General features: G+C 47.6%; 928 protein-coding genes, 36 tRNA genes, 7 rRNA genes, 1 other RNA gene, 8 pseudogenes, 10 riboswitches and 1 other annotated feature (2 of these 991 cut by a window edge). Of the genes and pseudogenes, 269 read left to right on the top strand and 711 right to left on the bottom strand.

From position 1 onward, the window contains the following. Both gltB and SIC45_RS08130 read right to left on the bottom strand, forming a co-directional pair. Positions 1-4,289 carry the 5' portion of a glutamate synthase large subunit gene (gltB, locus tag SIC45_RS08125; RefSeq protein WP_413645562.1) on the bottom strand. The gene continues 319 nt to the left of window position 1, outside the view, so the window shows 4,289 of its 4,608 coding nt (coding positions 1-4,289); its start codon is at positions 4,287-4,289; its stop codon lies off the left edge, out of view. Positions 4,290-4,480: 191 nt separating this feature from the next. Next, positions 4,481-5,233, bottom strand: coding sequence for an NRDE family protein (locus SIC45_RS08130; RefSeq protein ID WP_319631773.1), 753 nt, complete (start codon positions 5,231-5,233; stop codon positions 4,481-4,483). 389 nt (positions 5,234-5,622) lie between these two features. Between SIC45_RS08130 and SIC45_RS08135 the strand changes: the two genes are divergently transcribed. Genes SIC45_RS08135 through SIC45_RS08145 form a run of 3 tightly spaced genes read left to right on the top strand, consistent with a single transcriptional unit; the run spans position 5,623 to position 8,604 of the window. After that, positions 5,623-6,678, top strand: coding sequence for a toxic anion resistance protein (locus SIC45_RS08135; protein ID WP_298785871.1), 1,056 nt, complete (start codon positions 5,623-5,625; stop codon positions 6,676-6,678). A gap of 30 nt (positions 6,679-6,708) precedes the next feature. After that, complete coding sequence (locus SIC45_RS08140) at positions 6,709-7,620, top strand: hypothetical protein (RefSeq protein ID WP_319631774.1); 912 nt, start codon at positions 6,709-6,711, stop codon at positions 7,618-7,620. A 21-nt stretch (positions 7,621-7,641) separates the two neighbouring features. Next, entirely contained in the window at positions 7,642-8,604 is a 963-nt protein-coding gene (locus SIC45_RS08145; protein WP_319631775.1) for a DUF2777 family protein, read from the top strand. Between the two features lie 36 nt (positions 8,605-8,640). Here SIC45_RS08145 and SIC45_RS08150 read toward each other — a convergent pair whose 3' ends face one another. Genes SIC45_RS08150 through SIC45_RS08165 form a run of 4 tightly spaced genes read right to left on the bottom strand, consistent with a single transcriptional unit; the run spans position 8,641 to position 11,994 of the window. After that, positions 8,641-10,110, bottom strand: coding sequence for a PH domain-containing protein (locus SIC45_RS08150; protein ID WP_319631776.1), 1,470 nt, complete (start codon positions 10,108-10,110; stop codon positions 8,641-8,643). Continuing rightward, positions 10,103-10,624 (bottom strand): PH domain-containing protein, encoded by a 522-nt coding sequence (locus tag SIC45_RS08155; protein WP_319631777.1) that lies wholly within the window; start codon positions 10,622-10,624, stop codon positions 10,103-10,105. Before SIC45_RS08155 ends, SIC45_RS08150 begins: the two co-directional genes overlap by 8 nt. Further along, positions 10,621-10,830: a hypothetical protein gene (locus SIC45_RS08160; RefSeq protein WP_022792221.1), complete on the bottom strand. Its 210-nt coding sequence runs from the start codon at positions 10,828-10,830 to the stop codon at positions 10,621-10,623. Before SIC45_RS08160 ends, SIC45_RS08155 begins: the two co-directional genes overlap by 4 nt. A 24-nt stretch (positions 10,831-10,854) precedes the next feature. After that, positions 10,855-11,994: a conserved virulence factor C family protein gene (locus SIC45_RS08165; protein ID WP_319631778.1), complete on the bottom strand. Its 1,140-nt coding sequence runs from the start codon at positions 11,992-11,994 to the stop codon at positions 10,855-10,857. Between the two features lie 165 nt (positions 11,995-12,159). Here SIC45_RS08165 and SIC45_RS08170 point away from each other — a divergent pair, with 165 nt between their 5' ends. Next, positions 12,160-12,885: a metallophosphoesterase family protein gene (locus SIC45_RS08170; protein ID WP_319631779.1), complete on the top strand. Its 726-nt coding sequence runs from the start codon at positions 12,160-12,162 to the stop codon at positions 12,883-12,885. A gap of 47 nt (positions 12,886-12,932) precedes the next feature. On the opposite strand, the gene SIC45_RS08175 is transcribed toward SIC45_RS08170, so the two are convergent. From SIC45_RS08175 to ilvA, 5 genes are all read right to left on the bottom strand, one after another. Continuing rightward, positions 12,933-13,358, bottom strand: a complete 426-nt coding sequence (locus SIC45_RS08175) for a TlpA family protein disulfide reductase (RefSeq protein WP_298785890.1) — start codon at positions 13,356-13,358, stop codon at positions 12,933-12,935. Beyond that, positions 13,312-13,698, bottom strand: coding sequence for a thioredoxin family protein (locus SIC45_RS08180; RefSeq protein ID WP_319631780.1), 387 nt, complete (start codon positions 13,696-13,698; stop codon positions 13,312-13,314). The genes SIC45_RS08175 and SIC45_RS08180 overlap by 47 nt, the downstream gene beginning before the upstream one ends. 74 nt (positions 13,699-13,772) lie before the next feature. Beyond that, positions 13,773-14,297 carry a type 1 glutamine amidotransferase domain-containing protein gene (locus SIC45_RS08185; protein WP_319631781.1) on the bottom strand — a complete coding sequence of 175 codons (525 nt, stop codon included), beginning with the start codon at positions 14,295-14,297 and terminating at the stop codon, positions 13,773-13,775. 31 nt (positions 14,298-14,328) lie between these two features. After that, a complete protein-coding gene (locus SIC45_RS08190) occupies positions 14,329-15,075 on the bottom strand; it encodes a DUF3891 family protein (protein ID WP_319631782.1) in 747 nt (248 codons plus the stop codon). Between the two features lie 38 nt (positions 15,076-15,113). Further along, on the bottom strand, positions 15,114-16,361 hold the full coding sequence (ilvA, locus tag SIC45_RS08195) for a threonine ammonia-lyase IlvA (protein WP_319631783.1): 1,248 nt from the start codon (positions 16,359-16,361) through the stop codon (positions 15,114-15,116). 286 nt (positions 16,362-16,647) lie between these two features. On the opposite strand from ilvA, the gene SIC45_RS08200 reads away from it, so the two are divergent. Together SIC45_RS08200 and SIC45_RS08205 are read left to right on the top strand one after the other, a co-directional pair. Then, positions 16,648-16,956: a phasin family protein gene (locus SIC45_RS08200; RefSeq protein WP_298785897.1), complete on the top strand. Its 309-nt coding sequence runs from the start codon at positions 16,648-16,650 to the stop codon at positions 16,954-16,956. A gap of 32 nt (positions 16,957-16,988) precedes the next feature. Then, positions 16,989-18,665 carry an ABC1 kinase family protein gene (locus SIC45_RS08205; protein WP_319631784.1) on the top strand — a complete coding sequence of 559 codons (1,677 nt, stop codon included), beginning with the start codon at positions 16,989-16,991 and terminating at the stop codon, positions 18,663-18,665. Positions 18,666-18,717: 52 nt separating this feature from the next. Here SIC45_RS08205 and SIC45_RS08210 read toward each other — a convergent pair whose 3' ends face one another. The 3 genes from SIC45_RS08210 to SIC45_RS08220 are packed head-to-tail and all read right to left on the bottom strand — an operon-like array spanning position 18,718 to position 20,257. Then, positions 18,718-19,560, bottom strand: a complete 843-nt coding sequence (locus SIC45_RS08210; protein ID WP_319631785.1) for a sulfurtransferase — start codon at positions 19,558-19,560, stop codon at positions 18,718-18,720. A gap of 15 nt (positions 19,561-19,575) precedes the next feature. Continuing rightward, the gene (locus tag SIC45_RS08215; protein WP_022792232.1) at positions 19,576-19,935 is read right to left on the bottom strand and encodes a DUF1798 family protein; all 360 of its coding nucleotides are present in this window, start codon (positions 19,933-19,935) and stop codon (positions 19,576-19,578) included. Between the two features lie 55 nt (positions 19,936-19,990). Further along, on the bottom strand, positions 19,991-20,257 hold the full coding sequence (locus tag SIC45_RS08220) for a DUF370 domain-containing protein (RefSeq protein ID WP_022792233.1): 267 nt from the start codon (positions 20,255-20,257) through the stop codon (positions 19,991-19,993). Positions 20,258-20,403: 146 nt separating this feature from the next. Here SIC45_RS08220 and recU point away from each other — a divergent pair, with 146 nt between their 5' ends. After that, on the top strand, positions 20,404-21,006 hold the full coding sequence (recU, locus tag SIC45_RS08225) for a Holliday junction resolvase RecU (RefSeq protein WP_319631786.1): 603 nt from the start codon (positions 20,404-20,406) through the stop codon (positions 21,004-21,006). 87 nt (positions 21,007-21,093) lie between these two features. Next, positions 21,094-23,634, top strand: coding sequence for a PBP1A family penicillin-binding protein (locus SIC45_RS08230; protein WP_319631787.1), 2,541 nt, complete (start codon positions 21,094-21,096; stop codon positions 23,632-23,634). A 37-nt stretch (positions 23,635-23,671) separates the two neighbouring features. Here SIC45_RS08230 and SIC45_RS08235 read toward each other — a convergent pair whose 3' ends face one another. From SIC45_RS08235 to SIC45_RS08315, 17 genes are all read right to left on the bottom strand, one after another. Continuing rightward, the gene (locus SIC45_RS08235; RefSeq protein WP_319631788.1) at positions 23,672-27,214 is read right to left on the bottom strand and encodes a dynamin family protein; all 3,543 of its coding nucleotides are present in this window, start codon (positions 27,212-27,214) and stop codon (positions 23,672-23,674) included. Positions 27,215-27,228: 14 nt separating this feature from the next. Then, the gene (locus SIC45_RS08240) at positions 27,229-27,753 is read right to left on the bottom strand and encodes a YpoC family protein (RefSeq protein WP_298785912.1); all 525 of its coding nucleotides are present in this window, start codon (positions 27,751-27,753) and stop codon (positions 27,229-27,231) included. After that, on the bottom strand, positions 27,747-28,409 hold the full coding sequence (gene nth / locus SIC45_RS08245) for an endonuclease III (protein ID WP_319631789.1): 663 nt from the start codon (positions 28,407-28,409) through the stop codon (positions 27,747-27,749). The genes SIC45_RS08240 and nth overlap by 7 nt, the downstream gene beginning before the upstream one ends. 11 nt (positions 28,410-28,420) lie before the next feature. After that, complete coding sequence (locus tag SIC45_RS08250) at positions 28,421-29,107, bottom strand: DnaD domain protein (RefSeq protein ID WP_319631790.1); 687 nt, start codon at positions 29,105-29,107, stop codon at positions 28,421-28,423. 78 nt (positions 29,108-29,185) lie between these two features. Further along, on the bottom strand, positions 29,186-30,475 hold the full coding sequence (gene asnS, locus SIC45_RS08255; RefSeq protein ID WP_319631791.1) for an asparagine--tRNA ligase: 1,290 nt from the start codon (positions 30,473-30,475) through the stop codon (positions 29,186-29,188). A gap of 38 nt (positions 30,476-30,513) precedes the next feature. Next, positions 30,514-31,683, bottom strand: a complete 1,170-nt coding sequence (locus SIC45_RS08260) for a pyridoxal phosphate-dependent aminotransferase (RefSeq protein WP_319631792.1) — start codon at positions 31,681-31,683, stop codon at positions 30,514-30,516. 90 nt (positions 31,684-31,773) lie between these two features. After that, positions 31,774-32,250 (bottom strand): PepSY domain-containing protein, encoded by a 477-nt coding sequence (locus SIC45_RS08265; protein WP_298785922.1) that lies wholly within the window; start codon positions 32,248-32,250, stop codon positions 31,774-31,776. An 11-nt stretch (positions 32,251-32,261) separates the two neighbouring features. After that, a complete protein-coding gene (locus SIC45_RS08270) occupies positions 32,262-32,435 on the bottom strand; it encodes a YpmA family protein (protein WP_022792243.1) in 174 nt (57 codons plus the stop codon). A gap of 21 nt (positions 32,436-32,456) precedes the next feature. After that, positions 32,457-33,764, bottom strand: coding sequence for an amidohydrolase (locus SIC45_RS08275; protein WP_319631793.1), 1,308 nt, complete (start codon positions 33,762-33,764; stop codon positions 32,457-32,459). 12 nt (positions 33,765-33,776) lie between these two features. Beyond that, positions 33,777-36,581: an ATP-dependent DNA helicase DinG gene (gene dinG, locus SIC45_RS08280; RefSeq protein ID WP_319631794.1), complete on the bottom strand. Its 2,805-nt coding sequence runs from the start codon at positions 36,579-36,581 to the stop codon at positions 33,777-33,779. A 21-nt stretch (positions 36,582-36,602) separates the two neighbouring features. Next, positions 36,603-37,586, bottom strand: coding sequence for a biotin--[acetyl-CoA-carboxylase] ligase (locus tag SIC45_RS08285; protein WP_319631795.1), 984 nt, complete (start codon positions 37,584-37,586; stop codon positions 36,603-36,605). Beyond that, on the bottom strand, positions 37,579-38,736 hold the full coding sequence (locus SIC45_RS08290) for a hypothetical protein (RefSeq protein ID WP_319631796.1): 1,158 nt from the start codon (positions 38,734-38,736) through the stop codon (positions 37,579-37,581). Before SIC45_RS08290 ends, SIC45_RS08285 begins: the two co-directional genes overlap by 8 nt. Beyond that, positions 38,736-39,863 (bottom strand): N-acetyl-alpha-D-glucosaminyl L-malate synthase BshA, encoded by a 1,128-nt coding sequence (gene bshA / locus SIC45_RS08295; RefSeq protein ID WP_298785933.1) that lies wholly within the window; start codon positions 39,861-39,863, stop codon positions 38,736-38,738. The genes SIC45_RS08290 and bshA overlap by 1 nt, the downstream gene beginning before the upstream one ends. 2 nt (positions 39,864-39,865) lie before the next feature. Beyond that, positions 39,866-40,576 carry a bacillithiol biosynthesis deacetylase BshB1 gene (bshB1, locus tag SIC45_RS08300; protein ID WP_319631797.1) on the bottom strand — a complete coding sequence of 237 codons (711 nt, stop codon included), beginning with the start codon at positions 40,574-40,576 and terminating at the stop codon, positions 39,866-39,868. Continuing rightward, positions 40,566-40,985: a methylglyoxal synthase gene (mgsA, locus tag SIC45_RS08305; RefSeq protein ID WP_319631798.1), complete on the bottom strand. Its 420-nt coding sequence runs from the start codon at positions 40,983-40,985 to the stop codon at positions 40,566-40,568. Before mgsA ends, bshB1 begins: the two co-directional genes overlap by 11 nt. A gap of 12 nt (positions 40,986-40,997) precedes the next feature. After that, positions 40,998-41,801, bottom strand: a complete 804-nt coding sequence (gene dapB / locus SIC45_RS08310) for a 4-hydroxy-tetrahydrodipicolinate reductase (protein WP_319631799.1) — start codon at positions 41,799-41,801, stop codon at positions 40,998-41,000. Then, positions 41,798-42,139, bottom strand: a complete 342-nt coding sequence (locus SIC45_RS08315) for a nucleotide pyrophosphohydrolase (protein ID WP_319631800.1) — start codon at positions 42,137-42,139, stop codon at positions 41,798-41,800. Before SIC45_RS08315 ends, dapB begins: the two co-directional genes overlap by 4 nt. 127 nt (positions 42,140-42,266) lie before the next feature. Here SIC45_RS08315 and SIC45_RS08320 point away from each other — a divergent pair, with 127 nt between their 5' ends. Beyond that, positions 42,267-43,136 carry a YitT family protein gene (locus tag SIC45_RS08320; RefSeq protein ID WP_319631801.1) on the top strand — a complete coding sequence of 290 codons (870 nt, stop codon included), beginning with the start codon at positions 42,267-42,269 and terminating at the stop codon, positions 43,134-43,136. A gap of 75 nt (positions 43,137-43,211) precedes the next feature. Here the strand turns inward: SIC45_RS08320 and SIC45_RS08325 are convergent, their stop codons facing one another. The 36 genes from SIC45_RS08325 to prsW form a co-directional block, all read right to left on the bottom strand. Further along, positions 43,212-43,889: a zinc metallopeptidase gene (locus SIC45_RS08325; protein WP_298785946.1), complete on the bottom strand. Its 678-nt coding sequence runs from the start codon at positions 43,887-43,889 to the stop codon at positions 43,212-43,214. A gap of 71 nt (positions 43,890-43,960) precedes the next feature. Continuing rightward, on the bottom strand, positions 43,961-44,563 hold the full coding sequence (locus tag SIC45_RS08330) for a DUF1405 domain-containing protein (RefSeq protein ID WP_319631802.1): 603 nt from the start codon (positions 44,561-44,563) through the stop codon (positions 43,961-43,963). Between the two features lie 51 nt (positions 44,564-44,614). Beyond that, on the bottom strand, positions 44,615-45,874 hold the full coding sequence (locus tag SIC45_RS08335; RefSeq protein WP_298785950.1) for a tetratricopeptide repeat protein: 1,260 nt from the start codon (positions 45,872-45,874) through the stop codon (positions 44,615-44,617). Between the two features lie 285 nt (positions 45,875-46,159). Further along, positions 46,160-47,260, bottom strand: coding sequence for a prephenate dehydrogenase (locus SIC45_RS08340; RefSeq protein WP_319631803.1), 1,101 nt, complete (start codon positions 47,258-47,260; stop codon positions 46,160-46,162). 81 nt (positions 47,261-47,341) lie between these two features. Beyond that, positions 47,342-48,442, bottom strand: a complete 1,101-nt coding sequence (gene hisC / locus SIC45_RS08345; protein ID WP_319631804.1) for a histidinol-phosphate transaminase — start codon at positions 48,440-48,442, stop codon at positions 47,342-47,344. 35 nt (positions 48,443-48,477) lie between these two features. Continuing rightward, positions 48,478-49,302 carry a tryptophan synthase subunit alpha gene (gene trpA, locus SIC45_RS08350; protein ID WP_319631805.1) on the bottom strand — a complete coding sequence of 275 codons (825 nt, stop codon included), beginning with the start codon at positions 49,300-49,302 and terminating at the stop codon, positions 48,478-48,480. Then, the gene (trpB, locus tag SIC45_RS08355) at positions 49,295-50,497 is read right to left on the bottom strand and encodes a tryptophan synthase subunit beta (RefSeq protein ID WP_298785957.1); all 1,203 of its coding nucleotides are present in this window, start codon (positions 50,495-50,497) and stop codon (positions 49,295-49,297) included. The genes trpA and trpB overlap by 8 nt, the downstream gene beginning before the upstream one ends. Beyond that, positions 50,475-51,140 carry a phosphoribosylanthranilate isomerase gene (locus SIC45_RS08360; protein WP_319631806.1) on the bottom strand — a complete coding sequence of 222 codons (666 nt, stop codon included), beginning with the start codon at positions 51,138-51,140 and terminating at the stop codon, positions 50,475-50,477. The genes trpB and SIC45_RS08360 overlap by 23 nt, the downstream gene beginning before the upstream one ends. Next, on the bottom strand, positions 51,115-51,897 hold the full coding sequence (trpC, locus tag SIC45_RS08365) for an indole-3-glycerol phosphate synthase TrpC (RefSeq protein WP_319631807.1): 783 nt from the start codon (positions 51,895-51,897) through the stop codon (positions 51,115-51,117). Before trpC ends, SIC45_RS08360 begins: the two co-directional genes overlap by 26 nt. Further along, positions 51,890-52,915, bottom strand: a complete 1,026-nt coding sequence (gene trpD, locus SIC45_RS08370; RefSeq protein ID WP_319631808.1) for an anthranilate phosphoribosyltransferase — start codon at positions 52,913-52,915, stop codon at positions 51,890-51,892. The genes trpC and trpD overlap by 8 nt, the downstream gene beginning before the upstream one ends. After that, on the bottom strand, positions 52,908-54,416 hold the full coding sequence (gene trpE, locus SIC45_RS08375; RefSeq protein WP_319631809.1) for an anthranilate synthase component I: 1,509 nt from the start codon (positions 54,414-54,416) through the stop codon (positions 52,908-52,910). The genes trpD and trpE overlap by 8 nt, the downstream gene beginning before the upstream one ends. 240 nt (positions 54,417-54,656) lie before the next feature. Next, positions 54,657-55,037 carry a chorismate mutase gene (gene aroH, locus SIC45_RS08380; RefSeq protein ID WP_298785966.1) on the bottom strand — a complete coding sequence of 127 codons (381 nt, stop codon included), beginning with the start codon at positions 55,035-55,037 and terminating at the stop codon, positions 54,657-54,659. Between the two features lie 13 nt (positions 55,038-55,050). Next, on the bottom strand, positions 55,051-56,130 hold the full coding sequence (gene aroB / locus SIC45_RS08385) for a 3-dehydroquinate synthase (RefSeq protein ID WP_319631810.1): 1,080 nt from the start codon (positions 56,128-56,130) through the stop codon (positions 55,051-55,053). Positions 56,131-56,133: 3 nt separating this feature from the next. Continuing rightward, positions 56,134-57,306, bottom strand: a complete 1,173-nt coding sequence (aroC, locus tag SIC45_RS08390) for a chorismate synthase (RefSeq protein WP_319631811.1) — start codon at positions 57,304-57,306, stop codon at positions 56,134-56,136. A 113-nt stretch (positions 57,307-57,419) separates the two neighbouring features. Then, complete coding sequence (locus SIC45_RS08395) at positions 57,420-58,235, bottom strand: protein-glutamate O-methyltransferase CheR (protein ID WP_319631812.1); 816 nt, start codon at positions 58,233-58,235, stop codon at positions 57,420-57,422. 183 nt (positions 58,236-58,418) lie between these two features. Continuing rightward, the gene (locus SIC45_RS08400; protein ID WP_022792269.1) at positions 58,419-58,592 is read right to left on the bottom strand and encodes a YqaE/Pmp3 family membrane protein; all 174 of its coding nucleotides are present in this window, start codon (positions 58,590-58,592) and stop codon (positions 58,419-58,421) included. A 69-nt stretch (positions 58,593-58,661) separates the two neighbouring features. Next, a complete protein-coding gene (gene ndk / locus SIC45_RS08405) occupies positions 58,662-59,111 on the bottom strand; it encodes a nucleoside-diphosphate kinase (RefSeq protein ID WP_319631813.1) in 450 nt (149 codons plus the stop codon). Between the two features lie 83 nt (positions 59,112-59,194). Further along, positions 59,195-60,166 carry a heptaprenyl diphosphate synthase component II gene (gene hepT / locus SIC45_RS08410; protein WP_319631814.1) on the bottom strand — a complete coding sequence of 324 codons (972 nt, stop codon included), beginning with the start codon at positions 60,164-60,166 and terminating at the stop codon, positions 59,195-59,197. Positions 60,167-60,177: 11 nt separating this feature from the next. Then, positions 60,178-61,038: a menaquinone biosynthesis protein gene (locus SIC45_RS08415; protein ID WP_319631815.1), complete on the bottom strand. Its 861-nt coding sequence runs from the start codon at positions 61,036-61,038 to the stop codon at positions 60,178-60,180. A 50-nt stretch (positions 61,039-61,088) separates the two neighbouring features. Then, the gene (locus tag SIC45_RS08420) at positions 61,089-61,949 is read right to left on the bottom strand and encodes a UbiA-like polyprenyltransferase (protein ID WP_319631816.1); all 861 of its coding nucleotides are present in this window, start codon (positions 61,947-61,949) and stop codon (positions 61,089-61,091) included. Positions 61,950-61,979: 30 nt separating this feature from the next. Beyond that, the gene (locus tag SIC45_RS08425) at positions 61,980-62,684 is read right to left on the bottom strand and encodes a demethylmenaquinone methyltransferase (protein WP_319631817.1); all 705 of its coding nucleotides are present in this window, start codon (positions 62,682-62,684) and stop codon (positions 61,980-61,982) included. Positions 62,685-62,698: 14 nt separating this feature from the next. Beyond that, a complete protein-coding gene (locus SIC45_RS08430; protein ID WP_319631818.1) occupies positions 62,699-63,457 on the bottom strand; it encodes a heptaprenyl diphosphate synthase component 1 in 759 nt (252 codons plus the stop codon). Positions 63,458-63,555: 98 nt separating this feature from the next. After that, entirely contained in the window at positions 63,556-63,783 is a 228-nt protein-coding gene (mtrB, locus tag SIC45_RS08435; RefSeq protein ID WP_298785985.1) for a trp RNA-binding attenuation protein MtrB, read from the bottom strand. An 82-nt stretch (positions 63,784-63,865) separates the two neighbouring features. Then, the gene (folE, locus tag SIC45_RS08440) at positions 63,866-64,432 is read right to left on the bottom strand and encodes a GTP cyclohydrolase I FolE (protein WP_298785987.1); all 567 of its coding nucleotides are present in this window, start codon (positions 64,430-64,432) and stop codon (positions 63,866-63,868) included. Positions 64,433-64,545: 113 nt separating this feature from the next. After that, entirely contained in the window at positions 64,546-65,583 is a 1,038-nt protein-coding gene (locus SIC45_RS08445; protein ID WP_319631819.1) for an NAD(P)H-dependent glycerol-3-phosphate dehydrogenase, read from the bottom strand. Between the two features lie 14 nt (positions 65,584-65,597). Beyond that, complete coding sequence (gene plsY, locus SIC45_RS08450) at positions 65,598-66,254, bottom strand: glycerol-3-phosphate 1-O-acyltransferase PlsY (protein ID WP_298785991.1); 657 nt, start codon at positions 66,252-66,254, stop codon at positions 65,598-65,600. Positions 66,255-66,287: 33 nt separating this feature from the next. Further along, positions 66,288-67,601, bottom strand: coding sequence for a ribosome biogenesis GTPase Der (gene der / locus SIC45_RS08455; protein WP_319631820.1), 1,314 nt, complete (start codon positions 67,599-67,601; stop codon positions 66,288-66,290). Between the two features lie 142 nt (positions 67,602-67,743). Beyond that, a complete protein-coding gene (gene fni, locus SIC45_RS08460) occupies positions 67,744-68,799 on the bottom strand; it encodes a type 2 isopentenyl-diphosphate Delta-isomerase (protein ID WP_319631821.1) in 1,056 nt (351 codons plus the stop codon). 12 nt (positions 68,800-68,811) lie between these two features. Next, positions 68,812-69,966 carry a 30S ribosomal protein S1 gene (rpsA, locus tag SIC45_RS08465; RefSeq protein WP_319631822.1) on the bottom strand — a complete coding sequence of 385 codons (1,155 nt, stop codon included), beginning with the start codon at positions 69,964-69,966 and terminating at the stop codon, positions 68,812-68,814. 62 nt (positions 69,967-70,028) lie between these two features. Further along, on the bottom strand, positions 70,029-70,634 hold the full coding sequence (locus SIC45_RS08470; RefSeq protein WP_319631823.1) for a lysophospholipid acyltransferase family protein: 606 nt from the start codon (positions 70,632-70,634) through the stop codon (positions 70,029-70,031). Continuing rightward, positions 70,624-71,310 carry a (d)CMP kinase gene (cmk, locus tag SIC45_RS08475; RefSeq protein ID WP_298785999.1) on the bottom strand — a complete coding sequence of 229 codons (687 nt, stop codon included), beginning with the start codon at positions 71,308-71,310 and terminating at the stop codon, positions 70,624-70,626. The genes SIC45_RS08470 and cmk overlap by 11 nt, the downstream gene beginning before the upstream one ends. Positions 71,311-71,469: 159 nt before the next feature. Beyond that, complete coding sequence (locus SIC45_RS08480) at positions 71,470-72,144, bottom strand: flagellar brake protein (RefSeq protein ID WP_319631824.1); 675 nt, start codon at positions 72,142-72,144, stop codon at positions 71,470-71,472. Between the two features lie 47 nt (positions 72,145-72,191). Beyond that, a complete protein-coding gene (locus tag SIC45_RS08485) occupies positions 72,192-74,033 on the bottom strand; it encodes a bifunctional homocysteine S-methyltransferase/methylenetetrahydrofolate reductase (protein ID WP_319631825.1) in 1,842 nt (613 codons plus the stop codon). Positions 74,034-74,059: 26 nt separating this feature from the next. Beyond that, a complete protein-coding gene (locus SIC45_RS08490) occupies positions 74,060-75,163 on the bottom strand; it encodes a methionine biosynthesis PLP-dependent protein (RefSeq protein ID WP_298786005.1) in 1,104 nt (367 codons plus the stop codon). Between the two features lie 92 nt (positions 75,164-75,255). Then, a riboswitch (SAM riboswitch) is annotated at positions 75,256-75,362 on the bottom strand. A 58-nt stretch (positions 75,363-75,420) separates the two neighbouring features. Continuing rightward, on the bottom strand, positions 75,421-75,585 hold the full coding sequence (locus SIC45_RS08495; protein WP_176967630.1) for a hypothetical protein: 165 nt from the start codon (positions 75,583-75,585) through the stop codon (positions 75,421-75,423). A gap of 23 nt (positions 75,586-75,608) precedes the next feature. Further along, complete coding sequence (gene prsW / locus SIC45_RS08500) at positions 75,609-76,256, bottom strand: glutamic-type intramembrane protease PrsW (protein ID WP_298786008.1); 648 nt, start codon at positions 76,254-76,256, stop codon at positions 75,609-75,611. Positions 76,257-76,359: 103 nt separating this feature from the next. Between prsW and SIC45_RS08505 the strand changes: the two genes are divergently transcribed. Beyond that, the gene (locus tag SIC45_RS08505) at positions 76,360-77,334 is read left to right on the top strand and encodes an asparaginase (protein WP_319631826.1); all 975 of its coding nucleotides are present in this window, start codon (positions 76,360-76,362) and stop codon (positions 77,332-77,334) included. Between the two features lie 33 nt (positions 77,335-77,367). On the opposite strand, the gene SIC45_RS08510 is transcribed toward SIC45_RS08505, so the two are convergent. Further along, the gene (locus SIC45_RS08510) at positions 77,368-78,354 is read right to left on the bottom strand and encodes a YpdA family putative bacillithiol disulfide reductase (protein ID WP_319631827.1); all 987 of its coding nucleotides are present in this window, start codon (positions 78,352-78,354) and stop codon (positions 77,368-77,370) included. Between the two features lie 12 nt (positions 78,355-78,366). Then, complete coding sequence (locus tag SIC45_RS08515; protein WP_319631828.1) at positions 78,367-79,131, bottom strand: metallophosphoesterase; 765 nt, start codon at positions 79,129-79,131, stop codon at positions 78,367-78,369. Between the two features lie 184 nt (positions 79,132-79,315). Here SIC45_RS08515 and SIC45_RS08520 point away from each other — a divergent pair, with 184 nt between their 5' ends. Continuing rightward, on the top strand, positions 79,316-79,468 hold the full coding sequence (locus SIC45_RS08520; protein WP_298786016.1) for a hypothetical protein: 153 nt from the start codon (positions 79,316-79,318) through the stop codon (positions 79,466-79,468). Here the strand turns inward: SIC45_RS08520 and SIC45_RS08525 are convergent. From SIC45_RS08525 to SIC45_RS08535, 3 genes are read right to left on the bottom strand one after another with little or no spacing between them, the layout of a single operon-like run. Beyond that, on the bottom strand, positions 79,449-79,739 hold the full coding sequence (locus tag SIC45_RS08525; RefSeq protein WP_298786017.1) for a hypothetical protein: 291 nt from the start codon (positions 79,737-79,739) through the stop codon (positions 79,449-79,451). The two genes, SIC45_RS08520 and SIC45_RS08525, sit on opposite strands and share 20 nt — an antisense overlap. Position 79,740: 1 nt before the next feature. Beyond that, on the bottom strand, positions 79,741-81,225 hold the full coding sequence (locus tag SIC45_RS08530) for a RecQ family ATP-dependent DNA helicase (RefSeq protein ID WP_319631829.1): 1,485 nt from the start codon (positions 81,223-81,225) through the stop codon (positions 79,741-79,743). Next, positions 81,197-82,252, bottom strand: a complete 1,056-nt coding sequence (locus SIC45_RS08535) for a helix-turn-helix domain-containing protein (RefSeq protein ID WP_319631830.1) — start codon at positions 82,250-82,252, stop codon at positions 81,197-81,199. Before SIC45_RS08535 ends, SIC45_RS08530 begins: the two co-directional genes overlap by 29 nt. Before the next feature lie 172 nt (positions 82,253-82,424). On the opposite strand from SIC45_RS08535, the gene SIC45_RS08540 reads away from it, so the two are divergent. The 3 genes from SIC45_RS08540 (at position 82,425) to serA (ending at position 85,158) form a co-directional block, all read left to right on the top strand. Further along, entirely contained in the window at positions 82,425-82,673 is a 249-nt protein-coding gene (locus SIC45_RS08540) for a ferredoxin (RefSeq protein WP_298786022.1), read from the top strand. Between the two features lie 123 nt (positions 82,674-82,796). Next, positions 82,797-83,288, top strand: a complete 492-nt coding sequence (locus SIC45_RS08545; RefSeq protein WP_022792297.1) for an inorganic diphosphatase — start codon at positions 82,797-82,799, stop codon at positions 83,286-83,288. A gap of 253 nt (positions 83,289-83,541) precedes the next feature. After that, on the top strand, positions 83,542-85,158 hold the full coding sequence (gene serA, locus SIC45_RS08550; protein WP_319631831.1) for a phosphoglycerate dehydrogenase: 1,617 nt from the start codon (positions 83,542-83,544) through the stop codon (positions 85,156-85,158). Between the two features lie 125 nt (positions 85,159-85,283). On the opposite strand, the gene SIC45_RS08555 is transcribed toward serA, so the two are convergent. The 9 genes from SIC45_RS08555 to SIC45_RS08595 all read right to left on the bottom strand — a co-directional run bounded on the left by SIC45_RS08555 (position 85,284) and on the right by SIC45_RS08595 (position 93,653). Continuing rightward, complete coding sequence (locus tag SIC45_RS08555; RefSeq protein WP_319631832.1) at positions 85,284-85,718, bottom strand: hypothetical protein; 435 nt, start codon at positions 85,716-85,718, stop codon at positions 85,284-85,286. Continuing rightward, on the bottom strand, positions 85,715-86,302 hold the full coding sequence (locus tag SIC45_RS08560) for a cob(I)yrinic acid a,c-diamide adenosyltransferase (protein ID WP_319631833.1): 588 nt from the start codon (positions 86,300-86,302) through the stop codon (positions 85,715-85,717). The genes SIC45_RS08555 and SIC45_RS08560 overlap by 4 nt, the downstream gene beginning before the upstream one ends. 14 nt (positions 86,303-86,316) lie before the next feature. Next, positions 86,317-87,636 carry an ABC transporter ATP-binding protein gene (locus SIC45_RS08565; RefSeq protein WP_319631834.1) on the bottom strand — a complete coding sequence of 440 codons (1,320 nt, stop codon included), beginning with the start codon at positions 87,634-87,636 and terminating at the stop codon, positions 86,317-86,319. Beyond that, on the bottom strand, positions 87,636-88,682 hold the full coding sequence (locus SIC45_RS08570) for an iron ABC transporter permease (protein WP_319632944.1): 1,047 nt from the start codon (positions 88,680-88,682) through the stop codon (positions 87,636-87,638). Before SIC45_RS08570 ends, SIC45_RS08565 begins: the two co-directional genes overlap by 1 nt. After that, a complete protein-coding gene (locus tag SIC45_RS08575; protein WP_319631835.1) occupies positions 88,663-89,610 on the bottom strand; it encodes an ABC transporter substrate-binding protein in 948 nt (315 codons plus the stop codon). The genes SIC45_RS08570 and SIC45_RS08575 overlap by 20 nt, the downstream gene beginning before the upstream one ends. Positions 89,611-89,629: 19 nt before the next feature. Beyond that, positions 89,630-90,364, bottom strand: a complete 735-nt coding sequence (locus SIC45_RS08580) for a class I SAM-dependent methyltransferase (protein ID WP_319631836.1) — start codon at positions 90,362-90,364, stop codon at positions 89,630-89,632. Between the two features lie 21 nt (positions 90,365-90,385). Further along, complete coding sequence (locus tag SIC45_RS08585) at positions 90,386-92,131, bottom strand: ATP-binding protein (protein ID WP_319631837.1); 1,746 nt, start codon at positions 92,129-92,131, stop codon at positions 90,386-90,388. After that, positions 92,128-92,847, bottom strand: a complete 720-nt coding sequence (locus SIC45_RS08590; RefSeq protein WP_022792306.1) for a response regulator transcription factor — start codon at positions 92,845-92,847, stop codon at positions 92,128-92,130. Before SIC45_RS08590 ends, SIC45_RS08585 begins: the two co-directional genes overlap by 4 nt. A 92-nt stretch (positions 92,848-92,939) precedes the next feature. Next, complete coding sequence (locus SIC45_RS08595; RefSeq protein WP_022792307.1) at positions 92,940-93,653, bottom strand: pseudouridine synthase; 714 nt, start codon at positions 93,651-93,653, stop codon at positions 92,940-92,942. An 83-nt stretch (positions 93,654-93,736) separates the two neighbouring features. Here SIC45_RS08595 and SIC45_RS08600 point away from each other — a divergent pair, with 83 nt between their 5' ends. Beyond that, positions 93,737-94,264: a hypothetical protein gene (locus SIC45_RS08600; protein ID WP_319631838.1), complete on the top strand. Its 528-nt coding sequence runs from the start codon at positions 93,737-93,739 to the stop codon at positions 94,262-94,264. Here the strand turns inward: SIC45_RS08600 and scpB are convergent. Together scpB and SIC45_RS08610 are read right to left on the bottom strand one after the other, a co-directional pair. Then, the gene (gene scpB, locus SIC45_RS08605) at positions 94,249-94,821 is read right to left on the bottom strand and encodes an SMC-Scp complex subunit ScpB (protein ID WP_319631839.1); all 573 of its coding nucleotides are present in this window, start codon (positions 94,819-94,821) and stop codon (positions 94,249-94,251) included. The genes SIC45_RS08600 and scpB overlap by 16 nt on opposite strands. Continuing rightward, positions 94,818-95,558, bottom strand: a complete 741-nt coding sequence (locus SIC45_RS08610) for a segregation/condensation protein A (RefSeq protein WP_319631840.1) — start codon at positions 95,556-95,558, stop codon at positions 94,818-94,820. Before SIC45_RS08610 ends, scpB begins: the two co-directional genes overlap by 4 nt. Positions 95,559-95,691: 133 nt before the next feature. On the opposite strand from SIC45_RS08610, the gene SIC45_RS08615 reads away from it, so the two are divergent. Beyond that, positions 95,692-96,222 (top strand): DUF309 domain-containing protein, encoded by a 531-nt coding sequence (locus tag SIC45_RS08615; RefSeq protein ID WP_319631841.1) that lies wholly within the window; start codon positions 95,692-95,694, stop codon positions 96,220-96,222. A 56-nt stretch (positions 96,223-96,278) separates the two neighbouring features. Here the strand turns inward: SIC45_RS08615 and SIC45_RS08620 are convergent, their stop codons facing one another. From SIC45_RS08620 to SIC45_RS08685, 14 genes are all read right to left on the bottom strand, one after another. Further along, positions 96,279-96,656 (bottom strand): GNAT family N-acetyltransferase, encoded by a 378-nt coding sequence (locus SIC45_RS08620; RefSeq protein WP_298786053.1) that lies wholly within the window; start codon positions 96,654-96,656, stop codon positions 96,279-96,281. A 219-nt stretch (positions 96,657-96,875) separates the two neighbouring features. Then, the gene (gene ribE, locus SIC45_RS08625) at positions 96,876-97,349 is read right to left on the bottom strand and encodes a 6,7-dimethyl-8-ribityllumazine synthase (protein WP_298786055.1); all 474 of its coding nucleotides are present in this window, start codon (positions 97,347-97,349) and stop codon (positions 96,876-96,878) included. A 12-nt stretch (positions 97,350-97,361) separates the two neighbouring features. Further along, the gene (locus SIC45_RS08630) at positions 97,362-98,570 is read right to left on the bottom strand and encodes a bifunctional 3,4-dihydroxy-2-butanone-4-phosphate synthase/GTP cyclohydrolase II (RefSeq protein ID WP_319631842.1); all 1,209 of its coding nucleotides are present in this window, start codon (positions 98,568-98,570) and stop codon (positions 97,362-97,364) included. A gap of 30 nt (positions 98,571-98,600) precedes the next feature. Next, positions 98,601-99,200 carry a riboflavin synthase gene (locus tag SIC45_RS08635; protein WP_319631843.1) on the bottom strand — a complete coding sequence of 200 codons (600 nt, stop codon included), beginning with the start codon at positions 99,198-99,200 and terminating at the stop codon, positions 98,601-98,603. A gap of 4 nt (positions 99,201-99,204) precedes the next feature. Beyond that, a complete protein-coding gene (gene ribD / locus SIC45_RS08640; protein ID WP_319631844.1) occupies positions 99,205-100,287 on the bottom strand; it encodes a bifunctional diaminohydroxyphosphoribosylaminopyrimidine deaminase/5-amino-6-(5-phosphoribosylamino)uracil reductase RibD in 1,083 nt (360 codons plus the stop codon). A 165-nt stretch (positions 100,288-100,452) separates the two neighbouring features. Next, positions 100,453-100,602, bottom strand: a riboswitch (FMN riboswitch). A 74-nt stretch (positions 100,603-100,676) separates the two neighbouring features. Continuing rightward, the gene (locus tag SIC45_RS08645; protein ID WP_319631845.1) at positions 100,677-101,114 is read right to left on the bottom strand and encodes a peptidylprolyl isomerase; all 438 of its coding nucleotides are present in this window, start codon (positions 101,112-101,114) and stop codon (positions 100,677-100,679) included. Positions 101,115-101,130: 16 nt separating this feature from the next. Then, positions 101,131-102,456, bottom strand: coding sequence for a diaminopimelate decarboxylase (gene lysA / locus SIC45_RS08650; protein WP_319631846.1), 1,326 nt, complete (start codon positions 102,454-102,456; stop codon positions 101,131-101,133). 93 nt (positions 102,457-102,549) lie between these two features. Beyond that, a complete protein-coding gene (locus tag SIC45_RS08655; protein ID WP_319631847.1) occupies positions 102,550-103,851 on the bottom strand; it encodes a pyrimidine-nucleoside phosphorylase in 1,302 nt (433 codons plus the stop codon). A 29-nt stretch (positions 103,852-103,880) separates the two neighbouring features. Continuing rightward, entirely contained in the window at positions 103,881-104,696 is an 816-nt protein-coding gene (locus tag SIC45_RS08660; RefSeq protein ID WP_319631848.1) for a purine-nucleoside phosphorylase, read from the bottom strand. After that, positions 104,697-105,524 (bottom strand): purine-nucleoside phosphorylase, encoded by an 828-nt coding sequence (locus SIC45_RS08665; protein WP_319632945.1) that lies wholly within the window; start codon positions 105,522-105,524, stop codon positions 104,697-104,699. Between the two features lie 7 nt (positions 105,525-105,531). After that, positions 105,532-106,725, bottom strand: coding sequence for a phosphopentomutase (deoB, locus tag SIC45_RS08670; RefSeq protein ID WP_319631849.1), 1,194 nt, complete (start codon positions 106,723-106,725; stop codon positions 105,532-105,534). A gap of 19 nt (positions 106,726-106,744) precedes the next feature. Further along, positions 106,745-107,632 (bottom strand): site-specific tyrosine recombinase XerD, encoded by an 888-nt coding sequence (gene xerD / locus SIC45_RS08675; protein ID WP_319631850.1) that lies wholly within the window; start codon positions 107,630-107,632, stop codon positions 106,745-106,747. Between the two features lie 154 nt (positions 107,633-107,786). Further along, the gene (locus SIC45_RS08680) at positions 107,787-108,275 is read right to left on the bottom strand and encodes a Fur family transcriptional regulator (RefSeq protein ID WP_022792325.1); all 489 of its coding nucleotides are present in this window, start codon (positions 108,273-108,275) and stop codon (positions 107,787-107,789) included. A 225-nt stretch (positions 108,276-108,500) separates the two neighbouring features. After that, positions 108,501-109,043, bottom strand: a complete 543-nt coding sequence (locus tag SIC45_RS08685; RefSeq protein ID WP_413645936.1) for an NUDIX hydrolase — start codon at positions 109,041-109,043, stop codon at positions 108,501-108,503. Between the two features lie 152 nt (positions 109,044-109,195). On the opposite strand from SIC45_RS08685, the gene uppP reads away from it, so the two are divergent. After that, complete coding sequence (gene uppP, locus SIC45_RS08690; protein ID WP_319631852.1) at positions 109,196-110,026, top strand: undecaprenyl-diphosphatase UppP; 831 nt, start codon at positions 109,196-109,198, stop codon at positions 110,024-110,026. 54 nt (positions 110,027-110,080) lie between these two features. On the opposite strand, the gene SIC45_RS08695 is transcribed toward uppP, so the two are convergent. After that, positions 110,081-110,581 carry a PTS glucose transporter subunit IIA gene (locus SIC45_RS08695; RefSeq protein WP_319631853.1) on the bottom strand — a complete coding sequence of 167 codons (501 nt, stop codon included), beginning with the start codon at positions 110,579-110,581 and terminating at the stop codon, positions 110,081-110,083. Positions 110,582-110,860: 279 nt separating this feature from the next. On the opposite strand from SIC45_RS08695, the gene SIC45_RS08700 reads away from it, so the two are divergent. From SIC45_RS08700 to SIC45_RS08710, 3 genes are read left to right on the top strand one after another with little or no spacing between them, the layout of a single operon-like run. Beyond that, positions 110,861-111,571 carry a lysophospholipid acyltransferase family protein gene (locus SIC45_RS08700; protein WP_319631854.1) on the top strand — a complete coding sequence of 237 codons (711 nt, stop codon included), beginning with the start codon at positions 110,861-110,863 and terminating at the stop codon, positions 111,569-111,571. A gap of 14 nt (positions 111,572-111,585) precedes the next feature. Next, entirely contained in the window at positions 111,586-112,692 is a 1,107-nt protein-coding gene (locus tag SIC45_RS08705) for a glycosyltransferase (RefSeq protein ID WP_319631855.1), read from the top strand. Continuing rightward, a complete protein-coding gene (locus tag SIC45_RS08710) occupies positions 112,689-114,176 on the top strand; it encodes a phytoene desaturase family protein (protein WP_319631856.1) in 1,488 nt (495 codons plus the stop codon). Before SIC45_RS08705 ends, SIC45_RS08710 begins: the two co-directional genes overlap by 4 nt. A 183-nt stretch (positions 114,177-114,359) precedes the next feature. Here SIC45_RS08710 and SIC45_RS08715 read toward each other — a convergent pair. From SIC45_RS08715 to SIC45_RS08785, 15 genes and pseudogenes are all read right to left on the bottom strand, one after another. Then, positions 114,360-114,539: pseudogene (locus SIC45_RS08715) on the bottom strand (AraC family transcriptional regulator); the annotation flags it as partial. A 176-nt stretch (positions 114,540-114,715) separates the two neighbouring features. Beyond that, a complete protein-coding gene (locus SIC45_RS08720; RefSeq protein ID WP_319631857.1) occupies positions 114,716-114,892 on the bottom strand; it encodes a CsbD family protein in 177 nt (58 codons plus the stop codon). A 97-nt stretch (positions 114,893-114,989) separates the two neighbouring features. Next, the gene (locus tag SIC45_RS08725; protein WP_319631858.1) at positions 114,990-115,754 is read right to left on the bottom strand and encodes an HpcH/HpaI aldolase family protein; all 765 of its coding nucleotides are present in this window, start codon (positions 115,752-115,754) and stop codon (positions 114,990-114,992) included. Positions 115,755-115,769: 15 nt separating this feature from the next. Then, the gene (locus SIC45_RS08730; RefSeq protein WP_319631859.1) at positions 115,770-116,465 is read right to left on the bottom strand and encodes an alpha/beta fold hydrolase; all 696 of its coding nucleotides are present in this window, start codon (positions 116,463-116,465) and stop codon (positions 115,770-115,772) included. 26 nt (positions 116,466-116,491) lie between these two features. Beyond that, complete coding sequence (hisD, locus tag SIC45_RS08735; protein ID WP_319631860.1) at positions 116,492-117,748, bottom strand: histidinol dehydrogenase; 1,257 nt, start codon at positions 117,746-117,748, stop codon at positions 116,492-116,494. A 23-nt stretch (positions 117,749-117,771) separates the two neighbouring features. Beyond that, positions 117,772-118,641, bottom strand: coding sequence for a carbohydrate ABC transporter permease (locus tag SIC45_RS08740; protein WP_319631861.1), 870 nt, complete (start codon positions 118,639-118,641; stop codon positions 117,772-117,774). Then, the gene (locus tag SIC45_RS08745; RefSeq protein WP_319631862.1) at positions 118,641-119,519 is read right to left on the bottom strand and encodes a sugar ABC transporter permease; all 879 of its coding nucleotides are present in this window, start codon (positions 119,517-119,519) and stop codon (positions 118,641-118,643) included. The genes SIC45_RS08740 and SIC45_RS08745 overlap by 1 nt, the downstream gene beginning before the upstream one ends. An 81-nt stretch (positions 119,520-119,600) precedes the next feature. Next, positions 119,601-120,932, bottom strand: coding sequence for a sugar ABC transporter substrate-binding protein (locus SIC45_RS08750; protein ID WP_319631863.1), 1,332 nt, complete (start codon positions 120,930-120,932; stop codon positions 119,601-119,603). Positions 120,933-121,004: 72 nt separating this feature from the next. Continuing rightward, positions 121,005-122,360 (bottom strand): amidase, encoded by a 1,356-nt coding sequence (locus SIC45_RS08755; RefSeq protein ID WP_319631864.1) that lies wholly within the window; start codon positions 122,358-122,360, stop codon positions 121,005-121,007. 21 nt (positions 122,361-122,381) lie between these two features. Beyond that, complete coding sequence (locus SIC45_RS08760) at positions 122,382-123,662, bottom strand: ester cyclase (RefSeq protein WP_319631865.1); 1,281 nt, start codon at positions 123,660-123,662, stop codon at positions 122,382-122,384. Between the two features lie 79 nt (positions 123,663-123,741). After that, positions 123,742-124,347 (bottom strand): cupin domain-containing protein, encoded by a 606-nt coding sequence (locus tag SIC45_RS08765; RefSeq protein WP_319631866.1) that lies wholly within the window; start codon positions 124,345-124,347, stop codon positions 123,742-123,744. 49 nt (positions 124,348-124,396) lie between these two features. Beyond that, positions 124,397-125,161 (bottom strand): glucose 1-dehydrogenase, encoded by a 765-nt coding sequence (locus SIC45_RS08770; RefSeq protein WP_319632946.1) that lies wholly within the window; start codon positions 125,159-125,161, stop codon positions 124,397-124,399. A 113-nt stretch (positions 125,162-125,274) separates the two neighbouring features. Next, positions 125,275-126,282: a LacI family DNA-binding transcriptional regulator gene (locus SIC45_RS08775; RefSeq protein ID WP_319631867.1), complete on the bottom strand. Its 1,008-nt coding sequence runs from the start codon at positions 126,280-126,282 to the stop codon at positions 125,275-125,277. Positions 126,283-126,383: 101 nt separating this feature from the next. Then, positions 126,384-127,664: a histidinol dehydrogenase gene (gene hisD / locus SIC45_RS08780; RefSeq protein WP_319631868.1), complete on the bottom strand. Its 1,281-nt coding sequence runs from the start codon at positions 127,662-127,664 to the stop codon at positions 126,384-126,386. Between the two features lie 143 nt (positions 127,665-127,807). Next, positions 127,808-129,730, bottom strand: a complete 1,923-nt coding sequence (locus SIC45_RS08785) for a right-handed parallel beta-helix repeat-containing protein (RefSeq protein ID WP_319631869.1) — start codon at positions 129,728-129,730, stop codon at positions 127,808-127,810. A gap of 117 nt (positions 129,731-129,847) precedes the next feature. Between SIC45_RS08785 and SIC45_RS08790 the strand changes: the two genes are divergently transcribed. Beyond that, positions 129,848-130,606: an AraC family transcriptional regulator gene (locus tag SIC45_RS08790; protein WP_319631870.1), complete on the top strand. Its 759-nt coding sequence runs from the start codon at positions 129,848-129,850 to the stop codon at positions 130,604-130,606. A 59-nt stretch (positions 130,607-130,665) separates the two neighbouring features. On the opposite strand, the gene SIC45_RS08795 is transcribed toward SIC45_RS08790, so the two are convergent. Further along, positions 130,666-131,424: a glucose 1-dehydrogenase gene (locus tag SIC45_RS08795; protein WP_319631871.1), complete on the bottom strand. Its 759-nt coding sequence runs from the start codon at positions 131,422-131,424 to the stop codon at positions 130,666-130,668. 136 nt (positions 131,425-131,560) lie between these two features. Between SIC45_RS08795 and SIC45_RS08800 the strand changes: the two genes are divergently transcribed. Next, complete coding sequence (locus SIC45_RS08800) at positions 131,561-132,136, top strand: DUF4256 domain-containing protein (RefSeq protein ID WP_319631872.1); 576 nt, start codon at positions 131,561-131,563, stop codon at positions 132,134-132,136. 4 nt (positions 132,137-132,140) lie between these two features. Here the strand turns inward: SIC45_RS08800 and SIC45_RS08805 are convergent, their stop codons facing one another. The 5 genes from SIC45_RS08805 to SIC45_RS08825 form a co-directional block, all read right to left on the bottom strand. After that, complete coding sequence (locus SIC45_RS08805) at positions 132,141-133,010, bottom strand: PhzF family phenazine biosynthesis isomerase (RefSeq protein WP_319631873.1); 870 nt, start codon at positions 133,008-133,010, stop codon at positions 132,141-132,143. Positions 133,011-133,079: 69 nt separating this feature from the next. Then, a complete protein-coding gene (locus SIC45_RS08810; protein ID WP_319631874.1) occupies positions 133,080-133,988 on the bottom strand; it encodes an NAD(P)/FAD-dependent oxidoreductase in 909 nt (302 codons plus the stop codon). Between the two features lie 67 nt (positions 133,989-134,055). Next, positions 134,056-134,442: an Rrf2 family transcriptional regulator gene (locus SIC45_RS08815; RefSeq protein ID WP_319631875.1), complete on the bottom strand. Its 387-nt coding sequence runs from the start codon at positions 134,440-134,442 to the stop codon at positions 134,056-134,058. A 156-nt stretch (positions 134,443-134,598) separates the two neighbouring features. Continuing rightward, the gene (locus SIC45_RS08820) at positions 134,599-135,015 is read right to left on the bottom strand and encodes an organic hydroperoxide resistance protein (protein ID WP_022792344.1); all 417 of its coding nucleotides are present in this window, start codon (positions 135,013-135,015) and stop codon (positions 134,599-134,601) included. A gap of 1 nt (position 135,016) precedes the next feature. Beyond that, on the bottom strand, positions 135,017-135,457 hold the full coding sequence (locus SIC45_RS08825) for a MarR family transcriptional regulator (RefSeq protein ID WP_319631876.1): 441 nt from the start codon (positions 135,455-135,457) through the stop codon (positions 135,017-135,019). Positions 135,458-135,648: 191 nt separating this feature from the next. Between SIC45_RS08825 and SIC45_RS08830 the strand changes: the two genes are divergently transcribed. Beyond that, positions 135,649-137,241 (top strand): NAD(P)/FAD-dependent oxidoreductase, encoded by a 1,593-nt coding sequence (locus tag SIC45_RS08830; RefSeq protein ID WP_319631877.1) that lies wholly within the window; start codon positions 135,649-135,651, stop codon positions 137,239-137,241. Between the two features lie 89 nt (positions 137,242-137,330). After that, entirely contained in the window at positions 137,331-138,326 is a 996-nt protein-coding gene (locus SIC45_RS08835; protein WP_319631878.1) for an NAD(P)-dependent alcohol dehydrogenase, read from the top strand. A gap of 269 nt (positions 138,327-138,595) precedes the next feature. Here SIC45_RS08835 and SIC45_RS08840 read toward each other — a convergent pair whose 3' ends face one another. Continuing rightward, on the bottom strand, positions 138,596-139,171 hold the full coding sequence (locus SIC45_RS08840; RefSeq protein WP_319631879.1) for a TetR-like C-terminal domain-containing protein: 576 nt from the start codon (positions 139,169-139,171) through the stop codon (positions 138,596-138,598). Positions 139,172-139,352: 181 nt separating this feature from the next. Between SIC45_RS08840 and SIC45_RS08845 the strand changes: the two genes are divergently transcribed. The 5 genes and pseudogenes from SIC45_RS08845 (at position 139,353) to SIC45_RS08865 (ending at position 143,556) form a co-directional block, all read left to right on the top strand. Beyond that, entirely contained in the window at positions 139,353-140,612 is a 1,260-nt protein-coding gene (locus SIC45_RS08845) for a cytochrome P450 (protein WP_319631880.1), read from the top strand. A gap of 51 nt (positions 140,613-140,663) precedes the next feature. Then, entirely contained in the window at positions 140,664-141,080 is a 417-nt protein-coding gene (gene spx / locus SIC45_RS08850) for a transcriptional regulator Spx (RefSeq protein WP_319631881.1), read from the top strand. After that, entirely contained in the window at positions 141,073-141,309 is a 237-nt protein-coding gene (locus SIC45_RS08855; protein ID WP_319631882.1) for a ferredoxin, read from the top strand. Before spx ends, SIC45_RS08855 begins: the two co-directional genes overlap by 8 nt. A gap of 140 nt (positions 141,310-141,449) precedes the next feature. Beyond that, the gene (locus SIC45_RS08860) at positions 141,450-142,679 is read left to right on the top strand and encodes a cytochrome P450 (RefSeq protein WP_319631883.1); all 1,230 of its coding nucleotides are present in this window, start codon (positions 141,450-141,452) and stop codon (positions 142,677-142,679) included. Positions 142,680-142,792: 113 nt separating this feature from the next. Next, positions 142,793-143,556: pseudogene (locus SIC45_RS08865) on the top strand (SDR family oxidoreductase). 331 nt (positions 143,557-143,887) lie between these two features. Here SIC45_RS08865 and SIC45_RS08870 read toward each other — a convergent pair. Next, entirely contained in the window at positions 143,888-144,433 is a 546-nt protein-coding gene (locus SIC45_RS08870) for a TetR/AcrR family transcriptional regulator (RefSeq protein WP_319631884.1), read from the bottom strand. Between the two features lie 179 nt (positions 144,434-144,612). Between SIC45_RS08870 and SIC45_RS08875 the strand changes: the two genes are divergently transcribed. Continuing rightward, positions 144,613-146,070, top strand: a complete 1,458-nt coding sequence (locus tag SIC45_RS08875; RefSeq protein ID WP_319631885.1) for a DHA2 family efflux MFS transporter permease subunit — start codon at positions 144,613-144,615, stop codon at positions 146,068-146,070. A 475-nt stretch (positions 146,071-146,545) separates the two neighbouring features. On the opposite strand, the gene SIC45_RS08880 is transcribed toward SIC45_RS08875, so the two are convergent. Further along, the gene (locus SIC45_RS08880; RefSeq protein ID WP_319631886.1) at positions 146,546-146,788 is read right to left on the bottom strand and encodes a GrpB family protein; all 243 of its coding nucleotides are present in this window, start codon (positions 146,786-146,788) and stop codon (positions 146,546-146,548) included. Between the two features lie 141 nt (positions 146,789-146,929). Further along, on the bottom strand, positions 146,930-148,573 hold the full coding sequence (argS, locus tag SIC45_RS08885) for an arginine--tRNA ligase (RefSeq protein ID WP_319632947.1): 1,644 nt from the start codon (positions 148,571-148,573) through the stop codon (positions 146,930-146,932). A 482-nt stretch (positions 148,574-149,055) separates the two neighbouring features. Between argS and SIC45_RS08890 the strand changes: the two genes are divergently transcribed. From SIC45_RS08890 to SIC45_RS08900, 3 genes are all read left to right on the top strand, one after another. Then, entirely contained in the window at positions 149,056-150,291 is a 1,236-nt protein-coding gene (locus SIC45_RS08890) for an MFS transporter (protein WP_319631887.1), read from the top strand. Between the two features lie 561 nt (positions 150,292-150,852). Further along, complete coding sequence (locus SIC45_RS08895) at positions 150,853-151,101, top strand: type II toxin-antitoxin system prevent-host-death family antitoxin (RefSeq protein WP_319631888.1); 249 nt, start codon at positions 150,853-150,855, stop codon at positions 151,099-151,101. Next, positions 151,094-151,360, top strand: a complete 267-nt coding sequence (locus SIC45_RS08900; RefSeq protein WP_319631889.1) for a Txe/YoeB family addiction module toxin — start codon at positions 151,094-151,096, stop codon at positions 151,358-151,360. The genes SIC45_RS08895 and SIC45_RS08900 overlap by 8 nt, the downstream gene beginning before the upstream one ends. 206 nt (positions 151,361-151,566) lie before the next feature. On the opposite strand, the gene SIC45_RS08905 is transcribed toward SIC45_RS08900, so the two are convergent. The 6 genes from SIC45_RS08905 to SIC45_RS08930 form a co-directional block, all read right to left on the bottom strand. Further along, positions 151,567-152,172: a dihydrofolate reductase family protein gene (locus tag SIC45_RS08905; RefSeq protein WP_319631890.1), complete on the bottom strand. Its 606-nt coding sequence runs from the start codon at positions 152,170-152,172 to the stop codon at positions 151,567-151,569. Positions 152,173-152,390: 218 nt separating this feature from the next. Further along, positions 152,391-152,525 (bottom strand): hypothetical protein, encoded by a 135-nt coding sequence (locus SIC45_RS08910; protein WP_319631891.1) that lies wholly within the window; start codon positions 152,523-152,525, stop codon positions 152,391-152,393. 532 nt (positions 152,526-153,057) lie between these two features. Further along, complete coding sequence (locus SIC45_RS08915) at positions 153,058-153,504, bottom strand: hypothetical protein (protein WP_319631892.1); 447 nt, start codon at positions 153,502-153,504, stop codon at positions 153,058-153,060. 236 nt (positions 153,505-153,740) lie between these two features. Next, positions 153,741-154,202, bottom strand: coding sequence for a GNAT family N-acetyltransferase (locus SIC45_RS08920; protein WP_413645596.1), 462 nt, complete (start codon positions 154,200-154,202; stop codon positions 153,741-153,743). Positions 154,203-154,315: 113 nt separating this feature from the next. Beyond that, positions 154,316-154,918, bottom strand: coding sequence for a phosphotransferase family protein (locus SIC45_RS08925; RefSeq protein ID WP_319631893.1), 603 nt, complete (start codon positions 154,916-154,918; stop codon positions 154,316-154,318). Between the two features lie 24 nt (positions 154,919-154,942). Continuing rightward, positions 154,943-155,164 carry a hypothetical protein gene (locus SIC45_RS08930; RefSeq protein ID WP_319631894.1) on the bottom strand — a complete coding sequence of 74 codons (222 nt, stop codon included), beginning with the start codon at positions 155,162-155,164 and terminating at the stop codon, positions 154,943-154,945. Between the two features lie 146 nt (positions 155,165-155,310). Here SIC45_RS08930 and SIC45_RS08935 point away from each other — a divergent pair, with 146 nt between their 5' ends. From SIC45_RS08935 to SIC45_RS08960, 6 genes are all read left to right on the top strand, one after another. Then, on the top strand, positions 155,311-156,348 hold the full coding sequence (locus SIC45_RS08935) for a serine hydrolase domain-containing protein (RefSeq protein ID WP_319631895.1): 1,038 nt from the start codon (positions 155,311-155,313) through the stop codon (positions 156,346-156,348). 543 nt (positions 156,349-156,891) lie between these two features. Further along, positions 156,892-158,115 (top strand): hypothetical protein, encoded by a 1,224-nt coding sequence (locus SIC45_RS08940; protein WP_319631896.1) that lies wholly within the window; start codon positions 156,892-156,894, stop codon positions 158,113-158,115. A 776-nt stretch (positions 158,116-158,891) separates the two neighbouring features. Continuing rightward, positions 158,892-159,350, top strand: coding sequence for a hypothetical protein (locus tag SIC45_RS08945; protein WP_319631897.1), 459 nt, complete (start codon positions 158,892-158,894; stop codon positions 159,348-159,350). Positions 159,351-159,369: 19 nt separating this feature from the next. Next, positions 159,370-159,654, top strand: a complete 285-nt coding sequence (locus tag SIC45_RS08950) for a hypothetical protein (protein ID WP_319631898.1) — start codon at positions 159,370-159,372, stop codon at positions 159,652-159,654. A gap of 27 nt (positions 159,655-159,681) precedes the next feature. Continuing rightward, complete coding sequence (locus SIC45_RS08955) at positions 159,682-160,524, top strand: glycosyltransferase family 8 protein (RefSeq protein WP_319631899.1); 843 nt, start codon at positions 159,682-159,684, stop codon at positions 160,522-160,524. Positions 160,525-160,543: 19 nt separating this feature from the next. After that, on the top strand, positions 160,544-160,855 hold the full coding sequence (locus SIC45_RS08960) for a hypothetical protein (RefSeq protein WP_319631900.1): 312 nt from the start codon (positions 160,544-160,546) through the stop codon (positions 160,853-160,855). 339 nt (positions 160,856-161,194) lie between these two features. Here the strand turns inward: SIC45_RS08960 and SIC45_RS08965 are convergent, their stop codons facing one another. Then, positions 161,195-162,967 (bottom strand): amidase, encoded by a 1,773-nt coding sequence (locus SIC45_RS08965; protein WP_319631901.1) that lies wholly within the window; start codon positions 162,965-162,967, stop codon positions 161,195-161,197. A 667-nt stretch (positions 162,968-163,634) separates the two neighbouring features. Between SIC45_RS08965 and SIC45_RS08970 the strand changes: the two genes are divergently transcribed. Continuing rightward, positions 163,635-164,669, top strand: a complete 1,035-nt coding sequence (locus SIC45_RS08970) for a zinc-binding alcohol dehydrogenase family protein (protein WP_319631902.1) — start codon at positions 163,635-163,637, stop codon at positions 164,667-164,669. 216 nt (positions 164,670-164,885) lie between these two features. Here the strand turns inward: SIC45_RS08970 and SIC45_RS08975 are convergent, their stop codons facing one another. The 7 genes and pseudogenes from SIC45_RS08975 to asnB form a co-directional block, all read right to left on the bottom strand. Next, positions 164,886-165,239, bottom strand: a complete 354-nt coding sequence (locus tag SIC45_RS08975) for an NAD(P)H-dependent oxidoreductase (protein ID WP_413645600.1) — start codon at positions 165,237-165,239, stop codon at positions 164,886-164,888. Between the two features lie 149 nt (positions 165,240-165,388). Beyond that, the gene (locus SIC45_RS08980; protein WP_319631904.1) at positions 165,389-165,907 is read right to left on the bottom strand and encodes a GrpB family protein; all 519 of its coding nucleotides are present in this window, start codon (positions 165,905-165,907) and stop codon (positions 165,389-165,391) included. Positions 165,908-165,920: 13 nt separating this feature from the next. Next, a complete protein-coding gene (locus SIC45_RS08985; RefSeq protein ID WP_413645602.1) occupies positions 165,921-166,364 on the bottom strand; it encodes an HIT family protein in 444 nt (147 codons plus the stop codon). Beyond that, on the bottom strand, positions 166,361-167,122 hold the full coding sequence (locus tag SIC45_RS08990) for a metallophosphoesterase family protein (protein ID WP_319631905.1): 762 nt from the start codon (positions 167,120-167,122) through the stop codon (positions 166,361-166,363). Before SIC45_RS08990 ends, SIC45_RS08985 begins: the two co-directional genes overlap by 4 nt. A 173-nt stretch (positions 167,123-167,295) precedes the next feature. Next, on the bottom strand, positions 167,296-168,306 hold the full coding sequence (locus SIC45_RS08995) for an LD-carboxypeptidase (RefSeq protein ID WP_319631906.1): 1,011 nt from the start codon (positions 168,304-168,306) through the stop codon (positions 167,296-167,298). Between the two features lie 145 nt (positions 168,307-168,451). Then, positions 168,452-169,069 (bottom strand): annotated as a pseudogene (locus SIC45_RS09000) (rhomboid family intramembrane serine protease). A gap of 584 nt (positions 169,070-169,653) precedes the next feature. Continuing rightward, positions 169,654-171,480: an asparagine synthase (glutamine-hydrolyzing) gene (asnB, locus tag SIC45_RS09005; protein ID WP_319632950.1), complete on the bottom strand. Its 1,827-nt coding sequence runs from the start codon at positions 171,478-171,480 to the stop codon at positions 169,654-169,656. A gap of 178 nt (positions 171,481-171,658) precedes the next feature. Here asnB and SIC45_RS09010 point away from each other — a divergent pair, with 178 nt between their 5' ends. Both SIC45_RS09010 and SIC45_RS09015 read left to right on the top strand, forming a co-directional pair. After that, a complete protein-coding gene (locus tag SIC45_RS09010; protein ID WP_319631907.1) occupies positions 171,659-172,093 on the top strand; it encodes a MarR family winged helix-turn-helix transcriptional regulator in 435 nt (144 codons plus the stop codon). Between the two features lie 293 nt (positions 172,094-172,386). Beyond that, the gene (locus SIC45_RS09015; protein WP_319631908.1) at positions 172,387-172,842 is read left to right on the top strand and encodes an SRPBCC family protein; all 456 of its coding nucleotides are present in this window, start codon (positions 172,387-172,389) and stop codon (positions 172,840-172,842) included. A gap of 219 nt (positions 172,843-173,061) precedes the next feature. Here SIC45_RS09015 and SIC45_RS09020 read toward each other — a convergent pair whose 3' ends face one another. Then, positions 173,062-173,358 (bottom strand): class II aldolase/adducin family protein, encoded by a 297-nt coding sequence (locus tag SIC45_RS09020; protein WP_319631909.1) that lies wholly within the window; start codon positions 173,356-173,358, stop codon positions 173,062-173,064. A 738-nt stretch (positions 173,359-174,096) separates the two neighbouring features. Between SIC45_RS09020 and SIC45_RS09025 the strand changes: the two genes are divergently transcribed. The 3 genes from SIC45_RS09025 (at position 174,097) to SIC45_RS09035 (ending at position 176,069) form a co-directional block, all read left to right on the top strand. Then, positions 174,097-174,492 carry a hypothetical protein gene (locus SIC45_RS09025; RefSeq protein ID WP_319631910.1) on the top strand — a complete coding sequence of 132 codons (396 nt, stop codon included), beginning with the start codon at positions 174,097-174,099 and terminating at the stop codon, positions 174,490-174,492. Between the two features lie 142 nt (positions 174,493-174,634). After that, positions 174,635-174,961 carry a hypothetical protein gene (locus SIC45_RS09030; RefSeq protein WP_319631911.1) on the top strand — a complete coding sequence of 109 codons (327 nt, stop codon included), beginning with the start codon at positions 174,635-174,637 and terminating at the stop codon, positions 174,959-174,961. A 133-nt stretch (positions 174,962-175,094) separates the two neighbouring features. Then, complete coding sequence (locus SIC45_RS09035; RefSeq protein WP_319631912.1) at positions 175,095-176,069, top strand: NAD(P)-dependent alcohol dehydrogenase; 975 nt, start codon at positions 175,095-175,097, stop codon at positions 176,067-176,069. 276 nt (positions 176,070-176,345) lie between these two features. On the opposite strand, the gene SIC45_RS09040 is transcribed toward SIC45_RS09035, so the two are convergent. Next, positions 176,346-177,503 carry a hypothetical protein gene (locus SIC45_RS09040; protein ID WP_319631913.1) on the bottom strand — a complete coding sequence of 386 codons (1,158 nt, stop codon included), beginning with the start codon at positions 177,501-177,503 and terminating at the stop codon, positions 176,346-176,348. A gap of 173 nt (positions 177,504-177,676) precedes the next feature. Beyond that, positions 177,677-177,979, bottom strand: a complete 303-nt coding sequence (locus SIC45_RS09045) for a hypothetical protein (RefSeq protein ID WP_319631914.1) — start codon at positions 177,977-177,979, stop codon at positions 177,677-177,679. A gap of 172 nt (positions 177,980-178,151) precedes the next feature. Between SIC45_RS09045 and SIC45_RS09050 the strand changes: the two genes are divergently transcribed. The 9 genes from SIC45_RS09050 to SIC45_RS09095 all read left to right on the top strand — a co-directional run bounded on the left by SIC45_RS09050 (position 178,152) and on the right by SIC45_RS09095 (position 184,173). After that, positions 178,152-178,412, top strand: a complete 261-nt coding sequence (locus SIC45_RS09050) for a metal-sensitive transcriptional regulator (protein WP_319632951.1) — start codon at positions 178,152-178,154, stop codon at positions 178,410-178,412. A 62-nt stretch (positions 178,413-178,474) separates the two neighbouring features. Continuing rightward, positions 178,475-178,954 (top strand): DsrE/DsrF/DrsH-like family protein, encoded by a 480-nt coding sequence (locus SIC45_RS09055; RefSeq protein WP_298788992.1) that lies wholly within the window; start codon positions 178,475-178,477, stop codon positions 178,952-178,954. A 91-nt stretch (positions 178,955-179,045) separates the two neighbouring features. Beyond that, positions 179,046-179,273 (top strand): sulfurtransferase TusA family protein, encoded by a 228-nt coding sequence (locus SIC45_RS09060; protein ID WP_319631915.1) that lies wholly within the window; start codon positions 179,046-179,048, stop codon positions 179,271-179,273. A gap of 51 nt (positions 179,274-179,324) precedes the next feature. Then, a complete protein-coding gene (locus tag SIC45_RS09065; protein WP_319632952.1) occupies positions 179,325-180,113 on the top strand; it encodes a sulfite exporter TauE/SafE family protein in 789 nt (262 codons plus the stop codon). A 64-nt stretch (positions 180,114-180,177) separates the two neighbouring features. Further along, complete coding sequence (locus tag SIC45_RS09070) at positions 180,178-180,561, top strand: DUF302 domain-containing protein (protein ID WP_319631916.1); 384 nt, start codon at positions 180,178-180,180, stop codon at positions 180,559-180,561. 109 nt (positions 180,562-180,670) lie between these two features. After that, entirely contained in the window at positions 180,671-180,988 is a 318-nt protein-coding gene (locus tag SIC45_RS09075) for a rhodanese-like domain-containing protein (protein WP_319631917.1), read from the top strand. Positions 180,989-181,067: 79 nt separating this feature from the next. Beyond that, positions 181,068-182,429 (top strand): MBL fold metallo-hydrolase, encoded by a 1,362-nt coding sequence (locus SIC45_RS09085; RefSeq protein WP_413645939.1) that lies wholly within the window; start codon positions 181,068-181,070, stop codon positions 182,427-182,429. Positions 182,430-182,509: 80 nt separating this feature from the next. Further along, the gene (locus SIC45_RS09090; protein WP_319631918.1) at positions 182,510-183,073 is read left to right on the top strand and encodes a class I SAM-dependent methyltransferase; all 564 of its coding nucleotides are present in this window, start codon (positions 182,510-182,512) and stop codon (positions 183,071-183,073) included. Between the two features lie 56 nt (positions 183,074-183,129). Beyond that, positions 183,130-184,173: an MFS transporter gene (locus tag SIC45_RS09095; RefSeq protein ID WP_319631919.1), complete on the top strand. Its 1,044-nt coding sequence runs from the start codon at positions 183,130-183,132 to the stop codon at positions 184,171-184,173. Positions 184,174-184,259: 86 nt separating this feature from the next. Here SIC45_RS09095 and msrA (SIC45_RS09100) read toward each other — a convergent pair whose 3' ends face one another. Beyond that, on the bottom strand, positions 184,260-185,387 hold the full coding sequence (gene msrA / locus SIC45_RS09100; RefSeq protein WP_319631920.1) for a peptide-methionine (S)-S-oxide reductase MsrA: 1,128 nt from the start codon (positions 185,385-185,387) through the stop codon (positions 184,260-184,262). A 203-nt stretch (positions 185,388-185,590) separates the two neighbouring features. Here msrA (SIC45_RS09100) and SIC45_RS09105 point away from each other — a divergent pair, with 203 nt between their 5' ends. Continuing rightward, positions 185,591-185,866, top strand: coding sequence for a hypothetical protein (locus SIC45_RS09105; RefSeq protein WP_319631921.1), 276 nt, complete (start codon positions 185,591-185,593; stop codon positions 185,864-185,866). Between the two features lie 731 nt (positions 185,867-186,597). Here SIC45_RS09105 and SIC45_RS09110 read toward each other — a convergent pair. Then, a complete protein-coding gene (locus tag SIC45_RS09110) occupies positions 186,598-187,584 on the bottom strand; it encodes a hypothetical protein (RefSeq protein WP_319631922.1) in 987 nt (328 codons plus the stop codon). A gap of 147 nt (positions 187,585-187,731) precedes the next feature. On the opposite strand from SIC45_RS09110, the gene SIC45_RS09115 reads away from it, so the two are divergent. Beyond that, entirely contained in the window at positions 187,732-188,088 is a 357-nt protein-coding gene (locus SIC45_RS09115; RefSeq protein ID WP_298788974.1) for a PadR family transcriptional regulator, read from the top strand. Continuing rightward, positions 188,067-188,618, top strand: coding sequence for a DUF2812 domain-containing protein (locus tag SIC45_RS09120; RefSeq protein ID WP_319631923.1), 552 nt, complete (start codon positions 188,067-188,069; stop codon positions 188,616-188,618). Before SIC45_RS09115 ends, SIC45_RS09120 begins: the two co-directional genes overlap by 22 nt. A 421-nt stretch (positions 188,619-189,039) precedes the next feature. Here SIC45_RS09120 and SIC45_RS09125 read toward each other — a convergent pair whose 3' ends face one another. The 4 genes from SIC45_RS09125 to SIC45_RS09140 form a co-directional block, all read right to left on the bottom strand. Beyond that, positions 189,040-189,255, bottom strand: a complete 216-nt coding sequence (locus SIC45_RS09125; RefSeq protein ID WP_319631924.1) for a DUF6366 family protein — start codon at positions 189,253-189,255, stop codon at positions 189,040-189,042. A gap of 570 nt (positions 189,256-189,825) precedes the next feature. Further along, complete coding sequence (locus SIC45_RS09130; RefSeq protein WP_319631925.1) at positions 189,826-190,284, bottom strand: pyridoxamine 5'-phosphate oxidase family protein; 459 nt, start codon at positions 190,282-190,284, stop codon at positions 189,826-189,828. A 61-nt stretch (positions 190,285-190,345) separates the two neighbouring features. Continuing rightward, complete coding sequence (locus tag SIC45_RS09135) at positions 190,346-190,918, bottom strand: GNAT family protein (RefSeq protein WP_319631926.1); 573 nt, start codon at positions 190,916-190,918, stop codon at positions 190,346-190,348. A 36-nt stretch (positions 190,919-190,954) separates the two neighbouring features. Next, on the bottom strand, positions 190,955-191,839 hold the full coding sequence (locus SIC45_RS09140; RefSeq protein ID WP_319632954.1) for a PhzF family phenazine biosynthesis protein: 885 nt from the start codon (positions 191,837-191,839) through the stop codon (positions 190,955-190,957). A 145-nt stretch (positions 191,840-191,984) separates the two neighbouring features. Between SIC45_RS09140 and SIC45_RS09145 the strand changes: the two genes are divergently transcribed. The 3 genes from SIC45_RS09145 to SIC45_RS09155 are packed head-to-tail and all read left to right on the top strand — an operon-like array spanning position 191,985 to position 193,449. Further along, complete coding sequence (locus SIC45_RS09145; protein ID WP_319631927.1) at positions 191,985-192,650, top strand: HAD family hydrolase; 666 nt, start codon at positions 191,985-191,987, stop codon at positions 192,648-192,650. 29 nt (positions 192,651-192,679) lie between these two features. Next, complete coding sequence (locus tag SIC45_RS09150) at positions 192,680-193,054, top strand: hypothetical protein (RefSeq protein WP_319631928.1); 375 nt, start codon at positions 192,680-192,682, stop codon at positions 193,052-193,054. After that, the gene (locus SIC45_RS09155; protein WP_319631929.1) at positions 193,051-193,449 is read left to right on the top strand and encodes a VOC family protein; all 399 of its coding nucleotides are present in this window, start codon (positions 193,051-193,053) and stop codon (positions 193,447-193,449) included. Before SIC45_RS09150 ends, SIC45_RS09155 begins: the two co-directional genes overlap by 4 nt. Positions 193,450-193,672: 223 nt before the next feature. On the opposite strand, the gene SIC45_RS09160 is transcribed toward SIC45_RS09155, so the two are convergent. From SIC45_RS09160 to SIC45_RS09170, 3 genes are all read right to left on the bottom strand, one after another. After that, positions 193,673-194,260, bottom strand: coding sequence for a type 1 glutamine amidotransferase family protein (locus tag SIC45_RS09160; protein ID WP_319631930.1), 588 nt, complete (start codon positions 194,258-194,260; stop codon positions 193,673-193,675). Positions 194,261-194,324: 64 nt separating this feature from the next. Continuing rightward, positions 194,325-194,747, bottom strand: coding sequence for a VOC family protein (locus SIC45_RS09165; protein ID WP_319631931.1), 423 nt, complete (start codon positions 194,745-194,747; stop codon positions 194,325-194,327). 48 nt (positions 194,748-194,795) lie between these two features. Further along, positions 194,796-195,353 carry a sugar O-acetyltransferase gene (locus SIC45_RS09170; protein WP_319631932.1) on the bottom strand — a complete coding sequence of 186 codons (558 nt, stop codon included), beginning with the start codon at positions 195,351-195,353 and terminating at the stop codon, positions 194,796-194,798. A 182-nt stretch (positions 195,354-195,535) separates the two neighbouring features. Between SIC45_RS09170 and SIC45_RS09175 the strand changes: the two genes are divergently transcribed. Further along, the gene (locus tag SIC45_RS09175) at positions 195,536-196,129 is read left to right on the top strand and encodes a TetR/AcrR family transcriptional regulator (RefSeq protein WP_319631933.1); all 594 of its coding nucleotides are present in this window, start codon (positions 195,536-195,538) and stop codon (positions 196,127-196,129) included. Further along, positions 196,126-196,683: a hypothetical protein gene (locus SIC45_RS09180; RefSeq protein ID WP_319631934.1), complete on the top strand. Its 558-nt coding sequence runs from the start codon at positions 196,126-196,128 to the stop codon at positions 196,681-196,683. Before SIC45_RS09175 ends, SIC45_RS09180 begins: the two co-directional genes overlap by 4 nt. Before the next feature lie 17 nt (positions 196,684-196,700). Here SIC45_RS09180 and SIC45_RS09185 read toward each other — a convergent pair whose 3' ends face one another. From SIC45_RS09185 to SIC45_RS09260, 16 genes and pseudogenes are all read right to left on the bottom strand, one after another. Then, a complete protein-coding gene (locus SIC45_RS09185; RefSeq protein WP_319631935.1) occupies positions 196,701-197,825 on the bottom strand; it encodes an MFS transporter in 1,125 nt (374 codons plus the stop codon). A 93-nt stretch (positions 197,826-197,918) separates the two neighbouring features. Beyond that, entirely contained in the window at positions 197,919-198,473 is a 555-nt protein-coding gene (locus tag SIC45_RS09190; protein WP_319631936.1) for a TetR/AcrR family transcriptional regulator, read from the bottom strand. A 71-nt stretch (positions 198,474-198,544) separates the two neighbouring features. Then, positions 198,545-198,796 (bottom strand): hypothetical protein, encoded by a 252-nt coding sequence (locus tag SIC45_RS09195; RefSeq protein ID WP_319631937.1) that lies wholly within the window; start codon positions 198,794-198,796, stop codon positions 198,545-198,547. A gap of 144 nt (positions 198,797-198,940) precedes the next feature. Next, positions 198,941-199,135 carry a hypothetical protein gene (locus SIC45_RS09200; RefSeq protein ID WP_319631938.1) on the bottom strand — a complete coding sequence of 65 codons (195 nt, stop codon included), beginning with the start codon at positions 199,133-199,135 and terminating at the stop codon, positions 198,941-198,943. Positions 199,136-199,389: 254 nt separating this feature from the next. Continuing rightward, positions 199,390-199,596, bottom strand: a complete 207-nt coding sequence (locus SIC45_RS09205) for a hypothetical protein (protein WP_319631939.1) — start codon at positions 199,594-199,596, stop codon at positions 199,390-199,392. Positions 199,597-199,931: 335 nt separating this feature from the next. Beyond that, a pseudogene (locus tag SIC45_RS09210) lies at positions 199,932-200,012 on the bottom strand (metallothiol transferase FosB); the annotation flags it as partial. A 54-nt stretch (positions 200,013-200,066) separates the two neighbouring features. Continuing rightward, on the bottom strand, positions 200,067-201,155 hold the full coding sequence (locus tag SIC45_RS09215; protein WP_319631940.1) for a pyridoxal-phosphate dependent enzyme: 1,089 nt from the start codon (positions 201,153-201,155) through the stop codon (positions 200,067-200,069). 75 nt (positions 201,156-201,230) lie between these two features. After that, positions 201,231-202,094, bottom strand: a complete 864-nt coding sequence (locus SIC45_RS09220) for an aminoglycoside phosphotransferase family protein (protein WP_319631941.1) — start codon at positions 202,092-202,094, stop codon at positions 201,231-201,233. Then, positions 202,091-202,615 carry an AAA family ATPase gene (locus SIC45_RS09225; protein WP_319631942.1) on the bottom strand — a complete coding sequence of 175 codons (525 nt, stop codon included), beginning with the start codon at positions 202,613-202,615 and terminating at the stop codon, positions 202,091-202,093. Before SIC45_RS09225 ends, SIC45_RS09220 begins: the two co-directional genes overlap by 4 nt. Beyond that, entirely contained in the window at positions 202,602-203,165 is a 564-nt protein-coding gene (locus SIC45_RS09230) for a histidine phosphatase family protein (protein ID WP_319631943.1), read from the bottom strand. Before SIC45_RS09230 ends, SIC45_RS09225 begins: the two co-directional genes overlap by 14 nt. Positions 203,166-203,308: 143 nt before the next feature. After that, entirely contained in the window at positions 203,309-203,527 is a 219-nt protein-coding gene (locus SIC45_RS09235) for a DUF6007 family protein (RefSeq protein ID WP_319631944.1), read from the bottom strand. A 111-nt stretch (positions 203,528-203,638) separates the two neighbouring features. Beyond that, on the bottom strand, positions 203,639-204,523 hold the full coding sequence (locus SIC45_RS09240; RefSeq protein ID WP_319631945.1) for a M23 family metallopeptidase: 885 nt from the start codon (positions 204,521-204,523) through the stop codon (positions 203,639-203,641). A gap of 52 nt (positions 204,524-204,575) precedes the next feature. Next, positions 204,576-204,749 (bottom strand): hypothetical protein, encoded by a 174-nt coding sequence (locus tag SIC45_RS09245; RefSeq protein ID WP_319631946.1) that lies wholly within the window; start codon positions 204,747-204,749, stop codon positions 204,576-204,578. Positions 204,750-204,926: 177 nt separating this feature from the next. After that, positions 204,927-205,781 carry a MurR/RpiR family transcriptional regulator gene (locus SIC45_RS09250; protein WP_298787674.1) on the bottom strand — a complete coding sequence of 285 codons (855 nt, stop codon included), beginning with the start codon at positions 205,779-205,781 and terminating at the stop codon, positions 204,927-204,929. Positions 205,782-206,131: 350 nt separating this feature from the next. Continuing rightward, positions 206,132-207,442 (bottom strand): PTS sugar transporter subunit IIC, encoded by a 1,311-nt coding sequence (locus tag SIC45_RS09255; RefSeq protein WP_298787678.1) that lies wholly within the window; start codon positions 207,440-207,442, stop codon positions 206,132-206,134. Between the two features lie 15 nt (positions 207,443-207,457). Further along, entirely contained in the window at positions 207,458-207,766 is a 309-nt protein-coding gene (locus SIC45_RS09260; RefSeq protein ID WP_298787680.1) for a PTS sugar transporter subunit IIB, read from the bottom strand. A gap of 120 nt (positions 207,767-207,886) precedes the next feature. On the opposite strand from SIC45_RS09260, the gene SIC45_RS09265 reads away from it, so the two are divergent. From SIC45_RS09265 to SIC45_RS09290, 6 genes are read left to right on the top strand one after another with little or no spacing between them, the layout of a single operon-like run. Then, positions 207,887-208,216: a PTS lactose/cellobiose transporter subunit IIA gene (locus SIC45_RS09265; RefSeq protein ID WP_319631947.1), complete on the top strand. Its 330-nt coding sequence runs from the start codon at positions 207,887-207,889 to the stop codon at positions 208,214-208,216. A gap of 46 nt (positions 208,217-208,262) precedes the next feature. Continuing rightward, entirely contained in the window at positions 208,263-209,342 is a 1,080-nt protein-coding gene (locus SIC45_RS09270) for a DUF871 domain-containing protein (protein ID WP_319632955.1), read from the top strand. After that, on the top strand, positions 209,335-210,252 hold the full coding sequence (locus SIC45_RS09275) for a BadF/BadG/BcrA/BcrD ATPase family protein (protein WP_319631948.1): 918 nt from the start codon (positions 209,335-209,337) through the stop codon (positions 210,250-210,252). The genes SIC45_RS09270 and SIC45_RS09275 overlap by 8 nt, the downstream gene beginning before the upstream one ends. Continuing rightward, positions 210,249-211,163: an N-acetylmuramic acid 6-phosphate etherase gene (gene murQ / locus SIC45_RS09280; protein ID WP_319631949.1), complete on the top strand. Its 915-nt coding sequence runs from the start codon at positions 210,249-210,251 to the stop codon at positions 211,161-211,163. Before SIC45_RS09275 ends, murQ begins: the two co-directional genes overlap by 4 nt. A 25-nt stretch (positions 211,164-211,188) precedes the next feature. Further along, entirely contained in the window at positions 211,189-212,736 is a 1,548-nt protein-coding gene (locus SIC45_RS09285) for a glycoside hydrolase family 10 protein (protein ID WP_319631950.1), read from the top strand. 14 nt (positions 212,737-212,750) lie between these two features. Next, positions 212,751-213,956: an anhydro-N-acetylmuramic acid kinase gene (locus tag SIC45_RS09290; RefSeq protein ID WP_319631951.1), complete on the top strand. Its 1,206-nt coding sequence runs from the start codon at positions 212,751-212,753 to the stop codon at positions 213,954-213,956. A gap of 245 nt (positions 213,957-214,201) precedes the next feature. Here the strand turns inward: SIC45_RS09290 and SIC45_RS09295 are convergent, their stop codons facing one another. Genes SIC45_RS09295 through SIC45_RS09315 form a run of 5 tightly spaced genes read right to left on the bottom strand, consistent with a single transcriptional unit; the run spans position 214,202 to position 219,600 of the window. Further along, complete coding sequence (locus SIC45_RS09295; protein ID WP_319631952.1) at positions 214,202-215,719, bottom strand: alpha-N-arabinofuranosidase; 1,518 nt, start codon at positions 215,717-215,719, stop codon at positions 214,202-214,204. Continuing rightward, positions 215,700-216,377, bottom strand: a complete 678-nt coding sequence (locus SIC45_RS09300; RefSeq protein ID WP_319631953.1) for a YesL family protein — start codon at positions 216,375-216,377, stop codon at positions 215,700-215,702. The genes SIC45_RS09295 and SIC45_RS09300 overlap by 20 nt, the downstream gene beginning before the upstream one ends. A gap of 23 nt (positions 216,378-216,400) precedes the next feature. Further along, positions 216,401-217,243, bottom strand: coding sequence for a carbohydrate ABC transporter permease (locus SIC45_RS09305; RefSeq protein ID WP_319632956.1), 843 nt, complete (start codon positions 217,241-217,243; stop codon positions 216,401-216,403). Between the two features lie 6 nt (positions 217,244-217,249). After that, positions 217,250-218,182, bottom strand: coding sequence for a sugar ABC transporter permease (locus SIC45_RS09310; protein ID WP_319631954.1), 933 nt, complete (start codon positions 218,180-218,182; stop codon positions 217,250-217,252). Between the two features lie 53 nt (positions 218,183-218,235). Next, on the bottom strand, positions 218,236-219,600 hold the full coding sequence (locus SIC45_RS09315) for an ABC transporter substrate-binding protein (protein ID WP_319631955.1): 1,365 nt from the start codon (positions 219,598-219,600) through the stop codon (positions 218,236-218,238). Positions 219,601-219,797: 197 nt separating this feature from the next. On the opposite strand from SIC45_RS09315, the gene SIC45_RS09320 reads away from it, so the two are divergent. Then, on the top strand, positions 219,798-220,904 hold the full coding sequence (locus SIC45_RS09320; RefSeq protein WP_319631956.1) for a GntR family transcriptional regulator: 1,107 nt from the start codon (positions 219,798-219,800) through the stop codon (positions 220,902-220,904). Positions 220,905-221,065: 161 nt separating this feature from the next. Here the strand turns inward: SIC45_RS09320 and SIC45_RS09325 are convergent, their stop codons facing one another. Continuing rightward, complete coding sequence (locus SIC45_RS09325) at positions 221,066-222,448, bottom strand: sugar porter family MFS transporter (protein WP_319631957.1); 1,383 nt, start codon at positions 222,446-222,448, stop codon at positions 221,066-221,068. Between the two features lie 336 nt (positions 222,449-222,784). Here SIC45_RS09325 and SIC45_RS09330 point away from each other — a divergent pair, with 336 nt between their 5' ends. Genes SIC45_RS09330 through araD form a run of 4 tightly spaced genes read left to right on the top strand, consistent with a single transcriptional unit; the run spans position 222,785 to position 227,653 of the window. Further along, positions 222,785-224,422: an FGGY-family carbohydrate kinase gene (locus SIC45_RS09330; protein WP_319631958.1), complete on the top strand. Its 1,638-nt coding sequence runs from the start codon at positions 222,785-222,787 to the stop codon at positions 224,420-224,422. Positions 224,423-224,449: 27 nt separating this feature from the next. Continuing rightward, positions 224,450-225,874, top strand: a complete 1,425-nt coding sequence (gene araA, locus SIC45_RS09335; RefSeq protein ID WP_319631959.1) for an L-arabinose isomerase — start codon at positions 224,450-224,452, stop codon at positions 225,872-225,874. A 45-nt stretch (positions 225,875-225,919) separates the two neighbouring features. Next, the gene (locus tag SIC45_RS09340; RefSeq protein WP_319631960.1) at positions 225,920-226,921 is read left to right on the top strand and encodes a family 43 glycosylhydrolase; all 1,002 of its coding nucleotides are present in this window, start codon (positions 225,920-225,922) and stop codon (positions 226,919-226,921) included. Positions 226,922-226,963: 42 nt separating this feature from the next. After that, positions 226,964-227,653, top strand: coding sequence for an L-ribulose-5-phosphate 4-epimerase AraD (gene araD / locus SIC45_RS09345; RefSeq protein ID WP_319631961.1), 690 nt, complete (start codon positions 226,964-226,966; stop codon positions 227,651-227,653). Between the two features lie 119 nt (positions 227,654-227,772). Here araD and SIC45_RS09350 read toward each other — a convergent pair whose 3' ends face one another. The 3 genes from SIC45_RS09350 to SIC45_RS09360 form a co-directional block, all read right to left on the bottom strand. After that, the gene (locus tag SIC45_RS09350; protein WP_319631962.1) at positions 227,773-228,516 is read right to left on the bottom strand and encodes an amidohydrolase family protein; all 744 of its coding nucleotides are present in this window, start codon (positions 228,514-228,516) and stop codon (positions 227,773-227,775) included. Positions 228,517-228,685: 169 nt separating this feature from the next. Further along, positions 228,686-229,717 carry a WxL protein peptidoglycan domain-containing protein gene (locus tag SIC45_RS09355; RefSeq protein ID WP_319631963.1) on the bottom strand — a complete coding sequence of 344 codons (1,032 nt, stop codon included), beginning with the start codon at positions 229,715-229,717 and terminating at the stop codon, positions 228,686-228,688. 92 nt (positions 229,718-229,809) lie between these two features. Next, entirely contained in the window at positions 229,810-230,382 is a 573-nt protein-coding gene (locus tag SIC45_RS09360) for a WxL domain-containing protein (protein ID WP_319631964.1), read from the bottom strand. Positions 230,383-230,921: 539 nt separating this feature from the next. Here SIC45_RS09360 and SIC45_RS09365 point away from each other — a divergent pair. The 4 genes from SIC45_RS09365 to SIC45_RS09380 all read left to right on the top strand — a co-directional run bounded on the left by SIC45_RS09365 (position 230,922) and on the right by SIC45_RS09380 (position 233,617). After that, a complete protein-coding gene (locus tag SIC45_RS09365) occupies positions 230,922-231,146 on the top strand; it encodes a helix-turn-helix transcriptional regulator (RefSeq protein ID WP_319631965.1) in 225 nt (74 codons plus the stop codon). 1 nt (position 231,147) lies between these two features. Continuing rightward, positions 231,148-231,438 carry a hypothetical protein gene (locus SIC45_RS09370; RefSeq protein WP_319631966.1) on the top strand — a complete coding sequence of 97 codons (291 nt, stop codon included), beginning with the start codon at positions 231,148-231,150 and terminating at the stop codon, positions 231,436-231,438. A 391-nt stretch (positions 231,439-231,829) separates the two neighbouring features. Then, entirely contained in the window at positions 231,830-232,375 is a 546-nt protein-coding gene (locus SIC45_RS09375) for a TetR/AcrR family transcriptional regulator (protein ID WP_022793522.1), read from the top strand. A 63-nt stretch (positions 232,376-232,438) separates the two neighbouring features. Next, positions 232,439-233,617, top strand: a complete 1,179-nt coding sequence (locus tag SIC45_RS09380) for an MFS transporter (RefSeq protein ID WP_319631967.1) — start codon at positions 232,439-232,441, stop codon at positions 233,615-233,617. 68 nt (positions 233,618-233,685) lie between these two features. Here SIC45_RS09380 and SIC45_RS09385 read toward each other — a convergent pair whose 3' ends face one another. Then, complete coding sequence (locus SIC45_RS09385) at positions 233,686-234,000, bottom strand: multidrug efflux SMR transporter (protein ID WP_319631968.1); 315 nt, start codon at positions 233,998-234,000, stop codon at positions 233,686-233,688. Continuing rightward, a complete protein-coding gene (locus tag SIC45_RS09390; protein WP_319631969.1) occupies positions 234,000-234,347 on the bottom strand; it encodes a DMT family transporter in 348 nt (115 codons plus the stop codon). Before SIC45_RS09390 ends, SIC45_RS09385 begins: the two co-directional genes overlap by 1 nt. A gap of 36 nt (positions 234,348-234,383) precedes the next feature. Between SIC45_RS09390 and SIC45_RS09395 the strand changes: the two genes are divergently transcribed. Continuing rightward, positions 234,384-235,217 (top strand): LysR family transcriptional regulator, encoded by an 834-nt coding sequence (locus SIC45_RS09395; protein ID WP_319631970.1) that lies wholly within the window; start codon positions 234,384-234,386, stop codon positions 235,215-235,217. A gap of 309 nt (positions 235,218-235,526) precedes the next feature. Here SIC45_RS09395 and SIC45_RS09400 read toward each other — a convergent pair whose 3' ends face one another. The 5 genes from SIC45_RS09400 to SIC45_RS09420 all read right to left on the bottom strand — a co-directional run bounded on the left by SIC45_RS09400 (position 235,527) and on the right by SIC45_RS09420 (position 238,510). Continuing rightward, entirely contained in the window at positions 235,527-235,748 is a 222-nt protein-coding gene (locus tag SIC45_RS09400) for a helix-turn-helix transcriptional regulator (RefSeq protein WP_319631971.1), read from the bottom strand. Between the two features lie 10 nt (positions 235,749-235,758). Then, a complete protein-coding gene (locus SIC45_RS09405) occupies positions 235,759-236,241 on the bottom strand; it encodes a DUF2975 domain-containing protein (RefSeq protein ID WP_319631972.1) in 483 nt (160 codons plus the stop codon). 218 nt (positions 236,242-236,459) lie between these two features. After that, positions 236,460-236,738: a hypothetical protein gene (locus SIC45_RS09410; protein ID WP_319631973.1), complete on the bottom strand. Its 279-nt coding sequence runs from the start codon at positions 236,736-236,738 to the stop codon at positions 236,460-236,462. Between the two features lie 168 nt (positions 236,739-236,906). Further along, the gene (locus SIC45_RS09415; RefSeq protein WP_319631974.1) at positions 236,907-237,512 is read right to left on the bottom strand and encodes a class I SAM-dependent methyltransferase; all 606 of its coding nucleotides are present in this window, start codon (positions 237,510-237,512) and stop codon (positions 236,907-236,909) included. Positions 237,513-237,637: 125 nt separating this feature from the next. Then, complete coding sequence (locus tag SIC45_RS09420; protein WP_319631975.1) at positions 237,638-238,510, bottom strand: DMT family transporter; 873 nt, start codon at positions 238,508-238,510, stop codon at positions 237,638-237,640. Between the two features lie 224 nt (positions 238,511-238,734). Here SIC45_RS09420 and SIC45_RS09425 point away from each other — a divergent pair, with 224 nt between their 5' ends. Continuing rightward, a complete protein-coding gene (locus tag SIC45_RS09425) occupies positions 238,735-239,061 on the top strand; it encodes a hypothetical protein (RefSeq protein WP_319631976.1) in 327 nt (108 codons plus the stop codon). A gap of 103 nt (positions 239,062-239,164) precedes the next feature. Here the strand turns inward: SIC45_RS09425 and SIC45_RS09430 are convergent, their stop codons facing one another. The 8 genes from SIC45_RS09430 to amaP all read right to left on the bottom strand — a co-directional run bounded on the left by SIC45_RS09430 (position 239,165) and on the right by amaP (position 246,626). Continuing rightward, the gene (locus SIC45_RS09430) at positions 239,165-240,667 is read right to left on the bottom strand and encodes a malate:quinone oxidoreductase (protein ID WP_319631977.1); all 1,503 of its coding nucleotides are present in this window, start codon (positions 240,665-240,667) and stop codon (positions 239,165-239,167) included. A gap of 282 nt (positions 240,668-240,949) precedes the next feature. Beyond that, positions 240,950-241,612, bottom strand: a complete 663-nt coding sequence (locus SIC45_RS09435) for a 3D domain-containing protein (RefSeq protein ID WP_319631978.1) — start codon at positions 241,610-241,612, stop codon at positions 240,950-240,952. A 523-nt stretch (positions 241,613-242,135) separates the two neighbouring features. Further along, positions 242,136-242,789 (bottom strand): hypothetical protein, encoded by a 654-nt coding sequence (locus SIC45_RS09440; RefSeq protein WP_319631979.1) that lies wholly within the window; start codon positions 242,787-242,789, stop codon positions 242,136-242,138. A gap of 51 nt (positions 242,790-242,840) precedes the next feature. After that, a complete protein-coding gene (locus SIC45_RS09445; RefSeq protein WP_319631980.1) occupies positions 242,841-243,623 on the bottom strand; it encodes a hypothetical protein in 783 nt (260 codons plus the stop codon). Positions 243,624-243,842: 219 nt separating this feature from the next. Then, a complete protein-coding gene (locus SIC45_RS09450; RefSeq protein ID WP_319631981.1) occupies positions 243,843-245,213 on the bottom strand; it encodes a DUF2254 domain-containing protein in 1,371 nt (456 codons plus the stop codon). A 153-nt stretch (positions 245,214-245,366) separates the two neighbouring features. After that, positions 245,367-245,798, bottom strand: a complete 432-nt coding sequence (locus SIC45_RS09455; protein WP_319631982.1) for an Asp23/Gls24 family envelope stress response protein — start codon at positions 245,796-245,798, stop codon at positions 245,367-245,369. 54 nt (positions 245,799-245,852) lie between these two features. After that, entirely contained in the window at positions 245,853-246,065 is a 213-nt protein-coding gene (locus SIC45_RS09460) for a DUF2273 domain-containing protein (RefSeq protein WP_319631983.1), read from the bottom strand. Positions 246,066-246,077: 12 nt separating this feature from the next. After that, positions 246,078-246,626, bottom strand: a complete 549-nt coding sequence (amaP, locus tag SIC45_RS09465) for an alkaline shock response membrane anchor protein AmaP (protein ID WP_319631984.1) — start codon at positions 246,624-246,626, stop codon at positions 246,078-246,080. 499 nt (positions 246,627-247,125) lie between these two features. On the opposite strand from amaP, the gene SIC45_RS09470 reads away from it, so the two are divergent. After that, positions 247,126-247,461: a hypothetical protein gene (locus SIC45_RS09470; protein ID WP_319631985.1), complete on the top strand. Its 336-nt coding sequence runs from the start codon at positions 247,126-247,128 to the stop codon at positions 247,459-247,461. 71 nt (positions 247,462-247,532) lie between these two features. On the opposite strand, the gene SIC45_RS09475 is transcribed toward SIC45_RS09470, so the two are convergent. The 6 genes from SIC45_RS09475 to SIC45_RS09500 all read right to left on the bottom strand — a co-directional run bounded on the left by SIC45_RS09475 (position 247,533) and on the right by SIC45_RS09500 (position 254,616). Then, positions 247,533-248,561 carry a LacI family DNA-binding transcriptional regulator gene (locus tag SIC45_RS09475; RefSeq protein WP_319631986.1) on the bottom strand — a complete coding sequence of 343 codons (1,029 nt, stop codon included), beginning with the start codon at positions 248,559-248,561 and terminating at the stop codon, positions 247,533-247,535. Between the two features lie 241 nt (positions 248,562-248,802). Beyond that, positions 248,803-250,242: a sugar porter family MFS transporter gene (locus SIC45_RS09480; protein ID WP_319631987.1), complete on the bottom strand. Its 1,440-nt coding sequence runs from the start codon at positions 250,240-250,242 to the stop codon at positions 248,803-248,805. 163 nt (positions 250,243-250,405) lie between these two features. Then, positions 250,406-251,233 (bottom strand): sugar phosphate isomerase/epimerase family protein, encoded by an 828-nt coding sequence (locus SIC45_RS09485; protein ID WP_319631988.1) that lies wholly within the window; start codon positions 251,231-251,233, stop codon positions 250,406-250,408. Between the two features lie 21 nt (positions 251,234-251,254). Further along, positions 251,255-252,295: an inositol 2-dehydrogenase gene (gene iolG, locus SIC45_RS09490; protein WP_319631989.1), complete on the bottom strand. Its 1,041-nt coding sequence runs from the start codon at positions 252,293-252,295 to the stop codon at positions 251,255-251,257. A 13-nt stretch (positions 252,296-252,308) separates the two neighbouring features. After that, on the bottom strand, positions 252,309-253,472 hold the full coding sequence (locus SIC45_RS09495; RefSeq protein WP_319632957.1) for a Gfo/Idh/MocA family oxidoreductase: 1,164 nt from the start codon (positions 253,470-253,472) through the stop codon (positions 252,309-252,311). 127 nt (positions 253,473-253,599) lie between these two features. Beyond that, positions 253,600-254,616: a Gfo/Idh/MocA family oxidoreductase gene (locus tag SIC45_RS09500; RefSeq protein ID WP_319631990.1), complete on the bottom strand. Its 1,017-nt coding sequence runs from the start codon at positions 254,614-254,616 to the stop codon at positions 253,600-253,602. A 291-nt stretch (positions 254,617-254,907) separates the two neighbouring features. Between SIC45_RS09500 and SIC45_RS09505 the strand changes: the two genes are divergently transcribed. Together SIC45_RS09505 and SIC45_RS09510 are read left to right on the top strand one after the other, a co-directional pair. Beyond that, entirely contained in the window at positions 254,908-256,551 is a 1,644-nt protein-coding gene (locus SIC45_RS09505) for a Na/Pi cotransporter family protein (RefSeq protein ID WP_413645624.1), read from the top strand. A 179-nt stretch (positions 256,552-256,730) separates the two neighbouring features. Beyond that, the gene (locus SIC45_RS09510; RefSeq protein WP_319631991.1) at positions 256,731-256,892 is read left to right on the top strand and encodes a hypothetical protein; all 162 of its coding nucleotides are present in this window, start codon (positions 256,731-256,733) and stop codon (positions 256,890-256,892) included. A gap of 446 nt (positions 256,893-257,338) precedes the next feature. Here the strand turns inward: SIC45_RS09510 and SIC45_RS09515 are convergent, their stop codons facing one another. Beyond that, the gene (locus tag SIC45_RS09515) at positions 257,339-257,875 is read right to left on the bottom strand and encodes a YceI family protein (RefSeq protein ID WP_319631992.1); all 537 of its coding nucleotides are present in this window, start codon (positions 257,873-257,875) and stop codon (positions 257,339-257,341) included. A 274-nt stretch (positions 257,876-258,149) separates the two neighbouring features. On the opposite strand from SIC45_RS09515, the gene SIC45_RS09520 reads away from it, so the two are divergent. Further along, entirely contained in the window at positions 258,150-258,518 is a 369-nt protein-coding gene (locus SIC45_RS09520) for a cupredoxin domain-containing protein (RefSeq protein ID WP_319631993.1), read from the top strand. An 84-nt stretch (positions 258,519-258,602) separates the two neighbouring features. Here SIC45_RS09520 and SIC45_RS09525 read toward each other — a convergent pair whose 3' ends face one another. Then, entirely contained in the window at positions 258,603-259,589 is a 987-nt protein-coding gene (locus SIC45_RS09525; protein WP_319631994.1) for an aldo/keto reductase, read from the bottom strand. Positions 259,590-259,857: 268 nt separating this feature from the next. On the opposite strand from SIC45_RS09525, the gene SIC45_RS09530 reads away from it, so the two are divergent. Further along, entirely contained in the window at positions 259,858-260,910 is a 1,053-nt protein-coding gene (locus SIC45_RS09530) for an EAL domain-containing protein (RefSeq protein ID WP_319631995.1), read from the top strand. 179 nt (positions 260,911-261,089) lie between these two features. Further along, on the top strand, positions 261,090-261,860 hold the full coding sequence (locus SIC45_RS09535; RefSeq protein ID WP_319631996.1) for an SDR family NAD(P)-dependent oxidoreductase: 771 nt from the start codon (positions 261,090-261,092) through the stop codon (positions 261,858-261,860). Positions 261,861-261,966: 106 nt separating this feature from the next. Here SIC45_RS09535 and SIC45_RS09540 read toward each other — a convergent pair whose 3' ends face one another. Together SIC45_RS09540 and SIC45_RS09545 are read right to left on the bottom strand one after the other, a co-directional pair. Then, entirely contained in the window at positions 261,967-262,185 is a 219-nt protein-coding gene (locus SIC45_RS09540) for a hypothetical protein (protein WP_319631997.1), read from the bottom strand. A 56-nt stretch (positions 262,186-262,241) separates the two neighbouring features. After that, entirely contained in the window at positions 262,242-262,616 is a 375-nt protein-coding gene (locus SIC45_RS09545; RefSeq protein ID WP_319631998.1) for a PilZ domain-containing protein, read from the bottom strand. A gap of 386 nt (positions 262,617-263,002) precedes the next feature. On the opposite strand from SIC45_RS09545, the gene SIC45_RS09550 reads away from it, so the two are divergent. The 3 genes from SIC45_RS09550 (at position 263,003) to SIC45_RS09560 (ending at position 265,511) form a co-directional block, all read left to right on the top strand. Then, positions 263,003-263,785 carry a TerC family protein gene (locus SIC45_RS09550; protein WP_319631999.1) on the top strand — a complete coding sequence of 261 codons (783 nt, stop codon included), beginning with the start codon at positions 263,003-263,005 and terminating at the stop codon, positions 263,783-263,785. Positions 263,786-263,963: 178 nt separating this feature from the next. Beyond that, entirely contained in the window at positions 263,964-264,737 is a 774-nt protein-coding gene (locus SIC45_RS09555; RefSeq protein ID WP_319632000.1) for an alpha/beta hydrolase, read from the top strand. Between the two features lie 177 nt (positions 264,738-264,914). After that, positions 264,915-265,511 (top strand): hypothetical protein, encoded by a 597-nt coding sequence (locus tag SIC45_RS09560; protein ID WP_319632001.1) that lies wholly within the window; start codon positions 264,915-264,917, stop codon positions 265,509-265,511. A 302-nt stretch (positions 265,512-265,813) separates the two neighbouring features. Here SIC45_RS09560 and SIC45_RS09565 read toward each other — a convergent pair whose 3' ends face one another. The 7 genes from SIC45_RS09565 to SIC45_RS09595 form a co-directional block, all read right to left on the bottom strand. Further along, complete coding sequence (locus tag SIC45_RS09565; protein WP_319632002.1) at positions 265,814-266,656, bottom strand: phytoene/squalene synthase family protein; 843 nt, start codon at positions 266,654-266,656, stop codon at positions 265,814-265,816. Between the two features lie 64 nt (positions 266,657-266,720). Beyond that, a complete protein-coding gene (locus SIC45_RS09570; protein WP_319632003.1) occupies positions 266,721-268,169 on the bottom strand; it encodes a phytoene desaturase family protein in 1,449 nt (482 codons plus the stop codon). Then, positions 268,166-269,662 (bottom strand): phytoene desaturase family protein, encoded by a 1,497-nt coding sequence (locus SIC45_RS09575; protein ID WP_319632004.1) that lies wholly within the window; start codon positions 269,660-269,662, stop codon positions 268,166-268,168. Before SIC45_RS09575 ends, SIC45_RS09570 begins: the two co-directional genes overlap by 4 nt. Positions 269,663-269,806: 144 nt before the next feature. Beyond that, positions 269,807-270,661 carry a fructosamine kinase family protein gene (locus SIC45_RS09580; RefSeq protein ID WP_319632005.1) on the bottom strand — a complete coding sequence of 285 codons (855 nt, stop codon included), beginning with the start codon at positions 270,659-270,661 and terminating at the stop codon, positions 269,807-269,809. Further along, complete coding sequence (locus tag SIC45_RS09585) at positions 270,661-271,128, bottom strand: low molecular weight protein-tyrosine-phosphatase (RefSeq protein ID WP_298787754.1); 468 nt, start codon at positions 271,126-271,128, stop codon at positions 270,661-270,663. The genes SIC45_RS09580 and SIC45_RS09585 overlap by 1 nt, the downstream gene beginning before the upstream one ends. Positions 271,129-271,140: 12 nt before the next feature. Further along, a complete protein-coding gene (locus SIC45_RS09590; RefSeq protein ID WP_319632006.1) occupies positions 271,141-271,578 on the bottom strand; it encodes a YaaR family protein in 438 nt (145 codons plus the stop codon). Between the two features lie 17 nt (positions 271,579-271,595). Further along, complete coding sequence (locus SIC45_RS09595) at positions 271,596-272,720, bottom strand: M20/M25/M40 family metallo-hydrolase (protein WP_319632007.1); 1,125 nt, start codon at positions 272,718-272,720, stop codon at positions 271,596-271,598. 101 nt (positions 272,721-272,821) lie between these two features. Between SIC45_RS09595 and prli42 the strand changes: the two genes are divergently transcribed. After that, positions 272,822-272,902, top strand: a complete 81-nt coding sequence (gene prli42 / locus SIC45_RS09600) for a stressosome-associated protein Prli42 (RefSeq protein WP_156847924.1) — start codon at positions 272,822-272,824, stop codon at positions 272,900-272,902. Positions 272,903-272,973: 71 nt separating this feature from the next. On the opposite strand, the gene SIC45_RS09605 is transcribed toward prli42, so the two are convergent. The 3 genes from SIC45_RS09605 to SIC45_RS09615 form a co-directional block, all read right to left on the bottom strand. After that, positions 272,974-273,990 (bottom strand): aromatic acid exporter family protein, encoded by a 1,017-nt coding sequence (locus tag SIC45_RS09605; protein ID WP_298787760.1) that lies wholly within the window; start codon positions 273,988-273,990, stop codon positions 272,974-272,976. 169 nt (positions 273,991-274,159) lie between these two features. After that, a tRNA-Arg gene (locus SIC45_RS09610) sits at positions 274,160-274,234 on the bottom strand. A 73-nt stretch (positions 274,235-274,307) separates the two neighbouring features. Then, entirely contained in the window at positions 274,308-274,670 is a 363-nt protein-coding gene (locus SIC45_RS09615) for a hypothetical protein (RefSeq protein WP_319632008.1), read from the bottom strand. A 169-nt stretch (positions 274,671-274,839) separates the two neighbouring features. Between SIC45_RS09615 and SIC45_RS09620 the strand changes: the two genes are divergently transcribed. Next, positions 274,840-275,076, top strand: coding sequence for a hypothetical protein (locus tag SIC45_RS09620; RefSeq protein ID WP_022793565.1), 237 nt, complete (start codon positions 274,840-274,842; stop codon positions 275,074-275,076). Between the two features lie 67 nt (positions 275,077-275,143). Here the strand turns inward: SIC45_RS09620 and SIC45_RS09625 are convergent, their stop codons facing one another. The 22 genes from SIC45_RS09625 to SIC45_RS09730 all read right to left on the bottom strand — a co-directional run bounded on the left by SIC45_RS09625 (position 275,144) and on the right by SIC45_RS09730 (position 296,822). Next, positions 275,144-275,572, bottom strand: a complete 429-nt coding sequence (locus SIC45_RS09625) for a BrxA/BrxB family bacilliredoxin (protein ID WP_298787765.1) — start codon at positions 275,570-275,572, stop codon at positions 275,144-275,146. 80 nt (positions 275,573-275,652) lie between these two features. After that, positions 275,653-276,678: a metal ABC transporter solute-binding protein, Zn/Mn family gene (locus SIC45_RS09630; RefSeq protein WP_319632009.1), complete on the bottom strand. Its 1,026-nt coding sequence runs from the start codon at positions 276,676-276,678 to the stop codon at positions 275,653-275,655. A 128-nt stretch (positions 276,679-276,806) separates the two neighbouring features. Further along, positions 276,807-278,054 (bottom strand): dihydrolipoamide acetyltransferase family protein, encoded by a 1,248-nt coding sequence (locus tag SIC45_RS09635; RefSeq protein WP_319632010.1) that lies wholly within the window; start codon positions 278,052-278,054, stop codon positions 276,807-276,809. Positions 278,055-278,067: 13 nt separating this feature from the next. Then, positions 278,068-279,051 (bottom strand): alpha-ketoacid dehydrogenase subunit beta, encoded by a 984-nt coding sequence (locus SIC45_RS09640; protein WP_319632011.1) that lies wholly within the window; start codon positions 279,049-279,051, stop codon positions 278,068-278,070. A gap of 1 nt (position 279,052) precedes the next feature. Beyond that, the gene (locus tag SIC45_RS09645) at positions 279,053-280,060 is read right to left on the bottom strand and encodes a thiamine pyrophosphate-dependent dehydrogenase E1 component subunit alpha (protein WP_298787774.1); all 1,008 of its coding nucleotides are present in this window, start codon (positions 280,058-280,060) and stop codon (positions 279,053-279,055) included. A 20-nt stretch (positions 280,061-280,080) separates the two neighbouring features. Next, positions 280,081-281,496, bottom strand: coding sequence for a dihydrolipoyl dehydrogenase (lpdA, locus tag SIC45_RS09650; protein ID WP_319632012.1), 1,416 nt, complete (start codon positions 281,494-281,496; stop codon positions 280,081-280,083). Between the two features lie 205 nt (positions 281,497-281,701). Next, positions 281,702-282,802 (bottom strand): Glu/Leu/Phe/Val dehydrogenase, encoded by a 1,101-nt coding sequence (locus tag SIC45_RS09655; protein ID WP_319632013.1) that lies wholly within the window; start codon positions 282,800-282,802, stop codon positions 281,702-281,704. A 24-nt stretch (positions 282,803-282,826) separates the two neighbouring features. Continuing rightward, positions 282,827-283,603: a sporulation transcription factor Spo0A gene (gene spo0A, locus SIC45_RS09660; RefSeq protein WP_319632014.1), complete on the bottom strand. Its 777-nt coding sequence runs from the start codon at positions 283,601-283,603 to the stop codon at positions 282,827-282,829. Between the two features lie 133 nt (positions 283,604-283,736). Continuing rightward, positions 283,737-285,461 (bottom strand): DNA repair protein RecN, encoded by a 1,725-nt coding sequence (gene recN, locus SIC45_RS09665; RefSeq protein ID WP_319632015.1) that lies wholly within the window; start codon positions 285,459-285,461, stop codon positions 283,737-283,739. 25 nt (positions 285,462-285,486) lie between these two features. Continuing rightward, positions 285,487-285,936, bottom strand: a complete 450-nt coding sequence (ahrC, locus tag SIC45_RS09670; RefSeq protein ID WP_091611696.1) for a transcriptional regulator AhrC/ArgR — start codon at positions 285,934-285,936, stop codon at positions 285,487-285,489. 144 nt (positions 285,937-286,080) lie between these two features. Continuing rightward, entirely contained in the window at positions 286,081-286,908 is an 828-nt protein-coding gene (locus SIC45_RS09675) for a TlyA family RNA methyltransferase (RefSeq protein WP_319632016.1), read from the bottom strand. Then, complete coding sequence (dxs, locus tag SIC45_RS09680; protein WP_319632017.1) at positions 286,905-288,803, bottom strand: 1-deoxy-D-xylulose-5-phosphate synthase; 1,899 nt, start codon at positions 288,801-288,803, stop codon at positions 286,905-286,907. Before dxs ends, SIC45_RS09675 begins: the two co-directional genes overlap by 4 nt. A 10-nt stretch (positions 288,804-288,813) precedes the next feature. Beyond that, entirely contained in the window at positions 288,814-289,425 is a 612-nt protein-coding gene (locus SIC45_RS09685; protein ID WP_319632018.1) for a hypothetical protein, read from the bottom strand. A gap of 858 nt (positions 289,426-290,283) precedes the next feature. Continuing rightward, entirely contained in the window at positions 290,284-291,171 is an 888-nt protein-coding gene (locus tag SIC45_RS09690) for a farnesyl diphosphate synthase (protein ID WP_319632019.1), read from the bottom strand. Continuing rightward, entirely contained in the window at positions 291,168-291,404 is a 237-nt protein-coding gene (gene xseB, locus SIC45_RS09695; RefSeq protein WP_298788182.1) for an exodeoxyribonuclease VII small subunit, read from the bottom strand. Before xseB ends, SIC45_RS09690 begins: the two co-directional genes overlap by 4 nt. Beyond that, positions 291,404-292,789, bottom strand: a complete 1,386-nt coding sequence (gene xseA / locus SIC45_RS09700) for an exodeoxyribonuclease VII large subunit (RefSeq protein WP_319632020.1) — start codon at positions 292,787-292,789, stop codon at positions 291,404-291,406. The genes xseB and xseA overlap by 1 nt, the downstream gene beginning before the upstream one ends. 4 nt (positions 292,790-292,793) lie before the next feature. Beyond that, positions 292,794-293,654 (bottom strand): bifunctional methylenetetrahydrofolate dehydrogenase/methenyltetrahydrofolate cyclohydrolase FolD, encoded by an 861-nt coding sequence (folD, locus tag SIC45_RS09705; protein ID WP_298787798.1) that lies wholly within the window; start codon positions 293,652-293,654, stop codon positions 292,794-292,796. Then, a complete protein-coding gene (gene nusB / locus SIC45_RS09710; RefSeq protein WP_022793584.1) occupies positions 293,651-294,064 on the bottom strand; it encodes a transcription antitermination factor NusB in 414 nt (137 codons plus the stop codon). The genes folD and nusB overlap by 4 nt, the downstream gene beginning before the upstream one ends. Before the next feature lie 97 nt (positions 294,065-294,161). After that, on the bottom strand, positions 294,162-294,566 hold the full coding sequence (locus tag SIC45_RS09715; protein WP_298787801.1) for an Asp23/Gls24 family envelope stress response protein: 405 nt from the start codon (positions 294,564-294,566) through the stop codon (positions 294,162-294,164). 30 nt (positions 294,567-294,596) lie between these two features. After that, a complete protein-coding gene (locus SIC45_RS09720) occupies positions 294,597-294,980 on the bottom strand; it encodes a hypothetical protein (protein WP_298787803.1) in 384 nt (127 codons plus the stop codon). A 139-nt stretch (positions 294,981-295,119) separates the two neighbouring features. Beyond that, positions 295,120-295,677: an elongation factor P gene (gene efp / locus SIC45_RS09725; RefSeq protein WP_319632021.1), complete on the bottom strand. Its 558-nt coding sequence runs from the start codon at positions 295,675-295,677 to the stop codon at positions 295,120-295,122. 74 nt (positions 295,678-295,751) lie between these two features. Continuing rightward, entirely contained in the window at positions 295,752-296,822 is a 1,071-nt protein-coding gene (locus tag SIC45_RS09730) for an aminopeptidase P family protein (RefSeq protein ID WP_319632022.1), read from the bottom strand. A 465-nt stretch (positions 296,823-297,287) separates the two neighbouring features. On the opposite strand from SIC45_RS09730, the gene SIC45_RS09735 reads away from it, so the two are divergent. Continuing rightward, complete coding sequence (locus SIC45_RS09735; RefSeq protein ID WP_298787809.1) at positions 297,288-297,659, top strand: hypothetical protein; 372 nt, start codon at positions 297,288-297,290, stop codon at positions 297,657-297,659. An 18-nt stretch (positions 297,660-297,677) separates the two neighbouring features. Here the strand turns inward: SIC45_RS09735 and mntR are convergent, their stop codons facing one another. Further along, positions 297,678-298,094 carry a transcriptional regulator MntR gene (gene mntR, locus SIC45_RS09740; RefSeq protein ID WP_298787811.1) on the bottom strand — a complete coding sequence of 139 codons (417 nt, stop codon included), beginning with the start codon at positions 298,092-298,094 and terminating at the stop codon, positions 297,678-297,680. Positions 298,095-298,329: 235 nt separating this feature from the next. Here mntR and dat point away from each other — a divergent pair, with 235 nt between their 5' ends. Beyond that, complete coding sequence (gene dat / locus SIC45_RS09745) at positions 298,330-299,205, top strand: D-amino-acid transaminase (protein ID WP_319632023.1); 876 nt, start codon at positions 298,330-298,332, stop codon at positions 299,203-299,205. A gap of 77 nt (positions 299,206-299,282) precedes the next feature. On the opposite strand, the gene SIC45_RS09750 is transcribed toward dat, so the two are convergent. Further along, the gene (locus tag SIC45_RS09750) at positions 299,283-300,119 is read right to left on the bottom strand and encodes a biotin/lipoate A/B protein ligase family protein (RefSeq protein ID WP_298787815.1); all 837 of its coding nucleotides are present in this window, start codon (positions 300,117-300,119) and stop codon (positions 299,283-299,285) included. A 164-nt stretch (positions 300,120-300,283) separates the two neighbouring features. Here SIC45_RS09750 and SIC45_RS09755 point away from each other — a divergent pair, with 164 nt between their 5' ends. Next, the gene (locus SIC45_RS09755; protein ID WP_022793593.1) at positions 300,284-300,676 is read left to right on the top strand and encodes a rhodanese-like domain-containing protein; all 393 of its coding nucleotides are present in this window, start codon (positions 300,284-300,286) and stop codon (positions 300,674-300,676) included. A 70-nt stretch (positions 300,677-300,746) separates the two neighbouring features. Here SIC45_RS09755 and gcvPB read toward each other — a convergent pair whose 3' ends face one another. The 3 genes from gcvPB to gcvT are packed head-to-tail and all read right to left on the bottom strand — an operon-like array spanning position 300,747 to position 304,718. Further along, entirely contained in the window at positions 300,747-302,228 is a 1,482-nt protein-coding gene (gene gcvPB / locus SIC45_RS09760; RefSeq protein WP_319632024.1) for an aminomethyl-transferring glycine dehydrogenase subunit GcvPB, read from the bottom strand. After that, positions 302,215-303,576: an aminomethyl-transferring glycine dehydrogenase subunit GcvPA gene (gene gcvPA / locus SIC45_RS09765; RefSeq protein WP_319632025.1), complete on the bottom strand. Its 1,362-nt coding sequence runs from the start codon at positions 303,574-303,576 to the stop codon at positions 302,215-302,217. Before gcvPA ends, gcvPB begins: the two co-directional genes overlap by 14 nt. 17 nt (positions 303,577-303,593) lie before the next feature. Further along, positions 303,594-304,718, bottom strand: a complete 1,125-nt coding sequence (gcvT, locus tag SIC45_RS09770) for a glycine cleavage system aminomethyltransferase GcvT (RefSeq protein ID WP_319632959.1) — start codon at positions 304,716-304,718, stop codon at positions 303,594-303,596. A 155-nt stretch (positions 304,719-304,873) separates the two neighbouring features. Continuing rightward, positions 304,874-304,962, bottom strand: a riboswitch (glycine riboswitch). Positions 304,963-305,155: 193 nt separating this feature from the next. Between gcvT and SIC45_RS09775 the strand changes: the two genes are divergently transcribed. Next, positions 305,156-305,797: an MBL fold metallo-hydrolase gene (locus tag SIC45_RS09775; RefSeq protein WP_298787824.1), complete on the top strand. Its 642-nt coding sequence runs from the start codon at positions 305,156-305,158 to the stop codon at positions 305,795-305,797. Positions 305,798-305,912: 115 nt separating this feature from the next. On the opposite strand, the gene SIC45_RS09780 is transcribed toward SIC45_RS09775, so the two are convergent. Together SIC45_RS09780 and SIC45_RS09785 are read right to left on the bottom strand one after the other, a co-directional pair. Beyond that, positions 305,913-307,046: a CapA family protein gene (locus tag SIC45_RS09780; protein ID WP_319632026.1), complete on the bottom strand. Its 1,134-nt coding sequence runs from the start codon at positions 307,044-307,046 to the stop codon at positions 305,913-305,915. 95 nt (positions 307,047-307,141) lie between these two features. Next, positions 307,142-307,615, bottom strand: coding sequence for a hypothetical protein (locus tag SIC45_RS09785; RefSeq protein ID WP_319632027.1), 474 nt, complete (start codon positions 307,613-307,615; stop codon positions 307,142-307,144). A gap of 151 nt (positions 307,616-307,766) precedes the next feature. Between SIC45_RS09785 and SIC45_RS09790 the strand changes: the two genes are divergently transcribed. From SIC45_RS09790 to SIC45_RS09805, 4 genes are all read left to right on the top strand, one after another. After that, positions 307,767-308,099 carry a hypothetical protein gene (locus SIC45_RS09790; RefSeq protein WP_298787830.1) on the top strand — a complete coding sequence of 111 codons (333 nt, stop codon included), beginning with the start codon at positions 307,767-307,769 and terminating at the stop codon, positions 308,097-308,099. A gap of 178 nt (positions 308,100-308,277) precedes the next feature. Beyond that, positions 308,278-309,408 carry a 5-methyltetrahydropteroyltriglutamate--homocysteine S-methyltransferase gene (locus tag SIC45_RS09795; protein WP_319632028.1) on the top strand — a complete coding sequence of 377 codons (1,131 nt, stop codon included), beginning with the start codon at positions 308,278-308,280 and terminating at the stop codon, positions 309,406-309,408. 157 nt (positions 309,409-309,565) lie between these two features. Beyond that, the gene (locus SIC45_RS09800) at positions 309,566-309,928 is read left to right on the top strand and encodes a DUF2513 domain-containing protein (protein WP_298787834.1); all 363 of its coding nucleotides are present in this window, start codon (positions 309,566-309,568) and stop codon (positions 309,926-309,928) included. 516 nt (positions 309,929-310,444) lie between these two features. Then, positions 310,445-311,143 (top strand): 3D domain-containing protein, encoded by a 699-nt coding sequence (locus tag SIC45_RS09805; RefSeq protein WP_319632029.1) that lies wholly within the window; start codon positions 310,445-310,447, stop codon positions 311,141-311,143. A 74-nt stretch (positions 311,144-311,217) separates the two neighbouring features. On the opposite strand, the gene cynS is transcribed toward SIC45_RS09805, so the two are convergent. After that, on the bottom strand, positions 311,218-311,664 hold the full coding sequence (gene cynS, locus SIC45_RS09810; RefSeq protein WP_319632030.1) for a cyanase: 447 nt from the start codon (positions 311,662-311,664) through the stop codon (positions 311,218-311,220). A gap of 385 nt (positions 311,665-312,049) precedes the next feature. On the opposite strand from cynS, the gene SIC45_RS09815 reads away from it, so the two are divergent. Further along, positions 312,050-312,901, top strand: coding sequence for a glycosyltransferase family 8 protein (locus tag SIC45_RS09815; RefSeq protein WP_319632031.1), 852 nt, complete (start codon positions 312,050-312,052; stop codon positions 312,899-312,901). A 35-nt stretch (positions 312,902-312,936) separates the two neighbouring features. On the opposite strand, the gene SIC45_RS09820 is transcribed toward SIC45_RS09815, so the two are convergent. From SIC45_RS09820 to SIC45_RS09840, 5 genes are all read right to left on the bottom strand, one after another. Beyond that, a complete protein-coding gene (locus SIC45_RS09820) occupies positions 312,937-313,632 on the bottom strand; it encodes a Na-translocating system protein MpsC family protein (protein WP_319632032.1) in 696 nt (231 codons plus the stop codon). Positions 313,633-313,983: 351 nt separating this feature from the next. Continuing rightward, a complete protein-coding gene (locus SIC45_RS09825; protein WP_319632033.1) occupies positions 313,984-315,291 on the bottom strand; it encodes a Na+/H+ antiporter family protein in 1,308 nt (435 codons plus the stop codon). A gap of 127 nt (positions 315,292-315,418) precedes the next feature. Next, positions 315,419-315,871, bottom strand: a complete 453-nt coding sequence (locus SIC45_RS09830) for a GNAT family N-acetyltransferase (RefSeq protein ID WP_319632034.1) — start codon at positions 315,869-315,871, stop codon at positions 315,419-315,421. A 172-nt stretch (positions 315,872-316,043) separates the two neighbouring features. Next, on the bottom strand, positions 316,044-317,762 hold the full coding sequence (gene cysI, locus SIC45_RS09835; RefSeq protein ID WP_298787848.1) for an assimilatory sulfite reductase (NADPH) hemoprotein subunit: 1,719 nt from the start codon (positions 317,760-317,762) through the stop codon (positions 316,044-316,046). Positions 317,763-317,789: 27 nt separating this feature from the next. Then, positions 317,790-319,640, bottom strand: a complete 1,851-nt coding sequence (locus tag SIC45_RS09840) for an assimilatory sulfite reductase (NADPH) flavoprotein subunit (protein WP_319632035.1) — start codon at positions 319,638-319,640, stop codon at positions 317,790-317,792. 307 nt (positions 319,641-319,947) lie between these two features. Here SIC45_RS09840 and comGA point away from each other — a divergent pair, with 307 nt between their 5' ends. From comGA to SIC45_RS09880, 8 genes are read left to right on the top strand one after another with little or no spacing between them, the layout of a single operon-like run. Further along, positions 319,948-320,952, top strand: a complete 1,005-nt coding sequence (gene comGA / locus SIC45_RS09845) for a competence type IV pilus ATPase ComGA (protein ID WP_319632036.1) — start codon at positions 319,948-319,950, stop codon at positions 320,950-320,952. Then, positions 320,949-321,989: a competence type IV pilus assembly protein ComGB gene (comGB, locus tag SIC45_RS09850; RefSeq protein WP_319632037.1), complete on the top strand. Its 1,041-nt coding sequence runs from the start codon at positions 320,949-320,951 to the stop codon at positions 321,987-321,989. Before comGA ends, comGB begins: the two co-directional genes overlap by 4 nt. A gap of 15 nt (positions 321,990-322,004) precedes the next feature. Beyond that, on the top strand, positions 322,005-322,157 hold the full coding sequence (locus SIC45_RS09855) for a hypothetical protein (RefSeq protein ID WP_298787857.1): 153 nt from the start codon (positions 322,005-322,007) through the stop codon (positions 322,155-322,157). After that, positions 322,150-322,449, top strand: a complete 300-nt coding sequence (gene comGC / locus SIC45_RS09860; protein ID WP_319632038.1) for a competence type IV pilus major pilin ComGC — start codon at positions 322,150-322,152, stop codon at positions 322,447-322,449. Before SIC45_RS09855 ends, comGC begins: the two co-directional genes overlap by 8 nt. After that, entirely contained in the window at positions 322,449-322,901 is a 453-nt protein-coding gene (gene comGD, locus SIC45_RS09865; protein WP_319632039.1) for a competence type IV pilus minor pilin ComGD, read from the top strand. The genes comGC and comGD overlap by 1 nt, the downstream gene beginning before the upstream one ends. Further along, entirely contained in the window at positions 322,882-323,211 is a 330-nt protein-coding gene (locus SIC45_RS09870; protein ID WP_319632040.1) for a hypothetical protein, read from the top strand. Before comGD ends, SIC45_RS09870 begins: the two co-directional genes overlap by 20 nt. Then, positions 323,114-323,626, top strand: coding sequence for a ComGF family competence protein (locus SIC45_RS09875; protein WP_319632041.1), 513 nt, complete (start codon positions 323,114-323,116; stop codon positions 323,624-323,626). The genes SIC45_RS09870 and SIC45_RS09875 overlap by 98 nt, the downstream gene beginning before the upstream one ends. Continuing rightward, the gene (locus SIC45_RS09880; protein ID WP_319632042.1) at positions 323,562-323,969 is read left to right on the top strand and encodes a hypothetical protein; all 408 of its coding nucleotides are present in this window, start codon (positions 323,562-323,564) and stop codon (positions 323,967-323,969) included. Before SIC45_RS09875 ends, SIC45_RS09880 begins: the two co-directional genes overlap by 65 nt. A 36-nt stretch (positions 323,970-324,005) precedes the next feature. Here the strand turns inward: SIC45_RS09880 and SIC45_RS09885 are convergent, their stop codons facing one another. The 20 genes from SIC45_RS09885 to SIC45_RS09980 form a co-directional block, all read right to left on the bottom strand. Next, the gene (locus SIC45_RS09885) at positions 324,006-325,028 is read right to left on the bottom strand and encodes an MTH1187 family thiamine-binding protein (RefSeq protein ID WP_319632043.1); all 1,023 of its coding nucleotides are present in this window, start codon (positions 325,026-325,028) and stop codon (positions 324,006-324,008) included. Between the two features lie 8 nt (positions 325,029-325,036). Further along, on the bottom strand, positions 325,037-326,455 hold the full coding sequence (gene aspA, locus SIC45_RS09890; protein WP_319632044.1) for an aspartate ammonia-lyase: 1,419 nt from the start codon (positions 326,453-326,455) through the stop codon (positions 325,037-325,039). Between the two features lie 36 nt (positions 326,456-326,491). Next, entirely contained in the window at positions 326,492-327,463 is a 972-nt protein-coding gene (locus SIC45_RS09895; RefSeq protein WP_319632045.1) for an ROK family glucokinase, read from the bottom strand. Positions 327,464-327,467: 4 nt separating this feature from the next. Further along, positions 327,468-327,668: a YqgQ family protein gene (locus SIC45_RS09900; protein WP_319632046.1), complete on the bottom strand. Its 201-nt coding sequence runs from the start codon at positions 327,666-327,668 to the stop codon at positions 327,468-327,470. A 60-nt stretch (positions 327,669-327,728) separates the two neighbouring features. Further along, positions 327,729-328,910 (bottom strand): rhomboid family intramembrane serine protease, encoded by a 1,182-nt coding sequence (locus SIC45_RS09905; protein WP_319632047.1) that lies wholly within the window; start codon positions 328,908-328,910, stop codon positions 327,729-327,731. Next, positions 328,903-329,658 carry an HAD family hydrolase gene (locus SIC45_RS09910; protein ID WP_319632048.1) on the bottom strand — a complete coding sequence of 252 codons (756 nt, stop codon included), beginning with the start codon at positions 329,656-329,658 and terminating at the stop codon, positions 328,903-328,905. Before SIC45_RS09910 ends, SIC45_RS09905 begins: the two co-directional genes overlap by 8 nt. A gap of 55 nt (positions 329,659-329,713) precedes the next feature. Continuing rightward, the gene (locus SIC45_RS09915; protein ID WP_319632049.1) at positions 329,714-330,484 is read right to left on the bottom strand and encodes a DUF92 domain-containing protein; all 771 of its coding nucleotides are present in this window, start codon (positions 330,482-330,484) and stop codon (positions 329,714-329,716) included. Beyond that, entirely contained in the window at positions 330,474-331,037 is a 564-nt protein-coding gene (locus SIC45_RS09920; RefSeq protein WP_319632050.1) for a 5-formyltetrahydrofolate cyclo-ligase, read from the bottom strand. Before SIC45_RS09920 ends, SIC45_RS09915 begins: the two co-directional genes overlap by 11 nt. An 85-nt stretch (positions 331,038-331,122) precedes the next feature. Beyond that, positions 331,123-331,272: a 50S ribosomal protein L33 gene (rpmG, locus tag SIC45_RS09925; protein ID WP_298787882.1), complete on the bottom strand. Its 150-nt coding sequence runs from the start codon at positions 331,270-331,272 to the stop codon at positions 331,123-331,125. 184 nt (positions 331,273-331,456) lie between these two features. Further along, positions 331,457-333,562 (bottom strand): penicillin-binding protein 2, encoded by a 2,106-nt coding sequence (locus tag SIC45_RS09930; RefSeq protein WP_319632051.1) that lies wholly within the window; start codon positions 333,560-333,562, stop codon positions 331,457-331,459. Positions 333,563-333,705: 143 nt separating this feature from the next. Next, entirely contained in the window at positions 333,706-334,317 is a 612-nt protein-coding gene (locus tag SIC45_RS09935) for a superoxide dismutase (protein ID WP_319632052.1), read from the bottom strand. Positions 334,318-334,682: 365 nt separating this feature from the next. Then, positions 334,683-334,775: transfer RNA gene (locus SIC45_RS09940), tRNA-Ser, on the bottom strand. 30 nt (positions 334,776-334,805) lie between these two features. Beyond that, positions 334,806-334,882: transfer RNA gene (locus tag SIC45_RS09945), tRNA-Ile, on the bottom strand. 24 nt (positions 334,883-334,906) lie between these two features. Next, a tRNA-His gene (locus SIC45_RS09950) sits at positions 334,907-334,982 on the bottom strand. Between the two features lie 21 nt (positions 334,983-335,003). Continuing rightward, positions 335,004-335,080: transfer RNA gene (locus SIC45_RS09955), tRNA-Met, on the bottom strand. A 1-nt stretch (position 335,081) separates the two neighbouring features. After that, positions 335,082-335,156: transfer RNA gene (locus tag SIC45_RS09960), tRNA-Asn, on the bottom strand. 78 nt (positions 335,157-335,234) lie between these two features. Further along, positions 335,235-335,717, bottom strand: coding sequence for a DUF456 domain-containing protein (locus SIC45_RS09965; protein WP_319632053.1), 483 nt, complete (start codon positions 335,715-335,717; stop codon positions 335,235-335,237). 92 nt (positions 335,718-335,809) lie between these two features. Then, the gene (locus SIC45_RS09970; protein WP_298787890.1) at positions 335,810-337,441 is read right to left on the bottom strand and encodes a Na/Pi cotransporter family protein; all 1,632 of its coding nucleotides are present in this window, start codon (positions 337,439-337,441) and stop codon (positions 335,810-335,812) included. A 195-nt stretch (positions 337,442-337,636) separates the two neighbouring features. Next, positions 337,637-338,284, bottom strand: a complete 648-nt coding sequence (locus SIC45_RS09975) for an NfeD family protein (RefSeq protein WP_298787892.1) — start codon at positions 338,282-338,284, stop codon at positions 337,637-337,639. A gap of 195 nt (positions 338,285-338,479) precedes the next feature. After that, complete coding sequence (locus SIC45_RS09980) at positions 338,480-339,379, bottom strand: DUF1002 domain-containing protein (protein WP_298787894.1); 900 nt, start codon at positions 339,377-339,379, stop codon at positions 338,480-338,482. Positions 339,380-339,694: 315 nt separating this feature from the next. Between SIC45_RS09980 and ispG the strand changes: the two genes are divergently transcribed. Further along, positions 339,695-340,822 (top strand): flavodoxin-dependent (E)-4-hydroxy-3-methylbut-2-enyl-diphosphate synthase, encoded by a 1,128-nt coding sequence (gene ispG, locus SIC45_RS09985; protein ID WP_298787896.1) that lies wholly within the window; start codon positions 339,695-339,697, stop codon positions 340,820-340,822. Between the two features lie 77 nt (positions 340,823-340,899). Here the strand turns inward: ispG and SIC45_RS09990 are convergent, their stop codons facing one another. The 4 genes from SIC45_RS09990 to SIC45_RS10005 are packed head-to-tail and all read right to left on the bottom strand — an operon-like array spanning position 340,900 to position 343,887. Beyond that, entirely contained in the window at positions 340,900-341,343 is a 444-nt protein-coding gene (locus SIC45_RS09990; RefSeq protein WP_319632054.1) for a Fur family transcriptional regulator, read from the bottom strand. Further along, entirely contained in the window at positions 341,321-342,181 is an 861-nt protein-coding gene (locus tag SIC45_RS09995) for a metal ABC transporter permease (protein ID WP_319632055.1), read from the bottom strand. The genes SIC45_RS09990 and SIC45_RS09995 overlap by 23 nt, the downstream gene beginning before the upstream one ends. Positions 342,182-342,229: 48 nt before the next feature. Beyond that, positions 342,230-343,108, bottom strand: coding sequence for a metal ABC transporter permease (locus tag SIC45_RS10000; RefSeq protein WP_319632056.1), 879 nt, complete (start codon positions 343,106-343,108; stop codon positions 342,230-342,232). Further along, on the bottom strand, positions 343,108-343,887 hold the full coding sequence (locus SIC45_RS10005; protein ID WP_413645943.1) for a metal ABC transporter ATP-binding protein: 780 nt from the start codon (positions 343,885-343,887) through the stop codon (positions 343,108-343,110). Before SIC45_RS10005 ends, SIC45_RS10000 begins: the two co-directional genes overlap by 1 nt. Positions 343,888-344,076: 189 nt before the next feature. On the opposite strand from SIC45_RS10005, the gene ppx reads away from it, so the two are divergent. Next, positions 344,077-345,654, top strand: a complete 1,578-nt coding sequence (ppx, locus tag SIC45_RS10010; RefSeq protein WP_319632058.1) for an exopolyphosphatase — start codon at positions 344,077-344,079, stop codon at positions 345,652-345,654. Positions 345,655-345,750: 96 nt separating this feature from the next. Next, on the top strand, positions 345,751-347,859 hold the full coding sequence (locus tag SIC45_RS10015; protein WP_319632059.1) for an RNA degradosome polyphosphate kinase: 2,109 nt from the start codon (positions 345,751-345,753) through the stop codon (positions 347,857-347,859). Positions 347,860-347,982: 123 nt separating this feature from the next. On the opposite strand, the gene SIC45_RS10020 is transcribed toward SIC45_RS10015, so the two are convergent. Together SIC45_RS10020 and SIC45_RS10025 are read right to left on the bottom strand one after the other, a co-directional pair. Next, a complete protein-coding gene (locus SIC45_RS10020) occupies positions 347,983-348,885 on the bottom strand; it encodes a deoxyribonuclease IV (RefSeq protein WP_298787911.1) in 903 nt (300 codons plus the stop codon). An 11-nt stretch (positions 348,886-348,896) separates the two neighbouring features. Further along, complete coding sequence (locus SIC45_RS10025; protein ID WP_319632060.1) at positions 348,897-350,189, bottom strand: DEAD/DEAH box helicase; 1,293 nt, start codon at positions 350,187-350,189, stop codon at positions 348,897-348,899. A gap of 257 nt (positions 350,190-350,446) precedes the next feature. On the opposite strand from SIC45_RS10025, the gene SIC45_RS10030 reads away from it, so the two are divergent. Further along, positions 350,447-351,391: a 4-hydroxy-3-methylbut-2-enyl diphosphate reductase gene (locus SIC45_RS10030; RefSeq protein ID WP_319632061.1), complete on the top strand. Its 945-nt coding sequence runs from the start codon at positions 350,447-350,449 to the stop codon at positions 351,389-351,391. A gap of 38 nt (positions 351,392-351,429) precedes the next feature. Here SIC45_RS10030 and SIC45_RS10035 read toward each other — a convergent pair whose 3' ends face one another. From SIC45_RS10035 to lepA, 30 genes are all read right to left on the bottom strand, one after another. Then, positions 351,430-352,539, bottom strand: a complete 1,110-nt coding sequence (locus tag SIC45_RS10035; RefSeq protein WP_319632062.1) for a Nif3-like dinuclear metal center hexameric protein — start codon at positions 352,537-352,539, stop codon at positions 351,430-351,432. Then, the gene (locus tag SIC45_RS10040) at positions 352,536-353,255 is read right to left on the bottom strand and encodes a tRNA (adenine(22)-N(1))-methyltransferase (RefSeq protein ID WP_319632063.1); all 720 of its coding nucleotides are present in this window, start codon (positions 353,253-353,255) and stop codon (positions 352,536-352,538) included. Before SIC45_RS10040 ends, SIC45_RS10035 begins: the two co-directional genes overlap by 4 nt. 85 nt (positions 353,256-353,340) lie before the next feature. Next, complete coding sequence (rpoD, locus tag SIC45_RS10045; protein WP_022794962.1) at positions 353,341-354,456, bottom strand: RNA polymerase sigma factor RpoD; 1,116 nt, start codon at positions 354,454-354,456, stop codon at positions 353,341-353,343. A 222-nt stretch (positions 354,457-354,678) separates the two neighbouring features. After that, complete coding sequence (dnaG, locus tag SIC45_RS10050; protein ID WP_319632064.1) at positions 354,679-356,505, bottom strand: DNA primase; 1,827 nt, start codon at positions 356,503-356,505, stop codon at positions 354,679-354,681. Between the two features lie 24 nt (positions 356,506-356,529). Continuing rightward, a complete protein-coding gene (locus tag SIC45_RS10055; protein ID WP_298787925.1) occupies positions 356,530-356,997 on the bottom strand; it encodes a DUF188 domain-containing protein in 468 nt (155 codons plus the stop codon). Between the two features lie 12 nt (positions 356,998-357,009). Then, positions 357,010-357,825 (bottom strand): pyruvate, water dikinase regulatory protein, encoded by an 816-nt coding sequence (locus SIC45_RS10060; protein ID WP_298787927.1) that lies wholly within the window; start codon positions 357,823-357,825, stop codon positions 357,010-357,012. Positions 357,826-357,840: 15 nt separating this feature from the next. Next, complete coding sequence (locus tag SIC45_RS10065) at positions 357,841-358,473, bottom strand: helix-turn-helix transcriptional regulator (protein ID WP_319632960.1); 633 nt, start codon at positions 358,471-358,473, stop codon at positions 357,841-357,843. Positions 358,474-358,516: 43 nt separating this feature from the next. Next, the gene (gene glyS / locus SIC45_RS10070; protein WP_319632065.1) at positions 358,517-360,601 is read right to left on the bottom strand and encodes a glycine--tRNA ligase subunit beta; all 2,085 of its coding nucleotides are present in this window, start codon (positions 360,599-360,601) and stop codon (positions 358,517-358,519) included. Beyond that, positions 360,591-361,481 carry a glycine--tRNA ligase subunit alpha gene (gene glyQ, locus SIC45_RS10075; RefSeq protein WP_298788186.1) on the bottom strand — a complete coding sequence of 297 codons (891 nt, stop codon included), beginning with the start codon at positions 361,479-361,481 and terminating at the stop codon, positions 360,591-360,593. The genes glyS and glyQ overlap by 11 nt, the downstream gene beginning before the upstream one ends. A gap of 298 nt (positions 361,482-361,779) precedes the next feature. After that, positions 361,780-362,529, bottom strand: coding sequence for a DNA repair protein RecO (gene recO / locus SIC45_RS10080; protein ID WP_298787931.1), 750 nt, complete (start codon positions 362,527-362,529; stop codon positions 361,780-361,782). A 27-nt stretch (positions 362,530-362,556) separates the two neighbouring features. Continuing rightward, positions 362,557-363,459, bottom strand: coding sequence for a GTPase Era (gene era / locus SIC45_RS10085; RefSeq protein ID WP_298787933.1), 903 nt, complete (start codon positions 363,457-363,459; stop codon positions 362,557-362,559). 29 nt (positions 363,460-363,488) lie between these two features. Further along, positions 363,489-363,878, bottom strand: a complete 390-nt coding sequence (locus SIC45_RS10090) for a cytidine deaminase (RefSeq protein ID WP_319632961.1) — start codon at positions 363,876-363,878, stop codon at positions 363,489-363,491. Between the two features lie 22 nt (positions 363,879-363,900). Beyond that, entirely contained in the window at positions 363,901-364,284 is a 384-nt protein-coding gene (locus tag SIC45_RS10095) for a diacylglycerol kinase family protein (protein ID WP_022794952.1), read from the bottom strand. Further along, positions 364,268-364,729: an rRNA maturation RNase YbeY gene (gene ybeY, locus SIC45_RS10100; RefSeq protein WP_298787936.1), complete on the bottom strand. Its 462-nt coding sequence runs from the start codon at positions 364,727-364,729 to the stop codon at positions 364,268-364,270. The genes SIC45_RS10095 and ybeY overlap by 17 nt, the downstream gene beginning before the upstream one ends. 16 nt (positions 364,730-364,745) lie before the next feature. Beyond that, on the bottom strand, positions 364,746-365,750 hold the full coding sequence (locus SIC45_RS10105) for a PhoH family protein (protein ID WP_298787938.1): 1,005 nt from the start codon (positions 365,748-365,750) through the stop codon (positions 364,746-364,748). A gap of 160 nt (positions 365,751-365,910) precedes the next feature. Beyond that, positions 365,911-366,537 carry a hypothetical protein gene (locus SIC45_RS10110; RefSeq protein WP_319632066.1) on the bottom strand — a complete coding sequence of 209 codons (627 nt, stop codon included), beginning with the start codon at positions 366,535-366,537 and terminating at the stop codon, positions 365,911-365,913. A gap of 34 nt (positions 366,538-366,571) precedes the next feature. Then, positions 366,572-367,582, bottom strand: coding sequence for a flotillin-like protein FloA (floA, locus tag SIC45_RS10115; protein ID WP_022794948.1), 1,011 nt, complete (start codon positions 367,580-367,582; stop codon positions 366,572-366,574). Position 367,583: 1 nt separating this feature from the next. Then, positions 367,584-368,936 (bottom strand): nodulation protein NfeD, encoded by a 1,353-nt coding sequence (locus SIC45_RS10120; protein WP_319632067.1) that lies wholly within the window; start codon positions 368,934-368,936, stop codon positions 367,584-367,586. A gap of 171 nt (positions 368,937-369,107) precedes the next feature. Then, the gene (locus SIC45_RS10125; RefSeq protein ID WP_022794946.1) at positions 369,108-369,554 is read right to left on the bottom strand and encodes a GatB/YqeY domain-containing protein; all 447 of its coding nucleotides are present in this window, start codon (positions 369,552-369,554) and stop codon (positions 369,108-369,110) included. 20 nt (positions 369,555-369,574) lie between these two features. Beyond that, positions 369,575-369,748, bottom strand: a complete 174-nt coding sequence (gene rpsU / locus SIC45_RS10130) for a 30S ribosomal protein S21 (protein ID WP_022794945.1) — start codon at positions 369,746-369,748, stop codon at positions 369,575-369,577. 130 nt (positions 369,749-369,878) lie between these two features. After that, positions 369,879-370,547, bottom strand: a complete 669-nt coding sequence (deoC, locus tag SIC45_RS10135) for a deoxyribose-phosphate aldolase (RefSeq protein ID WP_319632068.1) — start codon at positions 370,545-370,547, stop codon at positions 369,879-369,881. Positions 370,548-370,575: 28 nt separating this feature from the next. After that, entirely contained in the window at positions 370,576-371,910 is a 1,335-nt protein-coding gene (mtaB, locus tag SIC45_RS10140; RefSeq protein ID WP_319632069.1) for a tRNA (N(6)-L-threonylcarbamoyladenosine(37)-C(2))-methylthiotransferase MtaB, read from the bottom strand. Next, complete coding sequence (locus tag SIC45_RS10145; protein WP_319632070.1) at positions 371,907-372,665, bottom strand: RsmE family RNA methyltransferase; 759 nt, start codon at positions 372,663-372,665, stop codon at positions 371,907-371,909. The genes mtaB and SIC45_RS10145 overlap by 4 nt, the downstream gene beginning before the upstream one ends. 11 nt (positions 372,666-372,676) lie before the next feature. Continuing rightward, positions 372,677-373,621, bottom strand: coding sequence for a 50S ribosomal protein L11 methyltransferase (gene prmA / locus SIC45_RS10150; protein ID WP_319632071.1), 945 nt, complete (start codon positions 373,619-373,621; stop codon positions 372,677-372,679). An 18-nt stretch (positions 373,622-373,639) separates the two neighbouring features. Continuing rightward, the gene (gene dnaJ / locus SIC45_RS10155) at positions 373,640-374,764 is read right to left on the bottom strand and encodes a molecular chaperone DnaJ (protein ID WP_319632072.1); all 1,125 of its coding nucleotides are present in this window, start codon (positions 374,762-374,764) and stop codon (positions 373,640-373,642) included. A gap of 171 nt (positions 374,765-374,935) precedes the next feature. Next, positions 374,936-376,783: a molecular chaperone DnaK gene (gene dnaK, locus SIC45_RS10160; RefSeq protein WP_298787958.1), complete on the bottom strand. Its 1,848-nt coding sequence runs from the start codon at positions 376,781-376,783 to the stop codon at positions 374,936-374,938. Between the two features lie 37 nt (positions 376,784-376,820). Beyond that, positions 376,821-377,405, bottom strand: coding sequence for a nucleotide exchange factor GrpE (grpE, locus tag SIC45_RS10165; protein WP_319632073.1), 585 nt, complete (start codon positions 377,403-377,405; stop codon positions 376,821-376,823). A gap of 94 nt (positions 377,406-377,499) precedes the next feature. Continuing rightward, a complete protein-coding gene (gene hrcA / locus SIC45_RS10170) occupies positions 377,500-378,534 on the bottom strand; it encodes a heat-inducible transcriptional repressor HrcA (protein ID WP_298787961.1) in 1,035 nt (344 codons plus the stop codon). A 79-nt stretch (positions 378,535-378,613) separates the two neighbouring features. Beyond that, on the bottom strand, positions 378,614-379,756 hold the full coding sequence (hemW, locus tag SIC45_RS10175) for a radical SAM family heme chaperone HemW (protein ID WP_319632074.1): 1,143 nt from the start codon (positions 379,754-379,756) through the stop codon (positions 378,614-378,616). A 59-nt stretch (positions 379,757-379,815) separates the two neighbouring features. After that, positions 379,816-381,639: a translation elongation factor 4 gene (lepA, locus tag SIC45_RS10180; protein WP_298787966.1), complete on the bottom strand. Its 1,824-nt coding sequence runs from the start codon at positions 381,637-381,639 to the stop codon at positions 379,816-379,818. A gap of 233 nt (positions 381,640-381,872) precedes the next feature. On the opposite strand from lepA, the gene rpsT reads away from it, so the two are divergent. Then, the gene (gene rpsT, locus SIC45_RS10185; protein WP_091611924.1) at positions 381,873-382,139 is read left to right on the top strand and encodes a 30S ribosomal protein S20; all 267 of its coding nucleotides are present in this window, start codon (positions 381,873-381,875) and stop codon (positions 382,137-382,139) included. 31 nt (positions 382,140-382,170) lie between these two features. Here the strand turns inward: rpsT and holA are convergent, their stop codons facing one another. From holA to SIC45_RS10245, 12 genes are all read right to left on the bottom strand, one after another. Next, complete coding sequence (gene holA / locus SIC45_RS10190) at positions 382,171-383,190, bottom strand: DNA polymerase III subunit delta (RefSeq protein ID WP_319632075.1); 1,020 nt, start codon at positions 383,188-383,190, stop codon at positions 382,171-382,173. A gap of 90 nt (positions 383,191-383,280) precedes the next feature. Continuing rightward, positions 383,281-385,578 (bottom strand): DNA internalization-related competence protein ComEC/Rec2, encoded by a 2,298-nt coding sequence (locus SIC45_RS10195; RefSeq protein ID WP_319632076.1) that lies wholly within the window; start codon positions 385,576-385,578, stop codon positions 383,281-383,283. Between the two features lie 110 nt (positions 385,579-385,688). After that, positions 385,689-386,978: a homocysteine synthase gene (locus tag SIC45_RS10200; RefSeq protein ID WP_319632077.1), complete on the bottom strand. Its 1,290-nt coding sequence runs from the start codon at positions 386,976-386,978 to the stop codon at positions 385,689-385,691. Positions 386,979-387,050: 72 nt separating this feature from the next. Beyond that, the gene (locus SIC45_RS10205; RefSeq protein ID WP_319632078.1) at positions 387,051-387,674 is read right to left on the bottom strand and encodes a helix-hairpin-helix domain-containing protein; all 624 of its coding nucleotides are present in this window, start codon (positions 387,672-387,674) and stop codon (positions 387,051-387,053) included. Positions 387,675-387,803: 129 nt separating this feature from the next. Next, on the bottom strand, positions 387,804-388,553 hold the full coding sequence (locus SIC45_RS10210; RefSeq protein ID WP_319632079.1) for a class I SAM-dependent DNA methyltransferase: 750 nt from the start codon (positions 388,551-388,553) through the stop codon (positions 387,804-387,806). A 65-nt stretch (positions 388,554-388,618) separates the two neighbouring features. Then, positions 388,619-388,975: a ribosome silencing factor gene (gene rsfS, locus SIC45_RS10215; protein WP_319632080.1), complete on the bottom strand. Its 357-nt coding sequence runs from the start codon at positions 388,973-388,975 to the stop codon at positions 388,619-388,621. 13 nt (positions 388,976-388,988) lie between these two features. After that, on the bottom strand, positions 388,989-389,552 hold the full coding sequence (gene yqeK / locus SIC45_RS10220) for a bis(5'-nucleosyl)-tetraphosphatase (symmetrical) YqeK (RefSeq protein ID WP_319632081.1): 564 nt from the start codon (positions 389,550-389,552) through the stop codon (positions 388,989-388,991). Further along, positions 389,539-390,114, bottom strand: a complete 576-nt coding sequence (locus SIC45_RS10225; protein WP_319632082.1) for a nicotinate-nucleotide adenylyltransferase — start codon at positions 390,112-390,114, stop codon at positions 389,539-389,541. Before SIC45_RS10225 ends, yqeK begins: the two co-directional genes overlap by 14 nt. A 16-nt stretch (positions 390,115-390,130) precedes the next feature. Next, complete coding sequence (gene yhbY / locus SIC45_RS10230) at positions 390,131-390,424, bottom strand: ribosome assembly RNA-binding protein YhbY (RefSeq protein ID WP_298787985.1); 294 nt, start codon at positions 390,422-390,424, stop codon at positions 390,131-390,133. Continuing rightward, positions 390,417-391,268, bottom strand: coding sequence for a shikimate dehydrogenase (gene aroE / locus SIC45_RS10235; protein ID WP_319632083.1), 852 nt, complete (start codon positions 391,266-391,268; stop codon positions 390,417-390,419). Before aroE ends, yhbY begins: the two co-directional genes overlap by 8 nt. Continuing rightward, a complete protein-coding gene (yqeH, locus tag SIC45_RS10240; protein ID WP_319632084.1) occupies positions 391,269-392,372 on the bottom strand; it encodes a ribosome biogenesis GTPase YqeH in 1,104 nt (367 codons plus the stop codon). Then, on the bottom strand, positions 392,369-392,887 hold the full coding sequence (locus SIC45_RS10245; protein WP_298788193.1) for a YqeG family HAD IIIA-type phosphatase: 519 nt from the start codon (positions 392,885-392,887) through the stop codon (positions 392,369-392,371). Before SIC45_RS10245 ends, yqeH begins: the two co-directional genes overlap by 4 nt. A gap of 372 nt (positions 392,888-393,259) precedes the next feature. Between SIC45_RS10245 and SIC45_RS10250 the strand changes: the two genes are divergently transcribed. The 10 genes from SIC45_RS10250 to SIC45_RS10295 all read left to right on the top strand — a co-directional run bounded on the left by SIC45_RS10250 (position 393,260) and on the right by SIC45_RS10295 (position 402,431). Next, entirely contained in the window at positions 393,260-395,665 is a 2,406-nt protein-coding gene (locus tag SIC45_RS10250) for a Na+/H+ antiporter subunit A (RefSeq protein WP_319632085.1), read from the top strand. Beyond that, positions 395,662-396,084 (top strand): Na(+)/H(+) antiporter subunit B, encoded by a 423-nt coding sequence (locus SIC45_RS10255; protein WP_319632086.1) that lies wholly within the window; start codon positions 395,662-395,664, stop codon positions 396,082-396,084. Before SIC45_RS10250 ends, SIC45_RS10255 begins: the two co-directional genes overlap by 4 nt. After that, complete coding sequence (locus tag SIC45_RS10260) at positions 396,084-396,425, top strand: Na(+)/H(+) antiporter subunit C (RefSeq protein ID WP_022793834.1); 342 nt, start codon at positions 396,084-396,086, stop codon at positions 396,423-396,425. The genes SIC45_RS10255 and SIC45_RS10260 overlap by 1 nt, the downstream gene beginning before the upstream one ends. Then, positions 396,418-397,905, top strand: a complete 1,488-nt coding sequence (locus SIC45_RS10265; RefSeq protein WP_319632087.1) for a Na+/H+ antiporter subunit D — start codon at positions 396,418-396,420, stop codon at positions 397,903-397,905. Before SIC45_RS10260 ends, SIC45_RS10265 begins: the two co-directional genes overlap by 8 nt. After that, a complete protein-coding gene (locus SIC45_RS10270; protein WP_319632088.1) occupies positions 397,905-398,381 on the top strand; it encodes a Na+/H+ antiporter subunit E in 477 nt (158 codons plus the stop codon). Before SIC45_RS10265 ends, SIC45_RS10270 begins: the two co-directional genes overlap by 1 nt. Beyond that, positions 398,381-398,668 (top strand): Na(+)/H(+) antiporter subunit F1, encoded by a 288-nt coding sequence (locus tag SIC45_RS10275; RefSeq protein WP_022793831.1) that lies wholly within the window; start codon positions 398,381-398,383, stop codon positions 398,666-398,668. Before SIC45_RS10270 ends, SIC45_RS10275 begins: the two co-directional genes overlap by 1 nt. After that, positions 398,652-399,035, top strand: coding sequence for a monovalent cation/H(+) antiporter subunit G (gene mnhG / locus SIC45_RS10280; RefSeq protein WP_319632089.1), 384 nt, complete (start codon positions 398,652-398,654; stop codon positions 399,033-399,035). The genes SIC45_RS10275 and mnhG overlap by 17 nt, the downstream gene beginning before the upstream one ends. Positions 399,036-399,302: 267 nt before the next feature. Continuing rightward, complete coding sequence (locus SIC45_RS10285; RefSeq protein ID WP_022793829.1) at positions 399,303-399,575, top strand: HU family DNA-binding protein; 273 nt, start codon at positions 399,303-399,305, stop codon at positions 399,573-399,575. 124 nt (positions 399,576-399,699) lie between these two features. After that, on the top strand, positions 399,700-400,005 hold the full coding sequence (locus tag SIC45_RS10290) for a HesB/YadR/YfhF family protein (protein WP_319632090.1): 306 nt from the start codon (positions 399,700-399,702) through the stop codon (positions 400,003-400,005). Between the two features lie 443 nt (positions 400,006-400,448). Next, positions 400,449-402,431, top strand: coding sequence for a S9 family peptidase (locus tag SIC45_RS10295; protein ID WP_319632962.1), 1,983 nt, complete (start codon positions 400,449-400,451; stop codon positions 402,429-402,431). A 79-nt stretch (positions 402,432-402,510) separates the two neighbouring features. Here the strand turns inward: SIC45_RS10295 and SIC45_RS10300 are convergent, their stop codons facing one another. Beyond that, a complete protein-coding gene (locus SIC45_RS10300; RefSeq protein ID WP_319632091.1) occupies positions 402,511-402,708 on the bottom strand; it encodes a hypothetical protein in 198 nt (65 codons plus the stop codon). A 64-nt stretch (positions 402,709-402,772) separates the two neighbouring features. On the opposite strand from SIC45_RS10300, the gene SIC45_RS10305 reads away from it, so the two are divergent. Next, a complete protein-coding gene (locus tag SIC45_RS10305; protein ID WP_319632092.1) occupies positions 402,773-403,414 on the top strand; it encodes a CoA pyrophosphatase in 642 nt (213 codons plus the stop codon). 30 nt (positions 403,415-403,444) lie between these two features. Here SIC45_RS10305 and mtnN read toward each other — a convergent pair whose 3' ends face one another. Then, positions 403,445-404,134 (bottom strand): 5'-methylthioadenosine/S-adenosylhomocysteine nucleosidase, encoded by a 690-nt coding sequence (gene mtnN / locus SIC45_RS10310; protein WP_319632093.1) that lies wholly within the window; start codon positions 404,132-404,134, stop codon positions 403,445-403,447. A gap of 80 nt (positions 404,135-404,214) precedes the next feature. Between mtnN and SIC45_RS10315 the strand changes: the two genes are divergently transcribed. Next, complete coding sequence (locus SIC45_RS10315) at positions 404,215-404,430, top strand: DUF2536 family protein (RefSeq protein ID WP_298788012.1); 216 nt, start codon at positions 404,215-404,217, stop codon at positions 404,428-404,430. A 55-nt stretch (positions 404,431-404,485) separates the two neighbouring features. Here SIC45_RS10315 and SIC45_RS10320 read toward each other — a convergent pair whose 3' ends face one another. From SIC45_RS10320 to SIC45_RS10375, 12 genes are all read right to left on the bottom strand, one after another. Next, positions 404,486-405,301 (bottom strand): YrrS family protein, encoded by an 816-nt coding sequence (locus SIC45_RS10320; protein ID WP_319632094.1) that lies wholly within the window; start codon positions 405,299-405,301, stop codon positions 404,486-404,488. Positions 405,302-405,484: 183 nt separating this feature from the next. Beyond that, a complete protein-coding gene (gene greA / locus SIC45_RS10325) occupies positions 405,485-405,961 on the bottom strand; it encodes a transcription elongation factor GreA (RefSeq protein WP_298788016.1) in 477 nt (158 codons plus the stop codon). 60 nt (positions 405,962-406,021) lie between these two features. Then, positions 406,022-406,693 carry an O-methyltransferase gene (locus tag SIC45_RS10330; RefSeq protein ID WP_319632095.1) on the bottom strand — a complete coding sequence of 224 codons (672 nt, stop codon included), beginning with the start codon at positions 406,691-406,693 and terminating at the stop codon, positions 406,022-406,024. Between the two features lie 20 nt (positions 406,694-406,713). Beyond that, entirely contained in the window at positions 406,714-407,814 is a 1,101-nt protein-coding gene (gene mltG, locus SIC45_RS10335; RefSeq protein WP_319632096.1) for an endolytic transglycosylase MltG, read from the bottom strand. 110 nt (positions 407,815-407,924) lie between these two features. Further along, the gene (locus SIC45_RS10340; RefSeq protein WP_091611995.1) at positions 407,925-408,215 is read right to left on the bottom strand and encodes a DUF1292 domain-containing protein; all 291 of its coding nucleotides are present in this window, start codon (positions 408,213-408,215) and stop codon (positions 407,925-407,927) included. Positions 408,216-408,232: 17 nt separating this feature from the next. Continuing rightward, complete coding sequence (gene ruvX, locus SIC45_RS10345) at positions 408,233-408,658, bottom strand: Holliday junction resolvase RuvX (protein WP_319632097.1); 426 nt, start codon at positions 408,656-408,658, stop codon at positions 408,233-408,235. Continuing rightward, positions 408,655-408,924: an IreB family regulatory phosphoprotein gene (locus SIC45_RS10350; protein ID WP_298788196.1), complete on the bottom strand. Its 270-nt coding sequence runs from the start codon at positions 408,922-408,924 to the stop codon at positions 408,655-408,657. The genes ruvX and SIC45_RS10350 overlap by 4 nt, the downstream gene beginning before the upstream one ends. Before the next feature lie 138 nt (positions 408,925-409,062). Next, positions 409,063-411,705, bottom strand: a complete 2,643-nt coding sequence (alaS, locus tag SIC45_RS10355) for an alanine--tRNA ligase (RefSeq protein ID WP_319632098.1) — start codon at positions 411,703-411,705, stop codon at positions 409,063-409,065. Positions 411,706-412,010: 305 nt separating this feature from the next. Continuing rightward, on the bottom strand, positions 412,011-414,305 hold the full coding sequence (locus tag SIC45_RS10360; RefSeq protein ID WP_319632099.1) for an ATP-dependent RecD-like DNA helicase: 2,295 nt from the start codon (positions 414,303-414,305) through the stop codon (positions 412,011-412,013). Positions 414,306-414,314: 9 nt separating this feature from the next. Continuing rightward, positions 414,315-414,977, bottom strand: coding sequence for a tetratricopeptide repeat protein (locus SIC45_RS10365; protein WP_319632100.1), 663 nt, complete (start codon positions 414,975-414,977; stop codon positions 414,315-414,317). Positions 414,978-415,077: 100 nt separating this feature from the next. Then, entirely contained in the window at positions 415,078-416,175 is a 1,098-nt protein-coding gene (mnmA, locus tag SIC45_RS10370) for a tRNA 2-thiouridine(34) synthase MnmA (RefSeq protein WP_319632101.1), read from the bottom strand. Next, on the bottom strand, positions 416,172-417,326 hold the full coding sequence (locus SIC45_RS10375) for a cysteine desulfurase family protein (RefSeq protein WP_319632102.1): 1,155 nt from the start codon (positions 417,324-417,326) through the stop codon (positions 416,172-416,174). Before SIC45_RS10375 ends, mnmA begins: the two co-directional genes overlap by 4 nt. A gap of 161 nt (positions 417,327-417,487) precedes the next feature. Here SIC45_RS10375 and SIC45_RS10380 point away from each other — a divergent pair, with 161 nt between their 5' ends. After that, positions 417,488-418,087 carry a hypothetical protein gene (locus SIC45_RS10380; protein ID WP_298788038.1) on the top strand — a complete coding sequence of 200 codons (600 nt, stop codon included), beginning with the start codon at positions 417,488-417,490 and terminating at the stop codon, positions 418,085-418,087. Between the two features lie 129 nt (positions 418,088-418,216). Here the strand turns inward: SIC45_RS10380 and cymR are convergent, their stop codons facing one another. Then, the gene (gene cymR, locus SIC45_RS10385; protein WP_027847299.1) at positions 418,217-418,636 is read right to left on the bottom strand and encodes a cysteine metabolism transcriptional regulator CymR; all 420 of its coding nucleotides are present in this window, start codon (positions 418,634-418,636) and stop codon (positions 418,217-418,219) included. 220 nt (positions 418,637-418,856) lie between these two features. On the opposite strand from cymR, the gene SIC45_RS10390 reads away from it, so the two are divergent. Beyond that, on the top strand, positions 418,857-420,140 hold the full coding sequence (locus tag SIC45_RS10390) for a replication-associated recombination protein A (protein WP_319632103.1): 1,284 nt from the start codon (positions 418,857-418,859) through the stop codon (positions 420,138-420,140). 72 nt (positions 420,141-420,212) lie between these two features. Here SIC45_RS10390 and SIC45_RS10395 read toward each other — a convergent pair whose 3' ends face one another. Beyond that, positions 420,213-422,396 carry an ATP-binding protein gene (locus SIC45_RS10395; RefSeq protein WP_319632104.1) on the bottom strand — a complete coding sequence of 728 codons (2,184 nt, stop codon included), beginning with the start codon at positions 422,394-422,396 and terminating at the stop codon, positions 420,213-420,215. 122 nt (positions 422,397-422,518) lie between these two features. Next, positions 422,519-422,701: non-coding RNA, 6S RNA (ssrS, locus tag SIC45_RS10400), on the bottom strand. 97 nt (positions 422,702-422,798) lie between these two features. Between ssrS and SIC45_RS10405 the strand changes: the two genes are divergently transcribed. After that, positions 422,799-423,095: a hypothetical protein gene (locus tag SIC45_RS10405; protein WP_298788047.1), complete on the top strand. Its 297-nt coding sequence runs from the start codon at positions 422,799-422,801 to the stop codon at positions 423,093-423,095. 4 nt (positions 423,096-423,099) lie between these two features. Here the strand turns inward: SIC45_RS10405 and aspS are convergent, their stop codons facing one another. From aspS to SIC45_RS10485, 16 genes are all read right to left on the bottom strand, one after another. Beyond that, a complete protein-coding gene (gene aspS, locus SIC45_RS10410) occupies positions 423,100-424,887 on the bottom strand; it encodes an aspartate--tRNA ligase (RefSeq protein WP_319632105.1) in 1,788 nt (595 codons plus the stop codon). Beyond that, positions 424,884-426,167 carry a histidine--tRNA ligase gene (hisS, locus tag SIC45_RS10415; RefSeq protein WP_319632106.1) on the bottom strand — a complete coding sequence of 428 codons (1,284 nt, stop codon included), beginning with the start codon at positions 426,165-426,167 and terminating at the stop codon, positions 424,884-424,886. Before hisS ends, aspS begins: the two co-directional genes overlap by 4 nt. 60 nt (positions 426,168-426,227) lie before the next feature. Then, positions 426,228-426,453 (bottom strand) — a binding site (T-box leader). A gap of 43 nt (positions 426,454-426,496) precedes the next feature. Further along, positions 426,497-426,955, bottom strand: a complete 459-nt coding sequence (gene dtd / locus SIC45_RS10420; RefSeq protein ID WP_298788053.1) for a D-aminoacyl-tRNA deacylase — start codon at positions 426,953-426,955, stop codon at positions 426,497-426,499. Positions 426,956-426,985: 30 nt separating this feature from the next. Continuing rightward, positions 426,986-429,166, bottom strand: coding sequence for a bifunctional (p)ppGpp synthetase/guanosine-3',5'-bis(diphosphate) 3'-pyrophosphohydrolase (locus SIC45_RS10425; RefSeq protein WP_319632107.1), 2,181 nt, complete (start codon positions 429,164-429,166; stop codon positions 426,986-426,988). A 200-nt stretch (positions 429,167-429,366) separates the two neighbouring features. Continuing rightward, positions 429,367-429,888 (bottom strand): adenine phosphoribosyltransferase, encoded by a 522-nt coding sequence (locus tag SIC45_RS10430; RefSeq protein WP_319632108.1) that lies wholly within the window; start codon positions 429,886-429,888, stop codon positions 429,367-429,369. After that, a complete protein-coding gene (gene recJ / locus SIC45_RS10435) occupies positions 429,878-432,241 on the bottom strand; it encodes a single-stranded-DNA-specific exonuclease RecJ (protein ID WP_319632109.1) in 2,364 nt (787 codons plus the stop codon). Before recJ ends, SIC45_RS10430 begins: the two co-directional genes overlap by 11 nt. 162 nt (positions 432,242-432,403) lie before the next feature. After that, positions 432,404-432,724, bottom strand: coding sequence for a lipopolysaccharide assembly LapA domain-containing protein (locus tag SIC45_RS10440; RefSeq protein ID WP_319632110.1), 321 nt, complete (start codon positions 432,722-432,724; stop codon positions 432,404-432,406). A 99-nt stretch (positions 432,725-432,823) separates the two neighbouring features. Next, the gene (gene secF / locus SIC45_RS10445) at positions 432,824-433,774 is read right to left on the bottom strand and encodes a protein translocase subunit SecF (RefSeq protein ID WP_319632111.1); all 951 of its coding nucleotides are present in this window, start codon (positions 433,772-433,774) and stop codon (positions 432,824-432,826) included. Further along, positions 433,764-435,065 carry a protein translocase subunit SecD gene (gene secD / locus SIC45_RS10450; RefSeq protein ID WP_319632112.1) on the bottom strand — a complete coding sequence of 434 codons (1,302 nt, stop codon included), beginning with the start codon at positions 435,063-435,065 and terminating at the stop codon, positions 433,764-433,766. Before secD ends, secF begins: the two co-directional genes overlap by 11 nt. A 155-nt stretch (positions 435,066-435,220) precedes the next feature. Continuing rightward, positions 435,221-435,541 carry a post-transcriptional regulator gene (locus tag SIC45_RS10455; protein WP_298788068.1) on the bottom strand — a complete coding sequence of 107 codons (321 nt, stop codon included), beginning with the start codon at positions 435,539-435,541 and terminating at the stop codon, positions 435,221-435,223. Between the two features lie 110 nt (positions 435,542-435,651). Beyond that, entirely contained in the window at positions 435,652-435,903 is a 252-nt protein-coding gene (gene yajC, locus SIC45_RS10460; protein ID WP_298788070.1) for a preprotein translocase subunit YajC, read from the bottom strand. Between the two features lie 33 nt (positions 435,904-435,936). Next, entirely contained in the window at positions 435,937-437,076 is a 1,140-nt protein-coding gene (gene tgt / locus SIC45_RS10465) for a tRNA guanosine(34) transglycosylase Tgt (RefSeq protein WP_298788071.1), read from the bottom strand. Further along, positions 437,073-438,116 carry a tRNA preQ1(34) S-adenosylmethionine ribosyltransferase-isomerase QueA gene (gene queA / locus SIC45_RS10470; RefSeq protein WP_319632113.1) on the bottom strand — a complete coding sequence of 348 codons (1,044 nt, stop codon included), beginning with the start codon at positions 438,114-438,116 and terminating at the stop codon, positions 437,073-437,075. Before queA ends, tgt begins: the two co-directional genes overlap by 4 nt. Before the next feature lie 116 nt (positions 438,117-438,232). After that, the gene (gene ruvB, locus SIC45_RS10475) at positions 438,233-439,240 is read right to left on the bottom strand and encodes a Holliday junction branch migration DNA helicase RuvB (RefSeq protein ID WP_298788075.1); all 1,008 of its coding nucleotides are present in this window, start codon (positions 439,238-439,240) and stop codon (positions 438,233-438,235) included. A 24-nt stretch (positions 439,241-439,264) separates the two neighbouring features. Next, positions 439,265-439,873 carry a Holliday junction branch migration protein RuvA gene (gene ruvA / locus SIC45_RS10480; RefSeq protein WP_298788077.1) on the bottom strand — a complete coding sequence of 203 codons (609 nt, stop codon included), beginning with the start codon at positions 439,871-439,873 and terminating at the stop codon, positions 439,265-439,267. A gap of 141 nt (positions 439,874-440,014) precedes the next feature. After that, positions 440,015-440,773 carry a YebC/PmpR family DNA-binding transcriptional regulator gene (locus tag SIC45_RS10485; protein ID WP_319632114.1) on the bottom strand — a complete coding sequence of 253 codons (759 nt, stop codon included), beginning with the start codon at positions 440,771-440,773 and terminating at the stop codon, positions 440,015-440,017. Between the two features lie 122 nt (positions 440,774-440,895). Here SIC45_RS10485 and SIC45_RS10490 point away from each other — a divergent pair, with 122 nt between their 5' ends. Continuing rightward, positions 440,896-441,453 carry a transcription repressor NadR gene (locus tag SIC45_RS10490; protein ID WP_298788082.1) on the top strand — a complete coding sequence of 186 codons (558 nt, stop codon included), beginning with the start codon at positions 440,896-440,898 and terminating at the stop codon, positions 441,451-441,453. On the opposite strand, the gene pheA is transcribed toward SIC45_RS10490, so the two are convergent. Genes pheA through SIC45_RS10510 form a run of 4 tightly spaced genes read right to left on the bottom strand, consistent with a single transcriptional unit; the run spans position 441,450 to position 444,719 of the window. Beyond that, positions 441,450-442,340 (bottom strand): prephenate dehydratase, encoded by an 891-nt coding sequence (pheA, locus tag SIC45_RS10495; RefSeq protein ID WP_319632115.1) that lies wholly within the window; start codon positions 442,338-442,340, stop codon positions 441,450-441,452. The genes SIC45_RS10490 and pheA overlap by 4 nt on opposite strands. A 28-nt stretch (positions 442,341-442,368) precedes the next feature. Further along, the gene (locus tag SIC45_RS10500) at positions 442,369-442,809 is read right to left on the bottom strand and encodes an ACT domain-containing protein (protein WP_298788198.1); all 441 of its coding nucleotides are present in this window, start codon (positions 442,807-442,809) and stop codon (positions 442,369-442,371) included. 55 nt (positions 442,810-442,864) lie between these two features. Beyond that, positions 442,865-444,154: a GTPase ObgE gene (gene obgE / locus SIC45_RS10505; protein WP_319632117.1), complete on the bottom strand. Its 1,290-nt coding sequence runs from the start codon at positions 444,152-444,154 to the stop codon at positions 442,865-442,867. A 22-nt stretch (positions 444,155-444,176) separates the two neighbouring features. Next, the gene (locus tag SIC45_RS10510; RefSeq protein WP_298788086.1) at positions 444,177-444,719 is read right to left on the bottom strand and encodes a Spo0B C-terminal domain-containing protein; all 543 of its coding nucleotides are present in this window, start codon (positions 444,717-444,719) and stop codon (positions 444,177-444,179) included. A gap of 182 nt (positions 444,720-444,901) precedes the next feature. On the opposite strand from SIC45_RS10510, the gene SIC45_RS10515 reads away from it, so the two are divergent. Then, entirely contained in the window at positions 444,902-445,855 is a 954-nt protein-coding gene (locus SIC45_RS10515; RefSeq protein WP_298788088.1) for an agmatinase family protein, read from the top strand. Between the two features lie 49 nt (positions 445,856-445,904). On the opposite strand, the gene hemH is transcribed toward SIC45_RS10515, so the two are convergent. From hemH to liaF, 4 genes are all read right to left on the bottom strand, one after another. Next, positions 445,905-446,837: a ferrochelatase gene (hemH, locus tag SIC45_RS10520; RefSeq protein ID WP_319632118.1), complete on the bottom strand. Its 933-nt coding sequence runs from the start codon at positions 446,835-446,837 to the stop codon at positions 445,905-445,907. Then, positions 446,834-447,886, bottom strand: a complete 1,053-nt coding sequence (hemE, locus tag SIC45_RS10525; protein ID WP_319632119.1) for a uroporphyrinogen decarboxylase — start codon at positions 447,884-447,886, stop codon at positions 446,834-446,836. The genes hemH and hemE overlap by 4 nt, the downstream gene beginning before the upstream one ends. Before the next feature lie 176 nt (positions 447,887-448,062). After that, the gene (locus SIC45_RS10530) at positions 448,063-450,219 is read right to left on the bottom strand and encodes a PBP1A family penicillin-binding protein (RefSeq protein ID WP_319632120.1); all 2,157 of its coding nucleotides are present in this window, start codon (positions 450,217-450,219) and stop codon (positions 448,063-448,065) included. A gap of 68 nt (positions 450,220-450,287) precedes the next feature. After that, positions 450,288-451,079 (bottom strand): cell wall-active antibiotics response protein LiaF, encoded by a 792-nt coding sequence (gene liaF, locus SIC45_RS10535; protein WP_319632121.1) that lies wholly within the window; start codon positions 451,077-451,079, stop codon positions 450,288-450,290. Positions 451,080-451,290: 211 nt separating this feature from the next. Here liaF and SIC45_RS10540 point away from each other — a divergent pair, with 211 nt between their 5' ends. After that, entirely contained in the window at positions 451,291-452,469 is a 1,179-nt protein-coding gene (locus tag SIC45_RS10540) for a M20 family metallopeptidase (RefSeq protein WP_319632122.1), read from the top strand. A gap of 44 nt (positions 452,470-452,513) precedes the next feature. On the opposite strand, the gene SIC45_RS10545 is transcribed toward SIC45_RS10540, so the two are convergent. Further along, positions 452,514-453,725: an ABC transporter permease gene (locus SIC45_RS10545; RefSeq protein ID WP_319632123.1), complete on the bottom strand. Its 1,212-nt coding sequence runs from the start codon at positions 453,723-453,725 to the stop codon at positions 452,514-452,516. Continuing rightward, the gene (locus tag SIC45_RS10550; protein WP_319632124.1) at positions 453,722-454,468 is read right to left on the bottom strand and encodes an ABC transporter ATP-binding protein; all 747 of its coding nucleotides are present in this window, start codon (positions 454,466-454,468) and stop codon (positions 453,722-453,724) included. Before SIC45_RS10550 ends, SIC45_RS10545 begins: the two co-directional genes overlap by 4 nt. Positions 454,469-454,644: 176 nt before the next feature. Between SIC45_RS10550 and SIC45_RS10555 the strand changes: the two genes are divergently transcribed. The 5 genes from SIC45_RS10555 to SIC45_RS10575 all read left to right on the top strand — a co-directional run bounded on the left by SIC45_RS10555 (position 454,645) and on the right by SIC45_RS10575 (position 458,064). Continuing rightward, positions 454,645-455,073, top strand: a complete 429-nt coding sequence (locus SIC45_RS10555; protein WP_298788105.1) for an HIT family protein — start codon at positions 454,645-454,647, stop codon at positions 455,071-455,073. 35 nt (positions 455,074-455,108) lie between these two features. Then, entirely contained in the window at positions 455,109-456,194 is a 1,086-nt protein-coding gene (gene serC, locus SIC45_RS10560) for a 3-phosphoserine/phosphohydroxythreonine transaminase (RefSeq protein WP_298788107.1), read from the top strand. 176 nt (positions 456,195-456,370) lie between these two features. Further along, complete coding sequence (locus tag SIC45_RS10565) at positions 456,371-456,730, top strand: hypothetical protein (protein WP_319632125.1); 360 nt, start codon at positions 456,371-456,373, stop codon at positions 456,728-456,730. 39 nt (positions 456,731-456,769) lie between these two features. Further along, positions 456,770-457,333, top strand: coding sequence for an HTH-type transcriptional regulator Hpr (locus tag SIC45_RS10570; RefSeq protein WP_298788113.1), 564 nt, complete (start codon positions 456,770-456,772; stop codon positions 457,331-457,333). A gap of 182 nt (positions 457,334-457,515) precedes the next feature. Then, on the top strand, positions 457,516-458,064 hold the full coding sequence (locus SIC45_RS10575; RefSeq protein ID WP_298788115.1) for a DUF3267 domain-containing protein: 549 nt from the start codon (positions 457,516-457,518) through the stop codon (positions 458,062-458,064). A gap of 42 nt (positions 458,065-458,106) precedes the next feature. On the opposite strand, the gene SIC45_RS10580 is transcribed toward SIC45_RS10575, so the two are convergent. Next, a complete protein-coding gene (locus SIC45_RS10580; protein WP_298788117.1) occupies positions 458,107-458,676 on the bottom strand; it encodes a YpmS family protein in 570 nt (189 codons plus the stop codon). A 161-nt stretch (positions 458,677-458,837) separates the two neighbouring features. On the opposite strand from SIC45_RS10580, the gene SIC45_RS10585 reads away from it, so the two are divergent. Then, positions 458,838-459,023, top strand: coding sequence for a hypothetical protein (locus SIC45_RS10585; protein ID WP_022793771.1), 186 nt, complete (start codon positions 458,838-458,840; stop codon positions 459,021-459,023). Between the two features lie 121 nt (positions 459,024-459,144). Next, on the top strand, positions 459,145-460,068 hold the full coding sequence (locus SIC45_RS10590) for a peptidylprolyl isomerase (RefSeq protein ID WP_319632126.1): 924 nt from the start codon (positions 459,145-459,147) through the stop codon (positions 460,066-460,068). Between the two features lie 29 nt (positions 460,069-460,097). Here the strand turns inward: SIC45_RS10590 and SIC45_RS10595 are convergent, their stop codons facing one another. The 8 genes from SIC45_RS10595 to SIC45_RS10630 form a co-directional block, all read right to left on the bottom strand. Then, a complete protein-coding gene (locus SIC45_RS10595; RefSeq protein WP_298788121.1) occupies positions 460,098-461,477 on the bottom strand; it encodes a sensor histidine kinase in 1,380 nt (459 codons plus the stop codon). Continuing rightward, a complete protein-coding gene (locus tag SIC45_RS10600; RefSeq protein ID WP_298788123.1) occupies positions 461,474-462,163 on the bottom strand; it encodes a response regulator transcription factor in 690 nt (229 codons plus the stop codon). Before SIC45_RS10600 ends, SIC45_RS10595 begins: the two co-directional genes overlap by 4 nt. Positions 462,164-462,322: 159 nt before the next feature. Next, positions 462,323-463,087, bottom strand: a complete 765-nt coding sequence (gene yidC, locus SIC45_RS10605; protein WP_298788126.1) for a membrane protein insertase YidC — start codon at positions 463,085-463,087, stop codon at positions 462,323-462,325. 35 nt (positions 463,088-463,122) lie between these two features. Beyond that, positions 463,123-463,392 (bottom strand): hypothetical protein, encoded by a 270-nt coding sequence (locus SIC45_RS10610; RefSeq protein ID WP_319632127.1) that lies wholly within the window; start codon positions 463,390-463,392, stop codon positions 463,123-463,125. Position 463,393: 1 nt separating this feature from the next. After that, positions 463,394-464,050, bottom strand: a complete 657-nt coding sequence (locus SIC45_RS10615; RefSeq protein ID WP_319632128.1) for a lytic transglycosylase domain-containing protein — start codon at positions 464,048-464,050, stop codon at positions 463,394-463,396. A gap of 134 nt (positions 464,051-464,184) precedes the next feature. After that, positions 464,185-464,550, bottom strand: coding sequence for a YlbF family regulator (locus tag SIC45_RS10620; protein WP_022793764.1), 366 nt, complete (start codon positions 464,548-464,550; stop codon positions 464,185-464,187). Positions 464,551-464,643: 93 nt separating this feature from the next. Next, positions 464,644-465,783: a DUF445 domain-containing protein gene (locus SIC45_RS10625; RefSeq protein ID WP_319632129.1), complete on the bottom strand. Its 1,140-nt coding sequence runs from the start codon at positions 465,781-465,783 to the stop codon at positions 464,644-464,646. A 38-nt stretch (positions 465,784-465,821) separates the two neighbouring features. After that, positions 465,822-467,621 carry an AMP-binding protein gene (locus tag SIC45_RS10630; protein ID WP_319632130.1) on the bottom strand — a complete coding sequence of 600 codons (1,800 nt, stop codon included), beginning with the start codon at positions 467,619-467,621 and terminating at the stop codon, positions 465,822-465,824. Between the two features lie 104 nt (positions 467,622-467,725). Between SIC45_RS10630 and SIC45_RS10635 the strand changes: the two genes are divergently transcribed. The 6 genes from SIC45_RS10635 (at position 467,726) to SIC45_RS10660 (ending at position 471,988) form a co-directional block, all read left to right on the top strand. Continuing rightward, the gene (locus SIC45_RS10635; RefSeq protein ID WP_319632131.1) at positions 467,726-468,349 is read left to right on the top strand and encodes an NAD(P)-dependent oxidoreductase; all 624 of its coding nucleotides are present in this window, start codon (positions 467,726-467,728) and stop codon (positions 468,347-468,349) included. Positions 468,350-468,430: 81 nt separating this feature from the next. Next, entirely contained in the window at positions 468,431-469,000 is a 570-nt protein-coding gene (locus SIC45_RS10640) for a LemA family protein (RefSeq protein WP_319632132.1), read from the top strand. Between the two features lie 340 nt (positions 469,001-469,340). Further along, the gene (locus tag SIC45_RS10645; protein WP_319632133.1) at positions 469,341-470,573 is read left to right on the top strand and encodes an aminopeptidase; all 1,233 of its coding nucleotides are present in this window, start codon (positions 469,341-469,343) and stop codon (positions 470,571-470,573) included. 31 nt (positions 470,574-470,604) lie between these two features. Continuing rightward, entirely contained in the window at positions 470,605-471,423 is an 819-nt protein-coding gene (pdxK, locus tag SIC45_RS10650; protein WP_319632134.1) for a pyridoxine/pyridoxal/pyridoxamine kinase, read from the top strand. A gap of 43 nt (positions 471,424-471,466) precedes the next feature. Next, the gene (locus SIC45_RS10655) at positions 471,467-471,694 is read left to right on the top strand and encodes a hypothetical protein (RefSeq protein WP_319632135.1); all 228 of its coding nucleotides are present in this window, start codon (positions 471,467-471,469) and stop codon (positions 471,692-471,694) included. 21 nt (positions 471,695-471,715) lie between these two features. Next, complete coding sequence (locus SIC45_RS10660; protein WP_298788145.1) at positions 471,716-471,988, top strand: acylphosphatase; 273 nt, start codon at positions 471,716-471,718, stop codon at positions 471,986-471,988. Between the two features lie 50 nt (positions 471,989-472,038). Here the strand turns inward: SIC45_RS10660 and SIC45_RS10665 are convergent, their stop codons facing one another. The 5 genes from SIC45_RS10665 to SIC45_RS10685 all read right to left on the bottom strand — a co-directional run bounded on the left by SIC45_RS10665 (position 472,039) and on the right by SIC45_RS10685 (position 478,750). Then, positions 472,039-472,863, bottom strand: a complete 825-nt coding sequence (locus SIC45_RS10665; RefSeq protein WP_319632136.1) for an arylamine N-acetyltransferase — start codon at positions 472,861-472,863, stop codon at positions 472,039-472,041. 72 nt (positions 472,864-472,935) lie between these two features. Continuing rightward, the gene (locus tag SIC45_RS10670) at positions 472,936-474,675 is read right to left on the bottom strand and encodes a phospho-sugar mutase (protein WP_319632137.1); all 1,740 of its coding nucleotides are present in this window, start codon (positions 474,673-474,675) and stop codon (positions 472,936-472,938) included. A gap of 164 nt (positions 474,676-474,839) precedes the next feature. Continuing rightward, positions 474,840-476,528, bottom strand: coding sequence for a glycerol-3-phosphate dehydrogenase/oxidase (locus SIC45_RS10675; protein ID WP_298788152.1), 1,689 nt, complete (start codon positions 476,526-476,528; stop codon positions 474,840-474,842). Between the two features lie 153 nt (positions 476,529-476,681). Further along, a complete protein-coding gene (gene glpK, locus SIC45_RS10680) occupies positions 476,682-478,178 on the bottom strand; it encodes a glycerol kinase GlpK (RefSeq protein WP_319632138.1) in 1,497 nt (498 codons plus the stop codon). 26 nt (positions 478,179-478,204) lie between these two features. Further along, positions 478,205-478,750 carry a glycerol-3-phosphate responsive antiterminator gene (locus tag SIC45_RS10685; RefSeq protein ID WP_298788156.1) on the bottom strand — a complete coding sequence of 182 codons (546 nt, stop codon included), beginning with the start codon at positions 478,748-478,750 and terminating at the stop codon, positions 478,205-478,207. A 118-nt stretch (positions 478,751-478,868) separates the two neighbouring features. Between SIC45_RS10685 and msrA (SIC45_RS10690) the strand changes: the two genes are divergently transcribed. Next, positions 478,869-479,429, top strand: coding sequence for a peptide-methionine (S)-S-oxide reductase MsrA (gene msrA / locus SIC45_RS10690; protein ID WP_319632139.1), 561 nt, complete (start codon positions 478,869-478,871; stop codon positions 479,427-479,429). Positions 479,430-479,483: 54 nt separating this feature from the next. On the opposite strand, the gene lepB is transcribed toward msrA (SIC45_RS10690), so the two are convergent. Beyond that, the gene (lepB, locus tag SIC45_RS10695; RefSeq protein WP_319632140.1) at positions 479,484-480,038 is read right to left on the bottom strand and encodes a signal peptidase I; all 555 of its coding nucleotides are present in this window, start codon (positions 480,036-480,038) and stop codon (positions 479,484-479,486) included. 179 nt (positions 480,039-480,217) lie between these two features. Between lepB and SIC45_RS10700 the strand changes: the two genes are divergently transcribed. After that, a complete protein-coding gene (locus SIC45_RS10700; RefSeq protein WP_319632141.1) occupies positions 480,218-482,089 on the top strand; it encodes a transglycosylase domain-containing protein in 1,872 nt (623 codons plus the stop codon). Positions 482,090-482,101: 12 nt separating this feature from the next. Here the strand turns inward: SIC45_RS10700 and SIC45_RS10705 are convergent, their stop codons facing one another. Genes SIC45_RS10705 through queG form a run of 5 tightly spaced genes read right to left on the bottom strand, consistent with a single transcriptional unit; the run spans position 482,102 to position 485,193 of the window. Continuing rightward, the gene (locus SIC45_RS10705) at positions 482,102-482,659 is read right to left on the bottom strand and encodes a DUF5366 family protein (protein WP_319632142.1); all 558 of its coding nucleotides are present in this window, start codon (positions 482,657-482,659) and stop codon (positions 482,102-482,104) included. Positions 482,660-482,674: 15 nt separating this feature from the next. Next, complete coding sequence (locus SIC45_RS10710) at positions 482,675-482,980, bottom strand: antibiotic biosynthesis monooxygenase (protein WP_319632143.1); 306 nt, start codon at positions 482,978-482,980, stop codon at positions 482,675-482,677. Between the two features lie 16 nt (positions 482,981-482,996). Then, positions 482,997-483,470 carry a tRNA (uridine(34)/cytosine(34)/5-carboxymethylaminomethyluridine(34)-2'-O)-methyltransferase TrmL gene (trmL, locus tag SIC45_RS10715; protein ID WP_298788168.1) on the bottom strand — a complete coding sequence of 158 codons (474 nt, stop codon included), beginning with the start codon at positions 483,468-483,470 and terminating at the stop codon, positions 482,997-482,999. A gap of 20 nt (positions 483,471-483,490) precedes the next feature. Then, complete coding sequence (locus tag SIC45_RS10720) at positions 483,491-484,018, bottom strand: methylated-DNA--[protein]-cysteine S-methyltransferase (RefSeq protein WP_319632144.1); 528 nt, start codon at positions 484,016-484,018, stop codon at positions 483,491-483,493. 29 nt (positions 484,019-484,047) lie between these two features. Continuing rightward, the gene (gene queG, locus SIC45_RS10725; protein ID WP_319632145.1) at positions 484,048-485,193 is read right to left on the bottom strand and encodes a tRNA epoxyqueuosine(34) reductase QueG; all 1,146 of its coding nucleotides are present in this window, start codon (positions 485,191-485,193) and stop codon (positions 484,048-484,050) included. A gap of 85 nt (positions 485,194-485,278) precedes the next feature. On the opposite strand from queG, the gene SIC45_RS10730 reads away from it, so the two are divergent. Beyond that, positions 485,279-485,980 (top strand): hypothetical protein, encoded by a 702-nt coding sequence (locus SIC45_RS10730; RefSeq protein ID WP_319632146.1) that lies wholly within the window; start codon positions 485,279-485,281, stop codon positions 485,978-485,980. A gap of 183 nt (positions 485,981-486,163) precedes the next feature. Beyond that, the gene (locus SIC45_RS10735; protein ID WP_319630748.1) at positions 486,164-487,108 is read left to right on the top strand and encodes an IS30 family transposase; all 945 of its coding nucleotides are present in this window, start codon (positions 486,164-486,166) and stop codon (positions 487,106-487,108) included. A 55-nt stretch (positions 487,109-487,163) separates the two neighbouring features. Here the strand turns inward: SIC45_RS10735 and SIC45_RS10740 are convergent. The 22 genes from SIC45_RS10740 to bcp form a co-directional block, all read right to left on the bottom strand. Further along, positions 487,164-487,249, bottom strand: a tRNA-Leu gene (locus SIC45_RS10740). A gap of 14 nt (positions 487,250-487,263) precedes the next feature. Continuing rightward, positions 487,264-487,353, bottom strand: a tRNA-Leu gene (locus SIC45_RS10745). A gap of 23 nt (positions 487,354-487,376) precedes the next feature. Continuing rightward, a tRNA-Cys gene (locus tag SIC45_RS10750) sits at positions 487,377-487,451 on the bottom strand. Positions 487,452-487,485: 34 nt separating this feature from the next. After that, positions 487,486-487,560 (bottom strand) — tRNA-Gly (locus SIC45_RS10755). Positions 487,561-487,563: 3 nt separating this feature from the next. Further along, positions 487,564-487,638 (bottom strand) — tRNA-Gln (locus SIC45_RS10760). 10 nt (positions 487,639-487,648) lie between these two features. Then, positions 487,649-487,724, bottom strand: a tRNA-His gene (locus tag SIC45_RS10765). 24 nt (positions 487,725-487,748) lie between these two features. Next, a tRNA-Trp gene (locus tag SIC45_RS10770) sits at positions 487,749-487,822 on the bottom strand. 7 nt (positions 487,823-487,829) lie between these two features. Next, positions 487,830-487,914, bottom strand: a tRNA-Tyr gene (locus tag SIC45_RS10775). 5 nt (positions 487,915-487,919) lie between these two features. Next, positions 487,920-487,995: transfer RNA gene (locus tag SIC45_RS10780), tRNA-Thr, on the bottom strand. Positions 487,996-488,005: 10 nt separating this feature from the next. Then, positions 488,006-488,081, bottom strand: a tRNA-Phe gene (locus tag SIC45_RS10785). A gap of 91 nt (positions 488,082-488,172) precedes the next feature. Continuing rightward, positions 488,173-488,248 (bottom strand) — tRNA-Asp (locus tag SIC45_RS10790). A 3-nt stretch (positions 488,249-488,251) separates the two neighbouring features. Then, positions 488,252-488,328, bottom strand: a tRNA-Met gene (locus SIC45_RS10795). 12 nt (positions 488,329-488,340) lie between these two features. Continuing rightward, positions 488,341-488,416, bottom strand: a tRNA-Val gene (locus SIC45_RS10800). Positions 488,417-488,420: 4 nt separating this feature from the next. Next, a tRNA-Glu gene (locus SIC45_RS10805) sits at positions 488,421-488,495 on the bottom strand. Positions 488,496-488,512: 17 nt separating this feature from the next. Then, a tRNA-Ser gene (locus tag SIC45_RS10810) sits at positions 488,513-488,603 on the bottom strand. Between the two features lie 2 nt (positions 488,604-488,605). Next, positions 488,606-488,680, bottom strand: a tRNA-Asn gene (locus tag SIC45_RS10815). 13 nt (positions 488,681-488,693) lie between these two features. After that, a 5S ribosomal RNA gene (rrf, locus tag SIC45_RS10820) occupies positions 488,694-488,810 on the bottom strand. Between the two features lie 65 nt (positions 488,811-488,875). Next, a 23S ribosomal RNA gene (locus SIC45_RS10825) occupies positions 488,876-491,809 on the bottom strand. A 196-nt stretch (positions 491,810-492,005) separates the two neighbouring features. Continuing rightward, a 16S ribosomal RNA gene (locus SIC45_RS10830) occupies positions 492,006-493,578 on the bottom strand. The 16S, 23S and 5S rRNA genes sit together here with 16 tRNA genes alongside, the layout of an rRNA operon. A 340-nt stretch (positions 493,579-493,918) precedes the next feature. After that, a complete protein-coding gene (perR, locus tag SIC45_RS10835) occupies positions 493,919-494,356 on the bottom strand; it encodes a peroxide-responsive transcriptional repressor PerR (protein ID WP_298789138.1) in 438 nt (145 codons plus the stop codon). A gap of 95 nt (positions 494,357-494,451) precedes the next feature. Then, positions 494,452-494,763, bottom strand: coding sequence for a cyclic-di-AMP receptor (locus tag SIC45_RS10840; RefSeq protein WP_298789082.1), 312 nt, complete (start codon positions 494,761-494,763; stop codon positions 494,452-494,454). A 15-nt stretch (positions 494,764-494,778) separates the two neighbouring features. Next, a complete protein-coding gene (bcp, locus tag SIC45_RS10845; protein ID WP_319632147.1) occupies positions 494,779-495,315 on the bottom strand; it encodes a thioredoxin-dependent thiol peroxidase in 537 nt (178 codons plus the stop codon). Positions 495,316-495,397: 82 nt separating this feature from the next. On the opposite strand from bcp, the gene SIC45_RS10850 reads away from it, so the two are divergent. Beyond that, positions 495,398-496,699, top strand: coding sequence for a glutamate-1-semialdehyde 2,1-aminomutase (locus SIC45_RS10850; RefSeq protein WP_319632148.1), 1,302 nt, complete (start codon positions 495,398-495,400; stop codon positions 496,697-496,699). A 29-nt stretch (positions 496,700-496,728) separates the two neighbouring features. Continuing rightward, positions 496,729-497,805, top strand: a complete 1,077-nt coding sequence (locus SIC45_RS10855; protein ID WP_319632149.1) for an FUSC family protein — start codon at positions 496,729-496,731, stop codon at positions 497,803-497,805. Between the two features lie 38 nt (positions 497,806-497,843). Here the strand turns inward: SIC45_RS10855 and SIC45_RS10860 are convergent, their stop codons facing one another. Genes SIC45_RS10860 through SIC45_RS10870 form a run of 3 tightly spaced genes read right to left on the bottom strand, consistent with a single transcriptional unit; the run spans position 497,844 to position 501,602 of the window. Continuing rightward, on the bottom strand, positions 497,844-499,214 hold the full coding sequence (locus SIC45_RS10860) for a dipeptidase (RefSeq protein ID WP_319632150.1): 1,371 nt from the start codon (positions 499,212-499,214) through the stop codon (positions 497,844-497,846). A 21-nt stretch (positions 499,215-499,235) separates the two neighbouring features. After that, positions 499,236-500,978, bottom strand: a complete 1,743-nt coding sequence (locus tag SIC45_RS10865) for an ABC transporter ATP-binding protein (RefSeq protein WP_319632151.1) — start codon at positions 500,976-500,978, stop codon at positions 499,236-499,238. Positions 500,979-500,990: 12 nt separating this feature from the next. Next, positions 500,991-501,602 carry a DUF402 domain-containing protein gene (locus tag SIC45_RS10870; protein ID WP_319632152.1) on the bottom strand — a complete coding sequence of 204 codons (612 nt, stop codon included), beginning with the start codon at positions 501,600-501,602 and terminating at the stop codon, positions 500,991-500,993. Between the two features lie 89 nt (positions 501,603-501,691). On the opposite strand from SIC45_RS10870, the gene SIC45_RS10875 reads away from it, so the two are divergent. After that, positions 501,692-502,660, top strand: a complete 969-nt coding sequence (locus SIC45_RS10875) for an NADPH:quinone reductase (protein WP_319632153.1) — start codon at positions 501,692-501,694, stop codon at positions 502,658-502,660. A gap of 30 nt (positions 502,661-502,690) precedes the next feature. Here SIC45_RS10875 and SIC45_RS10880 read toward each other — a convergent pair whose 3' ends face one another. From SIC45_RS10880 to SIC45_RS10890, 3 genes are read right to left on the bottom strand one after another with little or no spacing between them, the layout of a single operon-like run. After that, a complete protein-coding gene (locus tag SIC45_RS10880) occupies positions 502,691-503,446 on the bottom strand; it encodes an SDR family oxidoreductase (protein WP_319632154.1) in 756 nt (251 codons plus the stop codon). Further along, a complete protein-coding gene (gene mutY / locus SIC45_RS10885) occupies positions 503,443-504,531 on the bottom strand; it encodes an A/G-specific adenine glycosylase (RefSeq protein ID WP_319632155.1) in 1,089 nt (362 codons plus the stop codon). The genes SIC45_RS10880 and mutY overlap by 4 nt, the downstream gene beginning before the upstream one ends. A gap of 24 nt (positions 504,532-504,555) precedes the next feature. Further along, positions 504,556-504,879: an MFS transporter gene (locus SIC45_RS10890; protein WP_298789100.1), complete on the bottom strand. Its 324-nt coding sequence runs from the start codon at positions 504,877-504,879 to the stop codon at positions 504,556-504,558. A 122-nt stretch (positions 504,880-505,001) separates the two neighbouring features. On the opposite strand from SIC45_RS10890, the gene SIC45_RS10895 reads away from it, so the two are divergent. Continuing rightward, positions 505,002-506,000, top strand: coding sequence for a metal-dependent hydrolase (locus SIC45_RS10895; RefSeq protein ID WP_298789101.1), 999 nt, complete (start codon positions 505,002-505,004; stop codon positions 505,998-506,000). A gap of 40 nt (positions 506,001-506,040) precedes the next feature. Here SIC45_RS10895 and SIC45_RS10900 read toward each other — a convergent pair whose 3' ends face one another. From SIC45_RS10900 to recX, 3 genes are read right to left on the bottom strand one after another with little or no spacing between them, the layout of a single operon-like run. Then, positions 506,041-506,286, bottom strand: coding sequence for a YfhJ family protein (locus SIC45_RS10900; protein WP_298789102.1), 246 nt, complete (start codon positions 506,284-506,286; stop codon positions 506,041-506,043). Between the two features lie 20 nt (positions 506,287-506,306). Beyond that, positions 506,307-506,615: a YfhH family protein gene (locus SIC45_RS10905; RefSeq protein WP_027847476.1), complete on the bottom strand. Its 309-nt coding sequence runs from the start codon at positions 506,613-506,615 to the stop codon at positions 506,307-506,309. Next, complete coding sequence (gene recX / locus SIC45_RS10910; protein WP_319632156.1) at positions 506,581-507,435, bottom strand: recombination regulator RecX; 855 nt, start codon at positions 507,433-507,435, stop codon at positions 506,581-506,583. The genes SIC45_RS10905 and recX overlap by 35 nt, the downstream gene beginning before the upstream one ends. Positions 507,436-507,555: 120 nt before the next feature. Here recX and SIC45_RS10915 point away from each other — a divergent pair, with 120 nt between their 5' ends. From SIC45_RS10915 to SIC45_RS10930, 4 genes are all read left to right on the top strand, one after another. Beyond that, entirely contained in the window at positions 507,556-508,452 is an 897-nt protein-coding gene (locus SIC45_RS10915) for a TIGR01777 family oxidoreductase (RefSeq protein ID WP_319632157.1), read from the top strand. Between the two features lie 299 nt (positions 508,453-508,751). After that, positions 508,752-509,270 carry a diaminobutyrate acetyltransferase gene (ectA, locus tag SIC45_RS10920; protein WP_022795048.1) on the top strand — a complete coding sequence of 173 codons (519 nt, stop codon included), beginning with the start codon at positions 508,752-508,754 and terminating at the stop codon, positions 509,268-509,270. A gap of 88 nt (positions 509,271-509,358) precedes the next feature. Further along, on the top strand, positions 509,359-510,642 hold the full coding sequence (gene ectB, locus SIC45_RS10925) for a diaminobutyrate--2-oxoglutarate transaminase (RefSeq protein WP_298789105.1): 1,284 nt from the start codon (positions 509,359-509,361) through the stop codon (positions 510,640-510,642). A 106-nt stretch (positions 510,643-510,748) separates the two neighbouring features. Further along, positions 510,749-511,138, top strand: coding sequence for an ectoine synthase (locus SIC45_RS10930; protein ID WP_022795050.1), 390 nt, complete (start codon positions 510,749-510,751; stop codon positions 511,136-511,138). A 45-nt stretch (positions 511,139-511,183) separates the two neighbouring features. Here SIC45_RS10930 and SIC45_RS10935 read toward each other — a convergent pair whose 3' ends face one another. From SIC45_RS10935 to SIC45_RS10960, 6 genes are all read right to left on the bottom strand, one after another. Next, positions 511,184-511,423 (bottom strand): hypothetical protein, encoded by a 240-nt coding sequence (locus SIC45_RS10935; protein WP_298789106.1) that lies wholly within the window; start codon positions 511,421-511,423, stop codon positions 511,184-511,186. A 24-nt stretch (positions 511,424-511,447) separates the two neighbouring features. After that, on the bottom strand, positions 511,448-512,401 hold the full coding sequence (gene corA, locus SIC45_RS10940) for a magnesium/cobalt transporter CorA (RefSeq protein ID WP_319632158.1): 954 nt from the start codon (positions 512,399-512,401) through the stop codon (positions 511,448-511,450). A gap of 95 nt (positions 512,402-512,496) precedes the next feature. Then, positions 512,497-513,618: an alanine dehydrogenase gene (gene ald, locus SIC45_RS10945; protein WP_319632159.1), complete on the bottom strand. Its 1,122-nt coding sequence runs from the start codon at positions 513,616-513,618 to the stop codon at positions 512,497-512,499. Between the two features lie 103 nt (positions 513,619-513,721). Further along, positions 513,722-514,963 (bottom strand): PucR family transcriptional regulator, encoded by a 1,242-nt coding sequence (locus SIC45_RS10950; protein ID WP_319632160.1) that lies wholly within the window; start codon positions 514,961-514,963, stop codon positions 513,722-513,724. Between the two features lie 130 nt (positions 514,964-515,093). After that, positions 515,094-516,503, bottom strand: a complete 1,410-nt coding sequence (rlmD, locus tag SIC45_RS10955; protein ID WP_319632161.1) for a 23S rRNA (uracil(1939)-C(5))-methyltransferase RlmD — start codon at positions 516,501-516,503, stop codon at positions 515,094-515,096. Further along, positions 516,490-517,389, bottom strand: a complete 900-nt coding sequence (locus SIC45_RS10960) for a DNA-3-methyladenine glycosylase (RefSeq protein WP_319632162.1) — start codon at positions 517,387-517,389, stop codon at positions 516,490-516,492. Before SIC45_RS10960 ends, rlmD (SIC45_RS10955) begins: the two co-directional genes overlap by 14 nt. 263 nt (positions 517,390-517,652) lie before the next feature. Here SIC45_RS10960 and SIC45_RS10965 point away from each other — a divergent pair, with 263 nt between their 5' ends. After that, a complete protein-coding gene (locus SIC45_RS10965; RefSeq protein WP_319632163.1) occupies positions 517,653-519,185 on the top strand; it encodes an AbgT family transporter in 1,533 nt (510 codons plus the stop codon). 41 nt (positions 519,186-519,226) lie between these two features. Here the strand turns inward: SIC45_RS10965 and SIC45_RS10970 are convergent, their stop codons facing one another. The 6 genes from SIC45_RS10970 to SIC45_RS10995 form a co-directional block, all read right to left on the bottom strand. After that, a complete protein-coding gene (locus SIC45_RS10970) occupies positions 519,227-519,832 on the bottom strand; it encodes a histidine phosphatase family protein (RefSeq protein WP_298789113.1) in 606 nt (201 codons plus the stop codon). After that, positions 519,832-520,023 (bottom strand): SE1561 family protein, encoded by a 192-nt coding sequence (locus SIC45_RS10975; protein WP_298789114.1) that lies wholly within the window; start codon positions 520,021-520,023, stop codon positions 519,832-519,834. The genes SIC45_RS10970 and SIC45_RS10975 overlap by 1 nt, the downstream gene beginning before the upstream one ends. Then, on the bottom strand, positions 520,023-521,393 hold the full coding sequence (locus SIC45_RS10980; protein ID WP_298789115.1) for an MATE family efflux transporter: 1,371 nt from the start codon (positions 521,391-521,393) through the stop codon (positions 520,023-520,025). The genes SIC45_RS10975 and SIC45_RS10980 overlap by 1 nt, the downstream gene beginning before the upstream one ends. A 39-nt stretch (positions 521,394-521,432) precedes the next feature. Next, complete coding sequence (locus SIC45_RS10985) at positions 521,433-521,807, bottom strand: OsmC family protein (RefSeq protein WP_319632164.1); 375 nt, start codon at positions 521,805-521,807, stop codon at positions 521,433-521,435. A gap of 191 nt (positions 521,808-521,998) precedes the next feature. After that, positions 521,999-522,799 (bottom strand): VLRF1 family aeRF1-type release factor, encoded by an 801-nt coding sequence (locus tag SIC45_RS10990; protein ID WP_319632165.1) that lies wholly within the window; start codon positions 522,797-522,799, stop codon positions 521,999-522,001. Positions 522,800-522,949: 150 nt separating this feature from the next. After that, positions 522,950-523,378, bottom strand: coding sequence for a hypothetical protein (locus SIC45_RS10995; RefSeq protein WP_319632166.1), 429 nt, complete (start codon positions 523,376-523,378; stop codon positions 522,950-522,952). A gap of 215 nt (positions 523,379-523,593) precedes the next feature. Here SIC45_RS10995 and SIC45_RS11000 point away from each other — a divergent pair, with 215 nt between their 5' ends. Beyond that, positions 523,594-523,755, top strand: a complete 162-nt coding sequence (locus SIC45_RS11000; RefSeq protein ID WP_298789119.1) for an FbpB family small basic protein — start codon at positions 523,594-523,596, stop codon at positions 523,753-523,755. On the opposite strand, the gene SIC45_RS11005 is transcribed toward SIC45_RS11000, so the two are convergent. From SIC45_RS11005 to SIC45_RS11110, 22 genes are all read right to left on the bottom strand, one after another. Further along, on the bottom strand, positions 523,752-524,978 hold the full coding sequence (locus tag SIC45_RS11005) for an amidohydrolase family protein (RefSeq protein ID WP_319632167.1): 1,227 nt from the start codon (positions 524,976-524,978) through the stop codon (positions 523,752-523,754). The genes SIC45_RS11000 and SIC45_RS11005 overlap by 4 nt on opposite strands. Beyond that, on the bottom strand, positions 524,971-526,251 hold the full coding sequence (locus SIC45_RS11010; RefSeq protein WP_319632168.1) for an amidohydrolase family protein: 1,281 nt from the start codon (positions 526,249-526,251) through the stop codon (positions 524,971-524,973). Before SIC45_RS11010 ends, SIC45_RS11005 begins: the two co-directional genes overlap by 8 nt. Continuing rightward, entirely contained in the window at positions 526,244-527,266 is a 1,023-nt protein-coding gene (locus SIC45_RS11015; RefSeq protein ID WP_319632169.1) for an ABC transporter substrate-binding protein, read from the bottom strand. Before SIC45_RS11015 ends, SIC45_RS11010 begins: the two co-directional genes overlap by 8 nt. Positions 527,267-527,284: 18 nt before the next feature. Continuing rightward, positions 527,285-528,142, bottom strand: coding sequence for an ABC transporter permease (locus tag SIC45_RS11020; protein WP_413645686.1), 858 nt, complete (start codon positions 528,140-528,142; stop codon positions 527,285-527,287). A 17-nt stretch (positions 528,143-528,159) separates the two neighbouring features. Then, a complete protein-coding gene (locus tag SIC45_RS11025) occupies positions 528,160-529,491 on the bottom strand; it encodes an FAD-binding oxidoreductase (RefSeq protein WP_319632170.1) in 1,332 nt (443 codons plus the stop codon). A gap of 21 nt (positions 529,492-529,512) precedes the next feature. Beyond that, a complete protein-coding gene (locus tag SIC45_RS11030) occupies positions 529,513-530,310 on the bottom strand; it encodes an ABC transporter ATP-binding protein (RefSeq protein ID WP_319632171.1) in 798 nt (265 codons plus the stop codon). Between the two features lie 15 nt (positions 530,311-530,325). Beyond that, complete coding sequence (locus SIC45_RS11035; RefSeq protein WP_319632172.1) at positions 530,326-531,135, bottom strand: creatininase family protein; 810 nt, start codon at positions 531,133-531,135, stop codon at positions 530,326-530,328. A 281-nt stretch (positions 531,136-531,416) separates the two neighbouring features. Then, complete coding sequence (locus SIC45_RS11040) at positions 531,417-531,866, bottom strand: ferritin-like domain-containing protein (RefSeq protein WP_298789120.1); 450 nt, start codon at positions 531,864-531,866, stop codon at positions 531,417-531,419. Between the two features lie 104 nt (positions 531,867-531,970). After that, the gene (msrB, locus tag SIC45_RS11045; protein WP_027847418.1) at positions 531,971-532,414 is read right to left on the bottom strand and encodes a peptide-methionine (R)-S-oxide reductase MsrB; all 444 of its coding nucleotides are present in this window, start codon (positions 532,412-532,414) and stop codon (positions 531,971-531,973) included. Beyond that, positions 532,401-532,952, bottom strand: coding sequence for a peptide-methionine (S)-S-oxide reductase MsrA (gene msrA, locus SIC45_RS11050; protein WP_319632173.1), 552 nt, complete (start codon positions 532,950-532,952; stop codon positions 532,401-532,403). Before msrA (SIC45_RS11050) ends, msrB begins: the two co-directional genes overlap by 14 nt. 142 nt (positions 532,953-533,094) lie before the next feature. Then, a complete protein-coding gene (locus SIC45_RS11055) occupies positions 533,095-533,607 on the bottom strand; it encodes a type 1 glutamine amidotransferase domain-containing protein (protein WP_319632174.1) in 513 nt (170 codons plus the stop codon). 64 nt (positions 533,608-533,671) lie between these two features. Further along, a complete protein-coding gene (locus SIC45_RS11060; RefSeq protein WP_319632175.1) occupies positions 533,672-534,688 on the bottom strand; it encodes an LLM class flavin-dependent oxidoreductase in 1,017 nt (338 codons plus the stop codon). A 16-nt stretch (positions 534,689-534,704) separates the two neighbouring features. After that, positions 534,705-535,295, bottom strand: a complete 591-nt coding sequence (locus SIC45_RS11065; protein ID WP_319632176.1) for a ribonuclease H family protein — start codon at positions 535,293-535,295, stop codon at positions 534,705-534,707. A gap of 58 nt (positions 535,296-535,353) precedes the next feature. Next, positions 535,354-536,664: a lysine N(6)-hydroxylase/L-ornithine N(5)-oxygenase family protein gene (locus tag SIC45_RS11070; RefSeq protein ID WP_319632177.1), complete on the bottom strand. Its 1,311-nt coding sequence runs from the start codon at positions 536,662-536,664 to the stop codon at positions 535,354-535,356. Positions 536,665-536,838: 174 nt separating this feature from the next. Further along, positions 536,839-537,588, bottom strand: coding sequence for a TspO/MBR family protein (locus SIC45_RS11075; protein ID WP_319632178.1), 750 nt, complete (start codon positions 537,586-537,588; stop codon positions 536,839-536,841). 116 nt (positions 537,589-537,704) lie between these two features. After that, positions 537,705-538,523, bottom strand: coding sequence for an aldo/keto reductase (locus SIC45_RS11080; RefSeq protein WP_319632179.1), 819 nt, complete (start codon positions 538,521-538,523; stop codon positions 537,705-537,707). A gap of 76 nt (positions 538,524-538,599) precedes the next feature. Then, the gene (locus SIC45_RS11085; protein WP_319632180.1) at positions 538,600-539,055 is read right to left on the bottom strand and encodes a bifunctional precorrin-2 dehydrogenase/sirohydrochlorin ferrochelatase; all 456 of its coding nucleotides are present in this window, start codon (positions 539,053-539,055) and stop codon (positions 538,600-538,602) included. Beyond that, positions 539,048-539,800, bottom strand: a complete 753-nt coding sequence (locus SIC45_RS11090) for a sirohydrochlorin chelatase (RefSeq protein ID WP_319632181.1) — start codon at positions 539,798-539,800, stop codon at positions 539,048-539,050. Before SIC45_RS11090 ends, SIC45_RS11085 begins: the two co-directional genes overlap by 8 nt. A 12-nt stretch (positions 539,801-539,812) precedes the next feature. Continuing rightward, complete coding sequence (cobA, locus tag SIC45_RS11095; protein ID WP_319632182.1) at positions 539,813-541,270, bottom strand: uroporphyrinogen-III C-methyltransferase; 1,458 nt, start codon at positions 541,268-541,270, stop codon at positions 539,813-539,815. A 76-nt stretch (positions 541,271-541,346) separates the two neighbouring features. Beyond that, positions 541,347-541,958: an adenylyl-sulfate kinase gene (cysC, locus tag SIC45_RS11100; RefSeq protein WP_298789130.1), complete on the bottom strand. Its 612-nt coding sequence runs from the start codon at positions 541,956-541,958 to the stop codon at positions 541,347-541,349. A 17-nt stretch (positions 541,959-541,975) separates the two neighbouring features. Further along, positions 541,976-543,124 carry a sulfate adenylyltransferase gene (gene sat, locus SIC45_RS11105; protein ID WP_319632183.1) on the bottom strand — a complete coding sequence of 383 codons (1,149 nt, stop codon included), beginning with the start codon at positions 543,122-543,124 and terminating at the stop codon, positions 541,976-541,978. A gap of 29 nt (positions 543,125-543,153) precedes the next feature. Further along, a complete protein-coding gene (locus SIC45_RS11110) occupies positions 543,154-543,861 on the bottom strand; it encodes a phosphoadenylyl-sulfate reductase (protein ID WP_298789132.1) in 708 nt (235 codons plus the stop codon). A 305-nt stretch (positions 543,862-544,166) separates the two neighbouring features. Here SIC45_RS11110 and SIC45_RS11115 point away from each other — a divergent pair, with 305 nt between their 5' ends. Then, a complete protein-coding gene (locus SIC45_RS11115; protein ID WP_319632184.1) occupies positions 544,167-545,162 on the top strand; it encodes a lipoate--protein ligase in 996 nt (331 codons plus the stop codon). Between the two features lie 131 nt (positions 545,163-545,293). Beyond that, the gene (gene mreBH / locus SIC45_RS11120) at positions 545,294-546,298 is read left to right on the top strand and encodes a rod-share determining protein MreBH (protein ID WP_298789134.1); all 1,005 of its coding nucleotides are present in this window, start codon (positions 545,294-545,296) and stop codon (positions 546,296-546,298) included. A 294-nt stretch (positions 546,299-546,592) separates the two neighbouring features. Here the strand turns inward: mreBH and SIC45_RS11125 are convergent, their stop codons facing one another. Continuing rightward, positions 546,593-547,441, bottom strand: a complete 849-nt coding sequence (locus SIC45_RS11125) for an NAD(P)-dependent oxidoreductase (RefSeq protein ID WP_319632185.1) — start codon at positions 547,439-547,441, stop codon at positions 546,593-546,595. A 709-nt stretch (positions 547,442-548,150) separates the two neighbouring features. Then, positions 548,151-549,077, bottom strand: coding sequence for an alpha/beta hydrolase family protein (locus SIC45_RS11130; protein WP_298789137.1), 927 nt, complete (start codon positions 549,075-549,077; stop codon positions 548,151-548,153). A 165-nt stretch (positions 549,078-549,242) separates the two neighbouring features. On the opposite strand from SIC45_RS11130, the gene treP reads away from it, so the two are divergent. The 4 genes from treP to SIC45_RS11150 all read left to right on the top strand — a co-directional run bounded on the left by treP (position 549,243) and on the right by SIC45_RS11150 (position 554,168). Then, a complete protein-coding gene (gene treP / locus SIC45_RS11135) occupies positions 549,243-550,694 on the top strand; it encodes a PTS system trehalose-specific EIIBC component (protein WP_298788204.1) in 1,452 nt (483 codons plus the stop codon). Between the two features lie 71 nt (positions 550,695-550,765). Next, positions 550,766-552,454, top strand: coding sequence for an alpha,alpha-phosphotrehalase (gene treC / locus SIC45_RS11140; RefSeq protein ID WP_413645694.1), 1,689 nt, complete (start codon positions 550,766-550,768; stop codon positions 552,452-552,454). 5 nt (positions 552,455-552,459) lie between these two features. Continuing rightward, positions 552,460-553,179: a trehalose operon repressor gene (gene treR / locus SIC45_RS11145; RefSeq protein ID WP_298788207.1), complete on the top strand. Its 720-nt coding sequence runs from the start codon at positions 552,460-552,462 to the stop codon at positions 553,177-553,179. A 104-nt stretch (positions 553,180-553,283) separates the two neighbouring features. Beyond that, complete coding sequence (locus tag SIC45_RS11150) at positions 553,284-554,168, top strand: PD-(D/E)XK nuclease family protein (RefSeq protein ID WP_413645946.1); 885 nt, start codon at positions 553,284-553,286, stop codon at positions 554,166-554,168. 68 nt (positions 554,169-554,236) lie between these two features. On the opposite strand, the gene SIC45_RS11155 is transcribed toward SIC45_RS11150, so the two are convergent. Next, entirely contained in the window at positions 554,237-555,004 is a 768-nt protein-coding gene (locus tag SIC45_RS11155) for a 3-hydroxyacyl-CoA dehydrogenase (RefSeq protein WP_298788209.1), read from the bottom strand. 208 nt (positions 555,005-555,212) lie between these two features. On the opposite strand from SIC45_RS11155, the gene ytvI reads away from it, so the two are divergent. The 3 genes from ytvI to SIC45_RS11170 all read left to right on the top strand — a co-directional run bounded on the left by ytvI (position 555,213) and on the right by SIC45_RS11170 (position 558,419). Then, a complete protein-coding gene (gene ytvI / locus SIC45_RS11160) occupies positions 555,213-556,325 on the top strand; it encodes a sporulation integral membrane protein YtvI (protein WP_319632187.1) in 1,113 nt (370 codons plus the stop codon). Between the two features lie 140 nt (positions 556,326-556,465). Further along, entirely contained in the window at positions 556,466-557,953 is a 1,488-nt protein-coding gene (locus SIC45_RS11165; RefSeq protein WP_319632188.1) for an aldehyde dehydrogenase family protein, read from the top strand. A 37-nt stretch (positions 557,954-557,990) separates the two neighbouring features. Further along, positions 557,991-558,419, top strand: a complete 429-nt coding sequence (locus SIC45_RS11170; protein WP_319632189.1) for a hypothetical protein — start codon at positions 557,991-557,993, stop codon at positions 558,417-558,419. 10 nt (positions 558,420-558,429) lie between these two features. On the opposite strand, the gene SIC45_RS11175 is transcribed toward SIC45_RS11170, so the two are convergent. Then, positions 558,430-558,849, bottom strand: a complete 420-nt coding sequence (locus SIC45_RS11175; protein ID WP_319632190.1) for a nucleoside deaminase — start codon at positions 558,847-558,849, stop codon at positions 558,430-558,432. Positions 558,850-558,860: 11 nt separating this feature from the next. Beyond that, positions 558,861-559,532: an MBL fold metallo-hydrolase gene (locus tag SIC45_RS11180; protein ID WP_319632191.1), complete on the bottom strand. Its 672-nt coding sequence runs from the start codon at positions 559,530-559,532 to the stop codon at positions 558,861-558,863. Between the two features lie 157 nt (positions 559,533-559,689). Here SIC45_RS11180 and SIC45_RS11185 point away from each other — a divergent pair, with 157 nt between their 5' ends. From SIC45_RS11185 to SIC45_RS11195, 3 genes are all read left to right on the top strand, one after another. Continuing rightward, the gene (locus SIC45_RS11185) at positions 559,690-560,049 is read left to right on the top strand and encodes a DUF1499 domain-containing protein (protein ID WP_298788469.1); all 360 of its coding nucleotides are present in this window, start codon (positions 559,690-559,692) and stop codon (positions 560,047-560,049) included. 101 nt (positions 560,050-560,150) lie between these two features. Further along, positions 560,151-561,173 (top strand): ABC transporter substrate-binding protein, encoded by a 1,023-nt coding sequence (locus SIC45_RS11190; protein WP_298788222.1) that lies wholly within the window; start codon positions 560,151-560,153, stop codon positions 561,171-561,173. Between the two features lie 2 nt (positions 561,174-561,175). Further along, on the top strand, positions 561,176-563,206 hold the full coding sequence (locus SIC45_RS11195; protein WP_319632192.1) for an iron ABC transporter permease: 2,031 nt from the start codon (positions 561,176-561,178) through the stop codon (positions 563,204-563,206). A 58-nt stretch (positions 563,207-563,264) separates the two neighbouring features. Here the strand turns inward: SIC45_RS11195 and SIC45_RS11200 are convergent, their stop codons facing one another. Next, on the bottom strand, positions 563,265-564,089 hold the full coding sequence (locus tag SIC45_RS11200) for an ABC transporter ATP-binding protein (RefSeq protein WP_319632193.1): 825 nt from the start codon (positions 564,087-564,089) through the stop codon (positions 563,265-563,267). A 145-nt stretch (positions 564,090-564,234) separates the two neighbouring features. Here SIC45_RS11200 and SIC45_RS11205 point away from each other — a divergent pair, with 145 nt between their 5' ends. Continuing rightward, a complete protein-coding gene (locus SIC45_RS11205; RefSeq protein ID WP_022794637.1) occupies positions 564,235-564,417 on the top strand; it encodes an SE1832 family protein in 183 nt (60 codons plus the stop codon). A gap of 37 nt (positions 564,418-564,454) precedes the next feature. Here the strand turns inward: SIC45_RS11205 and SIC45_RS11210 are convergent, their stop codons facing one another. From SIC45_RS11210 to SIC45_RS11225, 4 genes are all read right to left on the bottom strand, one after another. Further along, positions 564,455-565,459 carry an NlpC/P60 family protein gene (locus SIC45_RS11210; protein ID WP_319632194.1) on the bottom strand — a complete coding sequence of 335 codons (1,005 nt, stop codon included), beginning with the start codon at positions 565,457-565,459 and terminating at the stop codon, positions 564,455-564,457. Next, a complete protein-coding gene (locus tag SIC45_RS11215; RefSeq protein WP_319632195.1) occupies positions 565,456-566,541 on the bottom strand; it encodes a dipeptide epimerase in 1,086 nt (361 codons plus the stop codon). Before SIC45_RS11215 ends, SIC45_RS11210 begins: the two co-directional genes overlap by 4 nt. Positions 566,542-566,556: 15 nt before the next feature. Further along, entirely contained in the window at positions 566,557-567,717 is a 1,161-nt protein-coding gene (locus SIC45_RS11220) for a DUF819 domain-containing protein (RefSeq protein ID WP_319632196.1), read from the bottom strand. A 97-nt stretch (positions 567,718-567,814) separates the two neighbouring features. Further along, complete coding sequence (locus tag SIC45_RS11225) at positions 567,815-568,135, bottom strand: DUF3870 domain-containing protein (RefSeq protein ID WP_319632197.1); 321 nt, start codon at positions 568,133-568,135, stop codon at positions 567,815-567,817. A 208-nt stretch (positions 568,136-568,343) separates the two neighbouring features. Between SIC45_RS11225 and SIC45_RS11230 the strand changes: the two genes are divergently transcribed. Next, positions 568,344-569,462 (top strand): NADH:flavin oxidoreductase, encoded by a 1,119-nt coding sequence (locus tag SIC45_RS11230; protein ID WP_319632198.1) that lies wholly within the window; start codon positions 568,344-568,346, stop codon positions 569,460-569,462. A gap of 27 nt (positions 569,463-569,489) precedes the next feature. Here SIC45_RS11230 and SIC45_RS11235 read toward each other — a convergent pair whose 3' ends face one another. From SIC45_RS11235 to SIC45_RS11245, 3 genes are all read right to left on the bottom strand, one after another. After that, on the bottom strand, positions 569,490-570,389 hold the full coding sequence (locus SIC45_RS11235; protein WP_319632199.1) for a diacylglycerol/lipid kinase family protein: 900 nt from the start codon (positions 570,387-570,389) through the stop codon (positions 569,490-569,492). A gap of 101 nt (positions 570,390-570,490) precedes the next feature. Then, on the bottom strand, positions 570,491-570,943 hold the full coding sequence (locus SIC45_RS11240) for a hypothetical protein (RefSeq protein ID WP_319632200.1): 453 nt from the start codon (positions 570,941-570,943) through the stop codon (positions 570,491-570,493). 18 nt (positions 570,944-570,961) lie between these two features. After that, positions 570,962-571,282 carry a DUF2325 domain-containing protein gene (locus tag SIC45_RS11245; protein WP_319632201.1) on the bottom strand — a complete coding sequence of 107 codons (321 nt, stop codon included), beginning with the start codon at positions 571,280-571,282 and terminating at the stop codon, positions 570,962-570,964. Positions 571,283-571,447: 165 nt separating this feature from the next. On the opposite strand from SIC45_RS11245, the gene SIC45_RS11250 reads away from it, so the two are divergent. After that, positions 571,448-571,963: a cupin domain-containing protein gene (locus tag SIC45_RS11250; RefSeq protein WP_319632202.1), complete on the top strand. Its 516-nt coding sequence runs from the start codon at positions 571,448-571,450 to the stop codon at positions 571,961-571,963. A gap of 22 nt (positions 571,964-571,985) precedes the next feature. Then, the gene (locus SIC45_RS11255; protein WP_319632203.1) at positions 571,986-572,987 is read left to right on the top strand and encodes an NADP-dependent oxidoreductase; all 1,002 of its coding nucleotides are present in this window, start codon (positions 571,986-571,988) and stop codon (positions 572,985-572,987) included. 74 nt (positions 572,988-573,061) lie between these two features. On the opposite strand, the gene SIC45_RS11260 is transcribed toward SIC45_RS11255, so the two are convergent. The 5 genes from SIC45_RS11260 to SIC45_RS11280 all read right to left on the bottom strand — a co-directional run bounded on the left by SIC45_RS11260 (position 573,062) and on the right by SIC45_RS11280 (position 579,691). Beyond that, positions 573,062-574,942 (bottom strand): cation:proton antiporter, encoded by a 1,881-nt coding sequence (locus tag SIC45_RS11260; protein WP_298788243.1) that lies wholly within the window; start codon positions 574,940-574,942, stop codon positions 573,062-573,064. A 193-nt stretch (positions 574,943-575,135) separates the two neighbouring features. After that, a complete protein-coding gene (locus SIC45_RS11265) occupies positions 575,136-575,690 on the bottom strand; it encodes a 3-dehydroquinate synthase II (RefSeq protein ID WP_298788245.1) in 555 nt (184 codons plus the stop codon). Then, complete coding sequence (locus SIC45_RS11270; RefSeq protein WP_298788247.1) at positions 575,690-576,043, bottom strand: winged helix-turn-helix transcriptional regulator; 354 nt, start codon at positions 576,041-576,043, stop codon at positions 575,690-575,692. The genes SIC45_RS11265 and SIC45_RS11270 overlap by 1 nt, the downstream gene beginning before the upstream one ends. Before the next feature lie 164 nt (positions 576,044-576,207). Continuing rightward, positions 576,208-578,097 (bottom strand): ABC-F family ATP-binding cassette domain-containing protein, encoded by a 1,890-nt coding sequence (locus tag SIC45_RS11275; RefSeq protein ID WP_319632204.1) that lies wholly within the window; start codon positions 578,095-578,097, stop codon positions 576,208-576,210. A 142-nt stretch (positions 578,098-578,239) separates the two neighbouring features. Beyond that, positions 578,240-579,691: a DEAD/DEAH box helicase gene (locus SIC45_RS11280; RefSeq protein ID WP_298788251.1), complete on the bottom strand. Its 1,452-nt coding sequence runs from the start codon at positions 579,689-579,691 to the stop codon at positions 578,240-578,242. A 247-nt stretch (positions 579,692-579,938) separates the two neighbouring features. Between SIC45_RS11280 and SIC45_RS11285 the strand changes: the two genes are divergently transcribed. Next, positions 579,939-580,163: a hypothetical protein gene (locus SIC45_RS11285; RefSeq protein ID WP_298788253.1), complete on the top strand. Its 225-nt coding sequence runs from the start codon at positions 579,939-579,941 to the stop codon at positions 580,161-580,163. Between the two features lie 79 nt (positions 580,164-580,242). On the opposite strand, the gene SIC45_RS11290 is transcribed toward SIC45_RS11285, so the two are convergent. Continuing rightward, on the bottom strand, positions 580,243-580,662 hold the full coding sequence (locus SIC45_RS11290) for an organic hydroperoxide resistance protein (protein WP_298788255.1): 420 nt from the start codon (positions 580,660-580,662) through the stop codon (positions 580,243-580,245). 251 nt (positions 580,663-580,913) lie between these two features. On the opposite strand from SIC45_RS11290, the gene SIC45_RS11295 reads away from it, so the two are divergent. From SIC45_RS11295 to SIC45_RS11305, 3 genes are all read left to right on the top strand, one after another. Next, complete coding sequence (locus SIC45_RS11295; RefSeq protein ID WP_298788256.1) at positions 580,914-581,705, top strand: PAS domain-containing protein; 792 nt, start codon at positions 580,914-580,916, stop codon at positions 581,703-581,705. A 185-nt stretch (positions 581,706-581,890) separates the two neighbouring features. Next, complete coding sequence (locus tag SIC45_RS11300; RefSeq protein ID WP_027847408.1) at positions 581,891-582,091, top strand: cold-shock protein; 201 nt, start codon at positions 581,891-581,893, stop codon at positions 582,089-582,091. Positions 582,092-582,335: 244 nt separating this feature from the next. Next, on the top strand, positions 582,336-582,536 hold the full coding sequence (locus tag SIC45_RS11305; RefSeq protein ID WP_027847408.1) for a cold-shock protein: 201 nt from the start codon (positions 582,336-582,338) through the stop codon (positions 582,534-582,536). Between the two features lie 123 nt (positions 582,537-582,659). On the opposite strand, the gene SIC45_RS11310 is transcribed toward SIC45_RS11305, so the two are convergent. Beyond that, positions 582,660-582,794 (bottom strand): hypothetical protein, encoded by a 135-nt coding sequence (locus SIC45_RS11310; protein WP_298788261.1) that lies wholly within the window; start codon positions 582,792-582,794, stop codon positions 582,660-582,662. 130 nt (positions 582,795-582,924) lie between these two features. Beyond that, positions 582,925-583,563, bottom strand: a complete 639-nt coding sequence (locus tag SIC45_RS11315) for a hypothetical protein (protein WP_298788262.1) — start codon at positions 583,561-583,563, stop codon at positions 582,925-582,927. 113 nt (positions 583,564-583,676) lie between these two features. Here SIC45_RS11315 and SIC45_RS11320 point away from each other — a divergent pair. The 3 genes from SIC45_RS11320 to SIC45_RS11330 all read left to right on the top strand — a co-directional run bounded on the left by SIC45_RS11320 (position 583,677) and on the right by SIC45_RS11330 (position 585,404). Continuing rightward, positions 583,677-583,763, top strand: a tRNA-Leu gene (locus SIC45_RS11320). A gap of 180 nt (positions 583,764-583,943) precedes the next feature. Next, a complete protein-coding gene (locus SIC45_RS11325; protein ID WP_319632205.1) occupies positions 583,944-584,663 on the top strand; it encodes an NAD-dependent deacylase in 720 nt (239 codons plus the stop codon). A gap of 180 nt (positions 584,664-584,843) precedes the next feature. Next, complete coding sequence (locus tag SIC45_RS11330; RefSeq protein ID WP_319632206.1) at positions 584,844-585,404, top strand: nitroreductase; 561 nt, start codon at positions 584,844-584,846, stop codon at positions 585,402-585,404. Between the two features lie 54 nt (positions 585,405-585,458). Here the strand turns inward: SIC45_RS11330 and SIC45_RS11335 are convergent, their stop codons facing one another. Next, on the bottom strand, positions 585,459-586,709 hold the full coding sequence (locus SIC45_RS11335; protein ID WP_298788268.1) for a YeeE/YedE family protein: 1,251 nt from the start codon (positions 586,707-586,709) through the stop codon (positions 585,459-585,461). A 165-nt stretch (positions 586,710-586,874) separates the two neighbouring features. Here SIC45_RS11335 and SIC45_RS11340 point away from each other — a divergent pair, with 165 nt between their 5' ends. The 4 genes from SIC45_RS11340 (at position 586,875) to SIC45_RS11355 (ending at position 592,426) form a co-directional block, all read left to right on the top strand. After that, the gene (locus SIC45_RS11340) at positions 586,875-587,750 is read left to right on the top strand and encodes a TetR/AcrR family transcriptional regulator (protein WP_298788270.1); all 876 of its coding nucleotides are present in this window, start codon (positions 586,875-586,877) and stop codon (positions 587,748-587,750) included. Between the two features lie 247 nt (positions 587,751-587,997). Beyond that, on the top strand, positions 587,998-589,473 hold the full coding sequence (locus tag SIC45_RS11345) for an MDR family MFS transporter (RefSeq protein WP_319632207.1): 1,476 nt from the start codon (positions 587,998-588,000) through the stop codon (positions 589,471-589,473). A 191-nt stretch (positions 589,474-589,664) separates the two neighbouring features. Then, positions 589,665-591,941 (top strand): 5-methyltetrahydropteroyltriglutamate--homocysteine S-methyltransferase, encoded by a 2,277-nt coding sequence (gene metE, locus SIC45_RS11350; protein WP_319632208.1) that lies wholly within the window; start codon positions 589,665-589,667, stop codon positions 591,939-591,941. A gap of 65 nt (positions 591,942-592,006) precedes the next feature. Continuing rightward, positions 592,007-592,426 carry a GNAT family N-acetyltransferase gene (locus tag SIC45_RS11355; RefSeq protein ID WP_319632209.1) on the top strand — a complete coding sequence of 140 codons (420 nt, stop codon included), beginning with the start codon at positions 592,007-592,009 and terminating at the stop codon, positions 592,424-592,426. Between the two features lie 40 nt (positions 592,427-592,466). Here the strand turns inward: SIC45_RS11355 and SIC45_RS11360 are convergent, their stop codons facing one another. The 3 genes from SIC45_RS11360 to SIC45_RS11370 form a co-directional block, all read right to left on the bottom strand. Further along, entirely contained in the window at positions 592,467-595,130 is a 2,664-nt protein-coding gene (locus SIC45_RS11360; protein ID WP_319632210.1) for an MMPL family transporter, read from the bottom strand. Continuing rightward, the gene (locus SIC45_RS11365; protein ID WP_298788280.1) at positions 595,127-595,579 is read right to left on the bottom strand and encodes a MarR family winged helix-turn-helix transcriptional regulator; all 453 of its coding nucleotides are present in this window, start codon (positions 595,577-595,579) and stop codon (positions 595,127-595,129) included. Before SIC45_RS11365 ends, SIC45_RS11360 begins: the two co-directional genes overlap by 4 nt. 117 nt (positions 595,580-595,696) lie before the next feature. Continuing rightward, positions 595,697-596,422 (bottom strand): FadR/GntR family transcriptional regulator, encoded by a 726-nt coding sequence (locus SIC45_RS11370; RefSeq protein ID WP_319632211.1) that lies wholly within the window; start codon positions 596,420-596,422, stop codon positions 595,697-595,699. Positions 596,423-596,681: 259 nt separating this feature from the next. On the opposite strand from SIC45_RS11370, the gene SIC45_RS11375 reads away from it, so the two are divergent. Then, entirely contained in the window at positions 596,682-598,118 is a 1,437-nt protein-coding gene (locus SIC45_RS11375; RefSeq protein ID WP_319632212.1) for a carbon starvation protein A, read from the top strand. A gap of 123 nt (positions 598,119-598,241) precedes the next feature. Then, positions 598,242-599,315: an FUSC family protein gene (locus tag SIC45_RS11380; RefSeq protein ID WP_319632213.1), complete on the top strand. Its 1,074-nt coding sequence runs from the start codon at positions 598,242-598,244 to the stop codon at positions 599,313-599,315. Between the two features lie 32 nt (positions 599,316-599,347). Here SIC45_RS11380 and SIC45_RS11385 read toward each other — a convergent pair whose 3' ends face one another. The 17 genes from SIC45_RS11385 to SIC45_RS11465 all read right to left on the bottom strand — a co-directional run bounded on the left by SIC45_RS11385 (position 599,348) and on the right by SIC45_RS11465 (position 619,502). Beyond that, positions 599,348-600,988 carry a thiamine pyrophosphate-binding protein gene (locus SIC45_RS11385; RefSeq protein WP_319632214.1) on the bottom strand — a complete coding sequence of 547 codons (1,641 nt, stop codon included), beginning with the start codon at positions 600,986-600,988 and terminating at the stop codon, positions 599,348-599,350. Positions 600,989-601,016: 28 nt separating this feature from the next. Next, the gene (locus tag SIC45_RS11390; RefSeq protein ID WP_319632215.1) at positions 601,017-603,821 is read right to left on the bottom strand and encodes an EAL domain-containing protein; all 2,805 of its coding nucleotides are present in this window, start codon (positions 603,819-603,821) and stop codon (positions 601,017-601,019) included. Positions 603,822-603,991: 170 nt separating this feature from the next. After that, on the bottom strand, positions 603,992-604,927 hold the full coding sequence (locus SIC45_RS11395) for an NADP-dependent oxidoreductase (protein ID WP_319632216.1): 936 nt from the start codon (positions 604,925-604,927) through the stop codon (positions 603,992-603,994). Positions 604,928-605,042: 115 nt separating this feature from the next. Next, on the bottom strand, positions 605,043-605,537 hold the full coding sequence (locus tag SIC45_RS11400) for an excalibur calcium-binding domain-containing protein (RefSeq protein WP_319632217.1): 495 nt from the start codon (positions 605,535-605,537) through the stop codon (positions 605,043-605,045). 170 nt (positions 605,538-605,707) lie between these two features. Continuing rightward, positions 605,708-606,643 carry an alpha/beta hydrolase gene (locus SIC45_RS11405; protein ID WP_319632218.1) on the bottom strand — a complete coding sequence of 312 codons (936 nt, stop codon included), beginning with the start codon at positions 606,641-606,643 and terminating at the stop codon, positions 605,708-605,710. 14 nt (positions 606,644-606,657) lie between these two features. Then, positions 606,658-607,089 (bottom strand): UPF0158 family protein, encoded by a 432-nt coding sequence (locus SIC45_RS11410; protein WP_298788296.1) that lies wholly within the window; start codon positions 607,087-607,089, stop codon positions 606,658-606,660. A 1-nt stretch (position 607,090) separates the two neighbouring features. Continuing rightward, entirely contained in the window at positions 607,091-607,678 is a 588-nt protein-coding gene (locus tag SIC45_RS11415; RefSeq protein ID WP_319632219.1) for a GNAT family protein, read from the bottom strand. Positions 607,679-607,770: 92 nt separating this feature from the next. After that, positions 607,771-608,577, bottom strand: a complete 807-nt coding sequence (tagH, locus tag SIC45_RS11420) for a teichoic acids export ABC transporter ATP-binding subunit TagH (protein ID WP_298788301.1) — start codon at positions 608,575-608,577, stop codon at positions 607,771-607,773. Positions 608,578-608,636: 59 nt separating this feature from the next. Then, a complete protein-coding gene (locus SIC45_RS11425) occupies positions 608,637-609,446 on the bottom strand; it encodes an ABC transporter permease (protein WP_298788303.1) in 810 nt (269 codons plus the stop codon). Positions 609,447-609,479: 33 nt separating this feature from the next. Beyond that, positions 609,480-610,742 (bottom strand): CDP-glycerol glycerophosphotransferase family protein, encoded by a 1,263-nt coding sequence (locus tag SIC45_RS11430; RefSeq protein WP_319632220.1) that lies wholly within the window; start codon positions 610,740-610,742, stop codon positions 609,480-609,482. A gap of 228 nt (positions 610,743-610,970) precedes the next feature. After that, entirely contained in the window at positions 610,971-611,366 is a 396-nt protein-coding gene (gene tagD, locus SIC45_RS11435; protein ID WP_022793663.1) for a glycerol-3-phosphate cytidylyltransferase, read from the bottom strand. 293 nt (positions 611,367-611,659) lie between these two features. Beyond that, positions 611,660-614,614, bottom strand: coding sequence for a CDP-glycerol glycerophosphotransferase family protein (locus SIC45_RS11440; RefSeq protein WP_319632221.1), 2,955 nt, complete (start codon positions 614,612-614,614; stop codon positions 611,660-611,662). A 99-nt stretch (positions 614,615-614,713) separates the two neighbouring features. Continuing rightward, a complete protein-coding gene (locus SIC45_RS11445; protein ID WP_319632222.1) occupies positions 614,714-616,261 on the bottom strand; it encodes a carboxylesterase/lipase family protein in 1,548 nt (515 codons plus the stop codon). A gap of 237 nt (positions 616,262-616,498) precedes the next feature. Beyond that, a complete protein-coding gene (locus SIC45_RS11450; protein WP_298788312.1) occupies positions 616,499-617,320 on the bottom strand; it encodes an MIP/aquaporin family protein in 822 nt (273 codons plus the stop codon). 278 nt (positions 617,321-617,598) lie between these two features. Next, the gene (locus SIC45_RS11455; RefSeq protein WP_319632223.1) at positions 617,599-618,309 is read right to left on the bottom strand and encodes a TraR/DksA C4-type zinc finger protein; all 711 of its coding nucleotides are present in this window, start codon (positions 618,307-618,309) and stop codon (positions 617,599-617,601) included. A gap of 199 nt (positions 618,310-618,508) precedes the next feature. Then, positions 618,509-619,057 carry a GNAT family N-acetyltransferase gene (locus SIC45_RS11460; protein ID WP_319632224.1) on the bottom strand — a complete coding sequence of 183 codons (549 nt, stop codon included), beginning with the start codon at positions 619,055-619,057 and terminating at the stop codon, positions 618,509-618,511. 13 nt (positions 619,058-619,070) lie between these two features. Continuing rightward, entirely contained in the window at positions 619,071-619,502 is a 432-nt protein-coding gene (locus SIC45_RS11465; RefSeq protein WP_319632225.1) for a VOC family protein, read from the bottom strand. Positions 619,503-619,686: 184 nt separating this feature from the next. Between SIC45_RS11465 and SIC45_RS11470 the strand changes: the two genes are divergently transcribed. Continuing rightward, positions 619,687-620,472: an SDR family oxidoreductase gene (locus SIC45_RS11470; RefSeq protein WP_319632226.1), complete on the top strand. Its 786-nt coding sequence runs from the start codon at positions 619,687-619,689 to the stop codon at positions 620,470-620,472. Positions 620,473-620,496: 24 nt separating this feature from the next. On the opposite strand, the gene SIC45_RS11475 is transcribed toward SIC45_RS11470, so the two are convergent. The 3 genes from SIC45_RS11475 to SIC45_RS11485 form a co-directional block, all read right to left on the bottom strand. Continuing rightward, positions 620,497-621,549 (bottom strand): C45 family peptidase, encoded by a 1,053-nt coding sequence (locus SIC45_RS11475; RefSeq protein ID WP_319632227.1) that lies wholly within the window; start codon positions 621,547-621,549, stop codon positions 620,497-620,499. Positions 621,550-621,636: 87 nt separating this feature from the next. Then, complete coding sequence (locus tag SIC45_RS11480; RefSeq protein WP_319632228.1) at positions 621,637-622,188, bottom strand: GNAT family protein; 552 nt, start codon at positions 622,186-622,188, stop codon at positions 621,637-621,639. Further along, complete coding sequence (locus SIC45_RS11485; protein ID WP_319632229.1) at positions 622,188-622,364, bottom strand: hypothetical protein; 177 nt, start codon at positions 622,362-622,364, stop codon at positions 622,188-622,190. Before SIC45_RS11485 ends, SIC45_RS11480 begins: the two co-directional genes overlap by 1 nt. A gap of 78 nt (positions 622,365-622,442) precedes the next feature. On the opposite strand from SIC45_RS11485, the gene SIC45_RS11490 reads away from it, so the two are divergent. Further along, the gene (locus SIC45_RS11490) at positions 622,443-623,240 is read left to right on the top strand and encodes an alpha/beta hydrolase (protein WP_319632230.1); all 798 of its coding nucleotides are present in this window, start codon (positions 622,443-622,445) and stop codon (positions 623,238-623,240) included. A gap of 28 nt (positions 623,241-623,268) precedes the next feature. On the opposite strand, the gene SIC45_RS11495 is transcribed toward SIC45_RS11490, so the two are convergent. From SIC45_RS11495 to SIC45_RS11540, 10 genes are all read right to left on the bottom strand, one after another. After that, positions 623,269-623,586, bottom strand: coding sequence for a DUF2628 domain-containing protein (locus SIC45_RS11495; RefSeq protein ID WP_319632231.1), 318 nt, complete (start codon positions 623,584-623,586; stop codon positions 623,269-623,271). Positions 623,587-623,612: 26 nt separating this feature from the next. After that, on the bottom strand, positions 623,613-623,939 hold the full coding sequence (locus SIC45_RS11500; protein ID WP_319632232.1) for a hypothetical protein: 327 nt from the start codon (positions 623,937-623,939) through the stop codon (positions 623,613-623,615). Positions 623,940-623,955: 16 nt separating this feature from the next. Beyond that, positions 623,956-624,843, bottom strand: coding sequence for a hypothetical protein (locus tag SIC45_RS11505; RefSeq protein ID WP_319632233.1), 888 nt, complete (start codon positions 624,841-624,843; stop codon positions 623,956-623,958). Positions 624,844-624,906: 63 nt separating this feature from the next. Then, positions 624,907-625,371, bottom strand: coding sequence for an SRPBCC family protein (locus SIC45_RS11510; protein ID WP_319632234.1), 465 nt, complete (start codon positions 625,369-625,371; stop codon positions 624,907-624,909). A 55-nt stretch (positions 625,372-625,426) separates the two neighbouring features. Then, on the bottom strand, positions 625,427-626,281 hold the full coding sequence (locus SIC45_RS11515) for an STAS domain-containing protein (RefSeq protein WP_319632235.1): 855 nt from the start codon (positions 626,279-626,281) through the stop codon (positions 625,427-625,429). Positions 626,282-626,442: 161 nt separating this feature from the next. Continuing rightward, positions 626,443-628,242, bottom strand: a complete 1,800-nt coding sequence (locus tag SIC45_RS11520) for an IucA/IucC family siderophore biosynthesis protein (protein ID WP_319632236.1) — start codon at positions 628,240-628,242, stop codon at positions 626,443-626,445. Between the two features lie 39 nt (positions 628,243-628,281). Next, complete coding sequence (locus SIC45_RS11525) at positions 628,282-629,598, bottom strand: lysine N(6)-hydroxylase/L-ornithine N(5)-oxygenase family protein (protein ID WP_413645712.1); 1,317 nt, start codon at positions 629,596-629,598, stop codon at positions 628,282-628,284. Beyond that, positions 629,588-630,178: a GNAT family N-acetyltransferase gene (locus SIC45_RS11530; RefSeq protein WP_319632237.1), complete on the bottom strand. Its 591-nt coding sequence runs from the start codon at positions 630,176-630,178 to the stop codon at positions 629,588-629,590. Before SIC45_RS11530 ends, SIC45_RS11525 begins: the two co-directional genes overlap by 11 nt. Beyond that, complete coding sequence (locus SIC45_RS11535) at positions 630,159-631,916, bottom strand: IucA/IucC family protein (RefSeq protein WP_319632238.1); 1,758 nt, start codon at positions 631,914-631,916, stop codon at positions 630,159-630,161. The genes SIC45_RS11530 and SIC45_RS11535 overlap by 20 nt, the downstream gene beginning before the upstream one ends. Further along, positions 631,906-633,420, bottom strand: coding sequence for an aspartate aminotransferase family protein (locus SIC45_RS11540; RefSeq protein WP_319632239.1), 1,515 nt, complete (start codon positions 633,418-633,420; stop codon positions 631,906-631,908). Before SIC45_RS11540 ends, SIC45_RS11535 begins: the two co-directional genes overlap by 11 nt. Positions 633,421-633,732: 312 nt before the next feature. On the opposite strand from SIC45_RS11540, the gene SIC45_RS11545 reads away from it, so the two are divergent. Further along, the gene (locus SIC45_RS11545) at positions 633,733-634,545 is read left to right on the top strand and encodes a PRC-barrel domain-containing protein (protein ID WP_319632240.1); all 813 of its coding nucleotides are present in this window, start codon (positions 633,733-633,735) and stop codon (positions 634,543-634,545) included. A 122-nt stretch (positions 634,546-634,667) separates the two neighbouring features. Continuing rightward, positions 634,668-635,843, top strand: coding sequence for a DUF4317 domain-containing protein (locus tag SIC45_RS11550; RefSeq protein ID WP_319632241.1), 1,176 nt, complete (start codon positions 634,668-634,670; stop codon positions 635,841-635,843). An 86-nt stretch (positions 635,844-635,929) separates the two neighbouring features. Here SIC45_RS11550 and rlmD (SIC45_RS11555) read toward each other — a convergent pair whose 3' ends face one another. Continuing rightward, positions 635,930-637,318, bottom strand: a complete 1,389-nt coding sequence (rlmD, locus tag SIC45_RS11555) for a 23S rRNA (uracil(1939)-C(5))-methyltransferase RlmD (RefSeq protein ID WP_319632242.1) — start codon at positions 637,316-637,318, stop codon at positions 635,930-635,932. A 129-nt stretch (positions 637,319-637,447) separates the two neighbouring features. On the opposite strand from rlmD (SIC45_RS11555), the gene SIC45_RS11560 reads away from it, so the two are divergent. Continuing rightward, positions 637,448-637,945, top strand: a complete 498-nt coding sequence (locus tag SIC45_RS11560) for a GNAT family N-acetyltransferase (protein WP_319632243.1) — start codon at positions 637,448-637,450, stop codon at positions 637,943-637,945. Positions 637,946-637,959: 14 nt separating this feature from the next. Beyond that, positions 637,960-638,685, top strand: coding sequence for a potassium channel family protein (locus SIC45_RS11565; protein ID WP_319632244.1), 726 nt, complete (start codon positions 637,960-637,962; stop codon positions 638,683-638,685). On the opposite strand, the gene SIC45_RS11570 is transcribed toward SIC45_RS11565, so the two are convergent. After that, positions 638,673-639,197 (bottom strand): GNAT family N-acetyltransferase, encoded by a 525-nt coding sequence (locus tag SIC45_RS11570; RefSeq protein ID WP_319632245.1) that lies wholly within the window; start codon positions 639,195-639,197, stop codon positions 638,673-638,675. The two genes, SIC45_RS11565 and SIC45_RS11570, sit on opposite strands and share 13 nt — an antisense overlap. A gap of 171 nt (positions 639,198-639,368) precedes the next feature. Here SIC45_RS11570 and SIC45_RS11575 point away from each other — a divergent pair, with 171 nt between their 5' ends. From SIC45_RS11575 to SIC45_RS11590, 4 genes are all read left to right on the top strand, one after another. Further along, positions 639,369-640,349, top strand: coding sequence for an aldo/keto reductase family protein (locus tag SIC45_RS11575; RefSeq protein WP_319632246.1), 981 nt, complete (start codon positions 639,369-639,371; stop codon positions 640,347-640,349). Positions 640,350-640,481: 132 nt separating this feature from the next. Then, positions 640,482-642,005: an aldehyde dehydrogenase family protein gene (locus SIC45_RS11580; protein WP_319632247.1), complete on the top strand. Its 1,524-nt coding sequence runs from the start codon at positions 640,482-640,484 to the stop codon at positions 642,003-642,005. A gap of 39 nt (positions 642,006-642,044) precedes the next feature. Then, a complete protein-coding gene (locus SIC45_RS11585) occupies positions 642,045-642,416 on the top strand; it encodes a DUF779 domain-containing protein (protein ID WP_298788356.1) in 372 nt (123 codons plus the stop codon). A 144-nt stretch (positions 642,417-642,560) separates the two neighbouring features. Beyond that, a complete protein-coding gene (locus SIC45_RS11590; RefSeq protein ID WP_319632248.1) occupies positions 642,561-643,133 on the top strand; it encodes a GNAT family protein in 573 nt (190 codons plus the stop codon). Between the two features lie 25 nt (positions 643,134-643,158). On the opposite strand, the gene SIC45_RS11595 is transcribed toward SIC45_RS11590, so the two are convergent. The 3 genes from SIC45_RS11595 to SIC45_RS11605 all read right to left on the bottom strand — a co-directional run bounded on the left by SIC45_RS11595 (position 643,159) and on the right by SIC45_RS11605 (position 645,446). Then, the gene (locus tag SIC45_RS11595) at positions 643,159-644,046 is read right to left on the bottom strand and encodes a diacylglycerol kinase (RefSeq protein ID WP_319632249.1); all 888 of its coding nucleotides are present in this window, start codon (positions 644,044-644,046) and stop codon (positions 643,159-643,161) included. Positions 644,047-644,173: 127 nt separating this feature from the next. Next, entirely contained in the window at positions 644,174-645,109 is a 936-nt protein-coding gene (locus tag SIC45_RS11600; protein ID WP_319632250.1) for a helix-turn-helix transcriptional regulator, read from the bottom strand. Between the two features lie 70 nt (positions 645,110-645,179). Continuing rightward, the gene (locus SIC45_RS11605) at positions 645,180-645,446 is read right to left on the bottom strand and encodes a hypothetical protein (RefSeq protein ID WP_319632251.1); all 267 of its coding nucleotides are present in this window, start codon (positions 645,444-645,446) and stop codon (positions 645,180-645,182) included. A 101-nt stretch (positions 645,447-645,547) separates the two neighbouring features. On the opposite strand from SIC45_RS11605, the gene SIC45_RS11610 reads away from it, so the two are divergent. After that, the gene (locus SIC45_RS11610; RefSeq protein WP_319632252.1) at positions 645,548-645,859 is read left to right on the top strand and encodes a hypothetical protein; all 312 of its coding nucleotides are present in this window, start codon (positions 645,548-645,550) and stop codon (positions 645,857-645,859) included. 73 nt (positions 645,860-645,932) lie between these two features. Next, positions 645,933-646,520 carry a GNAT family protein gene (locus SIC45_RS11615; protein ID WP_319632253.1) on the top strand — a complete coding sequence of 196 codons (588 nt, stop codon included), beginning with the start codon at positions 645,933-645,935 and terminating at the stop codon, positions 646,518-646,520. A gap of 18 nt (positions 646,521-646,538) precedes the next feature. Here the strand turns inward: SIC45_RS11615 and gatB are convergent, their stop codons facing one another. The 27 genes from gatB to SIC45_RS11750 all read right to left on the bottom strand — a co-directional run bounded on the left by gatB (position 646,539) and on the right by SIC45_RS11750 (position 679,635). Next, entirely contained in the window at positions 646,539-647,975 is a 1,437-nt protein-coding gene (gatB, locus tag SIC45_RS11620; RefSeq protein WP_319632254.1) for an Asp-tRNA(Asn)/Glu-tRNA(Gln) amidotransferase subunit GatB, read from the bottom strand. 16 nt (positions 647,976-647,991) lie between these two features. Then, positions 647,992-649,449, bottom strand: coding sequence for an Asp-tRNA(Asn)/Glu-tRNA(Gln) amidotransferase subunit GatA (gene gatA, locus SIC45_RS11625; RefSeq protein ID WP_319632255.1), 1,458 nt, complete (start codon positions 649,447-649,449; stop codon positions 647,992-647,994). Between the two features lie 17 nt (positions 649,450-649,466). Beyond that, a complete protein-coding gene (gene gatC / locus SIC45_RS11630) occupies positions 649,467-649,757 on the bottom strand; it encodes an Asp-tRNA(Asn)/Glu-tRNA(Gln) amidotransferase subunit GatC (protein WP_319632256.1) in 291 nt (96 codons plus the stop codon). Between the two features lie 110 nt (positions 649,758-649,867). Beyond that, positions 649,868-651,070, bottom strand: a complete 1,203-nt coding sequence (locus SIC45_RS11635) for a CamS family sex pheromone protein (protein ID WP_319632257.1) — start codon at positions 651,068-651,070, stop codon at positions 649,868-649,870. Between the two features lie 134 nt (positions 651,071-651,204). Beyond that, positions 651,205-653,208: an NAD-dependent DNA ligase LigA gene (gene ligA / locus SIC45_RS11640; RefSeq protein ID WP_319632258.1), complete on the bottom strand. Its 2,004-nt coding sequence runs from the start codon at positions 653,206-653,208 to the stop codon at positions 651,205-651,207. A 14-nt stretch (positions 653,209-653,222) separates the two neighbouring features. Beyond that, positions 653,223-655,445 (bottom strand): DNA helicase PcrA, encoded by a 2,223-nt coding sequence (pcrA, locus tag SIC45_RS11645; protein ID WP_319632259.1) that lies wholly within the window; start codon positions 655,443-655,445, stop codon positions 653,223-653,225. 72 nt (positions 655,446-655,517) lie between these two features. After that, the gene (locus SIC45_RS11650) at positions 655,518-656,204 is read right to left on the bottom strand and encodes a heptaprenylglyceryl phosphate synthase (RefSeq protein ID WP_298788378.1); all 687 of its coding nucleotides are present in this window, start codon (positions 656,202-656,204) and stop codon (positions 655,518-655,520) included. Positions 656,205-656,421: 217 nt separating this feature from the next. After that, on the bottom strand, positions 656,422-656,736 hold the full coding sequence (locus tag SIC45_RS11655) for a YerC/YecD family TrpR-related protein (RefSeq protein WP_319632260.1): 315 nt from the start codon (positions 656,734-656,736) through the stop codon (positions 656,422-656,424). Positions 656,737-656,851: 115 nt separating this feature from the next. After that, positions 656,852-658,594: an adenine deaminase C-terminal domain-containing protein gene (locus tag SIC45_RS11660; RefSeq protein ID WP_319632261.1), complete on the bottom strand. Its 1,743-nt coding sequence runs from the start codon at positions 658,592-658,594 to the stop codon at positions 656,852-656,854. Positions 658,595-658,961: 367 nt separating this feature from the next. Next, entirely contained in the window at positions 658,962-660,209 is a 1,248-nt protein-coding gene (purD, locus tag SIC45_RS11665; protein ID WP_319632262.1) for a phosphoribosylamine--glycine ligase, read from the bottom strand. An 89-nt stretch (positions 660,210-660,298) separates the two neighbouring features. After that, entirely contained in the window at positions 660,299-661,831 is a 1,533-nt protein-coding gene (gene purH, locus SIC45_RS11670; RefSeq protein ID WP_298788388.1) for a bifunctional phosphoribosylaminoimidazolecarboxamide formyltransferase/IMP cyclohydrolase, read from the bottom strand. Continuing rightward, the gene (gene purN, locus SIC45_RS11675; protein ID WP_319632966.1) at positions 661,828-662,439 is read right to left on the bottom strand and encodes a phosphoribosylglycinamide formyltransferase; all 612 of its coding nucleotides are present in this window, start codon (positions 662,437-662,439) and stop codon (positions 661,828-661,830) included. Before purN ends, purH begins: the two co-directional genes overlap by 4 nt. Beyond that, the gene (gene purM / locus SIC45_RS11680) at positions 662,436-663,473 is read right to left on the bottom strand and encodes a phosphoribosylformylglycinamidine cyclo-ligase (RefSeq protein WP_319632263.1); all 1,038 of its coding nucleotides are present in this window, start codon (positions 663,471-663,473) and stop codon (positions 662,436-662,438) included. The genes purN and purM overlap by 4 nt, the downstream gene beginning before the upstream one ends. Positions 663,474-663,491: 18 nt before the next feature. Next, positions 663,492-664,913, bottom strand: coding sequence for an amidophosphoribosyltransferase (gene purF / locus SIC45_RS11685; protein ID WP_319632264.1), 1,422 nt, complete (start codon positions 664,911-664,913; stop codon positions 663,492-663,494). Beyond that, positions 664,889-667,117, bottom strand: a complete 2,229-nt coding sequence (purL, locus tag SIC45_RS11690; protein ID WP_319632265.1) for a phosphoribosylformylglycinamidine synthase subunit PurL — start codon at positions 667,115-667,117, stop codon at positions 664,889-664,891. The genes purF and purL overlap by 25 nt, the downstream gene beginning before the upstream one ends. Beyond that, a complete protein-coding gene (purQ, locus tag SIC45_RS11695) occupies positions 667,101-667,784 on the bottom strand; it encodes a phosphoribosylformylglycinamidine synthase subunit PurQ (RefSeq protein ID WP_319632266.1) in 684 nt (227 codons plus the stop codon). The genes purL and purQ overlap by 17 nt, the downstream gene beginning before the upstream one ends. Continuing rightward, positions 667,784-668,032, bottom strand: a complete 249-nt coding sequence (purS, locus tag SIC45_RS11700; protein ID WP_319632267.1) for a phosphoribosylformylglycinamidine synthase subunit PurS — start codon at positions 668,030-668,032, stop codon at positions 667,784-667,786. Before purS ends, purQ begins: the two co-directional genes overlap by 1 nt. Next, the gene (gene purC / locus SIC45_RS11705) at positions 668,025-668,744 is read right to left on the bottom strand and encodes a phosphoribosylaminoimidazolesuccinocarboxamide synthase (protein WP_319632268.1); all 720 of its coding nucleotides are present in this window, start codon (positions 668,742-668,744) and stop codon (positions 668,025-668,027) included. Before purC ends, purS begins: the two co-directional genes overlap by 8 nt. 29 nt (positions 668,745-668,773) lie before the next feature. Then, on the bottom strand, positions 668,774-670,069 hold the full coding sequence (purB, locus tag SIC45_RS11710; protein ID WP_319632269.1) for an adenylosuccinate lyase: 1,296 nt from the start codon (positions 670,067-670,069) through the stop codon (positions 668,774-668,776). 32 nt (positions 670,070-670,101) lie between these two features. Further along, positions 670,102-671,241, bottom strand: coding sequence for a 5-(carboxyamino)imidazole ribonucleotide synthase (gene purK / locus SIC45_RS11715; RefSeq protein WP_319632270.1), 1,140 nt, complete (start codon positions 671,239-671,241; stop codon positions 670,102-670,104). Further along, a complete protein-coding gene (gene purE / locus SIC45_RS11720) occupies positions 671,229-671,723 on the bottom strand; it encodes a 5-(carboxyamino)imidazole ribonucleotide mutase (RefSeq protein WP_298788479.1) in 495 nt (164 codons plus the stop codon). The genes purK and purE overlap by 13 nt, the downstream gene beginning before the upstream one ends. 175 nt (positions 671,724-671,898) lie before the next feature. Then, positions 671,899-672,000: riboswitch (purine riboswitch) on the bottom strand. A 91-nt stretch (positions 672,001-672,091) separates the two neighbouring features. Then, entirely contained in the window at positions 672,092-672,292 is a 201-nt protein-coding gene (locus SIC45_RS11725; protein ID WP_319632271.1) for an NETI motif-containing protein, read from the bottom strand. Positions 672,293-672,396: 104 nt separating this feature from the next. Next, positions 672,397-673,704: a Zn-dependent hydrolase gene (locus SIC45_RS11730; RefSeq protein WP_319632272.1), complete on the bottom strand. Its 1,308-nt coding sequence runs from the start codon at positions 673,702-673,704 to the stop codon at positions 672,397-672,399. Positions 673,705-673,753: 49 nt separating this feature from the next. Beyond that, positions 673,754-676,570: an ATP-binding protein gene (locus tag SIC45_RS11735; RefSeq protein WP_319632273.1), complete on the bottom strand. Its 2,817-nt coding sequence runs from the start codon at positions 676,568-676,570 to the stop codon at positions 673,754-673,756. Beyond that, positions 676,563-676,931, bottom strand: coding sequence for a response regulator (locus SIC45_RS11740; RefSeq protein ID WP_319632274.1), 369 nt, complete (start codon positions 676,929-676,931; stop codon positions 676,563-676,565). The genes SIC45_RS11735 and SIC45_RS11740 overlap by 8 nt, the downstream gene beginning before the upstream one ends. 20 nt (positions 676,932-676,951) lie before the next feature. Continuing rightward, positions 676,952-678,541, bottom strand: a complete 1,590-nt coding sequence (locus SIC45_RS11745; RefSeq protein ID WP_319632275.1) for a diguanylate cyclase — start codon at positions 678,539-678,541, stop codon at positions 676,952-676,954. Between the two features lie 206 nt (positions 678,542-678,747). Beyond that, positions 678,748-679,635 (bottom strand): nuclease-related domain-containing protein, encoded by an 888-nt coding sequence (locus SIC45_RS11750; protein ID WP_319632276.1) that lies wholly within the window; start codon positions 679,633-679,635, stop codon positions 678,748-678,750. Positions 679,636-679,797: 162 nt separating this feature from the next. Here SIC45_RS11750 and SIC45_RS11755 point away from each other — a divergent pair, with 162 nt between their 5' ends. Next, positions 679,798-680,394 carry a DNA-3-methyladenine glycosylase gene (locus SIC45_RS11755; RefSeq protein WP_298788411.1) on the top strand — a complete coding sequence of 199 codons (597 nt, stop codon included), beginning with the start codon at positions 679,798-679,800 and terminating at the stop codon, positions 680,392-680,394. Positions 680,395-680,400: 6 nt separating this feature from the next. Here SIC45_RS11755 and SIC45_RS11760 read toward each other — a convergent pair whose 3' ends face one another. The 7 genes from SIC45_RS11760 to SIC45_RS11790 form a co-directional block, all read right to left on the bottom strand. Further along, a complete protein-coding gene (locus SIC45_RS11760; protein ID WP_319632277.1) occupies positions 680,401-681,396 on the bottom strand; it encodes an acryloyl-CoA reductase in 996 nt (331 codons plus the stop codon). A gap of 110 nt (positions 681,397-681,506) precedes the next feature. Beyond that, complete coding sequence (locus SIC45_RS11765) at positions 681,507-682,820, bottom strand: NCS2 family permease (protein ID WP_298788414.1); 1,314 nt, start codon at positions 682,818-682,820, stop codon at positions 681,507-681,509. Between the two features lie 88 nt (positions 682,821-682,908). Further along, the gene (gene guaA, locus SIC45_RS11770; RefSeq protein WP_319632278.1) at positions 682,909-684,453 is read right to left on the bottom strand and encodes a glutamine-hydrolyzing GMP synthase; all 1,545 of its coding nucleotides are present in this window, start codon (positions 684,451-684,453) and stop codon (positions 682,909-682,911) included. Positions 684,454-684,665: 212 nt separating this feature from the next. Next, positions 684,666-684,766: riboswitch (purine riboswitch) on the bottom strand. 31 nt (positions 684,767-684,797) lie between these two features. Further along, positions 684,798-686,951 carry a DUF3488 and DUF4129 domain-containing transglutaminase family protein gene (locus SIC45_RS11775; RefSeq protein WP_319632279.1) on the bottom strand — a complete coding sequence of 718 codons (2,154 nt, stop codon included), beginning with the start codon at positions 686,949-686,951 and terminating at the stop codon, positions 684,798-684,800. A gap of 15 nt (positions 686,952-686,966) precedes the next feature. Further along, positions 686,967-688,151: a DUF58 domain-containing protein gene (locus tag SIC45_RS11780; RefSeq protein WP_319632280.1), complete on the bottom strand. Its 1,185-nt coding sequence runs from the start codon at positions 688,149-688,151 to the stop codon at positions 686,967-686,969. Next, positions 688,148-689,107 (bottom strand): AAA family ATPase, encoded by a 960-nt coding sequence (locus tag SIC45_RS11785; protein ID WP_298788481.1) that lies wholly within the window; start codon positions 689,105-689,107, stop codon positions 688,148-688,150. Before SIC45_RS11785 ends, SIC45_RS11780 begins: the two co-directional genes overlap by 4 nt. An 89-nt stretch (positions 689,108-689,196) precedes the next feature. Next, positions 689,197-689,646, bottom strand: coding sequence for an Lrp/AsnC family transcriptional regulator (locus SIC45_RS11790; RefSeq protein WP_319632281.1), 450 nt, complete (start codon positions 689,644-689,646; stop codon positions 689,197-689,199). Between the two features lie 153 nt (positions 689,647-689,799). On the opposite strand from SIC45_RS11790, the gene SIC45_RS11795 reads away from it, so the two are divergent. Next, a complete protein-coding gene (locus tag SIC45_RS11795) occupies positions 689,800-690,432 on the top strand; it encodes a YitT family protein (protein WP_319632282.1) in 633 nt (210 codons plus the stop codon). 37 nt (positions 690,433-690,469) lie between these two features. On the opposite strand, the gene SIC45_RS11800 is transcribed toward SIC45_RS11795, so the two are convergent. Both SIC45_RS11800 and SIC45_RS11805 read right to left on the bottom strand, forming a co-directional pair. After that, complete coding sequence (locus SIC45_RS11800; protein ID WP_319632283.1) at positions 690,470-691,042, bottom strand: Fic/DOC family protein; 573 nt, start codon at positions 691,040-691,042, stop codon at positions 690,470-690,472. Position 691,043: 1 nt separating this feature from the next. Then, on the bottom strand, positions 691,044-691,250 hold the full coding sequence (locus SIC45_RS11805) for a hypothetical protein (protein WP_319632284.1): 207 nt from the start codon (positions 691,248-691,250) through the stop codon (positions 691,044-691,046). 232 nt (positions 691,251-691,482) lie between these two features. Between SIC45_RS11805 and SIC45_RS11810 the strand changes: the two genes are divergently transcribed. Continuing rightward, positions 691,483-692,391 (top strand): VOC family protein, encoded by a 909-nt coding sequence (locus SIC45_RS11810; RefSeq protein ID WP_319632285.1) that lies wholly within the window; start codon positions 691,483-691,485, stop codon positions 692,389-692,391. Between the two features lie 59 nt (positions 692,392-692,450). Here SIC45_RS11810 and SIC45_RS11815 read toward each other — a convergent pair whose 3' ends face one another. The 5 genes from SIC45_RS11815 to SIC45_RS11835 all read right to left on the bottom strand — a co-directional run bounded on the left by SIC45_RS11815 (position 692,451) and on the right by SIC45_RS11835 (position 698,759). Then, positions 692,451-693,971, bottom strand: coding sequence for a glycoside hydrolase family 32 protein (locus tag SIC45_RS11815; protein ID WP_319632286.1), 1,521 nt, complete (start codon positions 693,969-693,971; stop codon positions 692,451-692,453). Then, positions 693,968-695,647: an alpha-glucosidase gene (locus tag SIC45_RS11820; protein WP_319632287.1), complete on the bottom strand. Its 1,680-nt coding sequence runs from the start codon at positions 695,645-695,647 to the stop codon at positions 693,968-693,970. Before SIC45_RS11820 ends, SIC45_RS11815 begins: the two co-directional genes overlap by 4 nt. Before the next feature lie 49 nt (positions 695,648-695,696). Further along, positions 695,697-696,521: a carbohydrate ABC transporter permease gene (locus SIC45_RS11825; RefSeq protein WP_319632288.1), complete on the bottom strand. Its 825-nt coding sequence runs from the start codon at positions 696,519-696,521 to the stop codon at positions 695,697-695,699. Beyond that, positions 696,521-697,381: a sugar ABC transporter permease gene (locus tag SIC45_RS11830; protein WP_319632289.1), complete on the bottom strand. Its 861-nt coding sequence runs from the start codon at positions 697,379-697,381 to the stop codon at positions 696,521-696,523. The genes SIC45_RS11825 and SIC45_RS11830 overlap by 1 nt, the downstream gene beginning before the upstream one ends. Before the next feature lie 94 nt (positions 697,382-697,475). After that, the gene (locus SIC45_RS11835) at positions 697,476-698,759 is read right to left on the bottom strand and encodes an ABC transporter substrate-binding protein (protein ID WP_319632290.1); all 1,284 of its coding nucleotides are present in this window, start codon (positions 698,757-698,759) and stop codon (positions 697,476-697,478) included. A gap of 253 nt (positions 698,760-699,012) precedes the next feature. Here SIC45_RS11835 and SIC45_RS11840 point away from each other — a divergent pair, with 253 nt between their 5' ends. The 4 genes from SIC45_RS11840 (at position 699,013) to SIC45_RS11855 (ending at position 703,096) form a co-directional block, all read left to right on the top strand. Continuing rightward, positions 699,013-700,005 carry a LacI family DNA-binding transcriptional regulator gene (locus SIC45_RS11840; RefSeq protein WP_319632291.1) on the top strand — a complete coding sequence of 331 codons (993 nt, stop codon included), beginning with the start codon at positions 699,013-699,015 and terminating at the stop codon, positions 700,003-700,005. Between the two features lie 176 nt (positions 700,006-700,181). Beyond that, positions 700,182-701,222, top strand: coding sequence for a FecCD family ABC transporter permease (locus SIC45_RS11845; protein ID WP_413645729.1), 1,041 nt, complete (start codon positions 700,182-700,184; stop codon positions 701,220-701,222). Further along, complete coding sequence (locus tag SIC45_RS11850; RefSeq protein WP_319632292.1) at positions 701,223-702,257, top strand: iron ABC transporter permease; 1,035 nt, start codon at positions 701,223-701,225, stop codon at positions 702,255-702,257. It begins immediately after the preceding gene. 29 nt (positions 702,258-702,286) lie between these two features. After that, positions 702,287-703,096, top strand: coding sequence for an ABC transporter ATP-binding protein (locus tag SIC45_RS11855; protein ID WP_022793739.1), 810 nt, complete (start codon positions 702,287-702,289; stop codon positions 703,094-703,096). Positions 703,097-703,137: 41 nt separating this feature from the next. Here the strand turns inward: SIC45_RS11855 and SIC45_RS11860 are convergent, their stop codons facing one another. The 4 genes from SIC45_RS11860 to SIC45_RS11875 all read right to left on the bottom strand — a co-directional run bounded on the left by SIC45_RS11860 (position 703,138) and on the right by SIC45_RS11875 (position 705,372). After that, positions 703,138-703,611: a GNAT family N-acetyltransferase gene (locus SIC45_RS11860; protein ID WP_319632293.1), complete on the bottom strand. Its 474-nt coding sequence runs from the start codon at positions 703,609-703,611 to the stop codon at positions 703,138-703,140. Then, positions 703,608-704,456, bottom strand: a complete 849-nt coding sequence (locus tag SIC45_RS11865; RefSeq protein ID WP_319632294.1) for an aminoglycoside phosphotransferase family protein — start codon at positions 704,454-704,456, stop codon at positions 703,608-703,610. Before SIC45_RS11865 ends, SIC45_RS11860 begins: the two co-directional genes overlap by 4 nt. Positions 704,457-704,574: 118 nt before the next feature. Beyond that, the gene (locus SIC45_RS11870; RefSeq protein ID WP_319632295.1) at positions 704,575-704,883 is read right to left on the bottom strand and encodes a hypothetical protein; all 309 of its coding nucleotides are present in this window, start codon (positions 704,881-704,883) and stop codon (positions 704,575-704,577) included. A 180-nt stretch (positions 704,884-705,063) separates the two neighbouring features. Next, the gene (locus SIC45_RS11875) at positions 705,064-705,372 is read right to left on the bottom strand and encodes a hypothetical protein (protein ID WP_319632296.1); all 309 of its coding nucleotides are present in this window, start codon (positions 705,370-705,372) and stop codon (positions 705,064-705,066) included. 217 nt (positions 705,373-705,589) lie between these two features. Between SIC45_RS11875 and SIC45_RS11880 the strand changes: the two genes are divergently transcribed. Further along, entirely contained in the window at positions 705,590-706,591 is a 1,002-nt protein-coding gene (locus SIC45_RS11880) for an acyltransferase family protein (protein ID WP_319632297.1), read from the top strand. Between the two features lie 103 nt (positions 706,592-706,694). Beyond that, positions 706,695-707,681, top strand: a complete 987-nt coding sequence (locus tag SIC45_RS11885) for an alpha/beta hydrolase (protein WP_319632298.1) — start codon at positions 706,695-706,697, stop codon at positions 707,679-707,681. Between the two features lie 72 nt (positions 707,682-707,753). Here SIC45_RS11885 and SIC45_RS11890 read toward each other — a convergent pair whose 3' ends face one another. Both SIC45_RS11890 and SIC45_RS11895 read right to left on the bottom strand, forming a co-directional pair. Beyond that, on the bottom strand, positions 707,754-708,455 hold the full coding sequence (locus SIC45_RS11890) for an SDR family NAD(P)-dependent oxidoreductase (protein WP_319632299.1): 702 nt from the start codon (positions 708,453-708,455) through the stop codon (positions 707,754-707,756). A 124-nt stretch (positions 708,456-708,579) separates the two neighbouring features. Continuing rightward, positions 708,580-708,858 (bottom strand): hypothetical protein, encoded by a 279-nt coding sequence (locus SIC45_RS11895; RefSeq protein WP_319632300.1) that lies wholly within the window; start codon positions 708,856-708,858, stop codon positions 708,580-708,582. Between the two features lie 471 nt (positions 708,859-709,329). Between SIC45_RS11895 and SIC45_RS11900 the strand changes: the two genes are divergently transcribed. Beyond that, positions 709,330-709,725, top strand: coding sequence for a hypothetical protein (locus SIC45_RS11900; RefSeq protein ID WP_319632301.1), 396 nt, complete (start codon positions 709,330-709,332; stop codon positions 709,723-709,725). 70 nt (positions 709,726-709,795) lie between these two features. Here the strand turns inward: SIC45_RS11900 and SIC45_RS11905 are convergent, their stop codons facing one another. Further along, the gene (locus tag SIC45_RS11905; protein ID WP_319632302.1) at positions 709,796-712,675 is read right to left on the bottom strand and encodes a DEAD/DEAH box helicase; all 2,880 of its coding nucleotides are present in this window, start codon (positions 712,673-712,675) and stop codon (positions 709,796-709,798) included. Positions 712,676-712,705: 30 nt separating this feature from the next. After that, positions 712,706-713,092 carry a (deoxy)nucleoside triphosphate pyrophosphohydrolase gene (locus tag SIC45_RS11910; RefSeq protein ID WP_319632303.1) on the bottom strand — a complete coding sequence of 129 codons (387 nt, stop codon included), beginning with the start codon at positions 713,090-713,092 and terminating at the stop codon, positions 712,706-712,708. 231 nt (positions 713,093-713,323) lie between these two features. Between SIC45_RS11910 and SIC45_RS11915 the strand changes: the two genes are divergently transcribed. Next, positions 713,324-714,268, top strand: a complete 945-nt coding sequence (locus SIC45_RS11915) for an IS30 family transposase (protein ID WP_319630748.1) — start codon at positions 713,324-713,326, stop codon at positions 714,266-714,268. A gap of 49 nt (positions 714,269-714,317) precedes the next feature. Here SIC45_RS11915 and SIC45_RS11920 read toward each other — a convergent pair whose 3' ends face one another. The 5 genes from SIC45_RS11920 to SIC45_RS11940 all read right to left on the bottom strand — a co-directional run bounded on the left by SIC45_RS11920 (position 714,318) and on the right by SIC45_RS11940 (position 718,179). Next, on the bottom strand, positions 714,318-715,304 hold the full coding sequence (locus tag SIC45_RS11920; protein ID WP_298788455.1) for a ring-cleaving dioxygenase: 987 nt from the start codon (positions 715,302-715,304) through the stop codon (positions 714,318-714,320). 71 nt (positions 715,305-715,375) lie between these two features. Continuing rightward, complete coding sequence (gene wrbA, locus SIC45_RS11925) at positions 715,376-715,993, bottom strand: NAD(P)H:quinone oxidoreductase (RefSeq protein ID WP_319632304.1); 618 nt, start codon at positions 715,991-715,993, stop codon at positions 715,376-715,378. A gap of 128 nt (positions 715,994-716,121) precedes the next feature. Continuing rightward, the gene (locus SIC45_RS11930) at positions 716,122-716,730 is read right to left on the bottom strand and encodes an alpha/beta hydrolase (protein ID WP_319632305.1); all 609 of its coding nucleotides are present in this window, start codon (positions 716,728-716,730) and stop codon (positions 716,122-716,124) included. A 12-nt stretch (positions 716,731-716,742) separates the two neighbouring features. Further along, complete coding sequence (locus SIC45_RS11935) at positions 716,743-717,666, bottom strand: ring-cleaving dioxygenase (protein WP_319632306.1); 924 nt, start codon at positions 717,664-717,666, stop codon at positions 716,743-716,745. Between the two features lie 69 nt (positions 717,667-717,735). After that, on the bottom strand, positions 717,736-718,179 hold the full coding sequence (locus SIC45_RS11940) for a MarR family transcriptional regulator (RefSeq protein WP_319632307.1): 444 nt from the start codon (positions 718,177-718,179) through the stop codon (positions 717,736-717,738). A gap of 562 nt (positions 718,180-718,741) precedes the next feature. On the opposite strand from SIC45_RS11940, the gene SIC45_RS11945 reads away from it, so the two are divergent. Next, positions 718,742-719,533, top strand: a complete 792-nt coding sequence (locus tag SIC45_RS11945) for a CHAD domain-containing protein (RefSeq protein ID WP_319632308.1) — start codon at positions 718,742-718,744, stop codon at positions 719,531-719,533. On the opposite strand, the gene SIC45_RS11950 is transcribed toward SIC45_RS11945, so the two are convergent. The 5 genes from SIC45_RS11950 to SIC45_RS11970 form a co-directional block, all read right to left on the bottom strand. Further along, positions 719,528-719,812, bottom strand: coding sequence for a hypothetical protein (locus tag SIC45_RS11950; protein ID WP_319632309.1), 285 nt, complete (start codon positions 719,810-719,812; stop codon positions 719,528-719,530). The genes SIC45_RS11945 and SIC45_RS11950 overlap by 6 nt on opposite strands. Before the next feature lie 97 nt (positions 719,813-719,909). After that, positions 719,910-720,161, bottom strand: coding sequence for a hypothetical protein (locus tag SIC45_RS11955; protein ID WP_319632310.1), 252 nt, complete (start codon positions 720,159-720,161; stop codon positions 719,910-719,912). Positions 720,162-720,228: 67 nt separating this feature from the next. Continuing rightward, a complete protein-coding gene (locus tag SIC45_RS11960) occupies positions 720,229-721,434 on the bottom strand; it encodes a LysM peptidoglycan-binding domain-containing protein (protein WP_319632311.1) in 1,206 nt (401 codons plus the stop codon). 229 nt (positions 721,435-721,663) lie between these two features. Further along, a complete protein-coding gene (gene galE, locus SIC45_RS11965; protein ID WP_319632312.1) occupies positions 721,664-722,677 on the bottom strand; it encodes a UDP-glucose 4-epimerase GalE in 1,014 nt (337 codons plus the stop codon). 113 nt (positions 722,678-722,790) lie between these two features. Next, positions 722,791-723,573, bottom strand: a complete 783-nt coding sequence (locus SIC45_RS11970) for an endo alpha-1,4 polygalactosaminidase (RefSeq protein ID WP_319632313.1) — start codon at positions 723,571-723,573, stop codon at positions 722,791-722,793. A 283-nt stretch (positions 723,574-723,856) separates the two neighbouring features. Here SIC45_RS11970 and SIC45_RS11975 point away from each other — a divergent pair, with 283 nt between their 5' ends. The 5 genes from SIC45_RS11975 to pelG are packed head-to-tail and all read left to right on the top strand — an operon-like array spanning position 723,857 to position 730,723. After that, entirely contained in the window at positions 723,857-725,092 is a 1,236-nt protein-coding gene (locus tag SIC45_RS11975) for a hypothetical protein (protein ID WP_319632314.1), read from the top strand. Next, the gene (locus tag SIC45_RS11980) at positions 725,082-726,017 is read left to right on the top strand and encodes a hypothetical protein (RefSeq protein WP_319632315.1); all 936 of its coding nucleotides are present in this window, start codon (positions 725,082-725,084) and stop codon (positions 726,015-726,017) included. The genes SIC45_RS11975 and SIC45_RS11980 overlap by 11 nt, the downstream gene beginning before the upstream one ends. Next, positions 726,014-727,852, top strand: coding sequence for a DUF2194 domain-containing protein (locus tag SIC45_RS11985; RefSeq protein WP_319632316.1), 1,839 nt, complete (start codon positions 726,014-726,016; stop codon positions 727,850-727,852). The genes SIC45_RS11980 and SIC45_RS11985 overlap by 4 nt, the downstream gene beginning before the upstream one ends. Next, positions 727,849-729,270 (top strand): GT4 family glycosyltransferase PelF, encoded by a 1,422-nt coding sequence (gene pelF, locus SIC45_RS11990; RefSeq protein ID WP_319632317.1) that lies wholly within the window; start codon positions 727,849-727,851, stop codon positions 729,268-729,270. Before SIC45_RS11985 ends, pelF begins: the two co-directional genes overlap by 4 nt. Further along, positions 729,251-730,723 carry an exopolysaccharide Pel transporter PelG gene (gene pelG / locus SIC45_RS11995; protein ID WP_319632318.1) on the top strand — a complete coding sequence of 491 codons (1,473 nt, stop codon included), beginning with the start codon at positions 729,251-729,253 and terminating at the stop codon, positions 730,721-730,723. Before pelF ends, pelG begins: the two co-directional genes overlap by 20 nt. A 48-nt stretch (positions 730,724-730,771) precedes the next feature. On the opposite strand, the gene SIC45_RS12000 is transcribed toward pelG, so the two are convergent. From SIC45_RS12000 to SIC45_RS12020, 5 genes and pseudogenes are all read right to left on the bottom strand, one after another. Further along, positions 730,772-732,187: a right-handed parallel beta-helix repeat-containing protein gene (locus SIC45_RS12000; protein ID WP_319632319.1), complete on the bottom strand. Its 1,416-nt coding sequence runs from the start codon at positions 732,185-732,187 to the stop codon at positions 730,772-730,774. Positions 732,188-732,277: 90 nt separating this feature from the next. Next, entirely contained in the window at positions 732,278-732,706 is a 429-nt protein-coding gene (locus SIC45_RS12005; RefSeq protein WP_319632320.1) for a hypothetical protein, read from the bottom strand. A gap of 13 nt (positions 732,707-732,719) precedes the next feature. Continuing rightward, positions 732,720-733,214, bottom strand: a complete 495-nt coding sequence (locus tag SIC45_RS12010; protein WP_319632321.1) for a DUF4188 domain-containing protein — start codon at positions 733,212-733,214, stop codon at positions 732,720-732,722. Between the two features lie 135 nt (positions 733,215-733,349). Beyond that, the gene (locus SIC45_RS12015; RefSeq protein ID WP_319632322.1) at positions 733,350-734,189 is read right to left on the bottom strand and encodes a GGDEF domain-containing protein; all 840 of its coding nucleotides are present in this window, start codon (positions 734,187-734,189) and stop codon (positions 733,350-733,352) included. Between the two features lie 451 nt (positions 734,190-734,640). Further along, positions 734,641-734,745 (bottom strand): annotated as a pseudogene (locus SIC45_RS12020) (citrate/2-methylcitrate synthase); the annotation flags it as partial. A 30-nt stretch (positions 734,746-734,775) separates the two neighbouring features. On the opposite strand from SIC45_RS12020, the gene SIC45_RS12025 reads away from it, so the two are divergent. After that, on the top strand, positions 734,776-734,985 hold the full coding sequence (locus SIC45_RS12025) for a LysR substrate-binding domain-containing protein (protein ID WP_319632323.1): 210 nt from the start codon (positions 734,776-734,778) through the stop codon (positions 734,983-734,985). A 41-nt stretch (positions 734,986-735,026) separates the two neighbouring features. Here SIC45_RS12025 and SIC45_RS12030 read toward each other — a convergent pair whose 3' ends face one another. Beyond that, a complete protein-coding gene (locus SIC45_RS12030) occupies positions 735,027-736,355 on the bottom strand; it encodes a DUF2252 domain-containing protein (RefSeq protein WP_319632324.1) in 1,329 nt (442 codons plus the stop codon). Between the two features lie 170 nt (positions 736,356-736,525). Between SIC45_RS12030 and SIC45_RS12035 the strand changes: the two genes are divergently transcribed. Then, a complete protein-coding gene (locus tag SIC45_RS12035) occupies positions 736,526-737,629 on the top strand; it encodes an AbrB family transcriptional regulator (protein WP_319632325.1) in 1,104 nt (367 codons plus the stop codon). Between the two features lie 46 nt (positions 737,630-737,675). Here the strand turns inward: SIC45_RS12035 and SIC45_RS12040 are convergent, their stop codons facing one another. Continuing rightward, complete coding sequence (locus SIC45_RS12040) at positions 737,676-739,622, bottom strand: DUF2075 domain-containing protein (RefSeq protein WP_319632326.1); 1,947 nt, start codon at positions 739,620-739,622, stop codon at positions 737,676-737,678. A 136-nt stretch (positions 739,623-739,758) separates the two neighbouring features. Here SIC45_RS12040 and SIC45_RS12045 point away from each other — a divergent pair, with 136 nt between their 5' ends. Beyond that, positions 739,759-741,486, top strand: coding sequence for a plasmid pRiA4b ORF-3 family protein (locus tag SIC45_RS12045; RefSeq protein WP_319632327.1), 1,728 nt, complete (start codon positions 739,759-739,761; stop codon positions 741,484-741,486). 25 nt (positions 741,487-741,511) lie between these two features. On the opposite strand, the gene SIC45_RS12050 is transcribed toward SIC45_RS12045, so the two are convergent. Continuing rightward, complete coding sequence (locus tag SIC45_RS12050; RefSeq protein WP_319632328.1) at positions 741,512-742,114, bottom strand: TetR/AcrR family transcriptional regulator; 603 nt, start codon at positions 742,112-742,114, stop codon at positions 741,512-741,514. 199 nt (positions 742,115-742,313) lie between these two features. Here SIC45_RS12050 and SIC45_RS12055 point away from each other — a divergent pair, with 199 nt between their 5' ends. Continuing rightward, positions 742,314-743,075 (top strand): SDR family oxidoreductase, encoded by a 762-nt coding sequence (locus SIC45_RS12055; protein WP_319632329.1) that lies wholly within the window; start codon positions 742,314-742,316, stop codon positions 743,073-743,075. 356 nt (positions 743,076-743,431) lie between these two features. On the opposite strand, the gene SIC45_RS12060 is transcribed toward SIC45_RS12055, so the two are convergent. Further along, positions 743,432-744,127 (bottom strand): DUF2294 domain-containing protein, encoded by a 696-nt coding sequence (locus SIC45_RS12060; RefSeq protein ID WP_319632330.1) that lies wholly within the window; start codon positions 744,125-744,127, stop codon positions 743,432-743,434. Between the two features lie 909 nt (positions 744,128-745,036). On the opposite strand from SIC45_RS12060, the gene SIC45_RS12065 reads away from it, so the two are divergent. Next, the gene (locus SIC45_RS12065; protein WP_319632331.1) at positions 745,037-745,735 is read left to right on the top strand and encodes a Na-translocating system protein MpsC family protein; all 699 of its coding nucleotides are present in this window, start codon (positions 745,037-745,039) and stop codon (positions 745,733-745,735) included. Between the two features lie 144 nt (positions 745,736-745,879). Here SIC45_RS12065 and SIC45_RS12070 read toward each other — a convergent pair whose 3' ends face one another. After that, positions 745,880-746,962: an alpha/beta hydrolase gene (locus tag SIC45_RS12070; protein ID WP_319632332.1), complete on the bottom strand. Its 1,083-nt coding sequence runs from the start codon at positions 746,960-746,962 to the stop codon at positions 745,880-745,882. 230 nt (positions 746,963-747,192) lie between these two features. Further along, the gene (locus SIC45_RS12075; RefSeq protein ID WP_319632333.1) at positions 747,193-747,711 is read right to left on the bottom strand and encodes a hypothetical protein; all 519 of its coding nucleotides are present in this window, start codon (positions 747,709-747,711) and stop codon (positions 747,193-747,195) included. A 530-nt stretch (positions 747,712-748,241) separates the two neighbouring features. Here SIC45_RS12075 and SIC45_RS12080 point away from each other — a divergent pair. The 3 genes from SIC45_RS12080 to SIC45_RS12090 all read left to right on the top strand — a co-directional run bounded on the left by SIC45_RS12080 (position 748,242) and on the right by SIC45_RS12090 (position 751,172). Beyond that, entirely contained in the window at positions 748,242-748,718 is a 477-nt protein-coding gene (locus SIC45_RS12080) for a universal stress protein (protein WP_319632334.1), read from the top strand. Positions 748,719-748,764: 46 nt separating this feature from the next. Further along, the gene (locus tag SIC45_RS12085; protein ID WP_319632335.1) at positions 748,765-750,222 is read left to right on the top strand and encodes a DUF2254 domain-containing protein; all 1,458 of its coding nucleotides are present in this window, start codon (positions 748,765-748,767) and stop codon (positions 750,220-750,222) included. Between the two features lie 233 nt (positions 750,223-750,455). Continuing rightward, positions 750,456-751,172, top strand: a complete 717-nt coding sequence (locus SIC45_RS12090) for a Na-translocating system protein MpsC family protein (protein ID WP_319632336.1) — start codon at positions 750,456-750,458, stop codon at positions 751,170-751,172. A gap of 214 nt (positions 751,173-751,386) precedes the next feature. Here the strand turns inward: SIC45_RS12090 and SIC45_RS12095 are convergent, their stop codons facing one another. From SIC45_RS12095 to SIC45_RS12125, 7 genes are all read right to left on the bottom strand, one after another. Further along, positions 751,387-752,508 (bottom strand): PQQ-dependent sugar dehydrogenase, encoded by a 1,122-nt coding sequence (locus SIC45_RS12095; protein ID WP_319632337.1) that lies wholly within the window; start codon positions 752,506-752,508, stop codon positions 751,387-751,389. Positions 752,509-752,645: 137 nt separating this feature from the next. Then, a complete protein-coding gene (trxB, locus tag SIC45_RS12100; protein ID WP_319632338.1) occupies positions 752,646-753,590 on the bottom strand; it encodes a thioredoxin-disulfide reductase in 945 nt (314 codons plus the stop codon). Continuing rightward, the gene (gene arsC / locus SIC45_RS12105) at positions 753,568-754,017 is read right to left on the bottom strand and encodes an arsenate reductase (thioredoxin) (RefSeq protein WP_319632339.1); all 450 of its coding nucleotides are present in this window, start codon (positions 754,015-754,017) and stop codon (positions 753,568-753,570) included. Before arsC ends, trxB begins: the two co-directional genes overlap by 23 nt. Positions 754,018-754,065: 48 nt before the next feature. Then, the gene (locus SIC45_RS12110) at positions 754,066-754,410 is read right to left on the bottom strand and encodes a metalloregulator ArsR/SmtB family transcription factor (RefSeq protein ID WP_319632340.1); all 345 of its coding nucleotides are present in this window, start codon (positions 754,408-754,410) and stop codon (positions 754,066-754,068) included. Positions 754,411-754,497: 87 nt separating this feature from the next. Continuing rightward, positions 754,498-755,472, bottom strand: coding sequence for a Gfo/Idh/MocA family oxidoreductase (locus SIC45_RS12115; protein ID WP_319632341.1), 975 nt, complete (start codon positions 755,470-755,472; stop codon positions 754,498-754,500). A gap of 125 nt (positions 755,473-755,597) precedes the next feature. Further along, positions 755,598-756,566, bottom strand: a complete 969-nt coding sequence (locus SIC45_RS12120) for an Ltp family lipoprotein (RefSeq protein ID WP_319632342.1) — start codon at positions 756,564-756,566, stop codon at positions 755,598-755,600. Positions 756,567-757,174: 608 nt separating this feature from the next. Next, positions 757,175-757,507, bottom strand: coding sequence for a hypothetical protein (locus SIC45_RS12125; RefSeq protein ID WP_319632984.1), 333 nt, complete (start codon positions 757,505-757,507; stop codon positions 757,175-757,177). Here SIC45_RS12125 and SIC45_RS12130 point away from each other — a divergent pair. After that, positions 757,482-757,640, top strand: a pseudogene (locus SIC45_RS12130) (site-specific integrase); the annotation flags it as partial. The gene SIC45_RS12125 and the pseudogene SIC45_RS12130 sit on opposite strands and share 26 nt — an antisense overlap. Positions 757,641-757,646: 6 nt before the next feature. Here the strand turns inward: SIC45_RS12130 and SIC45_RS12135 are convergent. The 3 genes from SIC45_RS12135 to SIC45_RS16525 all read right to left on the bottom strand — a co-directional run bounded on the left by SIC45_RS12135 (position 757,647) and on the right by SIC45_RS16525 (position 761,194). Next, complete coding sequence (locus SIC45_RS12135; RefSeq protein ID WP_319632343.1) at positions 757,647-759,128, bottom strand: ATP-dependent helicase; 1,482 nt, start codon at positions 759,126-759,128, stop codon at positions 757,647-757,649. Then, the gene (locus SIC45_RS12140) at positions 759,121-760,842 is read right to left on the bottom strand and encodes an ATP-dependent nuclease (RefSeq protein WP_319632967.1); all 1,722 of its coding nucleotides are present in this window, start codon (positions 760,840-760,842) and stop codon (positions 759,121-759,123) included. The genes SIC45_RS12135 and SIC45_RS12140 overlap by 8 nt, the downstream gene beginning before the upstream one ends. A 157-nt stretch (positions 760,843-760,999) precedes the next feature. After that, on the bottom strand, positions 761,000-761,194 hold the full coding sequence (locus SIC45_RS16525; RefSeq protein WP_413645744.1) for an XtrA/YqaO family protein: 195 nt from the start codon (positions 761,192-761,194) through the stop codon (positions 761,000-761,002). 483 nt (positions 761,195-761,677) lie between these two features. On the opposite strand from SIC45_RS16525, the gene SIC45_RS12145 reads away from it, so the two are divergent. Beyond that, positions 761,678-762,709: a beta family protein gene (locus SIC45_RS12145; protein ID WP_319632344.1), complete on the top strand. Its 1,032-nt coding sequence runs from the start codon at positions 761,678-761,680 to the stop codon at positions 762,707-762,709. On the opposite strand, the gene SIC45_RS12150 is transcribed toward SIC45_RS12145, so the two are convergent. The 4 genes from SIC45_RS12150 to groES form a co-directional block, all read right to left on the bottom strand. Continuing rightward, positions 762,676-763,551 (bottom strand): sce7726 family protein, encoded by an 876-nt coding sequence (locus SIC45_RS12150; RefSeq protein ID WP_319632345.1) that lies wholly within the window; start codon positions 763,549-763,551, stop codon positions 762,676-762,678. The genes SIC45_RS12145 and SIC45_RS12150 overlap by 34 nt on opposite strands. Before the next feature lie 310 nt (positions 763,552-763,861). Next, positions 763,862-764,020, bottom strand: a complete 159-nt coding sequence (locus SIC45_RS12155; RefSeq protein ID WP_319632346.1) for a hypothetical protein — start codon at positions 764,018-764,020, stop codon at positions 763,862-763,864. A gap of 515 nt (positions 764,021-764,535) precedes the next feature. Continuing rightward, entirely contained in the window at positions 764,536-766,182 is a 1,647-nt protein-coding gene (gene groL / locus SIC45_RS12160; protein WP_091616789.1) for a chaperonin GroEL, read from the bottom strand. A gap of 44 nt (positions 766,183-766,226) precedes the next feature. Beyond that, positions 766,227-766,511, bottom strand: a complete 285-nt coding sequence (gene groES, locus SIC45_RS12165) for a co-chaperone GroES (RefSeq protein ID WP_319632347.1) — start codon at positions 766,509-766,511, stop codon at positions 766,227-766,229. Positions 766,512-766,860: 349 nt separating this feature from the next. On the opposite strand from groES, the gene SIC45_RS12170 reads away from it, so the two are divergent. Together SIC45_RS12170 and SIC45_RS12175 are read left to right on the top strand one after the other, a co-directional pair. After that, entirely contained in the window at positions 766,861-767,586 is a 726-nt protein-coding gene (locus SIC45_RS12170; RefSeq protein WP_319632348.1) for a type II CAAX endopeptidase family protein, read from the top strand. Position 767,587: 1 nt separating this feature from the next. Then, positions 767,588-767,776 carry a DUF4305 domain-containing protein gene (locus SIC45_RS12175; protein WP_413645747.1) on the top strand — a complete coding sequence of 63 codons (189 nt, stop codon included), beginning with the start codon at positions 767,588-767,590 and terminating at the stop codon, positions 767,774-767,776. Positions 767,777-767,844: 68 nt separating this feature from the next. On the opposite strand, the gene SIC45_RS12180 is transcribed toward SIC45_RS12175, so the two are convergent. After that, a complete protein-coding gene (locus tag SIC45_RS12180; protein WP_298789260.1) occupies positions 767,845-768,492 on the bottom strand; it encodes a redox-sensing transcriptional repressor Rex in 648 nt (215 codons plus the stop codon). A gap of 170 nt (positions 768,493-768,662) precedes the next feature. On the opposite strand from SIC45_RS12180, the gene SIC45_RS12185 reads away from it, so the two are divergent. Then, positions 768,663-770,603 carry an ABC-F family ATP-binding cassette domain-containing protein gene (locus tag SIC45_RS12185; RefSeq protein ID WP_319632349.1) on the top strand — a complete coding sequence of 647 codons (1,941 nt, stop codon included), beginning with the start codon at positions 768,663-768,665 and terminating at the stop codon, positions 770,601-770,603. Between the two features lie 59 nt (positions 770,604-770,662). Here the strand turns inward: SIC45_RS12185 and tsaD are convergent, their stop codons facing one another. The 39 genes from tsaD to acpS all read right to left on the bottom strand — a co-directional run bounded on the left by tsaD (position 770,663) and on the right by acpS (position 795,252). Continuing rightward, positions 770,663-771,682, bottom strand: coding sequence for a tRNA (adenosine(37)-N6)-threonylcarbamoyltransferase complex transferase subunit TsaD (tsaD, locus tag SIC45_RS12190; RefSeq protein ID WP_319632350.1), 1,020 nt, complete (start codon positions 771,680-771,682; stop codon positions 770,663-770,665). Next, positions 771,669-772,130, bottom strand: a complete 462-nt coding sequence (gene rimI / locus SIC45_RS12195; RefSeq protein WP_298789263.1) for a ribosomal protein S18-alanine N-acetyltransferase — start codon at positions 772,128-772,130, stop codon at positions 771,669-771,671. Before rimI ends, tsaD begins: the two co-directional genes overlap by 14 nt. After that, the gene (gene tsaB, locus SIC45_RS12200; RefSeq protein ID WP_319632351.1) at positions 772,127-772,837 is read right to left on the bottom strand and encodes a tRNA (adenosine(37)-N6)-threonylcarbamoyltransferase complex dimerization subunit type 1 TsaB; all 711 of its coding nucleotides are present in this window, start codon (positions 772,835-772,837) and stop codon (positions 772,127-772,129) included. The genes rimI and tsaB overlap by 4 nt, the downstream gene beginning before the upstream one ends. Continuing rightward, the gene (gene tsaE, locus SIC45_RS12205) at positions 772,818-773,291 is read right to left on the bottom strand and encodes a tRNA (adenosine(37)-N6)-threonylcarbamoyltransferase complex ATPase subunit type 1 TsaE (RefSeq protein ID WP_319632352.1); all 474 of its coding nucleotides are present in this window, start codon (positions 773,289-773,291) and stop codon (positions 772,818-772,820) included. The genes tsaB and tsaE overlap by 20 nt, the downstream gene beginning before the upstream one ends. 22 nt (positions 773,292-773,313) lie before the next feature. After that, positions 773,314-774,306, bottom strand: a complete 993-nt coding sequence (gene thiL, locus SIC45_RS12210) for a thiamine-phosphate kinase (RefSeq protein WP_319632353.1) — start codon at positions 774,304-774,306, stop codon at positions 773,314-773,316. Between the two features lie 209 nt (positions 774,307-774,515). Beyond that, positions 774,516-774,592, bottom strand: a tRNA-Met gene (locus SIC45_RS12215). A 10-nt stretch (positions 774,593-774,602) separates the two neighbouring features. Next, positions 774,603-774,719 (bottom strand): 5S ribosomal RNA (rrf, locus tag SIC45_RS12220). A 78-nt stretch (positions 774,720-774,797) separates the two neighbouring features. Further along, a complete protein-coding gene (locus tag SIC45_RS12225) occupies positions 774,798-775,769 on the bottom strand; it encodes a biotin-dependent carboxyltransferase family protein (protein ID WP_319632354.1) in 972 nt (323 codons plus the stop codon). After that, positions 775,766-776,530 carry a 5-oxoprolinase subunit PxpA gene (locus SIC45_RS12230; protein ID WP_319632355.1) on the bottom strand — a complete coding sequence of 255 codons (765 nt, stop codon included), beginning with the start codon at positions 776,528-776,530 and terminating at the stop codon, positions 775,766-775,768. Before SIC45_RS12230 ends, SIC45_RS12225 begins: the two co-directional genes overlap by 4 nt. After that, complete coding sequence (gene pxpB / locus SIC45_RS12235) at positions 776,527-777,249, bottom strand: 5-oxoprolinase subunit PxpB (RefSeq protein WP_319632356.1); 723 nt, start codon at positions 777,247-777,249, stop codon at positions 776,527-776,529. The genes SIC45_RS12230 and pxpB overlap by 4 nt, the downstream gene beginning before the upstream one ends. 106 nt (positions 777,250-777,355) lie before the next feature. Beyond that, a 5S ribosomal RNA gene (gene rrf, locus SIC45_RS12240) occupies positions 777,356-777,472 on the bottom strand. A 65-nt stretch (positions 777,473-777,537) separates the two neighbouring features. Further along, positions 777,538-780,470: ribosomal RNA gene (locus SIC45_RS12245) — 23S ribosomal RNA — on the bottom strand. Between the two features lie 198 nt (positions 780,471-780,668). Beyond that, positions 780,669-782,241 (bottom strand): 16S ribosomal RNA (locus SIC45_RS12250). 201 nt (positions 782,242-782,442) lie between these two features. Then, positions 782,443-782,519, bottom strand: a tRNA-Ile gene (locus SIC45_RS12255). 46 nt (positions 782,520-782,565) lie between these two features. Further along, positions 782,566-782,639, bottom strand: a tRNA-Gly gene (locus SIC45_RS12260). 7 nt (positions 782,640-782,646) lie between these two features. Continuing rightward, a tRNA-Pro gene (locus SIC45_RS12265) sits at positions 782,647-782,723 on the bottom strand. A gap of 27 nt (positions 782,724-782,750) precedes the next feature. Beyond that, a tRNA-Arg gene (locus tag SIC45_RS12270) sits at positions 782,751-782,827 on the bottom strand. 6 nt (positions 782,828-782,833) lie between these two features. Beyond that, positions 782,834-782,921: transfer RNA gene (locus SIC45_RS12275), tRNA-Leu, on the bottom strand. Between the two features lie 18 nt (positions 782,922-782,939). Next, a tRNA-Leu gene (locus SIC45_RS12280) sits at positions 782,940-783,025 on the bottom strand. Between the two features lie 7 nt (positions 783,026-783,032). Continuing rightward, positions 783,033-783,107 (bottom strand) — tRNA-Gln (locus tag SIC45_RS12285). Between the two features lie 16 nt (positions 783,108-783,123). Next, positions 783,124-783,199: transfer RNA gene (locus SIC45_RS12290), tRNA-Asp, on the bottom strand. A gap of 18 nt (positions 783,200-783,217) precedes the next feature. Further along, a tRNA-Val gene (locus SIC45_RS12295) sits at positions 783,218-783,293 on the bottom strand. A gap of 4 nt (positions 783,294-783,297) precedes the next feature. Beyond that, a tRNA-Glu gene (locus tag SIC45_RS12300) sits at positions 783,298-783,372 on the bottom strand. An 8-nt stretch (positions 783,373-783,380) separates the two neighbouring features. After that, positions 783,381-783,471: transfer RNA gene (locus SIC45_RS12305), tRNA-Ser, on the bottom strand. Positions 783,472-783,473: 2 nt separating this feature from the next. Further along, a tRNA-Asn gene (locus tag SIC45_RS12310) sits at positions 783,474-783,548 on the bottom strand. A 168-nt stretch (positions 783,549-783,716) separates the two neighbouring features. After that, positions 783,717-784,166 (bottom strand): SprT family protein, encoded by a 450-nt coding sequence (locus tag SIC45_RS12315; RefSeq protein ID WP_319632357.1) that lies wholly within the window; start codon positions 784,164-784,166, stop codon positions 783,717-783,719. A 56-nt stretch (positions 784,167-784,222) separates the two neighbouring features. After that, complete coding sequence (locus tag SIC45_RS12320) at positions 784,223-786,382, bottom strand: Tex family protein (protein ID WP_319632358.1); 2,160 nt, start codon at positions 786,380-786,382, stop codon at positions 784,223-784,225. A 169-nt stretch (positions 786,383-786,551) separates the two neighbouring features. Further along, positions 786,552-787,154, bottom strand: coding sequence for a PP2C family serine/threonine-protein phosphatase (locus SIC45_RS12325; RefSeq protein ID WP_298787584.1), 603 nt, complete (start codon positions 787,152-787,154; stop codon positions 786,552-786,554). After that, on the bottom strand, positions 787,154-787,960 hold the full coding sequence (gene sigB / locus SIC45_RS12330; protein WP_022792609.1) for an RNA polymerase sigma factor SigB: 807 nt from the start codon (positions 787,958-787,960) through the stop codon (positions 787,154-787,156). The genes SIC45_RS12325 and sigB overlap by 1 nt, the downstream gene beginning before the upstream one ends. Then, positions 787,914-788,405: an anti-sigma B factor RsbW gene (rsbW, locus tag SIC45_RS12335; RefSeq protein ID WP_022792608.1), complete on the bottom strand. Its 492-nt coding sequence runs from the start codon at positions 788,403-788,405 to the stop codon at positions 787,914-787,916. The genes sigB and rsbW overlap by 47 nt, the downstream gene beginning before the upstream one ends. Further along, a complete protein-coding gene (locus SIC45_RS12340; RefSeq protein WP_091612336.1) occupies positions 788,405-788,740 on the bottom strand; it encodes an STAS domain-containing protein in 336 nt (111 codons plus the stop codon). Before SIC45_RS12340 ends, rsbW begins: the two co-directional genes overlap by 1 nt. An 89-nt stretch (positions 788,741-788,829) precedes the next feature. Next, positions 788,830-789,843 (bottom strand): PP2C family protein-serine/threonine phosphatase, encoded by a 1,014-nt coding sequence (locus SIC45_RS12345; RefSeq protein ID WP_319632359.1) that lies wholly within the window; start codon positions 789,841-789,843, stop codon positions 788,830-788,832. A gap of 12 nt (positions 789,844-789,855) precedes the next feature. Then, complete coding sequence (locus SIC45_RS12350) at positions 789,856-790,269, bottom strand: anti-sigma regulatory factor (RefSeq protein WP_022792605.1); 414 nt, start codon at positions 790,267-790,269, stop codon at positions 789,856-789,858. 2 nt (positions 790,270-790,271) lie between these two features. Beyond that, positions 790,272-790,628 carry an STAS domain-containing protein gene (locus SIC45_RS12355; protein WP_022792604.1) on the bottom strand — a complete coding sequence of 119 codons (357 nt, stop codon included), beginning with the start codon at positions 790,626-790,628 and terminating at the stop codon, positions 790,272-790,274. Between the two features lie 4 nt (positions 790,629-790,632). Beyond that, entirely contained in the window at positions 790,633-791,478 is an 846-nt protein-coding gene (locus SIC45_RS12360; RefSeq protein WP_298787058.1) for an STAS domain-containing protein, read from the bottom strand. Between the two features lie 308 nt (positions 791,479-791,786). Next, positions 791,787-792,074 (bottom strand): CopG family ribbon-helix-helix protein, encoded by a 288-nt coding sequence (locus SIC45_RS12365; protein WP_022792602.1) that lies wholly within the window; start codon positions 792,072-792,074, stop codon positions 791,787-791,789. Between the two features lie 105 nt (positions 792,075-792,179). Beyond that, positions 792,180-793,331: an alanine racemase gene (gene alr, locus SIC45_RS12370; protein ID WP_319632360.1), complete on the bottom strand. Its 1,152-nt coding sequence runs from the start codon at positions 793,329-793,331 to the stop codon at positions 792,180-792,182. Between the two features lie 15 nt (positions 793,332-793,346). Further along, complete coding sequence (locus SIC45_RS12375) at positions 793,347-794,888, bottom strand: NAD(P)H-hydrate dehydratase (protein WP_319632361.1); 1,542 nt, start codon at positions 794,886-794,888, stop codon at positions 793,347-793,349. A gap of 1 nt (position 794,889) precedes the next feature. Beyond that, on the bottom strand, positions 794,890-795,252 hold the full coding sequence (gene acpS / locus SIC45_RS12380; protein WP_319632362.1) for a holo-ACP synthase: 363 nt from the start codon (positions 795,250-795,252) through the stop codon (positions 794,890-794,892). A gap of 115 nt (positions 795,253-795,367) precedes the next feature. Here acpS and SIC45_RS12385 point away from each other — a divergent pair, with 115 nt between their 5' ends. The 3 genes and pseudogenes from SIC45_RS12385 to SIC45_RS12395 form a co-directional block, all read left to right on the top strand. Continuing rightward, a complete protein-coding gene (locus tag SIC45_RS12385; RefSeq protein ID WP_298787067.1) occupies positions 795,368-796,150 on the top strand; it encodes a rhomboid family intramembrane serine protease in 783 nt (260 codons plus the stop codon). Positions 796,151-796,368: 218 nt separating this feature from the next. Continuing rightward, positions 796,369-796,797 carry an HTH domain-containing protein gene (locus tag SIC45_RS12390; protein WP_319632363.1) on the top strand — a complete coding sequence of 143 codons (429 nt, stop codon included), beginning with the start codon at positions 796,369-796,371 and terminating at the stop codon, positions 796,795-796,797. Next, a pseudogene (locus SIC45_RS12395) lies at positions 796,797-797,690 on the top strand (IS3 family transposase); the annotation flags it as partial. The gene SIC45_RS12390 and the pseudogene SIC45_RS12395, both read left to right, overlap by 1 nt. 64 nt (positions 797,691-797,754) lie before the next feature. Here SIC45_RS12395 and SIC45_RS12400 read toward each other — a convergent pair. The 3 genes from SIC45_RS12400 to SIC45_RS12410 all read right to left on the bottom strand — a co-directional run bounded on the left by SIC45_RS12400 (position 797,755) and on the right by SIC45_RS12410 (position 799,896). Then, positions 797,755-798,015, bottom strand: coding sequence for a metal-sensitive transcriptional regulator (locus tag SIC45_RS12400; protein ID WP_022792597.1), 261 nt, complete (start codon positions 798,013-798,015; stop codon positions 797,755-797,757). 91 nt (positions 798,016-798,106) lie between these two features. Continuing rightward, the gene (locus SIC45_RS12405; RefSeq protein WP_319632364.1) at positions 798,107-799,360 is read right to left on the bottom strand and encodes a hypothetical protein; all 1,254 of its coding nucleotides are present in this window, start codon (positions 799,358-799,360) and stop codon (positions 798,107-798,109) included. Continuing rightward, complete coding sequence (locus SIC45_RS12410) at positions 799,357-799,896, bottom strand: RNA polymerase sigma factor SigX (RefSeq protein ID WP_298787075.1); 540 nt, start codon at positions 799,894-799,896, stop codon at positions 799,357-799,359. The genes SIC45_RS12405 and SIC45_RS12410 overlap by 4 nt, the downstream gene beginning before the upstream one ends. 361 nt (positions 799,897-800,257) lie before the next feature. Here SIC45_RS12410 and SIC45_RS12415 point away from each other — a divergent pair, with 361 nt between their 5' ends. Further along, positions 800,258-801,178 (top strand): GerMN domain-containing protein, encoded by a 921-nt coding sequence (locus tag SIC45_RS12415; protein WP_319632365.1) that lies wholly within the window; start codon positions 800,258-800,260, stop codon positions 801,176-801,178. 51 nt (positions 801,179-801,229) lie between these two features. On the opposite strand, the gene wrbA (SIC45_RS12420) is transcribed toward SIC45_RS12415, so the two are convergent. Further along, positions 801,230-801,847, bottom strand: coding sequence for an NAD(P)H:quinone oxidoreductase (gene wrbA / locus SIC45_RS12420; protein ID WP_298787077.1), 618 nt, complete (start codon positions 801,845-801,847; stop codon positions 801,230-801,232). A 158-nt stretch (positions 801,848-802,005) separates the two neighbouring features. Here wrbA (SIC45_RS12420) and SIC45_RS12425 point away from each other — a divergent pair, with 158 nt between their 5' ends. After that, positions 802,006-802,317 carry a helix-turn-helix domain-containing protein gene (locus tag SIC45_RS12425; RefSeq protein WP_319632366.1) on the top strand — a complete coding sequence of 104 codons (312 nt, stop codon included), beginning with the start codon at positions 802,006-802,008 and terminating at the stop codon, positions 802,315-802,317. A gap of 95 nt (positions 802,318-802,412) precedes the next feature. Here SIC45_RS12425 and SIC45_RS12430 read toward each other — a convergent pair whose 3' ends face one another. Continuing rightward, positions 802,413-803,081: a CAP domain-containing protein gene (locus SIC45_RS12430; protein WP_319632367.1), complete on the bottom strand. Its 669-nt coding sequence runs from the start codon at positions 803,079-803,081 to the stop codon at positions 802,413-802,415. Between the two features lie 272 nt (positions 803,082-803,353). Here SIC45_RS12430 and SIC45_RS12435 point away from each other — a divergent pair, with 272 nt between their 5' ends. After that, positions 803,354-804,952, top strand: a complete 1,599-nt coding sequence (locus SIC45_RS12435) for a peptide chain release factor 3 (protein WP_319632368.1) — start codon at positions 803,354-803,356, stop codon at positions 804,950-804,952. Positions 804,953-805,278: 326 nt separating this feature from the next. On the opposite strand, the gene SIC45_RS12440 is transcribed toward SIC45_RS12435, so the two are convergent. The 12 genes from SIC45_RS12440 to SIC45_RS12495 all read right to left on the bottom strand — a co-directional run bounded on the left by SIC45_RS12440 (position 805,279) and on the right by SIC45_RS12495 (position 816,028). After that, positions 805,279-806,376, bottom strand: a complete 1,098-nt coding sequence (locus SIC45_RS12440; RefSeq protein WP_319632369.1) for an NAD(P)/FAD-dependent oxidoreductase — start codon at positions 806,374-806,376, stop codon at positions 805,279-805,281. Between the two features lie 25 nt (positions 806,377-806,401). Continuing rightward, positions 806,402-807,835, bottom strand: coding sequence for an NAD(P)/FAD-dependent oxidoreductase (locus tag SIC45_RS12445; protein WP_319632370.1), 1,434 nt, complete (start codon positions 807,833-807,835; stop codon positions 806,402-806,404). Beyond that, positions 807,822-808,427 carry a CDP-alcohol phosphatidyltransferase family protein gene (locus SIC45_RS12450; protein WP_319632371.1) on the bottom strand — a complete coding sequence of 202 codons (606 nt, stop codon included), beginning with the start codon at positions 808,425-808,427 and terminating at the stop codon, positions 807,822-807,824. The genes SIC45_RS12445 and SIC45_RS12450 overlap by 14 nt, the downstream gene beginning before the upstream one ends. Next, positions 808,424-808,678 (bottom strand): hypothetical protein, encoded by a 255-nt coding sequence (locus SIC45_RS12455; RefSeq protein WP_319632372.1) that lies wholly within the window; start codon positions 808,676-808,678, stop codon positions 808,424-808,426. Before SIC45_RS12455 ends, SIC45_RS12450 begins: the two co-directional genes overlap by 4 nt. Beyond that, the gene (locus SIC45_RS12460; protein WP_319632373.1) at positions 808,668-809,090 is read right to left on the bottom strand and encodes a TVP38/TMEM64 family protein; all 423 of its coding nucleotides are present in this window, start codon (positions 809,088-809,090) and stop codon (positions 808,668-808,670) included. The genes SIC45_RS12455 and SIC45_RS12460 overlap by 11 nt, the downstream gene beginning before the upstream one ends. A gap of 14 nt (positions 809,091-809,104) precedes the next feature. Next, positions 809,105-810,025: an ABC transporter ATP-binding protein gene (locus SIC45_RS12465; RefSeq protein WP_319632374.1), complete on the bottom strand. Its 921-nt coding sequence runs from the start codon at positions 810,023-810,025 to the stop codon at positions 809,105-809,107. 12 nt (positions 810,026-810,037) lie between these two features. Then, entirely contained in the window at positions 810,038-810,820 is a 783-nt protein-coding gene (locus SIC45_RS12470; protein WP_298787094.1) for an ABC transporter permease, read from the bottom strand. Position 810,821: 1 nt separating this feature from the next. Continuing rightward, positions 810,822-811,676, bottom strand: coding sequence for an ABC transporter permease subunit (locus tag SIC45_RS12475; RefSeq protein WP_319632375.1), 855 nt, complete (start codon positions 811,674-811,676; stop codon positions 810,822-810,824). Continuing rightward, complete coding sequence (locus SIC45_RS12480) at positions 811,657-812,883, bottom strand: ABC transporter substrate-binding protein (RefSeq protein WP_298787098.1); 1,227 nt, start codon at positions 812,881-812,883, stop codon at positions 811,657-811,659. Before SIC45_RS12480 ends, SIC45_RS12475 begins: the two co-directional genes overlap by 20 nt. A gap of 354 nt (positions 812,884-813,237) precedes the next feature. After that, complete coding sequence (locus tag SIC45_RS12485; protein WP_319632376.1) at positions 813,238-814,008, bottom strand: anti-sigma factor domain-containing protein; 771 nt, start codon at positions 814,006-814,008, stop codon at positions 813,238-813,240. Further along, positions 813,998-814,561 carry an RNA polymerase sigma factor gene (locus SIC45_RS12490; RefSeq protein WP_319632377.1) on the bottom strand — a complete coding sequence of 188 codons (564 nt, stop codon included), beginning with the start codon at positions 814,559-814,561 and terminating at the stop codon, positions 813,998-814,000. Before SIC45_RS12490 ends, SIC45_RS12485 begins: the two co-directional genes overlap by 11 nt. 189 nt (positions 814,562-814,750) lie before the next feature. Then, entirely contained in the window at positions 814,751-816,028 is a 1,278-nt protein-coding gene (locus SIC45_RS12495; protein ID WP_319632378.1) for an NCS2 family permease, read from the bottom strand. 62 nt (positions 816,029-816,090) lie between these two features. Next, positions 816,091-816,188: riboswitch (purine riboswitch) on the bottom strand. Between the two features lie 129 nt (positions 816,189-816,317). On the opposite strand from SIC45_RS12495, the gene SIC45_RS12500 reads away from it, so the two are divergent. Further along, a complete protein-coding gene (locus SIC45_RS12500) occupies positions 816,318-817,208 on the top strand; it encodes an HAD family hydrolase (RefSeq protein WP_319632379.1) in 891 nt (296 codons plus the stop codon). 52 nt (positions 817,209-817,260) lie between these two features. Here the strand turns inward: SIC45_RS12500 and SIC45_RS12505 are convergent, their stop codons facing one another. Then, positions 817,261-817,680, bottom strand: coding sequence for a universal stress protein (locus SIC45_RS12505; protein ID WP_319632380.1), 420 nt, complete (start codon positions 817,678-817,680; stop codon positions 817,261-817,263). A 46-nt stretch (positions 817,681-817,726) separates the two neighbouring features. Then, positions 817,727-819,178 carry a SulP family inorganic anion transporter gene (locus tag SIC45_RS12510; RefSeq protein ID WP_319632381.1) on the bottom strand — a complete coding sequence of 484 codons (1,452 nt, stop codon included), beginning with the start codon at positions 819,176-819,178 and terminating at the stop codon, positions 817,727-817,729. 277 nt (positions 819,179-819,455) lie between these two features. Here SIC45_RS12510 and SIC45_RS12515 point away from each other — a divergent pair, with 277 nt between their 5' ends. Further along, positions 819,456-820,097: an HAD family hydrolase gene (locus SIC45_RS12515; protein ID WP_319632382.1), complete on the top strand. Its 642-nt coding sequence runs from the start codon at positions 819,456-819,458 to the stop codon at positions 820,095-820,097. Positions 820,098-820,136: 39 nt separating this feature from the next. Here the strand turns inward: SIC45_RS12515 and SIC45_RS12520 are convergent, their stop codons facing one another. Further along, the gene (locus tag SIC45_RS12520; protein WP_298787114.1) at positions 820,137-820,757 is read right to left on the bottom strand and encodes an HD domain-containing protein; all 621 of its coding nucleotides are present in this window, start codon (positions 820,755-820,757) and stop codon (positions 820,137-820,139) included. A 160-nt stretch (positions 820,758-820,917) separates the two neighbouring features. Between SIC45_RS12520 and SIC45_RS12525 the strand changes: the two genes are divergently transcribed. Further along, a complete protein-coding gene (locus SIC45_RS12525) occupies positions 820,918-824,151 on the top strand; it encodes a DEAD/DEAH box helicase (RefSeq protein WP_319632383.1) in 3,234 nt (1,077 codons plus the stop codon). Between the two features lie 90 nt (positions 824,152-824,241). Here the strand turns inward: SIC45_RS12525 and SIC45_RS12530 are convergent, their stop codons facing one another. From SIC45_RS12530 to SIC45_RS12560, 7 genes are all read right to left on the bottom strand, one after another. Next, positions 824,242-825,387: a mannitol-1-phosphate 5-dehydrogenase gene (locus tag SIC45_RS12530; protein WP_319632384.1), complete on the bottom strand. Its 1,146-nt coding sequence runs from the start codon at positions 825,385-825,387 to the stop codon at positions 824,242-824,244. Next, positions 825,384-825,824 carry a PTS sugar transporter subunit IIA gene (locus SIC45_RS12535; protein WP_319632385.1) on the bottom strand — a complete coding sequence of 147 codons (441 nt, stop codon included), beginning with the start codon at positions 825,822-825,824 and terminating at the stop codon, positions 825,384-825,386. Before SIC45_RS12535 ends, SIC45_RS12530 begins: the two co-directional genes overlap by 4 nt. A 19-nt stretch (positions 825,825-825,843) precedes the next feature. After that, on the bottom strand, positions 825,844-827,934 hold the full coding sequence (locus tag SIC45_RS12540) for a BglG family transcription antiterminator (RefSeq protein WP_319632386.1): 2,091 nt from the start codon (positions 827,932-827,934) through the stop codon (positions 825,844-825,846). 12 nt (positions 827,935-827,946) lie between these two features. Continuing rightward, the gene (locus SIC45_RS12545) at positions 827,947-829,725 is read right to left on the bottom strand and encodes a PTS mannitol-specific transporter subunit IIBC (RefSeq protein WP_319632387.1); all 1,779 of its coding nucleotides are present in this window, start codon (positions 829,723-829,725) and stop codon (positions 827,947-827,949) included. Positions 829,726-830,053: 328 nt separating this feature from the next. Beyond that, positions 830,054-831,040 (bottom strand): aldo/keto reductase, encoded by a 987-nt coding sequence (locus SIC45_RS12550; protein WP_298787147.1) that lies wholly within the window; start codon positions 831,038-831,040, stop codon positions 830,054-830,056. Between the two features lie 60 nt (positions 831,041-831,100). Further along, a complete protein-coding gene (locus SIC45_RS12555) occupies positions 831,101-831,451 on the bottom strand; it encodes a n-acetylglutamate synthase (RefSeq protein ID WP_319632388.1) in 351 nt (116 codons plus the stop codon). Positions 831,452-831,464: 13 nt separating this feature from the next. Then, positions 831,465-831,920: a hypothetical protein gene (locus tag SIC45_RS12560; protein ID WP_319632389.1), complete on the bottom strand. Its 456-nt coding sequence runs from the start codon at positions 831,918-831,920 to the stop codon at positions 831,465-831,467. 152 nt (positions 831,921-832,072) lie between these two features. Here SIC45_RS12560 and thiT point away from each other — a divergent pair, with 152 nt between their 5' ends. Both thiT and SIC45_RS12570 read left to right on the top strand, forming a co-directional pair. Further along, on the top strand, positions 832,073-832,606 hold the full coding sequence (gene thiT, locus SIC45_RS12565) for an energy-coupled thiamine transporter ThiT (RefSeq protein ID WP_298787586.1): 534 nt from the start codon (positions 832,073-832,075) through the stop codon (positions 832,604-832,606). A 121-nt stretch (positions 832,607-832,727) separates the two neighbouring features. Further along, on the top strand, positions 832,728-833,771 hold the full coding sequence (locus SIC45_RS12570; RefSeq protein ID WP_319632390.1) for an oxidoreductase: 1,044 nt from the start codon (positions 832,728-832,730) through the stop codon (positions 833,769-833,771). A 104-nt stretch (positions 833,772-833,875) separates the two neighbouring features. Here the strand turns inward: SIC45_RS12570 and SIC45_RS12575 are convergent, their stop codons facing one another. Beyond that, positions 833,876-834,481 carry a GntR family transcriptional regulator gene (locus SIC45_RS12575; RefSeq protein ID WP_319632391.1) on the bottom strand — a complete coding sequence of 202 codons (606 nt, stop codon included), beginning with the start codon at positions 834,479-834,481 and terminating at the stop codon, positions 833,876-833,878. 194 nt (positions 834,482-834,675) lie between these two features. Here SIC45_RS12575 and SIC45_RS12580 point away from each other — a divergent pair. Both SIC45_RS12580 and SIC45_RS12585 read left to right on the top strand, forming a co-directional pair. Next, positions 834,676-835,569 (top strand): annotated as a pseudogene (locus tag SIC45_RS12580) (NAD(P)-binding domain-containing protein); the annotation flags it as partial. Continuing rightward, a complete protein-coding gene (locus SIC45_RS12585; RefSeq protein ID WP_319632392.1) occupies positions 835,566-836,993 on the top strand; it encodes a four-carbon acid sugar kinase family protein in 1,428 nt (475 codons plus the stop codon). The pseudogene SIC45_RS12580 and the gene SIC45_RS12585, both read left to right, overlap by 4 nt. A 46-nt stretch (positions 836,994-837,039) precedes the next feature. Here the strand turns inward: SIC45_RS12585 and thiE are convergent, their stop codons facing one another. The 6 genes from thiE to coaW all read right to left on the bottom strand — a co-directional run bounded on the left by thiE (position 837,040) and on the right by coaW (position 844,416). Continuing rightward, on the bottom strand, positions 837,040-837,699 hold the full coding sequence (gene thiE / locus SIC45_RS12590) for a thiamine phosphate synthase (protein WP_319632393.1): 660 nt from the start codon (positions 837,697-837,699) through the stop codon (positions 837,040-837,042). 12 nt (positions 837,700-837,711) lie between these two features. After that, positions 837,712-838,515 carry a hydroxyethylthiazole kinase gene (gene thiM, locus SIC45_RS12595; RefSeq protein ID WP_319632394.1) on the bottom strand — a complete coding sequence of 268 codons (804 nt, stop codon included), beginning with the start codon at positions 838,513-838,515 and terminating at the stop codon, positions 837,712-837,714. A 17-nt stretch (positions 838,516-838,532) separates the two neighbouring features. Then, entirely contained in the window at positions 838,533-839,345 is an 813-nt protein-coding gene (gene thiD / locus SIC45_RS12600) for a bifunctional hydroxymethylpyrimidine kinase/phosphomethylpyrimidine kinase (RefSeq protein ID WP_319632395.1), read from the bottom strand. A 99-nt stretch (positions 839,346-839,444) separates the two neighbouring features. Continuing rightward, a riboswitch (TPP riboswitch) is annotated at positions 839,445-839,544 on the bottom strand. Positions 839,545-839,585: 41 nt separating this feature from the next. Beyond that, positions 839,586-842,960 (bottom strand): efflux RND transporter permease subunit, encoded by a 3,375-nt coding sequence (locus SIC45_RS12605; RefSeq protein ID WP_319632396.1) that lies wholly within the window; start codon positions 842,958-842,960, stop codon positions 839,586-839,588. A 131-nt stretch (positions 842,961-843,091) separates the two neighbouring features. Continuing rightward, positions 843,092-843,550, bottom strand: coding sequence for a MarR family winged helix-turn-helix transcriptional regulator (locus tag SIC45_RS12610; protein ID WP_319632397.1), 459 nt, complete (start codon positions 843,548-843,550; stop codon positions 843,092-843,094). Positions 843,551-843,555: 5 nt separating this feature from the next. Then, positions 843,556-844,416, bottom strand: a complete 861-nt coding sequence (gene coaW, locus SIC45_RS12615; protein WP_319632398.1) for a type II pantothenate kinase — start codon at positions 844,414-844,416, stop codon at positions 843,556-843,558. A 244-nt stretch (positions 844,417-844,660) separates the two neighbouring features. Here coaW and cls point away from each other — a divergent pair, with 244 nt between their 5' ends. Continuing rightward, on the top strand, positions 844,661-846,118 hold the full coding sequence (cls, locus tag SIC45_RS12620) for a cardiolipin synthase (RefSeq protein WP_298787172.1): 1,458 nt from the start codon (positions 844,661-844,663) through the stop codon (positions 846,116-846,118). A gap of 44 nt (positions 846,119-846,162) precedes the next feature. Here the strand turns inward: cls and SIC45_RS12625 are convergent, their stop codons facing one another. From SIC45_RS12625 to SIC45_RS12705, 17 genes are all read right to left on the bottom strand, one after another. Further along, complete coding sequence (locus tag SIC45_RS12625) at positions 846,163-847,296, bottom strand: glycerate kinase (protein ID WP_319632399.1); 1,134 nt, start codon at positions 847,294-847,296, stop codon at positions 846,163-846,165. A 21-nt stretch (positions 847,297-847,317) separates the two neighbouring features. Beyond that, positions 847,318-847,767: a hypothetical protein gene (locus SIC45_RS12630; protein WP_319632400.1), complete on the bottom strand. Its 450-nt coding sequence runs from the start codon at positions 847,765-847,767 to the stop codon at positions 847,318-847,320. A gap of 97 nt (positions 847,768-847,864) precedes the next feature. Continuing rightward, positions 847,865-848,347 carry a GtrA family protein gene (locus SIC45_RS12635; RefSeq protein WP_298787177.1) on the bottom strand — a complete coding sequence of 161 codons (483 nt, stop codon included), beginning with the start codon at positions 848,345-848,347 and terminating at the stop codon, positions 847,865-847,867. A 31-nt stretch (positions 848,348-848,378) separates the two neighbouring features. Beyond that, positions 848,379-849,539, bottom strand: a complete 1,161-nt coding sequence (locus tag SIC45_RS12640) for a glycosyltransferase family 1 protein (protein WP_319632401.1) — start codon at positions 849,537-849,539, stop codon at positions 848,379-848,381. 19 nt (positions 849,540-849,558) lie between these two features. Then, the gene (locus tag SIC45_RS12645) at positions 849,559-850,707 is read right to left on the bottom strand and encodes an NAD-dependent epimerase/dehydratase family protein (protein ID WP_298787181.1); all 1,149 of its coding nucleotides are present in this window, start codon (positions 850,705-850,707) and stop codon (positions 849,559-849,561) included. Positions 850,708-851,400: 693 nt separating this feature from the next. Then, positions 851,401-851,742, bottom strand: coding sequence for a general stress protein (locus SIC45_RS12650; RefSeq protein ID WP_298787183.1), 342 nt, complete (start codon positions 851,740-851,742; stop codon positions 851,401-851,403). A 60-nt stretch (positions 851,743-851,802) separates the two neighbouring features. Then, positions 851,803-852,822 (bottom strand): ThiF family adenylyltransferase, encoded by a 1,020-nt coding sequence (locus tag SIC45_RS12655; RefSeq protein WP_319632402.1) that lies wholly within the window; start codon positions 852,820-852,822, stop codon positions 851,803-851,805. Then, on the bottom strand, positions 852,819-853,583 hold the full coding sequence (locus tag SIC45_RS12660; RefSeq protein ID WP_319632403.1) for a thiazole synthase: 765 nt from the start codon (positions 853,581-853,583) through the stop codon (positions 852,819-852,821). The genes SIC45_RS12655 and SIC45_RS12660 overlap by 4 nt, the downstream gene beginning before the upstream one ends. 4 nt (positions 853,584-853,587) lie before the next feature. Further along, the gene (thiS, locus tag SIC45_RS12665; RefSeq protein ID WP_319632404.1) at positions 853,588-853,788 is read right to left on the bottom strand and encodes a sulfur carrier protein ThiS; all 201 of its coding nucleotides are present in this window, start codon (positions 853,786-853,788) and stop codon (positions 853,588-853,590) included. Then, positions 853,772-854,896 (bottom strand): glycine oxidase ThiO, encoded by a 1,125-nt coding sequence (thiO, locus tag SIC45_RS12670; RefSeq protein ID WP_319632405.1) that lies wholly within the window; start codon positions 854,894-854,896, stop codon positions 853,772-853,774. Before thiO ends, thiS begins: the two co-directional genes overlap by 17 nt. Beyond that, complete coding sequence (locus SIC45_RS12675; protein WP_319632406.1) at positions 854,886-855,497, bottom strand: thiamine phosphate synthase; 612 nt, start codon at positions 855,495-855,497, stop codon at positions 854,886-854,888. Before SIC45_RS12675 ends, thiO begins: the two co-directional genes overlap by 11 nt. A gap of 42 nt (positions 855,498-855,539) precedes the next feature. Then, positions 855,540-855,642: riboswitch (TPP riboswitch) on the bottom strand. 56 nt (positions 855,643-855,698) lie between these two features. Next, positions 855,699-855,798, bottom strand: a riboswitch (TPP riboswitch). 53 nt (positions 855,799-855,851) lie between these two features. Then, the gene (locus tag SIC45_RS12680) at positions 855,852-856,751 is read right to left on the bottom strand and encodes an AEC family transporter (protein WP_319632407.1); all 900 of its coding nucleotides are present in this window, start codon (positions 856,749-856,751) and stop codon (positions 855,852-855,854) included. Between the two features lie 57 nt (positions 856,752-856,808). Further along, the gene (locus SIC45_RS12685; RefSeq protein ID WP_319632408.1) at positions 856,809-858,281 is read right to left on the bottom strand and encodes a potassium/proton antiporter; all 1,473 of its coding nucleotides are present in this window, start codon (positions 858,279-858,281) and stop codon (positions 856,809-856,811) included. A 180-nt stretch (positions 858,282-858,461) separates the two neighbouring features. Beyond that, positions 858,462-858,800 (bottom strand): DUF1516 family protein, encoded by a 339-nt coding sequence (locus tag SIC45_RS12690; RefSeq protein WP_298787199.1) that lies wholly within the window; start codon positions 858,798-858,800, stop codon positions 858,462-858,464. 116 nt (positions 858,801-858,916) lie between these two features. Further along, a complete protein-coding gene (locus SIC45_RS12695; RefSeq protein ID WP_298787590.1) occupies positions 858,917-859,234 on the bottom strand; it encodes a DMT family transporter in 318 nt (105 codons plus the stop codon). Continuing rightward, the gene (locus SIC45_RS12700) at positions 859,234-859,575 is read right to left on the bottom strand and encodes a multidrug efflux SMR transporter (protein WP_319632409.1); all 342 of its coding nucleotides are present in this window, start codon (positions 859,573-859,575) and stop codon (positions 859,234-859,236) included. The genes SIC45_RS12695 and SIC45_RS12700 overlap by 1 nt, the downstream gene beginning before the upstream one ends. A 96-nt stretch (positions 859,576-859,671) precedes the next feature. Then, positions 859,672-859,770: riboswitch (guanidine-I (ykkC/yxkD leader) on the bottom strand. A 31-nt stretch (positions 859,771-859,801) separates the two neighbouring features. Then, complete coding sequence (locus SIC45_RS12705) at positions 859,802-861,958, bottom strand: DNA topoisomerase 3 (protein ID WP_319632410.1); 2,157 nt, start codon at positions 861,956-861,958, stop codon at positions 859,802-859,804. Positions 861,959-862,159: 201 nt separating this feature from the next. Between SIC45_RS12705 and SIC45_RS12710 the strand changes: the two genes are divergently transcribed. Then, the gene (locus SIC45_RS12710) at positions 862,160-862,966 is read left to right on the top strand and encodes a 2OG-Fe dioxygenase family protein (protein ID WP_319632411.1); all 807 of its coding nucleotides are present in this window, start codon (positions 862,160-862,162) and stop codon (positions 862,964-862,966) included. 47 nt (positions 862,967-863,013) lie between these two features. Here the strand turns inward: SIC45_RS12710 and SIC45_RS12715 are convergent, their stop codons facing one another. The 3 genes from SIC45_RS12715 to SIC45_RS12725 all read right to left on the bottom strand — a co-directional run bounded on the left by SIC45_RS12715 (position 863,014) and on the right by SIC45_RS12725 (position 865,245). Next, entirely contained in the window at positions 863,014-863,256 is a 243-nt protein-coding gene (locus SIC45_RS12715; RefSeq protein WP_022792532.1) for a DUF2584 family protein, read from the bottom strand. Positions 863,257-863,313: 57 nt separating this feature from the next. After that, the gene (locus tag SIC45_RS12720) at positions 863,314-864,234 is read right to left on the bottom strand and encodes a nucleoside hydrolase (RefSeq protein WP_319632412.1); all 921 of its coding nucleotides are present in this window, start codon (positions 864,232-864,234) and stop codon (positions 863,314-863,316) included. A gap of 90 nt (positions 864,235-864,324) precedes the next feature. Then, positions 864,325-865,245 carry a manganese catalase family protein gene (locus SIC45_RS12725; protein ID WP_366139534.1) on the bottom strand — a complete coding sequence of 307 codons (921 nt, stop codon included), beginning with the start codon at positions 865,243-865,245 and terminating at the stop codon, positions 864,325-864,327. Between the two features lie 234 nt (positions 865,246-865,479). Between SIC45_RS12725 and SIC45_RS12730 the strand changes: the two genes are divergently transcribed. Further along, complete coding sequence (locus tag SIC45_RS12730) at positions 865,480-865,908, top strand: pyridoxamine 5'-phosphate oxidase family protein (protein WP_319632413.1); 429 nt, start codon at positions 865,480-865,482, stop codon at positions 865,906-865,908. 44 nt (positions 865,909-865,952) lie between these two features. Here SIC45_RS12730 and SIC45_RS12735 read toward each other — a convergent pair whose 3' ends face one another. Beyond that, positions 865,953-866,591, bottom strand: coding sequence for an SDR family oxidoreductase (locus tag SIC45_RS12735; protein ID WP_319632414.1), 639 nt, complete (start codon positions 866,589-866,591; stop codon positions 865,953-865,955). A gap of 44 nt (positions 866,592-866,635) precedes the next feature. Continuing rightward, a complete protein-coding gene (locus SIC45_RS12740; protein WP_319632415.1) occupies positions 866,636-867,589 on the bottom strand; it encodes a DMT family transporter in 954 nt (317 codons plus the stop codon). A 199-nt stretch (positions 867,590-867,788) separates the two neighbouring features. Here SIC45_RS12740 and SIC45_RS12745 point away from each other — a divergent pair, with 199 nt between their 5' ends. Further along, a complete protein-coding gene (locus SIC45_RS12745; protein ID WP_319632416.1) occupies positions 867,789-869,240 on the top strand; it encodes an aldehyde dehydrogenase family protein in 1,452 nt (483 codons plus the stop codon). A gap of 105 nt (positions 869,241-869,345) precedes the next feature. Next, positions 869,346-869,546 (top strand): hypothetical protein, encoded by a 201-nt coding sequence (locus tag SIC45_RS12750; protein WP_298787219.1) that lies wholly within the window; start codon positions 869,346-869,348, stop codon positions 869,544-869,546. Between the two features lie 110 nt (positions 869,547-869,656). On the opposite strand, the gene SIC45_RS12755 is transcribed toward SIC45_RS12750, so the two are convergent. The 3 genes from SIC45_RS12755 to SIC45_RS12765 form a co-directional block, all read right to left on the bottom strand. Continuing rightward, positions 869,657-870,127, bottom strand: coding sequence for a GNAT family N-acetyltransferase (locus SIC45_RS12755; protein ID WP_319632417.1), 471 nt, complete (start codon positions 870,125-870,127; stop codon positions 869,657-869,659). A gap of 109 nt (positions 870,128-870,236) precedes the next feature. Beyond that, the gene (locus SIC45_RS12760) at positions 870,237-870,860 is read right to left on the bottom strand and encodes a cell wall hydrolase (RefSeq protein ID WP_319632418.1); all 624 of its coding nucleotides are present in this window, start codon (positions 870,858-870,860) and stop codon (positions 870,237-870,239) included. 162 nt (positions 870,861-871,022) lie between these two features. Next, the gene (locus tag SIC45_RS12765) at positions 871,023-872,555 is read right to left on the bottom strand and encodes a BCCT family transporter (RefSeq protein WP_319632419.1); all 1,533 of its coding nucleotides are present in this window, start codon (positions 872,553-872,555) and stop codon (positions 871,023-871,025) included. A 396-nt stretch (positions 872,556-872,951) separates the two neighbouring features. Here SIC45_RS12765 and SIC45_RS12770 point away from each other — a divergent pair, with 396 nt between their 5' ends. Both SIC45_RS12770 and SIC45_RS12775 read left to right on the top strand, forming a co-directional pair. Beyond that, positions 872,952-874,115, top strand: coding sequence for an acyl-CoA dehydrogenase family protein (locus tag SIC45_RS12770; RefSeq protein ID WP_319632420.1), 1,164 nt, complete (start codon positions 872,952-872,954; stop codon positions 874,113-874,115). A gap of 134 nt (positions 874,116-874,249) precedes the next feature. After that, positions 874,250-875,116 (top strand): SDR family oxidoreductase, encoded by an 867-nt coding sequence (locus tag SIC45_RS12775; protein WP_319632421.1) that lies wholly within the window; start codon positions 874,250-874,252, stop codon positions 875,114-875,116. Positions 875,117-875,161: 45 nt separating this feature from the next. Here SIC45_RS12775 and SIC45_RS12780 read toward each other — a convergent pair whose 3' ends face one another. Both SIC45_RS12780 and SIC45_RS12785 read right to left on the bottom strand, forming a co-directional pair. Next, positions 875,162-876,226, bottom strand: a complete 1,065-nt coding sequence (locus SIC45_RS12780) for a sulfite oxidase (RefSeq protein ID WP_319632422.1) — start codon at positions 876,224-876,226, stop codon at positions 875,162-875,164. 17 nt (positions 876,227-876,243) lie between these two features. Continuing rightward, positions 876,244-877,113 (bottom strand): SMP-30/gluconolactonase/LRE family protein, encoded by an 870-nt coding sequence (locus SIC45_RS12785; protein ID WP_319632423.1) that lies wholly within the window; start codon positions 877,111-877,113, stop codon positions 876,244-876,246. 135 nt (positions 877,114-877,248) lie between these two features. Between SIC45_RS12785 and SIC45_RS12790 the strand changes: the two genes are divergently transcribed. Genes SIC45_RS12790 through SIC45_RS12800 form a run of 3 tightly spaced genes read left to right on the top strand, consistent with a single transcriptional unit; the run spans position 877,249 to position 879,281 of the window. Continuing rightward, positions 877,249-877,689 (top strand): MarR family winged helix-turn-helix transcriptional regulator, encoded by a 441-nt coding sequence (locus tag SIC45_RS12790; protein WP_298787236.1) that lies wholly within the window; start codon positions 877,249-877,251, stop codon positions 877,687-877,689. Beyond that, entirely contained in the window at positions 877,680-878,645 is a 966-nt protein-coding gene (locus SIC45_RS12795) for a ring-cleaving dioxygenase (RefSeq protein WP_319632424.1), read from the top strand. The genes SIC45_RS12790 and SIC45_RS12795 overlap by 10 nt, the downstream gene beginning before the upstream one ends. A 27-nt stretch (positions 878,646-878,672) precedes the next feature. Further along, positions 878,673-879,281, top strand: a complete 609-nt coding sequence (locus tag SIC45_RS12800; protein WP_319632425.1) for an alpha/beta hydrolase — start codon at positions 878,673-878,675, stop codon at positions 879,279-879,281. A gap of 46 nt (positions 879,282-879,327) precedes the next feature. Here the strand turns inward: SIC45_RS12800 and SIC45_RS12805 are convergent, their stop codons facing one another. Then, complete coding sequence (locus tag SIC45_RS12805) at positions 879,328-879,603, bottom strand: GNAT family N-acetyltransferase (protein ID WP_022792514.1); 276 nt, start codon at positions 879,601-879,603, stop codon at positions 879,328-879,330. A 176-nt stretch (positions 879,604-879,779) separates the two neighbouring features. On the opposite strand from SIC45_RS12805, the gene rpsN reads away from it, so the two are divergent. Continuing rightward, positions 879,780-880,049, top strand: coding sequence for a 30S ribosomal protein S14 (gene rpsN, locus SIC45_RS12810; protein WP_022792513.1), 270 nt, complete (start codon positions 879,780-879,782; stop codon positions 880,047-880,049). A 57-nt stretch (positions 880,050-880,106) separates the two neighbouring features. On the opposite strand, the gene SIC45_RS12815 is transcribed toward rpsN, so the two are convergent. Beyond that, positions 880,107-880,718 (bottom strand): flavodoxin family protein, encoded by a 612-nt coding sequence (locus SIC45_RS12815; RefSeq protein WP_319632426.1) that lies wholly within the window; start codon positions 880,716-880,718, stop codon positions 880,107-880,109. A gap of 144 nt (positions 880,719-880,862) precedes the next feature. On the opposite strand from SIC45_RS12815, the gene SIC45_RS12820 reads away from it, so the two are divergent. Next, positions 880,863-881,663 (top strand): SDR family oxidoreductase, encoded by an 801-nt coding sequence (locus tag SIC45_RS12820; RefSeq protein WP_319632427.1) that lies wholly within the window; start codon positions 880,863-880,865, stop codon positions 881,661-881,663. A gap of 83 nt (positions 881,664-881,746) precedes the next feature. Here SIC45_RS12820 and qoxD read toward each other — a convergent pair whose 3' ends face one another. From qoxD to glp, 12 genes are all read right to left on the bottom strand, one after another. Next, entirely contained in the window at positions 881,747-882,118 is a 372-nt protein-coding gene (gene qoxD, locus SIC45_RS12825; RefSeq protein ID WP_319632428.1) for a cytochrome aa3 quinol oxidase subunit IV, read from the bottom strand. After that, the gene (gene qoxC, locus SIC45_RS12830) at positions 882,119-882,727 is read right to left on the bottom strand and encodes a cytochrome aa3 quinol oxidase subunit III (RefSeq protein WP_319632429.1); all 609 of its coding nucleotides are present in this window, start codon (positions 882,725-882,727) and stop codon (positions 882,119-882,121) included. After that, a complete protein-coding gene (qoxB, locus tag SIC45_RS12835) occupies positions 882,724-884,673 on the bottom strand; it encodes a cytochrome aa3 quinol oxidase subunit I (RefSeq protein WP_319632430.1) in 1,950 nt (649 codons plus the stop codon). Before qoxB ends, qoxC begins: the two co-directional genes overlap by 4 nt. Before the next feature lie 39 nt (positions 884,674-884,712). After that, positions 884,713-885,651, bottom strand: a complete 939-nt coding sequence (qoxA, locus tag SIC45_RS12840; RefSeq protein WP_413645775.1) for a cytochrome aa3 quinol oxidase subunit II — start codon at positions 885,649-885,651, stop codon at positions 884,713-884,715. Positions 885,652-886,027: 376 nt separating this feature from the next. Beyond that, positions 886,028-886,744, bottom strand: a complete 717-nt coding sequence (locus tag SIC45_RS12845; protein WP_319632432.1) for a class I SAM-dependent methyltransferase — start codon at positions 886,742-886,744, stop codon at positions 886,028-886,030. A gap of 31 nt (positions 886,745-886,775) precedes the next feature. Continuing rightward, on the bottom strand, positions 886,776-887,294 hold the full coding sequence (locus SIC45_RS12850; RefSeq protein WP_319632433.1) for a MogA/MoaB family molybdenum cofactor biosynthesis protein: 519 nt from the start codon (positions 887,292-887,294) through the stop codon (positions 886,776-886,778). Positions 887,295-887,362: 68 nt separating this feature from the next. Continuing rightward, complete coding sequence (moaA, locus tag SIC45_RS12855; RefSeq protein WP_319632434.1) at positions 887,363-888,373, bottom strand: GTP 3',8-cyclase MoaA; 1,011 nt, start codon at positions 888,371-888,373, stop codon at positions 887,363-887,365. Between the two features lie 16 nt (positions 888,374-888,389). After that, positions 888,390-888,977: a molybdenum cofactor guanylyltransferase gene (locus SIC45_RS12860; protein ID WP_319632435.1), complete on the bottom strand. Its 588-nt coding sequence runs from the start codon at positions 888,975-888,977 to the stop codon at positions 888,390-888,392. Between the two features lie 4 nt (positions 888,978-888,981). Continuing rightward, the gene (locus tag SIC45_RS12865; protein WP_319632436.1) at positions 888,982-889,215 is read right to left on the bottom strand and encodes a MoaD/ThiS family protein; all 234 of its coding nucleotides are present in this window, start codon (positions 889,213-889,215) and stop codon (positions 888,982-888,984) included. Next, positions 889,212-889,676, bottom strand: coding sequence for a molybdenum cofactor biosynthesis protein MoaE (locus SIC45_RS12870; protein WP_319632437.1), 465 nt, complete (start codon positions 889,674-889,676; stop codon positions 889,212-889,214). The genes SIC45_RS12865 and SIC45_RS12870 overlap by 4 nt, the downstream gene beginning before the upstream one ends. Next, entirely contained in the window at positions 889,673-890,158 is a 486-nt protein-coding gene (gene mobB, locus SIC45_RS12875) for a molybdopterin-guanine dinucleotide biosynthesis protein B (RefSeq protein WP_319632438.1), read from the bottom strand. The genes SIC45_RS12870 and mobB overlap by 4 nt, the downstream gene beginning before the upstream one ends. After that, complete coding sequence (glp, locus tag SIC45_RS12880) at positions 890,155-891,423, bottom strand: gephyrin-like molybdotransferase Glp (protein WP_319632439.1); 1,269 nt, start codon at positions 891,421-891,423, stop codon at positions 890,155-890,157. The genes mobB and glp overlap by 4 nt, the downstream gene beginning before the upstream one ends. Before the next feature lie 80 nt (positions 891,424-891,503). Between glp and moaC the strand changes: the two genes are divergently transcribed. After that, positions 891,504-891,992 (top strand): cyclic pyranopterin monophosphate synthase MoaC, encoded by a 489-nt coding sequence (gene moaC / locus SIC45_RS12885; protein ID WP_298787275.1) that lies wholly within the window; start codon positions 891,504-891,506, stop codon positions 891,990-891,992. A gap of 3 nt (positions 891,993-891,995) precedes the next feature. On the opposite strand, the gene modB is transcribed toward moaC, so the two are convergent. The 6 genes from modB to htpX all read right to left on the bottom strand — a co-directional run bounded on the left by modB (position 891,996) and on the right by htpX (position 897,202). Then, complete coding sequence (gene modB / locus SIC45_RS12890) at positions 891,996-892,649, bottom strand: molybdate ABC transporter permease subunit (RefSeq protein ID WP_298787277.1); 654 nt, start codon at positions 892,647-892,649, stop codon at positions 891,996-891,998. An 18-nt stretch (positions 892,650-892,667) separates the two neighbouring features. Further along, a complete protein-coding gene (modA, locus tag SIC45_RS12895) occupies positions 892,668-893,441 on the bottom strand; it encodes a molybdate ABC transporter substrate-binding protein (protein ID WP_319632440.1) in 774 nt (257 codons plus the stop codon). A 36-nt stretch (positions 893,442-893,477) separates the two neighbouring features. Then, positions 893,478-894,497: a ThiF family adenylyltransferase gene (locus tag SIC45_RS12900; RefSeq protein ID WP_319632441.1), complete on the bottom strand. Its 1,020-nt coding sequence runs from the start codon at positions 894,495-894,497 to the stop codon at positions 893,478-893,480. Positions 894,498-894,514: 17 nt separating this feature from the next. After that, positions 894,515-895,423: an EamA family transporter RarD gene (gene rarD, locus SIC45_RS12905; protein WP_319632442.1), complete on the bottom strand. Its 909-nt coding sequence runs from the start codon at positions 895,421-895,423 to the stop codon at positions 894,515-894,517. 124 nt (positions 895,424-895,547) lie between these two features. Further along, the gene (locus SIC45_RS12910; protein WP_298787284.1) at positions 895,548-896,117 is read right to left on the bottom strand and encodes a copper resistance protein CopC; all 570 of its coding nucleotides are present in this window, start codon (positions 896,115-896,117) and stop codon (positions 895,548-895,550) included. A 185-nt stretch (positions 896,118-896,302) separates the two neighbouring features. Next, entirely contained in the window at positions 896,303-897,202 is a 900-nt protein-coding gene (gene htpX, locus SIC45_RS12915; RefSeq protein WP_298787286.1) for a protease HtpX, read from the bottom strand. Positions 897,203-897,429: 227 nt separating this feature from the next. On the opposite strand from htpX, the gene SIC45_RS12920 reads away from it, so the two are divergent. From SIC45_RS12920 to egtD, 4 genes are all read left to right on the top strand, one after another. Next, positions 897,430-899,373: an aconitate hydratase gene (locus SIC45_RS12920; protein WP_298787288.1), complete on the top strand. Its 1,944-nt coding sequence runs from the start codon at positions 897,430-897,432 to the stop codon at positions 899,371-899,373. A 77-nt stretch (positions 899,374-899,450) separates the two neighbouring features. Next, positions 899,451-900,335, top strand: coding sequence for an SDR family NAD(P)-dependent oxidoreductase (locus SIC45_RS12925; protein ID WP_298787290.1), 885 nt, complete (start codon positions 899,451-899,453; stop codon positions 900,333-900,335). Positions 900,336-900,486: 151 nt separating this feature from the next. Further along, positions 900,487-901,752, top strand: coding sequence for an ergothioneine biosynthesis protein EgtB (gene egtB, locus SIC45_RS12930; RefSeq protein WP_319632968.1), 1,266 nt, complete (start codon positions 900,487-900,489; stop codon positions 901,750-901,752). A gap of 2 nt (positions 901,753-901,754) precedes the next feature. Continuing rightward, on the top strand, positions 901,755-902,711 hold the full coding sequence (egtD, locus tag SIC45_RS12935; protein WP_319632443.1) for an L-histidine N(alpha)-methyltransferase: 957 nt from the start codon (positions 901,755-901,757) through the stop codon (positions 902,709-902,711). Positions 902,712-902,740: 29 nt separating this feature from the next. Here egtD and tenA read toward each other — a convergent pair whose 3' ends face one another. Next, entirely contained in the window at positions 902,741-903,412 is a 672-nt protein-coding gene (tenA, locus tag SIC45_RS12940) for a thiaminase II (protein WP_319632444.1), read from the bottom strand. 163 nt (positions 903,413-903,575) lie between these two features. On the opposite strand from tenA, the gene SIC45_RS12945 reads away from it, so the two are divergent. After that, on the top strand, positions 903,576-905,186 hold the full coding sequence (locus tag SIC45_RS12945) for an FAD-dependent monooxygenase (protein ID WP_319632445.1): 1,611 nt from the start codon (positions 903,576-903,578) through the stop codon (positions 905,184-905,186). Between the two features lie 299 nt (positions 905,187-905,485). Here SIC45_RS12945 and SIC45_RS12950 read toward each other — a convergent pair whose 3' ends face one another. Further along, positions 905,486-906,004 carry a GrpB family protein gene (locus tag SIC45_RS12950; protein ID WP_319632446.1) on the bottom strand — a complete coding sequence of 173 codons (519 nt, stop codon included), beginning with the start codon at positions 906,002-906,004 and terminating at the stop codon, positions 905,486-905,488. 108 nt (positions 906,005-906,112) lie between these two features. Here SIC45_RS12950 and SIC45_RS12955 point away from each other — a divergent pair, with 108 nt between their 5' ends. Next, entirely contained in the window at positions 906,113-906,742 is a 630-nt protein-coding gene (locus SIC45_RS12955; protein ID WP_319632447.1) for a winged helix-turn-helix domain-containing protein, read from the top strand. A 63-nt stretch (positions 906,743-906,805) separates the two neighbouring features. Then, entirely contained in the window at positions 906,806-908,050 is a 1,245-nt protein-coding gene (locus tag SIC45_RS12960) for an MFS transporter (protein ID WP_319632448.1), read from the top strand. Between the two features lie 43 nt (positions 908,051-908,093). Here the strand turns inward: SIC45_RS12960 and SIC45_RS12965 are convergent, their stop codons facing one another. The 3 genes from SIC45_RS12965 to SIC45_RS12975 all read right to left on the bottom strand — a co-directional run bounded on the left by SIC45_RS12965 (position 908,094) and on the right by SIC45_RS12975 (position 912,970). Beyond that, complete coding sequence (locus tag SIC45_RS12965; protein WP_319632449.1) at positions 908,094-909,572, bottom strand: aldehyde dehydrogenase family protein; 1,479 nt, start codon at positions 909,570-909,572, stop codon at positions 908,094-908,096. A 94-nt stretch (positions 909,573-909,666) separates the two neighbouring features. Continuing rightward, a complete protein-coding gene (locus SIC45_RS12970) occupies positions 909,667-912,021 on the bottom strand; it encodes an ATP-dependent helicase (protein ID WP_319632450.1) in 2,355 nt (784 codons plus the stop codon). Next, positions 911,969-912,970 (bottom strand): zinc-dependent alcohol dehydrogenase family protein, encoded by a 1,002-nt coding sequence (locus SIC45_RS12975; RefSeq protein ID WP_319632451.1) that lies wholly within the window; start codon positions 912,968-912,970, stop codon positions 911,969-911,971. Before SIC45_RS12975 ends, SIC45_RS12970 begins: the two co-directional genes overlap by 53 nt. Before the next feature lie 147 nt (positions 912,971-913,117). Here SIC45_RS12975 and SIC45_RS12980 point away from each other — a divergent pair, with 147 nt between their 5' ends. The 5 genes from SIC45_RS12980 (at position 913,118) to SIC45_RS13000 (ending at position 918,606) form a co-directional block, all read left to right on the top strand. Continuing rightward, positions 913,118-914,692, top strand: a complete 1,575-nt coding sequence (locus SIC45_RS12980; protein WP_319632452.1) for a sensor histidine kinase — start codon at positions 913,118-913,120, stop codon at positions 914,690-914,692. Beyond that, positions 914,692-915,372, top strand: a complete 681-nt coding sequence (locus SIC45_RS12985; RefSeq protein ID WP_319632453.1) for a response regulator — start codon at positions 914,692-914,694, stop codon at positions 915,370-915,372. The genes SIC45_RS12980 and SIC45_RS12985 overlap by 1 nt, the downstream gene beginning before the upstream one ends. A 167-nt stretch (positions 915,373-915,539) precedes the next feature. Further along, positions 915,540-916,571 (top strand): tripartite tricarboxylate transporter substrate binding protein, encoded by a 1,032-nt coding sequence (locus SIC45_RS12990; RefSeq protein ID WP_319632454.1) that lies wholly within the window; start codon positions 915,540-915,542, stop codon positions 916,569-916,571. Positions 916,572-916,646: 75 nt separating this feature from the next. Beyond that, complete coding sequence (locus SIC45_RS12995) at positions 916,647-917,105, top strand: tripartite tricarboxylate transporter TctB family protein (RefSeq protein ID WP_298787315.1); 459 nt, start codon at positions 916,647-916,649, stop codon at positions 917,103-917,105. Between the two features lie 16 nt (positions 917,106-917,121). Next, positions 917,122-918,606, top strand: a complete 1,485-nt coding sequence (locus tag SIC45_RS13000) for a tripartite tricarboxylate transporter permease (RefSeq protein ID WP_319632455.1) — start codon at positions 917,122-917,124, stop codon at positions 918,604-918,606. 30 nt (positions 918,607-918,636) lie between these two features. Here SIC45_RS13000 and SIC45_RS13005 read toward each other — a convergent pair whose 3' ends face one another. Next, entirely contained in the window at positions 918,637-919,917 is a 1,281-nt protein-coding gene (locus tag SIC45_RS13005; protein WP_319632456.1) for a Zn-dependent hydrolase, read from the bottom strand. Positions 919,918-920,090: 173 nt separating this feature from the next. Between SIC45_RS13005 and SIC45_RS13010 the strand changes: the two genes are divergently transcribed. From SIC45_RS13010 to SIC45_RS13020, 3 genes are all read left to right on the top strand, one after another. Then, a complete protein-coding gene (locus tag SIC45_RS13010) occupies positions 920,091-921,467 on the top strand; it encodes an aminotransferase (protein WP_319632457.1) in 1,377 nt (458 codons plus the stop codon). Positions 921,468-921,671: 204 nt separating this feature from the next. Beyond that, positions 921,672-922,559, top strand: a complete 888-nt coding sequence (locus SIC45_RS13015; RefSeq protein ID WP_319632458.1) for a nitrilase-related carbon-nitrogen hydrolase — start codon at positions 921,672-921,674, stop codon at positions 922,557-922,559. Between the two features lie 20 nt (positions 922,560-922,579). Then, positions 922,580-922,746, top strand: partial view of an NAD(P)-dependent oxidoreductase gene (locus tag SIC45_RS13020; RefSeq protein ID WP_319632459.1) — the start only. Its footprint extends 1,207 nt past the window's final position; 167 of the gene's 1,374 nt are visible here — the first part of the coding sequence; its start codon is at positions 922,580-922,582; the stop codon falls past the right edge of the window.

The following is a 922,746-nucleotide window of genomic DNA, read 5'->3' on the forward strand; positions in this document are numbered from 1 at the left end:
TGGTCAGGGTCGTACACGTACGCTACGCCGCCCGACATACCCGCTGCAAAGTTTTTCCCGGTAACGCCAAGATTAACGACAACACCGCCAGTCATATATTCACAGCCATGGTCCCCGACGCCTTCTACGACGACTCTTGCACCACTGTTTCTGACACAGAACCGCTCACCGGCCACCCCGCGGATGTAAGCCTCCCCGGACGTAGCTCCGTAAAACGTCGTGTTTCCAATAATGATATTATCTTCCGCATCAAATGTAGAAGTATCCGGCGGCGTGACGATCAATTTTCCGCCTGACAGACCTTTGCCGATATAGTCATTGGCATCGCCAATCAGGCTCATTGTCATGCCTTTAGGAATAAACGCCCCGAAGCTCTGGCCGGCCGAACCGTAGAAAGTAAATCTGATAGTGTCCTCCGGCAGGCCTTCGGCACCGTACTTCTGCGTAATTTCGCTTCCAAGCATCGTCCCGGCCACACGATTGGTGTTTTGGATACCAAACTCCCCAAACACCGGTGTCTGTGATTCAAGAGCGTCCTTCGCCGCATGCTTTAGCGTCGTTTCATCAAGAGATATATTCAGCTCATGGTCCTGTTTAATGTGGGCCACGTGCTTGGATTGATTTTTCGCTTTCGGGCGGTGAAGCAGGTTCGACAGGTTCACGGTCTGTGCTTTTTTATTATTCACCGAGTCCACCTGCTTCAGCACTTCGGTGTGCCCCACCATATCATCAATGCTTTGGAAACCGAGTTCCGCCATGATTTCACGAAGCTCTTCAGCCACAAATGTCATGAAGTTTACGACATTGTCCGGCTTGCCCATGAACTTTTTACGCAGTTCAGGGTTTTGGGTTGCAACACCTACCGGGCATGTATCGAGATGACACACACGCATGATGACACAGCCGAGTACAACGAGCGGTGCTGTGGAAAATGCATATTCTTCCGCACCGAGAAGAGCGGCCACCGCGACATCGCGGCCCGTCATCAGCTTGCCGTCTGTTTCCACTGAAATCCGGTTCCGCAAATTGTTCATGACAAGCGTCTGATGCGTTTCTGCGAGACCGATTTCCCACGGAAGGCCGGCATGCTTAATGCTCGTGCGGGCAGCGGCGCCTGTGCCGCCGTCGTAGCCGCTGATAACTACATGGTCAGCTCGGCCCTTCGCGACGCCGGCAGCAATCGTACCAACGCCGGTTCCTGAAACAAGCTTCACACTGACCCGGGCGTTTGGATTGGCGTTTTTCAAGTCATGGATCAGTTCGGCTAAATCTTCAATCGAATAGATATCGTGGTGTGGAGGAGGCGAAATCAGGCCTACGCCTGCAGTCGTTCCGCGCACTTCCGCAATCCACGGATACACCTTTTTGCCGGGAAGCTGGCCGCCTTCGCCAGGCTTTGCCCCCTGGGCAATTTTGATTTGTATTTCGTCGGCATTAACCAGGTAGTGACTCGTAACCCCAAAGCGTCCCGAAGCCACCTGTTTGATCGCGCTCCGGCGAAGGTCGCCATTTTCATCCGGGGTAAACCGCTCTGGATTTTCCCCGCCTTCACCCGTATTCGATTTCCCGCCGATACGGTTCATAGCGATTGCAAGCGCCTCGTGAGCCTCCTCGGAGATGGAACCGAATGACATCGCTCCGGTTTTAAAGCGTTTGAAGATATTTTCTGCCGGCTCCACTTCATCGATACTGATCGGCTCGCGGACACCTTTATCAAACTCAAGCAGACCGCGGAGCGTTGTCTGCTCCTGTTCCTGTTTATCGATAGCGTCTGAATACTTTTTAAACAGCGTAAAATCATTGGTTTTTGCAGCGTGCTGCAGCATATGGATCGTATGCGGATTGTATTGATGAGGTTCACCGTACCGTCTCCACTGCAGGTCGTCCCCCGGATCAAGCGTTGTATCCAGCCCTTCACGGTCATTGTAGGCGCGGAAGTGGCGTTCGAGAACGTCTTCTGCAATGATCTCCGTGCTCACGCCGCCGATTCTCGAGGATGTCCATGTGAAATAGCGGTTGATTACTTCGTCATTAATGCCAACGGCTTCAAAAACCTGCGCCCCCCGGTAGCTTTGTACCGTGGAAATGCCTATTTTTGAGAGGACTTTCATGATGCCTTTTGTGGCACCTTTAATATACGTGCTTACCGCTTCAACGTACGAGCCTTCCATTAATCCTTCTTTGATCATGTCATCGACCGAATCAAAGACAAGGTATGGGTTGATTACCTCTGCCCCGTACCCGAGCAGTACCGCAAGATGGTGTACTTCCCTTGGCTCGGCACTTTCAAGCACAAGGCTTACGTCTGTACGGCGGCCTGTGCGGATGAGATGGTGGTGCAGTCCGCTGACCGCCAGCAGCGCCGGTATCGGAGCATAATTCCCATTCACATCACGATCGCTTAATATAAGCATAGTCGAGCCTTCATCAATGACCTGGTCCGCCTGCTCAAATATACGTTCGAGGGCACGTTCCATTTCATTGGCTCCTTTTGCTGCTTCAAAAACGATGGAAAGCGTGGAAGCTGCAAATCCTTCCAGTTCATTGGAGCGGAGCTTGGCTAAATCTTCGTTATTGACAATCGGTTTTTTTAAATACAACTGCTGGGCATGCGATGGCTTTGGATCGAGCAGATTGCCCTGCTTTCCGATAGTCGTGCCGACAGCAGTGACTATTTCCTCACGGATAGCGTCTATCGGCGGATTTGTCACCTGGGCAAACAGCTGTTTAAAGTAGTTGTACAAAAGCTGGGGCTTTTTCGAAAGCACAGCAAGCGGAGAGTCGTAGCCCATCGAGCTGACCGGGTCGCCCGATCCGGTGGCGAGTGGCTTCACCACTTTTTCCAATTCCTCATACGTATAGCCGAAGGCCAGCTGACGCTGCTCTAACTTTTCAAAATTGGTATTGTATACGTCCTGGCTTTCAAGCAAATCCTCTAAATCCGTCAGGTATTCATCTGTCCATTCCTGATACGGATGCTCTCCGGCAATTTTATCCTTGATCTCTCCGTCAGGAACGATACGTCCTTCTTCAAGATCGACAAGCAGCATATGACCGGGATGCAGACGTTCTTTATATAAAACGTCTTCCGGGGCGATATCAAGCACTCCCACCTCTGAAGACATAACAATCTGGTCGTCTTTAGTAACGTAATAACGGGCCGGACGCAGGCCATTTCTGTCGAGACAGGCGCCGATCTGGCTTCCGTCGGTGTATGCGATCGCTGTTGGACCGTCCCATGGCTCCATCAGGCAGCTGTGGTATTGATAAAACGCACGTCTTTTTTCATTCATGAGCGGGTTGTTCTGCCAAGGCTCAGGAATCATCATCATCGCAGCATGCGGCATTTTATGCCCGGACAATGTCAGAAATTCAAACGCATTATCAAACATTGACGAGTCACTGCCTTCAGCATCCACCACCGGATGAACCTTCTCCATGTCGCTGCCAAAGAGATCTGATTCAAATTTTGGCTCTCTCGCATGCATCCAGTTAACGTTTCCTTTAATCGTGTTGATTTCCCCGTTATGAATAAGGTAACGGTTCGGGTGCGCCCGCTCCCAGCTTGGAAACGTATTCGTGGAGAAACGGGAGTGCACAAGCGCCAGTGCTGTTTCAAACTGCCGGTCGTTTAAATCTTTGTAGAACTGGTTAAGCTGCTCTGTGGTAAGCATTCCCTTATACACAATGGTCCGCGAGGACAGGCTTGCAAAATAGAAGCTGTCCTGGTCATGAAGCTTAACCCCGTGTTCATGCTCGGAGCGTTTTCTGACAATATACAATTTTCGCTCAAAATCTTCCCGCGTTTTTACATTTTCCGGACGTTTAATAAACAGCTGGCGGATGGCGGGCATAGCTGAGAGTGCCGCGTTTCCAAGCATGGAGTCGTCAGAAGGCACTTCACGCCAGCCGAGCAGCGGCAGCCCCTCTTCTTCCACCATTTTTTCGATTGCCTGTTCGCACTGGGCACGCCGGGTGTGATCTACAGGCAGAAACAGCATCCCAACCCCGTAATTGCCTTCCTCCGGGATGGAAAAACCGAGCTCATTTTCTTTATTTTTAAAGAAACGATGCGGAATTTGCAGAAGCATTCCCGCGCCGTCCCCGGTATTCACTTCATCTCCCTGACCACCGCGGTGGTCCAGATTTCTTAAAATTTGCAATCCTTTTTCAACAATATCATGCGATTTTTTCCCTTTAATATCCGCAAGAAAACCAATCCCACAGTTATCCTTCTCAAACTGGGAGTCATACAAGCCTTCTTTATAATTTTTTCTAGGCAATAACATATACCCCTCTCCACCTCTCTCCATGGTGTCCAAATTTAAATTGGTTTGCATATTATATCATTTTTCTAAACATTCGACAAATTAAGATTTGAGTTCCACTAGTCATGTAAACGCTTATAGAAAGGTGTGTAAGCTTTTATTCTTTCAGCACTCTTTTATATTCATACGTTTAAAAGAATAAATATCCAACCCTATACATGCCATTCATAGTAGCCCGTTCCGGTCCGGGCGTCTGTCATCCGCTCGATCATTGTAATTTTTCCGTCTTTACGCACAATAAACATGGTCTGGCATCTCGTTTTGTATTCCGGGAGATCAATAAACATCGATGAGAGCTGTTTCTCAAGCTGTTTATCCACCCCAGTATCTGGAAGGTCCTGGTCGGCGGCCGGCTCTGCATTTTGCATTGCTTTAAAAAAGGCGTCAGGGTCCAGCGTGCTTTTTGAAGAAGCAAGCAGTGCTTCCACATGCTTTTTTGCTTTTTCGACCTTCGGCCAGGGCGTGTTCAAAGACGCATTGCTGAGCGCGTGAACTCCTGGTGCAAGACGCTCTGCATATGGCCCTTCCTTGTGATTATGTAAATAAAAAATTTCCTTCTCTGAGCCGGCAATCATGTTGAACCCTCTGTACTCGTTCCGGTCTTTTTCCACCGATTCAATGGCCTGCTTCGTTTCGCCCCGCAAAAACCGCAGCGGCAGATGCCCACGTGATTTTTCACCGGCTTCCATACCTGGCCTCCGAATGTTTGTCACAGCCGCAAACCGTCCGGAAAGACTGCCTCCCATCCATGTACCGCCCTGCTGTAAATCTTTCCCTGCAATGATGTCTTCCCCCTGCCATTTATGAAGGCGTTGTGTCGGCCGTTCTAAAAATTCATCCCGGTTAGAAACAACGACAAGCGGAAACCACGGATGCACCTGGTACGCAAAAGCAATTAAACACATGCCATTCGTTCCTTTCTTATTTCAGCGGTAGTTCTTTGCACGCTGAATCTGATTCGTCGTTATCCGCTATTGTTTTGTGAATAGAGCAAATACTTCTTCCATTGAACAGCACTTGCTGGAGCTGGCAATTCTCCCTGAAAAACCCCCTGGCTGCTGCCGACTGGTTTATATACTGCTTCTATAATATGTTACAAAAAATTTTCAAAATTGCAAAGTAAAATGATTTATTCTGTCCAGCAGGGCAAGGCTCTTCTAATGGACATTTTTTTACTATTGCCCGCTCTAATGCTAAACTATAAGTATTATACTTCCTGTTTATAAACTATTATTAATGATTATACGATATATAAGTAAAGGCCCCGCCGAATTCACTATGAGGAGGAATCCGTATGACTGATGAGCCCAACACAAATCAAGAAGATTTAACTCCCTCCACGAACGAAGGGAAAAGCAAGGAAGAAGCTGAAAAATTTATTGAACGCTTTAAAAGTGAAAAAGATACAGATCAGCTTGTAAGTACTCTCGGTGGTCTTGGGGAAGCGGAGCAGCGCAAAGCCGGTGACTCCCTTGAAGCATTGAAGCGGCCCGTCCGGGAAATGATGGATCAAAAAGACAATGAGCTTCCCGATAAGCTTCATGAATTAAAAACAGTGGTCGGCGAACTTGAACCGGAATATTTGAAAGAAGGCCGCCTGCAGAAAACGATGAATAAAATTTTACGCCGTGATCCGGTCGAACAATACGCGAAAAAATATGAAACCGTGGAATCCCAGGTGGACAATATTATTCACGGCCTACTCGCCGGCCGGGACAAGCTGCAGGAAGACAACGTCATGCTTGAAGAATTAAAAGAAACGGCCATTAAGCGCATTGAAGAACTCGAAATACAGATTGAAACCGGCAAGCAGCTGAATTCCATGCTTGAGGAAGAAATGCTCGAGGAACAATGGCGCGACAACCCGGCCGCTATTCAAAAGGGGCAGCAAAAAGTAATATCCCGGGTAAAAAACATGACCCAGGCAGTTATGGTCCTTCAGCAGTCAATTGCTTCAATCGATCTGATTGTCGATAACAATGGAAAGCTCGAGGAAGCGATTTTTAACGCCATTACCATGACGAAAAACATCGTTACCGTCACCGCTTCCATCCAGCTTGCTCTTGGCAACCAGCGGAAAGTGATCAATGCGGTGCAGAGTGTTAACGAATCTACTGAAAATATGCTCACCAACAATGCACGTATGCTGAAAGAAAACACGGCCGACACCCTGAAGACACTCGAAGAGCCGGCTATCGCCCTCGAAACGTTCCAGCAGGCTTACCAGGATGTGTACGAGGCCATCCAGATGACGGAGCAGTCCAATGAACGTATTGTCGCCTCAAGTAAACAGTTCATTTCCGAAATGGATGAATTAAACAAGCAGATGAAACACAAATTGTTAAACTAATAGATCCCAATGTATAGGACGGTGAATCCCTTGGCTAACAGATGGTTCGAACATCCCTGGGTTGAACGCTTCCTGCCGGACCATATGCGCCCGGTGGATGATCATATCTTCTCCGACAGCCACGGATTGTTTATCGTGGAGGAAATGGAAGCCGCAATCGACCGGGTGATTGCCCGCGCGGATGAACTCCGGCAGTCCAGGCGCCTGAAACGCGAAAACGAACTTTTTTTGTTCCGCATGAAGCTGACCGCCCGGCGAATCCGCATTACAAGCTTTGAAAAAGAGCGGTCCCAGGCGGCCATTCAAAAAACAGTGACGATTGACTACGTACGAAGTACTGACGGCCACACTCCGGCTTTTTTGCGGGAAGCGCTGGTGCATTATATGAAAAACGGAAAAATGCATGCCCGCAATATTGAAAAATCGTCCTACTTTCAGCATATTTTCCGCAAGCTTGAAGTGCTCGATTACACCCTTCAGGGCCGTGCGCCCCGGGACATTCAGCTGCAGACAGCCGAACCGGTACAGAAAGAGGAAGTACCGGAGGACGAGCCAGCAAAATGGCATAAAGCGCTCGACCGCTTTCATCAGCACTACGTGAAGCAAAAGAGCAGCCTCCCGGCAGATATTCACCAGGAGCTGCAGCAGATTGACAGCGAGCTTGAGGAGCTGCGCTCTTCGCCCTCCCTGCAGCTTGATGTAGAGGATGAGTATTTGGTCGAGCGGATGCTTGGCCGTGAAATACCGGACCTGATCGAAACGTACAGACTGCTTGAACCAAATCACAGAAATGAGCAGCATGGTGCTCTGCTGCAGGCGCTTGAAGCGATGCGCGGACGGATCAGCTCGCTGCGCATGGAACAAAATGACGTTCATGCCCGAAAAATGCGCCAGCTGTTGAAGGTAAACGAAAAAAGATATCGGCAGGAAAAGAAATTTTAAAGGTATAAAGCGAGGTCCATTATGAAACGACAAGAAGCATTCGAGCATCAAGGCCGCCCCGTGGTTGTCGATTACGGCAGATCCGGGGCCTATTACGGTATTTTAGAGCAGACATCCGCCGCCCCCCGGAAAATTTGGGAAGGGCGTGTCCGGATTCAACAGGCCCACCGCCTTCCGGACGTGGAAAGAAAAGAAGCGGTACATGAATTTAACCTCGAAACCATTACTGTCCCGGGAACAAAAATCTCCGCTGCTGACGACCGTTCCCCTGTTTCCTACGAGCATTCCGTCGTGCAGCTGCTTGAAAAAGAGATCTCTTCCCCACTCGTCTCCTACAGCGATAAAAAAGAATGGAGGCACCTGCTGCATTCTCTTTCCGCTACTTTTACACCGGAACCAAAAGAGCCTCAGGAAGAGTCGTATATTTATTATGAAATTCACCGCTCGCGGGGAAACGTATTCCTCCGGGAGGCGCCGGATGGCCAGGCCCTTGACATTGAAGACTGCCCGTTTGAACTCGAAATTTCCCCGGCCGGTCTTCCCTGGCGCCGCGCGGTCCATTACTACGATATGTATTTCCGAAACGATCACGGCCAGATATTTGAGCTGCAGGAGCATGATCATGTCCGTATTCACAGTGATCAATTCCGGCCATTCGCTATCTTTTTAAATGAACTCGAAGATCCTTCCCGCTACAGCCTGGTTAAAAATATTCATTCCAACGGATTCAGTAAAGACGATCTGGTTGAATGCCATAACCATTTGCTGTACCAATTGATGCAGGAGCCTGAAGAAACTTCTTTTACCGGAGTGAATTTTCTCTACTTCCGAAAACAGCAGTCTGTACTCATCGTGCAGCACCATTATGAACGGGCCCTGCACGCAGACGATGAGGACTATGTGTTTGACCGTTTTGAAATTACGACCGATAAGGGCGTCCGCAACCTGTTTATCTATACAAACTCGTTTGCCCGTGGGAAGTAATTCCCCACTATGCAACAAAGGCTTTTGAACCGGAGTTCAAAAGCCTTTTTTTTGTGTTCTCGCAGCACGATCCCAGGTTTTCTGGTACCAGGAAAAATAAACTGCTTCATCCTTTTCATCCACATCCCGTAAATAAACCGTCCGCCCGGTAACACTGCTGATAACCGAAGCCGAGACCGTATACAGTCTGCGTCTCCGCTGGAAAAAGGACTGGGTGTTTTCCAAATATTGAATACGTCGTTTAGGCACAAAATTATAAATGGCACTCCAGGCTCTTTGGCGGATAATCAGCTGCTTTTCGTCCACTTTCATGCCGGAGCCTTTATAGCATATCCAGCCCCACCAGGTGAAAAACAGCGGCACCACTGCGGCTGCCCATCCGTAAGGCACCCAGATCACCGTCGGAATAAATACCAGCCACCAAAAAACTGAAGCCCGGAACATATATCTTCTTGCCGCCCGTTTTGGCAGTTTGTTCACCTTTTCCGGAATCAATGCCGTGTCGTCAATCTGCTCCATAAAGGTATGTAGCTGCTTCTGGCGAATCAATGGCAGCAGCATTATCGAATTCTGGCCCCGTTCAGTACTCCCGCCGGCACTGTCTATATAAACCGCCCACATACCGAGCGCCTGTCTGGCTGGATTACTGATAAATCGAATACACGTTATCCGGTGCATTTGAAGCGTAATCTGCTTTCGTTCGAGGAGCCCCCAATTAATTTCAAGATCATTCCCGGTACGGTTCACTTCGAAATTTCCGTGCTGCACAAGCGTCCATGCCGACGAAACAAGCCAGCTTAGCAGCGCTGTCACTAACAGCCCCCCGATAATAAACCAGTAGCTGAGCTCGATTAAAATGCCAATTGACTGCTCGACCCACGCATCGGGAAGAAAATTTCCCACCTGGGAATACAGGCCTGCAAGCGCCGCAAAAATAATACCCGCCCGGCCGGAGGTAAGCCCGGCTGTGAAAATGGTACTCATTGGCACTTTCCAGGAAAACGATGGTTCTGAAGGCTCCGCAGATATGCCGTCCCCGGAAAAATCTTCCGTTGCTTCAGCAGCAGAAGATTTTTGAATCAGAGCCGCCTGAATAATATCCGCCTCTTCCCGGCGGATCGCCTGAATCGAAGCCTCCGCTTCTGCTCCTCCGCCTGCTGTTTCAATATTAAGACGAACAAGACCGAACATCCGCTGAATGATACCGGCAGTGATATCTACCGATTGAACGCGCTGACTGCGGAGAAATCGTTCTTTTTTCACAAAAATGCCGTAATGGATCTGAAGCTCCTTCTCGATCAGACGGTAACGAAAAAAGATCCATTTCATGATGCTGCTCATGATGATAAACAGCACTAAAAGCAAAAAGATCCAGTTGACTGGAAGCGGCCCGGAAGCGTTACCACCAGCAAAGAAAGTAATAATCAGCGGAAAAAGAAAATCCTTCAGCTGCCGGAAAAATACGGTGACAATGGCTGCCGGATGCATTCGTCTCCATTCATTCATCGTCATCATCCGTCCCCGCCAAAAAGGCGATCCGGTTGCGCAGCTCCGGCGCCGTCTCTTCTTTAAGCGCTGGAATCTCATGCATCCCGGCTGCGGTGGAAATCGTCACAGTGGAAAGCCCATACCGCTTGTATATCGGCCCCTGGGCTGTATCCACGTGCTGGACGCGCACCATGGGAATTAATACGTGTTTAGAAATAATCACACCGTACTGAAGCTCTACCTCTGTCTCATACACCTCGTAGCGCCAGCGCTGCCATTGCCATTTTGGGAGCACCCATGCATACCAGACAGAAAAAAAAACTAAAAATACCAGGATGGCGCCGAGGGCCCATCGGACCCATTCGGACCATCCAAACCAGAAGGCAAGCACAAGTAAAGCAAAAGGGATGAAAGAAACAATGGCCATTTCAATCATCCCCTTGAAACGCCAGACCGTCAGCGCATCTTCAGATATGCGCTGCGACGGTGCCGGCCTTGTTGCATTTTCTTCCTCATAGATGCCGTCATTCATTCCTCATCCTCCACGTAAATAATCGTGACTCCTTCGTCCTGCAGCACCTTCAGCACTGCATCGTTCAGTGTTTCATCACGAAGAAGACCGAGAGAAGCGGCCAGCTCAAGCTCTTTTAAATCGCCATTTTCAGCGTCCTCAATCAGCTCGAGCACTTCCTCCATATTTCGTTCTTCAAGCTGCTGTCGTACTTCTGCTTTCGTCATCGTTCAGGCTCCTTCCCTTCTCGTTTACGACCTGGGCTTTCGCTCCTGCTCCATTTTCTCACTCATCTGCTTCCAGATGGACCCTTTTGCTTCTTTCCCGCCTTCAATTCGTTTCAGTGCGAGCTTAATCTGCAGATCCACTTCAAATTCCGGATCCCCATCGGCTTCTTTTAAAGCCTCTACAGCAGAACTGTCACCTACTTCATATAAAAACATTGCCGCACGCCAGCGCACCAGCTTGTTTTTGTCCTTCAGTGCTTCAATCATGTCCGGGATGCCCGCAGGGTCCCCCAAATCAGAATACGTGTCTGCTGCAGTTCTTCGCACCGTGACCGATGGGTCCTGCATCGCTTTTTGAAGGTCCGGCAGCACCTGAGGATCTTCAAGCATCCCTAAATACACGACCGCCAGCCGGCGGATGGCCGGTTTTTCATCTGCAAGTCCTTTTTGTATAACCGGGAGGTCTTCCATGGATGGATCCATCTGATCAAAGGCCGCATAGCGCTGTTTCCAGTCCGGCTCCTCCATCATATCCATCGTTACTTTTTTAAACTTTGGCTCCGTGTTTTCTGCTTCGGGTGTATTTGCGATCCGGACCAGGCGTTTCAGCCGCTCTTCCGGATAGGCAGCAGCAATTTCCTCTGCCATCTCACTGCCGATCTGTTCGAGATCCTGACCGTAACGAACCCCGTAATCCTCCCATTTGCGCTGCATCACGATGTTATCGTCTTCAAGCTGGGCTTCAAACGCTGCGGTCTGAAAACGTTCCGGCAGACCCTGACGTTTTTCTTCCTCACCGGACAATAGCTTTATCTGCATCGGTATGTTTTTAAACATCTGTACCTGTGCCTGTACCTCCCCAAAAGCCTCCTGTGGCTCCTCCGGCTCTTCGGCCGGCTGTTCCACCTCTTCGCCGAACGCCTGGCGCACCTGGGGCAGCAGCTGCTCCCAGTCGGCTTTTGGATGACGCTCGAGGGCCATGAAGTCAGCGACGTGATAGACACCTTTAATGCCTTCGATCTCCAGCAGCTGCTGGATTGGCGCCGGTGCTTCTTCTTTATTTTCCGGTTTATAATTGCTGCTCGTTCCGGCGGGCAGCGATTCGTTAACATTCAGCTTCATCGTATGAGGACTCGGTGTTGGCTCAATGGATGTAATATGCATGATCAATCTCTCTCCTTTAAAATAACGTCCCAATTTGCACGTCTGATTATAGCACAGGAGAAGCCTCTCCTGCCAACCGGCTTGTGCATTTGCATTCCAAACCAGCCCGCTGTTCTGATACACTGTAATAAGATTGTTTCAAAAGCTCATGAGGAGGTTATTACGTTGCAAATTGCACTTCTTTCAGACGTACACGGTAATGCCCGTGCATTAAAAGCTGTTTTAAACGACCTGCACGCTTTATCGGTAGACCATATGTATATGCTCGGAGACCTTGCTTTCCGCGGTCCGGAACCAAAAAATTCGATTGAAACCGTTCAATCCCTGCCTGCAAAAGTATTGAAGGGCAACGCAGACGAATGGATTGTCCGCGGTGTCCGGGAAGGAGAAGTCCCCGAGAGCAAACGCTCGATCATGAATCAGGAGAGGGAGTGGGCCCTCGAACGGCTCTCCACAAATGATGTTAAATACTTAGAAGAGCTTCCCGAATCATTTCTCGATGAGTATGAAGGCTTTCGTTTGTTCGCCTTCCACGCAGTGCCAGGCAGCCTGTTTCCCCCGGTTCCGGTCGACAGTGAGGCTTCTGTCTTTGAAGAATCTTTTTTTCAGAAGCAGGAAGCAGACATTTATGTGTACGGGCACGTGCACACTCCTTCCATTCGAAAAATTGGGGCTAAATGGGTAATCAACACGGGCAGTATCGGTCTCCCGTTTGATGGGGACCCGACACCATCGTACGTCCTTCTGACCATTAAAGATGGGGAGGTCATTCCGGAAATTCGCCGGGTGCCCTACGATACGGATGAAGTTTTAGCCCAATTTAACGCCAACGATTATCCGAACAGCGACCAGGTAAAGCGTATTATTTCTTCTGGCCGTCCGCCAAAATAACGTTTATTCAATATATACAAAAAACCCGCCGTCCGCGGCGGGCCTTTTTATATGCTGTTCACCTTTTGCAGGCTTTGCATAATATCAATAAACGATGCTTTATCTCCGTACTGCGCCACAATCTCACCATGCTCATCAATAATAAACGTACTCGGCACGCCTTCACATTTATAGCGTCTGTACGTATCCACACCTTCGTCCTGAAGCACTGGAAAACGATAATTGTTGTTTTCCACGTACGTTTTAGGATCTTCTTCCCGCCGTTCGCGGCCGGTCACATTAATCGTCACAAACTGCAGCGGGCTGTCTTCATTCATTTGTTCATAAAACCGGTTCTTCTGCACCAGATCTGCAGAAGAGTCCGGACACCAGGATGCCCAGAACGTTAACAGCACTGGTTTTCCTTTCAGCTGCTCCAGCGACCATTCATCGCCGCTGGACATTTCTTTGAGTTGAAACTGAGGGGCCTGCATAGGAATCCTCCTTTTTATCGGTTAAATCTTTTTTCAGATACGAATGCAGCTGCTCAAGTAAATACGAGCCCGATTGCATTTTGTACAGCCGCTCTCTTTCCTCCCCGCTGTCAAATACGATTAAGCACGGCACACTCTGAATTTCGAGCTGCCGGGCCCGTACAGGGGCAGTATTGATATCCACTTCCAGAAATGAAGCGCCGGCGTACAATTTTTCTATTGGCGCAAGCATACGTTTTGCCAGCTGACACGTGCCGCACGTCGGGGAGGTAAACAAAACCACCTGTCGTCCGTCTCGCGCCTCTATCTGCTTAAGCTGCTTGTTTGCTATTCGTTCCAATCTGTTTCACCTGCTTTTTATCCAAGACCGAAACGGCTGTATCTTAAGGATGCAGCCGTTTCGGTCTTTTCTTTTTACTGCTTCCGAAAAGCTTCGACAAGCGCCTGATTGTACGCTGGAATATCCGGCGGACGCTGGCTTGAAACGATATGACCGTCTACAACAACCGGATCATCCGACCAAATGGCCCCGGCGTTGGTCATGTCGTCTTTAATACCGGGAGTACTCGTTACGTGAACACCCTGCAGAATACCTGCTGAGGAAAGAACCCAGCCGGCATGGCAGATTTCACCGATGATTTTTTTATGCTCATCCATGTGCCGGACGATGGCAAGCACTTCGCTGTAGCGGCGGAGTTTGTCCGGTGCCCATCCTCCAGGCACCAGCACACCATCATAGTCTGCCGGGTCCACCTCGGCAAGTGCTGCCTCTGATACGGCCGGCACTCCGTGTTTTCCTGTATACGATTTGCCGTTTTCTTTACCGGTAAGCAGTACTTCAGCCCCTTCTTCGCGCAAACGCATGACCGGAACCCACAGCTCCAAATCTTCAAAATCATCTTCGACAAATGCAATAATTCTTTTTCCCTGCAGTGTCATAAAGATTCCTCCTTTATCTTACTTTCAGCATTTATTCGGCAGGCTTTAATGTGACGCGGCGGCTGTCCGGTTTCACGTTCCACAGCTCCCCGGGCGACTCAAGCGGTTTCTGTACACAGCGCCGCTTCACCTCGACGGTAAAGGACTCTGTAAACGGGAACGGCTGCAGAGCTATCGTCTCTTCATCTTCCCAACGGGCATGGATTGTTTCGTGATTAAGAGAAGCGAATGTCTGTCGGAAGCCGTCCCGGAACCACGGAACTTCCTGCTCTTTGGACGCCCCCGGCGTATTCATGCATATATAAAGGGACAGATCGTCAAAAAACTGAAGCAGATGAAAATGTTCAGCAGCCATCAGGAAATTCCACTGGTAGCCGGTAATCAGCCGCTGCTGGCGGGCGATTTCCTCCTGCATAAATGCAATTTCCTCCGGTGCCTCGGATTCTTTGAAAAACGAGCCGTAGTGGCTGCTGATCAAATACGCCTGGTACGGGTCCTCTTCTTCGAGGGCGTTAATGGTGTTGCGGTAGGCGCCGAGCTTCGGCGGGACCGGGTAATTTACAAAGGATACCGGCCAGCCGTTTTCATCAAGTACCGGCACTTCATCAAGTGTTTTCCAGGCATCATCGTGGCGGGCCGTGGCCTGAAGCGCCGATGACCAGGACGCCTGTTCTTTAAACGTCGTATGGTGCCAGTACTTCATGCACTCTCCGGAAAGAGCCGCATGCTCCTGCTGCATCATTACTTCCACCCAGCCGTTCCGGTTCTCGCTGATCATTGTATCCGCTCCCTTTCTGCCCGTGTATACCGTCTTAATTAGATGAGGAAATTAAACAGCGTTTCCTCTTTATTGATTTCTGTATATTTGATGCCGCGGTCTTTCATTCTCGTCAGAAGCTTATCGTAGTCCGACGGATAGGTGACCTCGATGCCGACAAGCGCCGGCCCGTTGGATTTATTGTTTTTCTTGTTGTATTCAAAACGGGTAATATCGTCGTCCGGGCCGAGTACATCATGAAGGAATTCCCGTAGTGCGCCGGCACGCTGCGGAAAATTCACAATGAAGTAATGCTGCAGTCCTTCATAGATCAATGATTTCTCCCTCATTTCTTCCATGCGGCCGATATCATTGTTTCCTCCGCTAACGATACAAACGACCGTTTTTCCTTTAATTTCTTCTTTATGAAAATCAAGAGCCGCAATTGACAGGGCGCCCGCTGGTTCAGCCACAACGGCATTTTCATTGTACAGCTCCAGAATAGTTGTACATATCTTGCCCTCAGGTACGAGCGTGATGCTGTCAAGCAGATCCTTACAAACGTCATATGTGAGCTCCCCGACCCGCTTCACAGCAGCCCCGTCAACAAACTTGTCAATGTAGTCGAGAGAGACGACACCCTGATTTTCAATGGATGCTTTCATACCTGGAGCTCCGGCCGGCTCACAGCCGATAATCTTCGTTGAAGGGGAAATCGAGTTCACGTACGTGCCAACGCCGGATACGAGTCCGCCTCCACCGATGCAGGAAAATAAATAATCGATCGGCTCTTCAATATCATTCATAATTTCCATTCCGACAGTGCCCTGACCAGCGATCACTTTTTCGTTATTAAACGGATGCACAAATTCCATGTCGTGTGCTTCGCCGTAAGCATTGGCTTCGTAATAGGCATCGTCAAACGTGTCGCCCGTAAGTACTACTTCCACGTATTCCTTTCCAAATAACTTCACCTGCGAAATTTTCTGGCGCGGAGTCGTGTTTGGCATAAAAATATGACCCTTCACCTTCAGCGCCTGGCAGGAGTAAGCCACGCCCTGAGCGTGGTTTCCAGCGCTTGCACATACCACTCCGTTTTCAAGCTTCTCCTTGGGAATGCTGCTCATCATATAGTACGCCCCGCGGATTTTAAATGAGCGCACCACCTGGAGGTCCTCCCGTTTTAAATAAATATTGGCCCCGTAACGTTCAGAAAGCACCTGGTTTTTCTGCAATGGGGTATGCGTGACCACGTCTTTCAGCGTTTGATTTGCGATGATAATGTCTTCAATGTGTATATTCCCCATACAAGCAACGTTCCTTTCTACTTAGCGTGCGTCCACTTCAACTGTGAATGCCCGGTTAACATGATTAGTGTAAATGCTCGAAAGCGGCGGAGAATGTCTCCGCCGCCTTTTGATCCCGTTCAAACCCCTACTATTATAACATGAATATGCACACTGAAAAGCCGTCCGTTTTCCTGCTTTGCGCAAAGGGTACATAAATGTTAATACCGGCAGTTCTTTACCCGCCCCAATCTTTGGTATAATGTTTATAGTACGCTTTTTCACAAAACATAAAGGGGGATTTTTCATGAACGACATGCTGAAAAAAGGATTTTTTCTGGGACTTGGAGCCGCTTCATATGGACGGGAAAAGGTACAGACATATCTCGATGACCTCGTAACTAAGGGAAAGATCACACCCAGGGAAGCTGACGAGTGGAAAGAGGAAATGATTCAACGGGGTTCGGCTCAAAGCGACTCCTGGAACAGCCAGGCGAAAAACTCCTTCGAAAATCGGATGGAAAGCATGGGCATCGCCACCAAGCGTGATATTGACCGTCTCGAACAAAAGCTCGATGCCATTGAAAAGGCGATGCACAAACCAGAGGACGAATAACCGCCAATTTTAATTAAAGGAAGGAACGCTTCATGGCTATAACAAAAAGTATCCGGCACGCAAATCGATACAGAAAGATTGCTACTACGCTTGCGAAACACGGCTTCGGATATATTTTGCAGGAAGTGGGACTTTTTCATATTCTTTCTCTTCCCAAGCGCATCATGTCGGATCCCAATGACTGGAACACGCAGTCGATCGGGGTCCGTCTTCGGCTTGTTGTGGAGGAGCTTGGCCCTGCGTTCATCAAACTCGGCCAGCTTGTAAGCACCCGCAGGGATATTTTCCCTCCGTCCATTGTGGATGAACTTGCAAAGCTGCAGGATCACGTTCCCCCGTTTCCATACGAAACGGCCAAATCGGTGATCGAGCATGACCTTCATGAACCCCTTGGCAATATTTATTCCTATTTTGATGAAACTCCCATCGCCGCGGCTTCCATCGGCCAGGTACATAAAGCGGTTCTCCATGACGGCCGGGATGTTGTTGTAAAGATCAGCCGGCCGCATATTAAAGAAATTATCGAACAGGACATCGATATTCTGCGGGATCTGGCACGGCTTCTCACCCAGCGGTTTCAATGGGCCCGGTTCTACCAGCTCCAGGATGTTGTAGAGGAGTATGTATCTGCTATACGGGATGAATTTGATTACTTTACTGAAGCCCGAAATGTGGAAAAAATGTCCCGGACCCTTCAGCATTTTGATTCTGTCCAGGTGCCTGAAGTGTATGAAGCCTGGTCGTCACGCCGCGTTCTGACCATTGAATATATCGATGGCTATAAGCTTTCAGAGCTTAATTACTCCACTGCCGAGTTTGATAAAAAGAAGCTTGCTCACCATCTGGTGGATTCCTTTTTACACCAGGTGCTTCGCACCGGCTTCTTTCACAGCGACCCTCACCCCGGGAATCTGCTTTTTAAAGAAGGAAACGTGGTCGCCTACATTGACTTCGGCCAGGTCGGCCGCTTGAGCAAAAGCATGCGCAGGCAGTTCATTAACTATGTTATCGCCATGACAAGGCGAAACACCCGGGACGTAGCGGCAGCTATCTATGAAATGGCCGATTTTCCGGAAGATATGGATACAGAAATTTTTGAAGAAGATGTGGAATACCTTCTGTCCAAATATTACGACACGCCGTTTAAAGATATTGAAATCGGTGCAGCCATCAATGATGTATTTTCCACCTCCCACCGGTACGGAATCAGCATCCATAAAGAATTTACGATGCTTGCTAAAGCCATTATTACCATTGAATCCATTGCCACTGATCTCGACCCGGACTTAAGCATCGTCGAAATTGCCGAGCCCTACGGCAGGATGCTCGTTAAAGAACGACTGAACCCGCGCGACCGGATCGAGGACGTTTTCCGCGAAGGTAAAGAACAGTTTGGCTACCTGCGTGAGCTGCCGAAGGAGATTCGTTCCGCCCTGAAAAAAATCAATGATGATGAACTGGGCGTCGATATACGCATGCCCCGCATTAATATTTTAATGAACAAGCTTGACCGTATTGGCAACCGCCTAAGCTTCAGTGTCATACTTCTCGCCTTCAGCATCGTAATGGTCGGCTTGATTGTCGGATCCACATTCGGGGATACCAATTCGATTCTCGTCCGGCTCCCTGTCATTGAAATCAGCTTTATTGTGGCGTTCTTTCTCTTCGTCTGGCTGCTGTACGCCATTTTTCGCTCCGGGCGGTTTTGACCTCCGATACACAAAAGCTGCCGGCAGAAGCCGGCAGCTTTTGTGTATCCTTTTACAGCCTGTTTGGCTCTTTTTCGATCGGAAGGTCCGGATAGGAAATCCAATCGCTCCAGCTTCCGTTATAAAGTCGCACCTGCTCAATTCCGGCTTCTCTCATGCCGAGCACATTGACACAGGCCGTAATACCGGATCCGCAGTAAGAAATAACTTCATCAAAACCCTCGAGTTCCTGAAAATGATCACGCAGTTCACTCTGCGATTTCCATGTGCCGTCTTCGCGGAGCACATCCTTCCAGAAATAATGATAGGCACCAGGGATATGGCCGGAAACAGCGTCCACTTCCTCATTTTCCCCAGCGTAGCGCTCGTAGCTTCTCGCATCCACCAGCGCTGCATGTTCATTACGCAGCTGCTGCTTTACTTCTTCCAGGTGAACCAGCTGATTCGGCTCGCGGTCGATGATCATCTGCTTCATGAGCGGCGTCGGGATCTCCTCTGTTGTCGGAAATCCTTCCTCCACCCAATGGGAATAAGAACGGTCGAGGACGTATGTATTCGTATGACCCGCATACTGCATCAGCCACCAAAAGCGGGCAGCACCCATACCTCCCTGATCGTCATAAGCTACGACGGTCGTCTGCATGTCTATGCCCCGTTCCGAGAGAACCTGAGCGAAAAAGTCCATATCCGGCAGCGGATGACGTCCTCCGTGGGTCCCGGCCTGGGCGGATAAATGCTTTTCCACATCGATAAAGACAGCACCTGGAACATGATCCTTAACATACGCTTCATGCCCAGCTGCTGCATCTTTTAGTTCAAACCGGCAGTCCACCACCCGGACATGTTCATCGCGGCGGTGGTCATTCAGCCATTCAGAAGAAATTAGAAAGCTCAACTTACTCTCCCCTTTCTAGGATTCCTGTGTTAACTGTGTTTGAATGCTATTTAGAATAAACTCCACGGCCTGCAGCGTTTCCTTGAATTGTTTTTCTTTCGTTGTCCGCTGGTAAGCCTGAAGAGAGGCATTCATGATGTTATCATATGTGTCTTCCATCTGGGATTCGTGCAGGTACGGGTAGCTTGTTGTCTGCACCCAGGCAGAGGCTTCCTCTTTCCATACATCTGCTTCCCCTTTTACCTTGTCGACAAACGGTTTCACTTCCTCATAAAAATCCGGGCGGTCGTCCCGCTCCTGTACTTCATAAAAAATCTGCTCTGCTTCATCCATGCGCCGTTTCATCTGGTCACAGCTTTCGAAAAGCCCGGGCATCGAAAAACCCCCTCTGATACAAAGAACGCTTCCCTTTAAAGGAAAGCGAATATTTTTAGGATGTGCTTTCTTCCTGATCCTGCTGGTTGCTTACCCGCTGGGCTACTGTTTCCGGCTGAATGGCCGACAGAAGCACGTGATCGCTGTCCGACAGGATGATGCTTCTTGTTTTCCGTCCATTAGTCACGTCGATGAGCATCTTTCTTTCACGTGCCTCCTGGATCAAACGTTTTGTCGGGGCAGAATCAGAGCTCACAATTGAAATTACCCGTTCTGCCATCACCATATTGCCAAAACCAATATTAATCGGTGTATCGCTCATGCTATCCCCTTCCTTTCTCGTTCTTTTCTATCCTAACACGAATAACCGAGGCTTTGTCTATCATTCTAAGCACGGCGTACGTAATATCCGGCTGAAATTGTGGTAAAATAGCAGCAGGCAGTAAATTCTAGCAAAGGAAGATTCTCATGGCTTACCGCTACCCAAACGGAAAAGTATACCGTCCGAAAAAAAATGCTTCCTCCCGTCAGGGCCCGCCGGCGGAAAAAAGCTTTGCCAACCGCGGCATGACGCTTGAAGAAGACATTAATGAGTCCAATGAATATTATATTGCACGCGACATCGGCATCATACATAAAAAACCGACACCTGTTCAGATAGTCGATGTTCATTATCCGAAACGGAGCGCCGCGCGCATCACCGAAGCATATTTTAAACAGGCCTCCACCACAGACTATAACGGTGTATTTGCCGGCCGCTACATTGATTTTGAAGCAAAGGAAACGCGCAACAAAACAGCCTTTCCCCTTCAGAACTTTCATGACCACCAGGCAGATCATATGCACAAGGTCCAAAAGCAGGACGGCATCGCATTTGTGCTTCTTCGTTTTGCCGCACACGGGGAGACCTATTTATATGACGCTTCCCAGTTTCTTCACTGGTATTACGGACAGACAAAACGAAAATCCATTCCCTATCAGGAAATCCAGACGCACGGTCATTCAATTCCGCTCGGTCTTCACCCGAGACTGGACTACTTAAAAACCGTGAAGGACGTTTATTTTCATTGAATACGCATGTAACAAAACAAAAAATTGAACGTCTAATGCCTGGGCACACAGAACCAGATGCTATGCACAACGAAAGGACGAACCTCAATGAGTGACAATTACCGGTCCCGCCAGGAAAAGCGCACGGCCGACCAGAAAAACCCTAAAAAGAAACAGAAGAAAAACCGCAAACGACCGCTTTGGCAGACGTTCATTATATGGGCCCTTTCGCTCATGCTTGTCTTCATGACTGCCGGTGTCATCATTGTCGCCTATATGATCAATCAGGCCCCTGAATTAGATGCGGAAGCGATAGTATTATCAGAAGCGGCTACTGTATATGACCAGAATGACGAAGAGATTGCGCAGCTGCAAAACAGCAGTAACCGGGAACTAGCCGATATAGAAGAAATGCCTGACTATGCGAAGGAAGCATTTATAGCTGTGGAGGACGAACGTTTTTACAGCCACTTCGGCATCGACGTTCAGCGGATTTTTGGCGCGTTATGGGCAAACGTGACTGACGGCTTCGGATCCCAGGGGGCAAGCACAATTACCCAGCAGGTTGTGAAAAATGCGTTTCTTTCACCTGATAAAAACATATCGCGTAAAGTCCAGGAACAGTATTTGGCCATTAAGCTTGAACAGCAGTACAGTAAGGATGAAATTCTCGAAATGTACGTTAACCTGATCTATTTCAATCAGGGTGCCTATGGCATCACCCAGGCCGGACAAACCTATTTTGGAAAAGAGGATCCAGGCGAGCTCACGATCGCAGACGCTGCTCTGCTCGCGGCCATCCCACGCCGGCCTTCGTATTATGACCCGGTTCAAAATCCGGAAAACGCCGAGGATCGCAGAAATCAGATTATTTCCATGATGAATGAGCAAGGGTATATTACGGATGAAGAAGCCGAAGAGGCTTCCAGCACTCCGGTGGATGAGCAGCTTAACTACCAGCCTCCGGAAAACGAAGTTGCCTATGATTCATTCATGTCCTACGTGCAAAACGAGCTCGAAGACTTTGACGGCGTTGAGGCCTCAGACATATATACAGCCGGGCTGAAGGTCTACACGACTCTTGACACCGAAGCTCAGGACCAGGCGGAGGAACTCATTCAAAGTTCAGATGCGCTCGACAGCTTTCCAGACAATGAACAGTTTCAGATCGGTTTTACACTGCTTGATACCCAGACCGGAGCAGTGAAAGCCATTGTCGGCAACCGTCAGAGCCCTGATACGGCAATGAGCTATAATTTCGCTACCGATCCTAATCAGCCTGGGTCGACCATTAAGCCCGTCCTGGATTACGGGCCGGCCATTGAAAACATGCAGTGGTCCACGTACCATCAGATCGAAGATGAAGAATACCAGTACCCGGACACAGACACCGATGTGCGAAACTATACCCGGAACTACCGGGGCAGTGTCAGCATGCGTGAAGCGCTGACGGATTCCCTGAACGTCCCTGCAGTAAAAACGCTTGAGGAAGTCGGACTTGATAATGCCAGATCGTTTGCAAACGGTCTTGGCCTTGGCCTTGAGGACGTCTACTATGGTTCAGCTCTCGGCGGGCTTGAGCAGGGGGTTTCCTCTGAGCAGATGGCCGGGGCCTACGCCGCTTTCGGAAACGAAGGGGTTTATAACGATCCTCACTCCATCCGGCGGATTGAGTTTCCGGACGGACGAACGATTGACTTTGAACCAGAACAGGAGCAGGCAATGGAGGACTATACGGCCTATATGATCACGGATATGCTTAAGGATGTCGTCTCCGAGGGCACCGGCACCGGCGCCCAGATTGACGGGCTTCCGCTAGCCGGCAAAACCGGAACCACCAATTTCACGGAGGACGAAATGAGCACCCTGAATATTCCTGACGGCGGTGTCCCCGATGTGTGGTTTAACGGCTACACTACGAACTATACAGCTTCTGTCTGGGCTGGCTTTGAAACCCGTTCTGAAAACAATTATCTTGTCGACGGGCAGACTGATGCTGCCAAGGATGTTTTCCGCGAGGTCATGCAGCAGGTCAGCAGCGGCATCGACACTCCCGACTTTGAACAGCCCGACTCTGTAGTATCAGTGCGGCTCAATGAAGAGACTGGGGAGCGCGCTACGTCAAACACCTCCGACGCTGACACGATTACCGAGCTGTTTGTAGAAGGCGAGGTGGACGCCCAGGTCACTGAACCATCCTCTGATAACGGCTCGGATAACAGCGGGGATTCAGATAGCGGCGAGCCTGCCGGTGACAGCGGTTCTGAGGAAACAAACGACTCTCAGAATGAGCCTGAACCTGCAGAGGAGCCTGCGGAAGAAACTGGGGAGAATGAAGAAAATACAGAAGATACACCGGAAGAGACTACAGAGCCAGACCAGGAAGAAAATGGCGAAACTGAACAGTCTCCGGCAGATGAAGATTCAGGTGCCTCTGAAGAAGGACGTGAAGAAGAAACAGACACGAGCGGTGAGGAGCCTGCAGAATCCGAGCCGGACTCCGGCGGCGAAAGCGACACCGGTGAAAATACCGAAGACGAAAGCTCTGGGGACACAGAGCCGGAAACAGATACCTCTGGTGAAGAAGAGCCTGCTGACACCGAAGACAGCCCTTCTGAACCCGAACAGGAATCAGGAACTAACGAATAACAAAAACCGCACTGCCCAAAAGGCGTGCGGTTTTTTGCTATCCCTGAACATGGTCTTCTTTTCTCGTTAACGGAGCAAGCTTCTCCCATTCTGTCTGCAATACGGAATAATAGCTCTGGTCATACCACGTGGACAGTCGATCGAATTCCTTGTCGAGCGCCTGTCTGTGTTCGGCATAAATATAATCAGAAGCCGCTTTCACACCGGCCTCTATTTTTTCTTCAAGCTCCTGAGCCACTTCTTTCGTTACTTCCGCAGCAGCACTCTGGACATTTTTCCCGTACGCCTCTTTCAGGGTTTTTATTTCCTGATGCACAAAGAAGTCCTTTGCCGAACGGAAGTACGTTTCATATGCCTTCGCATCCACCTCTAAGTCAAGCGTCTTTTCAGGTTTTGGGATAAAGGAACGGCTGGCGTCAGGAACCTGAAACATCGGGAAGTCCGCCTGAACCTCCCTGTACTGTTCTTCGGTCTCCTGCTTCAACTGCCGTTTCATTAATTCCTCCAGACGGATGAACGCCGTTTCTCTCTCCTGCCCTGCCTGCACCAGTATCTCTTCCTTAATTTCCATCAGTCTTCCGGACAGCTGCCTGCGCTGTTCTTTTCGTGAGGAGCCGTCTATAGTGACTGGGTTCACCACTTTATTAAAGTAATCCTGATAGAATAAATACAGGCGCTTGCGCACGTGAATCAGCCGTTCTTCGGTGTCTGAAGCGAGTTCTTTTCGCAGCCGCTCCATATGAAAATGTTCCGGCACTTCTTTATACTGGCCGAGCTTTTGCTTCAGCCGTTCTGCTTCTGCAGCCACGCTTTTTGCATCGTGCTTCTGCACCTGCAGCGCCCGCCCGAGCTGTTCTTTTAAATTAAGCGCCTGTTCGATGACATACTGCTGCTGCACGACAAGAAGCTCCTGCCAGATTTGTCCGGATAAATAGTTTTCAAAGGCTGAAAACATTTCGTCTTCCCTGCCCTGCTGCTTTTCCTCCAGCCCACGCTGGCTTGAAACAGGAAGCAGAAAAGGCTCCTCAAACCCATTCTGCCGCAGCTGACCGCGCACATGGTTGACAACCTGACGGCGCTCGTTCTCGTCTTTTGCCAGATCTGCGGCATTGATCAGAAAGTACAGCTTATTTTGTTCAAATTCTTCATTTGCCCGGGAGAGCTGCTGGATGAATCTTTCATCGGCATCCGAGAACGCATGATTAAAGTACGTGACGTAAAAAATGGCGTCCGACTGACGCAGGTGATCAAATGCGACATTGGTGTGGCGTCCGTGGATCGAATTCACCCCCGGCGTATCGGTCAACACCAGGCCCCGATCCGTCCAGTAGCTCCCGTAATAAAGCGTCACCTGTTTGACAAGACACGCCTTCTGCTCATCCGCCACCCAGGACCCCCAGTCCTCCATCCCAATCGTGCGGGTCTCCCCGAGTGTGGAGCGGTGTTTTTTGATGCTTTCCTGCAGCGTGAACATGTACTGGCTGTAGGTTTCCATCCGTGCATCCCGGGTGCGGTTCGGCTTTCTCCATTTTTGGATGGAGGCAAGCGTGTACACTTCCCCGAGCTCCTTTGATACGGCCTGAATTTCTTCGTCAAGAAAAGCCTCATCCTTCAGCTGCAGAATAACCGTACCGTGTGTGTACTCCTTTTCCGGGGCCCGCACAATATTTACGGCCGCTGTGGTCGGATGCGGCGAAACAGGGAGTGCCGGAGCACCGAGAAGCGCATTGATAAAGCTAGACTTCCCGGCACTGAAAGCACCAAAGACTGAAACATGAAGCTCCTGGTTCTGCAGATTTTCACATAAACGCTGCAGATGCTTCTTTTCCTCTTCGATTAACGGAGATTCGGAAGAATCGGCGGCAAAGGACTCCACCATCTGGATTTCTTCGCTGTACGAAGGAAGCTCCTTTTGTCCGGGAGAAGCACTCTCCTGCTCTTCCACCGCTTCATCCTCCCGGGAAATGGAAATCTCCGGAACATCGGACGGGGCTTCTTCGTTCATCATCTGCCGGATTTCCTGTTCCCATTCCCGCCGGGCGGATACGCTTTCCATCTGGCGCTCCACCTGGGCGATTTCCTGCTCCAGCCGTTTTTTTTCCTCTTTCCATCCATGCTGAAGTTCATTTAATTTCGTCTGCTCTGCTTCTGTTAAAGCCAGGCCCGCGGCGGAGGTAAGCACACGCTCTTTTTCTTCAAGCAGCGGCTCCGCCTGGTCCTTGAACCGCCGGGTAATTACGCCGGCCAGCTGGTCGGTTACTTGAAACACATACTGCCTGCCGGTTTCACCTTCTGGAATAAAGGGCTCCAGGTCCGCGTGTTCAAGCTGTACATCAATATTTTGCACCTGGTCAGCATAATCGGCACTGTGGAAGGAAACGTCCTGCTTTTCCGGCTGCAGCAGTTCACGCACATGGAACGTCAAAGACGCTTTAATATTTTCATTTATATCTGAAAGCAGGGCCTCCGCCCGTTCCTTGCGGGCTTCTTCCGTTTTTCGTTTTTTATTAAACAGGGAGCCTGCTTTGAACCCCGGCTGCCAGCTTTCAAGCCAGTCCCTGGCTTTATCCACAGTGGAGGCTGGAAACAAATGAGCCTGATTCAGCGTTCGCTTCCATTCCCTGAACCAGCTGCTCCACCTTTCGTCACTGTCCGGCTGATCGTTATAATCCATCAGCTGTGCAGGTAAGCCTGCATGCTCCGCCCGCTCCTGCCAGTCTTCGAGGGCTGTCTGCTGTTCCTCCCGCAGCCTGTCACGGATTCGTGACAAAACGGTCTGGCGCATCCGTTCCTCACTTCTTTCCAACAGTTCGCTGCCGTGGTACAGAAGGCCGCGCACATGAGAGGAGAATGTTTTCAGTTCATTGTCCGGGTGCTGCTCATCGCGCATGGAAATATAATATGTGGCAAGCACATGCACCTGATTTCGTTCAAGCGTCGCAGCAATCTGGTTGCGGTAGGACCGCATCGTGATTTCTTCTTCCCGGTGCTTGTCCATCTGATTGATAACAAAAATAATCGGTTTGCCCTCCGCTGTCAGCTGCTGTAAAAACCGGATGTTTGTTTCCGACTGGGCATGATTGTAATCCGTCACATAAATAACAGCATCGGTCGACAGCAGTCTCTCCATTGTTACTGCCTGATGCAGCGGATCTGTCGAGTCCACCCCCGGCGTGTCCACCATCCGGCTGTAAGATCCTAAAAATGGCAGCGGGGCCTGCATACGGATCGATCTGATATCCGCTGCGTCCCTGCCCCACTTCTGCACTTGTCCCCACGGGATATCGGATTCCCAGGCTTTCGTCTGGCCTTCGCCCGTTTCAACCTCGAGCCCAAGCTCCCCGTTTTCAATCGATATAATATTGGCGCTTGTTGGAATCGGACTCGCGGGCAGCAGCTCGTTTTGAAGCAGGCCATTTAATACGGTCGACTTTCCGGCTGAAAAATGCCCGCAAAAAGCAACTTCAAAATAAGGATGCTCAATTTTTTTTTGCACGTCTTCAAGCATCGCGGTTTCTGCCGGATCCAAATGCATGTCTGTCTGCAGCCATTGTTGTTCCCAACCGCTCGTATATGCCATATTTTACTCCTTTATCATTCGTGATTTCGGGAGCGCTTTGCCAGCGCTTCTTTTTTCTTCACTTCTGTGTACAGCTCCTTCAGCTGAAGGTAGGAATGAAAATAATTCGGATACTCAAGCAGAAAGCCGAGACGCTCCTCTACGTTGATCGGCTTATGCGCAAGCTTCCTGCTTTCTGCGATCAATTCCTCCGGCTCTGCCGAAGGCACCGGCCGTTCGTTCATCCAAAACAGCGTGCACAGCCAGTGGGCGAGCCCGAGTCTCATGTATGGAGCTGCCTTTTCCTTGTCTCGTTCGTCCCAGCATTCATCCAAAAAAGGCAGATGCTCTTCCCACCACTGCATAAATCCTTTAATGTGCTGATTAATGTTTTCCTGCCACGGAGGTGTACCGGCGATGCCGTTGTCATAGGCAATCTCATACCAGAACGGGTGGCTCAGAGCCGCCGTCTGCCGGTCTGTTTTTTCATCTACTTCGATCTGCGTTACAGTATAAAAAATTTCGTGCTGAAATGACGCTGGAATTTGTATGTTTACCATGCTGCACCTTCTTTCCGCATCCGTTTTTGCCCTTCCCTGCAGTAGTCAAGCACTGGACAGGACGTACACTGGGGGGTCTGGGACTTGCAGTGGTAGCGGCCGAAAAAAATAAGCTGGTGATGCATCTGGGACCATTTTTCTTTTGGCAGCCGCTTCATCAGCGTCTGCTCCACCTGGGTGACGTTGTCTTTCCATCTGCATATGCCTAAACGCTTGGACACCCGCTCAACATGCGTATCCACCGCAATGGCCGGTACCCCGAATGCTACTGACGCTACCACATTCGCCGTTTTTCTGCCGACGCCCGCAAGCTCGACCAGCTCTTCCTGTGTTTCCGGCACGCGCCCGTCATGGCGTTCGAGCAGAGACGTCGAAAGCTTTTTTAAATTTTTCGCTTTATTGCGGTAAAGTCCAATCGAACGAATAGCCTGTTCAATATCCTCAAGCGGTGCCTCAGCGAAGTCCTCCGGGGAGCTGTACTGTTCAAACAATCCAGGGGTCACTTTATTCACCAGTGCATCGGTTGCCTGGGCGGAAAGCACGACTGCTACCAGCAGTTCAAAGGGATTGCGGTGATTCAGTTCACATTCCGCTTCCGGAAACATGTGCTCGATCCGTTCAATCACAACTTGTAAATCTTTATTCGTTAATGCCATTTTTTTCTCCTCTACTCTTCATCCAGCCAGTTAATATTGGGGTATTCCGGCAGTTTTTCCGACTGAGCCGCCTGCGTGCGCCGTCCGCCTTTTTGTTTAAACTGTTCGGTCTGGGCCTTAGCATCTTCTTTGGTCTGAATGCCTTTGCGCTTCCATTCGTGCAGCATCCGGTCCATGTAGCGAAGACTGAATTTCTGATTCATGACCGCTTCTTTCAGTGCAATCTGGATCATATCCGGCGAATAATGATCCTGGTCAAGCCAAACATTAATCGTTTCCCACTCCATGGGGGAAAGCGGGCGGGAAAACTCCTGCTCAATGTTTTGAAACAAATGCTGCTCTTCAATCTGCTCCCCCTCCCCGGACGGGGCCTCCGCTGTAAGAGCCTGGCGGAAAAAAGGATAGAGTGAGTATGATTCCTGCCGGATTTGATCGCGTTCAAATTCATCAATCTGCAGCAGGTTCCGTTTAATCATCGACCGCAGGCAGCCCGCGCATTCATTTTCATCCATACTCATTTTTTCAGCCAGCTCTTTCGGTGTTGGAAGCGGCACATTGTTCTGGCCGAAACGGTATATATGCAAAAGCATCATTGCTTCTGTTTCATTTAGTCCAACCTGCTCGTACTTGTCCAGAATAATTACTGGAATGGAAAGATGACCATGCATGAGTGCTTCTATTTCTTTATCTTTGTTCATTTGTTTATCCTCCTCTTCACCCAGCCGGCTGTCGGCAAAGTGCATAAAGGAAAACCCCCGGGACGGGGGCTTTTTCTCTTATGGATACAGCCTGTTTAACAAACGCGGAAACGGTATCGTTTCCCGGACGTGTTCGGTGCCGGCAATCCAGCCGACCGTCCGTTCCAGACCGAGACCGAATCCGGAGTGAGGCACGGTGCCGTATTTTCTTAAATCCAGATACCAGCCGTAGGCTTCTTCCGATAAATTGTGTTCTTCGTACCGCTGCTTCATAAGCTGCGGATCATCGATGCGCTGACTGCCGCCGATAATCTCCCCGTAGCCTTCCGGAGCAATAAGGTCGGCACAGAGCGCAGTTTCCGGATAGTCCGGATCAGGCTTCATGTAAAAAGCTTTGATTTCGAGCGGGTAATTAGTAATAAACACCGGCTTTTGAAACTGCTCCGCGATATATGTTTCGTGCGGAGCCCCAAAATCCTCGCCCCAGCTCACTTCGTAGCCAACCTCCTGCAACATTTCGACTGCTTTGTCATACGTGATGCGTGGAAACGGCGCCTGGATGGCTTCGAGTTTGGAGGTGTCACGCTCCAGCGTAGTAAGCTCCTGGCGGCAGTTGGCAAGCACCGCCTGCACGACATGGGAAACATACTGTTCCTGAATTTCAAGACTTTCATTGTGGTCACAAAAAGCCATCTCCGGCTCAATCATCCAAAATTCAATTAAATGCCGGCGGGTTTTTGATTTTTCCGCCCGAAATGTCGGTCCGAACGAAAACACACGCTGAAAAGCGAGAGCCGCTGCTTCCATATACAGCTGACCGGACTGGGACAGATACGCATCTTCATCAAAGTATTTTGTATGGAAAAGCGAGGTTGTTCCCTCCGCTGAGCTTCCGGTCAGAATCGGCGGATCCACCTTGATAAACTGATTCTCCCGGAAAAAAGCATAGGTCGCCTGAATAATTTCATCGCGTATACGCAAAAGTGCGTGCTGCTTACGCGAGCGCATCCACAGATGACGGTTGTCCATTAAAAATTCTGTGCCGTGCTCTTTCGGGGTGATCGGGTAAGGCTCCGCTTCCTGGATAATTTCAAATCCGGTCACCTGAAGCTCCACGCCGGTCGGGGAACGGTCGTCTTCTTTTACTGTTCCGTCCACATACAGCGAGCTTTCCTGGGGAAGATTCTTCGCCTGGGCGAACAGCTCTTCGCCGACATCATTTTTCACAATGACCCCCTGCACAAAGCCAGTGCCATCCCGCAGCTGTAAAAAGGCAATTTTGCCGCTCGAGCGCTTATTGGCCAGCCATGCGCCAAATCTTACTTCCTGGCCGATATATTGATTCAAACGTTCAATAGTTGCTTTCACGATAGTCCCTCCGGTTCGTCCTGTTTATACTTATTGAATTATTTTTCTACAAAACGGCGGATTCTCGCCACCGCTTCTTCAAGCTGCTCCAGGGAAGTTGCGTAGGAAAGGCGCACGTTTTGCGGAGAACCGAAGCCGCTGCCTGGAACCACTGCTACGTTTTCCTCCTCGAGCAGCGCCTTTACCCATTCGTCAACATCTTTATACGAAGCAGCTGCCTCCTCGACATTTGGGAACAGATAAAAAGCGCCTTCCGGCTTCACGCAGGTGATTCCCGGAATCGAAACAAGCTTGTCGTAAATGGTGTTCAGCCGTTCGCTGAATGCCTGGCGCATCGTCTCAACAGCACCGTCATCCTTCGTATAGGCAGCGATAGCTCCGTACTGGGCGTTCGTCGTCGGGTTGGATGTTGAATGGCTCGCAAGGCTAGTCATTGCCTTTACAATGGCACGGTTGCCGGCTGCGTAGCCGATTCTCCACCCGGTCATCGAATGGGATTTGGAAACGCCGTTGACGATGATGGTCTGTTCCTTTAGCTCCGGGGAAAGCTCTGCTATGGAAGTGTGCTGCTTGTCCCCGTAAATCAGTTTTTCATAAATCTCATCGGAAACAATCAGCAGCCCTTCCGCTCTTGCGGCTTCGCCTAGCGCCCGCAGCTCCTCCCGGCTGTACATGGTGCCGGTTGGGTTACTCGGAGAATTAATGATGACGGCCTTCGTTTTTTTCGTTACAGCCCCGCGCAGCTGCTCTGGAAGAATTTTAAACTGGTTTTCTTCCTTACCGTCCACAAATACCGGGCGCCCGCCAGCAAGCTTGACCTGTTCCGGATAGCTGACCCAGTAAGGCGTCGGGATAATCACTTCATCGCCTGGATCAAGAATGGTTTGAAACAGCGTAAACAAAATGTGCTTGGCACCGGTGCCGACGATGATTTCGTCGCGGGTATACTCAAGGCCCTGATCCTGCTTAAACTTTTGAATGACTGCATCCTTCAGTTCCGGGAGGCCGCCGGAAGGAGTATATTTCGTTTTCCCTTCCTGCATGGAACGTACGGCTGCATCAATGACGTACTGCGGAGTATTAAAATCCGGTTCGCCGGCGCCGAGGCCGATCACGTCCTGGCCGGCTGCCTTTAGTTCATTGGCTTTGGCAGTAATCGCCAGGGTTGTTGAAGGGGTAATTTCTTTCACTCGTTGGGACAATTCCATACTCTTTCCTCCTCAATAGTTTCCGTTCTCAATCTATCCATAGTTAGTGTAAAGAAAAGCGAAAAGGAGTTCAAGCGTGGTATCCGCCGCTTAACCGCGCTCCAGGCTGAAGCTTTTCACAAATTCTCCCGTTTCCATATCAATGTACACATAATGCTGCTGGTTTTCTGTCCGGTATTTTCCTTCATAAACCGGACGCCCGTCTTCGTAGCCTGGTGTCACTGTCCGCACGGCGTCAATTCCCTCTATTTCCACTATTCGCTCTTCAGCCTCCTGGATACTCAGTGTTTCAGCAGCCGCCAGGCGTTCGAGCATTTCCCCGTTGTGGAAAAACAGCCAGTCCCTGCTGCCGTCGTTGGTTTCGACGCGTGCTGTTTTCACCGGCTGTTTGCCGTTATATATAAACGTGTTCTGTACTTCGGCGACATTGTTTTCTTCAAGGGCCAGTGCCTCTGCCCGCTCCCTGTCGTCAGCAAGCGGCGCACGGGCCTGAAAATAGCCGGCCACAAGCACCAGAACGACTAGAAAGACAATTGAAAAAGCCGCGAGCGTTATCCAGTTTTTCACGACATATCCCCCTATGTGCGGTAAATGGTAAACACCATCTGTTCTTCGTTTTCCTTATCAAGAGAAAGGCCGAACATTAACTCCTCCTGCTTTAACGTCCGATTCAGTGTATCAACAATTTTGTACAGATCGGACGACGCTTCGATTTTGACCGACGCGACAACTTCAAGCTGTTCATTTCCCATCGTTTCACCTCACCCGGCGTATTATAAGTACGCTTCATTTAATTTGCGGTAATGGCGGTTGGCCTCGGCGGTAATTTTTTCTTCATCGAGTGTCAGAAGTTCGCCGTCTTTCATCAGCTGTCTGCCGTTCACAAAGCTGTCTGTTACATCCCGCCCGGAAGCAGCGTACACCAGATGCGATAAAATATTATCGTATGGCTGAAGCGCGAATGACTCGCTGTTAAGCAGAATAAAGTCCGCTGCGGCTCCTGCTTCCAGTTTGCCGCTGTCGCCAAAGCCCATCGAGGCTGCCCCGTTTTCTGTTGCCATTTTCCAGACCGCTTCCGTTTCAATCGAACTCGGGTCCTGGAAGGCGACCTTCTGCATCAGGGCTCCCAAACGGAGCTCCTCAAACATATCGAGATTGTTATTAGACACGGCGCTGTCGGTTCCGATCGTAATCCGGAGACCGCGCTTTTGCATTTCGGGAATGCGTGCAATACCCGAGCCGAGCTTGGCGTTGCTCATCGGATTATAGGAAATCGTCACTTCCGGTACATTCATGTCGTCCAGGTCTTCGTCTGTCGCATGCACGACATGTGTAAGCATTGCCGGGCGTGTATAAAACCCGATTTCTTTTAGCTTTTTGGCCGGCGTCATGCCGTAGTCACGCTGATAATCCGCTACCTCTCTGGCCGTTTCCTCAAGGTGAATGCCCAGCGGCAGGCTGTGTTTATGCCCGGCATCAACCACCTTTTCCAAAAACTCCGGCGTGCACGTATACGGAGCGTGCGGGAAAAGCATGCCCGTTATCCGGCCGCTTGTGTCCTGCTCCCATTCCTTTAAGTCACGGGCCGCCGCTGCAAGCTTTTCGCTCTGCTCCTCCGGTGTTCCAATACTCATCATTCCCTTGGAAATCATGGATTTGATGCCAGAGCTTTTCACGAGCTCATATGTGTTCTGCATCCCCATATGATACATATCAAGAAACCCGGTCGTTCCGGTCCGGATCATTTCCGCAAGAGCAAGACCTGTACCGGCCTTCGCCGTTTCGTTGGTAAACAGGCGCTCCCGTGGCCATACATGGTTGTTCAGCCATTCCTGGAGCACCACATCATCCGAGACGCCGCGCATCATTGTCATTGGGGTATGTCCATGGGTGTTATACAGGCCCGGGCTGAGCCACTTGCCCCGCCCGTCCAGAATACTGACGCCGTTCTCTCTTTCCGGATAGTCTCCCGGCTTTACTGTAACAATTTTACCGTCCTTGACTTCAATATAGCTTTTAACTGCCCGAACGCCCCGTGCTTTTGGGATCGGGTAAACGTGCTCGATTACAAAGTGTTCCATCTCCACACTCCTTTAACGTTTTTTTGCTTCTTCAAAAAAGTCAGCGATACGGTCCAAAACCGCATCCATCGGTTCATAATACGTATTTGTCCGGGGAATCGAATCAATAAACGACGAGCCGTAGGAAGCTTCCATAATCCGCTTATCTAGTACTGTTACCACGCCCCGGTCCTCGGAATGACGGATCAGCCGGCCAAAGCCCTGTTTGAATCGGAGAACAGCGTGCGGCAGGGCCTCTGCGTAAAACGACCTTTTCCCCTGACGCTGCATTTTGTCCGACACAGCTTCGTATACGGGGTCTGTGGGCGGAGAAAAAGGCAGACGCACAATGATCACGTGCTGCAGCTTTTCCCCGGGAATATCGACGCCCTCCCAGAAAGCATTGGTCCCAAGAAGAAGCGCATTGTCCTGCTGCTGAAACAGCTTGGTCAGCTTGGCGTGGGTACCGCTCGTAATTCCCTGCCCAATGACGCTCAGCGTCGATTCTTCAGTCCATTCTTTCAGCTGGTGATACACCTGCTTAAGCATGTTAAAGGACGTAAACAGAACCATCGTTTTTCCTTCCGTAATATTGACAGCATGAAAAATATATTCAGCTGCTTCCTGTGCAAAATCAGCGTGTTTATCATTCACGCCGGAAATATCTTTTGGAACGAGCAGCTGCGTCTGGGAAGCATAATGATAGGGGGAATCAATCAGACTTGTCTGCGGCAGAAAATCGTTCAGCCCCATTTTTGATTTCATGTATTCAAATGAGCCGTTTACTGCAAGGGACCCGGAGGTAAGGACGACGCTTGCTTTTTTCATAAACAGCTGCTCACTAAGCTCCGAGGCCACCTCCACCGGCCGGGCGTAAATGTACGCAGCATTTTTAGCCCCGCTCTGCTCTGCTTCCACCCAGTAAACATGCTCAGGCTCCCGTTCAAATAACAGATGGAACAGATTGTCCCCAAGCTCGTCCAGCTGTTCGAGATAGGCGTTCAATTCGGCAAGTTCATTTACAAAGCTTTTGGAGGACGGCTGCGTCTCCCATACTTTTCCGAACGCTTCCCATGCTTTAAATTCCTGTTCCAGAAGGGTGAGAAAACGCCGCCCGGCATCCTCCACCTGCTCCCACACCGGCCCGGATTCCCTGCCAGGCATAAAGCGCTGGCTGTACCGGCCCACTTCCGAGCGCCGACGGCCGGAAGCCGAGCGGCACCAGCGCGTGAGCAGACGAAAGAGCTCGTCGCATTCATACATCAGCACCGCATGGTTATCCTCGCGTTCCTGGTACCAGCCAGGCTCAAACACGATGCCGGCTTCTTCCCCAAACCAGATGAGCGGGCGCACGACGCTCTGTTTTGTATCCAGGCCGAACCTGCGGAGCAGCCGGTTTGCTTTTGTATAGTGAACGGACCTGCCTGCATATTTTCCTGCCGTTTCCGGCAGGTGATGGGCTTCATCAATGATCACGTACGGATAGGTGGAAAATAAATTTTTCCCCTGGTACATATCGCTTAAAAGCATCGCATGATTGGTGACGACGATATCAGCATATTCGGCTTTGCGGCGGGCGCGAGCATAAAAACAGTACTCCTCCCACCCTCTTTGAGCGTGCTCATCCTGGTAATGATTCTGGCGGAGGCTTTCCCAGAGAGCATTCCTGCGGCCGCCGGCCATATTAATTTCATCAAGATCTCCGTGCCGGGTTTCCGTCAGCCATATCAGCACCTGGCCGAGGCCGAGCGCTTCTTCGAGCGAAAACTGACGGTGCTGCAGCCATTTTTCAAATCGCTGCAACGAGATGTAGTTGCCGCGGCCCTTTAAAACAGCCACAGAAACCCGGTCATCAATCAGCCGCTCAAGCAGCGGGAGATCTTCATTCATCAGCTGCTCCTGCAGGGTGAGCGTCTGAGTGGAAATTAATATTTTCTGGTTGTATGTACGATGATATTTTACGGCTGGAAGCAGGTAGGCGAGCGTTTTCCCCAGACCGGTTCCCGCTTCTATAACGGCGTGGGAGCGTTCCTCAAACGAGGCATAGACCATTTCTGCCATCTCCAGCTGGCCCGGCCGCTCTTCGAAACGGTCCCAGCCTCGGCTTTTAGCATGACTTCCACTCAGGATCTCCTGCATCGATACATTTCTCTGCTCCGGCTTTTCCGCCGGAAGCTCTTTGCGGAACACAATGCCGTGGTTTTCCTCTAAATCATACGGAAGCTGCTGCGGCGCTTTTGCGATGCAGCGCTCAATGTACCGGTGAAGATCACTGTGCAGAGAGGCAGCCAGGCGGTCCAGACGGTGAAGCACGTCCTTTGGAAGCACAGCTAACTTTTTACGGATAGATATCCACAGCTCTGCAGTGACGAGGGCATCGCTGTCCGCCCGGTGCGGACGGTCATGGTCGAGGTCCAGCCACGACGTAATCTGTGACAGCCGAAACCCCGGCGCCTCTGGGTAAGCGAGTCTCGCACACTCTACTGTATCCACCACTGGTCCCTGAAACAGCGGGAATCCGGCTTCCTGCATGCCTGCATTGATAAAGGCCAGATCAAACTGCACGTTATGCCCGACAAAGGTAGCGTCCTCCAGCCAGGCGGTTAATGTGGGAGCCACCTCATAAAACTCCGGAGCATGCTCCACGTCCTGATCCCGGATGCCGGTAAACTGCTGGATAAAAGGAGGGATCGGCATATGCGGCTGAATAAAGGTGGAAAGAGTGTCAAGTACTTCTTCGTCCTCCATCAGCACTGCGCCGATTTCAATTATTTTTGCTCCTTTTCTCGGAGACGTGCCGGTTGTTTCTACATCTATGACTACATATTTTTGTCCCATCTGCCTGCCTCCTTTCTTCCGCTATTCCGGTGGGGGACTGTCCAGAATTTCACCGCTGTGTACCGTTTGAATACTGCCATCTGTCTTCTGGACCTGAAGAGCCCCCTCTTCGGTTATACGAAGAGCCGTTCCCTCCACTGTCTGCCGGGACGTTTCGACCTGGATAAAACATCCCAGTGTATCTGTTTTAGCGGACCAGGCAGCTTTGACTGCACCGAACCCATTCGTTAAGTATTCATTATACCAGGACTCATAGCTTTTTAAGATAGATGCAATAATCTGCGGACGACTCTGCCGGGCTCCTGCGTACTGCCGGATGGAAGCGGCTTTTTCCGCAAGCTCTCCGGTAAAGTCCCCGTCAGCCTGGTTTACGTTAATACCCATGCCGACAATGACCGTCTGTACTTCATCCATGTCTGCCTGCATTTCCGTTAGTATACCTGCGAGCTTCCTTTTATGAATACGGATATCGTTCGGCCATTTAATCGCCGTGGGCTCCGGAAGATAGCTGTCCAGCGCCTCGGCAAGAGCCACCGCTGACAGCAGCGTAAGCTGTGGAGCATAGCGGGGAGGCACCTGCGGACGGAGCAGCAGGCTCATCCATATGCCCTGCTCCGGACTGCTCTGCCATACACGCCCCAGTCTTCCCCGTCCCTCTACCTGTTCATTCGCTACAGCAACAAGACCCTCTTCCGCTCCTTTTTCAGCCTGTCCCCGTACAATTTCCTGGGTGGAGGGCACGGTATCGTTATAAACAATCGACCGGCCAAGACGAGCAGTTGTAAGATGAAGCATAATTTCTTCTGTGCCGACCCGGTCCGGAAACCGAACCAGCCGGTACCCTCGCCGGGATGCCGCTTCAATTTCATATCCATTTTTCCGAAGCTCTTCGATCTGCTTCCATACAGCGGTACGGGACACCTGCAGTTCGTCGCTGAGCTCCTGGCCGGATACCGGACGGTCCCGGTGGTTCATCAACAGCTGCAGCAATCGGTTTTTATTCATCGTTCATTTCCTCCAAATAGGCTAACAGCTTCTGTTCACTGTTTTCCACCTTTTCATTCACGACTGCCTGTTCCAAAAACGCGATCGCCTGCCCGACTTTTGCCGTGCCTTTGAAAGCCGGCATCGAGGCGATCGATTTTGGCGGAAGGGCCAGCTCCTTCCTGGAATGAATCGGAAGGGCCTCCCATTTCTTTTTCCATTCTGCATAGGACCGTGGCTGGTAAGTAAAATACTTCCACTGTTTGAGCTTCTCCAGATCTGCCACCTGCTTTGGCCCGAAATAATACAGCCACTGCAGCCACGTGTCAGAAGAAGCAGCAACATCGACTCGTTCGAGCAGCCAGCGGCACTGCTTTCGTACCTGATTGGAAAACCGCCATCCATTCAGCACGTCCAGGCTTTTTCGTCCATACAGGGCGTACAGCAGTGCTGCCCATGAAACCTTTATGCCTTCAGGGAACTGCACAAGCGTGGGATGATGAAAAGAGGGAGATGCCGGCCGGACCTTTTCGGGAAAACAGGAAAACAAACGCAGCTCTCTCATGTTTTCGAGGGCGCACAGACGTTTCTGTCCTTCAAGCAGCTTGGTTATTTCACCGTTTATTCGTTCCAAGGCGGTATGTGAAAGCCCTTCTGCAGCTGTTTTCGCTGCCCGTTCAGTTTCCGGATCCAGCGAAAAACCGAGAACTGCACTAAAGCGGAATCCCCGTATTACCCGGAGCGGATCGAGGGAAAAAGCGCGTTCAGGCGACTCCGGCGTACGCAGTACCTGGTCGCGGATATCTTTCTGTCCATTGAACGGATCGATCACTCTCCCCTGGGCATCTGCTGCCATCGCGTTGCATGTGAAATCGCGATGCTTTAGGTCCTCTTCAATTGTTTCCGCCCCATGTCGGAACGGGGTAACCTCCACGATGCTCTTTCCACTCTTTACGAGCAGGGTACCGTGCTTTTCCGATGGCTTCACAGCGTGCGGAAAAACAATCAAAAGCTCTCCGGTGGTCGCTGCTGCTGCAATATCCATATCGCTCGGATTCCGGTTCATCAGGCGGTCACGTACGGCTCCGCCTACAATATAGGCAGTAATTCCGTTGCTCTGTAATGTTTTAATAACAAGCAGCGCCTCTTCCCACGTCTGCCGGCCATTCATTACTCGTCCTCCACGGTCCGACGGTACACTTCTTCATATTGGGCTACGATGCGTGAGGAGGAGAAATATTCTTCCACCACGTCGAGCGAGCGCTGTTTGAAACTTTTCATCTTATCTGGATCCGTCAGCAGTCCGACTGCCTGCTGAGCAGCCAGCTCTACTGCCCCGAGCGGTACAACATAGCCGGTTTCATTATGAAAAACCACCTCAGGAATACCTCCGACATCTGTGCCGAGAACTGGCACGCCGCACGCCATCGCTTCAAGTGCAGCCAGGCCGAAGCTTTCTTTTTCAGAAAGCAGCAGCATCAGATCGGCAATGTGCAAATAGTCGGCTACCTGCCGCTGATTGCCTAAAAACAGTACGTCCTGGTCAACGCCGAGCCTTTTCGCCTCTGCCCATGCCTTTTCCCGGTCTGGACCGTCCCCAAGCATAACCAGCTTACAGGAAACCTCCGTCTGTACTGCAGCAAATGTACGAACGACGTCCACGACCCGCTTTACCGGACGGAAATTAGAGACATGCAGAAGCACTTTTTCGTCCTCGTCAATATTGTATGCTTTTTTTAAATCCTTCTTGTCCGTTTTCGGACCGTACACCCGCTCGTCCACGAAATTATAAATCGTATGAATATCACGGCCAACTTCAAGCATCTGTCTTGTCTGATCCACCAGAGCGTCCGATACCGCGGTCACTTCGTCCGAGCGCTGAATGGCGTAGCGGATAATATCACGAAGCGAGGAGTCATGGCCAAGCACGGTGATGTCTGTACCGTGAAGCGTTGTTACTACTTTTACGGGATGATCGGTCATATCTCTGGCTAAAATCGCACAGACAGCGTGAGGCACGGCGTAATGCACGTGCAGGACGTCGAGCTGCTCCCGGTTGACAACTTCCGCCATTTTGCTTGCAAGCGTTAAAGAGTAAGGCGGATACTGGAACACTTCGTATTGGTTTACTGAGACTTCATGATAATAAATATTCGGTGAGGTTTCGGTTAAACGATACGGAATCGCCGAGGTAATGAAATGAATTTCATGGCCTCGTTCAGCAAGCAGCTTGCCGAGCTCCGTCGCAATTACTCCTGAGCCTCCCACCGTCGGGTAGCACGTTATTCCAATTTTCACGCTTAGTCACTTCCTTGTCTGCCGGGCACCTGTTGAAAAAGCATCGGAGTTTCTGCGATAAACCCTTCCGCGTAAGTCACTCCCGTTTCTTTGCCGAATAGTCGGTCTCTTGCCTGAATCGTTTCGAGGTACCCGTCCGTAAGCGGCGTACTTACGGCATCTTCTCCCGGATTAAACTGGCTTTTATACGCTCTTAAGGCCGCTTCTTTGTCACCGGCCGCCTGGGTGATATCCACATAAAAGGCGGGCCGGTGGTAGCCGTTGATCATATAATAGTACATGTCCGGTACTTTGTGGGCGTTTTCGTCCACACCCGGATAAAGCTTGACTCCTGCATCAAACACAGCCCGCTTAACAATATTTCCAGCATCGCCGTGGTCCGGGTGCCGGTCAAGGTAGTACGGGGCAAATATCACGTCTGGCTGGATACGCCGGATCAGCTGCACAAGCTGGGTGTATTCTTCCTGGGTTACTGCTGTAAGCATCCGGTCCCTCCAGGTAAGCTGAAGCCTTCCGGCACCAAGGATCTCTGCTGCCCGCTCTGCTTCCTGCCGTCTTGTTTCCACGGTCCCATTGGATGAAAGATCCCCCTCTGTCAGGGAAAGCATATAGACGTTATCTTTTTTACTGTGCAGTGCTACCGTCCCGCCCATTCCGATTTCAATATCATCAGGATGGGCCCCTACGGTTAACAGCGTTCGTTTATGTGTCATATTGATCTGTAGACTCCTTTAAAATATCCCGAAAGGCAAACAATCCATGTTCAAGCCCTTTGATCAGCACCTCAGCTGCGGCCATGTTTGTCGCAAGCGGTACCCCGTGTACGTCGGCGAGCCTCATCAATGCGGTGATATCAGGCTCATGCGGCTGCGCGGTCAATGGGTCCCGGAAAAAAAGCACCAGGTCCACCTGCTGTTCTGCAATCTGTGCCCCGATCTGCTGATCGCCGCCGAGCGGCCCGGACTGGTACTGTTTGACGTTCAGGCCTACGTCCTCCTTCAGTCTCCCACCGGTCGTTCCGGTTGCTGAAAGGGTATGACGCTCGAGGATATGCCTGTATGCTTCGGCAAACCGGATAAGATCATCCTTTTTCTTATCATGGGCAATCAGTGCGATATTCATAAAAGCTCCCCTTTACTCCAGAATGTTTTCGAGGCCGTAGACGAGCTCGTTCATCGTGACTACCTGCTCAATCGCAAATTTGACACCCGGCATAAATGAGGCCCGATTGATCGAGTCGTGACGAATAGTAAGCGTCTGGCCTTCGCCGCCAAACATCACCTGCTGATGTGCCACCAGGCCCGGAAGACGTGTACTGTGAATTCTCATACCGTCAAGCTCCGCTCCGCGTGCTCCCGGCATCGTTTCTTTTTCCTCCGGGTGCCCCTGTGTTTTTTTAGTCCGATTTTCCTGAATCAGCTTTGCCGTTTTCACAGCGGTGCCGGACGGAGCATCAAGCTTTCGGTCATGATGCAGTTCGGTAATCTCAACGTCAGGGAAGTAGGCCGCAGCCATTTGCGACATTTTCATCATCAGTACAGCGCCGATAGCAAAATTTGGTACAATAAGCACTCCCCGCTGCTGCTCTTTTGCTTTCTGACGCAGGCGTTCGAGATCTTCATCGGAAAATCCGGTCGTACCAACGACGGACGCAAGACCGTAGTCGAGTGCTTTTTCTGTATGTATCTTTCCAATTTCCGGCGTGGTCAAGTCTACAAAAACTTCTGCTTCGACCTCGTTGAGACACTGGTCAACGTCTGTATAGACGTGTGCCCCGGAATTTGGCATTCCTTCGATTTCCGACAGCAGTGAGCCTTCGTATTTATGGTCCACCACAGCGGCAAGCTGCAGATTCTCTGCTGCTTCAATCATATGTACAGCTTCCTTACCCATGTTTCCTCTCGGCCCGGCCACGATAACGCGGATTGATTCAGTCATTTCTCATTCTCCTTTTTCGTCCATCTATCCTGATCTCTTGTCTCAAACTTTTCCATTACGATACGAAACGCTTCATCCAGATCAATATCAAGTGAATTCGCAAAGCAGATGAGCACAAACAGCATGTCGCCCATTTCCTTATCCAGTGATTTATGCTCTTCGCTTTCTTTTTTCGGCTTTTCACCGTAGTAGTGATTAATTTCTCTGGCAAGCTCTCCCGTTTCTTCTGTCATTCTTGCAAGCATGGCAAGCGGACTGAAATACCCTTCTTCAAACTGGCCAATGAAGGCATCCACTTTTTCCTGCATTTCTTTCATCGTTATCTGTTCCCGGGACATTCCGGCGTCCTCCCTTCAATCGTATAAAAATCCATTCGGTTTGACAAACATAGATTGCCTCCTGCTCTGGGCTTTACTATAATATAACGGTTGATACAAGCTTTCCGACCGGAGAGGAGGAACCATCATGAGCATTTGGATACATACCCGTAACATCTTTTTTGTTGTGCTTGGCTCTGCCATTATGAGTTTTGGACTCGTCTATTTTAACATGCAAAACCAGCTAGCGGACGGCGGCTTTACTGGTATTACCCTAATTCTTTATAATTTATTCAATATCAACCCGGCCTTCAGCAACCTCGTTCTGAACATTCCCGTCCTGATTTTGGGCTGGCGGCTGCTCGGACGGCACGTATTTGTCTATACGCTTATAAGTACAGCTGCTGTCAGCTTTTTTCTGTGGCTGTTTCAAAAAGTCGACCTTCTCCGCCTGCCGCTTCAGGATGATCTTGTTCTGGTCGCTCTGTTTGCCGGTGTTTTTGTCGGCTCGGGCCTCGGCATTGTTTTCCGGTACGGCGGTACGACCGGGGGAGCCGATATTATCGCCAAGCTTGCAAGCAACGTATTCGGCTGGACGATGGGACGGTCATTGTTTATGTTTGATGCCTTCGTAATCATTGCCTCTCTGCTGTATTTAGACTACCGGGAAGCAATGTACACGCTCGTGTTTGTATTCGTGGCTGCCCGCGTCATCGATTTTATTCAGCAGGGGGCGTACTCCGGCAAAGCCGCCATGATCATTTCCGATCAGGCTCCGGAGGTAGCTGACGCCATTTTACAGGAGATGAACCGGGGAGCAACTATACTAAACGGCAAGGGCAGCTTCACCCGCCAGGAAAAAGAGATTCTCTACTGTGTCGTTGGCAAAAACGAACTGATGCGCCTGAAACACCTTGTCGAACGGGTGGACCCCCATGCGTTTGTTACGGTTAACGATGTCCAGGATGTTATCGGCGAGGGCTTCACGCTCGATGAAAACAAAAACCCGCTGCAGTAAGGCGGATTCGACCCACATCTTCATCAGATTCAATACACAAAAACACCTGCGCGATGCCGGCGCAGGTGTTTTTTACTATTCTTGGCTTGTCATGAGGAACATGGCGATAAAACGCCCCAGTTCCAGCACGGCTACCAGAGCAGCTGCCACGTACGTTAATGCAGCGGCATCGAGCACTTTTTTCGTTTCCCGTTCTTCATTGTTGCTGATTATACCGGTCGCCACAATCTGATTCATGGCCCGGCTGCTCGCATTAAATTCCACCGGAAGAGTGACAACCTGGAACAGTACGGCGGCCGAAAAGAATACGATGCCCGCCAGAAACATGCCGGTCGACTGCAGCAAAATACCGGCAAGAATTAAAAAGAAGGAAAGGTTGGACCCGGTCGAAGCCACCGGGGCAAGCGAGGAACGGAATCGTAAAAACGCATAGTTTTCCGCATCCTGAATGGCGTGTCCCACTTCGTGGGAAGCGATAGCCTGAGCCGCTACTGTCGAATTGTAATAGTTCTCCTCCGACAAGCGGACAACTTTTTTCGAGGGATCATAGTGATCCGTTAGTTTTCCTTTAGTCGGCTCTACGCGTACATTATAGATGCCGTTTTCCTCCAGGATTTTTTTTGCCACGGAGGCCCCTGTCATTCCGGATGAATTGCTTACGTTCGAATATTTTTTATATGCTTTTTTCACTTTGGACTGTGCCCAAAGCGGAATGAGGATCAGCGCTGCTAAATATAACAGAAGCATTCCCATTTTTTCTCATCCCTCCATTTATATATACTTATATTGTATGCAGGCAGGGGTATAATGTCAAAGATTCTGCTCTATTCCTCCATGAGCCGAAGCTCCGGCCGGCCGGGGCTGATCCGCCACCAGAGCAGAAGCCCCGTAGAAATAATACTGAGCCAGAATGTGCCATAGCCGATCAGGGAAATGTACGGCTCAAGCGACCTCGAGACCCAGGGATACATCCCAAAAACGTAGTCAATTATATCATTATGCAGTGTCCATACCGCTACTGCCCCGATATGCCGAAGCTTCACCCGGTAGTACGGAAGATACAGGAACGCCTGCAGGGCCATACCCGCGTGAGAGGCGATAAGCATGTAATGCTGCCAGCTGAGAGCCTCTCCGGCCACGCCGGAAAACACATTCATTCCCACCGCCCAAAGCCCATACTTTACAAGCGTTATAAAAGCAAACGCTTCCGCCAGTCCGCTCCTTCTGCCGATAATATAGAGTCCGAGAACGATCGTAAAAACCAGGCTTGCGGTCGGACTGTCCGGGACGAAGGGCAGAAACACAGCCGGCGTCTGCTGCAGCTGCTGCCCGTACCAAATATAGCCGTAAATGGTACCGAGCGCGTTAATGATAAAAAGCGGGATTAACACGTAAGGTGTCCCAAACCATCCAAGTAGCTGTTTCACTGTATCATCCGCCTCATTTTATATGTAGGAAAAGACACCAGGTTCGTGTCTTCATTCGCTCATTCGAAGGTCTTCAAGCAAAAGCTGAAGCTCAGTGTTATCCGGCTGCATGGCCGAAGCCTGCTCCAGATGCTTCAACGCATTCTCCCGGTAGCCGAGCTCAAGCAGCAGACGGCCGTATTCTTCAAGAAATACTTCGTTTTCCTGATACACACTGTACACTTCTTCGTATTTTTCTTTTGCTTCGACGGGCTCGTCCTGAAGATTTTTAGCCCGGGCGTAGTACCACTGAAAACGCACATCCGGCTCGCCCATTTCGTATAAATGATCAATCAGGTCAATCATTGCCTCCGGTTCTTCCTGCTCCATCCACATGCTGAGAAGCGCATTCGCCGCTTCAAGATGAGCCGGATTTAAAGCAAGCGCCTCCTTGAGATGTTTTTCTCCCTCTTCTTCGTTGCCAAGCGCCATATACAGCTTCCCGGCCTCGGTATATAGATTTTCATTGTATTCATCTTCTTTAATGCCAGCCTTGGCTGCTTCCAGGGCTTTTTCATGGTCCTCGAGACCTTCGTAGCTTCGCACGAGATATGGATAGAGGGCTACAAAGTCTTTATCCATGTTCCGGAGCTCTTCGAATTTTTCCGCAGCCAGCTGATAATCGCTGACCTGCAGCGCCGTATAGCCGTACCCAAACAAAGCGTGGAGCTCCGTGTGTTCTTTCAGTCCGGCCTCGTAGTAGCTCAGCGCATCCTCAAACGAACCGGTCACGCTGTAAGCTTCAGCGAGACGAAGGCTCAGGCTCCCATCCGGAAATTTAAACCCGGCACCTTCCGCCTGCTTCAAATAAGGAATGCTCTTAGCGTAGTCTCCGCGGGATAAATAATAATCCCCAACGGCGGCAAGCAGCACCGGCTCTTCAGGACTCTGCTTTAGTGCATCCAAAAGCTTCTGCTCCGCTACTTCATCGAGCCCCTGCATCTGATACAAGTCAGCAAGCAGCAGCTGCGCCCGCAGATACTCTTCGTCCGACTCCTTTACCTCAAGCAGCCACTCAATCGCCTCATCCTCATCGTCGAGATCAATCGCATTCTCGGCTGCAGTAGTCAGCAGTGCCCCTTCATCGGGATAGCGTCCAAGCAGGTCTTCAATCAGCGGCTGTGCCTTATCCGAGCGGCCCAGCTCCTGATACATTTCCACTATATCGTATTTTTCCTGATCATTTGCAGAGTGGCTGTATTTCTCCATCTCTTCAAGCCCTTTTTCCGTATCGCCGTTTCTTATCGTTTCAAGGATCGTTTCTAAATTCACGCCGTCAACAACCTTTCTTCCAGGTAAATCTCGTTTAGCACTGTGTAATTATAGCAAACATTGCCCGCTGTGACGAACAGAAAACCTTCTACACGCAGAAAGTGACAACGTTTACAAAAACAAAAAAAAACACCTGATGTCTACTCATCAGGTGTGCCGCCACATCGGCTAGTTTTAAGATAAAGAGTATGGATAGGAGTGGAGAGAAACCATACGCTAATATTAGTATAACGTAATTGTAAGCGTTGTCAATGCTTCTCCCCTATTTTTTCATTCTTTTTTCGGTTAACCAATGTAGGATTCATAATCGTGCTTTTCGAGCTGCTGCATGCCGGCCCGCCGGTCGTCTTCAGTACGGAACGTCAGCTGCAGCACGCCCATAATGTCCTCTCTCGTTTCAAGGATCCGGATGTTGATAATACTGATGCCGGTGCGTCCAAGAATACCGGTTACGTCCGAGATAACTCCGGGATGGTCCGGCACGTCGACAAACAGGTCATAAATGGCCGGTATGGCCCCCTGCTTCTTGGCAGGCAGTCCATCACGATAAGACTTGGCGTGCTCAAAAAACTGGTAAATCTGCTCTTTATCCCCCGCGGCAAGCATCTGTTCAATGGCGCTCATCTGCTGCTTCCAGTCCTCCATCAGCTGCCGCATCACGTCATTGTTTTTCAGCAGAATATCCGTCCACATTTCCGGGCTGGCTGAAGCGATTCTCGTAATATCCCGGAACCCTCCGGCAGCGAGCTTTGTCACCCATGCCTGTTCGTCCTCCATCCCCTTCACCTGATGCACAAGGGCCGATGCCACAATATGCGGAAAATGACTGATGACGCCTGTCAGCAGGTCGTGCTGTCCGTAGGAGAGCTCAATAAATTTCGCCTGTGTGCCCTGAAGCCAATCTTTGATCTCACCAATCTTTTCAGCAGAGCCCGGCCCGTTTGGCACCAGCACGTAGTAGGCATTTTCAAACAGACGGACACGGGCAGCGTGGACACCGCTTTTGTGGGAACCGGCCATGGGATGGCCACCAATAAAATGAACGTTCTTTTCCGAAAGAACGTCTGCCTGCTCGCAGATCGATGTTTTTGTACTGCCGACGTCGGTAACGATAGCTCCGGGCTTTAAAGGCATGCCAGCCAGCTGCACGAGCAATTTCTCAGTGGTGGCAACCGGAGTGGCAAGCACAACCAGATCTGCTTCTTTTACAGCGTTCTCCAGGTCCGGGGCAGCCTCATCAATAACACTCAAGGATACCGCCAGCTTTGTCTGGGCTTCATCTACATCTGTTCCTGTAATATAAACACCGGGATGTTCCTGTTTGATGGCAAGGGCAATTGACCCTCCGATCAGTCCCAGCCCGATAACTGCTGCTTTTTTCTGCATCTGTTTCCCTCCAGGCCTCTCTTTGTTTCCATAAATAAAAACACCCGGCCCCGAGCGGAGCCGGATTCCGGGTGTTGTCCGCTAAAGCCTGGCCTGCTGACGTTCAAGCACTTCACTCAGCGTCTGGCGAAAAGCTTCATTCTGCTCTTCGGTCCCTATCGTTACACGGATCGATTCCGGATAGCCGAGAGCTTCTCCTGAGCGGATGATGATACCCTTTTTCAGCATTTCGTCAAAAACAACGCTTCCTGCAACTCCTGTATGAATCAGCAGAAAATTGGTCTGCGAAGGGACATAGTCCAGGCCCTGTTCTTCACAGAAGGCTGTCATTTTATCGAGTTCAGTTTTATTTTTCTTCCGGCACTTCTCAATAAAGCCGCGGTCCTTCAAGGCTGCCGTTGCCGCCCGCTGAGCTACAGCTGTAACGTTGAACGGAGGCCGGACCGGATCCAGGGACTGAATCAACTCTTCATGGCTTACGCCATAACCGACCCGGAGAGAGGCCAGACCATAAGCCTTTGAGAATGTACGCAAAAGAAGAAGGTTCGGGTACTCCTGCAGCAGCTTCAGCGTATCCGGATAATCCTTTGCGGTCACGTATTCAATGTAAGCCTCGTCCGAAACGACCAGTACGTTTTCCGGGACCCGATCGAGAAATGCCACAAATGCTTCATCATTAATATAGGCGCCGGACGGATTGTTCGGGTTACATACCCAGACAATACGTGTCTGTTCATCAATCGCTTCAAGCATTGCTTCGAGCTGATGTTCTCCGTCCACTGCCGGAATTTCACGGATTTCCGCTCCTTCAATGGCCGCATTATGCTTGTACTGCGAAAACGATGGCACCGCCATGACGGTATTTGTGTCCGGCCCAAGCATGGCCCGGCAGAGCATTAAAATCACCTCGTCGGAACCGGCCCCAAACAGCAGCTGCTTTTCTCCAACATTCAGCTCCTCGGCCACTGCCTGGCGGAGCTCAGCTGCATAACCATCCGGATAAATTTCCGGATCGGCGGCCGCTTCTTCGATTGCTTGTTTGGCCTCCGGCGGGGCACCGTATGGATTTTCGTTGGAAGCCATTTTATGGACGGTGGTCAGTCCAAGCTCCCGTTTCACTTCTTCAATTGGTTTTCCCGGCTGGTAAGGCGTCATGCCTTTGATTTGTTTTTTAATATACAACTTCGTCACCTCGTCTTTGTATGCTGATTACTATCTTACGACGAAATTAACTCGGAGACAAAGGTTTTAATTTCGTTCAGTGCCTGCTCGCGCTCTGTCTTTTCAGCCGAAACGAGTGCCTCCTGCTGCTGTTCGACGATTTTCATAATCGCACTGCCGACGACAATGCCATCGCTCACGCCGTCGAGCAGCTCCACCTGCCGGCGGTTGGAGATGCCAAATCCAACAGCGACCGGCACCGTGCTTGCTTCTTTCACTTTGCGGATAAACGCATACGCCTCATCCGGGAAAGCGTCTCTCGTACCTGTTACACCAAGACTTGAAACGCAGTACAGAAAGCCCTGGGCCTGGGAGGCAATTTTTTCAATACGGTGGGCTGACGTCGGCGCCACAAGTGAAATGACCGACAGCTCCTTCTCTCTTGCAAGCTCACTGATAAAACTGCTTTCTTCCATGGGAAGATCCGGAATCAGTACCCCGTTCGCTCCCGCGGACGCCGCTTCTTTGACAAACGTTTCTTCTCCCATACGGAGCACGGGATTGACGTAGGAAAACACGACGACCGGAATCGTCAGTCCGCGTTCTCTCATCGTCCGGATCATGCGCAGAGCCCCTTTCAGGCTCATGCCTCCTTTGAGTGCGCGCTGGGCTGAGCGCTGAAGCAGCGGCCCATCAGCCAGCGGATCAGAATACGGAATGCCAAGCTCTAAAATATGGGCGCCCGCTTCCTGAAGCGAAAGAGCAATCGAAATGGTCGCTTCCTCATCCGGGTCCCCTGCCATAATAAATGGCACAAACAGAGGGTAAGGCGCCTGCGCTGCTGCTTCTTCCACAGACAGCACATTTGTTGCTTTATTCATCACTGCTCTCTCCTTCCATGCGGCGGCGGATCGTTTCAACGTCTTTATCTCCACGCCCCGAGAGGCAGATAACGATTCGTTCATTTCTGTCCATCTGTTTGGCCTTTTCAAATGCCAGGTAGAGCGCGTGAGAGGATTCAATTGCCGGTAGAATACCTTCTTTCTTCGTTAACAGCGAAAGTGCTTCAAGCGATTGTTCGTCTGTCACGCCCGTGTATTCCACGCGGCCGCTTTCGGCCAGATGGGCGTGCTCCGGACCAATGCCCGGGTAGTCCAGTCCGGCAGAAATAGAATACGGCTCAATAATCTGTCCATTTTCGTCCTGGATTAAATACGTCAGTGACCCGTGAATGACCCCGCGGGTGCCCTTTGAAATCGTTGCTGCGTGCAATGCTGTATGAATTCCCATACCAGCTGCCTCTGCCCCGTAAAGCTTTACATCGTCTTCCAGAAACGGATAAAACATGCCGATCGCATTGCTCCCGCCTCCCACGCATGCTGCAATCGCATCCGGAAGAGCGCCGCAACGCGTCTGCATCTGCCGTTTCGTTTCATCGCCGATGATCCGCTGATAATTCCGCACAATCATTGGATATGGATGCGGACCAACGACTGAACCGATTAAATAAAACGTATCTTCGACGTTGGTCACCCAGTAACGGATCGCTTCATTGGTGGCGTCTTTTAAGGTTTTGTTTCCGGACGATGCAGGCAGTACTTCTGCTCCCAGCAGCTCCATGCGGAAAACATTCAGCGCCTGCCGCTCCATATCCTCTTCGCCCATAAACACCTTGCACTCCAGCCCAAACTTAGCACAGACGGTCGCCGTCGCTACGCCGTGCTGGCCGGCGCCTGTTTCGGCAACGATTTTTGATTTCCCCATGCGTCTTGCCAGAAGCACCTGGCCGATGGCATTGTTTAATTTATGGGCACCGGTATGCAGAAGATCCTCCCGTTTTAAATAAATCTGAGCTCCGCCCAGATGCTCCGTCAAATGCCCCGCAAACGTCAGCGGCGTTTCGCGGCCGGCATATTCACGCAGAATATCCTGGTACTCCTCGTGAAAGGATTCATCCTCCCAGGCAGCGTTAAATGCCTCTTCAAGCTCCTCCAGTGCATACATGAGCGTTTCGGGTACATATTTTCCGCCATAATCCCCGTACCGTCCATGTTCATCGGGATATATCTGCTGCATAGCTATTCAACCTCTTCTCTAATTGTTCTAATAAACCGGCATCTTTTATTCCGTCTTTTTCCAGTCCACTGGAAATATCAATACCCGCCGGATGATACGCAAGCAGGTCTTCAACATTTTCCGGCCGAACTCCTCCTGCGATAAATAGCGGAAGCCGGTGGGCCTTTCCAGCTTTAATATAGCCCGGCACGTGCTCCCAGGCGAAGGATGCGCCGGCCCCTCCAAACCGGCCATTGACTTTGGCGTCGATGATGAAGCCATCCACGTAGTCCGCATAGGCATCAATCTGTTGATGCGTATATTCTCCGTGCGGCAGGGCTTTCCAAACATTCTTGCCAGTACGGTGCCGGATGATCGCCGCTTCTTCCGGCGGCTCCTCGCCGTGCAGCTGAATCACGTCTGCCTGTATTTCTTCCACGGTCGCAATCACTCTTCGCACCGGCGCATTCACAAACAGGGCGGTAACCTTTTTATCGTGCAGCGGGTGGACCTGCAGCCACTCGCGAACGGCTCCCGGCTCCACTTCCCGTTTCCCCGGGGCAAATACAAACCCCGCAAAGTCAGCAGAGGAAGAAGCTGAAAGCCGCACATCATTTTCGGAGTGCAGGCCGCACATTTTAAACATCGGTGTCTGTGGAGGCATGCTCGTTCACTCCCCGCAGTTTTAGTAAAGCTTCACGTACGTCCGGCTGCCTCATCAGGGATTCACCGACAAGCGCCGCCTCTGCCCCGAGCAGCTGTATATAATCAAGGTCTTCGTTTGTACGGATGCCGCTTTCACTGACGAGTACGCTGCCTTCCGGTATAAACGAAGCTGCTTTTCCTGTCTGCCCGAGTTCTGTATGAAACGTATGAAGATCACGGTTGTTGATGCCGATAATTTCCGGCGTAAACTGATGGAGAAGGTCGTGCAGCTTTTCGGGGGAATGTGCTTCTACAAGCACCTCCATCCCGAGCCCGTAAGCCTGCCGGTACAATTCGTGCAGCTTTTCCGGCGCAAGGGCTTCTGCGATCAGTAAAATAGCGTCTGCCCCGATCGCTGCACTTTCCTCCACCTGTCTGGCATCAATAATAAAGTCCTTGCGCAGTACAGGCAGAGAAGATATTTTTTTGACCGCTGTCAGATAGCTGCTGCTTCCCTGAAAATACGTTTCATCCGTCAGCACCGACAGGGCAGCGGCACCTCCCTGTTCATAGCCAAGAGCGATGGCCTCCGGATCAAAATCGCTCCGTATCAGTCCTTTGGAGGGCGAAGCTTTTTTGACTTCCGCAATAATCTGTACGTTCTGCGGATCCTGCTGCAGTGCTTTTTTCAGAGAATAAAACGGTACATCCGGACGCTCACCAACCGTAATATGGGAGAGCTCCTCCTGTTTAGTTTGCAGTATTTTTTCAAGCATACGTTGATTTAACCTCATTTCCCCGCAGGCGCTGCAGCTGCTGTTCGGCTTTGCCCCCGCGGATGACTTCCTCCGCAAGCTGCACGCCGTCTGCGATTGTTTCTGCCCGGCCGGCAGCATAAAATGCAGCACCCATGTTTAATAGTAAAATATCTTTTGCGGCTCCCGTTTCTGAGCCGTTAAAAATGCTTTCAATCAGCGCTGCGCTTTCTTCGGCTGTCTCCACCTGCACCTCTTCGACGGGAGCTCTCGTCAGCCCTGCCTCTTCCGGCGTAATTTCATATTTCGTAATCTCCCCGTCGCGAAGCTCCGTAATATAGGTACTGTCCGAAATTGTCATTTCATCCAGTCCATCTCTGCCGGTCACAAATAACGCCCGGCTCGCACCCAAATTTTTCAGTACGTAGGCCATTTTCTCTCCGTATTCCCGGTCAAACACACCGACCACCTGAATATCAGCATTTGCCGGATTTGTTAACGGCCCGAGCACGTTAAAGATTGTACGAAAACCGAGTTCTTTTCTTGGAGTGCCTGCATGCTTCATCGCTACGTGGTAAAGCGGGGCAAACAAAAAGGCAAGCCCTTTTTCCTGCAGTGCTTTAACCGCTTCCTCAGGTCCTGACTGCACGGGCACCTGCAGTGTTTCCAATACGTCGGCGCTGCCGCTTTTGGATGATACCGAGCGGTTGCCGTGCTTGGCTACCCTGATCCCCGCTCCGCTTAACGCGATCGCAGAAGCAGTGGAAATATTGTACGTTGAACTTACGTCGCCGCCGGTTCCGCACGTATCGAGAAGAGAAGGCTCCTCATGCTCTAACGAAAGGGCGTGACGGCGCATACTGCGGACAAATCCGGTCAGCTCTTCCACCGTCTCGCCCCGGAAACGCATAATGGAAATAAGACCGGCAATCTGGCTCGGTGTAGCCTCTCCCTGCATAATAAAGTCCATTGCCTGTTCTGCTTCCTGTTCTTTTAGTGTATGCCCCTCAATACATTTATTCAACAGTGCTTTAAGCATGAATATTCTCTCCCTTCTCATCGGTGAACATTGCTTCGGCAGCGGCTACAGTACGGAGAAGAGCGGCTGCTTTATTCTGCGTCTCTTCGTATTCCGATGCCGGGTCTGAATCGGCAACGATACCAGCACCGGCCTGGACCTTTGCTGTCTGATTTTCCACAAGCATCGTCCGGATGGCAATGCAGGAGTCAATGTTGCCGTCAAAGCCCATATAGCACACAGCACCGGCGTACATTCCGCGTCTTGTCGGCTCGAGTTCCTTTAAAATTTCCATCGCACGGATTTTCGGTGCTCCGGAAACGGTTCCGGCCGGGAAAGCAGATTGGAGAGCTGCGACCGGGGAAACGAAAGGAGAAAGCCTTCCTGTCACCTTCGAAATAATATGCATCACGTGAGAAAAACGGACTGTTTCAAGCAGCACCGGCGTTTCCACCGTGCCGTAGGAGGCAATCCGCCCAACATCATTTCGAGCCAAATCAACGAGCATAAAGTGCTCCGCCCGCTCTTTTTCATCGGCAAGCAGTTCTTCTTCGAGTGCTTTATCTTCTGTGTCGGTCTGTCCCCGTTTGCGGGTTCCGGCAATCGGATGAATTTCCACGTGACCGTCCAGCACCTGCACGAGCCGTTCCGGAGAGCTTCCCACCACTTCAGTTTCGCCAAGCCGCAGGTAAAACAAGTACGGCGACGGATTAATCATGCGAAGCACCCGGTAAAGGTCGAAGCCACTCACCGTTGTCGGCAGCTCAAAGCGCTGGGACAGCACTGTCTGAAATACGTCTCCGGCTACAATATATTCCTTAATTTTCTCCACCGCATCCATGAAATCTTCCTTCGAATAATTGGACTGGACCCGGCTGAAGTCCACGGCTGTATTTTTTTCAAGCGGCGGATACATCGCGGAGCCGGAATTACCGTTCTGAAGACTTTTTTGAAGCTTCCCTACCGTTGCCTTCGCTTCCTCAAAGCGTTTTTCAGGTTCTTTCTCTGTATGTTCATCATAATAGATGATCGTCAGCTCTTTGTTCGTCTGATCGAGCGCCATAATCGTGCGGCAGTACACAAAGTGTATGCGTGATTCCGGGGCATTCTCCGGCGCAAGCTTTGGCTCAAACAATTCCACAGCATCGTACGAGAGGGCCCCGACAGCACCGCCTTTAAATGGGAGATCCACATCCGGCAGCGAAGGATCAATATAGTCTGTCGCCTGCTGCATGCAGGCTTCCAGATCGGAAGCTGTAAGTATGAGGGCGCCGTCCGTTTTCTCGAGACGGAATTCTCCTCCCTGCTCTACAATCCGGTAGGAGGGATGAAGCCCGACAAACGAGTAGCGCGACCATGGAGAGGCTTCGTCTTTACTTTCAAGCAGATATACTGCGTCCTCCTGAAAGTGACGAAATACATCAATGGGGGTGAGGGTATCGGAAAAGTAATGCTCCATATATGGAATTGTGCGGTGGGATAAAGACGCGTCAGTGAATGCCTGCTTCGTTGTTTTGGTCACGGTTTTTCCTCCTTTAATAGGAAAAGCATGCCAGAACACGAGAAAAACCTCTCTGGGGACAGAGAGGCATGATAGAAGAGAACCCTGCATATACTACGCAGGATTTATTGGTTAAATGTGTTGTCAGGTATCTTCTATTCTCCGCTATTCTGCCTCTGCTCTTCTAACTCTCTATGCTGCCTCCGGTGGCAGCGCTCATCTATACCTTAACTATCGTTACTCTAGCTTATACTTATCCTACTAGGAATCCTTCTGCTTTGTCAATCCAAGGTCCGGACGAAGCGCCACCGCTTCGTTTAAAAAGATATGCTGCACATCTTTTGCAGGTACATTTACATCCGCAGTCATCATCACACGGATGCAACGCTCCAGGCTGCCAGGCACCGGGATTTCCTGGGCACACATTACCGGAACAAACTCCCATCCAGGAATCTCCCTCGCTGCTTTTGCCGGAAAAGCAGCATCCAGATCAGAAGTGACCGTAAACCAAATATGCGATACCTGGTCTGCGGTAATATGATTTTCCGCTATCATTTCCTTAAGTACCCGTCCGGTTTCTTCCCAGATCTCTTCTGCGTGGTTTTCTTTTACCGTTGTTGCACCCCGTACACCTCGTATCACTGTTGTCACCTGCCTATTTATAATAGCGATCGAGCAGCTGCCTGATCGTGTTTTCTTCCACTTTTGCTGTCAGCGGTTTCCCCGGCTTTTCGAGCAGCACGTAATGAATATCCCCGTAGGAAGCTTTTTTATCTCTTTTCATCGCTTCCACTAGCGTGTCAGCTGAAAGCCCGCCTGGGGCGTCCACCGGGTAGCCCAGTGATTCGAGCCATGCTTTTTCTTTTTCCAGATCCCAGTGGCCTGCGCCTTCGTAATTACTTACCGCAAGAGCAAACCACAGGCCGGCCGCCACTCCTTCTCCGTGCGTGATACGTCCGTAGCCCATTTCTTTCTCCAGGGCATGCCCAAGTGTGTGCCCCAGATTCAAAAAGGCCCGCACACCCTGCTCGCGTTCATCCTCTTCGACAATACGCGCTTTGACTTCAATCGACCGTTTAATCCAGGAAGCTACTTCGGGCGACTTCATATCCTCCACGCTCTGCACGCGGGCTTTTAAATCCTGCAAAAAGACCTCTCCGTCAAGGTAGGCGTGCTTGATCATTTCGGCAAAGCCGGAGCGCCACTCGGCGTCGGGCAGGGTGTGCAGTGTCTGCGTGTCATATATGACAGCCAGAGGCGGATGGAAGGCACCGGCCAGGTTTTTGCCTGCACGCAGGTTAATGCCCGTTTTCCCTCCTACGCTGCTGTCCTGGGCAAGAAGAGTGGTCGGCAGCTGAATATAGTCTACTCCCCTCATGTATCCGGCAGCTGCGAACCCGGTCAAATCACCGGCCACACCCCCGCCGAGCGCCACAAATACCGACTTTCTGTCCATTTCGCTTTCCGCTGCGAACTCCCACAGCCGGGAAAGCTCCTCCGCCGATTTGGACTGCTCACCTGACGGCATCACATAGGTGCTCACAGGCAGAAGCCGGGCCAGCTGGCTTTCTGTTTCTTCCCGGTAGAGGGCCTCCACCACCTCGTCCACGACGAGCAGGAAACGGCTGCTGTCTGCTGTTATCTCCTTTAAAACGTCTGCAAGCTGATAGCGGAGCCCTCCCCCGATTATTACCGGGTAGCTTCTTTTCTCCGCCTGTATCTGTACAGTTTCCATCGGTTAAAAATCCTTCGCTTCCTGTATGTACTCTTCAAAGTTCCGGCGGATACGGTCAACATTATCTGTGCCGAACATATCCAGAAAGGAGACGGCTACCTCAAACGCCACGACGTTTTCCATTACAACCGAAGCAGCAGGCACCGCACAGCTGTCCGAACGCTCAATGCTCGCTTTAAACGGTTCTTTGGAATCAATATCTACGCTTTGCAGCGGCTTATAGAGGGTCGGGATCGGCTTCATCACGCCCTGGATGACCACCGGCATGCCATTGGTCATCCCGCCTTCAAATCCGCCAAGGTTGTTCGTGCTCCGGTAATAGCCGTTCTCTTCGTCCCAGACAATCTCATCATGCACCTGGCTTCCCGGCCGGTTAGCCGCTTCAAAGCCGATACCAACTTCAGCCCCTTTAAAGGCATTAATGCTTGCAACCGCGCCGACGATTTTGCCATCAAGCTTGTGATCATACTGCACGTGACTGCCCAGACCTACCGGCAGGCCTTCCACTACAGTCTGGACAACGCCGCCAATGGAATCGCCATCCGCCTTCGCCTTGTCGATCGCTTCCATCATTTGTTTCTCCGCTTCAGGGTCCAGGCAGCGGACTGGAGACGCTTCTGACTTTTCCTGAAGCTCCTGCATGGAGGAATAAGACGTCTGTGCTGAATGAATACCACCTATCGTAAGAACCTGGCCTCCAACTTCTATTCCGAAGGTTTTGAGAATTTTTTTCGCCAGTGCCCCTGCCATCACCCGGGCAGTTGTTTCTCTGGCCGAGGAACGCTCGAGCACGTTTCTCATGTCACGATGCCCGTATTTAATAGCCCCGTTCAAATCTGCGTGCCCGGGACGGGGACGGGTAATTTTGCGCTTCACTTTTTCCGCTTCCTCTTCAGAGAGCGGTTCGGTGCCCATAATCTTTTCCCAGTGCACAAAATCGTCATTTTCGACGACCATTGTAATTGGTGCGCCGGTTGTTTTCCCATGCCGGACTCCACTTAAAAACTTCACCTTATCTTTTTCGATCTGCATTCTGCGGCCGCGTCCGTATCCACCCTGCCGTCTTGCAAGTTCCTGGTTGATATCCTCTTCAAGAAGCTCCATCTGTGCCGGAACTCCCTCAACGATCGTTGTCTGCTGTGGTCCGTGTGATTCTCCTGCGGTTAAAAATCTCATATGTGCCATCTCTCCCCTTTGCTCCATACGTATCTCTTTAGTGCTTTTATGCAGTAAATGATAACATAATCCTCTATTTAGTGAAACTGCCTTCTTTCATCTTCCTGAAAAGCTTAGCTTTTGCGGTAAAAAAAGGTCCCGGCCGGCTCAAACTTATACTTTTCCGGGTGAAACATCTGCTCCGTGCTTCCGACAAACAAAACACCTCCCGGGCGCAGCGCACCGTAGAACTGCTGGTAGATATAATCCTTCGCTTCTTCTGTAAAATAAATCATTACATTTCTGCAAATGATAACATCCACCTCCCTCACCGGATTATCTGCAAGCAGATTCTGCTTTTTAAAGCGAATGTCCCGGGCTGCCGCTTTGGTATCAAACTGGTAGGCCGGCGGACTCGCTTCAAAATATTTCTGCCGATACGCCGGAGGCACATTTTCTACTGCACGGGCCGAGTAGAGACCCATCTGCGCCTGTTCAAGGATGCGGCTGTCTATATCCGTCGCCGTAATGGAAAAGGAAGAACCCGGAAATGCTTCTTTCATCATCATCCAGAGCGAGTAAGGTTCTTCACCAGTAGAACACGCTGCAGACCATATGTGCGGATCACTGCGTTTGTTAAGTATTCCCGGAAGAATCGATGTCTGAAGCACCTCCCAACGGGCAGGATTACGAAAAAATTCGGAAACATTGATAGTCATCCGGTCAAGTATTTCCTTCAAAAGCACTTCGTCTTTCTGAAGACCCCGGTCAAATAAATCTGTGAACGAATGAAAACCTTTTTTCTGTAAAAAGGAAAACAGCCGCCGCTTCATCTGCGCCTCTTTGTATAAATGCAGGTCCAGGCCGGTTAGGCCCTTCATTTTTTGCACGAACAAACCGTAATCATCATCCATTTGATTTTCCACTGCTGCATTTTGCCTGCTTGTCATCGTATCCCCACTTTGCTGAGTATCGTTATTATATCACGGCAGCCTTGATTCTTCAGATTCCGATCAAAGATCTTTTCCATTATATCGACCAGCAGAAAGAAAATATTCACCTGATAACCAGGTGAGTGGCTTTTACCAGTAAATAATAAAAAAAGCGGGCCCCCTGCAGGGACACGCTTTAGATTAATACCTTTTCGCCCGTTTTTCCGCTTTGGAATCAGCTACGACGAAGCAGGCGTGAATGGATGCCGGCACCCAGAAAATCAGGAGCAGCAGAAAATTGATAAATGCCTGAAACGGCCGGCCGACGATCAGCACCGCTACCGGCGGCAACAGTATTGCCAGTAAATACATCATTGATTATCACCCTTATCTTGAATTGTCTATAAGAGTGTATTCCCAAAAGTGTATCAGCTTAATCTTGTTTTACAGCCACGCATCGATGGAGCGTTCATATTCAAGTACTTCCTCCGGTTTGAAAAACAAACCGATCTCCCGGTCCGCGCTCTCCAGGGAATCTGAGCCGTGGATAACATTTTTCTCTTTCACGTGCCCGAAATCGCCGCGGATCGTTCCTGCCGGTGCTTCTTTTGGATCTGTTTTCCCGATCAGCAGCCGCGAAATATGTATAGCATCCTGGCCTTCGAGTACTACGGCAAATACGGGGCCCGACGTAATAAAACCGACCAGATCATTAAAAAAAGGTTTTTCTTTATGTTCTTCGTAATGCTTCTGGGCTAATTCAGGTGAAATCTGCATAAATTTACCGGCGGCGATTTTCAGCCCTTTTTCTTCAAAACGCTGAACAATGCTGCCGACCAGTCCGCGCTGAACCCCGTCCGGCTTAACCATTACAAACGTGCGTTCACTTGTCATATTTTTTCCCCCATCCATTACTAATTACCAAAATTAGTATAGCAAAAGTTGAAAGCGTTAGCAATTACGGACTGGAAGGGGATCTAATATTTTCTGCCGCCAATATACGCAGCTATATCCTTTAAGGAATCCTTTGCCTCTATGTCCGGCAAAGTGGCAATCGCTTCATACGCTTTCTCCAGATACCGCTCACTCATTGTTTTCGCATATTCGATGCCCCCGGAACTATTGACTTCCGACAATATACGTTGCACCTGGCCTTCGTCGACTGCCTCCTCCTGAATAGCTGCACTGATTTTTTCCTGCAGATGCGGATTATGATGCATCGCATACAGCGCAGGCAGCGTTACATTTCCCTGCCTAAGGTCCCCTCCGGCAGGTTTTCCAAGCTCTTTTTCACTCCCGGTAAAATCGAGAATATCATCGATAATCTGGTAGGACATGCCAAGGTGATAGCCGTACCGGTAAAGCTGGCGCTGCGTCTTTTTTGATGCTCCGGCGCTTGCAGCACCGAGCTCACAGCCGGCGGCAATCAAAACCGCTGTCTTTCTGCGGATTCTGCGCAGATACGTCCGCAGCGGCTGCTCCCAGTTGTACTGGTCCCGGATCTGTTCGATCTCGCCGACGCATATTTCGATCAGCGTCTTTGAGATAATCCGGTTGATGACAGGGTCCCGGTAATAGGCTGCGCGCTCAACCGCACTTCCAAAGATATAATCGCCGGTGTACATCGCTACTTTGTTGTCCCATGCCGCTTTGACTGTAGATTCGCCCCGGCGCAGCTCAGCATCATCTATCACATCATCATGAACAAGAGAAGCCATGTGTATCAGTTCAAGTGAAGCAGCAGCATGTTTGATATGCCCGATATCATAATTTCCAAATTTCGCACTTAGCAGCACTAAAACCGGCCGGATTCGTTTGCCTCCAGCTTTTAATAAATGATTCGACGCTTCAGTCAAGACGGCGTGCTTCGAGTCCACCGCTTCTTCAAGCGTTTTTTCGATCACTTTTATATCCGGTTTTAAATCTCTGTACAGATCCATCAGCTTCATCTTATTCACCTTCAAAATAAATAATGCACCTCGTCTCCCGGCTGCAAAATATCTAAACTTTCAACTGCTTCATTTAAATATCCATACTTATAAGCGAGATGGTAATAATAAAGCAGGCCTTCCTGCTCTCTGGTCCCAAGCGTGAAATGAAGCCCCCGGAAGTAGTTCTGCCAATACGTCCTGCTGCCTCCAAGCCTGTGACTGTAATCACTGGCCATTTCGGCAAAATTGTCCTGCTGTGCTGTGCGGCGGCTTTGTAAAAAATCCTGATGCAGAGCAGACCATGTGCTCTCAGCCTGATGGAACGATTCGTTTTGAACAGCAAATACAGCGTAAACCATCGGCAGGCCGGTATGAGCATACCAAAGTTCGCCGAGATCGTAACAGAACCAGTCGCTTTCCTCCCAGGAAGCCCTGATGGCGTCATCGCCAATTAACAGGTAAGCGTCGTTCTGCTCTTTCATTTTCACCGGATCCGGTGCCTGCGTCTGATACTGCGCTTCTGTCACCTGATAGAATTCCTGCAGTATAATTTTCAGCAGATGAACGCTTGTCGCACTTGTCGATGTTAACGCAATCCGCCTCCCCACAAGCTCATCAAGAGGGTAACGGGAATAGAACAAAATGGACCGTACTTTGCCGGCAGAAGCTACACAAAGAGAAGGCAGAAGCGAAAGAGCATGCGTACTGGACCCAAAAGCAAATGAAGATACAGCACTTCCGCTCAGCTTTTGTTCTTCGAGTTTTCGGTTCAGCGAAGCAGGTACGTCCTGTTCGAACTGCACCCCCTCCTGCTCAAGCTTTTGACGGTCGAGATAATAAAAAAACGGTTTTGCGTTCGTATAAGCGATTTCTCCCATTGTTATGGACATAACCATCTCTCCAAATCGTATACATCTTCACTGTACAGGTGTACATGTTTTTACATTAAAATATCTCCAAGGGTAAATACTAATATCACGATGCTGATAATCCCATTCATGGGAAAAAAGGCGACTCCAACCTTCGACAGGTCATAAGGCTTCACCAGAGAATGCTCGTAAATCATGATTGCCGCAGCTGCGGCAAGTCCAATAAGATAAAACCAGCTGAGTGGCGAAAGCAGATACAGTGCAAGCAGGGAAATCAGACTGACGAGGTGAAACCCCCGGGAAATGTAAAGAGCTTTCGCAATCCCGAAGCGGGCCGGGATGGAATTCAGCCCGACGCGCTTGTCATACTCCGCATCCTGTGTGGCATAAATTATATCAAATCCACCAATCCACATAGCTACCGCCGTAAACAGCAAAAATGCCTCCGGCTGAAGCGTGCCAGTTACTCCTACCCATCCGCCGAGCGGCGCGATACCAATTGTTATTCCTAAAAACACATGGCAAAGCCAGGTGAAGCGCTTTGTGTAGGAATACAGCGTCATAAAAAAGACAGGAATCGGCAGAAGGTAGACCGCCAGCATATTTAACTGAAACGCAGCGATAAATAAAACAAAAAAAGATCCAAGCACAAATAAAATGGCTTGACCTCTTGAAACGTCTCCTGCAGGAATGGCACGTGTTTCCGTTCGCGGATTGCGGGCGTCTATTTCTGCATCAATCAGGCGGTTCAGCGTCATTGCAGCGCTGCGGGCACCAAACATTGCCAGTGTGATCCATATCCAGTCAGCAATGGAGGGCCAGGAGCCGTTGATCATCAGGCCGCCGAGCGCCGCTCCCAAAAATGCAAAAGGGAGGGCGAATACGGTATGTTCGAATTTTATCATTTCTAAAATGGTTTTAATTTTATTCATTGGTTCAACTTCCTTATCACTGTCATTTTATCACTTTTTGCGTGCAATATGGGCACAGACGGTGCCGGCAGAAAAAGGAGACATCTGCACCCGGCTGAACCCTGCTTCCATGAACATAACCCCAAGCGTTTCTTTTGACGGAAAGGCCATGGTCGATTCCTGGAGCCAACGATATTCATCGTACCGGTTAATCAGTACTTTCCCTATGACCGGCATGACCGACTGAAAATAAAAGGAATAAAATTTTTCTACAAGGCTGTTTTCCGGCCAGGATGTTTCCAGGCACACAGCGGTACCGCCAGGCTTCAGCACCCGCTGCATTTCCTTAAGCACCCGCAGGTAATCGGATACGTTCCGGAGACCGAAGCCTATCGTTACATAATCAAACGAGTCATCCGGAAACGGAAGGCTGTTTACATTTCCATGTATTAAATCGATGTTTGTGAGTTGTTCCCGGTGCACCTTCTCCCGGCCGACCTCCAGCATTTTTTCACTGAAATCAATGCCGGTGGCGCTGCCGGCTTTTCCTACTGCTTTTCCAAGCTGAATCGTCCAGTCAGCCGTGCCACAGCATAAATCGAGCGTTTTCGCTCCACGGTGGACGTTCATCTGCTTCATTGTTTTTTTCCGCCAGCGTTTATGCAGCCGAAAGCTGATCACGCTGTTCATGTGGTCGTAGTTGCCTGAAATAGACTGGAAGACCTGATATACTTTATTTTCTTTTTGGGTAGCCATCATTGAAACCCCTTTTACTCAATACCTACAGCTATCCATTCATCCATTAGCGAGTGCAGCCCCTCAGAGAGCTGTTCGTCTTTTTCGACATGCTGATGAAAAAAGCTGTGTTCTTGATCGATTAATTGTTTTAATATTTGGCGGGCGCTCTGCGAGTGACCTTCCCAGTGCTGCACCTGGGCAGCGCTGGCTGAAAATTCTTCGGTACGGCCAAACCATTCCCATTCATGAAGCAGTCTTTTCAAGGCAAAAATAGAGGAGGAAGCCACTGCAAGATGCGGGCGCCCGTAAAAATGGATAACCGCTTCCACAATGCCCGCTTCACTCATTCTAAGTGTTTGAAGCATATCGGTATAGTCCTGGCACTCACCAAAATGCAGCTTCATTTTCGCTTCATTCATGCTCCGGATTGCTGATGTGAAAACTATAAGGATTTCCTGATGAAAAGCAGTACTGAGCAGACGATAGTAAAGACTGCTCATCAAATCCCCGTTCAAAATCGTCAGCTGCCTTATTTTCTTGTCATCGCCGTCGTTATGCAGCTGAATCTGTTCATGAGCCTTAAATGCTGACTGCACGAGCAGTACAGCTGCAATTTGTTCCACCATTCGTTCCCGGGGCACTTTGGCCCCACTTAACGCTTCCAGCAGAAGGTGAACCGTCTCTTCGTGCGCTTCCGGCAGCCCGATTTTCTGCTCAATGTACGAGTGCTGGGTCAGGCGCTGAAACTCTTTTTTTATTTCCTCTGCACATGGTGTCCAGTAGTTGTTCATGCCGCTTCCCCCAACCCCTTAAATGCTGGTGATTTCATTTCTTACGTCCTATGCTCTCCAATTATAGCACAGGCTCTTTGTTTCCAAGAAAGATTACATTAATCTTCCCCGCTTCCTGCCTTTATTTCGCCGTAGCTTGTTTGTATAACCGCGTTGCCGCGCACCTTGATCGCAGATGTATGCTCGGTAAACTGAGCAATAAGTACTTCTCCGCCGTCTAATTTTTCCAAGTGATGAAAACGAGTGTCCTTGCCGCGGGTCAAGCCCATAACGTTGACACCGTCTTCTTCTGCACGGATGACGATAAAATCATCTCCATTCTGCATTTTAAGACCCTCCCTGTTTTCGGTTTGTGCCCATGGTAAAGCGCCTGCTTTCTGCAGGCGCCTGATTTTTATCTGCTGGTGATCAGTGCTTAATCAGCGAAAGAACTTCGCTCCTTGCCGCCTGATCTTCTTCAAATGTTCCTCTCACTGCGGACGTTACCGTCATAGATCCCGGCTTTTTCACGCCGCGCATCGTCATACACATATGTTCAGCTTCAAGAACGACCATCACTCCGTGAGGTTCAAGTGTCGAAACAATTTCGTTTGCAATAGTATACGTGATACGCTCCTGAAGCTGCGGACGTTTGGCAATTGTTTCCACGGTCCGGGCCAGCTTACTCAGACCTGTCACCATTCCGCCTTTTGGAATGTAGGCTACGTGAGCCTTACCGAAAAAGGGGACCAGGTGATGCTCGCACATCGAAAAAAACGGAATATCTTTTACCAGTACCAGTTCCTCGTGGTCTTCCCCAAATACAGTTTTTAAATGCTCGTCTGCTGATTCATGCAGCCCGGCAAAAACCTCCTGGTATAAACGGGCTACCCTGTCCGGAGTGTCGAGCAGGCCTTCCCGGCCGGCATCTTCACCAACACCTTCAAGAATCAGCCTGACACCTTCTTTTATTTTTTCGTGATCAAAATTAGCCACCGTAAGTCCTCCAATCAACTTCTGCTGCCTTCAGCCACTGCTGTTTGTCTTGAGAAATTTTAGCACAAGCCCTTTTAGAAAGCAAAAGGGGCGCCTTTAACGTAACAGGCGCATTAATCATTATCATCGAGCAGCATGATGGAGTGCTCTTTTTCATTTTTCTTTCCACGCTCCATCAGGGACTTTGCCATTTTCTCCGGCGGCACGTGTTCAAACAGAACTTTATACAGCCCTTCTGTAATTGGCATTTCCACTCCAAGAGACCTGGACCAGTGGTAGACAGCTTCGGTAGTCCGCACTCCTTCAACGACCATCCCCATCTGCTCCAGTACGTCTTCGAGGCTTTTGCCTGAGCCGATTTGATTTCCAGCCCGCCAGTTCCGGCTGTGTTCACTTGTACATGTAACGATCAAATCCCCAAGACCCGAAAGGCCGGTAAAGGTAAGCGGGGATGCTCCCAGATGGGTGCCAAGACGTGTAATTTCCGCCAGCCCTCTTGTCATTAAAGCAGCCTTTGCGTTATCCCCGTATCCAAGTCCTGATGTAAGACCGATACCGAGGGCAATAATGTTTTTCAGCGCCCCGCCAATCTCGACACCGAGAAAATCATCATTTGTGTATACACGGAAAGCCTGGTTCATAAACAGCTCCTGCACCCGGGTCTGTACTTGTTCAGAGGTGCCTGACACCGCGACAGTGGTTGGCTGCTGCTCTGCCACTTCTTCCGCATGGCTTGGCCCCGAAAGCACGGCCATTCCTTTAAAAGAAATATCCGTCCACTCTTCTTCGAGAATTTGCGATACTCTTAAAAACGAGTCAGGCTCGATGCCTTTAGCTGCATGTACGACAATGGTTTCCGGCTGAAGATACGGCATTAACTCGCGGGCGATTTTTCTGACTGCCCCGCTCGGAACCGCAAGCACAATGTAGGAAGCCTCACCTGCTGCTTCCTTTATATCAGTGGTGGCCACTATATTTTCGGGCAGGACAATCCCTTTTAAATAGCCTTCATTTCTGTGTGTGGTGTTGATTTCTTCAGCCAGCGCTTCTCTGCGGCACCAAAGACGCACCGAATGCTGATTTTGTCCTAACACAGAAGCCAGGGCCGTTCCCCAGCTTCCTGCTCCAATAACAGCTGCCTGTTTCTTCATGTTTTTAACTCCTTTTATCCTTCACTGCTCTTTTTATACAATGAGCTTTCATTGCCACGCAGCAGGCGGACGATATTTGTACGGTGCTTCCATATCGACAGAAGGCCAAGAAAAACGGTTAAATACAGATAGGTCTCCGGATGTCCGTTGGTCGACTGGGTATAGAAAACCGCCACCGGGGTTAAAACAGCAAACAACAGAGAGCCAAGAGACACGTAACCGGTAACTGCAATCGCTGCAATCGCTATAATCCCGACATAAATTGCCGGAAAAAAGACGAGTACACTGATAACTCCGATGGCCGTTGCTACACCTTTGCCACCGCGGAAGCCAAAATAGACCGGCCAGTTATGTCCAAGTACGGCGGCAAGACCGCCAAGAGCGGGAGCCAGACCGTCCACCTGGCTTAACGACAAAAATCCGGGCAAAAGGGCCGAGGCTGTCCATTGGAAAAAGAAGCCGAGCCAGACCGCCACCATTCCTTTCAGCACGTCTAAAAGCAGCACCACCACCGCCCATTTTGTGCCCAGGACCCGCCGGGTATTTGTGGCTCCGGCATTGCCGCTCCCGACAGAACGGACGTCCACCTTTTTTATTCGCTGCACAAATAGATAACTAAAACTAACTGAGCCGATTAGATAGCCAATCACAACTGCAAGAATTACTCCCATTGCACTCTCCCCTTACCAAACCATTTCCGGCTGCTATTCGTTTTTCTTTCTGGCCACGATTCGAAGCGGTGTCCCTTCAAACGAGAAGGCTTCGCGGCATTTATTTTCCAAATATCTGCGATATGAAAAATGCAGAAGCTCCGGATCATTTACAAACAACACGATAACCGGAGGGCCTGAAGCCACCTGTGTTGCAAAATTGATACGCAGGCGTTTATTGCTGTGGGTCGGGGTTGGATTCATAATAACCGCATCCATAATAACTTCATTTAACACATTGGTAGGGACCCGTACGTGATGATTTTCAGCCACCTGACTTACTACCGGCAAAAGGTTCTGCATTCTCCGCTTCGTCTTGGCCGAAAGGAAAACGATCGGGGCATAGTCGAGGAACTGGAACTCCTCCCGAATTTCTTCGGTGAACCGGTGCATCGTTTTGTCGTCTTTTTCCACTACATCCCATTTGTTAACTACAATAACGATAGCCCGGCCGGAGTCGTGCGCATAGCCTGCTACTTTTTTGTCCTGTTCCCGGATGCCTGCTTCGCCGTCGAGAACGACAACAGCTACATCGGCCCGTTCCATGGCACGCATCGCCCGGAGTACACTGTATTTTTCTGCTTTTTCATACACTTTTCCCCGCCGGCGCATGCCCGCCGTATCAATGATGCTGTATTTCTGGCCGTCTTTTTCGAACTCCGTGTCCACCGCATCTCTCGTCGTGCCGGGAATATCGCTCACAATGACGCGTTCTTCCCCGAGTACTGCGTTCACGAGAGAGGATTTCCCCACATTCGGCTGACCGATGACTGCCATATGAATCGTGTCATCGTCCTTTTCCTCTTCGTCCTCCACAGGAAACCGTTCGAGCACTTCATCCAGCAGATCACCGAGGCCGAGGCCGTGGGAACCGGAAATCGGAAATACTTCTCCGAGGCCAAGGGAATAGAATTCATACATCTGCTCCCGCATTTCATAGTTGTCTATTTTATTCACGGCCGTGATGACCGGTTTTTTGGATCGAAGCAGAATGTCTGCGACTTCTTCATCTGAAGCCGTAATGCCGTCCCGCCCGTTCACGATAAAAATAATGACATCTGCCTCGTCGATAGCAAGCTTCGCCTGCTCCCGAATTTGAGTGAGCAAAGGTTCATCATTCAGTTCAATGCCTCCGGTGTCAATCACGTGAAAGAAGCGGTGCAGCCATTCACCTTCCCCGTAAAGCCTGTCTCTTGTAATACCCGGCTCGTCTTCGACGATAGCCATTCGTTCTCCGATAATACGGTTGAATATTGTTGATTTGCCGACATTTGGCCTGCCGACAATGGCGACTGTAGGTTTTACCATCATTTTGATTCCTTTCTGTCTCTAAATCTATCTTCATTATCATAACATGAAACAGATACGTTCCTCTCCCCCAAATTTGTATCCAGCGGGTAAAACAAGGAAAAACCAGGCAGCAAAATGCGCCTGGTTGGTTTTTCTCCCCTTATATCGAACGGCGGCTGTATACAGACGTATCAATGCCTCGCTCCTTCAGCCAGTGGGCTGTGTCCCCGCGCAGAACCACTGGTGCCCTTTGCAGTTCCTTAATGTTTTGAGCTCCAACTGCCGTCATTACTGTTTTCAGTTCCTCCTGTATCTGCCGGAGAAAAGAAGCAGCGCCTTCCGCTCCGCTGTTTTTCGCTTCTCTTAGGACGGCTCCTGCCATTCCACTGGCGCTCCCTCCAAGGGCAATAACCCTTGCAACATCCAGGCCGTGTCTTACGCCCCCTGAACCGATAACGCTGCCGGGATGCCAGGCATGCACAGTTTCAGCGATAGCGGCTGCTGTCGGGATGCCCCATTGATCGAAGAAAGCAAACGGACGCTCCCGTCTTTTGTTTTCAATCATGGAAAAATTCGTCCCCCCGCTGCCACCAGCGTCAATAACGGCTACCCCGGAGCTTCTCAGCTTAACTGCCGTTTCAAAGGAAATCCCAAACCCTACTTCTTTTACAATTACCGGAACAGAAAGCTCACTTGCAATCCGTCCGATCCGCTCCAGGGCTCCCTGAAAGTCCCTGTCACCTTCAGGCATAACAAGCTCCTGGATGACATTCAAATGAATCTGAAGAGCATCAGCTTCAATCATTTCGACCGCCTGCACCGCCTGGTCAACGCTTACCTCACTTCCTGTATTGGCAAAAATAATACCATCAGGATTTTTTTCCCGTACGATTCTGTATGTATAGGATTCCTGCTCGTTTTTGATGGCCGATGTTTGAGAACCGACTGCCATAGCAACGCCGGTTGCTGCTGCAGCTTCTGCCAGTGAAGCATTAACAGCGGCTGTTTCGCCGCCGCCTCCACCCGTCATTGCATTAATAAGAATCGGCGAACTTAACGAAAGTCCGCCGATTTCTACTGATGCATCTGTATAAAGAGAAGCTGAGTCAGGCAGACTTTGATGGACAAATTGAATGTCATCTAAACTGCTTTCGGCTGAAAAACCTGTGGATAAAGCATATTCAATGTGGTCCTGTTTCCGCCTAGCCCTTGACACAAGCAAATCTCCTTACTTTTTATATTTTTTCAACTGATCGCCGACCATATCTCCAAGGGAGAAGCCCGCATGATCTTCTTCCGGTGCTTCGTATTCGCTTTGAACCTTCGAATCACTGGTTTCAGGATTTTCAAGTTCTCTGATGCTTAACGAAATACGGTGTTCGGCAGGGTTAATATCAAGCACTTTAGCCGTTACTGCCTGACCCTCTTCAAGAACCTCTCCCGGCGTTCCGATATGACGGTTCGCAATTTGGGAAATGTGAACAAGGCCTTCCACTCCGGGAGCCACTTCAACGAATGCACCAAAGCTGACAAGCCGTTTTACCTGGCCGTCGATAACGTCCCCGGCTTCAATTTGTCCTTCAATGGTCGTCCATGGTCCAGGAAGGGTATCTTTAATCGACAGAGAAACTCTTTCGCTGTCCGGATCAACAGCTAAGATTTTCACTTCGACCTCATCGCCTTCGTTGACGATTTCTCCTGGTGATTCTACCCGGTGATGGGCCATTTGCGAAATGTGGACAAGACCGTCGACACCGCCGACATCCACAAATGCGCCAAAGTTAGTCAGGCGCTGCACTGTTCCTTTCACCGTATCTCCTACATTCAAGTTTTCAAGCACTTCTTTCTTCTTCACTTCGGCCTCCTCGTCCAGAACGGCACGCTGAGATAAAATCAGCTTGTTTTCTTCCGGATCTATTTCTGCAATTTTTAGTCTTAATGTTTTTCCCTGATAATCTGAAAAGTCTTCCACATAATATCTTTCCACGAGCGAAGCCGGGATAAAGCCGCGCACGCCCAGATCGACTACAAGCCCGCCTTTGACAATTTCAGCCACCTGGGCCTCAATAACATCGCCGGATTCATACTTTTCCTGAAGCTCGCCCCAGGATTTATCGGCAAGTGCTGCCCGGCGGGAGAGAACCAGCTCATCATCTTCCATTTTTGTTACTTTGAATTCGAGCTGATCTCCTTCCTTGAGCACATCGTCTACTTTCTCCACGTGCAGGCTGGAAAGTTCGCTGATCGGAATAACCGCATCCACTTTATAGCCGGCATCCGCGTACGCCTGTTTCTCTTCCACCTTTGTTACTGTGGCAGTAATGATATCTCCCACGTTAAACTCTTTCATACCTTCAAGTTCGTTGTTCATTTCATCTGCCATTGACCATTGCCTCCTTCAGTGTCCTTAAATCCTGCCTATGGGGTTTTGGGGATTTTGAGGAATTAACCGGACTGCAGCCGGCTGGTGCCTGTCTTCGCCTGCTGATGAACGGCTTTGATTTCTTCCATGATTACTTCGGTCGCTTCTTCAGCTTTCGCTTTATTCGTCCGAAGGTCCTGCATGGGCACCGGCTGGCCTATCACTACGTTCACACGCCGGAATAAACCGTAGCGGCCGCTGATAGCAACCGGAACTACTGCCGCGTCTGAACGGAGAGCAAAAAAGCCGGCACCGGTTAATCCTTTTCCTATTTCCCCGCTTTTACTCCTAGTACCCTCAGGAAAAAGACATAAAACCTGTCCCTCGTTTAAAAATTGAATTCCCTGTTTCAATGACTTTCGGTCCACTACGCCTCTGCGGACGGGAAAGGCTCCGACAAAATACATAATAAAACCGAGAATTTTTTTATTAAACAATTCGCTTTTAGCCATAAAGTGCACTTTTCTGCGAATATGAGTGGCAAGCAGAGGGGGATCAAAGTTGCTGATATGATTCGAGCAGATGAGAACCGGCCCTTCCTTCGGCACGTTTTCCCTTCCGGTCACCCGGACGCGCATAAAAATAACCGCAAGAAAGTAGGCAGAATACTTTACGATATTATACATCATGGGAGTAATTCACCTTCTCTTCTGCAAGCGCTGTGATCCTGCTGATAACTTCCGGAATGGTAAGAGCGGTGGTATCAATCTCCACAGCATCCTCTGCTTTTTTTAACGGTGAATGCTCTCTGGATTTATCGAATTCGTCCCGGTGAATGATCGCTTCGTAAATTTCATCGTAATCCGCCGGCGCGCCCCGCTCCTGCATCTCCTTGTACCTTCGCATTGCACGCTCCTCTGCAGAAGCAACCAGGAATATTTTCAATTCCGCATCCGGAAGGATAGTAGTGCCGATATCCCGGCCATCGAGCACCGCCCCTTTTTCTGCCGCAAGCCGGCGCTGCTTAAGGGCCATTTCCTCACGCACCCCAAGGTGGGCCGCGGTCAGAGATACTACGCTGTCCACTTCACTCGTGCGGATAGCTGCAGAAACATCTTCCCCGTCGAGGTAGACTTCACTCACTCTCGGATTGCCCACAAGGCGGATATTGGCGGCTTTTAACAGCTCCGTCATTTTCCCGCCGTCGTCCAAGGGCGTGCCTGTGCGCAGCGCCTTTAACGACAGCGCCCGGTACATTGCTCCTGTATCGATGTATGTATAATCAAGCTGAACGGCACATCCCTTCGATACAGTGCTCTTTCCAGCACCGGCCGGCCCGTCGATCGCAATATTGATTTTTCTCATCCTCCTGCACCCCGCCCATTAGATTGTTGAACATTTAGCATTTGCTCATCATTTTCAAAACTAACATATTTCGCCCCGTTTGCATATATTGTACCTGCCGAACTTTTTATTTACCGGTGCTTTACAAAAAGAAAAAGACCGCTCCGGCGGCCTAACGCACTAGCTTCCTATTCGTTTTTCCTGATTCGCTGCGGCCCGCTGTCGTTCAAAACAGTACCGGATTACTGCCTGACGCTCTTTTTCAGCAAGATCCAAAAACTCCATGCTTGCCCGCTTCGGCCGGCGTTCTTCTTTTTCCAGTACTCTTCTTACCGCAGCAGTACAATGCAGGTAATGCATCGCCCCATCTTCCATCGGGAAAGCGAGCGTAATCTGTACCTGTTCATCTTCAAGCAGCTTTGCTTTTGACGGCACGACGATCATGCATCCACCGCCGCTCACATTTACCGTAACCGTGGTGAACGGGCGGTAATGGCCGTGAACAGCTGCATTGACGCCTGCTTCCACACGCACGTAGTTTCTTCGCTGCACCCGCTGCCATTCCTTTTTCGCAGGACGTTCAATGATCAGGGCCGGTATACGCCCCTTTTGGCGGGAAAGTACTGTCGAGCGAAACGAATAAACAGCGCTGTCCTCCCCGACGAACCAGACGTGGACGGCTCTTCCTGCGTGAAAGGAAGTAATTTTACCGGTCTCTCTTTCCGAAGGCATGGCAATCGTGAACGTGTGTTCATCTGCATCAAGCAGCTGGGATTTATATTGGATATCATTGTCATGTGGTGCTTTCGTTTTTATATTTTCATGCAGATGCCAAACGCTTCCAATCTCGTACAATAGCTAAAACCCCTTTTACTAAATATATCGGATAGAAAGAAAAACTGTTAAATTTCAGTTACGCCGGCACTGGTCTCCTCCCGAACATATTTCGTCAGTTCGGCCGTAATTTCATAGCGCAGAAACGGCGTAATTAAATAAATGCCATTAAAATAGCGGAGCGTTTCATCAATTAGTTCTTTTGCGATAGCGATACCTTCCCGTTGGGCTGCTTCAGCGTCATCCCCGCAGGCCGCCATCCGTTTTCGCGTGTCTTCCGTCAATTGAATGCCTGGCACCTCGTTATGAAGAAACTCTGCATTTCCCGCGCTCACAAGAGGCATGATGCCGATAAAAACAGGCGCCTTCAGCTCCTTTACCGCTTCATGAATTGTTTTAATCCGGTTTATATCATACACCGGCTGAGTCATAAAATAATGCGCGCCTGCATTCACTTTCTTTTCCAGTCTTTTTACAGCTTTATCAATATGAAGCACATTGGGATTGAAGGCTCCCCCGATGGAGAAATTCGTTTTTTCCCCGAGGGATTTCCCGGAAAACAACCGTCCTTCGTTCATTTCCCGGATCAGGGAAATAAGTGATACGGAGTTGGCATCATACACAGACTTTGCCCCCGGAAAATCCCCAACCTTCGAAGGATCACCGGTGATTGCCAACAGATCCCGCACGCCAATGGTATGAAGCCCGAGCAGATGCGACTGTAGGCCAATCAGGTTCCGGTCCCGGCAGGCGATATGCAGCAACGGCCGGGCAGAGGTCTGCTGCTTAAGCATCGCTCCCATTGCGAGATTGTCGATACGGGGGGACGCAAGGGAATTATCGGCAAGCGTAACCGCATCCGCCCCTGCGTCATGAAGCGCCTGGGAGCCGCGTATGAATTTTCCAGTTTTCAGCTTTTTCGGCGGGTCAAGCTCCACGATAACTGTTTTTTCACTTTTTACTTTTTCATGGAGAGGCACGAACGGTTCCTTATCGGCTGTCGCCTCAGCCACCGCAGTCTCCACCTTCACCGGACGCTTCGTTTTTTCCGGAGCGTCGTGTTTGACCGCTTCCGCTATCATGCGGACATGCTCAGGCGTAGTGCCGCAGCAGCCGCCAATCAGACGGATGCCCTGCTCTTTAAAACGGAACGCCTGCTTGTAAAAGTACTCGGGGTTGGACTGGTACACGTAACGGCCGTCGTACCAGTTTGGCAGACTGGCGTTAGGGTAGGCGGAATAATACGCCCGGTCGGTCAGTTCCGCCTGCTCCAGTGATTTCAATATATGATACGGGCCCATCCGGCAGTTGAGCCCGACCACCGAAGCTCCGGCATCCTCAAGTCGGCTGAAGGCTTCACTGATCTGCACTCCCCCGTGCATGACCCCGACGTCTCCAAGCGCCACCTGGGCAATAATCGGGATTTCTGCATCTCTGCTCCGAATGTAGCGGACGATCTGCAGAAGCTCCGGCAGGTCATAGAACGTTTCAAGCAGCAGGCCATCCACCGGTTCCGCCAGCAAGATATCCACCTGCTCCTGCAGCGCTTCTCTTAAAAAGTCATCCGAATGTTCGCTCACCTGAACGCCTTTTATACCGCCGACCGTAGCAAATACATACGCTGAGCCGCCGGAGGCATTTCTCGCCAGCTGCACGCCGGCCCGGTTAATATCCTGCACTTTATCTTCAAGGCCGTAGCCTGCAAGCTTCACCCAGTTCGCTGCATAGGTGTTCGTCTGTAAAATATCCGCCCCGGCTTCTGCGTATTCCCGGTGAGCATGCTCCACAGCCTCAGGATCCGTTAAATTCATGGCTTCAAACGAGCCCTTATAGCCCTTCTGGTACAGATACGTGCCCATGGCCCCGTCACCGATCAAAATCGAGGAATCGAGTTTTTCGAGTACGTTCATAGCTTTGCCCCTCTCCTGCTTATGAGTTACAGCGCTCTGAGCGCCTGTTCGAGATCTTCAATTAAATCGTCCTTATCCTCTATGCCAATGCTGAAGCGGAGAAGACGGTTATCAACACCGTTATGGACCCGTACTGCTTCCGGCATGTCTGCATGCGTCTGCGTTGCCGGGTACGTAATAAAGCTTTCGACTCCGCCCAGACTTTCTGCGAACGTGATGATTTTAATGTTTCGCAAAAATGAATCCACCCACTCTTCGTTTTCAAGACGGAAGGAAAGCATGCCTCCCCGACCCGAATAAAGCACATCTGTTACCTTCTCGTGACGGCTGAGGTACTCTGCGATCGCTTTTCCGTTTTCTGTATGCTGCTTCATGCGGAGCTTTAAGGTTTTCATCCCGCGCATAAGAAGCCAGGAGTCAAACGGGCTTAAAATTGTTCCCATGCCGTTTTGAAGCGCGCCAATTTTTTCAGAAAGCTCGTCCACGTTTGATACAATCAGCCCGGCAATCAAATCATTGTGGCCGCCCAAATATTTTGAGGCCGAGTGCACCACAATATCAGCACCTTCTTCTATCGGACGCTGAAGCACCGGCGTATAAAACGTATTGTCTACAATGAGCCAGGCCCCGTGCTTTTTCGCGAGCAGCGAAAGCTCCTTCAGATCTGCTTCCTGCATCAGCGGGTTTGTCGGCGTCTCAATAAACAGGGCCTTCGTTTTATCTGTTATCAGCTGTTCAAAGGCTTCGAGATCCCTCGGGTCGCCGTATGTAACCGTCACGCCCCAGTGCCGCCATCCCTCCTCGAACAGACGGTATGTACCGCCGTAAATATCGCTTGTTGCAATCACTTCATCACCGGTTTCAAATATCGCAAACAGCGTCTGGATAGCAGCCATCCCCGAGCTTAGGGCAAACCCATGTTTACCTCCTTCAAGCGCAGCGATACCGTTTTCAAGCAGATCTCTCGTCGGGTTAGCCGTCCGGGAATAGTCGTATCCTGTGGACTCTCCGATGCCTGTATGCTTATACGCTGTGGAAAAATAAACAGGCGGGTTGATCGCCCCGGTCCGCGGGTCAGAATTATTCCCCAGTTGTGCCAGGATGGTTTCTATCTGCAGTTGCTTTGACATGTCACAGCCCTCATTTCTTTAAAATTAATGCATTAAATGTACGAAAAGGCCTTCTTCCTTAGACAGAAGAAGACCTTGGCATGCAATACTTCTTCTCATCTCGCAAGCACAGCTTGCAGGAGTTAGCACCTGACCGCATTGCCTGCGGCTGGTTGCTGAGACTTCCAAGGGCCGATCCCTCCATCTCTCTTGATAAGAAACGTTATATGATTACTTTCCAAAGTACAGGAAACGAATTGATATTGCAAGCAGCCTTTTTATTCCGGCGCAATATCCACGTGCAGCTGGTTTTCATTACCACAGACGCAGCGGCGAAAACCCGTTTCCATTTCCCCGGCCTTGTTCTTTCTGCCGCGGAGAATATACTTTTCCCCGCATTTCGGACAGCGGATAACAACGCGGTAACGGCGGTCTTCTGACATAGTAGCTTCGTCCTTTCGAGTTGTTATTTCGCATTGGCTTTATTTGCTTTCGACAACGCAAACCACCACAAAAATAGCATGAACGGGACAAGATAATACAGAATATTGCCTAGAGAAGCACTCAGTATATAGTCGTACAGCCCGTGGAAGATAAGCGGAATAGCGAGAGCAAGGAAAAAAGAGAAGAAGCGCCTGCCATGACGGGAGGCGCGCTTCGCTGATACCGCATAATACCCCATAATCACACCCAGGAGCGCATGCACCGTTACCGGCAGCAGAGCTCTTGTGACAGCCGTTTCAATGCCGTTTGCAATTAAGTACAGGATGTTTTCAAGTGAAGCAAAGCCAAGCGACAGGGAAAGCCCGTAAATAACGCCGTCGTATGTATTTTTAATCGGGGCAAATCGAAGCACAAACGTATACAGCAGGAAAAACTTGATGCCTTCCTCAAGTACGGCAGCCTGGGTATACTGCGCCGCAAAAAACGGTATGCTTACCCCTTCCGTTTCAAGCGCATGCTCGATCACAAGTACCGGGAACACAATCAGTACCCCTATGACAAACGCACGGATGACCGGCAGCCTCCGCTCTACGTCCGCCCGGCGTTTTAATGTGAAATATAACAGTAAAGCAACAGCCGGCGCCAGGGCCGCCATAATCAGTGCGATCACCTTTCGTTCTCACCCTCTCTTGTTAAACGTATCGTATCATGCTATGTTCAGATTCGTAAAAGAATAATGCCACTCACAGCCGAGCCGACGAGGAGGAATTGAAATGAAAAAAATACTGGTTATTCACACAGGCGGCACGATCGCCATGACCCAGACGGAGGAAAGCGGCGTGGAACCGGGGCTTCACAATCCGTTAAGCCACTGGAGCCGTATTGCCAATCAAATTGCTGAAATTGTGACGAGCGATTTCCTGCATCTGCCGTCCCCTCACATTACTCCGGAGCACATGCTTTCTTTGCACGAGCATATGCTTGAGAAGCTTTCCGAGGATACATATGACGGCGTCGTTATTACCCACGGCACCGACACCCTGGAAGAAACCGCCTACGCGCTCGATCTTTTTCACGACAAAGACCTGCCGGTGGTAGTGACGGGTGCTATGCGCTCAAGCAATGAGATCAGCGCTGACGGCCCTCAGAATTTCCTTGCAGCAGTCCGCACCGCCGCAAGTGATAAAGCCCGGAAAATCGGTGTTCTCGTCGTTTTAAACGAAGAGATTCATTCTGCAAAAAACGTGACAAAAACCCATTCATCCAACATCGCCACTTTTCAGAGTCCGCAATATGGACCACTCGGCTTTGTGACAAACAACGAAATATTTATTCATCACTATCCGGTGAGCCGGGAGCATTTTTCACCGGTCCATATGAACAAGAAGGTACTCCTCTTAAAAATGGCAGCCGGCATGGATGCTGCTTTACTTTCCCCGCTGCTTGACCAGCCTCTTGACGGTATTATTATCGAAGCATTCGGTCAGGGCAACATTCCTCCAACCATCGTGCCGCTGATTGAGAATTCGATTGCCAAACAGGTGCCTGTGGTTCTTGTCTCCCGCTGCCACAGCGGTGTGGTCCAGGCCACCTACAGCTACGAAGGAGGCGGCTACCAGCTGAAGCAAAAGGGCGTTATTTTTACGAACGGGCTGAACGGCCAGAAAGCGCGCCTGAAGCTGCTCGCTGCCCTGGATGAAAAGCGGCCGCTCGAAGACATACGCGACTGTTTTGAATATATTGAATAGCCTCCCCCTCCATATTAAAAAGCCACCAGTTTTTCAAAACGAAGTGGCTTTTTTTCGTGCTATATTTTCCGCTATTTTTTCTCCATGAAAGCGCCCGTTTTCGATAAATATCTCGTTTGCTTCATCACCGGCAGCGATGACTCCGGCAATATAAATGTTTTCCCGGTTTGTTTCCATCGTTTCTTCGTCAAAGGACGGACGGCCCGACTGTTCATCAACGTCGATACCGAGCTGGCGGAAAAAAGCTCTTGATGGATGATAGCCGGTCATGGCGAAAACAAAGTCAGCAGGTACGGAGCTGGAGACGCCCCCCTGCTCATAAACAACCTGGTCAGGCTCAATACGCACCACGTCTGCTTCAAACTCCATATGGGCTGCACCGCGCCGGACCATTGCCTGAAAATCCGGAAGGATCCACGGCTTGATGCTTTTGGAATACGCCTCTCCCCGGTAGAGCACCGTCACCTGTGCGTTCACCTGCTCAAGGGCAAGAGCAGCATCCACAGCTGAATTTCTGCCGCCGATAATTACGACCTGCTGGTTAAAGTGAGGATGGGCTTCTTCAAAGTAATGCTTTACATGCGGCAGGCTTTCTCCAGGCACGCCCATATGGTTTGGGTTATCGTAGTAGCCTGTGGCTATAATAACGTGAAGAGCTTCCCACTCCCGGGTCCCGCCCTGAAGCGTTTCGGTTTGAACCAGGTAGCCGTCGTCCGTTTCCTGGACCGTCTGTACTTCCTCATAGTTATAAATACGGAGTTTTTCCGCTTCCGCTACCTTGCGGTAATAAACCAGAGCCTCCTGGCGCCGGGGCTTTCGGTCTACCACCGGGAAGGGATGGCCGCCGATTTCGAGTTTATCCGCAGAGCTGAAAAACGTCTGATGGACGGGATACTCGTAAATACTGTGAACGATATTTTTCTTTTCTATGATAGCCGCATCAATTCCCCTGCGCTTTAAAGCGATAGCTGCCGACAGACCGCATGGCCCGCCCCCAATAATAATTACTTGTTCCTTCATATTCATACTCCTTTATTCGCTGCTGAAATGGCTGTTTGTCAGCACAAACAGGTGTGTTTCCGCCGGGGCGCCGTGGCGCATCGGTATGCTGGTCGTGCCGTAGCCGTTGCTGATAAACAAAGCCTGGGAGGTTTCATCGTACCAGCCTCCCTTTAATTTCGGCCCCCAGCCAAACAGCCGGATCTGTCCGCCATGGGTGTGGCCGGTAAGCATATAGGCCGCACGTCCGGAAAAAGGGCCGTACCGGTAATACGCTTCCGGGTTGTGGGCGATAAGCAGGTCTGCCTCCGGCAGACCTGCCGGGTTACGGTAGGATTCGTAAAAGCGTTCCTCCCCGAAGGCAGCAATGGTAAAAGCACTTTCGTTCAACGTATACGCTTTTTTTTCGAGAATTTCGATTCCTTCCTGATGCAGCAGCGGCCTCAGCCATCTGCGGCCCACCTGCAGGTCATGGTTCCCCCAGACAAACAGGACCGGTGCATAGTTGCGGAGCAGGCGTAGATTCTGTCTGATACGTTCAGCCGGCACCCCGAGCTCGGCCAGATCGCCTCCGATAATAATCAGGTCAGGCTCCCGTTCGAGCTGCCGGAATAATGCAGGTGACACCCGCCGGCGGTGAATATCGGTAATGAAAAAGATGGAGCAGCCCTCCACCTCCGGCGGCAGATTCTTGTAATCAAGCTCATGAGTTCTCACTTTGTTCTGCCATGTTTCCTGCAGGACCCTGCCGGCATACAGCACAGAAAAAAGAAGAGGAGCCAGCAGCCATTTTTTCATGATGGAACCCCTCTTTTCCTTTATAAAATTTGAACGTTTCCGGACAATTTAAAAACGAGTATACGTATACCGTTTATCTCCGCTATACTTGTGTAAGGGAAAAATTGACCGGAAAGAAGGTATTTAAACGATGGATCTTATTGTCTTTTTAGCAGGAGCCGCTTTATTTGGAGGAGGCTTTTTTTTGCTTTTATATTTTTTATTCAGAAAAAAACCGCTCACCTGGCCATTTGTATTAATGATCTTTGGCGTGATCGCCTGCTTTGTCGGTCTTCTTCTGTCTTCACCGCTGACTGAAACAACCGCCGCGTTCATTTCTACTGAAACATACTTATGATAAACGGGGATGCCAGGGCGGTAATGACAATAAATATAAATGCAGCCAACAGCGTATGGGGAAGAGTCAGCATGGGGCTCTCTTCTTCATCGGGTTCTTCATCTTTTCCAGAGTAACGTGAACGTCTTGAAGCCTCCTGATTTTCCTCTTCATTTAAAGTCTCCCCGCCCATACTGCCCCGGCGGCGGCCGAGGCGGCTCCGCTCTGCGTCCGGATGCTTTGCATTTTCCTCCGCACCGGCGTTTCGCCTTTCCATGCGTGTTTTATTCATGCTACGCTCTCTCCCTTCCGAAAAACAGCTCCTGCAGTCGTGTTTCCCACGGTGCTGTTTCTTGTTCTCTCTCTACTCCCTGAGGCTCACGAAAAGGAACACTGCCCCCGCACCTATCGCAGCAGGGCTCGGGACGTTTCCTTAAAGCTTCCCCAAAAACCTGCAGTAATAAACGTCTCCGGCAGGCTTCGTTATTTTCCAACCATTGTATCATAGCCTTGAGCTTTTTCTGCTTTTCAAACCATCGCTGCTGCACCTGCTTTTCCAATTCTTCATGAAGCTCTCCCCGGCGCTTTCCTGGATATTTATCAAGATAGTACGCAAGAAACCGGGCAGCAGTTTCTGTCCATCCCATTCTATTTATCAGATCATCTGTTATTTCTCCACGGCTGCTTCCGGCTGCCGTTTCCAGTGCAGGGCCGAGTTCATTAACAGGGGGAAGCTCCGATTCCATCAGCATCTGCGGAATAATAATGTCTTCCTCCAGGTAGAGCACCGCTGCCCATGCCTGCCTTCCGTCCCTTCCCGCCCTTCCGATTTCCTGAATATACGATTCTGCGTCTTTTGGAAAATGATAGTGAAGAACAAATTCGACGTCGGCTTTATTCAGCCCCATCCCGAAGGAATTTGTGCACACAACGACATCCAGATCGCCGTGTAAAAACTGCTGCTGAATCATTAATCTGGCCTCATTTTCGAGTCCGCCGTGGTACGCCTCCACCCGGTGGGATGTTTCTTTCTGGAGCAGCGCTTTAAGCTCTTCGCATCTTTTCCGGCTCGATACGTAAACCAGGCCGGGGCCCGGAGCCTTCTGGACGAGCCTGATCATTTCTTTTTTCTTTTCCCGTTCGTCTCTGCACTGCTGAACAAACAGAGCGATATTCTCACGATCCACCGAATGAATGTACTCCGCCGGCTCTTCCATCTGCAGCTGCTTTTTGATGTCAACCTGCACTTCCGGTGTCGCCGTTGCCGTAAAAGCTGCCATACATGGACGTCCCAGCGCTTGCCGTACCGACCCGATTTTCAAATAATCCGTCCGGAATTCATGCCCCCACTGAGAAATACAGTGAGCCTCATCCACTACCATCATTGACACTTTTACCGTCTTCAGCCGCTCTACGATAAACGGCAGTGAAAGAGCTTCCGGGGAAATATACAAAAGCTTTAACGACGAAAGCCGGCCCAGCACCCGGGATTTTTCCTCCGGGGTCATAAAGCTGTTGTAGGCGGCAGCTGTTTTAATATGTTTCGCCCGCAGCTCCTGAAGCTGATTATCCATTAATGAGAGCAGCGGGGAAACGATAATCGTCAGACCGTTCTTCATTAAAGCGGGCAGCTGAAAGCAGATGGATTTGCCGCTTCCAGTTGGCAGAACAGCCAGGGTGTCTGTATCTGCAAGCAGCGCATCCACAATTGGCTTCTGGTATTCATGCAGAGAAGGAAAGCCAAAGTATTTATTCAGCGCTTCTGTTTTTCCGCTCACCTTTCTCCCCTCCTTTTGCCAGTGCAAGCCGGATCGCAAAATATGTGACATCAACATCCAGCTGTTCTTTCAGCGCTTTCAGCTTAAACGTATCAAGAGATGCAGCTGTCCGGCGTATTGCTTCCTGCTTTTCTGGCGGCACCAGATGATCAATGGAAAATTCTTCGACCTCACCCGCAATTTCCACGAAATGGTCTTCAATAGTGCTCTCCTTTAGCCGCCGGGCACGGGCGATTCCATCGAGCGTCATTCCTTGATTTATGAAATTAAGCGTCTTTTCAGCTGTAACGGTAAGCTTAGGATTCCCTTCGGTATCCAGGCATTCATGAAGCACCGTCCCCGGTTGGTTTTCCGCTTTTTTTATTAAAGAGTGCACAGCCCCCTGAAACAAGTACTCAATTTCAGCCTTTTCCCTGCCCTGGAAGCGTGCTATCTGCTCGGTCGTTTTCCCGAGATTTTCCACTCCTGTCAGCCTGTACGCAAATATAAATGCCTGCACCTCTTTCAGTTCATGCAAACAATTCTTCACTTCTCCATATAACCTGTTCATAACAGTATATTTTTCCGGGCCCCAGGCCGCAAGCTTTCGTTTCACCCACTTCTGCGCTGCCACGTCCTGAATAATAGGAACAAACTGTTTTTTCTGCTGATACAGGTGGGAGAGCGTTTGAATCAACAGAGCAATCCTCCTCCAAAAATGCCGTCCCGTGTCACGGTATGTCCATCCGTCAAAGCCCGCCTCCTCTACTATCTTCTCCCACGGCTCGATGGCAGCGGAAGCCTCAGCACCCGGTACTCCTCCGGCCTTCAGCCAGCCGCGTTGGTAAAAAGAGGCGGTAAGGCGTTTAAATTGCGGCTTATCAAGTGCAGGAACCGCCCCGAACAGATCCTTTGATTGAAACCATTTGGCATCCGTGATCGTCTGGGAGGAGCGTTTCCCGGACAAAAGATGATAGGCAGAAGCGTCTGTACGCTCTCCGCGGAGCCTTTTTAATGCTATCAGGATCATCGCCTCTTGAAACAGCAATACGCCTCTTCCTTTCTATTCGTTCATCAAAATGCCACACGTTAGGCTGTGCGGGGCATTTCATATCTGTTGAAAAGTTTATCATGAAGAAATACAATATGGAATAGACCTTACGACGCTCTTCGCTCAAGCGCATAAATTTATAGATATTTAATCATATGGAGGGACACAGATGGCGAAATACACCATTGTTGATAAAGATACATGTATCGCCTGCGGTGCCTGCGGAGCAGCAGCTCCCGATATTTTCGATTACGATGAGGAGGGCCTGGCCGAAAATATTGTCGATGACAACCAGGGCACAGAAAGCATCCCGGACGACCTTGAAGAGGATATGATCGACGCTTTTGAAGGCTGCCCGACCGATTCCATCAAAGTCGCGGAAAAACCGTTCGCCGGGGATCCGTTTAAATTCGAATAAGCACCGTTCCTCCCGGCGTCCGGGAGGTTTTTTTACAGATTCTTTCCCCTGCCTTTCTTCCATGTTTCATTCCTGCTATAATGCAGAAGATGTTTACTATACATACTGAAGGAGGAGATTGCCTTGGCAGAGAACAAAGAAGTGGAAGTACTTATTGAAATTCCGACAGGCAGCCAGAACAAATACGAATTTGACAAAGATAAAGGGGTCTTTAAACTCGACCGCGTACTATTCTCCCCGATGTTTTATCCAGCAGAATATGGCTACATCGATGATACGCTTGCGCTCGACGGCGATCCGCTTGACGTACTCGTACTTGTTACCAACCCAACCTTCCCAGGCTGCGTCATTGACGCGCGGGTCATCGGCTATTTAAACATGATCGATGATGGGGACGAGGACCAGAAGCTGCTGGCTGTGCCAACGGAGGACCCGCGTTTTGAAGGAGTAACTACGCTTGATGACGTACCCCAGCACAAGCTTGATGAAATCTCCCACTTTTTCCAGACGTACAAAGAGCTTGAAAAGAAAACGACTAAAATCGGCGGCTGGGAAAACGAAGCAGAAGCAGCTAAGCTTGTGCAGGAATCCATCGACCGCTACAACAACCAGTAATTATCAAACGGGCCGGCAGCGGGTATTTTCTGCCGCCGGTTTTTTATACATGCGCGTAACCGAAGAGGCTGAATACCAGTCTCTTTTTCGTATTTCCGGCGGCGTCAGGTAAATTGACACCTGTACTGGAGTATGATAAAGTTCTTCCCAACTACGCATAGACATTTGTCCTCCAGAGAAATACATTTGGACATTTAAAGCACAAAACGTTATCAAACTTTTTGTGAATGAACGAACAAGGGAGTGGAGTAACATGCAGAAAACTATGAACGAAGAAGAAACAGCAACCAGCAATCAGACGTTTCGTGTGCTTGTATCCGATTCGATGAGCAGCGAGGGCCTCGCCCCGCTTCTTGAAAGCGATCAGGTACAGTGCGTTCAGCAGCACGTTGATGATGCAGAAGGACTCGATTCGTTTGATGCCCTGCTCGTCCGGAGCGGCACCACTGTCACAGCAGAAGTAATGGATTCCATGCCAAACCTCCGCATCGTAGCCCGCGCCGGTGTCGGAGTGGATAACATTGACATCGATGCCGCTACCAAACGAGGGGTTGTGGTGATAAATGCCCCGGACGGCAACACAATCTCCACGGCCGAGCATACATTTGCCATGATGGCTTCGCTCGCCCGGAAAATTCCGCAGGCGAACGCTTCACTGAAATCCGGTGAATGGAACCGTAAAGGCTTCCAGGGAACGGAGCTTCGTGGAAAGACGCTTGGCATTGTAGGCTTCGGCCGTATTGGTTCGGAGCTGTCCAAGCGGGCCCAGAGCTTTGAAATGAGCGTCATCGTGTATGATCCGTTTTTGACAAAGGAACGGGCAAACGAAATGGGCGTAGACCTCCGGGACTTCGAAGAGCTGCTCGGGGAGGCGGACGTAATCACCGTTCATACACCGCTCACCAAGGATACAAAAGGCATGCTTGGCCACGAGAACCTTGGCAAAACAAAGCCTGGAGTTATGCTTTTAAACTGCGCCCGCGGCGGCATTATTGACGAAGAAGCACTCGCCCATTATCTCGAAACCGGCCATGTGGCTGGCGCGGCCCTTGATGTTTACGAAGAAGAACCGGCGAATGAAAACCCTCTCGTCGCGTTTGACCAGGTCGTCAGCACGCCGCACATAGCCGCTTCAACAAAAGAAGCCCAGTTAAATGTGGCTTCCCAGGTTTCAGACGAAGTGCTTCAGTTTCTGCAGGGGCTCCCTGCCTTAAACTCTATCAATCTCCCGACAATGTCAAAAGAAAAGTTTGAAGCGATACGCCCGTACTATGAATTTGCCCGCCGCATGGGTAACATCATGTCCCAGAGCGTAAAAACGCCTGTTCAGGAGCTGAACGTACGCTACAGCGGAAACGTCACCGACCTTGAAACGTCCATTCTGACCCGCTCTCTGCTCGCCGGCTTTCTCCAGAGCCGCATCGACGCGCCGGTTAACGATGTGAATGCTTCCACCATCGCCAAGGAGCGGGGCATTGACTACGGGGAGCAGTTCGGATCCCAGTCGCTCGGCTATTCCAACCTGATTCAGGCGACCGTCGAAGGTGAAGGCCGTTCGTTTGCGCTGTACGGCACGTATGTGAAGGAATACGGCCCACGTATTGTCCGCATTAACGACTTTAATGTCGACTTCTATCCGACCGGTCATCTTATTTATATCCAGCATACGGATAAGCCGGGGGTTATCGGTAAAATGGGACAAATTCTGGGACGGCATCAGATTAACATTGCCACCATGCAGGTGGGACGCCGTGAGGAAGGCGGCGAAGCCATTATGATGCTCGCCGTTGACCGTGAAGCCAACCAGGATGTGGTAAAGGATTTAACGTCCATTGAAGAAATTTCTCTGGCCGACACGATTGAACTATAGCAATAATACAAAAAGGCGTGCCCGCGGGCACGCCTTTTTTTGTACAGTTTTCCTTCTATCTGTTTTTTTTAAAAATCTTTTAGTGATATCAAAAACGACGGGCCCAGGCCCGTCGTTTTCACTTTTTATGCTTTTGGCCACAAATAGCCAAGCAGTTCATTAAGCTGTTTTTCCCGGTTTTCATGCAAAAAAGCACTACCACTGCGGGTAATAAATGCATGCTTCCCGTCTTTTTGAATCCACTGCTTCTGCATGGCCATCTGTTCTAAAAAGCAGTAGATAAAAATATGCTTCGTTTTAATATGCTTCCCGTGCTTTTCCAGCTTCAGCGACTTCTCCATGACTTTCCAGAAGCGCCGGTGGATATGCCCATCCTCATCAAGCCGGATACGTCCATGCACCTTCAGACGGGTCAGAAAGAACAAACAAGTATCCAGCAGCCAGTTGTCCCGCACCACTGGCCCACTCTGCTCATTCAGCCAGCGTAGCAGCCCGACGTCAATGAAAACATCTTCACCGCTCAGCTGTGTTTGAATAGTCTGCTCCGGAAGCTGCTTCATTTTTTGTTTTTCCTATCCTGTTCCGTAGTAAATACTTCTGCGCTTCGTTCATATTCAACGTCTGCTTTGCCCGCCCGGCTGTTCGCAATTCTCGCGGCACTGAACAGGTAATCCGACAGGCGGTTTATATACATAAGCACCGGTGCGGGCACGTCTTCGGTTTCGCCTGCACGAACAAGCTCCCGTTCTGCCCGCCTGCAAACGGTGCGGGCAAGGTGAAGCTCCGCCGACAGCGGCGTGCCCCCCGGAAGAATAAATTTTTTCAGCGCCGGGGCTTCCTCCGTGTATTGGTCAATCCGGCGTTCGAGCCATTCCACGGTGGAATTATAAACTTTACGTACCGCCTCAGCCCTTATGTCAGCGACATCACTGCCACAGTCAAACAATTCATGCTGAATACGCTCAAGATCCTTTTGCAGATCTGTCCCGCTTTTTTCCTCCACCGCCATCAACTGCGCCTTGCCAATCAGTGCGTTGACTTCTTCAAAGCTTCCAAACACTTCAACTCTGGCATCGTCCTTTTTTCTTTTTCCGCCCACCACGGAGGTGTCTCCGCTGTCTCCCTGTTTGGTATACAGCTTCATGTATATCATCCTTTCTATCCGGAAGCCGAATTGTAGTCATCTAACACTGATTCTATCAATTCTCCGATGTGAAGGTAGTGCCAATGTAACTGTTCTTCCGAGAATGCTTCATTTTTTTTTACCGGCGCTGTCACCATAATTTCTTTTAGTGCCCGGGGAGAAAGTCCGTGACATTCACGGGCATGCATCCATTCGAATGCTTTTCTTTGCATGTACAGCTGTAAGGCTGAAATCTCCGAGGCCGGCCAGCCTTCGGCCATGTGGAGCCACAGAAAGCATGATCGTCCGGAACCAAAAACAGCCTCCCGGCTGCCTGTGCTTTTTCTCCATACTCGCATGTCCTCTGAAAAATGGATGGTGTGGGCCAGCTGTCCATCAGCAGAAATATGTACAGCACCGTTGATTGTATCCACTGAAAACACCGTTCCATAAACCAGCTTTTTTAAGGAAGGGGCATACACATTTAAAGCTGTACGTGAGACTGCTTCCATTTGATGCGGTGCTTCCGACCATGAAAGCCGGGCATCCGGGCTTTCACTTTCCGGCTGCGGCGGGCGCCAGTGCACGGCTGGTGTTTTTATTTCATGCTGCAGACTGACATGAATATCGGCCTGGTACACTTGGGCCAAACGGCTTTCGGTAAAAACAGCCGTCGGTTCATCAAACGCTTCCACCCTGCCCTCTGAGAGCATCAGCACCCGGTCACAGTACAGAGCAGCTGCCTGAATATCGTGCATTACAACTACCACAGCCCGTTTTTCTTCTAAAATCCAGCTGCGAATATAATTCAACAGTTCAATACGATAGTGAATATCGAGATGGTTCGTCGGCTCGTCGAGCAGCAGACACTCGGGCTCCTGTGCAAGCAGTCTTGCAAGCAGCACCCGTTGTTTTTCGCCGCCACTTAACGCGTGGAATGAATGGAATCTTTTAGCCCACACCTGCATCTGCTGCATAGCGTTTTGGATGACTTGTTCGTCTTCTTTATTATTCGCTGCCGGCCACAGGCTTTTTCGATAAGCATACCTTCCCATCTCTACGACCTGGCGGACCGAATAGGCTGCTGTTAATTCGTCAAACTGCGGCAGATAGGCGACAGTCTTTGCTCTTTCCGAAGAAGTGAACGAGCTCAAAGGGATGTTTTTATACCGGACGCTCCCGGCGGCCGCTTCATGCAGACCAGCCATCACACGAAGCAGTGTAGACTTTCCGCTGCCGTTCGGCCCGACAATACCGATCATCTCTCCGGCCTCGACGTTAAAGGAGACCCGGTCAACGACCGTACTCCTTTTTCCGTAGCCGGCAGTTACGTTTTCGACTTGGACTACCCCCATTACTGCCACCGCCTTCTTCGCTGATAAAATAAAAGCAGGGCAAATACTGGCGCTCCGGCCAGAGCCGTAATCACCCCGACCGGCACCTCTGCCGGAGCAGCTGCCGTGCGTGCGATCAGATCCGCAAGCGTTAAAAACACTGCCCCACCGCCAAAAGACAACGGCAGCAGATGTTTATGATCCGGCCCCCACAGAAGCCGGATCATATGCGGAATCACGAGCCCTACAAAACCAATAGTGCCCGAAACAGCAACCGCTCCTCCTGTCAGTACTGATGCGCCGACTAGAAGCAGCAGCCTTGTCCTCGCTACATTTACCCCTACCGAGGAAGCACTGTCTTCGCCAAACGCAAATGCATTGAGCGCGCGTGCCTGTGGAAGCAAAAGCAGCACTCCCCCCAGCAGACACGGAACAATCAGCTGAAAATAATCCCATCCTCTGCGGCTTACGCTGCCAAGCAGCCACTGAATAATCCGGCGGAGCTCTTCTCCGCTGAACGCAATCAACAGCGACATAAAGGCGCTGAGAAATGCAGTGATGATAATACCCGCAAGAATCATTGTTTCAGTGCGCACTGCCCGTTCCACGGAATAAACAAAAAGAAGCAGCACAGCAAGCGTTAAAAAACCGCAGATAATGCTGACTACCGGCAGGGTAAACCCGCCAAGCAGAGGAATCTGCCATCCGAAATACAATACCGCCACCGCCCCAAGCGAGGATCCCGAGGAGACGCCAAGCGTATAAGGATCGGCAAGCGGGTTTCGCAGCAGTCCCTGAAAGACAGCTCCTGCCAGTCCCAGTGCCCCTCCCACTGTGGACGCCAGGAGTACACGCGGCAGCCTCACCTCCTGAATAATCGCTGCAGCACCGGCCTCTGTTTCAAGTGAGATAGGAAGAAAGGGGAAAAACTGGTTTAATACCGCTCTAATGCTTACAGATAAAGGTACTGCCACACTACCGGCGGAAACGGCGAGAAGCAGCACCCCGGTAAACGCTGCAAGCATAAGAAGGTAGGCACCTGTGTAATTATTTTTCAACCATCGCATCCGGATGAATTCTTTCTGCCATTTCTTCAAGCCCTTCAGTAAGACGCGGACCCGGACGGCTCACTTTATCGCTGCTCAATGCGTACACTTCTTCATTTTCCACCGCAGGCAAAGCTTCCCAGCCTTCTCTTGAGGCAATCATTTCAAGCGGCTCCTCTTCTGTCGGATACGTTGTTAAAATGACATCCGGGGCAGCATCAATAATTTCTTCTTCGCTCACCATCGACCATCCTTCCAATTCGCCGGCAGCGTTGTCTGCATGAACAGCAGTGAGCATTTCATCAATAAACGTGCCGCTTCCTGCGGTATACAGATCAGGGGAGGCCCCTACCTCCACATACACCTGCGGGCTGGCATCAGCTTCTTCGGTCGCTTCCTTTACGTCTGATACATCTTCTTTCATTCCATCGACAACATCACCGGCTTCCTCTTCCTCCCCGATGGTGCTTCCTATCAATTCGATGCTGTCATATACAGCTTCAAACGACTGCGCGTCCGGCACGGTAACTACCGGAATTCCCGCTTCCTCCACCTGGGAAAGAGAGTCTTCAATGCCGGAGGAGGCGTGGGCAAGCACCACATCCGGCTCCATAGCAATTATCTCTTCAATATTTGGTTCCAGGCCTGAACCGACGCTTTCGACGTCAGTAACTTCCTCTGGATATGTATCCGCATCGGTTCTTGCTGCAATCCGGTCAAGCGCTCCCAGCTCATAAACTATTTCCGTATTGCTCGGCATCAAGCTGACAATCTCCTCAGGCTCCTTGTCGAGCGTCACTGTCTCTCCGGAAGCATCCGTCACTTCAATAGGTTCTGTGTTTTCATTATTGCTGCTGTCGTTCCCGCTTTGACCGCCGCTTTCTCCATCAGTGCTGCAGGCAGCAAGCGCACCTGCTGCCGGTATTATCATCAGTGCTTTAAATTTCATCCATCTTCTTCCTTCCTGCTTATTGTTCTGCAAGCTGGGCAATAAATATCTGCCTCGGGGAAGCTTCGAGTTGAAAAGGAGAAGCATCGTAATCGCCGTAAAAAGCATGAATTTGCAGTCCGTGCGCTTCCATCATGCTGCGCAGCTGGCTTTCCTGATACATTTTCACTTTTTCCATGTACCTTCTGGTGGAATCCCCCTCTACGATACTGATGCGTTTTACGACAAATTCATCCTGAATACTCCGCTCCTGATAAATTTTCAGTCCATCCTTTACCGTTTCATCCCGGGGGACAATATGCTGCTTAATATACTCTGGGTTTAAATAATCAAAAACAAACCACCCTCCCGGCTTCAGCGCGGAGGCCGCCTGCTGAAATATCAGCTCGTTTTCTTCATCATCCGGAAAGTAGCCAAAGCTTGTAAACAAATTAAAGGCCAGATCGTATTCCTTCCGGATCTGGACGTTGCGAATGTCGCCACGCTGGTATTGCACTGCCAGTCCGTTCGTCAATTCAATTGCTTTTTTCAGCAGTGCCGGCGAGAGATCGATGCCGGTAACGTCCACGCCCTTTCTCGCCAGCCAGCGTGCATGGCGCCCGTTTCCGCAGCAAAGGTCGATAGCCTTGGCGCCGGGCGTCAGCGGAATTTTTTCCATAATCGCATTCAATTCACTGGCCGCTTTCGTTTCGTCGCGGTGATCGTACACTCGTAAATAGTCTTCCTGAAAGTGTTCTTCGTACCAAGCTTTCATGCTGAACCGCTCCTCTGGGCTTTACTTATTCGGCAGGTCAATATAAAACGTTGTTCCTTCCCCAGGCTCACTTTCTGCTGCAATAGCCCCGTGATGGGCATCGACAATGTTTTTGACAATGGCAAGGCCGAGCCCGGTGCCTCCCTTGCCCCGCGTTCTTGCTTTGTCTGCTTTATAAAAACGTTCAAAAACATACGGCAGGTCCTCTTTCGAAATTCCGCTGCCTGTGTCACTCACTTCCATATGCAGGGACTCGGCGTTTACAGCCCTGATGGTAATCGACCCTCCTGCTTCGGTGTGACGGATCGCGTTATGGACCAGGTTTGTGAGAATCTGCTCTACCCGGTCGACATCGATAAAGGCGTATTCTTCCGGAGCGTGCAGATCCAGGTCGAGCTGCACCTCCGATTCATCGGCAAGACCCTGGAATTTCCGCTCCACCCGCTGAAAGAAGGAGGTGACCTCCTCCTCTTCTTTTTCAAGCTTCAGGTAGCCGGCCTCCATTCGGGCAAGATCCAGCAGTTCATTCACCAGGCGTCCCATCCGCAAGGATTCATCGTAAATGATGCGGCCGATTTCTTTCTTTTCTTCCTCCGTTGCTGCAATATCATCTACGATGGCTTCACTGTACCCCTGGAGCATGCTGATTGGTGTCCGCAGTTCATGAGAGACGTTGGCAATGAAGTCCTTACGCAGCTTATCGTGCCGGCGTTCTTCTGTCATATCCCTGACCACGGCTACCGCACCACGCACATCTTCGTTGCCGTAAAGCGGGGTAACAAGCACCGCAAAGCTCCGGCCCTGCACCTCAAATTCATCAAGCTGCTCCATTTCTGTCTCCACTGCTTTTTCAAACAGACTGATAACCTCCGCCGGGAGCGAGCTTGCTTCCTGTTTATCCTCGAGCCGGTTTAAACGGATAAAGTAGTCTGCCGGGGGATTGGTCAGAACCATCGTCCCCCCCCGGTCAAAGGTGATGACCCCATCAGCCATGCTGTGCAGGATGCGGCTCAGCTGCTCTTTTTCCTGATTTAAGGCTGTCAGGTTATGTGAAAGCTCCCGTCGCATCCGGTTAAACGCATTGCCAAGCTGGCCGATTTCATCGTTGCTTACTACAGGCACCTTGGAGTCGAAATCCCCTTTCAGCACATTGAGGGCAAGCTCGCGCATTTTCCGTAGAGGTGCTGTAATACGGGTACTCAGAAAAAAAGCAAAAACGGTGGTTAAAATAATCGCAATACCGGCCGAAAGCAGAATAATCTGCTTTGTTTCCCCAGTGGTCTCTTCAATGACCGAGAGTGACTGGTACACATATACTTCCCCCTCGCGGCCGTCGTTAGTTGTAAACGGCTCGCCGACAGCAAAAATCTCGTCCTCTCCGCCATCCATGGAAAAGGTATCATGAACCGTCACCTGCTCCCGTTCTCCGGCCACCCGCCCGAGCTCATTACTATTCTGAATATCAGAGGCGGCCAGGCCGTCCCCTCCCCCTGATCCATACCAAAGGTCTCCATCGATAAATACCATCACTTCCGAATTGTACGTGCCGGCAATCTGATCAATGACCGGCTGCGAACTCTCAGGGGAGTTTTCATCCTGAAGCGCTGTGGCGATGATTTCAGCATTGTTAGTCAGCTGGTTCTCTGCTTCGGAAATATTAAACTGCTCGAAAAACTGAAGCAGCAGAATAGTAAGAATTAACAGGACCACCGTTAGCAGTCCAAGTATAGTCAGCCAGAGCTTTCCGACGACACTGCGCCAGATCATTGCTTTTGCTCCACCTCGAATTTATAGCCGACGCCCCATACTGTGGAAATCATGTCTGCCGCGTCTTCAGAAACCTTATTCAGCTTTTCACGCAGTCGCTTGACGTGCGTATCCACCGTCCGGAGATCCCCGAAGAAATCATATTTCCAGACGTCTTTTAAAAGCTGCTCCCGGGAAAATACTTTATCCGGCGACTGGGCCAGATACAGCAGCAGCTCGTACTCCTTCGGTGTCAGGCCGATGATTTTATTGTCCACCGTCACCCGGTGGGCATCGTTATCAATTGTTAAATGGGGGAAAACCAGCACTTCATTGGCAGATGCTTCCGGCTTCATATATTTGGTGGACGATGAACGCCGAAGCAGTGCTTTCACACGCAGCGTTACCTCGCGCGGACTGAACGGCTTAACGATATAGTCATCCGCCCCTACTTCAAACCCCTGTACTCTGTTGGATTCCTCTCCTTTAGCTGTCAGCATAATGACCGGCGTCGCTTTCGTTTCACGCAGCTGTTCACATACTTCTTCGCCGTCCATGCCGGGAAGCATTAAATCAAGCAGGATAACGTCGTAATCCTTTTCCAGGGCCATCGCAAGCGCGTCCTCTCCGTTTTCCGCCTCTTCAATCAAAAAATCTTCGCGCTCCAGATACATCCGGATAAGCCGGCGGATCCGGGCCTCATCGTCTACGACTAATATGGTTGTCTGCTGGTCCATGAAATCCTCTCCTGTCTAAAAAGCTTATGCATTCATTTTACCCGCCCCCAGACCGAGATTCAAAGCGGCAGATCTGAAACATTAATGAACTTTTAGGCCAGATCCTTAAGCTGTTTAACTTCCTTTGGCTTCAGCGGCCGGGTTTCACCTGGGTTCATTCCGAGCAGATCAAGCATGGCGTACTGCTCGCGCTTCAGCTTTTCCACCGGGTGGCCGATCTTTTCGAACATGCGGCGGATCTGGTGATTTCTTCCTTCATGGATCACAATTTCAATAATCGAGCTGTTGCCTTTTTTATTGGCGGATTTAACATTCACCTTCGCAGGGGCCGTTTTTACCCCGTCAAGCTCAATGCCGTGACGGAGAAGCTGCAGCTTTTCTGCTGACGGTTTCCCCGTCACCTTTGCGATATACGTTTTTTTTACGTTGCTTTTTGGGTGCATCATTTTATTGGCGAACTCGCCGTCATTGGTTAAAAGCAGCAGTCCGGAGGTATCGTAATCCAGCCGGCCGACAGGAAAAATACGCGCCTTTACTTCGGGAAAGAAATCGGTGACCACTTTGCGGTTTTTATCATCTGCTACCGCAGAAATAACCTGCTTTGGCTTGTACAGCAAATAATAGACCGGCTCTTCCTTCGTGAGCGGAATGCCGTCCACTTCCACCTGATCGTGGAGCCCGACCTTACTGCCGAGCTCTTTGACTGTTTTGCCGTTCACCTTTACCCGGCCGTCCGTAATATAATCTTCTGCTTTTCTTCTTGAAGTGATGCCGGCCTGGGCAATCACTTTTTGTAATCTTTCCATAAATAGGCCTCCTCATACAGTTTTTTCTGCTTATTTTATTTTCGTCCTGCTTCCGCTACAATACGGAGAAAGGAGCGTGCCACATGACAATTCATTTTCTAATTCTTTATGCAGCTCTGCTGCTGCTAGCCGGGATAACCGTCTGGTCCGCTGTCCGCACACATCTTACAAACAGGCAGCTGCAGCACCTGGTCCAGCGTGCAGACCAGCTCGAAACCGAAGCAGAAACTACCCGGACACAGGCTTATACCGCTTCCGTCGAGCAGGACATCTACATCCGGTTCATGACGGTAAAGGATGCTTTGTTCCGGCAGTTCAATGCGCCTCACCCCCGGGCAGTACGGGAGTCTGAACACGCTCTGCATTTTTCGGAAGATCAGCTGCTCACTGTCTTTTCCTCCGGCGAAGCAGATGAACTGCAACAGTTTTTCCAGCGCTACCGACTGTACCTTGATTCATACTGGAAAACCGGTACGGGCGGCTGGAAAACCGTATTTGTGTCGAACGCACAAAACGGCGCTGACAGTTGGGAAACTGTCCACGCCGCCACTAAGTCACTGTACCAGGAAGCAGAGCGCTTATCAGCGCTTTTCATTTATTCTTCATCCTGATCCAGTTCCCGGAAAAACAGATCCGCCTGTTCCGGCTGTTCTTCATCCTCAAGCGGCGGCAATTCTTCCAGGGTTTCAAGTCCAAAATACTCTAAAAATCGGGTGGACGTTACAAAAGACATCGGTCTCCCCGGCTTCTGGGTACGTTCGAATTCTTTGACGAGCCCTTTGGACAGCAGGGTCTGAAGCGCCCGATCCGATTTCACTCCGCGCACCTGGTCGATGTCTGCCCTCAGCACCGGCTGATTGTAGGCAATAATGGCAAGCGTCTCCAGTGCTGCCTGGCTGAGTGTCTGCCGGTTCTGCTGCTCACTGAAGTGTTCAATCGCTTCCGCCGCCTCGGGCACTGTCGCGAAGAAAAATGTATTTTCCGCCTGGGTAATCTGCAGGCCGCCTTCCCGCTGGGCCCAGGCATCCTTTAAGGAGATTAAGTGTCTGCGGGCAGAGTCCGTCTCTATACCGAGTGCTCTGGCAGCCTGTTCTGCCTCCAGGCCTTCATCCCCACTAATATACAGCAGCGACTCCAGCGCCCCCTCAATCGTTTTTTCCCGTTTCATACCTTCACCTTTTCTGCCAGTTGAATCGTTATATCATCAAAATTATGTGACTGCTCACAGCGGATCTGCTTTTGTTTCATCAGTTCAAGCAGAGCAAGAAATGTTACCACCATCTGCGGTTTGGTTCTCGTCTCTTCAAATAACTGGTAAAACGAACAGGCATCGAGCTGTTCGAGTTCCACCATTACCTCTGCCATCCGGTCTTCCACCGAATATTCATCCGTCCGGACAGTGGCCTCGGGAGGATGGGCGTTTTTTGCCCGTTCTTTCATTTTCTGGAACGCTGCCACCATGTCATATACCGTCAGCCCTTTCGGAAGGCCTTCTTCCTTTTCTTCTCCGGTGCTCCATTCACTGAGCGGTTTTTTGTACACCTGCTGCTGCTCCTGTTCTTTTTGCTGCAGTTTCCCGGCTGCTTCCTTATAGCGCTTGTATTCTTCAAGCTGCTCAATCAGCTGTTCTTTAGGATCTTCTTCCTCGATCCATGCATCCTCGTCCACTTGCACAGGCAGTAATGTCTGGCTTTTGATCTGCAAAAGCGTGGCTGCCATCACAAGATATTCTCCCGCCACATCAAGCTCAAGCTCCTGCATGGTCCTTACGTATTGCAGATACTGATCCGTAATTGCAGCCAGCGGAATATCCTGGATATCCATCTCCGCCTGCTGGACAAAATGAAGCAGCACATCAAGCGGACCTTCAAATTGATCAATTTTTACTTTATACTGCTCGGACATAATTCCCATCCTTCATCACTTGTTGAGTGCTTTTGCAAGTATATCATATCCGCTGTAAGCAGGGCATGCGTTTTCCCTGGCTGTTTTTGATACAATCAATCCTATCAATAATTTTGAAAGGAGAAACCGCCGTATGTATCCAGACGCCTATATTCTATTTCTTGTCGAGTTTCACAGCACCCGTGACTACTTTGAATGCCACGAAATACTCGAAGACCATTGGAAGGAAGCACCTTCCGGAGAACGTGATCCTGTATGGCCCGGCCTGATTCAGATCGCTGTCGGTCTGTACCATGAGCGGAGGGGTAACCTTACCGGGGCTTCAAAATGTTTGAAAAACGCCGGGTTGATTCTTGGGCCGCTTCCCCGCCGTCTGCAGGCCCTGGGGCTCGACGCCGACAGGCTGCTGCAGGCTATCCAGGAGCAGCTCGATCACCTTGAAGAGCCATTTCGTGACATGAACCTGCCGATTACTGATCCCGAACTCGAAGCCCAGTGTATTCGTCTTTGTGAACAAAAAAAGATTTGCTGGCTCCAGGACTCCCCGCTTGAGGATACGGACCTTGTCCACAAACACGCGCTCCGTGACCGCACCGATATCGTTCATGAACGCGATAAGCAGCTCCGCATCCGGGATAAACAGCGACGAAGCCGTGGTATGTAATCCGGACGTTCTTCGTATTCCCATTAAAAAACCCGCCGTTCACCGGCGGGAAAGTATTAGTTCACTTCATTTTCCAGAATATCTTTTTGATGTTCATCGCACACCTGCAGAAACTGAACCGTTTCCTTGCTGGCGACCAGGTCGTGATCGAGACGGCCTCTGACCGCCTGCACCATTTTTTTGCCTATACCTTCATCCCGGTAGGAGGGGTTCACGCATACATGGTGAAGCTCTGCATCTCCATTTTCAGTGTAACGAAGACCGACGACTCCGACAATATCATCGTCTTCCTTCCACATAAACAGCTGCCAGTCATCTGTTTCTTCATACTGCTGGACCGTTTCCTGGAGCTTTTTTACATCTTTTTCTTCCGGCATGTACGAAAGAAGCCCCATCGCTATTTTTTTATAGGATTGTTTATACTTAATCAACATAACCAATTATCCCTCATTGTGATCAGAATTTCAGACAAATTTGTCTTCATTTCCATAATTTACGCAAAGCAGTATCCAAATTCACCATTGACCATACACGCTTTTGGACAGAAATGCAAGAGGAATATAGGTAATTATAACTGAAAGCCGCTCATCACCGCTCATGCACGTGTAATCCCTCAAAATAAAATCACACGGCTTAAAACCGTGTGATTTATTTTACTCCATGCGGATTTTTTTTGCAAGACTAGCCATCTCCACGGCCCCCATAGCAGCCTCGGATCCTTTATTTCCGGCTTTTGTCCCGGCTCGTTCGATTGCCTGTTCAATTGTCTCCACAGTAATGATACCGTTAATAACCGGCAGTTCTTCCTGCAGCGATACATTTGCGACTCCCTTGGCGGATTCGTTGGCCACATAGTCAAAATGGGGAGTGGCGCCACGAATGATGGTCCCGATTGCCACAATTGCATCGTATTTTTTCGTTTTGGCTGCCTGCTGAGCAGCAAAGGGAATTTCGAATGCCCCGGGCACCCAGATAACGTCTATATCTTCTTCTCTCACTCCGCTGCGGATCAGTGTGCTTTCCGCTCCCTCTAGCAGCTGTTTATTAATGAATTCATTAAACCGTGCTGCGACGATCGCTATTTTTTGTCCACTGCCGTTTACGTTGCCTTCAATAGTAGTTGTCATTTTATTTTCCTCCTAAAAATGAAGCATATGTCCTAATTTTTGATACTTCGTACGCATATATTTCTCGTTTTCCTCCTGCAGCGGCAGCTGTATTGCAATGCGCTGCGTCACTTCAAGGCCGTAGCCGGAGATGCCTGTTATTTTCCTGGGATTGTTAGTGAGCAGCTTCATTTTCCCTACGCCAATGTCGCGAAGCACCTGGGCGCCAATCCCGTATTCACGCAGATCATCCGGAAAGCCAAGCTTTTTGTTTGCTTCCACTGTATCGTATCCCGCTTCCTGCAGTTCATACGCTTTTAATTTATTGATCAGACCAATGCCGCGTCCTTCCTGACGCATATACAGCAGCACGCCCTTGCCTTCTTTTTCGATCTGCATCAGTGCCGCCTGCAGCTGCGGCCCGCAGTCACAGCGTTTGGAGCCGAAAACATCCCCTGTCAGGCATTCTGAATGGACCCGGACCAGCGTTTCCTCCTCCGGATCGATTTCCCCTTTCACAAGCGCCATCATTTCTTTCCCATCAATAGATGATGTGAAGCCGAGCGCACGAAAATCACCAAATTCGGTTGGAAGGCTCGTATCCGCCTCCCGTTTTACCAGTTTTTCGCGGTGGCGACGGTAGCTGATTAAGTCTTTGATCGTTACCATTTTCAATCCGAACCGGTCAGCGATTTCGCGCAGCTCCGGCACCCTGGCCATTTCCCCGTCTTCTCTTGTGATTTCACAAATCGTCCCGGACGACGTTTTTCCGGACAGGCGCGCAAGGTCAATCGCGGCTTCCGTGTGACCGGCCCGCTGCAGTACTCCGCCTTCTTTTGCAATTAGTGGAAACACATGGCCCGGACGCTGAAAGTCTCCCGGTTCGGCGGTCTTATTGGCAAGGTGCTGAATTGTCAGCGCCCGCTCGGAGGCACTGATACCGGTTTTGGACGACACATGGTCGACGCTCACCGTAAAAGCAGTGCCATGCGGATCAGTATTCTGATCAGCCATCGGCTGAAGCTGCAGGCGCTCGGCCTGCTCTTCTGTGATCGGCGTGCAGACGAGACCGCGGCCGTACGTAATCATAAAGTTAATTGTCTGGGCATCAATGTTTTCCGACAGAGCGACAAAATCTCCTTCGTTCTCCCGGTCTTCGTCATCACAAACGATCACAACCTGCCCGTTCCTCAGTTCATCTAATGCTTCTTCAATGGGGTCAAACCAGCGTCGTTCCTCCATGGTATCGTTCCTACTTTCTTTGCAAAGGTTTTATTTATTTACAGTTAACAGACGTTCTGTATATTTGGCAAGCATGTCACATTCAATATTGACCAGATCGCCGGCCTGTTTGTCTGCGAGGTTGGTTACCTGCCACGTATGCGGAATAATCGACAGGGTAAAGGTTTCTTTTTCGTCATCCACTCCAAAAATCGTCAGGCTGATGCCATCAACTGTGACGGAGCCTTTATTGGTCATGTAGCGGAGCTGCTCCTTCGGCGTCTTTACGTGCACGTAAATCATGTTTTCTTCCTCTTCAATAGAAGCAATGGTTCCTGTGGCATCCACATGTCCCTGCACAAAGTGCCCGCCAAAGCGTCCGCCGGCCTGCATCGCAAGCTCCAGGTTAACGTGTGTGCCTTCTTCCATATATTTCAGACTCGTATGCTTGAGCGTTTCAGCCATCACGTCTACGTAGACGCACCGGCCTTTTTTAGCCGTCGCCGTCAGGCAGATGCCATTTACCGCAATGCTGTCGCCAATTTGAATACTGTTCATATCCAGATCACTTTCAAGCTCCAGCTGAATTAAATTTTCCTGGTGTGTCATTTTTGACACTGTTCCTGTCGCTTCTACAATTCCCGTAAACATGCTTTCACTCCCCGGCCTGCATTGTATATTTCCGGTCCTGCCCGAATGTCTCTTCTTTTATCAGTGAAAATGCCCGGGCCTCCTGAAGTGTCGAAATACCGCTTCCCTGGTAGACTCCGGGTGCATTTTCCCCGCCAATCACCATCGGCGCTACATACATTAAATATTCCTGAATCATTGCAGCTTCCAGAAAGGACCCGAGAACGCCGGCCCCTCCTTCCACAAATAATGAGACAATTTTCTTTTCTCCGAGCACATCCAGTACCGCGGAGATATTTTTCACGCCGGAAGCGACTGGTATCACTTCAGCCCCCGCTTCTTCGAGGCGGTGCTGCTTTTCAGTGTCGGCCGGCTCATTCGTCAAGATGTAGACCGGAGTTGCTGCATCCTTCAGCATTCGGCTGTTCTCCGGCATGCGGAGCGTACTGTCGAGTACTACCCGCGCCGGCGTCACTCCCGTTTCCGGAACCCGGGCTGTGAGGGACGGATCGTCACTCAGTACAGTCCCGATACCGACTAAAATGCCGTCACACCGGCGCCTCTCCCGGTGCACATCCTCCCGGGCTTCTTTTCCGGTAATCCACTGGCTTTCCCCACTGGCTGTCGCAGTCTTTCCGTCAAGGGAAGAAGCAGTTTTAGCCGTCACATAAGGTTGTCCATTCTTAATAAAATGAAAAAATTTCCTGTTTAAATAAGCTGCTTCTTCCTGCCCCACTCCAGTCACAACTTCCAGACCCGCTTCCTCCATCATTTGTATGCCCTTGCCGGCTACAAGCGGATTCGGATCTGAAGCTGCCACCACCACTTTTACAATGCCTGCTTCAATAATCTTTTTGGCACACGGCGGGGTGCGGCCGTAATGGCTGCAGGGCTCGAGAGTGACATAAATCGAAGCTCCTTCAGCTTCGTCTCCTGCCATTGCAAGCGCATGGACTTCTGCGTGTGCTTCACCGGAGCGAAGGTGAGCTCCCATTCCAACGATTCTGCCATCTTTAACGACGACGGCACCGACCATTGGATTCGGGTAAGTCTGCCCTTCAGTTGAGCGCGCAAGTTCAAGTGCTGTATGCATCCATGTATGATCCATATGGCCGGACCTCCTTGTATTTTTGCTTTTTTTAATTACAGAAACAAAAAAAGCCCCCGGATGAACATCCGGGGGCTTTTATACATACGTATCCAAAATAATATTCCACTTCCATTCTGCGGAACATACACCTGCAGACAGAAAAACAGAATTTTTTCGAATACGGTTTTCCTTCTCCCATCCAGACTGTTACTGTCGGCTTCAGAATTGCACTGAATCCACCGTCCGCGCCTTTGGCGCTTACCGGGTCACGGACTGAAAAGCATTCGCTTTATCACCGTCGGTTGGGACTTTCACCCGACCCCGAAGGATGTTGATCGCAATCAACGTACCGTATGAAGTTAAAATACATTTTATTACTTTCTTATTTATCCGTCAAAACATTCAGCTTATGCTTCGTCCCAGACACGTACTTCCTTCATAACATCCTGTGCCTGGATGCGGTCCACCTGGTCCATATTGTCTGTCACACGGCCAAATACCGTATGTACACCGTTCAGGTGCGGCTGCTGGTCAAAGAGAATAAAGAACTGGCTGCCGCCGGTGTCTTTTCCAGCGTGAGCCATCGAGAGATAGCCTCTTTCGTGGGTGCGCGGGTTTCCTTCCGTTTCACACGGAATGGTATACCCCGGACCGCCGTCTCCGCGGTTATTCGGGCATCCGCCCTGGGCGACAAAGCCCGGGATAACGCGGTGGAACGTAAGGCCGTCATAAAAGCCGTCATTCGCCAGACCTTCAAAGTTTTCCACTGTTCCCGGTGCATCCTCCGGGAAAAATTCCAATGTTACTGTTTCTCCGTTTTCAAATGCGATTTTACCTTTTTTCATGTCTCTCTACCCCTTTTTATTTGGTTTTTGCCTTTGCCGGTGCATACGACAGATCGTACTGAAGAATATCTTCGTACGTTTCTCCGCGAACCACCAGATGTGACTCCCCGTCTTCGGCGAAAACGACCGGAGGACGCGGGAGGCGGTTGTAATTGTTGGCCATGGAATATCCGTAGGCTCCTGTGCAGAAAACCGCCAGCGTATCATTAGTTTTCACTTCCGGAAGCGGAAGGTTCCAGATCAGCATATCGCCGCTTTCACAGAGCTTGCCGGCAACCGAAAACGTGTCATCGGCTTTTTCATGGCCCCGGTTGGCTAAAATGCCCTCGTACTCTGCCTGATAAAGAGCCGGACGAATGTTGTCAGACATGCCTCCATCCACTGAAATGTAGCGGCGAACACCAGGAATGTCCTTTTTCGAACCTACGTCATACAGCGTTGTTCCGGCATCACCGCTAACGGACCTTCCAGGCTCGATCCAGATTTCCGGCACGTCCATGCCGGTACGGAGCGCTTCCTGTTTAACTGACTGGATCATATCCTGGACGTACTGTTCCGGCGCGAGCGGTTCGTCTCCTTCCACATAGCGGATCCCAAAGCCGCCGCCGCAGTTCAGCACATCCGGCGTGAACTGAAGGTGCTCCTGCCAGTGCACAAACTGATCAAACAGTTTTTTGATAGCCATGGTGAACCCGCTCGTTTCAAAGATCTGCGAACCAATATGACAATGCACGCCTTTAATGTTGATGGACGGACTCTGCTGCAGGCGGTAAATGGCCTGATCGGCCTGGCCGGATGTCAGGTCAAAGCCGAATTTTGAATCCTCCTGCCCGGTGGAGATGTATTCATGGGTGTGCGCCTCGATGCCTGGAGTCGTCCGGATCAATGCTTCCACCTGGGTCTGCTGCCTTGCCGCCTGCTGCTCAATCAATTGAATTTCATGAAAGTTATCAATTACAAAGCAGCCAATGCCGAGTTCAATGGCAAGGGCGATTTCCGCTTCGCTTTTATTATTGCCGTGAAAATGAACTTTTTCCATCGGAAAACCGGCTTTTGACGCCGTCATCAATTCTCCTCCGGAAACCACATCCAGGCTGAGTCCCATTTCCTTCGCAAGCTGCGCCATTGCGACGCAGCTGAATGCTTTGCTTGCATAGGCAACCTGATACGTCATTTTGTTATCTTCGAAAGCCTGCTGAAACCCACGGGCCCGCTCGCGCATTAAAGCGACGTCATAAACGTAAACCGGGCTTCCGTATTCCTGCTTTATATCAACCGTATCCACCCCGCCGATCTCCAGGTGGCCGTGTTCGTTTATATGGTGCGTTCCATGAAGCTGCATATTATTCTCTCCTTCGTTGCTCCTCCTCGTTCGTTTATTTTAGCACGCTTCTGAAAAAGACAAAAGCTTTATGCAAGTAAAGAAACCGCGCAATTACTGCACGGTTTCATAAATGAGGACTGGTTTTTCAACAGCAGCTTCTGCAATTGTAAAGGCTTCGGAAATTTTCCTGGCGCTCTCAGCGCTGTTTTGGTCATTCACATGCATAATAGCGATCGTATCGCCCTTTTGCACAGGGTCACCGATTTTTTTCATGAGCTCAATTCCCACACTGTAATCAAGCACGTCGTCTTTGGTAGCACGGCCGGCTCCGAGAAGCATCGCACTTACGCCGATTTCTTCGGCTTCAATGCCGTGCACATAGCCTGAGGCTTCCGCCTTTACTTCAACACGGTGCTCGGCAGCTGCAAGACCATCCGGGTTGTCTACAGCGGAGGCGTCCCCGTGCTGGTTTTGCACAAATGCCTTCATCTTTTCAAGCGCGTCCCCGTTTTCAATCACCTGAAGCACCATTTTTTCCGCCTGCTCCAGCTTGTCGGCTTTACCGCCCGCAACAAGCATATAGGAGGAAAGCGTGACGCTCAGCTCGTGCAGATCTTCCGGCCCGTTCCCCTGCAGTGTTTCAATGGCTTCTTTAACTTCGAGGGCGTTCCCGACGGTCCGGCCCAGCGGCTGATCCATATTGGAAATGACCGCCATCGTTTTACGATCCAGGGATTGACCGATTTCCACCATTGCTTCCGCCAGACGCTTCGCTTCCTTCACTTCCTTCATAAAGGCACCCGATCCTGCCTTTACATCAAGCACAATTGCATCTGCGCCGGCAGCAATTTTTTTACTCATCACCGAGCTTGCAATCAGCGGAATCGAGTTTACGGTTGCTGTCACGTCCCGGAGTGCGTACAGCTTTTTGTCTGCCGGGGTGAGATTTCCACTCTGACCTGCGACAGCAATTTTGTGTTCATTAACAAGATTGACGAACTCTTCCTTTGGAATCTCTGTTTCAAACCCACGGAAGCTTTCCAGCTTATCGATCGTGCCGCCGGTGTGCCCGAGCCCGCGTCCGGACATCTTCGCTACAGGAACGCCGCATGCCGCCACAATCGGTCCGATAATAAGCGTCGTTTTGTCGCCGACGCCTCCAGTGGAATGCTTGTCCACCTTGATGCCCTCGATGGCCGACAGGTCGAGTTGATCGCCTGACTCTGCCATCGCGTAGGTGAGCGCGGCAGATTCCTTCTGGGTCATGTCCTGAAAATAAATCGCCATTGCAAACGCCGATGCCTGGTAATCCGGCACCTCTCCATTGCTGTAAGACTCCACAAACCAGCGGATTTCTTCTTCACTCAGTTCTTTTCCATCTCGCTTTTTTGCAATAATATCCACCATTCTCATAGTACGGCCCCTTTACACATTGCTGTTAATTACGTATTTTTGACGATTTCTTTCATTAAAGAGATAAAAATCGGTTTGGTTTTAGCCGCCGTTTCCATCACTTCGTCGTGGGAAATGCTGACGATTTCTTCTCCAATGGCCATATCAGTTATACACGAAACACCGAGGACGCGCAGCCCCGCATGCTGGGCCACAATCACCTCCGGCACCGTGGACATGCCAACCACATCAGCGCCGACGTTGCGAAGCAGGATCAGTTCTGCCCGGCTCAGAAAGTTTGGACCACCTATGCCGCCATAGACGCCGCGTTTCAAGTCAATTTCCAGCGTTTCAGCGGCCTGGAACGCCTTCCCGCGGAGTACCGGATCATACGCCTGGCTCATATCGGGAAAACGCGGGCCGAGATCGCTGTTGTTCGGACCGATCAGTGGGTTGCTGCCGGTAAAGTTTATATGATCTTCAATCACCATTAAATCTCCCGGGCGAAACGATGACTGCATCCCGCCGCAGGCATTGGTGACAAATAAAAACTCGGCGCCGAGCGCTTTCATCACCCGCACCGGGAACGTTACCTCCTGCATCGAATAGCCTTCATAGTAATGAAAGCGGCCCTGCATCGCTACCACTGTTTTTCCTTCAAGCTCTCCAAGCACAAGACGTCCGGCATGACCTTCCACTGTGGAAACAGGAAAATGCGGGATGTCTTCATAAGGGATCACGGTGCCCGCTTCAATATCGTCAGCCAGGTCGCCGAGCCCGGAGCCAAGAATCATGCCGACCTCAGGCGCAGCACTGTATTTCGACTGTATATAATCCTTTGCTTCCTCTATTTTTACAGCATTCATTCAGGCATCCTCCTGTGCGATCCGGCGAAGGGTTTCTTTCATTAATTTCAAGAAATCTTCCTGTACCTTTGATGTCGTATCCATGACTTCATCATGGCTTAACGGCTGGTCGAGCATGCCGGCAGCCAGGTTTGAAATGCAGGAAATGCCGAGAACTTCCATGCCTCCGTGTACAGCAACGATCACTTCCGGCACCGTGGACATGCCAACGGCGTCTGCACCCAGCACCCGTGCCATGCGGACCTCTGCCGGAGTTTCATAGGCCGGTCCGGTATTTGCCATATACGTGCCCCGCTGAATGCGGATATTCAGTGACAGCGCCGCCTCGTCAGCTATTTTGGCCAGGCCTTTTGAATACGCCGAACTCATATCCGGAAAGCGGGGACCGAGCTCTGCATCATTTTCCCCGATAAGCGGGTTAGCGCCGAGCCAGTTGATGTGATCATCAATAATCATTAAATCGCCCGGTTCAAAGTCATGATTTACGCCGCCCGCAGCGTTGGTAACAAGAAGCCGCTTCACTCCGAGGGCGTTCATTACCCGGATGGGAAACGTCACTTCCTGGAGAGAATATCCTTCATAGTAATGAAAACGTCCCTGCATCGCTGCCACCTGCATGCCTTCAAGTTCACCGAAGACAAGCTGGCCCGCGTGGCCTTCCACTGTCGAAACGGGAAAGCCGGGGATGTCTTCATATTTTAGAACGACCGGGTTTTTAATTTCATCGGCCAGCACCCCCAGGCCGGAACCGAGCACGAGGCCGGCTGACGGCACGGCAGATATATTGGACTGAATGTATTGAACTGCTTCTTTGGTTTGCTGCTGGATACTCAAGTTATTCACCCTTCCTTTTTAATTGCTGTAAAAAGCTCGTGCCATACTTTGGCATGGATAGGCGGAAATTATCCGCTACCGTGGCACCGATATCGGCAAATGTTTTCCGGGTACCCAGCGGGGCAGAGCCGGTGCTTTTGCTGTAGGCAAGCAGCGGCACGATTTCACGGGTATGGTCAGTGCCGTGGTGGACAGGATCGTTTCCATGATCGGCGGTAATAAGCAGAAGATCATTTTCGTCCATTGCGTCGAGCAGCTCCGGAAGCCGGGCGTCAAATTCCTCGAGCGCCTCTCCGTAACCCTGCGGATCGCGGCGGTGGCCGAACTTGGCATCAAAATCCACCAGATTCAAAAAGCTGAGCCCGGTAAACGATTTCTGCGCCGTTTCCGTCACACGATCCATACCGTCCATATTGGAGGAGGTCCGGATCGACTCCGTCACTCCTTCGCCGTCATATATATCGCTGATTTTTCCAATAGCAATGCTGTTGAGGCCTGCGTCTTCAAGGTCGTTCATGACCGTGCGGCCAAACGGCTTGAGCGCGTAGTCGTGGCGGTTGGACGTCCGTTCATAATTTCCCGGAGAGCCTTTGAACGGACGCGCAATCACGCGGCCAATCATATAAGGTGCTTCGTATGTCATCGCCCGGGCTTTTTCGCAGATGTCATACAGTTCTTCAATAGGCACCTCATCTTCGTGGGCCGCGATTTGAAGCACTGAATCCGCCGAGGTATAGACAATCAGCTTACCGGTGTTTTGATGCTCTTCGCCGAGTTCTTCAATGATCTCTGTACCCGAAGCTACTTTGTTTCCAAGAATCCCACGGCCAGTTTCCTGTTCGAGCTGCTGCAAAAGCTCATCCGGAAAGCCATCCGGAAATGTGCGGAATGGCTCGTCAATATAGAGCCCCATGATTTCCCAATGCCCGGTCATCGTATCTTTGCTTCGCGACATTTCCTCCATGCAGCCGTACGAAGATGCCGGCGCCTCTGATGCCTGGACGCCCGGGATTTCCCGGATGTTTCCGAGACCGAGCCGTTCAAGATTAGGGATCTTAATTCCATTCATATGCTGGGCGATATGACCGAGTGTGTCAGCACCTTTGTCCCCGTATTCTTCAGCATCAGGAGCTTCGCCGATGCCGACAGAATCCATCACAACTAAAAAAACGCGTGGATACTTGTAGTTTTCCATTGCTCTCTCTCCTTTTCTGCTAGGCCCTTGGATGAGCCTGCAGGTATACATCTTTTAATTTATGGTTGGATACATGGGTATAAATCTGGGTAGTGGAAATATCGGCGTGCCCGAGCATTTCCTGAACCGCCCGCAGGTCAGCCCCGTTTTCGAGCAGATGTGTAGCGAAGGAATGTCTAAGCGTATGCGGTGTCAATGCCTTTTCTATGCCGGCTTTCCCTGCCGTTGCTTTTAATATTTTCCAAAAACCCTGCCTTGAAAGCGGATTGCCGTGATGATTTACAAACAGCAGGTCGTGGCGTTTGTTTTTCATCAGGGTACTGCGCCCGTGATGTATGTACGTATCAATAGCCTCGGAAGCCACTTTTCCAAGCGGCACAATCCGCTCTTTGTTTCCTTTGCCAATACAGCGGATAAATCCCATCTGCAGGTGCACATCAGAAATTTTCAATTCACACAGCTCCGTAACCCGCAGACCGGTAGCGTACATGCATTCAAGCATCGCCTGATTCCGTTTTGCAAAGGCCGTTGTTCCTTCGGCTGCTGTAAGCAGCCGCTCAACTTCCTGAGTGGACAGCACGGTCGGAAGCTTTTTTTCTCCCTTTGGAATTTCAATCAATTCCGCCGGATCCTTTTTTACTACCTGTTCACGCAGAAGAAACTGGTGGAACGCCCGGACCGACGACAAAAAGCGCGCCAGCGTAGCTGTAGAGCGCCCGGCTTCTTTTTGGGCATACAAAAAATCCACGATATCCGCACGTTCTGTGTCCGTCCATGACTCCTTCCCCCGAAGCTGCATAAATTTTCTATAGTGTTCCAGGTCTCTTTGATACGACTGAATCGTGTTCTTGGAGAGGCCCTTTTCAACTTGGCAATAATGTATAAAATCCAGTACCTCCGTGGTCATACGACCGCCTCCTGCTTCCCAATCTTCCCTTCTAAGAATAGCATAGTCGCTTATTACTAGGGAAGGGCGAATGCGGCAGTAAATATACCGCTTTCATTCTGCCGGACAATAAAAAAGCACCGCTCTTTGTTAAAAGACGATGCCCATACATGTGTTAATTCGTGTGCAGCGAAGCAGCCTCCGCACTTTCTTCGTTCTTTTTTGCCTTCGCCTGACAGCGGTGGCAGACCCCGTGGAACGTTAAACGGTGATCCTTCACCTTAAACTGATAGTCTTTTTCTACAATTTTTTCGACCTCTGCCAGCAGGTCCTCCTGGATCTCATCAACGGTTCCGCATTCAATACATACGAGGTGGTGATGGGAGTGGCTGGCTCCTTCTTTTCGCAGGTCATACCGTGAAACTCCGTCACCAAAGTTGATTTTGTCCACGACTTCAAGTTCATTAAGTAATTCAAGTGTTCTGTACACGGTGGCAAGACCAATTTCCGGCGCTTTTTCCTTCACCAGAAGGTACACATCTTCTGCACTTAAATGATCTTCTTCATTTTCCAAAAGCACCTGTACGGTCGCTTCCCTTTGCGGGGTCAGCTTGTAGCTCTGTTCATGCAGCTGTTTTTTAATACGTTCTACCCGATTTTCCAATTATCGCTACCTCCCTTATTCCTTCAAGGGTAATAAACTTATTATAATAATTTTAAATAAGCCTGTCAATATAAAACCGATAACCATTCTCAGTTTAAAATTATTATAAATAAATTGGCATGAAATTTGCATACAGACCTTATCTGTCCTGCAATCTCAGTCATTCGGTCGTTGATTATCAATGAAACTCCTATGTGACAGAAAAATGACGATATTCAATCTCAATTACCGCTGATCGAGAATGGTTTTCACATACTGCACCGCATACATAGTTTTAGCATCATGAATCTCTTCTCGCTGGATCAATTCGTCCGCTTCCTTCAGGCTTACTTCCTTCAGTTCAATAAATTCATCCTCTTCGGTTTCCGGTTCGCCGGCCTCAAGATCGAACGCTTCATACAGATGAACAATTTCGTCTGCAAATCCGGGAGAGGTATAAAATGAAGCAATTTTCTGCAGCCGCCCTGCAGTATACCCGGTTTCTTCTTTTAATTCCCGGGCAGCGGTTTCTTCCGGGCTGTCAGTGCCTTCGAGTTTTCCGGCCGGTATTTCCACCAGCGGTTTTTCGAGCGGCTTGCGGTACTGCTTCACCATCACTATTTTCTGCTCTGGCGTGACTGCCACCACGGCGACCGCGCCGCTGTGATTAATCACTTCCCGTTTGCTGCTCCTCCCGTCCGGAAGCGTCACATCGTGCACCGATAAATCGACGACTTTTCCTTCGAATATCGTTTCCTTCTGCGTTGTTTTTTCTGTAAAATCCATTATTAACGTCCTTTCTGCCTCGAATGTGATTCATTCGTTTTAGTTTACCAGTCTTTAACTGTCTGTGAGAATAGTCATTTGCTTATTTTCACTCTTCCTAATTATCACCAGATTTGCTACACTATCCAAGTAATCTGATGGAGGAGTTGGACCCCATGAATATTTTTGAAGCTATTTTTCTAGGAATCGTCCAGGGAATTGCAGAATTCCTGCCGATTTCAAGTACCGCCCATATCATCATCGCAGAATTTCTCCTCGGCCATTCGATTCCCGGCCTGTCATTTGAAATTTTTCTGCACCTGGGATCAATCGTAGCCGTGATTTTTTATTTCCGCAAAGACATCATTCATCTGATTCAGGTATTTTTCCGGTATATCGCCAAACGGCGCCGGGAGGATCGTCCCGAGTTTTTCCTTTGTTTGTACATAGTACTCGCAACCGTTATTACCGGCATTCTTGGTGTTTTTCTTGAAGATTCTCTTGGCAGCGCCCTGAAAACACCAGTGATGATTGCCGTATCACTCACCCTTACCGGCATTTTTCTCATCATCATCGAGAGGGCCTACACCATTGGCAGCCGTACCGTTAATGAAATAACAACGCTCGATGCGGTCATTGTCGGCCTGGCGCAGACGGTGGCTGTCATTCCCGGCATCTCAAGGTCCGGAAGTACACTGATTGCCGCCTTGTTTTCCGGCCTGGACAGAGAAACGTCGGTCCGGTTTTCATTCCTGCTTTCAATCCCTGTCATTTTAGGATCCACCGTTCTCGCTCTCGGTGATATTACCGACGGCAGTCTCGCTTCCATAGGTGCTGTATCGCTTATTGCTGCATTCATCGCCTCGCTGATCACTTCATGGCTTGGCATCGTCTGGCTGATTAACTTCCTGAATAAAGGAAAACTCACCTACTTTGCGATCTACTGCTTTCTGCTTGCGCTTATAACTATTTTATTTCTCGATCCGGGAAGTACAGTAGTCGAATAACGATTTATAACATAAAAATCCAGCCGGAGCCGGCTGGATTTTGTCATTCATTCATTATTTTTTCACAGTAACAGTCGCCACTACAGTTTCTCCCGCCTTCAGACGGTTCTCGCTGTTCATCTGAATATTTTCAACCTGATCGCCTTCGGTGAATACGACCGGCGTAATTTTGCTGGCAGCTTTTTCGCTGATCACATCCATATCAAACTCCATAAGCAGATCGCCTTCTTCCACGCTGTCCCCTTCCGATACTTTGCATGTAAAGCCCTCTCCGTCCAGAGATACTGTTTCAAGACCGATATGAATTAATATATCCAGCCCTTCCTCGGAACGGATGCCGACGGCATGCTTTGTCGGGAAGATCTGTTCGACCCTTCCTTTAACCGGGGAAAGAATAATTCCCTCCGATGGATCTACAGCGAATCCCTCTCCCATCATTTTTTCTGAAAATGTCGGATCAGGCACTTCTGTAATATCAACGAATGCTCCGCTGACCGGTGATTTTATGGAAACGTCTACAGGCTTTTGTTCTTTTCCAAATAATTTTTTTAACATATCATTCACTTCCTTTTTAAATAGTCACAGCTGCGTTCAAGCTGTGCGCATGCTTTAGTAAGTGTAACGAACTTCACTCCTGCGCACAAACTTCCCGGTTCGTCTTTTACCGGTACATTTCAGGAAAGGAAAAGCGGAACACTTCTACTCGCACGTTTATACCGCACGTTTTAAATGAGCGCGAATAAGGAATAGAACTCTATTCTAATTGTATATACCTTCTTTTTATAGCGATTTAAACCTTCATTCTATATATAGTCAAACACAGGGGGTGCGCAGATGATTACAGAAAATAAACAGCCGCTTTTTGAAAAGTTGTTTTATTTGTATGACCGGCGCTTGATCCAAAAGCATTTTTCTGCCGTACATATGCACAATAACAGTATCTACACAGACGATGCTGCGCTTTTTTACGTGAACCACAGCAACTGGTGGGACGGACTTTTAATCTATTTTTTAAATAAACACTGGTTCCGTCACCCCGGCTACGTCATGATGGACGAAGAAGGCCTGCGCGAATTTCCCTTTTTCCGCAGGCTCGGGGCCTACTCGGTAAACCGGGACAGCCGCCGCGATGTTATTAATGCCCTCCGCTACACAGAGGATAAACTAGTAAAAGGTCATCACGTCTGGCTTTTCCCGCAGGGGGCAGAAACCCACGCCGATCAGTTTCCGATCACTCTTCAGCCCGGCATTTCCTATCTTCTTCCCCGGGTGGACGTTCCGTTCGTTCCGGTTACGATGCACTACACCTTTTTGCACCATCAAAAGCCCGAAATCTTTATAAACATCGGCCCACCGCTCCCAAGGACGCCGGAAAACCTCGCTTCACGAGCGGCAGCCCAGGATGCACTGGAGCGCCATCTGCAGCATCAGTGGGATGAAATGCGCGAAGACATCGCTTACGAGCACCTGGAGAACTACACTACCGTTTTGAAAGGTTCGCAGACAATGAGCAGCTGGTGGACCTCTCTCCGGCAGAAAAAATAGAAAGGACTCCCGCCATGTTCCTATGGATTCTCATATGTATCCTCAGCGCCTGGACGGTATTTACGGTCATTAACGTGTGGACCCTGCCCTCTCTCGCCTCTTTTTCTGTACCGAAGCGCCCCGGTTTAATCAGCGTGCTTGTACCGCTCCGTAATGAAGAACGGAACATACCGGCGCTTGTGCGGAGCCTCCGCCAGGCGGACGATCTAAAAACAGAATTCATTTTTCTCGATGACCATTCAACGGACCGCACAAAAATGCTCTTGCAGGAGGCTGTCCTCTATTGGCCCAATGCCCGTTACATTGAAGGGGCCGCACTGCCGGAAGGCTGGAACGGCAAAGTTCATGCGTGCCATCAGCTGTCCAGAGAAGCTGCCGGACAGTACTTGTGCTTTGTTGATGCCGACGCAAGGCTGCACGCGGACGCCCTCCGCTGGGCAGAGGGGGCTCTTCGGAAGCAAGATGCCAGCCTGGTGACTGGATTTCCTCATTTCAAAACAGAAGGCTTCTGGGGCCGGCTGCTTGTGTATATGCAGCATTTTGTCGTGTATGCCCATCTGCCCGTCGCAGCTGCCAACCGCACTACCTGGAAACCCTTTACTGCAGCACACGGGGCTTTTTTGTTTTTCAGCCGGACAGCCTATGACAAGGCTGGCGGACATGCCGCTGTTAAACAGTCGCTCGTTGATGATATGGCGCTTGCCCAAAACATAAAATCACAAGACATGAAAACACTGCTCGTTTCTCCGGGCCCAGCTGTTACCTGCCATATGTATGCGTCGAGCCGGGAAGCGTGGCTTGGCTTCAGCAAAAACATTTTTCCCGGTATCGGCCGTTCGATGCCTATTGCTTCAGCCGTCATCACTGTGCATACTCTTTTTTTTATCGTGCCGGGCTTTCTTCTGCTGGCTGCCATTGCCACAGCCGAGTGGCAGCTTGCCATTCCATACGTTCTGGCTGCTGCCCTGCGTGCCGCGGTTACGATAAAGGCCTCACACCCGTGGTGGACAGTGCTTATTCAGCCTCTTTCATCCGGGGCAATGATCGCAGTGCTGATCTATTCAATTTACTTGGATAAAACGAAAAAAGGCTATTCCTGGAAGGGGCGTACCTATCAATGACTACTGCCGTTATCGGTGCCGGGCTCGGTGGCTTAAGCGCTGCCATTGTTCTAGCTAAAACCGGTGAAGAGGTTACTGTATTTGAAAAAAACGAACGGGCAGGAGGCAAGCTCCGCCCGTTTCAGCTGGGCACCCACGCATTTGATTACGGCCCTAATACCATCACGATGCCAGATATATTTCACCGCGTGCTTGCTTTTGCCGACAAAGACCCTGGACAGCTCCTCCCGTTCAAACAGCTGCCGGAGCATACCCGTAATTATTTCCCCGATGGGAGCACACTCGAGGTTTCTTCAGACGCTGGAGAAACAAAACAGGCCATTGCCCGTCTTTCCGAAGCCGATGCCAGCCGGTACGATGACTATCTCCGGGAGGTCAAACGGCTTTACACGCTAGCTACTGAAAATTTTTTGCAGCGCACCTTCGAGTCGCCCCTGGATTACCTTTCCCCACGACTCGCCCTAGCCCTTCGCAAAGTGCGTCCGGCCACTTCCATGCATGCTTTCCACCGGCGGTTTTTCAAGCATCCGGATGTGCAGCAGGCGTTTGACCGGTATGCGACCTATATCGGTTCTTCTCCGTATGACGCGCCGGCAACATTCGCTCTGATTGCCCATCTTGAGCTTGCTGACGGCGTGTACTACACCCCGGGCGGGAACGCGAAGATTGCCGAGGCGTTTTATGAAACGGCCCAAGAGCTTGGAGTCACCTTTTCATTTAATGATCCTGTCCAGCACGTTTCCACGCGTGACGGACGCGCTCAAACTGTATATGCGGCCTCAGGCTCTCTGGAGGTGGACAGCGTGGTATTGAATGGGGATCTGCTCAGCCAGTATCCGCTGCTTTTCCCGGCCTCTGCTCAACAAGACCGAACGATTCCAAAGGATCCTGAACCATCGATTTCCGCGTTTGTAATCATGGCCGGGCTGAACACCCGCCTGTCGCAGTTAAAGCATCACCAGGTGTATTTTTCTGCGGATTACCATGAAGAGTTCGAACAGTTCAAGCACGGAACGTTTCCAGACGATCCGACCGTTTATATCAGCAACTCCTCCTATAGTGATCACGGCCAGTCCCCGGACGGCGACAACCTGTTTATTCTTATTAACGCTCCGGCACTTCCTGGAGGCGCTATGACAGAGGAAGAAAAACAGTCCTATAAAAACCTGGTCTACGACAAGCTGGAGGAATTTGATCTTTTTCTTCGTCCGCATATTGTGGAGGAACAAGTACTCGGTCCGTCTTATCTGGAAGAAACGTTTGGCGCATACAAAGGCTCCATTTACGGTCTTGCCTCCAACCGGCGAAAGGATGCGTTTCTGCGGCCGTTCAACCGATCCCAGGATTTGAAGAATGTCTATTTTGCCGGCGGCTCCACCCACCCCGGCGGGGGCTCGCCAATGGTGACCACCAGCGGCGTTCTTGCTGCGTCCGCCCTGCTTAAGGATAACGGCATTCTGCTCGACTTCTGGGGAAATAAATGACTTGAATGGCTTTCTGCCTTCCAATATCACCGGCGCATACAAACAGCCCCGCTTTTCTCGTCAGCGGGGCTGTTTCAGTAGTAGGGTTATGATTAACCCCCTTCTTCTTCCTCTACCGGTATCCATATTTCACTTTTGAAATCAGGCTTGTCAAACTGATTTCCCTCCATCCATACTATTTCTCGTTAAACGCCTGCGCCGAATATATTCGGAGATGGGAATACCCGCTAAAGAAGAAAACATACGCTTAAAATGATACTCCGAACAGCAGGCGATACGGGCGACTTGTTGAAAATCGATTGCCTCCGTTAAGTGATTCTCAATATAATGCAGGGCATTATTCATCTCTTTTAAATTATCCATAACACCAATCCTTCTTATCTAAAGGATACCGATAACAAATTAATTACGCCTGCTTTTCGTGCCTGATAAAGTCGGATACTAACAACTTACTTTCTATCTAAAAAGAATATCGGATTATGTATAATCATAAAAAAGGAATAGAAGCCCCATGGGTGGGATACTTCTATTCCGGTTCATTATTTGTTTTTAAAGTCGCCTTTTTTGTCCTGGGCGACGCCTTTAATCTTATCTTTCTTTCCTTCGCGCTGCATTTTGGAATTATTTGTGGCGCTTCCCATCCGGTCTTTTGCTTCCCCTTTAACCTTGTTCACGTTTCCTTTTAGTTTGTCACCAAAACCATTTTTACTGCTCATCTGTGATCCCTCCATGATGTCTGTCTACAGCAGGGCTTCCCTTCAGCAGCCTTCGTCAAACAAAAGAGTTTTATCATTCCAAACAATTAATACACGCTTAACTGGTAGACTGCTGCGGAGCCAGACTGTTCACAAATGCCTTTTTCATAACATTGGTGACAACCAATGAAACAAAACAGGCTCCTTTCTGCTGGGCCTGAAGCACGTCTTCCCGGGAGCTTGCAATCGTACCGATTGGCGTTTTCATAACTGCACCTTCCCGATACAGCCCGCTCAGCACCTCCTGCACTTCCGGATGATCGGCTCCGTTTCTATACCCCATATTCACAGACAAATCCGTCGGCCCTAAAAACGCCATGTCGATGCCGGGAACGTCCATAATTTCCGTGAAATTTTCAGCCGCTTCCGGAGTCTCAATTTGAACGCTTATCAGGATCTGTTCATCGGACGCATTCATAAACGCTTCTCCCCCGTGAAAGCCGTAGCCCGCCGCCCTCATTGAAAAAGCGGTGCCCCGTTTTCCATACGGGGGATATTTAGCTGCCTGCACCACCCTTTCTGCCTGCTCCCGGGAGTTTACCATCGGAACCTGAATGCCCAGTGCCCCCCGGTCCAACGCCTTTTGAATACTCGAAGGATCATAGCTTACGCGTATGATAGGCACCATTCCGGTTAACCGCGCGGACCTGATCATTTCCTCCATTTCTGCCCCGCTGTAGGCGCCGTGCTCATCATCCATAATAATAAACTCATAGCCGGCGTATCCGAGCATCTCTACGACCGCTGGCGAATAGAGGCTCGTAATAGCCCCCTGGGTCAGCTCATTTTTTTTGATCTTTTCCTTAATTTCGTTTTTCAGCATTCTCATCTTCCTTTGTTAGTTTTCCTGAAGCCAATAGGATAAAACTGCTGTGACTGCTTCCGGCTGGTCCAGAGGACTTAAATGGCCGCACTGGTCAATTAAAACTAACGCTGCCCCCGGTATTTTCTTCGCGAGATCCTCCTGCATGGAAGGCCCGCACAGCGCATCCTGTCTGCCTGCCAAAACCAGGGACGGACAGTTTACAGCAGAAAGTGCATCCACCGCACCCGGGCGGGTTTTATTGGCTTCCAGCTGCCGGAAATAGCCTTCTTCTCCGACATCCCTACTCATTTGCCGAATCACTGCTTTAACGTCCTCACCAGCATGCTCCTGAAATACAGCGCTGGGCAGGAACTGCTCCGAAACCATTTGTTCGAACCCGCCTGCCCGCACCTGTTTCTGCTGATTATTCCAAAGCTCTATCTGTTCTTTCGTCGGGGGATAGGGATTGGTATCGAGCAGCGACAGCTTATTCACCCTTTCCGGAGCCTCTTTCATTACCTCCATGGCCACGATGCCGCCAAGCGACAGTCCGGCAAGCGAAAAGGAGCCGGAAACACTGTTCAGTATCCGCTCCGCCATCTCCTTCACGGAGGCGTCCCGGGTAATGTCCGGAATGATGACCTCCCTATCAGCAGAAAAAGCACGGTATTGATGCTCCCATAGCGCCGAGGTGCACAACGTTCCGGGAATTAATACAAGAGGTTCCATGCTGCTTTCCCCTCCTTTTGGAGTACTTATTTTTCCAGCCGTACTTCTGCCGACAAACGGTGCCCTTCCAATCCTTCAATTTCTGATTGCTGCGTAGCGTGGGCGGCCAGATGCTGCGTGCCTCTGCCTGTAATTTCCTGGTGGGTGGCAACTTTCACAAAATTACCGACCCAGAGGCCGCCGGTGTAGCGGGCCCCCCGTTGCGTCGGAAGAGTGTGATTCGTCCCTGAGACCTTGTCCGAAAATACAACAGAGCTTTCTTCCCCTAAAAATATGGATCCGTAGTTACTTAAGCTGTTCTTGATCTCTTCGTACGATTGCAGGTGCACGTGCAGATGCTCGATAGCGTAGTCATCACACACGTCGATTCCCTGTTCGGTACTGTCTACAACAACAACCTCTCCCGCTTTTTCCCACGCCGTGTGGGCCGGGGAGTCTTCAGACAACTGCTTTAAATATTTTTCCACCTCGATGATCGTCTGGGCGGCCTGTTCTTCCGAAGTAGACACGAGAATCGCCCTCGCGTTTGGATCGTGTTCTGCCTGAGCCAATAAGTCGGCTGCGCACCATCTGGGATTTGCGTGCTCATCGGCAAACACGAGCACTTCACTCGGTCCGGCAATAAGGTCGATCCCCACCCTGCCGAAAACCTGTCTCTTTGCTTCCGCTACAAACCGGTTACCCGGCCCGGCAATCACATCGACTTCCGGTACCGTGTCTGTTCCTACAGCCATCGCTGCCACCGCCTGCGCTCCGCCTACGGCGAAAATATCCGTTACTCCGGAGCAATGAAGCCCGTACAATACCGCCGGGTGAATGCTTCCTTTGTAGTTTGCCGGACTGCACGCAATAATTTGTTTGGCTCCTGCCACTTTGGCAGGCACCGTCACCATCGGTCCGGAGGAAAGCAGCGGGAACCGTCCGCCCGGAACGTAAGCTCCCACCTTTTCCACCGGTATTACCCGGTGCCCCATCCGGATCCCTTCCCCAAAATCTTTATCGAGGGGCTGAAGGCATTCGAGCTGGGCTTCGGCAAAAGCGGTCACCCTATCTACTACCCTTTCGATCAATCGCTTCGTTTCATCCGACAGGGAAGCAATACCTTCATTCAGCTCTTCTTCGGAAATGCGAATCGGGCGTACCGAATCACTGAATTTTTTCTCGTAGCGTTTAACCGCTTCGTCGCCCCCCTGCTTTACGTCCTTGATAATTTGTTTGACAATCTGTTCTGTTTCTTCTGTCACTTCGGAAGAAATAGCATCAGCTTTCTTTAAATACTGCATAAGCGCCTCCCAGGTTCTTTAAATTATTTGACTGCTCCTGCACTCATTCCTTTAACAAACTGTTTACGAACGATAAGCATAAATATAATCGTCGGCAGCACATAGATAATCCCTGCAGCGGCCATTTCGTTCCAGATAACACCATTTTGGCCGACAAAGTAGGACAGGGCCACCGGTAGGGTTACTGCTTCTTCGTTCGTTAAAATGAGGGCAAACATATACTCGTTCCACGTGATGACAAAACAGAAGACGGCTGCAGTGATAATACCCGGCCGCGCCATCGGCAGAAGAATATGCCATATGACACGAAGCCTGCCGGCCCCGTCAATCATTCCGGCTTCCTCCATATCCTGTGGAATGCTGTCGATAAAGCCTTTAATCAGCCAGATAGCGTACGGGATGGTATGGCCGAGATTTACAATAATCAGTGCCATCGTGGTATCCAGAATGCCCCAGTTCCGGAACATAATGAAAAACGGAATAACGTTGACGATTAAAGGGATAAACTGTGTCGCCAGAATCGCAAACATGAATACCTGCTTCCCCTTCATATCAAAGCGGGATATACTGTAAGCTGCGAGCACACTGACCGGCATCGTGATCAGCAGCGTGAAGAACACAACGATGGTACTGTTGGAGTAAAACCTGCCAAAATTATACTCTGCACTGAATATTCTGCTGAAGTTTTCCAGGGTCGGCTGAAAAAAAACGCTTAAGGAATACACTTCCGATACCGGCTTGAAGGCGGTTAAGGTGATCCAGAAAATCGGGAGGAATAAAAACGTTACGACGAGCAATACGCCAATGGTTTCCACCACACCCAGCGTTATTCTGCGTTTTTGCAGCGCTTTGGCTTTTTTCTCTTCTGTTGCGGGTGCCGCTGTAGTATTCATCAGTTCCACTCGCCTCCTTTCACGAGTTTCCTCATGTAAATAAGAACGAAGCCGATCGTTATAATGGCGAGAATATAGCCAAGCGCCGCTCCGTAACCCATGTCATAGTACCTAAAGGACGTATTATAAATAAGGAAATTCAGCACTTCAGTGGAGTTCCCCGGCCCGCCGCTGGTCAACGTGACAATGGGGTCAAACTGCTTTAGTGCAAACATCGTCATTAAAATGGAAGCAATCAAAATGATCGGCTGCAGCATCGGCAGCGTTATCCGGAAAAGTGTCTGAAAGGCGGAAGCCCCGTCGATTTTTGCAGCTTCAAATACCTCTCCCGGCATGCCCATTAATCCGCTGATAAACATTAGACTCATGAAAGGCAGCCATATCCAGACAGCCACCGAAATCAGGGCTGCCATTGCCGTAGAAGGGTTACCGAGCCAGACTACATCTGACAATGGAGGGATTAAAAATCCGACAATACGATCAAACAGTCCGTATTCCGGGTTCAGCATAAACCGCCAGGAATACCCTACCAGCGCCGGGCTTAAAGCAAAGGGAATAATCAATACAGCCCGTAGAAACGATAGATGCTTTTTTTCTTTACTCAGCAGCATGCCTACGGCTATTGCGGCTGCAATGGTGATAAAAACAGTGCTGATAGTGAATATGAGCGTGACAATGACGCTATTCCAGAAATTTCCGTCCGACATGGCTTGAAGGTAGTTATCAAACCCTACGAAAGGTCCTGTTTCGAGTGTTTCGGTTAAATCCCACTCATGAAGACTGATCCAGAACGATCGGACCAGCGGAAAAACAGTAATCGTTCCAACGATCAAAAGTGCCGGGGCGAGCAGTATATATTTGAAATACTTATTGGTCATGCCTTTATCCTCCTCTTTGAGGCCGATGCTTATAAAACATTGTTAGGGAGCCCCCTCAAATGAGGGAGCTGTACGGCTTTACTATTCGTAATACCCTTCTTCCTCCAACAACTGTTCTACTTCCGCCGCCGCTTCATTCGTCGTTTTTTCTACCGGAGCGCCAGCTGCCATGTCTGAAATAGCGCTGCTGATAATATTGGAGACTTCAGGCCATTCCGGAATCTTTGGAAGTGTCTGGGCGTTTCCGAATGCTTCTCCGCCTACTTTGAACAAATCGTCGCCCGCTTCATTCAATTCTTCGTCATTAAAGTTTTGAGTCTGGGAAATGTTTGTCGTAAACTGATCCGACGGAGAATTTCCGTTCAGCGCATCCAGGACCATGTCTTTTTCAAATTCCGGCTCACTGATATATTTCATAAATTCCCAGGCCGCTTCTTTGTTCTCTGAATCCTTCATCATGCCAAGCGGGAAGGTGGAAACGTTAGAGGTGCTTCCTTTTCCTTCCCATCCGGGTACAGTAGTAAAGCCAACATTGCCCCGCACCTCTTCTCCAGAGGAATCACTCAGGTTGAAGTCGGAATATACCCACCACCAGCCGACCCACATGGCGGAATTCCCCTGTTTAAAGTCGGTCCGGGCGTCCTGTTCCCCGAAGGACACAGATCCAGGGGAAGCAATTTCATCCTCCACCAGCAGGTCAACGTATCTCTGGGTTGCTTCAATGCCTTCTTCGGAGTTAAATACCGGCTTCATATCCTCATCAAAAATATCGGATCCGTTGCTCCACAAGTAGGAGGTCCACATGTACATGTTCTGCCCGTTGTTTCCACCCTGGTAATAAGGGGAAATGGCTGACATTTCTGTATTTTCTGTAATTTCTTTACCTGCTTCCTCCAGTTCCGTCCACGTTTCCGGGGGATCGATACCTAAATCCTCAAAAACGTCCTTGCGGTAAAACATTAATTGCGCATTCGCACGAACCGGCAGACTGTGCACTTCATCGTCAAAGGTGGATAAATTTAACGATGATTCCGGAAAGCGGTCAAAATTATAATCGTCTTCGGCAGCGTACTCATCCAACGGCTCCAGAAACTGCTGCACGGACGGTCCCATCGTATCCAGGTACGTGACCAGATCAAAGGTTCCCTCCCCCGAAATTCCTTCGGTGGTGATACGGTCGAGCAGGTTATTGTAGGGTACCCCGATAAATTCCACTTCAATGCCCGTTTCTTCCGTGAATTCGTCACTTCTCGCTTCCCATGCATTAAACTGGCCGATATCACCTTCGGTTACGGCTACAGTGACGGTTTCCCCCTCTAGATCCTCCGAGCCTGAGGAACCTCCACAGCCGCTGAGCGCCAGTGTCGACACCATTGTTCCGGACAGTAGTAACAGTGATGGCTTTTTATACATTTTTATGCCCCCTATTTTGTTTTCTTCTAACAAATCACTAATGAATATCCACCGCTGACTGAGTGTCATTACTTAATTGGCTGTCATGCATCGCTTTTCTCTCTGTTCATAAAAAGGTGTTAAAAACAATTTCTCGTATTCTGCAGCAAGCTGCAGCACCGTTGCCTCCTGATACCACCCTCCAACTAATTGAATACCCACAGGCAATTGTCCACCGGAAAGACCCCCGGGCATCGATAGTGCGGGATGCCCTGTGATATCGAATGGAGTCGTATACCTGGTCATCGCATCACTGATATCCTCACCGGTTGAAACGATGTTTTCCCCAAGACGCGGCGGGGTAATAGGAAGAGTAGGTGTTACTAAAATATCCACTTGTGTAAATATACTGGAAAGCCTGAGTGTCATTTCCTTCTTATGCTGAAGCGCTTCCAAATACTCTAAAGCAGAAGCATTTTCTCCCCGTTCAAACGTTGGGCCGATATCTTCTGCGTAATCATCAAGAGAGGCTTTCCCCTGATGTGCGAGTGTGACCTCCGGTGCAGCAATTATTCGGGCCAGGCTCATAGAATGACTAAAGAAGTTCGTATCCACCTCTATTAATTCAGCTCCCATCGAACGGCAATTCTCCAGAAACTGATCATATACCGTCCGCACTTCCGCACTCATGCCTTCATTAAAGTATTGTTTAGGAACGCCCAGCTTGAGCGGCTTTTCCCCTATCTGTGGGTTTCCTGGAGCGTTTTTCTGCATGCCGTGAAGCAGTAGTGAAACATCCGATACATAATTAGCCATCGGCCCTGCATGATCCATTGAAGTGGATAAAGGAAAAATGCCTTCTGTGCTGATAAGTCCGTATGTTGGCTTTAATCCGACGATTCCTGTACATGAGGCCGGTATTCTGATGGACCCTGAAGTATCTGTGCCGACGGAGCCGTAGCAAAAGCCGGCAGCTACAGCAGCTGCCGAGCCGCCGCTGGATCCTCCTACCATGCAATCCTCGTGCCACGGGTTAAGAACATCTCCGTAAAAAGGATTTTTTGATGTGATCCCAAACGCATACTCATGTAAATTGTTCTTTCCCAAAGTAATCGCGCTACGGCTTTTTAGATTCGTTACCACCTCAGCATCTTCTTCGGGAACATAATCCCTATCAATCCAGGAGCCGTTCGTCGTTTTTGTTCCTTTAGTGTTAATAATGTCTTTGTATGAAACAGGGACGCCCGCCAATTCACTTTCGTGACGCCCCTCTTCAAACGCTCTGGTTATGTTTTTTGCTTCATGTACTGCTTCATCTTCTGTAACGGTAATAAAGGAACGCAGTTCGTTCTCCCGGGCTTTTACTTTCTGCAGACAGTCTGTAATTATTTCCTCCGGGGAAAACCATTTATGACGGTATCCCTTGTGCATGTATTGGATGGAATTCATAATACCTCCCTCCAGCGATTGTTATGAAACACCGGTAAAGTTACCATCCTCAGAGGAAAACTGGTTGTCGCCATCCTCATTGCTCTCTTCCATTTGAGCATAGATCTGGCGCAGCACTTCCATGCCGTCAAACAGCATCCATTCCTCCTGAATTTTTTTATTGCGGACTTTAAAATGGTTCATCCCGTTGATTTCCACTGCTTTTCCGCTTGGGGAACCGAAATAGCCGATACCTCCGTGCACCCCTTGAATTCTCCAGCGTACAGCTACATCCCAATCATCATCCGAGCCTTTTTTGTTGCAGGTCACCCGGTCGAGCAGCACCTTTGCGTTCGGCACAGAGGCAAACAGATTAATGAACATGCCCTGGATTTCACTGTGTCCGACCATATCTTTATTGCACACGTAATGAATCACGGCATTGCTTTCGTAAAAATTCTTTATATAATTAAACGAGCGCCGTTCCCACACTTTGTTAAACATTCCGAGTATAAAATCACCAATTTCAAAATCTTCATGCTGTGGGATATATTCCTTTGGCGGCAGTCCTTCTTCTGCCGACTGGGACAGGCTGAACTGCAGGTTTGGAGCCAGCTGCTTTGTCTGCTTGGCGGTACGCTTCGCTATTTCCACCGGATCATAGCCGAGCTGCTGCACGAGGTGGTGCGTATCCATCACGAGCCATTCTTCATATATTTTATTTTCATGAATCAGGCAGTCGGCAGTGGTCCGGAAAACGACTCTTTTTCCTGTCGCAGGACCGTAAAGGGTATCACCAATATTTGTTGCTACGGACCGGCCGCGGTGGGAGGTGAAAAAGCCTTCTTCATCATTGCCGGACCATACTATGCTCCAGCCAAGGCCTGTACGGTCAGGGAATGCCTGCAGGGTTTGCAGCGTGCCCGAAATTACTTCGTTGACACCGTGGCTGTTAATCAGCCCGCGGTGGATCTGCACACCGTGACTGTACGTATCATAGATAAGCCCGATGTCCTTCTCCTTCCAGATCTGCCGGGTGATCCGTACAATATAGTCAACGATATTGTGATAATCCCCGTAGCCCTTCATCGACTGCTTTTTGATTTCATGCTCCGGGATACGCAGGTAATCCTCATCATCCCGGGCGTCCATCGCATTTACTTCACTGCCGTCAGCGTAATGGATCAAATGCTTGTGAGCGGTATCCTTACCGCCGCCCTTGGCTTCAGAACCCTGCTTTTCCTCCTGTGCCGGCTTTTCGTTCCCGGCTGTCAGAGACTCTTCCTGCTTTTTTCCTGTTTTGGCTGCATTTTTGTTTTCCATCAAACACCCTCCTGAGCATTGGTTGTATCTCGCTTGCCTATAGACTACCGTCTATGCAACTCTCTTATTATATATTTTTTCACTCTCCCATCTTCAGTTTTTCTGCCATTTCTTTTTCTCTTTCCTTAAAATCCTCCGGCGGCACCATTTTGCCTTTTTCGTCTGCATTAAACCCGTATTGGGAGGCTTTTTTCATTACGTCCGGCGCCCAGTAGGGATCCTTCCCTTCAAACACTTCATGTTGCTCGAGCACTGCAAACAGCCAGGCATCCTCATCGCTTACATTTTCCAGACCGCGGTACAGCCCTTTCGGCAGTGTAATCAAATCCCATTCTTCCAGGATGGCTTCGCCTTCAATCTCGTCCGGACCTTCACCCCAATAAAAACGCCATTTTCCGCTCAGCGGCATGAACGATTCAATATAATCGTGCGTATGAAAGGCCGGTCCATTTCCGGGCGGCGCCTTGACCATTCCAATCTGAAAGCCGTGCGGCTCCGTAATAATCGGGTTATATTCAGGATTTTCGCTTGCTGTATCCCCGATCACCGCGTAATTGATCCGGTTGTGGCCCGGGATAATGCTGTCGATAAACATCAGCGGAATGCCCTGCGATTTCATATCCTTAAATCGTACAATCCGTTCCTTCATTTGTTCATTAATGCTTTTTGTCGAGTTTTCATTCATGTAATAGTCCTCCTAAGACTCTGTTGTTTTTTTTATTATTGGAAGCTTCTCACCAGACAGTCCAGCCGCCATCGACGAGGATCGTCTGCCCGGTAACCATATCGGAGGAAGCCGAACTGAGAAATGCTACGGCTCCGAAAAGGTCCTCTGGACGGGCCAGCCTGCCAAGCGGAATTCTGGCAAGCACTTCCTCTTTAAACTCTGTATCTTCAAACATTTTTTCTGTCATCGGTGTTTCGATAAAGGTGGGGGCTACAGCATTAACGTTGATACCGTCAGAAGCCCATTCAATGGCCAGCGACTTGGTCAGCTGCGTAATTCCTCCCTTGCTCGAGCTGTAGGCTGCGCGGTTATAGTAACCGACAAAAGCCATCTGGGAGGACATATTGATAATTTTTCCGTGTCCTGCCTCACGCATCCATTTTCCGGCCGCCTGACAGGCAAAAAAGACGCTTTTTAGATTAATGTCGTGGATGCGGTCCCACTGCTCCTCCGTCACCTCTTCTGCCGGCGCCGGAATGTTCGTGCCGGCATTGTTCAGAAGCACGTCAATCCGGCCAAACTGTTTGTAAATACTCGCGAACAGCTCATCCAGATATTCGATGTTGGTTAAATCAAACGGGAATGGCTCAGCGGATCGGCCCTTCTCCTGAATCATCCGGGCCGTTTCCTGTAAAGCCTGCTCATCCCGGGCTACCAACGCCACGTTGGCGCCGGCCTCAGCCAGCATGACCGCTATTTCTTTTCCAATGCCTTTATTAGCACCCGTAACGACGATCGTTTTCCCTTCTAAAGAGAATAGATTAGCGCTGATGGCTTTTCCTCCTTTTTTGTATACGTATTCAAAACACTCAAAAATTTTATGAATACGTATACAGTAACAGGCAAGCGTTTATTTGTAAACGCTTTCTCCATTTTTAATTTTATTTACGTTGTACTCCGCTCAATTAAAATTGGTTCAATAACCTCGTCCGTATAGTCTTCCTGCTTTTCTCCGGCGGCCAATAAATTAATTAATTTTTCCACTGCCAAAAGCGACATACGTTCATGCTGCTGCGAAATAGTCGTTAAATCTATTAAAGGATTCGCCGCAAGATTGATATTATCAAAGCCAATAACTGCCAAATCTCCCGGCACGTGCACCCTCATCGTTTTACAGCTCTCCATGATGGCAAGCGCCATCTGGTCTGAAGCGGCAAATACAGCTGTCGCCGGATCCGGGCCCTGCATTATTTCTTTTATATAATCCGAAATCGCTGTATTCTCTAAATCACCAACGTAAACGAGCCCAGGATCATAAGGAATATTATATTCTTCGAGCTTGTTTTCGTAGCCAATATTTCGTTCATACAGAGTCGAATACTTTGTTAATAATGTTGCAAACCCGATTCGTTTATGTCCTTTTCCGATTAAATGCTCCATCGCCATATGAGCGCCCTTAACGTTATCGAGCACAAAGGAATGACCCTTTTTAGAATACGTTTTTGTATTATACAAAACGACAGGCGTATCCGAGGCGTACAGCCGGTGGATTTCTTCTTCGTATCTTTCCACGGATCCTACAATGATCCCTTCCACGCGCTTTCCGATCAGCGTATCAATCGCTGTTTTTAAATTATCACTGCTGTGATTGGTATCTGTTAATATGACGTCATAGCCTTTTTTTCTGGCTTCGGTGATAATAATTTTCGCGGTTTCCGCAAAAAAGGTATTTGCTATGTCCCCGACAATTAAGCCAATCGTTCCGGTTTTTCGTTTGTTTAAACTTCTCGCGACCTCATCCGGCGTAAAGCCCATCTCATCTATCGCGCTTAACACCTTCTGCCGTGTGGCCTCCTTGATATAAGGATAGTTGTTAATTACTCTTGAAACCGTTGCCTGGGACACGCCTGCTTTTTTGGCTACATCGTTGGACGTCACCGTTAGCTTCACCACTTACCAATCACCTTTTCATATTCCCGAAATTAGTTGAATGCGTATTCAACTAACCTTAAATTAGCACATTTATCCATATAGTTCAATTTTCATGCCGGTGGTCAGTCGGTGGTGCTGTATCTTTGCACACGTAATGATGCCTGAGCTTTATGCCCCATGAAGCCTTCGAGCTCGCAAAGACGTTCGGCGTATCTGCCTATTTCTGCACTGGCTTCCTCCGTTACGCGCTGATACGTGCAATTTTTCAAGAACTTGCCTACCCATAGACCGCCGGTATATTTTGCCGCCTGCTTGGTCGGAAGTGTATGATTGGTCCCGATGACTTTGTCTCCGTAAGCGACATTCGTTTCTGGCCCGAGAAAGAGAGCTCCGTAGTTTGTCATGTTTTCCAGAAAGTAATCCGGGTCCCTGGTAAGAACCTCTACGTGTTCATAGGCGAGCTTATCCGCTTCACGAACCGCTTCTTCCACATCTTCCACGACGATGATAGAACCATTATCACGCCACGCCTGCTCTGCGACTTCCGCTGTCGGGAGTGTTTTTAGCTGACGGGCAATTTCCTCCTCCAGAGACTCGGCAAGCGATTGGGACGTTGTAATAAGGGCGCCCGGGGACGTTGGTCCGTGCTCTGCCTGACCGAGAATGTCGGTAGCCACCATTTCCACGTCGGCCGTTTCATCAGCAATCACAAGCGTTTCGGTCGGGCCTGCAAATAAATCAATCCCCACTCTGCCGTACAGCTGCCGCTTGGCTTCCGCTACAAAGGCGTTGCCCGGTCCGACAATCATATCCACCGGCTGAATCGTTTCTGTTCCGACTGCCATGGCGGTCATTGCCTGCACTCCTCCCAGCAGATAGATTTCATCCGCCCCGGCCATATGCATAGCTGCCACCGTAGCTGCCGGTATTTCCCCATTACTCGGGGGCGTACAGGCGATCACTCTGTCGACCCCGGCGACCTTCGCTGTCACAATACTCATATGGGAAGAGGCCACCATCGGATAGCGTCCGCCCGGGATATAGCAGCCTACGCTGTTCACCGGGATGTTTTTATGTCCTAAAATAACGCCGGGCCGCGTTTCCACTTCAATATCCTGAATGGACTCCCGCTGATGCCGGGCAAAATTTTGAATTTGCGACTGCGCAAAGGTAATATCATCAATCACCTGCTGCGGCAGTTCATCCATCACCTGCTGAATGGTTTCCGTCGACAGGCGGAACGATTCCGGCGACCATTTGTCGAATTTCTCAGAAAGCTCCCGGACCGCTTCATCCCCCCGCTGCTCTACATCCTGAATGATCGCCTGCACCGCCTGCTGAACCTTCGTGTCCGCCTCCTGTTTCTCCTGATCGCTTTTTCCTCGTTTCAGATAAGTGGGCATCAAGCATCCTCCTTTAATTTTGAATACGTATTCAATATAAACCAAACTTTTTCTTTTGTAAACGCTTTATTAAATAGCCTGACTGCTTTTTTATAAAAAATACGGTGCCCGTTTATGATAAACAGACACCGTACTATTAAAAATTAACCCCACACCTTTATTTCATTTTTACCAGCCTGCAGCTGCCCAATCGGTCCCAGCACGTCGGCTTTGGCTTTTTGCTTGCCTAAGAAGTCCTTCTCTATCCGGAGCTCGCTTCCGTCCGGATTTTCAAAATCCGCATCCACGATACGCGCCCGCTCCAGGTTTCCTGTATGCTTTATCTCCCCGCGCATTTGTTCAAATTCACCGGGCAGTTCACAGGACAGATACACCTCATCCCCTTTTTCAATTATCGTCAGCTGGGGATCAAAAGCGTCGTTAGTTAATGCCTCATGCTCCCCTTCAAACGGAACCGCCCCATTAAAGTAAGCATTATGATTAATGTAGACCGGCTGCTCTATACTGTGGAACGCTTCATGGTCCAAGCCGACCTGATCCACCTTTTCGATATATTCCTCAAGCGACGCCGTGTATCCGTTAAAATGGGACGTGCCTACATCATTCAAATCCGATTTTCCTACAAACATGTTATTGTAAAAACGATCGTCTCCGCCGTAGACAGGCGCAAATCCTGATACCTCCGTGCTGTGGGGCACGTGATACGGTGTTGCCCGGTCCAGCATCTTCTTGTGCACCATTTTGCCCGCAATCAGATTGTTAACGTAAGCTCCTCCCTGTGCATGATTATCCAGGGCATAGTCTGCCGTTAAAATATTATGGTCCACCACATACGGTCCGCTGCTCACTTCTACAAAAAGATCACGGCTGTTTCTGTAAAATAGATTTTTGCTTACTCTCGTGCCCTGGGTCTGCCAGTCGAGCCATACCCCAAGCGAGCAGTCATGGATACGGTTGCTGTGAATCTGGACATCAATCGCTGCATGCAGTTTAATTCCGGCGATTTCGTGGCCAAAAAACTCCCGCTTTAATGCGATATTATAAATGTGGTTATGATAGATCTCGCTGAACACGCAGCCCAGATGACCGACCACCCCGTTCTGGCCGCAATCATAAATGGTGTTATCACGGATAATGTGAGAGCCGATGCGCTCCTTGCTCCAGCCAATATGCCGGGCCATAAACACAGATTCCAGCTGGTACTGGTAGCCTGGTTTGTCCTTTCTTCTCGTCCGGTAATTGTCCCCGGTGGACGCTTCCTTTCCAATACTGATCGCACTGCATTTAGAATCGTGAATCACATTGTTTTCAATAATCCACCCCTTGCTCCAGTTCGGCCCGATCAATCCCGGCTGATCCGCCGTCGGAGGCGTCCACGGCGTTGCTGCCTGGGCCATTTCAAACCCCTGCACCGTGATATAGTTGAGCCCCGTCAGTTCCGGATAAAAGCAGGCCTTCCGCACGTTTATTTCCACCAGCTCTTTATTCGGGTCAGCGCCCTGAAAATTGGCGAAAATCGTCGTATGGCTGCTGTCTGCTTCCGCATACCAGCGGTACGTCGTCTGCTCCGGACGGTGGACAGGAACAGTCGTTTTTGTCCAATGATCCAAAACCTCGGTCTGCTTTTCGGGATTCAGCACTTCCGCAAAGGTTTCTGCTTCGTAAAAAGACATTCCGTTTAAATACACATCACCCAGATGCCTGCCTGGATTGTGAACGATCCAGTCCCCGAATATTTTTTCCGTAAATGGATTGTAGTCGCCAAATAACGTGTTTGGGACGTGTGCCTTCCAGACCGTTCCCTCCACCTGTTCCCAGTAGTCAATTTGTTCCGAACCTTTAATTACTGCTTTTTCTCCAGGAGCTGCGGTATATATAATTCTCCGGGTCTCACTCCGGCCGCCATTTCGCGGTTTCACCCATTCTCTGTATTCACCTTCATGCACCACTACGGTGTCTCCCGCGGTGGCTAATGAAGCTGCTCTATTAATTGTTAAAAAAGGTTTTTCCACTGTGCCGTCGTTTTTGTCAGAGCCGTTTTTTGCTACATGATATTCAAGTGCCATGAAGCTTTCCCCCTTCTATCAATCTGTTTTTATTATAGGCGGGAAGCTTCTTATGCTTCTATTCAAAAAATAGTATAATATAAGACAATATTAGTGTTTTTGAAAGGGGATACAGCTTTGGTCTTTTTTGAGCCTCATGGAGTCGAAGAACAGGAATCATTTCAACGTGTTACCTTAACCAATTTCAGCTTTCCGCTTCACTTTCACCGTGCCTATGAACTGATCATTGTCCATGAAGGACAGCTGCGGGTAACCATTGACCAGAAAGAGTATCTTCTGAAGCAAAACGGGGCGGCCTTTATTTTTAATAATCAAATGCATGAATTTACAACGGTCGGGCATTCCGCTATCACCATCGTCATTTTTTCTCCTGAATTGATCGGCCGTTTTTTTATGGATTATAAAGGCTTTATCCCTGTAAATAATACGTTCTCTCTTTCGCCGGACGTGCTGCTGCCGTCCCGGGGATCCGTCTACAGGCAGAAAAGCTTTTTGTACGGCATCTGCAGTACGTTAGAGGAAAACACCGATTTCAAGCCCGTCCAGTATTCTGCTAAAACGAAAATTCTTCATCAAATGCTTCTGTATGTGGATAATAATTACGCCTCCGAGTGTACGTTAAAAGCGGTGGCTGAACATTTGCAGTATGACTATCCCTACCTGTCCAAGCTGTTTGTTCACATGGCCGGCATGACCTTTACCGAATACTTAAACTATTACCGGATCTCGCGTGCCTGTTATTTACTGAAAAGCAGCCAGCAGCCGATCGGCGAAATTGCTGCAGACTGCGGCTACAGCAGCCTCCGCTCGTTTAACCGGAATTTTCAGGCATTCGTCCGCGATTCACCCCGCAGGTTTCGGGAGCTTTCAACATAAAAAAGATTACCCCGACAGCATACGGTCTGCTCCCGGGGTAATCCTTATTCTACAAACAGTTAAGCTAGCGAGCCCCCGTCGACGACCATCTCGTCCCCGGTTACAAACCGGGATTCATCGGAAGCATAGTACAGAGCGGCGTAGGCAATGTCCACCGCTTCCCCGTGGTGGGGCGGAAGAGGCACAACGTCCTGATTATCCTCTGAAATGGTTTTCTGCCGTTCGCCCATGATTGGCGTCCGTATCGGACCTGGATGAATGCTGTTTGCCCGAATGCTTTCTTCGGCAAAATGGGCAGCCACGTGCTTCGTCATGGAACGTATCGCCCCTTTGGCCGCACTGTAGGCTGTGCCGTTGCCGCCAGCTGCTCCGGACCCGGTTAAGGCGGCCATCGATGCTATATTAATAATCGATCCCTGCCCGGCCTTCTGCATTTCCGGAATAACCTCGCGCATGCCAAGAAAGTATCCGGTCGAGTCCACGTTCATGACTTTATTCCATTCCTCCAGGGAGGTTTCGAGAATTTTGCTCGGATAGTGGATGCCTGCGTTGTTTACCAGAATATCCACCTGCCCGTAGGTATCCACCGCTTGTTGAACCACCTTTTTCCAATTCTCCTCTGAGGTGGTATCCAGTTCGAAGGCAGTGATATCTGCCCCCTCGTCCTGTATTTTCTTTATTTCCTCCTGCAGCAGGTCGATCTGAACGTCGGCTGCTATAACCTTCGCTCCCTCTTCTGCAAACAGTCTGGCAGTACCGAGACCAATCCCACCGGCTGCCCCGGTCACAATTGCAACTTTGTTTTGTAAACGTGCCAATCTAGTTCCTCCTTCAATGATTCAGACTCATCCGTTTTCTCTCGTATAAATACCCATTATGCTCGGCGGGTAATCAATACCCTTTGAAATGGTATAATTTAGACAAACCTATAAAATCTTAAGGAGGAAATTTCCCATGGTGGAGAAAAACGACACCTCTTTTCAGCTTACTCCCGAACAGAAGAAATCCATTCTGGCAATACTCGAAGACCGTTTCGAACAGCATATGCACCGCCATAAAGAGTTAGCATGGACTTCTGTCTTGAAAAAGCTTGAGGGAGACGACGAAAAACTGTGGTCATTGAACGAAATGGAGTCGACCGACGGTGAACCGGATGTGATTGGCTTCGACCGTGTAGAGAATAAATATTTGTTCTGTGACTGCTCGGCAGAAAGCCCTAAGGGACGCCGGAGCGTCTGCTATGACCGCGAAGCACTGGAGGCAAGAAAGAAATATAAGCCTGAAACAACTGCTGTCGACATGGCTCAGACTATGGGCATCGAGCTTTTAACCGAAGAGCAGTATCTCACTCTTCAACAGCTGGAAAAAATCGATACGAAAACGTCAAGCTGGATTCAGACGCCTGCGGATATAAGAAAACGGGGCGGCGCTTTGTTTGGGGACCACCGGTACGGCCGCACGTTCATCTACCATAACGGAGCCGAATCATACTACGCCGCGAGAGGCTTCCGGGGCATACTGAAAGTATAAAACACTATTTCAATTCTTCGGCACTTCCTTTGATTCGGGTGTTTACAATTTGATTATCTTGTACAAACGTTTCCGATTCAATCATGCTCGGCTTTCCCATAGCGACTCCCTGAACAATACGAAAGATATTCCACCCTTCCTCTATTGGGGGCAAAATCTTATGTGCCGTTAAATAGGCGCCTAAGGCCGAGGCAGCTACCCCGGTGGCCGGATCCTCCGGATAGCCGGCCCTTCGGGGAAACTGGCGTGCTTGCAAGTATTTTTCGTGTTGTTGTGAAACAGCGAAAGGATAAAAGCCGGTCGTGTTAAATTCGTCACATAAATCCCAGAGATAATTAAAATCAGGCTGAAGCGCGTTCAACGTATCTACGCTTTTTAAAGGGATCATTAATTTATAACGGGACGTGGAAACGGATTGAACCGGCCATTCCGCCAGTTCCTCTGGTTCAATATTCAGTGCCCTGCCTATTTCTTCTTTCGACGGAACGGTGTTCAGAAACCCGGGCGGGAACTGTTCGACACTTATCTCCAGCTTTGAATCATGCTTTTCCCATTTTACATTTACAGGTCCAAGCATGGTCTCCACAATGACCGGGGAATGGCTAATGGCCCCTTTGTCCACTAAAACCGTGATGCTCCCTATGGTGGCATGAATGCACATTTCCATCTCATGGGAGGGAACAAAAAAACGAAGCTTTAGATCACAGTCCGGGCGGGTGGAGGATATAACAAAGGCTGACTCATGCGCAAACTCCTTTGTCATCTGCTGCATGGTTTTTGTGGAAAGATGATCCGCGTCTAAAACGACAGGACATGGGTTACCCCCACCCTTTTCCATAGAAAACACGGTGGTGTGTACAACCTGATAGCTCACTTTTCTCCCTCATTTCGTTAGCTTTCAGGTTTATTATAGCACTCAGGAGGTAATTAACATCCGCCCCTTTTATGCTTCTTTATTAAACGCCTCCTGAATTTGCGTCATCATCATGAATCTTGCAACCTCCCCGCCGTTCGCCGCTGCCGCTATCAGCTGGCTGCCAAAATTGTCCTTTGCTTCGCCGGCCACATACAGCCCTTTCACAGAGGTTTCTCCGAACTGACTGAGCACAAATCGGCTGTTTTCATCCCGTTCCACATCCAGACCGCTTAAAAATTCATAATTGGTGTTCCAGTGCACGTACGTAAAAGCACCCTCCACCTCTACCGTTTCTCCGTTGGTCATTCGGATCGCCTGCAGCTGCCCGTTCTCTCCAGACATTTCCTCAATTTTCTCCAGATGATAAGGAATATTTTTATCTTCGAGTATCTTCTTATTTTCATCTGTCAGGCTGGTATAGCCGTCGGTGAATACTTCGAGTTGGTTTGTCCAGTTGGAGAGAAGCATAACCATGTGCAAGACCCGTTCATCCGGATTGATGACGGCAAGCTTTTTGTTTCTCATTTCCCAACCGTCGCACCACGGACAGTAAAAGACGCTTTGCCCGTAATAGTGTTCGATATTTTTAATCGCTGGCAGCTGTTCGATTAATCCCGAGGCGACCAACATCTGCTTTGATTGAAACTGACCCGCTGGCGTTTGGACGATAAAGCCGTCATTATGCTGGTGTATTGCAGTCACTCTATCATTTAACATCGTATTGCCCTCGTACTTCAGCGCATCTTCCCTGGACCGCTTCCGGAACGTCTGCGGAGTCACTCTATCCTGGGTTAAATAGGAGTGCGTTTCATGCGTTACGATGTTTCTCGGCCTATCCTCATCAATAATCAGCGCCCTTTTTAATCCCCTTCCAAAATAAAGCGCCGCACTTAATCCAGCCGGTCCTCCACCAATAATAACTACGTCATACATCATTTTAAAACTCCTTCCTATATATTAAAGATTCTTATTATCTATAATTGTAATAATGCAAAAGGATTTGCTACACCGTCAAATCCTTCAGCCTTTTGTTTTTTAGCGTGCTGATTAAATTTTCCTGGGCTTCCATCATGACCGCCTGAATTCTGCATTCATCTCCGTGATCAAAGCTGTCTTCAAACAGCGTCTGTACGCCGTCGATCGCAACCACAATATCGTACACGCTCACGTTTTCCCAGTTCTGCTGCAGCCTGTATCCGCCCTTGGCACCGCTCGTCGAGCTAATGTAATTCGCCTTTACGATACGCGTTAATACTTTGGATAAGTACGTCGTAGAGACATTCAGTGCTAACGATAAATCCTGGACCGGGATTTTGGTTGTCTCCCCGTCACGATGAATCATATACACCAGCGCATGCAGGGCGTAGTCGGTGGCTTTTGAAAATTTCATCCCGCTTTTCACTTCCAATAATAGATATTATAAATCTATTATATACTCATATAATGACATACACAAGCTTAAATACTTAAAAACCAAAATAAAAAGACTGATGATGGAGGGTGTTCTCCAGCATCAGTCTTTACACTACCTAATTCTTAAAACGGGTTAAGCTACTGTAACGTCCACTTCAATGTTTCCGCGTGTCGCTTTCGAATACGGGCAGTTCTCGTGGGCGCCTTCGGCAAGCTCTTTCGCCTGCTCCTCCGACACGCCTTCCACATGAACCGCAAGCTTCACGGCCAGGCCGAATCCGCCTTCGTCATCCTTGCCGATGGAGACGTTGGCAGTAATTTCTGTATGATCCGGCTTGATTTTTTTCTGACGGGCGACCATGTTCAGGGCGCTTTCAAAGCACGCCGCATAGCCGGCGGCGAAAAGCTGTTCCGGGTTTGTGCCCTGTTCCCCGCTGCCTCCGAGCTCTTTTGGCGTACGAACGTCAAGGTTTAGGTTACCATCCTCTGAAGTGACACGGCCGTCGCGTCCTCCGACAGCGGTAGCGGTGGTTGTATAAAGTGGCTGCATGTTAATTCTCTCCTTTTTGAATATGTTCCGTAATTTGGTGCAGCTGACGAAGCAGCTGCTTCGCGCCTTCCTCATCAATCCCCAGGCGGCTGCCAAGACGCTCAGGCAGACACGCTGCATCGCGCTTTAACAGGCGTCCCTGTTCGGTAAGATGAACCAGCACGCTTCGTTCATCCTCCGTAGAACGCTTCCTTGTGACCAGACCCGCGCCCTCCATCCGTTTTACCATCGGGGTCAGCGTCCCGGAATCGAGATACAGCTTTTCGCCAATGGCTTTGACGGACTGATGGTCCTCCTCCCACAGCACAAGCATCATCAGGTACTGCGAGAAGGTGAGCCCGAGCGGATCCAGCTCTTCGCGATACATTTTCGATATTTCCTTGGAGCAGGCGTAAACAGCAAAGCATAACTGGTGATCAAGCGATAATGGTGAATCATTCATGCGGATGGCCATCCTTTATTTTTAATTGTGCACAATTAAATAGTATACAATATTATATTAAAGCACAAATAATGTGCTCATATGATATTTCACTCAATCAGGCTCTTATCCCTTTAGTTTTTTGGGAAAAGGTTAAGAGTTCAACGTATACGTGAGCGATGATAAAGAACGTAATTGTAAAGGAGGAAAACATGAAATATGACATAGTTGTCATCGGCGCCGGCCATAACGGCCTCACCGCTGCTATTCAGCTCGCCAAGCAGGGGAAGAAAGTACTGGTGCTGGAGAAGGAGCCCCGCCCCGGAGGAGCTGCTAAATCTGGTGAAGTAGCCGCTCCGGGCTTTATTCATGATTTATTTTCCATGAACATCAGCTTGTTTTTAAAATCCCGGTTTTATTCGGAAAATCAGCGGGAGCTCGAGGCAAATGGCTTCTCCCCTGTCTACGGGCCCCACCCGTACGCAAGCGTTTTTCCCGACGGGCACGGGCTCGCCATTAACAAGGACCCGGACAAAACGCACCGCAATATCGCCGGCTATTCCGCCGCTGACGCAGAGACCTGGAAGGATTTTGATGCCTTATACGACCGTGTTTCCCCTTATTTATATAAACTGATGCACCGGGAGCTTCCCTCGCTCCGTGCCGGCCTTGTCGTATTCAGGGCGCTGCTTGATTTAAAAATCAAATCCGCCCTGGAGGTCTCCAGCCAGCTCGCCAAGTCCCCGCGGCAATTCGTCGACTCATGGTTTGAAAATGATAAAGTAAAATCACTGGTCGTTCCGTGGGGCTATCAATTGGACTACGCCCCGGATGTCAGCGGCGGTGCTGCCTTTCCATTAATGGAAGCCATAGGACACTACCGGGAGGGGGTTCCATTTGCCCGCGGCGGCATCCAAACGGTGATCCAGGCGATGGTAACGATGCTCGAAGCAAGAGGCGGCGAGCTGCAAACCGGCACCTGGGTGAATGAAGTATACGTCGAGGACGGCGAAGCCAAAGGAGTGATTCTGGACGACGGAACGTATATAGAAGCCGGGGACGTCATTGCCACCGCTACGCCTACCCAGATCGTTGATCATTTAGTCGATACGGCCCATCTGCCTGCTTCCTTCGTCACTAAGGCAAGCAATTACCAGTACGGGCCGAAAACGATGGTCATTCATCTGGCGCTGGACGAGCCGCTCCAGTGGACAGCCGGGGAGGAAATCGGGCAATCGGCTTATGTTCACATAGCGCCTTATGTAAAAGACCTCGCCCGCACGCATACCCAGGCGCTGAATGAGACGCTTCCGGACAGCCCCCTGCTGATCGTTGGCCAGGCTAGCGCCGTTGATCCAACCAGAGCTCCGGAGGGAAAAGCGGCGGTATGGATCATGGTTCGCTCCCTTCCCGCTCACCCTAAGTACGACGCGCTAAACGAGATTGGGCCGGGTCCCTGGTCCTCCATCAAGGAACAATACGCCGACCGGATTATCGATAAACTGGAAGAATACGCTCCCGGGGTGAAGGATACGATAGCATGCCGGCACGTCTTTTCCCCGGAGGATCTGCCCCAGGAGGATCCGAATCTTGTCGAAGGTGACCATATGGCGGGCAGCCACCAGCTGTTTCAGCATTTTCTATTCCGACCCTTCGTCGGCCACTCCCGTTATCAAACACCGATCAAGCATTTTTATATGATCGGGGCATCCACCTGGCCCGGCGGAGGATTAAACGCCGGATCCGGATATTTATTAGCAGAAAAGCTAAAAAGCAAATCCTTCTTAAAGTTTTCGACTTTGTGATTGGAGCGCTGTCGCCTATATTTTCCACTTCTTAAATAGTTCATTTGAAAATCCTGCAAGAGTTTGTCCACTCTAAGGAGGAAATTTATATGAAAGCTATTATAGCGACAAAATACGGTTCGGCAGAAGTTCTTCAGCTCAAGGAAGTAGAAAAACCTATTCCCAAGAACGATGAAGTACTGATTAAAGTATACGCAACTACTGTGACAGCCGGGGACTGTGAGCTGCGCCAGTTCAAAATTCCAGCCTTGTTTTGGCTGCCCCTGAGAATTTATTTTGGCATAATCAAACCAAGAATTAATATATTGGGGCAAGAACTGTCCGGGGAAATTGAATCTGTTGGTAAAGAGGTTACTGAATTTAAAACGGGGGACTTGGTTTTTGGTTCTACACAGTTAAGATTTGGTGCTTACGCCGAGTATGTTTGTTTGCCGAGCAAATATGCAATAGTGATTAAGCCAGACAATATGAGCTTTGAAGAAGCTGCTGTCCTCCCTACCGGAGGCCTAAATGCATTACATTTCATTAGAAAAGCAACTATTCAGCAAGGACAAAAGGTTCTTATAGTCGGAGCTGCTGGCAGTATAGGTACTTTAGCAGTACAGATGGCCAAATCAGCTGGAGCTGAAGTAACCTGTATTGACACCACGAAGAAATTAGATATGCTTCGCTCCATTGGTGCAGACCATGTTATTGATTACACTCAAGAAGACTTCACTAAAAACAGTAAGAATTATGATGTAATTATAGACGTGGTTGGAAAAAGTCCGTATGCACGAACAGTAAAGTCGCTGAACCAAAACGGACGTTATATTTTAGGTAATCCAAGTCTTCCAAGGATGATCAGAGGGCGTTGGACTTCAATGACATCAGACAAGAAAATTTTATTTGAGTTAGCAGGTTATAAAAAAGAAGACTTATTTCATCTCAAAGAACTTTTTCAGGCTGGAAAGATTAAACCCGTCATAGATAGAAGCTATCCATTGAAACAAATGTCAGAGGCACATCGGTATGTTGATCAACAGCATAAAAAAGGAAATGTCGTGATTACAATATCGGAACAGCCTACAGATGAAGGCGATTGAGTTCCATTAGGCTGACCGGGCAACTTTTGAACGATACGATCATACACATTTAAAATTTTCTTATAACAGCACATCGAACAAAAGGCTTGCTGAAAGGAACCAGCAAGCCTTTTTAAATGTTATAGAAAATGCCGGCTGTACAAATCATTGAATTCCCAAAAAGCGTACTTTTGAAAGAAAAATGAAGAAGAAGCTAGTCTTAGCGCTATCTGTGATTCAAGAATTTTACGGTCTATGAAATTTTATTGGTTGAATCAGGCAGACAAATATTAATGATCTAGGAGATATTTGTGTAGGGTGCGCATGATGTTCTCGATCCTGTCAGAAATTTCTTTGGGACTTTGTTGAAAATCAGCATGAACCCACTCTTCAATGAGGGACCTGCTTCCTCCTGCAATAAATACATACAACGCGTCCACTTCGGAGTACTCCAGGGCGCTTTCCTGGGCCCATTTGTTTACGATTCGCGGATGAAAGTAATGATGAATCCGAGTAAATACATCTTCCCTGCTGCTTTGCAGTATCACAAGCGCACGGCAGGTATCCCGGTTCTGTTCGAGGTAGACACACAGCCTGTACATGAGATCGTTATATTGTGGGTGGTCGAGCGATTGTTCCACTTTATTGATAAAGATCCGGGTAAATTCTTTTTCAATATCAGAAAGTAATTCACTGGGGGACCGGTAGTGAGAGTAAAAGGTGTTACGGTTAATGTCGGCATGCTTACAAAGTTCCGTGACTGTGATTAATGTAACCGGTTTCTCCTGCATTAATGCAAATAAGCTATGTTTAAGAGCTGCTTTTGTATACTTGACCCTCCGGTCCGTTTTAGATATAGATTTCATGATTTCTCCTTAACGAATGTGACATTGTTATGACTAACGAACAGAAAGGCCTGGAGCTGTTCATTATTTAAAAGTTTCTACCGAACAATATGTTCATTATCGTACATACTGTTAGTATACTTGATTTATAGGGATCGATCTATACAACCTATGCTATCTCACTCACGAAAGGACGATCATTTTGGATCAATCTAACGTATCTGTACAGGCAAGAGTGTTAGGCATACTCAGTGGAAGAAGTACGGAGGAGCCGTTTTCAGTTTTTGCCGAAGCACGAGCGGCAGGAGCGGTGTTGTCCATCCCTCATCCGATGGGCAGCGAGGATCACCGAGCGTGGCTGGTGACCCATATGGACGAAGCGCTGAAAGTGCTGAAAGATAAAAAAGGCTTTACTGTTGATCCTTCCTCCATTGAAGCGGAAGGCGTCCGGGAAAACCTCTCGGTAGATGACGAGGCACCGGATACGTTTTTCTCAGGAACATCCATGCTTTTTGTGGACGGGTTTGATCACCGGCGTCTGCGTTCCCTGGTGTCGAAAGCATTCACCCCGAAATATATGGAAAGCCTGCGGCCGCGGGTGCAGGAAATTGCAGATGAACTGTTGGATAAGGTGGAGGCTGACGGAGAAATGGACCTCGTGACAGATTACGCGTACCCTTTACCGATTAATGTCATTTGTGAAATGCTCGGGGTCCCGGAGGCAGACCGGGACAAACTGCAGATTTGGTCTTCGGCCATCGCCAAAGGGATGGGATGGGGGAGGCAGGATCCGACCGTCACCGAACACCTGGCTCAATTCGGAAATTACGCCAAACAGCTGGTGGAAGACAAGCGACAAACGCCCGGGGATGACCTTATCAGTAAACTCGTCACCATGGAAGACGAGGAAGACCGCCTCAGTGAATCCGAGCTGATTTCCATGATCACCCTGTTGATTTTTGCCGGTCATGAAACGACGTCCAACCTGATTGCGACCGGTGCTTTTGAATTGTTCGATCATCCAGAAGAACTTGAAACACTAAAAAATGATCGCCGCCTCGTTCCGGGAGCAGTCGAAGAGTTATTACGGTTCAATGGCCCGTCGACAAGTGTCGGCCCTCGTTATGCGACCCAGGATACCGAGATTGCCGGGCAGCCTATTGCCAAGGGAGACATGGTGCTGGTGCTCGTTAAATCAGCCAATCGGGATGAAGAAAAGTTCACGGAAGCGGAAAACTTGGACATTCAGCGTGAGATTGATCGTCACTTGGCTTTCGGACAGGGCCTTCATATGTGTCTCGGGGCCCCCCTTGCTCGGGTAGAGGGAGACGTGGCTTTCTCCACACTGTTTCGACGACTACCGAATCTGCAGCTGAAATATCCCCGGGAGGAGATCGCATGGAGTTTTACTCTATCTTCTCAAGGCCTCGAATCCCTGCCAGTTACTTTTTCCTTTCATTAAATGCCCGTTCTTACACGCCTTTGGCGATTCGAGTAGCAAGGAGACATTCTGATGGTAACGCTATTAACAGCACCGGGGTGCGCCTCTTGTCAAAAAGCCAAAAAATGGTTACAAGATCATCGTATTCCTTTTCAAGAGAGGAATATTTTAGCCCATCCCCTTTCGGTTCATGAAGTCAAAGAGATCTTTCGTAAAACAGAAAAAGGCACTGATGACATTGTAGCTACCCGCTCCAAAGATTTTCAGGCTTTAAATATGGATTGGAACACCTTGACGATGCAGGAACTATTTCGATTAATGAGCCAGCACCCCGGTTTGTTGCGCAAACCTTTACTTTATGATCACAACCACTTGCAAGTAGGCTACAGCAAAGAAGACATGCGCCAGTTTATTCCGAAGAGCACTCGCTCTTCCTATTTAAAAGAAGCAAAAACTCGTTTGCTCGCTAAGGAGGCCTTTGATGGCTAGATATGTGACTGTCGATAGAGATGAATGCATTGGCTGTGGTAATTGTGAAGGAATAGCCCCAGACATTTTCGAATTTGATGACGAAGGCCTGGCTTTTGTGACGCTGGATGAGAATCAGGGAACGTACCCAATGCCAGAGGGAAAAATGGATCAATTAGCAGAAGCCTTTGAAGAATGCCCCACGGAGGCTATTCAAATAGCAGAGCGTCCTTTTAACAAATCAAAGTAAAACCACTGCTAGCGTCATATTACGTATGCTGAAATGAATATATAGCTACCCGTACAGCATGGGGCTATTGGAAGTTGGCCAAGTTACCTGAACCATCACGGACTTAACCCTACATTTTGAATTTAAAGGTGAATTATTTTATGAATAAAAAAGTCATTTCCTTGCGAGAAGTCAAAAATTTTCAAACCCGGTCCGAAGAATTTTTTCCTTTGCACTGGTACGAAAAAATGCTTGATGAAACACCCATTTACTATGATGAGCATACAAAGACATGGAATGTTTTTAAATATGCGGATGTGCAACAGGTTCTCACCAATCACGAGGTTTTTTCTGTTGAAGGCCCACGAACCACTATTTCTGTAGGCGCCAATAATCAGGAAGGCACGATTTCCGATAAGGCCAATATTATGGTGGATCCACCAGAACATCGAAAAGTACGTTCCTTATTATCCGGCGCTTTTACTCCTCGCAGTTTAAATAATTGGGAACCCCGTATCCAGGAAATTGCGACCGAACTCACTGACAATATACAAGCAAATGCGACAGTAGATATCGTGGAGGAATTAGCAGCTCCTTTTCCAGGCATGGTCATCACCGCTTTGTTTGGCGTTCCTGTAGAGGATCGAGCTCAATTTAAAGAGTGGGTGGATATTCTCTTCCAACCGTATGATAAAGAAAACGAAGAAAACATGGAACACCAAAAACAGGAGGCGGCAAAAGAATACTATCAGTTTCTTTATCCCATCGTAGCTCACAAACGTGCCCATCCCGCTGACGATATTCTGTCGGACTTAATCAAGGCTGAAGTAGATGGCGAAAGGTTTACGGATGATGAAATTGTTCGAGTTTCCATGTTCCTGTTAGGGGCAGGCGTAGAAACCACGAGTCATGCTCTTGCGAACACGTTTTATTCGTTACTTTACGACGATCCTTTCCTCTATCAGGAACTACGGGAGAATAAGGAGTTGGTCCCGGGAGCCGTCGAAGAAATGCTGCGCTACCGTTTCCATATCGCTAAAAGAGACCGGACCGTGAAACAGGATAACGACTTATTAGGCGTGCCATTGAAAAAAGGAGAAGCTGTTATTGCTTGGCAAAGCGCTGCGAATATGGATGAAAACATGTTCGAGAACCCTTTCACGCTTAACATTCATCGGCCTAATAATAAAAAACATCTGTCATTCGGCAAAGGCCAACATTTCTGTTTAGGGGCCCCGCTAGCGCGATTAGAATTAACGATCGCCTTACAAACATTCTTGCAGAAATTTTCTCATATCAAACCGGTCGAATCATTCAATTTAGAAAGCAATTTAATCGCATCTGCTACCGGCCAATCACTCACGCATCTTCCGATATATACTTCTGATTGATCTTTCGCTGTAACTAACCATCTATCTTTCACAACAGTATATTCTGCTATCTGCCTTATCTTGGTTATTCAACCACGTTCGAAAATATTATGGATATGAAGGAAATGAACCGTATGAAATTACAAAATAAACTCGCAGTCATCACAGGAGGCGCTTCAGGCATGGGAGAAGCCATGGCCAAGCGTTTTGCTGCTGAAGGAGCCATGGTTATTGCAGCGAACATCAACAAAGAAGGGGCCCAGCAAACCGTCGAAAGCATCAAACAAAACCAGGGCCAGGCGTTAGCAGTAACAACAGACGTGACCAAGCCGAAGGATATCGAAAATGGGATTGATGCTGCTGTGAAGACGTACGGTACGTTAGATATTTTAATCAATAATGCCGGGATCATATGGCCAGCATGGAAGCCGCGGGCGACATTACCGCTGATAAATGGGATCGTTTATTTCAAATTAACGCGACCGCCACGATGCAAGCCATTCGTTATTCCCTGCCAATCTTTCTCGAGAAACAGAATGGGGTCAATATTAATACTACCTCTACGGGCGGTTTGAATGGGTCTCACGCCGGCGCTGCCTAGATCTCTTCTAAACATGCTATCGTAGGACTTACCAAAAATACGGAATATATGTATGCTCAACAAGGTATCCGTTGCAATGCGATTGCTCCCGGGGGCGTCGATACGAACATTACCTCCACCCTGCAGCACGTGAGTGAATTTGGGGCTAGTCGTACTAAACTACCCCAATCGGTGATGCCACGCATGGGAACGTCAGAGGAGATTGCGAATGTCGCGCTGTTTTTGGCTACGGACGAAGCAAGCTTTATTAACGGGACAGTAATTACAGCTGACGGCGGATGGACAGCAGCTTTTTAGCTTTTTCCTATTATCAGGAAAGATGAATAAAAAATCCTGAATGAAAAAGAACTAGCATCTACTTCTAGTACCTCTATATCCCAGTGATTTCATACTGAAAACATGAATTTCTTCTCGCTTTTGAGAAATTACTTCATCTTTTAGATTACTTCATAAGAAAATCGATCCTGCACTCTGCATATTTAAAGAGTATGGGATCGATTTTTTAACTTCACACTATTTATTGGTTTAACAACATTAAAAACACTAAAATCCATCGGCTACTATATTAACAGCGGAAATGAAATCTTTGTTTAAGAATATTGGCTCATCTATTCAAAGGTCTCTGTTTTTACATCCTGTACATGACATGAATCTGATCCGCGATGTAGTCTGAACTATAATGTCTGTTATTTTTTAACCACCACATAATAATACCTACTAAAGATGCTGTCTTGATATCAATCCCAACATAATTCTCAGGCAATTGCTTACTGGTGTTTTCCCTTTTTGTTTCTATTAATTGTTTCATAAATATAAATAACTGTTCTTCAAACTGATTTACATTAAACAAAATAAATAAATAGTTCCGCTGAGCATATAAATAATCAAGCAATTGTATCAGTTGCTGTTTTTCGGATAAATCTTTGGCAAGTATTAAATCATTAATTTTATCTGCCAGTTCTTGCAAAATCTCCTCGTTAATTTGTGTCAATAAATCTTGGATGTCATGAAAATGCAAATAAAAAGTGGTGCGATTTAATTCAGCTTTTGATGCGACTTTTCGAACCGTTAAATTTGAATGAGTGAACCCATCACCCAAAAGAGAAAAAACAGCCCTTTTAAACATCTCTCTTGAGCGAATGGTACGGGGATCTTCTTTTTTTGGCATAGACAATTTAAACTCCTTTATCGATGACTGGATTATGTTATTAACATAAATATTTCTTTTGTTCATTAATAAACATTTCTAATGAAAATGTTAATGGTAAAAAGCATCAAAACTCTGTTAGTATAAATTTTATCGACATTTTGTCGATAAAACAAATCAAAAGCATCTGGCAAAGGAGTTTATGTATGGAAGACCAAAAAGAAGAACTAAATAAAGGCGTATTATTGTTTGTCCTTATATCAGGCTGTTTTCTATCTGTATTGAATCAAACCCTGTTGAATGTGGCATTAAGTAATTTAATGGAGGTATTCAAGGTGACAGCTGCCACTGTTCAGTGGTTATCAACAGGCTTTCTTCTCGTAAACGGTATGCTGGTTCCAATAACAGCTTTCTTAATGAAGCGATTTACGACCAGGCAATTATTTATCAGCTCAATGTCATTCTTGTTGCTAGGTACTATTATTTGTGCAACAGCTCCTACCTTTATGATTTTATTAATCGGACGCATGATTCAAGCCATCGGAGCAGGGATTATCCTTCCTCTTATGATGAACGTAATTATGCTTATTTTTCCTGCTGAAAAAAGAGGCGGTGCGATGGGCTTAATTGGATTCGCTATGATATTTGCTCCTGCCATTGCACCAACTTTAGCTGGTTTTACTATTGACTATGTCTCATGGCGTTGGTTATTTATCGGATTAACCCCTTTAATTGTGCTAGTTATCGGACTTTCATTCAAGTTTTTAGTGAATGTATCTGAAACAGAAAAATCAAAGCTGGATATTGTTAGTGTGGTTTTTTCCACCATTGGTTTCGGTTTCATATTATACGGATTTAGTAATGCTGGTAATAATGGCTGGGCTTCTGCCGTAGTTGTTTTTTCATTAATTATTGGCCTACTGTTTACGATTTTTTTCTGCGTGCGCCAAATAAAATCAAAAGAGCCCGTCTTAAATTTATCTGTATTCAAATATAAGACATTTACTTTAACATCACTGCTTAATGTCCTGATTACCATGATTATGTACGCTGATTTAATTCTATTGCCTATTTATTTGCAGACAGGAAGAGGATTTACAGCGCTGGAAGCAGGTCTTTTATTGTTACCCGGAGCTATTATTAATGCGGTATTATCTCCTTTTACTGGCAGACTATACGACCGAGTGGGAGCAAAGCCATTGTTTATCGTTGGACTTTTATTTATCATCCCTTCCATGTGGGCGGTTACGGATTTAACCGTTACGACTTCTTTCGTTTACTTAATGATACGTACCATTATTTTACGTATAGGTTTGAGTTTCATTACCATGCCGATCAATACTTCTGCATTGAACGCATTGCCTAAGCAATTAGCGGCGCATGGATCTGCAGCTGTTAATACAGTTCGTCTCCTTGCCGGAGCAATCGGTACAGCTGTCGTCGTCACTATCTACACGTCTCAAGTGATGAGTTATACTTCAACAATTATCAATGAAAACCCATCGGCTTCCTCGGGACAAATTGAAAAGTTATCTTCTGTATCGGGCTCAGGAGATGCGTATTTCTTTATGATGATTTTAGCCATTGTCGCTCTTCTTGTGACATTGTTTATGCCCAGAACAGAATTAAAAAAAGAAGAAAATAATGGAAATGAACCAGGGTAATTTATTCTCATTTAGATAATTTATGTAAGTACAAAATTAGTGATAATTCCTTTTTAATTAAAGCCCATAATAATGCAAAGTATTCTCGCTCGTCTTCTATGTGCTCTCCCGATCGAGTATTCCAATCCATTTTATTCTATTTTTTGCGCATTCGGCTCCCTGCGTATCTGTGGTTGCGCCACCACTTTCATCACAAGCAACTATGTTCAACCTGGCACTGGAAAACCAGTATTTTTTCTTCTGAGAAGTTTAATACCTAGTGAAAAATTTTAACATCTACCCTATTGGCCTATTTTTAAAGCCTAGTGGTTTCTTTTATCCGGAATGGAAATTTGTGGTCAATATGCTTATCGTTTCCCTTAAAGTAACGGGCTGATGGAAGGCTACGTACACCGCTTTAAAATGTGAAATAAACCAAATGTATAGGTGGCCCAGCATTGATATTTAGCGCAAAAAACTTTCACGTTTTGCTTCATCAAAAAATCGAATTTAAAATGACCTCCAGTTGCCCTTTCCATTCGTCGACCTGGCCCAGCTTCTCGACCACGAGAATCATGTCCACCATGGGCTTCGCCGACAAACCCGGAACAGCGGTACTGCCAATATGCTCTATCGGAAGCTGAACATCCCCGAGGGTGGAGCAGGTATTTTCAGCTTCCACCTCATACTCTTCCTTCCAGGCTAGGTTGGAAGCCTGAAGATAGACCTTCTGATTCATAGCGTTAACCTCCTTAAGGATCTTCCCTCATAGAAAAGTGACCCAATGTGGTTTTCAACGCTCGTGCATGGTGCCCCTTCTTCCTGCATGGAGCAATCACATTTCTTTAGGTGCCTGAACACCAAGAATACGCAGCCCCTCCTATAAAACGATCGCCACTGCATGTACCAGGGCCAGTCTGGCTGTTAGTTCCTCGTCCTCCGTTTGTATGCGGACCTGGCCGTAGTATTTGTTAAAGCTCTGGCTTAAATGAATCAAATACTTGGCCAAAACCGAAGGCTCACTCTGATGGTAGCTTCTTTCAATAACCGATGGAAAAGCTGCCAGCTTTTTGATGACATTCCAGCTCGGAGCATCCGTTAACCCCTGCTCCACCGACGACGGCTGATAACCAGCTTTCCTTAAGATCGAACAGGCTCTTGCATGCGTATACTGGATATACGGTCCCGTCGTCCCTTCAAACCGAAGCATATTCTCCAGCTGAAATTCGATGTTATGTTGCCGTTCGTGCTTTAAATCATGAAAAATAATCGCCCCTACACCGACCATTCGCGCGGTCTCTTCCTTGGGCCCGAGCTCCGGGTTTTTCTCCTCAATGCTTCGCTGGGCCAGATCAATGGCCTCCTGAATCACTTCTTCCAGTAAAATCACTTTTCCTTTTCTCGTCGACATTTTCTTTCCGTTTTGCAGGATAAAGCCAAACGGGATGTGGACCATCCCCTTCGCCCAGTCGTAGCCCATCTTTTCCAGAACCAAAAACAGCTGTTGAAAATGCAGGCGCTGCTCGTCTCCGACAATGTAATACGATTGATCAAACCCGTACTGCTGATGCCGATAGATGGCCGCAGCCAGATCCCGCGTGGCGTACAGCGTAGCCCCGTCGGATTTTCGAATCAGGCACGCCGGCAGCTGATGCTCGCTCAAATCGACAACCTCTGCTCCTTCGGATGTCTCGAGCAGTCCCTTCTCTTGAATCAGCTGCGCCATCCCCTTCATCTGATCGTTATAAAAGGCTTCGCCCTGGTATGTATCAAACGCTATACCCAACAGATCGTAAATCTTTGAGAATTCCTGCAGGGATTCGTACCGAAACCACCGCCAGAGACGGGCCGCTTCTTCCTCCCCCTGCTCCAGCTTTCGGAACCACTGCCGGGCCTCTTCCTCCAGATGCGGTTCAGCCTCCGCTTTTTCATGAAACAGCACATACAAGTCCAGCAGCTTTTTAATCGTATTCCGTTGTACCTGCTCCTCTGATCCCCAGCGCATATAGGCCACCATTAATTTCCCAAACTGGGTTCCCCAGTCACCTACATGGTTAATTTTCACCGGGGTGTATCCACACTTTTCTACAATGTTCGCCATAGCGTTACCGATCACCGTCGACCGTAAATGCCCCATGGAAAACGGCTTGGCAATATTGGGTGACGAAAAATCCAGTGTAATCGTTTTTCCTTCGCCCCATGTCTGCGTCCCGTAATGGCTTTTTTCTTGTTGAATGCGCTGAAGAAGCTGCCCGCTGACGGCGGCTTTGTTTAAAAACCCATTCACATACGGTCCGTCGGCCACCACTTGTTCAAACAACGGGCTGTGGATGCTGTCAGCGAGACATTCAGCGATCTCCTTCGGACTGGTTCGGAAATGCCTGGCCAACACAAAGCAGGGAAAGGCCAGATCTCCCTGCCCGTCATGTTTTGGGTGTTCAATTAACGCCTGAATCTCCTCCATCTCCAGTACGTGCTCAACGTGCGGTAAAATGGCTTCGGCATACTGTGTTTCATATTCCATCATCTGCTTTTCCTCCTAAATATGGCATAAAAAAATCCCGCCTCTGATTAGAGACGAGATATCACCCGCGGTACCACTCCGATTGTTCCGAAGAACCTTCTTGCCCATTGGTAACGAAATGACCCGACGGTTCCTACTTGATTTCAGACCGTTCCTCCAAAGTGCGCTTCATCACGCGCTGTCTCCCAGGCTTCCACCATCCCTGAGTCGCTGCAGACAGGCCGCATCATTACTCTCTTCTTCCCCGGATATGATTTATTAATGATGAAGTATATACGTGAAGGATGGAAAAATCAACCTTAAAATTACAAATGTGGTTTTCAACGCTGTATTTTTTCCATAAATTGTGATATTTTAACAGCAGTCATACTGACATTAATACAACATCTCTATCCAATAAAGCATTCTCAAGAAAGGACGAAAGCCCATGTAGGCAGCTCATCTTTTTCCCATATAAAAACTAAATACTAGTGGGTGATATGATGAGCCGTAAGCGTTCGTTCTTTTTGTTGCTGAGTAATCAGTCTATCGCCAGTGCCGGCGATATTTTTTATCTTGTAAGTATCATCAGTGTTGTTTACGAGCGCACTTCCTCCGTGTTTCTCGTTTCTCTTATCCCTTTTATCAATACATTTTCCCGGTTTCTCGGCGGGCTGTTCGCTCCCTGGATACTGGAAAAAGGGAACCTGAGACCGATTTTAGCTGCAGCCTCGACAGGCAAAGGGCTACTGTTGATGATTCTGCCCGTGCTTCTACCGACAGGCGTCGGGTCTTCATTCTTAATGTGGGCGCTGACGGTTGTAGGCCTGATTGCCGTACTGGACAGCTGGATCACGCCAGCCCGGAATGCTTTTCTCCCGAGAATCGTCCCCCGACATTCGCTGGTTCGGGCAAACAGCCTGATGGCCATGTCGGATCAATCGATTCAATTGGCCGGATGGCCTGTCGGCGCTCTATTCATCGTACTGTTTCCACCAGACGTGGTGCTTATGGGCACCTCCCTTACCTTTATGATGATTTCTTTCCTGCTTCTGGGTGTTCGTATTGAGGATAGCGACGCTTCTTTTCAAACATCATCAGCCTCCTCGATGATTGAAACCCTTCAATCGGGATGGAGGTATGTATGGAAGCATCGTCCGCTGCGCACCATGTTTATTGTCGATGGCATCACTTCTTTAACAGGGGCCATCTGGATCGCTGCGTTATTGTATGTGTATGTTGCCGATGTGCTGCAGGAGAATGAACCGTGGTGGGGATACATCAATGCTTCGTTTTTCGCCGGACTGATAATTGGAGGCATGCTCTGCTTCCGGTTTGAAATAGCTCTTCAGGCAAAAGCCCGTTATTTTTTAATCGGCAGTTCGTTTTGTGTTGCGGTATTCACCTTTTGGTTCGCATTTCCAGCTTCCAGCGTTTTCGCCCTGCTCATTTCCCTTTTGATCGGTATTCCAACGCAGGTTCAGGAGGTTACGCAGATTACTCTCATTCAAGCCCATACGGAGGAAAAACAGCTGGCAAAGGTGTTCTCTGCCAGAGACGTAATTTTGACCAGCTTTTTTGGTTTCTCTTCGCTACTGGTCGGCGGCCTTGCAGAAATAGCGGGAGTGCGCAGCGTTTTTATCATCGCTTCGGTCCTTTTGACTATCAGCGGGCTGATATATGTAAGGCACCGGAATGTATTGTTGACGTCTGCCGAAAAGGAAGATTTCTCTACTTAAAAATAAGCAGCGGCGCTTTCTGTATTTAGGGGGCGCTGCTGTTTGTATTGAAGTAAATAAATTTTTCATATTATATATTAGAAAGGAGAATTTTAATGAATGCAGTTGACGTGATTGTTTACGCGGTTTGCTTTCTATTAATCATAACCGCCGGCATTGTTATGTTCAGGGAGTACAGAAAATCAAAAATGGGAAGCAGACACCCAAAGTTCACTATATCAATATGCTTTTTACTAGCAGCTTCTTTACTCCAGCTGATTTATGGAATTACCACTAATTTCTAAGAGTACAATCTCGAACGTGCACTAAGTGAATTCAAATATTATTAAAAATTAATGGCAATACAGTTTAATAGCGGGCCAAAATGTCCAGATTCATTTTCAAACACATCAAAAATAATTTAAGACCTTTTAATACGCATTGGTACTTTTTCAGGTTGGTATATAGAATGACTAAAAAGGTCTACCTTTTTTAACGCTTTTTTTCAAACGAAAACAACATGAGAGGATCATCGAAAAATTGTACATTTAATTGTACAATATAAAAAAGGAGCTGATAGCGATGACCGTCATGAATTACTCCAATGCGCGAAAGAACTTTAAGGGATTGATTGATAAAGTCAATGACGACCAGGAAGCCGTCACCATCACGACCAAAGAACGTAACGCTGTTCTTATCTCGGAAGACGAATATAACCAATACCTTGAAACCATCTATCTTTTAAACAACCCGAGCAATGCCAAGCATCTATCGGAATCCATCCATCAATTGAAGCAGGAAGAAACCACGACCGTCGATATCGATGAGTAAGTTGAATGTCTTATTCACCCATAATGCGTTTCAGGACCACCAATACTGGCAGACCAAAGATAAAAAAACGCTCAAACGCATTAATCAATTGATTAAAAGCATAGAACGGGATGGTGCGTTAGACGGCATTGGGAAACCAGAGAAATTAAAAGGCAATTTAGCCGGCTTTTACAATCGTCGCATCGATATTGAACATCGATTGGTGTATACCGTCGATGAACAGCAAATCAGTATTATTGCCTGCCGATATCATTATTAGATGAAGCTTGTCGAGAAAGTTCCTTATAAGATAAGATAGCGAACATAAAAGCTTACTGGTGCCTTCCAGGAAGCTTTTTTACAAGTGGAGGAATTCTCTCAAAAAGCGTACTTTTTGGGAGGAAGATAAAAAAGAAGCTAGCCTTCAGATGAAAGTTAGCTTCGTACTTACAATTTCACCTTTCCTCATGGATCTCCTTTATCCATTTATGCCATGTTATAGAAAACTGGTTTTCCAGAAAAATCGTAGCGTAATAGAACGGATCCACCCGGGTATGACTTGGATTCCACTAATTGAAGAGCAGCGGGTGTCGTTCCTTCCTCGAATAATCGTTTCCCCTTTCCCAACACGACCGGGTACTGCCAAATATTCATACGATCGATCAAATCATCACGCAACAATGTTTGAATCAGATCACAGCTACCAACGACATGTACTTCTGTATACTTGTTTTTCAGTAAGGGTACACTTGTGGCCACGTCCGCATCAAGTATTCGAGAGTTGCTCCAATCGACCTTAGTTAATGTACGGGACGCGATATATTTAGGTTTTTTATTAAAGAGCTCCGTGAACGGGTTACTTGCTGAGGCCTTCTGCCAGTATGGCGCGAAAATGTCATACGTTTTGCGTCCGAGTAATAACGCGTCTATATTGGCATAATCAGCCGCCATCTGTTGTTCGGCTTCGGCATCCATATACGGCGCTTGCCAACCTCCATAGTTAAAATCATTCTCTATGTCTTCTTCAACGCCACCCGGGGACTGAATAATACCATCCAACGTCATGAACATGTGCACAATCAGCTTTCCCATGTTTTATATCATCCTCTCAATATTGAAATATGAAAAGGGTTATTTTCTTTACCTATTTCCACAAAGCACGTATAAATTCCTTGTGCTATAAATTTTTCTGTACTTTTTGAGAGAGTAGGCATTGGAGAGTTAAATATTTTTTCGTTTCTTATTTTTCTTTCTTTAAAATTATTAAAAAAGCGGTGAAAGATATTATTCACCGCCTTGATTACAACCTATTATTTATTTCTGTGCTCTTTCAACCAATCTTTAGCAATTTCATTATGTGGTTTTATAGCTAATATATAGTGGCTCGTCTGTTCCGCCTGGTCAAAATCGATTTCACGAAGAGCTTCGATGATTCGTTCCTCCATTAAAAATCCCCTCCGCCATAACTGATGTTCATCTTCCTTTAGTTATAGAAAAAATAAAGGACATCCGTAGCGATGATGCTTAATGAGGCCTTGCTAGATAAACAGCAACAAGGAGGAGAAGGATGCCGGGCGCAAGAAATAACGGATATAACCAATGACGTTTTCTACGAGAAACGCCAAGAAAGGTAAAGCATAGGCCAAGCACGAAGGAGATCAGCATGATAGAAAAACCCATGTTCGTTCTTCCTCTCGAAAGTTATTCGTCGTTAAGGACGATGGAGCGTTCTTAATAACGGTTCCTCTTCTTCCTCTTTTGTTGGATCAAGGAGAGAAACTTTGATTTTTCCATGATGACGAGGATCAAGAAGGTACAAAGCATAGTGAGGATCATATATCCGCCATGCCCTAAAAAACCTAACTGCATCGTGGCTACGTTCAATACACAAAAGAGGATCAATAAGATCACACGAGTTGATGTTCTCATTTTTATTTCTCCTCCATGATTAAGGTTGGTTGGCCCCTGAAAGAAAACCTACTCGGCATTTATGGTAAATGCATCAAGGAACTTGCTGTCGTATTTGCTTCCATCAATAATGGATATGCCTATAAGATCCGTATAATTTTTCCCGGCAAATAGAAATTCTACACCTAACATGCTCGCTTTCCTTTGCACCTCTTTGTTTTCAACCAGGCGCAAACTATAGACTTCGTGCTCCTTAACAAGAACACGCTTGTGATGAAGAAAGGGTTCTAATTTTTTAGCCTCTTCTCCTTCTAATTCAAACCCGTATATCGTTTCCCTGTCATCTACATCAACCATAATGGAGGCTTCATCATGAAGGTCATCTGTCACCATAATATTAGGAAACACTGCTCGTTGTAAGGTAACATATCCCATGCGAGCTTCTTTGTCATAAGATACTATCGTTTTCCATTCTATGCTTCCTCCCCTCCCTTTTCGTACGTTTCTGTACTTCATAGCCAGTCATGTGCCCTTTATTCTTTTCCTGTTTCATTGGTCAAATTGTTCACCCATGGAAGAAAGGATGATTTTTCCATTTATTATACCATGCAGGAGATGTCTAAACGAGCGCGTTTGGTAAGATATAAAGAAATGCCCGCTTTCCTTAGAAATGAAAACACTTATATCTACGACTGTTAACCTTTACTTGTATTTTATTACGGTCCATGAAATTTTTTGAGGGTCTACCTTGATTATTTCAGTGCTTGAGAGAGAATAATCATATCCCGGCACTGAATGCCATGCTCATAAATGGCGGTGTCGTAATTTCTGATAAAGAAATCGGGGTCAATACTCGTGATTCGAAACCCACACTTCTGATAAAATGCCAGTTGACCAACGCTGGAGTTTCCGGTCCCAACACAGACGTCTTGATAGTCCTCCTCGGTTGCTTGGGCCAGAATATATTGCATGATCTTTTTGCCAAGGCCCTGATGGTGCTCGTTATTATCTACAGCAATATTGACCACTTCTAGCGTCCCGGAGGATCGAGGGACCGTGATAATGACGCCGATGACGTTCTTTTCTTGGTTTTCTGCGACATAGCATGTCCCTTTCGATAACTGTTCTTCTACCACAGCTTGCGAAGGGGCTGCTGATAACAAGAGATCCGTCGGTGGTTGTTCTGCAGGCTCTAATACTCTTATGTTTATCAATGACCTACCTACCTTCCATCGTCGTTTTTCCTATTCTATCTAGCTTGACCTAATCCTAGTATATTACTTCTATTTTTGTTGGTTAAAAGAGAATGGTGGGTCGTTGTTCATGGTTAGTCATAAGAAAACGAGTGGGCCAACGTCCATTCCAATCGCCTGACCCATTCCTGTTGCACATGCCGGGGCGCTTGTTGGACCTTCTGCAGGATCTTCCAGACATTCGCTACCGCGTACGCCTGCAGCGTATTTTCGGTGATACGCAGCGTCCGGTGCTGTTGATACGCCTGTAGAAACGTTTGGTTCCATCTTGGTGCTTGCTTCGGATAATGAAACGCCGTGAACCAGCATACCCAGCTGACGTCAGTGAGCGGGTGGGCCCATGACGCCCACTCCCAATCTAAAACGGTCAATTGGTGATCATCTGTATACAAAACATTATGGATCCCAAAATCCCCATGGGTTAGCACCCATTCCTTCTGATGCTCCTGAAGGAGCTTCATCCGCTGCTGAGCAAGGACGAGGAGATGTTTCGGCACAAAATCAACCTGGCCCGTACCAGGATTTGCTAAGTTCGTTGAACCCGGCTGGTATGTTATCACATGGATGTCGCTGGCTAGGTATCGGCCCATATCTTCGTATAATCGTTCGATAGAGGCAGCGTTCTTCTTTTCGACGATGGTCTGCCCGTGCTCCCCTTTCCGATAGGTCGTTACCATGATCTGAAAGGTTTCTTGTTGCACCTATTCATAAAGGGCTGGTGTTAGTGCAGTATCTTCCAGAAGCCTTAAACTTCGGGCTTCTACAGTCATATCGGTATGGAAGGGAGAAGCGATTTTTGCCACCAATAATGGAGCAGTGCCGTGCAGCAAATACGTCTGATTGGTATAGCCTCCAGTCAGTTGTTCCAATCTGGAAGCATGATAAGTATCTATGAGGTATTGTTTAGCTCTCTGTTCGCTCAAGTGTCACCTTATCCTTTCCTTGTTTATTCTTTTTTCCTATATAAGCGACAAGTTCTTCTATCCCCCAGTTTATCAGAAGATCGCTTGATTTTTTCTTATTATTGAGAAAAAATGGAAATGTTGCTACAGCAAAAGGAGGGGATCATATGCTTACATACCGAAGAAAGAAGAACCAATTGCATCGCCAATTGAAAGCCTTCCGTCATTTTAGCGGCTATGTTTCGGTGCAGCATAAGCATCGCATTTTATTCCAACGAGGGTACGGATTTGCTGATGAGACGGAACAAACGCTTCACACATCTTCGACGACCTATCGGATTGGGTCGCTCACCAAGTCGTTCACGGCTGCGGCGATTCTTCTCCTCCAGACTCAAGGGCGGCTGCATGTCCATGATCCGGTGGCCCATTACCTCCCCGATTATCCGAACGGCGATCGTATCACCCTGCATCAGTTGTTAAGCATGTCCTCCGGTATTCCTAATTATCTGAATGACTTGCTGTTCAGTCGGTACAATATCAAGTCCGGCGCCTATCAACCAAGCACCAGCAAAGATCAACTGTTTTCGCCCCAGGACCTTATCGCCTGCTTTCAGGACAAGCCCTTAGTATTTTTCCCCGGCTCTGCCTATGCCTACAGCAATTCCAATTACGTTCTGTTAGGCCATGTTGTAGAAGTCGTTTCCGGGCACAGCTATAGCGATTTTCTCCAAAAGCATATCTTTGCTCCCTTAGGTATGACGCAATCGCAGTACTGTCCCGGACCTTCGAATCCGACATCAAGCAAGGGGTACGACGCCATCGTCCCAGTTCCCACTCCCGTGTTCTCCTTTCATAATTCGCTGCTGTTTGCCGCCGGAGGAATAACCAGTTCGGTGCGCGATTTGCGGTTGTGGCTCCAAGCGCTTCATAACAATTCTTTATTGCCGGCATCGTTAACTCAACGACTCTTTACCCCTGCAACCAACATGTATGGATCCTCTTACGCTTATGCCTATGGATGGATTGTGGATCAAACGGCTGCCGCCCCTATCGTTGAACACACGGGCACCGGCCCCGGCTACAGCAGTTATATGTACGTTGATGCCGCATCCAGGACCTCTGTTATTATTTGTTCGAATAGTTGGGGAGAAAGCACAATGTTTTCCGAGATGTATCAACGTATCTTGAATATCCTGAGCACATAGTGTCCATTTAACATAATCGCGATTATCAGAATTCGTTCTTTTATAAATTATATTTCATAAGAATTAGAATCTTCCCTAGTAACGTATTGAAACGAGAAGTATGGTGGAGGTAAAAATCGATAAAACCTTTCAAAAAGCCTTACCTTTTGTCACGCTAATCATTTTCATATTTTTAAACCCAGCATTAGTGATTGCCATCATGATGGAATCATCAAAAAGATCCGATTTCATCAACAGCTGGCGAAACAACAAACGTTAGAAGCTTGCTATTCCTCCCTCTCCTTGATTCTATATTTGCAATACTGCAGAAAACATGGAATAATGGGGCGTATTTTGAAGTGATTCAGCTTCTTTTCACCCACAAAACCGGGGGAAAATGGACATCATAGGAGCATTTTTCGTGGTGAGCGTCAGGCATGGACCCTGACTCCTCTCCCTCCATCACCGATGAACCGATGGAGAAGATAGCTTGTTCCCGATAGCTATGCTTCCGTACGGTGGGTGGCCCTTGGCTGCTCATACCCAAAAGAAAGGAGGATACGAATGACGTCGAAAAAAAATAAACCATCTTCGGACCGCTACACCCTTGGACTGATCGCTGCACCGGACCTTCCCAAGGAAATTTGTGATCAAATGGCGGAGGAACTCCCGGATTTACTTCATAACTACGTGGATGACCGAAGACAATGGGACGTGGAAGTTGTTCTAGAACCCTTTGCCGGCGTGACCGAACAAGCCGAATCGGTGATTCAAGAAGCTCAAAAGCACCGGGATCATCATACATGGAATTATGCTCTCTGCTTCACGGACCTGCCTATTGTCGATGGGAAAAGGCTGGTAATCGCTGACGCCAGTTCCGACCGGGACATCGGTCTGATTTCCCTGCCTTCGCTCGGAGCCATGCCGATGAAAAAACGCGTCCGGGAGGCCATGATGCAGTTAGTTAATGAAATGCACCATGGAAGCTCCGAAGAAGAACGGGAACGGCAGAATGAACGAATTGAAGAAAACCAGGAAGAGCTGGAAGAACACGAAAACGACCATTCCTACCAGGTACGCGGCAGGGGCTCGAGGGAGCTGATGGGCAATCGTTTGTATGAACGCTTTTTCCCGATTCAACGAACCGTGTATAAGAATAACGAAGAAAGCCAGCATGTCCGTTTCTATGCCAATTTGAACATGAGGGGACGGACCCGGCTGCTTTCAGGAATGGTGCTGGCGAACCGGCCCTGGACGATTTTTCCGGCCTTCAAGAGCGTCATTGCTTTAGCTTTTGCTACCGGAGCCTATAGCCTTATTTTCCCAAGCTTTTGGACCCTTAGTGATACGTATGGATTCTGGCGTTTTCTGATCGTCATGATCACGGCGATGCTCACCATGACGGTATGGTTTATCGCAGCCCATGGCTTATGGGAAAAAGAATCCCAGGCCTCATCGACCTTTTTGGCCCGTTCTTATAACAAAGCCACGACGGCAACGATCGGCATTGCCGTTATTCATTATTACCTGGTATTATTTATCCTGTTTATCGTGGTTTCATTGTTATTTATTCCTGCTTCCCAATTGACGCTGAATTTGCAGGGCACCGTCGGAGTGATGACGTACCTCAAGATCTCCTGGCTTGCCTGTACCGTCGCCACCCTTGGAGGAGCCCTTGGAGCAGGTCTGGAAAAGGAAGAAACGGTGTTGAAAGCCACCTATGGCTACCGCCAGCGCGTTCGCCATGAACAGACGAAACCAGAGCAGCAACAGCAATCATCCTCCTAATGGAGAGGCCACGCTGCTTATGGCAGTTCCGTACTAGAAAGGAAGCATTGGCCCCTAAGGAGGACGCTTCCTCGTATTATTACTATTTTTAGCCAAATGTTCTTAGAGAGAGAAAAGATCAGCCATCTACCAATCAAAGTCATGTATTGTTTGAAAACGATGGCTTTGTTATCGAAACGCTGATGCCCTTCGACCGAATATAGTAGAAGTAAAAAAACAGCAGGCGCCTGCTGTTTTTTTACGTTCTCTTTTGGTTAAGGATTGAAAATGATGCAACCTATTTTCGTCCAAGTTGACTTTCTTTTAATAATTTATATTTTTCAACCACGCAAAAAGTATCCCCACAGTGATCATCCGTTTGAAATAAAGTCTTATTTATAGATATATATGGTCCATGAAATTTTTTTTGCTTTAAGCTTTCACCTATTTTTTCAAACTCATAGAAATAATTTTACACGATCATTAATTGGTTCAACATTTATACACCTTGATGCTCCTGTTGAATTCCTTCATCATCGCTCATCTCCCCCAAAAATACTTGTTCCCGGAAAAGTGTTGTTGTCGATACTCCTCTATTTAGAATGAACATATAGTTATAAATATGACTAAAAGACCTTTATATGGTTGATATTCCCTATTTCAAGCGTATAATACCAATTAAAGATGATATTAGACTTAGTCTTATACTAATGTTTTATGAAATTTTTAGTCATGGCCTCAATTATTCCGCAACGTTTCATTCAGATTCATACTCATCTGAAGTTAGGAGACAAATGATGAAATACGAAATGAAACATGCCGTATTTGAAAAAATGTTCCAGGCCACCGAGGGACAAATACCGATGGGCGCAGAAGCGCTCACAGCCGCTGCTCATCAAAACAACCAGGTGGCGACCGTTCTTCCCTTTTATATGTACTGTTTTCATCCTCGCGAGTGGCAGGAATACACGCTTTTCACTACTGATCCTCTCCCTTCTACCTTAAACTACGCCACTTATATTGCCCTGGATGCGCCTGCCCTTCACGCTGACCCACCGATTAAACGTTTCTTTTATGGCGTGGTTTCCATTGTTCCCATCCCTGATAACCATCAGACCTCCAGATCCATTGAAGACTGGACCTATCATCTGTTTCGGCAGTATTCTCAGATTCACCAACAAACGATTTTTTTGGAACATCGCGTGAATGTCCGGAGCCATCACCCGAAAGACTGGTTGATTAAAACCAGCAAATAACGGCGGGAGGGCATTTAGGATGGACATCTCACCAAGCCATGATGGAAAATATCCTTTTTACCTTGACCCCTCCTCCATCATTCGGTTTTTGTACCTTGCGACAGAAGCCTGGGAACCAAATGAGTTATGGTACATCGGAAGTGCGCTGGAAGTCCAGGAAGAACTTTTTCTGGAGCATCATTCCGAGATCTGCTTTGAACCGGGGAACGACATTTACTTTCGACAAGGCATGGCGAAGGGCGTCGCCGTCGAAGTCACTCCACTGTCTTATGATGCTCCGCCGCTGGCTGCGAAAATATTGTGAAAATTCTATTTTCAGGAAAGGAACACGATGAACTATAACCAACAGTATATCATCACGTCCGTGGCTGATAATCATTATGCCGAAGGGGTAAGTGTGATGATGACGCCACTTCTTCACCACACCGCTAAGCCTGCCGATATCGCCTTTTATATTATCGACAAAGGACTATCCGAGCATTACAAGGGCTATATGCGACAAATCGCCGCCTCTTTCCACTCGGACCTTCATATGATCCATGCGGATCACGTACCTACGGCTTCTATTTCAGGGTCTGTCATTCAACATGCTTCTTTTTCCTCTCTCAACTGGTACTATAGCTTATTTCTTCCTTATATTGTCGATCCGTCGGCCGCCCGCTTTCTCTCTATCGATGCGGATACGGTGATCAAGACAGATATTACCGCCCTCTGGGACGAGGTTACCGTAGCGGCCACGGATGATTTCGGCAACCGTCTCCATGCGTCGAGGCTGCCTATTTCCGGCCCAGCTCAGCCATTCGACCCCGGCCTGCTGATGGTGAATGCACAGAAATGGCGCGACCAGCACCTGTCGGAAGCCATTTTTTCCTCCATGAAAAAAGATAAACCCATCACCCCTTCTGCCGTTCCCCGGGCCCTCCATATGGTACTTGGGGACCAGCGATATTCACTGCATCCCAAATGGAACACCACGACCGCCATGTTCACCGAGACACTGCCGGCGACCCCCGACGGACAGCCTATCATCGAAGCCATTTGTGCCCCGGCGGTCGTTCATTTTACCGGGAAAGTGAAGCCGTGGCATGCCTACTGCCCTCACCCGTACAAATACGACTACGAGCACTACCGGGCGCAGTGGCTGTCGCTGGTCACCCTGTCGTTATCCCAGTAAAAACAGCAGAAAATGCGGGATGGGGAAACTGAGAGAAAAGACCAAATGTTTTGCATCGCCCATGTTTGTTTCGTGGGGAAAGAAGGTGATGATGATGACACCTGTCACTTATGGCTACGCCATTTATGGCCACGAGATTGTGGTGGGGACGGGGCGAAGTCTGTCCCTATACCGGGAAGGAACTTGGATCGTCCTCTATACCGATACCAATCAATTTTTTCATGCGTTAGCCCCTTTTGTGGCTGCCGGTGTACCTGTACGTTTTCTTCCCGAAGCGAAAGTGCTTCTTCCTTCGTGGGAAATCTACTGTACCCATTCTCTTCCTTTATAATGGAAATATATCCCATAATCGACGACCCGGAAAAATAACGCGAGGTTTACACTTTAATTCGGATGATTACAGCGCACAAAAGCCTCCATCTTCTGCGGATGATACTGCTGGATCAAAACTAGCTGGTGCATTTCGCAGGCGTCAAATCATTGAGCAGCCGAAAGTTCTGTTCGCTTATGAAAAGAGCTTCATCGCTATCCACCACATTCCTCCACAGCTAGCAGCTGTTTTATCCGTTTCACACGCTTTCGAACCGCCTCATGGCAGCTTTCGAATCGATTATCTTCTTTTTGATAATTAATAAAAAACTAGCCCCTTGGCTAGCTTTTTATTAATCCCTTATTCATTGGTCATCGAAGATTTTCTCCGATAACGCGGAAGTAAACATAGTGCTCCCATACCACTAAGAAGCAATCCCCCCATGATATACGCAGGAGCATGAGAAGCCGTTTCTGGCAATTCTCCTCCTTCTGCCCCGTTCTCCGCTACCATTAATTCTGGCGTTTCCCGGTGATTGGTAGCCTGCTCGTAATCATACGCCATGTTAATCAGCGATTCTTCCGTCCATTGTTCGCCAAAGAACGAGAGCGCGAACGGAGAACCACTATCGTAATAACCAGCAGGTACTGTTACAAGAGGAAGACCAGAAATATTGATTTCCGGAACCGTCGTTGCTTCGATGTTCGCTTCTTGATCATCTAATGGCGGAATCTCCTCAGACATCTGCGGGTAGACAAACCCATCCAGATTCTGATTTTCCATGACTTCCGTAATTTTTTCTAGGTATTCTGCCTTTACTTCTTCGAATTCCTCTTGATCTGGAGGCGTATTAGGTTCCTCGAGGGTGCTGTCAATATCGACCCCTCGTTCAATGAGAAAACCAAGTTCCCCATCCTCTGTCCAAGGTACTTCGCCCGCTTCTTCAAATACATCATTAATGTTCATCGTAGGATCCTCAGGGTCCAGGTTTTGCAGATAGTTGTTTACGTCATACACAAAAGCATCATAACCAACGTTTCCGGCTTCTTCGGTAAAATCAGCAAATCCGGTATCAGCAAATGGGTCTTCCACGACTTCTGCCCCCTGCGATTCTAACTCTTCCACCGCCTGATCATACAGCTCTTTCGTTTCGTCACTCAATGCCTCCCCACGCCAGGATTGGCCATATAAACCAATGCGTTTGCCTTCTAACGAGGTATCATCCAGGTCAGCTCCGTATCCTTCCTCTGGCATTTTTCCTACGGAGGCAGACGTTTTCGGATCTTCTGCTTCATATCCCGCGATCACATCCAGCATTACCGCGGCATCCTCCACGGATCGTGCATGTGGCCCCAGGACATCACGAGTACTACCGGCTAAAGGCGTCACGCCAGTAGTAGGAACTAATCCAAAGGTTGGTTTGATCCCCACCAACGATTGCGCCGCTGCTGGATTTTGAATTGAGCCTCCTGTCTCTTCCGCTATGCCAAGAACAGCAAAATTTCCTGACACCGAGGCCGCTGTGCCGCTGCTACTGCCGCCTGGGGCCAGGTTTGGATCGACCACATTATATGTGTCGCCTGCCCAGCTGCTGGAAGCATTGGTTCCCGAAGCGCTGAACGCCGGAATATTCGTTTTACCCATAATAATAGCGCCGCTATCCTTCAGGTCTTCGACAATGGGTGCGTCTGCTGTTGGCTGTAATTCGATCCCCCCGGCTTCCTTACTCAAAGGCGCCCAGCCAAACGTTGTAGGAAAACCTTCAACATCCACTGCTTCTTTAATCACAATAGGGATACCCGCCAGTTCTCCAACCTCTTCCCCCGCTTCCCGTTTTTGATCGATGGCCCTTGCTTCTTCCAATGCATTTTCATTTAGAAAAGTAAATGCGTTGTAGGTCTCTTCATAGGTTTGAATACGATCCATATACGCCTGTACCACTTCTTCTGCGGTAAACTCTCCATTTTGGTATCCTTCTGTCAGTTCAGCTGTCGTTATTTCTTCAAATGAAAATTCTTCTTCCGCAGAGACATGAGTGACCGGAGTGAAACTAATCGTTGTCCCAATAACTGCTGCCAGTGCCAGTTTACTTGTTTGCATTGACGTTTTTCTCATGCCTGTCGGCCTGTTCATGAATGCTTTCCCCCTTTAATATTCCCCCGTGAATAAAAAGTCGTAGAGGCATTTCAACACCTATCTTAATATTCTGATTATTATATACAAGCTTGTTGTCAGATAATCGGATAGAGAAAATTCCATACTTGGAGATATGGACCAACAGCAGAAATGTTATTTCACCTTCAGAATCTTCGTAAACCGGAACCCTATTTCCAGCAAGTCTTCATTTCATGTGCTGTTCAGATATTTACGCTTCCTCCTTCGCACCAGAGGATTTCTCATTTGTTGATAATCCAACAGCTTCTCTCTGCCTAATGTAAAAGCATCATCCACTTTTTAAAAATGGTTTGGAGAAACCTTCGCACCAAACCATAATTTTCTTAATATAAAGGTTTATATCAAAAATAAAGGGTGAATCAATGAGTATTGATGTAACAGTACTTGAAGGCTTGCACTCTTTCATTGTTCTTTCCTTGATTCCTAGTTACATCCGAAACCTAAACGTTTTTTTACTCTCGCTGCCTCCCTTTGCCCCTTCATCAATTCACACTTGATTTACATAAAGCGGTAGATAGAGATTACAGCTTTCAAAATCCAATATTTTGTAAGATCTAACTCCAATGTGTAGTATAAAAATAGTGTTTTCTCACTAATACATGCATTAAAGGAGAGGCGATTTGAAATGAAGCCGGAAACAATGAAAACCTTTGGATTTTATAAGCCAGGCGCTAAAGAAGGAGCACCTGACTTTGAACAGATAGAGCAGGAGAAGCCGACACCAGCAGGACACGATCTACTAATAGAAGTAAAAGCGATTTCCGGTAACCCAACTGATATTCGGACACGTGACGGAAAGCGGGAGGATGATGATTCATTTACAGTGGTTGGCCGTGATGTTGCAGGAGTTGTTGTAGCGACTGGCGAAGACAGTTCGCTATTTAAAGAAGGGGACGAGGTATTTTATGCCGGGGCAACCGATCGCCCGGGCGGCCAAAGCGACTTTCATCTGGTGGATGAGCGACTCGTGGGAAGAAAGCCAAAAAATCTTGATTTCCCTCAGGCTGCTGCCCTGCCTCTGACCAGCATTACTGCGTATGAAGCATTTTTTGACCGTCTGGGCCTTTCAAAAGACGCTGCAGAAAATGCCGGGAAGAGCATTCTCATTATCGGAGCCGCAGGCGGGGTAGGCTCTATTGCTGTACAAATTGCCAAACTGGCCGGACTAACAGTCATTGGCACTGCCTCCCGTTCTGAAACGGTAGAGTGGGTTAAAGACCATGGTGCAGATCAAACCATCAATCATCACGAGCCGTTTGGCCCCCAACTGGAGAATCTTGGCCTCCATGGTGTTGACTACATCTTCTGTTTAAATAATGTCGATGACCATATGGCAGAAATGGCAAACGTTATTTTGCCACAGGGAAAAATTTGTTCTATTCTGCCGACTGAGAAACCGCTGGACACAGCGCTGTTCAGCAAAAGTGTCACTTTCGTTTTTGAATTGATGTTCACCCGTTCTCTTTTCCAGACTGCGGATATGGTGCAGCAGCATAGCCTGTTGAACGAGCTGGCCGATTGGGTGGAGGCTGGGAAAATCCAGTCCACAGTAACGAAAACCCTTCACCCTATTTCAGTGGAAACGTTGAAGGAAGCTTACAATCAGATTCAACAGGGAAGTACAATTGGCAAAGTAGTTCTGGAAGGTCCTTTCAAATAAAAGTAAATGCAGCACCGTTCTCTTTTCTTAAGGAGAACGGTGCTTTTAATATTTTTAGCGTATATTAATGTACAGTGCACCTCAGAGATAAAACCTTTATTAAAGGATCTATCCGCAATCGGATGGCAGCGGGAAAACAAGTTGATTCTCTTTTTTACGCACAGGAAAGGCTTTCAACAAGAAAATTTTTTCGACCATTTGTCTATATGATTGAAATCATGAATCAAAATTTCGTCCCTGGTCGTATGCTTCCTGCAGGAGATGGTCCACATGCTCCGCAGAAGGATCAATCCCCTGCACTAATAGATGAAATTGGGACTCGCAGATGCCGACGTAATTCGCCAGACCAACGTTGAAATAATGCTCCATCATGCGATCATAGTATCGTTTTTCAAATCGCTCCCGAGGAGCTCCGGCAATCGTTAACCATAACACCTTTTGATGTGAAAGCCGGGACGGTCCATACGCATACCCATAATTCCAGACCCGGTCAATATACAATTTCAACATGGCTGGCATGTTCCACCACCATAGGGGAAACACATACACCAGGGCGTCATGGCGATTCATGCGCTGAATTTCCTCCTCCATTCCGGCTGATATTTTTACTCCCTATCCATTCTTAACATAATCATAATTATCTAGTAGCATTAAAAAAACAAGCATTTCCGGTTCTTCCGAATCCGAAATGCTTGTTTCTTCGTCCATATTGGACGTTTCTATGGTAATCGACAGCGTTGGGCCTGCTTGATAGTTCGCTGAATGAAAGGCGCTTTTGCTGCCGTATAACGTTTTCGGTCATGCGAATACAAACGAGCCAGCGTCTGTTTTAACCGTTCATAATCCTTTCGCTTGGCTAGGGACCTGCGCAGCTCCTCTCGAAACAGCCACTGATGGTTCCATGCCTCGCTCTGGTACACATAGATGTGAAGATGATGCGTGCCGGCCCCTCTTGGCCCCTTTCGAAAAAATCGCCGTTCGGGCATATCGGGGTGATGGATCTCTTCGTAGCCTATGGCCCCTAACTGCCCTTTCCACTCGTCGATCTGGCACAGCTTCTCGACCCCAAGCATCATATCCACCACGGGCTTCGCCGACAAGCCCGGAACAGCAGTACTACCAATATGTTCAAGCAAAAGCTCAGCATTCCCGAGAGCGGAGCAAATATTCATGGCTTCCGCAGCGTATTGGTCGGCCCAGGCAGCATCATAAGCCTCGATATGGACCTCCTGGTTCATGGTGCTGACCTCCTTAAGAATCTTCCCTGTAGGAAAGTGACCGAATATGGTTTTCCAATGCTCGTGCATTGCGCCCTTCCTTAAACATATATCGTATGCCCTGACCAGCCAGTCGTTCATCCTGATAGCGTGGAAGCACATGCATATGTGCATGACGGATATGTTGGCCCCCAATCTCGCCGCTGTTCCATCCAATGGTGTATCCCGAGGGTTCATAATGATCATTCATATACTGATAAACATCCTGAAGCAATGCGTGCATCGCGTGCCACTCTTCGGGCGTAAGATCAAATACCGTTTCCCGGTGAGCTTTGGGAATAAGCACCCCGGCTCCCTCTAACACCGCTCCTTTGCGATCGGCTTCCTCCAGCTGCAGAAAAGCCCACGTATCATGTTCAATGACGACATGCTGCCGGGGTTCCAGGCTCCAATCACAAAACACACAGGATGTCATCATATCCCCCTCCTTAAAACAGCTTTCTCTTGTCCGTGAAAGGCCGAAAGAAGAAAATCACGTCCCGGCACCTGGTAGGTCTCGTAGGAAGCCATCCAAGACGCTTTGTCATAGACCGCCTCTTGCCGGTCGATGGATAGATGCTCCTGCTCGATGGTGAGGATCGCAAACGGAGCGAACGACGAGGGCTGGCAGCCCAGCGACCCTGGATTAATGTAAACCGTATCGCGATCCCGGAAATCATGTACCGGATGATGGTGTCCAAAACCAATCACATCTGCCCGGCAATCCTGAAAAAGAGCCTGCATCTTTTCCAGCGTAGCGGGTACAATGCTGCTGAAGGGATCTTCATGGATCGGGGCATCAACCTTTTGTTTCTCTATATGGTAATGCGTAAATAAGCATGTATGGCCGTGAATGGTTTGACAAATGTGACGCGGTACTTGTTGAAGCTGGGAAATGAACTCGGGGTGAATATGATCAGCTACCCACTGATGGTGACGTTTCGCATGAGCGTGACTGGCGGGATATGGGTCGTTGTTCGCCAGGGCAAGGACCGCTTCGTCGTGGTTGCCACTAACCAATGACACATCCTTCCGGGTGAACAACATCTGCAGCACTTGATTCGTGTCTGGCCCAATGGCAATCATGTCACCCAGACAGTAAATGTGATCCACATCTTGCTTGCCGTCAAGCTCATGAAGGACCGCTTGTAACGCCGGAGCATTGCCGTGAATGTCGGCGATGATACCCAATTTCATCGAACTCTCCCCTTTCTTGATTCCAAACAGTGGCTGCAAATGACCCTTCGCTACTTCCATTATTAAACAGGTTAATGATAGGAATCTTCCTCTGTTTCAATGAAACGTTGTAACGCCCCCTGGCCAGTAATAGGTGTCATAGGAATTAATTTGCGCATTCTAAAGGGCAAATGCTATTTTTCTACTGCCTGTTCCTCCAAAACAAGTTGAACGTCATTACCTGTCATACGAATTCTCGCATGTACTCCATTAGGGATCGTCATCATGGGATCGGTGTGCCCGAAATCCACATTAGAAGCAATAGGAAAATGATATCCTTTCGTTGCCCGTTCCACTACCGACTGCAATTGAGCCGGGTACGATAAAGCAGCGTCCGCATGAAACCGGCCGATCACCATGCCATTAATCTTATCGAAGGTGCCTAGATGCCTCAAATGATATAGGTAGCGATCAAAAGTGCCCGGATGATCATGGTCGTCTTCGATAAATACAATTTTTTCAGTGAAATCTGGAAAGAACGCCGTCCCAGCCAACGAAAGTATGGTTCCCAGATGCCCGGATAGAATTTTTCCTTCCGCTTGTCCTTTTTTTAACATGAACGGGCCATTATTTTCGATCAATGTTCGTTCCCGATGGTCGTCTTGATCCCATGCTAAAAATTCACTCGTCCAATAATTGCTGGACGAAAGAACTTTGGGCGTATCTGTGTGCATTAAGATACTTTGAAAAGCATGCAGCGTATAGTCCATCATTCCTCCGTATTCACCAAATTGAGGAAGGAGCGACGGACCTGCATAGGTTACCAATCCAGTTTCATGATGAATGGCTAATAACATCGCCGTAAAATCGCTATACCCCATGATAATTTTCGGATGCTTACGAATTAATTCATAATCTAATTGTTCTAATAATTGGTTGGAGTTATATCCGCCGACAGTATTGATAACCGCTTTGACTTCCCTATCTGCAATGAATTCGTGAAAATCCTGTAATCGCTCTTCCACCGTTCCGGCCAGATGCCCTGTGTTTTTTTGACAATGCTTTCCCTGCTTGACATTGAATCCGAGCTTCTTTAGTTCATCGATGCCACGCTGAAACCTTCTCGGGCATGTAGCAGCTGCCGGCAACGATGTAGAAATAACACCTATGGTATCTCCATGTTCTAATTTCTCTGGTTTAATCATTCAAGAGCCTCCATGATTACTGCTTTCTAAAAACGCGGTGCTGTTAGTTTCTTCTAATGCTCAGTCGCATAGACATGTTTAATATCCCCGCTACTTAATTTACATTATGTTTGGGACAAATCTAATAATTTTTAGCTTTACGAGGCTAAGACGTCCTGTCAGCACTCTTCTTGTCTGGCTGAATTATGATATAAAGACCGCCTACCAAAAATCCTGCTAAAAAACCGCCCACATGTCCGGCAGTAGAAGCAAACGGAGTCAAAAACGTTAAGGGCCATCCAACGATACAAAGCCCTATCATGAATGACTGTACCGGAGGCTCTATCATGGTCCGGTCCCAAAGAAAGAACATCGTACCTACCCCTAATAAAGCAAAGCCAAAACCAGAAGATCCCACAGCAGTTCCGGTCTGCCAGATTCATACTGCAAGACCGGCTCCCACAATACCGCCCAGGAATAATCCGAGATACCAGCGACGTGGGAGACAGCTTTCCATCCATGCCCCCATGACAAGAATGGCCATTACATTTGCAGCCAGATGGAGCCAATTAAAATGAAAAAATGCGTAGGTTACGATTCGATAGGGGTCATCAGATAAAGAAACCTCCTGGCCAACGCCAATCCAAGGATTCCAGCTTTCAGCTCCAGTAATGATTTTCCCCGCCACATCCAATACCATGATTCCTAATAATAGAACGGCGATCCCCCAAGTGATTGGAAATCGCTCTCGATATTCGCGAATCGAGGCCACCTCGGTCACCATCTATAGCAAACCTCCTTATAAAGGGTTAAATTTCCATTTATTGTATCATATAGAGTCGCTATACTGCCTATTTCAATTTGTAGAACCATGGGGCTGAATTATATAAAAATTGCTGATGACTCTGCGACATATCCAATCGGTTTATCCTGGATAAGACACAAAACCTTACCCTCTTCAGTAAAAATTTTCGCGATTCCATTATTTCGCACTATAAAGATAACTATAATATGTTCAAATTTTAGCAAAGATATTCATTACAAAAACATTTGTAAAAGCACTATTTTCAAAAAAGAGTAACGTTCCTAAGAAGTCATCGGCTTATCGCCAGTCAATAACCCTTGGTTTGTAACGACAGTCATACATCTAAAACCTCCAAAGAGACACACCATGACGTAATGTATTGTTTACGCACGCGTCCCCACCTTTCACCAGGATTTCAGTTCCCACTAGGTATCGGAAGAAGCCGGATGTTATCGCATCTTTATCTAAAAAATGACAGGCACGAACACCATCGGACAAGCATAAAAAAGGGCAGTCCTATTTCAGACCACCCTTCTCTCTATTATATTTCTCAATTCCATATATTATAAGGTAACGCGTATATTGTATTCCACAAGCCAGGCATTAACTTGAATCAAGTAGTCCAGCAATCCTTTGGCACTGGAACCTTGTAGGTTTTCATCTTTTCCTTCAGCGATAAGACGAGTTTTTTCTACATTGATATAAGGAAGAATCGGAGAATTTGGATCATTCAATATTTGCAGCATCCATTCCTGGACTCTTTTTAAATATTCCTTATCCTTGGTGCTTGGATACGCACTTTTTTTGCGATAACGCACGTCTTCAGATAGATAGCCTTCAAACGCTCGCCGCAATACTCCCTTTTCAATGTTGTCTACATTTTTCATCTCAATCGGCACATTCCATAAGTACTGTACAAGTCTATAGTCACAGAAAGGAACACGAACCTCAAATCCTGTCATCATACTTGCACGATCTTTACGATCAAGCATAAAAGGAAGAAAACGGGTGATGAACATATAAGACATTCGGCGCTGCTTCGCTTGAAGCTCTGACTCTCCCGCTAAAACGGGTACTTCATCTAATGCCTCTTGGTAACGTTCTTTTTGATAATTTGAAAGATCTAGTCGCCCTTTCAATTCATCAGATAAAATGTCGCTAATGCCACTCATATTCATAAGCCATGGAAAGGTATCCGCATCTAAAAACTCTTCCTGATGAAACCATGGGTATCCTGAAAACACTTCATCTGCCGATTCTCCAGATAATGCGACAGTGGCCTCTTTTTTCATTTCTTTAAAAAGTAAGTAAAGAGAAGTTTCAATTTCTCCTACCCCAGGCAGATCCCGTGCTCTCATCGGCACCAGCAGATTCTCCACAAGCTCATCCCCGTCCAGGACGACAGACTTATGATTCGTTCCAACCTCTTCGGAAACTTTTTTCACCCAGGGCTCATCTAAATCTCCTCTTAGAAAATCCTTTTCAAAATCCTTCTCATTGTTTTCAAAATCAATGGAATATGTGTGCAGCGTTTTTCCTGCTTCTGAAAATTCGTTTCCGGCAATCGCGGTTAACCCACTGGAATCAAGCCCTCCTGAAAGCATGGATACGACCGGCCGATCAGCCACAAGCTGTTGCTTGACGGTGTCCTCTAAATAGGACCGAATGGTCGATACCGTCGTCTCGAGATCATCTGGGTGTGGATGACTATCCAGCATCCAGTAGCATTCTTCCGTTCGTGTGTCTTTCTTAAATGTAACATAATGCCCCGCCCGCACCTCTTCGATATCTTTAAACACTCCCTGGCCTGGTGTCCGGATCGGGCCAAGGCCAAAAATTTCTGAAAGTCCTTGTTGATCAACTACCGGCTCCACCTCTGGATGGGCAAACATAGCTTTTAACTCAGAACCGAAAATAATGTCTTCCCCTCGATTGGCAAAATAAAGAGGCTTCACACCAAGGTGGTCTCTACCAAGCATCAATTGTTCATTACGCTCATCCCAGACAGCGAAAGCAAAGATACCATTTAATCGTTCTATACAAGCTTCTCCCCATTCCAAATAAGCGTGAAGGAGTACTTCAGTATCACTTGAACTCATAAACTGATGGCCATTATCCATCAGCTCTTTTTTTAGTGCTGCAAAATTATAAAGCTCTCCGTTATAACTTAAAGCGATCTCATAAGAACCATTACGATAGATCATCGGTTGTTTTCCCCCGTCGGGATCAATAACGATCAACCGGCGATGTCCTAAAGCTGCATGCTTCGTCAGCCACATGCCGTCACGGTCAGGACCTCGATGTGTTAGAGCCTCTGTCATATTTTCTAAAATACAATGCTGTTTACTTAGGTTTTGTGTCCAAGACACCCATCCAGTTATTCCACACATGATGAAAAATCCTTCTTTCTGATGTAAATCTAGGTTTCCTGTGTTTTTGGCATCCAATTCATTAAATAGTTTCATTATACAACTTAATTATTGTATAATACAACTAAGTGAAATAAGTGTCAATGGCAAGAAATATGATATCATCAAAAAAGATTTTTTATATACAGGGGTGAAAAGCATGAATGATGACTCTCTCGAATTAATTGAACAACAAGTAACTGATTTCATTCGACGCGTTGTTCTTACGGAAAAAAGCCACGATGCCCTCGATCGCTCTGCTTATATTTTATTGCGACATTTGTCAACATACGGCCCTTCCGGCGTGAAACAGTTAGCCAAAGATCTGCATTTGGATATCTCAACCGTTAGCCGTCAAGCACGTGTGTTAGTACAAAGAATGTATATAGAAAAAGTCCCACACCCAGAAGACAAAAGAGCCTACTTTTATAAAACTACACAGCTTGGATTAAAAGAATTAGCGGAAAACAAAATACGTAGATATAATCGATTAGCCGATATTCTTGATGATTGGAATGAAGAAGAAAAAGCGGTTTTTGGTGAGATGTTACAAAAATACAACCAAAGCGTAAATGAAAAAATAAATTTAAAATAAAATTTTTTCTTTTTCAATTATCAAATTATAGAGTTCGTCCTGCGAATGCTTGGTTTTGGAAGCAAATCTAGGACGGGTGCTGGCCCGGCGATCTATGGTTGCTTTTCGCCTGTTAGTTATAGCAGCCTCTTTTTTATTCCCATGCCCAATCATCCAATAAACGGGCAGCAGGTTTGATTGCAGGGAACATAGGCATGGCCGGCTGCCTGCTTCTTCAGCCGTGTATCGGCCTTATGCTTAGAACATTTCGAACAATTTATGGAAAAGATCGTTCTAAACAAGGAGGAAATCAGATGTTCACCGTATCCAAAAGTATATGGGTCAATCCGTCCCCAGAGCAGGAAACTGTTTTAACTCGAGACCACATTTGGGAAGGATTGGTCATGAAAGCGGAAGATGCCACCCCATTTGTGGAAGTCATGGACAAATGTCGTGTGCTGGAACGTGGGGATCGGTATTTACGACGCGAAATCGAAATCAACGGCACCAAGGCTCAGGAACGAGTTACCTTTTTTCCAAAGCATATGGTCGTGTTTGAACCCTTGGAGAGCGATGGCCTCATTAAAAACGACATCGAAGAAGATGCGCATGGACACTTGTCGATTCGTTTTACGTTTGCTTTGGAATTGCCCAAAGACGAAAACGTGAGCGCTCAGACCTATGCACAACGCATGGAGAAGAACTATACGGCGGCAGTGGAAACGACTCTGGATACCATTCGTACGTTTGTCAAAGAGGGAAAACTATAATCTTTTCCTACAAAGGGACCCATCACTATGACGGTGATGGGTCCCAATTGATATCAACAGAAAAAGCAGTTTTTTTCTTAGTTTTTAGAGCGATGGCTTTTTCAGAAACTTAATGAATTATGAATTCGTTGGGAGAATCAGTGTGAAATAATTGGCTATCACTGTTTATTTCAGCAGCTAGTATAAAGTAGAGTGTTTTCATAGTATTTGGTTAAGCTGCTACTCGGTTTCATTCCAATTTCTTTTCGGCTTATAGCCGGAGTTTTGAAGAAAATCTTTTTCAGTTTGGTTTGAGACCTGTTTCATATTAACGCTGCTCCCCATCGCTGCTACATGCATCTTTGCCGTGTATTCCAACGTTTGTAAAGCCATTCGTGCTTCCTTTAAATTTTTATCGTACACGATGACCCCGTGATTTTCGAGAAGCATGATATTCGCTGCCTTTGCTTTATTCTCAACAGCTTCTGCTAATTCCTGACTTCCCGGATGATAATAGGGAACTCGTTCAATCTTCACAGGTCCGTTTTTGCCCGTATAGAATGAAAAAATGTCTTCCACCCGGGAAAAGCTGTACATAATCCAAGGTCGTTTCCTCCTATATGGTACGGAGTTGGTGTTTTTATACCAAGTGCTGCACTTGATTTAAGAGAATCTATATCCAGGCTCAGATAAACCTTCGTTTATCCCACTTATTTTTTTGCGATTTATTGTTATTTTGACTCCAATCCATTGAAGTTCCGTAAGCCATCCGGCTGGCGTTCAATTCTTTGCGGAAATAAACCTTGCACCGATATCACTTACCTGGATTTTTTATTGAAAAACACCTGGGCAAACGAGTAGTTTTTGATATTAATCTAAGTCCAATGGTCGAAGAAAAAAGAAAAAGAAAACTACTATGGAGATTTTAGATCTTAGGGGGGAAAGTGTTGGTACACGATAACATTAGATAACGAATGGCTCACGCTCCCTTTCAAGCTCATTTTTCCTATTTTAACGCATGTGACAAGTGGTATAAGTGTTCTTCTAATTTTAAAAAAGAGGTAGTTAGTTTGAGCATTTAGGGGGGATCTCTTACCCGTTCTTTGGGTGGATGAAAATCATTTTTAACCCTGTATACTGGAAATTAATAAGGGAGGAAGACCCTCTTATATTCTCGAGGCATATAGTTTGCCAGCACTTCTTCCCAGTGTTTTTAGGTCCCTTCTCTTCCACGTGGTGACCGCAGGCGCTCCAACAAAGGAAAGGAGAGTGATGATGCCCTATAACATGAAGCGTGCCGTGGAAGACGCCATGACTCACGCCACGGAAGACACTCAGCCTTTCAGTATTGAGCGATATATCCATGTTGCCCAGGTTCACCAGCCGGTTGCTCTGCTTCTCCCCTTTTACATGTATATGTTTCGCCCACACGAATGGCAAACACACACGCTGCTTACTGCGGCCCCTTTTTCCGTCATGCTTAACCATGCCGCCTATGCTGCGGTCGATGCCCCTTCGCTGCAAGCCGATCCTTCTATCATACGCTTTTTTTACAGCACGTCCATGCTCGCTCCTCTTCCCACTGACCACCCCACCGTTATGCCCTTTGAAGAATGGGTTTATCATTTGTTTCGCCAATACCATCAGCTGCAGCACAACAATCATGTATAAAATCGTATGATCGCCTCGCGCTCTATGTTTTCATGAGGTGTCGTTTGATGAGATACATGAAGCTAATGATGAAGTTCAACTTTTTCATAAAGCCATGCAGGAACAGAACTTGCCTCTAGCTTAGCGAAAGGAGTTGATTTCGATGACTGGCTCCCAAATTTCTTCAATTATCTCCTATATTAGTGTTTTTTTTGCTCCCGTTCTTGTGCCCTTGATTGTATTGATCGCAGGGAACGATTATTCTCGATTCCATGCCGGAAGGGCCCTGACGTCCCACTTGATTCCTGCACTAATGTTTCTGGGCCTCAGCTTTTGGGTGTACGTGTCCAACGGCACATTTATGTATTCCTTTCTCTTCTGGCTCCTCTTTTCGGCCATTTCATTTATTCAGATTGTAATTATGGTTTATAACGTTATTTGGGCGATACAGGTAGCAAAAAAAGCCCCTCCAGAAGTTGAAGTGAAGTGACCTCAATAAATGAGACAGATGAAAGCACCTCCCATGTCGTATTCGCAGTCATACCGACAGGTGGAGGTGTTTTTCTTATGATAGAAAGCAAACAACCATAACCAGCAGAAGTGTTCAGAAGGGAGTTTTCTCTATGAAAGCCAGCATGCATAAAGCGTACGGTCCCCCGGAGGTTATGGAGCTGACAGAAGTAGAACAGCCCATTCCCAAGGAAGATGAAGTACTGGTAAAAGTATATGCGACCACAGTAACGTCCGGAGACTGCAGGGTGCGGAAGGCGGATCCATTTCTTGTCAGACTCTTCTACGGGTTGAAAAAACCCAAAATAGGGATATTAGGCTCGGAGTTTTCTGGCGTGGTAGAAGCGACCGGAAAAAATGTAACGTCATTTCAAAAGGGGGATGCTGTCTTTTGCGGCACACGCGTGAAGCTGGGCGCCAACGCCGAATATGTATGCGTGAAAGAAAAGGAAGCGATCGTCGCTAAACCCGGTAACATGACATTTGATGAAGCGGCTTCTGTGCCTTTCGGTGCTACTACCTCTTTATTTTTTCTTCGGGATCAAGGGCGTATTAAAGAAGGCCAAAAAGTGCTTATTTACGGCGCTTCAGGAGCGCTGGGCACCTATGCCGTCCAGTTGGCTAAAGTCTTCGGTACAGACGTTACTGGTGTCTGCAGCACCAATCACGTAGCGCTTGTAAAATCGTTGGGAGCGGATCAAGTGATCGATTACACCCAGGAGGATTTTACGGCGTCCAACCATAAGTACGACCTTATTTTTGACACAGTGGGCAAAACCTCCTTTATGACATGCAAAAACCTTTTAAACACCAAAGGGATTTATGTGACAGCCGTGGCAGGAGCTCCTCAGTTTGCGCAGATGATAGTGACGTCCCTGATTGGCAGCAAAAAGCTGAAAGGCGGCTTAGCATCGATGCGTAAAGAAGATCTGCTGTTCCTCAAGGAATTAATCGAGGCAGGGAATATTCACTCCATCATCGACAGACGTTATCCCCTGGATCAAGTTGCTGCGGCTCACAGGTACGTGGAAACAGGCCATAAACATGGAAGCGTCGTCATCACATTGATCTCCTCTCCCACCTCTTAATTGCCAGTAAAATCACTAGAAGAAGTTTGTCACCGTATTTTACGTTTATTACGGAGCATCAGGGCAGAAGGAGGCCCTCAAAACAGAACAACATTATCAGCATAAAAATTGCAGCTTTGAAGATATAGACAAATAGAGAAGCCATTCTTTATAAAGATTGACTTCTCTCCAATAAAATAAATAATTGTTGGACGTTTGTAACTGACAAATTTAACAGCAATAATGTTTTAATCAGCCGAACCTGTGAAAATCCTGCGCTTCAAGCTCAAAGATCCGTTACTGGTAGTTCACCACGGCTGGAGCGGGGTCCAGCTGGATGACTTCTTCGGGGCTCATGACCGGCTCATCTTTATCATAAAACACTTTAAACCCACCGTATTGCACAGGTTCATTCCGCACCAGGTCTCTGTATTTGGCCATTTTCACAGCAGAGCCTCCCCACCCGTCGAAGTTTAAAGCTACTTCCACGTGATCAGTTGGCTGAATGGCTTCCTTATTCGTCAGCGCTGCATCGGTGAACTGGTGAACGAGCACCATTTTGTCAGGAAGATTGTTCTCTTCCACCATCTCCGTAAGATAGTCCACGGCTTTTTGAACATCCGCTCCGTTAACCTGTCCAAGCTCGACTCCCGGCGTTTCTCCTTCACCCACTTGGAATTCCGTGTCGATGGCCAATTGAACATAAGGAAGCTTCAGCCATTTTTCCAGGGATTTCACCTGGTTTAACACCGAATCCTTGCCCAATTGGACATCGAGCATCAATAAAGCGTCATTTTCTTTGGCAAGCTTGGCATACTTATCTATCTGCTCCGGCGGAGTCATGCGAACGTAGTTTCCATCCGAACCGGGATCTCGCTGAGCTGCGGTGGCTATGAGTTCAATGGTTGGAACAGCTGGATGAGATGGATCAGCGTTGGAATAGGCCTGGGTCTGTTCCTTTAATTTTTCCATTAAAGCGTCAGGCTCCATTTCTCCGAGGATTCCCATATTGGTGGAATTGGGATGCCCGTAATACGTAACCAGCCGATGCTCCTTCAACGGCCCATCCGTTTGGTCCTCCGTGCCTTTAATTTGTGTTTCCCCAAACGGAACCATCCTTGTACTTTCTCCTGTTCCTGCTTCAGATTCAGGCATCGATTCCAATTCTTCCTGCTCCAGTTGATCCTTTAACGGGATACTGTCACTCTCTGGTTCTACAGGCTTATATACCTGCTCAGGCTTCGTTTCTTCTGCCTTTTCCTCTGGTTCATCAGCTTCTGTCTCCTCTGTTCCATCACTCTCTTCATTGGCAGAGGAACGAGAAGCCTCATCTGTAGAGTATGAATGCGAGATCATCTCCGGCTCCCGCTGTATAAAAATGAGCGCCGATACGACAAGTATTACCGTCAGCCCGATCAGTAGAAGCTCTTTTCCTAACAGCAGTTTTCGTTTCATATGTATTCATCCTTCTTCCAGTTATCTATTGTAACTTATTGTAAGCATTTCATGATTATCGTACTACTTCAGCCTTTGATTTACAATTACTAGAAAAAGAATTTCTTTCTTAAATTACAGCTTGGCTTCTAGAAAAGCTTTCGCAAAGCTGTCAACCAATAACAGAATAAATGTTATTGGTGTTTTTTGAACCTGAAGGCTTCCGGGGCCATGTGCTGGTAGGCCTGAGCCATCTCCTGTTTTGTTGTGCCGGCGGCCTCTGCGAGCCTGAATGCCTTTTTCATCTGCTCTTTTTGTTCTTCACGCGACTGTTCCGGATCCACCACGTGACGGAGAATGGCAGCGGTCCAGGCATCCTGTGAAGAAGAGGTTTGCCGATAGTACTTCCATAATAAAATACCTGCAGCAAAAACCATAAGACAGCTAATTTTTCCTGAACGACGGCGCCGATAGCTGTCTGCATATGTTTTATTCATCTACTCATCCCCTTCTGTTGTTGAACCTGTAAATACTGCTATTATATTTTAGCATACAGGTACCCGTATACTGGGTCCCAAATTTTTTTAGGAAATTAGTTGACACTCTTATGGATTTGTTTTAAAGTATTCATATACCCCGTAGGGTAATAATTTTATGAAGGAAGGTTGGATGGAATACACGGAGCAAATGAAGCACCGGGTCAAACGGTTGGAAGGCCAAAAACGCGGTGTTCTCCGTATGATGGATGAGGAGCAGGACTGTAAGAAGCTGGTGTTCCAGATGAACGCTGCCCGTACAGTCTTAGACCGCGACTTGGGCCTCATTGTTGGTTCCAATCTCGAACAATGCGTTCGGGAACAGACCGAAAACGGAGAAAACGACGAAACATTTATTCAGGAAGCCGTTAACCCTCTCGTGAAAAGCCGGTAAAATTTTTTGATCACCTATATACCCTTACTGGTAAATGTATAACAATAAAAGGAGTTGATTGGATGGCGGAAACCAAAAAAACCACCATTGTATTATTCAGCGGAGATTACGACAAAGCCATGGCAGCGTACATTATCGCCAACGGTGCAGCCGCGTATGACCACGAAGTCACCATTTTCCATACCTTCTGGGGATTGAATGCTCTGCGCAAACCGGAGAAGCAAAGCATCGCCAAGGGAAAACTTGAAGCAATGTTCGGCAAAATGATGCCCCGCGGCGCCGACCGCATGGGCCTTTCCAACATGAATTTTCTCGGCCTCGGACCGAAGCTGATCAAAAAAGTCATGAAAAAGCACAACGCCATGCCGCTGCCGGAGCTGATCGATATGGCCCGGGAACAGGACGTACGGCTGATTGGCTGTACCATGACCATGGATCTGCTCGGTCTTGATGAAAAAGAACTGCGCGACGACATTGAATATGCCGGCGTGGCCGCCTATCTGGGCGAAGCCTCCGACGGAAACGTGAACCTGTTTATTTAAGCGGCATTCGCCGGATTACCTAAAGGTCAGAACATAAATGAACTCTGACCAGCATGAATCATAAAAAATTAATCTAAAGGAGAAATGATGGATGGAACCAAAAACAACGATTGATGCGAAGGGGCTTGCTTGCCCACAGCCAATTCTAAAAACCAAAAAAGCCATTAAAGACATGGACAGCGGCGAGGTGCTTGAACTGCACGCCACCGACAAAGGGGCGCAGAGCGACTTAACGGCCTGGACCAAGGCCGGCGGCCACGAACTGCTCGACCACACCGAGGATAATGGCATCTATAAATTCTGGATTCAAAAAGGCTAACAAAATCACAGCACAGGGAAGTCACGGTTTCACTTCTCTTTTAGGGAGGTTATTCCATTGTCACTTGTATTTATCATCGTCATTTTCCTGTTGGGGTTTGTAGGTTCCTTTGTGTCCGGCATGATCGGGATCGGCGGATCGATCATCAAGTACCCCATGCTATTATACATTCCTCCGCTGCTCGGTGTCGCCGCCTTTTCCGCTCATGAAGTGTCCGGCATCAGTGCCGTGCAGGTCTTTTTCGCCACCATAGGCGGCGTCTGGGCCTACCGTAAAGGCGGCTACCTGAACGGCCAGCTGATCCTGTACATGGGCGCAAGTATTCTGATCGGCAGCTTCATCGGTGCCTATGCCTCGAATTTCTTCAGCGAGGCTGGCGTCAACATGGTCTACGCCCTGCTGGCGACCATCGCCGTAGTAATGATGTTTGTACCGAAAAAAGGCCTGGACGACCAGGACCTTACACGGATCACGTTCCCCAAGCCTCTCGCCGCTGGATTGTCCTTTGTGGTCGGGATTGGGTCAGGCATTGTCGGGGCCGCCGGCGCGTTTATTCTAGTGCCTATCATGCTCGTCGTGTTAAAAATTCCAACCCGGATGACGATCGCAACTTCGCTCGCCGTGACCCTGATGTCCTCCATCGGAGCTACAGTTGGCAAGGTGGCGACCGGCCAGGTGCTGTACGGCCCGGCCCTGACCATGATTGTCGCCAGCCTGATCGCAGCGCCGCTCGGAGCCAAAGCCGGGCAGAAGGTCAATACCAAGCTGCTGCAAAGCATTTTGGCGGTCATCATTCTAGGAACTGCTATTCAAATATGGATCCAGATCGTCAGCGGATAACGCGTTTAATTTTATACGCCCCAGGGCATATCAACAACTAGAGAGCTAATGAGGAGGTATTCCCATGTTTCATTATACCGTCACCACGTCGAAACCTGTCCGTACAGCCGTCGAAGATCTCGAAGCCAATCTTAAAGACATTGGTTTTGGCGTGCTCTGGAATTTTGACCTGCAAGACAAATTACAGGAAAAAGGCATCGATTTTCCGGACCAGCACCGGGTGCTTGAAGTGTGCAACCCGAAAGAGGCTGAACAGGTATTAAACAAAAACAAGCTGGTCGGCAATTTTCTTCCATGTAAAATCACCGTGTATGAAGAAGCAGGGTCCACGTATATCAGCATGCCCCGCCCTTCTGTATTAATGGAGCTGGCCGAAGAACCAGCATTAACAGCGACCGCTGAAGATATTGAACAGCGCTTGAAAAAAGGCATCGATCAGACCGTCTAAAATTTTTTGAATCGCTTGATACCCTCCCCCGTAAATGACATTTAGAAAATGAAAGCGCAAATACAGGTATCATGAATAGAAAACCACGAATAACGATGAGGTGAATTAAATGGCAGATGAAAAACGTATTAAAGAAGTACAGCCGAAGGATGTTCAGCAATTGCTCGAAAAAGAGAACGGCGCTTATCAGGTGATTGACGTCCGGGAGGACGAAGAACTCGACGAAGGACGCATCCCGGGATCGGTCCATATCCCTCTCGGCACAGTTCCTGACCGGATGAACGAACTCGATCCCTCCCGTACCTATGTCACCGTGTGCCGCTCCGGCAAACGCAGTGCCCGGGCGGCGGAAGCCCTCCAGGATCAGGGCTTTACCGTCCGCAGCATGGCGGGCGGCATGAACGAATGGACCGGAAAAACCGAGTAAGACTTATTCTAAACTTAAGGAGCGATGATTGATGTATTTGAAATATTTTTATGACACCGCGTTAGCTCAGGCCTCCTACATGGTCGGCTGCCAGGCGACCGGAGAGGCAGCCGTGATCGACCCATCCCGCAATATTGAAGAATATCTGCAGATCGCCCGCGAACAGGGATTCCGTATTACCGGGGCGTTCGAGACCCATATTCATGCAGACTTTGTTTCCGGCGTCACCGAGCTTGCCCGCCGGACCGGCGCCACCATCTATTATTCCACCGAAGGCACCGACAATGGCGGCTACGAATGGAATCAGGATCTGCCGCTCCATGGCGTGAAGCACGGCGAAGACATTTATATCGGCAACATCAAGCTGAAAGCCCTGCACACGCCGGGCCATACGCCGGAGCATGTCTCCTATGAGCTCACCGACGGTGCAGCTGCCGATCGCCCGAGGGGGGTATTTACCGGCGACTTCGTCTTTGTCGGCGATGTCGGCCGTCCGGACCTGCTCGAAAAATCCGTCGGCGTAAAGGATTCCGCGGATAAAGGCGCCCGGCAGATGTTCGAGTCCCTCCAGCAGTTCAAGAAATACGGCGATTATATGCAGATCTGGCCGGGGCACGGCGCCGGCAGTGCCTGTGGCAAAGCACTCGGCGCGGTGCCAACAAGCACCGTCGGCTACGAGCGGATGTACAATCCCGCCTTTCAGCCGACCGACGAGCAGGCCTTCGTAAATTTTCTCCTCGACGGCCAGAGCGAGCCGCCAGCGTATTTTGCCAAAATGAAAGAAGTGAACAAGCAGGCCATGACCCCGCTCGCCGAGATCCCGGCGGCCGTGGAAATGCAGGGCTCCGGCGACGATGTGGCCGCCCTGGCCGGGCAGGACCATACGATGGTCGTTGATACCCGCAGTGCCGCCGCTTTCGCAATGGGAAGCATTCCGGGCACGATCAACCTGCCGTTCCCCGGATCGTTTGCCGAATGGATGGGCCGGCTCGCCGACTATGACGCGGATATTTACCTGATCGCTGATCCAGCCGATCACCACGAGCTGCGCCGGATTCTTACCGGCATGGGCATGGACCGGCTGAAAGGATTCTTTGCCACGTCGGTGGTCGCCAGCGCCTCGAACCTGCGCACGTATACGAACGAAAAGCCGAAGCAGGTGGAGGAACGCCGCCGCCACAACGATGTGCAGATTCTCGATGTCCGCTACCAGGACGAATGGGACCAGTCCCACGTACCGGACGCGGTGCATGTGTCGCTTCAGCAGCTGCCAACCCGTACCGATGAACTTTCCACGGAGCAGCCGGTAGCCGTCCACTGCGCCTCAGGCAAACGCTCCGCCATCGCCGCCAGCATTCTCCAGAACCACGGCTTTGACGTGATTAACGTAGAGGGTGGCTTCATGAAATGGAAAAAGGAACAGCTCGAAACCACCAGCTAAGGGTGAGCACAAAACAAACGAAATACCGGGGGCTCTGTACGATGCAGGGCCCCTTTTATCATGCTTAAGGAGGAGATTATATGAGCCACCGCTTTGATCCTGCCAAATCCCAAAAACTCCGGAGTGACGAACGGCAGCAGGCCCTTCCGATGACGAAGCTGCTGCCGCTGATGAATATTCAGGAAACGGATCTGATCGCAGATATCGGTGCCGGCAACGGATACTTCACGATCCCTATGGCCGAAAGGGCCCGCCACGTATACGCCGTCGATATCGAGGACCGGATGTTAACCGAATTAAAGGCCTATGCCGAACAAGCCCGTGCCTCCAATATCACCTTGATCCTATCGGGCCTGGAGAAGATTGCCTTAACAGAGCACCAGGTCGATAAAATCGTCGTTGCCTTTGTGATGCATGAAATCGATGATTTTGACCAGGGGTTCGCCGAGCTCCGGCGTATTCTGAAGCCCGGAGGCACGATCTTCTTTTACGAATGGGAAGCCACAGAGACAGCCTCCGGGCCGCCGCTTGAAATCCGGTTATCTTCGGAGGGGTTCGCCAGGACCATCGAGAGCTACGGATTTACCACCACTATCCACGTCCTGAACGACGGCCAGTATATGGTGGAAGCGGAGCAAACGTAAAACCTCCAATGAATCCACGTAAAGGCTCCTCATTTTACCAAGTAAAGGAGGAATAAATGATGACATCCAAAGCGGCTTCCATCGGTATTGTTGAAAACCGTCTTCCCTTTTTTCTATTAATACTCATTAACGTCTTTGTCGGCTCGATGGTCGGATTGGAACGCACCGTGCTCCCGCTGATCGGCGAAAAGCTGTTTGGCCTTGCATCGGCCAGCGCCGCTCTCTCCTTTATTGTCAGCTTTGGGTTTTCCAAAGCCCTGGTCAACCTCCTGGCCGGTGCGCTTGCCGACCGCTTTGGACGCAAGAAAATATTATTAATGGGATGGGTATTCGGCCTCTTTGTCCCTCTCCTGATTATTTTTGCCTCCGCCTGGTGGATGGTCATCGTCGCCAATATCTTTTTAGGCATCAATCAGGGGCTGACCTGGTCGATGACCGTAAATATGAAGGTGGATCTGGCGAAACCGTCTCAGCGCGGGATGGCTGTCGGTCTGAATGAGTTTGCCGGCTATATGGGGCTTTCCGTGATGGCCGCCGTTTCCGGCTACGTGGCTTCGACGACCTCCCTACGCCCCGAGCCGTTCCTTCTTGGCTTCGGCATCGTGGGCCTCGGGTTCCTGCTTTCATTGTTCGTACCGGATACTAGCAGGCAGGTGGTCCGTCAGACGGCTTCCGGGGAATCCTCCCTCCCTTTTTGGCAGGCGTTTACCCAGACGACCTGGAAGCAGCCCGCCCTTTCGAGCTTCAGCTTTGCCGGGCTGACGACCAACCTCAAGGACGGCATGGCCTGGGGCCTATTCCCGCTCTTTTTCGCATCCGGCGGATTATCCGTCAGCCAAATCGGTGTGCTCGTGGCGGCGTATCCCCTCACCTGGGGCATGGCTCAGCTGTTTACCGGCCCCTGGAGCGATGTGATCGGCCGCAAGTGGCTCATCGTCGGCGGCCTCTGGCTGCAGGCCTTTTCCCTGTGGGCGCTTCTCGCCGGCCTGTTTGTGGACACGCTGAACGTTTCCTGGGCCATCGGCCTCGTGGCTGTGCTTCCGTTTGCCGCCGGCATCGTCACGCTCGTTCGTATGCAGGAGTCCCTGAAGAAGGATTAACAGAATACGGCTGTCTTATCTATGCTGGTAGAATAAATAGCAGCAAAAAAGCCCTCTTCCAAACGAAGAGAGCTTTGCTTTGTCTGCTATTGAAAATTTTTCGCGTACTGCTCGTATTCGGTACCTTCCAATTCATCAGCCGGAATAAATTCCATGGCTGCTGAATTCATGCAGTACCTAAGCCCTGTTGGCTCCGGGCCGTCCTGAAACACATGGCCTAAATGGGAATCTGCGTGCTTGCTTCGCACTTCTACGTTCGTTCCTAAAATGCCAGTGTCTTCTTCATACGTAATATTGCCCAGCTCCAGAGGCTTCGTGAAGCTCGGCCAGCCTGTACCAGAGTCAAACTGATCACGCGTGCTGAATAAAGGCTCTCCGGAGACAATATCAACGTATATTCCTTCCTGCTCATTATCATGATAAGCATTATCGTAAGCAGGCTCCGTGCCGTCTTCCTGCGTCACTTCATACTGCATGCTGTTCAATTCCGAAACGGCCGCTTCTTTATCTTCAACGGTAAACGGGGAGTCCGTGCTGACTTCATACTTTTTATCCTCTCCCCATACATCGTTCAAATAGGCATCGCGTCCGGAATTATTACGGTAATATTCATACCTTCCCGGGTTTTTCTTGTAGTAATCCTGATGATAGGCCTCTGCTTCGTAAAACGTATCGTATTCTTCAATGGATGTCACAATATCTCCATCAAACCGGCCGGAGTTCTCCATTTCCATTAAGGAAGCTTCCGCTGCCTGACGCTGCGCCTCATCATGATAAAATATGGCCGACAAATACGGCTCTCCTTTATCCACAAACTGCCCTTCGTCATCCGTCGGGTCAATCTGGCGCCAGTAAATCTGCAGAAGGTCTTCGTAGCTGATCTTCTCCGGATCATACGTAATTTGAACTGCTTCCTGATGGCCTGTTTCTTTGCTTGACACTTCATCATACGTAGGGTTTTTTTCCTCGCCGCCCGTATAGCCGGATATCACGCTGACGACGCCGGGACGGGATTCAAATGGCGGCTCCATGCACCAGAAGCACCCCCCGGCAAACGTAGCCTGCTCCATGCCTTCCAGATCCCCCTGTAGTTCCGTCTGTTCCGTCGCCACCACTTCTTCATATTCTGCGGCCGTAAACGCCTGGTACAAATACCAGCCGCCAGCCAGAAGAAGAACGGTTATTATACTAATAAGCCACCGTTTTTTATTCATATAACTCCCCTTTTAGTATCTTTTCTTTCATTATAAGGAAAAAGAGAGAACTTTAACATTATTCCAACTTGTCATCATTCAAAATTGCTTTGGAGCGCTGAAAGTACAATTAAATGCCGAGACCTGACCTTTTATTATTATGGTAAAATTAGGTATTATCAGCATTGGCATAATTAAAGCACATAAGCTGGAGGGACAAGTTCATGACGTTTATAGCGCAGTATGGATTCTTTATTGCTATCCTAATTGTTATCGCACCCATAATATTTTTCAGCTACCTGCTGCCGAAAACAGAGAGATTTGTGCATGCTTTGACTGCTTTATTGGTATTGGGAGGAACAGGAATTATTATTTATAGTTTTTTGGGGCCGGATGATCCATTTACAGGGATTGCTTTAGCTTTTGTAACATTTTGTATCTGGTTAGGTACGGGGGTTGGATGGATAGGGATCGCTATTTATGAAATGATAAAGAAATGAAAGAACGGAAATTCTATTAACTAACGGCCAGCCTTTACTTTTTATTTTTATTCGATTTTTTGTCCCAGTAAAAGAGAAATACTGCGGAGGTGATACTGCCCAGTACGAAAAAATACTCATCCATGCTTCTCTCCTTTATCACCAAGGCTGTCTCTAAATCCAAATACTCCGTCTGATTAATTTATCAGCTGCAGCAGCAACGCCCCTACAAGCATGCCAATAAGAAAATACGCCAAAAACCGTATGGATTTATTTTTCATCTGTAGCCACCACCTCAATAATGCTTAATTCAGCACTAGTATAAAATTTCATCGCCCGATGCTTTCTTGTTTTTTCTTTCTCTGGTCTATCCAAATAACAATTGTAGATATAAGGAGTACAGCTACCAAACCATTAAAAAGCCAGAATGGGATAGTAATAACTCCTGTAAAATCCAATCCCATTAAAATAAGAAACACAATACAAAACGCCTGGTGACACAATGTCATAGCCTTCATTTTTCATCTCCCCGCCTGTGACGTAATGAATTCTTTAATTTTATTCCTGTTCATCAAGCCTATGTATTTTTACGTTCGACATGGTCCCCGGTTTCTCCATTTATTATGTCAGGATGGGAAAAGCTTTGGCAATACCAGCTCGCAATGCTACCAGACCTCTTAGAAGAAACAGTTTATACTCATTGTGAAAATTCCTAATAAAGCGGAGAGGGAAATAATCCACCTCCGCTTTTTCTATTCTTCTTCGGATTCCAGCACGGTAAGTGTTCTGGCAATTTCCCGAATCTCTTCCTGCGACGGGGCCCCCTTTTCTTCCGGCACCTCAGCTTCGAATCCATATCTATTATTGTTTTCAAACATCCGAAGGGAAAATGTAAAGCTGTCCTCCTCTTCGGATAGCTGATAATATCCCGTGCCGCCCTCTTTTAGTTCCATTTCTTTGTATGAGCTGCTCTCTGTAAACTCTGCCTTGTTACTGTCCTCATGACTTCCAAATACCAGAGCATTATGGCTGTCATCAAACACCTGTAAAACCCTGCCGTCTCCGTTGTCCGCTTCCTGCTGCGGCTCCCAGTCAGACGGATAATCGATCCGGTAGCCAAAGCGGGCATTGACATATCGGTCGGTGTCTTCCGCCGAGGATTGATTTTGATCACTGCTTGTATTCTGTTCCTCTCCGTAGACAGAGGTATACTCTCCGTTCTGATACACTTTAAAACGGTCCACGGTCCCCGTTCCACCGGCTTCTGAAAGCTCTTGTGATGTTAATTGGACTGTATAATAGGATCCCTTCCCGTCTTCCCGCAAGTCACCGCCAAGATCACTGAACCGTATGTCATCGCCAAAGTCTTCATTTTGCTTCACTGTTTCAACGGCTTCTTCCCCTGAAGCTACTGCTGCTCCCTGTTTTTCGCTCTCTGAAGCATTCCCGCTTTTGCTTTCATTCTCAGTATTTTGATGTTCAACGAGAAAGGCCCATGTATTCATCCCAAGGATGCTCTCAACATCCATCAAATATCCATGCGCATTTAAGGCAGCCCGCATGATCGCTATGCTTTTTCCTGGGTCCTCATTTGTTACCGCCATTTCCGATGCCATTGTAGTATGTACATTCATCATTGGTTCTTCTGATTCGTCATTGGATGCCAGGGCTCCGGCCGGCGTCACGATCATACCGGCAGCAGTAATCGTAGAGAGCATCCATTTTGAAATGCGTTTCATTGGTTTGCCTCCTTTATTCCATCACCAACTTTTTTCCCATCTACATACCATTTCCAAACATTTCAAATTATTCAAGTTGCATTTATATTATTTAATGATATAATATTTTATAACTTATCATTAAATGATATGAAAGGAGGCCTTTTTTTGGGACGCAAAGACAGTCTGGCTTCCGGCGACTTAACGGATACTCACTACTATATTCTTTTAGCTCTGATGAAGCCAAAGCACGGCTATGCCATCATGCAGACCATTGCTGATTTAACAGAGGGAAAGGTCAATCTGGGACCAGGATCGGTATACACAATGACCCAGAAGCTGCTGCATGCCGGCTATATCGAGCTATGGAAGGAAGCCGAGCAGCGAAAGGTCTATATTATTACAGAAACAGGGATGGACATCTTTCAGCAGGAGGTCCAGCGTCGGGAACAGATGGTATATCACGGAAAAGAAGCATTGGAACAGAAAGGAGTGCCTTTACCATGGCGAAACGAAAATACATAACGAGCGGCGGTCTCGCCTTCTCGGAACACAAGGATATGCAAAAATTAGAGCAGCAGTCCAGCAAAGGCTGGCATCTGGAGCAGTTTGGATTTATGGGCTACAAGCTGAAACGCGGTCAGCCTGCAAGCATGCATTACGAACTGGATTACCGTGTCCGCCCCGATTCAGATTATTTTCAACTGTATCAGGATGCCGGCTGGGAGCATGTGTGCTCCGCCGAAGAAACGACACATATTTTTCGTGCTCCACCTGAAACGAAACCTTTATATACGAAAGAGCAGGATAAGCAGGACGTCTACCTACAGCAAAAGCAGCAGCTTGGCCGATACGCGTTCGTATCACTGGTATTTTTTCTGTTCCTCGTTACTGTGCTCTGGATTCTATCATCGCTGCTTCCTTCCTCTTCGTGGTTTAGTATTATTGATACTGTTGCGACAATGCTTGCGCTAATGCCGCTCATTTTTACCGCCCTTCCTTATTTTGGCTATCTGTTCAAAGTGCGCCAGCTTCAGCAAAAGAAAGAGGCGTAGAATTATAAGAAACCTTTGTAGTAAGATAAAGCTTCTAAGGTCTCTCTTATTTTCACCCTATCTCATTCTATACCAGATTTACATTTTCTCAATTACTGTGATAGGATTGGTGTATAAAAGTTCAACATTTTGTCACCATAAAAAGGGAGCACCCAGATGTCGTAACCATCTGAGTGCTCTTTTTTGTTGCTATCATCGCCTGTTCTTGCTTTTCTTACGTATTCGCCTTAGCAACAAGTCAGCAAATACTATTCCAATCACGGTCGAAGCGAGTGGAAAAAGAAAGTCCATCAATAAAAGTTCAAACACTTTGTCACCTCCCTTCTGACACATTTCGCCAGAAGGTGAACAGGCGATAAATCCCATTATATCAAGCTTGAAATGTTAATAAAATATGGATACCAGTTCCTTAAGCTATTTTTTAGCCGAAGAAAAACGAAGCAACTATGAACCCCGCTATAATTACAAGAATAAGTATGCCTGTTCCTTTCCAGCCCAAACCGGTAACGAGATCCACAAGGCTTCCGCTTCCTGCGCGGTGAAAGGAATCATTCATATTACCAGTGGGGTTTCGTTTTAATTCCTCTTGTCTCAGCCTTTCTCTTCTTCTTTCTTCCTCTTCTTTATTTTCACTCATTTGAATTTCTCCGCTATTGTTACATCTAATAAATGACATGGCTTTTCCTGTTCCACTGATGAATATCGAGTACGTCTTTTCCTTGAACCAAATTTAAGCTTTACGCATTCATACATAAAACGCTACATACCCGGACAGGATCATCAATGCAAAAATCAGGAGGGTCATGCCATACGTTTTCGCTTCAACAGCCCGGGCGGATTGCTGCTGAAGCCAATATGGATAAACAAAGAACGCTACCGGAAGCAGACCAAGAAAAATTGAAAATAAAACAACCGCAATCACACCAAAGATATCTATTGGAGTCCCTCCTCTTCCATTCCCTATTTTCTCCCACCCTTCATGAAGTCAGGAGCGTTCTTTATGGCGATGCTTTTTGCTCCATGTGAAGTCCAGGAAGAGAAAGAAGCAGACCACTGTAACCGAACCAATAAACTCCCACACCCATTTAAGTCCCGGTAATTGAATAACTCCCAAAAGTGCAATGATAGTCACCGGCAGCAACGAAATCCACATCCACCGAAACAAATAGACAGGCGACTGCTGCACTATAGCAACTCCCTTCCCATTTTAAATACGATCATACGATTGATCACGTACAACGACCGTCTCAGGACTTATGCGAACCAGAACCCAAGCCGGGTCGCCCAAAACTTTTGTAAATCGTGAATCCCAATGCTCCGGAGCACCCATATATTTGCAGAACAACCGGAAAACCCGTTCACGATCATGAGCAAGAAGGCTGCCCCAGCCCCGGATACCTGCGTGCTGAACGAGACCGGTTGCAGGGTTAAAATCCACGATACCAAGCGCACATCGGGGTTCGCTTTCAATCCGTGCAGAAAACGAATTGGTTCGCGTATTCCCAAGAATCCAAATCTCCTTGTTCTCCCATAAAAACCATACGGGAGACTCCCGGGGCCCCTCTTCATGAACCGTAGATAAATGAGCAAATAACGGTCGCTGCAAAAGTTCATCCACAAGCTTTTCCGGATCGTCGGGGGTCGAGGCATCACGTAAGATTTTCATCAGATCATTCCTTTCTTCCTCGGGTTATTCTTCACAAGAAAAAGCATATGTTTCGGCCTTCTTATTTGTTCCTTTGGCCATCAATGCTTTGCAGGTTTTCCCATTCTTTTCTTAATATGCCCATTTTAATCGAGTCATAGTAGCTTCCCTGCCAGTATCTCGCCTCCCGAATACGGGCCTCTTCCTTCATTCCTAATTTTTTAGCGACCTGCACCATGCGTTCGTTCGCTGACCAGGTAGTCATGCCTAAGCGGTGAAGATCTGTGTAGTGAAATAAATAATCAATCCATAAGCGATATGCCTCTGTGCCATAACCCCCGTTCCAATAGGCAGAATCGTAAATGACAATACCTGTTTCCATCCAGTATGTATTGGCATCCACCCAGTAAGCTCCTGTATAACCAATCGCCTGGCGGTCAGCGATAATAGCCAATGCAGCAGGGATACCGGGAAAAATTTCTGCCAGCCACTGCTCTTGATAGGAGGAAAAAGAAATGAAATTTTCCTCGATATACGGCGCATTCCATTTTTTTGCTGCCTGATGCTTGTCGATGTATTTCCATTCGTACAGCTGCTTTATGTCGGTCTCGTTGGCTTGCCTTAAAAATACTTTATTACCATCCAGTTCACTCATTCTCTGCTCCTTTTGATCTTCCGAAAAATTCTTCTATTATAAAGCTACATCAAAGCTGGTTACATAAACCGCACGGCCGGTAATACTCACATCAACATTATCCTTTTGCCTTTCGACCTGCACGTAAACCCGGCCATCCTTATTCATCTCCTGCCCCTGCTCTACGGTAAGCTGCAGCGGCGAACGAAAGCTTTCATCTATATAGGCCGCCCAAAAAGCGCCCAAAACCCCGGATGCAGTCCCTGTGACAGGATCTTCCACGGTCCCCGAATACGGGGAGGAGAAATGCCTCGCATGCATATCAGCTGCTTCATCATACGTCTCCAGACAAAACGGATGAATGGAAGCTTTAGGCATTTTCGTAAGCACATCTGGAAACAATGAATTATCAGGCCTCATCCTTTCAAAGCTGGCTATGTGAGCAATCGGCACCAGCAGCGTCCACGTTCCGGTGTTTCCATACACGATGGGCAGATCAGTGTGAATATCATTTTCCTCTATCCCCATCGAAGCAGCCAGAGAAGCCCGGGAGCCATGAAACATTTCAAATTTAGGCGGTGCCTGAGTCATCGTAATTGTGTGCTGTTGATTTTCAGAAGTTTGTATCGTAACCGTTAAAATACCAGCCCTTGTTTCCACCGTGATACGTTCTTTGTCATCAAGCACCCCTTCACTTTTTAATGAATAAACGGAAGCCAGCGTAGCGTGACCGCATAAATCCATTTCGTGACCCGGGGTAAAAAAGCACAGTCGTATATCTGCTGCTTCGGAGGATAATACAAAGGCCGTTTCATTAAATCCAACCTGATACGCTGCATTCTGCATTTCTGTTTCTGTCAGATGGTCTCCGTCAAAAACGACCCCTGCCGGATTCCCTTTATGAGGTATTTCACTAAACGCATCATAATGATGAACACGGATTTTGTGCGCACCTCCTCCAGAAAGATGTCTCCAGGTATTTATTTTACTTTATCTTCCCTCTATGATACTTTTTTACAATAAATAGGGAAAGAGAGAACTGCTTGTCTTTCTGTCTGGAAAATTGAATTTCACAGGAGGTTTTCCCTTGGCCATCGACGTTGTTTTATTTGATTTAGACCAGACACTGCTCGACAAACAACAAACACTAACGGTTTTCTCTGAATATCAGCACAAATGTTTTGCGTTGCACCGTTATGCAGATCTTCAGACGTTTAAAAATTTCTTTATGTCCCTGAATAATCAGCCGCTGCCTAAAACTGTCGTTTACGAGGAAATTGGCCGTCAATGTGATATTCCGGACAAACTTCTCGAGGAGTTATTACAAAATTTAAATGAGTACTTTCCCGAATTCAGCAAAGGCTTTCCAGGATTACACTACATGCTTGCAGCTTTACACAAACAGAAATATAAAATAGGAATTGTGACCAATGGCCGTGATTTTTACCAGCGTCACAAGATAACTGCTTTAGCCATTGAACAATATATGGATCTTATCGTCACCTCGGATCAACTCAGTATTCGCAAACCGGAGCCGCAAATTTTCCAATATGCACTGGATTATTTTCGAGTACAGGCTGCGAATACAGTATTTATCGGAGATCATCTTGAAGCGGATATCTTTCCCGCTAAAGAACTGGGAATGCTTACAATTCATAAAACGACGGACGCCTCTTCTAATGCTCACGCAAGTACAAATTGTTTAAAGAATATTCCCCGGATAATTGATAAATTGACCAAGTATGAAGCATAAAAATATAGTTGGCTAAAGGAGCACCGCCTATGAATCTAAAATGCATTATTGATGAGCATCATTATTCATCAGTTCGTCGCTGGGCCAACGGTTCTCAGCAATGGATTCCGTATAAAATCTCTCCCAACGTATCATTAGTTGTATTCCTGACGCCGCCACCGTATTCTTTTATTGTGGGCTGCGGTGTTTACAATTCTGACTATGAAGCCGTGCGCCCACTACTTCTGCTTAAAGACCCGGTGGCCTCCTACTATCTTTCGTTTCCATTACATGCAGGGGAACTAAAGCTATTGGAATGGGAGGCTCTCTGCAAGGATATTTTAGTACATAATCCTGGTTTGACTGGTGCTTTACAGCGTATCACCTTCGATTATTTCAAGGATGAAAAGGAGAATCTCCCATGAACGGACTCATTCACCATATCGAGCTTTATGTATCCGATCTCGAACGGTCGATGGCCTTCTGGCAGTGGCTGCTGGAGGACCTTAGCTATCATATCCATCAGCAGTGGCCGGAGGGGATCAGCTTCAAATTGGGCCCCTCCTATATCGTATTTGTACAGACAGAGGACCGTTTTTTGGATGTCCCCTACCACCGGCGCCGGACGGGGTTGAATCACATTGCCTTTCATGCCAGTTCGAAATCTCATGTGGATCAAATGACCGGGCAGCTCCGTGCAGCAAACGTCCCAATTCTTTATGAACACCTGCATCCCTATGCTGGCGGCAATGAGCACTACGCGGTCTATTTTGAAGACCCTGATCGTATTAAAGTAGAGCTCGTGGCTCCTTCGGAATAGATAGCTCAGGCAGACACATTTCAAAAATGATAAACACATCTGGGAAAACGATATTGTGATTGGCATCCTAAGTGTCTTTTTTCTTATCCAAGCTCTTGATAACACCATCTATTACAGTTCAAATTATACAAAAAAGCCCCTATGTTTATGGAAACATAGTGGCCGGGAGCAGGTGCTGCATAATTTTTCAGAAGCGATCATTGTTACTTTCTTAATGCATTGTCTATAAATATGGATTCCCGTATTTTTCAACGTATTCGTAAAAGCCGTACCGATACATATACATTGTCTTTTCAATCTCTTCTGCTGTGTCAAAATTAACCATTTGCAGAACCAGCTCGGTAAATTCTATAGGTGCCGTTCCATTTGCGGTCACCAGGTTTTTATCCTTCACAGCCTGCTCTTCCATAAATTCTACTTCCGGATTATAGTTTTCGTAGTTCTGCCAGAGGTAAGCCGAATTGCCCGTATGCTTGAAATGATTTAAAAATCCATTCTTTGCTAAATAATCCACCGCTCCGCATATGGCACCGACCGGAGTATTTTTACTGAACGCTTCGTCCACTAAATTAAAAATATCATCGCTTTCAATATCCCATGTGTTGCCGCCAATTAATACCAGCAAATCGAAAGACGGATGACCGCTGATTCTATAATCCACCTCTGTTTTAAAGCCTCCGATGGATGTAACGTGATCATGCAGAGAAATTGTCCTAACAGTCCACTCCCTGCCTTCGTTCAGCGTTGCTGACAAATAAGCGGCTTCCCAATCAGCGTACTCATCTAAAAGCAGAAATATTGCTTGCTTCACAGCAATCCCCTCCAAACTGATTTTTGGAACGTTACATATAACGCTACAGTCAAAATGAGAACGCTTAATCCGTTTCCATCCATCCCGGATTCCATACAATTTCCCAAAGATGGCCGTCCGGGTCCTGAAAATGTCCGGAGTACCCTCCCCAGAACGCTTCATGTGCCGGGTCCGTGATAAAGGCACCGGCACGTTCCGCCTTTTCCATAATCGCGTCTACCTCCGCTTTACTGTTTACGTTGTGGCCAAGAGTGAATTCCGCAGGGTTCGGCTGGCCAGCCGTTATCCCGGCTTCATGCGCAATACTTTCACGCTTCCAAACGGCAAGCTTCAGACCTGCCTGCAGATCAAAAAAGGCTACCGCTCCGTGCTCGAACTCCTCTCCGACAATCCCCTCAGTAGGGAAGCCCAGCCCGTCACGATAAAAATGCACCGATTGTTGCAAGTCATCTACTCCGATAGTAATGACAGAGACAGCGGGTTTCATCAGCATCATCTCCTTATAAAGGCATACTTGTCTTCCGGGTAAGCTTTACTAGTCCAGCTGTTTAATAAATTTTGCCGGATTTCCTCCTACCAGCGTGCGTGCAGAAACGTCCTTTGTGACGACCGTGCCGGAAGCGATAACTGCGCCGTCTTCGATGCGGATGCCGGGATTAATAATGGCTCCTCCCCCGACCCATACATTGTGCCCGATCGTCACAGGCGATCCGTACTCCTGGAGCGTCGCGCGGGCTGCTTCCTCCATCGGGTGGTTTACGGTATATATGTGCACTCCCGGGCCCAGCATTACCCCGTCACCGAATATAATTGGCGCTTCATCAAGCATGACGCAGTTGACGTTGGCGAAAAAGTGGTCTCCAAGGTGAATATTATAGCCATAGTCGCACCAGAACGGCGGCCCGATACGGGCTTTTTCCCCCATCGTCCCTACGATGTCCTGTAACAGCTGGTTGCTTCTTTCCTTTTCACGGACGCTGATCGAGTTATATTCTTCAAGCAAAAGCTTCGTCTGCAGCCGTTCCGCTGCAAGCTCAGGATCGTGCGGTAGAAATAGCTCTCCGTTCATCATTTTTTCCTTCTCACTTTTCATTCGTACACCTCTTTTATTTTCGCTTCTTGAGTTTTCCACGCTTCTATACGCCCACTATACCACTGTTCGTTTGACTCCGGACATTTGTTTTACGGAATGCTCCAGAAATTCCCTTTCTTTTTTAACACAGTTGTATTAAAAAATGCTATACTTATATTAATTTCTAAACCCTGAGGTGTGCTATGCCAAAACTCATTGACCACCAGAAGAAAAAAGAGCAGATTGTTGAATACACGTGGCAATCCATCGTAAACAGCGGTGCGAAAGGCGCGACGGTTAGAAGCATCGCAAAGCTCGCGGACAAGACGCCCGGGCAGATCCGCTACTACTTTCCCACTCACAGTGCACTGCTCGATGCAGTCATGGAAAAAGTAAACCGTAAAGTGGCACAAAGAATCCAGGAGATTTTCGGGCAGGAAGATTTAACCGAAAAGGAACGGGTCATCCAGGCAGTTCTCGCGGTTCTCCCTTTAGACGATGACCGCTACGCGGATATGGAGGTGTGGATGGCTTTTCAGTACGAAATCCACGAAGCAGGAGCGAATACCATGGGAAACGAGATCCGTCTGCTTGTTCAAAAATCCTTACAGTACTTAAGCGAAAAAAAGATGCTTCAGGAGGAGTTGCCTATGGAGCTGACTATAATGCGTGCTCACGCCCTCGTTGACGGACTAGCCCTGCATAAATGGTTAACCCCTGACCGCATAAACAATGAACAGGTCATGAAACTGATTCGTGACGAAATACATGTCTGGCTGAAGGAGGAGTATAGATGAATTTCATCCTGCTGCTTATTATTATGGTCGAAATAGCCTTCTGGATTGTTATTGCCACCGGGTTAATCGTTCGCTACGTGTTTCAAATGCCAAGACTGGGATTATTCTTTCTCGCCTTAACACCCGTACTGGACTTGGTTCTGCTGACTGCAGCCTCCATAGATCTTATGCGCGGAGCAATTGCTACCACGGCTCATGCCATTGCTGCCATTTATATTGCAGTCTCCATTGTCTTTGGAAAGCAGATGATCCGCTGGGCCGACGACCGTTTCAGGTACTATATTATGAGGCAGGGCGACAGGCCGTCCCGGCTTTACGGCTATGCCTACTCCCGAAAATATTTTAAGGACTGGCTCAGACACGTCCTGGCGTATATCCTGGGGACGGGACTATTGTGGATAGTTATTTTACTCGTAAATAACGCAGCCAGAACAGAAGCTTTGAGCGGCACTATTAAACTATGGTCTCTCGTCGTAGTGATCGATTTAGTTATTTCCATCACGTACTTTATATGGCCGCGCGAGGCAAAATATAAAGAAGAAATTCATAAATGACGCTCCCGGAAAATTTCTCATGAAGATTTATACTTAAATATTATCGTGACATACCCGATCGCAGAAGCGATAAGAAACAGCGCATGATAGCCAAACGAACCAGCAATGGCCCCGGAAAAAATGGAGCCTGCAGCCTGGCCAAGGGCAAGCATTAAAAACGGCAGGCCCAGTCCAATGGAAGGATTCGTCCGGAACACTGAAACGCCCCAAACAATCAGAACCCCGGTGATGAAGACATACGAGCTTCCGAAAAGAAACGGGGACAAAACCCCTACTACAGGACTGCCAGGCCAGCTTCCGAGAAGCAGGGATGCAGTAGACAGCGATACTGTGGAAAGCCTGAACGCATTCCTAATGCCAAACCGGTTAATAACGATTCCGGCAGTCCCGCCCAATAAGCCTGCCAGACCAATGATCACCCAGAGCCAGTCCCCCAGATAGGCAGGTACGCTGTCCAGATTTACAATAAAATCTCTCGAAAAGGTCCAGTATGCCGCCGAAGAGATGCCTAATAACAGCGAGGCCAAAATCAATTGCACGGACTGCTTCCACTCCTCCTTTACAAATCCCACCGAGCTCTTTTCTTCAAATGTCTGTGTACGTGGCAGCACTTTATAGTTGGCAGCCAGCACGATAACAGCGATAACCATAAAGATTATATACGTCTCCCTCCAGCTGTCCACCATCATAATCGCAACGGCTCCGGTGAATGCCGTCCCTATGCTTGTACCGGAGTTGATCCAGGCATTCGTCTGGTTCTGCGCCCCTGATTGGACATTTGTATTTACAATGCTGGCGTATGGCGGAGAGGATAGGCCTGTACTCATTCCTGCTAAAAATATCCCTGCCCCAAGCCCCACTGGAGTTAAGGAAACGGAGATGACGCCAAGACCAACAATCGACAGGAGCCCCGCTGCCACCAGAATGAATCTGGATGTCGCCCTCCGGGAAAACATCATCGCTGCTACTATCGCTATACAATACGCCACGTATGATAACGAGGAAATGATTCCACTCGTGGACTGGCTCATATGGAGCGCTTCATTAATATACGGAAGCATCAGCCCGTAGCTGAACCGGGACAGCCCGTAGGTCACGGCAATCATAGGCAGACCGGCAAGAATTAGTTTATTCGCATTCATATTTGTTCACTCCTTTTTATTTATTGATCGTTCATTCAATAAACAGGTAAATAATAAGAGCATCAGCATTAATAATGATGCTCTTTTCCATATCTATTTGTTGTCCGCCTGCATGCCTTTTACTAAATCGAAGGCCGACTCCTCTACTTCGTCCATCTCCAGAATCTGAGCCATCGACGTAATTCCTTCCATGATCAGAACCAGCTGCGTTCCGAGCGTTTTGGAAGCATCAAAAGGCTTGATGTCACGCTCAATTTTATTTAACAGGGTTGTTTTATGGTCTCTACTCATAGCAGTAATCTCTTCGTTGACTCCCTCATATTCCTGCTTCGCTCTTAAAAACAGACATCCGTTAAAGCCGTCCGTTTTCATCCAGTCCATGTGGGCCTTAATCAGTGACCTTGCGTAATGATTGAAATCACTCTTTTTATCGATCACCTCTTCCATAAAGTCAAAATACCGCATTTCCCGGCGCTTTAATATTTCTATAATCAACACTTCTTTGGATTTAAAATGATAGTACATCGTCATCGGAGCCACTCCGACTTCATTCAAAATGCTTTTCACCCCGACAGCGTGAAATCCGTGCTGATAAAAGAGATTTTCCGCGGTGTTCAATATAATCTCTTTTTTCGATGCCGCTTTCATAGATAGCCCCCTTTTGTTTATTGAACGTTCATTATAATAAATCATAACACATTCTACCGCGGAATGCTGCTTTATTGTTTTTTCTTTCTGATTTTTTCTGCCGTATCATTTAAAAATTCGTCTATATTATATTCTTTATAATCGTCACGGATTTCAGCAATAACCGCGCTTTTCGCTTCCTGTTCTGTTTTTCCTTCCTTCATTAAATCCAGTAGCTTACCATTATAAGCATTCATGTACTCTTCCTCACCCCCGGAAATATTCTCAGCATCCCCGCCCCAGATAATACCGACAATTTCTTCTAAAAACTCCCGATATTCCATCTCGCTTCCCCTTTTCGAATAATATTTTATACTTCAATTATACTTTACCCTTTTGGATGTACATTGAAGAAGTTTTTATACAAAAGTGAAGCATATTAAAAAAAGACTGTCTCTTTATCCACATAGAGACAGTCCCTTTCGTATTCACGATTTAAAGAAGTGCTTTACCATAAGCACCCAAAACGGGATGACAATAATAAGAAGCAAAACAATAGCAGCCGCTGATAATAGATTGGAAATGAGAGAGTTTTGAACAATCATTAAATAGATATTAAAAAAAATAACGGCTGTGAGAAAAATTCCTCCAATAACTGATCCGGTATTCATCGTTTGTTTCAAGTAAACACCTCCAACTATAGAAAAGAACGAACCCTCGCCAGGTTCGTTTTATTCATTATGAGACATTCCAACAGTGGGACAACGATGCTATCGTCTATTCTTACTCATTATAGCATTTGCCCAGCCTTTGATTAAGAAATAACAATTAGGGATGAAAACAGTTCACCCCAAAAAACTGGACCTGCATCATAATGATTAAAAATTTCCTCTATTTCAAAGACATTTAAGCACTCCGTCATCTGAAAAAAACATAATCACGTTTTAGGCTTTTCAAGAACGGAATTGCCAAACATTGTGTAGGCGAAAAGCCTTAATCCTTCAAAAAACATTGTATTGTATTCTACAATTGGTCCTAATATGTAATTTTTCATTCTCATCACGAACCGGGCATGCTTAATAAATAAAATAATACCCATGACAAATAAAGAAACAATGGTGATGAATAAATAGACAGACGACATATTATCATCCTTTTAAGCCTAATTATGAATTAATTTTGTTTTAACTTTTAATTAAATACTTCGAACAAGTGAAAGGGTTATAAAGATGGTCGATACGATCCCAGCAGACATTAAGACTATTAATTTTCCGCGTCTGTTCTTCTTACTTTCCTTTGACGTTGCTGAAAGCTCTAAGGAAAGCAGGATCCAAATAACCATAGATACTATAGCCAATACGAGATTAAATTCTTCAGACATTTATAATTACCTCTTTATCATACAATGGATGATATTTTCTTTTTTGTTTTGTTAAAACAAAGAGTATTTTTGTTTACCTTTATGAATCAAAAAACTTCATATGCTTTTTGATAAAAATCAATAGAAGTATCTAAATCAGACACAGAAAATAAAAAGTGATTCAATCCTTTAATTAGTATTGTTAAAATCACTCCGTTTCAAATAATTCTTTTATAGAACTAAGCGCTGTCTACTTAAATTGGTGTAAAAGAAGAGGAAGTTCCAATAACTACAGTCGTGGAAAGATATTTATTCACTTTTTGATAGTAAGCTGCCAAGGCAGCAGCCGAGGATAGCTCCAGGTGTATGCCCAAACGGTGTAATTGCTCCTGGGCATTTCTACTTTGTTTTTCATCAACTACTACAGCCTCCCCCCGGCTTTCCCTGACCGCCTGTTCAAGCTGCTTGGTAACCGTCTGGCCATTGATCGAAACTAAGTTGGTCTCCCCTTCGAACCACCCTGTATATGGCTCCCCCTCCAATACTCTTTTAAGTCGCGGAAACGGCTCTACAGCAATCATTTGAGGGATTCTATTGATTTTCCCAGCTTGATTAAGCTCCTGGAAGCCTTCATAAATTCCCCACAGCAGATCTCCTCTTGAACTTGGCACAATTACCTGCGAAGGGCTCTGCCCGCTGAATTCTTCATAAATTTCCCTCGCAATCATTTTATACGCCTGAACACCGACAGGCATTGTCCCAACCGGGGGATTTATATAATTGGAAGCGGGAAAATAACCATCATTAACGTAATCCTTCATCCGCTCCCATCGTTCCATAGAGGTGTCAGTCCAGACAATGACAGCCCCCGTTGCTTGAATCACCTTAGCCAGCTCTTCATTTAAATGTGGCGTCGCAATAAGCACACAGGGCAGGCCTGCAAAAGCAGCGTAGGACGCTACAGACAATCCGGCATTTCCGCTTGAAGCAATCACCATCCCTTTATACTTCCGGCTCTTAGCCATCGAAACTACGTAAGCGCTCATTCGGTCTTTATGAGAACCAGTGGGATTCTGGGATTCTAGCTTTATGTAGACAGACTCCTGTTCAATATTCAGCGGCAGCAGGGGCGTGCCTCCTTCTCCCATCGTGATATGCTGGCGAAATGGAAGAAGGTTATCTTTGCTCCAGGATTCTTGGTATACAGGCTTTACACTGGACGGCTCATGATCACGAGCGCATGCCGGACAGCCTTCAAACATATCCTCTTCCAGTGAATACAATTGTGAACACTGAATACACTCGTAATGAGACATATTTGGATTCCATATAATGTTTTGCATTTACTTACTCCTTCCGAAAAAAGGGAATAAATACTCAAAATTCTGCGCAATTATAAGCTATAAAGTTTTTTCCATTTACGCTCCACAAACTACATTTTTCCAATAAAACCAGGCTTCTAGATACCTTTCAAAATCATAGGGGTGGTGCTTAATGCAGACTCCCAGCCGAAGATACAAACCGACAACCACTTCTTCATATAAAAATGCGTTGCTTTTTTCATTTTCAACGATTAAACAGTGGACTGCCGCATCAAAGGTTTCCCTTGTTAAATCATCAGGAGAGGAACAAAAAGCATAAATTAAATCGTAAAGGGGATAACCGATGACAGGCGTTGGATCAATGACACCTGCGAGCTTGCTGTCATTAAATATAAAATTATGAATCCCGCAATCCCCGTGCAATAAAAACGGTTCTCTCTTTGTATGATGAGCCTCCAGGGTCTTCAAAATATTTAAAACAAAGTCATGCTCCGCGTCCTCTACGCAGGAACCTATAATCTTACTGGCCTCCAAAATTTCTTTTTGAAGAAAGCTTGGCCAGGACTCCATTCGTTCATCCATAAAACCAATCTCATTATCATCAGCAATATTTTTATATTGATTTAATACTTCTTCTGCGAATGTTCTAAGCAATATCTGTTTATTAATGCCTGTTAATTGCGTTGTACCAGAAATGAATGAATAAACGATATAACGATGTGACGAGTCAGCGTAAAGCAGTGTCGGAATTAGGCTTAAATGGTTATAGCAGTCCAGAAAAGCCGCTTCTGCCTGCAAAACCTCCGGTTCATTGAACTTAACCACACATTGAGCATTAGTACTGTCCTGAAGAAGGTATAATTCACTGGCGGTGCCTCCCTGTAACGCATCACAATCGATATGCTTCGATTGAATGATGCCCTGGTGAAACAGTTCATTAATAACCTTTACCATTTTCATAAGTATTCTCCATATTTGCTTTTAATAATTTTTATTTTATCTTTATACATACCGTAATCATTGAAGAAATTAACTTTCTCTACATTGTCAAAGTCACGGTTCCATTTAAACATGTTAAAAAATATTCTCCATGATGGCTTGTAGTTTGATTTCTCCAACCCAAGCTTTTGTTTTAAAAATCTTTTTATCAGCCGATAGGTTCTTATTGGATATTTAGTATCCAGAAAAATAATCAGATCTGCATGATGAAAACTGCTGCTTATCCAATCCTCACTGTGTACTCCTTCAATTATCCAATAATCCGTTTGTACTATGCTTTTTAAATGCGCTTCTCTTTCCCATTCAGTTCTTTTTATATCCCCAGAGCTACGCCTTTTCCACATAACATTATCCAATTCGTAATGCGGTATATTCAGCTCTGATGATAGCTTCCGGGCTAAAGTAGTTTTACCACTGCCCACGGATCCAATAATATGTATCTTTTTGTGCGCCATATTCTTCAAAGGATCACCTGATTTCATTTATGCAGTCTGAATTCCATATTCGCTCCTGCGTAACTTTATGGTCCGTGATTTTAATATGATATACATCCGGATTGCTTAAATTAATTGATTGTTCAAAGTCAAAGCTATTATTGTAGTGTTGCAATAGTAATGACATTAAGTTTCCGTACGTCACTATTATTGTATTTTCAAATTCATTGTTTATAACCTTTTTTATTATTCCTAATATGCGCTTTTTCGCTTCGTTGCTTGATTCACCACCCTTGAACTTTAAATCAAAATCCCCGAATGTCATCTTAAGCCTATCCTTCCAGTCAGAAAAAGCTTCTTCACTTAATATACGCTCTTTCAATTCGTCCTCTACTTCTATTCCAATTCCCATTTCCTTTGCCAGAGGCTCTACCGTTTGTACAGCACGTTTATACGGACTTGAAATAATTTTTTCTGCCCTTAAATCTTTGAAAAAGGCTGCCAGGTCATTTGCTTGTTTTAAGCCTTTATCAGTTAAAGGCGCATCAGATTCCTGTCCCAGTGCTTCACAATGTTTGACAATATAAAGATTTTTCAATTTAGGCACTCCCAATAGTATATATTCAGTTGCGTATTTACGTTGTTTATTTTAACGTCAAAATACGAAATATACTCGTTCATTTCCTCTATCCCTATACTGCGCTTAACGCTATCGCAATACACATCTTTATTTTGGACAAATTATCTTCTTCTACGCTTTTTTGCTTCTACAAGCGTATGAGTAACGTAAAATAATCCAATACCAACAAAGATAATAATGAATAGATTTACTACAATACTCCATAAACCATGCACGGGGAGGTATGAAAATAGCCAGGCCATTGGGAGCAAAAAGATAAGATCATATGTATTAATTTGAGCAAAAGTGTGTTCAAGAGTTTCCTGTTCCTTATCTCTCATATTTGCCCACCTCCTGCTTTAGCCTAATTGTTTTTAACTATGAAGCACGTCTGCTGACTTCTGGTATTTCTGTGTATATACAATTGAAATGCTGACGAACAAATTTTATTATCATTCATTGATCTTATCGCCGCGGATAGGATGGCAGCCGTTGGCAAATTTCATACTGATGGATTTTCCATGAATAAAATCCGCCCGGTTCGAAAGCTGCATGTGCAGATGTGGCTCTGAGGAATTGCCTGAATTACCGCATTTTCCTATAACCTTTCCCATCGAGACACGCTCGCCCTTCCGCACCAGAATCGAACCAGGCTGCAGATGAGCCAGAACGCTGTACTCCTCAGGAGCATGATAAATAACCACCACATTACCGGCCAGTTTCTCTTCATTCATTACTCCCGGCTCGTTGTCCGGAATCCCATCCACTACTTCAGCTATAGTACCCTCTGCCGGTGCATAAATTAGTTGCCCGTAGGCTGCATAATGTTCGTTATATGTCAGCGATTTTTCATAGGTTTTTCCCTCTGTTTGAATCACCAGATCATACGCATAGCGTTGGTTGGATAAGGGGTGATGCGCGTTGGCCAGAGGATGATTTCCACCCCAGACGATTGCCCATCCAATCCCCGGCTGTACCGGCCAGCGATACTGTTGCCTGGACTCCTCTTTTTCGCCAACCGGATCAATAGCTACGGGTTGCATAGCTAGGCCATGAATGAGGTGTTGATGGTCCATATATACCTCAAGCGCCCGTTCATTACTGTCGTCGTTCCAAACGTACTGAACTAAATGTTCTTCTATTTGATATGAAAACAGAAGATTATATGCTGTTACACCTTCATTGAAGTCAGCGGCCATTTCCTGAAATTCATCGCTCGCAGCGAGCTGCTTAAAATCATTCGTGGTTTGTTCATAAATGTGAACAAACTCGCCACGCAGAAATGAATTTCCAAATTCCTCGGGCGGTATTGGATGATCCGGGAATGTAGATGTCATGATAGCTTCCTCCTGACAGGTCATTTTGCGTTTCGTATTACTAACCATCCGGCTATTTTTTCGCGGTGCCTATCCAGGAAGTGCCCCAGGCAGCCGTCAGAATAAAGATTACTATTAATCCAGCAGATATTACTGGCATCCCTAAATCGTAACCAAGCCCCAAACCTCCAGCTATAAGTGCTGCCAATAGCAGTGAAACCGGAGTTATCATTTGTTTTCCCTTCACAGTTGGTCCCTCCAATCACCAGCAACTTCTACTCTTTATTTTTTCATCATATCAGGAGTCAGTAATAGAAGGAATATTATGGATAATATTCACCCTATAACATTAAGCTAAAAACATGTTTAAGCAAACAGCAAAAGCGAGTACAACGTAAACACGTCTTTACTCGCTTAATAATTTCTAATCATTATCATTTTCCACTAATTTTTTAGATTTATCTATACTGTCTATGGTTTCTTGAAAGTTTTTAGAGACATAGCTCATAAATAAAATATCAATAATATGAAGCTGGGCTATTCTTGTTGAAGTTGCGGCGCTGCGACTGATAGCTTCCTTTTTAGGCGAAGAATATATCGCACAGTCCACCAGATCTGACATTGGACTCTTTCCGTATTTAGTAATGCCTAACGTGCGTACTTTTAACTTTTTCGCCTGTTTTAAAATATTTATCGTTTCCTTCGTTTCCCCCGAAAAAGATATAAAAATAGCTAAGTCGTCTGGACCACAGTGAGCTAATGTAGTTAGAGTTAAATGAGGGTCTTCAAAATAATAACTGTTTAACCCAACACGAAGAAATTTTTGCTGACAATCATACGCGATTATGCCTGAAGCGCCGATCCCGTAAATAATTATTTTGGAGCTGCTCTCTAGCCATTCCAATGCTGTTTCTATTTTTTCTTTTTGAATGTAATCTTTAGTTTCGCTGATCATACTAACTGTATTATATGTCATTTGATCAATGATATTAACAACAGGCTCATTTACTTGTATATCTCTATACTCAAATGAATCATTTTGCTGAAGATCACCAGCTATTCTCATTTTCAAATCTTGAAAACTGGATAATTTCATTGATTTACATAAACGTACCACAGCTGCTGAGCTGGAATTACTGCTTTCACCTAATTCCTGTGCTGTCATTGTTACAGCTGCGTCAGGATGGTTTTGAATATATTGAGCAATTTTTTTCTCAGAAAGCGGCAGTCTACTCTCAATAACCTTAAGCATTGATAATCCACCTGATATTTGTGCCATAAACCTACTCCCTACTAAAAAATAATAATAACAACGTAATTACATACAATACTACCTATTAAAGAAAAACTAATCCAACTTAATTTAGAAAAAGAGTAGTTTTGCAACTTTATAATTTTTACCGTTAAAATACTGAAAAAAGTAAATAAACTTATACTCATAGCCAAAAACATGCTCAAGCTGTCAGATATAAATACAGACTGAAAAAAAGGATAAATGAAAAATAAACCCGCACTTAATATTAAAATTAACAGTCCAACAACTTTAAAATTTCTATTCGGAAAAGACATAGGCAGCATATTAAACCTCCTATAAAAAGGCTAAAAATTATTTTAGCCTTTTTTACTTTATTATGATGTTCTTTCTTTTTGCTTTTTTTCGTTATCCATTTCTTCATTTTCTTCATTTTGTTCCTGCTTTAACAACTGATTGTCGTAAATCTTGAAAAATGGATAATAAATTACGCAGGACAAAAAGATGTTCACAAATACTAGTACAATTGCCCGCCAGTCTCCTCCAGTTGCCAAGTACGCTCCAATAGGTGCCGGCAGCGTCCATGGAGGCATTACATATGTTTCCGAAACCAATCCGAGTACTGTAGCAATATAAGAAAGAGTAGCCAAAATAAGCGGAATAGAAACAAATGGAATGATGAGAATAGGATTCAGCACGATAGGGGCGCCAAAAATAATTGGCTCATTAATGTTAAACAATCCTGGCACTGCTGTAGTACGTCCAAGTGTTTTCGAATATTTTGATTTTGCAAACAGGAGCATGACAATTATGAGTCCCAGCGTAGAACCCGCGCCCCCAATCCAGATAAACCATTGGAAAAACGTTTCAGGAGCTACGTGAGGCAGGCTGTTCCGGCCATCTGCCACTGCAGCTGAGTTTTCCACCAAATACACTTCCCAAAACGGACGGGCAACAGTACCAACGATAGAGACCCCGTGAATCCCAAAAGACCAAAAAAATGTTATCAAAAATACTGGAATAATTACCCCGACAAAGCTGTCACCTACAGCAACAATTGGAGCTACGGCTTGTTCTACTAGATGATGAATATCCAATCCAATTAATATAGTTACTATCGAAATGCCCACAATAACAATTGCTACAGGGATTAAAGCTTCAAATGAACGTGAAACAGAGGTTGGTACCTGTGGTGGCATTTTAATTGTTACATTTTTTTCTTTGCATAAACGCATAACTTCCACCGCGAAAATAGAACAAAGCATAGAGACGAATAAACCAGCTGGGCCTAGCGGCTCCATTGGCAGTACATATTCGGTTTCATTTATAACTTGCGGCGTGATAGTAAGTAATAACGCTGCTACAGCAATTTGTGCACCAGACAACGCATCTATCCCGTAGCTTCTGGACAGGTTATATCCTATACCAAAAGCTACGTAGAGGGACATTATAAACATCGTGAGCCGATAAGGGATTAATATATCTGCTGCATTGTTACTTGCCCATTCTGTAATTCCCCAATTTTGAGGTAACGGAGGTGAAGCTACAATTAGAAAAAAGGAACCGATTATAATAAAAGGAAGCGCTGAAATAACACCATCTCTGATTGCCTGCAAGTGTCGCTGTTCGGCCAATCTTGCCATAGGTCCAGATAACTTTTGATCCATCCAGTTTGCAAAATTATTCATTATGCCCGCCTCCCTTTATTGGTCCACTGTATTATTCATGGTTTCAAGCATTCGTTTACCTCCCATAGGATTGTAGGCATTTGGGGGAATTTGTCCACACGGAATATTTTCAGTTTGCGCAATTCCTTCGATTTTTTTGAATTGATGGCGTATTTGTGGAGCTACCATACAAACATTCCATCCATTTTTTATTTCATCCTCTACCTCGCTGCTCCCAATTGCTTTTACGTGGAGCTCCTGCCCATTTTTTTCTGCCTCTTTCTTTAATGCATCCACAGCGATAGCACTCGACATTCCACCCGAACAAATAAATAATACGTTCATCATAAACCCCCTGAATTTTAAAATTTTATTTTAACCTGAGTACATTATATGCTAATATAAAATTAAATTTCAACAATTTACTGAAATTTTTCAAAATTTTGGTTTGAAAGGGGTTTTTCTATGGATACAACATACGAACAGGACATTTTTGAAATCATTTCTAATGCAGGTGATGCTAAAAGCCTGGCTTATGAAAGCCTGGAAATGGTCGAGAATAAAGATTATAAAGAAGCTGATGAAAATCTACAATTGGCGGATGATCAATTGAAACGAGCGCACAATACACAAACAAAATTAATTCAGAATGAAATTAATGGCGATAAAGTCACTATGTCCTTACTGATGGTTCATGCCCAGGATCACCTTATGGGCGCTGAATCAGAAATCACCTTGATTAAGCATTTAATTTCTTTACAAAAGCAAATTCATGGCGAAAAAACCAGTTCTTAAGTTATTTTATTTTGAAATTTTATTTCAAAAAGAAAGGATGATTATAATTAAAAGGCTAGGCATTTCTATTTACCCAAATCACGCTTCTTATGAAGACAATATTAATTACATCTGCCAGGCTCATGAGTACGGTTTTTCGAAAATATTTATGTGCCTTCTCTCCGTTGAAGGCTCAAAATCTGCTATTTTAAGCGATTTCAAAAAGACGATAACGGAAGCAAAACATTTAGGCTTTGAAATTATAGTGGATGTCAGCCCAAAAACTTTTACCGCATTGGATATCGATTACAATGATTTGTCTTTTTTTAACGATTTAGGCGCTGATGGCCTCCGATTAGATCTCGGTTTTACTGGACTTGAAGAAGCAAAGATGACTCATAATAAATTCGACTTAAAAATCGAAATTAATATGAGCAACGCCACCCACTACATCGATAATATTCTTTCATATCAACCCAACCGTGAAAATCTAATTGGCAGCCACAACTTTTACCCACAGCGCTACACAGGTTTATCCTATGACTTCTTTGAAGAATGCAGCCTGAAGTTCCTTAAGTACGGTCTCCATACCAGTGCATTCATTACCTCTCCTGAAAGTTCTTTCGGTCCCTGGCCTATTATGGAAGGCATGCCTACTCTGGAGGAACACCGAAATCTTTCATTAAAAACGCAGGCAAAACACTTCTTTGCGACTCAATTAATCAATGACGTTATTATTAGCAACTGTTTTGCCTCAAATGAAGAGATGAGCATTCTTTCAAATTTATCTAAAAGCATGATCATTTTTAAGATTCATTTGTCCGACGACGTTACTGAGTTGGAAAAAACAATCCTTTTTCAAGAACCCCACTTTTATCGCGGGGATGTTTCTGACTATGTTATCCGGTCTACACAAAGCCGTGTAAAGTACAAAGAATATTCTTTTCCGTCTCATGACTGCAACAATATTCAACGCGGAGACATTGTCATAGGTAATGATAATTACGGTCAATACAAAGGAGAACTTCAAATCGCTCTAAAAGAAATGCAGAACGATGGTAATAAGAACATCATTGCCCGAATTGATGATGAAGAAAATATTTTAATGAACTATTTGAAGCCGTGGGAGATGTTCGCCTTTGAATAAATCTTTTTACGGGCAATACATCGTAGTAATAGATGCTGGTGGCACAAAAACTGTAGGGACTCTTGTAGAAATGCAGTCGAAAAAGATTTTATTTCAAATTCAGACCGGGCCGGGCAACATTGTCAGTAATAATGATTACGCTGAACAAAATATTGAAGATGCCTTAATACAATGTGCTGAACAAATACAAATAAAACCACTCCGGGCCATTATAGGAATTGCTGGGTTTAACACATATAAACACCGATGGCATACCCCTTTGCATTGGTACAACTATATAAACGAAAACATTGCAGTTACCAGTGATATTGAATTGGCTTATCGGGCAGAATTCCCTGAAGGAGAAGGTATGCTTGTAATTTCCGGCACTGGGGCTATTATTTGCTTGGAGCATCAAAACAAATTGAAGACTCTTGGAGGTTGGGGGCATCTATTGGGTGATGAAGAAAGTGCATATGGAATTGGCAAAAAGGCTATACAGCAGGTTTTAGAAAGTATGGAATACTGCTACAGATCCATACTTAAAGACCAATGGATAAAAGATGATTATCCCGCCTCAAGCAATAAACTTAAAGAATGGTTTTACTCTCAGGATAAAGAAGCCATTGCCCAACTCTCTCTCTGGGTAGAATCAACAGCTAAAAACGGTAATTCAGAGGCACAGAGCATTATAAGCGATGCCTCACGAAAAATGGCCGGCAGTGTTTATAAAGCTATTACATCTCTCGGCTTGTCTTCCAGTATTCCCTTGATCGTTAAGGGAGGAATGTTTGAAAACAATGACAGATACTTTAGCGAATTCCAAAAGCATATAAGCAATTTTCAATTAACAAATACGGTATCAAAATCGAATAAAAACATATTTGTTGAAGCCGCCTGCTTCAATTATTACAAGGGAGTGAGAAAATGAAAAATATAGATACAGAAAAGCGAAATCCGAAAACTACAAACATTGACAATTTACCAACCGATAAGATGCTGGAGTTGATTAACAAGGAGGATCAAACGGTTCCTTTAGCTATTGCAGACATCATCCCAATTATCGCTGAATCGGTTGATCGAATAACTTCTTCCATGAATAAAGGAGGCCGTTTATTATATGTAGGTGCCGGCACAAGCGGACGATTAGGCGTACTTGACGCTGTCGAATGCCCACCGACATTTAACACAGAACCTTCTAATGTATTAGGTATAATTGCCGGGGGCGAAAAAGCAATTTTCCAGGCGGCAGAAGGTGCAGAAGATGATATAGAAGCAGGCAGAAAAGATATTCAAAATCTTAATGTAAATAAAAACGACACGGTTGTTGGTATCGCCGCAAGCGGCCGGACCCCATATACTATAGGAGCCTTAGAAGCTGCTAATGAAAACAGTGCTTATACCATTGCATTAGTCTGTTCCTACGGATCTCCACTGGCTGAAACCGCCGACACCGCTTTGGAAGTAAACACAGGACCAGAAGCCATCACAGGGTCAACACGCATGAAAGCCGGAACTGCTCAAAAATTAATACTAAACATGCTATCAACAGGCACTATGATTCGCCAGGGAAAAGTTTATGGAAATCTGATGGTGGACCTTCAGCCTTCAAATATTAAACTTCGTGAAAGGGCTCTTAGTATTATTATCGAGGCCACAGGATGCTCGGAATCTGAAGCCATTGATGCACTGAAAAATTATAAAGAAGTTAAACCCGCTATAGTCTCGCTTTTAACTTCACTTCAAGGTAACGAAGTAGCTAATGCCCTTCTTCGTCATCGCGGTCGCATTCAGGATATATTAAATGGATATCCTTCTGCTGATACTTTAAATAAAAGCTGAACCAAGAATTCAGGGGGTGATTATTTTGAAAAAAAGATTAGCATTTTTAGCAATGGCTTTGATAATGATAATCCCTTATACAGGCACCGCTACCGCTAAAGCAGAGAGTGATTCTTACCAGCCTAAAAGAGAGATGAGAGCAGCCTGGATAGCCAGTGTTGAAAATATTGATATGCCGTCAGGAAAAAATAAAGAAGAATTTAAAGACTGGGCTGCTAACACTATGTCCCAGATTGAAAATCAAAATTTTAATTCTGCTGTGTTTCAGGTTAAACCCGCAGGCGATGCCCTCTACCCTTCTGACATAGAGCCCTGGTCCTCTTATATCACAGGAGAAAATCAAGGGACTGATCCAGGGTATGACCCTTTACAAATAATGCTCGATGCTGCACATCAGCGTGGTATTGAATTACATGCCTGGGTTAATCCATATCGATTGACGATGCCGGGAGAAGAGCTTTCGGATTTGTCTGAAACAAATGTGGCTGTTAAACATCCTGAGTGGGTAGTAAATTACGGAGATCAATATTACTTGGATCCTGGTATTCCAGAAACGCAGGAGTATGTGATAAAAACGATCGAAGAATTAGTGAACAACTACAATATAGATGCAGTGCACATGGACGACTATTTCTACCCTTACAGAATTGCAGGTGAAGATTTTCCGGATAGTGACTCTTTCGATCAGTTCGGAGAAAATTATGAGGATAAAGAAGACTGGAGAAGAAATAATGTAAATACTCTCGTGGACGATATCAATACTGCGATTAAAAGTATAGACCCTTCTGTGGAGTACGGTATATCCCCATTCGGAGTATGGAGAAATGACTCCGTAGATCCAAGTGGCAGTGATACTACAGCCGCTCAAACCAACTATGACGATTTATATGCAGATACTCGTCAGTGGATTAAAAATGGCTCTTTAGACTACATTACTCCGCAAATTTATTGGTCAAGAGATTTCCAGCCAGCAAATTATACAATATTGCAGAAATGGTGGGAAAACGAAGTAGACCAATACTCACAAGTTCACCCTACTAATTTATACATTGGTTTGGCTGATTATAAAGTAGGGACAGATACTATTGACGATACATGGAATAACCCTGCCGAATTGACCGAACAAATTAAAGATAATCGCAACCACTCCGGTGTTGAAGGACAAATGCATTTTTCATGGTCTAAAATCTTACAAAATAAACTTAGCTACATGGACCTCGTTCAGGACGAAGTTTACTATACAAAAGCTTTAGTGCCCGAGGCCCCATGGAACGGAGAACAAAAGCCCAAAAAACCGAATAGAATAAAAGTTGAACATAATAATATTTATATTTATGACAACAAAGAAGCAGAAAAATTCGTAGTCTATCGGTTTGAAGGAAATAAAGAAGGCGATTACTCCAATCCCGAAAATATCGCCGGCGTTGTTTATAGTGAAGGCAAGGAAACCCTTTTTGTAGATGAAGAGGCTGAAAAAGATCAAGACTACACGTATGGAGTCAAATCATTATCTTCTACAAATATTGAAAGCAAAGATGCTAAAAAGGCTAAAACTAAAAATCATAATTCCTAAAGTGAGGAGAAACGATGACTATTTTAGGTATAGGTTTAATGTCCGGAACTTCTTTAGATGGGATTGATGCTGCTCTTATTGAAATAAATGATACTGATTCACAAACAAACTATAAAATTGCAGGCCAGTATAGCGAACCTTTCCCTGCAAAAATTAAAGCGGTGTTGCATCAATTATGTGAACCTTCTTCTGCCCGAATTGAAAAAATTTCTTCGATGAATGCCTATCTGGGAAATATGTATGCAGATATAGTGAACAAAACATTAAAAAAATATCATCGAAGCAGTGATGATCTCTCTTTTATCAGCTCTCACGGCCAAACTATTTTTCACCAGCCAACTATGAATCAAACTGACGAGCTCGATATCCCAAACACTTTGCAAATTGGTGATATTTCAGCATTATCTTACCACACAGACACTCCGGTTGTTGGAAATTTTCGTGTTGCTGATATTGCAGCTGGTGGTCAGGGTGCTCCCCTCGTATCTTATGTTGATCAGCTGCTTTTTCGAGAAGATAAAAAAGACGTAGCTGTCCAAAACATCGGTGGTATAGGAAACGTAACGTATTTACCCCCAAAGCAGAGCCAATCTGAACCTGTGTCCTTTGATACTGGTCCTGGAAATATACTGATTGATCAGCTGGTAAGCAGGTTCACTAACGGTAAATTGGCCTACGATTCTGAAGGTGAGATAGCTTCAACAGGGTCAACTAGTCAGCAGTTGCTTAAATGGCTCATGCAGGAGCCTTATCTGTACCGACAGTACCCGAAAACCACTGGCCGCGAATTATTTGGATATACCTATGTTAATCATATACTGGCAACAGGTGAAAAGTTAGGTTTAAAGATGCCGGATATTATTCGAACAGTAACGGAATGGACAGCTGAAACCATCGCTTTTCATTATCGTCAGTTAAACCCCGCCTCTCCTGTTTCCAAAGTGATTATTGGCGGTGGTGGAAGTCGTAATCCCGTGCTTATGAATGATTTACGCCAAAAACTCACCGGATCTCAATTTCTCTCCCACGATGATTTTGGAATTGACAATCAAATGAAAGAAGCTATGGCTTTTGCGATTTTAGGGTACAAACGTTTAACGGGTGATTATAATCAGCTTCCTGTTTTTACCGGAGCCAAATCTTCAGTAATCATGGGAGAGGTAGCCTGTAACACTAAAAATGCATTCAAAAAAGTTCATCGTTTCCATGATTTAAAGTAAATTTATTGATTCGATAAATGTTGCATTACTACCAAAGGGTTATGCTATAGATCATGTACTCTGAAGATAAATTTAAAATACCTTTATTTAATGTGTTTTAACTGAAAGCATAAGCTACAAGCACTCTCCTCCTTCATCACTAACTATAGTAAAAGACTGGCGATAGCCTCAAAAATTAAAAATATTTTTAGCAGACTGAAGGGTTCTTAGACATTTATCTAAGAACCCTTGTTAATCACTTCAAGTTATTTTTTTATACGCAGTCTCACCATACTCCAGGACATGCGTGGCAGCTCTGCCTTCAGCTGCTTGTCCTCCATCACAGCATTTCCTCCGCGGTGCGGTGCTACTTCTTCCCTGTCTTTTGTATTCACCGCCTTTGGATCATCATGTTCGAGCACGATATGCTCCACTACCTCTGCCTGTTCAAATGAACGCAGGTCATACGAAATGGACAATGAATCTTCCAAATGCCTGTTCGTCATAAAAAGCACCAGTTCGTTTCGTTCTTCATTTAATACAACGGCGCTATCTAAATAAGGGACATCTGTAAACTCTTTGGAATCGTATTTATCCGAATGAATGATCGGCTTCAGCGCCTGGCCGCGACCGTAAACTGACAAATAATAATATGGATAGTAAATCGTCTGCTTCCACGCTCTGCCCTGATTTTCAGTCATAATGGGGGCGATCACGTTTACGAGCTGTGCCATGCAGGCCATCTTTACGCGGTCTGCATGGTTAATCAGTGTATGAATCATATTGGCCACCAGCAGGGCATCTTCGAAATTATAAACGTCCTCCAGCTGCGGCGGTGCGATCTGCCAGGGCTTTAGTTTTTCATCCGCTTCGGTCGAATGAAACCATACGTTCCATTCATCAAAGCTAAGGTTGATCGTTTTTTCACTTCGCTTTTTGGCCTTGATGTAATCGCACGTGGAGATGACCGTACGAATGAACTGATCCATATCTAACGATTTTGCTAAAAAATTAGCCGTATCATTTTCCGGATTTCCGTAGTATTGATGAAGCGAAATGTAATTGGCAAATTCATAAGTGTGTGAAAGCGTTGTTGCTTCCCATTCCGGAAAGGTCGGCATATCGGAATTCGAACTACCACAGCTCACCAGTTCAATCGATGGATCCACGGTTTTCATCGCTTTTGCTGTTTCATAAGCGAGACGTCCGTATTCGTCAGCCGTTTTGCCGCCGATCTGCCAGGGCCCGTCCATTTCATTGCCAAGGCACCACGTTTTAATATTGTGCGGCTGCTCGTAGCCGTGGGCTTTCCGCAGATCACTATAGTACGTACCGCCGGGATGATTGCAGTATTCCAGCAGGTTTCTTGCAGCATCGATGCCTCTGGTTCCCAGGTTTACAGCCATCATAACCTCGGTGCCGGCTTTTGACGCCCAGTTGGCAAATTCATTTGTTCCCACTTCGTTTGTCTCTATGGTACTCCAGGCAAGCTCGAGCCGTCTCGGCCGTTCATTTTTTGGCCCTACGCCGTCTTCCCAATTATACGCAGAAACCATGTTTCCACCTGGATAACGAACAATGGGAACCTGCAGATCCCTGACCAATTGCAGTACGTCCTGGCGAAAGCCCTGTTCATCTGCCAGTTCATGGCCCGGCTCATAAATGCCTCCATATACAGCCCGGCCCAATTGCTCGATGAAAGAGCCATAAATTCGCTCATCCACCTCGGAAATTACAAAATCCTTATCGACAATAACGGTAGCTTTAGGTTGTTTTTTCGCCATATTTTGTACGCTCCTTGGTTATGCTGTAATTCGTAAATTCCTGCTCTCGTACACTCTTTTCCTCCAAACGCTGGTAAAGATTTTTCGTAATAAATACTGTTGCTAACGAGGAAAGACTGCCGTAGAAAAAAAGAAAAAAGGCCGGGATCGTTAACGCCCCATAGATTAAAGCAAAATGAACTGCTATTAATGAAACAGTAATGTGCATTTTTGTGATTCCAATAATCAAAGCGTTTTTAAAATAAGTTAATAAACTCGTTTGAAAGCTTGAATGTAAAGCAAAAAGATGCACTGTTAGTGAACTGTAAACGACTAAAATAACAATGTAGAAAAATATTGTTACTGCGTTTGCGGAAAAACCGTTATTCAGTGCCGCATAGTTTACCAGAATAAGCACGGCGCCTCCAAGCCACAGGAAACCAAGCATGTTTGCTTGAGCAAAATCCCGCCTGTAGAATTGAATAAATTTTTTCCCTACTTTTACCTCCCTGCTGTTTAAGAGCTCCTTTGATACACCCAGAGCTGCTGTAAAAGCAGGAAATACGCCAAACGCTACTAGTCCGCCAAGCATCCCTGCAATCCAGCATACGTTTAATATAAAAAGCTTATTGATCCACATAAAAATCATATTTAATTTTTCTAATGGGAGCTTTTTCATATCTTTCCCTCCCCATGAGGTAATTAGCCTTTAACACCGCCGACAGTAAGTCCGGAGATGAAGAACTTTTGAAAGAATAGAAACAGAATGACAATAGGCACGATCGTCAGCACTGACCCGGAAAACAAAAGCTCATAGTTATTGCCATACGGAGTAAGTAATGTGGCCAGGCCAACCGGAAGCGTGAACATTTCATTCGATCTTAATATCAACAACGGCCATAAAAAATTATTCCAGCTGGTAAGTCCCTGTAGAATAGCCATTGCCGCAAATGATGGCCCCATGAGCGGAGCCATTATTTTGAAAAAAATGCCGTACTCTGTGCACCCGTCAATCCTGGCCGACTCCATCAATTCCTTAGGAAGTCCCAAACAGTATTGCCTAAAGAAGAACACTGCCACTGGAGCGACAATTAAAGGAAGCATGACGGCAAAGTAGGTGTCCACCAAATTCAAACCAATCATCATCTGGTACAATGGAAGCATTAAAATCTCGAATGGCACCATAAGTACAAACAATACAAGCATAAAGATAACTCTCGCGCCTTTAAAATTATACATCGCTAGCGCATAGCCCACCATGGAGGAAAAGAATAGCGATAATACAATTAAGCCTCCGCTAACAATAAGACTGTTCATATACCACTGCCAATAGCTGGCCCCCTCCTCAGAAAATACGGCCAAGTAATTACCAAGATCCAGGGCAGCCGGATCAAAGAAAAAGGAAAGGCCCTGCCTCATTAATTCTGATGAGGGTCGCATGGAAGCTACAATTAATGATACTACCGGGGTGAGAGCAATTACGGTTATTACTGCAAACAACACAGTCAATAGAATTGACACCCATTTTTTATTATTTTTGCCCATCACTCTCTAATCCTCCTTTTTGAAGGCGCCAAAGAATTTCAGTTGAACAATACTTACAACAAATATGATCAGCATTAGCACAACTCCGATAGCTGCGCCGAATCCCATGTCGTTTTGTTGAATACCTTCGCGGTAAATATATCCCACAACAGTTAATCCAATATTGCCGGGAGAGCTGTTTTCCCAGAATACAAAGCTTTCTTCAAACATCCGGAAGCCGTTAATGATCGTAATTGTGGCTACGAAAATAATAACTGGCTTTAAAGCGGGCATCGTAACGAATAAAAACTTCTGCCAGGGGTTGGCCCCGTCGATGTCAGCCGCTTCATATAATTCCTCCGAAACGTTCTGCAGACCAGCTAGAAAGTATAATATGTTCACACCAATCCAGCGCCATGAAGCAAGCAGCACCATTAAAAACATCCCTGTGCCTGCTCCGTACCTCCACTGCACCGGTTCCATACCAACAAGGCCGAGCAATTCGTTTACAAAGGAGTTTTCCGACTCCCCAAACATCATCCGGAAAATGATACCAGCGACAATGACTGAGGTGAGAGCCGGTATGAAAAGTGAAGCTCTAAAGAAATTTTTAAAATACAAAGATTTACTGTTTAAAAATACCGAAAGCACAATCGGAATCATTACTAATATAATGACCGTAAAGAACACGTAGGTTGCTGTATTTCCCAGCGCCTGAAAAAACGTCGGGTTTAAAATCCGTTGGTAGTTATGAGTTCCTATAAACGTTGTCTGACCGGGAAGGACCTGCTGAAAACTCATAACGATCGCCTGAATCATTGGATACAGGTACAGTACCAAAAAAGATACAATGAAAGGCGATACAAAAACATAAGGAGCAACCTTTCTTGAATTCAGAAAACGTAGAATACCTTTTAAAGAAAAAGACTTTTTGTTGGACATTGTTTCTGAACGTTCCATTTTCGGCTCCTTTCCGTTAAATAATGATAGAAGGAGGGCAAAAGCCCCCCACCCTATTCTTCTGTCTGACCGCTTTTCACTGCTTCTTCAGCCTGCTTCAATGCTTCTTCCGGCTCCTGGTTCTGCTGCCTGATAGCGCTGTTCAGCACATTCGTGTGAATTTCGGACTGTACATCCGGCAGATCCGGTGTAATATTCAATGCTTCAATTTCTCCGTTTAAGTCTAGAAGAGTGTCAAAGATTTCATCGTCAAAGTAGTCGTAGTAAGGGTTAGGTTCATCCATGGCTTCATCATCCCACACAGTGTACATTGGTGGATCAAATCCTAATTCCTGCCAAAGTGCAATATTTCCTTCTTCAGACAATTTCGCATAGGCTAAAAATTCTTTAGCCAGTTCCGGCTCTTCCGTCTGATTAGTCACTACTGTACCTGTACCGCCCATTCCAGCTGTACGGTTTCCGCCTTCCTCCCATACCGGCAGTGGACGAATTTCCATTTTTCCTTCGAGATCAGGCATATAATCAATAAATCTGCCCATGTACCAGGTTGGCATCATTAACGAAGCGGCTCCGCCGTTATTCATATAGCCATAGTATTCTTCAGAGTGATGAAATCCGCCTGGTGTTACTTCCGCTACTTCATGTTCATTCACCATGTCGTCTAGAAATTGAAGTGTATCAACGTTAGTATCGTTTGCCAGGGTTAGATCGCCTTCATCATTGAAGTAATCGGATCCTCTTTGACTGATTAAAGGCCAGAAGCTGAAATGCTCATCCACCTCTACTGTAGTCATCATAGAATCTGTATTTTCTACCACCTGTTCTCCTGCTTCTACATAGTCATCCCAGGTAACAATTTCATCTATATTCACGCCGGCTTCTTCCATAATCTCCGTATTATAATACATTACTGTAGCGCCAACGTGGTAAGGCATACCGTAATAATTATCATCCTTGGAATATATATCAAACCGTTCTTCCACCATATCGTCGAGCACTGGCTCTACGTATTCATTCATTGATTCTAATTGAACGTCACCTTCGAGGAAGTTGGCAAAGTAACTAATTTCTATGTCTGCCATGTCAGGAGCTCCAGACCCCGACTGTAGAGAAAGAAGCAAATTATTATTCATCTGATCAATAGGGTAGACCTCAGCCTGTAATTTAATCGGCCGGTCTGCATGCTCCTCATTCCATCTATTTACTGCGTCTTCATAAATACCAATATGTTGTTCGTTGAATGTCCAAAAAGTTAATTCGGTAGCATTCTCGCTATCTTCGCCGATTACTTCCACTTCATCTGCTTCGCCTTCTCCTCCACTTCCTTCACCGTCACTTCCGCCACCACTCCCGCCGCCACAACCTGCTAAGTAAACCAAAGACAGCATCGCCCCACCAAAAATCGACCAATGTTTCATAATTGTCCCCCTTATTTATTCTCCTAACTTATACGTACAAGTTATTTTTTATTTAACCATACAGGTGCATTTATTGCAAGCGCTTTCTATACATTTATTTCAATATTTAGATCTTAAATGACGAAAATACTGACACAACAATTTTTCTTCAGTTGTACGCATGTGTGTGATACGATAAAAAGAAAAAGAGGTGCATGATGGTCTCAAAATATAAACAATTAAAGCAGAACATCCAGTCTAAAATTTTGGACGGCAGCTTCCGTCCCCATCAAAAAATTCTATCCGAATACGAATATGTAAAAAACTTTGAAGTAAGCAGACATACCGTGCGTCAGGCTATCGGTGAGCTAGTGAGTGAGGGATGGCTGTACCGGGAGCACGGCGTGGGAACATTTTGTGCAGACCGCTCTAAATTTACTTCTCCCTCCACCCGTAAAAATGTGGCCATTATCACTACGTACATTTCCGATTATATTTTTCCCTATATTATACGCGGAGCGGAACGGTATTTAAGCGATAAAGGCTACAACGTTATTCTCATGAGTACCAATAACGATTTTGATAAAGAAAAACAGGCGCTCGAAAATATTCTTACCCAGCAGGTCGATGGACTAATTATTGAACCTACGCGCAGCGCGCAAGCTAATCCCAATCTAAATTACTACCTGAATCTCGAAAATGCCGGCATTCCTTACGTTATGATAAACGCGTATTATGAAGAGCTTGAACCGCTGAGTTTAACCTTAAACGACCAGGATGCCGGCTTCCGAAATGCGGAGCATTTAATCCAGCTCGGGCACCGGCGTATTATAGGGTTATTTAAGACTGATGATATGCAGGGTGTTCAGCGGATGAAAGGCTACCTTAAAGCCCACCGGTACTACGGCTGTCCAGTAGATCCATCACTTTTGATCACATATTCCACCGACGAAAAGTATTCAAAGGCCGCTCAGTCTGTCGAACAGATTTTAAAGGACCAGACTGAAGGGCCTACCGGACTTGTCACCTATAACGATGAACTCCTGCTGCAGCTTCTTGATGTGCTTCGCGATAAAAACCTGCAGATTCCTGGGGATATTTCTGTTGTAAGCTTTGACGATTCCCATTTTACCCAAATCTCTGAAGTAAAATTTTCTTCCATCGTGCATCCCAAAGAACGTATGGGAGAGGACGCAGCCAAATATGTAACGACTCTCATTGAACAGCCGGATGCTGCCCTTTCCTCTATTGTATACGAGCCTCATTTTATCGACCGCCATTCGACACGGAGTCTCCAATTCACACCAGCATTGGAAACAGAATAAATAATAAATGCGGACCGTCGAACAACTGGCCTGCATTTAAAAAAGGAAGCTGCTTCTTTTATTGCGCGCAGCTTCCTTTTTTGTATGATTACAAGTCGTAACTCCAGTATATATTGTTGTAAAGTCCAGTAAATCTGGCCTCTCCCGGCTCTTTAGAGCATTTACTTTTCAAAACGATAGGATTTCTTTACAGGCTTCCAAATTGTTTCGATTTCTTCTAAAGACTTGTTTTTTGTTTCAGGAACTATGGTCATCACAAATATAAAACAAATGACGTTAATAACCGCAAACATCCAGAACGTAAACGCGCCTCCGGCGTTATTGATGAGTACAGGCGTGAATTGCCCTATCGCCCAGTTGGCTCCCCATAAAAACATAGTGGCAATTCCGACTGCTTTTGCACGCATATGGTTTGGAAAAATTTCCGGAATCATAATCCACGGAATTGGGCCCATTGAAATACAAAACGCTGCTGTAAAGCCCATGATAAAAAGCAACGCCCAGATTCCATTGCCTACATCAAAATAGAAAACGCTTCCAATAAGGACCATAAAAATTGCCATCAAACTAGATCCGACGCCCATCAAACGTTTTCTTCCTGCTTTGTCGATTAATAAAATAGCAACCACTGTAAATATTACCTGCACGGTTCCTATTAAACTCGTCGCCAGAAATTCAGTATTGTTTTCAAATCCTACCAGCCGAAAGATTGTAGGTCCGTAATAAGTTACAGCGTTCATTCCGATAACCTGATTAAATAAAGCCAGAAAAATACCGACTGCCATCGCTTTTCGAAGACCTGGCTTTAACAGCTCTCTCATTGATGTGTTTGATTCGCTTCGAAGAGAGGTTTGAATAGCCTCCAGCTCCAGTTCAGCTGAGCGCGTGTTATTAATTTTTTCCAATGTCCGAAACGCTTCTCCATGCTTTTGCTTTTTGACTAAATACCTGGGACTTTCAGGAATAAAAATAAGCATGATGAAAAATAGAACTCCCGGTACTACTCCATAGCCCAGCATCCATCTCCATCCTGTTTCCACTCCCCAGCCATAGCTGCCGGAGTTTGCAACAGCAAGATTAATATAAAACGTAGCCGAAATACCAATAATAGTGAACAGCTGATACATAGACGCCAGTCGGCCGCGTATAGCAGGCGGAGCGCATTCAGCAATATACGTAACTGACAACGCAGAGGCAAAACCAATTCCGAGGCCGCCCAGAACTCTTGCAAGAATAAGAGAAGTAACGCTCATAGCAAGCGCTGACCATAAAGCGGAAACAGCAAAGAGAATTCCCGACAGCATTAAAATCTTTTTCCTCCCAAAACGGTCACTTAGATAGCCGGACAACCCGACCCCGACAACTCCTCCTACCATAACGCTTGAAATGATAAATCCTTCCATAGCCGGGCTTAAATTATAAAGCTCCTGCAAAAAGCCAATGGCGCCCGAAATTACTGCGGTATCAAAGCCATATAAAAAACCTGCCATTCCTGCTGCGGAAGCTATCAACAACACATACCAGACTGACTGCTTCTCTTTCATGATGTTCAATATCCCCTTTCAATAATTGGAAATGATAACGATTACATGAAAATTATCATATGTTCGTACAAGTTTCAATAATATGGTTTATATTTACATTTAATACATACAAGCTCATCTTCAAAAAACTCATTGAGGATTTTTTCACTCCAGCTTTTCTAATTATGTTGTTTAATAAGTGTAGAAAGCGGTTGCAATAAGCTTCGTTTCATGATTAAATGAACTTAACTTATACGTACAAGTTGTGTTTTATCCATTGATTTCATTAACGCAATAAAACAGAAATGAGAGATTCATTCGAATTACTAAAAATGCTTTTCAAAGGAATGAGTCAAAATGAAGCAGTCAGAAATGAAACACGCCGTTACTCAAGGTCAGACTTCACTCGGAATTGAATTTGGCTCCACTCGTATTAAAGCAGTACTGATGAACAACAGCTTTGAAACAATCGCCTCGGGCAGCTATGAATGGGAAAACCAGATGAAAAACGGTTTTTGGACATACCATCAGGAAGATATTATTGCTGGTTTGCAGAAGGCTTATGGGAGCATGAAATCCGAAGTGGAAAGCGCGTACGGGATTACCCTCCGCACTATTGGTTCGATAGGTATTTCAGCTATGATGCACGGCTATATGCCATTTGACCACACCGGAGAACTGCTTGTCCCCTTTCGGACGTGGCGTAATAATACCACCGGCGCTGCGGCCAGCGAATTGACGGGTCTTTTTCAGTACAATATCCCGGAACGATGGAGTATCGCCCACCTTTATCAAGCCATACTCGATGATGAAAAACATTTGCCGCGTATTCAGTTGATTACGACTTTAAGCGGATACATCCATTGGCTGCTGACCGGAAAACAGGTCATTGGGGCCGGGGATGCCTCGGGGATGTTTCCAATCGACGACACTACTCAGGACTACAACGATTTCATGCTTGAGCAGTTCGACACCCTCACTGCAGCAAGAAATTATCCATGGAAAATTAAAAACATTCTTCCTGAAGTTCTTACAGCTGGCGAACAGGCAGGCACCTTAACGAATGACGGCATTAAAATTCTGGATAAATCACAAAACCTGCAGCCCGGGATTCCATTTTGCCCTCCGGAAGGTGACGCCGGAACCGGAATGGTGGCTACAAACAGCGTGAAAAAACGTATCGGAAACGTTTCTGTAGGGACCTCTGTTTTTGCGATGATTGTGCTGGATCAAAAAATTTCTAACACTCATCCGGAAATTGATTTAGTTACTACACCAAATGGAAACCCTGTCGCCATGGTGCATGCAAATAACTGTTCAAGTGATTTGAACGCCTGGCTTGGGTTGTTCCGGGAGTTTTCAGAAGCAACGGGACAAAAGCTTAATTCTGGCGATTTATTTGAATTAATGCTGCAGAAAGCTCTCGAAGCGGATCCTGATGGCGGCGGCCTGCTCAGCTATGGTTATTTCTCCGGTGAAAATATTACAGGACTGGAAAGCGGCCGCCCTTTGTTTGTGCGCTCTCCCGAAAGCAATTTCAATTTAGCTAACTTCATGCGGACGCATCTTTTTTCTGCTTTCGGTGCCCTAAAAATCGGCATGGTTCTTTTAACAGATAAAGAACAGGTAGCGATCGATAATGTCTTCGCTCATGGCGGCTTGTTCAAAACTCCAGTCGTGGGACAACGGGTAGTTGCTGCTGCCATGAATACGCCTGTCTCTGTTATGGATACGGCCGGAGAAGGCGGAGCCTGGGGAATTGCTGTACTGGCCTCCTATACGAAGAACAAAGGCCCGGCTGAGACACTGGAAGAATTTTTGGATAATAAAGTTTTTAAAGAAATCGAAACCACGGAAATTCATCCTGATCGCGCTGATGTAGAAGGGTTTGAAATTTTTATGGAACGTTATAAAAAAGGTCTCGTCATCGAACAGGCGGCAGTTGATCATTTAACACCGGCTGATGCAATCGGCGAACAAGTCAAAGTAAATTAAACTATCAATAAGAAAAGAGGAGTACTTATGCCCGCTATTGAAAAAAAAGAATTCTGGTTCATTGTAGGCTCCCAACAGCTTTACGGAGAAGAAGCCTTAAAAGAAGTCAAAGCCCATGCCCAGCACATAACTGATGCATTAAATGAAAGCGGTGTTTTACCTTATCCGCTTGTTCTAAAAGACTTAGCAATCAATACAGATGAAATTACACGCACCATGAAAGAAGTGAACTATCGTGATGAGGTGGCCGGCGTTATCACATGGATGCACACCTTCTCTCCCGCAAAGATGTGGATTCGCGGAACGAAGATACTGCAAAAACCACTGCTTCATCTAGCTACCCAATTTAATGAAAGCATCCCGTGGGAAACCATTGATATGGACTTCATGAACCTGAATCAGTCGGCGCACGGTGACCGAGAATATGGCTTTATCAATGCCCGCTTAAACAAGCAGAACAAAGTGGTCGCAGGCCACTGGGAGCATGCCGGCATCCAACAGGAAATTGCCCAATGGATGAACACGGCTGCGGCTTATAACGAAAGCTTCAACATTAAGGTTGCCCGCTTCGGTGACAACATGCGCAATGTAGGTGTTACGGAAGGCGACAAAATTGAAGCGCAGATTCAATTTGGATGGGTCGTCGATTACTACGGAATTGGAGACCTTGTGGAATACGTCCACCGTGTTACAGACGAAGAGGTTGAAGCCCTCCTTTCGGAATACGGTGACCTTTATGAATTTGAGTACGGCAGCTATACAGAAGAAGAATGGAAAGACAGCGTTAAAGTACAGGCAGGCTATGAAATTGCTATTAAACGCTTTCTGGATGATGGAGGCTACAATGCTTTCACGACCAACTTTGAGGATTTACATGGAATGAAGCAGCTGCCAGGCCTTGCTGTTCAACGCCTCATGGGGCAAGGGTACGGCTTTGCTGCTGAGGGGGATTGGAAAACGGCTGCTCTTGACCGTTTGATGAAGGTGATGAGTCATAACGAATCAACAGGTTTTATGGAAGATTATATTTATGAATTGACGGCTGGAAAAGAAGCTATTCTTCAATCACATATGCTTGAAGTAGATCCTACCCTGGCAAACCATAAGCCAAAAATCGTGGTATCGCCATTAGACATTGGTAATAAAGAAGATCCTGCACGCTTAGTTTTTGATGGTAAAGCCGGAGACGGGGTCGTGGTTTCCATGGCGGATTTTGGAACGCATTACAAGCTTCTGATTAATGAGGTTTCGGCATTTGAACCGCCTGTTCCTGCTCCGAACCTCCCGGTGGCCCGAATACTCTGGAGTGTTAAGCCAAACCTTCAGGATGGAATAAAAGCCTGGATTGAAAATGGAGGCGGGCACCACACCGTTGTTTCATTAAATGTAACGACAGATCAGATTATTAATTATGCGAAGCTGGTAGGTCTTGAGTACGTCGTTATTAATTAATATATTTCATCAGCTTAAGCTATTGATATTTAAGGAGTGAGCTTTATGGAGAATCTGAAAAACCCTATTGTTTTACAAAGAGCCGACCCATTTGTTTATAAGCACCATGACGGGTTTTATTACTTTACCGGCTCTCACCCTTCCTACGATCGGATTATTTTGCGGCGGGCTAAACATTTGAATGACCTGTACGACGCAGAAGAATACGTTATTTGGCGTAAACACAGCAGCGGGGCTCAGAGTCACTTAATCTGGGCACCTGAAATTCACCGAGTAGACGGGAAATGGTATATCTATTATGCCGCCGCTCCTGACGACAACATTGACGATAATACCTTCAATCACCGAATGTTTGTGCTTGAAAATGACTCAGACAACCCAATTGAAGGCGAATGGAAAGAAAAAGGTGAAATAGATGCAGGGTGGAGTGCATTCGCTCTTGATGCAACAACGTTTGAGCACAATGGTATTCAATATTATGTTTGGGCACAGCAGGATGTAAATATAAAGGGCCATTCAAATATTTATATAGCTGAGATGGAAAACCCATGGACTTTGGCGTCTACCCCCGTGCTGCTGACTAAACCTGAACTGCCCTGGGAAATTAAAGGCTTCTGGGTCAATGAAGGCCCTTCCGTTCTGATTAGAAATGAAAAGGTCTTTATTACGTATTCAGCAAGTGCCACTGGCATCGATTACTGCATGGGTCTGCTGACAAGTGATGCCAAGGCAGATTTACTGAATCCAAATTCCTGGACGAAAAGCCCGGAGCCAGTTTTTGAAAGCTATTCACCGAATAAACAATACGGACCGGGCCACAATTGCTTTACCGTGTCCGAAGATGGCGGCAGCGACATTTTAGTTTATCATGCCCGTAATTATACCGAGATTGTTGGAGATCCCCTTTATGATCCGAATCGTCATGCCCGTGCACAGGAAATTACGTGGGACGAAAGCGGTAACCCCGTGTTTGGTATTCCTGTCCCGGATGACCGGTGGACTCCAGACACGCCAACAATTTTAACGACAGAAAATTCCAAGGAATAATTTCCTGAACATACATGTAAGTACATTGAAGGAGGTTTCCCATTGCTGGAACTATTGAAGCAGCAGGTCTGCAGCGCAAATCAGGGACTCGTTGATCATGATCTCGTTACTTTTACCTGGGGAAATGTCAGTGGATTTGACCCTGAAGCAGAATTATTAGCCATTAAGCCTTCCGGAGTGCCCTATGAAGAGCTCTCCCCCGAAGATATTGTATTAGTGGATTTAAAAGGAAATGTTGTGGAAGGCGATTTAAAGCCCTCCTCTGACACTCCTACCCATATCGAGCTGTATAAAGCTTTTCCAGGTGTACGGGGTATTGTTCATACGCATTCGGATTGGGGCACAGCCTGGGCACAGGCTGGTAAAAGCATTCCCTGCTCCGGAACCACTCAGGCGGATTATTTTTACGGGGACATTCCCTGCACACGTCAACTAACAAAAGAAGAGGTGCAGAATGGTTATGAAAAAGAAACAGGGTCAGTCATTATAGAAGCCATGCATGGAAGAAATCCTGTAGAAGTGCCGGGAATTGTCGTTCACGGGCATGCACCGTTTGCCTGGGGCGGTTCTCCGGAAGACGCGCTCCATAATGCTGTGGTGCTTGAAAAAGTCGCAAAAATGACGTTTCTTTCCTATCAGCTTTCGGGTGAGCTCCCCCTTGATAACCATGTGCTGCAAAAGCATTATGAAAGAAAGCACGGGGAAAACGCTTATTACGGGCAGTCTAAATAAATGATTCCTACCTTAAACGAGCAGGCCCTAATTTAAACAGGCCTGCTCGTTTTTTGGTTACACATCCAAGAAGATTACATGTATCTGTTACCTTATAATTATTTTTACAAAAAAATAACTTACTTCCTATACCATTCCAACGCATTCGAGTACAGAATTTTGTCGGCTGCTTGAACGTCAAATAAAGTTTGAACCAGCTGGACATCCTCATATTTGAAAGGCCTCGGGGCTCTTGTCGACGGCAGGTCGGTGCCGAACATCAAAGCATCCGGATTCGCGTAATAAATAGACGTTAAAGCATTTGCGACATTTAGTTCCACACGTCCAAAGCCGGTGGCTTTCACTCTGAGGCCTTTATCCACTAATTTCAAAAGGTGAGGCAGCCCCTCCTCTGTTAGCCCTAAATGATCGATGGATACAGCAGGTAAATTTTCAATAACAGAGGCTATTTCCGGCAGTTCTCTGGCATCCATATAAAGCTCGCTGTGCCACCCCGCTATTTCATGCACTCTCCGGGCCAGGTAATCGAGTCTGGAAAGGTCTTCGGACCCGCCCCGGCGGATATTAAACCGCAGCGCCCTCACGCCGTGATCGTGCAGCCGTAAAATTTCTTCATCACTGACACTGGACGGCAGCTGCGTTACCCCACAAAACGAGGGGCCCAGCTGTTGAAGGGCTTTAATTAAGTAGCCCTGGTCAAACCCCTGAAACGATCCCGATACCACTGCCCCGCCCCGGATCTTGTAATCAGCTGTATCCTTCTGGTAATCGGCTGCAATGTATTCCGGAGGCGTGTAGTCCTGATTTTCGGTAATGGGAAAGTTAAAATCAATAATGTGGAAGTGCGCATCAAATATTCTCATAAACTCCCCTCTCCTGCATCATAAGAATACCCCGATTCAGCTTGTCTGGTCAAAAAAATGCCCGAAATGGAGGAAGCTGGCCTCATTTCGAACATGATGATCTATACTTATTCACATAATTGAATTTAAGAAGGAACTGATTTATTGGAATCTACAGTTGATATACCCTTTATTCTTCTTTTGCCTGGGGTCTATTTAGCTTTTTTCCCAACACAAGCATAAGCCCGCCAAATAAAGCAGCTGCGAGTATCCATACCCAGATTGGCATGGAAAAACCATCCGGTTCATTCACTTCCGGCGTATTAACTTCCGCATATTCTTCAATATCATCCTGGGCAATCGTAAAATCTTCTTCCACCGAGAAGTTATCATCACCGGCAGAACCATTCAACGTAAGCGTATAATCTCCGTCATCGAGGCTCTCATTGTTCCAGGGGATTTGGTATCGTATGTTCGATTTGGGGGCCATGTTAAATTCCGCTAATTCTCCGCTAAATACTTCCTCGTCTTCGGAATCCGTAACTATATAGTCTCCCAAAATATCACCCTGAATAAGGTGGGCGTTATTGGTCATTTCGATAAATACCTGACCGGTTTCCGTCAGAAACCCTGCCTCTCCAACAGAAAAATCCGGCGTGGATTCATTAGGCAGATTAACCTGAACAGCGAGCTTATAGGATGTTTCCGTATTTAAAACAATGTTGGCCTCTTCATTGCCGCCTGATCCATCTGCCTCCTGTTCCGATACCTCGGTCGTAAACACAACCGCTCCCAGCGCCGTTTGTCCCTCCACATCCGGAGCTTCCACCGAAACCGGGACCTCTTCAGAGGCTCCCGGCTCCAGCGTAACTGTCTCATCCAGGCTTAAATATTCCTTCATGGATACCGCATCGTCCAACAGCCGGGTATTCGGTGAATCCACGCTGGGATTATACAGGATGCCACCCTTCGGATGTGTGTACGCATTCGCCGGCTCTGCACTTAACGTTACTTCTTCATCCAAATTATTCGTCATACGAAAATTTACCGTCTGCTCTTCCCCGGGGTCCATGGCCAAACTGAAATATCCCTTCGTCCCTGTTTCCTGATTTTCCGGATAAACTGGTTCGATTTCCAGGGGAACTTCTTCTTCTGCTGCGGCAGTTTGCACAGGAATATTAAGAATCAGAACACCGAACGCTGCGATCAGCCATTTCCTCATACCAAGCGCCTCCTTTTGTTAAATATGCATGAATAAAAAGCCGGCCTGCCCAGGCGCGGCTTTTTGAACACATGCTTTCATATACTTTTTTATTAAGATGATGGTCCTGATACCAGGCTGAAGGTAACGGTCGATGTATAGGTGCCTTCCTTCACATCTTTTGGCTGCAGATCAAGGCTTAAATCAGTATCGGATAGCGTGAAGGTCCCCATGCCTCCGTCCGCCTGAGCACTGAGAATGTTGACGCCCGTTTCAGAGCCCGTATCGATATCTCCTTCTTGAGTAGCGATCGTCCCACTATCAGAAGAACCTTCTTCGGCCGAAACAGATGGAGCACTCATATTCAAGGAATTAGCCGGAAGAGCGTAATCATCTGCGTTGGTCAGTGGCGCTGCATCTACATTCAGCTGCCAGCCGCTCCCGCTTCCTGTGGAATCGACTACAGTATAATCGCCAATATCAGTCGTCAAAGTTTGTACAGAGCCGTCCAGAGTTGTTTCTGCGAAACTGCTGATGGATAAATTTTCGATAGACAAGGAGCCGCCATTAATGGTTGCTTCAGTTGTGCCCGATTCTGTCGCTGCCAACACAGGCGCCGACAAGGTTGTCATTGCGACCCCCGCCGCAATCGCGCTTACAGTTATTTTCTTCGATACCTTTTTCATATTTATTCCCCCTGTTGTTTTGTATTGTTCAATATTTATAGTATATCTTTAGTCCCAATTAAAAGCAAGGTAATTCCAGAATCAGGATCAATTAAATTATTCGAATAGTTTAAAATAGATATCTTTATGATAAATATATTTAATATTTATATATTATTTCATAAAAAAATCAACCGATAAATATGTATAAAAAACTAATATTTTAAAATTTTAGTAATAAAGCACTAAATATGTTTTTCAAAAAAATATTTTTAAATAGAAGAAGCAGTACTTTTGAATTACTGAATTCAAAAAGCCCCAAATTGGTGACGTGCTTCACCTGCGGGCAGGAGCTCAGCCGCAAATTTCAGGAAATATAATTATTTTCTTTAGCGTTAAAGGACGGGTGAAACGGTTTTGCTTTTGAACTGGTAACAGGGGCCTGTATAAAGTTTTTTAAATCAACCAAAAAGCAGCCTGTCTACTTCATTATTTATGTAATATATTTTTGACATTATGTTAAAAATATATTACTATAAACCTAAGGAGGTCATAGATGAATGAATGAACTAGGTGAACTATCTAATCAACTGTCGGTGTTCCGGGCTAAAAAAGGTTATTCCCAGGCCGAGGTTGCAAAAAGAATCGGTGTGAGCCGCCAGACTATTATTTCCTTAGAAAAAAACAAATACAGCCCCTCGCTCAAATTAGCATTTGAACTGGCACATCTATTTGATACCGGTATTGAAGATATTTTTCAATACAATCTAAAAGGAGAGGATTAGCATGGAATGGTTTTTCTATCCGTATTTAGTTGTCGTCATCTTCTCTATTCTCGTCTGGCTCCGTTTTCAACACGGCGAAGAAGGTAAGGATGAACGCGGCCGTGAAATTATCAACCGCTCGTATTCGATTATTTTTCCAATGTTTCTCGTTGGCTGGGTCATGGTAAGATTAATCGAGGACTTCGTCGTTCCGCTGGACGGAGATGCGTGGCGGGACGCCATGTGGTATTTGATTACGGGAATTATGATCCTTCACTCGGTGCTTATTTTTATCTTCAGAAAAATTTATTAACAATTAACAGATCACCTGACGAACAGAAAATTTTATCAATAATCTTAATTTTCAAATTTCATAAAAGAATCTTGTATTAAAATGTGGTTCTTCTATTTACCCCCTTCCCCACAACATTTTCTTCCACATCACCTAAAAAACGGTGATGTGGCCTTCGTTCAGAAAAAATGCTCCCAATCACTAAAAAATTTTCATACATGTATCACTATATAAAAGTTTAAAATTTACTTCCAAATGATTGCTTCTAAAATATATTGATAGGCCTCATACCAATCTTGCTTAATTCCGTGCTCCGATTTCACAATTGCTTCTTTTAAAAAGAATGACAGATTAACGCTTCGGATGGTATCCTAAATTATAATAAACGTTCTATCTAATAAAGGAGTATTCAATGGCTATTTCTGCGAAAAAAAAGGCACTTTTAACAGTATCGGAAAGACTTTTTTATGAACACGGCTTTCGCGGCGTCGGCCTGAAGCAAATTATTCAGGAGGCGGACGTTGCAACGATGACACTGTATAATCATTTTTCGTCCAAGGAGCATTTAGTTGAAGAAGTGTTGAAGCAGCGGGAAGAAAGATACTGGTCTTATCTGGACAACTTCGTTCGTGACGAGAATGATCATCCCTTTATCACTGTCGTCAAAGCACACGGAACCTGGCTGAAGGAAGAATCCTATAAGGGGGACATGTTTCTGAGGGCCATTGAAGACTACGCCGGCACCGATAACAGCATTGAAAGTATTGCACGTTCACATAAAGAAAAATTACTGCAGTATTTGCAGCAGTCAGCGGTCCGTCTTGGTGAAGAAAATCACAATGATTTCGCCCATTACTTTACCCTGCTGCTCGAGGGCACAACATCGATGACAACGCTCATAGGAGCTGAACAGGCGACCGAATATTCACTAGCTATGGCAAAAAAAATAGTTACCTAGCCACCTTATTTTTTTATCATTATATTATAAAGGTCGTTCTATCTAAAAGGAGGTTTATGAAAATTGCGCTTTTCTGCACTAGTCGCCCCGGGAATTATTATGATTGCTGTCGCTTACGGCCTGGCCCGGTTCAGTTATGGACTGCTTCTGCCAGGTATCAGTAAAGACCTGGGCATGAGCCCTTCTACTTCCGGTTTTATTTCGTCACTATTTTATTTTTCCTATTGCTTTGCCATTGTCGCTGCCACGGTATTTACCACGGAAAAAGGCCCGCGGGGGATGGTACTCGCTGCCGGCGCTTCCGCTTTTCTCGGCCTGGTTATGATGAGTGTAAGCCCAAACGTTTGGTTTCTTGGAGGTGGCGTTTTGCTTGCCGGAGCCAGCACAGGATTTGTTTCGCCTCCATACGGAGCTGCAATTTCTCTCTGGCTTAAGGAAAAGCAGCAGGGCAAAGCTAACACGTGGATTAATTCCGGCACGAGTATGGGCCTTGCGCTTTCAGGAGCCGGAGCTCTGTTCCTCGCATCCGAATGGCGGCTGACGTATATGATCTATGCGGGTATTGCTCTGATAGCATTTATATGGAATGCGAAAATGATTCCTTCCCTTGGTCCAAAGCCGAAAGTAATGTTCGAGCGGGGGAAGTTCTCTTTTCGGGGCGTAGAAGGAGCAATTCCTTTAGTCGTCTGTTCCACCATTTTAGGAATTTCCACCGCTGCTTTCTGGACATTTTCTGTCGACTTTTTATCCTCCACCAATCAGTACAGCGGCAGCGAAACCTCCCTTTTTTGGATTGTTATCGGGGCTTCAGGGGTGCTGGGCGGGTTTTCCGGTGCTTTAATCGAAAAACTGGGTCTCCCCTTTGCTTACAAATGGGCGAGTCTGGTTATCGGTACCTCCTCCTTACTGCTTGCCCTGTTTCCTGAACAATGGGCGCTGGTTTACCTGTCAGCTGCATGCTTTGGTTCCTCCTACATTTTTATTACCGGCGTCTTAATGGTCTGGGGGATCCGGGTATTTATCAACAATGCTTCTCTTGGGATCGGCACTCCTTTTTTACTCCTTGCACTCGGTCAGGTGCTTGGCTCTTTCTTTGCTGGTGCGTTAATCGGAGCATTTAATTATTCCTGGGCCTTCGCTGTCTACGGAGGCGTCGGAGTGTTTGCGATGGATCTTGGGCCGAGAAAAATTAAAAAGAACCCACGACGGGCTTATCAGCAGGCTGATCAATATTATCTTTAAATTTCAGAATACAACTAAGAGCAAAGGTGAAATACACCTCTGCTCTTAATGCCTTTTACGCGATTTATTTAACTTTGAAGATGCAGCATTAAAACGCCAGCAATGATCAATGCTAAGGAGACAAGTTTTTTTTTCGTGAGCGGCTCCTGAAAATAAAGAGCACCAAGTGTTGCCGTCGCAGCAACCATTACCCCTGACCAGATTGCATACGCGATACTGATGTCCATATATTGAATGCTTAAGGTCAGAAAATAAATGCATCCCAGAAATAACAAATAGGCAGCAGCGCTTGGCAGCTTTTTCTGAAACCCCCTGGATAATTTCACTGCCACGTTTGCGATAACAGCAAACACTAAGCTTGTCGTTAACAATAAGGCTCCCATCACCAAGCTTCTTTATCATCATGCTGCCGTTCGGGAATATTCAGCCCAATCATTCCCGCCACCACACATAACACCCCGGCGGCTTTAATAATAGACATACTTTCCTGAAAGATAACGGAGCCGATCAAAACGACCAGAACCGTACCTCCTCCTGCCCATAAGGCATTTACAATTCCTAATTCGTAGTTATTAGTAAGAATAATGTAGCAGCTGAGTGCTACAATGTAACAAAAAGCAACCATAAGAGTGCCCTCCAGGTTGTCAAAACCATTCGCCACCTTCATATAGGCAGCGCCTATCACTTCTAAAACAATAGCAAAGCTCAGTAAAGTGTAGTATTTTAGCATAGAAACTCCTTTTATTTTCAGAATGGATGTGTACAGATGAATATGCGCATGCTGGATTATTTCCTGGCTGTCGCCCAGGAAAAAAACATATCCAGAGCTTCCAAAAAATTATTTATTTCCCAGCCGGCTTTAAGCAAACAAATCAAACAATTAGAAGGCGTACTTGGTTTTTCACTTTTCGTTCGTTCTTCGCAGGGGATGATGCTTACTCAAAAAGGAGAAAAGCTGTATGATGATATCGAACCTCTTGTAAACCAGCTGCACTCCCGTCTGAAAAAGCATATGGAAAGCAGAATTATTCACATAGGAGCTGACCCTTTACTGGCTTCGTATTATTTTCCGCAGCGTATGGAGAGCTTCAGCCCTTTTCAGCTTCAGCTCACTCATATTAAAGACGATACAATCGATTTATTGCCGCTGATTCGTTCAGGAGACATCGATGCAGCTATTGTCCAGGATCAATCCATGTACCACGGCCTGGCTTCTGCTTTTTTATTTCACGACGAGTTTTTTGCGGCAGTTCCTGCCGATCATCCATTAGCACATTACGAATGTCTTTCCATGACCCAATGCTTCCAATACCCGCAAATACTCAGTCCGCCCACCCCTTTATATCAGCGAATCATAAGGCTTATAGATGACTACAACGTTTCGGCTCCTTCCATTATAGAGGTTCCTTATAATGCTATTGTGGGGTTTGTGGCCCAGGGGTACGGCATTTCCTATCTTCCTTCTATAATCGTCCAGAAGGTTGATTATAAAGGAGTGGTCTTTATCCCGTTGCAGGATGCCCCTCTTCACCGCGACATGTATTTGTTTGCCACAGATCAAATCTATCTGGAAATGCTTCGGAAAGGCTTCGATCTGTAAACACTATAACGGCATATCCTCGTTGTGCATAATACTTATCATGGATGAAGATATAACCAAAAGTTATATGCATACAAAAAACCCTTTTTGATAAAAGAAAAAGGGGGGTTAATACCTTAAAAACGACTGTAGGTTTGCACCACAGTCGTTCTGTTTAATGCTGTCTTATTTTGATTTTAAGTCTTTTTTCTTCTAATTTAGACTTTCAATTTGAAGTGTTAAGCTTAAATAACCACTCTAATCGGTGCTAAAAATCTTAATCAAAATTGAATGAAATAAGGATAAACTAGTAATTCCCATCGCTTCAAGTTAATTTTCCCCACCCTCTTCTTCCTGGTACTCCAAAATATCTCCAGGCTGGCACTCCAGAGCCCTGCATATTGCTTCGAGAGTGGAAAAACGTATAGCTTTTGCCTTGCCATTTTTCAGTATCGAAAGATTCGCCATCGTAATACCCACCCTTTCCGAAAGCTCGGTTACACTCAATTTTCTTTTTGCAAGCATTACGTCAATGTTGACGATCACTGCCATTGCTTTCACCTCAGACCGTTAAATCATTTTCATATTTTATATCTACCGCATGCTGAAATAATTTTTGAAGGACAGCAGCAAAGACTGCCACTACTGCAGGGGCAAATACAAAGCCCGCTCCAATAAGGATGACCCCCGGGGCGTCATCTAATTCCGCGAAGATGTAAAACAGGGGCATTCCTACTACATATAAACCGCTGATGGCGACCGCACAGTACTTGATCACTTTTAAAGCTTTAAGAGCCAATTCTGAAAACGCTTTGTTTTTGTCAATGTAATTCAAGAGCTTGAACGCCTGATACAGAGCGACAAAAAAGGGTATTGCCGCTGCATACATTACAGCTAAAATTCCGTACATAACATAAGCAAATCCCGTTTCACTGCCTGCAGCCTCTCCCGCAATCACAGGCAGCCCGAACAAACATAAAGCAAGTACCGGCAGTCCGATACAAATCACAGCTATCTTTAAAAAGAGCGTAGAGCCTCTTTTCATGAAAGGCACCTCCTTGTTGATGCTTTTATTTTATCATTGATTGTATTGATAATCGATAAATTTTTATTTCTAATCGAAAATAAATGTACTTACTGTCTAAAACGATTAATAAAGTAGCTCTGAGCCTGTTTTTCAATAAAAATAAGACAAGACTGGTATTGATCCAGTCTTGTCTTACTGAGCTAATCATTTGTTTTCGGGCATTTTTTATTTATCTATTAAATATGCTCTTTGATCCTTTGGATGACCTGGTTGGTAGCGTCTTCCCCGTCCTTTGCCCGGATGGGATCCACTTCAATGTAATTGCTCCGGTTAGTCAATTCTTCGGCCCAGCCAATGAAGAGGTCTTCTTCATCGTCCTTGTCCACAATGGAAATCTCCCAGTGAACGCTTTTATCCTGCTGCTTCAATTCAAAGTAATACTTTGCGATTGGCATTAATTCTGCTTCGGCCTGCCCATCAAACTGTTCTTCTAAACTTTTCGGCTGGTTAGCCATTAAAATACTCCTCCTGTTTAAACACTCGCGTGCAAAATGATTTGAAGCAGCAGAAACATAACTGCTTCTCTTCGTTTATTTCCGTTTAGGTTCTTCCTTAATCGTTGAATGTGAAATCCACACGATAAAAAGCTGATTTCAATAAACAAGCAGCTCTGCTTTCTTATGTTAACCGGCTGGCTTGGCCCAAAGCAGATAAAGATTTCCCAGCTGGACCCGTTCATGTTTTACAATTTGCAGCTCAGATGCCTCGACTATTTCTAAAATATCCCGGTCGTGGTGGCAGCCGTATAATTTTAAAAGTAAAGGATTCAGGTAATGCTGCAGCCAACGCAGGCCTTTATTGTTCATTAATCCATGTTCAAGCAGCAAAATCTGACCCTCCTGCCTGCACCATGTGTTTAAAAGATTCAATACCCGAACTGGATCTTTGTAGCAGCAAAGTGTTCCTGTGGAAAGAATCGTATCAAATGTATTTTCCGGAAATGATAATTGCTCTATTTCAGATAAAATAAAATCAGCATCTATTTTGTATTCTTTTGCCCCAGCCGCTGCTGCCTCGAGCATATCCGGACTGAAGTCAACCCCGGTATATTCAGAGTCGTAAGGCAGAAAAGCATAATTCATCCCTGCCCCAACCGCGATTTCCAATGTTTTCCCCTTTACCGATCCGCATATCTTTCTTCTCCATTTATTATCTGCTTCATCTCTTCTATGCTTCTCGTGCTTAAAAGCCTGTTTGTTGAATTTCTGCACCAGTTTTTCATTGTTCATTTTCAGCCCTCCTCTTTTTGCCATTTACTCACGGTTTAGAGATGACTGTTATTAAAATACAGAAGCTTTCACTTCGATTATACTATTTTCTATTCTTCCCGTTCCTTAAATTTTCCTCATCATTTCTACAGCTGATATGCTTTCTGCTGCTGAATTAAAAATAATCCAACACCGAGCAGCACGATAATCCCGCCGATGATCTGCAGAACGACAACTTCTTCTCCCAGAATGAAAAACGCCAGAATGGTAGCTCCAACCGGTTCCCCTAAAATCGTCATGGAAATGGTGGACGTGTTAATAAAGTTCAACAGATGATTGTAAATAACGTGGGCGATCGTCGGAAGAATCGCAAGCAGCATAAATATCTGCCACTCTTCAGCCCCGTATCCCCTTACTGGAATACCAGAGACTGCATTAAAAACATGCAGCGATACACCGGCCACGAAAAACACAATAAAGCTGTACAGCCAGTGCGATACCCGCTTCACGACACGCTGGCCAATCAATAAATAGACGACCACCGCTATCACGCTAAAAAAGGAAAGCATGTTGCCGAGTAATGCAGAGCTGCTGCTGCGCCCCAGGTCTCCCAGTCCAATAATCACTACCCCGAAAATCGACAGACTGATCGTAATCAGCTGCGGCACACTGATTCGTTCTTTATAAATCAAAAAGCCGCCGGCCAGAGCTACTACCGGCTGCAGGGCCAGAATAATGGTGGAGCTTGCCACCGTAGTCAGTTTTAATGAGCCAAACCAGAGCGCAAAATGCATGCCGAGGAAAACGCCTGAAAAGACGAAAAGCACCCATTCCTGTTTTTTTATGTTTTTGAAATCATTCCTCTTTAACCAGACAAACGGGAGCAAAAACAAACTGGCAATATACATGCGGTACATGCTGAGAATGGTGGCCGGGGCTTCGGACCATTTTACAAATATCGCCGCAAAAGAAATGGCAATAATAGATACTATCAGTAAAAATGCTGTTGATTTATTCATCCTTTCTTCTCTCCATCCTTTATTATCATCTCTTTTTGTTTTGATATAAAGAATCTTATCAAACCAGTGTTTAAAATTCCGGTATATAATTTCCTATTTTCAGCTACTTTTTTCCGGTGCTTAAATACCTACAAATGCTCCACATAATATTTACAAAATTCAAATTTTTGTTTATTCTTATGAAAAGTACCATGCTGATCATAAATACCCAAGGAGTCCTTACGATGAAGAAATCATTATCCGGTTTGATAACGCTGATAGCCATCACTTCCATCAATTGGCTCGCAGCCTTCCTTTTTTCTGTGGGATATATTGAATTTTCGTTTCTAACCGGATTGGCTGCAGTGATTTTAATTGGCTGGTTCACGTCTTCCGGCGGTTTTTCCTCCGATGCTTTTCGCATGCAGACTCAGGGGGATACTGGTATTAGAATGGAAACACAAGCCCGCAGTGGTCTCCGTTCCTCGACACCCTTCTTCGTGGCACTGGCGTATACTGTTCTTGCTTTAATCATAACAATCTACTATTACCGGGATTACTTTTTCCAGTAACGTTCAATCTTTCCTGTATTGATCATTATTTTCAAACCACATTAAAAAGCCTCTTTTCAGCTGTTTAAACTGAAAAGAGGCTTTAAAATAGTTAACATCGTATTTATATCATTTGCGGCTGCTTTTGATTTTTCAATCCAAGCACCTGCTCGGTAGATTTATGAATTTCTTCAATCATTTCTGGATTCTCCGACAGGTTAACCCCGTATGAAGGAATCATTTCTTTTAATTTCGGCTCCCATTCATTGAGCTGCTGTGGAAAGCATTTTTCAATAATTTCGAGCATTATAGATACTGCTGTAGAAGCTCCCGGAGACGCTCCAAGGAGCGCGGCTATGGAGCCGTCTTCCGCGCTGATTACTTCTGTGCCAAACTGCAGAATACCTTTTCCTTCCTCGGTATCCTTAATAACCTGGACCCGCTGGCCGGCTACAAGCGGCTCCCAGTCCTCTGTTTTAGCGCTTGGAACAAACTCTCTCAGCTCTTCCATCCTCTGTTCCTTGGAAAGCATCACTTCTTTGATTAAATACTTGGTCAACGGAATATTTTTGGCTCCAGCTGCCATCATTGTAATCAAATTATCCGGCTTGACGGAGTTTAATAAGTCCATCAGTGAACCCGTCTTCAGAAACTTTGGAGAGAAGCCGGCGAACGGGCCAAACAAAAGCGTTTCCTGATTATTAATGTACCTCGTATCCAGATGCGGCACAGACATTGGTGGTGCTCCAACGGGCGCTTTGCCGTAAACCTTGCCGAAATGCCCGTTGACGACCTCCGGATTCTGGCAAACCATAAACTGGCCACTTACCGGAAAGCCACCAATGCCCCTTCCTTCTGGAATACCGGATTTTTGAAGCAGGTGCAGGCTTCCGCCGCCTCCGCCAATAAACACAAAATCCGCTTCATGAAGTTCAAGCGTTTCTTTTTGATGATTGCGCACCTTCACTTCCCAGGTACCGTCTTCATTACGTGTAATGTCATCCACGTCATGGTTATATTTCATTTCTACATTGTTCTTTTCCAGATGACTAAACAGCTGGCTCGTTAACGAGCCGAAATTCACATCGGTGCCATCTGCAATTTTAGAGGCAGCTATCGGTTCTTCAATCTGACGGTCCTTCATCATTAACGGCATCCACTTTTCAAGCACTTCCGGATCCTCCGAAAACTCCATTCCTGAAAATAACGGATGCGCAGACATTTTTTCATAGCGTGTCCGCAAAAACGAGACGTTGTGATCGCCACGCACATAGCTGATATGCGGCAGAGGCATAATAAAGCCGCGTGGATTTTGAATCAAGTCACTTTTTACCAGATAGGACCAAAACTGTTTGGACACCTGAAACTTTTCATTAATGCTGATGGCCTTACTGATGTCAACAGAGCCGTCCGGCTGCTCATTTGTATAGTTTAGCTCACATAAAGCCGCGTGACCTGTCCCGGCATTATTCCATTCGTTCGAACTTTCTTCCCCCGGCTTCTCAAGCTTTTCAAACACCTTAATGTTCCAGCCGGGGGAGAGCTCTTTCAGCAGTGCACCTAACGTTGCACTCATAATTCCGGCCCCGATTAAAACAATATCTTTTTCATCCTGTTGTTTTTTCATTACTTTCCTACTCCCTACATAATAGAAAAAGACGTCTCCTTTTGGCGGATATCTTCCGGCCATATTTTGTTCACGTCAGGGAGGCATCTTTTCCAATAATTTTACACCAAATATAGATTATCATTATTAGACGAAGATTAAAATCATTATTATTAATATAATAACCGTTTATAATCACAGAAAAACAATTAATACAATTCAAAAGTTCTTACAGCCTTTTTCAAGCTAAAAAACCGAAGCTGGGGAATAGTTCCCGGCTTCGGCTCGCTTCTTTTATGGTAATTAGTCGACTACTGTTACTTCAACGTCCTGACGGCCAAACGCGAATGCGTCGGATTTCGTTGGTACGTGGATGTCAATGCGGTCGTCATTGATCGCTCCGCCTGTGTCTGCTGCTTCATACGTGCCCATGCCTTCGATTTTTACTGTCGAACCGAGTGGGATCACGTCCGGGTCTACGGCGATGACGTTCGCGTCACGGTCGTTGTTCAGATTAACGCCTGTCGCCGTGATGCCGCTGCAGCCAGCACATTCAGCTGTGTATGCGGTAGCTTCCATCGTCATGCTGTCGCCGCCGCTTGTGCTTTCAGAGGACTCGGAAGTCGACGCGCCTGCTACTTCTTCATCAGAAGAATCAGAAGAGCCGCCAAGAGCTGCCTGTGTTTGTGGGCCGGCAACGCCGAAGTAGTCGCCCGCTGGGGAAGAAATGTCGTTAGCCTCCTGGAAGTCTTTTACAGCGCTGAGCGTTCTAGGGCCGAATGTAGAACCAGTATAGCCGTGGAAGTAGCCTTTTTCTTTCAGCGTGTCCTGAAGCTCTGCAACAGAAGAGTTAACGTCGCCGTAAGTCATAGAACCATGATCACCGATGGAAGCGTCTGCTGCCTGTGGCGCTCCGAATACTACGCCTGCTGTAATTGCTGTACCGAATAATGTTTTTTTCATCATAAATAATTCATCCTTTGTAATCATAATATTGTTATTCGTCCTGATGACGAAGTCCATTGAAAAGTTCACCTATATGTTTACTTGCCTTTACATCGTCACTACACTGATTTTCATTGTTGTTTTCCTGCTGTTGTTTTTTTGTGCCGTCTCTTAAACACAACGCTACCGATTATGCCTTGAAAAAGCACAATTGGCAATGACATTAATTTAGTTGTAATCTAACCTTAATAGTTTTTCATATTATGTAAAATTCACGGGTCTTCTCTCACACATTTCATGCAAAACTGCCGTATTTCCACTTATTATTAAAGATAATACATTTACAATATTACGCTGTGATTACAGCAAGACCTTTTTTGCGTAACATTACTAAAAATATATGAAAAACACGCTTTTGAATTTTGCCCTTACGGGGTAAATTTTTTGGTTTTTCGCTTTACTGCAGCACATCAATAACAAAAAGCCTCTGCAGCTCTTCTTTTAAGAAGTCTGCAGAGGCGGTATTGAATCCCAATAATAAGATTTATTTCACCTGTTTGTACGAGGTAACCTCCAGTTCTTCGTCTACGGTGGCTTCGTAAGTTTCTACCTTTGTTTTCCTTCCATCGTTGTTCAGCACATCGATCTTTACGTACCACAGGCCGTCTTTTTCTTCTGTAGAAGTAATACGCTTTGGTTCAGCTACATAGCTTTCGAAAAATGCGTTAACGCTGTCCATTACTTCAGTAAGCCGGGGACCATTCTGCTTGGATTTTTTCTTTTTAGAAGGCGCCGGTTTTTCTTTAGAAGCGTCGCCGGTCGTACCTCCCGCGTTTTTTATTTGCGGTCTGCTGTCTTTTTTAGAAACCATTCTTGCTTTTTTGGGCACTTGCTCTTTACCTTTATTCTCTGAAGATGACTCTCCTGCCCCAGGGAGCTTTGCTTTTGACTTTTCTGCCGTCTGCTTTACACTTTCCTTGGCTTCTCCAGCTTTTTTTAGAGGCTTCTTCAAAAAGGAAGCTGCAGCTCCGCTTTCGTTTTCTTCCTCAGAAGCATTGGTTTTTTCATTGGCATCCTCAGAGGACTCGTTTTTGCTGTCTTTCTTTTTCATTCCCCTTGTAATCATCGGAATAGCTCCTCCGATCAGGCTTCCGGCTGCCATCAGCCCATAGGTAACTTTATCTTTTTTATCACTCATTATGTTTTCCCCTTTCTTTACTGGCCGAGCGTGCATGACCCTGCCGAACCTTTATTCGTCGGCAAGGGTCTTAATCGAAGAAGCTTTCTTGCTGCCTCTGCTGTTTTTCGCAGCCTCTGATTTAATTTCCTTCACCAGATCATTCCATGAGTTCTCCATAAAGTCGTTTTTTACCTGCTGGCTGAGCTCTTCTTTTAACTCTGCATACATGTCCTCCTTCCATTGTGCAGCCAGAGTATGTGTAATGTCACGGACGAGGCTTTCATGTGCGGCCTTCGAAAGAAAAGAGGAAGACGCCGGAGCTGATTTTTCTTCGCCGCTGTTCTCCTTTTCATTTTCAGACCCGTTATTGTCATTATTCTCAACAGGCTTTTCTTCTGTCGCTTGATACGCTTCGTTTACCTGCTTCATGATCTCCTGAACCATACTGTCTTTATCTTCTTTCGTTATTTGCAGCCCACTGTCTGCCGCCAGTTTTTTAAGAGCCTGTTTTTCCATGGAATAAAGGTTAATTTCTTCTTCATTCCCGTCTTTATTAGTAATAATGACCCCGGCGTAATTCTCTTCATTTTTTTGACTGCCGGAAACGTTTTCTGCCTTTTCTGCTTCCTCATTATCAATCGTCAGTTTAGACCCGGCTGCCTGATTCATAATTTCATCAATCATATCCTGTTTTCTGGTTGATTTAATTTTTAAGCCACTGTCCTTTGCCAGTGCTTTAATAGCTTTATTGCTTAACACCCGAAGATTTACCTTTTCTTCCATTCCCCCATTATCGACGATGACTACTGCCGATTGCTGGAATTCATCGGAGGTTGATTCTCTTAAAGCCATCGGTTATCCCTCATTTCCCGCCCGTTTCCGGAGATTTTTCTTAAAATTTTCAGTGGTCGAATTTGCTAATTTCCTTAAATTTCTTCAAATTTAAGCTTCTTTACCTTATATACCCCTTAATCACACGTATTAGTATTAAATCCTGTTTATTCTTTTTCTTCATTTCTCTGCTGATTTAATTGTGGCATGAGCGCATCTTTATACTTTTGCCGTTGTAAATTAGTTCCCAAAACTTGCTTGATACACTTCCCACTCTTCTGCTTCAGCAGCCATCTTTTGCAGCGCATTATGAAACTGGTGCCTTTCATAAGCAAAAGCAAAATCTCCACTGAATTTATCAGCAATAATAGAGGCATATTCCCAGCAGCATGCTTTATCCTGGGCCTTCACAGCCTGCGTCAATATAGCCAATGCTTCCAGAATATTTAATGTAGTCACTGCGTCCTCGCGGGCATACGAGCTTAAAGGACCGAAAGCACAGTATACATAATAAGAAAAGGACTCTTCCTGCAAAATCATTCGCAGCTGGTCTTCGCTATCCGTAAGACAGGAGGAGTAGCGGGTAATATCAGAAATTGAAAGCAGCAGATCTGCCAATTGATATATGGCATCCTGTGCAGTCGTTGGCTCCTCGTTATTTCCTACAGCTTTAATCGCAATTTCTGTCAGCTTTGTAATCCCATATTCAAGATCCTGTACTTCTGTTTTACGGTCTCCTAAATACATCATGCGCCGGTACTTGTTTTCATCCAGTGCCTGGATGCTTTTCTTCCAATACGTGAGCAGTGGTATGCCTTTCATTACAAAATCACCTACCCGCCGGTCCATCCGGATAACGATGTCGTCCTTCTGGGCTTCCCGGATCAGCGCCTGATAATCCAGCACCTGTAAAAACCCTGTGGCTTCACTTGCAATGGTGTGTCCTTTTCCCTGATCGATGACTTTATTAATATCCCGCGGCTCCTCTATACGAAATGGTTCCAAATCATAGTGAAGTGTATTCAGAATACGCTGCTGTGATTCTTCCTTCATATGATTAACAATGCTCGGCACCTGCATCCATTTTGCTGCATGGTTGATAAATAAAATGAAATTAAGAACAGCGAACGCTGTTACAAGCACTGAAGCTAACGGAAATACGGTAAAATCATCGCTATTGGCGTTTAAAAAGAAAAACACGAGCATCAAATAAAAAAAACAAAAATTAAAAATACCCAGTGCGTGCTGCGTTCGTTTATCTGCAATAAAATTGAAAAGCATTCGCGGCGTAAACTGGCCCGAAAAACTGGTCAGCACGACTAAAATAGAGTTAAACGTAAATGCGTTCAGGGTCAGCACCCCGGAAAACATGGCGCTCGACATCGTCTGGGTTAAATCATAGCTTGTAGAAAAAAACGCCGGCACTGGAAGACTACTCGCCCATCGGTATTCCAAAAAATATGAACCTACGCCCAGCAGAAGAGCCCATACAATATAAATGGCCGGAAGAATCCACAGGCTCGCACGGAGTTCATGCCAGCGTTGTCGTTTGGACATGCTTAATATTTTCATCAGTGTTTTTGGAAATAGTTTTCGCAGTTGATGCCTCATGACACATTTCCTTTCCTTTATACAACCAAAATATGGGGAGGTCCATGTATTAAAGAACATTCTGTAAAAATAACCACCCTTCTCCCATGGAGAGTAAGGTGGTTATTATCAAATGCGTGCTCTTTTTAACGTTTAAGAAAGCCTGGCTCTAAACTATTCAACCCGATCATTCTGCTGATCGCGACGGCTAGTTTTCTTCTGTTTGTACTCTTCTTTTGTCAGCACGTCTTCTACATGCATATTTATTTCTGTTACTTCCAGCCCTGTCATTTCGGAGATTGCACGTTTAACTACCTGTTTCAACTGTTCATACATACCTGGAATGCTTTTGCCGTATTCCACAATGCAGGAAATATCGATTGCAGCCTGCTTTTCTCCGACATCAGCGTTCACGCCCTTAGTAATATTGTCATTACTGCCGATACGCTCAGACATCTCCTCAAAAAATCCTCCGCTCATTTCCAGAATGCCATCGACTTCCTGCGCCGAAAGAGCTGCAATTTTTTTCACAACGTGATCTTCAAACGTTAATTTGCTTTCCTGCTTGCGTTCAGCCGGTGTATTTGTTTGTGGTTGGTTTTCCATTGGAAAAACCTCCTTCAATAGTTTTATTATGCTGATTTAAAAAAATCCCAAGCTTTACCTTTGAAAGAAAAAGGTGAGCAGTTGATCGATACGCAGATCTCCGTCAATAATTTTGCCGATAATGATCCCAATCAATAAGAAGAGGAGCACCACCAGGGCGTGTCCGAAGCCAACAGTAAGATATAATATACTGAACACCACTGCAAACAGCAGGCTGATAATACGTCCTCTGTATGGGTGCAGCCGCTGCCACGTTTCTTCCTTCATGGGTCTCCCTCCTTACACCACACGGGCTTTTTTCTTGTCTACCTTTGGCTCATGCACAGTTACCCTTACGTCCCGCACCGGAACTTCGAGCCATGCTTCCACATTTTCCTTCACACGCTGCTGAACCTCTTTTGTCAGCGTCTGCGCACCGGTCTCCCGGAATAAATGAAACGACGTTCGAATCGTCACCGCTTCCTGCCGGCGGTGGATCTGAACAGATACCTGCGGGGACCGGAGTTCTGTGTATTTTTTAAGTGTTTGATGGACAGTGGAACGAATAGAAGCTTTTGTAATATCAATTGTTCCATCCGCTGTCTCGATTTTCAGTCCTTCGGCGGAACTGGACGATCCTGATAAAGATGCTACGAGCATTACCAATGATATGAGTCCAATAAAAACCGCCATACCGATAATGATCCAGAAGCCGACGCTGCTGCTGATCCATCCATCGATTACCGAAGTGCTGGCACCGATATCAAAAAGATAAAGAAGCGCCCCGACCGAAAAAATAATGGTAGCCACCGCGAATAAAAATCCAACTAGACGAGTAAAACCATTCACCCTCTCTCCCCTCCTCTCCGCATCAACGCCCGGTTCTCTTTTTCTTGAGATATGCAGCGAAGTGCTATTCCCAGTATCCCCCATAGGATAGTAAAATAAACTATGTGATATATATACTTATTATGTTTAATATATATGGACTTTTTGACTATTCAGATCTATATATTGATCTTAAACGGATTTTATCGCTTTTTTTGATGATTTATTATTGAAATTAGGACTAAAGAACTCTATTAATAATCTCGTAAAATTAAGGATGTGCTGCATAAATGAGCGGCGGTCTACATAAAAATCTTTTAAAATCCCATAAAACAAAAGATGAATAATTATTTATAAGTTTTTTTATTGAGGTTTATGCCATAGATGTTTCTTCAAAACAGTCCTGTCGCAAAGACAAACCGTCCCTCTCTATTAATACTTTTATTTTTGCTCCTCACCGGGAACATGAAGCTTAGATTTCATTCAATACATTAATTGTACAGAAAGAGAGGCAGCTACTATGGAAGAAACAAAATACCGGGCAGTGATGCTTCAAAAGGATGGCACGTTAGTGGAGAGGCACTACACCCGCGGGCAGCTGTTTGGTGACGGAAAAAGCGTAAACCTTCGAAACAGCCACTGCCACGTGCTACCGGACGTATGGGCCGTGGGCTTTTATGAACTGCCTGAAGAAATAGAAGAGGTCTGGGCTGAAACAAAGGAGGCTTCCTTCCCTCTCCCAGCCATTTTTTTCAGCTATAACCCTCACACCCAGGCTATGGCTAATATGAGTGATAAATTGATCGAACAAACGAAATCCGAAATCCGGCAGGCAGAGATCAGTAAAACCAATTAATTGCAAAAAAAGCAATGCCTTTCCTGTAAACGGTAAGGCATTGCTTTTTTTGACATCCAGGCCTTGGTGCTTCATTGCACAGGTTCCTGCAGGCTCATTTTGTTTTCGGCTGTAGTCTGCCGGACTTTTATTTCCGGAGTCAGAATAATTGTTCTGTTTGACTGTTTTTTTCCTTTAATCTGATCTACAAGCGTCTGAGTAACAATTTCCCCCATTTCCACGATTGGCTGGGAGATCGTGGTTAGCGGTGGATGGCTTAAAACAGCAATAAACGTATCATCAAATCCTATTACAGAGAAGTCTTCCGGCACGCTTTTTCCAGTCTCTCTCGCTCCCTGGATGCATCCTATAGCCAGAAAATCTGTCAGGGCAAACGCCGCACTGACATTAATGTCTTTTTTTAGCGTCTCCAGGACAGCATTACCTGCCTGCTGGGTCGTCATCAGTTCCTCGATAATTTTAACATTCTTTTTAGAAAGCCCCGCCTCTTCAAATCCTGCGTAAAACCCTCTCAAACGGTTTTGTTCGCTTGAATTATCTAAATCGCCAACCAGCAAAAGCACTTTTCGGTGGTTTAAACCAAGCAGATGCTGTGCCGCCAGGTAGCCTCCCCGAAAATCATCCACCAGTACAGTGCTTACAGCAAGGGTTGGAATGTCACGCGAGACCAGAACCACGGGAATGTTCTGCTCCATAAATTCTTTGAGGGCTTCCATGTTGTGCATACCGGTGCCAAGAACGACTCCATCCACCTTTTTTTGGTTCAGCCACCAAAGATACTGGACTTCCTTTTCCGGATCATTATCTGTGTTGCATATAACCACGCTGTATCCATTTGCGTGTCCAGTGTCTTCTACACTTCTCGCGAGCTCCGCAAAGAAGGGGTTTGCGATGTCAGGAATCACCAGCCCGATGGTATGCGTATGCTTGCCTGTGAGCGCAGAAGCTACCATGCTCGGGTGATATCCTACTTCTTCTATAATCTTTAGTATTCGTTTTTTTGTTTTTTGTCCGACGTCGGCTTTATCATTGATTACTTTTGACACCGTAGCAATCGAAACTCCTGCCCGTTCTGCCACATCGTATATGGTTGGTTTCATTTCTCTCCTCTTCCTCTTTCTTATTGACGTCCCTCTTTCCTTCATCATTTATACTTATTGACATTTTATTATAAACAAATAAATACTGTATATTCAATTACTTACGTTTCATTCACAGCCTGCCCCGGGCTTTTTCTGGCAGTGTTTTTCAGTTACGAAAAGCCGGAATTTTTCCGGCTTTTCGTTCTTACGTTTAATTTAACGACAGCATAGCTTTAAAAAACTTATTATCTTCACTGTCTTAAGAAGATTTAGCCTGTCTATCTGCTTTATCCTGATCGCTTTTAGATTTTTTATCAAACCAGATCTGCTCAATTTCTTCGAGTGATTTATTTTTCGTTTCAGGCACGAACTTCCATATAAAGAAGAAGGCGAATGTGCTGACAGCGCCGTAAATCATAAACGAGCCGACACCAAAGGCTGCATTTAGCGGTGGAAAGGTAGCTGAAGCTGTCAGATTAGCACCCCAGAGGAGTGTCACAGCTAAAGACATAGCCTGGCCTCTGATTTTGTTTGGAAATATTTCTGAAAGCATTACCCAGGTAACAGCACCCCAGGTCATTTGGAAAAACGCGACAAATCCTAAAATGAATACGAGTGTCGCGACGCCGTAGATACCTGAGAAAAACAGTGTCGCTACAGTGAACAAACAAATTGCACAACCTGCTGAGCCGAGCAAAAGCAGGAATTTCCTGCCGCTTCTGTCAATCAGGCGAATAGCAATTAAGGAAACAACAACGCCGATCGCCCCTACTAATATAGTTTGCAGCATCGAAGCGGACTGTCCGGCACCGAGGCTTTCAAAAATACGCGGAGCATAGTAAAGGATGATGTTGATTCCGATAAACTGCTGCAAAACCGCAATCGTAAAGCCTACCACCAGCACTAATTTTCCGTAGTAAAACAGATTAACCTTCTGGGTCTTTGTCTTAAGTGAGTCCTGGATGCTTGAAAGCGTGCGGCTTGCGGCCTCCTTGGACCCCTGTAATTTTTCCAGTACGTTATATGCCTGTGTATCTTCATTTTTAAGCGCCAGATACCTTGGCGTTTCCGGTATAAAGAGTAACAGGAAGAAAAACAGAGCTGCCGGCACAAGCTCCGAAGCAAACATCAGTCTCCAGCCGGTGTCATCAACCCATGCGCTCGACTGACCGCGCACGATCCCCCAGTTGACGATGTAAACTACAGTCTGTCCGAAAACAACAGCCATATTGTACAAGACAACCAGCTTTCCCCGGATATGCTGGGGGCTCATTTCACTAATGTATACTGGCGCGATCGCCGAGGCAAGGCCTACACCAATACCACCGAGAATACGGTACAGGTTAAATGTAATCAGTAAAGATAATGTCGGTTCTCCCCGCGTGAAAAAGAACAGCTCCGGATAAGCAGAGCCCAGGGCTGACAAAGCAAATAATGTCGCGGCAATAATCAGCGTATTCCGCCGGCCGATACTGTTAGCAATTATCCCTGATATCAGGGCTCCGATTATACAACCGGCAAGTGCGCTTGAGACGGTCAAGCCATGGACCAGCGACCCCAGCCCTAAGCTGTCTACCAGATACAGCTGCACAGATTGTTCCGCCCCGGCAATAACTGCTGTATCGTACCCAAAAAGCAGTCCTCCCAGCGAAGCAACGAGCGCCACTGACACAATGTAGAATTTTTGACTGTTTTTCATTTGAATGTAAGAAGGGAATGTTGCTCCCTCCCTTCCTCCTTTCTTTCCTTAAAGGAACTAGGCTCAATATGAGTTTCCGTTTTCGTCGTTTCGAGAAAGAAGTTTATTCACTGAAAGCTTTTTACTGCCTGCTGGAAAGTTATTTGTAAGAATTATCTGACCCTTACACAAACATTTTATCCGATGCTTCTTTGACATACCGGTAAGACTGCTCTCCTAAGTGGTATTTTTCCATTTCCCAGTAGTCGGGACGAAACAGCTCCAGACCAACCATACGTATATTTCCCTTTTGCTGCACTCTTTCTCCGATCTCCTTCAACGGAATAACCCCAAGGCCCGGAAAAATACGGTCTTTATCTTCAAGCTCTTCTACTCGTGCATGCTCTGCATCGTTAATATGAAAAACAAATATTTTTTCTGCCGGCGTGTCATCAATAGCATCCAGAGACGAGCCGCCAGTGTAAAAGTGAAAAACATCTAAAACGAGCCCGACATTTTCACGGCTCACCTCATCCATAATTTCTCTGGCAGCCTCCAGGGTTTTCACCGAAAAATTTTCGATGCCTATAAATTCAAGTGCGATGTTCACCTGGTATTTTTCTGCAATGTCGCTCATTTCGTGAAGCATCTGTACGCTGTCTTTGATGATCTCTTCATCTGACACGTCCGGCGGTCTCGGACTCGGCACAGCAATGATATAGGAGGAACCAGCTGCATGAGCAATTTGGCACCATTTTTCTGTATCCTTTAATACCTGCTCGCGTTTCTTTCCATGCTTCAGGTTAAAGAACTCGATGGCATTGATGGCGTCTGCCTTAACGGATGTCTGCTCAAACAGCTTAGCCAGGTCGTCAAGTGTATGCTCCTTCAAAAAGGCTTCGAGCTTATACGTCCTTAGCTCCACTACATCATAGCCCGCATGCCCGGCAACGAGAATATCTTCTTCCAGGGTGCATTGATCTGTCGTAGAGCCGTTTAACCCATACAGCATCTCTTCGTCCACCTTTCTTTTTTACAGTACGTAAACTTTGTCCTGGTACAGCTCCTGCATATTGATACGCTCTCCGTTATTCATATAGGAACGGGTGGCTGCGAGCGCTACCTGCATGTTGATTTTGGAATCCACTGATGTAACCCGCGGGCTTTCTTCTCCTTTTACACATTTAATAAATTGTTCAAGCTCCTGCACATATGCCTCCCGGAATCTCATCTGAAAGTTAGGTACAATCTCATGATTGCTGCCTGTGCTGCTTTGAACGGTGACGTCGCTGTTACGCAGGGAACCGACAAAGATGGCACCTTCTGTTCCAATAATTTCAGCGCGAATGTCGTGGCCATACGGGGAATTCCGGCTTGCTTCAACATCGCCTGCCCCGCCGTTTTCAAACTCAAGATAAGTAATCGCCTGATCCACGTCATTATATTCTTCCATGAATGGATTCATTAAAATCCGTCCGTGACCAGAAACCGAGGAGATTTCCGAGCTCATTAAATACCGTGCTATATCAAAATCATGAATAGAGCAGTCTAAAAAGATACCACCGCTGTTTTTAATAAAGGAGGCTGGCGGGGAACCGCTGTCGCGGGTGAAGCCCTTAAAATAAATCGGCTTCCCGATTTCACCGGCATCAATACGCTGCTTGGCATCAAAGTATCCCGGGTCGTATCTGCGCATGAAGCCAACCTGGCAGATGACGTCCGCTTTTTTCACCACTTCAATGACTTCATCAGCCTCTTCAATCGTGGAAGTGAGCGGTTTTTCCACAAATATCTGCTTGCCGCTGCGGGCCGCCTTTGTAATCATTTCTGCATGCGTGCTCGTTGGTGTAACGATTACTACTGCATCAATGTCCGGGTTCTGAAAAACTTCCTCCGGCTCCGCTGTCCACGCCGGCACCCCAAGCTGGTCTGCAGCCCTTTGTGCATGCTCGGCGATCGGATCGCAAATCAGCACGAGCTCTGCTCCCTTTACTTTATTCATCATATTGCCTGCGTGAAACATCCCCAGTCTTCCAAGACCTAAAACCGCTACCCGTATATCCTGCTGTGCCATGACAAGCCCTCCTTTAGTTAATTTCAACACTGTCTGGCTTATATATTTCAGAAACGGCCGTCCATCCGCGTCTGTGTACGGAACGCTCGACAGCCTCCAGGATCGCCTGGTTCATCACTCCGTCTTCAAAATTCGGTGCTGCGCTTGTTTTATTCCCAATATTGTCCATCAGAGAAGCAATCAAATTGACGAAGGTATGCTCATACCCGAGGATATGGGCTGCCGGCCAATAATTTCCGGCAAAAGGGTGCTCCGCTTCCGTACAGTTAATGGTTTTGAATCCCTGCAGTCCCGCTTCGTCTTCTTCAAAGTAAACCTCTAAATTGTTCATGTTTTCCATATCCCAGCGGATGGATCCTTTTTCCCCGTTGATCTCAAAACGGTTGCCCGCACGGTTGCCCCGGCTGAAACGGGAGGCTTCAAATGTGCCCATCGCCCCGTTTTGAAAAGTGGCCAGAAAAGCAGAGGCATCATCCACCGTTACCTCGCCCCATTCGCCTTCACGAATCTCTGTCTGGAGATTGTGCACGGTGTCACCAAGTGGACGCTCTTTAACGAAGGTCTTCATCATCCCCGCTACTTCGTCAAACTCCCCAACCAGAAATCTGGCAAGGTCAATGATGTGAGCACCCAGATCGCCAAGCGTGCCCGAGCCCGAAATATTTTTCTGCATGCGCCAGGTAAGCGGATAGTTGGGATCCATCAGCCAGTCCTGCAGAAATGTTGCCCGAATATGATAAATACGACCCAGTTTTCCACTGTCAATCAGCTGTTTGGCAAACTGAACCGCCGGAGCAAACCGGTAATTGTGGCAGAGCATATGGGTAACATTGTTTTTCTTCACAGCATCGTGCATCCGTACGGCTTCTTCCACGGATAATGCCAATGGTTTTTCGCACAGCACGTGCTTGCCGGCCTCCGCTGCTGCAATGGCAATCTCACTGTGGGTATCATTTGGGGTTACGATATCAATTAAATCAATATCTCTGCGGTCAATAAGAGAGCGCCAGTCTGTTGCATGGCGGGCCCAGCCCATTTTTTCAGCAGCCGGTCCGACCCGTGAAGAGTCCCTTCCGACGATCGTATCGAGTCTGGGCGTTACCGGACTGTCAAAATAGAAGGGAACATCGCGGTACGCATGGCTGTGAGCCCTTCCCATCATTTTGTAGCCCACCATTCCGACATTAATCGTTTTCTTTTCTTCTCCCACTATTTCTCCACCTCCATATATTCTCTCTGTTCAGGGATCTGCATATGCTTACCTTTTGACAATTACGTAAGCGCTTAAGTAATTCTTTAAAATTTTATGCCTTTTTTAATGCTTTTATCCGGCTCGCAAAATCAATTTCTTCGCCTGTTCCGGCACTTTCATAAATAGCATTTATGAGCATCGTTAACTGATAAGCATCCTCCACGTCCACCGGCGGGGCCGTGTTATTGATGAGTGCGTCAATGAACAGTCTGTCCTCTTCGACATAGCCGCCCTTTTCATAAAATGGCACCTGGGTGTAATCCTCGGCTATCATCTGTTGCTTCAGCCCGGGAGACAATCGCACCGTTTCGAGCTCTGCTGTTGTAGCTGTAGAATATTTCCCGTAAATTTCGATGGTTTCAAATGGAAAGCTCCAGCCGGAATGAGCAGAGGATACAAGCGTGGCAATACCACCATTTTCAAATGTTACCAGCACTGCAAAATCATCAAATTCATTATCAGAAATGTTTTGTCTTGCTTCACAACGAATAGTTTTCACCGGGCCGAAAAAGTAAGGCAGCAGGTCAATTTGATGAATGGTCGTTTCATACAGGAACCCACCCGTTTTATTCGAATCCGCTGTCCATGCAGGCTTCAGCAGTTCTCCCCGGTTGAGCTTAAACTGCCCGAGATGAGGGTTGAGTGCTCCACCCTCAATCCATTCCTTCACCTTTTTATGGGTGCTGGCATACCGGCGGTTCATCCCTAAATTGTAGACACCCTTTGATCCCTTCGCTGCTTCACGGATTCTTTCAGCGCCCTCCTCTGTCACAGCCATCGGTTTTTCACTGAATACATTCAAATCTGCTTCCAGGCATTTAACGACAGGCCCCACGTGCGTTGTATTCGGCGTGGTCACGTATACAGTATCGACGCCTAAGGCGATCAGTTCCTCCAGAGTTTCCACAGCCTGCACATTTCCTTCCAGGGAGTCCGCTAATTTTCTGGCATTATCCAGTACAATGTCAGCGACTCCTGTGATCTCCACCCGCTCGTCTTCCTGAAGAATAGAGCCGTGTACAGAAGCAATGAAGCCTGATCCTAAAAAACCCACTTTCACTTTTTTCATATGTGAACCTCCTAAGATTAGAGTAAGCGCTTTCGTAATATAAACTCATTGTAATTAATTCGACTCTATATGTAAACCCTTTCAAATATTTTTCTTCTATTTTTGTGAATTTGTATACTTTTACTTGTACTATAGATATGAAAGGAATTCTTTTCCCTCGCTTCCCTCCTTCCTACCTTTACAAAATCTTAACAATTCCTTTATTTACACCACGGGTTCTAATGCTTTAAAAATGTAGAGGGTAATGCAGTAACCTGTTTTAGATAGACATCAAGGGGAGGAATCATTGTTTTGGATATTCAATCGCTTTTGTTTACGTTTTTCGGTGGTTTGGGCATTTTTTTATTTGGTATTAAATTCATGGGAGATGGACTCCAGAAAATTGCCGGTGACGGACTGCGCAACCTTTTAGATAAATTTACAACCAACCCGTTTCTTGGCGTCCTTACTGGGATGGTGGTCACGATACTCATTCAGTCAAGCTCCAGCACTACTGTCTTAACCGTGGGGCTTGTTAGTGCAGGATTTATGACTCTGCGCCAGGCCATCGGCGTTATCATGGGCGCAAATATAGGAACCACTGTTACGGCTTTCATTATCGGTATCGATCTGGAAGCTTATGCACTGCCAATTTTATTTATTGGAACAGTACTGATCTTTTTCTTTAAAAACAAAAAAACCAACAATATCGGCCAGACCTTTTTCGGCTTTGGTGCCTTGTTTTACGGTTTAACATTAATGGGCGAGGGGGTCGCACCTTTAGAAAACCTTCCGGCCTTTAATGATTTAACGATCAGTATGAGCACTAACCCGCTTCTTGGCGTACTGGTCGGAGTGTTGTTCACCGTTGGTCTGCAGAGCTCATCAGCGACAATCGGGCTCCTTCAGGAATTGTTCAGCCAGGGAGCCATTCCCCTTGATGCCGCGCTGCCAATTCTATTTGGAGACAATATCGGTACGACGATCACAGCGGTGATTGCTGCCATTGGCGCCTCTGTCGCAGCCAAACGGGCAGCAATGATTCACGTAATCTTTAACGTTCTGGGGGCAGCAATTGTATTGGTATTGCTCGTTCCCTACACTGCATTTATCAGCTATCTGCAGGATACCCTGCAGCTTAACCCGCCGATGACGATTGCGTTCGCACACGGCATTTTCAACGTGACCAACATGCTGATTCAGCTGCCGTTTGTCGGTGTGCTTGCCTATATCGTAACCAGAATGATCCCTAGTAGCGAAGAGGAAATTGACTACCAGACAAAGCACCTTGATCCATTGTTTATACAGCAGTCTCCTTCCATCGCCCTCGATCAGGCAAAACTGGAAACCCTGCGAATGGCAGCTTACGCAGAAAAGGGACTGAAACAGAGCGAAACGTATTTAGAAACCAAAAATAAAAAAAATGCAGAAAACATCACCCGCTATGAAGAAGCTGTCAATAACCTCGACAAAAATATTACCAATTATTTAACCGGCATTTCTTCAAGGTCTCTGTCATCCGAAAGCTCACGCCAGCATTCGGTTTTGATGGATACCACTAGAGATATTGAACGCGTGAGCGACCATGTTGAAAACCTGATGGAGCTTGTTGATTATCAGGTATCCAACAAAGTGACTCTGTCTCCGGAAGCCTATAAGGATTTAAATCAGATGTACGAATTAACGATGAGCACATTTTCCCGATCAATTGAAGCGCTTGAGCAGGATGACCATGAAATTGCCGGACAGGTACTGACGCAGGAAGAAGAGATTGACCGGCTTGAACGGCAGTTGCGCAAAAAGCATATTCTGCGCCTGAATGAAGGCCAGTGCTCCGGTTCTGCGGGCATTGTGTTTGTTGACATACTGAGTAATTTAGAGCGTATCGGAGACCATGCGGTAAATATTGCGGAAACCGTTCTCGATGACGATCATAAAATGAAACAAAGCAATTGATGAACAGGCAGCGCCCTTACAGTTTGGGCGCTGCTTTTTTGGCCAAATTGCTAATCTCTATCATGCTTATTTACCATTTTTAAACATATGATCCATTTATCATCTATATACCTATTGTAAAAGCAGTGAAAATCCAACATACTGGTATTAGTGATAACTTTCAGAAAGAGGGGCTTGAAATGAAAAAGAAAAATAGTACAGATTGTCCAAAATTATTGGCCGAGCTGGATGAAAAACAAGCGCGTCTCGATAAGTATCGGAAAGAAATCCGGGAAGGCAACAACAAAGATGTAAAGGACCTTGAAGATTTAAACAAACCTTTTGAAAACAAAAAGAGTTGAACTAAGTTTTATATGCGACTGTGAATTCAGCGTCTTAAATATAGAAGCATTTAAGTGATACAGCTTTCGAATTAATAGCTTTCATTAACAATAGCAGGTCTGCTTTTTCTGGGCAGAGCCTGCTCTTTTTGGTATTATTATTTTTATACGCTCTGCTTGGGGGCCTGATTATTTATTAAAACATTTTTTCAACAGTAATCCCCACCTTTCCCTTCGAAAGGAGCGATCAAAGCTATGTGGCATTTTATTAAATTGTATTTTGGACTCGCAATTGGGCTGGCAATCTTTTTTGTCCTTGTGCTTTTAGCTGCCGGCGCCTACGGATAACCCCTGACCTTACTGCCCTTACATTGGCAGACCGTGGCTTCTCGCAAGAAAAGGCCTTTCAGAAATCTCCTCAGGAGCTCTAAAAGGCCTTTATTTTCATATTACATGTATTTTACGCTTTAGTCCTGCTTATGCAGTTCCAACTCAATATTAATTTTCACATCTTCGCCAACCAGTACCCCGCCTGTTTCCAGCGTGGCGTTCCATGTTAAACCAAATTCCTTACGGTTGATGGTTGTCTGGCCACTGAAGCCGGCTACCATATTTCCGCTCATTGGATCTTTGCTTTGTCCTTCAAATGTAACATCAACAGTAACTTCCTTCGTTGTGCCCTTAATCGTAAGATCTCCGGTCACATCATATTCACTGTCGCCCGTTTTTTTAATCTCTTTGCCTACGAACGTCATGTTGGGATAGTTTTCAGCATCAAAGAAGTCTGCAGACCGTAAATGACCATCACGGTTTTCGTCACTGGTATTAATACTCGCTACATCAATCTTCACTTCGATTTCTGCATCAGTTAAGTCTTCGACGTCCACCTTTAACGTCGCATCAAATTGGTCAAACGTGCCTTTCGCTTTTGAAATCATCATGTGCTTTACCGAAAATCCAATTTCACTGTGTACAGGGTCAACGGACCAGACTGTTTTTGCCATAAGTAACTCCTCCTAAAAATTCATTCAGTTTTATCAATGAAACTATAACTAGTATAAAGGTATCAAGCCTTTAAATCTACTCTTCTGCTTTGAAAATAACAAATATTCCGTCATTTCCAAATAATTTTTCCTTAACGATGAAAGCTTTTTTGTTTTTTACTATGATTATGTTTTACAATAATTGTGATTGGTACATTTCGTTTCAATTACAGGTGACTTTGCAATTTTTTTCGTCTGAAACACCGTATACTAATACCGAAAGGGGACTTTTACTATGAAATATTCTGTATCAGCACTTTTTCTTGCCTTATTTGTTGTTCTTTCCGGATGTGGCAGCAATGATGGAGATAATGGATCCGAAAGCACCAGTGAGAACGCCGAGGCTCAAACAATGGATGTCACCGCTACTGACTTTGAATTCGACCAGGAAGAGTATACAGTCAATGCCGGGCAGCCTGTAAACGTCAGCTTAACGAGCCAGGAGGGCGGACATGGCCTTGCTATCGATGGCTTTGACGTAGACATTCAGGGGAAAGGAGAAGCAACGTTCACTCCGGAGGAACCCGGGGAGTATAACATTTACTGCAGCGTTCCCTGTGGTGAAGGACATACAGATATGACCGCTACTTTAATTGTTCAGTAAGGCCGGGGCTTCCCGGCCTATTTTTTGATGAATAAAAAGCCGCCGCGCCTAATACAGGCACGGCGGCTACGATTTTAACCTAGTTTATTCTTTGATTGGAAGCGGCGCTTCGGGGGAAACCAGTTTTTCTTTACGAAGCTCCTGCCAGAATGCTGCAGGAATGTCGGCATTTAATGCTTCGAGGTTGTCCTGGATTCGCTGTGGACGACTCGCTCCCGGTATAACAGCTCCCACTGCTGGATGGGCGGCTGAAAACTGCAGGGATGCTGCAATCAGGCTTACACCGTGACGCTCAGCAATGGTGTTCATCTGTTCGACACGCGAAGCAATTTCCGGTGGAATATCTGAGTATTCATACGAAGATCCACCGGCGAGTACCCCTGAACCAAACGGCGCGCCAACAACGATGCTGACTTTTTGTTCTTCGGCTCTTGGCATTAGGCGCTGAAGGGCATGTTCATGGTCCAACAGCGTGTAACGGGTTGCCTGCAGGCTGATGTCCGGATTGGAATTTTCAAGATCGAGAGCCAGCTCTATAGGCTCCGTCCGGTTCACTCCTATTCCCCAGGATTGAATGACGCCCTCATCCCGGAGTTTGGTTAGTTCACGGAATGCACCTGTTCTTGCCTCTTCGAACTTGGCGAGCCATTCATCTCCCTGAAAATCCGGAGAAATGTCATGCACATACACAAAGTCAATCCGATCCATTTGCAGACGCTCCAGGCTCTGCTCGATCGACCGGCGTGTGCCTTCCGCAGTATAATCATCAATTACTTTATTCTTACGGCCGTGAGCAAACAATCCTTCCTTTTCTTCCGTTTCATCGGAAATATAACGGCCTACTTTCGTACTCAATACAAAATCGTCACGATTATGCCTGGCGAGTGCTTTTCCCAGGCGCTGCTCCGCAAGCCCTGCTCCGTAAAAAGGCGCGGTATCAAAATAACGGATGCCATGATCCCAAGCTGTCTCAATTGTTTTTAAAGCTTCATCTTCCGGGATATCGCGGTACATATTCCCAAGTGGAGCGGTACCGAAGCCGAGCTTCCCTTCCTGCTTCAAATTAATCATAATCTTTTTCCTCCTTTATAAAAATGTCCTCGTTTTTGTTCGCATATAAGTGGATGGTCTGATGCATCTCACCGATAACGGATGCAGGCTCTTACCAATGATCACTTTATTTTAGTTACCTTTCACAGTAAGATTTAAACATCATGTCCAAACGGAGGTGGTATTCATCCCACTACCACTCTTTTAGGTAAAATTTCTTATTTAGCACTTGAATACATCCTTTTCCAGCCGATATTATTATTAAAACGACATCATTTGGAGGTCATCTATGAAGAACGGTTGCGACATTTGCCTGCCCGGGCACCAGGGCTATACTTTCATTTTTGAAAACGATCAGTCTCCCGCTCGGCTCCATCCTTATTTTAATGAATACAGCGAAAACCAATGGCAGGAAGTAAACAACCATATGGTATGGATGAATGAAACCATTGCTTTTGATTTACTGGATTACCTGGAAGTTCATTATAATTCGGAAGAAATTTTTATTTTTCCGGCGAAAAAGACTAACCCTTTAGAAGACCAAGCTGGCAGACAGCCGCTCCGCTCCCTCCACGCTTATAAAGAAGCAGGGTGGATCGATGACATTATTGATCAGGAGAAGATACAGTCGCATTACCAGCCTATCGTCCGGCCGGAAAACGGAAGCTATACTATTATTGGGCACGAGCTGCTTTCCCGCGGGAGAGCAGCAGATGGCAAAACGATTGCCCCATTTTTCCTGCTTGAGGCCGCACGCATCCGTCACCGGCTGTTTGCGCTTGACCGCGCCTGCCGGATGGCTTCTGTCAGAAACGCAGCCGTCATTAAAGATAAACTCATTTTTATCAATTTTATTCCCACCGCTATTTACGTGCCTGAACACTGTTTATCGACCACTATTCGCCTGATCAATGAAATGGGCATTCCGCCGGAAAACGTCGTTTTTGAAGTGGTCGAAAGCGATGAAGTCCAGGATATCGATCATTTAAAGGGCATTCTCAACTACTACCGGGAGCACGGTTTTAAATATGCTTTAGACGACGTAGGCACCGGGGCCAATGACCTTAAAAAGCTATCCTACCTTGAGCCGGATATTGTTAAACTGGCCAGAGAGTATTCTGACGGCGTAAGCCGGGATCCCGAAAAACGAAAAGTCGCGGCGTCGCTGCTGCAGGTCGCTGCCCATACCGGCTCTCAGCCGCTTGCTGAAGGAGTCGAACATAAAGAGGACGCCGATTACTTAGCTGACATGGGCTACGAGCTGTTTCAGGGATATTATTTCGCCAGGCCGCAGGAGCAGCCTCTCGATTCTCTCCCCCATACTGTTAATACTAATCATTGAGCTTTACAAGCATGTGCCGGGTGGGCATGTGCTTTTTTTGTTTATAGGAAACACAGGTCTTTAGATGCTGAAACAAATGACAAAGCTCCACCACAGTTTTAATTCTTTAGACAGGGGGAAGAACAATGGACGAAGCATTTTTATAAATTAAACCCTCATATGGAAGGAGTGCTTTTCTCATGAAAAGACTGGAAGGGTATACGTCGATAATAACTGGCGGAGCAGGAGGTATTGGCAAGGCTGCTGCTAAGAAATTCCTTCAGGAAGGCGCTAATGTGATGCTCGTTGATATGAATCAGGAGGCATTGGACAGTGTTAAAGCTGAACTCGATGAGTACGGACCAGTGGAAACAACGACGGCCGATGTTACCAATGAAGATGATGTAAAAAATTATGTGGATCAGACTGTGCAGCAGTTTGGCACGGTAGATGTATTTTTTAATAATGCAGGAATCGAGGGCAAGGTAGCTCCTATTCCGGAACAGAGCGCAGAAGATTTTATGAAGGTAATGAACGTCAACGTATTAGGAAGCTTTCTCGGTTTAAAATATGTAATGCCCGTCATGGCGAAACAAAACAGCGGCAGTATTATTAACACTTCTTCTGTTGCCGGTTTAATGGGAACTCCGGGAGTTAGTCCGTACACTACCTCTAAACACGGAGTGGTCGGCCTGACCAAAACGGCGGCTCTTGAAGTCGCAGACTCCAATGTGCGTGTGAACTCTATTCACCCATCGCCGGTAAATACACGAATGATGCGTTCACTTGAAAAAGGGTTTAATCCGGATGATGCCGAATCCGCGCGTACCGAGCAGGAGCAGGCCATCCCCATGAACCGCTACGGAGAGTCTGAAGACATTGCTAACCTTGCTTTATTCCTTGCTTCTGACGAATCGAGCTTTATCAGCGGTTCCCAGTGCCGTATTGACGGCGGTATGGCAGCCCAGTAAAAAATGAGTTCCCTTTACAACAGCAGGCTCTCCAGCTTTAGCGCAGGAGAGCCTGTTTATATTACTGTCATTCCGATAAATTTTGGCCGCCTCATGAAGGCTAAAACTATACATTAATAAAACGGCTGCCCTTTTCTGTCACCACTGGGTCCACATATTCGACTCTCTCTTCTTCGTCTGTCACTTTTTCTGCTTCGAGCATCGCTTCTTTGATCAAATGATCAAAATGAGCTTCTTCCTTGGCATCATCCGGAGTAATAGTTCCTTCTTCTTTAGCAGCAATACGCGCAATCAGCAGCAGCTCTTTCAGTAAATCGTTATCCATACTCCTCCTCCTCTTTTATTTTTCGTTTTTGATGAACAGAAAATTTCAGTACCCTTTTAACTCTGGCGTTCTTTATGTTCAATGTTCAATTGGTGCACTGTGCGCACCAGGTCATTTTTTTGATCGTTGACTTCATCCGGAAAAAAGACGCCGTACATGCAGCCATCGACTTGTTTTTCCTTTCGTTTTATATAGCCGTGCAGGGTAAAGTTTTTATGGAGCGAGCGAAAGGAAAAAGTCAACAGCACCCGGTCTGTGACCGGCAGATTTAACCGGGAAAAGAACCGCATGCCCCCGCCGGAAAGATCATGGATCGTTATGTCTCCTGCTGCGCTGTTGACGATAGTATTGTCCATACGGTATATGAAAAAGGTTCCGTGCAGTGGTCGATCTTCGAAATAGTAGCGTAGGTTTTTTCTTGAATCCGGCATACCCTTCTCCTTTGTCTTCCGTGGAATAAGTGCTTCATTAATAGTATATAGTCTCTGCCTTTGGATTTCAAAAGCGTTTACATGCCAGGGCCCCGGGTATTTTATTGCTTATAGCTTCGTCATGATATTCAGCAAATAAAGATTGACTTTATATGCGCTCTGGAATATGATTAACATAGAATAAAAGGGGAGTAGCTTTTCTGCATCTGCATCGTCATGACGGGCTTTGAGGCCCCGGTGCTGATGATAGTTATCCGACTATAAGCGAGACCTTTTCTTCTTCGTAGCAGCTACGGGGAGGAAAAGGTTTTTTTGATGCCTTTTCCTTCGAATCATTCAGGAAAAAGGGTTTTTTCATGCCTTTTCTTAAAAGGAGAGAAGAAGGAATGGATGTAGGTTTATTAATGGAGTACAGCTGGGTGCTGGTTATACTTGTCCTGCTTGAGGGTGTGTTAGCAGCTGATAACGCGATGGTTTTAGCGGTAATGGTTAAGGACCTGCCCGAAAAACAGCGGAAAAAAGCTCTTTTTTACGGATTATTTGGCGCTTTTCTTTTCCGCTTTGGATCGCTGTTTATCATCAGTTTTCTGGCGGGTGTATGGCAGGTCCAGGCTATTGGCGCGGCTTACCTTCTCTATATCGCCATTAATCATATTATCAGGCACCTCGTCCGCCACCGCCAGCAGCAAAGCGAGATTGCTGTAACTAAAGAAAATAAATCACCCGGTTTTTGGAAAACTGTGTTGAAGGTCGAGGTTGCAGATATTGCTTTTGCCGTCGATTCAATTCTTGCAGGTGTCGCTCTTGCTATTACCCTTCCACCCTCCGGGCTCCCGGCCATTGGCGGGCTTGACGGTGGAATCTTCGCTGTCATTTTACTCGGTGGATTAATCGGGGTTATTATTATGCGGTTTGCTGCCAGTAAATTTGTTACTCTGCTGGAAAAACGTCCAGGTCTTGAGATCACGGCCTTTGTGATCGTTGGCTGGGTCGGTGTAAAACTCGCCGTTTATGCTTTGAGTCACCCGGCGCTGCACGTTATTCCAGAAGCATTTTCCCATTCACCGCTCTGGAAGGCTTCCTTCTATATTGTCCTCGTTGTAATTGCGGCCAGCGGCTGGTTTTTATCCAGCCCAAAATCTGCAGATGAAACAGCGAAAGAACGTTAATCGTTAATGCAGACTTAGCTTTGCATATAAAACCAGGCGCCTTTAAGCAGATGAAAGCTTAAGGGTGCTTTTTTCACAGCGTTTTCAAGCTTGGAAGTTTATTTATACAGATTGGAGGTAAAAAAGAATTAGATAAAAATTTAATTTCACGGCTGACGAAAGCCGAAGGAGCATGCTTATGCCATTTTTTACTTCAACAAGCACATCACTCTATTATGAACAGCGGGGCCAGGGGCCTGTGCTTTTATTTATTTCCCCTCCCGGCCTTGGCTGTACGGCCTTTGAGCAGCAGCATCCGCTTGAAGATCAGTTCAAAGTCGTTACCTTCGATCCACGCGGAAATGGAAGAAGCGAACGCGGGGACACTGCTGACGGCACCATCAGCCAGTGGACAGAGGATATTTACGCCCTGGTATCTCATCTTGAGACTTCCCAGGTTATTCTCTGCGGCTATTCCTTTGGCGGACTCCCCGCTCAGGAATTTGCTTACAGATATCCTGAAAAGACAAAAGCACTCGTATTAATCAGCAGCTTTCCAAAAGTACGAACGTATATGCTGGCCGGGAAATTCCGTCTTGGCATTTGGAGCACATACGAAAATCTGCTGGGAACGCTTGGCAAAGGGCTCGCCTTTTCTCATACCAAAAAGCAGGACCAGCAGGCGCGCATCGAAAAAAATATTGAAAACAGCGACCCCGGTGTTTTAGAGCAGATGTATTTGAACGGCAGGCACTATGACAGCACCGGCCTTCTCCCTTATATCACCTGTCCCGTGCTTACGATATTTGGCAGCAATGACGTGTTCGTAAAAAAACATCAGCATGATTTTAAAGCCCGGCTTCCCAACATGCACAATGTTCATATTCAGGGTAAAGTACACCAGCTTCCCACCAGAGCCTCCAACGAGGTGAACGCTATTATCAGAAATTTTGTTAACAACGATGTTTACTGAAGAAGCATAAAGGATATATGCTTATAGTTCATTCTTACTTTGCATATCAGACACGGCGGTAATGGTTGGATAATAAGCTAACCCATGAGCCAGCAAAAGAAATCTTTTTTCTTGCTGACTCTTTTTTTAATTTCCTGAACCATTTATTCCATATTTTAACAAAAAGGAGTAGATATAATGAGTAACACATCAACCGGCAAAACACTGCCAATTGTTGCGCTTTCAGCTGCGGCTATCGGGGGAGGCGTATACTGGTATGCGAAAAGATCCGGTAGTACCAGCGAGAGCGGCAGCAGCGAAGGCATCAAAGATAAAGTAAACAAAGCGAACCAGGAAGTCGATACGGATGAACTGAAAAGCCGTTTTCAACGCACAGTAGAGCTCGCCAAGCAGGCAACGACCCAGCTTCAGGAGATTTACAATGATTACGGCAAAGACATTATTGAGCAGATCCAGCAGGTGAAAAAAGACTCCGAAGGTGTAGTATCCACAGCAAAAGAAGCCGGTGATGAGCTGAAGGATGTAGCTGACACAGCAAAAGAAGCTGAACAGGAGCTCGAAGGAGTCAAGGACCAGGCAAAACAGGGCGCAGAGCACATTTCTGCCTCTGATTCTTCCTCTGATAATTCCGGCTCTTCTTCTGAAAGCAGTACCAATCAAAATATCCAGGAGTCACCGGAAGAAGAGATAAAAAGAAAAGACGATCAGGCGGACATTGAGCCGCAGGAAGAAGGAAAAAATCAGCGGGACCCAAACAGCAGGGATAATAACTAAGCTTCTCTCCGCAGAAAAGATTTCTAAAACGAGTTAAACCACCAGGGCCTGGGCCTGGTGGTATTTTATGTTCCGTTCATATATCAGTTTTTTCCGCATACTTTTCGTCATCTGCGTAAGCTTTGTGTATAAGCAGACTAAAACCGCCGGATATAATAACATCCCGCGGCTCCAATCGTTTATATTTACCACTATAGCAACATACATAAAATCCCATTTTAGGATTTCAACTTCCCTATTAGAAAAAAGAGCAGAATTTCTGCTTTTTCGGCCGGCCTTCTTCTGCTCCTGCTTAATATCCTTCAGGAGGAAAGCCTTTTTAAAATACTCCATTTGTCCCGTTTAGAAACGTAAGCCCGCTCCTTAAACACCTGGTAATCGTTTTTCCGTACCGATTCTAAAATTGCCTGATACATATAAGCAGCGCCCTTGACGGGATACCTTGCATCCTTCGGATACTGTTCAATAGATTCAAGTGCCTCTGTATACAGCTCCTCTGCGCGTGCGGCCGTCTCCTCCCATGCCCGGACAAATGACGGGTCAAGGCGGTGTTCGTAAAGATCCCTGGTGGTATAGCCGTGCTTTTCAAGTATTTCAACAGGGAAATAAATGCGCCCCCGCTCCAGATCTTCACCTACATCGCGAAGAATATTTGTCAGCTGCATCGCTTTTCCAAGGGCGATTGCGCCCGGCTTCAGGTGTTCAAAACGCTCCGGGGAAAGGATAGGCAGAAGCATCAGTCCTACAGTTCCTGCTACATAATAGGAATACCCTTCAACTTCTTCCAGTGTGTAATAAAAAATTTTTTCCAAATCCATATACTGCCCCTGGATCATATCCAAAAAAGGCTGTACTTCCATATCAAATCGCTCGAAAGTATCTCTCAGTGCAATCCACTGCGGGGATGGCTGATAAAATGGATCGCGGAGAAACTGATGAAACATGATTTCAAATTCCTTTAATTCCTCTTCCGGATTTTCTCCTTCATCCACAATATCATCGACAGTCCGGCAAAAAGCATAGACGGCCCAGACGCCCCGCCTTTTTTCAAGCGGCAGAATATCAAAAGCTTTCGAAAAAGTTTTGCTGTGCATGGTAATAATACGATGACATTCTTCGTATGCTTCTTCTAACGTTGGTTTCATACTTCTCATCCCCTCTCCCGCGTGTCAGAAGCCAAGTGGTGGTTGGTCCCCTGCCGGGTGTTTATCAGAACATATCCTGCTTTCTCCCTGTTTTGAGATGCTCTGCTAGCAGTTTTGCTCCCTGCATGACAATTGGAACACCGCCACCGGGATGCGTAGAAGCGCCTACCGCGTATACGTTGCTGTAGGAGAACGGCTTAAGCTGCGGCCGGAAAGCACCTGATTGGGCAAAGCTTGGAGCGATGCCAAAGCTGCCTCCTTCATACAGCCCATATCTGCCGGCATCCTGAGGCGTCCGGATCTGCATCCACTGAATCGAAGAACGCAGGTGCGGGAACCCTTTTTTCTCGACCGTCTCCAAAATAGACTGAATAAACTCTTCCTGCACCTCCCAGTCGACGTTGTCTCCTGATGGCACGGGAACGAGCAGATACAGCACACTCTTACCTTCCGGGGCGAGGGTAGAGTCTATTAATGACGGGTGGAATGCATAAATACTCGGCTCGTCCGGTAAATCCTTCTTGTCAAAAACCTGCTTCATTTGATGATCAAAATTGCTGCCCATAAAAAACTGGTGTATAGATGCCTTTGTATATATTTTGTCTAATCCCAAATAAATTAGCAAGCATCCTGATGAAGAAGTGTATTTTTTTTGTGATTTATTTTCCACCAGCTGTTCTGCCGCTGGAAGCTCACAGTTACAGATCAGCCGGTCTGCCGGTTCTACCCGCTTATTCGTTTTCAGGGCAGTAAATACCTGTCCCTTCGACTGGATGCTTAATGCTGTTTCTTCAAACCGGAATGTCACTCCGCGACGATCCAGCTCTTCTTTTATTTTCTCGATCAGCATTGCATACCCTCCGTGGATATACCAAATGCCGTGATACTGTTCACTGAAGGAGACCAGGGAGTAAATACCGGGGGTAGAGGCAGGATTGCCGCCAATGTAAAGCGTCTGCAGGGAATACGCGTCCCGGAGCCGGGGGTCTGTAAAATAATCAGCCACCTGCGCTCTAACCGACTGATAAGCCTTCATCTGCCATAGGGAACGGATATTAGCCGCAGTGAAAAACTCCCGTTTGCGCATAAATGAACGGGATAAAAAATCTTTTTCCCCCTGGAGAAAATTTTTCTTCATATCGTTCATGAATCTTTCAAAATTATCTTCTTCCCCGGGAAAAGTCCTTGCCATCTCTTCTTTCTGTTTTTCAGGATCACTCCATTTGTAAAATTCCGTGCCGTCGGCGAAAACCATCCGGTATAATGGATCAATCCGTTCCATATCAAGCACTTCCGGGTCCATCCCCGCTTCAGCAAGTATTGCTTTAATTGTTTCGGGCAGCAGCACGATCGTTGGCCCCTCATCGACTTTAAAACCGTCCTGCTCTACCCATTTGATCCTCCCGCCTGCTTCTTTATCCTTTTCCACTATCGTTACTTCTTCACCCGCCTGGGTCCTATAGAGAGCTGTCACAAGTCCGCCGATCCCGCTTCCCACGATAATATTTTTCATTGCGCCCGCTCCCTGGAATATTTAGCCGTCAGTGCCTGAGCAGTGATTCTGCCGGATACAATAATCGTCGGCAGGCCGCTGCCGGGATGCGTACCTCCGCCAACAAGCCAGCAGTTCCCGACATCTTCGAACTTGTTATGCGGACGAAAATACATCATCTGATTTAAGCGGTGGGACAAATTAAACACGGCTCCTTCGTACACGTTACTGTCGATCTGCCAGTCTGTGGGCGTATAAATTTTTTCCACTTCAATATGATCCCGGAGTCCTTTAAAATGCGAACGACTTTCCACCTGATCAAGCACCAGGTCCCGAAAGCTGTCCTTATTGTTCTCCCAGTCGATGCCGCTCTGGTTGTTTGGTACCGGGGCAAGCATATAAATTGGCGATTTTCCGGCAGGCGCCAGCGTGTCGTCGGTAACAGCCGGATTATGAATATAGATCGACGGATCATCCGAAACAATTTTTTCATGAATCATTTCTTCCACATTCTTTTTATAGTCCTCGGAAAAAACGATAGAATGGTGGGCTGCTTCGGGATAGGTAGTGTCCACGCCGGCATACAGCATAAACGCCGAGCAGGAATAGTCTTTTTCAGCCACTTTTTCTTTTTTCCATTTCTTCAGCGGTTCATCAAACAATTCGGTAGCAGCGTAGGCGAAATCTGCATTAACCACTACTTCATCTGCTCCAAACACTTCCCCGTTTTCAAGCTCCACCCCCACGGCCTGTTGTTTTTTCGTACGGATCTTTTTAACCGGCGTATTCAAATAAAGATGGCCGCCGTCCTCTTCAAATGCTTTAGCCATTGCTTTTGGTATCTGGTTCAATCCCCCCGTAGGATGAACAATTCCGTATTCATGCTCCATGTAGGAAAGAATGCTGAACGCCCCTGGGCAGTCCCATGGTGACATTCCTAAATATTTGGACTGAAAGGTAAAAGAAAGCTTCAGCCGCTCATCGGAAAAATACTGGCTCAGCACATCGTAGACAGATTTCCCGAGTGCCAGGTGCGGAAGGGCTTTAAGCGTCCGGGGCTTCATATAGTCCAGGAGCGATCCGTGTTCATGCTCAAGCACCGGCAGAAGTGCCTCCCACCGTTTGCCCAGATCATGCATAAAACGATCATATCCCTTCTCATCGCCTGGAAAGGAAGCAGCGATCCGCCGTTTCATTTCCTGCTTATTGGAAGTCGGACGGAAGCTTGAATCTTCGAAAAATAATTCATACATTGGATCCAAATAATTCCAGGAAATATAGTGTGCCAGATCTTTTCCAGTGGCTGAAAAAATTTCCTCAACAATATGAGGCATGCTTAAAAATGTCGGGCCTTTATCAAAGCGGTATCCGTCAACGTCCACGTGGGACGTACGCCCGCCCGGCTTATCGTCCTTTTCGAACACACTCACCTGAAAACCCTGACTTTGCAGCAGCATGGCAGCGGTAAGTCCTCCGGGGCCCGCCCCTACGACCGCAATTCGTGTCTCTCTCACTCCAAAAAGCCCCTCTCTGTCAAAACCTAATGTTCATGTCCAAAGTTTTATTCCCGTTTTTTTGCATTCTCAACCTGCCCAAAAGCCTGGGAAAATAGACATTGTAAAAGCATAAAAAAGACCTTTCAGAAAGAAAGGTCCCGTTCAGCTGGTTCTGCTGTATAATGCAAGCACCCGGTCCACCTGCGCCCCATACATTTCCCCGAACACGTTTAAATGAACAAGCAAATAATACAGCTGATAGAGAGGCATCCGTTCCTCAAATTCAGCTTCCACCGGCTGAATGGTTTCATAAGCCTCATACGTCCGTTCCGGAAAGCCTCCAAACAGACGGGTAAAGGCAAGATCAAATTCGTAGTCCCCATACCAGCAAGCAGGATCGATCAAATACGGACGTCCTTCTTCTCCTGTGAGCCAGTTGCCGGCCCAAAGGTCTCCGTGCAGCTTTACCGGCTGCCGGTCATCGGGTATCCACTCTCCGAGGTGGTCCAGAATGTAGCGAAGGCGGCGGGACCGTTCGTCAGTCAGTTTACCGAGGGACCTGGCGATTTCCATCTGCGGCCTCAGGCGGTGATCCCTCACAAAACGCACCCAGCTCGTTTCCCATGAATTTTCCTGTGGCAGCTCCCCGATGAAGTTATCCTCCTCGAGGCCGAAATAATCCCCTGAAGACTGGTGGAGATTGGCCAGATCGATCCCAAGCCACTCATCAGTGCGACTGTCTCCGCTTCCCTGAATAATGTCCATAATAATAAATTTCTTGGACCAGTGCAGTACGTCAGGCACATGCACCGCTTCCGATTCACGCAGGAATTCGAGTCCGCGTTTTTCCTGGCGGAAAAAATCATACGGTGCCTCTTCATGCCATTTCAAAAAATAGGAGCGCCGGTTTGTATCCACCCGGTAGGCAGAGCTGATGCTTCCTCCGGAGAGGCTTGCTATATTGGTCACTTCTGCCTGTGGATCCACGTACCGTATCGCTTTTTGAATATGCTCCATTATACATTCTCCTGCTCTCTAATCCATTGTAGTAAATGAAAGGTACTCGTATTAATCAGTTCAAACACATGGCCGAAATTATTATCAAAATAAGGGTCAGGCACGTCTTCCCTCCGGCGCTCAGGATGAAAGTCCAACAGTTTCCATACTCTGCCGTCTTTAGTGGAAACGTGAAAATCCTGAAGCATATCAAGGTTCTGATCATCCATAGCCACAATATAATCGGCTTCTTCTCCGGCCTCCACTACCCGGGCTGTCCCCGGGCCGGCAGATACACCGTGTTGTTCGAGTACACCGATCGTTCCTTCGTGCGGAGAAGAGCCTGCATGCCAATCACCGAGTCCGGCCGAGTCCACGCTGATTTTATTTTCCACTCCCGCTTCCTGCAGATGCTTTTGAAAAAGCGCTTCTGCCATTGGCGAACGGCAGATGTTCCCTAAACAGATAAATAACACCTTTATACTCATAGCTTCTCTCCTTTACCCGTAGAGATGAATAATCATGCCTTTTATCTCCCCGGTCATATCGAGGAGGGAGAGCGGCTCCTGTTCCTGCTGCAGCATCTGGTCTGTCATTTCCACTAATTTTTTATCAATTTTTTCAATCAGCTGATGGGTTTTGAGCCTGCCGTCACTGCCAAACGACCTTTCTTCATGCAGATTCAAGCCATGGTCTTTCAGCTCTGTAATAATTTCCCTTACAAGGCGTTTATACTCTTTTAATTCAGGAATGGTCTGGTGCTCCATCAGACGCCGGCCCTGCTGGTCAAGCTGTTCAAGCATGATACCCATCTGACGGTTGAATGTTTTGGCCTGTTCGGTCTGCATCATTTCTGAAAATGGATTTTTTTCGGCTTTTCTCTCCTTTACGTTAGGCAGCGGTGATTTAATATTTCCCTGAAGGCGCTGAATATCCACGCGTATATTTTCCTCCTTTACGCATTTTCTGCCGGCCCGGTTACAATAGCCGCCATAAATGCTGGTACTTTCACAAATTCTTTAATGAGCAGCCGTTCTTCCGTAGTGTGGATGTTTTCATAGCCGACACCCAGATTGATGGTAGGAATGCCGTAGCCCGAAATTACGTTTGCATCGCTGCCGCCTCCGCTTTGTACAGTTCTCGGCTCCACATTGAGCCGATGGGCAGCCTGAACAGCACGCTGCACCACATCATCCGATTCAGCCAGCACATAACCTTCATACATTGGCTGTATATCAATAGAAGCCTCGGCCCCCATTTCCCCGGCTGCCTCTTCGAAGGCTTCCCGCATCGCAGCTACCTGTCTGCTCAATTTGTCTGGTTTAAAGGAGCGTGCTTCCGCAGAAATCACGACCTCATCACACACGACATTCGTCTGGGTGCCCCCGGCAAAGCTTCCAATATTGGCCGTTGTTTCTTCATCGATTCGTCCAAGCGGCATTTTGGTTACGGCTTTAGAAGCCACGCTGATGGCTGAAATGCCTTTTTCCGGCTCCACCCCTGCGTGTGCTTTTTTTCCGTAAATAGTCGCATGCATTTTTGTCTGATACGGCGCCGAGGTGACGAGAGTGCCTACCGGGCCGTCACTGTCAAGCGCATAGCCCATATCGGCATGCACCAGGCCGGTATCCAGATGCTTTGCACCCACAAGCCCGGACTCTTCCCCGACCGTAATGATAAACTGGATGTCTCCGTAAGGCTCGTCTTCTTCCTGAAGCATTTTTACCAGTTCGAGCATGGACGCAATTCCCGCTTTGTCATCAGCACCGAGGATTGTTTCTCCCTTCGAAACAATATATTCATCCTGCACCTCAGGTTCAATACCTTTTCCCGGTTCAACTGTATCCATATGGGAGGTGAAATAAATCACCGGCTTTGCGCTGTCTGTGCCTTTCAGCGTACAGACCAGATTCCCCGCCCCGTGGCCGGTGGTGGCTTTAGCGTTATCTTCTTTTGTTTCAAGTCCAAGCTCCTGGAATTTCCGTTTAATGACATCTGCAATTTTGGCTTCATGCTTTGTTTCCGAGTCAATTTTCACCAGTTCGATAAATTCCTGTATTAAACGTTCCTGATTTGCCATCACTATTATAACTCCTTTATGGATTGCTTAGGTTTATTATATATTTTTCGCCTGCTGTGTTATAATTTGAGCATTAGTTTCCATTGAAAGCGGGGGTTAAAATGCAGAAAGTCATTATTTACATTATGATCTTTGCGCTTGTCGGCAGCAGCCTGTTAATGGGCGGAGCGGTGATGTTTTAAACGAACGCCAATTTTTGTATGTATTTGATAAAGCAGAACTTACGGGTGTACATGCCCGCTCGTTCTGCTTTTTATTTATTTCTGCGTGCCATCTGCCTGTGTAGTCTTTTGCCCGATATTGTATGAGTCCGCTTCGGATCGGGCTTAAACATTTTTTTAATGAGCAGGTATTCTTCAATTTCATACAAAATATAAAAGAGGGATGAGCGTATTTCGAATTCATGTCTTGTTTTTGGCAGCTCCATCTGCTGAATTTCATACTTCATTTCGTCAAGACGGTATAAAAAATAGCCGGCAGTATTGCCCGGGGAGACGGCGTCGCTTAGTTCATCCATATAATCAGCCATTTTATGGCCCTGGGGCACGGACTGGTCAATCGAAGAAATAAACGGCAGAATACTTTCGAGTACCGAAAACTGCTTTTCTCTCATACGAAAATAGTGGTAAAAGTAGTCATCATCCCGCAGAAAATGGTTGTCTATATCCCTTAGGGCCTTCCCTTTAGCTTCATCAATGATCTTCGCTGCATCCGAAAATTCTGCCCCGTCCCAGATGTTATCGCCAAAACGAAGGTAGTTTGCGTACTCCTCCCATATTTTACGGAAAGCGTCTTCGAGGCTTAACTGGTCCTGGGCCAGGCTTTTTTCACTGCTCGGCATATAAAGATTCATAATTAATGCTACCCCAATACCGACGAAAATAATAGCGAGCTCGTTCATCCAGATGCCTGCACTTACCTGTTCTTCTGTGTAGAGGTGCAGCACGATAACGCTGCTTGTGACGATACCACGGGCAGCATTTGCTGCTACGCTGAGTGGAATGCTGATCAGAAAGAGTGCAGCTATGGCCACTGGATTATATCCTATCAGTTCAAAGAATACACTCGCGACCCCGAGCCCAATCACGCAGGAAACGAGTCGTTCGATGCTGACAGTCAGGGAGCCCCTCTTAGTCGTTGTAATACAAAGAATGGTAATGACGCCTGCTGATATATAGTAATCCAGCTGCAGCAGCTGAGCAATGTATACGGATATAGCTGTGCCTACTGCTGTTTTCAGCGTCCGATATCCAATTCGGAATCTCCCCATCTAAAAAACCTCTCTGTTTGTTCATTCGTACTTATATTATATCGTAAACACCGGCAGAGGGAAACTGACTGGCGCTTTTCGGCCCTGGCCCCTCTTCTGTGCTGATTCTAGCCCAAAAACCAAATAAAAAAGCAAAGGAGACAGCTCCTTTGCTTACACATTTATTCATTGGTGCGCCTACCAGGACTCGAACCTGGAATGCGAGAACCGGAATCTCGAGTGATATCCCTTTCACCATAGGCGCTTTTGTCATATGTTTTAACAAGACAATGAATACTATACCAATGAACGAATATGAAAGTCAACCCATTTTTTAATTACGCTTCCCCGGAAGACCCTTCGAGCATTTTTTCAAACTGTTCGTTGATATCCTCTTCACTGTATCCTGCTTCCTTCAGGCGTTTGGTGAAATGCTGGGAATACACTTTGGAGCGTTCCTGCATTTTGCCGAATTTCTTTGACTCCTGCTTTTTTTTCGTCCGCTTCTCCCGGTCCTCCGCGTTGGACATGATGCTTTCGGTAATAAACAAGGCTTTCCACACCTGCTCTTCTCCGTAGCCGGAGGCGTTTGCGTCAAGTTCATCGATGACGTTTTGGTAGTAATTGCGGAACTCGTCGTACGAAATTTCTTCGTCCATGTTTAAGTATTCCTGTATTTTTTCATAGTACGTCTGAATCATTTGTCTCCGCCCTTTTCATTTATGTATTCCGAAACAGTATACCATGAATATAAAGCGGAGCGTCAAGGTACTTCCCTGTCTTTTCTTATTTTTGCAATTGACGTTTAAATCAAAAGCGGTGGGGGGAACAAACCTTAATAGATCATACACGAAGAAAGAGGGATAGCATATGGCAGAAGTAACTTTTAAAGCTAATGTAGGAGAACCACAGACAACGATCGCTTCCAACGGCAAAACACTCTGGTACAGTGTGACAAAGGAAGAAGGCCCTTCAACAAAAAGTAATGACTTCCGGGTCGGGTTTGAAACTTCCCAGGAATTTGAGCCGAAAACGAGCGAAATTGTATTTCCGGATGTTGATACTACTGTAGAGCAGGACGGCAACATTTATCATTTGGAAAAATAAATCCAATGGGTTCCTCCTTTAGGGAGGAGCTCTTTTTTACAAAAAAAAGCGCCCCGGAGGGCACCTTTTATTTTGTGCAGTACTGATCGAACGCTTCCTCAAGTTGTTGAACAACCTGAATCGGCTCATGGCCTTCAATTTCATGACGTTCAACCATGCGTACCAGCTCTCCGTCTTTTAGGAGACCAAATGATGGAGACGATGGCGGAAATCCTGTGAAATAAGAACGGGCCTGCTCGGTCGCTTCTTTATCCTGACCTGCAAATACGGTCACAAGACGGTCCGGCTTCGTATCATAATTCGTCATGTACGCTGCCGCCGGACGGGCAATGCCTCCGGCACAGCCGCATACAGAGTTTACCATAACGAGTGTTGTGCCTTCCTTGTTCAATACTTCATCGACTTCTTCCGGAGTACGAAGAGACTGGTAGCCCGCTTCTTCGATTTCATCCCGGGAAGCTTGTACTATATCATTAACGTAAAAATCAAAATTCATTAAAATCCTTCCTTTCCTTCATCGGATACCTATATTGTAGCGGATAAGAACAGGGAATCACAAGTGAGAAGCTTGAAAAGTTATTCGTTCAATGCTTTTTCAAGGTTATCGATATTCTGATTCATCAATGAGATGTAGCCCGCGCCATCAGCAATCTCTTCTTCGCTGGCTGATTCGAGGTTATTTAGCGTATAAACCTCCGCCCCGATTTCTTCCTGAAGAACGTCTGTGGTGTCAGACGGAATATTTTCCTCCACCATAATGGCATTCAGATCGTTTTTTTCTGCTGTATCGATAATTTCATTGATTTCCTGCGTGGAAGGCTCATTCTGGGCGTTCACGCCGTTAACAGCGATTTCCTCCAGGCCGTATCGTTCTTCCCAGTATCCGTATGCTGCATGGGAAACAATAAATTGATTTTTACTGCTTTCATCCACAAGGGTCTCAAAACGCTCATCCAGTTCATCGAGCTCCGCCGCCAGTTCTTCATAATTATTTTCGTAGGCGTTCTCGTTATCTGGGTCTGCCTCAATCAGCTCGTCTCTAATCACTCCGGCTGCTTCTTTCGCCTGAACCGGATCAATCCAAATATGGGGGTCTGTGCCGCCGTGGTCGTGCTCTTCCCCGCTGTGGCCTTCTTCAGCATGCTCCGCGTGTTCTTCTTCAGACTCTCCTTCTTCATGGTCATGGCCTTCTTCATGGTCATGGCCTTCTTCATGATCATGGCCTTCTCCGTCGTCCCCGACTGCTTCTGCCACCCTGGCTATCTGCACATCCTGGTTGCCAATCGTGCTCTCCACTTCGTCGGCAAACCCTTCCATTCCGTTTCCGGTCATCACAAACATATCGCCCTCCGCAATGTTTGTTAGTGTCTGCGGCGTTGGGTCATATGTATGCGCATCTGACCCTGCCGGAACGACGTTTTCTACATTTACATGATCGCCGCCGATCTGTTTTGTGAAGTCTTCCCAGGCAAAAAGTGTAGTATATACTTCGAGCTTTTCCTCATTTTCTGCTCCCTGTTCTTCCTGAGTATCCTCCGAACCGCAGGCGCTTAAAGAAACGAATGCTGCCCCGGCTGCCCCTAAAATAAATGGTTTTTTCATCATGGCACCTCTTTATCGTAATGATTACGTTTTGTATGTACATTGATTTTAGCGCACGGGAATTCATTTGTAAATAAGAATGATTCTTTTTTATATTTAAAAAAGAGAGCTTCCCTAGGAAGACTCTCTTAAATGTTTTCCGTGCCTTTATAATTTTCAAGCCGCTGCTTTAAATCAGCTAGAAACCGTCCGCACAGCAGGCCGTCTAAAATCCGGTGATCCAGGGAGAGACACAGGTTAACCATATAGCGTATTGCTATCATATCCCCCTGCATGACTACCGGTCGTTTCACGATCGATTCCACAGAAAGAATGGCCGCCTGCGGGTGATTAATAATCGGCATGGACTGTACAGAACCGAAAGACCCGGTGTTATTCACCGTGAACGTCCCGCTTCTCATTTCTTCAGCCTTAATGGTGCCCTGGCGTACTTTAGTGGCAAGAGACTGCATATCCCGGGCGAGACCGCGGATGTTTTTTTCGTCTGCCCGCTTAATGACTGGAACATACAGAGCTTCTTCGCTGGCTACAGCCATCGACAGGTTCACTTCCTTGCGCTGAATGATCCGGTCGCCGTCCCAGGTGGAATTAAGGCTTGGAAACAGCTGCAGAGATTCAGAAACAGCTTTCATGAAAAATGGCAGATACGTAAGCGAAAAGCCTTCTTTTTGTTTAAACTCATCCTTCACGCTGTTCCGGTACGCCACCAGATCCGTCACGTCCACCTCTATCATCGTCCAGGCGTGGGGAATTTCCTGCTTACTTTTCACCATGTTGTCTGCAATTGCTTTTCTTGCTCCGGTTACCGGAATGATCGTGTCGCCTTCACGCTCCTCCTGATTTTCAGAAGGCTTTGTTGAATAGATTGGAAATGGCGAAGGTGCAGCTTCCTCCTGTTTGGTTTTTTCTGCGCCTTCCCGGATCGCTTTTTCAACATCCTTTTTTGTAATGCGCCCCTGTCTGCCGGATCCTTCGATATCGTCAAGATTCAGCCCGTTTTCCTGGGCGAGTCGCCATACAACCGGCGAATACCTTTTTTTCATCGACTTCTCTTCTTCTCCATTTGTTTGTGCTGCGCCCGGTTGTATCGTTTCTGCAGAAGGCTTTTCAGTTTTTTTTGCCTCGGCCGGCTCCTCATCTTCTGTTTCCATATAGCAGATGAGCGTGCCTACAGCCACTGTTTCGTTTTCTTCAGCAACGAGCTCGCTGATTTCGCCTGTATACGAGCTGGGAATTTCTGCACTCACTTTATCTGACAGCACTTCTGCGATGGGATCATATTTTTTTACTTTATCGCCCGGCTTTACAAGCCACTGGGATAGCGTGCCTTCAGTGACACTCTCCCCGAGCTGGGGCATTGTTACTTCTTTGCGCATCCTTGATACCCTCCTAAAATTCCGCCAATTCCCGGATCGCTTTCGTGATTTTATCCGTATTCATTAAAAATTCTTTTTCCAGTGTTGGAGCGTAAGGCATGGCCGGCACATCGGGAGCTGCAAGTCTCCGGACCGGCGCATCAAGGTCAAACAAATTGTGTTCGGAAATGATGGCCGACACTTCGCTCATGATACTTCCTTCGAGGTTATCTTCAGTGACAAGGAGCACCTTTCCGGTTTTCGCCGCGGCTTCTTTGACTGCTTCCTGGTCGACTGGATAGACGGTTCTCAGATCCACCAGATGCACATCGATGCCTTCTGCGGCAAGTGTATCAGCGGCCTGGTTGGCCAGATGTACACACAATCCGTATGTAATCACGGTAACATCCGTGCCTTCCCGTTTGACTGCCGCCTTTCCGATTGGCACAGTGTAGTCCTCTTCCGGCACTTCGTCTTTAAGCATCCGGTACGCGCGCTTATGCTCAAAAAATAACACCGGGTCGTTATCCCGTATCGAAGCCTTCAGCAGTCCTTTCGCGTCGTAGGGGGTGGACGGAATGACCACTTTCAGCCCCGGCGTATTCGCAAACAGCGCCTCCACTGACTGTGAATGATACAGAGCACCGTGCACTCCGCCGCCAAACGGCGCCCGGATCGTAATTGGACAGTACCAGTCATTGTTGGAGCGGTACCGGATTTTTGCTGCTTCAGAGACAATCTGGTTGACTGCCGGCATAATAAAGTCCGCAAACTGCATTTCCGCTACCGGGCGGAGGCCGTACATCGCAGCCCCAATACCCACTCCGGCAATTGCTGATTCGGAGAGCGGAGTGTCGATGACACGCTCGTCGCCGTACGTGCTGTGCAGCTCTTCGGTCGCACGGAACACCCCGCCCTTCAGACCGACATCCTCACCCAGAACGAACACGTTCTCATCACGTGCCATTTCTTCCTTCATCGCTGTATTGATTGCCTGAATATAAGACATGACTGCCATATTAGTTCCCTTCTTCCTCGTAAACATACTGCCCAAGCGTTTCCACAGCCGGATATTCTGCTGCTTCAGCGGCATCCGTTGCGGCATCCACTTCCTCGCGGATCCGCTGCTCCATCGTCTGTTCTTTTTCTTCGGTAAGGATCCCCTCATTCCGCAGGTAATCCGCAAAAGCCACGACAGCGTCGGTCTGCTTTTCTTCATCCATTTCTTCGACGCTTCGGTACAGTTTATCGTTATCATCACTTGAATGAGGCGTCAGTCTTGCTACGAGCGCTTCAACGAGGCTCGGGCCTTTACCGTCCCGCGCCCGGTCCACTGCTTCTTTCATAGCTTTATACACCTCAAACGGCCGTGTGCCTTCCACAGTGACCCCCGGCATACCATATCCCTTTGCGCGGTCCGCAACATGTTCGCAGGCGAGCTGTTTACTGAGAGGCACGCTGATGGCATATTTGTTGTTCTCACAGAAAAATACAACCGGTAGATCGTGGACGCCGGCAAAGTTCATGCCTTCATGAAAGTCTCCCTGGTTGGAGGACCCCTCACCAAACGTAACCATCGTAACAAAATCCTTATTTTTCATTTTAGCTGCCAGTCCGAAACCGGCAGCATGGGGAATCTGTGTAGTTACCGGAGAGGACTGGGTCACGATACGGTTTTTTCGCTGGCCGAAATGGCCCGGCATCTGTCTGGATTCAGAGTTGGGGTCCCCCTGCTTGGCAAAAGCCGCCAACATTAAATCCTTCGCTGTCATCCCAAATGCCATTACGAGACCAAAATCCCGGTAATACGGAAGCAGGTAGTCCTTGTCACGGTCAAGTGCCATAGCTGCAGCTGCCTGTGCCGCTTCCTGGCCCTGGCAGGAGACAACAAATGAAATTTTACCGGCACGGTTCAGCAGCCACATCCGTTCATCAAGACGTCTTGCCTGCAGCATGATTTCATACATTGTGAGCGCTTCTTCGTCGCTTAAGCCTACTTCCCGGTGGGTACTGTATTCCTGAATCATATTCGTTCCTCCTTGTTATTTCACCCGTGGTGAATAGCTTTTCCGTCTACCGCCAGGGCACCTTCAGCATAAATTTCCGCCAGTGTCGGATGCGCGTGCACCGCTCCCTGTATTTCAAGATGAGAGGCATTCATATAGACAGCAAGTGCTCCCTCGTTAATCAATTCGGTCGCTTTTTTCCCCACAATATGAACGCCAAGCACATCTTCTGTTTCTTTATCCACAATCATTTTCATAAATCCTTCCGGATCATTTTCCACCAGGGCCTTGCCTATTGCCTGAAAAGGAACATTGCTTGTTTTGATATTCAGGCCGGCGTCAGTGGCCTCATGCTCTGTCCAGCCTACCGAAGCCATTTCCGGATCCGAGTAGACGCAGGAAGGAACGTTTTTATAGTCAAGAGGCTCCGGGTGATTTCCAAGCATATGCTCTACAGCGATGATGCCTTCACGCGAAGCCACGTGGGCCAGCTGCATGCCGCCGATGACGTCGCCGATAGCATACATATGTGATTCCTTCGTCTGGTACATGCCCGACGTCTGGATGAAGCTGTTCTGTACTTCGACTTCCGTGTTGTGGAGTCCCAGATCCCCCGTATTGCCGGTCCTTCCTACAGCGACGAGCATTTTCCCGGCCGTCAGTACCTCTTTGGACGTTGTATGGACCGTTATTTCTCCATTTTTCGTGAGTGAAGAAGGATCGAGCTCTGTATTTGTAAAAATACGGACGCCTTTTCGTTTCAGGCGTTTTTCCGCCTCTTTCGACACAGCGTGGTCCATCATCGGAAGCAGACGGTCTCCGAGCTCCACCAACTGTACCTCCACGCCGAAATCCTGAAGCATTGAAGCCCATTCCACGCCGATAACTCCTCCCCCGACAATAACCATCGATGAAGGGAGCTTTTCTGCCTCGAGCAGTTCTTCGGAGGATAAAATGTATTCACCATCAATTTCGAGCCCCGGGACAGTAGCCGGACGTGAACCGGTGGCGAGCATAATCTGCTTGGGCTGCAGCATAATATTTTCCCCTTCAGTTTCTGTTTCCACTGAGATAGTGCTTGCTGTTGGAGAAAAGATGGAAGCTCCGAGGATGCGCCCGTGACCGTAATATACATCCACCTGGTGCTTGGACAGCAGCTGCTGAACCCCTTTATGTAATTGTTGCACCGTCTGATTCTTTTTTTCGCGTACCTTTCCGAATTGCAGGCTCACATTGTCTGCTTCGACGCCGTAGCTCAGACTTTCCTGCACCATTTTGTATACCTCTGCGCTTTTTAAATACGATTTGCTTGGGATACATCCACGGTGCAGGCAGGTGCCGCCGATATCACGCGCTTCTACCACCGCCGTCGATAATCCTCTTTTTGCTGCATGCACAGCGGCCACATATCCGCCAGTACCAGCTCCTAATATGACCAGGTCATATTCTTTAGCCATAAAAATTCCTCCTGCGGGCTTTCACCCAGGATTTTATTCGTTTATCTCTACTTTATTTTAATGGATTTTTCCGTTTCATCATAGCACGAAAATAGATCTGGTAAAGAGAAGTTTTGACACTTGGAGATTATTATAGCACATCCTTTCGATATGCCGGAAAACAGACGCCGGTGCTAAAATAAAAAAAAGCAGCGCTCAGGCTGCTTTACCGATTCGTTAAAATATGCCGCGAGTGGGGCAGAAACTGTTTTCTTGAACGTTTGATGGATTCAATGCGCTCTTCGGCCAGCCGGTTTGCGGCCTGGAACGATGGAATACCGTCGCGTCTAGCGATTTCAAATACACGGACAATATTATCGTAAATACCGTCGACTTTCTTCAGGGCCCGCTCACGATCGTAACCATAGAGCTCGTCGGCGATGTTAATGACGCCGCCTGCATTAATAATGTAATCTGGGGCGTAAACGATGCCCCGCTCCTCTAAACGGATGCCGTCCTCTTCTGTCTGCAGCTGATTATTGGCTGCTCCCGCCACTACCTTTGCCTGAAGACGCAAAATGGTATGTTCGTTCAAACCGCCCCCCAGTGCACAGGGACTGAATATGTCGCACGGAACATCGTAAATTTCTTCCGGTGCCACTGCTTTTGCCCCATAGGCATGAACGGCACGCTCCACCGAAGCCTCCCGGATATCGGTCACAATTAATGATGCTCCTTCTTCATGAAGAAATCTGCACATTTCAAACGATACGTGCCCCACACCCTGAACTGCAATCGTTCTGCCGGCAAGATCATCGGTACCGAAGGCCTCCTTTGCCGCTGCCTTCATGCCCTGATACACGCCCCGGGCCGTGACCGGAGAAGGATTTCCACTCGATCCGGAAGCAGTCGACAGTGAAATACCAGTCACAAAATTCGTTTCTTCGTGGATAATATCCATATCATGCTCTGTGGTACCGACATCCTCTGCCGTAATATAGCGCCCGGCAAGGCCCTCAATGTAACGCCCGAATGCACGAAACATTTCTTCATTTTTATCTGTGCGCGCATCTCCTATAATCACAGCTTTGCCCCCTCCGAGGTTCAGGCCGGCTGCTGCATTCTTATAGGTCATTCCTTTGGCAAGGCGCAGCACATCTTCAAATGCTGCTTCTTCGTTCTCATACGTCCACATTCTTGTGCCCCCCAAAGCCGGGCCGAGTGTCGTATCATGTATGGCAATAATTGCTTTTAACCCTGAGTTCCGGTCCTGGCAGACCACTACCTGTTCATAATCGTGCAGCTCCATACGCTCAAACAATTCCATTTTTCGTTCTCCTTTTGTATAAATTCATATTTCTATCTGCTCTGTACGCAGCCGGTCAGCTACTACCGCGACAAATTCACTGTTTGAAGGCTTATAGGGCAGAGCCCCGTCCTGACTCCAGCCGAACAGATCGGAAATCGCCTGCGTATGTCCGCGGTCCCATGCAACAACGATGGCATGCCTGAGCGCCCGTTCGACCCGGCTTGGCGTCGTCTGAAACTTTCTTGCAATCTCAGGGTACAGCTGCTTGGTGACTGCATTTATCATCTGCATATCCTCCATTACGAGCTTCACTGCTTCCTGCATATATACATAGCCTTTAATATGGGAAGGAATGCCAACATATTGGATAATGTCTTTGATACGCTCTTCCATTGACTGGCGGCTGGCAGGTTTTTTCGGAGCCTCTTCCGTCAGCACCTGGGAATTTAGGCTTTCTCTGTGTACATCCCGAATATTTGCCATCAGCGCCTCCATGTCAAATGGCTTTAAAACGTAATAAGCAGCCCCAAGCTCCACTGCTTTTTTCGTTACATCCTCCTGGCCGAATGCAGTTAACATAATAACTTTCGTGTTAACAGTATGTTTATTTTTCAGTGCCGTTAATACAGAAAGCCCGTCCCGGTGCGGCATAATTATATCAAGGAGTAAGACCTCGGGCTGCTCCTGCTCCACCACCTCAAGTGCTTCTTCCCCGTTTTGGGCTGTGCCTGCTATTTCCATGTCCTCCTGTTCTTCTATATGTTCGATTAATACTTCGACGAGTTCCTTGTTATCGTCGGCCACCATGACCCGTATCATGTCTTCCCACTCCTTTTGCCGCAGGCTTTTGCTGCACTCCTTTTCTCTCTCAACATTATTTTACCATAGCGTGTCGCATAGAAAAAGACAACTTCAACAGTTGTCTTTTTCAGGTGGACACATTCTATTGGGACTACACATTGCTTTTAGCTTTCTCAGCCATTTCTAACAGCTCGGTCGCATTTTCTCTCGTTAGTGCCGTCACTTCAACTCCGGAAATCATCCGGGCGATTTCATCAATCTTATAATCTGACGTTAACGGAGTGACAATCGTCTGTACTCTTTCTTCTTTTTCTTCTTTTTGAATATACAAATGACTGTCTGCCATCGCAGCAACCTGCGGCAGGTGGGTGATGCAAAGCACCTGGGAGCCTCTGGACACCAGATGGATTTTTTCCGCAATCGCCTGGGCGACACGGCCGCTTACACCTGTATCAACCTCGTCAAAAATCAGGGAGGTAACGTGCTGGAAGCCGGAAAGAATCGTTTTCAATGCCAACATGATTCTGGAAATTTCCCCGCCGGAAGCTACTTTTGCGAGCGGCTTTAAAGGCTCACCGGCATTGGCTGAAATAAGGAACTCGATCTTGTCCGCTCCCTTATCATTAAATACCCACGTCTCCCCATCAGGTGTCTGATAGGTTTTCCCCCGGTTAAGAGGTGAGATCTGCACTTCCATCGTAGCCTTTTCCATGTACAGCGCCTGAAGCTCCTGCTGAACACTCCCGGCAAGCGAGTGGCCGGCCTGCCGGCGCAAATCAGTTAATGTTTTAGCCTCAGCAATCAGCTCTTCCGCTGCCTGGGAGAGCGCCTGTTCATATTCGGCGATTCGCTCTTCTTTATTGGCGAGTGAATCAATTTCCTCTTCGATTTTGGATGCATAAACTAAGATTTCTTCGACGGAATCTCCGTATTTTCTCTTCAGCTTATTCAGTTCATCGAGCCGGTTCTCCACTTCGTTTAATCTTTCAGGATCAAACGCCATGGAATCAGCTTTATCCCGGAGTATAAACGTTGCCTCCTCCATCATGTAATAAGCTGAGCTGATTGACTCGGAAAGCTCTCCGAGATCTGTATCGATTTCTGCGGCTTCTTCTACGCTTGATACTGCCATACCTGCCCAGTCAAGCGCCTTCCCTTCGCCGTACAGGTGGTCATAGGCCCCCCGGATTGCCTCGAACAGTTTTTCACTGTTAGCCAGAATATGACGTTCCTTTTCCAGGTCTTCGTCCTCTCCCGGCTGCAGGCCGGCGGCTTCAATTTCCTGAAGCTGGTATTGAATAAAATCCAGCCGGTTTGCTGTTTCCTGATCACTTTCCTTCAGCTGCTTTAATTTTGACTGCAGCTGTCCAAAACGGTGGTAGCGCTTTTGATAATCTTCGAGTGCTTCTTCAAGCTCTGTTTTTCCGAACCGGTCGAGCATCTGCTGGTGACGCTCAGCATGCATCAGGTCCTGGTGCTCGTGCTGACCGTGGATATCTACGAGGCTGTGGCCGGTTTCTCTCAATACAGCAAGCGTTACTAATTTGCCGTTGATCCGGCAGATGCTTTTACCCTGATGCGTGATGTCCCGGCGCAGAACGACCATGTCATCTTCAATATCAATGCCTGCGGCCTCTAATTTCTCAACTGCGGGGTGGTTATCCTCCAGGCGGAACAGCCCTTCCATTTCCGCCCGTTTTTCTCCGTGGCGCACATATTCAGCCGATCCCCTTCCACCGATAAGCAGGCCGATCGCATCAATGATGATGGATTTCCCGGCGCCCGTTTCACCGCTTAATACTGTTAAGCCATTTTCAAATGAAACGGTTAACTCCTCGATAATGGCAAAATTCTTGATGGAAATTTCTTCAAGCATTTCTGTACCCCATTTCCAATTAGCATTAAAGCATTTCTAAAAATCGGTTTACAATCTCCGGTGAATGTTCCTTCTGCTTACAGATAATGAGAATCGTATCATCGCCGCAAATGGTGCCCATAATGTTTTCCCAGTCCAGGTTATCAATCAGGGCCCCTACCGCATTGGCGTTTCCCGGCAGTGTTTTCATGACAATTAAATTCTCCGAATGATCAATGCCGACAAAGCTGTCCACAAGTGCCCGTTTTAGTTTCTGCATGGGGTTAAAGCGCTGATCGGCAGGCAGGCTGTACTTGTATCTGCCGTCAATCATCGGCACCTTTACAAGATGAAGCTCTTTAATATCCCGCGACACCGTCGCCTGAGTTACGTTGTAGCCGTCTCCCCGGAGTCTTGCTACTAAATCATCCTGCGTTTCTATGTCTGTATTTGAAATTAGTTCCCTGATTTTTATGTGTCTCTGTCCCTTATTCATCCCGAAACCTCCTGTGCAAAACTACTTTCATCATAACTATTTCATTATAATTATACAAGTTTATGAGTAAATAGCATGCGTTGATTTAAAAATTCTTTTGAAACCATAGTCCAAATAAAAAAAAACGCCGACGGGCATCGGCGTTTACGAAGGTTCCAGTTTATTCTTGAATGACTCGTGTGCTTCCCGGACGACAGCCTCTATTCGCTCCTCCCCGGGAGGAGACGGTTTATCGCTTAATACCGATCCGTACAGCAGATATTCAATATTGCCGTCTCCCCCGGTAATCGGGGAAAAATCGAGCGCTTCCGGTGCTAAACCAACGCTTTCGGCTGACTGGATTGTTTTTGCCAGTACTTCCCTGTGCACCGATGGGTCCCTGACGATTCCTTTTCTGCCTACCTTCTCCCGTCCCGCTTCAAACTGTGGCTTGATGAGTACGCAAAAGCCGGCGCCTTCGTCCAGCACCTGCGGCATCACAGGGAAAAGCTTTTCCAGGGAAATAAAGGATACATCAGCGATCAGCATCCCGGGCAGCCCCCGCGACAGCTGACTTTTATCGAGGTACCTGAAATTCACTCTTTCCATTACCTCTACCCGTGAATCCTGGCGCAGCTTCCAGGCGAGCTGATTGTAGCCGACATCCAAAGCATATACCATAGAAGCTCCGTTTTGCAGCGCACAATCCGTGAAGCCTCCGGTGGAGGCCCCGACATCGAGTACCACGGCGTTCTGCAGCTCCAGCTGAAACGACTGAATGGCTTTTTCCAGCTTTAAACCGCCTCGGCTGACGTATGGCATCTGTTTGCCCTTCAGGCGCAAAGCTGCCTCATCACTGATTTTTGTCCCGGGCTTGTCCACCACTTCATCATCTGCCAGTACAAGACCTGCCATGATTGCCCGTTTGGCTTTTTCCCGGGAATCAAACAGTCCCTTCTGCACTACCAGCGTATCAATTCGTTCTTTATTCATCCCCGGATATTTGTTCTTTCTTTACTGGTCATCGCCGTCACTTTTTCCACTACTTTCTCTGGAGTGAGACCCAGTTCCTCATAAAGCTCCGGCACGCTGCCGTGCTCGACGTAGTAGTCAGCAATGCCCATCCGGCGGACTGGAAGCGAGTCATGCTCATGGTCGGCCATGTATTCAAGCACTGCACTTCCAAAGCTTCCCTTTAGTGCTGCTTCTTCCACTGTCAGCACCGGTTTGCCTTCTTCAGCTAATTCTTCAAGCATTGCTTCGTCAAGCGGCTTGGCTGAACGGGCGTTAACGATACGGACACTGGTTCCCTGTCCGCTTAACTCGGCAGCTGCCTCCTCTACGATCGGAAGCATTGTCCCAAACGAGAGGATCGTACAGTCTGTGCCTTCCCGGACGATTTCCCATTTGCCGTAAGGAATCATTTGAAACTCTTCGTCCATCTCCACCCCGAGTCCATTACCACGCGGATAGCGGACGGCTGTTGGGCCATCGTCATTATGAAAAGCCGAATACAGCATGTGCTGCAGTTCATTTTCATCCTTAGGCATCAGTATTTTCATATTTGGCAGGTGCCGCAGGTATGCAATATCAAAAACGCCCTGGTGCGTCTCCCCGTCAGCACCGACGAGGCCTGCACGGTCGATCCCAAAGAGCACATTCAGATTCTGGCGGCAGACGTCATGCACCAGCTGGTCGTATCCCCGCTGCAAAAACGTAGAGTACACCCCGAATACCGGCTTCATTCCCTGCGTCGCAAGCGCACCTGACATTGTCGTGGCGTGCTGTTCGGCGATACCTACGTCAAACATGCGATCCGGAAATTTTTCCGCAAACGTGTCGAGCTTCGTGCCACCGGCCATAGCAGCGGTCACAGCCACAAGACGGGAATCCATTTCTGCTATTTTTTGCAGGGTATTGCTGAAGACAGCACTGTAGGCAGGCGCGGCTGCCGGTTTTTTGATTACTTCACCGGATTCGATCTTATATGGTCCAAGTCCGTGCCAGGTTCCCTTGGCATCGTTTTCCGCCGGTGTGTAGCCTTTGCCTTTTTTGGACAGCACATGCACAATCACCGGGCCGTTAGTGTCTCTGGCGTATTTAATATTGGCATGCAGATCATCAAGATCATGGCCATCTACCGGGCCGAGATACGTAAATCCAAGCTCTTCAAAAAACATGCCGGACAGAACCATCTGCTTCATGCTGTCTTTCATCCGGTCGGCGTAGGAAGCAAGCTTCGAGCCGAACGCAGGAATTCTGCGCAGCATATGGTCGACGTCTTCTTTCGTTCTTCGGTAAGTACCGGCTGTGCGAATGCGGCCGAGCATACTGTGAAGCGCCCCTACGTTCGGAGAAATAGACATTTCATTGTCGTTTAGAATAATAGTGACATCCGTCTGTTCATGACCGATATGGTTAAGTGCTTCGAGGGCCATGCCTCCGGTAAGAGCACCGTCACCAATGATAGCGGCAACTTTGGCGTCCTCGCCCTTCAGCTGATTTGCAAGCGCCATTCCTTCTGCTGCGGACAGTGACGTTGAGCTGTGGCCGGTCTCCCATACGTCATGTTCACTTTCTGAACGTTTAGGGAAGCCGCAAAGCCCCTGGTACTGGCGCAGTGAATCAAAGCGATCCGCACGTCCGGTTAAGATTTTATGCACGTATGACTGGTGCCCAACGTCCCAGATGAGTTTATCTTTTGGTGTGTTGTACAGCTGGTGCAGGGTGAGCGTTAATTCCACTACTCCGAGATTGGGACCGAGATGACCACCGGTAACGGATAATTTTTCAATCAGGAACGCCCGTATATCTTCACCCAGCGCTTTTAGTTCTTTATCGTTGTACTGCTTCATGAATCCAGGGTCTTGGATCGTTTCCAGGTTCATTTGAATCCCCCTACCTGCTATGTTTTTCTGCTGATGATTTCCATCTTCTTTTCTTTGGAATTAACTTAATCTTTAACTTATTCTCAATAAAATACAAGATTCTTCCTACCTGAAAAACAATATTGTTCGCGTACGTGATCGCAAATGTTTTCCCAAGTGCTTTTCCGCTGACTGTGAGCGCTGCCACCACAGCTGTGAATATAGTACTCAGAATCAGCTGGCCGTTGGAGCTGTTATTTGTCCCAATCGTCATACCAAGCTGCACGACAACGGCCGAGCTGGCCGTCCCGCTCACAACCCCGCTGATATCACCGATCACGTCGGCACAAAAGTTCGCGACCCGGTCGGCATTCCTTTGAATAAATACACTGTGGGAAGCCCCCGGCACTTTTTTGGCAGCCATGGCATTGAACGGCCGTGGCTTTGCCGCGGTGGCAGCTACGCCGATCACGTCAAAGATGACACCGGTAAATACGATGATCAGCACGACGACCATGCCGATCGCCCAGCCAACTCCCGAAAGCACTGCTGTCGAGACTACTGAGAAGATTGCTGCAAGTATCAGGGTGACAAACCCAATTAACGTACTCCACTGGAGCGATTTTCTCCATAAATTATTCATGTTCACTTATCACCAAATTCTTTGTATTTATCATAACGTACATCTCATTCTTTTAATATCATTTTATGCCCTGGCCTGATTGTTTATACCCTAAATAACATACATTTAAGCTTTTCCCCGCTTTATCCTCAAACACTCACGTAAAAGAAAAAAGCGCCTGTCAGCGCTTCTTCAACTGCTTATGTATAAAGTTGAATGGTCGCCCGGAGCGTAAACCTTGTGGCTTAGGTCCAGTAGGATTTCCCACCAGGCAGCCAATTCGTCGCCGAATCGGTGGTTTCCCTTTAATGCCTGGTGAACGCCGTCACCGGCAGTTCGACTGAATTACCACTCAGACCACACTGCAATCCACTCCGGACGTGCGTCAAACAGCCTAGGGGTTTTCCCCGGCAGTTCCGTGCCACTTTCTTATCCTCTTTTGCAGAACAGGTTTCAGTTGTTGGGTCCCATACCAGTTGGCCTACCGGTATGATACCAATTGAACAACCTCCCCGCTGTTCCACTCAAGGCAGGCTACGCTGTTGAAAGGCCTTCCCTTGGCCTTTGCAACAGGTCTTACCGCAGCATGCACCCGGGACGGTATCCGTCTTCCAGGATGACCCGGATGCATCACCGCAGCCTCCACGGCGAAAGGGTTCGCGCCCACATGCCATTGTGGATCGCCCTTACGCCTTAACTCCCAGCACCGACCCAGGGCTGGGCGCCGCAAGCCGACGCCAGGAACTTCATCGATGTGCCCTTCAGCGGATTTTTAGGCCCGCCTTCGAAAATGGAGAACCGACTAGGATACTGCACCATTCAACTTTTCAAAATTATTTTAGCATGGTTTGTCTGTTCTGAAAACTAATTCGTTCTGTTTTAGTGGTTACGCTGTCCAATATATTGAAGAAACGCGGTTAAAAGAGACGTATCTACTGTCATGCGCTCCAGCACGTTTTCTGCCTGTTCAATATGGTGGGCAAGTTTCTCTTTTGCCCCTCCCAGTGTCAGCAGTTTTGGATAGGTGCTTTTTTCTTTCGTTTCATCGCTTCCAGAGGATTTCCCCATCTCCTCAAGAGATCCTTCGACATCCAGAATGTCATCCTTGATTTGAAAAACGAGACCGAGCTCCCGGCCAAACGCCCGCCAGTTTTCCACATCTTCGTCTGCCGCTTCTGCTATTAACGCTCCGGAGACCACGGCAAAGGTCAAAAGATCTCCCGTTTTGTGATGATGAATGTATTCAAGCTCTTCCAGGGTAAGGCTCTGCTTCTCCCCTTCAAGGTCAGCCATCTGACCGCCGACCATGCCTTCGCTCCCTGAAGCAGCAGCCAGCTCCTGTACCAGCTTCAGTCTAGCAGCGGCAGAAGCAGGCCGTTTTGCTTCCACAATCAAGGAAAAGGCTGTCGTCTGCAGGGCGTCCCCGGCTAAGATGGCAGCGGCCTCCCCGAATTTTTTGTGATTCGTCGGCTGTCCCCGGCGCCAGTCATCATCGTCCATCGAGGGCAGATCATCATGCACGAGTGAATACGTATGAATCAGCTCCACTGCAGAGGCAGCCGGAAGATCCTCTTCTTTCACCGGGCGGTAGCATTGAAGCACGGCCAGTGAAAGCAGCGGCCTCACACGCTTCCCCCCCGCTTCAAGGGAATAAAGCATTGCATCCTTCAGCGTCTCCGGCGTTTTCAATGCACCTACACGGTCAGTTAAAGCGCGGTCGACAGACGGCCGGTATGTATCGAAAAAATGTTGGAGCTCCCCACTCATTCGCCCGGCTCCTCGTTTTCAAGCGGTGTTACCTCTCCATTTTCGTCCACAATTTCGTCCATCTGTTTTTCAACCTTCTGCAGCTTTTCGTGACACGTGTTGGAAAGCGTCATACCCTCCTGATACATCGTGATCGCTTTTTCTAAAGGCACTTCGCCTTCCTCAAGCCGTTCTACGATCTGCTCGAGCTTTTCCATTGCCTGTTCAAATGATTGTTCTTGTTCTGCCAAGATTACCGCTCCTTTTCCGGACGGGAAAGTGCCTCAAAGCCGTCTTCCCCTTTTTCTTTAACTTCACATTGCAGGTATCCATCTGTCATATACATCCGCAGGCTGCTTCCTTCGTCTGCCTGGGCAATCGAAGTCAGCACCTTATCATTTTCATCGTAAGCAACATTGTACCCGCGCTGTAAAATGGCGAGCGGGTTCAGAAGTTCAAGCGCCTGCAGCGATTTTGCAAAGGTGGCTTTTATCCGTTCCACCTGCTGATTCATCGCTTTTTGCAGCCGGGCCCGCTTTTCGTACATTCTTTGGCGTTCAAGTTCGATTAAGCGCTCGGGGTGCTGGCGCATAAGCCGCTTTTCTGTGTCTTCAAGCTTTTGTCTGCTTGTTTTCACTGTCTGCACCGCCTGCTTTTCGAGCCGTTCCATCATCCGGTCAAGGTCCTGTTCTTTTTGCTCGAACAGGCGGGCCGGGTATTTAAATGCATACGAACGGCGGAGCTTGGCAAGCCGGGTGCGCTGTTCCTGAACTTTATAATGCATCTGCCGGTGCAGGCGATTCTGCAGCTGTCGGACTTTTTCTTCAAGTTCGCTGATCATCGGGACAGCTATCTCGGCAGCCGCTGTCGGCGTTGCTGCGCGCACATCCGCCGTGAAGTCGGCAATCGTAACATCTGTTTCGTGTCCAACAGCGGAAATAACCGGTACGATTACGTTCCGAATAGCCCGTGCGACCACTTCTTCATTAAACGCCCACAGGTCTTCGATAGAGCCGCCTCCGCGCCCAACGATGACCATATCCGCGCTGCTCATTTTTTCGACTCTCTCAAGAGCCCGTGTGATTGACCCCGGGGCCTGCTCTCCCTGCACCAGCACCGGGAACAGCGTGATTTTCACCGGCGGGAAACGCCGCTTCAGCGTGGAAACGATGTCACGTATGGCCGCACCCGTCGGCGACGTAATGACGACAATATGTCTTGGGATGGGAGGGAGCGCGCGCTTGTGCTCCGCTGCAAACAGTCCCTCTGTCTCCAGCTGTTTTTTCAGCTGTTCAAAGCGTACGTACAGCTGGCCGATACCATCCGGCTCCATCGCGTTCACATACATCTGGTACTGCCCGAAAGGCTCGTACACAGAGACACTGCCTGTAACGAGCACCTTCATGCCATTTTCCGGCATAAAGGAAAGATTTTTGTTTTTTCCGGCAAACATCACTGCCGATATTCTCGCCTGCTCGTCCTTCAGGGTGAAATACATATGTCCCCTGCTGTGCTTTTTAAAGTTCGAGATTTCTCCGCGGAGCCATACCTTCTGCAGCCCCGGGTTTTGTTCGATAGAGCGCTTGATCGCCCCCGTCAGCTGGGAAACGGAGAGCCATTTATCCGCAGGTGACTGCATGACGTCATGCCTCCTGCCGCTGAAAGCGTTTAGCGGACTGCAGCGTGTTGTAGAGGAGCATCGTGATCGTCATCGGACCGACGCCTCCCGGTACCGGTGTGAGATACGAGGCTTTTTCGCTCACTTCCTCAAAATCAACATCTCCGCACAGCTTGCCGTCATCCTTGCGATTCATCCCAACGTCTATCACGACAGCTCCCGGTTTAATATCCTTTCCTTTTACAAATTCCTGCCGGCCAATTGCCGCGATCAAAATATCTGCCGACTGCATATATGACTCCAGATCTTTTGTGCGCGAATGGCAGTGGGTAACCGTGGCATTTTTATTTAAAAGCAGCTGCCCCATCGGTTTACCAACAATGTTGCTTCGTCCAAGGACAACAGCATGTTTGCCTTCAATTGAAACGCCGACGTATTCAAGCATTTTAATAATGCCGTACGGCGTACAAGGGAGGAATGCTTCCTGGCCAGTCATCATCCGGCCGATATTAATAGGATGGAATCCATCAACATCTTTATCCGGCGAAATAGTTTCAATTACTTTTTTATCCGAAATATGATCTGGCAGCGGCAGCTGCACAAGAATTCCGTGGATATCCGCATTGTCGTTATAATCCTTTACAATCTGCAGAAGTTCTTCTTCAGTCACCGACTCAGGCAGTTCTTTTAATTCTGAATGGATTCCGACTTCTTTAGACGCCTTCTGTTTTCCTTTAACATACGACCTCGAAGCCGGATTGTCTCCTACTAAAACTACGGCAAGTCCCGGTATTTGCTCTCCATTATTCCAGGAGGCGACCTCCTGCTTAATTTCTTCACGCAAAGAAGCTGCTACTTCTTTGCCGCTGATCAGCTGGGCGCTCATTCGCTTTCTCTCCCTTCCCGTTCACAGTCACTTAAAATATTCGACAATACGCCGTTGACAAATTTCCCTGCCTCTACACCACCGAATGCTTTGGCCAGTTCAATAGCTTCATTGACGCTGACGTGAAGCGGAATATCAGGCACATATAACATTTCATGGACGCATTCTCTTAAAATAGCCCGGTCCACGTTACCAACCCGTTCCAGTGTCCAGTGTTCAAGCTGGTCTACGAGCCGTTCATCAATTTCTACAAGGTGTTCCCATACGCCATGCACCGCAGAAATCAGAAATTCATCTGCTTCTTCATCCTCTAGCATGGAATTTTTTATTGCCTGGTCTGCATCAACATCTGTAATATCCATCTGGTACAGTGCCTGTACGGACCGAAGCCTGGCTAAACGTCGATTCATTTCGTGTTCTCCTTTTCTCCTATGTACCCGGAGCCGTATTCGTAAATGAAAGAAGGACGGCTCCCCCGAAAAGCGGTTGCGGGACAGCCCTCCCTGGTCATTTTTCCTGTTCCTGTAACGACTGCTCTTCTTCAGGGAACTGCAGGCCGATAATGTGTACGTTCACCGCATCGATGTGAATATCTGTCATTCCCCGTACGGTCTGCTGAATGTTTTCCTGGACCTGCTTAGCCGTGACGGGCGCAGAGCTTCCGTAGTGAATCAGCATGCTGATTGTCACCACCGCACCGCTATCGCTCAGGTCCACCTTCACGCCTTTTCCGTATGATTTCCGTCCGAAACGCTCTGCAACATCATCTGCGATGCTGCCCTGCAGGTCGTATACCCCTTCGACTTCGAGCGCGGCAATGCTTGCCACTACTTCAATCACGTCCCGGGCGATCTCAATATTTCCCAGGCTTTCTTTTTCTTCACCTATCGTAAGCAGCGTGTATTCGCTCACAGCGCTCCCCGCTTTCTATGCAGCATGATTTTATTCTTCCTGCTCCGCCTCTGCCTCTGCTCTTTCTTTTTCTTCCGCTTCCTTCTGTTTTTGTACATACTCATACTTATACTGGCGGAAGACGGGATATTCGGAAAGATTATCAGGAATTTTTCCTTTCTCAAGCAGAATCAATTTGACAATATCCTTGTTCCGGGCCATATGATACTTTTCACCGTACTCGTTTTCTTCAGCAAATTGTTTAATGCTCTGGTAATCCTCTTCCTGAATGGACACCGTATATTCATGGCCGGGTTCCCCGTACTGGTGCTCAAACCCTATTTCAAATTCCACGATCTGAATCTGGTCGCTTTTCATATTGCGGGTCTGTTCGAGTACCGCTTTTGCGCCTTCCGTTAAATCATTCCATTCCATATAATAGCCTCTCTTTCCGTATTACCGCTCAAAATTCCATTTCATTATATCACGGTGATTCTGCAATTTCATCGGTCCACAGCCGCCTGTGTGTATTGTTCAAGAAAAAACGGCCTCCCCAATGGCAGGCCGTTAGTTTTTAAGCACGGGAGGCGTATGCCCCAGTCCTTGTATCGACGACGATCCGCTCGCCTTCTTCAATAAAAATAGGAACCTGCAGACGGTAGCCGGTCTCCATCACTGCCGGCTTGGATCCTCCGGACTGGGTGTTTCCTTTAATGCTCGGATCTGTTTCTTTAACTTCGAGCTCTACCATGTTAGGTACTTCAACACCAAGCGTTTCTGTACCATAACTGGTAATGGATACTTCCATGTTTTCTTTTAGAAAGTTTAATTCATATTTCAGCTGCTCGCTTGTCAGCTCCATTTGATCAAACGTTTCCATGTCCATAAATGTATGCACATCACCGCTTGCATACAGGTACTGCATTTTCCGGCGTTCGATATGTGCATTATTTACTTTTTCACCAGCACGAAAAGTTTTTTCCTGGATGTTACCCGTACGCAGACTGCGAAGCTTCGAGCGGACAAATGCTGCCCCTTTTCCAGGCTTTACGTGCTGGAATTCGACAACTGTCCAGATATCGCCGTCTGTTTCAATGGTGAGTCCTGTTTTAAAATCGTTAACTGAAACCATAAACGTTCCTCCACTCTTCAATTGATCGATTATTACTATATCACAGCTGTCCAGTTTTTTATACGCACTCCCGGTTAATTGCCGACAATCGTCAGCTCTTTTGCAGAGTAACTGAGCTTCCGGCTGCCCGTTTCGGTAATAAGAACGTCGTCTTCTATTCGAACGCCGCCAAGCTCCGGAACATAAATCCCCGGTTCAATGGTAATTACCATGCCCGGCTCGAGCTCGACATCGCTTTTCGGGGAAACACCGGGCTGTTCATGCACTTCCATGCCAAGACCGTGACCGAGGCTGTGTCCGAAGCGGTCGCCGAACCCTTCTTTATTAATATGCTCCCGCGCGATTGCGTCTGCTTCTTTCCCGGTCATTCCCGGCCCAACCTGCTCCACGGCTTTCATCTGGGCTTCATATACGGTTTGATATATTTTTTTCATGTCATCAATTGGTTCGCCGACAGCGAGCGTTCTTGTAATGTCCGAGCAGTAGCCGTCCACATAGGCCCCGAAGTCAAGCGTCACCAGCTCCCCGTCTTCTATCACTTTATCGGAAGCGATACCGTGAGGAAGAGCACCTCTCCATCCCGAAGCAACGATAATATCAAACGAAGATCCTGCTGCTCCGTTTTTTCTCATATAAAACTCCAGTTCATTGCTGACATCGAGCTCGGTCATGTTTGGAGCAATGATCGATTTAATGTGTTCAAACGCATCTTCAGCGATATTGACCGCTGTCTGCAGCTTTTCCACTTCTTCTTTTGATTTATAAACCCGAAGCTTCTCCACGATGCCTGATACCGGAGAAAGAGATCCGCTCAATTTTTCTCTCATATCTTCAAACTGCGCATAGGTTACATGCTGCTTTTCAAATCCAATAGAACTCACTTCTTCTTTTTGGGCAATCTCTTCGACCATATCCCATGCCGAACCCTTCTGCTCGATTACGTCGAAATCAAGGGCTTCGTCATTAGCCTGTTCGACATAACGAAAATCTGTAATCAGCCGTGCCGATTTTTTAGTGATAATCAGCGTACCTGCCGAACCGGTAAAACCGCTCACATAACGGCGGTTGTAGGGACTTTGTATGACAAGTGCATCAAGCTTTTTATGCTCAAGGTCTTCCCGAATACGTGCTGTGATCTCATGCATTTACCGACACCTCTTTTTGGATTAACTTTGCTTCCTTGTTAATCGTAACACAACGCGCGGAAGGGAAACAGGCATCAGCAGCGAGAAGGGAGCTCTTTTATATATTACGTGTAGTTTCATTAAAATATGGGAATAATATGATTACCGTATAAGGAATAGTTAAAAGTAGCGCATTTTAAATCTTTATTGTAAAATTTAAGTACTATTTCGATTAATGCTCTATGCATCCCCTCACGCTTTATGCCTCTGCGAACTGCTGTTATTTTCCGCCTATAGTTTTACCGCAGTACACAGCGGGTATTGAAGTAAATCTTCTTAATAAAACTGTTCCGTACGGGAAAAAGAGAGCCAGAGCATTTCTGATTTTCACTATTTAATGCACTATACTAATTGCTTAATTTCGATACAGTTCACCATGCCCCCTGATAACGGATGAAAATTTTAATGAAACGAGAGGTGTGTTCCATGCAGCAAGCGCTGAAGAATCCCATTGCCACTGTTGTGCTGGGACTTGCCATTTTAGGGGTGGGTTACCGGCTCGTAACAGATCCGCTCGGTCTGCTTCTCTACCTTGTTATTGGTGCAGCCATCGCGGTTGGATTATATTTTCTTTTCACAAGAGTTATTATGAAGCGAGCGATGATGAACCAATACCAAGCCGGCTCCAATGCCGCATCCGGACGATCCGGGGCAGCGAAGGGCACTCAGGCGAAAAATTTTAAACAGGCCCAGAAGCAGCAGAAGAAAAAATCCGCTAAAAACTCCAGCAGACGACGGAATGATGCAAACCTGAAAGTAATTCAGGGAAATAAAAACCGAAAAAAAGATCGGGCGTAAAACAAACGCCTGATCTTTTTATTCGTACGAACGCTGAATATCGCGCAGCGACTGCACACGTTCGTCATCCTCTTCAAAATACTGAAGAACGTCCCCGATGCGGTCGATCGCATCCCAGCTGAGGTGATGTTCAATTCCTTCCACATCGGCATATATTTTATCTTCCTCCACCCCGATAATATGTAAAAACTTCTCAAGCAGCTCGTGCCTGTAAACCAGGCGCTTGCCTATTTTATTTCCTTTTGAAGTCAGTACAAGTCCCCGATACCGTTCATAAATCAGATATTCCATTTTATCGAGTTTTTGAACCATTTTTGTTACCGAAGAAGGATGCACCTCGAGCGTTTCTGCAATATCTGAGACCCGCGCATACCCTTTCGATTCAATCAGTTGATAAATCCGCTCTAAATAATCTTCCATACTAGGAGTCGGCATCGAGACCCTCCAATAAATATGATAAAAACCGTCACACAAAAAAATTGGCTTTCTTCATTTTAACGAAACTATTTCTAAAAAACAAACCTTCTTTCTCTTATAATTAACCCTTATTTCAAAATTGCCCCTAAGAAACTTTTTTGTTTTCTGAATAATTCTTTCCCTTTTGAAGAGCTTTTCTTTTTTTCGTCCGTGCAATCTTGTACAATATAAAGTATTGAAGGAGGCAGCATTCATGAGCTATGTGATGTATAACGAATCCATCATTCCAAAAGAGGAAGCCGCTATTTCATTCGAAGACCGCGGGTATTATTTTGGCGACGGCATTTATGAAGTGATCCGGGTGTACAACGGGAAACTGTTCCTCCAGGAGGGTCATCTTGAGCGTTTTCAGGACAGCGCTTCTAAACTCGACCTGGTGGTTCCCTATTCCCCCGATACCATGAAATCGCTTCTCCGCCAGCTGATCGATAAAAACGAGCTTACCACGGGCTATATTTACTTTCAGCTGACCAGAGGGGTCCAGGCCCGGGATCATCTGTATGAACGCGGTACCGCCCCTGTGTTAACCGGCTTTACAAAGACGGCTGGGGTGCCGTTTGCTAAACAGACCGACGGTATTGATGTGTACGCCACTGATGACATCCGCTGGCTTCGCTGTGACATAAAAACCATTAATCTGCTCGGAAACGTGCTCGCTAAACGGGCTGCAGAAGACCACCACTGCGCCGAGGCGCTCCAGCACCGCGGGGACGTTATTACGGAGGGTTCTTCCACTAACGCCTTTATTGTTAAAAATGAAACAATTATTACCCACCCACAGAGCAACTATATTCTTGAAGGCATTACTAAGCGCTATGTGCTTCAGCTTGCAAAGCAGCTGAATATTCCCGTTGAACAACGTCCATTTACCATTAAGGAGGCCCAGGAGGCTGACGAAATGTTTATGACGAGCACTTCAATTGAAATCGTGCCTGTGCGATCCGTTCAGGGCTCCTTTGAAGCCGAGTACGGGGATTCTCCGGTGACGAGAGAACTTCTTGGAGAATTCCGCCGGGAGGTCGAACTATTCGAAGCAGGCGACACCCAGCCGCTTGTGACCTATAACTGAGTATTGCTATGTATAATCAGCAAAAGACCGCTGCGGAGCGGTCTTTTGTATTTTAATTCCGTTATTTTATGCCCGTATCAGCGCCTGAAATTCCATTCCTCTGCCTGATAGCGCTCAGCAGCCAGCTCCTGCACCTCTTGTTCCTGGGCAGTGGTCAGCTGATATTCTTCCAGGCCGGCATTCAGACCGTCGGCAAATCCTTCCTTAAATGCTGCGCGCAGATCGGCCAGTGTAAACGGGGTGTCTGTCAGCTCATTAATGGCTACAGCTTTGTTTTTAAATGATTTCTGCATCCTCTCCCGCACTCGCTCGCTCGGGTATTTAAACAAATCGAACAATTTATCCTCATCAAGATCCAGAATAATCGAGCCATGCTGAAGAATGACGCCGCGCTGTCTTGTCTGGGCGCTTCCTGCAATTTTCCGGTCCTCTACGACCAGCTCATACCAGGATGAGGCGTCAAAACAGTTAGCCGAACGGGGATTTTTCAATGAATCCTCTTCCTCCTTCGTTTTCGGCACGGAAAAATAAGCATCCAGACCAAGCTTTAAAAACCCCTGCAGAATCCCTTCCGAAAGCACGCGGTAGGCTTCAGTCACCGTTTCCGGCATTTCCGGATGATCTTCTGACACAATAATGCTGTAGGTCAGCTCCTGATCATGCAGAACAGCCCGGCCTCCCGTCGGCCGGCGCACAAAGCCTACACCGTGCTTTTCCACCGCGTCCATATCAATGTCTTTTTTCGCCTTTTGGAAATAGCCGACCGACAGTGTCGGCGGATTCCATCCGTAAAACCTTATCACCGGAGGAATCTGCCCTTCGCTGTGCCACTGCAGGAGCTTTTCATCAAGTGCCATGTTGTAGGCCGGTGACTGATTACCCGAATCTATAAAAAGCCAAGTATCTTTTGCCATTAATGTTCATCTCTCTTTCTCGATTTTTCCATTTCCATTGTAGCAGAGATCACTGCTTTCCATATATAAAAATGACCGCCCGTTAATTAGAAATCTAGCAAAACAACAGGGTTATGCGTTATAATTAATTTGCAATCGACCTGGAAAGAGGTGAAATAATATATATGATATTTGAATGGTTATGGGTAGTGCTTATTGCGGTATTAGTTTTTCTTATTGTGCGCCGGTTTGTCGGTCCGAAGGACTTAACTGCATTACCACAGGAAGATTTTATAAAAGGCTATCGTAAAGCCCAGCTTATCGATGTGCGGGAGCCGAAGGAATATGACGGCGGCCACATCCTCGGGGCCCGGAATATTCCTGTTTCCCAGATGAAGCAGCGGATGGTGGAAATCCGGGAAGACCAGCCTGTTTATTTATACTGTCAGTCAGGTATGCGTTCAAAGCAAGCGGCAAAATTGATCAAAAAGCATAAAGGGAACCGGGACATCTATCACCTGAAAGGCGGCTTCAAGCGCTGGACAGGAAAAATCAGCAAAAAGAAAAAAAGCGCATAGTTAAAAGGAAGAGCGGGAGATGCTCTTCCTTTTTTATATTTTTGAAGACATGGGGCCACCCCGTCTTATTTTATTTCATAGACTTGAGCGACGTTTCGGTATTGTATGTCAGCACTGGTTTACGTGCTGCGAGCGTTTCGTCCAGCCTGCCGACTACGGTAGTGTGAGGTGCTTCCTGCACCATTTCCGGGTCTTCCTCTGCTTCTTTGGCAATCCCGATCATGGCGTCTGCGAATGCATCCAGCGTCTCTTTCGCTTCGGTTTCTGTCGGTTCGATCATCATGCACTCTTCCACATTGATCGGAAAATAAATGGTCGGCGGATGGTAGCCATAATCAAGCAGACGTTTAGCCATATCGAGCGTACGTACACCGAGCTTCTTCTGGCGGCGGCCCGAAATCACAAATTCGTGCTTGCAGTGGCGGCCATACGGAAGGTCAAAATACGGCTCGAGCCGTCTCATTAAATAATTGGCATTTAATACAGCATACTCCGAAACTTTTTTGAGTCCCTCTGCGCCCATCGTACGGATGTACGTGTAGGCACGCACGTTAATACCGAAGTTGCCGTAATACGGCTTCACACGGCCGATGGAATGCGGACGGTCTTTGTCCCAGTAGTACTTACCGCTGTCTTTCATAAGCACCGGTCCGGGCAGATAAGGGATCAGCTCTTTTTTTACGCCAACCGGCCCGCTGCCGGGGCCCCCGCCTCCGTGAGGGCCGGTGAATGTTTTATGCAGATTCAGGTGAACAACATCAAATCCCATGTCCCCGGGTCTTGTGATACCCATGATGGCATTGGAGTTGGCTCCGTCATAATAGAGTCGGCCGCCGGCCTGATGAATCGTATCTGCCATTTCCATAATATCTTCCTCAAACAAACCGAGTGTGTTCGGATTCGTAAGCATGAGAGCAGCTGTTTTTTCACTCGTTACTTCTTTTAAATGCTCAAGGTCCACCAGTCCGCGTGCATCGGTCCGGACCGTTACGTGATCGAATCCTGCCACCGTTGCTGAAGCAGGGTTCGTTCCGTGCGCAGAATCGGGAACGATCACTTCTGTGCGTTCTGTTTCCCCGTTAGCCTCGTGAAGCGCCCGGATCAGCATCAGGCCGGTCCACTCTCCCTGGGCGCCGGCCGCCGGCTGCAGCGTCACTTCATCCATGCCGGTTATTTCGGCAAGTGCCTGCTGCAGGTCGTACATCATTTCGAGATTTCCCTGCACCTGCGCCTCCGGCTGATACGGGTGCGCAGCGGCAAAACCGGCCATACGGGCCGTTTCTTCATTAATTTTCGGATTGTATTTCATCGTGCAGGACCCGAGGGGATAAAAGCCCGAATCTACTCCGTAATTTCGATTCGAAAGCGCCGTATAATGACGCATTAACTGCAGCTCGGACACCTCCGGCAGAGACGGCTCTTCCTCCCGGATGCTCGCCTCCGGCAAAATATCACTTAGGCTTTGCTCAGGTATATTCGTTTCCGGGAGGGAATACGCTACCCTGCCTGGTTTGCTTTGTTCGAAAATTAACGGCTGGTTAGACTGTTTCATGTATAAGCACCTCCAAATGATTGGCAAGGGTTTCAAGCTGTTCCTTTGTCCGAAGCTCAGTCACACATATAAGCATTTGTCCGTTTTTATCTTTAGAGACCTCCCCTAAATCATAACCGCCAATGATTCCATGCTGGAATAGTTGTTCATTTACCTCCGCTGCCGGGCGGCCGAGATTGATGACAAATTCATTAAACGACGGTGACTCATGGACAATCTGTATCCCTTTTTGCTTGAGCAGCTGCTTTAAAAAGTGGGCGCCTTTAATATTTCGTTCGGCCGTTTCCCGCAGGCCTTTTTTTCCTAGTGCCGTCATCGCCACAGAAGCAGCCAGTGCGTTTAAAGCCTGGTTCGAGCAAATGTTGGAGGTCGCTTTATCCCGGCGGATGTGCTGCTCTCTTGCCTGCAGCGTCAGTACGTAGCCGCGGCTTCCGGCTTCATCCTCCGTCTGTCCGACGAGACGCCCGGGCACCTTCCGGATATGCTTTTTAGTCGTGGCAAAAAATCCGCAGTGCGGACCGCCAAACTGCATTGGAATACCAAGCGGCTGGGCGTCTCCTGCCACAATATCCGCCCCGAAACGTCCTGGCGGTGTCAGGGCACCGAGCGCCAGAGGATTTGCCGAAACAATCATCAGTGAGTTTTCTTTATCAGCTGCCTGCCTTACAGCAGCTAAATCTTCAATAGTACCGTAAAAGTTCGGGTACTGTACGATCACTCCTGCCGTATCAGCATCAATCATGTCTTCAAGCTTATCCAGGTCCGTGTGCCCTTCCTTTTCGGGAACAATTTTCACGGTAAGTCCAGGGCCTGCAGCGTATGTTTTCAATACATCAAGTGCTTCGGGGTGAACCGTTTCCGAGACGACGATGGTGCGTCGTTTTCCCCTGTTTTCACTTGCGGCCATCAGTGCTGCTTCCGCAAGCGCCGTTGGCCCGTCATACATAGACGAATTGGCGATATCCATCCCTGTAAGTTCGCTGATCATCGTTTGAAATTCAAAGATTGCCTGCAGCTCGCCCTGTGAAATTTCCGGCTGGTACGGAGTATACGCGGTGTAGAATTCCGAGCGCCGGAGCACGTGATCAACGACCGTTGGTATATAATGCTCGTACACTCCCGCCCCGAGGTAGGAGACGCAGTCCTGCACGTTAGTATTTCTGTCGCTCAGGCGTTTCATTTCCTTTAGAAGGTCCGTTTCTCCAAGAGCCTTCGGCAGATTCATCTTCCCGGAAAAACGAATATTTTCCGGCACGTCCTCAAACAATTCACCGATCGAATCCACACCGATTGTTTTAAGCATTTCTTCCTTATCCTCGCCGGTTACCGGCAGGTAGCGATAATCCATTCTGATGCCTCCTCTGTTTATTTTTCCCGTTTATAAAAAGGCACAGCCGCCACTTTCGCCCGTTTAGCTTTGCCCCGTACATTCACTTCGACAGCCTGATCCAGATTTGTCCATTCGATATTCAGAAGTGCAAGCCCTACGTTTGTTTTCAGCGTAGGCGACTGGGTGCCGGTAGTGACCCATCCGATTTCCACTCCCTCGTCGCTATGTACCTTGTAACCCGGGCGCGGGATTGCTTTATCAACCATTTCGATGCCGACGAGTTTTCGTTTTAAGCCCGCTTCTTTTTGTTTTTTTAAAGCTTCTTTACCAATAAAATCATCTTCCTGCTTCAGCTTGACGCAAAAGCCAATGCCTGCTTCAAGCGGCGAAATATCTGCGCTCAGCTCCTGACCGTACAGCGGGAGTTTTGCTTCAAACCTCAAGGTGTCCCGCGCGCCAAGACCGCATGGAATGATCCCTTCAGGCTCTCCTGCTTTTATGATTGTCTCCCAGCAGCGGACCGCCTCCGCGGCCGGACAGTATAATTCAAAGCCGTCTTCACCGGTATAGCCGGTTCTTGACATGATGACATTTCCCGTTTCCCCTACCGAAGCTCCGGCAGCGAAACGAAAAGGCAGTACCTCTGCAAGAGAAGCATCGGTTACTTTCTGCAGCACCGCTTCTGCCATCGGGCCCTGCACAGCAAGTAATGCTGTATCCTCTGATATATCGGTAATAGTTACGCTTTTCGTCACATGGTCACGCAGCCACTCCAGATCCTTTTCAATATTGGCTGCGTTTAACACAAGCATGTATTTTTCTTTTTCAAGCTGATACACAAGCAGATCGTCAACCGTGCCCCCATCTTCATAGCACATGGCAGTATACAGTGCTTTTCCGGGCTCTGCATTTTTTATGTTGTTTGTGAGCATATACTGCAGAAACTCAGCGGCCCCATCCCCTTCTACAATCGCCTCGCCCATATGGGAAACGTCGAAAAGACCGGCCTTTGTGCGCACTGCCTCATGTTCGTTTTTGATGCCGGAAAACTGAACAGCCATTTCCCATCCGCCAAAATCGACCGTTTTTGCTCCGTATTTCTCATACACAGGATACAAAGGAGTTCGTTTTAATTCCGCCAAGAAAATCACCTCATTCATTATTTTCTGAAAAATCAAAACAGTAAAAAGCATAAAAAAGACAGAACTCCATAAACTATGGAAGCTCTGTCCTATAACCAGAAAGTTTCTCCTTTCCGTCGTACGGAAAGAGTGTCTTCGTGGGTGGCTTCTAAAAGAAGCGCTCTCCAGAGGAGCGTCCAGTAAGAGTCTGTTTGCCTGAGAGATTCACCTGTTACGGTTTGCTCCTTCGGCGCTGCCTGGCAGTCTCTCCCCTTACCATCATCCGCGCATTATATGTACTTCTTTATTTGCTCATATTCTATCACTAATTCAGATAAAAACCAATGCTGAAAAAAATTAAACCGAACATTCCTGATAAATTTGTTTTTATTATTCGTCCCACACTTTGGATCGGCCATTTCTTCCCGATGAAATATTGTTTATACTAAAATCAGCATAAAAATTGGAGGGAAACTATGAACTGGAAACAGCTTCCGCTAGGACCACTGCAGACTAACTGCTATGTTCTTTATGATAATGATAAAAATGTCGTGATTATTGATCCGGCCGGAGATGCCGATAAACTCCTCGCCTATCTTCAGGAAAACGACCTGCACCCTGTCGTCATTCTGTTAACCCATGCCCACTTTGACCATATCGGAGCGCTTGATGCCGTGCGGGACGCCTACAATATTCCTGTTTATCTTCATGAACAGGAAAGCGACTGGCTCGGAGATCCACAGAAAAACGGCTCCGGACGTATGATGCCGGAGGCTGCATTCACTACAAAACCCGCTGATCACCTGCTTCAGGCTGAAGGAACGCTTCAATTCGGCAGCTTTGAATTCCAATGGCTTCATACGCCGGGTCATTCGCCGGGCAGTGTGTCTTACTGGCACAAAGAAACAAACACGGTGTTCTCCGGCGACGTATTATTTTCAGGCGGCGTCGGCCGGACCGATCTCTACGGAGGCGATATGGATACACTGTTAGCCTCTATTCACGAGCAGCTGCTTGAGCTCCCGGATAATACGGTAGTAGCCTGCGGCCATGGGCCCTTTACCGATATCGAAACCGAAATGGACTCCAATCCGTTCATTAATGGGTTTGGTGCATAATCAGTAAGGAACCTCTGATTTTAAACAGAGGTTCCTTACTATTTCAATACAGTAATTGAAATTATGTAAGCTCTCCACCTGTCTCCAGGCGGATATTACCTTACTTCTGTATACATTATTCCTGATCCTCGATCCACTGATATACGTGCTCATGCAGTTCTTCTTCTGTTTCGCCGCCATTCGCCGGATGATCTGCTTCGGCCATCGGCTTTACGGTGTACTGGTCTTCAGGTCCCGGCACGACCTGGGTAAAATCAACATTAGGCTCCGTGATTTTCACCTCTTCACCGTTTTTTTCCACCTCGAATGTGGCAATGCCGCCTGTATCGGTATAATCGTGGTCCTGACCGGAATAAAAATTACCTAGAGAATAATAAACAAGCGTTTCATTGCCTTCTTCACCCTCCACCCATTCCATTGGCTGAAGCACGTGAGGGTGATGACCGATAACTACGTCCACTTCCTGGTCTGCAAGAAATTGGGCCAGCTCTTTCTGCTCTTCATTCGGAAGCCGCTCATATTCATTTCCCCAGTGCATATTGACGACTACAATGTCGGACTTATCTCTTATTGCTTCAATGTCTTCCTGTATTTGCTGCTTATCAATTTCCTGAACGACATATTCGTCTCCCTCCGGCACCTCGATGCCGTTCAGCCCGTATGTATAGGAAAGCACACCCATATCTATATTCTTTACGTCTATGATACGCTGCCTCGCTGCATCTTCTTCATCCTTATATACTCCTACATAATCCATTCCTGTCTGCTCATAATGATTAATCGCATTGTTTACAGCTTCCATGCCACGGTCAAGCGTATGGTTATTGGCTCCGGAGAGCATGTCCACTCCGGCATCCTGAAGGTCATCCACGATCGCGTATGGACTGTTAAAGGAAGGATAAGCTGATAAGCCAAGCTCTTCGCCCCCGGGGATTGATTCCTGATTCACAATTGTGTAATCCGGTTCTTCAAGCATCGGAGTAACAGCCTCAAGTGCCGGGGTGAAGTCATACTCTCCGTCCTCTTCCATTCTTTTATAGACACGTCCGTGCAGCAAAACATCTCCTGCCGCGCCAATCGTAACATTTTCGTCCTTCTGCTCCTGTTTTCCGGACTCTTCTTCTGTCTGTGACTCTGACTTTTCATTCTGCGCCTCTGAATTACCATTTTCTTCGGTAGTTTCCTGAGCACTGCTGCAGCCACTCAAAAGGAAAGCTCCGCACGCTAATCCATAATAAAGTTTTCGCATGACATCCTCTTTTCTACAAATAGAATTCCTAGTCTAAATATACTATAAGTTTACTAATATATTCATTGGAAATGAAGAGGTTTTCATGCATTTTTTTATGCCTGCCGGAGCGTACCATTTTTCCTCCCACGCACAGCAAGCGTCCCCAGAACAGCCGCAAGCGGCACAATCACCCACCATTCCTGGTCAATCAGATGGTAGGAAAAATTCTTCGAGGTTACCGGGAATAAAAACTGAGTACCGTTTCCCAGAAAGTCAATCAGCATAGAACCAAGGGCCAGCGTGAAAAAAGCAGCTATCCAGGCTTTTAGGAATTCTCCCCCGAGCATGCGGCGGACAACCGGGGCAAATGCTGCTGCAATAAACGGCAGCGTCAGCAGCGTATGAAAAATATAGTTGCCAAACAGCTTCGGAATATCCGGCACAAGCACCATCACACCAAACGCCATCACCCTTAAGCGCCGCGTAATAGTTAAATCCGTCGTTCCGTAAAATATATACATCACCACTGCACCGGTCAGCAGATGCAGCAGTGTACTCGGTACGTGCTCAATCAAAATTTCAATCACAGGCCGTTCCTTCTTTCTGCGGGAGATGGTTGTTTTATTCACGATTTTCTTTTTTCATAAACTCCCTCCATAATGCTTTACGGGATTGAATGATAGAGCTGCCGGGGTATGGGAAGAAAACAGCTAAACTATTGTCAGGAGGAATATTACAATGACCCCCGTGGAAAAACCATCTGCGCTCAACCGGGCGCGAAAGAAAAAAGCCGCTGCCATAAAGGCAGAAGGCGAGTTTGCCAGGCAGCTTAAAAGTATTCTTGTTTTTCAGGAAATCGATAAGCAGAGTGCTGATAAAATGGACAACAGCTTTCGTCCGAAAAAAACGATTTACGCTCTCACTGGGGAAAGGTTGAAGATGAAGGATATTGCATTTGTAATCAAACTGAAAGGGTTCACCGGACTTTACCGTTTATTTTCCGCTTACCATGCTGATTGTCATACAAATGAACGAGGCGAACCGGTCGTGGTCTTTCAGCGACGCTCTTAACAGAGACCGTATACGGACTGCTTTTCATTTTCCTGGAAGCATATCCTGCTTCTGAGGGTTTCTGTAGACAAACCGTCGCCTGCTTCCATATACTATTAGTAGGCAAATTATATACAGGAGAAGCTGAAAGCCCGGCTTTTCCCTGTCCTGGTTCTGAATCCATACATATTACAGAGGAGTGGATGGTTTGACAAATGCACCGTTTCGCGCAGAACACGTAGGAAGCTTTCTTCGTCCGGAGCGACTCAAAAAAGCTCGGCAGCAGTACGCAGAGGGAGAGTTAAGCGCCGAAGCACTATGGAACATTGAAAACGAAGAAATTACTGCTCTTGTAAAAAAGCAAAAAGAAGCCGGCCTGCCGGTCGTTACAGATGGTGAGTTCCGCCGCGCCTGGTTTCATCTCGATTTTATGCAGGAGGTCGAGGGAGCAGAATTTATTAAATTGGACCAGGGGCTTGTATTCAGCGACAATACGGAAACAAAAGCCGAAGGGGTCAAGGTTGTTAATAAGTTAGCCTTCCGCGATCACCCTGTGGTGCGCGAGTACGAATTTCTGCACAGTCTGAAAGGCGAGCATGCTGCCCGTGTGACAGTCCCAAGTCCAAGCATGTTTATTTTCCGGACGGTAACTGAAGAAGAAAAAAATGTCTATCACTCGGAAGCGGAGCTTTTTTCCGACCTCGTGCAGGTTTATAAGGATACGATACAGGCTCTGTACGAAGCCGGCTGCCGCCACCTTCAGTTTGATGATACGACCTGGTCTTTATTTCTCGGCGCTGAAAAGGACAGGGACCTCGTCCTTTCCGGCGGTCTGCTTGAAGCACGAGGCCTGGATCCGAAAGAAACGCTGGAGATGTTTGTAAACACCGTCAATGAAGCAATTGCTGATAAGCCTGAGGATATGCGGATCTATATGCACGTCTGCCGCGGCAATTACAAGTCCACGTATGCCTCCAGCGGCAGCTACGATGCCGTTTCAGAATACATGTTCAGTAAATTAAACGTCGATGCTCTTCTGCTGGAATTTGATGATGAACGCTCCGGGGGCTTTGAGCCATTAAAGTACGTAAACCGCAGTGATCTGCAGGTGGTGCTCGGTTTAATCACTTCAAAATTTCCTGAACTCGAAGATGCTGGTTTAATCAAATCCAGACTGCAGGAAGCTAAAAAACATGTACCGCTTAAACAGCTCGGTTTAAGCCCTCAATGCGGCTTTGCTTCCACCGAAGAGGGTAATATTCTCACTGAAGAAGAGCAATGGGCGAAGGTGCGCCACGTCGTTTCACTTGCCGAAGACGTCTGGAAATAGGTATCTTGATAAAGAAGCCGGCGTTCCCCGGCTTCTTTTTAACAGACACGTACGATAATTCTCCCTGCCAAGGCACCCGGATGCCTAAATCTTTTCTGGCATTTAGGCCAGTCCCGATATTATAATTTCAGTAAGTATAAAAAAGGTGGAAGATAAAATGGTTATGGAAAGAGACATGGAATCAATCAGGAAGCTTTTGATTGATTTGAAGGAGCAAAAACCCGGCTTCAGCCTGACATCTAAAAACGAAGAAACCGATTATTACATGTATCTGCTCACCGAAGGAGGCCTGATCGAGGCCACCAGGCACAAAACCTTGAGTAAACAGGTGACAAGCTACCATAATATTAAGATTACATTTGCCGGCCATGATTTCATTGATGTTGCTGAAGACGACAATATTTGGAACAAAACACAGGAAAAAGCCATGGAAAAGGGTTGGTCGATGTCCAACATCCCCCTGACCGTCCTGACAGATTTACTTAAAACCACACTTTACCAGCATTTAAGCAGCGACTGAAGCACAACTAATTTCTCATGGTTTATGCTTTACCCACATAGCTTCCCGCGAACCTCCTGATACTTCAGGAGGTTTTTTGTTGTTCCGGCTGAATACTTTTCTTGTCCGGCATCAGCTCTTTTTCAGCAGCATTTTTAAGAGGTTTACTGATTTATATAAATTAGTTCATTCCTCATGAAACACAAGAATCAGGTTATTTTTCTCACATTATTCATTTGTAACATTATGTTCGTTTCCTCACTGAAATTTTAAATTTTTCGCTTTAAAACCCTCGTTTTATAAGGGTTTTGTAAATATTACACATAATTTCTCATATATTTCATAAAGCTTAATCTTGTTACGTTTGCATTACATTCGTCCTATTCGCTTGAAAGTTCTTCTTCTTCAAGTTAAATTTACAAACGTGCGATAGATTACTTTGACATACGCATCCAACTATTAATTTGTTTACGCTCATTCACACTTAATGCTCATTAAATAAAAATTTTATACCTTCCAAGGAGGAATTTTTCAACCATGATGAAATCTACGAAAGCTTCACATTGGATCGGCGGCGCAATTCTTGGTACAGCTCTAGCTTTTGCAGCACCAGCGGTAAGTGATGCATCAGACAGCCTGCTGGTCCAGGGAGACTCCAGTGACTCTGTATCCCAAGCCCAATCGGTACTCGATGATAAAGGATATTATGATTATGAAGTAGACGGGATTTTTGGTTCGATTACAGCAGCAGCTGTCCGCGATTTTCAGGCTGATGAAGGCCTTACGGTCGACGGTATCATCGGTCCGAATACAAAAGCAGCGCTTTATGGAGAGAGCTCCAGTGACAATGATACTGAAGCAGACTCTAAAGCAGACGACAGCGATGATGAAGCGGTCGAATCTGCTTCCACCTCGGAAAGCAGCAGCTCTGCAGACACCTCCGGCGGAGAATCCATGACAGTTGAAGCTACTGCTTATACAGCAGACTGCGCAGGCTGCAGCGGCATTACAGCTACCGGCGTGAATTTAAATACCAACCGCTATGCGAAAGTCATCGCTGTAGACCCTGATGTTATTCCACTCGGCTCTGAAGTGCAAATTGAAGGTATGGGTACTTATACGGCAGCGGATACCGGCGGAGCGATAAATGGAAACCGCATTGACGTTCACGTTCCAAGTAAGTCCGAAGCTTATTCCTTCGGCCGCCGAAGCGTTGAAGTAACCGTAGTAGATTAATCTACTTATAAGCTTTATAAATGAAGAGACGCCTTTCCTTCGAAATGGAAAGGCGTCTCTATTTTTTTATTCCTTTACCACTTTGTATATGGAAGAAATTTGCCGTTTAACGTGACGACGACCCGGTCCCCTTTTGGGTCCTCTTCACGTTCTACATCCATTTTAAAATCGATGGCGCTCATAATACCATCACCGAATTCTTCATGGATAACTTCCTTTAATGTCGTTCCATATACCTGAGTAATTTCATGAAACCGGTAAATAAGCGGATCTGTCGGAACATCCTCGTTTAGAGAACCTTTGTATGGAACAGCCATCAGTTCATGCTTAATTTCTTCATAAGGAACTTCGAGGTAGTTAATGAGCGCGTCTGCTTCCTTTTCGTCCATTGATGCCTGACCCTGAATTACAGCAGCAACCCATGTTTTGTTACGGCCCACGGCTTCCGCTAGATCCTGATAAGTAGCTCTTTTCCGGTTCTTTGCTTCTATCAGCTTGGCGGTGACTTCACTCATTTCCATTATTTTCTCTCCTTCCTTTTTCTATTCTACTTTACTTTAACATGCAGGCATTACCACAATATATGATTTTTGCCATCTTCTTTTAGGCGGTTGGAATTCAAACTGCGCTAAGCTTAGTTCCAACAGCCTATTTTTTGTTAATTTACCGTAATTTTGTTTCAAAAAGATGCATTAAGGATATATGTATAGCTACCTGCATATTTTTATGCCGGTTTTTAAAAGTGAATATAACCAGCTTCAGCAGCAATGAGTTAGACCATTGGGAGCTAATCATAAGCTGAAAAGAAAAAGCCTGAGAGCTGTTTCTTTTTAGTTCCAGGCATGCACCGGGTGCTTCTGTGACTGAAACAGATTATTACTACTACCCCACGAAGGAGTGCTTGTTATGTCTTATTTTTCTCCCTATATTGTTACCACTGTAGCTGATGCTAATTATGCTGAGCATACAGCTGTGTCCTTTACTTCTCTTCTCACGAACACTGCAAGGCCGGAGAGAATTGAATTCCACGTTATTGAAACCGGCTGGAGCAGCTATCAAAAACAAATGCTCGAGCAGCTTGGAGCTTACTTTAATTCCCGTGTCGTTTTTCATGCCATCGACACCGACAGATATAAAAATCTTTTTCAGGCAAATCACAAATATTCCTATCATATTACCAATGCTGCCTATTACCGGTTATCCATTCCATACTTGTTTACGAATGTAGACAAGATACTGTATATCGACTGCGACACCATCGTCCAGGAAGACATTACTATTTTGTGGAAGATCCCTCTGCGGCGCCAGGTTATGGCCGCAGCAGAAAACTTCGGCGGATTCTACCGCAACGATGATTTGTTTATGCCGCCGGAAGCTAAATATTTTAATTCCGGGGTTATGATGATTCACGTGCCAAATTGGAAAAAACACCAGGTGACCGACCAGGTCGTCCAGTTTATCCAAAAGCATGAGAGCCGGATGCTTTATCACGATCAGGACGGCTTAAACGCCGTGCTTTACAATCATTGGTTCGAGCTTCATCCTAAATGGAATACAATGACTGATATGTTCCTGAAGGCTGTTCCTGACACCCACCAGGGAAAAAAGGTGATGAGTGCTGTCGAAAAGCCGGCTGTCATTCATTTTACCGGGCCGGAAAAGCCATGGCAGCCAGATACCAAGCACCCTTTAAAGCATTTGTATCATGAATATGCTGCCCAAAAAGACGAAATTGTCGTGAAGCCTACTTCCCTGTAATACCGGTGCCGCTCTTTTAATCAAAAGGAGCGGCATTATTTTGCTTCGGGCTCCTTACTGCTGCAGACAAATATTAAATAATTGATGTCTTTATCCACGTCCCAGATAATAAATGGATCGATCACTTCCCGCGGCATCCGTGCCAGTAAATCTGTTTCATCGATGATGCTTTTAACGAGTGTTGTTTTTGCTGCTTCAATTTCCTCTGCATGCCCTTCTTCAAGAAGCTGACGTTCTACCGGGGTCAATACATTCGTTCGTTCAATCAGCACTACGCGGTGATTTAAAGGTTTTGTGTTCACAAACGCAGAGAGACCTTCTTTGTTTTCTCCCGCTTTTTTCACAACGCTGTTTAACTCTTCCTGCCACTTTTCTACAATTCCGGATTCCGCTGGCGCCTCCACAGTACCGAAAATCACCCCTGAACGCTGGTCAAGGTTCCAGTTAGTGTAAATATCGAGTATTTCCTTTCCGGTCACTGCTTCGAGCTCTGATTTTATATCAGCATAGATAACGCTCATCAGCATCTCCCTCAACTCTTCAACTTTTTTGCCTTCATTTTTTTGAATTAAAATTTGTTCCATCGGCACCAAAAAATCACGAATGTGGACACAAAAATAAGGCGGGGCCCACGTAGTATGTACAGAGATAGGTCCTTTTCCAAAGCTTTCCCTCAAAACCTTTCCAATATATCCAGCTATCGCTGATTGTACTTCCTTTACTTCTGACATCACATTTTTCTCCCTTTCTTCCAAGCATCATCTTGTTTTGCCCCCGCTCTTCCAGTCTTTCCGGAAAAAACGAAAGCTTATAAAAGCATAAAAAAAGCCACAGAGGAAAAATATCCTTTGTAGCTTACCGTTTAGCTCAATTGTCTAACGATCCTGCATCATTTACTGATTATTAAATTTTACATTGCCGCCTGGGACGACACCCGGGGCTTCATTTCCTGTGAGTGTAACGACTTATTTTCAGCCCTATTGTCCAAAAATTTCTATCGTCCTTATAAAACATACATTATTTATTCATGTTTCACTTTACCTGTTTTGAACTGATTTTGCAATGCATTTGCTGCAGGAATGCTACAGAAGAAACGCTGCGGCCAGTCCGCAGATAAACAGCGGAATGTTGAAGTGCAGGAATGTCGGTACACATGTATCCCATATGTGATCATGGCGTCCATCGGCATTCAGGCCGGCTGTCGGTCCAAGCGTGCTGTCAGAGGCCGGTGAGCCTGCATCCCCAATCGCACCTGCAGTGCCGATTAAAGCTGCGGTGGCAAGCGGAGAGAAGCCGAGTGAGGCACTTAGTGGCACAAACAAGGCTGCAAGGATTGGAATCGTCCCGAATGAAGAGCCTATCCCCATTGTAATCAATAGCCCTGTCAAAAGCATCACGACTGCTCCGAGAAGCTGGCTGCCGCCAAGAACGTCAGACGTCACTGCCACTAACTGCTCTACTGCTCCAGTGTCCTTCAGAACAGTCGCGTAGCCGGAGGCAAGGAGCATCACAAAGGCGATCATCCCCATCATTCGAACGCCGTCGTTCACCGTCTGATCGGCTTCTTTCACCGGAACCACCCGGAAAATAAACATAGCTGCAATACCGGTCAGTGCACCGATTACCAATGATTCGGTCCATACCTGTACTAACAGCGCAGATACAATCGCTATCAGTGTTAACAAATGCGATAGCTGAAATTTATTAGTGTTCTTCAGGGAAGCCTCTGCTTCTGTAACGTCTACGTTTCCCGCTTCCATTTCTTTATCTTTACGGTACGTAACGAAAATAGCTATCAGCAGGCCGATCACCATGCCGCCGACTGGAATAATCATCGCCTGCCAAATCTGCCCGAACGCAATATTCATGCCGTTGTCGTTCATGCTCTCCTGAATAATCTCCTGAAAAATCAGTCCATAGCCGACAGGGATCAGCATATAAGGCGCCTTTAAGCCAAAGGTCAAGCTTACAGCTACCGCCCGGCGGTTAATTTTCATATGATCAAATAAATGCAGAAGCGGCGGTATAAGTATCGGGATAAATGCAATATGTACCGGCACAAGATTCTGCGATAAACAAGCCACTCCTGCAATGGTCAAAAGCAAAGCTGCCCGTTTATTTTTTAACAGCTTTACCAGATTTGTCACTAAAAACCCTGTAATCCCCGAATAGCCAATCATAACTGCAAAAACACCGAGCAGAATGTAGCTGAGGGCGGTGCCAGCCCTCCCACCCATGCCGGATACGAGCATTTCAATGGAATCGGTAAATGACAGACCGGCCAGCAGCCCTGCCGTCACTGCTGCCCCCATCAGTGCAAGAATGACATTCAGCCGGAACAGACTGAGAACAATCAGCACCAGGACTGAAACTATAACTGCGTACTCCACTTTGTTTCCCTCGTTTCTCTTCTTTTATCGTTTATGTACATGGATACAGATTAAACGCACAAAGAAGATTTTAGCATAGATCCTTTAGCCTGCTCAAACTTTATCAGAGTAAAATATTCTGCTTTATTTAAAATTCCCACTCGTAGTGCGTCCATGCGCTCTTAACCCCGCCAAGCGATTCGTAAAGTCTGCGTGCTTTTTTATTGCTGCGGTCTGTTTCAAGCACCATACCGGCATAATCCTCTGACTGCACGTAAGAAAGAACAAACTCAAGAAGCTCTTTTCCGTAATGCTGACCCTGGAATTCTTGATAGATATACAGGTCGTTTAAAATGGCTGTTTTTTTAACCTGTAAGGTGCTGAACGTCTGATACAGGGTAGCAAAACCGATCAAGTCGCCGTAATGCTCCACGATAAACTGGATGCCGATTTCCGGCTGGGCCAGAAGCTTTTTAATCAGTGTCTTTAATTTGCCGATACCCGGATCGGGATGCTCGTAATGGTCCACAATATACGCCTGCATGGCTTCTGCGAGACTGGGGATATCTTCTGTTTCTACGGTTCGTATTCTTATACTCATGACGGCCTCCTGCATAGTTCTATTACCTTGCGTTTAATTGTTTTATCGCACTATATTTCATCTTATGGCACACAGAAACATGATACAACCCCGAAAGCAAAAGCACGGAGGAAAAATATCCCTTTTACATTCATATAAAAACGGGAGCCGCTTTTGCGCGCCCCCGTTTTTATCAGTCATGAAAATTTGTTCCGTCTGTAGTGGCTTTAACATAATCTGCACGGATGACAAAATCCCCAAAATGCTCTCCGTCGTAACGTTCCTTCGCAAAACGGGCAATCATCGGTTCGAGTTCACTTAAAATTTCCTCTTCCCCAATATTTTCCCGGTAAAGCTTGCTCAAGCGGTCACCGGTAAAGCTTGCGCCTAAATACATATTGTATTTCCCGGGTGCTTTTCCGATAAAGCCGATCTCTCCGAGCGCCGAACGGGCACAGCCATTTGGACAGCCCGTCATTCGGATAATAATATCTTCATCCCGCAGGCCCTGTTCCTCAAGCGTAACCTCGAGTTTATCGACCAGCGAAGGAAGATAACGCTCTGCTTCCGCCATGGCAAGTCCACAGGTCGGGAAGGAAACACAGGCCATCGAGTTGCGGCGGAGAGCGGAATAGTGCTTTCCGTCAGTCAGACCGTAATCCTCAATCAATTTGCTGATCTGCCGTTTTTTATAGTCTGTTATATCGGATATGACAACGTTTTGATTCGGCGTCATCCGGAAATCGCCGGTGTGGATTTTGGCTATTTCCCGAAGCCCGGTCATTAATTGATAGTTTTCCTCGTCCTTGATCCGCCCATTTTCGATAAACAGAGTGAAGTGCCACTTACCATCGTTGCCTTTAATCCATCCGTACTCGTCTCCGTTGCTTTCAAATTCATAGGAACGGGCCGCCTCTATTTCATAGCCAAGCCGTTCATTCAATTCGCTTTTCAGCCATTCGACCCCGTAGCGGTCAATTGTATATTTGAAACGGGCATTTTTCCGGTTGGAACGATTGCCGTAATCGCGCTGAATTGTCAGAAGCTTCTCTGAAGCATTCACCACTTCTTCCTTCGGTACATAGCCGATCACACGTCCAAGCTGCGGATACGTATCCGGTTCGCCGTGCGTCATTCCCATACCGCCGCCGACTGACACGTTAAATCCCTTCAGCTCGCCGTCTTCCACAATAGCAATGTAGCCGATATCCTGGGAGAAAACGTCAATGTCGTTGGACGGCGGAACTGCCACACCGATCTTGAATTTTCTTGGGAGGTACGTTTCGCCGTAAACCGGCTCCACTTCTTCCTTGCTGTCCGCCACCTTTTCTTCGTCAAGCCATATTTCATGGTAGGCCGTCGTGCGCGGCAGCAGATGGTCGCTGATCTGTTTGGAATACTCATACACTTCCCCGTGCACATCGGATTGATTCGGGTTTACATTGCACATAACGTTTCTGTTAACGTCCCCACATGCGGCAATCGAATCCATCATAGCTGCGTTAATTTCCTGGAGATTCTTTTTCATATTCCATTTGAGAATCCCGTGCATTTGAAACGTCTGCCGGGTAGTAAGCCGGAGAGTGCCGTTGCCGTATTTATGCGACACTTCATCCATTGTGAGCCACTGTTCCGGTGTAATGACGCCTGCCGGCAGACGGACACGGAGCATAAACTGATATGCCGGTTCAAGCTTTTGCTGGCGGCGCTCGTTGCGCAGGTCCCGGTCGTCCTGCATGTAGCTGCCGTGAAACTTCATCAGCTTTCCATCTGCTTCAGGAATGCTCGCAGTGATTGGATTTGCCATCGTTTTAACAAGCGTACCGCGTAAGAAGTTACTGTCTTTTTTCAAGTGCTCCATGCCATCTAACGGGGCATCCTGAATGTTTTTTAAGCTGCTGTATTCTGACATATGCGTTTGGTTCCTCCCCGGTAGTTATTAATATACGTCACGCTGATAGCGTTTTTGCTGCTGCAGGTCGAGCATGTATGCTTCAGCTTCTTCATGGGTCATATTTCCTTCTTTTTCAAGCACTGACACCAGGGCTTCATGCACGTCATGGGCCATCCGCTTTTCATCTCCACAGATGTATAAAAACGCCCCGTCCTGCAGCCACTGATAAACTTCTTCACTGTTTTCAAGAATCCGGTGCTGAACGTATATCTTTTCTTCGTTATCCCGCGAAAAGGCTACATCCATTTTTGACAACGAGCCTTCCTCAAGCCATTGCTGCCATTCTGTCTGATACAGAAAGTCCGTCCGGAAATGCTGGTCCCCGAAGAACAGCCATGATTTGCCGTCCGCTTCCACTTCTTCGCGTTCTTCAACAAATGAGCGGAACGGAGCAATTCCAGTTCCCGGTCCTACCATAATAACAGGGGCAGACGGGTTATCCGGAAGTTTGAAATTGGGGTTGTGCTGAATATAAATAGGCAGGGTATCCCCCGGCTCCGTGCGTTCTGCGCACTGACCGGAGCAGACACCTGTCCGTGGTCTTCCATGAGCATCGTAGCGAACGGCCCCCACTGTTAAATGCACTTCATCAGGGTTTGCGGATGGGCTGCTTGCTATTGAGTACAGGCGCGGCGGTATTTTCCGTAAATTACCCACCACGTCTGCAGCTCCGCCCTGCCACGGTCCGTAATCCTTTAATAGATCCAATAGGTCGCGTCCTTCCAGGTAGGAGCGCAGGTCATCCGCATGTTCTGTATCGAGCAGTTCCTGAATTTTTTCGTTGTTTGTCAGCTTGCTCATTTTTTCAAGCAGTGGTTTAGTCAAAACCGTGATTTCAAAATGAGAGAGGAGTGCTTCACGAAGCGAGCGAATATCGCCCTGTTTATTCAATACTACGGTTTCTTCCGGATTCCAGTCCATTTCACGAATCAGCTGGTCCACCAGAAGCGGATCATTTTCCGGAAACATCCCGAGGCTGTCCCCAGGTTCAAAGGTCAGTCCTGACCCTTCAAGCGAAAGCTCTACGTGACGAGTTTCTTTTGCCGATCCCCGGCCGTTTAAATTAATGTTATCCAATATTTCCGCCCGGAACGGGTTAGTTCTTGAGTACGCCGGCTGTTCTGTGGCGGGAGCAGCTGAAGCAGCCGCTCCGGCAGGGGCTGCTGCCGCCTGCGCCGTTTCCTCCTGAAGCTCATTCAGGCTTGAAAGGACGCCCTGGATCCATTCTTCGGCATCGTCGTCAAAATCAACATCACAGTCTACTCTTGGATAAAGACGGGTGCCTCCAAGATCTTCAAGCCGCTGATCAAAATCTTTACCTGTCTGACAGAAATATTCGTAGGAGGTGTCCCCAAGCGCGAGAACGGAAAAGCGTGCATCTTCAAGTTTCGGGGCTTTACGCCCGTTCAGAAACTCATGGAAGGAAATAGCGTTGTCCGGAGGATCGCCTTCTCCGTGTGTACTCACGATAACTAATAGGTTTTCCACCTTTTTCATATTTTTTGTCTTAAAATCATCCATCGAGCTCACAGTTACATTGTAGCCCTGATCTTTCAGCCTTCTTGAGCTGTCTTCTGCAATCATCTGACCGTTACCGGTCTGGGAGCCAAATAAAATGGTTACCTCCTTGGAAGCCGCCTCCGCCTGGGATGCCTGGGGTGCAACCGATTCCTGGACAGCCGGCCCTTCAGCTGCTGGTGCAGCGCCTGAATTCGCCTGAGAAGCCAAATACCCGCTTAACCAAATTTTCTGATTTTCTGTTAATGTCGGCAGGAGCTGGTTCAGTAAATCTACCTGCTCCTGGCTAAAAGGACTATTCGTAACCTGCAATTGCACTCTCTCCACCTCACAAATAAATTTAACTGCAATCCTGTCGTTCTAAGGACAAAATAATTTTCTCTTTAGCTTTATCTTATCCATGTGTATAAACTGGTCATTTTATTATGGTCAATTTTATCCGTATAATTCTTATGTGTCAAGTTGGTTTTAAATTCCTAACAGAATATTGGGCAATCATTTATATTTTATCACATCCCTGCTTCCGTTACGCTTTCTTCAAAAGTTTTATGCATTGAAAAAAATGGTAGATTATTCCTTTGTTTTGCCATATAATAAAATTACTTTTCAGAAAGAAGGTGAGGCCTTGACCAACATCGAATCATTTACACGGCAGTTGATCCACCAGGCAGCAGCCGCCGGCGCATCGGATATTCATCTACTGCCGGCTTATTCAGAAGCTTCTCTCTATTTTCGTATTCATGGACGCCTTGAGCTTTCAGATACGTATTCTGCGGCTTTTGCCCACCGGCTTATAACGCACTTAAAGTTCAGAGCCGGCATGGACATCGGCGAACGAAGACGTCCGCAGGACGGCTCGCTTACGTACCGCTCGCTTCATCCTCCTGTACATCTCCGTTTTTCCACCATGCCTTCCGATCGTATGGAAAGCTTTTCTATCCGACTGCTCCCGCAGACCTTTCAGTTTACCCTCCCGCAGCTGTTTTTAACTTCCACCGCTGCACGATCATTCGAAGACGTGCTTGCCTCCCGTAAAGGACTGGTTCTTTTGACCGGCGCCACCGGGTCTGGAAAATCCACTACCCTGTACGCTATGCTCGAGCATCTGCTTACCTCCCAATCGCAGCGTATCATTACAATTGAAGATCCTGTAGAGCTCCGGGTACCCGGCTGCATCCAAACAGAGGTCAACGAAAAAGCCGGGCTTACCTATGCCTCTCTCCTGAAGGCGTCCATGCGGCATGACCCCGACGTGATTATGATCGGGGAAATACGCGACACTGAAACAGCACAGCTCGCACTCCGTGCTGCACTCACCGGCCACCTTGTACTCACTACGCTTCATGCCGGCAGTACCTTTGGGGTTCTCCGCAGACTGCTCGACCTAGGTCTTTCAAAAACCGACCTCCTTGAAACAACCACCTTCATTGCCCACCAGCGGCTTATTCCCACAATTTCTCTTTCAACCCCCGGGCGCCTGGCGCTATTTGATTTTTCCACCCGAAAGGATATCCATTCCATGCTTCATTCCAATAAACCACTCCATTCGTCCCGTATAAATGAGCAGCTGAGGCGGGGGTATGCACTCGGCTTATTCGACAGGGAAGCTTTTGCCGGGGTTCAGCCATGAACAAGCCATTAAAAAAAAACTGGAAGCCGGAGACTAAAGCATTATTTCTTCAACAGCTGGGCGAGCTGCTCGGCAGCGGGTATCATCTGGATCAATCCATCCAGATGCTTTCCTGGGAACAGCCAGCTTTCGTTACTGCTTCCCTGCGCAGCATACGAAGACAACTTCGAAGCGGCCGGGAGCTGCATGAGCTTTTACTTGAACACCATTTCCCCTCTGATATTACTGCTTTCGTTTATTTCGCGGAGCAGTCCGGCCGGCTCTCTGAAGGATTAACTGCAGCGGGTGATCATTACATGAGCCGCCTGGAGGCCTGGAGCAGTTTCCGTAAAGTTCTGTATTACCCTTTGTTTCTTCTATGGCTTCTGATCATTCTAGCTTATGTATTTGTCCGCTATCTTTTTCCACAGTTTCTCGAATTGTTTGAACAGCTGAGCATGGACCTTCCTTTTTACACCCGGATGGTGATGAACATGATTTCTGCAGCTCCTTTCTTCTTTGCCCTTGTTTTTGTTCTGCTGACTGGCCTCGGGGCATTTTATGCTTTCGTTGTCCGTCCGAAGCCCGCTTCAACGCGAGCTTATTTTTGGACCAGGCTGCCGTTTCTCCAGGCTTTTATTACTATGAGAACTACTGCCTCTTTTGCTGAACAGTTCGGCTACCTGCTACTGAATGGATTATCTCTCTCCGAGAGCTGTACGGTGTTAAAAAACCAAAAGCATTCCCTTTTGATTCAGGAGGAAGGGGCGCGCTTAGAACAAATGCTCGCTGCCGGGACGCCTCTGCCGGAAACGTTCCGGCGGCCATGGTATCTTGAAAGTCTCGGGCAGGCGGTACTATACGGCCAGTCCATCGGAGCGCTAGGCCAAGTGCTGGTGCAATACAGCAGCCATACACAGCACAAACTTGAAGCAGACATCCAGCGGATGACCATGACCGCCCAGCCCATTCTTTTCTTTTCGGTCGGCATTCTGATTTTAAGTCTTTTTGCTGCTGTATTTTTACCTATGTATCACATGATTACTTCCATACAATAAAAGGAGCGACCATTCATGCACACCCCTCACGATTATCTTTCTGAACAACTCCTGGCACTTGAAAAACGCTTGACGGAACTCGAAATGCATAAAGAAGAAGACATTGCTTCTTTATTGCAGCTGCTTCACCAATCCCGCCCTGCCAGAAAGGAAAAAACATATGCTTAAAAACAATAAAGGTTTTACTATGGTGGAAATGCTGATTGTACTGCTCATTATTACTGTGCTTCTTTTAATTGCTATCCCGAATATCGGTACAAATAACCAGGTTGCCCAGTCCAAAGGATGTGAAGCCACCATCCAGCTTTTAGAAACGCAGGCTGCTGCTTATGAGGTTGAATACGGCAGCGAACCGTCTTCCCTTCAGGACCTTGTTGAAGCTGACTATGTAGAAACGATCACCTGCCCGGACAATACTCCGCTTGTATATAACAACGGAGCCGTAAGTAAAGGATCCTGATGCCCATTTTCAGTTCAAAGGGGTATACGCTTCCGGAGACTATCATAGTACTGCTCCTATTAAGTGTGCTGGCCGGCGTTCCATTTATTCATTTCTCTTCGGCCTACGAGAGCACCCGTGAAGACCATTTTGTTCAGCAGCTTCAGGCCGATCTCGTCTACAGCCAGCACTATGCTTATACTCACAATACATCCACCCGTCTCGATTGGAAGGAAGAGGAGGGCTACTATGCCATTTCAGGCAACGACCGCATTGAACCTTTAATCAGGCGAACTATCCCCGAAGGCTTTTTTTCTCCTACTGCATCTAAGCTGCAGTTTCATACATTGTCTTACACGGGGAAGGGAAATATTAAAAAAGCAGGCACCATATCTCTTCACGGCCCGTCCCGGTCGTACCGGTTTATATTTCAAATCGGAAGGGGGCGGCTCCGTGTTGAAACATCCCCGTAAAGGATTCACGCTGATTGAAGCTGTCAGCGCCCTCTCGCTTCTGTTCGCAGTCACTCTATTTATGCTCCCTCTTCTTCATCAGACCTATCAGACCTGGAGCAGTCAGCAGCTGTATTACGAGCAGCTGTATGTGATGGAAAAGGAAGCAGGGCGCATTCACCAGTCTGCCTCTGCTGCAGTCACTGCTGCCGCTTATGCGAAAGGAAGGATTCATGTTCACATTAAAGAACACGAAGAAGGCTATAAAGTGTGTACCTCGATCGAAGGGAGTCGAAACGAACAGTGTGTTTACGTCCTTGCAAAACAATAAGGGAGTCACACTTCCTGAAATGATTATTACTCTTTTGCTGTTCAGTCTGTGGGCGCTGGCCGCCGCTAAATTCAGCAGCCTGTTTTTAACTGAGGTTCCGGTCCCGGACACTGAAGCACGCTTATTTGTTCAGCAGATGGAGGAGGATATGCAGAACGCTCAATCATTAGCGTATGATAAGCAACGGTTTTATATTGAGTCCAGACAACATTCGTACGAATATTTTATGTCTAACGGACGGGTCATACGCCGGGTGGACAACGAAGGGTTTGAAATTATGCTTCAGGGAGCTTCTTCATTTTTTGTGGAGACAGAAAAGTACGGGGCAGATGTGGAGGTGATTTTAAACGATGGGCAGTACATTCAATCGTTTCTTTCCTATCATGCAGCAACAAAGAAGCTTTTCCCTTCGTAAAGGCTTTATTCTCCCCTCCACCATTTTCTTTCTTTTATTCATTTTCTTATTTATGGTGCTGGCTGCCGGGCTTTTAAAGCTTCAGCTTCTGCAGCAGAACGAGGAGTTTGGATCTCTGGACGTAAAATGGATGATCCGCAATGCTGAAAATATTTATATTGAAGCTCCATCTGAAACCGGAGCCGTTTCGATGCCGGATGGAACTGTGGAATGGGTGGAATCAGAGAACGGCGAAATCAAATTCACCGCCCGTCACCGTCTGGGATTTTCCAAACAGGTAACTTATTCCGCAGACTGGAAAGCCTCTGTTTATGAAGCTCTTTCTTACCCGGAACATAAATAAAGCCGGCAGATTTTATTCTGCCGGCTTTCATATTGGTTATTGCTTTCGTGCATTGCGTACTGATTCCATTTTCTTTTTCATCTGCCTGCCTTCTGCATCACGGCGGTCGTCAATACGAATATTTGTTGATACACGCTGATAGCCTTCCTGAAAAGGAAGCTCGTGTATTTCTCTGACGGCCTGAAGCAGATCATCAATATTTCCTTCGAGAAGCGTACTCATTGGCGTCATTTCAATATCAATTTTATCATTATATTTTTCCAGCACGTCCTGAATTTTTGCTACTGTGTCCGACATCCCAGTCCCCTGCTTATCTACAGGCGATACTGTCACATCAACAATTGCCATAGATATCTGCTCCTTTCGTTTTCTTCCAAGCCGGTGCGGGAATTCACGCTCAGCAAGCATCCGAAACGCTGCAATCGCAGTTTGAATGTGCACCTTCTCCGGCACAGAACATGTAACATTTCGTTGAAGCCAGTACGAAGGCTTCAGCCATGTGTTTCTGCTCCCGGCAAAGTGCCGCTGAAGCACTTCTTCTGCCGCTAAAGCCATCGGCAGAGATATATAAGCACTGACAGCTATAAAAACATTTCCCGGGGAAGAAGCAATATAAACCGGAGACGCCATGACAAGAAACAAAACGAAGTATATAAATACAATATTGGTAGAACAGTGACGGTTTGTAATCGCTGCCCTTCTCACTCTTCTCCAAGAGCTTTTTCCAGGCACGCCCGTGAAGCTGAATACTTTGTGCTCTGCGCCGTGGAACTTTTTGAGCTGCTGTGGAAAAATAAAATGAGTGCCCATGACAAACAGTAAAAACGAATATAAAGGCAGCAGCTGAAAAATGGCCGCTATGAGCCAGGCTGCGGCTGTGAGCTTGTACCAGGCAGGCATCGCACCTGTAACTACTGCTGCCACTCTTGAATAAGACCGCAGGGAAAGTGGAAGCAGTTCGGCATGTATCTTTCCTTCGCTGTCGACATAGGCTCTGCTGATAAAGGAAGCCCCGAAGAAAAATACGCCGCGCTGATAGGAAAGCCCGCGAATTTTCATGCCGGCTGTTACTCGCCGTACATGAATCGCGAACCGGCAATTCCGGGTTTGGTCATTTCCTTGGCATCCAAAATTTCATCGAGCTCTTCTTCCGATAATATCCCCCGTTCGATGCAGATCGAACGTACACTCTGATCCGTTTCAATCGCTTCTCTTGCTATTCTCGCAGCTGTTTCATACCCAACATGCGGATTGATGGCTGTAATAATACCTACGCTTCGTTCCACCATGTTCCGGCAGTGTTCAATATTGGCTGTAATTCCTTCAATAGTAAATTCGCGAAACACCTTTAAACCATTCTGGAGCACTGACAGGGACTGAAGCAGATTAAAGACGAGCACTGGCTCCATTACATTCAATTCGAGCTGACCGGCTTCCGAAGCATGGCTGATCGTATGGTCATTGCCGATAACCTGAAAGGAGATCTGATTGATTAATTCGCACATGACCGGGTTTACTTTCCCCGGCATAATCGAGGAGCCCGGCTGACGGGAAGGAAGGTTAATTTCATTCAGGCCGGTTCTAGGCCCGGAGCTCATCAGCCGCAGATCGTTCGCCATCTTGGAAAGGTTAATCGCATGTACCTTGAGTGCCGCGGACAGTTCGGTGTAGGAGTCCGTGTTCTGAGTCGCATCCACAAGATCAGTGGCACTGTAAAACGGCATCCCGGTCTGCTCAGCAAGAATTTCTGCTACGCGGCCAATGTATTCAGGCATCGCGTTGAGTCCTGTGCCGACCGCTGTTGCCCCGAGGTTGATTTCATACAAATGATCCACTGACCGTTTAATGCGGCGCAGGTCTCTCGTCAGCACCCGGCGGTAGGCACCGAACTCCTGGCCGAGGCGGATCGGCACAGCATCCTGCAGATGCGTACGCCCCATTTTAATGACATTGTCAAACTCTTCTTCTTTGTGCCCCATCGCTTCGATCAAGTTGTCGAGCGCAGTCACAAGCCCCTGTGAAAGGCGCAGCGCTGAAATGTGAATCGCCGTCGGGAACGAGTCGTTGGTGGACTGGGCCATGTTCACATGAGTATTCGGGCTGACCCGCAGGTAATCCCCTTTTTCGCCGCCCAGTAATTCAATGGCCCGGTTGGCAATAACTTCGTTTGCGTTCATATTAAAGGAAGTCCCTGCTCCGCCCTGAATGGAGTCCACAATAAATTGATCATCAAATTTGCCCTCGATCACTTCATCCGCTGCTTCTACAACTGCCTGAGCAATAGATTCATTCAGAAAGCCAACTTCCGCGTTGGCAGTGGCTGCTGCTTTTTTTACGTAACCGAACCCTTTAATCAATTCCGTGTGCGGCGGGTAGCCGGTTATTGGAAAGTTTTCTTTTGCCCTCAGCGTCTGAATTCCGTAATAAGCATCTTTAGGTACTCTCTTTTCTCCTAAAAAGTCACGTTCCACACGGTAGTTTTCCATGTTTTTAGCCCCTTTTTAACAATCATTTTTTCTATCTTATTTATTCATATAATGATTTTTAGCCAGCCAGGCGGCTCCCGCTACCCCGGCGTCGTTCCCGAGATCGGCAATGACAAAATCCGTTCCTCTTTTTACTTTGTCGAGCGCGAACATATCAAAATGAGCGCGCAGTGTCTGCAGTAAATCGTCTCCGGCAGCGGCCACTCCGCCTCCGATCACGATTCTCTCCGGATTCAGGGTGTTGGCAATATTGCCGACAGCAAGCCCCAGATAATACATGGCGTGGTCAATCACACCGGCACAATATGGATCAGCGGAGGTGGCATAGGCGAACAAATCCTTGGTCGTAATTTCTTCTCCGCGCTGGTGCACATCATAAATCGGAGAGCCTTCTGCTTCGTCTATATGTTCGAGGGCCCCGCGTACCATACCCGTTGCCGAAGAGATGGTTTCCAGGCAGCCGCGTTTACCGCAGTTGCAAAGCCGGCCGCCCTCCGGTTTTACGGTGACATGGCCAATTTCACCAGCCATATTATCTTTGCCGTTCACAATGTCCCCATTGAGCACAATGCCGGCTCCGACCCCCGTGCCAAGGGTGATAAAAATCATATCCTGGACGTCCGTGCCGGCCCCTTTCCAGTATTCGCCCGCCGCTGCCAGGTTCGCATCGTTATCGAGCGCCACGGGAAAACCGAGCTTTTCTTCGAGAATACGTGCGACCGGGTAATCCTTCCATCCTATGTTTGTTGCGAATTCAATAATGCCATTTTCTATGTCGATAAAGCCGGGAAGCCCCGCGCCGGCGCCGGCGACTTCCTTAAGCGGAATATTTTTTCCATTCAGTTCATGCTCAATCGATGCTGCAATTTCATCGAGAACGTATTTTCCGTTTTCTTCCTTGCTGGTGGTAATGCTCCATTTGTGCTGCATGCCGCCGTCCTGGTCAAACAGCGCCATTTTTACCGCGGTGCCTCCGATATCAATTCCGATCACGTATTTTCCAGCCATTTGTCTACCCCTTTTCCTGCTCAATTCGTCGTTCTCTTTTTATCGTTAACAAAGAAGTCTGATACATCCTGACATCCATAAGCCCGTTTTTGTAGGCCTCTCTAATTTCTTCTTCCATTAAATCTAGATCCATTAAACGATTTTTCGTATAGATAAAAGCTCCGACTGTGCGCAGCCACATCCGGATTTCTGTCATGGATTCCATAGTTATCCTGCTTCCTTTCATTATATCAAGCGAAAGGCGTTTTTCTACTACGTATTCTGATTAATTCCACCGGTACATACCGATCGCAAAAAAGACGGCAAAGGCAAGAACAAAAAACGCCAGCGCCCCTACACGTACAAACTGCCAGCGGTGTCCCGGCAGATGCACAAATACGGAGGCGATAAATCCGCCGACAAGGCCGCCAATATGGGCACCGTTATCCACTGCCTGCACGGTAAATCCAAATACCAGATTAATCCCGAGAATAACAAGCACGTTCATGCCAAGCGTGCGGAAAAACAGCCGCTGGTGGGCAAGACCCAGGTATAAAAGGGCTCCAAAACAGCCGAAGATAGCACCACTGGCCCCGGCTGACACCTGTTCATTCATCGCAAAGCTGACTGTCGATGCAAATACGCCTGCAGCAAAATAAATGATAATAAAGCGAGCTGTGCCGTAAATACGTTCTGTGATGCCGCCAATAAAAAACAATGCCAGACTGTTCATAAACAAGTGCAGAAAACCAATATGCAGGAACATGGCACTAACGAGCCGCCACCATTCCCCGTCTACAATTCCCGGGTTATATTTCGCGCCAAGCTCGATGAGGGTGTTGACGTTCATACTGCTTCCCGAGCGTTCCAGCACTAAAAAAATGACAGCAAGTAATGCCAGCACCGTATAGGTCACAATCGGCTTTCCGCTCGAGAAAAAGGACATGTCCTGCTCTTCAAGCTCCCGCTGCCTTTTTTCTGCCTGACGACGGTAAAAGGAGGCTCTTTGTTCGTGCTCTTCGGCTTCAAGCTCTTCTTCAAGTCTTCCCCATGTCCATTCACTGGTTTTTAGATACGTACTGACAGCCGGGGGCGCATCCGCCAGACCCCGCCCGTTGTCATTGGCGAATAAAAAGGAACGGGCATCCAGGTCCCCGCTCTCCAGCGGCTCTGCCATATCCGCCGGAGGATAGGAAGTAATATATACGTTTGCAAATTTTGCTTTTCTTAAGGCGAGCCGCCTCTTCCACCCGTGAAAGCTTTTCTCCGCTTCTTGCCTGTCGTCCTCCAGCCGCCCTAGACGTTCATATTCCACCCGAGCCACACGCACAATCCAAGGCTGTCCATCGACATCCCCCTGGAGCCATATCCGCTTCCGGTCCGGGCCGACATCAATCAGGCGGAAGGATTCTTCCTCCATAAGCTGCTCTGTGAATTTCCAAAACTGATGAGCTTCCCGTTTAGACATCTGAACGCCGTCCTTCTTCCACTATTTCTCTTAAATATGAGGCTGCCTGATTGAATTCACTAAACTCTTTTACTGTGTTCGATGAATGCCCCGCTTTCTCCCCGCGGGTATTCACATAGATAGCTTCCCATCCTGCATTTTCCGCTCCCTGTATATCATGGGCCCATGAGTCGCCGATAAACAACGCCCGTTTTTTGCGGCTGCCCAAAAGCTGCAGCGCCTCGTCAAAAATGGCCGTTTTCGGCTTCGGGGCTTCAGCCGTTTCAGAAATAAAAAGATGGTGGTGATCGATCCAGCGATCAAGCTTCAGCTGATAAAACTTTTCCTTCTGCATATCCTCTGAACCATTTGTGATAATGCCGAGGCGGATGCTGCTTTTTGTGAGCGATTCCAACAAATCAGGTACACTCTCAAACAATTCGCTGAATTCCGGCAGCCGCCGCTCGTACTCCTGATGAAAATCCAGAGCTTCCCGGTCAGATCCCGGGAGCCCGAACACGCGCATCGTTTCTAGATACCGCTTGATACGGTACTGCTTTTGCGTAAGAATGCCTTCTTCATATTCCTGCCAAAACAAATCACAGTGATATTTAAACACCTCGAACCACCTGTCTTCATGAACAAACGGAGCTTCTTTATTTAACTGCTGTCTGATGGAAACAAACACAGCTTTAGTTGTTTTTTGAAAAGCTTTTTCGTGATCATAAAGGGTGTTGTCGAGGTCGAAACAAATCGTTGTCCAGCGCATGTACTTGTGCCACCTTTCTTCCTTCCATTATAGCAACCTCCCGCTAAAGGCGAAATCAAAAGGAAAAGAAAGAAACAATATACAGTACTACAACCACCATACCGCCGCCAAAAGAACTTAACGCGTTCACAGCGTTGTTTGTCATCCATGAAATGCCCGAGACGTGCATGGTTTTCCTTTCATGATGAACGTCGGCTTCCGTATAGGATCCACACACGATGCAATGATTCAGCCGTTCTGCGTAGGCTCCGAGAAATGTATCGATAAAGCAGCCGCACACGCCAGCAATACCTACAGCGATAAACATAAAGACGGCCGGTTCTAAAGAGACGAAACAGACCACCCCTCCCACGAGAAAAGCACCGCCGACAGCCCCCAGCGTTCCTGCTCCGGAGACCGCTCCGGAAAAGCCGTTATCTATCCGCTTTCGGCTGCGCACATGAAGCGGCCTGCCCCCGAACCGGCGGCCGATCTCTGATGCCCACGTATCCGCATTTGACGCCGCCGCTGCACCAGCAGCAGCGGCTAGAAGCCCTTCCCACGAAGTGACACTGAACAAAGCAGCAAACATAAGCATGGGTCCTCCATTTGCCCATACCTGCCAGCTGTCCCGCTGCTCCTTTTCCTGTTTATTCAAACGGGACAGAGCTGTTGAACTCACAAAAAAAGTGAGCAGGGCTGCCGTCCCCGGCCACCCTGTCCACGTGTAAATAAGCGTGCCTAGCACCCCTGCTGATACGGTAGCGACAGGTGTTAATGCTCGTTTCCGCCAAATTATCAGCAAAAACAGCACAAATGCTGAACCAAGCGCTGCTTCAGTCCACATGAATAAGCCCCTCGCTGCTGATCAGGGTTTGTACCGGCACGTCGTGCGCTTCCACCGGAATACGGTCCTGAAGCTGAAATGGATGAATTAGGGCAGCCGTAGAAAAATCCCCCCTGTTTAAAAAGCGGTCATAGTAGCCGCCCCCGAACCCAACGCGGTAGCCCTGCCTGTTAAACGCAAGACCAGGGACAAGAACAAGGTCAAGCTGCTCCGGAGGCACAAGGGGGCAAACGCCTCTTTTAGGCTCGTAAATCTGACCGATCGTACGCTCGAGTTCACCGAATTGCTGGATTTCATAAAAATCCATTCCGCGTTGTTCAGGCTCGATTTTAGGGACACACATCCGTTTTCCCTGCTTCCATCCGGCTTCAATAATAGGACCGGTATTTATTTCATTTTTGAGTGAAACAGTCACGGCTATTGTTTCCGCCTGCTTCCAGCCGTTCCATTGGAATAAATACTCGTAAATCTTCTTTTCTGCCTTTAGGCGCTCATTCGCGGAAAGAGTTTGATAGGTGTTATTTACCTGCTGCCGGAGCATATGTTTATTCAATTGTCTTCCCCTCCCGTGCCTTTTTCATTTTAGAATGCTTTAAAGACAAAAGAAAAAGCAGCTGGGAGATGTAATCTCCTGCTGCTTATTTCGTTTCGCGATGAAGAGTGTGCTTTCCTAAACGAGGAGAATATTTGTTCAACTCAATACGCTCAGGGTTTGTGCGTTTATTTTTGCTGGTGATGTAATTACGGTCACCGGTCTCTGTGCAGGCAAGTGTTACTTGTACACGCATGTGATTCCCTCCCTACTTTCGTACATTTTTCATACTTAGTAATACTATCAGATTCCTATTTGTGCTTCAAGTCTGTGGTGTTAGTTTTTCTAAGGAAAGTTAAGAAGATTTTTTATAAAAGCGGCAAATCAGTGAAAAATGTTAGCAGCACATCGATTTGCCGCAGTTATTTATTCCGGAGGAATTACTGTTCTTCTTCGCCGCCCCCGGTTTCTTCCTCATCTTCGTCACTGTCTTCCGCGTTCCCGCCGTCTTCTTCATTCTCATCCTGGCCGCTTCCAGCGCCCGGACGTTCCTCTTTAAGATTCACATATGCCTGCATTGTATCAGCGGCAATGCTGTTGGCAATACCTGAGCGCCCGCCATTATCACTTGAATAAGTGTTAGGGACAACTACCGCAATCGCAATCTCCGGATCTTCATACGGCCCGTAGGCGATAAAGGTCTGGTTGTTTACCTTTACTACTTCATCATCACTTTCCCTGCGGACACTTCGCTCAGCCGTACCGGTTTTACCGGCAATTTCCATATTTACATCGGTGAAATAGCTGTCCGCGGTTCCAAGCTCGGTGTTTACCACGTCGTACATGCCCTCCTGGGCAATATCAAAGTATTCTTTGTCAATATTAACCCGGTTCAGCATGTTCGGTTCAAACTGGTGAAGCACCGCTCCCATTTCATCGGTATTGCGGTTAGGTTCACGGATTTCTTTCACCAGGTGCGGCTCCATCCGTTTGCCGTCCGAAGCAATAGTCGCGGAATACTGTGCCAGCTGCAGCGGCGTGTACGTATCCAGCTGGCCGAAGGAGAAGAACAACAAGCTGCCTGGCACATCTTTCCCAGCATTTAAACCGGTAGCTTCTGACGGCAGATCGACGCTGGTTTCCACCCCAAGCCCGAACTGATGGTAGTAGTCTCTCATCGTCACATATGCCTCATCCACTTTTTCGTCATTAAAACCATCACTGACTCCATATTCATAATCCATCAGCCGCATCGCAATTTCGGACATGAACACGTTGGAGGATTCCTGAATGGCGCCGACAACATCTATCGTACCGATTTCATGAGAAGAACTGACGTCTCCCCCTGGACCAGGAAGGTTAATCGGCCTGTCGTTGATTTTCGTATCTTCTGTAATGACTTCCTCCTGGAGACCAATCATGCCTGTCGCCGGCTTGATCGTCGAACCCATCTCATACGTATTTGTTATATTTCCCAGCTGGTTGTCATAGCCATTCATGGCAAGTATTTCCCCCGTGTTCGGGTCGATCGCAGTCACATATGCCTGCTGATCGTTTGGAAATGAGCCTTCCGACTGTGCCATCTGATTATCAAGTATTGTCTGCACTTCCTGCTGCAGATCCATGTCAATCGACAGCACGAGGTCATTACCACGGCTTCCGTTGTTCGTTTCCTCAGCGTCATCATCCTCACCGCTGACGGTTCCTTTTTTGCCCCTCAGCGTGTCTTCATAGTATTGCTCGAGAAAGCTCTGACCGACCTCATCGGAACGCTGATACCCTTTAGCAAGAAACTCGGTTACCGTTTCTTCAGGAATTGATCCCACCTTCCCGTAAAGGCTCTGAAAGGCCTGCGTGTACTGGTAATCACGCCGGAAGTCCCTGGTTACATCCACGCCCTCCAGTTCATCGAGACGCGCGCTGATCGCTGTGGCCTCTCCTTCTGTCAAGTCCCGTTTGACGCGCTGCGGCGAATCATAGTATCCGGAAATCATTTCACTCCAGATCGCTACGACCTCCAGCTCTTCATCGCTGATGTCATTCAATTGCTCTTCTGTAATCCGGTCAAGCTGTACGTCATATGGATCTTTGCCGTTTTCCATCAGCCGCTGTTCTTCTTTGTCTGAGACAAGCTCCTCCGCTTCATTTTCGCGCGTTAAAAGCCAGTAGTCCTGCAGGTTTCTTTCCGGCATGCTGTCACGATCTGTTTCCTCTTCATCAAATTCAATCAGTTCAGCCAGTTCTTCAGCCGTCTGGATGCGTTCTTCATCCTCATAGCTTCTCTGGTTTGTATACGTTAACGTCAGAATAAGATTATTGTCCACCAGCTCCGTTCCATTGCGGTCATACATAATCCCGCGCGGGGCATCGACACGGCTCGCTGAGGTGGAAGCCGTTTCATTCACGTCCTCTTCATACGTATCCCCTTCAACGATCTGAACGTATCCAAGACGCAGTATTAATATTGAAAACAATATGAAGACAGCGAAAAAAAGAACGTTCAACCGAAAAGGAATGGAAGGTTTTTTATTTTTTCTGGAAGCCACACGCAATCCCTCTCTTAATATATGTAAGTTTGCTTGTTTCCATTTAAGTATAGCATAGAAAAAAGCCGATGCCGAACTTCAACTCCATCCATAAACAGAAAAAAATCCGTTCCCGGCAATAGGGAACGGATTCTTAAAATATATTATTTAGCTTCCTGATAGTTCTTTTCAACTTCGTCCCAGTTTACAACATTCCAGAATGCTGCTACATAATCCGGACGACGGTTTTGATACTTCAGGTAATACGCGTGCTCCCAGACGTCGAGGCCGAGGAGAGGCGTTTTGCCTTCCATGATCGGGGAATCCTGGTTGAGCGTATCCATAAGCTCAAGCTCGCCGTTATTTAATACGAGCCATGCCCAGCCGGAACCAAAACGTCCGGTAGCTGTCGCGCCGAATGCTTCTTTGAATTTGTCAAAGCTTCCCCATTTGCTCTTAATGGCATCTGCCACTTCGCCTTTTGGTTCGCCGCCGCCGTTAGGGCTGAGAAGCTTCCAGAAGATGGAGTGGTTGGAATGGCCGCCGCCGTTGTTTCTTACTGCGGTGCGGATATCCTCAGGAACAGCGTTCAAATCGCTGATCAGTTCATCAACGCTTTTGTTTTGAAGGTCGCTGTGATTTTCCAAGGCTGAATTTAATTTTGTTACATACGTGTTATGGTGTTTATCATGGTGAATGTTCATTGTCTGCTCATCGATATGAGGCTCTAATGCGTTTGGTGCAAAAGGTAGATCTGGTAGTTGATGTGTACTCATACAAAATGCCCTCCTTGAAAGTTCTGGTGGTTTGTTCAAAGTGACTCTGTAATAATTTAGTATACAAAATTACACTTAGTCTACTTTTACTTTACCAAAACAATTCTTATTTTTCAAATCAGCTTTCCGGTTTATTCAAACTAGAAAGCCTGCCACGGTTGATTATTCCCGTATGCTTCTTCTTTAAACATAAAAATCGCACCAGCATCCGCTGCATTTGAAAAAACCAAATAACAAATACCGGCTCCATCCCCGGCTGACGCCGTCCCGGTCAGGGCTTTTTTCAAAACAAAAAAACTTTCCCGTGCAGGACGGAAAAGCTTTCGGTGCCGCTATATAGAAATCGATGTTTAACATAATAATTATGGCGGAGGAAGAGGGATTCGAACCCTCGCGAGCCGTAAAGCTCCTAACGGTTTTCGAGACCGTCCCCTTCAGCCGTACTTGGGTATTCCTCCATATACATATTTACCCACCGCTTCTTAAGGTGGTGGACCCTGTAGGACTCGAACCTACGACCGGACGGTTATGAGCCGTCTGCTCTAACCAACTGAGCTAAGGGTCCTTAACAGTATTGCAGACAAAAAAATGGGGCGGTTGATGGGAATTGAACCCACGAATGCCGGAACCACAATCCGGTGCGTTAACCACTTCGCCACAACCGCCGTATGAGTATGTAAATATATTGGTAGCGGCGGAGGGGATCGAACCCCCGACCTCACGGGTATGAACCGTACGCTCTAGCCAGCTGAGCTACGCCGCCATGGCTCCGCAGGCAGGATTCGAACCTGCGACCAATCGGTTAACAGCCGATTGCTCTACCACTGAGCTACTGCGGAATGTGTTACTGCCGTTTTTACGACAGTAATTACTATATCATTTCCCCAAAAACGCGTCAAACAGAATTTTGTATTTCTTTAAACAAGAATTATTATAATATAAATGGCGTTCACTAGCAATATACCGCCCTTTATAACAACGCTTGCGATAAACCCGCCAACAGATCCCACACCAATTTTACCAAGCTGTTTCCACGATTTCTGGCCACCAATTAACTCTCCAATAACGGCTCCGGCAAGCGCGCCGATCAGAATACCGGCGACCGGGATAATAAACGGGCCGACGACCAGTCCGATCAGGCTCCCCCAAATGCCGTATTTGGTACCACCGCTCCGCTGGATTCCATAATAGTTAGCCGCGTAATCAATTACAAACAGCAGCACAGCAATAACCGCCTGTATCACCCAGTATACAACACCGATATCCGTAAATCCGTAGCCCAGTGCAAACAAAAGCGCAGCTGCTGCGTGAAAAATCCCGCCCGGCAGAATCGGATAAACAACCGCGACAAGCGCCAGCGCGTAGCAGGCAATCCCCAGCAAATACCAGATAAATTCCATACGTTCCTCCTTTTGCAGCCATAATGGTATTCTATAGCCGCTTTTCTCTTTGTATAATCAATAAAAAAGAAGGAGGCGGTCCTCCTTCTTTTTTATGACACTTCCCGGTCATCCAGTACCGTTTCAGCAATATTCACTGAATGGTCGCCGATCCGTTCAAGATTACTGATCATGTCCACAAACACAATACCTGCAGAGCCGGAGCATCGTCCTTCATTCAGGCGGAGTATGTGTTTTTTACGCAGTTTCCGCTCCATTTTATCGATGTCTTCTTCCTGCCTGGCAACCTGCTGGGCAATTTCATAATCATCTTTTTCAAGTGCTTCAACTGCACGGTTAAATGTGCTGATCGTCAGCGTGAACATTTCATTTAAATCCTTGTACGCTTCTTCTGAAAGCGTCACTTTGTTGGTCAGCTGATAGTCCACAAGCTCCATCACGTTTTCCATATGGTCGCCGACGCGTTCAATATCACGGACGGTGTCCATCACTACGGAGTGCTTGCGTGAATTTTCTTTAGACAGGGAACGCGCGGAAATACCGATCAAATAATCCGTAATATCTTTATCCAGGTTGTTGATTGCTTCTTCATACCGCACAATCTTTTCAGCATCTTTTTTATTTTTTGTTTCCAGATAGCTTTCACTTTTCCTTAAGCCTCTTCCCGCATAATCGGCCATCCGGAGTGTTTCGAGCTTCGCCTGGTCCAAAGCGATCGCCGGAGACTGGTAAATAAAGCTTGGATCCAGATGCTTCGGCTTATATTCAATCTCTTCGTCACTTCCAGGGACGAGCTTGGTCACTATATACGCAAGAGCCCCTACAAACGGCAGCTGGATAATTACGTTTGAGATGTTAAATATACCGTGAGCAAACGCAATCGTCATCGGCTGGTTTAAATTGAGCGCATCCTGCAAAAAACTAATAAAAGCCGTATACGGAACAAGCAGAATGAGTACGATCGTCGCACCGATCAGATTAAAGATAACGTGCGTCAAGGCTGTACGCTTTGCTGCCACGGAAGCACCAATAGCTGCAATAACCGCCGTTACAGTTGTACCTATATTATCCCCGAACAGGATTGGAAGTGCGGCGTCGAGCGATATAGCATTCTGGGTATACAGCTCCTGAAGCAGTCCGATCGTCGCCGAGGAACTCTGCAGTCCTACTGTAAAGATGACCCCTACCAATAATCCCAACAGCGGATTGTTACTCATGCTGATGGTTAAATCGTTAAATGCCGGCAGTTCTTCGAGCGGTGCCACTCCGTCCCCCATAAGTGAAAGTCCGAAAAACAGGGAACCAAAGCCGAAAAAGGTTTGTCCTATGTTGCTTACTTTTTTGTTTTTAAAGAAAAAGATCATTACTGTACCAATAAATATGATTGGAAGAGCATATTCTTCGAGTTTAATCCCGATAATAAATGCCGTTACCGTTGTTCCGACATTTGCCCCCATAATAACGCCGATTGCCTGCCGCAGTGTCATAAAGCCTGCGCTGACAAGACCGACTGTAAGTACTGTAGTTCCAGAGCTTGATTGAATAAGTATAGTTACGATAATCCCAACCAGCACGCCCATAAATGGGTTGGAAGTGAATTTATCCAGAAGATCCCGGAGCCTGTCGCCAGCAATTTTCTGCAGGCCGTCGCCCATGTATTTGATTCCGAACAGGAATATCCCCAAACCACCAAAAAAAGTAAACAAAATCGTTTGAATATCCAAACTCTACATCCCCTTAGTCGCTTTATGAATTTTGGCAGTTTTTTTGCCGCACCCAATCTATTTTTAAAGTAAATCGAATGGTTTGTAAAGGAAATATTATGTTTTTCCAAAGTTATTTAACTTTTGGTTTTCTCCCGTAAAAAAAGAGAAAGCCGCAGCTTCCTCTTTTTCGATAAACAACCTTTAATATGGAAATTACTGTTCTTTTACAGCCTTTTCAAGGCGCTTGACCCGGATGCGCGTACCATCCACAGACATTACTTCAATTTCCTCTTCAGCATTCAGCCACTGATCGCCGCTTGTAGCACTGTAACGCTCTCCCTCGATCTCAACCGTACCAGTCGGGCGGAACGGAGTAACGGTGGTCCCCGTTTTACCGACCAGTCCTCCGTATGTCTGGTTCATTGAGTTATAGCCCTGTTCGCTCGTCAAACTGTCCTTTAGCATCAGCTTTGACCACAGGTCCCGCCGCGGGAAAACCTTGAGGAAAAACATCGCTGCAATGGCGCCGGCCAAAAAGCCGAAAATAACGAGTACCCCGTATATAATAGTGGGTGTTGGTACAGCGATGGATACTCCCATTAACAGGAGCCCTACAATAGAGACAGTCCCGTCTCCAATAAGCTTGCCGTCAAGCAGGATCAGCCCAAGCCCGGCTGCATACAGTACAAGCACCCAGATGCCGGCTGCCCCTTCAAGATGGTAGGAAAAGAATAAGACCATAAAAGCTGTTCCCAGAATAAAAAATAAGCTTTTGGACTTCACAAGAAATTCCGAGATTAAAAACATCGTCCCAAGAAAAACGACAATAAAGCCTATACTCGGGTTCGCTAACCATTCCATTGTATATACTCCCTTCCATAAACTTCTGTATTCATTAAGCAATACGGCCCCTAAACGCCTGATTATCATATATACGCGTAAACTCTCGTAATCGTTTCACATTTATTGTAACTCTTTTGTCTGCCAGCTGTCAGCTGAAAGCGTCTTCTCTGCATAAAAAAGAGGCCCTGCGGCCCCTTCTCTTTTATACTAATATTATGCCGATTCCCCGGAGTCGCTGTTAAACCATCCCTGGACAGAATCAAGCATCTGCTCGAGGAAAGCAACAACGCGCGAAAGGAAATTCTGCGTATCTTCACTGTTTACAAAGCTGTCGATGTTTTCCGAAGCTTTATCAAGCTGCTTCTCCATCTGTGACCAGTCAATATTTAAGTTCTGCATCCGGTCGAATAAGGAGACAAGCTCATCTGTCTGCTCTTCGCTCAGTTCAATATTCATATCGCCTGAAACATTTTGCACAATGACCCGGATATCCTCCGTGTTATTGATCTCCGTGTTGTTTATTTCCTGCTTGATTTGTGTAATCAGTGTTGTTGCTTCTTCTTTTCCAATATCTTCGCCGAGCTCAGATGTTTTGGCAATCTCTTCATTTGCCACCTGCTTTTGATCCTCGGATATGTTCACATTGTTCTGCTGTTCGTAGGCCTTTAAAATCCCGGTCAGCGCGGCCGTCCCGGATACCTCAAACGGAGCCGTCACGTAAACCTCTGCGTCCTCTACGCCCGCTGTTGCCAGCGCATTTGCATACATTCCTTCTGTAACCGTATCTATTTTATTCGTTTCAATATCGATACCCCCGCCGTTTTCAACTGCAGTAATTTTCGCAGAGGAGAGCGCGCGCGAACCGATTTCAGAGCTGCTTAAATAATCTCCGAGATATTGGTATTCTTCTTCGTTTGTAACCTCGACCACCGGTACTTCCCCTTCAGTTACATCCATTTCTTCAAGCAGCGAACTTCTTTGCTCTGAAGACAGATCCTGGCCGAGTGTCACTGTTACATCTCCTGCTGCAGCGTCTGCAGACGCCTCCTGGCTCACCCCAAGAACCCCTAACGTAACTACCCCGGCTGCTAATGTCTGCTGCCACCACTTCATTATGCTCAACTCTCCTTTTTATGCCCTTTCATTTCCAACCCTATACTTTCATGACCAATATATTTATATTCGTCGCATCTATAGTCGTAAGCCCCGGAAAAAAGTTACACTGCCCGCACTCTTTTGTTAGTTTCTCATCATTTTACAAAATGGCGGCTTCTGCATTTCTGATTTTCGCTCTCTGGAAGCAACTGCTTGCCAAGAGTATACACCCACTGATACAATTACGATGTGTTATAGACCACTATCAACCATTGTTGTTGCATTAGACGAGGCACGAAATAAATTCACCAATATAAAGGGGCGAATGGATACATGAGCCAAATAACCCACCGCAGCGAAACCCGAGCAGTCAAAGTAGGTAATGTGACGATCGGTGGAAGTAACGAAGTAGTAGTACAAAGCATGACCACAACAAAAACTCACGATGTGGAAGCGACCGTCGCGGAAATCCACCGCCTTGAAGAAGCCGGATGCCAGATTGTCCGTGTCGCATGCCCACAGATGAGGGATGCTGAAGCAATTCCGAAAATTAAACAGCGCATTAACATTCCGCTCGTTGTCGATATTCATTTCGACTATAAGATGGCCTTAAAAGCCATTGAAGGCGGCGCCGATAAAATCCGGATCAATCCCGGTAACATCGGAAAGCGGGAAAAAGTAGAAGAGGTTGTTGAGGCAGCCAAAGCCAAGGGTATTCCAATCCGTATCGGCGTAAACGCCGGGTCCCTCGAAAAACGGATCCTTGATAAATACGGATATCCAACTGCAGACGGAATGGTCGAAAGTGCTCTCTACCATATTTCTATCCTTGAAGAGCTCGGCTTTTACGATATTATCGTTTCGATGAAGGCCTCAGACGTGCATCTGGCTATTGAAGCTTATGAAAAAGCGGCCCAGGCATTCAGCTACCCGCTTCACCTGGGAATCACTGAATCAGGCACTCAATTCGCAGGCACAGTCAAAAGCTCCGCCGGTCTCGGGGCTATACTAAGTAAAGGAATTGGAAGCACGCTTCGTATTTCGCTCAGTGCGGACCCGGTAGAGGAAGTGAAAGTTGGACGCGAGCTGCTGAAAACATTCGGCCTTGCCTCCAACGCCGCGACGCTTATCTCATGCCCGACATGCGGACGTATTGAAATTGATCTGATCAGCATCGCCAATGATGTGGAGGAATATATTTCCACCATCAAAGCTCCGATTAAAGTAGCCGTGCTCGGCTGCGCAGTTAACGGTCCCGGCGAAGCAAGAGAAGCCGATATCGGTATTGCCGGTGCAAAGGGTGAAGGCCTTCTTTTCCGCCACGGGGAAATCATCCGGAAGGTTCCGGAGGAAACCATGGTGGAGGAACTGAAGATTGAAGTCGATAAAATTGCTGAAGAGCATTATGCTAAAGAAGCAGAAAAAGAACGGGAAGCTAAAGAAAAAGAGCTGACAAACTAAGCATTCGATGCAAAAGAGCTCCACCCATCATTTACGGGTGGAGCTCTTTTTTGTTTATCCTGCTGCAGATCCTTTGATTATGCCGGCGCTGTTTCCTTTTGTTTCGCCTTTTTACATTCGGCACAAAGTCCGTAAATTTCAAATTTATGCCCCGTCACTTCAAAGCCGCCATCGACATTTTCATTGAGCCAGTCCATCGGGCACGTTTCAATTTCTCTCGTTTTTCCGCACTCAAGACAGATAAGATGATGATGGTGGGCCGTGGTCGAACAGGAAAAACGAAAATGCATTTCTCCCTCAAGCTCTGTCATTTCGAGAATGTCCATTTCTTCAAACAGAGACAGGTTGCGGTAGACGGTATCCACACTCATTCCCGGATAATTTGTCTGCAGGGAGTGCAGCACTTCCTTTGCAGTCAGATAGCGTCTTTCATCTGAAAAAAGCTGAAGCAGTTCTTCACGCTTGGCTGTATATTTAAATCCCTGTTCCTTCATTATATTAAGCGCTTGGGTGACGTTCATATTTTAGCCTCCTGTTTCTTTTCCAGTTGATCCAAGTTCTGAGAGCTAAAGTAACAAAAAGTATAAGAGCGGCTGTCACTACAGTGCCTCCGCCAGAAGCAATGCCAAAAAAGATGGACCCGGTCACCCCGGCTGCCACGGAGGCTTCCCCAATGATAACAGCAATCAGAAGCATCCGTTTAAAGCCGGAGGCCCACTGCATCGCTGCCGCTGCCGGAAGCGTAATCAACGCCCCGGCAAGCAGTACACCGACCACCTGCATCGACGCTGAAATAACAATCGCCAGCAGAACGGCAAGCAGCACATTGAGCATTTTAACCGGAATTCCGGCTGCTGCTGCCATTTCTTCATCGAAGGAAAGAAACATCAATTCCCTGCCAAATGCTGCAAGCAGCCCGAGGGCAGCAATCGTCATTAATCCGATAAACCAGAGATCCTCCATCTGCACGGAAACGACGCTTCCAAACAGATAGCCGTACCATTCCGTCACCCCGTCAGCGGATACAGACATAAATACGGCGCTAAGCCCTACCGCTGCTGCCATTAAAATCGGGGCAGCAAGCTCCTGGAAGCCTCCGTAGGTATGGCGCACCCGTTCGATGATCAACGAGCCGGCAAACGCAAATAAAAAGCCGGTATATAAAGGATTGATATCCCAAAAAGCCTGCAGATTACCGGCAAGCACTCCTGCTGTCACTCCGGCAAGCGTGACGTGAGCAAGAGAATCTGCTATCAGTGAGGACCGGCGCACGACTAAAAACGAGCCGATCAAAGGTGCCGTCAGGCCAATCAACACTGCTGCTATAATGCTTCGTTCCACAAAATTCATATCAAACATAGCCGTCACTCTCTATTCTTTATTTTACACAAGGGTTGCTTTTCTTTGCTATTGATTTGCTTTGCCCGCCCATTCCGCTTCCTTCCATGAACGCTGACGCAGCCGTCCGGCGACTTTTTCAGCCAGCACAACGACCGCCCATATAAGAAATGAAAGGACTGCAATCGTGCCGCCTGAGCTCAGATCAAAATAATAAGAAATCAGAAACCCGGCTATCACGGCTGTTTCCCCGAAAATCACGGCATATACAAACATGCTTTTGAAGGTGGAGGCGACCCGTAGCGCCGCTGCTGCCGGCAGAGTAATTAAAGCGGAAACGAGCAGTACTCCCAAAATAGAGATGGAAGAAGCAACTATGACCGCCGCGATGCCCGCAAATAATAAATTCACTCTCTGCACGGGGATGCCGTTTACCGTGGCCTGCTCTTCATCGAAGGCCAAAAATAATAATTCTTTATAAAACAGCACAAACAACAGCAGCGATACGACAGATATAACACCAATCACCACTGCGTCTGCAGCATTTACCGTAAGAATGCTTCCAAATAAATAGTTAAACAAATCATTATTAAAGCCATCCGCCAGGGAAATAAATACAACTCCGAGCCCAATGGCTGAAGCCATTACTACCGGAATAGAAAGCTCCTGAAACGCTTGAAACCTCCGGCGCAGATATTCAATTACAAACGATACGATGAACGTAAATAAAATACCGGTATAAAGAGGATTCCATTCGCTGAGCCATACCCAGAACGACGCGAGCCAAAGATGAAAAGCGATCCCGGTCAGCGCTGTGTGCGACATCGCATCGGCAATCATCGGCGTCTTTCTAACCACCACAAACACGCCTGCAGCCGGAGCGACCACCCCGAGCATGAGCCCGATGATAAGCGCATATCTTAGAAAGTCAAATTCCAGAAAAACCATCAGGCGCCCCCTGCATGGTGATCGTGCTCGTGATGGATAATATGCACGTCATGTCCATATGTGCCGGCAAGATCACTTTCTTCAAACTCCCGCGTCGTACCGTGAAAATGAAGCTGCTGATTCAGGCAGGCTACTTTCGTCACGTATTTTGTCATTGCTCCTACATCATGGGTAACCAGGATAAGAGTAATCCCCTTTTCCCTGTTCCAGTGGCTCAGCCGCTCATAAAACGCCTGGGCGGAGGAAGCATCCACCCCGACAGTCGGTTCGTCCAGAATGAGCACCTCAGGATCGCTCACAAGAGCACGTGCAATAAATACCCGCTGCTGCTGTCCTCCGGAAAGCCTTCCCATATTTTTCTTTTTAAAGCCGAGCATATCCACCTGCTCGAGCGCTTCATGAATGCGCTGCCTGTCTTTACGGTTCAAAAACCGGAGCAGGCCCTTTTTGCCGTACAGCCCCATAGCTACGACTTCATATACCGTTACCGGAAATCCAGCATTGAAACGATTTGCTTTTTGGGAAACATAGCCAATCTTCGGCCATTGGTGAAATTGGCGCACCGGCGTCCCAAACCAGCGCACTTCTCCTTTATAATGCTTGTGCAGGCCTAAAAGAATCCGGACGAGCGTGGATTTTCCCGACCCGTTCGGACCGACCAGACCTACAAAATCTCCGTAGTTTATCTTCATATTGACATCGTCAAGCACGAGCTCTGACTCGTAGCGAAACGAAAGATGATTCACTTCAAGCAGCGTATTCGTTGAATCTTCCACCAGGAAGCCTCCTTCTTTCCAAAAACAATTAAGAATCGTTACGATTTATCGATAGGAAAAGTATACAAAACCTTTTTGCTTCTGTAAATCTTCTTTGCTTAATCGTGTATACAATTCATGGTTATTCTTTGTATGATAGTTAGTAGTAAAGCAGGTCAACGAAATCAAATCCAATTCTAAGGAATGATGAAGATGTTTCAAGCGAAAGAAAAAGTCGCCGTTATTGATATAGGCTCCAACTCGATCCGGCTCGTAATTAATGAGGTCGACGAAAAACGGGGATACCGCGAGCTTCATAATTTAAAAACCGTTGCCCGCCTGAGCAATCATATTGACGATCAGAATGCGCTTACCCAGGAAGGACAAAATATTCTGCTGCATACCCTTCAGCAGTTTGAAGAAGTTCTCCGCTTTCACGACGTTCAGACTACTCATGCCGTGGCCACCGCAGCTGTGCGTGGTGCCTCCAACCGCGAAGAAGTTCTCCAGTATATTGAAGAACACATCGATTTTCCCATCCGTGTTCTTTCCGGCGAGGAAGAAGCCTCCTACGGGTATCTTGCGGTAGTGAATTCGACCAGCCTGTCTGAAGGCATCACAATTGATATCGGGGGCGGCAGTACAGAGGTAACCATGTTTAAAAACAGGGAACTCGTGCGCACCCACAGCTTTCCTTTCGGCGCCCTGACATTAAAGCAGAAGTTTCTTCCAGACGATGACAAAATTACCTCCAGCAACCTGAAGCAGATGAATAAATGGATTGAAAAACAATTTCAAAAAGTGTCCTGGCTGAAGGAAGAAGGGGAAAATCTTCCGGTTGTCGGTATCGGCGGTAGCTCCCGGAATATGGTTCTGGTTCACCAGTCTTCCATCAACTACCCTCTTGCCGGCCTGCATCAGTATTCCATGACCGGTGACGATATTGCCGAAACGATGGAGCTGCTTGAAAAATCGAGCTTATCCGAACGGGAAAATATCGAAGGGCTTTCCAAAGACCGGGCGGACGTTATTATTCCGGCTGTCCGGATCATTTCCCAGCTTTATAAACATATCGATGCCTCCTACTATTTGATCAGCAATAAGGGCCTTCGCGACGGACTGCTGTTTGAAGAGCTGCTCCGGGATAAAATGTACCCTCATTTTCCGGACGTAATCGAGGAAAGCTTTTATCAGCTGAACCGGGAGTTTGAGATTAACCCGGATTACGTGGATGAAGTTGGGAACATTGCTTCTTCGATGTATAACAGCCTTGAGCCCTATATTCCAAAATCATACCTGCATGAAGATAACCAACGCCTGCTGAACCGTGCAGCCCAGGTTCTTTATATCGGGGAATACATCAGCTCCGAGGCAAGCAGCCAGCATACCTTTTACATTTTGACCAACCGTTCCATCGACGGGATTACGCATGAGGAACGGATCGCCATGTCACTGGTCTCTTCCTTTAAATCTAAATCGATGTTCAAACAGTTTGTGAAACCGTTCCGGCCGTATATGCAGAAAAACAGCTTGAAGCGTCTCGAATTTCTCGGAAGTATTTTAAAGTTCTCGTACTCACTCAACCGCACGCGCCGCAATATCGTTTCCGGGCTCGGCGTTGAAAGGAACGGCAAAGAGCTTCATTTCCATATATACTGCCGCGAGGGCATGAATTCCACCTTTGAAGAAGCCAAAGCTGATAAGTATAAAAAACATCTGGAAAAAATGATTAACCGCGAGATCGTGCTTCATTTCCACGAACAGTCGCCGGTTTCTGCTTTTTCCAGCTGAACAATGCTTTTTTCGTGAATCTTTACATGCACTTAACATTTCGTTGATACAATTGGCCCAGGAGTGACCAGGGTGTAAAGAAAGGCGGATTCTACCATGACCGAAACGACTCAGACACATATTGACCTTGAAAATCCAGCATACTATAACAACCGTGAGATCAGCTGGCTTGCATTTAATGAGCGGGTGCTCGAGGAGGCGCTTGATGAGACCAACCCGCTCCTTGAACGCCTGCGGTTTTTAGGTATCTTCAGCTCCAATCTGGACGAATTTTTCATGGTCCGGGTGGCGGGGTTAAAAGACCAGGTGAAAGCAGGATTTAATAAGCCGGAAAACAAAGCCGGACTTACGCCGAAGCAGCAGCTCTCAGCCATCACCAAAAAAAATTCAGAGCTCGTGCGGCTGCAGGATCATTTTTTTACGGAAACGGCTGTTCCGCTGTTATCCTCGGAAAATATTCGTTTTCTTTCGACGCTTGAATTAAACAGCGACCAGTATAAATATGTCCAGGAGTATTTCATGTCCAATATTATGCCGGTGCTGACCCCAATGGCTGTGGATGCCTATCGTCCGTTTCCCATGCTTTTAAACAAGTCCCTGAACCTGGCCGTCCGGCTGCAGAAGGACGCTGGGGATGAAAAAGAGAGCATCGCCATTGTACAGGTGCCCGGGGTGCTCCCCCGCTTCCTTATGCTTCCGTCATCCGACGGCAGCCGGGAGTATATTCTCCTTGAACAGGTGCTCGCGGAATTTATCCATATGCTTTTCAAAGGGTTTACTGTCGTAAGTGCTTCTCCGTTCCGGATCACCCGGAATGCGGATTTAACCATTCATGAGGAAGGTGCCCGCGATCTGCTCCGGGAAATTGAAAAGGAATTAAAAAAACGTAAATGGGGAGCCGCCGTTCGTCTGGAATGCCAGCACGGCATGATGGATGACTATATTCTCGAGTTTCTGCTTGAAGCCCTCGAGGTTCATCCGGATGACGTGTATACACTGAAGGGGCCGATTGATTTAACCTTTTTATTTCCGCTCTGCGATGAACTCGCGCCGGAATGGGAGCATCTTGTGTACGAAACGCTTATTCCCCAGCCACCGGAGGATTTGATTGCCGAGGCCGATGTGTTTGACGCTGCTGACGACCGTGATATTTTGCTGCATCACCCTTACGAATCGTTCCAGCCTGTGATCGACTTTATTTCCACAGCTGCCGACGATCCGGACGTTTTAGCCATAAAGCAGACCCTCTACCGGGTCAGTGGAGACTCCCCCATCATTGCTGCACTGGCAAGAGCTGCAGAGCAGGGTAAACAGGTGACGGTTCTTGTGGAGCTGAAGGCCCGCTTTGATGAAGAAAATAATATTCAATGGGCAAAAACCCTCGAGAAATCCGGGGTGCATGTCATTTATGGCATTACGTCGCTGAAAACCCACAGTAAAATTGTACTGGTTGTCAAGAAGACAGCAGGAGGCATCAAGCGGTATGTACACCTTGGTACCGGCAACTATAACGATTCCACCGCTAAAGTGTATACCGATATGGGAATGATTACGACCCGCCCCTCCTTCGGTGAAGATGCCACTAACTTTTTCAATCATTTAAGCGGCTTTTCCCAGCAGCCGTCCTGGAATGAAATCAGCACTTCTCCGGACGGTATACGCGATGAACTCCTCCACCTGATCCAGCAGGAAATTGACTGCCACAAGCGGAATGGGAGCGGCCACATCATCGCCAAAATGAATTCGTTAACAGATAAAGAGCTCATTATTAAACTGTATGAAGCCTCTCAGGCCGGTGTCCGCATTGAACTCATTGTGCGCGGTATCTGCTGCCTGAAGCCAGGCATTCCCGGAGTAAGCGAAAGCATCACCGTGCGAAGCATCGTCGGTCGTTTCCTAGAGCATACCCGTATCTTTTACTTTGCCAACAACGGCCGTGATGACTATTATTTGTCCTCGGCTGACTGGATGACAAGAAACATGGAAAAACGAATCGAAATTATGTTTCCCGTCTACGAACCCATTTTAAAAAAGCGGCTCCACGCTATTTTACAGCTGATTCTGCAGGACAATGTGAAGGCACGGGAGCAGGACAGCAGCGGCTATTATCATTACGTCGAGCCTGCGGCCGGAGAGCCCGCCGTTAACAGCCAGCTGGTGTTGTTTGAATGGGCATCGAGATTTCTTGATATGAATAACGAATAAAACAAGCACGCCCTGCACATAGGATTCATGCGGGGCGTGCTTTTATCATCTTTATACGGAAATACTTTGTTTTTGCATCTGCAAAAAAAGCATGAACGCGTCACACATTCATGCAATTGACATTTATACTTCGGCCGGCATTAATTCGTCCCGCCAGTTCGCCTTCCATTCTTTTTGTCTGAGCATCGCAATTTCATGCTTGTACGGTGGTTTTTTGTTTTTCTTGTCCGTGCCTACATAAGGTGTTTCCAGTATTTTAGGCACAGAAGCAAACGCCTCGTGGTGCACAATTTCTGCCAGCGTGTTATAGCCGATATAGCCGTAGCCAATATTTTCGTGACGGTCTTTGCCTGCCCCGCGTTCGTTTTTGCTGTCGTTAATATGAAGCACCTTCAGCCGGTCGAGCCCGACATAATGGTCGAATGATTCCAGAACGCCGTCCAGGTTCCCCACAATATCGTAGCCCGCATCATGCGTGTGGCATGTATCAAAGCAGACACTCAGTTTATCATTGTGAGTCACTCCACTGATAATCTCCGAGAGCTCTTCAAAGCTTATTCCGCATTCCGATCCTTTTCCCGCCATTGTTTCAAGCGCGATCTGAACCTTCTGGTCCGGGTGAATGACTTCATTTAAGCCTTCAATAATTTTCTTAATGCCCGCTTCTGTTCCGGCGCCGACGTGCGCGCCCGGGTGAAGAACAATCTGCTTTGCCCCAAGGGACTCGGATCTGCTGATTTCATTGCGCAGAAAATCGACGCCCAGCTGAAATGTTTCCGGTTTGGTCGTATTGCCGATATTGATAATATACGGCGCATGGACCACTACCTCTTCGATGCCGTTTTCTTTCATGTGGGCGTGCCCGTCTTCGATATTTAATTCTTCGATAGGCTTACGCCGGGTATTCTGCGGCGCTCCTGTATAGATCATCATCGCTGTCGCTCCGTATGAAGCCGCTTCTTCGCTTGAACCAAGAAGCATTTTCTTTCCGTTCATGGATACGTGTGAGCCTAAAAGCACAGTCATCACCTCAATTATTATTTTCGTTTGTGCCGGCGGGAGGCCGTCTGGTCTGCCATCGCTTTTTTCTTGTAGCCCGGCTTCACTTTTTTCGGCTTTTTCACCGGCATGGAATCAGCAGGAGCAGGTGCGGGCTTTCGCTTCGTCTGTTTGGAGGCAAACAGCGGTTTGGACAGTTCGGTCCATGCTCCTTTACGAAAGTCCATGAACGTAAAGCGGATACCCTGCTTCTGAAGAGAAAGAACGGCTTTGCGGTCTTCTTCTCCCATCAGAGTATAAGACTCCCCTGTCAGTCCGGCTCTTCCCGCACGGCCCGTCCGGTGAATAAAGTATTCCAATTCCTTCGGCAGGCTGTAGTTAATAATGTGCGAAATGCCCGGAATATCCATGCCACGGGCAGCAAGATCGGTAGCTACCAGATACTGGACCTCAAGATTCTGAATCCGTTTCATAACCTGTTTGCGCTGCCGCGAAGGCAGACCGCCATGCAGAACCTCTACCGGATATTGTTTTTTAAACATCTCTCCGGCCAGTTCATCCGCTTCGTCCTTTGTGCTTGCGAATATGATGGCGAGAAACGGCTGCAGCCGGTCCACAAGATCCATCGTCACATCAAGACGGCTGCGGTGCCTGAGAGCGATACCGTAGTGCGTCATTTCTTTCGGCGTCGCATGCTCCGGCTTTACGTGCACATGCTTGGGATTGTTCATATATTTTCTTAAGAAGGGCTGCAGGCTCTCCGGTACTGTGGCAGAGAATACCATCATCTGCAGGTTATCTGCCATTTTGCCGGCCACCGGATCAATTTCTTCCAGAAAGCCCATATCAAGCATCTGGTCCGCTTCATCAATGACGAGCATGCTGACTGTGTGTACATTGATAACATTTTCTCCTACCATGTCCTTCAGGCGGCCCGGTGTAGCTACAATAATATGAGGCGGGTTGCGGAGCTGTTCCATTACTCTTGAACGGTCCGTCCCCCCGGACACCTGCTTGGCACGTACCGAAGACGTTTCATCTTCCTCCGTAAGTTCCTTCAGGACACCGAAAATCTGGCCGGCAAGCTCCCGGGTAGGGGCTGTTATGACTGCCTGCACCTCCGCTTTGGAGGTGTCTATTCTGCTAAGGATCGGCAGCAGATACGCAAGCGTCTTGCCTGAACCGGTCTGCGACTGGCCGATAACATCCTTTCCGTTAATCGCAGAAGGGATCAGCCGTTCCTGAATATCCGTTGGTTTTTGAATTCGTTTTTTATCCAGCAGCCTGAGGGCGTATGCCGGAATATTGTATTGTTTAAAGCGATTTTCCACGCTGTTCACCTAACTCTCTTTTCATTTACGCATTTTTTGCATCTCCATATTTTATCATAGTTAAAATAGAAACCATAGCTTCTCCGCTGCTTCTGTTCACAAAATATTAAAGGACTGCATTCAGCCAGCCGTCCTTTCTTTTCAACCAGGCACTTAGGTAGTATAATGAATCCAGAATCGTTTTACATGACTGCATACGTAAAGTCAGCGCGTACACGCAAGACCTCACGGTTCAAATTATGAAACAGGAGGCCTTTATGGAAGTAACGAAAATTTCACCACGTGGATACTGCTACGGCGTTGTCGATGCGATGGTAATGGCGAAAAAAGCCGCCGGTAACCAGGAGCTTCCGCGCCCAATCTATATTTTAGGCATGATCGTACACAACAAGCACGTGACTGACGCATTTGAAGAAGAAGGGGTCATATCCCTCGACGGGCCCAACCGGCTTGAAATACTCCGGCAGGTGGATAAAGGCACAGTCGTATTTACAGCTCACGGCGTTTCTCCGGAAGTACGCGAGCTTGCCGAAGAAAAAGGACTGACGACCATTGATGCCACCTGCCCCGATGTTACCGTCACCCACGACTTAATACGGCAAAAGCGGGATCAGGGCTATGAGTTTATCTATGTCGGCAAAAAAGGGCATCCGGAGCCGGAAGGCGCTGTCGGTGTCGCTCCGGACATTGTGCATTTAGTGGAAACGCTCGATGATCTTGAAAGCTTAAACATTCGGTCGGAACGGATTATTATGACTAACCAGACGACCATGAGCCAGTGGGACGTATCCGACATTATGGACCGGGCGAGAGAAATTTATCCACACGCAGAGGTGCACAATGAAATCTGTAATGCCACCCAGGTCCGCCAGGAAGCGGTAGCTGAACAGGCGAAGGATGTAGATCTTGTGCTCGTTGTCGGCGATCCGAAAAGCAACAACTCCAACCGGCTGGCCCAGGTGTCCGAGCAGGTGGCAGGTACCACAGCGTACCGGATCAGCAACTTAACCGAGCTGGATTTAAGCTGGCTTGAAAATGTTAACTCTGTAGGGGTTACAGCAGGTGCCTCCACGCCGACATTAATCACAAAGGAAGTCATCCTGTTTATCGACCAGTACGATCCAAACGATTCATCCACATGGGACACTGAGTCTCATATTGATAAATCAAAAATTCTTCCAAAAATCAAAGCAAAATCATAAAAAAATCCCTCCGCTTGAGCGCGGAGGGATTTTTTCTATTATGCCAGCCGGAATGGTTCAGTGGACAAAGCAGAAGCCACCCATTCCACCTGCAGCCGGTCCTGACTGCGGTGCTGCATTTCCTTCTGCACACCCTTTTTCATGATTTTTTCCACATGGTGGCCGGGATCCATCATCGTAAGGCCATCCATCGCCGCATCCTGGGCTGTATGGAAATAAATATCGCCGGTAATGTACACATCCGCCTGCTTCGAAAGCGCCTGCTTCCAGTATTTGTTGCCATCGCCTCCGAGCAGGGCCACGCGTTTGACCCGGTCGGCTTTTCCGTCCACAACGCGGACAAACGGCACGTCATAGCTTTTTTTTACCTGCTCCACAAACGCTTCAAGCGTCATTTCCTCCGGAAGGTCTCCCACTCTGCCGAGTCCGTAAGGCTCTCCCGGAAGGGCCAGTAGATACATATCATACGCCGGTTCTTCATACGGATGGGCTGCAGTTAAAGCAGCTTCCACAGACTGCCGGAGTGAGGCCGGCACGATCGTTTCCATCCGCTTTTCGTCCGCGAATTCCATTTTTCCCTGCTCGCCTAAAAAAGGATCCGTGCCGTCCCCGGGGATAAATGTTCCAGTCCCCGAAGCGGAAAATGTACAGTGACTATACCCACCGATATAGCCGGCGCCCGCGTCCCCTACTGCCTGTCTTACTTCTTCCGTGTGAGACACCGGTACAAAGGCCACCAGCTTATACAGCTGGTCTTCGCCTGTCACAGCCAGCACCTCCGTGTTCGTTAAACCGAGCGCTTCTGCCATCATGTCATTCACACCCCCTGGAGCAATGTCGAGGTTTGTATGAGCAGCATAGACAGTTAAATCATGCTTAATGCACTTTTCAATTACCGGCCCCTGGCCATTTGCCACATCAAGTGATTTTATAGGACGAAACAGCAGCGGGTGATGGGCAATGATTAACTCCGCCCCTGTTTTAACAGCTTCATCCACCACCTCTTCGGATACGTCAAGGGTCGTGACCACTTTTGTCACCGGCTGGTTCCAGTCCCCGATCATCAGCCCCACCCGGTCGCCTTCCACAGCAAGCGACGGCGGCGCCCATTCTTCAAACACCCGGATAACGTCACGTACAGTATTCATGTGATAACCTCCTCAGCCCATGCAATATATTGGTTTAATTTTCGTTTCTTTGCCGTTGTCTGTTCTGTCGGAACGGCATTTGCCAGCTGTTGTAAAATTTGCTGCCAATTATCTTTTTCCCTCATCCATTTATCCTTAAAAGCATTGTTCCGCTCCTCAAGCAGATATGGGCCGAACAGCAGCTGTTTTTCGAGCGGCTCCTGATGAACCCGGTACGGCGCTTCCGCTTCTCCCGGCACCGCCGTCAGTATTTCATACACATGACGATCCTCCTTCAGGATTCGCTCATCGGTAAGCAGCCAGCCGTTGTCGAGCAGCCACTGGCGGATCCGGCCCGCGGAAACGTTAGGCTGCAGGATCAGCTTCTGCACGGAGCACAGCTGCGTCTTCCCCTGCTCTATAATCTCAGTGATCAGCGTGCCGCCCATTCCGGCGATAACTACTGTATCAATACGATCATTTTCTGTCAGTACCGTGAGCCCGCTCCCGAGACGGGTATCAATTTTACCTGTTAATCCGCAGGCCGCAATGTAGTCCGAGGCAGCCTGAAGCGGGCCTGCATTCACATCTGCTGCTACTGCATGCTCCGCGCCCCGGCGCACGATTGCTTCCACCGGGACAAGCCCGTGGTCCGTGCCAATATCTGCAACCACTGCCCCCCGGTCAATTTGTTCTACGATGCCAGCCAGTCTGTCCGGCAATACAGCTTTTTTCATGTTTCCCTCTCTCTTCTATGTAAAATAAAAAAGGGGACACCTGCTTATTAGAAGCATGCGTCCCCTTGTATCTATGATGAATTCATCAGTCCATGAAATCCTTTAATCGCTTGCTGCGGCTCGGGTGACGAAGCTTTCTCAGTGCTTTGGCTTCAATCTGACGAATACGTTCTCTTGTCACACCAAACACTTTCCCTACTTCCTCAAGGGTGCGGGTGCGTCCGTCATCAAGGCCAAACCGGAGACGGAGAACGTTTTCCTCGCGGTCCGTCAGCGTATCAAGCACATCTTCGAGCTGCTCCTTCAGCAGTTCATAGGCAGCTGCATCCGATGGCGCCATCGCTTCCTGGTCTTCAATAAAGTCACCAAGATGGGAGTCATCTTCTTCCCCGATAGGAGTTTCGAGCGATACCGGCTCCTGGGCAATTTTAAGAATTTCCCTTACTTTATCCGGAGTCAGGTCCATTTCTTTGGCAACTTCTTCCGGAAGCGGTTCACGGCCAAGGTCCTGCAGCAGCTGACGCTGCACGCGGATCAGCTTGTTGATCGTTTCCACCATGTGCACCGGAATACGGATTGTTCTCGCCTGGTCGGCAATAGCACGGGTGATTGCCTGACGGATCCACCACGTAGCATACGTACTGAATTTGAACCCTTTGCTGTGGTCAAACTTTTCCACCGCTTTGATAAGACCCATGTTGCCTTCCTGAATTAAATCGAGGAAAAGCATACCGCGCCCGACATAACGTTTTGCGATCGAAACAACCAGACGGAGGTTGGCCTCTGCAAGACGGCGTTTTGCTTCTTCGTCGCCCTCTTCAATTTTGGTGGCAAGATTAATTTCTTCTTCCGCAGAAAGAAGTGGCACACGGCCGATTTCTTTTAAATACATCCGGACTGGATCGTTAATTTTAATGCCTGGAGGGACGCTTAAATCATTCAAATCAAGGGTGTCTTCTTTTTCCACCTGTTCCATGCTTGGAACTTCTTCACCCTCGTTGATAATATCAACGCCTTGTTCACCAAGGTATTCAAAAAACTCATCCATTTGCTCAGAATCCTGGTCGTAACTGGAGAGTTTTTCTGTTATTTCTGCATACGTTAACGTTCCACGCTTTTTGCCCGTTTCGAGCAATTGTTCTTTTACCTGATCGACCGACATTTCACCTTCCGCCAGCGGACGGCTTGGTTTTTCCGCCATTCGATCTCCCTCCTTCCAAGCTTCACACCTTGAATCCTACCCTGTCTCTTTACATGCCCGCAATTGTCTGTGCCGACGATTTCTTTTCCTGGTATTTTCTTAGCTGGTTGAAAGGACGGCAGGCACATAGAAAGAGCGTGCACATCAAACTGGCACGCTTCCCTTCTATCGTGATCATATCTTATCAACCACAAAGGAAAAGCGCAAGCAAATTGCTTCAGGCTAGTTTTTCTTCAGCTGCATCATCAATTCCATGATTCTTGTCAGCAACTGTCGCTGATTTGTATCCGAATCACCATTTCTTTCAGCGTCTTTAAGCTGTTTCTGCCTTTGCAGTAATTCTTCCCGTTTTGGTCGAATTTTAATCTGTTCAACATAGTCAGACATTTCATTATCTGATATTTCTGTTGGAATGTCAAGGTGCATCAGCTCCGATACCAGGTTTACAAGCTCCTGCTCCTCGACGTATTCCATGAACCGGCTTACATCAGGCTCATGGTCGTCATCATAATAAGCATATAAATATGCTGCGAGCGCTGTATGGGCATCAATGTTAAATTCTCCGCCAATACGCTCTTTGACCTCCTCAGCCACTTCCCGGTTCTGAAGCATAAACGCAAGGAGCGTCCGTTCAGCATTTTCATAGGCTGAGCGCATCGACACCTGCTTTTTTGGAAGCGCTCCGCTCCGCCAACGTTTTCCCGTTTGCTCAGACGAAGGAGCCTTAGCTGCCTGTTCCCGTTTTTCCTTTTTTTGTACCTTGCGTTCTTCTTCCCGAAGAGCGTCCATCGACAGGTCAAATTCTTCTGCCAGCTGCTTCATATAAAATTCACGTTCTACAGCACTGCTGATCATGGATGTTTCCCGGAGTACTTCTTCGATATAGACAAGGCGGTCTCCTTCATTTTGAAGGTTTTTATTTTTACGCAGCTCCTGAACTTTAAAGGACATAAAAGGAACTGCACGCTCCGACAGCTGTGCATTAAATGCTTCTGCCCCGTAAGCCTGAATATAGTCGTCCGGGTCCATATCCGCCGGAAATTGTGCCACCCGTACATCGATGTCCTGCTTTTCAAGAATATCTCCGGTTTTCCACGCTGCTGTCCGTCCGGCATTGTCCCCGTCATAAGCAATTACCGCTTTGTCTGTTGCTTTTCGGATCTGTTCGGCCTGCCGCTTAGAAAAAGCCGTGCCAAGACCCGCAACCCCGTTTTTCACCCCTGCTTTCCACGCAGCAATAACATCCATATAGCCTTCGAACAGGACAGCTTCATCCTGTTTGCGGATCGCCTGGCGGGCTTTGGAAAACGAGTAGAGCGTTTCATGCTTTAAAAAGATGGGCGTTTCCGGGCTGTTTAAGTATTTCGGCGCACCTTCCCCAAGCGCGCGGCCGCCAAAGGCAATAATCTGACCGCGCTGATTATGAATAGGAAACATCACCCGCCCGCGAAAACGGTCATTCCACTGCCAGCTGGATTCCTGGCGGAAAATCAGCCCTGCCTCTTCCATTTCTTCAAGGTCGTAATCCCTTTTTTCAAGCAGCTGCACAAGCATATTGTTTCGCTCCGGTGCATAGCCGAGCTGGAATTCTTCAATAATCTCTTCGCTAATGCCCCGGGCCGTTAAATAATCATACGCCTCTTTTCCCTGCTCCGTATTCATCAGCAGATGATGATAAAACTTGGCCGCCATTTGATGCGCATCCTTTTTGGCCTGGTGCTGTTCCCGTTCGCCTGGGTATTGATCTTCGAGCTCGGGCAGCTCTGTACCCGTTTTGGCTGCAAGAGACTGGATGGCTTCCACAAATGTCAGGCCGTCGTGCTCCATCAAAAAAGTTATGGCATTGCCGCCTGCACCGCAGCCAAAACAGTGATACAGCTGCCGCTCCGGTGAAACAGAAAATGACGGGGTGTTCTCCCCATGAAAAGGACACAGGCCAAGATAATGCCTGCCCTGTTTTTTCAGCTGTACGTAATCATTGATGACTTCAACAATATCTGTCTTTTCCCGAACCTCAGCAACTTTTTCTTCTGGAATAAACGCTGCCACTTTGTTTCCTCCCTGATGGGCCTATTACCAATTGGACTCACTGCCGCCTGCTTCAAAAATCTCCAGGCCCTCAAAAAAACGCTGGCGCTCTTCAAGTGATATTGCTTTAGGGCCTTTAACTCTGTGCTTTCCCTGTTTGGCCAGCACGCCGGCATACCGGCCGGCAAGCAGCCACTCCTCGTCGCCTTTTTTCCAGCGCTTTCCCCGGAAAGAAAGAACCGCTGCTCCTTTTTCCAGAGCAATAGCTGCCAGGCCATGATCATCGGCGATGACCAGATCACCGGCAGAAACATGGTTCCAAATATACATATCCGCCGCTTCGGGTTCATTTTCCACCATCACGGTTTCTGCTTCATACAGTTTATTTGAAACGTGGGCGCTGCTCGCTACAAAAACGACCCGCACGCTTTTGTCTGTCCCCCACGTGTCGATCGTTTCTTTGTGCGGGCATGCGTCCGCGTCCACATACACTGTGGCTTCCTTTTTTGCCATGCTTATTCTCTCCTAGCGCTGCTGAAACATATTGGAGATAATATTGGCTGTTTCCTCAACAGCTTTATTGGACACATCAATCACCGTACAGCCAATTTTATTCATCAGCTCTTCCGAGTAGTCGAGCTCTTCCTGGATACGCTCCATACTCGCATAGTTTGCTTCCGGCCTCAGCCCAAGCGCCTTCAGCCGCTCGGAACGGATCCGGTTTAATTTATCGGCGCTGATCCGAAGCCCGATGCATTTCTCACTCGGAATATTAAACAATTCCTCCGGCGGGTCCACTTCCGGCACGAGCGGCACGTTTGCCACCTTCAGACGCTTATGGGCCAGGTACTGGGAAAGAGGTGTTTTCGAGGTTCGCGAGACACCGATCAGCACAATGTCCGCCCGGACAATGCCTCTAGGGTCACGGCCGTCATCGTATTTAACCGCAAATTCGATCGCCTCCACCTTACGGAAATAATCTTCATCAAGGCGGTACACAAGACCAGGCTCATATCTTGGCTGCTGGTTCGTGAGCGTCACCATTTTATCGAGTACAGGTCCCATAATGTCAACGGAATCCACACCTGCCTCTTCCGCATGCTCCCGGAGATACTGATTGATTTCGGGGATTACCAGCGTGAACGCAATCATTGCCTTGGCTTCCTTGGCGAGCTGAATGACCTCTTCGACCGTGCCCTCATCTTCAACGTACGGAATACGGCGTACTTCCATCCCGTCCTCCCCAAACTGACTCGCAGCGGCTTTTACTACCAGTTCAGCTGTTTCTCCTACCGAATCGGACACTACGTATACTACTGGGCGCTCTTGTTTTGTGGTCATGTCTGCCTCCTCGGGTTAAAATAATTGGTTATTGGCCAGATCCACCAATACTTTCGTTATATTCGTTTTCGTGATCCTGCCGACCACCTCATACTTTCCACCGCCGGCGTCTTTCACTACCGGCAGCGCGTCAATCTGACGCTCGATCAGCTTGGTCGCTGCATAAACAACCAGATCCTCTTTTTTGCAGATCGTGATGTTAGGCATCCTTGTCATAATAATACTTACAGGGATTGCTTCGGTATCCTGGCGGCCGAGGCTCGCCCGCAGCAGATCTTTTCTTGAAAGGACGCCGGCCAGGTGGCTTTGTTTATCCACCACAAAGAGAGTACCGACATCTTCAAGAAACATGGTGCAGATGGCATCGTACACACTGTCCGATTCAGAGACGACCACTGCGATCGACTGGTAATGTTTGACCGTTAACTTCTGCAGCTGATTATTCAGCTCTTCGGTATCCGTTTTTCCGGTATAATAATATCCTACTCTCGGTCTTGCTTCTAAAAATCCTGACATTGTGAGAATGGCCAGATCCGGGCGCAGAGTGGCTCTCGTCAGTGAAAGTCTGTCTGCAATGTGCTCCCCGGTGATCGGCCCGTTGTCTTTAACAATCTGCAGGATGGTTTCCTGACGCTCTGTTAATTCGATAGTGACTCCCCACCTTCATCGGCGCTTCGCACGGAGGCATTATTTACGATGAAAAAACAATGCTCCGAAAGCGGGCGAACCGTTCAATTTCCCTGGATAACAGTGCCATCTGCTGCAGCCTGTTCTGCTTTACCTGCTCGTCCTCAGCCATGACCATGACATGATCAAAGTAGGCATTGATAGCCGGCGTAACTACCTGAAGCGCTTGGTACGCACCGGCAACATCCGCCTGCACCAGCGTTTCATCGAGCTGCTGATTCAAGGTTTTGCTTTTTTCGTAAAGCTCTCTTTCCTCTTCAGCCTGGAAAAGCTCTGTCTGAATATCCGAACCACTGTCTGTGTTTTTTGCGATATTGGTCACCCGGCTGAGTGCCTCCACCGTTTCTTTAAAGTCTGCTTCCTCGGCACGTGCCTGAATAAATACAGCTTTTTCTGTCACTACGTCAATTCTTTCTCCAAGGTGAAGCAGCACGGCATCCGCGATATCATGACGAATACCTTCATCATGCAGCTTTTGGCGGACACGCTGGGTAAAGAATTCTTCGAGGTCCTTCAGGACATCCGCTTCTTCCCGCTGAAGAAGTGAACGCTCGTTGATTTCATCCATCACCAGAGCGATCAGCTGCTGAATAGTCAGCGGGAACCGATGCCCGGTGATTGTCTGAACAATACCTGCTGCCTGTCTTCTCAATCCGTGAGGGTCCTGCGATCCGGTAGGAACCATACCTACACCAAAGCTCGAAACAATAGTGTCCATTTTATCCACTACGCTGATAACCGCGCCCTCAACATTTTCCGCAGGAGTATCCCCGGCGGACTTTGGTTTATAATGTTCTGCAATAGCTTCGGCAACTTCGGTGTTTTCTCCTGCCATCCGGGCATATTCTCTTCCCATAATTCCCTGGAGCTCGGTGAATTCGTCCACCATTAATGTCACGAGGTCGAATTTGGAAATGTGAGCAGCTCGCTTAACATTTTGCACCTTCGCACTGTCGAGCTGCAGATATTCTGCAAGCCGGGTGCTGACAGCCTCCACCCGCATTACCTTTTCACCGACTGTGCCGAGGTTTTCCTGATAAATAACGTGATTTAATTTTTCTACTGCTTCGTCCGGCGATATTTTCCGGTCTTCGTCATAGAAAAACTGGGCATCCGCCAGACGGGCACGAAGCACCTTCTCATTCCCTTTTCGCACCTGGTCAAGGTGCCGAGCATTACCGTTACGTACTGTAATAAAATACGAAAGAAGACTGCCTTCGTCATTTTCCACCGGGAAATACCGCTGGTGTTCTTTCATCGAGGTAACAAGCACCTCCCGCGGAATGTCCAAATACGCTTCATCAAATGATCCATGCAGCGCGGTTGGGTATTCCACGAGCTGATTCACTTCAGCAAGCAGCCCCTGGTCAATCGGAATATGCCAGCTGTTCTCTGCTTCAATCTCTTCAATCTGGCTGCGAATCAGTTCAGTTCTTTCAGAAGCATCTGCAATCACATACTCCTCTTTCAGCTGCTGCTCATACGTTTCCGGCTTATGAATCGTAATGGCATTTCCCAAAAACCGGTGTCCATAGGAAATATTTCCGGCTGTCCGGTCTGTAATCGTAAAGGGGATCACTGTTTCTCCGTACAATGCCACAAGCCATTGGATCGGTCGCACAAAGCGAAGCTCGTGACTTCCCCAACGCATGTTTTTCGGAAAAGTGAGCGATGTAATAATTGCTTTCATCTCCTGGAGCATTTCTGAAGTCGGCCGGCCCTTGTGTTCTTTTTCCACAAACACGTACTCGGTGCCTTTCACCTCTTTAAAGTACAACTCCTGGGCCTCGACCTGCTGGCCTCTGGCAAAGCCTAAAGCCGCCTTGCTCCATTCCCCGTCGTCTGTGAGAGCGAGCTTTTTAGCCGGGCCGCGGGCCTCCTCCACCATATCCTCCTGATAATCAGCCAGATCCTCCACCCGGAGTGCAAGCCGTCTCGGAGTGGAAAACATATGAACGGCACTATAGCTTAAGCGCTGCTCCCGCAGCCAGGTTTCCGTTTTTTCCTTCAGCTGCTTGACTGCCCCCTCCACAAAACGGGCAGGCATTTCTTCCACGCCGATTTCAAGTAAAAAGTGATTAGCTGCCATAATTCATCGCCTCCTGCTTCTGTAGCGGAAATCCTAGTTTTTCCCGTTCTTCGTAATACGCCTTCCCGCACTTTCTTGCCAGATTGCGCACCCGCGCAATATATCCGGTTCTCTCCGTCACTGAAATCGCCCCGCGGGCATCGAGCAGATTAAACAAATGCGAGCATTTTAACACGTGATCGTAGGCAGGCAGCACGAGCTTTTCTTCAATGGCCCGCTCTGCTTCCTTTTCGCTTGCGGCAAACTGATTCAACAGCAGCTCTTTATCCGCAATTTCAAAGGAATACTTCGAATGCTCGTATTCCGCCTGTAAAAACATATCGCCGTACGAAACGCCCTGCACCCATTCCAGGTCAAACACATTTTCTTTATCCTGAATATACGACGCCAGCCGTTCGATGCCGTATGTAATCTCAGCTGTCACCGGGTGGGCGTCCATGCCGCCGACGTGCTGGAAATATGTGAACTGGGTGATTTCCATGCCGTCAATCCAGACTTCCCATCCGAGGCCCCAGGCACTCAGCGTCGGAGCTTCCCAATTGTCCTCCACAAAGCGGATGTCGTGGGCAAGCGGGTCAATGCCGATCGCTTCCAGGCTTTTTAAATAAAGCTCCTGGATGTTGTCCGGCGACGGCTTCATAACTACCTGAAACTGATGGTGCTGATACAAACGGTTCGGGTTCTCCCCGTAGCGTCCGTCCCCCGGCCGCCTCGACGGCTCTACATATGCTGCGTTCCACGGCTCTGGCCCGATGCTGCGCAGAAACGTCATCGGGTTCATCGTGCCCGCTCCCTTTTCCACGTCGTAGGCCTGCATAATAATACAATTCTGATCAGCCCAGTAGTTCTGCAATGTTAAAATCATTTCCTGTATATTCATTGCCATGTTAAACACCCCTTCTGCTTTTCGTTTATTTCATTAAAAAAGTCCCTATACCTGTCACTCAGGTATAGGGACGGTTATCACCGCGGTTCCACCCTACTTGCTTTTTGGGCACTATAGCCGAAAAGCCGCTTTATCCATTCCGCGCTCCAGAACGCCTTCACAACCGGTCAGCGTGCAGCTCTCACTATCCTGCACTCGCTAAGACTGAAGAAGATTGCTACTACTTTCCTTCCCTGCGCATCGTTATGATTGTATTGAAATAGTACTTAACATTTGCGAGTGTGTCAAGCACTCATTCGACGTTCCACTTTTCCATCTGCTCCAAAAAACGCCTCGCCTTTAAATGAATACCTGCGTACGAATCATAATAGCTGTTCAGGACATCCTTCAGCTCTTTTTTCGTTTCGGCTGATACAGAAACAGAACCGATCCGGTGCACATCAATATAGAAAAACGTCCGTAAGAGCCGCACCGTTTTCGGCTGAATGCGGAACCGGTACGGATCCATCTCCCAGCACAGATGACAGAGAAAGCCCGCTTCGCGAATGGAAAAATGAAAGGTGCCCTCCTGCCGGCCGCAGTTCACACAGCGGTCGATCACAGGCTGAATGCCTGCCACGGCAGTCATTTTCACTTCAAAGAGCCGGATGAGCACTTCAGCGTCCTCCCCTTCGTCGATACGCCGCAGAAGCTGCCAGAACAGCTCAAATAAATAAGGATTTCGTTCCTGGTCCACCGTCACTTTATCAAGAAGCTCGGACAAATAGGAGGCGTAGGAAGTGAGAACGATATCTTCACGCACGCTGCGGAATGAATCTGTGACATCCCCCTGGCTGAGCGTTCTCATTCCTTTGCCCGGATAGTACACAAACGTTCCGTAAACAAAGGGCTGGGAGATCGAGCGCAGGCGGCTGCTTGGTTTCTTTGCCCCTTTGGCCATCATCGCCATTTTTCCGTGCTCTCTTGTATACACCGTTAACACTACGTTGGATTCCCCGTAGGAAGCAGTCCGCAAAACAATTCCTTCTGTTTTCTGAATCATGCTGTTCCTCCGCTCACAGGCGATTTCTTAATATTCATCCTCGCGATATCCGTTCTCCCGAAGCAGATACGCACTGTTTCTCCAGTCTTTTTCCACCTTCACCCAAAGCTCTACAAACACCTTTGAGCCAAGCATTGACTCAATATCTGCCCGGGCCCGCTGCCCGATTTCCTTGAGCATCGACCCCTGCTTGCCGATAATAATGCCTTTTTGAGTCGGGCGTTCAACAACAATAGTAGCTGCCACATACACCGCACCGTTTTCCCGTTCCTTCATTTCATCGATAACGACGGCGAGCGAATGCGGAACTTCTTCGCGAGTCAGCTGCAGGGCTTTTTCGCGGATCAGTTCACTCACGATAAACCGTTCCGGGTGATCGGTGACCTGATCTTCCGGATAAAACTGCGGTCCCTCCTCGAGATATTTGGTAAGTTCTTCGAGAAGCGTCGTCACGTTATTTCCGTTCAACGCAGAAACTGGCACGACCTCGGCAAAATTATACCGTTCGGAATAGCTTGCAATCACCTTGAGCAACTCGTCCGGATGGACTTTATCGATTTTATTAACGATTAAAAATACCGGCGTGTCTGTCCGCTTCAGTTTTTCAATAATATATTCCTCACCGGGGCCATATGATTCTGACGCATCGATCAGGTATAAAATAATATCAACATCGTTCAGTGTCTGCAGAGCAGCACGAACCATAAAATCGCCCAGCTTGTGCTTTGGTTTATGAATGCCCGGAGTATCGATAAAAACAATCTGGGAATCTTCTGTCGTGTAGACTCCCTGGATTTTATTTCTTGTTGTCTGTGCTTTATCACTCATGATCGCAATCTTTTGGCCAAGCACCTGATTCATTAATGTGGACTTTCCCGCATTGGGCCGCCCGATTAGGGCGGCAAAACCGGAATGATACTCTTCACTCATTATTTTCCCTCTTCTTTCCTGCTTTCATACTATAAATCCTCCGGGCCGAATGCTCCCGGGAGCAGCTCTTCCATCGTCGTTACTTTCATGTCCCCCTGCAGGTTGCCCAATACAATCCGGGCGTCCTTCGGCAGAAACTCAGAAAGCACCTGCCGGCAGGCGCCGCACGGAGCGACCGGTCCTTTCGTATCGGCGATGACAGCTACCATTTTTCCGCTTCGCATGCCTGTACGCAGCGCACTGAATACGGCTGTCCGTTCTGCACAGTTGCTTAACCCATACGAGGAGTTCTCAATATTACATCCTTCGTACCACTCACCGTCCTCTCCTACAAAGACCGCTCCTACCGGAAAGTTGGAATACGGGACGTACGCTTGTTCTCTCGCCTGTTTAGCCCGTTCAAGCAGTTCGTTTTCTATAGCCAATGTATTTCCCCCTTTGTCAGCTCAGCCATTCCCATAGGAAAGGCATAAAAATCATCACACCGATGATAACAGCAAATACAGCATAAATGAGCACCGCGCCGGCAGCAATGTCCTTGACTTCTCCCGCGGTTTTATTCCATTCCGGAGACACCAGATTTACAAGGCGCTCGAGCGCGGAATTGACCATTTCGAGTACGAGCATGCCGGCAATTGCCAGCAATAGAACGGTCCACTGCCATAAAGCGAGCCCGCACAGCCAGCCCAGAAGGACAGCTGCGAGGCCAAAAAAGACATGGAAGCGCATATGACGCTCCTCCCGAAAGGCAAGGCGGATGCCTTTTCCGGCAAACACAAACCCGTCCCTCCAGCGCCTGGGCAGCGATTTATCGCGGTAATCCATACGCTTCCAGGATCCTTTCCTGACGCGAAAACATTGTTTGTTCTTCTTCTTTATTCATATGATCATAACCAAGCAGATGCAGCAGGCCGTGAACGGCCAGAAAGCCCAGCTCTCTTTCAAACGAATGACCATACTCCTCTGCCTGCTCCCGGGCTTTAGGAACGCTTATAATAATGTCTCCGAGCAGATTCGGAATGCCTTCGGCCTGCGGCTGAATCTCATCGTCATTCAACGCAAATGAAATCACATCAGTCGGCCGGTCGATTTCCCGGTATTCCCTGTTGACCGCCTGAATCATCTCGTTGTCCACAAAACTCACAGATACCTCCGAGCCATCTACGACTCCTTCTTCTTCACATGCGAACTGCAGGATGTTCTGCACCAGCTCCCAATGCTTCGGTTCCACTTGTTCCGTTTCGTCTACCATATCCACTTCAATACTCACGCCTGTCCACCCCTGACTAGTTGTTTGTTGGTTTGTCCGGCCGGTTCAACGTACGCTTTGGATCGCCTTCCTCCTGTTCGTACGCATCAAGAATCTGCTGCACCAGTGTATGCCGCACAACATCCGTGGCCTCCAGGTAAACGAATCCAATATGATCGATGTTTTTTAATATACGCGCCGCCACCTTCAGACCTGACTGCTGGCCTTTTGGAAGATCAATCTGGGTAAGATCCCCATTAACGATCATTTTTGAACCAAACCCGAGCCGTGTTAAAAACATCTTAATTTGTTCTTTCGTCGTATTCTGTGCTTCATCAAGAATAACAAAAGCATCGTCGAGCGTCCGGCCTCTCATATAGGCAAGGGGAGCTACTTCGATCGTGCCTCTCTCCATGAGCCGCTGTGTATGCTCCGCCCCAAAAATATTATGCAGAGCGTCATACAGCGGACGCAGGTATGGGTCCACTTTTTCTTTCAGGTCGCCCGGAAGAAACCCGAGGCTTTCTCCAGCCTCTACCGCTGGACGGGTCAGCACAATCCGCTTCACCCGTCCCTCCTTTAAAGCATTGACCGCCATCACAACTGCCAGATAGGTTTTACCTGTACCTGCCGGACCAACGCCAAATATCATATCTTTACGGCGGATCTGGTCGATATATTCCTTCTGCCCTAAGGTTTTAATCATGACCGGCTTGCCTTCGGCGTTTACAGCAATCTGCTCCTGGAATAAATCTTCAAGCTTTTCAAGCTTTCCTTCTTCAGCCAGCTGCGCTGCATAGACAACGTCCCGTTCAGAGATCCGCACCCGTTTTTTCAAAAGCCTGGCCAAAGCCTCAATCACTTCTTCCACCAGTGCTGCCTGCTTTTCATTTCCTTCCACGATCAGTGAGCCGCCTCTGGTAATGATCGAAACGTCCAGCTTTTCTTCAAGCCGCTCAATGTGCACATCATTCGGACCAAACAGCTGCTGTATGTCATTCATTTCATTCACTTGTAATTCTAGCGTTTTCTTTTCGGTCAATATAGCTCAGTCTCCTTGAGTATAATATCATATCCTTGCTGTTATCAGTTTTTTCGTTAGTATGCTAATTCTACTCTACCACCACGCTGAGGGTGTTGCAAAAAATAGCAGACATTTTAAACATTTAAGGCAAAAAAAGAACCTGATCCGAAGATCAGGCTCACTCATTACTGCTTTTTTTAGTGGAACGATGCGGCTCAATTCTCTCACGCGACATTGTTGACTGCCGCTGGTAAGGATAACCGCTGCGCCTTGTGACCGGCGGGCTTAGTACCTCTGCCCATACGAGCCCGTTGGCCGCTTCTTTTTTGTTTATCGACCGCGGGTTTCTCCGCGCTCCGCCAATTTCTCCGTCTGACGTGATGCTTCCACGTTCAGCAGACTGCCGCGAAGCACGCTCAAGACGCTGACTTGCATTTTTCTTTTGCTTTTGAAGCTCTTCACGGCGCTTTTCATATTCCTTTAAAGCACTGCTTTTATTCTGAGGCTCATCTGACTCTTCTTTGTACAGCTCTGACTCTGCTTCCGGCACCCGGCGCGTTGGATGATTGCCAGGGCTTCCGGAGGGATCATTCTGAGGACGATTCGGCGTGTTTTCCTTGCGGGCATTTTCAAACTCTTCAAACAGGTCCTCAAGCTTACCGAACGCTCCGCGCCGTCTCGAATCGCTGTCGCTGCCCTCCTGCTGCTGGCTGCTGTCCCCCCGGCCGAGAAACGTAATCAAACCACCGAAGAGCAGCAGTAAAATCCACAGGTTATTAAACACTAGTTCAAACAGCTGCTCCATCGCTTCATTCACCTTCTTCTACGGACAAAGTCCCTTATTTATCGGTGTGTGGACGGTTGTAAGGCCCGTTTTGATCGTCGTCTTTACCGGATTTACTGATCGACTCACGCATATCCGTATCAGACATTACGTTCTGGATATTCATATAATCCATGACCCCAAGGTTTCCGGAGCGCAGTGCTTCTGCCATTGCCATTGGCACTTCTGCTTCGGACTCGGTAACTTTCGCACGCATTTCTTCTACGCGTGCTTTCATTTCCTGTTCCTGGGCTACAGCCATGGCACGGCGTTCTTCGGCCTTCGCCTGGGCGATGTTTTTGTCTGCTTCCGCCTGGTCAGTCTGCAGTTCTGCACCAATGTTTTTGCCAATGTCAATATCGGCAATATCGATGGATAAAATCTCAAAGGCCGTACCTGAATCCAGGCCTTTGGAAAGCACTGTCTGCGAGATGCTGTCCGGATTTTCCAACACTTTTTTATGGTTTTGAGAAGAACCAATCGTCGAAACAATACCTTCACCTACACGGGCGATAACGGTATCTTCACCGGCACCCCCGACCAGGCGGTCTATGTTTGCCCGCACGGTGATTCTTGCTTTTGCTTTTACTTCAATGCCGTCCATTGCGACACCGGCAATAAATGGTGTTTCAATAACTTTCGGGTTAACACTCATCTGTACAGCTTCCAATACATCACGGCCGGCAAGGTCAATAGCCGCACAACGCTCAAATGTAAGTTCAATATTTGCACGCTGGGCAGCGATTAGTGCGTTAACCACACGGTCCACGTTACCGCCAGCCAGATAGTGGCCTTCAAGCTTGTTCAACTCAATATCGAGTCCGGCTTTTTCTGCTTTGATCATCGGATTTACTACTCTCGACGGAATAACCCTCCGGAGCCGCATACCGACAAGCTGGAAAATACCTACTTTCACCCCTGCGGCAAGCGCCGAAATCCAAAGCGCAACCGGAACAAAGGTGAATAAAATAACGAGCGCTATTAAAATAATAGCTAATACAATAACGAGGCCTATATCAATTCCCATGTCATGATTCCCTTCTTTCTTTGTTAGAATAAGGCTTTACTACAACACGCGTGCCTTCTACACGCACTACCTGCACAGCGTCTCCGCGGTCGAGGTAGCGGCCGTCTGAAACAACATCAATTTTTTCCCCGTCAATTTCTGCCGCACCGGTCGGATGCAATGGGGTTAATGCCGTTCCTTCTCTGCCCAATAAGTCCGTTCTGCCTTCATTTGATACATATCCATCCTTTGAAGAAAAAGTGTCCTGAAGCACCAGCTTTTTCATCGGCCCCCGTTTTCCAAAGCCCACCACCATGACTGCTGCTGCGATGATGGCGGCTACAGCTGCCAGTACAACGGAAATCGCCATGACGGAAATAGAAAACGAGGACATAAACAGGCTGCCAACGACTGCCCCTATACCTAATATACCAAAAATTCCAAAACCAGGAACAAAGAATTCTATCAGCAGCAGAAGCAGGCCGACGCCAAACAACAGCAGGCCTTCGAAACCAGCAAAGCCGGCAATCATATGACCGAAAAAGAAAAGTCCTAAGGATGCGAGACCGATACCTCCGAAAATTCCAAATCCCGGTGAAAATACTTCAAGTATTAGGCCGATCATGCCAACGCTGAGTAAAATCGGAATCACGTAAGGACTCGTCACCCACCTTGCGACCTGCTCGGCTGCGCTGATATCTGCTTCTTCCACTGCAGCACCGCCCAGGTTCATCTGACTGAGAAGATCATCCCTGCTGTCGGCAATGTACTCCGCATAGCCCACCTCATCAGAAGCTGCTTCCGATGCCGTAAGCGTTAACAGTTCACCTTTTCCGGCACGATAATCCGGCAGCTTAACTCCAGGATCCGCCATTGCTTCTGCATACACCGGGTCTCTGTCATTTGATTCAGCTGCATTGACCATATTAGACACCCAGGCCGACTGAGCCTTGTCAGATGCTGCATTCCCTGATCCGTCAATAACCTGGGCAGCTCCCATTTCTGTTTCAGGCGCCATGGCAATTTCGTCAGCGCTCAAAGCGAGAAACGCTCCTGCTGACATGGCCTGATCCGTTACATATGCTGTAGTTGGAATAGATGTGCCGTTGATAATTGAAGCAATCTCCCCTGCGGCATCCACCGCGCCTCCGGGTGTGTCCAGCTCAAAAATAATCCTGTCGGCATCAGCTTCCTCCGCTTCTTCCACTGATCGTTCCAAAAATGCGGCCATTCCCTGCTCAACGGTCTGTTCAACCGGGATAACATACACGGTCTGATTTTCACCGGCCCCCTGTACAGATGCCGGAAGCCAGGCAGCTGTCATGAAAAGCACGGCAAGAATAACGGACAACCATCTGCTTTTTCTCTGCTCCACCTCTATCCCCCCTCCCGTTCATTAGTTATATGTCTATACTCTTATGTACGAGGATAAAGATAAAAGCGTTTCAATTTTTTCCCGTTTATTTCAGCAGGAAGACTCGCTTATGTTTAAAAAAAGAGACCGAACCGGAACTAAACCCTGATTCGATCTCTAGCTTTCTTATTATCAAGAAGATAAATGCTTTTTCACTAATTGATTTACCTGGGAACCGTCCGCTTTTCCGCTGATTTTAGGCATCACCGCAGACATCACCGTTCCCATGTCTTTCATCGAAGATGCATTCTCCTCCTGAATGGTTTCTTTCACAATCGATTCCAATTCTTCATTCGATAAAGGAGCAGGAAGATATTCAGATATGACGTCCATTTCGAACCTGGTCTGTTCTGCTAAATCTTCCCGTCCTGCGTTTTCAAACTCATGGAGGGAATCTTTTCTTTGTTTCATTTCGCGGTTTAAAACCGCTGTTGCTTCGCTTTCATCAAGCTCTTTATTGAGCTTGATAGCTTCATTCTGCATCGATGCCCGCAGGCCTCTGATAACATTTAAACGCTGTTTTTCCTTGTTTTTCATCGCTGACTTCATGTCACTGCTTAAACGATCCATGAGTTCCAAGGATGCAGCACCTTCTTTACTTAAAACTTACGTTTTCTAGCTTCTTCGCTTTTCTTCTTACGACGAACACTAGGTTTTTCGTAGTGTTTGCGTTTTTTCACTTCAGCCATTGTTCCTTCTTTGGAAAGGCTACGCTTAAAACGGCGAAGAGCGGCATCAATATCTTCATTCTTTTTCTTTCTTGTCTCTGCCATGTGATTCCCTCCCTCCGAACAACCAATCTAACTAATATATGAATAAAGACTATTACTCAAATACTAGCCATTTGGTAAATAGTATAAAGCATCTATGCCAAAAAATCAACGAGCGGGCAGGCAGAGATTGTCAGTAGTTTTCACTTGAGGTTTCGCCCTGCAGGATTTTCACCCCAGAGCTTGCACCGAGCCGGGAAGCTCCGGCCTCAATTAATGCAAGAGCAGTCTGGCGGTCCTTAACCCCGCCACTCGCTTTTACGCCGGCACGGTCGCCCACTGCCTCTTTCATCAGCCGCACATCTTCGATCGTTGCTCCTCCTCCGTTAAACCCGGTGGATGTTTTCACAAAATCTGCGCCGGCTTCAACGGCAAGACCGCAGGCGGTCTTCTTTTCTTCATCCGTTAACAGCGCCGTCTCTATTATCACTTTCACCAGCGCCTCCTGATTTGCAGCCTGTACGACCGCCTCAATGTCCGCGCGGACCAGATCATCTTCCCCGCTTTTTAAGGCGCCAATGTTAATAACCATATCAACTTCCTTCGCTCCGTTGGCGATGGCATTTTTCACTTCAAATGCTTTTGTTTCAGGATTTGTGGCACCGAGCGGAAAACCAATCACTGTGCAGACAAGCACCTCGGAGCCTTCCAGCTCTTTAGCTGCAAACGGCACCATCGCCGGGTTAATGCATACAGACTTGAAATGATTATCTTTGGCTTCCGTAGTGATACGTTTTATATCTTCAAATGTGGTTTCCGGCTTCAGCAGGGTGTGATCAATATACTGCGCGAGATCTGCCATACTTTCTCCTCCAGTTCAACTGTTATAGTTATACAAGCGTTGCCGTATCGTGGTCGAGCACGCGTACAAATTCCCCTTCATTCAATGGATAGCCCGCGTTCGTAATTTTCACGCGCACAATCTCACCGCGCCATTCCGGTTTCGCTGGGAAACGTACCTTTATATAATTCGTCGAATAGCCGACAAAGTAGCCAGGTTTTTCTTTGTCTTCTTCCTCCGGGATTACTTCCACAACTTCATTTTCAAAACGCGAAGCATACTCTTTTGCGAGTTGATTGGAAAGCTCAATCAGACGGTGCACACGGTCATTTTTTTCTTCATCCTCAACCTGATCACTCATTTTAGCAGCCGGAGTGCCGGTACGTTTCGAATACGGAAACACGTGCAGCTCTGAGAAACGCTGGTCCCGGATAAAATCGTATGTCTGCTGAAATTCTTCTTTCGTTTCTCCCGGGAATCCCACAATCACGTCTGTTGTGATGGCGCATTCCGGGAGCGCTTCGCGAAGTTTTTCGAGGCGGTCCGCATAAAATTCCACACTGTATTTTCTTCTCATTCTCTTAAGCACGGTGTTCGATCCAGCCTGAAGCGGAACGTGCAGATGATTTACTACTTTGTTTGACCGGCGGAGCACGTCAATTACTTCATCGGTGATCTGACTTGCTTCTATGGAAGAAATCCGGATCCGTTTTAACCCATCAATAGTCTCAAGGTCCCGAAGCAGGCCCGCGAGATTGTAGTCTTTCAAATCTTCCCCGTAGCCGCCTGTATGAATACCAGTCAGCACCAGCTCCTTGTAGCCTTTGTTAACCAGCTGTTCCGCCTGGTGCATAACCTCTTCCGGATTTCTCGAACGGAGCAGGCCGCGGGCCCACGGGATGATGCAGAAGGTACAGAAATTATTGCACCCTTCCTGAATTTTCAGCGATGCTCTCGTACGATCGGTAAACTCCGGCACGTCGAGCTCTTCATATACACGGTTTTTCATAATGTTGCTTACACCGTTAATAGGTTCCCGGGATACCGTGTACTCTTCAATATAGTCGAGCATTTTTTTGCGGTCCTGCGTGCCGACGACAATGTCGACGCCGGGGATATCCATGATCTCTCCCGGGGACGTCTGGGCATAACAGCCGGTAACGCATATAATTGCGTCCGGATTTTTACGCACTGCGCGCCGGATCACCTGGCGGCTTTTTTTATCTCCGGTATTGGTCACTGTACAGGTGTTGATGACATAAACGTCCGCGGTCTGGTCGAATTCCTTTTTTTCATAGCCGTCGTTTTTAAACAGCTGCCATATGGCTTCCGTTTCGTAATGGTTTACTTTACAGCCAAGAGTATGAAACGCCACTGATCTCATTGTATGTTCCCCTCCTGAATTTCATAATAATATGTCACTGCTCCAAGCAGCAGCAAAGAAGCGGTTTCACTGCGGACAATCCTTTTTCCCAGAGAGGTCGATGGAATGCGCTGTTCCTCAAACAGGGAAAGCTCATTACTGGAGAACCCGCCCTCCGGCCCGATAAATGCAAGCAGCGTTTCCGGACGCCGGCTGAACACGTCAGGGAGCTTTGCGGGCTGTTCCGTCCTTGCCTCTGCTTCCGATAAAACGACCCGGTTCTCAATGGAAGCCGTGCCTTCTATAACCTTACGTGCTGAGGAAAAATAAACAACTTCCGGTATATACATCCGCTCTGACTGCTCTGCTGCTTCTTTAGCAATTCGGTTTAAACGATCAATTTTCTTTTGCCGTTTATTCGCATCCCATTTTACCACAGAATGGTCCCCTTCATAAAAATAAATCGCCGCGGCTCCCAGTTCTGTTGCTTTTTGCACGACGGTGTCCATTTTTTCCCCTTTAATCAGCGCCTGAGCCGCGATGATGTTTACAGGAAGCTCTGCTCCACCTGTCCATTCGCTGATTATTTTCACGTGAATACTTTTTTCCCCCACGCTTTCAATTTTAGTTACAAAGGCACGTCCCTGGTTGTCTTTACATATAATTTCTTCTCCTGGGCCCATACGCATAACACGGGCAATGTGCTTTGCATCATTACCCGTGATTTCTATATATTCATGCTGTATGGAGGAGGGATCCACAAAATAATGCTGCATATTCCTCTCCTTTACAGTGTCTGCGGCCGGCGGGCGATAATGCACAGCCAGTCTTCGACTGCGCGCGCATCCTCAATAACAAATCCCGCTTCTGTCAGAGCCTGTTCAACATCCGTACGTTTGCTTTCAATGATGCCTGAAGTTATAAACACACCATCCGGCTGAAGGGAGTTAAACGCGTCTTCAGCGAGACGAATAATAATCGGAGCTAAAATATTAGCCACAATAATATCTGCCTGCATCGACTGGTATTCCAGCAGATCCGATTGGGCCACAGTAATTTTTTCTGCCATCCCGTTTCGGCTGATATTTTCTTTAGCGCTTCTGACGGCTACTTCATCGAGGTCGAGCGCAAGAATTTCTCCTGCTTCGAACAGGGATGCGCCTATAGCGAGTACGCCGGACCCGGTGCCCACATCCAGCACTGCATTACCCGGACGTGTGTACTCTTCAAGCGCCTGCATGCTGAGTACGGTTGTCGGGTGCGTGCCGGTGCCAAACGCCATTCCCGGATCCAGGGTAATGATTTTTTCCCCGCTCTTTTTTTCATACTCTTCCCAGGAGGGCACAATAGTGACCTTGTTCGTGATCTGGACAGGCTTGTAGTACTTTTTCCAGGCCTCTGCCCAGTCCTCCTCGGCAATCTCTTTGAGCACCACCTGGTTTCGTCCTAAATCAATATCGTAAAGGAGCAGTTCATTAATGGATTGCTTAATTTCCTCCACAGTATCGGTGACGTAGCTTGTCATCGGGAGGTAGGCTTTTACAAGCGTGCCTTCATCCGGATAATTATCTTCAGAAAGCATGAACCATTCGTCTTCTGCCTCCTCCCATTCCCGCTCCAGATCGGCCGAATCTTCAATCACAACCCCGCTCGCACCTGCTTCCTGAAGTACAAATGATACAGGGTCAATCGCCTCCTGGGTGGTGTGGACAGAAATTTCAATCCAATTCATATACCTGCTCCTCTCTTTTTACTCTCCACGAAACGCCCGTTTCACCCGGTCAAAGAAGTTTCCGTGCTGTTCATCAGTTTCTTCATCACCGCTGATTTCTGCGAATTCCCGCAGCAGTTCCTTCTGGCGGTCCGTCAATTTCTTCGGTGTCACAACCTGAACTTTGACGTGCTGATCGCCCTGGCCTCGTCCGTGCACGTTGCTGATACCTTTATTGCGGAGACGGAATTTTGTCCCGGACTGGGTACCAGCCGGTATTTTCAATTTGACTTTACCGCGCAGTGTCGGCACTTCGATTTCATCACCAAGTGTTACCTGCACAAATGTAAGCGGCATTTCGCAGTAAACGTCATCTCCGTCACGTTCAAAGAATTCATGCGGCTGTACGTTGAAAACAACGAACAGATCGCCCGGGGGTCCACCGTTTGCGCCGGGTTCACCCTGACCGCTCACGCGGATCTGCTGGCCATGGTCGACGCCTTCCGGAATGTGGATATTGATCTTTTTGTTACGGCGGATGCGTCCGTTTCCGTTACACGTAGGACATTTTTCTTCCACTTCAACACCGGAGCCGCTGCAGCGGTCACATACACGCCGATTCACGACACGGCCAAACGGCGTATTCTGTTCTACGTTCACCTGGCCCTGCCCGCCGCACTGGCGGCATGTTCTTTTTTCTGTGCCCGGCTTTGCGCCGTCGCCGCCGCACGTTTCACAATTTTCTTCCTTTGGAATTTCGATCTCTGTATCTTTACCGAAGGCTGCTTCTTTGAAGGTAAGCGTCATCGTATACTGCAGATCCGCCCCCTGTCTCGGTGCATTTGGATCTCTTGAAGCACCGCCGCCGAAAAACATATCGAAAATATCGCCAAAGCCGCCGCCGAAGCCGCCAGCTCCGGCTCCGCCGCCACCAAATCCCTGGTTCGGATCCTCGTGACCGAAACGATCGTAATTCGAACGCTTCTGGGGATCGCTTAATGTATCGTAGGCATCTTTAATTTCAATAAATTTTTCTTCGGCGTCATCTTCTTTGTTGACGTCCGGGTGATACTGGCGTGCCAGTTTTCTATATGCTTTTTTTATTTCCTGCTCATCTGCGTCTTTGCTGACGCCAAGCACGTCATAATAATCGCGTTTACTCATCGTTCATCTTCACTCCTCGCTCTTGTCCATACGTGTTATCTTATCATTTTACAAGAAGACGCTTCAATCTGAAAAACATATTCATTACAGAAAGAAGGGGCCATCCCCTTGAATAGAAGCAGTCAAGTGACCACTATTCGGGACAGCCCCATTCATCAGCGCTACAGATCGTTAGCTGTTTTTGTTGTTATCACTGTTATCATTGTCATCTTTAACGTCTTCATAGTCAGCGTCTACAGTATCGTCACTGCTTTCGCCGCCGGCTTCGCCCTGCTCCTGCTGAGCCTGCTGCGCTGCCTGTTCATACATTTTTGTTGTCAGCTGCTGAACGATTTCCTGAAGCTCGTCCTTCGCTGTACGGATGGCTTCAATATCCTCGCCCTCAAGTGCTGTTTTCACTTTTTCTTTTGCGTCCTCAGCCTGCTGCTTTTCTTCTTCTGTTACGTTTTCGCCGAGGTCGTTCAACGTTTTTTCTGTCGTGAAGACAAGCTGATCCGCTTCATTGCGCACTTCTACTTCTTCCTTACGCTTTTTGTCTGCTTCAGCGTTTTCTTCAGCGTCTTTGACCATTTGTTCAATGTCTTCTTCAGAGAGACCGGAAGAAGAAGTGATGGTAATGGACTGCTCTTTGTTTGTGCCAAGATCCTTCGCACGCACATTTACAATACCGTTGGCATCAATATCGAAGGTTACTTCGATTTGAGGTACGCCGCGCGGAGCTGGTGGAATATCCGTCAGCTGAAAACGGCCGAGCGTTTTGTTGTCTGCGGCCATTTCACGCTCGCCCTGCAGCACATGAATGTCCACAGAAGGCTGGTTGTCAGCCGCTGTTGAGAATGTTTGGGATTTACTTGTCGGAATTGTTGTATTACGGTCAATTAATTTGGTTGTTACGCCGCCCATGGTTTCGATACCAAGAGAAAGTGGTGTAACGTCAAGCAGTACCACGTCTTTTACATCGCCAGTGAGTACGCCGGCCTGAACAGCAGCACCTACGGCTACCACTTCGTCCGGGTTAACACCTTTGTGTGGTTCTTTACCGGTTAAGTTTTTAATACCTTCCTGTACAGCCGGAATACGTGTGGAACCACCAACAAGGATAACCTTATCCACTTCAGAAGCGCTGAGACCGGCGTCTTTCATTGCCTGTCTTGTAGGTCCCATTGTACGTTCAACCAGCTTCGAGGAAAGCTCATCAAACTTAGCACGTGTCAGTGTAAGCTCAAGGTGCTTCGGTCCGCTTTGGTCTGCTGTAATAAACGGAAGAGAAATCTGGGTCTGCGTTACGCCGGAAAGGTCCTTCTTCGCTTTCTCTGCTGCATCCTTCAAGCGCTGCACAGCCATTTTGTCCTGTGAAAGGTCAATTCCGTTTTCCTTGCGGAACTCATCCACCAAATGATCGATGATTACCTGGTCGAAGTCGTCGCCGCCAAGCTTGTTGTCGCCGGATGTGGAACGTACTTCAAAAAAGCCGTCGCCAAGCTCAAGAATGGAAACGTCAAACGTACCGCCGCCGAGGTCAAATACGAGGATCGTCTGGTCCTCTTCTTTTTCAAGACCGTACGCAAGCGCTGCTGCGGTCGGCTCGTTTACAATACGGTCTACTTCAAGACCTGCAACGCGGCCGGCGTCTTTTGTTGCCTGACGCTGGGAGTCGTTAAAGTACGCAGGTACTGTGATAACTGCGTTTGTAACGGTCTCGCCAAGATAGCTTTCAGCGTCCGACTTTAATTTCTGGAGAATAATCGCAGAGACTTCCTGCGGATTGTATTCTTTGCCTTCGATTTCCACAGTGTAATCTGTACCCATATGACGCTTGATGGAACTGATCGTGTTAGGGTTGGTGATGGACTGGCGCTTTGCCACTTCCCCAACCTGGCGTTCCCCGTCTTTGAATGCTACAACTGAAGGAGTTGTGCGGTTACCTTCTGGGTTCGGAATAACCTGTGCCTCGCCGCCTTCCATAACCGCTACACAAGAGTTTGTTGTACCTAAGTCAATACCAATTGTTCTACTCATTTTTCTTCCTCCTATACAGTACTCTATATCTGAATTATTAGTTGTTCACTTTTACCATTGAAGGGCGCAGCACACGATCTTTCAGTCTGTATCCCTTCTGCATTTCTTCCACAATCTGATTGGACTCAAACCCTTCTTCGTCAGCCTGCATGACAGCCTGATGAATGGTTGGGTCAAAGTATTCGCCCTGTGCCGGGATTTCTTCCACACCCTGCTGTTCGAGTGCCGATCTGAACTGATTATAGACCATGGCCATACCGTCAATAAATGACTGGGCACTTTCGTTATCCGGCTGGGTCTGCATCGCTCTTTCAAAGTTATCCATTACCGGCAGAAGATCCTCGGCGAGAGGCTGGACCCGGTATTTGGCATCCTCTTCTTTTTCCGCTTTCGCTCTGCGGCGCACATTTTCCAAGTCTGCCTGGGTACGCAAAGCACGGTTTTTCCATTCTTCTATTTCTTTTTCAAGCTCTGCTTCGCGCGAGCCTGATTCCTCTTCAAGTTCATCCTCTTCAACATCTTCCGGCCCGAGAATTTCAACGTCTTCTTCGGTTAATTCTTCTTCATTTGGTGCCTGCTGTTCTTTTTTTTCCTCTTCCTGCTGCTTGTTCTTTTCGCTCACCTGCGCCACCTCCATAAATGCTGTTGCTATCGTTTAAAAGCCATATTTTACCGGACTCTTTATTAAGTTCATCAACCAATAACAAATACTATCATTAAGAGTCTCTCCGGTACAAGTCATCCAACACATTTGAAAGTCCGTAGGAAAGATGATTTACCAGGCTGATGACTTTTTGATATTCCATTCTTGTGGGCCCAACAATGCCAATGGTCCCAACCGGCTTACCGGCCAGAGAGTACGTAGCAGAAATGATGCTGCAGTGCTCAAACGCTTCATTCGTGTTTTCCTGGCCAATTCTAATTGTCATGCCGTTAATGGTTGGTTTTAAGAGCTCATGAATCAAATGCTCCTCCTCCATTAATTCGAGCAATGCCCGCACACGGTCTACGTCTTTGAATTCCGGCTGGTTGAGCAAATTAGTTTTGCCTCCGTAAAAGATCTTTTCATGCCGTGACTTTCGAAGAGCCTCCTCGGTAAACGAAAGAGCGGCTTCGTAGTTGAGCACGTATCTTTTTAAAACATCTCTTACTTCAGAAAACAGGGCCCGCTGCAGCTGATAAAGTGGAATCCCCCGCAGCCGCTCGTTTAAAATGTTCGTAATTTGTTCGAGCTCCCCTGCTTCAAGCGTTGGCGGAAGAGCCACCGTATGGTTTTCCACATATCCTGTATCCGTCACGATGACGGCTACAGCTGCTTCTTTTCCGATAGGAACAATCTGAATCTGCCTGAGTCTTGATTCAAACATTTCCGGGCCGAGCACAATAGAGGCATAGCTCGTCAATTCAGACAAAATGCCGGCTGTTTCTTTTACAGCTTCTTCAGCCTCGAGTATTTTACCGGCAAAAAGCGATTGAATGTTATTCATCTCAGGTTCACTGAAACGGTACGGCAGCAGCAGATGGTCCACATACAGCCGGTAAGCTTTCTGGGAAGGAATGCGTCCGGACGAGCTGTGGGTTTTTTCGAGAAAACCGAGCTCCTCCAAATCCGCCATATCGTTACGGATGGTGGCCGGACTGAACGTAATGCTGTTTTTTTTGGAGATGCTTCTTGAACCTACAGGTTCGGCCGATTGAATATAATCTTCAATGATCGATTGCAAAATGAGTAATTGTCGATCGGTAAGCATTACACATTCTCCTCTGTTAGCACTCGTTTTATCCGAGTGCTAAATCTATTTTATAAGCTATCAAAGGATTTTTGCTTTGTCAATTGTTTTCAGGCTCATCATCCAATAAAAATAAAGCAAACACTTCATTACCGAGCAGCTTCCCTTCCTCTGTTAGAAACAAGCGGCCGTCTGCTTCTGTGAGCCACTCCTTCTGCTTCGCTTCCTGAATGCTGTCCGGATAGATGTCTTCCACGGCACAGCCGTATTTCTGATAAAAACGCTCAGTAGATACACCTTCATATAAACGAAGCCCGAGAAACATCTCCTCTTCGATCTGTTCTTTTCTCGTTACCGGATGCGTCGTCTGGACCGGGTCCCCTTTTTCCTGAACCGCCTGGATGTAGTGGTTCAACGGTTTAATGTTGGCATATCGCACGCCGTCGGTGTAACCGTGAGCGCCGGCGCCGGCACCAATATATTCTTCATTCTGCCAGTATATCCGGTTGTGACGGCTGCTGTGCCCGGCACGTGCAAAATTGCTGATTTCATAAGCATGAAGACCATGGCTTTCGAGACGTTCCACAAGCAGCTCATACATGTCCGCTTCCTCTTCCTCCGGCAGCGGAGCAATCTTTCCTTCCCTCCACCAGTTATAAAACCGGGTCTGCTTTTCGATTTTCAGGGAATAGGCAGACACATGCGGGGGATCAAGCGCCATCGCTTCATCAAGCGTCTCTTCCCAATCCTTCATCGTCTGGCCCGGCAGCCCGAACATTAGATCAATCGAAATATTATCAAAGCCAGCCTGTCTGGCAGCCTGGACTGTTTCTTTTGCTTCGTCCGCCGAATGCCCCCGGCCGATACTGTTTAACTGGGAATCGTGAAACGTCTGAACACCAATGCTCAGCCGGTCAACTCCACCTGCCTTCAGCAGCGAAAGCTTCTCTTCCCCCACATCTCCCGGATTTACCTCCACCGTATATTCCTTGAGCTGTGCCACCGGAACGTGCCGGTCCATGATCTGCATCAGCTTCTCCACCTGAACGGCCGAAAGAGCTGTAGGTGTTCCCCCTCCGATATAAACCGTCTGCAGCTGGTCCATCGTATAGGAATCGAGCTCCCGGTCCAGCGCTTCTAAATATTCATCCACCGGCTGATTGTTAATGAGAAATTTATTAAAATCACAATAATAACAAATGTATTCGCAAAAAGGGATGTGGACGTACAATCCTTTGGCCACGCTTTTCTCTCCTTCTTTATGGAAAAAGCAAAGGCCGCCCGGAAGGCAGCCCGCTTTGCTTAGTCTTTATCCATCTTTAATACAGACATAAATGCTTCCTGCGGAACATCTACTTTTCCAACGCTTTTCATCCGCTTTTTACCTTCCTTCTGCTTTTCAAGCAGCTTACGCTTCCGCGTAATGTCGCCGCCGTAGCATTTGGACAAAACGTTTTTTCTCATGGCTTTGATCGTCGAGCGGGCAATAACGCTTTTTCCAATGGTCGCCTGCACCGGCACTTCAAACTGCTGGCGCGGAATTAAATCCTTTAATTTTTCAACAATAGCTTTCCCGCGTTCATAGGCTACGTCCCGGTGGACAATAACGGACAGCGCATCCACGCTTTCTCCGTTTAACAAAATATCCATCTTCACGAGATTGCTTTCTTTAAAGCCGATAAACTCATAATCAAATGAGGCATACCCTTTCGTCTGCGACTTCAACTGGTCGAAAAAGTCGTAGACAATTTCGGTTAACGGAAGGTCGTAGACGATATTTACACGCGTATCATCCATATACTTCATGTCTTTAAATTCCCCGCGCTTAGCCTGGCAGAGCTCCATGACGGCACCCACGTAATCATTTGGCACCATGACGGTCGCTTTTACGAACGGCTCTTCCACCCATTCCACCTGCTGGGCGTCCGGCATATTGGAAGGGTTATCGATCTCTTTCATTTCACCGTCCACCATCTGCACGTGATAAATAACGCTCGGTGCAGTGGTGATCAGCTCGATATTATACTCACGCTCGATGCGCTCCTGAATAATTTCCATATGAAGCAGGCCAAGAAACCCGCAGCGGAAGCCGAAGCCGAGTGCCTGGGAGGTCTCTGCTTCAAACTGCAGCGAGCTGTCGTTAAGCTCCAGCCGTTCAAGTGCATCCCGGAGGGCGTTATACTTACTTGCATCTGTCGGGAACAGGCCGCAGAAAACCATCGGATTCATGCGTTTGTAGCCCGGCAGCGGCTCTGAAGCCGGATTGTGAGCGTTTGTAATCGTATCACCGACTCTCGAATCACCGACGTTTTTAATGCCGGCAATCAAAAATCCAACGTCTCCCACTGTCAGTTCATCGCAGGAGACTGGCTTCGGGTTAAATACGCCCACGTCCGATACTTCGAATTCCTTTCCGGTCTGCATCATCCGGATTTTTTCTCCCGGCTTGACCGTTCCTTCTTTAATCCGGATATAGGCGATAACTCCCCGGTACGTATCATATACAGAGTCGAAAATCATCCCCTGCAGAGGAGCCGAAGGGTCGCCCTGCGGAGGCGGCACCTTTTCAACGATCTGTCTTAAAATTTCGTCTGTGCCTATCCCATCCTTCGCGGAAGCAAGCACTGCCTCCGAAGCGTCCAGGCCGATAACGTCTTCGACTTCCTGTTTCACCCGCTCAGGCTCTGCGCTCGGCAGATCCACTTTATTGATGATAGGCAGAATTTCCAGATCGTTATCGAGGGCAAGATACACATTGGCGAGCGTCTGGGCTTCAATGCCCTGAGCGGCGTCTACAATCAGAAGAGCCCCCTCACAGGCTGCCAGGCTCCGCGACACTTCATAGGAAAAGTCGACGTGCCCCGGAGTGTCAATCAGGTGAAAAATGTACTCCACTCCGTCTGTATGTGTGTATTTCAGCTGTACAGAATTAAGTTTAATCGTAATACCGCGTTCTCTTTCTAAATCCATCGCATCCAGCATCTGGTCTTTCATTTCACGCTGGGTCAACGCACTGGTCGATTCTAAAATCCGGTCAGCAAGCGTCGATTTCCCGTGATCAATATGGGCGATGATCGAAAAGTTACGAATGCGCTTCTGGCGCTCAAGTTTTTCCTGCTCTTTCATTGATTCGATCACTCCTGTTATTACTACTTTGCCGTGCGTTCCGTTCGCAGAGACTAACGTCTATTATAGCAATGCCCCGCTCTTCCTTCAATGTTCGCGTTCGCTTCGCTTTAATTCTGAAAATTTCCTCCATTTAACTCTTTCCTGCTGAATCTTGCGCTCGGCCGTGATTTTTGATAGAATCCTTTTGTGCTGATAAAAGAAATGACCGGTAACTAAAGGAGGTGACCACCATGGCAAATATTAAATCCGCAAAAAAGCGCGTGATTATTAACGAAAATCAACGCGTGAAGCAGCAGGCTTTCCGTTCTTCCATGCGTTCGGCTATTAAAGAATTCGACAAAAACATCGATGCAAACAACGTTGATGCTGCGAAGAATTCCTACGCGCTCGCGATGAAGAAAGTAGACAAAGCAGCCAGCAAAAACATGATTCACAAAAACGCGGCCAACCGCGCTAAATCCAGAATGCACAAGCGCCTAAGCGCAGTAGCACAATAAGGATAAAACGACTCGGGCCCGGGTCGTTTTTTTATTGTCCAATTTTCTGTTCCGAGACAAGCTTCATAAAACAGAGCTCGAGGGCAAGCTGCTTGTCCATTTTCCCGGCCTTCATCTGATAATCTGTGGTGCTGAGCAGCTTCAGGGCTTCCTGCAGATACGAATGCGAAAATGCCGCCGCTGGCTTTTCAGCCAGCTGCACTGCATACGGATGGACTTTGATCGAACCGGCCATGCGTTTTCGCGAATAGCCCTGCTGCTTGAGGTTTTTTACATGATAAATAATACGGATCTGACGGGCAAGCAGCGCCAGAATTTTGATTGGCTCTTCTCCCTGCTTAAGCAGGTCGTAATATATGCGGAGCATCGTTTTTGCCTGCCCTTTAACTACGGCATCCACCAGTTCGAACACGTTGTCCTCCAGCGAGCGCGGCACCAGTTTATCCACTGTTTCCATCGTAACTTCCCCGCTGCCCATATACAGCTGCAGTTTTTTTGCCTCTTCGGCAAGCATCAGAAGGTCTTTGCCGGCAAGTGCAATAAAACGGTCCATGACTTCACGGTTCATTGTGAGCTGATGGGTCTGATTAAACTGCTGCATCCATTTTTTCATCGTCTCTTCGCCAGCGGCGGCGGCTTCGAGTACAACAGCCTGCTTTTTAATTTCTTTGACTACCTTTTTCCGGGCGTCAAGCTTTTCATACGGCGCGGATAGTATTAACACGGTAGTAGGGTTTGGCTGCCTGGCATATGTTTCAAGCGCCTCGATTTTATGCTCCACCTTCTCTTTTTCCCTTGCCCCCGTTAAAAAATAGCAGTTTTTAAGCACTATCACCCGCCGCTCCCCGAAAAAAGGAAGGGTTTCCGCTTCCTCCACAGCAATTTCCACCGGCGTTTCGCGCATATCGAATGTAGACAGGTTGAATTCTCTTTCCTCTTCCGCCAATGCTTTTCCGATAATTTTCTGCTGAATATCCTGAATCATATAGCCTTCTTCACCCTGCAAAAGATAGAATGGCTGCACGTCCTCCTGCTGTATCTGCTTTTCCATCGTTATATAATCCATCTGCTCACACTTTCCGAACGTATTCTCCTTCTATTTTATCGTATTTTCTTTCTCATTCCTACGAGAAACACTGACTTAATTGCACGCTGGAAGCATTTCCTCTCTTGCCGTACGTATACCGGGCTGCTCCCGGGAAGAGGTAATAAACTGAATGGCTCCCTGAAGATCCGTACGCCATACGTTCACTCCCGCTTCTTCCAGTATTTTGAGAGGCTCTGGATGAGGATGGCCAAAGCGGTTGCAGTAGCCCGCTGATATAACTGCATGCTCCGGCTGCACCGCTGCCACGAAATCCTCGTCTGTGGACGTGCTGCTGCCGTGATGGCCCGTTTTTAAAACATCAACCTGCAGTCCCGGATAAGTCTGCACTATCTGTTTTTCCTGTTCGGCGGAGACGTCTCCGGTCAGCAGCCAGCGCTTTCCGTTAAGCTCAAAATACAAAACAATAGAACGATCGTTTTTGTCTTCCCATTCACCTTTAGGATGCAGGACATAAAAGGACGTATCCCCAATATGGTGACTTTCCCCGCCTCCGACGAGCCTGATATCTGTGTGCTCGTCAAACGCTGCCAAAAGCTCCCGTTCCCCGTCCTCGTACTGGGCACTTCTGCCGTACCAGAGTTCATCGGTCGGTACATGCTCCACCACGTATTTCAGACCATTCACATGATCGGCGTCACCGTGCGTCGCCACTACTGTGTTCAAATTTCGTATTCCCCGGTATTTTAAGTATTCCGCGACGACTGCCTTACCGGGATCAAAGGGAGACTCCTGCTCCTGCCACTCTTCGTCGTTAAAGCTTACCCGCCCGCCTCCGTCAACAACAATCACCCCCTGCCGGTAAGGCAGTTCGATTACTGTGCTGTCCCCCTGCCCGACGTCAAGGTATGTTACTCTTCCCCGGCCGTCCATGTAAGGAGCTGTCCACTGCCAGACTGCTGCCGCAAGCATGACTGCTGCTGACAGATACACAGCTGCCTTTCGCATATTTTTATTCCACGCCATAATAAACACTGTGCATCCCGCCGCGTATACAACGGTAAAAACAAGCCCCGGTTTTCCGAGAAGCACCGTCGACCAGGACATACCCGCCAGATAGATAAAAAGCTCGTGCATCCAATCGATTCCTGAAAACACTAAAGAAAAGATTTCGGGAGGAGAAGCAATAAAAAAGGAGAGAAGATAATTCAAAAATAGAAAGGGAAGGACGAGGAATAAAAGAATCGGAGTGAACAGAAAATTAATGAGTACATTCCAAAGAGAAAATTGATAAAAATTCCATAAAATTACAGGGAGAGAGACAAGCATCGATGAACCGGCGACCCAGACCATATTCATCCATTTCCCGGCGGCTGCCATTCTTTTTCTGCAAAGAAGCAGATGCCCGCTTAGTAAAAAGGAAAGCTGAAAACCGATATGAAAAAGATAGCCAGGATTAAGGACAAGCATAGTCCCCATCACCGTCAAAAGAATAATTACCGGATCCATGCGCCGTCCGCGAGGCCCCCATTTCTGCCAGCCAATAAACAATCCCGCAGCAAGGGCCGCACGAAGCACCGAGGGAGCCCCTCCGGTCAGAACAGCATATACAGGGAGAAGGCAGAGGACCACCGTATAGGAGCGCTCTTTCGTCACCCCGATTCGTTTCAGCAAAAAAAATACAGCTCCGCTGACAATAGCAACATGCATGCCGGAAACGACAAGCACATGCACAAGACCGAGCGAGCGGTATGCTTCCTCCACCTCCCCGGCCATTGACGTGCGGTCTCCAAACAGCAGAGAACCCGCCAGCCCACCGGCCTGTTCGGGAAAGAACCCTTCAATCCGCTGCATCTGATGGGCACGGAACCGCTCGAGGTTGTCCACAGCTCCCCCCGATCGTGCAAAGCATTCCACGTTCTGGCTGTTTTCCACCGTAAACAGCCAATGCATTTTTTCCCAGTACAGATAAGTCTGATAGCTGAACCCGCCGGGATTGCCAGCAGCCGATGGTCCCTTCATTTCCCCGCTCCATCGGCACTGCTCTCCCGGGAGGAGATTTTTGCTCTGCTGCAGCTCTTCTTCAGTGTCAAACCACCACGTAACCGGCACAGTCTCTCCCTGATCCGTCCGCAGATCAAAACGGGCCCTGCCGCCGTCATACATTAAAGGCGAAGCTATGGTGCCGGTAATTTCAGTCTCGGTACCGTCAAAAAAAGAATCGTTGTGTTCCACCCAGTACCACGAGCTTCCGGCAAAAACGAGCATCAGCGCTGCACCAGCAGCAAATATCCCAAAGCGCCTCAGCATTATCCATCCAGCGCCGAAGCAAAACCAAATAATCCCCCACACCCAGAAGTCTCCGCGGAGCAGCATTCCGACCGGGGCTGTCATAGATATAAGTATCCAAAGGACGGGGATCGTTTTCACCCCCTATTTGTTAAATACTAGAATAGAAAAAAAGAAAGGGCCTGCCCCGCGAGGCAGGCTTTGTCGTTCGTGGTTTATTTCTGGCTTTCCTGGAGAGCTTCTTCTAAATCCCGGAGAATGTCGTCTATATGTTCGATGCCGACAGAGACCCGTATAAGGTCTGCCGATACCCCTGCTGCGTGCTGATCCTCCTCAGAAAGCTGCTGATGCGTGGTACTTGCCGGATGAATAACTAATGACTTTGCGTCTCCGACATTCGCTACGTGCGAATGCAGATTACAGGCCTCGATAAATTTTTTCCCTTCGGCAAGCCCACCCTTGATACCAAAGGTCAAAATGGCCCCTTTTCCTTTCGGGAGGTATTTTTCCGCTGTAGCATACGTATCATGCGAAGAAAGCCCCGGGTAGTTCACCCAGTCCACCAGCTCATGCTGCTCCAGAAATGACGCTGTCTTTTCGGCGTTTTCGCAGTGGCGCTCCATTCGCAGATGAAGCGTTTCAAGACCCTGCAGAAGCAAAAACGAGTTCATTGGAGAGATTGCCGGCCCTAAATCACGCAGCAGCTGCACGCGTGCTTTTAAAATATAAGCCATTTCTCCAGCCGCTTCGGTAAAGACAACGCCGTGATAGCTTGGATCCGGCTCTGTAAGACCAGGGAATTTGCCGTTATCCCAGTTGAACTTTCCACTGTCCACAATCACGCCGCCAATAGTGGTGCCGTGCCCTCCTATAAATTTCGTGGCCGAATGAACGACAATATCCGCCCCGTAGTCAATGGGCCGGCATAAAATAGGTGTTACTGTCGTCGCATCCACTATTAAAGGCAAGCCGTTATCGTGAGCCACCCCGGCAATTTTTTCGATATCGAGTACATTGCCATTGGGATTTCCAATAATTTCGCTGAATATTAATTTTGTATTTTCATTTATCTTTTCCTCATACGCTTGCGGGTCAGTACCATCCACAAGGTGGACCCGAATGCCCATTTTCGGAAGCGTATGCATAAACATGTTATACGTTCCGCCGTACAAACCGCTCGAAGCGACAATTTCATCCCCGGCGCTGCAAATGTTCAAAACGGCAATATGAATGGCGGAGCTGCCGCTTGCAGTAGCGAGCGCACCAATGCCTCCATCCAGAGCAGCCATTCGTTTTTCGAACACATCGGAGGTTGGATTCATGATTCGGGTGTAAATGTTTCCAAACTCCTGAAGGCCGAATAAATCTGCGGCATGGTCGGTATCGTTAAATTCATAGGACGTTGTCTGATAAATAGGCACCGCTCTTGCGTTAGTGGCCGGATCAGGGATCTGGCCGGCATGTACGGAAAGTGTTTCAAGTTTCCAGTCTTTATGTTCTTCCACGGGAAAGCTCCTTTCTCTTGAAGCAATAGTTTTTCTCCCTTAACTTTATCAGACTATTTCGAAAAGTAAATATTAGAGAGAAATGTAATCCCGCAGCTGTTCCACTGTCTTTTCCCCAATTCCGCTCACATTGGACAATTCTTCTATCGTTTCAAAGGAACCGTTTTCTTTTCGATAGCTTAAAATAGCTGTGGCTTTTGCCGGGCCGATTCCTGGTACGGTTTCCAAATCCACCTGCTCCGCCTCATTCACATTGACCAGAGCCCCTTCACCACTGCTTTCTTCAACCGGGCCGGTAATTGCTTCTTCCCCTTCTCCGGGTATGTGAATGACCATCTCATCCTCTATTCTTTCTGCAAGATTCACCTGAAGCATATCCGCCCTGTCAGTGATTCCGCCTGCCTTCTGAATCGCTTCTTCCACTCTCTCATCTGCCTGAAGGGTATAAACACCCGGGGCATGCACTTCGCCCTTTACATCGACACGGACTTCTATGTCTGGATCTTCGGTTTCTTTATCAGAATCACTTCCTGGTGTCTTTTCCTGCTCGTTTTCATCCAATTGATTTTCCCACGGAACAGGTTCCTGCGTTTCCGCCTGTTCCCTGGGCACTCCGCTCCAGAATAATAGAAACATAATTCCAAGGCACACGGCTCCGCCGGCGCTGACTGCAATTAATTTCCAACGGCTCGTCAAGGAAAGCATCAACTCCAGATTCTTTTTATTTGTTTAACTAGTATAGGAAAATTCGGGAGAGGAGATGGGGGGAAGGGCCCCCGTATTACAGAGGAGAGTATTCACTTCTACATATTACAATATTTTACACTATTTGTCTGTTTTTTTCGCCAAAAAGAATATACGCTCGCTTTCTTCATCTGGAAAATCAGCTGTGAAGTCGGCTGTAATACGAACATTCGAAAAGCCCGCTTCCTCCAGCCACTCTTTGTATTCATTAACAGCAAACGTCCGCTGTATATGATCTTCATCGTACCGACTGTAGGTGCCGTCTGCATTTTTTGAAAAGATAGTCAGCTCATGCTCGACTTCCCAGGTTTGTTCCGAGGGATACACATCCCATATAAAAGACACCTCTTCATCGTTATCCGCAAAAGAGACCTCAGACAAAATATCCTCTATGTAGTGAATGGAATGAACGTCAAACATAAAAACCCCGCCTGCTTCGAGATGGTTATAAACACCGGCAAAGGTGGATTTCACATCCTCCGCTTCCGTTAAATAGTTCAGGGAATCACAAAAACAAAAAATAAGCTGATACATATTTGGCGTATCCAGAAACCTCATATCCTGCTGAAACAATACAGGTCTTTCTCCTGAAGCATTCCATTTCTGCGCTGCCACTGCAAGCATGTCTGCTGAAAGATCCATGCCGTCGGCCCGGAAGCCTTCGCTGTAAAGACGTTTCACGATCTCGCCTGTACCACATCCAAGCTCAAGCATCCTTGCGCTCCTCGCCGGAGCTTCTTTTAATACAGCCTCTTTCCAGGCATCGTACGGAGCCTCTGCCATCAGCCGGTCATACACTTCGGCAAAGCCGTTATACATTGAGTGAGTCATCCTGCACTTCCCTTCGTTTAAATTAGAAAAAGGCCTGATTTTTCAGGCCTTTCAGGCGTTTATTGTTACTGGGAAAGTACCGTTCCGAGTTCCACGTAGACAGCATCGCCCCATAATTTTTCAAGGTTGTAATAATCTCTTTCGTCTTCATGAAAAATGTGCACGACGACGTCCCCGAGATCGATCAGCACCCACTTTGCTTCGTTATATCCTTCAAGCCTCTGGACGTCGAGGCCCTGCTTGTGTGCAGCCTTTTTCAATTCTGTGGCAATTGCCTGGACCTGCTTTTCTGATGTGCCGTGTCCGATAACAAAATAATCTGCGACCGGCGAAACACCTCTCATGTCCAGTGCAACGATATCATGTGCATTCTTGCTGTCAGCAGTTTGTACCGCTAATTCAAGCAGTTCTTTTTCGTTCATCTACAGACCTCCATTATTTGCGTTCCATCACCAGATCGTTGTATGCGGCAAGCGTATCTGGAAATACAGGAACATTTTTTGAAATTAAAAATTGAATCGTGTTTCCAAGAGCCATCACGATGGCAGCATCTATATCTGATTCTGCCGCCTCCCGGACTTCTTCCACACCAGGAAATGTCCGGTTTGGTTCTATATAATCCGCTAAAAACAGCACCTTTTCATAAGCGGTCATGTCTGGTTTTCCGGTTGTATGCCAATAAATAGAAGAAACAATATCCGCGTCTGCAATCCCGGCTTCTGTCTGAATGAAATAAGCGCCAGCCGGGGCATGAAGCAGTTCGTCCCCATAGGCGATAAACCTGCCAGCTTCTTCTTTCCCGCGGAGCAGCTCACGCATCTCATCGACAGGACGGTATTTAGCATAGTCATGCAAAATAGCTGCCATCTCTACTTTATTATAATCGATATCAAACCGTTCTGCCAAATATAAAGCGGTCTTCCGGACGCCGAGCGTGTGCTTGTATCTGCTTTCCGTCAATTGTTCTTTAACGATTTGAAGGGCTTCATTTTTGTCCATACAATTTTTTCCTCTCAATCTCTTTTAATACGTTACCCGGCACAATATAGCGGACAGTTTCGCCGTCCCTGAGCCTGCGGCGTATCATCGAAGAAGAAACGTGCATCGTAGGAGCTTCCACCTGGGTCAGCCACGAAGGCTTATGACCGTTGTAGCCGGGACGGTTCACAAATATAAATTCGACCAGCCTGCGCAGCTTTTCGATATCCTTCCATTTATCCATCTGATCTGCCATGTCGCCGCCGACCAAAAAGAAAAACTCCGTTCCCGGTGCCTGCTCTTTAAAGTAACGTACGGTATCGATTGTATACGAGGGCCCGCCGCGTTCAATCTCCACAGAGGAAGTGCGAAACCCCGCGTTATCTTCAATCGCTGCTTCTACAAGCATCAGACGCTCTTCCCCGGAAATCATATTCTCCCTTTGCTTATGCGGCGGTGTGTGAACTGGGATAAACCAGACTTCATCCAGATTTAATGCATTTTTTGCCTCTTCCGCCATAATCAGATGAGCTAAATGCGGCGGATCAAATGTGCCTCCGAACAGGCCGATACGTTCACTCATAATAGGCTCTCCTTGTTTACTTTGGAAGTTCAATCCCAGGATTGTCTTTCGATCTCCGGTACAGTACGATCGTGTTTCCAATCACCTGCACGACTTCGGCTCCTGTACCTTCGGCAAGCTCAGATGCCACTTCATGCTTATCCTCCATGCAGTTCTGCAGAAGGTTTACTTTCAGAATTTCTCTTTTTTCAATCGCTTCGTCCACGTGTGTAATAATTTGTTCATTCATGCCTTCTTTTCCAATTTGAAAAAGCGGCTTTAATGAATGTGCTTCTCTGCGCAATGTACGCTTTTGTTTATTATTAAGCATTATTTTCTCCTTTTAGATGATCTTCAACAAGCGCCTGCATTGCTTGACGGTCCGGTTCCTCTCCCGTCCAGTACTTAAACGCAAGCGCTCCCTGATTAACAAACATTCCACTTCCATTCAATGTATCGAGTCCTGCCTCCCGGGCATCCTTTAACCATCTGGTTTCCCACGGGTTATAGATGAGGTCGCTGCACAATGCAGAAGCTTTTACATTTTCGAGAGACCAGGGGGACTTATTGATCTCAGGGCTCATCCCAATCGAAGTCGTGTTAATCAGTATATCGAATTCATGATTTCTGCTTTCTGCTTCTTCTTTCGCTGCTACCCTGACAGCGGCTGCATTTTTCAGATGGCTTTTCAGCTGTTCTGCCTTTTCCTGCGTGCGGTTCACGATAGTAATGCTCTCAGGGCCGCGCAGGCTTAATGCGTAGCATACTGCCCGCGCTGCTCCGCCCGCTCCAATCACGAGGATGTTGGCATTTTTAATTTGATCCAATGAACGTATGGCCAGTAAAGATTCAAGATAGCCTTCCCCGTCCGTATTATAGCCGACAAGGGCATCCTTTTCTCTTACGACAGTGTTCACCGCGCCGATTTTTTCGGCCGAGGGATCAAGCCTGTCGATATAGTTCATCACATTCACTTTGTGGGGGATGGTAATGTTAAAGCCGGCAGCGCCGAGCTGCCGAAGGGCCTGCACGCCTTTTTCCAGCTCTTCTTCCCGTATATCAAACAAATGGTAGTACCCGTCGATGCCGAGCCTCCCAAACTGCTCATTATGCATTTGCGGGGACAGCGAATGCCCGAGCGGATGGCCGATTAAGCCGAGCAGCGTTTTTGGCAATTAAATCACCGCCTCCCGTTTTGATACTCCTGTGCCGACCGGCACGTAAATATCTACGGAAGCACGGGGGTTTGTTACCGTAATCCACCCGAGCCCCTGCACAACAATGTCTGTCTTTTCCTCTTTAATTTCAATCCGGTGCTTCGTTAGTTCCGGCGCATCTTCCACGCGGTACGGCGGCGTTAATACATCCCCGACCCTGTCCGGGTGGAGGCGGTCAGCGTTATCCTGCTTGGTACGGTGCACCGGAAGCCGGTTGGACATAAACACCACAAATGAATTAGGGTCGCCTTCGACGAAATCCATGCGTACGTAACCGCCGATAAATATTGTCTGTCCGCTTTCAAGCTGGTACACTTTCGGCTTTAATTCCTTTTCCGGAATGAATTCTTTTCGCTCCTTGAGGCTCCGCTTGCGCCCGAACTGCTTATCATTGATAAGGCCGGGAGTATCATACAGACTCGTCTGCTCATCTAAAGGGACTTCAATCATATCAAGCGTCGTTCCCGGAAAATGAGAAGTGGTGATATCCTGCTCTTCATTTTCGCCGAATTCAGCAATCAGTGCGTTAATAAATGTCGATTTACCAACATTTGTACATCCGGTGACATACACGTCCCGGCCGTTTCTCAGCTCTTCAATACTCGAAGCGGCTTCCTGGATACCCTGTTTATTTTTGGCACTCAGCAAAACAACGTCCTTCGGCTTTAACCCCTGCTGCTTTGCCTGGCGGCGAATCCAGTGGAGAAGCTTATTTTCATTTAAAGAGTGCGGCAGCAGATCCGTTTTGTTCACCATCAGCAGCACTGGGTTATCTCCGACGTATCTTTGAAAGCCGGGAATCCAGCTGCCTTCAAAATCAAACACATCAACGATTTTTACAATAAGCGCCTTTTTTCTGCCAAGCTCATGCAGTTTATCACGGAAATCCTGATCCTCCATGTCCACATCCTGGACTTCGTTATAATGCTTCAAACGAAAACAACGCTGGCAGATCACTGTCGCTCTGTCTACTAGCGCTGATGTCGGGACATACCCGGCTTTATTTTTATTCTCATTTTGAATAGGCGCCCCGCATCCGGCGCAGTGCAGCTCTTCGGTCATTGTGTATCCTCCCATTGAATTAATCCTCTGTCTTTTAACCGCTTCATTACCAGTCGTTCTACCTTCCGGTTGATTTTTGTCAGGAAGCCGTCGTTTTGAGCTACCGGAACGACCAGCACTGTATAAAATCCGGCCCGGTTTCCCCCGAACACGTCCGTCAGGACCTGGTCTCCTACTACCACCACTTCACGCTTTTTAAGTCCCATCCGCCTGGTCGCTTTTCGAAACGCCCGGCCCATGGGCTTTTTAGCCGAATGGATGAAATGAATACCGTTTGGCTCTGAAAATGAGCGGACACGGTGCTCGGAATTGTTGGAGACAATAGTTACCTGAAAACCCTGCTCCTGTAAAAAGAAAAACCAATCATCAAGCTCGCTTGTTATATCCGGCCGGTCCCATTCTACCAGAGTATTATCCAAATCAGTGATAATACCTTTTATATTATTCTCACGCAGATGTTCCAGATCGAGATCTAAAACACTCGGCAGGTATTCATTTGGCATAAATCGCTTAATCAAAATCCCGTCCCCCTTCGAGCAGGCCTGCTTTAACTTCCGGCCTGCAGCTGACTGTAATATTAGACGCACCTATTTCTTCTATTTTAACAAATCCTTATCCAAATATCGCAATAACTTAACGCCGTTTCCGTCATATGCCCATATGCCGTACAAACAGCAAGTATAACCGTCAGAAGCTTTTTTTTCAATTTTCTTTAGACATGGTAATACGATATTGAAAAAAATTGTGAAATACGCCCCTGTCTCTTCCTATATATGTGTTTGAAATGATTGCTGTTTCCGGGATTCGCTTCTAATGCAAGGCGTTTAGATATACGCTATAATGTGAAAAGAATTCAGTGGCGACCGAAACTAACAAGGAGGTTCTTCATGTTTACTATTTTACATCTTGCCATCATTGCGCCGTTTCTGGCTGCTGTGCTGGTGCCTCTTCTGTATAAATTTATTCCGCGTATACATACAGGATGGTTCGTACTCATCATTCCTATTATTCTTTTCAGCTATTTTTTGAGCTACCTTCCGGATGTTTCCGGCACGGGCTCCGTCATGAAAACATTCGAATGGATTCCCTCCTTAGGTGTCAATTACATTGCCTATGTGGACGGTCTCGGTCTTTTATTTGCGCTCCTGATTACAGGAATCGGAGCTCTCGTTGTTTTGTATTCCATCTATTATCTGGATAAGCATAAGGAACAGTTGAATAACTTCTATACATATCTGCTTCTTTTTATGGGTGCTATGCTCGGCCTTACGTTGTCAGATAATTTAATCGTTTTGTATACCTTTTGGGAAATTACCAGTATTTCATCGTTTCTGCTGATTTCTTATTGGTATACAAAAGAAAAATCACGCTACGGTGCGTTGAAATCACTGCTTATTACCGTTATGGGCGGCTTTGCCCTTTTAGTTGGTTTTGTACTGATCGCTTCTGTAACCGGCACCTACAGCATACGCGGCATTCTTGATGCTTCCGACCAGCTTGCCGACAGTCCGCTGTTTCTTCCGGCCATGCTTTTAATTCTGCTCGGGGCGTTTACAAAGTCTGCCCAGTTTCCATTTCACATCTGGCTGCCGGATGCGATGGAAGCCCCGACGCCGGTCAGTGCCTATCTGCACTCTGCGACAATGGTAAAGGCGGGCATTTATTTGGTGGCCCGCATGACGCCATTGTTTGCGGTCAGTGCCTATTGGTTCTGGCTTGTCACCGGCTTTGGGCTTCTTACTCTCATATGGGGATCGCTTTCAGCCATACGTCAGACCGATTTAAAAGGCATTCTTGCGTACTCTACGGTCAGTCAGCTCGGTATGATTTTGTCGATGCTCGGCGCCGGGGCTGCAGCGCTCCACTATGACAGTGTCGATAACAACGCCTATACGCTTGCGGTGGCAGCTGCTGTTTTTCATTTAATTAACCATGCCACCTACAAAGGAAGCCTGTTTATGATGGTGGGTATTATTGATCACGAAACAGGCACACGGGATATACGGCGGCTTGGAGGACTCATGACGCTAATGCCGATTTCCTTTACAATCGCCGTAATTGGCGGCTTTTCCATGGCCGGCCTGCCGCCGTTCAATGGATTTTTAAGTAAAGAAATGTTTTTCATGTCGATGGTGGAAATTACGCACTTTCCGCAGTACGGCGCAGAATCCATTGGTATTCTGCTTCCGATTGTCGCCTGGACAGCCAGTGTTTTCACCTTTGTTTACTGTATGATGATCGTTTTCCGGACCTTTACCGGAAAAATTCAAAAGGAAAAGCTTCCAGCCAAGCCACACGAAGCTCCGTTTGGCATGCTTTTGTCTCCCCTCATTCTCGTAGCGCTTGTCGTGTTCATCGGCTTTTTCCCGAATACGCTCGTGCCTGCGATTATTGAACCGGCCATGGCATCGATTATGCCTGAGCTTGCCCAGACAGGGTCGTTTGGGGTGGATATTTATTTCTGGCACGGCTTTACTCCTGAACTGTTTATGACTATCGGTGTCGTTCTGCTTGGTACGGGCATTTTCCTGGCGCTGCAGAAATGGAATAAAATGCACGCTGTCTTTCCGGAAAACCGTCTGTTTAACCAGGCGTATAACCGCTCTCTTGAAGGACTCGACCGTTCTTCTCACGCCTTAATGTCCTGGCATATGACGGGGCTCGTGAGAGATTACTTTATATATATTTTCTCTTTCACTGTGGTACTGCTCCTTTTCTCTCTTTTCGGCACTGGGGCATTTACCATCGATGTTGAAAATATGGTTCCGGTGAGCCCATATGAAGCAATACTCTCTCTTGTGCTGGTGGGGTCTTCCCTCATTCTTATGTTCACCCGCTCCCGGTTGAAGGCGGTCATTTCTCTGGGCGTGCTCGGATATACGGTAGCATTGTTTTTCGTATTGTTCCGTGCCCCGGACCTTGCCCTGACACAATTGACGATTGAGACCGTTTCAGTGACACTGTTTTTGCTTTGTTTCTACCATTTTCCGCAGATTTTCGATGCTTTGAAGGAAACGAAATTTCATACGGCCAACTTTGTCATCTCCGTTGCAGTCGGACTCACCGTCACTCTCATTGGACTTTCAGCCAGCGGCACCAGGCTGTTTCCGGCTATTTCTGATTACTTTTTGGAAAACAGCTATAAGGAAGCAGGCGGCAATAACGTCGTAAACGTTATCTTAGTAGACTTCCGGGGTTTTGATACCCTGCTTGAAATTCTCGTTTTAGGTATTGCCTCCCTTGGGGTGTACTCCTTAATTAAATTACGGCTGGCAGGAGGTGAGAATAAATGAAGTATAACGACATTATCCTGCAGACAGTAACAAAATTCATTTCATTTCTCATCTTTCTGTTTGCAGTCTATATCTTTTTCAACGGCCACCAGGAGCCCGGGGGCGGTTTTATCGGGGGACTGATGACAAGTGCTGCTTTAGTTCTTCTTCTTCTCGCCTTTGATATGGAGACCGTCCGCCGGGCCCTGCCGATTGATTACAAAATCATGACGGCTGTCGGGCTGGTGTTTGCTGTTGGTACAGGCGTAGGCTCGTTCTTTTTCTCGGCACCGTTTCTTTCACAGACCTTCGGTTATTTTCATTTTCCCGTACTGGGTGAACTGGAGCTGACGACGACGCTCGCCTTCGACTTAGGCGTTTATCTGGTTGTTATCGGAACGGCTATGACTATTATTCAAACGATCGGAGAGGATAAATAGTGGAAATAATTATGTCTATCCTTGCCGGCTTCTTATTTACTGTCGGTTTGTATTTAATACTGACGAAAAATTTAATACGCATTATTATTGGCAGCTCAGTTTTAAGCCACGGTGCTCATCTGCTGCTTTTGACCATGGCGGGGCTGAAGACAGGAGCCCCTCCGCTGCTCGGCCTTGAAGCTGACACTTATGTAGACCCGCTTCCCCAGGCGCTGATACTGACAGCTATCGTTATCAGCTTTGGAGTAACGTCTTTTATTCTTGTTTTAGGATACCGTACGTACAAAGTGACCGGAGCGGCTGAGACTGACCAACTGAGAGGAACTGATACTGATGAGTAATTGGCTGATCCTTCCGGTCCTTATCCCTCTCATCGCAGGGATCGTGGCATTGTTTTTCCCAAAGAATGTCACCGCGCAGCGCATCTGGGCATTTATTACGAGCCTGATTCTGATTGGCGTCAATATCTTTTTGCTTACGTACATATTGTCCAATGGAATCATGACTCTTGAACTCGGCGGCTGGGAAGCTCCATTTGGCATTGTGTTTGTGGGAGATTCATTAGCAGTGCTTTTAACAACAACTACTTCCTTTGTCGCTATGCCTATTATTTATTTTTCCTTCAGCACCATTGGAGTGGAGCGGGAAAAATATTACTACTACTCCTTTTTCCAGTTTTTAATCGCCGGGGTGTCCGGGGCTTTTCTGACTGGTGATATTTTCAACCTGTTTGTCTGCTTCGAGGTTCTTCTTTTAGCCTCTTACGCTTTGATCGGCCACGGCGGTACAAAAACACAACTGAAGGAATCGTTTAACTACGTTATTGTAAACGTTGTTTCTTCCGCGTTTTTCGTTATTGGTGTTGCATATCTGTACGCTGTAACAGGCACACTGAATATGGCCCAGCTCAGTGAGCGGGTCAGCGAAGCAGGCGCTGAACCGATCATTACGGTTATTGCCATTTTGTTTTTGATCGTGTTCGGGCTAAAAGGAGCATTATTTCCTCTTTACTTCTGGCTGCCTGGATCATATTCGGTGCCTCCGACAGCCATCGGGGCGATATTTGCTGCTCTTTTGACCAAGGTCGGCATTTACAGCATTTTTAGAACCTACTCTGTTATCTTCAATGAAGACACGGCCATGACACACACCATCCTTCTCGTCCTTTCAGCGGTGACAATGATTGTTGGTGTTATCGGCGCGATTGCTTACAGAGATGTGAAATTGATTTTAGTATACAATGTTATTGTAGCTGTCGGATTTATTCTATTCGGTGTCGCTTCACTGAACAGCGATGCGTTTATAGGTGCCATATACTACCTGCTTCATGATATTGTCATTAAAGCAGCCCTGTTTCTGATTATTGGGGCGCTGATTACTGCAGCCGGCACAAGTAAGCTCTCAGGGATGGGGGGAATTATTAAGCATCACCCGCTTCTCACCTGGATGTTTTTCATTTCCGCCCTAGCCCTTGCCGGCGTGCCGCCTCTTGGCGGTTTTCCAGGCAAGCTGATGCTTGTGGTCGGTGGTGCCGAAGCCGGTCATTACATTGTCGTAGCAGTCATGATGGTTGCAAGTCTGCTCGTACTGTATTCCGTAATACGCATTTTCCTGCAGGGCTTTTTGGGAGAACCAATGCTTACCCACGCAGAACAGCATGGCAGCATTAAAGCGCAGATGCCTCCCATCGTATTTCTTGTAGCGCTCTCGGCATTCATGGGCTTCGGTGCCGAAATCATGTATCCATTGGTGGAAAGTGCAGCAGAAACGCTGATCAATCCCCGTGCTTATATTGAAGCTGTGTTAGGGGGGAATTCATAATGGCTTTTCAGGTTATGATCAATCTTGCCATGGCCCTGCTTTGGATGATTATCAATGATGCCTGGTCGTTTGCATCCTTTATCAGCGGATTTTTCCTCGGCCTGCTAGTCCTGTATTTTATGAGAGGATTTTTCCGGGAGAGGCTTTATTTTCACCGGGTCTATGCGGCCTTGGTGCTGATGCTTATCTTCTTTAAAGAATTAATTCTGTCCAGCTTCTCTGTTGCCCGGCAGATACTGAGTCCTAAATTAAACATCAGTCCAGGCATCTTTGAAATGGAAACCACTCTTGAAAAAGAATGGGAACTCACGCTGCTGTCGCTTTTAATCACTCTTACACCGGGGACCCTGGTAGTAGAAGTAGCCCCGGACAACCGCTCGCTGTTTATCCATGCGATGGACCTCCAGAGTGTGGAAGCGGCTGAAAAGGAAATCCGCAATTCATTCGAAAAAGCGATTAGGGAGGTCAGCAGATAATGGTATTAAATGCAATTTATATTACAGCAGCAACACTTGTTTCGATCTCCATCCTGCTCACGCTGTACCGGGTATTTAAAGGCCCGTCGATGCCGGACCGTGTCATTGCGCTCGACGTTATTGGCATCCAACTGATTAGTGTAACAGCTCTATTCTGCATTATTTTAAATACGAGCGCGTTCATTGAAGTTATGCTGCTGCTTGCAATCCTGGCCTTCATTGGCACGGTAGCCTTCGCTAAATATATCGAAAAGGGTGTTGTGATTGAGCATGACCGAGATCGTTGATTGGATTGTAGCACTGCTTGCCCTTTTTGGAGCAGCTTTCAGCATCATAAGCGCTGTCGGTCTGCTTCGTCTTCCGGATATTTTCACACGTTCGCACGCTGCCACGAAGGCGGCTACTCTGGGAGTACTGTGTGTTGTGCTTGCCGCCTTTCTGTTTTTCATGGTACACACGCAGACCTTCAGTCTCCGCTTCGTGCTGACCCTTGTGTTTGTATTTGTGACAGCACCTGTGGGCGGACACTTGATCGCAAGGGCAGCTTATAACGCCGGCGTTCCACTCGCGGAGGGGAGCTCCCAGGACGCTCTCAGCCGATCCAGGAAAGAGAACCGGTCCTTCAATGAAGAGGAAACCGATAACCATCATTAAGGAAAAACCGGACCATTTATCTGGTCTGGTTTTTTGATATTCAATCTTTTTCTCATAAATACTGGAATTCTTATCAAACCCTTGTTATGATGGGGTTTAAGAAAAAAACCAGAATAATGTAAGTATTTTTAAAATATTTTTGCTTTATTCCTGGCTTTTCTTCTTAGAAACCTACAAAAATAAATGGAAGGGTTGACATACCGGGCTTTTCATGAGTTAATTTGGTATGAAAGACTCTAAATTTATGGAATGAAAGGGAGTATTTTCATGAACAAGACGGATTTAATCAACGCAGTTTCAGACCAGGCTGAGCTTTCGAAAAAAGACGCTTCCAAAGCTGTAGACGCTGTCTTTGACAGCATCACAGAAACTTTGAAAAAAGGCGACAAAATCCAGTTAGTTGGATTTGGAAGCTTTGAAGTACGCGAGCGTGCTGCACGTAAAGGGCGTAACCCACAAACAGGCGCGGAAATTAAGATCCCTTCCACGAAAAACCCTGCGTTTCGCCCAGGTAAACAGCTGAAAGACGCTGTAAACTAACATAAATATTTTAAAAACAGCCCTTCTGAAAATCAGGAGGGCTGTTTTTTCTTGAGGTTCTTTGGTGTTTCTTCCAGGGCGAATAAGGGAACAATTCTATATCATTCTTTGAAGGAGCTTGCGTATGGATATAACAATTACCCGTCCAGCGATTAAATGGATGAAAGAAGAACTAAATGTGGAAAGCGGCGATTCCGTAAGATTCTATGTCCGTTACGGCGGCTCTCCGCAGCTCTATCCCGGATTTTCTATGGGTATTGCTCTCGATAAACCGGAGAGACCGGCAGTAATGACAGAGGAGGAAGGACTCACCTTTTTCGTGGAAGACGCAGACAGCTGGTATTTGCGCTCGCACAATCTGCACGTCAGCTTCAGCCGGAAGCACGATACGATTATATTTGAATACAAGGAAAGCGGTGACGCAGAGTAGGAATTACTCTGCGTTTTTTCTCCGTCTTCCCCTCAAATTCCCTGAACAAAAAAAGGCTGCAGGCATTTGTGCCTGCAGCTTCAAAGGGAGAGAGAGTGATGCCTAAAGGAGAGCCTGTTATTCACGGCTACAGGAAATGGCTTGCTCCAAAATGAAAAACCACACTGGCTGATCCATTTCGATTGTTCCTGCGAAAGGCAACAATGTAAATGTTGGAACGAAGCATCTGCCTCCTGTTATTTATTAGTGTACATAGTTACTGCATGGGTTTCATTATGTATGTTAGATGTTCTTCCATTCTTTTTTCCTTCGGCTTTCATTCCTGCAGTTTAATTGTTTTTTGCGAATCGTTTTACTATACTAAAAAAGCACCCTACATACGTGAAACCTTTCCAAAATGAAGGGGATCACGGGTATACTACGAGGAGGACGTTACCTTGTCTATGAAAAGACCTTTAACTGCAGCAGATTTAGAACGTATTCACGTCGTGGATGATGCCCGTCTTTCTTCAGACGGCGAACGGTATGCTTTTGTACAAAAATCTATTCAAAGTAATACGAACAGCTACTATTCAAATATATACACGCAGTATTTAACAGACGATGTTCCTGTTCAGTGGACGTTTGGGTCTTATACAAATGTTTCGCCGCGGTGGTCACCGGACGGCTCCAGCCTCGCTTTTGTGTCTGACCGCTCGGGCCTTAACCAAATTTGGATAATGAGCACCTCAGGAGGAGAGCCAAAGCAGATTACCTTCGTTAAACATGGCGCCTCCAATCCAGTATGGTCGCCGGACAGCCAGAAGCTGCTGTTTGAAACGGAACAGGCTCCTGAAGAAGACATCTTTACTACGGAGGGAGACTCTCCGAATAATTCTCCTTCTGCTGTGAAAATTGACCGTCTCCGTTATAAATCAGACAGCCGGGGCTTTCATCACGGCAGACGCGTACACATTGGTTTATTTCGATTCGACCTCGAGGAGAGTTCCCTGCTCACTAACGGCAGCTACGATCACCACACTCCTGACTGGTCTCCCGACAGTCAATTTATTGTATTTTCAGCAAACAGAAACAGCGATGAAGACATTTCCCCGGTGCAGGATTTGTATACCCTAAACATTGAAACAAAAGAAATTTCCAAACTCACGGATTCTGCCGGTACCTTTACTAATGCCAGCTGGTCACCCGACGGCTCCTGGATAGCTTGCACTGGTCACGAATTGGAATATAAAAGCGCCACGATTAATCAAATCTGGCTGATCAATCCATTAACAAAAGAACGAAAAGGAATGACGTTAAAGTGGGACGTCCAAATAGGCGACTACATGATTGGCGATATCAGAACCGGTCATACCTCTGATAAGCCCGTATGGTCGAGCGATCAGGAGCATATTTACTTTTTGGCGAGCGAAAACGGAAAAGTCGGCTTGTATCAGATGGATATGCATAATGAAATCACCGCTGTTCATGATGAGGACAACCACGTTTTCTCGTTCTCCTTTCATCCTAAAAATGAACAGTTTGTGCTCGGCATCAGTGATCCTTCCAACCCAGGTGATTTTTACAGCCGGCGACTTGAGGACAAACGCCGTGTCCGGCTCACAGACGTAAACGCCAGCTTTTTAAAAGAGATTGATCTTTCCCTGCCCGAAACCTTTTCTGTCCGTACAGGCGATCATTGGGACGTTCAGGGATGGATAATGTATCCTGTTGATTATGAAGAAGGACAGAGCTTCCCACTGATTCTGGAAATTCACGGCGGCCCCCACGCTATGTATGGTCACACGTTCTTTCACGAGTTTCAGCTGCTTGCTGCCGAGGGATACGGTGTCCTGTTCAGCAATCCCCGGGGAAGCCACGGCTATGGCCAGGCCTTTGCCGATGCCTGCCGACGGGATTATGGCGGAAAGGATTTCGAGGATCTGCTTGCGATTCTGGATCATGCGGTTGAAAGCTATGAGTTTGTTGACCGCAATCGGCTGGGAGTAACCGGAGGAAGCTATGGCGGCTTTATGACAAATTGGATGATCAGCCATACTGACCGCTTTAAAGCGGCCGTCACCCAGCGCTCCATTTCCAACTGGCTCAGCTTTTACGGGGTGAGTGATATAGGCTTTTTCTTTACAGACTGGGAGATCGGTGTGCCGCTCCATCAGGATCCGGAAAAGCTCTGGCACCATTCCCCTCTCCGCTACGTCAAAGATATTCATACGCCTTTACTGATCATGCACAGCGAAAACGATTACCGCTGCCCGATTGAACAGGCGGAACAGCTGTTTATTAACATGAAATATTTAAACAAAACGGTCTCGTTTCTCCGTTTCCCGGGAGCCAATCATGAACTAAGCCGCTCCGGCCCTCCCGCTCTTCGAATCGAACGGCTGAATCACATGGTCGACTGGTTCCACCACTATATCGAAAAATAATATTCAACTTTTTCGGTGCCGTGCAGCATAAAATGATCCCGCTTCAGTAGAGAAGCGGGATTTCATTTACACGTCAGCATTAATAGTCCTTGTCTTCACTGCCGGAGCGTTTCTTCGTATGATGTTTTTTCCTGTTTTCTTCTTCTTCGTATTTCATATCTGCCAATGGAATTGGATCTTCCTTGCTCGCAGGCGGTCCTTCATTCCCCGGCTTTTTCTCCGGCTCCTGTTTTTTTTCTTTTTTTACTTTATTTTTAAGACGTTCTGATTCTGACATCTTTATCCCTCCTGTAATATAGTACCTGTAAGTATGTATACCACATTCGGGAGAAGGAAAAACAATGATACTCCAGAAGGAGGATACTATGCAAAATGCCCGCTATTGGAAAAACAGAATTCGCACCCGTTCTGCCGCTATAATGGGCGAAGAGCATATGCGAAAAGCAGCGGTAGTAGTACCCCTGCTTCAACTACACGATGAATATCATATAATGTTTGAGCGCAGAGCATGGTCGCTGCAGTCGCAGCCGGGAGAAATATGTTTCCCGGGTGGAAAAATCGATGATTCCGATCCTACTCCTCTTGCTGCAGGACTTCGCGAATTTGAAGAAGAAACCGGAATCCCCTCGCACGCGATGGATATATGGGGAGCTTTGGACGTTGTTGTCCAGCCATTTCAGCGAATAGTCTATCCCTACATTGGGGAAGTTGATTACGCGGGTGATTTTTCCCCTAATACCTCAGAAGTGGACGAACTGTTCACCGTGCCGCTTGATTTCTTTTTAAAGCACGAGCCCGAAAAGCATAATGTTTATATGGGCATGCGTTTTTCAGAAACTTTTCCCACTTCATTAATACCAAATGAAGAAACGTACCGTACAAACACTACAACGCTGCCCCAGTTTATCTATCACTACCAGAATGTCGTCATCTGGGGGCTGACCGCACAAATTATCCGGCATGCTGTTTCTCTTCTTCGTTAGCCTTCGCCTCTGAATAAAATAAAAGGCGACCTATGCCTGCGCCAAAAGGGCAATCACCATGTCAGCCGACTGCTTCGAAGCATGCTTTAAAAATTCATCGTAGGACTGCTTTGCTTCTTTGCCCGCAATATCACTGAGTGAACGGATAACTACAAAAGGGCAGGAAAACCGGTAGCATACCTGGGCAATTGCCCCTGCTTCCATTTCCGCACATTGAGGCTCCTCGAAGTGAGCTTTTAAGCTGTCTACCTGCTCAGTCTTACTCATAAACGAGTCACCAGACAAAATCAGCCCCGTCCGCGTATTCAGCTCCACCTGCGAAGCGGCGGCTTCTGCTTTCTCGATCCATTCCCGGCTTGCAGGATAAGCTGCCGGCATGTTTGGCACCTGTCCGAATTCATAGCCAAATACTGTTGCATCCACATCGTTGTAGCGCACCTCTGTGGATATCACCACATCACCCACAGACAGGTCCGGGTTAAATCCTCCGGCTGACCCTGTATTAATTACAGCTTCAGGCTTATACAGCCCGATTAAAAGCGAGGTAGCGATAGCTGCATTTACTTTTCCAATACCCGACTGCAAAAGAATTACTTCATGGCCGTTTAAGTGGCCAAAAGAAAAAAAGCAGCCTCCGGTTTCTTTTTCTTCAACGTTTTTCATTAAGCTTTTTAAATACTCCACTTCTTCTTTCATTGCTCCAATAATTCCTAAACGCATTGGCGGACCCACCTTTATCATTTACAATTATATTTACTGGTAAAACTACCTTGTACATTATAACGCAAAGGAGAATACATATGTCCTTAAACCTGCAAACAATCCGGGACAAGGTCGAATTTTTTGAATCATTGTCCCTCGAGCAGCTGGAGGCAGATATTCAAAAAAAGATCGATCAGAATGAAGCTTTGATGCTCGGGGTTCATCACGTTCAGCACCACGTTCATACCCGTTCAGAAAACGGTCGTTCAATTTACACCGCCGTCGTGCATTTCCGGGCTGTACCCACCCCTTAGTTTAGCCTGAACAATATAAAGAAAAACCGGCCTCCCTTAGGAAAGCCGGTTTTTTCTAGTCGTACTGATTACTGCTGAGACGTTCAACACTTGTTGGTTTCCAACCTTCGCCGTCCACCCACTCCATGCGTACTTCGTACGGATTTTCACTGCTGGCGTCTTCACTGATAACTGCTCTTGCAGTATCCTGCGATCCTCCGTTTTCGAGTCTCCACAGCACCGTGCTGTTGCCTTCTGTCGATCTCAGCCCAGTGGCAGCCTCCACAGCATCCTCCATTTCCTCCCAGTTCTGACCACCTTCAGTAAAATCAGCCGTAAAGTTTTCCTGTTCAGTGCCTACTGGTTCGTATTCACCGTCTTCCTGAGTTGTTTCCGTATCAGCGCTGTCACTGCCTTCTGATTCGGAAGTACTGCTGTCCTCTTCTTCTGATGAATCTTCGCTGGTAGTGCTTTCCTCAGGGGAGTCACTTTCGGCTTCATCATTTGAAGAAGCTGCCGGCTCTTCTTCTGTGGAGGAGTCGGATTCTGAGGAAGAATCAGATTCAGAGGTATTTTCTGATTCTTCTGAGGTATCTTCTGCACCTTCTTCATCTGCATTATTTTCCGGAGTTTCTTCTGTAGAAGAAGTGTCCGGGTTGTCCTCCGGTCCGCTTTCATTCTGCTCTTCTTCGGTATTGGTTGAGTCTGCCATCTCTTCTCCGTTATCTTCAGCCTGGTCGTTATTATTATTAAAAAACAATAACAGAATGCCAAAGAACAGAATGAGCACTGCTACAATACCAATAGCAGCATTTAAAACATTATTCATCCGCTTCTTTCTTTTCTTTTGAAAGCGTGAGCCGGACTCGTCGTTATAGTTGTTGTTCGACATCTTAGGATCCACCTGCCCTTATCGTATGTAATGCTTTTGTAGTACAAAAACACGCCCTGCAGAGAGAACGTAACATGTTTTATCATAAAGGAAATACTTCCGGATAACGAGGGAACATAGACCTATGATTTACATCCTCAAAGCAGGGCGCCGCGCTTAAGTTTTATTGGTACTGGCAGACTTCTAGGCTATTTCAATAATCTCGACTTCAATGTCTCCGCCTGGTGTCGAAACCGTTACCTGTTCACCAATCTGGCGTCCGAGCAGGCTCTGGGCCATCGGTGAATCGTTGGATATTTTTCCTTCAAGCGGATCAGACTCTGCGCTTCCAACGATCGTATAGCTTTCTTCATCACCGTTTGGCAGTTCTTTAAACCGTACTGACTTTCCGAGCGACACCACGGAGTTATTACTTGTGTCTTCTTCAATGATGGCAGCATTTTTCAGCATCTGTTCAATCTGGCTTACTCGTCCTTCGACAAAGGCCTGCTCATCTTTGGCAGCATCGTACTCCGAATTCTCGGACAAATCGCCAAAGCTTCTGGCAATTTTTATACGCTCTACGACTTCCTGCCGTCGCTCAGTTTTTAAATATTCCAATTCCTCTTCCAGCTTCTTTCTGCCTTCTTCTGTCATAAAATGCTGCTTTTCTTCTGGCATATTTTCACTCCTCTATTCAATATAAAAATGTATCATATTTTGGCTCACTTTTATAGTATTTTACGTTATACTACCGGGCGCTTCCGGAAGACGGGCGCTGACCGCCACCCCGTCACCAACCGGAAAAATGTTGGTGCGAAAGTCTTTTCTTTCCATCAGCCAGCGGTTGTACGCACGTATTTTTTTCACCATCGGCTGTAATCGTCCAGGAATATCCGCTTCATGGTCAGCGACCAAACCCCGGAACAATACGTTATCACTAATAATGATCCCTTCCGGGGCCAGCAGCTGCTCACACAATTGAAAATACTGCTGATACTGTCCTTTGGAAGCGTCTATAAATACTGCGTCAAATGCCGTTTTGTCTGCAAATTCCTCCTGCAGGTTTAAAGCATCTCCAAGGACAAATGTAGTCTGCTCCTTCCACGGGCTTTTAGCCCGGTAGTATGCTGCACGCCTGTAGCGTTCTTCGTCTTTTTCCACCGACACTATGGAGGTCCCGGGCAGGGCGGATGCCATCCGTAAAGCAGAATAACCGATGGCCGTGCCAATCTCCAGAACCGATACCGGCTTTTTTAATTGGAGAATTTCGATCATGAATTGCAGTGCCTCTTCGTCCATAACCGGTATACGGTCACGTTCTGCTTCTTTGATCATTTCATCAAACCACGGCGGCGGCCCGATACCCAGCTCTTTCCGGTATTCATTAAAATGATTGTTTATGTCCGGCATTTTTTCGCCTGCTTTCCTGGCTATTGATTCTCCCATTCACTTTCATACTTTCTCTGGGTAAGCATATGCTGCTCATACGTTTCGTTATAAATAACTTCCCCGTTCGGGCGGGCATAAAAATATAATGCCTCTGTATTTTCAGGGTTCAAAGCTGCCTCAATTGACTGTACTCCCGGACTTGCAATCGGCCCTGGCGGCAGGCCCCTGTTTCGGTATGTGTTGTACGGCGAAGTTACCTTCAGATCATTGAAGGAAGTACGAAGCCTGTGTTCGCCCAGAGCATATGCCACCGTAGGATCCATCTCAAGACGCATATTTTTTTCAAGCCGGTTTTCGATTACTCCGGCAATCGGCGCACGGTCCTCTGCCCGTGCCGCCTCCCGTTCTACAATGGAAGCGATGGTCCATATTTCACGGGCGGTCCAGGGACTGTTGGTGATTTGATTTGAAAATTCTACCATAGTTTCATTTGTTCGTTCAATCATATCCTTCAATACTGTCTCAGGATCCGGGGGCTCACCGAAGTATTCATACGTCTGTGGGGCTAAATAACCCTCCAGTGTATAGCGCACGCCATTTTCGTTTTTGGCTTCCCGAATAAATGAATAGGATTCACTTAAAGAACGAATGAACGCTTCATCTGTGGCTGTTTCCAAAAACTTTTCTTCTGAAAAATCAGCGTTCTTTGCACTGAGTCGTGCTATCTGCTCCAAAGACCTTCCCTCCGGAATAGTGATGGAGGCAACCGGTTCCTGTGCCTGCTGCCCGGCTTCAAGCGTACGGGCAATTTCCCCGGCACTCATCGAAGCAGATAATCGGTATGTACCGGCTTTCAGGCTGTCCGGCCGTAAGTAACTGAAATATTGAAAAACACTGGCATTTTTGATCAGCTGCTGCTTTTCCAGCTTCTCAGCTGCTGCTTCCGTGGAAGTGCCCTGTTCAATAATGACAGTCTGTTTTTCCCTGTTATTTTCTGCTGCCGGAAAAAGCATATACAGCACATATATGAGAGCTGCCGCGACACTCATCAGAAATATAGTCCCCAGGAAATAAAATGCCGCCTTCCGTTTTTTCTTAGTAGAGCTGCGGCGCCCGGAGTGTGAATATATGAGCGTTTTCATGAATGGATGTTCTCCTCTTAACCTGCGGGCTCAGCTGCACGGCAGGCATAATGATAAAGAAAAACACCGGAAGAAGATCCGGTGTGCTTCCTTTACGGTTAGAACAAGTTCTACTCCATTTCGTTAGCACTGTAAGTGTTCACCATTTCTTCGACCATTTCCCATTCTTCGTCAGACTCGATTGGGAAAAGGTTTATATCGGACTCGTCCCCTTCGCCTTCTTCCTCGTAGCGGAAAGCAAAAACCTCCACTTCGTCATTGTCGGCTTCGCTTGACGGAACCACTACAATGTAGGACTGCTCGCTCTCATCTGCGTCAAATGTAAACAGGATGTCAAATAAATGTTCATTGCCGTCCTCATCAGGTATGACAATTCTTTCTTTTTCTTCTTCTTCGGCCATTTTATTTCACCTCTTTACTATAAGTTTGATTGATGATCCAAATAACTCTGCAGAATCATCACAGCTGCCATTTTATCCACAACTTTTTTTCGCTTTTTTCTGCTGACATCTGCTTGTAATAGTGTGCGTTCTGCCGCCTTCGTTGTCAATCGCTCATCATACATGGCCACCGGCAGCGAGGAAAATTCTTCAAGGTTTTCTGCGAATGCCTGACACTCTTTTCCCCTGCCCCCAATCGTGCCATCCATATTTTTGGGAAGGCCGACCACAAGCTGCTCGATTTCATTTTCTTTAACCAGTTCAAGAATACGGGGAAAGGCCTCGTCCGGCTCAGTCGTTTTTAAATGAATCGTTTCTATACCCTGGGCCGTCCAGCCCAGCGCATCGGAGACGGCGATCCCGATTCTTTTCTTTCCGACATCGATGCCAAGCGCCCTTTTCACAAAGATGACTGGTGGTCCTTCAGATAGTGTCGCATTAATTCTTCAATTAATTCATCCCGCTCGAGCTGGCGGATGATCGTTCTTGCTTCTTTATGACGGGGAATATATGCTGGATCGCCTGAAAGCAAATATCCCACAATTTGATTAATTGGATTATACCCTTTTTCTTCAAGCGCTTCATACACACTGAGCAGCACTTCTTCGGCCTTTGGATCGGAAGAATCTTCCTTTCGGTTAAAACGTACGGTCCGGTCGTTCGTATCCAATTCCTCCACCTCCTCAGATGACTTTTCACGAAATGTCATTTCATAAAAAGCAGAAGGGAGGAGAAGCTCCCTTCCTATACTGTGGTAACTAATACGATTACTGTATAGACGATTATATTGTACATGAGATAGGGGCACTTAGGAAAGGGTTAAGATAAAGTTCTTCGCTTCTTCCAATGCTTCTGTAAGCTTTTCAGGCTGTTTTCCTCCTGCCTGAGCCATATCCGGGCGGCCGCCTCCGCCGCCTCCGCAAACTTCCGCTGCTTTTTTCACAATATCTCCTGCTTTGTACCGTTCAGTCAGATCTTTAGTTACTCCGGCAATAAGCTGTACTTTTTCCCCCTCCGATGTTCCAAGCACGACAATACCGCTTCCAAGCTTCTGCTTGAGTTCATCTACGGTCTGCCGCAGCGTATCCTTATCTGCTCCTGGAAGCTCTTTGGCAATAACCGGAATGCCGTTTATTTCCTCGGCCGCGTCTGCAAGATCCCCGGCTTCGAGATTACTCAGCTTCTGCGACAGCGATTCATTTTCTTTTTGGAGACTTCTAATCTGCTCCTGCAGAGCTTCTGCACGCTGCGGGATATCGTCAATGGCACGGGAGCGGACGATGCTGCCTGTTTCTTCAAGCAGCTGCATTCTGCTTTCAAAGTATTCATACGCGTACTGGCCGGTAACAGCTTCTATTCGGCGGGTGCCGGCACCAATTCCCGATTCTCCTGTAATCTTGAACACTCCGACTTCGGAGGTGCTGCCGACATGACAGCCGCCGCACAGTTCAATACTGTAGTCGCCGATCTGTACTACGCGAACTCTTTCCCCGTATTTTTCCCCAAACAACGCAGTGGCGCCCATCTGCTTCGCTTCATTGATTCCTTTTTCTTCAATCAGAACCGACACATTGCCCCACACTTTTTCGTTTACAAGATATTCGATCCGCTTTATTTCCTCTGCAGTGACCTGCCCAAAATGGGAAAAGTCAAAACGGAGGCGGTTATCTGTCACAATCGATCCTGCCTGGTTAACGTGCTCCCCGAGCACATCCTTAAGGGCCTGGTGCAGCAAATGGGTCGCCGTGTGGTTTTTAATAATGCTTCTTCTCGTATTTTCTTCGATGGATGCCCGTACATGCATCCCTTTACGAAGCGATCCTTTTTCAATTCGTACCGTATGAAGATTTTGGCCGTTCGGAGCTTTCTGCACATCTTCCACTATCGCTTCCATCCCTGCGGCTTCATTTACGATCGTGCCGCGGTCTGCCACCTGGCCGCCGCTTTCTGCATAAAACGGGGTTTTTTCCAGAATGAGCTGCACCTGCTCTCCGGCTCCGACTGTATCCACGAGTTCTTTATTGTGAATCAGCGTCTGAACGCTTGTCTCCACGTCAAAATGCTCGTAGCCGACGAAGGTGCTCTCTGTATCAATATCTGTCAAAAGCGACTCCTGAGTCTGCATCGAACCGCTGTCTTTTCTAGCCGCACGTGCCCGGCTCCGCTGGGCTTCCATTTCCACTTCGAATTCTTCATTGTCCACCGCGAACCCTTCGTCTACTACGTATTCTGCCGTTAAGTCAGGCGGGAATCCATACGTATCGTACAGGCGGAAAACATCTTTACCGGAAATGACTGTTTCTCCTTTGTTTCGGGCTCTTTCTGTTACCTGTCGCAGCATTTTCAGCCCATCGGTCAGCGTCTCATGAAAACGTTCTTCTTCAGTTTTCACTACACGTTCAATAAAGGACTGCTTTTCACGAACCTCCGGATAATAATCTTCCATGATTTCGCCCACAATGCCTATAAGCCTGTGCATGAACGGCTCCTCCTGCCCGAGCCAGCCGGCGTAACGCACCGCACGGCGGAGCAGACGGCGCAGAATGTAACCGCGCCCTTCATTGGACGGAAGGGCCCCGTCCCCGATGGAGAAGCTGACTGTCCGGACATGATCGGCAATCAGGCGAAAAGCAATATCCTGCTCTTCATTTTCTCCATACGTTCTTCCGGATACCTCTTCTACCTTTCGGATGATCGGCCGGAAAAGATCGGTATCAAAATTTGTTGGTACGTCCTGAACGAGGGTCACAAGCCGTTCAAGCCCCATGCCGGTATCAATGTTTTTCTTTGGCAGCGGAGTGTACGTATCATCGGCGTTATGATTAAACTGCGAAAATACGAGATTCCACACCTCTAAATAACGCTCGTTCTCTCCTCCAGGGTACAGCTCCGGATCCCGGGGGTCATTTCCCCAGCTGTCTCCGCGGTCATAAAAGATTTCCGTGTTCGGTCCGCTTGGCCCCTGGCCGATATCCCAGAAGTTTTCTTCGAGACGGATCACCCGTTCTTCCGGAAGGCCGATAATCTCTCTCCAATACTGGTACGCTTCGTCATCTTCCGGATGAACGGTAACCGACAGCCGGTTTTCGTCAAAGCCTATCCAGCGCTCCGACGTTAAAAATTCCCACGCCCATTCGATGGCTTCTTTTTTAAAATAATCGCCAATCGAGAAATTGCCGAGCATTTCAAAAAAGGTGTGGTGGCGCGTCGTTCTTCCAACGTTTTCAATATCGTTTGTCCGGATGGATTTCTGCGCATTCGCAAGCCGCGGATTTTCAGGAATCACCCGTCCATCGAAATATTTTTTCATCGTAGCGACCCCGCTGTTGATCCATAAAAGCGTCGGATCCTCATGCGGAACGAGCGAGGCGCTCGGCTCAATGGTATGTCCTTTTTCCTCAAAAAAGTCCAAAAAGCGCCGCCGGACTTCAGTAGATGTTAATGCTGGCATTATTGATCAGCCTCCCGTGAGTTTTTCATTTTTGTTTAAATTACATTAAAAAACCCGCCCCTGAAAACAGGGACGAGTGTGCTCGCGTTACCACCCTGGTTGCCGCATATAAAAACGGCCAACTCAGCATCCGTAACGTGGATCATCCGACAGGGTTTGCCTGCACTCCGGAGCAGCGTTCGGGCGGGTTATTCTCCGGCAGTTTCAGCCACTGCTGCCGGTCTCTGTGAGAATATATCCGCCGTACTCGTTCCATCACTGTTTTTATTATTCTGTTTCAGTTATATCGGAAACCGTATTTTCTGTCAAGCCTGCTCATCCGGATCCTCTTCCCGGTTCTTCAGGCGTTCCCGAAGATACGAATACCGTTCATTTTTTGACTCCTGCTTTACCGCATACATAAATGCTTCCTTTTCCCCGCAGAGAATTAAATAGTCCTTTGCCCGTGTTATCGCTGTATACAACAAATTACGGCGCAGCATCCGCCGGTAGGACATCAGCATCGGGACGACCACGATGGGAAATTCGCTTCCCTGCGCCTTATGAATAGAAGTACAGTAGGCAAGAGTTATTTGTTTAAGGTCCTGGCGTGTGTAGCTGACTTCCTTTTCATCAAAGGAAAAAACAATCTGCATTTCTTTATCAACAGTTTCTTTTGCTTCAAAGACAGTTTCGAGCACGCCTTTATCTCCGTTATATATCCCTTCTTCACCGTTATTTACGAGCTGTAGAACGATATCATCCTTCTGGTAAACAGCGTCGCCGAAGGTTACACTCCGCTTTTGAGGCGTCCGGGGATTAAACATTTCCTGCAGACGTTCATTTAAGGCGTGGATCCCTGCCTCCCCGCGGTACATCGGGGCAAGCACCTGAATATCCATCGGATCGTAGCCCTTCCGAATGGCGCCGGCACACGTTTTCTCCACCACATCGGCCACCTGGCCTTTCGTGCACGGGAAAAACCGCCGGTCTTCAAACGGCTGTTCAAAATCGTCCGGGAGCCCCCCTTCCTTCATCGCGTGGGCCAGCTCTACAATCGACGACTGATTGGTCTGCCTGTACACCACCGATAAGCTCACGGTCGGTATAGTACCGGCTTCAAGCAGATCTCCAAGCACCTGGCCCGGTCCTACCGAAGGGAGCTGGTCTTCATCGCCCACAAACACGACCTTCATTCCCTTCGGGACCGCCCGAATCAGCTGATTTGCAAGCCACATGTCCACCATGGACACTTCGTCGACAATCAGCAGTTCCCCTTCGAGGGGCTCGTACTCATCCTTCTCAAACAGTTCGTTCTCTCCTTCCCCGCTAAACCCGAGAAGCTTATGAATCGTCACTGCCCGCAGGCCGGTGGACTCCTTCATCCGTTTCGCCGCCCGTCCGGTCGGCGCAGCAAGCAATACAGGGAAGGGCTTCTTGCCTGAATATTCGGAAGGATCCAACGAAACATCATACAGCGACGCGTATACTTCCACGATGGCCCGGATGATCGTAGTCTTACCGGTTCCCGGCCCGCCGGTAAGAAGCATTACCGGCTCTTCCATAGCCGTATGGATCGCTTCTTTCTGCTGCTCGGCATACTCAATATCAAATTTTTCTTCCACTTTTCCGAGAGCCTGCAGCAGATCTGCCTGGGAATGTTCTTTTTCTTCTGCTTCCTCCTGCAGCTTATGCACCCTACCTGCAAACCCTTTTTCCGCAAAATACAAAGAGGCAATATACACACGATCATCGTCAATCTGCACCCGTTCTTCGTTTACAAGCTCCTGCAGGACAAGCTTCAGCTCCTGCTGATCAATGGTAACAGCAGGGTCTGCAAGCAGCTGTTCTGCGCTGTCAAGCAGCTGCTGCTTCGGAATATACACATGCCCGTCCTGCATCGTCCGTTCATACAGTTCAAACAGCACTCCCGCCTTCAGACGGCTTGGGTCATTTTTTTGGATGCCGGTATTTTCCCCGAGCCGGTCCGCTTTTGTAAACCCGACCCCGTCCACGTCCCAGACGAGCTGATAGGGATCATGCCGAATAATATCGAGCGTCCGCTCGCGGTATTGATTGTATATTTTCACGCCCAGATCGGTACCAAAGCCGTAGCGTACAAGAAGGGTCATGGCATGCTCCATGCCTTGATTTTCGAGCATAGCCGTGCGGATTTGTTTGCGCTTTTCTTCATTTAGGCCTGGGATTTTTTCAAGCGCTTCCGGACGCTCAAGCACTTCATCAATCACTTTTGCCCCAAAGCGATCAACCAGTTTTTCTGCTGTTTTTGGCCCGATATACGGGAATCGGTCGCTCGATAAGTAGTCAATTAACGCTGATCGTTCGGTCGGTATTTCCTTTTGATAAGAAATGACCTGATACTGGGTGCCAAACCGCGGATGCTGTTTAATCTCGCCGTTAAAGCGGTACCGTTCATTTGCCTCCACCGTCGGAAGAATGCCAACAATGGTCGTTGTGCTTTCATCAAAGGAGGGTATCGATTCTTTAATTTTCACTTTCGCTACGGTGTAGCCGTTTTCTTCATTCCGGAATATAACGTGCTGCACCGTGCCGAGGACGTAGGGTTCGAGCAGTTCCTGTTCATCGTGTCCGTTCTCCATAGCACAACCTCACTTTTCGCTGAGCAGCTGCTGAACCTGCTGTCTGCCGTTTTCTGCCAGTGCATGTTCAGGCTCTGCTTCAAGTGCTTTCTCGAAGAACCTGAGTGCTTCTTCCGCCCGTTCATTAAACAGAGCAGCCACTCCCAGATTGTAATGGGCATCGGCATGGTCCGGGTCCTGCTCCACCACTTTTTTAAATTCTGCTTCAGCCTGATCGACCTCCTCCTGCTGGGCGAGCGACAGCGCATAGTAATATCTGGCTTCGGCGTCTGATTCATCGAGCTCCACGGAGCGCTTGAAATTAGCAATAGCGTACGGAAGACGGTCGGACTGCAGGTAGCTCAGTCCGAGCATAAAAAACAGACTCGAGTCTTCAAGCCCCTGCTGCTGGGCTCCTTTATACATCGTAATGGCCTCGGCGTACTCCTCCCGGTTATATAGTACATTACCAGCCCCGTAATAGGCTGTTGCAGCCGTTTCATCTACTTGCAGTGCCTTGGTGAAAAAACGGATGGCTTTGTCGTCTTCCCCCGCTTCGGCAAGCAGATTACCAAAATTTATGTACGCGACAGGATCATTTGGCTCCAATTCCATCTGCTCGTTCAAAAGCCTTGCTGCTTCTTCAAACTCCCCGTTTTGTAAGTGCTCCATTGCCTGCTGATTTTTATCCATACTATCATCCTTTTCAAGTCTTCTTACTGTATTATTTCACGATCCGGGGTGATTGAAAAGCCTCCCCGGCACACTGAATAAACCAAGAAAAAGGAAAACGTTACGTTGCAACGCTTTCCTTCATCATCGCCTCTTCTATTGTTGCGCCTCCAAGGCACACATCGCCGTCGTAAAAGACAACAGCCTGTCCCGGAGTCACTGCCCGCTGCGGTTCATCAAACTCTACGAGCAGTTCTCCATTTGTTTTCTGATGCACGGTAACGCCCTGGTCCTTCTGACGGTACCGGAATTTCGCGGTGCATGAAAACGGAAAGGACTCCGGCTCATGAATCCAGTTAGGCTCAGAGGCAGTCAGCTGCTCCGAATACAATCGCCTGTGGTTGCCGCCCTGCCCGACAATCAGAACATTTCGTTCCATGTCTTTGTCCACAACAAACCACGGTTCGCCGGACCCGCCGATGCCAAGCCCCTGGCGCTGGCCGAGCGTGTAGTACATCAGCCCGTCGTGGCGGCCCTTCTCTTTTCCTTCAGGACTCTCCATGATACCCGGCTGTGCGGGAAGATACTCCTGCAGGAAATCCTTGAAGTTCCGCTCTCCTATAAAGCATATTCCTGTGCTGTCTTTTTTTCCAGCGGTTTCAAGGTCCCGTTCCTCCGCCATTTTCCGGACCTCGGATTTATCATACTCTCCGAGTGGAAACAGCACACGGCTCAGCTGTTCTTCGCTTAACTGGTTTAAAAAATACGTCTGGTCCTTGTTGTTATCCACTCCGCGCAGGAGGTACGTCCCGTTTTCGGTATGGTTGACGCGTGCATAGTGCCCGGTCGCGACGTAGTCTGCCCCGAGATTAAACGCGTGGTCAATAAACGCACGAAATTTTATTTCTTTATTGCACATCACGTCAGGATTCGGCGTGCGGCCGGCTTTGTATTCCTCCAGAAAGTACGTAAAGACCCGGTCCCAGTATTCCTTTTCAAAATTTACGGCGTAGTAGGGAATATCCAGTTGGTTGCATACCGCAATGACGTCCTCGTAGTCTTCAGTAGCCGTACACATTCCGGACTCATCTGTGTCGTCCCAGTTTTTCATGAAAATACCGATCACTTCATAGCCCTGCTCTTTTAATAGAGCGGCCGTAACGGAAGAGTCCACTCCCCCGGACATCCCCACAACAATTCGTGTATCTGCATTGGTCATTTCAGAGCCTCCTTTTCCTTCATTTTCCGGCTTATTTTCGCTGCCGCCTGGGCAGCGATTTTCATTTCTTCCACGGTGTTTCCGTACCCAAAGCTGAACCGGACGGATTCATAGATACGTTCGTCTTTTCCATACATTCCTTCAAGCACGTGAGATGGCTCTACAGTTCCGGCGGTGCATGCCGATCCGCTTGAGACGGAAACTCCTTCCATATCCATCTGCACAAGAAATGCTTCAAGCTGAATACCGGGGAAATATACGTTTAGAATATGCGGACTTTTTTCTGCTTCCCGGCCGTTGATCTGATACAGGCTCCCGCTACGGTCAAGTTCGGCTAAAAAAGCCTCCCTGAGCGATTCAAGCTCCTGCCGGCGTTTCTCCAGACTGTTCATTTGCAGCTCAACGGCACTGGCAAAGCCCTCGACAGCGGCCACGTTTTCCGTGCCTGCCCGGCGTCTTCTTTCCTGTTCTCCGCCTGTTAATTCCGGGCGAATTTTTGCACCCTGACGCACGAATAAACACCCAGCTCCTGCCGGCCCATTGATTTTATGGGCCGTCATGGTAGCCATTGTCACCGGTGTTTCTTTTACGTTGACCGGCAGCAGTCCATAGGACTGCACCATATCGGTATGAAAAGCAATTCCTTTTTCCGCAAGCCTTCCGGCTGCTTCATGGACAGGCTGCACCACTCCTGTTTCATTGTTTACATGCATTAATGAAACAAGTATCGTCTCCGCAGTTACTGCTTCCATAATTTTTTGCACCGGCACCACGCCCTGTTCATCAGGGCGGACGTACGTGACCTGAAAGCCTTCTCTCTCAAGCGCCTGGGCTGTGTGCAAAACAGCATGGTGCTCGATGGCACTTGTCACTAGATGCTTTCCTTTTTCCTGATTCGCGTGCATAAAGCCGCGGAGGGCCAGATTGTTGCTTTCTGTACCTCCACTCGTCCATACGATTTCTTTCGGACTTGCATTTATGGATGAAGCCACTTTGCGCCGGGCCCTGTCAAGTCTTTTCCTGGCCATCCGCCCATACTCATGTACACTCGAAGGGTTTCCGGCCGGCTCTTTCATAGACTCGATCATCGTTTCAGCCACTTCTGGATGAAGCGGCGTTGTGGCTGCGTGATCTGCATATATCGCAGGCATATTCTTCTCCTCCTAATGGAGTTATTTCATATAATCGTGATAACATTATTTTTCACATTAACAAATAGGAGATTTTTTGTCTATTTCCTTGCCTGTGCTTTCATTTCCCGTGTAATATATATTTTGTTTCCTATTATTTTATGAAAGTGCGGGATGTGTGAGTGAAAAATGTTTGGATGCTCCGGCCTTTACCTAACGGCACCAACCAGCTGCATAATTTTCTGGAATATGACTTTATCGCTATTGGATATCCTATCGGCAAATCCTTGAACGGGCTCAGCTACGAAAAGGTCAAAAAAGAATTGGCCCGCTTTGATATGGATGAAGGTGCCACCAACGTGTACAATTTTATTTCCCAGATGAAACTGGACGACCTTGTGATTGTTCCGGACGACAACAACCGTGACGTTTATTTCTGCACGGTTACCTCACAGTATATTTATGTACCAAACGTTGATAATCAGAAAAAGGGGCTCGGCTATCCCCATCAGAAGACCGTCAGCTGGTTTTTTAATAAAGAGCCGCTCAACCGTAATGATTTCAGTAAAGAGCTGCAGGCCTCCCTGCGCTCGCCAAAAACTATTACAGACTTAACCCATCACCTGGACGTGCTGAATGAAATCATCTTTGATGTAGCGTTTATCAGCGGCGGCGTGCTGAAGGGCAAAGCGATTGAAACGGTCAGGGAGCTGCTTGAAGAGCATCAAACAGTCGACACAAGGCTCCGGGCAGCCGAGCTTGCACTTAAATATGATCTTTAACCCCGGCGCAAGCATTTTATTTTGCAATGAAGACCATGTGATAGCATTTTGTGAAAAACACCATTATAAAAATCTCCATGCCCTTATGCAGCATGGAGATTTCGCATATATGCGCCCGAGCTTCAGGGCTTAGATGTAAAACATATAATTTTCCTGTTCTTCGTCACCCTGATACTCCGCCAGATAATCAAGGGTAGTACTATCGAGTACATCCTTCACGGCATCCCGGATTTTCAGCCACAAGTCCCGTTTAGCCGGCTCTTCGTCATCGAGGACTTCGACCGGGCTGATCGGGCCTTCAAGGACACGGATAATATCTCCCGCTGTAATGTCAGCCGGTTCTTTGGAAAGCATATAGCCGCCGTAGGCCCCCCTTACGCTTTTCACGAGGCTCGCGTTTCGAAGCGGAGCAATCAACTGCTCCAAATAATGCTCGGAAAGGTTATGGTCCCGTGCAATTGATTTTAAGGACGTGGGGCCGCTTCCATGCTTTCTCGCGAGCGCCATCATAATCGTCAATCCGTATCTGCCTTTAGTTGAAATTTTCAATGCCGTCATCCCTTCCTGTCAGGCCTGTCATTACCTGTTACGTCTTCAATGATCCCGCTGATTGATTAGTTGCTTTGTCACCTGGCTGCCCTTTTCTAATGCTGATAAAAACAGTTGGAATTAATGCTAGTATATCATACCTGCAGTACGCTGTTCATCCTCATAAATGAGAAAACATGATACAATTTCAACATGAAACGTATATGAAAGGAGAAACTCTATGTCATCCAAACAGCCTCTTGCCTACCGGATGCGTCCTGGCTCTATCGAAGAAGTCGCCGGCCAGGAGCATATTCTCGGGGAAGGCAAAATGATTGCGCGTATGGTGGAAACAAAAAAGCTTTCCTCCATGATTTTGTATGGCCCCCCGGGCACTGGAAAAACATCGATTGCTTCTGCCATCGCAGGAAGTACAGACATTGCCTTTAAAAAAATGAACGCCGTTATGAACAATAAAAAAGACATGGAACTCGCCGTTCAGGAAGCCAAAATGTCCGATCAGCTTATTGTCATTATGGATGAAGTGCACCGGCTCGATAAAACGAAACAGGATTTTCTGCTTCCCTACCTTGAGAGTGGGCTGATCATTATGATTGGCGCTACTACTGCCAATCCCTATCATGCTATTAACCCCGCGATACGCAGCCGCACACATATATTTGAGGTGCTGCCGCTTTCCATACCGGAAATGAAACAGCTGATCGAACGCAGCCTCCATGATCCGCAGAATGGGATGGGCGCGTACCGGACGGAAATAACCGGGGAGGCACATACACATCTGGCCGAAGCGGGCGGAGGCGATGTGCGTGCTGCGCTTAATGCGCTTGAGCTTGCCGTACTAAGTACGAAGCCGGATGACGACGGCATCATCCGCATTACTAAGAGTGTCGCTGAGGAATGCATTCAACAGAAGCGTTTCACTCATGATAAAGACGGCGATCACCATTACGATGTGCTCTCCGCCTTCCAAAAATCTATTCGGGGCAGTGATCCTGACGCCGCGCTGCATTACCTGGCCCGTTTAATTGAAGCAGGGGACTTAGTCAGCATCGGCCGCCGGCTTATCGTCACCGCCTATGAGGATATCGGGCTGGCAAGCCCCCAGGCAGCACCAAGAGCCCTGGCTGCTGTTGAAGCCGCCGAACGGCTGGGCTTCCCTGAAGGAAGAATCCCGCTCGCAGATGCCGTCATAGAGCTCTGCCTCTCCCCAAAATCAAACAGCGCCTACAAAGCGCTTGATGCCGCCCGGGAGGCGATGCTGAAGGCAGGCACGCCGTCTATCCCCTCCCACCTCCGGGATTCGCATTACAAAGGGGCAGAAGCCCTCGGCCGCGGCAGCGAATACGAGTACCCGCACAACGACGAACGGGGGTGGGTTTCCCAGCAGTACCTGCCGGACAAGCTCAAAAACGAGCAGTACTACGAACCAAAAAGCAACAGCAAATTTGAAAAAGCCCTGGCGGACGTGTACCGCCAGATCAAACCAGCCAAGAAGAAAACGTAAGCCGCCGGCGATGCTTCCAGTGTCTGTCGAGACATTGTTTACGCAAAAAAGACGCCTTAAGTGAAGGCGCCTTTAATTTGCGTTTTGACTGTCACTGCTTATCGATTCCCCGGCCAGCTGCGCCGGCAGACGCACATTGAATTCGGTTCCGCTGCCAGGAGTGGAATCCACCTCCAGCGTGCCCTTAAAATCCTCCACAATCTGAAACACGGTCATCAGCCCGAGACCGGTTCCATTTGATTTGGTGGTATAAAAAGGGTTTCCGATCTTCTGCAGCTGCTCTTCACTCATACCGCTTCCCGTATCCTTTATTTTCACTTCAAAATACGGTTCCCCGGTCCAGTGCATGGATGTTTCCACCCGCAGCACGCCTCCCTCCGGCATTGCCTCCAGGCCATTTTTGATCAGGTTCACAAACACCTGGGATAATTTCTTGCGATCCCCGATTATTTCCGGAAGATCACCAAAATTCGTGTAAATGAACGTTTTGTTTTTCACAGCCTGCTGACTGTACAATTCAAGCAGTTCCTCAAGCAGACTGTTCACCTGAATACCGTGTTCATCCCCGGAGCCGGTAGGTCTGGCAAGACCCAGCAAATCCTCCACAATGCTGTTCATCCGGTCAATTTCGTTAAGCACTAAATCGTAATGCTGAATGTCCTTTTCCTTCTTCGCCGACTGGCGGAACAGCTGCACAAATCCTTTTATGGTCGTGAGCGGATTCCTGATTTCATGCGCAAATCCTGCAGACAGCTGTCCGACCATTTTCAGCTTTTCGCTCCGGACAAGCTCATTTTCCATGTCCTTCTTTTCTGTAATATCGTTAAATATAAGTACAATGCCCTCAGAGGACTTCTGAGCATCCACGGGAGGAAGAATTGTCATATTCACCAGAAAGGTCCGGTTTTTTTCGTTGATTGGCACTTCGATTTCCTTCATCTCAAGCTGCATGTCGTTCAGGCGGTGTTCTTCTATTTCACGGGCAAAATTCCGGAAATCTTCAGATTTTTCCATTACCTGCTGCACGGAGTGACCAAGTGCGTCTTTCCGGTCGAGTCCAAACAGTTTTTCACACGTGGCATTAAACGTGGTGATATTCGTAAAATCCCTGGAGACAGCTATTACTCCATTATCTGTCGTTTCCAGAATCATCGTGGACTGGCGGTGTCCCCGCTCCCGCTCTTCAAGCTGCTCTGACATATGGTTAAATGTATTAGTCAGCACATCCACTTCTTCGTAGGCATTCGTCTGCAGCGGAAATACCTTTTTGCCTATAGCAAAACGGCTTGTCGCTTCTGCAAGGCGCTCGACAGGATGCACAATGTATTTGGACAGCTTAAAAACGGCAAACACCGTAATAATTAAAACAACGCTGAAAACAAACAGGTAGCTGTAGACGAGCTGCCGGAGATTCGCATAAAATCCGCTTTTTGGCACTGTATAGCCTACGTACCATTCATTTGCCAGACTCCCTACGTTCTCCACCGGGGTGATTACGGAAACATCGTTTCCGTGCTCGATCAGCTGCTCCTCCTGCCCGGCGATCAGTTCCTCAATAGAATTCTCTTCCATCCCCTGCTCTTCAAGAAAGCTTTCCTCGAGCACGTAGCCCGAGTTGGGATAGGCAATGTATTCTCCTTCATTATTAACCACAAAGGCCTGGCCGGAAAAACGTTCATGCTCGCCCATTTTATTCAGGCGCTGCCAGAGCACCTCCCATAGCGCATTTTCATTAATGGAGGGAGAAATCACCGCTGTCACTCTGCCTGCATCATTTTCAACCGGTGCTGCCAGAGGAATGATTGGCTGCTTTAAAATGGGATCTATAAACGCTTCTTCAAGCGTTGGATTCCCCTCCCGTGCCTTCTGGTACCATACGCGGTCGGAGACGTTTTTGCCTATCACTTCATCCCGGGTGGACGTAACAATATCTCCATTTGTATCTATGTAAACAATTCCCATATATAAATTTTCTGCTTCCACCATTTGCTCGAGTTCGTTTCGTATGTCGGAAGGCGCTGCGTTCTCATCCTGCAGAACAGGATTCATTGTCATCATGTCCAGGTCATTCATTCGTTCCGATAAAACGCTCTCCATCGTCAATGACAGATTATTGGACAGCGAAAATAAAGAACCCTCAAGCTGGGATTCCATTTCTGAACGCTGCGATTCGAACAAAACCACTCCAAAAATCAGCAGTGGGAGCGCTGTTATGATTAAGGTGATTACCAGAAGCTTAGAGCGGAGTTTTCTCAATGTATGTTCACCTGCGTTTCTCTTACTGCCGTGACGATCCACCCGTTTCCCGGATTCATGTAAAAAACCTCCGGTGCACTGTTCACGCGCCGGAGGATTCATAACAATTTGGATAAAACAGGAAGAGTCCCAATGTGCCGTCAAACGAACTTGTTTTTGAACCTGCTCATGGCAGGTGGGTGCCTTGCTTGTTCGTTCATACTTCCTCAAGCATTGAGGCTTGTACTCCAGAACAAGACGACAGGCTCCCAATGTGAAAGTGTTGGCTCAAAACGATCAGTGCTTCACGAACACCTCAGGACTCTTCACATTGTTTGATTATATATTAGCACTTTCGTATAATTCGGTCAAGAACGTTACTACAACATTCCAAGGTGCACAGAGCCTTAAAAGGAGCAGATGATGACAGAAACACTAGCCAGGCTTAATGCCACGTATACGGAACAGGTGATTGAGGATTTCCAGAAAAAACGGGTTCCTGTGGAAGTCCCTCTTTGTTTAAAAGAAGATCACATCGCCTACGGCCATGATCAAAAGATCTCTTATCCTCTCAAGGAAGTGCTCGACGTTTCCTACCGCTATGAACCTGGAAAAATAGGCTTTCTTTATATTCATACGATCCAGGGCATCCGTACCTTTCAGATCAACTCAGACCCCGGTCGGTTTGTCGATCAGTTTCATCAGCTTGACCATTTATAGCTTTTTATTCGTCTTCATCCTCTTTTTCAGACACATCGAGCTTAAGATGCAGTTCATCAAGCTGTCTGCTGCTTACTTTCCCAGGCGCCTGCGTTAATGGATCGGTGGCACTCGCCGTTTTCGGGAAGGCGATCGTATCTCTCAGATTATTTCTGCCTGCGAGGATCATCACGATCCGGTCAAGACCAAACGCGATGCCGCCGTGTGGCGGTGCCCCGTAATCAAATGCCTCCATAAGAAAATCGAACTGTTCCTTCGCCTCTTCCTTATTAAACCCAAGTGCTGTAAACATTCTTTCCTGAAGATCTTTTTCATAAATACGCTGCGATCCTCCGCCAATTTCATAGCCATTCAACACGAGGTCGTACGCCTCTGCTCTGATATCTTCCGGATTTGTTTCAAGCAGGTGGGCGTCTTCCTCCACCGGCCGTGTAAATGGGTGGTGCATCGCTACATACCGGTCATCGTCCTTGTTATACTCCATCAGCGGAAATTCTGTAACCCACAGGAAATTAAACGTGCTGCGGTCAATCATGTCGAGCTCTTTTCCGAATTTCAGGCGCAGGGCGCCAAGAGAATCCCAGACCACCTGGTGACTGTCTGCTCCAAAGAACAGCAGATCCTCTGCTTCTGCTCCCATCGCTTCGCGGAGCGCTGCTGTTTCCTCATCGCTTAAGAACTTCGCGACCGGACCTTTGAGTTCATTTTCCTCTACCTTCAGCCAGGCAAGCCCTTTCGCTCCGTAAGCAGCCACAAATTCTGCCAGATCGTCAATTTCCTTCCGCGACATCTGGTTAGCCACGCCTTTGACATTCAGTCCTTTAATGATGCCTCCTGAGGCTGCAGCGTTTTTGAATACTTTAAAATCACTGTCCTTTAAAACCTCGGTCAGCTCCACGAGCTCCATGCCAAATCTGGTTTCGGGCTTGTCGGAGCCGTAGCGGTTCATCGCTTCATAATACGTCATACGGGGAAACGGTGTTTCAATGTCGACCCCGCGCGTTTCCTTCAACAGCCCGGCCATCATTGTTTCCATCATGGAGAAGAGGTCCTCTGTGTCCAGAAAGGCCGTCTCAATGTCCACCTGGGTGAATTCCGGCTGCCGGTCGGCCCGCAGGTCCTCATCCCGGAAGCAGCGAACAATCTGGTAATAACGCTCAAATCCCGAAACCATCAGAAGCTGTTTAAACAGCTGCGGGGACTGCGGCAGAGCATAAAACTCCCCGGGATGGACCCGGCTTGGCACCAGATAGTCTCTCGCTCCTTCAGGCGTGCTTTTGGTGAGCATCGGCGTTTCCATATCGAAAAAGTCACGGTCATCGAGAAAACGGCGGATAAACTTCGTTGTCTGGTGACGGAGCTTGAACGTCTCCTGCATATCCGGGCGCCGGAGATCAAGGTAGCGGTATCGGAGCCTTACGTCCTCAGATACATTAGTATCTGCTTCAATTTGAAACGGCAGCGGTTTTGAGGCATTCATAATTGAAAGCTTATCGACACGGACTTCCACCTTTCCGGTCGGAATTTTTTCATTGTACGTTTCTTCATCGCGCTGTACGACAATTCCTTCTACGTCAAGCACGTATTCGCTGCGAACCCTTTCCGCTGCATTCAGTGCTTCCTGGGACTGTTCCGGAGTCGCTACCACCTGTACGATCCCTGAACGGTCCCTGAGATCAATAAAGACCACCTGGCCTAAATCCCGGCGGGTCTGGGCCCAGCCCTTCAATCTTACTTTTTCGCCTATCAGCGCCTCCTGAATCTCTCCGCAATGATGCGTCCGTCCTATCATTGTTTCTTCCTCCTTGTACGTTCCTGCATAATAGTAATAAATGCCGACAGTGGCACTTCTTCCTGCTCGCCTGTCTGCATATTTTTAATGTTAACTGCTTCTGCTTCCAGCTCATCGTCACCGATAACGACGGTGAAGGTACTGTTTGTACGGTCTGCTGCTTTAAACTGGGCTTTTGTTTTACGGTCCATGTAATCCTTATCGGCTTTAACGCCTGCCCTCCGGAGCTCATGCACCAGGGAAACGGAGCGTTTTTTGGCTTCCTCCCCCATGGCCACAATATAGCAGTCCAGGTTTTTCTCTGCCGGAAGCTCAACGTTCTGAGTATTGAGTGCCATCAAAAGCCGCTCAATACTAAGCGCAAAGCCGATGCCAGGCGTGTCCGGGCCGCCAATGTCCTCAATCAGCCCATTGTAGCGGCCGCCGCCCATAAGCGTTGTAATCGCGCCAAAGCCTTCTCCTTCAATCATAATTTCGAAGGCGGTATGCGTATAATAATCCAGCCCGCGTACAAGATTCGCATCCACCTCGTAAGGGATACCCATTTCATCAAGCATTGTTTTAACCTGGTTAAAATACCTGCTTGACTCTTCATTTAAGTGATCCAGAATAGAAGGCGCATCCGCCATCAGCGGGTGGTCTTTATCCTTTTTGCAGTCGAGGATCCGAAGCGGGTTGGTGTGCAGGCGCTCCTGACAGTCACTGCAGAACTCTCCGATACGGGGCTCAAAATGAGAGACAAGCGCCGCGCGGTGAGCTATCCGGCTCTCCTTGTCCCCGAGGCTGTTGACAACCAGCTTAAGGCCCTTGAGATTCATTTCTTCATAAAACTGCATGGCAAGTCCGATAACCTCTGCGTCAATCGCAGGATCTGCGCTCCCAATCGCTTCCACGCCGAATTGGACAAACTGCCTCATGCGTCCGGACTGGGGGCGCTCATAGCGAAACATCGGTCCGGTGTAATACAGCTTCACCGGCTGACCGGCCCAGCCGTACATTTTGTTTTCCACATAGGAGCGCACGATGGATGCCGTATTTTCCGGACGGAGCGTGAGCTGCCTTCCGCCTTTGTCTTCGAACGTATACATTTCTTTTTGCACAATATCAGTGGAATCCCCCACTCCACGTGCAAACAGCTCGGTTTGTTCAAAAATAGGGGTTCTTATTTCACTGTAGTTGAACCGGCTGCAGATATCGTCTATTTTTTGTTCAATAAACTGCCACTTTTCCGATTCGCCCGGAAGTATATCCTGGGTACCTCTTGGAATTCGATAAGCCATGCTCGTTCCTCCCTTTATCTATTCAGTCATTCCACATAAAAAAACCGACCCTCATGAATCATGAGGGACGGTTGATCCGCGTTGCCACCCTAATTGAAACGACACTCGTTTCCACTTCATACCTGTAACGAAGGCGGACGTTTATTCCTACCAGCTGCCCGGCAGCATTCGAAATAAAACCTACAAAGTGTCTTTCAACAGGGGAGAAAGAGAAGGACTTCCAGCCTCGGGTCCTTCTTCTCTGGCAGTCTGCCGCGCTGTCTACTTTCTTTATCATCGGATTTAGCTGTTCTTCTGTAAAACAATCTTACGAATCTTCCCGGGGATTGTCAACCATTTCCCTGGCTTTTCGGGGAATCCAGTATGAGCGTCACCGGTCCGTCATTCGTAAGAGATATATCCATATCCGCACCAAACACTCCGGTTTCCACGTGAACGCTTTGTTCTGCGAGAAGTTCGTTAAACTGGAGGTAATACGCTTTGGCCTGCTCCGGCGGTGCCGCCTCCATAAAGTTCGGCCGGCGCCCTTTCTGCGTATTGCCGTAAAGCGTGAACTGAGGAATAGATAACACGCGGCCACCCACATCGAGCACAGACCGGTTCATTTTCCCCGCTTCATCCTCAAACACGCGGAGATTGCTCACCTTCTCTGCCATCCACGCCAGGTCCTTTTCCGTATCTTCTCCGTGAATGCCTACAAAAAGCACCAGTCCTGAAGATATTTCTCCTGTTACTTCATCCCCGACGCGGCACGCCGCCTCCTTGCTTCTCTGCAGTACCACTTTCACGCTGAACGACCCTTTCTCTTCTGCAAATCGTTAATGCATCACCCGCCGCACGGAATAAATGTCAGGGAGCCCCTTAATTTTATCCACGACTCGGCGCAGATGATCAGTATTGCTGATATTTACGGTTACATGAATAATAGCCATTTTGTTCTTATCTGCCTTGCCGCTGACAGCACTCATGTTGGTTTTCGTTTCAGTAACCGCCTGCAGCACAGCGTTTAAAAGCCCGCGCCGGTCATAGCCGGTCACTTCAATATCCACATTGTAGTTTTTCGATTTCTCAGCCGCGCCTTCCCATTCCACAGACAATAGACGCGGTTCCGAATCCTCGTTTTTAATATTTGGACAGTCACTCCGGTGCACGGATACGCCCCGGCCCTTCGTAATAAAGCCTACGATTTCATCACCAGGGACTGGGTTACAGCACCGGGACAACCGTACGAGCAGGTTATCGACGCCTTTGACCCTCACTCCGGCTCCGGTTTTTCTCGTCGGCGTTGTCGGCTGTACGTCTTTGACAGCTTCAGCCACAGACTTTTGCTCGGCGGCCTGTTCCTGCTCCTGGCGGGCCCGGTCGGTCAGCCTTGTGACAATCTGCTTCGGACTGACACCGTTATACCCCACTGCTGCAAACATATCTTCATCATTGGAAAAGCTGAATTTGTCGGCTGTTTCCTGACGGTTTTCTTCGTTTAATATCTCTTTTGGCTCGTAGTTTTGCGCCCGCAGCTCACGCTCCACCATTTCACGGCCTTTTTGAATATTTTCTTCACGACGTTCCTTTTTGAAGAACTGCTTAATTTTGTTTTTGGCATGAGAGCTTTTCGTCAGCTTCAGCCAATCCTGGCTTGGACCGTAGGAATGCTTGGATGTAAGCATTTCTACAATATCGCCGGTGGTCAGCTCATGGTCAAGCGGCACCATTTTACCATTTACCTTTGCCCCAATCGAGCGGTTGCCGATCTCCGTATGAATCCGATAGGCAAAATCAATCGGCACTGAGCCCCGCGGGAGCTCGATAACATCGCCCTTTGGAGTAAACACAAACACCATATCGGAAAATAAGTCGATCTTGAGCGATTCCATAAACTCCTGGGCATCCGGCGTATCGTCCTGCCATTCCAGAATCTCCCGGAACCAGGTGAGCTTATCTTCAAGGGACTGTTTGTTCTGTGCGTCCTTGCCTTCCTTATAGGCCCAGTGGGCTGCCACACCAAATTCAGCGATACGGTGCATTTCCCTCGAGCGGATCTGTACCTCAAGAGGCTCTCCGTTCGGTCCGATGACGGTCGTATGAAGAGACTGGTACATATTCGCCTTCGGCATGGCGATATAGTCCTTGAACCGGCCCGGCATCGGCTTCCAGCAGGTGTGAATGATTCCAAGAACAGCGTAGCAGTCCTTAATGCTGTCAACTATAATACGTACGGCCAGCAGGTCATAAATTTCATTAAACTGCTTTTTATCCTTCACCATTTTTCGGTAAATGCTGTAAATATGCTTCGGCCGCCCGTACATTTCGGCATTGATTTTCAAATCATTCACGTTTTCCTGAATGTTATCAATCACCTGGTCGATATATTCTTCCCGTTCGGCGCGCTTTTGTTTCATCAAATTCACGATACGATAATACTGCTGGGGCTCGAGATAACGGAGCGCCGTGTCCTCAAGCTCCCATTTGATTGTGGAAATACCTAATCGATGAGCAAGCGGGGCAAAAATTTCCAGTGTTTCATTAGAAATGCGGCGCTGTTTCTCCGGTGGAAGATGCTTCAGGGTCCGCATGTTGTGCAGGCGGTCTGCAAGCTTTATCAGGATCACCCGGATATCCTTGGCCATTGCGACCACCATCTTGCGGTGGTTTTCCGCCTGCTGCTGTTCCTTCGATTTGTATTTAATCTTTTTCAGCTTCGTGACACCGTCTACAAGCATAGCCACTTCGCTGTTAAATTCCCGTTCGAGGTCTTCGACGGTCACCTCTGTGTCTTCTACCACATCATGCATAAAAGCAGCCGCGATCGTATCAGGATCCAACTGCAGTTCTATGAGAATACCGGCTACCTGAATAGGGTGCAGGATGTAAGGCTCGCCTGACTTCCGGTATTGCTCCTGATGGGCTTTTTCTGCATAATGATAAGCTTTATCCAAAAAAGCGACATTCGCTTCGGATAAATAAACGCCCGCTTTTTCCATTACTTCATCAATCGTCATGGAATCACCCTTATTCGCCTTTCCACCTTATAATAGATACACGGTATATCTACCGGACATAAATATCTGAATATGAAGAAATATAACGCTAATTGGCTCTAATTTCAAGCCTCAAGCCTTTTTTTCGCCGCTGGCTTCTCCAGGTATAATAATAACCCCCGAACCACTGGTTGGCAGGGGGCTTAAGACAAATATCCGTATTAATCAAACGTGACTAAAGAATAGACATTATAGTCATTCAGTTCTTTGTTGTTTCTTGCATCCAGATAGGAAAGCTCGATGAAGAATGCGAGGCCTGCCACAACTCCACCCAGCTTTTCCACCAGCTGCACAGTAGCTCTTACAGTGCCACCGGTAGCAAGCAGATCATCAGTGATAAGCACCCGCTGGCCGGGTTTAATGGCGTCTGTATGAATCGACAGGCTTGCTTCCCCGTATTCCAGTCCGTAATCCTCCGTAATGGTTTCCCGTGGCAGCTTGCCTTCTTTGCGGATAGGTACAAATGCTTTTTCCATTGCATAAGCAACCGGGCATCCAACTACAAATCCTCTCGCCTCAGGGCCGACAATCACATCAACATCGTGCTTTCCGGCAAATTCGATCATATTGTCAATGGCCTGCCGGTACACAGGACCGTTCTGCATAAGAGTTGTAATATCCTTAAATCGGATGCCCTTTTCAGGAAAATCCTCGATCACTGTTATGTAATCTTTAAAGTCCATGGTTTACCTTCTTCCTTACATCTAATATAGTTTCGTCCTTCTCCGGCAGCCAGGAAAGGATCCGTTTTTTTAATTGCGGAAACGGAGTAAACATCAGTTCCTGCTCGACATTTCTAGCCTCCATTTTTTCCTGGTAGGAGGAGGAGTCAGTTAAATCCTTTTTCGCTGGCTTTTCTTCTGCCGTGACAACTGCATCTTCCATTTTAACAAAACCTAATTCAAAAAACACTTGGCTCATGAAAAACAAATCTTCCGTTTTCCACTGTTTATGCTCGGCCAGCTTCCTGCCCTGACTGTTCAGGTCAAACGAACTACGCTTTTTCAGGAAAGCGTAATACCATTTGAACTGCTCTCTTGAAGGCATCGAATGAAAATATGCTTTTTCTCTTCCATGAAAGTATACATAAACATTCGCCGCCTGTGGGAACTCCGCAAGCGCCTGCTTGAGCATATCAAGCGAAGTCGGCATATCTGCTATCACTACATTGGACGCGTGGTGCAGGCGGCCTTTTATATCGGTTCCGTTAAGAATGGCTGCGTGCCCGGCAGATGCCGCCAGCTCTTTTTGCTGCTCTTCTGTAAAAGCCAGCACCGCTGTATCTGTATTGTCCGCAAACGTCACCTGTTTTTCTTTTCTGCGGTCAAATACTTGAATCTGCTCCACCTTCGCGTCTCTTAAAAATAACTGCGGCTTACGGAAACCGTTCCATTCATTGATGCTCAGTTCCCCAACGACAGAAACCTCTTCATTTTCTGTCAGGCTTTCCGATAAATATCCGAGATGAAAGCCGACACAATCAAGTTTTTTTCCACCGGCAGCGAGTGCCATCTTCAAGTGATTTTTCGATGCTCCTATCGTTTTCACGGATTCGAGAACCGTTTTTTCAATCCGGAAAACCGGCTTTGGATTACCGACACCAAACGGCGCAAGATTCCGCAGGTCTTCGACCGCCTCAATTGTAATGTCATTTACCGAAACATGCACGTCAATATATGTCGCCGGAACCATCAGTTCACTGCTCAGCGTTTCTTTCGCCTGGCCGACCATGCGGGTTCTCAGGGTATCGATATCTGCAGGGTCCAACGACATGCCAGCCGCCATTGGGTGGCCCCCGAATTTTTGGAGCACGTCACGGTTTTTCGAAAGCTCCTGGAACATATCGAAGCCTTCGATGCTTCTTGCCGAGCCCTTGGCTTCCCCGCTTGCTGCATCAATGCTCATAACGATCACCGGTCGGTAATACCGTTCCACCAGACGGCTAGCCACGATGCCAATAACACCGGCGTTCCATCCTTTTCCTGCAACAATGATAAATGGATTGTCCTCCACGGGAAAGTTTGTTTCTACTTCCTCCACCGCTTCCTTGGTCATGCTCTCAACAAGCGATTTGCGTTCATTGTTCAGGTCATCGATCATTTCCGCCCACGATTCTGCTTCGTCAAGCGTAGCTGCAGTCAGAAGATGCACAGCGGGATCCGCTTCCTCCATGCGGCCCGCTGCATTCAAACGCGGCCCCATTGCAAAGCCGACATGGTCTTCCTCCAGCTGCTCCCCTTCAATACTGCATATTCGTTTTAACGCCTGGACACCTGGGAGTTTACTGTTCGTTAAAAGATCGAGTCCCCGCTGCACAAACAGCCGGTTTTCCTCCACGAGGGGTACAAGGTCACTGATCGTGCCAAGCGTGACAATATCGAGCCAGTGAACAGGCTCCTCGCTAAGAAGAGCATGTGCTAATTTATAGGCAACCCCAACTCCGGCAAGTTCTTTAAACGGATACGTGCAACCCGGTTTCTTCGGGTTAATGATCACATATGCAGGCGGCAGCTCCGGAGGCGGCTCGTGGTGGTCGGTAATAATAACATCCATACCTAAATCATTGGCAACCTGGATTTCATTAACCGCTGCAATGCCTGTATCCACGGTAATAATGAGTGAAGCTCCTTCATCATGAGCCGACTGAAAAGCCGGAATGTTCGGTCCGTATCCTTCCGTAAACCGATTCGGAATGTACCAGCCAAATGAAGCTCCAAGCTCGGTTAAGAGCCGGATCATAATAGTTGTGCTCGACACCCCGTCCGCATCGTAATCCCCAAAAACAAGTATTCGTTCTTTATTTTCAACCGCCTGCTGAATACGACGGACAGCTTCTTCCATGCCATCAAGCAAATACGGGTTATGTACAATAGACCAGTCATTATGAATCATCTGCCGGACTTTCTCTGCTGATTCAAATCCTCTTGCAGCAAGCAGCCGTGCAGATATAACACTTACATTCAATTCATTTTTAAGCTGTTCTGCAAGACGTTCGTCCACTTCGGGCTGGTGCCATCTTGTTCGTGACTGCAGCATATCTCTCTTCCTCTTTTCTTGCTTCAGCGTTTCAAACGATCCTTGTCTGCACTCACTATTGTATCGAAAATACTTACGGGATAAAAGCTATTTTATCTGTATGCAGCCTCACAAAAAAGCTTCTTTTCCCTGAGACGGGAAAAGAAGCAAAAATTACTGAATTTATGATGAACGGCTGGATTTTCCTTTATCACTATCTTCATGCGTCGTGCCGGTTGTTCTGGAGCCGACAGAGGCGCTGTGATCGTCCGAAGCTTTACGGAGACGGCGCACTTCTGCCTTCAGTTTATAGATACGGAACATGCTGAGAAATCCTGCCACCATCGCTCCAAGCAGTACAGAGACCAAAATTACGATAATAAGCGGCCATTCTCCAGTGCCAAACAACAAATTCACTTCTACACTATTTACATTGATCACGGCAAAAACAGCAATAATAAGCGCTAAAATGAGTCCCATGATTAAACCTGTTTGTGCTTTCATCCTTTCACTCCTTTCACAGTCTGTGTTCTACTTTATTATACCCGTATAATTGCAAAAATAACCATAAAAAGCCTCCCTTTCAGAAGGGAGACTTTCATTTCAGGATTCCGGCTCTTCTTCAGCCGGCGCCTTTTCACGGTCCCGTTTAATTTTTTTCCAGTTCCAGATCATCCACAGCTGGGCAGCCAGGAAAATGGAGGAATACGTACCAGCGACCAGGCCGACAAGCAGGGCCAGAGAAAACGACCGTATGCCTTCGCCGCCGAAAATAAACAGGGCTGCAGCCGCGAACACTACTGTCAGTACAGTATTGATGGAACGCGTGAGCGTCTGGTTCAGGCTGACGTCCACTACTTCTGCGAGGTCTTCAAACGATTCAATCTCTTCTGTCTGAGGCATGTTTTCTCTGATACGGTCAAACGTTACAATCGTATCGTTAATGGAATACCCTACAATCGTCAGAACCGCCGCAATAAACGGCACGTTCACTTCCACCTGCAGCAGGCTGAAAAAGCCAATAATGAAAAATGCATCATGGAGCAGGGCAATAATTGAAGCCACTCCGTATAAAAACTGAAAGCGGATCGTGATATAAATTATCAGTCCGACCGATGCAATCAGCACAGATATAAATGCGTTCTGCGCCAGCTCCTGGCCGACCTGCGGGGAGACAGTACTTGTATTTGGAATACTTCCGTATTCTTCTTCAAAATACGTCTGCACCGCAGCTATTTCCTCCTGGGAAAGCTCCCCGATAAACCGTGCGGAAGCAATTGTATTATTTTCTCCACCAAGCGTAATATCATCTGGCTCCAAATCCGCTTCCACTGCTTCAAAATCCGAGCGCACCTGCTCCTCGGTCAGCGGCTCCTCCGCTGAAACCTCTACTCTTGAGCCGCTTTGAAAATCGATGCCCAGGTTCAAACCGATCGTTGACAAAAGGATGCCTCCGGCAAGAATATATGCGAGAGTAATCAGGAAAAAGACATTCCGGAATTTGACGAAAGGAATCACCCGTTTTAAGATCTTCCTGCTGTTATTAAGGTTCATGGATGTCACGCTCCTTTACGCCAAACACTTTCGGTTTTTTATTAAAGATCCGGCTGTTCACCCATAGGCCGAGAAGCAGCCTTGTCCCAAGCACTGCCGTAATGAAGCTTACAAGTATGCTCACAATCAGCATCAAAGCAAAGCCCTGCACCGAGCTTGTGCCAAAGTAGAAAAGCACCCCGGCAGCGATTAGTGTTGTTACGTTCGCGTCAATAATCGTGCCGAGAGATCGTCTTGCTCCCGAACGGTACGCCGATAAAATGGATCTCCCGTATTTGATCTCCTCTTTAATCCGTTCGTACGTAATAATATTCGCATCCACAGCCATACCGACCCCAAGGACAAGCGCCGCTATTCCCGGAAGCGTCAGCACGCCCTGGATAAAGTTGAATACTGCCAGCACAAAATAAATATATGTACTAAGTGTTAATACCGCTATAAAGCCAGTAAAGCGATAGAATATGAGCATGAATAAGAAAATCAGCCCGACGCCGATAAACGTCGCAAAAATGGTTTTGTCCATAGCCTGTTCACCCAATGAAGCACCAACCGAGTTCGAGTATACTTCTTCGAGTTCCACAGGAAGCGATCCTGAATTCAAAATGTCCGCAAGGTTTTCTGCTTCTTCTACGCTAAAGTCCCCTTCAATCTGAATATCCTGGGTATACAGCGGCTCATCTACTGCGGGGGCAGAAATAAATTTCGGATCATCCTTCGTTGCTTCTTCTTCGTAGGAGTCCCCCTCTTCATAATCAAGCCAGATCACCAGCCGGTTGTTTGGAAAAGAGTATTCGTTAATGATGTTTTCTGTTACTTCGCCAAACTGATCACCGTCTTTTAGAGAAACGGTGACGATAGGGTTGTTTGCGTCGTCGAAGTTTACCGAAGCGGTGTTTTCCTGGATATCGCTTCCGGACAGCCGCTCGTTATTGTCCACGTCCCTAATACTTAGGTCGGCTTCTGTAGAAAGCAGCTCCCGTGCAGCCTGCTGGTCTTCGACACCAGCGAGCTGAACACGTATACGGTTATCCCCTTCAATGGTAATATTCGGCTCAGATACACCTAAAATGTTTACCCGCTGCGTCAGGGCAGCTACCGTGTTCTGCAGCGTTTCGTCTGTGATTTCCTGCCCTTCTTCCTGAGGCTCCACTTCATAGAGCACTTCAAATCCGCCCTGAAGATCCAGCCCAAGATCAATGCCGTTCACAATTTTTTCCGACGTCGGAATCATTAATGCCGCCAGCGCAAAAATAATTAAAAAGAAATAAACAATCCTTGATTTCTTTACCATTACAGGTTCATCCTTCCGTGCTTCGATCCGCCGTTATATGATGCTTCTGCTCCCATAAATAAACCAGAACGGAGCGCTCCGTCTGGTCCTTCTCTCCTGTATACGTTCCATGTTTCTCAAACAAGAGCAATTATACGTATGCGCAGAATTAAATGTCAATCGACCTTTTCTGCTACATTGCCGCTCACCTGGGCCAGTATTTCCTCCAGAGCATCATCATAGTTTTTCTTTTGCTCGATCTCTTTGTACGATTCGATCGTTTTCTGCTGCATGTAGTCGTGCATTTTCATATGCAGAATCGTTTGCACAATTGTATGTAATGCCGGAGTATCCCGCCGTTTTTTCATCTGGCTTATGCTCATTTCCCATATTTCGTTTATATGTATGTTTTTGTATCCCAGTGTTTCAAATTCCTTCACTTTGCTCTCAAGTGCCGGATAAACAACCGCCTTCCATTCTTCCCAGACTTCCTCCATAAGAACACCTCCTGCTTTTCATTATACTTAACCATGAAGATGTGGCAAACATACTTTTCTCACAGGATGAAAAAATTCCCGTTTATTTGTAAACGGGAATTCTATACAAGCTATTCATTTACTGTTTCGCGGACCGCATTCCGGTCAAACGTCAATTTCATGCTGCCGTCTACATCCACGATAAGTTTGTTTTCATCAATAGCATCAATGGTGCCGTGTATACCGCCGATAGTAACGATACGATCACCCTTTTGCAGATTCGCATGCATTTCCTTGATCCGCTTCTGCTGCTTTTGCTGCGGACGAATCAAAAGGAAATAGAATATGAGAAACATCAAAACCAATACGATAATTGTACTCACTGTTTCACCCCTTGTCCCTTTAGCTTCCCCGATCTAGAAATTTTTAGCATCCGGACGGTTAAAGCCGTATTGTTCAAAAAAAGTTTCCCGAAAATCGAGCAGACGATCTTGCTGGATAGCCTCGCGTACTTGCTGCATTAAGGACAGTAGAAAATACAAGTTATGGTACGAAGTAAGCCGGACGCCGAACGTTTCTTCACTTTTGATCAGATGCCGGATGTAAGCCCTTGAATAATTACGGCAGGTATAGCACCCGCACGCCTCATCGATCGGACGGAAGTCCCTGGCATTTGAAGCGTTTCTTACGACCAGTCTGCCTTTGCTTGTCATACACGTTCCGTTTCGACCGATTCTGGTTGGAAGAACGCAATCAAACATATCTATCCCTCGGATAGATCCATCAATTAACGCATCTGCCGACCCGACTCCCATCAAGTAGCGTGGTTTGTTTTGAGGGAGAAGCGGAGCCGTATATTCCAGCACTCGGTTCATCGTTTCCTTCGGCTCTCCAACAGATAATCCGCCTATAGCGTAACCCGGAAAGTCCATTGAAATCAACTCTTTTGCAGATTTTTCACGCAAATGCCGGTAATCCCCGCCCTGCACGATTCCAAACAATGCCTGATCCTCCGGGCGTGTATGTGCCTCAAGACAACGCTCGGCCCATCTGGTCGTCCGTTCAACAGATGCTTTCATGTATTCTTCCTCGGCCGGATAAGGCGGACACTCGTCAAATGCCATCATCACGTCGGCACCAAGAGAATTTTGAATCTGCATCGCTTTTTCCGGGGAGAGAAATAGTTTGGCTCCGGAAATATGATTCCGGAAATGAACGCCTTCTTCTTTAATATCCCGCAGCTTGCTCAGGCTGAAGACCTGAAATCCTCCGGAATCGGTTAGAATTGGCTTGTTCCAGTTCATGAATTTATGCAGGCCGCCTGCTTCTTCCACGATATCTTCACCGGGCCGTATCCATAAATGATACGTGTTGCTTAAAATCATTCCTGCGCCCATCGACTCCAGTTCCTCCGGGCTCAATGTTTTTACGGTGGCAAGCGTCCCCACCGGCATAAAGGCTGGAGTGTCAAACGACCCGTGCGGGGTGTGCACTTTGCCGAGCCTCGCTCCTGACTGCCGGCACGTCTTAATATGTTCGTATGTTACTGCGGTCATTCGTTATTTCCTCCCGAGTGTATAAGCATTGCATCTCCAAAACTGAAAAAACGGTACCTCTCTCGTATAGCTTCCCCGTATGCACGGAAAAGAAATTGCTTCCCGGCCAGAGCGCTCACAAGCATCACCAGTGTCGATTTTGGCAGATGGAAATTGGTCAAAAGCGCGTCGATTCCCTGGAACGTGTAGCCTGGATAAATGAAAATATCCGTCCAGCCTTTTGCTTCCATAAATTTATTTTCCTGTTTACCTGCCACGGTTTCGAGCGTACGCGCTGACGTCGTCCCCACTGCAATTATACGTTTGCCTGCCGTTTTCGTTTCATTTAAAATTTCAGCTGTTTCCTGCGGGAGATGATAAAATTCCGCATGCATGTTATGCTCCTCTACCGTTTCGGCGGACACCGGGCGAAACGTCCCGAGGCCGACATGCAGCGTCACATGCGCCGTTTGAACCCCTTTTGCCTTCAGTCGTTCAAGCAGCTCCGTTGTAAAGTGAAGCCCTGCCGTAGGAGCTGCAGCGGAGCCGTAATGCTCGGCGTACACAGTCTGGTAACGGTCCTGGTCTTCAAGTTTTTCTTTGATATAAGGAGGCAGGGGCATTTCGCCGAGCTCCTCGAGAATTTCAAGAAAAATACCGTCATAGGTGAACACCATCTCCCGGCCCCCGTGATCAAGCACCTTCGTGCATTCTGCCGTCAAACGTCCGTCCCCGAAGGTGACTACGGTCCCCGGTTTCACTCGTTTCGCCGGCTTCACAAGCGTTTCCCACGTGTCGCCCTCCTGCTGCAGCAGCAGCACTTCTATCCCTGCACCCGTTTCTTTCTTTTCACCAATGAGCCTTGCCGGCCAAACTTTTGTGTTGTTTAGCACTAAACAGTCACCAGCCTCAAGGTGGTCTTCAATCTGATGAAAGCGTTCATGCGCAATGGTCTCTTCCTTCGTATTCATCACAAGCAGCCGGGACTGATCCCGTTCTTTCAGCGGATGCTGCGCGATCAGCTCCTCAGGCAGTTCAAAATCAAATTCATTTATATTCATGACTAACCCTTCCTATTCGTTCAATCACGTAAAACCAAAAGCTATTATATAGGAATTTACCGTTTTATGCACGAAAGAAATCCAGCACCACAAAGTGCTGGCTACTCAAGCATGGCTCATGTATTTTCTTCCTGATACGGATAACCAAAATGCTCATACGCAAGCGGAGCTGCTTTTCTTCCTCGTGGCGTCCGCTGCAGAAATCCGATCTGCATTAAATACGGTTCATACACATCTTCGAGCGTGTGGGCCTCTTCTCCAATTTTTGCTGCTATCGCCTCCACGCCGGCCGGACCGCCCCGGAAGGTCTCAATTAAGCCGAGCAGGTATTTATGATCAATGTGGTCAAGGCCGAGCTTATCCACCTGCAGCCGTTCCAGGGCATGATTTGCCAGCTCCATCGTGATGCTTCCGTCCCCCTGCACCTGGGCAAAATCACGAACCCTTCGCAGCAGCCGGTTCACCACCCGCGGGGTCCCCCGGGATCTTCTGGCGAGCTCGTAGGCTGCTCCTTTATCAATATTAAGCTGGAATAAATCTCCCGAACGCCGGACGATTTCAGCCAGGTCCTCCTCCACATAGTATTCCAGGCGTGCGTGTACGCCGAATCGATCTCTAAGCGGTGCAGAGAGAAGACCTGCTCTCGTAGTGGCGCCAATCAAGGTGAAAGGGGGGAGATCAAGGCGGACAGACCGCGCAGAGCTGTCCTTGCCAATTACAATATCGATGCAAAAATCCTCCATTGCCGGGTACAGCACTTCCTCCACTGCCCGGGGGAGCCGGTGTATTTCATCGATAAAAAGTACGTCACCGGGCTCGAGTGCTGTCATGACTGCGGCAAGATCTCCGGGCCTTTCAATAGCTGGACCGCTCGTCGTCCGAATGTTTACATCCATCTCACGCGCAATAATCATGGCAAGCGTCGTTTTCCCAAGACCGGGCGGCCCGTAAAGCAATGTATGGTCAAGCGGCTCTTCCCGGAGCTTCGCCGCTTCAATAAATACCTCCAGGTTTTCCTTTACTTTTCGCTGGCCAATATATTCCCGAAGCCGGTCCGGGCGAATGCTTTGTTCCACCAAGTCTTCTCCTGATTCTGCTTCCTGGGAAACAATTCTATCTTCCAAGAATTTTTCCTCCTCCGTTTTCTGCTATGTGAGCATCCACTGCAGAGCTTTTCTTACATATTCATCTGCACTCAACTGTTCTTTTTCCAAATGAGGGCGCACTTTTTTGATTTCTTTTTCTCCGTATCCAAGGGCCGTCAGTGCTTCAAGCGCTTCCTCAAGATCTCCACCCGGCTGCTGCTCGTCAAGCAGGGATACCGGTGCCCCCGCTACTGTTACCGCATCATAAACGCCGGTCAATTTCCCTTTCAGATCGATAATCATCTGCTTTGCTGTTTTTTTACCGACTCCCGGGAATTTCGTTAAAAACGTTTCGTCTTCATTTTCAATAGCTCCCACCACCTGCCCCGGATCCCCGGATGCAAGAATAGCCTGAGCGCCCTTCGGCCCTATTCCCGACACCTGAAGCAGCTGTTCAAACAGCTCGCGCTCTTTTCTTGAACGAAAGCCGTACAGACGGTTTACATCTTCTTTAACATACTGATATGTATAAACTACTGTTTCTTCATCCGCCTGCTGGCCGTTAAATACAAAAGGGTTGGAACAATAGATTAAATAGCCGATCCCGTTGTTTTCAATCGTAATCGTGTCACCTTTTATATGATCCACACGTCCTTTTACGAATTCGATCACTGTCGTCCTCTCCTTGCTTTATTAAAATGCGAACATGCTTTCCTATATCATAGCAAAGATCGCCCCCGTTGAAAAATGACTATTCGCCCACTCTGCCAAAGGCCTGCGCATTAAAAACCTTCCACCGGTGGGGTGAAAGGTTTACGAGGAGACTTCCAGACGTTCCATCTGCTCTTCTTCTGCTTCAAAGTTATGGTACACGCTCTGTACATCATCGTTATCTTCAAGCGTGTCGATCAATTTGAGCATCTTCCGGGCATGTTCATCTTCTAAATGGGCTTTCGTTTCCGGAATCATGGTGACCTCTGCCGTGGAAAAATGATACGTATGCTCCATAGCCCCTTTTACAGCTTCGAAATCATCAGGTTCAGTGTAAATATAAAATTCGTGGTCATCGTACTCCACGTCATCCGCCCCGGCTTCTACGGCCTCCAGCATGAACGTATCTTCATCAGCTTCAACGTTTTCACGGTCTACGGCCAGAAAACCCTCTTTGTTGAAAAGAAAAGAAACGCAGCCATTCTCTCCGAGGTTGCCTCCATTTTTATTAAAAGCGGCGCGAATATCCGCTACAGTCCGGTTTTTATTGTCAGTTAACGTTTTCACCATTACAGCCGCTCCGCCAGGACCGTATCCTTCGTACGTCATTTCTTCGTACTGCAGTTCCGCTCCCTGGCCTTTTGCTTTTTTGATGGTCCGTGTAATATTTTCATTTGGAATGTTCGCTGCCCGTGCTTTTGTAATCGCCATACGCAAACGAAGATTCTGGTCGGGGTCATCTCCTGCCTCCCGGACAGCGGCGAAAATTTCCTTCGATAATTTCGTGAATATTTTTGCCCGCCTGGAGTCCTGAGCTTCTTTACGGCGCTTAATATTATTCCATTTCGAATGTCCTGCCATTACGATTCTCCTTCCTGTCTTCACAGCCTTGTATAGAATAAAATGGCGGCTGTTTTTAATTTACAATAAAAACATTTTACCGCTATGATATAGAGTAACAACCTACAAAGCGAGGTATTACCATGCCTAAAGATTCTTCAAAAAAAATGCTCGGTGCCGATCGGCGCAGTCAACTGCTCGAATGGCTTGAAATGTCCGTCCGGCCGTTGACCGGTAGCTCGCTTGCTTCAAGAGCGAGCGTCAGCCGCCAGGTTATCGTCCAGGACATGTCGTTACTGAAAGCGCAGGGGCATCCAATTCTCGCCACGTCCCAGGGCTATATTATTATTCAGAATAAGAACACGGACCAGACGGTACAAAAACGCGTAGCCGTCTCCCACCCTTCTGATCCGGCCAGCACTCTCAAGGAGCTGTACTTAATTGTAGACCACGGTGGGAAAATTGTTGATGTGTCCGTCGAGCATCCCGTTTACGGTGACATTACCGCATCCTTAATGATCGAAAGCCGGATTGACGCGGACCGCTTTATCAAAAACATGAAAAATACAAATGCTTCCATGCTCTCGGAGCTGACTGCCGGTGTGCACCTTCATACCATTGAAATTCCTTCGCACGCTCAGTTCGATGTTTTGCTGGAGGCTTTACAAAGCCACTCCTACCTGATCAGCGAAGATAATTAACCCGTCGTCCTGCTGTCTACTTTTGCTTCTGCCGAAGAGAGCTCAAAGCACGGATAATGTCCGAGAACCCGGACTCCAAAGCCCAGCGCTTCAAGCTCCGCAATAACGCCTGGAATCAGGACATCGTCCTCTGGCTGCTCTACGTCCATGACAAAAAAGTAATTTCCAATCCCGGTCTTCATTGGCCGGGATTCAATTTTTGTTAAATTTAATTTCCGCCACGAAAAGGCCGCAAGAACTTGATGCAAAGCACCTGGATAGTCAGAAGGGAGCGTAATGACCATCGTCGTTCTCTCCGTTACTTTCTTTTCTTCAGAAAGACTTTCCGCCCGGTCTTCACTGCCAGCGAGGACCACAAAGCGGGTATGGTTGTTTGTATAGTCATGAATATTTTCCTTCACGATCTCAAGGCCGTACTGCTCCGCAGCCAATCTGGTCGCAATTACTACGCCTTCAGCTGTACCCTCGCTCACCTTTTTCGCAGCGGCACTGGTGGAATTTGTAAACTGCGCTTTTGTTTTCGGCATCCACCGGCTTAAAAACTCATGGCACTGGGCAATGGCATGCGGGTGTGAATGCACAAATTCCGCCTGCTCCCATTGCTCCTTTTCCTCTGGAAGAGCCAGCAGGTGCTGCTCAATGGGCACAGTCACTTCTCCAATAATCGGCAGTTCATGCTTATGAATCAAATAATCCAGGGTCACATTCACCGAGCCTTCGATCGCATTTTCAAGCGGCACGACAGCAATATCTATCTCCTGCTGCTGCGTCAGCTTCATCCCTTCTGCAATCGTATCAAAGGGCTCGAGCACCTGCTCATGAAAGAGCACCCGGGCCGCCATTTCTGTAAAAGTTCCCCTTGGGCCAAGATATCCCACTCGCTTCACTCTCTCCACTCCTTTACCTTTCTACTCTTTACAGTGATCCGGAACCAACTATTTCAGCCTTTTCAACAAATTCCATTCCCTGAATTTTGCGTACAAAGTCACGGATTTCCAGACTGAGCGCCGACGTATCCACAGTCAGCGTGATATTTGCCCGCCCCTGCAGCGGGATCGTCTGATTAATAGTAAGCACGTTTGAATTCGCTTCCGCTACAATACGCAGCAGCTCCGACAGGGAGCCGGAACGATCGGCAAGCTGAATCGATAATGTAATAATCTGCTCCTGTATCATTGTATGGAACGGAAAAATAGCATCGCGGTATTTGTAAAATGCGCTGCGGCTCAGATCCACATGCTGAACCGCTTCGGCCACCTTTTGCACCTTGCCGCTTTCGAGCAGTGCTTTTGCTTCCAACGTTTTCTGCATTGCATCTGTCAACAGATCTTCCCGCACAAGATAGAAATGATCAATTCTGTCTGCCACTGCTTTCACCACACTCTTTTATACTCTGATTTATACTGACTGATTACCCATCAACAAATTCAAACTCAAAGTCCAGCAGCCTTACTGTATCTCCGTGCTTAGCCCCGCGCTCGCGAAGTGCTTTATCGACGCCCATGTTACGCATTTTCTTTGAAAAGCGCTGCATTGAATCTTCGTGGGAAAGATCTGCCATTCTATAGTGTTTTTCGATGTCCGGGCCGTACAGTACATAAGCACCGTCGTCGGCTCGGCCAATATAAAACGGTGCTTCTTTTTCATCAAGCGTGTACACCACTTTTTCTTCCTGGTCTTCTTCGTCATATAAATGAAAGGCAGGAGTCGTTTCCACCAGATCCGCAACCCTTTGCAGAAGCGGCTGAATGCCCTGCTTTCTAAGGGTAGATACAGGAAATACTTCAATGCCTTCCGGAAGCTTCTTTTTAAACTCTTCAAGCTGTTCCTCTGTGCCCGGCATGTCCATCTTGTTAGCCATTACTACCATTGGGCGTTCAAGCAGCCGGAGGTTATGCTCCCGCAGCTCCGCATTAATCTGCTGAAAATCCTCAAATGGATCACGGCCTTCGAGTTCGCCGGCCATATCGACAATATGCACAAGCACCCGCGTCCGTTCAATATGCCGCAAAAATTGGGCTCCGAGCCCAACTCCTTCATGGGCTCCGGCAATAAGTCCCGGGAGATCTGCCATGACAAAGCTTTTTCCTTCTCCTGCATCCACGACGCCGAGATTCGGCTTTAATGTAGTAAATGGATAATCGGCAATTTTAGGCCGTGCTGCTGATACTATAGACAATAGCGTGGATTTACCGACGCTTGGAAAACCGACAAGACCAACGTCTGCCAGCACCTTCAGCTCAAGCTGAATGTCTTTTTCCTCTGCTGGCTCGCCTTTTTCGCTGATTTCCGGGGCTGGGTTGGAAGGAGAAGCAAATCGCGTGTTACCACGACCGCCACGGCCGCCCTTTGCCACCACTACCCGCTGTTTATGCTCTGTCAAATCTGCAATCATGACCTCTGAGCTGCGGTCACGGATAATTGTGCCCGGCGGTACACGGACAATTAAATCTTCGCCGCCTCTGCCGTGCTGGTTTTTGGATCTTCCATTGTCTCCGCGCTTTGCCTTAAAATGGCGCTGATAGCGGAAGTCCATCAATGTTCTAAGCCCTTCATCCACTTCAAAAACTACATCTGCGCCTCTGCCTCCGTCACCTCCGGCCGGCCCCCCGTCCGGGACATACTTTTCCCGACGAAAGGCGACCATGCCATCTCCGCCATCGCCGCCTTTTACATATAAATTTACGTGATCTACAAACAACTCTTTCACCTCATTAGTATTCTTACTGACCGCCTGTTTGATCGACAATGACGCAATATAGGTGCTCTGTGCTTACTTCTATATACTCAATCATATCTATCATTACGGACTCTTTTCGTATCCATTGTTCGAGCCTCTCAGGACTCTTCAATTCACCTTCAAAATCGAGCTCCAGACACGCAAGCCCGCCCTCGTTCTGGTTGATGGAAATTTCGAGGTGGTTTTCTCTGGTTCGTCCGGCCTGCTCATCAATGCATGCAGCCAGGCCCTGAAAAAAACCAGTCCATTTTTGATCGTCCGGCTGGGCATTGAACGTATCCTCCACCTCAAAATCAATGGAAAACCAGTGTTCCTGCCAGTGAAACGTAATCAACTCCACAGCAAAAGCCGGGGCCTGTACGTTTGAAAGCTTGGCTTCGTGGGATGCTTTAAAGGCCGTTTTTTCGATTACTTTCTGTAGCTCCTCCACTTTACCAAGCGCAGCGTGTGTTTTCAGAAGCTGCAGGACATTCATCCAGTCATGACGGGAATGCTTCAATACGTCCAATTTTTCTTCAGCCTTCATAGAGGTTACCGCCTTTCCACTTCACCGCGCTGTCGTACAGTTTGTTTCACTGCTTCGAACGCAAAACTACTCACATATGGTACACTTTATTGTATCACATGTCACGTGGTAAACGTATCCGGGCATGTAGACTTCTTCACTCCCTATACATTGAAAATCATACACAGAGAGGGTGCTGATATATGAACCGGCCACTTATTTACGGAAATACACCGACCTTCCTTCACGCTTCTTCAGTAGCAAAAGACTTATCGAAAGCAGCAAACTACCAGGCCACTATTTACGGCGTGCCATGGGAGGGAGCGGTAACCTGGGGAGCGTATACAGGCTGCGAGCTGGGGCCGAAGGTGATCCGCCAGTGCTCCGAGCGCTACAGCGGCTATCTGCCTGAGCTTGACGGCATCGATGTACTCAGCCATTACAGCCTCGCTGATGCCGGCGACGTTTCCACCACGCCGGCTGACGTCCCGGCCACCATGGACTCCATCCAGTCATTCGCTTCTTCTTTATGGGCGTCCGGCACTTTTCCTGTCGGTCTCGGAGGAGACCATGGCATCACATATCCTGTCATACGGGCGCTTGGTGAAACTACCGGAAAAAAAATCGGCATCATTCATATCGATGCCCACTTTGATAATAACGATGAATCGATGGGCGACGAGTTCGGGCGCGGTTCCCCATTTGCGCGCCTGTATGAATACGAGCAGGTGCGCAATGAGAGCCTCGTGCATCTTGGCATTCACGGCCCGCGCAATAAAGCAGTCAATGGCAGGTCAGCCAAAGAAGCGGGGGCTGTCACGATTACTATCGATAAAATTCGTAATGCTCCGGATTTAAAAGCATTTGCCAAGGAAGTCTATGAAACTGCTTCTGAGGGGACCGATGAAGTATATTTAAGTATCTGCAGCGATATTTTAGATTATGCTTACAATCCAGGCGGCCCGGCGGATGCAAATGGCCTCCGCCCCGAGCAGCTGCTCACCCTTATTCATGAATTCGGTATACACGGTGTCTGCGGCATGGATTTTGTTGAAGTCTACCCGCAGCAGGACCAAAACGATTTTTCCTCTCATTTTGTCACGCTGGCTGTGCTCTACGTACTTGCCGGGAGATTAAAGCAGGAAGGAAAAGCATAACAATACAAAGAGGCGCCCTTTCATCATTTTGAAAGGGCGCCCTTTTACATTATGAGGAAACCTTCTGTTCCACTAAAGCATCAATCGCGTCGCCGAGCGCCTCCAGGAACTCACGCTGACTGTTTGGCATTTCCGGCCGGTAGTATGCCGCTCCTACACTGTCGCAGGCGTCTTTACATTCAACATCATTATCAAACAATACTTCAAGATGATCGGCTACAAATCCTACCGGGCAGTAAACGAATGACTCATAGCCGTATTGATGGTGCAAATCCTTTGTTAAGTCCTGCACATCCGGTCCGAGCCACGGATCCGGGGTGTTCCCTTCACTCTGCCAGCCAATATCGTAGTGCTGAACATTGGCGCGCTCTGCGATCCACTGAGCAGTTTCTTTCAGCTGTTCCGGATAAGGATCTCCTTTGGCGATGATTTTTTCCGGAAGGCTGTGAGCAGAAAAGATAACGCATGTTTTCGTTTCATCAAGCCCATCAAGCATGGTACGCACCCGCTCAGCCCAGTAGTGCAGAAACTTCGGCTGGTCGTACCAGCTTTCTACACTGTGAATCGCCGGGCCGTTGATACGGGAGGATTCCTCCTGGGCCCGTCCATTATATGACTTTACGCTGAATGTCGAAAAATGCGGCGCCAGGACAATACTGTACGCCTCCTCGATGCCATCCCTTTTCATTTCAGCCACAGCATCCTCGATAAACGGATCAATATGCTTTAAGCCGATATACACGTGAAACTCCCGTTCCGGGTGGCGTTCGTTCATCACTTCACCCAGACCGTAGGCCTGATCCTCTGTAATTTTTGCAAGCGGGGACACTCCGCCAATTGCTTTATAGCGGGAGACAAGATCCTCCAGGGCTTCTTCGGACGGTTTGTTTCCGCGCCGGATATGAGTGTAATAGCTTTCTACTTCGTCGAGGCTTCTCGGAGTTCCATAAGCCATCACCAAAAGGCCGGTTTTCTTTTTCATCGTCTTCCCTCCAACTGTTCTTTCGAATATTCATGAACGAAAGCTGTTAAGCGTTTCAACGTATCAGGCTTCACATCCGGGAATACCCCGTGCCCCAAATTAAAAATAAATCCGGGATGGTGAATGCCTTCATCAATAATAGCGGCAGCTCTTTTCTCTATTTCCGGCCACGGGGCAAGCAGTAAACTCGGATCCAGGTTGCCCTGAAGCGTTTTAGTGACGCCCCGGCTTCTGGCTTCAAGTATGGAGGTCCGCCAGTCCAGTCCAATAATGGAGAGCGGCAGATCGTTCCAGTCTTCAAGCAGATGGCCGGCACCGACTCCAAACATGGACACCGGTACATTCTTTTCTTCTAAAGCTGCAAATATTCTGGTCATCACAGGCTTCACATACTGGCGGTAATCGGAGGCGTTTAAGGCACCAACCCAGGAGTCAAAGATTTGAATAGACTGGGCTCCCGCCTCTATCTGAGCACCAGCGTACCGAATCACCATGTCACCCAGTGTATCCATCAATGCAAACCAGGCGTCCGGCTGCGAATACATAAAGCTTTTTGTCCGGTGGTAGTTTTTTGACGGTCCGCCTTCAATCATATAACTCGCCAGTGTAAACGGCGCCCCGCTAAAGCTGATTAACGGCACATTCAGCTGCTGGCGCAGTAGCTTAATTGTTTCAAGCACGTAGTCGATATCCTTTTCCGGTTCAAGCGTTCCAAGCCGTTTTACATCATCCACCGTTTCAATCGGACGGTCAATGACCGGACCAATGCCCGGTTTTATTTCTACATCTACGCCGATAGACGGCAGCGGGGTCATAATGTCTTTATATAAAATAGCCGCATCGTTTTGATACTGTTCCACCGGCAGCCGGGTTACATAAGCACACAGTTCGGGATCATGAGTAATTTCCACCAGCGAATACTTCTCTTTTAATTTACGGTATTCAGGCTGAGACCTCCCTGCCTGCCGCATATACCATACCGGCACGTGTCCAGTGTAGTTTCCTCCTGCTGCTTCTAAAAAAGTATTATTATATAAGGTTTCTTTCATTTTGGGCACTTCCTCTCTGCCTGCTCACCACTCAAGCTCGCACAATCACCTTTTCTGTTTTTACCATAACCTGTCCGATCCTGTCATGTATAGTGCATTTCGGCAACATTCATAAAAAATTCATGAACGTTCAGCACAAAATAAGGCAGCCCGCCAAGGCTGCCTCTAAGTCTCAATCACCCTCCTAATCCGAAGATAGAACGGGCCTGTACCTCTGCCGTGTTCGACTCTTCGCCTTCCTGGTTTGTCGGTTCGTAGGAAGGGACGACAATATACTCTCTTAAATTAAACGGGTTTGCATTTTGGATCGTGTAGCTCCCCTGCCCGCGGACCTGGTCGATCTCTTCACGTTCTCCATCCGTCACTTCGTAAATCGTGTAATTAACGCGATCGTCTTCAGACGCTTCCCACGTAAGCTCCACGTTTAAGAAACCGTCACCGGCAAATGTAAGATCCCCTTCAAGCGAATCAATTTCCGGAAGCTCCACAGGCTCTTCCAGATCACGTACCCCTTCCGGCTTTTCAAATTCTACCGCGCTGCTTCCAGCTGGAGTCTCGTTTAAAATGGATTTGAACAGTTCAACCGCATGGGAACTGCCGCCGGTTAAATAATTGTCTTCAGTTGTCTGGTCGTATCCCATCCAAAGCGTGCCGGTCCACTGCGGTGTATAGCCGGCGAACCAGGCGTCTCTAGCCCCGCCTTCCACCGCTTCAAATGAAGTGGTTCCTGTTTTGCCAGCTAAATCGTAGGAGGTGCTTCCGGCTGATGCTGTCCCGTTTTCCACTACATTTTCGAGCATACGGGTCATGTACCATGCATTCTGCGGATCCATCACTTCCTGCTCTTTTGTTTCATGTTCCACAATAATATTTCCGTTACGATCTTTAATGTTTGTAATAAAGTACGGCTCAGTTTTTGTGCCATTGTTTGAAAACGTCGTATAGGCTTCTGTTAACTGAGCCGGCGTGACCCCGTTTTCGAGACCGCCAAGAGCCGTCGCCAGTCCGTCCCCCTGCGGCTCGATGCCTGTTTTCTCTAAAAAGTCATTCGTCGAGCTGCGTTCGAGCTTATCATAAAGCCATACTGCTGATGTATTGATGGACTGCTCCAGTGCTTCACTCATCGTCACTTCGCCCTGATACTCCCCGCTATTATTTTTTGGAGAGTAGCCGTCGTAATCCAGTTGTTCATCCTTGAGTGTCGAATAAGGCTCATAATCTCCGGATTCAAGGGCCGGTCCATACACTGCCAGTGGTTTAAAGGCTGAACCCGGCTGCCGCTTTACCTCCGCCCGGTTCATGCCCTGTCGTTCGTAATCACGGCCGCCCTGAACAGCGACCACGCCGCCAGTGTTATGATTCATCATAAAGAAGGCACTCTCCGCGTCCTCTGAGCCGTCCGGATAATACGCCTCTTCCTGCATCAGGCTGTAGGAAGCCTGCTGCATTTCTTCATTCATCGGCACCTGAATCGTGTAGCCGCCTTTATAAATTTCTTCCGGTTCAATGCTGTATTTTTCCTGAGCTTCTTTCATGAGCATATCCACATACGTATAGTATTCCGGATGGGTCTGCTGTTCCTGGAGCCCGGAAGGAAGAGATGCAGAAGCTGCTGTTGCTTTTTCTTCTTCTGATATGTACCCTTCACGCTCCATGATAGCGATGACGGTATCTCTTCGTTCTTTGGCCTCCTCCGGCTCATCCACCGGCGAATAATTACTTGGTCCTTTTACCATCGCCGCCAGCATAGCGCCTTCTTCGACATTCAAATCAGAAGCGTCTTTGCCGAAATACTGCTGGGATGCAGACTGGATGCCGTAAGCCCCGTGACCGAAGTATATCTGGTTTAAATAATATCCCATTACTTCATCCTTGGAGAATTTCTTTTCAAGTCCCATAGCAATCAGCACTTCCTTTGTTTTACGCAGGAAGGTCTGGTCACTCGAGAGAAAAGCATTTTTTGCCAGCTGCTGAGTAATCGTACTTCCGCCCTCCACGATGCCGCCAGCTAAAATATCACGGTAAAGCGCACGCGCAATCGCTCTCGGGTCAATGCCACGGTGGTCATAAAACCTGATATCTTCAATGGAAATAAATGCCTCTTTTACGTGATCCGGTATTTGTTCTTCTTCAATAACTTCTCTGTCCTCTGAATACAGCTCCGCTAATTGTTCCCCGCTGTCATCAACTATTGTCGTTGTTTCATTCATCGTCAGCTGCTTTTCACTGATCGCAGCAGCGCCGATTACAACGGAGGATAAATATATGCCAAAAATCAGAAGAAAAGCTGCTGCAGCTATCAGCAGCCGTTTTCCCCATTTCCGTTTATTCATGAGCTCTGCCACCCTCGCTTTATGCACAAATATTTCACTCTGCTTTAGTCGGCAGACATTTCGTTAAGTTACACGGAAACAGCTGGATTTTTTGCATACTTAACCTGAATGCTGCCAATAACAAGCTCTGCCTGGATATTTAATGTCACCTGTGTCTGCTCTTTCGCCTTATGCTCTACCTTCATCGCTGCCCTCAGACCCTCTTCTTTATAGCCGAGCACCTTCGTTTCTCCAATAAGCGTCTTTGCGTCAATGTTAATATCCCAGTTTTCCGGAACAAAAAGCTTAATGCTCCCGACCATGCCACTGATCCGCACTGGCAGCGTCTCTTCTTCTGTTTTGGCTTTCGAAAAATCTATAATCACCTCGCCGGCTCCGTATTGGACAGCGGCCTCACGGAGTCTGAAAGGCTTCTTTATATAGACGCACTGGCCTGCCAAAAAGCGGTGCTGTGCCGGAAGTTCCCGTTCCTGCCCGGCCCGGCGCACCTCATGTGCATAGGAGGTGCTTCTTTCATGCCGGCTTTTTTCCTCAGACGCATTCAGATCTTTATCAATATCTATCTCTCTCCTGGAGCTGCTCCACCAGAAATAAAACAGAATAATTCCCGTTAGGAAGAGCACGGTGATTACTGCTGTAAATATAAAAGGCACATCCGCCCGGTTGGATATATGCAACAGGGCGAAACCGACAAACATAGCGCTGAGCCAGTAATTCCGCTGGTATACAAAAAAGCACGCAAGGCTTAATGCAATGATAGGCCATATGAATAAACTAGCGTCAAAACCAAGCTGGGAAGATACGATACTTACGCCGGCAATGATAATACCCAGTCCCAGAAAACCGATTCTTTGGCTCATGCTCTCTTTCCGCCCTTCTTTTACTGATTTTATAAATATACGCAGCAGCATGTCTGTCCGTTCCAGATTCCCCTATTTTATTTTCCAGAAAGGATCATGTATGATAAGAAAATACTATACAGCTTATGTATTCATTATACGCTACTCCTAAGCGGAGACATACCTATTTTCATTCTCTTTCATTACGTTTCAATAAAGGATGTGAACCTCTGTGGATAATTTATTCAGCAGATTAGAAGAGCTTTACCCGGAAATGGTGGAGATTCGCAGGTACCTGCACCAGTACCCTGAGCTTTCCTTTGAGGAAGAACAGACGCCTGCCTACATAGCCGATTATCATCGTCAACTGGGGCATGATGTGCGTACCGGTGTAGGGGGACGCGGTGTTACCGCCGTGCTCCGTGGTGAAAAGCCCGGTCCCGTTATCGCTCTCCGGGCGGATTTTGATGCCCTGCCCATCCAGGAGAACACCGGCCTTCCTTTCGCTTCAAAGACGGACGGCGTGATGCATGCCTGCGGGCATGACGGCCATACTGCGTACCTGCTTGTTCTCGCTAAAGCCCTGCAGGAAGAAAGGCACAGCTTAAGCGGCACTGTGGTTTTCATCCACCAGCACGCGGAAGAATATGCCCCCGGCGGCGCAATTGAGATGATTCAGGACGGGTGCCTTGAAGGGGTGGACGTCATCTTTGGCACGCACTTATGGGCGACGGTGCCCTACGGAACTGTCCAGTATTGCGAAGGGCCGATGATGGCGGCTTCAGACCGTTTTCATATTACGATTCGCGGCAAGGGCGGGCACGGGGCCCAGCCGCATCTTACCAAGGATGCCATCGTCATTGGCTCCCAGGTGGTCACCAGCCTGCAGCAGATTGTCAGCCGCCGCCTCGATCCGCTTCATTCCGGAGTGCTGTCCGTCGGCTCGTTTGAAGCCGTCAACGCCTTTAACGTAATTGCCGAAAGCGCGAAGCTTACCGGCACTACCCGCTGCTTTAATGAAAACGTGCGGGACATATTCGAAGAAGAAATTGGAAAAATTGTCCACGGCACCTGCGAAGCATCCGGAGCCGAAGCCGACTATGAATACCTGCGCGGCTATCCCCCGGTAGACAACCATCGTGATGAAGCCCGGTTTATTGCTGAATGTGCTGAAAAAACAGAATCAGTCCAAAAGACAGAGTATATGAGCCCGTCGATGGCTGGAGAGGATTACGCGCATTATCTCCGGCATGTGAAAGGAACCTATTTCTTCACAGGAGCAGGCCATCCGGACTGGGAAACGACGTATCCACACCATCATTCGAAATTTGATATTGATGAACGGGCGATGCTCACCGCAGCCCAGGTCATTGGAAGAGCCGTTTTGGAATACCCCGGCCCTTCATCATAATCACAGGCCCCCTTTCTCCTGACGGAAAGGGGGCCTGTCGTCTTTTATATCATCTCTTTTTGCTTTCTGCGGGTAACCCAGCGGGGATAATACAGAAGAAGCAGCGCCACAAATAAAATAAGTGCTGCCGTTACCACAAGCGACTGCCCGATCCAGACGTGAAGCAGAACAATTCCCGCTCCCTGCACCATCAAAAGTGCCCTCGTGAACGTAATAAATGCCTGTTCTTTCCACTTGGCGGGCACAGGATACAGATCCGGCCAGTCAATCGTGGCATAGTGGCTTTTCAGTGCCTGCAGCTGTACTGCGGTCATATAAAGAAACAAGCCTCCAATCCCAAGACGCATCCATTCCGGGGCAAAGGCGTACATGACCAGACCGCAGACTACAAGCAGGCGGATAAACATACCTGCATATTCTCCCGAACGCACAAAAGCTTTGCCGTACAAATACAAATACGTATTTTCCTGCTTATGGGTGAATTTGTCCACAAGTGAGGCCAGCCAGCGCCGGCGTTTAATTTTCACTTCAATATGCGGCACTTCCGCAAATGACTGAACAAAACGGTAAAATTTAGCCAGCTGATGGTTCTCGGCTTCGAGAAGCACTTCCCACCGCAGGAGCATGGAAGCAGAACGCCTCTTTACCAGCTGCCAGTGCCCAATCAATCCAAGGAGACCAGCACCGGCCAGAAAAATGCTTCCCCACCAGGCAGCAAGCATTAAAAGAGCCGGCCAGACCCAGCGGATCGCTGTAGATATGTAACGATGAGTGTGGTTGTGCCATTTCCATTCTTCCCATTTAATAAATGTGGTTAGAAAGGTTATTACGAGCAAAAGCAGCAGCATTCCGATATAGCCGGGTCCACCGGCGGCGGTGCGTTCCTGAATAACCGGGCCGAGAACAATATACGCGGCAAGCACTTCCACTCCCTGCAGAGCCGCTGAGTAACGAATCGATTTTTTAAAGAATGGGGTCATCCGTTTTTCAAGCGGGAGCAGAAATACAAGGTCTCCGGACTGAACAAACGGCCGGACAGGCCCGCGAAGCGTTAATACAGAAAAAATCAGCCAAAGAGCAATCACCACCCACGGAGAATGCGGGAGCCAGTCCAGAAAAGTCGGATAAAACACTGCTCCGGCAAACAGGAGAATATACAGCGCAAACATAAAACCGCTGTTACCGATTAACCGCAGGTAACGCCCGGCCTTCCCCCAGAAAGCTCCTGCCCGCTCGTTCCACCACTTTCCAGTCATGATGTGATTTCTCCTTTAGTCACTTCGATATACAAATCATCAAGATTCGCTCCAGGCATTCCCGCCTGCTCCTGGATTTCCCTCATGGTTCCTTTCAAAGCGACACGTCCTTCATGCAGCAGCACAAAGCGGTCACAATAGCGTTCTGCAGTCGCCAGAATATGCGTGGACATTAAAATTCCTGCTCCGTTCTCCTTCATTTCCACCATCATGTCGAGCAGTGATTTAATGGCTACCGGGTCGAGCCCGACAAACGGTTCATCGACCACATACAGCTTTGGCTCTACCAAAAAGGCGCACATGATCATCACCTTCTGTCTCATCCCTTTTGAAAAATGATTGGGAAACCAGTGTTTTCTCCGGCTCATCTGATAGGTTTCCATCAGGCTTTCACTTCGCTTCTCCCAGACTCCTTCGGGTACTCCGTAGGCCATGGCTGTCAGGCGCAGATGCTCCCAGAGTGTCATTTCCTCGTACAATATAGGTGATTCGGGAATGTATGCCAGCTGCTTCCTATATGCCTCTGCATCCTCATGAATGGTTTTATTATTAATATAAATTTCGCCTTCCGCCGGCTCCATCAGTCCGAGAACATGCTTAATTGTCGTACTTTTCCCGGCGCCGTTCAACCCGATTAAGCCAACAATTTCCCCGGGGGCCACATCAAATTCCAGATCATGGAGCACCGGCTTGTGGATATTGTATCCGCCGGTAATATGATTAATATTAAGTAGTGCTGTCATACAAACGCTCCTTCAGCTAAGTAAAATACAATCTTTTTATATTCTACACAGTTTCATTGCATTTTGTATATTTTTGAAAGGAATTTATTTCTTCTTACATTTCCATTTAACTCTAAACTGTAACTACGTATAATAGGGTAGTAGATATACTTACGTTTAGAAAGGAGATCAACACTATGGCCAACAATGATGACTGCATTTTCTGCAAAATAGCATCCGGGGAAATTCCTGCTTCTGTCGTCTATGAGGATGACGAACTTTTGGCCTTTATGGACCTGGGACAGACAACAAAAGGCCACACCCTTTTAATTCCAAAGGATCATCAGGAAAATATTTATGAACTCCATCCCGAAACAGCGGCGGCTCTATTTAAAAAAGCTCCCGAGATTGCGAACGCTATAAAAGAAGCCTTTCAGCCAGCCGGTATGAATCTTCTAAATAACAATAACAGCGTGGCCTCGCAGTCCGTTTTTCATTATCACCTTCATTTCATCCCCCGTTATACAGAAAACGATGGATTTTCTTTTACATTCACCGACAACAACGAACAGTATACTAGCGCTGATTTAGCCGATATGGCTAAAGGGATTGCCGATCGTTTATAGAAAAATAAATATGGATGGCTAAAAGGAGAGATCATATGTCACGCGCATATAATTTTAATGCAGGTCCGGCTGCCCTGCCGGACGAGGTTTTGGAAAAAGCCCAGAAGGAAATGCTTAATTTCAACAATACTGGCATGAGCGTTATGGAGCTCAGCCACCGGAGCGCTGATTATGAACAAGTGCATAATCAGGCGCAGGAGAGGCTCCGGAGCCTGCTCGATATTCCGGAGGATTACGAAGTATTATTTCTGCAGGGCGGAGCCAGCCTGCAGTTTTCGATGCTTCCGATGAACGTACTCCAATCCGGGGAAACGGCTAACTATATTTTAACAGGATCCTGGTCGGAAAAAGCACTAAAAGAAGCGCAGATGATCGGCCAGACCCGGGTCGGGGCTTCGGCAAAAGAGCAAAACTTCACCCATATTCCTGATGTTGACGCCCTTCAGCTCGACAGCCGCGATAAATATGTACACATCACCACAAACAACACCATTTTCGGCACGCAGTGGCAGGAGCTTGATTATAACTGGCTTTCCCCGGTAGTCGCCGATATGTCGAGCGACATTTTAAGCCGGCCGGTACCGGTCTCCTCGTTTGGAGCGATCTACGCCGGGGCACAAAAAAATCTGGGCCCGTCCGGCGTTACCGTCGTCATTGTCAAAAAGGACTGGGTCAGCCAGGCTCCCGGACATACCCCGACTATGCTGCGCTACGATACCCATGCGGAAAAGAATTCGCTTTTCCACACCCCTCCGACATTCGCTGTGTACCTGCTGAATGAAGTACTCGGATGGGTCGAAGAACGTGGAGGCGTCCTTGGCATGCAGCAGCGCAACAAGGAAAAAGCAGCTCTCCTATATGACACTATTGACGGCAGCAATGGCTTTTACCGGGGCCATGCTGAAACAGACAGCCGCTCCTCCATGAACGTCACCTTTAACCTTCCTAATGAAGAATTAAATAAACAATTTTTAGCTGAAGCTAAACAGGCCGGCTTTGTCGGATTAAATGGTCACCGATCCGTTGGCGGATGCCGGGCCTCCATTTATAATGCTGTTTCCAAAGAGAGCTGCCAGGCTCTTCAGGACTTTATGCTTACGTTTCAAAAAAATCATCAGTAGGTTTTTAATCAGCGGAATTACCCGCTGATTATTTTTATAAAATAAAAATTTACAGGAGTCTCCTCGTTCCAGGCACCCGAAATTGTTTGAAATTCTTTATTTTTTCCCTAAATTCACCTATACTACTATTAAAGAATAATATATTAAAAATGTATTTCAAGGAAGGAATGAGGCGGATGGATTTGAAATCTCTTTTTGCCGGTATATTCACAGGATCACTAGCGAGCAGTTTAATTATACTTTTTACTGCCCCTGCTTCTGGTCCTGCCGTACGCCATTCCATTAAGCATTCGGAATGGAATCGCCCCGGCTTGAAATCCTCAACAAATAAATCAGCCATGGAGGACTGGCAGTATGCTGCTACAGAAGGTTTCCAGGCTTTCGATGTGCTGACTAAAGAAATGAAAAAAACCTACAAACGGTACAAGCAGGAAGTTGAACCCGAGGTGGCCTCTATTCAGGAACAGGTAAAAGAAATTTCTGACTCTATTTCTCAATTAAATAAGCAGATTAAAAAAGAAACCAAGCGTTCCTAGTCACTGATGACCCAGCTTATAAGAGAGGGGGTTCTTTAATTGGACTCTTCATTTGATGCCAAGCAGTCAATACTATTCAGCCTCCGTGCTGCACAGCTGTCTAAAGCATTATGGAAATCGGTGGAAAAAGATTGGCAGGAATGGGTGAAGCCCTATAATTTAAACATTAACGAATTTCAAATTCTCTGGGTTGCTCACCAATTAGAGGGCGCTTCTGTGTCCGGGATTGCGAAGTTCGGGGTTATGCACGTCTCAACTGCATTTAATTTTTCGAAAAAGCTGGAAGACCGCAACCTTTTAAAATTTTCAAAGAAAACGAACGATAAGCGCAATACGTATATCGAGCTGACAGAAGACGGCGAAAGCCTGCTTCTTTCCATCCTCGAGTCTTATGAAAAAGAAACGTTTCAGGTTTCTGAAGGGGCCCTTCCCATTAAAGAGCTGTACGGAAAGTTTCCCGAGTTTTCTGAACTTATGACCATTGTACGCTACATTTATGGAGAAGAATTCATGCATTTGTTTGAAGAGTCCCTCCAGTCTTTTGAAAATGATTTTATGGATAAAGACGGAACTCTGCTTCCAGCGGACAGATCTGCCAAATAAACCTTTTACAGACCACCTGCTCTGCTCTGGCCTCCTGAATCATCATATTGGCTTCCTTTCTCTTCTGTAGAACGAATTGTTAGAAATTTCGTTCTATATATTTTTTTTATAACCCTATTGATTTTTTCTTCTATTGGTATTACATTATTCAACGTTGGGGTTTGGAGAGAGGAGGCCGTCGCATGAATTGCTGGAAATCAGTGAATCTACGAAAAGAAAACAACACAACAAAAATGACAATCATGTCGGTAGGATTTTCCTTTTTAACTTTTATGTTTACTTTTTTAATCTTTAGTTCGCTGCAGCCCGATACGCAGCTCAAAGGTATCGGATTAGGAGTTCTTCTTTTAATGATGCTCATTCTTTACCCTCTGCATTCTATTTTGCACGCCGTACCTCTCTGGATGATTGGTATCGCTACAACCTGGAAATTTGACAGAAACCGCAGGAAACAGCTTCCTGTGATTAAATACAGCTTCAGCAAACCAGTATCAAGAAATATGTATGTCGCAGCCATGCTCAGCCCTTTTGTGATACTTGGAACTGCAAGTATTGCCGGGGCCGTGCTTATGCCAGGCTATATGCATTACTTCCTTATTATCTTTTCATTAAACAGCGGGATGGCTATCCATGATTTTGCGTTTGTCCGCCAGCTGGTGCGGGCTCCAAAGCACTGTACGGTGGAACGCAAGCTTGACGGTATGGATATTGTATTGAAGCAGCCTTCTTAAGTAAAAGAAGCCCGGCGCACGAATAGCGCCGGGCTTCTTTTTTTATCTTCCTACGACAAAAACAATTTCATCTTCTTCAAGATTGACCCTTTCTGCCCGTACAGTATATTCTTCATCTTCGCTCCACTGATCAAGACGTATTCTGATCGTTTCCTCTTCCGGATTAATCTGGACAAATTCCGGAAATTCCGACTGATTCTGCACCACTGTCAGTACTTCTGTTCCCGGCAGCGGCAGCCCTGCAATAGAGAAATCATCCTTTTGCAGTTCGACATTACCGTTTTCTAAAGCCTCCGGCACAAAACTCAGTTCAATATCAATTTCACGACCGAGAAGCTCGAGCGCAGAAATAATTTTAAACTGCCCGTCTTCCACCACTAAGTCGGCTCTTTCGTTTTCCATTTCTGCTTCTAAAATATTATTTACCTGGGCAGAATTTGTTTCCCCGGTAAAGTACGGCTGAAATTCTTCCTCCTCAGAAGTTTGCGGTTCTTTTTCGGTTGAACCGCTCTCCTGATCCAGAGATGCCCACCAGAAGACTACTGCGCCAATAATAATAACATTGATGACTAATAGCAGGATGAATAAAATTTTCCATATGTTCCGCGTCAAGCAGACCCACTCCTTTTTTCTTGTAACAGCTGCTTTTTCACTATATCATGTTCGGCAGAAACGTTATAGATATAATAGCTTTTTCTTTGCTCCGCCGGGTTCTGCCTATCTTTTTGCCTTATGATTTGTTATGGTAGTATCGTTAGGAATGGGGGAATTTTATGTTTATTCTTTTCTTTATTGTATTTGCTGTTGCTTATCTGTTTATCATGAACTCCATGACCAATAAGTTTGTAACTCAGCGGGAAGTCCCGGATGAAAAACAGCCGAAGGTCTTCAACACTATCAACATACTTGTGACCATCCTGCTTATTTCTTCGTATGTTGAACTTCTTTTGGCAGCCTGAAGCTGAGAATTTCGATCCTATTGTAAAATACAATAGGATTTTTTACATTAATCGACATTTTTTAACTTTTTAATGTGCTATAATATCAGAGTATCATGAACATACATAGGGAGCTGAAAGAATGAAGAAGTACATTTTTACTGCCGTAAGTCTCAGTGGAGCCCTTCTGCTTGCATCCTGCAGTAATCAAGGCAGTGCCGAAGAAAGCAATACAATTGTGGAAGTGAACGGAGAAAGCATTTCTGAGCAGGAGCTCATGGATGATTTAAAGGAAAATTACGGGGAAAACGCCTTAAATAACCTTGTCCAGCAAAAAGTTTTAAACAATAAAGCCGAAGAGCTTGAAATTTCAGATAAGCAGGTTAATAAAGAATTTAAATCCATGAAAGAACAGTATGGAATAGACGATAATGATCAGTTCCTTCAAACCATCCAGCAAAATATGGGTGTTCAGGTTGAAAGCATCAAAGCTTTCAAGGAGCAGTATGTGAAGCCGCAGCTCGTAGTTGAGGAACTGGGCTCCCAGGACGTTGAGGTAACCGAAGAAGAAATGAAAAATTACTACGACGAAAACAAAGAAGAAGTTGTGCAGGTCGAAGCAAGTCATATTCTCGTTGAAAGTGAAAAAGAAGCTAACGAAATAATCAAGGAACTTGAAGGTGGTGCAGATTTTGCTGAGCTTGCAAAAGAAAAGTCTATCGATACTGCTTCCGGTGAAAGCGGCGGAGAACTTGGTTATTTCGGGAAAGGCGAAATGACGGAAGCTTTTGAGAAAGCGGCATTTGACATGGAGGTGGATTCCATCTCTGAAGAGCCTGTCGAAACAGAGCACGGCTTCCATGTGATTAAGGTCACTGGCAAAAAAGACAGCTACGATGAGTTAAAAGACGATATTAAACAAACGCTTAAAACTGAAGAGCAGAAAGACGGGCAGCAGGTCCTAAACGAAATTATGCAGGAAGCAGACATCAATGTTGAAGACAAGGATTACAAGGATTGGGTAAAAACATATACTGAAGCGAGCAGCGGGAAATCAAGCAGTTAATGGAGCTGCTCTGCAAAAAACCGGGGCGGTTAGGCCTCGGTTTTTTGTGTCTTTATTTCGTTTTCTGCAGGAAGAATGATGGTGAACATGACCCCAGTCTCCGTATTGACTGCCTCTTTTGACGCTCCATGCAATTCAGCAATTTGGCTTACAATCGCAAGACCGAGACCGAATTGCCCCTTATTTCCTTTTCTAAACGGTGTGAAAATGTATTCGAGCTCTTCTTCATTAATATTTTCCCCGTTATTTTCGACTGTGATTTTTACACGGCCGTCCGGATCCTTTTCTGCTTTAATCCATATGCTGTCTTCAGCATAGCGCAGCGCGTTTTCAACTAAATTTTCAAGAAGTACCCGCATATGTTCAGCGTCTGCAACCATGCGTACGCTCGCCCCTTCAATATAAAAACGGATATCGCTGCGCTGCAGACGAAAACGTTCTTCAATCGCGTACGCGAGTTTACCGAATATGATTTCTTCATATTCAATCGCCTCTGTTTTGAGTGAATCAAGCTTCGTGTAATACAGCATGTCCCTGACCCTTTTATCCATGCGGTTCGCTTCATCAATAATGACATCCATTGTTTTTTCCATATCCTTTTTAGGCAGAATGCCGTCTTTGACGGATTGCGCATAGGATTTGACGACCATAATCGGTGTTTTAAGCTCATGGGAGGCGTGCTGGATAAATGTTTTTTGCGAATTATCATAACGGATTAGATTTTGCCGCATCCGTTCAAACTGCTCAGACAGCTTCTGAAAGTCCTGATCCCCTTTCCAATTAAAAGGCTCCCGCCAGTTTCTCTCCGCAATTTGTTCAAAGCGGTTGCCAAGCACCCGCAGCGGCTGCCTGAGGTAGCGTTTCAGCCAAATCGCCGGCAACAGGCTTACAACGCTTGTGATGAGCAGTATGTACACCAGGCGGGTCCACAACCGGTTCACCATCGTGTCTCTATACGTATCCCACATGTAGGAAATCTGGAACGCTTCTTCTCCGTCCGATTCTACTTTTGTAATCACATAGAAAAGTGTAGCATCATTAAAAGTAAGCTCGTATCGTTCCCGTTCCGCATTTTGATTGCCGGCATTTTCGAGCATTTCTTTTTCCACTTCGGCCGGGGGACGAGGCTCTCCACTGACTGTTTCATTTTCAGTAACAAAAACGTGCCCCACCGACCTCTCTGCCTCCCGCCTTTCAATAAAATCCAGATCGTCTGACTCCGGGGGCGTGAAATAATCACTCAGCGGATTAACGAGCTGAGCCTGCTCTTCTTCGATAATCCGGTACGTTTCCTCCGTTAACGTCCCCCGGATCGAAATAGGATAGACGATAATGACTGTCAGACCGACCAGAACAATAATGGCGATAAAGGAGAGCCAAATGCGCTGGGTTAAATTCACTTTCATCATGACGGCAGAACACGATATCCGTATCCATACAGCGTCTCCAGATGAATTCTGGGCATTTTCTTCCGGACTCTGCGCACAACGTCATCTACAGCCCGTTCGGAGCCAAAATAGTTTTCTCCCCACACATGTTCAATGATATCTTCCCTCGACAGGGCTTTGCCTACCTCTTCGGTTAAAAGCAGAATTAAGTCCATCTCCTTTGTAGTCAGCTCAATATGGGCCTCGTTATTTTCAGCATCCGTTACAGTACGTGCTTCCGGATCGATATAATAATTATTTACTTCTGTCTTTTTTGTTTCGGTCTGCGATTCGCCGTACACCCGGGACAACAGTTTTTTAGCACGGATAATCAGTTCCTGGGGAAGAAATGGCTTCGCCAGATAGTCATCGCTTCCCATTTCAAGGCCGAGCACACGGTCAAGATCCTGGTCTCTCGCAGAAATAAAAATCACCGGCACTTCCCCTTTTTTTGAGGAACGAATTTCTTTTAATATCTGGTATCCATCAGTCCCCGGCAGCATAATATCAAGCACCCACAGATGAGGCGGTTCTTCTTTAGCCTCCAGGGCGTCTGTACCGTTATCAAAGACAGTTACTTCCCACCCCTCCTTTTCCATGTAGGGCTTCAATACGCCCGAAAGATTTTCTTCATCTTCCACTAAATAGATTGTATATGCAGTCGTCATTTATCTCGTTCCTTCCTCTGAAGATACGTGTTGATCTGTTATTATCGTAGCAGTATTATTACTCAGTTTCCACTTTCCTCTGTGTTAGACGATATTCACGCACCAATGTTTCTATAAAAAAAGCCGCACTGCTTACCTGCAGGCGGCTTTCTTTTATAGTTACGTTGTTGATTTTTCCTGCTGGCTCTGTTCCATTTTTTCTTTGCGCTTTGTAAACACGAGAGTTTGGAAAATCATAAACACACCGCCTGTCGCCCAGTAAAGAGAAAGGGCTGACGGGAGAAAGATTCCGGCTACAATCATCATCACTGGCATCAGCATCATAATTGGTCTCATGTTTTCAGGCATATCCTTCGCCGTGATTCTCGTTTGTAAAAACATCATTATCCCCGCAAGGATCGGGAATATGAAAAATGGATCCGGTTCACCAAGGTCTACCCATAAGAAACTGTGGGCAGCCAGCTCTTCTGTACGCTGAATGGCAAAGTAAAAGGCCATTAAAATCGGCATCTGCAGCAGTATAGGCAGACAGCCCATCATTGGATTTACACCTTCGTCCCGGTACAATTTCATCATTTCCTGCTGAAGCTTCTGTGCTTCCGCCTGGTTTTTAGAGCTGTATTTTTCCTGCAGCTCTTTCATTCTCGGCTGCAGCCGTTTCATGGCAATCGCACTGTTCTGCTGCTTTAAAAACAATGGAAGCAGCACAATACGAATGATAATTGTCACTACAATGATAGAAAGACCATAGTCACCGTTAAAAAATTGGGCAATCGTGATTAAAAGCCACGAAAACGGGTATACAAAAAAACGATTCCAAATTCCTTCACTGTCTGCCGATATGGCTTCCTGTTCGCCGCCACAACCGGCAAGAACCAGCATTAAAACACCAAGCATTGCTATTAACTTCCACTTACTATTCAATACATTCACTCCTTCTTATTTTTCATGCTTTCAAATTATGATGAAAAATAAGAAGAGTCTTCATCATCATGCCTGCTGTCTGAGCTGTCCGGTATCTTCTTTTGTACAGTAACAAAGCGAAGAGCAGCCATTTCCGGAACCCGGCTGTAATCGTCATAACAGACACTTGCTTCCTCATGGTGGAGGGAGTAAGCATTTGTACTCGTAAGATGCTGGCTGACCATCCAAAGCGTAGTAATGAGCACGCTTACAAGGAGCAGCCATTCCATCCAGTTTATTTCTGTAAACGTTTCAATGAAAAACAACTTATCCCCCCTCCTCTGCTAAATGATTTTCTTCAAGACTTACCAATTCCACTTCTTCATCATATGTGTTGTAATAATTAAGAATATCGTCTACGTACCAGTCCGCCTGGTTATATTGATATATTGCCGGCCGTACCTCACCGCCTGCCGCTCCGTTAGAAGCAAGAAAGTTCGCCGTCGAGTAAACGGCATCTTCAAGAGCATATGGATCGGCTCTGCCGTCGCCGTCAGCATCAACACCGTAGCCTCCGTATTCATTAATTGTCTCCGGATCGGTTAATTCCTGCTCCGGTATATCAGTACTGCCATTTCCACCGCAGCCCGGATAATTCCATCCTACAAATGTGCATGGCATAAACTGCATATGTCCTATCGCTCCCACAGGGCTTTCCAGGGTTTCCATCGTGGAAAAAACAGTTTCCACCCGGTGGACCGCTGCTAAGAGGGTCCACGGAATATCATAATCTTCTCCCGCCTGTTTGTAAACAGAAATATATTCTTTTGGAACTTCATTCTCCCTAAAGTCTTCCTGGGAATTGTATGTCGGTATGCTGCTGTCCTGCACTGATGTGGCAATAAAAACAATAGCTGCTGTGAGTAGAGCTGTCACTGCTGTAATTAAATAAACGTGTCGATAACGCTTGGTCTGCGGGCGCACAGCGTCCCCTCCTGTTAACATAACTCATGGCTAAAGACGAATACCGCCATGTTTATTGTAGCACGTTTCAGCCAGAATCTATAACGGGAAGGCAAATAAAAAAACTTTCCCCACAATGAGGAAAGTTTTTGTTATTACTGCTGGCCGTTATTCTCTTCCGGTACACCGTAGAGTTCTTCAAGCGGCTCAGTAATAATTTTATTCAGGTCAGAAATGACTGTGCTGAGCTGCTGCTCCTGCTGCATCAGCTTCGAGATAACTTCGTGCTGCTGCACCATTTCAAACTGTTTTTGAGCCTGTGTAATTTCTTCTTCCGAAGGCTGCTCTCCCTGCATTTGTTTTTGCTGCAGTTCAAGCTGTACATTACGGAAGTTATCAAGCATACGCTTTGCGACTTCGTCCTGCTCTACTTCGTTATGAAGCTCTTTAAGCTGTTGGAATTCTTCGCTGTCACGAAGCGCACTCGATAATTCGTAAGCCTTGTCATGAATATTGGACATATATAAGTCCTCCTTTAAGATTGTCTGTATGAGCATAACATGAACCGCCGAGAAAATTCATCCATTCCGGAAGAATCAATGGCATTTTTTTATTCACACTATCCACAACACGACTATTCCCTGTATACAGCCTACAAAACCGCCAATCAGTGCCCCCAGATATGTGATCAGCTTAAACTCCCTTCCGGAAATCGTAAGCAGCATAGCTTCCATCCTGTCTGTCGAAAACGTGTCCACCTGCTCTTTAACTACATCATGAAGATGAAGCTGTTCAAACAGATTTGGAAGCCTCTTCGCAATGGAGTCCTGTCCTTTCTTGACCGCTTTTGGAACCCAGTCCTCCAGCATTTTCGTTTCATACGCGGGAGCCCAGTCCTTTAAAGGCTGTTCAAGCCTTTCCATGACCGGCACATGGGTGTCAACGGTTTCCACAATATAATCCACCGCTGCCCGGGAATCCACATAGGAAAAAGCCGTCGCAGCCGGTTTTTCAAACAGCGCTTTTCGCTCCTGCTGCAGCAGTCCGGTTATCATTTTTTCCGTTCCGGGGTCTTCAAAAAAACGGAGCACCTCAGGTTGGATACGGTCAACAAGCCGGTCATTACCGATCATTGTACCGAAAAAGTTCATCATGGAGCCCTTTCCTTCTAAAAAACGCTCGAGTAAAAGCGCCAGCTGCTGCTTGCCAGCACTTGACCGAAAATAATCACCGGCCTTCACCATTATTAACTGTGTAAGCTCTTTAGTCATCATTTCCGATTGACGGACCGCGCCTGGAGGAAGCAGCTCTTTGATTGGAGTGTCAGCATGACGGTGTTTTGCCTCTTCCCATTTTATATCGAGCGTTTCTCTTAACGTTTCACGGAGAAAGCCGCGAACATCACGCAGCCCTGTCCACTTCTCCACATAGTCGGATAAGCTTTTCTCGGAATAAAGATACTCCTTCATTTCTAATGTTACCCAATCATTCAGCTGACGTGAAAACATATCACTGCGAATTTTTGTCTGCAGGCCTTCCGGGGTCAACAAATGGTCTGTCACTACCCGTCCGAGCTGACCGGCGAGCTCATTACGTCTTTTTGGAATCAGTCCCGGTGTGAACGGTACCCGCACAGAGCCTATGTACACCGGCTTATACGGTCTGAACAGCATTCGGATCGCAAGTGAATTCGTCACTCCCCCAATGGCTGCCCCAATAGCGATCATAATGATAATTGTAATACCTGCGTTCATGGTGATTGCTCCTTTGGCAGTCGTCTATTAATTAAACGTTACTTCTCTTCGGTAAAAATAAACTCTTCACGTTCTATCGTGAATTTCCCGCGTTTAAACGCGTTTCGCCACATTCTTTTATTCACATTCCCGGGAGGTGTTGAAACTATTTGTACGCTTTTCAGAGGGAACTTTTGTGCTTCGAGCCATTTTTCCGAAAGGTCCTGCTTCCAGCCTATAGTTCCGCTCCATCCTTCAGCAGGTGCTATAATCGCCTCTGCACTCCCCCCGTTCCAGCGCAAAATGGCCGTTTCCACTGAGGCCATGCCCTCGAGCCATTGTTCAAGCGGCAGCAGAGAAACATTCTGCTGTTCCACTTTATTAATGTCAGAATGCTCCCCTGCATACGTATACCCTTCTCCGTCATCTATTAAAAATCCGTCGCCGGCCCATACGTCTTTCCACCAGGACCACGGCGAGCTGTCATACTGCGTCTTTCCATCAATCATTGTCTCCAGGCTGTTCGGCCATGGTTTTTTTATCACTACTCTGCCGGGAATATGACGCACTGCATACCCTTCACTATCCCATGTGTCCATTACCATCCCTGGAAGACGGCTGTTATATTTTTCAGGATGCACCCTGCGGTCCGGCAGATCGGCAGTAATCATTCCAGAAGCGTGAGCGCCCCCGAAGGCCTTTAAAAGTGGTATTCTTCCCCGGGTTAATACGTCTATTGTCCACTGCAGGTCCCCCCGCATCCAATCTGCTTCCCACGTCAGTACATATCGCAGCGAATGAAGGTGGTATTCCTTCCACTTACTTTGCGTCTGGGAGGAGGCCGTCTGTACCGAGGGAGAATCAACTCCGATATGTGTAATTCCGTATGCTTCAATCGTGCTGCCGGCATCAGCGCTCTGCCCGTCCCATGAAAACAGACAGTATTGGCCATTATTTGCAAGCGTACCGACCAGAGCAAACAGCTGCTCGAATCCCCACTCCCTGGCGAGCCACCATAAACGGTCCCCTGGCTGCACGTCCCACACTAAACCTATTTCGGTTCCTGACTTCATAAACAAACTGGTGTGGCTCAGCACATACCCATGGCCAGGATCTGCCGGACTGTTGCTAAAGACAATAAGTGCAGCATCAGCGCCCTCTGTTTTTGCAGGCGTCTCCTTTTTCTTTCCAGCCGGCATAGTTTCCCATTGTTTATGTCTTGAGGACGAGTCATTGTCTAACTGAATAATGTGCGAAGCTTCCATGTTATATCTTTCCTCCGCTTCAGCTGCAGAAGCTCCCGCACCCACAATGATCCATTCCGGCTGAAAATGTGCGTGAACTTCTTCGCCCGCTGCGGCTGTCCATCGGGGATTATACGGACAAACAACAGATCCGATATACATCAGTGCCATGTAAATCACCGCCGGCTGTTTACCGACTCCGGCCAGAACAGCCGTCCGCCCGCCCTTTTGTATACCTGCTTTTCTCAGTTTCCCTGCGGCTTCCTGCACTTCTGCAGCCAGCTTCTCATATGTCCATTCCCCGTCTTCGTCAATGAAAGCCGTCTGCCCCATCACTTCTTTTGATTTATTTATCAGCTGCTCCGCAGCGTTCATTTTTCCTTTATAAAACCAATCAGCCTTCCGCCTTCCGTGCGAAAGCTCTACAACGTCTTTATACCGTTTAAACCACCGGGTTTCGAGTCGTTTAGATGCCTGCTGCCAAAACCAGGAAACATCGATTGCGGCATGCTTTTTCAGCTCTTCTGTATCACTCAGCCCAAGTGCTTTAGTCCATTGATAAAGCGCATTAGTTCTCCATTGAACAATAGGGGGTTCCCACGTAGTCCACTGCATTTCTCATAGCCTCCCGACGTTTTTCCTTTTATAGAATGGGAATAGGGGTGTATATCTATTTTTACATAGCTTTTAGATATGTGAAACAAAAAGGAGTGCTTCAAATGAAAATAGCTTTATTTGGCGGAACCGGCCGCACCGGTTCCCAGCTTGCGTCCATGGCTCATGCTGCCGGGCACGAATTAAAAATGCTTGTCCGCTCACCGGAAAAAGCAGACAGTCTGCCCGCTTCTGCAGAGCAGATACACGGCGATGCCCTGGATCAGGCGAAAATGAGAAAAACAATGCAGGGGGCAGACGTCGTCGTCAGTGCCCTTGGCACTGACAAACAGAATGTGTTAAGCAGCTTCACACCGCTATTGTTAAAAGAAATGAACGATCTCAGCATCACCCGTTTAATTACCGTAGGCACTGCCGGGATTCTTCAGTCGCGGACAGAACCGCATCTTTACCGGTTTGAGTCGTCAGAATCCAAACGCCGGAGCACCATAGCCGCCGAGGACCATAAGGCAGCCTATGAATACATTAAGGAAACATCCTATTGCTGGACCATTGTCTGCCCGACATTTTTGCCGGACGGAGAAAATACCTCTTCCTGGCGCTATGAAACTGACTATCTTCCCGAAAACGGCACCCGGATTTCAACTGGAAATACCGCTGATTTTTTAATGCACGTATTGGAAAATCACTCTCAATTTTGCCAAAAAAGGATAGGTGTTTGTGAGTAAGGCTGTGTAATTGACGGTACAAACATGCTATACTAATTACCATTATCTAAGTAAAAACCCCGAAAGAAGGAGGGCGGCGATATGAGTATTTTCGGTATCATTCTCGGTATTGTTATTATTACTGCTATTATAAGCTGGATTATCGGCTACAATGCCTTAATTAAATATTTAAACTGGGTGGAAGAATCCTGGACCCAGGTGGAATTTCAACTGCACCGCCGGATGAACTTGATTCCTGATTTTGTTGAATCTGCCCAAAAAGCTTGGCGCCACAAACAGGATGAACTGGAAACGCTGGTACAGTACAGAAGCGAAGCGCTATCCCCGGAATCGAGCAGACAGGAGCAGCTGCATATTAACTCCCGCATTGAAGAGACTCTTCACGAGGTGTTTGACGCTTCCATGCCTGATGAGAAGCAGCTGCAGTCCGAGCTGAAATCGATGCGTGAGCAGTTTGACGATGCCCAGAATAAGATCATTCATTCTTCAAGCGTTTACAACAATACGATAGATAAATACAATACAAAGATATCATCGTTTCCAGTCAGGTTTGTAGCAGAGCTGCATCATTTTAAAACCCGAAGTCCTCTTCCGGGACAGAGCTCTGCTCCCGGAAGCAAGGCTGAAACAAAGGCGGAAACGTCTGTATAATTCAAATATGCATATAATTATATTTTTTTATTTGAGCCTGTTTCTTTTCCGCTCATCCCTGAAAACAGGTGAAAACAAGCTCTCATCGACATTAGGCCGTTATTCGTTCTGTGCTACCCTGAACAGGCAGGTTCTCCTTGGATGAATGCATCTTTACCTGTACGATACCTTTTGTACCCTGCCCGGTTATTCCGGCAGGGCTTTTTTATACCTTCGTCCTGTTTAAAAAAAGCAGTACATGGCAAAAGAATGATGAATCCTTACGTGTTATAATGATGAAAGACATTTGAGACCACTGTCTACGTTTATCCAGTACTGTATGAGAAAGGAAGCTTCAGACATGAAAACGTTCGAACAAAAACTTCACAACTATGCAAAACTTGCCGTGGATAAAGGTGTTAATATCCAACCCGGCCAGACTTTAGTAATTGCAGCTCCGATTGATGCTGCTCCTTTTGTCAGAAGACTGGCCGAGGCAGCATATGATGCCGGTGCAAAGCATGTCTACCCGGAATGGGCAGACGATGAACTGACAAAAATTAAATACGAGAAAGCGCCTGAGGAAGCTTTTCATGAATTTCCTTCCTGGCGTGCTGAAAGCAGAGAGCAGCTAGCCCATGAAGGGGCAGCTTTTATCACGGTCAAATCCACTGATCCCGACCTCCTTAAAGGAGTTGATCCCGATAAAATCGCCAATGCGAACAATGCAGCCGGTGCTGCTATGGAAGGATTCCGGGATTATATTCAGGCTGACCGCGTCAGCTGGCTTGTGATTTCCACCCCTTCTGCAGGATGGGCAAAAAAAGTTTTCCCGGATGAACCGGAAGACCGGGCCATCGATCTTCTTTGGGAACGGATCTTCAGCGCTGTGCGGGCGGATACAGATGACCCGGTACAGGCGTGGGATGAGCATAATCACATTCTGCGGGCCAAGGTCGATTGGCTGAATGCCAAAAAATACAAATCACTTCAGTACACCGCCCCCGGCACGGACCTTGAAATCGGCCTGCCTGACGGACACGTTTGGGCCGGCGGCGGAAGTACTAATACATCGGGTGTTTCATTTATCCCGAATATGCCGACAGAAGAAGTATTTACTGCTCCGCATAAGGATTTCGTTAACGGATACGTAACCAATACCAAACCGTTAAACTACGGCGGCAGTGTTATTGATCAATTTACGCTGCACTTCAAGGACGGGGCTGTCACGGACATGGAGGCAGGTGAAGGAGAAGAAACTCTCCGTCACCTGATCAATTCAGACGAAGGTGCTGCCCGACTTGGCGAAGTAGCCCTCGTACCGCACAGCTCCCCTATCTCGCAGTCCGGCATTTTGTTTTTCAATACGTTATTTGATGAAAATGCCTCCAATCATATTGCGCTTGGCAGTGCATATGCTTTTAACGTGGAAAATGGACCGGAAATGAACAAAGAGGAAAAGGAACAGGCTGGTTTAAACACGAGCATCATCCATGTTGATTTTATGATTGGAAATGAAAATATGAATATAGACGGCATTCTTCCCGACGGTACAAAAGAGCCAGTATTTCGGAATGGCGAATGGGCAGAATAGCTTTTCCATTATTTTTTGAAAGGAGATTATTATGAGTATACCTAAAACGCTAACGATAGCCGGCTCCGATACAAGCGGAGGCGCCGGCATCCAGGCAGATTTAAAAACATTTCAGGAGCTCGGCACGTACGGAATGGTTTCCCTGACTACCATTGTAGCCCAGGATCCTGATAACGACTGGTTTCACCGAGTCTATCCTATCGATACGGCCACGCTCGAAGCACAGCTGGATACGGTGTTAAAAGGAATTGGGGTGCAAGCCGCAAAAACAGGGATGCTTGGTTCAAAAGAAGTTATCGAAATGGTAGCGAAAAAAATAGATGAGCACCAGATAGAACAGCTGGTCGTGGACCCGGTGATGGTATGCAAAGGCGCCGATGAGCCGGTCAACCCGGAAATGGACGCTTATTTGAGGGACACGCTTGTGCCAAAGGCATTTATTGTAACTCCTAATTTATTTGAAGCGTCCCAGCTCGCCCAGGTCTCTCTGCCGCAGTCGCTTGAAGACATGAAAGCAGCTGCTGAAAAAATTTATCAGCTTGGCCCATCCTTTGTTATTGTCAAAGGCGGAGCAGATACCGGAGCCGAAAAATCAATTGACGTGCTTTATGACGGCAACAGCTTTGAATATATCGAATCCGAAAAAATTAATACGGATTATACTCACGGAGCCGGTTGTACGTTCTCTGCTGCTATTACTGCGGAGCTTGCAAACGGAAAGAGCGTACGGGAAGCAATTCATACAGCAAAACAGTTCATTCAGGCTTCTATCCAGGAGTCCTTCCGCCTGAACGAACATGTTGGTTCTGTAAATCACACTGCCTACCGCCACCGCGCTCCCCAGTCTTAAATATGTTTTCGGCTCCCAGACCGAAAATAAGCAGGTGACCAAATTGGAACTATTTCAATGCACGAAAAGTGTTTATAAACACGTCGAAATGGACGTCATCGAAATTTATCCTCCCCAGCTTCTTTTCCGTTACGGCTATATATACCCGGGCTTTTTTGATGACAGCGGAGTCTGGATGGCTACCGATGAAGAAGACGTAATGCATGTGATCAGTGAACACCCTTCACCAGAACAGGACCACTGGTTTCAGCAGCATTTTAAAAAAGTGTGAACTATGGAAAGGAGCATGCAAATGAAACGCTATCATGTAGAAGTCCACGGAAATGTCCAGGGCGTCGGCTTTCGGCAGTTCACTCAATCCGAAGCAGTGAAGCATAACATTCACGGCTGGGTCCGCAACAAATCAAACGGCGCTGTTGAAATTGAGGCCGAAGGAACGCCCCAGGATATGGACCGCTTTCTTATCGCCGTGCAGGAAGGCAGCCCTTTTTCTACCGTGGAGCGCCTCGAAACATCTGATCTTGATTCTGTCGACCATAATGAGTCCTTTGATGTTCGCTTCTAATTATAAACAAAAACTCTCCAGCTGAAATAATCAGCTGGAGAGTTTTTTGCTTAAAAGGCCCAGGACATACGTTTTTCGAGCTGTGAAGCTGCCTGGCGAACCGGCAGATAATGCAGGCGGAATTCCTCCTGGACCACGCGCTCAAGCGCTGGTAGATCATGTATATACTTTGTCATAGTAGCGCCATTTGCTTTTCGGGCGATAAGTTTATTATTTTTCAAAGACAGCAAAAGATATTTTTCCGGCACCCAAAGCTGCAGGCGCAGTTGGTTCATATACGGCGCATCCGGACCGTAGGACCTGCTGATCTTGTTTCTCAGTTCTGCTTCCCCTGCCTCTATGCCAGGGTCAAATGCCCAGGACTCATCCGCCTGCTTTCCGTCTTTCATACGTATATAACGGTACAGGCGTGCCTCCCTTTGATAGTGAAACAACAGCTGTTCGCCATCAAATTTTTTTGAGCGCTCCTTTCCCATGCGAAGAGGGATCGGTTCAAATAATGGGGCGGTCGTCCCTACGTCTACAAAATAAGGAGGAGAACCCGGCTGGTTTGTTTCCACCCGGACGGACACATGGTCTTCATTCAAATAAATGAGCCGGGTGGAGAACCCCAGGGCCTCGAGCAGCTGCTGAAAGTGGATATTCAGCGTATAGCATGTGCCTCCCATCTGGTAAACCTGGCGCCGGTATAAAAATGAACCGACTGACATTGGTGCCCGGGCTTCTATACTCTCCCCAGCTTCAATTATTTTACCTACGTTTTCAAAGGGAAACTGCTGCAGATGGGAACGAATCAATTTTGTCAAAAACCGAACATCCGGCTGTTCTATTTTCAGCTTCAAAATGTGTAAATAGTCCTCTACCCATGACTGCATGCAAAACGACCTCCTTTTAAAGCGCTGTAAGGCAAAAACAAATGGGGCCTTCTTTTTGCGCCGCAGGCTTTATTATTCCCCGAGACGTTCATGCACCATTGCCATAACATCCATTTTTAACTGAAGAAGCTTTTCCTCTGTCTGCTTGAACGTCTTTCCCTTAACACCGAAATAAAACTTCACTTTCGGTTCTGTACCTGAAGGACGAAGACAGAACCAGGATTCATCATCTGTAAAAAACTTCAGTACGTTCGAGGATGGAAGCTCAACAGGCTCTGTTTTTCCATTTTCAAGCAAATACGTACGTTCGCCCGTTTTGTAATCCTCCAGTTTTTGGATGGAAGCGTCACTTACCCCTTTAGGAGGCGTCGTACGGAATGTTTCGATCAGACGGTCAATTTGCTCCGCGCCTTCTTTTCCTTTTTTCGTTAAGGAATCCAGCCCTTCCATAAAATATCCATAACGGCTGTAAATATCCATCAGCCCTTCATACACAGTGCGTCCCTGCTCTTTGTGCCACAGGGCCATCTCCGCGATTAAAAGTGCCGCCTGCACCGCATCCTTATCGCGCACAAAGTCCCCGATCAAATACCCGTAGGACTCCTCATAACCAAACTGAAAGGCATATTCCCCTGTTTCATTATAGGTTTTAATTTTTTCACCAATGAATTTAAAACCTGTGAGCGTGTCCTCACATGCCTGGCCGTAATGTTCTGCTATAGCTCTTCCGAGTTCGGAAGTAACGATCGTTTTCATGACAATGCCATTTGCAGGAAGGGTTCCTGCCTCTTTTTTTTGCATGAGAAGATAATCAAGAAGCAGCGCCCCGGTCTGATTTCCAGTGAGCACTGCAAACTCGCCGCTGCTGTCTTTTGCCGCCAGGCCAATTCGATCCGCATCAGGGTCGGTGCCAATCAGTATGTCCGCGTCATTGTTTTCACCTACCTGAATGGCTTTTGCAAAGGCTTCCTTCTCTTCAGGATTCGGGCTCTGCACGGTGGAAAATTCCGGATCAGGTGTTAACTGCTCTTCCACTGTGGATACGTTTTGAAAGCCAGCTGCAGCGAGCGCACGCAATACCGGGTCCTTCGCTGTTCCGTGCAAAGGTGTAAACACTACATTCAAATCGCTTCCGTTTTCTTTGATCATCTCCGGCTGCAGCAGAATTGACTGCAGCGCTTTATCGTAGGCTGCATCAGTTTCTTCCCCAAGCATCACGAGAAGCCCTTCCTCCTGCATGGCTCCGCTGTCCTTCACCCGAATTTCCAGCTCATTTTCGACCGATTCCACATAGGTGATCAACTCATCCGCGGGCCCAGGCGGGAATTGCCCCCCGTCTTCACCGTAAACTTTAAACCCGTTATATTCCGGCGGGTTATGACTTGCTGTAATTACTACTCCGGCAAATGCATAGGTTCTCCGCACCGCAAACGACAGCTCGGGAGTCGGGCGCAGATCTTCAAACAAGTACACCTGGATGCCGTGTGCCCCGAGCGTCTGTGCTGTTTCAAGCGCAAATTTTTCCGAATAGTGGCGCGGGTCAAATGCGACAGCCACTCCCCGGACTTTTGCCTCAGCGCCGGCATTTTCTATATACCGGGCAAGGCCCTCAGCTGCGCGGCGGATCGTGTATGTATTCATTCTATTTGTCCCAGGGCCGATTTCTCCGCGCATCCCTCCGGTACCAAAAGCCAGATACTGATAAAAGTAATCCTCTGCCTCTGTTTCATCCAGTTCATGAAGCTTTTCTTTCCATGCTTCTTCTATGAACGCATGGTTTTTCCATCGATTCCAGTGGTCCGTCCAACTCATATGTATGATCACTCCTGAAGCGTTTATTGTATTTCTCGGTAGATCTATCTGTTACCAGTATATAAGAAAGCACGCGTTTCCACCATGGTTTTCCGGCATTCGTTCTCTTCTTTCCAAAAAAACGCCCGCTCCGGTTAAAGAGCAGGCGTTTTGATGCAAGTTCATTAATTCGCTTGTTTTTCCCTGGCTTTTTGGTCCTCAACGTCTTCATAAGGCTTCGTCGCATAGGCAATTTCGGACTCAAGCTCTTTCGTGTAGGCTTTGGTTTCTTCCTCGGACCAGTTCAACGATTTTTTCATAAACGCCGTTACTGGCTCTTTCCAGCGCTTCAGCTCCGGCATATCAAAGAACAGGAAGGCCGTTCTTCTATTTAGGAAGTCAAGCGGCGTAACTGCCATTTCATATTCGAGTGCGTACAACAGCCGTGCAGCAAGCTTTAGCGGCATACCGCTGTTTTTCGCTTCTTCAAGATTTTCTTCAAGCAGCTCGAGCATTTTCAGTCCGTTCGCTCCGTAGAAGCGGAACAGGTCCTCTGTCTCGTCTCTGGTCATCCCGAGTGCTTCACCGCGGTATGCTTCTTTAACGGCAAATGTTTCATAGCCGGAGGAGCCTCCCACTTCACCGCCGGAAAGCCGGATATCCTGTGTTGGGCACGGTGCGTGGATATTCATCTTATCAACCACTACATCGACAATCCGCTCTGCCATCTTGCGGTAGCCGGTCAGTTTACCGCCTGCAATGGAGATCAGTCCTGAATCGGAAATGAAAATTTCATCCTTCCGGGAAATTTCAGAGGCTGATTTTCCTTCCTCCTGAATAAGCGGACGGATGCCGGACCAGCTGGATTCCACATCTTCTGCTTTCAGCTTCAGGGTTGGGAATTCATAATTCGTCACTTCTAAAATATAGTCGCGGTCTTCACGGGAGACACGAGGCTCCTGAAGGTTCGAACCGTAGTCAGTATCTGTTGTGCCCACATACGCCTTATTGCCGCGCGGGATGGCAAAGATCATGCGGCCATCCGGAGCATCAAAGTACGTAGCCTGACGGAGCGGGAACCGGCTCAGATCAAACACGAGATGAATTCCTTTCGTGTGATGCAGATGTTTACCTGTGTTGGAGCCGTCTACTTTTCTCAGCGTATCCACCCACGGACCGGCAGCGTTCACCACATGGTCCGCATAGATGCGATGGGTCTCATTGTTGATCAGATCTTTTACTTCCACACCAATCAGCTTGCCGTTATCATACAAAAGATCAGTGGCTTTGGCGTAGTTAACGGCGTTCGCGCCGAGTTCCACGGATTTTTTCATTGCTTCGAGCGTCAGTCTTGCATCATCGGTACGATATTCAACATACACTCCGCCCCCGAGAAGGTTATCTTCGCGAAGCAGCGGTTCCTTTTCAATCGTACTTTTTTTATTCAGCATATAACGGCGTTCGTGCTTATTTACCTGGGCCAGGCGGTCATATACCTGCAGACCGAACGAGGTGGTGGTTTTTCCAAGGTTTCCGCCTTTTACGATTGGAAGAAGCATCCACTCCGGCTCGGTTACGTGTGGCGCATTTTCATACACGATGGCCCGCTCTCTGCCTACTTCGGCTACAAGTTTAATTTCAAACTGTTCGAGATAACGAAGTCCCCCGTGTACAAGCTTAGTGGAACGGCTGGAAGTACCTGCTGCAAAGTCCTGCATTTCAATGCAGGCCGTGTTGAGGCCACGGGCTGTGGCGTCCAGTGTAATGCCCGCTCCGGTAATGCCGCCTCCGATAACGAGCACGTCGAGGTGGGTCTCTGTCATATTTCTCAAACGCTCTTTGCGTGATAGTGCTGAAAAATGCTGATCTGCCATTCAATTCATCCCCTTTTTAAATATCAGAGAGTAAAAAAGACCGCAGATCTCCTCTTCTGGCGTGAAGGGTATCTGCGGTCTCTCTGCATCTCCGACCATTTATTAACTTAACCTAATTGTAATCGCTCTTTCATTCAAATGCAACCGATATGTTTACTTAAACGCACGTGCTGCATCAACCGCTTTTTTCCACCCTGAGTAATGCTCTTCCCGTTTTTCATCCTCCATATGCACATCAAACGATTTTTCGAGCTCCCACTTCTCCATAAGCTCCTCTTTGTTTTTCCAAAAGCCTGTGGCAAGGCCTGCAAGATAAGCAGCTCCAAGTGCCGTCGTTTCCAGTACGTAGGGGCGCTCCACGCGGACCTCAGCCATATCACACTGAAACTGCATGAGGAAGTTGTTTGGCACAACGCCGCCATCGACACGTAATGTTTTTACTTCCATACCCGCGTCCTCCCTCATTACATCAAGGACGTCCTTTGTCTGGTACGCAAGCGCTTCGAGGGTCGCCCGGATAAAATGTTCTTTTTCAGTGCCTCGGGTAAGGCCAAATACCGCTCCCCGCACTTCGCTGTCCCAATAGGGTGCCCCGAGCCCGGTAAAGGCAGGCACAACATAAACACCCTCGCTGTCGTTTACACGCAGCGCATAGGTTTCAGAAGCAGCGGACGAGTCAATCAGGCGCATGCCGTCCTTTAGCCACTGCACAGCTGATCCTGCCACAAAAATACTTCCTTCAAGCGCATATTTCACTTTTCCGTCGAGCCCCCACGCGATAGTTGTAAGCAGCCCGTTGTCAGAATGTATCGGAGTCTCTCCTGTCTGCATCAGCATAAAGCAGCCGGTTCCGTACGTATTTTTTACCATACCCTCATCAAAGCATGTCTGTCCAAACAACGCTGCATGCTGATCACCGGCAGCCGAAGCGATTGGTATTTCTTCCCCGAAGAAGTGGTAATCCACGGTATATCCGTATATTTCCGACGACGACTTCACGTCAGGAAGCATCACTTCGGGGACATCCAGCATTTGCAGAAGCTCCTGGTCCCAGGTTAGATCGTAAATGTTAAACATCATCGTGCGTGAAGCGTTGGAATAATCCGTTACGTGGGCTTTTCCGCCGGTTAATCTCCAGATCAGCCACGTATCGATCGTACCAAACAACAGATCTCCCTGTTCCGCTCTTTCCTTTGTCCCCTCAATATTATCGAGAATCCATTTTACTTTCGTCCCCGAAAAGTAAGGGTCAAGCAGCAGTCCTGTTTTGCTTCTTACCATCTCTTCATATCCCTGCTGCTTTAATTCTTCACAGATAGAGGCGGTCTGCCGGGACTGCCATACCAAGGCGTGGTAGACCGGTTTTCCCGTATGCTTATCCCATACCACTGTGGTTTCACGTTGATTTGTAATGCCGAGCCCGCTGATCTGCTTTGGGGAAACTTCATTGTTCTCCAGCACTCCGGCAATGCAGCCAAGCACCCCGGACCAGATTTCATTGGCATTGTGTTCCACCCAGCCGGCGCGGGGAAAATACTGCTCCAGCTCACGCTGTTCACTGCCTACAATCCGGCCTTCCTGATCAAACAATATAGCTCTTGAGCTGGTCGTTCCCTGGTCTATTGAGAGAATGTATTTCTTTTCAGTCATCGTTGTATCCTCCACTTATCTTTTCTCTATTTTGGCCATAATGATTTTTCCGTCGTCGATATAGCCGATGCCCCTGCACTCCAGGCAGCAGAAACCTCTTCCTGCGAGCGAATCAGACCACCTGCAATAACAGGCACATTTTTATTTTCTGCTACTTCCTTAATCATAGATGGCACAATACCCGGCAGAAGCTCCACCATGTCCGGTTTTATGTCTTCAAGCAGCTTATAGCTTGTTTCAAGCGCGAGTGAATCCAGTAAAAACAAGCGCTGTACTGTGATAAGGTTGTTTTTTTTAGCTGTTGTCAGAATCTGCCGGCGGGTGCTGATTAATCCGTCCGGACGGATATTCTGGCATAAATACTGGGCCGCGGAATCATCATGGGCGAGCCCCTGGACCAGATCTGCATGCAAAAGCACTTTTTTATCTGCCCGTTTGCTTAACTGCATCAGGCTTTTAAGCTTCGCCAGATGCACGTTTAAAATAACCACGTACGGCCCGGAGGTTTTGAGCGCTTTTTCAAACTCCCTCTCATTGCGGGCTGCTGGCAGAATTTTTTGGCCGGTAAGCATATCCTTCCCCCTTTATCTCTCTTTCTTGTTCATGCCTTTTGAATTACGACTGCTGTTGGCTGTGCTATACTTTACACAAATACAAAAAATACTATACAGGTGATGGACGGTGTTCGCAATGACCCAGCAAAATGAGAGAAAAAATAAAGAATTGGCAACCTTTGCCGGTGGATGCTTTTGGTGCATGGTACAGCCGTTTGACGAGCTCCCCGGCATTATATCCATTACGTCGGGCTACACCGGCGGAAGCATAGCTCATCCTTCATACGAGCAGGTAAAAGCCGGCACCACAGGTCATAGAGAAGCAGTACAGATTGAGTTTGATCCTGCGCTGTTTTCCTACCAGCAGCTGCTCGACCTATACTGGCCTCAAATTGATCCTACCGATCCAGACGGCCAGTTTCACGACCGCGGCCCGCAATATCAGACGGCTATTTTTCACCATAATGAAGAGCAGCGACGGCTGGCAGAAGCATCGAGGCAGCGGGTAGAAGAAAGCGGCCGGTTCCGTGATCCCGTAGTGACAGAGATCAGACCGGCGGAGCCTTTTTATCCGGCGGAAGAATCCCATCAGAACTTTTATAAAAAAGAACGTGAAGCCTATAAAAAAGACCGGGCCCTCTCCGGCCGGGATGAATTTATTGAAGCTCACTGGGATAGTTCTCCCGGAAATCAATAAAAATTGTAAGCCATTAAAAAGAGCTTCAGCAGGCAGCACCTGCTGAAGCTCTTGTCATGGACTGAAGGTGAAATCATCGAGCGGCCAGTACCTGATACTCGCTTCCCCGACAATCTGCTCCTCATCCACAAAACCGACTGCGTCGGCTCTGCTGTCTTCACTGCGGGGGCGGTTGTCGCCCATTACAAAATAGCTGTCTTCCGGCACAGTTGTTTCTCCGGTCACTCCCTGGAGCGTGAAATCCTGGGTGAACTCTCCGTTCGTCTGATTTTGATATTCTTCTAAGTACGGCTCCTCCTGAGCTTCTCCGTTGATGTATAACGTATCGTCCCTATACTCCACCGTATCCCCCGGAAGACCGATAACCCGTTTAATATAGTCACTGTTTTCATTTGCATGAAAAACAATGATATCTGAGCGTTCGGGCTCGGAGAAAGCATAGCCGATCTTGTTAATAATCATCCGCTGTCCGTCTTCCACTGTCGGAAGCATGGAAGGGCCGCTGACAACATAGTTGGCAAACAAGAAGCCGCGCACAATGACGACGATTAAAACGACGACGACGATTACTTTAATCCAATCCCATATTTCTTTTGACCAATTCGTCATTACCGACTTCCTCCGTTTCTATCTGCCTTTTTACTTTAGCACGGTTTCTGCAGGCGGGCAAACCGAAAATCCGCGCAGGCTAGAGGCATTATATCATATTTATACGGGTACTTTCTTTTTAAACCTTAAAGCTCTCTTTGTCGATATAATAAATATCCTTAAGCGAAGGAATTGCACACATGAGAAAACTTTTAGGACTTCTATGGATACTATTATTTATAACCGGCGGGGCCGTCGTTTACTGCCTGTTTGCAAAGGAAATGACCAGCACGCAGGCTCTCTCTTCCTTCCTCGAGGAGCAGATTGACGTCTCCGGCGTGCCAATTGCCCAGAACAGCTACGTGACCGACCGGCAGGGCAGTCAAATTGCTGAATTTCAGCCGGAGGAAAACCGGCGGTACGTCTCCCTCTCCCATTTTCCCGAACATGCGAGAGCTGCTTTTATTGCAACAGAGGACCAAAATTATTACGAGCATCAGGGCATCGACCCTTTAGGCGTTGTCCGGGCTTTTATAAGCAATGCCAGCAGTGGCAGCATTGAAGAAGGCGCAAGTACGATCACGCAGCAGGCGACACGAAATATGTATTTTTCCCACCAGCAGACGTATGAACGAAAGGTTGCCGAGGTTCTGTTTGCCTATCAGCTTGAACAAACCTATACAAAAAATGAAATTCTGGAAATGTACATGAATACTATTTATTTCGGCGAAGGCATTTACGGATTTGAAACGGCGAGCCGTTCTTATTTCGGCAAACCAAGCAGTGATCTCTCACTTGCACAGGCAGCTTTCCTGGCTGCCATTCCGGCTAATCCGTCCTACTACCACCCCGTTGATCATCCGGACAGGACCAGGGAGCGGCAGCAGTGGATCCTGGAAAAAATGAAAGAGACCGAAGCTATAACTGCTGAGGAAAAATTACAGGCTGCCCAAGAAACGGTCTCTGTAGATTTACAAAAAAGCAAAGCCAACCCTTATCCTGATTATACCGATTACGTGAAGCATGAATTCAGACAGCTTGTTGCTCAAAACGAAGGCTGGACTGAACGGATAAATCAGGCGGCGGAGAGCGAGAAAGAAGCTCTTTCCGAAGAGCTTGATACACGTACAGAGCAGCTCCTTCAGTCCGGCATTACGATCCATACCGCCATGGATTCTGATCTGCAGACCATGCTCACAGAAGAATCCCGCTCCTACTGGCAGCAGCGGAATATTGAAGGGGCCGCTGTCATAGCTGATCACAAGGCCGGTGCTATTACGGCAATAAGCGGCGGGGCAGATTACCAGGAATATGAATTCAACCGGGCCTTTCAGGCATACCGGCAGCCCGGTTCGGTATGGAAGCCACTGCTCGTCTACGGACCGTACCTTGAAGAAAAACAGCGCTCTATCAACGACCTGGTCTCCACAGAAAAGTACTGCGCAGCCTCCTATTGTCCCGCAAATGAGAGCGGTACGACAAAGGACAGGGTAACGATTGAACATGCTCTTGCCTTTTCCTACAATACTTCTGCTCTGCGTCTCATGCATCAAAATGGACTGGACGCTTCCTTTCAGTACCTTGAAAAATTTGAGTGGTCAAAATTAACCCCGGGAGACAGGCAATACGCCGCCGCCCTCGGCGGCATTGAGTACGGGGTCTCCCCGGTGGAGTTAACGAGTGCTTATACCGTATTCTCCAGCGGCGGCACGTATGAACCGCCGCGTGCTATTACTTCTGTTACTGATGCAGATGGAGAGATTCTGTTTGAATGGGAAACGAAGGAAACAGTCGTATGGTCTAAAGAAACAAATGACCAGATGCGTGAAGCCCTTCGCACCACCGTCCTTTCAGGAACGGCTTCAACTCTAAAAGAGGTGGGAGACGTCAGCGGTAAAACCGGTACATCCAACAATACCAAAGACAGTTGGTTTGCCGGCTATGACAGCAGATACACCATGGGAGTCTGGCATGGGTACGACGAGCCCCGTCCTTTAAATCCCGAAGACAGCGCCATTTCTTTCTGGAAGACGATGTACCCATTACTATACGAAAAAAGCGGACAGCCTTAACCGTCCGCTTTTTTATACTGGCAAACTATGCAGAAAACTATTGTACAGCCGCAGGCCGGCGTAGCCCGTGCCAAAGATAAACAGCCCCCAGAAGGATAGATGCAGAAGTAAAAAACCAGCCACTCCGGTAAAACGAAGGGAAGGAGCCAGGCGAATAATCAAATAGACAAACGACGCAAGCGTCGCTCCTATGAAAAGCCCACCGAGTACATAAAGATGGGAAGTAAGGAACAGTGATACGCCCCCTGCCGTTAAATAGATCCATGCGCAGCCCTGAAGATAGGAGCGGATATCCCCTTTCTCTTCACTCAGAAAAAATAACAGGGAGAGCCCCATCATCGTATCTGAAATTAATTTTAATGCAGCAATAATCATAAAAAACACAAGCATAAGTACAAAAAGCATGGTTAATTTAATTCCATTGTCTGAAAAAAATTCGAGCATTCCCTGATAAATGCCGGCAGATTCTAAAAAAGCGGCGATATACTGCTGCGACCACATGCCAAAGGATAAACAAAAAAACAAAATGGCAAGAATCGGAAAATGACTGGTTAAATACGCATTTTTCACCACGAGCCTCCAGAGTTAACTGGCATGGACTACACGAAATTGGCGAATCTGGTTACCGGTCGCAGCACTCTCTCTTTTTTCCTGGCCTCCTGCCCGGTGAGAAGATTTAAATGAGTCACTTTCGAGCCAGTTTTCGAAGTCTTCCCTGGTTTCCCATTTTGTAAAAACAAGCTGTTTTCCATCTTCGGTCGCTTCATCTAAAAACAAAAACTCCAGACATCCCGGCACCTGGTTCATCTTTTCAGCGCTGGCACCAAAGCGTTCCTGGATTTGTTCTTTTGCTTCTGCGGGTACCTCGAGTTCATTTATAACAACGTACATCCTGATCCCTCTTTCATTATTGTAATTGTGGAAATGCCTGCTGGCGAAGCGCCTCATATACTAAAATAGCTGCCGTATTAGAAAGATTCAAGGAACGGACTTTATCATTCTGGGGTATCCGGATGCACTTTTCCCGGTACTGCTCTGTCACATATTCCGGCAGACCGGTTGTTTCACGTCCAAACACAAAAAAATAATCTTTTGCAGGATCTGAATAGTCATGAACGGTATATGACGACGATCCTACTGTCTCTACAAAGAAGAACTCCGCTTCCGGATACGTATCCATCCATTCTTCAAGTGAATCATAATAGTGAATCTGCACATTCGGCCAGTAATCACAGCCGGCGCGCTTGAGCATCCGGTCTTCCGTGGAAAATCCAAGGGGTCGTATCAGGTGCAGGTGGGTGTCCGTCCCCGCACACGTTCTTGCAATATTTCCGGTGTTCGCCGGTATTTCTGGTTGAAATAACACTACATGTAAAGCCAAGTCGCTCTCTCCTTCTTTTTCTACCACGAAACTGCCTGCGCTTTTTCTAATGCAAGCAATCCTTCTTTTAAATGTACTCCTCCGCCAAATCCTACCATTTTCCCGTTTTTACCAATGACCCGGTGGCATGGAACGATAATGGAAACCGGATTTTTATTATTGGCCATTCCCACTGCCCGGAAAGCCTTCGGCGAATCGGCCTCCTCAGCAATTTCTGCATATGATTTCGTCGTTCCATAAGGAATACTCTGAAGTGCCTGCCACACTCTCTTTTGAAAAGGCGTTCCCCTCATATCGAGCGGCACGGTAAACGTAGTGCGCTCGTTCGCCGCATATTCTTCAAGCTCCCGGAAAACTTCATTATGCATCGGATGCAATTCTTCCCGCAGTTCGCATGAACTTCCAATGTGTTTTTTCAGCCATAAGTTTATCCGGTCTTCGTTTTCTTCCACCGAACCGAAGTGCAGCATGCAGACTCGAGCTTTATACAATACTACAGTCACTTCACCAATACCGTTAATTGCTTGTGATGCGGCAAAAACTTCCATGAAGATCCTCCTTATTACATTTTCTTCTATTATACTCGTTCCGGGGAGGTTTTATCCAATGCTTTTGTGACCTCTTCAAGCACTTCTGCCTCTTCTTCTCTACTGTTAGCAGTATGCAGAGCCTCTATCCCTTCCTGCGTGGGCATTTCTCCCAGAGCCCAGGCACAGGCACCGCGAATGACCGGCCGCGGATCGTCGCGCAGCAGCTGTATGATCGTTGGAATCGCGGATTTTTCTTTCATATGGCCGAGGGCAATCAGCGCATTACGCTGAATTGGCTTTTTTCCTCTCCAGGAGCCAGCAATATACCCGAATTTTTCCTTGAACTCTCTGTTGGAAATGGTTAATAACGGTTCGAGCAGTGGCTTAACTACCTCCGGCTCGGGTTCAAACTCTGGATGATTATGAAAATCCACGCCCTTGTTTTCCGGACACACCTGCTGACAGGTATCACAACCGTATAGTCTATTACCAAGCTTATGACGGTAGCGCTCCGGCAGAGCCTCCTTCGTCTGCGTCAAATAAGCAATACACTTTTTCGCGTCAAGCTGTCCCCCCTGAATCAAAGCATCCGTTGGGCATAAATCCACACAGCGGTTGCACGTGCCGCATTGATCCATCAGCGGCGTATCCTCCGGCAGGTAAAGTGTTGTAATCATTTCGCCTAAGTATACATACGAACCGAACTCCGGAGTAATAATGGCGCAGTTTTTTCCGCTCCATCCAATGCCGGCCCGCTCCGCGACCGCCCGGTCCGATAATTCACCGGTATCAACCATGGATTTGCACTCAGCCCCGGGCACCGTTTCTTGTATAAAGGCCTCCAGCTGGTTTAATTTATCCCGGAGCACATCATGGTAATCCTTTCCCCAGGAGGCCCTGCAAAACTGGCCTCTGCGTGCTCCCGGGCGATTTTTTGGCGCATCCGGAAGCTTTGTTGGATATGCGAGAGCGATAGAGATAATCGTTGTTGCTTCCGTCAGCAGCAGCTCGGGATGGGTTCTTTTTTCAATATCGTCTTCTTCAAAGCCGGATTGGTAGTTCAGCCGCTGCTGTTCTTTCAGCCTCGCTTTTAAAGTCACAAAAGGAGAGGCGGAGGCAAAGCCTACTTTATCGATACCGATAGACTCCGCAAACACCTGAATCTCCTCTTTTAATTCTTCTGCCGTTCGCATGGACGGCCCTCCTTTATAAATCATTTCGCCGGAGTCTGTAAAAGTGATATGATACATTATGAGCTAGACACAAAGGGGGATATATATGCTCAAAGACATTTCTATTTCTTCTGCTGTTTTTAAAATTATTCCTTCTTTTCAATGCGGCGTCAACATCTACCGTGACATCGTTATTGATGACTCCCCGGGAATGCTCCGGGGGCGGATGGACTTCTTTCATAAACAAATCCAGATGGATCTGCTTGACCAGTCTATCTATGACTATACAGGTGTTCGGCAGTGGCAACAAATATTAGAACACGCAGGGCTTATTGACCGGTCTCTTCCGCCTCTTCATGAGCAGCTGTACAAAAACTTACAGGCAGATAATATCCCGCCTTCTGAGCACTCCGGTGAAGACCTTATTCATTTTTTTAATCTGCAGTATGAAACTCCGGTTATATTGATCGATGCAGATACTGTTTTCGATTATGTAAAAATCGGCTTCGGTGTGGAGCAGGATCAGCTTCAGATTACTGAAAATCATCTCCACCCGATGTACGGACAAATTATAGCCAAGGATCGCAAGAAAACATTGGCCTCATTAAGCGGGCCAGGCCTGTACAGCCGAACCAGCCGTTCGACTACTACAGCAATACAATTAACCTTTATGCGGCCACAGCTTTCCAAAGAGTCAGCTGCTGAACTTACTGAGGCGGTTGGAAACATGTTTACACAAATACACGGCGGCACCTCCGAAAGCCGTCTTCTGCGCGCAGCTTCCCCTGTCTGGGAGCTCTCCTTATGACTATAAAAAAAGTCTCTCCTTTTTTGAAAAGGAAAGACTTTTTCTTTATGCACAGCTTCAGCATTTAAAATTAAACATAACTTGAATTGTAATATTAAGTGCAACACGTAAAAAAATAAAAAACACCCATGGTATCCCAGTGTAAAATGAAAGTACCACCAAACACTCACACGGAGGGATACCATGAGCTACTCTCATCTTACCATGATCGAACGAGGACAACTAGAGGCTCTGACGAGCCTCCACTGGTCGATCCGGCGAATTGCGGCTTTTCTGGGCCGGCATCCATCGACCATTTCCCGGGAACGCCGGCGCCAGGCATCCTCCGATACGTATCAGGCCGCTCAGGCGCAGAAAGCCTATCATCAACGGCGGAAGGCCTGCGGGCGAAAAGGCAAAGCGACGCCCGAGCTGCTTCAAGCCATTACCCATCATCTCCATGCCACCTGGTCGCCCGAACAAATTGCCCGGTACGCCCCGGGGGTTACGGTGGGATGCGGGACGATCTATCGATGGCTGTACCAGGGGTTATTGGCGAAGGGAGACCTGCGCTGCCTTCGCCAGAAGGGCAAACGGAAGAAAGTGCGGGAAAGCCGTGGCCGTTTCACGGTCGGCCGGCGCATCGAGGAACGCCCTGCCGTGGTCGAGACCCGACAAACCTTTGGCCACTGGGAAATGGATACCATTGTTTCATCGCGTGGAAAAAGCAAGGGCTGCCTGGTGACGCTCACCGAACGCAAAAGCCGGTACCTGTTAGCTGTTCCCATGCCGGACCGGCGGTCCGGAACCGTAGCCACTGCCGTGGAAACACTGATGGACCAGTATCCTCGTGGTGTCTTTGAAAGCATAACGGTGGACCGGGGCAAAGAATTCGCCTGCTTTCCCGCCCTCGAAGCCCGGAGCGTGCCCGTCTATTTCGCCGACCCCTATGCCGCCTGGCAGCGGGGAACCAATGAAAATACCAACGGCCTTCTCCGGGAATTTTTCCCGAAGGGCATGGATTTAGCTCGCCTCAGCCAGCAGGAAGTGGACTACGTCATCGGACTGATTCATCGCCGCCCCAGAAATTGTCTACATGGGAATACCACGGAAAATGTGTTTCATGAAGAAGTGTTGCGCTTAAATTGACAATCTAAGATAAAAATAACGTTTCCCATTAGAAACGTCTTCCTGGCTCGTTAAATGGTAGCGAAGGTGGGACTCGAACCCACACGTCCAGAGGACACTTGATTTTGAGTCAAGCGCGTCTACCGGTTCCGCCACTTCGCCGTTCAACTAAAAAATGGTACCGAGGGCCGGACTCGAACCGGCACGGTTGATGACCAACCGCAGGATTTTAAGTCCTGTGTGTCTACCAATTCCACCACCCCGGCAGGCGTTTGCTTCTCTTTAATAATGGAGGCGGTACCCGGATTCGAACCGGGGGATAAGGGTTTTGCAGACCCGTGCCTTACCACTTGGCTATACCGCCATTCCAGAGAATGGCTCAATGCTTATGTTGATAATGGAGCGGAAGACGGGATTCGAACCCGCGACCCCCACCTTGGCAAGGTGATGTTCTACCACTGAACTACTTCCGCAATTGGCTGGGCTAGCTGGATTCGAACCAGCGCATCACGGGACCAAAACCCGATGCCTTACCGCTTGGCTATAGCCCATTATCCAATATGGGGCGATTGGTGGGAATTGAACCCACGCATGCCGGAACCACAATCCGGTGCGTTAACCACTTCGCCACAACCGCCATATGAACATAACACATTAAAAATGGCAGGGGTAGTAGGAATCGAACCCACATTGGCGGTTTTGGAGACCGCTGTTTTGCCATTAAACTATACCCCTGTATAAGTGGTGGAGGGGGACGGATTCGAACCGCCGAACCCGAAGGAGCGGATTTACAGTCCGCCGCGTTTGGCCAACTTCGCTACCCCTCCACATATGGTGCCGGCCAGAGGACTTGAACCCCCAACCTACTGATTACAAGTCAGTTGCTCTACCAATTGAGCTAGACCGGCGTTTTTTAAATGGTGGCTCGAGACGGAATCGAACCGCCGACACGAGGATTTTCAGTCCACTGCTCTACCGACTGAGCTATCGAGCCATATTGAGTAATTAATTTCGAGTGACATGTTTACGACTCGAATGAAATTATACCTTATTCATTTTGTTTGTCAATATGAATAAAGGTAAAATGGCGGGCCTGACGGGATTTGAACCCGCGATCTCCTGCGTGACAGGCAGGCATGTTAACCGCTACACCACAGGCCCTATTGGTTGCGGGGGACGGATTTGAACCGACGACCTCCGGGTTATGAGCCCGACGAGCTACCAGACTGCTCTACCCCGCGATATAAAATATATGGTGGAGGATGACAGGATCGAACTGCCGACCCCCTGCTTGTAAGGCAGGTGCTCTCCCAGCTGAGCTAATCCTCCATGTTGGTGACCCGTACGGGATTCGAACCCGTGTTACCGCCGTGAAAGGGCGGTGTCTTAACCACTTGACCAACGGGCCTTTGAAATAAATATGTATGGCGGAGAGCGAGGGATTCGAACCCTCGAGACGGGAATGCCGCCTACACGATTTCCAATCGTGCTCCTTCGGCCACTCGGACAGCTCTCCAGTGGCTCCGCAGGCAGGATTCGAACCTGCGACCAATCGGTTAACAGCCGATTGCTCTACCACTGAGCTACTGCGGAATATAATAAAAAAGCCCGGCAGCGATCTACTTTCACGGGGGGAGAACCCCCGGCTATCATCAACGCTGAAGAGCTTAACTTCCGTGTTCGGCATGGGAACGGGTGGATCCTCTTCGCTGTTGCCACCGGACTGGCCCGTCGGGCCCTGACAACCAAATACCGAGACCGCAGCCACGGCCGCGTATCGTGCTGTGCGTGGATAAGACTTCGACCGATTAGTATCCGTCCGCTGCACATGTCGCCATGCGTCCACGCCGGACCTATCTACCTCGTCATCTTCAAGGGGTCTTATCTCCGTAGAGGGGAAAGGTCATCTTAAGGGGGGCTTCATGCTTAGATGCTTTCAGCACTTATCCCGTCCACACGTAGCTACCCAGCAGTGCTCCTGGCGGAACAACTGGTACACCAGCGGTGTGTCCATCCCGGTCCTCTCGTACTAAGGACAGCTCCTTTCACCTTTCCTGCGCCCGCGACGGATAGGGACCGAACTGTCTCACGACGTTCTGAACCCAGCTCGCGTACCGCTTTAATGGGCGAACAGCCCAACCCTTGGGACCTACTTCAGCCCCAGGATGCGATGAGCCGACATCGAGGTGCCAAACCTCCCCGTCGATGTGAACTCTTGGGAGAGATTAGCCTGTTATCCCCAGGGTAGCTTTTATCCGTTGAGCGACGGCCCTTCCATGCGGTGCCGCCGGATCACTAAGCCCGACTTTCGTCCCTGCTCGACTTGTAGGTCTCGCAGTCAAGCTCCCTTGTGCCTTTGCACTCTGCGAATGATGTCCGACCATTCTGAGGGAACCATTGGGCGCCTCCGTTACTGTTTGGGAGGCGACCGCCCCAGTCAAACTGCCCACCTGACACGGTCCCGAGGCCGGATCACGGCCTGCGGTTAGAATGTCGATACCACCAGGGTAGTATCCCACCAGCGCCTCCTCCGAACCTGGCGGTCCGGATTCGATGGCTCCTACCTATCCTGTACAAGTGGTACCCACATCCAATGTCAAGCTACAGTAAAGCTCCATGGGGTCTTTCCGTCCTGTCGCGGGGAACCTGCATCTTCACAGGTATTATAATTTCACCGGGTCTCTCGTTGAGACAGTGCCCAAGTCGTTGCACCTTTCGTGCGGGTCGGAACTTACCCGACAAGGAATTTCGCTACCTTAGGACCGTTATAGTTACGGCCGCCGTTTACTGGGGCTTCAATTCGGCGCTTCTCCCCCCGAAGGGGGATAACGCCTCCTCTTAACCTTCCAGCACCGGGCAGGTGTCAGCCCCTATACTTCGCCTTACGGCTTCGCAGAGACCTGTGTTTTTGATAAACAGTCGCTTGGGCCCTTTCACTGCGGCTCCCTGGGGCTATTCACCCCGGGGAGCACCCCTTCTCCCGAAGTTACGGGGTCCTTTTGCCGAGTTCCTTAACGAGAGTTTTCCCGCGCGTCTTAGAATACTCATCCCACCTACCTGTGTCGGTTTACGGTACGGGCACCACGTTCCTCGCTAGAGGCTTTTCTTGGCAGGGTAGGTGCCGGCCCTTCGGGCCCCGTAGGGCCCTCCTGGTCACCGCTTGGCCGTCTGGGGGAGGGATTTGCCGCTCCCCCGGCCTTGCCAGCTTCAACGCGCATGTCCAGCAGCGCGCGGCCGTGCCTGCCTGCGTCCCCCCATCACTCAAATGGAACGGAGGTGGTACAGGAATATCAACCTGTTTTCCATCGCCTACGCCTTTCGGCCTCGGCTTAGGACCCGACTAACCCTGAGCGGACGAGCCTTCCTCAGGAAACCTTGGGTTTTCGACGGAAGGGATTCTCACCCTTCTTTTCGCTACTCATACCGGCATTCTCACTTCCAGGCGCTCCACCGGTCCTCACGGTCCGGCTTCAAAGCCCCTGGAACGCTCCCCTACCATCTCTCCCATGCGGGAGAGTCCACGGCTTCGGTGCTGCGTTTAGCCCCGGTACATTGTCGGCGCAGAGTCACTCGACTAGTGAGCTATTACGCACTCTTTCAATGATGGCTGCTTCTAAGCCAACATCCTAGTTGTCTAAGCAACTCCACATCCTTTTCCACTTAACGCAGACTTAGGGACCTTAGCCGGTGGTCTGGGCTGTTTCCCTCTCGACGACGGATCTTAGCACTCGCCGTCTGACTCCCGGGCAGCAAGTCGCTGGCATTCGGAGTTTGACTGAATTCGGTAATCCGGGAAGGACCCCTCGTCCAATCAGTGCTCTACCTCCAGGACTCTCATACCCGAGGCTAGCCCTAAAGCTATTTCGGGGAGAACCAGCTATCTCCAGGTTCGATTGGCATTTCACCGCTACCCACGACTCATCCCCGCAATTTTCAACTTGCGTGGGTTCGGGCCTCCAGCCAGTGTTACCTGGCCTTCACCCTGGTCATGGGTAGATCACCTGGTTTCGGGTCTACGCCCGCCTACTGCATCGCCCTCTTCAGACTCGCTTTCGCTGCGGCTCCGCCTTTGCGGCTTAACCTTGCAGACGAGCGTAACTCGCCGGTTCATTCTACAAAAGGCACGCCGTCACCCCTTAACGGGCTCCGACTTCTTGTAGGCACACGGTTTCAGGATCTGTTTCACTCCCCTTCCGGGGTGCTTTTCACCTTTCCCTCACGGTACTGGTTCACTATCGGTCACTAGGGAGTATTTAGCCTTGGGAGATGGTCCTCCCAGCTTCCGACGGGATTTCTCGTGTCCCGTCGTACTCAGGATACCCCCGGCGGGGGGAGGATGTCGGCTACCGGGCTGTTACCGTCTCTGGCGGGCCTTTCCAGGCCGCTTCGCCTATCCTCCCCGCCTGCCGTGCGGGGGTCCTACAACCCCGGGATGCAAGCATCCCGGTTTGGGCTGATTCCGTTTCGCTCGCCGCTACTCGGGAAATCGCGTTTGCTTTCTCTTCCTCCGGGTACTAAGATGTTTCAGTTCTCCGGGTCTACCGTCCGGCGCCTATGTGTTCAGCGGCCGGACGCCTTCCCATGACGGAAGGCGGGTTTCCCCATTCGGACATCTCCGGATCAAAGCTTACGTACAGCTCCCCGGAGCGTTTCGCCGTTCGTCGCGTCCTTCTTCGGCTCCTAGTGCCAAGGCATCCACCGTGCGCCCTTTTCTTCTTAACCACTCGATACGCGGTCATTCTTCGACGCGGCCGCCGGCCGAAACAGCCGGCAGCCTTGTGTTGCTTGTGTGTTGGTCTCGGTATTCGGTTGTCAAGGTCCCACGTGCAAAAAACAAATAGAGAGATCGTGTCTCTCAAAAGGAAAGCCAAGCCAGGCCCCTGCCCGGTCCCTGCGGGACCGGGGTACTGCTCCATAGAAAGGAGGTGATCCATCCCCACCTTCCGGTAGGGATACCTTGTTACGACTTCACCCCAATCACCTGCCCCACCTTCGGCGGCTGGGTCCCAGAAGGGTTCCCTCACCGACTTCGGGTGTTGCAAACTCTCGTGGTGTGACGGGCGGTGTGTACAAGGCCCGGGAACGTATTCACCGCGGCATGCTGATCCGCGATTACTAGCGATTCCGGCTTCATGCAGGCGAGTTGCAGCCTGCAATCCGAACTGAGAATGGCTTTTCTGGATTGGCTCCCCCTCGCGGGTTCGCATCCCGTTGTACCATCCATTGTAGCACGTGTGTAGCCCAGATCATAAGGGGCATGATGATTTGACGTCATCCCCACCTTCCTCCGGTTTGTCACCGGCAGTCACCTTAGAGTGCCCAACTGAATGCTGGCAACTAAGATTAGGGGTTGCGCTCGTTGCGGGACTTAACCCAACATCTCACGACACGAGCTGACGACAACCATGCACCACCTGTCATTCCGTCCCCCGAAGGGGAACCGCCTCTCTCGAGGCGTAGCGGAAGATGTCAAGATCTGGTAAGGTTCTTCGCGTTGCGTCGAATTAAACCACATGCTCCACCGCTTGTGCGGGCCCCCGTCAATTCCTTTGAGTTTCAACCTTGCGGTCGTACTCCCCAGGCGGAGTGCTTAATGCGTTAGCTTCGGCACTACGGGTATCGAAACCCCTAACACCTAGCACTCAGCGTTTACGGCATGGACTACCAGGGTATCTAATCCTGTTTGCTCCCCATGCTTTCGCACCTCAGCGTCAGGTACAGACCAGAGAGTCGCCTTCGCCACTGGTGTTCCTCCACATATCTACGCATTTCACCGCTACACGTGGAATTCCACTCTCCTCTTCTGTCCTCAAGTTTCGCAGTTTCCAATGGCCTTCCACGGTTGAGCCGTGGCCTGTCACATCGGACTGACGAAACCGCCTGCGTGCCCTTTACGCCCAATAATTCCGGACAACGCTTGCCCCCTACGTATTACCGCGGCTGCTGGCACGTAGTTAGCCGGGGCTTTCTGGACAGGTACCGTCAGCACGCCAGCCTGTTCGACTGACGTGGGTTCTTCCCTGTCAACAGAGCTTTACGATCCGAAAACCTTCATCACTCACGCGGCGTTGCACCGTCAGGCTTTCGCCCATTGCGGATGATTCCCTACTGCTGCCTCCCGTAGGAGTCTGGGCCGTGTCTCAGTCCCAGTGTGGCCGATCACCCTCTCAGGTCGGCTACGCATCGTCGCCTTGGGGAGCCCTTACCTCTCCAACTAGCTAATGCGCCGCGGGCCCATCGGACTGTGCAAGGATCCGAAGATCCCTGCTTTACCGCTGACCTCAGGCGAGGTCAGGGCGCATTGGGCATTAGCCCCGGTTTCCCGGGGTTATTCCCATCAGTCCGGCAGGTTGCCCACGTGTTACTCACCCGTCCGCCGCTCGTTCCACCGGTTTCCTCCCGAAGGAGTCCGCCGGCTTCCCGCGCTCGACTTGCATGTATTAGGCACGCCGCCAGCGTTCGTCCTGAGCCAGGATCAAACTCTCCGTAAAAAGTTTGATGCTGTGGCATCCGAAATGCCCTAAATTTGGTTCTTTTCTTTGGGGCTCTGGCTTGTCTTTCCTTTTCAAAGAACGATCTGCCGCTAAACAGCGACTTTTATAATTTATCATTTTTGAATAATGAATGTCAACAACTTTTTGAAGAAGTTTTAATTCGTTATTCTCTTTTTTGTCAGCCGTTTTGGCGACAATTAGTAATATAACATCGGCCTATAAGACCGTCAACCACTTTTGCAAAATAATTTTAAATTAGTTTTTAAGAGAACTCTCTGCGTTTAAAAAGCATACAAAAGCCTCCATCCATTAAAAAGATGAAGGCTTTTAAAACAGCTTACTGTTTGCTCATCTTTGTACATTCCGGACATGTTCCGTAAATCTCCAGCCGGTGATCTTCAATATCAAAGCCTGTCACATGTTCAGCTAACGTTTCTACTTCATCCAGGCCTGGATAGTGAAAGTCTACAATTTTCCCGCAATCATTACATATTACATGATAATGATCTGAAGTAACGCAGTCGAATCTGCTTGAGGAGTCTCCGTAGGTTAATTCTTTCACTATGCCAGCGTCTTTAAAAACCCGAAGATTATTGTAGACTGTGGCTACACTCATGTTCGGAAAACGTTCTTCAAGAGATTTATAGATATCGTCAGCAGTCGGATGGCTCATTGAAGAGTGTAGAAACTCTAAAATAGCATGACGCTGCGGTGTCATCCGAACGTTCGTGCTTTTTAAGACACTTACTGCTTCCTGTAGGCTAGCGCTCGCCATCGTCATGCACCTCTCTTCCTGTAAAACGATTCTTTATTTGTAATTCTTATAATCTATTTTATCGGAACCCCCTGATCCTTGTCAATGAAAGGGGGTCAGTGATTCTCATCTGTTTCGGCTGATTGAAAAAAAGGAAGCATCGATACATCTAAAAGAAAAGAAGTAAACCTATTTGAATGCTCTGGCCGTTTTCCTCTGTGTTTTTCGTAAGCCAGACATATATCCTTTAAATCTGTTTTTAACTTCGATACTTCTTCCTCATTCACACCGAACATAAACGTCGTGTTTCCTTTTTTTAAAAAACCACCGCTGCCCGCAATCTCTGTCATGCGATAGCCTTTGTCTTTCATTTCCATCTCTACCTGATCGGTATAAAAATTATCGATAATGCAAAGAAGCAGTTTCATGTTTTCACCCGCCTGCTATTTTTTAGAAGATGACAGGAATTCATCAACATACCGGGATACTTCCCCAATATGATCCTTTACCTTCACTTCGTCCCATACTTTCTGCACGACTCCTTCTGTATCAATAAAAAAGGTGGACCGTACAATGCCAAGGTACTCTTTACCGAAGTTTTTCTTCCATTTCCAAACTCCGTAGGCGTTAGCTGCTTCCTGTTCTTCGTCAGACAGGAGCGGGAAGGAAAGCTCGTGTTTAGCAGTGAAGTTTTCGTGTTTTTTCATTGAATCAGGGCTGACCCCGAGTACTTTGACATTTTTATCATTCAACTCTGGCAGAGCGTCCCTGAAATCGCAGGCTTCAGTTGTACATCCGGGAGTGTTATCTTTCGGATAAAAATACAAAATCACGTTCTGTCCCTGATAATCACTTAAACGAATGTTTACGCCGGTAGTAGCGGGGAGTTCAAAATCAGGAGCTTGTTTACCTTCCAGATCTCCTGGGTTTACATTGCTTTCTTCTGTACTCACATTGATCACCTCAACACTTGTTTTCATCTTATGATATCATGGTTTTTGCTTCACTTCTCCATGATACAATAGATAAGAAATAGTTGATAGTAAGGAGAGTCAGGAAAATATGTCCTATGAAAAATCTGTCGAGCTTTATAATGAAGCCTGCGAATTGATCGTCGGAGGCGTTAACAGTCCCTCCCGTTCCTTTAAAGGAGTTGGAGGCGGCACACCGGTTTTTATGAAAGAAGGGCGCGGTGCACATTTGTTTGATGAGGATAACAATCGCTACATTGATTACCTCGGGGCCTACGGTCCTATTATTACCGGGCACGGCCATACTCATATCGCTGAAGCAATCAATGAGGCTGCCCTTACAGGCACTCTGCTTGGCACCCCTACTAAATGGGAAAACGTGTTTGCACGTAAATTAAAAGATGCGGTACCTTCACTTGAAAAAGTCAGGTTTGTCAATTCCGGCACTGAAGCTGTAATGACGACTATCCGCGTAGCCAGAGCCTATACCGGCAAACATAAGATCATCAAATTCGAAGGGTGCTACCACGGCCACTCCGACCTTGTGCTTGTAGCAGCCGGCTCCGGACCATCGACGCTGGGATCCCCGGACTCTGCGGGCGTGACTCCCAACATTGCCGCAGAAGTCATCACTGTGCCATTTAACGACATTGACAGCTTCCGCGAAGCCATTGACCGCTGGGGTGACGAAACGGCTGCAGTCCTTATTGAGCCTATCGTAGGTAATTTCGGGCTTGTCGAGCCGGAGCCCGGTTATCTTGAAGAGATTAAAAAACTCACACATGAATCGGACTCTCTTCTTATCTTTGATGAAGTCATTACTGCTTTTCGTTTCACCTACGGAGCTGCTCAAAACATGCTCCATGTGGAACCGGATATGACCGCTATGGGGAAAATTATCGGAGGCGGCCTGCCGATTGGCGCTTACGGAGGCAGGGTCGATGTCATGGAGCAGGTCGCTCCTCTGGGTCCGGCCTACCAGGCAGGAACGATGTCCGGAAACCCTGCTTCTATGCGCGCGGGCATTGCCTGCCTTGAAGTATTGGAAAAAGACGGGGTATACGACACGTTAGATCATCTGGGTGAACGTCTTGAGAAAGGTCTCCTCGAGCAGGCTGAAAAATACAGCATCCCCGTTACGATCAATCGGTTAAAAGGAATGTTCACCATTTATTTCACAGATGAAACAGTAAAAGATTATAAAGGGGCCGAACGCTCGAACTCTGAAAGGTTCAGCATCTTTTTTAAAGAAATGCTTGACCGCGGCGTCCACCTTGCTCCTTCAAAATACGAAGCCTGGTTTCTGACCACTGAACACAGCACTGATGACATAGAAGAGACGCTGGAAGCTTCGGACCAGGCCTTTGCAGCGTTAAGCAGCTACATTTACTAAGTTCAATACAGAAAGGAATACAATCCGTTATGAAGCTGGGAGCCAGAATTTTCAAGACCGGTCTTGCGATCGTTCTAGCTATATACGCAGCATCGTGGATTGGATTGAACCCTCCTTTTTTCGCAGCTATCGCCGCTACTTTCGCTATTCAACCTTCCATATCCCGCACATTCCAGACAATGCTGGACCAACTTCAGGCTAATATCATCGGGGCTGGCACAGCTATTGTTATGGTACTTGCGTTCGGTCACGATCCGGTAATCATTGGAGTTACGGTGATGATTATTATTGCAGGCATTCTAGGATTAAAACTGGATGCCTCCACCATTCCAATCGCTGTTGTGACGGTCATTATTATCATGGGCAGGCCCGGAGACGGCAATTTTATTTTATTTGCCTCCGAACGGTTTGCTTTAATTATGCTCGGGATTCTTGCTTCCTTTTTAGTCAACATGCTGTTTCTGCCGCCAAAGCATGAAACCAAGCTGTATCAGCAGATTCGGGATGTGACCCAGGATACTATTCAGTGGATCCGGCTGCTTGGAAGGCATGAAACTAACCGTCAGACGCTGCGAAAGGACCTTTCCTCCCTTAAAGATCAAACGGTCTCCATCGAAAACCTGTACCTTCTGTTTAAAGAAGAACGCGTGTACACTAAAAAGGCAAGGCTTACCCGGGACCGGCGTGTTGTTCTTTTTAAACAAATGATCGCTTCGATGAATAAAATCGTGACCATTCTGCGCACGCTTGATAAGTTTGAAAACGATATGCAGCATACGCCTTCAGAAATGCAGGAAGCCATACGCAATCAGCTTGATCATCTTATGGATTACCACGACAGAATTCTTCAACGTTATGTAGGCAAGGTGACCACCCATCTTACAGAGGAAATGGCCGAAGAGGTCGATGAAGGCAGAGTGTCTTTAACCGATCAGCTTATGGAAATGTATCATCACCAGAATATCGACCGCTCGGAATGGCTCCATCTTCTTCCCATTGTCGCACACATCGTCGAGTACAATGAGCAGCTTGAACATCTCGACCGGCTTGTTGAGACCTATTTCCGCTATCACAGCAGCGAAGATTTCTTTGCTATTGAAAACTAAAAGGAGGGCGCCCGCTAATGGGTGCCCTCCTTTTTCGTTTATAAATTTTCACTGATTTCTATCAAATATTCTGCTAAAGCCTCGAGGCCTTTGTCGTAGTTTTCCAAATGGAAATGTTCATTTGGCGCATGAAAGTTTTCGGTTGGAAGACCAAATCCCATTAAAGCTACCGGCACATTTAAAATCTCGGAGAACGTTTCAATAACAGGAACAGACCCTCCCATTCGGGTATATGCTGCCGTTGTGCCGTATGCTGTTTCAAGCGCTCTCCCGGCTGCCTGAATGGCCGGGTGGTCAAATGGAGTCACAAACGGCCTGCCTTTATCAAACGGAATCACGTCCACCTCCACCCCTTTAGGAGTTTTATGCCGGACGTGCGCCGTCAGCTTTTCCACAATCTCATCGGGATCCTGGTCAGGCACGAGCCGGCACGTTATCTTGGCTGAAGCCGCAGAAGGAAGCACCGTTTTGATCCCCTCTCCCTGGAAGCCTCCGTGCATCCCGTTAATTTCCAGCGTCGGGCGGGCCCACGTTCTTTCCAAAAACGAAAATCCTTCCTCGCCAAACAGCTCCGGTACGTTTAGTTCTTTTCTTGTATTTTCTTCATCATATGAAAGTTCTGCATATGCCTGGCGTTCCTGGCCGGTCAGCGAAACGACCCGGTCGTAAAAGCCATCAACGATAATACGGCCGCTGTCATCATGCATGGAAGCAAGTATATCAGCCAAGGCATGAAGCGGATTTGCAACCCCGCCGCCGTACAGGCCGGAGTGCAGGTCTCCTTTAGCTCCATTTACATCAATCTGAATCCCCGCAAGTCCCCGCAGTCCATAGCAGACTGTCGGCCGGCCCTTTTCGAGCATCGGTGTATCGGAAACCAGCAGTACATCCCCCTGCAGCAGCTCCCGGTGCTTTTCCACAAACTCATCCAGATTAGGGCTGCCAATCTCTTCTTCTCCTTCAATGCAAAACCTCACATTCACCGGAAGCTCCTGTTTCGTCTGCATAAAGGCTTCAATCGTTTTAAGGTGCATAAACACCTGGCCTTTATCGTCAGTCGCACCGCGGGCATAAATTTTTTCATCCCGTATGTCCGGCTGAAACGGCGGCGTTTCCCACAGTTCAACCGGATCGGCCGGCTGCACGTCATAATGCCCGTAAAACAGGACCGTAGGCTTCCCCGGGGCATGCATCCAATCCCCGTACACGACCGGATGTCCACCGGTTTCCATAACATCCGTGTTTTCCAGACCTGCTGACTGCATGCTTTCCTCCACCCAGGAGGCAGCTGTTTCCATATCCGGTTTATGCTCCGGGTCTGCACTGATGCTTGGTATTGATAAAAATTCTTTTAGCTGGCTTAAGTGGCTGCTGCGATGATGCTTGAAATAATTTTTGACTTCTTCCATGGTCGCCTCCCAGTTTTTTATTTACACATGCTGAACGTCAAACAGCCGCTGGTAGGAGCCTTCTGCCATCATGAGCTGCTCGTGGCTGCCTGACTCCACTACACGGCCGTCTTCGATGACAACAATCCGGTCTGCGTGGGTAATCGTTGAAAGCCTGTGCGCTACGATAAAAGTAGTTCTGTCCCGGGCAAGCCGCTCCATCGCTTCCTGGATATAGTGCTCACTTTCCAGGTCCAGTGCCGAGGTGGCTTCATCAAACACAAGTATCGATGGATTTTTCAAAAACACGCGCGCAATGGCAATCCGCTGCTTCTGACCACCGGAAAGCTTCACGCCCCGTTCTCCGACTGGAGTATCGTAGGCGAGCGGCAGTTCGTTGATAAACACCTCGGCGTTCGCCATACGCGCTGCCTGTATGACTTCCTCGTCCGTGGCATCCGGTTTTCCCATCCGGATATTTTCTTTCACTGATTCGCTGAATAAAATGTTGTCCTGCAGCACCATTCCTATATGATCCCGGAGGGTGCGCACTTCGTAGTCCCGCACGTCTTTTCCATCAAGAAGCAGAGCGCCGCCGGTGACATCGTAAAACCGCGGAAGGAGACTGACGATTGTACTCTTACCACCGCCGCTCATGCCGACAAGCGCGATGGTTTCTCCCGGGCGCACATGCAGATCGACATCCTTTAATACATCGTTAGTGTCCTCTTCATATTTAAACCATACGTGGTCAAACCTGATGTCGCCTTTGACGTGCTGCACCGGCACGGCTGTTTCTTTGTCGGTAATATCGTATTTTTCATCAATAAATTCAAACACCCGGTCCATTGAAGCGATCGATTGCACAAGGGTGGTAGATGAATTCACCAGGCGACGCAGCGGACTGTATAGTCTCTCCATGTAGGAGGTGAACGCCACCATTTCCCCGACGGACAAATTCCCGTACAAAACAGCCATACCGGCTGCCAGGATGACTACCAGTGGTGCCACGTCCGTCACGGTGTTAACGGCTGCGAATGTTTTAGCGTTCCAGCGCGTATGATCCACCGCCCGGTCCAGGAACTGTTTGTTTCTTGTATCAAACTGTCCCTGCTCATGATTTTCAAGAGCGAAGCTCCGGATCACGCTCATTCCCTGCACCCGTTCATGGAGATGTCCCTGCACGTTTGCAAGCGCCTGCGATCTTGCTTTTGTTAAATCCCGCAGCCTCGAATAAAAATATTTGATGAAAAAGGCGTAAATGGGTAAAAACAACATCGCCACCAGCGTCAATTCCACGTCCATTGTAAACATAATAATAAGTGCAATAATAATGGTCGCAAGATCAAGCCATATATTCATCAGACCGGTAATGACAAAGTCTTTTGTCAGTTCAACATCGTTGATTACCCGCGAAATGATTTCGCCGGCTTTGCGGTTGGAATAAAAACGAAGGCTCAATTTCTGAATATGGCTGAACAATTGGTCACGGATATCGTATAGAACCTTATTGCCCGTCCACTGGGCAAAGTACTGCCGGTAGTATTCAATTGGCGGACGAACGATAATAAAAAGCACAACCGCTCCGCCTGCCAGCCAGGCGAGCACTCGTGCTTTTTCAGCTGTTGCCATGCCATCGGCCAACAGCACGTGGTCGATAATATAAGCAAGAATGAGCGGCGTTAAAAGCGGCAGACCGAATTTGAAAATACCAATGGTCACTGTTACCGCAATTATTTTATTGTACGGCCGCACAAACTGCATGTAGCGTTTAATACTGCCCATCTTTTTCACCTCTTATCGAAAAAACAAAAAACGCTCATACCACTGTTCGATAAAATGAGAGTTAAATGGGCCTTTTCTCTGGCAGATCCAATTCTGCAGTTCCCGAATACTCGTGTCCATCTTTTCATCTATCTGCGCAGGGTAATTCATTTCTTTTTTATGCTGGGCATACTCGTCCTCATCCAGTAAATTGTAGGTCATGTCCGGAAAAACTTTAATATCCAAATCATAATCGATATATTTAAGAGCTTCACTGTCGTAGACAAACGGCGTGCCCAGGTTACAATAATAGTGCACTCCATCAGACCGGATCATACCAATAACGTTGAACCATTTCTCAGCATGAAAATAACAAATAGCAGGCTCTCTCGTTCTCCAGACCCTTCCGTCCGATTCGTGAACCAGAATACGGTCATTGCCGCCAATGACTTCTCTGCTTGTACCTTTCAGTATTAATGTTTCTTCCCATACACGGTGGAGCGATCCGTTATGCTTATAACTCTGCACCTGGATAGGCTTACCTGTTTCCGGGAAGCTTGCGGCGATTTCGTTACGCTCGGCCAATGTGTCCCGCCTCCCTTCTTCTGCAATTTTTGCTGCCTTCTTTTTTCTATCACCTTTCATTATACATTTCTTCTGTCGATCTGAAAAACTGTTACGATGAAAGAGAAGGCAAAAAACTATCATATGCAGAATGAAAGGAGACGATTTTCGTGAAAGCAATCGTTTATTATGAGCAGGGAAGACCGGAAGTTCTGACTACAGAAGAGGTGGAGAAACCTGATATTCACCCGGAGGAAGTCCTTATCCGGGTAAAGGCAGTCGGCCTTAATCCCGTTGACACGTATTTCCGCTCCGGGAAACGTCCCGTATCCACCTTCCCGGCTATTCCACATTTCGATGCTGCCGGAATAGTTGAAGAAGTTGGCAGCAGTGCGGGAAGCTTTCAGCCGGGTGACCGGGTATGGGGCACCAACATTCCAAACGCCGCTGCAGAATGGGCAGCCGCCCCGGCTTCAAACATTTTTCCGCTTCCTGAAGCTATGAGCTTTGCTGAAGGAGCATCTCTTGGTATTCCTGCTCTCACTGCCCATCTCGCTTTGTTTTTCCGGGCCGCACTTCAGCCTGAAGAGACCGTGCTTATTTACGGCGGCGCCGGGGCGGTCGGCCATGCCGCTATACAGCTGGCCAAGCACCACAATGCCTTTGTGGTCACTACCGCAAGCAGTACTGAAAAGCATGAAATTGCCCGTCGCGCCGGTGCAGATGTTGTTTTGAATCTAAGTGATGAAGGCTGGAAGGAGGATTTTGCTTCAGCTTCGGGACAGCCGGGCGCTGATGTTATCCTTGATATGTCTTTTAGTGAAAATGCCGATACAGATCTGCAGATCCTTTCACCCGGAGGACGGATCGTTGCAGTCGGATCGCCGGTGAACAGTATGCCGACTTTTCCTTGGCAGCTTTTAAACAAAAAATATGCTTCCATCCTCGGCATTCTGCTTTTCACAGCACCTGCCCCGGCCCTGCAGGAAGCAGCTTCCGGGGTGCAGCGGGCTTATGACCACGGCGTCTTTTCCCCGCATGTAGCCCGTACTTATCCTATAGATGAAGCTGCCCAGGCCCACACAGATTTGGAAAATAAGCGCTACTCCGGCAACCTCGTGCTCACTATTTCCGACTAAGCATAAAACCGAAGGCCGCAGCCTTCGGTTTTATATATTCATCCGTGACTGTCCACCGTCAGCGGTAAGCGTTGTGCCAACAAGCCACCTTGCCTCCTGCGAAGCAAGAAACAACGCTGCATCTGCCACTTCCTCCACGTTACCGAATCTTCCGGCGGGAATATTCTCTTCTACAAACCGTTCCATTGCTTCAGGATTTTCCTCAATCCGTTTCTGCCAGTTACCGGTAGGGTGCAGAATCGACCCCGGAGCAATCGAATTGACCCGTACACCGTCTTTTATCCACTCGTTTCCGGCTGCTTTTGTGAAGCTGATCAGCGCCGCTTTGGCGTTATTGTACGTAGCTTTTCCGCCAGCTTCCTTCCCAAAGATCGACGTAATATTAATAACTGCTCCACCGCGTTCCTTCATTAGCTCATATGCCATTTTACTAAAGTGTACAGCCTGGAAGTAATTTGTTTCCATCGCCTGCGTAAATTCTTCCATGGAGGTATCCGCAATTTTTCCTCCACTGCTTCCGCCAGCGTTATTCACCAGTACATCAATTCCGCCAAACGTCTCGATAAACCATTGAAAGGCATTTTGCCTTTCCCCATCCACAGTGACATCACAGACGCAGGTCTCAATGTTTCCTATCTCTTCTTTGGCCGCCTTCAGCCCTTCTTCAGAACGCGCTAAAATACCAACGTTGGCTCCTTCGCTGTAAAACGCCTGGGCAATGCCTTTTCCTATTCCCTTGGAACCACCTGTAATCAGCACTTTCTTTCCCTCGAAAGCTTTGTTCATTTTGACTCCATCCTTTCAAGCAGTGTTTTATAGATTTTTTGGTGGGCCACAGGTAGCGCGTAGTTCACTATGTCCTTCAGTGAAACCCATCTCCAGCCCTCCGGCATATCGCTTTTTTCCGCCTGCCCTTCATATACGTGAACGTTCCAGATTAAATGTGAAAATGTTTGTTCCACACGCTGTACAGGACGATCAATTGCAGGTATTATGAGGGCATCCGCCTCAAGATAATCTCTCATTTCCCCGGCGCGTTCCGCTTCATTTTTTATTTCCGTATTGGGGAATTCCCACAACCTGGCCAGAAGCCCTTTATCCGGGCGCTGATGAATTAATACTTCCCCGTTCTCGTTCCAAATAATCGCCGCTGCCATTTCCTGTTTTCGCGGAGCCTTTTTCTTTTCTTTTACCGGCAGCTCCTCCTGCACCCCTGCTGTTCTTGCTTTACAGTGCTCCTGTACCGGGCACAGAAGACAGCCCGGCGAGGTTGGCGTACAGATAAGAGCACCGAGCTCCATTACCGCCTGATTAAAGTCCGACGGTGAGGTTAGCGGCAGAATTTCGCCAAGCACTGCTTCGAATGTACTTTTTGTAGACTGCTTTCCAATATCCTCATATAAGCACAAAAGCCTTGAAAACACGCGCATTACATTCCCATCCACAGCCGGCTCCGGTTTATCAAAGGCAATACTAAGTACTGCCCCGGCTGTATAAGGACCGACTCCCTTTAATGACCGAAACTCCTTTTTGCCGCTCGGCACTTCTCCTCCGTATGCTTCAGCTACTTCCTTAACCGCCTGGTGCAGATTTCTGGCCCGGGAATAATACCCAAGGCCTTCCCATTGCTTCATTACCTGATCTTCATCTGCTGCTGCCAGAGCTTCGATAGTCGGAAAAGCTTCTAAAAACCTGTAGTAATATGGAATGACTGTATCAACCTTTGTCTGTTGAAGCATAATCTCCGAAATCCATATGTGATAAGGATCTGCGCTCCTTCGCCAGGGCAGATCTCTTTTTTGTTGCCGGTACCAGTCGACTAAGTCCTGCTGAAACTGTTCCGGCGAAAAATTCTCCAATAGTGGGTTCATAGCAGTTCACTCTTTCTCTTTATTTTAGTTCCCATACGGTCCCTGTTTTTCAAAACACCAGCAGTGCACTTTTTTCATCCCACCGGGAACGAATTCATCAAGGCGGGCGTATACGCTGTGCTCTGCCTCTGTTCGTTTAGCTTTAAGGGATTTGTACTGCTCAGGCGTATTGACGGCAAACATCTCTACAAATAATGCGCCCTGATCCACAGACTCAAACCATTCATAATTATTCACCTGCTCATTGAGCATAGCAGAAGAAATTTCTTCCATGGCGCTTAAAAATTCAGTTCTTTTCTCTTCTGATATCCGGTATTCCATAAAAACGACGTATTTCTGCGGATTCATACAATTCTCCTTTTTGAAACAAACTGTTTAGGGTATGATGGAACTACACTGGTACAGTCTGTGCTTGTTTGATGCCACAGGCTTTTTTTGTTTCAGCATGCCATAAATTAAAGGTGGTGCCAATGGATACAGCAACTCACACTGTGATGGGGATAGGTCTCGGCGGCCTTGCCACCATTGATCCTGCTATTTCAACCGAAGGCGGAGCAATGGGCACAATCCTGATCGCGACAATTATAGGCTCTCAGGCCCCTGATTTTGATACCGTATTAAAACTGAAAAATAATGCCGTCTATATCCGCTACCACCGCGGCCCGACACACTCCATACCCGCCGTATTAATCTGGCCGGTGCTGCTGGCCGCTCTTATATATATGTTTTCTCCGGACGTTGCTTTTTCGCATTTATGGCTCTGGTCCTTTATCGCTGTCGCTCTTCACGTTTTTGTTGATATTTTTAATGCCTACGGCACACAGGCATTGTCTCCGTTTACGAGGCGTTGGATAGCGCTTGGCGTGATTAATATTTTTGATTCAGTACTCTTTTTTTCCCACCTGTTTGTATTTATTCTCTGGTGGTTTGATGTACCTAGAGCACCCTCTATGATTGTTCTATACGTTTTTTTGCTTTTTTACTATTTGTGGCGGTTCCAGGCCCGAAACATTGTTTTGCAAAGAGCCCGGCGCCTGCATCCGGATGCCACACACCTGTTTATTTCACCGACGTACAACTGGTACCGGTGGCATTTGGTTATTCGTACGCCGCACAGGTTATTTGTCACCAATTACCGAAACGGCCGGCTTCGCTACTTTGAAACGTATCCGTTTGAACCAATTCCTGATGATCCGGTTATTAATGCAGCCAGATACGATCGGAACCTTGCTTCTTTTCTGTCCTTCTCCCCTACGTACCGCTGGATCGTCCGAAACACAGAAGAGGGATACGAAGTGAAATTCATTGACCTGCGTTACCGCAGCAAGGGCTACTATCCGTTTGTAGCGGTCGTTCAACTGAACGAGGAATTAGAGATTATGACTTCCTACACCGGCTGGATTTTCAGCGATGATACGCTTCACAAAAAACTCGACAAAGGCCGGGCCTTTTCCTATTATACTCAATAATAAAGAGTACGGAGCCGATCTCCGTACTCTTTACTTATATCTAATTAATGCCAAAAAACTTTTCATTCGTTGCTTCGTAGCGGTGCAGGTGCGGACCGTACTGACGGACCCATTTTTCCACGATCTGCCCGGTTACTTCTTCCCCCTTGTACGTGCGGCCTGCTCTCGCCTGCGTGGATTCAAAATCCTCCCATAAAAAATCTACCCATTCCCGGGCTTTTTCGTCTGTTAACTCACTATTAACGGAAAGAAGAGTTTCCAATAAATAATTTTTCTGGTTTTCCATTCCAATCGTGCCTCCATTCTTTATTTTTCAACCAGCAGAGAAAACGGCAGTGCTTCGATCTGGCTTGAATTGTTCCGGTATCCCCAGGCAAACACGCCGTTAATAAATTCTACTTCGAAGGTGGACCCTTCCTGGGCGATGCGGTACGTTTTCCCCGGCTGATAGTCCGCTGGATCAAGCATGTACGTTTTCGCCATTGCAATTTTACGCTCATAAACTGCAAATTCATTTCCTCTTCCCATTTGCTCGGCTTTTTTAGACTTTTCGTTTAAGCTTGCGATTTCCTGTTCAAGCTCATACCTGCTCATCTGGCTGTATCTTTTTTCCATTCCCATGCTCGGTCTCCTCTCTTTTTTCATCTAAAAACCGTTGGATATGCTCCATCGGAAATTGCTTCCGGTATAGGTATTCTTTGATTTTCTGTTCAAGCTGACGGCCTTCAAGTTTGCCTTCCCATTTCCGGTAAGCTTTTTCTCCCTGCACGAGCACCGAGTTCCACTCATCTTCCTCTGAAGGAGCAAAGTCCGCCTCTTTTACAGCGGCTGAAGCTGTTTCATGATCATATCCTTTCCGGAGCAGCATTTGCAACAAACGCTGTTTCACCGCACCGGCCGATTCACCTTTTTTCTGACTCCCCTTCTTTTCTGCAGCGGTCACGGCCCGGTCGAGAGCCAGTTCATCAGTCAGTGTTTTCATTGCCTCGGAAATATAACTCTCCGCAACGCCTTTTTTCCCCAGGTCCATTCTGATAACCTTCGGCCCTTTATCAGTCGTGTTAATTTTTGTCCGCACAAACGCTTTGGCAAATTCGCGGTCATTTAAGAATTTATATTTTTTCGCTTTTTCGACCGCCTTCGATGCAGAGGCCTCTGTAAACTCTTTTTCTATTAGATGGTCATATACTTCTTTTTCTGTCCGCATCACACTCGATAAGTAATGCAGCGCCCGGTTCCATGCCTTACGTTCATGATCGTCTTCAATCAGAAGTTCAAGCTCTTTTTCCGTCAGTTCCTTTCCCTTTTTAAGATCCCACTGGACCAAAACAGCTTCATCCACACCGGTTGTGAATGCTTCCCGGTCGGTCTGATCGGTGAAAATATTGTATCGCTCGGGATTATTTTTCTGCACTTCAATTTTTGTAATTTTCACAAAGGCCCTCTCCTTTTGCATAGTGGAAAATGATTATGACAACCCGCTTTTGGGTAAAGTTGAATAGTTTCAAAAGTGACGTTTTTACATCACCTTAAGGACTGAAAGGAGAAATACACATTGAATATTGCTATTGCCGGAGGAAGCGGGTATGTAGGCTCCGCCCTCACAGGCTACCTCGAGCAGATGGGCCACCATATTTATATTTTAACAAGAAACAGTAAAAATAAAAAAAATAGTGAAAATATCACCTTTATTGAATGGATGAACCCCGGCAGCAAACCCGAGTATGAATTGCCGCCGGTGGATGCTTTCATAAATCTGGCCGGCTCATCGATTGCACAACGATGGACGGAACAAAATAAAGCAGATATTTTAAACAGCCGTATCGATTCCACCAGAGAAATCATTCGTATTTTTCAAGCAAGCAGCCATAAACCGGAAGTACTTGTCAGTGCATCAGCCGTGGCTTATTATGGTATGTCCAATGAAGCAGAATTCACTGAAGAATCTCCAAAAGGTGAACCCAGCTTTTTACAGGACGTTTCCGTACGCTGGGAAAATGAAGCCGAAAAAGCGGAAGAACTCGGAATCCGGGTAGTAAAAGCACGAATGGGTCTCGTTTTGCAGGCATTCATTCCGCCACTTGTCTCTGCCTATAAAATGTTTGGCGGCGGTACTATCGGAAGCGGTAAACAGTGGTTTTCCTGGATTCATTTAAGAGACGCTGTCGAAATGCTTCTTTTTGCAGCTACGAATAAAGAAATTAAAGGTGCTTTGAACATTACTGCGCCCCAGCCCGCGCAGATGGAAACACTCGGACGCGAGATAGCTAAAGTGACCGGACGCCCTCACTGGATCTCTGTTCCATCATTTGTTATCGAAAAGATGCTCGGTGAAATGAGTGTAATGATCCTCGGAGGCCAGAAGGTCATCCCCCAAAAATCCATGGATCACGGTTTCTCTTTTCATTTTCCGACTCTCCAGCCTGCGCTGATCAATATTTTAAAGGAGTAATCTTCAGCCGTCTGGGCCTTCCAGACGGCTTTTCTTATCAAAGGTGGAGGAATTGTCCATCTGCGCAAGTATTACTTATCGTTTTCACTGTTCAGGTTACATAACACTCTATAAGTAGTAATAATACTCATAAATGCCCGATAGGCAAGTTTGAACATTTCCACAATTAGCGTTAAGATTTGAAATGTGAGTGTGGCAGATCTTATTACATTTTAAAACAAAGCAATTTTGCGTTTGTTTTTTTTATAAAGAGGTATAGTACATGTAGCCCTCTATTAATTTTAAAAGGTGGTAAGAAAATGGAAACGAAAATGACTGGAACGAACGGTTCCGTCGATTCAATCGTTTTTGACAAACCAACCGTTGAAGACGGGGCAGACATGTGGGAACTTGTCAAAAACTCCACATTGGATTTGAATTCCTCATATAAATATATTATGATGTGTGAATTTTTTGCCGAAACATGTGTTGTCGCTAAAGAAAACGATGAATTAGTGGGCTTCGTAACGGCCTTTATTCCACCTGAAAAACAGGATACCGTGTTTGTCTGGCAGGTGGGCGTGGATACTTCCCAGCGGGGAAAAGGCCTTGCTTCACGTTTGCTGGATGCGCTTCTTGAACGGGATGTATGTGAAGAAGTGCTCTATTTAGAAGCTACCATCACTCCTTCCAATGAAGCCTCTCAGGCTTTGTTTAAAAAGCTTGCCAAGAAACGCGATACTGAAGTGACAGTTTCTGAATGCTTTACGGAGGATCTGTTCCCGGATGATGAACATGAAGAAGAGTTGACATTTCGAGTCGGACCCTTTACAAAATAAGTAGCGAACATGACATGCAAAGCGCATGTCATGTATTATGTAAAAACTGAATTTTTCGATAACATCCCCAAGGAGGATACTTACATTTATGATGAAAAATGACCTTAGCGTTTTTAACGAATACGAATCGGAAGTGCGCAGCTATGTCAGAGGCTTTCCTACGGTGTTCCACCAGGCAAAAGGGTACAAGCTCTGGGATCTGGACGGAAAAGAATATGTTGACTTCTTTTCCGGCGCAGGAGCACTGAACTATGGACATAACGATGACAACATGAAAGAAAAACTGCTCGCCTACATTCAGGAGGACGGGGTTACCCACTCCCTTGATATGGCTACTAAAGCAAAGGGCGAATTTATCGATGCATTCCAAAATATTATTCTGAAGCCGCGCAACATGGATTATAAAATCATGTTCCCCGGGCCGACCGGTGCGAACAGTGTGGAAAGCGCACTGAAGCTAGCACGTAAGGTAACTGGCCGCACAAATGTTGTCAGCTTTACTAACGGCTTTCACGGCATGACTATCGGTGCTTTGAGCGTTACAGGCAACAAATTCAAGCGTAACGGGGCCGGCATGCCTTTATCAAACACCTCTGTCCTTCCGTATGACAAGTTCTTAAAGGAAAGCGATAATTCCGTTGAATATATTGAGAACTTCCTTGATAACGGAGGCAGCGGCCTTGATAAGCCCGCAGCGTTTATTGTAGAGACCGTTCAGGGTGAAGGCGGCTTAAATGCTGCAAGCAGCGAATGGCTTCGTTCGATTGAAAAAATATGCCGCGAGCGCGACATCAAGCTCATTCTTGACGATGTTCAGGCAGGCGTCGGCCGCACAGGTACTTTCTTCAGCTTTGAACCAGCCGGTATTAAGCCTGACTTTATATGCCTCTCCAAATCCATTGGCGGCAACGGCTCACCGCTTGCCATCACTTTAGTGGCGCCGGAGTATGATAAATTCGCTCCCGGGGAGCATAACGGTACCTTCCGCGGCAATAACTTTGCTTTTGTAACGGGTACTGAGGCCCTGAATTACTGGAAGGATGACCGTTTGGAAAAGAACGTCCAGGAAAAGTCAGAGCGTATCGCTTCGTTTCTGGATGACATGATTAAAAAGCACCCTGAAATGAAAGGGGTCCGTAAAGGACGCGGCTTTATGCAGGGCATAATGAGCCCTATCGAGGATCTGTCCGATAACATCGCCGGCAGATGCTTCGAACACGGTCTGATTATGGAAACAGCCGGCGCAGACGATGAAGTATTTAAATTGTTCCCGCCAATTACTATTGACGATGAAGGACTTGAACGCGGGCTGTCGATTCTTCAGCAGGCAATTGAAGAGGTGACCGCTGAAAGCAACCTCGTTGCCAACTAATTTAACCAATTGACTATCTGGATAAAAAGAAGCCGATCGATCGGCACCCCGACGGTCGGCCTTTTTATGATATAAACCCTTAACTGATAAGATGGAGGAATAGACAATGAAAGTAATTAAGCTTGAAGATTTGCTCGGTACTGAACGTGAAGTGGATGACGGTAACTGGGTCAGCCGCCGTTTCATTATGAAAGACGATAACATGGGCTACTCGGTGAATGATACAATTATCCGCGCCGGCACGGAAACTCACATCTGGTACCAAAACCATCTCGAAACCGTCTACTGCATTGAAGGAGACGGAGAAATTGAAACATTGAGCGATAATAAAGTATATCAGCTTGAGCCAGGTGTGCTGTACGCGCTCGATAAAAACGACGAACATATGCTTCGCGGAGGCAGCAAAGACATGCGCATGGTTTGTGTATTCAACCCACCGTTGAGCGGCCGCGAAGTTCACGACGAAAACGGTGTATATCCGGCAGATCTTGATTAATATTAAAAAATCCCCTGATGCTTTTGGCATCAGGGGATTTGCTTATTAATGCAGGAGATAATGGCGAAACGTCAGCGTCTGGGCGTCAACACCCAGTTTTTCGATGAACAGCTTCACATCGTGCAGAGAATCGGCAGGGTATTGGAACTTACATATCTCCGGGGATTGTTCTTCAATATCTTTTGTCGCAAAACAAAAGGTTGATTCATCCTTATCGTAGTATACGATCAAATCTTCTTCGTGCATTGGATGCTTAAAATGTGCTTTATATAATCGGTAGGACAATCCGAACGCCCCCTTTCTACTCTTCTATCTAAAAATCTTAAACCATCCATTTCGTTTAAACAAGCCCAGCAGCACTACCGCTATCAGAAACATTACCCCAAGTGCTATGAAATACCCGTATCTATACTCAAGCTCCGGCATATAAACAAAGTTCATACCATAAAGCCCTGCAATAAAGGTCAGCGGAATGAAGATGGTTGATACGATCGTGAGCGTCATCATAATCGCATTCATTCTGTTTGATGCCATCGTCTGAAAGTTGTCTCTCATGTCTGAAGTCATTGCCCGGTTGGATTCAATCATTTCTGTAACCTTTAGGAGGTGATCATAAATATCCCGGTAATATTCCCGCTGCTCGGTAATCAGGTGCAGGCGCTCCACAAACAACACTCTGTATACCAGGTCTCTCATAGGAACGATGGTCCGGCGGAGCCTCAGCAAATCAGACCGCAAATCAAATACTTCTTCTATCAGCTTACCATAGGTCAACTCCGCATTGCTTTCCTCGATCTCATTCAGGCGGTCTTCGATTTGATCCAGGACCGGAAAGTATTCGTCCGTCATTTTGTCTATAATGTGATAGCTGATATCATCCGGATTAAGCGCGGCACCTTCAGTCCGCAGCTTTTTCCAGGAATGGTTAACAGCCGAAGACGGGGCTTCATGATATGTAACGACAAAATTGGGGCCAAGAAACATACAGATCTCTTCAGCTCCAAGCGTTTCCTTATCAAGGGCATGGAGAACGAAAAAGCTGTAGCCGTCATAGGAATCGTGCTTTGGACGCTGACGCTCCATGTAGCAGTCCTCAATGGCCAGTGGATGAAAATGAAACACCGAGTCCAGCGTGTTTGTTTCCTCCACGGTGGGAGAGGAATAATCAATCCAGTACCATTTCCATTCGTATTTTTTAAATTCATTCAATGTAATATTGTTTATTGTGTTTCCTTCTGCATCAATACCGGCACAGGAAATCATCAGCAGCCCCTCCCTTCCATCAAACAGCAGTTGTCCGCTGCAGTTATTTTCTCACAAGAAAACGGGGCATCCGCGCCGGCGCCCCGTTCCACATTTTACAACATGGGAAGTATTTCGTCTAACGATGCGTAAGGATAACCTAAATCCTCTGCCACTGCCTGATACGTTACTTTCCCCTGCGCTGTATTCAAACCTTTGCCAAGCGTCGGGTTATGGGTCAGAGCTTTTGCCGCGCCCTGATTTGCGATCTGAAGCGCATAGGGGATGGTTACATTGGTTAAAGCAATTGTAGACGTTCTTGGGACCGCCCCCGGCATATTTGCTACAGCATAGTGCACCACACCGTGTTTTTCATATGTCGGCTGGTCGTGCGTCGTTACCTGGTCGGCCGTTTCAATAATGCCCCCCTGGTCAATCGCCACATCGATCAGAACAGAGCCACGGTCCATACTTTTCACCATTTCTTCTGTCACCAGCTTCGGCGCTTTGGCTCCAGGAATCAGAACAGCCCCGATCACCAGATCCGACCGCTTCACTTCTTCTGCCAGATTCAGAGGGTTGCTGCTCAGTGTCTGAATCTGGCCCCCAAAGTCTTCATCAATCTGGCGGAGTCTCGCTGGGTTTAAATCAATAATTGTTACGTTGGCCCCGAGCCCGTGGGCGATTCTTGCAGCGTTCGTTCCAACAACCCCTCCGCCGATCACCGTTACGTTGGCCTTTTTCACTCCGGGTACTCCCGAAAGCAGGACGCCCTTGCCCCCATGCACGCTTTCCAGAAACTGCGCTCCAACCTGGGCTGCCATCCTTCCTGCTACTTCACTCATCGGTGTTAAAAGAGGCAATGTATGGTTTTCCTCGACCGTCTCATAAGCTACTGCGGTGACGCCGCTTTCGGTCAATGCTTTCACCAGTTCAGGCTCAGCAGCAAGATGCAGATAGGTAAACAGAATCAGGTTTTCCCGGAAAAACTGATATTCCGAAGCCAGAGGTTCTTTGACCTTCAGGATCATCTCTGCCTGCTTCCATACATCTGCAGCCTCCGGAATAATTTTTGCCCCGGCTGATTCATATTCTTCATTCGAAAATCCACTGCCTTCCCCGGCATGATTTTCGACATGTATTTGATGACCCGCTTGTGTTAAATGCACAACTCCGGCCGGCGTAATCGCTACTCGATTTTCATTGTTTTTTATCTCTTTGGGAACCCCTATAATCACGACACATCGCCTCCTCTAATACCTTTTCTATCAGTATAGCGTGTTTCCGGACTATAAGCATTGGCGGATTAAAATAATATTCCCATTATCCATTTGTGATTTTTCACAATGGGTTTGTGTGTTTTTCTTTCAGCAGTTCCAATTCCAGCAGCAGCGTCCATTTTTCATGGGCACTGGAGAGACTCACACCCGCAATGGCCTGCATTCTTTTTAAACGATAGGTCAGCGTATTCGGATGCACATGAAGCATCCTGGCAGCCGCATTGACATTGCAGTCTTCGCTGAGATAGATGTAAAGCGTGCTCAAAAGCTCCGTCTCATTTTCTGCATCGTAATCGGATAAGCTTTTAAGAGAAGGATGTGTAAATGTTTCTTCCTCCCATTTCTGTATAAGCACAGGGAAAAAACGGTAATAGCCTGCTTCATGCAGAAAGTAATAATGGGAGGGAAGCTGACGGACCTGCTTTTTTAAATCGAGCATGGTCAGTGCCTGTCTGTATCCACCCGCCACTTCCATATACTGATGACAGATTTCAGAAGCGGCAATAGCCGTTAGAGTATCATCGTACCGTTCGTGCCATAGCTCATGCATCTGACGCAAAAATGCTGAGATTGTTGCTTCTATATTTCTGCTTTCAAGTCCATACAGCATGAGAATAGCCCGGTGCTGGTCATATGTTTTAAGCATCACCTTTACCCGCTGCGAAATCGTCAGCAGATAAGTGAGCCGCTCCCAGGTATTGTGTTCAAGCTGTGTCGAAAACTCCATGATTACGATGGAATACTGCTGCGGCCGTCCCGGGAAAAAACGAAGCATCTGACGCTCTACTGCCTGCTCATCGGTCTCATCCCCGGTTAACAGACGCCAGAAATATTCCTGATGATCCTGGTGGGCCGGATTTCTCGGATGAAACTTCCGCCGGAAACGCTCACCACAGACCACAGCTGCTGAATGAAGATCCTGCTTTGCCTCTTCTGAAAAAGGCGTTTCACCCTCTACCACCCAAATATAGCCTATTACCGTCTGCTGTTCCTTAACAGCTACCGCCATTCTGGTTCCGAGTCCTATTTCATCAATAGCGGAAATGGAGACCGGCTCGCTCTGCTGGTGAAGGCTTGGAATCACTCCTTCATTCCATAGACGGTGAATCACCTCTTCCGGCACCCGCCGCCCCATAATTGTCGCTGTACGTGCTCCGTCAGTGACCTGGGGATGCCCGCTGTAGGCGAGCAGACGGTGCGTCGAATCCTCAATAGTCACAGGGCCTCCGAGTGCTTCACTGATAAAGTCGGCAAATTCGTTTAATGACTCGGCAGCATGCTGCCAAAGCTGCTTTTCAAACATAGGTGTGTGCTCTCCTTTCCTGGTTTATAAAAAAAGGTAGAGCAGCAGGTTTGCCAGAATGGTAAGAATAATGGAGACAATCAGGCTGATACCGAGCCAGTACAAACACATTGCTGTTCACCACGCATATTTAATTTTTTCCTTTTTTCTCCGGTTTATATACAAACGGTACTACAGATTCCACCTGGGATGTCTGCGGGAACATATCCACCGGCTGGGCGTATTCTGGATGGTAGCCTGCTTTTTTCAGGTACGCAGCATCCTTGGCCAGGGTGGACGGATTACAGGAGACATAAACAAAGCGTTTAGGCTTCACTTTCCCAATCGTGTTCAGCAGTGCCTCCCCGCAGCCTGTGCGCGGTGGATCCGCCACTACTACATCCGGGCTCCAGTTTTCCTTCTGCCACTGCAGCATCATTTCTTCAGCTTTGCCGTGATAGAACCTGGCGTGGGAAGCTCCTGCCTGTTTAGCGTTTTTGTTAGCGTCCTGAATACTTGCTTTAATCATATCCATGCCGCGTACTTCCTTAGCATCTGAGGACATCCAAAGACCAATGGTGCCACTGCCACAGTAGGCATCAACCACTTTTTCCCGGCCGGTGAGCTTCGCTGCTTTTTTCGCTTCATCATAAAGCGTGGAGGCCTGCTCCGAGTTCAGCTGGAAAAATGCTTCCGGGGATAAATGAAATGAAAAGTCCTGCATATTGTACTTGATTGTATCCTTGCCCCACAGCCGTTTGGTCGTACCGCCAAAAACAGTCGGGCTGCTTTCATTCTGCACATGATGATGGATGGATTTTATTTCCGCGAAAGAAGAACGGAGAAAATCCACCAGCTCTTCCTGCTCCGGCAGATCCACCGAAGAAGTTACGAGTGTCACCTGAACCTCGCTTTTTTGTTCATTTGCCCGCACGACAATGGTTTTAACCCCTTTTTGTTTACTCGTGTGTACAGGCACCTCTTCATCCTTCATAAATACGGTAATTGCTTTTGTAATCTTATTTAAAATCGACTTTTCCACCATACAGCCGACGTTGGTGAGGTCAACCAGCTGATTGGAATCACTCGAATACAGCCCCGCTTCCACTCGTCCTTTCTTTCCTTCGCCTGTCTGCCACTGGCTTTTATTTCTATACCGCCAGGGATTTTCCATACCGATCGTTTCACGAATTTCCGGCACGAAGGGAGCGTACCGTTCAAATGACTGCAGCACCAGATCCTGCTTCATCCACAGCTGTTCGTCGTATTCAGCGTGCTGCAGCTGGCATCCCCCGCAGATTTTATACACCGGACATGGAGCTTTCTGCCGGCTCGGCGAAGCTTCCCGGATATACTTAATACTCGCAATCGCCCGGTTCCGTTTTACTTCTTCGACCTGGCCAACAATCACCTCTCCCGGGAGGGCACCTTCTACGAATACGGCCTGACGTTTGAAATATCCGATTCCTTCTCCATTAATTCCTATTCGTTTAATAGTCAGTGGAAATTCCTGACCCTCCTGCAGCGGCTGGCGCTGTTCAAACTTTTCATTTTTCGGCACGTGTATCTTCTCCTTTATCTGGTGTTTCTATATGAAGCCATAAATAAATACTTGCATAGCTGTTGTAGGGGCTCCACCGGCCGGACCATTCTGTGATGTCCGCTTTAGATGGTTTAGCCTCAAGCCCCAACAGTTTCTTTAATCCATTTTGAACACCGATATCAGCCGCCGGCATCAGGTTTTCTCTTCCGAGGCCAAATAATAAAAAGCATTCTGCTGTCCATGGCCCTACCCCACGGTGCTTCGTAAGTTCCCGTGTGACCTCTTCATCGGTTTTTTGCTGAAGAGCATCAATATCAAGCCTGCCCTCTGCAATGCTTTTCGAAATATCCACTACATATTCCGCTTTCCGCTGGCTGAACTGCAGATTTCGAAGCTCGTCGGGATGAATAGATGCCACCGTTGCTGGCGCTGGGTAAAACCATACACCGTCTTTATAAGTACCGTACATTTGGACAAATCTTGTCGAAAGGGTATAGGCAAAGGCCATGTTCAACTGCTGATGAATAATTGTTTTTATAAGACAGCCGTACAAGTCAAAGTCGCAGGTGAGCGGCGCGCCGTAAAACCGGTGGAAGAGCGGCTCTAATTCTGTTTTCTGAAAATGTCCGGCTGCCTCCTCAAGCGGCTGGCGAAAGCGAAAAACATGCTCTATTTTGTCCAGAGCTTCCTGCTCTCTCTTCTCCGGAGCTTCTATATATACATACCTCTTTGGTGGATGCTCAGCAAACATAAGGGTTACTGTATCAAGCTGCCCCTCACCCGAAAGAGGCAGCTTCACCTGTCTTTGATCGATGTCTACATTATACAGCGGATCGAGTGCCATCCGTTTCAGCATCAGCTGAACATCGTATACGAATGGGATCTGCCATGTTATCTGCTGCACGGTAATTACGTCCTTTCATGAAGCTTTGTTATTTTATCACGTTTGTCCCTGTTCATGCGACCTGCTCCTTCATGTACTTAGAATTCAGCACGGTTTTCATTTTAGGATAAAAGCATTAATTTTAAATAAATTGTTAATCAGTCTTTCCATTCTATTTTCCTATTCTCGATGAAACGGCTTTCTTCCTTTGTTTTCATTCATTACAATAATCTTTGTGTGCCTGTAATACTTTTGTCGTTTTCAAATAAATAAGGAGGTAAACTATGAGCTCTTCTGCACCAAAATCGACTATGCTGCAGCGGTCGCTGAATTGGATTGAACGAGTTGGGAATAAGCTTCCCCATCCGGTTACTCTGTTCGCTATTCTCGCCGCGCTTGTATTGGTATTATCTTCCATTCTTTCTGCTGCCGGGCTGCAGGTGGAATCTCCCGGGGAAGAGGGAGAAACGGTTCAGGTAACCAATCTGCTTTCATCGAGTGGAATTGAATACATATTCACCAGCATGGTGGACAACTTTATTAACTTTGCCCCGCTCGGGGTGGTGCTTGCTACCATGATCGGTATCGGCATTGCGGAGCGCACCGGACTGATAAGCGTGCTGCTTCGCGGTTTTATCCTGTCTATTCCGAAATCTTTAATCACTTTTGGTCTTGTTTTTGCCGGGATTATGTCGAGTGTCGCTTCAGACGCCGGCTACGTGGTGCTTCCACCGCTGGGCGCTATCCTGTTTGCTGCCCTCGGCAGGCATCCGCTCGCAGGTCTTGCAGCTGCCTTCGCCGGGGTTTCGGCAGGCTTCAGCGCCAACCTTCTGCTTTCCGGTACAGATGTCCTGCTCGGTGAGCTGACGATCCAGGCGGCTTCCACCATCGATCCGGCCTACGCCGAACAGATGAATCTGGCGATGAATTACTACTTTATTTTTGTATCCACATTTTTCTTAGCAGTCATAGGTACACTTGTGAGTCAATTCGTCGTCGAGCCACGGCTTGGAGAATACAAGGGTGACTACCGGGAAAGTCTCACTTCTTTAACGGCAACGGAAAAGAAAGGAATCTTCTGGTCGATGGGGTCAGCGCTTCTGACCATTATTCTGCTTGCGCTGCTCATTGTTCCACCTAATGCCCCGCTCCGCGGCGAAGGAGGAGCCATCGTTCAATCACCGTTTATGGACTCCCTCGTTGTCGTAATTATTATAGCCTTCTTCATTCCCGGACTTGTATACGGGATTGTGACAAAAAATATCAGAAACGATACGGACGTCGCTAATCAGCTTTCTGACACGATGGCAAGCATGGGCATGTTCATTCTGCTTGCATTTACGGCCGGACAGTTTGTGGCCTATTTTGAAGAAACCAACCTGGGTACATTCATGGCTGTATACGGCGCGGACTTCTTACAGTCTGTTAATCTCACCGGCATTCCTTTAATTTTAGTATTCATATTAATTGTCGGGGTTATCAACCTGTTTATCGGAAGTGCCTCTGCCAAATGGGCCATACTCGCTCCTGTGTTCGTTCCAATTATGATGCAGCTTGGCTATTCACCGGAACTCACGCAGATGGCATACCGGGTGGCCGATTCATCCACCAATATTATTACGCCGCTGATGACTTATTTTGCAATTATTATCGCATTTGCCCAGCAGTATGACAAAAACATGCGCATCGGGTCACTGATAGCAGTTATGCTTCCGTATTCCGTCGCATTTCTTTTGTTCTGGTCCCTGCTGCTTGTCGTATGGATGCTCACCGGCCTGCCGCTCGGTCCAAACGGCCCAATTGAATACAACGGCTAAACGTTTAAAAGCAGGAGCTCCAGCTCCTGCTTTTTTTCGTATTACTCCAAATGGGTTATTCGGTTGATGTATTGAATAGAAGCGCGGTTTTTTCGAAAGTGGATCCGGGATACTCCAGTGTTATCAATACGCATGGAACGCTCGAGCGATACCCAGTTGTCTTTGGCCAGCAGATACATAAAGAAAATCGTAATAAACCCTCCGTGCGAAACGACCGCTATTTGGTCTTTATCCTTCCATTCCTCGGTCAGCTTATAGTAAAGCCAGGCGCACCGCTCCGTCAGATCATTCTTTGTTTCTGCCCCTTCCACTTCAGCGGTTAAAAGGTCCCGTCCGATAAGGTCGGGGAATTCATTTTGAATAACCTCCTTCGCCTTCCCTTCAAGAACACCTAAATGTACTTCGCGAAGCCGCTTGTCGGTGGATATATTTACCTGTTGAAAGCCTGCCAGTGCCTCTGCTGTGGCGGAGGCTCTCATTAAATCACTGGCAATTACAGCGTCAAACTGGACCTCTTGAAAGTAACCGCCCAGCGCTTCTGCCTGCGCATGTCCATGCGGGGTCAATGGATAATCCATCGAGCCCTGAAGCACCTGGGCATAGTTTCCTTCCGATTCCCCGTGACGGATAAAATAAACGTCAGGCATTACTCATCCTTCCAATCCGGCTGAAACTGACGGCATTTAATCCGCAGTTGTTCCACCATTTCTTCGAGCCTCTTCATTTCTGATTCGGAGCCTTCTTCAGGATCAATATTATCCACCATTGTCGAAAGCAGCTGCAGGCGCTGTTTTATATACTGAAGCTGCTGGTTCTTGTCGTTTATGGGCGTGCTCATCAAGCTCCTCCTTTTTTCTTTTCTTCTTTAAAGATATCAATACGGTTCCAGCCGCCAAATATATAATAGCTGACCGCAATTACAGCGCTGATCACAAAGCTCGCTCCTATGCCGAGCGCAATCCCGTTTTCCCCTATTCTTTCAGAAAAGAACCAGGCAAGCGGAAAACGAAGCACCCAGAAAGAAATAATATTCAGGGCCAGCACCTGGATCATCGCCCCGGAGCTGCGCACAATACCATTCAGCACAAAATTTATTCCTAAAAATGGATAAAAGAAAGCGACAATCTGCAGATACGTTTTACCGTATTGAATGGTGGCTTCGTCATTTACAAACAGCCCCATCAAAAATTCTGCCAGTAAAAAGACAGCAGTGCTCATTGTGATCGATACGATGAGAATTAAAATTAGCGCATTTTTGGCAATTGAACTGATACGGTCCCATCGGTTCGCTCCTATGTTCTGTCCGGCCATACTTGTAATGGCAGAACCGAGCGTTGTTGCCGGAAGCATAATCAGACTGTCCAGCCGCTGGGCCGCTCCGTACCCGGAAAGCACCACAGATCCAAACGACGTTACTACCGTCATAATGGCAAGCTGCCCCCCGGAGATAGCCATCATGGAGAGTCCAGCCGGCAGACCGAGCTTCATAATACGCTGAAATTCTGCTTTTTCAGGGATGCTTGGCACGGCAAACGGAAGCCCCTTTACAAGAATCATATATACGACCCCGAATACAAACGCGCTTCCCTGAGAGATAACCGTCGCAATTGCTGCTCCCTGGATGCCCATATTAAAGCCTGAAATAAACAACGGATCCAGAAAGATATTCAGCCCAACGGCTAGCATTATAAAGCGAAGCGGGGTTTTACTGTCGCCGACAGCACGCAGGACAGTACCTATAAAATTATAGCCAAATAAAAAGACAATCCCGATAAAATTAATGCGTAAGTATATGACTGCACTTTCCAGGATATCCTGCGGCGTGCCCATCCAAGTTAAGACGGTAGGCGCTGCAAAAAAACCTATCGCCCCAAGTACAATTGCAAGCGTTCCTAAAACAGAGACAAAAGCATTCAGGGAACGCTTCAGTCCCTCATCATCATCAGCCCCCACCCTCTGGGAGAGCACCGTTAACGTTGCGCTGTTGATGCCGATAATAAAAGACAGCACAGAAAACAGAATGGTGGAAGCCAGGGAAACTGCCCCCAGGGCCTCTGCCCCGATTAAATTACCAACCCATAAACTGTCTACAATTTGATAGGAGCTTTGAAGCAGGTTCCCAATAAAAATAGGAAAGGCGAATATCACCATTTTTTTCATGATACTGCCTTCCGTGAAATCTAACTGGTTACGTCCGGCGTTTGCCATACTTTTCTCTCCAATTCTCTTCCAAGACCTCCCGCACTGCTAGCTGGAAAGAAGTTCGAATGTTTCTGTAACCGCAATGCTGTCTTTTACTGACTGAACCATCGAACAGTTTTTCTTTGTCCACTCCATATTCTTTTTCATTTGAGCTTCTGTTACGTTTTCTGCTTTTACGATAAAGTGCAGATGAACAGCCGTTATTTTATTTGCCTGCTTTTCATCCCGCTTTACCTCTGCTTCTATTTGAATATCATGCACGGGCTGGTGCCGTTTGTTCATGATTTTCCGCAGCACTCCCCCGCTGCATACGGCAATCGAAGAAGTCATCAGCTGAAAAGGGCGGAAGCCATACTCCTCCTCCCCGGACACAGACAGCTTTCCGTAGTCTGTTTTTGTTTGAAATCCTCCATCAGTCATCGAAAACTTCATCCTATTCACCTCTTCAATAGTATCCTTCGTGTTGTATCTTATCTAAATATAAGCCTATCTCCAAACAAAAGGTATTATATCAAAAACTCAGGGGTTATGTGCAGATACCCGGAAGCCTTAAGCTGTTTTATTCATGAAAAAAGCAGCTGCTATAATAGCAGCTGCTGCAGTCGTACTGTTTAGCGTACGTTTTCAGGATAGATTTCGTTTAAGATTTCATGTGTTGGTGTAGAGATCAAGTTTTTATTAATAACTTCTTTCACTCTTTCACCCATATTATCTTCGAGATCCTTGGCATACTCTTTATCGCCGATAATATATGCTGTATCCAGACCGCGGTTTTTCATCTGTTTGTTGATGACAGGCGCCAAACTCTTGTACCAACGGTGGCGGTTTTCTTCAAAGCGCTTTTGAACTTTATCCACCTGGGTCGACCCTGCTGCAGTACGGTCAGCCGATGCTGTGCCCTTGTACTCCTGCCAGTCTTCCTTGTCCACATCCCAGTGGAACTGCATTTCTTCGCGGATTACGCCCATGGAAGTATCGATCAGATAAACATCCTGTTTGTTTGTAAGAAGAATTGCCGTTGGCGGGAATGTTTTCTCGAGCTTTTCGAGCTGCTCAGTCTGTGGTGTTGGCTCCCACATAACTTCTGTTTCCACCGGAACCTGGAAAATGTCCGATTCCCAGGTCGAGCCGTCACCGGAAGCGAAAATGATAATGCTTTTCTGCAATTGGTCGCGGTGATCTTCAATGTATTTTTCAATGTCATCGGTGATTTTTTTGATTGCGTTTTTTTCATCTTTCGTTTCGCTCTTATCTGCATACTGCTTCAAGCCGTTGACAGCCTTCTTGTACTTAATTTTCCACTCTTCGCTCGGCTGTCCGCCCTCACCAATATCTGTGTTCAGATAAAAGGAGACAAAACCATATTTATCCTCTTTATTTTTCAGCTTTTTCAAATTGTTCGTGATTCCCATTGTCTGTTGCCCCTTTCCGTGACTGTGTTAACTATTCTATTATCATTCTACAGTGTGTATTTCCTTCGAAAAGGAACGATAAACGTCAAATGCAGTAATATTTGCAAACCAATTAAAAAAGCAGGCTCAAATGAATGAACCTGCCATTTTTTATGAAGAGGACTGGGTGTTTTCAGCACTCTGCAGCTGGCCTGAGCCGTTGTTTGAAGAACTGCTTTCAATAGCCGTGCTTTCTTCCTTTAATTCTTTTAATTCGCCGGTGGTTTCAAGCGTCGTCGTTTTTGCTTTCATCAATGTTTCTTTCAAGCTGTTCACCCGGTTCACAATCTCCTGAATGTCTGTGCTTGCCGACTGAAGCAGCTCAGAATAATAATTGGAGGTTTCTCTTAACGTGGAAATAATCGATTCCCTGTTCTCTGAAAGAAACTGCGATGTGCTGTTCAATGTAGAAGCTGTTTGTTTCGTCCCGCCTACAATAGGAGAACGGGTTTTACGTGTGCTGAGTAAGACAATAACGGAGACGACGCCTCCAAGAATTAAACCGATTTTGAGTGCTGTGTTTCCATTTTCCTCTGTCATCACTATCCATCCTTTCGACTCTGCATATATTATTACCTATACCACATTTTACATGAATTTATTCTTTTTTACTTTATCTTATCAAAAAAAATCTACCTGCCGGAAAAGTGTCGTGCTTTTTATCACATTTGGTAATTTTATGGTTTGTCAAATGAGTAATATAGGGTAAACTAATTGTCAGCAGCCGTATAATAGAAAGAAAGGAAGATGTCCGCATGAGAAAACCACAGAGACTTTCATTTGAAGACTTAATGGAAGCAAATAAAAATGAGCTCAAAGGCAACAAGCAGGCACTTGACTCAATCGACCGCAGGCTTGATGAAAAAAAATCCAAAGAAGTATATGTCCGCCAGGGCACTAAAAAACGAGCCAATTAATATCGCTGCAGGGATGGCAGCTGTCCGGAGATTTCCATGCCATCCTTATATATCATTTCAGGTCTACTATGAGCTGTTAAAAGGTCGTATACATTTTTTTGTGAAAATAATAAAAAATCAGCCCTCATATTTTTTATTAACCCATATCCCTCAATCCCCATAGCGTTTGCTCCATGGTATGTTATTGAATCGATCAATTTGGCCAGTTCCTTCACAGTAGTTAGTTGGGCTAAATGAGCCATAACGTAAGCTGCCTGAAGCATGTTACCATTTCCATATGGATAAAATGGCGTTTTGATATCATCGTGAGCGGTACAGATATTTATATCTTTAGCAAACATTTCTTTCACCCTCGTAACCCCCCGGCCAACAGGCATCGCCCTTTCTTTTTTTCCAATCGTAACGCTATTTACCAGTGGGCAGCTTACTACATTTATATTCAACTCTTTCAAAGAATCTAATATCATTTCAGAAACTTCCTTACTATAATAATGCAGTGCATTTAGATGACTTACTGTTACTGGAATTTTCTCATACCTTTTTTGGCACTCCAGTACCTTTTGTATTGACGCCGAGTTCTGATCATCATTTTCATCACAAAAGATATGAACCCCTTTTTTCAGTTTTTCTGCCGTACGAAAGCAGTAATTGATTGATTCTTTTTCTTCTTTTTCACTATTTTCTAAGTGAGGTACAGCACTGGCATAATCCGCTCCAAACTTTAATGCCTCTTCCATATTTGTCCGTTTCCATTCCTCATTCAGCCCAAGCTGTGGAAATGCTACTATTTCGAGATTAATAAATTGCTCATAGCTTTTTTTTAATTTAGTTAAAACAAAAAGGGCTCTTAATTCTGGAGCGGAGACATCTATCATTACTCTTGCATGAAAAACGCCGTTTGCTATAAATGTATTAATCATTTCTGACATTTGTTTTTCCAAAGACTTCTCGTCCAACTCTTTTTTTACTTTATCCCAAATCTTAATACCCTCTTCAATAGTCCCTTTATGATTTTGTTCATAGCGTTCCCCTACTTTAAATGTATCCGCATGATTGTGCATTTCTATGAAAGGTGGCAGAATGATCCCCCCATTTCCATCAATAACTTCTTTTGAGGGTTCCCATCCCGAAGACATAAACTTAATATTTTTATTTTCCACGCCCAAGTTAAATAATGTTTCATCATAATGGGTACGTACATTTGTCACTATTAAATCAAGCATGTATGTTATAACCTCTTTCTACAGTCTGTTTTACTGTTCTAATGCTCGTCCAATGGCCGTTACGAAAAACCTTTCGCCCAGGTCTTTGATTAGCAAGAACGTCTGCCAGGCTGCTGCCTTCCAATAGGACAAAATCAGCTTTTTCTCCTATTTTTATGTCTACTTTTTCGTGAAATATCTCCGAGGGGTTTTTCGTAATCATATCAAAAACTTTTTTGATATCTTCTGTGCCTGTAAGATGGTTAGCATATGCTGACATTAGCGCTGTAAGCAGCATATCCGCATTTCCAAATGGGTGGAATGGATCGTTAATATTATCAGAGGCCGCCGCTATACAAGCATTATTAGCCAAAAATTCTTTAACTCTAGTGGTCCCCCTTCGAACATTTTTTTGGTCATCACGCCCTTGCAGGCAAAGATTCGCCGCAGGAAGTGTCACTATATTTATACTTTCCCCTACAATTTCTTTTATGATACTAAGGGCTTCATTTGTTTCCATGGCCGATAATGTACATAAATGGCCTACTGTAGTTTTGCGCTGATATTTATAATGCTTTACCTGAGCAATTATTTCTTCAATAGACCGAACTGCAGGGTCATCCTGTTCATCTACATGTAAATCTATTAACATTTGATACTCGGCGGCAAAAGCAAACAATATTTTAATTTCTTCTGTACAATTTTCAGAAAGGTGAGGAGCTCCTCCAACTCCATCAATATCATTTTTAATTAATGATAAAAGAAAACTGCTGTCCTCCTTAAGTTCCTCTATTGGATCAGCTATCATTGCGATAACCTGCAAATCGATTAAATTTTTGTATTCTGCTTTTAGTCCGCAGGCTGTCTGGAGGGCCTTCAGACCGCCTGGGCCACTGTTTACATTAATATGGGTTCTCATTCTGCCAGTGCCGTTTGCCAATGCTTGTTCTAACACCTTCTTCATTCTTTTTTTTATATTTTCAACTTCAAACTCCCCGGCCAGTTCCTTGTAATTTTCAATAGCCTCCACAAGCGTTCCAGTTTTATTTGGAATCTGCTCGTAAGTATAAGCTTTATCTAAATGCGTATGAATATCTGTAAAAGTCGGCAGCATAATCCACCCTTCAGCATCTATTATTTCTATATTGGGACTACCCTCTTGTTTGATCATTTCTTCTGCATGATATGAAAAAGCCGATACGATTTTTTCATATCGGCCGTTCATAATCACAGCGTGGAACACCTCATTCTCCAAGCTCGGAATTTTTACATTTTTAATTATTGCATTATTCATTTTGAGCCTCTTCTAAAAATTCAGTAGTGAAAATCTCTTCTGAACTCTCTTCATTTGAAATAATTCCTAAATTATTTAAATCGCTCTGCAGCTTTTCCCAATTTCCGCTATTCATATAACCAAACCCGTTTTCTTCAGCTTCACCACCGAATATCAATTCCTCTTGAGCTTCTACACTATATTCCATCTTTTCTTCACTGAGATCTGGATTCTGTTCTTTCAAAAAGGGGTTTACTTCTTCGTAATTTTCCCGGTAATACTCCCAGCCCTCAACTGTGGCATTCATAAAGGCCTGAACTTTTTCCGGATTGTTTTCTATCATATCCTCTGTAGTAAAAATAACATTTCCGTAAGATTCAAACCCAGAATCGCTTACATATTGATAATCAATATCCACACCTTGTTCTTCCAATGAATAAGGCTCTGAAGTAACATATCCCTGTGTTACTGCATCTTCATTATCTACAAATTCCGTCAGTGTACCTGTATACGCACGTTCTTCTACATTTTCTATACCATATTCTTCTTTAATATACTCCCAGTAACCCACACCGGTAGCTGTATAAACAGTCTTTCCTTCTAAGTCTTCAAAATCCTTCACTTGGCCTTCGTGCGAAATTAAAACATAAGGACTTTTTTGGAAAATAGCTCCGATAGCTACTAACGGAATGCCTTCATTCCGTGCTATAAGCAGGTCCTCCCCGCTTGTATAACCAAAGTCTGCATCCCCGGAAGCAACAATCTGTTCAGAGGAGACCTCAGGTCCTCCCGGTTCCACTTCCATATCCAAACCCTGTTCTTCATACATTCCTTCTTGCAAAGCCGCATAATTCCCACCATGCTCCGGCTGGGCAAACCAGTTTGTAATTAACTTACTCTCCTCTAATTCTTCTGAGGCTTCCCCGGAAGTATTCCCCCCTGAACTTTCTTCTGTGCCACAAGCTGCTGCCAAAGCTATACTGGAGATACCCACTGTAAATAGTATTCCTCTGCTAGTCATTTTACTTTTCTTCATATAATTTCCCCCTGTATTTCAATCTTTATTTTCCATTTCAGATTCATGCCAGGAACCAAGCACCCATTTTGAAAAAGCATTTATAAGTAAGAAAAAAACAATACCGAGCAGAGAAGCAGCAATCCCACACGCAAATAGATAGGCAGTTTCCATCCGGGCTGCAGATACAGTTATCGCATAACCAATACCTCCGTCACCACCGCCAATTCCAGAAACGTACTCGCCTACGATGGCTCCAATCACGGCTAGCGTACATGAAATTTTCAAACCAGCTGTGATATATGGCAACGCATATGGTACTCTTACTTTCCACATCACCTGCATCCTCGAGGCTTTGTACAGCTTCATGAGGTTAATCATATCTTTATCTGTCGCATTCAATCCGATAAGTGTATTGGACAGCATTGGAAAAAAGCCAATTAAAAAAGTGATTATGACGATAGAATTCATTCCTGAGCCAAACCAGATAACTACTATAGGGGCTACAGCTACAACTGGAATGGTCTGAAGAATAACAGCATAGGGATATAAACTTCTTTCCACCCATTTGGAACTCGCCATCAGTATGGCAGCAGATACGCCGCCAACCACACTTAATACAAATCCAATTATTGATTCCAATATTGTGACTGATAATGCATTTAGGAGACTACTCCAGTTTTCAATAGCAGCATTTACGATCGCCCATGGAGTAGGAAGAATATAATGCGGGATTTGAAATATCCGTACGCCAAATTCCCATATACCTACAAATAATATTAAAGCAGCCAGAGGCGGCATTAGAGCTTTCAGGCTGGGCATCCAGCGAGCCTTGTCTGTTCTTAACTTTGCTTCTTCTTTTTTTTGTACCACTGTGCTCTCAGCATTCCCATTCATTTGCGCCACTCCTTTCTTTATATAATCTCTTTTGCTTTAGGTATTTTTCCAGGGTTCAGTAACCCATGGGGGTCGTATTTTTCTTTTTTACTTTTAATTTCATCCATGCGCAAATTGTATCCTCCAAAGCCCAGCAAATAAGTGTGTGGATTGTTAATTTGAATACCGTGCCTTTCAAAAAAATCTATTACTTCGTAAATACGTTCGGTGGAATAAAACTTCAATACCGGTAACGCCGCCGGAGTGACTTCCCCCTCTATTTTGATAAACTCAAAATGTAGTTGAACCTCATCCTGGTATTCTTTTTTTATTACTTCGATCTGTTCTTCTAATTTTTTTGAATCAAACCGGGCTTGCAGATAGGTCATATTTTCTCCATTTTTATGTGCCCACAGTGTTGAATGATTCCATGTGAAATCCGAAAGTTTTAAACCTTTTTGATACTTCTCAGCAGGAATGTAGTATGTTACTTTTCCTAAAAATTGCTGAACCGACTCCGCGATTTTCTCTTTATCAGCTGTGGTTTCCAAAATCACTAGTGATTCCCCATTATTTATATATTTTTCTAATGGTTTATAGTGTAAGGGCAATGGCCATTCGCAGGTTGAAAGAAGCCTGAGCGAAATGTCATTTCTGTCTGCAAGGTGCCCGCAGTAGGACACTGCGTTCGAGAATTCTTCAAAGGTTAGAAGCATTTGCTTCCAATTCATTTTTTCTTCGAGTGGAAGACCTGCCTCCAACAAAATTCCGGTAGTTCCATAATTATGAATATAGTGTAGAACTTCTTCACCATAAATATGGAGAATTTGGGGTGTTTCTTCTATGGTCATAATCTTCACGTAGTTCACATTATCATCCCAGAGGTTTCCCCATCTAATAGAGCCTATCCCTCCAGAACCACCGCATAAAAAACCACTGACAGTTGATTTCATGAACGTGCTTGGAAAGATTCTCAGTTCTTTGTTTTGCTTGCGCATCTCCTTTTCAAGTACTCCCAGCCTTTTTCCAGCCTGAACAGTTACTGCTTCGTTAGTTGTGTTTACTGTTTGATCCATTTTAGTTATGTCGATAACGATGCCTCCCTCCAGAGGGATAGCCTGGCCATAATTACCAGTGCCAGATCCACGTATAGTCAATGGAATTTTCTTTTTTACCGCAAAAACTACAACCTCTTGTACTTCATTTTCATTTAATGGAAAAACGATACATTCTGCTTTTTTTTCATATAGTTCTTCATATAGAATTGGAGAATACCAATAAGCATCTTTTGATAAACGTTCTACTGTAGAAGTATCTCTTACAATTTTGCTTCTGCCATCGAGAAGATTAGTCAGTTCATCTATCCACATAACATTTCTCCTTCCGGTATATTAATGTTTTAGCTTTTCTGAAACCGCGGCTACCAACGAACTAAACTCTGCATCTGTGCGGACTTCCGGGACTCTTGGATAAGACAGTGGCACATTCATAGTAGTTTCAATTTTCCCAGGAGACGGAGTCATCACAGCTACTTTATTGGACAAATAAACGGATTCAAAGACATTATGAGTAATAAATAAAACGGTCATTTTTTGCGACCCCCATATCCTCAATAACTCTTCCTGTAAGTTTTGCCTGGTAATCTCATCTAAAGCCCCAAAAGGTTCATCCATTAATAAAAGCTTTGGTTTTGCCACTAAAGCTCTTGCTATAGACACTCGCATTTTCATCCCCCCAGAAAGTTCCCGGGGCATCGACGCCTCATACCCTTCAAGTCCTACTAGTTCAAGCACTTCCAAAACCATCTCTCTTTGCACTTTTTTACTAATATTCTGAAATTTTAATGGCAAGCTTATATTCTTAAATACATTTAACCACGGCAAAAGAGTAGCATCCTGAAAAACATATGCAAGTTCTTTAGAATCTCTTTCTTCAGATTCTACTTCTTTATTTAAAAGATTGATGTGTCCTTCAGTAATGTCAGTAAGTCCAGCGACCATTTTAAAAATAGTTGATTTCCCACAACCTGAAGGCCCTACAAAAGAAACAAAGTCTCCTTCATTGATAGTTAAATTCACCCCTTCTACAGCTGTATTGCCATTATCATAAGTTTTCTGGACATCAACCATTCGGACTACACTGTTGATTTCTGACTCGTTTCGAGTATATCCCGCCGCTTTTAGATCCATTTATAGTCCTCCTTATTATTTTTTCAAATCATCTATCTCAAAATCAGCCATTTCTAAAAAGGTCTCCGCCATGAAGTCACTAATATTTTCGTTTATTTCTTTGCCTTTTTCCATTGTGGCTTTACGGGCATCACCTGCTATTCCCGTCTTAGAAATATCTTCTGCCATCCAGGCAAAATATCGATTTCCTTTCAAATTTAAAGATGTTTTATTTTCTGGAAAATTAAAAAAGTCTTTAGCGGCTAAATTCATATCTACCCAATTTTTTTTAAAATCCAATACCATCGAAGTTTCTACATCTCCACCATGAATACCATATTCTGCTTCTTCTTCTGTAATAAGGGTTTTTGTTTTTTCCGAATAAGGGTTTAATCTAAAAACCATTAAGCCGGTTTCTACCCTTATGTCTCTAGCCATCATATTCAGTAGATCATTATTTCCGCCATGAGTATTTAAAATAAGCAGCCGCCTAAATCCATTGTTTGCTGTACTTTTTCCTAAATCCATTAAAATATTCTGTAAGGTTAATGCTGAGAGAGAAAACGTGCCTGAGTGATACAAATGTTCAGTACTCTTTCCATAGGGTATCGAGGGCAAAAGCCAAATATTATCCTCCCGGGTAAATTTTTCGAATGTTTTAGCTAAAAGCCCCTCCCCAATTAATGTGTCCGTAAAAGTTGGTAAATGTTTTCCGTGCTGTTCAACAGCTCCTATATGTAAAACAGCTAAAGCTTTTTCTTTAGGAATATCTTTTACTTGATCTGAACTTAAATGCGGTAGAAAAAAATGTTCATAGGCATTCCCAGAATAACGAGTGTTTAACATATGTTCTCCTCTGCTTCGTTAGTTTTTTGTTAATTTAATTCTATTCTTATCTCTCTCGAATAACATTAGCAATAATAAACAAATTAATATTTAAGACTAGATATTATGCACAAAAAGCAGAGTAAAAACAGATGCTTTTGTTAGATTATTTGCAAATTTCAAAATTATTTTTTGTTTATTGTTTTTTCAATGAGATGCAAGGGCTAACGGGTTATAAAATTCAGGCACAATTTTTAGAGTAAATAAAAAAACCGCCTTTCGGCGGCTTTTTTTACTGTATTTTACAGATCGGAACCTTCGAGAATGCGTTCAATTTCTTCTTTATGACCGGTCTCATCAGAAATAAGGTCTTCAAGTTTGTTTTGAAGCTCGATCATGTTCAGCTCTTCTGCCTGCTGGGCGCGTTTAGTGTAGCGCTCAATTGTGTCTGCTTCAGCATCACGGGCAGCTTCAAGCATTTCGCGAACCTGGAACGTCTGTTTAATATCGGCAGGTTTTGTAGTCGGCGTGCCGCCGAGCGTACGAATTTTAGAAGCCAGGTATTGAGCGTGACCCTGCTCATCACCGATTTCGTCTTCAAACAATGGTCTGAGCATTGGAGTATGAATGCCGGAAACCACTGCTGCATAGTTTGTATACATGATAGCTGCTGCGTATTCGTGTGCTAAGTCGACGTTGAGGCCGTCGATTAGTTCCTGTACTTTAGGATCGTTTTCTCTTACGCGTTCCATGAATAAATTCCTCCTGTCGTCTGTTTAATGCAATTGATGTTTTCTCATAGCTGTAGCCTTCCAGATTATATTTTACCCTTTTTCAGGCTGAAAAAACCTCTTTTTTATTTGAAGAGATACAGATATTCGCTGTAACCCTGTTCTTCAAGCTCATTAACCGGGATAAATTTGAGGGCGGCTGAATTGATGCAATACCGCAAGCCAGTTGGTTCAGGACCATCCGGAAATACGTGTCCAAGGTGAGAATCTGCTTCGTCGCTGCGTACTTCCGTTCTTCTCATCCCTAACGAGTCATCAAAGTTTTCTTTAACCTCGCTTTCCTTTAAAGGCATAGTAAAGCTTGGCCATCCGCAGTTGGAATCAAATTTATCCTTCGAACTGAACAAAGGCTCTCCAGAGACTACGTCTACATACAGGCCTTCCTCTTTATGATTCCAGTATTCATTTTCAAACGGACGCTCAGTGGCGTCATTTTGAGTTACTTCATACTGCATCGGGGTTAAACGCTGCTTCAGTTCTTCTGTACTGTATTTTTTATTGGTGCTCATTCTGCTCACTCCAGTAATTGTTTATAAATCCTTCGCGGCCGGAGCCCTTCCGGTACATCATATAGTGAAAACGATTTTTGTGGTGATAATCCTGATGATATTCCTCAGCGGGATAAAACACTCCGGCTTCCCTGATTCTCGTTACCACAGGTTTTTTAAACGGACCATTTTCATCAAGCTCCTGCTTTGAGGCTTCTGCCAGCCGGTGCTGCTCTTCATCGTGATAAAAAATGTTCGTCGTGTATGATTCCCCGCGGTCATTAAACTGACCACCCGGATCTGTAGGGTCAATCTGGCGCCAAAATATTTCAAGCAGCCGTTCATACGATACCACCGATGGGTCATATTTCATCTGGATAGCTTCTACGTGACCGGTAGTTTCTGAACACACTTCCCGGTACGTAGGGTTTTCTGTATGCCCGCCGGTGTATCCCGACATAATGTCGTAGACGCCTTCTTCCTGCTCAAAGGGGCCTACCATACACCAGAAACATCCTCCGGCAAATGTAGCAAGCTTCGTGTTTTGTTCTTCTGCCATGTTATTCACCCCAATCTCTCATGTAATGTCAATTATAACATTTCTTCATGTGATTTCCTGTTTATGTGCTCACCCTGAATCTTCTTCTGGTAATCTCATTCAATAAGAAAAGGCCAGCTTTCCAGCCGGCCTTTCGCTCTTATTATGCTAGTTGTTTAAGAGATTCGCGGTTAAATGCCGGGATATCGTCAGGCTCACGGCTTGTAACCAGGTTGTTGCATACGACTACTTCTTCATCATGAAGCTTTGCCTTCGCGTATTCCATGTCTGTCTGGATGGATTTAAATCCTGTCGCGTTACGGCCTTCCAGCGCTTTGGCTGTAATAAGCAGCTGTGGACCGTGGCAGATCGCAAATACCGGCTTATCATGATCCATAAAGTACTTGGCAAAATCTACGAAACGCTGATCGCCGCGAAGCTGATCCGGAGAAAATCCTCCTGGAATAAGGAGAGCATCAAAGTCTTCAGGCTTCACATCTGCAATAGAAGCATCAACGGTTACCTTCGCTTCTCCCTGTTTACCGGTGACTGTTTTGCCTTTTTCATTTTCGATTACGGTAAGCTCATGACCTTCTTTTTCGAATGCTTCTTTCGGATCTGTGAATTCCACATCTTCAAAAAGATCTGTAAGGACTACTGCTATTTTACTCATCATATATCACCTTTCCTGGATATAATCTTTGATCACACAGATAAGTTTACCCAAGTCGCGGCTCATTCTAAACCTGGCGGCCGTTTATTTTAAACCGGTCGGCAATCCTTTGCATTGAAGCGGCCTTTTCTTCAAATGAAGGGGTAAAGCCCACAGTCATAATTTCTTCAGCGCCATAAGCTTTTTCAAGCCATTTGAGCTTGTCTTCCACCTGGTCTATCGTTCCAATCGCGTTATGGTACCGGCTTTTTTGAAACATGTCTTTTTCTTCGTCCATATACGTAACGTCCTTGATCATTTCATACGATGGTACACCGAGCAGACCGAGACCCTTAGCGGTTACTGATGAGACGTAATCCCCCACAGCCTTCCATTCCTCTGCCTGCTGTTCGGACTCTGCCGCAAGGGCCGAGACCGCCAGCATAAAATAGGGAGCCTGACAGATGCCAGACGGCTGGAAATGCTCATGATAATAATCAGCTGCCTGAAAGCCTTCATCCGGATTAATAAAGTGGGCAAAGCAGAACGGCAGTCCGTTTTCTGCTGCTGTTTTAGCGCTGTCCCGGCTTGAGCCGAGAATCCAGACTTCCGGCTTCACCTGTGCCCGTGGCGTCACCGGAGCGTGATCGTACAGCCCTTCGTATTTATTTCCTTCCGGGGACAAAAAAGTAAGCAGCTCTTTCAGCTGTCCGGGATACCTGGCTGCATTTCTTGATCCACCTTCATGTAAGGCCCGGGTCACGTTCGGCATCGCTCCCGGCGCCCGGCCGAGACCCAGATCAATGCGGCCCTTGTAAAGCGAAGCCAGCACCTCAAATACTTCAGCTACCTTAAACGCGCTGTAATGCGGAAGCAGTACCGCACCGGACCCAACTTTTATACGCGTCGTGCATGCAGCCAGATGGGCAATTAATACTTCCGGGGCACTCCCGGCTATATGCTTTGTGCCGTGATGCTCAGAGACCCAGAATCGGTGATATCCGAGTTCTTCAGCAATCCGTGCATATTCCCCGGTCCAGGCGAATGTGTTTTCCGGTGTTTCTCCATAGGGCATGATGGATTGATCGAGTATGCTCAGTTTCATGATTCCCCTTCTTTCTTTACTTGCGCTGATAATCCGCTTTAATTTCTCCCCAGTTATTTGTATCCCATTTATAAATCGGGTTTTCCCACGTATGCTTCTTCAGCCAGCTTTCTGCCCGACGGATATCTTCCCAGATTTCCCGGCTGTCCGCATCTCTTACTAGCGTCGAATTCGCTTTTTTCCTTTCGACCCAGCCCATGGCTGTCGCTGAATCCGAATACACAGGCATAGCACTTTTTTGTTCCTTCAAATATTGGAGAGCATGTACTATTCCAAGAAATTCAGCCATATTGTTTGTGCCTTTCTTAAATCCGGGATGGGCGAATACCACTTCTTCTGTTTTCGTGTAGACGCCCCGGTATTCTACCGGTCCCGGGTTGCCGTGGGATCCGGCGTCTACGGAAATACTCTCTGTTATGTAACTGCCGTTTTCAGTTTCAGATTTTGCTGCGGAGTTGTTAAAAGCCGCCTCCGCTTCCTCATACGAAGGAAACGACTTAAATTTCGCTCCCTTGAAGCCCTTGACCTGCTTTTCGCATTCAGCCCAGGTACTGTAAATGCCCGGTTTTTTCCCTTTCCATACTACATACCATTTCTTTTTCGCCATTTGTCTCTCTCCCTGCGGAAAAAAGAACGCCTCCCACTCAGCAGAGACGTCCATTTCCTTATTCTTCTTTTGCTGAAAAACGCTGGAATACCGTATCCTTCTGCACCGGATAGCGCTCAAAGCCGCACAGATTATTGATGATGGTTTGATTTCTTACGACGGATAAAGATAAGTTCGTCGCAGCTGTGCCGTGTGAGTGATCGATATTTGTGAGCATGTATATATGATTGTCACGCCCGTCTTTGAATTGAAGACGGTAATAATCATCAATCATATAATGGTCCGCGTCTTCCTTTTCCACGAGCTCCCCGTATTCCTGAATCCACTCCGGGACGCTCGGCTGAAAACCGGTGGCAAGCACGACTTTATCCGAAAAACAGCGGAACGTTTTATCCTGCTGCCATTGACGGAGCTTCAGCTGATAGCCCCCCTCCACTGACTGAATATCTGACAGCTCAGTGGCAGCCTGGAGCACAACGTTTGGATCTTCACGTTCGATAGAACGATGATAAAGAAGATCGTATATTTTTTCAAGCGTGGGCTGCTCAATGCCCTTTCTCGCATGGTCAAGCTCGGGCAGTGTCTCGAGCCTTGTTTTAATATCGAGTGAACGAAAATATTCGACAAAATCCGTGGAGAAAATCTCGCGGGCGACCTTCGCGTCCTCAGCCTGGAAAAACTGAGGGGAGCGGGTAAACCAATTGAGCTTATAATGAAAATGCTTCTGGTCCTGCAGAAGGTCATGGAAAATCTCTGCCGCACTCTGACCGGAGCCCACAACGGTAACTTCGTCCCCGCTCTTCAGCTCCTCTTTGCGAAAGGAATAATCGGCCGCATGATAAATGTCATCACTCTGCTGCCTTTCAATATTAGGAGGAAGCATCGGTGCTGCCCCTGTTCCTACCGCCACGTTTTTCGTATAAAAATATTCCTTTTCGCCGCTGCCCGTATTTTCCGTCGTAATTCTGTAGCAGGAGGCTCCGTCCCAGCTGCTGTCAGCAACTTCAAGCACCCGCTGGCCGAACAGACAGTACGGAAGCTGGGCGGCTACCCATTTTCCATATGAATCATATTCCCTTCTTGGAACCTTCAGCTGCTTGTTAAAAAAGAACTGAAACATGCGGTTATGCTTGTGCAAATAATTTAACAGCGTGAAACGGCTCGTCGGATCGGCAAAAGTCACCAAGTCAGCAAGAAAGGAAGAATTCAGCACTGTGCCCTCGAGCAGCATCCCAGGATGCCAGGCAAACTCATCCTTTTCATCTAAAAACACGGCTTCTATATTGTCCACTGGTTCAAGCAGGGCGGCCATACCAAGATTAAACGGCCCGAGTCCGATTCCCGCTATATCGTAAAGCTTATTTTCCAACCTGATCACCTCAACATTAAGTAATTCCGGATTCAATCAAAAAGTCCAGCAATTCCGCTGGACTTTCATTTCGTATTGAAAGGCTGCCGGAAACCTTTGACTCTATACGAATTTCCAACTTTGTAATCAAGTTCTATTTTCCCTTCCTTTTTTGATGTTAATCACCTAATATGGTTACAAATAAGTGAATTTACGTTTCGGACGGAAAAACAGCTGGACAAACAGAACCAATGCAGCCGCTGCTGCTGTCCAGGCTACCAGATCCACTTCCTGCCAGCGCTGAACAAAAATACCGGCAAACGCCCAAACAAACACCAGCGTATATAAAATGTCACCCGTTTTTCGGTAAAATAAAATTACGGCCGCAGAAGCTGCGGCAATCGCAAGAGCAGTCCACCAGCTGCCGTCGATGATCCATCCGCGCACGCCATTCGCCGTGAGTACAACACCAATGTTTGTAATGGAAGCGACCGTAACCCAGCCAAAATACACACTGATGGGCATCAGCAGAAGCCCGCGGCGGGGACTCGTTTTAATTTTCATATAGATAATCCCCAGACTGAGCCACAGTCCCAGAATAGCCGCCATCGTGCCGTAAAATATTTCATAATGAAATAAAAACAGCCATAACACGTTAAATATACAGGACAGGACAAATGTATAGCCGATACCGGCATATATGTGCTCCTCCGTCGGTTTTGCGAAAAAAGCACGCAGCACCCATAAAATCATCAGCAGATAAATAACTCCCCATATCGAAAAGACGTAGCCTGCCGGGGTGAATAATACATTGAGGCTGTCTGATATGCTGCCGGTAGTCTGGCCGTTTAACGGCAGGGCGTTGGCAAGCCCGTTTACAGCAATAACTACCGCCAGGGCAAAAGCATTCAGAAGCTTAAGCTTCATAGAAGGAATGGAAAACATAAACACCCACCTTTGATTAAAAGACCTGGCTGCAGCTTCTTCAGCTGCTTATATACTCTATGTTTATTTTAAAAAATCTTCCGGCCAATTTGACCGGAAGATTTTTGGACTTCTTTTTAGTTGATTTCTGCCGGTTTTGGTCCTTTACGGGCGCCTTTATCCAGACGGTTAATGGTCGCCATATCTTCATCCTCAAGCGTAAAGTCAAATACATCGATGTTGCTTTCAATGCGTTCCGGTGTCACTGATTTTGGAATGATGATCGTATCATTCTGCAGGTGCCAGCGCAGAACGACCTGGGCAGGATTTTTTCCATGCTTTTCTGCAATGCTTTGAATGTGTTCATCATTCAGCACTTCTCCACCCTGCATGATAGGGCTCCATGCTTCCACATAAATGTTTTTCCTTTTGCAGTAATCCTTTAATTCATTCTGAGCCAGGTAAGGGTGGCATTCCACCTGGTTTAATACCGGCTTCACTGTGCATTCGTTTAAAATTCTTTCCAGGTGCTCCACTTCAAAGTTACTTACGCCGATAGCTTTTACCTTGCCGTCTTCGTAAAGCTTTTCAAGCGCCTGGTACGTTTCTACATAATCGTCATTTGCCGGCGTTGGCCAGTGAATCAGATATAAATCCACATAATCGAGTCCCAGGCGTTCCAGGCTGGCGTCAAATGCCTTCAGTGTGTTTTCGTAGCCGTGATCAGAGTTCCATACCTTTGTCGTAATAAAGAGCTCTTCTCTTGGAATCCCGCTTGCTTTAATCGCGCGGCCGACTCCTTCTTCATTTTTGTAGATCATTGCCGTATCGATTGAACGATAGCCGGATTTCAGTGCATGAGCGACAGCCCGTTCAGCTTCATCATCACTTACCTGAAAAACACCAAAGCCAAGCTGAGGCATTTGCAGCTGATTGTTTAAAGTTACGTAATCCATTTTTGTATACCTTCTTTCTGTAAATGCTGTGACTATTACTGTATACCCGCTGCTTTTAAAATTACACCTGCAGGATTCACCGTTTTTTTACCAGACGCTGGAGATACTGCTTCCATTCCTTTACGCTTGCCGGCTTATTGCTGCCGCTTGAAACAGAGATCTGCACCCCGTCCTCCATAAACGAAGCCGGAAAAGCTACATTGCCGATTGAAGGATCATCGGCACCGTTTACCAGCTGCCAGGGATGCTTATGCCTCGCAATCATTTGCTGGGCTGCCTTGTCCCCGGAAGCGGAAACAATCAGCCAGGCGTTATCCAGATCCTCCGGTTCGACCGTTTTTTGCTTCCAGCCCACCTTCTTTTCTTCCCACAGCTTTTTCAGACCGTGGGAGAGCTCCGGGGCCACAATTGTAACGAGAGCTTCCGCCTTTAACAGCTTGCCGGCTTTGCGTTCTGCCACGCTACCGCCACCGATGATTACGGCTTTTGTTTTGTGCATACTCACAGCTAATGGAAGAAGAAAGTCAGACATGAATGCCTGCGTCTTTCTCAAGCGTTTCAGCGACCCGGGATTCAAGCACCGGGAGCAGCCGCTCGTCAAAGCCTAAAAAGTCGCACCTCATAAAATGTCCGGGTTTAGCCTGATTATAATGGGCTGCTGCTTCGTCCATTTCTTTTATGAGCAGGCCGACAAACATTAAATAGGGGAGAATGTAGACGGGGCGTGTGCCTTCAGCCAGCTCTTTCATTTTCTCCTGAAAACCCGGCTCGGCGGCGGCAAGGAAAGCTGTTTCCACCCTTGAGCGGCCGGTATGCTTCTCAAGCTCCCCGGCAATACGGTAAAAGTCTTCGATGGCTCCGGGATCCTTCGCCCCTCTGCCTACAAACAGGACGACTGCTTTTTTCTCCGGAACCCAGCCCTTTACACGGAGACGGTCCAGAAGAAGATCGTTAATACGGTCATGAACACCAAAAGGGTCACCATACTGAATAGTTACTTCAGGGTGCATTTGCTCTACCTTTTCGAGCTCTTCCGGGATATCCTTTTTAATATGACCAGCCGAAAGCAAAAGCACAGGCACAACTGCCAGGGTATCGGCGCCATTTTCAATGCACTCCACAGCACTTGTGACGATATCCGGCTCTGCCAATTCCAGAAAGCAGGTCTTCTGCTCGTATTCCGGGAAAGCGGCTCCCGCTTTTTTTGTAAAAGCTTTTACCTGTTCATTACCTTCAGGGACTCTCGTTCCGTGTCCAACAAACAAAATAGCCTTCATCATGGTTCCTCCTTAAAGAATAGGGCTGAAGCATTTTTGAATAGAGGCGGTCACCGCCTGCGCTGCAGCCCCTGCTGTCATATTCACATGGATTCCGTGTTTTTCAGCTTGTTCCTTCGTGCGTTCACCAATGCATACCACCGTTTTTTGTGACCACCATCGTCCAGCATCTCCATTATACAGGTGGTTTATTTTTTCCACCGCAGTCGTGACAGCTTTTCTACATGGGAAAATCACTGTGTTGATGGAGTCATCCACCAACAGCCGCTCAAGTGTGTGATCTGAAGAAGCGGCACTCTTTAACACATGCCCAATATCACTGCTGCCCTGAGGAGCGATCTCTTCTATCCATGCCTCACTTCCAATGATGTGAACATTCCCAGCAGATTTCCATTCCTCTTTTGGACGAAATTCGGGAAGGATACCGTAATCCTTCCATTTTTCTTCCGCCCGGCGGGTTGCAGCTGTAAGAAGGCAGTTCACCTGTCTCAGATCCAGACTCCATTTCTTCAGCTGAGCTATAAACGCTTCAACGTCACTGGCTGTTTCAAATATAATTTCATCATAGGGAAGATCCTTTTGCAGGTGGGTAAGCTCCGGCAGTGTTTCTTCCCATACAGGCCCTTCATACACCTCTGCGCCCTGACTTTTCCATTCGCTGCTCCATTTGCCTGCCCCCGGTGTTGTACGCACGTGCCACATGTATCGGCCAAACAACGGGAGCTCTTCAAACCAGGTCGAGACCGGCCCTGCCTTAACAACATTGCCGACCAGCGTAATCGAAGGATTTTCAATCGCATGCTTTTGCACAATATCATTGATATCTGCAAGGGTGCCCTTCACCGTCCGCTGCTTTGAATAAGTGCCCCACTCAACTACCATCACAGCCGTATCCTCAGGCTTCCCCGCTTCTATGAGGCGTTTCGTAATAAAGGGAAGGTTTTTGACTCCCATGTAAAAGGCGACCGTATCAATGCTTTTGGCAAGCGGCTCCCAATCCAGATCCGGCTCTCCTGTTTCCTTCTTCGTATGGGCCGTGATCGCTGCGAAGCTTCCCGAATAATCCCGGTGAGTCACAGGTACGCCGGCATAAAGCGGGGCGGCTATACCGGATGTGATTCCGGGGACGATTTCGTAGTCAATATCGTTTTCCTCCATCACGGCTGCTTCTTCCCCTACTCTTCCAAATACGCCGGGGTCACCGCCCTTAAGGCGCACTACTTTTTTTCCCTCCCGGCTTTTTTCCACCATCATTTTCTGGATCACTTCCTGCCGCAGAATATGCTTTTGCGGCAGCTTTCCACAGTATATACGTTCCGCTTCAATCGGAGCCTGTTCCAGAAGAAGCGGGTTGACCAGCCTGTCATAAAAGATGACATCCGCCTGGCGGATGCATTCTGCTCCGCGCACGGTCAGAAGGCCTTCATTTCCGGGCCCTGCTCCTACTAAATAAACTTTCCCATCTGCCACCCAACTCCTCCTTTCCCTCTATCAAATGGTAAAAAAGGACACGGCTTAACAGCCCGCGTCCTCTACGTATCTTGCTTTATTGTTCTTCGATATAATTCCAGTTCACTAAAGCGTCCACTACTTCCTGGGCGGATTCTTCAATGGATTTTTGTTCGGTATTTACCGTAAGCTCCGGGTTTTCCGGTTCTTCATAGGGCGCGTTGATCCCGGTAAAGGAAGGGATTTCTCCGGAGCGCGCTTTTTTATACAAGCCCTTTGGGTCCCGTTCTTCACAAGCTTCGAGGCTCGCCTCTACATATACTTCGATAAATTCTCCATCCGGGAGCAGTTCACGCACCTGGTGGCGGTCCTCCCGGTACGGGGAAATAAAAGCGGTGCTGACAATCTGCCCGCTGTCAACGAACAGCTTTGCCACTTCTCCGATGCGTCGGATGTTTTCTGTCCGGTCCTCCGGGGAAAAGCCAAGATCCTTATTCAGACCGTGACGTACATTGTCTCCATCAAGCACATAAGTATGGCTCCCGCGTTCAAAAAGCTTCCGGGAGACGGCGTTTGCAAGCGTGGATTTACCGGACCCGGAAAGACCGGTAAACCAGAGCACAAAGCTTTGATGCTTATTTTTTTCCTGACGTTCTTCTTTGGATACCGAGGCGTCGTGCCAGACGATATCTGTGGATTTAGACCCCATCGTTTTCCTCCTGTCGTTTATGAATTGGAAGTCTGGCTCTGCATGCCGCGAATCAATACTTCCACGACCTCCGGACGGCTGAACTCTTTTGGAGGCATTTCGCCATTGGTCAGCATGGCACGCACTTTCGTACCGGAAAGAATGACATGGTCAGCTTTGTCGTGTGGGCACGTTTTCGCTGTCGCCATGTTTTCACATTTCAGGCAGTAAAAGGAATGCTCAAAGAAGCGCAGCTGAATGCCAAGTTCTTCAAACGTAAACTCGGAGAAAATTTCCTGGGCATCATACGTTCCGTAATAGTCACCGACACCCGCATGGTCACGGCCGACAATAAAGTGGGTGCAGCCGTAATTTTTACGTACCATGGCATGAAATATTGCTTCTCTCGGTCCTGCATAACGCATAGCGGCAGGAAATACGGCTAAAAATGTCCGGTTTTCAGGATAGTATTCGTCGAGGATGGTCTCATAGCTTTCCATGCGCACATCGGCAGGAATATCATCTGATTTTGTTGCCCCGACAAGCGGGTTTAAAAACAGGCCGTCCACGGTTTCAAGTGCTGCCTTCTGAATATATTCGTGTGCCCGGTGGACAGGATTTCTCGTTTGAAAGCCTACCACCGTATTCCAGCCACGGCTTTCAAAGGCACTGCGTGTTTCTTCCGGATCCAGATAATAGTTTTCAAACTGCTCATGGCTGATTTCTTTTACCAGCGTAATTTTGCCGGAAGCATACGTATCCGGACGATCATACATTTTCTTTACGCCGGGGTGGGCTTCTTCTTCGGTGCGGTATACTTCTCTTGCTTCCCGCTTCTTATCCGGAGCATAGAATCCTTCAAGTTCAATCGTACCGTACGTTTCTCCGTCAAAAACCAGGCGTGCTTCCTCTCCTGCTTTCAATTCCTCTGCTTTTTCCTTTGTGACCGGCAGGGTAATCGGAATGCTCCAGACCGTGCCATTCGAAAGGCGCATCGAAGAAACCACTGAGTTGTAGTCCTCTTCGCTCATGAAGCCTTCGAGCGGGCTGAACGCGCCGTTGGAGAGCAGCTCGAGGTCGGATAAAGCTACCTCATCAAGCTCAATTTGTTTTTGAATGGATGAAACGTCTTTGGTTAAATCCTTACGATTTACTAATTTTCCACCGTGTGGAGTACTTAAAGCCATGATCATCGTCCCTTCTTCATCTTAATTCATCAGCGGTGCAGGCCGCATTCTGTTTTTCCGCTTCCTGTCCACCGGCCGCTGCGGAGATCGTCGCCCTCGAGCACTTTCGCCGTGCACTGTACACAGCCGATACTTGGATAGTTCTGCTCATGCAGCTCATTGTAAGGAAGGCTGTTGTCTTCGATATAGGCCCAGATATCATCCCACGTCCAGTGGATCAAAGGACAGATTTTAATCGATTCAAACCGTTTATCCTCGTTTACAAACTGCGTGTTGCGGCGGGTCAGCGACTGCGATCTGCGCAGGCCGGACATCCAGGCGCCGTATTGGCTTAATTCATTTTCGAGTGGCTGCAGCTTCCGAATACCGCAGCAGCGGTCCGGATCTGTTTCCCAGAGTCTTTCGCCTTCCTGGGCTGCCTGCTGTTTAGGAGACAGTTCCGGCTTCAGCATTTTAATGTTTAACTCCGGATACTTTTCACGAACTGCATCAATTACATCATACGTTTCTTTAAAATGAAACTGGGTGTCAAGAAAAGCAATGGTTGCATCTGGTTTCACCTGGCTGATTAAATCAATCAATACAATTCCTTCAGCTCCAAAACTGCATGCATACACTAAATCATCGCCGTATTCGCCGTAGGCCCAGCGGATAACTTCAAGCGCACTTTGTCCTTCCAGCACTTCGTTATTCACTTGCTCCAGTTCATTTGTCTGCAGGGAATCGTATACTATCATGCGCTTCCATCCCTTTCCCTTTAATATTGTACCTGTTTCCATAAAAAATGAAAATCTTATTTTAAAGGCCTTGAAATCCTTAGTAAGTTTATCAGGTTTAATAGCTTATAGTATATTTTAGTGGGTACATTTTGCAAAGTCAACAATACAAATCGTTTAACTAGGGATTATTTCCGCGGGAATACTTTCCGATTTTCTTTTTCCTGTCAGCATTAGCTTTCACATCAGTATTTATGGCATAATATAAAAGGATCTTTCTTTCAAACTCAACATTGGTTCAACGCACAATTTTTAGGAGGCTACAAATGAAATTTATCGATAACGAAGGTATAAATGACCCGAGAATCAATTTAGCCATCGAAGAATTTGCTTTAAAAAACATGGATCTCGAGAAGGATGAAATGTATTTGCTTTTTTATGTAAATAATCCTTCTATTATAATCGGGAAAAATCAAAACACCATTGAAGAAATCAACACTGATTGTGTGGAAAAGCACAACATCCAGGTGGTACGGCGCCTTTCCGGCGGCGGTGCAGTGTATCATGATTTAGGCAATTTAAATTTCAGTTTTTTAACAAAGGATGACGGCAACAGCTTTCAAAATTTCCAAAAATTCACACAGCCAATCGTCAACGCTCTAAATAACATCGGGGTTCCGGCCGAAATGTCCGGGCGCAATGATTTACAGGCTAACGGAAAAAAAATTTCCGGCAACGCCCAGTTTGCCACAAAAGGAAGAATGTTCAGCCACGGCACCCTGATGCTTGATTCGGAAATTGAAAATGTCGTAGCTGCGCTGAATGTAAAAGACGAGAAAATCCGCTCGAAAGGAATTAAGTCCATTCGGAGCCGTGTCGGAAATATCAATGAATTTTTGGATGAACCATTGTCTGTAGAAGCCTTCAAACAGCTCATTCTGCGGTATATTTTTGGGAGCGACGAGGAGATCGAGCAGTACCGCCTTACCGATGAAGACTGGAAGGAAATTCATAAAATATCTAATGATCGTTACAGCAACTGGGACTGGAACTACGGCAAATCCCCAGCTTTTGATATTCACCGCAGCAAAAAATTCGATGCCGGCATGCTCGACATCCGCTTCAACGTCAAAAAAGGCGTGATTCAGGAAACGAAAATATACGGGGACTTTTTTGGTACCGGAAACGTAGAGGATCTCCAGGAAGCACTTCAGGGTACGAAGTATGAACGCGATGCCATTTATAAAACATTATCCCAGTTTGATCTGTATACGTATTTTGGAGCTATTTCCATTGATGAAGTAGTGGACTTAATTTATTAATCCAGCTGCATTTTTTGTAAAAATGGGTAATTACTCATATTTTACGTGACCTTAGGCCCTTATTTAAGTACCCCCACTCCTCTACAATTAAATACTAGAGACTAATAACCCGGAAAAGGTGAGTAAATAAAATGGCATTAACAGAAATAGGTATTGATTTAGGAACTGCTAATATTCTCGTTTACACGAAAGAAAAAGGCATTATTCTTAACGAGCCTTCCGTTGTAGCCCTTCATATCGATACAAAAGAAGTCTACGCTGTAGGTACAGAAGCAAAGGAAATGGTTGGAAAAACTCCGGCCAATATCATCGCCACCCGTCCAATGAAAGAAGGCGTTATTGCAGATTATGACATCACTTCTGCCATGCTTTCCCACATAATGAAGAAAATTCAAAAAGAATCAGGCTTCACTCTCCGCAAGCCAAAGGTCGTCGTATGTACGCCGTGCGATTCCACTTCCGTAGAACGCCGGGCCATCCGTGATGCAGTACTTGGCTGCGGAGCTAAATCTGTCTCCTTAATCGAAGAACCAATTGCAGCAGCGCTCGGCGCAGAGCTGCCTGTAGACGAGCCTAAGGCGAACGTCATCGTCGATATTGGCGGAGGCACGACAGAGGTTGGCATTATTTCCTACGGCGGCATTGTTTCCTCCCGGGCGATCCGCCGAGGCGGAGACCATATGGATGAGAGCATTACCCAGCACGTCCGCAAGGAATATAATATGCTGATCGGCGAACGTACCGCTGAAAATATCAAAATGGAGATCGGCTCCGCTATCCCCGACGGTGAAGTCCGTACGATGGAAATCCGGGGCAGAGATCTTGTAAACGGGCTGCCGAAAACCATCACCCTGGAGTCACCGGAAATTCACCGGGCTATCACAGAAACTCTCGATCAGATTCTGGAAACTATTCGTGTTACTCTCGAGCAGTGTCCGCCTGAACTGAGCGGCGACATCGTCGATCAGGGAATTGTTCTCACCGGTGGGGGCGCGCTTTTGAACGACCTTCAGGACTGGCTGAGCCGCCAGATTGTAGTACCGGTTCACCTTGCCTCTTCCCCTCTTGAAGCTGTCGCGATCGGTACCGGTAAATCGTTGGCAATGATCAACAGTCTGCAGAAAGCCTCCATGTAATAAACAAAAATCGTCCTCAGGTTTTTATGCCTGTGGGCGATTTTTTCAGAATGTTGATTAACTATTATCACCAGAAGCATCTCCAACATAGTCTTCTGGTTCTTTTTATGTAAAATATGGATATTTTTTCTTATCTTCGGTATTTATGCATGCAAAGAGTCTTATGCTGCTTCAGTTTTTGCCCGGTTGTGTGCAATTTTCTTCAAAGATTTCGGAAGAAATCAAGAAAAAAGCCGCCTAATGGCGACTTTATCAACAGCCTGATTTGTAATTATACAGCGTGATATGTGTGTTTCACTTAATTTTCACGTTGTCGCGCCAAAAATGAACCGGCTTCCAGCCCAGCAGTTCTTTTGCTTTATCGCTGTTCAGTAAACTTTCAAATTCGCCGAGATTTTCTTTGATCGGCACGTTTGGAAATTCTGCTTTCATTAAATCACGGCTGGGAATATCCATACTTGTGTCGTCACCGGCAAGATTCAGCTCAACTGCACCAAGTCCCTGCTTCTCTACCGCCAGGCGGCATGCTGCAGCAGCATCTCTTGTATCAATGTAACTCCAAAGAATACGGTCCCGCTGGGAAGCATCGTGGATAAAGGAAGGGAAATTCTGATACATAGTAGGAGCAATCACGTTTCCGAGACGGAAACTCACTACCTGCATGCCAGTGCGGCGGTGCATCATTTTGGCTGTTTCTTCATTCACTATCTTAGAAAGACCATAAGAATCCTCCGGAAGCTGCGGATGCGCCTCGTCAATAGGCACATATTGCGGATCAAATCGTTCTTTCGCAAAGCATATGCCGTAAGAAGATTCACTGGAAGCCAGAACCGCATTTTTTATCCCGAGTCCTGCTGCTGCTTCCAGCACGTTATAGGTGGCCAAGGTATTGTTGCGGAACGTTACTTCATTTGGATGCGAATAGGCGACTGGAATTGCTGCAAGATGCACCACTGCGTCAGCACCTTGAAGCGCCCCGTATACTTCCCCGAGATCGGTCAGATCTACGATTACCGTATCACAGATATTTTCCTCCGGCTTTTTCACGTCCGCATTCAGTACTTGATAACCATGAGATACAAATTCTTTTAACACCCATGTGCCGAGCAGGCCGTTTCCACCTGTTACTACAACTTTTTCCATCACTATTCCTCATTCCCTTAAAAAATTAAAGCGCTTACACAAGCAGTGCTATTATAACAGATAAATGAATCAGCTACTTCATAGAATCAATTTCATGCTTATAAGAATTCAGAGTGTTGATTAAGTAAATAAGCATATTTATTCTATTCCTTGTATTTTCTCCTTCGTTTACCGGCGGAAGCTTGCATGCTCGTCTTCAGCTGCTTCCCATGCCTGCTGTATAGGTACAGCAGACTTGGGCCTGGGTTTCCTCATGCTCTCAGGGCCTGTCCAGAAAGTCATTGGACTGGCCCTGAGATACTGCGCTTCGATCCCACCGGCGTCACTGCCGGACACTGCATAAAAAATAAACTTTTTTATTGGAAAACCTTTCGTGCTCTTATGTTTCGTAAATAAGCGTTTCCCTATGTTATAAGACGCCGGAGCTGTAGAAGGGGCGACTCCGGGAGGAGATAGAACGATTCCTACTGCTTCCCAATAAGATCGTTTGGGAAGCAGTAGGAAGCATGAGCGCAGCCATGCTTTCCTTGTAAGAAGGGCAGGTTAGCGGAGAGAGTTCCCTCCGGAAAGCGACCCTTCGAAGGCGGAAGCAACTAATTGCATACTTCTTCAGAAATAATCACTTTATAAACAGCCTGGAAAAATCGCCCACAGGCATAAAAACCTGTGGGCGATTTTTTATATCCGACATTAATTTTTCCAATGCTTACTACTGTATCTGTTTTTGCAGCCAGGGATGCAGGTGGTCCAGCAGTTCATGGGACAGGTTGTCATTCTGCTGCTTTAAGTACCTGCGCTTCGTTTTCATGATCGAGAACTCTTCGGGCTGATGCCTGAGAATGTGGTTCATCTCCTCGACTACATAAGCCTCAACCGGCCCGCTCGTATGCTGGGCAATTGCACTGACATCCTCTGCCTTCACCTGGGCATCTTTGCCTCCATTTACGGCGATCAGAGGAATGCGCATGCGGTGAAAGGCTTCCCTCGGGTCGTAGTCAGCGTGCTCCTGAAACCATTTTACATTCACATTTTTGTATTTTTTTGATGCTTCTTCATCAAGCAGCTCCTTAAGCACTTTATGCTGCTTTTTGATCATCCGCTTGTTCACTTTCCCCGTTTTCAGTGCACGGTAAAAGATTCCTTTGCCCTCGCTTATTTCCCTTTCCACCGATTCTCCCTGTTCAAGTAAAATATCAAACAGCGGCTTAGGCGACGATGCGAGTGCCATCAGCCCATGCACCTTTTCCTTTTCCGCCACCTTAGGAGCAATCGCCCCGCCTTCGCTGTGACCGAGAATGAAAATTTTCTCTTCGTCAATTTCCGGGACCATTTTTAAAAGACGTACGGCAGCAGAAGCATCCTCAATTAAATCCTGCAGCCCAGTTTCAAGAAAATCCCCTTCACTGCTCCCTGTACCTCTCTTATCATAACGCAGTGACGCTATGCCTTGTTTTTCAAGCCAGGAGGCCAGCTGGTTATAAATGTTTAATTTCATTCCAGGGGCGTTCCCGTCGCGGTCTACAGGCCCGCTTCCCCCAATTATCAGCACGCCAGGAGCCTTTTCGTGTTTGTTCTCCGGGACGGTGAGCGTTCCATACAATGTCTCTGCTTGATCAATTGTTATCAGTTGTTCCATGCTTTCACGCTCCATTAAAGGATTTTGTATTAGTATTCCTATTTTTCGTTTAATAAAAACCTTTTTCGCCATTGATAATTATATTGACTAATTTGTATATACAAGTTAAAGTAAATTTATAAATTGGTATCGTTTTCAAATGCATTCATTTAAGGAGGAACCATAATGGCGAAAATTACAAAGGAAGCCGTGGAGACGATTGTAGAAGCCGTGGGAGGCAACGAAAACATAGAAACAGTCACCCACTGCGTGACAAGGCTGCGATTTGTTTTATACGATGAAGAAAAAGTAGACAAAGAAAAGCTTACCAGCCTCGATCTTGTCCGGGGAGCTTTTGCTTCCGGCGGCCAGTACCAGGTTGTAATCGGCCAGGGCACTGTGGACAAGGTTTATAAAGAGTTAATGAGCGTCACGGGTCGTTCCGAAGAAACCGGTGGGCGTGCAGGTGAGGAAGATTCTGAAAGCGATACCAGCGAAAAGCAGAAATCCACTAAAAAGCAGAATGGGTTTCAACGGTTTATCCGTCTGCTCGCTGACATTTTTATTCCGATTCTTCCTGCCATTATCACAGCAGGCCTCCTGCTTGGTTTAAACAACCTGTTAACCGGCCCCGGCATATTTTTCGACGGCGCTGTAATAGAAGTATATCCACAGTGGACCAGTTTTTCTGAAATTATTTTCATCATTGCAAACGCTTCATTTAACTTTCTGCCTGTTCTCATAGGGTGGTCGGCGGTCAGACGGTTTGGCGGCAGCCCCCTCCTCGGCATTGTGCTTGGGCTGATTTTTGTGCACCCGCAGCTTTTAAGCGCATATGCTTACGGCGATGCAAGTGCAAATAACGAAGTGCCAACCTGGGATCTATTCGGATGGAACGTTGAGCAGGTCGGCTATCAGGGGCAGGTGCTTCCAGTGCTTGTAGCCTCCTATGTTTTAGCGCAGATTGAAATTTTCCTCCGTAAACGTATTGCAGATTCCATTCAGGTGCTGCTGGTTGCACCGATTGCTCTGCTTGTTACCGGGTTCTTCACCTTTATTATTATCGGACCGGTTACCTTTGGCCTCGGGAACGCAATTACCGACTTCTTCCTTTGGACATTCGATCAATATGCATGGCTCGGCGGCCTGCTTTATGGCCTCCTTTATGCACCGCTCGTTATTACCGGACTCCACCATACATTCCTGGCGGTGGATCTGCAGCTTACCGCTTCGACCGATGGCACCTTTTTATGGCCGATTCTCGCTCTTTCCAACATTGCTCAGGGCTCTGCTGCAGTCGGCATAATGATTTTAGCCTGGAGAGATCAGAACATGCGTGGGCTCGCTGGTTCAGCCGGTCTTTCTGCTTATCTTGGTGTTACCGAGCCGGCATTATTCGGGGTAAACCTGCAGTACCGGTTCCCGTTCTTCTGTGCGCTCATCAGCTCTGCCATCGCAGCAACGTTTATCAGTATTAATAACGTGCTGGCCTTTGCTGTCGGCGTCGGCGGTATCCCCGGCATCTTTTCTATCCGTCCACCGGACTGGGGAGCATTCTTTATCGGAATGCTGATTGTCATTATCCTCCCGATTGTATTAACCTATCTCTATGGGCGTATTCGTAAAGTAGAACTTTAACCAATGAATTACAGGCGTCTGCTGGGATTGTCAGCAGGCGCCTTTGCTCCATACAGCATATATGCGAAAGGATGATCACAATGGAACCGTGGTGGAAACGTGCAGTTATTTATCAGATTTACCCTAAAAGCTTTAAGGATACGACCGGCAACGGAGTCGGCGATATTCCCGGTATTATCGAAAAGCTTGATTACCTGCAGGATCTCGGAATCGATGTTTTGTGGCTCAATCCTGTGTACCCTTCTCCTCAAAAGGATAACGGATACGATATCAGCGATTATTATAATATTTATGATGTCTACGGAACGATGGAGGACTTCGAACGTCTGCTGACGGAGGCCCATGCAAGGGGTATGAAAATTATTATGGATATCGTTATTAATCATACCTCCACCGATCATGCCTGGTTTCAGGCTGCTTCGTCAGATGTCTCCAGTCCTTACCGCGACTACTATATCTGGAGGGATCCCGTGAACGGCGCTGAACCAAATAACTGGGTGTCTAAATTCGGGGGCTCCGCCTGGCAGTGGCACAAACCAACAAACCAGTACTACCTGCATCTATTTGATGTGAGCCAGGCGGATTTAAACTGGGAAAACGAAGAACTGCGCCGACAGCTGTACGACATGATGCATTACTGGTTTGATAAGGGCATCGATGGGTTCCGGCTCGATGTTATCAATTTAATTTCAAAGGACCAGCGGTTTCCAAATGACGATATCAGCGACGGCCGCCGGTTTTATACTGACGGGCCGAGAGTGCACGAGTGGATGCATGAAATGAATCAAAACGTATTTGGCCCGCACGGAGCTATGACAGTAGGGGAAATGTCCTCCACGACGATCGACCACTGCATTAAATATACCCGCCCGGACCGGGAAGAACTGAGCATGACCTTTAATTTTCATCATCTAAAAGCAGATTACCCCGGAGGAGAAAAATGGACCCTGCCTGAATTCGATTTTGTGCAGCTAAAAGAAACGCTATCAGACTGGCAGAGCGGTATGTATGAAGGCGGCGGCTGGAACGCGCTGTTCTGGTGCAACCATGACCAGCCCCGCATTGTAAGCAGATATGCCGATGACGGTAAGTACCGCGCAGAATCAGCGAAGATGCTTGCAGCAACCATGCACTGCATGCGCGGCACTCCTTATATTTATCAGGGTGAAGAGCTCGGCATGACGAACCCTTCCTACAGCTCCATCAATGACTACCGTGACGTGGAAACCATCAATTATTATGATATTATGCAAAAGCAGGGAAAAAGTCCGGAGGAAGCATTCGCTGTCATTCAGGCCCGCTCCCGGGACAACGCCCGTACACCGATGCAGTGGGACAGTTCGAAAAATGCCGGCTTCAGTGAAGCCGAGCCATGGCTGCCGGTTCCGGAAAATCATACGTCTATTAATGCCAAAGAAGCGGTAAGCGATCCGGCATCTGTGTATCATTTTTACAAACAATTAATTCAGCTTCGCAAGGATTATAAAATCCTGACAACTGGAGATTATCAGCTTTATCTCCCGGACCATCCTTCTCTTTTCGCCTACACACGCGAGGACGAAGATGAAGCCTTACTCATCATAAGTAATTTCTCGTCTGATATAATTAAAGCCGGCAGTCTGGATCTTCCGCGGAAAGAAGACGCAGGCAATGTCTTTGTCACCAACTACAGCCGGGAAAGCTTTTCTCTGGAAGCTGACAGCCTGCAGCCGTACGAAACAATCGTTCTGCATTACCAAAAACAGCTCCCTGGGGTGTAACGAGCATGAGTACAAAAAGAAAATATTTAGACATCTATGAAGAAATAGCGCGCGGTATCCGCAATGAGCAGTTTCAGCCTCATGCTCTGCTTCCTTCGGAGCATGAGCTCACTTCTATGTACGAAACGTCACGGGAAACCATCCGCAAAGCGCTGAATCTTCTCTCCGAACACGGATACATTCAAAAAATTCAGGGTAAAGGCTCCGTCGTGCTTGAAACCGGCCGGTTTGATTTTCCCGTTTCCGGGCTCGTCAGCTTCAAAGAGCTCGCGGAGCAGACCGGCAGCAACAGTAAAACCCATGTGCATTCCTTAATCCTCTCTCCTGTGCCCCCAGCCCTTCAGCATGCGCTCGAGGTCCAGGAAACGGAACAGGTCTGGGAAGTAAAACGGCAGCGGAAAATGGACGGCGAAAACATTGTGCTCGACATCGACTACCTGCTTGAGCGCTGGGTGCCCGGTCTCACCGAAGACATTTGTGCTGATTCCATTTATGACTACGTGGAGAATAAACTGAAGCTTGTAATCAGCTTTGCGCGCAAAGAAATTACTATTGAAAAGCCGACGGAAGAAGATAAGCAGCTTCTTGACCTTTACCCGGATTCGAGTATTGCAGTTGTCCGAAACTATGTGTATCTCGATAATGCAGAATTATTTCAATACACTGAGTCCAGACACCGTTCGGATAAGTTTCGTTTCATCGACTTTGCCCGCCGTCACCGTTAAAATGGTATCAGAAGCAAGGTAAAGACAAATCGAAGGAGTGATTTCTCCTGTTTACTATACGGGACTATCCGGAGTTTTCCTGGTCACTGTCGAGACATAAAACGCTGCTTCAATGCGAGCGGCAGTATGCCCACCAGTACTACTCCTCACACAACGGCTGGCTGCGGAACGCAGACCCTTTTCCGCGCCACGTCTACCGGTTGAAAAATTTGACCAATCTTGAAATGCTGTTTGGGTCTATTGTGCACGATCTAGTAGAGGAAACGCTGAAAAAATATTTAAATGATAGCGATCTCCCGACAAAGGATACGCTGAAAGAAACGATCCGAACCCGTCTGAATGCAGGCTTTATCGATTCTACGCAAAACGTGGAACAGTGGCGCAAAAAACCGAAACATACGACCATGCTCCATGAAATTTACTACGGCGAAGAGAACAAGCTGCCCGCAGAGAAAATTAAAAAGATCCAGGACCGGCTTGAGGCCGTAGTGGAACATATTCTGACCTGTGATACCGTTTCGGAGCTTACTTCGGAACGGCCGACGTATTATCTCGAATCAGAGGAACTCCGCACGATGAACCTTGAAAACACCAAGGTGTTTGCCGTGCTCGACTTTCTTTATAAAGACGAAGAAAACAATAAATGGGTCATCGTGGACTGGAAAACCGGCCTGCAGACAGAGGAGGATCCGTACCAGCTGGCTTTGTATGCGCAGTATGTCCTTGACTACTACCCGGAAGCATCGCTCGAGGACATCGTCGTGCGGAATGAATATCTGCTCGAAGGTAAAAGTGTCGAACACAAGCTTGATCACTCCACCCTCCGGGAAGTCAGAGACCTGCTCGTCCAGAGCGTGGAACGTATGGCAGGCTTTCTCGAGGATAAGGAAGCCAACAAGCCTCTTCCACTCGAATATTTCAAAAAAACGACCAACACCTTCGCCTGTAAGCGGTGCAACTTTTATGAGCTCTGCTTCCCGCAGCAGTAAATAAGCTTTGCACTGATGCTAAGCATAAAAAAAGTACCAGAGTCCACAATACAGACTCTGGTGCTTTTTTATTTGGGAGGCATACGGAGCGCTCCGTCCAAACGAATCGTTTCCCCGTTTAACATTGTGTTATGGATAATTTCTTTTACAAGCGAGGCATACTCATTCGGAAATCCGAGCCTTCTTGGAAAAGGAACGTTCTGTCCCAGCGTCTGCCTTGCTTTTTCCGGAAAGGACATATAAAAAGGAGTTTCGAATAAACCCGGAGCGATAGCCATAACGCGTATACCAAAGTCTGAAAGCTCCCTGGCGGCCGGTGCCGTAAGGCTCCAGATGCCCCCTTTAGAAGCGCTGTAGGCAGCCTGGCCGACCTGTCCTTCATAGGCGGCAATCGAAGATGTATTAATAATGATTCCTCTTTCTCCCTGTTCGTTTGGTTCATTATGTCTCATCGCATCTGCACCGAGCCGGAGCATGTTAAACGTTCCAACCAGATTCGTCTGGATAACACGAGTGAAATGCTCGAGGGAGTGCGAATCCTTTTTATTCAGAATCTTCTCTGCAAGCCCGAGTGCCGCGCAGTTGACCACCCCGTCGATACGCCCGAACGTTTCTATTGTTTTATCAATAGTTGCTTTTCCTTTTTCGTCCGAAGTGACGTCCATTTCAATAAAAATGGCACTGTCTCCAAGCTCTTTTGCTCTTTTTCTTCCGGGTCTCACCTCAAAATCGGCGATAACCACCTTCGCACCGTTTTCTACAAGCATATTCGCCGTAGCACCACCAAGTCCGGATGCACCGCCTGGAAGTAAAAAAACTTTTCCGTTAATATCCATACTGCTTCCTCCCCTGTCTGTTCCTAAAGTATAAGCCACTACTGCCATTCTACCTTATAATTACCCTAAAGAACTATTCATAAAAAGTATATATCCCCCTGTTTTCGGGAATATTAAAAAAAACGTGTAGATTCTTTTTTACAGCGGGAAGGTTATAATAAGAAAAGATGGATAGCATGTCCACCAAAGGAAAGGAATGGAATGGACCATGAAACAAACAACCGGCTGGATGATTCTGCGGTTTATTATCGTTATAATAGCCACTTTCGCTCTTGCATGGGCGCTTGGCAAGATTTTTTCCTATACGTATCCGTTTTGGATCGCCGCTTTTTTCGCGTGGATGCTTATGCCGCTTACGAAGTGGCTTCATTATAAACTGCGTCTGCCAAATGGGATCGCAGCTCTTGTTGGTCTTCTGCTTACTTTAAGTATCATTGGAGGCATTATTACCGGCCTGATCTTTCTTTCAATTGAATTATTCAATGTGATCGCTGAAAAGGGGCCGGCCTGGATGGAGAGCACCTTTTTGCAAATGCAGAATTTTTACAATGAAAATATCCTTCCCTTCTGGGAAAGAGCTACAGGAGCCGCCTCCGGGATCGGCGGTCAGTCCTCTGTAGATCAGGGGATAGCTCAGCTTGGAAGTCAGCTTGGCTCCGGACTTGGCTCAGTCGCTCAGACTACTGCCGACGCTTTAACCCAATTAATTTTAGGCATTCCGACGCTCTTGATTGTCCTGTTATTTATTGTATTAGCTATTTATTTTATCGGAAAAGACTGGAATAGATATGCCGGAAAAATGAAACTGGCCCTGCCGCCCTTTGTCATCGAGCGGTTAAAGGCTTTTTACCAGGCCATGTGGGCAAGAGTTTTCGGCTACATTCGGGCGCAGCTGATCCTTATGCTTGTGACAGGCGTTATTGTGCTAATCGGCCTGCTTATCATGAGGGTCGAAGGAGCCTACTGGCTTGCAGCCGTCGTTGGTGTCGCTGAATTTCTTCCTTACCTGGGCACCGGCACTATTTTAATTCCGTGGGGAGTGTATCTGCTCATTACAGGCAACTTTGGCCTTGGACTTGGCCTTTTGATCCTTTATACGATTACCATGATTGTCCGGCAGATTATCGAGCCAAAGGTGCTCTCTTCGAGCATGAATCTGAACCCGCTTGCCGTGCTGATCTCCCTGTTTGCCGGCCTGCAGATGTTTGGAGCCGTCGGTCTGCTGGCGGGACCCGCCATTTTGGTTTTATTTATTATTCTTTGGGATATCGGCGTCGCAAAAGACATCTCCCGTTTTATCCGGTACGGCTTTGATAAATAAAGTATCCTTTCACCACGGAAAAGCTGCCTTGAGTCTCTTTGTGCGAGCAGGGTTTCTTTTCCGTCACTTCTGTTATGATTAGTTCTAATTAGGGAACGGGGTACTATACTTATTATTATGATTCAGAAAGGGTGTCAATATTGGAATCAACAACCGTTCATTCATCTAATGAAGAAGAAATACAGGCTGCCTGGCAAAAGGCCGATGATGCTTTTACTCCCTGGGCTTCTCTGCCCATAGAGAAACGGCTTAGCTACATACAGCTGCTTCGCTTTACTATCAGCGAGCTCCGGGAAGAAATTGCGGACATTATTTCCTCCGCTACAGGAAAACCTCCTATTGAAGCGCTGGGGTCTGAGGTCATCCCGGTTCTTGAAGCTCTGCGCCACATTGAAAAAGAAGCTCCCGGTCTTTTTAACCGGGAGCGCGTCAGAACTCCAATGATCTTTATGGGAAAAAATTCTTCAATCATTCGCAAACCACGCGGAAAAATTGCTGTTATCTCTCCCTGGAATTTTCCTTTTCAGCTTTCTCTTATTCCTGTTGTTGAAGCGCTGACTGCAGGAAACTGCGTGCTTTTAAAGCCTTCCGCAGAGACGCCGCTCGCCAGTCTTCTTCTTGAAAAAATTTCGGGACTTTTTCCTGACGGCGTGTTTCAGGTTCTCCATGGCGGAGCTGAAACCGGACGCTTACTAGTTGAACAGCAGCCGGACTATATTCATTTTACCGGATCAGTCGCAACAGGAAAGGTTATTCAGAAGCAGGCCGCCGAGCATCTGATTCCCACCACCCTCGAACTGGGCGGAAAGGATGCTATGGTCGTTCACAAAGATGCGAACGTCGAACGGGCGGCGAATGCTGCTTCCTGGGGAGCCTTCATGAACAGCGGCCAAGTCTGTTTATCTGTCGAGCGCGTAATTGTGCATGAAGAGGTTCAGGAGGAATTTTTGAATAATGTACGCAGAACCATCGCCGGTCTGCGCCGGGATGGCGAAAAAGAATATGAAATCGGTCGGATGACGACGAAAAAGCAGTGGGATACGGTTTACAATCAGGTTCAGGAGGCGATTGACCAGGGTGCCGAACAGATAGCCGGAAAACCACCCGAACGCTGGGACGATCAAACTCTGTCAATCGAACCGGTTGTTTTGACTGGAATAACCGGAGAAATGCGGATATGGAAGGAAGAGACTTTCGGTCCTGTATTTTCAGTACGGACTTATTCTACAATTGACGAGGCGCTCGAGCTGTTCAACGACACAATTTATGGTCTGAGCGGTTCCATTTTCACTGCTGACCAGGAGCTTGCGGCAAACTTTACTGCAAAGGTCCGCACGGGCAACTTTATGATCAATGATGTAATCTCCCACGCTGCCAATCACTACCTTCCTTACGGAGGCGCAAAACAGAGCGGTATTGGATCCTACCACTCTACTGCAGGCATGCGTTCGTTCAGTATTGAAACGTCCGTTATGAGCGCAAGGGGGAGTATGAACAGCGAAATTTTATGGTATCCTTATAAAGGAAAGTTCGAATCACTTTCGCAAATCATCGACTATTACTACGGCAGAAACCGTAACTGGAAATCATTTTTGCAAACATTTATGGGCCTCACACGCCGGCCGTAATGCTGATGTTTTCCGTCTGCCTTTAGGAGTATGAAAAATGGAACGTTCATCAAAATGGAAACATCTCGCCCCGAAGCAGCTTTGGAATCGTGTTAAGCAGACGCTGCAGCCTGCTTCCGCGGACGGGGGGAAATCAAACAGCAGACTGGACCGGAGGCGGCAGCACAAGGAGCGTCAAAAAGACACACGCCTTTATAAAACGTCGCTTTATGCGTTTTATACAATGTGTGTACTGCTGATGCTCATGCCATTTGTTTATTTTCTCCCGTGGTCGTCCATTGCCACCTGGCTGGTCGTGCTGATTCTGCTTACGCTCGGAACAACAACAACCCTCGCTGCAGTCACAATAAAAAAGCAGTCACATCACGTGCCGCTTTTATACATGTGGTTTATTCTGCTCATGTCTGCAGTATTATTAATTATTTACCTGGGCATACTTATTTATTTCCGGTTTTTTCTGCTTTAACTGCCCCGCTTTAACGTTCATCAAGGTATGGATCGAGATTTTTATCCCGAAGAGGTTTATACTGCAGCTCGTAGGTTGTTTCGGGCACTGGAAGGAGGCCGGCATTTTCGGCCTCCTTTGCTGTTTTTGCCGTGTATACTACCGGGATACCGCTCCAATTGATGGCAGCTTCACACATTGGACAGGGCTCCCCGCTCGTATACAGCTCGCAGTCACTTAAATCCTGAGTTTTTAAAAACCGTGAAGCGGTCCTTACTGCTTCCAGCTCGGCGTGAGTCGTCGGATCACAGGTTTTAAAGCCTTTATTCCCTTCCTCGGCCACTACTTCACCGCCCCGGACAATTACACAGCCAAAGGGATCTCCCTCCCCTTCTTTTTTTACCTTCTGCGCCAGCTGCACCGCCCGTTTCATCAAAGCTTCATTATACATAACCGTGCCCCTTATACTTTAGACTGGTATTGATTTACAAATGCGCTGTACAGATGCTGCGAATACTGCAGATCCTCTCCGTGACAGATTGATAGTTTTCGGGGAGCCACTTTCTGTATAGTTTTCGTACTCCGCATCGCCCGATCCATATTAGCAGTAAACTGTTTCATCGGAGGACCAATACGCCCGTTTTTCGAAGTAATCATGTCGCCAGTGATCAGAACGTCATCTTTTTTATGATAATAAGCGGTATGACCCGGAGAGTGCCCCGGTGTAAAATATGGGTCCAGCCCCATCATAGAATGAAAAACGCCACGGCTGTCTCCCGGCAGCTGCTTTACAGAAAATCCTTTAGTATAATTTGTCGGTTTTTTTCGGTTAGGATAAGGTTTTTCCCCCGTTATGTAAGGAATCTCGAGCCCATGGATGTAAACAGGTGCATTTACTTTGTCCTGAATATAAGCGAGTCCGCCTACATGATCCGGATGTCCGTGCGTTAATAAAATCATCTGGACCCGTCCAAAACGTGCTGCTTCTTTTAAAATTCTCGGCGCCATTGGCCGGATGCCCGTATCAATAATAATAGCCCCGTTCTCATGCTTGACGACCCAGGCACTAATAGTAATGCCTACCTTCATGTGCACCTTAATAATATTTTCACTCACCTGGCTGACTTTCACCATCTGCGATCCACTCCTTTCTTCCTTTCCCCTTCCCTTCCTGCTTCCGGTTAACGCTTTATTTTTTCGGGAAAGAGAGTAACGCTGATATAATTCTAATCATCTGCTTACAGTGTACACAATAATGTATATAAAATTCTACCGCGAAAGGATGTTATTTATGCTTTCTCCCTGCCCTAACAGCCCAAATTGTGTTTCTACCATGAGTTCCCCCGAAGATAAACGTCATTACATGGAGCCCATACAATATTCAGGCAGCCCGGAAACAGCGAAAAGTACTATCCGTCATATCATTCAGCAGCAGAAGCATGCGGAAATCGTTCATGAAGATGATAACTATATTTCAACTGTGTTTACGACACCGTTGCTTAAATTCAAGGATGACGTTGTTTTTTATTTCGGTGATCATGGGCACGTTCATTTTCGATCGGCTTCAAGGATCGGCAAGGGGGATATGGGAAAGAACAAAAATAGAATGAAAGAAATTACTGCCCATTTTTATGACCAGTATAACGAATAATAAATAAGAAAAATTTTTATATTTATTGAATTGTCCCCCTTTTTATAGTAAAGTCGGATTTGTTGATATTGATAATCTTTTTCAATTAGGGGGATATACATATGCGTAAAAGGATTTTTTTAACATTTTTAACGGTACCCGCTTTATCACTTTCACTTGCTGCATGCAGTTCTTCAGAAGACAGCGGCAGTTCGGAGGAGTCCGGCAGCAATGAGGGATCTTCTGAAAACAGCGAATCTGTAACGGTAACAGACGGGTATGACAATGAAGTAACCCTTGAGGAAACACCCGAAAACGTCGTCGCTCTCGAATGGGTGTATGCTGAAGATCTTCTTGCATTAGGCATGCAGCCTGCCGGTATCGCTGATCTCGATGGATATAACGATTATCTTGCTGATATCGAACCGGCCCCTTCTGAAGACGTCCAGGACGTTGGCACGAGACAGGAGCCAAGCCTCGAACGTATTGCCGAGCTGGAGCCCGATTTAATCATTACCGCCGGCTACCGCCATGAAGACATTAAAGAAGAGCTTGAAGAAATTGCCCCGACGCTGATGTATAATCCATACCCTGCCGAGGGCGAGGGCAATCAGTACGAAGAAATGGAGTCCACCTTCGAAAGCATTGCTACGGCTGTAGGCGAAGAAGACCAGGCGGAGCAGGTTTTAAATGACCTGGATGACACCTACAATGAACTGTCGACTGAAATCGAAGATGCCGGACGCACTGACGAGGAAGTGCTGCTTTCACTTTCCTATCTCGCTAATGAAAATGTAGCCTTCCGGCTGTTTGCCGACAATTCTCTTGCCGCCCAGACGATGGAACAGATCGGTGTCGATAATGCGTATGAGTCTGAGCAGTTTGAAGAGTACGGCTATACAGAAACGAGCGTCGATGCACTGGAAAATTATCAGGACCAGACATTTATAGATATCCCCACACCGGAAGGCGATCGTGATACGATTGAACAAACACTGAATAACAATGAAGTATGGAATAGCTTATCCTTTGTTCAAAACGATAATGTTCATCGTCTTCCGAGCTCTACATGGCCATACGGCGGTCCGCTTTCATCCGAGGTGTTCGCCGAAGAGGTGGCTGACACTTTAACAAATGAGGAGTAACTATGAATTCATTCCCGTTCGTTTCAAGAGCTGTTCTGCTGTATACTGGCGGAGCAGCTCTTCTCTTGGTGCTGATATATCTGCATCTTGTGCAGAGCACCGGTACTTTTTCGGTGCGCTCCTGGTGGGAGCTTATGCAGCATACCGACTCTACGGAAAGCAGTATTTTCCGGACTGTATATCTCCCGAGAATTGTTATTGGTATTCTCTCAGGTATAGCTTTGGCTGCTTCCGGGGTTATTTTTCAAACGATCACAAAAAATCCGCTGGCAGCCCCTAGCACATTAGGAGTTCATGCCGGTGCCTATTTCTTTATTGTAGCTTTTGCCACCATACTGCCGGACTGGCTGGGTCTGAGCGGGTTTATCGCTGCGTTTGTCGGCGGATGCCTGTCCGCCTTAATGGTGTTTACAATGGCCGGCGGCCTTGAAGCTACGCCAGTGCGGATGGCTTTGGCCGGTCTCGTACTGTCTATTGCTTTTTCATCATTTACAGCTGTTCTTCAGATATTTTTTGAAGTACAGACCGCCGGTTTGTTTCTATGGGGTAACGGCACCCTTGTACAGCAGGATTGGAGCGGTGTCCGCTTTGTCTTCCCTGTACTGATCGTGCTTTTGTTCCTCGTGTTCTTTTACGCTCCCCGTCTCGATATTCTTTTGCTTGGCAAAAATCAGGCAGCTACACTTGGAGAAAACGTACGGGCTACGCAGGCATTTATGTTTTTCCTTGCCGTAGGTCTGACTGCCATCGTTGTAAGCGTTGTTGGCCCCATCGGCTTTATTGGCCTGGTGGCCCCCCATTTGACACGCTTAATGGGCTATCAGCTTCACTCCACTCTTTTGTTTGGGTCCATGCTTTGGGGTGCTGTGCTTCTGATCGGGGCGGACGTACTGGGAAGGGCCGTCGACCCTTCCCTCAGTGAGCTTCCTGTCGGCGCTGTCACATCGATAGTCGGCGCTCCGTTTCTTGTATGGCTCATTTTAAAGCACCGGGGCTCTTTTTTTGGCACAGAGCAGCAAAGTGCTATTGGAGGTGGACGTAAAAGACGTGAACTGAAGTATCCTGTTGTTTTAACAGGTGCTGTTATGTTTACGGCCCTCGTGTTCTTTGTGGGACTTGCCGGCGGGTCCACAGGCTTCAGCTTCGTTGACACCTGGCAGGCCCTGTTTACAGAGGAAAGCAGCGGGCAGCGGTTTATCATATTCGATTTGAGGCTCGGGCGGCTTTTGACGGCGCTTACAGCTGGAATGCTGCTTGCACTAAGCGGCATGCTGTATCAGGGCATTCTGCGAAATCCCCTCGCAGATCCTTCAGTGCTCGGGGTGACCTCAGGAGCAGGCGCGGGCGCCCTGTTTGTACTGTTTCTTTTCAGGGATATTCCCACGGCCTTTATTCCAATTGGAGCCATTGCCGGAGCTTTTGCAGCTGTAGGCGTAATTCTGTTTTTCTCCTGGAAAACTAAATTTCATCCCGCTGTCCTGGCCCTTCTCGGAATCGCCCTGTCAGCTGTAGGCGGCGCTCTGTCACAAATTATGATCACCCGTTTTAACTTAAATGCTGCCGCCGCATTAACCTGGCTGTCCGGCAGCACATATGCCACCGGCTACGAAGAGCTTCAGCAGTTTCTGCTCCTCCCGCTTGCCATAAGTATACCGCTTGCCTGGTTTTTAGCCCCTTCCTTAAACGTGCTTTCGCTTGGCGACCAGACAGCGATCGCTCTTGGAGAGCGGTTAACCTTTGCCCGCTGGGCCGCAGTATTGCTTGCCACCTTTTGTGCCGCCATGGCAGTAGCCGCCGTGGGCACGATTGGCTTTATCGGGCTTGTCGCACCTCATTTAGCCCGTATGCTTGTGGGACAGGACTACATGCGCATTTTTCCTGTAGCCCTATTTATCGGCGGCTCTCTTCTCGTGTTTTCCGATACGATCGGACGCACCGTACTAGCCCCTGACGAAATCCCCTCGGGGCTGGTGGCTGCTGTAATTGGCACACCCTTCTTTTTATGGCTGATGCACAGAAGCTCTAAATCATAGTAATTCTTCAGAAAGAAAGCCAGGAGCCCCTTCACGGAGTTCCTGGCTTTCCTTATTTTTAATTTATTTGTGATATATCCGTTGCAGAAGCAGGCGTGCGATCAATTAAATCATATGTCATGCAGAGCGGTTTGCCGCTCTTTGGATCAGTTACGACGTGGGCATCAATGCCAAACACCTGCCGGAGAACATTTTTACAAATGACATCATTGGGGCACCCTATACATTGTACTTCTCCACTGCACATAGCGATTAAATGGTCAGAAAAACGGGCAGCATGATTTAAGTCATGAAGCACCATGACAATCGTACGGCTTTCTTTCTCATTCAGCTCCTGAAGAAGCTCCAACACTTCAAGCTGATGGGCCATATCAAGGTAAGTCGTCGGCTCATCCAGAAGCAGAAGCTCCGTATCCTGTGCCAGTGCCATAGCAATCCAGGCCCGCTGGCGCTGTCCGCCGGAAAGGGAGTCCAGAGTCCGGGCGGCAAATTCGGAGACTCCAGTATCCGTCATAGCCTTTTGAATAGCCTCGTGGTCCTCCGCAGTTAATTTTCGTGTACGTTTGCGGTGGGGATGCCGGCCGAATGACACCAGCTGCTCCACCGTCAACGTAAGCGGAATATCCGGAGTCTGGGCAAGCATTGCCATGTTTTTAGCCACTTCTTTTGTTTTCATTTCATGAATAGATTTGCCGTCTAGGTACACACCGCCTTCTTCAGGGGTCAGTATACGGGAAAGTGATTTAAGAATCGTGGATTTCCCACATCCATTTGGCCCGATAATAGACGTAATTTTTCCTTCTGGTATCTCAACGCTGATATTTTTCAGGACTTGTTTATTTTCGTAAGAAACGTCTACCTGCTCTGCTTGAAGTCTTGCCACCGTCGCAAGCCCCTTTCTTTTCTGCAATCTCAGTCTTGTCGTACACCGTCCATAAAATTGATAATGATTTTCATTTAAAATTATAACGATTTTGCGTTAAAATAGCAAACAGATGCACAAATTTATTATGGAGGCGGATCCTGCTATGACTCTTCGCGAACTAGACCACCAGCTCGCCATGTTAAAATCAGATTATGTACGCATCCAGGGAGATCTGGAAAAACTCGAATCTTTCGGAGGCAACACTGATGGTATTATGCGCGAGCTCGACATTCTTGAAAAGGAAATGCACGACATTAATACACAAATCCGGGAATACAATAAATAAGCGGGCCAGTCGCGGCCCGCTTTCCTGATACGATGAATTATTCCTCTAAATATCTCCTCGCACCTGCATACTCATCTGCATACCCGGAATCCTCCAGATTAACGATTTCAACCGTGCTCCGGGAATTCGGCGAATGAATCATGTCACCGCCGCCGATGTACATACTGACGTGGTGCACCCGTCCCTTTCCATTATCATAGGCAAAAAATAAAAGGTCACCCGGCTCCAGGTCTTCTTTTGCTACTGGGTCACCCTGCTCTGCCTGTACACTGGAATCTCTCGGAATTTCAATGCCATTAGCGGCAAAAATAGTATGAGTGAACCCTGAACAGTCAAATCCAAACCCTGACATTCCCGCCCATAGGTATGGAAGGCCGAGAAACTGTTTCCCGTCTGCAATAATGTCTTCCGCATCAGGGACTGCAATATCGTCTTCGCTATCATATATTTCAACATCTGATGCATCAATCCACTTATTCCCATCCGACGGAGTAGCCACCAGTACTTCTCCCTGCTGCTCTTTAACCACCGGTAAACGAGTATTATAGCTCAGCTTTTTATAATCTTTTCTGCCTTTTTTATCATAAGTTAATTCTGCGGTCGGAGAAGTAATGAGCGCAAATGGTTCATCCTCTAATTTTTCCATTCGATTGCTCTCGACTATTTGTTCTTCCGGGACCCACCCGGGATAGCCCAATTCATTTCTTGGAGTTTCCTGACCATCGGCTGCTACTTTTATCCATCCATGTTTCTTTTCAAGAACGTGCACCTTTGAACCAAATAATGTCTGGCTTTCCAGGTTTCCAACAAGCCAGAGCTTGTCATCTACGCTCATAGATGCTGTCCATTCATTCAGACTCGCCGGGTTGGAGGCTGATGGGAGGTCTATTTCCCGGAGAATATCCGGCTCTGTCCACATAGTCATTGCACTCACATCTGTATAAGCCGTCTCATTCACTTCTGCTGCATTCGCAGAGCCGTTCGTGAAAACTGCTCCTATGACTGCAATCATGACAGTTGAAACCCAGTAACCTTTCTTCATCGCAGCTCCCCCTCTTCATATTTGATATGCGCACTTTTTGCAGGTTGTATCGCTTTTATCTGATGTCCTTCAAAGGATACAGCAGTAACAGTGTTTTCCCGAAGCCATTTAGGAGCATCCAAATCCACCATCTTAATATTAGGATGGGCGACCGCAAGCTCAGCTGCCGGCGAGGCGCTTATGATTGATTCCATCATGCTGCCCATCATACACGGCACGCCCGCTGCTTCTGCAATATCAGCAATTTTCCATGCCTCCAGCAGTCCGCCACATTTCATGAGTTTAATATTGATCATGTCGCAGGCACGCTGCTCAATGAGTCTGTGGGCGTCTGTGTATGTTTTGCAGCTTTCGTCCGCCATAATAAGTGTTGTGGTGGATGCTGTGACTTTCTTTAAACCAGCCCAGTCATCCGCCGCTACAGGCTGTTCTATAAAATCTAACGGAATTTTTTCTTTTTCAAGCTGGTGAATAAATGCTATAGCCTCTTTGGATGTCCACCCCTGGTTAGCATCGATCCTCAGCATGACGCCTTGTGGAAGCACTTCAGCTATAGTTCGGATTCTTTGATAATCTTTTTTCAGGTCATCTCCAACCTTCATTTTCAGATAGCGGAAACCCTCGTTTATATATTTTTCTGCTGTGTTTTTCATTCTTGCTGGTTCGTCCATGCTGATCGTCATATCATTTTCAAAAACAGATGGTGTTCCTCCCAGCCACTGCAAAAGGCTGCAGTGACGCTGTTGAACGAATGCATCTATAACAGCCATTTCCACTGCCGCTTTTGCACTGAAGTTTCCGTAACAGCTCTCCTTAATTCTGCGTACATTTCCCTGCAAATCTTCGTTTTTTACTCCTGTAAGAACTTCTGCGGCTGGACCGTTAACAACTGCTTCGATGCTTGACGGAGATTCCCCCGTTACTGCAAGAGCCGGAGGCGCTGCTCCTTTTCCTATAGTCCCGTCTTTCAGTATTACACTTACTTCAACATTTTCGATGCTTGTAACCGTTCTTACGGAAGTAACAAACGGACGCTCCAAAGTAATGATTTTTCTTTTCGTTTCAAGAGAAGCTATTTCCATTCAACATCCCGCCTCTTAAATTCTTGATAGGATTTCCGCCACCACGACACCGACCACTGTGCCCATAAATGAGCCTATTAACGCCATCATTACGCCTATTGGAACCAGAGTGCGGCTGAAGGCTCCTGCAAGCACCGGAGCAGAGGCCATACCGCCAATATTGGCCAGACTTGCGATGCCAAGTGTAAAGAGATCAAGCCGGAAAAGCTTTGCCAAGAGCAGCATAATAGCACCGTGAAAAAATAAAATCATAAACCCGGAAATAATATACGCCGGCACCTCGGCAATATTTGAAAAATCTGCGTTAGAAGCAATTAGAGCGATGATTGTATAAAGCATCAAATAGCCTATATCCATTGTCCCTGTCAGCCTGGCAACCGGCGTTACAGCAAGACCCAGGCCCAAAACGGTAACAATTAATATCGTCCACGTTGTTGCATTCACAGCGTTCCCGGCTTCCGGAAGTGTGTTTCCCACTGCAATGGCAATCGAAGCCACCAGCATAGAAAATCCTAAACAGACAATAATTTCCACGTATGTCAGAGGCTTTGTCTCTTTTTCTTCAAGGGACAAATTGTATTGCATCTGATCAATGCTTTCTGTGTTCGCTTTTGTGAACCGGTTGAATGCGAATTGGAAAGGAACAAGCCAAAATAACAGCATTACCCAAAACGAATAGTTTACTGTGTCCATAATTAGAGCATAGCCGAATAAATTCTCAGGCACCTCCAGAATCCCCTGAAGAGCTACAAGATTGGCTGAACCTCCTGTCCATGAGCCGGCCAGAGCTGCAAAAGCCTTCCACGTTTGTGTATCTAAAAATCCCTGCATAATATAATATGTAACCGTAAAGCCACCAATAATACTAATCACAGCTACAACGTAGCTGAGCAGCATTTTCGGCCCAAGCTTGATAATCTGTAAAATATTACAGTTTAATAAAAATAAAAATATCATTGCCGGCAGCAGTAAAGAACGTATGCCTGAATTCAACTCACCGAGAGCTTCGGAGCCGCTGAATACTCCGAAGGTGTTTAACAGAGCCGCAGCGATGTAGATAAGCACTACTGTCGGTACATACTTGAAAAATTTACTTTTTGTTGCTTTTTCCGTACCTACAAGAAGTGCCACCATAGCAATCAAAACACTAATGTAAAGAGCGCCGCTTTCTATCATGTGTAATTACCTCCTTTAAATTGTTGAATATAAATAAACCCAGCAAAGAGAAAAAATCTCTTTGCTGGGTTTTATCCGGTAAGATAAAGCAGCACGGCTACATGTCAGCCTTTATTTGCTTATACTTTAAACTGGCGTTGCGCAGAGCTACAATCATCGCTTTCTGGGACGAGCCATGATAACGTTTTTGGATAATTTCTACAAGACGCTCACTTTCCTGAATAGAAGTCCCTGCGAATATTTCTTTCACAAAGCGGGCCGTTAGGGAAAGAATAGCAGAGCATTCTGCCTCCAGGATTTCATCCGTTAGAGTATCCACTACAAAGCCAATAAAAAATACCTGGTACTGTTCAGTAATCGGATTGTTCGAAGGAGATTTAGCCTCTCCCACAATGTAAACAGTATTCTCGCTGTACAAATGTCATTCACCTCCTGATTGCTAAAAGAAGAACGCTTTGGGTAAAGGTTCCTTTTACCAGAGGAGTAATATGTTTGAAAATTATGATATCGCACTTTTCTTATTTAAGCAATTCTTATTTTTCACTTTTAAAATTTCAGTCAGTTTTCCAATGCTGAAAACGGGAATGACATGGGAGACAAAACGATGAATTTATAGGAGGAGTAGTATGGCACAAGTAGAAGAATTCTTGTTTAACCAACAGCATATAAGTAATCATATCTTTAAAAATAAGCTGATCGTTGCTCCGATGACACGGATTAGCGCAGATGACGATGGCACGCCAAACGACCGGATGCGCAGATACTATGAACGCTATGCTGTCGGCGGGTTTTCCGCTATTATTTCGGAGGGTATATACACCGATGAAATCTACAGCCAGGGCTACGCCAACCAACCCGGACTCGCCAATGAAAAGCATCAGGAAGGATGGGAGCCGATCACAAAAGCAGTCAAAGAGCATGGAAGCAAAATGATCGCCCAGCTTATGCATGCCGGCGCACAGTCCCAGTACAATCAGTACAAAAGCGAAACAGCTTCCGCTTCTTCAGTGCAGCCTCCTGCTGAAAAAGTATCTTCGTACGGCGGCCAGGGAGCTTTCCCAGTCCCAAAAGCCATGAACGATGATGATATGGAGACTGCTAAGCAGGGTTTTATTCAGGCTGCTCTTCACGCATTAGAAGCGGGATTCGACGGTGTAGAGCTTCACGGAGCGAATGGTTATCTGCTTGATCAGTTTTTATCCGCTTCCACCAACAAGCGTACAGACCAGTACGGAGGTCCCGCAGAAAACCGTGTGCGCTTTCTTACCGAAGTAATCGAAGCCGTGCGCGAGGCCATCGGCCGTGTTCCTATTCTTGGCATCCGTATTTCGCAGGCCAAAGTCACAGACGGCTCTTACCGCTGGCCGGGCGGGGAAGCAGACGCTGCAGTCATTTTCTCCGAGCTCGGGAAAACACCGCTCGATTATATTCATACTACGGACGGTGACGGTCTTGGCGAAGGCTTTGGAAATGATACGCTCAGCATGGCCCAGGCGGCTAAAGAATACAGCGGCCTGTCCGTTATTGCCAACGGATACCTTGGAGACACGGAAAAATCCTCCTATGCTATCAATGAAGGTGCTGCTGATTTTGTCTCTCTCGGCAGAACAGCCCTGGCCAATCCCGATGCCCCCCACCGCATTCTCCGCGGCCACCCGATGAACAGCTTCGATCCTTCTCTTATTATGCAGCCACTTGCTAATGTGAAGGATGCAGAGCTTGAACAAAATATCTTCAAGGAATAAAAAGAGGAGAGGCCGGCGTGGCCTCTCCTATTCTGCAGGGGTACCGGAAACAAGAAACCGTACTTTTTTCTCCCCTAATTTAATGCTCACAGGCGTTTCCGTATAAACTTCTCCATCTGTATCAGCTGGTTTTACCGGATCTGTATTCAACTCGATATTTTTGCCGAGAACGTGCTCAATGGGGCTGTTTTCATTATCAATTTCCTTAGTGCCCATCGTGGCAAAGAATTCCCTCATCAAGCTGTTTCCGCCCTCTGGAACAATGAAAATTTCAAACTGCTCATCCTGCATCGAAGTGTCGCCGACCGGGACCTGATTGGTACCGATAGAGTGGCCATTCATGATCAGAATCATTACCGCTTCCCCGGTGTAGTTTTCTCCGTCAATTTTCATTTGATAAGAAAATACTTCCGGGTTCTGAACCGTTTGCAGCGTGCTGATAAAATAACTTAACTTTCCGATTGCGCCTTTAAGGTTTTCATCAATGTTTTCCGAAGTTTCCACAATCAAACCTATTCCATAAAAGTTAGCGAAGAAACGCTCATTCATGGAACCAATATCGATTTCTTTCGTATTTTTTTCGAGCATACCTGTCATAGCCCGTTTTGGATTTTGTGCTAAACCGAGAGATCTTGAGAAATCATTACAGGTGCCGTACGGGAGCACACCTACATCAGGGGCATACGGTGACTCCATCAACCCGTTGATGCTTTCATGAATTGTCCCGTCGCCTCCGGCAATAAATACCGCCTCTACCTGTTCATCAATAGAAGCGCACGTTTCACGTACATCGTCTTTGGACTGGGTCTGTCTGATGACCAACTCCACAATAGAAGTTCCCCATACCTGGATAAATGTATTTAACTGCTTTTGTTTTTCATTAACGTCTTTGTTTCCGTTAATAATAAGTAAAGCCTTTTGATACATATGAACGTCTCCCCTATCCTGTCGAATACACGACTTCTTATTTAGAAGACGCTAACCGTATATTCCCATTTCCAAAGAGGAAAAAACAAGGGAGATGCTTTTTACCTGCAGTGCTGGATCATTCTTTTGGAGCCAGTGTATAAATTAGACCAGTACATACGCTCTGCTCCGGCCGGGCAAGGCTCACGTCTCCATACTGATTTCATGCTTGCACTTTCGGTATATGTTAAAACGTGCACTTCCTTCGGGTTTTTTCCGGCAACCCAGGCCCCACCTTTTTCAAGAGAAATAAATTGTGCTCCCCGCAGTGTTTTTATGTTTCGGTAGGCCTTCAGGCTCTCATCCATCAGGGCGGCATACAGCACAACCCTTTTTGATTCCTGCTCCGGGGAGGAGATACCGGTTTTTTTCCAATGTTTTTTTACACACTTTACTACGTCCAGCTGACTTTCAATATTTGCTGCTGTCAGTTCTTTCATTACATTCTGAATAATAGAAATAAATAAATCATCAATTTCAGGCGCTATTCTTTTCGTATGATGCTGCTTTTTCATCTTTATACCGCTCCTTCACTAATCGCATTTTTGAAGCATTGGGCATTTCGCACACACTTCATCACTGCTGCTTAATGCTTTATAAATCGAACACCAGGACCGTTTCGCATAACAGACCGGTACATTTTGATTTTTAGCCCGTTCCTTTAACTTGGCGGAAACATTGTGATTGATGAAATCAGTAAGCACAAGCACCAGATCAATATTTGGCGGAATTTCCTTTTGTACCATTTTTACTTTGCGCCCGGTGACATGCTTGATGTCCTGAAAGCCTAATTCTTTTAACCGGTCGGGTATGGCCCCCAGTCTGTCTGCTCCAATGATCATCAATCCGTCCATGTTCATCCTCCTATTTGAAAATAATTCTCATTTGTTATATATAGTTTATTGAAAACGATTCTCAATGTCAATATTTATTCCTGAACCTGAAGTTTTTATTCTTTCTCTATGTGGAATATACTTGATAGAGTATGCTTTCAGTCAGTCAAAAAGGGAGGTACCTGTATGAAAAGCCGCGAAGAAGTTCATGTAGAAACATTTACCGTGGAAGACGACGGTAAGATACCTAATCATCCGAGTTTTCCTGCGCTCATTTATAGACAGACTGTAACCGGCTTTGAGGATGTTAAAGAACTTTTTAATACAAACAACTGGCTGGGAGCATGGAAAGGAAGTGTATTTAAATACCACCATTATCACAGTAATTCGCATGAGGTGCTTGGCTGCGTAAGTGGCTCCGCCCTTTTGCACATAGGCGGCGAACAGGGCCGGCAGCTTAATGTAAAGCACGGCGACGTATTGATTCTTCCGGCTGGATACGGCCATAAACTCATTGAGCAGAGTGAAGACTTTGCAGTTATTGGTGCTTATCCAGGCGGCTCGGACTATGATATGTGCACAGGTGATCCTTCCGAGCGCCCGGAAAAGGTAAATAATATTTACCGCGTTCCTCTTCCTGATTACGATCCCGTTTTCGGCTCAGATGGACCACTTTTTACTTATTGGACAAATTTTTCATAAACGAAAGGAAGCAGCATATAAAATGGCAACGAAAACGAGACAGATACTCCTGCACGAAAGACCAAAAGGCCTTCCCGATAAAAACACTTTCGCATTTAAGCACGTAGAAATCGACGAACCAGCAGAGGGAGAAGCTCTTTTGCAAATGATTTATATTTCTGTTGACCCTTATATGAGAGGAAGAATGGACGATCGCGAATCATACGTCCCTCCTTTTCCACTTCATAAACCAATTGCCGGAGGAGGCATTGCAAAGGTGCTCAAAAGCCGCGACGATTCTTTAAATGAAGGCGACTACGTGACCGGCAGTCTCCCATGGCAGCAATATGTTAACGTGAGCGCTTCAGAAGTGCGCAAGGTTCAGGCGGAAGCAGCTCCGGTTTCTGCTTATTTAAGTGCTGTGGGCATGCCTGGCCTCACTGCCTATTTCGGCACCCTCAGCATCGGCCAGCCTAAACAGGGAGAGACATTCGTCATCTCCGGCGGTGCCGGTGCCGTTGGATCACTTGCGGGGCAGATTGCTAAAATGCAGGGAGCACGCGTGGTCGGCATTGCAGGCACCGATGAAAAGCTGGATTACATGAAAAGTATTGGCTTTGATGAAGTAATTAATTACAAAACTGAGGATTTAACTAAAGCCATTAAACGGACGTGCCCGGACAAAGTAGACGTGTACTTTGACAACGTCGGGGGCGAAATGAGCGATATTGTGTTAGATCATTTAAATAAATTTGCCCGTGTGGTTCAGTGCGGGGCGATTTCTACTTATAATGATCCGGACAATTACGGGCCGAGAGTCCAATTCAAGCTCATTAAATCAAGCGCATTGATGAAGGGCTTCATTGTAGGCGATTATGCCGATGAATTTGAAGAAGCAACCAAACAGCTTGCAGCCTGGGTAGCTTCCGGGGACCTGAAATATGAAGAAACAATTCTCACCGGATTCGACCGTATTCCAGAAGCATTTATCGGCTTGTTCACCGGCCGGAACACAGGCAAACTGCTCGTGGATGTTTCCCAATAACACCAGAATTTCGCTGTGCACTACAAAAAGCCGCCTGACCATAAAATTGGTCAGGCGGCTTTTTTATACTTTCATTAATTCAGGGACGGACCCGAAGGCTTTGGAGCCATCTGTTTTTCTCTTGACTGCTCCTTTAATTCCTCTTTCTTTTTTACTTCCTGGTTACTTGGGGGACTCAGGCTGAGAATTTTGTCTCCAGCCTCAGGCTTTATTGCATTATCAAGAGCAAAGAACTCCAGGCGTCCGGTCGGTTTTTGGATGCCAATCAGCACCACATCCTCCGCCCGGTCATTTAAATATGACTGGTACGGATATTCTTTTGTTAAAGATGTTAATTTAAATACGTAACCTGCATCTACTTTCCAGTTCAGTTCTTCAAACGTCGCTCCTTTTTCAAACAGGACACGGCCTCCGACTTTTCTCATCAGTTCATCAGGCTCATTCCGGTCTGACTGATGCCAGCTGAGCTGAAACAAATCCTTCCTTCCGAATTCGGGGACAAAGGTCGTGCACACCAGCGAATTATAAGAATCCCGGTCAGTAGCTGCGATAATCTTATTGTAGGGTGTCATGTCCAGTGAATACTCCGACTGCTCGGAGAGAATCTCTCCCCGGTAGTAAGCGATCCCCGCCTTACGGGCGTTGAACAAATGTTCAAACGAAGAGTCGGCAATCAGAACCGGCACATTCATTTCCTTCAGCTTTTGGGCAAGGCTTGTAGTAAAGGAGCTTCCCCCTACGAACAAAACTCCGGGAAGCCCTTCTTTTGAAAGGTTTAACCTTCTGGCAAGCGGCCCGATAGTAAACCCGTGGATACATACCGTAGCAAACACGAGCGCAAATGTAAGCGGGGTAATAATGGAAGCCCCGGCATAGTTGTATTCTTCAAGCACATTTGCAAAATACCCTGCTACCGTCAATGCCACGATCCCCCGGGGAGCGATCCAGCCAACCAGAGCTTTTTCCCCAAATGTTAAATCGGTCCCTATGGTTGACAGCCATATCGAAAGCGGACGAACTAAAAACAGCATTAAAAGAACATAAGCGATAATCTGCGGATCAAAAATCTGCATCAGCGTGGCCCGGTCGAGTGATGCGGTCAGCATAATAAATATCCCCGAAATCAGCAGTACAGAAATATTTTCTTTAAAATGCTGCATATCACTGATGGAGCTGATATGAAGGTTTGCAATCGTCATTCCCATTGCAGTAACGGCCAACAGTCCCGTTTCATGCATAACTACGTCCGAAATGACAAAGCTTGCAATCACCATCGACAGGACGACCGGAGATTTCAGAAACTCCGGCACATGCCCACGTTCAAAGGTCCATCCAATAATTCTGCCAAAAAGAATTCCAAGAAAGACAGCAAACAACGAAGCCATAAAGAAATTAACAAGTGATACGAAGGCTGACTCTTCAGACGTAAAGGTGCGGATAATTTCAAACGCAAATACTGCCAGAAGAGCGCCAAACGGATCCACGACAATTCCTTCCCATTTAAGTATTCTGGCCGGCCTTGGCTTCAGCTTTGCCTGCCGGAGAAGCGGCAGAATGACGGTAGGTCCTGTGACGATCAGCAAACCGCCGATAATAAAGGATACTTCCCACGATAAGCCTGCCACGAAGTGGGCTGTTAATGAACCCAGTACCCAGGCCAGAAGAGCTCCTATCGTAATGATACGGTACACTGGCTTTTGAAGTCCCTGAATTCCTCTAAAATCAAGATTCAGACTTCCTTCAAATAAAATTATGGCTACGGCAATCGATACAATGGGGCCATACAGATCGCCAAATGCTTCGGAAGGATTAATCAGTCCAAATATCGGCCCAATCAGAAGCCCGGCAACAGACATAACGACTATGGCCGGAAGCCTCGAGAACCAGGCAATCCACTGGGAGCCGATCCCGACGGCACCGATCAGCATCAATTGAAACAATAGAGAGTCCAGCATACTATTTTCCCTTCTTTCCACTCCCATTTTTTTATCTTTGGGTTTAATCTTGTATGTAATTCGTATTCCTTTCATTTTTTAATCACTTGAAATAAAAAGATACTATACTAAACCCTATCGTTTCAATCAAAGCAGTTTATAAATATATATTTCTTCATAAAAAAGCACGCTTTTACTCAAAGCATGCTTTTCATTACCTCTCCTCTATTTCTTCCTGTACAGCCTGTCCTAGATGACGTCCAGGCTCATCGGTTCTGCAGTAGATCCGGTCCCCGGGCCGGCAGTCTTTTAAGGCCATCGGCTCGTATTGATCCGTCATTAAATAAACGCTGTCCGCCCACTGCAGAGTAGCCGACAAATTCACGTCCCCTGCGCGGACCTTTACTCTCACAAGCTCGCGTTTTTCAATTTTCACCCTGCCTACCGGCACCTGGCGCGAAGCTGTTGCCTCGTATACGGTCACGGGTTCATCCTGCTCTATTTCTGCAAGATATCTCGTCTTTCCCTCTTCAAAAATGTACTGGTGCACTGCGCCTGCGTTGATGCGAAACACACGGGCTGGGTATGTGCTCGTCGTACGGTTTTCCGAAAGCGTATAAATATACCCGTGCCCTGTGTCTCCGACGAGCAGGCCTTCCGCTGGAGATAAAACATCTGCTGCGTCTATACAAACACGCGACCCTTCCCCCATCGGCTCTATTGCTTCCACAATGCCCAGTTTCCATACGTCATTTTCCATCATACTCATCAGCAGCCACTGCTTCCGGAAGAGCTTTTTCCTTCTTCTTCCATTTTTATTTTGTGTTCTCTCCCCCATTTTTCCAGCTCCCGCAGGAGTGATTCGAGTGACTCCCCGTAGCTTGTCAGGGAATATTCCACCTTTGGCGGGACCACCGCGTAAGCGTGACGCAATACTAAGCCGTCATGTTCAAGCTCCTTGAGCTGCTTGATTAACGTCTGATGATTAATCTGCTGCAGCTGCTGTTTAATCTCACTGAAACGCAGCGTTTTTCCGACCAGCTCCATAAGAATGACTGCCTTCCACTTCCCGCATACTTTGTCGAGCGTAATTTTTATATTTTCTCTTTCTTCTATTGTCATTCTTTCACTCCTTTAATCTAGAAAAAGACACTACTATATATTCGGATATAAGTATGCGCAAATATATTACATGTAGGTATTATAGCCTTAAAGTCACGTGAATAAACGTATAGAGCCTGTTTCTTCAAAAAAAGCAGCAGCCTCTTTTAAGAGACTGCTGGATTTTACTGTTCTTCTGCTATTTCCGAGAGCTCGGCCCAGCGTGTCATCGCCTGGTCCAGCTTTTCATTGGTTTCCTTCTGGATGCTGGACCATTTTTCGATGGCAGCGAGGTCACTGCCGCTCTGCTCCATCTGTTGCTCTGCTTCTGCCAGTTCATCTTCAAGACGGGCAATGCGCTCTTCGATCTGGTCCCATTCCTGCTTTTGTTTATAGGACATTTTTTTCTTTTCACCAGCCGCGCTGCTCACAGCTGCCGGCTCCGGCTTTTTCTCTTTACTGAGGGCCGGCCGGGAATCATCCTTTTCTGAACTCATAAATTCTGAATAGTTCCCTTCGAATAAGGTGACCTGGGATGATTCATTAAACACAAACAGCTTTTCAGCTACCCGGTCAAGAAAATAGCGGTCGTGGGAAACGGTGACGACTACGCCCGGGAACTGCTGCAGGTATTCTTCGAGTACGCTGAGCGTCTGTACATCCAGATCGTTCGTCGGCTCGTCCATAAACAATACGTTCGGCTCGGTCATTAAAATACTGAGCAGATACACTCTCTTTTTTTCACCGCCGGACAACCGGGAAATATATGTCCACTGGTCCTCGCGCTCGAACAGAAAGCGTTCAAGCATCTGCTCTGCCGAAATACTTTCCCCGTTAACAGTGTATATAACTTCGGCAATATCACGAATATATTCGAGGACACGTTTGGATTCATCCAATTCTTCCTGCTGCTGCGAGTAGTAGCCAAGCTTTACGGTCGGACCGTAAACGACATCCCCGGCATCCGGCTCGATGCGGTTGGCAAGAATGTTTAAAAGCGTCGTTTTTCCAGTACCGTTTGGACCGACAATTCCTATTTTTTCTCCAGGTGTAAACATATAGTTAAACTGGGAAAACATATTCTTCTCTCCGTAGGACTTTTCCAGATCCTCCGCTTCTATTACTTTCTTTCCAAGCCTCGTAGAACCTACCGGAACCTGCAGTTCTTCTTTCTTTGGAGGCCCCTCCTGCTGTTTTAAAGATTCTGCCCTTTCTTTCCGGGCTTTCTGTTTTGTACCGCGAGCCTTCGGCTGCTTCTGAAGCCAGGCCAGCTCACGCTTTAATGTGTTCTGCCGTTTGGCTTCGGCATGCGCTTCATTTGCTTCGCGCTCTGCCCGTTTTTCCAGAAAGAGTTCATAGTTGCCGTCATACTCATAGAGCCGGCCTCGTTCCAATTCAAAAATTTTATTTGTAACCCGGTTTAAGAAATAACGGTCGTGCGTGACTAATATTAAAGCTCCGTTGTAGTTGGACAAATATTTTTCAAGCCAGTTAATCGACTCATCGTCGAGATGGTTCGTCGGCTCGTCAAGAATAAGAATATCGCAGTCCTGAATAAGTGCCCGGGCAATGGAAGCTCTTTTACGCTGGCCGCCGGAGAGTTCATTAATTTTTTGGTTATAGACTGTCAGGCCCAGTCTGTTTAACACCTGCTGGGCTACAGTGCCTGCTTCCCATGCTCCGAGCTGGTCCATCTTCTGCTGGGCCTTCATCCACTGTTCCTGTGCAGCTTCACTTTCAGGCTCCTGCTCTAAACGTGCCTGGGCTTTTTCATAGTCTTTCACTGCTCTCATAATATCGGAAGAGCCTTCATACAAATAATCAATCAGGTTTTCTTCCTCCGGCAGCTCCGGATCCTGTGGCAGGTATTCAATCCTCAGCTGTTTGGAATGCTGAAGCTTTCCCTTCTCCGAGGAATCAATTTCAGAAATCACGCGTAGAAGCGAAGATTTCCCTGTCCCGTTAACGCCGATCAGCCCGATACGGTCTCCAGGCTCGATCGTAAATGAAATATGGTCAAAAAGCACCTTCGTGCCGGTTGTCTGGTATAGATTTTCTGCTACAAGCAGACTCATGTTCTCACCGTTCCTTTCTCGTCCTTTCCTATCTTAGCATACTTGCTCGCGCTCCTGAAAAACCCAGGGCTGATTAAAGCCCGGAAAACAAAAAAGCACTTCCCATCAGGCTGGGAAAGTGCTCTTATGCGAAAAATTAGACTTAGGAAAGATCCATTCTTTTCTTTTTGTTTCTTGGCGGCCGGCTGTTTTTACTGGAGCCGTGACCCTGCCCCTGAGGACGCTTTTGCTTATATTTCGAGGAAGACTTGCCCTGGCCTTTAGAGCCCTTATTACGAAGCGGTGCTTCCGAAGTAAGTTTTACCGGCTCTTCTTTTACCTCGCGTGCGTTCATTTTAAGCGCTGCTGCTACGATTTCTTTTGCCTCGTATTCATTCAGCAGCTCTTCTGCTGTACGCTCCCAGTATTCGTTATCGTCGACTTCCATCGATCCGACCAGTTTTTGTACGGCCTGCTGGGCACGTCCTTCAACTGCATCGTTTCTCGTCGGCTTTGGCGCTTTTTTCAATTTGGCCTGAACCGTTTTTTCGATAAGACGCAGATGCGTCATTTCTCTCGACGGTACGAAGCTGTATGCCACGCCTTCGTTTCCTGCCCGTCCTGTACGGCCGATCCGGTGCACATAGCTTTCCGGATCCTGCGGAAGGTCAAAGTTGTATACGTGTGTGACACCGCTCACGTCAATGCCGCGGGCAGCTACGTCAGTAGCGATCAATAGCTCAATCGTACCTTTTTTGAATTTCTGAAGCACTTTATCTCTTTGAGCCTGCTTCATGTCGCCATGAATGCCTTCTGCTGCATAACCGCGTCTTGATAATGCTTCTGCGAGTTCATCCACGCGGCGCTTCGTGCGTCCGAAAACAATCGCAAGCTCCGGCGGAGTATAATCGAGCATATTACAAAGCGTTTCGAACTTTTCCTGTTCGTTCACTTCGATATAATACTGATCGATCTTCGCTACTGTCATGCTTTTATTTTTCACTTGAACCTGTTCAGGGTTAGTCATGAATTTATCTGCTACACGCTTCAGCTTTGGAGGCATTGTAGCTGAGAATAAAAGCATCTGTCTTGGCTCTGGGATATCCTTTAAGATTTCTTCAATGTCATCCACAAATCCCATGCTGAGCATCTCGTCTGCTTCATCAAGCACCACTGTATTCATTTTTCCGAGGTCGATCGTTTTTCTCCGCACGTGATCCATTAAACGCCCCGGCGTTGCTACAATGATTTGTGGTTTTCTTTTCAGCGCTTTAATTTGGCGCTGAATATCCTGTCCTCCGTAAACGGCTACTGCTGTAACACGTTTATGCTTTCCGAGGCGGTTTAATTCTTCGGATACCTGCACAGCAAGCTCTCTAGTAGGTGCAAGTACAATGCCCTGCGGAGCGTTTGCTGTTTTATCGGCTGCTTCAAGAAGCGGTATGCCGAAAGCTGCAGTTTTTCCTGTGCCAGTTTGTGCCTGGCCAATAATATCCGTTCCGTTCTTCGCTTTTGGAATAACTTCCGATTGTATGGGTGTTGCTTCTTCAAATCCCATTTCTTCAATAGCTTGAAGAATAGGTGATTCCAATCTTAGTTCTGAAAATAAAGTCAAGTATATATTCCCCTTTTATGCTTATTCGATCATTATCGTATGAACTAATTAACATTACCATATTCATGAAAAGAAATCCATCTAATTTTCATATTCCATAGAAATTAACTACAAATTCACACTGATCATTTAATTGTAATGAAAACGTAACATAAACCGCATTGAACAGTGTATGAAAATGACGATATAATTAAATTACAAAATTTTCATTTAATTGTGCATATAATTATGTAAGGAGGACGGGCAAATGGCTGTGGAGAATAAATTTGCTTATTTTGTTGACCGTTCCGGAAGGCAAGTCACGGTGGGAACACTTAAAGATATCGAGCAAATGGACTTAGGCCGTGGACAGATTTATTATTGCGATTCTGAGCAGGCGCTCCTCCAGGGTGTTAAAGAGTACTATCATAAAGAGTGTATCATCACTCTCCGTTCTCCGATGTATGATTTTAAAGAAAACCTTTCACGTTAATCTCTGCCCTGCTTTCTCCGAAAGCAGCGGTATACATATAAAGAGGGTCCGCTTTTCACTGCGGACCCTCTTTACGTCTTTATTTCACTTCAGATTGAACCTTTACTTCAATGTTGTTTCTTGTCGCTTTGGAATAAGGGCAGTACTGGTGAGCAAGATCCACTAATTCGTCTGCTTCCTCTTTTGAAACACCGCTGATTTCTACCGTGAGTTCAGCAGCCAATTGAAACATGCCGTCGGATTCGTCTTTTTGCAGACTGACAGCTGCAGTTGTTTTAGAAGAAACGTCTTTATTCTTCTTGCTTGCCTGCAGGTTCAGCATACCGTCAAAGCAGGCTGCATAGCCCGATGCAAAAAGCTGCTCCGGATTGGATCCTGATTTGGAAGAACCTGAACCCGGCTGTTCCAGATTCACATCAATCATTCCATCTTCAGAACGAACATGACCTTCACGTCCGCCTTCTACAGTAGCTTTTGAAGTAAATATTGTTTCTGCCATACATAACTCCTCCATTCAACTTAATAACGATTGATTCCAATAGTTACTATACACGTTTACTCCACTTTTTAAACATTCATCGCACCAAGGTAATTGATTGGACCGCCTTTCACATAAGCTGAAGAAATAGTAAATACGGCAGTTGCCCGCGGTGAAAAGCTGTTATAAAATCATTGAAGATTAAGTGAAAATGACTGCCTGGAGGCATTTTACTTTGAAAACAATTCCACGATTAAGGAGTGGCCGAAATCATGAATCAGGACTTCCCATTAAAAACCCCAACTAATTCTTTACTGCTCACAGCCGTTGATCATACCCGGGTCGGAGTAATCATTACTGACCCTGATATAGAAGACAATCCTATCATCTATACAAACAGTGGCTTTTGCAATTTAACCGGCTATTCCGCAGAAGAGATTCTTGGAAGCAACTGCCGTTTTCTCCAGGGACCGGAAAGCGACGTTCATACTATCGGGCGTATGAGAGAAGCGCTGAAAACATACGAACCCATTTCGATTGAAATTATTAACTACCGGAAAGACGGCACTATGTTTTGGAACGAGCTTCACATTGACCCTGTATATGAATCGGAAGAAGATAAATATTATTTTATTGGAGTGCAAAAAGATATTACAAAACAAAAGAATGCTGAAAAAGATGCTTTAGAGTATTTCAATGAAATCAGTCTTTTATCCACTCCCATCGTTCCTATCATTAATAGTGTATACGCGATGCCACTAATCGGTAACGTCGATGAGCAGAGACTAAAGATTATTTTCACAAATATTACTGACGTAATTCACCACTCCAAAGTGGAAACGCTCATCGTCGACCTTTCCGGTCTTTCGACATTGAATGACGATATTATGAAAGGAATCTTCACTCTAAATGATCTTCTGAAACTGCTTGGCACAGAATTGATTGTAACCGGGATTTCTCCAAGTCTTGCGGTAAGGTCCAAAGATATGGACTTTGATTTTTCCGCTTTTCAGACCTTTGGGACAGTAAAAGATGCAATTCGTTTCAAGCAGCGGAACACTTGATATTAATGTCTTTAAAATTCGTTCGCAAAATGTGTTGCTATTGTTTGGAGCACATGATAAGATGAGATTACTATTTTGATCCGTTAGTCAGAACAAGGTTAGGGTTTTAGCTTCTGAACTTGGTACTACGCGGTTTGCAAGATAAGTAACATTTGTGCCATGAGGCACGCAGGAGGATTATTTTTATGGAACAAGGTACAGTTAAGTGGTTTAACGCAGAAAAAGGTTTTGGCTTCATCGAACGCGAAGGTGCAGACGACGTTTTCGTTCACTTCTCCGCTATCCAGGAAGAAGGCTTTAAAACCTTAGAAGAAGGACAAACGGTAGAATTCGAAATAGTAGAAGGCGACCGCGGCCCACAAGCTGCAAACGTCACTAAAAACTAATTAAACCATATAAAGCCGCTCTCATTTGAGAGAGTGGCTTTTTTCTTTTCAAAAAAGATTACTCATTCTTTAATATTTAAATAATAAAGTCTGTTGCTATAATTTGGTTAACATGATACAATTAGATTACTATTTTGATCCGTTAGTTTGAACAAGGTTAGGGTTTTAGCTTCTGAACTTGGAACTATGCGGTTTGCAAGATAAGTATTATTTGTGCCACAGGGCACGCAGGAGGATTATTTTTATGGAACAAGGTACAGTTAAGTGGTTTAACGCAGAAAAAGGTTTTGGCTTCATCGAACGCGAAGGTGCAGACGACGTTTTCGTTCACTTCTCCGCTATCCAGGAAGAAGGCTTTAAAACCTTAGAAGAAGGACAAACGGTAGAATTCGAAATAGTAGAAGGCGACCGCGGCCCACAAGCTGCAAACGTCACTAAAAACTAATTAAGCCATATATGAGCCTCTCTCCTTGTTGGAGAGAGGTTTTTTCTTGCTGATTTCAACAGACGAATATACAAAAAAGAATACCCGGCAGCCAGGTATTTCTGCTGCATGGTATTCTTTTTATTAGCGGCGTCTAAACGTTTCAAGAAACGCGTGAACAATCTCTACCGACTGAAAAGCAAAAATGCTGAGTGCCGAAAGGGATAAGAGCCCCATTACAACAAAGCGCATATTCTGAACCAAATGCAAAGCCCACATGTTTACCCCTCCTTTGATATATTTCTATCATACTCTCCTGTCACATGTTTGCAACAATTTTATGTTATTTTCTAACATATTTCCTGCTATACTGCGGTTCAACGAAGCTCCATTGAATGCAGACCTGATTTTAATTAAAAGGAAACCATTTTTTTACTTTATTTTTCCAATACCTTACGGAAATGTATTCAAACACATAGGTTAAAATTAAACCATATAAAATAACCCCAAACAAACTAAGCACTACCATCGTCCCCTGGCCAAGTACTGTAACCGGCTCAATGTTGGAACGTCCAAACATCACGAGTGCCATAAGTACGCTTATAGCAGATGTCCACAGCGAATCCGCCGGAGGTTCGATGCCCCACACCCAAAGAACAAAACAAATATACAATATTGAAATACCGCCCCAAACGTAATATTGATGCTGGCGGCTTAAATAACGAATAAGCGGCATCGTATAAAATTTGGTGATTGTTTTAAGACGGAAAAGGTGAATGATTCTTGCCAGGCGTGCGAATTGAAAAATAGCATCTGCCGGTATAATAGCTATTAATAAAAACGGGTGGGATTTTACAAATTCCCATTTCTTCTCTGCACGAAAAAAACGGAAAGCATAATCAAGCGTAAATAACGCCCAGGTTGTCCAAATAATATAACCGGAAGCTTCTGTTTCATACCAAAGCGTTCCTACAGAGAGAATGGCAAGTATCACCATAATCGCTTCGTATAATCGCTGCCCGAATCCCTGGTCTCTCTTTTCACTCATTTTCGACGACTCACTTTCCTGTCCATTTAGCTTTAATCGTACTATTCTAATAAAAAAACAGCAAATTTTCTATTGCACAATTCGCTGCTACTGGTTATAATAGAATTTGTCTTGCGGATGTGGCGGAACTGGCAGACGCGCACGGTTCAGGTCCGTGTGAGCTTACGCTCTTGGAGGTTCGAATCCTCTCATCCGCACCATTCTTATACAACGAACACACTAGGCTTTCCAGGCTGGTGTTTTTTTATGCTTTTATCTTTTTATTTTAGCACGTTGCTCTCCTCAGGAGCATCTTTCTTTTATTATTAGTGTAAGTGGCAGACAAAGATGGGTATTAGGATTACAGCTTTAATCCATAACTATATGACAGGAGGATCAAGGTGAGCAGACAATTAGCGGAATGGCTTCAAGGCTCTAATTACAGTGTCGTCATGACCGGTGCCGGAATGTCCACGGATAGCGGACTCCCCGATTTCCGGTCATCCTCAGGGCTTTGGAGCAATCATGATCCGAAACAGCTGGCGACAGTCGAAGCACTGGAACATCAAAATGAAGCTTTCACAAAGTTCTACCAATGGCGACTGCAGTCGCTGCTCGGTGCATCACCAAATAAAGGGCACGAAATTCTGGCTCAATGGGAACAACAAGATCTGCTGCAGCACGTAATCACCCAAAACGTTGATGGCTTTCATCAGGCGGCCGGCCAGCAGCATGTTTCTGCTTTGCACGGCAGTCTGCGGGAGATTAACTGCCATATTTGCGGCCGGCAGGCATCACAGAAAGACTTTTTAAACGGATCTTCCCACTGTCCACACTGCGGAGGCAGGCTCCGGCCGGACATCGTTTTGTTTGGGGAAATGCTTCCGGAGCAGGCTATCCAGCAGGCACAGGAGGCCACCGCAGCCTGTGATTTATTTATTGTTCTCGGGTCAAGCCTCCAGGTAGCCCCTGCTTCCCTTTTTCCGATAGAAGCAAAAGAAAGCGGAGCCAGGCTCGTTATTGTAAATCAGGAAGAAACAGAACTCGATTCCTGGGCGGATTTAACCTTCCCCGGGGCTTCTATTCAAAACGTGCTCACTGAAGCAAATAAGCATCTATAACTAATAGAGCGTCCCGCTGTGGCACAGCGGGACGCTCTATTTTACAAACAGGTTTAGCTTTTATTTTAATATCCCGCATTACTATACCCATCTCAATTTAAATTACAGCTTTTCCTATTTCATTCGCCTATATGTTAAAATATTAAATGATAATCATTTTCAATCTAGGAGGCACTTCTTATGACTGATATAGCCGATACTCCCCTCGCCCAGACCATTCAATCCCGCCGGAGCATCAAAAAATTCACGGACCAGCCGGTGCATAAAGAAACCATCCTTGAACTGCTCGAAATATCCAAATGGGCACCTGATCATGGTGTGCGTGAGCCGTGGCGTTTTCTGCTGTTTCTTGGCAGCGGCACGGAAAAGCTTGCAGAAGCCCTCGCTGACTATCAGGAGCATGAAGGTTCAAAAAAGCCTGAAAAAGTACGGTCTCAAATTTCTGAGCTTCCCGGGGCCCTGCTTGTCGTTAATCAGGCAGAGCAAAAAACGGAAAAATGGGAAGAGGATTTTGGCGCAGCCTCTACCCTTATCCAAAATTTTCAGCTGTTAAGCTGGGAGCAAAATATCGGTATGATTTGGAAAACCGGTGACTATATCTATTCAAACCGCTTCAAGCAGTCGCTTGGCATCGATCCGGAAGAAACAATTGTTGGCATGCTGCAGCTCGGCTATTTTGAGAAAATACCAAAAGCCAAGCCAAGAACGTCCATTGAGGAAAAAATTAATATTTTTGAGTAAAATGCTCAATTTCCATTAAAAAACCTTCCTGAACGCCAGGAAGGTTTTTTCGTATTAACAGAACGTATCTTTTGGCTTTGGTACAGACAGTCCGAATAACGGCCGCAGAAACAGAGCCAGAAATGTGCCTGCCAATGCAAATACTGCCCATACATAACCGTGTACACTAAACGAGGCAATGCCGCCAAAGTAAGCACCGATGTTACATCCAAAAGCGAGCCTCGCTCCGTATCCCATCAAAAGACCACCAATAATAGAAGCAGAAGCGTTGCCCACCGTTACTTTCGTAAACTTAAACAGGCCGCCCGCAGCTGAAGCAATAAAGGCGCCTAAAATAACACCAAAGTTCAGCACGGTAGTGGAGTCCGCAAAAATTGTCGTCTGCAGCGCCTGGGCGCTTTCTCCGCTCCAGTAATCCCAGCCCGAAGCATTGATACCTACAGCTTCAGCAGCTTTGGATCCCCAGAGTGCAAACGCCGAGGTAATACCCCATGGCTGGCCGCGTGTAAGCAGGGTTAACGCATTTAATACAGCAAGCACTACTGCTGCAATCATCATTGGCCAGGAACCGCGGAAAATGCGTTTCCAGCCGCTTGCTGTCGGCAGAGTAGCCATTGCCGGAGGATTTTTCTTTTTATCAACAATTAATGTTATTGCAATTACAGCGGCAAAAATGAGTAAAGATACTATCCATGCCCCTGTATACCCGAGACCGGTCGACGTAGCAAGCGAAATCGAGCCAAAGGAAGGTGTTTCATCTGTCCAGAAGGAAAGGTGATACGCCCCAACGGTAGATCCAACGATGAAAAAGAGCAGTGTAATGAACATGTTTGTCCGGCCACCGCCTACCGCATATAATGTCCCGGAAGCGCAGCCCCCTCCGAGCTGCATGCCAAGCCCGAACATAAACGATCCAACGACTACACTCACACCGACTGGACTGACATATCCGGCCACGTCACCACCAAAAAAGGTCGAGCCAACAGCAAGAATAGGTGCAAACAAAGTCACCGCTGCTGCAAGCATTACCATGTGTGCCCGCAGCGCCTGACCGTTACCTACGGACATTAAGCGGCGAAATGCCGAAGTAAATCCAAACCTGGCATGAAAAAGTGTATATCCCAGAAGAAGGCCGATCGTAAGCAGGAGCGGCTGCACGATTGCCTGGGTTAAAGCCAAATATAACGTTAAAATAGCAAATACAATTAAACCGCCGGTAACCAGCTTATTCTGCGGGGCCCCTAGTTTCTTGGAAGCCCTTTCGGCAGTTTCCTGCTGGGAAACGGGCTGTACTGTTACTGCCATTATAATCCCCCATTCCTATCTTTTTAGTCAGTTTTACGTTCTTTATCTTAAATATTTTTTTAAAGATAGTCAAAGATGTTGCTTTTATTGTGAAAATCTACTATTATTAAACAGTTGAAACTTAAAGGTACTCAAAAAACTTGATCGTTTTAAGGTGGTGTGTTCATGGATGAAAAGAAAGTATACATTCAGCAGACCGCTATGCAGCTGTTCTCCAGCCAGGGCTTTTTTCACACCTCAGTTCAGGATATTGCTGAAGCATGCCGAATGTCTAAAGCTTCGATCTATAAAATCTTTCAGTCCAAGGAAGATATCCTTGCCCAAATTGTAAGAGACAATTTAAATCATATTATTCACCGTGCCAATTACGCCCGCAATGAGCAGTCTAAGCAGCCGAGGGATCAGCTTATTGCCAAGCTCTCAAGAGAAATCGAGGGGCTTGTTGAGCACCGGGAATACGTATGGATGCTTTATCAATCTGCCTCCATTAACAAGCAGTCTGATGATATCAAGGCTCTTTTAAAGCAAGGCCAGCTCATTATGGTGAACTGGCATAAGGATACACTTCTTGAGACATTTGGAGCCGATATAGAACCGTTCGTGTGGGATCTTGCGATATGCATGCAGGGAATGAGCAGAGAAATGATCGCCTTTGCTGAGAAAGTTGACCGTTACAACTTTGATTTCGATCAGCTCGCTGAAGTATTGGTTACTAATATAGAAAGTATTATCAAACACAAAACCTCCTTTACTTCTGTATTTTCGAGCGAAGATATGGAGCCATTTAATCTTCAGGGGCATTACGGAGAGATCGATCAGAACGAGCTCTGGGACCGGACCATTCAGCAGGTGCGGGCCTTTATTCATTACCGCTTCCCTTCCTATGAAAAAAAACAGTGGGTGGAGGCGGTAGACCGCCTAAACCAGGAATTCTACGAATCTGAGCCTGAAATGATTGTTATGGAGTCGCTGTTTTGTTTTCTCGAGAAAAAGGAAGATCTACAAATTAATATTAATATTCTGCGGGAGATTATTCAGTAACTCCTGGATCCGGTATCGTTCATTTATTTCGGTTTTCTTGCTATACCGGTTCTTAAAATTGCACAGTCAAGCTTCAAACCGTCAGCACAAAAAGTCAGATGTTTGTTTTCTTCAAAACAGCTTTCTTGATTTTTCCTGTAGCTGGCGTTATTATATGCTGATGAAAACTAATAAGTACTTTAAAAACCATTTCGTTTTATAATTGATTTTTGAACGTGAAACGCATTATATCGAAGGAGGGCTTTTCATGCCTGAAGAAGAAGCAGCTACACAAATACCTGCGAAAACAAGAAATTTAATCATCGCAGTCTTTCTTACCGGAGCGTTTATCGCTATTTTGAACCAGACCCTGCTTGCTGTGGCCATCCCGAGCATTATGGCTGATTTGAACGTGAGCGCCAACACAGCCCAGTGGGTGACAACCGTTTTTATGCTCGTTAACGGGATTATGATTCCGATCACCGCCTTTCTTATTGAAAAATTCACCACCCGGGGACTATTTTTGTTTGCAATGTGTTCCTTTGCACTTGGGACACTGTTTGCCGCCCTTTCCCCAACCTTTGGACTGCTAATGGCCGGCCGGGTTATTCAGGGCGTTGGCGCCGGTATCATGATTCCGTTGATGCAGACGTCCATTATGACCATGTTCCCTATTTCCAAGCGCGGCCAGGCTATGGGTCTCGCCGGGCTAGCCATTGCTTTTGCACCGGCATTCGGTCCTACCCTTTCCGGCTGGGTTGTGGATTCGTATTCCTGGAATACGCTCTTCTACATTATTCTTCCGATCGCCATTGTAGATATTATTCTGGCTTACTTTTTGCTGAAAAATGTAACAGAGCTTAAACATCCAAAGCTCGATTTGTTATCGATTATGCTGTCAACTGCCGGGTTCGGCGGCTTGCTGTACGGATTCAGTGCTGCCGGAAACAACGGCTGGGGAAGTACCACAGTGCTCACCACTCTTGCCGTAGGCGCTGTTGCCCTGTTCCTGTTTATATGGAGACAGCTTCATGTGGAACGCCCAATACTTGAGTTTCGTGTGCTGAAAAACCCTATCTTTACACTGACGGTTGTAGTGGCCATGGCCTGCTTTGTCTCCATGGTCGGATCCCAGACTCTTATCCCGCTGTATGTTCAGAATGCACGTGGCTTTTCCGCACTGGACTCCGGGCTGATGCTTTTACCGGGCGCTCTATTAATGGGGCTGATGAGTCCTATTACCGGCCGGATTTTCGACAAAGTCGGCGGCCGGGGCCTTGCCATCACTGGTCTCTCCCTGTTAACGGTCGGCACCATTCCGTATATGTTTTTAACAGAGGACTCCTCCATCGCCTTTTTGACCACTATGTTTGCTCTTCGTATGCTCGGTGTCGCAATGGTTATGATGCCGATGACTACCGCGGGACTTAATCAGCTTCCTAATTCTTTAATTGCCCACGGAACGGCAATGACGAATACGCTCCGCCAGGTAGCGGGCTCGATTGGTACGGCCGTACTGATTACCGTCATGTCCCAGAGCGCTTCCGGCGCAGCACAGGCAGGCGAAGTCTCGAGCCAGAGCGGCGCTTTGATTCACGGAATTAATGTAGCTTTCTTTGTAGCATTAATTGCTGCCGTAGTCGGTCTTGTGCTTTCCTTCTTTCTTAAAAACACTAGGCCGGATACAATGGAAAAACGCGAGGTTCGCGGAAGCAAAACCAGCACGAAAGAAAGCAAAGCGTAAGCATTATTATTTTCAGTATAAACACTCTCAGCAATGTCTGAGGGTGTTTTTTACTGTACTAAACGTGAAAATATTCTGTGAAATACCTTGACACTTTAACACAGAAAAAGATATAGTTTGGCTACATGAATGCCTCTCACTTAAAGAACAGGAGGACACTCGAGTATTACTGGAAAGGAGCAAATAATTTAATGACGACATGGACCAGCAGCAACCTGGGCTATCCACGCTTAGGAGAAAAACGTGAATGGAAAAAAGCATTGGAATCATACTGGAAAGGCAAGCTCGATGAGGACTCTTTTCAACAACAAATCCGAGAACTCCGATTGGATTTCTTGAAAAAGCAACAGGAGCGCGGGGTAGATTCAATTCCTGTTGGTGATTTTTCACTCTACGATCACGTACTCGATACGTCCGTGATGTTCGGGCTTGTACCGGAACGCTTTGACGCTTCCTCAGGCTACTCTTCCCTTTCTACATATTTCGCAATAGCCCGGGGCACGAAGGCATCGCCGGCGAGCGAGATGACAAAATGGTTTAATACCAACTATCACTACATCGTGCCGGAGCTTCAAAATGCAAAGCCCCGCCTGGTAGATAACTATCCGTTAAAAGCCTATCAGGAGGCGGTATCTGAGTTAGGCATTGAAGGGCGCCCATACTTAATCGGTCCCTACACTTTTCTGAAGCTTTCTAAAGGCTATGAAGACCATCAATTTGAACAGCTGTTCAACGATCTTCTGCCGCTGTATCAAAAAGTACTGCAGCAGCTGCAGGATGCAGGAACGAAAAGTGTACAAATCGATGAGCCGGCTTTTGTTCAGTCTTTTCCTGAAACAGATATTCCGTTAATCCGGAAGGCGTATGAATTATTCAACCGCGAAGTACCTGAACTGGATCTGTTTGTGCAAACGTATTTCGACAGCGTTTCTCATTATAAAGATATTATTGCTCTTCCGATCGCAGGACTTGGCCTTGACTTTGTTCACGGCAGGGATGGCAACTGGGCGAACGTGCAAAACCACGGCTTCCCTTCAGACAAAGTGCTGGGTGCAGGTGTTATTGACGGACGTAACATCTGGAAAGCAGATGTAAATGCCACTGTCGCTTTTGCCAGGGATATTCAGGCAGAAACAGGCAGTGAAAATATTGAAATTCAGCCATCCTGCAGTCTTCTGCATACACCGGTTACGACTAAACACGAAACGCAGCTTGATCCGCTTTTACTGGATGCACTTTCTTTTGCTGACCAGAAGCTTGAAGAAATCAACCTCGTAACACGCACATTGAACGGGGAAGATACGAACACCGAACTCGAGCAGAATACTGCTCAGCTTGATCGCGTCAAAAGTGCTCCGTGGCGTCAGGAAGCAGTTGGCAGCACTGCTGCAGACATCCCTTCCTCCCGTCCGCTTTCGTTCGAAGAAAGAAGTCCGCTTCAGCAGGAGAAGTTTCAGCTGCCGAAGCTTCCAACCACTACAATCGGAAGCTTTCCGCAGACGCGTGAAGTCCGGGTCGAACGCCGCCGGGTAAGAAAGGGCGAAATTTCCGCAGAAGAATACGAAACGTACATTCAAAATAAAATGCAGGAATGGGTCGATATCCAGGAGGAAATTGGTCTCGACGTTCTTGTGCACGGAGAGTTTGAACGTACCGATATGGTAGAGTTCTTCGGAGAAAAACTGGGCGGTTTTGCATTCACCTCCAACGGCTGGGTGCAGTCCTACGGTTCCCGCTGCGTCAAACCACCGGTTATTTACGGAAATGTAGAGTTCAAGGAACCAATGACCGTGAAAGAAACCAAGTACGCACAGACCCTGACCGACAAACCAATGAAAGGGATGCTTACCGGTCCGGTAACGATTTTGAACTGGAGCTTTGAACGTAATGACATTCCGAAAAAAGAAGTAGCGTTCCAGATTGCCCGGGCTCTTAATGATGAAGTGCTTGCGCTTGAAAACGAAGGCATTGAAATGATCCAGGTGGACGAGCCGGCAATTCGTGAAGGCCTGCCGCTTAAAAGAGCAGAATGGGACGAGTACCTCGAATGGACCGTGCATGCCTTCCGTCTCTCCACTTCTTCTGTCAAGGATACCACCCAGATTCATACGCATATGTGCTACAGTGAATTTCAGGATATGATTGAGTCAATCCGTGCGCTCGACGCCGATGTTATTTCGATTGAGACGTCCCGGAGCCACGGGGAGCTCATTGAAACGTTTGAAACGGCTGTTTATGATAAAGGCATCGGCCTTGGCGTTTATGATATTCACAGCCCGCGTGTACCAGACGTGGAAGAAATGACTCAAATGATCGACCGGGCCCTGCGTGTGCTGCCGAGCAACCTGTTTTGGGTAAACCCGGACTGCGGACTCAAAACACGTGATGTACCCGAAACGATTGAAGCTCTTAAAAATATGGTCCGTGCAGCAGAAGAAGCCAGAAAAAACTTAGAACAGCACGCATAATTAACACTACGTAATAAGGCCCGGCCTTCCGGGCCTTATTTTCGCATGGAAAGGATATCTCATTTATGGCTGTTACCACTACATTTTTAAACAAACGATCCGATTACAAAAAAGCATATGAAGTTATTCAATCCCTGCGGCCTTCTCTCAGCTGGGAAGCCTTTAACGATTATCTCTCCCGTCACCCTTCCTATCAGCTGCTTGCTCTAAAAGAAGACGGTGCGGTAATCTCAGTAGCCGGGTTGGAGGTTCTGGAAAGCCTCGCCTGGGGCAGACACGCATGGGTTCATGAACTGGTGACGGCAGAAAGTGCCCGGTCGAGCGGCCACGGCGAGACTCTGCTCCGGGCTGTTCATCAGTACGCAGAAAAACACGGATGCACAGAAGTGATATTATCCTCCGGCCTGCAGCGCACTGACGCCCATCGCTTTTATGAACGACTCAATTATCATGCGTCGAGCTACGTTTTCCGCCATACTTTATAACGCAAAAAACTCTGCCCCGTTTAAGGGCAGAGCTTCTTTTTTATCGCTGCTGCTTTTGTTTTTTCTTAGGATTCTTTTCTTCCGAATTAAAGCTGATCAGCGCCGGTATTAACAACGGCAGTACAATCAGGCCAAACAGCAGCAGTCCGGTAATGACAACCGTCGCTACTTCGAGAAGCGTAAGCACTCCCGACGGAAGCATTGCCGCGAATGTTCCTGACAAAATGATCGCTGCTGTAATAATTACAGTGCCCATTTTAATCATTGCCGTCTGCATGCCTGTACGCACGCCGGCTTTCGCTTCTTCATTGTATCTGCTTAACAGGAAGATGGAATAATCCACTCCCAGAGCTACAAGCATAACAAATCCGAAGAACGGCACCGGCCAGGCAATACCCGGATAGCCAAATCCGTTCACAAAAATCAATTCTGTCACAGCCATTGCGGTGAAATACGCGAGTACAAGCCCGCCGATAATATAAAGCGGCTGAATAATATTACGAAGCAGAATGATGAGTATCGCAAAAATGCCGATAAGCACGATTAGCACGGTCCGGTCAAAATCACTGGAGCTGACCGACTGCAGATCGCTGTTCACACTCGGTACCCCTCCGTATTCGATCGTCGAATCTTCAAGCGGCGTGCCCTGCGTATTCATTTCTACAACCTCTTTAACCTCTTCTGCGCTTTGGATTGCTTTTTTGGAATAAGGGTCTGCGTTCAATCCAACTTCAATAGTCATGCCATTTTCATTGTCGAATACATAATTGGAGGCGCCGTCCTGAAAGTCTTCATTCTCGATGGTATCCTCCGGAAGGTACACGCCGGTACCTTCAACGTAATTGGCTTCAGATACTTCTCCAGTAAAGGTTTCCGCGCTTTCAAGGCCGTCACTGATTTCCGTGAGCCCGTCGCGGGAATCAGAAACCCCGTTTTCGAGTTCCCCGAGCGTCTCAGTCAGCTGCTCCAGCTCTTCTGTCTGCTGGTCAAGCTCCTGCTGCCCTTCTTCAAGACCGCCTTGAATCTCTGTAATCTGCTGGCTGATTCCGGTCAGCTGCTCCGAAGCTGCTGCCGCCTCCTGAGGGGAAGAAGCATTCGCCAGCTGGGTGCTCACCTGCTCAAGTGCTGTATTTACCTCGCCAAGGCCGTCAGCTGCGTCCTGCAATGAGGAGTTTTCTGTATCGTTGCTTCCCAGCTGCTCCTGAATGGAGCCCAAACCTTCTTCGACATCCTGCAGTCCATTTGCAGTCTCTTCAATGCCGTCGCGGGCATCTCTGATACCAGTGCTCACATCCTCCAGCTGATTGTTTACATAAATATCGTCAATAACATCTCCTGCAGGCCTCGTGGCGCTGCGCACCGCCTCCACCTCTTCAAGATTGGAAATCGAGCGGCTTAAGTCCTCTACATATGCAAGTGTCTCCGGCTCCATTACCGACTCATCCGATTCAATCACGATCTGCATTGGAAGCGCCTGCCCGGAGCCAAGCCCTTCTTCAATTAAGTTAAGTCCGGTAACTTCTTCAGTGTCCTGGTCAATTTCATCAATCGTATCGTAAGACCGCGAATTATCAAATGTTAATAACAGCGGCACCGTCACGACAGCCACAATAAGAATGGCAAGCAGCGGCCGGAACACGGACACGCGGCTCAGCCATTTCCATATTTTACTGTCAGCATGGCCATTGTGAAGCTTCGAGGGCCAAAATAAAGCTTTTTTCAGGGTCAGCATAAAGAATGGCAGAACCGTCCAAAGAATGCCCGTTAACACGACAATACCGACCGCCACTCCGACGCCGGACTGAAAGACGGAGAAGTTGGCGAATCCGATCGCCGTAAAGCCGACAAGCACAGCGAGCGCGCTGTAGACCATCGTCTTGCCGGCTGTTTTGTACGTCTGTATGATGGCTTTTTTATAGTCAAGGCCGGCAGCCAGTTCCTCCCGGTACCTGCTTAAGAGAAGAATACAGTAATCGGTGCCGATCCCAAACAGCACAGCTACCAGAAAAATCTGCGTATAGTTGGAGACCGGAAAGTCAAACCAGTCTACCAAATACGCGATAACCGACTGGCTGATCAGATACGTAAGACCGACTGCCACAAGCGGTACAAATGGAGTAATAACCGCACGGAAAACAACAAACAGCAGCGCTAAAATTAACACTACGGTAATCACTTCCGTACGCTCCAGTCCTTCCTGGCTCGCTTCATTTACCTGCTGATTTAAAAGCGATTCCCCGGTGACGTACATTTCCATATCCGAAGCTTCATTGAGATCACGGATTTCTTCGGCAGCATTAACCGCTGTATCATTGTCTCCTTCTATAGAGATGGGAATAACAACGACATTTTCTTCTGAGGCCACCAGCTGTTCTTCTGTTTCCTCACTGCCAAAGGGATCCGTAACCTCTGAGACCCCTTCAGTGTTTTCTTCTTCAATAGCAGTAATCAGCGATTGAATATTTTCCTGTTCTTGTTCACCAGCCTGATTTTCTGTTTGGATCACAGCGCTGATGGTATTGCCGCCCTCACCATTTTCGTCCAATATTTCCTGAGCCTGGGAGGACGTTTCTTCCTCCGGTATTTGCAGTGTCTCTTTATCAGCGGCCAAATTGGATAAACTCGGGGAAACGACGGTAAGTACTACGGTGAAAATAACTATTAATGCAGCTATCCACCAGCGAAACTGTAGTATTGTTTTCATCTTTGCTGTCCACCTTTTTGCAGTATGCTTCGTATTTTATGAAAGGTCTGGATAAACTGCTCTACTTCTTCCTCGTTTATGTCCTGAAGCAGCTCGGACACATACTCATTGACGAGACGGGTATGCCGCTCATGAGATGCTTTGCCTTCAGCGGTAATTTCCACGTATTTCACCCGCTGATCTTCACTGCTGGGCACAAATTTTACATAGCCGTTGTTTTCCATTTTTTTCAGACGATTGGACAAGGCGCTCTTTCCGACGATCATCATGTTCTGGATTTCTGTCGATGTCATTGGTCCGTATTTCATTAAAAAATCCAAAAGCTCCACCTGTTCCGGAGAAATTTGATTTAATAAATTATCCGGTATTTCGTTTGTTATACGATTCCTGCCGAGAATCATTACTTCTGCGAACAGTTCCACCGCTTCTTCCATTTTTTGATCCTTCATTAGTACACCCCCTGAACTATATAGTAGTTTACCCCCTGAACTTCTATACGTCAAGCATTTGCAGATAATGAACCAAAAATTAATTTTCTACAAAAAAAACGCCCGAAGCCGGACGTATTAATCATTCATATGCTCAATACCTTTAGACAGCACCTTTTCCACGTTCGTTAAATGAGCACTCATTGCTTCTCCGGCTGCTTCCGGTTCCTGCTCATCGATAGCAGTATAAATCCGTTGGTGTTCGTCAAGAAGCCGGCGGAACGAACGTTTTTCTGAAAAGAGCCAGGCCCTTCTCGTTTCATACATTGTTTTCTGCATCGTGTCGGAGAGCCGGCCCATCATCTGTGTTAATAAGGTATTTCCGGAAGCCTCCACGATCGCAAGATGAAAGCGGACATCCGCCTGCTCCCCGAGATCATCGGTCCCGCCTGCTGCCTGCATCATCTGCTCCAGCGCAGTACGCATCTGCTCGAGATCTTCCTCCGAACGACGGACTGCTGCAAGCTCGGAAGCCCCTTTTTCAAGCACATGGCGGACTTCAAAAAGCTCTTTCATTTCCTGTTTTGAAATGAGGGTGCGGCTGTTCATCATTTCTGTAATAGTGGAAAAATCATACTGATTCACAAATGTGCCTTCGCCCTGCTTTATGGTTACAATTCCCACGGCACGCAGGGCGCTTAATGCTTCCCGGACAGCTGAACGGCTGACGTCAAATTTTTCCGAGAGAGTGACTACAGAGTCCAGCTTTTCGCCGGGCTTCACTTCGCCCCGCTTGATCATGTCCTCAATCTTTTCCCGGATGACTTCAGCTATTTTTTTAGTTTCAATACGGTCCATGGTCATCACCCGCTCTTCCTTCCGTTCATTATTTACCGCTATTGTACCACCCACGGAACACTTATACTACGGTTTACCTCTATGATAGATAAGGTCATCACATGGGTAAGACTCGCTTCATTTGAGCGTGGTTAAAATCGCTTTTCATTGCTATGTGAAAAAAGTTTTGTTTTTTCCATGTAGACGATTGTCATTTTGGAAGGAACAAGTTAGAATTTATAACAATGGTTTTCTCCAGTACATTGCAGCAAAGGTGGAACGTTTTATGTTATCTTTCTTTATCGCTATTATCCTGCTAATTGCCGGCTACATCGTTTACGGATCCTTCGTGGAGAAAACGTTCGGCATCAATGACCGTAACAAAACGCCTGCGTACCATAACGAAGGGCATATCGACTATTCTCCTCTCAGCTGGTGGCGCGGCAGCCTTATCCAGCTGTTAAATATTGCTGGCCTCGGGCCCATTTTCGGCGCGCTGCTTGGAGCACTGTATGGGCCGATCGTATTTTTCTGGATCGTACTGGGCACCATTTTCGCCGGGGCCGTACACGACTATTTTTCCGGCATGCTTTCTCTTCGCCATAACGGAGCCCAGTTTCCAGGACTCGTAGGAAAGTATCTCGGGCGTCCAATGCAGAGCTTCATCAATATCGTCAGCATTTGCTTAATGATCCTTGTGGCTGCTGCCTTTATTGCCGGACCGGCTGAATTGATTGCAAGCCTCACACCGCTAAGCTTTCTCACCGCCATTTTTGCTATTTTTGCATATTTTTTACTGGCTGCCCTGCTTCCAATTCAACGGGTCATCGGAAAGATTTATCCTCTTTTCGGCGCAGTGCTTATTTTTATGGCGGTCAGTATTGCCGGTGCCCTGGTGTTTTCAGACGTAACGATTCCAAACGTTACGCTCGCCAATCTTCATCCCGATGAACTGCCGGTATGGCCGATGGTGATGGTGACTATTTCCTGCGGGGCCATTTCCGGATTTCACAGCACCCAGAGTCCAATCATCGCGCGCACGCTGAAAAAAGAATCAGAAGGGCGCAAGGTGTTTTACGGAGCTATGATTGCCGAAGGCATCATTACCCTCATATGGGCCGCAGCCGGCATGGCCTTCTTCGGAGGCACTGGCGGGCTTCAGGCAGCCATAGCCGCCGGAGGCCCGGCCGGCGCTGTCAATGAAATTTCTACGAGCCTTCTTGGCACACTCGGCGGGGTGCTTGCCGTTCTTGGTGTTATTTTGCTTCCTATTACGACAGGCGACACTGCCCTTCGTTCTTCACGGATGATGCTTGCAGAGCTCGTGGCAAACGCTGTATCCCTAAAAGGAAGGCCGCTTTTAATTCTTACTATTATTCCGGTCGTTATTCCGGCTTTGTTTTTATCCATGATCGATTATTCGTTTTTGTGGAGATATGTAGGGTGGACCAACCAGCTCGTCGCTACCGTGATGCTTTGGACCGGCTGCATGTACCTGCTTTATGCCGGCAAAAACCATTTCATCTGCGGCGTGCCGGCGATGTTTATGACAGCTGTCGTCTGCTCCTATATCTTTTACGCCCCTGAAGGATTAGGTCTTCCGTACGGCCTTTCCATGACGATTGGGGCCGTCCTGACTGTATTCGTGCTGGCCTGGTACGTCTTTAAAATAATCTCCGTCAAACGGCAGGCAGCCTACGAACAGGTCGAAAAATCTATATAAATGGTTTTAGCTGCCTGCTGTTGTGGGCAGCTTTTTTTAGTGCAGGAGAGGCTGATGAAAACGCTGCACGTTCATGCTACACTAAATACAGATATGAAATTTTTATAAAGAAGGCGGCTTATCATGCACTACTGGAGAAAAATTAAGCGGCGGTTCATCGGAGGCAGATTGATCAAAACTGGGATAGCTGTTCTGCTCACTGCCTTTATATGCGGTATTTTTGACCTCCCGCAGGCTTTCGCTGTTATTACAGCCATTGTAACCCTCGAACCGACGGCAGCAGCTTCCATACGTAAAGGCGCCCAGCGTCTTCCTGCCACCGTCATTGGAGCAGCTCTCGCTATGATCACCGTTTATTTGTTCGGGCCAACCCCGATAACGTATATGATAGCTTCTGTGTTAACACTTTATTTCTGTAACATGCTGCGTCTCCGGGACGGGATGCTCGTTGCAACGATTACGGCAGTGGCAATGATCCCCACAGCGAGCGATCATTATTTTCTGACTTTCGTAGAACGAGTTGGCACGACGTTTATCGGCCTTGCGATCTCTACAGTTATTAATTTAACGATTCTTCCTCCAAAATTTTCTTCTTTGCTTGCAGAACAGAATCGGAAAATGTTCGTGGAGACCGCTGAAATTTTTGAACTGCGTCTTGAGGAAGTAATGAACGGCCGGCGTCCATCTGCACAGGTCATGGATAAATACCATCAGCTGGAGAGTGACCTGGAGCGGGCCATCCAACTCTCTTATTACCAGCAGGAAGAATGGAAATATCATAAAAAAAAGGATGTAGAAGCAAGAAGATTTACCCGGGAGCAGCGCCAGCTCCATTTTTTAGAACGCATAAGTTATCATATTAACCGTTTATTCAATTTTGAGACAGATGACTGCACGTTTACGAAAGAAGAGGTGCAGTTGATTGGTGACATTATTCCTGCGATGTCACAAACAATTCATCACTTCGGGGAACGCATCTCTGATGAGCAGTTCAGGTTGATTGAACGCCTTGACCGGTGCTTCTGGAAAAAACGCCAGCATGCATCGCGGCCGAACATAAAAAAATATCATCATCATTTTTCTACAGACGTCATTATTATCTTTGCCCTCCTGTCCATTCACGATGTCCTCGAAGAGCTCGAAGAACTTCATTTCCCCGAACAGCCCGAACAACAGCAAACGCCCCGGCCTTCCTAAGGCACGGGGCATTTATTTATCAGTTTTTCTTTTTAGGATTTACTGAAGGAGGATAAAAATTTCACTCTGTCTCCCATTGGAGGAGTCTGTTCATCAATAAGCTGAATTTCCAGCACAGCCGGAGAATTGTCTGAACAGAGGCTTTGATAAAGCTCAGGGGTAATATCATCCATGGAACGGACCGTGGCATACTTTACCCCCATCTGTTCTGCAATAGCTGCCACCGGTACCATCGACTGTTCAAAACGGTCATGCATTCTTCCGTATTGAAGCCGGTGCCCGTGATACACCATTCCGAGCCTGGCATTATTCATCACAATGAAAAGAATAGGCAGCTGATATTCTTTGGCTGTCAGTACTTCCATCCCATGCATAAAAAAGCATCCATCTCCCGTAATACTTGTAACGAAACGATTCGGCTCGGCGAGTTTTGCTCCAAGCGCATTGGAAATGCCCGAACCCATAGCACCAAAATGGACGTTGATGTCATACGTATCCGGTTTTTTCACGTCCATGTAATGGATCACATAGCTCATAAACTCTCCGATATCCACCGTAAAAAGCGTATCCTCCGGCATCTGGGACTGGAGCTGATGAAGCACGTTCTGGGTTTCAAATTTTTCGTTTACAGCTTTCGGAGGAACACCTGTCCACTGAGGCCCCGCATCGTTTTCTGCCGGAAGACGAAGCCGCCTGTTTATTTCTCCGATTGTCGTACGCACATCCCCAAGCAGGGAAATATCCACTTTATACTTGCGGTCAAATACCGTCGGGTCATGGTCAAGCTGAATCACAAAACGATCGGCAGTCAAAGCAGGATTCCAGTTGTTCGTAGCCGTTTCTCCGAGACTCGATCCTATGACAAATACAATGGAATGATCGCTGTTTTCCATTACTTCCGTAGCTGTTTCATGCCCGGCAAAGCCGTACACACCACACGCATTTGGGTGATCCGACGGTACAAGCCCTTTTGCCTGAGGCGTAGTAACAACCGGCCAGTCCAAATAATCCACCAGGTTCATAACTCCGGGTAAGGCGTCTCTGGCTCCCTGGCCCAGGAAAATGATTCCCTGACGATTACTGGAGAGTATGCGGGTGGCTTCCGCCACATTGCTTTCAACCGGGGACAAACGGCGTTTCGCCGGATATTCGGGCAGCTCAGTGCTGCCTTCTAGCATAGATAATTGAATATTGATCGGGACCGCTACATGCACGGGGCCGGGTATGCCGGCGAATGCTTTACATACCGCCTCCTTGAACACTTCACGCACTTCATGGATGCTTTCCACCCGACGGCTGTATTTGGTCACCGGAGTAAACATTGGAACAACATCAAGCTCCTGGGAAGCATTCAGGCCAACCGTCGATGTCGGCACAGAGCCGGTAATAAAAAGCACAGGAGTCTGCTCCCGCATTGCATTAGCTGCTCCGGAAAGAAGGTTTGTCGCCCCGGGTCCGCTGCTTCCTATACATACACCCAGATTACCCGAGCGCTTCGCGTAGGCGGAAGCCATATAACCGGCCGCGCCTTCATGCTTTGTAACAACAGGCGTAATTTCGTCATGCTCATACATTTTATCAAAAAGAGCATTCACCGATCCCGCCGGTATACCGAAAACATAGTCCAGGCCACCCTGCCGCAAATAATCAATTATCCACTGAGCTGCTTTCATTCTGTTTTATTCCCCCTACTAATTTTTACTAGTTATTACAAAATCCAGGGATTTTACCCGCCTGTACTGGTTTACTATACAGGAAACCCTGAACTAAATCACAATTGTTCGCCTGCAAAAACTTCTGTTGTTCAAGCGTTTCCACCCCTTCGGCGATCACATGAAGGTTCAGACTGTGAGCAAGAGCAATAATCGTAGTTGTAATAGGGGCGGAGCTGTTTTCTGATTTAATATCATCAATAAATACTTTATCAATCTTTAGTGTATCAATTGGAAATTCTCTGAGATACTGCAGGGAACAGTAGCCGGTGCCAAAATCGTCTATTGAAATACGGACTCCGATACTTTTTAGTCTTTTCATGGTCGTGACCGTTTCTTCAGTGTTTAACAGCAGCGTATTTTCCGTAATCTCAATTTCTAAAAATTCTGGTGCAAGTTCCGTCCGGGCAAGTACCTCTTTCACGGTATCAACCAGCCCCTCCCGCTGAAACTGCTGTGCGGAAATATTTACCGCTACACGCAGGCTGCAGTGGCCCTGCTCCTGCCAGTTTTTCGCCTGGGAGCAGGCCTCCTCTAAAATCCATTCGCCGATGGATGTAATTAAGCCGGTGTCTTCAGCGATTGGAATGAACTCTGAAGGAGCTATTTTTCCGTGAAGCGGATGATTCCAGCGCACCAGTGCTTCCACGCCGATAACGATATTTTTACTTAAACGCACCTGCGGCTGGTAGAACAATTCAAGTTCATTGTTTTCGAGCGCCCGGTATAAATCATTTTCAAGCCGGATTTTTTTCATGTCCGGCCCCATCTGTTCAGACGAAAACGCCCGGTACGTATTGCCGTTCATTTCCTTCGCTTTATGCATGGCCGAGTTGGCATTCTGGATTAAATCATCCGCCAAATGACCGTCCAGCGGGAAAAAGCTGATACCGATACTCGGTTTTACATATACTTCTTCCCCCTCGAGATAAAACGGATTGCGGAACACACGCAGAATCTGTTCTGCAGTAGATGTAGCCTGCGCCATGCTATCAAGCCTTGGAAGAATTAAAATAAATTCGTCTCCTCCCTGGCGGGCCACAGTAGCTGCCCCGCTTACCATTTCCTGAAGCCGGTAGGCAACTTCAGTTAATAATTCGTCTCCTCCGGCATGGCCGAAACGGTCATTGATTTGCTTAAAACGGTCCAGGTCGAGAAATAATACAGCAATTTCCTGATCATGCTCCTTGGCTTCCCGAAGCGTCTGACTCAGCCGATCATGCACGAGCATCCGGTTCGGGAGACCGGTCGTTCCATCATAGTACGCGTAGTATTCAATACGCTGCTCCATTTCTTTTCGTACCGTAACGTCTCTGACCGTTAATACGTACCCGACCACTATACCTTCTTCAATCTGGCTTGAAAGAGTGTACTCAAGCGTTACAAGTCCTTTTTCAGGATGGCTCATATACGCTTCCCCGCTCACCGGCTGCACAGCATCCGATGCCAGATAAGACGCAAATATATCAGAAAGTGCGCCCTCTTCATTTTCTACATGCTCAAGAATTTCATCATAGGACTGAATGCTGTGGAACAGCTGGGTGTCCGTTTCAAGCATATGCTCAGCTGCTTCGTTGGAAAACATGACGGTGCCCTCCAGCGAAAATCCGATAATACCTTCATCCACCGTGTTCATAATCAGCTCTTTTTCCGTATTGATTTTGCGCATCTCCAAAATCAGCCGCTGGAGCTCTTCATTCTTGCTTTGTATTTCCTCGGTCCGCCGCGCAATAATGCTTTCCTGGCTTTCAAGGTTGTATAAATGAATCAGCACAGGCGCAGTGGCATTAACAATGGATTCCACCCGGCGCTGCTGGGCTTTGGTATATTCGGCCGGCTGTTCTCCGAGATGAGCGACTACGATCACGCCAAGAACACGGCCAACAGAAATCATCGGCACCATAAAAATACTCTTGATATTAAACACATCGCAGATTTCCTGGAATATCCTGTTTTCTTTTGCAACATCCTCGACAAAAAGCGGTTGTTTTGTTTGAACGACCTGCTGAAAAAGCTTATCGTTCGTCTGGTCCATCTGCATTCGCTCGTGAATGTTTAACCATTCATTCTGTTCAAAATCACTTCTTCGGCTGAGCTTTGAAGGCATGACTGTTTCTTTGGAAACAGGATCAATGATATGAAGACTAACATTATGATTGTTCAGCTCGTCCCCGACATGATTAAAGCAGACATCAATCGCCGAGTCGGATGTCTGTGAATGGGCAAGCTGTTCCATCACTTCGATAAGGGTCTGCTTTTCATGCAGAAGCTCCTCAATGTTGTGCATCGCCTGGCTGTTACGAATGGCTACAGCAGCCATGTGTACATAAGCTTCCACTGTTTCAATTTCAGATTCGGTTAAATTCATCGGCACTCCGTAATCAAACAAATATACGAGTCCGAATAATTCGTCCCCGTGGGAGATTGGAACTGTAAGCACCGACCGGATCTGGAAGAAATCAATCGTTCTGGCATCCGGCCTGTTATCTTTAGATGTATCAGCAATATAGATGGACTGCCGGGAATCGATCACTTCCCTGGCCAGATGGTCCACCTGCGGGTCGACCACATGCTGGTCTATAGTCATACCGCTCAGCACTTCCGGCTTGCTGACGTAGCCTCTGTAAAACTCCCTGTCCTCCGGGAGGTAAATACCAACCGCATCGCATTGGATAATTTCTTCTGATATAGCTGTTACGACGTGTTCAAGAAGTGTTTTAATGTCTAGATTGGCATTGATCAGTCGTGTAATCCTAGCAAGACGCGTATAACGATTGTGTTGTCCGTTTGACATCGAATCGCCCCTGTCTGTCGATGATTCCAAAGCTTTTATCTATATTATGCACTAATATTTCAATAGCAGGAAAATTTTTTCTTTATTAAAGTCCTATTTTTCTCTGCTATCCCCCTGTTATGTAGAGGACAATCCGTCTCCCTCCGGAAACAGAAAGCCCCATTATATCTCTAGCGGACCTTAATGACTATTTTACCACGGGCACGTCCTTCTTCGCTTTCTCTATGTGCTGCCCGAAGACCTTTTTCTGAAAAATTATGCTTGCTGTTAATTTCCACACGCAAAGCACCCTTATTATACAGTGACGTTAAACGTTGAAGTTTTTCGCCTTCTTCCTGCAGCCATACAAACTGGGCAGTCACACCAGCTTCTTCTGCTTTTTCCTGGGAAGGCGGGCCAGCAACCGATGCAAATCTTCCACCGGTACGGAGCACGCGGAAGCTTTCCTCATGGACACTTTCTCCCACTGTATCTAATACCATATCATAGTCTGAAAGTATATCCACTACATTTTCTTCCTCGTAATTGATCGCCACATCAGCGCCCATCTGCTTCAAAAATTCCTGATTTCTGCCGCTTGCTGTAGCCGCTACATAGGCGCCCATGTCTTTAGCTACCTGTATCGCAAAATGGCCGACACCGCCAGAACCGCCCTGAATAAGCACTTTACTGCCTTCAGTGATTTCTCCAAATTCGAGCAGGCACTGCTGCGCGGTCATTCCAGCGAGTGGAATCCCGGCTGCCTCCTCGTAGGACATAGGCTCCGGAATAGCTACTAATAGGTCTTCATCCACCAATGTCTGTTCTGCATAAGTACCGCGTCCCGTTAATTTTGGCCGCGCAAACACTCTGTCCCCCGGCCCGAAGGCAGTGACGTCTTTTCCGGCTGTGCGTACAACGCCTGCTACGTCCCATCCTAAAATAATAGGAAATTCGAAAGGGATGTCATCTTTCATGTTTCCTTCCCGCAGTTTCCAGTCGATCGGATTGATGGAAGTGGCATACACATCCACGAGCACCTGTCTGTCCCCGGGAGCTTCCGCTTCCATTTCTCTTTCCACCAGTTCATCGGCGCTGCCGTACTGTTCGATTACAATTGCTTTCATTATGAGCCTCCTCTCCTACATTCCTCATACCTTTTACCTCTTTAAATGAAACACGCAATAAAGAACCGCCGCACCTCGAGGCGCAGCGGTCAGGGAACAGGATATGCGATAGTAATTAGTGGGACGTTACCCGTCTGCGTACAAGCAAAAGAGCTCCCAGACCGGCGACAGCTGTTCCCGCCAGAGCCCAGGCTGGTTGATTTGTAGCTGTTTCCGGCATTTCTCCGCCTTCTTCTGCAGATTCTTCAGTCATATTTTCATCGGAAGCTTCTTCTTCAGTAGTCGTTTCTTCTGTAGTGCCTTCGTTGGAGGAAGAGGTTTCTTCTTCAGTAGTAGAAGTCGTTTCTTCTGTAGTGTCATCATTGCTGGTTGTAGCTGAAGTATCGTCGCCTTCTGGTAATGATTCACATGCTAGACCATCTTCATCGTAACCATCCAACCGCTCCGGATCATTCTCTGCAGTATAACCCTGATCCTCAAAATACTGCTGCGCTTCTTCATGTGTTTCAAAGTCTTCACAATCTTTGTCCGTATCCGCCGATACCGGCGCGGAAATCCCCAATGAAATTACCCCTGCGCTGAATAGACTCACTAGCCATTTTTTTGACACACAAATTCCTCCTCATTTAAGTACATATACCTATCCCCCTACTATTATCTTAGGCAATTATTTGTGAAATAACAATATTTTTTTGTATTATATGTAAATTAAATTTACATATAATACAAAAATCCCCCTGTATGCTTTTTATACAGGAGGAATTTCTTATTATTTTTCAATTATTCCGCCAGCACGTCTTTCACAGGCTCTAACGCCGCGAGAAGCTCTTCATCCACCTCGGGGAATGCCCTTGTCCAGTGCAGGAAGCCGTGAATCATGCCTTCTGCCCGGCGAAGGCTGACCTGTCCGCCATTTTGATCAATAGCTTTGGCAAACGCCTCTCCTTCATCCCGCAGTACATCATTTTCTGCAGTAACGATATGTGTGGGCGGCAATTCACCAAGGCGTGTAAAGGCAAGCGGGGCAAGATATGGATTATCCTCGTCTTCCCCATCAGCATACTGTTCCATAAACCATTCCAGATCCCGCAACGACAAACCATACCCACCGGCAAACATATCGACCGAAGGAAAATCATGCTCTCCGCTGACGCTTGGGTAAAAGAGCAGCAGGGAGGCAATCTTCGGACCGTTTTCCTGCAGCGCACGTATAGCGGTCACGGCCGCCAGGTTGCCACCGGCACTGTCTCCGGCAAGAGCGATTCTTTCTACATCCAGATTATGCGGATCAGCGTTTTCCACCAGCCATAATAATGCATTGTACGCATCATCCGGCGCTGCCGGAAACGGATGCTCCGGAGCCAGCCGGTAATCCACGCTCACCACTGCGCAGTCCGATTCTTTGGCGATAGCCCGGCAGATATGATCATGGGTACCGATATTTCCAATGACAAATCCGCCTCCGTGATAATAGACGATAGTCGGGTAGCGGTCCATCTCAGTATCCGGGTAATAAATACGAAGCGGTATTTCCCCGTATTCACCCGTAGTCATTACATCCCGAAGACCGCCTGCTTCATCGACGTTAACATGGGAGGTGATAACGTCAATACTGTCGTTGAACTGTCCCCGGGCTTCGACCGGTGTCAGCTCGTGCATCTGCATCATGCTTTCCTGCTCTTCTAAAATTGCCTGCAGTTCTTCGTGCACAGCCATATTATCTGCCCCGCTTACTCATCTGCTGCATGGATCGCGTGCTTTTCATTCAGTTCATTGTAATCGAGCTGAAGCAGCTGCAGCCAATCCTGCACATATTTTTTGGCATTGTCCCGTTCGAACTGCTCCCATTCATTTTCGAGTCCGAATTCCTCCACCTGTTTTTCGAAGGATAAGAAACGATCCTCTTCTTCCAATGCTTTTTGAAGGGACTCCTCTTTATCCTCCGGCTGCTTCGAGGCGAAATCCTGCATCAGCCGTGTACTTTCCGCTTTTGTAATCGTCGGGATAGCCACAAGATTCGCGCTTTCCTCCGAACTCCAGGAAAGCGGCGTATCCTCTGATACTGTTTCGACAAATACCAGCCCGAGCTTTTTATCCAGAACGAACATAAACTCATCAAACTGCTGCAGGTATGCTTCTACTAAATCATCCATCAATGCCATATTATTCGTGCCCCTTTTTCTTGATTTCAATTCTTTCCGTTAATTTCGCTTTTACCTCCGGCCATTCCTCTTTTATAATGCTGTAGACAGCCGCATTGCGTACACGTCCGTCCGGTAGTTTGCGCTCATTGCGCAGAATGCCTTCCTCAAAAGCGCCCAGTTTTTGAATAGCTTTTCTGGCGGCCTTGTTCTGTTCATCTGTTTTAAACTGTACACGAACAACCCCCAGTGTTTCAAACGCATATGTGAGAAGTAAATATTTGCACTCCGTATTTACGCCGGTAGAGCGCACGCTTTCGCTGTAGTACGTAGATCCAATCTCTGCCGTTTTCCGCTGCGGGGAAATATCATAGAGTCTGGTCGATCCAACGATCGCCCCGTCCTTCTTTCTTTTCACAATAAACGGCATCGTATCTCCCTGCCGTTGCAGCTTTAGAGCTTCTTCGACAATCAGCCTCATATCATGTTTATTATGCATCTTTCTTGTCATATATGTCCAATTGGACGGCTCTGAAGCGATTTCAAACAATGAATCTGTATGTTTTTCCTCCAGCAATTCCAAATCAAACTGCTCTCCTGTTAACCGCAATGTATTAGCTCCATTCCTTTTAATCGGATGTATTTATCATATCATTCCAGACCCTGCGCCAAAAGTAAAAAGCAGCATCACCCGGATGCTGCTTACTGTGATACCGCCCGGACAGCGCTCTGCTTTTCAAAGCCCCGGTTCCGGAATGCTTTTTTCTCTTTCGGGGTAAAAGCATTATATTCTTTCAGGAAAGCTTCATATTGTTTTAATATTTCGGAGGCTTCTCCTTCAGCTCTTACTTCGCCAAATTCCAGCCAGAGTATTTTATTGCAGAATTCTTTCATCTGCGTCAATGAATGGCTGACAAAAAACATCGTTTTCCCGCGCTGCTTAAATTCGTGCATTTTATCCAGACATTTTTGCGCAAAGGCTTTGTCCCCCACTGATAAAGCTTCGTCTACGATAAAAATATCCGGATTGACTGTGATCGAAATAGCGAAGCCGAGCCTTGACTTCATCCCGCTCGAATACGATTTTACCGGCTGGTCAATGAACTGCTCAAGCTCGGAAAACTCGATAATGTCCGGCTCCATCTCCCGGATTTTCCGCTTGGAAAAACCGAGCATCAGGCATTTCAGCTCGATGTTTTCCCGGCCGGAGAGCTTTGCGTTGAGTCCGGTGGAAACGGAAATCATCGCAGCCTCCCCATTTGTCTTTACGGAGCCCTTCGTTGGCGGGATGGTCCCGGCAATAATATTGGAAAGAGTTGATTTTCCGGAGCCGTTGACTCCTACGAGCCCAATGATATCCCCTTTGTCTGCTTTAAACGAAACATTGTGCAGCGCGTAAAACTCTTCCCCATAGCTTTTTGGCAGAAGCAGATCCTTCAGCCGCTCGGCATGCGTATCATACAGCTTATATTTTTTTGAAACGTTTTTGACTACGACGGATTTTTTCATTTGTTCTCCCCCGTCTCTATCCTCATTGTGTGATTTATAAAACTATCCGTACTGCTGGTCTACAGAAAATCCACAAAGTGCCGGCGGAAGCGCACGTGCAGTACAGCTCCAATACTGAAAAGCACAAAAACCAAGGCCCAGAAATAAAGGGTGTAGCTGGCGTTTGTGATGAAGTACCATTCCCCGTAAAAGAAGCTTGCCCGGTACCCCTCCACCAGGTAGTACATCGGGTTGATCTTCATCACAGGAATCAGCCAGTCAGGCAGCCGGTTATCCATCGGCCACAGTATCGGGGTTAAATATAAAAACACCCGGATTGAAGATTGTATAAATACTTGAAAATCCCGGACGATCACTGTGAGCGTGGAGGTGATCATTACCACGCTGATCACAAGCAGAATGGCCGCCAGAAGAAAATACGGAATTTGAATATAATACACGCTGATCGGATGCCCGGCAAACTGCATGTAAACAATTGTGATCGCAAGCAGCGCCAAATGCGGGAAAAGTCTTGAGATCACCACATAGGCCGGAATGATGCTTGTTGGAAAATTCATTTTGGAAATCATTTTTATCTTTGAAAAAATAGCTTTTGAGCCATTGGTTACTCCCGGCTGGATAAAAAACCACAGAATAATGCCTGCAAGCATCCAGGTAAGAAAAGGAATACCATCCACGTCGCTCCGCTGGCGGATGCCATATCCAAAAGCAAACCAATAGATGGCGATAAACAGAAGCGGACTGATAATTTCCCAGAAGGAACCAAGGTAATTGCTTTTGTTTTTTATTTTTGTTTCATATACCGCCAGCCGGTTGATCAGCGGAATGCTCGTCCATAATTCTTTCGCTACGGTTCGTACTGCATTCATATTGTTTCCCTCTTTTATCCTCTGCCCAACTAATTAATTTGCGTTGAACACTTTTTCAACCACACGCTTGGCCGCATAGCCATCTTCCCACTGATTGAACTGCTCTTCAAAATCGGCTACTTCTTTATGGTAGCGTTCACGGATAGTTCCGCTGTTTTCTACTTCTTCGATGATTTCTTCAGTATTCATGACCAGCGGCCCCGGAGCTTCCTGCTCAAAGTCAAAATAGAAGCCGCGCAGCTTGTCCCGGTAGCTGTCGATGTCATACGTATAAAATATCATCGGGCGTTTTAAAATGCCATAATCAAACATCACAGAGGAATAATCTGTAATCAGCACATCGCTGACCACGTAAAGATCCCGGATGTCCTCATACGCAGAAGCATCAATCGCAAAATCTTCATACCCTGTAACGTCCAGATGATCAGACACGAGATAATGCAGACGCAGAAGCAGGACATACTCGTCTCCGAGGCGACGGCGCATTTCTTCAAGATCCATTGAAAGGGTGAATTTGTATTTTCCAATAAAATAATATTCGTTGTCCCGCCATGTCGGAGCATACAGGATCACTTTTTTATCTTCCGGAATGCCGAGGTTTTCCTTGATCTGCTCTACATCCGACCCTGAATAATGATGCAGGTAGTCGTTTCTTGGATACCCGGTTTCAAGCAGATTATGCCTGAACTCAAACGCCCTCCGGAAAATCTGGGCGGAATAAGGGTTCGGGGCTACAAGATAGTCCCAGCGTCCGGCTTCAAACAGGAAGTTTCTTTTGTATTTTTCCGTCGTCGTGCCCGGCATCGTTACTTCATTCATGTCTTTGGCAAGTTTTTTGAGTGGTGTGCCGTGCCATGTTTGAATATAAACCGTTTTGTCCGGCTTTGGAATCCATTTTGGCAGCCGGCTGTTAAACACCCAGTACCGGGCACGCATCAACACAATAAACCATCGGAAGGAAAAGCGTTTGATTGTTTTCAGGCCCCGTTCATCAAAAAGCTCTTTGTACCGGTGGTCAATGCTCCAGTAAAAACGGAGCTTCGGATAATCCTGCTGCATTTGTTCATAAATCGCACGCGGATTACAGCTGTACTGCTTGCCGAAAAAGCTTTCAAACACGATAATGTTTTCATTTTTAGGAAGCTTTCCAAGTACGGAAAGAACCGCTTTATAAAAGTTTTTGCCGTTACGCAGTCTTTTAATTTTTTTCCATCGTTTCGTTATTCGTTTTTTCGCATTTTTCCATGAGCGTTTGAATTTCTTTTTGTATTTTTTCGTCCATTTCTTTTTTGCCATTATCGTCCCTCAATTTTTTTAAAAGTTCGTATTTTGGGTGCTTTGCTGCGCACCTTGTTCCATTCTATCAAAAAAGAGCTTAACAAAAACGACAAACTTACAAAACAGGTTTAAGTTTTTGTAAATCGTTGTTACTTTTGATGGCAACAAAAAAAGGGAGAGAACATTTCTCCCTCCCCGTCTGCTCAGGTTCTCCGCTTAGGCAGGCGAAGCCTCTTTGAGTGAAGATTAATAGTTTACGAGCAGTAATTCTTTTTTGATTTTCGTTGTCGAGATGTCAGCCGTACGCGGCAGATACACTACTTCACAATACGGGCGGAGGAAATCGAATTTCCCGTGCCAGTCGTCACCCATTACAAAGGTAGTAATGTCGTGATCGAGTACGTCATCGATTTTCTGCTCCCAGTTTTCTTCCGGGATGACTTCATCTACATAGCGAACCGCTTCCAAAATCAGCTTACGCTGTTCATACGTGTAGTATGCTTTTTTGGATTTCAAGTCATTGAATTCGTCTGTCGATATTGCTACCACCAAATAATCTCCAAGCTCTTTAGCTCTGCGAAGAAGATTAATATGCCCCCAATGCAGCAAATCGAACGTGCCGTAAGTCAATACTTTTTTCATAGTAGTGCCCCCCTATATTCCGTTAATTTTTACTCTGTATTTTACTCTTCTACACAAATAATTTTCTCAACAAATTCTTCATTAAAAATTTACATTTATCAACTTGACGCGTTAATTGTAACACATATATCCTTCCAAATATGTCGTCTAATCATGGGAAGTGGAAGGAACTTTCTATAAAACTATGTGACAACCGTGATATCGTTCACATTTTTTCACATATTTAATGGTATTTCAATATAGTTTATGGGCTGTTTTGCTCCACAAAAAAGAAGCAGAATGGCTCTGCTCCTTCAGCTGTTTTCTTTTTCAAGCTCTTCTGCAGCCTGAAATATGCGCGCTGCATTCTGCTTATCTGAGTAACTGAAAATCATTTTTCTGTTTTCGCTTACCGCTTTTTTTTCGGTCCACCCACGCTTCAAATGACGCCGCAGACTTTTCAGAAGCTCTTCCTCCGAATGAACAACATCTCCAAGAAAAGTCTCTTCAAGCGGCCGCAGACTTCCACCCTGGAAAAATCGTTTCGTATCGAAATGATAATAGATGACCGGCTTCTGCATATACGTAAAATCAAAGGATACGCTCGAGTAGTCGGTGATCATCAGCATGCTTTCCTTTAACAGCTGCTGGACTGTTTTTGCGCCCAGTTTGACTACTTCGATTTTATCACTGTTAATTTTATCAAAGGCGTTCGTGTACTGCTGCATCCGGTAGTGCGGGTAAAACTGCAGCACTACGTCATTTTTCTCTAAAAACCGGTGCAGCTTCGGATTTTCCAGAAAGCTTTTGTACCGGCGGTAATATTCCGACTCCAGAAAGGTCTCTTTGGAATGCAGCCATTCCCGCCAGGTCGGAATAAAAATAATTTTCCGCTCCGCCGGCACGCCCTCAAGAAGATTATCAAACCTTGAAAGACCTGTTACCTGTACGGTCTCTTCGTCGTAATGCATCTTTTTCATTACCATTTTCTTTTCACTTTTCGAGCTGACACAAAACAGATGAAACGGGTATTTATAGTATTCCCGGTTATATTCCACACGCTTTCGTCCAAGCACGCCGTGCTGCAGGAAAACCCGCAGGCCGTTCCGGTAGGATTCCATTAGCGGCCCTTTAAACGGCAAAAAATATTCAATATCATGTGAGCCGAAAAAGGCAGTGGCCTTAAGGCAGACGTCCACGTGATCATCGCTTCCGATAATCAGAACATTCCCAAGCTTTTCCACAGCTTCCCGGTCCATGGAATCTTCCTCGATCGCATAAAACACTGCCATTTCGGGGTGGGCAGTCCGGCAGTATTTGAAAAAATGATACCCTGTATCCTGTGCAGTATCCGGCCGTTCCCCGATAACCCACACCGCAGGCTTTTTCCCGGCCTTTTGCATTCTGGCGTTTTCTTCCCGCAGCTTTAGGAAATGCTTACGGGGATACGTGGTCGTTTCTATTTTCACATTTCCCCGCGGCGTATAGGTCACATACCAGGAAACCGCCCGATCTCCTTCTTCAAGCACCCATGAATGCAGGATTTCATCTTTATAATAAATAAAATCTTTTTTCCCAAGCTTTCGCTCGTGTACAAATTCCCCGGCATGCAGGCGGATATGCATGTCCAGCACAGCCTTATCGCCGTGAAGCGGGCGGAAATCCTCGAAAGCCGCTTCCGCTTCAAAATGCACCCAGTTATCCTTCAGGTACTGGTTTTTGACCGAAAAGTGATGCTCCTCTTCCGTTTCCCGGTTTTTCACTACTACAGCTACCCGCTGCCTCGGCCGCAGATTACGTGTCAAAGTTGTAAAACGGGCCTGCCCTTCAATAATGAATTTCCCGTTCTTTACCTTCATCGACGTAATGTCCTTGGCGATGTCGATTTCATCTATGGAGAAGGCGACACGTTTACTTGTCGTCCGGTAAAACTGGTGGCGGTAGATTTTGTCCTGATGATACCATTCAAGCTTTGTATTTTTCACCAGGCTCCTGCTGTTGGAACGAAGCCGGTAGTCAATCTTCTCCCCATGCCTGGTCACACGAAGATAGAGATCCGACCGCCCAAGCCTGTAGGGATGTTTTCCTCTCCCGGCTTCATTTTTAAATAAATCCGTCACTTCCCCGTGAAAAACGTATTGCGCCTGCCTGGAATGCAGTTTATATACATGCACTGGCACGGAAGCTTCTTCATTGGTGTCTCTGTTTTTCCATACGAGTTCCCATGCGTCCGGAGTGTAGCGGTTCCAGTAAAGCGTACCCCGGAAATGGATCGTGCCCTGTTCGTAGCTTGCACGAACCGTATATAGTTTGACGTTTTCTGTCTGAATCATAACCGAAGCCGAATAGTTCTGGGTCCGGTACAGCCGGAAGCTGACCGCCCCTTTTTCATAATGGGGAGCATACCACTTGGACGCTTTCGCCATATCCCTGGCCGGCATATGAAGGCGATGCCGCCATAATGGCTTCTCGCTGGCATCTGCGATATAAAAATCCCATACACCAGTGAAATGGCTTGAAGCATCAAGATCTACATTCGATGACCACCATTTATCGTTTTTCCATTCAACGGGGTAGTAATATTTCTTTGACTCTCCACGCTTTTTAAGAATCAATTGAAGCTTTGAGGGCCAGCCGTTGGCTTCAAGCAGCTGCTTTGAAGCCGTGCCGAGCAATAACCAGCCCTGGTCCACGGCTTCTATATCCATCAGATATGCAGGAAAGAGCTTCACTTTTTTTCCGGAGGGCCTGGTAACTCTCAGTTCCAGATTGTTAAATTTATTAACCACCGGCCTGAACAAACAACCCTTTTCGTTTACGCTGATTGTTCCCTTCTGCAGCCAGGTCGTCCCGCTCCTTCCGGTTTTCAGGCGAAAACGAATTCCTTCCCGCCGGTTCGAAAGCACCGCCCAGCCAATCGCTTTAAAAGGAATAGCAGTCGTCAGCTTTTCAAGCAGCACATAAGGCACATAGCCTTCAAACGTTGAAAAGCTCCGTCCGTTTCTCACATCGGCCGCGAAAAAACGAAGCGGTACCCTAATCCGGTTTTCCCATTCCGGCCCCGCTGCCCATTCGATAAAAGAGTACTCTTCTTCGATACGCTTTGGCAGCCGGTCATCTCCAATTTCAATACGGATGGTTATACCATGGTCATCTCCAAGCCATTCCTTCGTCCGGCAGCTGTACTGCTTTTCCTTCCACGGCGACTGTCTTTTCTTCAGCTGCTGCACTGGTGTCCGGTAATGCGTTTTTATCGCTGGTGCCTTCATCTCGACGCTCTCCTCTGTGGTCAAACTCTTTTCACTATGTAAAATGCGGACACTCTGAAGGGTCCGCATTACGTTTCATATTAGTATAGCATATGCGCATTAGTAGCTTCTATACGCAGACGGACGAGTGTACGTTTCGGCAAGCCGGGCTCTCCAGGCAAAATCATCCTCCGCATGGTCATGACGTCTTGGCACCCATTTTTTCCCGATAATCATCGTCTCCGGCCGTTCCTTGGTATACTGTTTCCATTCCGGAATGTCTTCGTGCCCGGGGTCCCCTTCCCTCGCGAACCGAACCCAGGCGTCCTGCATCCGTCGGGTGAGCCCAGGGCTTTCATTTATGCCTAAAAGCGTCCGGTTCCGGAGGGAAAAAGCTGTTTTAACCGTATTAAACAAATATCCGAGCTCCAGCCCGTGGCAGGCTTTCAGCCAGCGGGCTTCCACATTGAAACGGTATTGATACACCCTCCCTCCAGCCCGGGAATACAGCTCGCTAAGCTCTGTGTGATACAAACGAAATGCCCGGTCTGTAAACATCTTCATAAAAATCTGCGAGCGGCTCCTTCTGGGATATCTCTTCTTATAGTCCTGGTAAACTGCCATCGTTGTCTCTTCTGACATATGCTCATATTTTCGAAGATAAAATAATACATACGTGTCCACTGATTTTTTCTTGCGCAGCTCTGGAATGAGCAGCTTGAAAAAATGCATCTCGTCTGCGTTGGAGCCGTGAAGGAGCTGTACCTTTCCCGCGCTTTCCTGAATCGCCCGCTCTACGTCAAACGGAATAATTTCTCCATCCGGGGTAGGGGCAAACATTCTGGAGCCGTTATACGGACCGTTGGAGGTAAAATTTTTGTCCACGAACGACACCGTCGTTTTTACCAGATTTTCTGCCGGAGTGGTACAGATGTCATTCATGGAATGCAGGCCGAGCTTGTAAATAAGCTGATCAGAAATGTTCACCGCATCCTCCACCGAACGCGCAAGCCCGGTGATTACTCCGCTTTGAGCGATGACCTTCTGGAAAAGCCCGCGGGCGGCTGGCGCAGCGAGCAGGGCTGTTACGCTGATGCTGCCGGCTGACTCTCCAAAGATGGTGACATTTCCTGGATCGCCGCCAAAGCTTTCAATATTTTCCTGTACCCAGTGGAGTGCTTCCATTTGGTCCAGCAGGCCGAGGTTTTTCATGTAGGCCCGTTCCGATCCGCAAATGTTTTCTGCATCCAAAAAACCAAACATCCCCAGCCGGTAATTAATACTCACCATTACTACTTCTCCCCGGGCAGCCAACGATTTTCCGTCATACAGCGCCTCCCGGTTCGAGCCGCTGTTAAAGCCGCCGCCATGAATAAATACCATCACCGGCCGGCGGTGCACCGGCTCTTCGTCCGGTCTCCAGATATTTACATACAGGCAGTCCTCCGATTCCGTACCTTTTCTGAGGCCTTCCACGGACTGCGGACAGGCGGGACCGTAATCCAAAGCGCTGTATAATTCCTTGGATTTACCTAAACGCTGTGGTTTTTTAAACCGCTCCGCTTCTGCGTATTTTATACCAAGATACTCTTGAACATGTTTATATAAACGGCCTTCATATATTCCTGCAGGCGCATGCAGCCGGACAGTTCCTTTTGATTTTTTCATTTTTATCCTCCATAAATACTAAGTTATGTTTATTTTATCAGTAAGAAAATATGTATATTTTAATTCTTCCTCATATTAGTCGACGGAACAAATGGCGGGTTACGTATAAACAGCTACATATTCTTACAAATTTTTACTTATAATTATGACATTTATATTATCAGCAGGCAGCTGGTCTGTTTACTGTAAATAAAAAAGCTGCAATCCCCGGTTACCGGGGGTTGCAGCTTTTAGTTATCAGTTCTTAACGTCAGGATTGCTGACTTCTGTATCCCGTTTATTCATTACGTAAAGAACCCCAAGGACGATGAGTACAAAAACACTGAATACCGCAAGCACACCATAGCCTTCTCCTAAAAATCCGGACCGGTAAACGAGAGAGCCAAAAATGCCTCCCAGCGCCGGTGCCGCCACCGGAATCCAGGCATACGACCAGTTAGAATCCCTTTTACCCGCAATAGGCAGGAGAGCGTGGGCAATACGCGGACCCAAATCCCTGGCCGGGTTGATCGCATAGCCGGTTGTGCCACCGAGCGAAAGTCCGATAGCACCAACAAGAAAACCGACAATAAGCGGGTTCAGGCCTTCCGTGAACTCGTTTGCACCTATACTGTTTAATACGAGTAAAAATACAGCCGTTGCGATAAACTCACTTAAAAAGTTTGCAAACCGGTTCGGAATCGCCGGATCTGTTGAAAACGCCGCCAGCTTTACATCCGCATTCTCTGTTTCCTTCCAGTGGCCGAGAAAATGAAAATATACAACGGCTCCGCCGATTCCCGCACCTATAATTTGAGAAACGATATAGCCAGGCACGTCCGCCCACGGGAACTCCCCAATAGACGCAAAGCCAAGAGTAACAGCTGGATTTAAATGCGCCCCGGAAAACTGGCCAACAGCATATACCCCCATTGCTACGGCAAACGCCCAGCCGAGCGCAACAACAATCCACCCTCCTCCTTCTGCTTTCGATTTGTTTAAGTTAACGTTTGCAACAACGCCACCGCCAAAAATAATAAGTATCATCGTACCAATGACTTCCGCTAAGTATATCGACATTTTCCCAGCTCCCTTGTAAGCGTTTTTAATTTACAGACATAAGTATTGACAGCCGTTTCGCTTCCTCAAACGACTAAAAAACCACACACCTCACTCCCTGTAGAGCATTTTAGTGTGCGGCTTTCATTCGACTCAGCCCGATTTATTAACTTAAAAAAACTTTAGCACGAAAAGAAAACGCTGTCAATTCGATTTAGAGCTTAGAGATTTATTCTGTCTTTCTAACCGGTATTATAAAAACGGCCGCCCGCATAATTAACGGACGACCACCGTTATATTTATTTTTTATCTTTCGAATTCTTTTCCCTTTCCTTTCCCTGCTCGGCAGAATTTCTGCTTCCCTGCCACTGCTCCTTCTGATCGGCTGTATTTCCGGTATCTTCCCCTTCCAAATCAGCGACGGAGGCATCTTCCACTTTCTCTACCCGTCCTTGCTGCTCTTCCTCTTCCTCCTGTTCACTCGTGTATCCCGTCATTTCCGGATCATCGGAAGGCGTCTCGGAAGTACTGTGTTCGCTCACTGCTTCCCACGTATCTTCTTTATCAAAAGCTACATTTTCTTCCCTTTTTTCACGCTCCGGTCCTGGGTTGACTACGTCTTCTTCCACCGGGTGATCCTGGGCAGGCTTATCGCTGCCGGCATGGTCTACACAGCGCGTGGTTTCCGGCACAATTTCCAGGCGTTCATATGGAATTTCTCTGCCGCAAACTTCACACTTGCCGTAATTTCCATTTTCCATCGCCTCAAGGGCATGGTCAATATTTTCAAGCTGCTCCCGGGCCTGATTATTGAGTGCTGCGTCTTTTTCCATTTCATGCAGCTCCGTGCCCTGGTCCCCCGGGTGATTGCTGTACTCGGAAAGCTCACCGATCGTCTCCGTATTGTTATTAGCATTCCCTGTTTCTTCTACTTCAATTTTTTCTTCGTTTTCTTCTTTCATTTCCAAAAGCCGGTTTTTTAATGTTTTTTCCTGTTCTGCCGTAATCATTTGTATCCCTCCAGTTTTGTCTACTCTCTCTTTACCCAATTAACACGTATATTGAAAATGCTTTTTTCTTCAAAAGCGTTCACACAAAATAAACCGGAAAGAGTAAAAGCTTTCCCTCCGGCTTTACTACAAACTGTGATTGCCTAACATCATTTCCCCCGGTTTACTGATGTGTAAACACCTAGATTTCTCTTAAAATTTATCTGCCACCCGCCTCGTCTGTTTTTATCCTCCCATAGACTACCTGATTTACATAACCACCTGCGAGGCGCTCTGATTCCTTCAGCGTCCCTTCCAGCTGAAATCCCAGCTTTTCCGGAACCGCCCTGCTTTTTTTATTTTCTTCAGCGCAGCGGATTTCCACCCGGTGCAGAGCCATTCCATCAAAGGCGTAATGTGTAAAGGCTTCTACTGCCTGTGTCATGATGCCTTTTCCTTCGTATTCTTTTCCAAGCCAATAGCCGAGGCTTGTTTTTTTATTCCCCCAGTCCACTTCATGGTAGTTAATGACACCGGCAAGATCGCCTTTAAATCTTATGCCTGCCCGAAAACCGCCTCCAGCTGCCGCCTGCTGGAGCGTCCTTTCAATGCTTGCAGCAGTATCCTGGACCGACTGGACGTTGTCCACCCAGTTCATCCATTCTTTTAGATGCCCACGATTTTTATCAATCAGTGCAAACAGCTCCCCCGCGTGCTCTTTTTGAAGCAGCAGCAGCTCCAGGCACTCGTTAATTTTATATACAAACACAAAACCTCTCCTTTTACTCCATAATCAGCATGTCCTGCTCGTCAAATTTCCAGAAATCTGCGTACGCCGCTTCCCAAAGGTGGCCGTCCGGGTCTTTAAAATATCCGCTGTACCCTCCCCAAAAAACCCATTCCGGCTCTTTTACAATCCTGCCGCCAGCCTCTGCGGCCTGTCTCATGACGCTATCCACCTCTTCAGCAGATTTGGCATTGTACGCAAGCGTGATCCCTGAAAAACTATGGCCCGCTTCCTCCATTTTTTCACCAGTTTCTTCCGCCAGCTCCTTTAACGAGTAAAGAGCCAGCCTGGTGCCTTTGTTATTAAAAAATACAATTCCCGGGCCGTCTTCAGCTGCGGCAGGCTCAAAGCCGAGCCCTTCCCGGTAAAAATTCCCCGAAACAGAAATATCTCTGACGCCAAGTGTAATAAGGTTGATTCTATTCATTGCTTCAGCCTCCTTTTTTGACGTCCTTCGTGCAAAAGAAACGTTAATTGTTATTTCGCCGGGATGTCCCTTTTTCCTTCTTCTTTTGAACGGCTGATCTTATCAGTGCCATTGAGCGTTTCGCCCTTCATTCAAACGGGAACCGTTTTTAACAATCATAATTTCATAAGGAGGACGACGATTCATGAGTAAAACAATATTTATCACCGGTGCCGGCACCGGTCTTGGGAAAGGCACAGCAATCGGCCTGGCGAAAAAAGGCCACCGCGTGATCGCTGCGGTCGAAATAATGGCACAGATTACAAGTCTCCGGGAAGAAGCAGAAGCTGCGGGGGCTGACCTCGAGGTGATTAAGCTTGATATCACCAATAAACGGGACCAGCAGCTGATTGCCGACTACGACTATGACATTTTCGTCGCAAACGCAGCCATCGGCGAAGGAGGCCCTATCGCTGAAGTACCGGTTGACCGCGTCCGCGAAATTTATGAAACTAACGTATTCAGCACTCTTGAGAATGCACAGATTGCTGCTAAAAAATTCGTAGAAAAAGGCGGGGGCAAAATAATCTTTCTCAGTTCTATCGTCGGTGTGGTAGCGATGCCTTATTTGGCCCCATATGGCTCCACGAAGCACGCGATCGAATCCATTGCGAAATCGATGAAAGCAGAGCTTGAAGAATTCAATGTCCAGGTGGCCACCATTAACCCCGGCCCATACGAAACGGGCTTTAACGACCGGATGTTTGAAGAAAAATGGAAATGGTACGACCCGGAAAAAAACTTTACCCCGGAAAAATCAATCAGCAGCATGGAGCAAATGCTCGACAGCCAGTTTGACCCTGACGACATGATTAACAAGATGGTTGAAGTGATCGAAGCAGACCATCACGCCTTCCGTACGGCGCATCCACAGGATACGGAGGATCAGATGAAGCAGGAGGAACAGCAGAACTGGGACGCCCGCATATAAAAAATAAACCGGCCGCGTGCCGGTTTATTTTACGTTATGGTCCATGTGAAGAAACTTCATATCGGTATCTACCTGACCATACAAATACTGCTCGGGGATGTCCTCCCCGTTCAGCCAGCGGGAAAAGTCAATTTCATACGGCTTTTGGTCTCCACCAATGGCGAACCATGCCTTTTGTTCCTGCAGCAGGTAGCCGGAGGTATGAATCGTGCCTGCCCAGCTGTGATAATTATCCGAAAACACCCCGCCTTCAGTATTATTCAGCAGCCGGTACGCTTCTTCTGCGGAAGGAAGTACCTGCTTTTTCTTTTCCATAACCGCCTGCCGGGCTTTCGAATCCACTAAATAATGACGGTTTTCCTCCGGCATTTTTTCAAAGTGATTCGTACATGTCTGATCGTCTCTGCCGATAACCCCGCGCGGTGATGCCTCTACTACTTTAGAGGAGCCCTTCCTGTCCTGGATCACATAGCTGAATGAGTGTCGGTGCGGGATTTCTTTCAGCATATCAACCGCCTCCTCCACCGATGCGCATACCTCCAGGATTAAGCGGCCAATCATGGAGCAGATAAATCCGTCTCCCGGCTTTTTACGGTGCATAAAATTGTAGCCCATCGCAAGCTGTTTTTCGTTCATGCCATCCATCCGGCCGGTTACCCGCTGCGAGGGACCAATCATCGCATAGCCCTGATCCGCGGGTTGAAACAATGTGTACCTGCCCTCGTAGGTTTTCGGATGATAGTCGTAATTACGCACCAGATAATTGTCTCCGGCCATAATAGAGCAGCCCGACTTAGGTATTTCAAGACGATAGCCGGAAAAATGCATGATGATCTTTTCCATACTCCATTTCAAACCGTCCTGCAGTCCTTCAAGCTCCTCCCAGATACCCGGGGCCACCTTCATAAGCGCTTCCTTCGTTTCCCCTATGTCCACCTGAAACCGCGGTTTTCTTATTTTCCATTGCTTGTCCCGGTTTTCGACGGACAACGACCCCGCGAGACGTTCCCCCTGGTGTTTGCCAAATTCGTAATGGGTGCCGCGAAACTGCACCACGCTGCTGTATATCTCTTTCACATTGTCACCTTCATTAAATGGTTATTTTTCCCGTCGATACGTGAAAATCAGTTTCGCAAAGTGAAAAACCGCCTGCTGCCAGGCGGTTCAGCGATGCTTTTCCCGGTATTCCTGTTCGAGTATGCTCATCATTACGGCGTGATAGTACTGGTGATCGTAGTAACGGCACTCGCGCTTCATTCCCTCGTGTACAAATCCAAGCTTTTCATATACGTGAATCGCCCGGGTGTTAAACGAAAACACCTCGAGTTCAATCCGGTGGAAATTCAATTTCCCAAACCCGTATTCAAGCATCAGCTTTGTCGCTTCAGTGCCAAAGCGCTGACCGATATAGTCGTCAAACACGACCATTTGAAACCTTGCCTGCCGGCTCGCCGGCGTGTCGATATCACTAAACGAAGTATCACCGATTAATTGATCATTTCCCTGCATGAAAATACCTAGGCGAACATCTGCATGGGCGTCGGTGCCTTCAATATAGCGCTCCACATCCTCCAGGGTGTAAATACGGCTTGTGCCGGTAAACTGACGGGCAATCTGATTATTGTTAAACGCTTCATACAGCGCCGGTATTTCTTCCTTCGTGTATGGACGCAGATACAGCTGCTCTCCTTCAATAGCTTTTACTAATGGCTGCATTATTTATCCCCCATTTGTTCCCTATTATTCTGATATACAATCATCGCACTGAAATAAAAGAAGTTCATCCCAAACTGAATATCCGTTACTTCGATGCCTGCATCGTCCAGGAAGGCATTCACCTTCTTGTCGAGTCCTCCTTTATCGCTTATGGCATAAAACGTTTTTATCCTCACGTCTCTCCTCCTCAGCATTTTCCTATTATCTATTGTACCAAAAGCAGGTATGATAAAAGGAGAACAGGAGGGAAAATTATGGAACGAATTTATTACGGGGATCACCCGGAGCAGTTTGGAGAACTTCGCCTGCCCGAAGGAGAAGGCCCTTTTCCTTTAGCAATTGTTATTCACGGAGGTTTTTGGAGAATGCCCTTCGGTCTCGATATTATTCAGGACGCAGCGGAGGATTTAACCCGGGAGGGCATTGCCACATGGAACATCGAATACCGGCGCGTCGGCCACGAAGGCGGTGGATGGCCGGGAACATTTAATGATGTCAGCAGGGCCGCTGACTATGTCAGGGAGCTCGCAGCCATTCATCCCATCGACGTTCGGCGGGTATTTACCATTGGCCATTCCGCTGGGGGACAGCTAGCCTTATGGCTCGCTGCCAGGCCATTCCTGCCGGCTACCAGCGAGCTGTCCCATTTCGCTGAGCCATTATCCATGTACGGGGCAGTGAGCCTCGCCGGTGTGCTCGATATGCATCTGATGCACGAGATACACGATTACCGCAACAAAGCCACGAACGCAAAAGAACCTATGGACCCCGTCGCAGATCTACTCGGCGGTTCCCCGGATGAATTTCCTGAGCGCTATACTGAAACGTCACCGTTTGATCTGATTCCTATTGATGTGCCCCAGATACTCGTGCACGGAGCGCTCGATGTGAACGTACCGGTTGGCATCAGCGCGCAGTACCACCAGGCAGCAAAAATCGGCTACCGGTCCATACGGTATCTCGAACTCCCGGACGCGGAGCATTTTATGCTTACCGATATACAAACCGATGCCTGGAGCCTGATTAAAGAAGAAATCCATGAGATGCTTTAAAAAGACAAGAGCCTACGCCCTTGTCTTTTTAATTATTTGTTGGTACTAATATATGATTTTCTTGTAATACTCTCATTGAATTCTCATTTGCCGGCCGATAGCCTTTTTCTATTAATTCTTTTATGTAAATTTTATTATACATAAAAGCAAATATTACTCCTATAATCCATCCACCTATACCACTAGTAATAAGACCTACTACAGCTCCACCAATAAGCATAATTAAAAACCATTTCATGTCGCCCCGGAACAACGGAACGAAAAAACCGAAGAAAAATGTAGTCCAGCTAAATCCGATCTTTGTTTCTTTCATAATTCCCATTTCATTGCGAAGACCTATTTTCATATTATTGTCCTTCTTTATGTTGTATTTTAGAGTTCATAAATTTCTTTCAAAAGTGTCTGATCTATATGATCAATATTTCCGTCTCCATTGATATCGTAATTAACTTCAGTCATTCCAAAATCCTGTTCCATGCTGTCGATCAATCCGTTATGGTCAATATCCGATTGATAACTGTCAAACTCACCATCGTTGTTAAGGTCAGTATCTATTTTATCCATAATATTATCATTGTCTAAATCATTAATAGAAAATGAACCATTATTTTGAAATTCATAAGACTGTAAATCAGTTTCGTCAATTTCAAAATCGTTATTCATGTCTAAGGTGCTCATAGGGTCAAAATCAAAGACCACTTGCTTTCACTCCTTTTTATAAATTATTAAAGAATTTATTTAATCTTTTTCCAGTATTAGATAATTTTTGGCCTTGAACTTCTACTACATGCTTATAGGTATTCTCCACTCTTGTGTCTAAATCCGGCTTATGAGTATAAATAAAATCTTTATAAGGAGTTACCAAAAACGTACTATCGATTTTTTCCTTTGTCTGAGAATCCAGGGTTTGCTTTTTAAGAATATCCTTCATTAAATCATCCGCCGGTTTAAAACCCATTTTTCTGGACATATTTAAAGTTCTTAATTTCATACGATTTTTACCAGCATATTCATAAAATTGTGCTAAATAAAATAAGTATTCTGCTTTTTTACCTTTATTCGCTTCAAACTGCAATGCTCTAGTAGTGTAATCGATAGATCTGTCCAGTGTTTTCAATCTAGCGGGCATATCCGACATAGCCATTGATGAATAAGCCAGTGCTTTGCTTAATATGATGTAGTCCTCACTACGCGATACATACTCAGCATTTTTTATTCGCTTCATCGTCAGTGCAATACTCATGCCAATACATTTCGAAGGATTGAACGCTTCATATTCATCATCCAGTGAATTCAACCCTGCACTTACACCTTTACCCGCTACAAAACCGACTGGGTTTATTATTCCTCTTCCTACGCTGACTCCACTATTTAATTTTTTATAAAAGACTAGGGCTTCATAGTAAAACAACCAATGAATTGGTTCGTTAGGCTCGTCTTGAATTTTCTTTTTCAATTCTCCTAAGCCTGATGCACCTTGAACCCCGTCCCCAATTGCGGAGACTAGAGGCAGTTCAGATAATTCTTTTTTTATTTTCCTTGAATATGTAGCCAAATTTTCCTGATCACTTTTCGATAACCATTTATCTAAAAAACTTCCCATTAATAACCTCCTTAACTAAGCCTTAAGGACTAATAAAATTATACTATTATCCATATTTAATAATCAACTGGAAATTTTGTATATCATAAAAAATGCAGTGAAGTTTTTATGCTTCACTGCATGTTTCAACTTTTTCAGTATATCTTTAGCAAGCTTATTCGTGAGTGGACGTGCGAGTGTGCCAATCAATCGTCCGAAACGATTTTTTTGATAAGATTCGTACGTTTGCGTGACTGCTGTCCAGGCCGATTTTTCTTTCAATTCATAGGTTATAACAATATGCATCTGCTTCAGAGTCAATTCGTAGCTGAAAATCGATGGTTCCTTCACGACCAGATTTTTTCCTTTAAACACATAAGTAGAGCGACCTGCTTTTTGGCTTTGAGTAAACAACGCTTCTTCTTTTTTCGGATCATGTTCATATGTAATATCGCTAATTTCCGGGCTCCATGCTGCCCGCTTCCTTGGATCCGTTAAACAATCATATACTGTCTGCCTGGACGTCTTTATCAGGATCTCATGTTTCATTTTATTCCTCCTTTATCCTTTTGATAGTAAAAAAACCGGCGTCTCTGCCGGTTTTTTATTGAGACTGCAGGTGAAAACCAATGTGTTCGAGTGCAGCTTCAAGATTTCTTGAAATATGGATTTTCATTTTTAAAATTTCATTGTTGCTCAACTCGTGCTGGGCGATTGCCGGGGAGATTCCTGTCAGTAAAATGTTAACTCCCATGAGCTTCAGGGCATGAATGACGTTGATAAACACGTGCGGAAATTCACCATCCACGATCACAAGTCCGGACAAATCAATCACGAGGTGCTCAATTTTTTGGGCCGCGGCGTACTCGAGAACAGTCCGGGTAATAATTTCAGCCCGTTTTTCATCAATAATTCCCTGAACCGGAAGAATCGAAATACCTTTTCTGACCGGTATGATCGGCACATTTAAAAATCCAAGGTTGTACTGGGTATGGTCAAGCTCAATAATATGGGCAAGCACCTCTCCCATGGCTTTTAAGTAATCCACATCCTCCTGGCTGAATACTTTTTCCTCCGGATCCATGACGCACAGCGTTCCGAATACGTTACCGTTCAGATCGGTCAGCGTGACGCCAAGGAATCCCTTCATTTGCAGCTGGGAGGTCACCTCTAGTTCCCTTGTCATCACGTCTTTGGTCAGGTCCTCGGTACAGAGTGCGTCTTCCTCGTTCATGATAATTTTTCTGCAGTATGTGTCGCTGTATTCTACTGAAAAGCCCTCAGGAATAATTTCTTCTTTTTTATTGAACGTGCTGATGACAGTCATTTCATTGCTGCCGCGCTTTGTAATATACGCTGTATTCACATCAAGCTGATCGGCGATTAAATCAAACATTTTTTGCGAAACAGATTTCAACGATGGGAATTCGGTCGAATCCAGGCTGTATTCTTTTTGCAATTTTTGTTCCTCCAACATTTAGTTTAATTGCGGGGGCAGTTTGCACATTAGAATTATTATAATACTTTTCCTTTTCCCAAACAATACATGTGTCTTTAGTATGGTATAAATGTTTATTTAGTATGTATTTTCATACAAAAAAGCCAGGGTAATCCCCTGACTCAAGTGTAAAGCGTATGGACTGTAAAGAGCGCGTTTTCAACGAATCCATGCTCTGAAGCGTGCGGGCGGTCATCTCCGTCTCCGTATCCATAATCAAGCATGCGGTTTCGATTCAGGCAAAGCTTTACCATGGCTGGCTGAAAAAGATTAAAGAGCTCAAAGCGTCCGGCGAGCTCCGGGAAACGTTTTTGATACGCTTCAATTGTTTCCACTGTCATTTTCCAGAATGTATGCTCTGCAAGTAAGCTTTTACGGTCAAGCAGATCCGACAGGTAGCGGAAATGGCAGATGAACAATCCCGTAAAGATAAACTGCACGAGCCCCTCCGGCGGTTCACATCGCAGAACCTGCTTTAAGTCCTCCGGAAGGTCTTCAAGCTCCGGCAGCTGCTGATCACTCACATTTACGTCATCTACGAAGTCTTTCATAATAAGCCGGTGCGGCTCGTAGTTCTTTAATACCACGATCGTATTCTGGCCGTGCGGTGAAAAAACGGTGCCGTATTTATACATGTAATGCAGCAGCGGAGGAAGCACTGAATCAAACAGCTGTTTGATCCACGCTTCTGTACTTAATCCCGACCGTTCCACGTATTCCAGCACCAAAGGCTTTCCATTTGCATCTTCGTGCAGAAGGGCCGCCAGCGTTACTGGTTTTTCCTCCTCTTCCACAGCCGTATAAATACTTTCTCTCCAGACAGCCCCCAGCATTTCTGTATACTGGTACGGCACTCCCTGCAGATGATGAAACGCAGGGTGCGGCACATCGATTGTTTCAGTTTCCCCGAGCAGCCCCACCCTGCACGTATTCTTCAGGAATGGGTCTTCGTCCTTGACCGTCTGAATCCACTTCGTCACTTCCGGAGCCGCCATTGTCCGCTCACTGGGCAGCCCCCGGTACACCAACGTATTTAAAATACTTACCGGGAGCTTCACATGTTTTTTTGTTTTATGCTCTGTATTTACGAACGTACGAATCGATTGCTGCGGAAGGTATGTGTCTTCTGAATACTGCAATGGAATAATCCATCCTTTGGCAATGTACTCAGCGTAAAGCGTCACAATGTGATTGTCCCACTGCCAGGCATGCACCGGCATGTAATAATAGTTCTCCGGAGCTCTCCCGGCCCGGTTTATAAGATCGCGAAAATGTTTTCGTTCACTCTCATTCAGTTCCTCTTCTATTAAACGATGGTAACCGTCAGCGTGTACCGTTTGAAACGAAGCTGCTTTCTTGTGGACCGCTATCCAGAACAAACGAACCTTCTGCTTGTGTTCAGGAGCATAAGAAAGATAATCCTGAAAGCTGAAGCCAATGCGGCCTTTATTGTAAGTAATCCATGGATGCCCTCCCATTTCTCCTTCAAGCTGCAAATAATCCATTTCCGCAAGCTCGGCAGCTGTCGTTTGTTTGTCCAGCAAATGGCAGTCCGCGGTCAGGGTATGATAATATTCTTTCAGTAAATGGCCGGCGGTCTCACTCGAGATCGGTGCCATTTGCTGAAGTTCAAGCAGAAAAGCATCTGCCCGCACAGGTACTTCTACATCATGTTCTTTTTTTACGATGCTTTCCGGGTACACATGGGCACTGTCAAAAAGCCGCTTGCGTGCAGAAAATGTATAAACTGCTCCAGAGGCTTCTACTTGAAGCGTTTGGGGGTCGCCTTCTTTTACAATATCTGCTTCTATAATAGCTTCATACAAAAATTCCTGGAGCATCTTCGCCGTTAACCGCTGATTCGCTTCCTCCCAGTGCCGCTGTTGGACGGCCCCAAAGGATTCAGCCGTATATGGATTCATCTGTTTTCTTCCCTTCTTTTTAGGATTAGGATCACAGGTTTACGCAAAAACCCCGGTCTTTTTTCTCTCAAATTGCTGGAAAACATTTTTGGTCCGGACACGGTAAACCTCCCGGCCGGCGATTTGATTAATAATGACCGCGTTCCGATGCGCTCCAAGCCCGAGATCCGGCGCCCCAACGCCGTGTGTGTGCATTTCACCGTTTTGAATAAACACATGACGGTTCCTTTCAGCCTGTACAGCGCGGTACTTTTCATCAATCTGCAGACGCCCGTGTTTATCACGCTGCAGCCTTGCTTCGATACCTTTTAAAAACGGCTGTGGAGACGGCTGATAGCCTGTCGCAGCGATTAACGCTTCCGTTTCTTCTGTGTATTCCGTACCGTAGTTAATCTCCCTCAAAAACAGCTTCATTTTGTCGGCGGGCATTCTCTCTATGTTCATCACTTCCGTATTTGCCTGCAGAGTGATGTCTTCGCTCTCCCCTCCGATCGTCTGCTCATAAAGCTCATCGTACACCGCAGCTATGGTGTCAGCGCTGATCCCTTTATACAGAAGATCCTGCTTCTGGAGCAGCTGTTCCTTTGTGTAAGAATCAAGGTGGTAGAAATAACTAATATATTCCGGCGAAAAATGCTCCAGCCCGAGCTTGGAATACTCCATCGGAAAAAATCCTGAAGACCTTGTATACCAACGCAGACTGTAGCCATATTCAGGCCGGTTCTTTAACAGATCGAGAAAAACTTCAGCGGCGCTCTGTCCGGATCCTGCCACCGTAATGCTCTCCTTTTGAAGAAGCTCCTTCCGGCGGTACCGGTAATCAGCAGAATGGCAGACATCTCCTCCCTTTTCTGCCCAGAAGGGAAGCGACGGTTTCGTGCCCGTACCTGTCACGATGTGCCTGGTATAGTAGTATTCGGTTGTTTTCCCATTCGAACGTACCGCTTCCACTTTATACAGGCTGCTTTCTTCCAGAAAGGACACATTGGCCACATACCGGCCAAACCGGCAGGAGGAAAGCTTGTCCGCTGCCCACTGGCAGTAGTCATTGTATTCGCGACGAGGAATATGAAATTTTTCATAGAAATAAAAAGCATACAGCCGATTCTTTTCCTGTAAATACTGCAAAAAGGAGCAGGGACTCTTTGGGTCTGCCATTGTGACCAGATCAGCAAGAAAAGGAACCTGCAGACTGGTGCCATCGAGCAGCATACCACCGTGCCATTCAAACGCTTCATTTTCATCCAGGAATACGCCTTGTATTTCCGGTACGTTTTCCACAAGCGCTGCCATCCCAAGGTTGAATGGCCCAATGCCTATGCCAAGTACGTCATATACTTCTGTTTCAGCTGCCACCGGCTGTCCCTCCTTCAAATGTCTCCCGTCTGCAAACCATTAGAAGCCCCCGTTTATCCGGCAGATCCACCGGCTTTACAGGCTCAAACCCCGCTTTTTTAAACACATGAATCATTTTGCCGTTGGTGATATCGGGCTCTGCAATGATCCGGGCTGTCCGGGCGTGTTGAAACTGCATCGAAAGCATAGCCTTTAAAAGCGGCAGGGCGCAGCCTCTGCCTGTTTCTTCCGGAGGCCCAATCAAAAGGTGTACACCCTGATCTCCCGGTTCCGCCCTGTAATAGGAACCAATGACGTCATCCGCTGCCCAATACACCTCCCAGTAGCTGACCGGACGTTCGTCGATCTCTCCGATGTAAAGGGTCTGATGGGTATCATTAAGCGCCTTATGCAGATGGGTTTGATATTTACTTTCACTTATATTCAACTGCCAAAATGGAACCACGTGAGCCTGGTGCATCCAGCCGTGCAGCAGGTAAAAGTCGGCTGTTTCATCAACTGCGCGGAATTGAATGCGTTCACCTGCCTGCCCGCCCGGCTCCCGGGTAAACGTATGAGAATTAGATTGCTGGGCTTTCATGCTGCAAGCACTCCTTTGCGGTCAACGGGTTTGAAATATGAATATAAACGGACTGTTCAGCAAGGGAGCCGACCAATTCATCCATATCAAAAAAACGGGTCAGCAGATTACCCTTGGAAGGGATTGTTTCGTGTTCAAGAAGGCTTTCAGTTAAGGCAGAACGGCCGAATGATTTTTCTGCATCTTCAAGCTCTTCGCGCAGTATTCGCAGCAGCTCCGCCTCTTCAATCAATTCTGAAGCTCCGAAGCCGTTAATCAGTCCAAACAAATGGTTGATAAAAAAGTAGTAACGAAAGCGTTCGTCTGCAATATCATCTGCGCATACCGTATCGCTTGAAGCATTCAGCTCCGGTACGTACTCCTTTAAGTGGGCTTCCTTCGAGCGTGCAAAATAGTAGCCCTGGTTGTCCCGGTAATAAAACACCTGCGGATAGCCGCCGGTAAAACGCACGACGGAATTCTGCTGATGGGCTTCAAGCGCAATGCCGTGGGTCATATACAGCCAAAGCATCGGATGCAGGGAGATTGATAAATACTTCCTGAACCAGTCCCGGCTTACCTCGGCAGTGCTCCGGTTTTCTGCCTGAGCAAGGCTTCGGATCAGATTGCCTAGCATACTGCCTTCTCCGTAAGCATCGTGCACCAGCCCTGCGGCCAATGATACCTGGTCGTCCATAGTTTCCTGAAAAGGGTTTTGCCGGATAATCGTTTCAAAGCCTGTTTCTTCTTCACCTTTAAGGGCGATGTATGCTGGGTCACGAACAATTTCAAATTCCGGAAAAAACCGTGCTGCCTCTTTCCCAATCCGGCTCTGCATCAGCTGTTCCACTTCTACGCCGCGCACGAGTTCCTTTTTTTGATTCACACGCAGGGAATTGGTAACCTTCACCGGAATAGAGACTTTGAACATATAAGGTGAATGCTCATGGTAAAGTGTCCGGATCGAGGAGGTCGCTGTAAAGCTCCGGCCAGCCGGGCCAAGGTACGCTAATTCTCCCTGGTCTAACTTCTGCTGAAGGGGTTCCTGCCGGAGCATGGCCTCTGCCTGAAGCGGATGCACCGGCAGCAGAGCATATCCATCATCCAAGCGACAATAGTTTTCTTTAAATAGTTCCTCTGTCTCTGGCGCATTTTGGAGCTCGTTTTTCACGATAGCTGACGCACTTTCTTTTTCCATCGATGCTTCCTCTACATGTGCTGACGGGGCCCGGAAAAAATGCAGCTGAAAACGACCGCCGGTTTCCGGGGAATACAGGTCTCTTTCCTCTTCGCGTTCCATTCCCTGACGGCTTTTAGGGGTCGGGTGCAGCAGATGCCCGAGCAGAAGGGCCTGTTCTGAATCAATGTAGCGGGAGACGATTTCTTCCTTCTGCTCCTTGCGTGCTTCCAAAAACAGCTCTGTGAGCTCAAAGCTCTGCAGCACCCGCTGCATCATCTCTTCTTTCCCTCCGTTATCGCCGTATTCAAGCGCAAGCTCCTTCAAAAGCAGAGCCCCGGTGGTCAGCACATCAAGCTCAAGCAGGGAGCCGCTTTCCAGGGTTTTATAATAAAGCGGAAAACGAAAGATATGCCGGTGGGTCAACGAACGGTATTTTACTGGAAGGATCAGCTCGATGTTCTGACGGGAGAGCTCCACGCGGCACTCCTCCTCGCCCCAGACACCGCTTCCGGTTTCACGCAAATAACAATTGATAAAGCTCTGCATTGAAGCTTCTGCTGCTTTCTGTTTAAAATCCAAGACTTTTCCTCCTTCGTAAAATTTCAATTTTCCGTCCTGCTTTAATGACCAACTGGATGACATGATCAATATCTTTTTCTGTCGTTAAAGGGTTCAGCAGCGTGCATTTTAAAAACTGTCTTTCGTCTATTTTCGTCTTGGCAATTACTGCTTCGCCTGAGGCATATAGCTGCTGCTGAATTTCTCTATTGATCTCATCCTCCTCCACTTTTTCAAAGGAATGCTCTGGGCAGTATTTAAACACCACTGCATTCATTTCCGGCTTCATTAACAGGTAAAGCGCCGGCTCGTCGTTAATTTTTTCCGCGAGACGTTCGGCCTGTTTTAACCCACGGCCTATCATTTCCGCCCATTTTTCCGTTCCGAGGGTACGGAGCGTCATCAATATTTTAAGTGCATCGAATCGGCGGGTCGTCTGCGTCGAATAGTCCACAAGGTTCGTAAAGCCCTCATCCCTGTCCTCCTCCGGATTCAAATACTCCGCCCCATGTCTGATAAAACGAAAACTATCCTGGTTCCTGACTAAAAAAGCCCCGCAGCTGACCGGCTGATAAAATAATTTGTGAAAATCCACCGCCAAAGAATCTGCGTTCTGCATCCCTTCAAGCTTGTCCGTATAATCACTGCAGAGCGCTAATGCCCCGCCAAATGCTGCGTCCACATGCATCCACAGATTCTCTTTCTTGGCCGTATAATGAATATCGCCGAGCGGGTCAATGCTTCCAAAATCAGTTGTGCCGGCAGTAGCCACTACGGCAATCGGATGATCACCGGCTTCCCTTGCCTCCTGTATGAAGGCTTCAAGCTTTCCCGTGCTCATCTTTTTATGCTCATCTGTTGGCACGCCTACTACTGCCCGCTCTCCCAGTCCAAGCTGAACTGCCGATTTTTTGACTGTAAAGTGCGCTTCCTCTGAACAGAAAATTTTAAATCGGGCTGCTTCCGGAGGAAGACCGCCGGCTTTTACATCATGTGACAATTTCTGTGCGCAGTACTGGTCTCTTGCAAGCAGCAGCCCCATAAAATTCGACTGAGTGCCTCCGGTGGTAAATGTTCCCGCAGCAGCTTGAGGCAGCTGGTACAATTCACACAGCCAATTCACTACTTCTGTCTCCACTGCTGTTGCTGCCGGACTCTGATCCCAGGAATCCATTGATTGATTTAATGCACTCACAATTACATCCGCGCACACCCCGGACAAAAGCGGCGGACAATGCAGATGCGCCATTGCATGAGGATGGCTGATGTTTAAAGAGGGTTTCATAATATGCTCCATTACTTCCTCAAGCACACTATCAAAAGCATGTTCATTCTCTGTGCCCTGAAAGAATTGCTTTACCTGCGGCTCTGCTGCTTCGGGCACAGGCCTTTCACTTTCATTGAAAAATTCCGCTATATAAGCAGACGTCTGTGTTAACATTTCAAGCATTCTGCCCTTATCACCAACGCTGGTTAAAAATTCATTATCAAATGCGGTGTGCGACTCTTCCTTTACAACCGGCATATCGTCTCCTCCATTATCTGTTATTTATAGATAATGAAAATCATTATCAATTATCCCGAAAAAATAAAAGCTTCTTTCGAGCTCTTAGTTACAATGTACACACTAATTGAAAATGATTATCAAAGTCAATAATTGCTGTGGAATTGATTCAAAGGTTGGTGCCGGCCGATTAAACAGTTTAGGTCTATTACCCTTTCATTCGTCCCCATCGTGACTTAATATCCACCTGCGAGCTTTCGTGTCGTTAGTTTAAAAACACCCCTCTCGGGTAATAAGCCGGGTATCAATAACTATTATCAGGAGGTGCAGCAATTGCTCGTACGTACAAAGGATTTTCAGGCATTTTGGATTTCAGCCACCGATGAAGAAGCGATAGGCGCCATTTCTGACGTCTATTTCGACTCCAGAGGCGAATGGAAGGTACGGTTTCTCGTCGCTGACACCCGTACGTGGTTTGTCGGCGGAAAGGTTCTGCTCAGTCCCCAGCTGATTAACCGCCTTGACCTGGCCGGCCAGGCCATTCAGATGAATGCTTCGAAAGACCAGATTAAAGACAGCCCGAAGCCGGACGAACACGAACCTATTTCCCGTTCCTATGAAGCCTCGGTGCTAAATTATTACAGCCTGGAGCCTTATTGGATCCCGACAGCTGGAAGTACTGACACAGAAACGGTCATGCCTGTAGGCGGCCCGTTCGCCCCAATGGATGACGACGATAATAATGCACGTCCTGCCCATGACACAGCTGTCACCGGCGCAGAAGAAAATGAAATGGAAGCTGCCCAAAACAAAGAAGACTACTATCTGCAGAGTACGAAGGATCTTCGCGGCTATGATATTTATACGAACGGCGAAAGCATTGGCACCATTTCTGACGTTGTTTTTGACACAAACGACTGGAGCGTCCAGTTTATCGAAGTCGATACCGCTGGTGCACTATCAAGTGACCACTCCCTTGTTCCGGTGGAATGGTTTAATCAGTTCAGCGCCATGGATGAAAGTGCCACCGCCAGTCTGAGCCGTGAAGCTGTGGAAAATTCGCCTGATTACGAAGCCTCCATGACACTGACCGATGATTACGGCGAAGAAATCCGTCGTCACTTCGGCAGCCCATCAAACAGGTAAACGCCGGACTCCCGCTGCTTAAATGCAGCGGGCTTTTTTATGTGTGCTGGAACCAGAACCTCTGTGATATGTTAAAATAAATAAGCTAATAATCCTTCAAACAGCTCAGGAGTGGACTACCAATGGATAAAAAAGATATTTCCGACCTTCGCAGGCAGTTAAAAACAGACAACGATCTGCTCACAATCTCCGACATTTTTAACGTTTACATAATGAAAGAAACCACCGATATTTATCACCACCAGAGCCAGCCGTTCGAAATGCTCGACAGTGACCAGCAGGAGCTGTTTATGGCCAATTTCAAAAAGGTTCTCACCGGGCAGCTGGATGAAAAGCTATTCGAACTGAAATTTCAGCAGGACGCTGAAGACTCCAGCCAGCTCATTCTTCATAAAGGCCTCTTAAGCCGCAATGTTGAAGACTGGAAGGAACAAATGCTTCGCATGACCGAAAAAATGATTGAAGACCATCCGTATGAAAAGGACACTGTTATTACCTTTATCCGTGCCGACTATTTAAAGCCGGCCAAACAGCGGAACGAAGTGGAAGAAACGAGCGGCCGCGATGCAGTTTATACCAATTCTTTCATTCTCTGCAGCATTAATAAGACAGAAGAGCCGAAAAAAGAAATGCAGTTCGACTACATTGAGAAGGAATTTAAATACAAGGTCGAGGCCGATCCGGTTATTGATCTCAAGCATCCGCTGGCAGGCTTCCTGTTTCCGGCTATGACCGAAGGGACCGCTGACGTCAATCATGTGCTTTATGCGGCGTCGAAGCCCAATGAGCCGGACTACCGGTTTATCGAAGACGTGCTGAACGGCGAAGAGATCGTTACGGCCAAAGAAAACAAGACCGTGTTCGAGGATATTGTAAGAGACGTGGTCGGCGATCAGATGAATCCCTCCAAGCTTGCGAACGTCTACGGGGAAATTCACCGGGTCGTCGAAGAAAACGAAGAGGATACGCCGCCGATGCTTGACTATAAAGATGTCGAACGGGTACTACAGCAGAGCGGCGAGCAGGTGGATACCGACAAAGTAAAAACGGCCTTTCAGCGGGTGACCGATAACGAAACATATGAACTGAAAGCAAACAGCATCGTGCCGAAATACAACTCCAAATCCATTAAAATCAACACGAAAATCGCCAATATTTCGATCAGCCCGCAGGATCTCGAATACGTGAGACAGGTCAACTACCAGGGAAAACGCTGCATTATGATTGAAATTGAAGAGGACGCAGAGATCGAGGGCTTCAAAATGCTGCCCGAGGCCTTTGGCGAAGATACTCAGTAATAAAACAAGGAAGGTCCCGCGCCCGGGGCCTTCCTTGTTTTTTAATATACAGTTGTGCTCCTGTCATTCCTTTTGCAGGTGCCCTCTTATTTCCGCACCAACTTTGTGGCTACTTCCACATGCGTTGTCTGCGGGAACATGTCCACCGGCTGGGCTTCTACAACCTCGTATCCGCCCTCCACGAGGTGCTTTAAATCCCGGGCGAGTGTCGCCGGGTTACAGGAGACGTATACGATACGTTCGGGTGCTACCTCGAGCATTGTATCAAGCAGCTGTTCGTCGCAGCCCTTCCGCGGCGGATCCACGACCACGACATCCGGACGCAGCCCGTTTGCCTTCACCCACCACGGCATCACTTCCTCTGCTTTTCCTGTCGCAAAGGTTACATTATCAAAATGATTCAGCTGCGCGTTTCGCTTTGCATCACTCACGGCCTGTGGCACTACCTCCACGCCGTAGACTTCCCGGGCTTTTTCTGCGAGAAACAGCGAGATGGTACCGATGCCGCAGTAAGCATCAATAACCGTTTCATGACCGCGCAGGTCCGCGTACTCCAGCGCTTTATCGTACAGCGTTTTTGTCTGGACCGGGTTCACCTGGTAAAAGGACCGCGCAGAGATCGCAAACTTCACGTCACCAATGTGGTCGTAAATGTAGTCTTCGCCCCACAGCGTCTTCGTGCGTTCACCAAAGATGACATTCGTTCGTTTCGTATTCACGTTTTGAACGATGCTTGCGGTATCCTTTACTTCATCTCGAACAGCTTCGATAAACCTTTGCTCATCCGGGATTTTTTTGCCGTTTGTAATAAGAACAATCATCAGCTGGCCGGTGGTCGGTGCGTAACGCGTTACGACGTGTCGCAGAAAGCCGCTTCCGCTTTCTTCATCATAGGCGCTCATGCCAAACCGGCCGGCAATATCCTTTACCTGCTGGACGGCAGCGTCGTTTTCCTTCTGCTGAATAATGCACTCATCCATATCAATAATGTTATGCGTACGCTTCTGGTAAAAGCCTGCCTTCAGCTGTCCGTCCTCTTTTACCCCGATCGGCACCTGGGCTTTGTTGCGGTAGCGCCACGGGGCCTCCATGCCGATCGTATCACGGACCACTGCTTCATCGAGGCCGCCGATCCGTTCGAACGCATCCTTCACCTGTTTATGCTTGTAGCGGAGCTGGGCATCGTAGGTCATATGCTGCAGCTGGCAGCCGCCGCATTTTACATAAATCGGGCACGGCGCTTCGGTTCGTTCGCTGCTTTCTTCAAGAACAGTAATAAGCTTTCCAAAGCCGTAGCCTTTTTTTGTTTTAATAACCTTGGCCTCTACACGCTCGCCGGGCAGGGCGTACGGAATAAACATCGCATATCCGTCGATTCTTCCAACTCCGTGTCCTTCATGGGTTAAATCCTCAATTGTCGTCTCTATTAATTCATTTTTTTCTACCGGGGCTTCCGGCTTATTTTGCTTACTCATTATTTCGTTCCTTCCGTTCATTCTAGTCTGTCAGCAAAATTGTAACACAGGAGCAGTTTGGCGTCCGTCTGTTCGCACGCTATAATGTAGGAACACTAGAAGCAAATGGTTAGAAATGGAGAGATTTGTATGAACATCCGTCTCATTGAGACGACCGATGCCAGCGATCACCTGGCGTTCAGCCAGCAGCTCGACAATAAAACGTCCTATATGCTTTTGGAGCCGGGAGAGCGAAGGCCAACGGCCGAACAGCATCAGCATATGGTCAACGAGTTTATTATGAAGGATCATCTTGTGCTTTTTGTTGTGGAGGATGCGGGTGCGGTCGTGGGGCACGCGATGGGGGTCGGAGGCAGTACCATTCGTAATTACCGAACCGCCTCTGTCGTTATAGGCATCCTGCCGGCCTACCACCGTCTGGGCATTGGCAGCCGGCTGCTCGGACGTATCGAAGCATGGGCGATAGAACGAAGTCTTCACCGCCTGGAGCTGACCGTAATAGAAGAAAATACGGGAGCACGTGCTCTCTACGAACGCTTCGGCTTTCGGGAGGAGGGCGTCAAAAGAAACTCGCTTTTTGCCCACGGAGCGTATGTTAACGAAATAATGATGGCTAAGCTGCTGTAGAAAGGAGCAACACTGTGCGTATTTCATTTGAAGCGATTTATGAGTTGATTCTTGCTGCTCTCTTAATATTTTCATTGACGGTAGATTTGCCGCCGGACCAGTCACGGGCACTTGATGTATTTATTTACGTGTTGTTTGTGATTGATTTTGCTGTCCGCTTTTTTGCGAGCGACAACAAGTGGCAGTACGTTAAAAGTAATCCACTCGAGCTGATCGCCATTCTGCCGCTCGGGGAAATTTTCCGGGCTGCCCGACTCGTTCGTCTCTTAAAAGTCCTGCGTTTGATTGTACTTTTCAGCCGGAAGCACTCTCCATTCGACGTATTTTTTTCTAAATACCATATAGACAGAGCTGTCATTATTGTCGGCGTGCTCCTGTTTGCGGCCAGTCTTTCCATGCGATGGATTGAACCAGATTTTCACACTTATGAGGAGGCGCTGTGGTGGGCAATCGTCACGACGACCACAGTCGGATACGGAGATTTCATTCCAGTAACAACTGCCGGCCGGATTATTGCAAGCATTCTGATGATCGTCGGCATCGGCCTGATAGGCGTGATCACCGGGACTGTAGCAGCCTTTTTCTCTCAGAACCAACGCGCGCTGCCTCCCGAAGCCCGGCACGTGCAGGAAACGCTGAACCGCTACCCGAAAATTACCACCAAAGAAATGGATGACATGATTGCTTCACTCGAAAGGTGGAAGGAGCGCTACAAGAAAGAGGAAGATCAATCATCGTAGCTGTCTTCCTCTTCCACACCGATCACCTGGCTGCGGCGTTCAAGCAGGACCACGTCCCGCCAGCGCCCCTGCATTTTGCCAATACGCTCCCGTACACCTACTTCACGGAACCCTTTGCGCCGGTGAATGCGCAGACTGTAATCATTTTCCGGAAAAATACCGGCCTGCAGCATCCAATAGCCTTCTGCTTCTGCTTTTTCAATTAATGCCTCCAGAAGCGTTCCGCCTACGCCCCGCCCGCGTTCATCCTGATGAATATAGACATTTGTTTCGCCTACACCTTCATATACTTCCCGGCCGGAAACCGGTGCGAGCGCTGCCCAGCCGATTACTTTTTCAGTTGTAGTGTCGATAGCAACGAGACGGCAGGCCAGGTCGTGCGTCGCTGACCACAGCTCCCATGACGGCGCCTCCGTTTCAAATGTCGCATGCTCGCTCATAATTCCCATTTCGTATATGTCCCGGACTTCAGGCCAATGCTCCTTTTGCATTCTAGTTATGTAGTAGTCCACGTGCATCTACCCCTTATCCTGTTTTTTTCCTAGAATAACATACCTGTTTTTCTTTTGTTTATTTCAGCATCCACCCTCAGGTTGTTTATAATTCAATAAACAAAGGAATACTTTTCACGTACCCCGTCTCTTTGCCACAGTGAATTATACTTATGAAAAGGACGTGTTTGCATGAAGTATCGTCGATTAGGGAACTCCGGCGTAAAAGTAAGTGAAATCGGCCTTGGCAGCTGGCTTACCTACGGCTCTTCTGTGGAGGACCAGACTGCAGGCAACATCATTCACCATGCATATGAAAACGGCATTAATTTCTTTGACACCGCGAACGCCTATAACCGGGGCGAAGCGGAAAAGGTCGTAGGCAAAGCGTTAAGCTCCTATAACCGGGACAGCTACGTGCTTGCTTCGAAGGTATATTTCCCAATGGGAGACGGACCGAATGACCGTGGACTTTCCCGCAAGCACATTATGGAGCAGTGCGATGCCAGCCTGCAGCGCCTCGGAACGGATTATATGGATTTGTATCAATGCCACCGCTATGATCCAGATACTCCGCTCGAAGAGACGCTGATGGCACTTGACGACCTTGTTCGCCAGGGTAAAATATTGTACTACGGCTTCAGCGAATGGTCCGGAGCCCAGATCAGTGATGCGGCGCATATTGCCGATAAACGAAACCTTCACCGGCCGGTGTCGAACCAGCCAATCTACAACATGCTCGTACGCTACATTGAGAAAGAAGTACTTCCGATCAGCGAACGCGAAGGACTCGGGCAGGTCGTCTTTTCCCCGCTTGCCCAGGGCATTTTAACCGGTAAATACCGTCCGGGCGAGCAGCCTCCAGCTGACAGCCGCGCTGCCAATTCAGATATTAATTTTGCGATGGACCGTTTCATGGACGACCGCATTCTCGAAAATGTTGTCAAGCTGGAGAATTTAGCCCGTAACGAGCTCGGTGTTAAGCTTTCCCAGCTTGCCCTTGCCTGGATTCTCCGAAAGCCTGGCGTAAGCTCTACTATCGTCGGAGCGAGCCGTCCCGAACAGCTTGAAGAAAATTTAAAAGCTGCCGAGCTGGAGCTCCCGCACAATCTGCTCGATGAAATCGACAGTACCCTCCAGGAAATCGAAGGTGTTACCTCCAGGCTTCATTAAATACTTTCCCTCCGACCACGGCGGGATTATTTTTATATACAGAACTTCTATATTTTCATTATTTTTAAATGGTGCTATAATGAACTTGTGTAAGCGTTTCCAATTTTTCTCTAATACGAAGGAGGATTTTGCATGAGATACGATGCACCAAACACCCCTGAAAGCCTGGTACATTTTAAAAACAAATACGACAACTTTATTGGAGGCGAATACAGGCCGCCGGCCCAGGGCGAATATTTCGATAACGTCAGCCCGGTTACCGGTACCGTTTTCTGCCAGATTGCCCGTTCAACGAAAGAGGACGTTGATGCGGCAGTAGCAGCAGCAAATAAAGCGAAGGAAGCCTGGGGCAAAACATCCACCACCGAACGATCCAATATTTTAAATAAAATGGCGAACCGGATGGAAGAAAACCTTGAAATGCTGGCCGTTGCCGAAACATGGGAAAACGGCAAAGCTGTCCGGGAAACGCTGAACGCTGATATACCGCTTGCTATCGATCACCTGCGCTACTTTGCAGGCGTTATCCGTGCCCAGGAAGGAACAATTGGCCAAATTGACGATGATACTGTAGCTTATCATTTCCACGAGCCGCTCGGCGTTGTCGGCCAGATTATTCCGTGGAACTTCCCGATCCTTATGGGCATCTGGAAGATCGCTCCTGCGCTTGCTGCCGGCAATTGCATCGTGCTCAAACCGGCCGAACAGACCCCGGCGTCGATTTACAAGGTGCTTGAGCTTGTCGAAGACCTTCTTCCGCCAGGCGTTCTGAACGTAGTGAGCGGATTTGGTGTCGAAGCCGGCAAGCCGCTGGCCCAGCACGAAGGCATTGATAAAGTGGCGTTCACCGGGGAAACCACGACTGGCCGCCTGATTATGCAGTACGCTTCGGAAAACATTATTCCGGTAACGCTCGAGCTTGGCGGCAAATCACCGAATATTTTCTTTGAGGACGTGATGGCCGAGGATGATTCGTATCTCGATAAAGCGATCGAGGGCTTCGTTATGTTTGCCTTGAACCAGGGGGAAGTGTGCACGTGTCCATCCCGTGCTCTTATTCAGGAATCCATTTATGACAAATTTATCGAACGGGCCATTGAACGCGTCAAAGCCATCAACATCGGCCATCCGCTCGACACCGACACTATGATGGGCGCCCAGGCCTCCAAGGAACAGCTCGATAAAATTCTTTCGTATCTCGATATTGGAAAACAGGAGGGCGCAGAGGTTCTAGTCGGTGGTGAAGCAGCCCAGGTCGACGATGAAGACCGTTCGCAGGGGTATTATGTACAGCCGACCGTATTTAAAGGCCACAACAAAATGCGTGTGTTCCAGGAAGAAATCTTCGGGCCAGTGCTGAGTGTGACTACCTTTAAAACGAAAGAAGAAGCGATGGAAATCGCCAACGATACGCTGTACGGCCTCGGCGCCGGTGTATGGTCCCGTGATATGAACACCGCCTACCGATTCGGGCGCGCGATCCAGGCCGGCCGTGTATGGACCAACTGCTTCCATGACTACCCGGCGCATGCAGCATTCGGCGGGTATAAAAAATCGGGTATTGGCCGGGAGAACCACAAAATGATGCTTGATCATTACCAGCAGACGAAAAACCTTCTGGTCAGCTACAGCGAACAGCCGAAGGGATTCTTTTAAGAATCTGCCGGCCGGAAGCATATAAAAAGGAGGATTATCATGGCAGTAGAGCGTGTAACCGCTACTGACGCTGCCCTTGAACTGATTAACCGACTGACAAAGCGACATGGCCCGTTAATGTTTCACCAGTCCGGCGGCTGCTGCGACGGCAGCGCCCCGATGTGTTATCCGGAGGGCGACTTTAAAACCGGCAACAGTGACATGTATATGGGTGACATCGGCGGAGCCCCGTTTTATATGTCCAAGGATCAATTTGAATACTGGAAGCATACGCAGCTGATTATTGATGTTGTCGATGGCCGGGGCGGAATGTTTTCTCTCGAAGGGCCAGAGGGTAAACGGTTTTTAACCCGCTCACGGGTGTTTTCCGAAGAAGAACGCACCGAGCTCGAACAAAATTCTGCTGTTTAAACGTCCAGGCATTCTGCATTTACGCAGAATGCCTTTTTTTCTGCCTGGTGTGCCTATTGTCATTTCGGGTATTTCTTATTATTCTATAATTAACAAAGAAATAAGCACCGTTTGAGGGCGCGCTACAGTAAAGGATGAAGGCCTATGCATCATTCATCAGCATCACCATTCAGACCCTTCCCCACCCTGGAGACGTCAAGGCTCCGGCTCCGGGCTCTGCGGTATTCAGATCTTGAAGATATTTACGAATACGCCTCCAACCCGCTTGTCTCCCGCAACGTTTTGTGGGACACTCACAGAAGCCGCGGAGAAACAAAAGATTTTCTGGATATCACGATGAACTCCTATAAATACGGCGACCGGGCACCGTTTGGCATCGAACGCAAGGATTCCGGCAAAGTAATCGGCACTATCGATTTTGTGCATTGGGACCGTGGCCACGCCAATGGGGAAATTGGATACACGCTCGCCCCGGATCATTGGAACCAGGGGTTCGGCTCGGAAGCAGCGTGGGAAATCATCCGCTTCGGCTTTGAAGATATGGGCCTGCACCGGATTGAAGCCCGGTGTTTTATCGAAAATACAGCCTCAGCCAAGGTGATGGAAAAGGTCGGCATGGTGCATGAAGGCACACTGCGCCGTTCCCTGTTGATCCAGGGGGCGCGGCGGGATGTAATGATTTACGCAATTTTAAAAACAGAATGGAAAAATAATTAAAACAGCCGGCGATGCGGCTGTTTTTTTACGGACAGAACAATTCAATATGCTGGTATAAATTTTCAAACGTCGTCGGCAGATGACCTCCGTATTCCCCGTCGAGATTCAGCTGCATGTCTTCTTCTGCTTCTATACGAAGCTGTTTCGCTTTAAAATACTTTATTTTAGGATTCTCCAGATGCCTGCCGCGTAAGGCCTGGCGCAGCAGCTGGCTGAATTCAAACATTGTCATCTTCTGTACGATCATCACATCAAAATAGCCGTCATTATACTCTGCCTGCGGAAGAAGCTTTTCAAAACCGCCGACAGAATTGGTGTTGGATACGAGAAACATTGTAATTTCTTCCTCGAGAAACTTTCCATCATATTCAACAGTCGTCATCTGCGGCTGCAGGGACCAGAATTTCTCAAACCCCTTAATGAAATAGGCAGCCTGTCCCAGGGCCGTTTTCAGTCCCTTTGGGGTGTCATAGGTGAGTTCTGTCAGCTTCCCGCCCGCGGCAATATTAATAAAGTATGAGCCATTCGCCTTTCCTATATCAATCTTCTGGGTGCGCCCGCGTACAAATACGTCACAGACTTCTCCAATTTCTTTTCCCTGCAGGCCAAGAGCACGCGCAAAATCATTCGTCGTTCCAGCAGGAATAAGCCCTACTTTGGGACGCCACTCCTGTTCAGCAATTCCGTTGATAACCTCAAAAATAGTTCCGTCCCCGCCTACGGCAATCACGGCTTCGAACCTGTCCTCTGAGGCGCGGCGTGCCTCGTCCCGGGCATCCCCTTCCCCGCGGGTCATAAATGCCGATGTTTCGTACCCCGCCTGCTCCATCCGGTCCAATATATAGGGCACCTGCCGCTCCATCTGTTCTCTTCCAGACGTTGGATTGTAAATTATTCTTGCTCGTTTTCGCATATTTTAACCCCTATTACATCGAAGATTTCAATTCGTTTGAACAATGTTTGAACAATATATAAAAGAACTATCTTTTTCCACCATTGTTACATGCGTTACTAATTAATTGTATACTATTGTTAATTCATTAAACAGTAGCAGCTGTAGGGTCGATACTATTTGGCTTAAACTTGGAATATTGTGCAAAAGTAGCCCTTTGAAATCTTAGATAATTTTCTTCTATAAAATCATAAAACATTTTTTGCCCTTTATCCTTTAGGATAAACATGGACTTCTCCATACAACGCAAAGCATTTTTATATTCACCTATATAAAATAAAGCTACGCCCTTTTGGTAATATAGTTCACCCAATAGGTATACTGATTCTATGTCATATATATAAGTTAATCCTTCATTTGCGATTTCAAGGCTTTTTTCAAACTGCATGGCTTTAGAATATACAATACACAAATTCATATAAATTTTTGTTTTGGAAGTATCCCATTGCGCTACAGGAAGTTTTGTATAAAGAATAAGGGCCTTATTAAAATAATAAATGGCGTCTTCGTATTCGTTCATATCCATATACACTGTGCCAATATTTATATAAATACCAATGTCTTCTTCTGTGATGCTTAAAGAACCAGTATCTACATCCAAGGCTAATTGTAATAATTCCAGAGATTCTTCTTTTTCAAACGTTAATTTAGAATGACAGGCTGCTCTTTTCCATAACAAATATTTAAGGTGCACTGGCTTTCGAAACAGCGGGTTTTTTAATTCCTGTCTAATGATTTTCATTGCTTCTTCTAATTCATAAATACGCACTAATTTATCAATTTTATCCTTAGTTTCCTGTATATAGTTAAACCGGGGAGCTTCATGGTCTTCAAAAAAATAGCTGATTTTCACGCCTAGTTTTATTGCCATTTGATGGAGAATTTCTGCGGTCGGCTGCATTTCTCCTCGTTCAATTTTGGACACGGCTCTTTGAGAACAAATATTTTCAGCCAGTTCTCTTTGGCTCACCTCGTAGTACTGTCTTAAGTCCTTTAATTTTTTTCCTATATTGGCTTCTTCCATATAACCACCTCTTAAGAACTATAGTTCTCATCACTCTAGATTTTACCATAATTTCAGAGCTTTCTCCTAATTATTGCGCAATGATCGCTTTAGAAGCCCAAAGATATTTATATTTATATGTGTCATAATGCATATAGAAAATAATTACAAAGTTTCTTGTAGGAGGGTTGTTTTCAGTGAAAGCTAATTTGATTAAATTGACTGTAGCGGTAGGATTATTAACGACGGCTGGCGCTGCTGGCGATTTCCAGTTACTAGTTAACTTACCAGGAATAATGTAATTATTTTTAAATAAGCGTAAACCGTCACTCTCGACACTTTTCACACCATTAACCAAGCTTACCCCTGTTATATTTTGTATCCCTTGCAGTTTAGCTGGCAGGGGATTCTTTTTTATTACTTATTGCCTGACCATTTATTGGCATTGGAGGAGCGGCCATGCATCCGGACCAACATATTGCTTATTTTGTAGATCAATTTTTGTACCAGCTGGATCGTGCGGATGACCCGGCGGAGCTCTGCCAGCTCCGCGACCGCGTATTTGAACAGGGTGCCCTGATTGATACACGCATCCCTTATATTGAAATGATGGGAACGATCTGGCATAAACACCCCGCCACTATTCAGAAGGCACTTGAGGAAGAGCCTGTCTGCTACGGGCTTTTGGTTGACATGTTTGAGCATATTTCTTCGAACCAGTTTGTCTATATGCGCTGGCGCCTCCAGGAATGGGCCAGGCTTTCTGCGTGATTCGAAAAAGGGTTATATTCGGCAAAATATCGGGAAAATACTCTCCACCTATAGTTTTCGGAGGGGATAAAAAATGGCTGAGTTTACCGTGGATTCCCAAATATACCTTCGCCCGTTTAAGGAACACGATGCTCCCGACTACCTGCAGCTCGTCGAAGCCAACCGTTCTTATTTACGGCACTGGCTTCCCTGGGTCGATAAGACACGCGAACTGCGTGACGTACTCCGCTTTTTTGAATACCGGTCCAGGCTCGCCCGCCGCGGCACCTCCTATACATTTGGTATCTGGTATGAAGGCAGGCTCGCCGGGGCGATCAGCTTCAACCACGTGTACCGGCTGACCCGGCGCACCGTCATTGGCTACTGGCTCGCCGCCCCCTTTCAGGGTAGAGGCATTATGACCCGGGCGGTACAGGCATTGACTGATTATGCCTTTCAGGATATTCATCTCCGGCGTGTGGATATTTGTGTCGCTCCAAATAACCGTCCCAGCCGTTCGATTCCGGAGCGGCTCGGCTTTGAAAAATATAAATACGTGCGTAACGCTGAATGGCTGTATGATCATTACGTCGATCACGTTGTCTATACCATGCGTTCACGCTTTTGGTTTCCGGCCATTCTAGGTACCGGAATGGAGCATACAAAAACCCCGCAGTTTTAAATCTGCGGGGTTTTCGTATTAGCGCTGTTCCATACCTTCAAGAATTAAAGAGTTCACCATTTGCGGGTTGGCTTTCCCCTTCGTTTCCTTCATCACCTGGCCGACTAAGAAGCCGAGCGCTTTGTCTTTTCCGTTTTTGTAGTCTTCGATCGACTGCGGATTGTTATCCAATATACCATCGACGACCTGCTTAAGCTCTCCTTCATCAGAGATCTGCATAAGTCCTTTGTCTTTTACGATCTGTTCCGGATCGCCGCCCTGCTCCATTACATCTGCAAAAACCTGCTTAGCGATTTTACTAGAAATGGTGCCCTTTTCAATGAGTTCAATCAGCTTAGCGAGCGACTGCGGCGTAAGCGCGGTCTCTTCGATATCCATATCATTGTTGTTTAAATAGCCGCTCACCTCGCCCATCAGCCAGTTGGCCGTGAGCTTGCTGTCCGCTCCGGCCTCAACAGTTTCCTGGAAAAAGTCTGCGATTGCCTTGGACTGCACCAGCACCGAGGCGTCGTATTCGGAAAGACCGAAGTCCTCGATATAACGCTTCTTCCGGGCGTCCGGCAGCTCGGGAATTAGTGAACGGATTCGTGATTTCCAGTCTTCATCAATATAGTAAGTGACCAGGTCCGGCTCCGGGAAGTAACGGTAATCGTCCGAGCCTTCTTTGATACGCATCAGAATCGTTTCTTTTTTCGCATCATCCCACCGGCGCGTTTCCTGCAGTACTTCCCCGCCAGCAAGCAGTTCTTTTTCCTGGCGCTCTTCTTCAAACGACAGCCCTTTTTGCACATTCGTAAATGAGTTCAGGTTTTTCAGCTCAGTTTTTGTGCCGAATTCCTCCTGGCCGGCCGGACGGATGGAAATATTCGCATCACAACGGAGCGATCCTTCTTCCATTTTGCAGTCGGACACGTCGGTATACTGCAGAATCGCTTTTAATTTTTCCAGATAGGCGTAGCCTTCCTCGGGCGTTGTAATATCCGGTTCTGATACGATTTCAATCAGAGGTGTGCCGACACGGTTAAAGTCCACCAGAGAGTGGCCGCCGTCTTCGTCGTGCGTGAGCTTTCCGGCATCTTCTTCCATGTGAATACGGGTGATACCGATACGCTTCGGCCCGTTTTCTTCTGTTTCAATGTCGATCCAGCCGTTTTCCCCGATCGGCTGGTCAAACTGGGAAATTTGATATGCCTTTGGGTTATCGGGATAAAAATAGTTTTTCCGGTCGAATTTCGTTTCTGCGGCAATGTCGCAGTTCAATGCGAGCGCTGCTTTCATGGCGAAGTTAACCGCCTGCTCGTTCAAAACCGGCAGCACTCCCGGATGGCCCAGGCAGACCGGGCACGTATGCGTATTCGGAGGAGCACCAAATTCGGTTGAGCAGTTGCAGAAAATCTTTGTGTTTGTTTTTAACTCTGCATGGACTTCGAGTCCAATGATTGTTTCAAAGTTCATGGTCCTGGTTCCTCCCCTATAATTCCGGTCTGGCTTTATGGTGTTCAGTTGCCTGCTCAAAAGCGTGAGCAACTGTATAAATCGTTTCTTCAGCAAACGGCTTGGCGATAATCTGCAGGCCTACCGGCATATTGTCCGAGAAGCCGCACGGCACAGAAATCGCCGGAATGCCCGCCAGGTTTACCGGAATGGTTAGAATATCGTTGGCGTACATGGTGAGCGGGTCATCGAGCTGTTCCCCGAGTTTAAACGCAGTCGTCGGTGCCGTTGGCCCAACGATGACGTCGTAATCGGCAAATACTTTTTCGAAATCCCGGCGGATGAGCGTCCGTACCTGCTGAGCCTTCTTATAGTAGGCATCATAATAACCGGCGCTCAAAGCAAATGTTCCGAGCATGATCCGGCGCTTTACTTCTTCGCCGAAGCCTTTGCTGCGGGTTTCTTTGTACATTTCCACCAGGTCTTTCGCGTTTTCATCGCGAACACCGTAACGGACACCGTCAAAGCGGGCCAGGTTGGCTGAAGCCTCTGAAGAAGCAATTAAATAGTAGGCAGCAACTGCGTATTTTGAATGCGGCAGGGAGACTTCCTCCCACACTGCACCCTGATCCTCTAAAACCTTCAGCGCTTCAAGCACCCGCTGCTTAACGCCTTCATCCACGCCTTCACCGATGTATTCAGATGGCACACCGATTTTCAGGCCCTTGACGTCCTTGCCCAGTGCCTCCAGATAATTTGGCACCTGCACGTCGGCAGAGGTGGAGTCGTTCTCCGAATGGCCGGCAATCTGCTGCAATACGTAAGCATTATCCTCCACGGAGCGGGTAAGCGGCCCAATCTGATCCAGGGAAGAAGCGAAAGCAACGAGACCGTACCGCGATACGCGTCCGTAGGTAGGCTTCAAGCCGACAACTCCGCAGTAGGACGCCGGCTGGCGGATGGATCCGCCCGTGTCCGACCCTAATGAAAACAGGACTTCGCCGGCTGCCACTGAGGCTGCCGAACCGCCGCTCGAACCGCCTGGAACGTACTCAGTGTTCCACGGATTTCTCGTTTCCTGTACACCGGAGTTCTCCGTCGAGGATCCCATGGCGAATTCGTCCATGTTCAGCTTCCCGACGGTTACCGTCTCTGCCTCTCCAAGCTTATCCATCACGGTCGCATTATGAACCGGGTCAAAGTTTGCAAGCAGCTGGCTTGCGCAGGTGGTCCGCAGGTCCTGGGTGATGATATTATCTTTAATACCTGCTGGCATGCCGAACAAAAACGGAACCTCACCGCCGTTTTGAATCTGCTTGTCGAGCTTTTCAGCCTGCGCGAGTGCCCGGTCTTCGTTTAACGTTAAAAACGCTTTTACATCTGTGTCTACTTCACGAATACGCGCAAATGAGGCTTCCACCAGTTCGGCGACAGTTACTTCCTGATTTTTTATCTTTGTATGTAACGACGCTACATTTTCTTCCAAAATGGACATACGTTATCTCCCTTCTTTTACTCCAGCACGGATGGTACTTTGACCTGGCCGTCTTTTTGGTCCGGAGCATTTTTTAATGCTTCCTCCCGGTCAAGCGATGGTTGAATCGTATCTTCACGCAGTACGTTGTGGATATCCAGTACGTGGGATGTCGGCTCTACGTCAGTCGTATCAAGCTCCTCGAGCTGTTCAGCAAATCCAATAATCGCATCAAGCTCTTCGGTCAGCTTTTCCAGATCCTCATCCGAAACGGAAAGTCTTGCCAGATGGGCCACGTGCTCCACGTCTTCTTTTGTAATATGAGCCATCAGTTTTTCCTCCTTTAAATGCTTCTGTCGTTCTTCTGTTGTGACAATACTCTGATCATATCAAAGAAAAAGGAAAGCGGGCAACTGTGCCCACTTCCCGCGTTCACAAATCACTCATTGTAGACGTGAACGTACATATCTTCTCCCTGATCTTTCGTAATTAAAGCTTCCTGGCCGGAGGAAGAATTAATATTCACTTCAACTTCAAGCCCGTTTGGAAAAATGTCTTCTGTTTTGTCCGCCACGTGCTGAGTAAAGGCAATAATTTCTGTTTTACTGTAAAATTGAATTGGAATATCAATCGTGAGGCTGTCGAGTTCGCCGTTGACGTAATGACCTTCTCCAACTACCCCGACCGTACTGTCAAAAAAGCTGTTAACCTCGTTACTAAATTCATTAAACATTTCAGAATCCGAACGGTTATTTTCCTCTGCCTCCGAGGACGGGAACAGATAGTTCGATTCATTTATCTCATTCCAGCTTCCAGGTTCCTGGCCTGGATCAGCCATGCCAGTGGCAATAAACGTTCCCGGCACGCTGGAGTCTCTAGGCGCCTCCTGGAAGACGGTAAACATGATCGGCACTTCTTCAATCCGGTCCGCATTATCCCGGTTTTCATTTCGCAGGCGCTCGGTAATTTCTCCTGCAATACGCTTGGCATCCTCAAGAGCATTTTCTTCACTGATGGATTCCTCGAGCCACGGGCCATATGTACCGTCTTCATACTCTTCGCGGAAGTAATATGTTTCATTCATCGACAGCCCTATGACAATTCCGCCAAGTTCAAGACCATCGCTTCCCTCTTCCATATAGTTATGTTCAAGCAGATTGGACATTGTTCTCGGTTCGCTCCGCTCACGCTCCTCAAACCCGTCACCTTTACTGCCGGCAAGCGGCGGATTCAGCCCCTTCGGCCTCGTTGTCGGTTCACCGTCCTCTTCTTCACCTTCCCGGAGCAGCCAGCTGTTTAATTCACTGCGTTCAATGATCTGGCCTTCCCGGAAGTAATAATTGTCCTGGCTGAACTCTTCCGAAGCAAGCTCCTGCATACCTATTTCCATCCGCTCAAGATCAAAGCGGTTATAAACAATGGCGTTGCTGAGCCCCCGGGATTCACCCGTTACGTATTGGCCATCGTCAGTGAGCACCGCCCGGTAGTACTCATCCAGGCTTGGAATGCCGGCACTAAGCGACAAATCTTCTTCTGATTCCGGCTGGGAGTTCTCTGATTCAGATTCGTTCCCGCCAAACAACCCGCACCCTGATAATGCAAACACGGAAGCAGCTATAACTAAGCCGGCTCTTTTCCGCATGATATCATTTCCTCCATTCCCGGCGTTTCCTTCCAGATGTTTTTTTCTTTTGCGTCCAGAGGTTCACATTTTTTCTTTCTATTTTCTATCTTAGAAGGTATATCCGAGTGAAACAAGATACTTTTATCTTCTTTTTATTCATTTGTCTGCTCAATTAACTGCTGTTCGTTCCAGACGGTAACATTCAGCTCTCTCGCTTTTTCCAGTTTAGAGCCGGCTTCTTCTCCTGCCACTACAATATCCGTTTTGCTGCTGACGCTGCCGGTAACCTTTCCACCCAATGCCTCAATCCGTTCTTTGGCGTCCTTGCGGGTTAACTCCTGCAGCTTGCCGGTAAGAACGACTGTTTTACCGCTAAATAATGTATCTGTGGCCTGCTCCGATTTCCGCGGGCCTTTATATTCCATATTCAGCCCGAGCCGGCGCAGTTCGCCCAGCAGTGTCGAAACGTTTTCCTGTTCAAAATAACTGACAATGGAATCCGCCACCTTTTCTCCAATGTCATAAATAGCAAGAAGCTGCTCTTTGTCTGCCAGTTCAAGCGCCTCCATCGTGCCGAACTCTTCTGCCAGCGTCCGTGCCGCTTTGGAGCCAACAAACCGGATTCCAAGACCAAACAGTAGGCGCTCCAGTGAATTTTCCTTAGATACTTCAATTGCTCTTAAGAGATTATCAACGGATTTTTCTCCCATACGTTCAAGCTCAAGCAGCTCATCCCGGTCGAGCTTATAAATATCTTCAATTCCTGAGACTAATTGATGCGAAAACAGCTGCTGGATCACCTTTTCTCCGAGGCCGTCGATATTCATAGCTCCACGGGAAACAAAATGAATTAACGCTTCCTGCAGCTGAGCCGGGCAGTTTGGATTCATGCAGCGAAGAGCCACCTCCTCCTCGAGACGTACAAGCTCTGATCCACAGGACGGGCACTCGTCCGGCATTTCAAATTCCCGTTCATTTCCTTCGCGGAGATCTGTGAGCACCCGCACGACCTCCGGAATAATATCCCCGGCCTTTTTAACGACAATTTGATCCCCGAGCTTGATCCCCTTTTCCCGGATGAGGTCTTCATTGTGAAGCGAGGCCCGCTGCACCGTCGTGCCCGCCACCTGGACCGGCGTCAGCTTCGCCGTCGGAGTCACGACACCGGTACGCCCGACGCTTAAAATAATATCCTCGAGTGTCGTCACTTTTTCCTCTGCCGGGAATTTGTAGGCCGTCGCCCAGCGCGGACTTTTTGCCGTAAATCCGAGGTCCTCCCGCTGGCCTAAGTCATCCACTTTAATAACAATGCCGTCAATTTCATAGGAAAGCCCGTTGCGATTTTCTGTCCAGTAGTCTACAAATTCCAGCACTTCTTCGATGGTTCGGCATTTTTTTGTTTCCGGGTTTACTTTAAATCCCAGGTGATCCATGTAATCAAGCGACTCAGCATGCGTATTTACATCCAGCTCGTCATCATTGCCGGCACCGTAAAGAAAGATATCCAGGCTCCGCTTGGCTGCAATTTTCGGATCAAGCTGCCGGAGAGACCCCGCAGCTGCATTGCGCGGGTTGGCAAACGGCTCTTCTCCATTTTTCTCCTTATCTTCATTCAGGCTGAGAAATGAGCGCTCCGGCATAAACACTTCCCCGCGGACTTCAATATCCACCGCTTCTTCAAGACGCAGAGGGATCGCCCGGACCGTTTTCAGGTTGTGGGTAATATCCTCCCCGGTCGTACCGTCACCCCGGGTGGCTCCGAGGACGAAGCGTCCATCTTCATAGGAAAGCGATACGGCCAGGCCGTCAATTTTCAGCTCGCACACGTATTCCACGTTGTCGCCGGTCACCTGGCGCACCCGCCGGTCAAAGTCCCGCACGTCCTGTTCGTTGAACGCGTTTCCGAGACTCAGCATCGGAATCCGGTGCTGTACCTTGCGAAAGCCCTCCAGGGGTGCTCCTCCGACCCGGACGGTAGGAGAGTCGGGAGCCTGCAGATCTGGAAAGTCATTTTCAAGCTGGATCAACTCCTGCAGCCGTTCATCGTATTCCGCATCCGGTACGATCGGATCGTCTTTTACATAGTAATAGTAGCCGTATTTATCCAACAGCTGGCGGAGTTTTTCCACACGTTCTTCTGCTTGCTTTCTCTCCATCGGCTTCGTCCTTTCTATGCTTTTTCGATCGGGGCGAATGTGGCCATCAGCCGTTTAACTCCTTCACTTGGAAAGGCAATGTCAAGCTCCATATCATTGCCTTCACCGCGTAAGCTGACCACAGTGCCGGTGCCCCATTTTTTGTGCTTCGCTTTGTCTCCGATATTCCAGGCAAGGTCACTGCCTCCGCTTGGCGTCGGTGCTTTGCTTTCACGGGGTGCAGCCGTTGCTGCCTGGCGCTTGCGTTCAAACGGGGACGCTGTTTTTCCGCCGGCAGGAGCCTGTTGCTTCTCTTCACGGCCGGAGATCAGCTCCTGCGGAAGCTCCTGGATAAACCGCGACATCGGATTCGCCTGCGTTCGTCCGTACTGCATCCGCATGGAGGCATGGGTCAGGTGAAGCTCCTGCTCGGCCCGGGTCATCCCGACATAGGCAAGCCGGCGCTCCTCCTCCATCTCTTCAGGCTCGAAAAGCGACCGGTTGTGCGGAAAGATTCCTTCTTCCATTCCAATAAGGAACACTGTCGGAAACTCCAGTCCCTTGGCGGAGTGCAGGGTCATCATCGCTACCTTGTCCCGCACGTCTGTGTCATCGTTTTCGTTCAAATCAGCCACGAGCGCCAGGTCTGTTAAAAAGGAAATTAATGATTTATCCTCACTCCGTTTTTCGAACTCCTGGGCTACTGTCATAAATTCCTCCAGGTTTTCGAGGCGGCTCTGCGACTCAAGCGAACGTTCATTTTTCAGCGCTTCCCGGTATCCGGTTTTTTCCAGCAGCTCTTCGACCAGCTCGGTAACCGACAGGTAATCCTGCATCTGCATCCAGTGGTTCATCTGTTCGGCAAAGGACTGCAGTTTCTTTGTCGGGCCGGCGCCAAGACCAATCTGATCGGCCTCCTGCAGGGCATGGATGAGGGAAATATCCTGACTCGCAGCATATTTGGTCACCTTTTCCATCGTGGAAGCCCCAATACCGCGTTTCGGTACGTTTACAATCCTTCCAAGGCTGATATCGTCGTCCGGGTTTGCAACTGTCCGCAAATAGCCGAGAAGATCCTTGATTTCCTTACGGTCATAGAACTTGGTACCGCCAATCATGTTGTATTCGACGCCTGATTTGACAAACATTTCCTCAATCACACGGGACTGGGCGTTTGTCCGGTATAATACGGCAATATCACCGTGGCGTATGTCTTTTTTTCTCGTAATTTCTTTAATTTTGTCCACCACATAATACGCTTCGTCCCGTTCATTGGAGGCCTGGAAGTAATAGATGTTTTCTCCGTCCGGGTTCGATGTCCAAAGCGTCTTTTCTTTTCTTCCGGCATTGTTTTTAATCACTTCATTTGCCGCGCGAAGAATCGTCTTCGTCGACCGGTAATTCTGTTCGAGAAAAACAGTGACGGATTCCGGATAGTCGCGCTCAAAGGAAAGAATATTTTGTATGTCCGCCCCGCGCCATTTGTAGATGGACTGATCTGAATCCCCCACGACACAGAGATTGTGGCGCTTTGCTGCGAGCATATTCACAAGCATATACTGCGCCCGGTTGGTATCCTGGTATTCGTCCACATGAATGTACTGAAATTTCCGCTGATAAAACTGCAGCACCTCCGGCACGTCCTCAAACAGCTGGATGGTCTTCATAATAAGGTCGTCAAAGTCAAGAGCATGGTTGTTCCGGAGCCGTCGCTGGTACTCTTTATACACGTCCGCTGCAATTTCTTCGAATGGGCCTTCTGCCCTTTCTGCAAACTGCTTCGGCGTTTCAAGCACGTTTTTGTTGGATGAAATCATGCCGAGAATGGCCCGTGGCTCAAATTTTTTCGAGTCGATATTCTGATCCTTTAAAATCTGCTTGATCACAGACAGCTGGTCGCTTGAATCCAGGATCGAAAAATTCCGGTTATAGCCGATCCGGTCGATATCCCGGCGGAGAATGCGGACGCACATCGAGTGGAAGGTAGACATCCAAATATCCTCAGCAACCGGACCGACAAGCTTGCCAACACGCTCCTTCATTTCCTTGGCTGCTTTATTTGTAAAAGTAATCGCAAGAATCGCGTAAGGCGGGATCATTTTTTCTCTAATTAAGTAGGCAATCCGATGGGTTAATACCCGGGTTTTTCCGCTTCCCGCTCCGGCCATGACCAAAAGCGGACCTTCTGTATGCTGGACCGCGCGTTTCTGCGGCTCGTTCATTCCGGATAACATGCGCTCAATGATTTGTCGCTGCATGATGCCACCGCCTTTCATAAGTGTTAAGGAACGTATGTTCCTGTACAGTATACCGAATATTTGTGATTCACGCTACGCTCTGGCTGCCTTAACGGTCTGCACTGCTTTTTTGATATCCTCATACACAATGTCTCCGACTACAATCGTGTCGGCATAAGCAGCCATCTCCGCCGCCTGCTCCTTCGAACGAATGCCGCCGCCGTAAAAAAGCCTTGCTTCGTTTAGTGTTTTACGTGCTTCCTGGACCATTCGTACGTCTCCGTACATCCCGCTGTATTCTATATAAAATATCGGAAGATGAAATAAACGGTCCGCCATCGCGGCGTATGCTTCAATATCTTCCTCCATCTGTTCTGTCTTTGCATCTGTCAATACTGCAGCCTTAGCTTCTGGATTTAAAATACAGTAGCCCTCTGCAAGCACTTCCTCCTGCTCGAGGGCCGGCCCCATTTTCTTCAGTGCCTCCTGATGCATACCGGTAATCCAGCGTACGTCCCCGGCGTTTAACACCGTTGGCACGAGATAGCAGTCAAATCCGGGCGTTACCGCCTCTATATTTGAAATTTCAAGCGCACATGCGACCGGAAATCTCCGCACCCGGGCCAGAAGGTTCAATGTATTATCAAGCGTGACTCCGTCGCTTCCTCCTACAATCACCGCGTCTGTTCCCGATTCACATATTAGTTCTAAATCTTCGTCGCTGATCGTCTTCGCCGGATCCAGCTTGAAGGCATGTTCCCATTCTGAATATGATAGCATCCTCATGTACTCCCTTTATGAAAATAGATAAGTCCGGACAGAAGGCGCCTGGTGCTTGAAGCGGCCAAACATTCCGGGCCTTTCCGCTTTTCGTTCTTCAGTCTTTCATTATATCAAATCCACCGCTGTTACTAAATAAACTTATTTGGCTGCCGCCGCAAAAAAACTCCCATCCGGCAGTCCGGCGGGAGTTTTATACGCGTCTGTCTGTTACGCTCTATTGTGAGTCCTGTTCCTGTTTTTCATTGTGCACGCGGTCGAGAGTCATCTGGTAGCTGTCGTTTCCATAATTCAGGCACCGTTTCACACGTGATATGGTGGCAGTGCTCGCACCGGTTTCCAATTCAATTTTGTGATACGTATATCTGTGCTGAAGCATTCTTGCTACTTCAAGCCGCTGGGCAAGTGATTGAATTTCATTAATCGTGCATAGATCGTCAAAAAACTCATAGCACTCATCAATATTTTTTAACGAAAGGATCGCCTGAAAGAGCTGATCTAGCTCTTTGCCCCTTAATTTGTCAATCTGCAACACACTACACTCCTTTTTGGCTACGTGACAGACGAAGGTATTTATTCATAAAGCGACGCGCAAAACAGTTTCATTCAAGCTGAAACTAGCTGATATCAGTACCTACTTTTACAGTTTAACGCATAATGGCAGGAAAGAGTACCATTTTTTTATGAACATCGTATATACCTTTTTGTGTAACCCTGATATACGGGAGGTGAGTCGCTGCAAAAAATAAGAGAGAATAAATTGGATCCTCATGCGGATAGCCCCGGTTCTTCAGCGCAGCCACCATTTTTTCATGCTCAGAAATAACCTCTTCCATCGGCTTCGAAGACATCAGGCCGAAAATATCCAGGGTAATATGCTCCACCACTTCCCCGTCCTCGACCAGAAAAATCCCGCCGTTATTCTTTATCAGTTCATGGGCGGCTTTTTCCATGTCTTCCTTGTGCTTGCCGATCATAATAATATCGCCGTTGTTATTAAAGGACGATGCAAACCCGTCCACCTTAGTCGCAAATCCCTTTAAAATCGTATTAACGCGCCAGTTCCCGTAGCGGTCAACAACCATGAAAAAGGATTCGTCATGCGTTTTCCAAAGCTCATCATTATTTGCTTCAATGCCAATGTGATAAGGCTTTAAAATCACGGAATTCATTAGTTCAATCCCCATCGGCATTGAAAAGTGAAAGTCACTGTCCTTTAATTCCCAATCAATTTCAAGCGGCGTGACCCCGTACTTCTCCCATTCAAACGGCTTCTTCGGATACAGGTTCGTTTCATCCCTGTACACCCACTGCCCTTTAGCGAGAACGGCTTCAGGCTTAGGCTCGCGCTTGTCCGACAGAATATTCAGGTGAGCCAGCCGTCCCGGGGCAATCATGCCGATTAAATTGTCGAGACCCAGGTGAACCGCCGCGTTATACGATCCCATTTCATACGCATCGATTTCAGGGACACCCTTGTCCAGGCAGATTTGAATGGTCCGGTCAATAACACCTTCCTTGTAGAAGGCAGGCGTAGATCCGTCAGTGTTTAGTGTGAAACGGCGAAAGTCCGTGATTCCGGCTTCAAGCAGTCCTTCGATCATATCCGGAAGATCCGGGCGGATCGAAGAGTAGCGAAGTGAGGTAACAAGTCCCGCATCCAGCCGGCGCAGCGCTTCTTCTGCAGTCATCGCTTCATGCTCGCCATCCACGCCGAGCAGCGCCATCTGTGTAATCGTGGATACTGATGAGCCCGGCAGATGCCCTTCAATCGGCTTATTCAGCTCCTTAGTATACTGCATCCAGTGCAGGATTGTATCGTTGCCGGTCATTACTTTAGGCCAGGAGGTCAGTTCTCCGCCCTGAACGACGAGCGGATGCTCCAGCCAGTCCTTCATGTTCGACGGCGAAAACCAACGGTCTTCCTCTTCCAGCTCTGTCTGCGAATCGTACCGGGCCCACCAGAACATGGACGTAGGCAGCTCTCCAAGGTCTTCAATAGCAGAAAGCGCCTGGTACTTTTCCATATTTAAAAACAAAAACAAATTGTCGTTCACAAGGGTGGTCGTCCCGCGCACGGAGGCATATTCTGCCAGGGTCTGCGGGCTGTACAGCTGGAACGGGTGGGCGTGCGGTTCAATATAACCCGGCACCACCCATTTTTCGCTGCAATCGACGATTTCTGACCCTTCTGTTTTTTCCGGCCATTCAGGTCCGGCGTACATAATGCGGTCGTCATATATCCATATGTGCCCGCTGCTCCAGCTTTTGCGGGCACTATTTAAGTACGTTGCATCTTTTAAAATAATAGAGGGTGCTGTTTCGCCCCTCATTACGGAAAGATGCTCTCTCAATGTTGATTTGCTCCAATGATACAGCTTATTTGCCATCCAAACATCTCTCCTCTTGCACACAGTTCGTTGCCCGATTTCATTTTCCCTATCATATCACAAATGTAAACGCTTTTTTATATTTTCAGGTGACAATTTTGAAACGTTTTTCTTTTTATAACTGTTTTCATAGTTTCACAAAAATAATGAAACAGTTTTAGATAATTGTCAGAATTCACTTAAAATATTAGGGGAACTTATTGAAGAACCGATAAAACTGTACTAATATTTTTATCCTGCTTATTGTAACAGAATACTGCACCAGGGAGAAAGAAAATGACAGGAAATATAACATAAAATTCACATTCGCTTTGCAAAATTCATAAAAAAACTGCTTCTGCCGTCAGCAGAAACAGTCTCCTTGTCATTATTTCAGCGCCCGAAAACCAATGTCGGTGCGGTAAAACAAATTACCCGTATCGAGTTCCTTCATTTTTTCGTACACCTGTTTCTTCGCTTCCCCGAGGGTCGCAGCCTTTTCCGACAGCAGCAGCACCCGGCCACCGCTGTTTACATATACACCGTTCTTTTTTTCCACTCCCGCGAAAAAAAGAAGGGGGCTTTTTGGAACCTGCTGAATAGGATGGTTCTTTTCATAGCTGCCGGGATAGCCTTTAGAAGCGGCTACTACTCCAAGTACAGCTTCTTCTGACCATACGGGCTCCGGTTTTTCCCCGTCGAGGAGGGCTATCAGAAGCTCCGCCAGGTCCGATTCAAGTCGTGGAAGGACGACCTGCGCTTCTGGATCGCCGAACCTTGCATTAAATTCAATCACCTTCGGCCCGGCAGATGTCATCATCAATCCGGCATACAGGACACCGGTGAACGGTGAGCCTTCCTGCACCAGGCCGGCGGCTGCCGGCTGAAGCACTTTTTCCACCGCTTCATCGATATTTTTTTGAGTAAACTGAGGCACGGGACTATAGGCGCCCATCCCTCCAGTATTAGGCCCTTCGTCGTTATCATAGGCACGTTTATGATCCTGGGCAGCAACCATCGGCACAACCGTTTCGCCGTGGACAAAAGCCATTAAAGACAGCTCCTCGCCCTCTAAAAACTCCTCAATGACTACTTCGGCTCCCGCTTCGCCGAACTTGTTGTCCTTCAGTACTTCTTGAAGCGCCTGCACCGCTTCTGCTTCGGTCATCGCTACGGTGACCCCCTTGCCGGCAGCCAGGCCGTCTGCTTTAATGACAATCGGTGCTCCCTGCCTGCGCACATAAGCTTCTGCTTCTTCGTATGCTGAAAACGAAGCATAGGCACCAGTTGGAATATGGTAGCGTTCCATGATTTCTTTTGCGTACGACTTACTTCCTTCAATCATAGCTGCTTTCTCACCCGGACCAAACACGCGCAATCCTTCATGCTCAAAGCGGTCAGCAAGTCCTGCCAACAGCGGGGCTTCCGGTCCGATCACGGTCAGCTTCACTGCCTTTTCTTTTGCGAAGGCCACCAGGCTTTCCTGATCGGTTTCCGCTATGTTTACGCATTCTGCATAATTCTCCATACCGTCATTGCCCGGAGCTGCGTATACCTGCGTTACGCTCGCACTTTTTGCAAAGGCATAAGCAAGGGCATGCTCGCGCCCCCCTGCTCCTACTACTAAGACATTCATCGCCATCCTCCTGTTCAAAAGCCGTTATAGCTGTGCCTTACCGGTCTCAAATAAAAGCCCGGGGAGTGGAACCCCGGACTTTTCGGGTCTTAATGCCTGAAATGGCGCATGCCGGTAAACACCATAGTGATTCCCAATTCGTTGGCGCGGTCGATGGACTCCTGGTCCCGGATTGAGCCGCCCGGCTGAACAATCGCTGAAATACCGGCTTCTCCGGCTGTTTCCACCGTATCCTGCATCGGGAAGAAGGCATCAGAGCCGAGAGCGCTGTTTGCCGCTTCCTCTCCGGCCTGGTTAATAGCAATTTCAGCCGAACCGACACGGTTCATCTGGCCGGCACCAATTCCAATCGTCTGAACATTTTTCGTCAATACGATCGCGTTGGATTTCACGTGCTTAACTACCTTCCAGGCAAGCTTCAAGTCCTCCCATTCCGCTTCTGTCGGCTCCCGTTCGGTTACCACTCGCACGTCCGCATCCAGAAAGCCTTTGGTATCCTCGTCCTGTACAAGCAGGCCGCCGTGGATGGACGTCAATTGTGAACGCGTCTCAGCAAGTCCTTCGAGCGTGACAGTCAGCAGACGGATATTTTTCTTCTGCGTCAGCAGATCAAGGGCTTCCTGCGAAAAGCTCGGGGCGATAACAATTTCAAGGAAAATCTCCTTCAGCTTTTCTGCGATGGCCTCTGTTACTTCGCCGTTAAACGCAACGATTCCCCCGAATATCGAGACCGGGTCTGCGGCATACGTTTTGTCGTAGGCTTCCTCGAGTGTTTCCCCAATCGCGACCCCGCACGGATTCATGTGCTTAACGGCCACCGAGGCCGGGTGCGTGAATTCGCGGATCATACTGAGCGCTGCTTCAGCATCGTTAATATTGTTATAGGAAAGCTCTTTGCCGTGCAGCTGGAAGGCATTTGCAATCGAGCTGAGCGGCCCGATTGGCTCCCGGTAAAAGGCTGCCTCCTGATGAGGATTTTCGCCGTAGCGCAGATCCTGCTTTTTCTCATACGTCACGGTGTACATTTCAGGATGCTTTTCGCCGGCTTCCCGGGTTAAATAATCCGCAATTAACGCGTCATAGGAAGCAGTGTGCCGGAACACCTTGGCTGCGAGCCTTTTGTTCGTCTCCGCTGATACCGTGCCGCCATCTTTTAATTCTGTAAGCACAAGCTCATAATCATCCGGATCCACGACGACCGTAACGTCTTCGAAGTTTTTCGCCGCTGCCCTAAGCATTGTCGGACCGCCGATATCAATATTTTCAATGGCATCCTCAAACGACTTGTCCGGGTTTTCGATCGTTTTTTTGAACGGGTACAGATTTACGACTACCAGGTCAATTGGTTCGATACCGTGCTCGTTCAGCTGGGCTGTATGGGCATCGTCGCTGCGGCGGGCAAGCAGACCGCTATGTATGTTTGGATGCAGCGTCTTCACCCGGCCGTCAAGTATTTCCGGAAATCCGGTAACGTCTGAAATACCCTTGATCTGCACACCGCTTTCCTCGAGTACGCGGCTCGTTCCTCCCGTAGAGATAATTTCAATTCCCTGTTTTTCAAGGCTTTTGGCCAGGGGTACAATACCCTCTTTATCTGACACACTAATTAATGCTCGTTTCATGAATGGTTGGCTCCCTCCGTATTGGTTTGTGCTGTTTTCAGGGGACGGGTGATCCACTGCTGGACGATGTCCGGATAAAGCCGGTGTTCAACGGCCTGGATACCGGCGGTGAGTGTTCCAAGCGAATCCGTATCCTTTACATACAGCGGCTCCTGCGCAATAATGCTGCCGGTATCCATGCCTTCATCGACGTAATGAACCGTGACCCCGGTCACTTTTACTCCTGCATCCCACGCCTGCCTGATGGCATCCTTTCCAGGAAAAGCCGGAAGCAGTGAAGGATGGACATTAATCATACGTCCGCTGTATTCGCTAAGCAGCGTATCGCCGATTAACCGCATATAGCCGGCAAGCACGATCCGTTCCGCCCCTTTAGCATATAATTCCTTCACGATTTCAGTTTCAAACGCCGCCTTGTTTTCGTACTCCTTCGGCGAAAAAGCGAACACCGGAATACCCTCTTCTTCGGCAAAGGCAACGACCGGAGCCTGCGGCTTATCACAGACAATCAGCACGAATTCCGCTTTGAGTCTCTCTTCCCGGGCTGCGCGGATCAATGAACGGGCGTTCGACCCAGTACCAGAGGCAAATAGGGCGAGCTTCATCAGCACGTCGCCCCCTTCACCTGCACTCCGCCGCCATCAGTTACTTCCCCAATGGCCCACGCCTCTTCCCCGTCCTGCTTCAGGGCCTGGAGTACGTTTTCTTTTTCCGCAGCCGGGACCACTGTCATTAAACCAATACCCATGTTAAAGGTGCCAAACATGTCTTCCGGAGACAAATGACCTTCGTTTTGAATGAAAGGAAAAATTTCCGGCTGCTTCCAGCTGTGGACGTCAAACATCGCACCACAGCCGTCCGGCAGCATTCTCGGCACATTTTCAAAAAAACCGCCGCCAGTAATATGAGCCATTCCTCTGGATGTGCCCAGCTGCTTAATGGCTTTCGCCGCATTTACGTAAATCTTTGTCGGCTCAAGCAGCTCTTCACCGAGCGGACGCTGAAACGGAGGAACCGTGTCATTCACCGTAAACAGGCCATCCTCAAACAATACCTTACGCACGAGGGAAAACCCGTTGCTGTGCACGCCTGAGGAAGCTACACCAATAATCACGTCCCCGGGTCCGGCTTGTGGCTCAGCCAGAATATCCGCCTTTTCCGCTGCCCCAACCGCAAACCCGGCCAGGTCGTATTCTTCCTCACTGTACATTCCCGGCATCTCGGCGGTTTCTCCGCCAATGACAGCGCAGCCTGCCTGCACGCAGCCGTCTGCTACGCCTTTGACGATCTGCTCGATTTTTTCCGGATCTGCTTTTCCCAGAGCCAGATAATCCAGAAAATAGAGGGGATCGGCCCCCTGGACGGCGATATCATTTACACACATTGCCACCACATCCTGGCCGATCGTGTCGTGCTTATTCATTTGAAAAGCAAGCATTAATTTCGTGCCGACACCGTCTGTGCCTGATATGAGCACAGGCTCTTTGTAAGGAAGTCCGGAAATATCAAACATACCGCCAAAACCACCGAGAGCCCCCATCACTTCCGGGCGCCCGGTCCGGGCAATGTGCTTTTTCATCCGCTCTACCGCCTGGTATCCTGCTTCAACGTCTACACCGGCCCGCTTGTAAGCTTCAGACATCCGTAAGGCCCTCCTTTATTAACCATTCATAATTTTATCGTGCGGATGGAGCGTATCATCGTAAATTTCTGTAGGGTATTTGCCGGTAAAGCACGCGAGACACTGGCCGCAGTTCGGCTCGCTTTTATCCCGGCCGATGCCGTTCTGCAGGCCTTCAATGCTGATAAACGACAGTGAATCCGCCCCCATCAGATCGCGCATTTCATCGACGGTATAATTTGAGGCAATCAATTCTGCCTTCGTTGACGTATCTATTCCGTAAAAGCATGGGTGCGTAATCGGCGGTGACGTAATGCGCACGTGCACTTCCGTTGCTCCCGCTTCCTTGAGCATGCGGACGATCCGCTTGCTTGTCGTGCCGCGGACAATTGAATCATCCACCATCACGACTCTTTTGCCTTCCACGACCCCGCGAACCGCGGACAGCTTCATTTTCACACCCTGCTCCCGGAGCGCCTGTGACGGCTGGATAAAGGTCCGGCCGACATACCGGTTTTTAATCAGTCCTAGTTCATACGGTGTACCCGTAGCTTCGGCATAGCCGATAGCAGCAGAAATGGAAGAGTCCGGCACCCCGGTCACGACATCTGCTTCCACCGGAGCTTCCTTGGCCATTTCCTTGCCGAGATTTTTTCTCGCCGTATGCACGTTAATATTGTCCACATTGGAATCCGGGCGGGCAAAATAGACGTATTCCAGACTGCATATTGCCCGGGATGTGGCAGTTGAAAACAATTCCGAGTGCATGCCCGAGTCATCAATGCTGATAATTTCTCCGGGCTGCATGTCCCGGACGTACTCAGCGCCGATCACGTCAAACGCACACGTTTCGGAAGCGACCACATAGGTTTCGCCAATTTTTCCGATCGCAAGCGGACGGAGACCATTTGGATCCATAGCGCAAAGCAGCTTGTCCTCGGTCATTACCGCAAAGGCGTATGCTCCTTCAATATAGGACAGGGCGTCCTTCAGCTGGTCTTCAAACCTGGTTTCATCGCTTCTCTTGATCAGGTGGGCGAGCACTTCAGTGTCCGAGGTTGACTGGAAAATACTCCCTTTTCTTTCGAGCTCCTCTTTTACGTGGTTGGCGTTCACAAGATTTCCATTATGCGCAACAGCAAGACCAGTTGTCTGTGACTGAAAAAGCAGCGGCTGACAGTTCACAAGACCCCCTCCGCCGGCTGTAGCATAGCGTACGTGGCCGATGGCTGAATTTCCCTGCAGCTGTTCAAGGTCTCCTTCTTTAAAGGCTTCCGTAATAAGACCGAGTCCTTTGTGGCTCGACAGTTTATCGCCGTCGCTAACGACGATGCCTGCCCCCTCCTGCCCGCGGTGCTGCAGGCTGTGCAGCCCGTAATAGGTCAGCTGCGCTGCCTCCTCGTGGTTCCAGACAGCAAACACACCACATTCTTCGTTTAAGCCTTTGATTTCACCAAGCATGGAATAGCTCCTTTCCAGGCGTTCTCCAACTCCTTGGCAGAAGCTTGAAGAATCGTCTCTCCCGATTCTCTGAGTAAGTGCAATGCTGCTTCTTCTGTCACTCTGCCGGCGTATCTCGCGTCTGGTACTGTCTGTTCAAAAGCCTTCCGGTTCTCCGCAGCTACAGAAATCACATAGCGGGACTGCGTTTCTGCAAACAATTCATCGATAACCTCTCCGGTGATCACTGCTTCCGCTCCGAGCCCGGTGCCAAACGTGCTTTCTGCAATTGCCACAGCAAGACCGCCTTCGGATACGTCATGCGCCGACTGCACCAGCCCTGCCTGAATCGCCTTCAGCACATCCCGCTGCCTCCGGTACTCAGTGTCAAGATCAAGCTCCGGCGCCCGTCCGTCAATCGAGCCGGTCTGCATCTCCTGGATCTCGCTGCCGCCAAAGTCTTCGCCCGCTTCACCGATAATATATACAGCGTCCCCTGCCTGCTTAAACTCCTGAGTTGTAATATGGGCAAGCTCTTTAATCAGCCCGACCATGCCGACGACCGGCGTCGGGTAGATCGCGCCGTTCTGCGTTTCATTGTAAAGCGATACATTGCCGCCGATAACCGGTGTTTCAAGGGTTTTGCATGCTTCTGTCATGCCGTCAATCGACTTTTCAAACTGCCAGTAAATTTCCGGTTTTTCCGGATTGCCATAGTTCAGGCAGTCGGTCAGCCCAAGTGGCAGCCCGCCCGAGCATATAATATTACGGGACGCTTCTGCGATAACAATTTTTCCGCCCTGCTCCGGATCAAGCCCGAGATAGCGCGCGTTGCAATCGGTTGTCATCGCAAGTGCTTTATCTTTGCCCCGTACCCGCAGCACCGCTGCATCGGAGCCTGGCATTACGGCAGTATTAGTGCGGACCATATAATCGTACTGGTCGTATACCCATTCCTTGCTCGCGACCGTCGGTTGCTTTAACAGGTCTGTGAGCGTTTCTTCCGCATCACTTACATCCGGCCGCCATGCCTTCTGCTGCTGGCGTTTGCGGAACGCTTCCGGCTCCCGCGACTCGGGATAGTACACTGGTGCGTCTTCGGCCAGTGCGTCCACGGGCACGTCCGCAACCTTTTCACCGCTGTGCCATAGCACAAGACGCTGATCATCGATTACGCGGCCGATTTCGGCCGCGTGAAGCCCCCAGTGTGCGCAGATATCGTGAATTTCTTTTTCTTCGCCCTGTTTGACCACCAGCAGCATCCGCTCCTGGGACTCGGAAAGCATCATTTCATACGGGCTCATGTTAAGCTCCCGCTGCGGCACCGTATCAAGGTTCATCTCAATCCCTGACCCCGCCTTGCTGGCCATTTCTGCTGAAGAAGAAGTCAGCCCTGCAGCTCCCATGTCCTGAATCCCGACGAGTGATTTACACTTCACGAGTTCAAGGCATGCTTCGAGCAGCAGCTTTTCCATAAATGGATCACCCACCTGCACGGAAGGACGCTTGCTTTCTGATTCGTCGCTGATTTCTTCCGAAGCAAAAGTAGCTCCGTGGATACCATCTTTACCGGTGCTTGCCCCGACATAAATCACCGTGTTTCCGGCACCGCTGGCAATCCCTTTCTGAATATCCTTATGGTCAATAAGCCCGACGCACATGGCGTTCACAAGCGGATTGCCCTCATAGCTCGGATCAAACTGTACTTCGCCTCCGACCGTCGGCACACCGATGCAGTTACCGTATCCGGCAATGCCCGCTACAACCTCTTCAAATAAATACTTCACCCGGGGCTTGACCAGCTCCCCGAAACGAAGCGAATTCATAATGGCGACCGGCCGGGCTCCCATCGAGAACACGTCCCGGAGAATGCCGCCGACACCGGTAGCCGCTCCCTGATAAGGCTCGATCGCTGATGGATGGTTATGGCTTTCCATTTTGAACACGACCGCCTGCTCATCACCAATGTCGATAATGCCGGCGCCTTCGCCAGGTCCCTGCAGCACGCGCTCTCCCTCAGTCGGAAATTTTTTCAGCTGGGCTTTGGAATGCTTATAGCTGCAGTGCTCCGACCACATGACTGAAAACAGGCCGATTTCTGTATAGTTTGGCAGGCGCCCGAGAATTTTTTTTATCATTTCGAATTCTTCGTCTTTAACGCCCATTTCCTGATAGATTTTTTCCTGTTCAATCTGCTCTGCGGAAGGTTCAAGTAGTAAGGACATGGGATTTCCTCCATTGCTTCAATATTGACTGAAAGATTTTCAATCCGTCGTCACTGCCAAGGATCAGGTCGGTTGCTCGTTCCGGATGCGGCATCATGCCCATCACGTTGCCCTGCTTGTTTACAATGCCGGCAATCGCTTCTTTGGAGCCGTTAAAATTGTCTTCGTATGTGAACACAATCTGATTGTTTGCCTGCAGGTCTCTCAGGGTCTCGTCGTCGCAGTAATAGTTTCCTTCGCCGTGGGCCACCGGGATCGTTATTCGTTCACCTTCGGCGTATTCGGAGGTAAAGCCGGTTTCATGATTTGCCACCATGAGACGTGCCGGCCGGCAGATAAACTTCAGCGACCGGTTCCGCTGCATGGCTCCAGGCAGCAGTCCGGCTTCGAGCAGCACCTGGAAGCCATTACAGACGCCAAGAACCGGCTTCCCTTTTTCCGCCTGCTCCACGACGCTTGCCATAACCGGGGCAAAACGGGCAATCGCACCGGAACGAAGATAGTCTCCGTAGGAAAAACCGCCGGGCAGAAGAATACCGTCATAATCCGCGACACTTTCTTCGGTGTACCAGACTTTATCCACCGGCTCTCCGAGACCCTCCTGGATTGCATAGTACATGTCGTCATCACAGTTGGATCCTGGAAACACGATAACCGCGAATTTCATCAGGACACGCCCTTTCCGATCGTGTACGTATAATCTTCAATCACCGGGTTGGACAGGAGCTTTTCACACATTTCCTCAATCCGCGCTTCAAGGTTGTTTCCTTCCTCTACTTCAAGCTCAATATACTTGCCGGTCTGGACAGATGACACCTCATGGTACCCCATTGTCTGCAGGGCGTTTTCAATCGTACTTCCCTGCGGATCAAGCACTCCTTCTTTCAATGTCACATACACTTGAACGTTAACCATGTGCAGCTCCTCCTAATCGCTGTAATATTTCGGAATAGCCTTCCTGAAGAGAACCAATCCCGTAACGGAATAAATCTTTATCAAACTTCTGGCGGGTTTCTTTATCCCACAGCCGGCACGTATCCGGAGAAATTTCATCGGACAGCAGCAGCTTTCCGTCCTCTGTCATTCCAAATTCAATTTTAAAGTCCACCAAAAGCAGTCCGTGGTCGGAAAAATGCTTTTTAAGCGTTTCATTCACGTGTTCGGCCATCTGCTTCATATCCTTCACCTGCGACGGGGAGGCCGCCTGCAGCAGGCGGATATGGTCATCGTTAATTAAAGGGTCCCCAAGCTCGTCGTCCTTGTAGTAGAATTCCACCACCGGCTGATCCGTTTCAATGCCTTCCTCAATGCCGGTGCGGCGGTGAAGGCTGCCGGCAACAATATTGCGTACAACGACCTCAAGTGGAATGATGGCTGTTTTTTTGACCGCCTGCTCGGTTTCGGAAAGCCGGTCCACGAAATGGTTGTTTATACCTTCCTCGTGCAGCTTTTGAAAAAGCAGGGAGGAAATTTCGTTATTCAGCTTGCCTTTGCCGACCAACACTTCCTTTTTCTCTCCGTTAAAAGCGGTGGCATCGTCTTTGTACTCTACCCAGAGCGTGTTTTCCACGTCTGTTTCATACAGCTTTTTGGCCTTTCCTTCATACAATAGAGCGCGTTTTTCCATCGCAGGCTCCTCCTTTGGACTATCCCTTATTATTCGATGCCGGCACGGGCGAAGATCGTATCGACTTCCTTCATGTGATGACGGTGATCAAAGCAATCCTCGATTTCTTCACTGCTTAAAACATTTGTAATGGCCGGTTCACTTTCCACAAGCTCCCGGAACGGGATGCCTTTTTCCCATGCCTCCATTGCCTTAGGCTGGACCGTGTCGTACGCTTCCTCACGCACCATGCCTTTGTTGATCAGCGTAAGCAGCACACGCTGGGAGAAGACAAGACCGAGCGTTTTGTCCATGTTTGCTTTCATATTGTCTTCAAATACGGTCAGGTTTTTCACGATATTACCAAAGCGGTTCAGCATGTAATTGAGCGCCGTCGTCGCGTCTGGAATAATAATTCGTTCAGCTGAGGAATGCGAAATATCGCGTTCATGCCAGAGCGGAACATTTTCATAAGCAGTCAGCATATGGCCGCGGATCACCCGGGCCAGGCCGGTCATATTCTCCGATCCGATCGGATTGCGTTTGTGCGGCATCGCTGAGGAACCCTTCTGTCCCTTGGCGAAAAACTCTTCCACTTCCCGGGTTTCGCTTTTTTGCAGGCTGCGGATTTCAACAGCCATTTTTTCAATCGACGTAGCAATTAATGCGAGGGTGCTCATGTAATCAGCATGACGGTCCCGCTGCAGCGTCTGCGTCGATACTGGCGCTGCCTGAAGGCCAAGCTTCCGGCAGACCGATTCTTCAATAGCCGGCGGAATGTTGGCAAACGTCCCAACCGCTCCCGACAGCTTCCCGACGCGAATTCCCTCAGCCGCAGCGTCAAAGCGTTCGATATTACGCTTCATTTCCTGATACAAGAGAGCAAGCTTAATCCCGAAGGTGGTGGGCTCCGCGTGCACGCCGTGGGTGCGCCCCATCATGATCGTATGCTTATGTTCCTTTGCCTTGTTTTTTAAAATTTCGAGAAAACGCTCCAGGTCCGCCCGTAAAATCTCATTGGCCTGCTTAATCAGATAAGAGAGCGCCGTATCCACAACGTCGGTGGAGGTCAGGCCGTAATGCACCCATTTGCGCTCATCGCCGAGCGTCTCCGACACCGCCCGTGTAAACGCCACAACGTCATGGCGTGTTTCCTCTTCAATCTCCTGGATCCGTTCGATATTAAAGGAAGCATTATCCCTTATTTTTTTCACATCTTCCTTTGGAATGTCCCCAAGCTCCGACCAGGCTTCACAGGCACAGATTTCGACCTCCAGCCAGGCGTTGAAGCGGTTCTCTTCGGTCCAGATGGCACCCATTTCCGGGCGCGTGTAACGATCGATCATAATCAGGTTCCTCCACTCTTCTCTTTAATTAGTTATTTCTCTATGTACTGCTTCCATACATCTGAGGACCGCTCAAGCGCATCCTGAAGATCCTCCCGCAGCACCGTCCAGTGCCCCATTTTCCGGCCGGGCTTGGCTTCATCCTTGCCGTACAGATGCACATGATCCTTGCTCCACTCTTCCATATGCGCCGTTACCGCTTCGACGTGTTCCCCGAGAATGTTGGTCATGACCACCGGCTGCTTCAGTCCGGCAGGACCGAGCGGAAGACCGCAGACAGCGCGGATGTGCTGTTCAAATTGGGAGGTTTCACATGCTTCAATCGTATAGTGGCCTGAATTGTGCGGCCTTGGCGCCACTTCGTTTACATACACCGTGTCATCGTCTGTAACAAACATTTCCACCGCAAGGGTGCCGACTAGATCCACATGTTCGGCAAGCCGGTGGGCGATACGGATCGCTTCTTCATTTACAAAACGCGAAATTCTTGCCGGGACAATAGTCTGGTGCAGAACGTTATTAACATGGATATTTTCTCCGACCGGAAATACGCCGGTTTCCCCATGCACGCTCCGGGTGACAATGCAGGAAATTTCTTTTTGGAACGGGATCCACGCTTCGAGTACGAGCTCTTTGCCGTCGCTTCCCCCGAGGGCTTCAAACGCTGCTTCTGCATCCTCCTCTGCCTTTAACACTACCTGTCCCTTCCCGTCGTAGCCGCCGCGGCATGTTTTCAGCACGCTTGGAACGCCAATCTGCTCTACCGCTGCCGAAAGCTCCTCGCGGGAGGTCACCTGGTGATACGGAGCTACTTTAATATCTGCTGCTTCAATTGCCTGCTTTTCACGAAGGCGGTGCTGCGCCGTATGCAGCAGCTGGCTTCCCTGCGGAAGATAAAGAGTGTTTTCCAGAAGCCTCGCTGTCTCTGCGTCAATATTTTCAAATTCATACGTTAATACATCACACACTTCTGCCATGCTGTCTGCCCCGTCACGGTCATCATAGGAAGCTTCAATTTCAATATCAGCCACCTGCCCGGCAGGCGAGTCTGATTTTGGTTCAAGCACGGCCACCCGGTAGCCCATTGGCTTAGCCGCAAACGCCATCATTCGTCCGAGCTGTCCGCCTCCAAGTATTCCGATCGTCTGTCCCGGTTTCATTACTCGCCCCATAATTCATCTCCTGACTGCATGACCTGTTCACGCATTTTTTCTCTACGCTGCTGAAGCTTATCTGCCAGCTTTTCATCAAAGGCTGAAATCATCTGAGCGGCCAGCAGTCCGGCATTGGTCGCCCCGGATGTTCCAATTGCCACGGTCGCCACCGGCACGCCGCCGGGCATCTGGGCGATGGATAAAAGCGAGTCCCATCCGCTTAAAGCCTTGGACTGCACCGGCACTCCGATGACCGGCAGGGTTGTTTTTGCTGCTACCATCCCAGGCAGATGAGCTGCCCCGCCCGCACCGGCAATAATTACTTTTATTCCGCGCCCTCTTGCCTCTGCCGCGTATTCAAACATGTAATCCGGCGTCCGGTGGGCGGATACGATGTTCTTTTCAAACGGCACCCCGAGTTCGTCGAGTACCACGCATGCCTTCTGCATCGTTTCCCAGTCGGACGTACTGCCCATTATTACTCCTACCTGCGGTTCCAATTGCGCCACTCCTTTGCTTTTCCACGCATACTTTTTGACATAAAGAAGCCCCGGTGCCAGATCCATCCCTAAAAAAGGATAGTCTTCCGCACTCCGGGGAAGGTCTCGTGAACGTATACGCTCTACTATAGAAGAAAATTTCAAGCCGAAGCCTCCACTATTTCAGACAAAGGCTTCGTTTGATCATTCTCCTCATAGTCCAGCAATTTACGGTTGCCGGGTAGAGACGCTCGAGCCTTATTCCCGAAAGTATATGAGGATTGTCATCGTTCTGCTTTTCTTGCTTACGTGTTTTAGCTTAACAAGCTGTGATATTATCTGTCAATCAAAATTCGAACAATTGGAATGACCATAGCTTAAATGTTCGTTTATTTCTTTCTTGCTTCAAAACTGATTTCCTGTTTCACCGGCACATACTGTTTTTCTCCGTTAATGGTCTGCTCTTCAAATACGGGCTTTTCCATTCTGCGTACCGGCATAAAGCCCTCTGCAGCAATCCGGGAGAGACACTCTTCCACCGTTTCTTCTTCCTGCACGTAAAATGTCTGTTTATTTTTCTTTTTTGTCATTCTTTTCGCTGCTCCTTATTTCTTCACTTCTGCATCTATTATAACAGGTTCTTTCTAAAAAAAACGAACGAAGCAGAATTTCATTTCCCGCTTCATTCGTTTATTTATCGTCCTTTTTTTGTGCCTATCGTTCGTATGGTCTCTTTTAAGACAGCAACACCGTTTACACAGTCTTTTAATTCAGTAAATTCTTCCGGCGTGTGGCTTTTCCCTTCGAAGCTCGGGACAAACAGCAGGCCAAATGGCACGTAGGCTCCGAACATCATGGCGTCATGGCTCGCGCCCGATACGAGAGATTCTGCCGTTAAGCCAATGCTTCGGGAGGCATCCCAAATCGAACGCCGGATCCATTCAGGGGCCGGTACTGGTTTTACTCTGAAGGCCACTTCATGAGAAACAGTAAGCTCCCGGCGATCGGCTATTTTCTCCGCTTCGCTTCGTGCCAGACTGATCATCTGGTCCCGGACCTCCTCATCAAGGTCCCGGATATCGGCTGTCAGCCGGGCCTCTCCAGCAATTACGTTTGAACCGTTCGGCTCGAGAGAAAGCCTTCCTACGGTAGCTACTGCAGTGTCACTGTGCATAGCCGGAAGCTGTTCCAAATACAGAATAAATTCTGCTGCTGCAGCGGCTGCGTCTTTTCTGATGTTCATCGGTGTGTTCCCGGCATGGTCTGTTTCTCCAAGAAAATGCACGTCAAGCCATGAAGGGCCGGCGATTCCTTCTACAACGCCGATACTTGCCTCCTGCTGTTCTAGCTGTTTTCCCTGCTCCACATGCAGCTCCAGATATGCCCGCAGCCGTTCACGCGGATAAATATTATTTTCGAGCTTATTCGGCGAATAGTCCATCAGCTTCATTGCCTCCGCCGCCGTCACTCCCTCGTCATCCCGCATTTGAAAGAAAGCATCCTTCGAGATATCGCCGACGGCCGCACGGCTCCCGAGGAGCCCACTCCCGAAACGGGCTCCTTCTTCATCTACAAAAACGGCAATCTCTACAGAACAATTCAGCATGGCGCCTTCTGCCTTCAATGCTTCTACAGCCATCAGGCTCGATATGCAGCCGAGAGCCCCATCAAAAGCACCGCCGTTTTTCACAGTATCCAGATGTGAGCCGGTAAGGATAATCGGTGCGCCGGCCTGGCCAGACTCCCACAGGCCATAAATGTTTCCCACACCATCTTCCCTGACACTCAGTCCCGCTTCCTGCATCCAGGAACGAAAAAGATTTTTTGCCTGCTGTTCTTCTTCTGTATAGACGTAGCGCGTAACACCGCCTTCTTCTGTGCGGCCGATGGCTGCCAATTCTTCCAGGCGGCTGGCCAGAACCTCGGGATCGATTGACGGGAAGCCCCTGCTTTCCTCAATCGTCTGGAGCAGGCGCTCCCTGCTGAATCCCTCGTTACCCAAAGCATCATCACTCCTTCTTTTCTTTCACACTAACACACCGGCAAAAACGTTACACTTCCTTAAAGGAAGGCACATACACTTCCCCCTGATTATCTGTCTGCTCAATGATACGCCGCACCTGCTGGGATAAACTGTTCGGAGGATATGGCTTGGTCAGGTAATGCCGGACATCCATACGGGCCATTCGCTCTTTATCCTCGTGCAGAGCCGAGGAAATAATAATTGGCACGTCTTCAGTATGGCGGAAGGATTTCAGCTGTTCAATAAAACCCCATCCGTCCATTTCTTCTCCAAGCATCAGATCCACGACAAAAACCTCCGGCCGCAGCCCCCGTTTCAGCGCGTCCAACGCTTTGTATGGATTGAAGTAGTGCACCACTTCGTATTTGGCGTGACGAAGCTCCTCTGAAAGAAGCATCCCGAGGCTTCGGTCGTCTTCGAGAATGAGCACTGAGTGAAGATCACTTTCTTCCGGCAGTTCTTCAATATCGAACTCGACACCTGAGATCGGCAGGAATAAGCAGAAGCTGCTGCCTTGCCCTTCTATCGAATCCACCTCTATCCGGCCTTTATGGTCTTCCACAATTTGCTTTGTTACCGCAAGCCCCAGACCAGTGCCGCGTATTTTCCTCCGGTCTTCATCATTAATACGGTGGAATTTTCCGAAAAGACGGGGAAGCTCTTTTTCCGGAATCCCAAGGCCTTCATCCGATATTTTCACCCTTACCATATTCTGATCATTGGCAAGCTCAATTTTCACTTCGCCGCCTTCTGGAGAAAATTTCACCGCATTGCCAATAATGTTGGTGACACCCTGCACGATTTTACCTTTATCTGCATAGACGCGTCCATACTGCAGCCGGTCCTTTACAACAAACGTATGGTCCGGCTGATTGGGTTCAAAGGTATCCACCACTTCAAGCATCAGGCTGCTGATATCAATTTCTTCCATGCCGTATTCCTGGCGCCCGGATTCCATCCGCTGCAGATCGAGAAAATCGTTAATTAACGACGTCAGCCTTTCGCCTTCCCGGTGAATGGTTTCTATATATTTTTTCTGCCGGGCCGGCTTTAAATCTTTGACGAGCAGCAGCTCGGCAAAGCCCAAAATACTCGACAGCGGCGTCCTGAGCTCGTGACTGACGGTGCTGACAAGATCTGATTTCATCTGGTCAAGCTCAAATTCTTTTGTCCGGTTGCGGTGAACAAAAATCGTTCCCTTTTCTTCTGATTCCATCTGCACAGTACGTCCGTACAGCTCATAAACATTTACAGCGCTCTCTGTCGTAATTTTGTATTCGATGCTGTAATCCGGCACTTCTTCTCCGCCAATAAAAGCTTTGAAGTAGCTTTCCACATGCTCCCGGCACTCTTCATCAATTTGTTTGATCCACTCCGACGTCCACTCCGCGAACGGGAGCGCCTGCGTGTCGTTCTGGGCCCAGGCACCAATCATGCTCCATGTCCAGTGATTCGCATGCTCAAGGGTGCCGTTTTCATTGATATACTGGATGCCTTCATCAACGCTGTCGATAATGCGCTGGTACAAAAAGCGCTCCTCTTCCGTTTCCTCGAACAGAAGAATACGGCTGAAGGAGATCGAGGCCTGACGGAGAATGCCGCGCATCGTTTCACGTTCCTGTTCTGAAAAGTTCTGACCGGTTCTGGCAAATACCGCCGCGCCGATCATTTCTTTTTTGCTGCTGAACACCGGCAGATACATTTCATACACCAGGGATTCATTTGTCCCGAGCCCTCCTTCTCCGTCACGTGCTTTCCGCTCGATCACATGAATCTGTTTCGTGTCGGCGATTAAAGCGAGCGGACTCCCTGCAGAATGATCCTCGAAATACTGTTTTTCTTTTTCACTCACCCCGTACCAGGCAGCCTGCCAGCTTGGTTCTACAGCTGCAACCATTCCTTTTTCAAAATGAAAAAGAGTGTACATCTTAGAAAGCAGCTGTTCCATTAGCGCCTGTTTTCCCATCGAACCGCTGAATGTCTCGTTCAGCTCATTTAATGTCCGCAGGTATTCCTGCTGCTCCTGCAACTCGTTCTGCTGGATGACAAGCTCTTCATTCCGGTCCATAATCGCATTCTGGTTCTGTTGGATACTTGCTGCCATTTCGTTAAAGGAACGGCTCAGCTCTCCTATTTCATCGCTGCGATGGCTATCGGAAATTGATATTTCTTCTCCGCTCCCTACCCTGGCTGCAGCATTCTTCATTTCCCAAAGCGGCCTGACAGCCCTGCGCAGCAGCAGCCAAACAATAGCACCGAGCACTATCAGTATCGCAATCAAATACAAAAGATAGGCAAGATGCGAGTTTTCGTTCACTTCAAAATACTGGTCATTCACGCTCATCCGTTCAGCCTCGGCCTGGTCGTGCCCGCTCGATAGGCTGTTAACAAGGGCACCAACCTGAGAACTAACCTGTTCGCGATTTTCAATAGTGGTGCTGCCGGACTCCACCGCTTCGGTCAGCTGCGGCAGCCAGTCGTTTTCATAGTCATTCAGGAACTGTTCTGTCTGAGCGACCAGATCGGTGTCCGCTTTACTCAGGCTCCGGTACTCCTCGAGCTGTGTTCTCGCAGCACTTAAGTTTCTTTCAACTTTCTCCATCTCACTTTCGTCTCCAAAAGCAAGATAGCCGCGGCCGGCAATGATAATCTGCTGAGTATAGAATTCCAGGTCCGCCAGCACGTTCTGCGTGTCGCGCCACTGCCTGGACTCATTTTCAAGATTCTGCTGATTCGAGCTCATATAAACATGCTGTCCGATCCCCCCGGCAGCAGCAAGTATCAGTACGAGCAGGAAAATGATGCTGAATCTCCGATGGAGGCGGCTTTTTATGTATTTAAGCATCCAAAAGCTCCTCCACAATTGTAATAAGCAGAGCCGGGCTGAATGGCTTGGAGACAAACTCCGTCACGCCTGCTTTTCTCGCTTCCTCTATGTCTTTATCCTGGGATTTTGCTGTAATCATCAGTGTTTTCATATTTTCAAGCCTGCCATCTTTTCGAAGCATGGAAACAACCTCCACTCCGTTATATTCAGGCATCATGTTGTCGATAATCAGGAGGTCATAGGAAGCGGCGCTTGCTTTTTCGTATGCTTCCTTCCCATCTGTTGCTTCCTCAATAATATATTCGTCTTCGTCCTCCAAAGTGTCCACCACAAGCATCCGGAGGACTTCCGCGTCGTCAGCTACAAGTATTTTGTACATTTCCTCCCGCCTTTCCCTTCTTACAGCACCCGCTGGATCAATCTTTTCGCACGTGCAACCAGTTCTTCTTTTCGAAACGGCTTCATCAAATAATCATCCGCTCCGAGTTCAAGTGCATGAACAATATCTTCTTCGTTCCGGTTTCCTGTAAGCATTAATATGATCATGTTGCTCGACGGATATTTCCCGCGGAGCTTTTCAAGCACTGCGAATCCGTCCATGCCGGGCATGGTAACGTCCAGTACGACAAAATACCGCTGCCCGCGCTCGTAGTTTTCTTTCTCAAAAAATGCTTCTCCAGATGAAAAATGGATCGTCCGTATCCGGTACCTCGCAATATTTAATTGGAGAAACTGATCAGCGACAAAGGAAGCCATCGCTTCATCATCGTCGATAATAAATACATTTATGTAGGGAAGATCAATAATCGTTTCGCCCGAATAGGAGACTACGGCATTCCGGCCGGAATCCTTTGCTTCAAGCATAGCTGCGTCTGCTTCATTGATCACCTCCTGCAGAGAAGCGTGATTAGCAGTCGCTGTTGACGTTCCCGCCGTAAACCCGAGCCGGTAAGGCAGACGACGCTCTGATACGAAATCGGCAAAGGAGTGCTGCAGGCGTTTCATGATATTTTCTGTTTCCTCCGAAAAGGTCTGCTGGAAAATAAATAAAAATTCGTCCCCGCCCAGGCGGATCAAATGATCGCTCGGGCGCTTCTGGGAAAACATGTGACCGACAAACCATTTGAGCACCTGATCCCCTTCCTCGTGGCCATAGCTGTCATTAATCTGCTTGAAGTGATCAAGGTCTGTGAGAGCTACAGAAAAGGGCTTACCGCTCCGTTTAAACTCTGCCCACAGACGGGCTTCCTCCAATTCAAGCATTTTCCGGTTATAGGCCCCTGTCAGTTCATCCACCGTCAGCGCTTCTTTCATCGGGGCCTGCCACTCCAGATGACGGTGAATGACCTGCACCATTTCGATCGTGGAATACGGCGGTTTGATCACAAAGGAGGCCCCGTCTTCATACAGTTTATCCGCCCTCTCGCTGTCTATGCCGCCATTGCAAAATACAACGACAGGAAGCAGCACATCTCTTGCTGCGTCTTTAATACGCTTAATGATTGTCCTGTTTCCCCGCACAGCCAAGTCTTCTGATATAAGCACCATTTCCGGATGGAATTCCTCTATTTTCTCCATGAGCTTTCTCCGGTCAGAAGCAAGCAGCACGTGGTGCCCAAGTGTTTCAAGCTGTTCCTTCACCTCATACAAAACGTGCAGGGACGTATGCCCGAGAAGCACAAATGAGGATTCTTCTTCGGAGGTATCATAGGAGATGGAAAGCTTTTCTGGCTCATGTTCTTCTCTAAGCATGTTCATGATTTTCCTCGCATGAACCTTACGGGCTTCTCCGGGAGCCTCTGCACTAAGCGCCCGCATCGCTTCCTCGGCCATTTCAGCTGCCTGCCCCAGCCCGATCGTGGCGCCGGTTCCTTTAATCGTATGCAGCCATCTGTACATTTCATCAAAATCTTTGTACTGCTTTTGTTCTAAGTATTCATACTGATTTTTAATATTTTCAATAAAGGTTTTCTGATACTGTTTCACCATAAAAATATCCCTTCTAACCATTATTATCTATTTCCATTATATACTATTTAACCGTGTCAAAAGTAGCTTAATACAAGAAAAAATACTACTGTTTTAAAAGCAGAAAAACTCTAAGCATTCTGTAGAAAGAGGAAAAACGTGTATATCAGCATTTTGACGCAAAAAAACCGCCCGGATGATTGCCAGGGCGGCTTCTGCATAGTGACCTATGAAACATAATTTGTCGTAATAATCGAGCGCTCCATTTGATACAGCTGTTCCTGCGAGTACAGAGGCGCGTTTTGCGAAAACTGCTCGTGAAAGAAGGCCCGCAGTGCTGCTTCTGTCGTAAAACGATGAGTAAAGGCATCTACCGACACATCCTGCACAAACCGGTCATCCTGCGTGTTCGAATGGCCGAAGAAAATAATTGGCGTAACTTCCCCCGGGTTGTGCTTTTCCCTGCGCAGGAAATCCTCTGTGATCGAAGCCGTTGCTTTGGCATGCTCAATCGGGCTGTCGTGCACTTCAAATGTTCCTGACCGGACATGCCCCCGGCTTGTGTTTTGAAACACCATCGTCGTTTCCACATCTTCCTCGACGTCCGGGTACAGCGTATCAAGCACAAAATCAAGCGTTCCGGCATTGTGCTTACTGACCCCGTGAATAATATGGCCTTTCCATTTCTGCGTCTCAAGCACATACAGCCCCCGGGTCGTCAAAACAACGTGGTCCACCTGGCGGGTCGACAGCTCCGTCCGTTCGTCCAACGGCACGTAAACGTGTCCGGAAATCAACATTTCATCCACGGCAATCTGATTTGCTTCGACAAGATCATTTTTAATGCTTCGAAGCAGCTCATGTGTTTTCATTTCTTCCGGTTCCCGTGAAATTTTCTCCAAATGATAAATGTAATCCGTCAGTTTTCCTTTTTCTTCCTCATACTTGCCGCGTATCGCCTGGATGTCCTCGCGGTACTGCGAGCTTTTTCCTTCAATTTCTTCTTCCATTTTTCTATCATACTGCCGGACTTTTTTTAAATACTGGTCCCGCTGAATTAAAATGACCGCACCAATGATGATTAAAGCTATAATAACTGTAACCGCTATACCCATATAAGCACCTCTTCCATCTCCTGCCTTAATATTTTTACTATGACCCGGGATTTGGTACACTAAAAATCGCTTCTTATTCGCTATGTAAAATTATATACATCATATTTCTATCATAATCAATATATTCCTTTTCGTATACACCAAAAGAAAGGATTCTTCCCTATGACACTTTATCCTGTGGTTCCAAAGGACTTTTATGAAAAACCGACGCTCGAGCTGTCCCGGGCCCTGATCGGCTGTGTACTCGTGCATGAAACACCGGAGGGCCCTGCAGCTGGCAGGATCGTTGAAACGGAAGCCTATATAGGACCCGTGGACCGCGCTGCCCACAGCTACAATTACCGCAGAACAAAGCGGACGGATGTAATGTTTTTTCCTCCGGGGCACGTGTATATGTATACGATGCACACCCATGCGCTTCTAAATATTGTCAGCGGGGTGGAGGAGTCTCCGGAAGCTGTCCTCATCCGCGCTGTCGAGCCGGCTGCAGGCCTTGAGCTTATTCAAAAACGCCGGCACCGTGTCCGCGGCATTCAGCAGACAAACGGTCCCGGCAAGTTAACGAAAGCGCTTGGCATTGATATGAGCTACTACGGCCATGAGCTTGACCGTCCGCCGCTGTATCTGTCACCTAAGGATTACGAACCTGCGGTTGAAAGCGGCCCGCGCGTCGGTATTTCCGGAAGCGGCGAGGCACGCCATTACCCGTGGCGGTTCTTTGAAGCCGGCAATCCCTACGTTTCCAAATGGAGGGCCTGAGCCCCGTTATTTCAGAGCAACGATCCGGCGGCCCTGGATACGATTTTCCAAAATAGCGTCAAGATCCTCCGCCAAATCATCCAGCGTGGTCTCGCTTGCAATCGTATCAAGCAGTGATTGAATTTTCAGGTCATCTGCGAGCCGGTTCCACACATATTGTCTTTTTTCCACCGGACAATAAACAGAATCAATTCCAGCCAGATTGACACCTCTTAAAATAAACGGATGGACTGTCGTAGGAACGTCTGTCCCTCCGGTGAGTCCACTGACAGCTGCGGTACCGTGATATTTCATCGTACTCAGCAGGTAGGCAAGCGTTTCTCCCCCAACTGGGTCCACAGCCCCGGCCCACATCGCCTTTCCAAGCGGTTTACGTTTATCCGGATTCACGTCCTCGCGGGACAGGATACGTCCTGCGCCAATATTTCGGAGGTAATCATGGGCTTCACTGTTCCCGGTAACGGCTGCCACGTCATACCCGAGGGAGTGGAGCATCGCTACAGCCATGCTTCCAACACCGCCAGTAGCACCGGTTACAACGACCTCGCCCTGTTCCGGCGTGACTCCTTCCTCCTCCAGGCGCACGACCGATAATCCTGCTGTAAACCCGGCAGTGCCAAAAATCATAGCTTCTCTTGGAGTCATCCCCTCCGGCAGTTTTACTACCCAGTCAGCAGGCACTCTTGCTTTTTCCGCATAGCCGCCGTGATGGGCCACTCCAAGCTCATAGCCTGTAACGAGCACCTCGTCGCCCTCCCGGTATCTCGAATCACTGGATGAGGCGACAACGCCGGCGAGATCGATGCCCGGAATCAGTGGGTAGCCCTGGGCGATCTGGCTTCCAGGTGCTGCTGCCATCCCGTCTTTAAAGTTGATGCTTGAATAGTGTACATCGATGGTGACGTCGCCTTCAGGCAGATCGTTTTCTTCCAGTGTACGTATTTCTTTTGTAACTTCTCCCTGATCGTTTTTATCCACGACCAGTGCTTTAAATGTGCTCATGCTTTCCACCTCCATAAAATAATCCTCTAAACTATTCCCAAAAAAGCTTTATTCCATGCAGAGCAAAAACAAAAAAACACGCGCCTCCTTCAGGAAGCACGTGTGGGATGCTACGGTGTTAAAAATAAGAAAAAGATGATAAACACAAAAAACAACGCGTACATAATCGGGTTCAGCTGCTTTCCTCTTCCAGTGAGCACCATCGTGATCGGATAGAAGATAAAACCCATCGCAATACCGGTCGCGATACTGTAGGTGAGCGGCATTGATACAATCGTTAAAAAGGCCGGCACCGCAATTTCGAGACGCTGCCACTCAATTAAGCGCAGCGACGATACCATCAATGCCCCTACAATAATTAGAGCCGGCGCCGTTACAGCGCTTGTCACCACGCCGAGAAGCGGCGAGAAAAACAAAGCGGCAAGAAACAACAGCGCCGTAATAATCGATGCAAACCCGGTACGCCCTCCGACAGCTACACCGGCTGAAGATTCAATATATGCTGTCGTTGTCGAGGTTCCCAGAATTGAGCCGATCACGGTGGCCGATGAATCCGCCACCAGGGCACGCCCGGCACGCGGCAGTTTGTTGTCTTTTACAAAGCCCGCCTGGTTGGCTACTGCAAACAAAGTTCCGGCTGTATCAAAAAAGTCTACAAACAAAAATGTAAGCACTACTACGATAAATCCAATAACAAAGCTTGAATCCCACGAAAAGTCCGCAAGAGAGGTGAAAGCAGCCCCAAATGTCGGGGCGATACTAGGCACCCCGGAGACAATCTGGCCCGGCGGCTGAATCTGCCCCACCAATATGCCAGCCAGAGCTGTAATCACCATTCCGTAAAAAATACCTCCCCGGATGCCAAGCGTCATCAGTATGACGGTAACAAGCAGACCAAATGCCGCAAGAGCAGCCGGCCCGGAGGTGAGTGTACCAAGCGTAACGAGAGTAGACTCATCAGCCACTACAATCTGCGCTCCCTGCAGCCCGACAAAGGCAATAAACAGTCCAATACCGGCAGAAACAGCGTATTTCAGCTCCTCCGGAATCGCGTTAATAATTTTTTCTCTAATACCAAATGTCGTTAAACCGATAAAGATCATCCCGGAGCAGAATACCCCAAACAACGCAAGCTCCCAGGGAATCCCCATTGTCAGCACAACGGAATATGTAAAAAAGGCATTAAGCCCCATCCCCGGTGCCAGAGCTATCGGATACCTGGCAAGCAGCCCCATAATCAGTGTCCCAATAGCTGCTGCCAGGGCTGTCGCTACAAACACGGCGGACTCATTCATTCCGGCTTCGGCTAAAATACTGGGGTTGACGAATAAAATATACGCCATCGCAAGGAAAGTCGTTAAACCGGCTAACGATTCTTTCTTGTAGTTCGTTTCATTCTTTTTAAATTCAAAAAAACGATCCATCCTCTTATCTCTTCCTCTCTTTCCTCTCCCCAGGCAAAACTCTCTCTGATTGTATTATATACTTACTAAGCGCTTACCGCGCAAGCCCCTACTCCCATTCAATGGTCGAAGGCGGCTTGGATGTAACGTCATACACTACACGGTTAACGTGCTGCACTTCATTAACGATTCTGGTGGAAATTTTTTCGAGAACGTCATATGGAATACGGGCCCAGTCCGAAGTCATTCCGTCAATCGAAGTAACCGCGCGGATTCCGACTGTATAATCGTATGTCCGGCTGTCTCCCATTACGCCCACGCTTCTCATATCCGGAAGCGCCGTGAAGTACTGCCAGATTTCACGGTCAAGACCGGCATTTTTGATTTCTTCGCGTAAAATGTAATCTGATTCCCGGACAATTTCGAGCTTCTGCTCCGTAATCTCCCCGAGCACACGAATACCCAGTCCCGGTCCCGGAAACGGCTGACGCCATACGATTTCATCCGGCACCCCAAGCTCCGTTCCGAGCTTGCGGACTTCGTCTTTAAACAGCGTATTTAAAGGCTCAATCAGATCAAATTTCATGTCCTCCGGCAGCCCGCCGACATTGTGGTGGGACTTGATCGTCTGTGCTGTATCCGTACCACTTTCAATGACGTCTGTATACAGCGTGCCCTGAACAAGAAAATCCACGTTTTCAAGCTTTCCTGCCTCTTCTTCAAACACGTATATAAATTCATTTCCGATAATTTTCCGTTTTTGTTCCGGATCGCTCACTCCATCGAGCTGATCGAGGAAGCGTTTGGCTGCGTCTATTTTCACAATATTCATCTGAAACCCGCGTCCGAGCGACTCCATGACGCCTGTCGCCTCCTCTTTACGCAGCAGGCCATGATCAATAAACATGCATGTAAGCTGATCCCCGATCGCTTTGTGAACGAGCGCTGCAGCCACCGAGCTGTCCACTCCGCCGCTCAATGCACACAGTACGTTACGGCTGCCCACCTGCTCCCGGATAATTGCCACCTGCTCATCGATAAAATTGGCCATCGTCCATTCATTCGAGCATCCGCAGACACGGTAAGCAAAGTTCTTCAGCATGTCATCGCCAAACTGGGTGTGGCGTACTTCGGGATGGAACTGAACGCCGTACATTTTCTTCTCCGGAGCGCTCATCGAAGCTACCGGGCATGATGGGCTGGTTGCGTCGACCGTAAAACCTTCCGGCGGCTCGACAATTAAGTCGCCATGACTCATCCAGACGCTCTGGGTTTTCGGCAGTCCTTCAAACAATACCGGATTCGCCTGTACATGAATATCGGCTTTTCCATACTCCCGATGCTGGGCTTTTTCCACTTTTCCGCCGTAATGCAGTGTCATCAGCTGCATTCCATAGCAGATTCCCAAAACCGGAATATCCAGGTCAAAAATAGCTGGATCGCAGGTAAGTGCGCCTTCGACATACGCACTGTTCGGCCCACCGGAAAAAATAATCCCCGCTGGGTTCAATTCTTTAATTTTTTCAGCACTGATCGTGTTCGGATGGAGCTCGCTAAAAACACCGAGATCTCTGATCCTGCGTGTAATCAATTGATTATACTGGCCGCCAAAGTCCAGAACAATAATCGTTTCACTGATATTTCCTACGCTCATCGCTTCTACCCCTAACTGTTTTCAAATATGTACGTTCAAGGTTCACTTTAAAGGAATGCCTGCTTCCGGGCAACAGCCTGCTTTGATTGCCAGCTCATCCGCACGTAAAATACTCCTGCAGAAGCGGGCCTTCTGCAGACCAAAAAAGCTGCCTTCGTAAAGTATACGAAAGCAGCTTTGACTGGAGACACACGGCGGCGCTTCTGCTGGCGTGTGCCCTTCGCTGCCCTCGTAGTCCAGCCATTTTCCGGCGGCCGGGTAGAGACATTCGGGCCTGATCCCGAACTATACGAGGTATTCATCTGTAAACATAGAGTAAATTCTAACAGCCGGCTCAATGCCGGTCAAGAACGGACTTTCTTTACCAGCTGTTTCCATGCCGCAACTGCTTCCGGACCGGCTTCGTTCCCGGTCTTACGTCCGTAATACAGACGTTCATATTTCTCTGTCAGATGCTCCATCTCACCGCTTCCGTAGATGTCATTCACCCGCACGGCAAATTCCCGCAGCGTTTCCCCGGCGTTCCGTTTTACACGTGCTGTCTGCAGCAACCGCAGCAGCGCCTGGTAAGCATTTTGAAACTCTTCATCAGAATGCATGTGCCGGTATTTGAAAAGAAGATAGCTGGCCAGCAGCTTCCTCCGGAAAAGCCATCCGGCTGCTGGGAGGATAACTACCGCTGCAAAAAAAGGCCACAGCGGAAGCCTCCAGTCAATGACGGCGCCGCCAGAGGAATCCTCCTGTTCTTGTTCGCCCTCTTCCCCAGTTTCAGGAGCCGCTTCCTCTTCTTCAGGGGCGGCCTCCTCTTCCTCCGTTTCCTCTTCTTCAATTTCGGGTGCTTCTTCTGAGGCTTCATTATTTTCATACGTGTAATTAAACTCTGAAGAAAAACCCTTCGTCGGTTCAAACGGCACCCAGCCTACTTCGGGAAAATACACCTCTACCCAGGAATGCGCATTTTCATTTGTGACCTCCACCTGATTTTCATTCCCCGGCGCCTGGTCGCCTTCTGTGAACCCTTTGACCCAGCGCGTCGGTATATCAAGCGTGCGGAGCAGCACCGCCATTGAAGTCGAATAATTATCACAGTAGCCGGTTCGTGATTCAAACAGAAACTGGCTGACATAATCTCCGCCCTCCAACGGAGCCGGAATGTTGGTCGTCTGATAGGAGAAATTCGGACCGCGCAAATACCTTTCCACGGCTCTGGCTTTTGCATAGCGGTTATCGTCATCTGCTGTAAGCTCTTCGGCAAGCTCCTGAATTTCTCCAGGAAGATCGTCGGGAAGCTGTGTGAAGTATTCCGTGATCTCCTCCGGATCTTCTGAATTATCAGTAACAGCACTCATCTGCTCTACGGGAAAATCTGCTGTTTCATACGCCACCGTGTAATTAGTTAACGACGCCGACTCTCCGCCAGCCTCAAACTCCACCTGGGTGGTCCAGGCGTCCACTGATGTTTCTATGTCTTCTTCAATAGAAAGAAACGAACCTGGATAAAAGGCAAAATCAAACTCCTGGGTTTCTGCCATTTCAATGTTTACTTCCTGTTCTTCCGTCTCGATACTTTCATTATATAAGCCGGCTTCAGAAGACGTCTCATCAGGGGCGTCTATTTCCCACCCAAGACCGGTGTATACATTTTTAGCCTCGCCCCGCCAGTAGCCGTTAATATCGCCGGATGCAGTAAATACCGGCATATCACTCATTTGAAATCCTCCGCCAAGGCGTTCATCAGTATTGTCATAGCCAATCTTCTGCACACCCTGACTGCTCCCGGTGCTGCTCTCTCCCCACGTTAAAAATGGAACGGGATCAGGCCACCGTGGTTCACTTTTGGGGGCAAGCACTCCAACGCCTCCGGCGGTAATTAAAAAAGCAGCCATGACCAGCGTCCACCGTATAAAAACCTTCCTCTGAGCCTGCCTGTCCTCCGTCTGCGATACAATACGTTCCCACTGAAGCAGTCCTAAAAGCAAAAATCCTATAACAAACGTACGGATAATCGCAAACATTCCATCGTATTCGAAAAAAGTATCCATTACGCCAATATAAATAACCGTAAATGTCAGGAAAAATAAAATCCGGCGGGACTGTACCACCCAGAAATAAATCAAATAACTCATAATAGCAAGCAGAAGCATAAATAACACACTGCGGAACATATCTGTCAGAGCGTACCACTGGCCGCTGATAATATAACCAACATTCGTCTGCACTTCCGCCCCCAGAGTAATCAGCCAATTCAGCTGCAGCAGCGATTCCTCATAAAATACAATATTTATACCTATTAGTATAGTCAGCAGCACACTGCCGATTATCGCCCACCAGGGCGGCCGCAGATAAATGACGATAAAAAAGGCGGCAGAGACAGCCATAAATACGGTCACTGATCCTGTCCCGGTAGCTGCCGGCAGGGGCAGCAGCCATTCTGCCAGCAGCAAATAACCAAGAATATAAACAATCAATTTTTTCCAGGTATGCTCCGGTTTAATCAAATAATTATGCCTCCTCTATAACACTTCAAAACCGGCCTCGCCCGGCTGCACATAGTATATATGAATATTGGTATGCCGCAGCGCTTCTACACCCTTATGGTGGGACAACCCACTCTCATCAGGAAGCAGAGCCACAATAACAGAGCGTTTCTGTCCGGCCCATTGCTTTAATTCTTTAATTCTAATATCCGGAAGCACCGGAGTCACATAAATCAGTGCTTCAGGCCCCGGGGCCTGACGTAAAAACGGCGAAGCCTCCGTATCTGTATTCAATTCCACGTACGCCAGACCCTGATAAATACGCTGAAAATGCTCTTTGGAGGTTCCGGGATGCTGCAGAGGCTGCCCGGAAGCAGTGACTCCGTAACCGATAGGCATTTTCATCTGATAGGCATACTCCGTTAAAGAAGCAGCAAATTCCACCGCGGTTTCAAATGATTCGGGTGCTATATCAGCTGCGGTTTCAAGCAGCAAAAAATAGCCTTCTCCCTTTTCAGCTTCAAATTCTTTTGTCACAAGCTTTCCAGCCCGGGCCGTCACCTTCCAGTCAATATTTGCCATCCGGTCCCCGGGGGTATAATCCCTCACCCCTGCGACATTAACAGATTCATTTTGTATCCGCTGCGACAGTGAGACTGCCTCCGAGGAGTTGTCTGCCGCCGTATTCCAGTTCGCTAACTTTCTCATTCTTGGAAGTACTACCACCATAGAAGAAACCAAAATATCGTAATCTTTTTCCACAAAGCCAAACAGATCGCCGGCACGGACGCGGAGATAACCAATGGTATGCTTACCCCGTCTTCTGCCCCTAAGGCTGTAGGAATAGGACGCCTCCCTCTGAAAAAAAGGGAAAATCAACGCTTCTGCCGACGTTTCCCAATCCCTGAGCCCGTAAGGCTGATGATCCCGGATCTTTACGTACATCAGTGGAAGCGGAATTCTTTTTTTTAATGTGACTACAGCTTCAGCATGACCGTTAAAGGAAAGCATATCAGCACTCAGTCTGCGTTCAGCCTTTAAAGAACGAAGCGGATAGATTAGTAATAATAATTGTATAACCGCGAGGGTCGTCACACTGTAAAACAAAAACCAGCTGACAAACCCCCCTTGAAACATAGCGTAAATAAATAATACAGCTAATGCAGCCAGAACAGCTGCCAGCTGCATTACTTTTCTTCCGATTTTTAAAAACCGACTCATGGGCGTACCGCCGAATCACTGTCCGATGCCGGTACACGGACGCTCGATAAGATGTCCCGCACCACGGTCTCTCCGTCTTTATCCGCCATCTGCTGGTCTGTCTGCAGAATAAGGCGGTGCCCCATAACAAACGGCGCAAGGTACTTCACATCATCCGGGGTTACGTAGTCTCTTCCTCTCACAAAAGCATATGCCTGCGATACCTTCATCAGCGCAATTGATCCCCTTGGACTTACGCCAAGATAAATATCGCGGTGATTTCTGCTCTCCCGCACAATGGAAACAATGTACTGCTTCACTGAATGGTCCACGTGCACGTTTTTCACGAGTTCCTGAGCCCTCAGGACGTCTGCGAGACTCATTACGGATGAAAGATCATCAATCGGATGCGTGAATTCCACACGCTCGAGCACTTCTATTTCCTGCTCTTCTGTAGGATAGCCGAGCCGGAGCTTAAACAGGAAGCGATCGAGCTGTGCTTCCGGCAGAGGATACGTTCCCCCGTACTCTACCGGATTCTGTGTGGCCATCACAAAAAATAAACGTTCGAGGTTTCTCGTTTCGCCGTCCACTGTAACACTTTTTTCCTCCAGCGCTTCAAGAAGGGCTGACTGCGTTTTCGGGGAAGTACGATTAATCTCGTCTGCGAGCAGAACGTTTCCCATTAACGGGCCGGGCCGGAATTCAAACTCCATCGTCCGCTGATTATATATAGACACACCTGTTACATCTGATGGGAGAAGATCCGGCGTGAATTGTATTCGTTTAAAACTCGCGCCAATCGATTTGGCAATTGCCCGCACCATCATCGTCTTCCCCACCCCGGGCACATCTTCAAGCAGGATATGCCCGCGGGCCAGAAGCGCTGTCAGGCTTAATTCAATTTCAGCTTTTTTTCCGACCACGACCTGCTGCACGTTTTCGATGACACGCTGCAACGCTTCACGTTCGTTCACCAATATCTTTCTCCCCCTACTGTATATGCTCTCGCTCTGTAAATCATATTAATCTTATCACAATAACCCACCCCTAGAAAGAAAACCGACTATTCCTGCTCCCGGTTTTCCGGCAGTATTTTTCTTCGCTCCACCGGCGATTTCAGCACAATCGACGTATTAATGTTCCCATAGGAGATCAGGGTATCAACAAGCTCTCTCAGGCTGTCCATCCCTTCTACCGCTGCTTTAATAAAATAGCTTACTTCCCCGGTTACCCGGTGACATTCCAGTACCCGCGTGTCCTCTGCAATCATTTTTTCAAAGCGGGGAATCGTGTCCTTTAGTTCACTCACCTGGATCATCAGAAGCGTATCCCGGCCCACGGCTTCCGGAGAAACCACCGCACTGAAGTGATCAATAATTCCCTTCTCCTGGAGCCTCATCATTCGCTCTGAAACGCTTGGACGGCTTAAATTTAATTTTTTGGATAAATCACTGACCGATATTCTTCCGTCCTCCTGAAGTATCTCGAGCATTTCAATATCAATATGATCCATTCAAACGCACTTCACCTTTCTTTTTGAACATGAATAATCAAATATACTTTCATTTTTAATGTCATTAAACCAATTATCCTTCATATAATTATTCAAGCATGGTTAATTTTTCCTTATAATAGAAGTAACCTATTGTTGAAGGAGAGACGACCGTTGATAAACATAACCAATATACTACAAGTCCTGGCCGGATGTTTGTTAGCTGCCTTTGGCATTACTCTGCTCCAGCACGCTGATTTAGTCACCGGAGGCACTGCGGGCCTGGCGCTCGGTTTAACATATGTCCTGCCGCTGTCTTTTTCCGCCGTCTTCTTTATAATCAACCTGCCTTTTTATGTGTTCTCTGTGGTGCATATGGGATGGAAATTCACGCTGAATACGATCGCCGCAGTATCTTTGCTTTCTGCACTGACAAGCCTGGATTACTTTCTTCCTGCTTTCAGCATCCATCCGGCTGCTGGTGCCATTTTCGGCGGGGTCAGTATAGGAGCCGGCATATCGATTTTATTTATGAACAACACCTCGCTCGGCGGAGCTAATATTCTGGCGTTGTTCCTCCAGCGACGGCTCCAGTGGAACCCGGGCAAAGTCAATTTATCCTTTGATGTAATGGCGGTGGCTGTCGGACTCGCTTCTGTCGGCTTAATCGCAGTAGCTTATTCCACACTCTCCATTATTGCTACTGCTTTTGTAATCAGCGTAGCTAAAGGGAAAATTGCCGCTTCAAGGCCCGTTCCGAAAGCGAAGCCACGTTCTTCGCGCCAGGGAGCACTAATCGAAAAATAATAAATCAAAAGCAGCTTCCCACAGGAGGCTGCTTTTTTCAGCTTTCCGTCAAACCCTCCGTCAGTGCTGCGGCTGCTTTCTTTTCATCATCAGCCACAGAGGCTTCAAACAGCTTTTCCTGCTGGAGCGGGGTATACTTCATGTCAAAGCCGTGGTGCCAGGCGATTTGCCGGACGAATTCCCGCTGCGTTCGGCCGTTTCCTTCCCGGAACGGATGAATATGATTAAGGTCATTGTAGACCGGGGCAAGGGCTTCGGCAAAAGCTTCCCTGTCCCTGTACGTCATTTTATTTATTGCCTGCACAGAGTCTCTTAGGTGACGCAGTCCTCTGTCGATAAACGCTGCAGGCAGAAAAGATGTCTGTCCTTTAGCAAGGTCTACCGTCCGAAACTCTCCGGCCCAGGCGTATACATCAGAAAACAGCCGCCGGTGAATACGCCGTATATGCTCTTCATCAAAGGAGCCAAGCACCTTTTTTGCTGTCATCATCTGCTGCAGGCGGTACGTTGTAATAATCTGTTCGATTTTTTCCGCTTTGGCTTTTTCCCGAAAATTCATTTTGTTTATAAGCACTCCGCTGTCTCCATACGTGTAATAGGATTCGCTCATATTATAAACGCCCTTCCGCTATAGAAGCTGTCACTTCTTTAATCGTCATTTTCCCATCGCGGAGCTTCCGCACAGCTTCGATATCTTTTTCTGAAAAAACAAACCCCTCTATTTCCGCAGAAACAATCGCGTTCTTAAGCTCCCGTTCTTCGGGCGTATCCGGGAAATCGTATTTGTCTGTTGCGGATGAGCCGTGTTTTTCATGCATTGTTTGCTCTCCCCCTGCCTGTAATGAAACAGTTTTTGCTTTCTTCTCGTTTCCATTTGCTCTCTCCTGCCCAGAGCTAAAGAAAATCTTTATTGCACGTTTTTCAGGTGCCGCCTCTAGGAGTATCATTTCGGATACTATACCACTTCAAAGTGGGTACTTCCATGCCTGAGCCTTCTGCTAGTATGATGAAAGCTGCATACTATAATAAAAATAAGAGGAGTGTTTACGCGTGACTAATGTGATTGACCCCACTGTTTCTGTCGGCCCTGTGCAGCTTAGAGTGCAGAGTATCAGCCGGGCTGCTGCCTATTATGAAAATGTCCTCGGCCTCCGGATGCTCGGACGCTCATCCTCCACCGCTGTTCTCGGCGTTCCATCAGACGGCGCCCCTCTCGTCATGCTCCGGGAGGTGGAAGGCTCGATCGCTCCCCCGCGCACGTATGCCGGTCTGTACCACTTTGCTGTTCTTCTTCCGGACCGTGCGTCCCTGGGAGCCTTCATCCGTCATCTGCACAGCACCGGCGAGCAGTACGGAGCGTCCGACCACAGCGTCAGCGAAGCGCTCTATCTGACGGACCCGGACGGAAACGGCATCGAGGTTTACCGCGACCGCCCCCGGACAGAATGGAACTGCGACAGTAACGGTTTCATCCATATGACGGTCGACCCCCTTCATGAACAACCGCTGCTTCAGGAGGGAAAAAATATCCAGTGGCACGGTGTGCCGGCTGGAACCGTGATGGGCCACGTTCATCTTCATGTGCATGACATGGAGGAGGCTTATCGTTTTTATGTAGAGATGCTGGGATTTGACCTGGCCGCCGATCCGCAGAAATTCCCTGCTTTCTTTGTTGCCGCCGGCGGCTATCATCATCACATCGGGCTTAATCCATGGGCCGGAGCCAAGGCTCCTAAAGCCTCCATACGAAACACCGGCCTCGACATGTACACGATTTTGCTTCCTTCTGCCCGAGCTCTCGAACCCGTCGCCGAACGCCTGAACGCAGCCGGCTACTGGTTTCACCGTGAAGAACATGCCCTTTATGTCACCGATCCTTCGGGCATCGTTGTATGCCTTACTGCAAATCCTCCGGATGAAGTCCTGTCCTCTGCTCAAATGGCCCGACTGACCGAATAATCTTTCGCAGCCTGCCACGATAAAAAGCAGCCGTAATTTTTAGGTACGGCTGCTTTTTATTATTCATTTTTTAACAGCAGCTGCATATCAAGTGCTGCAGTCGATATACTTTCTGAAAGCTTCCATTTCCGGATTTCAACCAGTTCCATTGCCCTGTCACTGAAAAAGCGCACTCCGGTAGACGCTTCTGCGGGGTAGACACGGGCACTCATCACCTTTTCTCCGTCCTGCATAAATACTTCTATCGTGGAGTGGTCAACAAAGATATGCAGATACAATAGGCCGTTTTCCAGCACCACGTCTGTGGTCCTTGTGCCCCCCGGGCCCCTGCCGGATTTTTCACGATCAAGTGTTATTTGTTGCTCGCGTGTATTATATACAAGCTTCGTTTTCTCCCCTGTACTTTCATTTGCGAGAAGATCCAAACCGCATTGTTCTGCCTGTCGTGGATCTATAACAACCTGAAGCTCCAGAGAATTTCCTTCCACGCCTTCTATTTGTCTTTCATTTTCAATGATGATCCCGCGTCGTTCCACTTCCTCTCCGCGAAGTCCTGCCATTTCCGGCAGAGGCCGGCATTTCCAAAGGCCCTCTTCGCAGGACAAAACGCGCGGAAGGCTCATCGCCCCAGCCCACAATTCTTCTTTTTCCGGCATGTCACTTTCCCACATTGCAAACCATCCGATAACGATTCTGCGCCCGAAGCCATCCAACGTCGTCTGCGGCGCGTAAAAATCAAAACCATGATCAAGCTGGTGAAACACATCAAAATCAAATGTTCCCTTTTCGAGGTCCAGGTCGCCTACGGCAAACACAGCCTGGTGCAAATTATGGTACTTATTTCCTTCCGGAAGCACGCCCTGTGGGGACATGACCAGCACATCAAAGCCGTCGAGCCGGAAAAGATCCGGGCACTCCCACATGTAGCCCATATTCCCGCGACCTGCTGCCAGTATGTTCATAAATTCCCACTCCAGAAGGTTTTCCGACCGGTAGAGAAGTGCCTGCCCAACGTTTTCTGCTGTCCGGGAGCCAAGGACTGCATAATAATAATCATTTTCTCTCCATACTTTTGGATCGCGAAAATGATTCGGATGCGTTCCTCCTCCAGGTGCTTCTGGTATAACAGGATTTTGCCCATGTTTTTCAAACTGGACCCCGTCTGTACTTGTGGCCAGGCACTGAACCTGCTTTAAGTCTTCACCCGGATCCGGGCCCGTCCACACATTACCTGTATACATTAAGACCAGCTCCCCGTCCGCCTCCACGGCACTTCCGGAAAAGCATCCATCCCTATCATAGATTTCGCTTGGCGCCAGCGCTGGCGGCAGATGCTCCCAGTGCACAAGGTCCGGGCTTTTGACATGCCCCCAGTGCATGTTATCCCATTCCGTTGAGTAAGGGTGATACTGATAAAACAAATGATATTCGTCCTTGAACATGCTGAAGCCGTTGGGATCGTTCATCCATGATACTGGTGCTGTAATGTGATATGCAGGACGCCAGTATTCCTTTTTATTATTTTTTTGTATTGCAGCAATACCATTCACTGCCTTGTTTATTTGCTGCTGATGATTCATGCGCCGCCACCTCCTAAAGCATAAACGACTGCTTCAAACGGTCGCAGGATGATTTCCTTTGGCTTCTCCGACTGGGCGGCTCCGTAATTATTTAAGATCAGCTTCGGGGCCTCGGCTGTGAATTCTTCAGGGAGCTCACAGGTTGTTTTAGTATCATACAGATTCACCATGATAAGCATTTTGGTATCCTCAAGAGTTCTTGTATACGCCATCACCTGTGGGTGGCCTGAAAGCGCAAGCTCAAATGAACCATATACAAGTGTTTTCCATTCCTGACGCAGCCGTATTAATGTTTGATAGTAAGCAAATACAGACAGCGACCTCTTTTTTTCCTGTTCGACATTAATCGAAGAATAATTTGGATTAACCTTCAGCCAGGGAGTACCGGTCGTAAAGCCGGCCCCCGGCCCGCTGTCCCACTGCATCGGCGTGCGGGAGTTATCGCGGCCGGTTTTCCAGATTGTTTTCATAATTTCTTCGTGCGGCGTTCCTGCCTGGCGTTCTTTATGGTACAGATTCCGGATGGCAACATCATTGTAATCTTCAATGGAAGGAAATTCGACGTTAGTCATACCGATCTCCTGCCCCTGATAAATGAACGGGGTCCCCTGCATCAAAAAGTACATTGTCGCAAGGCCTGTAGCCGTTTCGTACCAATAGTTATCCGCATCTCCCCACGTTGATACGGAACGAGGCAGGTCATGATTTTCCAAAAACAAAGCGTTCCACCCTAGGCCGTCCAGCCCCTTCTGCCACTTAGCAAAAATTTCTTTCAGGGCAAAAATGTCCGGCCGTCCGTCACCGCCTTTTCCCCACAAATCAACATGGTCAAATTGAAAGATCATGTTAAATTTGCCGTTTGTCTCCCCGACCCAGGCGTCCGCTTCTTCAATGGTTACTCCGTTGGCTTCTCCGACGGTCATAATGTCGTAATGATCGAACGTTTCTTTCTTCAGTTCTTCAAGGTATGTCTGAATGCCGGGCTGGTTTAAATGGCCGTCGAATGAAGGCGGATAGTCTTCATTATCCGGATTCGGCACGTTGGGAAGGCCCGGCTTCTTTTTAATATGGGAAATAGCATCTATACGAAATCCGTCAATTCCTTTATCGAGCCACCAGTTGACCATATCGTACAAATCACGGCGGACATCCGGGTTTTCCCAGTTCAGATCCGGCTGCTTCCGGGAGAAAACATGCAGGAAATACTCTTTAGTATGCTCGTCCCACTCCCAGGCTGATCCTTCAAAGATAGATCCCCAGTTATTTGGCTCCCGGTCATTCTTCGGCTGCCGCCAAATATAGTAGTCCCGGTATTTGCTTTCTTTGGATGAACGCGATTCCACAAACCACGGATGCTCATCAGACGTATGATTAATGACCAGATCCATGATCAGGCGCATCCCCCGCTGATGAACTTCCACGAGCAGCCTGTCAAAATCCTGCATCGTCCCAAATTCCGGCATAATCGACCGATAATCGCTGATGTCATATCCGTTATCGTCGTTGGGCGATGCATATACTGGACATACCCAGATCACCCCGATACCCAGCTCCTGCAGATAGTCGAGCTTCGAAATAATTCCGGCTATATCCCCGATTCCGTCCCCATCTGCATCCATGAAGCTTCTCGGATAAATCTGATAAACAACTGTTTCCTTCCACCACGCCTGTTCCATTTTCCAGATGCCTCCTGTGTTTATAAAAATTGCAGCTGGGCGCAGTGGCTTATTTTACTGCGCCTTCCGAGACCCCTTTAATAATTTGTTTTTGGGCAAAGAAATAGAAAATAATGACTGGAATTATAGCTATCGTCAACCCAGCCAGCGCCAAAGGCCATTGTTTGGTATATTCTCCAAAAAAGAAATACATTTTTAAAGGTATTGTTGCTGTTTCCTCACTCAGTATTAAGGAAGGAAGTAAATAATCATTCCATATCCAGATCACATTTAAAATACCTACAGTGATAGTAATTGGTTTTAGTAAAGGGAAAATGACAAGCCAAAATAGTTGAAAGCGATTTGCTCCATCAATAATCGCCGCTTCATCCAATGCCTGAGGGATTGAATTTAGAGCTCCGTGATAAAGAAAAATAGCCAGGCTGCAACCAAATCCTAAATACATAAATATCAGGCCGCCTGCATTCAACATATTAACCTGGCCAAAGATAGAAACCAACGGGATCATTACCGCCTGAAAAGGAATCAGCATAGCTCCGACAAACGTAAATAATATTACAGTACTTAGCTTACTTTTATTTCTTGAAAGCGCATAAGCTGCCATTGATGAAAAAAGAATAATAATTAATATACTAAGACCTGTAATCATGATTGAATTAAACAACGATTGGAGAAAGTCCAGATCATCAAACGCCTGAATAAAGTTTTCGAATCGAAAACTTGCAGGCAGCCCGAGGACACCCTGAAAAATCTCACTTTTTGATTTAAATGCATTTACAAGCATCAAATAAAAAGGAGCTAACCAAAGCAGGCCCAGTACAATTCCTAAAACCTCCAGCCATCGTAAATTTTTCTTTTCCCTATTACCCCTCATTACATTTCAACCTCCTTTTTCTTGTTGTAATAAACCTGTGCTAAAGCGATAACAGCTACAATCATCAGGAATACAACTGCTTTTGCCTGGGCGTAAGCCATTTGGTTATCTGAAAAAGCGGTGCGTACGATATCCATCGCAAGCATTTGCGTGGAATTGAAAGGTCCTCCATTAGTGAGAGACAAATTTTGGTCGTATATTTTAAAGCCTGTCGATAACGTTAAAAACATACTCACCGTGAACGCAGGCGCCAGCAATGGAAAAAGAACGTTTTTGAAGCGATGAAAAGCATTTGCCCCATCAATTTTTGATGCTTCAATAAGATCCATAGGAACACTTTGAAGATACGCAATATAAATAATCATTATATAACCAGCCATTTGCCAGGCTGTTAAAATCACCATACCCCAGAAGCCGGTCTGAGTTGTCGACAGCCAGCCTTGAAGACTTTCTGCCCCCAACAGTGTTCCGATTTGATCAAATACATTCACAAAAATAAATTGCCAAATAAAACCTAAGATAAGACCTCCAATTAAATTAGGCATGAAAAAGACTGTACGGAGCAGATTATTAGTCTTAATATTTCTTGTTACTAATAAAGCCAGCCCCAGACCAAAAACATTCAGCAATAGAACCGTTACTACCGCAAATTTGATAGTGAACCATAATGCGTTCATAAACTCTTCATCCTGCACTAAGGAAACATAGTTCTCCAGCCCTACAAAACGGCCGATTGAAAGACCGTCCCAATTGGTGAACGAAAATACGAAACCGTAGATAAAAGGGACAGCAACGACCAAAATTAAACTGATCATTACTGGAGCCAAAAATAACCAATACGAAAGGCTTCGGTTTTTCATACTTTCCCTCCTAATATGTATTAAACTTTTCCGAAAAACTGTTAATAAATGAGAAACCAACCAGGAATCAACCTGGTCGATTTCTATTGTTGGACTATTCCGAACGGGATTCCTCCCACTCCTTTTTCATATTTTTCTCTAATTGGTTCCATTCCAGATCGCCACTTAAATATTTTTGCACGGAAGCCCCGAGCGAATCCCCCCATCCATTTGGATATCCTAAGAATACCCAGCCAATGGTGTTATCATTTGAGGAATACTCATAAATTTCTTTTGATAATGGATCTGCAATCTGCTCAGTATCATATCCCTCGTAAGCAGGAATGTAATTGAATTCTGTCATAATGGCTTCTTTACCAGCTTCAGAAGTATTTAACCAATCTAAAAAGTCTTTAGCCGCCTGCACCGTTTCTTCATCTTTATTATTGTTTACTGCCCAGTAGTTCGGTACATCGACGGGAAGCTGCCCCTCGTATCCTTCGACAGGAATCGGCATAATCCCCATCCCGCTTTCAGCAAATTCTGGATCAAGTTGCTCTACAGAAGGATAAACCCAGTTTCCCTGCTGAATGATAGCTACCTGCTGTTGGCTAAAATATTCTTCTACCTGCTGGGAATAATCTAAACTTAACGTTGGCTGGATAGAGTAATCCGTTTGTAAATCTAAAATGCGCTTGAATTCTTCCCCTTTATTAAACTCTACAGATTCTGCATTGTAAGCCTCCGTTACGTTTTGATCGAATTCCGGAGACAAAAATGTATTAGACAAGTGATTTCCTGCCACCCAGACTTCTTTCGCGGGATAAGCAAATACTTCTTCTATCCCTAACTCTTCTTTTTGTTCATCCAACGTTTGAACGGCTTGTTCCAGGTCCTCGTATGTTTGAATGTCCTCAGCGTTAATCCCGGCCTCCTCAAACACATTTTTATTATAAATAAATCCGTACCCTTCCTGGTTTACTGGAAGGCCATGGACGTTACCATCCTCTTTCATTGGATCAAGTGTGCCTTCCAACGCTGTTTCAGCCGATTCCATATCTGATAAATCAGCCAAATACTGACTAAATTGCTCCGCCTCGGTTGGGCCGGCTATATTGAAAATCGCCGGTTCATCACCAGAAGAAAATTTAGACTTTAATGAACCCTGATAATCAGAACCGCCGCCTACAGATGTTACTTCAACGTTGACATTTGGATTTTCTTCTTCATATTGCGCCGCCAACTCTTCAAACTGCTCATTAACTTCTACTTTTCCCTGGAAAATATCTAAATTAATTTGCTCTCCTTCTCCTCCTGAACTACTTTCTGAAGAAAAAGAACAACCGGATAAAACAAGACCGCCCACTAACAACGATGAACCAATTACTGCTTTTTTCATCTCATTACCCCCTGTTTATGTAATCGCTTTCTAAAACAAGTATAACTAAAAAATATTTTATGTCAAACGTTTTCATAAAATTGGTCATATCATTCTCAATTTCTATTTTTATTCACTATAAATCCTTTACAAAAAAGTGTTTTTGATAGATTATTTAATCATTAAACATAGGTTAACGTTTTCATAAAATGTGCAATCGGGAAATAAGTTATAATAAATTAGGAGAATGCTTGCTAGAAGGAGAGAAAAGACTATGTCCAGTATCAAAGATGTTGCGAAATTATCCGGCGTTTCCGTAACCACTGTTTCAAGAGTTATGAACAACCGCGGCTATATCGGAAAAGAAACGAGAAGCCGGGTGGAAAAGGCTATGCAGGAACTCGATTACCAACCGAACCAGATTGCCCGGTCACTGCAGCGCAGCCGTTCCGGATTAATCGGCGTAATTGTGCCGGACCTGGCCCATCCCTTCTTTTCTGAACTGATTAATGAAATTGAAGCTTACGCAAACGGCCGGCATTACAAAATCATCGTCTGTAATTCCCTGCACGATGCCGAAAAGGAAGCCAACTATATAAATATGCTCCGACAGAACCGGGCGGATGGTATTATTGTATGCAGTCATACATTGTCCACTGAAAAATATGAGCATGAAGAAATGCCGGTCATCTCTTTCGACCGTGTAATTTCCCCTTCTATTCCTTATGTCGCCAGTGATAACTATCTGGGCGGGGAGATTGCCACCAGACATCTGATTGAACGCGGATGCAAAAAAATCCTTCATATTTCGGGACCGCTTGAATACGACCTGCTTGCCAACCGGCGCAAAGATGCCTTTGAATTAACAGCTATGAAGGCAGGCATCACTTATATGAGTATCGAGGGAGCCTATATTGAAGCAACCTTTGAAGATAATTATAAATTTATTGAAGAACACATCAGTGCTGTTCTTGAAAACTATGACGGTATATTCTGCAGTAATGATCTGCTCGCGTATGCGTTATATGTCTATGCCTCCAGGCATCATATCCATGTGCCGGATGAGCTGAAAATTATTGGCTATGATAACCACAGCTTTACCCGCATGCTGCAGACGCCCAGGCTGACAACTATTCAGCAGCCACTTGATAAATTGGGAGAAGCACTTGCTTTTTCCTTAATCAATAATATTGAACGGCAGGAAAATGGTGCACATAATCAAAACATTGTGCTCGACGTGCAGTTGATTAAAGGCGATACCACCTGAAAAATAATAACAAAAAGTCCGGCTCTTCCCTCCCTCAGGAAAAGGCCGGATTTGTTTTATTTGCACTGCTTATACAGGAAAACATGGACAGAAAGAAATTCAGCTGATATGATGAATATTGATTGATAATGATTATCACTAATGAATGATTTTTTAATGTTGAAAGAGGATATAACATGCGTCAACAAACGGAACCTTCCACCTATAAAGACGATATTACTTCACGTCCTGTAACAGCTGTACTAATGTTTATTGCCGGCCTTCCCATACTTGGATTTATTTTTTTACTTTCGATTTCTGTCGGTGCTGCAGACGTGGAGATTGGTACCGTTTGGAACGCATTGTTTCACTATGACGCTTCCTTGAATGATCACGTTGTTATCCGCGAGCTTCGTCTTCCCCGGGCTATTGCAGATATTGTTGTCGGTGCCTGCTTCGCCGTAGCCGGAGCCATCATGCAGGGAATGACAAGAAATCCACTGGCCGAATCCGGAATTCTGGGCATCAATGCAGGTTCAATTTTTATGGTGGCGGTTTGTTTTGCGTTTCTGCCGGGGCTCTCTTATAACCTGTTGATAGTGTTTTCTTTTTTAGGGGCCGCGATCAGCATGGGGCTGATTTTTGGGATTGCTTCACTTTCACGCATCGGCCTGACACCTCTTCGTATGGTGCTTGCCGGGGCGGCGATTAACGCCCTGTTTACAGCGTTAAGTGAAGGCATCGCCATTCACTTTGATCTCAGCCAGGATATTGCCTTTTGGTACGCCGGTGGATTATCCGGTGTCCGGTGGGAGCAGCTGCTGCCCGCCCTTCCATGGATGGGGGGAGCGCTTGTATTTGCGGTCGCCCTGTCCAGGTCTGTTACTATTTTAAGTCTCGGGGACGATATCGCTTCAGGCCTTGGGCAGCGTGTCGGCCTGATAAAACTACTCTGCACACTCGCCGTTTTGTTTCTCGCCGGCATTGCCGTATCCATCGCTGGCCCTATCGGGTTTGTCGGTCTCGTTATCCCACACGTCGTCCGGTTTTTCGTGGGAGTTGACTACCGGGCGATCATCCCGTGCTCTATCGTGGTGGGCGGCATTTTTATGTCGCTTGCCGATATTGGTGCCAGGATTATTAATCCGCCGTACGAAACCCCTCTCGGTTCTTTATTCGCGCTTATCGGTGTGCCCTTCTTTTTATACATTGCGCGCCGCGAGAGGAGGGAACTCTAAATGCATTCTATATTTTCCGGCGAGTGGGAACGCAGGCGCCGCAGACGGCGCATTTTTGTATTCAGCTTCCTCGCCATTCTAATATTTATCGTGCTTCTTTTCAGCATGAATTCCGGAGTTACTCCGCTGGGGCCGTTAGAGGTGATAAAAACGCTTTTCGGCTTTGGCGACAGTAACCAGAATCTCGTACTATTTCAGTTCCGCCTGCCCCGGATTGTACTCGCTCTTCTTGTCGGGGCAGCACTTGCCGTTTCAGGCTGCGTGCTCCAGGGAATCTCCCGTAACAGCCTGGCAGACCCGGGTATTCTCGGCATCACTACCGGCGCAGGATTATTTGTAGTTTTATACATTTCGTTTTTCAGTTCGATTGATGCTGCTTCTCCGTACTTACTGCCGGTATTCGCGCTTGTTGGAGGACTGCTCGCTGCAGCATTAATTTATGTTCTTGCCTACGACCGGCAGCTTGGTCTCGTGCCGATGAGAATGATACTGACCGGTATTGCAGTGGCTGCCGGGCTGAATGCACTGATGACCGTTCTCATGCTGCGTCTGCAGCCGGAACAGTTTGACTTTGTCGCTATATGGCTGGCTGGAAGAATTTACGGATCCACCTGGCCTTATGTATATTCGTTTCTTCCCTGGTTTATTATTTTATCGATTTTCATTTATTACCGGTGGCGCGCGCTCGATACCCTTACCTTCGGCGAACAGATGGCAAAAGGGCTGGGCCTCCGGGTGGAAAAGGAACGCCTTCTGCTCACCTTCGCTTCAGTGGCGCTTGCAGCATCGGCGGTTTCTGTCAGCGGCGGCATCGGATTTGTCGGACTGATTGCCCCTCATATAGCCCGGAGGCTGATCGGTCCCAACCATGCGCTTGCTCTCCCTGCCTCGGCGCTTCTCGGTGGACTTCTGCTTCTGTTTGCGGACACCCTTGGCCGTACTATTATTCAGCCGTCGGAAATTCATGCAGGGATTGTTGTTGCAGTTATTGGCGCTCCTTATTTCCTATACCTGCTTGCCAGAAGCAATGTCTAACTTTATCACCCTGAAAGGATGTTTATGCGATGATCGAAACAGATCAACTCCATATTGGTTATGATCAGCAGACAATCGTAAACGATTTAAATATTGAGATTCCTTCTGGTAAAATTACCGCGCTTGTCGGCGCAAACGGTTCCGGCAAGTCTACCATTCTAAAAGCCCTGTCAAGGCTGATGAAGCCTTCGAAGGGCGTCGTCTACTTAAACGGCAGCTCCATCCACAGTCAAAAAACAAAGGAACTCGCCAAGCAGATGGCCATTCTTCCCCAAAATCCCGAAGCACCGCAGGGCTTAACGGTTACGGAGCTTGTGACATACGGACGGGCTCCTCATCAGCGTGGTTTTGGTTCCTTAAAGGCCCATGATAAAGAAATGATCGGCTGGGCCATTGAAATCACCGGCATGCGCGAATTCGCCAACCGCCCGATCGATCACTTATCCGGCGGGCAGCGTCAGCGGGCATGGATTGCCATGGCTCTGGCCCAGGAAACCGAAACCCTATTTTTGGATGAGCCTACCACCTTTCTTGATATGGCCCATCAGATGGAAGTGCTGAACATCCTTGAAAAACTGAACGTGCAGGAGCATCGGACTATCGTGATGGTCGTGCATGATTTGAATCATGCCAGCCGCTACGCCCATCATATTGTTGCCATCAAGCACGGCAACGTTGTCAAAACCGGCACCCCTCATGAAGTGATGGAAGCAGGAATTATCGAAAAAGTGTTTGGCATCAAAAGCGATATTATTAAAGATCCCCGTTCCGGCATGCCGCTCTGCCTTCCCTATAATTTATGCGAAGAACAGGCAGCTTCACCGATATTTGGATCCTAAAAAGAGAGCCGCGCATTATTATTTATGCGGGCTCTCTTTTGCTATAACCATTTTCTCAGGTGCCACTCATCCCGGATCGTTATTCCGTTCACGCCGACAAGCGGGATCGAAGGCTTATCCTCCCGGGCTTTTCTGGCTGCATCAACATGCACGCTCGCCAGCTGAAAGCCCCGGCGCCGGTAAAAACGCAGCGCATATTCATTCTCGTTTGTTATGACGACCCGCAGGTCCTCCACCCCTGTCTTTTTTAAATGCTCCTCTGCATGCATCAGCAGGCGGCTCGCAAATCCCTGCTTTTCGATTACGCTGTCAAGAGACACAATTAAACCAACACTGCCATCGTATGTATAAGTAATCGCTGCGGCAAGCACCCCGGCCTCCTGGACACAGAATCCTTCAAGCTCCGGGAGTATATACGTTTGATTATTAACATGCATCTCATTTGTTTCCCAGCAGGCGGCAAAGAAATCCTCCTTCTTCTGCCGGTCGATTTCTTTCATTGGCTGAATGTTCACAGTGGTTCCCCCTTTTCCCAATTACTGTTCAATGTCCAGTCCAGACGCTTGACCCACCGGTTCTGAATAGCCTCCGGCGAACGTCTCACCCGGCCAAGCGCCCGGTAAATCACAGCAAGACTGTAAGCTTTAATATTGGTCTCTGTAATGTTCATCGTACGAATACTTACGTACGTTTCCAAAAATGCACGACGGAGTTCGCTGTATCTTTCAGGGGCGTGAAATGCTGCGTTCCATAACACCCAGCTGATATCTATCATCGGATCATTCCATCCGGCCCACTCCCAATCGATCAGAACGGCTCTATGATTTTCGTTCAGGATCATATTGTGCGGTCCTGCGTCTCCATGTACGAATGTAATCCCTGTAGACGTCCGTGCTTTCCAAACCTCAACAGCCTGATGATGCATAGCCCTTAGGGGAAGAGCGTCTATGTTCCATTGAAGAGGCTCCGCATTCCGGTCGTACTCGCGTATGCTTCCTTTACGGCTGTGAACCTCAGAAGCAAGCATGACAGCGAGGCTTTTATAGGCTTCGAGCCAGAAGGAAGAGTGGGATGCCAGCTTGGAGACATTTTCTCCTCGATGATAGCTCTGCATAAATGAAAAATAACCTTCGGCTTCCAGAAAGCCGGCTGGATCCGGGAGAAAGGATGCCCCTCGCAGCTGTTCGAGCACTTCATATTCCCGGCGCAGATAGCCGCCGCTTCCTTTCTCAATTTTCAATACGTACTGCCTGGACGCCTGAGTGACTAAAAAGGTATGGTGGCTGAATCCTCCCGTCAGCCGCTCACTCGCAAACGGTCCAATGATTTTTTCCCATTCCTTTTTTACATCTATCAGCATGTGTCATCTTCCATTCTGTATGTTCTGCTTTTTTATTTCCCGTTCAGCTCTTTCCGGAACCTGTTTTTTTGCCCACAAAGCAAAAAAAGACCCGGGATATTTCCCGGGCTCCGGCTGTTTAACTTCCTACAAGCTTTAATGCTTCTTCACCCTTGATACTGACGCTTACTTTTCCACCGCTTTTTAATATCCTGGTAATGTTTGCTTTGCCGATCCGGGCACTGTTTCGTTCCGTATAAAAAATCATGCTGCGCACGTCGCAGTTGTCATACATTTCTTCAAACAGGCCGATATGATGTGGGTTTTCGAGCTCTACATACCACACTTCTGCCGGCTCGTAATCATATACCGTTAAAAGTCCTTTATCAAATGTCAATGGCGCTTGTGAGTGTTCAAACCTCAGTCTTGTTAAGCGATACTCTTTCATTGGTAACGCCCCCTTTAATGAGCTCCAAAGACTTCCAAACTACTGGGCCAACTTATTATTTTATCCTTTTCCCTATTTTCACACATTTTAAAAGTGATTTAAAGCGCTTACAAGGTTTCTCTTTCTCTCTTATGTGCAGATTAACCGGTACGAGCGCCTCTTCCAGTCCCAAAGCTGTTGCTATTTGCTTCCCGCGAGCCGAAGCTCTCCTTCACCTTTAAAACTCACGCTCACTCCTGAACTGCTTTCTGTTACTCTCGTAACTTTTGCATAGCCAACTCTTGCGCTGTGACCGTCAGTAAAAAACATTACTTCTTCTTTCTTATCCTTTTCCTTCCATTCGTATAATGAGTCCACTTCCGAAGGGTGTTCAATTTCGGCGTACCATACACTGGCTTCATCATTATAAACAGTCACGGAACCGCGTGCGATGCTGATTGTTCTGCCTGAAAGCTCCAGTTTAATTTTTGTCAGACGATATTCCTGCATGAGGATAGACCCCTTTCTGCGATTAATTGCTGTAGCGTTTTATTTCACCGTATATAATGGCTATATACAGGGTATGTGAGATAGAATGATGCTTTTTAAATCAAATCATTTTATGTTTTTACATATATTTGCGATAGTTCTCGCTATATCTTCGTGATATGCTGTGTTTTTTCAGCAGTACTGACACTAAAACTTACAGTTTGCGCAGGTGATAATGATGAATCAGCATTTTGAATGGGTGAACATTGCCAAAGGTCTCGGCATCATTCTCGTAGTCCTCGGGCACGCCCCTATTGACGATATTCTACGCCAGTATATTTTCGCCTTCCATATGCCTTTGTTCTTTCTTTTATCCGGCGTGACATTCAAAGGCGGCTATACTGAGCTCCGGCCGGTCGATTTCGCCAGGAAAAAAGGCCGTTCACTGCTCATCCCTTATTTCACCTTTTCCATCATTACATATGCATTCTGGTTTTTTCTGGAACGTCCTCTTCTTGGTAAAGATGACGTTGACGCTATTATTCCCGCCCTCGGTATTTTTTATTCTGCTGGAGACAACTATCTGCTCACCTATAACCCGGCCATATGGTTTTTAACCTGCCTGTTTATGGTTGAGATTGGCTTTTATGTGCTGCTCAAATATGTGCCGGGCAACAGCGTCCGCATTATAAGCATTGTCGCTGTTGCAGCAGCAGGATATTTTTCCACCCGCTGGTTTGACTCCATGCTCCCATGGAGTATTCAAGTAGCTACTGTGGCCGTATTGTTCTTCGGACTTGGTTATTTGTTAAAAGCCCGGACAAAAATATTCGAACACTCCTTCGGCTGGGTGGCAGCCGCAGCAGCGCTCAGCCTTATATATCCGCTCATTCAATTTACGAACCGGATCGACATGCGCGCCGGAGAATACCAGTCTGTCCCCATTTTTATATCCACTTCTCTGCTTGGTATTGCGGGTATTTTATTTTTAAGCTTCCGCCTGGAGGGAAAAAGCCGTATCCTCAGTTATTTGGGGCAGAATTCACTGATCATTTTCGCTCTGCATTTCATGATCTTTGCTATTATACGTATCACGCTTCAATACGGCTTCGGTATTGAAGGCAATCCTATGCCGATCACCTCTTTATGGGGAATTATGTTTACGGCAGCTACGCTTGTAATCAGTGTGCCGTTTGTATATTTAATCAAAAACAAAGCCCCGTTTCTTATTGGCAAATAACATCCCTGCTTCCTCCGGGGCCGAAAACTGTAAACAATTTTCGGCCTGTGTTAAGATAGTATCTATTGATTCCCACGAAGTAAATTTTAAGGAAGGTCGGGGCATGAAAAGACAAACACCAAAGAGAAAATTACAATACTGGATTTTGAGCCTTTTGGGTCTTTTCGCTGCAGGATTTTCAGCATTTATTCTTTACACAAGCTGGCACGAGGACCGTTCGGTAATATCCGTAGTGACAAATCCTGCTGACGGCTCCACCGGCAAAGACGGTCCTTATCCAGACAGGCCCGAGTATCAGCTTCCCGACGAAATTGATACTCGCTACGATTACGAAAAAATGACATTAAACGGCATGGACAACTATGTACTTGAAAACGAACGGACCGTAGAAAAGAAAATTATTTATCTGCATGGCGGCGGCTATGTCAGCCAGCCAAACCCCCGACATTTTCGGTGGCTTGAAGGAGTGCAGGACCAGACCGACAGCACGGTAATGCTTCCTGTTTATCCTAAAGCTCCGCAGCATCAGTATGAAGAGGTCTTCGAAAAGCTGGTGCCTCTCTATACGCAGACGCTTGAAAACACAGAGGCTGAAAACATTGTCATTATGGGGGATTCTGCCGGAGGAGGGCTGGCTCTCGCCCTCGCCCAGGAGTTGCGCCGTCAGGACATTGAACAGCCGGGAGATATTATCATGCTCTCCCCGTGGCTTGACGTCAGCATGACAAACCCGGACATCCAGAATTTAACTTCGGTAGATCCTTTTCTTGATCTGGAATGGCTGCTGAATGCCGGAGCTTCCTATGCCGGGGACGCTGATTTGAGAAATCCTATGGTGAGTCCTATTTATGGAGACATGACCGGGCTTGGAGATATGACTCTGATTGTCGGCACCCATGAATTGTTTCTTGCGGATGCCAGGAAGCTTTCTGGGATCACTGATGAAAAAAACATTCCCATCAACTACTATGAGTACCCGGAAATGCCCCATGTGTTTCAGCTCCAGGACACCGATGAAGGCCGGCGTGCAACGCAGCAGATAGTTAACATCATTAACGACGACGCAGATGATACCTCCACCACTGATTAAGGTGGAGGTATTTTTACGGTTAATAATTAAATTTATCCAATAAAAAAACGCACTCCGGGAGGTGCGCCTGCTTTAAAAATCCAGTTCGTCCTTATCACGGAAAAACTTTCCGTTCGGGCCGTCCTCTTCAAGCTGGGCAAGCCACAAAATACCTTCCATTGCCTCAGCCGGCTTTCGCTTTGCTTTTTCTCCGCCCAAATCGGTCTGTACCCAGCCCGGGCTGACCGAGTTCACTTTCACGTTCTTTTTCCGCACCGCTCCGGCAAACAGACGAGTCAGAGCATTTAATCCGTATTTAGAGGATTTATACGCTCCACCCATCGGGGCATCCATCGTGCCGGAAACTCCGATTTCGGCAGCTATGTTTACTATACGACCATAGCCTGCTTCGAGCATGGAGGGCATAAAGCTCCTCATCGTAAAAAATGGCCCGAAATAATTGGTTAGCTGAATGTCTTCGAACGTTTCTGGTTCAATATCAATGATGGACTGCTTTTGATCCGGAAAGATTCCGGCGTTATTTACCAGTACATCGAGTTTTCCGTCTTCGTTCATAATCTGTTTTTTTACTGCCTCCACCATATCAGGGAGACCAACATCCAATGCAATGAACTGTACTTCAAGTTCTTCATCCTGCAATGCCTTCGCTGCTTCCATGCCTGCTTTCTCATTTCTTGCTCCAAGCCATACTTTGAATCCGTTTTGAGCTAACTGCCGGCAGACTTCCAGTCCAATACCACGATTGCCGCCAGTCACCAACGCGTTCTTTTTCACTATATATTCCTCCTCCCGGTCTGCATACTCTCCTATACCCGTAGGAAGAGAAGCCTAGTCGAAGAAGCAAGGCTATAAAATAGACATATTCCATGTACGTTAAATCTGAAAACAGAAATTTGTTTTACATGCTTCCCAGGCCATGAGCCGCCCAGGCGAACAAGCCATTTAAAACAGCAAGCATCAGCAGCAGCCTTGAAAATCTTTGGTTACTTCCCCACTCCCATGCAGCGCCAATAAAACCCACGCCGGCGGAAACCACCCAGGCAGAAATGAATATTTTTTCCACTGCAGCATACGGCAGTATCGTATAAAAACCAGTAAGAAAAAGCGCCCACTGTGCAGAAAGTATACCTATCGCTGCTATGCTGAACTTTTTTATTTCTCCGTCTGTTTGAATCACTGAGTATGAACCTCCAGTTATGATATCCCCGCCCCCAGCAAGCTGATAATGAAAGCGTTTCTTTAATTTTCCAAATCATTAACATATTCTACCATAACAATTTATATGCATGTGATATGTTTAATAAATAAAGAAAGCGGTAATTAATAAGTCATGTATTCAAAAACTTTAATGACGGCAGTAAAAATTCAAGTTCTTTTCAGAATTTCATATAGGCGTCAGTTCAAAAGCTGATTGTCAAATTCTAAAACGGAACAGGCTGAATTATTATCGCCCGTCCGATTTTTATACTAGCTGTATACGTGGCAATTGTGGCCCGGATCTATAACCGGGCCAAAAAGCCAGAAAAAGGGTGCGACCTCTTTTTCTGGCTTTTTGTATTTTTAAGATAAAACACCGGGAAAGGACAGACGTTAGTATGGCCATATTTTTCACACTCCTCTGCGGCGTTTCCTGTTATGGACTGCTGCTTTGGGACCGCCTAAGCACAAACAGGCAAAAGAAAAGCGAATAATCAATGTCTCTGGGATCGTCTGCTGTATTTCAGTTAAAGGAGGAAAAGCATCAATGCTGCGGAACATGTTCGATTACAAAACAGAAAAAACGCTTAAGGAGCTTAACCATTTGGCGGGCGCTCCTGTAGATAAACGACTAAAAAGTAACCAGCCCTTCACCCTTCATCTTACCCCCGCCCAAACAAAACGATTAGAGTCTCTTATGGCATTTCTTCATAATGAAAGGCTTGTGTACGTTTCTCTGATGAGAGAGGGATATACTTTAGAAGCTTATTCAAAGGAAGAAATTATTCCTGTGAGGCTCGTGCCACTTCCAGGATTGTGGAAATACCAGGAACAAACGGAGGCTTAAAAATATACAACAATCTATTAAATGAGCCTGCAGAAGATTAAGTTCTGCAGGCTCAGCTTGTTTTTGTCTTCTACTCACTGTGCAGGTAATGGTACAGATCAGCATCGATTTTTTCCTTTAGTTGAAGGTTCAACCGCACAACCGGAATTAATTTTCCATTTTTGTCCTGCATGGATGTGTTTTCTGCTGTGTGTTTCAGTGGACTTGCTTCGCCCATGTAATAAAACTCGCGGCCCTCATCATCATCTTTTTTCACAAAAATATAAATACGGTTACCCTGTTTCTCCGCATCGATAATTTCCTGCACTTCTTTTGAAGCGGTAGTCCGGTTGCTTCTGGTGTACCACTGCAGTTCTCTGCGATTAATAAATTTATCCTCATAATTAATATTGGCTTCCACGTCTTCCGGTTTATGATACGTAACAAAAATAGGAGTAGTGCCGTACTTCGTTTTATAGCCATACATTGTGGAGCTTTCATCATTTTCCCAGTTCAGCAGCCGGCATACGTCCTTACGGGAGTACTTCTGATACAGCGTAAACGGCGGCCTGCCGTATTGCTCATTTTTCATCTCCGCACAGGAAAGCACATCTTCCACAAGCACTCTGAACCAGGATGAATCGGCGAGCGCTTCTTTCATTGCAGTGTGCCACATGAAGATTCCTTTATCTTCTTCAATCAGCGGGGTTCTGCCGTACCTTTTCTGATAAGGATCGGTGAAAAAATCCGTTGTTAAAAGCCTTTTCACGGAAACGACCGCTGTCCTTGTATTGACGCCCCCCGACGCTTGGACAATGCGCTCTATTTCTTCTGTCGTAATACGGCCATATGTAAGAAGGTACCGGAGTACTTCAGGTTCATGCCGTCGCTTGCCATTAATAAATTCAGCAGAAATAAGATGCAGCAGCTGGTCCTCGAGCGGAGAGAGCCGGGGAGCCTGTTCCTTCATTTTGCCCAGGAACCTGTAATAGCTTCCGTATTTGGAGGTAATCACTTCCGGATCTACGGCATTCTGCTGTAAAAAATCTCTTAAAAGCGGCATTCGCCCAAGACGCTGTTTTACATTCATATATGATTCCTTCAGCTTTCGCATTTCCTGCAGGTTCGTCTGATCGATAGCAGCAAACACCTTTTTCTTGGCCACCTCTTCAAAATTAATGGAGGAAATACCCTGAACAAAGCTATTGGTCTGCATCCGCCGTCGGATATGATCTTTATTGAGCGAACGGTCGCCGGAGAGTGCCACCGGAATCAGGTAGTTATTTTTATAATTGCCGATAAAATCCACCACGGTTACGAAATCCTTGGCAGGGTCTTTGCGGAGACCTCTCCCAAGCTGCTGGGTAAAGATAATGCTCGACTCTGTCTGCCGGAGCATGACGACCTGGCTCACACCCGGTATATCAATGCCTTCATTGAATATATCCACTGTAATAATGTATTCAATCACGCCGTTTTCAAGACGGTTCACCTGCTTCCACCGCTCGTCCTGCGAATCAGCCCCCGTCAGCACCACGGTACTCCGCCCCTTTTGGTTCATGAGAGCCGACAGTTCCTCTGCCTCCCGGTTGCGGCTGCAAAAAATCAGTCCACACACTTTCTCTCCGGAATGACCGTAATAATGGATTTTTTCGAGCAGGTGTTCCACTCGCTCCTCCGACACAAGCCGGCTCAAATCTGTGGTCTGATCAATCACTTCTCCGTCTTTCTCATAATCGGTTACCCCGAAATAATGGAAAGGGCAGAGCATTTCTTCCTCAAGCGCTTCCTGCAGCCGTATTTCATATGCCACCTGATAGTCAAACAGGGCGAAGATATTTACATCATCGCTTCGTTCCGGGGTCGCTGTCATACCAAGTAAAAATGATGGATGAAAATAATCGATCACTTTTTGATACGACGCAGCCCCCGCTTTATGTACTTCATCAATTAAAATATAATCAAATGCTTCAGGGTCAAACTGCTGCAGGTGAATATCTCTTGAAATCGTTTGTATCGTTGCAAACACATAGCGGGCTCCCACGTCCTGACCGGCACCGGTATATAATCCGAAATCCTCTGTGCGTCCGCCGAGAACCTGGGCGAAGTCGTCCTTTGCTTTCCGGAGAATCTGCTCCCGGTGGACGATAAACAGCATCTTTCGGGGCCGGTACTTTCTCACATCGAATGCGGCTAGATACGTTTTTCCGGTCCCTGTTGCTGAGATGACGAGCCCCTTTTGCTGACCTGCTGTTCTCAAGGCCTCCAGTTCCTTCAAAGCTGCCTGCTGCATTTTATTCGGCTTGATTTCCAGCGCTTCCTTCATTGCGTTCCGGTCAATCCAGCCTGGAGAAAGCTCGGCAATTTTCTCCTGGGCCTGCGGGCGATACAGCTGCTGATACTTTTCTATCCATCCCTCTGTTAACGGAATCGCCTGCGACCAGGTATCCTCAAACTGCTCCCGGAAGTGATGAATCACCTCTCCATTTTCATGAGAGTGCAGCTTAATGTTCCATTCATAGTTCACCTTCAGCGCATGCACCGTCAGGTTTGAACTCCCGACCATCAGTGAATAGTGGTCGTTATGCTTAAATACATATCCTTTGGAATGAAACCCGTCGATTTCAGCTAACCGTACCTCCACATTTGTAATTTTCAGCAGCTCCTGAAAAACCTTCGGCTGGTTAAACTGCAGGAAGGTGGACGTAAGTATTCTCCCATGCACACCGCGTTCCTTCAGCTCTAGCAGGTGTGTTTTCAAGGTAGCCAGGCCGCTTTCTGTAATAAAGGCGACGGAAAAGAAAAAAGATTCACATCGTTGCAATTCATGAACAAGTGTAGCAAGCACCTCCTCATGCTTTTGCTTGTCATTCATCAAAAGCTTTGGTGCATAAGGGCTGCGCTCGTAGCTGTTCTGGTCAATAAAGCCGCGGTATAACGATTCCTGTAGTTGACGCACTGTATCCATCATCAAGCTCCTGCCTATATTTGTAATAAAAAACTATTGAGTGATTTTATGAATGGCAGGAATGTCTGCCGGTGCCCAGTCCAATTCATACAGATTTTCTTTATGTACCCATTTGATTGTGCGGTGCTCCGTAATCACCGGTTCTTCTCCTGTAAGCCTGCAGTAAAATGTCGTTAAGTGCACAATGCCGAAGTCATATTCATGCGTTGTTTCTTCAATTTTTCCCTCAATGCTGATGCCGCATTTCATTTCTTCCCTTATTTCTCTTTGCAGCGCATGCTCCGGCGTTTCCCCTGCTTCAATTTTCCCGCCCGGGAATTCCCATTTCAGTGGAAGGGTTTTCGTCTGCCCGCGCTGGGCGCAAAGAATCCACTCTTTCTCGTAAATGACTGCTCCCACTACATAGATGTCTTTTTTCATTTTATGTCCGCCTTTCAGAATGGAGATGGGTGCTTACTTCTTTTTACCAGCTTACTATACTTTCCATTTTTCAGGCAAAGATGATTCATATCTTGAATTGTAATATTAAGTGCAACACGTAAAAAAATCTTGAATTGTAATATTAAGTGCAACACGTAAAAAAATAAAAAACACCCATGGTATCCCAGTGTAAAATGAAAGTACCACCAAACACTCACACGGAGGGATACCATGAGCTACTCTCATCTTACCATGATCGAACGAGGACAACTAGAGGCTCTGACGAGCCTCCACTGGTCGATCCGGCGAATTGCGGCTTTTCTGGGCCGGCATCCATCGACCATTTCCCGGGAACGCCGGCGCCAGGCATCCTCCGATACGTATCAGGCCGCTCAGGCGCAGAAAGCCTATCATCAACGGCGGAAGGCCTGCGGGCGAAAAGGCAAAGCGACGCCCGAGCTGCTTCAAGCCATTACCCATCATCTCCATGCCACCTGGTCGCCCGAACAAATTGCCCGGTACGCCCCGGGGGTTACGGTGGGATGCGGGACGATCTATCGATGGCTGTACCAGGGGTTATTGGCGAAGGGAGACCTGCGCTGCCTTCGCCAGAAGGGCAAACGGAAGAAAGTGCGGGAAAGCCGTGGCCGTTTCACGGTCGGCCGGCGCATCGAGGAACGCCCTGCCGTGGTCGAGACCCGACAAACCTTTGGCCACTGGGAAATGGATACCATTGTTTCATCGCGTGGAAAAAGCAAGGGCTGCCTGGTGACGCTCACCGAACGCAAAAGCCGGTACCTGTTAGCTGTTCCCATGCCGGACCGGCGGTCCGGAACCGTAGCCACTGCCGTGGAAACACTGATGGACCAGTATCCTCGTGGTGTCTTTGAAAGCATAACGGTGGACCGGGGCAAAGAATTCGCCTGCTTTCCCGCCCTCGAAGCCCGGAGCGTGCCCGTCTATTTCGCCGACCCCTATGCCGCCTGGCAGCGGGGAACCAATGAAAATACCAACGGCCTTCTCCGGGAATTTTTCCCGAAGGGCATGGATTTAGCTCGCCTCAGCCAGCAGGAAGTGGACTACGTCATCGGACTGATTCATCGCCGCCCCAGAAATTGTCTACATGGGAATACCACGGAAAATGTGTTTCATGAAGAAGTGTTGCGCTTAAATTGACAATCTAAGATATAAAAAAACCTCCGGCCCTGAGGCCGAAGGAGATGACTTAGTCATTGTATTCTTTTTCAAATGCTTTCGTGCTTCTTACTGTATCAATCGGTCGCACGGATGCTTCGATCTGTTCGCGCTGCGGCTCGAGCATCGGTGGCAGAGCGAGATTCTCTCCAAGGGTCTCATATGGTTCGTCGCCCATGAATCCCGGTCCGTCCGTCGCAAATTCAAATAAAATCTGCGGTGCCACCTGAGAATAGAGTGATTCAAAATAATGCCGGTTCACGTACCCTGACGTGCGGAAACGAAAGTCCGCCATCCGCTGAATCCAGGCTTCGAGCTCCTCGCGGTCCTTCACCCGGAAGGCCGAGTGGTGTACGGTGCCAAAGCCCTGACGCGCCGGCGGAAGCACCGCGTTGTATTCGACGATCACCTGGGCGCCGTTTCCTCCTTCTCCGACCTCAAATAAATGAAAGGAGCCGTCATGGCCAATTTCTTCAAACATGAGCACGCGCTCCATCATTTCTTTAAAATAGTCAATGTTGTCAATACGGACGTAAATAGGACCAAGCCCCGTAATCGCATACTCATCCGGAACAGGACCGTTTTTCCACGGCTTGCCTGCCGGCACTCCTTCATTGTTTTCATCGGAAACAAGTTCATACTGCTGTTCGTCAAAATCAACAAATGGGAGCCGTTTTTTGCCAAATCGTTCGTAAATGCCCTGATGCTTAACGTCTTTTCGGTCAAACCGCTTTTCCCAGTACGCTAAAGCCTCGTCACTTGGGACCCGGAAAGATGTTCGTGCGATCTCGTTCGTGCCGTGTGTGCCTTTAGGGATACCCGGAAAATCAAAAAAGGTCATGTCCGTACCGGCGTTGCCTTCATCGTCGGAAAAAAACAAATGGTACGTCTGAATATCGTCCTGATTGACGGTTTTTTTGATCAGTCTCATGCCTAATACGTACGTAAAGAACTCATAATTTTTTTCTGCACTGCTCGTAATAGCTGTTACGTGGTGCAGCCCTCTGATTCCTTCCACCCTGTGTTCCTCCCTTGTTCTAATGCTTTATTAAATTCCGCATAAAAGGGGCGCGTACGCCCCCCTTTTGACTACTGCTGTTCCATGCCCTTTTTCACCCATGAAGCTACTGTTACTGTACGCTTCGCCTGATGCTTGACGGCTTCTTCAATGTCTTCCTGCATGCTGCCTTCCTGGTCAACCGTGACACTTGTGCCATAAGGATTGCCGCCGGACGCAAACGTTACTGGGTCTGTGTAGCCCGGAGAAGCGATAATGGCTCCCCAATGCATCATCGTCGTATAAAGGTTTTTCACTGTAGCTTCCTGTCCACCGTGAGGATTCTGGGCAGAGGACATACCGCTTACTACTTTATTGACCAGCTGGCCGTTCATCCACAGGCCGCCGGTAGTATCAATGAACTGCTTCATCTGTGCCGGCAGGTTGCCAAAACGCGTCGGCATGCTGAAAATAAAGGCGTCTGCCCATTCCAGGTCAGCAAGTGTTGCTTCCGGAATATGAGAGGTGTCTTCGAGATGCTGCTTCCAGGCCGGATTTGCATGCACCGCTTCGTCAGGGGCAAGCTCCGGAACACGGACGAGCTTCGCTTCCGCTCCGGCTGCCTCTGCGCCTTCCACGGCCCATTGTCCCATTGTGTAGTTTGTACCTGTTGCGCTGTAATAAATAACTGCTACTTTTACGTTTTCCATTGCTTCATCGCTCCTTGTATTTTGCTTCAAAAAATCAAATAGTCCCACTTTCGTGCACCACCATTTCGTTTATTCCTGCTTGCTTCTATCAGGCTGTGCGCTCCCTTCACGCACGAGAAGTGACTGGATTACAGCACAGAGTTTTTATACCAGGCAGCCGCCTGCTCCACTTCTTCTTTTGTCAGCTGATGACCCCCGTCCTCCCAGTGAAGGGTGACCTCAGCACCGGCTGCTTCAAGCATTTTCGCCAGTTCTTCTGTTTCTTCCGGACGGCAGATCGGATCATTTTTCCCCGCTCCAATAAATACGGGCAGGCCGGTTAAATCCGGAAGCCCTATGCCCCGGCGTGGCACCATCGGATGAAAAAGCGCTGCCCCCTTCACCGGCTCTTCGTAATGAAAGAGCAGGTTCGCAGCAATGTTGGCGCCGTTGGAATATCCAACCGCCACAACATTTTTCCGGTCAAAGGAATGTTCAGCAGAAGCAGTGTCGATAAATCCATAAAGCTCCTCCGTCTGCTTCATTAAGTCTTCTTCATCAAACACGCCTTCGGCCAGCCGTTTAAAGAATCTTGGCATGCCATTTTCTGTAATATTTCCACGCACACCAAGCACCGAAGCGGAATCATCTATCATTCCTGCCACCGGCAATAGATCGTTTTCCGTTCCTCCTGTCCCGTGAAGAAGCATAAATGTCGGTTTGTTCTGGTCAGTTCCCTGTTGAAAAATGTGTTTCACTATAATCCTCCTTTATTTTGCAGCGTCTACCGGTTCCAGTGACGCTTCAATCTGCTTTCGTCTGGGCTCCAGCCATACAGGCAGCTTTAATTCCTGTCCCAGCTGCTCGAGCGGCTCATCCCGGGTAAATCCCGGGGGATCAGTCGCAATCTCAAACAATAAGCCACCGTGCTCGCGGAAATAAATGGCTTTGAAATAATCACGGTCCTTCACTTCTGTGGGCACGTAGCCATGGGCCGTCATCTGCTGCTGCCATTCGAGCTGGTCCGCATCGTCCCGAGCCCGGAAAGCTATATGGTGCACAGTACCTGTTCCAAGCTCTCCCCTTGAAACGGGAGCTGTACTGATATCAATGGTATTACCGACAGAGGCTTCGGTCTGGAAACGCAGATACGTCCCATCCTGCCCCGCATAATTCATTCCCAACACCTGCTCGAGAAGATCAGCTGTCTGGTGAGGTGCCCCGGAATTCAGTACCGCCCCGGCAAATCCCTGAATGGCGTAAGCCTCAGGCACCGTTGAAGAACTATTCCTGTTCAGCGGACGTTCCGTCAGCTCTAAATGAAGGCCGTGTGGATCCTGAAAGCGAAGATACGTTTCGTTGTATCTTTCGAATTGTTCTACCTTCACCCCTAAAGCCGTGAGGCGTTCCTTCCAGAAGCCAAGACTTTCGGCAGGGACAGCGAACACCGTGGTATCCACCTGGCCGCTTCCAGTCCGCCCTTTACGCGCCTCATTCCAGGGGAAAAACGTCATAATGGTGCCCGGCGAACCTTCCCGGTCGCCAAAGTACAGATGATACGTGCCGGGATCATCAAAATTAACGGTTTTTTTAACAAGTTTTAAACCAAGAACCTCCAAATAAAAGGCGATATTTTCTTTTGGGCTTTCTACAATGGCCGTAATGTGATGAATACCAGCGGTTTTTTTCTCCATATCCATCCTCTTTTCAGCATTTATTTCGAAACCATATATCTTTAATTCAAGATATTAACGTAAAAAAATTTATTTTTCGAGAGAAAGACCTAATTTTTTCAGAAGAGCTATAAATGTTTCTTTTTCCTCGTCATCAAGCACACTGAACATTTCCTGAATAGCTGTCTGGTGGAGGGGAAATATCTCATCCATCAACGACGAGCCTTCTTCTGTAATACGTACATTAATAATTCTCCGATCCTCCGGGCACCGGGTCCGGAAAAGATATTTTTTCTTTTCGAGTTTATCAATAACGTAGGTCATGCTTCCGCTCGAAAGCAGTATTTTTTCACCGATGCGCTGAATAGCCTGTTCTCCTTTGTGGTACAAAAGCTCAAGCACAGCAAATTCAGTAGGATTCAAACCATGGGCACGTATATCCTCCCGAATTTTTTCTTCCACTGCGTGATTGGCTCTCGATAACACAACTAATGATTTTAAAGCGAGGTCCTGCCCGCTCGTAGGATTGCTCATGCTCACCATATCCTTAATTCAATTATCTTTAATTAAAGCTAATATTACACTTTTGCTCTGGAAAATGTCAAGGACCATCTTTGTTTAAAGGAATGAAAATATTAATAACCGGGTAAAGCAACGATAACATTCACCTTGGGGAGGACTTACCATGTATAGTCTGACACCGGTAACCTTGGACAGGAAAGGACGACTTTTGGTGCCTGAAAGGCTGCATCATGTCTCTAAACAATCAACCATTACTATCACTCTTATGGCTTCTGAAAAATGTTTACGTTTTTCTTTTCATTCAATACCGCCGAAAGGAGTATTTTACAAAAAAAAAGTTGACGCCGAGGGGCGCGTGCTCCTCCCTGCTTCCTACCGGCGCTCGCTGCAGTGGGGGGAAGGTACCCTGCTTGAATGGGATGAAAGTGAAGGTGATTTTTATCTAAAAACCTATACAGCCTTCTGCGCCATCTGCAGAAAAAAAGAAGAGTTTCTGCCGGTAGGCCAGTCGTATCTGTGTCTCGACTGCCGGGAGGAAAGCTCCCATGCAGAAATAAACCGTTGGAACAGCACATTGGATCAGCTGTTTTCCGACCATTTTATCTATTGCAGGAAAGCTCTCACTCTTGAAGACACTGAAGACGTTCATCAGGCACGCGTGACTGGACGCCGACTCCAGGCACTTATCGATTTTTTGGGCATTCCACGTTCCCATGAAGTTCGCACGCGGCTAAAGCGCATCCACCGCCTTCTTGCTCCTTTAAGAGAGAGTGATGTGATAATTTCTTCTTTTCAATCACTTCTTGACCAGACAACAGATCCACGGCAGGAAGAAGTATTTAAGACAGTTCTGCGGCTTCAGTACCTTAAACAAAAAAAGCATCAGCAAGCTCTCTTTACAAAACTCCCCGAAATGATTGAAAACGCGCATATACAGCGATGGCATTTTTTTCTTGAAAGCGAACTGCCACTGTTCAGCAAATTTTTCCCCTTAAAAGATCGGTTGGAAAAAAAAGAAAATAGCTATCGAAAAACTTTTCGCCGCTACAAATCTATTAAAAATCGTTATGGCTGGACAAACGACAGGACCCTCGCCGCCCTGCACGACGTACGTCTGCAAACGAAAGAGATGCGTTATCTGTACAAATACACCAGCAGTATATATCAGTTTGACGGTAACCGTTCCGAAGAGCTGTACAAACAAATGCAGCCTCTGCTTGGCGATATTAACGACCGACGCGACTGGCTTCGTGAAATTCATAAGAAAAAAGTAAAAACCCGCCTTTCTCAAAACGGTGTTCAAATCCTCTCCCGTATTTTTAATGAGGAAATTTATAGACTTCATAAAGAACTTGTACGCTTATGATAATTTTTTCTTTCTTTTTTTATTTTCTATGTCTCCTGCCCTTTCTTTTCGTTTTCGGGCAGGCAGGATCCACCGGTAACTGCCCTTCGTTTCATTTCCTTCTTCAACGGCAAAATTCTTATGCAGGCTGAAGTATAATAAATAAAACAGACTCAATACGTGGAATTCTTTCATCCAGCCTGTAAACATCAGCTTTGGCGTGAATGCCTCCAAAAGAATCTCCCCAGCAGCAATGATAGCCAAAACTGCTTTAAGTGAAAGCGCCAGTAACAACATCACCGGTCATTACTTTTTAAAAAAAGCTATTGTATCAAAAAAGCTGCATACTTTCCTCTTTTTTTCCACAAATAAAACCGACCGGAGAAGCCGGCCGGATTTATTCGTTTTCTCCTTTTTCCAGTGTGCCTTCTAAATTAAAAACAACGCCGCGCTGCTCTATCGTTGTTTGTCCCATTTCAAATAATACTGTTCCAGCCTGCGGAGTAAGCCGGTCCTTAGTTTCGTAGTTCACGTGTACAGCCCGTTCGTTGTTTTTTTCCACGAAATTGATCGTGTACTGAATATTATGGCCGTCGGTGCTTTTTGTAGTGTGTGTGCCTTTTTCTGGTTTGAACGTAATTTCGGTCATTAGAAAACCTCCCTTTTCTTACGGTCTGGTTTCCTTTACCCGCATAGGGCTTACGTTCAACCTTTTCTTAAGAAGCGATTTTCAACCTCTGACCAACACTGATCACACCCGTATTGGAAATATTATTGTCCGCAGCAATTTTTTGGACAGTAGTATTGTATCTTCCTGCAATACTGTATAACGTATCACCTGATTTTACAGTGTACGTAGTGGACGAGGCTGGGGGAGTAGTGGTTCCCTTGCCCGGAATTTTCAGCACCTGGCCAACCCGGATGACGTTCGAACTCGTCGGGATGCCGTTGGCTTTTTTCAGCTCTGTCACGCTCACATTGTTGCGGTTGGCGATACTGTACAGTGTGTCACCCGACTTTACGGTATATGATCCGGAGGCAGCCGGAGGCGGAGTAGTGGTACCTTTACCCGGGATTTTCAATACCTGCCCGACCCTGATGACGTTCGAGCTCGTCGGAATACTGTTGGCTTTTTTCAGCTCTGTCACGCTTACATTATTGCGGTTGGCAATGCTGTACAGCGTATCTCCAGATTTTACGGTATAAGAAGCTCCTCCGGCCGATGTTGAACCCTGGATTTTCAGAAGCTCAGAGACCGTTACAAATTTGTACCCCTGGGCTTTCAGCTTTGTAATCATTTCCGGAAGTGCGGCCGGTGTGCCAGGCGCTCCTGCCCCTGTGTGCATTAATACGACCGAACCCGGTTCAATATTATTTACTACTTTATTCAATACCTGGGTTTTTGAAAGCCCTCTCCAGTCAATCGTATCGATATTCCAGTGCAGAGTATGCGTATAGCCTGCATCTCCTACCGTTTTAAGCACGGTGGAATTGGTGGCGCCGAACGGAGCCCGAAAGATTGGCTTAGTTGATTTGCCGGTAGTGCTTTTCACGAGGGCTTCCGTGTCTGCTAATTCTTTTTTCATTTTCGTAGTGGAAATAGTGGTGAAATCAGGATGGGAGTACGAATGATTACCGAGCTGGTGCCCGGCAGCTGCAATATTCCGGATAGACTGCGGATGATCCTTCGTTCCGGAGCCAGTTAAGAAAAAAGTGGCTTTTACATTTTGGGTGGACAATGTCTGAAGAATTTTAGAAATGTTTGTCCCATCTGCACCGTCATCAAAAGTCAGCGCCACCACCTTGCTTGAAGTATTTCCTTTCACTACATACTTTGAACTGGCAGCGTCCGACTGCACAGGGAACGAGAAACAGATAACAAGCAAAAATACCAGAATGACAGCGGCTTTCAACCACTTCATACCCATCCTGCTCACCCCATTTATTTAGTTATGCCAGTTGCCCGGCATATGTATGAGTGAACAACCATTCATTATTTCCTTTATTATACTTTAAATATAGCAATAAGTACCGTGCTTTAAGAACTATATTTCATACATATAAAGTACATTTTTTAGAAATATCTCTTAAATTTAGAAATAAAAGCAAAAAAAGCCTGTTAAAGCAGGCTTTTTTCAAATTCAGTACTATTTACACAGACGGATAACCCTCTGGATTATGCTTAATCCAACGCCAGGAATCTTCACACATATCCTCTACTCCTTTTTGAGCGGTCCAGCCCAGTTCATTACGTGCTTTGGCCGGGTCGGCGTAACAAACAGAGATATCTCCCGGGCGCCGGTCCCGAATCTCATACGGCACATCTTTTCCGGATGCTTTTTCGAATGCTTCCACCAATTCCAGTACGCTGTAGCCCTGGCCGGTACCAAGATTAAATTCTCCAATTCCCGGCCCCTCCATCGATTTATGCAGAGCACTTAAGTGGCCCTTAGCAAGGTCTACCACGTGAATGTAGTCCCGTACTCCTGTGCCGTCTTTTGTCGGATAATCATCGCCGAACACGTTCAGCTGCGGAAGCTTCCCTACCGCCACCTGCGTTATATACGGCATCAGATTATTCGGTATACCGTTTGGCGACTCCCCGATCCGTCCGCTTGGATGGGCACCGATCGGATTAAAATACCTGAGAATGGAAATACTCCATTCGTGATCGGACACGTAAAGATCCCGGAGAATATCTTCAATCATCAGTTTCGAGTTGCCGTAGGGATTTGTCGCCTGCAGCTCAAAATCTTCCGTAATTGGATTTGTTTTCGGCGTGCCGTACACTGTAGCCGAAGACGAAAAAATCATTTTTTTCACATTAAATTTTTTCATCGTCTCGAGAAGAATAATGCTTCCCGTAATATTGTTATGGTAATATTTGAGCGGGATTTCCACAGACTCCCCAACCGCCTTCAGTCCTGCCAGATGAATAACTGCTTCAATATCAAATCTTTCAAATAGGTTCTCCATCCCTTCGCGGTCCAGCAGATCCACATCGAAATATTTAAGGCTTTTTCCTGTGATTTCTTCCACCCGTTCCAGGGAGACAGAACGGCTGTTGGAGAAATTGTCAATCACTACTACTTCATGACCTTCTTCCAACAGCTCTACACAAATATGGCTTCCTATATACCCTGCGCCGCCGGTTACTAAAATCATCGCTGATCTCCCCCAAAATTTGGTTATTTATTATTAACCTACATCATTTTCTTTTGAATAACAATACTATTCTCCGCAAGAGACACTCTGCCGCTTAGTTTTTCTTTGCTCTCCTACCATTCATTATAACCACGCGGGGAGTGAAAATGGCAGAAGCCTTGAGACTCTGCATATCTTCGGCTTTCTTCCTCTTCACGTTCCGACACCGTGAGTACTTGAATTTTGTGTTTTTTCCGCAGCTTTTTTAATTTTGCAATTTTCTGCTGGGCCCATTCGTCGCCCGCGATCGCTGAATATTCAAATCCTTCCCACATAATACCGTTTACGAACGGATACGTAGTGGTGCTGAGTGTATCAAAACCCCAGTTCTGAATAATGGCCAGCTGCGGATGTTTTTCTTTAATACTCCCCATAAATGAAGCCATCGCCGCGCGCTGTTGCCACAGTGTTTCTGGATTGTTTTCATGCTCATCATCAATGTTTCCCACTGTGTCTAAAAATACACCGTCACATCCCTTGGCATGAATCTGCTTTGTGACTTCATTCATAAGGATTTGCCGGTAATGCTCTTCGTCCATATCCATCAGGTAGGACTCCCACTGTCTATAATATACGCGGCTTTCGCGGCGGTGAAAAAAATCTTTTTCCTCCATCTGTGTATATAAAGCCTCATTCCACCGGTCTGCTTCCATCGCATTAATGTAGCCGTAAACTTTTGTGCCTGCCCGCTGAATGTACTTCACCTGCTGCTTCGTATAATACACAGGCTCAATGATTACTACACCATAATTTTTCATTTCCCTGAGTATGTTTTTATTTGGCGAATCGTAAAAAATTTTGTAATTTTTCATTTTCGAAAGCGGAAAAGTACTGGAAGAAGCGGGTTTTCCCTTCATTAGAAAAGACTCATAAAAAAATACAGAAAAATTTGTAACAAAAATCATTTTTTGTGAGATAATACCCATAACGCTCCTCCTTATAGATAATAAATAAGCTTTGAAGCACAGAATTAGGACCGGTCCTTATTAAGTGCAGGGATTTATGAACCATGTCGTTGCGCCCTTAATATCATAATTTTAATTCTTTTGTAAGCATAAAGTTTTACTAAGCTTACTCTCGATGGGCGGCAATAGCAATATGGCACATAAATCTAATATAACTTTTTGAAGAGGTGATGGGATGATTTACACGCAGAAAAATGTGTGGAGAAAAGTTGTGGAGCTGCTCGTTGTTGTTCTTGTACTGGGAATTATCGATCAGGTATTCCAGCTGGGAATGCTTGGGTGGACACTTAATCCGTTTTTGTTTGTTATTTTGTTTTTCTCTTTGCGATACGGCATTAACATTGCCATCCTGAGTTTTTTCACGACCCTTGTATATCACGTTATAGCCACGTTTACAGCGGGAGATGATCTCTTTCTTCTGTTTTATGATACCGGGGACTATCTTTATTTATTGTTTTCCCTGCTTCTCGCTGTTATATGCGGTCTTTACAGTTCGTCCTACCGGGAACGCTATGAGAGCCTTACGTATACCCAGGATGAATTAAAGGATGATAATAAAGAACTGACGAAAACAATTAAAGAACTCGAGGATTCCCAGCGGGTCATGCAGGAAAAAGTACTGGACTCCGAGCATACTCTTGCCCAGATTTACCAGGTGGGCATCAAGCTGGATCAGCCTACCCCGGAGCTTGTGCGTAATGAAGCTATCGCAATTATCGCCGATTTATTTAAAGCGAATGACATTGCGATTTATCACGTAGACTCATCAAAAAGGTCCCTCCGGCTGAGAGTACGCCAGGGGAGCTCGCAGACACTCCCGCAAACCGTATTTTTAAGCGAAGAATCTTCTTTTTATCAACGTCTATTTACGGAAAAAGCAATCACCCTGCGAAACGTCAAAGACGAAAAAAATGCCCCGGTAATTGCAGGACCGATCGTTTATAACGAAGAAATCCAGGAAGTATTAATTATCGACCAGCTCGACTTTTCCCGTCTCACCACCCATGAAATCCAAATTATGTCCTTTGTGCTCGACTGGATTTCCAACCGTATCGAAAAAGCACGTGAGTGGCAGGCAAAGGATGAAGAGAAGCAAATGCTTTCAGGTACAAATATTTATTATAAAGATGCCTTTGATGCTCACGTTGCACAGCAGGACGTGCGTAAGGAGGAGTACGGCGTGCCTTACAGCACCGTAGTCATACAATTTGACCGCTTTGAGGGAATGTCTGTTGCCGAAGCTGAAGTTATTTTGCGGACTTACCTTCGTGAAATAGATATTATCGGCTTTGATTCCCGCCAGAGTAATCTTTACTTTCTCCTGCCCGGAACAGATGCTGAAAATGCGCAGGTCGTAGAAAAACGAATCAAGAAAGCCTTAAAAGAAAAAGGAGGCACTCATGCTGGGTAACCTTATACAGCCGACGATACTCGTTATTCTTTTTTACATCGTTCACGCCTGTATTTTATTTGCTGCGGCGAAGGCCGTGAAAAAAAGACTGCAGCCGCACCAGTACGGAGCCGTTATCTGGATTGTGTTAATCAGCTTCTTTCTTCCTTTACTCGGGGAAGCTTTCGGTCTTCTTGCCTGGTGGGCTTCCAGGCGGGTGGATTCAAACAAAATCGTTTCTGATTATACAGAGTATGTGAAGTTTCAGCCGATTAACCTGGAGCACTTGCGTTATGAAGCCAACGACAACAAAAATCTCACTCCGTTGACGGAAGCATTTACAAATGATGATCAGCCGGACCGTAAGAATCTAATGCTTAAGCTGATTAACTCCAACATTTCGGACAAAGGAAAGTATTTGAACCTCGGGCTCAATAATGACGATTCAGAGACCGTCCATTATGCCGCCACGACGATGAATCTTCTTGTCGATCGCTACGAAAAAAGCCTTGATACTGCGAAAGCGGAGCATGAGTATTTTCAAAGTGAAGAATCTCTCAGCAGATTGATGGGCATCTACCGGGGCTACCTGGACAGCCATCTGCTGGACGATCATTCGCAGGAGCATCTCCGCTATGTGTTCCTTCAGTTTTTGGAACAGGCAGCCAAGGATTTTCCCAGTCACATGGAAACTTTTAATCAGCTCGGCGATGTCTATCTACAGCTTGATTCCCCGACACAGGCAGTTAATACGTACATGTATATGCTTCAGGCTTTTCCACATGAAGCTGACGGCTATTTAAATTTGATTGAATACTACTATAACCAAAAAGACTGGACTGGGATCGGGCAGGTGCTTTCCCTTATGCATGAACATGTGGATCCGGATAAAATACCGGAAAACCGCCAGTACATTGTCCGGCAGATGGGAGGGATCGTTTCATGAAAAAACAGATGATGAAGTCAACGATCGGGCTCTTCGTTGTAATTTTAAGTATTCTTCTTGTTCTCCAGTTTATCAGGCTCGAGCGTTTTCAGCTTTGGCTCCCCCATCAGGCCTCCAACACAGAAGAAACAGAAACGATGAGTGCCGGCGGTGAAGAAGTGGCGGGAGAAAAAATGAATATCTATGTGCACAAAAATGACAGTGACCTCTCTGAAAATACATTAAATAACTTTGAATACGCTCTTGATTACGCCAAGGTGCCGTATACCGAAATTTCCGAGGAAGAAATTTCGAACCTGGAGCCCTCCCCTTACAATGTGCTCGTACTTGCCGGCGAACATGCGGAAGAATGGCCCTTTGAAGAAATAGAATCGTTCGTCGAAGAGGGCGGCCGTCTTTACATTGGCGCCCGCTTTATTGATACAAGGTACAATGAAATGCTTGGCATTGACGATGTGAATGACTTTAAAGGCGGTCTCACCGGTCTGACTTTTGAACAGGAACTCTTTCCGGGATACACTGATCTTGAGCCCGACTCGTTACTTCTTTCACACAGCATTGCCAACATGACTCTCCGTGAAGAAGCCGAGCCTTATCTTTCCGTAGAAGGAGATCCACTAATGTGGACTAATGAATACGGTGATGGCAAGGCTTTGTTCTGGAACACGACCGCTATGGCAGGAAAAAATACACGCGGCCTGCTGCTGCAGTCCCTTTCTATTCTCCCCCCTGCTTTTGCGAGCGCTCAGGCAGATATCAAAACTGTCCATATTGATGACTTCCCGGCGCCAGCTCCGGCAGAGGAAAATGAACAGATTACCGAGCAGTATGATATGTCTGTTGAAGATTTTTACACCGATGTCTGGTGGGAGGATATGAAACAAATCGGCATAGATCATGATTTTACGTATACTGGCCTCATGATTGGCACATACGAAGGAACGATGGATGCTACTGCAGAAGAGCTTATTGACAGAGACCGTTATCCAATGCTCTTTTTCGGCAGAAATGTGTATCGTCACGACGGAGAAATCGGTCTTCATGGATACAATCACCAGCCGCTTGTAACAGAAGACGAGCCGATGGATCCAGAGCTTTTGTACACACCGTGGGAAAGCAAAGAAAAAATGAACGAATCCCTTACGCGTGTCGAGAAAATATTCCATCACTATTATCCGGAAGAAGACTTTAAAACATATGTCCCTCCTTCCAATGTGTTAAATAGAACTGGAATTCAGGCTCTGCACGAGACGCTGCCAAGCATTAATACGATCGCCTCCCTATATACTGGTCAGGGCGAGGGAAGCTTTATCCAGGAATTCGAGGAGGACGGGGAGTACCCTTCCATCTATCACTTCCCACGTATATCAAGCGGGTACGGGGAAAGTGCGGAGAACCAGTTTATTCAAGCGGACGCAATTGCGAATTTTGGTGTCTTTTCCCACTTTATTCACCCGGATGACGTGCTCGATCCAGACCGTGCCTATGGCGAAGGATGGCCGGACATGAAAGTTCAGCTTAAGAACATGGCAAAATTTGTGGAAGCCACCTATCCTTACCTTGACAGCATGACTCAGGCTCAGGCGACCGAACGGATGAAAAGCTATCAGGCCTCAAGCCTTGAAGTCACGTACAATGAAGACAGGATTACGATTCAGGGAGAAGACCTGGTTGAGCCATCCACTATGATGCTTCGTGTCAATAAAGGCACTTCCATCGACACGGGTAGCTTTGATTTCGGTTCAATCGAAGCCTATGGCGAGACCGGCACACTGTACCGTCTGACTCTTGAAGAGCCACAGGCCGAAATTCCATTAAAGGATGATGCTTCATGAAAATAGGCATGGTTGTAGAAGGCAGCTATCCGTACGTCAGCGGCGGGGTGGCCAGCTGGGTGCAGATGCTCGTTAAACAGATGCCCGAGCATGAATTCGTCATTATCGCCATCACCCCGGAGCCGATCTCGCCGGAGGATTACCGCTACGAACTGCCAGGCAACATTTCGCAGGTGCTTAATCTCCCGCTTAATATGCAGCAGCCAAGGCGGCAGCGGAATTTCTCCCTGACCCCGGCAGACGAAGAAGCCATCACCGAGTGGATGAAGTTTGAATCCGTCCGTTCGGATGCGCTTCTTGCTTTAGGCCAAAAGCTTGGAGGCACAGAAAACTTTTTCTCCAGCGGCCTGTTCTGGGAGATTGTCCAGCAGAGCTACGATAAAGAAAGACAGTCCGGCTCATTTATCGATTATTTCTGGATGTGGCGCGGCATGTTCGCGCCCGTTATCGAGCTGCTTCAGTTTTCGTTTCCTGACCTTGATATTGTTCACTCGGCTTCAACGGGATACGCCGGTATGGTGGCTGCTGCTATCAAAAAGCAGCAGGAGATCCCGTACCTGCTGACCGAGCACGGAATTTATTCCAGGGAGCGGGAGGAAGAAATCCTTCAGGCTGACTGGATACCGGATTACTATAAGCAGCGCTGGATCACGTTTTTTCACCATCTTTCACGCCAGGCGTATAAAGAAGCGGACGACGTCATTACACTGTTTGCCCGTAATGGAGAGCTGCAGGAGGAGATTGGCGCCGATCCGGCTAAAATTGAAATCATCCCGAATGGAATTGACTACGCCCGCTTATCGCTTGTAGAAAAGGATAAACATCCTCATTCCTATGTTCATATTGGTGCCATCGTACGTGTTGTCCCTATTAAAGACATTAAGACAATGATTCATGCCGGGAATATTTTAAAAAGCCGGTCCGTTCCTTTTAAGCTCACCATTATGGGGCCGCTAGATGAAGATCTCGAGTACGCCGGTGAGTGCCGGCGCCTTGTTGACCAGCTTGGTCTCCAGGATCACGTCTTTCTTGTCGGAAAAGTTAATATTACCGATTACCTGCCTACCTTTGATGTGTGCCTGCTGACAAGTATTTCTGAAGGCCAGCCTCTTGCCGTTCTCGAAGGCATGGCAGCAGGTCTTCCATTTATTGCAACAAATGTCGGCTCCTGCTCGGAACTTATTCACGGCCGGGAAGGTGATCCTTACGGGCCCGCCGGCTTTGTCGTTCCCCCGGTTAACCCGGAGCAGGTTGCCCAGCGCTGCGAATGGATCTATCAGCACCCGGAGGAAGCGGAAAAGTTCGGCCGAAACGGGCAGAACCGGGTCGAAGCGTATTATCAGATTCACCAGTTTATTCAGGAATACACGGAACGTTATCATCAAAGGGGGCTCGAATATGGCCGGCATAGGGTTTAAGCTTCAGCAGCTGTTCCAGGAAGACTATTTTTCCTCCAGGATGAAAGCTTATGCTTTCGCCGGCCTGGTAACGGCCGGGCCCTGGATTGTCGTTATCGCTACGATTGCGATGATCCAATGGTTTTCCATGGTGTTTCTTCCTGTCACGCTGCAGGAAAGAGAGCTGTTCAATTTATCTATTTCCTATTCGTTTATATTTTCCCAGGTGCTGTTTGGCATCCAGCAGCTGGTAGTCACGCGGTACATCGCGGATCTATTTTATGAAAAAAAGACAAATAAAGTGTTTCCAACATTTCTCGGCATGACGAAAGTAACTCTTATTCTGGCGTTAACCGCCTGGCTTATCTTTATATGGATAAGCTCTCTGCCATTTCTGTATGAGCTTTTGCTCCTTGTATTATTTGTTACCATTAACTTGATCTGGGTACTATTTTTATTCTTAAGTGCCGCAAAGTTTTACCAGGCTGTCGCCTACAGCTTTTTGTCCGGTGCAGTAATTGCGGTCGGTATGGTATTTCTTCTCGGCCGCTCTGCAGAAGCTTTTACGTTTATTCCGCACGCTACGAGCTTTATGCTTGTGCTCGGCTTTACGAGCGGCATGATTGTCACATTGTTCGGGCTGCTGTTTTCAATGCTGATTACGTTTCCACTTCATACATCAGACAGCCAGTTTCACTACGTCAGCTATTTCGACAAATACCCAACTTTATTTTGGACTGGGTTTTTATATAATGTAGGCATCTGGGTGTGTAACTGGATTATCTGGTTTGGAGAAGGCAGATCCATTCTTCTCGATTCTTTCGTCTATAACCGGGTATATGATACAGCAATTTTTTGGTCATACCTCACGATTATTCCTACGTTGATTATATTTGTCGTCTCGGTAGAGACCCGTTTCTACGAGCGGTACCGTTCGTTTTACGGCTACATTAACCAGGGTGGGACACTTCAGCAGATCAAAACATCAAAAGAATCCATGCAGTATGTCTTAAAGGAGGAGCTTGAAAGGCTTGTGCGCAGTCAGGGCTTGATTTCGATAGTAATCATTCTATCGATCGGCTACGTTACGACCCTTGTACCGATCGAGGACGATATTATCTCGATCTTCCGTTTTACGACGGTCGGGGCGTTTTCAAACGCTATGGTTCTTGTACTGACGCTCATTCTTCTTTACTTTGAAGACCGGCGTGGCGCGATGATTACTTCCATCCTGTTTTTCTCGTTAAACGCCGTCCTCACCTTCCTGCTGCTTCCTTTCGGGTTTAACGGCTATGGGCTAAGCTTCGCGCTCGGATCGAGCGGGGCTCTGCTGTTTGCGCTGCTACGTCTCGCGTACTTTATTGAAAAAGTCGATTACTTCGCTTTTTGCAACCCGAATAACCTTGAACGCCCAAATCCACCGACATTGTTTACTAAACTCAGTCAGTGGATGAACAAGCGGACTATCCTTTAAACGCATAAGAAAAGCCGGACGGATATCAGTTATCCGTCCGGCTCTTTTTTATTCAATGACGTCACGTGCCGGGGACTCCTGGGACAATTCAAAATTGTAATTAGAGGCGTTTTTATACTGCGGGTTCACATAACGGGAATCGTTGTCACTGCCAATCAGGGACTTAAATTCCTTAAGCGTGGAGGCCTGCTCGTTTTCCCAAATCCAAATACCTTCTTTGCCCTTCTCCCGGTGATACACATTCCGGTCAAATTCGTTATCCGTGTTGTCTTCAAAGTAGTTTGCCACAAATACACGGGAGCTTCCTGCTGTTAATATATTATTTTCAATTCTGTTGTTTTCCGTATCATTTTGCAGCAGCAGCTGTCCGCCGTCCAAATCATTTGTATCGTTACGGTATATAATGTTTTCTGTAATCGTGCTGTTCTTTGTCCCGCCCCGTTTTTCATCATACCCGCCGATGGAGATCCCGGTAAAAATGTTTTCATAAACTGTATTCCCGGTAATCCTGATATTATCCGCCTGTTCCCCGTCCTGCTCCGAGGTCGCTTCAATACCCAGATCGTTCCTGTATACCGTGTTGTTTTGAATGTCAATATCGTTGCCGCCATCTACATAAATGCCCCCCGCGGCATAAACATCCCCCTCCCCATAAGCCGGATTGCCGTACGAAGAGTTATCATAAACGGTATTGTTTTCCACTGTCCCATCCCGGGTGTAATCAAGCTCTGGGTCGTCTCCAACGTCCTCGTACCCAATCATGTCAATTCCAATGTTATCGTTATGGCGTACGGTATTTGAAGCAATCGTAAAATCTTCTACGTTTCCATTTAAAACGACTGCTTCGCTTGAGCCGAGCACAAGGTTTTCCACCGTGTTGTTAATAATTTCGACATCGGTGATCGCTTCCCGGCCATATACTGCGATACCGTGGGCGTTACCGCTGTCTGCATTCGTTTCAATACCACGGATGTGATTATTATCGAGCGTAATTCCTTCGGCGCTGTCATGCACGAAAATACCTACCGGTGTTTCGTTGTTAAGCTCTGTCGATAAATTCTGAATGGTGAACCCACGAATGGTAATATGATTCTGTTTTTCGATATGAATCATTGCTGTTATACCTGCTTCGTCTTCCATTTCTTCACCGCTTAAAATTACGCCTTCGTCTTCATATGCTTCAAATGTAACCGGGTTCGAGGCGCTGCCGCTTTGCGAGACTTCCAGCGGTTCTTCGTACGTCCCCCCTCTGACATAGACGGTTGTTCCAGGCTCCGCCTGTTCAGAGGCTGCATTCAACGTCTGCAGCGGTGCCGACTTGCTTCCGTCATTACTGTCATCCCCGTCCGTTGCTACATAAAGACAGGAGTTAGCGGCTGCCTGTGTGCATTCTGAAAAGATTAATACTCCTGCTGTAATACCCCCCGCAATAAGAAGCGTCAGGGCGATCCATAGTTTTTTCATATAATCGGCTCACTTTTTGTCGAAGATGCCCTTAATATTTTATATAGGGATGATGCTGTTATTATTATACGCTATAGCAAGAGGTAAGTCCTAGTTTATGTTGGAATTTTTATTTTTTATTAATCCAATCCCAAGCATTATTAAACCAGCGACAAGAAGTACTGCTCCTGCGTAAGCAGCATATATAAATGCGTTCGGCTCTGTCGCCTGCGGATCCAATACTGAAAAGAAAAAACCGGCCGGCAGCAGTATGGCCGACAGTGGAATGCTGTGGCGGATAAATCTTTTTGCCTTCGGCCCGTAGAAAGTACGATCCACGTATAAGAGTATGACCAGTGAAAGGATAAGAAGAACCCCTGCGTGCGCATGCCCGGCACGAAATAAATCCTGCCGGAGCGGATTATTTACGTAGCCTGCATCTTTAGAAACAATCATTTGAAGCAGACTAACCCCTCCGTAAATAACTGTGGGCAATACTATTACCAGCCAGCCTGCTGTTTTGCGGCTCTCTTCCTCCACCTTTTCCCCCTCCTTATGAACCAGGCTGTTTTCCGGCCGTCCGGTCTATTCGTTCTTTGGCTGTGCCGGTCGCTTTGGTTACTGGCTCAGTGCCAAGCGCTTTGCCGAGACCAAAGGGCGGCATGTTTACATAAATCGATTCGTAAGAACCTTTGGGCACTATATATGTTTCATGATAAATACCGACAGCACTGTTTCCTTTTGTTCTTTTGTTAAATGTCCGCCATGCCTTTAAATGCTTTGGCCCCCTCGCATATGCAAACAATTCCTCCTTGGAATTCCAGTACTGGATCATCATCGTTGTTGGAAGCTGAAGATAGCTTTGCACGCCCAGGCAGCCAATTTCTTTGTTTATGGATAGTTCTTTAATCATCGGGGGCATCGCGAGCAATACCGGAAGCCACTTATGGATGGCCCGCCATTTATTAATCCTCATCCCTATAACAAATACAGTTACTCCCTGGTCCTCTGTCGTTGTATATCTGCCGCTCATAATTTTACTGCTCATCCTGATCCCGCCTCTCATTGTAGTTCTCCTCGAAATACCAATCACTGCACATCTCTTCTTTATCATACTCTCCTTTTATTGCTGCGGGCTGTATTTGAGAAAAAAACTCTCCAGCTTTTTTAAGCTGAAGAGTTTTTAAATTTCCACCGATTCATGGATAGTCGTACAATTCCGGCCTTTTTGCTTCGCGCTGTATAGTGCCCGGTCAGCCTCATTAATAACTTCCTCGATATTGCGTCCTTTTTTCCATTTCGCTATCCCTACTGATACCGTTACCGATACTGCTTCATTATAGTGCAGGAGGGGAGGCGTGATCATTCCCTGCTTAATACTGTCTGCGAGCATGCCTGCTTCTTTGTCACCTGAGGCCTCCGCCGCAGCCAAAAATTCCTCTCCGCCCCAACGGGAGACAAAGCCTTTATTCTCAAGATTTGCTGCAATAACTTTAGAAACATGCACGATGACAGCGTCCCCCACAGCATGTCCATATTGATCATTAATCGTTTTAAAATAGTCAATATCAATCATCATAACGCAGAAATTTTGTTCTGTTTCCATCTTCTCAGCTATACGCTCATACATTTTCCGTCTTGTAAAAAGTCCAGTGAGCGTATCAGTCGCTGCCATACGTTCAAGCTCTCCGTTCATTTGATGAAGGTTTTGTATCATTTGATCGATATTACTACGAAAAATATATCCTAATAAAGCGATAATGCAAAGGACGCTGACCATGTTAATAAGGTGAAGCATATAAGTCAATTCCTCGCCCATCGTTTGAATGCCCGTCTGTGTAAAATGATACAAAAGAGCATAATAAATAATAAGTATAATAGCGGCAAGCCCCTTAATAAGGCGGGCCCCCGGGAAGAGAAACACCCCAAACGCAATGATAAATATATAATAATGAAACCCTGAATCCCAACTAAGATAGACAGCTGAAATGGTGGCATGAATAAAAATATTTAGAATAGTCATAAGGAAATATAGTGCATAATATCCCTTTTTCACCAGCAAAAACGCGAATGTGCAAAATACTGCACTTATAAAATTAACTCCCGCCAAAATATACATGTCCAACCATATAAAACAAAGAAACCAAAGAATATGCGCCCAGAGGGTGATATGTAACGCGTAATGTATAGTTGTTTTATACAATTGCATTTCTGAATTTTGTTCATTCAAGGCTTTCACCTCTCCTCTATCGCACAATCAAATATAAGCAGGAGATTTCACAAAGGGATTTTCAACAATAATCAATGTTTTAATATATAAGATTTCCAAATATGTAGATCTTTAGTCTTATTCTATCATTATTACTACTCGTTGTCTTATAATTCATTTGTTTAGTATGAAAATTTTTTATGCTTATTTATAGAAAAAGACCGCTTCTCAGCGGCCTCCTTTTACTTTTTATTTATTTGCCAATTTACACAGACTGAGGCCGTATAATCCTGTTGTTTGCCCGTTGTTCTGCTATATGAGCACTCCAGCCAACACTTCGTGAAAGAGCGAATGTGGGAGTAAACAAGCTTTATTGATAATATTTTATTATTAAAGGAGGATGGAGGTTTCCCAGAGTCACGTAACAAAACGCTTTATCGAGGAAGGGCTCGGTGTTTCTTTTCTTCCACGTTCTGCAGTAAGGCGGGAGCTTGCAGAAGGAAGAGTGCTTCATGTGGATGCCCCGGAATTCGACCTTCCGCAGGCTTCGACTCACCTGCTGTATAAGTACACCAGTGAAGAAATTATTCAGTTTCTTGCTTATGTATAGAAAAAAGCGCCGGCTTTTCCGCCGGCACCGTTGATTTCTCTTTATTCGAAGCTTTCCTTCAGCCATTCAAGAAAGAGCTCGTAATCCTCTTCTACACGCTCCTTATAAAACCTTGACCATGTAACCATTTCCTCAATAAAAATTTCTTCGTCATTTCCAATGGCTTTTAATATTTCATTTTCGCTGTGATAATCAAGCAGCCCCTGAGCAATATCAACATCCGCCCGGGCATGAACCTTTGCCGATATTTTCCCCATCGTTTTCACCGTACGGTGCATTCGTTTTGGCTTTTCCAAATGCTTGTTCTTTAAATCTTTGTCGTACGGTGACCGTTCCCGTACGTAGTAGTCACGGTTTTGAAGCGTAAAATAGCCTAAATAAGGGTCAGCCAGGTGGTGCATCGCCCGCTGGGTTTTAATCACCCGCTTACCCTGATGCTTATTTGTCGTCCAGAACGTTTCTTCATACGGAAAAAAGTAAGCCGGGATCGGCGTCCGCGCTTCCTTTGCTTCCAAAATAACATGGTCCTCTCCGCCTTCAATCAAAATGTAAAAGCGCTTCAGACCGGTGGACCCGATGCCGGCTCCTGTCTTTTTCACTATATCTTTGATTTCATAATGCCCTTCGTTCTGGTAGCTTTCCTCTGCCAGACTGCCTAAATACTGATCCCAGATTTTTATTATTTCCTGGTGCTCTTTGTCAGTCACTGAATCGAGTTTTGATTTTTCCCGTTCAAATATACGGTCGCCGCTGTCATTGACAATGGTCTGCTTGTCGAGCTCATGAGTAGCTTTTCGGTCCTCAAGCTTTTCAAGCGTCTTTTTGATTGGCTGCTTTGTATTTTTTGAAGTAAACTGTGTTTCCACCGGATTCTTTTTACCTTTTTTAAATTTTTTCAGACGCTTGTAGTACGCTTCTAAATACGTCCGCACGAAAGCATCCCGCTCCTCATCGCCAAATCCCTGCTGCATGGCAAAAAGCCGGATACTGACCACCATACGGAGCACGTCATACAGATAAGAACCAAGATAGCCCTCATCAAAATCATCCACATCAAAAACAATTTCTCCATTCTCATTCTGAAAGCTGCTGAAGTTCTCCATATGCATATCGCCCATAATCCAGGTCGGCCTGTCTTCTGGTGTATGATGCCGGAACGGAATGTTAACTACATCGTAGTAAAACAAATAGGCACTTCCCCGGAAGAAGCTGTAGGGGTCCTGCTTCATCTTGACGTATTTCGCCTTACGGCGGGTTTTGTTCAGATTCATCAGCCGGTCATCGAATTGATCCAGAATGGTTGCAAGCGTCTGCTTGCGAAGGTACTTTTTTGTCGTATAAAAATCCAGTTCTTTATTATGTTCCGCCACAAAATCTCCCCTTTTTATGAGATCCATTATTTTCTATCGTACCATGTTAAAGTGCCAGTATCACCTTCCGTCTTTTTCTCTTTAGTATCCTTGCTGTTCTTCGAAGCCTGGTTATTTTTATGCTACAATCACTTTAATCTATGCTACTAATCAATAAAGAAGGTCTTTGTATGTTTTCTGATTCTACATGTGTGCAGCCGGTCTGGCTGCGTCTTTTTGTTACTGCAGCAGCTGCCTGCGCTGGCGGCTTCTTCTTTTCCCTCCTGAATATTCCAGTGCCCTGGCTGCTCGGGCCGATGGCGGTCGTATTATTTCTTTCGAAGCTCCCACGCGCGCAGATGTACTGGCCACAGTCTTTTCGAAATACCGGATTAATAATTGTCGGCTATACGATCGGCCTGGCGTTTACGATGGAGACCTTTTATCAAATCGGCACTCAGCTGCCAATGATGATTGGGCTGACGATGCTGCTTCTTTTGTTTTCCGGATTGATGGCCTTCGGGTTTGCTTCTCTTTCCGGGGTTTCCCTGCCCACGGCTTTGACCGGGAGCATTCCGGGCGGTCTGTCACAGATGGTGACTCTCGCGGAAGAAGAAAAGCAGATTGATATTACGATCGTGACCTTTATGCAGGTGACCCGGATTATCTTAATAATGTTTTTAGTCCCCGTGCTTGCGGTGAGTCCGTTATTTACAGACGGAAATGCGGCGTCCGGCGGAAGCTCCGTTCAGACCGCGGCCTCCTGGGACGGTCTTTTTCCTTCAGCGCTTCTGTTTCTTGGCCTCTGCCTCGCCGCGGCCTGGGCCGGACAAAAGCTCCGGCTGCCCACGTCCTATATGCTCGCTCCTATGCTTGTGATGATTGCTGTTACGCTTATCGGCCTCCAGGCGCCGGCACTGCCGGTTATCATAACGAACGGAGCCCAGCTGTTGATTGGCACCTACTTTGGCCTGCTGCTCCGGCCCGAACAGCTTCAGCATAAAGCAAGAATTGGAGCGCTGACCGTAACGGGCGGAGTCGTTCTGATCGCCGGGGCATTCAGTCTCAGCCTGATTTTGGAGCACCTGCACCATGTTTCTCCCGCTACTGCCTTGTTAAGTCTAGCTCCCGGCGGCATGGACCAGATGGGCATTATCGGCCGGGAGGTAAACGCCGACATTTCCATTGTCATCTGCTACCAGCTGTTTCGCATTCTGTTCATTTTTATAGCCGTGCCTCCAATACTTCGGTGGCTGTTTAAATGGATCAGAAAAAGAGAAGCATTGAAAAATTAAAAGTATCCCTCTGCCTTTTACCAGGGTGAAGGGATACTTTTTAGTGTTATTCATACTCGGAATAGTTTTCAGCTACCTCCAGGTCCTTTTTGAAAAAACTCTCCGGCCTGTATCCGGGCTCCGTAAGCGCCAGCCGTTCTTTAAAATACTGCTCAAGTTCCTTATCCGTGCAGTAGATAAAGCACCCTTTCTGCCCTCTCGTCATTAACGTCCGGTAGGTGTTCCGGATAATTTCGTCGGCAAGCTTTCCGGCTTTTTCCGGCTCCTCCTTCATCAGCTTTTTGATTCCGCGCAGCGACTGATCGGTTTTGGCCCGTTTCGTATAATCGGTCTGTACTTCTCCGTCCCGGTACACGAGATCATCTCCGATAATGACGCCCACATAATCGAATTCGAGCCCCTGGCACGTGTGAATACATCCCGCTTCTGTGACAGAGCCCGCATCAATGGCCCATGTATTAGAGGTATCGAGATTCCAGCTGATGCCAAAGCTGTGCTCCGGAATTGTAATGTCGTGCGCGCCCGAATAGGCCCGCTCTTTTTTGGGCCACTCCCAACAGTACCCGGCCACGAGCCTCGCCTTGTTATTTTGTTCATTCAACGCAGCAATCTTTTCATACAGCTCATTTGGGTCACTGAATACCCGGAAATCATAATCATTTCCCATAAAGTGTTCATTGGCTGTTTCCCGGATACCGAGCGTATCATCCACCCAGGCCAGGTATCCGTCGGAGCCGTTGCAGCGGAACTGGGAGGCAAGCTTCATCCGGTGCAGGACGCCGCCTGCCTTCTCAGTGAATGCTTCGATCTCTTTTGTCGTCCCTGCGTCCTTTAAGGTGACCCGCTGGTGTTCATCCATGAAAAATACTGCCAGCTTCGACGTATGAATGATTTCTTTCATCTGGTTTTCTCCAAGATTTTGAAACAAGCCGGACTTTTCATTTAAGCGGTGGGCTTCGTCTACCACAAGCACATCCAGTTCATCCTTCGGACGATCCACGTAGCTGCCTGACCCCTTAAATAAATTATCAATATGGGTTTTGCGGTAGTCCTGCTTTAGTTTATTGGCATACACGTTTCGCGGCGCTGAATTTTTCGTTACATACTGGACAGTTTGATTTCTGTTGGTCAGCTCCACCAGCAGGTTAACCGCAAGCACCGATTTTCCCGTCCCCGGTCCGCCTTCAACGACGAGCACCTGCTTGGTATTCGTGCGTTTTGCTTCTTCTGCGAGCTGGAGGGCCGTTTCGTATACGACCTTCTGATCATCAATCATCAGAAATTCATCGTTGCCTGCGAGCATGCTGTTCAGCGTATCCTGCAGCGATTTTGACGGACGGATTTTTCCTTTTTCGATTTTATAAATATTTTCTTTGTCGTCTCCGTGCGTCAGGTATTGCTTAATAAACGCACGGAGCTTCCCAGCTCCTCCCTTTGCAAATACAGGAGCCTGGTCCACGTAATAGGTGTAGACATCGTCAGTAAGAGGTTCATTTTCTGACTGTAAAAGGTAGTTATGTAAATACGCACACGGATGCAGCTCAATATGATCCTTTTGGACATTTTCATTGTAGTCTTTAATAAGAGAAGCATACGACCAGGCCTGATAGGAAGGATGAGTGGTTTCCACGAGCCCTCCTCCCATTGCCGTTTTGACAATCGCTTCTTTTCCCTCAATTTTCTCCGCCCTGCTCCACTGCTTCAGCTCGACAATAACGATAGCAGGATCATTATTATTTTTGCCGGATATTAAAAAATCCACCCGCTTCGACGTATAAGGAATTTTAAATTCAATCGCGACTCCGGCATTAGCCGGAATGTCGTCATCCATCAGCACCCGGTACATGTACTGCATCGAATTATCCCAGGACCGCACCTCTGCTTCGTTGATTTTACCGACCTTAGACGTATAATTGCTGCATATATTGGTGACGAGTTCATCGTGAAAAACGTCTTCAAGAAATTCATGTTTATTTGCTTCGTAGACGATCAAAGCCAAGGCTCCTTTCAGCTGGCAAAATGAATACAGAATGATTCTGTTTTTTCTATCGTATCACGCGTGAAAAGCTTTTTCTTATCTATAAATATTTCTGCTAAACTAGAGATACAACCTTTAGGAGGTGCCTATATTGAAACTACAGTTAAAGGTACGGCTTCTGGATACGAAACCTCCCGTTTGGAGAAAATTTGAGCTTCCTTCCTCGTTTACATTTTTTGATCTGCACAATTTAATTCAGGCAGCTTTTTTATGGGAGCAGAGCCACCTGCACAGCTTTCGCCTGCAGGAAAGCAGTGATATTAAGCATAAAGAATACAGGGACAAAATAAAACATTTTGAAAAAGAGGTTCTTGAACCAATGAAAAGTGCGCGCTCAATGAACCAGGAGGCATACCAGCAGATTAAGCAGCGAATGGCGCCGGAGCAGCCTGCAGTATATGAAATTACGAGCATGGACTTCCCCGATATCGAAGAAAAACCGGGCGTGTTCGATGAACGAAACGAAACTATTTTCGACTGGCTCTGGAAAGAAGGGCAGATGATCACCTATTTATATGACTTCGGAGAGGACCACGAGCACGAGGTTCTGCTCGAGCAAATCACAGCTGGGGAATCTGACGACCCTTCTCCTGTATGTTTAAACGTCACAAAGCCAAACTCCCGTGCCGAGGTTTCTGACGAGGTATGGCGGACACCAAAGGGAAATTTCAGCGAAACGAGGTTCCGACATTACTTAAACGACCTGCTTTACTTCGTTGAAAATTTCGGCACTTCAGATGAATCGGATTGGGAGAAGTTTGTTCCTCTTCCCGGCGTAAAGGAGAACGACCTTGCCACGTTAGGAGAATGGGCAGACCTGTTTGATGAAGCAAGGGAGTTCTATTGGGACGCTCCGTGGAGGGATATTGCCTCTGCCGACCTATTCGGTTTCACGCTGCCGGAGACCGGGGAACGCTTTATTGCCAGTGTGCTCGGAGATGAACAGGAGGTCTACGGGTTGGCATTGTACACCGGACATACAGGAGAACGGGCTTTATACAGACAGTTTTTCGATCCTTCGTTTACTGCCGATGATTTGGAAGCACTGTTTCTTTCATTTGACGATATAGAGGAATTGGAGCCGCCCGATCACCAGTTGATCATTCAGACCGGCTACGCCTTCCACGACCATGATCGTTGGCCGACATTCAGACGGCTCGATCCCGGACAGCCTCCTCAGTTTTTAAAAGCTCACGAACTTTTTCCCTTTTTGCATATATTGCCGCTCGTTCCAATGATACTGGATTATTTTGACTCCAATCCCCAGGCCTTGAACGGAGCAGAAACGAATGTGATTCCTGTTTTCGACGAGGGAGAACTCCGAAATTCCTACGAGAAAGTTCATAATGTGCGACTGGAGCCATTGTTTTCTGAGGAGGCCATCGGTCAAGGTCCACCCGCTGCCGGAGATTTCGAGATTCCGGATAACTCTTCCTTAGAGAAGCTTCCTATGCGGAATACTCATTTATACGGGGGGATATTCAAGGTGGATTCCTTTACCCTCGGTAATTCTCCAGCCGGCACTCCAATTCATCCGTGGATCTGTATGTTTGTCGATAAAAAATCAGAAATAGTGCTCTCGCACGACATTGCTACCAGCCAGGAAGAAGCTTCACAACAGTTTCTGCAAAAGTTTAATCAATTATGCATGAACACCTTCCAGGGAGTGCCTGAATCGGTCACCGTTACCGGTTCTAAGGCAGCTACTTCATTAAAAACAGCGATTTCACTTGTGCCGACTGTCATGCATACGAAAAAACGAATCGCAGTGCTAGAAAATCTCGTCAATGATTTAATCAAACAGCTTTCACGATACTGACGCACCGGACTTGATGCGCTTTTAATCAGCTTTTTGCTTTAAACACGACGTGAACCGGGCGGCTTCTGAGTATTAATAGCAGCTGCTCGGCCATATATTCCGGCTTGTATTCAAATCCTCCGCGCACCCATTCGACAATCATGCCGAATATGGCATGTGAATGATAGCCGGCCTGAAGCTTCCGGTCGATACCATCGTCTTCTGTGGTTTGTAAAAGATCCTCGAGCATGAGATCCCGGAGAATCGAAGCTAATTTGTACTGAAAACCGTTGAGAGCATTTGAGGCAATAACGAGGGTATAGAACCGCTCGTGCTTCAATACATGCTCGAATATTTTCACTGAGGAAACCGTTAATTCCGGCAGCTCCAGCATTGCTTTACTTTTATACGGCTTTCGGAATGCTTCCTTTAAATCAGCTGTAACCCCGTCCATGATTTCTTCGAGGAGCTGTTCCTTGTAATTATAGTGCTTATAAAACGTCCCCCGGTTTACATCGGCCCGCTGTACAATGTTTGTGATCGTAATGGATTTAAAATCTTTTTCCTCCATCCATTCAAGCAGTGCCTGCTGCATCGCTTTTTTTGATTTTTTCACTCTCCGGTCTGTGGCTTCAGAGGATGATTTCATAAACCTCCTCCTTTCTTCTATAATTTTAAAATTATAAACAATAGCACCGACATTTGTATACTAACCGACAATAGGCACTGTTTTTGATGATTGTAGTTAAAGACCTGCGTCTATTATACTACAATTAGAATTAATTATTGAACAAGTGTTGAATAAATCAATTTGTAAACGAATACATTAACCCGGAGGAGGAAGAAAAATGAAATTACAGTCAAAAACGGCCGTAGTGACCGGAGCTGCATCGGGAATGGGGAAAGCGATCGCTGAACGATTTGCTGCTGAAGGAGCAAATGTAATTGTGGCAGATATGAATAAGCAGGGAGCCGAAGAAGTGGCCGAATCGATTACATCAAATGGAGGTACAGCCCAGGCGGTGGAGGTGAACGTAACGAAGCTTGATGATATTAAAAGCATGATTGATACAGCCGTTAATGCTTACGGCACTCTCGATATTCTCGTTAATAACGCGGGAATAATGGATGGCATGGAAGCATCCGGGGACATTAGCGATGAAAAATGGGATCTGCTGTTTGATATTAATACAAAAAGCGTGATGCGTGCCATTCGTTACGCGCTTCCCATTTTCCTGGAAAAAGAAAAGGGCGTTATTATTAATACCGCTTCGACCGGTGGTTTAAACGGTGCTCATGCCGGAGCTGCCTATACGGCTTCAAAGCATGCCGTTGTCGGGCTGACTAAAAATACAGGCTTTATGTATGCAGATAAAGGCATCCGCTGTAATGCTATTGCTCCAGGAGCAGTCCAAACCAACATTGGCTCTACAATGAAAGAGATGAGTGAATTCGGTTCCTCCCGGACTCAGAAGACCCAGTCTCTGATTCCCCGCGTCGGACAGGCCGACGAAATTGCGAGTGCAGCACTGTTTTTAGCTTCCGACGATGCTGGATTTATCAACGGCACCGTGCTAACCGCAGACGGCGGCTGGACGGCTGGTTTTTAAAGGGCGCCCTGCCTGCTTACGCAACAAAGCAAAACGGTTCCGGCTGCTTGCTGGAACCGTTTTTGTTTCATTGAAAGAACCACAGCCATAGCATTATAACACCACCGAGCTTGCCACAGCTTGCTGAATAATCCACAAAATTATTTACATAAAAGGAAAAACTGAAAGGTTTAATTTTTCACATAAGCTCAACGACTCGTGAACTGACCAGTATTTTCTTCCATTATGAGAAATAAAATAATGCAGAAAAAATTTCTACTTCAATTCACATGACAGCTGTAGCTGTCTGTTGCTGACGGTTCTATTTAGCTATCGCTCGCTGGTTATTTATCTTTCCGGCCAGCAAATGAAACTTATTATTTTTTTGGCTGTACGACCAGCACAGCATAACCTTTATCTCCAGTGAAATGCCAGGCAACAAACACTTCTGTTATTTTACCGTCAATAAAAGACTCCAGGCTGGCTTTGTGAATCATCCGAAGCTCTAACGGCTTCTTTACTTCTTTTAATTCATTTGTGTAACCGGCTGCGATCAGCTCTTTTTCGATTTCAACAAACACACCCGTCCTCTTAATGACAATAGTACGCTCATTCAGCCAGAAGGATTCTGTCGTTGTCGGCACCTTCTGCCCCCACTCACTGAATTCAATAACTTTGTCGTTAAACCGCTTATGATCCAAATGCGCCGGCCACTTGGCCTGGCATTCCGAAGTGTCTTCGGACATAATACCAAGGATAACCCCTCTTTTTTTATGGAGATCCCAGTCGAAATACATTTCCTGAATAGTAATCCCGGCAATAGCCTCCAATTGGGCACGTATTTCCGTCTGCAGCTGGTCGAATAAGAGATCTCTCGTTTCTTCCACACGCTTGTTCTCGCTTTGAGAAACCAGAATAGCCTCCATTGGTGCCAAAAAATCCCGCAAATGAATAACCAGGAAGGGATGTTCAAGCGTAACATATACAGACGTGGGTCCTTTTCCAAAATTTTCTCTGATTAGTCTGCCAATGTAGCCTGCAATTTCCCCATGTTCATTTTTTGTCTCTTCCATCCTACTGGCCCCTTTTGAAAAACAAATGGTTATACAGTTTGGCGCTCAACTGCCACCTGCTCTTCTGAATATGTGTCTTTTTCGTTCGGCTTTCTCCTCCCTTCAATCGCTGTTTCGATAAGAAACGCTAGATAATTTTCACTCCTAATGGGTTTAAAAAACACAAAAAAACCACAGAGAAAAAACCTCCCTGCAGCTTATTCATCAGCGCTAATTGTCTGATGACTTCCGCTCCGTGTGGCAGCAGGCCAATATTGGACCAACCTTCGCCTGTTTTTAAAAGCACACCAAAATAGGCAGGCACTGCCTGCTTTTTCCTCTACAGTCTTTTTGCCCCGCTGTCCATTATTTTTCTGTATGAATAACATCATGCGGGAAAACAATCTCACCGGGCAGTGCATTACTGGCGCTTTTGTCCAGAATGTTAACCGCCATCAATAGGTAAAATTGTTTTTGTATGCTTTTCGTACGCAGACTTGTGACCACGCGTCTACTCTATCATACTAGGTATATACATCATTAACAACAAGTGTACTTGTTCATTTTTAATATTTACTTTTCATAAAAAAGACCAGGAATCCTTATTCCTGGTTCCGTCTATAACGTATAAAAAACTCTTCCTGCCGGCGTAGGAAGAGCTCTTTTACGGAGAAGCCACCATTCTATGTGCCTTCCACTTCATATGATACGCTTAGTCTTTTCCAAAGTAAAAGAGGGCGCTCGAGTCTGCTAGGTCTCGGATACAAATATGTGCTGCTTTATCATAAATTCAAAAATCCTTGGTATAATAATAATTTTAGTCATAGCCCTTTAGTTTCATTAAACCGGTAATCCGTATTTAAAAAGCTCATTTGATAGTATAATGGTAATAAGTTAGGAAGAACCCCTCTTCTTAAAGAAGGAGATCTTATGGAACAACAACAAACTGAAGCCCAATTGATTGCAGCTTATACCGGCAAAGCATTGAGGGATCATTTTGGAAAAGGCCCGGTAAACATTCATGTTTCCTATAAGCGACCTTTTTTAATAATGTACGTTAAAGATTTTTTAGGACCAATGGAAAATATTCTATTACAGCAAAATGAAGAACAGCGCATTGCGAAATCCAGGGAATTTATTATGAATGATTTTTGTCCCCGGGTTCGGCCTGATGTCGAGGAGATAATCAATAGTACAATTAAAGAATGGTACTTTGATTGGAACTTAGAAGCGCACAGCGGCATGATATGGGCGGTTTTGGATGAAGAGCCTGCGGAAAAGTTTCCGTGGCCAGGCCATCTCAGTCAGCGGGCCTTCGAACGAAAAATTGTTAACCTGAGTATTAAAGGCCAGAAGGAGCCCGCCTATACAAAGGCTTATTGGATTGACGAACGCTCGATAATGGTTTACCGCTTCGGTGTTTTTGTCGAAATTGAGAAGGAACTCATCAAAGCCGGCTTTGAAGAGCAGCTTAAAATTGCCAAGCGCCCCATGGAAAGGCGTTTATTCGGTGAAGAGCATATGCAGCCAATTTTGCAGCGGAAAATTACAGATGTTTTCACCGACTGGGATTTTAAAGAAGATAAAGGATATATGATTCTTGCTTTGGAACCAGAAAAAAAGAGATAGCCGCTGGCCAGGACGTCGATTCCTGGCCTTTTTATTTACTGAGCACCAACCAGTTTTTAACAGAAAATGCAATAAGGCAGAAATGTTTTGCAAAAATTCGAAGCAAGAGCCGAAAAGAGGGAACCCCCTCCCTTTCGGCTTTTGTTAATGGTTTTGCTTATTGTTTTGAAGCACTTCACGAAAGTGGACCGCCGTTTCCCGAATGGCGTCAGCAGCCTGCGGATAATAGCCAAGCTTCTTTAAAAACGTATGAACCATACCTTTATATTCAATATAGCGTACCGGACTCTCCTGCTGCTGAAGCTTTCTCATAAATTCCTCTCCCTGCGTCCGGAGAAAATCAAATTCAGCCGTTATCACCGTCATCGGGGGATACGTAATGCTTTCCTTACTCCGCAATGGAGATACAAGCGGCTGATCGAGTTCTTCAAGGTCTGTGACATACAGTGATTGAATAAAGGATAGAGACTCCCGCATTGTTACAAGCTCCTGGCGTACAAGCTCTTTGTCTCTTCCTGGATCGTACTGTTCCATCTTCCGGGTTCCACCGGACACATCGGATAGATCCAGCAACGGACACAATAAACTCATATAGCAAATGTTCCAGGATTTTTCACGGCTCAAATGATAAACACCGAGCGCCAGATTGCCTCCGACACTGTCTCCCACCAGGCCGACTCGTCCAGTATCTGCTCCAAATTCATCCCGGTTGTCACATACATAACGCACGCTGTCAAAGCAGTCATTCAGGCCTTCTGCGTATTTATGCTCCGGTGCGAGCCGGTATTCGACTGCAACTACTACAGCTTCCGCCTTCTCGGCCAACAGTTTGCAAGTATTGTCCATTACTCTCTCATCACGCTCAAAGAATCCGCCACCGTGAAAGTAAACGAGCATTGGTTTGGTATTTTTTGACCGGTTATATACTTTTAGTTCCAAGTCCCGGCCTTCCAAAGAAATGAGTTTTGTTTCCATGCGTATATTGGAGCTTAAATCCCGGCTCTCTTTTTCTTTACGGCTGCGTATGATTTCAAGGTCGTCGTGCGACATTGGTCGTCTCAGCACTGGATCAGTTTCCTGCTCCAAAAACTGCTTCACCCTCGGATCAAGACCCTCTTCCTTCTCAAAAAAAGGAATGTTTTTTGAAACTAACTCCGCGCTGCCCTCTTTCACAAGCGATAATTTTTCTTTTAAGCGGTGAACAAGTTCTTCATGACTGTCATTCATACGTGTCGGGTCCTCCTAAATGAGAATAAAATAAATTATATTATTACACATTTAATTCTTAATTACCATTCCCTAGGAATTTATTTACTTCAGGCAATAGACTTGCTTACATTTATATAAACCTATTAAAAAAATTCCCCCAGGGCATCCAATTCGAAACACTGAATTAACACCCGCCCTCAATACAAAAAAAGAACGCCTTGTATGACGTCCTTTTTTGTCTATCTGCTTTAATCCTCCGGCGCCTTCTCCACCTGCTCAAGCACTTTATCGCTTTCGGCAATGCTTCCATTATCAAAATGAGTGGCGCCAAACAACGGAGCCTCATCGTAATCGTTAACGTACTCATCCAAATCATGATAAATACGGTGCGTCCAACGGGCAGCCTGCTGAACTTTTTCTTTTTCAGGCTTTGCTTCAATCACCTGCTGCCATCGGACAGCATTATCAAAATCCTTTCGCAGCTGTGGGTTCTCAATTTTGTCTATTATTTCCTCAGTATCTTCAATCCGGGTGCTGATATCACCAAAGTCGTCCGCCGTCACATTATCAATGGCCCCATAGCCGGTTTGCTCGTTCCAATATCTGTGAGCCTGCTGTATATGAGTGCTCACTTCTGTATGTATACCGGAAACGTCTTCTGTTGCTTCCTTCGGTTCCTTTAACACGACGCCATCCTCTGTTGTATTCTTTCCCAGGCTGAACGGAGTAAAGAAGTGCAGCAATGCAAGCACTCCTGGTACAATCAAAAGACTAACCCCTGCGACTATGCCTGCTGTTTTCAACGATAGTTTTATGATGAACTCCCCCAGCTGTTATCTCTTCACTGACAGTGTACCTGCTGCACACGTTCCCCGGCAAGCGATACCGCTGCCCAAAAATATGTTTTAAGCTTTCCACTTCCGGTTATTATAATATTATGGTAAGATCTTAATTGGTTATTTCATTAAAGATAAATAAATCCGGCAGGAATGCTTAGATATAAAGCTAAAGCATAAGCCACAAAAGAGGTTTTCCTCCTTTGTGGCTTTTTTATGAGACGGCTCTTCCCCCCCAGGGATTCTGATTTAAATAAAAGCAGAACCTTTTTGTACCGCCGCCGGCTTTCGCCTTACTTTTCTTTCTTACGGAAATACCAAAAACAATATTGATTTACCAAATATTCGATGATGGCAGCAATGTTGGGATAATAAAGCCCTTTAACATAAGCCGGAAAAAGAGACTTTCTTTTTCTGGCTTTTTTTATTGTAAAAATCCGTCTCTGGAAAGGAAGAATGCTATGAGTCGTTACAAACAGATACTGGCTGGCCTGGACGTCCTTGAAACTCCTTCGTACGATGCTTTCGAAGAAGCATGCGCTATGGCTCTTGAACACGAGGCATCTTTAGTACTTGCCTTTGTTTTTGAAGAACACCGGTATGCAAATCTGCAGCGCATCGATCCCGGAGCTGTTCGCTATTTAAAAGAAAAGGCCGCTTATCATCTTCAGGCTTACAAAGAAGTAGCGAAGCGTAAAGGCGTTACAGATGTTCAAACAGTAGTTGATGCCGGCGTTCCGGAAAAGCAATTGGCCCGTCACCTCTGTGGTGCGTACAGCGCCGATTTAATCCTCGTTGGAGAGACCGGAGGACCTGCTTTTGAACGTCTCCTGCGCGGGAGGTGGTCCCGGGCCGTGGCTGGCAAAGCATCCTGTGAAGTACGGGTCGTCCGGAATAGCCGGCTGGCTGCATTAGATGTCTATCCCCGGACAGAATAACCTAAAAATTTTATCTATATTGCCACAGTAAAGAAAGGAGGAAAGTATGCGCCAATTAATGCCTAAATTCATCAAAAAAATACAAAGCATGTCCAAAAATCAGCGGTGGTATGAGCTCCGCTCAAGCCTGTGGCCACTCCCAATGATCTACACCTTGATTGCAGTGATCGCGGCCTTTGCCGCCTATGGTATTGAGTTCGGTTTTCAGCCAGCGCTGCCCCTGGGATCTTTTCTCACAGTTGATTACGCACTAACAGAAATGATATACAGTACGCTTGCCTACGGAATATTAATGATTCATGCGTTTACGTTCAATATGATTTTAATCGTTTTAACCAGCTTTTCCGGCCAGTTCACACCCCGCGTTTTGTTCAGCTTTATTGCAGATCGCCGGACCCTGCATGCCATTGGTGTTTTTAATTTATCCTACTTTTATATTCTTATTAGCTTTTTTATGCTGGATTCTTCTATCAGCGAATATGTTATTTTTCCAGTCCTCGGAGTTACGGCCGCTTCAGTATCTGCAATCAATTTTATTTTATTTATTAATCATGCTGCCAAATGGATGCAGGTGGCAAACCTCACTAACAACCTGAACGAACGCTCACAGAATATCATTACAGCTACAAATGAGCAGGATTTACAAGAGCACCGCCCGTATCCGGATAAGGAATACAGTCTTCCTCAGGATTCGCCGATTTATTCCATAGCCTGTTCTTCTGGAGGCTTTTTGCAGCTCGTTGATTTTAAACGTCTGATCGCTCAGGCAGAAAAGGACGGACTCGTCGTGTATCTTGAACGGAGGGTCGGTGATTATCTGCTCGAGGGGGATACGTTGTTTTCCTACCAGAGGAACGACGAAAAGCCAGAAACTCCTGTAAATGAACAGACCTATCTGCAGTTTTTGTTTATCGGTAACAAAAAAACGGAGATGCAGGATATGAATTTCAGTGTACGAAAATTAACAGAGATTGCTTTGAAAGCCCTCGGAAATAATGAGCCTTCCACTGCGGAGGATGCCATTTACCAGCTCGCTGATTTAATCAGTTCTATTTCCGGCACTGCCTCCCACAGACCATACCTGGTCGATGCAAAGGATGAGGCACGGGTCGTGATGAAGGAAAGTACTTTCGCCTATTATGTATACGCCGCCTTCTCACCTATTGCAGAAGCCGCTAAAAAGGATATTAAAATTACCAATTGCGTGCTTGAATCTCTTTATTTGCTGGCTGATTCCCTTGGTGGAAAAGCACCAGGCGTGTGTTGGCATTATGCACAAAGCATTGCCCGGAATTTCGAAGGCAAAATGCCGTTTGATTATGATCAGAGCGAATGCTTCAGCTACCTCCGGGCTGTCTCCAAAGCTGCCGGGCAGCGCGAAGCCTTTAACAGCCTGATGGAAGAGCTCGAAAAAGGCGAGCATATAAGCAAAGAGACCGCCACGGCTTCCCCCGTCCTATACACCCATGAACAGCAGCAGGAAAAAGCCTTCAGCGACGCTTAAAGGTGTTTTTCCACACAAATTCTGGGTATAAAAATAAAAAGTTGTACTATTCAACCGCTTTGATCCGAGGCTTTTGTATATTACGCCGGGGAGGCGAGGCTGTTGATTACTCATGGCAGCAGCTCTGTCACCGCCTGTACGTTATAAAAGCATCAGGTGCTGCCAAGCCGCAGCTGTACTTAATCAACTGCATTAGTTTAATCAATTCAAGACAATGAACAAGAGGTGAAAATATGGCCGAACATTCTGCGCCTGCACAAATAGAAGAACAACAAAAACAAATCGGAAGCTATCTCGGCAGAGTGCTTCGCGATCATTTCGGCAAAGGGCCGGAATCCGTTTATGTGAGCGTTGATCCCTGCTGTATTGTCATGCATATACGTAAGTTTTTATCTCCAATTGAAAAAGTAATGCTCGACCAGAGAGACAAAAGTGCCGTGGAGGAATTACGAGAAACCATGATGGCAAAAATGCTTCCTGAAATCGAGCATTATATTTCCACTCTGTTGGATATTCAAGGCTGGGAGTTCTATTTTGACTGGAACATCGAAAACAAATCGGGCGTCATTACCGGCTTCCATCCTGATAAACTGAAAGAAAAGCAGGAAAAGAACCGCACGCCGCGCCAGGAGGATATTAAGCAGGCGATCCAGCGTGTCAGTGAAGAAGTAGGGAAAAGCCCGGATGAAATCACTGTCCATCCCGTAAATGAACGGACGATGCTCGCCGTACGCACGGGGGGTCTGATTTTAATTGAAAAAGAATTAATCAGAACTGGCCATTTGGAGATTTTGAAATCAACGAAGCGCCTTCTTGAAAAAGAAGAACTCTATAAAGAAAAATTTGATTCTATATTTGGCACCACAGTCCGCGATATTTTCGTGGACTGGGACTTTGACCGGGACCGGAGCCTCGTCGTCTTCATTACAGATCCTGTAGAGAAAATATAAAGCTGCTTAAAATTGATTTTTGCAATATACTTCAGCAGTAAACTATAACGATTCTGGAGATAAAGACAGTAGAACTTTTGCTTTAAGCCACTCCTAAAGATACCTTCTTTGGGAGTGGCTTTTTATTTCCATAAAATTTATAAATACTCAATTTCCGAGTAACAGTTGCTGTTCAGCAGTACTACCTGCCAAACAGCGAACATCCTTTAACTAATTAATTCTCCAGAGTAAGCCTCAGGAGACGGTCATCGTTTTCTGCCGGCGTCCCTCTTCCGTCGGTATTATTTGTAAGAAGGTAAACATCTTTATCTTCGGTTTTAACGTCACGGAGCCTGCCTTCTCCTTCAAATACGGCACTCATCTCTTCTGCTTCTTCATTAAAGGCATACAGGCTCTCACCCCGAAGCCCTGCTACCAGAAGAGTATCCTCGAAAAAGGCAGTACCGGAAGGCGCCCAGGTAGTATTTCCCGATTGAATCACCGGGATTTCCAGCCCTTCTGCTGATTCACTGCCGGTAATTTCCGGCCAGCCGTAGTTATTTCCCGGTTCGATTACGTTGATCTCATCCTGGGCGTTCGGACCGTGCTCCGAGCTGTACAGCTGACCATCGCTGTTCCATGCGAGTCCCTGCGGGTTCCGGTGCCCATAGCTGTACACATAAGAATCTTCAGACGGGTTCTCCTCCGGCACCTCTCCGTCGACCGTCATTCGCAGTATGCTGCCTGCCAGGCTTTCTTCATCCTGCGCAAGCGAAGGCTCGTCTGAATCTCCGGCAGTAGCATATAAATAACCATCGGGCCCGATTTCCAGCCGGCCTCCGTTATGAATAAGGCTCCCCGGAATGTCATCAAGCAGCACCTCTGTTTCATTCCACCGGCTGTCTTCCCGCTCCACAGCAACCACTCTGTTGGCGAGCATCCCATCATTTTTACGATACGTGTAATACGCATAGCCTTCCGAAGAGTCAGCAAAATCCTCGGCCAGCACAAAGCCAAGCAGGCCGCCCTCCCCTTCATTTGCTACTTCATCACTCGTATTAAGCGAAAAGCGTTCTGTTTCTCCACCGCTCACCTCGATCACCTTGCCTCCGCGGTTGGTCATATAATACGTGTCTTCATGAATGTTTAACGACCACGGGACATCGAGATTTTCCGCCACCACTTCTACGTCCCAGTCTCCTGTTTGTGCTTCAGAAACTGAATCAGCGGGCTCTCCGGATTCTTCAGCATTTTCTTCCGGTCCTCCATCGTTCTTCTCCGCACTGCATCCGGCAAGAAACACTGCTCCGAAGACCAGCAGGCTGATTGTATTTTTTCTGAATGGATGGATTATCATTTCACCTCTCCTTTCATGAAAACAGCATAAGCCTTTGGATAACCCACTTACTCTTATCATAATACTATCATAAAAAACCGCCCTGGCTGCCATTTGACAGCCAGGGCGGTTAATTATAGGTTACCGGGCCGGAGCGCTTACACTTTGACCGCGTTTTTCAGTTCTTCCACGTACTGCTGCGCCGTCTGCGCCGCAAGCGATCCGTCGCCGGTCGCGGTCACGATCTGGCGCAGGAATTTGTCCCGGATGTCCCCGGCGGCGAACACGCCCGGAATCTTCGTTTCCATCTCCTCGTTCGTTTCGATATAGCCCTCGCCGTTCGTGATGCCGAGGTCGAGAAATGCCCCGTTCAGCGGCAGCAGCCCGATGTAGATGAACGCGCCGCTCGTTTCGAAGTCGTAGTCCTCGCCGGTTTTCAGATCCGTGAGCGTGACGCTTCCAACCTTACCGCCGTCGCCGTTGATGGTTTTTACGACCGTGCTCCACTTGAAGTCGATCTTGTCGTTCACAAACGCGCGCTGCTGCAGGATTTTCTGCGCCCGCAGCTCGTCGCGGCGGTGAATGACGGTCACCTTATCGGCAAACCGGGTCAGATACACCGCCTCCTCGACAGCGGAATCCCCGCCGCCGACCACGACGATTTCCTTGTTGCGGAAGAAGGCGCCGTCGCAGACCGCGCAGTAGGACACGCCGCGGCCGCCGAGCTCTTTTTCGCCCTCGACGCCGAGCTGCTTGTACTCCGCGCCGGTCGCGATGATCAGCGCGCGTGTTTTATAAACCTTGTTCCCGGCGTAGACCGTTTTGTATTCCCTGCCGTCCTCGACGCGGGAGACGTCGCCGTAGGCGTACGCCGCGCCGAACTTCTGGGCGTGCTGGAACATTTTCGTCGACAGGTCGGGCCCGAGAATATGGTCAAAGCCCGGGTAGTTTTCCACGTCCTCGGTGTTGGCCATCTGGCCGCCGGGCACACCGCGCTCGAGCATGAGCGTGTCCATTTCCGCCCGGGAGGCGTACACCGCCGCGGTCATGCCGGCCGGACCGGCGCCCGCGATAATCACATCATAAATCCGTTCTTCCGTCATAAAATGACTCCTTTCCTTCTTCAGCAAAACTCTGAATACGGTTTTTAATTTCATCACGTACACGCTGAAAAACCATCCAGCGTTCGTCCTCTGTACCCTCTGCTTTTGCCGGGTCGTCAAAGCCCCAGTGCTCCCTCGTTACGTGCGGTGGGGTCATTGGACATTTGTCATTGGCATCGCCGCAAAGCGTGACCACCATGTCCGCATTGTTTAAATATTCCGGATCGATCATGCTCGACTCCTGCTTGGAAATATCGATACCGACTTCGTTCATGGCTTCGACCGCCTTTGGATTAAGGCCATGGGCTTCGATACCGGCACTCCGGACCTCCCAGTCATTTCCCAGGAAATAATGGCCAAACCCTTCTGCCATCTGGCTGCGGCAGGAATTACCCGTACATAAAAAATACAATTTCTTTTTGCTCATGGCTGCATCCTCATTTCACAAAATATTAATTCCAGTGGTGATTGGTCCTCAGTCGCAATTAATACGCAGACCATCCCGTTCCAGCTGCTGCAGCTTTTCGTTCTGGTCGGGCACATGGCGGAGAATGTCCTCTACCATACCGGCAGAAGGATGCTCCCGGTTAAACGAATAAAAAATCCAGTGTCCCTTCCGCTGTTCTTTGACCAGGCCGGCGTCCCGGAGCTTTCTGAGATGCTGGCTCACCGATGACTGTGACATATCCAGAAGCTCCACAAATTCACATACGCAGCACTCATGGTTCTGTACAAGGCCGACAATGGAAAGACGGGTGTTATCGCCCAAAAGCTTCAGCACAGAAGCAGTGTCTTTAATTTCCGGTTTGATCTTTTCCATACGTTCACCTACCATCGTTTTATTATATAAGCATATGCTAATATAAAATTCGCCAAACGTCAATAAATAACGCTCAGCAAAGACCTTTTAATAATATTCTTTTACTAATTCCGCCATTACCTGATTAGTACGGAACGCTGTTTTGCCAGTGCTTGGACAGGTTCCTTTTCCAAGCAGTTCATCAATAATAGATTGAATATGGTAATATTGAATATGCTTCGGATGCTCGATATAAAAAGACTCTTCCCCGGCTTCGTTTAGAAGGATAATCGGCTTGTCGTCAAACGTCGAAAACGTTATTTCCCCCTTTGTGCCGATGATACGGTTATCGTCCTCTTTACTATAGGAGGAGAAATTCCATACCCCTATCCCGACACCACCGTTCTCAAATTTCCATGTGCCGCTTACCGTATCTTCAGCCGGATAGGAATCAGCCAGGTTCACTGCAGAACCCTTTACCTCGTTTAAAGGTCCGAGCAGGTAATCAAAGAGATCCAGCGTATGAGAGCCTACATCATAGAATAGCCCTGCGCCGCTTTTTTCGGGGATTACCCTCCACGGCCATTCTCCGTTTTCATCTTTTTGAACGATGGGCTGGGTCTGCTGGATAGAAGCAAACCGCACCTCTCCAATGCTTCCGGCATCCAGCAGCTCTTTCACCCTTCGAAAACGCGGAAGAGATCTTCTATAATAGGCAACAAACAACGGCACTCCATGATTTTCGCAGGCTTTTATCATTTCTGCGCATTCGTCTGTGCTGCCTGCCATCGGCTTTTCCACATATACTGGCTTCCCTGCTTCGGCAGCCATGATCGTATATTGCTTGTGCGAGGAAGGCGGCGTCGCAATATAAATGGCATCCACTTCGTTGTCGTGGATAAGATCCTCCGCTTTATCGTACCAGCTGGGAACCCCGTGACGCTCCGCATAATCTCTCGCCTTTTCTCCATTTCTTCTCATTACCGCCTGCAGGGAGCTGTTTTTGGCGAGTTGAAAGGCGGGACCGCTTTTCACCTCTGTCACATTGCCGCACCCTATAATGCCCCATCGTATGTTTTTCATAGCGTTTCCTCCTTGATGAAATTCGTTTGTCTATTTAAAAGCCTTTTATACCTGTTTATTATAAAAGCCATTACCTATGAATAAAGGGAGCAGCTTTTGCTGTTCCCTTAAAATCAATATGTCAATTACAAACCGACCTGTCCGGCAGCATATGTGGCATGCTCCGTGCTGAACCCTTCAAAAGTCAGTTGATCAATTAGGCCCTGTCTTGAAAAAGAACTGTACTCCAGATAATCCTCCGCACTGCTAACTGCCTGCTCCTGCCAATCCACACTAATGTTTTCTACACCATGAGCAGCCTCCGATGAACTGAAACCGTCATACTCTAGTTGCTCAATCAATCCTGATTCGGAGAATGCGGTGTACTCCAGATAGTCCTCGGCCTGGATGACCGCCTGCTCCTCCCAGTCAACTGAGATGTTTTCTACAGCATATGTTGCGTCCTCTTTGCTAAAGCCTTCATATTCCAGTTGCTCGATGAGTCCTGATTTAGAAAATGAAGTGTAATCTAGGTAGTCCTGAGCCTGGCTCACTGCCTGTTCCCGAGAAACAGATCCGCTGGATTCTTCAGCCTCACGTTCCTCCTCTTCTCTTGCTTCCCGCTCGGCTTCCTCTTCAGCCTGGCGTTCTTCTTCCTCTTTCGCTTCCTGCTCAGCTTCCTCTTCAGCCTGGCGCTCTTCCTCTTCCTTGGCTTCCTGCTCAGCCTCTTCTTCAGCCTGGCGTTCTTCCTCTTCCTTGGCTTCCTGTTCGGCTTCTTCTTCAGCCTGACGCTCTTCCTCTTCCTTGGCTTCCTGCTCAGCTTCTTCCTCAGCCTGACGCTCTTCTTCTTCCTTGGCTTCTTTTTCGTTCTCTTCTTCATTCTTTTGCTTATCAGCTTTTTGTTTATCCGTAGCTGCTGTGGCATCTTCTGCTTCCAATTCAACAGCATCTTCCGCGGTATTTTCACCAGCTATTTCTGTAGAAGAATCAGTTGGAACTAGTATAACAAATAAAATTAAAGCATAAATAATTGAAGCCGTAATCATCTTCCACTTCACCCCGGAACGATACCCCGGAATCCGCTTATACCATTTTTTCTTTTCTTTATACCTCATTAAAATCCCTCCTTTTACATATATTGGTTACATTTTACCATGGTAAAGTAAAGCTGGCAATACACTGCGGTAGCGCCTTTATATGATTTTGGCTGCATCGAATAGAGGGTCTGAAAAGATTATTGGAAACTTTACGATTAACGGAATCCTTGAGTGTCCAGTTTGCTTTATTAGTGGTCGGATTGATTGCCTAAGGGGCAATCACCTTGGCGTTCACATGAGCAAAAACCATAAAAAAGCTTCCCACAAGTTCAGTGAACTCATGAGAAGCTTAAAGTAAATCCTATTCAAATGTTAGCAAAATGTGAGCATTCTGCTCATGTTCATTAAAGCTGGGTTATAGCATGGGATTGAACGGAGCCCGGACGAAAACCGCGACGTCCTGTCGCAGCGTCCGGGTGACCAACATCCTTTTGGCCTACATCATGCCGCCATTCTTTTAGTATATGAAATACGTGGATACAAGTGTTGGGATCGCCTTAATTGTCAGTTTTCGTATTTTACATGTTAGACTATTACCAAATAAGATATCAATAAATACGTGCAATATCCAGTCAAGATCCAGTCATAAGAAATATATCTAGAAAGTTAATCCATGAGAGGTCTTTTTATTTTGGGAGATGTTTTCTTGAGAAGCTTAATCTTATTATGATGTACCTGTTGCTCCTTATGGAAAACAGAGACTCACTCCCTTTATTACAAAGTTTATCTATCTTACTTTGAGGATTTGGATGAGTATAAACTTCCCTCTCTTTAATTCTTCTCATTTCCCAATTTTGATCTGCAATATAATAAACAGAGTCTTTTTCAGAAAGAATATACCCTATGTAGCTTTTGTCATCCACCTCTATAGTTTCTTTAAAAAATGGGGAGGTTACTTTTATAGGAATAATAACACTTCTAGCTACTTCTCCTCTTTTAATAGAAGAAGACGTTGGCACAAAGGAAATTCAGTAAAGATTGGGTCATGGAGATATTAACACTATCATGAACATTTATGCACATATAACAAAAAATATGGAAGAAAAAGCATCACAAAAATTCAGTGAACTTACGAAAGGAGCACTGGGTTAAAATTAATTAAATAATTCTAATTAGTTTATTTAGAGATTCTAACTGTAATTCTTTCTGTATTTCTTTCAGGTAACTAATATAGTTGTCATTAAGCAGAACTACTAGCTTATCCTTTCCTCTTGTAGTTGCAACATAATGTTCGTTAAAGTCTTTGCCCTGGTTTAATTTAAAATCTACTGCAAATATAAATACTTGTTGGAATTCTAACCCTTTCGATGAATGCAATGTCATAACTTTGTTCATGTTTTTTTGGCCGTTATACGCAATATCATATTCATCTGTTAAAATAACACTGGCAATAGGGCCAAGTTCTTCTTCTCCAAAACTTAATTGAAGCAATTCGGATAATTTTTCAAGCACAACAATAATCTGTTCTTTATCCATATCAGTGTTTTTTAACACTTTAATAGTATTATCCAACTCACTAATCTCGCTAGAACTTAAATCAAGTCCTAAGCTATTAACTAAATGATAAACGGAATACCTTTTATTTTTGACATATTTAGCTAGCTCAATTAATATAGAGGAATTTTTGGTATTATTGTCTAGCGGTGTTCGAGGAATATAAGTAAAATTATGCCCTTCTTCGTTAAGAGAATTAGCTATTTGTTCTGCAAAATCTCTTTTCCAAGTTAATATTACTAACTCTTTTTCAGGATTAATAATATTATCTTTATATAGTTCTTCTAATGAATATTCATTTCTCACGCCAATAACATCTTCTACCTCCCCACCCTCCATGTTAAAGTGGTCTTGAGTATCTAAAAAGAATGAATTGGAATAATTTTGGATGTCAAAACAACACCTGAAATTTTCAGTTAATTCATAGATATTAAACCCGCTCTCAGTTTGTAACAAACCTTTGAAATTTTGAGGTTCAGCTCCACGCCAAATGTATATAGACTGCTTAGGATCTCCAACGATAAAAAGTTTTATGTTTAAATCATCCTTAATGAACATAAAAAAATTGTGCATATCAATATCACTATCCTGATATTCATCAATAAATATCCTACTGTACTTGGCCTGTAAATATTGCCTACAGGCTTTTGATTCATCTAGAATTTTCTTTGCTAAATGGAACTTGAAATTTCTTTTTTTATTGTAATAGGTACCTAGTATACTTTCTCTTTCTAAGATTTCAAGTCCATCATAAAATGTGCTAAACTTCGTCTTAAAATATTCGGTTTCAAACTCCTGAGAAAAGCTTTGTCCAAAAGCATCCTTTATAAAAGGTCTAATAATTTCTTTTTCAATAAAACCATCGTTAGTACCGAAAAAATTTCCTTTTCCAGCCTTACCAGCACGTTCTTTTAATTCATTTGCTGCTTTATTAGTAAATGTTATTGCGGCAATTTTATAATGACTTCTATCATTCTTAACTTCTGCTTTAAGTTTATTAATTAATAGAGTTGTTTTTCCTGAACCTGCTCCAGCACTTACCACGATATTTTGTGAATCGTGATAAATTCTTTCTCTTTCAGTCATTCATCACCATCCCCCTTAAACACTCAAATTCATCGCTATAGAATATACTCTCACACAAATCTTGATCAAGTTCATTAATAAACTCAGCCATATTATAAAGCTTACTATCCTGCAGATATTTAACAATATCGTAATCAAATTGTTGACCTATCACGTTACTTAGATCATTTTCTAAATCAATCTCAGACAGGTAAATCATGTGTTCTTTAAACCTAAAAACCTTAGCCTCTTCTCCTTTGAAAAGTCTTTTTTTTGCATCATTTAGTATTTGATCTTTTTCTTTTTTAGAAGATTCGGGGTGAATATCAAGAATTATATTCTCCATTTTAGGTGCCTCCAATAGACTTAAACATCTATTAATACCCAAAAGTTCATATTCATTTTTTGATCCTTTTCTTTTTTTTAAATCATTATCTGTCTTGATTAATACAGTTATTCCTAGTTCCTCGAGGGTTTCTACATATTTAGAAAAATAAATACCACCTACCTCTAATAAGAAGCTGCCATGTAATTCATATTCGGGATACATTTCATCTAATATTCTTTCGAAGAATACTCTCTCGGATGGCCCTTCTACTAAGAGAACTCTACTAGAAAACAAGGCTGAAGATAGGTCCTTGTTTAACTTTCTTTTAACGTTCTTATAACGATCTTCAACATTGTATAAGAATGAATCACAAATAATTCTATCCTCTGAGTAAATTCTTATTAATCTAGTATTATCCATTTCATATAATAGCTCGGGAGAATGTGTAGACATAAAAAAATATTCATATGTGTTTTTTATGAACAGTTGTTTTGATAATGCTATTTGCATAGACCGATGCAAACTATTTTCTGGCTCTTCAATTAGGTTTATTACAACTTTATCCTCGTGTTCTTTTTTAGTAACATAGTTTAATATAGAATATGAGAGCAACTTCTTCCTCCCATCTCCAGAAGTGGGATAATAATTGTCATCTCCATTACGCTTTATGTATGGAATGAGATCAGAGTAAAACCCCTTAATTGCCATCTCTGATTTCAGTTCTATTGACACTTCTTCGTCTCTAAATGTTTTGTATTCCTCTGTTATACTACTTTGAAATTTTTTTATAGTGGTCATATCACCTATTTTTTTATTAACTTCATTTGTTAATCCTTTAATTTCATCTATCAACTGTTTATCATTATCATTTTCTTCAGATTTATCAAAGAGTACCCTTTTGTTTTTATTAAACAGGTTATTTAAATCAAGTAGTGGATTAACATAGACTACTTTGAATATATTGTCTAACGTGTACGATATTCCACGGGAAGGCACTTCTATTAAATTATCTACATTACTTCCCCAATATAACAGGGGTTCACCATATCCTTCACTTTCATTATAATCGGATATAATCCTTATATAGAATTCATCTGACTCATCTGAAGTCCTTGCATCTTTAACTCCAGCTACAAGTTTTTTTGTATCAGTACTTTCCTCAAAATCTGATAAATTTAATTTCACTGTAATCTTTATTTGTTTACTTGTATCATTTTGGTAGAAATCACTATCCATAAATCCATTTTTTCTCAATTGTTTATCAAATAAGAACCTTATTGCATACAAAAAATTTGTTTTTCCAACATCATTCATTCCAAAAACTACATTTTTGTTACTTAAACATATTTTGGAACAATAAAAGTTTCTGAAATTCTTAATATGAAGCTCTTCAAATATCAGAATAATCCTCTCCTAAACTTTTTATTATAGGATAATTATACCATCTATAGATATTCCTCTCATCATTCAATTGTGATATTCCACGTAGATATAATTCCTATTAAAAAAAGCTTCCCTAAAGCTCAAGGAACTTTAAGTAAACTTTTTAAGATTTAACGTGATTTCAGAAAAATCCAGTCAATATTCTTTTATAAGGTTTCACATCCTTGTATAGTAAAGGGTTTGAGGACTTAACCATCTTCACCTTACCTTGGTGAGTAATGACTTTCGTCTCTTCTTTAGTAGTTAAAGTGGTTATTTTTTCCTTCCCTCCGCAATATACTACACAGAACGGAGAATTTCCTTCCGGAAGATCCATTTCAAGAGTAACTTTTCAACTTTCTATTTCTGTTTGCACTTGGTTTAATCGCATAAGATCAGATCCACATGTTATAATTGAATTACTACATTAAGGATATCGAAAAGTGAAGAAGCTTTTGGGAGAAGATGTTGAGGATTTAAAGAAGCACTTCGAATATATCGTTCACACAGTTGAACAACGCGATAAAGAATCTAACGAATAGGCTGCTGAAACAGCTTTTATATTTTTTACCACATTAAATAAGTATAATTATATTCAGTTCTCACACTTTCATTTAGGATATAACTATCCCCACCCCATGACTAACATCCAGAATATTGCTTGGTTTAGCCAACAAAATAAACACGTCGTTTTGACGTGTTTTCTTTTGCTTATAGATGTATAATTTTGTTTTAAAAGTAAATATAATGTCAGTGGATTTAGATTTCTCTATTAATCCATTAGATATAAATAACATTACATCAAAGGGAGATGAAATTTTTGGATTTTCAATACATGCCAGTACTGAGGTATAGGGAACAAGAACGGATAGCCTATGGAAACTCGAATTTTGATAGCAGAATTACACCTTTGTTTGAGGTTATAACCGAAAAGCAACGTTCCACTGACACTATTGATAAGTTAATTAGGGAAACTTCAGGTAAAGATAATGTCATCATAGACATCCCAATATATGTACCTATCAAACCGAACACTCAACCATCCGTAACTAGCTTTCTCAACCCGATGAAAGCAAACGATTCCTTAAGAACGCAATTTTTTCTCGATCAAAGATTAGTGAATCAAGGTACGTTTATACCTACAGTTAGTTACGACCCACAAGTACCTTTTAGTTCCTCTAAAATAAAGGAACAAATTCAAGAGCTTAGAAAGAAGTACACCACTTTAGCATTTAGATGCCATTACAAACATAACAGCCCTTTCCTGAGTTTAGTAGAATCATATTCAAATGAAGGCGATATATTAATTTTTGACTTAGATGAAGCTAACTATCGTCATAGTAAATTCGAAGAAGTACACAAAAGGGTTACTTCAACTTCACAAAAAAAAGGTTTAAAGTCTGTTCTTCTTCGCTCTACAATACCAAAAGATCTAACAAACACAGAGTTAGAGAATGACGAGATTGTAGATAAGATAGACAATTCTCATTTGAAGAAATACAGTGAATATAACTATAGTGCATTTGGGGATTACGCTGGTGTCAAAAAAGATGAATTAACAAAGGGAGGGGTTATTAGTCCAGGTTACCTATTTTATTCTTGGGAATCTAATTCCTTTTACGGATACAAAGGGAATTTTAAATCAGCAAACAGCTTCACAACCATACTTCTCCCAGAAATCCTCAAGTCCAAACCCTGGAAAGAATTCACCGACAGCCACAAAAATAGCTGTTATGGATGTAGCTCCATAACAGCTATCGATCAAGGTACTAAAAAGGGCAACTCACAGCCATCTTGGAAAGGATTCGCTGCTAGTCACTATCTCAAAACATTGGAAGAATTCTTGAAGTAGATCAATTCAGGTGAAATTCCAGACTTAAATACAGCTTGGACATCTATTGGATAAACCTTGCCGAAATTCTGACAAAGATTACCCCATTGTTTGTTGTACCGCTGTTTTAATGCCCTCTTAAAGAGGGCATTAATTTTTTGATCTGACAACTTTAACAGAATTTCATGTTTATCATCTCTTTCTACTGGTAAAGAACCCTCATACTTTGAGGATTTAAGGATATAATCAAGCTCTTTTGAATTCAGATTTCTTAACATAGAACTTTTATTGAGATAAGGACTCTTATCTACACGCTTTCTAAAACTAAATTTAAAGTCACCACTCACCTCACGATAAGTAATTACTCCGCAATGCTCTGGAACAATGTTCATCACCTTTTTAAAATGGCATGGATGAACAACAACATAAGTATATTCAAATACCTCTGAATAATCGCTTACTTGCTTTTCCAACTTCTCAAGGGAGTCAAGTTCCGTTTTTATTTCATAAGCATAACTTTTACCATTAATTCTACCCACATCTAACCTACTTTTATTTACATTTATTTCATATGCTGAGATCTCAGAGTCTCTATTGATATACCTTTTTGTAAGCTCATATTTTAACTTTTGCTCTCCTGGATAGTGTCTCATAACAAAGTCATTAATGATTTGATGACCTAGAGTATCTTCTTTAAGATGTTCAATGCTCTGATAATACTCCTTGGGTAAGACATTCTCAAGCAATTCCCATACATTCACATCCTGCATGAATGTATGATAGTTCGAGTAGAGAGTTCTTGCAATAGAGGGGAAATCGTGCCTACTATCAAGCACTTCATTATAGGCTAGCACATCATCCATTTTCCACCCTCCTCAAGTGATCTTCATTGCCATTATATATAACTTTACACACAAAATCTACATTTCAATCGCATTAACAGTACTTACGTTCCTAAAATAAAGTCACAGTTCACTATTAAGACATGGAGGAATGAACATATACACGTACTTTACAACAAATGTAGAAAACGCTATGAAAAAAATCATGAAGAGGGATGGAATCACTACTTCAAGCTATCTCCATCCCCACCTTACTTCATTCAAGCTAGATATAATACTAACCTATTCCCACCAGTATTCTCTTACGAGAACACCATTAACCTGTCATTAATTAGTAAAGTTGTTTGCATAAATCTTCAATCTTTTCACATGTTTGTTGCATCTTTTCATTAACCCACGCAGGATACGTTTCTTCACCCCCGCTCTTAATTTTTGAGAGGGTTTCCAAGTAAACAATAAGATAATCAAACTTTGATGATGGGTGCTGCATTCCATCCCCTCCCTCCTATCGAACTAATTCGACAGAAAGGATTTATCCCCATCATAAACAAAACACGCGAAAGGATAACTACTCGTTTATGGATCTCTCATAAATCGTGTCAAAATTATAGCGATAAGTATCGAAAGTTGGAAAGGACTGCCTGAAAGAGGCAGCTTCCGGTAGTTTCAATTGGTGTGAATTTCTATTATATAACTTTGTAGAGGTTACAACTTTTAAAATACCTCTCAATATCTCAAAATTGACTCTTCCACAATCCGGCCCTATACTTGAAGACTCAGTTTTGAGATTAATTCTCTTGAATCACCATTATTTCAAAAAATCACTCTTTCCCACATGCATTTTTATAATTTAAGAATAAAAGAAAAGCTTCCCACAAGTTCAGTGAACTCATGAGAAGCTTAAAGTCAATCCTATTCAAATGTTAGCAAAATGTGAGTATTCTGCTCATTTCAACCTTCCCTATCGAGAAGCACCCTTACTACATAAGGGCTGGGCGAGCGACATTACATCATGCCGCCCATTCCGCCCATGCCACCCATGTCTGGCATGCCGCCGCCGGCACCGCCGCCATTTTCTTCTGGGATGTCGGCGATAACTGCTTCGGTTGTCAGGAACATGGAGGATACGGACGATGCGTTTTGCAGCGCGGAGCGGGTAACTTTTGTAGGATCGACAATGCCTGCGTCAATCATGTTCACCCATTCGCCGGTCGCTGCGTTGTAGCCGTGTCCAACTGCTTCTGTTTTCAGGCGCTCAACGATAACGGAGCCTTCAAGGCCTGCGTTATGAGCAATCTGACGGAGTGGTTCTTCGAGGGCACGGAGAACAATTTTCACGCCGGTTGCTTCGTCGCCTGTTGTGTTGTTCATTTCTTCTTCTACTTTTTTGTAGACGTTCATCAGCGCGGTACCGCCGCCGGAGACAATGCCTTCTTCTACTGCTGCGCGTGTAGAGCTGAGGGCGTCTTCGATGCGGAGCTTGCGCTCTTTCATTTCCGTTTCAGAAGCTGCGCCGACTTTAACAACGGCTACGCCGCCGGCAAGCTTCGCGAGGCGCTCCTGAAGTTTTTCACGGTCGAATTCGGAAGTCGTTTCTTCCATCTGCGTACGGAGCTGCGTTACACGGGCACCGATTGTCTGTGGATCGCCGCTTCCTTCTACGATCGTGGTGTTGTCTTTATCGATCGTGATTTTGTTGGCATGACCAAGCTGATCGATCGTTGCAGTTTTCAGATCAAGACCTACGTCTTCTGTAATGACCGTACCCCCGGTAAGTGTAGCGATGTCTTCAAGCATTGCTTTACGACGATCGCCAAAGCCTGGTGCTTTCACTGCTACTGCGTTGAATGTGCCGCGCAGCTTGTTAACTACGAGCGTTGCAAGCGCTTCGCCTTCCACATCCTCTGCGATGATGAGGATTGGACGGTTCTGCTGTACAACCTGCTCAAGCAGCGGAAGTACTTCCTGAATGCTTGTGAGCTTTTTGTCCGTGATTAAAATATACGGATTATCAAGCTCCGCCGTCATGGATTCGTTGTCGGAAACCATGTACGGAGACGCATAGCCGCGGTCAAACTGCATGCCTTCCACAACTTCAAGCTCTGTATCAAGGCCGCGGGATTCTTCGACTGTGATAACGCCGTCGTTGCCCACGCGCTCCATGGCTTCTGCAATGATTTGGCCGATTTCTTCAGATCCTGCAGAAATCGCGCCAACCTGCGTGATGGATTCTTTGCCTTCAATCGGCTTGCTGACGTTACGGAGCTCTTCGACCGCTACTTTGGTCGCGTTCTCCATGCCGCGGCGGATACCCATTGGGTTCGCGCCGGAGGTAACGTTTTTCAGGCCTTCCTGAATCATAGCCTGGGCAAGAACGGTTGCTGTTGTTGTACCGTCACCGGCAATGTCGTTCGTTTTGCTGGCAACCTCGGATACGAGCTGCGCGCCCATGTTTTCGAAGTTGTCTTCGAGTTCGATTTCTTTGGCGATGGTTACACCGTCATTGGTGATAAGCGGGGAGCCGAACTTCTTCTCCAAAACAACGTTGCGGCCTTTCGGTCCAAGCGTCACTTTTACAGCGTTTGCGAGTTCGTCCACACCGCGGAGCATCGCGCGGCGGCCGTTTTCACTAAACTTAATATCTTTAGCCATGATGAAATCCTCCTAATGTAATAATGATTTCGAAATGAAGCTGATTACTGAACTACAGCGAGGATGTCGCTTTCGCGGACGATTAAATAATCTCTGCCGTCGTATTTCACTTCTGTGCCTGCAAACTTCGAATAAACGACGATATCGCCTTCGTTTACTTCCGGCGTTACGCGTTCACCGTTGTCTTTTACAGCTCCGGCACCAACAGCCACCACGCGTCCTTCCTGTGGTTTCTCCTGGGCGGAGTCCGGCAGCACAATACCGCCAGCGGTTTTTTCTTCTGATTCTACCTGTTCGAGTACGAGTCGATCACCTAAAGGCTTTAACAAGGAAAACAACCTCCTTAGAATATTTTCATCGTCCGTTATATGTAACGGGAACGACAGTAACAACATTGTTGTTAGCACTCTTTCTATCCGAGTGCTAAACCCAATTATTATATTAATCAACCTGGGCTTTGTTTGCAAGAGGGAAGCGAAAATTTTTTCTTTCTTTTCCCATTCCGGCGCTTGATGGCACATTCACTCACATTCCCTGCTAATTATTTTATTAATCTTCTATTTCAAAATTGTCATAAATTCGCAAGCGCTCTCTTTATTCTTCCTGCAGGTACCTGTGATACAATTAGAGCGTTCGAAACTGGATTTAACCGAGAGAGATTAGGAGTGATCCCCTTCCATGGCCGCACGTTACTGGAGCATTGTTATTATTTATGTACTTATGCAGCTTTCGGGCATCGTTGCCGTCCCGGCCCTTTTGGCTGTAGGCAGCTTTGATTCCGCACAGCAGGCTTCGTACTTCTGGATTTTTGCGAGCTTTATCGTCGCTTTGATTGTTATTTTGATTCTGCTGATTCCTGAAAGAGGCCAAAGTCTTGCGTTTAATAAACCAAAAATGCCTTGGCCAAACTCCATCGCCTGGATTTTTATCGGGTTCGCCCTCGCCTACGCCGGCCAGATCGCCGCCGGTTTGATTGAACAGAACCTGCTCGGCATCGATACGGCGTCTGAAAACACGGCGCAGATCATCGAGCTCGTTAACAGCATGCCGGCCTTTGTCATTATTGTAGCTGTGATCGGCCCGATTCTCGAAGAGCTTGTGTTCCGTAAAGCCATATTCGGCTCGCTGTACAAACGGACAAACTTTTTTATTGCCGCTATTATCAGCTCCCTGATATTTGCTGCCGTGCATTTGGATTTCACTCATCTGCTTGTCTACACCATGATCGGCTTTGTATTCGCTTATTTGTATGTCAAAACCGGCCGGATCATCGTGCCGATAATCGTCCACTCTATCATGAATGCATTTGTGGTCGGTATTCAGGTATTGTTCCAGGATGAAATTGAACGCATGATGCGTGAAGCTGAAAGTGCACTTATTCTGCTTGTTCAGGGGTTGATGTAATATGAAAGCTTCTACCGCTGCTCTTTTCTACTTTGTGCTGGGCGGAGTGCTGCTGATGTTTACGTACTTTTCCGTCAGTGAGTCCTCCTGGTCGTTCTGGAGCATTCTGCTCGCCGCCTTTGCCGCGTATGACCTCGTGATGGGCTTTAACTACCTGCGCCTCATGTCAGAGCAGAAAAAGAAGAAATAGCAAAAGGGACCGGCCAGCATTCAGGCGGTCCCTTTTTAATGGATCAATATACATTTCCCACTGTCGGCCTATTCGCTTTCCAGCGGGTAATTTTTCAGAAAATACACGAGTGTCTGCAGCTCGATGGCAAGATCAATATGATGCACGCGCACAGTCGCAGGAACCGACAGGCGGGCCGGGGTAAAGTTTAAAATGCCGCTGATGCCTGCCTCCACCAGTTTTTCTCCGGTCGTCTGGGCCGCAGCGGACGGCACCGTGAGCATCGCTACGGAAACGTTATGCTCTTCAAGCTTTTCCGCCAGATCGTCGGTGTGATACACCGGAACGTTGCCGATCTGCTCTCCGACCATGTCTTTATTGATATCAAATGCAGCCACAATCCGGGTGTTTTCATTTTTGGAGAAATTGTAACGAAGCAGCGCCCTTCCCAGGTTCCCCACACCAAGAAGCACTACGTCGGTGGCCTCGTCCTGGTCCAGGGTGGTCCGGAAAAACGACAGCAGGTACTGTACATTGTAGCCGTACCCTTTCTTGCCAAGTGCGCCGAAATACGAAAAATCCCGGCGGATCGTTGCCGAGTCCACCTTGACCGCCTCACTCAATTCGGTTGAGGAAACGCGGGTTTTTCCTGTTGCATACAGGCTTTCCAGAAATCGATAATATAGGGGCAGCCGCTTTGCGGTAGCCTGCGGAATTTTTTGCTGGTCTGTATTCATAATTATTTCCACCTAAATGTATTGTCATCGTCTGTAGACAGTATAGCATGTGTCCCCACGAAAACGTACCGAAACGCTTACCACGCGCGAGGCTTATCCTGTTTCGCGTTTCACGGAAAAGTACGATACACTGATAATATCAGAGATGTTATTAAAGGAGCTATATAAATATGATTTTACTTCAATGTTCGGGTGTCACCAAGTCTTTTGGTGCAGAAACCGTACTTGATCAAATAAAACTCGAAGTAAAGGAAGGCGAACGGGTCGCACTGGTCGGCAAAAACGGGGCCGGCAAATCCACCCTCCTGAAAATTCTTGCCGGGGAATCCTCGTATGATTCTGGCTCCATCACGATGCCAAAGGGCACGACGTTCGGGTATCTGGAGCAGCACACCGGCTTAAACAGCGATAAAACCATGTGGGATGAAATGCTCGAGGTTTTTACCCATCTGCAAAAAGCTGAAGCCGAGCTGCGCCGCATGGAAGCAAAAATGTCCGAGCCTGGTATTATTGACGACACCAGCGCCTACGAAAAGCTGATGGCTGACTACGACCAGCGCCAGCAGGAATTCGAAGCCCGTGGCGGCTACCGCTATGAGTCCGACATCCGCACGGTGCTGGCCGGCCTCGGCTTTGGCAGCTTCTCTCTCGAAACGCCGGTACAGTCGCTAAGCGGCGGTCAGAAGACTCGCCTTGCCCTCGGCAAGCTTCTGCTGTCACGGCCCGATCTCCTGATTCTTGACGAGCCGACCAACCATCTCGATATGGATACCCTCCGCTGGCTCGAGCAGTATTTAAGCAGCTATCCGGGTGCCGTCCTGATCGTCTCCCACGACCGGTATTTTCTGGACCAGATTGTGACGAAGGTGTATGAAATCATTCATAAAAAAGCCCGTTTGTTCTACGGCAATTACAGTGCGTTTCAGGAAAAACGGGCCGAGCTGTTTGAACAGGAAATGCAGGCCTATGAAAAGCAGCAGAAGGAAATTGCCGAGCTTGAAGACTTTGTGCAGAAAAATATTGTGCGCGCCTCTACAACCAAACGGGCCCAGAGCCGCCGGAAAAAGCTCGAGAAAATGGACAAGCTCGATAAACCGCAACGGGACGGCAAATCCGCCTCCCTGCGCTTTGAGATTGACCGGCAGAGCGGAAACGATGTACTAAAGGCAGAAGACCTTACCTTCCGTTTTGATGATAAGGCGCCCGTTTTTGAGCATTTAAATGTACGCGCCCAGCGCGGCGAGAGCATTGCGCTGATCGGACCGAACGGAACGGGCAAAAGTACCTTTTTAAAAACGATCAAGGGAGATCTTGAGCCGGATGAAGGGCATATTCAGCTCGGAAGTAAAGTGGATCTTGGCTATTACGATCAGCAGCAGGCGGAGCTGAATTCGGGCAAGACCGTGCTGCAGGAGCTGTGGGACGAATATCCGCTTGAAAACGAAAAGGACATCCGCACGGTGCTCGGCCAGTTTTTATTTACCGGCGAGGACGTGCTGAAGCAGGTGTCTGACTTAAGCGGCGGGGAAAAGGCGCGCCTTTCGCTTGCTAAAATGATGATGCAGAAGTCGAATTTCCTGCTGCTCGATGAGCCGACCAACCACCTTGATCTCGACAGCAAGGAAGTGCTTGAAGACGCCCTGATCGATTACCCGGGAACAATTCTGTTCGTTTCCCACGACCGGTATTTTCTGAACCGGATCGCGACCCGCATTCTCGAAATGGGCGACGGCGACGTCCGCAATTACATCGGGGACTATGATTATTATTTGTTCAAAAAGGAGGAAGAGCGGGAAAAAGCGGCTCTCCAGGCAGAGCGTGAAGGACCGAAGCCTGAAGACACCGGCGCAGCAAAGTCTTCATTTGCAGACGATAAAGCAGCCAAGCGTGAGGCCCGCAAGCGGCAGCGCCGCATTGAACAGATTGAACAGGATATTGAAGCCAAAGAGCAGCTCGTTGAGGAGCAGGAAGCCGCTTTGTTCGAACCTGACGTATACGAATACCATGAAAAGGCCGCCGGCTATCAGTCGTCGATTAACGAACTGAGAGGCGAATTGGAACAGCTGATGGAAGAATGGGAAGAACTGCAGCTCGAAGAATCCAGCTCCTAATCATATTCACTTTATACAGCAAAGCCCGTGTCTCAGCAGAAGAGAACACGGGCTTTTTGTTACGTATGAAGCGGCAGGCCGGGCACGCCGTTTAAATCCATACCGGAAAAATTCCCTTTTTTCCAGTTGATATAGGCAGCAGCTCCGATCATGGCTGCATTATCGGTACATAAATGCAGCGGTGGTATCTGCAGCTTGATGCCGCTGTCTTTGAATTTCTCTTCCATCGCTGTCCGAAGACCGCTGTTCGCTGCCACGCCCCCGACTACCATCACCTGCTTCACCCCGAAGGCTTCTGCTGCACAGGCTGTTTTTTCCGTCAGCACGGTAATGACACTCTGCTGAAAGCTTGCCGCAACGTCCTCCGGAGCTAATTCTTCCCCGCGCTGGCGGGCGTTGTGGAGCGTGTTCATAACAGCAGATTTCAAGCCACTGAAGCTGAAATCATACGAGCCCTCCTCGAGCCAGGCAACGGGCAGCGGCACGTCCGGCACTCCTTTTTCAGCGAGCTTATCGAGCTCCGGGCCGCCGGGATACGGCAGGCCGAGAGTACGCGCGACCTTGTCATATGCTTCTCCCACGGCATCATCTCTTGTCTGGCCAAGCAGCTCATACTCCCCTTCCTCCTGGATAAGCACCAGCTCGGTATGGCCCCCGGACACGACGAGCGCAAGAGCAGGGTATTCCCATTCCTCCTCAAGCCGGGTCGCCTGAATATGGCCTGCAATATGATGGACGCCGATCAGCGGCAGCCCCTTCGCGTACGCTGTCGCCTTCGCGGCATTTACGCCGACAAGAAGGGCACCGACAAGTCCGGGACCTTCCGTTACCGCTACGGCGGACAAATCGGAAAACGTGCTTCCCGCTTCCTCAAGCGCCTGCTCCATGACCTGGGTGATAGCTTCTGCGTGATGTCTCGAAGCAACCTCCGGCACAACGCCGCCAAAGCGTTTATGACTTTTCATCTGGGAGAGGACAACGTTGGACCGGATCCCCGTACCGTTTCTGATCACTGCAGCAGCTGTTTCATCACAGCTCGTTTCCACAGCCAGAATATCTATTGGTTCACGCTTGTTCATTCATATTCACCCACATTACTATCGCATTTTCATTATTATCCATGTAATAATTTTTTCGGACCCCGCCGGGCACAAATCCGAATTTATCGTACAGGTTCCGGGCGGTCTCATTGGTTTCACGCACTTCAAGCGTCATCGTCCGGGCTCCGTAAGTGTAGGCAACTTCCATTAAATTGGCCAGCAGCTCCTGCCCGATTTTCCGTCCGCGGTAGCGTGAATGCACCGCAATATTGGTTACATGCGCCTCGTCAATAACAATCCATACCCCGCAGTAGCCGACAATTCTGCCTTTGACTTCTGCCACCAGATAATGGGCAAACTGGTTATTGTATATTTCATTTTCAAACGCACGCCGGCTCCACGGCATTGAAAAGGCATTATGCTCTACCTCCATCACGTTGTCGATATCGTCGGCACTCATCATACGGATCAGTATTTCTGCTTTCATTCGGATCTCCCGCTTTGGGCTTTCTGCCAATTTTTTTCTGCTTCTGCGAGCTGGGCATATTCCGGCACCACCGCGTGTGCATCCATTGCTTTGCCGGCGATGCGGGCCACACGGATGATCTCAGCCGGACGGATCGTCTGGGCCGTCCAGTCCGCAAAAGCCGCCCGGCTGCCGAGCCGTTCCTGGATCAGCTCCTGCCGGCTTGCCGTGTCTTCACCGACAAACAGAATTTGCTTCTCCATCTGTTCGAGCGTCTCCAGCCAGTCCGGAAGCAGAATGATCTGATCCTTTATCTGGCGTGCTACGGCGTTTTCTCCCGAACTTCCGGAAAAAGCCGCTGTATAGACCTGATTTCTCCGTGCATCAATCAGGGGAGAAACGAGGCCTGGAAACCCGAGGCCGTTTTGGGCAAATACCTGAAGCGTCGATACAGGATAGAGCGGGATATTTAAGGCCCAGGCCATTGATTTAGCCGTCGTTACTCCGATGCGCACGCCGGTGTAGGAGCCTGGCCCCGTCGTTACTGCTATCGCATCCAGATCGTCCGGGGCAAGGCCGCTTTCTTTCATCAGTGATTCCACCGCCGGCATCAGCCGGACGGAGTGATTTTTTTTAATGTTGGTCGTATATTCACCGAGGATTTTCTGTTCATCTGCAAGGGCGATACCCAGCACGTGCGTGGACGTGTCAATTGCGAGCATTTTCATCATTCTGCAACTCCTTCATCTTTGCCTTCCACCGCTCGCCAACGGCCGTCAAAGTCAATTCCCTGCTCGTTTCCCCGGTGTACTGAATATCTATTTCCAGACGATCCTCCGGCCATTCTTCCAGGCGGACCGGCCATTCTAAAAGTGACACTCCGCCTGCCTCAAAGTATTCTTCAATTCCGATTTCCTCCGCTTCCTCTTCTGAAAGCCGGTAAAGGTCAATATGAAACAAAGGCAGCCGGCCTTCGTATTCTTTAACGATCGTAAAGCTTGGACTGTTTACCATTGTGGTAACTCCCAGGCCTCTGGCAAAGCCTTTGGCAAAATGTGTTTTTCCTGCTCCAAGGCTTCCGAGCAGCCATATCTTATCATCTGCCTCCGCATACCGGCCCAAAAGCTCTCCCCACGCCGCCGTTTCCTCCGGAGACGAAGTGCCGATAATCCACTCTGACATAGCGCTTCTTCCTTTCTGCTGCTTATGATGAACGAAAATGATTATAGCCGGATTTTTCCAGCCTGGTACGGGAGCCGTTTTCCTGCAGGAAGGCCTCCCCGTTCCCTGCTGAAACCTTCCCGATCGCATACAGCGCAAGTCCGGCTTTCCGGAATTTGCTGCTGAGTTCTTCCCAAACGGAAGAAGGTGCTGTTCCGACCAGCTCGAAATCTTCTCCACCGTAAAACATATGCTTTTTCATTGTTTGCATTTCCAGCTGCTCCATCGCTTCGTGGACCGGCAGCCCGGAAAAGTCCAGTTCTATCGAAACACCGCTTGCTTCTGCAATCTCACAGCATTCGCTTGCCAGCCCGTCACTTATATCATTTAAAGCCGTACGGCCGCCGTATTCCACCAGCAGCCGCCCCGCCTCTACCTGGGGCACCGGGCGCTGGTGATAGGCAATTAATGCTTTTTCCCGCTCAGAGTAAGCCGCATCCTTTGTCCGTTCGAGCAGAAGTTCAAGCCCGGCTGCCGACATACCGACAGGGCCGGTTAAAAACACAATATCACCGGGTTCTGCAGAGCTTCGGAGCAGCTGCTGCTTTTCTTCCACTGCCCCGATCACTGTAATGCTCACCATTAAGTCGCGCCGGGAGGATACTGTGTCCCCGCCAATCATATCCATATGATAGCGTGCGCCCAGTTCATTCATTCCCCGGTACAGTTCGTTTAATTCCTCTTCGGACCAGCTGGGCGTTACCGCAATCGATATCACATAAAAATGTGGCACACCGCCCATAGCGGCGACGTCGCTAATGTTTGCCGCCAGTGCTTTAAAGCCGATGTCAAAGGGATTCATCGTATCTTTGCGGAAATGGACATCTTCAATCATCGTATCCACACAGACAATTTCATTCATCTGCGCAAGCGGCCGGTATACCGCCGCATCATCACCTATCCCTACCTCCAGACGCTCCTGGAAGATTTGTGTTGGTTTGCGTTCGTTAATCCAGTCAAATTCATCGTTTGGCATAAACTGCTCCTCAATGATCTCTCTTAATAGTCTCCTGCTAGTTTATCGTATTCTTGCAATCGCGTACAGTAAACGAAAAGGACCTCTTCGCGTTTATCCAAAAACTACCCTCTGCGCTTTCTGCACAAAGGGTAGTCTGGTTTCCGGTTTCATTATTGTATCTTATTTCATAAAAAAAAGCCTTGCCGGCTTTGATGGATTAGTATAATTGGTTGCGGGAGGAGGATTTGAACCTCCGACCTCCGGGTTATGAGCCCGACGAGCTACCAGACTGCTCTATCCCGCGATTTGGTATAGCGCGGCGACGATCTACTTTCACGGGGGGAGAACCCCCGGCTATCATCAACGCTGAAGAGCTTAACTTCCGTGTTCGGCATGGGAACGGGTGGATCCTCTTCGCCGTTGTCACCGCACTATGTATGGTGTCTCTCAACAAGACAGTTATAATCTTATCACGCAGGACACATGAGCACAAGGGTTTTTTAAATATTTTATCGCCATTTTTTATTATTTACTGCAAAGTACACGTCTTCGAGCGAACGATGCAGCTGCCTGAAAGCAATCTGCGCTTCCGCGAGCGTCACCTGTTCAAACACCACGGAGGCATTCGGCTGTAATTGGGCAGCTTTCGACAAATCAGCACTGATGACATTTAGCACGCGGGCATAGCCTCCCGTCGTCTGCCGGTCGGCCATCAAAATCATCGGCTGGCCGTCTGAGGCCAGTTGAATAGTTCCAAACGCCACACCATCCGATATAATATCGCCAGTGCGATGAAAAGACACTTCCGGTCCCTGAAGCCGGATACCCATCCGGTCAGCTTCCTGAGTCACCACATAAGCTTCCCGAAGGAGTTTCATCCGGGCTTCTGATGTTAATGTATCAAATTCCGGGCCGGCCACCACCCGGAGCGTCTGTCGTTTTTCATAGACCGGGACACTCGCTTTGGGGAGCCGGCGTTCAATGGGGCATGGGCCGTCATACACGGTGCCCCGATACAATACGTCACCGCCTTCAAGCTCCCGGCCTTCCATTCCACCTATGCCGGCTTTTGTATACGTCGAACGGCTGTCTAAAACCACTGGCACCTTCAGGCCTCCTGCCATGCAAAGGTAGGCACGTGCTCCGTGTGCCGGTCCTTTAAAGGTCAGCTCGTCACCCTCATAAACTTTTCTCGTGGCCCACATTGGAATCGATTCGTTATTTATCTGCGGCTGCAAATTTCCGCCTGTAACCGCAATAACCGTATCTTCATGAAATGTAAGGGCCGGTCCCATTAAGGTCAGCTCCAGCCCGGCTGCGGACAGAGGATTACCGCAGAGAGCGTTCCCCATTTGAAGTGCATACATATCCATCGCCCCAGATGTCGGCACTCCGAGGTGCTGATATCCGATCCGGCCTGTATCCTGGATGGTCGTAAAGAGTCCTGCTTTTCGCACGGTGCAGACAGGCGTTTTGTTCATATAAATTCCCCCGCTGCCTGCACTGAAGCTCCGTGATGCTCCAGCTGGTCCCTTAAATGTTGAATAAACAGAACCGCCTGCTCGTTATCCCCGTGTACACATATGGTATCTGCCTCCATAGCTACTTCTGTGCCGTCCACTGCTTTAACTGCTCCCTTTTGAAGGACCTCGAGCACCTGGGCAGCGGCTTCTTCAGGTTTATCGAGAAAGGCGTTCTTTTCCGTTCTTGGAGTCAATGTCCCGTCAGCAGTGTACGTACGGTCTGCAAACATTTCCTTTGCTACCTTAAGGCCGGCTCTTTCCCCCGCTGCCTGAAGTTCTGTATGGACAGGGGCAAATAATAGGAGATGCTCATTAAAATCCTTCACCGCCCGTGCCACTCCCTTTGCAGCCGCTGGATCGCGAAGGGCCACGTTGTATAAAGCCCCGTGCGGTTTTACGTGCTGCATCTGCACCTCTTCTGCACAGCAAAAGGCATGGAGCGCCCCAATCTGGTAAAGACAAAGCTGATAAATATCATCCTCGGCCATTGCTATGTATCTTCGGCCAAACCCTTCCTTATCCCAAAAGCCAGGATGGGCACCGACAGCCGTGCCATACTGTTTGGCAAGGGCAACAGTACGCGCCATCACTGCCGAATCTCCCGCGTGGCCGCCGCAGGCAACGTTTGCCGATGAAACTAAAGGAAGCACCTTCTGATCCATACCCAGTGTATAAATGCCGTAGCTTTCTCCCAGGTCACAATTTAAATCAATGGTCACGCCTCTTCCTCCTCTTCTACGCGGATGCTGTATTCTCCACGGTCGACAGATTTTTCAATTTCAGCATACTCTCTATATCCCACCGGCTCGAACCGGAGCAGATGACCCGCGGGTAAAAGCGCAGGTTCGTCATTCGCTGCGTTAAACAAAGGAACGGGAGTTTTACCAATGATATTCCACCCGCCCGGACTGTCAATCGAATAAACCCCTGTCTGAGCGTCGGCTATACCAACTGAGCCTGCTTCCACTTTCGCTCTTGGTGTTTCGAGGCGGGGGGTATGAAGTCGTTCATCAAGCCCGCCGAGATAAGGAAATCCCGGAGTGAATCCCAGCATATAAATAAAATAGGACACACTACTGTGCAGCTCTACGACTTCCTCTACAGATAGTTCTTTCTCTGATGCAAGACGTTCGATATCCTGTCCAAACGATACGTCATAACAAACTGGCAGATAATACGTTTTCATTGCACCTTCCGATGCTTCGTCCATATGCCCAAACACGTGATAAATGAGCTTGTAAAGACGTTCATACTGTATTTGCAGTGGATCATAATATACGGTCAATGCCCGGTAGCCTGGGACGCACTCACTTACCCCTGTTGGCTTTTCTTTTTTTAAAGCTTCATACAGCCGGTGGACCTTCCGGTTTACGGAGGGGGAAATCACATTTTCAAATTGCACACTCAAGGCATGATCCCCAATAGGCAAAATATCCACACAACTTTCCCTCCTCCTAATCATTAGTATGTTTATTGTAGCATAGAGAAAAAGGAAAAAAATATAAAAAAACCGCCTCCCTCCGAAAAGGGAAACGGTTTAACTCGCCCGGCAGCGATCTACTTTCACGGGGGGAGAACCCCCGGCTATCATCAACGCTGAAGAGCTTAACTTCCGTGTTCGGCATGGGAACGGGTGGATCCTCTTCGCTGTTGCCACCGGACTGGCCCGTCGGGCCCTGACAACCAAATACCGAGACCGCAGCCACCGCCGCGTATCGTGCTGTGCGTGGATAAGACTTCGACCGATTAGTATCCGTCCGCTGCACATGTCGCCATGCGTCCACGCCGGACCTATCTACCTCGTCATCTTCAAGGGGTCTTATCTCCGTAGAGGGGAAAGGTCATCTTAAGGGGGGCTTCATGCTTAGATGCTTTCAGCACTTATCCCGTCCACACGTAGCTACCCAGCAGTGCTCCTGGCGGAACAACTGGTACACCAGCGGTGTGTCCATCCCGGTCCTCTCGTACTAAGGACAGCTCCTTTCACCTTTCCTGCGCCCGCGACGGATAGGGACCGAACTGTCTCACGACGTTCTGAACCCAGCTCGCGTACCGCTTTAATGGGCGAACAGCCCAACCCTTGGGACCTACTTCAGCCCCAGGATGCGATGAGCCGACATCGAGGTGCCAAACCTCCCCGTCGATGTGAACTCTTGGGAGAGATTAGCCTGTTATCCCCAGGGTAGCTTTTATCCGTTGAGCGACGGCCCTTCCATGCGGTGCCGCCGGATCACTAAGCCCGACTTTCGTCCCTGCTCGACTTGTAGGTCTCGCAGTCAAGCTCCCTTGTGCCTTTGCACTCTGCGAATGATGTCCGACCATTCTGAGGGAACCATTGGGCGCCTCCGTTACTGTTTGGGAGGCGACCGCCCCAGTCAAACTGCCCACCTGACACGGTCCCGAGGCCGGATCACGGCCTGCGGTTAGAATGTCGATACCACCAGGGTAGTATCCCACCAGCGCCTCCTCCGAACCTGGCGGTCCGGATTCGATGGCTCCTACCTATCCTGTACAAGTGGTACCCACATCCAATGTCAAGCTACAGTAAAGCTCCATGGGGTCTTTCCGTCCTGTCGCGGGGAACCTGCATCTTCACAGGTATTATAATTTCACCGGGTCTCTCGTTGAGACAGTGCCCAAGTCGTTGCACCTTTCGTGCGGGTCGGAACTTACCCGACAAGGAATTTCGCTACCTTAGGACCGTTATAGTTACGGCCGCCGTTTACTGGGGCTTCAATTCGGCGCTTCTCCCCCGAAGGGGGATAACGCCTCCTCTTAACCTTCCAGCACCGGGCAGGTGTCAGCCCCTATACTTCGCCTTACGGCTTCGCAGAGACCTGTGTTTTTGATAAACAGTCGCTTGGGCCCTTTCACTGCGGCTCCCTGGGGCTATTCACCCCGGGGAGCACCCCTTCTCCCGAAGTTACGGGGTCCTTTTGCCGAGTTCCTTAACGAGAGTTTTCCCGCGCGTCTTAGAATACTCATCCCACCTACCTGTGTCGGTTTACGGTACGGGCACCACGTTCCTCGCTAGAGGCTTTTCTTGGCAGGGTAGGTGCCGGCCCTTCGGGCCCCGTAGGGCCCTCCTGGTCACCGCTTGGCCGTCTGGGGGAGGGATTTGCCGCTCCCCCGGCCTTGCCAGCTTCAACGCGCATGTCCAGCAGCGCGCGGCCGTGCCTGCCTGCGTCCCCCCATCACTCAAATGGAACGGAGGTGGTACAGGAATATCAACCTGTTTTCCATCGCCTACGCCTTTCGGCCTCGGCTTAGGACCCGACTAACCCTGAGCGGACGAGCCTTCCTCAGGAAACCTTGGGTTTTCGACGGAAGGGATTCTCACCCTTCTTTTCGCTACTCATACCGGCATTCTCACTTCCAGGCGCTCCACCGGTCCTCACGGTCCGGCTTCAAAGCCCCTGGAACGCTCCCCTACCATCTCTCCCATGCGGGAGAGTCCACGGCTTCGGTGCTGCGTTTAGCCCCGGTACATTGTCGGCGCAGAGTCACTCGACTAGTGAGCTATTACGCACTCTTTCAATGATGGCTGCTTCTAAGCCAACATCCTAGTTGTCTAAGCAACTCCACATCCTTTTCCACTTAACGCAGACTTAGGGACCTTAGCCGGTGGTCTGGGCTGTTTCCCTCTCGACGACGGATCTTAGCACTCGCCGTCTGACTCCCGGGCAGCAAGTCGCTGGCATTCGGAGTTTGACTGAATTCGGTAATCCGGGAAGGACCCCTCGTCCAATCAGTGCTCTACCTCCAGGACTCTCATACCCGAGGCTAGCCCTAAAGCTATTTCGGGGAGAACCAGCTATCTCCAGGTTCGATTGGCATTTCACCGCTACCCACGACTCATCCCCGCAATTTTCAACTTGCGTGGGTTCGGGCCTCCAGCCAGTGTTACCTGGCCTTCACCCTGGTCATGGGTAGATCACCTGGTTTCGGGTCTACGCCCGCCTACTGCATCGCCCTCTTCAGACTCGCTTTCGCTGCGGCTCCGCCTTTGCGGCTTAACCTTGCAGACGAGCGTAACTCGCCGGTTCATTCTACAAAAGGCACGCCGTCACCCCTTAACGGGCTCCGACTTCTTGTAGGCACACGGTTTCAGGATCTGTTTCACTCCCCTTCCGGGGTGCTTTTCACCTTTCCCTCACGGTACTGGTTCACTATCGGTCACTAGGGAGTATTTAGCCTTGGGAGATGGTCCTCCCAGCTTCCGACGGGATTTCTCGTGTCCCGTCGTACTCAGGATACCCCCGGCGGGGGGAGGATGTCGGCTACCGGGCTGTTACCGTCTCTGGCGGGCCTTTCCAGGCCGCTTCGCCTATCCTCCCCGCCTGCCGTGCGGGGGTCCTACAACCCCGGGATGCAAGCATCCCGGTTTGGGCTGATTCCGTTTCGCTCGCCGCTACTCGGGAAATCGCGTTTGCTTTCTCTTCCTCCGGGTACTAAGATGTTTCAGTTCTCCGGGTCTACCGTCCGGCGCCTATGTGTTCAGCGGCCGGACGCCTTCCCATGACGGAAGGCGGGTTTCCCCATTCGGACATCTCCGGATCAAAGCTTACGTACAGCTCCCCGGAGCGTTTCGCCGTTCGTCGCGTCCTTCTTCGGCTCCTAGTGCCAAGGCATCCACCGTGCGCCCTTTTCTTCTTAACCACTCGATACGCGGTCATTCTTCGACGCGGCCGCCGGCCGAAACAGCCGGCAGCCTTGTGTTGCTTGTGTGTGTTGGTCTCGGTATTCGGTTGTCAAGGTCCCACGTGCAAAAAACAAATAGAGAGATCGTATCTCTCAAAAGGAAAGCCAAGCCAGGCCCCTGCCCGGTCCCTGCGGGACCGGGGTACTGCTCCATAGAAAGGAGGTGATCCATCCCCACCTTCCGGTAGGGATACCTTGTTACGACTTCACCCCAATCATCTGCCCCACCTTCGGCGGCTGGGTCCCAGAAGGGTTCCCTCACCGACTTCGGGTGTTGCAAACTCTCGTGGTGTGACGGGCGGTGTGTACAAGGCCCGGGAACGTATTCACCGCGGCATGCTGATCCGCGATTACTAGCGATTCCGGCTTCATGCAGGCGAGTTGCAGCCTGCAATCCGAACTGAGAATGGCTTTTCTGGATTGGCTCCCCCTCGCGGGTTCGCATCCCGTTGTACCATCCATTGTAGCACGTGTGTAGCCCAGATCATAAGGGGCATGATGATTTGACGTCATCCCCACCTTCCTCCGGTTTGTCACCGGCAGTCACCTTAGAGTGCCCAACTGAATGCTGGCAACTAAGATTAGGGGTTGCGCTCGTTGCGGGACTTAACCCAACATCTCACGACACGAGCTGACGACAACCATGCACCACCTGTCATTCCGTCCCCCGAAGGGGAACCGCCTCTCTCGAGGCGTAGCGGAAGATGTCAAGATCTGGTAAGGTTCTTCGCGTTGCGTCGAATTAAACCACATGCTCCACCGCTTGTGCGGGCCCCCGTCAATTCCTTTGAGTTTCAACCTTGCGGTCGTACTCCCCAGGCGGAGTGCTTAATGCGTTAGCTTCGGCACTACGGGTATCGAAACCCCTAACACCTAGCACTCAGCGTTTACGGCATGGACTACCAGGGTATCTAATCCTGTTTGCTCCCCATGCTTTCGCACCTCAGCGTCAGGTACAGACCAGAGAGTCGCCTTCGCCACTGGTGTTCCTCCACATATCTACGCATTTCACCGCTACACGTGGAATTCCACTCTCCTCTTCTGTCCTCAAGTTTCGCAGTTTCCAATGGCCTTCCACGGTTGAGCCGTGGCCTGTCACATCGGACTGACGAAACCGCCTGCGTGCCCTTTACGCCCAATAATTCCGGACAACGCTTGCCCCCTACGTATTACCGCGGCTGCTGGCACGTAGTTAGCCGGGGCTTTCTGGACAGGTACCGTCAGCACGCCAGCCTGTTCGACTGACGTGGGTTCTTCCCTGTCAACAGAGCTTTACGATCCGAAAACCTTCATCACTCACGCGGCGTTGCACCGTCAGGCTTTCGCCCATTGCGGATGATTCCCTACTGCTGCCTCCCGTAGGAGTCTGGGCCGTGTCTCAGTCCCAGTGTGGCCGATCACCCTCTCAGGTCGGCTACGCATCGTCGCCTTGGGGAGCCCTTACCTCTCCAACTAGCTAATGCGCCGCGGGCCCATCGGACTGTGCAAGGATCCGAAGATCCCTGCTTTACCGCTGACCTCAGGCGAGGTCAGGGCGTATTGGGCATTAGCCCCGGTTTCCCGGGGTTATTCCCATCAGTCCGGCAGGTTGCCCACGTGTTACTCACCCGTCCGCCGCTCGTTCCACCGGTTTCCTCCCGAAGGAGTCCGCCGGCTTCCCGCGCTCGACTTGCATGTATTAGGCACGCCGCCAGCGTTCGTCCTGAGCCAGGATCAAACTCTCCGTAAAAAGTTTGATGCTGTGGCATCCGAAATGCCCTAAATTTGATTCTTTTCTTTGGGGCTCTGGCTTGTCTTTCCTTTTCAAAGAACGATCTGCCGCTCAAAAAAGCAGCTTAAACAATTTAACATGGTGCAATTAAACTGTCAATACCTTTTAAAGTGACACATAAATTATAACCTTTGATCAACTAAATGTCAATGGAAATAATGGTGGGCCTGAGTGGACTTGAACCACCGACCTCACGCTTATCAGGCGTGCGCTCTGACCAACTGAGCTACAGGCCCACAGGCACAAAAAAATAACTTAAAGCAGTTTATTTTTTTGTAAAAATGGAGCGGGTGATGGGAATCGAACCCACGACATCAGCTTGGAAGGCTGAGGTTTTACCACTAAACTACACCCGCAAATAAATGGTCGGGAAGACAGGATTCGAACCTGCGACCCCTTGGTCCCAAACCAAGTGCTCTACCAAGCTGAGCTACTTCCCGCAGTTGCTGCCGAAAAACATAAGTAAATGGTGCGCCTGAGAGGACTTGAACCCCTGGCCTTCTGATCCGTAGTCAGACGCTCTATCCAACTGAGCTACAGGCGCATATTATGGTGCGGTCGAGAGGACTTGAACCTCCACGGGATAAACTCCCACTAGGCCCTCAACCTAGCGCGTCTGCCGATTCCGCCACGACCGCGTACCGATAAATATATAATGGTGCGGGTGAAGGGACTTGAACCCCCACGTCACAAGGACACTAGATCCTAAATCTAGCGCGTCTGCCGATTCCGCCACACCCGCATGTTGTTGGCTGGGCCAGCTGGATTCGAACCAGCGCATCACGGGACCAAAACCCGATGCCTTACCGCTTGGCTATGGCCCAATATATTGGGTAAAAATGGCGGGCCTGACGGGATTTGAACCCGCGATCTCCTGCGTGACAGGCAGGCATGTTAACCGCTACACCACAGGCCCTCAATTGTATAAAGAAAATGGTGGAGGATGACAGGATCGAACTGCCGACCCCCTGCTTGTAAGGCAGGTGCTCTCCCAGCTGAGCTAATCCTCCATGTTGGTGACCCGTACGGGATTCGAACCCGTGTTACCGCCGTGAAAGGGCGGTGTCTTAACCACTTGACCAACGGGCCATAGTAAATGGCGGAGAAGGAGGGATTTGAACCCTCGCGCCGTTTACACGACCTACTCCCTTAGCAGGGGAGTCCCTTCAGCCACTTGGGTACTTCTCCAATGGCTCCGCAGGCAGGATTCGAACCTGCGACCAATCGGTTAACAGCCGATTGCTCTACCACTGAGCTACTGCGGAATGTGAATATTTCTTTTTTGAGACAAAGAAAATTCTACAAGATCTATTATGTAATGTCAATACGCTTTTAAAAGGGAATTTACAGCTTTTTTTGCCGGTTTTTGAAGCGCCCTCTCTCAAGCGACTTTTATAATGTATCACATAGAAAAAACACTGGTCAAGGTTTTTCTATATTTTTTTCAATGTTCCTTTGCAGGCTGCACAGACATATTTTCGAGTGTCCAGCTGCCTCGTTCTTTTAAAAGAAATGTGACAGCTTTTACAGGTATACTGATAACGTTTTTTCTGTTTTAAACGGTATTGTTCCAAAGAACGGCAGTGCATGGTGCCTTTCACCCGCCTCAGCAGCTCCTGAAATTCACCGTCTTGATGTTTGTACCCTTTCCCTTCCAAGTGTAAATGATAATGGCACAACTCATGTTTTACAATATCAATGACTTCCTGACGCCCATAATCGTTCATCGACCTGGGATTCACTTCGATATTTCCTGTAGAAAGCACATATCTTCCTCCAGTGGTACGCAGCCTTTGGTTAAACGAGGCACGGTGTTTAAACAGCTTTTGGAATTTTTCTGCCGATATCTCCTGCGTCAACGCGGTTAATTCTTCGTCAGTCATTTTTTTCCTCCTTAAAAAAACAGAAGGTATGGGCGCCCTCTGTTTTTATTTCCTATTTAGTTTACCATCGTCAGTGCTACACGTCCCCGTTTTTGATCAATATCTTCCACCCATACCGTAACTATTTCCCCTACCGATACTACCTCCATCGGATGCTTGATAAAACGGTTCGCAAGCTTTGATATGTGCACGAGACCATCCTCTTTGACGCCTATATCAATGAAAGCCCCAAAATCCACTACATTGCGGACTGTGCCCTGGAGCTCCATACCTTTTTCAAGGTCATCAAGAGTCATGATGCCTTTTTTCAGGAGAGGCTTCGAAAATGTATCACGAGGGTCGCGGTTCGGCCTTTTTAAATCCTCTATAATGTCCTGAAGTGTAGGAACGCCTACATCGAGGGCTGCAGCCAGCTGATGCACCTCCTGATTTTCCAGGACTGCCTTCATTTCTTCTGTGCCGGCCTGCGCTGCTTCAAGCTCCAGATGACTAAGCAGACGTTCTGCCGTCTGATAGCTTTCCGGGTGAATAGCCGTGCGGTCGAATGGGTTCGAAGACTCCGGCACACGTAAAAAGCCTGCTGCCTGCTCGTATGTTTTGGCTCCAAGTCTCGGGACCTTCTGCAGCTCTTTACGGCTTGTAAAGCCTTCAAGCGCTTCTCTTTGCTTTATCACATTGTTTGCCACCGCTTTAGAAAGGCCAGCCACGTATTGAAGCAGACTGCCCGAGGCACTGTTCACGTCCACGCCCACCTGGTTTACTGCTGTCTCTACGACAAACGTCAATGACTCATTCAGCCTTGCCTGCGAAACGTCATGCTGGTACTGCCCTACCCCAATAGATTTAGGGTCTATTTTCACAAGCTCCGCCAACGGATCCTGGAGCCTTCTTGCAATGGAAGCTGCACTTCGTTCCTCAACCTGAAGATCCGGAAATTCTTCCCGGGCAACCTCCGAAGCAGAATACACGCTCGCACCGGCTTCGTTCACAATAATATATGAGACGTCTTCGCCCGCTTCCTCCACGACTCCCGCGATAAATTCTTCTGTTTCCCTTGAAGCCGTACCGTTGCCGATAGCTATAACCTGTATGCCGTATTTTTCAATTAAGCCAAATACCTCTTTCTTCGCTTCGGCTACTTTATTTCTCGGCGGAACCGGATAGATTACCCCAACCTCAAGCAATCTTCCGTTGCCATCTACGACTGACAATTTACAGCCGGTACGGTATGCCGGGTCGACGCCAAGTACTGTTTTCCCCTTCATTGGCGGCTGCAGCAGAAGATTTCGAAGATTTTCGGAGAAGACAGAAATCGCCTGCGTTTCCGCTTCTTCTGTTTTGACCTTCCGAAGCTCCCGCTCAACTGCCGGCCCGATCAAGCGTTTGTAGCTGTCTTCGATCGCTTCGTTCAGCTGCGGAACAGCGGGCGAACCAAAACGCTTTACCACTTTCTTTTCTATAGACGAAAGTATCCTGTCCTCCGGTGCCTGGAGGGAAATTTTCAGTACTCCTTCACTTTCTCCGCGGTTCATGGCTAACACACGGTGCGACGGGGCCTTCGCCAGTGCTTCTTCATGATCGTAGTACATGCTGTAAATACCGCGTTCATCCTTGGTTTCATCTTTAGCTGCAGATTGAATCCTCCCCTGCTTGTAGCTGATCTCGCGAACACTGTGGCGGATGCCGGCATCATCGGCAATTTGTTCAGAAATAATATGCCTTGCACCTTCAAGTGCTGCTGTGGCGTCTGCCACTCCGGATTCTTCGTTTACAAACGCTTGCGCCTGTTCCTCCGGTATACCTTCTTTTGGCTGTGACATGAGCCATTCCGCTAACGGCTCAAGCCCTTTTTCTTTCGCTGCTGTCGCTTTCGTTCTTCTTTTCTGTTTATAAGGACGGTACAGGTCTTCCACTTCCTGAAGCTGTACAGCTTCATTGATGGATTGTCTTAACTCCGGCGTTAATTTTTCCTGCTTATCAATCAGCCGCAGTACTTCCTCCTTACGCTCGGCCAATTGATTCGCATAATTCCAGGCCTGCTGAACATCCCGGATCACCATTTCATCCGAGGCACCGGTCTGCTCTTTACGATAGCGGGCAATAAAAGGAACTGTATTGCCCTCCTCAATCATATGTATAATGTTTGTGACATGCTTTTCCTTTATCTTAAGATTAGAAGCTATTTGGGACGCGACACCGCTCGTCTCTTTTTCCATTTATATTTCCTCCTGTCCAGCGTACAATCCATTGAAATCTACACTTATTATACTATACCGCACGCCTTCTTATGTAAGGGGCAAGTTCATCATAACATCAAAACGCCTGATCTGCTTTCGCTCGTTATACACAAAAAACCCTTCCATCACCAGCAGTGATGAAAGAGCTTTAACCTAACGCGCCAACCATTAAAGTGACATCGTCGTTTTCATTTTCAGCTTTTTCGGCAAGCCTGTTTTTGTATTCTTCTACCGAACGCATATAAGGCAAAGCGCGTTGGTCTTCAGGAGTCACAGTCATGCCGTCCGAGTGAAGAACAAAAGAGATCCCCTTATCGAAAGGAACGTACTCAAGCCGATATTGAAACTTCCTGCCCGAAAGATAACCCTTGGTTGGGATCGGCCGAAAAATCTCTTCATTATCAGCACTGATATAGCAGGTAATATTACCGATGCTTCCATAAGTCAACTCCTGCTCTTGATAGCAGACTTTAATGATCGCAAGAACCACTCCCCGTTCCGAAACAAGGGCCCGGTTACAGCGCTCCAACAGCATAGGAATAGACTCTTGTTTATGAGCCCGGATAATATTCATGGCTATCTCTGCGGACTGTCTGGCACCTTCACCGCTGCCCAGACCATCCGTCACAGAGCAGAGAAAAAAGTCTTCTGTTTCGACTACGAGGTAGCTGTCCCCACACACCCGATTGCCCGGCTTCGTCTTTTGAAAGACCGCGGTATTTACTTGTGTATTCGAGGTGGAGTCCGTCATTACAGGCACTCCGAAGGCTCCACTCTTATGGATTCACGAAGCTTCTGCAGAGCCCTTCGCTGCAGCCTTGAAACGTGCATCTGAGAAATACCCAGCTGTTCTCCCGTTTCTTTTTGGCTCAAGTTTTCAAAATACGTGCACCGCAGTATCTCTTTTTCTCTGTCTGTTAAAACCGCAAAAGCTTTTTGAAGCAGAAGCTGCTGATCTGTTTTTTCATATCCTTCTTCATTGGCGCCGACAAGGTCCAGCAGCGTGACAGCACTGCCTTCCTGATCTGCTTCTATGGAACGGTCCACAGATAAAGCCTGATAGCTTTTGCCCATTTCCATGGTTTCGAGCACTTCTTCTTCACTTACTTCGAGGTACTCGGCAATCTCGTCTACATACGGAGAACGCTGCAGACGGGTTGTCAGCTCTTCCACGGCTTTTTTGATTCTCGGTCCCAGTTCCTTAATACGGCGCGGCACGTGCACACTCCATGTTTTATCACGGATGAACCGTTTGATTTCCCCTACAATTGTTGGGACCGCAAACGATTCAAAACTCCTGTTAAAAGAGTCGTCAAAACGGCGCAGTGCTGCCAGAAGACCGATCATTCCCACCTGATAAAGGTCGTCATCGTGATCCTGTCCCCGGGAAAACTTTCTCGATAAAGACTGTACAAGCGGTTCATAATGCTGTACCAGCTTCGTTTGAATTTCTTCCGTCGGGTCTTCCTGAAACTGGCGGATCCATTCATAAACTTCTTCACTCGTGCCGTTATTTTTGTTCTTGCGCGTTTGTTTCGGTTGAGACTCCGTCGACATTATTTTCCACCTCGTCTCTTTGCAGAAACTTTGTCATAGAAATAGCCACTCCATTTTCGCCGCTGATTTCTACTTTATCCATCAATGTGTCTATGAGGAACAGTCCAAGTCCCCCCTCTTTCAGTTCATCGATCGGTTTCCTGCTGTCCACTGGGCCGAGGTTTTGATCCAGTTCTTCAAGAACAAAGCTTTGGCCTGTGTCTGCCACGACCATTTCCACCCGGTCTTCAAACACATTACAGGACAGGTGCATATTCCCGGTTTCTTCGTACGCGTGGTTGACAACATTTGTGCATGCTTCCGCTATCGCAATTTTAATGTCCTCAATGTCATCGTAAGAAAAACCGAGGCGGTTTGCGAGTCCTGAAACTGTCAGCCGGGCGATCCCAACATATTGAGGCTTGGCCGGAAGGGTCATTTCCAAATAATCTGACTGGCGTTCCATTATTTGGCCTCCTCTGTATTTTCATCATCAATAGTGATTACTTCATCAAGTCCGGTAATGGTAAACAAGCGCTTCACACGTTCATTCAGTCCTGTCAGACGCAGCGTCGCGTCATGATTTTCAGCTGACTTTAAGGCTCCGATAAATATTCCGAGGCCGGTACTGTCGATGTAGCTTACCTCTGTCAGATCCACTACCACTTCTGCGCCTTCTTCTTCTGTCAGCGGGTTCAGATTTGCTTTCAGTTCCGGAGCCGTATAAGCATCGACTTCTCCGGCTACTTTCAAAATTTTCTTTTTATCCGATTTCTCTATCACTTCTGTCGATAAATTCATTTAGTAAACCTCCTCATAACCATGCTGCTATATATAAATCACGATTTTTAAGTGTGCATCCTTTTCATTTTTCCCAAATCACAATCTGGTTAAACATTTCTGCGAAGTATAATTAATGTAAAATCGTCACGAAGCTGAAAGCCCTGGGCTCTTTCCAGCTCATAAAATACGTGATTTACAATCTCCTGGGCAGGCAGATGCTGATACGTACGAATGAGCCGCGTGATGGCTTCACGCTCAATAAAGCCGTCATCGGTCCGACATTCGGTGACGCCGTCTGATAAGAGCACAACAAAATCTCCCGGCTCCACCGTGAGTTGATATTCCTTATAGTTGGTGTTGCGCTTAATTCCAAGAACGATTCCTTTGGCATGAAGCTCTTCAAACGTATCTTCAGCTGCCTTATAGTAGAAGCCGGGTTCATGCCCAGCCCCAGCATAATTAAACTGGTGGGAACGCGAATCATATGATCCGTACATCATCGTAATGAACATGTTCGAAGCAATGTTCTGCTCCACCACCCGGTTTACGTTTTCAAGTAAAGCCCCAGGCTGCAGACGCTGCTCCGGGTAACTGTCCATCGTGTACTTGATCATCGACATACATAAAGCAGCCGGTATTCCTTTACCGATAATATCAGCGATCGCAAGCCCGACACAGTCGTGGTCGTCTTTAACAAAATGATAATAATCACCGCTCATTTTCGAAGCCGGAACACTTAGAACCCCTACATCTAAACCGTTTACGTGTGGGATTTCATCCGGGAGAAACGTCTGCTGCATATTCGCAGCCACGTTAATTTCTGCTTCGAGCTCCTTTGTTTTATCACGAAGGCTCTGGTGTTCCCGATAGGCCAGGCCGTAGCCCATCATTACTTCGAGAAGAAGCTCAAATGATTCGTGAGCTCCTTTAGGAAGATCCGGAAAGAATTCCTCCAGCACCTCCAGATGAAGGCTGACCACTTCTTCCGGAGAAATCTGTTCCTCAAGCACTCTCTTGCTGAACTGCTGGGCGTAATAAAGCCCCTGTTCGCTCTGTTCTTCTAAATACGCCCGTAAAATATTCGCGTATTGATCATGTAACAATTCTTTCGACTCAGCCAACGTTTTTCCTCCTTAACGGAGCCATTTGATTGCCGTTATCGTTGTCCCCTCTTCCATCACGGAGTCAACGTCAAAATCATCCATTAGTCTTCTCACTCCTGGAAGTCCGGCTCCTAAACCACCCGAAGTAGTATATCCGTCTTCCATTACTTCTCTTATGTTCTTAATGCCGGGGCCGCGGTCCTTCGCCGTAATCTTTATACCCTTCTTTTTCTGGGTCCCGCGGGTTTCTTCCACTGCTTCGATAACGATTTCCCCTTTTTCAGCGTACAGGTAAATGTTTCTTGCCAGCTCTGAAATAGCTGTCGTTATCCGAGCCTGATCCACACCGCCAAATCCTATTTCCTTAGCTAAATTCCGTCCAGCCTGCCTGGCTGATACGATTCCCCATTCGGTCTGCACTTCAACGCTGGATTGGATACTCATGCTTACCCCTCCAATTCCTGTTGAAGTTTCTCAAGTCCCTGCTCAAGATCTAGCGCTGTTGGTACTTCTTCAAGCATAATGCCCATATCTATCAGGGTTATCGCCACTGCCGGCTGAATCCCCGTCAGAACCACTTTTGCTCCCATTAAATTGGACATTTCCACGACGTCGCCCAGCACTTTAGCGATAAATGAATCAATCATATCCACTGAGGTTAAATCAATTACTACGCCTGTAGATCCCTCTTCGTGAATTTTGCTAAGCAGATCTTCCTGAAACTGAAGAGCTGTTTGATCATCTAGATCTACTTGCACTGAAATTAATAAATAATGACTTAGTTTTAAGATTGGAATCCGCATCGATTTATGCCCTCCATTCTGCTCCATTCTCTATCTGAACCATTTTGCGCTGCGTCAGCTCAAGCGCTGATTCAATACCCTTGCGCAGGCTGCTCTTCGTCGGGAAGGTACTCAGATCAATACCCAGATTCACAATTGTCTGGGCAATTTCCGGGCGGATACCGACCAGAATGCATTCCGCCCCTACCAGCCTCACCGCTTTAGAGGCCTGAATAATATGGTTTGCCACCATAGTATCCACTACCGGCACGCCGGTTATATCAATCAAAACCACCTGGGAACGATGTTGAATAATACCGTCGAGCAAATTCTCCATAATAAGCTTTGCCCGCTCGGTGTCAATCGCTCCAATTAATGGCATGACACTAACCTTTTCAAAGACAGGAATAAGTGGAGCAGAAAGTTCATTCAGAGCCATCTGCTGAAGCTCGAGTGTCTTTATCCAAGAATCAGAATAATCATCAACCAGCTGGTTCACAATCGCATCCACCCATTCTTCCACTTCTACAATCAAGCGCACGCTGTCTTTTTCTGCATTATTAATATATGGAACAATATAGGCAGTAACGATGCGCCGGAACACCTGCATCCCCTGCGTAAAATAGCTCAGTGGCCAGTCGGTCTGAATAAGCCGCTCCGCAAAATGCTTAATTTTACCCTCGGCTTCCGACCGCTCTAAACGGACTGAGCTGTACAGCACATCAATAAATTCTTCGTTGTTTGTGAATACCAAATCATCAGGAAGGGAGTTTTTAAAATATTCTTCCTGAACCCGGGCCATCTCTTCTTTCCATTTGGAAACCAACTGTTCCTGATGGTCATTGATAGCCTGCACTACAGATGAATGCATCGTGAATTCCTCCATCTAGTCTGTCCATTTCCATTTACGGGCTGGAATAAATTTCATGTATTAATGCCCGGACTGGTGCACACTTTGTATTGTTATATTATTTGTTAACGGCACACCTGTGCACTATCATACTCTATTTAGTATTATTCCATGTATAATACTTTAGCGCAAACAATTATGGCTGCAATCATATATATTCCTGAATAAAATTTATTACAATAAAAAAGCTGCCTGCCTATCACAGACAGGCAAACAGCTTTTATATTCATTTCTGTTTCTTTAAAAGAAGAAATATAATTTCGAGTGTTTCAGATTCCGCTAAGCAATCGGCGATTCAAAGAGTGATCCACTTCTGTTTCTGCCTGAAATGACTCAGCAGCAATATTCAAATTGATACTGCTCATTTCTTCATACCCTTGCTTCATCGCTTCTTGAAACTCCAGACGTTGGCGTTCTTTTAAATACATCTCCGTGGCTTGATGAATAAATTCATTGCGGTTTGCGCTCTGCTGCCCCTCTTCAATCATTCCATCAAGTTCGTCAAGAAGATAGTCAGGCAGGCTGACCTTAATCTGCTTAGTGCTTTTCTGATGCACTCCACACACCTCCAGGTTGACCCTTTTAGATTCCCATCCCTTAATAATTACTTAATTCATCATAGCATTTCTATATGCTGTTTGCAAAGCGCGTTTTTCATAAATTCAGGGTTCAAACCTATTTTCGGGAGTATATACCCGGGGTACGCGTTTACTGATAATGCAGGGAACTTCGTATGTAATCGTTCCAAGGCGGCTGGCTACTTCCGTGACGCTGATCGTTTCCTCTTTCTGGCTGCCAATCAATGTCACTACCGTATCCACTGGGAACTCATGCGGCAGCCGCACCATCATCTGGTCCATACAGATCCGTCCTACAATAGGGACGCGGATTCCTCCTGCCAATACCTCCCCCTGATTTTCAGCATGCGCTCTCAGCCATCCGTCTGCATAGCCAATAGGCACAGTACCGATCCATTCATTTTCCGTGGAGGTGTACGTTGCTCCGTAGCTGATGCTCGTGCCCGGCGGTACTTCCTTCACCTGCGTCAGACGGCTGTGAAGCGTGAATGCCTCCTTCAGTGTAAATGGAAGATGCCCGGTAATATCTGCTGCAGGAGTCAATCCATACATCGAAATACCGAACCGGACCATATTAAAGCAGCGCTCCGGAAAACGCATAGCTGCTGCACTGTTACCACAGTGAATCAGCCGGGGGGCTTTCCCGATCTGCTGTACCAGGGCAACGACCTGGGAAAAACGGGCATACTGCTGTTCAAAATAAGTAGTCTCCAGTTCATCAGCAGTAGCGAAATGCGTATACATTCCTTCCATTTCTATAGAGGGAGTGCTGGTTACAGCAGCCAGAAAAGAAGTGATATCTTCGTCATTTATCAATCCCAGCCGCCCCATTCCAGTGTCTACTTTCATATGAATTAAAAGCGATTCCCCCGCTGTATATCGGGAAGCCTCTTTTAACCATTCTTCCTGAAAGACCGTGAGCCGGATATCGTGGCGGGCAGCCACCGCGGCGTCCTGCGGCCGTGTTCTGCCAAGCACAAGGATAGGCAGTTTTATGCCGGCTTTCCGCAGCTCGAGCGCTTCTTCAAGCAGCGCCACCCCAAAATAGGACGCCCCCGCCTCCGCTGCTGCCAAAGCAGTTTCTGCCGCCCCGTGCCCGTAGCCGTCCGCTTTAACCACAGCCATTACAGCCACGTTCTCAGCATGAAGCTTCCGTACTTCACGGATGTTGTATTTAATATTTTCTGTGTTTATCTCCACCCACGTATCCCGGTAGGATTCGCTGGAAAACGCCATGATGACTCCTCTTTTCTATCGTTTCTTTTGTGCCTGAATGAAAGTCAGTGCTTTTGGCAGATAATCGATTAAATTGGATGCAGTAAACGAATAATCCGATATTCCTTCTTTTATGGCAATTTCTGCAGCCAGACCGTGGGTGTAAACAGCATTACAAACTCCCTCTTCCACCGTTGGGCCCTGAAGCATCATGGCAAGCACAATGCCGGTCAGCGCATCCCCTGACCCTCCTTTAGCAAGGGCACTGCTGCCACTAGTATTCACATACTGTCTGCCTTCAGGGGTAGTAATAATCGTATTTGGCCCCTTCAGCACAAGGTAGCAGCCGAATTTACGAGCGTATTCGCGTGAGACCGTAAACCGCTCTGCATTGATTTGCTTTGGAGAAAGGCCTGTCAGACGGCCCATTTCACCAGGATGCGGAGTCAGAATCAGCGGGTGTTCTCTGTTGATCATTTCCGTCTCCAGCTCCGGCAGAAAATAAAGTCCGTCGGCATCCAGCACGAGTGGCGTTTGTGTCTCTGTCAGCAGACGCTTCGTTAATACTCTCGTGCTTTCTGTCCGACCAAGACCGGAGCCGGCTGCAACACCGTCCATCCCGTCCCAGGGAAACGGCGTTTTCTGTAAATCGGCGACCTGGCCCTCTTCTGTTTCAGGCAGCGGGAAGTAGGTTGCTTCAAGCACATGAGAAGCAACGGCACTCAATGCAGACGCCGGAACGCTCGTAGTCAGAAGACCAATGCCGGCATGAAGGCAGGCGTTCGACGCGATGGCCGGGGCCCCGGGCATATTATAGGCTCCTGCTATCAGCAGCCCTTTGCCATTATCGCCCTTGTGAGACTCCTGTGTCCGCTCCGGCAGACTTTTGGCTGCATTGGTTAAATCCCATGTCTGTCTTTTCTGATCCAATGCTTTCCACGAAGCTTCCGGTACGCCGATCGGTACAACCCGAAGCTCTCCGTAATAGTGCCTCGCCGGATACAGATACGTGCTCAAAGTAGGAGCTTCAAGAATTACCGTAGCGTCTGCATTCACCGCCATATCAGGCAGTTCTTCCTCGTTCGCCGGTACTCCAGTAGGGATGTCCACAGCTACCACCGGTGCCGTTGTGCTGTTCAACCACTTTGCGGCAGAATAAAAAGGCTCCTTCAGCTCTCCGCGAATCCCGGTACCGAGCATCGTATCAATATAAATGACCCCCTCCCCCGGCAAATCCGGTTCAGCGAAACCGTTACCTGCTGCCAGCGGAAGCCCGCACGCACGGTACAAGTCTTTATGGTACAGCGCTCCTCCGGAAAGGGCGTTCTCTTCTGCCAGCAGATACACATAAACATTCCATCCAAGAGACGATAGTGTCCTGCCGATAACAAAACCGTCTCCTCCATTGTTTCCTTTTCCGGCAAAGATAACAGCCGTTTGTGCTTTAGGATACATATCATGAATCTCACCTGCTGCCGCTCTTCCCGCGTTTTCCATCAGCAGCTCTTCTTTCATTCCAAGTGTTTCGATGGTGTATTGATCGAGCTCCTGCATCGCTTTGCTTGTTACGACCTGCATCCTATTCGCTCCTTTCTTCAATAATAACCTGGGCCACAGCGCTGTCCCGCGAATGACTGATAGAAACATGAATAATATAGGCCTCGTAGCCAGTGCAGCAAAGCAGCGGTTCCCCCCGCTCTCCATTGCTCACTGTAATATCGTGAAAACCCGTCTCCGAAGAAATGCCAGTGCCTGCTGCCTTCACAAACGCTTCTTTGGCAGCAAACCTTCCTGCTGTGAATTCCACCAGTCGTTTACCGGAAAAATGCTCGCAGGCCTGTAATTCGTCTTCATTTAAAATTCGCGGCAAAAATTTCTTTTGTTCTAAAGAGCGCTCAATCCGCTCTAATTCAATGATATCAATGCCAATTCCTTTAATCATTACTTTCTCCCTTCCCGCAACGCTTTTCGTGTATTCCTTTATTTATTCATGCTACACTGACCGTACATACTTATACGATTTAGTATACCCGTCAACAGAAAGGGGACTAACCCACTTGTTTATCCGCCACGAGACTTTTTCTACATTTATAAGACGCTACCCTGTAATTTCAGTAATATTAGCGATCCACCTGCTTTTGTTTTTCTGGGTGAATCTTTCGGAATTAACGAACGGTCTGATTCCGTTCGGGGAAGTTGTCTATTATTTAATGGTCGGCAACAACTTCGCTATTCAGAGCGGAGACTACTGGCGCCTTCTTACCCCAGTGTTTTTACATACGTCTTTGGGGCACGTGCTTTTTAACTCCTTTGCTTTGCTGCTGTTCGGACCGCCGCTTGAATTCATGCTCGGCCGCCTCAAATTTCTGGCATTCTATTTAACAGCCGGAGTCATTGGAAATATTGCTACGCTGTTTTTTGGTTCGCTTTACCTGTCACACCTTGGGGCCTCCGGAGCTATTTACGGCCTGTTTGGCGCTTATGTATTTATTATGATGAACCGCCGGCACCTTATTGACCCTTCAAGCGCCCAGATAGTTGTGGTTCTTCTTGTGATAGGCATGGTATTCACTTTACTGAATTCCGGAGTCAATATATGGGCACACGTATTTGGATTCGTCGCTGGATTCGGGCTGATTCCTTTGTTCTTAAAAAATGTAGTCCCATTTTATTTCTCTCAAGGCTATGGACCTTCTTCCGGGAGCCGCAGACCGCGCCGGAAAGTACGCGCGGTGACTGCCCAGAAAGCAGGGAGACGAATCGCCCTAATTGTCGCCTACGTCATTGTTGGTGCCGTTCTTTTACGTGTGCTGCAGCTCGTCATCGCAGCGTTGATGTAAAAAGAAAAGCGGAAGAAGCCGAACAGTGACGCGGCAAAAGCATGCTTTCATCTCTATATAACAACCGCTTCACCAGATAGAAAAGAGGCCCCTTCCCGCTGAACTATAACCCGAATGATGGACACGATAAAAAAGTGCCCATCATTCGGGTTTTTTCTATTTTCCATCCCCAATTGCCGTGTATACTAAACGAAAAGAGAACGAACGGAGGAACAGCGATGAAAAGAAGGTATTCGGCGAGCGAACAAAAGCAGTTAGAAGCTCATCCGTGCATTCGAAAGGTATCCGACCGGACGATTTCGTATCATCCGGATTTTAAGAAGAAGGCCGTCCATGCTTATCATCAGGGAGCTGGACCAGCGCAGATTTTTGTCGAGCACGACCTTGACCTGACGGTCATTGGCAAGGAACAGCCGAAACGATGCCTGCAGCGATGGCGACAAACCCACGAGCGTTATGGGGACCTGGGCCTCGAACAGGAACGCCGGGGGAAAGGAGCTGCGGGCCGGCCCTCGTCCCGTTCGCGTTCCACGGACGACAAGCTTCAGCGAGCCGAAACACGCATACAGTATCTGGAGGCTGAAATCGACTTCTTAAAAAAGCTCGAAGAGCTCGAAAGGCAGGTGTCGAAGAAGAAACACCGTTAACCCCCCACGAGGTGTACGGATTGATTCAGGCGGTCATTGATACACATGAGCTCCTCGGTCACGTGTCGTATTTATGTCACCTGACCGGGGTCAGCCGGAGCGGGTATTACGCCTGGCGGAAGAATGAACCGGAGAGGCAGCGGCAGGACGACCACGATGCCCGGGAGGCCGAACGGATTCGGGAGCTGTTTGAGCGTCATCATGAAAAAGCAGGCGCCCTGCAGATCAAAATGATGCTTGAAAACGATCAGGGCATCATCATGAATCATAAAAAAATTCGACGGTTAATGGCCAAATTTCAGATGGTAACGAAAATCCGCCGGGCGACCCCCTATAAAAAGCTCATGAAGGCCACCCAGGAGCACCAGACCTGCCCCAACCTGTTGAACCGGGCTTTTGACGCCCAGGAACCTGGAAAAATTCTTCTGACAGATATCACGTATCTGTATTACGGCCAGGGGCAAAAAGCGTACTTGTCGTGTATCAAAGACAGCGCCACCAAAGAAATTCTGGCTCATGTCGTTTCCACCTCGCTAGCGATGGATCTCGCCCATGAGACCCTGGACCAACTGCAGCATCAGTCCCTCCATCCCGGAGCGATGCTTCATTCCGACCAGGGGACGCACTATACACACCCGGCCTTTCAGGCCAAGGTGAAGCAGGCGGGTCTCTGCCAATCCATGTCCCGGCGCGGCAATTGTTGGGATAATGCTCCCATGGAATCCTTCTTTGGACACTTTAAAGATATGGTGGACCCCCGTCTCTGTGCCACCTTCGCTCAACTGAAGCAGATTGTTCACGATTATATCGACAGATATAATCACCGCCGCTACCAGTGGGGACTAAAAAAAATGACCCCGGTCCAATACCGGGATCATCTGTTAACAGCCTAGACTCTTTTTATTTCCTGTCCATTTTATAGGTTACAGTTCACCGCAGAAGTGGCCTCTTTTTCGTTTATCTGCTTTTCACAAGCAGATTGATAGCTTCCTGGACAGATTCATTGGTGTCTTCTCCGCGCTCCATTTGTTCGCGCATGCACTGCTCCAGATTTTCACTGACAATTACGCCAATCGCACGGTCCATTGCAGAACGTGCAGCTGACATCTGCCCTACGGTGTCCCGGCAGTCCTGCCCTTCTTCCATCATTCGAAGAACACCCCGCACCTGCCCTTCGACACGGCGGAGTCTGTTTTTAATATTGGCATCATATTCCATGAGTTAAGCGGCCTCCAATGTATTCAAAATGTACATTGTTATTATACATGAAATAATTGGGAATTTCCTACACTCTCCAATAAATTTTTAATCAGCTTGCTTTCCACTCAATTGTATTAGGTGCTGCAGGGACTTCCCATCTTTGGTTCAGCGGAACTTCTCCGAGAGTGTCACTGTTCTCAGAGATAAATTTTATGGTTTCATACCCAAAATCCGCTGCCGCCAGCCCCACCGCATCAATCATCGCCTGCTGAACCTCGCCAGACGCACCTTCGAGCGAGCCACTCAGAGTAATAGTTACTGATTCTCCTTCGCCTTCCACATTTCCTACAGTAAGAGAGCCAGGGATCGGAGCTCTCACTTCCGAAATTTCAGGTCCTTCATTCATTTTCGCCAGCGTTTCCTCTAAAGAAAGCAGACTCCCATTTTCATTCGTAGTAGAAACACCCGCTCCTTCACCAGTCACTAAATAAGAGGCGTCATTTACATCATATAAATAATAGCCGCGATTCTCATCAATATCCCGGACATTTATTTCTTCTTCACTTCCACTGCCTTCATCGGGTATATTTGATACTTCTATATCTTTTTCCCCCAAATAACGGGCAAGCTCTTCAATGCCGCGTTCGATCTGTCCGGATTCCAAAGCCGTGGTTTCAGAGGATACTGCCGCTTCGAGACTGCCATTCTCTGCATTCTCCCAGGATACCTTTTCGGTCATAGCAGGGCCGAGCCCGAATTCATTGCCGTCCACTTCTTCAGTGATAAAGCTCAAAAGCTCTTTTAGGTCCGCTTCTGCTACAAACGTTAAAGGGACAATAACCGCTCCCCGGGCACTTTCAAAAGGGATAGTCACAGCGTTCACACCGCCGCTGCCTTCTTCCTTCGTAAGCGCGGCTACATAACCGCCCGGCATTTCACCGCTTTCTTCCGTATCCTCCTGAATCTTTGGCGGGGCATCTTCTGTACCGCTCTCTGCCGGCTCAGGCTCTTCATCTTCTCTGCTGTCTGTATCGTTTTCAGCAGTATTTTCCGATTCATGCTGTTCGGCTGACTCTGAATCTCCGGCCTTATTCTCGTCTTCAGCGTTTTCTTCCTGAGAAGGGGAAGCCGTCTGATTCGAAGTCCACCATATTCCCGGGACGATAAGTATTGCGAGTAGGAGAACTGCCGCCGATGTAAAAACAGGAACTGGCCAGCGCCGGTGCGTACGGTGTCTTTTCTTTGAGTCCAGCCGATCCTGAATATTATGATAGATTTCATTTTTGGATCGTTTATCCTTCACACGGGGCATTTGCTTTAATGAATGTTCAATCCGTTCCCTGGAACGATTATGCTTCTTCAATCTCCTGCCCTCCTTTCTTCTAAATTTTCCCTGCTTTCCATTAGCTCCTGTATTTTTTTTACGGCCCGGTGCTGGGTCGTTTTCACTTTACTCTCCGACCACCCGAGCACTTCAGCTGCTTCTTTGATCGAGAGCGATTCCACGTAACGCAGTATAAGCACCTGCCTCTGATCCGCAGAGCATGCTTTCATGCATTCATAAATTTCACGCACATCGTCTTTTGCAGTAAGAATCTCATCAGGAAGAGGAGCTGGGTCCCGCATTTCTTCTTTTGATAAAGGACCAAGCACTCCCAGCCATTTCCGCTTTTTTCTGTTTTGCTTGCGGATCCAGTCTATGCCAACATGTCTGGCAATGGAATAAAGCCAGGTTTTTTCACTGCTTTTGCCTTCAAATGTTTCAAAGGAATGCAGCACTTTAATGTAAACTTCCTGGACAAGCTCCTCAGCTGTTTCACGATCTCGGACCATATAAAATAAATATTGGAAAAGGGAGTGATGATATTGTTCATATAGCCTTTCAAACTCATCATGCATGATGAACACTTCCTTAATGTAGACGTTCCCTGTCTTTATTAGTTACACCGGTAATTTTATTAATAGAAACGGAAAATAGAATTACGTTTCCACCCGTTTTCTGTTTATGTATATTCAAAGTTTCATTCTTATGCTGATGCCTCATAAGATATTAGCAAAATACTTCGCACTATTATAGCATTTCCGCGTCTTTTTCTGAAAAACCCACCGCCGCTTTCATGCTCTGGTTTAACATTAGTAAAGTCCTGTTTATGTTCATTTGGGGGATTTGAACCTTTCTTTATTTTGAAACATGGTATAATTATGTAACAACATTGTATTATTTGTAAACTAAATTTAATATTTGTCCTGGGGGGATTCCATGAAAAGATTCTCATTTTTAGCAGTTGCTGCCACAGCTATTATTACTCTCAGCGCCTGCGGTACCGAAAATAGCGGAAATGCGGAAAACAATGAAAAAGCAACGGAGACAGCATCTGTTGAAGCCAACGAAGAAGAGAAAGCAGAAAGTGACACCACAAAAAATGAAGAGCAGACAGATAAAGAGACAGCTTCCGAAGCTGGGGACAAGGAAGAAGCAGAAGACAGCGCAACTACAGAAGAAGCTGTCGCAGAAAATGAAGAGGAGAACCCGGACTCCGCAGACACTGCCAGCGAAGACACTTCACCTGAAAATGAAGCAGCAGAAGAAAACGCTTCTGAAGACACAGCCAAAAGCGAAGAAGAAGCGGTAGAAGAAAGTGCTTCTGAAGATACCACCAACAGCGAAGAAGAAGCCCCAGCAGGTTCCACAGAGGCTGCTGTAGCTACAGATACAGAATCAAACAGCACTTCAGCTTCCGGGGAGGAAGAGGCTGTCACAGAGGAAGTGACTGTTTACTACCTCGACGGTGATTTAATGAATACAATTTCTGAAAACCGAAGCCTGGAAGCAGCATCTGAAAACGATCTGCCGTTTGAAGCTGTGCAGGCATGGCTCGATGGCCCTGAAACAGAGGATGCCACAAGTCCGCTTCCAGTGGAGACCGAAGTACAGTTTGTCGAATTTAAAGACAATACTGCCTATGTTTCCTTCGAGCCCTCCGTCCTTGACGCTACTACAGTCGGCAGTACTCTCGAGCTCGCATTTGTAGAACAGCTGGCAGCGCTCATGGACCAGTTTGGATACGGTCAGACTCAGATTCTCATTGACGGCGAAGTCGTCACAGACTTTTACGGCCACCGTGAAATCGACCAGCCTATCGAAGCAACGGATCCTTCCGAGCTTTACGGCAGTAATTAACGCCAGATATTAAAAAAAGCGCCCGCACATGCGGACGCTTTTTGCTTTCTCTTAATTGCTAAGCTTCTCTGAGACTCTGGCCACGCGGGCACCTAAACGGCCGCCCATTGTCAACTCGCCTTCGCTTGGCATCCGTGTGCCGTCCGGACCAGCAAGCGTAGAAGCACCGTACGGCGTTCCGCCGACAAAGTCACGTTCAGCCATTTCCGGATTCTCTCCATAAGGAAGACCGACAAAGATGAACCCGAAATGAAGAAGCGGCACGACCGACGTGATAATTGTTGTTTCCTGACCGCCGTGAGCTGTATTTGTACTCGTAAAGATGCCTGCTACCTTGCCTTCAAGTGAACCGTTGGCCCAAAGGCCGCCAGCTGCATCCATAAATTGCTTCACCTGTGCCGGCATATTGCCAAAGCGTGTAGGAATACCCCATACAACGCCGTCAGCCCATACGAGATCGTCTGTTGTAGCTTCAGGAATATCCGCCTGTTTATTTTGCGCCTCTACGTAGGCATCCTGCGTGGACATTCCTTCCTTAGCCATTTGGGATTCGGGAATTCTTACAATCCTTACTTCTGCGCCTGTTTCTTCCGCGCCTTTTGCTACTGCTTTTGCCATTTCGTGTATATGTCCATAGGAACTATAAAATGGTACCAATACTTTACTCATCGAAAAACACCTCTATCACTTATATTTATAAAGTTACTTACTTTTCGAAAGTACATGAAAAAATCCTGAATGTCAAATCACCCTTCAAGCTATACCCCAGCCCCTCCTCTACGAAACAATGATTTTGTGGTACTATGTTCATAAAGAGGTGAACTATTATGCAGAAGACTTCCATCTGCCCAAAATATGAATTTGCAGCGGAGCTGCTCGGGAAAAAATGGACGGGCCTATTGATCCTAGTCCTTCTTCAGGGACCGCTCCGCTTCAAAGATATAAAAAGAGAAATCCCGGACATGAGCGACCGGCTGATTACAGAACGGCTGAAAGAGCTTGAAGAAAAAGGTGTGGTCGAACGCAGTGTTTTTCCGGAAAAGCCTGTGCGCGTTCAATACCAGCTGACGAGTAAGGGAGAGGATCTCGAGCCGGTTATTAATGCGATCCAGGACTGGGCTGAAGCATGGATTCAATAAAAAGCAGGTACTTTTCATATTGGAAAAGCCTGCTTTTTTCATGATATAAACACAAAAAAGCGCCTGCCAAAAGGCAGCCGCTCGCTCTTAACTCTTTATTTTTCCAAAAACATCTGTGTCCAGTATTGCCCGTATTCTCCGCCTTCTTCATAGCCAATTGCGATATGCGTGAAGTCCGGATTTAAAATGTTATCACGGTGTCCCGGTGAGTCCATCCATGCATCCACGACATCCTGCGGCGTGTCCTGTCCAGCTGCAATGTTTTCCCCGGCTCCGTCATAGCTGATGCCGAATTCCTGCATCATTTCAAAAGGACTGCCGTATGTCGGACTCTCATGGGCAAAATAATCATTTTCAATCATGTCCTGAGATTTTGCGTCCGCTACGCTTTGCAGGGAGCTGTCTGCTTCCACCGGCTCAAGTCCGTTCTCTGCCCGGACTTCGTTCGTCAGCCGCACCACTTCCTGTTCAAATTCTGACTCACTTTGAGAAGAGACAGCCTCTGAGGTTTCAGCTGAACTGCTTTCTGAAGAGCTGCTTTCGCTTTCCGGTATAGCAATGCTCTGGCCTACATTAATCACATTAGGGTTCTGAATGTTACTGTTTTCTTCCATGAGCGCTTCTACACTCACTCCGTGCTCCTCGGCAATCGTATTTAAAGTGTCTCCGGACTCTACAATGTATGTATCCTGTCCAAGAGCGGTTAATGGGAAAATAAGTGTTGCTGACAGAGCACCGACGACGGCTGTTCTTTTAAATCTCATGTCATTCACCTCTTATAAATGATAACGTTATAATAAAATTTTACCATTAATTTCTTGAAAATAAACATTTCAAAGGAATTTTACAAATTTTTGCGGCTATTGTCCTACATTTTACATTAATTAAATCTAAAACTTATCTTATCGAAATAATTACTATGGCAGTGTCCCCTCCTCGTTGTTGCCGAAAACGAAGATTATCTATTAAGATAGGAAGAGTGCTTACGAACGCGGACAGATGATCAGCAAATTTAAACGAAGGATGGATATAACGAATGGCTACATGGAAAAACGAAATCGAATCGCGAAAGACGTTTGCCATTATTTCGCACCCGGATGCCGGGAAAACGACCTTAACAGAAAAGCTTCTGTACTTTGGAGGCGCTATCCGCGAAGCCGGAAGCGTTAAAGGAAAGAAAAACCAGCGTCACGCCACAAGTGACTGGATGGAAATCGAAAAGCAGCGCGGCATCTCTGTCACAAGCTCCGTGATGGAGTTCAACTATGGAGGGCACCGCATCAATATTCTCGACACTCCCGGTCACGAAGACTTCAGCGAAGATACGTACCGTACGCTGACCGCAGCCGATTCGGCAACCATGCTTATCGACGCGGCCAAAGGGGTCGAGGCACAGACTAAAAAGCTGTTTAAGGTCTGCAGCATGAGAGGCATTCCCATCTTCACCTTTATTAACAAGCTCGACCGCCAGGGACGGGACCCGTTCGAGCTGATGGAAGAAATGGAAGACATTTTAGGTATCCGTTCGTACCCGGTTAACTGGCCGATCGGTATGGGCCAGGACTTTCACGGTATCTACGACCGCCATGCCAAAAAAGTAGAATGGTTCAATCCGGATTCCCCGTCCCAGACGGAAGTCGTTTATGTAAACGGCACCGACGATCCTAAGCTGAAGGAGCGAATTGATCCACAGCTCCTGGCTGCTTTCCAGGAGGAAATTGAGCTTCTTGATGTAGCGGGGGATGCGTACGATGAAGAGCGTATCAAAAGTGGTGAACTCACGCCTGTCTTTTTCGGCAGCGCTGTTTCAAACTTCGGAGTGCAGAATTTCCTGGAGTATTTCATGGAATGGGCACCCGCTCCCGTCGGGAGGGAAAGCGATCAGGGCTTCGTTTCCCCGCTCAGTGACAATTTTTCCGGATTTATTTTCAAGATCCAGGCGAACATGAATCCAAAACACCGCGACCGGATTGCCTTTATGAGAATTACATCGGGCAAATATTCTCCAGGTATGCAGGTCAACCACGTCCGCATCGGCAAGAACATGAAGCTGCACCAGCCAACGCAGTTTCTTGCCAAGGACCGGAGCATCGTTCAGGAAGCCTACGCCGGCGATATTATCGGTCTGTACGATCCGGGCACCTTCCGGATTGGCGACACACTTGCAGAAGCAGGCACCTTCTCTTTTGAAGAAATGCCTCACTTTTCTCCTGAACACTTCGCTGCGATTTCTGTTAAAGATGCGATGAAGCACAAATCATTTGAAAAAGGCCTTCAGCAATTAACCGAGGAGGGGGCCATCCAGCTGTTTAAAACGTATCAGCGGGTGCCGGAGCAGCAGATTGTCGGAGTAGTCGGTGTGCTTCAGTTCGAAGTACTCGAGCACCGGCTGAACAATGAATATAACGCTCATATTAAGATGGAAAATCTTCCATTATCAGTGGCCAGATGGGTCGACGGCCCAGCGGAGGCAATGAATACCTTCGCCAGAAAACAAAAGAATTTGGCTCTGGACCGAAACGACCGGCTGGTTGCCCTGTTTGAAAATGAGTTCCAGTTAAACATGGCAAAGGACAAATATCCTGATATTTCCTTCCACGAAAATTCCTATTTCGTTTCCAGCCAGACGACGTAGGAAGATAGCAAAACGGACTGCCTTTTCACCAGGCAGTCCGTTTTTTACGTTATAAAAAGGATTTTTATTTCATGCCTTCAGCGGGCATCTACGCTTTTCTCTGTCCAGCTTCGATGCCCAGCCGCTCGGGTCACTTTCCGTCCGACTCCGAGCAGCAGGCTGCTCTGCGCAGCCGGGAAGTGCCTGTCGCACCTGATCGGGCATCTACGCTTTTCTTCCTGTCCAGCTTCAGAAGCCAGTGGCGGCAGGTCTCTTCAGCTCCTCTTTCCAAGTGAAAGAGCCACTTGGCAAAAGAGCTTCCAGATCCCGCGCCACTAACCGGCTTCTTACGCTTTTCTAGAGGGCTGTAGTTCTTTGATGAATTTTTTGTCGATCCGGTGCTTGATTTTAAACGGCGCTTTACCTGCACGGGCTTTGTCACCGTAAATCATCAGCCCCTGCTTGCGTCCGAGATTTAGAATCGCCATATAATTTTTTTGCGGCGAATACTTGGTCAGCTTTTTGCCTTTCAGGGAACGCTTAATGTTCTCAAGAAGCACAGGTGCTTCTTTAACAGCCGATATTCCATTTTTCGGAATGTCTTCATGTCCGGCAATGGTAACGCAGTCGCCTACTCCGAATATTTGCGGATACGCTACTAACTGCAGGTGTTCGTTTACGAGCAGATAGCCTTCGCTGTCGACCGGCAGCCGGGAGGCTTCAAACCAGGCCGGTGCTTTTGGTCCGGTCATCCACAGCAGGTCTTCATAAGGAAAGGACAGCGAATCTGTTTCTACCGTCCGGTCTGTCACCTGGTGCACTTCTTCGTTTTCAAAGTATTCAATCCCTCTCTTATCAAGAAGATCATACACCTGCTGCCGCGTTTCCTCTGTGTCTTCCGGAAGGAGTTTACTTCCCGAAATAATTTTCACCGGCGCCTGGAACTTGTTTTTACTTCTCCATGCCTGCGTGGTGAATGCCATCTCGACTCCAGCATAACCGCCGCCGACAATAACCGGGTGATGGCTTGTCCGTATGCTTTCCACTGCTTCCGAGAAGTTTTCGTTAGCTTTTAGGACCTCCGCATGCTTTTGCACATGTGGAATTTCAAGCCCTTTTGGCTGGGCGCCGATATCTACGGACAAATAGTCAAAATGCATAACTTTACCTGCATTGGTGAGCACAATATTCTGCTCCGGATCAATGGAAGTAACCTTGGCCGAAACAAATGTGCCTCCGTTTTCGTTACAGAATGACCGAAGCGGAACACGGATGTCTTCGATAGCGTAGCGCCCTTCCATATAGCCTGAGTACATGCCTGAATAATACTGGTACTGTCCCGGGGAAATAAGAATCCACTCTACGTCTTTTTTCTTTTTTTTCCACTCTTTTATCACGGAAAGATGGGTGTGGCCTGCTCCGACGAATATCACTCGTTTAGTCACTGTATTTCCTCCTCTGTCTTTTCAATTACCGAAACCATGCTACATACTTTTTAAGTACCTTGTTGACCGGACTGTTAAACAAAGCCTTCCGCCAGTATTCATCCGCTGCTTTTTTCACGATGTCTCCATGAGCCGGATACGGATAAACCACACTCGAAAATGAACGCAGCTTCTTCTTCCACGTTTTTGCTGCGGTGACCTGCTGCATCCAATCAGCCGCATGGCGTCCGACAGCATGCGCTCCGATGATGTTTCCTTTTTGATCAGTAATAATTTTCACTAAAGGAACCGGGTCGCCTTCAGCCAGAAACCGGTCCACCTGTTTTCCTTCAATACGGTAAATACGGACGTCTACGCCTTCAAGCTGTTTAGCTTCTTCTTCGGTCACACCCAGATGAAAAATCTCCGGCTCGGTATAATACGCCCAGGGGAGCGCATTATAATTAATTTTCCGGCGCAGCCCAAAAACAGCGTTGGAAACCACCGTCTGGCCCTCCATACCGGCCGCGTGCGTAAACATATAGCCCCCGCTTGCATCGCCAATGGCGTAGATATGCGGCACAGACGTCTGCATGGTATCCGAGACGTCGACGCTCCTATCTTTCTTTACCCTCACACCGGCTTTTTCTAATCCTATGTTATTTGTGTTCGGCACACGCCCTGCCGCAAGCAAAAGCGCATCCGCTTCGATTTTCTGTTCGGTTTCTCCTTCTGTAACAGCATACACACGCCCATTTTCTTTTTCGAGCCGTACCACCCGGGTGTTAGGAATAAAATGGATTTCCTTCTCTAATTCCTTCTGCGCCCGTTCAGCAATTTCCTTTTCTTCCTTTGAGAAAATGCGATCCCCCGAGTCTACCGCCGTCACAGAAGAGCCGATTCGTGCGAGCGTCTGGGCAAGCTCCATACCAACCGGGCCGCCTCCGACACACACCAGTTTTTCCGGCAGCTTCTCCGCCTCGAAAATCGTTTCGTTCGTGTAGTAAGGCAGAAGCTCTAGATTTTCAATAGGAGGCACATTCGGACTCGAGCCGGTAGCAATGACGATTCTTTTTCCGCCAAGGACACTTCCATCCTCAAGGTACAGGTGATGCGGATCCATAAATTCCCCGCGCCGCATGTATACATCAATCCCAAGCGCTTCGAATCCGCTTATATCATCAAGCTCCTGCACATCGGCTACCGCATTTCTCACTCTTTCTTTCACCCGTTCGAAATCAGCGTTTCCATCCAGCTGCAGACCGAATTCTTCTGCTGCTTTCCGGGCGTTCTGTATTTCTCTTCCGACAGTCACAAATGCTTTCGACGGTATACAACCGGCATGGAGGCATTCGCCTCCAAGATTTTCCCTGTCATCGACCAAAGCGGTCCTCATGCCAAACTGCGCCGCTCCGGACGCCACGGTCAGCCCGCCGGACCCGCCCCCAAGCACTATTAAATCGTAGTCAATCTGTGGCATTGTCATCCTGCTCCTTTAATAATCGTTTTGCTTCCAGCAGTCTCTGCAGAGCAGTAAATGTTTCGACAAATAAAAATAAAGCAGTGGAATAAAGTAAAATAGCCGGAAAAAGCATCATGACGGAAAACAAAATAAATCCCTCGGTCCGCTCGGCTAGTCCCGCCTGGTAATAAAACGATTTGATTCCGCTCCGTTCTGACATGTTTCCCACTGTTAAAAACACAGTAATTGAAAACAGTATGGAGACACTTAACAGAAGCAGCAGCCACATTAAATCCGGATACCGGAAGGCCAGCCCAAGCAGAACACTCGCTTCCACGAGGCGGTCAAACGTAATATCAAGCACCGTTCCAAACGCGGACGGACTGGTTTTTCTCGCCATTGCACCATCCACGGTGTCTAAAAACCCTGAAATCCAGAGGCAGATAAAGGCTGCCCACGCAGCATCAAAATAAATAAGCGGTCCTGTAAGCACCCCGATGCCAAATGCAAGAACAGTTACCTGATTGGCTGTCCAACGCCGGTTCAGAAACCAATCGGCGGTTTTGTCTATGACCGGGTCTGCCCATTTCCGGGCGTGTGTATCAATCATTGCAGATCCCCATTTACATTGTTTATATTATTTTCATACCCTTTTTTCCGTAAAATGACAACTACGGTTAAAAGAGCTGCAAAAACGCTGACCGCTCCCACTATATATTTCCATTCCCCGGTTAACAGTCCCGAGCCTAAAAAGCTGTAGCCAACTGCTCCCGGCAGCAGTCCAATAACGGTAGCTGCGGTATAGGAAGACAGTCGGACTCTGGACAGTCCGCATACGTAGCTCACAAGGTCAAAATTCAATATGGGCAGAAGGCCTCATCAAAAGCGTTGCCCGGAAGCCTTCCGCTTCGAGCTTCCTTCTCCAGACTTCCATTTTTCCTTTCATTTTTGTCTGAAACAATTCTTTCCCGAGCAGCCTCCCGACTCCGTATGCGAGCAGAGCCCCGCTGGTCCCGCCAATTAAGATGTATATCACGCCTGCAGCCGGACCAAAAGCGAGCCCGCCGGCAAGCGACATAATCGAAGCTGGAAATAAAATAAGCGGCCGGAGCATACAGGCCGCAATGTAAATAACAGGAGCCCAGGCACCGAGTATTAAAATTTCATCCCTTACCGCCTGCGGCGAGAACCGGAACACTTCGGCGTTCAACCAGGCGATTGTCACAACAGCTGTCAGAAAGACAACATATTTTATAATACTTTTAATGCTCATACGCTGCCTCCTTTTCAAGCCGGGGTTATAAATGTTCTTCCGCGAAATGGTTCATTCACAGCCAGGGTCACAGATTGGGCGCCCCCGACTTCATAAAACGTCTGAATCCACAGCCCGTACTGTTTTTTTACCGGCCCTGCCTCAGCTGCGAAATAATCCTTCCCCGCTTCCTTTGTCACCCGCAAAGCTTCAGCCGGGACAAAGCCTTTCTCCGGAAACCACCATCCATCTGCAAGCAGCGAAGCGGTCTCTTTTCGCTCCGGCACCCGCATGAGTTTGTCTCTATCACCTGTTTCTATAACTTCTCCGCCAGCCATGACACTGACACTCTCTCCCATGTCGAACGCCTCCTCGCGGTCGTGTGTGACAAACATGGAGGTGATGTTTTCCTGCTCAAGTATTTTTTTCACCCAGCGGCGCATCGTTTTACGTAAAGAACTGTCCAGGCTCGAAAATGGTTCATCAAGCAGCAGTACTTTCGGCGTTACAGCTATTGCCCTTGCAAGAGCCACACGCTGCTGCTGTCCTCCAGAGCATTGATACGGATACAGTGCTTCAAGCTCCGCTATTTCCATTTTTTCGAGCAGCTGCCTGCCGGCTTTTGTGCGTTCTTTTTTGGGTATTCGCTTCATCCTCAAACCGTACGTAACATTTTGCAGAATCGTTAAATGAGGAAAAAGCAGCGGCTGCTGAAACATTAAAACGACAGGGCGCTTCTCTGCCGGCCTTTCATTTACATTTACTCCATCAATTATTACCGTACCGCTTGAAAATGTATCAATACCGGCGATGCAGCGTAAAAGCGTTGATTTCCCTGTTCCGGATTTCCCGACCAGGCTTCTATTTTCCCCCTCTTTCAGCTCGAGGTTTACGTTCTGGAGCACCTGGTTTTCCTGATAGATCTTGCTTCCGTTCTGAACTGACACGTATGACATATTTCCCTACCCCTACCACGATTTTAAAATTTTCGTACTGACTCTGAGCACTCCGTCAGCAGCAAGCGCGACTGCCGCCGGAAGCGCGACTGCCATTAACGAAAAGGCGCTGACAGCTGACGGTGCCGCACTGTTTGTGTATGGATAATACAATACCGCCATGGTCGTAACCGTTCCTCCTCCTATAATAACAGTCAGGGCAAACTGGCTGACAGAAATAACGACTGCAAAAAAGACAGCTGCACGCACAGAAGCAGTCATCTGAGGAAACTCAATCAGCAAAAATCTGGCAGCTGCCCCGCCGCCAAGGCTTCTCGATTGTTCATACTGGCTTCTTCCTATCCGCTCATAGCCGGCACGAATGATACGAATTGTGTACGGAAGTGTCGGGAGCAGATGAAAAAAAGCGACCCCGTACCATGTATTTGCTGTACCGCTTTGCAAAGCAAAAATGTGCAGTCCGACAGCAAGGGCTGTGATGGGAAGAAGCACAGGAATTAAAAGCATGGCATCTATCAGTTCCTTTCCCCTGAATTCCCGGACGACAAGCGCTTTGGCCGCCGGCATGCCAATCACCAGATTCAGAGCCGCCACACAAAGGGCAATAAGAATCGTCCGTCCCCAGGCCTCTGCAAGCAGCGGGTCGCTAAACGGCACTCTCCAGCCGTCGAGTGTCCATGCCAGCGGCCAAATTTCCCCAAACGGCCATTCCGCCGCAAAACTCTGTACAACGAGTGCAAGCAAAGGAACTGCAAAGCAAAGTGCAAAAGCGGCTGCCGCTGCTTTTCTTTTCATGCTACTCCCCCCTCCATATCCGGATACGAAGCCGACGGGTATACCACATTAGAAGAGCGCTAAGAGCAATGAATACCACGCCAATCCAGGCCGATACTGCGTAGGCATAAGGACGTTCCTCCCAGTTACCGCCGCTGTACCATTCAAAAATGGTAACACCAATCATTTCCGGGCGGGTCGCTCCCACCAGTCCCGGCACTTCAAAGGCACCGAATACAAACGCAAACAGAATTACTCCCGTTTCCAGGGTGACTGCTTTTAAATAAGGCCATTCCCCGTCCTTAAACTTGCGGAATGGCCCGCCGCCAAGCGTTGCCACAGCATGCTTTACCGAATTATTCATCTCCAGATAGACCGGCGCTGTCATCAGTACTACGAAGGGCACCTCTTTCCATATGTAGGATAAAATAATGCCGATGCCGCCAGTATCATTTGTCAGGATGGGGAACTCTGTTCTATTATCGATCCAGCCCAGCTGCTGCGTGAGAGACGCCGCCCACCCGCTTTGTGAAAAAAACCAGATGACCAGATACGCTCCCACAAAATGGGGCACAGCCATCGGAATCCAGAACAGCGCCCCGGCACCGGCGCTTCGCTTTTTCCCAAAAAGCAGCTTAGAGGCCGCCACCCCGATCCCTAGAGACAGAAGGGTGGAGACGGTCGTCACTCCAAGACTGAAGCTGATGCTTTCCCAAAAAGAAGGCAGCAAAGCTACGTCATTAAGGACAGCTAACGGACTCTCTTCTGCGCCCAGCCGCATCCACAGTACCGCGACCGCGTAGAAAGAAAGCCCTGCCGTAACAAGAAGTGCCGGTAAAAGCATAGCTATCATGCTTTTACCTTTGAACAATTTCATTTTCCCACCGGTCTTCGGTCCACTCTACATAACCCGCATCCATTTCCGGCTGATAAGCATCATTCAGTACTTCAGTATCCAGCACGGAATCGCCGCGGTCCTGCTCAATAAATTCCTGGCGCATGTCCTCTGAGAGCGTATCAAGGTCAAGCACGGTACTGTCCCCCCACATCGACGGTGCCTGTTTCTGCAGCTGGGCTTCCGGGGACACCAGGTAATTGATCGCAGTCATCGCTCCCGGCACATTTGTGCTGTTAAATGGAATCGACAGGTAGTGAGTGTTTCCGATCGAATTGTTGTCAAACACAAAGGTATCCGTTGTTTCCGGAAACGTGCCGTCCTGGATCAGGCTTTCCGCTCTTGCTTCGTTATAGCCCATAGTCATAGACACTTCGCCGTCCCGGTACAGCCGGTCCAGCTGGCTGAGCGACGACGGATACGTTTCGCCGTCTCGCCATAAATCCGGCTCCATCTCCCGCAGAGTCTCCCACATACTGCCTGTTTGTTCATCGATCCATTCTTCATCATAGCCCTGTTCAATGACTTCTTCGGCTTCGACGTTATTGTAAATAAAATGGCGCAAAAACGCATTCCCGGTAAAGTCGGTCGCTTCCGGATACGTGAACTCTCCCGGGTTGTCCTCCACCCAGGCGGCCAGCTCTTCAATACTGTCTGGAGGAGTATCAACCTTTTCAGTATCATACATAAAGGTAAACTGCACCGAACCCCAGGGTACCTCCATTCCTTCCACCGGCGTGCCGAAATCGTATGCGTTTGTATCAGCCTCCATATCAATATGATCCTCCACGTTCGGAAGAGCGTTTGCAAAGGAGCCGTATAAAAGCTCGTTGTCCTTTGCGTTACGGAAATTTTCGCCGTTCAGCCAAATGATATCCATCGTGCCTTCTTCGGTCCCCGCTTCTTTTTCAGAATAAAGGTTTTGCAGCGCATCTTCGGTTTCAATCGGATTTCGATTCAGCGTAATGTCGTACTGCTCCTCCAGACGCGGGGCCACCCACTCATCTATGTATTCATTGGTTCCCTGGTCGCCGCCCCACATATGTAATTCCACGGTAGTTCCAGCGGCCTCTTCCTCAATTTCCTCCCAATCCTTTTCCTCCCATGATGTTTCACTTTCTTCTGAGCCTCCGGAGCACCCAGCGGCGACAAGCGCCGTCCCTGCGGCTGCGATTATTTTCCAGTTCATCCGTTTCACTTTCTCCCTTCTTAATGAACTTATTCCATGCATTGTTTCTTTTCCCTTTTATTAGTATCTTATACATACCATTTTTGATGCCTGTACACAAAAAGACTGCCCATTAAAGGGCAGCCTCTCTGAACATAAAGTGTTAAGCTTCAGCAGGCAGTTCAGATTGGTATGTAAGATCAGCTTCCCTTTTATATTAGATTTTCGTTCAGCTAACGAAACAAATATATGGATGGATCATAAATTGCGAGTACTTTGGGCACTATTATTGTTTTACGGCGCTTTGCTCCCATGGCGGGAGCGTGCCTGAACATACAAAAAAACCGGAATTTCTTCCGGTTTTTTCGCAGCCCCTTAGGACAGTGGAGCTTCGAGGACCATTTCTCCCTGCGGAGTTTCATTGTTTGGCTGAGGTTCTCTTGTGATCGCTACAGCGTCCCACTCTTCATTGACGGCATCTGAAGGTACAACTACGGAGCCGCTGCCATTTTCATTTGTAGTAAAGGATCCGGCAGGGACCGTCTGATCGCCCCCGACCATCCAAACCTGATAAACTTCGCTATTCTCCAAATCTTCAAGCCCTTCTACGTGGACAGCCATTTCGCCCTGCTGTTCAGTATTAAGCAGCGTGACCGTCCCGCTTCCCTGCGAATTTTCTGTTGCGGCAAATTCCTGGGAAGCAATCACTTCACCCGTTTGCTGTGAAGAATCTTCAAGCTCTGAAAGAGCCGTTTGCATTTCTCCAAGGTCTCCGGCGAGTTCTTCGCGTTCTTCAGCTGCCTGCTGCCACTGTGTGCCAAGGTAAACGTTCGTGCCTATGGAAGCAAGCAGTACAGCGGCCAGTGCGCCTGCCAAAGCGCTCCATTTTCTTTTTGGTTTTGCCGTCGTGATTTCCTCTTTTGGCTCTCTTCCGACGACATGCTCCATAACCCGGTTTTTCATACCGGCCGGCGGGTCCTGCGGTTCGATATGCTGGGGCAGTTCTCCCATAATCGCCTGCATTTCCTCAAGCTCCTGCCTCGTTTCCTCATCGGTTTCAAGCCAGGCTTCAAACTCCCGTTCTTCTTCTGAATTCAAAAGACCATTTATATAATCAAACAACCAGTCTTGTTTATTACTCGCCATAATCAACCCTCCGTTCCCTGGAGAGGTGTTCTTTTAATTTCTTTAGGGCAAGCCTGATCCGGCCCTTTACAGTACCGAGCGGTATATCGCAGGATTCTGCGATCTTACGCTGGGACAGCCCCTGAAAATAAAACAGGCGGACGATTTTTTGTTGTTCCTCTGAAAGAAGCGCGATCGCCTGTTCAAGCTCTTCGTTGCTTTCTTTCAGCTCCACCTGCTCTTCCACCCCTTTCGTTTCCTCTTTTGAATCCCTCGGATCCCATTCTACTTCCGGCTTCCTTCTCCGGATGGCATCAATCGAGGCGTTGCGTGTAATCGTAAGCAGCCAGGAGGAAAGCGACCCTTTATCTTTCTGGTAGACAGCACTTCCCTTCCCCTGCCAAATTTTCATAAAAACATCCTGCATGATCTCTTCGGCTATCTGCTGATCCTTAGTCATCCGGTAAGCGAATGAATAAAGCAGCCGTTCGTAACGATCATACAGAAGTTCGAGCGCTTCTCTATCACGCTCTCGTATGCGCTCATACAAATCGTTATCCGATAACTTTGACATAGGTCTTCTCCTTTTTTCAAATTGCGTGGGAAAAGAGGTATGTAGTCAGCTTACGTAACGTACCCCCGTATTGGATCTCTTTTCCCTCGAAAAAATGTATGTAATTCTATGGTGTATGCATCTCCTTTATCTATCGTAAGCGTTTTTACCGCTTCTGCCAATAAAAAATTCCCACCCAGGAGGCGGGGGCTACACCATGTAGGTAAATACATAATGCAGGAAAAAGAGAAATGAAATAGCGTACATGACCGGCGAAACGGCCCGCGGGCTTCCAAGTGCCATTTTCAGCAGCGGATACGCTATGAAGCCAAAGGCAATGCCATCCGCAATGGAGTACGTAAGCGGGATGATCCCGATGACCAAATAGGCCGGGAACCATTCGGAGGCATCATCAAAGGAAATATGGCGGATTTCCTGCACCATCATCCCCCCGACAATAATCAGAACAGGAGCAATCGCGCTTTCAGGAATAAATCCCAGGAGCGGTGTGAAGAGGAGAGCCACTAAAAACAGCAGGCCGGTGACGACCGCCGTCAGTCCTGTTTTCCCTCCTTCTGCCACTCCCGCAGCGCTTTCTGCGGCTGGAATTGTCGGCGACGTACCGAGAAAGCCGCTGCCAAAAGCCGTAACCGCTGCCGCCTGATAGGAACGGCCAAACTTTTCTTTCCGCTCCAGCAGGCCGTGTAAAAGCCCCATGCTTTCAAAAACGATAATCATAGTCAAAGAAAAAACCGCCGTCCAAAACGGAATAGACGACCATGCGGAAAAGTCAGCTGCAGTAAATACCGAGGCGTAGCTCCCGGTAGCTGCCGCCGCTTCTCCAGCGTCGCTGCTGCTGAGCCCAAACAGCCCCGCGACAAGTGATATAACAGCAATGCCGATGAGAAAAGCACCCTTCACTTTGCGGACGACAAGCATCAGCATGATTATGAGACCAAAAAGCGTCAGCATCGCAGATGGCTCTGCCAGATTGCCAAGTGCGACAAATGTTTCCGCGTCCCCCTGCACGAGCCCGCCCTTTTGCAGGCCGATAAAGGTTAAAAACACGCCGATACCGACTGTGATGCCCTGCTTGAGCGACAGCGGCACCGCTTTTGCCAGCTTTCCTGCAAGCGGCGTCAACGCCGTTATTAAAAACAAAACCCCTGAAAGAAGGACAATGGCAAGCCCCTGCTGCCACGTCCAGCCCATTCCAATCACGAGCGTATACGCGAAAAAAGCATTCACTCCCATGCCCGGTGTCAAAATGATGGGGGCATTGCCCCACAGCCCGATAAGCAGACATCCAAAAGCTGTCACGAGCGCCGTAGCCAGTAGGGCGAATTCGTACGGCATTCCTGTATCAGATAAAATAGCCGGATTGACGATTAATATATAAGCAATGGTAAAAAAGGAGGTTAAGCCCGCCGTCCATTCTTTTTTTACCGTTGTCTGATGGTCCTCCAGCTGAAATAATTTTTTTAGCATGATTCCATTCTCCTTTAGTTTCCTGTATATGATTTTTAACCATAAAAAAGTGCCTCTGCGTGAAGGATCACACAGAGACACGTAGTCGGGAAAATCGGCTCCCGGTAGAAACATCGAACCCAGTTCGTTCGATTATACGAGTCATTTTTGATTGTCAAATTATCTTCCAATTAAGGAGTATAGCTCCTTCCAGCCAATTCGTCAACTATTATTAACTTTCATTTGAACTTTCGTGTTATTCTGAATGTATAATTCGGACGCCCCGGGCGTTACATAAGAGGTGACAGGAATGAACGTAGTAGCAATTGATATGGATGGAACTCTTCTCCATTCAAAAAAATATATATCTGAGCAGAATGCCAAGGCGTTAAACCGGATGCGGGCTGAAGGACACAAGCTCGTGATTGCCACCGGCAGAGGAATTGAGGATGTGGAGCATCTGCTTGAAGACGCCGGCGTTAAAGCTGATGGCATCGTTTCGATGAACGGGGCCATCGTAAACCAGGGCCGCTCCGTCGTATACGAAAACGTCATGGAAAAGGAAACAGCACTCCGCGTCGTGCAGTCGCTTGAAGACTTTGGCGTCTATTTTCATGTTTACACGAACAAAGGCATGTTTTATATGCCGAAGGGCTGGCAGTATTTTATGGAGGATGCTCATGAGCTCGTAAAAGAAGACGACGACTATGAAGACCGCATGGCAGAGTTTAAACGAAAAGAAGAATACAATACCGGGCGCTTCCACATGCATCAGCTCCGCTCACTCGAAGACATTGAGGGCAAAGATGTACACGTTTATAAATTCTTGATGCTCTCCCCGCTCGAGGATAAGCTTGCTGCCGTCCGAAGCGCGTGGAAAATCCGCCAGGACGTCTCCATTACGTCTTCAGGCCGGGAAAACCTCGAATTTATGCACCCAAATACCGAAAAAGGGGCCGGCCTCCATCACCTGCGTATACAGGCAGGCTGGGAGGACGCTGTCACGTTTGCGATCGGTGACAACTTTAACGACGTATCCATGTTCCACTACGCCGATACTGCGATCGCCATGGAAAATTCCGAACAGGACGTAAAGCTCCTTGCAGATGAAGAAACCAGTCATAATGATGATCACGGAGTTGCTCAGGCTGTATATGATTACGTGCTTTCTTCCACGAAACGAAAAGCAGAGCCGCGCTAAAAGCATGCAATAAAAAAATCGTCTGCTGCAGCTTTTGCCACAGCAGACGGTTTTATTTTACGACAAGCACCGGACATTGCACACGCTTCACCACTTTGTGGCTGACGCTGCCGAGCACCATCGTCTGAAGCTGGTTAAGCCCCCGGCTCCCAATCACAAGACAGTCATACGCTCCGCTATTTGCGAACGAGACAATGGTCGGCCCCGGTTCCCCGTGCTCGATATGAACCTCATACGAAATATCCGCTTCCTTCAGGTCGTTTTCGAGATCTTCAAGCTGCTCCCGGCGCTTCATCTGAATAATTTCCTTGTTTCCGTAATGCAGCACGTCCGATTTGGATTGATCCTTATCAATAATATAAATAACATCCAATTTTCCGTCCGGCACATTTTTTAATAGCTTTACCGCATGCCCTGAAGCACGGCGGGCATGGTCGGATCCATCTGCTGCGAGTAATACTTTTTGGTACACAGACATTCCCCTCTCCATTAACAGTTCTGTATCCTTAACTTATTTCTTAGTGACCGGAAGACATTCCTTCCAGCTTGCGCATTAATTCTGAGCTTTCTTCGTTAATGCTCGTAAAGTGTACTTTCGTGCCTTCCTGTTTAAACTTCAGTCTGACCTTTTCAATCGCTTCGACTGCAGAGTCATCCCAAAGGTGGGTTCGTGATAAATCAATTTCCACTCTATCGAAATTCTCTTTGTAATCAAAGCTCTTCACAAAGTCCGTCACTGAAGCGAAAAACAACGGGCCGTCCACATGGTACACACGGGTCGTTTCGTCCTTAATGGTTTTACTCACATGAACCTTTGATATTTTGGCTGCAAAGAACACAGCACTCAAAATAACGCCGGCAACCACGCCGATCGCAAGATTATGCGTATACACGACTGTAGCAACCACAACGATCATAACAATAGAGTCGGTCTTAGGTGCTTTCGCAAGCATTGGAAGCGAGCCCCAGTCGAATGTGCTGATCGATACCATAATCATAACGCCTGCAAGTGCTGCCATTGGTATCTGAACGACAAGCCCCTGAAGCACGAGGATCAGAAACAGCAGGAATACACCTGCTACAAAAGCAGAAAGCCGGCCTCTCCCGCCAGATTTTACGTTAATCACCGACTGCCCGATCATAGCACACGATGCCATACCGCCGAAGAAGCCAGTAACGACGTTGGAAATCCCCTGTCCGCGCGCTTCCTGGTTCTTGTTGCTTTCTGAATCTGTCATATCATCTACGATGGTCGCAGTCAGCAGTGATTCCAACAAACCAACGACTGATAATGACAGAGCGTATGGCAGAATAATCATCAGCGTTTCAAGCGTCAGAGGTATATCCGGAAGAAGAAACACAGGGAAGGAGCTTGGAAGCGTGCCCATATCTCCTACTGTACTGGCATTAATACCTCCAAACACGGTCACCATGCTGACGACAATGATAGCTACAAGCGTTGAAGGCACAGCGCCGGTAAGTTTAGGAAACAGGTAAATAATAGCAAGGGCAATACCTGCCAGAACAAACGGCCAAAAGCCATTTCCCCGGAAATGCTCTATTTGGGCAAGGAAAATCAGAATAGCGAGAGCATTCACAAAACCAACCATCACCGACCTTGGAATGAATTTCATCCAGCGGGCCAGTCCGCTGAAACCAATCAGAAGCTGAATGATTCCAGTCAATATGGTGGTCGCAAGCAGATACTGCAGGCCATGATCAGCAACCAGCGTTACCATCAAAAGAGCCATAGCCCCCGTCGCTGCTGAGATCATCCCGGGTCTTCCTCCTACAATTGCAATCATTACCGCCATACTGAAAGAAGCATAAAGCCCAACCTGTGGGTCTACGCCGGCAATGATTGAAAAGGCAATTGCCTCCGGTATTAAAGCGAGCGCAACGACAATACCTGCCAGCACGTCCCCTTTAATGTTTCCGAGCCACTCCGTTTTCAGTTGTGAAAAATTCAAACTTTTTTCTCCTCTCTTTTTTTATACTCTTTATCCTTGTTGCATGTGGACATTCCGGCCTGTTGCGCGTCTCACATGCTTTCTTTTTTCAGGTCTTCATCTGTATGAAAACCAACGTCACGAACCATCAAAGTGTAGCATATCACATCAATTTTTCAATAGATTACATGAAGGTTTTTTATGTAAACGCTCTCTCATGCCGGGCTTTTTTCCGTTGATTGAAAATCGGAAAACTCGGGAAAACCAAATAACGAGATATCTATTAGGAGGAGTCAATATGTACGGTACTTTTGTTTTTGATGTAGACGGAACACTTATTAATACAGAGGACGCCATTATTAAATCACTGAGGCGTGCTGTAGAGGAAACCACGGGGGAAATTATTGAAAACGAAAATCTGCGGCCGCTTCTCGGCATTCCAGAGAAGGACGTTTTAAACCGGCTAGGCCTGCAGGACGATGAGCGACGCACGGTGCAGGAAAAATGGGCTGCGTACCTTGAGGAAAACCGGTTTTTGATTGATATGTTCCCCGGCATTCAGGAGCTTCTCGAAGGGCTGAACATTCAGGGCTATCAGGTTGGCATTGTCACCTCTAAAACACGCGAGGCCTTTGAGCATGAAATGAAACCATTCGGTCTGCAGCAGTTTGCTTCTTACATTATCAGTGCCGACGACACCGCCCATCATAAGCCTTCCCCAGAGCCGCTTCGGGCCTTCATGGAAACAAGCGGAGCAGAGGCCTCCAATACTATCTATATTGGCGACACGCAGCACGACAGTGAAAGTGCCGAAAAAGCAGGCACGGCTTTCGGTCTAGCCGGCTGGGGCGCGGTTCACCCGGAAAACACTTCGCCGACACTTCGTTTTGAACGCCCCGAAGAAATTTTGGAATACGTCACAAATGCCCCTTCATCCTAATTAAAAAAGGGCTGTCCGTAAAACCGGCCAGCCCCATTTTTATGCCTTTCTTTCCCATTCGCTGTAAAATTCCTCCAGATAGCTGACCATAAACCGCTGGCGTTTGGTTGCAATGGCAAGACCAGTATCCGTATTCATCATACCTTTAAGCCTCAGCAGCTTATCAAAAAAGTGCTGAATCGCGCTGTTTCGCTCGTTCCGGTATTCCGGACGCGGATCATGCAGCGGCTGATGGATGTGCCCGGTATATGCAAACGTACGGGCAATTCCGATGGCGCCCAGGGCATCCAGACGGTCTGCGTCCTGCACCACCTTCCCTTCAAGAGTCTCCGGGGCCCGTTCTTTATGGTGCCGGAAGGAAATAGAAGAAACAATCTGCATAACATGCTGCTTTAATTCTTCGTCGGCTTCATTGTGCTCCAGCCAGCGCATGATTTTTTGTTCTCCGTCTTCCCCTTCTTCGAGAAGCTTTTCGTCCCCTATGTCATGAAGCCAGGCTGCCAGGATGCATATATCAGGATCCGCCCCTTCTTTTTCAGCAATGTCCCCTGCAAGCGCTGCGACCCGCTCAGTGTGCCAATAGTCATGCGCGGGATCTGTATGGGCGAAAAACGCCCACGCCTCCTGTTTCGCTTCATGAATCAGCTGCCTGATATCCATAAGAACCTCTCCTTCCGACGATCTCTTTCTTTATATTATACCTGCTGCAGGCGTGATTGTATGTACTTTTATTCCCTTTTTCAGGCAGTAATATGCTAAAATACGGGCAGGGAAAAACGTACGGAAGATAGTATTTCCAGCGTTGCAAGGAGGGTGAAGATTGGCTTTATTTGCCGCGGACGCTATACGCCAGATGACCGATGAAACTACATACTCAGAAGGAAAACGGCTGTATGATTTATATAAAATTGCCCATATGACAGAAGAAACCCTGATGCAGACCCGGCAGATTGAAGCAGTCGTAAAGGACACTCCTTTTCCGGAAGACGTTTTTATTGCTGTTGACGGAAGTCATACCATTCAGGAAATGTACTGTTCCTGCGACCGTTTTTATCATTCCTCGTCCGCTCCCTGCCGTCATCTCATTGCTCTGCTCCTCGAGGCCCCTGCCTTCACCAGTACGCCGGCTTCGCCCAGCCTCGCTGACTCAGACGAAAGCGACGCAGTGAAAGACCAGTTTCTGGAATACTTTTCGCCCTTCCAGTCACGGGTCGAGGATATAGGCACCCAAATACATGCTGACTTTTTAATCTCTTTTCCTGTTGATAACCGGAGACCCGAGGTTTTATTTCCAGTCGTTCAGGTAAAAATTGGAGAAAACCAGCGGTACGCTGTGAAAAATATTCATCAGTTTATTGAAGCAATGAAAAATGATACTCCCTTCCGACTGGCTCCTTCTTTAGCATTTGATCCTGTTTTCCACTATTTTTCAGAAGAAGATCTTCATGTCCTTCAGCTGCTTGCTTCCGTGCTTCGATACGAGGAATGGGGATCTTCATTTCAGGATCAGTGGATAGCAAGAAGCGGGGCGAAAAAAGAAATCGCGATACCGCCTTATGCGGTCGAAAAGCTTTTCGGCCTGCTCGAAGCCTGTCCGAATGCCTATATCACAGACACTTACGGGGAAAGGCCCTGGAGTGTAATAGAAAATTGGCCTTATTCATTTTTTCTAAGCTGGGAAAAAGAATCCGATGCGCTGATTTTTTCCACGCCACAACAGGAAGCACCATTTTTTATCAGCCACAGCAGATACTGTTTATGGGACGGACAGCTGTACTACCCGGAAAAGGAACTGGCGCGAAACGCAGCCGCTGCCCAGCGAATACTCATGCAGACAGAAGCAAAGCGCCTCGTTTTTTCCCGTCAGGAATTTATCGATACCTTTTTACACTGGGGAGCTCCGTTAATGAACCACCGCTGCCTGGAGATGGATGAGAAGCTGCAGGAAAACCTGCACACAGAACCACTGCTGACAGCCCTATATCTCTCAAAAGGGCCCCGTGGGGAGATTACCGGAGACTTAATCTATCGCTACGGGGTTAAAGAGTACAGTGCATTTCGCACGGACTCCGCTCCATCTTTCGAAGATTCTTATTTTATACCCCGGGACCGGCAGCAGGAACAACTCCAGCTCCAACGGCTGCAGCAGAAGGGATTCCTCCAGGAAAATGACCGGTTGACCCTTTCTTCACCGAAAAATATTATTGGTTTTTTATCAAAGGAGCTGGCAGCTCTGCGGCCGTATATGGATATCTTCATGAGTGAGGAAGTTGAAAATATGCTTATCCCCGGGGACAGCCTCTCGTTATTTTCCGACATTCATGCCGAGGAGGGATGGATGGAGCTGTCGCTCACCTCGTCTGTAACAGACGCTTTAGAGACGCCCGGGATCTGGAGAGCTCTCCAGGAGGGACAGGAATTTTATAAAACAGAAGACGACCGGTACCTGCCTCTCGATGATGAAATGCTGAAGCGTCTCGCCCGCGCCTTGCAGCAGATGCCAAAGCCGGACCGGGCCGAAGAAGATGATTCAGTGCGCTATCCGGCCCATCAGGCGTTCAATCTGGACAAACACCTCTCCGGCACCCACCGCTGGCAGACGACCCTTGATGTCGATGCCATGCTTGAAAACATCCGGCGTGCTGCTGAAAAAGATACAGCGCTTGCCGAGCCGCTCGGTGTAAAGCTGCGGACGTATCAGCGTGAGGGGATTCAGTGGATGAAGCAGCTCGCCGCCTACCGCTTTGGCGGTATTCTGGCAGACGACATGGGGCTTGGAAAAACGCTGCAGGCACTTGGCTTTATTGCGACAGAATACAGGGAAAATCCTGGAGGAGAACCGTTTGTTATTATCGCCCCTTCCTCACTTTTATATAACTGGAAAAAGGAAACCGAGCGCTTTTTTCCATCGTTAAGAGTGACCGTCGTTTCCGGCAGCAAAAAAGAACGCGAGCAGCAGATCCAGCAGCAAAGCGATATTTTCATTACCTCCTACCCTTTGATTCGCCGGGACGCTGAATGGTACGGGGAAACGTTTTTCCGCGGAATTTTCCTGGACGAGGCCCAGGCGGTCAAAAACGCCGGGTCTAAAACAGCAAAAGCCGTGAAGCAGCTCCGGAGCAAATACTGCTTTGCACTAAGCGGAACCCCGGTGGAAAACAGACTCGATGAGCTGCGGGCGATATTCAGCGTTGTAATGCCCGGGCTGTTCCCAAGCAAAAAACTGTTTTCCTCCTGGAGCCCCGAAGAGGTGCGTGACAGAGCCTCCCCTTTTATTATGCGCCGCACGAAAAAAGAAGTGCTCCAAGAGCTTCCTGAAAAAGTTGAAACGACGACCTACTGTGACCTTTTAACGACTCAGGCGGACATATACAAAAAAACGCTGCAGAACGTGCAGCAGGAAGCGGATACTCTTCTTGAAGAAGGAGCGGACACCAACCGGATGCATCTTCTTTCCCTGTTGACCCGCCTGCGGCAGATCTGCTGCCATCCCTCGCTCGTGGAGCCCGATTACCAAAGCTCCTCCGGAAAGCTTGAGGAACTCGTGCGCATTCTTCATGAAGGTGCAGCAGGCGGTCAGCGGCTTCTTATATTTTCCCAGTTCACCTCCATGCTTGCTCTTATCAAAAGCCGGCTGGCAGAAGAAGGCATCGATTACTATTATCTTGATGGGAGCACTCCGGGAGAGGAGCGGGTACGTCTTGCTGAAGCCTTCAACGAAGAAGAAGGACCGGACGTCTTCTTGATTTCATTACGCGCCGGCGGAACCGGTCTCAACCTTACCGGGGCGGATACCGTAGTTTTGTATGACCTATGGTGGAACCCGGCGGTGGAAATGCAGGCAGCTGACCGTGCCCACCGCCTCGGCCAGACTAAGACAGTTCAGGTCATCCGTCTTATCACTCATGAAACCATCGAAGAAAAAATCCAGCACATGCAGGAGGAAAAACGCCACCTGTATGATCAGGTCATCACCGATGAGCAGACCAGCCTGAACACGCTGAGCGAAAATGACATCCGCCTGCTCTTAACCGGAAAAGTGCAGGAAACCTGACCAACGGCGCGGGCTCTGGAGGAGGTTTGCCCATATAAACTAAAAGAAGCAGAAGCGTCCAATTGGGCACTTCTGCTTCTCTATTTACTGTTATTGTTCCGGAAGATATCCGGCAACCAATTCAACCAGCGGGTGATGTACAGGAAGCTCAGCGTAATGGCTCAAAGCTCCTTTGTATCCTTCACGGTCGATGGTGTTTTGGAGCTCCACAGCCTCCCCGTCTTCAGTTACATTGAACTGAAGGGCAGCAGCGATAACAAATGCCAGTGCCTCCGGACGCTCCCCGGCTTCCTGCAGCTCCACCGCAGGACGGACTAAACGATCCTTTGGACCGAGCTTCCGGATCGGCCCGCGGCCCACCCGGGTCACCGGATCGGAAAGATACTCGTTTGAAAACCGCCCTTTGATTTTTGCCTGGTATTCGTTCTGTTCTTTTTCACCGAACCCGTGTTTGATTTGAAGCAGGCGGCCTGTTTCCCGGATCGCTGCTTCAAAGGCGCCTGAGACCTCCGGGTGCTCCATCGCTTCTTTCGTCGTTTCACATCCGTACAGGAAGCCGACGTAGGCAAGCGCTGCATGGCCAGTGTTTACCGTAAACAGCTTCCGCTCAATATACGGAGTGAGGTCATCCACGTAGGTCACAGCCGGGATGTCCGGCGTTTTTCCTTTCAGCGAAGGTTCTTCCACCGCCCATTCTAAAAATGGTTCAACGACTACCTTCAGCCCCTGACCCTCAGGCTGGTTAGGTACAATACGGTCCACGGCAGCATTGGCGAATCCGGCAAAGCTGCCGGATTCTGTTTTTTCGTCCTCCGTCAGCTGCTCCCAGATGTATTTCCTTAATTCCGCTGTTCCGGCCACCATGTTTTCGCAGGCGATAATATTAACCGGGCTGGCGTTTCCTTCAGCAGCTTTTTGCTTTAATGCTTTTGCAATAACGGGAGCTACATGCTTTAATACTGCCGGCCCGACAGCCGTCGTAATCAAATCCGCTTCCGCCAGCTTCTGTACAAGAGCGTCTTCCTCTTTCGCACTGTGAAAGGCCTGCACTCCTGAAATGGTCTGCGCAGAAGCTCCGTCTTCAGCGAGCTCTACCACATATTCGCCCTTGTCCTTCAGCTGATCGATCAGGGAATCATTAACATCAGCAAAATACAGCTCGTATCCGGCATCAGACAGCACCTGTCCGATAAACCCACGGCCGATGTTTCCAGCGCCTATCTGTACCGCGATCATGAAAGTTCAACCTCTCCGATTACATCAAGCAGCTCTTCCTTAGAGGAAGCCTGGACCATTTTTTCGATATTGTCTTCGTCGGAACACACAATTGCAATCTTCGATAAAATGTTTAGATGTTCATCACCTTTGCCGGCGATACCAATCAGAATTCTTACTTCATTGCCGTCAAAATCCACTCCGTCCGGCACCTGGACCACTGACAAACCGGAATGGTCCACCCATTCGCGCGACTCCTCCGTACCGTGCGGAATCGCAACCCCGTTTCCCATAAAGGTCGATGTCACTTTTTCACGCTCGAGCATGCTGTCAATATACTTTTGCTGCACGTATCCGTTATCAACAAGAACGCCTCCCGCTTCACGAATGGCTTCCTCTTTTCCCCCGAGCGATACGTTCAATTTCACATTTTCCTGCTGCAGTACTGGTTTAGTCATATGATTTCTCTCCTTCTCCTTAATTTATTTTCCGTTTCAACCATTCCCGAAAAACTTCATCAATATGCTTTTGAATGTCAATTTCTTCTCCACTCCTGAGGACATCCAGCCGATCGGGGTTCATCAGCATTTCTTCGCTGATGACACTCATCAGCTCAAATACTTCTTTTCGTTCCTGCTCCGGTGCAAGCATGACCAAAAGACGGTCAACGTCCGTGATCCTGCCGTCCATGGCTGTAAGCGCCTCCGGTGCTTCGAGCTCCCACAGCGTCAGCGACGGTTGATTCACCAGAGTGCTTCGAGTATGAAACAACGCCACATTGGTTCCTGGAATCGCAAACCCCTTCGCCTGCTTTTCCCAGATCTCCTCTGCGATGCTTTCGGCATCCTGAACGATATTTTCTTTCTTTACCTCGCCCATGATCCAGTGAACTGCTTCTTCGGCGTTCTTTTCGCCCGTCACTTTTCTCATATAAAAATGATGATACATCTGTACGGTTAAATCCGCACAAAGCTGTATTTCATATAAGCTGAGCGGCGTTTCAAGTGCTTCCTTCCGTTTCACTGACACCCCGGCTCTGCTCTGCTGCCGGTAGATGGAGTCCGCTGCCCGGAGGACTGCCTTTGTATCTTCTTCATTTAAAAAAGGATGAACAACTAAATGAGGAAGCGGCTGAGGATCCAGTGGAATCGTAGAGATAATCAAATCATAGTCGTCCATATTCATTTCCTCGAGATCGAGCAGACTCACATTTTCGAGATCTCCGAGCACGGGCACCTCTTTCCGCAGCCGACTTTCGAGCAGCTTTGACGAACCGATACCGCTCGAGCACACTACAAGCGCATGGAGAGGAGAGGCAGCTTCTTCATGCTCTATCGCCGTTCCAAAATGAAGAACGAGAAAACCAACCTCGGCATCCGGGAGATAGCTCTCCGTAAACACGGTATCAGCTGCCTGACGAAGCTTTGCAAACAAATCAGCATAATTCTCTTTAATAGATTCCATCAACGGATTATGGATTCTCATGTTTTCACTAAGCCGGTACAGGGCCGGCTCGAGATGAGCCACCAGCCCTTCGTACAGGGAATGGTTTTTCCCAAGTGGCTCCTCCGTTAACCTTTCCATCTCCTGAATTAACGCTTTTGCTTTCATCGCCACTGGCAGGTGCTCTACCTCCAGTTGGTTTTCCACCGGCGTCCGAAGCTTTGCCCCCCGCAGATGCATCGTAATATAGCCGATTTCTGCTTCTGGAATGGAAAGCTCAAGTACACGCTCAAGCTTTTGAATAATAGCTTCTGCAATCGCAAACTCTTTCGTTTCACGCAGGTTCTCCATGTAATCCGCATTAATATCAATGCTCTCTCCCACCGAGATGCGCTCAATCGCCAGGGTTAAATGGACAATCAGACCGATATAGGCACTGTCGGCAAAATTCTGCGGAAGCTGGTCCTGCATATTCGACAGCACCTGCTCCACCGTCGACCAGTGGTTTTCTCCAACCATATCAAGCAGACGTGCAGCTACACGCCCCTGTTCAGTTTGCACATTTCGTTCATAAATGTGGTGACGGATTGAGCTGAGCAGCTCCTTTTCTTCCACATTTTCTGCAATCAGGCTGCTCATCGCCCGGCGCTTAGCCGCTTCCGGGCCCTGAACCTCCACCCCGTAGCCCCTTCGTCTCACAAGGATGAGGGAAAATAGCTCAAGCCAGTCTTTGAGTTTATCCAAATCCTGGCTGATCGTTGCTATAGTTACTTTTAATTCTGCGCCGAGCGCCGTTAATTTAACGGGCCCGTCTGACTCCAGAATGAGACAGATCAGCAGAGTACGGCGTTCATCCGGCGTATATTCAATAACGGCAGGACGCTGGAGGCGGAGTCTGATTTCTTCAAGATCCTCCTCCGCTCCCTTCAGCCGCACACCGCTTCCGGTCCGTCTTTCAAGTTCAACCTTTTCGCCGACAATCCAGCTCTCCAGCTTATCAAGGTCCCGATGGATAGTACGGGAGCTTACATTCATCTCTTCAGCTATTTCAGCCACTGGCTTCAGCTCCTGATGATGCAGAAGATGCAGCAGCAGTTCCCGTTCCCGGCCCGTAAGATATTCCATCGGTTTCCCCCCTTATTCTCTTGTTTTCAAGTCTTCAACTACTTCGTCGTACTTGTCGCTTCCGAGGAAGTTTTCCACTGAAACATGTTCAGCGTCCGGACGTTTCTGCCGCGCCCGTTCAGTCAAATCCTTGTGCGTGATAATCAGGTCCGCGTCATCCGGAATGTTCGAGATCGATGTGTTCGATACACTGATATCGAGCCCCGCCTTTTTCACCTTGTCCTTCATGACCGATGCTCCCATAGCGCTGGATCCCATACCGGCATCGCAGGCAAAGATGATTTTGTTAACCGACGCCTTTGCTGCCGCTGTTCCAGCTGAGGAGCCTTCCCCCACGCCTTTTTTCTGCTTCAGGTCTTCAACTACTTCATCGTACTTGTCGCTTCCGAGGAAATTTTCCACTGAAACATGTTCAGCGTCCGGACGTTTCTGCCGCGCCCGTTCAGTCAAATCCTTGTGCGTGATAATCAGGTCCGCGTCATCCGGAATGTTCGAGATCGATGTGTTCGTTACGCTGATATCAAGCCCGGCCTTTTTCACCTTGTCCTTCATGACCGATGCTCCCATAGCGCTGGATCCCATCCCCGCGTCGCAGGCAAAGACGATTTTGTTAACATCTTTATCCAAATAAGCACCCGTACCTGCTTCAGCGGTATCTGCATTAGAATGAAGTGCAGAGGCTGCCGAGCTTTTCTTGCCTTTCATGCTTTCCATTTTCGCTGTGGATTCTTCGAGAGTTTCTCCTTCATTGGAGCTGAACTTCAGAATCAAAGAAGCGATAATAAATGATACGGCGGCTGAAAGCACTACCCCCAACAGAACTCCTAAGGTATCTCCAGGAGCTGCGAGTCCGAGTACCGGAAAGATACTTCCTGGTGATGGAACGCTTGTGAGACCGACATTAAATAGGGAGAATGTGAATACCCCGGTCATGCCGCCTGCAATAGCTGCAAGAATAGTCAGAGGCTTCGACAATACATACGGGAAGTAAATCTCATGAATACCACCCAGGAATTGAATAACCATAGCACCTGGGGCAGAAGCTTTCGAAATACCTGTACCAAATATCGCAAATGCAAGCAGTATCCCTACACCGGGACCCGGGTTTGGCTCAAGCAGGTATAAAATCGATTTGCCCGCAGATGCCACCTGTTCTGCTGCGATAGGGCTCAACACACCGTGGTTAATAGCGTTGTTTAAAAACAGCACCTTTGCCGGTTCAATAATAATACTCGTTAACGGCAGCAGACCTGTGTTGACCAGGAAGTCCACCGCTTCGCTTAAAACATTCGTTAACCATTCCACAATTGGCCCAATGGCAAGAAGGCCAAAGATAGCCAGAAAGAAGCCAATAATCCCCGCGGAAAAGTTATTTACAAGCATTTCAAAGCCCTGGCGGATCTTTCCTTCTACCAGCTTATCGAATCCTTTAATGGCAATACCGCCAAGAGGGCCCATCGCCATGGCTCCGAGAAACATTGGAATATCAGCCCCTGCAATAACACCGATGGTTGCCACCGCGCCAACGACCCCGCCGCGCACGTCGTGAACAATTTTACCGCCTGTGTAACCAATCAAAAGCGGAAGCAGATAAATAATCATCGGGTCTACCAGCGCTGCCAATGTTTCGTTTGGCAGCCACCCCGATTCGATAAACAATGCCGTAATCAGCCCCCATGCAATAAAAGCACCAATATTCGGCATAATCATACTGCTTAAAAAGCTGCCGAACTTTTGAATCCTTGAACGGATGCTTTTTTTCTGCGGTGCACTTTCTGTTGATGCACTCATTGTGTTTCCCCCTTTTCAGGTCCACATATATTGATGACAATAATGAAATGATTTCTTGTTGAAGTATGGACCATTCATTTTTAGTATTCGCTTACATCTTTATTTTATGGGGATTTCTGCATAAACACAATTAAAGGAAAATACAAATACGACAGGAGCAATGTTGACATGATTAAAGAAGCTGGAGGTAATGGCTCAAAGCATCTTTTCTGTTAGGCAACTTCATCTTTTTATGTACCTCTTCTTTATGTACCTCTTCGCTGGCCTTTCCCGGGAATCCTTTATTTACATAAAAAATGCCGCGCCTGGGCGCAGCATTTTTAGATTCTTACCTGGTCGGAGGGGCCATAAACTCGGGTCCCACCGGGTCTTTTACATGCTTGTTTACAATTTCGTTCACGGCTTTCATATCCGTCTGGTCGAGCTGCCAGTTCATAATTTCCTCAATGCCATTCATCTGGTCCGGGCGGCGTCCGCCCCAAAGGGCTGTGCTTGTGCCAGGCTGGTCAAGCACCCAGCGGACAGCCAGATGGATCACGCGCTTGTCGTATTTATTCTGCACGTATTGATCGAGTTCATTTACCGCCGCAATGTACTGCGGAAAACGGTCCGACTGAAACTTAGGGTCTCCGTTACGGAGGTCATCACCTTCAAATGTCGTGTTTTCTGTCATTTTACCGCTTAACAGCCCACGGCACAGTGAACCGTACAGCAGCGTGGAAATGTCCTGTTTTTCGGCATATGGGAGAATATCTTCCTCAATGCCCCGTTCGAAAATATTATACGGCGGCTGAATAACATGAACCGGCGCCGTTTTTTGAAATTCTTCGAGCTGCTCAACAGTGAAATTGCTGACCGCTATCGCGCGGATTTTTCCTGCATCGAGAATCTCTTTCATAGCTCCTGCCGTTTCGGTCATATCTGCTTTAGGATCCGGCCAGTGCACGTGATAAATATCGATGTGGTCTGTCTGCAGCCGCTGCAGGGAATCATCAATTTCCTGACGGATCCTGGCAGCTGTGCCGTCCCGGAAGACGCCATCCTCGTTCCAGTTCATCGCGCACTTGCTCGACAGTACGACATTTTGCCGTTTATTATCCTGCTGCAGCGCCCTCCCTACGATTTTTTCTGATTCTCCGAACCCGTAAGCAGGAGCAGTATCCACAAGGGTGATGCCTTTATCAAGCGCTGCATGAATCGTATCAATCGACTGCTTTTCATCTGTTCCGCCCCACTGCGTGCCGCCAATCGCCCACGTTCCGAGCCCTATCCGGGACGGACGCAGATTCGTGCCGGCAATTGAAGTATGTTCCATGCTGAAAGTCTCCTTTATATGATGCGTAGTCGAACATACTTTTCCTCCTGTGCCAGCATTTTAAACCATATCGCTTTTTAATTCCTCTACGATGGACGTCCCATCTTCACTGCTTTCATCCTGCCACTGCCACTGTTCATGCAGGCGGATTCTTCCGTCTTCCAGCACTTGCGGGACCGAGTAACACTTTCCGCCGCGGAGGCTCCAGTCCTCGTTTACGTGGTTGTAGCGGAATTCCAGATCACCATTGGCATACACCTTTCCAATTAAAACACCGGAAACGACTTCGCCTCCAGAATAGCGGGCCCTAAGCACTGACCCGTCCTGCTCGTAATGAAAAACGGTCCGGCCTGAGACCTCTCCGCCCGCGCTGTTTTCTATGCCTGCAAACTGTCTGCCGTGGTAGTTCACTGCTTCTCCTCCTTCACTGCCCGAGCGAACGGGCTAATTGATTTGAAAACATGATGACCGCTAAAAAAAACGGTCCGGAGCCTGCCATGATCCAGGCAATCGTCTGTGCCTTCACAAACTGGGAAATAAAAAATGACATCGAGGAAGCCATTGTTACAACGACAAAAAAGCCGTCAAGCTGGTAGGCGTAGATAATTGATACGCCGTAGAAAATGCCAAGAAAACCGAAAAAAAACGTACCCAGAATTGGATACAGAATATGATACTGATACGGCTCCACGAGCTTGAGCAGCAGAACGCCGACGATCGAGCCAAGATACGTGCATACTGCTAAAAGAAAGGCCAGATTGGGGAAAAGCTGCACTTCTCCCAGTATAATTGTATAAAATATAAATAACAGCAGGGTCACCGTACAGGCGGCTCCACTGCCCTTTAAATACTCCCTCAGCATATCTGTCGATGTTTCCATGTAACCCCTCTCCCTGTTTCTTCCTTCTTTTCATATTATATCAGACAAACGCGCCTGCTTGGCGTTTCTTTCTGTTTCCTATTATGCTAAGATAGTATCGGTAATTTCTAGGGAGGTGTTCATCGTTGGAGAGGGGTAAACGTTTGGCAATTATGATAGAAACAGCATTCATGGCTGCTCTCTCTTTTATTTTAGGATTTCTTGAATTCGGCGGACCGTGGCTCGCCGGCGGTTCGATTTCTTTTATTATGGTTCCTATTTTTCTGATGGCTTTTCGCCGCGGTTGGAAAGCAGGGATTGCGACAGGATTTCTGGCAGGAATGCTCCAGCTTCTGCAGGGGGCAACCATCGTCCATCCCGTTCAGCTTGTGCTTGAATACCCAATCGCCTATACCGTGCTCGGCTTTGCCGCCATTTTCACGACCCACGCTGTTTTCCGTGAACGTATTCCTTATCTTTTGATGCTTATTGGCATTGTCTTTGGAGCGCTGCTTCGCTATATCGACCACTTTGTCTCAGGCGTCATCTGGTTTGGCAGCTACGCCCCGGAAGGTACACCTGTTGTGGCTTATTCAGCACTGTACAACGCTTCGTATTTAATTCCGCAAACCATTATTACCGTGATTATTCTGTTTGTTATCGCAAAGTATCGTCCGAAATTTTTCGACCAGCCAAAATGGAAATAGCATCTTTATAGAATCACTTTAAAGCGGCAGTCGTTCTGCCGCTTTTTTCTGTGTTGGTGACGTTTCCTTTTCCATACGGAGGGGAAAAGTTTATTAATAACTTTTGAGGAGGTCGTCAGTCATGCAGCCGATCAATACTGCTATCATCGCTTTTGGTTTTTCAGGTTCTGTGTTTCATACACCTATTATTGAAAAAAGCGATCACTTTAATATCCGGCTTGTTTCATCATCGAGTGCAGAAAAGGTACATGAGCGGCTTCCGGGTGTTGAAGTGACCGATGCAGCAGAGGAAGCCTGCCAGCGCGAGGATATTGATCTTGTTGTCATTACGAGTCCAAACACCACGCATTACCCTTTGGCTAAAGCTGCAATTAAAAACGGCAAGCACGTTGTTCTGGAAAAACCATTCGTGCCTACATATGAGGAAGCCGTAGAGCTGACAGAGCTCGCCGAAGCGAATGATGTCGTTTTAAGTGTATATCACAACCGCCGCTGGGACGGTGATTTTTTAACGATCCGCTCCTTGATGGAAGCAGGGGCACTTGGCGATATTCATACCTTTCAGGCTGCATGGAACGACTACGCCCCGGAGGTGGAGGGTCTTTGGCGCGAACAGGACCTGCCAGGCTCGGGCAGCTGGTTTGACTTAGGCGCTCATTTCATTGATCAGGCGCTTGAACTGTTTGGCATGCCGGAAACAATTTTCGCCGACCTTGAAATCCAGCGCCCGAATACGAATAATACCGATTATTTTCACGCGATTCTTGGCTATCCAAACCAGCGGGTTATTTTACAATCCAGCTTTCTCGCTGTCGGAGAAGTCCCGCGGTATATTGTGCACGGAACAAAAGGCAGCTTTGTAAAATACGGGTTTGATCCCCAGGAGGAAATGCTGATTAATGGGACATTGCCCGGGGACCGGGGATGGGCTGTGGAGGATGAAGCTTACTATGGGACGTTTACCGATGCCTACGGGGGAACAGAAAAAATCCCTACCCATCAGGGATCGTATGAGTCCTATTATGAAAAGATCGCCCGGGCCATCCAAGAGGATGGTAAAAATCCGGTGACCGCCATTGAAGCGAGCAGAGTCATTCGTCTGCTGGAGCTTGCTGAAAAAAGCGATTGGGAAAAACGGGTTATTTCAGTATCGTTCAATGAATAAAAATGCCCGCTTCACCCCCATGCAGAAAGGTTTTTATCCCACCTGTCTGCATGGGGTTTATTTTTCTTTCCGGAAAGGGGGCTGCGGATGTATTTCGCCGGCTCTCACCAGGAATGGATGGAAAAATCCAGGTCCTTCTTTAAATGACTTTTCATCAATGCTTCTGCTTTATCCTCCTCGTGGTTTTGAATCGCTTCAAGGATCCCCTCGTGCTCTTCAATCAGACGCGGCCTCTGATGGTACACTACTGTTCTCCGGAACAAAAAAATAACTGACTGCATCCGTTCGATGGTATCGATTAATACATCGTTATTGCTCGTCCTGACAATAATATCGTGGAATTCCTTGTTTGCTTCCATTATTTCTTCTGTGGTTCCCTGCTTCGCCGTCTCTACACACCTCTGCAGACCTTCGATCTGGTCAGGTCCCATGTAACGGGCAGCCTGGCGGACAGCAAACCCTTCGAGCAGCATCCGCACATCAAATGTATTCATTAAATCTTTAATCGTCGGGTTAATCACCCGCTTATCCTTAATCAAGCCCTCCTCTTCGAGCTTGCGCATGGCGTCCCTTACAGGCGTCCGGCTGACTCCAAGTTCATCTGCCAGTTTTACTTCCGTCAATTTTTCCCCGCGTTCATATTTATCCTCAAATATGGCATCCCGTATTTTTTCGTACGCCGTATCTGAAGCAGAATGCTGTTGCTTCATCGTTGCCCCACCCTTTCTAATGCAATCTTCTGTCTTCATTTCTTATTCTCATTATACCTATTTCATAGAAATTAAAACAACTCGCCAGTTAATGTATACAATAATTATAAAATTGTGTACAATTGCTTTTATTGAAAGCCTTATCAATTTTAATGAAAAGCATTTTCCCATAACAAAAACTAAAGGAGCGCAATGATATGAATATTGGACAAATTGGTTTAGGCATTATGGGAGGGCCGATGGCTGAAAACCTTCTAAAGGCTGGTTTTACGCTGAAGGGGTTTGATATTCACCCCGCAGCCAGGCAGCGGGTCACGGAAGCAGGAGGAGAGGCCGTCGATTCCGCTATAGAAGCAGCCGAAGGCAGTGACATTATTATCACCATGCTCCCAACCACAGCCATACTCGACGAAGTAATAAATGATATTCTGCCGGTCGTGAAAAAAGAAGCCGTCGTTGTTGATATGAGCTCTGTTTCCCCCGTGGATTCCAGACGCTGGGCAGAAAAGCTTCAGGGAAAAGAAGCAGCTTTTCTGGATGCACCGGTAAGCGGCGGGGAGCCGAAAGCGATAGACGGTACGCTCTCCATCATGGCTGGCGGGGGCGATCACGCCTTTGCCGCTGTCTATCCAGTTCTTCGAGCTGTTGGCACAGACGTCACACACGTCGGCGAGGTGGGCGCCGGTTCCACCACGAAGCTTGCCAATCAAATATTAGTCAATGTCACAATGGCAGCTATGTCGGAGGCCGTGCTCCTTGCTTCCAAGGCAGGAGCGGACATTGATAAAGTATATGAAGCTATCCGCAACGGACTGGCCGGCAGCAGTGTGCTTGATGCAAAAATTCCGAAAATTCTCGAACGGGACTTTACTGCAGGCGGACGGATTGACATTAATTTAAAGGATCTCTCCAACGTGCTTCAAACCGGGAAATCCCTAGGGGTCCCCCTGCCGCTTTCGTCGGACGTGGCTGAAATGTATGAGTCCATGGTGGCGCACGGCAAAAAATCCGACGATCACAGCGGTGTGCTCCAGCATTACGAAATGCTTGCGAACTATTCGGTGCCAAAAGGAGGAAAATACGAATGACACAGATCAATGATTATATTAACTCCCTTCCAGATTATGATGAAAAGAACGTCGATGCTTTATTTAAGGAAGCAGCCCAAAACATACCTCATAAAATCATCTCCCTCGACGATGATCCCACAGGCGTGCAGACGGTCCACGGCGTACCGGTATACACAGACTGGGAGGAGGAGACCATTCGGGAGGCATTTGAAGACGCGCGGCAGCTGGTGTTCATTCTTACAAATTCGCGATCCTTCTCTGAAGCCGAAACAACGAAAGTTCATACCGACATCGCAGAGCGAATCGCCCGCGTGGCCGAAGAAAAAAATCAGCCGTTCCTGCTGATCAGCCGGGGAGATTCCACCCTGCGGGGCCACTACCCGCTTGAAACAGAGGTTTTAAAGGATACACTAGAAGCCCGGACAGGCAAGGCTGTGGACGGAGAAATTCTTCTTCCTTTTTTTGAACAGGGCAACCGGCGGACCGCCTTCGACGTGCACTACATTCAGCAGGGGGAAGCCTTTATACCCGTGGCGGAAACGGAATTTGCCAGAGACCGGATGTTTGGATTTGCTTCAAGTCACTTAGGGGAATATGTAGAAGAAAAAACAAACGGCCGATTTAAAAAGGAAGACGTTATTTCCATTTCCATCGACGATCTCCGGGCTCTCGATTTCGAAGCGATCGAAGCTAAACTCGAACAGGCTGCCTCCTTTCAAAAGATCATCGTCAACGCTGTGAGTGAAACAGATGTAAAAGTATTCTGCACCGCCCTGTTCCGGACCGTGCAACACCAAAAAAACTTTCTGTTCCGGACGGCGGCTACATTTACGAAAGAAATTGGCGGCATCACCCGCAAGCCTTATTTAGACGCGGGCAGTCTCTTCGAGCATCAAAGCAGCAATGGCGGCCTCGTTATTATTGGTTCCCATGTGCAAAAATCGACGGAGCAGCTTGAAGCTCTAAAACAGCTGACCGAGGTTCAATTCGTGGAATTTTATTGCCCTGCCGTGATGGATGAGGAAGCATTTCAGAGGGAAACCCACCGTGTTCAGCAAATTGTTGATGACTCCGTCAAGCGGGGGACTACGGTGTGTGTCTACACTTCGCGGGAGCGTATTGACTTAGAGGAAAATAGGAAAGAAGAAGAGCTGGCGCTATCCGTAAAAATTTCCGATGCAGTAACAAGCTTTGTGAAGAACGCTGCTCACCAGCCGGCATTTGTCGTTGCCAAGGGCGGTATTACATCAAGCGATGTCGGCACGAAGGGGCTGCTCGTTAAAAAAGCAGAAGTGCTCGGGCAGATTGCTCCCGGTGTGCCCGTCTGGCAGACAGATGCCAACAGCCGTTTTCCGGAAATTCCATATGTAATATTTCCGGGAAATGTAGGGGAAAAAGAAACATTAAAGCACGTCGTACAAACCTTACAAGAGCATATATAACACAAAGGACCGGCGGGTCAGCTCATCAAACTTCCCGCCGGTTCTTCTATTTTTCGTGCTTTTCTGCTGGCCCATTCAAACGGCTGCGAAGCTCCCCTGCAGCCTTCTCCGGCTCGTCTGCCAGGCTGATGGCGGAAATCAGCGACACTCCGTCAGCCCCCGCCTCCACAATATCAGCGGCGTTGGAGGCGTCGATGCCGCCAATCCCTACAATTGGAAGGGTGATTCCTTCAGCCCGGAGCCGGCGGATGCCTTCAAGTCCGACTGGAGCTTTGGCATCTTCTTTCGTATCAGTCGCAAACATCGGACCCACGCCCAGGTAATCCGCCCCGTCTGCAGCGGCCCGGTGCGCTTCTTCAACAGTACGCACAGACACTCCAACCATCATACGGGAAGGGCAGCGTTCCTTGACTTTGGAGGCCGGATCGTCCTCCTGCCCGATATGAATCCCGTCTGCTTCAAGCCGGATCGCCATGTCCACGTCGTCATTTACAATAAACGGAACATGAAAGGCAGCACATTGAGCCTTCATCTTCCGGCCCAGCCGCCACTTTTCCTCTTCGGGCAGCGCCCCCTGGCCCTTTTCGCGGAACTGGAAACACGTGATGCCGCCCTGAAGAGCTTCCTGCAATACCTGCTCCGGATTTCTTCCGCCCGTATTGTTGCTTCCCATAATAAAATACAGCTTCAGCATCTCTTTATCCATGGTTTCAGCCCCCTATGATTCCTGTTTGACGCGGATATAGTGGCGCAGATCCATTTCCTGCGTTGCATGCAGGGCATTCAATAGCTCAATTTGAAAGGAGCCCGGGCCTTCCCTTGTCGTTAAGCTGCCTGCGATTTCCGCCGCTGCGCCGTAATAGGCAAGCGCAGCTGCCACTGCCCCGGCCGAATGCTGGACGGTTAAAAAGGAGGCTGCGATCGAGCTGAGAAGGCAGCCGGTGCCGGTTACTCTTGTCAGCAGCGTGTGCCCATTCTGCACGATAAACACTTCCCCCTGATGAGCAACCGCGTCTTCCACTCCGGTCACCGCTGCAATTGCTCCAAACCTTCTAGCAGCTTCTTTCGCGAGCATGGGATTATCTGCTTCCCCCGAAGCGTCCACGCCCTGGACGTTTCCGCTTTCACCGAGCAGCGCGGCCATTTCTCCCGCGTTAGCCCTGATCAGTGCCACATCCAGTTCTTCGAGCAGCGCCAGGGCCGTTTCCGTACGGTAAGCAGTTGCTCCGGCACCTACCGGATCCAAAACGATCGGAATCCCTTTATCATTCGCCGCTTTCCCTGCGATGCGCATTGCTTTCACCTGTTCCCGGTTCAGCGTGCCGATATTTAATACGAGCGCATTCGCCGCTTTAGCCATTTCCGCTGCTTCCTCCGGGGCGTTTGCCATTACCGGGGATACGCCCATGGACAGCAGTCCATTCGCGGTAAAATTGGTTACTACTGTGTTCGTAATATTATGAATCAGCGGCCGCGTTTTTCGTACTTCCTCAAGCAGGCTCATAACTTCCTTTGCTTTCATGCCGATCCCTCATTTCTTTATTTTAGTAGTTGATCGAGTGGAACGCGCGCTCCCCAGTGATTGACCGGTCCATTGCCTTTACCGATTTCAAGAGGGTGTGCAATCGCATTGGTAATATATTCCTTGCTTTCCTGGACTGCTAAATAAATGGACTTACCCCGCGCAAGCTTTGCGGCGATCGCGGCTGATAGTGTACAGCCTGTGCCGTGCGTGTGCTTGGTATCTGTCCGGGGAGAACGGAAATAATGAATTTCCCCATCGACGTACAAAATATCAACCGCATCCTCCTTCATATGGCCGCCTTTTACAAGCGCTGCCCTCGCCCCCAGTTCGTCAACGATTGTTTTTGCAGCTGTTTCCATCTCCTCCAGGGAATGAACCTGAGAGTCCGTCAGACTTGCAGCCTCTGCCATATTCGGCGTAACGACCGCGGCCAGAGGGAGAAATTCATTTTTCATTACCTCAAGCGTCTCCTTCTCAGCCAGGGGATCTCCGCTTGTGGCCACCATCACCGGGTCAATAACTACCGGCAGATCATATTTTTTCAGCATGTTCACCGTGGTGCGGATCATATCCGGAGTCGCGATCATCCCGGTTTTGACCGCATCCGGCATAATGTCATCAAATACGGAATCCAGCTGGGCCTGCAGCAGGCTGGTGCTCATATGCTCCACCCGCTGGACCCCGGTCGTGTTCTGTGCGAGAACGCTCGTAATAGCAGACATTCCATAGGCTTCACACTCCTGAAATGCCTTCAGGTCAGCCTGGATCCCGGCCCCGCCGGTGGGATCTGTTCCGGCGATGGTTAATACTTTAGGTACTTGTGGCATTCGTTGTATCCTCCTTAACAAGGAATCCTGCTTTAGGTTCAAAAAAAGCTCACTCCCTGAAGTAGAGAGTGAGCTTTGGCGTATACGTACGTATTTGTATAAAACGAAGCTCCACTTCCCTACGCTGGTACTACCCAGATCAGGTTCGAAGGGACCAAGAATGGTTCTTGTCTCAGCGCAGGCGCCCCTAGCGGATTCCTTACTATTTTTCTTAATCGTACGTGACACATAGTCCTAATGTCAATTTTTTTCATCATCGCCGGAATTTTTATTTTTGTCCGGATTCTTCGATGAACGGTCCCGTTCTTCTTTTTCCGAGTTACCGACGATACGTTCGAGAAGGTATAAAATTTCATCCCGCGATAAGTCTTCGCGGTTTTTATCCTCTACATTTTCAGGTTCATTACTTTCTTCTGTATTTTCATTTTGCTGCTGGTCTTCATCTTTTTTTCGTTCTTCCCCGTTTTGTTCTTCCTGTTCTCGTTTTTCCCGTTCCTTACGTCTTTCCTCTACTTCCCAGCCGTACATGTAGCCTCCGTCCGGCGTAGCGAATTTTTTATTCATGCTTCTTGTTTCCTTGGTAAATAGAGTGTAGAGCGTTGGAATGATAAACAACGTCAGGAACGTACTGCTGATGAGACCACCGATGACCGCAATACCCATTGGCTGCTGGATTTCTGAGCCTTCCCCAAACCCAAGGGCAAGCGGCAGCACACCAAGAATGGTCGTAAAGGCCGTCATCAGTATAGGCCGTGACCGTTTTTTCACGGATTCAATAACGGCTTCTCTTACCGGCATGCCACGCTCCGCCAGCTGATTCGTATAATCAACAAGGACAATCGCGTTGTTGACGACAATACCTGCAAGTACAATTAAGCCGATAAACACAGTGATACTGAGAGGTGTCTGGGTTGCAAACAGGGCAAGCATCACACCGATGATCACCAGTGGTACGCTGAACATAACCACAAATGGATATTTGAATGATTCAAACTGGCCGGCCATCACGAGATAAATGAACACTACCGCCAGCAGGAAGGCAAACACAAGGCTTTGAATGCTGTCATCGAGAAGCTCCTGTTCGCCGGAGAAGTTCAATGTCGTCGCCGCTCCGGTATCTACGTCGTCGATCGTGTCTTCAATTAACGTAGAGGTTTCATTCAGGCTCGTACCGGTGCCGTACGTAACTGTAAACTCAGTGCTTCGCTCCTGATCGAGCCGGTTAATAACTGCAGGCCCCTGGCCTTCTTCAATTTCAGCCACATCACTTAAGCTGACGTATTCACCCTGCGGCGTAGCAATCTGCAGATTTTCAAGGTCCTCCTGATTTTCAAGGGAATCCTCTGCGTACTGCACGTTCACGTTCAGCGGCCCTTCATTATCCGTCTGAATCGTCGACGCCACTTCTCCGCTTGTCGTACTGTTCACCGTCTGGGCGATTTCAGCCGGGGTCAGGCCATTATCCTGCGCCTCGTCTTCATTAATCTGCACCTGGATTTCCGGAGCAGTCTCTTCATCTGAGGTTTCTACATTTCGAATCGTATTTTCATTTTCAAGCTCCGACTGCACTTCGTCTGCATCTTCAGCGAGCCGCTCTTCATTTTCGTTTGAGAGCGTAAATTCCACGGAGTTGGCTTCTCCTCCGCCGATGGCTGCTGAGGAGGATAACGAAATATCTGCCTGCTCGTCAGTGTTTTCCACATCGGATTCAATCTCTTCAATCATTTCCTCTGTCGATATGTCCCGGTCTTGCAAATCCTCCATCGTAACTGTAATGGAAGCTTCATTGGAGCCCGAGCTTCCGCCGCCTCCGGCTGCAACGCCACTGCCGCCCGAGCCGACCACTGCCATATAGCTTGCAATCTCGTCCTGATCTTCAAGTACGCTTTCAATTTCGTCTACCGTTTCTCCGGTCGTTTCCAGATTTGTGCCATTTTCCTTTTCAACATTAATCGTGAAAAAGCCCTGGTCTGTCGTCGGGATAAAGTTCACCCCGGTCTGGGCAATGCCGCCGGCTCCGCCGAGCAGCAGAAGCAGCGTCAACAGCAGCGCGACTGCGCGGTGGCCGAGCACCCAGCGAATCGAGCGGTCCAGAAATCTCATCGGCCGGGAGTTTTCACGCTTTGCTTCCCGGTCTTCCGGCAGTGGCTTCAGGACACGGCTTGCAATCATCGGCACTACCGTGACAGCTACAAGCAGGGAGGCAAGCAGACTGAAGGCTACCGATAGGGCAAACGCCTGGAAGATCTCGCCGACAATACCGGAAATAAAGACGATTGGTAAAAAGACGGCTACTGTTGTCAGGGTCGAAGCTGTAATCGCCCCAGCCACTTCCTTTGTACCGTCGAGAGCCGCCCGCTTAGGGAGCTTCTTCATCGATAGGTGCCTGTATATGTTTTCAATAACCACTATTGCGTTATCGACAAGCATCCCGATACCAAGGGCCAGACCGCCCATCGTCATTAAGTTTAAGCTCACATCGGTAAAGTATAGAAACGCAAATGTCACAATGACCGAAAACGGTATCGCAATACCAATAATGAGCGGCGTCGTCAGGTTTCTTAAGAAGAAGAAAAGAACAACCATGGCGAACACGCCGCCGGCAATCAACGCAAGCGCTACGCTGTTAATGGACTGCTGAACGTAATCCCCTTCATCATAAATGATCGTCGTCTCGAGATCATTGTACTGATCTTCTTCAAGCAGGTCGTCCAGCGTCTCATTAAAGTCCGTGGACACCTGGGCCGTGTTGGCATCTGATTCCTTCAGCACTGTCATTTGAATGCCCGGCTCCTGATTCACTTCGGTATAGGCTGTCTGTTCCTCGGTCGTGCGTTCCACTTCACCTACATCGCTGACAGTGACCGTGTCCCCGGATTCGTTCTGTCCGACCGCCACTTCCTGCAAATCCTCCACTCCGCCCAGTTCGTTGACCGTACGGGTCGTTAATGTGCGTTCTCCGGAGGTGATCGTTCCACCCGGCTGCGTAATATTACTTGCCTGTATGGCATTAGTGACGTCGGATTGGGTCACATTATTGTCTTCAAGCGATTCCTGGTCCAGCGAAATTTCAAATTCTTCATCCAGTCCACCGCTTGTATCAACACTTGCAACCCCTTCGGTACGTTCAAGTTCGGTTACAATATCTTCCACCTGGCTCTGCGTTTCAGCCAGGTCGTTTCCTTCAGAAAACGCAGCCATCTGAATCATGCCCTGAGCATCCGGGTCAAACTCGATAAACGACGGATCTCCGGCATCATCGGGCAGGTTGGCGTTATTCATGGCATTGTTAATTTCCTGCTGCACATCCTCCACCGAAGTGCTCCATGAGAGCTCAAGCAGCACAAGACTTGTGCCTTCCTCTGACTGTGAGGTCATGCGGTCCAGTCCTTCGATGGTGGAGAGCTGTTCTTCCATCGGTTCTGTGACACTGCTTTCAATTTCTTCCGGACCAGCACCCTCATAGTTTGTCGCTACCGCCGCAACCGGCGGTTCAATTTCTGGAAAAAGCTGCAAAGGCAGATTCGTCAGCGATACGAAACCCATCATGATAAATAAAATCATGCCGACAATCGTCAGTTTCGGCCGCCGGATAGATGTGCGGGTAATTTTCATGCATCGTTCCTCCATTGGTATGTATATTTCGATAGTTCATCGTCTAAACTGTTAAGTAACTTAACTACACAAACAACCTTAAACGACTGGATGGCTTCCGTCAATGAAGATGCACGAGCGGCCTGCTTCTTTTATTTTTTATAAGCGTTATTGATTTCTTCCTCAAGCCGGTGTATAACCTGGTTTGCCTGCTTTAACTCTTCAAGCGGTATTTTGGCAATATACTGGTCAACCACATAATGTTGAAAATTTGTCAATTCTTCTTTGAGCTTTCGGCCCTTCACTCCATATACGAGGTGTGTTTCTCTCTTGTTTTCTTTGTTGGCAGCACGGTAAAGAAGATCTTCTTCTTCCAGACGCTTCATGGCCTGGCTTACAGCACTTTTTGAAATACGCAGCCGGTGAGCCATTTCTGTCAGTGTCAGCCCCTCATGCCGCAGATTTATAAAAAACAGTGCTTCCTGGCGGGTAGTTAAATGCAGCTCGCCAAGCATCGGAACCTCCGGCTGCAGCAACGTACTGATATTTTCAAGCGTGTTTACCGCCTGTTCGAACAGCTTTCTGTGTGTAGATGGTTCCGTTTCGCTCATTTCACTCATCCTTTTCTCTCAGCTTTCTTTGCAGAAGCCTGCGGCTGTTCATGCATATAAGCGCCCACGGCCCCGCTGAATTCTCCGTAGGGAAGAAAGCATGGTTCTTTTCCGCGGAGCTTCGTATAGCCGCCAATAATTTCTTTTAAATGATCGTGCTTATCAAAGGTGGAACCAATATACACTATGGAATCGGTGTTCAGCCGATCGGCCATCTGCACACTCATCGTCGTAATCGTCTCACCAATCATGCGTACAACAGCAGCAATGTAGTCTTTATTTTCATATTCATTGTTTTTCATATTCATAATATTTCCGAAGTTGCTGGCCGTAAGATCTCCGGAAATCGGAGGCTCTTCATCAGTATAAATATCCTTTACCTTGACGTTCAGCGACCGTCCGTCCCCTTCTTTTCCAAGGCGCAGAATTTCTTCATACGCCTCTATGCCAGTGAGAAGATAGGAAAGACCAATAAGCGTGCCTCCTCCCATTCCACTGCCGCCGACCCTTTCGTATTCCTCCGGACCGGCAAAATGTATCGAGGTTCCGGTCCCGACATTGGTAATAATATACGTCTGCCCGTAGGTATCGTCTTCATTAAAACGCTGCCGCAAATATGAAACGCCCTTACAGGTAGCTTCAAACTCACTGATGGGCTCTGCTGACCAGGGCAGAGACTTCCGCAGTGTTTCTGCTTTCCCTCCTGTAATATGAATAACTGGATTGTCGACCCGTTCTTCAATCCATGCCTGTACCTTCTCCATATCGGTTAGAGGTATTTTCTGCAGCTCCCATTCGTCATTCACACGGTAAGCAATTTTAATCAGCGTACCTCCTGCATCAATACCGACTACTTCATTTTTCATTCTTCTCCCCCTGTCCCACGTTCAAATAGTTATATCTTCTGTCGTCTCTTCGTATTTTATCCTACTTCCTCGCGAATTGAAAACGATGCAGCATACTGCTCCTTCCTGTTTTTCTCAAAATTATCAGTTTCCTGCTTCGCATTGGCGTTAATTTTGTTAAAATAATACTACTGCCTAATTTGCAGGCATCTATAAATTTAACAAGGTCCTCCGTTTCAACATAGAGGAAGAATGGGGAAAGCAGATGGGCTTCGAGATATTATCCATTTTCTTAGCAATATTATCGGTTTTTAATTTATTTTTCGCCTTTGTCATTATCTTTATCGAAAAACGCAACGCCACTGCCATCTGGGCCTGGATTATGGTTTTATTTTTCATCCCTTTTTTAGGCTTTGTGCTCTATTTAATTTTTGGGCAGAACCTGACCAGAAAACGGCTTTTTGACTGGGCAGATATTGAAAAGATCGGAATTGAAGAACTGATTCAGGAGCAGATGCATACACTTCGTAACGGCACCTTCCAATTCTCGGATTCTGTTTCCTCCAAGCACCGGGACCTGATCTATATGCAGCTCGCAAACGATGGGTCGGTGCTGACGAAGGAAAACGACGTCCGCGTGTATACGGACGGTCACGAAAAGTTCGATAATCTGATTAAGGATATCGGAAAGGCTCAGGATCATATCCATCTGCAGTACTACATTCTTCGAAGTGACAACCTCGGACGACGGGTTATTGAAGCACTGAGAAAAAAGGCAGAGGAGGGTGTTGTCGTCCGGCTGCTCTACGATGATATGGGCTCGAGAAAGATGAGTAAAAAAGCACTCCAGGGTCTTGAAGCTGCCGGCGGGGAAGTGGCGGTCTTCTTCCCAAAACGCCTGCCGATTATTAATCTACGCCTCAATTACCGCAACCACCGGAAAATTGTTGTGATAGACGGAAAAACCTCCTATGTCGGCGGCTTTAATATCGGCGATGAATATCTTGGCTTAAGCAAAAAGTTCGGATACTGGCGGGACACGCATCTGCGTCTGGAGGGCCAGTCCGTCAAAACAGCGCAGACCCGGTTTATTCTCGACTGGAACCAGGCTAATTCCAGAAATCCCATCCATTACGAGGAGCGTTATTTTCCGACTCTTGCAGAGCCGGGGGAATGCAGTATGCAGATTGTCTCCAGCGGTCCGGACTCAGAGTGGGAGCAGATTAAAAACGGGTATATCAAAATGATCAACTCTGCCAAGCATTCGGTATACATTCAGACTCCCTATTTTATTCCGGATGAGAGTCTGATGGACGCCATTCGGATCGCCTCTTTATCCGGGGTCGACGTCCGCATCATGATCCCAAGCATGCCCGATCATCCATTTGTTTACTGGGCCACGTATTCTCATGTGGGCATTGTCCTTCGTGCCGGTGCCCGGGTTTATATTTACAACAATGGCTTTATTCATGCCAAAACGATCATGGTGGACGACGAAATCAGCTCGGTGGGCACAGCCAATATCGATGTGCGCAGCTTCCGCCTGAACTTCGAAGTGAACGCTTTTATCTATCACGCGCAAACAACAAAACAGCTGACTGATACCTTCCTCTATGATATGGAAACCCACTCCTCCGAGCTCACCCTCGAGGCATACCGGCAGCGTTCGCTCTGGATCCGTATCAAGGAAGCAGTATCCCACCTTTTATCCCCAATTTTATAAACGATGTAAAAATCCGCTGCTCCCAAAAAGAAGCAGCGGATTTTTTATGATTTCCACAGGCCGCCAAGACTCCGGGCCCAGTTTTCGATATATTGGGTGCTTTCCTGCATTGCCTGATCCAGGGAAACAATGCCCGGGACCATGCTGAAAGCAGCATCAATGCCTGCTTCATACACTTTTTCATAACCATCGCCGAGCTGGCCGGCAACCGCAACCACTGTGCTTCCCTCCGGGGACGCCTTCGCTACTCCGACCGGTGTTTTGCCAAATACGGTCTGAGCATCGATTTTTCCTTCGCCGGTAATAACAAGCGACGCCCCGGCACTGCGTTCTGCGAAGCGGCTCTCTTCAAGCACAATGTCTATGCCCGGCTCAAGCGCAGCATTTAAAAAAGCGATCGCCCCGGCTCCGAGGCCTCCCGCTGCCCCGGCTCCCTTTTCCTGGAGCACCGGTTTATGCAGATCCCGTTCAATTACTTCCCCAAACACACGCAGCGCTTCGTCCAGCTCCTGCACAGCTTCCGCTCCGGCTCCCTTCTGCGGGCCATAGACAGCACTAGCTCCCTCCGGTCCCGTAAGCGGATTCGTAACATCACAGGCTGCGCGCACGGTTATTTCATGAATTCTTCTGTCGAGTCCGCCCGTATCAATGCGGTGCAGATGCTTCAGCGCTCCTCCGCCGGGTCCAAGTTCATTTCCACTATGGTCCAGGAAGCGGACACCAAGCGCAGCAGCCATCCCGGCCCCGCCGTCATTCGTGGCACTTCCGCCAAGCCCTAAAATAATCCGCTCCGCCCCTTCGTTGAGCGCTTTCAAAATCATCTGTCCTGTACCGTAGGAGGTGGCCGTTAACGGGGCTCTGCTTTCTTTGGCCACCAGCCCGATGCCTGATGCCTCTGCCATCTCAATAACCGCTGTGCGGGACTTCTGAATATAAACAAATTCAGCCTTCACCGCACTCCCGTCTGGCCCCGATACATCCACTGTATGAATTTCCCCGCCAAGACCGTCCTGAAGTGACTGTGTGGTTCCTTCACCTCCATCAGCCATGGGGATCAGCTCTGTAACGAGATCGCCGGCGTCTCCAATCCCCTGGCGGAATCCCCTTTCAATTGCCTGGGCTGCTTCCATGGCTGTCATGCTTTCCTTGAATGAATCCGGTGCAATCACTACTTTCACCTTTGCCTCCTCCTTTACGTTTTATGACTGGCTGGGATAAATAGAAGATCCGTGCTGCTCCAGCATTTTTTCAAACAGCCACTTTTTTTCCGGAAGCGGCAGCATACAGTCAAATTGCGTCATATCTTCGTTTTTAAAAAAGCCGAGCGTTCCCTGGCAAAAACCGCAGTAGGACGTTTGATGCGTCAATGGCTGCTCGTCCGGAAACCAGTCATTCTCCGAGGGCACAAACTCGCCGCTTATATTCCAGCCGGTGCCATCAGTTAACTGTACAGAAGCCAAAAGCTTGTACGCCTTCTGTCCTTCTTCCCCGTCTGCGGTCGCCATCTGCACATAGGAATCCACCACCTGAAGCAGGCGGGGAATTTCGTTTTCCCGCAGCTCCCGAAAGGACGGAGTTTCCTGTCCTGTCTGGCGCAGGTAGTTTATGTGCTCCTGGTACCTTGATAAGTATAAATGGATAGGTTCCAATTCGTATCCCCCCTTTTTGTCAGTATAGCATGGGTGTGCTTCTGAAATAATAAAAGAACACCCCGCTCCGCTGAAGCAGCGGTTCTGAGATGTTCTTCTACTGGTTTTCTTCCCGTGAGGATTGTTCACGGTTTGGATACCGGCGGTTAAAGTCTTTAAAAACAAAGTATTTCATCATAAAGAAACTCGCCGTGAACGAAGCCAGCATGGCCAGCCCCTTAGCCAGGTTCTGGCGGATCCATGTCGGTACTCCAAGTGTCTGAAATAAAGCATTAAATCCTAAAAATACGGCATTGTTAATACCCAGGCTGATCAGCCCCTGAACAATAAACACTAGCCGCTGGCGGGTGCTTCCTTTCGCGGAGTCCCGGAACGTAATAAAGACATTCCAGATGTAGCTGTTTGTTACCGCCAGTGCGTAAGCAATCGTATTAAAAAGTGTTAAAGTCATCCGCTCTTCACTTGGAAAAAGAAATAGAAGCAGATTCAATGCCCCTATATCGACTACGGCATTTGTTACACCAATCGCACTAAACTGAAGCGCTTGAAGAGGACCACGCCGCTTTTGATTCTTACCCATAGAACCCCTCTGTTCTTGATGAAATCTCCGCTTACCGGCGTTCTTCTGAAACTGTGTCACTATCTTCCGCTGATATTGAAACCTTCACACCGGCTGCTTCTTTGTACAAATCCCTGATTTGCTCTGCTGCCGCTTCCCATCCGAATTCAGCAACATCTGTAAAGGCCTGGTCGGCCAGACGTTTACGGAGAGTTTCGTCTTCAAAGCGGCAGACAGTATTTTTAAAGTCATCTTTAATATGCGGATCATACAAAAGGCCGTTACGTTCTGATGTCAGCTGTTCCTTTGTCGGTCCGCTTTCTGCAGCCACAAGGGGCAGGCCGGATGCCATTGCTTCCATAATCACAAGCCCCAGCGTTTCCGTTGTAGAAGGAAACACAAATACGTCGGAGGAGGCAAATGTAGACGCCAGTTCATTCCCGTGCATAAACCCTGTGAATACGGTGTCTGTGCCTTCGAAATGCTTTTCAAGCTCCTCGCGGTGGGGGCCGTCTCCTACAATAGCCAGGCAAAACTTGTCCGATTCTTCGAGGACATCACGGATTTTTTCAATCTCTTTTTCCGCCGCAAGCCTTCCTACATAAAGCAGCAGCGTTCGGTCGCTTTTTCCACCGGAGAGCCTCTCCCTCATTTTTCTGCTGTGGTGCCTGGGATGGAACTGTTCGGTATCTACTCCCCGTTTCCACAAATGCATACGCTCAAACCTTTTTTCCTGAAGCTCTGTCTGAACGGTCTGCGAGGTGCAGAGATTAATATCCGCTTTGTTATGCAGGCGCCGGACATACCACCACATCAGCCATTTCAGCATGCCCAGATTATAGTAGGACATATACTGGGTCAGATTTGTATGGTAGGAGGCAACCAGCGGCACGCCAAGCTTTTTCGCATAGTTTACCCCCGAATAGCCTACAACCGCCGGGTTCACGACGTGAACGACGTCAGGCCCGAAATCCTGTATATATTTCTTGACTACCCGGTTCGGGAGAGCGAACTTCTTTGAACGATAAAAAGGGAGGGCGCGCGCAGGCACCCCTTTCACTTCTGCTCCATCAAATTCATACACACCCAGATCCGGGGCCACAATCTGTACTTCATGACCATCACGATGCAGCCAGCGTATGCAGGCTGTTAATCGTGTAACAATTCCATCTGTAGAAGGCAGAAAAGTCTCGGTGATGATCATTATCTTCATAGAAGACAACTCCCCGTTTTTATTTCCAGCTCACACTCGGCAGTACATTCTCTTCGATTACCCGCTCTTTATGCGCAATCACCGCTTTTAAGATGTGGCGGATAACGTCATCTGTTAAAAAGTGCGGCTCCAGTCCCAAGTCTAAAAGATTGGTGTTTACCGCTTCCAGGAAGTGCTCTTCCAGCTCTACCCGCGGGTTTTCCAGATGGTCCACATCAACATGGTAGCCTTCTTCTTCGGCTACCTTTTTCACCCGTTCAGCGAGTTCGAGTACAGAGAAATCTTCAGTGAACTGGTTGAACACACGGAACTCTCCAGGTTCAGCCGGTTTTTCTGCCGCAATTTCCACACAGCGGACCGTATCTTCAAGGTTCAGGAAACCACGGGTCTGGCCTCCCTTTCCGTAAACGGTCAGGTTCCGTCCGATGGCGGACTGAATGATAAAACGGTTCAGCGCTGTTCCAAAAACTCCGTCATAGTCCAGACGGTTAGTAAGTACTGGGTCCATGTTGGTTTCATTCGTATCCAGGCCGTAAACGATGCCCTGGTTTAAGTCTGTCGCACGGATGCCCCAAACGCGGCAGGCAAACATAATGTTATGGCTGTCATGCACTTTCGATAAATGATAGAAGGAGCCTGGCTGTTTCGGGAACGGAAGGCGGTCCTTGCGGCCCTTGTGCTCTACTTCCAGGTAGCCTTCTTCAATTGGAATATTCGGCGTGCCGTATTCTCCCATCGTGCCAAGCTTAATCAGGTGGCAGTCCGGCGCCATTTCTTTAATAGCATAAAGCACATTCAAATTCCCTACTACGTTATTGACCTGCGTGTAGACTGCGTGCTCGCGGTCTATCATCGAATAAGGAGCCGAGCGCTGTTCAGCAAAGTGAACAAATGCTTCCGGCTGTTCCTGTTCCATAACCTGCTGCAGGAAATCGTAATGCTGAAGATCACCTTCGTATGTACGTATTTCTTTTCCTGTCAGCTCTTTCCACTTCGCCACCCGGTCTTCAAGGCTTGCAATCGGGGTGATCGAGTTGGAATGAAGCTCGTCGTCAATCTTTCTACGCACCATGCTATCGATAATTGATACATCATGACCCTGCTTTGATAAGTAAAGCGCGGTCGGCCAACCACAAAATCCATCTCCACCTGCAACAATAATTTTCACGTCAGTTACCTCCACATCATTTAATACAATCTGATAATTCTATGGGTATCTATAAGGTAATTCCTACCTCGTAGAGTGCAAGTTGCCATCGTATATGTACATCCGAGTAGAATTCCCATCGAAACAATACCACTCTCCTTATATTAACGCAACTATTAGTCTATATACCACCGTTATTCTATCATACTAACTAATCATTGCAGCTGTCACAGCCATAATTCATAAAAATTACATAAAATTTTATCGAAAAGCGAAGGAATCCTGTTCAGCGGCGCGGGCCCTGGAAGAGCTTTGGATAAAGGGGCTTTTTCCCTTTAACAAAGATTTGAAGGGACACGCCGCCGCTGGCTTCCGGAGCTGGACAGATAGAAAAGCGGAGGAGCCTTGCTCAACCGCGACAGGTACTTCCCAGTCGTGCAGGGCAGCCTGCTGCCCGAAACCGGCTGGAAAGTAACCCCGAGCGGTTAGGCTCCGGAGCTGGACAGACAGAAAAGCGGAGCCGACCTGTATGACCGCCCCGGACGGCTGGCGCGAGCCTTGTTGGAAGCGTCGATAGACGATGAAACAAGGATGAAGCCAATGGCCCGGGCGGTCGGGAGGCGGAGCTGGACAGACAGAAAAGCGGAGAATAGATATTAACCGAACTGACCTGCCTCGTGCGGGCCTCAAAGCTGAACAAAATCCGGAAAAGATTCACTTTTCAAAAGAGAATTTTTCCGGATCTTCATCAACAGCAATTAATATATTATGTTCGTTTAGCTTTTCACTCAGATCGCGCGCTTCTTCATCACTGTATCCAAGCTTTGTTAATCGTTCATAAATATCCGATGCACCGTTTCGGAAAAACTGTTTTACGAACTCCACCGGACTTGTAGCGTCTGCTTCTGTATCACTTACTTTTAGTTCTTTCGCAGTCGCTTTTTCCGCCTCAAGAGCCAAAGCATAAATCTGTTCCTTTTGGATCCCCTGCATCTTTAATTTATCTACAGCCTTCTGTGCTTCTTCTACGGATACAAAAATACGAGCGGTAGGCAATAGTTCCCCCTCCTTGCAAGGAATATTACCACTCCGCCCGTAAAATGAAACAAGGAATATTTATCCTCCAATATATCTCTGATACAACGATCTTGCCTCCACTTCCCCGGAAACCCCGTGAATAATGGCTCTTCCGTCTTTAAAGAGCACCATCCGCTTGTTTTCAATATTTAACACCAGCAGATGCTGATTCGCTTTGGAGATGTGCTGCTTATGAACGTCCGCCGTCTGCTTCAGTGACACCTGCATATCAGGAAGAGGCTTCACCTGTACCGCGTCCCTGCCGCACAACGTCTCCGCCTTGCTTCTTCCACTCCATGCGAGCGCCGGATACGCTGGCGATGCCCCGCAGGAGGGACAATCCTCATCCTGCAGCGAGTCTACCTGAATGGAAGAACTATCGTTCGACCATACATCAAACGACCACAGCGTTCCTCTGAGCTGTTCAAAGGAATGAGTAAGCAGCTTCATCGCTTCGGTCACCTGAGCGGCGCTTACGAATTGGACGGCCGGGGCAATAATACCCACCGTGTCACACGTTTCCCCTTCCATTGGGATACCCTTCATCAGGCAGCGCAGGCACGGCCCCTGTCCCGGCCTTACGGTGTAGCTCAGTCCGTACGCGCCTACACAGGCTCCGTAGATCCAGGGGAGCCGGTGCTTCAACGCTGTATCATTAATCATCAGCCTCGTTTCCATATTATCGAGCCCATCGATAATAAGATCTGCGGGCAGACAATTTTCAAGCACGGCCGGATCAGCTTCTCCGACAATGATTTCAATAGAAGCATCACTGCGGATATCGAGCAGCCGCTTTTTCGCCGCTTCTGCTTTTGGCGTCCAGGCCTCGGCGTCGGCTTCCGTATAAAGCTGCTGGCGCTGCAGATTGCTTTCCTCCACATAATCCCGGTCAATCAGCGTTAATTTTCCGACCCCTGCGCGTACGAGGGTTTCGGCGGTTAAACTCCCAAGAGCTCCGGCACCTACCACTATGACGTGAGCCTCATGCAGCCTTTCCTGCCCTCTCCGGCCGATTCCGTGAAATAACCGCTGCCGGGAAAAACGTTCTTCCGTATTCAAATGCTGAGGCCCCCTATAGGGCTGCTTGCCTGGGCATAGAATTTTTTATCAATGCGCCCTGCTTCTGCGCCAAGTGCTCCGGCCCTTACTGCCAGTTTCATCGCCTCTGCCATTTTTACAGGATCGCCCGCTCCTGAAACTGCTGTATTCAGCAGGATGCCATCAGCACCGAGCTCCATTGCATAAGCAGCATCCTTCGGGCTCCCAATGCCGGCATCTACAATCACCGGAACCTCCGCCTGTTCAATAATATGGAACAGGTTGTACGGATTAATGATTCCAAGCCCCGTGCCTATAGGAGAGGCCCCCGGCATTACTGCATGAACACCAAGCTCCTGAAGCTTTCTCGCAAGTACAACGTCATCGGACGTATACGCAAGGACGGTAAACCCTTCATTCAGCAGCTGCTCCGAGGCCCGGAGCGTTTCCACCGGATCCGGCAGAAGCGTTTTGTCGCAGCCGATCACTTCTACTTTAATCATGTCACACATATTCGCCGCCTCTGCCAGCTTCGCTGTCCGTACTGCCTCTTCAGCTGTTTTGGCCCCCGCTGTATTTGGGAGCAGCCGGTATTTGGATACATCCATCTGTTCAAATGGATCTGGCTGGCTGCTGTCAAACAGGTTCATTCTCCGAACGGCGAAGGTCAGTACCTCCGTTTCCGATGCTTCTACAGCCTGGAGCTGGGTCTTAGCGTCCTTATATTTTCCGGTGCCGAGAAATAAATTCGATTCGAATGTCATATTGCCAATATTAAGCATTCGTTCATCCGCCTCCTACAAAATGAATAACTTCAATTCTGTCCCCGTCCTTTAAACCTTCCTGCTGATGAAATTCTTCAATCACAATAGTACCGTTGCGCTCCACCACTGTTTTTTTGTGGGCGATCTGAAGCTCTTCCAGTAAATCGGCTACAGTTGTGCTGTTCTCAATATTCTGTAATTGACCATTAAGCGTGATCTGCATGAATAACTTCTCCCTTTCGTATTTGAGGATCTACGGCAAACAGGTGCTTCCAGTCTTCGCGGACGCTTTCTCCTTCGATCCGGGCAGCCATCCATTGTCCGCTCAGTGCTGAAAGCAGAATACCGTTTCTGTAGTGCCCGGTCATCACCCACAGGCCACGGCTGGTCTGTCCCATATATGGCAGTCCGTCTCCTGTCTGCGGCCGGATGCCGCTCCAAAATCTTTCAATGCTTGCATGCTTCAGACCCGGTACTAAATGAACAGCTGCTTTCATCAGCTCCTGCATCGAGGCTACACTGACTCCTGTACTCGAGTCCCCGGGCTCTTCTGTGGCGCCGATAAAGATTTCCCCGTCCCTTTTCGGAACAATGTATACCTCCGGCGTGTGCAGAGTGTGTCTCAAATTCTCATGGGGCATCCGTACGGACAAGCACTCCCCTTTTACCGGATAGAGCGTAAAATCCTTTTCATCCAAAAGCTCCACTCCGGCGCTCCCCCCGGTAAAAACCACTTCTTTTGCTTCAATCATTCCTTCCTTTGTTTTCACGCCACAAATCCGGCCGTCAGCTTCTAAAAAACGGTCCACAGAAGTGTTTTCCCGTATAATTGTCCCGCAGGCCCTTGCTGCTTCAGCAAGGGCTATTGTCCATTCATAGGCCCGGAGCTGTCCGTCCTTTGGGATGGACCAGGCGCCCCGGATGTTTTTGGAAAGCGCCGGTTCCCTGCGCAGGGCTTCATGTGCCGAAAGCCACTCCGCGCCGTAGCCGCGCCCTGCAGCCCGCCGGTATTTATCTTCTCCCGCCTTATCCCATACAGGCTTCAGCATTCCGTTGTTCACGTAGGAAACATCCATTCCACTGAGCGCTTCCACTTCGGGGACCATCTCTTCAAACAGCTCCCGGCTTTCCAGGGCGAATTCCTGAAAAAGGTCAGACCCCTCCCACTCGGATTGCGCTCCGAGCATGCCGGCAGCCGCTTTTGATGCCCCGGCAGCAATGGAGTCTTTCTCGATTACCATTACGCGGCGCCCGCGTTTGCTTAACTGATAGGCAAGCGAGCATCCCTGCACACCTGCGCCTACAATAAGAACTTCTGTATCAGTCTTCATTGTTATCACTCCTTAACCGGGCTCTGAGCTTTCCGGCTGCTTTTCCGGGCTCGGCAGCCTCATAAAAATATGCAATGGCTGCGACCCCGGACGCTCCATAGTTTATACACTCCACTGCTTTGTCAGCGTCAATTCCTCCTATGGCAATTACGGGGATCCGTACGCTTTTCGCCACAGCCTCCAGCGCCCGGAGCCCTCGCGGTAATTTCCCAGGTTTACTGCCGGAGGCAAACACATGCCCAAAATACAGCCATGATGCTCCCTGCTGTTCACTGTTTTCCGCCGCTTCCACCGAGTGGACGGACTGACCCCAGCCTGCGGAGACCGGATAGATCGTACGACGCTCCGGCAGATGGGCACCGGCCAGGCCGTATGCAGCAGCAAGTTCGGGTTCATCATTTATGATCAGCTGCTTCGGGGCAGCTCCTTCCTTTAACACCCATCCAATGGCCGTTTCTTTTTCACGCCTTGTCCATTCGGGCGCCCGTACATGCACGTAGTCAACGAGCCCACTCAGCTCTCTCGTTTTTTCCCACCAAGCTGTCAACGGTATATCCGGCGGCGATACGGCGTGGATGCAAGGCTTCGGTTTATTATCCATAAAAAAACCTCCTTCCAGAAGGAAGGAGGCTGCCCGTTAAAAGGTTCAACATGGCTGCTTCCCTCCGCTGGATCTCCAGATCAGGTTCAAAGGGTTCCGGATAGTTCTCCGGTCTCAGCCTCAGCAGGCACCCCCAGCAAATATAATATTTTCCCACAAAAAACCCCGCCTTCGTTAGAAAGCGGGGGAGATAGTCGTATCAGCATCTCTTCCCCACTTCCCTCCGCTGGTATAATCCAGATCAGGTTCAAAGGGATCAGCTTTACACTGTCTCAGCCAACAGGCACCCCTAGTGGTTTGATATTACTTATATCATAACGCGGTACACCTCTTCCGTCAATTCACCCCCGAGTTTTACGCCTGGAAAATCGACAGCACCACCCAGAGGGAAGGGACGCTTAAAAGAGTTGTCACCAGTGTAATACTCGAAACAAGCTGAGGGTTGGAATCAAACTGGACGGAAATCATTGCCATCGTTGCTGCACTCGGCATCGCTGTTGAAACAACCAGCACGGTCGTCAGCGTATCGCTCGTCTGCAGCAGCAGAGTAATCACATAAGCAAGAGCCGGGGCAAATATAAGCCGCAAAAACGTGCCTGCACTTACAAGCTTCCAATCCATGCGTTTTACGGATATGCGTGCAAGCTGCATGCCCAGTATAATCATAACTACCGGAATCGCTGCGCTCGCGAGCATATCAAGGGCTTCATAATAGGTCGCACCGATCGGTATTCCTGTCAGCTGGAAGAGGATGCCCGCAAGCAGTGCATAAAATACCGGCATCCGCAGCACCGTGCGGAACGCGTCGGCTGCATCCATATTGGCGCTGTTTGCTATATAGACGCCTACAGTATTCATCAGCATCGTCTGGATAACCATAAAAACGATAGAGTAGGCAAAGGCTGTATCGCCAAACGCAAAAGCGATTAAGGGAGCACCGTAATTGCCCGCATTCATAAACACAGTGGACAGCATCATGCCGGTTTCATTGGCTTTTGGCCATTGACGCAAAAAAGACACTAATTTGATCAGCCCGGTCATGACCGCCAAAAATATCACAGAAAACAGAGCCATCGACAGCATATCGCTGTTCAGCTCTCTTTCATAGAAAGTCCGGAAAACAAGTGCGGGCGTCAATACATAAAGAGCGACAGCCGACACCGGCCGAATATCCACTGCCTGTCTTTTCTGCAGCAAATAGCCAATCGTAAATATTAAAATGATTGGGATCAATACATTGATCAGCACACTCATGCGGAGCCCTTCCTTCTTTCCTTAAATTTAATGCACCTTAATACCGGCCACTTTCCGCTAGTAATCGTGTCGGAGCATCTGCTTTAAAATACGCTTCTCTTTACGCGATACAAGAATATACAAATAATCACCTGCATTGATTACCGTCTCACCAACTGGAGTGACCAGTTCATCGTCTCTTACAATCGCGCTGATCAGCGCAGAGGCTGGAAATTCAATGCTTTGAAGCGTCTGGCCGACAATCGGTGTCGCTTCATTCGTTTGAAATTCCATAATTTCTGCGTTTGCTTTTCCAAGTGACACCAGCTCCAGGGAATGAGTCGGCGCTTCCCGGAGCGGACCGGACAGGTGAAGCCACTTTGCTAATGGAGCGATAGTCGCTCCCTGGATCAGCGCAGATGTCAGCACAATAAAGAAGACGACGTTAAAAATCTGGCTGCCCGACTCCACACCGGCTACGATCGGGTATGTAGCCAAAATGATCGGCACCGCCCCGCGCAGTCCCGCCCAGGATAGAAATATATTCTGCTTCGGCTTGTAGCCAAAAAAGGAAGTCGACAAAAACGTAGCCAGCGGACGGGCCAAAAACATTAACACAGCTGATAAAATGAGCCCCATCGTGATGTTTGACCATGTCAATATATCTCTCGGGAAGGCGAGCAGCCCCAGGATGATAAACATGCTTATCTGAGACATCCATGCCATCCCTTCGTTGAACCGGTAAATCGGCTGACGGTAGATCAAATCAGAGTTTCCTATCATAAGGGCTGCTACATATACTGCCAAAAACCCGCTTGCGCTCATGCTCGAGGTCACGCTGTAGGTCAGCAATGCGAAAGCGATCGCAAACAGAGGATAAAGTCCACTTGAGTCCAGGTTGATACGGTTGATGGTCCATGAGGCTGCCCAGCCAAACAGGGCGCCCATCGCAAGACCAGCGCCCATCTGCCAGAAAAAAGCACCGGATAACAGCCAGACATTCGGCGAATCTGCCAAAATTAATTCAATAAAAAAGAGCGTTAAAAACACGGCCATCGGATCGTTGCTTCCCGACTCCGCTTCGAGGGTGGACCCCATTTTTTTATCAATGCTCCGTCCTTTCAGGGCAGCAAAGACGGCTGCCGCGTCTGTCGAACCGACTGTGGCTCCGAGAAGCATCGCTTCGAGCCAGCTCAGGTCGAGCAGCTGCTTTGCCACCACCCCCATCAGAGCAGCTGTAAACAGGACACCAAACGTGGCGAGCGTTACGGAAGGCCCCACCACCGGCCTAATGTCACGCCACCTTGTCTGAGTCCCCCCTTCAAACAGAATAATAATCAGGGCTATAATCCCGACAGTCTGGGCAAGCTGGACATTTTCAAAGTCAATAATGCCAAAACCATCATTTCCCATCAGCATACCTAGAATTATAAACAAAATAAGCGAAGGTACGCCGAGACGTGTCGAAAATTTTGTCACGACGACACCTAATATAAGCAGAAGTGCTCCTAATAATATAAATGAATCTACGTTCGCGTTTCCTTCAAACAATGCCCGTTTCCTCCTTTCCCCTGCCACAGCTGTCTATGGCTTCTTTATGTATTACTTGCATGATACATGTAATGGTTGTTTAAAAAATACTTGCATTCAGGGAGCTCTAGTCTATCTCTTCTATACCCAAAAATGCACGCATATAAAAAAGCATGCTGTTTTTGCAGCATGCTCTCTGTATTACCCAATCACATCGTAGCCGATAGAAAGGATAATTGCGAATAAAATGACCCATATAATCCAAAACATGGCGTGTTTTCTGCCTGCCCGCCGGCGGACAAACATCATTTCCATTACCCCGATAAATATCAGGGCCAGCACCCCTTTTATAATGGACAGGAGCGGGAAGCCATACAGCGCCACCATGCCCGCACCAGAAAGAACCATGATAACCACGAAAAGCCGCTCAATCATCATTGTCACTTTTTGTTTCGGAAACAGGTAGCTGATCAAAAAGAATATAATCAAAAATGCCCACGAACCTGAATGTGCCTCATACAAAATACTTTGAAGATCCATATGTTTTCCTCCTTTCATTTTTCATTGCTTTTCAGCTCCAAATGCTTCACCTGAGTGTAACTATAATCAAAATAAAGCCTGTGCTCAAGCCATAAAAGCTTTTGTTTTTGAACGTTTTATGGCGCTATCAGCTTCAGGCCCACCACAGAAGCAAGGATCACCGCAATACTTATAAGCCGGCCTGTGTTTGCCGGCTCTTTGTACCAAAGCATGCCAAACAGTGCGCTGCCTGCTGCCCCTATTCCTGTCCAGACAGCGTAGGCAGTCCCCATCGGGAGCGTCTGCATCGCAAGGGAAAGGAGAAAAAAGCTTGCTCCAAACCCGGCAGCAATTAAAAGCAGCGGCCAAATGACCCGCTTTTGGATCCATTCATTAATCATCGAAACACCAATCATCTCAAAAATACCCGCACCGATCAAATACAGCCATGTCATCACTGTCTAATGCTCCCTTCATTTGCTTTGGCACGCCCGGAGGCTGTATGAAGCCCGGCGATGCCTCCAATCAGCATGAAAATAAAGACCAGCTTGATCCATTCGAACGGCTGGCCGAAAAAGATCATATCAAGAACCGTCGTTCCGATGGTCCCAATACCGACAAAGGCCAAGTATGATGTTCCTACCGGCAGGTGTTCGCCCGCCCGGATTAAAAAGAGAAAGCTCAGTACGATAGCCACAAGCGTTCCGGCCCATTCCCATCCGGCCGAGGCGTGCTTCAAGCCCACGACCCAGAGAATTTCAAATGCTGCCGCTGCCGCGACGTTGATCCATCCCATTACAATCCCTCCTTGCCGGTGCTTTCTTAATTATTTCCCGGAAATATTCATTACAGCTTTAACCGCGAAAAAACCCGGGAAGTCTTCGCAGCGAAGATCTCCCGGGTTTTTATCCCTCCGTGTCGCAAACTATTCGTCTGCGGGTTTTCTCTTGGACCAGACCGGCAATGCCGCGGAACCCTAGAAAACATTCTGCCTCACAGTATATCAAATTTCCGGATATTGTCTACGACGAGGCATTGTCTTTAGCTGGAAACACAAATTCCACGCCATTTTCTTTACGTTTTAATTTGGCGTCAAACGGCTTTTTGCCTTTAAATCCTTTAATCACCTGAGTTTCCCCTTTTTCACACAGCTTTTTAACCTGCGCCTGGGTAATTCTTTTCTTCAATAACGTTTTCGGGACGGTGAATTTGCAGCCATTCGCATATTCACTGCAGCCGTAAAAGGACTTCCTCTCCATCAGCTGTCCCTTTTGGCATACGGGACAGAGGGCAATTGGCTCTGCACGCTGCGGCTGTTTTTTGGAGGAGGCGACCTGATCCGGCTTCGTCTGCATATTCGTTATGCCTGCCGGCGCTTCTTCCACCAGTTTTTTCGTGAAAGCCTCCGTCTGCTTTAAAAAGGCTTCCTTATTCGCTTCCCCGCTGCCGATCTGCTTCAAAAAGGCTTCCCACTTCGCGGTGAGCAGCGGCTTGGACAAAAGCGTTCCCTCCACTACTTCGCAAAGTGCCCGGCCCTTGGCGGTCACTTCCACAATGTTCTTTTGAATCCGGATATATTCCTGCTTTTGCAGCGTCTGAATAATGGTGCTGCGCGTCGCTTCAGTCCCAAGGCCTTCCGTCTCCTGCAATACTTTTTTAGACGTTTCATCATCCTCGATCCATTTGCCGCAGGACTTCATCATGTTGATCAGCTGTCCTTCGGTGTAAGGCTTGGGCGGCTGGGTTTCCTTTTCAGCCGCCTGGACGTATGCCTTAACCTGCTCTTTTTCGGCTAGTGGAGGAAGAGTGTTGTCCTCCTGGTCTTTCTTCTTCCTGGGCGCCGGAAAGAGCTCCTTCCAGCCCAGCTGCCGGTCCACCCGGCCTTTGCTTTCAAAAATAAGCCCATGGACGTCCGTTTCCACCGTCGTTTCTTCGTATACGTAGTTTCGGTGAAACATCGCGAGCACGCTGTTCATGACTTCTTTATACACCTGCTGCTGGGCCCGGTTCAGCTTTTCAAGCTGAGTCTGGCTCAGCACTTTTTTAGTCGGAATGATCGCATGGTGCTCCTGGACTTTGCTTCCGTCTACAAACCGCTTTGAGGGTGTGGTGGACGCCGGCTCGAAGGAGGTGTTCATGCACTCCTGCATCCGGGAGAGATTTCCTTTTAAGTAGTTAAATTCCCCTGACGTGATGTGGCGGGTGTCCGTTCTCGGATAGGAAACAGCTTTTAACGGTTCGTCATACAGGCTCTGCACCGTTTTCAGCACAGCCGACGGACTCATTTTATACTTCTTGTTCATCGTCGTCTGCAGACTCGAGAGCGAATGAAGGAGCGGGGGCTTTTCCTGCTTCTCCTCTTTTTTTACGCTCCTAACCGTGCCTTCGGTATCCTTTTTCAGTCCGTGCTCCTTCCAGATCCGGAGCACCTCTTCCTTTGAGCCGAAGCGCTTTTTATACTTTCCTTTATACTCTCCTGCTTCCGCCCGGAAGGTTCCTTCAAGGTCCCAGTAAGGCTCGGGCACAAACGCTTCAATTTCCTTCTGCCGATCGTAAATAAGCTTGAGTGTCGGCGTCTGGACCCTGCCGACGCTGAACACTTCATTGATGCCCTTCTGCTTTAACAGCAGCGTATACAGACGGCTCGCATTCATGCCGACAATCCAGTCGGAAAACTGGCGGGCCCGTGCCTCCTCGTAAAGAGGGAGATAGTCTGCGCCTTCCCGGAGCTGCTCGAACCCTTTATACACTTCCTCCTTTTCGAGGCTGTTGATCCAAAGGCGCCGGGTTGGTTTATGGGACGTTTTCGTATAGTCGATAACGCTGCGCGCAATGTTCTCGCCTTCCCGGTCGCAGTCGGTCGCAATAATAATGCTGTCGGCTTCCTGCAGCATCTGTTTGACAATCTTCAGCTGCTTGAATGCCCTGGGGTTAGGCTTGAAGCGGAAATGGGCGGGAAGCATCGGGAGGGTATCGAGCGACCATTTTTTCCAGGAGGACTCGTAATCGGCCGGGGCCCGGAGCTCGAGCAGATGGCCAAACCCCCAGGTAAGCACCGCCCCGTCCGGAAACAGGCTGCACGGCTTCAGCCGCATATACCCATCTTTTTTTTCCTGTATTTGAAACGCGGCTGCGTAGGCTTTTGCCTGGGACGGCTTCTCCGCTAGGATAACTGGCATAAGAAATTCCTCTCTTCGCTGATTTCTTTGAATTCAAGAACATTTGTTCTTTAATTATAATGAATCTGTCACAAAAACGAAAGATGGAGCCCGGCTTTCATATACTCAACTTCGGCCGCGCGTGATACACTAGCATTTGTGAAAACAATGGAAGGATGCTTCCACTCGAAGAAACCACCATTCGGGAGGAGAAATAGACAAATGAAGCCTTTAAAACAGCAGGGATACGAATATTACGATTTAGCCGATATCCTGCATGACAGCTACAGCGAAGCCGATCTTGCTGCTCTCACCGCCGCCTTTGACGACCTTCCGGCCGATGACTATGCCCCGGATCTGAACCGCTACCGGCAGTATGGCCGTGCCGTTATTTTTCCCGGCACCCACCGGATCGAATGGCTGCCGGAAACGGTTAAAAACGGTAAAAGCTACTACGATTATTTCCAGGGGTCGTTCAACCCGGAATACCCGGACGCGAGCCGCCGCTTTCCTGCCATTCCCGAAAACGTCAGGCACAACCGGCTGCTTGAAGCGCTGATCGCCTTTAATTTCCGCCAGACATTCTGGACACGCGAGGATGCGCTGATGCCATTTCATGCAGGAGTCCACTTTGTGAAGCTGCACGTTGAATCCGGTGAGGACGAAGCTTTTTCTTCGCCAAATACGCTGCATCAGGACGGCGAGCCGTTCACATTTGCGCACCTGATCCGCCGGCGCAATATCGAAGGCGCACGGAACGTCATTTCTGTTCCGGAGGTTCGCGGGCAGATGCCGGAGGAGGTTGACAAGGAAAAAATTACTGATTCCTTTTACATGACCCGCCCGCTTGAATCCTACGGGGTGTATGATCCACTGGTCACTCATTACGTCGGCTCCGTACGCAAAGGCCCGGAGGACGGGCCCGGAGAGCGCTCAGCCATCTTAATTGACTACCAGCCTACTGTCGTTGCCAACCCGGATGAGATCCGAAGCATGCACGGTGATACAGACAATATGGATTATGTATAAACCGAACCCCCGGCGCAGCACGCGTCGGGGGTTCACTATTTGTCTGCTTAGTTGACCGAGGTTAGGGACACAAGCTCATATTCAATTGTGGTGCGGTGGGATTCCCATTCCACCCGGTGTATAACCGCCTTGCCAAACGGCACCTTTTCGGCGAAGGTGTGAATGGGAAGCGGGTGATCAAGCGGAAACATTTGATAATTATCTTTGATCAGCCGGAAATTTTTTTCATCGAGGCGCTCGGCCTGTTTATTCGTAATAATTTCCCAGTTCATTTCTACAGAAAAACCCATATGCGTCCCTCCTGCTCCCTTGTCTCTTTAATTATAACGCTTACTTTTCTATTTCCATTATGGCAGATTTTTAAGCGATTGTACGATTAAATCCCAAAATTTATCATTATCGACTTCCACTGCGACCTGCACCGGCCCGTCAGCAGCGGAAGCATCAATGACCGTTTCTCCGTACGTATGCTTTCCCGCAGTTTCCACCTTTACCTCGGCTGATTCAAATGTAAACAGGGACGGCTCCAGGCACACTGCCACCGCGCACGGATCATGAACCGGCGGGAGCGCGAGATGAAAACGCTCCTGGTAGGCACGCTGGAAGTGATCAAGCAGTTCATACGTAAACTGGGCCGCCATTGTTGGTATCTCTTTAATCCGTTCCACCACAGCCTCGGATGATAACGCCTGATGAGTGACATCGAGGCCGCACATCGTGATTGGGATGCCGCTTGAAAAAACGATTTCTGCTGCTTCTGCATCTGCATAAATATTAAACTCTGCCGCAGGTGTCCAGTTGCCAAACGTGCCGCCTCCCATAACCGACAGGCGGCGAATACGACCAGCGGCCTTCGGATTTTTACGGCATAGCATGGCAATATTGGTGAGCGGGCCGGTCGCAATAACGGTAATCTCTTCCTCTGAATGAAGCAGCAGCTCTTCCATTACGTCCACTGCATGTCTTTCCTCCACCTTATGTGTCGGCGCCGGAAGCTCTGGTCCATCCAGACCGGACTCACCGTGGATAGAAGGAGCGTGCTCCGCCTTGCGGACCAGGGGCCTTCCTGCTCCTTCCGCCACCGGTACTCCCTTAAGGCCTGCGGTATCAGCAGCCACTAAAGCATTTCTTGTTGTTTTTCCTATATCTGCATTGCCTGAAACGGTCGTTACAGCCCGGATATCCATATCCGGATGCCCCGCTGCAAGAAATAAAGCGATGACATCGTCGTGTCCCGGGTCCATATCCATAATTACTGGTATTTTCATCTGCTGCTTCCTTTCTTTCTAAGACTGTATGTTTATTCAAACCAAAAGCACCGCCGGCCGGCGGTGCTTTCATGCTTCGGACTCCGATGTTTAAAGTCCTGCTTCGTAGTTCAATTTTTTCGCCATTTCCCGGAACTGCTGCTCGTCAAATCCCGGGGCGAATTCCTCCGGAATATGGTCGAGGTTCGGAATTTCTCCGCCCTCCGGCGTCGGCATGTCGCTGACTACCTCGAGTTCGCCCGGTGGCCCAACCGGTGTCGGTCCGTTCCAGATCCGGTCAAGCATGGTGTAATCATTATCACTGAAACGATAGAGCTTACGGTGTGCGCCCTTCGCTTCGTATTTGTGGGCATGATCATATTTACTGTTATCAAGGTCCGGCACCGGAAGCATTTTCGTTACGTCCACGCCTGTTAATTTCTCCAGCGCTTTGGCATAGGCCACTACATGCACACCGCCGCGCACAAGCAGGTATCCGCAGAGTTCACGGGCGGTTTCATTGTCTGTCATCTGGTACACCCTCATTTTATGCGTTCTGGCTCCGCACTCGAGGTAAAAATTGTGAAGCAGATCGTTGACCAGGTTGCCGCTTGTAAAGACATTGTCTCCTGTCCACGGTGCTCCCATCGAATCCTTCGGTACAGAGTTCTGCCCGGCAAAAATAAAGCTTTGCGGATTTCTTGAATCCATGGCTTCACTGAGCGGTGTGCTGTCCGGATTGGCCGGGTCCTGGCCGCTTTGGCTTGTTGAACCCTGCAGGCATAAATTTATTGTATTGGCAACCAGCTCTACGTGTCCGAGTTCCTCGGCTGTGATGCTTGCGACTAAATCATAAAATGGTCTTAGCTGTTTTTTGCTGCGGAAATTAAACGACTGGAATAAATAGTTATTAAGCGTTGACAGTTCACCGAATTTTCCACCTAAAAGCTCCTGTACGACGTTGGCTGAGTTCGCGTCTGGGTTACTGGGCGTTGGGAGGTCGATTTGCAGTTTGTCAATTCTCTTAAACACAATGATTCCTCCTATAGGTTTAAATTCGTATTCCGCAAGCAAAATACACTTACCTATTTCCGTTCTTCCTTTTAAGCAAACACTAAATGTTTGTCTATTAACAATATTCATTCTTTTTATACAATTTGTATTATTTTCGAAAAATCCTGTTTCTCCGGCTTTGAAACCATGTTTAAAAGTTCGGGGCGGCAGGAATAATGATAATTAGTTTCACTACGAAAGGAAGGTTTATCCATGGATAAAAACGAAGCAAAGAGACATGCACAAGATATCATCGACAGCAACAAGGTAGGCGTCCTTGCCACGATTGAAGGCAACAAGCCCCACTCCCGCTATATGACGTTTTACAATGACAATTTCACTCTTCTTACGCCGACAAGCAGCAAAACCCATAAGGCGGAAGAAATCGAGAAGAATTCCAATGTGCATATTCTGCTTGGATACGACGGTGAAGGCTATGGAGACGCTTTTGTTGAAATTTCCGGCAAAGCAGTAATCCGCCATGATCAGGAAACCAAGGAAAAGGTTTGGACTGACAGTGTGCAGTCCTGGCTTGGCTCCCCGGACAATCCCGACTATATTGTCCTCGAAATCCAGCCGGATTCTATCCGCCTGATGAACTCCAAAGGAGATACTCCCGAGGAAATCGACTTTTCTTCTTAAGCAAATAAAAGTCCCCGCCGGTACGCATGCCGGCGGGGATTATTTTATAAAGCCTTCCAGGCCTCGTGAATATCCTTATCTCCTGCAAGCAGCTCGACGGTCTGCCCGCGGGCGTTTTCAATATCCAGGGCGGCGATCATCGTGCGTGCCACGTCTTCTCTGGATATATCTCTTTTTTCGGGATTGGAAAGCTTTTCTGCGAGCTCTATTTTTCCTGTACCCTTCTCAAATGTCAGTTTGCCCGGACGAACAATCGTGTATGGCACTCCGCTGCTCTGCAGATGCCTGTCCGCGTTCAACTTTGCCTCCGCGTAATGTTTAAGGGCTCCCTGTGGGTTCTCGACGCCAATCCCGCTCAGCATAACGTAGTGCTGCACCTCCTGCACTCTTGCCGAATCGATGGTTTTTTTTGCTCCCTGCTGATCCACGCTCACTGTTTTTTCAGGTCCGGTGGAAGAGCCCGAGCCGGCAGCAAACATAACGGCGTCCATTCCCTTCAAAGCGGCCGCCGTGTCTTCTTCAAGATCTGCAAGAATCGTGGATGCCGCTCCCAGTTTTTTCAGTTCATCGGCCTGGGAGACTTCACGTACCATAGCATGCGGAGTATGCTCCGGATGGGCTGCAAGCTGTTCGACCAGCAGACGTCCTGTATGCCCGTTCGCTCCTATGACTAATACATCCATTTTAACGCCTCCTTTTTTCACATTTGTTCCCTGCAGTCTTCAGTTTAAACGTCCCCACCAGGCTTTTTCTCCCATTCATTTTGCGTTTTCCTCCGCCTGCTTCCGCGCTTTCTCCGGAATTTTCCCGGTCTTGAATAAATAGAAAGAACAACCGCCGAAAAAATAAGGAAAATACCAAGCCCCTGCCAGCTGCTCAGCCTGTCCCCAAAAGCGAATACGCCGATCACAATGGCCACCATCGGTTCAACGGTTGATAAAATCGCCGCTTTGCCCGACTCGATATATTTCAGCCCGATCGTAAACAGGATATACGCAGCAATGGTGGAAAGAAGAATACCTCCAAGACCGTACATCCACATCCTCGGCTCACGTATGGCTTCTTCGTTTGCCAGAAGGCCGCTGAAAGGGACCATTACCACTCCTCCGGCTAGCATAGTGTAGGCAGTGATCGTAATGGAATGATATTTCGGCGTCACAAATTTACCGAGAATACTGTACAGGCCACAGCATAAACCGGAAAGCAGGCCGATCATTAGAATCGACAGCGACATTCCGCCCGCTCCTCCGGGAAGCAGACCGGCCACCAGCGCACAGCCGGCGATCGTAAGCAAAATAGCTGCCAGCTTATTCGCTGTTATTTTTTCTTTAAATACAAATCTTGAAATAAGCGCTACAAACACGGGACTGGTATATAGAAGCACGACCGCAATGGAAAGCGAGGCTTCATTCATGACAGTGAAATAACACCAGTTAAAGAGGGCTATACTGCCGACGCCGAGCCCGATAAAGTGCGGCAGATCGTACCACCGGACCTTCAGAAGATACGGCCGGACCAGGGCTACAGCCAGAAATAAGATCAGGGCCGAACCGGCCATGCGGAGCGCTACTACCTGGTCGGGTTCAATACTGTACCGGTACATGTTCTGTACGAACAAGCCTGTGAATCCCCAAAACGAAGCGCCGGCGACGGCAAATAAATAGGCAGTGGATGGTTTCATAGCTTCTCCCCCTTTATATGGATCCTTTTCCTTCAGCTCCGCTATCATCTCAGATTTCTGCACCGGCTTTCTATAAATTTTAAATTATTCTTAAATAGTATTGACCTTCCCTGATCTTAAATGTTTGAAAAAATACAGCATCAGGTATATTATACATTGCTACCGGGTTCTATCCGGTAATTATGAAAGGATGGTTGCTATGCATACCGATTTTACAAAGCAGTATATTAACGGCTCCTGGGTGAGCGGCTCATCCAGCAAAACAATCGAAAATACTAATCCTTATAACGGCGAATCGCTGGGAACAATTGCTTCTGCAGACGCCAATGATCTTGACCGGGCATATCAGTCGGCCAATGATTATCAGAAAACGTGGGACGCCCACAGCCCCGCTGAAAAACAACAGTATCTCCACCGTCTGTACGATGTCATGCAGAACCAGAAGGAAACCATTGTGGAATGGCTGATCAAGGAATCCGGAAGCAGCAGACTGAAGGCGGAAACAGAGTTCAATACAGCATCCAACATTGTTTTTGAATCCACTTCATTCCCTAACCGGGTCCACGGATCGACCGCTCCTTCGAATACGCCCGGAAAAGAAAACTATACGTTCCGTTCGGGCAAAGGAGTTATTGGAGTTATCGGCCCATGGAACTTCCCGTTCCATCTCGCAATGAGAACAATTGCACCGGCAGTGGCAACAGGCAATACCGTCGTAGTTAAACCAGCATCCGACACACCGGTTACATCCGGGCTGCTGATTGCAGCATTGTTTGAAGAAGCCGGTTTTCCGGCAGGCGTCATTCACGTCACGGCCGGACGCGGCTCCGAAATTGGCGATGCATTCGTTACTCACGAAGTACCGGCGCTGTTATCGTTCACCGGCTCCACCGAAGTCGGCACGCACATTGCTGAGCTCGCGGCGAAAAACTTAAAAGAAACCGCTCTTGAGCTTGGCGGCAACAATGCTATGGTTGTTCTTCAGGACGCCGAGGTGAAAAAGGCTGCCAAAGCAGCAGTATTCGGTTCCTTCCTTCACCAGGGACAGATTTGTCTCGCATTGAACCGCGTGATTGTTCATGATGACATTTACGACGAATTTGTCGAAGAATTCACCCGCGTGGCGAAAACGTTAAAAGCTGGCGACCCTTCGGATGAAAATGTAATCGTCGGACCAATTATTAACGAAGAACAGGTCAAAAATATAGAAAAACTGGTCCAGGGCACGATCGATGCCGGGGCTAAACTTCAGACAGAGTTTGAAGTCAACGGCCAGGTTATACCGCCGGTGGTTCTTTCCGAAGTAACTAACGATATGCCTGCAGCAAAGGATGAAGTCTTCGGCCCTGTCGCAACATTAATCCGGGCATCGAGCGAGGACGAAGCTATCCGCATTGCCAACGATTCTCCTTACGGCCTGAGCGGATCGGTCTTCACCCAGGACCGTTACCGGGGCATGCAGGCAGCGCGCCGCATTAATTCCGGCATGGTTCACGTAAATGACCAGTCCGTAAACGATGAAGCCCACCTGCCATTTGGCGGCGAGAAGCAATCTGGTATCGGACGCTTCAACGGCGAATGGGTTTTAGATGAATTTACGACCGAGCAGTGGATCAGTGTACAGGCGCAGGACCGCCCGTACCCATTGTAATTTCTCCGGAAATTTCAAGCTGAAATTGTTCTGTTTCCTTTTATTACCTTGCGGCCTGCCCTAAAATTGATTACTCTATAAAGAGAGGGGTAAGGAGGTTTGGAAGTGGAACAAGAAAAAGACGTAAAAATATTTGATAAAGACGAACTTTTGTATTTTGATGGAAAAGAGTGCAGGATGATCGCGGAATATGAACGAACGATTTGTGTCGAATACGTTCATTACCCGTTCGCCGGCCAGGAGGAAGAATTTCCTTATCCACGCGTTATTCTTCGCAAAGGGGAAGTCGAACGCGCAGCTGTCTAAACGAAAGTTTGCTTTAAAATAACAGCAAAAAAACAGGGACTGTCCTTTTACGGGGCAGTCCCTGCTTTGTATTCCTTAATGAACACCTTTACGCTTTGTCCTTCGTTTTTTTACAGCAGCTTTGCCATCACTACGACGCCAAATGGCGGCAGCCCTTCTTTTTCTGCGGTGTATTCCCTTACCGTTTCATATCCCATTCGCTGATACATACGGACGTTTTGCGGCGTCGATGCCCGAACTTTACAATAAATCCCTTTGAACTGTTCTTCTGCTGCAGCTTTCTCCACCCAGCGAATAAGCGCTGCGGCAGCCCCGTTCCCACGTTGGGACGGACGGACCGAAAGACGGTGGAAGTACATATAATCCTCCTCGGGCCGGAACCGGATCATTGCGGCCGCTTTCCCGTCCTTCCACCAGACGGCGGCTCGTTCTCCCTGCTCCATTTCAGCCTGAATCGACTCTGTGGTTTCCTGAATAGCTCCTGACGGCGGTGAGTCATTCCGGTACTCCCAGAACGCTTCATACATAATGGCATTAATCAGGGATGCTTCTGATGGTCCTGCTTCTGTAATTTCTTTCATTCTTTTCCTCCTGGCACCTTCCGAATCCATACTTATGATCATTTATCGTACCATATTTGTTCAGGCACGAAAAAAGAACCTGCACTCGGCAGGTTCCTGCTTCTCATCATCAGCTTGCAAAAACATGCTGGCCGATGGATAAATTCGGTGTCCGCGTCCAGATCCAGTCCGAGGTTACTTCCTCCGGATTGTAATAATACATCGAACCATAGGACGGGTCATAGCCATTCCATGCCTGCTTGACCGCTTCATACGCTGTCTGATCAGGTGTCATGCTGTACTGGCCGTCAGCTACTGCGGTGAAAGCATTCTGCTGTTGAATGACGCCATTTACGTTATTGGGAAATTCAGCAGATTCAAGACGATTTAAAATCACCGCTGCCACACCTATCTGCCCTTCAAAGGATTCCCCGCGAGCTTCCCCGTAGACCGCTTTGGCCACTGATTTAACTTCACTCATGCGGCTGGTCGTCTGCGGCCCCGCCGCACCATCCACGATTAAGTTGAAATCCCTTTGAAATTGCTGTACTGCCCGGGTGGTGGCCGGGCCATAATAGCCGGTCGCATTCGTATGTAAATATCCCATCTGTATTAAATCCTGCTGAAGCGCCGTTACTTCCGGTCCCTGTGCTTCCGTTTCCAGCATAGATGCCTTAGTGGTGCCAGGTGAAGCAAAAATAAGGATTGTAGCCATGATTGCAAAAATAGTACTGAATAATAATTTCTTTTTCAAATTTTCACCTCCATCCATATTGTATCCAAAAAATTCAATTTTCTAAACAAATTTCCTTCCTTTCATGAAAAGTATATAACAAGGTACTAATTGTTGGTAATAATCAGTTCCATATTTTAACAAAAAAGACCCCCATGAAACATGGGAGTCCACACATTATTTTTAGGAGGCCTTATCCGGCTTGTCTGTATCCTTTCGTTTGTCCTTTGTTTCAATATCTGTTTCTTCCCTCAGCGCTTTAAACAGCGAGTACACCATCAGTATCATCACGATGGAAAACGGAAGCGCCGATATAATCATGACGTTCTGCAGCGCGTCTATCCCTCCGGAGTAGAGCAGTACTGCCGCTGTTGCTGAGAGCATGATCCCCCAGATAAATTTGACAATGGCAGAAGGATTTAACGCCCCGTTCGATGTCTGCATGCCGAGCACAAATGTCGCAGAATCGGCGGAGGTAATAAAGAATGATACGATTAAAAGGAGCGTGATAACAGACAGCACAGTGCTGAGCGCATAGTTATCAAATACACCGAAGATGGCCTCCTCAGCAGCCAGTGAAGAAATGTCTGCAAGACCGGTGCTCTGGACGTTTAACGTCGCACCGCCAAATAGGGAGAACCAGATAAAGCTGACAATCGAAGGAACCAGGATGACGCCAATGGTAAATTCCTTCAGGGTGCGCCCTCTCGATACCCGGGCGATAAATATACCCACAAATGGCGACCAGGAGATCCACCATGCCCAGTAGAAGATCGTCCATGCATTGATCCATTCCCTCGCGCTGTCGGATGTTGGTGCGATCCGGAAGCTCATGCTCGGAAGCGACTGCAGATAAGTTCCTATCGTGTTCGTAAATAAATTCATGGAAAATAACGTCGGGCCGACAAAAAGCATTAAGATAAATAAGATGATTGTTAAGTATATGTTCGCGTTACTCAGGAATTTGATTCCTTTGTTTAGGCCGGTATACGCTGACACTAAAAACAAAACAGTTATAACGAAGATTACAATCAGCTGTACCGTATAATTATTCGGAGTGTCAAACAAATAAGCCATACCGCCGGAAACCTGGGCTGCGCCGATACCAAGGGTGGTGGCAATACCTGAGACCGTTGCAACCAGCGCGATAATGTCCACTATTTTTCCGCCGATGCCTTTTTCGTTCATAATCGGGCTGAGCATGGCGCTCACCATGCCGGGAGCACCGCGCCGGAACGTGAAATACGCAAAACAGATAGCCGTAATGCCGTAAATCGCCCACGGATGGATGCCCCAGTGCAGAAACATGTAACGCATGGAATCGACCAGCGCCTGGTCTGTTCCGACCTCTGCTTCCGGAGCGCTTGTTGCATAGTGGGAAACCGTTTCCGCCCCACTCCAGAATACAAGCCCGACTCCCATGCCGGCACTAAACAGCATCGCAAACCATGTTGTATAGCTGTATTCCGGCCGGTCCTCCGGTCTTCCAAGTCGGATGTTTCCGTACCTGCTGAAAATAAAATAGATACATAAAAGCACAAATGCCGATACAATTAAAAGATAATACCACCCAAAACGGTTCGATACGAATGTCTGCACTGCAGAGGTGGCATTAAAAAACGATTCCGGGACTGCAACTCCGACAACCGCCATAATAAGCAGTATTACTAAGGCTCCGTAAAACACAAAGCCTACTCTTGGTTTTTGATTATCCACGGTGGGACCCCTTCCTATTTATGTATGCTGAAAACTATGGAACTTTTGCATTATGCAGAATTAAACGAAAAATAACAAATACACTAATTTCATAGAATTCACCATAATTCGCGATAATTTATGATTATATTAACAATACTCATTATATAATGATATCACCGCATATATCGCGGTTTAACTGATTTTTACACCAAATTAGTACGATTGTGTCAAATTTTCTCACATATTTTTTCTGTCTTTAAGCCTTGTACTGGCGCAAACGCGGGTCATTATCCTTTATTTTCCTTGTACAAGCTGTTTTTTTGCTTCCATAAAGGGAATATGATTTCATATATATGCGTATAAAAGTCCGATACCCCTATTCAAATAAAATTCCATCATCTTGGAGGCAGCAGTATGATTATGACAACCTTTTCCACAAAAGCCGAGCGTCTGCACCAGCTCGAAGATACCTCCCGGAAATTCGCAGAACGAACGGAGGAACATGACCAGAACGGCACCTTTCCAATCGAAAAAATCGATGCATTAAAAAGCATCGGCTATCCGGCTTTGACGGCCCCGGCTGCTTTTGGCGGTATTGATGCCGGTCTGCTTGAACTCGTGGAGGCCCAGGAGCTTATCGCCCGCTACGACGGATCCACGTCGCTTGCCATTGGATGGCATGTTGGCATCGTTAAAAATTTAAACGAAACACGGCCGTGGGAGGAAAATTTGTACAGCAGCGTCATGAAAGACGTCGTTGAAAACGGAGCCGTGCTGAACAATATCGCGACCGAAGCGGCAACCGGAAGTCCGACCCGCGGCGGCACACCGGGAACCATCGCCGAACGCCAGGACAGCGGATGGGTCCTGAATGGGCGAAAAACATTCGCTACCATGTCGCCCGTGCTTGATTACTATATCGTCACGGCCCATATTCCAAAAGAAGATGCTACAGCCTACTTTGTTGTGCCAAAGGAAGCTGCAGGAATATCTATTATCAACACGTGGGATTCGATCGCCATGCGCGCGACCGGCAGTCATGACGTGGTGCTTGAAAACGTCCGGGTGCCAAATAACCATCTGGCCCAATATATCGTTCCCGGCAATAAACCGGCAGCCGGCTGGCTTCTGCACATTCCAGCCTGTTATCTCGGAATCGCCCAGGCTGCGGCCGATGAAGCCGCCCGTTTTGCTGCTTCCTACTCTCCAAACAGCATTAACAAAACGATCTCGGAGCTTCCGAACGTGCGGGAAAAACTTGGCCGCATGGAGCTTAAACTACTGCAAAGCAGACACTTTCTGCATTCCGTTGCGCTAAAATGGGATGAATCCAGTGCCGAAGAGAGGCAGCAGATGAAGGGTGAATTAGGCGCAGCTAAGACAAGCATTGTGAATGTAGCAGTGGAAGTAGTGGACCTGGCCATGCGCGTTGCAGGAGCCAGAAGCCTCTCCGCTTCCAGCCCGCTGCAGCGGCATTACCGTGATATTCGCGCCGGGCTTCATAACCCGCCTATGGATGACATGGTCATTGATCAGCTCGCCGGCCGGCTCCTGGATTATCAACCTCCTTCCTCCTAAGAAACCGCTGCGTGCGGTTTCTTTTTTTATCTCGTTTTCTATTGCTGCTTCTCCTATTGTACGTTTGTAATATGCACCCTGATGGTATAAATAACAATGTACGCATGATTTCAAAATGAGAAAGGATGTTACACATGGATCCTAGAGATATGCAGAACGGAAGTACGCCAAGACAGCGCCAGGACAAGCAGCCGGGCATTGAATCGAAGATGGAGCCGCTTCCGGCTCACCCTACCGATTATCAGGGCACCGGGAAGCTCAAGGGAAAAGCCGCGCTTATTACCGGCGGTGACAGCGGTATCGGACGCTCTGTCGCTCTTCTTTATGCCAAAGAGGGGGCCAATGTCGCCCTGTCCTACCTTGACGAGCATGACGATGCTGAAGAAACGAAACGCATGGTGGAAGCAGAGGGAGGCAGATGTCTTCTGCTGCCGGGAGATATTAAAGAGGAAGCCCACTGTATCGACCTCGTGAAGCAGACGGCTGAGGAGTTTGGCGGATTAAACATTCTCGTTAACAACGCAGCCATCCAGCACGTCCATGAAAATGTTGAGGATATTCCGTCCGATGAATTTGAGGATGTTTTCCGCACGAACTTTTTCTCGCAGTTTTATTTAACAAAAGCAGCAATGGGCTATTTATCCGAAGGTGACTCAATCATTTCCACCTCATCGATCAACGCCTTTCGCGGCAACCCGATTCTGATGGATTACTCCGCTACAAAAGGTGCGATCACCGCCTTTATGCGAAGCATTGCCCAGAGTCTCGCTTCAAAGGGCATCCGGGTAAACAGCGTCGCGCCGGGACCTGTATGGACGCCGCTGATTCCTTCTTCATTTAATGAAGACGGCGTGGAGGATTTCGGTCAGGATACGCTGATGAACCGTCCCGGTCAGCCATCAGAGCACGCATGGCCATACGTGATGCTCGCTTCTGATGAAGCCTCCTACATGACCGGACAAACGATTCATATCAACGGAGGCGCCTACACGTCTTCCTAACGTTTAAAAAAGCTTCGAATCCCGTTTGGATTCGAAGCCTTCTTTTTACTTTAGCTTAACCTGAATCGTTTCAACCGCATTATAGCCATACCCCTTTTGGTTCCAAAAGGCCTGCATCGGCTGCTGGCGGCCGCCAGCATCACAGGCTCTGGCCATAATTGTGTATTCCCCGGCCGCAGCCTCCTTCCATTCATAGAACCATTTTGTCCATGTGTACGTCGTGTCGCTATGAGGTTCAAGCTGCGTTTCCTCCCATGTCTGTCCGCCATCTGTGCTTACTTCGACCAGCTCGATGACAGCCTCGCCCGACCACGCGATGCCCTCTATTATCTGCGTTCCTTCTTTTTTAATCTCCATGTCGGCAGGGGACTGGATAATGCTGTTCACATTCATGGTCGTCACTGGAAAGGCGTCCTTCCGGCTGTTTTTATGCGGATAATAAACATAGTCAATCGCCTGAAAGGGACCTTCAAACGTTTCTTTACTTACTGTGAGCCGCTCAATCCATTTCATGGAAGCCATTGCATACCACCCTGGTACGATTAACCGAAGCGGCGCTCCGTGTTTAAAAGAGAGAGGCCCGCCATTATATTCGTAGGCGATGATGGTATCCGGATCCATCGCTTTTTCTATCGGCAGGCTCCGGATGTAGGCATAGACGTCCTTTTTATCGGGACGCTCTCCCGCGTCTCCTGCGGCAGTGATAACTTCCACGGCTGTTTCCTTATCCCACCCGGCTCTACCGAGCAGGGTTTTCAGCGGAACACCCTTCCATTTCCCCTGGCTGATGGCTCCTTTTCCCCATGGCTCACCAAAGGCTTTGGGCTCAAATAAGCTTCTTTTGTTACCTGCACACTCAAGCACTGTCTCTACTGTGCGCGCGGGCAGTGCCTGAATATCCTCGAGCGAAATAAACCCGGGGCTGTCAACGAGACCGTCAATCGTTAACCCTGCCGCCGGCTCCTCCGGGTAGGGAAAGTGATTGCGCCGGTAAAACACCGAAGAATGCACGTGTTCGTTTCCGATAAATGGAATGGCTGTCTCCTGGTTTTCCGGATCCAGGCTTAACGTTTTTAGATACAATTCTTCCGGAGCTTTGTTTGAACGCATATTCTCTCCCTTCTTTTTCAGCCGCCAAACGAGTAGGTTGGCATGCCCGGCACATCGGTACGGATATGAAACAGCCCGCCCGCATGCGGTTCCTTGCGAAGATCCTCCTCCGACAGTTCTCCCCTTGCTGTCGTAATGTACAGGTCCTTCAAATCCTCCCCGCCAAACACACAGGAGGTCGTTCTCTGCGCCGGAACGCTCACTGTTTCCAGGCGTTCGCTCGTCTCCGGATTCCAGCGCTCCACTTTTCCGAGTCGGTGCAAAGCGATCCAAAGCATGCCTTCCTGGTCCATGCACATTCCGTCCGGGGAGCCTTCCTGAAAGGTAATCGCTGTTCGTTTGCCAGTAATTTCCCCAGTATCAGCATTCAAGTCGTACGCCATGACTTTTTTAGTCGGGGTGTCGATGTAATACATCATACTTCCATCTTCGGTCCATGCCAGACCATTTGAAATGGTGACACTGTCAAAAATCGTATCCAGACTCATATCCTTATTCAGGCGGTATAAAGCCGCCTCCCCTGTACCGCGCTCGACAGCCATCGTCCCAGCCCAAAAGCGCCCGGACGGATCACATTTACCGTCATTAAACCGATTTCCCGGCTTGTCTGCTTCCGGGTCTATAATGGCTTCCTTTTCCCCGGACACGAGATCGTAGGAATAGAAGCCATCTCTCAGTGCAAGCATCATTCCTCCCTTTTCTCTCGGTACCGCAGCACATACATGCTGATCGAGCTTACGTTCATAGTGCCGGCCTGAAGAAGGATGATATTCCATTAATTTAAATCCATCAATGTCCACCCAGTATAAAACACCGCGCCCGGCGTCCCAGCTTGGACCTTCCCCAAGCTCTGCTTTCTGATCTACCACAAGTGCTGCCTCTCTCATCCTTTTTCCTCCTCTTCGTTATTCTAATGTTCTTCTTCCCTATCCTCTCCATGTTTAATGCCGGGAAAAGCAATTTTCTTTACTTGTCATCAGTTTAAAGTTAAACTGATAGCAGTCATAAAGGAGCCAATGCGTATGAATAAAATCAGATTAGGCCTGCTGCTGTGGTTCCGGCTTTCGCGTGTATATGAACAGAACCTCAGCCGTTCAGCCGCTCATTTAAAGCAGACGGGACTCAGCCCGCCGCAGTTTGACGTTCTTGCCCAGGTGCATGCTCACCAGCCAATTACGCAAAAGGAGCTTGCCGGCAAGCTGTTTGTCACCAAGGGAAGCGTCACTTATGTTTTGAAAAAGCTTGAAGAAGAAGGACTTGTCGCGCGCAGACAGACATGGAAGGAAAAACATATATCCCTTACCCCGAAAGGACGGGACATCCTGGAAGCAGTCGCTCCCGGGCAGGAAAACTTTCAGGCCGCGCAGTTTGACGGGCTGACAGAGGCAGAAAAACGGGAGCTGCTCCGGCTGCTCCGCAAACTGCAAAAAACAACAGGACAGGAGGAATCATCATGCAGCTGAAAGGTATTCACCACGTATCTTCATTAACAGCAAACGCCCGCCGTAATGTCGATTTCTATACGAATGTTCTCGGCATGCGGCTCGTCAAAAAAACAGTCAATCAGGACGACACCTCTGTGTATCATTTATTTTACGGTGACGAACGGGGCAACCCCGGCACCGAAGTTACGTTTTTTGAAATCCCAATGGCCGCCTCCAACAAACGCGGCACCAACAGCATTACAAATGTTTCTCTCCGCGTGCCTGGAGACGACGCCCTCGAATACTGGAAACAACGATTTGAAGAGCATGCTGTACAGCACGGTGGTATTCAGAAACAGGCTGGACGGCTCGTGCTGCCGTTTGAAGACCCGGAGGGCCACCGGATGCAGTTTGTGTCTGATGAATACGACCAGGGCGTGGAACCCGGCGTCCCGTGGGAACTTTCAAACGCCTCTCCGGCAGACGGGGCCACTGGTCTCGGCCCTGTACGCCTAACCGTTAAAACGGCGGAGCCTACGGCCGCCGTACTGAAGGATATAATGGGTTTTTCCGAAATTCATTCCTATTCTCATCCCGACGATGCTGATCTGCCGGATATTCGTGTATTTGAAACAGGAAAAGGCGGGTCCGGTGCCGAAATTCATATAGAAACCCGCAATGACCTCCCGGCTGAGCGTCAGGGCCGGGGTGCTGTACACCATGTAGCCTTCCGGGTGGAGGACGCAGACGAACTGCAGCAATGGATTGCACGCATTAAAAACGCCCGGCTTCCGAACTCCGGATTCGTGGAACGCTATTATTTTCAATCGCTGTACTTTCGCGAGCCAAACGGCATTCTTTTCGAACTGGCCACTGACGGCCCGGGATTTGAAGGGGATGAACCGTTTGAACATTTGGGAGAGAGCCTTGCCCTCCCGCCTTTTCTCGAACCTCAGCGATCAGAAATCGAAGCACGTTTAAAGCCGCTTGATTAAGTAACTACGGGACGGAGGAGAGGTTTGATGAAGCATATATTTCAACCAGGCATCAGCAGCGCCCCAACGATTTTAATCCTGCACGGCACCGGGGGCACCGAAAAGGATTTCCTCGAAGCAGGGCGGCTGATCGACCCGGGGGCAAATATTTTAAGTGTCCGCGGCAATGTTGTCGAAGACGGGATGCACCGTTATTTCGCCAGGCTCTCCGACGGATCAATTGACGAAAAGGACTTGATTTTCCGGACCCAGCAGCTTCATCAATTTCTCGAGGAAAGCGCAGGCCGCTACAATTTCAGCCTTCATAAAATCATCGTGTTCGGCTACTCCAACGGAGCCACCATGGGAGCGAGCCTGCTTTTTCATTATGCACGATCAGTCACCCGGGCTTTTCTCCACCATCCGATGGTGCCAAGACGGGATGTGCCTCTTCCGTCCCTCTCCGGCAGCAGCATTTTTATCGGCGCCGGTACAAACGATCCCATCTGTCTCCCGGAGGAGGCAGAAGCCCTTTACCATCTTTTTGAAGAAGCAGGAGCTTCCGTAGAATTGTACTGGGGGCATGAAGGCCACCAGATCACTCAAGAGGAATTAGAGGCTGGAGCCGTTTGGTATCAACGCGTCATACAGGAATAAGCCAAAAAATAAAAAAATGCCTCCCGAACGGGAGGCAGTGCTGCTGTTACTGCGTTTCAAGCACCTGCTTGAAATCATCATTTTCTTTGATTTTCTCTTCCGCATAAGGGCAGCGGGGAACGATCGTTTTGTTTTCCGCTTTTGCTTTTTCCACCACATTGCGGACCAATTCTTTACCTACGCCTTTTCCTTGCTCTTCATCGATTACTTTGGTACTATCGATAACAATGCTTTGTTCGCCCTCTTCAAAAAATGAAATGTCACCAATAACCTTGCCATCCTGTTCAGCGGTGAATCTGTTATCATAATGTTTTATTTCCATGAAAGAAACTCCCTTCGTTTAAACGTTGTTACTAAATAATTCATTACCGTTTCCGGCGGATCATAAACATCGGAAACAATAAGAAGAAACCTTTACACATACCGAGGCAGCTGTTATGATGAAGTATGTGCTTAAAAATATGAATGCCACGAATATTATGAAAAGGAGTGAGAACTTTGGCTAAGCAATCTAAACTCGCAAAAGAGCGTAAGCGCGAAGAAACGGTAGCGAAATACGCTGAACTCCGCCGTGAGTTAAAAGAAAAAGGCGATTATGAGGCACTGCAGAAGCTTCCTCGTGACGCTTCTCCAACACGCCTTCACAATAGATGTTCGATTTCTGGTCGTCCACACGGCTATATGCGTAAATTCGGCATGTCCCGTATCGCGTTCCGCGATCTGGCCCATAAAGGCCAGGTACCAGGCGTGAAAAAAGCAAGCTGGTAAGCCGTTCTTACTAAAAAAAGCAGCCAAGCGGCTGCTTTTTTTGTGTATTATTCTCCATCACGTATTGCCTTTAGTCGGAATCGGATTCTCTTTTAAAATTGTGCCTACATGAAGCATATTGTACGCTAGTTTAGGAATATGCTTTTGGACAAATTCACTTTTAATGCCTTCCGCTTCAATAAACGAAGGCCCGGGTCCGGCTTCTCCGACCCAGTAGCAATTCGGACGCGGCGGAAGCGTAAAGCCTAAATGAGATAAACCGAAGACAATGGACTGAATGGCATGTTTGGCCCCGTCTTCGTTACCTGTAGCTACTACTCCGGCTACCTTGTCATAATAAATACCCTGTCCTTTTTCGTTTGTATGGCTGGCTGAACCGTTCAGCCGTTCGATTGCTTTGGTAATCATGCTGCTTTTTTCCCCAAGCCATACCGGTGTACCAAGCAGCACCAACTCTGCTTCTTCAACCTTTGCCTGGATAGCCGGCCAGTCATCCCCTTCTCCAAGATCATCTGCGACTCCGTATGGAATATTGTAATCTGCCAGACGGATTTTTTCCACCTGCACCCCTTCCTCTTCCCAGATCTGCATCACTTCATCTGCCAGTGCATCTGTGTTGGATATATGAGAAGAATCCTTTAACGATCCGTTTAAAAATACTGCTTTCATCGTTTCACCTCTTTTTATAGTAGCTGCTTCTCTATGTACCCCGAATTTTTTCTTTGTAATCTTCCTTCATGCCGTATATCGTTTGCTTGCTTCCCCCTGCGGGTAAATAAAAGGCAGACTATTTTATACATGGAGGACTACATAATGATGCCATTTGCTGAAAACGCTCTGCAAAATGAACATGCCCTTGTGACCGGAAGCACCCGGGGGATTGGAAGAGAAACGGCTGTTACACTTGCCCGTATGGGAGCAGAAGTAACGGTTACCGGCCGAAATAAAGACAGGCTCGAAGAAACCAGGCAGTTAATACTCGATGCCCAGCCGCAGGCACGTGTGTTTGTCTGTCCGGCAGATATCACGGATGCTTCGGCGCGCAGTGAGCTTGTGAAAGCAGCAGAAGGTGCACATGGGCCACTGAGCATTTTGGTGAATTCAGCAGGGGTACTGAAACGAAAATTTGTTGAGGAGCTCGAGGAGGCGGATCTTCAGGAAATGATGGACGTAAATTATACGTCTACGGTTCTTTTAACCCAGCTTGTGTACAAGCGCATGCAGGAGCAGAGGAAGGGAGCAATTGTGAACGTTTCTTCGCTCTCCGGCCTGCGCGGCACCCCGGGTAATAGTGCTTATTCTGCATCGAAGTTTGCAATTACCGGCTTCACCCAGTCCCTGGCGCTTGAAGCCATTGAGCACGGGGTCCGGGTTAATGCCGTCTGCCCCGGCTATGTACAGACAGAAATGGTCGAGCAGCTTATGCAGACAAAGGCTGAAGAAACCGGCAGAAGTCTCGAAGAACAGATGCAGACAGCCGCCGACAGTCTTCCCTCCAGGCGGATGACCCAGCCGGAGGAAGTGGCCAATACCATTGCCTATCTATTAACAGATGCTGCCTCCAATATTGTTGGTGAGTCCGTAAAAATTTCCGGTGGAAGCGTTGTACACTGAACATTTGTAGCTTTCCATACCACTGCTCCTCGTTATAAACGAAAAAAGCCTGCCCCCAAAGCTTGGGGGCAGGCTTTTACTATTTAATGCTCTGAATGGTCCATTTCCTCTGAACCGCCGCCGGATCCACCGCCGCTGTCCATGTCCATGTCGTGCATACCAAAGGACATGACCCAGATAGACCCTGCGATGACTACCGCCGCGATGAAAAACCCAAACAGGATGTTTCCATACTGCGGTATAGGGTTTTTCTCGGCAATATGCATGAACATGACCAGCTGTAGCACAGCCTGGATTACTGCGAGTATCATAATAATTGCAATAATCCATGGCACCGGAAGTCCGGACATCACTGTCGTATACGCCGCAACCAGTGTCAAAACAATTGAAGCAATAAATCCAATAATGTGTTTGACGGGGATGCCTGACTCACTGTGTTCTGTGTGTTCACTCATTTAAACCACCATCCCTATCAGATAGACAGCTGTAAAGATGAAAATCCATACAACGTCCAAAAAGTGCCAGTACAGACCGATTATAAACGTTTTTCTCGCGATTACAGGCGTCAACCCAAAGCGTATTAATTGAATAATAATCGCCGTACACCAGAATACACCGAGCGTTACGTGGAGTCCGTGTGTACCTGTAAGGGTAAAGAACGCCGACCAAAAGGCACTCGACTGAATTGTGGCGCCTTCATGCACGTAATGCACAAACTCATAAATTTCAAAACCAAGAAAACCAAGACCGAGTGCCAAAGTAATGATCAGCCATATTACAAGGCCTTTTAACGATTCTTTTCTCATCATATGCACAGCTATTCCACACGTAAAACTACTTACTAGGAGCAGAAAGGTCATTGTGAGCGCCATCGGCATTTCGAACAGTTCATGTGCCGGCGTGGCATCTCCGTAACGGCCGAAAAGCACGGCATACGTTGCAAAAAGCGTGGAGAAAAGCACCACCTCGGCTGCAAGGAAGATCCAGAAGCCGAGAATGGTTAAGGGACCATCTTCTCTTCGGTACTCCAGCGGTCCCGTTTTTAATTCTGCGTGTTCACTCATTCTTTACGCCCCCTTGCCTGCTCCTCAGTACGTTTAATTTCATCAATAGGGACGTGATACCCTTCATCAAAGTCGAAGGAGCGAATAACCATGCAGATAATAACCCCGAGGAGTCCTGGAATGGCGAGCCAGAACCAATGCCACACAAGTCCAAAGCTTGCCATAAACATAATGGCTGACATGATAATCGGCAGCCCTTTGTAGCTAGGCATGTGAATCGGCTCGAGCTTCGACTCATCGTAGGTGGTCGCGCCTGTTTCCTTCATGTCCCAGTATGCTTCGTGGCTGTTCACATATGGAATTGTAGCGAAATTGTAGTGCGGGACTGGCGTGGTCGTTGCCCATTCGAGCGAACGGCCGTCCCAGGCGTCTCCTGTTTTTTCCCGCGGCTCGTAACGGGCGCTGTAATAAATGTTAAACGTGAATATTACAAACCCTGTGGCGAGAATAAAGGCTCCGGCAGTAGACAGCAGGTTAAGCGGCATCCATTCCGGTTCAATCGTGTACGTCCGGCGCGGCATCCCCATAAGGCCGAGGAAAAACTGCGGAAGAAACGTAATATTAAACCCGATAACCGTAAACCAGAAGCTGATTTTCCCTATTTTTTCGTTCATTTTGTGTCCAAACATTTTCGGGTACCAGTACGTAAGCCCTGCAAACATTCCAAACAAAGTCCCGGCAATCAGCACGTAGTGGAAGTGGGCAATCAGGAAGTAGGTGTTGTGATACTGGTAGTCCGCAGAAGCCATACCAAGCATTACCCCGGTAACACCGCCGATGGTAAAGTTCGGTATAAAGGCAAGCGCCCACAGCATCGGCACGTTAAATCTGATACGCCCCTTATACATCGTCCCAAGCCAGTTGAATATCTTGATCCCGGTAGGAACAGCAATCAGCATCGTCGTGATGGAGAAAAGAGAGTTAACTCCTGCTCCGGCGCCCATCGTAAAGAAGTGGTGCACCCATACGACAAAGCTCAGCCCTGCGATGACACACATAGCGTAAACCATCGCTTTGTAGCCAAACAGCTGTTTTCTGGCAAACGTTGAGATAACTTCCGAGAAAACCCCGAACGCTGGCAGAATAACAATGTAAACCTCCGGGTGTCCCCAGAGCCAGAACAGGTTGGCCCACATCATTGGCATGCCTTCACCGGCTAATGTAAAGAAGTGAGTGCCAAAGATCCGGTCAAGCGTCATCAAAGCCAGTGCAATTGTCAAAATTGGAAAGGCGAAGATAATAATAATTGATGTAATCAATGCAGACCATGTGAAGATAGGCATCTTCATCAGGGTCATGCCAGGTGCACGCATCCGCAGGATCGTAACAAGGAAGTTAATCCCTGTGGCAAGCGTCCCGATACCAGAGAGCTGCAGTGCTAATAAATAGTAGTTCTGGTTAATCTCCGGGCTCAGCTCCGGTCCTGCCATCGGTACATAGCTGGTCCAGCCAGCGCTCGGGGAACCACCGATAACAAAGGAAATGTTAAACAGCATTGCCCCAAAGAAAAATGTCCAAAAGCTAAAGGCGTTCAAAAACGGGAAAGCTACGTCCCGGGCGCCTATTTGAAGCGGAACCGCAACGTTCATCAGCCCGATAATAAACGGCATCGCCATGAATAGAATCATGACTGTTCCGTGCGTCGTGAAAATTTCATTATAGTGCACGGAATTCAGGAAATTCATATTGGGAAGTGCAAGCTGCGTTCTCATCATCAGGGCGTCGACCCCGCCGCGGAACAGCATAGCAAGCGCTGCGATAATATACATGATACCAATTTTCTTGTGGTCCACCGTTGTCAGATATTCATCCCAAAGCCATTTCCATAGCTTGAAATACGTCAGGACAAACACAATACCTACTGTAGCGAGGACGATGGAGGCCATCGCCCCGTAAATAATAGGTTCTCCGGTGACAAGAAAGTCATTCCATATAAAATCCCACAAAGGATGTCACCTGCTTTCTTTAATTATAAATATCGTAAATTATTCCTCTTCCCAGGGGCCGCCTTCGCCGCCTTCAAGGTGAAGCTGTTCCCCAAGATTGCCACCGTAAAGATCAGTAATATAGCTTCTGCCTGAGTTCATGCCAAAGTCTACATACTCTAAATGCGTGCTGGAGTATTCCGCTTCCTGGGCAAGGCCTGGCTCGAGGTACTGGTCAAAACGGTCCTTAGTCATTTCCGGGGCATTGTTTTGAACATCACTTACCCATTGATTGAACTCTTCTTCACTTTCAGAAGTAACTGTGAATGTATGCTCAGCAAAGCCGGAACCGTTGTAGTTCGCATTGCGTCCTGCAAATTCGCCTTCTTCATCTGCCTGGAGGTACAGTGTGTTCTGCATGCCGGCCATGTTATATTTCTGGCCGCCAAGTGCCGGTATCCAAAGCGCAGTCATCGAATCAGCAGACGCCAGCTTAAATTCGATCGGGCGATTCTCCGGTATGTGTAAGTAGTTAACCGTTTCAATGTCTTGCTCCGGATAACTGAAATACCATTTCCAGTTGGAGGTATCGGCATGTATTACTAGCGGCTCCTGATCATTTGTCTCTTCCGGCGGGCTCTCCAATGCATATAGAGAGGTCACTGTAGGGACTGAAAGAGCTGCTACAATAATAAATGGAATAACCGTCCAGATTATCTCAAGTGTGGTGTTTCCGTGCTGGTGAGGGTCATAGTCCTTGTCTGTCCAGTTCGGGCGTTCCCTAAACCGGATAATCATGTAGAAAAATAGCACAAAAACAACAATGACAATGACGGACATCAGTGTAATAGAAAAAATAATGAGTTCCTGCTGGGTTCTGGCCACCGGCCCTTTAGGATCCAAAACTGTAATACCGCTGCAGCCGCTGGCGACGAGCAGCAAAGCAAACAACCCTGGTACCATAAACAGTCGTTTGAACCAGGAAACTAAGTTTTTCAAGCGCTTCACGCTCCTTCCTTTTTATTACCGACTTCTGTGATGAATAACCCCTCTCTCCATCAGCCACGGTTCATCCCGTTCATATGCAGAGCGCACCATTATCGTAGCAAATTTTTATGGCTCTCGTCATTTTTTCTCTGGCAAAATTTCAAAATTGACGATTTTTAAACACAAATATGTCATAAAACGTTCACTTCTATGCGCCTGTTGCTTAGAACCTTTATCATCTTATCCTAACGTCTGCCAATTTTCAACCTGCGAAAGGCGGTTTCAGGAGAAATGACCGGGTTCCCGGAGACACGGTCACGTCTTGTTTTTCGGCTCCAATAAACCTGCGGGTTGTCTTTTTTCTCTGCCTATTAAAAAGAACAAGCCGTCAGGCCCGTTCCTTTACTGCTTCAAGCAGAAGCATATTTGAGTTAATAAGCACTTTCCGGTCTTCCCGGTACGTTGTAAACGATTGTGCCTCGCTCTCCAGCTTATGCACCGTCCAGTCTTCGTACCGGCGGGAAAGCTTTTGAATAATATCCTCTGTATCGAAATTCACTTCCATTTTTGCCGGCAGCTGCTCGCTTGTTTCCGTGTCTGTTTCATGAATACCGGTGTTTATCAAAAACGCATGCACGCCGCCCTCAGCCGTGCCCTTTTGGAGGTTATCGATTAAATTCCAGAAGGTTTTTTCATCGGGGACGTGTTCGATGCTTGAAACTGCTATAATGCCGTCAAAATACTCCCTTTTCGGGATGTATTCTTCTATTGCCTGCTTTACCGGTTTAATTTCCTGATCCACGCCGTATTCCCTGGCGTAATCCTTTAACTGGCTGATGGCTTCATCTAAAAAATCCACGCACGTAACTTCACAGCCTTCCTCCTGAAACTGCCTGGCGGCCGGTATGCTGTTACGGCCGATGCCGCAGCCAAGGTCAAGCAGTCGGACGTCTCCCCCTTTGCGAATTCGGTCGAGGGCATTGATAATACGGGAGGCTGGCTTTTTCATCCAGGTGCCTTTTTCAAATAAGTCGTGCTGCTTATAGTACTGGCGGTGATATTCCTTTTCCGAAGCCCGGATTTCCTCTAAACTTGGCTCTTTCATACACAAGCACCCCTTTTATTTTTCATTTCCCTTACAAATCCCGCTGCTTTGTAGCCTCCCACACTACGTGAGGAAGCTCAGGGATAATCAGCTTTTCCATCGCAAGCTTTACAGCGCCCGAGGACCCCGGCATCGTAAACACCGGCTTGTGATCGATAATGCCGGCCGCAGCTCTTGATAAAATCGCCGAAGAACCGATATCTTCCACGTAGCTCAGGTAGCGGAACAGCTCGCCAAACCCAACAATTGCTTTATCAAACCTGGGCTCTACGGTTTCGATGGTAATGTCCCGGTCGGCGATTCCCGTCCCGCCGTTGATCAGCACCGCTTCCGCCTCCGGATGAATGAGCGCTTCATTCAAACAATTGGTGATCGATGCCTGTTCATCTGTAACTATCGAATAAAAACAAACCTCGTGGCCGTGGGATTCGAGCAGCTCATGAATGCGGCGGCCGCTTTTATCCGTTTCTTCCGTTCTCGTATCGCTCACGGTAATAACAGCGCATTGAATCTTTTTCTCCGCCTGCTCCTTATGTTCTTCTGTCGCCATTAAAGTCCCCTCCTTTGTTTTTCTCTTTAAAAAAAGAAGCCTTTTTCAGGCTTCCTCTTTGGTTTCTATTATCCCCCAATATAGGACATTTCAATCCGCTTACGGTTGCGCGCCGTTTCTTCGGTCCGCTCTTCCGAGTAACGGTCGGTCCGTCTGCCCCATATGCCGGCAATGCTATTAAATATCGTTTCATCTGAGTCCCCGGAACGGAGCTGATTTCGTAAATCATACCCTTCGGTGGCAAACAGGCACGTAAACAGCTTGCCGTCCGCAGAGATTCTGGCCCGTGTGCACGTAGAGCAGAACGACTCCGTGACAGACGAAATGACGCCGACTTCTCCGCTGCCGTCCTTATAACGGTAGCGGTCAGCCACTTCACCGTAATAGCCCGGATCCACGGGCTCAATCGGAAACGTCTGGTGAATCGTGTCGATAATATCCTTTTTCGTCACTACCGACCCAAAGTTCCACCCGTTGGTGCTTCCCACGTCCATAAACTCGATAAAGCGCAGGTTGACGCCGCGCTGTTTAAAATACATAGCCATTGGAAGAATCTGTTCCTCATTCATTCCTTTTTTGACTACGGTATTCACCTTTACAGTAAGACCTGCTTTTTTTGCTGCTTCGATGCCTTTTAGTACAGGCTTCGATCCGGTTTTTCTGCCGTTAATGCTTGCAAACACTTCATCATCGAGCGCATCGAGGCTGATGTTCACCCGCTGCAGCCCGGCAGCCTTTAATTTTTCAGCCTGGGCGGGCAGCATTACGCCATTTGTTGTCAGAGCGATATCCTTAATGCCTTCGATTTCCGTCAGACGGCGGATCAGCTCGGGCATATTTTTACGAAGCAGTGGTTCCCCTCCGGTCAAACGGAGCTTTTCCACACCAAGGCCGGCAAACAGGCTCGACACCCGGACGATTTCATCAAAGGAGAGCCGCTCGTCCTGGCCCATAAATTCAAAATCCGGGCCGAAAATTTCTGCCGGCATGCAGTAGGTACACCGGAAGTTGCATTGATCTATAACGGAAATACGCAGGTCACGAAGGGGACGGTTTAACTGGTCAGTTACATTGGTCATCGTATTCCCCCTCTCTCTATTTTACCTTTCTGTTTAACTCTTCAAGCTGCTGGGCCGTATTAATATTTTCAAATGCTTCGGGATGCCAGTACGCCTGATTGACATCCACAACTCTTTCATTGCCGCTGAATACATTTTTCATGCGGTAATCTCCGGCTTCAAGCTGGGCTTCTGCCTTTGAAAGCAGATCAGCACGGAACCATCCACACGCAGGTGCCAGTCTCCCCCCGATTTCCGGGACGACCGCATCTGTATCCGCCGTAATATAAGAAGCCAGAAAGCGTACCTCTTCCGCAGTGATAAGCGGCATATCCACCGGAAGCATAAACACCCACTCTTCCTTCGTGTAAGAAAGGCCGGTGAAAAGGCCGGCCAGCGGTCCCTTTTCTTTATGAGGCGGAAGGTCTTCCTTGATATTCACCTGCTCCCCGGCTTTAATTCTCCCGGCAAACGACGGATGCGAAATCAGCCAGATGGTTTTCACTTCACTATGAAGAGCCTGGATGGCCCGTTCATAAAAATAGCCTTCTTTCCAGACAGCAAAGGCCTTCGGAGAACCAAACCTCTCCGACATGCCTCCGGTCAGAATGATTCCATCTGCCACGGTGTTACCCCCCGCTGACCGGTGGAATCAGGGCTACGGTGTCTCCCTGGCTGACCGGCGTGCTTTCTTCAGCAAACTCTTCATTAACGGCGGTCATAACGTCACTTATATCAGCATCATACGTGGATTTCAGATGCTCAAGTACATCCTTCACAGTAGCTATATCGCCACTGTTAATGGTAAGCCTTTCGCCGCCAAAAATATCTTTCATGTGGGCAAAGCATAACACATTAATCATTTGTTTCCACCTCCTGGGGACCCGTCCGGGTACCGAGTTTGTTCAAGCTGATCTCCCACCCACTGCTCGCCGTCTTCCCAGTGTTCCTTTTTCCAGATTGGCACAATCTGTTTAATGCGCTCAATAATGTATTCATTCGCTTCATAGGCGTCCTTACGGTGGGGCGTCGAAACAGCGATGACGACTGCCGCATCGGAAATCTGCAGTTCGCCGGTGCGGTGGCCCACAGCTGCTTCAGCATCCGGCCAGCGTTCCTTCACTTCCCGGCCGATCGCCTCGAGCTGCTTTTCCGCCATCGAATGGTACGCCTCGTATTCCAGATAGACCGTCCGCCGGCCTTTGGTAAATTCCCGGACCGTGCCGATAAACTGCACCACGGCGCCTGCTTCCGGGCGAGTCACCTCAGCAGCAAGCTCTTTTACAGACAGCGGTTCTGATGTCACGAAAAATCGTTTCTTCATAGTTTACTCCTCATATATTGTTCAAACCATGCATCTGCTTTGTCAGTGTCCTGAAAATGATTCACTTCTTCTCCAGGGCCAAATGCTGTTTGAATGTTATCAAGATCCTCAAGGGATGCTTTATCATCTGTGCTTCGAAGCAAAAGTACTTTTGGGTGCGGTGCTTTTTTGTATCCTTCTATAAGAATAACATCAAGCGGCAGCTGTTGATAAATATTCAGCAGCGTAGAAAGATCCGGCGCTTCCATATCTGCGAGGAACTGAAAGACCCCGGCGCCTTCCACACCGGAAACTACGGCTCCAGCCTTCTTCAGCTCCAGGCTGTCGACTCCCTCCGGCTGAAGCGGCACGCTCTGGTGGCCGTGATGCTTTAATACACCCACCCTCCAGCCGTTTGCTTTACCAAGCGCCGTCCAGCGTTTAAGCAGGGTCGTTTTTCCACTTTCTTTGAATCCCGTTACCTGCAGTACCGGAATGGTCATGCGAGCGGCTCCTTCTGGCCCTCGTTATCTTCAAGCAGCATCACGTCGACCACGTCTCCCTGCTGGTACCCGCGGCTTCCCCCGGGGAGAACGATACACGCATTGGCCCCGGCGAGGGAGGTCACTGCACTCGATTTATTAAATCCTCCCGGCTCTGCATACAAACGGTCGCCTTCTGCGCGCCAGCTGCCGCGGACAAAACGGGTAAATGGGTTCGGCTTGGAGAAATCCGCTGCGAGCTCTGCCTTCACCATCGTATGGTGCGGACGCTCAGAATGCATTACGGCCTGAATTACCGGGCGCACGAACAGTTCAAAGCCCATGTAGCAGGCGGAAGGATTCCCTGAAAGACCAAACAGCAGCGTACCTTCCCAGCTGGCAACGGTCGTTACGCTGCCGGGGCGCATGGCTACTTTATTAAAGAATACGTCCGCCCCGAGACGTTCATAAACGTCCGGTAGCAAATCATAGTCCCCGACCGACACCCCGCCGGTCGTAATGACCATATCCGTTTCCTCCGCCGCCTGGCGCACTGCCCTGTAGCACGGTTCGAGTTCGTCCTTCAGCTTGCCGTAGTATTCAGGCTCCGCGCCGGCCCGCTGCAGCTGGGCAATCATCATGTAGGCATTGCTGTTTCGTATTTTGCCCGGCTCGAGCTCATCGGAAACGTCAAGCAGCTCCGTGCCTGTCGCAAACACGCCGACGACCGGCTTTTTAGCCACCTTCACCGTGGCGTAGCCAAACGTCGCAAGCAGGGCCGTGACGCCGGGATCAATCCATGTGCCCGCCGGAACGAGCTCGGTGCCCGCCTCCGTATCCTCTCCTTCAAAGGAGATGTTTTGGTCTTTTTCAAACTCGCGCTTAATCGTCATAAGCGGGTACGTGCCGTCATGCCCTTCCTGGGCAAGCTCAAGCATCACAACGGCATCACACTGCTCTGGAATTTTCGCCCCGGTCATGATGCGTACTGCCTGAAAAGGTTCCAGTTCTTTTTCTGACACAAAACCGGCGCCGATCTCCTCGACTACCTGGAAGGTCACCGGCTGCTCCCGGGAAGCTCCCCGGGAATCCGCCGAACGAATCGCAAACCCGTCATAGGGGGAACGGTCAAACGGCGGGACCGGATGAGCGGCCGTGATCGTCTCGGCCAGCCGGCGGCCGTAGGATTCGTGGATGGAGACCTCTTCCACGCCGCCTTCTTTGACATTCTCCATTACGCGCTCAATTGCTTCTTTTACCGGTACAGGCGTACGTTTTTCAACCATATTGATGCTCCTTTATTATATTTGAATGTATGTATCCGTGCTATAATCGGTCAATACTATATCCAGGAGGGACTTTTACCATGTCAGAATTTACGCACTTTAATGAACAGGGCCGGGCCAGAATGGTGGACGTTTCCGATAAGCCGGTGACGAGCAGAAGCGCTCTGGCCGGTTCAAGCATCCGTGTTCCCGAAGAAGTGTACCTGGCGGTTACACAGGGAGATATTAAAAAAGGCGATGTGCTCGCCGTCGCCCAAATCGCAGGAATTACCGGTGCCAAACAGACATCCACCCTCATACCAATGTGCCACCCGCTCCCTTTAAGTAACGTGGACATCAGCTTTTACTGGAAAACAGAAGAAGCCTATGAACTGTTTATTGAAGCATTTGTTAAAACGAAGGGAAGCACAGGGGTGGAAATGGAAGCATTAACCGCAGCATCCGCCGCTGCTTTAACCGTGTATGATATGTGCAAAGCGCTCGATAAAGGGATGGTCATCGGCCCGACATACCTGCTTGAAAAAACCGGAGGCAAAAGCGGTGACTTTCAACGGAAAACGAGTGATTAATACTTAACGTTCCCGGTTTAAAAGGTAGGTTAAACCGAGCAGCAGAAAGGAAATAAATATACTGATGCCGACGTACGTATACGCAAGGTTCATTTGATTCGACTCAATGGCCACGTAAATGGCCGTCGGCATCGTTTGTGTAACGCCTGGAATATTCCCGGCAAACATCAGCGTAGCTCCGAACTCCCCCAGAGCTCTCGTAAAACTGAGCACAAACCCTGTCATGAGCGCACGGCCGGCAAGAGGCATGGCAATGTTGATAAACACGCGCCACTCTCCCGCTCCGTCCACTCTTGCAGCGGCTTCAATATTGGGGTCAATTGAACCGTATCCGGTTTTTGCCGACTGAAACATTAAAGGGAACGCAACGACCGCCGCGGCTACAACGGCAGCAACCGGCGTGAAGATAATCGAATTTTGAAACACCTGCTCATATACGCTGCCAATCCAGCTGTTTGTTCCAAAAACAATAATAAGCAAAAAGCCGGTCACCGATGGCGGCAGCACGAGCGGAAGCATCAGGCACGTTTCCGCGGCCAGCTTCCCCCGGAAATTTCTGACGGCAAAAACTCTTCCAAGCATCGCGCCGGCAATGAAAACAAGGACCGCTGCAATGCTTGCTGTCAGCAGAGACAGCTGTATGGGAAACCAAAACATCAGGCACGCACGCTCCTTTTATTCCGGATCTGAAAAGCCGTACGAGCGCAAAATGTCCTGGGCTTCGTTGCTTTGCAGATATGTCATAAACTCCCGGCTTTCTTTTTCGTTTCCGTTCCCTGCAACAGCTCCGCCGTAATAGTGAATGGCCGAGTACAGGGAAGGATCAATTTCTTCAAGAACCCGGACGTCGGCTCCACGCGCATCCGAGGCGTACACAAAGCCAACCGCTGCATTGCTTCTTTCGACAAGTGTTAACGTGTGCCGCACATCTTTGGCAAAAACCATCCGCTCCTGTACATGCTCCCATTCCTCCATCGAAGTGAGTGCCTCCTGAGCGTATTTTCCGGCGGGAGCCGCTTCGGGCGTTGCCAATGCTATCCGGCCGCTCCCATCAAGCACGCTCCGCAGATCTTTTGCCTCACTGTTTTCAGGCACTACTGCCACCAGCGTATTTTCCGCAAAGGCAGGATTTTCTGCCTCCACCATTTTATTTTCCTCTTCAAGATCGTTATAGTGCGAAGCGGAGGCTGACAAAAAAACATCTGCCGGACCGCCGCGCTCAATCTGCTGCTTTAGTGTTCCAGAACCGCCGTAGTTAAAGGCCAGTGAGATATCCGGATGCTCATTGGCGAAGCTTTTCTGCACCTCTGCAAGGGCGTCCTGAAGGCTGGCCGCTGCTGAAACCGTCAGCGCGGCCTGCTCTTCGTTCTGCCCGGCCTGCGGGCCGCCGCTGCAGCCCTGCAGAAGAAAAATACCCGCTCCTGCTGCCACGAAGGGTTTCCAGTTCATATTGTCCGTCATCTCCCGTCGATGGATTGTTTCAGGCTACCCGAGCAGCTGGGCGTACCACCGCTTGGCTTCCTGCACGTCGCTCGTACCGTGAATGAGTGCCCGGCCGTCCTGGAATAAAACAATGCGCCGCGTTTCGGTCTGTACCGACAACAGATAAGGGTTTTTGCGCACCCTCCAGTTCCGGCTTTCCCAATCGCGCTCCAGCCGCTCGAAGTTCAGCTGTCTGCTTTCCCCCGGCCGGATCTGTACCGTATCCCTGCCGCACAGGACGCTCGTTTTATTTGAATGTTCATATGTTAATGCCGGGTATATCGCTTTTTCCCCGCACGACAGACATTCCGGGTCTTTACTGCTCTGCAGACCGACGGAAAACTGCTGCTGGTTCCAAAGATCAAAATAATCCAGGGTCACCGGGAGACTTTCCCCGTCGCCGACCAGTATTTTCAAGGCTGCGGCCGTCTGCTTTGCCGCCACTGACTGCACAGCCGGAGCGATCACCCCAACCGTATCGCACGTCTGCCCCTGTGAAGGAATCTTTTTCCATACGCAGCGAAAGCAGGGCCGTCCTCCCGGCAGAAACGGGTGAACCATACCGATACTTCCCACGCATGCCCCGTATATCCAGGGCTTATCGTATTTTCTAGCGGCATCATTAATCAACAGCCGGGTATCAAAATTATCCGTGCCGTCAATGATAAGATCAGTCTCTGCAGCCTTCGCTTCGATCCATGTAAAATCCACATCCACTACTTCCCCGTGCACTTGAACCCCGGAGTTAATCTCACGCAGCCTTTTTTCTGCCGCTGCAGCCTTAGGCATCTGTGCTGCGGCATCCTTCTCCGTATACAGCTGCTGGCGCTGCAGATTGCTGTACTCTACGTAATCACGGTCTGCTATCGTCACCGTACCAACACCAGCGCGTACAAGCATCTCCGCTGCGGAAGCCCCGAGCGCCCCTGCACCAACAATCGTTACAGAGCTTTGGTTTAACTTTTTCTGACCCGCTTCACCGATCGGTGAAAACAGCTGCTGCCTTGAATATCGATCGTCCATGCTTTCTCTCCTTTGCTTTAATTATTTATAGCTGCTTCAGTTTTTCTGCGCTGCATATGGATACGTGTGCGGGAATAGGTAAACAGGGCAAGTCCCGCCCAAACGATTAAAAAGGCCGTAAACTGCTGGAAGGAAAAAGGCTCCCTAAATAAAAAAACACCCAGTATCAGCATAATCGTCGGCGCAATATACTGCAGAAATCCAAGCAGGGAGTAGCTGATCTTTCGTGCTCCTGAGGCAAACAGCAGTAATGGAACAGCTGTGGCGGCGCCGGCCCCGAAGAGCAGCGTCCACGTGCCTGAATCATAGGTGGAAGCAGTTTCGCCCGAAAAAAACATTAAAAAAATCAGGGCAAATGGCGCTGCCAGAAACGATTCCAGGGTTAGGCCTGCCCATGCCCCGAGCGCTACAGTTTTTTTTATAATACCATAACAACCAAATGATAACGCCAGAATAATTGAAGCCCACGGAAACTGGCCGTAGGAAATAGTGAGTACAAACACCCCAATAAATGCGAGCACGACAGCGGCTATTTCCATGCGGGCAAGTCGTTCTTTTAAAAACACCGTGGCCAGTGCCACATTCACAAGCGGATTAATATAATAGCCCAGGCTTGCCTGAATCACATGATCTCCATTCACCGCAAAGATAAAGGTAAACCAGTTAATCGTAATCAATAAAGCGGCTCCGGTAATGGCCACTGTCGTTTTCACCGAATAAAAAGAGTGGCTGATTTCTCTCCATACCCCTTTAGCGCGCCCGATCAATACGATAAGTACAGCCATAAACAAAAAAGACCAAATTATACGGTGGGCGAGTACATCAATCGCCGGAACATCGTTAAAAAGCTTCCAGTACAGCGGGAGAAACCCCCAGAGTACGTAAGCCGCCACTCCTGCTGCAATGCCTGTCTGCTGCTCTCTCATCTGCATCTCCATCCTCTCTTCACCCATTATAGCGGACAACGGTGCCTCTCTGGCAAACAGGAACGGCTGAAGCCGTTGAAATTTTTCTGTCCATAAAAAAACAGCTTCGAGGGTATCGAAGCTGTCAGCTGTTATTTTTACGCTCTCTGTTTCTCCATAGGATGATCGTAAATGCGGAAACAATAGCCACTCCGAGCGTTCCCATAAACACCATGCCGGGAATATTCGGCCCTGCTTCTTCTGCTTCTGCTGCAGCCTGTTGTTCGGCTTCAGAAAGAGAGCTTTCTCCCGTCCGCGCTTCTAATTCCTGCTGCCTTTCTTCGAGGGGCTTATTGCTGTTCAGGCTGAAATTCGTGCCCCCCTGCACTGTTTCCCCGTCCTCGCCTGTTACGCTGTAATTCAGCACATAGTTTCCATTTTCCAGTACACTTTCCATGCTGGAAACTACAGTACGGCCGTCTTCACTGATTTCAGGCTCCGACATTTCAATCTCATCGCCGGTTTCTACAAGCAGATACATGTCTTCCACACGGTCAATTTCTGTATCAAAAGTAAGCTCAAGGCGTTCAGGCACTTCTAAAACAGAATCTCCATCTTCAGGACTTGAGGATTCCAGCGCAGGTGCTGCAAACGCCTGGTAAGGTGAAGTAATGAAAAATAAAACCGCGAGAAGGCCAAAAAATCTATATTTCATAGGACTTCTCCTTTCAATAAATAAATCACTCTACTCTTTATATCATGATATAAAGCCAAATTCGAACGATATCATTTACGTTTTTGTGTCAATTTTATATTTCCCGGGCAATATTCTTTTCTGCTGGCGTACACCCGGCACAAAAAACCCGGACGCAGGAAGCGCATCCGGGGGAGTACTTATATTCAGCTTTGTTCTAAACGGCGGATCCGGTCTTCAAGCGGAGGGTGCGACGAAAAGAGCATCGCAGCAGCTGACGGCTTGTTGTTGATTTTAAGCGTCTGCATGGATGACTGCTCCGTATCCACCCGGTCCACATAATTCTGCAGAGAGCGCAGAGCATGAGCCATTTTGTCTTTTCCGGCAAGGTCTGCCCCGCCGCGGTCAGCGTGGTACTCACGGTAACGGGAGTAGGCGGCGACGACGATGCTTCCGAGAATCGAAAAGAGAATTTGAAAAACGATAATCGCCAGAAAGTGGATAATAGGGCGCATATTTTCATTGACAAACCTCGATACCGCAAAGGCAACGACCCGGGCCAGAAACACCACAAACGTGTTCACGATTCCCTGCAGAAGGGTCATGGTGATCATATCGCCATTGGCCACGTGGGCCACCTCATGGGCAATAACACCTTCTACGGCGTCATCGTCCATCGATTGAAGAAGACCGGTTGAAACAGAAACAAGCGACCGTTTTTTTGTCGGCCCTGTCGCAAACGCGTTTACTTCAGCAGACTGGTAAATTCCAACCTCCGGCATATGAGTAAGCCCCGCGCGCCGGCAGAGACGGTGAACTTTTTCCACAACCATTTTTTCAGCCTGGCTCCCCGGATTATCCGGGTCAATCACCTTGACATTCATTGCTTTTTTCGCTATAAATCTCGACATTGCCAGTGAAATAAATGCCCCGGCAAAGCCGATAACGGCACTGATAATTAACAGCGGCACCAGATTCAACGTGCCGGCACCGTAGTTATAAGCACCCAGGTTAACACCAAACAAACTTAGTATCGAAAACACGATGACAATTGTTAACAACACCATCATGTTCGTTAACAGAAACAGCATGATTCTTTTACCCATGGCCTTCTCTCCTTCTTAACGGTTCAATTTTTCTTTTACACAGTTATTTATACGCAGGTGTCTCTGGAATGGTTTCATTCTTCTTAATAATATCACACATTAAAAATTACACGAAAAGAAAGATTTCTTGTTTACAAGTTTTTCTTAACAGGTATAAGCATAGAGAGCATGTTTTCATTCAGAAAGAATTAACACAATTGGAATTCTGACGAAGGAGGACACCATTTATGGCACGCAACGTCGCACAAAAATTAATTGAAGAACACCTCGTTTCCGGAGATATGACTCCGGGCGAAGAAATTGGAATGAAAATCGACCAGACACTCACCCAGGACGCAACAGGTACAATGGTGATGCTTGAGCTTGAAGCCATGGGGGTTGAGCGGGCTCAGACAGAAGCTTCCGCCCAATACGTAGACCACAATATCATTCAGGAGGATAACAAAAACCCGGATGACCACCTGTTTCTTCAGACAGCAGCAAAACGCTTCGGCATGTATTTCAGCCGTCCGGGTAACGGTGTGAGCCACCCGGTACACATGCAGCGCCTTGCCCGTCCCGGCCGTACCCTTCTTGGATCGGACTCCCATACATGTGCCAACGGCTGTATGGGGATGCTTGCCATGGGGGCAGGCGGCATTGAAGTAACCATGGCCATTGCAGGAGAACCATTCTTCGTAAAAATGCCTCAGGTATGGGGAGTAAAGCTTACCGGCAAGCTTCCTGACTGGGTAAGCGCCAAGGATGTTATTCTTGAGCTTCTCCGCCGCCATGATGTAAAAGCCGGCGCCAACAAAGTCATTGAATACTACGGCCCCGGCCTTGAAGACCTGAGTGCCATGGACCGTCACGTCATTGCGAACATGGGAGCCGAGCTTGGCGCCACCGCCAGCGTATTTCCATCAGACGATGAAGTGAAGCGTTTCATGGCAAGCCAGGACCGCGAGGACGAATGGCAGGAGCTGAAGGCTGACCGCGGCGCCCAGTACGACATCGATGAAGAGATCGATCTGTCCTCTCTCGAGCCGCTGATTGCCAAACCGTCGAGTCCGGGCAACGTCGTACCCGTCCGGGAAATCGCCGGCGAACCTATTTTCCAGGCATATATCGGTTCATCCGCAAACCCTGGATACCGGGATTTTGCGATTGCTTCTGAAATCGTCAAAGGCAAAAATGTGCATGAAAATGTAAGCTTTGATATTAATCCGTCTTCACGGCAAATGCTGACAGACCTCGTGTCCAACGGCCATATTGCCAATCTTCTAAGCGCCGGCGGCCGGCTTCACCAGGCAGGCTGTAACGGCTGTATCGGCATGGGCCAGGCACCAGCCACCCACAAAAACAGCCTGCGGACGACCCCGCGGAACTTCCCGGGACGCTCCGGTACGAAGGAAGACCGCGTCTTTCTTTGCAGCCCTGAAATAGCTGCTGCTTCGGCTCTTTACGGCGAAATCACCGATCCGCGGACCCTTGATATGGACTATCCGAAGGTGGGTGAACCGGACGAGCCAACCGTGGACTTCCGGCTGCTGCAGGAGCCGCTTCCTTACGAAGAAGCGAAAAATATAAAAATCGAAAAAGGCCCGAACATTGCCACCCTTCCGGAAATGGAAGAGCTGCCGGACCGCATTGAAGTACCGGTACTGCTGAAGCTTGGCGACAACTTCTCCACAGACGAGATTCTTGCCGGCGGCGCACGCGTACTTCCGTACCGCAGTAACCTTCCGGAAATCAGCAAGTTTTCATTTGAAATTACTGATGAAGACTATTACAACCGGGCCATGGCAATTAAAGATGACACCGGCCACGCTATTATCGGCGGATCCAACTACGGTCAGGGCTCAAGCCGTGAACACGCAGCCCTTGCCCCACGCTATCTCGGCCTGCGTGTTGCACTTGTCCAGGACTTCGCCCGTATTCACTGGCAGAACCTGGTGAACTTCGGCGTGCTTCCAATCACGTTTGAGGATGCTGAAGACTATATGAAAATCGATGCCGGCGATACTATTGTGCTTGAGAATCTGCGTGAAAATATCCAGAATCACAATACGTTTGAAGCTGCCATCAAGAACAAAAACGAAACCATCACCGTGCGCCATGAAATGTCGAGGCGCCAGATTGACATGATGCTTCGCGGCGGCCTGATTAACTGGGTACGCGCTAAACAATAAAAGTACCGGCGGGGCAGACGCTTCTTTCCTGGAAGCGCTGCTCCTTTATGTTTGATGATTAAGGGAGGCCTTCATTGATGGAAAATAAAGTAGAAAATCAAAGAACTATCCTGCTGACCGGTGCCACAAACGGGATCGGCAGAATCGTCGCAGAAAAACTGGCGGCCGAAGGGCATACCTTATTGCTGGTTGGACGCAAGGAATGGAAAGGCGAAGAGCTGATTACCGAATTGGAGCAGAAAACCGGAAATACAGAGCTTCATTTTTACCAGACTGATCTTTCCCTTCTGCATGAAATCGAGACGCTTGCAGAGAACGTAGCACGGGACTATGGCCAGATCGACACTCTGATTAATAATGCCGGCGCTGTCTACTCTTCCCGCGTCTGGACGGAGGAGCATCTTGAACGCACCTTTGCCCTGAATTACCTTGGGGTGTTTTACCTTACGGAGCTTCTTCTTCCTCTTCTTCGTGAAAGCTCTGACGGGCGGGTGGTGAATGTCTCTTCTGCTGCACATGCCTTATCGAAAATGAATTTTCAGAATCTGCAGGGGGAGCAGAAGTATAACGGCCTGAAGCAATACGGACTCGCGAAGCTGTCATTGCTTTTGTATACGTATGACCTGGCCCAGAGACTCCGCTATGAAAATATTAAAGTAAACGCCCTCCACCCGGGCAACATTTCCACCGGGTTCGGCCTGAATAATAAAAATGCCTTTTACCGCGGGCTGAACAAGTTCACCAGTAAGTTCGGCGACTCTCCCGAAGAAGGAGCTGACCTGGAAGTATCGCTTGGTTCAGGCGCCCGAGGCTCTCAGGTAACCGGCAAATACTTTACGAAAAAAGGAATTACCAGTTCTTCGAGTGATTCCTACTCTACAGCCAATCAAAGAAGGCTGCGGGAAATCAGTGAAGAGCTTGTTTATCACTACACCGGAAGAGAGCTTCAAAAAGAAGCTTAATAATATATATGCCTGATGGAATGCCTTTGCGGGCATTCTTTTTTTTGATTTTCCGGCCGTTCGCGTTGTTTTGCCCTGTTTTGAAGCGGGTATTTAACCTTCATGTGCATATACTTATGCACCATTCTATTTATTTGAGGAGGAATTCCCTATCGTACAGGCGAAGACACATGCTGCAAAAGCTGACTTTACCGAACGTTTTACATCCCTGCGTGAGCAGACAATGAAGCTGACCGCACCGTTGTACACCGAAGACTTTATGATTCAGGCGCACCCTGACGTCAGCCCCGCGAAATGGCACCTCGCCCACACGACCTGGTTTTTTGAGCAGTTCATTCTCAAGCCGTATGCTGACGGTTATGAAGAGTTTTCAAAATTCTCCAACGGCTTGTATAATTCCTATTACGAAACCCAGGGAAAGCCCTTTCCAAAGCAGTACCGCGGTCTGATTTCCCGTCCGACCACCGAAGAGACCATGGAATACCGGCGTCATGTGGAAGAGGCCATGGAACGCTTTCTCCAGGAAGGCCCGTGGAACGAAGAGATCGCTGAATTAATGGAAACCGGCCTGCAGCACGAGCAGCAGCATCAGGAGCTGTTAGTCACCGACACAAAATTCAACTTTTCGATGAACCCACTTAACCCCGCCTATCTGGAAAATGATTCTTTTGCCGAACAGGGAGAGACGCCCAGGCTGGAATGGCACGCCTATGAAGACGAGTTAACGACTATCGGCACCGATAACCTGCACTTTTCCTTCGATAACGAACGCCCGGAGCATAAATTTTATCTGCATGCGTTCTCTATCGCCTCAAGGCCCGTGACCAACGAAGAATATATTCGTTTTATTGAAGACGGCGGCTACGAAGATCCTGAGCTGTGGCTTTCCGAAGGCTGGGGCATTGTCCAGGAGCAGGACTGGAAAGCACCGCTTTACTGGCAGAAGCAGGGCGGTATCTGGTTTTACTTTACGATGAACGGACTGAAAGAAGTGCGCCTTCATGAACCTATTGCCCATATCAGCTACTACGAAGCCGATGCCTATGCCCGCTGGGCCGGAGCCCGCCTCCCTACTGAACAGGAATGGGAATATGCTTTCCGCGGCTCCGAAGCAGACGGTACGTTTCTTGAATCTGCAAGCTATCACCCAAGCCCCCTCCAGTCATCTCCCAATGCGTACGGGGACGTTTGGGAATGGACACGCAGTCCTTATTCCCCGTACCCAGGCAACCGTCCGCCGGAGGGTGCCATGGGAGAATATAATGCCAAATTCATGAGTAATCAAATGGTCCTGCGCGGCGGTTCATGCGCGACTCCGCAGTCGCACATCCGCTCCACCTACCGTAACTTTTTCCCTCCGGAAAAACGGTGGCAGTTCAGCGGGCTCCGGCTCGCCAAGGACGGGGTGCAGAAATAGCCATGGCTGATTATACTGTATTGGATTTAAAGCCTTCGCTGTCCTCCCTGGCTGAAGACGTTCGCACTGGCCTTACTGCCGAGCCAAAAAGCATTCCCCCCAAGCATTTCTACGATGAACGGGGGAGCATGCTGTTTAATGAAATCACCCGGCTGCCAGAATATTACCTCAGCCGGACCGAGGCATCTGTTTTGTCCGATTACGGGGAAGAAATTGCTGAAAGTATTGGCGCTTCCTCCCTGATTGAGCTTGGAAGCGGAAGCTTTGATAAAATCCGCTGCCTGCTTCCTTTTCTTTCGGAGGCTATTAGCTATACTCCTGTCGACATTTCGCTTAGCGCCCTGCACGACACCGCAGCCCGCGTGAAGGAGGCCGTGCCTGCCATGCAGGTCTTTGGTGTATGTGCGGACTATACGAAAACGATGTCTTTTTTAAACAGCGGCAGAAATAAGCCCGCAGCTGTCTTTTTTCTCGGCTCCACGATTGGAAATCTGGATCCGAAGGAGGCTTCGGAATTTTTGCAGAAGCTCGTGTCCCAAATGAATCCGGAGGACAGTCTCGTAGTCGGCGTTGATTTGAAGAAGGATCCGGTTGTGCTGCACCGGGCGTATAACGACGAAGCAGGCATTACCGCTTCCTTTAATAAGAATCTGCTCCACCGCCTGAATCGCGAGCTTGACGCCGGTATTAACACCGGCCATTTTGAACATGAGGCTTTTTATAATGAACGGCTCGGACGGATCGAAATGCACCTGCGCGCCGAAAAGCCTTCCCTGTTCTCAATCGGCGGAGAAACGTTTACAATGCGTGCCGGCGAGACGATCCATACAGAAAACAGCCGGAAGTTCACTCCAGAGGAATTTATGCACCTGGCCCGACAGTCCTCCTGGGAAACCAACGACTGGTGGACCGATGAAAACGAATGGTTTGGCGTATTTACGCTTTCCCCACGCCTATAAACGAAGCCCCCGGCGTACCGGGGGCTTTTTCATGTCTGCGGCCAGCCTTCCAGCTGGTACGCCATTTCCCAGAACAAATACTCAAACCGGGTGGTCGTTAAAAATATATTTTCAATCCTTCTTTTTTCCGCGTCGGGTTTGTTTTCTGCCAGTCGGTCGAGCATGCTGATGCCCCAGTCTGCGAGCTGTTGAAATTCGTCATCACTGTACATCTGCACCCATTCACCGTACAGCTCATGCTCCAGTGCTCCCGGCCACGTACTGAGCTTTCTGCCGATTTCTGCGTAGCTCCACATGCACGGGAGCAAAGCCGCAAGCAGCTCAGCCAGTCCTCCGTTCTGTCCTTCATGCAGCATATACCTTGTGTACGCAAGTGTTGTCGGAGCCGGTTCTGCCTGTTCGAGCTCCTCTTCGGTGATCCCGAATTTTTTTGCGTACTGGCGGTGCAGACTCATTTCTTCATTCATGGTGACATCCATCACCTTCGCAAAAGCCCCCATCGTTTCCACATCTTCGGCTTTAACAGCGCCAATCGCAAACAATTTTGCATATTGCACGAGATAAAGATAATCCTGAACCATGAAATAACGGAATTTTTCCTTATCAAGGGTCCCCCGCCCAAGCTCCTCCACAAACGGATGCGTGTGGTTCTGCTCCCATACCGGAAGCAGTTTTTCCTTTAAATCATGAGTAAATGACATTAACCTCTTCCTTTCCCTTAATAAGAGTTAAGTTGGCTCCGGACCTCAGGCAACAGAAGCATTTTCTCATATTCAAACACAGTTGCCTCCCGCCGGCAACACGTGCATGAGGCAGCCCTCCGCAGGGTATACTACAAGTATACGAAGGGAGCGTGATGAATCCATGAAAACCACGAATACCGATGTATGCATCGTTGGGGCAGGCCCCGTAGGCTTGACTGCTGCCAATACATTAAGAGCACTCGGCATCCGCGTCCGGATATTAGACAGAAAAAGCTCTATTTCTCCCTTTTCCAAAGCGTTCGGCATCCAGGCGCGCACCCTTGAAATGCTCAGCCTGATCGGGGCGCTCCGTCCCTTCCTAAAGGAAGGCTTCCCCATTACTGATGCAACTGTTCAGCCTGAAGGCAAACGGGCTTCCAGAGCCTCCTTTGCTTCGCTCGATACGCCGTTTCCCTTCATGCTTATGCTGCCGCAGTCAGATACGGAGCATATTTTGAAGAAACAGCTACGGGAGGTCGGCCAGTTTATCGACTGGAACACTCACTGCGAGCGGATTACCCAGCACAGTGACTACGCAGAGGTTGAATGCTCCACCGAAAATGGGCACGAATTAATCCGCGCCTCCTACGTGATCGGATGTGACGGTCCTCACAGTACGGTTCGGGAAAATATGAATGTGTCCTTTCCAGGCGGCAAGCATGAAACCATTTATTTTCTGGGAGACGTCACGGTGGAAGGACTCCCACTTTCCAACGATATCTCCTCATTCATTACCGAGCGCGGCGTAGCTGCCTTCTTTCCCTTCCGTGATGGAACGTACCGGGTAATCACCATTGATCATGCCGAACAGAACCGGGAGCACCGGGACGACCTTTCTCTTGAAGATCTTGAAAAAAGCGTACAGCGTATTACCCAGCAGCCGGTGCATTTCCCCCATGCCTCCTGGCTGTCCCAGTTCGGGACGTCCCACCACCAGGCTGATGCCTACCGGGACCACAGACTGTTTCTCGCCGGAGATGCCGCCCATTTGCACAGCCCGTTCGGCGGCCAGGGGATGAACCTAGGCATGCAGGATGCGGTCAATCTCTGCTGGAAATTGGCTTGGGTGCTGCGCGGCCGTTCGGATCCTGCTCTGCTCGATACGTATGAAGAAGAACGGTACGCGGTCGGACGCAAAACCATTCGAATGACCAATACGGCGATGCAGGTGATGACCCGCTCCCATACCCTTATTCCCCGCCTGCTGGCGAACCCTGTCAGTGTGCTGAGCAAAAGCAGTTCGTTGCAGAACATGCTGACCCAGCGACTCGCCAATATTGACATCAGCTATCAGAACAGGGCTTCGTTTGCGAAATTCCAGCACCGGGGAGAACTGATTCCAGCTGGTTCCCGGGCATTGCCGGCACGGGTTCTTACCGAGGAAGGAGAACACGCAGACGTAATGGATTTTCTGCACATTCAGCAGTTTACCTGCCTGTTTTATATCGAAGACGAGCAGGAGCTCCGTCAGCTCGATGAAAGCATCCAGGAGATGCGCCGGCAGTACGGCCCATCCATTCTCATTCTCGTTGTTCAGCGCAAGGGCATACTGCGGGCCTCAAAGCCGAACATCCACCATTTGTTTGATTACCGCCGTGACCTTGCCGTCAAATGGAAGTTGCCAACGTTTTCAGCTGTGCTCATACGTCCGGACGGCTATGTTGCTTTTGCCGAGCAGCCGGTACGTACCAGGCGACTGATGAGAAAAATCCACACCGCTTTATATCAGTAGCTTTCTCCAACCAAATTCCATTTTTCGACCGGCTGTGGAAATGCCGGATTGTTTCAAGCATTATCCACAAGCCGGTTCTTCAATTCAGTAAATTATTTATAAGTAATACCTTCAATCGAAGCAGGTGCTTCGATTTTTTATGTCTTTTTTTCCGTAAATTCCCGTTCATGCTGCTGAAATACGACGATAATTTTTTTATGGTGTACCAAAGCCTGTGGATAAATCCCTTCCTGAGCTCTTCAACTTCTGTGCCCAACTGAAAACCATCCCCATTGTGTATATGTCTGTGGATGGTTTCGTCAGTTTTCTTCTTCTGTTCGTTTCCAGCAGAGAGCCTCTTGTTCGAGCTTCTGCACGATGGCATGCTTTTCGTTCATATATTCTGACGGACTGTGCGGATGCCGGGCCGCCGCCTCTTTTTTAATGAGTTCATATTCCTTCGCTTTTTCCGGAAAGGAGCGAAGATAATCGCGGAGGGCCAGGTGACGCCCGCTCCCTTCGCTTTCTTTTTCAAACACGTGCACGTGAAAGCGGCGGACTTGCTCTCCTTTGTAATAAAAAGCCCTTCCTGCAATGCCGTGCTCTCCCTTCCCGGTATATCCCAGTCCTTCAAGACGCTCCTCAGTCCACAGGGAAAGCTCGGGCGTTTCAATCAGAATATCGATGATTGGCTTTGCCGCGAGACCCGGAACGCTCGTGCTTCCTATATGATAAATATGATCTCCCTTACCGCACGCTTCAAGCTTCAGCAGCTTTTGTTCATGGAAAAAATAGCCCTGCCACTCTTGTTTCCACGGCACGACCTGTATCGTCCGCATCGGATCACTACTTTTCAAAGCTCTTGACTATATGTTCCTAAAAAAGTATATTTTACTCAAGTAAATTTTTTTACTAAGAGGAGCGATAGCATAAGAGGAGCGATAGCAATGGCCATGATTAAAACACTAGAAACCTACGAGCAGCTAAAGGCTGTCAGCGATCCTTTCCGGTCCCAAATATTAATGCTTTTGATTGAAAAACCGATGACCGGCCAACAATTGGCTGAGTATTTTGACCTTCCACGCGCAAAAATCCATTATCATTTAAAAGAACTGCAAAAGCATGAGCTTGTTGACCTCTCTTATACAGAGGAAAAAGGAGGTATACTGCAGAAGTTTTACCGTGCTTCGGCTTCAGGATTTTATCCGGACCCTTCTTTATTCCCCAACACGGAAGAAGTAAGCGAATCTAACCGCCAGATGCTTCTTCGCATGGCAGAAAAAGAACGGCGCGTAATTTTATCTGCTCCTTCCGACGCGTTTGTGGATCAAGCACTAAGCAGTGCTTCAGATTACGAAGAATGGCCCCTCGTCGGTCACATGTCTCAGATGCACCTTTCAAAAGAAGACTTTATCGAATGGAAAAAAAGATATTTTGCTCTCATGGAGGAATTTTCCGAACGTTCAAACCAAACCTCCTGTGAGAATGCCAGCCTATACTATTTTCACAGCACCGCTTTTGAAATTGATTATCCGGCATTTGAAACAGATACTAAAAAAGACCAAAAAGACAATTAAATTTTTTTGAATATATGAGTAAATAAATTAACTCGAGTAAATTTATTATTAAGGAGTGTATTTATGTCGATCTGGTACCAGCAAAACTTCATGCTTCTTCTTTTCGGCCGTTTGATTACAAACATTGGGGACAGTCTTTATTTTATTGCAGCTGCCTGGCTCGTTTTTGATATTACGGGCGACCCATTTTTCTCAGGGCTTGCCAGCTTTCTAACTCTGCTTCCTAAAAACCTGCAGTTTCTTGCCGGTCCATTCATCGATCGCTGGCCGCCCGCCAAAACTATGCGTATTACTCAGCTGCTTCAATGCATACTTGTTGTAATTATTCCCGTGCTTGACCTCTTTGAGCTTCTTACCGCTGGCGCCGTATTAATTATCATGCCTTTGCTCGCTATGCTTGATCAATTTATGTATCCGGCCCAGGAAAAAGCCCTCCCCCTTACTGTGCTTCCTCACCAGCTTGTACAGGGCAATTCACTGTTTGCGTTGGCTCACCAGGGCACCGACATTTTATTTACTGCGCTCTCCGGCATTCTGATTTCCATATTTGGTGCGGTATTTTTATATTGGATTGATGCTTTCTCCTTTTTAATTGCATTCATTTTATTTTCTTCGCTCCAGCTTCCCGGTAAATCTGCTGCCCAGTACAGGGAGCCGCGAACCGGATATGCTTCTGACCTTAAGCAGGGATTTTACATCATTTTTAGATCAAAATTTTGGATCATGTTAATAGGTGCCCTGACCGTCAACGGCACCATTGGCATTATGTATGCTGTTCTTCCTGCCTTTGCTGATGCCTTTCAGGGGCCGAAATTTTATGGGTTTTTATTAACAGCTGTCAGCGCCGGCGTTCTTGTCGGCGCATTGGCAGCCCCACTTTGTGCACGTCTTCCTCTCGGTAAAATTTACGCTTGTGGTTTTTTATTAAGCAGTCTGTGCTGGCTTCTCGCCATGCAGCTCCCGCCTGTCGCTTTTGCTGTCCTGTTTGGAATTGCCTGGCTCCCGGTCGGACTTTCGAATGTACTATTTGCAAGCGTCATACAAAGCGCTGTTCCTAATTATATTTTAGGCAGGACCCGTGCAGCTATTTCCAGTATAGTTACTCTTTTTATGCCTGCCGGTGCTCTGGCCGGCGGTATTCTCGCCTCATGGACATCCCCATACTGGATTCTATTTTCTACCGGCTTTGGTTTTTTCATACTCGGGGGTTTCTGGCTTTTTCACCCGTTTCTGTATAGTCTGCCGCCAGTTCCTGCTATCACAGCAGACACTTTCCGACTTCCGCTGGATAAAGACCAGCAGCTATAAAAAAACTGCCCTGGAAGTCTCCAGGGCAGCTGCTTGATTTCGTTTATTCGGGAATATAAGGCAGATCCCGCATTTTCGGTACATTGATGACGTGAGGGGTGACATAGCCGAGAAGGCCTTCTTTTCCGTATTCGCGGCCGATGCCGGACTGCTTGACTCCGCCGAATGGATAGCGGACATCGAGCCCCTGCACAGCAGCGGTATTGACCATCGTCGTGCCTGCTTCAATGCGGGCTGCGACTTCGATGGCGTGATTTTCTTCTCCCCATACCGAGCTTGTGAGGCCGTAAATGCTGTCGTTCGCCATTGCTACCGCTTCATCCACCGTGTCGTATGGAACGATCGGCACTGTTGGTCCAAACTGTTCTTCTTTCACAATGTCGTCCTGTTGGTCAGCGCCGAGCACCATGGTCGGCTGCAGGAAGTACCCCTGCTCAAACAGCTCGTTATCCACAATGTGGCCGAGCGGAATAACGTCGGCACCTTTTTCAGCCGCTTTATCGACAAGGTTTTTCACAAAATCGAGCTGCTGCTTGTTATTGAGCGGGCCGGTCGTGACCTGTTCATCGAACGGGCTGCCGATTTTCACCCATTTATTGGCCGCCTCCTGATACTTTTCCACGAACTCATTGTACAGAGTACGCGGTACGTAGATGCGTTTGGCAATCATGCAGATCTGGCCGGCGGTCAGGAAATTGGATATCACCATGCGGCGCATCGCGCGCTCATCATTTACGTCAAAGTCCGGAAGCACTACAGCGGCATCGTTGCCGCCAAGCTCAAGCGTCATATCCTTGATCGTATCCGCCGCCGATTTCATAATTTTCTTCGCTGTTTCCGTACCGCCGGTAAAGGCAATTTTATCCACATGTTTATTGGAGGTAAGCTCTACGCCGACCTCCGCTTCCCCGTGGACAAGATTCAGCACGCCGTCCGGAAATTCACCCGCCATCATTTCAATCACCAGGCTGACCGCATGCGGAGCAAACGGGCTCGGCTTTGAAACGACGGTATTTCCTGTCAGAATCGCCGGAGCAATTTTGATGGTGGAGAGCGCAATTGGATAGTTCCACGGGCTGATAGCGGACACCACGCCTATCGGCTCCTGGCGGACGATTGTTTTACCGCCCTCGCCTTCGTCCACCTGATCGGCAATTGTTTCTTTAACCGTCTGGCAGGCGTGTTCCATCCACATGATTGAAACCGCCATTTCGCCCTGGGCGTCATAAATCGGCTTGCCGTGTTCCTCCGCCAGCGTTTCAGCCAGCTCCGGGGTGCGGTCCTTCAGTGTCTGAATAGCCCGTTCCATCCGTTCAATCCGCTCGTCCACCGGTACTTCCTTCCATGCAGGAAAAGCAGCCCGGGCTGCTTCGATGGCTTCAGCCGCCTGCTCCGTGGTCGTTTTCGGCACGTAGGCCACGATTTTTTGTGGGTCAGCCGGGTTTTCTCTTTCCATGTATTCGTCAGCATCGACCCTTTTTCCGTTAATCCATGCATATAATGTTACTGATTCGTCTGCCATTGCCTAGCTCCCCCTTAGAAACATTTTTATCTCTCATTCATCGTAGCCTGCACCACGTGATTATTCAACTATTTCGCTGAGGCAGCTGCAGGCGTTACTTTTTAATGACCTGTTTGGTGCCGGGCACCATTTTGCCTTTACACATCGGGCACTCTTTTTCAGTAACATCAGGCGCTTCAGACAGACGTATCCAGGCCGGGCACATCGCTTCTTCACAGACGAGCGCATCGATGGTTTCCGTTTCCTGCTTTTCCCCGGTATGTGTTTCCCCCGGAAAGGCTTCGAGCAGAAAGCGTGATACTTCAACCTCCTTGCCGCGGTAAAACGCCGGCGAGCTGATGCACAGCTTCTTTTTCGCCCTCGTGATCGCTACATAGGCGAGCCGCCGTTCCTCCTCCAGTGCCTGGGTCTGCTTGTTTTCCGCTTTTTCACCGTATAAAAGGTCCTTCATCCGGTCAGCCTTTAGCGCAGAATCATGCGGCATAATCGTTTCTGAAGCGCCGATAACATAGACGACCGGAAACTCCATGCCTTTGGCCCGGTGGATCGTCATCAGCGAAACGTGGTTCGCATCGGGATCCTTCTCGCGCTCCTTCATTTCACGGAACGTGCGGAGCATGTCGTCGACAAAGTATACAAACGATGAGACGCTCTCAAACCTTTTCGCCGAGGACTCGAGTTCATCGAGAGTTTCCTTTAGCGTTTCCTTTTTCATGCTTACCTGCTGCTCATCGGCCTCCAGATAGCCGTCGTAAAACTGGCGCCGCATCTGGCGGATCGCCGTTTCCGGACGTTTTTCCTTCAGCTTCTGAATCATGCTCTGGCGCTCCTCCACCTTTTTACGCTGAAACGGGCGGATGCCCGGCATGTCTGTTAAATGAAGCAGCGGCTCGCTGCGGGGTGAAAATATTTCCTGCTCTTTAATATGACGCATGCCGCGTTCCCGGGAGATAAATAAAGTCGGCACGACCTCGGGCATCGCCTCCACCAGCGTCGGGTTCAGGCTCAGCCGCAGGTAGTCCATCATGGCTTTTACCGGCCACTGCTCGTAAAACATCTGGTTGCCGAGGGAATGGTGCACAAACGGGACGTCCTGGGCTGTGAGCTGCTCAAAGATAGCACGGCTGACACTGATCGTCCGGTGCAGCACGGCCATGTCACGCCACTCACATTCTCCCTCTGCCACAGCACGTTTCATGTCTGCGACCACCTGCTCTGCTTCCTCGTCGGTGGAGGCAGCACGGAAATAAAAGGGTGAAGAAGCTTCCGCATTCATCACCTGAAGCGTTTTCGATTTTCGCTGCTTGTTGTGGCGCACTACTTCGTTTCCAAGACCGGCGATGGCTTTATGGGAGCGGTAGTTGACGTCGAGCACAATCGTCTGTGCTTCCGGATATTTCTGGTCAAACTCCAGAATGAATTCATGCCGGGCTCCGTTAAACGAATAAATTGTCTGATCGTCATCGCCCACCACAAACAAATTGCGGTGCTTTTCCACGATCATCTGCACAAGTCGGTACTGAAGATAGTTGGTATCCTGGAATTCATCGACCATTACATATTCAAAACGGTCCTGAAGCTGCTGCAGAAAAGCCGGGTCCTCGTCCATCAATGCTTTGGCCTTCATTAAAATATCATCAAAATCAATATAATTGCGCTCGAGCTTCCAGTCTTCGTATGCCTGGCAGATACGTTTTAACTGCTTCTGGCTCGTTTCTTTTTCAGGAAGATCCGAGACGGCGGTGTCGTTCATTTTATGATAGGACAAAAAGGATAAAACTGCCTCCGGCTGATAGACGTCTTCAAGGCCCATGTCCTTCATCAGAAGCTTAACGGCCAGCTGCTTTTTGCGCTCGCTTGAAACAATTTCCTGTCGGATACCGTGGCGCCGGAGCAGAAGCAGGAAAAAGGCGTGGAACGTGCGCACCTGCAGATTGTTGGCTGTTTCACCGATACCCGGCAGGTTCATCACTCTCGTTTTCATTTCCTCCGCTGCTTTTTTTGTAAATGTAATCAGCAGCACGGATTCTGCCGGCACCTGCTTGACCGCCATTAAATAGCCGGCCCGGCAGACAAGCACCGACGTTTTGCCCGAGCCGGCACCTGCAAGCGCAAGCAACGGTCCGCTGCCAAAGCGTACGGCTTCAATCTGGGCTTCGTTCAAAAAAATACCGTCCGCTTCAAGCGAACGAAAATAAAAGGCATCGGATTCCTGATCCGATACGAGCTCCCTGCTTGTGGTAGCTTTGGCGATTGCTGCATATGGTACTTCTTCTCCGCTTACACCGAAGGGAGTCGAATAAAAAGAAAATTCCCGCATAAGTTTCTCACCGTTTCTGTTGGATTGAATATGTTTATTATAAATCGGGACAGCCGCTCTTGTATAGAGCAGGCAGTCACGGGCTGCCAAGCAGTATTTTTCCGCCGCCACTGAATTTTTCACTTTCATAGTCCCATAACGCCTGCTGGACCTGCCCGAACGGGTACGTACGCCGGACACACGGCACCAAGAGCTCTCCGCCTTCCACCATGTGAAACAGCATTTGAAATACATGCTGGAAGCGCGCAGCCGAAATGGAGGCGTTCCAGTGCCTCAGATGAAACATCGCTCCCTTCACTCCCAGCGTTTCCGTAATATATGGCCAGTCGAGCGGCCGGCCGGAAAGGAGGCCGAGCGCCAGTAAAGTTTTCCCGGGTTTAACACTCCGGGCAAGGGCTGTTCCAGACACCCCTCCCACCATATCAACGGCTGCATCCGCTTTTTTTCCCTGCAGGGCGTCCTCCAGCTGGAACGCTTCTTCCCCATCTCCTGCTGTCACTATTTTTTCTGCCCCGAGCTGCATCAGCTCGCCTATTACCTCTTTTCGGCGTACAAGGCCCACTACGCGAATATTCATCCGGGAGGCCAGCTGAATCAGAAGCCTTCCCATTACAGAATTAGCCGCGTTGATGACAAGCATTCCACCGGAGGGAATCTTCAGCTTTTCGGTTAAAAGAATGTACGCCGTCACCGGGTTAATATACATTTGGGCAGCCGTTTCATCGGAAAGGCTGTCCGGCACCGGCACGGCTAAGGCTGCCGGCGCATGAACCAGTGACTGCCATGTGCCCTCCCCCCGCAAAGGCAGTACACGCTGTCCTATTAATGCTCCGCTTATCCCTGGTCCAATCCGTTCGATCACTCCGACGCCTTCATAGCCCGGCACGAGCGGCAGCGTCACCCGGTGGGCATAGCGGCCGTAAATGGGGATAAGATCCGAGGGATTCACTGGAGACCGCCGCATGCGTACCTCCACCTCATCCGCCCTCAATTCCTTTTTTTCTTCACGTCTGATACCTACTTGTTCAAAAGGCATCCCGAAAGATTCCACGTACGCTTTCATGCTGATAGGAGCCATTTTTTCCCTCCTTCCACCTAATTGCTGTTGAAACTGCGATGTGCTACTCTTTGAACAACTCGTATTTCCACATATTAAAATACGGTCACTAATTTTTTGAAAGCGTTATCTTCGAAGGAGGGACCTTCTATAAGAAAAAATGTGAAGATGCAGACTAAAATCATGATTCTCGTGGTCGGGCTGGTCGCTTTTATTACGATAAGCTCCTTCGGCGTGTTTGCTTATTTAGAATATAATGATATCGAAGAAGAGCTTGGAGATAAAGCCCTAAGTACAGCCACCTACATAGCGAGCTCTCCGGTCGTCCAGGGGGCTTATGCCTCCGAGGACCCAAGCTCGGTGCTCCAGCCATACGCCGAACGGGTCCGGGAGCAGGCCGGTGCTGAATTTGTGGTGCTTGGAGATACCGAAGGCATCCGTTATGCCCACCCCGACGAATGGAAAATCGGCGAAGCCATGGTTGGCGGTGACAACGCGCGCGCTCTTGAGCAGGGGCAGTCTTACGTATCAATCGCAACCGGCACCCGGGGCCCCTCTCTTCGCGGCAAAGCTCCGGTCCGTGATGAAGACGGGGACATTGTCGGCATCGTTTCCGTCGGCTTTCTACTGGAGGATGTGCGTGAGGCCATCTGGGAACGCTTTGGCCTCCTGTTTGTACTCTCCCTCGTCCTTCTTGCTCTGGGTGTCATCGGCAGCATGATGGTTTCAAAAAATATTAGAAATGATATGTTTGGGCTCGAGCCTCACGAAATTGGCCAGCTGTACCAGGAAAAAGAAAGCGTGCTAACGGCCATCCGGGAGGGCATTATTGCGATTGATACAGAGGGGCGGATCACCATGATGAACGAGTCGGCCCGAAACATGCTTGCCATTAACGGGATGATCGAGGGGCAGAATATCCATCACGTGCTGCCGGACTCGGAAATGCCAAAGGTACTGAAGCACGGACGGCCGGAATACGACCAGGAATTAATGCTCCGCGGGGCTCCTTACATCGTTAACCGGGAGCCAATCACTATCGACGGACAGCTCGTCGGAGTTGTTTCTTCGTTCCGGGATAAAACGGAGATGATGCAGATGGCCAATACACTTTCTGACATTCAGCGCTATTCGGACAGCCTGCGTTCGCAAAACCATGAATACTTGAATAAGCTGTATGCACTGTCCGGGTATCTGCACCTCCGGAAATATGAGGAGGCAGTGCAGCTTGTCGAAGAAGAAACGTCCCAGCAGCGCAAAACCCACTCCGTAGTTTTCCAGCAGATTCAGGATCCGACCGTGCAGGCGATTCTGACCGGAAAAGCAGCCCGGGCTTCCGAGAAAAAGACAGCTTTTCACATTGACAGTGAAAGCCGGCTGGGGAGTCTTCCGAACCACATTCAGAAGGTTCAGCTTGTTTCCATTTTAGGCAACCTTATCGATAATGCCATCGACAGCGCAGCAGGACGTCCGGCACCGGAAGTGACTTTTTTTGTCACCGAAATGGAGGAGGAGATTATGTTTGAAGTGATCGATAATGGGCCCGGGCTGCCGGAAGGTGTAAACATTACTTCCCAGGGGGCCTCTACAAAATCCGGCAATCAGCCAAGAGGATACGGACTTTCGATCGTCGAAAGAACGATTAATGAACTAGAGGGAATGCTTGAATTTGGCAACAATGAAAACCAGGGCGCCTACTTTACGATCTACCTGCCCAAAACGTTGCCGCAAGGGGGTAGTTGATGATTCACGTTGGTATTGCCGAGGATGACTTTCGCATTGCAGATATTCACCGACAGCTGATTGAACAAATTGAAGGGTTCTCCTGCAGGTTCACATCCGGCACCGCCAAGGAGCTGCTCGAGACGATGGAGCACACACCGGTTGATGTACTGCTGCTCGACATTTATCTGCCCGACCAGCTTGGCACAGACATTCTCGGGCAAATATTGGACCGCCATGATGTGTACATTATTATTATTTCAGCTTCAAATGATCTCGAACACGTGCAGAAGGCCTATCGGTCCGGTGTGATCGATTATATTATTAAACCCGCTTCGCCTAAAAGACTCGAGGAATCGCTGAAAAAATTCCAGGCTTTGCAGGCGGCCCGTCCGGAAAGGAATCTCACCCAAGAGGAAATTGATCGTTACTTCTCCTCTTCTGTTTCTTCCGTCCCAGTGGAAACCAAACCAGAAGCAGATCTGCCAAAGGGCATCGATACATTCACGCTCGATCAGGTGAAAGACCATATCCAGCAGGCAGAGCACGGAGTAACCGCCGATGAAATGGCTTTTTTTCTCGGCGCCTCCCGCACCACCGCGCACCGCTATTTTAAATATTTATTATCCACAAGCGAAATCGAAGTCCGGCCCATTTATGGAATTGTCGGCCGGCCCGAACGCAGATATTTTAAAAAATAAACCTTTCACCCCGGCTGCAGCCAAAACGTGCAGCCGGTTTATTTGTGTTCGTGACATTTATGAAATAAATACAATAAACGAAAGATATACATTTTAAATTGTAAACGGTTACATTATTTCTTTTTTTGGTTACGCTTACATCAATATAAAAAAGGGGGCTACATATTATGAAGCATTCGAAATATTGGATTGGTGCCGGAGTACTTTCGCTTAGCGTTTTAAGCGCCTGTGGAAGCGGAGGCGGGGACAGCTCGTCTGGAGGCAGTGAAGGGGGCGATGGAAACTACGAACCCGAGCAGTCACTGGAAATTGTGGCACCGGCTGGAGCCGGGGGCGGCTGGGACACCGTGGCGCGTTCCGCTGCTGAAGGCCTTGAAAAAGAAGGCATCGTTGATCAGGGTATCGGTGTCGTTAACCGGGAAGGCGGCGGCGGGGCCAACGGCTGGTCCTACATTCATAACCAGGAAGGCAACCCGCAGTATTCATTCGTTGCTTCTCCTCCCCTGCTGCTTGTCCCGTTAAACGGACAGTCGGAATACAACTATAAGGATTTCACCCCCCTCTCTAATATGATCGCCGACTACGGTGCATTTGCCGTCACGGAGGATTCAGAGTGGAATGACTTAAACGACCTGTTTGAGGATATGAAGGAAAACCCAGAGGAAATTACTGTGGTTGGCGAATCTTCTCCAGGCAGCATGGACCATATGCAGTTTGCCAAAATTGCAGCCGGCGCCGGCATTGATCCTTCGACTATTAAATACGTATCTGCCCAGGACGGCAGCGCCCTGACCAACCTCTTAAACGGCCAGGCGGATGTATATTCGACCGGTATTACAGAAACTGTCGAGCAGGTCAGAGCCGGAGATGTCAAAGTACTTGGCATTACAGCCGAAGAGCGCCTTGAAGGTGACACGGTCAGTGAATTTCCCACCGCTATGGAGCAGGGCATCGAAGAAACGTTCGTCAACTGGCGCGGATTTTTGGGACCGCCAAACATGAGTGACGCCGAAATTGCTTATTACGAAGAAACGTTTAAGGAACTTAGTGAATCTGAATACTGGCAGGAAACGCGCCAATCCTACGCCTGGGAAGAAAACTACATGGACAGCGAAGAATTTGAAGAATTTTTAGCTGAAGAAGAAGAATCCATGCAGGACCTGCTTGATGAAGTAGGCATCGACCGGGGCGGCGAGTAGCAGCTTACGAAGGGCTCTGAACGTTCTGCGTCCAGAGCCCTCCTACATTAAAAGCAGTCGAAAGAGGTGACCCATATGCTTCGCTCCGCAAATAAAATTGTCAGCATAATTTTGATCGTAACTGCTGTTTTCTATTTGTACCTGGCCTTTCAGATTCCCGCCTTTGCTACAGGGATGATTACTGCTTCCACCATGCCGAAAGCAGCCGGTTTTTTATTGATTGTACTCAGCATCTTTCTGTTTTTTATTAAAGAAGGCGAAGGTGAAGAAGACCGGGAAAAACGCAAGGAAGCTGGACAGCATATTTTTTACTTAGGCGGCGTGGCAGTAATGATTCTTATATATATTACTCTGCTTGAACCTATTGGCTTCATTTTAACGTCCACCATATTTATATTTCTGTGCAGTCTGTTCATGGGCTACCGGAAGCATATCATCAATGCTGTTACATCCATTGCCTTTCCTTTAACGCTTTATTTATTGTTTACCCAGCTGTTAAATATAAGTCTGCCTCCGGGCATTCTGCCGCTGTAGAAAGGAGGTTGACCGTATGGGAACTTTTGACGGAATTTTAAGCGGCCTCAGTGTCGCTTTCAGTGTACAGGGAATGCTGTTTGTATTGATTGGCGTTTTCGCCGGAACATTTATTGGAATGATGCCCGGGCTTGGGCCTATCAGTGCAATCGCCATCATGATTCCGCTGACATACAATATGGATCCCACCGTTGCTCTCGTCCTGATGGCCGGTGTGTATTACGGCGCTGTGTTTGGAGGCTCCACCTCCTCCATTCTCTTGAATGCCCCGGGAATCTCGGGCACCGTCGCTACCGCTTTTGACGGCTACCCGATGGCCCAGAACGGCCAGGCGGGAAAAGCGCTTGCGATTGCAGCCATTTCCTCCTTTGCCGGCGGTACAGTGAGTGTTGTTCTGCTGATGCTGTTCGCTCCGCTTCTGGCCAGCGTCGCCATTGTGTTTGGCCCGCCCGAATACTTTGCCCTGATGCTGCTCGGGTTAACCGCGATAGCGAGCTTATCCGACGGCTCGACGATTAAAGCACTTATTTCTGCAGTACTCGGTATCATGTTTGTCACCATTGGCATGGACAGCCAGACAGGAACGACGCGGTTTACATTCAATAATCCGAACCTGCTCGAAGGCATTGATTTTCTCGTGATCGCTCTGGGCCTGTTTGCCATTGCTGAAATCTGCAATCTGATTGTCAACCGGAAAAAGACACTTAAAAACCAGGGCAATATTGGAAGCCTGAAGCTTTCCAAACAGGACTTCAAGGATATGAGCGGCCCAATGACCCGTCAGTCCTTCCTTGGGTTTCTTCTCGGGGTGCTCCCGGGCGCTGGTGCTACCATTGCTTCGTTTATCGGTTATATTACGGAAAAGAAAATCGCCAAACGTCCCGAAGAATTCGGGAAAGGCGCAGTGAAGGGGATCGCTGCTCCGGAAACCGCCAATAACGCCGCTACAAGTGGTGCGTTTGTGCCTCTGCTCAGCCTTGGTATTCCCGGTTCCGGAACGACAGCCGTCCTGCTCGGCGCCCTGCTTGTACTGAACGTGCCGCCGGGGCCGCTGTTAATCGAAGAGCAGCCTGACCTGTTCTGGGGCGTTATCATCAGTATGTATATCGGCAACGTATTTCTGCTGATCCTGAACCTGCCGCTTATTCCATACATTGCTAAAGTGCTGTTGATTCCGCGCCCGATGCTGATTTCGCTCGTGATTATGTTCAGCATGATCGGGGTGTACTCTATCAGCTTCAGCACGTTTGACCTTTATTTACTGCTTGCGTTTGGTGTGCTCGGCTATTTGATGAAGCTGTACAATTTCCCGGCAGCCCCGCTGATTTTGGCATTTATCCTCGGCGGGATGATGGAGGAATCCTTCCGTCAGGCCATGACTATTGCCAATGACGATTTAACGGTCTTTTTCACCCGGCCGATCGCCCTCAGCATGATGATTGTCGCTCTTCTATCCTTCCTTGTTCCAATCATTCGCCAGAAAAGGACAACTTCTGCATAAAAAAACCCGGGCCTCCCGGGTTTTTTTGCGTCAGCTGTTGATTTTATCCGCTGCATGCTTCAGTTGATACTCCTTCATGTTTCCGGCAATCTGCTTCACTGTTTCATAGTAAAGCTTCGTACCTTCGATAATATCTTCATCTGTGCTGTACTCAAGCGGATTGTGGCTGATGCCGTCTTTGCAGCGCACAAAAATCATGCCGTAGTCGCACACCTTCGATATTGGCATCGCATCATGAAACGGGCCGCTCATCAGCTTCGGCGCTTCCATCTTCAATCGTCCGGCCTGCTCTGCCATGATACTCTGGATCCACTCTGCGCAGTATCTTGGATCACTGTTTGTATCCTCCTGAATATCAAGCTCCAGGCCGTGCCTTGCGGCAATAGCTTCAAGCTCCACACGCAATTCGCTCTCGCACTCATTTCGCCGCTCAAGGTCAATATCGCGAAGATCGACCGTAAACTTTACTTCTTCGGGAATGATATTCCGGGAGTTCGGAAACACTTTTATGTTCCCAACCGTGCCGATCGTTGGGGCCGGCTGCCGTTTTCCGACAATGGTATTAAGCGCCGTTGTCGCCTCACTGGCACCCAGCAGGGCGTCCCGCCGGAGATGCATCGGCACAGAGCCCGCGTGCCCCGCGAATCCTTTATAGGTGACCGTGAGCCAGAGCGGGCCCGAGATACCGGTTACAATACCCACCGCCGCTCCTTTATCTTCAAGCACCGGACCCTGCTCAATATGCATCTCCAGAAATGCGAAAAGCTGCTCAGGATCATAGGCAGCGAGATGAACCCGCTCCGGATCAAGCCCCATTTCTTCCAGCGCCTGCCGCCTTGTGATTCCGTCTTCATCTTCCCGTTCGAGCTCGCCTTCTTCAAGCTCGCCGATCAATCCGCGGGAGCCGAAAATCCCTTTGTTAAACCGGGAGCCTTCTTCATCGCTGAAGGCGATCACTTCAATGGGACCTTCAAATGTATGTTCTTCTTCAACCAGGGTCTGGACCGACTCCAGGGCACCGAGCACGCCTATGGCTCCGTCAAAGCGGCCGCCATAGGGCTGGCTGTCAATATGCGAGCCGAGCATAAAGATCGGGAGGGAAGAATCCCGGCCCTCCAGCCGGCCGATCAGGTTTCCCACTTCATCGATCCTCGTCGCAAGTCCGGTCTCTTTCATCCAGGACTCCACGAGAGCCATCCCCTCCTGGTCCTTCTTCGAATGGGCAAGCCTCCGCACGCCCGTTTTCCCAATCCGTCCAATCTCTGCAAGCTCATGCACGCGTCTCGTGAGACGTGCTGTATTAACTCCCATTGGTTCATCCCCTTCCAGGCTTCATGCTTTTATTTTATCGGTTTTCTTTTCCCAGGGCGTACAACAAAATGTTAAATTATTCTGACTTCTTTTACACAATCTGTATCATGCTTCTTTCCGCCTTTCGGGCTACCATATTATTATGCAAGCATATGAAAGGAGCGTTTCACGACATGAATCATACCGATAAACAGACCGTTTCCGCAGAAAAAGACATGCTTCTGAATCAGGATCGTGCCTTTTTATGGCACCATATGGCTCCTCACAATGATCACCCGGCTATTTTCACCGAAAGCGACAATGTGTACCTTACAGATATCGACGGCAACTCCTACATTGATGGGATGGCCGGACTCTGGTGTGTAAATGTTGGCCACGGAAGAACTTCCATCGCGGAAGCGGCGGCAAAGCAGCTCAGTACGATGTCCTTTACACCCATGACCAACAGCCACAAGCCGGCCATTCAGCTGGCGGCAAAATTAAACGACTGGCTTGACGGCCACTACCGCATCTTTTTTTCCAATTCCGGCTCCGATGCCAATGAAGTCGCCTTTAAAATTGCCAGGCAGTATTTCACCCAGACCGGCAAGCCGAAAAAATATAAATTCATTTCCCGCTACCGGGCCTATCACGGAAATTCGATGGGTGCTCTGGGTGCAACCGGCCAGGCTGACCGGAAAGCAAGCTACGAGCCGGTCGCCGAAGGCTTCCGCCACGCAGCCCCGCCTTACTGCTACCGGTGTCCGTTTGGCAAAGAGCCGGACAGCTGCTCGCTCGAATGCGCTTCTTCCATTGAACAGACCATCATCTGGGAAGGCGCTGATACAGTCGCCGGAGTGATTGTGGAGCCGGTAATTACCGGTGGCGGCGTCATCACGCCGCCTGAGTCTTACCTGCAGAAGGTACAGGAAATCTGTCAAAAGCATGATGTTCTCTTAATAGTTGATGAAGTTATCTGCGGGTTTGGGCGGTCGGGAGAAGCCTTCGGCCATAAAAATTTCGGCGTGCAGCCTGACATCGTTACCATGGCGAAGGGGATAACGAGCGCCTACGCCCCTTTATCTGCTACAGCTGTTTCCAATGATTTATATGAATCGTTCAAATCCGGGGCTCCCCAAAGTCATTTCCGGCATGTGAATACCTTTGGAGGCAACCCGATGTCTTGTGCCGTCGCGCTCGAAAACATCGATATTCTCGAACGCGAAGACCTTGTCGCAAAAGCCAAAAGCACCGGCAGCTACCTACAGGAGCAGCTCGAATCCTTTCACCATTTCCCTGCCGTTGGAGACATCCGCACGTTCGGCCTGATGGCAGGCATCGAGCTTGTGACAGATAAAATAACGAAGGAGCCGGCACCACCGGAATTCATGCAGCAGGTGCTCGGCTACTGTAAACAGCACGGGGTCATGATCGGCAAAAACAGCGATACCGTTCCTGAGCATAACAACGTGTTAACCATCTCTCCCCCGTTTATTATTTCCCATGAACAGATTGATACAATCGTAGCGACGCTTCGTGAAGCAATCATCTACGCCTCACCGTCCGCCTGACCGCCTCCGGGTGGTCTTTTTATTTTCCGCTTAAAGTCGGTTTACTAATTTGTATGTAAGATTTTGTGACCGTCCCGTCCCCTGCCGGACAAAGCTTATTTACATTTTGTCCAACAAGGTCCTCCATTATCCGACGGAATGTCACATGCTTTTTTCAGAAAATTCTATACTATTGAAAAAACAAACTGAAAGGGGATTGATTGCATGACAGATCAGGTCCGTATAGGAGTCATCCAGGCTTCCAACGACGTCGAGGGCAGTGCTTCAGTTCAGGAGCATAAAGACAAAGCGATTGAAAAACATGTACGCATGGTTCGTGAGGCCGCCGCCAAAGGAGCACAGATTATCGGGCTCCAGGAAATATTCTACGGGCCTTATTTCTGCTCCGAACAGTCGATGAAGTGGTACGAAGCAGCCGAACAGGTTCCGGAAGGGCCAACTACCAGGCTCTTCCAGGATCTCGCTAAAGAGCTTGGCACCGTGATTGTGCTTCCTGTCTATGAACGCGAAGGCATCGCTGCTTATTATAATACCGCCGCCGTCATCGATGCAGACGGCTCGTACTTAGGAAAATACCGAAAAAATCATATCCCTCATGTTGCTGCCGGCAACGAAGGCTACGGTTTCTGGGAAAAATTCTATTTTAAACCGGGCAATCTCGGATATCCAGTATTTGACACGGCTTATGCGAAGGTCGGCGTCTACATCTGCTACGACCGGCACTTCCCGGAGGGCGCCCGGCTGTTGGGGCTGAACGGTGCCGAAGTGGTGTTCAATCCATCGGCTACAGTCGCCGGCACCTCCGAGTACCTCTGGAAGCTCGAACAGCCGGCCCACGCCGTGGCGAACGGTTATTACCTGGCTGCAATCAACAGAGTCGGCTACGAAGCCCCGTGGAACATGGGTGAATTTTACGGCCAGTCCTACGTGGTGGACCCCCGTGGTGACTTTGTCAGCATCGCAAGCCGTGATCAGGATGAAGTTCTTGTCGCAGATATGGATAAAGAAATGATCCGGGAGGTGCGCAATGCCTGGCAGTTCTACCGCGACCGCCGGCCCGAAACATACGGGTCCATGAGCGCCCTACTTTAAAACCCGAAAGGAGTTTTACCATGTCCAATCACCGCTCGGATGCATGGATTTCCACCGAACAGCTGCAGGAGAATTTCGCTGAAGTGAACAGCCCCCTTTCAACGACCCATGCGGTCAAGGAATCGAACCGCTGCCTGTTTTGCTACGACGCACCCTGTATCCAGGCCTGTCCGACAGGCATAGACAT

Source organism: Marinococcus sp. PL1-022, from assembly GCF_033845285.1.
In the GTDB taxonomy this organism is placed as follows: domain Bacteria; phylum Bacillota; class Bacilli; order Bacillales; family Marinococcaceae; genus Marinococcus.

Bases quoted from the DNA above. Each gene is read 5' to 3' on its own strand.
- SIC45_RS08130 (WP_319631773.1), bottom strand. From the start codon at position 5,233: ATGTGTTTAATTGCTTTTGCGTACCAGGTGCATCCGTGGTTTCCGCTT.
- SIC45_RS08135 (WP_298785871.1), top strand. From the start codon at position 5,623: ATGACTGATGAGCCCAACACAAATCAAGAAGATTTAACTCCCTCCACG.
- SIC45_RS08145 (WP_319631775.1), top strand. From the start codon at position 7,642: ATGAAACGACAAGAAGCATTCGAGCATCAAGGCCGCCCCGTGGTTGTC.
- SIC45_RS08150 (WP_319631776.1), bottom strand. From the start codon at position 10,110: ATGAATGAATGGAGACGAATGCATCCGGCAGCCATTGTCACCGTATTT.
- SIC45_RS08155 (WP_319631777.1), bottom strand. From the start codon at position 10,624: ATGAATGACGGCATCTATGAGGAAGAAAATGCAACAAGGCCGGCACCG.
- SIC45_RS08160 (WP_022792221.1), bottom strand. From the start codon at position 10,830: ATGACGAAAGCAGAAGTACGACAGCAGCTTGAAGAACGAAATATGGAG.
- SIC45_RS08165 (WP_319631778.1), bottom strand. From the start codon at position 11,994: ATGCATATTACATCCATTGAGCCAACACCGAGTCCTCATACGATGAAG.
- SIC45_RS08175 (WP_298785890.1), bottom strand. From the start codon at position 13,358: ATGCAGGCCCCTCAGTTTCAACTCAAAGAAATGTCCAGCGGCGATGAA.
- SIC45_RS08185 (WP_319631781.1), bottom strand. From the start codon at position 14,297: ATGACACTGCAGGGAAAAAGAATTATTGCATTTGTCGAAGATGATTTT.
- SIC45_RS08190 (WP_319631782.1), bottom strand. From the start codon at position 15,075: ATGATCAGCGAGAACCGGAACGGCTGGGTGGAAGTAATGATGCAGCAG.
- ilvA (WP_319631783.1), bottom strand. From the start codon at position 16,361: ATGGGGAATATACACATTGAAGACATTATCATCGCAAATCAAACGCTG.
- SIC45_RS08200 (WP_298785897.1), top strand. From the start codon at position 16,648: ATGAACGACATGCTGAAAAAAGGATTTTTTCTGGGACTTGGAGCCGCT.
- SIC45_RS08205 (WP_319631784.1), top strand. From the start codon at position 16,989: ATGGCTATAACAAAAAGTATCCGGCACGCAAATCGATACAGAAAGATT.
- SIC45_RS08215 (WP_022792232.1), bottom strand. From the start codon at position 19,935: ATGCCCGGGCTTTTCGAAAGCTGTGACCAGATGAAACGGCGCATGGAT.
- SIC45_RS08220 (WP_022792233.1), bottom strand. From the start codon at position 20,257: ATGAGCGATACACCGATTAATATTGGTTTTGGCAATATGGTGATGGCA.
- recU (WP_319631786.1), top strand. From the start codon at position 20,404: ATGGCTTACCGCTACCCAAACGGAAAAGTATACCGTCCGAAAAAAAAT.
- SIC45_RS08230 (WP_319631787.1), top strand. From the start codon at position 21,094: ATGAGTGACAATTACCGGTCCCGCCAGGAAAAGCGCACGGCCGACCAG.
- SIC45_RS08235 (WP_319631788.1), bottom strand. From the start codon at position 27,214: ATGGCATATACGAGCGGTTGGGAACAACAATGGCTGCAGACAGACATG.
- SIC45_RS08240 (WP_298785912.1), bottom strand. From the start codon at position 27,753: ATGGTAAACATACAAATTCCAGCGTCATTTCAGCACGAAATTTTTTAT.
- nth (WP_319631789.1), bottom strand. From the start codon at position 28,409: ATGGCATTAACGAATAAAGATTTACAAGTTGTGATTGAACGGATCGAG.
- SIC45_RS08250 (WP_319631790.1), bottom strand. From the start codon at position 29,107: ATGAACAAAGATAAAGAAATAGAAGCACTCATGCATGGTCATCTTTCC.
- SIC45_RS08260 (WP_319631792.1), bottom strand. From the start codon at position 31,683: ATGGAATTGTCCCAACGAGTGAAAGAAATTACCCCTTCAACAACCCTG.
- SIC45_RS08270 (WP_022792243.1), bottom strand. From the start codon at position 32,435: ATGGGAAATGAACAGCTTGAAGTTGTCGCGTCGGTCAAAATCGAAGCG.
- SIC45_RS08275 (WP_319631793.1), bottom strand. From the start codon at position 33,764: ATGGAACACTTTGTAATCGAGCACGTTTACCCGATCCCAAAAGCACGG.
- dinG (WP_319631794.1), bottom strand. From the start codon at position 36,581: ATGGGACAAAAATATGTAGTCATAGATGTAGAAACAACCGGCACGTCT.
- SIC45_RS08285 (WP_319631795.1), bottom strand. From the start codon at position 37,586: ATGAATAAAAACCGATTGCTGCAGCTGTTGATGAACCACCGGGACCGT.
- SIC45_RS08290 (WP_319631796.1), bottom strand. From the start codon at position 38,736: ATGAATGGCCGGCAGACGTGGGAAGAGGCGCTGCTTGTTATTAAAACA.
- bshB1 (WP_319631797.1), bottom strand. From the start codon at position 40,576: ATGACACATAAACGAACGCTGTTAACCGTAGGGGCCCATCCTGATGAT.
- mgsA (WP_319631798.1), bottom strand. From the start codon at position 40,985: ATGAATATCGCACTGATTGCCCATGATAAGAAAAAGGATGATCTTATC.
- dapB (WP_319631799.1), bottom strand. From the start codon at position 41,801: ATGACTGAATCAATCCGCGTTATCGTGGCCGGGCCGAGAGGAAACATG.
- SIC45_RS08315 (WP_319631800.1), bottom strand. From the start codon at position 42,139: ATGTCCCGGGAACAGATAACGATGAAAGAAATGCAGGAAAAAGTGGAT.
- SIC45_RS08320 (WP_319631801.1), top strand. From the start codon at position 42,267: ATGAGCATTTGGATACATACCCGTAACATCTTTTTTGTTGTGCTTGGC.
- SIC45_RS08325 (WP_298785946.1), bottom strand. From the start codon at position 43,889: ATGGGAATGCTTCTGTTATATTTAGCAGCGCTGATCCTCATTCCGCTT.
- SIC45_RS08340 (WP_319631803.1), bottom strand. From the start codon at position 47,260: ATGCAGAAAAAAGCAGCAGTTATCGGGCTGGGACTGATCGGAGGGTCA.
- trpA (WP_319631805.1), bottom strand. From the start codon at position 49,302: ATGAATAAAGCAACAAATGTGCTGTCTGTGGAAGAAGCAGCAGCGCAG.
- trpB (WP_298785957.1), bottom strand. From the start codon at position 50,497: ATGCAGCAGATATATCCCGATGAACATGGACGGTACGGGGATTATGGC.
- SIC45_RS08360 (WP_319631806.1), bottom strand. From the start codon at position 51,140: ATGCCTCCACAGACACCGATGTTTAAAATGTGCGGCCTGCACTCCGAA.
- trpC (WP_319631807.1), bottom strand. From the start codon at position 51,897: ATGCTTGAAAAAATACTGCAAACTAAACAGGAGGAGCTCTCCCATATT.
- trpD (WP_319631808.1), bottom strand. From the start codon at position 52,915: ATGCTTAAAGCACTGTTGAATAAATGTATTGAGGGGCATACACTAAAA.
- aroB (WP_319631810.1), bottom strand. From the start codon at position 56,130: ATGGAAACTGTACAGATACAGGCGGAGAAAAGAAGCTACCCGGTAATA.
- aroC (WP_319631811.1), bottom strand. From the start codon at position 57,306: ATGAGATTTTTAACCGCAGGAGAATCACACGGACCACAGCAGACAACG.
- SIC45_RS08395 (WP_319631812.1), bottom strand. From the start codon at position 58,235: ATGACAAGCAGGCAAAATGCAGCAGTGGAAAATCAAATGGATGATGAT.
- SIC45_RS08400 (WP_022792269.1), bottom strand. From the start codon at position 58,592: ATGATGTATTTACTGGCAATACTGTTGCCGCCGGTAGCGGTGCTGATC.
- ndk (WP_319631813.1), bottom strand. From the start codon at position 59,111: ATGACAAGTGAACGCACGTTTGTAATGGTTAAGCCGGACGGGGTTCAG.
- hepT (WP_319631814.1), bottom strand. From the start codon at position 60,166: ATGAAGCTGATGGATCTGTACAGAGATTTAAAACCGGATATAAAAGTG.
- SIC45_RS08415 (WP_319631815.1), bottom strand. From the start codon at position 61,038: ATGTCCATAACAATGGGAGAAATCGCTTATACGAACGCAAAACCGTTT.
- SIC45_RS08420 (WP_319631816.1), bottom strand. From the start codon at position 61,949: ATGAATAAAATTAAAACCATTTTAGAAATGATAAAATTCGAACATACC.
- SIC45_RS08425 (WP_319631817.1), bottom strand. From the start codon at position 62,684: ATGGCTACCCAAAAAGAAAATAAAGTATATCAGGTCTTCCAGTCTATT.
- SIC45_RS08430 (WP_319631818.1), bottom strand. From the start codon at position 63,457: ATGAACAACTACTGGACACCATGTGCAGAGGAAATAAAAAAAGAGTTT.
- mtrB (WP_298785985.1), bottom strand. From the start codon at position 63,783: ATGCAGAATGGAGATGATTTTATCGTCATCCGTGCAGAAGAAGACGGT.
- SIC45_RS08445 (WP_319631819.1), bottom strand. From the start codon at position 65,583: ATGAAGAAACAGGCAGCTGTTATTGGAGCAGGAAGCTGGGGAACGGCC.
- plsY (WP_298785991.1), bottom strand. From the start codon at position 66,254: ATGGGAGTAATTCTTGCAGTTGTGATTGGCTATCTAATCGGCTCAGTT.
- der (WP_319631820.1), bottom strand. From the start codon at position 67,601: ATGGTAAAACCTACAGTCGCCATTGTCGGCAGGCCAAATGTCGGCAAA.
- rpsA (WP_319631822.1), bottom strand. From the start codon at position 69,966: ATGGCAGATGAAATGAACAACGAACTTGAAGGTATGAAAGAGTTTAAC.
- SIC45_RS08470 (WP_319631823.1), bottom strand. From the start codon at position 70,634: ATGATGTATAATATCGTAAAGTATTCTGCCTACTTTCTTGCGGTTATT.
- cmk (WP_298785999.1), bottom strand. From the start codon at position 71,310: ATGAGAAAAATCAATATTGCGATCGACGGGCCGGCCGGTGCTGGAAAG.
- SIC45_RS08485 (WP_319631825.1), bottom strand. From the start codon at position 74,033: ATGAACGTACTCGAAAAACTCGATTCCTCGATTTTGATCGGTGACGGG.
- SIC45_RS08490 (WP_298786005.1), bottom strand. From the start codon at position 75,163: ATGTCAAAGCAACTGCAGATAGAAACCATCCTGGCACAACTGGGGAAT.
- SIC45_RS08495 (WP_176967630.1), bottom strand. From the start codon at position 75,585: ATGTCAGAAGACCGCCGTTACCGCGTTGTTATCCGCTGTCCGAAATGC.
- SIC45_RS08505 (WP_319631826.1), top strand. From the start codon at position 76,360: ATGAAAAAAATACTGGTTATTCACACAGGCGGCACGATCGCCATGACC.
- SIC45_RS08510 (WP_319631827.1), bottom strand. From the start codon at position 78,354: ATGAAGGAACAAGTAATTATTATTGGGGGCGGGCCATGCGGTCTGTCG.
- SIC45_RS08515 (WP_319631828.1), bottom strand. From the start codon at position 79,131: ATGAAAAAATGGCTGCTGGCTCCTCTTCTTTTTTCTGTGCTGTATGCC.
- SIC45_RS08525 (WP_298786017.1), bottom strand. From the start codon at position 79,739: ATGAATAAAACACGCATGGAAAGGCGAAACGCCGGTGCGGAGGAAAAT.
- SIC45_RS08540 (WP_298786022.1), top strand. From the start codon at position 82,425: ATGGCGAAATACACCATTGTTGATAAAGATACATGTATCGCCTGCGGT.
- serA (WP_319631831.1), top strand. From the start codon at position 83,542: ATGCAGAAAACTATGAACGAAGAAGAAACAGCAACCAGCAATCAGACG.
- SIC45_RS08555 (WP_319631832.1), bottom strand. From the start codon at position 85,718: ATGAAGCAGCTTCCGGAGCAGACTATTCAAACACAGCTGAGCGGTGAA.
- SIC45_RS08560 (WP_319631833.1), bottom strand. From the start codon at position 86,302: ATGAAGCTGTATACCAAACAGGGAGACAGCGGAGACACCTCCGTGGTG.
- SIC45_RS08565 (WP_319631834.1), bottom strand. From the start codon at position 87,636: ATGGGGGTAGTCCAAGTCGAAAACGTAACTGCCGGCTACGGAAAAAGG.
- SIC45_RS08570 (WP_319632944.1), bottom strand. From the start codon at position 88,682: ATGCGATGGTTGAAAAATAATTACACAGGTGCCTACCTTCTTATGCTT.
- SIC45_RS08575 (WP_319631835.1), bottom strand. From the start codon at position 89,610: ATGAAATTTAAAGCACTGATGATAATACCGGCAGCAGGTGCGCTTGCT.
- SIC45_RS08580 (WP_319631836.1), bottom strand. From the start codon at position 90,364: ATGAAAGCTTGGTACGAAGAACACTTTCAGGAAGACTATTTACGAGTG.
- SIC45_RS08585 (WP_319631837.1), bottom strand. From the start codon at position 92,131: ATGATCTGGCGCAGTGTCGTCGGAAAGCTCTGGCTGACTATACTTGGA.
- SIC45_RS08590 (WP_022792306.1), bottom strand. From the start codon at position 92,847: ATGGACCAGCAGACAACCATATTAGTCGTAGACGATGAGGCCCGGATC.
- SIC45_RS08595 (WP_022792307.1), bottom strand. From the start codon at position 93,653: ATGGAAAGATTACAAAAAGTGATTGCCCAGGCCGGCATCACTTCAAGA.
- SIC45_RS08600 (WP_319631838.1), top strand. From the start codon at position 93,737: ATGACAATTCATTTTCTAATTCTTTATGCAGCTCTGCTGCTGCTAGCC.
- scpB (WP_319631839.1), bottom strand. From the start codon at position 94,821: ATGAAACGGGAAAAAACGATTGAGGGGGCGCTGGAGTCGCTGCTGTAT.
- SIC45_RS08610 (WP_319631840.1), bottom strand. From the start codon at position 95,558: ATGTCCGAGCAGTATAAAGTAAAAATTGATCAATTTGAAGGTCCGCTT.
- SIC45_RS08615 (WP_319631841.1), top strand. From the start codon at position 95,692: ATGTATCCAGACGCCTATATTCTATTTCTTGTCGAGTTTCACAGCACC.
- SIC45_RS08620 (WP_298786053.1), bottom strand. From the start codon at position 96,656: ATGTTGATTAAGTATAAACAATCCTATAAAAAAATAGCGATGGGGCTT.
- ribE (WP_298786055.1), bottom strand. From the start codon at position 97,349: ATGACAACTACTATTGAAGGCAACGTAAACGGCAGTGGACAAAAAATA.
- SIC45_RS08630 (WP_319631842.1), bottom strand. From the start codon at position 98,570: ATGGAGGAACGACGCTGGTTTGACCCCATTGAAGAAGCATTAGATGAA.
- SIC45_RS08635 (WP_319631843.1), bottom strand. From the start codon at position 99,200: ATGTTTACGGGAATTGTAGAAGCGACAGGAACAGTGTCAAAAATGACA.
- ribD (WP_319631844.1), bottom strand. From the start codon at position 100,287: ATGGATCATACATGGATGCATACAGCACTTGAACTTGCGCGCTCAACT.
- SIC45_RS08645 (WP_319631845.1), bottom strand. From the start codon at position 101,114: ATGAAAAAAGGTAAAATCGCATTTGAAAACGGAGAAACAGTAACATTG.
- lysA (WP_319631846.1), bottom strand. From the start codon at position 102,456: ATGCAGCTTCATGGAACGCACCATATAAACGAACACGGCCACCTGGAG.
- SIC45_RS08655 (WP_319631847.1), bottom strand. From the start codon at position 103,851: ATGAGAATGGTGGATATTATTGCAAAAAAGCGAGATGGAAAAGAACTG.
- SIC45_RS08660 (WP_319631848.1), bottom strand. From the start codon at position 104,696: ATGAATGCTGTAAAAATAGAGGAAGCAAAGGATTATATACAGTCGAAA.
- deoB (WP_319631849.1), bottom strand. From the start codon at position 106,725: ATGGAAAACTACAAGTATCCACGCGTTTTTTTAGTTGTGATGGATTCT.
- xerD (WP_319631850.1), bottom strand. From the start codon at position 107,632: ATGACCACGGAGGTACTGGATTTTATACATTATTGCCAAGTTGAAAAG.
- uppP (WP_319631852.1), top strand. From the start codon at position 109,196: ATGAATATTTTTGAAGCTATTTTTCTAGGAATCGTCCAGGGAATTGCA.
- SIC45_RS08695 (WP_319631853.1), bottom strand. From the start codon at position 110,581: ATGTTAAAAAAATTATTTGGAAAAGAACAAAAGCCTGTAGACGTTTCC.
- SIC45_RS08700 (WP_319631854.1), top strand. From the start codon at position 110,861: ATGATTACAGAAAATAAACAGCCGCTTTTTGAAAAGTTGTTTTATTTG.
- SIC45_RS08705 (WP_319631855.1), top strand. From the start codon at position 111,586: ATGTTCCTATGGATTCTCATATGTATCCTCAGCGCCTGGACGGTATTT.
- SIC45_RS08710 (WP_319631856.1), top strand. From the start codon at position 112,689: ATGACTACTGCCGTTATCGGTGCCGGGCTCGGTGGCTTAAGCGCTGCC.
- SIC45_RS08720 (WP_319631857.1), bottom strand. From the start codon at position 114,892: ATGAGCAGTAAAAATGGTTTTGGTGACAAACTAAAAGGAAACGTGAAC.
- SIC45_RS08725 (WP_319631858.1), bottom strand. From the start codon at position 115,754: ATGCTGAAAAACGAAATTAAGGAAAAGATCAAAAAAAATGAGCTGACC.
- SIC45_RS08730 (WP_319631859.1), bottom strand. From the start codon at position 116,465: ATGGAACCTCTTGTATTAATTCCCGGAACGTTGTGCACCTCGGCGCTA.
- hisD (WP_319631860.1), bottom strand. From the start codon at position 117,748: ATGCAGTATTTAAAGAAAGCTGATGCTATTTCTTCCGAAGTGACAGAA.
- SIC45_RS08740 (WP_319631861.1), bottom strand. From the start codon at position 118,641: ATGAATACTACAGCGGCACCCGCAACAGAAGAGAAAAAAGCCAAAGCG.
- SIC45_RS08745 (WP_319631862.1), bottom strand. From the start codon at position 119,519: ATGACCAATAAGTATTTCAAATATATACTGCTCGCCCCGGCACTTTTG.
- SIC45_RS08750 (WP_319631863.1), bottom strand. From the start codon at position 120,932: ATGTATAAAAAGCCATCACTGTTACTACTGTCCGGAACAATGGTGTCG.
- SIC45_RS08755 (WP_319631864.1), bottom strand. From the start codon at position 122,360: ATGAATTCCATCCAATACATGCACAAGGGATACCGTCATAAATGGTTT.
- SIC45_RS08760 (WP_319631865.1), bottom strand. From the start codon at position 123,662: ATGGAAAACAAAAATGCAGCCAAAACAGGAAAAAAGCAGGAAGAGTCT.
- SIC45_RS08765 (WP_319631866.1), bottom strand. From the start codon at position 124,347: ATGAATGAAAACTCGACAAAAAGCATTAATGAACAAATGAAGGAACGG.
- hisD (WP_319631868.1), bottom strand. From the start codon at position 127,664: ATGCCCACTTATCTGAAACGAGGAAAAAGCGATCAGGAGAAACAGGAG.
- SIC45_RS08785 (WP_319631869.1), bottom strand. From the start codon at position 129,730: ATGGCACTTGAATATCATGTAGCAAAAAACGGCTCTGACAAAAACGAC.
- SIC45_RS08800 (WP_319631872.1), top strand. From the start codon at position 131,561: ATGGTGGAGAAAAACGACACCTCTTTTCAGCTTACTCCCGAACAGAAG.
- SIC45_RS08810 (WP_319631874.1), bottom strand. From the start codon at position 133,988: ATGATGTATGACGTAGTTATTATTGGTGGAGGACCGGCTGGATTAAGT.
- SIC45_RS08815 (WP_319631875.1), bottom strand. From the start codon at position 134,442: ATGAAATTTTCAAAAGCCACCGACTACGCCCTGCATGCGCTGGTGTAT.
- SIC45_RS08820 (WP_022792344.1), bottom strand. From the start codon at position 135,015: ATGCAGCCACTTTATACAACCACCGCTACCGCTGTCGGAGGACGCGAC.
- SIC45_RS08825 (WP_319631876.1), bottom strand. From the start codon at position 135,457: ATGAATGATTCACCATTATCGCTTGATCACCAGTTATGCTTTGCTGTT.
- SIC45_RS08830 (WP_319631877.1), top strand. From the start codon at position 135,649: ATGAAATATGACATAGTTGTCATCGGCGCCGGCCATAACGGCCTCACC.
- SIC45_RS08835 (WP_319631878.1), top strand. From the start codon at position 137,331: ATGAAAGCTATTATAGCGACAAAATACGGTTCGGCAGAAGTTCTTCAG.
- SIC45_RS08840 (WP_319631879.1), bottom strand. From the start codon at position 139,171: ATGAAATCTATATCTAAAACGGACCGGAGGGTCAAGTATACAAAAGCA.
- spx (WP_319631881.1), top strand. From the start codon at position 140,664: ATGGTAACGCTATTAACAGCACCGGGGTGCGCCTCTTGTCAAAAAGCC.
- SIC45_RS08855 (WP_319631882.1), top strand. From the start codon at position 141,073: ATGGCTAGATATGTGACTGTCGATAGAGATGAATGCATTGGCTGTGGT.
- SIC45_RS08860 (WP_319631883.1), top strand. From the start codon at position 141,450: ATGAATAAAAAAGTCATTTCCTTGCGAGAAGTCAAAAATTTTCAAACC.
- SIC45_RS08875 (WP_319631885.1), top strand. From the start codon at position 144,613: ATGGAAGACCAAAAAGAAGAACTAAATAAAGGCGTATTATTGTTTGTC.
- SIC45_RS08880 (WP_319631886.1), bottom strand. From the start codon at position 146,788: ATGAATCAGAAGGTCTATCTTCAGGCTTCCAACCTAGCCTGGAAGGAA.
- argS (WP_319632947.1), bottom strand. From the start codon at position 148,573: ATGGAATATGAAACACAGTATGCCGAAGCCATTTTACCGCACGTTGAG.
- SIC45_RS08890 (WP_319631887.1), top strand. From the start codon at position 149,056: ATGAGCCGTAAGCGTTCGTTCTTTTTGTTGCTGAGTAATCAGTCTATC.
- SIC45_RS08895 (WP_319631888.1), top strand. From the start codon at position 150,853: ATGACCGTCATGAATTACTCCAATGCGCGAAAGAACTTTAAGGGATTG.
- SIC45_RS08900 (WP_319631889.1), top strand. From the start codon at position 151,094: ATGAGTAAGTTGAATGTCTTATTCACCCATAATGCGTTTCAGGACCAC.
- SIC45_RS08905 (WP_319631890.1), bottom strand. From the start codon at position 152,172: ATGGGAAAGCTGATTGTGCACATGTTCATGACGTTGGATGGTATTATT.
- SIC45_RS08910 (WP_319631891.1), bottom strand. From the start codon at position 152,525: ATGGAGGAACGAATCATCGAAGCTCTTCGTGAAATCGATTTTGACCAG.
- SIC45_RS08915 (WP_319631892.1), bottom strand. From the start codon at position 153,504: ATGAAGTACAGAAACGTACGAAAAGGGAGGGGAGGAAGCATAGAATGG.
- SIC45_RS08925 (WP_319631893.1), bottom strand. From the start codon at position 154,918: ATGGTAACGACCTATCGGAAAGGGGAGCACGGGCAGACCATCGTCGAA.
- SIC45_RS08935 (WP_319631895.1), top strand. From the start codon at position 155,311: ATGCTTACATACCGAAGAAAGAAGAACCAATTGCATCGCCAATTGAAA.
- SIC45_RS08940 (WP_319631896.1), top strand. From the start codon at position 156,892: ATGACGTCGAAAAAAAATAAACCATCTTCGGACCGCTACACCCTTGGA.
- SIC45_RS08945 (WP_319631897.1), top strand. From the start codon at position 158,892: ATGAAATACGAAATGAAACATGCCGTATTTGAAAAAATGTTCCAGGCC.
- SIC45_RS08950 (WP_319631898.1), top strand. From the start codon at position 159,370: ATGGACATCTCACCAAGCCATGATGGAAAATATCCTTTTTACCTTGAC.
- SIC45_RS08955 (WP_319631899.1), top strand. From the start codon at position 159,682: ATGAACTATAACCAACAGTATATCATCACGTCCGTGGCTGATAATCAT.
- SIC45_RS08960 (WP_319631900.1), top strand. From the start codon at position 160,544: ATGGGGAAACTGAGAGAAAAGACCAAATGTTTTGCATCGCCCATGTTT.
- SIC45_RS08965 (WP_319631901.1), bottom strand. From the start codon at position 162,967: ATGAACAGGCCGACAGGCATGAGAAAAACGTCAATGCAAACAAGTAAA.
- SIC45_RS08970 (WP_319631902.1), top strand. From the start codon at position 163,635: ATGAAGCCGGAAACAATGAAAACCTTTGGATTTTATAAGCCAGGCGCT.
- SIC45_RS08975 (WP_413645600.1), bottom strand. From the start codon at position 165,239: ATGAATCGCCATGACGCCCTGGTGTATGTGTTTCCCCTATGGTGGTGG.
- SIC45_RS08980 (WP_319631904.1), bottom strand. From the start codon at position 165,907: ATGAACCAGGAGGTCCATATCGAGGCTTATGATGCTGCCTGGGCCGAC.
- SIC45_RS08985 (WP_413645602.1), bottom strand. From the start codon at position 166,364: ATGATGACATCCTGTGTGTTTTGTGATTGGAGCCTGGAACCCCGGCAG.
- SIC45_RS08990 (WP_319631905.1), bottom strand. From the start codon at position 167,122: ATGAAATTGGGTATCATCGCCGACATTCACGGCAATGCTCCGGCGTTA.
- SIC45_RS08995 (WP_319631906.1), bottom strand. From the start codon at position 168,306: ATGATTAAACCAGAGAAATTAGAACATGGAGATACCATAGGTGTTATT.
- asnB (WP_319632950.1), bottom strand. From the start codon at position 171,480: ATGTGTGGAATAACTGGATGGGTGTCTTGGACACAAAACCTAAGTAAA.
- SIC45_RS09010 (WP_319631907.1), top strand. From the start codon at position 171,659: ATGAATGATGACTCTCTCGAATTAATTGAACAACAAGTAACTGATTTC.
- SIC45_RS09015 (WP_319631908.1), top strand. From the start codon at position 172,387: ATGTTCACCGTATCCAAAAGTATATGGGTCAATCCGTCCCCAGAGCAG.
- SIC45_RS09025 (WP_319631910.1), top strand. From the start codon at position 174,097: ATGCCCTATAACATGAAGCGTGCCGTGGAAGACGCCATGACTCACGCC.
- SIC45_RS09030 (WP_319631911.1), top strand. From the start codon at position 174,635: ATGACTGGCTCCCAAATTTCTTCAATTATCTCCTATATTAGTGTTTTT.
- SIC45_RS09035 (WP_319631912.1), top strand. From the start codon at position 175,095: ATGAAAGCCAGCATGCATAAAGCGTACGGTCCCCCGGAGGTTATGGAG.
- SIC45_RS09040 (WP_319631913.1), bottom strand. From the start codon at position 177,503: ATGAAACGAAAACTGCTGTTAGGAAAAGAGCTTCTACTGATCGGGCTG.
- SIC45_RS09045 (WP_319631914.1), bottom strand. From the start codon at position 177,979: ATGAATAAAACATATGCAGACAGCTATCGGCGCCGTCGTTCAGGAAAA.
- SIC45_RS09050 (WP_319632951.1), top strand. From the start codon at position 178,152: ATGGAATACACGGAGCAAATGAAGCACCGGGTCAAACGGTTGGAAGGC.
- SIC45_RS09055 (WP_298788992.1), top strand. From the start codon at position 178,475: ATGGCGGAAACCAAAAAAACCACCATTGTATTATTCAGCGGAGATTAC.
- SIC45_RS09060 (WP_319631915.1), top strand. From the start codon at position 179,046: ATGGAACCAAAAACAACGATTGATGCGAAGGGGCTTGCTTGCCCACAG.
- SIC45_RS09070 (WP_319631916.1), top strand. From the start codon at position 180,178: ATGTTTCATTATACCGTCACCACGTCGAAACCTGTCCGTACAGCCGTC.
- SIC45_RS09075 (WP_319631917.1), top strand. From the start codon at position 180,671: ATGGCAGATGAAAAACGTATTAAAGAAGTACAGCCGAAGGATGTTCAG.
- SIC45_RS09085 (WP_413645939.1), top strand. From the start codon at position 181,068: ATGGTCGGCTGCCAGGCGACCGGAGAGGCAGCCGTGATCGACCCATCC.
- SIC45_RS09090 (WP_319631918.1), top strand. From the start codon at position 182,510: ATGAGCCACCGCTTTGATCCTGCCAAATCCCAAAAACTCCGGAGTGAC.
- SIC45_RS09095 (WP_319631919.1), top strand. From the start codon at position 183,130: ATGATGACATCCAAAGCGGCTTCCATCGGTATTGTTGAAAACCGTCTT.
- msrA (WP_319631920.1), bottom strand. From the start codon at position 185,387: ATGAATAAAAAACGGTGGCTTATTAGTATAATAACCGTTCTTCTTCTG.
- SIC45_RS09105 (WP_319631921.1), top strand. From the start codon at position 185,591: ATGACGTTTATAGCGCAGTATGGATTCTTTATTGCTATCCTAATTGTT.
- SIC45_RS09110 (WP_319631922.1), bottom strand. From the start codon at position 187,584: ATGAAACGCATTTCAAAATGGATGCTCTCTACGATTACTGCTGCCGGT.
- SIC45_RS09120 (WP_319631923.1), top strand. From the start codon at position 188,067: ATGGCGAAACGAAAATACATAACGAGCGGCGGTCTCGCCTTCTCGGAA.
- SIC45_RS09125 (WP_319631924.1), bottom strand. From the start codon at position 189,255: ATGAGTGAAAATAAAGAAGAGGAAGAAAGAAGAAGAGAAAGGCTGAGA.
- SIC45_RS09130 (WP_319631925.1), bottom strand. From the start codon at position 190,284: ATGAAAATCTTACGTGATGCCTCGACCCCCGACGATCCGGAAAAGCTT.
- SIC45_RS09135 (WP_319631926.1), bottom strand. From the start codon at position 190,918: ATGAGTGAACTGGATGGTAATAAAGTATTTTTAAGGCAAGCCAACGAG.
- SIC45_RS09150 (WP_319631928.1), top strand. From the start codon at position 192,680: ATGAATCTAAAATGCATTATTGATGAGCATCATTATTCATCAGTTCGT.
- SIC45_RS09155 (WP_319631929.1), top strand. From the start codon at position 193,051: ATGAACGGACTCATTCACCATATCGAGCTTTATGTATCCGATCTCGAA.
- SIC45_RS09165 (WP_319631931.1), bottom strand. From the start codon at position 194,747: ATGAAACCCGCTGTCTCTGTCATTACTATCGGAGTAGATGACTTGCAA.
- SIC45_RS09170 (WP_319631932.1), bottom strand. From the start codon at position 195,353: ATGAAAAGTGAGAAGGAAAAAATGATGAACGGAGAGCTATTTCTACCG.
- SIC45_RS09175 (WP_319631933.1), top strand. From the start codon at position 195,536: ATGCCAAAACTCATTGACCACCAGAAGAAAAAAGAGCAGATTGTTGAA.
- SIC45_RS09180 (WP_319631934.1), top strand. From the start codon at position 196,126: ATGAATTTCATCCTGCTGCTTATTATTATGGTCGAAATAGCCTTCTGG.
- SIC45_RS09185 (WP_319631935.1), bottom strand. From the start codon at position 197,825: ATGAATGCGAATAAACTAATTCTTGCCGGTCTGCCTATGATTGCCGTG.
- SIC45_RS09190 (WP_319631936.1), bottom strand. From the start codon at position 198,473: ATGAAAGCGGCATCGAAAAAAGAGATTATATTGAACACCGCGGAAAAT.
- SIC45_RS09195 (WP_319631937.1), bottom strand. From the start codon at position 198,796: ATGGAATATCGGGAGTTTTTAGAAGAAATTGTCGGTATTATCTGGGGC.
- SIC45_RS09205 (WP_319631939.1), bottom strand. From the start codon at position 199,596: ATGTCGTCTGTCTATTTATTCATCACCATTGTTTCTTTATTTGTCATG.
- SIC45_RS09215 (WP_319631940.1), bottom strand. From the start codon at position 201,155: ATGCAAAACATTATATGGAATCCAAATATGTCTCATTACGAGTGTATT.
- SIC45_RS09220 (WP_319631941.1), bottom strand. From the start codon at position 202,094: ATGAAAATGGTAAAGGTTATTAATGAACTGTTTCACCAGGGCATCATT.
- SIC45_RS09225 (WP_319631942.1), bottom strand. From the start codon at position 202,615: ATGAAATCAGGTGATCCTTTGAAGAATATGGCGCACAAAAAGATACAT.
- SIC45_RS09235 (WP_319631944.1), bottom strand. From the start codon at position 203,527: ATGAGAGATAAGGAACAGGAAACTCTTGAACACACTTTTGCTCAAATT.
- SIC45_RS09240 (WP_319631945.1), bottom strand. From the start codon at position 204,523: ATGACATCTACATTCCCGGATCATCCAATACCGCCCGAGGAATTTGGA.
- SIC45_RS09250 (WP_298787674.1), bottom strand. From the start codon at position 205,781: ATGGCACAAATATCAGGTGGATTATCAATGCTTAAGGTTATTGAGAGT.
- SIC45_RS09255 (WP_298787678.1), bottom strand. From the start codon at position 207,442: ATGAATAATTTTGCAAACTGGATGGATCAAAAGTTATCTGGACCTATG.
- SIC45_RS09260 (WP_298787680.1), bottom strand. From the start codon at position 207,766: ATGAACGTATTATTTATTTGTTCGGGTGGAATGTCGAGTGCTATCGCT.
- SIC45_RS09265 (WP_319631947.1), top strand. From the start codon at position 207,887: ATGGATACAACATACGAACAGGACATTTTTGAAATCATTTCTAATGCA.
- murQ (WP_319631949.1), top strand. From the start codon at position 210,249: ATGAAAAATATAGATACAGAAAAGCGAAATCCGAAAACTACAAACATT.
- SIC45_RS09290 (WP_319631951.1), top strand. From the start codon at position 212,751: ATGACTATTTTAGGTATAGGTTTAATGTCCGGAACTTCTTTAGATGGG.
- SIC45_RS09295 (WP_319631952.1), bottom strand. From the start codon at position 215,719: ATGGCGAAAAAACAACCTAAAGCTACCGTTATTGTCGATAAGGATTTT.
- SIC45_RS09300 (WP_319631953.1), bottom strand. From the start codon at position 216,377: ATGAAAAAGCTCCCATTAGAAAAATTAAATATGATTTTTATGTGGATC.
- SIC45_RS09305 (WP_319632956.1), bottom strand. From the start codon at position 217,243: ATGGGCAAAAATAATAAAAAATGGGTGTCAATTCTATTGACTGTGTTG.
- SIC45_RS09310 (WP_319631954.1), bottom strand. From the start codon at position 218,182: ATGGAACGTTCAGAAACAATGTCCAACAAAAAGTCTTTTTCTTTAAAA.
- SIC45_RS09315 (WP_319631955.1), bottom strand. From the start codon at position 219,600: ATGAAACATTGGTCGATTTTTGGTGGGGCGATGCTGTCTTTGGTTTAC.
- SIC45_RS09320 (WP_319631956.1), top strand. From the start codon at position 219,798: ATGGTCTCAAAATATAAACAATTAAAGCAGAACATCCAGTCTAAAATT.
- SIC45_RS09325 (WP_319631957.1), bottom strand. From the start codon at position 222,448: ATGAAAGAGAAGCAGTCAGTCTGGTATGTGTTGTTGATAGCTTCCGCA.
- SIC45_RS09330 (WP_319631958.1), top strand. From the start codon at position 222,785: ATGAAGCAGTCAGAAATGAAACACGCCGTTACTCAAGGTCAGACTTCA.
- araA (WP_319631959.1), top strand. From the start codon at position 224,450: ATGCCCGCTATTGAAAAAAAAGAATTCTGGTTCATTGTAGGCTCCCAA.
- SIC45_RS09340 (WP_319631960.1), top strand. From the start codon at position 225,920: ATGGAGAATCTGAAAAACCCTATTGTTTTACAAAGAGCCGACCCATTT.
- SIC45_RS09350 (WP_319631962.1), bottom strand. From the start codon at position 228,516: ATGAGAATATTTGATGCGCACTTCCACATTATTGATTTTAACTTTCCC.
- SIC45_RS09355 (WP_319631963.1), bottom strand. From the start codon at position 229,717: ATGAGGAAATGGCTGATCGCAGCGTTCGGTGTTCTGATTCTTAATATT.
- SIC45_RS09360 (WP_319631964.1), bottom strand. From the start codon at position 230,382: ATGAAAAAGGTATCGAAGAAAATAACTGTAAGCGCGATTGCGGCGGGG.
- SIC45_RS09365 (WP_319631965.1), top strand. From the start codon at position 230,922: ATGAATGAACTAGGTGAACTATCTAATCAACTGTCGGTGTTCCGGGCT.
- SIC45_RS09370 (WP_319631966.1), top strand. From the start codon at position 231,148: ATGGAATGGTTTTTCTATCCGTATTTAGTTGTCGTCATCTTCTCTATT.
- SIC45_RS09375 (WP_022793522.1), top strand. From the start codon at position 231,830: ATGGCTATTTCTGCGAAAAAAAAGGCACTTTTAACAGTATCGGAAAGA.
- SIC45_RS09385 (WP_319631968.1), bottom strand. From the start codon at position 234,000: ATGGGAGCCTTATTGTTAACGACAAGCTTAGTGTTTGCTGTTATCGCA.
- SIC45_RS09390 (WP_319631969.1), bottom strand. From the start codon at position 234,347: ATGCTAAAATACTACACTTTACTGAGCTTTGCTATTGTTTTAGAAGTG.
- SIC45_RS09395 (WP_319631970.1), top strand. From the start codon at position 234,384: ATGAATATGCGCATGCTGGATTATTTCCTGGCTGTCGCCCAGGAAAAA.
- SIC45_RS09400 (WP_319631971.1), bottom strand. From the start codon at position 235,748: ATGGCAGTGATCGTCAACATTGACGTAATGCTTGCAAAAAGAAAATTG.
- SIC45_RS09405 (WP_319631972.1), bottom strand. From the start codon at position 236,241: ATGAAAAGAGGCTCTACGCTCTTTTTAAAGATAGCTGTGATTTGTATC.
- SIC45_RS09410 (WP_319631973.1), bottom strand. From the start codon at position 236,738: ATGGCTAACCAGCCGAAAAGTTTAGAAGAACAGTTTGATGGGCAGGCC.
- SIC45_RS09415 (WP_319631974.1), bottom strand. From the start codon at position 237,512: ATGAACAATGAAAAACTGGTGCAGAAATTCAACAAACAGGCTTTTAAG.
- SIC45_RS09420 (WP_319631975.1), bottom strand. From the start codon at position 238,510: ATGAATAAATCAACAGCATTTTTACTGATAGTATCTATTATTGCCATT.
- SIC45_RS09425 (WP_319631976.1), top strand. From the start codon at position 238,735: ATGAAGAAATCATTATCCGGTTTGATAACGCTGATAGCCATCACTTCC.
- SIC45_RS09430 (WP_319631977.1), bottom strand. From the start codon at position 240,667: ATGAAAAAACAACAGGATGAAAAAGATATTGTTTTAATCGGGGCCGGA.
- SIC45_RS09435 (WP_319631978.1), bottom strand. From the start codon at position 241,612: ATGATGAAAAAAACATTATTCGGTACAGCAATTACAGCAGGCGTAGTA.
- SIC45_RS09440 (WP_319631979.1), bottom strand. From the start codon at position 242,789: ATGAGTGATAAAAAAGATAAAGTTACCTATGGGCTGATGGCAGCCGGA.
- SIC45_RS09445 (WP_319631980.1), bottom strand. From the start codon at position 243,623: ATGGCTTTAAGAGAATCAACCTCCGATGAATTCCAGCAATCGGCAGTA.
- SIC45_RS09450 (WP_319631981.1), bottom strand. From the start codon at position 245,213: ATGAGGCATCAACTGCGAAAACTATTTCCAAAAACACTGATGAAAATA.
- SIC45_RS09455 (WP_319631982.1), bottom strand. From the start codon at position 245,798: ATGGAAAACCAACCACAAACAAATACACCGGCTGAACGCAAGCAGGAA.
- SIC45_RS09460 (WP_319631983.1), bottom strand. From the start codon at position 246,065: ATGAAGGAAGAAACGTGGCAGCGGCTGCACCCATACAGAGGACGTATT.
- SIC45_RS09470 (WP_319631985.1), top strand. From the start codon at position 247,126: ATGGAAGAAACAAAATACCGGGCAGTGATGCTTCAAAAGGATGGCACG.
- SIC45_RS09475 (WP_319631986.1), bottom strand. From the start codon at position 248,561: ATGAAACCAACCATATACGATGTGGCAGAACGGGCAGGAGTTTCGATT.
- SIC45_RS09480 (WP_319631987.1), bottom strand. From the start codon at position 250,242: ATGAAAAACAGTCAAAAATTCTACATTGTGTCAGTGGCGCTCGTTGCT.
- SIC45_RS09485 (WP_319631988.1), bottom strand. From the start codon at position 251,233: ATGCTGTATGGGTTAAACGGCTCTACGACAGATCAATGCACCCTGGAA.
- iolG (WP_319631989.1), bottom strand. From the start codon at position 252,295: ATGGCACAGCAGGATATACGGGTAGCGGTTTTAGGTCTTGGAAGACTG.
- SIC45_RS09495 (WP_319632957.1), bottom strand. From the start codon at position 253,472: ATGGTGGGCTACAAAATGATGGGAAGGGCTCACAGCCATGCGTACCGC.
- SIC45_RS09500 (WP_319631990.1), bottom strand. From the start codon at position 254,616: ATGAAAAAAGTGAAAGTGGGTTTTTTAGGATCAGGCTTCATTGCTTCT.
- SIC45_RS09510 (WP_319631991.1), top strand. From the start codon at position 256,731: ATGAAAAAGAAAAATAGTACAGATTGTCCAAAATTATTGGCCGAGCTG.
- SIC45_RS09515 (WP_319631992.1), bottom strand. From the start codon at position 257,875: ATGGCAAAAACAGTCTGGTCCGTTGACCCTGTACACAGTGAAATTGGA.
- SIC45_RS09520 (WP_319631993.1), top strand. From the start codon at position 258,150: ATGAAATATTCTGTATCAGCACTTTTTCTTGCCTTATTTGTTGTTCTT.
- SIC45_RS09525 (WP_319631994.1), bottom strand. From the start codon at position 259,589: ATGATTAATTTGAAGCAGGAAGGGAAGCTCGGCTTCGGTACCGCTCCA.
- SIC45_RS09530 (WP_319631995.1), top strand. From the start codon at position 259,858: ATGAAGAACGGTTGCGACATTTGCCTGCCCGGGCACCAGGGCTATACT.
- SIC45_RS09535 (WP_319631996.1), top strand. From the start codon at position 261,090: ATGAAAAGACTGGAAGGGTATACGTCGATAATAACTGGCGGAGCAGGA.
- SIC45_RS09540 (WP_319631997.1), bottom strand. From the start codon at position 262,185: ATGGATAACGATTTACTGAAAGAGCTGCTGCTGATTGCGCGTATTGCT.
- SIC45_RS09545 (WP_319631998.1), bottom strand. From the start codon at position 262,616: ATGCCGGATTCAAGAAAAAACCTACGCTACTATTTCGAAGATCGACCA.
- SIC45_RS09550 (WP_319631999.1), top strand. From the start codon at position 263,003: ATGGATGTAGGTTTATTAATGGAGTACAGCTGGGTGCTGGTTATACTT.
- SIC45_RS09555 (WP_319632000.1), top strand. From the start codon at position 263,964: ATGCCATTTTTTACTTCAACAAGCACATCACTCTATTATGAACAGCGG.
- SIC45_RS09560 (WP_319632001.1), top strand. From the start codon at position 264,915: ATGAGTAACACATCAACCGGCAAAACACTGCCAATTGTTGCGCTTTCA.
- SIC45_RS09565 (WP_319632002.1), bottom strand. From the start codon at position 266,656: ATGAAACCAACGTTAGAAGAAGCATACGAAGAATGTCATCGTATTATT.
- SIC45_RS09570 (WP_319632003.1), bottom strand. From the start codon at position 268,169: ATGAAAAATATTATCGTGGGAAGCGGGATCGGCGGACTTGTGACAGCT.
- SIC45_RS09580 (WP_319632005.1), bottom strand. From the start codon at position 270,661: ATGGAGCATATTCAAAAAGCGATACGGTACGTGGATCCACAGGCAGAA.
- SIC45_RS09585 (WP_298787754.1), bottom strand. From the start codon at position 271,128: ATGAGTATAAAGGTGTTATTTATCTGTTTAGGGAACATCTGCCGTTCG.
- SIC45_RS09595 (WP_319632007.1), bottom strand. From the start codon at position 272,720: ATGGCAAATCAGGAACGTTTAATACAGGAATTTATCGAACTGGTGAAA.
- prli42 (WP_156847924.1), top strand. From the start codon at position 272,822: ATGCAGAAAGTCATTATTTACATTATGATCTTTGCGCTTGTCGGCAGC.
- SIC45_RS09605 (WP_298787760.1), bottom strand. From the start codon at position 273,990: ATGGGGAGATTCCGAATTGGATATCGGACGCTGAAAACAGCAGTAGGC.
- SIC45_RS09615 (WP_319632008.1), bottom strand. From the start codon at position 274,670: ATGATTCAGACGTACTATGAAAAAATACAGGAATACTTAAACATGGAC.
- SIC45_RS09620 (WP_022793565.1), top strand. From the start codon at position 274,840: ATGGCAGAAGTAACTTTTAAAGCTAATGTAGGAGAACCACAGACAACG.
- SIC45_RS09625 (WP_298787765.1), bottom strand. From the start codon at position 275,572: ATGAATTTTGATTTTTACGTTAATGATATAGTACAAGCTTCCCGGGAT.
- SIC45_RS09630 (WP_319632009.1), bottom strand. From the start codon at position 276,678: ATGAAAAAACCATTTATTTTAGGGGCAGCCGGGGCAGCATTCGTTTCT.
- SIC45_RS09635 (WP_319632010.1), bottom strand. From the start codon at position 278,054: ATGCGCAAAGAAGTAACAATGCCCCAGCTCGGGGAGAGTGTCACTGAA.
- SIC45_RS09640 (WP_319632011.1), bottom strand. From the start codon at position 279,051: ATGGCAGTCATGTCTTATATTCAGGCAATCAATACAGCGATGAAGGAA.
- SIC45_RS09645 (WP_298787774.1), bottom strand. From the start codon at position 280,060: ATGATTCAGGAATACAGTACCCACCGGGAAGTAGGCTTAAGCGACGAA.
- lpdA (WP_319632012.1), bottom strand. From the start codon at position 281,496: ATGGCTAAAGAATATGACCTGGTCATATTAGGAGCTGGTACTGGCGGA.
- SIC45_RS09655 (WP_319632013.1), bottom strand. From the start codon at position 282,802: ATGGAATTGTTTGAGCGTATGGAGCTGCACGATTATGAACAGGTAGTG.
- spo0A (WP_319632014.1), bottom strand. From the start codon at position 283,603: ATGATACGGGTCATGGTGGCCGACGATAACAAGGAACTCGTCGAAGTA.
- recN (WP_319632015.1), bottom strand. From the start codon at position 285,461: ATGCTTGAAGAAATTTCCATCAAGAATTTTGCCATTATCGAGGAGTTA.
- ahrC (WP_091611696.1), bottom strand. From the start codon at position 285,936: ATGAATAAGGGACAGAGACACATAAAAATCAGGGAACTAATTTCAAAT.
- SIC45_RS09675 (WP_319632016.1), bottom strand. From the start codon at position 286,908: ATGAATAAAGAACGAATTGATACGCTGGTAGTGCAGAAGGGACTGTTT.
- dxs (WP_319632017.1), bottom strand. From the start codon at position 288,803: ATGAACCTGGAAACGATCCAAGACCCTGGATTCATGAAGCAGTACAAC.
- SIC45_RS09685 (WP_319632018.1), bottom strand. From the start codon at position 289,425: ATGAATAATTTATGGAGAAAATCGCTCCAGTGGAGTACGTTAATTGGG.
- SIC45_RS09690 (WP_319632019.1), bottom strand. From the start codon at position 291,171: ATGAGTGGGGAGCTCCAACATTTTTTCGATACATACCGGCCGTCTGTC.
- xseA (WP_319632020.1), bottom strand. From the start codon at position 292,789: ATGCAGTCACCTGCGGATAAATGGCTCTCCGTTTCCCAGCTGACGGGG.
- folD (WP_298787798.1), bottom strand. From the start codon at position 293,654: ATGAGCGCCCAGCTGATCAGCGGCAAAGAAGTAGCAGCTTCTTTGCGT.
- nusB (WP_022793584.1), bottom strand. From the start codon at position 294,064: ATGAATCGACGTTTAGCCAGGCTTCGGTCCGTACAGGCACTGTACCAG.
- SIC45_RS09720 (WP_298787803.1), bottom strand. From the start codon at position 294,980: ATGGAATGGAATGATTTAACGGAAGGCGCAAAAGCGGTACTCGAACAG.
- efp (WP_319632021.1), bottom strand. From the start codon at position 295,677: ATGGTTTCAGTTAACGATTTTAAAACAGGACTCACCATTGAAACAGAC.
- SIC45_RS09730 (WP_319632022.1), bottom strand. From the start codon at position 296,822: ATGCATGAGATCACAGCACGTATTCGGGAAGACCTTGAGCATAAAAAG.
- SIC45_RS09735 (WP_298787809.1), top strand. From the start codon at position 297,288: ATGCAGCAAGCGCTGAAGAATCCCATTGCCACTGTTGTGCTGGGACTT.
- mntR (WP_298787811.1), bottom strand. From the start codon at position 298,094: ATGCCGACTCCTAGTATGGAAGATTATTTAGAGCGGATTTATCAACTG.
- dat (WP_319632023.1), top strand. From the start codon at position 298,330: ATGAGCTATGTGATGTATAACGAATCCATCATTCCAAAAGAGGAAGCC.
- SIC45_RS09750 (WP_298787815.1), bottom strand. From the start codon at position 300,119: ATGGCAAAAGATACTTGGCTTTTTATAGATTCGGGTAATCAGTCACCG.
- SIC45_RS09755 (WP_022793593.1), top strand. From the start codon at position 300,284: ATGATATTTGAATGGTTATGGGTAGTGCTTATTGCGGTATTAGTTTTT.
- gcvPB (WP_319632024.1), bottom strand. From the start codon at position 302,228: ATGAAACAGTCTAACCAGCCGTTAATTTTCGAACAAAGCAAACCAGGC.
- gcvPA (WP_319632025.1), bottom strand. From the start codon at position 303,576: ATGGATTATCGCTACCTGCCGGTAACCGGCGAGGATAAGGAAGAAATG.
- gcvT (WP_319632959.1), bottom strand. From the start codon at position 304,718: ATGAATGAGGTGATTTTCTTGGCGGAATTAAAACGAACTCCTTTGTAT.
- SIC45_RS09775 (WP_298787824.1), top strand. From the start codon at position 305,156: ATGAACTGGAAACAGCTTCCGCTAGGACCACTGCAGACTAACTGCTAT.
- SIC45_RS09780 (WP_319632026.1), bottom strand. From the start codon at position 307,046: ATGCGAAAACTTTATTATGGATTAGCGTGCGGAGCTTTCCTTTTGAGT.
- SIC45_RS09790 (WP_298787830.1), top strand. From the start codon at position 307,767: ATGACCCCCGTGGAAAAACCATCTGCGCTCAACCGGGCGCGAAAGAAA.
- SIC45_RS09800 (WP_298787834.1), top strand. From the start codon at position 309,566: ATGGTTATGGAAAGAGACATGGAATCAATCAGGAAGCTTTTGATTGAT.
- SIC45_RS09805 (WP_319632029.1), top strand. From the start codon at position 310,445: ATGATGAAATCTACGAAAGCTTCACATTGGATCGGCGGCGCAATTCTT.
- cynS (WP_319632030.1), bottom strand. From the start codon at position 311,664: ATGGAAATGAGTGAAGTCACCGCCAAGCTGATAGAAGCAAAGAACCGG.
- SIC45_RS09815 (WP_319632031.1), top strand. From the start codon at position 312,050: ATGTCTTATTTTTCTCCCTATATTGTTACCACTGTAGCTGATGCTAAT.
- SIC45_RS09820 (WP_319632032.1), bottom strand. From the start codon at position 313,632: ATGTCAGAAGTAAAGGAAGTACAATCAGCGATAGCTGGATATATTGGA.
- SIC45_RS09830 (WP_319632034.1), bottom strand. From the start codon at position 315,871: ATGAGTATAAGAATACGAACCGTAGAAACAGAAGATATCCCCAGTCTC.
- cysI (WP_298787848.1), bottom strand. From the start codon at position 317,762: ATGTCAGAATACAGCAGCTTAAAAAACATTCAGGATGCCCCGTTAGAT.
- comGB (WP_319632037.1), top strand. From the start codon at position 320,949: ATGAACAAGCCATTAAAAAAAAACTGGAAGCCGGAGACTAAAGCATTA.
- SIC45_RS09855 (WP_298787857.1), top strand. From the start codon at position 322,005: ATGCACACCCCTCACGATTATCTTTCTGAACAACTCCTGGCACTTGAA.
- comGC (WP_319632038.1), top strand. From the start codon at position 322,150: ATGCTTAAAAACAATAAAGGTTTTACTATGGTGGAAATGCTGATTGTA.
- comGD (WP_319632039.1), top strand. From the start codon at position 322,449: ATGCCCATTTTCAGTTCAAAGGGGTATACGCTTCCGGAGACTATCATA.
- SIC45_RS09875 (WP_319632041.1), top strand. From the start codon at position 323,114: ATGTTCACATTAAAGAACACGAAGAAGGCTATAAAGTGTGTACCTCGA.
- SIC45_RS09880 (WP_319632042.1), top strand. From the start codon at position 323,562: ATGGGCAGTACATTCAATCGTTTCTTTCCTATCATGCAGCAACAAAGA.
- SIC45_RS09885 (WP_319632043.1), bottom strand. From the start codon at position 325,028: ATGAAAATTCGCGGGCTTTCCTATCAGCGCGGCGTATTTTTCTTCGGG.
- aspA (WP_319632044.1), bottom strand. From the start codon at position 326,455: ATGGAAAACTACCGTGTGGAACGTGACTTTTTAGGAGAAAAGAGAGTA.
- SIC45_RS09895 (WP_319632045.1), bottom strand. From the start codon at position 327,463: ATGGCTGGAAAATACGTGATCGGAATTGATATCGGAGGCACCGCGGTA.
- SIC45_RS09900 (WP_319632046.1), bottom strand. From the start codon at position 327,668: ATGGAATCCATGACAGAAATCCGGATGTGGCTGCGCACAGTCGGAGCT.
- SIC45_RS09905 (WP_319632047.1), bottom strand. From the start codon at position 328,910: ATGTCTAAACGGGAAGCTCATCAGTTTTGGAAATTCACAGAGCAGCTT.
- SIC45_RS09910 (WP_319632048.1), bottom strand. From the start codon at position 329,658: ATGCGCTGGACAACGATTTGTTTCGACCTCGACAACACCCTTTATGAT.
- SIC45_RS09915 (WP_319632049.1), bottom strand. From the start codon at position 330,484: ATGTGGACTGAAGCAGCGCTTGGTTCAGCATTTGTGCTGTTTTTGCTG.
- rpmG (WP_298787882.1), bottom strand. From the start codon at position 331,272: ATGCGTGTACAAGTAACACTTGCCTGCACAGAGACCGGTGACCGTAAT.
- SIC45_RS09935 (WP_319632052.1), bottom strand. From the start codon at position 334,317: ATGAGTACACATCAACTACCAGATCTACCTTTTGCACCAAACGCATTA.
- SIC45_RS09965 (WP_319632053.1), bottom strand. From the start codon at position 335,717: ATGGAATTTATCTGGTATTTGCTGGGGATTGCCTGCTACGCGCTGGCG.
- SIC45_RS09975 (WP_298787892.1), bottom strand. From the start codon at position 338,284: ATGGAATGGTTAGCGAACCCGAGTATAGGCTTTATTGTCGTTTTTCTT.
- SIC45_RS09980 (WP_298787894.1), bottom strand. From the start codon at position 339,379: ATGAAGTGGTGGCAGCAGACATTAGCAGCCGGGGTAGTTACGTTAGGG.
- ispG (WP_298787896.1), top strand. From the start codon at position 339,695: ATGAGCCAAATAACCCACCGCAGCGAAACCCGAGCAGTCAAAGTAGGT.
- SIC45_RS09990 (WP_319632054.1), bottom strand. From the start codon at position 341,343: ATGAACGTCACCCAAGCGCTTAATATAATGAAGGAACAGGGATTTAAA.
- SIC45_RS09995 (WP_319632055.1), bottom strand. From the start codon at position 342,181: ATGTTTGATATGAATTTTGTGGAACGAAGCATTATAGCAGCAGTGTTG.
- SIC45_RS10000 (WP_319632056.1), bottom strand. From the start codon at position 343,108: ATGGTTTTTCTGGAATTTGACTTTCTAAGATATGCGCTTATCATCGGG.
- ppx (WP_319632058.1), top strand. From the start codon at position 344,077: ATGTTTCAAGCGAAAGAAAAAGTCGCCGTTATTGATATAGGCTCCAAC.
- SIC45_RS10015 (WP_319632059.1), top strand. From the start codon at position 345,751: ATGACCGAAACGACTCAGACACATATTGACCTTGAAAATCCAGCATAC.
- SIC45_RS10020 (WP_298787911.1), bottom strand. From the start codon at position 348,885: ATGACTGTGCTTTTAGGCTCACACGTATCCATGAACGGAAAGAAAATG.
- SIC45_RS10030 (WP_319632061.1), top strand. From the start codon at position 350,447: ATGGAAGTAACGAAAATTTCACCACGTGGATACTGCTACGGCGTTGTC.
- SIC45_RS10035 (WP_319632062.1), bottom strand. From the start codon at position 352,539: ATGAATACTGTACGTGACGTTATCCGGGTGTTTGAAGAATGGGCGCCG.
- SIC45_RS10040 (WP_319632063.1), bottom strand. From the start codon at position 353,255: ATGAAAAAAGCTGTATTGCCGGACAGACTGGCTGGCATCGTAGAACAA.
- rpoD (WP_022794962.1), bottom strand. From the start codon at position 354,456: ATGGCGGAAAAACCAAGCCGTCCGCTGGCGGAAGGTGAAATGTCGGTC.
- SIC45_RS10055 (WP_298787925.1), bottom strand. From the start codon at position 356,997: ATGGCAAAAAAGGAAGCCACAGTGTATGTGGACGCGGACGCATGCCCG.
- SIC45_RS10060 (WP_298787927.1), bottom strand. From the start codon at position 357,825: ATGACCACAAAACAAGAGCGCCCAGTAGTATACGTAGTGTCCGATTCG.
- glyS (WP_319632065.1), bottom strand. From the start codon at position 360,601: ATGGCAGCTAATCACTTTTTACTTGAAATCGGCGTGGAAGAAATGCCT.
- glyQ (WP_298788186.1), bottom strand. From the start codon at position 361,481: ATGAATATACAGGAAATGATTTTAACATTGCAGAACTACTGGGCTGAT.
- recO (WP_298787931.1), bottom strand. From the start codon at position 362,529: ATGATTCAGAAAACAGAAGGAATTGTTTTGCGGACTGCTTCCTACGGG.
- era (WP_298787933.1), bottom strand. From the start codon at position 363,459: ATGAGTGAAGAGTATCATTCCGGTTTTGCCGCCCTAATCGGGCGGCCC.
- SIC45_RS10095 (WP_022794952.1), bottom strand. From the start codon at position 364,284: ATGGATTACCGCGATAAATCGCTGCCCAGGCGCTGGAGGGACGGGTTT.
- SIC45_RS10110 (WP_319632066.1), bottom strand. From the start codon at position 366,537: ATGGAGCAGCTGTTTGAACTAGTGTTTAATAACCTGTGGATTTTACTG.
- floA (WP_022794948.1), bottom strand. From the start codon at position 367,582: ATGGGAATTGATATAGGCCTCGTTATTGTATTAGCTATTATTTTAATA.
- rpsU (WP_022794945.1), bottom strand. From the start codon at position 369,748: ATGGCAGAGACAAGAAAGAAAAAGAATGAAGATATTGATGCCGCTCTT.
- deoC (WP_319632068.1), bottom strand. From the start codon at position 370,547: ATGGCAGATCTCGCGCAGTATATTGATCACACCCTGCTGAAGCCGGAA.
- mtaB (WP_319632069.1), bottom strand. From the start codon at position 371,910: ATGAGATCAGTGGCGTTTCATACTCTTGGCTGTAAAGTAAACCATTAC.
- SIC45_RS10145 (WP_319632070.1), bottom strand. From the start codon at position 372,665: ATGCAGCATTATTTTGTGGATCCCTCCTCCATACAGCATGAATATATA.
- prmA (WP_319632071.1), bottom strand. From the start codon at position 373,621: ATGAATTGGATTGAAATTTCTGTCCACACCACCCAGGAGGCGATTGAC.
- dnaJ (WP_319632072.1), bottom strand. From the start codon at position 374,764: ATGAGTAAACGCGATTATTATGACGTGCTTGGCGTCAGCAAAGACGCA.
- dnaK (WP_298787958.1), bottom strand. From the start codon at position 376,783: ATGAGTAGAACAATTGGTATTGACTTAGGTACAACAAACTCTTGTGTA.
- hrcA (WP_298787961.1), bottom strand. From the start codon at position 378,534: ATGCTTACCGATCGACAATTACTCATTTTGCAATCGATCATTGAAGAT.
- lepA (WP_298787966.1), bottom strand. From the start codon at position 381,639: ATGAAAGAGCAGGAAAAACTTGAGCGCCAGAAGCGCATTCGTAACTTT.
- rpsT (WP_091611924.1), top strand. From the start codon at position 381,873: ATGGCAAATATTAAATCCGCAAAAAAGCGCGTGATTATTAACGAAAAT.
- holA (WP_319632075.1), bottom strand. From the start codon at position 383,190: ATGGAAAAGCAGATACAGCAGGAGGACGTGCAGCCATTCTATCTTTTG.
- SIC45_RS10195 (WP_319632076.1), bottom strand. From the start codon at position 385,578: ATGACAGCCCCGGTCGGAATGCTGCTCCGCGGAGACTTCTGGGTGTGG.
- SIC45_RS10210 (WP_319632079.1), bottom strand. From the start codon at position 388,553: ATGACTCACTCAATGTATAACGGCTTTGCCGAAGTGTATGACCGGCTG.
- rsfS (WP_319632080.1), bottom strand. From the start codon at position 388,975: ATGAACGAAAAAGAACTGCTTGAATTAGCGGTACAAACTGCTGACAGC.
- yqeK (WP_319632081.1), bottom strand. From the start codon at position 389,552: ATGGACAAAAATGAAGCCCTTCAAATCGTTAAAGAACAATTGACGGAA.
- SIC45_RS10225 (WP_319632082.1), bottom strand. From the start codon at position 390,114: ATGAGTGAACGTATCGGCCTGTTCGGAGGCACATTTGATCCGCCGCAT.
- yhbY (WP_298787985.1), bottom strand. From the start codon at position 390,424: ATGCTTAATAATAAACAAAAGCGTACATTGCGCAGAGAAGCACATTCA.
- yqeH (WP_319632084.1), bottom strand. From the start codon at position 392,372: ATGACCGAAGAGCTGCACTGCGCCGGATGCGGGGCGCCTATTCAAAAT.
- SIC45_RS10250 (WP_319632085.1), top strand. From the start codon at position 393,260: ATGTTTACTATTTTACATCTTGCCATCATTGCGCCGTTTCTGGCTGCT.
- SIC45_RS10255 (WP_319632086.1), top strand. From the start codon at position 395,662: ATGAAGTATAACGACATTATCCTGCAGACAGTAACAAAATTCATTTCA.
- SIC45_RS10265 (WP_319632087.1), top strand. From the start codon at position 396,418: ATGAGTAATTGGCTGATCCTTCCGGTCCTTATCCCTCTCATCGCAGGG.
- SIC45_RS10270 (WP_319632088.1), top strand. From the start codon at position 397,905: ATGGCTTTTCAGGTTATGATCAATCTTGCCATGGCCCTGCTTTGGATG.
- SIC45_RS10275 (WP_022793831.1), top strand. From the start codon at position 398,381: ATGGTATTAAATGCAATTTATATTACAGCAGCAACACTTGTTTCGATC.
- mnhG (WP_319632089.1), top strand. From the start codon at position 398,652: ATGACCGAGATCGTTGATTGGATTGTAGCACTGCTTGCCCTTTTTGGA.
- SIC45_RS10285 (WP_022793829.1), top strand. From the start codon at position 399,303: ATGAACAAGACGGATTTAATCAACGCAGTTTCAGACCAGGCTGAGCTT.
- SIC45_RS10290 (WP_319632090.1), top strand. From the start codon at position 399,700: ATGGATATAACAATTACCCGTCCAGCGATTAAATGGATGAAAGAAGAA.
- SIC45_RS10295 (WP_319632962.1), top strand. From the start codon at position 400,449: ATGAAAAGACCTTTAACTGCAGCAGATTTAGAACGTATTCACGTCGTG.
- SIC45_RS10300 (WP_319632091.1), bottom strand. From the start codon at position 402,708: ATGTCAGAATCAGAACGTCTTAAAAATAAAGTAAAAAAAGAAAAAAAA.
- SIC45_RS10305 (WP_319632092.1), top strand. From the start codon at position 402,773: ATGATACTCCAGAAGGAGGATACTATGCAAAATGCCCGCTATTGGAAA.
- mtnN (WP_319632093.1), bottom strand. From the start codon at position 404,134: ATGCGTTTAGGAATTATTGGAGCAATGAAAGAAGAAGTGGAGTATTTA.
- SIC45_RS10315 (WP_298788012.1), top strand. From the start codon at position 404,215: ATGTCCTTAAACCTGCAAACAATCCGGGACAAGGTCGAATTTTTTGAA.
- SIC45_RS10320 (WP_319632094.1), bottom strand. From the start codon at position 405,301: ATGTCGAACAACAACTATAACGACGAGTCCGGCTCACGCTTTCAAAAG.
- greA (WP_298788016.1), bottom strand. From the start codon at position 405,961: ATGCCAGAAGAAAAGCAGCATTTTATGACAGAAGAAGGCAGAAAGAAG.
- SIC45_RS10330 (WP_319632095.1), bottom strand. From the start codon at position 406,693: ATGCCGGACATAAACAATCATTTTAATGAATACCGGAAAGAGCTGGGT.
- mltG (WP_319632096.1), bottom strand. From the start codon at position 407,814: ATGAAAACGCTCATATATTCACACTCCGGGCGCCGCAGCTCTACTAAG.
- SIC45_RS10340 (WP_091611995.1), bottom strand. From the start codon at position 408,215: ATGGCCGAAGAAGAAGAAAAAGAAAGAATTGTCATACCTGATGAGGAC.
- alaS (WP_319632098.1), bottom strand. From the start codon at position 411,705: ATGCCAGCATTAACATCTACTGAAGTCCGGCGGCGCTTTTTGGACTTT.
- SIC45_RS10360 (WP_319632099.1), bottom strand. From the start codon at position 414,305: ATGGAGAACGGACACGATGAACAGGAACTGCTCGAACCCTACGTCCTC.
- SIC45_RS10365 (WP_319632100.1), bottom strand. From the start codon at position 414,977: ATGGATAAAAATCAGCAGGCAATGGAGCACTTACAAAACGGGGAGTTT.
- mnmA (WP_319632101.1), bottom strand. From the start codon at position 416,175: ATGACCAATGCAGATACACGAATTGTTGTGGGGATGTCCGGGGGAGTG.
- SIC45_RS10375 (WP_319632102.1), bottom strand. From the start codon at position 417,326: ATGCCTGCGATATATGCAGATCACGCAGCCACAACGCCGCTTCATCCA.
- SIC45_RS10390 (WP_319632103.1), top strand. From the start codon at position 418,857: ATGTCATCCAAACAGCCTCTTGCCTACCGGATGCGTCCTGGCTCTATC.
- SIC45_RS10405 (WP_298788047.1), top strand. From the start codon at position 422,799: ATGACAGAAACACTAGCCAGGCTTAATGCCACGTATACGGAACAGGTG.
- aspS (WP_319632105.1), bottom strand. From the start codon at position 424,887: ATGATAGGACGGACGCATCATTGCGGAGAGATTCAGGAGGCGCTGATA.
- hisS (WP_319632106.1), bottom strand. From the start codon at position 426,167: ATGGCTTATCGAATTCCAAGAGGTACCCAGGATATACTTCCGGGCGAA.
- SIC45_RS10425 (WP_319632107.1), bottom strand. From the start codon at position 429,166: ATGACGATTGATGAAGTAATGGAAAAAGCGGGCGTTTATTTATCCGAA.
- SIC45_RS10430 (WP_319632108.1), bottom strand. From the start codon at position 429,888: ATGGACTTTAAAGATTACATAACAGTGATCGAGGATTTTCCTGAAAAG.
- recJ (WP_319632109.1), bottom strand. From the start codon at position 432,241: ATGCTGCAGTCACGAACAAGATGGCACCAGCCCGAAGTGGACGAACGT.
- SIC45_RS10440 (WP_319632110.1), bottom strand. From the start codon at position 432,724: ATGAAAGCACAAACAGGTTTAATCATGGGACTCATTTTAGCGCTTATT.
- secF (WP_319632111.1), bottom strand. From the start codon at position 433,774: ATGAACCTTAATAACAGCAGGAAGATCTTAAAACGGGTGATTCCTTTC.
- secD (WP_319632112.1), bottom strand. From the start codon at position 435,065: ATGGTAAAGAAATCAAGGATTGTTTATTTCTTTTTAATTATTTTTGCG.
- SIC45_RS10455 (WP_298788068.1), bottom strand. From the start codon at position 435,541: ATGGAGGAAGTCTGGGAAGAATGGAAGGCGGTTGTTTATCCGGCACTT.
- tgt (WP_298788071.1), bottom strand. From the start codon at position 437,076: ATGACCGCAGTAACATACGAACATATTAAGACGTGCCGGCAGTCAGGA.
- queA (WP_319632113.1), bottom strand. From the start codon at position 438,116: ATGAATATAAATGAATTTGATTTTGAACTGCCTGAGGAGCTGATCGCG.
- SIC45_RS10485 (WP_319632114.1), bottom strand. From the start codon at position 440,773: ATGGCAGGACATTCGAAATGGAATAATATTAAGCGCCGTAAAGAAGCT.
- SIC45_RS10490 (WP_298788082.1), top strand. From the start codon at position 440,896: ATGCCTAAAGATTCTTCAAAAAAAATGCTCGGTGCCGATCGGCGCAGT.
- SIC45_RS10510 (WP_298788086.1), bottom strand. From the start codon at position 444,719: ATGAAGGCTGAAGAAAAATTGGACGTATTGAAGCATTCCCGTCATGAC.
- SIC45_RS10515 (WP_298788088.1), top strand. From the start codon at position 444,902: ATGAACCGGCCACTTATTTACGGAAATACACCGACCTTCCTTCACGCT.
- hemH (WP_319632118.1), bottom strand. From the start codon at position 446,837: ATGAAAAAGAAAACCGGCCTTTTGGTGATGGCTTATGGAACTCCGAGA.
- hemE (WP_319632119.1), bottom strand. From the start codon at position 447,886: ATGAAAGAAACCTTATATAATAATACTTTTTTAGAAGCAGCAGGAGGA.
- SIC45_RS10530 (WP_319632120.1), bottom strand. From the start codon at position 450,219: ATGAATAAACGGAAATGGGGAAAACGGCTGCTGATAGCTGCAGCAGCT.
- liaF (WP_319632121.1), bottom strand. From the start codon at position 451,079: ATGAGCCAAAGAATCGGTTTTCTGGGACTGGGTATTATCATTGCCGGC.
- SIC45_RS10545 (WP_319632123.1), bottom strand. From the start codon at position 453,725: ATGACTGGAAAGTGGTGGAACGAGCGGGCAGGAGCTTTCTGGGGGAAG.
- SIC45_RS10550 (WP_319632124.1), bottom strand. From the start codon at position 454,468: ATGACAGCACTACTTAATATTAATCATATTACCGGCGGATACAATATC.
- SIC45_RS10555 (WP_298788105.1), top strand. From the start codon at position 454,645: ATGGCCAACAATGATGACTGCATTTTCTGCAAAATAGCATCCGGGGAA.
- serC (WP_298788107.1), top strand. From the start codon at position 455,109: ATGTCACGCGCATATAATTTTAATGCAGGTCCGGCTGCCCTGCCGGAC.
- SIC45_RS10565 (WP_319632125.1), top strand. From the start codon at position 456,371: ATGGATTTGAAATCTCTTTTTGCCGGTATATTCACAGGATCACTAGCG.
- SIC45_RS10575 (WP_298788115.1), top strand. From the start codon at position 457,516: ATGAATTGCTGGAAATCAGTGAATCTACGAAAAGAAAACAACACAACA.
- SIC45_RS10585 (WP_022793771.1), top strand. From the start codon at position 458,838: ATGTTTATTCTTTTCTTTATTGTATTTGCTGTTGCTTATCTGTTTATC.
- SIC45_RS10590 (WP_319632126.1), top strand. From the start codon at position 459,145: ATGAAGAAGTACATTTTTACTGCCGTAAGTCTCAGTGGAGCCCTTCTG.
- SIC45_RS10595 (WP_298788121.1), bottom strand. From the start codon at position 461,477: ATGATGAAAGTGAATTTAACCCAGCGCATTTGGCTCTCCTTTATCGCC.
- SIC45_RS10600 (WP_298788123.1), bottom strand. From the start codon at position 462,163: ATGACGACTGCATATACAATCTATTTAGTGGAAGATGAAGAAAATCTT.
- SIC45_RS10620 (WP_022793764.1), bottom strand. From the start codon at position 464,550: ATGTCCAATATTCATGACAAGGCTTACGAATTATCGAGTGCGCTTCGT.
- SIC45_RS10625 (WP_319632129.1), bottom strand. From the start codon at position 465,783: ATGAACGCAGGTATTACAATTATCATTATGATCGCTATTGGGGCAGCC.
- SIC45_RS10630 (WP_319632130.1), bottom strand. From the start codon at position 467,621: ATGCAGTGGACTACGTGGGAACCCCCTATTGTTCAATGGAGAACTAAT.
- SIC45_RS10635 (WP_319632131.1), top strand. From the start codon at position 467,726: ATGAAAATAGCTTTATTTGGCGGAACCGGCCGCACCGGTTCCCAGCTT.
- SIC45_RS10640 (WP_319632132.1), top strand. From the start codon at position 468,431: ATGAGTATTTTCGGTATCATTCTCGGTATTGTTATTATTACTGCTATT.
- SIC45_RS10645 (WP_319632133.1), top strand. From the start codon at position 469,341: ATGAAAACGTTCGAACAAAAACTTCACAACTATGCAAAACTTGCCGTG.
- pdxK (WP_319632134.1), top strand. From the start codon at position 470,605: ATGAGTATACCTAAAACGCTAACGATAGCCGGCTCCGATACAAGCGGA.
- SIC45_RS10660 (WP_298788145.1), top strand. From the start codon at position 471,716: ATGAAACGCTATCATGTAGAAGTCCACGGAAATGTCCAGGGCGTCGGC.
- SIC45_RS10665 (WP_319632136.1), bottom strand. From the start codon at position 472,863: ATGCAGTCATGGGTAGAGGACTATTTACACATTTTGAAGCTGAAAATA.
- SIC45_RS10670 (WP_319632137.1), bottom strand. From the start codon at position 474,675: ATGAGTTGGACGGACCACTGGAATCGATGGAAAAACCATGCGTTCATA.
- SIC45_RS10675 (WP_298788152.1), bottom strand. From the start codon at position 476,528: ATGGCAGATCAGCATTTTTCAGCACTATCACGCAAAGAGCGTTTGAGA.
- glpK (WP_319632138.1), bottom strand. From the start codon at position 478,178: ATGACTGAAAAGAAATACATTCTCTCAATAGACCAGGGAACGACCAGC.
- SIC45_RS10685 (WP_298788156.1), bottom strand. From the start codon at position 478,750: ATGCTTACCGGCCAAAAAATTCTGCCAGCAGCCCGCAATGAGAGGGAG.
- msrA (WP_319632139.1), top strand. From the start codon at position 478,869: ATGACCCAGCAAAATGAGAGAAAAAATAAAGAATTGGCAACCTTTGCC.
- lepB (WP_319632140.1), bottom strand. From the start codon at position 480,038: ATGACGAATTGGTCAAAAGAAATATGGGATTGGATTAAAGTAATCGTC.
- SIC45_RS10700 (WP_319632141.1), top strand. From the start codon at position 480,218: ATGAGAAAACTTTTAGGACTTCTATGGATACTATTATTTATAACCGGC.
- SIC45_RS10710 (WP_319632143.1), bottom strand. From the start codon at position 482,980: ATGTACGTTGTTATAAATGAACTCGAGGTACCCGCAGAAGCAAAAGAA.
- SIC45_RS10720 (WP_319632144.1), bottom strand. From the start codon at position 484,018: ATGGAAGTTTTTGCCGCATCACAAGCAATTAACGGTATTGGTGAAGTG.
- queG (WP_319632145.1), bottom strand. From the start codon at position 485,193: ATGCGAACGGCAGAAGAATTAAAAGAGGAGATTCAGGTGTTTGCGGAG.
- SIC45_RS10730 (WP_319632146.1), top strand. From the start codon at position 485,279: ATGCTCAAAGACATTTCTATTTCTTCTGCTGTTTTTAAAATTATTCCT.
- SIC45_RS10735 (WP_319630748.1), top strand. From the start codon at position 486,164: ATGAGCTACTCTCATCTTACCATGATCGAACGAGGACAACTAGAGGCT.
- perR (WP_298789138.1), bottom strand. From the start codon at position 494,356: ATGGCGAGCGCTAGCCTACAGGAAGCAGTAAGTGTCTTAAAAAGCACG.
- SIC45_RS10840 (WP_298789082.1), bottom strand. From the start codon at position 494,763: ATGAAACTGCTTCTTTGCATTATCGATAATTTTTATACCGATCAGGTA.
- bcp (WP_319632147.1), bottom strand. From the start codon at position 495,315: ATGAAAACAAGTGTTGAGGTGATCAATGTGAGTACAGAAGAAAGCAAT.
- SIC45_RS10850 (WP_319632148.1), top strand. From the start codon at position 495,398: ATGTCCTATGAAAAATCTGTCGAGCTTTATAATGAAGCCTGCGAATTG.
- SIC45_RS10855 (WP_319632149.1), top strand. From the start codon at position 496,729: ATGAAGCTGGGAGCCAGAATTTTCAAGACCGGTCTTGCGATCGTTCTA.
- SIC45_RS10860 (WP_319632150.1), bottom strand. From the start codon at position 499,214: ATGGAAGAAGTCAAAAATTATTTCAAGCATCATCGCAGCAGCCACTTA.
- SIC45_RS10865 (WP_319632151.1), bottom strand. From the start codon at position 500,978: ATGGGCAGTATTAAACGCTACATGCAGTTTGTGCGGCCGTACAATAAA.
- SIC45_RS10870 (WP_319632152.1), bottom strand. From the start codon at position 501,602: ATGAAAGGTGATAGAAAAAAGAAGGCAGCAAAAATTGCAGAAGAAGGG.
- SIC45_RS10880 (WP_319632154.1), bottom strand. From the start codon at position 503,446: ATGAACAAAGCTTTCGAGGGAAAGAAAGTGCTGATTACAGGTGGTTCC.
- mutY (WP_319632155.1), bottom strand. From the start codon at position 504,531: ATGAACCCACTATTGGAGAATTTTTCGCCGGAACAGTTTCAGCAGGAC.
- SIC45_RS10890 (WP_298789100.1), bottom strand. From the start codon at position 504,879: ATGAATCCGCAGAAATACGTCGTTTTTATGGAATACCGGATATCAGAA.
- SIC45_RS10895 (WP_298789101.1), top strand. From the start codon at position 505,002: ATGGATACAGCAACTCACACTGTGATGGGGATAGGTCTCGGCGGCCTT.
- SIC45_RS10900 (WP_298789102.1), bottom strand. From the start codon at position 506,286: ATGGAAAACCAGAAAAATTATTTATTGGAAACTCTTCTTTCCGTTAAT.
- SIC45_RS10905 (WP_027847476.1), bottom strand. From the start codon at position 506,615: ATGGAAAAAAGATACAGCCAGATGAGCAGGTATGAGCTTGAACAGGAA.
- ectA (WP_022795048.1), top strand. From the start codon at position 508,752: ATGGAAACGAAAATGACTGGAACGAACGGTTCCGTCGATTCAATCGTT.
- ectB (WP_298789105.1), top strand. From the start codon at position 509,359: ATGATGAAAAATGACCTTAGCGTTTTTAACGAATACGAATCGGAAGTG.
- SIC45_RS10930 (WP_022795050.1), top strand. From the start codon at position 510,749: ATGAAAGTAATTAAGCTTGAAGATTTGCTCGGTACTGAACGTGAAGTG.
- corA (WP_319632158.1), bottom strand. From the start codon at position 512,401: ATGATTTCCTGTGCCGGTATTGATGCAGAAGGAAACACAATAAACAAT.
- SIC45_RS10950 (WP_319632160.1), bottom strand. From the start codon at position 514,963: ATGTTTGAAAAGCAGCTTTGGCAGCATGCTGCCGAGTCATTAAACGAA.
- SIC45_RS10965 (WP_319632163.1), top strand. From the start codon at position 517,653: ATGAGCTCTTCTGCACCAAAATCGACTATGCTGCAGCGGTCGCTGAAT.
- SIC45_RS10970 (WP_298789113.1), bottom strand. From the start codon at position 519,832: ATGCCTGACGTTTATTTTATCCGTCACGGGGAATCGGAAGGAAACTAT.
- SIC45_RS10975 (WP_298789114.1), bottom strand. From the start codon at position 520,023: ATGAGCACGCCCATAAACGACAAGAACCAGCAGCTTCAGTATATAAAA.
- SIC45_RS10980 (WP_298789115.1), bottom strand. From the start codon at position 521,393: ATGGCAAACGCCGGACGTAACCAGTTAGATTTCACGGAAGGCAGTATC.
- SIC45_RS10985 (WP_319632164.1), bottom strand. From the start codon at position 521,807: ATGACTGATGGAGGATTTCAAACAAAAACAGACTACGGAAAGCTGTCT.
- SIC45_RS10990 (WP_319632165.1), bottom strand. From the start codon at position 522,799: ATGGGAATCACGAACAATTTGAAAAAGCTGAAAAATAAAGAGGATAAA.
- SIC45_RS10995 (WP_319632166.1), bottom strand. From the start codon at position 523,378: ATGACAGAGGAAAATGGAAACACAGCACTCAAAATCGGTTTAATTCTT.
- SIC45_RS11000 (WP_298789119.1), top strand. From the start codon at position 523,594: ATGAGAAAACCACAGAGACTTTCATTTGAAGACTTAATGGAAGCAAAT.
- SIC45_RS11005 (WP_319632167.1), bottom strand. From the start codon at position 524,978: ATGCTTGATTTAATAGTGACAAATGTACGTACCCATTATGATGAAACA.
- SIC45_RS11010 (WP_319632168.1), bottom strand. From the start codon at position 526,251: ATGAATAATGCAATAATTAAAAATGTAAAAATTCCGAGCTTGGAGAAT.
- SIC45_RS11015 (WP_319632169.1), bottom strand. From the start codon at position 527,266: ATGAAGAAAAGTAAAATGACTAGCAGAGGAATACTATTTACAGTGGGT.
- SIC45_RS11020 (WP_413645686.1), bottom strand. From the start codon at position 528,142: ATGAATGGGAATGCTGAGAGCACAGTGGTACAAAAAAAAGAAGAAGCA.
- SIC45_RS11025 (WP_319632170.1), bottom strand. From the start codon at position 529,491: ATGTGGATAGATGAACTGACTAATCTTCTCGATGGCAGAAGCAAAATT.
- SIC45_RS11030 (WP_319632171.1), bottom strand. From the start codon at position 530,310: ATGGATCTAAAAGCGGCGGGATATACTCGAAACGAGTCAGAAATCAAC.
- SIC45_RS11035 (WP_319632172.1), bottom strand. From the start codon at position 531,135: ATGTTAAACACTCGTTATTCTGGGAATGCCTATGAACATTTTTTTCTA.
- SIC45_RS11040 (WP_298789120.1), bottom strand. From the start codon at position 531,866: ATGGAACGCGTAAGAGAAAACGATCCTAAAGTACAGGAACTAATCGAC.
- msrB (WP_027847418.1), bottom strand. From the start codon at position 532,414: ATGAGCACCAATAAAAAATACAGTACAGAAGAACTGAAGCAGCGTTTA.
- msrA (WP_319632173.1), bottom strand. From the start codon at position 532,952: ATGGCAGAAGAACAAAACACGAAGCTTGCTACATTTGCCGGAGGATGT.
- SIC45_RS11055 (WP_319632174.1), bottom strand. From the start codon at position 533,607: ATGATGAGTAAAATAGCAGTAGTCCTTACAGATCTTTTTGAAGATGTG.
- SIC45_RS11060 (WP_319632175.1), bottom strand. From the start codon at position 534,688: ATGAAACTGAGCATACTCGATCAATCCATCATGCCCTATGGAGAAACA.
- SIC45_RS11065 (WP_319632176.1), bottom strand. From the start codon at position 535,295: ATGGCGAAAAAGAAATGGTATGTAGTATGGAAAGGGAAAAAACCGGGC.
- SIC45_RS11075 (WP_319632178.1), bottom strand. From the start codon at position 537,588: ATGTTTTCCATTCCTTCTATGAAGCTTAAGCTTCTGAATGCTTTTGCC.
- SIC45_RS11080 (WP_319632179.1), bottom strand. From the start codon at position 538,523: ATGGATTACGTAACTTTAAACAATCAGCTGCAAATGCCTCAGCTTGGC.
- SIC45_RS11085 (WP_319632180.1), bottom strand. From the start codon at position 539,055: ATGTCTGACTTTCTTCTTCCATTAGCTGTGAGTATGCACAAAACAAAA.
- SIC45_RS11090 (WP_319632181.1), bottom strand. From the start codon at position 539,800: ATGAAGGCTATTTTGTTTGTTGGACACGGAACGAGAGTCCCTGAAGGT.
- cysC (WP_298789130.1), bottom strand. From the start codon at position 541,958: ATGGGGTCTAAATCCACAGATATCGTCTGGCACGACGCCTCGGTATCC.
- sat (WP_319632183.1), bottom strand. From the start codon at position 543,124: ATGGCTTTAAGTACTCCACACGGTGGAAAATTAGTAAATCGTAAGGAT.
- SIC45_RS11110 (WP_298789132.1), bottom strand. From the start codon at position 543,861: ATGATAGTATACGATTCCCTGCAGACAAATGAACTGGAGCAAGTGAAT.
- SIC45_RS11115 (WP_319632184.1), top strand. From the start codon at position 544,167: ATGAAATTTATCGATAACGAAGGTATAAATGACCCGAGAATCAATTTA.
- mreBH (WP_298789134.1), top strand. From the start codon at position 545,294: ATGGCATTAACAGAAATAGGTATTGATTTAGGAACTGCTAATATTCTC.
- SIC45_RS11125 (WP_319632185.1), bottom strand. From the start codon at position 547,441: ATGGAAAAAGTTGTAGTAACAGGTGGAAACGGCCTGCTCGGCACATGG.
- SIC45_RS11130 (WP_298789137.1), bottom strand. From the start codon at position 549,077: ATGGAACAACTGATAACAATTGATCAAGCAGAGACATTGTATGGAACG.
- treP (WP_298788204.1), top strand. From the start codon at position 549,243: ATGGCGAAAATTACAAAGGAAGCCGTGGAGACGATTGTAGAAGCCGTG.
- treC (WP_413645694.1), top strand. From the start codon at position 550,766: ATGATCACAATGGAACCGTGGTGGAAACGTGCAGTTATTTATCAGATT.
- treR (WP_298788207.1), top strand. From the start codon at position 552,460: ATGAGTACAAAAAGAAAATATTTAGACATCTATGAAGAAATAGCGCGC.
- SIC45_RS11155 (WP_298788209.1), bottom strand. From the start codon at position 555,004: ATGGATATTAACGGAAAAGTTTTTTTACTTCCAGGCGGTGCATCCGGA.
- ytvI (WP_319632187.1), top strand. From the start codon at position 555,213: ATGAAACAAACAACCGGCTGGATGATTCTGCGGTTTATTATCGTTATA.
- SIC45_RS11170 (WP_319632189.1), top strand. From the start codon at position 557,991: ATGGAACGTTCATCAAAATGGAAACATCTCGCCCCGAAGCAGCTTTGG.
- SIC45_RS11175 (WP_319632190.1), bottom strand. From the start codon at position 558,849: ATGTATAATGAAGCTTTGATGAAACGGGCGGTGCAGCTGGCGCAGAAG.
- SIC45_RS11180 (WP_319632191.1), bottom strand. From the start codon at position 559,532: ATGGTGAAAGTCAGCCAGGTGAGTGAAAATATTATTAAGGTGCACATG.
- SIC45_RS11185 (WP_298788469.1), top strand. From the start codon at position 559,690: ATGCTTTCTCCCTGCCCTAACAGCCCAAATTGTGTTTCTACCATGAGT.
- SIC45_RS11190 (WP_298788222.1), top strand. From the start codon at position 560,151: ATGCGTAAAAGGATTTTTTTAACATTTTTAACGGTACCCGCTTTATCA.
- SIC45_RS11195 (WP_319632192.1), top strand. From the start codon at position 561,176: ATGAATTCATTCCCGTTCGTTTCAAGAGCTGTTCTGCTGTATACTGGC.
- SIC45_RS11205 (WP_022794637.1), top strand. From the start codon at position 564,235: ATGACTCTTCGCGAACTAGACCACCAGCTCGCCATGTTAAAATCAGAT.
- SIC45_RS11210 (WP_319632194.1), bottom strand. From the start codon at position 565,459: ATGAAGAAAGGTTACTGGGTTTCAACTGTCATGATTGCAGTCATAGGA.
- SIC45_RS11215 (WP_319632195.1), bottom strand. From the start codon at position 566,541: ATGGAAATAGCTTCTCTTGAAACGAAAAGAAAAATCATTACTTTGGAG.
- SIC45_RS11220 (WP_319632196.1), bottom strand. From the start codon at position 567,717: ATGATAGAAAGCGGCGCTCTTTACATTAGTGTTTTGATTGCTATGGTG.
- SIC45_RS11230 (WP_319632198.1), top strand. From the start codon at position 568,344: ATGGCACAAGTAGAAGAATTCTTGTTTAACCAACAGCATATAAGTAAT.
- SIC45_RS11235 (WP_319632199.1), bottom strand. From the start codon at position 570,389: ATGTATCAAAAGGCTTTACTTATTATTAACGGAAACAAAGACGTTAAT.
- SIC45_RS11240 (WP_319632200.1), bottom strand. From the start codon at position 570,943: ATGAAAAAGCAGCATCATACGAAAAGAATAGCGCCTGAAATTGATGAT.
- SIC45_RS11245 (WP_319632201.1), bottom strand. From the start codon at position 571,282: ATGGACGGATTGATGATCATTGGAGCAGACAGACTGGGGGCCATACCC.
- SIC45_RS11250 (WP_319632202.1), top strand. From the start codon at position 571,448: ATGAAAAGCCGCGAAGAAGTTCATGTAGAAACATTTACCGTGGAAGAC.
- SIC45_RS11255 (WP_319632203.1), top strand. From the start codon at position 571,986: ATGGCAACGAAAACGAGACAGATACTCCTGCACGAAAGACCAAAAGGC.
- SIC45_RS11260 (WP_298788243.1), bottom strand. From the start codon at position 574,942: ATGCTGGACTCTCTATTGTTTCAATTGATGCTGATCGGTGCCGTCGGG.
- SIC45_RS11265 (WP_298788245.1), bottom strand. From the start codon at position 575,690: ATGAGTATGATGGAAAATGACGTATGGAAACTGGGCATTGTGGAAGCA.
- SIC45_RS11270 (WP_298788247.1), bottom strand. From the start codon at position 576,043: ATGACAATAGAAGAAAGAGAAAATATAAAAATTACGCTCGACAAAGTA.
- SIC45_RS11275 (WP_319632204.1), bottom strand. From the start codon at position 578,097: ATGAGTCTGCTTGTAGCAGAAAATCTATACCAGACAACCGGCACGAAG.
- SIC45_RS11285 (WP_298788253.1), top strand. From the start codon at position 579,939: ATGGCTGTGGAGAATAAATTTGCTTATTTTGTTGACCGTTCCGGAAGG.
- SIC45_RS11290 (WP_298788255.1), bottom strand. From the start codon at position 580,662: ATGGCAGAAACAATATTTACTTCAAAAGCTACTGTAGAAGGCGGACGT.
- SIC45_RS11295 (WP_298788256.1), top strand. From the start codon at position 580,914: ATGAATCAGGACTTCCCATTAAAAACCCCAACTAATTCTTTACTGCTC.
- SIC45_RS11300 (WP_027847408.1), top strand. From the start codon at position 581,891: ATGGAACAAGGTACAGTTAAGTGGTTTAACGCAGAAAAAGGTTTTGGC.
- SIC45_RS11305 (WP_027847408.1), top strand. From the start codon at position 582,336: ATGGAACAAGGTACAGTTAAGTGGTTTAACGCAGAAAAAGGTTTTGGC.
- SIC45_RS11310 (WP_298788261.1), bottom strand. From the start codon at position 582,794: ATGTGGGCTTTGCATTTGGTTCAGAATATGCGCTTTGTTGTAATGGGG.
- SIC45_RS11315 (WP_298788262.1), bottom strand. From the start codon at position 583,563: ATGAGTGAAAAGAGAGACCAGGGATTCGGGCAGCGATTATACGAAGCG.
- SIC45_RS11330 (WP_319632206.1), top strand. From the start codon at position 584,844: ATGACTGATATAGCCGATACTCCCCTCGCCCAGACCATTCAATCCCGC.
- SIC45_RS11335 (WP_298788268.1), bottom strand. From the start codon at position 586,709: ATGGCAGTAACAGTACAGCCCGTTTCCCAGCAGGAAACTGCCGAAAGG.
- SIC45_RS11340 (WP_298788270.1), top strand. From the start codon at position 586,875: ATGGATGAAAAGAAAGTATACATTCAGCAGACCGCTATGCAGCTGTTC.
- SIC45_RS11345 (WP_319632207.1), top strand. From the start codon at position 587,998: ATGCCTGAAGAAGAAGCAGCTACACAAATACCTGCGAAAACAAGAAAT.
- metE (WP_319632208.1), top strand. From the start codon at position 589,665: ATGACGACATGGACCAGCAGCAACCTGGGCTATCCACGCTTAGGAGAA.
- SIC45_RS11355 (WP_319632209.1), top strand. From the start codon at position 592,007: ATGGCTGTTACCACTACATTTTTAAACAAACGATCCGATTACAAAAAA.
- SIC45_RS11360 (WP_319632210.1), bottom strand. From the start codon at position 595,130: ATGAAAACAATACTACAGTTTCGCTGGTGGATAGCTGCATTAATAGTT.
- SIC45_RS11365 (WP_298788280.1), bottom strand. From the start codon at position 595,579: ATGAAGGATCAAAAAATGGAAGAAGCGGTGGAACTGTTCGCAGAAGTA.
- SIC45_RS11370 (WP_319632211.1), bottom strand. From the start codon at position 596,422: ATGACCATGGACCGTATTGAAACTAAAAAAATAGCTGAAGTCATCCGG.
- SIC45_RS11375 (WP_319632212.1), top strand. From the start codon at position 596,682: ATGTTATCTTTCTTTATCGCTATTATCCTGCTAATTGCCGGCTACATC.
- SIC45_RS11380 (WP_319632213.1), top strand. From the start codon at position 598,242: ATGCACTACTGGAGAAAAATTAAGCGGCGGTTCATCGGAGGCAGATTG.
- SIC45_RS11385 (WP_319632214.1), bottom strand. From the start codon at position 600,988: ATGAAAGCAGCTCAGTGGATAATTGATTATTTGCGGCAGGGTGGCCTG.
- SIC45_RS11390 (WP_319632215.1), bottom strand. From the start codon at position 603,821: ATGTCAAACGGACAACACAATCGTTATACGCGTCTTGCTAGGATTACA.
- SIC45_RS11395 (WP_319632216.1), bottom strand. From the start codon at position 604,927: ATGAAAGCAATTGTAATCGAACAGTACGGCAGCGCCGATGAACTGGTG.
- SIC45_RS11405 (WP_319632218.1), bottom strand. From the start codon at position 606,643: ATGGCTGTGCACGAAGAACTGCAGGCAATTTTAGAAGAGCAGGAAAGC.
- SIC45_RS11410 (WP_298788296.1), bottom strand. From the start codon at position 607,089: ATGGCATTGATGGATGATTTAGTAGAAGCATACCTGCAGCAGTTTGAT.
- tagH (WP_298788301.1), bottom strand. From the start codon at position 608,577: ATGAAAAAATCCGTCGTAGTCAAAAACGTTTCAAAAAAATATAAGCTG.
- SIC45_RS11425 (WP_298788303.1), bottom strand. From the start codon at position 609,446: ATGAATGCAGTACGAACCGTAGCGAAAGAATTATGGACGAGCATTCCG.
- SIC45_RS11430 (WP_319632220.1), bottom strand. From the start codon at position 610,742: ATGGCAAAAAAGAAATGGACGAAAAAATACAAAAAGAAATTCAAACGC.
- tagD (WP_022793663.1), bottom strand. From the start codon at position 611,366: ATGAAAAAAGTATTGACTTACGGCACGTTCGATTTGCTGCATTGGGGG.
- SIC45_RS11440 (WP_319632221.1), bottom strand. From the start codon at position 614,614: ATGAAGGCACCAGCGATAAAAACGCATTACCGGACACCAGTGCAGCAG.
- SIC45_RS11445 (WP_319632222.1), bottom strand. From the start codon at position 616,261: ATGAAAAAATCAAAAGGAACTGTCCGGCTGCATGCGCCTGCAGGAATA.
- SIC45_RS11450 (WP_298788312.1), bottom strand. From the start codon at position 617,320: ATGTCGATATACTTAGCGGAAGTCATTGGTACGATGATACTTATTATT.
- SIC45_RS11455 (WP_319632223.1), bottom strand. From the start codon at position 618,309: ATGATTACGGCAGAACAGGAAAAAACATTAAAAAACCGGCTTTTGGAA.
- SIC45_RS11465 (WP_319632225.1), bottom strand. From the start codon at position 619,502: ATGAATAGAATCAACCTTATTACACTTGGCGTCAGAGATATTTCTGTT.
- SIC45_RS11470 (WP_319632226.1), top strand. From the start codon at position 619,687: ATGAGTAAAACAATATTTATCACCGGTGCCGGCACCGGTCTTGGGAAA.
- SIC45_RS11480 (WP_319632228.1), bottom strand. From the start codon at position 622,188: ATGCAGCCATTAGTAAAAGCTATTGAAGGAGAGCAGCTGTATCTGCGT.
- SIC45_RS11490 (WP_319632230.1), top strand. From the start codon at position 622,443: ATGGAACGAATTTATTACGGGGATCACCCGGAGCAGTTTGGAGAACTT.
- SIC45_RS11495 (WP_319632231.1), bottom strand. From the start codon at position 623,586: ATGAAAATAGGTCTTCGCAATGAAATGGGAATTATGAAAGAAACAAAG.
- SIC45_RS11505 (WP_319632233.1), bottom strand. From the start codon at position 624,843: ATGGGAAGTTTTTTAGATAAATGGTTATCGAAAAGTGATCAGGAAAAT.
- SIC45_RS11510 (WP_319632234.1), bottom strand. From the start codon at position 625,371: ATGAAACATGAGATCCTGATAAAGACGTCCAGGCAGACAGTATATGAT.
- SIC45_RS11520 (WP_319632236.1), bottom strand. From the start codon at position 628,242: ATGAATCCATATACGGCTGAATCCTTTGGGGCCGTCCAACAGCGGCAC.
- SIC45_RS11530 (WP_319632237.1), bottom strand. From the start codon at position 630,178: ATGAAAGCCCAGCAATCTAATTCTCATACGTTTACCCGGGAGCCGGGC.
- SIC45_RS11540 (WP_319632239.1), bottom strand. From the start codon at position 633,420: ATGCCGGTTGTAAAGGAAGAGTCGCACACCGCATTTGATAATGAATTT.
- SIC45_RS11550 (WP_319632241.1), top strand. From the start codon at position 634,668: ATGGATAAAAAAGATATTTCCGACCTTCGCAGGCAGTTAAAAACAGAC.
- rlmD (WP_319632242.1), bottom strand. From the start codon at position 637,318: ATGAGTAAGCAAAATAAGCCGGAAGCCCCGGTAGAAAAAAATGAATTA.
- SIC45_RS11560 (WP_319632243.1), top strand. From the start codon at position 637,448: ATGAACATCCGTCTCATTGAGACGACCGATGCCAGCGATCACCTGGCG.
- SIC45_RS11575 (WP_319632246.1), top strand. From the start codon at position 639,369: ATGAAGTATCGTCGATTAGGGAACTCCGGCGTAAAAGTAAGTGAAATC.
- SIC45_RS11580 (WP_319632247.1), top strand. From the start codon at position 640,482: ATGAGATACGATGCACCAAACACCCCTGAAAGCCTGGTACATTTTAAA.
- SIC45_RS11585 (WP_298788356.1), top strand. From the start codon at position 642,045: ATGGCAGTAGAGCGTGTAACCGCTACTGACGCTGCCCTTGAACTGATT.
- SIC45_RS11590 (WP_319632248.1), top strand. From the start codon at position 642,561: ATGCATCATTCATCAGCATCACCATTCAGACCCTTCCCCACCCTGGAG.
- SIC45_RS11595 (WP_319632249.1), bottom strand. From the start codon at position 644,046: ATGCGAAAACGAGCAAGAATAATTTACAATCCAACGTCTGGAAGAGAA.
- SIC45_RS11600 (WP_319632250.1), bottom strand. From the start codon at position 645,109: ATGGAAGAAGCCAATATAGGAAAAAAATTAAAGGACTTAAGACAGTAC.
- SIC45_RS11610 (WP_319632252.1), top strand. From the start codon at position 645,548: ATGCATCCGGACCAACATATTGCTTATTTTGTAGATCAATTTTTGTAC.
- SIC45_RS11615 (WP_319632253.1), top strand. From the start codon at position 645,933: ATGGCTGAGTTTACCGTGGATTCCCAAATATACCTTCGCCCGTTTAAG.
- gatB (WP_319632254.1), bottom strand. From the start codon at position 647,975: ATGAACTTTGAAACAATCATTGGACTCGAAGTCCATGCAGAGTTAAAA.
- gatA (WP_319632255.1), bottom strand. From the start codon at position 649,449: ATGTCCATTTTGGAAGAAAATGTAGCGTCGTTACATACAAAGATAAAA.
- gatC (WP_319632256.1), bottom strand. From the start codon at position 649,757: ATGGCTCATATTACAAAAGAAGACGTGGAGCACGTGGCCCATCTGGCA.
- SIC45_RS11635 (WP_319632257.1), bottom strand. From the start codon at position 651,070: ATGCGGAAAAGAGCCGGCTTAGTTATAGCTGCTTCCGTGTTTGCATTA.
- ligA (WP_319632258.1), bottom strand. From the start codon at position 653,208: ATGGAGAGAAAGCAAGCAGAAGAACGTGTGGAAAAACTCCGCCAGCTG.
- pcrA (WP_319632259.1), bottom strand. From the start codon at position 655,445: ATGCAGCGACAAATCATTGAGCGCATGTTATCCGGAATGAACGAGCCG.
- SIC45_RS11650 (WP_298788378.1), bottom strand. From the start codon at position 656,204: ATGCTATCATATTCAGAATGGGAACATGCCTTCAAGCTGGATCCGGCG.
- SIC45_RS11660 (WP_319632261.1), bottom strand. From the start codon at position 658,594: ATGGCAAATAAGCTGTATCATTGGAGCAAATCAACATTGAGAGAGCAT.
- purD (WP_319632262.1), bottom strand. From the start codon at position 660,209: ATGAATGTCTTAGTAGTAGGAGCAGGGGGGCGCGAGCATGCCCTTGCT.
- purH (WP_298788388.1), bottom strand. From the start codon at position 661,831: ATGAAACGAGCATTAATTAGTGTGTCAGATAAAGAGGGTATTGTACCC.
- purM (WP_319632263.1), bottom strand. From the start codon at position 663,473: ATGTCTGAAGCTTACAAGCGGGCCGGTGTAGACGTTGAAGCAGGATAC.
- purF (WP_319632264.1), bottom strand. From the start codon at position 664,913: ATGCTTGGTGAAATCAAAGGCTTAAACGAAGAATGTGGTGTGTTTGCT.
- purL (WP_319632265.1), bottom strand. From the start codon at position 667,117: ATGTCCTTACTACTTGAACCTTCCGCAGAGCAGATTGAACAGGAAAAA.
- purQ (WP_319632266.1), bottom strand. From the start codon at position 667,784: ATGAAATTCGCGGTTATCGTGTTTCCAGGATCCAACTGTGATGACGAC.
- purS (WP_319632267.1), bottom strand. From the start codon at position 668,032: ATGGTTAACGTTCAAGTGTATGTGACATTGAAAGAAGGAGTGCTTGAT.
- purC (WP_319632268.1), bottom strand. From the start codon at position 668,744: ATGGAAAAACGCGCTCTATTGTATGAAGGAAAGGCCAAAAAGCTGTAT.
- purB (WP_319632269.1), bottom strand. From the start codon at position 670,069: ATGATCGATCGTTACACGCGCCCGGAAATGGGTGCCATCTGGACCGAA.
- purK (WP_319632270.1), bottom strand. From the start codon at position 671,241: ATGGGGCGAGTAATGAAACCGGGACAGACGATCGGAATACTTGGAGGC.
- SIC45_RS11725 (WP_319632271.1), bottom strand. From the start codon at position 672,292: ATGACAAAAAAGAAAAATAAACAGACATTTTACGTGCAGGAAGAAGAA.
- SIC45_RS11735 (WP_319632273.1), bottom strand. From the start codon at position 676,570: ATGCTTAAATACATAAAAAGCCGCCTCCATCGGAGATTCAGCATCATT.
- SIC45_RS11740 (WP_319632274.1), bottom strand. From the start codon at position 676,931: ATGTACAAAATACTTGTAGCTGACGACGCGGAAGTCCTCCGGATGCTT.
- SIC45_RS11745 (WP_319632275.1), bottom strand. From the start codon at position 678,541: ATGGTGAAACAGTATCAGAAAACCTTTATTGAAAATATTAAAAATCAG.
- SIC45_RS11750 (WP_319632276.1), bottom strand. From the start codon at position 679,635: ATGGGTATAGCGGTTACAGTTATTATAGCTTTAATCATCATTGGTGCG.
- SIC45_RS11755 (WP_298788411.1), top strand. From the start codon at position 679,798: ATGACACTTTATCCTGTGGTTCCAAAGGACTTTTATGAAAAACCGACG.
- SIC45_RS11760 (WP_319632277.1), bottom strand. From the start codon at position 681,396: ATGAGCACATTTAAAGCACTGGTCGTGGATAAAAACGATCAGGGAGAA.
- SIC45_RS11765 (WP_298788414.1), bottom strand. From the start codon at position 682,820: ATGGATCGTTTTTTTGAATTTAAAAAGAATGAAACGAACTACAAGAAA.
- guaA (WP_319632278.1), bottom strand. From the start codon at position 684,453: ATGAGCGTAGGAAATATCAGTGAAACGATTATTGTTCTGGACTTTGGC.
- SIC45_RS11780 (WP_319632280.1), bottom strand. From the start codon at position 688,151: ATGAGTCGGTTTTTAAAAATCGGAAGAAAAGTAATGCAGCTGGCAGCT.
- SIC45_RS11790 (WP_319632281.1), bottom strand. From the start codon at position 689,646: ATGGATCATATTGATATTGAAATGCTCGAGATACTTCAGGAGGACGGA.
- SIC45_RS11800 (WP_319632283.1), bottom strand. From the start codon at position 691,042: ATGAGCGAATCCTATTACACGTATGGAGACAGCGGAGTGCTTATAAAC.
- SIC45_RS11805 (WP_319632284.1), bottom strand. From the start codon at position 691,250: ATGCATGAAAAACACGGCTCATCCGCAACAGACAAATACGATTTCCCG.
- SIC45_RS11815 (WP_319632286.1), bottom strand. From the start codon at position 693,971: ATGAATCATCAGCAGCAAATAAACAAGGCAGTGAATGGTATTGCTGCA.
- SIC45_RS11820 (WP_319632287.1), bottom strand. From the start codon at position 695,647: ATGGAACAGGCGTGGTGGAAGGAAACAGTTGTTTATCAGATTTATCCG.
- SIC45_RS11825 (WP_319632288.1), bottom strand. From the start codon at position 696,521: ATGAGGGGTAATAGGGAAAAGAAAAATTTACGATGGCTGGAGGTTTTA.
- SIC45_RS11830 (WP_319632289.1), bottom strand. From the start codon at position 697,381: ATGAAAAACCGAAGCCTTTCGTATTGGTTATTTTTGGCTCCAGTAATG.
- SIC45_RS11835 (WP_319632290.1), bottom strand. From the start codon at position 698,759: ATGAAAAAAGCAGTAATTGGTTCATCGTTGTTAGTGGGCGGTCTTGTT.
- SIC45_RS11840 (WP_319632291.1), top strand. From the start codon at position 699,013: ATGTCCAGTATCAAAGATGTTGCGAAATTATCCGGCGTTTCCGTAACC.
- SIC45_RS11845 (WP_413645729.1), top strand. From the start codon at position 700,182: ATGCGTCAACAAACGGAACCTTCCACCTATAAAGACGATATTACTTCA.
- SIC45_RS11850 (WP_319632292.1), top strand. From the start codon at position 701,223: ATGCATTCTATATTTTCCGGCGAGTGGGAACGCAGGCGCCGCAGACGG.
- SIC45_RS11855 (WP_022793739.1), top strand. From the start codon at position 702,287: ATGATCGAAACAGATCAACTCCATATTGGTTATGATCAGCAGACAATC.
- SIC45_RS11865 (WP_319632294.1), bottom strand. From the start codon at position 704,456: ATGCTGATAGATGTAAAAAAGGAATGGGAAAAAATCATTGGACCGTTT.
- SIC45_RS11870 (WP_319632295.1), bottom strand. From the start codon at position 704,883: ATGAAAGAGTATCGCTTAACAAGACTGAGGTTTGAACACTCACAAGCG.
- SIC45_RS11875 (WP_319632296.1), bottom strand. From the start codon at position 705,372: ATGCAGGAATATCGTCTGACAAAAATTAAACTGGAGCTTTCAGGCAGA.
- SIC45_RS11880 (WP_319632297.1), top strand. From the start codon at position 705,590: ATGAATCAGCATTTTGAATGGGTGAACATTGCCAAAGGTCTCGGCATC.
- SIC45_RS11885 (WP_319632298.1), top strand. From the start codon at position 706,695: ATGAAAAGACAAACACCAAAGAGAAAATTACAATACTGGATTTTGAGC.
- SIC45_RS11905 (WP_319632302.1), bottom strand. From the start codon at position 712,675: ATGATGGATACAGTGCGTCAACTACAGGAATCGTTATACCGCGGCTTT.
- SIC45_RS11910 (WP_319632303.1), bottom strand. From the start codon at position 713,092: ATGAAAAAAGACATCTATGTAGTGGGAGCAGTCATTTACGAGAAAGAG.
- SIC45_RS11915 (WP_319630748.1), top strand. From the start codon at position 713,324: ATGAGCTACTCTCATCTTACCATGATCGAACGAGGACAACTAGAGGCT.
- wrbA (WP_319632304.1), bottom strand. From the start codon at position 715,993: ATGGAAAACGTAAAAGTAGCAGTTATTTATTACAGCGCAACAGGTACA.
- SIC45_RS11935 (WP_319632306.1), bottom strand. From the start codon at position 717,666: ATGGAGAAAAAAACCGCTGGTATTCATCACATTACGGCCATTGTAGAA.
- SIC45_RS11940 (WP_319632307.1), bottom strand. From the start codon at position 718,179: ATGAGCAATCCTACGAGCGGGCAGGACCTCGCTTTAAAATCATTAGTT.
- SIC45_RS11955 (WP_319632310.1), bottom strand. From the start codon at position 720,161: ATGACCGAAATTACGTTCAAACCAGAAAAAGGCACACACACTACAAAA.
- SIC45_RS11960 (WP_319632311.1), bottom strand. From the start codon at position 721,434: ATGAAGTGGTTGAAAGCCGCTGTCATTCTGGTATTTTTGCTTGTTATC.
- galE (WP_319632312.1), bottom strand. From the start codon at position 722,677: ATGATTTTAGTAACCGGCGGCGCAGGGTATATAGGAAGCCATATTTGT.
- SIC45_RS11970 (WP_319632313.1), bottom strand. From the start codon at position 723,573: ATGAAGGGAAAACCCGCTTCTTCCAGTACTTTTCCGCTTTCGAAAATG.
- SIC45_RS11975 (WP_319632314.1), top strand. From the start codon at position 723,857: ATGATTTACACGCAGAAAAATGTGTGGAGAAAAGTTGTGGAGCTGCTC.
- SIC45_RS11980 (WP_319632315.1), top strand. From the start codon at position 725,082: ATGCTGGGTAACCTTATACAGCCGACGATACTCGTTATTCTTTTTTAC.
- SIC45_RS11985 (WP_319632316.1), top strand. From the start codon at position 726,014: ATGAAAAAACAGATGATGAAGTCAACGATCGGGCTCTTCGTTGTAATT.
- pelF (WP_319632317.1), top strand. From the start codon at position 727,849: ATGAAAATAGGCATGGTTGTAGAAGGCAGCTATCCGTACGTCAGCGGC.
- pelG (WP_319632318.1), top strand. From the start codon at position 729,251: ATGGCCGGCATAGGGTTTAAGCTTCAGCAGCTGTTCCAGGAAGACTAT.
- SIC45_RS12000 (WP_319632319.1), bottom strand. From the start codon at position 732,187: ATGAAAAAACTATGGATCGCCCTGACGCTTCTTATTGCGGGGGGTATT.
- SIC45_RS12010 (WP_319632321.1), bottom strand. From the start codon at position 733,214: ATGAGCAGTAAAATTATGAGCGGCAGATATACAACGACAGAGGACCAG.
- SIC45_RS12015 (WP_319632322.1), bottom strand. From the start codon at position 734,189: ATGACTATTCTAAATATTTTTATTCATGCCACCATTTCAGCTGTCTAT.
- SIC45_RS12025 (WP_319632323.1), top strand. From the start codon at position 734,776: ATGGAGGTTTCCCAGAGTCACGTAACAAAACGCTTTATCGAGGAAGGG.
- SIC45_RS12035 (WP_319632325.1), top strand. From the start codon at position 736,526: ATGTTTTCTGATTCTACATGTGTGCAGCCGGTCTGGCTGCGTCTTTTT.
- SIC45_RS12050 (WP_319632328.1), bottom strand. From the start codon at position 742,114: ATGAAATCATCCTCTGAAGCCACAGACCGGAGAGTGAAAAAATCAAAA.
- SIC45_RS12055 (WP_319632329.1), top strand. From the start codon at position 742,314: ATGAAATTACAGTCAAAAACGGCCGTAGTGACCGGAGCTGCATCGGGA.
- SIC45_RS12060 (WP_319632330.1), bottom strand. From the start codon at position 744,127: ATGGAAGAGACAAAAAATGAACATGGGGAAATTGCAGGCTACATTGGC.
- SIC45_RS12065 (WP_319632331.1), top strand. From the start codon at position 745,037: ATGGAACAACAACAAACTGAAGCCCAATTGATTGCAGCTTATACCGGC.
- SIC45_RS12070 (WP_319632332.1), bottom strand. From the start codon at position 746,962: ATGAATGACAGTCATGAAGAACTTGTTCACCGCTTAAAAGAAAAATTA.
- SIC45_RS12080 (WP_319632334.1), top strand. From the start codon at position 748,242: ATGAGTCGTTACAAACAGATACTGGCTGGCCTGGACGTCCTTGAAACT.
- SIC45_RS12085 (WP_319632335.1), top strand. From the start codon at position 748,765: ATGCGCCAATTAATGCCTAAATTCATCAAAAAAATACAAAGCATGTCC.
- SIC45_RS12090 (WP_319632336.1), top strand. From the start codon at position 750,456: ATGGCCGAACATTCTGCGCCTGCACAAATAGAAGAACAACAAAAACAA.
- SIC45_RS12095 (WP_319632337.1), bottom strand. From the start codon at position 752,508: ATGATAATCCATCCATTCAGAAAAAATACAATCAGCCTGCTGGTCTTC.
- trxB (WP_319632338.1), bottom strand. From the start codon at position 753,590: ATGACGGAAGAACGGATTTATGATGTGATTATCGCGGGCGCCGGTCCG.
- arsC (WP_319632339.1), bottom strand. From the start codon at position 754,017: ATGAGCAAAAAGAAATTGTATTTTTTATGTACGGGTAATTCCTGCCGC.
- SIC45_RS12110 (WP_319632340.1), bottom strand. From the start codon at position 754,410: ATGGAAAAGATCAAACCGGAAATTAAAGACACTGCTTCTGTGCTGAAG.
- SIC45_RS12115 (WP_319632341.1), bottom strand. From the start codon at position 755,472: ATGAAAAACATACGATGGGGCATTATAGGGTGCGGCAATGTGACAGAG.
- SIC45_RS12120 (WP_319632342.1), bottom strand. From the start codon at position 756,566: ATGAGGTATAAAGAAAAGAAAAAATGGTATAAGCGGATTCCGGGGTAT.
- SIC45_RS12135 (WP_319632343.1), bottom strand. From the start codon at position 759,128: ATGACTGAAAGAGAAAGAATTTATCACGATTCACAAAATATCGTGGTA.
- SIC45_RS16525 (WP_413645744.1), bottom strand. From the start codon at position 761,194: ATGGATCTTCCGGAAGGAAATTCTCCGTTCTGTGTAGTATATTGCGGA.
- SIC45_RS12150 (WP_319632345.1), bottom strand. From the start codon at position 763,551: ATGGATGATGTGCTAGCCTATAATGAAGTGCTTGATAGTAGGCACGAT.
- SIC45_RS12155 (WP_319632346.1), bottom strand. From the start codon at position 764,020: ATGCAGCACCCATCATCAAAGTTTGATTATCTTATTGTTTACTTGGAA.
- groL (WP_091616789.1), bottom strand. From the start codon at position 766,182: ATGGCTAAAGATATTAAGTTTAGTGAAAACGGCCGCCGCGCGATGCTC.
- SIC45_RS12170 (WP_319632348.1), top strand. From the start codon at position 766,861: ATGGCCGCACGTTACTGGAGCATTGTTATTATTTATGTACTTATGCAG.
- SIC45_RS12175 (WP_413645747.1), top strand. From the start codon at position 767,588: ATGAAAGCTTCTACCGCTGCTCTTTTCTACTTTGTGCTGGGCGGAGTG.
- SIC45_RS12180 (WP_298789260.1), bottom strand. From the start codon at position 768,492: ATGAATACAGACCAGCAAAAAATTCCGCAGGCTACCGCAAAGCGGCTG.
- SIC45_RS12185 (WP_319632349.1), top strand. From the start codon at position 768,663: ATGATTTTACTTCAATGTTCGGGTGTCACCAAGTCTTTTGGTGCAGAA.
- tsaD (WP_319632350.1), bottom strand. From the start codon at position 771,682: ATGAACAAGCGTGAACCAATAGATATTCTGGCTGTGGAAACGAGCTGT.
- rimI (WP_298789263.1), bottom strand. From the start codon at position 772,130: ATGAAAGCAGAAATACTGATCCGTATGATGAGTGCCGACGATATCGAC.
- tsaB (WP_319632351.1), bottom strand. From the start codon at position 772,837: ATGAAAATGCTCGCAATTGACACGTCCACGCACGTGCTGGGTATCGCC.
- tsaE (WP_319632352.1), bottom strand. From the start codon at position 773,291: ATGTCAGAGTGGATTATCGGCACTTCGTCTCCGGAGGAAACGGCGGCG.
- thiL (WP_319632353.1), bottom strand. From the start codon at position 774,306: ATGCCAAACGATGAATTTGACTGGATTAACGAACGCAAACCAACACAA.
- SIC45_RS12225 (WP_319632354.1), bottom strand. From the start codon at position 775,769: ATGAACAAAACGCCTGTCTGCACCGTGCGAAAAGCAGGACTCTTTACG.
- SIC45_RS12315 (WP_319632357.1), bottom strand. From the start codon at position 784,166: ATGACTGACGAAGAATTAACCGCGTTGACGCAGGAGATATCGGCAGAA.
- SIC45_RS12320 (WP_319632358.1), bottom strand. From the start codon at position 786,382: ATGGAAAAAGAGACGAGCGGTGTCGCGTCCCAAATAGCTTCTAATCTT.
- SIC45_RS12325 (WP_298787584.1), bottom strand. From the start codon at position 787,154: ATGACGGACTCCACCTCGAATACACAAGTAAATACCGCGGTCTTTCAA.
- sigB (WP_022792609.1), bottom strand. From the start codon at position 787,960: ATGTCGACGGAGTCTCAACCGAAACAAACGCGCAAGAACAAAAATAAC.
- rsbW (WP_022792608.1), bottom strand. From the start codon at position 788,405: ATGGAACGCCAGTCAGATTATTTGGAAATGACCCTTCCGGCCAAGCCT.
- SIC45_RS12340 (WP_091612336.1), bottom strand. From the start codon at position 788,740: ATGAATTTATCGACAGAAGTGATAGAGAAATCGGATAAAAAGAAAATT.
- SIC45_RS12350 (WP_022792605.1), bottom strand. From the start codon at position 790,269: ATGAGTATCCAATCCAGCGTTGAAGTGCAGACCGAATGGGGAATCGTA.
- SIC45_RS12355 (WP_022792604.1), bottom strand. From the start codon at position 790,628: ATGCGGATTCCAATCTTAAAACTAAGTCATTATTTATTAATTTCAGTG.
- SIC45_RS12360 (WP_298787058.1), bottom strand. From the start codon at position 791,478: ATGCATTCATCTGTAGTGCAGGCTATCAATGACCATCAGGAACAGTTG.
- alr (WP_319632360.1), bottom strand. From the start codon at position 793,331: ATGGCGTTTTCCAGCGAATCCTACCGGGATACGTGGGTGGAGATAAAC.
- SIC45_RS12375 (WP_319632361.1), bottom strand. From the start codon at position 794,888: ATGCAGGTCGTAACAAGCAAAGCGATGCAGGAGCTCGATCAATACACC.
- acpS (WP_319632362.1), bottom strand. From the start codon at position 795,252: ATGATTAAAGGAATTGGCATTGATATCATTGAATTAGAGCGGATTGAG.
- SIC45_RS12390 (WP_319632363.1), top strand. From the start codon at position 796,369: ATGAAAAGAAGGTATTCGGCGAGCGAACAAAAGCAGTTAGAAGCTCAT.
- SIC45_RS12400 (WP_022792597.1), bottom strand. From the start codon at position 798,015: ATGGAATATGATGCCAATATTAAAAACAGACTCCGCCGTGTCGAAGGG.
- SIC45_RS12410 (WP_298787075.1), bottom strand. From the start codon at position 799,896: ATGCATGATGAGTTTGAAAGGCTATATGAACAATATCATCACTCCCTT.
- SIC45_RS12415 (WP_319632365.1), top strand. From the start codon at position 800,258: ATGAAAAGATTCTCATTTTTAGCAGTTGCTGCCACAGCTATTATTACT.
- wrbA (WP_298787077.1), bottom strand. From the start codon at position 801,847: ATGAGTAAAGTATTGGTACCATTTTATAGTTCCTATGGACATATACAC.
- SIC45_RS12425 (WP_319632366.1), top strand. From the start codon at position 802,006: ATGCAGAAGACTTCCATCTGCCCAAAATATGAATTTGCAGCGGAGCTG.
- SIC45_RS12430 (WP_319632367.1), bottom strand. From the start codon at position 803,081: ATGAGATTTAAAAGAACAGCCGTCGTCGGTGCTCTGTCAGCAACACTT.
- SIC45_RS12435 (WP_319632368.1), top strand. From the start codon at position 803,354: ATGGCTACATGGAAAAACGAAATCGAATCGCGAAAGACGTTTGCCATT.
- SIC45_RS12445 (WP_319632370.1), bottom strand. From the start codon at position 807,835: ATGCCACAGATTGACTACGATTTAATAGTGCTTGGGGGCGGGTCCGGC.
- SIC45_RS12450 (WP_319632371.1), bottom strand. From the start codon at position 808,427: ATGATTGATACACACGCCCGGAAATGGGCAGACCCGGTCATAGACAAA.
- SIC45_RS12460 (WP_319632373.1), bottom strand. From the start codon at position 809,090: ATGAGCATTAAAAGTATTATAAAATATGTTGTCTTTCTGACAGCTGTT.
- SIC45_RS12465 (WP_319632374.1), bottom strand. From the start codon at position 810,025: ATGTCATACGTGTCAGTTCAGAACGGAAGCAAGATCTATCAGGAAAAC.
- SIC45_RS12470 (WP_298787094.1), bottom strand. From the start codon at position 810,820: ATGAAAAGAAAAGCAGCGGCAGCCGCTTTTGCACTTTGCTTTGCAGTT.
- SIC45_RS12475 (WP_319632375.1), bottom strand. From the start codon at position 811,676: ATGAAATTGTTCAAAGGTAAAAGCATGATAGCTATGCTTTTACCGGCA.
- SIC45_RS12480 (WP_298787098.1), bottom strand. From the start codon at position 812,883: ATGAACTGGAAAATAATCGCAGCCGCAGGGACGGCGCTTGTCGCCGCT.
- SIC45_RS12485 (WP_319632376.1), bottom strand. From the start codon at position 814,008: ATGGCGAGTAATAAACAAGACTGGTTGTTTGATTATATAAATGGTCTT.
- SIC45_RS12490 (WP_319632377.1), bottom strand. From the start codon at position 814,561: ATGTCAAAGTTATCGGATAACGATTTGTATGAGCGCATACGAGAGCGT.
- SIC45_RS12495 (WP_319632378.1), bottom strand. From the start codon at position 816,028: ATGCTAAAAAAATTATTTCAGCTGGAGGACCATCAGACAACGGTAAAA.
- SIC45_RS12500 (WP_319632379.1), top strand. From the start codon at position 816,318: ATGAACGTAGTAGCAATTGATATGGATGGAACTCTTCTCCATTCAAAA.
- SIC45_RS12515 (WP_319632382.1), top strand. From the start codon at position 819,456: ATGTACGGTACTTTTGTTTTTGATGTAGACGGAACACTTATTAATACA.
- SIC45_RS12520 (WP_298787114.1), bottom strand. From the start codon at position 820,757: ATGGATATCAGGCAGCTGATTCATGAAGCGAAACAGGAGGCGTGGGCG.
- SIC45_RS12530 (WP_319632384.1), bottom strand. From the start codon at position 825,387: ATGATCGCGGTACAGATAGGCGCTGGAAACATCGGCCGTGGGTTTATC.
- SIC45_RS12535 (WP_319632385.1), bottom strand. From the start codon at position 825,824: ATGACTAAACCAGTACTGCAGCAGGAAAATGTGAAATTGAACGTATCG.
- SIC45_RS12540 (WP_319632386.1), bottom strand. From the start codon at position 827,934: ATGGAATATCTTACGGGCCGGGAACGGGAACTGCTGCTGCATCTTCTG.
- SIC45_RS12545 (WP_319632387.1), bottom strand. From the start codon at position 829,725: ATGAGTGCATCAACAGAAAGTGCACCGCAGAAAAAAAGCATCCGTTCA.
- SIC45_RS12550 (WP_298787147.1), bottom strand. From the start codon at position 831,040: ATGGAACATACTTCAATTGCCGGCACGAATCTGCGTCCGTCCCGGATA.
- SIC45_RS12560 (WP_319632389.1), bottom strand. From the start codon at position 831,920: ATGGAAACATCGACAGATATGCTGAGGGAGTATTTAAAGGGCAGTGGA.
- thiT (WP_298787586.1), top strand. From the start codon at position 832,073: ATGATAGAAACAGCATTCATGGCTGCTCTCTCTTTTATTTTAGGATTT.
- SIC45_RS12570 (WP_319632390.1), top strand. From the start codon at position 832,728: ATGCAGCCGATCAATACTGCTATCATCGCTTTTGGTTTTTCAGGTTCT.
- SIC45_RS12575 (WP_319632391.1), bottom strand. From the start codon at position 834,481: ATGAAGCAACAGCATTCTGCTTCAGATACGGCGTACGAAAAAATACGG.
- SIC45_RS12585 (WP_319632392.1), top strand. From the start codon at position 835,566: ATGACACAGATCAATGATTATATTAACTCCCTTCCAGATTATGATGAA.
- thiE (WP_319632393.1), bottom strand. From the start codon at position 837,699: ATGGATAAAGAGATGCTGAAGCTGTATTTTATTATGGGAAGCAACAAT.
- thiM (WP_319632394.1), bottom strand. From the start codon at position 838,515: ATGAAAGCAAAGGAAGTTATGAGCCTGCTTGAGGAAGTACGAAAAACG.
- thiD (WP_319632395.1), bottom strand. From the start codon at position 839,345: ATGCCACAAGTACCTAAAGTATTAACCATCGCCGGAACAGATCCCACC.
- SIC45_RS12605 (WP_319632396.1), bottom strand. From the start codon at position 842,960: ATGAAAATTACCCGCACATCTATCCGGCGGCCGAAACTGACGATTGTC.
- SIC45_RS12610 (WP_319632397.1), bottom strand. From the start codon at position 843,550: ATGAGCGAAACGGAACCATCTACACACAGAAAGCTGTTCGAACAGGCG.
- coaW (WP_319632398.1), bottom strand. From the start codon at position 844,416: ATGAAAAATGAAGTAGTCGGTATTGATGCAGGAGGTACGCTGATTAAA.
- cls (WP_298787172.1), top strand. From the start codon at position 844,661: ATGGGCTTCGAGATATTATCCATTTTCTTAGCAATATTATCGGTTTTT.
- SIC45_RS12635 (WP_298787177.1), bottom strand. From the start codon at position 848,347: ATGGGTAAGAATCAAAAGCGGCGTGGTCCTCTTCAAGCGCTTCAGTTT.
- SIC45_RS12640 (WP_319632401.1), bottom strand. From the start codon at position 849,539: ATGAAGATAATGATCATCACCGAGACTTTTCTGCCTTCTACAGATGGA.
- SIC45_RS12660 (WP_319632403.1), bottom strand. From the start codon at position 853,583: ATGCTTAATATTGGCAATATGACATTCGAATCGAATTTATTTCTCGGC.
- thiS (WP_319632404.1), bottom strand. From the start codon at position 853,788: ATGCAGATCACGCTTAATGGTCAATTACAGAATATTGAGAACAGCACA.
- thiO (WP_319632405.1), bottom strand. From the start codon at position 854,896: ATGAAGACTGATACAGAAGTTCTTATTGTAGGCGCAGGTGTGCAGGGA.
- SIC45_RS12675 (WP_319632406.1), bottom strand. From the start codon at position 855,497: ATGGATAATAAACCGAAGCCTTGCATCCACGCCGTATCGCCGCCGGAT.
- SIC45_RS12680 (WP_319632407.1), bottom strand. From the start codon at position 856,751: ATGAGTGTGCTGATCAATGTATTGATCCCAATCATTTTAATATTTACG.
- SIC45_RS12690 (WP_298787199.1), bottom strand. From the start codon at position 858,800: ATGGATCTTCAAAGTATTTTGTATGAGGCACATTCAGGTTCGTGGGCA.
- SIC45_RS12695 (WP_298787590.1), bottom strand. From the start codon at position 859,234: ATGACATGGCTGTATTTGATCGGTGCGGGTATTTTTGAGATGATTGGT.
- SIC45_RS12700 (WP_319632409.1), bottom strand. From the start codon at position 859,575: ATGGGATGGATCAACGTCGCGGCAGCGGCAGCATTTGAAATTCTCTGG.
- SIC45_RS12705 (WP_319632410.1), bottom strand. From the start codon at position 861,958: ATGCCAGTTATCCTAGCGGAGAAGCCGTCCCAGGCAAAAGCCTACGCA.
- SIC45_RS12710 (WP_319632411.1), top strand. From the start codon at position 862,160: ATGAAGCCTTTAAAACAGCAGGGATACGAATATTACGATTTAGCCGAT.
- SIC45_RS12715 (WP_022792532.1), bottom strand. From the start codon at position 863,256: ATGGGTTTTTCTGTAGAAATGAACTGGGAAATTATTACGAATAAACAG.
- SIC45_RS12720 (WP_319632412.1), bottom strand. From the start codon at position 864,234: ATGAAAATACCAGTAATTATGGATATGGACCCGGGACACGACGATGTC.
- SIC45_RS12730 (WP_319632413.1), top strand. From the start codon at position 865,480: ATGGATAAAAACGAAGCAAAGAGACATGCACAAGATATCATCGACAGC.
- SIC45_RS12735 (WP_319632414.1), bottom strand. From the start codon at position 866,591: ATGGATGTATTAGTCATAGGAGCGAACGGGCATACAGGACGTCTGCTG.
- SIC45_RS12740 (WP_319632415.1), bottom strand. From the start codon at position 867,589: ATGAAACCATCCACTGCCTATTTATTTGCCGTCGCCGGCGCTTCGTTT.
- SIC45_RS12745 (WP_319632416.1), top strand. From the start codon at position 867,789: ATGCATACCGATTTTACAAAGCAGTATATTAACGGCTCCTGGGTGAGC.
- SIC45_RS12755 (WP_319632417.1), bottom strand. From the start codon at position 870,127: ATGAAAGAAATTACAGAAGCAGGACCATCAGAAGCATCCCTGATTAAT.
- SIC45_RS12770 (WP_319632420.1), top strand. From the start codon at position 872,952: ATGATTATGACAACCTTTTCCACAAAAGCCGAGCGTCTGCACCAGCTC.
- SIC45_RS12775 (WP_319632421.1), top strand. From the start codon at position 874,250: ATGGATCCTAGAGATATGCAGAACGGAAGTACGCCAAGACAGCGCCAG.
- SIC45_RS12780 (WP_319632422.1), bottom strand. From the start codon at position 876,226: ATGCGTTCAAACAAAGCTCCGGAAGAATTGTATCTAAAAACGTTAAGC.
- SIC45_RS12785 (WP_319632423.1), bottom strand. From the start codon at position 877,113: ATGAGAGAGGCAGCACTTGTGGTAGATCAGAAAGCAGAGCTTGGGGAA.
- SIC45_RS12790 (WP_298787236.1), top strand. From the start codon at position 877,249: ATGAATAAAATCAGATTAGGCCTGCTGCTGTGGTTCCGGCTTTCGCGT.
- SIC45_RS12795 (WP_319632424.1), top strand. From the start codon at position 877,680: ATGCAGCTGAAAGGTATTCACCACGTATCTTCATTAACAGCAAACGCC.
- SIC45_RS12800 (WP_319632425.1), top strand. From the start codon at position 878,673: ATGAAGCATATATTTCAACCAGGCATCAGCAGCGCCCCAACGATTTTA.
- SIC45_RS12805 (WP_022792514.1), bottom strand. From the start codon at position 879,603: ATGGAAATAAAACATTATGATAACAGATTCACCGCTGAACAGGATGGC.
- SIC45_RS12815 (WP_319632426.1), bottom strand. From the start codon at position 880,718: ATGAAAGCAGTATTTTTAAACGGATCGTTAAAGGATTCTTCTCATATA.
- SIC45_RS12820 (WP_319632427.1), top strand. From the start codon at position 880,863: ATGATGCCATTTGCTGAAAACGCTCTGCAAAATGAACATGCCCTTGTG.
- qoxD (WP_319632428.1), bottom strand. From the start codon at position 882,118: ATGAGTGAACACACAGAACACAGTGAGTCAGGCATCCCCGTCAAACAC.
- qoxC (WP_319632429.1), bottom strand. From the start codon at position 882,727: ATGAGTGAACACGCAGAATTAAAAACGGGACCGCTGGAGTACCGAAGA.
- SIC45_RS12845 (WP_319632432.1), bottom strand. From the start codon at position 886,744: ATGAAAGAGCCAAGTTTAGAGGAAATCCGGGCTTCGGAAAAGGAATAT.
- SIC45_RS12850 (WP_319632433.1), bottom strand. From the start codon at position 887,294: ATGGCGACAGAAGAACATAAGGAGCAGGCGGAGAAAAAGATTCAATGC.
- moaA (WP_319632434.1), bottom strand. From the start codon at position 888,373: ATGACCAATGTAACTGACCAGTTAAACCGTCCCCTTCGTGACCTGCGT.
- SIC45_RS12865 (WP_319632436.1), bottom strand. From the start codon at position 889,215: ATGATTAATGTGTTATGCTTTGCCCACATGAAAGATATTTTTGGCGGC.
- SIC45_RS12870 (WP_319632437.1), bottom strand. From the start codon at position 889,676: ATGAAGAAACGATTTTTCGTGACATCAGAACCGCTGTCTGTAAAAGAG.
- mobB (WP_319632438.1), bottom strand. From the start codon at position 890,158: ATGACCATTCCGGTACTGCAGGTAACGGGATTCAAAGAAAGTGGAAAA.
- glp (WP_319632439.1), bottom strand. From the start codon at position 891,423: ATGGTTGAAAAACGTACGCCTGTACCGGTAAAAGAAGCAATTGAGCGC.
- moaC (WP_298787275.1), top strand. From the start codon at position 891,504: ATGTCAGAATTTACGCACTTTAATGAACAGGGCCGGGCCAGAATGGTG.
- modB (WP_298787277.1), bottom strand. From the start codon at position 892,649: ATGTTTTGGTTTCCCATACAGCTGTCTCTGCTGACAGCAAGCATTGCA.
- modA (WP_319632440.1), bottom strand. From the start codon at position 893,441: ATGAACTGGAAACCCTTCGTGGCAGCAGGAGCGGGTATTTTTCTTCTG.
- SIC45_RS12900 (WP_319632441.1), bottom strand. From the start codon at position 894,497: ATGGACGATCGATATTCAAGGCAGCAGCTGTTTTCACCGATCGGTGAA.
- rarD (WP_319632442.1), bottom strand. From the start codon at position 895,423: ATGAGAGAGCAGCAGACAGGCATTGCAGCAGGAGTGGCGGCTTACGTA.
- SIC45_RS12910 (WP_298787284.1), bottom strand. From the start codon at position 896,117: ATGAAATATAGATTTTTTGGCCTTCTCGCGGTTTTATTTTTCATTACT.
- htpX (WP_298787286.1), bottom strand. From the start codon at position 897,202: ATGGGTAAAAGAATCATGCTGTTTCTGTTAACGAACATGATGGTGTTG.
- SIC45_RS12920 (WP_298787288.1), top strand. From the start codon at position 897,430: ATGGCACGCAACGTCGCACAAAAATTAATTGAAGAACACCTCGTTTCC.
- SIC45_RS12925 (WP_298787290.1), top strand. From the start codon at position 899,451: ATGGAAAATAAAGTAGAAAATCAAAGAACTATCCTGCTGACCGGTGCC.
- egtD (WP_319632443.1), top strand. From the start codon at position 901,755: ATGGCTGATTATACTGTATTGGATTTAAAGCCTTCGCTGTCCTCCCTG.
- tenA (WP_319632444.1), bottom strand. From the start codon at position 903,412: ATGTCATTTACTCATGATTTAAAGGAAAAACTGCTTCCGGTATGGGAG.
- SIC45_RS12945 (WP_319632445.1), top strand. From the start codon at position 903,576: ATGAAAACCACGAATACCGATGTATGCATCGTTGGGGCAGGCCCCGTA.
- SIC45_RS12950 (WP_319632446.1), bottom strand. From the start codon at position 906,004: ATGCGGACGATACAGGTCGTGCCGTGGAAACAAGAGTGGCAGGGCTAT.
- SIC45_RS12955 (WP_319632447.1), top strand. From the start codon at position 906,113: ATGGCCATGATTAAAACACTAGAAACCTACGAGCAGCTAAAGGCTGTC.
- SIC45_RS12960 (WP_319632448.1), top strand. From the start codon at position 906,806: ATGTCGATCTGGTACCAGCAAAACTTCATGCTTCTTCTTTTCGGCCGT.
- SIC45_RS12965 (WP_319632449.1), bottom strand. From the start codon at position 909,572: ATGGCAGACGAATCAGTAACATTATATGCATGGATTAACGGAAAAAGG.
- SIC45_RS12970 (WP_319632450.1), bottom strand. From the start codon at position 912,021: ATGAAAGTGAAAAATTCAGTGGCGGCGGAAAAATACTGCTTGGCAGCC.
- SIC45_RS12975 (WP_319632451.1), bottom strand. From the start codon at position 912,970: ATGGCTCCTATCAGCATGAAAGCGTACGTGGAATCTTTCGGGATGCCT.
- SIC45_RS12980 (WP_319632452.1), top strand. From the start codon at position 913,118: ATGCAGACTAAAATCATGATTCTCGTGGTCGGGCTGGTCGCTTTTATT.
- SIC45_RS12985 (WP_319632453.1), top strand. From the start codon at position 914,692: ATGATTCACGTTGGTATTGCCGAGGATGACTTTCGCATTGCAGATATT.
- SIC45_RS12990 (WP_319632454.1), top strand. From the start codon at position 915,540: ATGAAGCATTCGAAATATTGGATTGGTGCCGGAGTACTTTCGCTTAGC.
- SIC45_RS12995 (WP_298787315.1), top strand. From the start codon at position 916,647: ATGCTTCGCTCCGCAAATAAAATTGTCAGCATAATTTTGATCGTAACT.
- SIC45_RS13000 (WP_319632455.1), top strand. From the start codon at position 917,122: ATGGGAACTTTTGACGGAATTTTAAGCGGCCTCAGTGTCGCTTTCAGT.
- SIC45_RS13005 (WP_319632456.1), bottom strand. From the start codon at position 919,917: ATGGGAGTTAATACAGCACGTCTCACGAGACGCGTGCATGAGCTTGCA.
- SIC45_RS13010 (WP_319632457.1), top strand. From the start codon at position 920,091: ATGAATCATACCGATAAACAGACCGTTTCCGCAGAAAAAGACATGCTT.
- SIC45_RS13015 (WP_319632458.1), top strand. From the start codon at position 921,672: ATGACAGATCAGGTCCGTATAGGAGTCATCCAGGCTTCCAACGACGTC.